At 54.6% G+C, this 922,746-nt stretch carries 638 protein-coding genes, 33 tRNA genes and 10 pseudogenes (2 of these 681 running past the window's edge); 349 read left to right on the top strand and 332 right to left on the bottom strand.

Annotated features, from left to right (window positions below; genetic code table 11):
- The 5 genes from ACR3ZL_RS12955 to ACR3ZL_RS12935 form a co-directional block, all read right to left on the bottom strand.
- Positions 1–1,626, bottom strand: the 5' portion of a protein-coding gene (locus tag ACR3ZL_RS12955) for a site-specific DNA-methyltransferase (RefSeq protein WP_473652731.1). It extends 348 nt beyond the left edge of the window; only the first 1,626 of its 1,974 coding nucleotides appear in the window; its start codon is at positions 1,624–1,626; the stop codon falls past the left edge of the window.
- Between the two features lie 86 nt (positions 1,627–1,712).
- The gene (locus tag ACR3ZL_RS12950) at positions 1,713–2,456 is read right to left on the bottom strand and encodes a DUF4391 domain-containing protein (protein ID WP_473652732.1); all 744 of its coding nucleotides are present in this window, start codon (positions 2,454–2,456) and stop codon (positions 1,713–1,715) included.
- A gap of 8 nt (positions 2,457–2,464) precedes the next feature.
- Positions 2,465–3,343, bottom strand: a complete 879-nt coding sequence (locus ACR3ZL_RS12945; RefSeq protein ID WP_473652733.1) for a hypothetical protein — start codon at positions 3,341–3,343, stop codon at positions 2,465–2,467.
- Complete coding sequence (locus tag ACR3ZL_RS12940; protein WP_473652734.1) at positions 3,330–4,001, bottom strand: hypothetical protein; 672 nt, start codon at positions 3,999–4,001, stop codon at positions 3,330–3,332. Before ACR3ZL_RS12940 ends, ACR3ZL_RS12945 begins: the two co-directional genes overlap by 14 nt.
- On the bottom strand, positions 3,998–7,270 hold the full coding sequence (locus tag ACR3ZL_RS12935; protein WP_473652735.1) for a helicase-related protein: 3,273 nt from the start codon (positions 7,268–7,270) through the stop codon (positions 3,998–4,000). Before ACR3ZL_RS12935 ends, ACR3ZL_RS12940 begins: the two co-directional genes overlap by 4 nt.
- 683 nt (positions 7,271–7,953) lie before the next feature.
- On the opposite strand from ACR3ZL_RS12935, the gene ACR3ZL_RS12930 reads away from it, so the two are divergent.
- Positions 7,954–8,118: a hypothetical protein gene (locus ACR3ZL_RS12930; RefSeq protein ID WP_473652736.1), complete on the top strand. Its 165-nt coding sequence runs from the start codon at positions 7,954–7,956 to the stop codon at positions 8,116–8,118.
- A 592-nt stretch (positions 8,119–8,710) separates the two neighbouring features.
- Here ACR3ZL_RS12930 and ACR3ZL_RS12925 read toward each other — a convergent pair.
- The 6 genes from ACR3ZL_RS12925 to ACR3ZL_RS12900 form a co-directional block, all read right to left on the bottom strand.
- A tRNA-Lys gene (locus ACR3ZL_RS12925) sits at positions 8,711–8,783 on the bottom strand.
- 47 nt (positions 8,784–8,830) lie between these two features.
- Positions 8,831–8,903, bottom strand: a tRNA-Cys gene (locus ACR3ZL_RS12920).
- A gap of 383 nt (positions 8,904–9,286) precedes the next feature.
- Complete coding sequence (gene trxA / locus ACR3ZL_RS12915) at positions 9,287–9,646, bottom strand: thioredoxin (protein ID WP_473653562.1); 360 nt, start codon at positions 9,644–9,646, stop codon at positions 9,287–9,289.
- Positions 9,647–9,740: 94 nt separating this feature from the next.
- Entirely contained in the window at positions 9,741–10,562 is an 822-nt protein-coding gene (locus ACR3ZL_RS12910; RefSeq protein ID WP_473652737.1) for an NUDIX hydrolase, read from the bottom strand.
- A gap of 35 nt (positions 10,563–10,597) precedes the next feature.
- Positions 10,598–11,377, bottom strand: coding sequence for a sugar phosphate isomerase/epimerase family protein (locus ACR3ZL_RS12905; RefSeq protein ID WP_473652738.1), 780 nt, complete (start codon positions 11,375–11,377; stop codon positions 10,598–10,600).
- A 272-nt stretch (positions 11,378–11,649) separates the two neighbouring features.
- On the bottom strand, positions 11,650–24,834 hold the full coding sequence (locus ACR3ZL_RS12900; protein ID WP_486173521.1) for a choice-of-anchor Q domain-containing protein: 13,185 nt from the start codon (positions 24,832–24,834) through the stop codon (positions 11,650–11,652).
- On the opposite strand from ACR3ZL_RS12900, the gene ACR3ZL_RS12895 reads away from it, so the two are divergent.
- Positions 24,833–25,012: a hypothetical protein gene (locus tag ACR3ZL_RS12895; RefSeq protein ID WP_473652742.1), complete on the top strand. Its 180-nt coding sequence runs from the start codon at positions 24,833–24,835 to the stop codon at positions 25,010–25,012. The two genes, ACR3ZL_RS12900 and ACR3ZL_RS12895, sit on opposite strands and share 2 nt — an antisense overlap.
- A gap of 791 nt (positions 25,013–25,803) precedes the next feature.
- On the opposite strand, the gene ACR3ZL_RS12890 is transcribed toward ACR3ZL_RS12895, so the two are convergent.
- Positions 25,804–27,039 (bottom strand): Lpg1974 family pore-forming outer membrane protein, encoded by a 1,236-nt coding sequence (locus ACR3ZL_RS12890; protein ID WP_473652744.1) that lies wholly within the window; start codon positions 27,037–27,039, stop codon positions 25,804–25,806.
- A gap of 462 nt (positions 27,040–27,501) precedes the next feature.
- On the opposite strand from ACR3ZL_RS12890, the gene def reads away from it, so the two are divergent.
- The 3 genes from def to ACR3ZL_RS12875 all read left to right on the top strand — a co-directional run bounded on the left by def (position 27,502) and on the right by ACR3ZL_RS12875 (position 31,029).
- The gene (gene def / locus ACR3ZL_RS12885) at positions 27,502–28,086 is read left to right on the top strand and encodes a peptide deformylase (RefSeq protein ID WP_473652745.1); all 585 of its coding nucleotides are present in this window, start codon (positions 27,502–27,504) and stop codon (positions 28,084–28,086) included.
- Between the two features lie 5 nt (positions 28,087–28,091).
- Entirely contained in the window at positions 28,092–29,081 is a 990-nt protein-coding gene (gene fmt / locus ACR3ZL_RS12880) for a methionyl-tRNA formyltransferase (protein WP_473653563.1), read from the top strand.
- A 643-nt stretch (positions 29,082–29,724) separates the two neighbouring features.
- On the top strand, positions 29,725–31,029 hold the full coding sequence (locus tag ACR3ZL_RS12875) for a DUF1559 family PulG-like putative transporter (RefSeq protein ID WP_473652746.1): 1,305 nt from the start codon (positions 29,725–29,727) through the stop codon (positions 31,027–31,029).
- A gap of 420 nt (positions 31,030–31,449) precedes the next feature.
- Here the strand turns inward: ACR3ZL_RS12875 and ACR3ZL_RS12870 are convergent, their stop codons facing one another.
- Entirely contained in the window at positions 31,450–31,626 is a 177-nt protein-coding gene (locus ACR3ZL_RS12870) for a hypothetical protein (protein WP_473652747.1), read from the bottom strand.
- A 380-nt stretch (positions 31,627–32,006) separates the two neighbouring features.
- Complete coding sequence (locus tag ACR3ZL_RS12865) at positions 32,007–32,504, bottom strand: hypothetical protein (protein WP_486173520.1); 498 nt, start codon at positions 32,502–32,504, stop codon at positions 32,007–32,009.
- Between the two features lie 289 nt (positions 32,505–32,793).
- On the opposite strand from ACR3ZL_RS12865, the gene ACR3ZL_RS12860 reads away from it, so the two are divergent.
- A complete protein-coding gene (locus ACR3ZL_RS12860) occupies positions 32,794–33,963 on the top strand; it encodes a tRNA-uridine aminocarboxypropyltransferase (RefSeq protein ID WP_473652749.1) in 1,170 nt (389 codons plus the stop codon).
- 520 nt (positions 33,964–34,483) lie between these two features.
- Here the strand turns inward: ACR3ZL_RS12860 and ACR3ZL_RS12855 are convergent.
- Entirely contained in the window at positions 34,484–37,393 is a 2,910-nt protein-coding gene (locus ACR3ZL_RS12855) for a hypothetical protein (protein WP_473652750.1), read from the bottom strand.
- Positions 37,394–37,770: 377 nt separating this feature from the next.
- Between ACR3ZL_RS12855 and ACR3ZL_RS12850 the strand changes: the two genes are divergently transcribed.
- The 6 genes from ACR3ZL_RS12850 to ACR3ZL_RS12825 all read left to right on the top strand — a co-directional run bounded on the left by ACR3ZL_RS12850 (position 37,771) and on the right by ACR3ZL_RS12825 (position 44,579).
- On the top strand, positions 37,771–38,013 hold the full coding sequence (locus ACR3ZL_RS12850) for a hypothetical protein (protein WP_473652751.1): 243 nt from the start codon (positions 37,771–37,773) through the stop codon (positions 38,011–38,013).
- A 108-nt stretch (positions 38,014–38,121) separates the two neighbouring features.
- Positions 38,122–39,003, top strand: a complete 882-nt coding sequence (locus ACR3ZL_RS12845; RefSeq protein WP_473652752.1) for a ParA family protein — start codon at positions 38,122–38,124, stop codon at positions 39,001–39,003.
- 237 nt (positions 39,004–39,240) lie between these two features.
- A complete protein-coding gene (locus ACR3ZL_RS12840) occupies positions 39,241–40,320 on the top strand; it encodes a CNNM domain-containing protein (RefSeq protein ID WP_473652753.1) in 1,080 nt (359 codons plus the stop codon).
- Between the two features lie 788 nt (positions 40,321–41,108).
- Positions 41,109–41,285, top strand: a complete 177-nt coding sequence (locus ACR3ZL_RS12835; protein ID WP_473652754.1) for a hypothetical protein — start codon at positions 41,109–41,111, stop codon at positions 41,283–41,285.
- A gap of 154 nt (positions 41,286–41,439) precedes the next feature.
- Positions 41,440–42,702 carry a DUF1559 family PulG-like putative transporter gene (locus ACR3ZL_RS12830; RefSeq protein WP_473652755.1) on the top strand — a complete coding sequence of 421 codons (1,263 nt, stop codon included), beginning with the start codon at positions 41,440–41,442 and terminating at the stop codon, positions 42,700–42,702.
- Positions 42,703–43,184: 482 nt separating this feature from the next.
- Positions 43,185–44,579, top strand: a complete 1,395-nt coding sequence (locus ACR3ZL_RS12825; protein ID WP_473652756.1) for an arylsulfatase — start codon at positions 43,185–43,187, stop codon at positions 44,577–44,579.
- Positions 44,580–44,733: 154 nt separating this feature from the next.
- Here the strand turns inward: ACR3ZL_RS12825 and ACR3ZL_RS12820 are convergent, their stop codons facing one another.
- From ACR3ZL_RS12820 to ACR3ZL_RS12805, 4 genes are all read right to left on the bottom strand, one after another.
- Entirely contained in the window at positions 44,734–45,306 is a 573-nt protein-coding gene (locus tag ACR3ZL_RS12820) for an ATP-dependent metallopeptidase FtsH/Yme1/Tma family protein (RefSeq protein ID WP_473652757.1), read from the bottom strand.
- 148 nt (positions 45,307–45,454) lie between these two features.
- Positions 45,455–45,910 (bottom strand): hypothetical protein, encoded by a 456-nt coding sequence (locus ACR3ZL_RS12815; RefSeq protein ID WP_473652758.1) that lies wholly within the window; start codon positions 45,908–45,910, stop codon positions 45,455–45,457.
- Between the two features lie 332 nt (positions 45,911–46,242).
- Positions 46,243–47,028, bottom strand: coding sequence for a hypothetical protein (locus ACR3ZL_RS12810; protein ID WP_473652759.1), 786 nt, complete (start codon positions 47,026–47,028; stop codon positions 46,243–46,245).
- A gap of 12 nt (positions 47,029–47,040) precedes the next feature.
- Positions 47,041–47,340 carry an MTH1187 family thiamine-binding protein gene (locus tag ACR3ZL_RS12805; protein ID WP_473652760.1) on the bottom strand — a complete coding sequence of 100 codons (300 nt, stop codon included), beginning with the start codon at positions 47,338–47,340 and terminating at the stop codon, positions 47,041–47,043.
- Between the two features lie 275 nt (positions 47,341–47,615).
- Here ACR3ZL_RS12805 and ACR3ZL_RS12800 point away from each other — a divergent pair, with 275 nt between their 5' ends.
- The gene (locus ACR3ZL_RS12800) at positions 47,616–48,179 is read left to right on the top strand and encodes an FKBP-type peptidyl-prolyl cis-trans isomerase (protein WP_473652761.1); all 564 of its coding nucleotides are present in this window, start codon (positions 47,616–47,618) and stop codon (positions 48,177–48,179) included.
- A gap of 212 nt (positions 48,180–48,391) precedes the next feature.
- Here ACR3ZL_RS12800 and ACR3ZL_RS12795 read toward each other — a convergent pair whose 3' ends face one another.
- The 3 genes from ACR3ZL_RS12795 to ACR3ZL_RS12785 form a co-directional block, all read right to left on the bottom strand.
- Positions 48,392–50,164: a ShlB/FhaC/HecB family hemolysin secretion/activation protein gene (locus tag ACR3ZL_RS12795; protein WP_473652762.1), complete on the bottom strand. Its 1,773-nt coding sequence runs from the start codon at positions 50,162–50,164 to the stop codon at positions 48,392–48,394.
- Positions 50,165–50,763: 599 nt separating this feature from the next.
- On the bottom strand, positions 50,764–55,887 hold the full coding sequence (locus ACR3ZL_RS12790) for a beta strand repeat-containing protein (protein ID WP_486173519.1): 5,124 nt from the start codon (positions 55,885–55,887) through the stop codon (positions 50,764–50,766).
- An 811-nt stretch (positions 55,888–56,698) separates the two neighbouring features.
- Positions 56,699–58,516: a hypothetical protein gene (locus ACR3ZL_RS12785; protein ID WP_473652765.1), complete on the bottom strand. Its 1,818-nt coding sequence runs from the start codon at positions 58,514–58,516 to the stop codon at positions 56,699–56,701.
- Positions 58,517–59,123: 607 nt separating this feature from the next.
- Between ACR3ZL_RS12785 and ACR3ZL_RS12780 the strand changes: the two genes are divergently transcribed.
- Complete coding sequence (locus tag ACR3ZL_RS12780) at positions 59,124–59,774, top strand: redox-sensing transcriptional repressor Rex (RefSeq protein ID WP_473652766.1); 651 nt, start codon at positions 59,124–59,126, stop codon at positions 59,772–59,774.
- A gap of 82 nt (positions 59,775–59,856) precedes the next feature.
- Here ACR3ZL_RS12780 and ACR3ZL_RS12775 read toward each other — a convergent pair whose 3' ends face one another.
- Entirely contained in the window at positions 59,857–60,384 is a 528-nt protein-coding gene (locus ACR3ZL_RS12775) for a TFIIB-type zinc ribbon-containing protein (protein WP_473652767.1), read from the bottom strand.
- 246 nt (positions 60,385–60,630) lie between these two features.
- Between ACR3ZL_RS12775 and ACR3ZL_RS12770 the strand changes: the two genes are divergently transcribed.
- Positions 60,631–61,215, top strand: coding sequence for an RNA polymerase sigma factor (locus ACR3ZL_RS12770; protein ID WP_473652768.1), 585 nt, complete (start codon positions 60,631–60,633; stop codon positions 61,213–61,215).
- Positions 61,216–61,292: 77 nt separating this feature from the next.
- Positions 61,293–64,184, top strand: a complete 2,892-nt coding sequence (locus tag ACR3ZL_RS12765) for a YfbK domain-containing protein (protein ID WP_473652769.1) — start codon at positions 61,293–61,295, stop codon at positions 64,182–64,184.
- Positions 64,185–64,342: 158 nt separating this feature from the next.
- Here ACR3ZL_RS12765 and ACR3ZL_RS12760 read toward each other — a convergent pair whose 3' ends face one another.
- Positions 64,343–66,049 carry a hypothetical protein gene (locus tag ACR3ZL_RS12760; RefSeq protein WP_473652770.1) on the bottom strand — a complete coding sequence of 569 codons (1,707 nt, stop codon included), beginning with the start codon at positions 66,047–66,049 and terminating at the stop codon, positions 64,343–64,345.
- Positions 66,050–66,577: 528 nt separating this feature from the next.
- On the opposite strand from ACR3ZL_RS12760, the gene ACR3ZL_RS12755 reads away from it, so the two are divergent.
- The gene (locus ACR3ZL_RS12755; protein ID WP_486173583.1) at positions 66,578–67,123 is read left to right on the top strand and encodes a DOMON domain-containing protein; all 546 of its coding nucleotides are present in this window, start codon (positions 66,578–66,580) and stop codon (positions 67,121–67,123) included.
- A 99-nt stretch (positions 67,124–67,222) separates the two neighbouring features.
- Here ACR3ZL_RS12755 and ACR3ZL_RS12750 read toward each other — a convergent pair whose 3' ends face one another.
- The 3 genes from ACR3ZL_RS12750 to gap all read right to left on the bottom strand — a co-directional run bounded on the left by ACR3ZL_RS12750 (position 67,223) and on the right by gap (position 70,387).
- Entirely contained in the window at positions 67,223–68,002 is a 780-nt protein-coding gene (locus tag ACR3ZL_RS12750) for a type III pantothenate kinase (protein WP_473652771.1), read from the bottom strand.
- Positions 67,999–69,249 (bottom strand): GTPase ObgE, encoded by a 1,251-nt coding sequence (obgE, locus tag ACR3ZL_RS12745; RefSeq protein WP_473652772.1) that lies wholly within the window; start codon positions 69,247–69,249, stop codon positions 67,999–68,001. The genes ACR3ZL_RS12750 and obgE overlap by 4 nt, the downstream gene beginning before the upstream one ends.
- A gap of 142 nt (positions 69,250–69,391) precedes the next feature.
- The gene (gap, locus tag ACR3ZL_RS12740; RefSeq protein ID WP_473652773.1) at positions 69,392–70,387 is read right to left on the bottom strand and encodes a type I glyceraldehyde-3-phosphate dehydrogenase; all 996 of its coding nucleotides are present in this window, start codon (positions 70,385–70,387) and stop codon (positions 69,392–69,394) included.
- Between the two features lie 119 nt (positions 70,388–70,506).
- Here gap and ACR3ZL_RS12735 point away from each other — a divergent pair, with 119 nt between their 5' ends.
- Entirely contained in the window at positions 70,507–71,406 is a 900-nt protein-coding gene (locus ACR3ZL_RS12735) for a class I SAM-dependent methyltransferase (protein ID WP_473652774.1), read from the top strand.
- 121 nt (positions 71,407–71,527) lie between these two features.
- Here ACR3ZL_RS12735 and ACR3ZL_RS12730 read toward each other — a convergent pair whose 3' ends face one another.
- Complete coding sequence (locus tag ACR3ZL_RS12730; protein WP_473652775.1) at positions 71,528–74,503, bottom strand: hypothetical protein; 2,976 nt, start codon at positions 74,501–74,503, stop codon at positions 71,528–71,530.
- A gap of 169 nt (positions 74,504–74,672) precedes the next feature.
- Here ACR3ZL_RS12730 and ACR3ZL_RS12725 point away from each other — a divergent pair, with 169 nt between their 5' ends.
- A complete protein-coding gene (locus ACR3ZL_RS12725) occupies positions 74,673–74,948 on the top strand; it encodes a hypothetical protein (protein WP_473652776.1) in 276 nt (91 codons plus the stop codon).
- A gap of 689 nt (positions 74,949–75,637) precedes the next feature.
- Here ACR3ZL_RS12725 and ACR3ZL_RS12720 read toward each other — a convergent pair.
- The 7 genes from ACR3ZL_RS12720 to ACR3ZL_RS12690 form a co-directional block, all read right to left on the bottom strand.
- Positions 75,638–75,808, bottom strand: a complete 171-nt coding sequence (locus ACR3ZL_RS12720) for a hypothetical protein (protein ID WP_473652777.1) — start codon at positions 75,806–75,808, stop codon at positions 75,638–75,640.
- Between the two features lie 19 nt (positions 75,809–75,827).
- On the bottom strand, positions 75,828–76,733 hold the full coding sequence (locus tag ACR3ZL_RS12715) for a ParB/RepB/Spo0J family partition protein (protein WP_473653565.1): 906 nt from the start codon (positions 76,731–76,733) through the stop codon (positions 75,828–75,830).
- A gap of 139 nt (positions 76,734–76,872) precedes the next feature.
- On the bottom strand, positions 76,873–77,619 hold the full coding sequence (locus ACR3ZL_RS12710; RefSeq protein ID WP_473652778.1) for a ParA family protein: 747 nt from the start codon (positions 77,617–77,619) through the stop codon (positions 76,873–76,875).
- A 415-nt stretch (positions 77,620–78,034) separates the two neighbouring features.
- Entirely contained in the window at positions 78,035–78,958 is a 924-nt protein-coding gene (locus ACR3ZL_RS12705; RefSeq protein ID WP_473652779.1) for a hypothetical protein, read from the bottom strand.
- 523 nt (positions 78,959–79,481) lie between these two features.
- Positions 79,482–80,267 (bottom strand): N-formylglutamate amidohydrolase, encoded by a 786-nt coding sequence (locus ACR3ZL_RS12700; protein WP_473652780.1) that lies wholly within the window; start codon positions 80,265–80,267, stop codon positions 79,482–79,484.
- Positions 80,264–81,679, bottom strand: coding sequence for a 3-phosphoshikimate 1-carboxyvinyltransferase (gene aroA / locus ACR3ZL_RS12695; RefSeq protein WP_486173518.1), 1,416 nt, complete (start codon positions 81,677–81,679; stop codon positions 80,264–80,266). Before aroA ends, ACR3ZL_RS12700 begins: the two co-directional genes overlap by 4 nt.
- A 276-nt stretch (positions 81,680–81,955) precedes the next feature.
- Entirely contained in the window at positions 81,956–82,252 is a 297-nt protein-coding gene (locus tag ACR3ZL_RS12690) for a hypothetical protein (RefSeq protein ID WP_473652781.1), read from the bottom strand.
- A gap of 394 nt (positions 82,253–82,646) precedes the next feature.
- Between ACR3ZL_RS12690 and ACR3ZL_RS12685 the strand changes: the two genes are divergently transcribed.
- The 3 genes from ACR3ZL_RS12685 (at position 82,647) to ACR3ZL_RS12675 (ending at position 84,632) form a co-directional block, all read left to right on the top strand.
- Positions 82,647–83,126, top strand: coding sequence for a hypothetical protein (locus ACR3ZL_RS12685; protein WP_486173517.1), 480 nt, complete (start codon positions 82,647–82,649; stop codon positions 83,124–83,126).
- A 106-nt stretch (positions 83,127–83,232) separates the two neighbouring features.
- Positions 83,233–84,237, top strand: a complete 1,005-nt coding sequence (locus tag ACR3ZL_RS12680) for a putative bifunctional lysylphosphatidylglycerol flippase/synthetase (protein WP_486173582.1) — start codon at positions 83,233–83,235, stop codon at positions 84,235–84,237.
- A gap of 2 nt (positions 84,238–84,239) precedes the next feature.
- Positions 84,240–84,632, top strand: coding sequence for a methionine-R-sulfoxide reductase (locus tag ACR3ZL_RS12675; RefSeq protein WP_486173516.1), 393 nt, complete (start codon positions 84,240–84,242; stop codon positions 84,630–84,632).
- A gap of 58 nt (positions 84,633–84,690) precedes the next feature.
- On the opposite strand, the gene ACR3ZL_RS12670 is transcribed toward ACR3ZL_RS12675, so the two are convergent.
- From ACR3ZL_RS12670 to ACR3ZL_RS12635, 8 genes are all read right to left on the bottom strand, one after another.
- Positions 84,691–85,275: a cytochrome c oxidase subunit 3 gene (locus ACR3ZL_RS12670; protein WP_486173515.1), complete on the bottom strand. Its 585-nt coding sequence runs from the start codon at positions 85,273–85,275 to the stop codon at positions 84,691–84,693.
- Positions 85,276–85,281: 6 nt separating this feature from the next.
- Positions 85,282–87,903, bottom strand: a complete 2,622-nt coding sequence (locus ACR3ZL_RS12665) for a U32 family peptidase (protein WP_486173514.1) — start codon at positions 87,901–87,903, stop codon at positions 85,282–85,284.
- Between the two features lie 115 nt (positions 87,904–88,018).
- The gene (gene queA, locus ACR3ZL_RS12660) at positions 88,019–89,149 is read right to left on the bottom strand and encodes a tRNA preQ1(34) S-adenosylmethionine ribosyltransferase-isomerase QueA (RefSeq protein WP_473652785.1); all 1,131 of its coding nucleotides are present in this window, start codon (positions 89,147–89,149) and stop codon (positions 88,019–88,021) included.
- Between the two features lie 121 nt (positions 89,150–89,270).
- Positions 89,271–91,412, bottom strand: a complete 2,142-nt coding sequence (locus ACR3ZL_RS12655; protein WP_473652786.1) for an efflux RND transporter periplasmic adaptor subunit — start codon at positions 91,410–91,412, stop codon at positions 89,271–89,273.
- A gap of 3 nt (positions 91,413–91,415) precedes the next feature.
- Complete coding sequence (locus tag ACR3ZL_RS12650) at positions 91,416–92,861, bottom strand: efflux RND transporter periplasmic adaptor subunit (RefSeq protein ID WP_473652787.1); 1,446 nt, start codon at positions 92,859–92,861, stop codon at positions 91,416–91,418.
- Entirely contained in the window at positions 92,861–93,868 is a 1,008-nt protein-coding gene (locus ACR3ZL_RS12645; RefSeq protein WP_486173513.1) for an efflux RND transporter periplasmic adaptor subunit, read from the bottom strand. Before ACR3ZL_RS12645 ends, ACR3ZL_RS12650 begins: the two co-directional genes overlap by 1 nt.
- Before the next feature lie 2 nt (positions 93,869–93,870).
- The gene (locus ACR3ZL_RS12640; protein WP_486173512.1) at positions 93,871–95,868 is read right to left on the bottom strand and encodes a preprotein translocase subunit SecA; all 1,998 of its coding nucleotides are present in this window, start codon (positions 95,866–95,868) and stop codon (positions 93,871–93,873) included.
- Positions 95,865–98,624 carry a TolC family protein gene (locus ACR3ZL_RS12635; protein ID WP_486173511.1) on the bottom strand — a complete coding sequence of 920 codons (2,760 nt, stop codon included), beginning with the start codon at positions 98,622–98,624 and terminating at the stop codon, positions 95,865–95,867. Before ACR3ZL_RS12635 ends, ACR3ZL_RS12640 begins: the two co-directional genes overlap by 4 nt.
- A gap of 102 nt (positions 98,625–98,726) precedes the next feature.
- On the opposite strand from ACR3ZL_RS12635, the gene ACR3ZL_RS12630 reads away from it, so the two are divergent.
- The 3 genes from ACR3ZL_RS12630 to ACR3ZL_RS12620 all read left to right on the top strand — a co-directional run bounded on the left by ACR3ZL_RS12630 (position 98,727) and on the right by ACR3ZL_RS12620 (position 112,179).
- The gene (locus ACR3ZL_RS12630; RefSeq protein WP_473652792.1) at positions 98,727–107,294 is read left to right on the top strand and encodes a cadherin domain-containing protein; all 8,568 of its coding nucleotides are present in this window, start codon (positions 98,727–98,729) and stop codon (positions 107,292–107,294) included.
- Positions 107,291–110,431 (top strand): sensor histidine kinase, encoded by a 3,141-nt coding sequence (locus ACR3ZL_RS12625; protein ID WP_473652793.1) that lies wholly within the window; start codon positions 107,291–107,293, stop codon positions 110,429–110,431. The genes ACR3ZL_RS12630 and ACR3ZL_RS12625 overlap by 4 nt, the downstream gene beginning before the upstream one ends.
- A gap of 302 nt (positions 110,432–110,733) precedes the next feature.
- Positions 110,734–112,179 (top strand): HD domain-containing phosphohydrolase, encoded by a 1,446-nt coding sequence (locus tag ACR3ZL_RS12620; protein ID WP_473652794.1) that lies wholly within the window; start codon positions 110,734–110,736, stop codon positions 112,177–112,179.
- 47 nt (positions 112,180–112,226) lie between these two features.
- Here the strand turns inward: ACR3ZL_RS12620 and ACR3ZL_RS12615 are convergent, their stop codons facing one another.
- The 4 genes from ACR3ZL_RS12615 to ACR3ZL_RS12600 all read right to left on the bottom strand — a co-directional run bounded on the left by ACR3ZL_RS12615 (position 112,227) and on the right by ACR3ZL_RS12600 (position 116,464).
- Positions 112,227–113,336, bottom strand: coding sequence for an alpha/beta hydrolase (locus ACR3ZL_RS12615; RefSeq protein ID WP_473652795.1), 1,110 nt, complete (start codon positions 113,334–113,336; stop codon positions 112,227–112,229).
- A gap of 368 nt (positions 113,337–113,704) precedes the next feature.
- Entirely contained in the window at positions 113,705–114,682 is a 978-nt protein-coding gene (locus ACR3ZL_RS12610) for a GDSL-type esterase/lipase family protein (RefSeq protein WP_473652796.1), read from the bottom strand.
- 75 nt (positions 114,683–114,757) lie between these two features.
- The gene (locus ACR3ZL_RS12605; protein WP_473652797.1) at positions 114,758–115,609 is read right to left on the bottom strand and encodes a DUF2314 domain-containing protein; all 852 of its coding nucleotides are present in this window, start codon (positions 115,607–115,609) and stop codon (positions 114,758–114,760) included.
- Between the two features lie 357 nt (positions 115,610–115,966).
- Positions 115,967–116,464 carry a GNAT family N-acetyltransferase gene (locus ACR3ZL_RS12600; RefSeq protein WP_473652798.1) on the bottom strand — a complete coding sequence of 166 codons (498 nt, stop codon included), beginning with the start codon at positions 116,462–116,464 and terminating at the stop codon, positions 115,967–115,969.
- A gap of 293 nt (positions 116,465–116,757) precedes the next feature.
- Here ACR3ZL_RS12600 and ACR3ZL_RS12595 point away from each other — a divergent pair, with 293 nt between their 5' ends.
- On the top strand, positions 116,758–118,215 hold the full coding sequence (locus ACR3ZL_RS12595) for an ATP-grasp domain-containing protein (protein WP_473652799.1): 1,458 nt from the start codon (positions 116,758–116,760) through the stop codon (positions 118,213–118,215).
- Between the two features lie 34 nt (positions 118,216–118,249).
- Here ACR3ZL_RS12595 and ACR3ZL_RS12590 read toward each other — a convergent pair whose 3' ends face one another.
- The 3 genes from ACR3ZL_RS12590 to ACR3ZL_RS12580 all read right to left on the bottom strand — a co-directional run bounded on the left by ACR3ZL_RS12590 (position 118,250) and on the right by ACR3ZL_RS12580 (position 122,193).
- A complete protein-coding gene (locus ACR3ZL_RS12590) occupies positions 118,250–120,244 on the bottom strand; it encodes a BPSS1187 family protein (protein WP_486173510.1) in 1,995 nt (664 codons plus the stop codon).
- A 169-nt stretch (positions 120,245–120,413) separates the two neighbouring features.
- Positions 120,414–120,965, bottom strand: coding sequence for a carboxymuconolactone decarboxylase family protein (locus tag ACR3ZL_RS12585; protein ID WP_473652801.1), 552 nt, complete (start codon positions 120,963–120,965; stop codon positions 120,414–120,416).
- Between the two features lie 196 nt (positions 120,966–121,161).
- Entirely contained in the window at positions 121,162–122,193 is a 1,032-nt protein-coding gene (locus tag ACR3ZL_RS12580) for an aldo/keto reductase (RefSeq protein WP_473652802.1), read from the bottom strand.
- Between the two features lie 266 nt (positions 122,194–122,459).
- Between ACR3ZL_RS12580 and ACR3ZL_RS12575 the strand changes: the two genes are divergently transcribed.
- Positions 122,460–123,185, top strand: coding sequence for a hypothetical protein (locus ACR3ZL_RS12575; RefSeq protein ID WP_473652803.1), 726 nt, complete (start codon positions 122,460–122,462; stop codon positions 123,183–123,185).
- 113 nt (positions 123,186–123,298) lie between these two features.
- On the opposite strand, the gene ACR3ZL_RS12570 is transcribed toward ACR3ZL_RS12575, so the two are convergent.
- From ACR3ZL_RS12570 to ACR3ZL_RS12560, 3 genes are all read right to left on the bottom strand, one after another.
- Complete coding sequence (locus ACR3ZL_RS12570) at positions 123,299–123,772, bottom strand: CBS domain-containing protein (RefSeq protein WP_473652804.1); 474 nt, start codon at positions 123,770–123,772, stop codon at positions 123,299–123,301.
- A gap of 297 nt (positions 123,773–124,069) precedes the next feature.
- A complete protein-coding gene (locus tag ACR3ZL_RS12565) occupies positions 124,070–125,464 on the bottom strand; it encodes a DUF1552 domain-containing protein (RefSeq protein WP_473652805.1) in 1,395 nt (464 codons plus the stop codon).
- A 114-nt stretch (positions 125,465–125,578) separates the two neighbouring features.
- Entirely contained in the window at positions 125,579–128,089 is a 2,511-nt protein-coding gene (locus ACR3ZL_RS12560; RefSeq protein WP_486173581.1) for a DUF1592 domain-containing protein, read from the bottom strand.
- 560 nt (positions 128,090–128,649) lie between these two features.
- Here ACR3ZL_RS12560 and ACR3ZL_RS12555 point away from each other — a divergent pair.
- Positions 128,650–130,080, top strand: a complete 1,431-nt coding sequence (locus tag ACR3ZL_RS12555) for a serine hydrolase (RefSeq protein ID WP_486173509.1) — start codon at positions 128,650–128,652, stop codon at positions 130,078–130,080.
- 63 nt (positions 130,081–130,143) lie between these two features.
- Here the strand turns inward: ACR3ZL_RS12555 and ACR3ZL_RS12550 are convergent, their stop codons facing one another.
- The 11 genes from ACR3ZL_RS12550 to ACR3ZL_RS12500 all read right to left on the bottom strand — a co-directional run bounded on the left by ACR3ZL_RS12550 (position 130,144) and on the right by ACR3ZL_RS12500 (position 144,604).
- Positions 130,144–130,710, bottom strand: coding sequence for an RDD family protein (locus tag ACR3ZL_RS12550; protein WP_473652807.1), 567 nt, complete (start codon positions 130,708–130,710; stop codon positions 130,144–130,146).
- A gap of 225 nt (positions 130,711–130,935) precedes the next feature.
- A complete protein-coding gene (locus ACR3ZL_RS12545; RefSeq protein ID WP_486173508.1) occupies positions 130,936–133,044 on the bottom strand; it encodes a family 20 glycosylhydrolase in 2,109 nt (702 codons plus the stop codon).
- A 314-nt stretch (positions 133,045–133,358) separates the two neighbouring features.
- Entirely contained in the window at positions 133,359–133,811 is a 453-nt protein-coding gene (locus tag ACR3ZL_RS12540) for a hypothetical protein (RefSeq protein WP_486173507.1), read from the bottom strand.
- Between the two features lie 188 nt (positions 133,812–133,999).
- Positions 134,000–135,034, bottom strand: coding sequence for a DUF1559 family PulG-like putative transporter (locus ACR3ZL_RS12535; protein ID WP_486173506.1), 1,035 nt, complete (start codon positions 135,032–135,034; stop codon positions 134,000–134,002).
- A gap of 603 nt (positions 135,035–135,637) precedes the next feature.
- Positions 135,638–136,819 (bottom strand): sialidase family protein, encoded by a 1,182-nt coding sequence (locus tag ACR3ZL_RS12530; RefSeq protein ID WP_473652810.1) that lies wholly within the window; start codon positions 136,817–136,819, stop codon positions 135,638–135,640.
- Between the two features lie 196 nt (positions 136,820–137,015).
- Entirely contained in the window at positions 137,016–137,828 is an 813-nt protein-coding gene (locus tag ACR3ZL_RS12525; RefSeq protein ID WP_473652811.1) for an HpcH/HpaI aldolase family protein, read from the bottom strand.
- A gap of 46 nt (positions 137,829–137,874) precedes the next feature.
- Positions 137,875–139,020 carry a sialidase family protein gene (locus ACR3ZL_RS12520; protein WP_473652812.1) on the bottom strand — a complete coding sequence of 382 codons (1,146 nt, stop codon included), beginning with the start codon at positions 139,018–139,020 and terminating at the stop codon, positions 137,875–137,877.
- Positions 139,021–139,184: 164 nt separating this feature from the next.
- Positions 139,185–140,372, bottom strand: a complete 1,188-nt coding sequence (locus tag ACR3ZL_RS12515; RefSeq protein WP_473652813.1) for a DUF1559 family PulG-like putative transporter — start codon at positions 140,370–140,372, stop codon at positions 139,185–139,187.
- A 108-nt stretch (positions 140,373–140,480) separates the two neighbouring features.
- Entirely contained in the window at positions 140,481–140,651 is a 171-nt protein-coding gene (locus ACR3ZL_RS12510; RefSeq protein ID WP_473652814.1) for a hypothetical protein, read from the bottom strand.
- A 235-nt stretch (positions 140,652–140,886) separates the two neighbouring features.
- Entirely contained in the window at positions 140,887–143,601 is a 2,715-nt protein-coding gene (locus ACR3ZL_RS12505; protein ID WP_473652815.1) for a sodium:solute symporter family protein, read from the bottom strand.
- Positions 143,579–144,604, bottom strand: coding sequence for a dihydrodipicolinate synthase family protein (locus ACR3ZL_RS12500; RefSeq protein WP_486173505.1), 1,026 nt, complete (start codon positions 144,602–144,604; stop codon positions 143,579–143,581). Before ACR3ZL_RS12500 ends, ACR3ZL_RS12505 begins: the two co-directional genes overlap by 23 nt.
- Positions 144,605–144,762: 158 nt before the next feature.
- Between ACR3ZL_RS12500 and ACR3ZL_RS12495 the strand changes: the two genes are divergently transcribed.
- Together ACR3ZL_RS12495 and ACR3ZL_RS12490 are read left to right on the top strand one after the other, a co-directional pair.
- Complete coding sequence (locus tag ACR3ZL_RS12495; RefSeq protein WP_473652818.1) at positions 144,763–145,962, top strand: XylR family transcriptional regulator; 1,200 nt, start codon at positions 144,763–144,765, stop codon at positions 145,960–145,962.
- Positions 145,963–146,089: 127 nt separating this feature from the next.
- On the top strand, positions 146,090–147,772 hold the full coding sequence (locus ACR3ZL_RS12490; protein WP_486173504.1) for a M12 family metallo-peptidase: 1,683 nt from the start codon (positions 146,090–146,092) through the stop codon (positions 147,770–147,772).
- Positions 147,773–147,908: 136 nt separating this feature from the next.
- Here ACR3ZL_RS12490 and ACR3ZL_RS12485 read toward each other — a convergent pair whose 3' ends face one another.
- Entirely contained in the window at positions 147,909–148,373 is a 465-nt protein-coding gene (locus ACR3ZL_RS12485; RefSeq protein WP_486173503.1) for a hypothetical protein, read from the bottom strand.
- 874 nt (positions 148,374–149,247) lie between these two features.
- Here ACR3ZL_RS12485 and ACR3ZL_RS12480 point away from each other — a divergent pair.
- Positions 149,248–150,171: a hypothetical protein gene (locus tag ACR3ZL_RS12480; protein ID WP_473652821.1), complete on the top strand. Its 924-nt coding sequence runs from the start codon at positions 149,248–149,250 to the stop codon at positions 150,169–150,171.
- Positions 150,172–150,662: 491 nt separating this feature from the next.
- Positions 150,663–153,569 carry an SHD1 domain-containing protein gene (locus ACR3ZL_RS12475; protein WP_486173502.1) on the top strand — a complete coding sequence of 969 codons (2,907 nt, stop codon included), beginning with the start codon at positions 150,663–150,665 and terminating at the stop codon, positions 153,567–153,569.
- Between the two features lie 35 nt (positions 153,570–153,604).
- On the opposite strand, the gene ACR3ZL_RS12470 is transcribed toward ACR3ZL_RS12475, so the two are convergent.
- The 7 genes from ACR3ZL_RS12470 to ACR3ZL_RS12440 all read right to left on the bottom strand — a co-directional run bounded on the left by ACR3ZL_RS12470 (position 153,605) and on the right by ACR3ZL_RS12440 (position 167,704).
- The gene (locus ACR3ZL_RS12470) at positions 153,605–155,032 is read right to left on the bottom strand and encodes a vitamin K epoxide reductase family protein (protein WP_473652825.1); all 1,428 of its coding nucleotides are present in this window, start codon (positions 155,030–155,032) and stop codon (positions 153,605–153,607) included.
- Between the two features lie 392 nt (positions 155,033–155,424).
- Positions 155,425–156,834: a DUF1501 domain-containing protein gene (locus ACR3ZL_RS12465; RefSeq protein ID WP_473653566.1), complete on the bottom strand. Its 1,410-nt coding sequence runs from the start codon at positions 156,832–156,834 to the stop codon at positions 155,425–155,427.
- 63 nt (positions 156,835–156,897) lie between these two features.
- Entirely contained in the window at positions 156,898–159,819 is a 2,922-nt protein-coding gene (locus tag ACR3ZL_RS12460) for a DUF1553 domain-containing protein (RefSeq protein ID WP_473652826.1), read from the bottom strand.
- A 207-nt stretch (positions 159,820–160,026) separates the two neighbouring features.
- Positions 160,027–161,343, bottom strand: a complete 1,317-nt coding sequence (locus tag ACR3ZL_RS12455) for a DUF1501 domain-containing protein (RefSeq protein ID WP_473652827.1) — start codon at positions 161,341–161,343, stop codon at positions 160,027–160,029.
- 121 nt (positions 161,344–161,464) lie between these two features.
- Positions 161,465–165,256 (bottom strand): DUF1553 domain-containing protein, encoded by a 3,792-nt coding sequence (locus tag ACR3ZL_RS12450; protein ID WP_473652828.1) that lies wholly within the window; start codon positions 165,254–165,256, stop codon positions 161,465–161,467.
- 109 nt (positions 165,257–165,365) lie between these two features.
- A complete protein-coding gene (locus ACR3ZL_RS12445; RefSeq protein WP_486173501.1) occupies positions 165,366–167,147 on the bottom strand; it encodes a FecR family protein in 1,782 nt (593 codons plus the stop codon).
- On the bottom strand, positions 167,147–167,704 hold the full coding sequence (locus tag ACR3ZL_RS12440) for a sigma-70 family RNA polymerase sigma factor (protein ID WP_486173500.1): 558 nt from the start codon (positions 167,702–167,704) through the stop codon (positions 167,147–167,149). The genes ACR3ZL_RS12445 and ACR3ZL_RS12440 overlap by 1 nt, the downstream gene beginning before the upstream one ends.
- Before the next feature lie 261 nt (positions 167,705–167,965).
- Here ACR3ZL_RS12440 and ACR3ZL_RS12435 point away from each other — a divergent pair, with 261 nt between their 5' ends.
- The gene (locus ACR3ZL_RS12435) at positions 167,966–169,156 is read left to right on the top strand and encodes a DUF1559 family PulG-like putative transporter (protein WP_473652831.1); all 1,191 of its coding nucleotides are present in this window, start codon (positions 167,966–167,968) and stop codon (positions 169,154–169,156) included.
- 848 nt (positions 169,157–170,004) lie between these two features.
- On the opposite strand, the gene ACR3ZL_RS12430 is transcribed toward ACR3ZL_RS12435, so the two are convergent.
- Positions 170,005–173,016: a DUF7133 domain-containing protein gene (locus ACR3ZL_RS12430; protein WP_473652832.1), complete on the bottom strand. Its 3,012-nt coding sequence runs from the start codon at positions 173,014–173,016 to the stop codon at positions 170,005–170,007.
- Positions 173,017–173,631: 615 nt separating this feature from the next.
- On the opposite strand from ACR3ZL_RS12430, the gene ACR3ZL_RS12425 reads away from it, so the two are divergent.
- The 4 genes from ACR3ZL_RS12425 to ACR3ZL_RS12410 all read left to right on the top strand — a co-directional run bounded on the left by ACR3ZL_RS12425 (position 173,632) and on the right by ACR3ZL_RS12410 (position 181,258).
- Positions 173,632–174,177 carry a sigma-70 family RNA polymerase sigma factor gene (locus ACR3ZL_RS12425; protein ID WP_486173580.1) on the top strand — a complete coding sequence of 182 codons (546 nt, stop codon included), beginning with the start codon at positions 173,632–173,634 and terminating at the stop codon, positions 174,175–174,177.
- A 462-nt stretch (positions 174,178–174,639) separates the two neighbouring features.
- Entirely contained in the window at positions 174,640–175,902 is a 1,263-nt protein-coding gene (locus ACR3ZL_RS12420) for a polysaccharide pyruvyl transferase family protein (protein WP_473652833.1), read from the top strand.
- 910 nt (positions 175,903–176,812) lie between these two features.
- The gene (locus tag ACR3ZL_RS12415) at positions 176,813–179,794 is read left to right on the top strand and encodes a PSD1 and planctomycete cytochrome C domain-containing protein (protein WP_473652834.1); all 2,982 of its coding nucleotides are present in this window, start codon (positions 176,813–176,815) and stop codon (positions 179,792–179,794) included.
- Between the two features lie 15 nt (positions 179,795–179,809).
- A complete protein-coding gene (locus ACR3ZL_RS12410) occupies positions 179,810–181,258 on the top strand; it encodes a DUF1501 domain-containing protein (RefSeq protein WP_473652835.1) in 1,449 nt (482 codons plus the stop codon).
- A gap of 674 nt (positions 181,259–181,932) precedes the next feature.
- Here the strand turns inward: ACR3ZL_RS12410 and ACR3ZL_RS12405 are convergent.
- Positions 181,933–182,006: transfer RNA gene (locus ACR3ZL_RS12405), tRNA-Met, on the bottom strand.
- 213 nt (positions 182,007–182,219) lie between these two features.
- On the opposite strand from ACR3ZL_RS12405, the gene ACR3ZL_RS12400 reads away from it, so the two are divergent.
- Complete coding sequence (locus tag ACR3ZL_RS12400) at positions 182,220–183,311, top strand: beta-ketoacyl-ACP synthase III (protein ID WP_473652836.1); 1,092 nt, start codon at positions 182,220–182,222, stop codon at positions 183,309–183,311.
- Positions 183,312–183,380: 69 nt separating this feature from the next.
- Here ACR3ZL_RS12400 and ACR3ZL_RS12395 read toward each other — a convergent pair whose 3' ends face one another.
- The 3 genes from ACR3ZL_RS12395 to ACR3ZL_RS12385 are packed head-to-tail and all read right to left on the bottom strand — an operon-like array spanning position 183,381 to position 186,486.
- Positions 183,381–184,643, bottom strand: a complete 1,263-nt coding sequence (locus ACR3ZL_RS12395; RefSeq protein WP_473652837.1) for an aminotransferase class I/II-fold pyridoxal phosphate-dependent enzyme — start codon at positions 184,641–184,643, stop codon at positions 183,381–183,383.
- Positions 184,644–184,647: 4 nt separating this feature from the next.
- Positions 184,648–185,973, bottom strand: a complete 1,326-nt coding sequence (locus tag ACR3ZL_RS12390) for a DUF4272 domain-containing protein (RefSeq protein ID WP_473652838.1) — start codon at positions 185,971–185,973, stop codon at positions 184,648–184,650.
- A 54-nt stretch (positions 185,974–186,027) separates the two neighbouring features.
- Positions 186,028–186,486 (bottom strand): hypothetical protein, encoded by a 459-nt coding sequence (locus ACR3ZL_RS12385; RefSeq protein ID WP_473652839.1) that lies wholly within the window; start codon positions 186,484–186,486, stop codon positions 186,028–186,030.
- Positions 186,487–186,719: 233 nt separating this feature from the next.
- On the opposite strand from ACR3ZL_RS12385, the gene ACR3ZL_RS12380 reads away from it, so the two are divergent.
- Complete coding sequence (locus ACR3ZL_RS12380; protein WP_486173499.1) at positions 186,720–188,252, top strand: GIY-YIG nuclease family protein; 1,533 nt, start codon at positions 186,720–186,722, stop codon at positions 188,250–188,252.
- 10 nt (positions 188,253–188,262) lie between these two features.
- Positions 188,263–189,204 carry a hypothetical protein gene (locus ACR3ZL_RS12375; RefSeq protein WP_486173498.1) on the top strand — a complete coding sequence of 314 codons (942 nt, stop codon included), beginning with the start codon at positions 188,263–188,265 and terminating at the stop codon, positions 189,202–189,204.
- 217 nt (positions 189,205–189,421) lie between these two features.
- Here the strand turns inward: ACR3ZL_RS12375 and ACR3ZL_RS12370 are convergent, their stop codons facing one another.
- The 5 genes from ACR3ZL_RS12370 to ACR3ZL_RS12350 form a co-directional block, all read right to left on the bottom strand.
- A complete protein-coding gene (locus tag ACR3ZL_RS12370) occupies positions 189,422–191,368 on the bottom strand; it encodes a caspase family protein (RefSeq protein WP_486173497.1) in 1,947 nt (648 codons plus the stop codon).
- 205 nt (positions 191,369–191,573) lie between these two features.
- Positions 191,574–191,915, bottom strand: coding sequence for an MGMT family protein (locus tag ACR3ZL_RS12365; RefSeq protein WP_486173496.1), 342 nt, complete (start codon positions 191,913–191,915; stop codon positions 191,574–191,576).
- A 208-nt stretch (positions 191,916–192,123) separates the two neighbouring features.
- A tRNA-Pro gene (locus ACR3ZL_RS12360) sits at positions 192,124–192,197 on the bottom strand.
- Positions 192,198–192,331: 134 nt separating this feature from the next.
- A complete protein-coding gene (locus tag ACR3ZL_RS12355; protein ID WP_473652843.1) occupies positions 192,332–192,799 on the bottom strand; it encodes a hypothetical protein in 468 nt (155 codons plus the stop codon).
- A gap of 266 nt (positions 192,800–193,065) precedes the next feature.
- The gene (locus tag ACR3ZL_RS12350; protein ID WP_473652844.1) at positions 193,066–194,397 is read right to left on the bottom strand and encodes a sensor histidine kinase; all 1,332 of its coding nucleotides are present in this window, start codon (positions 194,395–194,397) and stop codon (positions 193,066–193,068) included.
- A gap of 387 nt (positions 194,398–194,784) precedes the next feature.
- Between ACR3ZL_RS12350 and ACR3ZL_RS12345 the strand changes: the two genes are divergently transcribed.
- From ACR3ZL_RS12345 to ACR3ZL_RS12325, 5 genes are all read left to right on the top strand, one after another.
- Positions 194,785–195,231 (top strand): hypothetical protein, encoded by a 447-nt coding sequence (locus ACR3ZL_RS12345; protein WP_486173495.1) that lies wholly within the window; start codon positions 194,785–194,787, stop codon positions 195,229–195,231.
- The gene (locus ACR3ZL_RS12340) at positions 195,228–196,328 is read left to right on the top strand and encodes an ABC transporter ATP-binding protein (protein WP_473652847.1); all 1,101 of its coding nucleotides are present in this window, start codon (positions 195,228–195,230) and stop codon (positions 196,326–196,328) included. The genes ACR3ZL_RS12345 and ACR3ZL_RS12340 overlap by 4 nt, the downstream gene beginning before the upstream one ends.
- Positions 196,329–196,405: 77 nt before the next feature.
- Positions 196,406–199,246: an ABC transporter permease gene (locus ACR3ZL_RS12335; protein WP_486173494.1), complete on the top strand. Its 2,841-nt coding sequence runs from the start codon at positions 196,406–196,408 to the stop codon at positions 199,244–199,246.
- Positions 199,247–199,328: 82 nt separating this feature from the next.
- Entirely contained in the window at positions 199,329–199,844 is a 516-nt protein-coding gene (locus ACR3ZL_RS12330) for a hypothetical protein (RefSeq protein ID WP_473652848.1), read from the top strand.
- Between the two features lie 23 nt (positions 199,845–199,867).
- Positions 199,868–201,298: an NTP/NDP exchange transporter gene (locus ACR3ZL_RS12325; RefSeq protein WP_473652849.1), complete on the top strand. Its 1,431-nt coding sequence runs from the start codon at positions 199,868–199,870 to the stop codon at positions 201,296–201,298.
- An 850-nt stretch (positions 201,299–202,148) separates the two neighbouring features.
- Here ACR3ZL_RS12325 and ACR3ZL_RS12320 read toward each other — a convergent pair.
- Positions 202,149–204,053 carry a tyrosine-type recombinase/integrase gene (locus tag ACR3ZL_RS12320; protein ID WP_473652850.1) on the bottom strand — a complete coding sequence of 635 codons (1,905 nt, stop codon included), beginning with the start codon at positions 204,051–204,053 and terminating at the stop codon, positions 202,149–202,151.
- A 291-nt stretch (positions 204,054–204,344) separates the two neighbouring features.
- Between ACR3ZL_RS12320 and ACR3ZL_RS12315 the strand changes: the two genes are divergently transcribed.
- The 8 genes from ACR3ZL_RS12315 to ACR3ZL_RS12280 all read left to right on the top strand — a co-directional run bounded on the left by ACR3ZL_RS12315 (position 204,345) and on the right by ACR3ZL_RS12280 (position 210,581).
- Positions 204,345–205,028 carry a phosphatase domain-containing protein gene (locus ACR3ZL_RS12315; RefSeq protein WP_473652851.1) on the top strand — a complete coding sequence of 228 codons (684 nt, stop codon included), beginning with the start codon at positions 204,345–204,347 and terminating at the stop codon, positions 205,026–205,028.
- A gap of 602 nt (positions 205,029–205,630) precedes the next feature.
- Positions 205,631–206,062: a hypothetical protein gene (locus tag ACR3ZL_RS12310; protein WP_473652852.1), complete on the top strand. Its 432-nt coding sequence runs from the start codon at positions 205,631–205,633 to the stop codon at positions 206,060–206,062.
- 157 nt (positions 206,063–206,219) lie between these two features.
- Positions 206,220–206,624 (top strand): hypothetical protein, encoded by a 405-nt coding sequence (locus ACR3ZL_RS12305; protein ID WP_473652853.1) that lies wholly within the window; start codon positions 206,220–206,222, stop codon positions 206,622–206,624.
- 594 nt (positions 206,625–207,218) lie between these two features.
- Entirely contained in the window at positions 207,219–207,611 is a 393-nt protein-coding gene (locus ACR3ZL_RS12300; RefSeq protein ID WP_473652854.1) for a DUF6980 family protein, read from the top strand.
- 160 nt (positions 207,612–207,771) lie between these two features.
- Positions 207,772–208,143, top strand: a complete 372-nt coding sequence (locus tag ACR3ZL_RS12295; protein WP_473652855.1) for a hypothetical protein — start codon at positions 207,772–207,774, stop codon at positions 208,141–208,143.
- 735 nt (positions 208,144–208,878) lie between these two features.
- Positions 208,879–209,616, top strand: a complete 738-nt coding sequence (locus ACR3ZL_RS12290; RefSeq protein ID WP_486173493.1) for a hypothetical protein — start codon at positions 208,879–208,881, stop codon at positions 209,614–209,616.
- 164 nt (positions 209,617–209,780) lie between these two features.
- Positions 209,781–210,098 (top strand): DUF2695 domain-containing protein, encoded by a 318-nt coding sequence (locus ACR3ZL_RS12285; protein WP_473652857.1) that lies wholly within the window; start codon positions 209,781–209,783, stop codon positions 210,096–210,098.
- A gap of 159 nt (positions 210,099–210,257) precedes the next feature.
- A complete protein-coding gene (locus tag ACR3ZL_RS12280; RefSeq protein WP_473652858.1) occupies positions 210,258–210,581 on the top strand; it encodes a hypothetical protein in 324 nt (107 codons plus the stop codon).
- Positions 210,582–210,734: 153 nt separating this feature from the next.
- Here ACR3ZL_RS12280 and ACR3ZL_RS12275 read toward each other — a convergent pair whose 3' ends face one another.
- Both ACR3ZL_RS12275 and ACR3ZL_RS12270 read right to left on the bottom strand, forming a co-directional pair.
- Positions 210,735–211,022: a type II toxin-antitoxin system RelE/ParE family toxin gene (locus ACR3ZL_RS12275; protein ID WP_473652859.1), complete on the bottom strand. Its 288-nt coding sequence runs from the start codon at positions 211,020–211,022 to the stop codon at positions 210,735–210,737.
- On the bottom strand, positions 211,022–211,264 hold the full coding sequence (locus tag ACR3ZL_RS12270) for a ribbon-helix-helix domain-containing protein (protein WP_473652860.1): 243 nt from the start codon (positions 211,262–211,264) through the stop codon (positions 211,022–211,024). The genes ACR3ZL_RS12275 and ACR3ZL_RS12270 overlap by 1 nt, the downstream gene beginning before the upstream one ends.
- Positions 211,265–211,449: 185 nt before the next feature.
- On the opposite strand from ACR3ZL_RS12270, the gene ACR3ZL_RS12265 reads away from it, so the two are divergent.
- The 11 genes from ACR3ZL_RS12265 (at position 211,450) to ACR3ZL_RS12215 (ending at position 217,786) form a co-directional block, all read left to right on the top strand.
- Entirely contained in the window at positions 211,450–211,929 is a 480-nt protein-coding gene (locus ACR3ZL_RS12265) for a DUF6985 domain-containing protein (RefSeq protein WP_473652861.1), read from the top strand.
- Between the two features lie 199 nt (positions 211,930–212,128).
- Entirely contained in the window at positions 212,129–212,467 is a 339-nt protein-coding gene (locus ACR3ZL_RS12260) for a hypothetical protein (RefSeq protein ID WP_486173492.1), read from the top strand.
- Positions 212,468–212,681: 214 nt separating this feature from the next.
- On the top strand, positions 212,682–213,242 hold the full coding sequence (locus tag ACR3ZL_RS12255; RefSeq protein ID WP_473652863.1) for a 3'-5' exonuclease: 561 nt from the start codon (positions 212,682–212,684) through the stop codon (positions 213,240–213,242).
- Positions 213,243–213,381: 139 nt separating this feature from the next.
- Complete coding sequence (locus ACR3ZL_RS12250) at positions 213,382–213,753, top strand: hypothetical protein (RefSeq protein ID WP_473652864.1); 372 nt, start codon at positions 213,382–213,384, stop codon at positions 213,751–213,753.
- 165 nt (positions 213,754–213,918) lie between these two features.
- A complete protein-coding gene (locus tag ACR3ZL_RS12245; RefSeq protein WP_473652865.1) occupies positions 213,919–214,392 on the top strand; it encodes a hypothetical protein in 474 nt (157 codons plus the stop codon).
- A 229-nt stretch (positions 214,393–214,621) separates the two neighbouring features.
- Positions 214,622–215,062 (top strand): hypothetical protein, encoded by a 441-nt coding sequence (locus tag ACR3ZL_RS12240; RefSeq protein ID WP_473652866.1) that lies wholly within the window; start codon positions 214,622–214,624, stop codon positions 215,060–215,062.
- 170 nt (positions 215,063–215,232) lie between these two features.
- Positions 215,233–215,529 carry a hypothetical protein gene (locus ACR3ZL_RS12235; protein ID WP_473652867.1) on the top strand — a complete coding sequence of 99 codons (297 nt, stop codon included), beginning with the start codon at positions 215,233–215,235 and terminating at the stop codon, positions 215,527–215,529.
- A gap of 165 nt (positions 215,530–215,694) precedes the next feature.
- Positions 215,695–216,012, top strand: a complete 318-nt coding sequence (locus ACR3ZL_RS12230; RefSeq protein ID WP_473652857.1) for a DUF2695 domain-containing protein — start codon at positions 215,695–215,697, stop codon at positions 216,010–216,012.
- Between the two features lie 159 nt (positions 216,013–216,171).
- Positions 216,172–216,630 (top strand): hypothetical protein, encoded by a 459-nt coding sequence (locus ACR3ZL_RS12225; protein WP_473652868.1) that lies wholly within the window; start codon positions 216,172–216,174, stop codon positions 216,628–216,630.
- Positions 216,631–216,773: 143 nt separating this feature from the next.
- The gene (locus ACR3ZL_RS12220) at positions 216,774–217,244 is read left to right on the top strand and encodes a hypothetical protein (RefSeq protein WP_473652869.1); all 471 of its coding nucleotides are present in this window, start codon (positions 216,774–216,776) and stop codon (positions 217,242–217,244) included.
- 125 nt (positions 217,245–217,369) lie between these two features.
- Positions 217,370–217,786, top strand: coding sequence for an NTF2 fold immunity protein (locus tag ACR3ZL_RS12215; RefSeq protein WP_473652870.1), 417 nt, complete (start codon positions 217,370–217,372; stop codon positions 217,784–217,786).
- 152 nt (positions 217,787–217,938) lie between these two features.
- Here ACR3ZL_RS12215 and ACR3ZL_RS12210 read toward each other — a convergent pair whose 3' ends face one another.
- From ACR3ZL_RS12210 to ACR3ZL_RS12195, 4 genes are all read right to left on the bottom strand, one after another.
- Complete coding sequence (locus ACR3ZL_RS12210) at positions 217,939–218,226, bottom strand: type II toxin-antitoxin system RelE/ParE family toxin (RefSeq protein ID WP_473652871.1); 288 nt, start codon at positions 218,224–218,226, stop codon at positions 217,939–217,941.
- Positions 218,226–218,468, bottom strand: coding sequence for a ribbon-helix-helix domain-containing protein (locus tag ACR3ZL_RS12205; protein ID WP_473652860.1), 243 nt, complete (start codon positions 218,466–218,468; stop codon positions 218,226–218,228). Before ACR3ZL_RS12205 ends, ACR3ZL_RS12210 begins: the two co-directional genes overlap by 1 nt.
- A gap of 184 nt (positions 218,469–218,652) precedes the next feature.
- On the bottom strand, positions 218,653–218,937 hold the full coding sequence (locus tag ACR3ZL_RS12200) for a type II toxin-antitoxin system RelE/ParE family toxin (RefSeq protein ID WP_473652872.1): 285 nt from the start codon (positions 218,935–218,937) through the stop codon (positions 218,653–218,655).
- On the bottom strand, positions 218,934–219,221 hold the full coding sequence (locus ACR3ZL_RS12195) for a ribbon-helix-helix domain-containing protein (protein ID WP_473652873.1): 288 nt from the start codon (positions 219,219–219,221) through the stop codon (positions 218,934–218,936). Before ACR3ZL_RS12195 ends, ACR3ZL_RS12200 begins: the two co-directional genes overlap by 4 nt.
- A gap of 245 nt (positions 219,222–219,466) precedes the next feature.
- On the opposite strand from ACR3ZL_RS12195, the gene ACR3ZL_RS12190 reads away from it, so the two are divergent.
- The 4 genes from ACR3ZL_RS12190 (at position 219,467) to ACR3ZL_RS12175 (ending at position 221,193) form a co-directional block, all read left to right on the top strand.
- Positions 219,467–219,610 (top strand): hypothetical protein, encoded by a 144-nt coding sequence (locus tag ACR3ZL_RS12190; protein ID WP_473652874.1) that lies wholly within the window; start codon positions 219,467–219,469, stop codon positions 219,608–219,610.
- Between the two features lie 157 nt (positions 219,611–219,767).
- Positions 219,768–220,295 carry a GspE/PulE/PilB domain-containing protein gene (locus tag ACR3ZL_RS12185; RefSeq protein ID WP_473652875.1) on the top strand — a complete coding sequence of 176 codons (528 nt, stop codon included), beginning with the start codon at positions 219,768–219,770 and terminating at the stop codon, positions 220,293–220,295.
- 125 nt (positions 220,296–220,420) lie between these two features.
- A complete protein-coding gene (locus tag ACR3ZL_RS12180) occupies positions 220,421–220,816 on the top strand; it encodes a hypothetical protein (RefSeq protein ID WP_473652876.1) in 396 nt (131 codons plus the stop codon).
- Positions 220,817–220,986: 170 nt separating this feature from the next.
- Positions 220,987–221,193: an addiction module protein gene (locus ACR3ZL_RS12175; RefSeq protein ID WP_473652877.1), complete on the top strand. Its 207-nt coding sequence runs from the start codon at positions 220,987–220,989 to the stop codon at positions 221,191–221,193.
- Between the two features lie 599 nt (positions 221,194–221,792).
- Here ACR3ZL_RS12175 and ACR3ZL_RS12170 read toward each other — a convergent pair.
- From ACR3ZL_RS12170 to ACR3ZL_RS12155, 4 genes are all read right to left on the bottom strand, one after another.
- Positions 221,793–224,711: a protein kinase domain-containing protein gene (locus tag ACR3ZL_RS12170; protein WP_486173491.1), complete on the bottom strand. Its 2,919-nt coding sequence runs from the start codon at positions 224,709–224,711 to the stop codon at positions 221,793–221,795.
- Between the two features lie 119 nt (positions 224,712–224,830).
- Positions 224,831–225,415, bottom strand: a complete 585-nt coding sequence (locus tag ACR3ZL_RS12165; RefSeq protein ID WP_473652879.1) for an RNA polymerase sigma factor — start codon at positions 225,413–225,415, stop codon at positions 224,831–224,833.
- A 153-nt stretch (positions 225,416–225,568) separates the two neighbouring features.
- Positions 225,569–225,829 carry a hypothetical protein gene (locus tag ACR3ZL_RS12160; protein ID WP_473652880.1) on the bottom strand — a complete coding sequence of 87 codons (261 nt, stop codon included), beginning with the start codon at positions 225,827–225,829 and terminating at the stop codon, positions 225,569–225,571.
- Complete coding sequence (locus tag ACR3ZL_RS12155) at positions 225,811–226,167, bottom strand: hypothetical protein (RefSeq protein ID WP_473652881.1); 357 nt, start codon at positions 226,165–226,167, stop codon at positions 225,811–225,813. Before ACR3ZL_RS12155 ends, ACR3ZL_RS12160 begins: the two co-directional genes overlap by 19 nt.
- A 133-nt stretch (positions 226,168–226,300) precedes the next feature.
- Here ACR3ZL_RS12155 and ACR3ZL_RS12150 point away from each other — a divergent pair, with 133 nt between their 5' ends.
- The 4 genes from ACR3ZL_RS12150 (at position 226,301) to ACR3ZL_RS12135 (ending at position 229,127) form a co-directional block, all read left to right on the top strand.
- The gene (locus ACR3ZL_RS12150; RefSeq protein WP_486173579.1) at positions 226,301–227,116 is read left to right on the top strand and encodes a DUF4303 domain-containing protein; all 816 of its coding nucleotides are present in this window, start codon (positions 226,301–226,303) and stop codon (positions 227,114–227,116) included.
- A 304-nt stretch (positions 227,117–227,420) separates the two neighbouring features.
- The gene (locus tag ACR3ZL_RS12145) at positions 227,421–227,816 is read left to right on the top strand and encodes a hypothetical protein (protein WP_473652882.1); all 396 of its coding nucleotides are present in this window, start codon (positions 227,421–227,423) and stop codon (positions 227,814–227,816) included.
- Positions 227,817–227,979: 163 nt separating this feature from the next.
- Positions 227,980–228,321, top strand: coding sequence for a hypothetical protein (locus ACR3ZL_RS12140; RefSeq protein ID WP_473652883.1), 342 nt, complete (start codon positions 227,980–227,982; stop codon positions 228,319–228,321).
- Between the two features lie 518 nt (positions 228,322–228,839).
- Complete coding sequence (locus tag ACR3ZL_RS12135) at positions 228,840–229,127, top strand: hypothetical protein (protein ID WP_473652884.1); 288 nt, start codon at positions 228,840–228,842, stop codon at positions 229,125–229,127.
- A gap of 170 nt (positions 229,128–229,297) precedes the next feature.
- Here the strand turns inward: ACR3ZL_RS12135 and ACR3ZL_RS12130 are convergent, their stop codons facing one another.
- Complete coding sequence (locus ACR3ZL_RS12130) at positions 229,298–229,654, bottom strand: hypothetical protein (protein WP_473652885.1); 357 nt, start codon at positions 229,652–229,654, stop codon at positions 229,298–229,300.
- A 299-nt stretch (positions 229,655–229,953) separates the two neighbouring features.
- Between ACR3ZL_RS12130 and ACR3ZL_RS12125 the strand changes: the two genes are divergently transcribed.
- From ACR3ZL_RS12125 to ACR3ZL_RS12110, 4 genes are all read left to right on the top strand, one after another.
- Complete coding sequence (locus tag ACR3ZL_RS12125) at positions 229,954–230,289, top strand: hypothetical protein (protein WP_473652886.1); 336 nt, start codon at positions 229,954–229,956, stop codon at positions 230,287–230,289.
- 362 nt (positions 230,290–230,651) lie between these two features.
- Positions 230,652–232,460: a divalent metal cation transporter gene (locus ACR3ZL_RS12120; protein ID WP_473652887.1), complete on the top strand. Its 1,809-nt coding sequence runs from the start codon at positions 230,652–230,654 to the stop codon at positions 232,458–232,460.
- 417 nt (positions 232,461–232,877) lie between these two features.
- Positions 232,878–234,062 carry a UDP-3-O-(3-hydroxymyristoyl)glucosamine N-acyltransferase gene (lpxD, locus tag ACR3ZL_RS12115; RefSeq protein WP_473652888.1) on the top strand — a complete coding sequence of 395 codons (1,185 nt, stop codon included), beginning with the start codon at positions 232,878–232,880 and terminating at the stop codon, positions 234,060–234,062.
- A complete protein-coding gene (locus ACR3ZL_RS12110) occupies positions 234,059–235,009 on the top strand; it encodes an LpxI family protein (protein ID WP_473652889.1) in 951 nt (316 codons plus the stop codon). The genes lpxD and ACR3ZL_RS12110 overlap by 4 nt, the downstream gene beginning before the upstream one ends.
- Positions 235,010–235,170: 161 nt before the next feature.
- On the opposite strand, the gene ACR3ZL_RS12105 is transcribed toward ACR3ZL_RS12110, so the two are convergent.
- Both ACR3ZL_RS12105 and ACR3ZL_RS12100 read right to left on the bottom strand, forming a co-directional pair.
- On the bottom strand, positions 235,171–235,845 hold the full coding sequence (locus ACR3ZL_RS12105; RefSeq protein WP_486173490.1) for a hypothetical protein: 675 nt from the start codon (positions 235,843–235,845) through the stop codon (positions 235,171–235,173).
- Between the two features lie 3 nt (positions 235,846–235,848).
- The gene (locus tag ACR3ZL_RS12100) at positions 235,849–237,573 is read right to left on the bottom strand and encodes a hypothetical protein (protein ID WP_473652891.1); all 1,725 of its coding nucleotides are present in this window, start codon (positions 237,571–237,573) and stop codon (positions 235,849–235,851) included.
- A gap of 161 nt (positions 237,574–237,734) precedes the next feature.
- On the opposite strand from ACR3ZL_RS12100, the gene ACR3ZL_RS12095 reads away from it, so the two are divergent.
- The 3 genes from ACR3ZL_RS12095 to ACR3ZL_RS12085 all read left to right on the top strand — a co-directional run bounded on the left by ACR3ZL_RS12095 (position 237,735) and on the right by ACR3ZL_RS12085 (position 239,746).
- Positions 237,735–238,169, top strand: coding sequence for a thiol-disulfide oxidoreductase DCC family protein (locus ACR3ZL_RS12095; protein WP_486173489.1), 435 nt, complete (start codon positions 237,735–237,737; stop codon positions 238,167–238,169).
- 138 nt (positions 238,170–238,307) lie between these two features.
- Complete coding sequence (locus ACR3ZL_RS12090; RefSeq protein ID WP_473652893.1) at positions 238,308–238,868, top strand: DinB family protein; 561 nt, start codon at positions 238,308–238,310, stop codon at positions 238,866–238,868.
- A complete protein-coding gene (locus ACR3ZL_RS12085; RefSeq protein WP_473652894.1) occupies positions 238,865–239,746 on the top strand; it encodes a class I SAM-dependent methyltransferase in 882 nt (293 codons plus the stop codon). Before ACR3ZL_RS12090 ends, ACR3ZL_RS12085 begins: the two co-directional genes overlap by 4 nt.
- A gap of 166 nt (positions 239,747–239,912) precedes the next feature.
- Here the strand turns inward: ACR3ZL_RS12085 and ACR3ZL_RS12080 are convergent, their stop codons facing one another.
- Genes ACR3ZL_RS12080 through ACR3ZL_RS12065 form a run of 4 tightly spaced genes read right to left on the bottom strand, consistent with a single transcriptional unit; the run spans position 239,913 to position 245,160 of the window.
- Positions 239,913–241,379 (bottom strand): anti-sigma factor family protein, encoded by a 1,467-nt coding sequence (locus ACR3ZL_RS12080; RefSeq protein WP_473652895.1) that lies wholly within the window; start codon positions 241,377–241,379, stop codon positions 239,913–239,915.
- On the bottom strand, positions 241,379–242,119 hold the full coding sequence (locus tag ACR3ZL_RS12075; RefSeq protein ID WP_473652896.1) for an RNA polymerase sigma factor: 741 nt from the start codon (positions 242,117–242,119) through the stop codon (positions 241,379–241,381). Before ACR3ZL_RS12075 ends, ACR3ZL_RS12080 begins: the two co-directional genes overlap by 1 nt.
- Positions 242,116–244,329, bottom strand: coding sequence for a protein kinase domain-containing protein (locus ACR3ZL_RS12070; protein WP_473652897.1), 2,214 nt, complete (start codon positions 244,327–244,329; stop codon positions 242,116–242,118). The genes ACR3ZL_RS12075 and ACR3ZL_RS12070 overlap by 4 nt, the downstream gene beginning before the upstream one ends.
- Positions 244,330–244,335: 6 nt before the next feature.
- On the bottom strand, positions 244,336–245,160 hold the full coding sequence (locus ACR3ZL_RS12065; protein ID WP_473652898.1) for a pathogenesis-related transcriptional factor and ERF protein: 825 nt from the start codon (positions 245,158–245,160) through the stop codon (positions 244,336–244,338).
- A gap of 440 nt (positions 245,161–245,600) precedes the next feature.
- Here ACR3ZL_RS12065 and ACR3ZL_RS12060 point away from each other — a divergent pair, with 440 nt between their 5' ends.
- Positions 245,601–247,649, top strand: coding sequence for a dockerin type I domain-containing protein (locus ACR3ZL_RS12060; RefSeq protein WP_473652899.1), 2,049 nt, complete (start codon positions 245,601–245,603; stop codon positions 247,647–247,649).
- 63 nt (positions 247,650–247,712) lie between these two features.
- Here the strand turns inward: ACR3ZL_RS12060 and ACR3ZL_RS12055 are convergent, their stop codons facing one another.
- A complete protein-coding gene (locus ACR3ZL_RS12055; protein ID WP_473652900.1) occupies positions 247,713–249,137 on the bottom strand; it encodes a peptidylprolyl isomerase in 1,425 nt (474 codons plus the stop codon).
- A 387-nt stretch (positions 249,138–249,524) separates the two neighbouring features.
- Here ACR3ZL_RS12055 and ACR3ZL_RS12050 point away from each other — a divergent pair, with 387 nt between their 5' ends.
- The 3 genes from ACR3ZL_RS12050 (at position 249,525) to ACR3ZL_RS12040 (ending at position 254,628) form a co-directional block, all read left to right on the top strand.
- Positions 249,525–250,535 (top strand): ThuA domain-containing protein, encoded by a 1,011-nt coding sequence (locus tag ACR3ZL_RS12050; protein WP_486173488.1) that lies wholly within the window; start codon positions 249,525–249,527, stop codon positions 250,533–250,535.
- A 406-nt stretch (positions 250,536–250,941) separates the two neighbouring features.
- Positions 250,942–254,385 (top strand): PAS domain-containing protein, encoded by a 3,444-nt coding sequence (locus ACR3ZL_RS12045; RefSeq protein WP_486173487.1) that lies wholly within the window; start codon positions 250,942–250,944, stop codon positions 254,383–254,385.
- 39 nt (positions 254,386–254,424) lie between these two features.
- The gene (locus ACR3ZL_RS12040) at positions 254,425–254,628 is read left to right on the top strand and encodes a hypothetical protein (protein WP_473652903.1); all 204 of its coding nucleotides are present in this window, start codon (positions 254,425–254,427) and stop codon (positions 254,626–254,628) included.
- 9 nt (positions 254,629–254,637) lie between these two features.
- Here the strand turns inward: ACR3ZL_RS12040 and ACR3ZL_RS12035 are convergent, their stop codons facing one another.
- Both ACR3ZL_RS12035 and ACR3ZL_RS12030 read right to left on the bottom strand, forming a co-directional pair.
- Entirely contained in the window at positions 254,638–255,222 is a 585-nt protein-coding gene (locus ACR3ZL_RS12035; RefSeq protein ID WP_473652904.1) for a MogA/MoaB family molybdenum cofactor biosynthesis protein, read from the bottom strand.
- Positions 255,219–255,608 (bottom strand): Rieske (2Fe-2S) protein, encoded by a 390-nt coding sequence (locus ACR3ZL_RS12030; protein WP_473653570.1) that lies wholly within the window; start codon positions 255,606–255,608, stop codon positions 255,219–255,221. The genes ACR3ZL_RS12035 and ACR3ZL_RS12030 overlap by 4 nt, the downstream gene beginning before the upstream one ends.
- 101 nt (positions 255,609–255,709) lie before the next feature.
- Here ACR3ZL_RS12030 and ACR3ZL_RS12025 point away from each other — a divergent pair, with 101 nt between their 5' ends.
- The 5 genes from ACR3ZL_RS12025 to ACR3ZL_RS12005 all read left to right on the top strand — a co-directional run bounded on the left by ACR3ZL_RS12025 (position 255,710) and on the right by ACR3ZL_RS12005 (position 262,328).
- Positions 255,710–258,721 carry a M16 family metallopeptidase gene (locus ACR3ZL_RS12025; RefSeq protein WP_473652905.1) on the top strand — a complete coding sequence of 1,004 codons (3,012 nt, stop codon included), beginning with the start codon at positions 255,710–255,712 and terminating at the stop codon, positions 258,719–258,721.
- Between the two features lie 4 nt (positions 258,722–258,725).
- Complete coding sequence (ylqF, locus tag ACR3ZL_RS12020) at positions 258,726–259,682, top strand: ribosome biogenesis GTPase YlqF (RefSeq protein WP_473652906.1); 957 nt, start codon at positions 258,726–258,728, stop codon at positions 259,680–259,682.
- A gap of 127 nt (positions 259,683–259,809) precedes the next feature.
- Positions 259,810–261,045 (top strand): glycosyltransferase, encoded by a 1,236-nt coding sequence (locus ACR3ZL_RS12015; protein ID WP_473652907.1) that lies wholly within the window; start codon positions 259,810–259,812, stop codon positions 261,043–261,045.
- 310 nt (positions 261,046–261,355) lie between these two features.
- Positions 261,356–262,135: an SPX domain-containing protein gene (locus tag ACR3ZL_RS12010; RefSeq protein ID WP_473653571.1), complete on the top strand. Its 780-nt coding sequence runs from the start codon at positions 261,356–261,358 to the stop codon at positions 262,133–262,135.
- Positions 262,113–262,328 carry a hypothetical protein gene (locus tag ACR3ZL_RS12005; RefSeq protein WP_473652908.1) on the top strand — a complete coding sequence of 72 codons (216 nt, stop codon included), beginning with the start codon at positions 262,113–262,115 and terminating at the stop codon, positions 262,326–262,328. Before ACR3ZL_RS12010 ends, ACR3ZL_RS12005 begins: the two co-directional genes overlap by 23 nt.
- A gap of 228 nt (positions 262,329–262,556) precedes the next feature.
- Here the strand turns inward: ACR3ZL_RS12005 and ACR3ZL_RS12000 are convergent, their stop codons facing one another.
- Entirely contained in the window at positions 262,557–264,029 is a 1,473-nt protein-coding gene (locus tag ACR3ZL_RS12000) for a RecQ family ATP-dependent DNA helicase (protein ID WP_473652909.1), read from the bottom strand.
- Between the two features lie 322 nt (positions 264,030–264,351).
- Between ACR3ZL_RS12000 and ACR3ZL_RS11995 the strand changes: the two genes are divergently transcribed.
- The 4 genes from ACR3ZL_RS11995 to ACR3ZL_RS11980 all read left to right on the top strand — a co-directional run bounded on the left by ACR3ZL_RS11995 (position 264,352) and on the right by ACR3ZL_RS11980 (position 268,537).
- Positions 264,352–264,423 (top strand) — tRNA-Gln (locus ACR3ZL_RS11995).
- A gap of 572 nt (positions 264,424–264,995) precedes the next feature.
- Positions 264,996–265,652, top strand: a complete 657-nt coding sequence (locus tag ACR3ZL_RS11990; protein ID WP_473652910.1) for a thioredoxin domain-containing protein — start codon at positions 264,996–264,998, stop codon at positions 265,650–265,652.
- Between the two features lie 18 nt (positions 265,653–265,670).
- On the top strand, positions 265,671–268,001 hold the full coding sequence (locus tag ACR3ZL_RS11985; protein WP_486173486.1) for a PAS domain-containing sensor histidine kinase: 2,331 nt from the start codon (positions 265,671–265,673) through the stop codon (positions 267,999–268,001).
- A gap of 122 nt (positions 268,002–268,123) precedes the next feature.
- A complete protein-coding gene (locus ACR3ZL_RS11980) occupies positions 268,124–268,537 on the top strand; it encodes a response regulator (protein WP_473652913.1) in 414 nt (137 codons plus the stop codon).
- 4 nt (positions 268,538–268,541) lie between these two features.
- Here ACR3ZL_RS11980 and ACR3ZL_RS11975 read toward each other — a convergent pair.
- Positions 268,542–270,034: pseudogene (locus ACR3ZL_RS11975) on the bottom strand (arylsulfatase).
- A gap of 166 nt (positions 270,035–270,200) precedes the next feature.
- Positions 270,201–270,962, bottom strand: coding sequence for a helix-turn-helix domain-containing protein (locus tag ACR3ZL_RS11970; RefSeq protein WP_486173485.1), 762 nt, complete (start codon positions 270,960–270,962; stop codon positions 270,201–270,203).
- A 230-nt stretch (positions 270,963–271,192) separates the two neighbouring features.
- On the opposite strand from ACR3ZL_RS11970, the gene ACR3ZL_RS11965 reads away from it, so the two are divergent.
- The 16 genes from ACR3ZL_RS11965 to tnpA (ACR3ZL_RS11890) all read left to right on the top strand — a co-directional run bounded on the left by ACR3ZL_RS11965 (position 271,193) and on the right by tnpA (ACR3ZL_RS11890) (position 291,089).
- Positions 271,193–272,605: an L-fucose/L-arabinose isomerase family protein gene (locus tag ACR3ZL_RS11965; RefSeq protein WP_473652915.1), complete on the top strand. Its 1,413-nt coding sequence runs from the start codon at positions 271,193–271,195 to the stop codon at positions 272,603–272,605.
- Complete coding sequence (locus ACR3ZL_RS11960) at positions 272,602–273,444, top strand: transketolase (protein ID WP_486173484.1); 843 nt, start codon at positions 272,602–272,604, stop codon at positions 273,442–273,444. Before ACR3ZL_RS11965 ends, ACR3ZL_RS11960 begins: the two co-directional genes overlap by 4 nt.
- Positions 273,441–274,463 carry a transketolase family protein gene (locus tag ACR3ZL_RS11955; RefSeq protein WP_473652917.1) on the top strand — a complete coding sequence of 341 codons (1,023 nt, stop codon included), beginning with the start codon at positions 273,441–273,443 and terminating at the stop codon, positions 274,461–274,463. The genes ACR3ZL_RS11960 and ACR3ZL_RS11955 overlap by 4 nt, the downstream gene beginning before the upstream one ends.
- 31 nt (positions 274,464–274,494) lie before the next feature.
- Complete coding sequence (locus tag ACR3ZL_RS11950; RefSeq protein ID WP_473652918.1) at positions 274,495–276,033, top strand: FGGY family carbohydrate kinase; 1,539 nt, start codon at positions 274,495–274,497, stop codon at positions 276,031–276,033.
- 73 nt (positions 276,034–276,106) lie between these two features.
- Positions 276,107–277,156 (top strand): substrate-binding domain-containing protein, encoded by a 1,050-nt coding sequence (locus ACR3ZL_RS11945; RefSeq protein WP_486173483.1) that lies wholly within the window; start codon positions 276,107–276,109, stop codon positions 277,154–277,156.
- On the top strand, positions 277,156–277,851 hold the full coding sequence (locus ACR3ZL_RS11940) for a DUF2291 family protein (RefSeq protein WP_473652921.1): 696 nt from the start codon (positions 277,156–277,158) through the stop codon (positions 277,849–277,851). Before ACR3ZL_RS11945 ends, ACR3ZL_RS11940 begins: the two co-directional genes overlap by 1 nt.
- The gene (locus ACR3ZL_RS11935; RefSeq protein ID WP_473652922.1) at positions 277,848–279,458 is read left to right on the top strand and encodes a sugar ABC transporter ATP-binding protein; all 1,611 of its coding nucleotides are present in this window, start codon (positions 277,848–277,850) and stop codon (positions 279,456–279,458) included. Before ACR3ZL_RS11940 ends, ACR3ZL_RS11935 begins: the two co-directional genes overlap by 4 nt.
- Positions 279,455–280,435 (top strand): ABC transporter permease, encoded by a 981-nt coding sequence (locus tag ACR3ZL_RS11930; protein ID WP_473652923.1) that lies wholly within the window; start codon positions 279,455–279,457, stop codon positions 280,433–280,435. The genes ACR3ZL_RS11935 and ACR3ZL_RS11930 overlap by 4 nt, the downstream gene beginning before the upstream one ends.
- 4 nt (positions 280,436–280,439) lie before the next feature.
- Positions 280,440–281,693, top strand: coding sequence for a ribulose-bisphosphate carboxylase large subunit family protein (locus ACR3ZL_RS11925; protein ID WP_473652924.1), 1,254 nt, complete (start codon positions 280,440–280,442; stop codon positions 281,691–281,693).
- Position 281,694: 1 nt separating this feature from the next.
- The gene (locus ACR3ZL_RS11920) at positions 281,695–283,101 is read left to right on the top strand and encodes a four-carbon acid sugar kinase family protein (RefSeq protein ID WP_473652925.1); all 1,407 of its coding nucleotides are present in this window, start codon (positions 281,695–281,697) and stop codon (positions 283,099–283,101) included.
- Between the two features lie 4 nt (positions 283,102–283,105).
- Positions 283,106–283,771 carry an aspartate/glutamate racemase family protein gene (locus tag ACR3ZL_RS11915; RefSeq protein ID WP_473652926.1) on the top strand — a complete coding sequence of 222 codons (666 nt, stop codon included), beginning with the start codon at positions 283,106–283,108 and terminating at the stop codon, positions 283,769–283,771.
- A gap of 138 nt (positions 283,772–283,909) precedes the next feature.
- Entirely contained in the window at positions 283,910–285,223 is a 1,314-nt protein-coding gene (locus tag ACR3ZL_RS11910) for a bile acid:sodium symporter family protein (RefSeq protein ID WP_473652927.1), read from the top strand.
- Between the two features lie 857 nt (positions 285,224–286,080).
- Positions 286,081–287,343, top strand: a complete 1,263-nt coding sequence (locus ACR3ZL_RS11905; RefSeq protein WP_473652929.1) for a DUF1559 family PulG-like putative transporter — start codon at positions 286,081–286,083, stop codon at positions 287,341–287,343.
- A gap of 162 nt (positions 287,344–287,505) precedes the next feature.
- Entirely contained in the window at positions 287,506–288,903 is a 1,398-nt protein-coding gene (locus ACR3ZL_RS11900; RefSeq protein ID WP_486173482.1) for a polysaccharide lyase 6 family protein, read from the top strand.
- 50 nt (positions 288,904–288,953) lie between these two features.
- A complete protein-coding gene (locus tag ACR3ZL_RS11895) occupies positions 288,954–290,447 on the top strand; it encodes a polysaccharide lyase 6 family protein (protein ID WP_473652931.1) in 1,494 nt (497 codons plus the stop codon).
- A 192-nt stretch (positions 290,448–290,639) separates the two neighbouring features.
- Complete coding sequence (gene tnpA / locus ACR3ZL_RS11890; RefSeq protein ID WP_473652932.1) at positions 290,640–291,089, top strand: IS200/IS605 family transposase; 450 nt, start codon at positions 290,640–290,642, stop codon at positions 291,087–291,089.
- Positions 291,090–291,298: 209 nt separating this feature from the next.
- On the opposite strand, the gene ACR3ZL_RS11885 is transcribed toward tnpA (ACR3ZL_RS11890), so the two are convergent.
- Genes ACR3ZL_RS11885 through ACR3ZL_RS11865 form a run of 5 tightly spaced genes read right to left on the bottom strand, consistent with a single transcriptional unit; the run spans position 291,299 to position 298,922 of the window.
- Positions 291,299–293,470, bottom strand: a complete 2,172-nt coding sequence (locus tag ACR3ZL_RS11885) for a heparinase II/III domain-containing protein (RefSeq protein WP_473652933.1) — start codon at positions 293,468–293,470, stop codon at positions 291,299–291,301.
- Complete coding sequence (locus ACR3ZL_RS11880) at positions 293,467–294,222, bottom strand: SDR family NAD(P)-dependent oxidoreductase (protein ID WP_473652934.1); 756 nt, start codon at positions 294,220–294,222, stop codon at positions 293,467–293,469. Before ACR3ZL_RS11880 ends, ACR3ZL_RS11885 begins: the two co-directional genes overlap by 4 nt.
- Positions 294,215–295,969, bottom strand: coding sequence for a sodium:solute symporter family transporter (locus ACR3ZL_RS11875; RefSeq protein ID WP_473652935.1), 1,755 nt, complete (start codon positions 295,967–295,969; stop codon positions 294,215–294,217). The genes ACR3ZL_RS11880 and ACR3ZL_RS11875 overlap by 8 nt, the downstream gene beginning before the upstream one ends.
- A gap of 18 nt (positions 295,970–295,987) precedes the next feature.
- Positions 295,988–297,103, bottom strand: coding sequence for a class I mannose-6-phosphate isomerase (locus tag ACR3ZL_RS11870; protein ID WP_473652936.1), 1,116 nt, complete (start codon positions 297,101–297,103; stop codon positions 295,988–295,990).
- The gene (locus ACR3ZL_RS11865; RefSeq protein WP_473652937.1) at positions 297,096–298,922 is read right to left on the bottom strand and encodes a DUF2264 domain-containing protein; all 1,827 of its coding nucleotides are present in this window, start codon (positions 298,920–298,922) and stop codon (positions 297,096–297,098) included. Before ACR3ZL_RS11865 ends, ACR3ZL_RS11870 begins: the two co-directional genes overlap by 8 nt.
- A 284-nt stretch (positions 298,923–299,206) precedes the next feature.
- Between ACR3ZL_RS11865 and ACR3ZL_RS11860 the strand changes: the two genes are divergently transcribed.
- From ACR3ZL_RS11860 to ACR3ZL_RS11840, 5 genes are all read left to right on the top strand, one after another.
- On the top strand, positions 299,207–300,559 hold the full coding sequence (locus ACR3ZL_RS11860) for a glycosyl hydrolase (RefSeq protein WP_473652938.1): 1,353 nt from the start codon (positions 299,207–299,209) through the stop codon (positions 300,557–300,559).
- Positions 300,560–300,578: 19 nt separating this feature from the next.
- Entirely contained in the window at positions 300,579–301,043 is a 465-nt protein-coding gene (locus ACR3ZL_RS11855; RefSeq protein ID WP_473652939.1) for a cupin domain-containing protein, read from the top strand.
- A 28-nt stretch (positions 301,044–301,071) separates the two neighbouring features.
- Positions 301,072–302,250 (top strand): Gfo/Idh/MocA family protein, encoded by a 1,179-nt coding sequence (locus tag ACR3ZL_RS11850; protein WP_473652940.1) that lies wholly within the window; start codon positions 301,072–301,074, stop codon positions 302,248–302,250.
- 106 nt (positions 302,251–302,356) lie between these two features.
- Positions 302,357–303,133 carry a 3-ketoacyl-ACP reductase gene (locus tag ACR3ZL_RS11845; RefSeq protein WP_473652941.1) on the top strand — a complete coding sequence of 259 codons (777 nt, stop codon included), beginning with the start codon at positions 302,357–302,359 and terminating at the stop codon, positions 303,131–303,133.
- A gap of 109 nt (positions 303,134–303,242) precedes the next feature.
- Positions 303,243–304,010 carry a polysaccharide lyase family 7 protein gene (locus ACR3ZL_RS11840; RefSeq protein ID WP_473652942.1) on the top strand — a complete coding sequence of 256 codons (768 nt, stop codon included), beginning with the start codon at positions 303,243–303,245 and terminating at the stop codon, positions 304,008–304,010.
- Between the two features lie 109 nt (positions 304,011–304,119).
- Here the strand turns inward: ACR3ZL_RS11840 and ACR3ZL_RS11835 are convergent, their stop codons facing one another.
- Positions 304,120–305,811 (bottom strand): alpha/beta hydrolase, encoded by a 1,692-nt coding sequence (locus tag ACR3ZL_RS11835; RefSeq protein WP_473652943.1) that lies wholly within the window; start codon positions 305,809–305,811, stop codon positions 304,120–304,122.
- A 235-nt stretch (positions 305,812–306,046) separates the two neighbouring features.
- Positions 306,047–307,096 (bottom strand): LacI family DNA-binding transcriptional regulator, encoded by a 1,050-nt coding sequence (locus ACR3ZL_RS11830; protein WP_473652944.1) that lies wholly within the window; start codon positions 307,094–307,096, stop codon positions 306,047–306,049.
- Between the two features lie 115 nt (positions 307,097–307,211).
- On the opposite strand from ACR3ZL_RS11830, the gene ACR3ZL_RS11825 reads away from it, so the two are divergent.
- The 19 genes from ACR3ZL_RS11825 to ribB all read left to right on the top strand — a co-directional run bounded on the left by ACR3ZL_RS11825 (position 307,212) and on the right by ribB (position 336,855).
- Positions 307,212–308,228 (top strand): hydroxyacid dehydrogenase, encoded by a 1,017-nt coding sequence (locus ACR3ZL_RS11825; protein ID WP_473652945.1) that lies wholly within the window; start codon positions 307,212–307,214, stop codon positions 308,226–308,228.
- A complete protein-coding gene (locus tag ACR3ZL_RS11820) occupies positions 308,212–309,066 on the top strand; it encodes a sugar phosphate isomerase/epimerase family protein (RefSeq protein ID WP_473652946.1) in 855 nt (284 codons plus the stop codon). The genes ACR3ZL_RS11825 and ACR3ZL_RS11820 overlap by 17 nt, the downstream gene beginning before the upstream one ends.
- Positions 309,067–310,055: 989 nt before the next feature.
- Positions 310,056–310,262: a hypothetical protein gene (locus tag ACR3ZL_RS11815; RefSeq protein WP_473652947.1), complete on the top strand. Its 207-nt coding sequence runs from the start codon at positions 310,056–310,058 to the stop codon at positions 310,260–310,262.
- A gap of 123 nt (positions 310,263–310,385) precedes the next feature.
- Positions 310,386–311,588: a DUF1559 family PulG-like putative transporter gene (locus tag ACR3ZL_RS11810; protein WP_473652948.1), complete on the top strand. Its 1,203-nt coding sequence runs from the start codon at positions 310,386–310,388 to the stop codon at positions 311,586–311,588.
- A 112-nt stretch (positions 311,589–311,700) separates the two neighbouring features.
- The gene (locus tag ACR3ZL_RS11805) at positions 311,701–313,026 is read left to right on the top strand and encodes a DUF1593 domain-containing protein (RefSeq protein WP_473652949.1); all 1,326 of its coding nucleotides are present in this window, start codon (positions 311,701–311,703) and stop codon (positions 313,024–313,026) included.
- Positions 313,027–313,435: 409 nt separating this feature from the next.
- Positions 313,436–314,881, top strand: coding sequence for a nucleoside hydrolase-like domain-containing protein (locus ACR3ZL_RS11800; RefSeq protein WP_473652950.1), 1,446 nt, complete (start codon positions 313,436–313,438; stop codon positions 314,879–314,881).
- A gap of 93 nt (positions 314,882–314,974) precedes the next feature.
- Positions 314,975–316,345, top strand: coding sequence for a pectate lyase family protein (locus ACR3ZL_RS11795; protein ID WP_473652951.1), 1,371 nt, complete (start codon positions 314,975–314,977; stop codon positions 316,343–316,345).
- Positions 316,346–316,415: 70 nt separating this feature from the next.
- Positions 316,416–318,461 carry an aceric acid hydrolase gene (locus ACR3ZL_RS11790; RefSeq protein WP_473652952.1) on the top strand — a complete coding sequence of 682 codons (2,046 nt, stop codon included), beginning with the start codon at positions 316,416–316,418 and terminating at the stop codon, positions 318,459–318,461.
- A 178-nt stretch (positions 318,462–318,639) separates the two neighbouring features.
- Positions 318,640–320,022 (top strand): DUF1593 domain-containing protein, encoded by a 1,383-nt coding sequence (locus ACR3ZL_RS11785; RefSeq protein ID WP_486173481.1) that lies wholly within the window; start codon positions 318,640–318,642, stop codon positions 320,020–320,022.
- A 96-nt stretch (positions 320,023–320,118) separates the two neighbouring features.
- Entirely contained in the window at positions 320,119–321,567 is a 1,449-nt protein-coding gene (locus ACR3ZL_RS11780) for a nucleoside hydrolase-like domain-containing protein (RefSeq protein WP_486173480.1), read from the top strand.
- A gap of 49 nt (positions 321,568–321,616) precedes the next feature.
- Positions 321,617–323,389 (top strand): hypothetical protein, encoded by a 1,773-nt coding sequence (locus tag ACR3ZL_RS11775; protein ID WP_473652955.1) that lies wholly within the window; start codon positions 321,617–321,619, stop codon positions 323,387–323,389.
- Complete coding sequence (locus ACR3ZL_RS11770) at positions 323,386–325,653, top strand: pectinesterase family protein (RefSeq protein WP_473652956.1); 2,268 nt, start codon at positions 323,386–323,388, stop codon at positions 325,651–325,653. Before ACR3ZL_RS11775 ends, ACR3ZL_RS11770 begins: the two co-directional genes overlap by 4 nt.
- 46 nt (positions 325,654–325,699) lie before the next feature.
- The gene (locus ACR3ZL_RS11765; protein ID WP_473652957.1) at positions 325,700–327,088 is read left to right on the top strand and encodes a pectate lyase family protein; all 1,389 of its coding nucleotides are present in this window, start codon (positions 325,700–325,702) and stop codon (positions 327,086–327,088) included.
- A gap of 46 nt (positions 327,089–327,134) precedes the next feature.
- Entirely contained in the window at positions 327,135–328,148 is a 1,014-nt protein-coding gene (gene pelA, locus ACR3ZL_RS11760; RefSeq protein ID WP_473652958.1) for a pectate lyase, read from the top strand.
- 50 nt (positions 328,149–328,198) lie between these two features.
- The gene (locus ACR3ZL_RS11755; RefSeq protein ID WP_473652959.1) at positions 328,199–329,578 is read left to right on the top strand and encodes a pectate lyase family protein; all 1,380 of its coding nucleotides are present in this window, start codon (positions 328,199–328,201) and stop codon (positions 329,576–329,578) included.
- 161 nt (positions 329,579–329,739) lie between these two features.
- On the top strand, positions 329,740–331,101 hold the full coding sequence (locus ACR3ZL_RS11750) for a DUF1593 domain-containing protein (protein ID WP_473652960.1): 1,362 nt from the start codon (positions 329,740–329,742) through the stop codon (positions 331,099–331,101).
- A gap of 24 nt (positions 331,102–331,125) precedes the next feature.
- On the top strand, positions 331,126–332,139 hold the full coding sequence (locus tag ACR3ZL_RS11745; RefSeq protein ID WP_473652961.1) for a DUF6807 domain-containing protein: 1,014 nt from the start codon (positions 331,126–331,128) through the stop codon (positions 332,137–332,139).
- 91 nt (positions 332,140–332,230) lie between these two features.
- Entirely contained in the window at positions 332,231–335,554 is a 3,324-nt protein-coding gene (locus ACR3ZL_RS11740) for an exo-alpha-sialidase (protein WP_473652962.1), read from the top strand.
- Between the two features lie 110 nt (positions 335,555–335,664).
- Positions 335,665–336,855 carry a 3,4-dihydroxy-2-butanone-4-phosphate synthase gene (gene ribB / locus ACR3ZL_RS11735; protein WP_473652963.1) on the top strand — a complete coding sequence of 397 codons (1,191 nt, stop codon included), beginning with the start codon at positions 335,665–335,667 and terminating at the stop codon, positions 336,853–336,855.
- Positions 336,856–336,904: 49 nt separating this feature from the next.
- Here ribB and ACR3ZL_RS11730 read toward each other — a convergent pair whose 3' ends face one another.
- From ACR3ZL_RS11730 to ACR3ZL_RS11720, 3 genes are read right to left on the bottom strand one after another with little or no spacing between them, the layout of a single operon-like run.
- Positions 336,905–338,239: a TRAP transporter large permease gene (locus ACR3ZL_RS11730; protein ID WP_473652964.1), complete on the bottom strand. Its 1,335-nt coding sequence runs from the start codon at positions 338,237–338,239 to the stop codon at positions 336,905–336,907.
- A 17-nt stretch (positions 338,240–338,256) separates the two neighbouring features.
- Positions 338,257–338,793, bottom strand: coding sequence for a TRAP transporter small permease (locus ACR3ZL_RS11725; protein ID WP_473652965.1), 537 nt, complete (start codon positions 338,791–338,793; stop codon positions 338,257–338,259).
- A gap of 3 nt (positions 338,794–338,796) precedes the next feature.
- Entirely contained in the window at positions 338,797–339,822 is a 1,026-nt protein-coding gene (locus ACR3ZL_RS11720) for a TRAP transporter substrate-binding protein (RefSeq protein ID WP_473652966.1), read from the bottom strand.
- Between the two features lie 178 nt (positions 339,823–340,000).
- Here ACR3ZL_RS11720 and ACR3ZL_RS11715 point away from each other — a divergent pair, with 178 nt between their 5' ends.
- A complete protein-coding gene (locus ACR3ZL_RS11715) occupies positions 340,001–341,239 on the top strand; it encodes a Gfo/Idh/MocA family protein (protein WP_486173479.1) in 1,239 nt (412 codons plus the stop codon).
- Between the two features lie 131 nt (positions 341,240–341,370).
- Here ACR3ZL_RS11715 and ACR3ZL_RS11710 read toward each other — a convergent pair whose 3' ends face one another.
- From ACR3ZL_RS11710 to ACR3ZL_RS11690, 5 genes are all read right to left on the bottom strand, one after another.
- Entirely contained in the window at positions 341,371–341,703 is a 333-nt protein-coding gene (locus ACR3ZL_RS11710) for a zinc ribbon domain-containing protein YjdM (RefSeq protein WP_473652968.1), read from the bottom strand.
- A 99-nt stretch (positions 341,704–341,802) separates the two neighbouring features.
- Positions 341,803–344,430, bottom strand: coding sequence for an ATP-dependent helicase HrpB (gene hrpB, locus ACR3ZL_RS11705; RefSeq protein ID WP_473652969.1), 2,628 nt, complete (start codon positions 344,428–344,430; stop codon positions 341,803–341,805).
- 87 nt (positions 344,431–344,517) lie between these two features.
- Positions 344,518–345,765 carry a protein kinase domain-containing protein gene (locus ACR3ZL_RS11700; protein ID WP_473652970.1) on the bottom strand — a complete coding sequence of 416 codons (1,248 nt, stop codon included), beginning with the start codon at positions 345,763–345,765 and terminating at the stop codon, positions 344,518–344,520.
- Positions 345,765–346,082: a P-II family nitrogen regulator gene (locus ACR3ZL_RS11695; RefSeq protein WP_473652971.1), complete on the bottom strand. Its 318-nt coding sequence runs from the start codon at positions 346,080–346,082 to the stop codon at positions 345,765–345,767. Before ACR3ZL_RS11695 ends, ACR3ZL_RS11700 begins: the two co-directional genes overlap by 1 nt.
- Before the next feature lie 258 nt (positions 346,083–346,340).
- Positions 346,341–347,594 (bottom strand): Gfo/Idh/MocA family protein, encoded by a 1,254-nt coding sequence (locus ACR3ZL_RS11690; protein WP_473652972.1) that lies wholly within the window; start codon positions 347,592–347,594, stop codon positions 346,341–346,343.
- A 213-nt stretch (positions 347,595–347,807) separates the two neighbouring features.
- Here ACR3ZL_RS11690 and ACR3ZL_RS11685 point away from each other — a divergent pair, with 213 nt between their 5' ends.
- Entirely contained in the window at positions 347,808–350,639 is a 2,832-nt protein-coding gene (locus tag ACR3ZL_RS11685) for a COG1361 family protein (protein ID WP_473652973.1), read from the top strand.
- 99 nt (positions 350,640–350,738) lie between these two features.
- Here ACR3ZL_RS11685 and ACR3ZL_RS11680 read toward each other — a convergent pair whose 3' ends face one another.
- Entirely contained in the window at positions 350,739–352,256 is a 1,518-nt protein-coding gene (locus ACR3ZL_RS11680) for a hypothetical protein (protein ID WP_473652974.1), read from the bottom strand.
- Positions 352,257–353,194: 938 nt separating this feature from the next.
- On the opposite strand from ACR3ZL_RS11680, the gene ACR3ZL_RS11675 reads away from it, so the two are divergent.
- From ACR3ZL_RS11675 to ACR3ZL_RS11650, 6 genes are all read left to right on the top strand, one after another.
- Complete coding sequence (locus ACR3ZL_RS11675; protein WP_486173478.1) at positions 353,195–355,297, top strand: hypothetical protein; 2,103 nt, start codon at positions 353,195–353,197, stop codon at positions 355,295–355,297.
- A 198-nt stretch (positions 355,298–355,495) separates the two neighbouring features.
- Positions 355,496–356,179, top strand: coding sequence for a DUF8091 domain-containing protein (locus ACR3ZL_RS11670; RefSeq protein ID WP_473652976.1), 684 nt, complete (start codon positions 355,496–355,498; stop codon positions 356,177–356,179).
- Positions 356,180–356,565: 386 nt separating this feature from the next.
- Positions 356,566–357,828: a leucine-rich repeat domain-containing protein gene (locus ACR3ZL_RS11665; protein ID WP_486173477.1), complete on the top strand. Its 1,263-nt coding sequence runs from the start codon at positions 356,566–356,568 to the stop codon at positions 357,826–357,828.
- Between the two features lie 126 nt (positions 357,829–357,954).
- Positions 357,955–358,515, top strand: coding sequence for a DinB family protein (locus tag ACR3ZL_RS11660; protein ID WP_486173476.1), 561 nt, complete (start codon positions 357,955–357,957; stop codon positions 358,513–358,515).
- 134 nt (positions 358,516–358,649) lie between these two features.
- Complete coding sequence (locus ACR3ZL_RS11655) at positions 358,650–359,576, top strand: ion transporter (RefSeq protein WP_473652980.1); 927 nt, start codon at positions 358,650–358,652, stop codon at positions 359,574–359,576.
- Positions 359,577–359,786: 210 nt separating this feature from the next.
- The gene (locus tag ACR3ZL_RS11650) at positions 359,787–360,527 is read left to right on the top strand and encodes a hypothetical protein (RefSeq protein ID WP_486173475.1); all 741 of its coding nucleotides are present in this window, start codon (positions 359,787–359,789) and stop codon (positions 360,525–360,527) included.
- Between the two features lie 93 nt (positions 360,528–360,620).
- Here ACR3ZL_RS11650 and ACR3ZL_RS11645 read toward each other — a convergent pair whose 3' ends face one another.
- Positions 360,621–361,172, bottom strand: a complete 552-nt coding sequence (locus ACR3ZL_RS11645) for a shikimate kinase (RefSeq protein ID WP_473652982.1) — start codon at positions 361,170–361,172, stop codon at positions 360,621–360,623.
- 49 nt (positions 361,173–361,221) lie between these two features.
- Here ACR3ZL_RS11645 and ACR3ZL_RS11640 point away from each other — a divergent pair, with 49 nt between their 5' ends.
- Complete coding sequence (locus tag ACR3ZL_RS11640) at positions 361,222–362,556, top strand: hypothetical protein (protein ID WP_486173474.1); 1,335 nt, start codon at positions 361,222–361,224, stop codon at positions 362,554–362,556.
- A gap of 597 nt (positions 362,557–363,153) precedes the next feature.
- On the opposite strand, the gene thiS is transcribed toward ACR3ZL_RS11640, so the two are convergent.
- From thiS to ACR3ZL_RS11610, 6 genes are all read right to left on the bottom strand, one after another.
- Positions 363,154–363,357, bottom strand: a complete 204-nt coding sequence (thiS, locus tag ACR3ZL_RS11635; protein ID WP_473652986.1) for a sulfur carrier protein ThiS — start codon at positions 363,355–363,357, stop codon at positions 363,154–363,156.
- A gap of 21 nt (positions 363,358–363,378) precedes the next feature.
- A complete protein-coding gene (locus tag ACR3ZL_RS11630) occupies positions 363,379–364,383 on the bottom strand; it encodes a sugar phosphate isomerase/epimerase family protein (RefSeq protein ID WP_486173473.1) in 1,005 nt (334 codons plus the stop codon).
- A gap of 241 nt (positions 364,384–364,624) precedes the next feature.
- Positions 364,625–367,321, bottom strand: a complete 2,697-nt coding sequence (locus ACR3ZL_RS11625; RefSeq protein ID WP_486173472.1) for a site-2 protease family protein — start codon at positions 367,319–367,321, stop codon at positions 364,625–364,627.
- Between the two features lie 89 nt (positions 367,322–367,410).
- A complete protein-coding gene (locus ACR3ZL_RS11620; RefSeq protein ID WP_473652989.1) occupies positions 367,411–369,252 on the bottom strand; it encodes an efflux RND transporter periplasmic adaptor subunit in 1,842 nt (613 codons plus the stop codon).
- Positions 369,253–369,280: 28 nt separating this feature from the next.
- Positions 369,281–370,207 (bottom strand): efflux RND transporter periplasmic adaptor subunit, encoded by a 927-nt coding sequence (locus tag ACR3ZL_RS11615; protein WP_486173471.1) that lies wholly within the window; start codon positions 370,205–370,207, stop codon positions 369,281–369,283.
- Positions 370,207–372,282: a TolC family protein gene (locus tag ACR3ZL_RS11610; protein ID WP_473652991.1), complete on the bottom strand. Its 2,076-nt coding sequence runs from the start codon at positions 372,280–372,282 to the stop codon at positions 370,207–370,209. The genes ACR3ZL_RS11615 and ACR3ZL_RS11610 overlap by 1 nt, the downstream gene beginning before the upstream one ends.
- A 364-nt stretch (positions 372,283–372,646) precedes the next feature.
- Here ACR3ZL_RS11610 and ACR3ZL_RS11605 point away from each other — a divergent pair, with 364 nt between their 5' ends.
- Positions 372,647–378,958: a DUF4347 domain-containing protein gene (locus ACR3ZL_RS11605; protein ID WP_486173470.1), complete on the top strand. Its 6,312-nt coding sequence runs from the start codon at positions 372,647–372,649 to the stop codon at positions 378,956–378,958.
- The gene (locus ACR3ZL_RS11600; protein ID WP_486173469.1) at positions 378,898–400,485 is read left to right on the top strand and encodes a LamG-like jellyroll fold domain-containing protein; all 21,588 of its coding nucleotides are present in this window, start codon (positions 378,898–378,900) and stop codon (positions 400,483–400,485) included. The genes ACR3ZL_RS11605 and ACR3ZL_RS11600 overlap by 61 nt, the downstream gene beginning before the upstream one ends.
- 140 nt (positions 400,486–400,625) lie before the next feature.
- Here the strand turns inward: ACR3ZL_RS11600 and ACR3ZL_RS11595 are convergent, their stop codons facing one another.
- A complete protein-coding gene (locus tag ACR3ZL_RS11595) occupies positions 400,626–402,584 on the bottom strand; it encodes a leucine-rich repeat domain-containing protein (RefSeq protein WP_473652995.1) in 1,959 nt (652 codons plus the stop codon).
- Here ACR3ZL_RS11595 and ACR3ZL_RS11590 point away from each other — a divergent pair.
- On the top strand, positions 402,583–404,106 hold the full coding sequence (locus tag ACR3ZL_RS11590; protein ID WP_486173468.1) for a sulfatase family protein: 1,524 nt from the start codon (positions 402,583–402,585) through the stop codon (positions 404,104–404,106). The genes ACR3ZL_RS11595 and ACR3ZL_RS11590 overlap by 2 nt on opposite strands.
- A 285-nt stretch (positions 404,107–404,391) precedes the next feature.
- On the opposite strand, the gene ACR3ZL_RS11585 is transcribed toward ACR3ZL_RS11590, so the two are convergent.
- Complete coding sequence (locus tag ACR3ZL_RS11585) at positions 404,392–406,869, bottom strand: c-type cytochrome (RefSeq protein WP_473652997.1); 2,478 nt, start codon at positions 406,867–406,869, stop codon at positions 404,392–404,394.
- A gap of 482 nt (positions 406,870–407,351) precedes the next feature.
- On the opposite strand from ACR3ZL_RS11585, the gene ACR3ZL_RS11580 reads away from it, so the two are divergent.
- Positions 407,352–407,783 carry a hypothetical protein gene (locus tag ACR3ZL_RS11580; protein WP_473652998.1) on the top strand — a complete coding sequence of 144 codons (432 nt, stop codon included), beginning with the start codon at positions 407,352–407,354 and terminating at the stop codon, positions 407,781–407,783.
- Between the two features lie 7 nt (positions 407,784–407,790).
- On the opposite strand, the gene ACR3ZL_RS11575 is transcribed toward ACR3ZL_RS11580, so the two are convergent.
- Complete coding sequence (locus ACR3ZL_RS11575; protein WP_473652999.1) at positions 407,791–408,951, bottom strand: DUF1570 domain-containing protein; 1,161 nt, start codon at positions 408,949–408,951, stop codon at positions 407,791–407,793.
- 109 nt (positions 408,952–409,060) lie between these two features.
- Between ACR3ZL_RS11575 and ACR3ZL_RS11570 the strand changes: the two genes are divergently transcribed.
- Both ACR3ZL_RS11570 and ACR3ZL_RS11565 read left to right on the top strand, forming a co-directional pair.
- Positions 409,061–410,446 carry a hypothetical protein gene (locus tag ACR3ZL_RS11570; RefSeq protein ID WP_473653000.1) on the top strand — a complete coding sequence of 462 codons (1,386 nt, stop codon included), beginning with the start codon at positions 409,061–409,063 and terminating at the stop codon, positions 410,444–410,446.
- 178 nt (positions 410,447–410,624) lie between these two features.
- Positions 410,625–412,211 (top strand): alpha-L-fucosidase, encoded by a 1,587-nt coding sequence (locus ACR3ZL_RS11565; RefSeq protein WP_473653001.1) that lies wholly within the window; start codon positions 410,625–410,627, stop codon positions 412,209–412,211.
- A 406-nt stretch (positions 412,212–412,617) separates the two neighbouring features.
- Here ACR3ZL_RS11565 and ACR3ZL_RS11560 read toward each other — a convergent pair whose 3' ends face one another.
- From ACR3ZL_RS11560 to ACR3ZL_RS11525, 8 genes are all read right to left on the bottom strand, one after another.
- Positions 412,618–415,965 carry an efflux RND transporter permease subunit gene (locus tag ACR3ZL_RS11560; RefSeq protein WP_473653002.1) on the bottom strand — a complete coding sequence of 1,116 codons (3,348 nt, stop codon included), beginning with the start codon at positions 415,963–415,965 and terminating at the stop codon, positions 412,618–412,620.
- Positions 415,962–417,791: an efflux RND transporter periplasmic adaptor subunit gene (locus ACR3ZL_RS11555; RefSeq protein WP_473653003.1), complete on the bottom strand. Its 1,830-nt coding sequence runs from the start codon at positions 417,789–417,791 to the stop codon at positions 415,962–415,964. The genes ACR3ZL_RS11560 and ACR3ZL_RS11555 overlap by 4 nt, the downstream gene beginning before the upstream one ends.
- 50 nt (positions 417,792–417,841) lie before the next feature.
- Positions 417,842–418,507, bottom strand: coding sequence for a TetR/AcrR family transcriptional regulator (locus ACR3ZL_RS11550; RefSeq protein ID WP_473653004.1), 666 nt, complete (start codon positions 418,505–418,507; stop codon positions 417,842–417,844).
- 298 nt (positions 418,508–418,805) lie between these two features.
- On the bottom strand, positions 418,806–419,801 hold the full coding sequence (locus ACR3ZL_RS11545) for an MDR family oxidoreductase (RefSeq protein WP_473653005.1): 996 nt from the start codon (positions 419,799–419,801) through the stop codon (positions 418,806–418,808).
- Between the two features lie 175 nt (positions 419,802–419,976).
- Positions 419,977–420,777, bottom strand: coding sequence for a trypsin-like peptidase domain-containing protein (locus ACR3ZL_RS11540; RefSeq protein WP_473653006.1), 801 nt, complete (start codon positions 420,775–420,777; stop codon positions 419,977–419,979).
- A gap of 157 nt (positions 420,778–420,934) precedes the next feature.
- Entirely contained in the window at positions 420,935–422,146 is a 1,212-nt protein-coding gene (locus tag ACR3ZL_RS11535; RefSeq protein ID WP_473653007.1) for a winged helix-turn-helix domain-containing protein, read from the bottom strand.
- Positions 422,147–422,165: 19 nt separating this feature from the next.
- Entirely contained in the window at positions 422,166–423,173 is a 1,008-nt protein-coding gene (locus tag ACR3ZL_RS11530) for a zinc-binding alcohol dehydrogenase family protein (RefSeq protein ID WP_473653008.1), read from the bottom strand.
- Positions 423,174–423,521: 348 nt separating this feature from the next.
- Positions 423,522–424,859, bottom strand: coding sequence for a sigma-54-dependent transcriptional regulator (locus tag ACR3ZL_RS11525; protein ID WP_473653009.1), 1,338 nt, complete (start codon positions 424,857–424,859; stop codon positions 423,522–423,524).
- Between the two features lie 91 nt (positions 424,860–424,950).
- Between ACR3ZL_RS11525 and ACR3ZL_RS11520 the strand changes: the two genes are divergently transcribed.
- From ACR3ZL_RS11520 to ACR3ZL_RS11510, 3 genes are all read left to right on the top strand, one after another.
- Positions 424,951–426,579 (top strand): ATP-binding protein, encoded by a 1,629-nt coding sequence (locus ACR3ZL_RS11520; RefSeq protein ID WP_473653010.1) that lies wholly within the window; start codon positions 424,951–424,953, stop codon positions 426,577–426,579.
- Entirely contained in the window at positions 426,576–426,950 is a 375-nt protein-coding gene (locus tag ACR3ZL_RS11515; RefSeq protein WP_473653011.1) for a response regulator, read from the top strand. The genes ACR3ZL_RS11520 and ACR3ZL_RS11515 overlap by 4 nt, the downstream gene beginning before the upstream one ends.
- Before the next feature lie 395 nt (positions 426,951–427,345).
- Positions 427,346–428,593 (top strand): multidrug effflux MFS transporter, encoded by a 1,248-nt coding sequence (locus tag ACR3ZL_RS11510; protein WP_473653012.1) that lies wholly within the window; start codon positions 427,346–427,348, stop codon positions 428,591–428,593.
- A 97-nt stretch (positions 428,594–428,690) separates the two neighbouring features.
- On the opposite strand, the gene ACR3ZL_RS11505 is transcribed toward ACR3ZL_RS11510, so the two are convergent.
- Positions 428,691–429,368: a haloacid dehalogenase type II gene (locus ACR3ZL_RS11505; RefSeq protein ID WP_473653574.1), complete on the bottom strand. Its 678-nt coding sequence runs from the start codon at positions 429,366–429,368 to the stop codon at positions 428,691–428,693.
- A gap of 492 nt (positions 429,369–429,860) precedes the next feature.
- On the opposite strand from ACR3ZL_RS11505, the gene ACR3ZL_RS11500 reads away from it, so the two are divergent.
- The gene (locus ACR3ZL_RS11500) at positions 429,861–431,933 is read left to right on the top strand and encodes a thioredoxin domain-containing protein (protein WP_473653013.1); all 2,073 of its coding nucleotides are present in this window, start codon (positions 429,861–429,863) and stop codon (positions 431,931–431,933) included.
- Positions 431,934–432,008: 75 nt separating this feature from the next.
- Here ACR3ZL_RS11500 and ACR3ZL_RS11495 read toward each other — a convergent pair whose 3' ends face one another.
- Positions 432,009–432,827 (bottom strand): phosphatase PAP2 family protein, encoded by an 819-nt coding sequence (locus ACR3ZL_RS11495; protein ID WP_486173467.1) that lies wholly within the window; start codon positions 432,825–432,827, stop codon positions 432,009–432,011.
- Between the two features lie 253 nt (positions 432,828–433,080).
- Between ACR3ZL_RS11495 and ACR3ZL_RS11490 the strand changes: the two genes are divergently transcribed.
- The 12 genes from ACR3ZL_RS11490 to ACR3ZL_RS11435 all read left to right on the top strand — a co-directional run bounded on the left by ACR3ZL_RS11490 (position 433,081) and on the right by ACR3ZL_RS11435 (position 452,148).
- The gene (locus ACR3ZL_RS11490) at positions 433,081–433,764 is read left to right on the top strand and encodes a DUF502 domain-containing protein (protein ID WP_473653016.1); all 684 of its coding nucleotides are present in this window, start codon (positions 433,081–433,083) and stop codon (positions 433,762–433,764) included.
- Positions 433,765–433,938: 174 nt separating this feature from the next.
- The gene (locus ACR3ZL_RS11485; RefSeq protein ID WP_473653017.1) at positions 433,939–435,855 is read left to right on the top strand and encodes a sulfatase-like hydrolase/transferase; all 1,917 of its coding nucleotides are present in this window, start codon (positions 433,939–433,941) and stop codon (positions 435,853–435,855) included.
- A gap of 220 nt (positions 435,856–436,075) precedes the next feature.
- Positions 436,076–436,768: an HAD family hydrolase gene (locus ACR3ZL_RS11480; RefSeq protein WP_473653018.1), complete on the top strand. Its 693-nt coding sequence runs from the start codon at positions 436,076–436,078 to the stop codon at positions 436,766–436,768.
- A gap of 131 nt (positions 436,769–436,899) precedes the next feature.
- Positions 436,900–438,516: a Ppx/GppA phosphatase family protein gene (locus ACR3ZL_RS11475; protein ID WP_473653019.1), complete on the top strand. Its 1,617-nt coding sequence runs from the start codon at positions 436,900–436,902 to the stop codon at positions 438,514–438,516.
- Positions 438,517–438,656: 140 nt separating this feature from the next.
- Positions 438,657–440,063: a protein-L-isoaspartate(D-aspartate) O-methyltransferase gene (locus tag ACR3ZL_RS11470; RefSeq protein WP_473653020.1), complete on the top strand. Its 1,407-nt coding sequence runs from the start codon at positions 438,657–438,659 to the stop codon at positions 440,061–440,063.
- A gap of 316 nt (positions 440,064–440,379) precedes the next feature.
- Positions 440,380–441,753 carry a TIGR03000 domain-containing protein gene (locus ACR3ZL_RS11465; RefSeq protein ID WP_473653021.1) on the top strand — a complete coding sequence of 458 codons (1,374 nt, stop codon included), beginning with the start codon at positions 440,380–440,382 and terminating at the stop codon, positions 441,751–441,753.
- 1,502 nt (positions 441,754–443,255) lie between these two features.
- Entirely contained in the window at positions 443,256–444,305 is a 1,050-nt protein-coding gene (locus ACR3ZL_RS11460; protein ID WP_473653022.1) for a hypothetical protein, read from the top strand.
- Between the two features lie 232 nt (positions 444,306–444,537).
- Positions 444,538–446,016, top strand: a complete 1,479-nt coding sequence (locus ACR3ZL_RS11455; RefSeq protein WP_473653023.1) for a BAR domain-containing protein — start codon at positions 444,538–444,540, stop codon at positions 446,014–446,016.
- Positions 446,016–446,762: a sulfite exporter TauE/SafE family protein gene (locus tag ACR3ZL_RS11450; protein ID WP_473653024.1), complete on the top strand. Its 747-nt coding sequence runs from the start codon at positions 446,016–446,018 to the stop codon at positions 446,760–446,762. Before ACR3ZL_RS11455 ends, ACR3ZL_RS11450 begins: the two co-directional genes overlap by 1 nt.
- A gap of 140 nt (positions 446,763–446,902) precedes the next feature.
- A complete protein-coding gene (locus tag ACR3ZL_RS11445; protein WP_473653025.1) occupies positions 446,903–448,474 on the top strand; it encodes a hypothetical protein in 1,572 nt (523 codons plus the stop codon).
- Positions 448,474–449,910: a hypothetical protein gene (locus ACR3ZL_RS11440; protein WP_473653026.1), complete on the top strand. Its 1,437-nt coding sequence runs from the start codon at positions 448,474–448,476 to the stop codon at positions 449,908–449,910. Before ACR3ZL_RS11445 ends, ACR3ZL_RS11440 begins: the two co-directional genes overlap by 1 nt.
- A 258-nt stretch (positions 449,911–450,168) precedes the next feature.
- A complete protein-coding gene (locus ACR3ZL_RS11435; RefSeq protein WP_486173466.1) occupies positions 450,169–452,148 on the top strand; it encodes an ABC transporter ATP-binding protein in 1,980 nt (659 codons plus the stop codon).
- Between the two features lie 11 nt (positions 452,149–452,159).
- Here ACR3ZL_RS11435 and ACR3ZL_RS11430 read toward each other — a convergent pair whose 3' ends face one another.
- Together ACR3ZL_RS11430 and ACR3ZL_RS11425 are read right to left on the bottom strand one after the other, a co-directional pair.
- Positions 452,160–452,339 (bottom strand): hypothetical protein, encoded by a 180-nt coding sequence (locus ACR3ZL_RS11430; protein ID WP_473653029.1) that lies wholly within the window; start codon positions 452,337–452,339, stop codon positions 452,160–452,162.
- A 215-nt stretch (positions 452,340–452,554) separates the two neighbouring features.
- Positions 452,555–453,883 (bottom strand): DUF1598 domain-containing protein, encoded by a 1,329-nt coding sequence (locus ACR3ZL_RS11425; protein WP_473653575.1) that lies wholly within the window; start codon positions 453,881–453,883, stop codon positions 452,555–452,557.
- A gap of 425 nt (positions 453,884–454,308) precedes the next feature.
- Here ACR3ZL_RS11425 and ACR3ZL_RS11420 point away from each other — a divergent pair, with 425 nt between their 5' ends.
- Complete coding sequence (locus ACR3ZL_RS11420; RefSeq protein ID WP_473653030.1) at positions 454,309–455,709, top strand: chromosome condensation protein; 1,401 nt, start codon at positions 454,309–454,311, stop codon at positions 455,707–455,709.
- Between the two features lie 249 nt (positions 455,710–455,958).
- Here the strand turns inward: ACR3ZL_RS11420 and ACR3ZL_RS11415 are convergent, their stop codons facing one another.
- From ACR3ZL_RS11415 to ACR3ZL_RS11405, 3 genes are read right to left on the bottom strand one after another with little or no spacing between them, the layout of a single operon-like run.
- Positions 455,959–456,639, bottom strand: coding sequence for a response regulator (locus ACR3ZL_RS11415; RefSeq protein WP_473653031.1), 681 nt, complete (start codon positions 456,637–456,639; stop codon positions 455,959–455,961).
- The gene (locus ACR3ZL_RS11410) at positions 456,636–458,831 is read right to left on the bottom strand and encodes a sensor histidine kinase (RefSeq protein ID WP_473653032.1); all 2,196 of its coding nucleotides are present in this window, start codon (positions 458,829–458,831) and stop codon (positions 456,636–456,638) included. Before ACR3ZL_RS11410 ends, ACR3ZL_RS11415 begins: the two co-directional genes overlap by 4 nt.
- A 27-nt stretch (positions 458,832–458,858) precedes the next feature.
- Entirely contained in the window at positions 458,859–460,652 is a 1,794-nt protein-coding gene (locus tag ACR3ZL_RS11405) for an alpha-L-fucosidase (RefSeq protein WP_473653033.1), read from the bottom strand.
- 603 nt (positions 460,653–461,255) lie between these two features.
- Here ACR3ZL_RS11405 and ACR3ZL_RS11400 point away from each other — a divergent pair.
- Positions 461,256–464,207, top strand: coding sequence for a right-handed parallel beta-helix repeat-containing protein (locus tag ACR3ZL_RS11400; RefSeq protein ID WP_473653034.1), 2,952 nt, complete (start codon positions 461,256–461,258; stop codon positions 464,205–464,207).
- Positions 464,208–464,324: 117 nt separating this feature from the next.
- Positions 464,325–466,649: a sulfatase-like hydrolase/transferase gene (locus ACR3ZL_RS11395; protein ID WP_473653035.1), complete on the top strand. Its 2,325-nt coding sequence runs from the start codon at positions 464,325–464,327 to the stop codon at positions 466,647–466,649.
- A gap of 153 nt (positions 466,650–466,802) precedes the next feature.
- Here the strand turns inward: ACR3ZL_RS11395 and ACR3ZL_RS11390 are convergent, their stop codons facing one another.
- Positions 466,803–468,281 carry a Gfo/Idh/MocA family protein gene (locus ACR3ZL_RS11390; protein ID WP_473653036.1) on the bottom strand — a complete coding sequence of 493 codons (1,479 nt, stop codon included), beginning with the start codon at positions 468,279–468,281 and terminating at the stop codon, positions 466,803–466,805.
- 277 nt (positions 468,282–468,558) lie between these two features.
- Positions 468,559–469,227: a 3-keto-disaccharide hydrolase gene (locus ACR3ZL_RS11385; RefSeq protein ID WP_473653037.1), complete on the bottom strand. Its 669-nt coding sequence runs from the start codon at positions 469,225–469,227 to the stop codon at positions 468,559–468,561.
- Between the two features lie 1,133 nt (positions 469,228–470,360).
- On the opposite strand from ACR3ZL_RS11385, the gene ACR3ZL_RS11380 reads away from it, so the two are divergent.
- From ACR3ZL_RS11380 to ACR3ZL_RS11365, 4 genes are all read left to right on the top strand, one after another.
- Positions 470,361–473,663 (top strand): FAD-dependent oxidoreductase, encoded by a 3,303-nt coding sequence (locus ACR3ZL_RS11380; RefSeq protein WP_486173465.1) that lies wholly within the window; start codon positions 470,361–470,363, stop codon positions 473,661–473,663.
- Positions 473,664–473,705: 42 nt separating this feature from the next.
- Positions 473,706–475,484 carry an alpha-L-fucosidase gene (locus tag ACR3ZL_RS11375; RefSeq protein ID WP_473653040.1) on the top strand — a complete coding sequence of 593 codons (1,779 nt, stop codon included), beginning with the start codon at positions 473,706–473,708 and terminating at the stop codon, positions 475,482–475,484.
- Positions 475,485–475,797: 313 nt separating this feature from the next.
- The gene (locus ACR3ZL_RS11370; protein ID WP_473653041.1) at positions 475,798–477,276 is read left to right on the top strand and encodes a sulfatase; all 1,479 of its coding nucleotides are present in this window, start codon (positions 475,798–475,800) and stop codon (positions 477,274–477,276) included.
- A gap of 253 nt (positions 477,277–477,529) precedes the next feature.
- Positions 477,530–479,071, top strand: a complete 1,542-nt coding sequence (locus ACR3ZL_RS11365; RefSeq protein ID WP_473653042.1) for a sulfatase family protein — start codon at positions 477,530–477,532, stop codon at positions 479,069–479,071.
- A 141-nt stretch (positions 479,072–479,212) separates the two neighbouring features.
- On the opposite strand, the gene ACR3ZL_RS11360 is transcribed toward ACR3ZL_RS11365, so the two are convergent.
- From ACR3ZL_RS11360 to ACR3ZL_RS11345, 4 genes are all read right to left on the bottom strand, one after another.
- Positions 479,213–480,481 carry an alginate lyase family protein gene (locus tag ACR3ZL_RS11360; protein WP_473653043.1) on the bottom strand — a complete coding sequence of 423 codons (1,269 nt, stop codon included), beginning with the start codon at positions 480,479–480,481 and terminating at the stop codon, positions 479,213–479,215.
- Between the two features lie 104 nt (positions 480,482–480,585).
- Positions 480,586–483,681: a DUF7133 domain-containing protein gene (locus tag ACR3ZL_RS11355; protein ID WP_486173464.1), complete on the bottom strand. Its 3,096-nt coding sequence runs from the start codon at positions 483,679–483,681 to the stop codon at positions 480,586–480,588.
- A 149-nt stretch (positions 483,682–483,830) separates the two neighbouring features.
- Positions 483,831–486,497: a LamG-like jellyroll fold domain-containing protein gene (locus ACR3ZL_RS11350; protein ID WP_473653046.1), complete on the bottom strand. Its 2,667-nt coding sequence runs from the start codon at positions 486,495–486,497 to the stop codon at positions 483,831–483,833.
- 4 nt (positions 486,498–486,501) lie between these two features.
- On the bottom strand, positions 486,502–487,038 hold the full coding sequence (locus ACR3ZL_RS11345; protein ID WP_473653047.1) for a sigma-70 family RNA polymerase sigma factor: 537 nt from the start codon (positions 487,036–487,038) through the stop codon (positions 486,502–486,504).
- A 1,171-nt stretch (positions 487,039–488,209) separates the two neighbouring features.
- Between ACR3ZL_RS11345 and ACR3ZL_RS11340 the strand changes: the two genes are divergently transcribed.
- The gene (locus ACR3ZL_RS11340) at positions 488,210–489,748 is read left to right on the top strand and encodes a sulfatase-like hydrolase/transferase (protein WP_473653048.1); all 1,539 of its coding nucleotides are present in this window, start codon (positions 488,210–488,212) and stop codon (positions 489,746–489,748) included.
- A gap of 63 nt (positions 489,749–489,811) precedes the next feature.
- On the opposite strand, the gene ACR3ZL_RS11335 is transcribed toward ACR3ZL_RS11340, so the two are convergent.
- On the bottom strand, positions 489,812–491,221 hold the full coding sequence (locus ACR3ZL_RS11335) for an NAD(P)/FAD-dependent oxidoreductase (RefSeq protein ID WP_473653049.1): 1,410 nt from the start codon (positions 491,219–491,221) through the stop codon (positions 489,812–489,814).
- 224 nt (positions 491,222–491,445) lie between these two features.
- On the opposite strand from ACR3ZL_RS11335, the gene ACR3ZL_RS11330 reads away from it, so the two are divergent.
- Complete coding sequence (locus ACR3ZL_RS11330) at positions 491,446–495,315, top strand: hypothetical protein (protein ID WP_473653050.1); 3,870 nt, start codon at positions 491,446–491,448, stop codon at positions 495,313–495,315.
- 13 nt (positions 495,316–495,328) lie between these two features.
- Positions 495,329–496,210 (top strand): polysaccharide biosynthesis/export family protein, encoded by an 882-nt coding sequence (locus tag ACR3ZL_RS11325; protein ID WP_473653051.1) that lies wholly within the window; start codon positions 495,329–495,331, stop codon positions 496,208–496,210.
- Positions 496,211–496,243: 33 nt separating this feature from the next.
- On the opposite strand, the gene ACR3ZL_RS11320 is transcribed toward ACR3ZL_RS11325, so the two are convergent.
- Complete coding sequence (locus tag ACR3ZL_RS11320; protein WP_473653052.1) at positions 496,244–497,503, bottom strand: transporter substrate-binding domain-containing protein; 1,260 nt, start codon at positions 497,501–497,503, stop codon at positions 496,244–496,246.
- Between the two features lies 1 nt (position 497,504).
- The gene (locus ACR3ZL_RS11315) at positions 497,505–498,764 is read right to left on the bottom strand and encodes a transporter substrate-binding domain-containing protein (protein ID WP_486173463.1); all 1,260 of its coding nucleotides are present in this window, start codon (positions 498,762–498,764) and stop codon (positions 497,505–497,507) included.
- Between the two features lie 363 nt (positions 498,765–499,127).
- Here ACR3ZL_RS11315 and ACR3ZL_RS11310 point away from each other — a divergent pair, with 363 nt between their 5' ends.
- From ACR3ZL_RS11310 to ACR3ZL_RS11300, 3 genes are all read left to right on the top strand, one after another.
- Complete coding sequence (locus ACR3ZL_RS11310; protein ID WP_473653055.1) at positions 499,128–501,200, top strand: glycoside hydrolase family 172 protein; 2,073 nt, start codon at positions 499,128–499,130, stop codon at positions 501,198–501,200.
- A 529-nt stretch (positions 501,201–501,729) separates the two neighbouring features.
- Positions 501,730–503,349 carry a sulfatase family protein gene (locus ACR3ZL_RS11305; protein WP_473653056.1) on the top strand — a complete coding sequence of 540 codons (1,620 nt, stop codon included), beginning with the start codon at positions 501,730–501,732 and terminating at the stop codon, positions 503,347–503,349.
- Positions 503,350–503,544: 195 nt separating this feature from the next.
- Positions 503,545–506,088, top strand: coding sequence for a sulfatase-like hydrolase/transferase (locus ACR3ZL_RS11300; RefSeq protein ID WP_473653057.1), 2,544 nt, complete (start codon positions 503,545–503,547; stop codon positions 506,086–506,088).
- An 85-nt stretch (positions 506,089–506,173) separates the two neighbouring features.
- Here ACR3ZL_RS11300 and ACR3ZL_RS11295 read toward each other — a convergent pair whose 3' ends face one another.
- From ACR3ZL_RS11295 to ACR3ZL_RS11280, 4 genes are all read right to left on the bottom strand, one after another.
- Positions 506,174–507,487 (bottom strand): SGNH/GDSL hydrolase family protein, encoded by a 1,314-nt coding sequence (locus ACR3ZL_RS11295; RefSeq protein ID WP_473653058.1) that lies wholly within the window; start codon positions 507,485–507,487, stop codon positions 506,174–506,176.
- Positions 507,488–507,533: 46 nt separating this feature from the next.
- A complete protein-coding gene (locus ACR3ZL_RS11290) occupies positions 507,534–510,071 on the bottom strand; it encodes a right-handed parallel beta-helix repeat-containing protein (RefSeq protein WP_486173462.1) in 2,538 nt (845 codons plus the stop codon).
- 221 nt (positions 510,072–510,292) lie between these two features.
- A complete protein-coding gene (locus ACR3ZL_RS11285; protein WP_473653061.1) occupies positions 510,293–510,457 on the bottom strand; it encodes a hypothetical protein in 165 nt (54 codons plus the stop codon).
- Between the two features lie 231 nt (positions 510,458–510,688).
- A complete protein-coding gene (locus ACR3ZL_RS11280) occupies positions 510,689–511,936 on the bottom strand; it encodes a DUF1559 family PulG-like putative transporter (RefSeq protein ID WP_473653062.1) in 1,248 nt (415 codons plus the stop codon).
- 241 nt (positions 511,937–512,177) lie between these two features.
- Between ACR3ZL_RS11280 and ACR3ZL_RS11275 the strand changes: the two genes are divergently transcribed.
- From ACR3ZL_RS11275 to ACR3ZL_RS11260, 4 genes are read left to right on the top strand one after another with little or no spacing between them, the layout of a single operon-like run.
- A complete protein-coding gene (locus tag ACR3ZL_RS11275; protein WP_486173461.1) occupies positions 512,178–512,702 on the top strand; it encodes a sigma-70 family RNA polymerase sigma factor in 525 nt (174 codons plus the stop codon).
- Positions 512,699–514,435, top strand: a complete 1,737-nt coding sequence (locus ACR3ZL_RS11270; RefSeq protein ID WP_473653064.1) for a FecR family protein — start codon at positions 512,699–512,701, stop codon at positions 514,433–514,435. The genes ACR3ZL_RS11275 and ACR3ZL_RS11270 overlap by 4 nt, the downstream gene beginning before the upstream one ends.
- On the top strand, positions 514,432–517,668 hold the full coding sequence (locus ACR3ZL_RS11265) for a DUF1549 domain-containing protein (RefSeq protein ID WP_473653065.1): 3,237 nt from the start codon (positions 514,432–514,434) through the stop codon (positions 517,666–517,668). Before ACR3ZL_RS11270 ends, ACR3ZL_RS11265 begins: the two co-directional genes overlap by 4 nt.
- A gap of 1 nt (position 517,669) precedes the next feature.
- Positions 517,670–519,124 carry a DUF1501 domain-containing protein gene (locus ACR3ZL_RS11260; protein ID WP_473653066.1) on the top strand — a complete coding sequence of 485 codons (1,455 nt, stop codon included), beginning with the start codon at positions 517,670–517,672 and terminating at the stop codon, positions 519,122–519,124.
- A gap of 150 nt (positions 519,125–519,274) precedes the next feature.
- Here the strand turns inward: ACR3ZL_RS11260 and ACR3ZL_RS11255 are convergent, their stop codons facing one another.
- On the bottom strand, positions 519,275–519,682 hold the full coding sequence (locus ACR3ZL_RS11255) for a hypothetical protein (protein WP_473653067.1): 408 nt from the start codon (positions 519,680–519,682) through the stop codon (positions 519,275–519,277).
- Between the two features lie 475 nt (positions 519,683–520,157).
- Here ACR3ZL_RS11255 and ACR3ZL_RS11250 point away from each other — a divergent pair, with 475 nt between their 5' ends.
- Entirely contained in the window at positions 520,158–521,498 is a 1,341-nt protein-coding gene (locus tag ACR3ZL_RS11250; protein ID WP_473653576.1) for a PQQ-binding-like beta-propeller repeat protein, read from the top strand.
- A gap of 99 nt (positions 521,499–521,597) precedes the next feature.
- Here ACR3ZL_RS11250 and ACR3ZL_RS11245 read toward each other — a convergent pair whose 3' ends face one another.
- The 7 genes from ACR3ZL_RS11245 to ACR3ZL_RS11215 all read right to left on the bottom strand — a co-directional run bounded on the left by ACR3ZL_RS11245 (position 521,598) and on the right by ACR3ZL_RS11215 (position 534,323).
- The gene (locus tag ACR3ZL_RS11245) at positions 521,598–524,759 is read right to left on the bottom strand and encodes an efflux RND transporter permease subunit (protein WP_473653068.1); all 3,162 of its coding nucleotides are present in this window, start codon (positions 524,757–524,759) and stop codon (positions 521,598–521,600) included.
- A 212-nt stretch (positions 524,760–524,971) separates the two neighbouring features.
- Positions 524,972–526,462, bottom strand: a complete 1,491-nt coding sequence (locus ACR3ZL_RS11240; RefSeq protein ID WP_486173460.1) for an efflux RND transporter periplasmic adaptor subunit — start codon at positions 526,460–526,462, stop codon at positions 524,972–524,974.
- Positions 526,463–526,515: 53 nt separating this feature from the next.
- A complete protein-coding gene (locus tag ACR3ZL_RS11235) occupies positions 526,516–526,944 on the bottom strand; it encodes a DoxX family protein (RefSeq protein WP_473653070.1) in 429 nt (142 codons plus the stop codon).
- A gap of 235 nt (positions 526,945–527,179) precedes the next feature.
- Positions 527,180–527,653, bottom strand: coding sequence for a MarR family winged helix-turn-helix transcriptional regulator (locus tag ACR3ZL_RS11230; protein WP_473653071.1), 474 nt, complete (start codon positions 527,651–527,653; stop codon positions 527,180–527,182).
- Between the two features lie 82 nt (positions 527,654–527,735).
- Entirely contained in the window at positions 527,736–529,160 is a 1,425-nt protein-coding gene (locus ACR3ZL_RS11225; protein ID WP_473653072.1) for a sigma-54-dependent transcriptional regulator, read from the bottom strand.
- A 132-nt stretch (positions 529,161–529,292) separates the two neighbouring features.
- The gene (locus ACR3ZL_RS11220) at positions 529,293–532,286 is read right to left on the bottom strand and encodes an FtsX-like permease family protein (RefSeq protein ID WP_473653073.1); all 2,994 of its coding nucleotides are present in this window, start codon (positions 532,284–532,286) and stop codon (positions 529,293–529,295) included.
- 297 nt (positions 532,287–532,583) lie between these two features.
- Positions 532,584–534,323, bottom strand: coding sequence for an enterochelin esterase domain-containing protein (locus ACR3ZL_RS11215; RefSeq protein WP_473653074.1), 1,740 nt, complete (start codon positions 534,321–534,323; stop codon positions 532,584–532,586).
- 419 nt (positions 534,324–534,742) lie between these two features.
- Between ACR3ZL_RS11215 and ACR3ZL_RS11210 the strand changes: the two genes are divergently transcribed.
- The 5 genes from ACR3ZL_RS11210 (at position 534,743) to ACR3ZL_RS11190 (ending at position 539,196) form a co-directional block, all read left to right on the top strand.
- Entirely contained in the window at positions 534,743–535,618 is an 876-nt protein-coding gene (locus tag ACR3ZL_RS11210; protein WP_473653075.1) for an ABC transporter ATP-binding protein, read from the top strand.
- Positions 535,619–535,851: 233 nt separating this feature from the next.
- A complete protein-coding gene (locus ACR3ZL_RS11205) occupies positions 535,852–537,009 on the top strand; it encodes a DUF1559 family PulG-like putative transporter (protein ID WP_473653076.1) in 1,158 nt (385 codons plus the stop codon).
- The gene (locus ACR3ZL_RS11200) at positions 536,978–537,670 is read left to right on the top strand and encodes a PepSY-associated TM helix domain-containing protein (RefSeq protein WP_473653077.1); all 693 of its coding nucleotides are present in this window, start codon (positions 536,978–536,980) and stop codon (positions 537,668–537,670) included. The genes ACR3ZL_RS11205 and ACR3ZL_RS11200 overlap by 32 nt, the downstream gene beginning before the upstream one ends.
- Before the next feature lie 83 nt (positions 537,671–537,753).
- Complete coding sequence (locus ACR3ZL_RS11195; RefSeq protein ID WP_473653078.1) at positions 537,754–538,305, top strand: DUF2271 domain-containing protein; 552 nt, start codon at positions 537,754–537,756, stop codon at positions 538,303–538,305.
- An 84-nt stretch (positions 538,306–538,389) separates the two neighbouring features.
- Positions 538,390–539,196, top strand: coding sequence for a DUF4198 domain-containing protein (locus ACR3ZL_RS11190; RefSeq protein ID WP_473653079.1), 807 nt, complete (start codon positions 538,390–538,392; stop codon positions 539,194–539,196).
- Positions 539,197–539,388: 192 nt separating this feature from the next.
- Here ACR3ZL_RS11190 and ACR3ZL_RS11185 read toward each other — a convergent pair whose 3' ends face one another.
- Positions 539,389–540,300: a ParA family protein gene (locus ACR3ZL_RS11185; RefSeq protein WP_473653080.1), complete on the bottom strand. Its 912-nt coding sequence runs from the start codon at positions 540,298–540,300 to the stop codon at positions 539,389–539,391.
- Positions 540,301–540,685: 385 nt separating this feature from the next.
- On the opposite strand from ACR3ZL_RS11185, the gene ACR3ZL_RS11180 reads away from it, so the two are divergent.
- Together ACR3ZL_RS11180 and ACR3ZL_RS11175 are read left to right on the top strand one after the other, a co-directional pair.
- Entirely contained in the window at positions 540,686–541,345 is a 660-nt protein-coding gene (locus ACR3ZL_RS11180) for a pentapeptide repeat-containing protein (protein ID WP_473653081.1), read from the top strand.
- A gap of 208 nt (positions 541,346–541,553) precedes the next feature.
- Positions 541,554–542,141 carry a redoxin family protein gene (locus tag ACR3ZL_RS11175; RefSeq protein ID WP_473653082.1) on the top strand — a complete coding sequence of 196 codons (588 nt, stop codon included), beginning with the start codon at positions 541,554–541,556 and terminating at the stop codon, positions 542,139–542,141.
- An 85-nt stretch (positions 542,142–542,226) separates the two neighbouring features.
- Here the strand turns inward: ACR3ZL_RS11175 and ACR3ZL_RS11170 are convergent, their stop codons facing one another.
- Together ACR3ZL_RS11170 and hmpA are read right to left on the bottom strand one after the other, a co-directional pair.
- Complete coding sequence (locus tag ACR3ZL_RS11170) at positions 542,227–543,612, bottom strand: TlpA family protein disulfide reductase (protein ID WP_486173459.1); 1,386 nt, start codon at positions 543,610–543,612, stop codon at positions 542,227–542,229.
- 225 nt (positions 543,613–543,837) lie between these two features.
- Positions 543,838–545,085: pseudogene (gene hmpA / locus ACR3ZL_RS11165) on the bottom strand (NO-inducible flavohemoprotein); the annotation flags it as partial.
- A gap of 304 nt (positions 545,086–545,389) precedes the next feature.
- On the opposite strand from hmpA, the gene ACR3ZL_RS11160 reads away from it, so the two are divergent.
- The 6 genes from ACR3ZL_RS11160 (at position 545,390) to ACR3ZL_RS11135 (ending at position 553,138) form a co-directional block, all read left to right on the top strand.
- Positions 545,390–546,073, top strand: coding sequence for an MOSC domain-containing protein (locus ACR3ZL_RS11160; RefSeq protein WP_473653084.1), 684 nt, complete (start codon positions 545,390–545,392; stop codon positions 546,071–546,073).
- Positions 546,074–546,215: 142 nt separating this feature from the next.
- Positions 546,216–546,542, top strand: coding sequence for a quaternary ammonium compound efflux SMR transporter SugE (gene sugE, locus ACR3ZL_RS11155; RefSeq protein WP_473653085.1), 327 nt, complete (start codon positions 546,216–546,218; stop codon positions 546,540–546,542).
- Between the two features lie 205 nt (positions 546,543–546,747).
- Positions 546,748–547,065, top strand: a complete 318-nt coding sequence (locus ACR3ZL_RS11150) for a hypothetical protein (RefSeq protein ID WP_473653086.1) — start codon at positions 546,748–546,750, stop codon at positions 547,063–547,065.
- Positions 547,066–547,325: 260 nt separating this feature from the next.
- The gene (locus ACR3ZL_RS11145) at positions 547,326–549,602 is read left to right on the top strand and encodes a SulP family inorganic anion transporter (protein WP_486173458.1); all 2,277 of its coding nucleotides are present in this window, start codon (positions 547,326–547,328) and stop codon (positions 549,600–549,602) included.
- A 358-nt stretch (positions 549,603–549,960) separates the two neighbouring features.
- On the top strand, positions 549,961–550,536 hold the full coding sequence (locus ACR3ZL_RS11140; RefSeq protein ID WP_473653577.1) for a sigma-70 family RNA polymerase sigma factor: 576 nt from the start codon (positions 549,961–549,963) through the stop codon (positions 550,534–550,536).
- 73 nt (positions 550,537–550,609) lie between these two features.
- On the top strand, positions 550,610–553,138 hold the full coding sequence (locus ACR3ZL_RS11135) for a serine/threonine protein kinase (RefSeq protein WP_473653088.1): 2,529 nt from the start codon (positions 550,610–550,612) through the stop codon (positions 553,136–553,138).
- Here ACR3ZL_RS11135 and ACR3ZL_RS11130 read toward each other — a convergent pair.
- Positions 553,061–553,945 (bottom strand): hypothetical protein, encoded by an 885-nt coding sequence (locus tag ACR3ZL_RS11130; RefSeq protein WP_473653089.1) that lies wholly within the window; start codon positions 553,943–553,945, stop codon positions 553,061–553,063. The genes ACR3ZL_RS11135 and ACR3ZL_RS11130 overlap by 78 nt on opposite strands.
- Positions 553,946–554,024: 79 nt before the next feature.
- Complete coding sequence (locus tag ACR3ZL_RS11125) at positions 554,025–555,194, bottom strand: prenyltransferase/squalene oxidase repeat-containing protein (protein WP_473653090.1); 1,170 nt, start codon at positions 555,192–555,194, stop codon at positions 554,025–554,027.
- A 1,534-nt stretch (positions 555,195–556,728) separates the two neighbouring features.
- Between ACR3ZL_RS11125 and ACR3ZL_RS11120 the strand changes: the two genes are divergently transcribed.
- From ACR3ZL_RS11120 to ACR3ZL_RS11110, 3 genes are all read left to right on the top strand, one after another.
- The gene (locus ACR3ZL_RS11120; RefSeq protein WP_473653091.1) at positions 556,729–557,316 is read left to right on the top strand and encodes a dioxygenase family protein; all 588 of its coding nucleotides are present in this window, start codon (positions 556,729–556,731) and stop codon (positions 557,314–557,316) included.
- Positions 557,317–557,417: 101 nt separating this feature from the next.
- Entirely contained in the window at positions 557,418–558,053 is a 636-nt protein-coding gene (locus ACR3ZL_RS11115; RefSeq protein WP_473653092.1) for an EF-hand domain-containing protein, read from the top strand.
- Between the two features lie 504 nt (positions 558,054–558,557).
- Positions 558,558–558,794: a hypothetical protein gene (locus ACR3ZL_RS11110; RefSeq protein ID WP_473653093.1), complete on the top strand. Its 237-nt coding sequence runs from the start codon at positions 558,558–558,560 to the stop codon at positions 558,792–558,794.
- A 134-nt stretch (positions 558,795–558,928) separates the two neighbouring features.
- Here ACR3ZL_RS11110 and ACR3ZL_RS11105 read toward each other — a convergent pair whose 3' ends face one another.
- The 3 genes from ACR3ZL_RS11105 to ACR3ZL_RS11095 all read right to left on the bottom strand — a co-directional run bounded on the left by ACR3ZL_RS11105 (position 558,929) and on the right by ACR3ZL_RS11095 (position 562,805).
- The gene (locus tag ACR3ZL_RS11105; RefSeq protein ID WP_473653094.1) at positions 558,929–560,164 is read right to left on the bottom strand and encodes a DUF1559 family PulG-like putative transporter; all 1,236 of its coding nucleotides are present in this window, start codon (positions 560,162–560,164) and stop codon (positions 558,929–558,931) included.
- A 471-nt stretch (positions 560,165–560,635) separates the two neighbouring features.
- On the bottom strand, positions 560,636–562,006 hold the full coding sequence (locus tag ACR3ZL_RS11100) for a hypothetical protein (protein WP_473653095.1): 1,371 nt from the start codon (positions 562,004–562,006) through the stop codon (positions 560,636–560,638).
- 208 nt (positions 562,007–562,214) lie between these two features.
- A complete protein-coding gene (locus ACR3ZL_RS11095; protein ID WP_473653096.1) occupies positions 562,215–562,805 on the bottom strand; it encodes a hypothetical protein in 591 nt (196 codons plus the stop codon).
- Between the two features lie 212 nt (positions 562,806–563,017).
- On the opposite strand from ACR3ZL_RS11095, the gene ACR3ZL_RS11090 reads away from it, so the two are divergent.
- Positions 563,018–566,452 (top strand): PVC-type heme-binding CxxCH protein, encoded by a 3,435-nt coding sequence (locus ACR3ZL_RS11090; protein WP_486173457.1) that lies wholly within the window; start codon positions 563,018–563,020, stop codon positions 566,450–566,452.
- Between the two features lie 88 nt (positions 566,453–566,540).
- Positions 566,541–567,761, top strand: a complete 1,221-nt coding sequence (locus ACR3ZL_RS11085; protein ID WP_473653099.1) for a hypothetical protein — start codon at positions 566,541–566,543, stop codon at positions 567,759–567,761.
- A 247-nt stretch (positions 567,762–568,008) separates the two neighbouring features.
- Here ACR3ZL_RS11085 and ilvA read toward each other — a convergent pair whose 3' ends face one another.
- Positions 568,009–569,517: a threonine ammonia-lyase, biosynthetic gene (gene ilvA / locus ACR3ZL_RS11080; protein ID WP_473653100.1), complete on the bottom strand. Its 1,509-nt coding sequence runs from the start codon at positions 569,515–569,517 to the stop codon at positions 568,009–568,011.
- 194 nt (positions 569,518–569,711) lie between these two features.
- On the opposite strand from ilvA, the gene ACR3ZL_RS11075 reads away from it, so the two are divergent.
- Positions 569,712–571,298, top strand: a complete 1,587-nt coding sequence (locus ACR3ZL_RS11075) for a S10 family peptidase (protein ID WP_486173456.1) — start codon at positions 569,712–569,714, stop codon at positions 571,296–571,298.
- 15 nt (positions 571,299–571,313) lie between these two features.
- On the opposite strand, the gene ACR3ZL_RS11070 is transcribed toward ACR3ZL_RS11075, so the two are convergent.
- Complete coding sequence (locus ACR3ZL_RS11070; protein ID WP_473653102.1) at positions 571,314–572,246, bottom strand: hypothetical protein; 933 nt, start codon at positions 572,244–572,246, stop codon at positions 571,314–571,316.
- A gap of 215 nt (positions 572,247–572,461) precedes the next feature.
- A complete protein-coding gene (locus tag ACR3ZL_RS11065) occupies positions 572,462–573,298 on the bottom strand; it encodes a 3-keto-disaccharide hydrolase (protein WP_473653103.1) in 837 nt (278 codons plus the stop codon).
- A gap of 970 nt (positions 573,299–574,268) precedes the next feature.
- On the opposite strand from ACR3ZL_RS11065, the gene ACR3ZL_RS11060 reads away from it, so the two are divergent.
- Positions 574,269–575,582, top strand: coding sequence for an outer membrane protein assembly factor BamB family protein (locus ACR3ZL_RS11060; protein WP_473653104.1), 1,314 nt, complete (start codon positions 574,269–574,271; stop codon positions 575,580–575,582).
- Between the two features lie 101 nt (positions 575,583–575,683).
- Here the strand turns inward: ACR3ZL_RS11060 and ACR3ZL_RS11055 are convergent, their stop codons facing one another.
- From ACR3ZL_RS11055 to ACR3ZL_RS10975, 17 genes and pseudogenes are all read right to left on the bottom strand, one after another.
- Positions 575,684–577,018, bottom strand: coding sequence for a glycoside hydrolase family 140 protein (locus ACR3ZL_RS11055; protein WP_473653105.1), 1,335 nt, complete (start codon positions 577,016–577,018; stop codon positions 575,684–575,686).
- A 245-nt stretch (positions 577,019–577,263) separates the two neighbouring features.
- Complete coding sequence (locus ACR3ZL_RS11050) at positions 577,264–577,470, bottom strand: hypothetical protein (RefSeq protein WP_473653106.1); 207 nt, start codon at positions 577,468–577,470, stop codon at positions 577,264–577,266.
- A 37-nt stretch (positions 577,471–577,507) separates the two neighbouring features.
- Positions 577,508–578,768, bottom strand: a pseudogene (locus ACR3ZL_RS11045) (DUF1559 family PulG-like putative transporter).
- Between the two features lie 524 nt (positions 578,769–579,292).
- Positions 579,293–580,255 (bottom strand): alpha/beta hydrolase fold domain-containing protein, encoded by a 963-nt coding sequence (locus ACR3ZL_RS11040; protein ID WP_473653107.1) that lies wholly within the window; start codon positions 580,253–580,255, stop codon positions 579,293–579,295.
- A gap of 41 nt (positions 580,256–580,296) precedes the next feature.
- Complete coding sequence (locus tag ACR3ZL_RS11035; RefSeq protein ID WP_486173455.1) at positions 580,297–583,359, bottom strand: glycoside hydrolase family 2 TIM barrel-domain containing protein; 3,063 nt, start codon at positions 583,357–583,359, stop codon at positions 580,297–580,299.
- Between the two features lie 170 nt (positions 583,360–583,529).
- The gene (locus tag ACR3ZL_RS11030) at positions 583,530–584,612 is read right to left on the bottom strand and encodes a glycoside hydrolase family protein (RefSeq protein ID WP_486173454.1); all 1,083 of its coding nucleotides are present in this window, start codon (positions 584,610–584,612) and stop codon (positions 583,530–583,532) included.
- Entirely contained in the window at positions 584,612–585,451 is an 840-nt protein-coding gene (locus ACR3ZL_RS11025) for a glycosyl hydrolase (protein ID WP_473653110.1), read from the bottom strand. Before ACR3ZL_RS11025 ends, ACR3ZL_RS11030 begins: the two co-directional genes overlap by 1 nt.
- Positions 585,452–585,519: 68 nt before the next feature.
- Positions 585,520–587,001, bottom strand: a complete 1,482-nt coding sequence (locus tag ACR3ZL_RS11020; protein WP_473653111.1) for a sulfatase family protein — start codon at positions 586,999–587,001, stop codon at positions 585,520–585,522.
- 88 nt (positions 587,002–587,089) lie between these two features.
- A complete protein-coding gene (locus ACR3ZL_RS11015) occupies positions 587,090–590,176 on the bottom strand; it encodes a glycoside hydrolase family 2 TIM barrel-domain containing protein (protein ID WP_473653112.1) in 3,087 nt (1,028 codons plus the stop codon).
- 14 nt (positions 590,177–590,190) lie between these two features.
- Positions 590,191–592,209, bottom strand: a complete 2,019-nt coding sequence (locus ACR3ZL_RS11010; RefSeq protein ID WP_473653113.1) for a M60 family metallopeptidase — start codon at positions 592,207–592,209, stop codon at positions 590,191–590,193.
- A gap of 502 nt (positions 592,210–592,711) precedes the next feature.
- Positions 592,712–594,214: an arylsulfatase gene (locus tag ACR3ZL_RS11005; RefSeq protein ID WP_473653578.1), complete on the bottom strand. Its 1,503-nt coding sequence runs from the start codon at positions 594,212–594,214 to the stop codon at positions 592,712–592,714.
- Positions 594,215–594,269: 55 nt separating this feature from the next.
- Positions 594,270–596,534, bottom strand: a complete 2,265-nt coding sequence (locus ACR3ZL_RS11000; RefSeq protein ID WP_473653114.1) for a glycoside hydrolase family 95 protein — start codon at positions 596,532–596,534, stop codon at positions 594,270–594,272.
- 367 nt (positions 596,535–596,901) lie between these two features.
- On the bottom strand, positions 596,902–598,083 hold the full coding sequence (locus tag ACR3ZL_RS10995; protein WP_473653115.1) for an alpha-L-fucosidase: 1,182 nt from the start codon (positions 598,081–598,083) through the stop codon (positions 596,902–596,904).
- Between the two features lie 96 nt (positions 598,084–598,179).
- Positions 598,180–599,391 carry a DUF1559 family PulG-like putative transporter gene (locus tag ACR3ZL_RS10990; protein WP_473653579.1) on the bottom strand — a complete coding sequence of 404 codons (1,212 nt, stop codon included), beginning with the start codon at positions 599,389–599,391 and terminating at the stop codon, positions 598,180–598,182.
- Positions 599,392–599,491: 100 nt separating this feature from the next.
- Complete coding sequence (locus ACR3ZL_RS10985; protein WP_473653116.1) at positions 599,492–599,716, bottom strand: hypothetical protein; 225 nt, start codon at positions 599,714–599,716, stop codon at positions 599,492–599,494.
- A gap of 255 nt (positions 599,717–599,971) precedes the next feature.
- Positions 599,972–602,182 (bottom strand): serine/threonine-protein kinase, encoded by a 2,211-nt coding sequence (locus ACR3ZL_RS10980; RefSeq protein ID WP_473653117.1) that lies wholly within the window; start codon positions 602,180–602,182, stop codon positions 599,972–599,974.
- A complete protein-coding gene (locus ACR3ZL_RS10975) occupies positions 602,179–602,796 on the bottom strand; it encodes an RNA polymerase sigma factor (protein WP_473653118.1) in 618 nt (205 codons plus the stop codon). The genes ACR3ZL_RS10980 and ACR3ZL_RS10975 overlap by 4 nt, the downstream gene beginning before the upstream one ends.
- Positions 602,797–603,254: 458 nt before the next feature.
- On the opposite strand from ACR3ZL_RS10975, the gene nusB reads away from it, so the two are divergent.
- Entirely contained in the window at positions 603,255–603,728 is a 474-nt protein-coding gene (gene nusB, locus ACR3ZL_RS10970) for a transcription antitermination factor NusB (protein ID WP_473653119.1), read from the top strand.
- A 273-nt stretch (positions 603,729–604,001) separates the two neighbouring features.
- Positions 604,002–605,411: an MATE family efflux transporter gene (locus ACR3ZL_RS10965; RefSeq protein ID WP_473653580.1), complete on the top strand. Its 1,410-nt coding sequence runs from the start codon at positions 604,002–604,004 to the stop codon at positions 605,409–605,411.
- 109 nt (positions 605,412–605,520) lie between these two features.
- On the opposite strand, the gene ACR3ZL_RS10960 is transcribed toward ACR3ZL_RS10965, so the two are convergent.
- The gene (locus ACR3ZL_RS10960) at positions 605,521–607,080 is read right to left on the bottom strand and encodes a sigma-70 family RNA polymerase sigma factor (RefSeq protein WP_473653120.1); all 1,560 of its coding nucleotides are present in this window, start codon (positions 607,078–607,080) and stop codon (positions 605,521–605,523) included.
- A 914-nt stretch (positions 607,081–607,994) separates the two neighbouring features.
- On the opposite strand from ACR3ZL_RS10960, the gene ACR3ZL_RS10955 reads away from it, so the two are divergent.
- Complete coding sequence (locus ACR3ZL_RS10955; RefSeq protein ID WP_473653121.1) at positions 607,995–608,528, top strand: hypothetical protein; 534 nt, start codon at positions 607,995–607,997, stop codon at positions 608,526–608,528.
- Positions 608,529–609,046: 518 nt separating this feature from the next.
- Here the strand turns inward: ACR3ZL_RS10955 and dgt are convergent.
- Positions 609,047–610,252: a dGTP triphosphohydrolase gene (gene dgt / locus ACR3ZL_RS10950; protein WP_486173453.1), complete on the bottom strand. Its 1,206-nt coding sequence runs from the start codon at positions 610,250–610,252 to the stop codon at positions 609,047–609,049.
- 458 nt (positions 610,253–610,710) lie between these two features.
- On the opposite strand from dgt, the gene ACR3ZL_RS10945 reads away from it, so the two are divergent.
- The gene (locus ACR3ZL_RS10945) at positions 610,711–611,538 is read left to right on the top strand and encodes a glycosyltransferase family 2 protein (RefSeq protein ID WP_473653122.1); all 828 of its coding nucleotides are present in this window, start codon (positions 610,711–610,713) and stop codon (positions 611,536–611,538) included.
- Positions 611,539–611,741: 203 nt separating this feature from the next.
- Positions 611,742–613,139, top strand: a complete 1,398-nt coding sequence (locus ACR3ZL_RS10940; protein WP_473653581.1) for an NAD(P)/FAD-dependent oxidoreductase — start codon at positions 611,742–611,744, stop codon at positions 613,137–613,139.
- Positions 613,140–613,242: 103 nt separating this feature from the next.
- On the opposite strand, the gene ACR3ZL_RS10935 is transcribed toward ACR3ZL_RS10940, so the two are convergent.
- On the bottom strand, positions 613,243–614,715 hold the full coding sequence (locus tag ACR3ZL_RS10935) for a hypothetical protein (protein WP_473653123.1): 1,473 nt from the start codon (positions 614,713–614,715) through the stop codon (positions 613,243–613,245).
- A 356-nt stretch (positions 614,716–615,071) separates the two neighbouring features.
- On the opposite strand from ACR3ZL_RS10935, the gene ACR3ZL_RS10930 reads away from it, so the two are divergent.
- A complete protein-coding gene (locus ACR3ZL_RS10930) occupies positions 615,072–618,101 on the top strand; it encodes a TolC family protein (RefSeq protein ID WP_486173452.1) in 3,030 nt (1,009 codons plus the stop codon).
- A gap of 87 nt (positions 618,102–618,188) precedes the next feature.
- Here ACR3ZL_RS10930 and ACR3ZL_RS10925 read toward each other — a convergent pair whose 3' ends face one another.
- The gene (locus ACR3ZL_RS10925; RefSeq protein ID WP_473653125.1) at positions 618,189–619,130 is read right to left on the bottom strand and encodes a carbon-nitrogen hydrolase; all 942 of its coding nucleotides are present in this window, start codon (positions 619,128–619,130) and stop codon (positions 618,189–618,191) included.
- Between ACR3ZL_RS10925 and bioD the strand changes: the two genes are divergently transcribed.
- From bioD to ACR3ZL_RS10905, 4 genes are all read left to right on the top strand, one after another.
- On the top strand, positions 619,129–619,767 hold the full coding sequence (gene bioD / locus ACR3ZL_RS10920; RefSeq protein WP_473653126.1) for a dethiobiotin synthase: 639 nt from the start codon (positions 619,129–619,131) through the stop codon (positions 619,765–619,767). The two genes, ACR3ZL_RS10925 and bioD, sit on opposite strands and share 2 nt — an antisense overlap.
- A 211-nt stretch (positions 619,768–619,978) precedes the next feature.
- Positions 619,979–620,314, top strand: a complete 336-nt coding sequence (locus tag ACR3ZL_RS10915; protein WP_473653127.1) for a phage scaffolding protein — start codon at positions 619,979–619,981, stop codon at positions 620,312–620,314.
- Positions 620,315–620,319: 5 nt separating this feature from the next.
- Positions 620,320–620,988: a DNA repair protein gene (locus tag ACR3ZL_RS10910; RefSeq protein WP_473653128.1), complete on the top strand. Its 669-nt coding sequence runs from the start codon at positions 620,320–620,322 to the stop codon at positions 620,986–620,988.
- 313 nt (positions 620,989–621,301) lie between these two features.
- A complete protein-coding gene (locus ACR3ZL_RS10905; RefSeq protein WP_486173451.1) occupies positions 621,302–622,444 on the top strand; it encodes a helix-turn-helix domain-containing protein in 1,143 nt (380 codons plus the stop codon).
- Between the two features lie 50 nt (positions 622,445–622,494).
- On the opposite strand, the gene ACR3ZL_RS10900 is transcribed toward ACR3ZL_RS10905, so the two are convergent.
- Positions 622,495–622,845, bottom strand: coding sequence for a hypothetical protein (locus ACR3ZL_RS10900; RefSeq protein WP_473653130.1), 351 nt, complete (start codon positions 622,843–622,845; stop codon positions 622,495–622,497).
- Positions 622,846–623,172: 327 nt separating this feature from the next.
- Here ACR3ZL_RS10900 and ACR3ZL_RS10895 point away from each other — a divergent pair, with 327 nt between their 5' ends.
- Positions 623,173–623,880 (top strand): transposase, encoded by a 708-nt coding sequence (locus ACR3ZL_RS10895; RefSeq protein ID WP_473653131.1) that lies wholly within the window; start codon positions 623,173–623,175, stop codon positions 623,878–623,880.
- A 514-nt stretch (positions 623,881–624,394) separates the two neighbouring features.
- On the opposite strand, the gene ACR3ZL_RS10890 is transcribed toward ACR3ZL_RS10895, so the two are convergent.
- Complete coding sequence (locus ACR3ZL_RS10890) at positions 624,395–625,414, bottom strand: hypothetical protein (protein WP_486173450.1); 1,020 nt, start codon at positions 625,412–625,414, stop codon at positions 624,395–624,397.
- A 424-nt stretch (positions 625,415–625,838) separates the two neighbouring features.
- Between ACR3ZL_RS10890 and ffh the strand changes: the two genes are divergently transcribed.
- The 4 genes from ffh to rplS all read left to right on the top strand — a co-directional run bounded on the left by ffh (position 625,839) and on the right by rplS (position 629,023).
- Complete coding sequence (gene ffh / locus ACR3ZL_RS10885) at positions 625,839–627,311, top strand: signal recognition particle protein (RefSeq protein WP_486173449.1); 1,473 nt, start codon at positions 625,839–625,841, stop codon at positions 627,309–627,311.
- A 209-nt stretch (positions 627,312–627,520) separates the two neighbouring features.
- Positions 627,521–627,946 carry a 30S ribosomal protein S16 gene (rpsP, locus tag ACR3ZL_RS10880; protein WP_473653583.1) on the top strand — a complete coding sequence of 142 codons (426 nt, stop codon included), beginning with the start codon at positions 627,521–627,523 and terminating at the stop codon, positions 627,944–627,946.
- Complete coding sequence (trmD, locus tag ACR3ZL_RS10875) at positions 627,943–628,635, top strand: tRNA (guanosine(37)-N1)-methyltransferase TrmD (RefSeq protein WP_473653133.1); 693 nt, start codon at positions 627,943–627,945, stop codon at positions 628,633–628,635. Before rpsP ends, trmD begins: the two co-directional genes overlap by 4 nt.
- Before the next feature lie 34 nt (positions 628,636–628,669).
- Positions 628,670–629,023, top strand: coding sequence for a 50S ribosomal protein L19 (gene rplS, locus ACR3ZL_RS10870; protein WP_473653134.1), 354 nt, complete (start codon positions 628,670–628,672; stop codon positions 629,021–629,023).
- Between the two features lie 285 nt (positions 629,024–629,308).
- Here rplS and ACR3ZL_RS10865 read toward each other — a convergent pair whose 3' ends face one another.
- The 4 genes from ACR3ZL_RS10865 to ACR3ZL_RS10850 all read right to left on the bottom strand — a co-directional run bounded on the left by ACR3ZL_RS10865 (position 629,309) and on the right by ACR3ZL_RS10850 (position 633,464).
- On the bottom strand, positions 629,309–629,692 hold the full coding sequence (locus ACR3ZL_RS10865; protein ID WP_473653135.1) for a SpoIIAA family protein: 384 nt from the start codon (positions 629,690–629,692) through the stop codon (positions 629,309–629,311).
- A gap of 139 nt (positions 629,693–629,831) precedes the next feature.
- Positions 629,832–630,524 carry a DUF4956 domain-containing protein gene (locus ACR3ZL_RS10860; RefSeq protein ID WP_473653136.1) on the bottom strand — a complete coding sequence of 231 codons (693 nt, stop codon included), beginning with the start codon at positions 630,522–630,524 and terminating at the stop codon, positions 629,832–629,834.
- Entirely contained in the window at positions 630,517–631,383 is an 867-nt protein-coding gene (locus tag ACR3ZL_RS10855; RefSeq protein WP_473653137.1) for a VTC domain-containing protein, read from the bottom strand. Before ACR3ZL_RS10855 ends, ACR3ZL_RS10860 begins: the two co-directional genes overlap by 8 nt.
- Positions 631,380–633,464, bottom strand: a complete 2,085-nt coding sequence (locus ACR3ZL_RS10850) for a CotH kinase family protein (protein ID WP_473653138.1) — start codon at positions 633,462–633,464, stop codon at positions 631,380–631,382. Before ACR3ZL_RS10850 ends, ACR3ZL_RS10855 begins: the two co-directional genes overlap by 4 nt.
- A 668-nt stretch (positions 633,465–634,132) precedes the next feature.
- On the opposite strand from ACR3ZL_RS10850, the gene ACR3ZL_RS10845 reads away from it, so the two are divergent.
- The 5 genes from ACR3ZL_RS10845 to ACR3ZL_RS10825 all read left to right on the top strand — a co-directional run bounded on the left by ACR3ZL_RS10845 (position 634,133) and on the right by ACR3ZL_RS10825 (position 642,120).
- Entirely contained in the window at positions 634,133–635,413 is a 1,281-nt protein-coding gene (locus ACR3ZL_RS10845; RefSeq protein ID WP_486173448.1) for an efflux RND transporter periplasmic adaptor subunit, read from the top strand.
- 12 nt (positions 635,414–635,425) lie between these two features.
- Positions 635,426–635,596: an efflux RND transporter permease subunit gene (locus ACR3ZL_RS10840; RefSeq protein ID WP_486173447.1), complete on the top strand. Its 171-nt coding sequence runs from the start codon at positions 635,426–635,428 to the stop codon at positions 635,594–635,596.
- A gap of 11 nt (positions 635,597–635,607) precedes the next feature.
- A complete protein-coding gene (locus ACR3ZL_RS10835) occupies positions 635,608–638,874 on the top strand; it encodes an efflux RND transporter permease subunit (RefSeq protein WP_486173446.1) in 3,267 nt (1,088 codons plus the stop codon).
- 244 nt (positions 638,875–639,118) lie between these two features.
- Positions 639,119–640,912 carry a TolC family protein gene (locus ACR3ZL_RS10830; protein WP_473653141.1) on the top strand — a complete coding sequence of 598 codons (1,794 nt, stop codon included), beginning with the start codon at positions 639,119–639,121 and terminating at the stop codon, positions 640,910–640,912.
- Between the two features lie 308 nt (positions 640,913–641,220).
- Positions 641,221–642,120, top strand: coding sequence for a cation diffusion facilitator family transporter (locus tag ACR3ZL_RS10825; RefSeq protein WP_473653142.1), 900 nt, complete (start codon positions 641,221–641,223; stop codon positions 642,118–642,120).
- 174 nt (positions 642,121–642,294) lie between these two features.
- Here ACR3ZL_RS10825 and ACR3ZL_RS10820 read toward each other — a convergent pair whose 3' ends face one another.
- Positions 642,295–645,138, bottom strand: coding sequence for a hypothetical protein (locus tag ACR3ZL_RS10820; RefSeq protein WP_473653143.1), 2,844 nt, complete (start codon positions 645,136–645,138; stop codon positions 642,295–642,297).
- A gap of 413 nt (positions 645,139–645,551) precedes the next feature.
- On the opposite strand from ACR3ZL_RS10820, the gene ACR3ZL_RS10815 reads away from it, so the two are divergent.
- Positions 645,552–646,559 (top strand): DUF1573 domain-containing protein, encoded by a 1,008-nt coding sequence (locus ACR3ZL_RS10815; protein WP_473653144.1) that lies wholly within the window; start codon positions 645,552–645,554, stop codon positions 646,557–646,559.
- Between the two features lie 604 nt (positions 646,560–647,163).
- On the opposite strand, the gene ACR3ZL_RS10810 is transcribed toward ACR3ZL_RS10815, so the two are convergent.
- The gene (locus ACR3ZL_RS10810; RefSeq protein WP_486173445.1) at positions 647,164–648,123 is read right to left on the bottom strand and encodes a phosphoribosylaminoimidazolesuccinocarboxamide synthase; all 960 of its coding nucleotides are present in this window, start codon (positions 648,121–648,123) and stop codon (positions 647,164–647,166) included.
- A 251-nt stretch (positions 648,124–648,374) separates the two neighbouring features.
- Here ACR3ZL_RS10810 and ACR3ZL_RS10805 point away from each other — a divergent pair, with 251 nt between their 5' ends.
- The 5 genes from ACR3ZL_RS10805 (at position 648,375) to ACR3ZL_RS10785 (ending at position 654,918) form a co-directional block, all read left to right on the top strand.
- Positions 648,375–650,054, top strand: a complete 1,680-nt coding sequence (locus tag ACR3ZL_RS10805) for a glycoside hydrolase family 10 (RefSeq protein WP_473653146.1) — start codon at positions 648,375–648,377, stop codon at positions 650,052–650,054.
- A gap of 217 nt (positions 650,055–650,271) precedes the next feature.
- On the top strand, positions 650,272–651,795 hold the full coding sequence (locus tag ACR3ZL_RS10800; protein ID WP_486173444.1) for an MFS transporter: 1,524 nt from the start codon (positions 650,272–650,274) through the stop codon (positions 651,793–651,795).
- A gap of 557 nt (positions 651,796–652,352) precedes the next feature.
- Positions 652,353–652,865, top strand: coding sequence for a hypothetical protein (locus ACR3ZL_RS10795; protein WP_473653148.1), 513 nt, complete (start codon positions 652,353–652,355; stop codon positions 652,863–652,865).
- Positions 652,866–652,988: 123 nt separating this feature from the next.
- A complete protein-coding gene (locus ACR3ZL_RS10790) occupies positions 652,989–654,266 on the top strand; it encodes a DUF1559 domain-containing protein (protein ID WP_473653149.1) in 1,278 nt (425 codons plus the stop codon).
- A gap of 139 nt (positions 654,267–654,405) precedes the next feature.
- Complete coding sequence (locus ACR3ZL_RS10785; RefSeq protein WP_473653150.1) at positions 654,406–654,918, top strand: hypothetical protein; 513 nt, start codon at positions 654,406–654,408, stop codon at positions 654,916–654,918.
- 257 nt (positions 654,919–655,175) lie between these two features.
- On the opposite strand, the gene ACR3ZL_RS10780 is transcribed toward ACR3ZL_RS10785, so the two are convergent.
- Positions 655,176–655,421 (bottom strand): FmdB family zinc ribbon protein, encoded by a 246-nt coding sequence (locus ACR3ZL_RS10780; RefSeq protein ID WP_473653151.1) that lies wholly within the window; start codon positions 655,419–655,421, stop codon positions 655,176–655,178.
- Between the two features lie 347 nt (positions 655,422–655,768).
- On the opposite strand from ACR3ZL_RS10780, the gene ACR3ZL_RS10775 reads away from it, so the two are divergent.
- The gene (locus ACR3ZL_RS10775; RefSeq protein WP_486173443.1) at positions 655,769–656,584 is read left to right on the top strand and encodes a methylamine utilization protein; all 816 of its coding nucleotides are present in this window, start codon (positions 655,769–655,771) and stop codon (positions 656,582–656,584) included.
- Positions 656,585–656,699: 115 nt separating this feature from the next.
- On the opposite strand, the gene ACR3ZL_RS10770 is transcribed toward ACR3ZL_RS10775, so the two are convergent.
- Positions 656,700–657,659, bottom strand: a complete 960-nt coding sequence (locus ACR3ZL_RS10770; RefSeq protein ID WP_486173442.1) for a class I SAM-dependent methyltransferase — start codon at positions 657,657–657,659, stop codon at positions 656,700–656,702.
- Positions 657,660–657,789: 130 nt separating this feature from the next.
- Here ACR3ZL_RS10770 and ACR3ZL_RS10765 point away from each other — a divergent pair.
- Positions 657,790–657,863: transfer RNA gene (locus tag ACR3ZL_RS10765), tRNA-Val, on the top strand.
- Positions 657,864–658,068: 205 nt separating this feature from the next.
- On the opposite strand, the gene ACR3ZL_RS10760 is transcribed toward ACR3ZL_RS10765, so the two are convergent.
- Positions 658,069–658,443, bottom strand: coding sequence for a phospholipase D-like domain-containing protein (locus tag ACR3ZL_RS10760; protein ID WP_473653155.1), 375 nt, complete (start codon positions 658,441–658,443; stop codon positions 658,069–658,071).
- Positions 658,444–658,482: 39 nt separating this feature from the next.
- Positions 658,483–658,881: an HIT family protein gene (locus ACR3ZL_RS10755; RefSeq protein WP_473653156.1), complete on the bottom strand. Its 399-nt coding sequence runs from the start codon at positions 658,879–658,881 to the stop codon at positions 658,483–658,485.
- A 368-nt stretch (positions 658,882–659,249) separates the two neighbouring features.
- On the opposite strand from ACR3ZL_RS10755, the gene tnpA (ACR3ZL_RS10750) reads away from it, so the two are divergent.
- From tnpA (ACR3ZL_RS10750) to ACR3ZL_RS10740, 3 genes are read left to right on the top strand one after another with little or no spacing between them, the layout of a single operon-like run.
- A complete protein-coding gene (gene tnpA / locus ACR3ZL_RS10750) occupies positions 659,250–659,714 on the top strand; it encodes an IS200/IS605 family transposase (RefSeq protein WP_473653157.1) in 465 nt (154 codons plus the stop codon).
- Positions 659,711–660,148, top strand: a complete 438-nt coding sequence (locus ACR3ZL_RS10745) for a hypothetical protein (RefSeq protein WP_473653158.1) — start codon at positions 659,711–659,713, stop codon at positions 660,146–660,148. Before tnpA (ACR3ZL_RS10750) ends, ACR3ZL_RS10745 begins: the two co-directional genes overlap by 4 nt.
- A gap of 2 nt (positions 660,149–660,150) precedes the next feature.
- Entirely contained in the window at positions 660,151–663,717 is a 3,567-nt protein-coding gene (locus ACR3ZL_RS10740) for an SIR2 family protein (protein WP_486173441.1), read from the top strand.
- A 97-nt stretch (positions 663,718–663,814) separates the two neighbouring features.
- Here the strand turns inward: ACR3ZL_RS10740 and ACR3ZL_RS10735 are convergent, their stop codons facing one another.
- The 8 genes and pseudogenes from ACR3ZL_RS10735 to ACR3ZL_RS10700 form a co-directional block, all read right to left on the bottom strand.
- On the bottom strand, positions 663,815–664,111 hold the full coding sequence (locus ACR3ZL_RS10735) for a hypothetical protein (RefSeq protein ID WP_473653160.1): 297 nt from the start codon (positions 664,109–664,111) through the stop codon (positions 663,815–663,817).
- A 305-nt stretch (positions 664,112–664,416) separates the two neighbouring features.
- Positions 664,417–665,280 (bottom strand): LamG domain-containing protein, encoded by an 864-nt coding sequence (locus tag ACR3ZL_RS10730; protein ID WP_473653161.1) that lies wholly within the window; start codon positions 665,278–665,280, stop codon positions 664,417–664,419.
- 415 nt (positions 665,281–665,695) lie between these two features.
- Entirely contained in the window at positions 665,696–666,115 is a 420-nt protein-coding gene (locus ACR3ZL_RS10725) for a hypothetical protein (protein WP_473653162.1), read from the bottom strand.
- A gap of 83 nt (positions 666,116–666,198) precedes the next feature.
- Positions 666,199–666,387: a DUF2997 domain-containing protein gene (locus ACR3ZL_RS10720; protein ID WP_473653163.1), complete on the bottom strand. Its 189-nt coding sequence runs from the start codon at positions 666,385–666,387 to the stop codon at positions 666,199–666,201.
- Positions 666,384–666,752, bottom strand: coding sequence for a hypothetical protein (locus tag ACR3ZL_RS10715; protein ID WP_473653164.1), 369 nt, complete (start codon positions 666,750–666,752; stop codon positions 666,384–666,386). Before ACR3ZL_RS10715 ends, ACR3ZL_RS10720 begins: the two co-directional genes overlap by 4 nt.
- A gap of 403 nt (positions 666,753–667,155) precedes the next feature.
- Positions 667,156–667,320 (bottom strand): hypothetical protein, encoded by a 165-nt coding sequence (locus tag ACR3ZL_RS10710; RefSeq protein WP_486173440.1) that lies wholly within the window; start codon positions 667,318–667,320, stop codon positions 667,156–667,158.
- A gap of 311 nt (positions 667,321–667,631) precedes the next feature.
- A complete protein-coding gene (locus tag ACR3ZL_RS10705; RefSeq protein ID WP_473653165.1) occupies positions 667,632–668,108 on the bottom strand; it encodes a hypothetical protein in 477 nt (158 codons plus the stop codon).
- 173 nt (positions 668,109–668,281) lie between these two features.
- Positions 668,282–668,797: pseudogene (locus ACR3ZL_RS10700) on the bottom strand (IS30 family transposase); the annotation flags it as partial.
- Between the two features lie 104 nt (positions 668,798–668,901).
- On the opposite strand from ACR3ZL_RS10700, the gene ACR3ZL_RS10695 reads away from it, so the two are divergent.
- Positions 668,902–669,084: a phage integrase N-terminal SAM-like domain-containing protein gene (locus ACR3ZL_RS10695; protein ID WP_473653584.1), complete on the top strand. Its 183-nt coding sequence runs from the start codon at positions 668,902–668,904 to the stop codon at positions 669,082–669,084.
- Positions 669,085–669,212: 128 nt separating this feature from the next.
- On the opposite strand, the gene ACR3ZL_RS10690 is transcribed toward ACR3ZL_RS10695, so the two are convergent.
- The 6 genes from ACR3ZL_RS10690 to ACR3ZL_RS10665 form a co-directional block, all read right to left on the bottom strand.
- Complete coding sequence (locus tag ACR3ZL_RS10690) at positions 669,213–669,509, bottom strand: hypothetical protein (RefSeq protein WP_473653166.1); 297 nt, start codon at positions 669,507–669,509, stop codon at positions 669,213–669,215.
- 352 nt (positions 669,510–669,861) lie between these two features.
- The gene (locus tag ACR3ZL_RS10685; RefSeq protein WP_473653167.1) at positions 669,862–670,104 is read right to left on the bottom strand and encodes a hypothetical protein; all 243 of its coding nucleotides are present in this window, start codon (positions 670,102–670,104) and stop codon (positions 669,862–669,864) included.
- Between the two features lie 43 nt (positions 670,105–670,147).
- Positions 670,148–670,627, bottom strand: a complete 480-nt coding sequence (locus ACR3ZL_RS10680) for a hypothetical protein (protein WP_473653168.1) — start codon at positions 670,625–670,627, stop codon at positions 670,148–670,150.
- Positions 670,628–670,651: 24 nt separating this feature from the next.
- Positions 670,652–672,172, bottom strand: a complete 1,521-nt coding sequence (locus ACR3ZL_RS10675; RefSeq protein ID WP_473653169.1) for an L-arabinose isomerase family protein — start codon at positions 672,170–672,172, stop codon at positions 670,652–670,654.
- 68 nt (positions 672,173–672,240) lie between these two features.
- Complete coding sequence (locus ACR3ZL_RS10670) at positions 672,241–675,588, bottom strand: glycosyl hydrolase (RefSeq protein ID WP_486173439.1); 3,348 nt, start codon at positions 675,586–675,588, stop codon at positions 672,241–672,243.
- Between the two features lie 129 nt (positions 675,589–675,717).
- Positions 675,718–676,803 carry an L-rhamnose/proton symporter RhaT gene (locus tag ACR3ZL_RS10665; RefSeq protein WP_473653172.1) on the bottom strand — a complete coding sequence of 362 codons (1,086 nt, stop codon included), beginning with the start codon at positions 676,801–676,803 and terminating at the stop codon, positions 675,718–675,720.
- 254 nt (positions 676,804–677,057) lie between these two features.
- On the opposite strand from ACR3ZL_RS10665, the gene ACR3ZL_RS10660 reads away from it, so the two are divergent.
- From ACR3ZL_RS10660 to ACR3ZL_RS10640, 5 genes are all read left to right on the top strand, one after another.
- Positions 677,058–677,993: an AraC family transcriptional regulator gene (locus ACR3ZL_RS10660; RefSeq protein ID WP_486173438.1), complete on the top strand. Its 936-nt coding sequence runs from the start codon at positions 677,058–677,060 to the stop codon at positions 677,991–677,993.
- A 422-nt stretch (positions 677,994–678,415) separates the two neighbouring features.
- Positions 678,416–679,669 carry a DUF1559 domain-containing protein gene (locus tag ACR3ZL_RS10655; protein WP_486173437.1) on the top strand — a complete coding sequence of 418 codons (1,254 nt, stop codon included), beginning with the start codon at positions 678,416–678,418 and terminating at the stop codon, positions 679,667–679,669.
- A gap of 656 nt (positions 679,670–680,325) precedes the next feature.
- The gene (locus ACR3ZL_RS10650) at positions 680,326–681,036 is read left to right on the top strand and encodes a hypothetical protein (RefSeq protein ID WP_473653175.1); all 711 of its coding nucleotides are present in this window, start codon (positions 680,326–680,328) and stop codon (positions 681,034–681,036) included.
- On the top strand, positions 681,029–681,661 hold the full coding sequence (locus tag ACR3ZL_RS10645) for a DUF1990 domain-containing protein (RefSeq protein WP_473653176.1): 633 nt from the start codon (positions 681,029–681,031) through the stop codon (positions 681,659–681,661). Before ACR3ZL_RS10650 ends, ACR3ZL_RS10645 begins: the two co-directional genes overlap by 8 nt.
- A gap of 284 nt (positions 681,662–681,945) precedes the next feature.
- Complete coding sequence (locus tag ACR3ZL_RS10640) at positions 681,946–682,689, top strand: SGNH/GDSL hydrolase family protein (RefSeq protein ID WP_473653177.1); 744 nt, start codon at positions 681,946–681,948, stop codon at positions 682,687–682,689.
- 94 nt (positions 682,690–682,783) lie between these two features.
- Here ACR3ZL_RS10640 and ACR3ZL_RS10635 read toward each other — a convergent pair whose 3' ends face one another.
- From ACR3ZL_RS10635 to ACR3ZL_RS10625, 3 genes are all read right to left on the bottom strand, one after another.
- Positions 682,784–684,193: a sugar porter family MFS transporter gene (locus ACR3ZL_RS10635; protein ID WP_486173436.1), complete on the bottom strand. Its 1,410-nt coding sequence runs from the start codon at positions 684,191–684,193 to the stop codon at positions 682,784–682,786.
- A gap of 47 nt (positions 684,194–684,240) precedes the next feature.
- Positions 684,241–687,555: a DUF5107 domain-containing protein gene (locus tag ACR3ZL_RS10630; protein ID WP_473653178.1), complete on the bottom strand. Its 3,315-nt coding sequence runs from the start codon at positions 687,553–687,555 to the stop codon at positions 684,241–684,243.
- Between the two features lie 62 nt (positions 687,556–687,617).
- Entirely contained in the window at positions 687,618–691,004 is a 3,387-nt protein-coding gene (locus ACR3ZL_RS10625) for a discoidin domain-containing protein (RefSeq protein ID WP_473653179.1), read from the bottom strand.
- A gap of 189 nt (positions 691,005–691,193) precedes the next feature.
- Here ACR3ZL_RS10625 and ACR3ZL_RS10620 point away from each other — a divergent pair, with 189 nt between their 5' ends.
- Positions 691,194–692,456 carry a XylR family transcriptional regulator gene (locus ACR3ZL_RS10620; RefSeq protein ID WP_473653180.1) on the top strand — a complete coding sequence of 421 codons (1,263 nt, stop codon included), beginning with the start codon at positions 691,194–691,196 and terminating at the stop codon, positions 692,454–692,456.
- A gap of 37 nt (positions 692,457–692,493) precedes the next feature.
- On the opposite strand, the gene ACR3ZL_RS10615 is transcribed toward ACR3ZL_RS10620, so the two are convergent.
- The 4 genes from ACR3ZL_RS10615 to ACR3ZL_RS10600 form a co-directional block, all read right to left on the bottom strand.
- The gene (locus ACR3ZL_RS10615; RefSeq protein WP_473653181.1) at positions 692,494–692,676 is read right to left on the bottom strand and encodes a hypothetical protein; all 183 of its coding nucleotides are present in this window, start codon (positions 692,674–692,676) and stop codon (positions 692,494–692,496) included.
- 60 nt (positions 692,677–692,736) lie between these two features.
- Positions 692,737–693,969 carry a DUF1559 domain-containing protein gene (locus ACR3ZL_RS10610; RefSeq protein ID WP_473653182.1) on the bottom strand — a complete coding sequence of 411 codons (1,233 nt, stop codon included), beginning with the start codon at positions 693,967–693,969 and terminating at the stop codon, positions 692,737–692,739.
- Between the two features lie 669 nt (positions 693,970–694,638).
- Positions 694,639–697,821 carry a discoidin domain-containing protein gene (locus ACR3ZL_RS10605; RefSeq protein WP_486173435.1) on the bottom strand — a complete coding sequence of 1,061 codons (3,183 nt, stop codon included), beginning with the start codon at positions 697,819–697,821 and terminating at the stop codon, positions 694,639–694,641.
- 160 nt (positions 697,822–697,981) lie between these two features.
- Entirely contained in the window at positions 697,982–698,947 is a 966-nt protein-coding gene (locus ACR3ZL_RS10600; protein ID WP_486173434.1) for an AraC family transcriptional regulator, read from the bottom strand.
- A 221-nt stretch (positions 698,948–699,168) separates the two neighbouring features.
- Here ACR3ZL_RS10600 and ACR3ZL_RS10595 point away from each other — a divergent pair, with 221 nt between their 5' ends.
- The 3 genes from ACR3ZL_RS10595 (at position 699,169) to ACR3ZL_RS10585 (ending at position 704,669) form a co-directional block, all read left to right on the top strand.
- On the top strand, positions 699,169–700,746 hold the full coding sequence (locus ACR3ZL_RS10595; RefSeq protein WP_473653185.1) for a sulfatase: 1,578 nt from the start codon (positions 699,169–699,171) through the stop codon (positions 700,744–700,746).
- A 68-nt stretch (positions 700,747–700,814) separates the two neighbouring features.
- A complete protein-coding gene (locus ACR3ZL_RS10590; RefSeq protein WP_473653186.1) occupies positions 700,815–703,199 on the top strand; it encodes a PSD1 and planctomycete cytochrome C domain-containing protein in 2,385 nt (794 codons plus the stop codon).
- A 6-nt stretch (positions 703,200–703,205) separates the two neighbouring features.
- Positions 703,206–704,669 (top strand): DUF1501 domain-containing protein, encoded by a 1,464-nt coding sequence (locus ACR3ZL_RS10585; RefSeq protein ID WP_473653187.1) that lies wholly within the window; start codon positions 703,206–703,208, stop codon positions 704,667–704,669.
- A 101-nt stretch (positions 704,670–704,770) separates the two neighbouring features.
- On the opposite strand, the gene ACR3ZL_RS10580 is transcribed toward ACR3ZL_RS10585, so the two are convergent.
- The 3 genes from ACR3ZL_RS10580 to ACR3ZL_RS10570 form a co-directional block, all read right to left on the bottom strand.
- Entirely contained in the window at positions 704,771–705,169 is a 399-nt protein-coding gene (locus tag ACR3ZL_RS10580; RefSeq protein WP_473653188.1) for a hypothetical protein, read from the bottom strand.
- Between the two features lie 747 nt (positions 705,170–705,916).
- A complete protein-coding gene (locus ACR3ZL_RS10575; protein WP_473653189.1) occupies positions 705,917–706,102 on the bottom strand; it encodes a hypothetical protein in 186 nt (61 codons plus the stop codon).
- A gap of 84 nt (positions 706,103–706,186) precedes the next feature.
- Entirely contained in the window at positions 706,187–707,428 is a 1,242-nt protein-coding gene (locus ACR3ZL_RS10570; protein WP_473653190.1) for a DUF1559 family PulG-like putative transporter, read from the bottom strand.
- Between the two features lie 471 nt (positions 707,429–707,899).
- On the opposite strand from ACR3ZL_RS10570, the gene ACR3ZL_RS10565 reads away from it, so the two are divergent.
- Positions 707,900–708,130: a lamin tail domain-containing protein gene (locus ACR3ZL_RS10565; RefSeq protein ID WP_473653191.1), complete on the top strand. Its 231-nt coding sequence runs from the start codon at positions 707,900–707,902 to the stop codon at positions 708,128–708,130.
- A 199-nt stretch (positions 708,131–708,329) separates the two neighbouring features.
- Here ACR3ZL_RS10565 and ACR3ZL_RS10560 read toward each other — a convergent pair whose 3' ends face one another.
- From ACR3ZL_RS10560 to ACR3ZL_RS10530, 7 genes are all read right to left on the bottom strand, one after another.
- Positions 708,330–709,670 (bottom strand): DUF1552 domain-containing protein, encoded by a 1,341-nt coding sequence (locus ACR3ZL_RS10560; protein WP_473653192.1) that lies wholly within the window; start codon positions 709,668–709,670, stop codon positions 708,330–708,332.
- 1 nt (position 709,671) lies between these two features.
- Positions 709,672–712,104, bottom strand: a complete 2,433-nt coding sequence (locus ACR3ZL_RS10555) for a DUF1592 domain-containing protein (protein ID WP_473653193.1) — start codon at positions 712,102–712,104, stop codon at positions 709,672–709,674.
- A gap of 77 nt (positions 712,105–712,181) precedes the next feature.
- A complete protein-coding gene (locus ACR3ZL_RS10550) occupies positions 712,182–716,723 on the bottom strand; it encodes a sulfatase-like hydrolase/transferase (RefSeq protein ID WP_486173433.1) in 4,542 nt (1,513 codons plus the stop codon).
- A 34-nt stretch (positions 716,724–716,757) separates the two neighbouring features.
- Positions 716,758–717,699, bottom strand: coding sequence for an aldo/keto reductase (locus ACR3ZL_RS10545; protein ID WP_473653195.1), 942 nt, complete (start codon positions 717,697–717,699; stop codon positions 716,758–716,760).
- Positions 717,700–718,305: 606 nt separating this feature from the next.
- Positions 718,306–719,121, bottom strand: a complete 816-nt coding sequence (gene kduI, locus ACR3ZL_RS10540; RefSeq protein WP_486173432.1) for a 5-dehydro-4-deoxy-D-glucuronate isomerase — start codon at positions 719,119–719,121, stop codon at positions 718,306–718,308.
- 90 nt (positions 719,122–719,211) lie between these two features.
- A complete protein-coding gene (locus tag ACR3ZL_RS10535) occupies positions 719,212–721,416 on the bottom strand; it encodes a CehA/McbA family metallohydrolase domain-containing protein (protein ID WP_473653197.1) in 2,205 nt (734 codons plus the stop codon).
- Positions 721,417–721,548: 132 nt separating this feature from the next.
- Positions 721,549–722,757 (bottom strand): DUF4861 family protein, encoded by a 1,209-nt coding sequence (locus tag ACR3ZL_RS10530; RefSeq protein WP_473653198.1) that lies wholly within the window; start codon positions 722,755–722,757, stop codon positions 721,549–721,551.
- A 268-nt stretch (positions 722,758–723,025) separates the two neighbouring features.
- Between ACR3ZL_RS10530 and ACR3ZL_RS10525 the strand changes: the two genes are divergently transcribed.
- The 4 genes from ACR3ZL_RS10525 to ACR3ZL_RS10510 all read left to right on the top strand — a co-directional run bounded on the left by ACR3ZL_RS10525 (position 723,026) and on the right by ACR3ZL_RS10510 (position 726,282).
- A complete protein-coding gene (locus ACR3ZL_RS10525) occupies positions 723,026–724,171 on the top strand; it encodes a family 43 glycosylhydrolase (RefSeq protein ID WP_473653199.1) in 1,146 nt (381 codons plus the stop codon).
- A gap of 82 nt (positions 724,172–724,253) precedes the next feature.
- Complete coding sequence (locus ACR3ZL_RS10520; RefSeq protein ID WP_473653200.1) at positions 724,254–724,616, top strand: hypothetical protein; 363 nt, start codon at positions 724,254–724,256, stop codon at positions 724,614–724,616.
- A 63-nt stretch (positions 724,617–724,679) separates the two neighbouring features.
- A complete protein-coding gene (locus tag ACR3ZL_RS10515; RefSeq protein ID WP_473653201.1) occupies positions 724,680–725,801 on the top strand; it encodes a hypothetical protein in 1,122 nt (373 codons plus the stop codon).
- Positions 725,802–725,844: 43 nt separating this feature from the next.
- Positions 725,845–726,282, top strand: a complete 438-nt coding sequence (locus ACR3ZL_RS10510; RefSeq protein WP_473653202.1) for a hypothetical protein — start codon at positions 725,845–725,847, stop codon at positions 726,280–726,282.
- A gap of 235 nt (positions 726,283–726,517) precedes the next feature.
- Here ACR3ZL_RS10510 and ACR3ZL_RS10505 read toward each other — a convergent pair whose 3' ends face one another.
- The 12 genes from ACR3ZL_RS10505 to ACR3ZL_RS10450 all read right to left on the bottom strand — a co-directional run bounded on the left by ACR3ZL_RS10505 (position 726,518) and on the right by ACR3ZL_RS10450 (position 746,069).
- Positions 726,518–728,305: a family 43 glycosylhydrolase gene (locus ACR3ZL_RS10505; protein WP_473653203.1), complete on the bottom strand. Its 1,788-nt coding sequence runs from the start codon at positions 728,303–728,305 to the stop codon at positions 726,518–726,520.
- Positions 728,306–728,347: 42 nt separating this feature from the next.
- A complete protein-coding gene (locus ACR3ZL_RS10500; protein WP_473653204.1) occupies positions 728,348–729,745 on the bottom strand; it encodes a sulfatase in 1,398 nt (465 codons plus the stop codon).
- A gap of 60 nt (positions 729,746–729,805) precedes the next feature.
- A complete protein-coding gene (locus tag ACR3ZL_RS10495) occupies positions 729,806–731,317 on the bottom strand; it encodes a sulfatase (RefSeq protein ID WP_473653205.1) in 1,512 nt (503 codons plus the stop codon).
- Positions 731,314–732,390: an aldose epimerase family protein gene (locus ACR3ZL_RS10490; protein ID WP_486173578.1), complete on the bottom strand. Its 1,077-nt coding sequence runs from the start codon at positions 732,388–732,390 to the stop codon at positions 731,314–731,316. The genes ACR3ZL_RS10495 and ACR3ZL_RS10490 overlap by 4 nt, the downstream gene beginning before the upstream one ends.
- A 53-nt stretch (positions 732,391–732,443) precedes the next feature.
- The gene (locus ACR3ZL_RS10485) at positions 732,444–733,886 is read right to left on the bottom strand and encodes a sulfatase family protein (protein ID WP_473653207.1); all 1,443 of its coding nucleotides are present in this window, start codon (positions 733,884–733,886) and stop codon (positions 732,444–732,446) included.
- Between the two features lie 154 nt (positions 733,887–734,040).
- Positions 734,041–735,672: an arylsulfatase gene (locus ACR3ZL_RS10480; RefSeq protein WP_486173431.1), complete on the bottom strand. Its 1,632-nt coding sequence runs from the start codon at positions 735,670–735,672 to the stop codon at positions 734,041–734,043.
- Positions 735,673–735,800: 128 nt separating this feature from the next.
- Complete coding sequence (locus ACR3ZL_RS10475) at positions 735,801–737,306, bottom strand: sulfatase (RefSeq protein WP_473653209.1); 1,506 nt, start codon at positions 737,304–737,306, stop codon at positions 735,801–735,803.
- Between the two features lie 17 nt (positions 737,307–737,323).
- Entirely contained in the window at positions 737,324–739,372 is a 2,049-nt protein-coding gene (locus ACR3ZL_RS10470; RefSeq protein ID WP_473653210.1) for a Sip1-related alpha-galactosidase, read from the bottom strand.
- A 2-nt stretch (positions 739,373–739,374) separates the two neighbouring features.
- Positions 739,375–740,214, bottom strand: coding sequence for an SGNH/GDSL hydrolase family protein (locus ACR3ZL_RS10465; RefSeq protein ID WP_473653211.1), 840 nt, complete (start codon positions 740,212–740,214; stop codon positions 739,375–739,377).
- Positions 740,204–742,867 (bottom strand): glycoside hydrolase family 31 protein, encoded by a 2,664-nt coding sequence (locus ACR3ZL_RS10460; protein ID WP_473653212.1) that lies wholly within the window; start codon positions 742,865–742,867, stop codon positions 740,204–740,206. Before ACR3ZL_RS10460 ends, ACR3ZL_RS10465 begins: the two co-directional genes overlap by 11 nt.
- Positions 742,868–742,884: 17 nt before the next feature.
- Entirely contained in the window at positions 742,885–744,081 is a 1,197-nt protein-coding gene (locus ACR3ZL_RS10455; protein WP_486173430.1) for a cellulase family glycosylhydrolase, read from the bottom strand.
- 146 nt (positions 744,082–744,227) lie between these two features.
- A complete protein-coding gene (locus ACR3ZL_RS10450; protein WP_473653214.1) occupies positions 744,228–746,069 on the bottom strand; it encodes a glycoside hydrolase family 2 protein in 1,842 nt (613 codons plus the stop codon).
- A 241-nt stretch (positions 746,070–746,310) separates the two neighbouring features.
- On the opposite strand from ACR3ZL_RS10450, the gene ACR3ZL_RS10445 reads away from it, so the two are divergent.
- Together ACR3ZL_RS10445 and ACR3ZL_RS10440 are read left to right on the top strand one after the other, a co-directional pair.
- Positions 746,311–748,290: a histidine kinase gene (locus ACR3ZL_RS10445; protein WP_473653215.1), complete on the top strand. Its 1,980-nt coding sequence runs from the start codon at positions 746,311–746,313 to the stop codon at positions 748,288–748,290.
- Entirely contained in the window at positions 748,287–748,952 is a 666-nt protein-coding gene (locus ACR3ZL_RS10440) for a response regulator (protein WP_473653216.1), read from the top strand. Before ACR3ZL_RS10445 ends, ACR3ZL_RS10440 begins: the two co-directional genes overlap by 4 nt.
- 72 nt (positions 748,953–749,024) lie before the next feature.
- On the opposite strand, the gene ACR3ZL_RS10435 is transcribed toward ACR3ZL_RS10440, so the two are convergent.
- The 3 genes from ACR3ZL_RS10435 to ACR3ZL_RS10425 form a co-directional block, all read right to left on the bottom strand.
- Entirely contained in the window at positions 749,025–752,192 is a 3,168-nt protein-coding gene (locus ACR3ZL_RS10435) for a fused MFS/spermidine synthase (protein ID WP_473653217.1), read from the bottom strand.
- A complete protein-coding gene (locus ACR3ZL_RS10430) occupies positions 752,155–752,340 on the bottom strand; it encodes a hypothetical protein (protein ID WP_473653218.1) in 186 nt (61 codons plus the stop codon). Before ACR3ZL_RS10430 ends, ACR3ZL_RS10435 begins: the two co-directional genes overlap by 38 nt.
- A gap of 108 nt (positions 752,341–752,448) precedes the next feature.
- Positions 752,449–753,702: a DUF1559 family PulG-like putative transporter gene (locus tag ACR3ZL_RS10425; protein ID WP_486173429.1), complete on the bottom strand. Its 1,254-nt coding sequence runs from the start codon at positions 753,700–753,702 to the stop codon at positions 752,449–752,451.
- A 405-nt stretch (positions 753,703–754,107) separates the two neighbouring features.
- On the opposite strand from ACR3ZL_RS10425, the gene ACR3ZL_RS10420 reads away from it, so the two are divergent.
- The 3 genes from ACR3ZL_RS10420 (at position 754,108) to ACR3ZL_RS10410 (ending at position 756,935) form a co-directional block, all read left to right on the top strand.
- Positions 754,108–754,362, top strand: coding sequence for a lamin tail domain-containing protein (locus tag ACR3ZL_RS10420; protein ID WP_473653219.1), 255 nt, complete (start codon positions 754,108–754,110; stop codon positions 754,360–754,362).
- A gap of 224 nt (positions 754,363–754,586) precedes the next feature.
- Positions 754,587–755,117, top strand: a complete 531-nt coding sequence (locus ACR3ZL_RS10415; RefSeq protein ID WP_473653220.1) for a hypothetical protein — start codon at positions 754,587–754,589, stop codon at positions 755,115–755,117.
- 21 nt (positions 755,118–755,138) lie between these two features.
- Complete coding sequence (locus ACR3ZL_RS10410) at positions 755,139–756,935, top strand: hypothetical protein (protein ID WP_473653221.1); 1,797 nt, start codon at positions 755,139–755,141, stop codon at positions 756,933–756,935.
- A gap of 483 nt (positions 756,936–757,418) precedes the next feature.
- On the opposite strand, the gene ACR3ZL_RS10405 is transcribed toward ACR3ZL_RS10410, so the two are convergent.
- Positions 757,419–758,204 (bottom strand): hypothetical protein, encoded by a 786-nt coding sequence (locus ACR3ZL_RS10405; protein WP_473653222.1) that lies wholly within the window; start codon positions 758,202–758,204, stop codon positions 757,419–757,421.
- 306 nt (positions 758,205–758,510) lie between these two features.
- Between ACR3ZL_RS10405 and ACR3ZL_RS10400 the strand changes: the two genes are divergently transcribed.
- From ACR3ZL_RS10400 to ACR3ZL_RS10295, 22 genes are all read left to right on the top strand, one after another.
- Positions 758,511–758,759 (top strand): hypothetical protein, encoded by a 249-nt coding sequence (locus ACR3ZL_RS10400; protein ID WP_473653223.1) that lies wholly within the window; start codon positions 758,511–758,513, stop codon positions 758,757–758,759.
- A gap of 490 nt (positions 758,760–759,249) precedes the next feature.
- Positions 759,250–759,343, top strand: a tRNA-Phe gene (locus ACR3ZL_RS10395).
- Positions 759,344–759,400: 57 nt separating this feature from the next.
- Positions 759,401–759,473: transfer RNA gene (locus ACR3ZL_RS10390), tRNA-Pro, on the top strand.
- Between the two features lie 168 nt (positions 759,474–759,641).
- A tRNA-Lys gene (locus ACR3ZL_RS10385) sits at positions 759,642–759,714 on the top strand.
- 12 nt (positions 759,715–759,726) lie between these two features.
- Positions 759,727–759,799 (top strand) — tRNA-Ile (locus tag ACR3ZL_RS10380).
- A 28-nt stretch (positions 759,800–759,827) separates the two neighbouring features.
- A tRNA-Glu gene (locus ACR3ZL_RS10375) sits at positions 759,828–759,900 on the top strand.
- 20 nt (positions 759,901–759,920) lie between these two features.
- Positions 759,921–759,991: transfer RNA gene (locus ACR3ZL_RS10370), tRNA-Thr, on the top strand.
- 52 nt (positions 759,992–760,043) lie between these two features.
- Positions 760,044–760,114: transfer RNA gene (locus tag ACR3ZL_RS10365), tRNA-Gly, on the top strand.
- Between the two features lie 85 nt (positions 760,115–760,199).
- Positions 760,200–760,271, top strand: a tRNA-Gly gene (locus ACR3ZL_RS10360).
- Positions 760,272–760,375: 104 nt separating this feature from the next.
- A tRNA-Gln gene (locus tag ACR3ZL_RS10355) sits at positions 760,376–760,450 on the top strand.
- Between the two features lie 16 nt (positions 760,451–760,466).
- Positions 760,467–760,540: transfer RNA gene (locus ACR3ZL_RS10350), tRNA-Asn, on the top strand.
- Between the two features lie 92 nt (positions 760,541–760,632).
- Positions 760,633–760,705 (top strand) — tRNA-Asp (locus ACR3ZL_RS10345).
- Between the two features lie 184 nt (positions 760,706–760,889).
- Positions 760,890–760,964, top strand: a tRNA-Glu gene (locus ACR3ZL_RS10340).
- A gap of 21 nt (positions 760,965–760,985) precedes the next feature.
- Positions 760,986–761,069 (top strand) — tRNA-Ser (locus ACR3ZL_RS10335).
- A gap of 118 nt (positions 761,070–761,187) precedes the next feature.
- A tRNA-Trp gene (locus ACR3ZL_RS10330) sits at positions 761,188–761,258 on the top strand.
- A 6-nt stretch (positions 761,259–761,264) separates the two neighbouring features.
- A tRNA-Val gene (locus ACR3ZL_RS10325) sits at positions 761,265–761,336 on the top strand.
- A gap of 50 nt (positions 761,337–761,386) precedes the next feature.
- The gene (locus ACR3ZL_RS10320; protein ID WP_473653224.1) at positions 761,387–761,656 is read left to right on the top strand and encodes a hypothetical protein; all 270 of its coding nucleotides are present in this window, start codon (positions 761,387–761,389) and stop codon (positions 761,654–761,656) included.
- A gap of 64 nt (positions 761,657–761,720) precedes the next feature.
- Positions 761,721–761,794: transfer RNA gene (locus tag ACR3ZL_RS10315), tRNA-Leu, on the top strand.
- 27 nt (positions 761,795–761,821) lie between these two features.
- Positions 761,822–761,892, top strand: a tRNA-Ala gene (locus ACR3ZL_RS10310).
- Positions 761,893–761,908: 16 nt separating this feature from the next.
- Positions 761,909–761,980, top strand: a tRNA-Leu gene (locus tag ACR3ZL_RS10305).
- Between the two features lie 12 nt (positions 761,981–761,992).
- Positions 761,993–762,066, top strand: a tRNA-Leu gene (locus ACR3ZL_RS10300).
- A gap of 13 nt (positions 762,067–762,079) precedes the next feature.
- Positions 762,080–762,163 (top strand) — tRNA-Leu (locus tag ACR3ZL_RS10295).
- 346 nt (positions 762,164–762,509) lie between these two features.
- Here ACR3ZL_RS10295 and ACR3ZL_RS10290 read toward each other — a convergent pair.
- From ACR3ZL_RS10290 to ACR3ZL_RS10235, 12 genes are all read right to left on the bottom strand, one after another.
- Positions 762,510–764,246, bottom strand: a complete 1,737-nt coding sequence (locus ACR3ZL_RS10290; protein WP_473653225.1) for a recombinase family protein — start codon at positions 764,244–764,246, stop codon at positions 762,510–762,512.
- A 256-nt stretch (positions 764,247–764,502) separates the two neighbouring features.
- Entirely contained in the window at positions 764,503–765,030 is a 528-nt protein-coding gene (locus ACR3ZL_RS10285) for a hypothetical protein (protein ID WP_473653226.1), read from the bottom strand.
- A gap of 53 nt (positions 765,031–765,083) precedes the next feature.
- A complete protein-coding gene (locus tag ACR3ZL_RS10280) occupies positions 765,084–765,617 on the bottom strand; it encodes a hypothetical protein (protein ID WP_473653227.1) in 534 nt (177 codons plus the stop codon).
- A gap of 44 nt (positions 765,618–765,661) precedes the next feature.
- Complete coding sequence (locus ACR3ZL_RS10275; RefSeq protein WP_473653228.1) at positions 765,662–767,077, bottom strand: hypothetical protein; 1,416 nt, start codon at positions 767,075–767,077, stop codon at positions 765,662–765,664.
- A complete protein-coding gene (locus tag ACR3ZL_RS10270; RefSeq protein ID WP_473653229.1) occupies positions 767,074–767,427 on the bottom strand; it encodes a hypothetical protein in 354 nt (117 codons plus the stop codon). The genes ACR3ZL_RS10275 and ACR3ZL_RS10270 overlap by 4 nt, the downstream gene beginning before the upstream one ends.
- 91 nt (positions 767,428–767,518) lie before the next feature.
- Positions 767,519–768,154: a recombinase family protein gene (locus ACR3ZL_RS10265; RefSeq protein WP_473653230.1), complete on the bottom strand. Its 636-nt coding sequence runs from the start codon at positions 768,152–768,154 to the stop codon at positions 767,519–767,521.
- A gap of 214 nt (positions 768,155–768,368) precedes the next feature.
- Entirely contained in the window at positions 768,369–768,650 is a 282-nt protein-coding gene (locus ACR3ZL_RS10260; RefSeq protein WP_473653231.1) for a hypothetical protein, read from the bottom strand.
- A gap of 530 nt (positions 768,651–769,180) precedes the next feature.
- Positions 769,181–769,879 (bottom strand): hypothetical protein, encoded by a 699-nt coding sequence (locus ACR3ZL_RS10255; RefSeq protein ID WP_473653232.1) that lies wholly within the window; start codon positions 769,877–769,879, stop codon positions 769,181–769,183.
- Positions 769,880–770,336: 457 nt separating this feature from the next.
- Positions 770,337–770,564, bottom strand: coding sequence for a hypothetical protein (locus ACR3ZL_RS10250; protein WP_473653233.1), 228 nt, complete (start codon positions 770,562–770,564; stop codon positions 770,337–770,339).
- Positions 770,561–771,022, bottom strand: coding sequence for a hypothetical protein (locus ACR3ZL_RS10245; RefSeq protein ID WP_473653234.1), 462 nt, complete (start codon positions 771,020–771,022; stop codon positions 770,561–770,563). The genes ACR3ZL_RS10250 and ACR3ZL_RS10245 overlap by 4 nt, the downstream gene beginning before the upstream one ends.
- Positions 771,023–771,748: 726 nt before the next feature.
- Positions 771,749–773,068, bottom strand: coding sequence for a hypothetical protein (locus ACR3ZL_RS10240; RefSeq protein ID WP_473653235.1), 1,320 nt, complete (start codon positions 773,066–773,068; stop codon positions 771,749–771,751).
- Between the two features lie 225 nt (positions 773,069–773,293).
- Positions 773,294–773,734, bottom strand: a complete 441-nt coding sequence (locus ACR3ZL_RS10235) for a hypothetical protein (protein WP_473653236.1) — start codon at positions 773,732–773,734, stop codon at positions 773,294–773,296.
- Between the two features lie 137 nt (positions 773,735–773,871).
- Between ACR3ZL_RS10235 and ACR3ZL_RS10230 the strand changes: the two genes are divergently transcribed.
- The 10 genes from ACR3ZL_RS10230 to ACR3ZL_RS10185 all read left to right on the top strand — a co-directional run bounded on the left by ACR3ZL_RS10230 (position 773,872) and on the right by ACR3ZL_RS10185 (position 778,484).
- Positions 773,872–773,944 (top strand) — tRNA-Arg (locus ACR3ZL_RS10230).
- An 18-nt stretch (positions 773,945–773,962) separates the two neighbouring features.
- A tRNA-Thr gene (locus ACR3ZL_RS10225) sits at positions 773,963–774,036 on the top strand.
- Between the two features lie 25 nt (positions 774,037–774,061).
- Positions 774,062–774,133: transfer RNA gene (locus tag ACR3ZL_RS10220), tRNA-Arg, on the top strand.
- A gap of 32 nt (positions 774,134–774,165) precedes the next feature.
- A tRNA-Arg gene (locus ACR3ZL_RS10215) sits at positions 774,166–774,238 on the top strand.
- A 33-nt stretch (positions 774,239–774,271) separates the two neighbouring features.
- Complete coding sequence (locus tag ACR3ZL_RS10210; protein ID WP_473653237.1) at positions 774,272–774,652, top strand: hypothetical protein; 381 nt, start codon at positions 774,272–774,274, stop codon at positions 774,650–774,652.
- Between the two features lie 31 nt (positions 774,653–774,683).
- Positions 774,684–774,754, top strand: a tRNA-Cys gene (locus ACR3ZL_RS10205).
- A gap of 171 nt (positions 774,755–774,925) precedes the next feature.
- Entirely contained in the window at positions 774,926–775,090 is a 165-nt protein-coding gene (locus ACR3ZL_RS10200) for an SEC-C metal-binding domain-containing protein (RefSeq protein ID WP_011123265.1), read from the top strand.
- A 74-nt stretch (positions 775,091–775,164) separates the two neighbouring features.
- Positions 775,165–775,235, top strand: a tRNA-Cys gene (locus ACR3ZL_RS10195).
- Between the two features lie 906 nt (positions 775,236–776,141).
- Positions 776,142–776,513: a hypothetical protein gene (locus ACR3ZL_RS10190; protein ID WP_473653238.1), complete on the top strand. Its 372-nt coding sequence runs from the start codon at positions 776,142–776,144 to the stop codon at positions 776,511–776,513.
- Between the two features lie 1,326 nt (positions 776,514–777,839).
- Positions 777,840–778,484, top strand: coding sequence for an IS5 family transposase (locus ACR3ZL_RS10185; protein WP_473653239.1), 645 nt, complete (start codon positions 777,840–777,842; stop codon positions 778,482–778,484).
- 247 nt (positions 778,485–778,731) lie between these two features.
- Here the strand turns inward: ACR3ZL_RS10185 and ACR3ZL_RS10180 are convergent, their stop codons facing one another.
- A complete protein-coding gene (locus ACR3ZL_RS10180; protein WP_486173428.1) occupies positions 778,732–779,550 on the bottom strand; it encodes a ThuA domain-containing protein in 819 nt (272 codons plus the stop codon).
- Complete coding sequence (locus ACR3ZL_RS10175) at positions 779,525–780,886, bottom strand: enolase C-terminal domain-like protein (RefSeq protein ID WP_473653241.1); 1,362 nt, start codon at positions 780,884–780,886, stop codon at positions 779,525–779,527. Before ACR3ZL_RS10175 ends, ACR3ZL_RS10180 begins: the two co-directional genes overlap by 26 nt.
- A gap of 879 nt (positions 780,887–781,765) precedes the next feature.
- Here ACR3ZL_RS10175 and ACR3ZL_RS10170 point away from each other — a divergent pair.
- Together ACR3ZL_RS10170 and ACR3ZL_RS10165 are read left to right on the top strand one after the other, a co-directional pair.
- Positions 781,766–782,595 (top strand): IS5 family transposase gene (locus ACR3ZL_RS10170; protein WP_473653242.1). Its coding sequence is split into 2 segments (ribosomal slippage): positions 781,766–782,311 and positions 782,314–782,595, totalling 828 coding nucleotides; the frame shifts between segments, so codons are not numbered across the junction.
- Between the two features lie 1,828 nt (positions 782,596–784,423).
- Complete coding sequence (locus ACR3ZL_RS10165) at positions 784,424–784,567, top strand: hypothetical protein (protein ID WP_473653243.1); 144 nt, start codon at positions 784,424–784,426, stop codon at positions 784,565–784,567.
- 383 nt (positions 784,568–784,950) lie between these two features.
- On the opposite strand, the gene ACR3ZL_RS10160 is transcribed toward ACR3ZL_RS10165, so the two are convergent.
- On the bottom strand, positions 784,951–787,320 hold the full coding sequence (locus tag ACR3ZL_RS10160; RefSeq protein ID WP_486173427.1) for a sulfatase-like hydrolase/transferase: 2,370 nt from the start codon (positions 787,318–787,320) through the stop codon (positions 784,951–784,953).
- A 338-nt stretch (positions 787,321–787,658) separates the two neighbouring features.
- On the opposite strand from ACR3ZL_RS10160, the gene ACR3ZL_RS10155 reads away from it, so the two are divergent.
- A complete protein-coding gene (locus ACR3ZL_RS10155) occupies positions 787,659–789,419 on the top strand; it encodes an alginate lyase family protein (protein WP_473653246.1) in 1,761 nt (586 codons plus the stop codon).
- Positions 789,420–789,939: 520 nt separating this feature from the next.
- On the opposite strand, the gene ACR3ZL_RS10150 is transcribed toward ACR3ZL_RS10155, so the two are convergent.
- The 4 genes and pseudogenes from ACR3ZL_RS10150 to ACR3ZL_RS10135 form a co-directional block, all read right to left on the bottom strand.
- Complete coding sequence (locus tag ACR3ZL_RS10150; RefSeq protein WP_486173426.1) at positions 789,940–790,485, bottom strand: integrase core domain-containing protein; 546 nt, start codon at positions 790,483–790,485, stop codon at positions 789,940–789,942.
- A 265-nt stretch (positions 790,486–790,750) separates the two neighbouring features.
- Positions 790,751–790,837: pseudogene (locus ACR3ZL_RS10145) on the bottom strand (IS3 family transposase); the annotation flags it as partial.
- Between the two features lie 252 nt (positions 790,838–791,089).
- A pseudogene (locus ACR3ZL_RS10140) lies at positions 791,090–791,860 on the bottom strand (patatin-like phospholipase family protein); the annotation flags it as partial.
- Positions 791,861–792,066: 206 nt separating this feature from the next.
- Complete coding sequence (locus ACR3ZL_RS10135; protein ID WP_473653248.1) at positions 792,067–794,325, bottom strand: sulfatase/phosphatase domain-containing protein; 2,259 nt, start codon at positions 794,323–794,325, stop codon at positions 792,067–792,069.
- 153 nt (positions 794,326–794,478) lie between these two features.
- On the opposite strand from ACR3ZL_RS10135, the gene ACR3ZL_RS10130 reads away from it, so the two are divergent.
- The 4 genes from ACR3ZL_RS10130 (at position 794,479) to ACR3ZL_RS10115 (ending at position 797,768) form a co-directional block, all read left to right on the top strand.
- Complete coding sequence (locus tag ACR3ZL_RS10130; protein ID WP_473653249.1) at positions 794,479–794,952, top strand: YaiI/YqxD family protein; 474 nt, start codon at positions 794,479–794,481, stop codon at positions 794,950–794,952.
- A gap of 147 nt (positions 794,953–795,099) precedes the next feature.
- Positions 795,100–795,660 (top strand): hypothetical protein, encoded by a 561-nt coding sequence (locus tag ACR3ZL_RS10125; RefSeq protein ID WP_473653250.1) that lies wholly within the window; start codon positions 795,100–795,102, stop codon positions 795,658–795,660.
- Between the two features lie 634 nt (positions 795,661–796,294).
- Positions 796,295–797,533: a DUF1559 family PulG-like putative transporter gene (locus tag ACR3ZL_RS10120; RefSeq protein WP_473653251.1), complete on the top strand. Its 1,239-nt coding sequence runs from the start codon at positions 796,295–796,297 to the stop codon at positions 797,531–797,533.
- A gap of 40 nt (positions 797,534–797,573) precedes the next feature.
- Positions 797,574–797,768 carry a hypothetical protein gene (locus ACR3ZL_RS10115; RefSeq protein WP_473653252.1) on the top strand — a complete coding sequence of 65 codons (195 nt, stop codon included), beginning with the start codon at positions 797,574–797,576 and terminating at the stop codon, positions 797,766–797,768.
- Between the two features lie 1,742 nt (positions 797,769–799,510).
- Here ACR3ZL_RS10115 and ACR3ZL_RS10110 read toward each other — a convergent pair.
- Together ACR3ZL_RS10110 and ACR3ZL_RS10105 are read right to left on the bottom strand one after the other, a co-directional pair.
- A pseudogene (locus ACR3ZL_RS10110) lies at positions 799,511–800,074 on the bottom strand (transposase).
- 33 nt (positions 800,075–800,107) lie between these two features.
- Complete coding sequence (locus ACR3ZL_RS10105) at positions 800,108–800,329, bottom strand: transposase (RefSeq protein ID WP_473653253.1); 222 nt, start codon at positions 800,327–800,329, stop codon at positions 800,108–800,110.
- A 324-nt stretch (positions 800,330–800,653) separates the two neighbouring features.
- On the opposite strand from ACR3ZL_RS10105, the gene ACR3ZL_RS10100 reads away from it, so the two are divergent.
- Positions 800,654–801,391 carry an AraC family transcriptional regulator gene (locus ACR3ZL_RS10100; protein ID WP_486173425.1) on the top strand — a complete coding sequence of 246 codons (738 nt, stop codon included), beginning with the start codon at positions 800,654–800,656 and terminating at the stop codon, positions 801,389–801,391.
- 257 nt (positions 801,392–801,648) lie between these two features.
- Here ACR3ZL_RS10100 and ACR3ZL_RS10095 read toward each other — a convergent pair.
- A protein-coding gene (locus ACR3ZL_RS10095; protein WP_486173424.1) for an IS3 family transposase occupies positions 801,649–802,708 on the bottom strand; the annotation gives its coding sequence in 2 pieces (ribosomal slippage) (positions 801,649–802,465 and positions 802,464–802,708; 1,062 coding nt in all).
- 1,016 nt (positions 802,709–803,724) lie between these two features.
- Positions 803,725–805,185: a sulfatase gene (locus tag ACR3ZL_RS10090; RefSeq protein WP_473653257.1), complete on the bottom strand. Its 1,461-nt coding sequence runs from the start codon at positions 805,183–805,185 to the stop codon at positions 803,725–803,727.
- 1,659 nt (positions 805,186–806,844) lie between these two features.
- On the opposite strand from ACR3ZL_RS10090, the gene ACR3ZL_RS10085 reads away from it, so the two are divergent.
- Entirely contained in the window at positions 806,845–808,212 is a 1,368-nt protein-coding gene (locus ACR3ZL_RS10085) for an acyltransferase family protein (protein ID WP_486173423.1), read from the top strand.
- A 920-nt stretch (positions 808,213–809,132) separates the two neighbouring features.
- Positions 809,133–810,545, top strand: coding sequence for an IS4 family transposase (locus ACR3ZL_RS10080; RefSeq protein ID WP_473653259.1), 1,413 nt, complete (start codon positions 809,133–809,135; stop codon positions 810,543–810,545).
- Positions 810,546–811,004: 459 nt separating this feature from the next.
- Here ACR3ZL_RS10080 and ACR3ZL_RS10075 read toward each other — a convergent pair whose 3' ends face one another.
- Genes ACR3ZL_RS10075 through ACR3ZL_RS10065 form a run of 3 tightly spaced genes read right to left on the bottom strand, consistent with a single transcriptional unit; the run spans position 811,005 to position 812,030 of the window.
- A complete protein-coding gene (locus tag ACR3ZL_RS10075; RefSeq protein WP_486173422.1) occupies positions 811,005–811,232 on the bottom strand; it encodes a hypothetical protein in 228 nt (75 codons plus the stop codon).
- Positions 811,213–811,668: a recombinase zinc ribbon domain-containing protein gene (locus ACR3ZL_RS10070; protein WP_486173577.1), complete on the bottom strand. Its 456-nt coding sequence runs from the start codon at positions 811,666–811,668 to the stop codon at positions 811,213–811,215. Before ACR3ZL_RS10070 ends, ACR3ZL_RS10075 begins: the two co-directional genes overlap by 20 nt.
- On the bottom strand, positions 811,665–812,030 hold the full coding sequence (locus ACR3ZL_RS10065) for an ECF-type sigma factor (RefSeq protein ID WP_473653587.1): 366 nt from the start codon (positions 812,028–812,030) through the stop codon (positions 811,665–811,667). Before ACR3ZL_RS10065 ends, ACR3ZL_RS10070 begins: the two co-directional genes overlap by 4 nt.
- 149 nt (positions 812,031–812,179) lie before the next feature.
- On the opposite strand from ACR3ZL_RS10065, the gene ACR3ZL_RS10060 reads away from it, so the two are divergent.
- Positions 812,180–812,572, top strand: a complete 393-nt coding sequence (locus tag ACR3ZL_RS10060; protein WP_486173421.1) for a hypothetical protein — start codon at positions 812,180–812,182, stop codon at positions 812,570–812,572.
- 71 nt (positions 812,573–812,643) lie between these two features.
- Here ACR3ZL_RS10060 and ACR3ZL_RS10055 read toward each other — a convergent pair whose 3' ends face one another.
- Positions 812,644–812,970, bottom strand: a complete 327-nt coding sequence (locus ACR3ZL_RS10055; protein ID WP_486173420.1) for a metallophosphoesterase family protein — start codon at positions 812,968–812,970, stop codon at positions 812,644–812,646.
- A 57-nt stretch (positions 812,971–813,027) separates the two neighbouring features.
- Here ACR3ZL_RS10055 and ACR3ZL_RS10050 point away from each other — a divergent pair, with 57 nt between their 5' ends.
- A complete protein-coding gene (locus ACR3ZL_RS10050) occupies positions 813,028–813,375 on the top strand; it encodes a DUF2726 domain-containing protein (protein ID WP_486173576.1) in 348 nt (115 codons plus the stop codon).
- A gap of 17 nt (positions 813,376–813,392) precedes the next feature.
- Here the strand turns inward: ACR3ZL_RS10050 and ACR3ZL_RS10045 are convergent, their stop codons facing one another.
- Both ACR3ZL_RS10045 and ACR3ZL_RS10040 read right to left on the bottom strand, forming a co-directional pair.
- Positions 813,393–813,854 carry a DUF6884 domain-containing protein gene (locus ACR3ZL_RS10045; RefSeq protein WP_473653263.1) on the bottom strand — a complete coding sequence of 154 codons (462 nt, stop codon included), beginning with the start codon at positions 813,852–813,854 and terminating at the stop codon, positions 813,393–813,395.
- A complete protein-coding gene (locus tag ACR3ZL_RS10040) occupies positions 813,854–817,624 on the bottom strand; it encodes a DEAD/DEAH box helicase family protein (protein ID WP_486173419.1) in 3,771 nt (1,256 codons plus the stop codon). Before ACR3ZL_RS10040 ends, ACR3ZL_RS10045 begins: the two co-directional genes overlap by 1 nt.
- Before the next feature lie 178 nt (positions 817,625–817,802).
- On the opposite strand from ACR3ZL_RS10040, the gene ACR3ZL_RS10035 reads away from it, so the two are divergent.
- From ACR3ZL_RS10035 to ACR3ZL_RS10000, 8 genes and pseudogenes are all read left to right on the top strand, one after another.
- Positions 817,803–818,063 carry a type I restriction-modification system subunit M N-terminal domain-containing protein gene (locus tag ACR3ZL_RS10035; RefSeq protein ID WP_473653265.1) on the top strand — a complete coding sequence of 87 codons (261 nt, stop codon included), beginning with the start codon at positions 817,803–817,805 and terminating at the stop codon, positions 818,061–818,063.
- Entirely contained in the window at positions 818,060–821,608 is a 3,549-nt protein-coding gene (locus tag ACR3ZL_RS10030) for a hypothetical protein (protein ID WP_473653266.1), read from the top strand. Before ACR3ZL_RS10035 ends, ACR3ZL_RS10030 begins: the two co-directional genes overlap by 4 nt.
- A gap of 43 nt (positions 821,609–821,651) precedes the next feature.
- Complete coding sequence (locus ACR3ZL_RS10025; RefSeq protein ID WP_473653267.1) at positions 821,652–821,957, top strand: type I restriction endonuclease; 306 nt, start codon at positions 821,652–821,654, stop codon at positions 821,955–821,957.
- Positions 821,954–822,163: a hypothetical protein gene (locus ACR3ZL_RS10020; protein WP_473653268.1), complete on the top strand. Its 210-nt coding sequence runs from the start codon at positions 821,954–821,956 to the stop codon at positions 822,161–822,163. Before ACR3ZL_RS10025 ends, ACR3ZL_RS10020 begins: the two co-directional genes overlap by 4 nt.
- A pseudogene (locus ACR3ZL_RS10015) lies at positions 822,072–822,410 on the top strand (type I restriction enzyme endonuclease domain-containing protein); the annotation flags it as partial. The gene ACR3ZL_RS10020 and the pseudogene ACR3ZL_RS10015, both read left to right, overlap by 92 nt.
- A 30-nt stretch (positions 822,411–822,440) precedes the next feature.
- Positions 822,441–824,312, top strand: coding sequence for a DUF262 domain-containing protein (locus ACR3ZL_RS10010; RefSeq protein WP_473653269.1), 1,872 nt, complete (start codon positions 822,441–822,443; stop codon positions 824,310–824,312).
- Positions 824,313–824,433: 121 nt separating this feature from the next.
- Positions 824,434–824,637, top strand: a complete 204-nt coding sequence (locus ACR3ZL_RS10005; RefSeq protein ID WP_473653270.1) for a hypothetical protein — start codon at positions 824,434–824,436, stop codon at positions 824,635–824,637.
- Positions 824,638–824,688: 51 nt separating this feature from the next.
- Complete coding sequence (locus ACR3ZL_RS10000) at positions 824,689–825,708, top strand: nuclease-related domain-containing protein (RefSeq protein ID WP_486173418.1); 1,020 nt, start codon at positions 824,689–824,691, stop codon at positions 825,706–825,708.
- A gap of 80 nt (positions 825,709–825,788) precedes the next feature.
- On the opposite strand, the gene ACR3ZL_RS09995 is transcribed toward ACR3ZL_RS10000, so the two are convergent.
- Complete coding sequence (locus tag ACR3ZL_RS09995; RefSeq protein ID WP_473653272.1) at positions 825,789–826,178, bottom strand: GIY-YIG nuclease family protein; 390 nt, start codon at positions 826,176–826,178, stop codon at positions 825,789–825,791.
- A gap of 525 nt (positions 826,179–826,703) precedes the next feature.
- On the opposite strand from ACR3ZL_RS09995, the gene ACR3ZL_RS09990 reads away from it, so the two are divergent.
- Complete coding sequence (locus ACR3ZL_RS09990) at positions 826,704–829,028, top strand: HEAT repeat domain-containing protein (protein ID WP_473653273.1); 2,325 nt, start codon at positions 826,704–826,706, stop codon at positions 829,026–829,028.
- 10 nt (positions 829,029–829,038) lie between these two features.
- Here ACR3ZL_RS09990 and ACR3ZL_RS09985 read toward each other — a convergent pair whose 3' ends face one another.
- Together ACR3ZL_RS09985 and ACR3ZL_RS09980 are read right to left on the bottom strand one after the other, a co-directional pair.
- On the bottom strand, positions 829,039–829,212 hold the full coding sequence (locus ACR3ZL_RS09985) for a hypothetical protein (RefSeq protein WP_473653274.1): 174 nt from the start codon (positions 829,210–829,212) through the stop codon (positions 829,039–829,041).
- A 403-nt stretch (positions 829,213–829,615) separates the two neighbouring features.
- The gene (locus tag ACR3ZL_RS09980; protein WP_473653275.1) at positions 829,616–829,879 is read right to left on the bottom strand and encodes a hypothetical protein; all 264 of its coding nucleotides are present in this window, start codon (positions 829,877–829,879) and stop codon (positions 829,616–829,618) included.
- 2,244 nt (positions 829,880–832,123) lie between these two features.
- On the opposite strand from ACR3ZL_RS09980, the gene ACR3ZL_RS09975 reads away from it, so the two are divergent.
- On the top strand, positions 832,124–832,660 hold the full coding sequence (locus tag ACR3ZL_RS09975; RefSeq protein WP_473653276.1) for a hypothetical protein: 537 nt from the start codon (positions 832,124–832,126) through the stop codon (positions 832,658–832,660).
- 254 nt (positions 832,661–832,914) lie between these two features.
- On the opposite strand, the gene ACR3ZL_RS09970 is transcribed toward ACR3ZL_RS09975, so the two are convergent.
- Complete coding sequence (locus tag ACR3ZL_RS09970) at positions 832,915–833,142, bottom strand: hypothetical protein (protein ID WP_473653277.1); 228 nt, start codon at positions 833,140–833,142, stop codon at positions 832,915–832,917.
- Between the two features lie 312 nt (positions 833,143–833,454).
- Here ACR3ZL_RS09970 and ACR3ZL_RS09965 point away from each other — a divergent pair, with 312 nt between their 5' ends.
- From ACR3ZL_RS09965 to ACR3ZL_RS09950, 4 genes are all read left to right on the top strand, one after another.
- Positions 833,455–834,165, top strand: a complete 711-nt coding sequence (locus ACR3ZL_RS09965; protein ID WP_473653175.1) for a hypothetical protein — start codon at positions 833,455–833,457, stop codon at positions 834,163–834,165.
- On the top strand, positions 834,158–834,805 hold the full coding sequence (locus ACR3ZL_RS09960) for a DUF1990 domain-containing protein (RefSeq protein WP_473653278.1): 648 nt from the start codon (positions 834,158–834,160) through the stop codon (positions 834,803–834,805). The genes ACR3ZL_RS09965 and ACR3ZL_RS09960 overlap by 8 nt, the downstream gene beginning before the upstream one ends.
- Positions 834,806–835,165: 360 nt before the next feature.
- Positions 835,166–835,414, top strand: a complete 249-nt coding sequence (locus ACR3ZL_RS09955; RefSeq protein ID WP_473653279.1) for a hypothetical protein — start codon at positions 835,166–835,168, stop codon at positions 835,412–835,414.
- 183 nt (positions 835,415–835,597) lie between these two features.
- Positions 835,598–836,161, top strand: coding sequence for a sugar O-acetyltransferase (locus ACR3ZL_RS09950; RefSeq protein WP_473653280.1), 564 nt, complete (start codon positions 835,598–835,600; stop codon positions 836,159–836,161).
- Between the two features lie 63 nt (positions 836,162–836,224).
- On the opposite strand, the gene ACR3ZL_RS09945 is transcribed toward ACR3ZL_RS09950, so the two are convergent.
- The 6 genes from ACR3ZL_RS09945 to ACR3ZL_RS09920 form a co-directional block, all read right to left on the bottom strand.
- Complete coding sequence (locus ACR3ZL_RS09945) at positions 836,225–837,013, bottom strand: SDR family NAD(P)-dependent oxidoreductase (protein WP_473653281.1); 789 nt, start codon at positions 837,011–837,013, stop codon at positions 836,225–836,227.
- Between the two features lie 59 nt (positions 837,014–837,072).
- Complete coding sequence (locus ACR3ZL_RS09940; protein ID WP_486173417.1) at positions 837,073–838,014, bottom strand: cyclase family protein; 942 nt, start codon at positions 838,012–838,014, stop codon at positions 837,073–837,075.
- Positions 838,015–838,320: 306 nt separating this feature from the next.
- Positions 838,321–839,130, bottom strand: a complete 810-nt coding sequence (locus ACR3ZL_RS09935) for an AraC family transcriptional regulator (RefSeq protein WP_473653589.1) — start codon at positions 839,128–839,130, stop codon at positions 838,321–838,323.
- A gap of 315 nt (positions 839,131–839,445) precedes the next feature.
- Positions 839,446–839,895 carry a GNAT family N-acetyltransferase gene (locus ACR3ZL_RS09930; RefSeq protein ID WP_473653283.1) on the bottom strand — a complete coding sequence of 150 codons (450 nt, stop codon included), beginning with the start codon at positions 839,893–839,895 and terminating at the stop codon, positions 839,446–839,448.
- 316 nt (positions 839,896–840,211) lie between these two features.
- On the bottom strand, positions 840,212–841,825 hold the full coding sequence (locus ACR3ZL_RS09925; RefSeq protein ID WP_473653284.1) for a FecR domain-containing protein: 1,614 nt from the start codon (positions 841,823–841,825) through the stop codon (positions 840,212–840,214).
- Positions 841,822–842,379 (bottom strand): sigma-70 family RNA polymerase sigma factor, encoded by a 558-nt coding sequence (locus ACR3ZL_RS09920; protein WP_473653285.1) that lies wholly within the window; start codon positions 842,377–842,379, stop codon positions 841,822–841,824. The genes ACR3ZL_RS09925 and ACR3ZL_RS09920 overlap by 4 nt, the downstream gene beginning before the upstream one ends.
- Before the next feature lie 246 nt (positions 842,380–842,625).
- Here ACR3ZL_RS09920 and ACR3ZL_RS09915 point away from each other — a divergent pair, with 246 nt between their 5' ends.
- From ACR3ZL_RS09915 to ACR3ZL_RS09905, 3 genes are read left to right on the top strand one after another with little or no spacing between them, the layout of a single operon-like run.
- Positions 842,626–843,210, top strand: a complete 585-nt coding sequence (locus ACR3ZL_RS09915) for a hypothetical protein (protein ID WP_486173416.1) — start codon at positions 842,626–842,628, stop codon at positions 843,208–843,210.
- Between the two features lie 4 nt (positions 843,211–843,214).
- Complete coding sequence (locus tag ACR3ZL_RS09910) at positions 843,215–845,725, top strand: PSD1 and planctomycete cytochrome C domain-containing protein (RefSeq protein WP_473653287.1); 2,511 nt, start codon at positions 843,215–843,217, stop codon at positions 845,723–845,725.
- Between the two features lie 24 nt (positions 845,726–845,749).
- Positions 845,750–847,183: a DUF1501 domain-containing protein gene (locus tag ACR3ZL_RS09905; RefSeq protein ID WP_473653288.1), complete on the top strand. Its 1,434-nt coding sequence runs from the start codon at positions 845,750–845,752 to the stop codon at positions 847,181–847,183.
- A gap of 406 nt (positions 847,184–847,589) precedes the next feature.
- Here the strand turns inward: ACR3ZL_RS09905 and ACR3ZL_RS09900 are convergent, their stop codons facing one another.
- On the bottom strand, positions 847,590–848,012 hold the full coding sequence (locus ACR3ZL_RS09900; RefSeq protein WP_473653289.1) for a hypothetical protein: 423 nt from the start codon (positions 848,010–848,012) through the stop codon (positions 847,590–847,592).
- 961 nt (positions 848,013–848,973) lie between these two features.
- On the opposite strand from ACR3ZL_RS09900, the gene ACR3ZL_RS09895 reads away from it, so the two are divergent.
- Both ACR3ZL_RS09895 and ACR3ZL_RS09890 read left to right on the top strand, forming a co-directional pair.
- A tRNA-Glu gene (locus ACR3ZL_RS09895) sits at positions 848,974–849,048 on the top strand.
- Positions 849,049–849,054: 6 nt separating this feature from the next.
- The gene (locus ACR3ZL_RS09890; RefSeq protein WP_473653290.1) at positions 849,055–849,186 is read left to right on the top strand and encodes a hypothetical protein; all 132 of its coding nucleotides are present in this window, start codon (positions 849,055–849,057) and stop codon (positions 849,184–849,186) included.
- A 102-nt stretch (positions 849,187–849,288) separates the two neighbouring features.
- Here ACR3ZL_RS09890 and ACR3ZL_RS09885 read toward each other — a convergent pair whose 3' ends face one another.
- Complete coding sequence (locus ACR3ZL_RS09885) at positions 849,289–850,548, bottom strand: cation:proton antiporter (protein ID WP_473653291.1); 1,260 nt, start codon at positions 850,546–850,548, stop codon at positions 849,289–849,291.
- Between the two features lie 1,027 nt (positions 850,549–851,575).
- Here ACR3ZL_RS09885 and ACR3ZL_RS09880 point away from each other — a divergent pair.
- From ACR3ZL_RS09880 to ACR3ZL_RS09855, 6 genes and pseudogenes are all read left to right on the top strand, one after another.
- Positions 851,576–858,769 carry a CHRD domain-containing protein gene (locus ACR3ZL_RS09880; protein ID WP_473653292.1) on the top strand — a complete coding sequence of 2,398 codons (7,194 nt, stop codon included), beginning with the start codon at positions 851,576–851,578 and terminating at the stop codon, positions 858,767–858,769.
- A 451-nt stretch (positions 858,770–859,220) separates the two neighbouring features.
- Positions 859,221–859,445: pseudogene (locus ACR3ZL_RS09875) on the top strand (DUF2946 family protein); the annotation flags it as partial.
- A 988-nt stretch (positions 859,446–860,433) separates the two neighbouring features.
- Positions 860,434–861,591 (top strand): glycosyltransferase family 2 protein, encoded by a 1,158-nt coding sequence (locus tag ACR3ZL_RS09870; protein WP_486173415.1) that lies wholly within the window; start codon positions 860,434–860,436, stop codon positions 861,589–861,591.
- Positions 861,581–862,576 (top strand): glycosyltransferase family 2 protein, encoded by a 996-nt coding sequence (locus tag ACR3ZL_RS09865; protein WP_473653293.1) that lies wholly within the window; start codon positions 861,581–861,583, stop codon positions 862,574–862,576. Before ACR3ZL_RS09870 ends, ACR3ZL_RS09865 begins: the two co-directional genes overlap by 11 nt.
- 3 nt (positions 862,577–862,579) lie before the next feature.
- A complete protein-coding gene (locus ACR3ZL_RS09860) occupies positions 862,580–863,356 on the top strand; it encodes an O-methyltransferase (RefSeq protein ID WP_473653294.1) in 777 nt (258 codons plus the stop codon).
- A 55-nt stretch (positions 863,357–863,411) separates the two neighbouring features.
- Positions 863,412–863,984 (top strand): hypothetical protein, encoded by a 573-nt coding sequence (locus tag ACR3ZL_RS09855; protein ID WP_473653295.1) that lies wholly within the window; start codon positions 863,412–863,414, stop codon positions 863,982–863,984.
- On the opposite strand, the gene ACR3ZL_RS09850 is transcribed toward ACR3ZL_RS09855, so the two are convergent.
- On the bottom strand, positions 863,954–865,204 hold the full coding sequence (locus ACR3ZL_RS09850) for a lipopolysaccharide biosynthesis protein (protein ID WP_473653296.1): 1,251 nt from the start codon (positions 865,202–865,204) through the stop codon (positions 863,954–863,956). The two genes, ACR3ZL_RS09855 and ACR3ZL_RS09850, sit on opposite strands and share 31 nt — an antisense overlap.
- 286 nt (positions 865,205–865,490) lie before the next feature.
- On the opposite strand from ACR3ZL_RS09850, the gene ACR3ZL_RS09845 reads away from it, so the two are divergent.
- From ACR3ZL_RS09845 to ACR3ZL_RS09835, 3 genes are all read left to right on the top strand, one after another.
- The gene (locus ACR3ZL_RS09845; RefSeq protein WP_473653297.1) at positions 865,491–865,865 is read left to right on the top strand and encodes a pilus assembly protein N-terminal domain-containing protein; all 375 of its coding nucleotides are present in this window, start codon (positions 865,491–865,493) and stop codon (positions 865,863–865,865) included.
- Positions 865,866–865,941: 76 nt separating this feature from the next.
- Positions 865,942–866,229, top strand: coding sequence for a hypothetical protein (locus ACR3ZL_RS09840; protein ID WP_473653298.1), 288 nt, complete (start codon positions 865,942–865,944; stop codon positions 866,227–866,229).
- A 169-nt stretch (positions 866,230–866,398) separates the two neighbouring features.
- On the top strand, positions 866,399–866,938 hold the full coding sequence (locus ACR3ZL_RS09835; RefSeq protein ID WP_473653299.1) for a Uma2 family endonuclease: 540 nt from the start codon (positions 866,399–866,401) through the stop codon (positions 866,936–866,938).
- A gap of 98 nt (positions 866,939–867,036) precedes the next feature.
- On the opposite strand, the gene zigA is transcribed toward ACR3ZL_RS09835, so the two are convergent.
- Both zigA and ACR3ZL_RS09825 read right to left on the bottom strand, forming a co-directional pair.
- A complete protein-coding gene (gene zigA, locus ACR3ZL_RS09830) occupies positions 867,037–868,293 on the bottom strand; it encodes a zinc metallochaperone GTPase ZigA (protein WP_473653300.1) in 1,257 nt (418 codons plus the stop codon).
- 240 nt (positions 868,294–868,533) lie between these two features.
- The gene (locus tag ACR3ZL_RS09825; protein ID WP_473653301.1) at positions 868,534–869,154 is read right to left on the bottom strand and encodes a MerC domain-containing protein; all 621 of its coding nucleotides are present in this window, start codon (positions 869,152–869,154) and stop codon (positions 868,534–868,536) included.
- Between the two features lie 369 nt (positions 869,155–869,523).
- Between ACR3ZL_RS09825 and ACR3ZL_RS09820 the strand changes: the two genes are divergently transcribed.
- A complete protein-coding gene (locus tag ACR3ZL_RS09820; protein WP_473653302.1) occupies positions 869,524–869,955 on the top strand; it encodes a Fur family transcriptional regulator in 432 nt (143 codons plus the stop codon).
- Between the two features lie 310 nt (positions 869,956–870,265).
- Here the strand turns inward: ACR3ZL_RS09820 and ACR3ZL_RS09815 are convergent, their stop codons facing one another.
- Positions 870,266–870,565 carry a Rho termination factor N-terminal domain-containing protein gene (locus tag ACR3ZL_RS09815; RefSeq protein ID WP_473653303.1) on the bottom strand — a complete coding sequence of 100 codons (300 nt, stop codon included), beginning with the start codon at positions 870,563–870,565 and terminating at the stop codon, positions 870,266–870,268.
- A gap of 324 nt (positions 870,566–870,889) precedes the next feature.
- On the opposite strand from ACR3ZL_RS09815, the gene ACR3ZL_RS09810 reads away from it, so the two are divergent.
- A complete protein-coding gene (locus ACR3ZL_RS09810) occupies positions 870,890–871,243 on the top strand; it encodes a hypothetical protein (protein WP_473653304.1) in 354 nt (117 codons plus the stop codon).
- Between the two features lie 268 nt (positions 871,244–871,511).
- Entirely contained in the window at positions 871,512–872,117 is a 606-nt protein-coding gene (locus tag ACR3ZL_RS09805) for a cysteine hydrolase family protein (RefSeq protein ID WP_473653305.1), read from the top strand.
- 192 nt (positions 872,118–872,309) lie between these two features.
- On the opposite strand, the gene ACR3ZL_RS09800 is transcribed toward ACR3ZL_RS09805, so the two are convergent.
- The 3 genes from ACR3ZL_RS09800 to ACR3ZL_RS09790 form a co-directional block, all read right to left on the bottom strand.
- Entirely contained in the window at positions 872,310–873,212 is a 903-nt protein-coding gene (locus tag ACR3ZL_RS09800; protein WP_473653306.1) for an SDR family oxidoreductase, read from the bottom strand.
- 71 nt (positions 873,213–873,283) lie between these two features.
- Positions 873,284–874,729, bottom strand: a complete 1,446-nt coding sequence (locus ACR3ZL_RS09795) for an FAD-dependent oxidoreductase (protein WP_473653307.1) — start codon at positions 874,727–874,729, stop codon at positions 873,284–873,286.
- Between the two features lie 186 nt (positions 874,730–874,915).
- Positions 874,916–875,410, bottom strand: coding sequence for a YciE/YciF ferroxidase family protein (locus ACR3ZL_RS09790; RefSeq protein ID WP_473653308.1), 495 nt, complete (start codon positions 875,408–875,410; stop codon positions 874,916–874,918).
- Between the two features lie 143 nt (positions 875,411–875,553).
- Here ACR3ZL_RS09790 and ACR3ZL_RS09785 point away from each other — a divergent pair, with 143 nt between their 5' ends.
- Positions 875,554–875,880, top strand: coding sequence for a hypothetical protein (locus ACR3ZL_RS09785; protein ID WP_473653309.1), 327 nt, complete (start codon positions 875,554–875,556; stop codon positions 875,878–875,880).
- Between the two features lie 20 nt (positions 875,881–875,900).
- Here ACR3ZL_RS09785 and ACR3ZL_RS09780 read toward each other — a convergent pair whose 3' ends face one another.
- Together ACR3ZL_RS09780 and ACR3ZL_RS09775 are read right to left on the bottom strand one after the other, a co-directional pair.
- Entirely contained in the window at positions 875,901–876,482 is a 582-nt protein-coding gene (locus tag ACR3ZL_RS09780) for a hypothetical protein (protein ID WP_473653310.1), read from the bottom strand.
- Between the two features lie 402 nt (positions 876,483–876,884).
- Complete coding sequence (locus tag ACR3ZL_RS09775; RefSeq protein ID WP_473653311.1) at positions 876,885–877,394, bottom strand: hypothetical protein; 510 nt, start codon at positions 877,392–877,394, stop codon at positions 876,885–876,887.
- 179 nt (positions 877,395–877,573) lie between these two features.
- Between ACR3ZL_RS09775 and ACR3ZL_RS09770 the strand changes: the two genes are divergently transcribed.
- The 3 genes from ACR3ZL_RS09770 to ACR3ZL_RS09760 all read left to right on the top strand — a co-directional run bounded on the left by ACR3ZL_RS09770 (position 877,574) and on the right by ACR3ZL_RS09760 (position 880,980).
- A complete protein-coding gene (locus ACR3ZL_RS09770; protein WP_473653312.1) occupies positions 877,574–878,032 on the top strand; it encodes a hypothetical protein in 459 nt (152 codons plus the stop codon).
- A gap of 999 nt (positions 878,033–879,031) precedes the next feature.
- Positions 879,032–879,952 (top strand): hypothetical protein, encoded by a 921-nt coding sequence (locus ACR3ZL_RS09765; RefSeq protein WP_473653313.1) that lies wholly within the window; start codon positions 879,032–879,034, stop codon positions 879,950–879,952.
- A gap of 401 nt (positions 879,953–880,353) precedes the next feature.
- A complete protein-coding gene (locus tag ACR3ZL_RS09760) occupies positions 880,354–880,980 on the top strand; it encodes an N-6 DNA methylase (protein WP_473653314.1) in 627 nt (208 codons plus the stop codon).
- Here the strand turns inward: ACR3ZL_RS09760 and ACR3ZL_RS09755 are convergent.
- Positions 880,951–881,124, bottom strand: coding sequence for a hypothetical protein (locus ACR3ZL_RS09755; protein ID WP_473653599.1), 174 nt, complete (start codon positions 881,122–881,124; stop codon positions 880,951–880,953). The genes ACR3ZL_RS09760 and ACR3ZL_RS09755 overlap by 30 nt on opposite strands.
- Before the next feature lie 118 nt (positions 881,125–881,242).
- Here ACR3ZL_RS09755 and ACR3ZL_RS09750 point away from each other — a divergent pair, with 118 nt between their 5' ends.
- The 5 genes from ACR3ZL_RS09750 to ACR3ZL_RS09730 all read left to right on the top strand — a co-directional run bounded on the left by ACR3ZL_RS09750 (position 881,243) and on the right by ACR3ZL_RS09730 (position 883,612).
- The gene (locus ACR3ZL_RS09750) at positions 881,243–881,449 is read left to right on the top strand and encodes a hypothetical protein (protein ID WP_473653600.1); all 207 of its coding nucleotides are present in this window, start codon (positions 881,243–881,245) and stop codon (positions 881,447–881,449) included.
- Position 881,450: 1 nt separating this feature from the next.
- Positions 881,451–881,972, top strand: coding sequence for a transposase (locus ACR3ZL_RS09745; RefSeq protein ID WP_473653315.1), 522 nt, complete (start codon positions 881,451–881,453; stop codon positions 881,970–881,972).
- A gap of 277 nt (positions 881,973–882,249) precedes the next feature.
- The gene (locus ACR3ZL_RS09740; protein ID WP_473653590.1) at positions 882,250–882,366 is read left to right on the top strand and encodes a hypothetical protein; all 117 of its coding nucleotides are present in this window, start codon (positions 882,250–882,252) and stop codon (positions 882,364–882,366) included.
- 142 nt (positions 882,367–882,508) lie between these two features.
- Positions 882,509–883,396 (top strand): TIGR02452 family protein, encoded by an 888-nt coding sequence (locus ACR3ZL_RS09735; protein WP_473653316.1) that lies wholly within the window; start codon positions 882,509–882,511, stop codon positions 883,394–883,396.
- A 51-nt stretch (positions 883,397–883,447) separates the two neighbouring features.
- Positions 883,448–883,612 carry a hypothetical protein gene (locus ACR3ZL_RS09730; RefSeq protein ID WP_473653317.1) on the top strand — a complete coding sequence of 55 codons (165 nt, stop codon included), beginning with the start codon at positions 883,448–883,450 and terminating at the stop codon, positions 883,610–883,612.
- A 91-nt stretch (positions 883,613–883,703) separates the two neighbouring features.
- Here the strand turns inward: ACR3ZL_RS09730 and ACR3ZL_RS09725 are convergent, their stop codons facing one another.
- A complete protein-coding gene (locus tag ACR3ZL_RS09725; protein WP_473653318.1) occupies positions 883,704–884,579 on the bottom strand; it encodes a DUF4437 domain-containing protein in 876 nt (291 codons plus the stop codon).
- Positions 884,580–884,802: 223 nt separating this feature from the next.
- Positions 884,803–886,167 carry an alkyl sulfatase dimerization domain-containing protein gene (locus ACR3ZL_RS09720; RefSeq protein WP_473653319.1) on the bottom strand — a complete coding sequence of 455 codons (1,365 nt, stop codon included), beginning with the start codon at positions 886,165–886,167 and terminating at the stop codon, positions 884,803–884,805.
- A 473-nt stretch (positions 886,168–886,640) separates the two neighbouring features.
- Here ACR3ZL_RS09720 and ACR3ZL_RS09715 point away from each other — a divergent pair, with 473 nt between their 5' ends.
- Together ACR3ZL_RS09715 and ACR3ZL_RS09710 are read left to right on the top strand one after the other, a co-directional pair.
- Positions 886,641–887,579: a metallophosphoesterase gene (locus ACR3ZL_RS09715; RefSeq protein WP_486173414.1), complete on the top strand. Its 939-nt coding sequence runs from the start codon at positions 886,641–886,643 to the stop codon at positions 887,577–887,579.
- Entirely contained in the window at positions 887,572–888,102 is a 531-nt protein-coding gene (locus ACR3ZL_RS09710; protein ID WP_473653321.1) for an NUDIX domain-containing protein, read from the top strand. The genes ACR3ZL_RS09715 and ACR3ZL_RS09710 overlap by 8 nt, the downstream gene beginning before the upstream one ends.
- A 255-nt stretch (positions 888,103–888,357) precedes the next feature.
- On the opposite strand, the gene ACR3ZL_RS09705 is transcribed toward ACR3ZL_RS09710, so the two are convergent.
- From ACR3ZL_RS09705 to ACR3ZL_RS09695, 3 genes are all read right to left on the bottom strand, one after another.
- Positions 888,358–888,759, bottom strand: a complete 402-nt coding sequence (locus ACR3ZL_RS09705) for a cupin domain-containing protein (RefSeq protein ID WP_473653322.1) — start codon at positions 888,757–888,759, stop codon at positions 888,358–888,360.
- Between the two features lie 393 nt (positions 888,760–889,152).
- Positions 889,153–889,623, bottom strand: a complete 471-nt coding sequence (locus tag ACR3ZL_RS09700; protein WP_486173413.1) for a DUF1348 family protein — start codon at positions 889,621–889,623, stop codon at positions 889,153–889,155.
- A gap of 201 nt (positions 889,624–889,824) precedes the next feature.
- A complete protein-coding gene (locus ACR3ZL_RS09695) occupies positions 889,825–890,376 on the bottom strand; it encodes a carboxymuconolactone decarboxylase family protein (protein WP_473653324.1) in 552 nt (183 codons plus the stop codon).
- A 242-nt stretch (positions 890,377–890,618) separates the two neighbouring features.
- On the opposite strand from ACR3ZL_RS09695, the gene ACR3ZL_RS09690 reads away from it, so the two are divergent.
- A complete protein-coding gene (locus ACR3ZL_RS09690; RefSeq protein ID WP_486173412.1) occupies positions 890,619–892,265 on the top strand; it encodes a sigma-54-dependent Fis family transcriptional regulator in 1,647 nt (548 codons plus the stop codon).
- A gap of 202 nt (positions 892,266–892,467) precedes the next feature.
- Here the strand turns inward: ACR3ZL_RS09690 and ACR3ZL_RS09685 are convergent, their stop codons facing one another.
- The 3 genes from ACR3ZL_RS09685 to ACR3ZL_RS09675 all read right to left on the bottom strand — a co-directional run bounded on the left by ACR3ZL_RS09685 (position 892,468) and on the right by ACR3ZL_RS09675 (position 894,468).
- Positions 892,468–893,328: an SDR family oxidoreductase gene (locus ACR3ZL_RS09685; RefSeq protein WP_473653326.1), complete on the bottom strand. Its 861-nt coding sequence runs from the start codon at positions 893,326–893,328 to the stop codon at positions 892,468–892,470.
- Between the two features lie 236 nt (positions 893,329–893,564).
- Complete coding sequence (locus ACR3ZL_RS09680) at positions 893,565–894,017, bottom strand: MarR family winged helix-turn-helix transcriptional regulator (RefSeq protein WP_473653327.1); 453 nt, start codon at positions 894,015–894,017, stop codon at positions 893,565–893,567.
- Positions 894,007–894,468 carry a hypothetical protein gene (locus ACR3ZL_RS09675; RefSeq protein ID WP_473653328.1) on the bottom strand — a complete coding sequence of 154 codons (462 nt, stop codon included), beginning with the start codon at positions 894,466–894,468 and terminating at the stop codon, positions 894,007–894,009. The genes ACR3ZL_RS09680 and ACR3ZL_RS09675 overlap by 11 nt, the downstream gene beginning before the upstream one ends.
- Positions 894,469–894,772: 304 nt before the next feature.
- Between ACR3ZL_RS09675 and ACR3ZL_RS09670 the strand changes: the two genes are divergently transcribed.
- The 5 genes from ACR3ZL_RS09670 to ACR3ZL_RS09650 all read left to right on the top strand — a co-directional run bounded on the left by ACR3ZL_RS09670 (position 894,773) and on the right by ACR3ZL_RS09650 (position 899,469).
- Positions 894,773–895,291: a sigma-70 family RNA polymerase sigma factor gene (locus tag ACR3ZL_RS09670; protein ID WP_486173411.1), complete on the top strand. Its 519-nt coding sequence runs from the start codon at positions 894,773–894,775 to the stop codon at positions 895,289–895,291.
- A complete protein-coding gene (locus tag ACR3ZL_RS09665; RefSeq protein ID WP_486173410.1) occupies positions 895,291–896,283 on the top strand; it encodes an anti-sigma factor family protein in 993 nt (330 codons plus the stop codon). Before ACR3ZL_RS09670 ends, ACR3ZL_RS09665 begins: the two co-directional genes overlap by 1 nt.
- Positions 896,284–896,287: 4 nt before the next feature.
- Positions 896,288–897,022: a hypothetical protein gene (locus tag ACR3ZL_RS09660; protein WP_473653331.1), complete on the top strand. Its 735-nt coding sequence runs from the start codon at positions 896,288–896,290 to the stop codon at positions 897,020–897,022.
- 185 nt (positions 897,023–897,207) lie between these two features.
- Complete coding sequence (locus ACR3ZL_RS09655; RefSeq protein WP_473653332.1) at positions 897,208–897,417, top strand: GxxExxY protein; 210 nt, start codon at positions 897,208–897,210, stop codon at positions 897,415–897,417.
- A 234-nt stretch (positions 897,418–897,651) separates the two neighbouring features.
- Positions 897,652–899,469, top strand: a complete 1,818-nt coding sequence (locus ACR3ZL_RS09650; RefSeq protein WP_473653333.1) for a YHYH protein — start codon at positions 897,652–897,654, stop codon at positions 899,467–899,469.
- Positions 899,470–899,599: 130 nt separating this feature from the next.
- Here ACR3ZL_RS09650 and ACR3ZL_RS09645 read toward each other — a convergent pair whose 3' ends face one another.
- From ACR3ZL_RS09645 to ACR3ZL_RS09635, 3 genes are all read right to left on the bottom strand, one after another.
- Positions 899,600–900,427 (bottom strand): polysaccharide deacetylase family protein, encoded by an 828-nt coding sequence (locus ACR3ZL_RS09645; RefSeq protein ID WP_473653334.1) that lies wholly within the window; start codon positions 900,425–900,427, stop codon positions 899,600–899,602.
- A gap of 304 nt (positions 900,428–900,731) precedes the next feature.
- Entirely contained in the window at positions 900,732–901,442 is a 711-nt protein-coding gene (locus ACR3ZL_RS09640; RefSeq protein ID WP_473653335.1) for a ZIP family metal transporter, read from the bottom strand.
- Entirely contained in the window at positions 901,439–902,134 is a 696-nt protein-coding gene (locus ACR3ZL_RS09635; protein ID WP_473653336.1) for an antibiotic biosynthesis monooxygenase, read from the bottom strand. The genes ACR3ZL_RS09640 and ACR3ZL_RS09635 overlap by 4 nt, the downstream gene beginning before the upstream one ends.
- A gap of 439 nt (positions 902,135–902,573) precedes the next feature.
- Between ACR3ZL_RS09635 and ACR3ZL_RS09630 the strand changes: the two genes are divergently transcribed.
- The 3 genes from ACR3ZL_RS09630 to ACR3ZL_RS09620 all read left to right on the top strand — a co-directional run bounded on the left by ACR3ZL_RS09630 (position 902,574) and on the right by ACR3ZL_RS09620 (position 907,302).
- Positions 902,574–905,066, top strand: a complete 2,493-nt coding sequence (locus ACR3ZL_RS09630; RefSeq protein WP_473653337.1) for a type IA DNA topoisomerase — start codon at positions 902,574–902,576, stop codon at positions 905,064–905,066.
- 109 nt (positions 905,067–905,175) lie between these two features.
- A complete protein-coding gene (locus ACR3ZL_RS09625) occupies positions 905,176–905,505 on the top strand; it encodes a DUF1801 domain-containing protein (protein ID WP_473653338.1) in 330 nt (109 codons plus the stop codon).
- A gap of 498 nt (positions 905,506–906,003) precedes the next feature.
- Complete coding sequence (locus ACR3ZL_RS09620) at positions 906,004–907,302, top strand: Gfo/Idh/MocA family protein (protein ID WP_473653591.1); 1,299 nt, start codon at positions 906,004–906,006, stop codon at positions 907,300–907,302.
- A gap of 152 nt (positions 907,303–907,454) precedes the next feature.
- Here the strand turns inward: ACR3ZL_RS09620 and ACR3ZL_RS09615 are convergent, their stop codons facing one another.
- From ACR3ZL_RS09615 to ACR3ZL_RS09580, 8 genes and pseudogenes are all read right to left on the bottom strand, one after another.
- Positions 907,455–909,932, bottom strand: coding sequence for a beta-propeller fold lactonase family protein (locus ACR3ZL_RS09615; protein ID WP_473653339.1), 2,478 nt, complete (start codon positions 909,930–909,932; stop codon positions 907,455–907,457).
- 149 nt (positions 909,933–910,081) lie between these two features.
- Positions 910,082–912,328, bottom strand: coding sequence for a DUF1587 domain-containing protein (locus ACR3ZL_RS09610; RefSeq protein ID WP_473653340.1), 2,247 nt, complete (start codon positions 912,326–912,328; stop codon positions 910,082–910,084).
- Between the two features lie 141 nt (positions 912,329–912,469).
- Positions 912,470–913,036: pseudogene (locus ACR3ZL_RS09605) on the bottom strand (3-keto-alpha-glucoside-1,2-lyase-like domain-containing protein); the annotation flags it as partial.
- Between the two features lie 230 nt (positions 913,037–913,266).
- Positions 913,267–914,700, bottom strand: a complete 1,434-nt coding sequence (locus tag ACR3ZL_RS09600) for a DNRLRE domain-containing protein (RefSeq protein WP_473653343.1) — start codon at positions 914,698–914,700, stop codon at positions 913,267–913,269.
- Positions 914,697–915,245, bottom strand: a complete 549-nt coding sequence (locus ACR3ZL_RS09595; protein WP_473653344.1) for a sigma-70 family RNA polymerase sigma factor — start codon at positions 915,243–915,245, stop codon at positions 914,697–914,699. The genes ACR3ZL_RS09600 and ACR3ZL_RS09595 overlap by 4 nt, the downstream gene beginning before the upstream one ends.
- 121 nt (positions 915,246–915,366) lie before the next feature.
- On the bottom strand, positions 915,367–915,498 hold the full coding sequence (locus tag ACR3ZL_RS09590; RefSeq protein ID WP_473653345.1) for a hypothetical protein: 132 nt from the start codon (positions 915,496–915,498) through the stop codon (positions 915,367–915,369).
- A gap of 138 nt (positions 915,499–915,636) precedes the next feature.
- Complete coding sequence (locus ACR3ZL_RS09585; RefSeq protein WP_473653346.1) at positions 915,637–916,233, bottom strand: DUF3124 domain-containing protein; 597 nt, start codon at positions 916,231–916,233, stop codon at positions 915,637–915,639.
- A 69-nt stretch (positions 916,234–916,302) separates the two neighbouring features.
- A complete protein-coding gene (locus ACR3ZL_RS09580; RefSeq protein WP_473653347.1) occupies positions 916,303–918,039 on the bottom strand; it encodes a potassium/proton antiporter in 1,737 nt (578 codons plus the stop codon).
- Between the two features lie 318 nt (positions 918,040–918,357).
- On the opposite strand from ACR3ZL_RS09580, the gene ACR3ZL_RS09575 reads away from it, so the two are divergent.
- On the top strand, positions 918,358–919,104 hold the full coding sequence (locus ACR3ZL_RS09575; protein ID WP_473653348.1) for an SOS response-associated peptidase: 747 nt from the start codon (positions 918,358–918,360) through the stop codon (positions 919,102–919,104).
- Positions 919,105–919,308: 204 nt separating this feature from the next.
- Positions 919,309–920,421 (top strand): heparan-alpha-glucosaminide N-acetyltransferase domain-containing protein, encoded by a 1,113-nt coding sequence (locus ACR3ZL_RS09570; protein WP_473653349.1) that lies wholly within the window; start codon positions 919,309–919,311, stop codon positions 920,419–920,421.
- Between the two features lie 31 nt (positions 920,422–920,452).
- Here the strand turns inward: ACR3ZL_RS09570 and ACR3ZL_RS09565 are convergent, their stop codons facing one another.
- The 3 genes from ACR3ZL_RS09565 to ACR3ZL_RS09555 all read right to left on the bottom strand — a co-directional run.
- Positions 920,453–921,187, bottom strand: coding sequence for an SDR family oxidoreductase (locus tag ACR3ZL_RS09565; RefSeq protein WP_473653350.1), 735 nt, complete (start codon positions 921,185–921,187; stop codon positions 920,453–920,455).
- Between the two features lie 21 nt (positions 921,188–921,208).
- Complete coding sequence (locus tag ACR3ZL_RS09560) at positions 921,209–921,655, bottom strand: DoxX family protein (RefSeq protein ID WP_473653351.1); 447 nt, start codon at positions 921,653–921,655, stop codon at positions 921,209–921,211.
- 165 nt (positions 921,656–921,820) lie between these two features.
- Positions 921,821–922,746 carry the 3' portion of a sulfatase gene (locus tag ACR3ZL_RS09555; RefSeq protein ID WP_486173409.1) on the bottom strand. The gene runs 589 nt beyond the window's last position, so the window shows 926 of its 1,515 coding nt (coding positions 590–1,515); its start codon lies off the right edge, out of view; its stop codon occupies positions 921,821–921,823.

The following is a 922,746-nucleotide window of genomic DNA, read 5'->3' as shown; positions in this document are numbered from 1 at the left end:
GTGATCGACGTGGTCTTCGAGTGAAGAGTCTAGGTCTTCGCGATCAGGGTTCCAGGTTTCAATGTTGCTCCGATCTAGGCTGAAGACACGAAACCCATCTTGCCTGTCCGGATTTGATTCGATCACCTTTCGGATGCGAGCGACGGCGATTTCTGCAATGTTCTTAAAGCCTGCTTTGTGCGCTGCAGACTTTGAGTCAACCTCTGCAGGGAGTTGAACTGTGATAAACCGTCGATTTCCATTGTCAGCGGCGTTTAAGTCAAGTACGGCATGAGCAGTACTTGCCGATCCCGCAAAGAAATCAACTATCAACGCGTTTCGATCTTTATTCAGGCAATAATCAAAAAGATCCGCCAGGACGGTATGGTCTTTTGGATTACTAAAGACTGCTTTACCAATTAGCTTCTCGACTACCTTTGACGCAGCACGTCCGTCGCGGTAGATGACCGGAGTTTTTACAATTGAGTCAACTTCACGCAAGTAGCTCTTCTTGAGTGGTATCGTTGTCTCGTCTTCTCCAAACAAAACACGGTCTTCAGCGATTCGCTGAAGCATCACTGGTTCAGTTGCTCCCCAGCCACGTGACGGCTTCTTCACCGGTTTTTCTGTTTTCGGGTGATAGATCTCGTAGTCTGGGATGCTTGTGCTCGCTGAAGAAATGTTGTCTCCGAAGTAAAGTCCACGGTCGTCCGACCGGCAGAAGTGTTTCATCTTTTTTCTGGGATCATCCTCAGTCATATCTCGAAATATCGCTCGCATTTCCTGTTCGACTTTCGAGTGGTTCCCGCCCAACTTGGCAACCAAATCCGCATGTTGCTCGAGTATTGACTCAACGCCTTCCTTTTTTTCTCGCCAAGGCCCGAGTGAAGCAAGGTAAGACTTATCTCGAGCGACGACGACCATGTAGTCCGCGCTTTCCGAGAAGAACGTAGAATCATTCTTTCGGCCTTGTTCCCACGTCAAAACGGAGATGCGATTCTCTTCGCCGAAGATGTCATCCACTAAGGCGATAATATGCCGTAGTTCTTCAACACCAATACTTATCAATAAGACTCCATCGTTTTTCAAAAGATTGCGAGCAAGAAACAATCTTGGATAGATCATATTGAGCCAATTTGTGTGAAATCGCCCCGATGTATCCGTGTTTGCGCTTAGCTTGTTACCTTCTCCATCAACCTGCCCTGTGTAACGCAGGTAATTTCCGATGTTGTCTGCGAACTTATCAACGTAAACGAATTCGTTTCCTGTGTTGTACGGTGGGTCGATATAGATCAGCTTGGCCTTCCCCGAATAGCTCTTCTGCAACAGCTTCAGCACTTCAAGATTGTCGCCTTCGATCATCAGGTTCTGTGTTGTGTCCCAATCAACACTGTCGTTTGGGCAAGGACGCAGAGTGCCAAGGCTGGGTGTGAGGGCAAGTTGCCTCGCACGACGCTTGCCGTGCCAGTTCAGTCCGTAGCGTTCATCGCGCTCATCCACCGCCGTGCCAAGCAACTGCTTGAGGACTTCAAAGTCGATTTTGCCTTCGGTCATCGCCTCAGGAAACAACTGGGCGAGTTGCGTGATATTGTCCGAGACGATGTCAGCGCTTTGTGCAATTGGATCTTCTGCAGTGATCTTGTCCATGATGAGTTTTCCTTGTTGAGGTTCCTCGCTTGCGCTTCGAGTTGGTAGTTTGGGTGCGGTATAACAACCCGACGCGTAAGCGAGGTTCAGAGTTGCTCTTTGGCTTGTTGGAGTTCAGTTTGAAGTTGTTTGATTTGCAGGTTCAGGTCCACGCGGCCAGCGACCTGGCATTCTTTCGTCGCCAACGCGCTTAGGCGAGCGATTTCTGAGAGCAACGCGTCATGCCGCTCAATCGCTTCGCGGCGAACGTACGTTGCCTTTGGTTCACGAAGTATTTCAAATCGTCCGGAAATCGCCGATGCTTGGATCGCTTCGATGACGCTTCGCCACCCTTGGTACAACGCTTGGAGGTTCGTCTTGGGTTGGCTGGCCAGTGCGAAGGCATCGAGCACTTCGTTCTCGGCCGGAAGCGTCGCTGCGGTCACCCCCGCTTCTAATACAGTCTTGTCTGCATGACGCTCCGAAAGACGCTTTTCCGCGACGGATATTTGAATCGAGGATTCCACCTGCACAACCAGCAGTACTGGATAAGGGATTGCCCGATGCAACAGTTCGGTCAATCGAGCCAGCTTGGCTTCCGCACGAAGCATCATCGCTACGATCGCGATTTCGACGTACTGGTGCGTTTCGTTTCGATATTCCGGGACTCCGATGCCTGACGGCTTCAGAGCAGCAAGCCAGTGGATTTTGTCGATGCCGGTGTTGATCGCCTTACGATCCGCCGGCGTTGGCGAACCGTTCTCGACGAGCAGCTTTTTGGAAATGACGCGATCAACACGCGCCGTTGCGGGAAGGCCAACATGGGCCATGAAGGATTCGATATCGTTCATGGCGGGCGTTATTGGTCCTCGTCAATCAACTCGGCTTCTTGAATGCTAATATCGGCCGGCTGGTCGTGCTTGTAACTGATTGAACCATAGAGTTGGACCACTCGTCCAAGCGACTCGAGCATCGTCGGTTGCAGCATCTTGTGGAAGCTGCCTTTGATACGCTGCTGGCGTCCCGGCACCGACAACTGTAGTTTGCCACTGACGATGTCGAGGGCGGTGACGGTTCCTGTTAGGGCATCAAGTCGCTCGGCGGAAGGCTGCCGACGGTCGATGATATCGCGAACCCTCCCCATGAAGTCTGAGTCAACCCGCAATGGCTCGGTGGACTTCTGGAACCGGTCAATTGTTCGGTACTCAATGACGCTGGCGGCGTTGTTGATCGTGGCATTGAGTTGTCGAACAGTTTGCAACGCACCAATGCTGATTTCATTGGCAGACTGACCAGTGCCAATGTTTTGAATGATTTCCGAGAACCGATCGCTGATCCTGTCCGTTGCAATCGATTGGCCCGACTCGGTTTCGAAATCCCCAGATTCCAACTGAGCAGGAATAACGAAACTCCCTTCCTCGAACGGCTCTATCTCAAGCCGACTGAAGGCTTGAACCTCAGCTGGAATGGAACGCATGTCCGCAAAGTTTGGGTTGGTCCCAAAGACGATGTCTTGGGCGGCATAGTTTGCCAGCCGTTGCGTCAGCTCAATCACTTTGGCGACGGCGGAAGCAACCAGAGCATGTCCACCATCGTTCGGTAACAGACGCGTGATAATCTGAGGCGACTGAGGCGACGGAATGCCAAGAAAGCTAGTTTCAGCGAGCGAGGATCGCGTCTGCTCGTCGGCGTCTCGATACCAACGCGGGGCGAAACCGGAAGGATCAGATCTGGTCATTTCGATACTCCTCCAGTAATTCGAGTCCGCGGTCGGCGATGACTTCCAAGTAGGTTAGTTTTCGATCGTTGTGGTGTGCATGGGGCGTTGCCCCTAGAATACCTGTTCGCTCGCTCGTAAACAGCTGTGCAGGAAGTCTGAGATCAAGCTTTCGATAAAACTCGAGTGATGCGGCATCTGCCGCGTGAAGGGCTAAGTTTCCATCATTGCCACAACAGCGACTATGCCATTGGGCGTATGCCAGCAATGCTGGACCAATGTGCCTATATTTTCGCTGCCACAACTGGGACGTCAAATTCCACGGACAGGCTGCGATGTGTTCGATGTACAAAGTATTGCGAGTTGAGTCGATGCCAGACGTAAAATCAGGCCAAACGTTCATAAAACCTACCATCTGACCTTCTGCAAAGGCCACCAGGGTCTCACGTTGTTCGTATCCTGGTTTCGTATCCTTGACCCACGACCAGGGTTTCCAATTGGTCCATTGGGGTGGGGACGCTCCCGTTATCTCGTGTGACTTGGATAGGCCATCAGCCAAACGTCTCCAGACGCCCGATAACCAAGGCAAGTGTGATTGGTCGAACGGCTCGACAGTGATTGGAATCCACGATTCATCGTACTTCTGGATGGTGAGACTGTATTCGAGCGGCAGGTTCATCTTGACTGAACCTCCTTAGCCGCATTGTGCCTAAAATTGGGCGGATCTGATTCACTATCGCCGGTTACTTCGGCTACAACGACCAGGAAAGCAACCACCTCGAAGTCTTCGATGCCCGCGAAGTCCCCTTTGCCGGCGTGTGTGCCACCGGGGGTGAACAAGCTCTCAACCGCTCGTTGAGCACTTTTGCCAACGATGGATGCGACAGCGGAGGACAACTGGGCTTGAACGCTGGACATGTCGGTGCCACGCCGTGTGAGAGCGTCAAACCGTCTGATGGCACTCGAATCTGGAAGGTCGCGACCGATGGTCAGCCGCCGCATCGAATCGAGAACTTGCCGGGCCTGAGTGAATGGCAGCACGGTCGATCCATCTTCATCCACATGGACCAAGTAATGCGGCGCGAGTGGATAACCAGGCTCGATGGCTTTTGTGGCCGATTCGCCAACGGCTCGCAAACAGAAAATCGTGCCTGGTGGAATGGAGGCTGCCTCTTCCGTGTTATAGGTGACTGCGAACGTTCCCCACGGAAGTTGCTCAAGTAGTTCGCGGTGATCCCGAGCGAACTCAGCAAGGTCGATGCGAAAGTCGCTGAGCGTCAGGTCGGCGATCGACAGACCGCTCGAAAGGTCTTCCATGTCGATAACGGCGTCCTGCAACTTCAGCAGTTGTTTGCGGCGATACTCCAGGTCGTTCATCTGGTTGCCGGATTGCTGCTCGATCAGGTTCTCTTCGCCGGTCGCTGAGATGTCCAACAACACCATCCGGCCGCTGACACGCTGTTCAAGGTTGATGTATTCCTCGAGTTCCATGTTGGGCCAGAAATTGACCAACTGAATGCATTGATTGGGTGAACCAATTCTGTCAATTCGCCCGAAGCGTTGGATGATGCGGACGGGGTTCCAGTGGATGTCGTAATTGATCAGGAAGTCGCAGTCTTGCAAGTTTTGGCCTTCGCTAATGCAATCGGTGGCAAAGAGTAGTTCGATCTCACCTTCGCCTGCCAATTCTTCGGGACGCTCCTTTGCCAGGGGCGCGAACGCGGTCAGTACACTTGCAAGGTCACGATGCATTCCCGAAATACTGGTTTGGTTGCGTCCAGAACCGGTAACGAGGGCACTTTCGATTCCAAGTGTCTCTTTGGCCCAACCGGAGAGGCTGTCGTAGAGGTAGTTGGCGGTGTCGGCGAACGCGGTGAAGATCAGAATTTTGCAATTATCACCATTAATAGGCTGCTGCACCTTTGTGGTGATGACTTGCTTCAAGTCCTGCAGTTTTGCGTCGCGAGACGCATCGATTTCCCGCGAGATGGAGTGCATCGTCGCCAGACGGTTTCGGTCTTCGACTAAGTCTTGTTTCCAGCGAATGAGATCGACGTCTTGCAGCAATACTTTGATTTTGCGTCCGACCATCAAACTTTCTACAGCCGGACCGTCGAGGTCGACGTCCGTGATGTCCAGTTCTTCAAACGAGTCGTCGTCTTGCTCAGCCACGTGACTTTCAATCCTAGCGAGCGTCCGCTCAACGTCGGCCAGTTGGCGACCAAGCGTGAGTGAGAACGACGCGACAGAACTTTCCATTCGCTTAAGGACGTTGACACGTAACAAATGAACGAGGCTTTCCTCGCGGTCAACTTGGCGGAAGAAACTTTCGCCGCCGCGGATTTGCGTGCTGTACTTTTGGTCGTAGGCATCTTGCTTGCTGGAGAGCACGTATCGCAACGGCGCATAGGCAGCCAAGTTCAATCGGCGAATTTCGTTGTTGATCTCACCGATACTGCTGAGCTGACCGCTGACATCGACGTCCGACTTGATATTGATTGGCTTTAGTCGGTCTGGAAAACGCCCGGTCTCGCTGGTGCCATAGTACTTTTCGATATGCTTTCGCGACCTCGCGATTGTGAGCAGGTCAAGCAGCGAAAAGTAGTCGAAGCCCAACATTTCCATTAACGCGGCAGGCTTGCGTTCGTCATCTTCTAATTGCAACCAGCGGTTGAATTGTTTTTGAGCATTGCGAGTTGTTGATTGGATACTCTCAATACCGTGCTCAGCGAGTGCATCGTCTTCGCCCTCAGTCGCAAAGGCTATTTGATTCCGCAAATCGGTCATGCGATTATTCACCGGGGTTGCCGACAACATCAAAACTCGCGTCTTGACTCCCTCTCGAATAATCCGCCGCATGAGACGGTCGTACCGTGTTTCGCCCCCGGCACGTGGTGTTTTTTTGTTGCGAAAATTATGCGATTCGTCGATGACAACTAGGTCGTAGTTGCCCCAGTTGATGTGGGCTAGATCGATATCGCCTGAAAGTCCACGATCACGGGATAGATCGGTGTGGTTGAGAACGTCGTAGTTGAAACGATCGGACGAAAGAATGTTTCGCTTGTCGTTCGCTTTGTAGAGCGTCCAGTTGTCACGAAGGCGTTTTGGCACGAGAACTAGCACTCGATCATTGCGAAGTTCAAAGTACTTGATGACCGCGAGCGCTTCAAAAGTCTTTCCTAAGCCGACGCTATCGGCCAAAATACAACCTCCGAATCGCTCCAGCTTGTCGATCGCTCCAACGGCTCCATCACGTTGAAACTTGTAAAGTTTCTTCCAGACTGATGTCTGTCGGATACCCGTGGCGCTGCGAACGATCTTTTCTTCGTCTAGCTCTTGACCAAGATCGCGGAAAACATGAAAGAGGGTGAGGTAATAAGCTAGCGACGGGGCGTTGGGCCTAAACAGTTGTTCGAGCGATTCCATGAACCGCTGCTTTCCTTCTTCGCCGGCCTTGCTGCCGCTCCAGATCCCCTCGAACCAATTGGCAAGCATCTTGGCCTCATCGTCGTTCTCTGACGCCTGAATTAAGCTGAACTGATTGCCCGAGGTGATACCCAAACCGCTGGTCGAGAAGGGACAATCGCCCGTGAGAGCGATACCACTTCGATTAGAGGTTAAGACGCTTAGTAAGCATTGCGACAGAGATGCTGGCGCCGTCCGCACGTCGGCATTCCCACTGATCCAGCTATGGCACGCGGAAGCGATTGACGAGACATCAAGCGAATTCCGTCGAGACCGATCGCTCTCACCGCCGAGCAAATGAAGATCAGCATTATCGGGCAGCACAATACGACATCCATCTAACTTGCTAAGCCAATCCCGCATCTCAGCATAAGCAAACAGCGAAAAAGTTGGCGTCGCAATGTCAAGCGACCCGTTCTTCGACAGGGCATTTTGCAATGAATCGAATACGCGTTGGTTTCCAACATTGGGAAGAAGTTTCATGTCACGTTCTGGTGCATCTTCTTGTTGCGGGCGTTAGTCTCATCAAGCGGCATCAGGATACCCTCTCGCGGGGAAGGCGACAATCAGCCGCTGAAGTTCAACTTGCTAAATCAGGCAATCTTGTCGGCGGCATTACGCGACGAAGATCGCCAAAACAAGGCTGCTCCAACCACTTCCACGTTGACCGCACTAGCGATACTACTTTGTAGACCGCTCCAAAGCACTTCGATGACTAAATCTTTGCTTAAACCGCGCTACATATAGGTGGAGACGATTAGTCCCTGCCCGTCGCATGTGGTCTTCTTCCGGTAAACCGGCACGCAAGGCGACCAAGGAGTGATATTCTTTGCTTGGCATTGCCGTGCACCGGAGTCTGCCTTCGCGGCTGCTATGAGCTTCTTTTTGACGGGTGTTTCACTTCATCTTGCTGGATAGGCAAGACACGCAAAGCGGGAGGAAACTTTGCCAAATCAACACCGTGGTTCTGATAATCGCAACCAGAACCTGCCCTCGAGTCGAGGGCGAAACCAGATACCTGCTCAATGGAAGACATACTGGGCAAAAAATGCGTTTACAAAGCCAAGCCGACGCGAACTGCGCCGTCAGCGAGCGAAGCTGATCGGTCAATTTGGACGCGTCAACTACCGGCGTCATTGCGGTCGTCGCTAAGGAGGCAGCTGGCAATGCATGAGAACGTTGAAACGCAGCAAGAATCGAACCAGACCGCTGGCGGCGCAGAGAGCCCGCTGGACGAATTGATCGACTTAATCGCGTTACTGGTTAATCGCGTTACTGGCCACCAGGATACACCTGCGTGGATCGGCGGCGAGACTGGAACGCCAATCTGATAACCCAAACCAACAAGAATCGGAGAAACCACGACCAACTCTTTACTCACCATTCTTAGATGAGATGATTAGCGCGACAACGAACAGCAAACCCGACAGAGCGGAGGAAGACGGAACAAGTGACAAGTGATTCGGTTTGGCCGATAGGCTCAGCGTTGTTGGTGATCAGCTAGCGGATCAGATCGGACCGGCGGATCGTTTGATTGAAGCGGTTGATTAATGCGTCACGTAAACACTCAGGCTGAGATGTTGCAATTGCCCGATCGCGATAGGCCTCAGTAGCGACTCGACGTTGCTACGGCACCGACCGCCTACCTGAGTGCTTCAAGTGGATCCAGCCAGCCATTTCCACCGATTCGACCGCTGAGCGTCGTCCTCCAGCGGGACCCAATACCGGGTGCAGGGAGGCTCCTTCCGACTAGAAGGCCTGGCGAGCCGCTCAAATACAAGCATCGGAACGAGCCTCCCGCAGAGCCGAATGCCTCAGAAGCCCACACCAGCTGACCGCCAAGCTTGATGCGTCTCTCTGTCCACGCACAAAAAAACCTCGGTATGAACCGAGGTTAAGTGTGCAACGCCACTGGCGTTAAAATGCCCCCGCTAGGGCTCGAACCTAGGACCCACGGATTAAGAGTCCGTTGCTCTACCAACTGAGCTACAAGGGCGGGCGTTTTGGTGGAGGTGATTGCTGTGCTCTCACCACCAACAAAAGAGGCGACGGTGGGATTCGAACCCACGAATAAAGGATTTGCAATCCTTCGCCTTAGCCACTTGGCCACGTCGCCTTTCTTGACTCGGCAACGATGGAAGTCGCGTCCGAGCGGTTGGGAATTTCGCACAAATTGTCCGGCTTAGGAAGACCAGGTAATTCCGTTTCAGCAGATTTTTTTCAAATCCGTTGCCACGGCGTCTCATCGGTTTCCCTTTTGAGACGTCCCGGTCATGCCTGAGAAGAGTCAACTTCGGCGATACCGGACTAATCGGCCATCCGGCGGCGAGGCTTGAGCTATCAAGCGAAACTTTTCAAAGAAGACGCTGACAGAACAACGTCTTTTGTCCAGATAAACGCCTGGCTCAACGAAGGGACCAACGTCCCACGCCAAGCCTGGGCGATTACGACGACCACTCACTGAATCCACCACACCGAACGATGCGTGGGATTAGCAAACTAGACGGCCGACAGGGCTTCTTGCAGTGCTGCCTTCGGGCGGACACCGATGAAGCTTTCGCTGACTTCGCCGTTCTTGAACAACAGCAACGTTGGGATGCTGTTGATGCCGAACTTTTGAGCGATCGATGGGTTGTCGTCGATGTTGACTTTCCCGATCGAGACGTTTGGATTTTCAGCGGCCAGCTCGTCGATCATCGGAGCGATTTGACGGCAAGGACCGCACCAAGGTGCCCAGAAATCAACGAGAACGGCAGCGTCGCTCTTGAGCACTTCCGCGTCGAAATTGTCGTCTGTGAATTCTTTGACTGCTTCGGATGCCATTTTGGTTTCCTGGTTAAGTTGGTTAGTGGATTGGATGTTTCTGAATCATGGAGATGTTCAAGCGACCTAATTTACCGTCGTTAGGTTCAAATACCATAGGACCCATCAGCGACATCTTGACACTCAGTCGTCATGATAGCGGCTTTCCGTGCAAAGCCTGGGCCAACTGGTCCAGAATCACCGCCGTCGCTCCCCAAATTTGAATATCCTGGAATGCGAACGCAGGCGTTCGGAACCGCAATTCGCACGTGTTAAGCGTATCGGTCCGTTGAAAGGACGCTTGCCCCTGGGCGGCGTCAGCGGCCGGTACGTGAACGTGTCGGCGAATAGTGGCCTGCGGCTTGATTGCCCGAATGACACGTTTCTGGACGACCTGGTTCACGATACGACGACCCACGATCGCTGAAAGCGGAAGCTCAATCACCTGATCGACCTCTACCGGATCGGGACGCCATGGCTGGTCAGGCCGGCGGGTCACCCACACAATCGGCGTGACCTCGTTGTCGCTGGCGTAGACGTATTGCCGAGGAAGCTCGCCGCAGCAGGCGACCACATCCGCAGCGACCCCCAGTTCTTCATCGAATTCACGCAGGGCAGCCTGCTCAGGCGATTCGCCGAGTTCGATCCGCCCACCAGGAAAACAGATCTGACCGCCGTGATGCCGAAGCGACGTCGGGCGACGAGTCAGCGGGATGGTCCAGCCGTTTTGCTCGTCGTGCATGAGAGTGACCGCAACCGCCGCTTGCCGCGACCTCAATCGGGCCGGGCCGCGATGACGCCCGTAGGCGAGCTCGGGAGTCATGTTCCACTTCAGTGGCGACGGCGTTGAATTGAAAGGCCGTGCGATACCAAAATGTGAACTGGTGGGTTGAGAACGGGCGAGTCTTGTATTTGCAGCCGGTGAACTGGCGAGCCGATCGGTCAGCCGGGCGACCACTTGATCCACCGTCATCACCGCGGGCTCGACAGAACCGTCTCGCGTGACCACTAGATCAGCGACTCGAGCAATCGACGCAGCTTACGAAGCTCAACGCGGTGGTCGTAATCGTCCATCGGGACCATATCGACCGTCAGGGCTCGTTTGTATTTTTCGCGTTCCAACTGCGTTACCAGCTTGCCGTAGTCGACTTCGCCCTGCCCCACGCTGACTTGGAACTTGTCCTTGCTGGTGTCTCGCAACTGCACGTTGGTGACAAACTTCAACAACTGGTCGAAACCTTTGCCAACGCCCATGGCTTTCGCGATCGCTGGATTTTCGCCTGCCGCGACCATCGAAACGCTAGGGTCCAACGCAACGCCCAGTCCATCAACGTTATTGCACAAGACCAACAAAGTATCAGGATCTTCGCTCAGGCAACCGAGTGCACAACGGACACTGGTCCGGACGCCTTCGCCCTCCGCGATCGAGACGAGCTTTTGCAGGTGCTCGACTTCCTCGTTGAAAGGAGTGCCTTTTTCAGCCGAAGGTACCGAGATATTGACCACTTTGGTCGCTTTGGCGATCCGGCACATCGCGTGAAATTGTTCGTAGTGTTCCTTACCGGTGGTGGCAAGTTCGAGCCGGTATCCGCTGATGTCCATCCGGTGGGACGAACGCAGGATTTGAACCGCCCGGTCTTCGTCAGCCAGAATTTCACAAGGATTGACGGGGCCAACCGATTTCTGGATGGCGATTTCAACCGCGCTAAATTCGAGGTCCTGGAGCAGCTCGATCGCAGCCTGAAGTTCCAGATCGGGCCAACATAAAGTCGAAGCAGCAACAAACACGCAATGAATCCTTTCAGAGAAACGGGGAAAGCCAGAGAAGGTCGGCGAAATACAATCGCTTTGACCGTCTAGGGCTCAATCTAACCATCTGGTGTCTTGAAAGTCCAGGTGAGTTCGTAGATGGCATCGGCGTTGAAAAACGAGAAGTGTCCGAAACAGGAAACTTCGCCGTTCTCGCTTACCTAGTGGCATATCAATGTCCCCACCTTCCCGCAGCGAACCGCGAAAAGGTGGGGCTAAAATCAAGCTATCGTGCAAGCAAACGTTTGGAACTAGAACATCAGCCCAAGCGTGTCTTCCAGGTCATCGTCCTCGTCATCGCCCGCAAACACGCTGTCGACAGCGGTGGACCACTGCGGGGCCGACGTCGACGAATCCGACGCCGAGCTGAGTGGCTCGCTGGACGAGGCCAATCGATTGATCTCGTTGATCACCTGGAGAGCGTCAAACGCGGTGATGGTTAAGTCACCGTTGACGTCGATGAACTTGGTCGAAGCTGACGATTCACCGCTGGCCTGTGACAGTGGCCCCACTTCGATGACCCCGGCGTTGATCGCATTGATCACCAACAATGCGTCGAAAGCGGTCACGCTGCCGTCATTATTGACGTCGTAAGCGTTGTCCGGGTTGGTCAGTGACGTTTCTGGTTCAGATGATCCTACTGGTGGATCAAAGTTCCCAAAGATAGGCAACGAGAACTCATCACCCCACTGCATCGACAAATCGTTGCCCAGTGGTGATGGACTGAACGCGGTGAAGTAATCGCTAGGCAGGTTGCTAGCGATCGCTGGTGTCGGCGAATCAGGATCGGCTACGGCGGCGTTGTGGAAGTCCGAAACCCAGAAGAAGTATTCGCCGGTATCAAGAGGCTGCACGCCACTGCGATGCTTCACCCAGATTCCAATGTCGTCGACGCCGTCCAAGTTAAAGTCACCCGCGACTGGCTTGTCGGTGTAACCGTTCAAGCCGGTGAAGCGAATGGCGTTCGGATCTTGGTTGTCACCCAGGACAAGACGGTCGTCTTCAATCCCATCCCACTGGGCCGCGCCCGCTCCGCCGGTATTGAGATCGAAGATGACGGTATTGGTGTCGTTTTCGTAAACGGCCAAATCGTCCAGTCCGTCGCCATTGAAGTCACCGACCAACGGGATGCCGTTGTAGGTCGTCGGAATCACTTCACTTGCATCGATGGCGTTATCGTCGTTGAGATCCAGGTACCATGCGGTTCCATCAAAGATACCGACTTCGTCGCCCGGACGATTTCCGGCAGCCGCCGCGATCATGTCAGCAGGACTGTTGAAGAAGTTGCCCGCGACCGGAGCACCATTAATGCTGGTGCCCATCGGCATCGCAATTTCCAGATCACCGACACCGTCATCGTCTGTGTCGATGAAGAAGGTGTAGGTGCCATCGGCGACGATTCCACCATAAGCACCTAGCTTGTCGAAGCCGGATCCTGGGTCACCTTGTCCGGCACTGAAGTTACCAGCGAACAACCCGTCGCTGATACGTCCGTACTGGTAGGTGAAGTCACGGTTGGTCGCATCGTTGTCTTGGCCTTCCGGATCCCAGACTTGGTTTCCGTTGACATCAACATAAACCAGCCCATCGCTCCATGAACCGATCTCAGGGCGGCTGTCGACCGTGAACCGGGCCACAAAATCGCCGCCGCGGATACCATCGCCACTACGGGCGAAGTTAACTCCGGTTGGCTGCGACGCGTTGCTTTCACCGTCAAGTGAATTGCCAGCCAAGTCGGTGATTTCATCGAACACGGTCAGCGTGAAACGGTCGTCAGGAAGTGCCTCGCTGAATTCCAAAGTCACGGTCGCGGTCGCTGGTAGTCCATCGACTACTGGGTCTTGTGTAACAACTATGTTTTCAATCGCAATCACTCCGCTGTGATCGCCTACCAACAGATATCGACCTGGGTTTTCTGCAACATCTTGCTTCAGAGCTACGAACAAGAATTCCGGAGCAATGCGATTTGGCAAGTCAACAAAATCAATCGACAGACGATCGATACGCGGAGTCGGTTCAATCGTGCCGTCGTCGTTCTTTAGACCGAACAAGTTGTGGCCTGGGTCAGCCGGCGTGTAGACGGCATCGACCTGAGGTCCGACGGTATCGATCAGGATACGAATGGAGTCGGCTGCACCCCCAGCATTGTTAACGTTGCCCGCCACGTCTTCAGTGGTGACAAAGACCGTTCGCAATCCATCAGGAACCGGGAACAAGTCGTCGTCGTTGAAGTTGATCACCGATTCAATGGTCCAGAAACCATCAGGTTCTTGTAGGTTCCCGTCCAAAGGCGTGGCTGTGGTCTGCCCGACAAAGGCGTCACCCGCGTCCAGCAATCCGTCATCGTTCAGATCGACGAATAAACGAACAATGGTATTCGCTTCCGCCTGACCCCAGAACGTGGGTGTGGTATCGGTGGTAAGCAGGTCATCGAACGTGTGCGGATTCGGAATGACTCCGCTATCACTGTCGGCAACCAATCCATCACCAGCGACTCCGGGCAAACCGAATGACGCCGGCGGCGCGACCGTGTCAACGATAATTTCCAGTGACTCGCTGCGTGGACCGTAAGAGCGTGCCAGCGGTTGTGAAGGATCAATCATTTCAACCCGAGCGGTCAAGAAATGGCTGCCATCGGAAATCATCGGCGTGGTGAACTGATAAAGCCCAGGGACTCCCGGAACCTGAGTCGCGTAGCCCAATCGAGTTTGTGGATCAACGGTTCCTGCACCTGTTCCTGGCGTTTGGCCTTCATCGAATACGGCGATGGCGTAACCAGCCGCATCGCCCGCCGCTTGGAACGGAATCGGAATCGCGTCGTCATCAACTGGGTTCACGACGTCGTTCAGGAAGATTGAGTCATCCAGTCGGAAGTAGATCGTCGGCGTGTTGTCCGCCGTCACGTTATCGGTGTTGTTTCGACCGGTATCGCTTCCTTCGTCGCCAACACCATCGATGACGGCATCGTCGAGTTCCAAGTCGAACGGAGTCGGTGGTGCGGCGTTGATGATCGTCAGGTCGTAGGCGTTGATCGCGTCATTGTTCGCAGAGCCATCGGCGTTCGCACCGTAGACTTGGACGAAATACACCTGTCCCTGGATCACTGGGATTCGGACGCGAGCGTCATCGTCGTCATCTGCATCGCCGAACGCCCCCAATCCAGCGATTGGATCGCCACTGGCATCAAAGACCTGAATTCCCAGGTTCCCGTTTCCTGGCAATCCAGCACGACCGCTTTCCACCGTCTCGATCTGCTCGAAGAACGCTTGAATGTCCAGTGTCCCGGTGACTTCCGCTTCGACACGGAAGAAGTCGACATCCGAAGGGAACCCGAAGATCGGATCGATACCAGGATTGATCGTTGGATCCACATTGATCGTTTGAGCAGCACCCAGATGGGTCGCGATGGTGCGAGCATCGTTGAACTCGAACGGATCGTGCTTGAACACTTCCACGCGTCCACCGACACCAGCGATAGGCTGGACCACTTCAACGTTTTCGTAGGACAGTTCAAGCGGGAACTCATCCGTTGGGGAAATTTGAATTTCACCATACGAATTCGACACGCCCTTGAACTGCAGCATCAGGTCGCCAGTTCCTGCGTCGATGATGCCCAATCGATCCGCTGTAGAGTCAGGCCCACCATCAATTTCGATCCGCAGATTGTTGTTCGTGTCATCGATGCCCAACGCATCGGCCCAGGAAGCGGAAATCGTGTCGGCACCTTCGCCGGCTTCGACTCGAACCGATTCAACAGTCGGAATGCCGGCAATCAAGATGATCGTGTCGGTATCCGCAGTTCCATTGACACTGAAGTCCAGCGTCCCCGCAGCGGACTGGTTAACCAGCAGGGCGTCATCCCCCGACGTTCCCGAAATTAGGATCTGGTCGTAACCGTCACCGCCATCGATCGTATCGAGTCCAGCACCACCGACCAGAGTGTCCTCGCCCGCATCGCCGTTGAGGTTTTGAGCGTTGCCTGCACCGACGATCAGGTCGTTACCAACGCCACCGCTAGCGGTGTTGAACCAGCCGGACAGCTCGTCGTTCCCAACGCCGCCACTGATCGTGCTGACAATCAAATCCTGAACGCCGTCTTCGACATCGATCGAATCATCGCCTTCATTCCCATTGATCGTCAGGGTATCGTTGTCGGCTAGCGATGATTGCAAGATATTGATGTCGTAAAGCAGCCCTTGAATCTCAAGCACACCGCCGTTATCGGTTACCTGCAACGCATCGGCCGTGGTGCGGCCTTCGATGGTCACGGCGTCCATATCCGCGGTAGCACCTAGATCCAAATTGACGACTTCGATATCAGTCTGAGTCAAGTCGTTGACCGCGAAAGTGTCGTCTCCCGCAAGACCGTTGATGTCGAATTGCTCGACATCGCCGGTGCTGATCGAGAAAGGAACCAAGTTGGTCCGTTCAAACAGCACACGTCCCGACTGCGCCGCCGACAGGGCAAAGTCATCACCTGCCGCAGCACCGTTAACGATCTGGACGTCAACTCCCTCGTCGCCTTCGACGATGTCGGTGTTGTCGCCATTGTTCCAGATGAACGTGTCGCTGCCGGCGCCGCCGAACAGGTTATCATCGCCAGTGCCGCCGGTGATGGTGTCATTACCAGCTTCACCATAGACGGTATCGTTACCGCCACCAGCATCAATCGTGTCGTTACCCGCGCCCCCAAAGATCAAATCAGCGATCGGGCTGCCGACGATGATGTCGTCACCCAATCCGCCGAATATCGTCGCGTCTTGCATACCGGAAACGTCGACATTGTCGTCTTCGGCACCCGCGTCAATCACCTTCCGTACAGGGTCCAGGTCAAGCGAAAGCGTGATGCTATCGGCACCGCCAAGCGATGAAACTCGCACTTCGGCGAAACCGTTGTCGCCCGCGGTCACGTTGACGCCAGCTAACGTGATCGTGTCGGCGTCGGACGTAAACGTGTCGTCTGCTTCTGTACCGAAGACATGCAGAACATCGTCGTTGTCACCTGAAGAGTTAACAATCAGTTCATTGTTGACTCCGACCAAGTTCGCGGGATGAATATCAAACGTATCAGTACCGAAACCGTTTGCTAACGTAACATCGGTCATCCCATCAAAGTCGATGGACTCGCGATCATCAATCTGGATGCGATCCCCGAAGATAGGCCCGGCGTCCACCGTCCAAATGTTATCAGCCGCATCGTCGCTCACGGTCAGATTGTCGGTATCGCCACCATCGGCTCGCACGGCGATGTGTTCAACACCGACATATGCAATTGCCAACGCACCGCCGCCCACGACATCAACTTGACCATCGCCACGATCAAATGCGGGGGTGACGGAAAATTCTTCGTCCGTACCGAAAGTACCGAACACGGTCAGCACATCACTGCCGCCGGGCCCGCCGCCGAAGACATTCAAATTCCCGAAAGGCTGGGATCCATTAACGATGAAATCATCGTTGCCATCGAGGCCATCGAGTGTCAGATTCTCGATGCCGGCTGGGTTCAGCGAGATGAACGAGCCGGATGGAGTGACAAGCGACACCGCACCGGTCGTCGCCGCGACGTTGAAGACATCGTCAGACCCCGTGCCGTTGACGACCATTGTGTCGTTACCGCCCAAGCCGTCCGCAGTGACACTGCCGCCGATCCCCAGGTCTTCATATTGAATTGCCAGCGACGAACCCATTCGTATCACGCCGGCATCAGCAACAGATCCAGCTTGGTGTTCGAAGCTATCGTCCGTGTTGGCTCCACCAGTGATGGTTAGCGATTCGTCATCGTTTTCACCGTCGTAGATCAATCGCTCAACAGCAGCCACATTGATGGGCGATTGCCCCAACAGTTGCAGCACGCCGGTGCTGGGCGTCCAGTTTGGCGTGTCGTCCTGACCGTCGACACCAGTGACTCGCAAGCGATCCTGGTCAGTTGTCGGCAATCCACCGTCGACATTGATAGTGACAGCCAAAGCAGGATCGTTCACATCAATGGTGATATCATCATCGCCAGCCTTGCCTTGGATATCCAAGGTCGTCACGCCTACATAGACGATGGCCGGGCCGTTATTGATTTGAACGGAGACCGAATTGGGAGCAAGTCCGACCACCGTGATTTCGTCGTCATCGCCTGTCCCCATCACGACCACGGCACCGGCAGCACCCACGGGTGGCACGATTGTCGCAGTCACAGCTTCGATTTCATCAAAGCTGATGATGTTACCGGTCGCATTGTCGACGAAGGCCCCAGCGTCATTTTCAGGACCAGCCATAAAGGTCAGTCCGTTGGTCGAGATGACGTTCAGCGTATCACCGACCGCGCCGATCGGGTTGCCGCCTAGAACTTCGTAATCCAGACCGCCGCCAGCTAACGTTGTCACATTAATGGCGTCGCTGCCGTCGCCGGCCTCGATACGGACCTGTTCCAAGTCAGCGATCGTGTTGACTCCGGCCGAGGGGCCACCTGTGATGGTGAAAGTGCCCGCGGCGTGAACGGTCGATATCGTTTCGCCCGCAACACTACCGTTGACCAAAATCGTGTCAGTCCCGTTGCCACCATCCAAGGCGTTGTTGCCACCTTGCCCGTCTAAGATGTCATCCCCGTCGCCCCCGTTGATGGTGTCATCGCGGGCACCGCCGATCAGAATATCGTTGCCTGCACCGCCATTGAGAACAGCATCGGCGGACAGGAAATCGTCGCCTTCACCGCCATTGAGCGTGATACCGATTGTCAGTTCGACACCGTCTTCGGCTTTGATCACATCGTCGCCGCCTTGGCCGTGCCCAATCAAACGGTCGCCGTTAACTTCCGCGTCGCTGACACGGATGCTGTAAGCAAATCCGGCTACGTCAATGTCGCCGCCCAGGTCGCTAATCGTGACATTGTCAGCAACTTGCCGACCATGGACCTCAACGTTGTCCGCTACACCATCCGCAACACCAAGGTTCACTTCGATCCCAGTAACACTGGTCGCCGCTAAGTCAGTGCCGAGCTGGAGATTGTCTCCAAGCGACGATACCGATTCGACCTGGTTGTTGACGATGATTTGATCGGCACCGTCACCCGCATCGACGTTGATGTGTTCCACTTCGCCCATGTTCAAGAACACGGCCGCGCCATCTTGTGCATTTGAGTTCAACGCAAAGATTGCCCGAGAGGCATTTTGAAGCGTTCCCGGTCCGAAGACGTTGGTTGCTGGGTTAGTGATTGCCCCAAAGCGTCCACCACCAAACAACTCCATTCGGTTGTTACCAGCGCCAGCGTCGAACAACATTTCGTCTTCGCCATCGCCACCTTCCATCAAGTCGCTACCGTCACCGGCGACCCAAACGAGTTGGTCGCTGCCGTCGCCACCAAAGAAGAAGTCCTGTCCACGGCCGCCTTCGAGACGGTCATTGCCCGGACCACCAATCAGTGTGTCACCAAGAGCGGCTCCAGTAGGCGAGTCACCCCCGATCAAGTTGTCATTACCGTCGCCACCGATCAGCAACAACTGGACGTCGTCATCGGAAACCCCGGATGCATCAACGGTATCGTTGCCAGCTCCTGCATCGACCATCGCACTCATGGTCAGTCCGGATAGCGTAACGACGTCGTCACCGCCGAGCGTCAGAATATTCAAGTCTTCGATCGTCGAATGGAACGTGACTTCGCTGCCGTCCACGGTCACCGTCGTCGCGGTACTGGACACGACATTGGCGGAATCATCGCCAAACACATTCAATGTGTCGTTGCCACCGATCCCGACAAAGGTCACCGAGTCCGCGTTTTCGTAATTGAACGCAATTCCACTCGAACGACTGTGGTCAAACGATCCATCGTTGCCAGCGCTAGTTGGGGTCACGTTGAACGTGTCGTCGTTACCAGTTCCCACAACTTCAAGATCGTTGTTCGCAACGACATTGATAGTCTCAGCTCCCGAGTAGATCACACGAAAAAGTCCATTTTCGACGATGGTCTCAGGCACCGTATTGACTCTCACCACGTCCGCGCCGCTACCAAAATAGTTCAGCACATCGCTTCCACTGTCCGGCGACCCACCTTGGAATGAGATGCCTGAGTCGAACGGGTGGTCGCCGGGAATATTGGCCTCGTCAGCACCGGCTAGACCCAACAGACGGACCAATGTGGCACTGTCGGCTGTGATAGGCAACGTTAACGGAGCGCTGAACTCCATCTTGGTCATCGTAATCTCGCCAGTCGAACTGACATTGAATCGATCGTTGTTGGATGTACCAACGATATCCAATCCATCGACTCGCCCACCGCCAGCATTCACGAAAGCGATATCACCGCCGGCGCCAAGATTCTCGTACTCAACATCAATCAACGCCGTAGCGCCAAACTGAAACGCCGAAATGGAAGCGGCATCGACGGTCGCACCAGGGGTCAATTCCAACCCGGCACCAGGCGCCGGAGTCGTATAGGTCAACGAGTCTCCGCCACCTTGACCGTCAACGATCAGGTGCTCCGATGCTGACAAAACGACGGATACCGGCTGGGCACCGGTAACGGTCGCACCGTCAGTCGTTAGCGAATCAATGACGATCGTATCCGTGCCGGTTGTTCCGTTGACCACCACCGTGTCACTGGCCGTAGGGTCCCCGCCGTCGACATTGATCGTGGTCAAATCCGTGGGTGCTAGCGGGTTGTTGAGGCTGATCTTGTCATCACCCGCTCCGGCGTTGATCGTCAGCGTTTCGAAATTGGAGAACTCCAACGACTCAAATCCATCCACGGTCACCAATCCAGTGATTGCACCGGCAAAGACCGGGTCAACTGGATCGTTACTGTTAGGCCCTTCGGTGTAGTTGATTTGATTGTCGTCGTTCAACGCTTGCGGGAAGCCCACACCGAGTGGAGCCGCTGCCACCGTCAACGTGCTTCCTGGACCACCACCCACAATTTGCACAGGTTCAAGTCCAAAGAACTCGACAGCCTGAGTGACCGCGTTGGCAGTTTGGAACACCGCTCCGGCGTCGACCGTTTCGCCAGGGTTATAGATTGTGCTTGTGGTCATCGATCCCTGGATCACCAGGGTGTCGAAGCCGCCTGCGACTGGGAAGGTTGGATTGCCGTAGGCACCATCGCCATCAAACACAACGCGTGATCCGACCAAGCCGTTACTGTTGTCGACCGTCACCGTATCATCATCCGCTGAGCCGCGAATCACGATCAAGCCGGTGGTTGCTTTCGGTTGACTGAATACCAAGACGCCATTGAGGAAGACTTGCACGTCACCGCCGGGGCCAGCAGCGTCGTTCGTGATGAAGAAGCCATCAGCGTTGCCGTCACCAGCTTGCCCGGGAGCCAAGTCGTCCGCCGAAATGACAAACCCATTCAGGTCCACCTCAACGGCACCGATGTCGTCTTGAGCCCCTTGCGGCCGCAAAATGTCTCGTTGATCGACGGTCAGCACGGTCATCCCGTTACCGATCGCCGGGCTACCTGCTGCGGGAAGGTGCGTTTCAGTCATCCCGCCATTGTTTGTCAAAGGCAGGAGCATCGCGTCCCCACCGAAGATCGTGTTGACAGTCATCCCGACAACCGTTGGACCGGCAGGATCGCCGATCAAGTTCCAGTCTTGGCTCGTGCTCACGCCACTGAGGTTTTCTTCGGTTCCGCCGCCAGGATTCTGGGCGACGATCGTGTTCTCGAGAATCACGCCGCTGGCTCCAGCGGCGATTCCGTCACCTGTGCCCGCGCCCGTGTTCAAGGTGATCGTCACGCTATCGAGATCCACGACACCGCCGGTCGTATTGAAGATACCGCCACCGTCGCTGGTCGTCGCCGTATTGCCAGAGATCGTGCTGTTGGCCAGCGTGAACGAGCCGACGCCCGAGTTCCAAAGACCACCGCCCTCTTGAGCCGTGTTGTTGTCGATGGTGCTGTCATCGATTTCGATGTTTCCTGCACCGGTGATGTGAATACCGCCACCACGTCCGGGCGCACCCAACGCCGTGTTGCCAGTGATCGTCGTGTCGACAATTGTCGTCAACGCACCCGCGTTGTCTTCGATACCACCGCCAGCTCTCTGTGCTGTATTGCCAGCAACCAGCGATTCGGTGATGGTGACTGTACCACCTAGATTTAAGATACCGCCACCACTGCCGTTGGTCGGTCCGTCTGCAACATTGTTGGTGATCAGGGTTCCGGCACCGATGTCCAAAACACCACCGTTGTTAAAGATTCCGCCACCGCCATCATCGGCCGCTGCGTCGCCGCTAGCCGTATTGTCACTGATCTGGGTAACGCCACTGATGGTCATCGTGCCGGTATCGTTCCACAAGCCACCGCCTTCAAGTGCTGCGGAGTTGCCAGACACGAAGCTACCATTGATATCCACATCGAGTGCACCGGAGACGTGCAGTCCACCGCCGTTACCTGGTGCGCCGGGCCCTCCGCCTGCCGCGGTGTTAGAGAAAAGATTGAGATTGGTCAGCGTGGTTAAAACTGCCGCGCCGGCCACCTCGATCCCACCACCAGCCCGCACCGCTGTGTTGCCGGAGACAAAAGCGTCGGAAATGGTGAGCGAACCACCCAAGCTTAAAACGCCGCCGCCACTGGACAACCCGCCCAATCCATCGTCAGCGACGTTGCCCGTGATTTGAGAAAAATTCTGAATCACCAGTGCCCCACCATTGTTGAACACGCCGCCACCGCCATCGTCGGCGGACGCGCCACCGAATGCAGTATTTCCCGAAACGATCACGTTGTCGATCGTCATCGTGCCGGAACCGTTCCAAAGTCCGCCACCTTCCAAAGTCGCGGTGTTTCCGAAGACAGTACCTCCAAAGACGTCGACGTCCAGTGCGCCAGTAACATGCAAGCCACCACCGTTGCCCGGTGCACCGACGCCGCCGCCCGCTGCAGTGTTAAAATCAAGATTGACATTGGTCAGCGTCGTCAATGTTGCCGCGCCGCCCACCTCGATCCCACCGCCAGCCCGTAGCGCTGTGTTAGCGAAGATCAAGGAGTCGGAAACGGTCAACGAACCACCCAAGCTTAAGATACCGCCTCCGCTGGACATTCCGCCGAGGCCGTCGTCGGCGATGTTGTTGATGACTCGGGTGTTATTCTGAACGAGCAGCGTTCCGCCGTTGTTGAAGACACCACCACCGCCATCATCGGCCGCCACGCCACCGCTGGCCGTATTACCGTCGATCAAAGTGCTATCGATCGTCATGATTCCAGTGCCGTTCCACAATCCGCCACCTTCGAGGGCGGCGGTATTGCCGTTAACCGTGCCACCGCTGATATCGACGTTGCCCGCGCCGGTGATGTGTAAACCGCCTCCATTGCCCGGCGATCCCGCGCCGCCACCGAAGGCGTTGTTTCCGTTGAGCATCACATTGGTCAGTGAAGTCAAACCGGCACCCGCACCGATCTCGATACCGCCACCGGCGCGAAGTGCGTCATTACCAGAGATGTTCGAATCCGAAACCGTGACCGTCCCCCCACCGATGCTCAAGATACCGCCGCCACTGCTTAAGCCACCAACGCCATCGTCAGCGACGTTGTTCGTGATCATCGCGCCGTTTTGGACAATGAGATCGCCGCCGTTGTTAAAAATACCGCCGCCGCCATCATCCGCCGCGACTCCGCCAAACGAAGTGTTGCTGTCGATGACCGTGCCATCGATCGTCATTGTGCCCGTATCGTTCCACAGGCCACCACCTTCTTGAGCCGCGCTGTTTCCACTGATGCTGCCTGAGCTGATCAATGTGGGGGACATACCAGTGACGTGCAAACCACCACCGTTACCCGGTGCGCCTCCAACTCCCGCAGCAACGTTGTTTTCGAGTGTGAAGTTCCCTAACAATGCAACTCCAAGTAACACGGTATTGGATGCATCTTCGATACCACCACCCGCGCGATTGGCGGAGTTGCCGGTAATGATCGATCCCGAGGAAACAATGAGTAGTCCGCCGGGGCCATTGAAGATCCCGCCGCCGCTGCCGAGGATGCCATTGGCAACATTATTCGAAACCGTGGAAGCGACAAAGTCGCCAACGATCAGACCAGCACCGTTGTTGAAAATGCCACCACCGCCTTGGTTTGCGGCATCACCGGTCGCAGTGTTTCCTGAAATCGTCGCGCCGTCGATTACCGCGGTGGTAACCGTTCCGCTGGTGCTATTGTCGATCAGAATTCCGCCGCCGATGGGAGCAGTGTTACCGGATATCGTCCCTCCGGTGACATTCAACGTTTCCGTTTCGGTGACCCACAGACCGCGACCGGGCGTGTTGATCAGGTTTACGTTCGTCAGGTCAACTCGGTCGCTGTTGTCCGCACCGCCGTTGATGATCAACGAAGCGGCATAGTCAGGATCCAGGCTCGTGACGTTCAGCAGATCGCCCGCGTTACCAAGATTGACCGTTAAAGAATTGCTTGGATTCGGAATGATCGTATCTTCAAACGTCGCCCCGTTGTCCACGATTTCAATGAAGCCCGCCGCAGCACTGTTCTGCAGCGTCGCGTTGTTGGAAAAGTTCAACGGTAGATTCAAGGTCGTGTTGGCAGAATCTCCGGCGTTGATCGGTTCCAAACCGGTGTAGGTGATCACGGTGCCGTCAAGATCAAGGTTGCCGTTATTGCCCTCGCCTGGCGTGGTCGTGGTGTAATTTAAGATCTGGTCGTTAAACGAGCCAAGAATTTCTAAGGAGTCACCCTCCGAAGTTGCTTGCGTTCCACCATCGAACGACAATCCCGGGATCGGTCCATTGCTGAGGTCAACGGTCAACGAATCGTCACCAGCGCCACCAATAACGGTCACGGAATTTAGAAACGAGGTATCAAAGGGTGACATTCCATAAGGGGCAATGTTGGCCGGTGCACCGCCGATCGTGACCTCCAATTGCCCCGCCAAGTTAAGGCTGATCGCAATGTCATCGTCGCCAGCAGTACCGTCAATAACAAGATCCTTCGCAAAGACCTTGACGTCAGCCTCCCAGCCCTGACGAACAACAGAGAAATCGGAAATGAACTGGAACGTCAATTCATTGCTCGTGGCCGTGATGGTGCCTGGGGGATCCGCGTTGCCAAAATCAGGCGCCCCTTGAAAAGTGCCAATCACTTGACTTGTGGTATCGCTGCCGTCATAGACTCGCAGGAAATCAAAACTGAATCCCTCTGTTTGAAATGACGTGAAGTCGACTTCCAGTCGCGAGCCGGGGCCGCTGTCGAGCGTGAGGATGCTGTTCTCGTTGTTTGAGTAGTCTCCTCCAATGTTACCACTGTCGAAGTACTGATCTCCGTTCACGACATTTACACTCGATGTGCCTGCGGTTGGTTGCAGGTGGGCTGCCAACAACCGGCGATCTTCCAGTGTCTCGTGATTAAGTAACCGGTTGCGAAGCGACTTCCGCTTGGACTCCATTTCACTCTTGCGGCGGTTCTTTTTCGCGGCGGCAGTTCGGTTGAAAAGTTTGCGGATGCTCATGTCACGTATCCTGGATGTAAAACTTGGTGTGGGGCTAGTGCGGCGGACAACTAGTGCGGCGGAGAAGATGGGCGGTGCGTTAGCGGCAGTGCTTAACTGGATCCACCCTGAGATTCGCTTCTGCTGCGTCGCTGCGACGCGAAATAATGCTGAACGCGTGGTGTATCGCGGTGAGTAGAAATCATGCTGCCGATCCAACCGAAGAATTCACCGACCTCCCAAACGCCCCCTAAAATAGGAGGCGAGCATGTGACCAATGGGGGTGGCAATATAGGTAGAATAGGAGCAACCGGAGGGGGGTGCAACAAATTTGCCGGTTCTCCACAGATAGAAAGTGGAACTTTTTGTTCACTCAAGGCAGGCAAGTGCGATCAATTTCAACACATCGCTTTGCACTTAACGAGGGCTCAGAGCCGCCCGCAATCGCTCGAATGAGAGGCTTGAAGTGCCCATAAGCCCTGACCCACCCAGTACTTTCTCAAGTTCAATGGCACGTTCTAGGAAATAGGTGCACGCGATTGAGCGCCATGCACGCGATCCGGTGCCCGCCCCACCCCGCCAGGCCCCCACATCCAGTCACAAGGATGTGCTGCCCGCCAACTTTGGTGTGATTCCGCCTAGCCGCAACGACCGATTGAGGGCGTCAAAGGAAAACAAGCATGCAGCCATAGTTGGCGTGCCTCAGCGACTGGCATCGCCCAAAAAGCGACTGGCATGCCCAGAACAGGGGCAGCGTGCTTGCGATTTAAACTGCGATCTAAACGATAGCCAATCGATGCGGGCCGGTATCCGCCGCTTCGATCCCCTCACTCAACGAAAAAAGGGCATCTGAACAAAGTCAGATGCCCTATTGGGTTCGTCGCGGTCGTACCAACTCAATGCCTAGGCTACGTCCTGGAGAAAGGGACGAGGCGGAATACCTAGGTAACGGCGGCGAATGCGAACGCGGCGATCAGTGTTCGCTAGGCTCTAGAACGAAACGGTGACTCGGCTGGTGAAACCGCTGAAGGTGATTGCTTCGCCGATGTCGACCAATTCGGATTCACGAATCGCGTCGATGTAGCTGCGGGTCGAAACCGATTCATACCAACCGGCCATCATGTAACCGCTTTGCAAGCGGACACAGCCGGTCTTGCTTCGCCAGCCTAGACCGACTTCGCCTTCCAAGATTGGAGTAGCGTGAAAGTCTTCGTATTCGTTGGCTACGACGCCGCCGCCAAATTGATTGGTCTGGCGATAGCTCGCTTTCCAATCGCCGGCCAGCAAACTCGCCATTCCCTTACCGAAGATGAACAATCCCGTTTCGCAGCTATAGCGTTCCAAGTCCAAGCCGCCCGTAAATCCAAATCCTTCAAAGTCGATCTGGGTGTCGACGTCGGCTAGACCAATCGGTGCCGCAAACGTTTGCTGGCTGTTCAGCGTTTGCTCAAGATTGCTGTAACGCAGACCGGCAAGCCAATTGATCGCCATCGTGTTAGTGCGTTTCCAGAGATGACGATAGTTCACGTCAACAGTTTGGAAGTTCATTTTGTGAGTCGCGGTCGACGCGGTACTGTCGGTTGCCGAGTTGTCCAGCGAAGGGTGCAAGAGCTGGGAGTTCAACACGTTAATCCCAGTGGCATCGATCGAATCCGTTGCGTGTCCGTCCCAGCGGGTGTATGCCACGTTCAAGCTGCTGCATTCGCTCGCCGCCAGCGTGAAACCAGTGCGGAATCCAGATTCCGCGTCCATGTCGACGATTCCAGCCGGTCCGGTAGGCGTGCTCGTGTCAGGGTCAGAATCGGTACCTTCCAACGCATAGATTAAATCGCTGCTGCCCGCGGTCAGGTAAAGGTACTCACCAAAGATGCCGGTGCGGTGTGCCCACCATGGCGGTGGACAGGCGCCGGCCTTGGATCGTCGCTTCTTCAAGCCTTCAAGCAGACCGTGCGATTGTTCTGGTGCACTGCAAGTTTGCTCGTAGACACATTCGTTGCTGAAGCTCACCTCGTAACCGCTTTCGCAACCACCGCACGACGCGCTACCACAACTGCACTGAGCAATTTCGTCGCCGGTGACACTTTCATTGCTGTCGCCATAAAGGCTAGCGATCAACTCAGGAGGCAGGCCGTCGGTGGCCATGGCGGAGCCGCCGAAAGTAGCGGTAGATGCGAGAGTGAGTGCGAATGCAATGCGGCGAGACCCGCGAACGACAGAACGAAGCATGGGACAGGTCCAGTAAACAATGTTTGAATGATTGGGGCTTCAAAAACGGGAAGCGTTGCAGCCGGTTTCAATGAATCCGAAGAAAACGAACAAGCGATTTTTTACGGATAACCGTTACGACTACTCCCCCCACACAGGAGTGATCGTCTAGCTACTATCGTCAACTCAGAAATATTCGGCACGACTGGATCTCCCCCCCAATCGGAAACGCCGCCACCAAACCTCCTAAACCTCCACCGCCGCGCAAATTGAAATAGTGCGCCACCGATCGCTTTTGCCGGTCTCGCCAACCAACCATGCTCCGCCGATTCGCTCTCGATGCCACCTTCGAAGCAGCACTCACCCGTGGAAATATGCAGTCCTACACCAGGGCTCCAATCAAGCCCGGTCGTCATCGGCGACAGAATTTATCATGATGGGCAAATTCTCATTCCCCACTCCTGTTCTCGCCCGCCGACCACCATGCCTTTGTCGATCATTCATTTTCCCCACCCGACGCTGCGGCATCGCAGCAAGCCGATCGTCCGCGTGGACCAACGTTTGCGAGACATGGCTGCGGAAATGCTGGACCTGATGTACGCCAACGAAGGCGTCGGTCTGGCCGCCAACCAAGTCAATTTGCCGATCCGCATGTTTGTCGCCAACGAATCGGGCAAACGTGGCGAAGGGCAAGAATGGGTGGTGATCAATCCCGAAATCGATCGGCCCAAAGGCAACGAAGCGTCCCAAGAAGGCTGCCTGAGCGTCCCCGGAATCTATGCCCAAGTGAAGCGTCCCAAGTCAGTCCGGCTGCAGGGCTATGACCTGCAGGGCAACGAGATCAACATGGAACTAGACGGTTTCCTGGCCCGTGTCATGCAACATGAAGTCGATCACCTCGACGGTGTGATGTTCTTTGATCGCATCAGCGACGAAGCGAAACGCGATCTAGACGGTGAACTGTACGAGTTCGAAACGACCTTCGATTCACTCCGCCGGACCGGCACCATTCCAGACGATGCCGGCATCGCCCAGCAGATCGCGACGTGGGAAGAGGCTTACACTTGATCCGCATGATCCTTATGGGGACGGGCCCGTTTGCCGTCCCTTCGTTCGAAGCCATCCGCGTCGCCGGTCACGACATCGCGTTGGTCGTCACGCGTCCGATGCCCCCGATCAAAAGCCGAGGCGGCCCGCCACCGTCGCCCGTCCGCGACTGGGCCAATGAGCACGACTTGCCACTATGGGATCCGGCCAGCATCAACGATGACGCCGCGATCGAAGAACTCGTTGAATCGCAATCCGACTTAATGGTCGTTTGCGATTACGGCCAGATCCTGAAGCCAGAGGCTCTCGCGGCCACTCGCTGGGGCGGAATCAATTTGCACGGTTCGCTGCTACCGGCCTACCGTGGCGCTGCACCGGTGCAACGTGCCCTATTGAGCGGCGATGCCGAAACGGGCGTCAGCGTGATTCACATGACGCCGCGTCTGGATGGCGGCCCCGTGGTCACATCGGCAACCACTGCGATTTTGCCAACGGAAACGTCCGGTGAACTCGAAGAGCGTCTTTCCACGATCGGTGTGGACGCCACCATGCGAGCCATCGAAATCCTGCAAGACAAACTAGCCGACCATTCCTGGGGCGATCCCCTGCCTCTAATTGGCGAGCCGCAGGACAAGTCCAAAGTCTCCAAGGCACCGCGTCTGTCCAAAGCGGAGGCGGAAATCGACTGGTCCCGATCGGCTCGCGAAATCGATTGCCTGGTGCGAGGCATGCAGCCTTGGCCGGTCGCGTTCACGTTCGTCAAAACACACCCCGACAAACCACCTATCCGCGTCGCGATCAAGCAGGTTCGGATGGATGGTGTTGGGTCAGAAAAGATAACTCCGCCCGGCCAATTACTGGAAACTGAATCCAAGAACGAGGTTGCGATCGCATGCGGCGATGGCCGCCTCTTGATCGAACGTCTCCAACCCGCCGGCAAGAAAGAAATGGCCGCCGCCGAGTTCATCCGCGGTCACCGCTTGAAAGCCGGTACCCAGTTCGGCGTGATGAGCTAGAGACTCGCAAGTTCGGATTGATAGGTCGCGAACGAGAATACGAGTCCGTTCGCGCTGACTTGCACCAAGCAAGAGTCATTGCGTCAGACGCTACCACTCACCCCGACGCCCCCCGATAACACCCCCGTACAGTCTCTCGTACAGTCTCTCGTACGAGGGCGGATGAACGGGTGCGGGTAAACGGTATCAGCATTGCCTACTGTGGTTTGCTAGCAAGGACATTGCGAGACATTCCAAGGTAACACCACACCCCCCGGAATTGCAAAAAGCAAGTGAAACACGGGGCGAAACCTGCTTCATATCAGTTCGAATTGTGCTGCTTTGATGGGCAAGATTCATTGCGGCTGCTCATAGCACACGCATGTTCCACGGCGTGGCTGCTTTACGCGCTTAACGAGAACAGAAAACGAATCATCAATTCGTATCGGGTTGCGTGAAACTCAACTCCCTAATGCGGGAACTTGAATTGGTGCTCAACCGTTACATCCCTTCGAGAATTCAGTTCCCGAGTTCGGCACACCTATTGCCATGCTTGGTTGTCGTAACAGTCGCCTAATCCAAGGCGGTATCCAACGCGACACACGCGACTTGGGCCAAATCGTTTGGCGATCCAAGCATCTCGACTCATTCTCGGAAACCTACCTTGAACATCCAGCAAAAAACACAACACAGAAACGCGGGCTTCACTCTCGTCGAACTATTGGTCGTTATTGCGATCATCGGCGTGCTCGTGGGCCTCCTGCTTCCGGCGGTTCAATCAGCACGCGAAGCCGCTCGCCGAATGAGCTGCAGCAACAACTTCAAGCAGATCGGCCTGGCACTTCACAACTACCACTCGGCCTACAACCAACTGCCTACACACGGAAGCGGCACGACGGATCCGACGAATGGAATCCTGGCCTACAACCAAGGTGCCGGAAGCACAACCACGGGGGGCGGCCACAACGCCTTGCGACTGAGCTTCTTGGTAGGGATCACACCGTTCATTGAGCAACAAGCTTTGTGGGAACAGATCTCAAACCCGTACAACGAAAGTGTCTTCACGATCGGAGACTCGACCACGATGGGCCCCTGGAATGCGATGGGGCCTAACCCTGGCTACCAAACCGCTTACGTGCCTTGGGCAACCGAAGTGGTTGGCTTCCGATGCCCCAGCGATCCAGGTACTGGACTGCCTGCCGCAGGCCGAACCAACTATGCCGCTTGCTACGGCGACGGCTACTTTGGAGTCGAGCGAAGCAGCCCGGCGTTCAACGGTGCCCAAGTTCAAGCAGCCGCTCTTCGACAACGTGGCTCGATGAGAGGTGTATTCGTACCGAGAGTCAAACAAGGATTCCGAGACATTTTGGACGGTCTGGCCAATACGATTGCTGCGGGTGAAATCATCACCGATCTTGGCGACAACGATAACCGATCCGATCTATTGATTCTGGGAGTTGGATCGACAGGAGGCCCATCATCCTCCGGTCCAGCGTTCGACCAAACCCTCTGCACAAATCATGCAGCCATTGACGCAGACCGTCCGCGATTCTGGGACTCTGCGACACCTAGAGATGACAACAGCAGCGGTGGTTTGGCGACCAACACCCTCAATCGCCGAGGATTTGCGTGGGCCGATTGTGGAACAATGTTCACAGCGTTCTTCACAACCACTCCTCCAAATTCCCCATCCTGCAATTCGAACATCCACTCCTCTTATGCGGGACCGATCGCCGCGAGTAGCCGACACCAAGGAGGCGTGCACGTCCTGATGGCAGACGGAGCAGTGAAGTTCGTGACCGACTCAATCGAAGCCGGAAGCCAATCCAGCACGATTCCATACTACGCCGTGAACGCAAACAACAACGCTTATGTTGGCGAGAACGCAGTGGGCGCCAAAAGCCCGTTCGGGCTATGGGGAGCTCTTGGAACAAGGGCATCGAAGGAAGTGATCGACGAAGAATTCTAAACCCCCTTCGCATCCAGCGGCCTACTGGGCCTCACTTATCTAACCAATCCTGAAGGTCACATTGGCCTTCAGGATTTTTTTGTTGAAACACAAAGCAATACGCATTGACCCAGCAATAAAGTGACCCAGCAATAAAGTGACCCAGCGATAAAGTGACCCAGCGATAAAGCGGCTTAGTGATCAAGCGGCCTAGCGATAAAGTCTCAGTGACCAAGTGGCTAAGCGACAAGATGGCTAAGCGGTCGAGACATCTAGCTGCTGCGTCAGAAGCAGCCTGGCAAAATTGCTGCGTCGCAAGAGACAGTTCGCAATCAGGTCGCGAAACTGGAACCAGAAAAGACCCAAATGGCCTAGCCGATCAAAGTACAGAACAACGTAATTTGATCATGGCAATGACAACTAACTCAAACAAGCTCGGCCTTATTCAGGCTTAGATTGCTCGGCTTCTTCAACTCGCTTATCGATCTCCGCTTGAAGATCCTCCGGAGACATATCCGGCACGACAACCGTATTGTCCGATCCCCCGCATCCGACGACAGCAACGAGTAGGATTGCGCTGGCTATCAAAGCCAATACTTCAGTTTGCAACTTGAACATGGAAGCCTTCCGTTTGACATATAGGTAGTGTGTGTTAGCGATAACTAATAAGTTTCCGCTATCTATCGTTACTATTTAAAGCAGATAGCCGAAATCACACCAGCATTAAATTCACGTCAATCTACTAACGGCACAAGCAAGCGCAAACGAAAAGCTTAATGACGGATAGACACGAAGTAGTTTATAAGTTTTTTGATGCGTTGAATCCTTAAGCCCAATTCAACACGCTTCGTGAGCGACGAACTCAATCATTCTCAAACATAAACTCTACCGCGGCACCACAGCGAATGGACACAGCGAATGGACACAGCGAATTGGCAACCGCGCAGTGACCACCGCAAATTGGCAATTGCATTGGTTTTCGATCGCTGAACCGAGTCTTACAGCAGCGAGTCGAATCCCTGGGTTTCTCGCCGGGCGTCGTACTGCAGGTCAGGATGCAACTTGTCGATCACTTTGTCAATTTTCTTAAGCTGCGACGCATACATATTCGCACTAACGCGACAGCGACCGAAACGAAGCTTACGATCGAAAAACTGACGACAGAAATGAATTCGGATTTTCAGCTCCGTTTCCTTGTCACCTGAATAGCGAATGTGTTTTTCGAATTCTCGGATGATCTTGCGCAGCGTCTTCTTATGAAGCGTCCGGTTCGTCCCGATGCCGGCTTCCAAAAACTGTTCGTCGATCGCATCGCAAACCTCGTCGGCATAGGCCTGCTCGTCATCCGATTTCATCAGCAAATAGGTTAACAACGCTTTGTTGTCGACCTTGAATTTCGCCAGTCGCACGCATGCGTCCAGCAACTCATCGCGATCCAGGTGCGCCAACGATTTCTTCAGTTCGCTGATCGTGGCCGGTTTCATGTTGAAAATCATGTCGAGGAAGGATTCAGGTTGGACGCATAGCATAGAGGAAAGAGTGCGCTCTGACTGGACCGCTCTGGCTGGACGCACTGACTTGACCGCAAAGTGGCTGGACCGCAGATTGGCTGAAGAACGCCCGATACGCGCGAAGTCCGATTTCTCGTAGAACGTACCTCGTCGGCTCCCAAAGCCGATCACCGGATGCCGCCTTCGCTGGCACGCTTCGTTCCTTATTTCGCACAAAGATTCTGCGATCAACGCTTCAGATATCTCTTCGGCAAACCCTACGGCAAGCCCCCCAGTGGACGACGCTGATTCGCTGGCACTAAGCGAAAGCGGACGCTGCCCCACGTGCTTTCGTCCGTTGTCGCTGTGTTTTTGCGCGTTGATCCCCAAGGTCGCCAATCAAACCGAAGTGTTGATCATGCAGCACCGCCGCGAGCGGGCACATCCATTCAACACGGCACGGATCGTTAGCCAATCGCTGCAGAAATGCGAAGTCATGGTGGCGTACAACCACGAGCTGGCCGAACGCTTCGAATCGATGCAACTGAACGACAACGTCGGTTTGCTGTATCCCGGCGACGATGCCAAACTGCTATCGGAACTGGCGCCCTCGGAACGACCGGAGCAGCTTGTCGTGATCGATGGAACCTGGCACCACGCCAAGACGCTGTTTCGCGATATCCCTCGTTTGCAGACGCTGCCCCGCTATCGGCTCGCACCGTCCGAACCTGGCCGATACCGCATCCGACGCGAACCGAACGAGCACGCGCTGTCGACGCTAGAAGCAACCGTCGCGGCACTCACCGCGATCGAACCGACCACACCGGGCTTCGATCGACTCCTCGAAGTTTTCGACCGAATGATCAACGACCAGATCGGATTTACCAAATCGAACTGGCGACAAAACGAAAATCGACGACGCGGATCCGCCAACGTGCCACGGGTCTTGGCGGAAGACCTCAGCAAGATCGTCGTCGCTTATGGCGAACAAGAACGAGGTACCTTCGCCGATGGGACGCCACTTACGGACGAGGCTCCCAAACCGCTCTACTGGAACGCCGTCAGAATGGGAACCGGCGAGTTCTTCCGATGCGTGATCCAGTCCGATTCACTCAACGATGAATCGTTCATGGACCGCCTGCGATTGAGCTGCGAAGAATTAGACCCGCTAGCCACGGTCGATCAGTTTCGAGAACGCTGGCGATCGTTCATTCGCCCTGACGATCATGTCGCTGTGTTCCACCGCAGTACAGCGAGGCTTCTGGAGAACGTGGCCGCCGACTTCTCGCCGACCATCGTTTTGAAGTCGATTAATTTGAAGCCACAAACGACAGAGCACGATCCGCGAATGCCCAACGTTTTGGCTGGTCACACTTCCGATTCACGCCCCCTGAGAAGATTGGCCTGGGCGGTTCGGTTCGTTGAGGAATTGGTCCCCACCGTTGGAGTACAGGCTTTAGCCTGACGGGCATGCAGCTGACGAGATAATGCTTGAGTTGTGGGTAACAGGCTGAAGCCTGGACTCCAACGCTGTTGGAGTACAGGCTTTAGCCTGAATGTGCATTGAGCTGACGGGATAATGCTTGAGTTGTGGGTAACAGGCTGAAGCCTGGACTTCAGCGCTGTTGGAGTACAGGCTTTAGCCTGACGGAACCTGCGCAGCCCGAAAAAGAAGTTGCCATATCAAAAGGGAAGGGTCATGGTGAAGCCCTCCCTGCCTCACCATGACCCTATCTTCGCTGGAACGATGGCACCGATCGTTCCACCCTCCCAATCCATGGTACCGCTGATATCGGCCATATCAGCGTTGGGTCTCCAGCAAAAAAGGGTGCGGTTGTGCCGGTTTCTCACGAACAACCAGCAAGCGGCACCGGATTGGGGGAAAACCCGCATTCAGGCTCACCTAGCTAATTCCCCGCAGAATCCAACGCCGATCGATTAAAATCGCCCGCAAATAGCGGCCATTTCCGGGTTCAGCCACGGCTCTACAAAGTGATGTAGCTGGGCAAAGCCGCCATCAGCTCGCCGACCAACTGTTCAGTGCCGGGGATCTCCTGAATCAGCGCGATCGCGTGCAACCGAATCGCAGCTGCCTCACGATCTGGTACCCGAGCGGCGATTTTGGACCAGCGATCCGCTAGCTCGATCCAGCGTTCATCCGGAACCGGCGAGTCCACCGAATCGGATTGCCGCAGTTGCCATTCTGACGATGCACATGACGCGAGGGCCGAATCGGAAGTTTTCGTCATCGCCTTCAACCCCACCGACCACCTTCGCTGCTTTAAACAACGCACGCGGCCCAAGAACCCGGATGTGGAGCTATTCGTCTCAAGTCGCTGCAACGAATCCGCGCTCGGGAAAGCACTGATCGATTCGACCAACTCCTCGTGCTCCCGCAAGATCGCCTCCGACTTTGCGATCCGGCTAAGCCGTTTCGCTTCGGTTAAGACGACGCCAATTAGCTGGGCCTGTTCTTGCGGCGTCAATCGGTCGCTGATCATGCATTGGTCGATCAACACATTGGCTTGCCCAAGCATTCGATCTAGATCAGCGGTGGCGACAACGCGTTGTCGAGAGACGATCCAACTGGAGATCAAATAGGTGAGTTCCTTGACCGACAATGAATCGGTCAACTGACTGGGCAGCACCGCGTCGATCCGCGAAACGATCGCCGACGAATCGCTCCCGTTTGAACGAACCGATACGTTCGTCGAAGAAGCATCCGACGGACCAATCGAAACGCTACCGCCAAAGCGGGAATCCTGCACGCGTTTGACCGTCGTCGGAAATGGTTCCACTAACCAGCTCGCTTGCACGATCAACTCGTTGACCGCAAAGTATTCAATCGAATCGTTGCCAGCTAACTCACCCTGAACCTCCCACTCCTGAATCAGATCCTCGGCACGAGAGATCGTGAATCGCCGCGCAGCCGAGTCGGTCGCCGACCAAATCGCATCGGCCTCAATCGCAATCTCGCTGTCGCTGTAGGCTGGTGCGGTGTCTGGTTGAATAGGAGCGGTTGGCTTGTTCGTTGCGGCTGGCTGTTCAGGAGGAACCGGCGGATCCATCATATTGGGAGCGGATGAGCCATCGGGCTGCGTTGGTACGTTCGGACCGCTTGGCGAAGCATCGATGTCGGGCCTCAACCTTCCATCGCCGTCCAATCCAGAACTTTCTGGCGAGGGCATCGAGGCGTCGGGTGCCGGCAACGCCGGATCCGAATCTGGAATGGCCGGATCAGATTTTGGCACCGATACGAAATCCGGAACCACAACTGACGACGGGGTAGCGGTCGAACTCAACATGCCCGTCGAGCCCGACATCTCAATAGTCTCGTCAACATCCTCGGCTGATTTAGCGAGATCGGCTGGATCCGCGGGGTTCAACTCACTGCCCGCGGACATCAACTCACCGTCCAACGGAAATTCGTCGATTGTCGGTGGTTGGTCCAAACCGGACGCGATACCGGCTTCCGAAGCGTCCATCCCAGAGGCCGCATTCCATCCGATCTCACCTGGGAACCCCGGCTCGAAATCGCTTTGCGGGTCCTGGTCACTGATCTCTGTGTCGGCCGTGCCTTTGCCGATCAATTGGCTTTCAGCTTCGGCAATGGAAATCGCATCATCCAAATTTGACAGCCGGCCCGAATCGGGACCTACGCCACTAAGCCCGGATGAAGATGTGCCGCGTCCATCCAACGGCCACGATTTTCCTTCCAACGCCAGTTCAGCTTCGGTCATCTTGTTGAGTCGTTCCAACCGCGCCTGGAACGCGCTCACCTCGGGCGTGTGAAACGATCGGTGGAAGGTGAAACCGGCCATCAACATGATGCCCGTTGCCAGCATGACGACCGACACCGCGATCGCCGGAGAACGCATGATCTGCTGGGTGGCGAGACGCCAGATCGAGATCTGCCGCAATTCGGAATAGGCAGCCATCGCCTCGGAGATTTTCGTTTGCGAACGCAGGCCTGCTCGCCGTGCCGCTTCATCTAAAACCGAAGTCCGTGCCAACTCTCGAGCCGACACGCCACCGGCGCCGCCCGCTGCATCTTCATCATCGAAGTGAGCCCGCGTGACCACGACCGGCAAAGGATGCCCGAATAAGATCGGAGTTCCACCGACGACGGCATTGCGTTCAATGAACGGATCGATGTCCGCGCAAGACGCCGCCTGCAACGCCAGCGGCAAAATGCGGCCGACGCGGATTTGTTGATAGTGATTGTGCCGGTACCGTGGATCCACCAATCGGTAGGTCGACCAAACAATTTGCGATAATTGGTCGTCACCGTCGGGGCCTTTGTTTGCGCCGGCATGCTCGTCGCTGGCTTCGGCTTCCTGATCAGCAGAGTCATCCCCCACCGTGCCGTTCGAAGCGGTGGGTTTGACGACATCGTCGGTAACAGCCGGTTTGGCCGGCTCGCTAGACGCTTGATGCGCGACCGACAACACCGCAATCGATGCCCGCCGGGCCGCGTTGCGAATCACCGATAACCTTGTCTCGCTGTCGATCAAACCAATGCGTCTGAAATCGGCCGCACCAACGGCATCGAAACCGCTGCCCGCAACGACACCTTCGCTGGCAATATCGACATCGAACAAGTCGTTGTTATTGTCGACGTCGTTGTCACTTTCAGTGGACTCTTCGCCGATGCCCGCCGTCATCGCGACCGCAATGGGTTCAACGTTTGACTGATTGTCCCGAATAGCGTTGGCGTGCCCCATCTTCGCCACCGCGTCTCGCATTTCCGACCGCGCATCAGCGTCAATGATCGGTGACCGCTGCGACGGTTCCGATGCGCGATTTCGGTCTGTGGATGGCGAGGTGGACACCGCGACACACGATTCCATGAAAGGCGAGAGCGGGCGAACCGCGATAGGTGAGTCCTCCATCATACGCAACCACCGCAAGAGGGGTAATAAGTTTTCTGAATCCCCATCGAAAGAGGGGAAAACGGCGGTTTGGTACTCAATATGAAGTAACAGATCTACGTCGTCATCGCCGCATTCTGGCTTCGAGAGATTCGGCACCACTACCGGGGCGGAATGGCGTCGAACCGACAATGTGTCGCGATTTGGATCAGCGTCCGTGAAACCGAACGGGGCCGAAAATCCGCAAAATCGTTTCAAGCTGTCTAATCGTTAAAGTCGATACAAGTCTTACCGGACGATCTGGCGACGGGGCTGCATGGGTTGTTAAACCCGTCCCATGACCAAACGTTCGGCGCGTTTCAGCCCACGAATCCACCGCCACTAGCCCGACTGAAAAGAACGTGACAACGCATTCCGCTCGAACGAAAAAACACAACTTCACTCGCGAAATCGAGCTAGATCGCATCAGCGGGCTGGGCACTCCCAAGTCGGTGAGCGTGCCGCTGGCTCTGCTGACCCGATTGCTGCTGGACGCCAACCAATCCAACCGAACTTGGCTACAAGATTTCAAAGATGACGTGGTTCGTATTGATTCGGACCTGTACGAAGTCTTATTGGCATACCAATCCATGCAACAGGCCTAACGCTGGCGTGCTGTTAGCGTGCACCGGCGTGTAGACCTGTTTGTAAAACCGAAATAACTGAAACCAGACTTCCCTCCCCCGGACCCTCCATCGAAGGAGACCCAAGTTATGCGCTCAATCGCAGTAATCAATCAAAAAGGTGGCGTCGGCAAGACCACCAGCAGCGTGAACCTGGCAGCCGCATTGGCTCGTGCGGGACGCAAGGTCTGCGTCATGGACTTGGATCCGCAAGCACACGCTTCACTGCACCTCGGAATCACCGCGATCGACGGTGAAGCCACCATGTACGAAGTGCTTTGTGGTGACGCTACCATCGCCGAAGCTCGGCAACGCATCAACGACAACCTGTACGTCGTCCCGTCGAACCTGGACCTAGCTGCCGCTGAAATGGAATTGGCCAGCCAGATCGGTCGCGAGATGATTCTCAGCGACAAACTGGACGAAGACACCGACGACTTCGATTACCTGATCCTGGACTGTCCGCCTAGCTTGGGCGTTTTGACGCTGAACGCTTTGGTCGCGGTCAACGAAGTCTTCCTGCCTCTGCAGCCTCACTTCTTGGCACTGCACGGTCTTAGCAAGTTGCTTCGCACGATCGAAGTGGTTTCCAAACGAATGAACAGCCGTCTGCAACTTTCCGGCGTGATGCTGTGCATGTACGACGCGAACACTCGCTTGGCTGCCGAAGTCAGCACAGACATCGATCAGTTCTTCAGCGTGTCCAAGGACGCCGGTAAGTTCTTCCGCAACGCGAAGTTCTTCGATACTCGTATCCGTCGAAACATTCGCTTGGCTGAAGCACCCAGTTTCGGTCAATCGATCTTCGATTATTCCGCCGAATCCAACGGTGCGTACGATTACCAAGCCTTGGCCGAAGAAGTCATCGCACAAGAAGTTTCCGACTCCAGCAGCCAGACTTCGAACCGCTCGGCAATGTTCGATTCGAGTGGTGAATCAGCACCCCGCAGCGAAACCAAAATGGCCGCCTAAGCGTCGCCGGAACAACAAATGTCGCTCGGTTCTCCGAACCGAAAGCGCTAGACCGCCCGCTATCGGCTCGGAGAGCCGAGCGACAAGTCATACGCCGCCACTGATTGTTCCGACGTTCCCAAGGAGGAGGCCACCTGTGATTTGCCGGCTGCAAATTGTTAATAGCCTCCCGTGAACAGGGCCGGTGTTCTATGATTCGGCTTCCGCCATCCGAATGCCTACATTGATCGCCGCTCAATGATTCTACTGCTGATCTACCTCGTCGTCGCCATCGGCTTTTCGTTCTACTGCAGCGTCGCCGAGGCGGTGCTGCTTTCGATCACGCCGTCCTTCATCGCGACACTTCGCGAGAATCGGCCCGCCGCAGCCGACCGGTTGCAGCGGCTGAAGGCGAACGTGGACCGCCCACTTGCCGCGATCTTGTCGCTCAACACGATCGCCCACACCATCGGTGCCGCTGGCGTCGGTGCTCAGGCCGCCGCGGTTTATGGCGGCGAAGGCTACTTGGGCGAAAACGCGGTCGGCATCGCCAGTGCGTTGATGACGCTATTGATCTTGGTCTTCAGCGAGATCATCCCGAAGACGCTTGGTGCTTTGCACTGGCGAACTTTGGGACCGATGGTCGGCACAACGGTCGAATACCTGATCTTGTTCCTTTACCCACTGGTCTGGCTCAGCGAGATCTTGACCAAGTGGCTATCCGGCGGCGAGAGCCACCACGCACTGACGCGAGAAGAACTCACCGCGATGGCGGAAATCGGAGTTCAACAGGGTGTGCTGGAAGATCACGAGTCACGCGTGTTCCGCGCATTAATGAAGCTTCCTGACCTGAACGCCGCTGACATCATGACCCCGCGGGTTGTTGTCATCGCTTTCCCCGAAACGAAAACCATCGGCGAACTGTTCTCGCAAACCGAAGAATTGCCTGTATCGCGAATCCCGATCTTCCACAACAAGTTGGATGAGGTCAGCGGCTTTGTGTTGAAGAATGACCTGTTGGTCGCACAAGCACGCGGCGAATCCGATCGCACTCTCAAAGACTTCGCCCGACCAGTCAAAACGGTCTCAGCCAGCACGGCACTTCCGGCATTATTGGAAATGCTGCTCGAAGGCCGATTGCACATGGCCATGGTCAGCGATCAATACGGCAGCATCGTCGGCCTGGTCACCCTGGAAGACCTCGTTGAAACGTTGCTGGGCCTCGAGATCGTTGACGAATCCGACACCAACGTCGACATGCAACAACTCGCCCGCAAACGCTGGGAAGAACGAGCCGCCAAACGCGGTATCCGCCTGGACGCGAACAAAGACGCGTAGGTCTTCACCAGAGCGATCGCGGCGGACCAGCTTTGACAGAGCGACCGCATCAGAGCGATCTCAACGGCGATGTAGCGACTGGAAGGGCACCGATTTCGAGTCCTGCTAGGCAACATGAAATTCTGCTATCCACACGCAGCGCTTGAGGCGATGCTCCGACATCGGTTGCCGTTTTGAACTATGCACCGGCATAATCTCTGCACCGGCATAATCTCTGCACCGGCATAATCTCTGCACCGGGCTGGATGCTTCACCCGCCCCAACAGCCACGGGCCTGACAGTCACGGGCCCAATCACTCTGAAATCTTAACGCCGCCGGGTTTGGGCGTTGCCAGCGCTAACGACTGGTGAGTCGAATCAGTTTGACGACAGTGTACGCTCCAAGAAGCCCTGTCCTATTGCTGGCTTAGCTAGATGGCCAGCCCGGCTAGAAATCTGGCCGGTTCATCTTCTGGTTTGCAATTTTGCGAGCCCCAAACGCTTGATTTGAATCAATCAAAAGAAAAAAGCATAAAAGGGTGTTCTTTCTAGTTTAGATCTCCCTGAACGCGTGCATCCAGTATTAGACGCCTACGCGCGTGGTGATTTTGGCGAGCGTGAAAACCTCACAATCAGCCTGCTCAGATTGAGCAAATGAAGTTCAGCTCACCCAAACCTTGATTAAGACAGCCGGTGAGCACATCTCTTCAAAAAGCAAATTGTTAAGGGACGTGCCCTCCCTAAGATCCCATTTTCAATCCCGCTTTCGCTTTGAGTGAAAGCACCCATTTCCCAAGGACAATCACTTAATGAGTACCGCTGTTCGCATCCTATTCGCTCTCTTAATTTCGACTCCACTCTTTTGCACCTTTGGCTGCGGAACGAGCGAGCCGACGGTTGTTACCGGTGATCTAACCGAAGCTGAATTACAGGCGATGACCGACGCCGTGAACAATCAATACGAAAACGTAGACTCGGAAGAATAGTCTTTCTTGTTCACCTTTCGTTTCACGAGAGACCGGGCCACTTAAGCGTTTTTCCTCAGCCCCCAACTGCAGAACAACTTTTCCTATTCAAGAAGAAAAGTTGTTCCTACTTTTCTGTTCTGCTCTGTTTCGTTCCTAATTTTTGAGTTCTAAAATGCACATTTTGTCTATGCAGCGTCCGCAAAAACCATCTCGAGGTTTCACACTTGTTGAATTGTTGGTCGTGATTGCGATCATTGGTGTTCTGGTTGGACTACTGCTTCCGGCGGTTCAAGCTGCTCGTGAAGCCGCTCGGCGTATGAGCTGCAGCAATAATTTCAAGCAAATTGGCTTGGGAATCCACAACTACCATTCCGCTTACCAACAACTACCAGTCAGTTGCGGCGGAATCCCTACGACTCCCGGCGGAGCAGGGAACAACCATATGGGACTCAGCTTCTTGGTGGGCATTTCTCCATTCGTCGAACAGCAATCGATCTGGGAACAGATTTCCAATGGCGTCGATAGCGACGGAACCGATCGCGGTCCTATGGGTGGATCGATGTGGGATTACAACTTCGCTCCCTGGGCAACTAATATCCCCACCTTTCGCTGCCCAAGTGACCCAGGTTTCGGATTGCCTTCACTGGGACGATCAAACTATGCGGCATGCATCGGCGATAACCCATGGCTCTCTAACTCAGGCGGCAAGAACCGAGCCGGCAACTACGACTGGGGACACGCTGACGGTGGCGGCGAGAAGTTCCCACGATGGCACTGGAACAACGGATCATGGGACACCGATGGTCAACGCTCAGACGCTGGCACCATCGCCTCGTTTGCTCGCGGCACGAACCGCGGGGTCTTTTGGAACCGGCACGTCACCAAGTTCCGCGACATCCTTGATGGACTATCCAACAGCATCGCCGGCGGAGAAATTGCAACGAGCCTAGGTGCCAAAGAAATGAACGCCAACATGATCAAGAACGGCAACTACGAGTTCTACGTCGACGGCGATGGCCCCAACATGTGCAAGAATCTTTATCAAGACCCGACCCGCCCCCAATTCTTTAACGGTGTTAAAGACGTGCTGGAAGGGTCCGAAGGTCGTGGTTACCGCTGGGCTGATGGACGTTGCCAGTTCACCTCGTTCCACACGGCGTCACCTCCTAATGGACCAAGCTGTTCGGTGCGTGGCGATGGTTACATCGCTATGTCAACCGCCGGAAGTCGTCACCAAGGCGGTTGTCACGTCTTGATGGCTGACGGTGCGGTTAAGTTCATTACTGACTCCATCGAAGCTGGAAACCAAAATGCAGGTTTCTGTGTGGCGGGTGGCGGCTCAGCGGCTCGAGCACCAGGGCTTGCTAGCCCCTATGGTCTTTGGGGTGCCCTCGGCACGCGAGCTTCCAAAGAGACCATCGAAGAGGAATTCTAGGTCTCAGCGGATACCTTCAAACTCTGGCGAACTGGAGGCACTCGTAGTTTCGAGCGCCGAGATCCCGAGCGCACATATTCCCCGAGTGCACAAACTCTCGGGTGCACAGCTTGGTAAGAATTGCAGTCGACCCTTTCTGAATGAGGGTCGGCTACTCGATTCGGAAGCCATCTCACCAGGCGGCTTTCTCGCTTGATCAGCAATATCTTAATTGCTCTCGCCCGATTCTCTCTTCGGGCTCGAGACTGAACAAAATACTCCCGTTTTCAACGGCAAAAGATTTGGAACAGCGACTTGTCTAGCGGCATTACTGATGCCAGATAGAGAACCGCTTGCGTGTTCAAATGAATGCCGCCGGTGCTTCAACGGGAAGAACCCTGCAAATCTACTGGAAATAGTCGGTAATTTGCGGTGGTCTTGGAATTGTGAATAGTACCAGACCTGCACGCTCACGGCTTCAACGCTGAAAGCTCCCCTCCCCGATGGAACGTTTTGTGAAAACTCGCTTGCTGTGCATTCTCGCTCTCTCAACCCTCGCGATTGGCTGCTGGCAGCGCTCAGAGGCTGACGAAATTCATCCGCCCAATGTGATCTATATTCTCGCCGATGATTTGGGCTACGGCGACCTGAGTTGCTTTGGTCAGACGAAATTTGAAACGCCGAACATTGATTCGCTTGCTAAGCGAGGTATGACGCTAACCCAGCACTACTCCGGCAGCGCCGTTTGTGCTCCTTCGAGATGTTCGCTGATGACCGGCCTGCATACCGGACACACACCCGTCAAAGGGAACGCGGAACATGCACCGGAAGGCCAGATGCCGATGCCGGCCGACACTTACACGGTCGCTCATCATATGAAGCGTGCTGGTTACGCGACGGGGATCTTCGGTAAGTGGGGGCTGGGTTATCCCGGATCCGTCAGCGATCCACTGAAGATGGGATTCGACCGTTTTTACGGTTACAACTGTCAACGGATCGCCCACTGCTACTACCCCGCATTCCTTTGGAATGACAACGAACGAGAGATGCTGTGGGGGAACGTAGGATCGCACGAGAACGACTACGCTCCCGATCTAATCCATGAGCAAACGCTTGAGTTCATTCGCTCCAATAAAGACCAGCCGTTCTTTTGTTATTACGCTGCCGTTCAGCCGCATGCCGACATGGTGGCCCCAGAAGCTTACATGGAAAAATTCCGTGGCAAGTTTCTTCCTGAACTCGACTACCCTCATCACTATTACCGTGGGCAGCCCGAAGGGCACGCCGCGTTTGCTGCAATGGTCACGGTGCTAGACGATTATGTTGGTGACGTCATCGCGGAACTGGACAAACAAGGGATCGCGGAGAACACCTTGGTGATCTTTTCGTCCGATAACGGTCCTCACCTTGAAGGCGGCGCCGATCCGGAATATTTCAATTCCAACGGACCGTTGAAAGGTTTTAAACGAGACCTATACGAAGGCGGAGTGCGAACACCCGCTCTTGCCGTTTGGCCTAATAAGATTGAAGCGGGTTCCACGTCCGATCACTTATCCGCGTTCTGGGATATGCTGCCCACGATGGCGGAATTGAGCGGCACGGAACTGGATCAACCGGTCGACGGAATTTCTATGTTGCCAACTCTTTTAGGCGAACCTGGCCAGCAGGAACACGACTACCTGTTCTGGGACTTCCCAGCCCAAGGAGGACGCGAAGCGATCCGGAAAGGGAAATGGAAGGCGGTACGTTACCAATTGAACAAACGCCCCGATGCCCCCGTGGAACTGTACGATTTGTCGAAAGATATCGGCGAGGTCAACAACGTTGCCGCCGAACATCCCGAACTGGCCAAGCAACTGGGTGAGTTAATGAAGCAAGCTCGGCACCCCAAAAGCTGACACAGGCGAACAACCTGCCCATCTCAATGTTGGCGTCTGGCGGAACGTTGCAACTCGTTGAGCCCTGCGTGACAGCAGGTGCAACGCCTGGCAATTGCCTGGAACCGGCACTTACCGGAGGGCATTTGCCCGGATGCTTTGCGTATGGGTACCCCTAAGATTTCTTGAACCGTTGTTCGGCCTGATTGTAATGATGCCGCACCGCTCGGCCGCTGATCGTTTGCTTTTTCAGCAGCTCGACTGCGATTGACTTGATTGCTGCCTCATGACCGTCCTGACTCAACAGATGCTCCGTCTTGTCGACCATCCGGCGTTCCAGCTTTTCCAACTGGCGTTCATTGGTCGCTCGCGACGCCAGCAGATGACGGACCGCCTGCAGATCGTGTGACGCGCCCTGGCGGCAATACTGTTCGGTGAAATGAGCTTCGGCCACCATGCCCGCCAACAGGACCAAGACTTCGTCTTCTAACCAGTCGTTGGTCGCTTTGGAGCGACCTTTCTGGATCTTGACCGCCCCCAGACGAACTCCACCGGTTTGTATCTTTGCCGGTTCGATCGTCACCTTTTGAATTGGACGCCCTACGATCATGGCCATCACCGCATGCCCGGCCTCGTGAAAAGCCGTCGCCACCTGCTGCGGCGAAACGGATTCAGAATCACTTGGCTGCAGTGTCGTCATTGCGGCAATTTCAACATCAAAGAACACATCGGTTGGACAAAGTTTCATTGCCACGGTAACGATGGCGACAAAAGACTACCAAAACGAGACGGACCCCGCCGGCGACAAGCAAGTTTGAAAAAGGAAATTCCACCGGACGGTGAATCACGTTAGGGCGGTTGCCGATAGAAATCGCTTCATGACTCGCCAAAATGCTTCAGATCGCTAGCCAGGACGCTATCGAATCTCTGATTTGAACATTGCGTTCCCGATTGCGTCGGCCGATATCGGAGTCAACGATTGGGAAGGTTTGTTGGCCAATGACCAAGTGAATCGCTCCTCCTTTCGCCACCGCTCCCCGTCCGTATGACATCTTCACCGAGTCTATTTCGGCTAGCGAGAATTGCTGGGTCTGTGCTCCAAACACACTTCGTGAAGTCAGCAATACAGTTTGCTTCCGCTTGTCAAAGCAGGTCTCGCGATACCTGAGGAACGAGATCACCCCGAGCGCGACCCCATTGAAAATCAGGTAGATGCTCAGTTCGACGTTTTGTTCCGTCGTAGCAACGGCAATCCAAAACACGGCTAAGAAGAACAGCACGACAAAACCGATCAATTTCGGAAAAGCCTTCACGATAAGTTGATCGTTGTCTTTCTGGATAATCTTTGCCATCGAAATTTTCGGTCGATTCGAGAAGAAGACGCAGCGGGCGGAGTAACGTGATAAACGACGGGAGCGACTATGCCTTGCAGGGTAGCTACTAAGGCGGCCTCATACCGTTGCAGGAACCGGATGCGACACAGTTCCGAAGTGCCACAATTCCTCAATCCCATTTTCGGAACAGAACATAACGATCTCGCAAGCAACGGTGAAGGTTCCCCTCGATAGCGGAAAGTCGCAAGTTTTCTGTTTAGCTAGATTCATTGCACCGCCAAACGCGGTGTCTCATGTCACGATCAGTGCGCAAACTGTTGAACCCGAAAACGAACCTGGGTAATACTCCGTCAGCGATCGATCGATAAATCGCCCGTTTCTCGAGAGAGTTTAAAGAACAACCAGGCAGTCAGTCCGATGGCGGCCAGAGCACTTTGCGGAGTCCAACACAGGAAAATTCCCATCAGCACTTGGTCGAAAGGCATGCCGATCGCAAGTCCGACAGCAATCGCGACTCCGATCAACGAGAGCGACAACGGTGTGATAATTTTGACTCGCTGTTGCCAAGACAACCGCTGGGGTAGCATCGCGATCAACACCAATGACAACGGGCCAAACAAATAGATTGCCACCAGCGTTTCCGGCCGAGCTGCAAAGTGTCTTGTGATGACGGACGCAACGGCCGCGATCGCTGTCGCTGCCATCAATCCGAATAGACTGAACTGAATCGGTGCGTGGTCCGATAGCGACTCTTGCTCTTCGCTATCGTGTTCGATGTTCTGTCCATCAGGATCCACTAGCAAACTGCCCGCCAGCATTCGATTCAATTCATGTCGGCGGCGACAAAGCACCCATCCCACGATGCTACCAATGAAGGCGGCAAACAGCACATTCAGCAAAAGCCGAGGGTAGTCGACGAACCAGCCGCCGTAAGTATTGCCACCCTCCCAAACTTCGAGCGGAAACCCAATCGATTCTTCGGGACTCTGTCGATCGCCAACGAGCGATCCCCAAGTGGATGAGCGGATGAAGTACGACACCGCATTGATCGCGGCGACTAACAACATGCCTGCCGCCATCCCACGAACAAACCACCTCGGGCGAGTTCCAAACTGCTCGTGATGGTCGTCGTTCATCAAAGAGGTCTCCTAAAGCTGCTTTTCCGTCACGCTATCAATCTTGTCCTGCATGGATTGGTCGCGGTCGGTGCGGGTTCCTACTTTGATGCTGGTCGTGATTCGTGGTGCGCCGATGGAGTGAACTCGTTCGTGGCAACGCTTGATCGCTGCAAACACTTCGTCCCACTCGCCTTCGATGTTGGTGCCGTAGGCGTGAAGTTGGTGTTCCAGTCCTGCTTCCTGTAACACTTTCTGGCACTCGGCGACGTACTTGCCCACCGAGACACCTACCCCCATCGGGACAACGCATAGATCGACAATGACTTTCATCGGAATTGAGTCCCTTGCTTTTAGAATCGGTCGGTTGCTTATACGAATGAGTTTAAGCGGTTCCGTCGGCAAAGGCAGTGGCCCCTTGCTTACATTCCTCGCTTTACAGTTGCTCACGTACGCAACACCGAATCATTTTGCTATCAAACGCGATCCATTGCAGTCATTTCGCCATAGGAATAACGGACTTTCGAGCATGGCGTGGTTTCGCTAACCTGCCTACCAAAGAATTGCAGGGAGATTCACTTCCGATTTGCGTAATGGATGAATGCAGGATGCGAGACAATAGCGTGAAAGCGGAACTGAAAACCTGGCCGGTTGGGTGTCTATTGGGCCTCGTGTTGCTAATTCCCGCCTGTCGCTCCACTGCGACACCAAGCACCAACCTTGCATCCGAACTTGCGGGTCCGACCGGAACGACGACCAGTTGGAAACCCATCACGTTCGTTGACCGTCCGGAACTTCAAGCCGGTGCGGGTGGAATGAATGTGGAAACGGTGCCCGAATTCTCTTCAACCGATTCAGGACTGAACTATCGCGTTCTGAGAACGTCCGACGGAAAAAAGCCAACGGCAGCCAGTACCGTGTCCGTGCACTATCGCGGTTGGCTCAACAACGGAAAGGTGTTCGACAGTTCTTACGAGCGAGGTGAACCGACCAGCTTTCCGCTGCGAAACGTCATCGCCGGTTGGACCGAAGGGATGCAACTGGTTGGCGAAGGTGGGATGATCGAATTGTGGGTACCGTCGGACCTAGCCTACGGCGAAAGTGGATCACCTGGATCGATCCCAGCTCACTCGAACTTGCACTTCATTGTTGAACTCGTGAGTGTCGATTAGCGTTTCGGCTAGATGCCACTTAGTTATTGAAGAATGCGATGTGGCCGTCTGGCCTGAGTTTCGCGGAAGGACTCACTGCCTCGTCTACTACGGTTGAAATCGAGGTGGAGTGGAGCTTGAACGCCAGTGTAAACTTGGCGTTATGATTAAGTTGACACCGGATGGTTTACACCGGTCCGGTAGAACGTTCTTAATCCAACAACACGACTTTCCTATCGTCGTTTGGGCGTTGGGCCTAAGAACGAGACAACCCCGACGTGGACTCGTCCGCCTGCCGGAGCAGTGGCGACATCGTTGAGACCATGGCCGTAGTCGAGTCGCAGTGCAAGTCGATCGGCGAGTGCAAAGCGAAGTCCGACGCCGACGCTGGCCAAGAACTGCTCTTTTTCTTCGCCCACCTGAGCGTCCAATACGAAGGCCTGCCCCAGATCCGAGAACGCGTAGTACTTCAGCGTCCGTTCGGACTTACCGCATCCATACACGGTCGCATTCGGCCCGAATTCAAAACTGGTTAGCCAGCCGTTGTCGCCGTTAGCAACACGTTGGTCGTAACCGCGGACGGAATCGTACCCGCCAAAACCAAGCGTTTCGCTGTAAAGTAGCCGGTCAGATGTCAATTGACCGACGGCCCGCGAAACCAATTCGTGGCGACATCCCAGTTGCCGTCTCAGATCGATCGCTGAGCGGCAATAGATGTAACCCGGTGCTGTGTCTGCACGAAGCGTGCTGAAGGAGGCACGATTGTTGTTCGACGTAAATCCGTCGCCGGGGCTGACATAAAAGTCAGTGTTCCAGCGAGCGTAGTCGCCGTTGGCCCGTCGTTTGAATGCGTTGTAGCCGAAGTTAAGTTGCAACAAGTCGGCATCGGACTGGGTGGCGTTGACCACACCGAACTCAACGGAGGTGTTGGACGACTTAAAGTCGGTTCCAACGAAAAACGCACTTTCCTCGTTGGCGGTCCGGGTTCGATAGTGGAAAAGCCGCGAGCCCAGTTGCCAAGCTTCACCGTCTTGGGTCAGCGGAGCGGGCAGGGTTGGTGACGCCGAAGCCCAGCTTCCAAATAAGAACGCGGAATGCTTTCGATCAAAGTCAACGCTGTAGCTGAGTGCGTGTGCTTGCAGTTGAGAGAAGTCGCCGTCGGCGGTGTACTGATATCCCAAGATCCCGTCCTGGCCGAACAGGTTGCCGATAACCAACCCGGAATAGAGTCGTTCCAACCCCAAAGTATCCACGCCGGTGTCTTCGTATCCCAAGTACGCACGCATTGGGAAAACATCATCGACTTCGAACGTTAAGTCGGTGGTTCCGTCGTAGCCACCGGGTTGAAGGTCCAGTCCGACCGAACGGAACGGGTTTCGGTTAAGCCAATAGAGGTCTTCCGCAAGACAGGGTTCGTATATCCGTCCCCCCACGCGAGACCGTGTAATTTGACCTCGGAATCGACATGGATCGAGCCAAGTTGCACCGGCAACATTGATCGAACTGATTCGTGATTCGATGATCACGATTTGGACGGTACCGCCGGTAACCTTTTGCTCTGGAATCTGGACATCGACGATCGGTTGACCGCACTTTTCATAGATCGTGATAATGTCGCGAGTCAGTTGGTTCAGGTTCCGCAGTGTGATCGGTTTGCCAAGGTGTCGGTGGATCACATGGTGGACTCTCGTTGAGTTCGCCAGTGATGAGTTCGAACCGACTTGGCAATGAACGCCCTGCAGTTCCGCATGGGATTCGTGTGGCGTGACGGAATCAGCATGATCCAGAATGATCACCGCTTCCAAGGAATCAACCAACACCGCATCACTGGATGGAAGCGCATCTTCGGGTGACTGAGTCGCGTTCAGATCGATCGCACGATCGTTCGTTGCCCCGAATAACTTAGGCTGATATCGCTCAAAGTTCTGCGAAAACGCGTGACTACTACACAGCGTTTGTGCAACCGCTACCAAAGCGATTGCAACCCAAAAACGACGATCCATCATCCTGTTGCCCCAAAATCCATTTCGTCTGATCGCTGATGTTCGTTACAACGCATGGCGACCATTTGTCGCCGGGCTGAACGGTTAATCCATCAATCAGAACGTAAAACGCTTAAAAAACCCCTTAGTGGACGCCTTTAGAAAAGGCAATCCACTGCGGTAGAACGTGCTATCTCGCGACGTGCCCCGCCACCAATAGCATGCGTAAGTCATCATCGACCGACGCAAGTGCCCCGGCTATCACACGAGTTCAGGGCCGAACAACTGCGCTGATATGAACAACGCGATTTGCACGCATATTGGCCTCAGCCCTTGAACTCGCTCAAATTGAAAGTTCGGCTAAAGAAGACCAAAGGATCGATCTTCCATGGACGACGCGGTTTCGACAGCCACGTCTCCTCTTAAAATGGAGCGAGGAAATGCGCATCAACCGGATGAAACCAATTGCATCATTGCCGGAGCAGCGGTTGGAATTGGAACTTCAATTTCCGTCCACAGATAACTTGATAAAGTTACCATTGCCTTGCTCCGCCATGATTTGAGTCCTTGATCCGGCCTACCCGCTCTTCCACCTTGCAGGTCTCCCCACTCCTGGATCTCGGCTAGCTTGTTGCATTCGGGTCAGGCAAATCGCCTGGAAGTTGCACCGCCAACTCGCCGGACTGCTCGTCGTCGGAATTCGTACTTTCTTGCGACACCGTACCGTCATCACCATTGCCTGCGTTCGGATCAGTCACGCCTACCGATGCACTGCCCCGTTGCCCGCTGGTTATCGAACCACCTCCACCGCCCATCAGATTATTAACCGACCCAGCCACCAAGCCAGCTCGTGACCAGACGTCATGGGTCGTGTTATCTTCCGGTGACCGAACCGTTAATGTCGAATCTTCAAAGGTGATGTCGTAGTTGGAGGCATCGAAGACCGAGCCGATAGGATCACGACCGGTCAGTTCATAGACACCTACCACCGCCGCTCTCGGGATCCCTTCGCTTTCCTGGGTAATCGTCTCAACCAAGTCCTCGTTTTTGAGCCCTTCGGCGGTAAATTCGGTTCCATCGAGGTTGGATTCCGCACCAACCACTTTGGTCGACGATCCTAGCGTTAGTGTGAGCGGAGCAGGCGTCACGGAGAGCGGACCTACAACGTAGGTGATATCGTAGTTGGACGACTTGAAGTCCGTCCCCGTGGGTGCCGATCCCGTGATCTGGTACGGACCACCGCTGACCGAGGCGGATGCTTCGGCACCGCTTGAAGTCATCGTCAGACTGTCGATGGTTTGGCTATTGACCAGTCCAGATACATTGAATTCGGTACCGTCCCAAGTGAAAACGTCGCCATAGATCTTCGTTTGACTATTGATCGAAATGTTCAATTCAGCGGGGGTGATCGTGTGGGTGCCAGCGGTGTCGATTGGGACCGAATCGAACGATTGGCCGTTCCGATAAATTTGTTTGATGTAGTAACCCTTCTTGAGGTCATCGGTTTTGATCTGCAGCACGGTCGTGCCGGCATCGGAGTCACTGTTCAGTCCGGCGTAGTCCGCGGAAAGATTCAAATCTTCTTCGGTGGTTGCTCCGAACAGATTCGAATTGTCACCTAGCAGGGTGACGTCCGCGAATTCGGTAATGTCCGAACCGTAGACCGAAGTGGAGTCACCAATTTGGATTTCCAGTCCGATGGGCGCCGAAAAAATGGACCAGTTCTGAGCCGCGTCGCCGACGTACTCGCCGTAGAACCCGTTGTTCGGGTCACTGGGGCCGCCATAGTTGGTTGGCACTTCACCCGTCGCATGACCACCATTCAGCGATGCATCTGAGTCAACAAGATATTGCGAAACATCCGGTACGTAGAAGCCAAGGGTGCCGCCGTCAGCAAATGCTGCACTGACGAAATTGGAATTGGCGTCGGCTACCAATGTGTAGGGTTGGTGCGCATCTTCAATTTCCCGATCAACGTTGTCCTCGGTAAAGTCAGAAAGACCAGCCGAAACGACCGTAGTTCCGGACGTGTAAGTTCCGCCAGCGTCGATCACATGGCCGATGTGCCCATTCGAAATTTGGACGTCTTTCCCGCCCAAAACCTGCACGTTACCAGCGGCCGATTTTCCGGTGTCATCGTTTCCGGGTGCATCACCATGACCGATCGTCGCGAGGTGCGTTCCGACACCAGTAAGCACGATGTCACCGGATGCATCAACCGTAATGTCGCCGTCGACAGAAGTTGTCGTATCGGTGAATGCAAACCCGATCTGAGCGGACGCATTGGAACTGGAATTGACCGTTAGGGTTTCTGTGTTGATGTTCGTCGAACCGGCGGCACTGCCTATGCTAACTGGAGTGGATTGCGTTCCGTCGCCAATTTCCGCCAGCGTCGCGTCAACCGAAACATCGCCTTGAGTCGTTTGCACGACACCTTTGACCAAGACTTGAGTGGAATCCAGCTGAATATCACCGGAGGCATCGATGTTGGTCACGTCAATCTTGTCGGTACCAATGTTGCCGGTACCACCAGATTGATACGCCGTGGACAGATCAATGTTGCTGCCGCCGGTAGAGGTTAACGATGCGATCTCAATCGAACGACCGCCACGGACCTTTAGGTTCTTGTCGAGCGTCGCGTCAATCGTCGTGGTACCCGGCGTCGTTGCCGAGACATGAGCCACATCGATCGTATCGAAACCGGCGAGGTGGTTGAGCTCCGAATCATCCAGGTGGACGTTACCGGTGGCCCCAGTACCAAGTCCGACCGACGTCGCTCGCGAACTACTGGTGCTGGAAACTCTTCCTGCATTGATCGTCAGGAAACTATCGCTGTCTTCGGTTGTCACGGCACCACCAATTTCGAGTGCTTCATACACCGAAAGGTTGAGGGCTTCGGGAACTTTGACGTCACTTAGCTGCAACGCGTCGGCTAGCAAGTTCACTGCACCAGTGGTAATGGTACCAAAGTCGAGCGGATTGATTGAATCGGCGCCGGCCACGTTCAGTAGGCCCGAAGCGCTAGTGTTTTGGAAAGTCACCGATTCGAAATTCGTGATAAGATCGAATGCTTCGCTGTCTAGAGTCCAGTCCCCCGCTGCCGCGGCGCCGACTGCCATGCTGCTTGAACCCGAGAACAACTGCAAATCGGTGTTATCGGCATCACCGGTCAAGAAACCGGTGAGAGAGATCTCACCACTGATGAGTTTGAAGAAACCCGAATCGGTGGTCACCGCATCGACGACCGCCTCTCCGCTGCCTCCATCAAGCGTGATCCCGGTTGCGTAGTTTCCGGTGAAGTCCATATCGGCGTGAAGGACTCCGGTACTGCCGGTCACCAGCAAGCTGCTATAAGTTCCGAGGAAATCGAATTCTTCAGCAGTCACATTGAAAAGACCGATGGTTCCATCGCCCAAGCCGATGGCCTGCGAACTAGATATCGGATCGAGTGTCAGCGTACCGGTATCGGCTGATTTAACTATCTGGTTTTGCACATTCAGGCCATCGGTAATCAGCTTGAGGTTGGTGCCGATCGCCAGGGTGTCGATATCAACCGATGAACCTCGCAATGTGACTAAATTGAAGTTCAACGCTGCATCGTCGATCGCGATATCACTGCCAATACCGGTAGCGGTTCCAATGTCGAAGGTCGAGAACCCGGTGATCCCTTCTAAGATCGATTTGGAGAACTGTAGTTGCCCGCCAGCACTGCCCAGTCCGATGGTTTTGGTTGACTTGCCATCGAACTGAAACGTTCCACTGCCGGCAACCGGACCGGTGATGGTGAGGTCATCGGAACTGATCGACAGCGATCGTCCGGCGAACCGGTCGATGTTGACAGCATCGGCGTCGATATTCAGGGACGAAATCGCACTGGCGGATTCGCCCATCTCGATATCAACGTCGCCAGCCTCGATCGTGCCCACCGATAGAGAAGCGAGATCATCGTCGCTGAGGTTCAAGGAGCCGGTCGCTGCGGTTCCCAAACCAACGGACTCGTCACCCGTAGCGATCAACTTGTCAATCCAACTAGCCCCCGCAACATCGACCTCCCCGGCTGTCACCGTGACATCCGAAATGCCGCCCAGCGAACTGCTGATGCGACCGTCTTCGGTGACCGTGAGCGTGCCGGTTCCGGCATTGAAGTCAACGGCGGCGGAGTTTTTTCTGGAATCACGGATCTCCGCCGCGATGGTGATGTCCACTGCACCATCACCGCCACTTGTCTCGCGGAGTGTCAGTGATGTCTTTGAACCATCCAAGGATGTCATCTCATCGCCGCCGGAAGAAACGGTCGGGAACAAATCGGACTCCACTTCGATCAGGTTGTCAGCTTCGATGACCAGTGCTCCAGAACCCCACTGGGCCCGAATTGCATCTTCGTTCGTTGCATTGATCGTGAAGTTGGATGGATCCAGCAACAAAGCCCCGTACTCGCCATTGGTTGATCGCAGATCCGCGTTGCCGGTAAAGGTCAGGTTGTTCTTTCCGGAAACTTCCGCGTTACCACCGTTGCCCGTACCTAATGCGCGAGCGTTTATTTGGCCGGCGAATTCAGTGTCGCCATCGGCCCAAACTACAACCGTCCCGGCATCACCGTTGACGGTCGCATCTACACTGATGGTGGAATCGGCGGAGACCGACGTTTGGCTCGCGTTGGCGATCTCGGCATTTTGCCCCTTCCATCCACCGCCGATTCGCACGTCACCGCCAGCTAACTCGCCGGATGCGTCGATCGTCGATCCTTTCAGTGTGACTGTTTCGCCAGTCACGACGACTCGTCCGCCCGTTGTACCGCTGACGTCGATGGTGCCCTGATCCAGGGTCGCTTCGGTCGAGGCCAGCATTTCAACTGAACCACCCGCCGACGATGGACTGCCTGAACCACTAGGGCTGGCCGAGCCGCCGGGATTCGTGAGCGCCGCTGTAATCGTAGCGTCGTTAACGATCCGCCCATTCGGGTTCACCAAATAGACTTCACCGCCCACGTTCAGACCTCCGATTGCCCGCACCGTGCCACTGTTTCCGATCAAAGAGGCACCTGCAGCGATGCCGCCCTTGATCGTGTCGAGGTCGGCTTGGATGTACGTCCCACCAGCCATCTTCAGTCGGCCGCCCGTCGCCATATTGATCGTACCGGTCGACTCGATCGTTCCGTTATTGAAGACCTGTGACGCAATCAAATGGGCACCGCCGTCGCCGGTCGAGATCAACCCATTGTTCGTAACCGCCGCTGAAGAGCTTCCCGAGAACGAAAGATCACCGCTCATGAAACGGTCATTGGAAATATCTAACGTCGTCGCAGTGAATCCATTCGTGTTGATCGTGCCCGTCGATCCAATCACGATGCCGCTGGCGTTGGAAAGGAACACGTTTCCGTTGGACGTGATCGCTCCATCGATCAGCGATTGCGGCGCGCCAGCCATCACCTTATTCAAGACCGCCGAGTTGGAACTGAGTTGGTCGAAATTGACCGTCTGTCCCTGTCCGACCGAAAAGTCCGACCAATTTATGACCGCGCGGTTGGTCGTCGTCGTGATGTTGGTCAGATTCGCCACACTCGTGTCGATCGTTCCCGCACCAGCGACGATGCTGCCACCGGTCGGCGACTGTGCGTTAGCTGCGGTCGAAAACGTCGTCCCGACGATCATTGCCGCCAGTAATAGCCGCTTGCGATTCTTGGCCTTCAGCATGCCCCGCCGGAAACGATCTCTAACGAAACGCGCACCGCTAATATGTTGCCCCATTCTACTCTTCCGTACATTCGTGAAATTTTTGCCCCTGGTCACAAACTACGTTATCGCCCTCTCTTACCTCGCAAGGTTTGCTAGCATTGCGAAAATTACCACCTGCGATGACCCCGGTCCGGTCAGTTGCTAAAAGCAGAACAACCCCTCGGCGAGCCATCGATTCGGCGACCAGCATCATGACGGCCGCGCGTCTCACGATTTTGCCGCCACCAACACTGCGCAGCTCGGGCGACTCGGTCAACTCGCCACGCATACCATCACCGTCCATCGGTGAGTACGTGGTGACGCCTAAATTGACTTGCCGTCTATTGTCGCGACGGGTGCAACAAATGGTCAGATGCAGCCCGCTGGGGTTTGATAACGCGAGGCTGGCCAAGAAGGCAAACGAGTGAGCCTATCGCGTTGCAAGGCGATTAAGTTGCCGGCTGTAGAAAGCGCGACGTGGTCCCGATGGAATGCGGTTGACCAGCCGATGAGCTGCACCTGCATGCGAACGCTTGTTGCCGAGACGTTTAGGTCGGCGCATAAAAAAGGGGCGAGTTTCTCAATCCTTGAGAATCTCGACCCCGATTGGAGTTCGTTTGAACGCTCGTCCCGTTAGCGGCTGCTGGGAGGGCAAGCGCCCCGGCGAATCCACCGCCGGCTGCTCGTTATTCGAAGAGTATCCGAGCCAGCCCGGTCGGTTGGATTCGATTGGGGCTTAGTCGCGTGGAAGGCGTCCTAAATATCCGTGTGGTTTGTTCCCAGGGCCGCTGGTCCGCCGACTCATTCGGCAGACCAGCTTTCCTGAAATCAAACTGGTTTCAAACTAGCATCCGCAAGCAGGTGCAACGTCGCAGCCGCAGCTGTCGATCACTTCGCAGCCACAAGCTGGCTTTGCGAAGATCTTGTCCATCAAGCTCTTGATGCAGTTCTTCTTTGGTGCACAGCAAGGAGCTGCGTCGCAGCCACAAGCTGGTGCTGCGTCGCAACCACAAGCCGAAGCCGAGTCACATCCGCAAGCTGCTGGAGCACCGCATCCGCAATCGCTACCGGCAGCCGATGCACCGCAGCAAGGAGCTGGGCAGCAAACGGTGACAGGAACTTGCTTGCAAACAACACGTGGAACGCATCGGGTTACAGTGTAAGGCTCGCAAACCTTGCGGCACTTAGCAACCTTGATGGTTTCTTGGTAGCACTCTTTGCGGCAAGTTGTGCTGCAAACAGTCTTGGTGCGGCATTCTGGAACCATCTTGCAAACGGTGTAGTTGCAAACCTTGGTGCGGCATTCTGGAACCATCTTGCAGACGGTGTAGTTACAGGTCTTTTGACGGTTTTCGCAAACCATTTTGCAGACGGTGTAGTTACAAGTCTTGGTACGGCACTCAGGAACCATCTTGCAGGTCGTGTAGTTGCAGGTCTTTTGACGGTTTTCGCAAACCATCTTGCAGACCTTGTAGCAAACTTCCTTGGTGCGGCATTCTGGGACCATCTTGCAAACGGTGTAGTTGCAGGTCTTCGTGCGGCATTCTGGAACCATCTTGCAAACCTTGTACTCGACCACTTTGGTGCGGCACTCAGGAACGCGACGGCAAACAGTGTAAGGAATTTCACGAGTACGGCACTCGGTGACGTACTTAGTGCAAGTGACTTCGCGTTGCTCACAAGTAGGAACCCAGACCTTCTTGCAGATGGTCTTTGGGCAACCTTGAACGCATTCTACTCGGCACTTGCCGGGGCAGTATACGGTGCGGCAAGTTGCAGCGTCGAAGTACGAAGTACCAGGCTCACGAACCGTACGACGGATCATTGGACCAGGAACCGTTTCAGTGCGAGTTTCCCAGTGTCCACCCTTGACCGTGATGGTCTTGGTGTATTGCTGAGGAACGCTCACGCTGTAGTTTTCAGTGCGAACTTTTTCTTCACGAACGGTGTTGTAAACGGTGTAGTTTACGTTGCGAGTACGAGTTTCGTACACGGGGTTCATGACTGTGTAGTTGGTCGTACGAGTACGTGTTTCGTACACTGGCTTGTTAACCGTGTAGTTGATCGTCTTCGTACGTGTCTCGTACACAGGCTTTTTGACTGTGTAGTTGATCACTCGTTGGTGCTGTTCGTAAACAGGTTTCATCACCGTGTAGTTGATCGTCTTTGTACGAGTCTCGTACACAGGCTTCTTGACTGTGTAGTTGATCACTCGCTGGCGAGTTTCGTACACAGGCTTGTTGACGGTGTAGTTGATCGTCTTTTGACGCGTTTCGCGATGGGGAACCATCACGGTATATTGAACTTCACGCTGAGTGGTTTCAGGAACCATTCGCGTTTTGTTGACGACTTGGTCAACGTAGTAAGTTTCGTTGCGAGTGCGGTAGCGAGTTTCTTCAACTTGCTCCATCACGGTTTCACGAACAGTTCGCATAACGGTGTACGATCCACCAGCCGATGCGGGAGCCGCACCTTCGCTGATGACAGCACCGTCTGCGACGACGGAACCACCGGCAATGCCGCTATCAGCGACGACCGATCCGCCACCGCAGCTGCTACAGCCTTCGTAGCTGATCGCGCCGCAATATGCGGCTTGAGCAGCAGTAGCGCCCGAGACAATCGCGATGAACGCGATGACGGGCATCAACCAGAACTTCTTCATGTCAAAATCTCCACAGGAAACAACGCTAGGCGTTGCATAAGACGCAGCTTTCCACTGGCCACCGGAACCCCCCGGCAAGCCCATCAACGGAACCAAACCTCGCTAGCCCGTCCCACTTTCTCAGTCAGTGTTGGTGGCTTGTGCGGTAATCACTTCCCGTCAGTTCAAAGCTTGAACGTGTGTCACTTGTCCGCGTGGTGCCCGTCAGCCAAACTAAGGCTGTGGTAGCGATCAAGAAGGGAGGGTCGAGTTGCAATCACTTGCCTAAAACACATGCGTTGAGCTTGCGGGATAGCGAAAATGATTCCGTTGCACAAACTACATCGACTACGGATCAAGGCTGGGATACGCAAACGGGGGACACAAGGCAAAAGAAAGCGTTTAGGCCGGTCGCTCAGAACGACCCTACCGCCTGTGCGGATTGTGACGACGAGGTTGGGTTGAGGGTCCCAAGTTGATCTGAAATCACAGCCCGATTACCGCCAAGTTGGTGTGCGATCACCACCGCGCTGGCTGTCCTGGACTTAGCCTGTGCGTGCGACCGGCAAAACCGTTACTGTTAGTCATCTTCCGGCATCAAAAGAAACGCCCACGAACTGCGATTGCCATGAACGACGAACCGAAACCGACCACCACGCGAGGCGACCTGTCCACGCCCGCGGTCGGTCGCCTGAGTCTCTATTACCGCGAACTGCATCGGTTGCTTGATGGCGGGACCACGTCCACCAACAGCCGCGACCTGGCGGCTTTGGTTAATGTGTCCGCCGCAGTCGTACGTCGCGACCTGAGTTCAATCCAGTCAAGCGGGCGACGAGGCGTCGGCTATGACGTCGCGATGCTGGTCGACCACATTGGTCGGGTCTTGGGAAGTGGCGTGCAATGGAAGGCCGTCTTGATCGGCGTCGGGTCACTGGGAAACGCGTTGTTGCGTTATAAAGGTTTCGAACAATTGGGCTTCACCTTGGTAGCGGCGTTCGACACGGATTCCACCAAGGTTGGACGTAGCGTCGGCGGCACCGCGATCCGCGCGTTGGATGACCTGGAACTGGTGTTGCGAGAATACAAACCGGAATTGGCAATCATCTCGGTCCCCAGCGAACACGCAATGGACGTGGCGGGCCGAGTGGTCGCACACGGGATCCAGGGCATCCTCAATTTTGCACCCACGACGTTGCGAGTTTCTTCCGCCGTCGCGGTGATCAACGTGGATTTGGCCAGCGAATTGCAACAACTGGCATTCCGAATTCAAAACGGCTAGCGACGATCCCGCAGAGATCGTTTAAGACCGTTCAAAACCGTTTCGCGGATCAACGAAACGACTCTTACAAATCTTCGTCGACTTACCGGCGACCGGGTGCTTCGGCGATTCGCGTTAGCTCGCCGCAATCGAGCCATACCCGTTCGCAAGCGGCACAGGAGTCAATCGCGACTCGGCCTGGACCGGCATAAAAGAACGATTCCATCGTCGATTGGCACGTTGGACAGGACAATCGGTCGTGGTGTTCACGAGGCCCATCAACCGCCAAATCAAAGTCGCTTAAACGATCCGGGCCGGTGTACTCCGCTCGGCGTCCGTGCACCAAAATGGCGAAAGACGGCCGACGGATCCACGCGCCTTGGCAAGTTCGACACCCCAAGATCGGCTGTTCGTCCAAAGATCCCATTTCCAGCATCACGGTGGAACCGTTGCGGGCACCGGAATGGCAACATGACGGACACGGCAGCGACGAAACCGTGCCGGTCAGCACCAATTTGTCAACGCTGTCGGCCAGTGCCTGAGCCACCGCTTCGGTCTCGCAATATTCGCAGATATACCGGCCGGAGCGGTCCAAACGAGATACCGGTGCAGCGCAGGAGATGCATTTCATAGGAGACCGCGACCGTGTTGTTTGCGAGGGATTGGACGGAACACATCGAAAGGTGAACAAACTTGGCTTACAACTGGGACATTGTCGAATTTCGCATGCGGATTTTTCTTTTTAGACCTGCATTAGCGGTCGTAGCCTCCAAAAGTCAGCTTTCCGGCTAATAGAATTCGCTTTCATTCGTTGTTCCTGTTGCGTGCGGAACGGTTCCCTCGCCCATCCTTCTCTTCCCGCCAACCGTGAACCTCCATGGAAGATAGCCCCGATGACCTGAGCGACTGGCTGACCGACGCCGTCGATTGCCACGAACACCGATTGCTGTCTTATGCGAAGTGTTTGCTGCGCGACCGGACGACGGCCCAAGATGCCGTGCAGGAGACGTTTTTGCAGTTATGCCGCAAGGCACGCGAAATCGCCGCCTCGCCCGACCCGCCAACGCTGTTCGAGTTCGCCGAAAGGCTGACGCCATGGTTGTTTACCGTTTGCAGAACCCGAGTGATCGACATGCAACGAAAACGAAACCCCCATTCATTTTCTCGCTCGGGAACAGCATCCCGTGCGGGTGATTCCAACGACGATGCCCCCGAAGCCAACGTCGTCGACCCGTCCCCGATGCCTGAAGACACCGTCATCGCCGACGAAGAACAGCAACAAGTCGCCGAGTCCATCGGCAGCCTGACACCCCGACAACGCGAAGTCCTGCAACTGCGAATGCAGGGAGGCCTGAGCTACCGCGAAATCGCCGACGTGACCGGGCTGACGCCAACCAACGTTGGCTTTCATCTGCATCAAGCCGTCGCGTCGCTGCGGCTGACGTTGGAGTCCAGCCATTAGGCTGCCAGGCACTGGAGAACATGCAAACGCCTGGACTCCAACACGACTATCAAACCATTCAATCTCATAAAAATACAATGTCCAACAATAACAACCACTCTGACCCATGGGATGACGAACGCATCACCGCGTACGTCATGGGCGAACTGACGGGCGACGAAAAACAGTCGTTTGAAGCAGCGATGCAGCACGACCCGTCGCTTTCCGACGCGGTCGAGCAAGCACGCGAAGTAACTAACAAGCTCGAAGGCTTTTATGCCGCCATCCCAAGCCAATCCCTCGATCCCAAACGGCGCGAGGAGGTTCTGGCATCGCCTTCATCTGATTCAGCGACGACAACGGCGACCGGTTCCGCAACACCGGGTTCGGCCGCGTCGGCGTCCACATCGAAGTTCACATGGACTCAATTCTTTGTTGCCGCCAGCATCGTCGGTGTACTTGCTGCACTCAGCCTGCCGGTCGTGTGGTCGTTAACAAAGGGCAACCGACCGATGGCGATGCAGGAACCCGATGCTCGTAACGAACCGACTAGCGAATTGGCGGATGAAGGGTTCGCCGAAGAATCGCAACCGTCTGGATCCATTGCGGCTTCTAGCTTGAGGGCGGACTCTGATTCTTCGACATCCGCCGATATCGCAATCAACATAGATGCTACTCAGATCGATGGCGAAGCCCCGTCGGCGGCCCCACAAGATGCCGGCTTAGACGCTTCCATGATGGCAGCGGACGACTTTGGCATCGCCGACGTCGAAATGAATCGAGCGTCCGGTATGCGAGCTGAATCTGACACGATGGCACGTGAATCCGCTCCGTTGGCGATGGCACTGGAACCACGAGCAGCCAAGTCTTTTTCCAGTCCCGATGTTTCTGGGGCGATTTCAGGGGCGATGCGCGACGTGCGAGAAAGTCCTACACCAGCGTCGGTCCCAACAACATTATCTGAACCCGCACCAGCACCTAAAGCCGCGCCAGGTGCCTCATTCGCCGGGCCCGCTATGGCCCCGCTTGCGTCTGCGGATCAGGAGGGCATTTCGGCTAAACGATCCACGCCTGGTATGGGCAAACCTTTCAATGGTACAAGAGAACTAGGTAGGGATGGCAATTTGCGGGCCAGTATGCAAGCACCCCAAGCGTTTGGAAGTTCATCGATTCGTGATTCACGCTCTCGTGAGAAACAAAGCTCCATTCGAGGCCGTGGCGTGCAGATGGACTTTGACGACGATTCGATGCCCGCCGAATCCCGCCCCGATCAGGGAGTCGGGCCCGGCATGTCAGGCGACAAGTACGACGTGCTCGTTGAAAACACGTTCAAGCGTGTTGCGGATCACCAGTTGAGTACTCTATCGATCGACGTCGACACGGCGAGCTATTCGAAGGTGCGAATGTTCCTGCAGCGTGGGCAACTGCCTCGTCCTGACGCGGTTCGTATCGAAGAGATGATCAACTATTTCTCCTACGACTACAGCAAAAGTTGGAGTCCAGCCTTTAAGCTGAAAGCGAAGAGCCAAGGTGATCAGAATGACTTGGATGATAGCGACGACGATGAGCAGGGTGATAATGATGCGGAAGACGAAAACGCTAGTGGGGAACCGGCTAAAGCCTGGACTCCAACGGGTGCTCCGACAGGGAAAGGCACCGCGGCTCCGTTTGCGGTTAGCCTGGATGTTGCGGCCTGTCCCTGGAACGACGAACACAAGTTGGTCCGTGTCGGGCTGCAGGCCATCGATCTGAACAAGAAGGAACGGCCTCAGTGCAACCTGGTGTTCCTAATCGACACTAGCGGGTCAATGCGATCACGTAACAAACTGCCGTTGGTCATCGATGGCATGAAGCTGTTGTTAGATGAACTTCGCCCCGACGATCAGGTCGCGATTGTGGTCTACGCCGGTTCCGCTGGCCTTGTCCTCGATAGCACGCCGGTCTCGGATCGCTCCAAAATCCTGCAATCGCTAACCCAATTGCAAGCGGGTGGAAGTACCAACGGAGGTGCCGGCATGAAGCTCGCCTATCAAACCGCTCGTGAACACTTCATCAAGAAGGGTGTCAATCGCGTCGTCTTATGCAGCGACGGTGATTTCAATGTGGGCATGACCGGAACCGATGAGCTTGTCCGAGAAGCCAAATCGCAAGCTAAGTCTGGCATCGATCTAACCGTACTCGGCTTCGGCATGGGCAACCACAACGATGCCATGATGGAACGCATCTCCAACGACGCGGAAGGCAACTACGGCTTTATCGATAGCATCAACGAGGCCAAAAAGGTGTTGGTCAAAGAGTTGACTGGTACGCTGGTCACGGTTGCGAAGGACGTGAAGATCCAAATCGAGTTCAATCCGCAAGTCGTTTCTTCGTACCGCCTGATCGGTTACGAAAACCGCGTTCTGGCTAAAGAAGACTTCAACGATGACAAGAAAGATGCTGGCGAAATCGGTGCCGGACACCGTGTGACAGCTCTTTACGAGATCGTTCCTGCCGGAAAGTTACCGGACGCAATTTCACCAGCAGTTGACCCGCTGAAGTATTCGAGCGATTCAGCAACGCTGAACGAAGAACTTTCAATTGGTGACGAATCCGACAGCGATCAGGAGGATGCCGAAAAGGAAAATGCGAACGATTCCGACGATGCATCGACCGAATCGAATTCGGCAAGAGACTCCAATCTGACCAAGCCAGAGATGCTGACCTTGAAATTGCGTTACAAGCAGCCTCAAGGCAAGAAGAGCACGCTGATGACTCGCGTTTTGGTCGATTCGAACCAGGACTTTTCTGACGCAGACACTGACTTCCAATTCGCTGCTGCAGTGGCTGGATTCGGAATGCAACTTCGCAACAGTGCCTTCGCGGGTAGCTGGACCTACGAGGATGTTTTGCATACGGCCCAGAAAGCGAAGGGCGGTGATCCAGAAGGCTCGCGAGCCGAGATGATCGAACTGATCAAAAAGGCTCAGCGGCTGACGGTGTCAGAGTAAACGCAACAGTTCGGCCTACCCGCTCAACTATTTCATCGGCAATGTTGACTGATTGCGATGTTGGCTGGTAGGCGAACACGGACGTCAATGCTGCGGAACACATCCCGTAGGCCATTCGAATGCGGGTGACCTACGGGATTTTCCGTTACGAACGAAAGCTACCGCTGCTGAGTCGATTCGACAGACTCTGGCTTCGACGCGATCTCAACCATCGGGGCATCCAAAATCGTCAAGATTGCTTGACGCTGTGCCGAGCTGAGAGCAGCGAGTCGTTTCGCCAATTCGTTCACGTCCACCTCTGCGGCCGCTTCTTCGCTGGCCACCAACGAGGATTCCTCGACCAGCAACTCATTGGCAAGCGGATCGGCGATGGGAGCTGGCACGGCTTCGCCAGCAACGTCCATCGTCGCGAACTGCTCGAACGAGTCAACTGCGTCGGGGAGGTCATCGGCCACGGGGGCCGGCACCATCGATCCATCTACAAACATCATGTCGACATCCGAGACCGCCATGCGGATTCGACCAATGTTCGCGTCTGGGATCGGATCAGCGATCGGTGCAGGGATTTGTTCCCCACCGACCTGCATCATCGCCACGCCATCAATGATGCTGATCTCACCATCGTCGGCTGGTTCAACCACTGCCGCGATTTGCTGATCTTCGGCAATCTGTTGCGCCAACTCGGCACGAGCCGGTGCGAGGCTCGCGATCCACTCGCCGTACGACTCGCCAACCTTCGCAAACGTGAAACCACTCACCTTGCTCCTGTCGATCAGTTCGCTCACTCCCGACGCGAGATCTTCCAACATGTCCGCGGGCAATGGCTCAAGCCCTTCGTTGTCCAAGACTTCTGTTTCTGCGACGGCGACTTCAGAAGCGATGGCGGCGACGGCACTGCTGGGCAGTTCAGATTGCGTCTCTTGCGGGTAGGTGACGTAGTTCTTGGGCGTCAATGGAACGACGCTGGAAAGCGGCAAGTACTGAATATCAAGATCACGTTTGGCAAGATCATACGGCAGATACGCGTCTTCGATCGTGACGATCATGGCCGACGATCCGACCAATGTCGAGTCACTGGGGGAGGAGACATCGTCTTGCAAGTCAAGCGACTCTTCGGCCGCGAGTTCGACGACTGCCGCATCAGGCGTCGAACTCGCGGGATCGCTTTCGCCGTCGGTTGCGGCAGGAATCGCGTCGGCCTTGGCGACTTCCTGGCTGGTGACCTTCGCAACCGCGACTGTTTGAGTGTCGAGCCACCATCGATTCAGTGCAACCGCTTCGGCAAGTTGCAGGTCCGTTGCGGCTTCCTCGGCGACCAACTCGTCGAAGACGGCTGCGGCATCATCGGCGGCGAAGAAGATGTCACCACCTTCGACAGCGTCGATCTGCAAGGTGGCGGGAGCTTGATTCGCAATGGGACCGATCATTGCAAAAGGTTCCAGGACCTGCTCGATGGAGATCCCGATCTTGGTGGCTGAGGCGAAGACAGCGGCGGCGATGGCCTGGTCAAATTGACTGGATGCTTTCGAAGCAACCGGGACGCTGTCGTGGGTACCGATGCTGTCGTGCGTGCCTTGGCTAACGTAGGCCGGCAGTGCGGCGATGCTGGCGGCTGGCTCGGATGCTTCCGTATCGGCGATGGCTTCGTCCGCGACGGGCTCCGCGTCGGTTTGGAATTCGTGAACCAGAATCGAGATTCCGCCTTGGCGATCCATTCGGTTGAGGATCTCTTGGTCGTCGGCGTTGACGGCCGCCATGGCCGAGCCAGCGATAAAGGCAGCGAGCGCCATCCGGCGAGCTGGCTTGGAAACGAACGACTTCAACAGTCGGGTACAAGAACGGCGAATGAATGCTTTGTTTGACATCGAATAAATCCTTTATGATGTTGCCTTCGAAGCGGCGCCGTTGGTTGCACGTGATCGTTGGATCGTTTGCAGGGGAATAATGGTAGGCGGCAATTTCGAAGGTCGCGGGCCATCATTGGCACGCTGGGGCAGGTCCAGTGGGGTGAGATTTGAGGTGGGTACAACGAACTTGGGTCAAGCAAGAAGATCGTCCGGATAGGAAAGAAAAGGTCTGGCCGACACGCTCGACACATCTGCGTTTTCGTCGCTAAGCACGCTATCGGCGACCCTGCGGCTGAAGGAACATATATCGATAAGCGAAAGTGGGGCTTTTCGAGAATGCAGCCGGGCTGTATCGATTGTGCGACGTTTTTGACCGAATCGAGCAAGCCAGCGATGCCCGTTGGCGAAGATTTCGTTACGATGCCTCTTATGACCAAGACCAACCAACTCGTTGATCCAACAATCCTGTTTCGTTTCGAAGTGCGAATCCTGAAAGCGGACCTCGCTTGGACGAAACGCGGAATTGAATTGCCGCCCTCCCATCGCGTGCCCTCATTTGGTGCATTATCCGGAGCACCGACGTTTGCCGATTTGCGGATGGGTTGGTCCAACGACGGAATCGGCTTCACGATGAAGGTCGTCGGCAAGCGCACCATGCCCTGGTGCCGCGACACGCGATTGGACGAAAGCGATGGGCTTCATATCTGGATCGACACCCGCAATAGCCCCAACATCCACCGAGCGACCCAGCACTGCCATCGGTTTTTGTGGCTACCCGCCGGCGGCGGCCCGCAGCGGGAGCGACCGGTCGCATCGATGATTCTGATCAATCGAGCTCGTTCGAACCCCAAACCCGTCATGCCCGGAACCCTGCAGATCCACGCTGCTCCGAAACACGACGGCTACGAAATCTCAGGCTTAATTCCAACTGCCGCAATGACCGGCTTCGACCCCGTCGACCAACCGCAGTTGGGTTTCTACTACATGGTGACCGACCGCGAACTGGGCGTTCAAGCCTTAACGCTCAGCGACAGTTTCCCCGTCGCCGAAGACCCATCACTATGGGGCGAAGCCGCATTGGTTTCGCCGTAAGTTTACATGCTTGCCAGCCGCAAATTTAACATCACCTAACCGGCGATGTTATCAGTCGTGCGGAATCGGCTAAAGCCTGGACTCCAGCTTTGGCTTCGTCTACTTCGTTGAGGGCAACCGAGTTAGGGTTCGGCAGACGAGGTGGGGCTCGACTTGGCAGGGGACGCTTAGGGCGGACGCGATGCAGGGTGCGTCGCCACCGGTCACGACGAGGTTGGCGGGTTCACCGTACAAGCGGATCAGTCGCTCGATGCCGCCGACGACGGACGACAAGATACCTAGCCGAATGGCCGCAGACGTGTTCTTACCGGGCGAATCCAGATTGGCGGTGTCACCACACTGCGTTCCCCAATCGAGTTTCGGCAAAGCGTCCGTGCCACTGGCCAACGCTGTCGTCTGCATTGCTAAACCTGGGATGATCGCGCCGCCAAGATAGACGCCTTCCGCATCAACCAAATCGACCGTGACTGTGGTGCCGGCATCCACCAGAACCAACGGCAAATCAGAATCCTGGTCCGACTCGCTGGCAAAGTTACCATGCACTGCACCGTATGCTCCCACCAAGCGATCGATTCCGACTCGGTCCGGCTGATCGACAGAGACTTCCAGCGGAATGTCATGCCGACTGATGATTCGAATACTGACCTGTTGCCCAACGACCGGACGTAGCCCCAACTCAAGTACCTGTGCAGCACCGCGATTGACACTGGCGATGCGAATCTCCGAAGCGACCGCTTCCGTTTTTAGCAGAGCCGCCACCTGATCAATCACCTGCTTGATGCCGTCATCATGACTTAGACGAACCGATACCACCTCGTTCGGTTTCTCGTTGCATGCCCATTTGATTGCGGTATTGCCAACGTCAATACCAACGATCACGGCTTCTTGCCCGTTCGTCGCTTGGAGCGTTCGATGTGCGGGTTGGTATGACCGCGGTGCTTTTTATCTTCCGCCCAAGGATCGTATGCCTCAACGTCCATTGGCTTATGTTCGTCAGACAAGTTCGCCGTCAAACCTTGCTTATGCGGAGGCACGCGTGTTTTGCGTGGTTCGGACGCGACCTGATCGACTTCGCGAATTGGCATGATGTCTTCGCCAGCCTGGATCATCTCAAGACGGCGTTTTGTGACACTGTCCATGATCACACTGGTCAATTCTTCCAAGCCCAGCCCCGCGGCCGCACTGATCTTAAACAACCGGCGATCGTGATCGACTGGGTTCTCCGCAAAGTACTCCTTCAGTTTGGCTTCGACTTCACCGCCGATATCCAGTTCGGACTTGGTCAGCACGACCAACTCATCTCGGGTGTCCATCGTCGGATCGTATTGCCGTAACTCTTCGCGGATCGCGTTGTAGTTATGAACTGGATCGGAGCCATCGATTGGCACGGGTTCGACAAGGTGGACTAACAGTCCGGCTCGTTCGATGTGCCTGAGGAATTCGTGTCCAAGTCCGACACCTTCGCTGGCGCCTTCGATCAACCCTGGGATATCCGCCAGCACGAAAGAACGCTCTACATCAATTTCGACGATACCGAGGTTCGGATACTTCGTCGTGAACGGGTAGTCGGCGATTTCAGGGCGGGCACTACTGATCCGCGACAGCAACGTGCTTTTGCCTGCGTTGGGTTTGCCAATCAAACCGACATCGGCGATCGATTTCAGTTCCAGGATCACGTGACGATACTCACCCGGAGCACCCGGCGTCTTTTCGCGTGGAACCTGGTTGGTGGCGGATTTGAATCGAGCGTTCCCGTGACCGCCCTTGCCACCACGAGCGATGACGAATTCGTCACCAACCTTGGTGAGGTCGCGGATCACGTAGCCATCAGCGGCATCAATCACGCTGGTTCCGCAAGGAACGTACAAACGCAAGTCATGTCCACCGCGCCCGTGCTTAAGCCGGCCTTGTCCAGGCTGGCCCTTCTCGGCTTTGAAGAATCGTTTTCCAGCGAAAGTGGAAAGCGAGTTCACGCCCACTTTGGCTTCCAGGATGATGCTACCACCCAGCCCACCGTCACCTCCATCGGGTCCGCCCTTAGGGACAAATTTTTCGCGGCGGAAACTCATGCAACCGTCACCACCTTTGCCAGCGGTGAGTTCGACTTCGACGCGATCGATAAACATGAAGGCAGCTTTTAGCTACTAGCTTTTAGCTATTAGCTTCCATAATTAGGAGGGGAAAAAAAAGCGTGACACTTGGTCACGCTTTAATGATAGTCGATGCCGCATGCCCGCGGCTGCTAGCTAACAGCTAAATAGCTAAAAGCTAATCGCTAATTTTGGCGACGAGGTCGAGAACCTTGCAGGAGTAACCCCACTCGTTGTCGTACCATGAGACAACCTTGACGAAGGTTCCGTCGAGTTGGATACCAGCGTTGGCATCGAAAATCGAGGTGCGGGATTCGTCACGGAAGTCAGTCGAAACGACCATGTCTTCGGTGTAACCCAAGACGCCCTTCATGGCACCTTCGGATTCAGCCTTCATGGCAGCACAGATATCTTCGTAGGTGGTTTCCTTTTCGAGTTCGACGGTCAGGTCGACAACCGAAACGTCCGAAGTTGGGACGCGGAAAGCCATGCCGGTCAACTTGCCATTCATTTCTGGAATGACCTTGCCAACAGCCTTAGCAGCACCGGTGCTGGAAGGAATGATGTTTTCAAGGATACCACGTCCACCACGCCAATCCTTAGCCGATGGTCCATCGACAGTCTTTTGGGTTGCGGTGGCAGCGTGAACGGTGGTCATCAAACCACGCTTGATGCCGAACTTGTCGTTCAGAACCTTCACGATCGGAGCCAAGCAGTTCGTTGTGCACGAAGCGTTGGAGACAAAGATTTCGCCGTTGTAGCTGTCGTCGTTGACGCCCATGACAAACATGCGAGTGTCGTCCTTCGAAGGTGCCGACATGACAACCTTCTTGGCACCAGCGTCGATGTGGCCTTGAGCCTTTTCGGAGGTCAAGAAGATACCGGTCGATTCGACAACGATATCGACGCCTGCATCGCCCCAAGCAAGCTTGGCAGGATTGGTTTCGGCGGTGGTGCGGATTTCTTGACCGTTAACGACCAACTTGCCGTCTTTAACGCAAACTTCACCCTGGAAAGGGCCGTGCACGGAATCGTACTTAAGCATGTATGCTAGGTAATCGACGTCGAGCAAGTCATTGATTGCCACTACATCGATGTCGTCACGATTGATCGAAGCGCGAAAGACCATCCGTCCGATACGTCCGAATCCGTTGATACCTACTTTGATAGACACTGTGCTCAAATTCCCTAGGGAGTGAAGTTTAGTAACTGGTGGGGGCGGAATTATAGGAGCGAGTGGACGGATTGAAATAGCCCCCGCAAACTCAGCCACTCCGATACGAACGAAGATTGATGTCTTTGGAAAACGAAACGCACGACCGCGACTCAGCCGCGAGCCCCTCGTTACCCCGCGGTGATGGGAGTCAAAATGCGTGGCGACGACCGGTCGGCGTCTCACCGGGAACGTGGCGTTACGCCCACGAAGGGACGATCGCTTCCCGCTACGATGACTTTGTGGCAGCCACTCCGCTTTGCCGCGTCGATCTTCAAATGACCGCAGAGGTGTTTCCGGGGCCAAGCCGGCCCATTACGACCGCTGTTCATGCGACCAGCGACCCTACCGGTTTGGCAAACGGTACTGGAAATGCCGGCTCCGAAAAAAAATGGATTCTCGACCTCGGTTGCGGGACCGGACGGGCGTCCGAAGTCCTGTCGAAGGCGGGATATGACGTGTTGGCCGTCGACCTGTCCCTACCGATGCTCGCCGAAGTCCAGCAGCGGCAACTTGCCCGCGTCATGCCGCTGCGGGCGAACCTGGTGGAATTGGAGTGCCTGGCCGATTCATTTGCCGCCGGCGCGGTATGCCTGTTCAGCACTCTAGGAATGATCCAAGGACGAGCGAATCGCCGCCGCTTCCTGACCAACGTTCGCCGCATCGTGCAGCCAGGCGGCCAGTTTCTATTGCACGTCCACAATCGCTATGCCGCCATCGCCCACTCCGCCGGCCGCCGTCAGTTGCTTGCCAGCCGGTTTCGATCGTTAATGCAAAAAGACACCGAGTTTGGCGACGCGGTTTATCCCTACCGCGGACTGCCCGACATGTTCCTACATCAATTCTCTCGCCGCGAATTGACCGCCGATCTTAGGCACTCCGGATGGCGTGTGACCCAGTGGTCGAAATTATCACTGGACAGCTCGCGACGCCTGACCGGTTCCGGCTTGGCGGGCGGCTTCTTGGTTGTGACCGAATGAAGCCGTCGGCATTGCACGGGCTTCACGTGATTGGATAGATCAACATCACACAGGCCACAATTGGCGGATCAACTTTTTAGCAAGCTGATCAGACAACGCACCGTAACGAAGGCGATGAAGATCATCGTGCCACCGACTTAACCGAAGCTGTCGATCGCATCCCGACCGCAACACGCTGGGACGTGTTCGGACTGATCGCAAGAGCGAGCCAACCATCACGAAGTTCCAACTGGCTGATCGCGAGGTCTTGTGTGGCCGGGTGCTCCACCAATCGTGGCAACGTCAATGGAATGCTACGAGATTCCGCTAGCACTTTGTTGAACAGTGCACGAATGGGAAAACGTTGGCGCATCGACATACCCGGACCACTGACGCTGAGGTGCCCGTCGCGGACCAAGCGAGCTTGCAATCCGTCGATCACCGGCCGGTACGAGGCTCGTACGATGAAGCGACGCAGGTTCGCACGCCCCGCTTGCGACAGGCTAACGACACGCAACGTCAACGTCAGCTTTCCATCTTCCATCTCAACCGTGATGGGACGAGTGGAAGCGAATTCAATCTCCGCGTCCGCCGGAATGTCCTCGGGTAATTCCGATAAGTCCTGACCAAACAATTCAAGCGTGTCATGAAAGAACGCCTCGAAGGTTTTCGACTTTCCCGTCGGCAGCAATTGCTCGAGCGTGTTATTGAGTGCCGATTGATGCACCTGCAAACTCATCCAACTGTCGTTCCAAGCTCGCGGCCGAGGCGTGTTGGCCGCCAATTGCCAATCACCCGCCAAACGATAACGCGCAATCAATCGTTCTTGCGTGGTCGACATATCGACCACCTTCGGTTCCAAATTCAAATGTCCTAGCGGACCAAAAACGAACTCGTCCAGCTTTTGTGATCCTCGATTGGCCTTCAACGCCAATTCGGTTTGCAGTTCCTGTTCAACGCTGGTTCGAATCTGAGTTTCGCTAACGCGACTGGCAACCGGCCGGGCTTGTTCGAACCGACTTTCCGCGATGCCACGAACCAGCGACCCGATCAACGGCCATCCGTCGTATCGCGACTTCACTCCCTGCAATTGCTGACTGCCACGAACCTCGACCTTCGTTCCGCCGATGGAATAGTTCCCGGGGCGAATGATCAGCGGCGTTGTCGCGTGGAACTGGCTTGTGCCACTCGTTAGCACGGTCACACCGGATTGAGCCGTCACGCCTTGGGTGACCACGTTTCCGTTAGTGTGAACGTTCAAGTTCCACGAATCACGCGAAGGAGTCAGACCAATGCCTAACTTCGTTTCGACGTGGCTGGTGCCTCGGACCTCGTTTCCCAACACCTGGGTTCGCAAGGGCTGGGTCTTACCCGGCACCGCAGGCAGCAAGCGGTCAATCAGCCGTACCGAGATCGCCGTACGAACATTCGCGTTACGATAGTTCAGGTCGATCGCCTTGGCGACTCGGGCAGCATTGACATCGTCGGAAAAACGCAGCGACTGGAAAGCTTCGCCCACCTTGATTGCAGCGAGATCGATCGCATCGGTTTCACCGCGTTCCAAATCGCCAAGCAATTGCGTGTAGTCAATCGGTCGGACCGTCCACACTTGAAGTGCTCGGGCGAGCGAGATCACGTTATCACGGCTGAGCCACTCGACGTGTTCCGGTGTAAGCAGATGGTGTTCTAACCGCGATAGAAATCGCTGAGCCACCAACGCTCGTTCATCCACATCCGACGAACGCACCGCTGCCTCGACTTCATCGAGCAACAGAAACGTTTCCCAGCCCATCGTGTCGCCCGTTTCGTGCAAGTCGCGACGCAGGAGTTCCACCAACTCCGGAATCCGGTCGCTCGAACTTGTCGACGACAACGGCTGGACACTCTTTCCATCTAAACGAACCAACGACAGGTACTGCTGATCGGCGTTGTCGGAGTTCGCTGAATCCCCGACCACCGCTTCACCTTCTCGGGCAAGCTGCCAGATCGGGCCCCAGACGTTGGCTCGACGCGAGCACGCATGTGCGGCTCGGAGCCAACGTACTTGCTGGTCGCGGGCGGGCACTCGTTCCGCCAACTGCAACCCAGCCTCGGACAAAGACGCGAGCTGTCGAATCAGCTTCCCGGATCGCTCATCACCAATTCGTGGCAACGCTTGTAAGTCGGCGATCGTTGTCTCCACCCGTCCGGCCCAACGTCCCATCACAATCGAAGTCGCGTGTCGTCGGATCGAGCCGACGCCTTGGCCTTGAGCCTGGCTGGCGTTGCCTTCGGCGATTAACGAACGAATGATGTTACGGGACGTTGTCTCTTCACCCACCTTCAATTGCACCGACGTGAACGACTGTCGGTCGCCCGATGTCACCATCTTGGCCAAGTCCGCACTTTGCGCGATGATCGCAAGTTCCCGCGATAGCTGCTTCGGCTGCGGCCACGATGCCGGTCCGCCAACGACAGCGGATGAACGCATCGATGCGGTTGGTGACTGGATCGCACGTCGTGCATCATCGGGCTGAATCGTTGCCGACTCAAATGCTGGCTTTGCGAGCACTCGCACCGATTGCGGGATCAACGTCTTGGCAATTAGTGGCCGAGTCGGCTCGTCGAACAAGTCATTGAGGCAATTAGGCAACAAGGCGTTAGCCCGGTTGATAGCAACGGCGTTCCAGCTCGCAAGCGGATCAAGCTGGTTCATCCAGTTTGATTGCGAAATGGAACCGGTGGCGGCAAAAGGATCTTCCAGTCCGGGCGAAAGACGGGAGGGGAGTGCCACTGAGGTATTGACCTCGTGTGACGGCATCAAGAGGGGGCTATTGGATGCCAGTCCCGAAAATCCTGCAAGCTCCGCCACCGGGTTCAACACCGGGGCCAACAAGGTGCGGGCGATTGTCTTGTCGCTTGCAACAAGGTCCGCCTTCGCTAGCGATGAAACGCCTTCTTCATCGCTCGTGTTTGCACTCCACGCTTCTTCCAGTCGCGATGGCAAAGCCAATCCGCGAATACCACACTCGGGGCGTTGGCTGGCACGTCCATTCGCATCGAACGACTTTGCCATTGGCGACTCGGCCAACGACTTGTCCAGAACGATCAGAGGCTGAGCTTCGATGGTACGATTCATGGATTCGTTAACCGTCGCTGAATCCGTCAGCCGACTCGCCGAACGTCCCGCGTTCAGCAGAGCACCCGTCCAACGTACCAAGCTGGTAACAGCCGTGGAGCCTGTTGTGACGTTGCGTAACGAATCTTTCGAAGGTTGATGCCAGCACAAGGGTAGCGTCGTCGCAGCGATGATCGCAGTCGATGCGATCGCCGGCCACAACAGCAGTGCTCTTTTGACTTCCTTGTCCATCGTACCAAAGCCCGCCGGCCTCATTGCCGGTAAACGTGTTCGTGAAGTGGGGATGACGATCAAGCAGGTAACGCAGGGCATTCGTTGCCCCGTTTGCCCGATCGGCAATGACGACGTTCCCCGTGCAAACAGTCTCGTCGTCGAAGCTGGTATCGTCGCCACAGTCACCGAAAATCAGAAACGGTTCGCCCGGCTGCGTGATGCTCAGGACTGACCAAACGGGAACGCCAGGAGCAAGCGGCAATGGTAATGCGACCACCCAAGTCAGCATGCACGGATCAAACGGTAAAGACAGAACCCACCCGAAGGTGGAAATCAAATCCACAAGCCACGTGAAACTTCGTGGAACACAAGCTTCTCTCGCGGGTCTTTGGCTCAATGCGTGTTGAGACGCAATGTAATCTCGTTGGCATTTAGTTGCACCGATAACCGCTTTGGCATACAGCGAAACTGCAAGGTGGTTGGCTGGCCAAGAAAAAGTAACGACGATGGACGACGATGGACATCGATGGCTTCGCATATATTTTCCAGGGTGCAGTGCAGGGTAGCCCTCCCCCTCGCTTCGCTCGACCCCTCCCAGCGGGCGGGGTTCTTTGTGTGTTGAGTCAGGTCACGCAGACTCCTACCGGCGCAGCGGCGAGCGTTCGAGCAGGGTCTTTGCCAGAGTGGCGACTGGTTGGTCAGGACAGTGTGACGACGATGGGCGTCGATGGCTTCGCTTAAATTTCCCAGGGTGCAGCACAGGGTAGCCCAGCCCCTCGCTTCGCTCGACGCCTCTCAGGAACGGGGTTCTCTGTGAGTCGAGTTGGACTCAGCACACAGCACAGAACCTCTCCCGGCGCAGCGGGGAGAGGTCGAGCAGAGCCGTTCAGGCGAATGCGAGGGTGAGGGCTACACGCCGCTTCAAACCACAATCAAGCAAGCCAAGCAGCACCCACCACCAGGGAACGGCCACATGCCGCAGCACCCCATCCAGATCCAGCACATCAATGCCAAGCCGCGATCCGGTTCAAAGAAGACTGCCTGCAAGTCCGTCGCAACCGCAGCGACGGACGAGGCAGTTAAAACGCTCAACCAAAGGGAGCTTAGAAAGTTAGCCGGCGACGCGAAGTTGCGGACGCGAGGCATTACCAAGCAATGCACGCAACCGTTCGAACTCTTCAGCATCGCTGAAGTGAAGGGTGATCTTACCGCGACTTCGAGCCGAAGCTTTGATCTCCACCTTGGTGCCAAACACCATTCGCATCTCTTGCTGCATCGCTTCGATGTGCGGTGGAATCGGCTTACGTTTTTGGCGTGACTTGTTGGTCACCTTCAATCCGGTCTCCGAATCCTCTTCCGCTCGCAGCAATTCGCTGACGGCATTTTCCGTCGCACGAACGCTCATCGTCTCTTCGCAAATTCGTTTAGCCATCGTCAGTTGAACTTGCTCTTCACCGATCGGTAACAACGCACGAGCGTGCCCTGCACTGATCTCGCCAGCGGTCAACATTTCCAAGATTGACTCTGGCAACTCCAGCAGCCGCATCAGGTTCGCGATCGTGCTCCGGTCGATGCTCAACCGGCGAGCCAGATCGTCTTGCTTGCACTTGTGCTCGTCGATGTAGCGTTTGAACGACATCGCCTTTTCGATTGGATTGAGATCCTTTCGCTGCAGGTTCTCAATGATTGCCAACTCGGCAACCAGGCGGTCGTCCGCCTCGCGAACTTCAGCACGGATCGTTTTCAGACCCGCGTGAATCGTCGCTCGCAACCGACGCTCGCCGCTGATCAGTTGATACTTTCCGTCAACGATACGAACCAGAACCGGCTGCAATTGCTGGTGGTTCTTTAGGCTCTCGGCGAGCGATGCAATCTCGTCGGGATTGAATTCTCGGCGAGGCTGAAACGGGTTCGGCTGAATGTCGTCGATCGGCAGTTCAAGTGACTGCACCGAACTGGATGCAGCTCCGCCTTCGGAGGAGCCGGATTGACCGGCACCGCGATCGAACGCGGACACCTCGTCGATGGGGTTGCCATCTTCGTCAACCGGCGTGCCGAGCAACGCGGCTAAGCCTTTGCCGAGACGACGATCCTTGCCGCCACTGCGAGCAGACCCACGAGCAGAACGATCCGATGCGGATCCCTGAGACGTTGCACTAGTCACGCTGAAGCACCTCCATGCACAGTTGAGTATAAGCGTACGCTCCACGACTTCGCGGTGCGTATTGAAAGACAGTCTGGCCGTGACTGGGGGCTTCGCTCAATGCGACGTCCCGCGGCACGACATTTTCAAAAACGATGTCACCAAAGAAGTCGCGAACCTCATCCTCGATTTCGCGGGTCAACTCGAGCGACTCGTCGTACATAGTCAACAGGATTCCGCCGAACGTTAAACGTCCGTCGGTTGCCGTGATGACCTTCTTGATCGTCCCGATCAGTTGAGCAACGCCCACCATGGCAAAGTACTCACACTGAATCGGAATCAAAACTTCGGTACTTGCCGTCAGCGACGTTTCCGTCATCGCTGTGGCACTGGGTGGGCAATCCACCACGATGTATTCGTAATCATCCATCACGCTATCGAGATGCCCGCGGAATCGCTTGGCGGCATCTTCGCCGGCGGCGGCCATGACATCGGCGTCTTGAAAACGGCGACTGCCTGGCACGACCGATAGGCGTTCGGTTTCGGTTTCCAGGACCGACTCGGACAGTGCGGCCTCACCAATCATCGCGTGATGGTTCGCTGGCTCATGGCCGACTGCGTTGGTCGCATTGCACTGTGGATCGATATCAATCATCAGCGTGCGGTGGCCACCCATGGCGAGCGCCGCTGAAAGGTTGACTGAAGTCGTCGTCTTGCCGACACCACCTTTCTGATTCACGACGCTGAAGATCCTTGCCACGATTGTTTCTCTGTTTGCCAGATGCTTGAGCCTGTTCGATGCTCGTGCGAACGGTCGCTGCTGGAGCGTGTTCGACTTCCGGGAAACTAGGTGAAACGCGTTTCAGGAAACAAGATCGGTTTCCCAAGAAACCGGCCTTGACGCCCCCGCGTGTTTCTGTGGTGCGAGTTCCACATGGAACGCAGACACCCATCCTTACCTATCTGCCCCGGATTCGGATCCTGGAATAGAAAGATTGTGACTGGCAGGGAAAGATTCCTAGAGGGATCCGGCCGCTCGAATACTGGCGAGCGGCGACGGAGGCTGACCAGTAAACAAGGCTGCCTGAAAGATGGGCTTCTCAGAGCACAAGATTGCCTAGCAAGCTGCTTGACTTTCCAATCAGCACGGCATCCCCGCCAGCACCGCAGTCTTCTCAATCCGGTTGACGAATCCAATGCCGGACCCGGGTATCTTCCTGCGGCCGATCCTGGACCAAGCGTGGTGCGGCGGGAGCTTCGTCACGCAGTTGATTGGCATGCAGGCTAGGCTGACCGGTACGTTGACTATCACTGGCCAACCTTCCCTGGACTTGCCGCTTTGCTGCGATCTGATCGGATTCGGCGTCAGGCATTTGAAATGGATCCGGCTGCAGGATCGATCTTGGGGATGGATCGAACTGCTGGAAAGGTGAATTGGCCAAACCTGGATGACGAGGCTCGGCATTGAACCGAGCTGCTTCATAGCGGGAACGATTGGGATCCACAGCCTGACTAGCCAATGCCTGATCAGCCATCGTATTGGCGGCGGATGCGTAGGCGTTGGATCCACTAGGCCCAGCATTGCTAGGTCCGCCACCCTGATCTGCCGCAGTGACTTCAGTCGAACTGAACTCGGCTGTACTTGGCCGGCGATCTCCGCGAGGCTGTGATTTGGCAACCGCGCTGTATCGCTCGTCAATGTAATGCGGCGTCGCTAGCGGAACCGCCAAATCGTCGTAGGTCAGCGGCAATCGCAAATCGCGGCGTGGGCGAGCAACAGCGTCCGAAGGGATCGCTCCTCGCATCGGCCCAGCCTGAGACGCCAACGTGCCAAGTACACCGGCCGCACTTCGCTGTGGCATCGGCATCGCTTGACCAGCATTCGGCCCATTCCCAGCCCCACTGACTGGCCCGTAATCCTGGGCAACCAGCAGCCGATCATACGGGACGGCTTCATTGGAAAGCGTTAAGCCAGTAGATGGCCCGGTGGCCAAAACGTTCTCTGAAGAAGCATCGCCCGACGGGGACGCTTTGCGGAACGGAAGAGCGGCAACGAAGCCGACAATGACGATTAGTACGCCGAAACTAAGAGTTCGCACGGCAGGGGACTCGCAAGCTGGAAGGTTAAGGGAGACCAGCTTCGTCCTTGAAACGGCACATTGAATCGCGTCATGCGTGTGCTTGTCACTCGCTCATCGTCCAATCCGGCGCCGGAACTCGCAGCCAAAACCAAGACTTGCCAACTTTCGCGCCGACGACCACATCAGAACCCGACCGATCCGCAGGGTGCCCATCGTTCGCCAACGACACCCCGAACCGGTTAACGACGACGAACCGCAACACCGGTAGAAGCGAACCCCGGTTGCGGCATTGCGGCGTTGCGGTGGGGCGGTGTCGTGAGCTTCTCTAGTTGTTTACGAGGAATGCTCAGGTCCGCCCTCCCCCTCGCTTCGCTCGACCCCTCCCAGGGGGAGGGGATTTGAACCTGCGCCGTTGCGAATGTGGCAACTCTTTTAGATCCTCCCCCGCAGCTTCGCTGTGGGGGAGGTCGAGCAAGGCCGTTCAGGCCGATGCGAGGGTGGGGGCAGACACACCGTTTTCATGCATGCTTCCGTGGTAGCCCTAAGCCGCCATGCGTATTGGTTCCGCGGCTAGGTTACCGATCGCTTGGCCGATCAAGTCCAGCACCCGGTCTCGCCGCGCGACCGGGCGAGCGGCCCAGGCTCGGTTGAGATCGATTTCGATTCCCAGATACACATCCGGCGAAAACTCCGCCCGCATCGATTTGGTCAGCGAATCGTTGGTGCCGCGGTGCGGGTGATTCCGCCGAACCTTCAAGTTGGGCACCGCTTCGTAAAGCTCATCAATAGCGTCCAGACACCAATCCACCTCATCCGGACGCGAGGGATCGTAGAGCAAACCCACGTCGCCCCGCCGCCACTGGCCGCTCGTCGACTTCGCTTCGAATGTTCGCACCGAAAGATGGATCACGTAAGACCAACTACTCAACAGTTGCTCAATCCGCTGGCGCACACGATTTCGATATGGCGTGTAGATTTCCTCAACGATCGCCTTCCGAGTCGATTCAGGAAGCTCGCGGATCGGGGCGGGGAATAAAGTGCGATGATGCAGCGACCGACCGACGTTCACCAAGTCCGCCCGGTATTCGTTGCAAATCAAATCAGCACCGCTGTGCAGTGCAAACTTGCGGGCGGCCAGGTTCGCCACCCGATCACATCGACGGTTCGATGACGGCGTTGTCATCCCAATCGGAATCGCAACCGCAGGATCGAACTGAGCCTCCGGCGACATCAGCGTGCTGCCGGCACCAGAACTATCGTTCAATCGGCCTTTCAAACGCACTGGCGTCTTCCAACCGCCGCCGTCGCACGTCACCAGTAGACTCATGTCTTGCCATTCTCGGTTTGGCCGCTCTGCCAGTGATGAGGACGCCCGGTCAGTTTTTCCAGGTCCGCCCAAAAGCCGGGGTACGTTTTGCCGGTGCAGGCCGGATCCAAAATTTGGATACTTGGAATCCGTAAACCGGCCACAGCGAAGCTCATCGCCATTCGGTGATCGTGGTAGGTCTCCATCTGAACCGGAGTCACCAGCGAGGAATCCGCACCAGCATCCTTTGCTAGCAATGGATGGATCGTCAAACCGTCCTCGTGCTCATCGACCTGACCGCCCAGCTTTCGCAGTTCGATCGCCAGGTTGCCGATCCGGTCGGTCTCTTTGAATCGATTGTGGGCCACTCCCCGAACCCGAGTCGGCGAGTCCGCGAACAACGCCACAACCGCCAGCGTCTGCACCGTGTCGCTGATCTCGCTCATATTAACGTCGACGCCATGCAGCGTCCCGCCGATCACCTCGATCGAATCGCTAGTCGCATTCACCTGACAGCCCATCTGTTCCAGCACGCGAACGAACCCCACGTCGCCCTGCAGCGCGTCTTCACTTAGACCGTCAACGGTCACTTGGCCGCCAGTGACCGCGGCAGCCGCCCAAAAATAGCTGGCCGCCGAAGCATCCGGCTCGATTGCATAGTCGCAAGCCGTATAGCTGCCGCTGACTTCGATCGATTGACTGGATTCCAGATCCCACTGGGTCTTGCCGCCGAAAGCCGTCATCAGCTCCGCCGTCATCCGAACATAAGGTATCGAAACCAGCTCACCGACGATCTTTAACTGCACTGGTTTGCTAGCAATCGGTGCAGCCATCATCAGCCCACTCAAATACTGGCTACTGACACTGCCGGCAACCTCCATGGCCCGCCCGGACCATCCCCGCGAGTTGATCTCCACCGGAGGGCATCCACCGGCGGAAATCGCGGCAATTTCACCATCAATTGCGGGTGCAATCGCATCGACCAGATCGCCAATGGGACGCTCATGCATCCGCTTTACGCCAGAAAGACGGTATTTTCCGCCAAATGCCGACAAGGCTGCGGTCAAGAAGCGAACCGTGGTGCCGCTATTGGCTATATACATCTCGATCGGAGCGTTATCAGACGCGTTTTCCGCGGAGTTTGCTTCTGAGGACGCCGTTACGCCCTGAACGACCAGCGTCCGACCCGCGTCGCGAGATTCGATGCTGACGCCGATCTTGGCCAGCGATTCGATCATCACCTCGGTGTCTTCACTCACCAACGCCCCAGTTAGCTGACTCGTTCCGTGTGCAAATGCAGCACAGATCAGGGCTCGATTGGTCAGGCTCTTGCTGCCCGGCGGTCGCACGCTTCCTTGCACAGGGCCTCCCGGAACAATCTCCACGCTGGCGTGGTCGGCAGGAAGCTGGGTCGTCGGGGCTGAGGTGGTCATGCGAGCACGACTCCGTTGAATCGGAGCCGGTATGGGGACAAAAGAATGGCGAGACTTTCCGCCCAGCTCAGTGGCCGTGCTTGATCAAGCCACCCCCAAACTGTCCGGCAACAGACAGTCAAACTGCCCTCGCACCATCCTAAAACCTGCGTCCCGGTCTCACCAGTGCTCGCAAAATTGGTGTCGACGGCATCGCTATTCCAAATAGCTCGGCAGTCCAATGCACCATCCCGGCTGCCACGTCCGATGGCTCGCCAATCCGGTTCGGTTCGATATTCAGGGGCCGGTGACAAACTGCCCGCTCCCTTCGGAGGTGTGCGATTGTCCGGGAATCCACAACGATCCAACGATCATCAGCGACAAGGTGGTCGTGTGGATCAACCAAGCCGCGTTCTGGGTCATGACGGTGTGAGCGGTCACCAGACTCATCACGATCAAGAGGGCCAAGAAGCGACGTTCAGCCCGGCGGGCGGCGGTGCCGGTGGACAGTTTGGCAACTAAAAGGGCCAACATTGCCAACATCGGAAGGCCGAGAGCGGAAAAAGCCGAGGCGAAGAATACGATTTGAGCCATCTTGATACATCCTTGTGTCTGGCTCGCAGGCGGGTGCCGCTTGAGAACCGTTGGGTCGAAGAAGAGATTGTCCCAGAAAAGGCTGTGTGATCCTTCACGCAGCATCGCGAGCACTTCATGTGGCGGCGACAAATGGCTTTTCCCCTATTTGACCTGCCGCTGTGAAGACAGAACTTGAGCCGAAATGAAAATTTTCGGGTGAAAAAATCGTTAGAAACGAAACAACCCGCAAATTCTTCCCAATTTAACTCACATACCCCCGCGAAATCGTCGATGAAACGGTAGCGGAAGAGGTCTCTCGATCCGCACCGCGTCGACGAGCCCCAATGGGCCTACTTCGCGAACCCAGCAATCCAACACCCGTCGCACCTTCGATCGCATTCGAGTCGTTTTCATGGAAAACCGCATATCTAACGTCACCATGGCCAAGGCTCGTTTGTCCGCAGTACTTTTGATCGCGTGTGCATGTCTTGGAACCATGTCCGGTTGCCGGTTGTGTGCCGATTGCGATCTGGATTCCTATCCATCCTACGGCGGTGCCTGGCAGCGAACGCTACGTGATTCCGGACGCGTGGGCAGCGTTTTCGATCCCGGCGGTAGCCGAGTGGCTGACCTTTCCAATCGCATCACACCTGAGCAAGCCGAAAACGATCTGCATTCTGAAAACGCTCCCGAACCTCGCGATGGCGAACCCGCCGGCGACGGATCTCGCAACGAAGGCACAGCTCCGGATGATTCCACCGAAGACAATTTCAACGACCGAAACCTTGACGACGATCAACAGCTTCGCGACATGGAAGAACGCCTGAAGGACCTCGACCTTCAAGACATCAACTACCGACGCCCGGATGGCAATTCCCAAGACTGGCATTAGAGTGTTAGGCTTATAGGCCGACTGACACGACCGGCTGCCTTCCTGATTTCTCAACCGGACTCCTGTTTTGTTCAAGGTCGACCCACGTAAGCTTGTCGGCCCAGTGATGGCGTTAGCGTTGTTCGGCTTCGCGATTCGCTTGCTGGTCCAGGAAGCCGGGAAAATATCCAAGGACGAGTTCCTGCAGGGACTCACCAGCGTCGAGCCAGCCTATTTGGCGATCGCCGCATTCTTGATCGCGCTGAACTACGGGTTGCTAACCTGTTACGACTTGCTGGCGCTGCGTTACGTTTGCAAAGCGTTGCCACTTCGCCGGATCGCCTTGGTCGCGTTCCTCGGCTATTCGCTTGGCAACAATCTTGGCACATTGATCGCCGCCGCGCCGATTCGTTACCGGTTCTATCACCGTTGGGGACTGACCCACGGCCAGATCGTGGCGTTGATGTCGGTACTCGCGTTGACGTTTTGGTCCGGCGTGTGCTTGCTCGGCGGAGTCGTCTTGTCGCTGGCACCGATCGAACTGCCCACCGACTATCGACTACCGTTTGGTACTCGCACGCTCGGTTTCGTGCTGCTCGCGATCACGCTGGCCTACGCAGCCGTGTGCACTTTCTGGCACAAACCTTGGCCGATTGGCAAACTGCACCTTCGCCCACCTTCGGTCGGATTGGCGTCCGTCCAAGCATCCGTCGCCGCGGTCGATCTGCTGATTTCGGCAACGGCACTGTACCTCGTCATGCCCGGCAACGCGGTCGTTCCATTCCCGATGGTGCTGGCGGCGTACCTGGTCGGCATCGTCGTGTCCCTGATCACGCAAGTGCCTGGCGGACTGGGAGTACTGGAACTGATCCTCTGGACTCTGCTAAAAGATACCGTTGGCAAGCCCGTGCTGGCATCGGTGCTGATCTTTCGCGTCCTGTACTACATCTTGCCACTGCTGTTTGGGATGGTAGTTTTGGTCGCTCACGAGATCTACAGTGGTGCGATCGAAGAGAAGCAAGACGCTAAACTCGAAGCTCACTCCATCAAAGCCTCTCCTGCCAATGGCGCTTCCCCCGCCATGGGCACCGACCCAGACACTCCCGATCCACCCTTTATCGACGCATCCTGAATATGCCTGACTACAACCCACTGAACAAAGAAGAAGCTCGCGTCATCCTGGACAAGGGCACTGAAGCACCAGGACCAGGCGGATACACCGAAACGAAAGACGCTGGCACCTACATCTGCCGCCAATGCAACGCTCCGCTTTACAAGAGCGAAGATAAGTTCAACAGCGGTTGCGGCTGGCCCAGCTTTGACGACGAAATCGAAGGTGCGGTCCAGCGAGAACCGGATCCAGACGGACGACGCACCGAAATCATTTGCAAGAATTGCGGCGGTCACCTCGGCCACGTCTTCCAAGGTGAAAAGATGACCGAAAAGGACACCCGTCACTGCGTCAATTCCATCTCGATGAAATTGATTCCCGTCGGTGAACCACTTCCTGAACCGATCAAAAAGTAAAAGCCGGCATCTGATCGCCGCGCGAATTCGAGAATTGATTCGCTCGGTCGACGCGTCTCTAAAACCCGCCCGTGGTCATGGCGAAGGTGCCCAGCATCAATAGCCAGATCACGTCCAGGAAGTGCCAGTACTGGGCGGCAAAATCAACCGGCCAATGGCGTTCGCGGTCATACTTTCCCAGCGCCGCTCGCACAGACACAATCCCCAGCGAGATGACTCCGCCGGCGATATGTAGGGCGTGCAAGAACGCTAGCACGACAACCATCCCAGCGACACCTTTGCCGGTTCCGCCTTGTAGCGCCGGCCCGGTCAACAGTTCTCGCATCGATGCGTACTGCACCGCCATAAACAGCACACCCGCGATTGCACTGATGGCCAACAACCAAGCCGTCGTGTACAGCCGGCTGCGCCGAATCGCTCGGGTCGCCCAGTGAACCAGCCCGCTGATTCCGATCAAGCACACCGTGCTGGTCAAAAAGCTAGACGGCAACGGAACACTGGTTTGCACATCGCTTTGACGCGTGAACGCGTAGATGCCATACAACACCAGACTGCTGGCAAAGAAGATGAACAACGTGCCCAAGAACAACATCCCGCCTTGGCGATAGCGTTGATCGTTTGGAAGAATCGCGGTATGCGGCATAGTCAGCTAAATGATCGCTAAGGGATTTCGTTTGGCTTCAAGGGTACCCCGCGTCACTCCAACACGATTGTCCGCTGACAAACGCTGCCAGACATCGCGACCGGTCACCTGACCACATAGTAGTTGGCGGTACAGGGCGATGACTTCCGACGTTCGCTCGGCGTTTTCTTCCAACAACTCGACACGGAACCACCCCACCCCGCGATCAACCAACCCCGACACCACGTCCGCGGCCGATTGCGGTGTCGCGTTGTATAGCGTGTTGCGGCACGCGATGTCCGCTTGCAAGGTATGCAATTGTCCCACGCGATCGCGAAGTTGCACGACATGCCGATCACACGGTCGCCCGCAATTCGTCTTGTTCGTGCCCGGCGACAACACACTACAAAACACACAGTGCTCCATGTGGAACATCGGCATGTGTTGATGGATCACCATTTCCAACCAACCACTCGGTGTCGCCGCCACCAAACCATCAAGCTGGTCCGCGTTCAAGTCATACGAAGTGGTTACCCGCGATACACCGCGATCGATTAACCATTCCGCTGACCGATGATTGGCAACGTTCAGCGAGAAGTCCGATACGACTTGCAGTCCCGCGTTCAATCCAACATCAATCGCGGCCAGATTCCGAGCCAATATCCCGTCCGGAGCCTGTTTGACGAGCTGCTTCAAAAAGCCCATTTCACTGGGTTTTTGCATGCGAATCGACGCGAGCAAGATCGGCACACCCGCCTGGTTCGCGACCTCGACCGCCTGGCGATGTTCACGTACGTCGTGAAAATCAGCGATCACGGTTTCCACTTGTGATTCCACCGCAGCCTGCAACTGCTCCATCGTCCGGCACAACACATTCAGTTTCGGCGCAGCGACCTGCAACTGTCCGGTGTCCTGGATCGGCTCGACCAATTGACGAGCCGATTCCACGTGGAACCGACGGCTTGGCGGCTCGTTCAACTTGGCCAACAAACGATCGACCAGCTCACGACGTGCCGCGTTCAACACGCCCAGCGGCACGATTGGGTTTCCTTGAATCGTCGCCGACATCGAACCGAGATGAAAAATAGTCCCGCCCAGTCGCCCCAACTTGTCGGCTAGCACCTCTTCGGTGATGGAATGCTGCCGAGCCACTTCGAGTGGTGTTTCGGAGGTGACCGTTGCTTCGATGGGCTCAGCCGATGGATCCGAACGATGCAGCTTTCCGGTCAGTTTGAGCGGCTTGCCAACCTGAGCATCCACTTCAAAATCCACTTGGCGAGTTCGCCGTGGCTTGCCGCCGAAGGTGTTGGAAAGTTTCTTGTTCAGCTTTGGATCATCGTTTTTGAAAACCGTCGCTCCGATCTCGATACGATCCCACTGAATGTCACCGCGGCCGAATCCGACCCACACGTCACTGCCCGCTGGGGCGGCTTTCAGCTTGTCCTTGCGCGCCCGCAGTGAATAGATCCGGCCGCCTTGATGGTTGTCCGCAAAACCGCTGCCGGCGTACGCGTCGTTCGCCTTCACCGCCGCCGTTGACGTGATCGCCAGCCCGTCACCTAACGCGACGCCCGCACCGACCCGAATTCGGATCTCGTCGCCGCGGATGTCATCGACTTCGCCGATCTCGATCCCTTGTTTCGCCGCTCGGATACCGGGCACCAATCGCTTGTGATCGTTCCCCTCCAGCCACCCTGGCGTGAAGCCTCGCGAGAACGACAACTCCATCTCTTCGCGATCCTGTTGACTCAATCGCACCACACCGTCCGCGACCGCTTGGTCGATCGCACGGCGGTAGTGGCCGGTAATGTTGGCGACGTACTCCGGCGTCTTCAAACGTCCTTCGATCTTCAGCGAGTCGATACCCGCCGCGATCATATCCGGTATCGCCGCGTAACCGGCCAAGTCTTGGGGCGACAACAGATAACGAACGTCGCCGAGCTCGCGATCGTCGCCATCACAAACGAGGTCGTACGGCAATCGACACGCCTGAGCACACTGCCCTCGGTTCGCACTGCGCCCGCCCAGTGACTCGCTGGTCAAACATTGCCCAGAATAAGCCACGCACAACGCCCCGTGGATGAACGCTTCCAGCGGCATCGACGTCGCCTTGCGAATCTTCGCGATTTCGGTGACAGACAACTCTCGAGCCAGAACGACTCTCGCCAGTCCAAGCTCCGCCGCGACGGCGATCGTCTCGGCACTGGTCAAGCTCATCTGCGTCGACGCGTGAATCTCAAGATCCGGACACAATTCGCGAACGATCCGCGCGACGCCAAAATCTTGGACCAAAACCGCGTCCACACCGGCTCGAGCGATCGCTTCGACCACCTCGATCAGCGAGACCAGTTCGTCGGGAAAGACAAGCGTGTTGAGCGTCACATACCCGCGGACACCGCGGCGACGCAACATCGCCATTAGCTCACCGAGATCGCCCAATCCAAAATTGGCCGCCCGATGACGAGCATTGAAGCCCCGATCGACGCCGAAATAGATCGCATCGGCTCCGTTTTCGACCGCCGCCTCGGCGCAATCCCAATTGCCGGCTGGCGCAAGCAGTTCGGGAGCGATAGCTACACCCTGCGGCTCGGTGACATCAGCGTTAAGAATTTCGGGGCGATTCGGCGGGACCGACTGGTTTGGATTCATCCAAGAAAGATACCACCAAACCCCGCCCAGTCCAGGCTTCTCGATAGTTAGCCCCCGCTGGAGTCCAGGCTTCAGCCGGTTCCCCTGAGCCCCACATCCCTCAAAACGTCCACAACTACACGATCAACATCGCGTCGCCGTAGCTGAAGAACCGATATTCCGCGTCAATCGCCTCTTGGTACGCCCGCATAATCAGATCGCGAGTTGCGAAAGCACTAACCAGCACCAGCAACGAACTTTTGGGAAGATGGAAGTTGGTCATCAACGCGTCCACGGCCCCGAACTGATACGGCGGTTTGATGAACAAGTCCGTCGCCCCGGTCCATTCGGCCAGCTTGCCTTGATTGTTCGCAACGGCACTTTCCAGCACCCGCACGCTCGTCGTGCCCACTGCCACACAACGCCCACCAGCGGCACGGCGCAGTGAAATTCGCTTGCAGCTGTCCGCGTTGATCCGGCCCCATTCCTGGTGCATGTGGTGCGTGTCGATGTCTTCAGCCTCGATCGGCCTGAACGTTCCGATGCCCACGTGCAACGTCACCTCTTCGATCGCCGTCTGCCCCTTCGCGATCGTCTTCATCAGACTGTCGGTGAAGTGCAAACCCGCCGTCGGTGCCGCCACGCTCTTCTTGTCGTCCTCGTCTTTGCTGGCGAACACCGTTTGATAGTTCGACACATCCGCATCGACCATCCGGCCATCGCGGATGTACGGTGGAATCGGCACCCGGCCGTAGCGTTCCAGCCACTGCGTTGGCGACGCCTCCGCTCCGGACTTTGGGCCTCCGGAACTGACGCCGGTGAAATCGACGGTGGCGGTGAACGTTTCCGCGATCGGCTTCACCATCAGGTGCCCTTCGTCGTCACGCCCCACGACTTCCAACAAGCCGCCCTCGCGAGCATCGCGATCTTGCAGCGTGATGGTCTCGCCAGTCTTCAAACTACCGCGAGTCTTGGTCAACATCTCCCAAATACCCGAGGCCGGATCGCTGCGCAAGAACAGCCCCTGCCAACGTCCGCCTGTGCGGGTTCGCTTGCCCAACAAGCGAGCCGGCACGACGCGAGAATTGTTGATCACCAGCGAGTCTTCCGCCCGCAACAATTCCGGCAGATCACGAACGTGGTGATGCTCAATCGTTCCAGCAGCCCGATCGATCACCATCAGCCGAGCATCGACACGATTGCGAAGCGGTTCCTGGGCGATCCGTTCCCGAGGTAGCTGGTAGTCGTAAAGGTCGAGCGAATGCATGAACAAATCAGGAAAGCGAAAGGCAAGAAATCAGATGGCATTTTGATGCGGTGGGCATCTTAGAGCGATAGCCAAATCCAAGGTAGTGCCTCGCCAACCCTCACGCCGAAGTCCAGTTCGCCTACAGAGCGTTTTGGGCGATCATTTGTTGGCGGATCCAGTTTCGCAGCCGAGCGGCGAAGGTTCGCGAATCGGTCCCACAATCGGCAACCAGCCGCATCCCGTTGGGAATTGAACGCGTAACGCGGGAGTTGGCATCATTGGAATCGGTCAGCTGAGGCGGGACGGCAAGCCAAGCACGAAAATAGGGCTGCGTCCAGCGAAGCGATTCACCTTCGCCCGCGTCTCGGTCCTGCTGCGTCGCCAGCGTGCCACCATGAACGGCGGCCAACGCGGGTTCAGAAACCGCGTCCGAAGCTCTTGGCTCGATTCGCAACAGCTTCGTTTCGAACGTCTGATAATCTGCTGACCGCACGCGAACGTTCTGGCCAATCCGCTGTCGCGCCTCTTCGATATGGTCCGGCGAAATCAGCGTGATCCATTCTTGGTCTTGACCATCCATGATCTCCAAAATCGCCACGCCTTCCTCGACAAACGTCTCGCGAAGTTGCGGAAGGGTGCGGCCACTGATCCGGCCCGCCTTTTCCGCCCGGATCAACATCGAATCCACTCGGCCTTTTAACTGTCGGTGTTGTTCGGCAAATGCCGCATCGCGTTTGCGTCGCCACTGCACTTCACCATCGTTGTGATCTCGTGTCGCGATGCGAAGCTCGATCGCGTTTCGTTTTTGGTCTAGTTCCAACTGTTTGATCTGGAACGACAACTCCTCGTTTTCGATGCGCAACAACGGTTGCCCCGCCACCACCTCTTGTCCGTCGCGAACGTAGACTTCCTTAACGAATCCATCCACTCGAGCCCGAACGATCGACGAAGCGACCGCTTGCGTCACCACGGGGGTCTGCACCGTCGATGGTAACGGCATCCAAAACACGCCGGCCAAAAACATCAACCCAACAATGGCACTGGATAGCACACCACGATAGAATGTCGCTTCACGTGTTTGGTAAAGCTGACGCAACCACGTGACCAGCTTCCAACCGGGTTGCCCCCACCACATCACGATTCCCATCACGGTCAAGACCAGACCGAGACCATGGAACAGCGTCGAGGACGCGATCGCCAAGGCCATACACACCATGACTCGCCAAACCATCGCTGCGGCACCGTAAGCCAATACGGCCCACCGCCGCCATCCAGTCAACTCAAGACTTCGCGGGGTTTGAATCCCGAACAGCCAACGTTTAGACAGTTCACGCATTGACGTTGACGCTTCATCGGCCAAGTTTGCAACGTCGATCGCGTCAGCGAGCATGTAGTAGCCGTCGAACCGCATCAGCACGTTGGCGTTGAACAAGATCGTCGCCAAGCCGGCCGTCATCACAACCGATTGAGCGATCCACTGGGTCGTCACGTCGCTGCTGAATGTCCAAACCATCATCGCGATCGAAGCGATCACCATCTCCGCCCACATCCCCGCGAACGAGATGAATATCCGTGCCGCTCTTGATTCCAACCGCCAACTGCTGGACACGTCCACGTACGCCAGCGGCGCGAACAAGACGAACACCACACCAAATTGATTCACCCGGCATCCTTGGCGTTCACACGCAACGGCGTGGGCCAGTTCGTGGGCCAGCTTCAAACCCAAGAATGAAACGAACAAATAGGCCCAACTGCTGGGATGAAACAACTGCACGCCATCGTCCAAAAACGCGGCTCGTTGAGCGATCAACAGCACCACCCCGACCAACACGATCAAACCCGAAAACGCCAAAGCGGGTCCTGACATCAACGGCAACAATCGCTGCGCCACCGCGCTGATCCAGCGTTCGCCTTTGGGTAGCGGCAACTTCATCCAGAACGGATTGACTCGTTTCCACAGCGAGATGGGCTCCGGCCGCGACAGCTCGTCGGCATTCTCGGCCAGCGACGAATCGGTCAGTTGAACGACCTTGTTTTGCAACATCCACCGGGCGATCGAGTTTGCCTCTTCGGTCGACGGAGCGTCCACGCCTAGCTCGGCGGCCGCAACACTGCATGCCTGCGGCAAGGTGGTCTTCCCATCCAACAGCGATAGCAAGAAGTACTCACGATAGCCGACGCGGAAGAACTGATGCGTTCGCGGCAATTCAATCCGGTAGACCAACTTGCCCTGTTCGTGCACAGGCCAAACTCGCAAATCCTTGGCTTTCTTTAGCAACATTGCCTACCACCCCATCGCTGAACGAGCCGCGTGCCAGGGCTTATGCAACCAATTCCAACCGATCGTGTGTCGATCGCTGTAAACCGTCGCATGACCTCGCATTCCGGGCTGCAGACGGCCGTCGGGATTCGTGGCCCGCACTTCGGCCAAGAACACGTTGTCTTGTCCACGCAGTTCCGCTTTCGGATACACGCGGGCGATCGTCCCGGTCAACTTGGTATCGGGCTGGGCATGGGTGGCGAACCGGATGGTCATTCCCGTGCGCACATGATGGTACTCCGCTTCTGGAATCCACAACTCAACGATCATCTCGTCCAAAGGCGCGACCTCAAACAACGTCTTGCCGCGGCTCAGTGGCATCCCTTCGCTGCTTCGCCAATCACCACTGACCACCATCCCATCGATCGGGCTGCGCAATTCCAACCGCTCCCGCTGTTGACCTAGCATCTCGGTTTGATAACGCAAACGTTGCGTTTCCAACTCCGCTAGCTGCGTTGCAGCAAAATCTTGCTCCGCGATCCGGCTCTTGCGAGACTGCACCGCTTGATCCAATTCCGAACGCACGCCGGCCAATTCATAATCCAAATCCATTGGATCGATCTCCGCCAACAATTCACCTTCGGTGACCACGTCACCAGGTCGCACCATGCATTTCTTAAGCGGACCGTCGATCGGTGCGGCAACGAACCGTCGCGTGACGGGTTGCAATTCAAAGGGCGTTGAAATCGTGTAGGTCACCGGCGCCAGCATCAACGCTGTGAAGCCAGCGGCCGCAATCATCGCACTGCGAAAACGGGTCGACGATAGCAGCGAGGTCTTCAGTGTTCGCCAGCCCAGCTCGATCGTGCCCGGCTGCATCCGTTCGATCGCCGCCAGCTTGCCTGCCATGACCGGTCCCAACGCACTGACAAACGCCCGTGCATTGGGCGCGTCCGCATCGATCACCATCAAGCAACCACGCGGAACATCGTCATGGTCGGTCAGACATCCCACAACCATCGATCCCGCGCCAGCGGAACCGGCAAACTGCTCGATCGCCATCGTGGCACCACGTCGATCGATGCACTGCCCTGCCCCGTTGTCGCTGGCTTTCCAAACCAGCGTTTCATTCCAAACAGCGATTTCTTCGGCCGCCGCACGAATGATCGAATCGGTCTGCTGCGTCGCGGCGTAGTGTTCGTCGTCGGAAGTTGAGTCGCTGGCTCCCACGTCCGCCATCCGCTGCATTGGCGAGTTTTCGCTGCTCCGCCAAGCGACCACGACGCGATCCGCACCAAGAATTTGCTTCAGTCGTGCCGCTAAATCCTGGCACGCTTGTTCCAAGGTGTCCGCCCGATCAAGTTGCGATTGCAATTCGATCGCGGCAGCCAATGCCTCGTTCACGTTGGCAAACGCTTCAATATCGCTCGCGGTGCGAACGGATGTTTCGGATTGGACGTCAGTCAACATTAACGCACACCTGCGCGTTGACTACCGCGAAAAGCATCCGTCTGGTCGTCCGACGGAATCCGAGCGGTTCGAAGTTTGTCGCCTGAGTTTGACACGGTTTCGTCGTCCAAGTCCCAGCGGCAAACCACGCCGCTGCGCAGCTCTCGTTTGACGTTGTCGAGACGAATGGTCACCCGCACCGATGCGCTTTCGGCGTTGACAATCGGTGAAATGGTTTCAATCACCGCTGGCACAGTCTTGTTCGTATGCCCTACCCGAACGTCAACGTCCTGGCCTACTTCCAAAGGTTCCACCATCGACATTGGAACGGAGAACACCGCCCGCAATTGGTCCAGAACCACGATTTGCATCAAGACAGGATCGGTCGGCGACACGAATTCACCAGCCTCTTTGTTGATCGAAACCACAACGCCATCGAGCGGACTGGTGACCGACCGCTGTCCAATTTGGGTCACAATTCGGTCGTGTTCCAACTTGCGAATATGAATTTCTTCTCGGACCGCTTGCAAACGAGTTGTCGCTTGCCAATAGTTGCTCTCGGCACGATCCACCTCACGCTGGGTCGCGTTACCGGACGTATGCAGCTTGCGATAGCTTTGCAATTGTTGCTGGCACAACGAAACTTCTGCTTCCGCCGTTCGCTCACGACTCGTCGCCTGCATCGTGGCTTCGGCCACCTTGCGTGAGGCCTGCAGCACAGATTCATCGAGCTTTGCTAGCGTTTGCGATCGCTTGACGACGTCGCCTTCCTTGACCAACACTTCGTCGATGACGCCCATTTCGGCCGCCGCGACGTTGACGGACCGATAAGGCTGAGTGAACGTTTCGACCTCAAGTGCATGAACTGGCAACGCAGACAGGGCGTATGCCGGCAAAGCCAAAAACGCCATCGCGACTGGGACTTTCCGAGCACAACGTAGGAAACCAAGGCCAAAATCACAGCCCAAAACATCCGCGAGACGGCTTTCGGAACGGTTTGAGATCGAAGAATGCGTTCTGATGTTCATAGTTAGATAGCCCAACAAGCAGTAGGGTGTTCGTTCGAATTCAATCCAGCGGCCAGTGATCGTTCCAACGCGTCGGCCTGCAATGCCTCAGCGCGGCGTCCCGCTTCTTCTCTCTGACATTTGTTCTGGACTGACGCAATTGCGTTTTCCAAAGTGGGGCCTGCTACCACCTCGCCGTCTTCCAATCGGCGTTCGATCGCCCTTACCACCCAAGGGGCGAACTTGACCAGCAATTCGTCTTCGGCCGACACGAACCGGCACGCTGAACCTGGGTCGCCACATCGAGCACCACGACCAATCAATTGGCGGTCCACGCGAGCCAAACAATGCATCTGCACTACGATGACGTGCAAACCGCCTAGATCTTTGACAATGTCGTCCAAATGAATATCCGTACCGCGACCAGCCAAGTTCGTTGCCACGGTGATCTGCCCCGATCGTCCCGCTGTCGCGATCACCGCCGCTTCATCCGCGTCTTGGATGCCGTTAAGCAGCGTGCAGTCTCGGCCGCGTTGTTGAACCAGTCCGGCGATCACCAGACTTTCTTCGATGCTGAGCGTGCCCACCAACACCGCCCTGCCCTGGTCCGAAAACTCAATCGCCTCGTCGATCACCGCTTGGAACTTGTCAGCCATTGTTCGAAAAATGCGTGTGGAATGCCCATGGCGGCGATTGGCAAGCCGAGGATCAATGGTCACAACCGGCAGCCCATACACGCGAGCGAACTCTCGTTCACAACCGCTGGCGGTCCCCGTCATTCCCGCCAAAAACGGATAAGAACGAAAGAATCGTTGTTTGGTAATCCGAGCCAACGTCGAAGGCTCTGGCGTGATTGGCACTCCTTCGCGAGCTTGCACCGCTTGTTGCAAACCGCGTGACCAAGTCCGGTCGCTGAAGATGCGCCCTGTTGCACCGTCAATGATTTCAATCTTGGAACCCTTCACGACGTAGTGGATGTCCCGCAAGAAATGCCACTTTGCTCGCAGTGCCGTTTGCACGTATTCATGCCAGGCTCGTTGGAGCTCGCTACCGACCGGCAAGGCACCGTTCTTCAGATCGAAATAAACCGCTTCGCTTCCCGCGGCAGTCAACACGACCTGTCCCGGCGAATCGATGCGATAATCGACGCCGCACGTCAATTCATCCGCCAATTGCCGGGCCGCCCGGACCAGCGAAGCATCCACGGCTTCTTCCTGGCCGACCGCTCCGCTAAGGATCAAGGGTGACAATGCGTCATCGAGCAACACATCATCGGCCTCGTCGATGATCGCGGCAGCAAGACGTCGTTGACGCAATTCCAACGGTGAGCGACCGTCAAGCTGCGACAGCACACGCGTTCCGATTCGCGATTGAGTCAAACTCTTTCGTGACAGCGAGTCCTTCAAATAGTCAAATCCGAATGTGTGAGCCGCACCGAACGTGATGTCGCATCGATAGGCCGCTCGTGCCGCTTCGCCAGAATCGTGATCGTCCACAAAACCACACGTCATCCCGCACAACGCAAACACTTCGCTAAGCAAGTCATGGTCGCGTCGAGCCAGGTACGCGTTGGGCATGGCGACGTGCACCCCGCCGCCTCGCAATGCCGCGATGTACGCTGGCAACACGCCTGACAACGTTTTGCCTTCGCCGGTTTGCATTTCCGCTAATCCGCCGACACTCATCACCAAACCAGCACGAAGCTGGGTATCGAACAGATCGAGGCCTTTGGATTGTTTGATCGCCACGATCACCGTCGCGGCCGCTTCCACCAACTCTCGATCCGTTACCGCCGGCTTGGGTTGTTCAAAGACTTCGGCCAGCGTTTGATTTGACTTGCCGGCGATGGCAGCCCTGCCTACCCAACTGACGGGCTTGGGCTTGGGCAAAACGACACCGCGCCGGGTCATCCTCGCCGCGTTCTCCCGGGCCAGACTGATCATATCATCCAACCAGCCATCGTTTGAAAGACGGTTGCCGATTCGTTTCGCTATTGACGATCGATCCAGGTTCTCGGTCACTGCGGCGGCCCCAATTTCAACAGGTCGTCATCCAACGAGTCCACATCGAACGGTCTCGAATCCGATGCGTCCATCCCCATCACGCTGATTGGCGATTCACCCTGCCCCGACCGAACGCCAGCACCCTGCCCTGCATCGTTACCGACAGCTGGCAAAGTCACTCGATTCACATGCGGCGCAAGCTCAGGGAGCGGTAACGATTGAGGATTCACTTGCGAATCATTCAACTCGCTGACCGACATGCCGGGCGCTGCGTCCAATTGCGGACCAACGTCAAACTGCAAGAGCACGCCCATCGCTTGACGCAACTTAATCCACGAAAGGGCGTACGAGACCTGAGCCCGGACCACACTTTCCTCTTCATCCGCAGTGCGTTCTTGCGCGTCTAGCAAGTCTTCGATCAACAACACCGCGCTTTCATTCGGATCCGGCAACCACTGCCATCGTTGACGAAGGTATTCAACTTCCGCCGATGCAGCCGCGACAGCTCGTTTCTTGGCAACCATCTCGGCATACGAGGCGTTTGTTTCACGCACGGCAATCTCCACCGCCGTGATCGCCGCTTCGGTTGTTTGTTGAAACTCGTAAACACTGCGAGTCAATTCCCAACGACTGCGTTTCAAACGAGCCTCGTTCGCTCGGTTTCCTACCGGGCGTTCGAAAACGATACCGCCTGCAAAACTCGGTCCACCATCGGTGAACTGGCTGCCGATCGCACCGAATGTGTTTCGATTGCCGTCCAGCCCAGCAACATAGCTGCTCAGGATCATGTCAAGCTTCGGCAAGACTTGATTGCGAGCGGCACCGACGCGAGCGGACACGGCCTGGATCGTTCGCAAGGAGGCAGCAATGTCCGGCCGATTGTCCAACGCCGTCAAAGTCGCTTGCCGCGTGGAGACTTCCACTGGCACACTCAATGGTCGGTCTTCCGGCAGCAATTCCCAATTCGCACCGCCCACCAAGCCAGCGTCACCAGTCAGTAAACGCAGCGTCGATTGTGCGTTACGAATTCGCGTTTGAATCCGCACCAACTCGCTGCGCCGACTCGCGATCGCGACCTCTGCTCTTAAGATTTGACGCTGTTGCGAATCCAATGAATCACGGGCTACCAACATCGCGTGCAGTTCTTCGGCGGCCGCGACCAACTTGATCCGTTGCAGGTATTCCGCTCGGGCTTGGTACAATTGCCAATACGCTCGCGTGACATCCACCAAGTGCTCTTCGATATCCTGGCGAACTTCCGCTCGGGATAGCTTCACGTCGATCGATGCCAGCACGACTTGTGTCATGTTGACGGCCTTCCCCCGACCTCGCATCAACGGTTGAGAGAAGTTCAATTCCAATCGCGAAGTGCCTTGCGGATTGGGTGTTAAGTAGGTGGAGTTGTTGGACTGAAAGCCGCCGCGTTGCAATAGCTCGACCGTGCCGCCCCTTCGTGTTTGCTTCCGAACGCCAAACGCCGACCCAAACAAGTCATCTTTGAATCGAGTCGAAGCGTCGCCCGTGGTCAAGGCACTGCCGATCGGGTCGTTCGTACCGGTGAACTTCGCGTCGACAAACGCCAGCGTGTCAAACTGCGCGTCGGCGATTACCAAATCATTGCAACGGATATTGGGTTCGGTCAACAACCCACGCACGTACGGTGACGATGCCAGAGAAACCTGGGCCAACATGGCTGCGTCGACGGGAACGGTTTGATCCCCCAGCGACAACGACTGGTTAACCATGTCCTCCCACCACATCGGTTGCTGCAGCGCCACGTCCCCGCTCGCAAGAGCTTCGGTACCGACCGGCAATACGTCCACACCCGATTGCACGCGGGCACGAAACGGATCCAACTGACGACTGTAGGGTCCCTGCGTGATCGGCATCGGCACGTCCGCCGCAAACACCGGAGTACTGGGATAGTGCGGATAGGGCGTTGACGGATTTCCGTAAGCTGTATTTCCAGACGGAACAGCCCGATGCGTCACATTGCCGGTTGCTTTCTCAATTACCTTGCCGGTCACGTTTCCGGTGACATTTCCGGTTTGATTGCCGGTTCCGTTGTCACTGGATTGATTGGCAATCAGCTCGCTGAATGCCGTATCACGAAGCGGTTGCTCGAATTGACGCGAACTTGTCTCGGTACGGCCGACTTCTGAAAAATCGGCTTCCGTGAAACCGTCCTTCTCGATCCCGTCTTTCGCAAACGGTGTGCTCGAAGCCACTTCCGAATTTTGGGTTCGGAAGCTGGCTGCATGGAAACGTCCGTCAATCGCCATGCCAGCGTGGAAGCTACCCGTTGGCACTTTGCCCGCTTCAAACGACTTCGGAACCGTCCGGCGTGAAAGGCTGGGCGAAACCCTGGACGAAGCGGTGGAAAAGACGACTGGAGAGTTGCTCGCGGCTTTAACACCAGGCAGTCCCTGCCCGGAATACGTTTGCCAGTAGTGCGTTAGCGAATCGACGACGTCATTGGGTGTGCCGGTCGAGCTGTAGGTTTTTGCGGTCGCGTCAATCGATACTGCGGCAGCCCAAGCGGCGGGCGACCATTGGGGAGGTGACGTCGAACCCGATTTTGGGGGTGTTGGAATTGGCTGAAACTCAGTTTCTGGCTCCGGGCCCTGAGCGATTGCCCAATCAGCCCCCCATTCCGGTGTCCCAACCAAAGCAATTCCGCCCAAACCTACCAATACAGCAATCCACCGCCGGCGATTTCGCCGAGCAGCGTTTGTCCGCTTATCAGTTAGGAAATGGGGCAATTGCTTGAACATCTGTACGAATCGTTACTCCCAGCCTGGTGTGCATAACCCGATGTCTAGGACTAATCGGCATAACCGGACCATTTTGAACAGCGCTATCGATGATTTCTTCGCATGTCCGAAGATGCGTCATCGGAAAAGTCCTCCCATGCTGCCCACTGCGTGGACTTTGCCTCAGCTACCTATCTGATCAACGCGATATTTACACCCCAGGTGGAGTACTGCGAGGTAGGTTTGAGGATGCCCCAGGATCTCTATCAACGAATGCGACTGGTCGCCGACGAACTCTGGACGAAATTTCGTCAAGAGGCCGATCGCGATCGCATGAAACACAAGTCCGGTTCGCGAGGCCTACAGCTAACCGGTTTGGAACCGCGGTTGCTGTTCAGTGCCACCCCGTTCGATCCCGCGTTGGCCGAATCGGCTGGCAACGCCGACACTGCCACCGTGATGGTCGTCGACCAAGACGCGAACTCGAACGATTCGAGCGATAACCAGGACGCTTTTGCGTCGGACCAAGAACAATCGTCGTTCGGTGAACTTGTCGTGATTGACTCGTCGGTCCGCGATCTCGACGCCATCCTGGACGACCTCAGCCAAAACCGCCCCAACGCGGAAGTGTTGGTCCTGCAGTCGGATCGTGACGGCGTTGACCAAATTTCCGAGCTACTGGACCAACGATCGGGAATCACATCGATTCACATCGTTTCGCACGCCGAAGACGGCCAGGTTCGACTCGGGACAACGAAACTGGGCATCGACAACCTCGACGCCTATGCCGGCCAAATCGCCAATTGGCAGTCCGCACTGACCACCGACGCTGATTTGCTGTTCTACGGATGTGAACTGGGCAGCGATCCGAATGGGATCGAATTCCTGCAATCGATTGCCACGCTCACCGACGCCGACGTGGCCGCCAGCGATGATGACACGGGGCATGTTGACCGAGGTGGCGATTGGGACCTGGAATATGAGCTAGGCGACATCGAAACCGAGGTCGCGTTTTCAGATGATTTCCAAGACTCCTGGGCTGGCAAACTCGCCAGCGTGACGATCACCGTCACCTCAACAGATGACAACATCAACACGTCCGACGGGTTGACCACGCTTCGTGAAGCCATCATCGAGGCAAACCTCAATACATCGATGGGCACCGGCGATGACATTACCATCGAATTAGCGGCCGAAACCTACACGATCACGCTCAGCGGCGCGGGCGAGGACACCGGGTATTCCGGCGACTTCGATATCCACGGCGATGTCAGGTTCGTGGGGGTGGGAAGTTCCGCAGCCATCATTGATGCCAACGGCCTAGATCGCGTGTTCGAGGTGCATAGCGGGACGGTTGAGTTCACCAACATGACCTTCACCAATGGCGATACGAACGCCGACGGAGGTGGCATCTTGGTCGCGGTTTCGTCCAATGTGACGATCTCGCAATCCACCATCATTGGCAACGATGGCGATGACGGAGCGGGTATCTTCAACGACGGCACGCTGACGCTGACCGACGTCACGATCGCAAACAATGGCATTCTGGAAACCGGCGATGGCGGCGGACTCTTCAACGCCGGCACCGCGACGCTGAATCGGGTCACCGTGTCTGGAAACAAAGCAGAACATGGGGGCGGGATCTTCGGTGCCAGCGGATCCACGGGATTGCTCTCGTTGCTCAATACGACCATCAGCGGCAACACAGTCAGTGGTGAAGGAGGCGGGCTCTGTCTGGAAGCAGACGCCAGTATTTCCTACTCAACGGTGACCCTGAACGAAGCCAAAAAGGGGGGCGGGATTCATATTAATTCGAGCCCCACGATCGAGCTCAAGAACTCCATCGTCGCTGAGAACGTCGACTTCGATGGAGCCGCCAAGCACGACATTGAAGGTACGATCGTGAGCCTCGGGAACAACCTGATTGGCGACACCGAAGGCGGCGATGGATTCCACGCCAGCGACCTACTGGACACCAACGGCGGGTTGGAAGCTTTGGCTGACAACGGCGGGTTCGTGCAAACCCACGCATTGAAGACCTCCAGCGCTGCGATCGACGGTGCCACGACATCCGGCGCCCCTGTCGTGGACGCTAGGTTGGTCGCTCGATCAGGAGCTCAGTTCGACATCGGCGCGTTCCAATCATCCTCCTTGGTCGCGACCGATGAAACGCGAGCCAACACAACGACCACCAACACTCAACAAACATCTGGCGAGGACCGGGGCAGCCAACAAGCCGTTTCTCTCGCAGCCGACGGTTCCTATGTCGTGGTATGGACCAGCGACGAGCAAGATGGCAGTGACCATGGCATCTACGCCCGGCGTTTCGCGGCTAGCGGCGAAGCCTTGACCGGTGAGATCCAAATCAACAACACCACGTCCGGCGAACAGCAATACGCTCGCGTTGCCTCGGCGTCGGACGGTTCCTTCGTTGTCACGTGGAGCAGTGATGATGATGATGTCTACTACCGGCGATTCAGTGCAACCGGAGTCGCCTTGGATGCGACCGACCAGATCGTCAACAACACGACCTCAGGAACTCAAAAAGATTCCGCCATCGCGATGAACGCCGCAACGGGTGATTTCGTGATTGCTTGGGAAGGCAACGGGACGATTCCCGATCACGACGACAACACCGGGGTTTTTGCAAAACTGTTTAACGCTTCCGGAGTCGCACAAACGGACGAAATCCGCATCAACACCGAAACAAGCGGAACTCAAAGTGACGTTTCGGTTGCCATCAATACCAGCGGTACCTTCGTGGTCTCTTGGGATGATTCCAACGGAGTTCATTTCCAGAGAATGAACAGCAATGGAACCAAACTAGGTTCTGAAACAACCGTCGATTCAAGTAGCTCCGCCGGCGAATCCGCCGTTGCCATCGCCGCGGACGGATCCGTGGTGGTCACTTGGCGTCAAACGTTAGGTCTAGCCGCTTTGTACACGAGGGACGTCGAAGCTCGCATGTACGACTCCGCTGGGAACGCGAACGGATCCGCGTTCACGGTCAACGACGAAACATCGGCCACTACCCAAACGGACCCCTCGATCACGATGGATGCCGATGGGAACTTCATCATCGTTTGGGAAGGCACCACCAGCGGTGACATTTATGGAATAGCTGGCCAAAAGTATGACAGTTCCGGATCCGCGATCGGATCGAACTTCCGTATCAACCAATCGACCGATGGTTGGCAAACCAGGGCGTCTGTCGCGGCAATCGACCTCGATAACTTCGTGGTCGCATGGAGCGGCGAAGGGGAACAGTCCGGACAAGTGGATTCCGAGGGCGTCTACGTTCGCCAATACGGCACGCTCGTGCTCAACACAGCACCTACCCTGACCGCCACTGATCTAAATCCTGATTTCACTGAAGGTGATTCCCCCGGCTCGACCATTTTCAGTGGAGCGTCGGCCGACACTAATGATTCAGGCCAGACGTTTGCTGAATTGGACCTCACCGTATCCGATATCAGCGATGGATCCGATGAACTGCTGACGATCGACGGTCTGGAAATCGCTTTGGTGGACGGCACCTCCGGAACCACGACCACAAATTCATTGACTTACAACGTCAGTGTTTCCAGCGGATTGGCAACGATCACATTGACCGGCGGGTCGCTCGATGCGTCACAATTGCAAACCGTTGTGAACACCGTTAGCTACCGCAATGCAAGCGAAGCCCCCACCGCGGGAACGCGAGTCGTCACGATCACGGGGCTAGCCGATTCCGGTATCGGGGCGCGAGCCACTTTGAATCTCGCATCCACCGTCACAGTGATCGGCGTAAACGATGCCCCCACATTATCGGGCGGCCCAGTCACACTGACCGGAACCAGCGACACGGCTCCATCGACCGGCGTACAAACCTCGACCATTTTAAGTGATGTGACCGTCAGCGACGTCGACGGAGACACGCTCGGAATTGCGGTGACCGGCGTCACGGGATCAGGCGACTGGCAATACTCAACCGACTCGACCAATGGAACGAATGGAACTTGGACCGATCTACCATTCGTTGGATCCAGCAACGCGGCTTTGATTTCCAATACCACCTGGATTCGTTATCAACCCGATGCATCCGGAAGCGAAACGGCCAGTCTGACCTTCACGGCCTGGGACGGAACGCTGGGCACTGCGTCGACCGACGGATCCCCATCGGTGATCAATCCAGGTTCCGGTGGTGGCACGTCCGCTTTCGCGAACACGACGGCTACGGTCAACCTTTCCGTCACCGCCACCAATGTCAATGCACCGGTCATCACGCCAGGCCAAACTCTCACGATCGCCGAAGACGCGACCGGCGTTAACAGTCTTGGATCCGTCGCCGCGACCGATGCCGACGGCGCCACCACCTATAGCGATTGGACGATTGTCGGCGGCACCGGTCAATCGTTGTTCGACATCGATGAATCCACTGGCGAAGTGACGTCCAAATCAGGTGCCACGTTCGATCGCGAGGCAACGGGTTCTTACACCTTGTTGGTCACCGTCAGCGACGGCACCCATGTCTCGACAACCGCAACAGTGAACGTCTCGATTACCGACGTCAACGACAACGATCCAGTCGTCACCCCCAGTCAGACATTCACCATCGCGGAAGGTTCCCCGGGTGAATCAACCGTGGGCACCGCATTAGCAACCGACGCCGATAGCAGCCCAAGCTTTAGCAATTGGACCATCAGTGGCGGCACTGGCCAATCGTTGTTCGACATTGATGCGGACACGGGCGAGATCACGACCAAGGCCGCTACGACGCTCGACCGTGAAAATGATTCGTCATACACACTAGAAGTCACCGTTAGCGATGGTGTCACCACCTCAGCCACCGAAACGATCACGATCACGGTCGGCGACATCAACGACACCGCACCGGTCGTCGATTCCAGTCAATCATTCACGATCGCCGAAGGCTCTGCTGGCGGATCATCCGTAGGCACCGCTCTCGCATCTGACGCGGATACGAGCACCACCTATAGCGACTGGACAATTGGCGGCGGAACCGGCCAATCGCTGTTCGACATTGATTCGACCACCGGCGAAATCACGACCAAGGGCACCACCACGCTCGACCGCGAAGATACCGCCTCTTACACCCTCGAAGTCACCGTCAGCGATGGAACCAACACCTCGTCGACCGAGACGATCACCATCACCGTTGGGGACACCAACGACACCACTCCCGTCATTACGGCCGACCAAACCATGTCGGTGGACGAAAATTCTGGCGGCGATGTCGTCGTCGGAGCCGTTGCCGCAACCGATAGCGACACCAACACCACATTCGGCAACTGGACAATCGTTAGCGGCAATGCAGACGGCATGTTCCAAATCGATGCCGCTACCGGGGTCATCACAACCACCGGAACACCAACACTCGATCGCGAAACGACTGGTTCCTATTCGTTGGGCATCACTGTCAGTGACGGAGTTCAAACCTCCGACATTCAAACCGTTTCGATCACGATCGGCGATATCAACGACAATGCTCCCGTGATCACAGGCGGCCAGACCGTCAACATCGCGGAAGACTCCAGCACGGGTTCGGCGCCAGTTTCCGCCACCGATGCGGACCTGAACCCCGTACTGGGATCGTGGACGATTACCGGTGGAACCGGTCAAGCAGTCTTCGATATCGACAACAACGGAAACATCACCACCAAGACCGGCGTCACGCTCGATCGCGAAGCAACTGACACCTATACGCTCGAACTGACCGTCAGCGATGGGACGTTCACATCATCGAACACAACCGTGACCATCAATGTCACCGACGTCAACGACAACAAGCCCGTCATCACCCCCGGTCAAACGCTGACGATTTCCGAAAACGTCGCTGAGGGAACCGCAACGAACGAATCGATCGCCGTCACGGATAGCGACTTAGGTTCTAGCTACAGCAACTGGACCATCGTCGGCGGTACCGGGCAAGCCTTCTTTGACATCAATGCTGCCACTGGCGAGGTCACGACCAAGACCGGAACCACGCTTGATCGCGAATCCACCGCGTCCTACACGCTGCAGATCACCGTCAGCGACGGCACCCTGGTTTCCGATCCGACGGACGTTACCGTCGATGTGACTGACGTCAATGACAATGGCCCGGTCATCCAAGCCGGTCAGGAATTACAGATCGCCGAAAACGCGGCTGGCAATTCAATCGTTGGCACCGTTCAAACGCTCGACGACGCCGACGCCACCGAGATCCAAGGGACTTGGTCGATCGTGGGTGGAACGGGACAGGCCGAATTCGACATCAATGCCTCCAACGGCCAGGTCCTGACCAAGTCCGGTACCACGCTGGACCAAGAAACCACCGCGTCCTACACCCTCGATGTCCGAGTCGATGATGGAGTCAATCCGGCATCGATCGAAACCATCACGATCACCATCACAGGGATCAACGAAAGCCCTCCGGTTGTCTCTCCTGGCCAAACGCTGTCCATCCTGGAAGACGCGGCCGGCGATTCGCGTGTCGGTGACGTATCCGCAACCGACGCGGACATGGGAACCACGCTCAGCAATTGGACCATCACCGGCGGTACCGGCTCAGCCCTGTTTAACATCAACGCGACCACTGGCGAGATCCGGACCAACATCGACACGACCTTGGATCACGAAACCACCGCGTCCTACACGCTTATCGTCACCGTCAGTGATGGAACGCTCACCTCGGCTACCGAAACGATCACGATCAGCGTGCAAGACGTCAACGACATCGCACCGGTTATTGATGCCAACCAATCGTTCTCCGTCAACGAAAGCGTCAGTGGTGGTGCCACGGTTGGGACAGTCACGGCCACCGACGTTGATTCCGCCACACTCAGCGGCTGGACAATTGTCAGCGGATCAGGTGCGTCATTGTTCGACATCGACTCGAATTCCGGCGAAATCACCACCAAGGCCGGCACGGTCCTCGATCGGGAAGCAACTCCGTCCTATACCCTGGTCGTCCAAGTCAGTGATGGCAGCAACGATTCCTCCACCGCGACGGTCACCATCAATGTCACCGACGCCAATGACACCGCGCCGGTAGTCCGTCCCAACCAAAGTCTAGCCGTTCCGGAAAACTCCGTCGCTGGTACCTCCGTCGGCACCGTGTTGGCTGACGATGCCGACACCACCGGGACGATCCAGAACTGGACCATCACGGGAGGCACCGGCGCTGCACTCTTCGAGATCAATTCCACAACGGGTGCAGTCACCGTAGCGACGGGTGCCAACTTGGATCACGAATCCGCCAGTTCTTACACCTTGACCGTGACCGCTGGCGACGGAGTGAACACCTCATCGGCCCAAACCGTCACGATCAACATCGACGACACCAACGATGCTCCAACCGGTACCCCAGCGATTCAAGGAACCTTGGAAGTCGGCCAAACCCTGACCGCTGACATCAGCAGCGTTGTCGACCAAGACGGCATCGACTCGATCAGCTACCAGTGGGTCCGCGATGGAGTGGACATCGCCGGCGCAACCAATTCTACCTATGAACTTGTCCTGAGCGACGAAGGCAAGCAATTCCAAGTTCGTATCCAGATCACTGACAACAAGTCCGACGTTCAAACGCTCGAAAGCACGACCAGTACTGCGGTCGTCAACACCAACACCGCCCCGACGCTGGACAACCATCGATTCAACATGACGGCGGGAACCACCACCTCAGGATCCGTTGCAGACTTCGTCGCGTTGGTCACCGATCCTGACGGCGGCCCCTATTCCGCCACGCTGGTCAGTGGTCCCAGTGTCGGCATCCTGAACTTACAAGCCGACGGAAGTTACACCTATATCGCTCAAGCCGGTTTCGTCGGCCAAGTGTCGTTCCAGTGGACAGCCAACGACGGAATGCAAGACAGCAACACCGCGACGGTCACCATCAACGTGATCCCCCCGGTCGTTACGCTTCCTCCCGCCGGCGGCGACACCGGATCCACCACCGACAGCGGCGGTGATAAGAGCCCAGATACCGGCAGCGATAGCGAAACCGCTTCGGCTGCTGAAGACGAACCAAGCAGTGACGATTCCGGCGATGAATCGGATGCAGATTCCGACGGCGAAAACTCCAGTGGCGAAGCTTCGTTGAGCAATGCCATTGCCGTCGCCCCGCCCTCAGCCAGCCGCAACTCATCTGAAACGACCGCCACGACGACCACCACGAACCTTGATTCGTCCGGCAATTCTCAATCCGGGTCTGGCGTAATCATGGTTGAAATCAATGGTGTCGCTTCGCTGGACGTTTCGACATCCGATGCCGTGTCCAGCGTTGATTCGCGAACAGGCCAACAAACCAACGACGTCGACTTCAATAGCGAGTGGACACGCATGACCGACGCTGAACGATCCATGATGATCGCTGACTTCGCGTTGATGTCACGCCCCGGTCAAATGTGGGACACGCTCGATAAATACAACAAGAACGTCGAGATGCAAATCCAAGGCGACCTGATTCTGGTCGGATCCGCTGGTGCGGCTGCCTCCAGTTTCACCGTCGGTGTTCTGGCCTGGGCTATGCGAAGCGGCTTCCTGCTGTCCGGCCTGATTGCCCACATGCCAGCATGGAGCGGCGTTGACCCGCTGACAATCATGCAGGGCACCTACGCCGGCGAAGGGCTTACCGGCGACAAAGAAACACTAGAAGAACTTATGGATCGTCAATCCAAAGCGATTGACACTGAAGGAATTGAACAATGAAGTCACCTCTTAAAGCGTTCGGCAAGCTCTACAGCCGCGTCCCGATCCGGCTCCGACTCTCATTCGGTCTGGTCGGTTTGATGACCGGCAGCTTGTTAGTGGCCAGCGCCGCAGGCTTCTTCCCTAACGAACAAGAACAGATCCTACGCGGTCGGGCTCGAGTTTGTGAGACGCTCGCGATCAGTAGCACCGCGATGGCCTCGTCCGGCCAACTCGAAGCTCTAAAGGTCACACTGGAATCCGTCGTCCATCGTGATCCCCAAATTAAATCGATCGGGTTGATCAACACCGATGGCGGCATGATCGTCTCCGCTGGCGACCACGATTCCACTTGGCATACCGACCCAAACAACTCACAACCCAACGCCGGTACCCAAATGCAGGTCCCGGTGTTTCGCTATGGTGACCAATGGGGCGAACTGCAGGTCGCTTTCGAATCCACCGGCGGTCTCTTCGGATTGAACTACTGGGCTCCGGCATGGCTATTGATCGTCCTGATCCCAGCTTGCTTCGTCCAATTCGCATTCTTCCTAGGAAAAACCCTACGCAGCCTCGATCCGTCGGGCGCCGTCCCCACGCACGTCGAAAAGGCTCTGGATACCTTCACCGTCGGGCTCGTGCTGCTGAACTCCGACCAACGCATCCTGTTTGCCAACAAACGATTGATCCAGCTTCTGGACGTCACATCGAAAGACCTCGTCGGCAAATACGTAGCCGATTCGAACTGGATCGTCCCGGATTCTGATGAAGACGAACCCATGAACCTGCCCTGGGTGGATGCTTTGCACACCCAGGAATCGGTTCTCGATCGCATCCTGCAAATGGACGTCAACGGTCGCCGCTTGACCTTCACGGTCAACTGCACCCCCATCACCGGCCAAGGGTTCTTGACCACGTTCGACGACATTACGTTGATCGAAGAGAACAAAGTCGCGCTGGCCCAAGCCCGTGATGCCGCTCAAAACGCCAACGAAGCCAAAAGTGAATTCCTGGCCAACATGAGCCACGAGATCCGCACGCCGCTCAACGCGGTCTTGGGCTTCACCGACGTCCTTCGCCGAGGACTGGTGACCGATTCGGAAGAGTCCGTCGGCCACCTCAACATGATCCACCGCAGCGGTTCTCACTTGTTGGAACTGATCAATGACATCTTGGACCTTTCCAAAATTGAAGCCGGGCATATGGAGGTCGAGACGATCCCCACGCACGTCGATTCGGTAATGTCCGATGTCGCTCAAACGCTACAAGTTCGGGCCGACGAAAACGGTTTGGATCTGCACCTGCGATTGCAATCCGCCATCCCTCGTCTGATTTTGTCTGACCCCACTCGATTGCGTCAGGTGATCACCAACTTGGTCGGCAACGCGATCAAGTTCACTCAAGAAGGCAGCGTTTCGATCATTGCCGCCATGCGTTGCAACGCCGACGACGACAACCAAGACACAGCCGATTCCACGACCGCCTACACCCTGCGTATCGACGTGGTTGATACTGGCATCGGAATGACGCGAGATCAGCAGTCCCGCATTTTCGAATCCTTCGCACAAGCCGATAGCACCACGACCCGTAAGTTCGGTGGTACTGGACTGGGGCTATCGATCAGTCGCCGCCTCGCCGAAGCTCTCGGTGGCAAGCTGACCGTGGAAAGCCAACCCGGCGTAGGAAGTACGTTCCGGGTGGAATTGCCAATCGATGCACTGGAGGCCGAAGATCTGATCTCGCCAAGCGAGTTCGAAGAGTCCATCCGCCAAAAGTCCAGGTCCGCCGCCGGTGCCGATTTGATCCGTCTTCCCGCCAAACGTGTTCTGGTCGTCGATGATGGTGAAGCAAACCGCCGCCTGATCGAACTCGTCCTCACCCGAGCGGGTGCGGAGGTCGTTACGGCTTGCAACGGCCAAGAAGCCATCGACAGCATCAATGAAGAATTACCCGCCTTGGTCTTCATGGACATGCAAATGCCCGTGTTGGATGGTTACGCCGCGACCCAACAACTTCGTGCCGCCGGTTGCGAAGTTCCAATCGCTGCGTTGACCGGGAACGCCATGGTCGGTGACCGCGAGAAGTGCATCGAATGCGGTTGCAACGACTTCCTGGCCAAACCGATCAATCTCGACCACCTGATGCAGTTGGCGTCACAGCACCTGGGCCCAGTCGAAGCCAGTCGCATCGGCGACCACTCCAAGGTTACCCTTCCACCAATTTCCACTGCTGATTCGATTGAATTCGCCGCTCTGCCCTCGCCTTCGAACGCAAACCCGAACCCGAACGGTTTGACGTACCGAGCCGATGGCGCTCAAACGTCGCGCCCAGCCAATCCGATCCATCCCACCCTGCCGATGGACGATCCGGACTTCCGTGAAATCACAACCGGCTTCCTCCAGCGTCTTCCGTCTCGGTTGGACTTCATCGAAGCCGCGATCAAGAACAACGACTTCGAAGCCCTAGAAGGTGACGCCCACTGGCTTAAGGGAGCCGGCGGCACCGTCGGACTGGACGTATTCACCGAGCCGTCACGCGAACTGGAAACGGCAGCGAAAAAGCACGAAGTTGAAATCGCTCGCGATATCCTCGCCAATCTACGTGAACTCGCCAGCCGCGTTGTCATCCCGCCTATGGAAGGCGAAACAACCGAAGACACGAATCGACAAGAACAGGCATTCCAGTCCAACGATACTGACAACGCCGACTCAATAACCGCTGAGCTGTCAGGAGCCGAGTTCTCGACCGCTCAGTCTCTGGCTGCGGACTCACTGGCTGCACAGTCACTATCCGACTTCACGACGCCACTGCCGGCGATGGATTCCAGCCTGGACCCGGCAGCGGAGCCTGTCCACTGCACGTTGCCACTGGATGACCCGGAGTTCCGCGAGATCGTAATGGGTTTCATCGAACGCTTGGATCAACGAATTATCAAGATGAGCGAAGAGATCGATCAACTGCAATTCGACGAACTGGCCCTCAGTGCCCACTGGCTCAAGGGTGCCGGCGGGACCGTCGGATACGGAGCACTCACCGAACCGGCCCAAAACCTACTCATTGCCGCAAAGGTGATGGATCTAGACTCGGCGCGTGTGCACTTCCAATCCATCGTCACAACCCGGTCACGCATGATCGTCCCTACGACGACTGCGATCTGAACCTCTTTTCCGAAAGTGGAATCACACGCCTTTGCATCGAATCGTTGAGAACATCACCAACGTCCGCAAACTGTGATCAAGCCGCCTGCACCGAAATCGATGTCGGTTGCAACAAACAATTTCGCAAATCATCAAAGCATTTACCCCCCAGTCAAACATCGATGCGATCCAAAAAACCGGCATAGTCCCCCAGGTCAACCCGCTTCAAGGCACCATCGCAGCACTTGGTTCGTCGTGTACACGAACCATGGTCCAGAGTTGCAAAGGTACACCCGATCCAATAAAAAACCTTCAGTTCGCCAATGAGCACTCCCTCTCCTGCCGACTCTCCTTTCGCGATGGCTCCCTCTGTCGATAGCACCATTGATGCTACCTGCATTGTGAGTTCACCTAAAACGGTGGCGTCAACTGAATCACCAGCAGCAAATCCGGCTGCCCAACCGGCAACAGAGAGCACCGGTGCGCAGACCGGCAACGCGTCCCGAACGTCATCGCCAGCGACCAAGACTCCAGCCCTCCCGCTGGCACCTCGCCCGACCGCTTTGCCGGGCAAGATCATGATTGTGGACGACGAGATCGCCAACGTGCTGATCGTCAAAAAATACCTCGAGCGTGCTGGCTACCGCTCCTTCGAAACCACCACCGATTCCACCGCCGCACTCCGGATCGCCCAGGCGACCAACCCCGATTGCTTGTTGCTCGACATCAACATGCCCAGCGTCGATGGGATCGAAATCCTGCGAGAACTTCGCAAGAACCCTCGCTTCCGACACCTTCCCGTCTTGATTTTGACCGCCAATACGGACGAGAAGATCAAGTTGATGTGCCTGGAACTGGGCGCGACCGACTTCTTGCTGAAGCCAGTCGATCCGATGGACCTGACCCCTCGGGTCCGCAACTCGCTGCAAATGAAAAGCTACCAAGATCGGTTGCAAAATCACGCTGCCGAATTGGAAGTCAAAGTCGAACAACGCACCCGCGAACTTGAAGCGTCACGCCGTGAAGTCGTCTACTGTCTCGCTCGCGCCGCTGAAATGCGAGACAACGATACTGGAAATCACGTTATCCGCGTCGGCCGCTTCGCCGGTTTGATCGCCAAAACGATGGGACTTCCCGACTGGTTCGTCCGTGACATTGAAATGGCCGCCCAACTGCACGACGTCGGCAAAATTGCCATTCCCGACGCCATCCTGCTGAAGCCCGGCAAGTTGGAAGCGGAAGAATTCGAGATCATTCAAAACCACGTCAAGTTTGGCCACCAGATCATCGAACCACACGCCGGATCGGACGCTCGATTAATGCGTCGTCACGTTGAGTTTGGTAGCGACATGCTGCGAAACGGCAGTGCGTTGATGCGGTTGGCTGCCAGTATCGCTCAAACGCACCACGAGCGATTCGACGGAACCGGCTACCCACTGGGATTAGCGGGCAACGACATTCCGATCGAAGGACGCATCACCGCCGTCGCCGACGTGTTCGACGCACTATCGGCTGAACGTCCTTACAAGAAAGCCATGCCTCGCGAAAAATGTTTCGCGATTTTGGAAGAGGGACGCGGTACTCACTTCGACCCGACTGTCCTGGATGCGTTCTTTACCGCTACCAAAGACATCGTTCGCGTCCAGCTCGATTTCATGGACCACGTCGAACCCAACAAGCCCACCTTCGCTACCACAGTCGCGGAATCGACTCGCCCTGAAGGCGACTCAACCGAAGCGAAACCAGCCGAAGCACCTCCAGCGGAATAAGCCTCGACCACCGCGAATGCTTTTGCGTCCGACTCGGTTCGGTACGCTTACTGCAACTCGTGGAAGAACAGATTGCGGCGTAAACGCTGTTCGACCTTGGGATCAGAAATGTATTCCAAAAAATCGTGTTCTGGCCCGACCACCTGAGCGGCATCAAACTGATCGACTCGCTGGCCGTAGTTCGGCAAGCAACTTAGCCCCGCCACTCCGGTGTACCCAAGGGCAGGCCGCTTGTCATCAAACCGCAGAGCCTTGTACAGACTCAAGTAACGATCGCGGCTGTTGTACATCACGAACAAGTGATTGATCTGACCGAACGCACGTCCACATGACGTCATCAGAGTGTCATTACGAATCGCCGGCGCGATCAAAGTCACGTTAATTCGCGGGATGGGGTCTCTCGCATCGGCAAGCCTTCGCCCATGCATGCTGCCGTTGCCTAACAAATGCAAAGCCCCAAGCGTCACACGTGAACCGTAGCTGTAGCCGATAATCGCGACTTCACGATGCGTTTTCAATTGCTGCAAAAAACGGGCAAGGTGAAAGGAGTGCTGATCCGCGATCGGAGCCTTCACCACGACGTTACGAATCGGGCCGCGAATCTTGTCCGACGGCCACGTCCAAATCACCAGCCGAATGGGACCGGCTTCCGACCAAGGCTGCACAACGCGTTGGTACATTTGCATCCCACGACGAATCGCCTTGTCGTACGACCAACTGTTCCCGTGAACCAGAATCACCACACGCCGCGAGATCCCATCGGGCGAAGGCTCCGTCAAACTGGTGGTTGTGGAGGGGAACCACTGCCCGCCGACGTGTTGTTTCACTTCCAGCGAATTGACATCGCTACACGTAGAACACATCCGCCGGCTGCTCACCAACCAAATTTGATCGTGGGGCCGGACTCCCGCCGACCAAGTCGTCGTTCCGGTAGCACCGTAGGGTGACGAGACAATCGCTCCGGAAGGATACGCGGGCGTGCCCATCGAATCGACCGTCGAACCACTTGGGTAGGCAGACGTCTGCGACGGGTAAACGACCTCTCCGGAGGAGTAGACCGTCTCCCCGGTGGAATAGACGATCTCTTGTGCCGTGACGCTGCCGATACCGGCTGTCGCGATTGCGAAACATACAAGGATGCGACAAAAAATCGGCATGCGTCACCAATCGATAAACAGCGAAAATCAGACAAGGGAAAAGAGAATGACAACTAATCGAACCGGTGGCGAGGCCCCACGACAACACGAGCTCAGCCCTATCTAGCCAACGAAGCACTTGGCTATCTCGCACGCTGGACTGGCACTCTAAACCAGCCCCCAGATCCACCACCCAGACAAACGCTGCAAACCACCACCCAACGACGGGACGCCCCAAACTTCGACAAGTGTCAATAAGGGCAACTTTCGGGCCAACTCATCAGCATAGTTCCCCGCAAAGTTGCGACGACTGGAAAGCGAACGTTTTCACAAAAGGATCGCCTTTCAATCGCCGTCTCCAGCCGCCCTCAACCAGGGTCCGGCTCTTTTCAACCACCTCTGCTGTTTGACACGAGTTCCTCAATCGCGACGGCAACCCGCTCAGCGATCACGCGGCTTCCTTTCGGGTTGCTGTGAATACCATCGTCGCTCAATTGCGAAGACTTCGACATCCACATTCCTGGCGGTGCGATCGGACTCATCAGAACGATTTGACGCAGCCACGTGTCGTCGACCAATTGCACGTCCTTTTCATAAGCGATCTCTCGCTCCAAGCTCGCAAACGGGTCCACCATGAAACCACGAGGGATTTCCATCAAAATGACCTCCGCGCCACCTTCGCGGACCAAATCAATCATCCGAACCAAATTCGCCTTGGTCGATGCGCGGCTGTGACCTTTCAAAAAGTCATGCCCGCCAACTTCGATCACCACGATCGCCGGCTCATGCTTCAGCACCCGCGGGAGCATATCCAAAGCCTGCTGCGTCGCAATTCCCGACACGCCTTCGTTGATCACGGGATTCGGCAGCATCTGATCTAAGGCATCCGGGTACCCAAGGTCCGGCCGCATGCCGTCCGTCAAACTATCGCCGATACAAACAATCGGGCTGGTATCGTCAAACTTGCCGATCGCGGGATGGTTACATGTTGCAATCGCCTCATGCTCCCAAACCATCACCGCCCAAACGATCCACGGAACCGAGATCAACAGCGGCTTCCACTTCTTTAGACGTAATGATTCAAACCGTCCTCGAAATCGAACCACGGCCAGCGTCAATAGCACCGCACCAAAGGCAAGCATCGCCGGAGTTCTAGGCACCAGACGAATAACCAAAATGGCGATGCAAAGCAGAAGCGGCACCCACGCCGGTCGATTCTTCAAGGCCAACACCGTGTATACCGCTAACCACGCAGCAATCATCCACGGCGTCATGCTGGGGAACGCCAATAAAGCCAGCGAAACAAAGGTCCCCATCGCGAGAATTCTCGCAATCCGGTTTCGTCGATTCGCCACAGGTGGACTCATGGGAACTCACAATTAGCAGGAACTCCCGCCATGAGGTTTCATAGCCGGATTGTTACGCCGAACAGCATTCATTCATCAAGCTTCTTCCAATCTCGCCATCACGCGTTTCCATGCCAGGCATTTCGCCAACGCTAACGGTGTCATTCCGTTGCTTGCCGGCCGCTGAGCATCGGCACCGTGTTTCAAACAAACGTCGACGCCGTCGAGAGACCCGGCTAACGCAAGCTGATGCAAAAAGGTGAATCCCCGATCGTCTGTTTCCTCCAACAACTCAGGGTTCTCTTGCAATGTTTGCTCGAACGACTCACGCATATTCACTGACATCGGATGCTCCGAAGCTGCGACTTTTGCGTAGTCCTGTTTGCCTTGCGGCGTCTTCGATCGACGCGATAGCCAACCCTTCTTTTCCGGTGGCGGATCTCCCAGGTAGCTAGCCGGGACCAGTTGCACGACTCCCACGTCACCGAAGTCATGCCCCCACGCTCGATCATGCTGCTTACGTTCACCGGCACTCATTCGGCTTCGCATCAGATCGACCGTGAACCCGCCACAAACCTCTCCCATGCACACGTACATCCAATCGCACAATTGCCGTCCAGGGATTTTGACACGTTGACCTTCCTGATAGGTCTTCAATGAATGGGGCGTGTTGATCAGCGTTCCCTCCACTTGCCGGCCATCAAATCCCACGTCCAACAACCACATGTGCTCGACTTCCAAGTCCCCTGGATTCGCCGCACGAACCTCCGGAGGATCGAACAGCGAAACCTTCACACCAGCCATCTCCAACCCCGGAATAATCCGCCGCTGCTCCCAAGCCATTTCCCGCCAAAAGTACTTAAATCCCTGACGTGCCTTCTTACCAGCAGCCTGCATCTCAGGGTCTTCACCAGGAGAAAAGAAAACAGGGTTCTCGGAGTTCGACATAGATCACTCGACGGTCCAGACAAGTTTGGTGTAGGTAAACAACGGCGAATCAGCCCACCTGCCAGTAAGCAGATCCCGCAACGCATGCCCTCCAGTCTACCGGATCCAAACACCTAAATGGGGTAGAGAGCCCACATCAGTTCAACCGCCCCATACGATCGCCTGACCAACCTACCGAAACCGTTTCCCTGCGCACAAGACATCCAAACGCATCGCTCCAGAGACAAAAAAATCTCTTCGCGACTCTGCAGCTTCGCGACTGTGCGTCTTCGCGCCTTTGCGCCTTTGCGTGAGCCCTACCGTCAGTTCCGACCATGAAACCGCTTACGGCTCCCAACGCACTCCTGCTTTGATTTGCTATTCAACCGGCGAAGCTTCAGTCTTGAACAACCGAAAGCCACGTTTCTCGTAGTTGCCCAACGCGTGCTGATGGTCGTCGGTGCAGGTGTGCAACCAAACCCGCCGGGTTCCCGGGATATCCCACGCCTGCGTGATCGCGGCAGACAACAACGCGCCACCCAATCCCCGGCCGATGAAATCCGGCAGCAATCCGAAGATGGCGATCTCCACATTCCCTGCTGCTTGCACTTCCAATTCGAAGTATCCCATCGGCCGGCCATGCAACTGCCCCACCCAAGTCGTCAGCTCGTCGCGGTTAACGTAGGCACTCCACTGTCGATCGGTCCACGTTAAGCGATCTTTCCAGTTCCACTGGGAACCCACGTCTCGATAGAACGACAAGTTTCGGTCCGGGTCAGGCGGATGAGACGCGGACACGGTCATCCCCTCGGGCAACGGCACGGGGCAAAAGAACTCGCGTTCACACATTTCAAGATGAAAGACTGTCGCACTCATTTCACATCCAAGTTGTCGAGAAAGATGGTACGAGTCTACCTAATTCAGTCCATCACACGAATCTGCCTATCTCACGAGTCAGCCTATCGCTTGAGGCCAAGTAAACAGAACGCAAACTTTCGTTGAACCAGCTTCTAGCTTGACCGGTTTTCGGTGCGATTGGTGACTCGCTGAGCATACTTCCCCTGTTCTTGCGAACGCGGTCTGAACCACCTACGTTTCAGGCTGAAGATTCACCCAACGCATTACCGGCCGAAGAGAAGTTCTCGATCTTGTTTTTCCCGCGCCGATGGATGTCCCGACCGAAACCAGCGCCTACTATCGTTCTGTTTGGAGCATATCGCTGGCGTCATGACTATGTGATCCGAGACGCAATGGATGCCGGATTACGCACGGTCGTCATAATTCCACCGGACAAAACGAATGCCGTTGCCCAGTGGCGTCAAACAAGCCGACAATCTCGCCGCAAATACTGGTTCCGCAATCTCCGAAACCGTCGCGAGACACAACAGTTCCCTTCGGGACAGCTAATCATCCAGACGGATCTTTCGAGCGATAAGATCCGAAAACGCTACGGCGACGACTTTTGTGTGCTCGGCATGGACGACTACTGCGTTGCCGACGCAGCCCAACTGTCACAAAGCACGTCGGCACCGTGCTTCCCAGTAGCGTCCGCCGCTACCGTACGCTGCAAGCATCTCCTTCGCGAAAAATGGAACGAACTCAGCCGTGGCTCTCAACTTCTCAAACCGATTGAATATCAGCTAACTCAATTCGACAGTTTCAACGCTGACTCATCCAGCCAATCTGTAGCAAGCGAGTTCTTTCACGACGATGCGATCGAACACTTCATTGTCAAACCCAACTCGCTGACCGGATCGATCGCGGTCCTACCCAGCACCCGAGCGGAGTTGTCTTTGAAAGCCGAGACAGTGCTTCGGACGCTCGGTCGCGATTGGCGAGGCTTCGGTGAGCGTCATGACGCACCGATAGATCCATCTGTCCTGGCGGAAGAGCGGATTGTCAGATCCGAGTCTTTGCATGAGTCAGCCGAGTACAGTGCCGAATACGTTAGCTTCGACGGCCGACATCACTTCGTGGGCCTCACACAAAAGTGGATCAGTGAAACGTTCATGGAGACGGCTCACGTTCACCCGCCGATCGAGCATGAATTGCCAAAGAAGCTAAAAGACGCGGCTTGCGAAGCGATCCAATCCCTTCTGGAATTCCTAGGCGTTTCTTATGGGATCAGCCACTGGGAATTTGTCGTTACCGACGACAACCGCATCGCATTGGTCGAAGGCCATCTCCGTCCACCCGGCGACAACATCAATCAACTCGTCGGCCTAGCGACCGGCACCACACTGACGGAATCGCTGACCGCAAAGATTGCAGGCCAATCAGTCACGAAACACTTTACGCAAACCGGATACGCGGGAATCTTCTGGCTAACTCCATCAATTCCGGTTTGGAATGTGGCGTCAGTCGAATCCCAGACCGTGCCAGGATGCCAGTTGTTAATCAACGACGGGGACGCTCTGTATCGCTACACAAGCGAGTCTCCCTACTGCGGACCAACAGGCTGGGGCAATCGGCATTTGTCTGTCCAAGTCCATGCACCATCATCTCGCGAACTCCTTGAGCGTCTGCACGCATTCGTCGATGGTGCCTTTCTGGTTTGCCAGCAGGATTCCCAAACCGTTGACGTGAAGTTGCACGCCATGTTTTCGCATGGCAGACAAACCGGCTAATTGAAATTATGCCGGCTAAGATGCACCTGCTCGCCTAATAAGTGACGTGTTGTCGCAAACAATCATCGTCTTCCGGAGTAGGCTCACCGACCTCGTCGATCGGATGATTGAACAAGTATCGCCAAACGGGTTCATACAGCAACTCACCATCGTCGTCCTTCGGCGAAGCCTTGCCCGGTGTCACGGCGGAATGAGCTCGCCCCGCGTTGCCGCCCACGTCAGCCGACGAGATCAATCGGCGAGTATTCCCATACGGTGCCTTCACGTCATCAACGTTGACGATCGGGCCGAATGCGTGCAGCCCCAGCATTTCCCATGACCGGCAATAATGATCGCCTGTCCAACCGCCATCTAAAACGTGACTGAATCCGAAGAACCGATTCTCTGGAGTGGCCGACGGTATCGATTGCCAATCCTGGTCCTGATCCCGAGGGCCACAGAGCATGACAACGCGATCAACTCGCTGATACTTGGCAAACCGAGCCGCCGTGGTGCTGCCATGCGAACTGCCCGCCACAATCACCTTATCCCAACGAACGCGTTTTCCATCGCCGCTCAAAAATTGCGACCATCGTCCTTGCGGATTCTCCTTCGACAACCAAAGGATCATCTGACGAGCCCTTTCGGCGGCACCATCGGGCACCGTCAAATCGAGTTCATCGCTGAAGTCCAGCCCTGTGGCTGCTTCCAGACGGACGTTTCCCCGTGCAAACGCATCACGAGGTTGCGGTTGGCAGAGCTTGCCAAACCACTGTTTTGCATAACTGACCTGGATCGCGTGCAAACCATAATCATTAAGTCGTTCAAAGAGCGAGCCGTTATGGGCCATCAACCAGATCACCAGTTTGCCTTGCATGGGCACCCGTGTATCCACCGACGCATGCTGGACGTCTTGGGCCTTGCCACCCTTTTCGATTAAGAAATCAATCTTCGGATGCGACTTCACTCGATCATCCAGCTCGCTCGCACGAGCGGTCAACCGATAACGCTGAGGGTTCGGATCTGTCGTATCGTTCGCCGTGGATACTGTTTGCGGTTCCGCACGATCGGTCTCGTTCACCGCGACTGGGGAATCATCCGCCTCGGTAACGGCGCGATGGGCCGTCAATTGCAAGAACCGAGCGTATTCGGCGTCAATTCCTTTGGGACGGAACGAATTTCCAACGGGACTCTCCCCTAACAAACACTCGTACCACACACACGCCCCCAGGTACTGACCGGCGGTGTTGGCGTGGTGACCATCCATCCGCAATTGACGCTTTCCATTCACAGTCGACCAATGCCAACCGGCATGCAACGAATGCTCACTGGCGGGCAACGTCGGCGGAGTGAACGATTGCGGATCGACCTCCGTTGCTCCCCGAAATCCAAACCGCTCATCCGTGTCGGCCAAGAAAAACGCATCGCCAACTGGTATTCGTTTCGCGCCCAGAACCTTCGCGATTGTCCGATACGCTTTCGTCAAACCGTCGTACATCTCCGCTTGGGTAGTAGGCTCGCCAGCAGGCTTAGACTTGCCACTAAAACGCGGATCATCACTGCGATAAGCCCACGTTTGATGCACCAGCAACTGCGACGCAGGCGAGTAACGATGGATGACATCGGCCAATTCAGATGCGTATGGCTGATACGTGCCGATGTCATGACTCTTGTAACTGACTTGCTGGATCGTGACGAAGTCGAAATCGTTCGACTGAAGCGACTCCTGCAAGCTCGAACCATTGGAGTAACACCCTTTCGGATCGTTCGGATCCGCAGCAAACGCCTTCGCTTTTCCCGCATGCAATTCCAGAGACGATCCCCCGATAATCAGTCGCTCAATCAAAAGCTTATGCCCACCGGCCTCCGCGAGCGGTTCTAAAAAACGAGTCGCATTCCCAGTGAAACTATTACCAACCGCCAAAACTCGGATCGGTGATGGTTCCGTTTTTTCGCTGGCCACGATTTCTTCTGGCGAACTCGCGTCCGTCGTCGCCTCAACTGCAACGGCTGGATCGATCAGGAATGCCAAATAAACAAAAGCGAGCACAGCAGCTCGCGCAGGTAACAACCATGGATGCGGAACAATCGAAAGGTGGGGAGAGTTCGAGGAGGGCAAGTAAGCGGGGCCGTCATAAGCAGACGGTCCCCAAATTCTAACCCAAATCGCAGCGTTTTTCGCGGTCCCAGTATTTTGCCTCTAGATCGCCATAAGTCGACTATTTCGCCGATTCGTACATCGCGTCAGAATCCAGCATCGTTGCGTCAGCGATTGTGATTGCGTAGACGGCCATGGATGCCGTTGCGATCACTTCCAGGATTTGCTCGTTATCCAGACCGTGCTCCCGTAGACGGGCAAAGTCTTCGTCGGTGAGTTCATGAGGTCCGGTCGCACAAGTGACCGCGAATTGAAGAATGTCCCGGATGCGATCCGGCAACTCCTCGTTTAGCCCTTCCATCACCGCACGAATGATCCTCTCCTCCACACCCAATAGACGACAGCAGGCCGTGTGAGCGTCCCGGCAATATTGGCATTCTCGCTTCACCGCGATGGCGACAAAGATCAATTCCTTTGTCGACCGAGGAAGAGCACCTTCCAACAAGATGTGTTTGACGAGTCCCCAGGTGCCCGCCACCATTCCTGGCGAGGTCCCCTGGATGCGGATGAACTTCGGCACCTCAGGGAACCCCATTCCAACACGAAAATCGTTGTAGACCTGACTAACCTCTTTCGATGCGTCAGCCTCGTCCCGGAGAGGAAAGCGTTGCATAGTGGATCACCCTTTGTCGCAAACAACCTAGAATTTTGAAGAGATCAGGCGGTGCACAAAGGACTTTCCAATGTCGCCTAACCTACAGTCTAGAGTTTTTGCATTCGCCACGGGCGCTTCAATTCACACAAGACAACTCAGTTGCTCGTCAAGTTCCACCGTCCAGAGCATTTGGGCAATTTGTGATAACTTACCGTCAAACGCCGTCATAGCCGTGGACAGCCTTCGTGATGGTTGCCAGCTCATCGCTGGTCAATTCCACTGCCCCCGCACCCGCATTGTCGATCGCTTGCTGAGGATTACGGGCTCCCGCCAACACGTGCGAACACCCGGGCCGGGAAAGCGTCCAGGCAATCGTGAGCTGCGCCAGGCTGATTCGATGCTTTTCAGCAATGGGCTGCATCGGCTCCAGCATCGCGTTCACCTTCCGCACATTTTCCGGCTGGAAACGATCTTTGAATCGTCGCTGGTCACCATCAGGGTACTCCCGATCGGGTTCAATCTTGCCGGTCAGCAATCCTTGACTTAGCGGGCTATACGCGAGAAATCCGATCGATCCTTGTTCGCACTTAACCAAATTTGAAGCTTCCATCGCACGATCGAGCATCGAATACTTTTCTTGGTCCGTGTCGACCTGCCCAAACTGCTCATACGCTTCGATTTGTTCAACCGACGCATTGGACACACCAATGGCACGAATCTTCCCTTCCCGGCGAAGATCTTCCAAGGTGGACATTTTCTCTTCAATAGCAACGTCATCGCTTTGCCAGTGTGTTTGATACAAGTCAATCACATCGGTCTGCAACCGCTTTAAACTCTGTTCCACCTCCTCGCGAATCCCGTCGGCGCCGGCATAGATGAAAACATCAAAGCTATCTTCAGATTCGTTGCCCGGTTGATCAAACATGTCTTCGCTGGTTGAGAACTTCTTTTGTGCGCGAGCCTTTTGCGAATCAGTCAAATCCCAACGCATCGCACACTTCGTCGCCAACACGACTTGATCGCGTCGATCGGCAATGGCCTTCGCTACGATCTCCTCACTGCGGCCGAAACCGTATATCGGTGCCGTATCAATTAAAGTCCCGCCAGCATCCAGAAAGGCGTGGATCGCCCGAATCGATTCCTGTTCGTCAGTCCCACCCCAAGTCCATCCACCGATGGCCCAGGCTCCGAACCCGACGACTGACGCATTGATGTTCGATTTTCCTAGCGGCCGAGTCTTCATCATGATGGTGCTCCTGTTATGCAGTTGGATTGAGTGAATTACCTACGTCGATGACTATACGAAGCCGTCACCCGCATCCCCGAACCCAAAAGCGCCACCACATCGACCACACCCAGCAAATCACAATGAACACACATAAGGATGTCGTTCAGCCGACGGCCTGGCCGAAAACACCGTGAAACACGGGCAAAACGCCATTTCAGCCGATTTGGCATAGGGTATGCGTTATGAAACTCCGACAAGCCCCCCTTTTCCTTTGGAGTTTACTGATGTCCCGAACTTTCGTCCTTCTCGCTGCCGCTGCTGTTGCGTTCACCTGCACCGCAATGACCTCCACCTCAGCCAACGCCCAGGGATTCAGTCGCTTCGGTTACTATCCCCGTACCGTGCCAACCGTTGACCGCCACTACAACAATTTTCATAGCTCACACCATTCCGGAAGCCATCACGAAACTCCCGCCTATCACGTCAGCGTCAGCGAACTCGATCGTTTGTCAGATCAACTCGCCGAGGTCGCTCGACACCTCCACGACGACGCTCACCAACTAAGTCAAGACTACGCCCATTCGCACTCCATCGAATCGACCGTCACGAAGCTCGAACGCCTCCAGGAACACATGCATCAAATTCTGCATGCGGCCGCCAGATCGCGGTATGCGTCCAGCGGTCTAATCCAACACGTTGCAACTGATATGAACAGCGTTCGTTCACTGCTGTTATCGTTGCATCGAGAACTGCAGCATCAAGGCTACGACGGAGCACGCCATCGCGACTACGCGACGATCAATCACATGCGCCGAGTCATCACCAGCGAAGCACTGCCGCTTCTGCAACGAATGGAACTGGCGTTGTACGGATCGACTTCGCAACACGATGTCCACACATCCCATGGCCACACATCCAATCGCCACGCCATTGAAACTCACCGACCAACGAAGACGCGCCGAGGCAGCTCCGTTCGATTGAGCTTCCCTGGATTCAAGATCGGATTCTAATACTCCGGTTCCAACTGCAATGGACGAGGTAACGAGTCACGCAAATCAAGTCCTTCGCGACTCGACGCAAACGGACTCGAACCCTCGTCCACTAACGGTCACACATGCCGCATTTAGTGCATTTCGTTGACAAACCGCACGAAGTCCATGGTCGAAACAATGCCGACCAGCTTCTTATCGTGATTGACCACCGGCACGTGATGAACCTGGTTTTCGATCATCAATTTGGAAACGCGTTGGATCGTGTCTTCTTGGTCCGCTGTAACCGACACCAACGACATAGCCGACGAGACCGGATCGCTCCCCAAGCATTCTCGGATCAACTCACTCACCAAATAGCTTTCGTCATAGATCGCTAAGTCACCGTTCAGCGTCCGCTCGGCATCCTGGATCAAACGCAGCATGTCATTGACGGTCACCATGCCCTTAAGCACCTTGTCGTCGTCCACCACTGGCAGGGCTGAAAGATGGTATTCGGCCATCTTTTCCACTGCATCCTGAATCGACTCCGATTCCAAAATGGATACCGGCTGACGGCGCATGAAGCTGTGAACTGGAACCTGCAGATCGTTTTGTGTCGCGTGCATGATCTTCTCTCACTTGTGGATGGAAGGAAGTCATCACTCACCGCCTGTGATGACAGACACAAGACTGAAAGCAAATTCTGTACCCGGCAACTGAAACGACGTTTTACCCAGTCGTGCCACCACAACACCGAAATAAGCGGTCAACCGTGACACAGACGGCGCGACAATCCGCACGATTATTGGTGGACGAAGACGTGCAAATCCGGAGCCGCAGCGACTTGGTCACTCGTTGAAGACCGTGTTTCGATAGGCCGGCAGGGTGGATCCAGGGACGTGTGTGCTATACCGCTACGCCGCCTACGCCAACTTCAAACGTCCCGTGCTATCCCCAATTTGTTCCGCGGGCGTGCCGACGACGTCCAACATGCTCAGGAACAGGTTGGCCATCGGAGTCTCTTCCGGAGCTTGCAAGTAACGGCCGGTTGTGATTTGCCCGCCGCCACCGCCAGCCAACACGATCGGCAGGTCATGGTGGGTGTGGCGGTTGCCGTCGCCCAGCCCGCTGCCGTAAAGCACGACCGAGTTGTCCAACAACGTACCACCGCTCTCTTCGATCGACTCCAGCCGCTCGAGGAAGTACGCGAACTGCTCGACCAAATAATGGTCAATCTTCTGAATCTTGTCGACCGTTTCGGTTTTGTTGCGATGGTGACTCAACCCGTGGTGAGCTTCCTTCACACCGATCTCTGGATAAGTGCGGTTCCCACCGGCAGTATCCAGCATGAACGTCGCCACGCGAGTCGTATCGGTTTGAAAGCCAACAACCATCAAGTCATACATCAATCGTGCGTGCTCACGGAACGCAGTCACACGCCCCATCGGAACATCCAAATCCGGCAACGACTTGCGATCCTCTTCTTCGGTCCGTTCAATCCGAGTTTCGATCTCACGAACGCTGGTGAAGTATTCGTCCAGCTTCCGCTTGTCGGTGCGGCCGACTTGCTTCATCAGCCGCTCGGCATCGCCGCGAACCACATCCAAGATACTCCGGCGAGCCAAACGCCGCTTTCGTTCCAGCGTCGCGTCGCCGCTACCGAACATGCGTTCGAACGCAAACCGAGGAATTGTTTCCTTCGGCATCGGTTGCGTTTCGTTCTTCCACGAAATGTTCGAAGAGTAGGCACAGCTATACCCCGAATCGCAACTGCCCGCGTTTCGGCTGCCATTCAGCCCCAGTTCAATCGATGGCAAGCGGGTTTGCCCCGCCAACGCGGTTGCCGCGACTTGGTCGAGCGAGATGCCTAGCCGAATGTTGCTGCTTGTCTTCACCGGACGAGCCGCCGTCAAGAAAGTGGAACCTCCACGAGCATGATCACCGGCGCCGTCTTTACCCGACCGACCGTTTTCATGAGCAAGGTTTGAGATCACGTTGAGCTTGTTCTGGAACGGAGCCAACGGCTTCAGCGTATCCCCAAGTTCCCATTCATCGCCTTCGACCTTCGGACGCCACGCCGGTTGGATGACACCATTTGGAAAGAACACGCACGCCATACGAACTGGGCGAGACACGTCAGTGATCTGCAACGCTTCTCGCGATGCGTAGGCACTGCGTCCCGCCGGTGTCATTGCCTCAAGCAATGGCAATCCAAGGGCTAGCCCCGACGCCCGCAACATCGTTCGTCGACTCAATCGCGACGATCCAATTTGAACGATGGCGTTAGGTTGGTTGGGAACGTTCATCGTGTCTTTCATAGGACTTTCCTTGGTTCAGGCTTGAAGCCATGGGCGGGAAGGAAGGCTGGAACGATTTCGAGGCTACGACAGTCGGAAAATAAAACGGAACAAACAACGAGGACAAAAACGCAATCACTGAGTCAGCGAGCTGGTAGTCAAAAACGGCGGGCTATTGATCACGCCTTCAATCAGATCACGCAATCGAAAACCATCGCTTTGGGTGTCATCCAAAATGGCTTCAACGAAACATCGATCGGCGGGACGCAATTCGCGGCCAATCGCGAACGACATCATTCTTCGAACGGTCGTGTCAGCAAACCGCCGGGTTTCCGTGTTTGCCAACATCTCGCTTAATTCCATCGCTCCTCGGAACGAACGACCACCGGGCAGTTCGCCGTTGGCATCTGCAACCGAAGGATCACTGGGCGGGCGAAGTCGTCCCAAATGGTCCATTGTTTCCAAGCCGAATCCCAATGCGTCCATGACTCGATGGCAAGACGCACACCCCGGGTCCGCACGGTGTAACTCCAATTGCTCGCGAAGGGTCGCGTCAGCCGAAGCCGTTTTGGTTTCTTCCAATTCAGGAACATTCGGCGGTGCCTCTGGCGGAGGCGTGCCCAGCACGTTTTCAAGGATCCACTTACCACGAAGCACCGGTGAATTCCGCGTTGGATAACTGGTTAGAGTCAACACGCCAGCATGGCCCAGGATCCCGCGACGGCCAGCGTCAACCAAAGACACCTTCTGCAGTTTCGAACGATTGTCGTTGTCAGGCAGTTCCACTCCATACCAGTCGGCCAGTGCCTGGTTAACAAACGTGTAGTCCGCGGTCAGCAACTCAGTTACGGGAAGATTGTCCTTCAATACATGATTGAACAAAGCGTGGGTTTCCGACGCCAAGTCATCGACCGTAATCGAGGAGCTCTTCTTCCCATTTCGAAACGCCGACATGTCGCGAGCGTTCAGGTTGCCCAAACCAAACCATTGCGTCGCGAACTGCTCGCCCAGGGAATTTGACTTTGGATCGCCGAGCATGCGGTGAACGTGGTGGCGTCGCTTCTTCAGATCAACTAACTCGTTCTGCTTTGCCGCGTGAAGCAACGAATCATCCGGGATGCTACTCCAAAGAAAGAACGACAACCGGCTGGCCAATTGAGCTGAAGACAACGGAGCCGCTTCGCCAGCCTCAGCCTTTTCGCGTGCCTTGTCTGAATCAGGCAACTCGATCCGAAACAGAAAACTCGGTGAGCATAGAACCGCGGTGATCGCATGCTGCATCCCGACGTAAAACGATTCATGCCGGTCTGTCGCGTCAGTCACCAGGATCGCGTACCGTCTAACCTCTTCGTCACTCACTTCCCGACGAAAAGCACGTCGCATCAGCGGCTCTAAATTCGTCGTCGCCGCCTTTTCGACATCTTCCCAACGATCATGACGTTGACGTGCCATCCGCGGCAGCAATCGCTTCTGAGTTGCCGGCAGGTCCTTACGTGTGCTTACATGCGGACCATTAATGGAGACCGACTTAAACTTGAAGTTGTACTCGTCATCGGATATCCGACGCGTTGCCTGTAGTTCGGCGTCAGCCGGCAACACGCTCTTCGCAAATTCATCGTCGGACAGCGACTGCACGCGCTGCGATACGGACTCGCCAATTCGCCATGGATCTTTCCGATCCTCGCGTTTTGCCAGCTCATCAACCCAAGTATCGGTCGGCGAAAAGAAAAAGCGATGCTTGCCGGGTTTCAGAGTCACGCGAAAAGACTCACTATCGTTCGGCCCGCTCTTTTCTTGATAGCCAAAGTCCAATATGTCGATCAAACTCCCGGTCTGATCGTGCACCATCACGCAACGGTTTACTGCTTCGTCCTTCTTGTCGTCAGTTTCCTTTTCGCGAGCCTCTTTCGACTTATCGTCACCCGCCGACTGATCATCACCCTTCGATTTAGAAGGGCGGCGTATGTTCGTTCCACCACGAACCTCGACCGAGTAATCACCCTCGACAGGTACCTCTACTTGCACCCAAACCATACCGTCGCCGCGAATGTACCATTCACCGAAGGAGGCAAGCTTGGCATCACCAAGCGTATGCAGCGTCTTATCTGCAAAAGTCTTCTTGATCGACGGCAAGGTAGCCGGATCTACGATGACAGCCGAGGCAACGGTCTCACCCGCTTGCAAATATTTCTCCATCAACATCGTCGAAAGCGATAACACGTCGGCGTTGTTATCAAAGCCACCACCGACTTCGTCCGAAGGGAACTGATCAGCCGGGCGAAGATCCATCCCAAACAGATCGCGAATCGCGTTGTTGTATTCCGCTCGGTTCAATCGACGCGCCGTCACACGTCCCGGCTTCGGCCGCAAGTCACATGTGGCGTGGTAAACCAGGTCGTCGAGCTGGTCGGCCAGCTCTCGTCGCTCTTCGGTTGTTGGCAGCGCCGCATCTTCCGGCGGCATTGCACCAAACCGAATCATGCTGATCGAATGCATTGCCAGTTCGCTATTATCGCGAATCTTGGCCGCAGTGCTCAGCAAGGAAAGATCGACTTCCGCTTCTTGATAGTCCGCGTTGTGACAATCCAGGCAAAACTCTTCCAGCTTTAGAAAACCGGTGGTCTCCCAATCTGACAGTTCGACCATCGATGGCTTGGTCACTATCGATTCCGTCGAGACCTTCTCGTCGGCGGTGGCGTTTGGAAGCATGAACGCCACCAACACACTCGTAAGCTTTAGAAGCGTGCGAGGCCATCGAGATCCCGGCAGGGTGCAATGAATGGTCACGGGCAGGGCGATTGTTTGGCGACTGAACCGGATTCTCTCCAGGTTCCCAGTCGGGCAACTCAATCGTTCATGTAGGTGGGAAGGGCGTGGTGGGACTGCGAAGTAGGGTAGGGTGCCGCCCAGTGTGGGGAATCCGGGCGAATCGCAGTCCATATATTCTAACAGACTCTATCCAGTGACCGAAGACCTTTTGCAAATGCCTAAGCAAGAAAACAAATCCGTTTCTAAACGCATAAGCCCCCCCAAAACACGGCTTTTCACCGAACCAACGCCAGCGTTACCAAGGATTCCCCCAAAAGTATTCCTAACACGTCCAACTTCCGCCCAAAAACCGTAGGGTGCGTGCTAGCACGCACCCTACCCATGATCCCATCCCCCACACCAAGGTTTATTTGACAGCTCCCAACCGATGGCACACCATGAAGCCCGCTTCACCGCCCCAGCCTTCTCACCTCGAACAAACATCGGTCCCAATCATGCCACGCTACCTCGCGCTCTTTTGGGTGGTGCTTCTCTGCTCGCCCAGCATCACGCGTGCAGAGGATTGGAAAGGGCAAATTCGCCAACTTGCCGAACCGTTAGTCAATGCCGAGCGAGCAATGGGGCTATCGATCGGCGTGATCAAGGGCAACAAGAACTTTTCCCTTCACCTTGGGAAGACTTCCGAAGGCGGTTCACAAGCGACTGACCAAACGATCTACGAAATCGGCTCGATAACCAAAGTCTTCACCGGACTGATGTTGGCCGATGCCGTGGCTCAAAGCCGATTGGAACTGGAACAACCTGCCGATGAACTGTTGCCCGACGGCATGGAGATGCCGGCTTGGCCGAAAAATCCGATCACCTTAAAGCACCTCGCCACGCATCGCTCCGGCTTGCCACGTTTGGCAGACAACATGCCGGATCTCACCTCCAACAACCCCTACGCCACCTACACGTCCCAACAAGCATTTGAGTTCCTGCAAACTCACAAACTCCGGCGTGCCCCTGGAGGCGAAAGCGAGTATTCCAATCTAGCCGTTGCGTTGCTTGGGAACCTGATCTGTCGCAATGAACAACGTTCATACGACCAATTGTTGGAAGAAAAGATCACCGGCCCGCTGAAAATGCATTCGACCTCCGTGGACCTCACCGACGCCATGCGTGCGAGATTGGCGACTCCGTTCGATTCGGATTTGAACGCTACCAGCACGTGGGAATTCGCTGACCAACCCGGTGCAGGCGGTATTCGCAGCAACGTTCATGACATGCTGATCTTCGCCCAGGCAAACCTCGCCCCGCCTGAAAGCGAAATAGGCGAGGCGATTGAATTGGCGTGGCAGCAACATCAAGCGAGTTCCGATGGTAACTTTGCGATGGGTCTGGGGTGGCACTTCGCCCGCGATGGCGAAACCCATTGGCACAACGGAGGCACTGGCGGATTCCGTTCGATGCTAATGATCCATCGACCTTTGAAGATTGCCGTCGTCGTCCTTTGCAACACGGCCTGTGACCAGGTCGATCCACTTGCCGAACAGATCATGCGGATGCTGGCAGGCTCAAACGTCGAGCCGGTGCATCTAGAAAAGCAAACGTCCGTCGACGTGCCAAAGGAAAAGATGCAGCGATTGGAAGGACGCTACCAACTCGCCCCCAATTTCATCTTCGATGTTAGGGTCCAGAACGACAAACTGATGGTCGGCATCACCAATCAACCAACCCACTGGGTGTATGCCAAATCGGATACACAGTGGTACTACAAAGTCGTCGACGCAAACCTGACCTTCCAAATCAACTCCGACGGTCAGTGCACGTCACTGGAACTCTTCCAAAACGGAATTCGCCAAACCGCAAAACGAGTGAGCGAATAGTCCAGCCACTTTCACATCGCATCATTTCCTATCGCCCCCGCCACCATTCGGTGTCCCGTAGATTTAACGCTCCGAAGCAATTGCAGGCACAGGGCGGCAAACTCGCGGGTAAGCCACTGTTAACCCTGCGCCGTTGTAGCGGGTTAGATGCATCGGGGCGAATCCAATCGGCTTAGCTCCATTGCGAACGACATAAGTGCCGACGTAGCAGTCGCGTAGCGATTGCCCCTCGGTATCCGCCCCAAGCCATAACAGATCAACCATGAAATTGAACGGGCCGAAACCCCACATCAACATTCGCAACGTCATTCGGAATAGCGAAGGCCGATCTCCTTGGGTCGACACGATCTTTAGACCAAGCAAGCGGTAGGCAACCGTTCGAAAGCGAGAGCGTTTCAACGGAACGAGATAAGCCCAGGTGAGCAAGGACCAGAGCGGCAGGAAGAACTTGGAAGGATCCTCTTCTGGAGCAACCGTAAGAGAAATCGGCAGGACCAAAAACCAAAGCACCGTTCCCATCAGAACCAAAACAATCGAGTCAATCAACAAGACTGCAACACGCTGCAAGAACCCCGCGTAATCGTCGGTCTCGTAATACACCCCGGTGCCGAGAGAGTTGTCGAGCGCCATAGAAAGTTCACCAAGAACAGGCAATGAAAGTCGGCCCAGCGACGGGCGGCCCAGCGACGTGAAGCCATTCGCTTGCACGTTGCTAAGCTCTACGCGTTCGCCATGTCGTGCCCCGTAATTCTACAAAACTTCGCATACGTCGGGGGCTGATGGGCCAATCCTTTTCACCCAACACTTTGCCTCAATCCATAGGGTGCGTGCTAGCACGCACCCTATCCCTATCCCTCAAAACACCTGAACCTCGACAATCTTTGAAAACGAATCAAAGACATAACCGCGGTTACCATGACTGCGGATTCTCACGAAGCGGACGTCACGAGGACTGAAATCGTGTTGCACCAGCGGCATTGGATTCGCCGGTTTTTCCAACCGTGACGCGATTTCATCAAAAGTCGATCCGTCCGCCGAAACTTCGACTGTGTATTTTTCGAACGAACCACTCACCGTGTAAGCGTGCACATCGACGCGGCTCACCGATTGAATTGCCTCCAGGTCAATCGTGATCGAAATCGGCTCCGGCGTTGCGGGATAGCCCAGATAGAAATCAAGGTTATTCGTCCCACCGTCGGTAATCCGTTCGATCGAGAAAGGACTGCCCGAAGAAACGCTGGAGGTCACCGGCTTACCCAAAGCAAGATTGCCCGTGGGTTCAACCATGGTGAAATTGCGCCGGCTACCATGACCAACCGGTTTCGAGCCCGAAAACAAGACGGCTCGAACGGTAGCGGAGCGGGCTAACGGGATAGGCGTTTGATATCGCGGTGAGGTGATATCAGGTTCGGAACCGTCCAATGTGTAGTGAATCGCCAACGATGAATCGGCTAGGTCACTGGCCATCGAGCCAGCCCATAGCGAGACAACCGTCTCGTTTCGGAAAACACCATCGGCAGGAATCGCCAATTCAGACGCCTGGATTGCAACAGGATAAAACGCCGATCGCCGAATGCCCTCAGTTCGTTCACTCCGCTGCTCAAAGTCGGAATATTCACGACGGATCGCCGGGTTCCACGCAACCTCCGCGAACGGGATCAAACGCGGTACCACCTGAGGCAGGTAGTTCTCTTCTCGACCTTCCCACCAGGGCATGCAAAATCCGATTAGCTGATCCGTATCGGCAACCTCAATCGGCTTAGCATACGTGCGAATTCCGGGGTTAACGTGTTTGAACCGCGTCAACGTCAACGTCTCATAGAGATGTTGAGGCGACGTCATCGTAAAGTTGGTGCGTGGGTAGTGATCCACCAAGTACAACGGATCCCATGCCGCGTTAACGACCCGGTAGCCATCCTCCAGCATTTGGTCAGCCGGATAGTTGATCGTTCTCCAGTTGATATGGATCACTTCTCGATTGACTTGGTTGGCACCCGTACCAGGCCGTGGTCCCTCCCAAACCAAAGTCTGCTTTCCCTTGGACTTCAAATACGCATGAAGTTTGTTGATCAAATCACGTTGAGCATCCTCAGGCACACCGAACGCTTCATCGCCCCCGATATGGATGAAGGGCGTCGACGCAAACACTTCCATCATTTCGTCCAGCAAGGTTTTGATTCCCTGCAACGCTTTATCGCTGCTGGACAACTCCGTCCCCGACTTCCCGAACACATCGGGGTATCGTTTCAAAAGCAACGCTGAGTGACCAGGGACTTCCAATTCAGGAATCAGCGTGACACCCCGAGCGACCGCGTACGCTTCGAGCTCTTTGAACTCATCCAACGAAATCATGCCGTCCCAAAGATCCGGGAAGGCGGTCGACGGGAACGCGATTCGTTGGTCATCGGTTAAATGAAGCTGGGCGGAATCCACTTTGTAGAACCAAAGCAGGTCGATGGTTTCTTTCAACAACTCCAGACTGTGCGGATTGCGTCCCATATCGATCATGAAGTTGCGATATGACAACTTGGGCGCGTCCCGAATCACGAGGTGTGGCAACCGACCGTCGTCGCTTGCGCCAATCAGTTGCATGAAAGTCGCGGTGCCATGGGCTAGCCCCTTCAGAGTCGAAGCTTCCAGCAAAATCCCCAGATCGGAGACCTGTAGCGTGTAGGCCTCCGGAGCGAGCGTGTCGACCTTAGTTACCGTCATGAAGGCGTTCGCATCATCGACTGGTAAAAGCTGATGAGCGCCGCTAGTGATTCGATTAACCAGCACACCTGTGATCGCGAGATGGTCGGCCCAAGCTTCATCACCGATCGCTCGAACCGTAATGGTGTCTGGCAGCAACAACTTTGATGTACCGTCGATCGACGCCTCAGTAGGCGGCGGCACCAATGGCAGCGAACCGGCACTGGTGATCGAGGACAAGAACAGAGCAAAGACGACGTAACATATCTTCATGAACGGATTCAGCATAAACGATTCGAACGGAACGACTGATGGCTGGTTGGCCAACGGACCTAGGACTTGATGAGAGTGGCTAGACAGACGGCCCAAAAAAATAGCCGGTCCGACCTAGCAGTGCATTGACGGCAGCAATCCCTAACACGATCACTACCCGCGGGTGTAGTCCAGACGCAGTGCCACCGCAACCGCCACGTACCCTGCGGCATGTATTCTGCAGCATTTATCCTGCAGCATTTATCCTGCAGCCACGTCCCCTGCCGCCACGACCGCAATGTGGAATTGCGGTATGAAGATGCAAACAAATTCGCTTAACGAACGAATTGCAGCGAGACGTTTTCGGATGCCCGGTCCACAACGAGATCGGTTGTGAAGCTTTCTTCAGGGGGCGGGGCATTTTTCAACGCCTGGCTCAACGCAGTTCCTAACGCAGCTCGGTTGTCCGGTCGCAAGAACGTTAACTCAGGTTTCGGGCCGCGGTCCGCCGTGATAACCACGCGAACATCAAACTGCCCTTCTCGCAACAACGACGAGGGCGGCACAGTGAATTGCCCGTCGATGATTGGTGTCATCGCGGGCGGCGAGTCGACGCCTGATTTAGGTACTAAACTGAGCTTCCCCTTTTCGACGGCTTTCCCGTCAACGTTGACAGTCCCGGAAAACGAAATTCCAGACGGGCTGCAAGCAACAATCGTGCAAAGTGGACTCAACAGTAAAATGGAAAGCAGACGGTTGCGGAGAGGGATAGCGAAAGACTCATGCATGGGATTGGCGATTCCTTTTTGACGTAACGGAAAGTGGAAGCGTTGAAGCGACACCAGTGCCGCGAGACACTCGTGCAAAACATATGCGAATCACGCTTCAAGTGATCCGGTAGAGGACAGTACGCGGGAGACGCCGGCTCGGGACGCCTCCCACATCGACTCATTTCTTATAAGTCGTTTAAAACGATTTACTGATCAAACTTGTTGACTTCGTGACCGGCTTTGGTGAGATAAGCGGTCAGGACGTCTTGGGCGATCGAGTAGGTGACGAAGCGGGTCGATCCGTCGGCCAGTACGAAGTGCGAACCACCGGTGTGATAGCTGAAGAAGAAGTTTTCATCATTGTCGGGCAGGTTCCCGAGCCCACCGGTCATGTCCTCGTCGTCAAGCGGACCGCCCACACCGTCGGAGTTAACCGGAAAACCGTAATACGGCACGAATCCACCGCCGGAAGACTCATCGGGGGAGTCGTAGCATAGAACCGAGTGCCCCACACCAAACGGTGCACCGGTATAAGTCGTCAACCAACCGCCGGTTTGAACCGAGCCGGCTTTCTGCGGAAACAGACCCCGTTCCCCTACAAGCAATGTGTTGCTCGTTCCGTCCAATACGGACGCAAACCGGACCGGACCGAACGCGGAACGTGCACTATGGAACATCCCATCGGCCGAAAATTTGAATACCGCCGGAAAACCTCTCCATCCGGACGGGTCCGTGCCGTGATATTGGTTCGACGACCGTCCGTAGTGCCCGGCGTTTCCGAAATAGTTCGTCCCTGAGCTGGTCGCGATCACGGTAGCTCCGAAACCTACATTGACCGGGTCTTCGGAAAGTGGATCGCTCGGGCAATTAAGGATTGTGACTTCAGCCTTGATCGCCTCAGGATCAAAGTCAGGCCCGTAGAGTTCCAATTTGTCGTTATCCAGCTCCGCCTGCTCGACGTACGGCATGATGCTTCGAATCCAAGTTCGGCCGACGCCGACGAAGTTTGAATTGTCCGCCGATGCTGGGAACTGCTTGAAGGTGCTTTCATAGTTATGACAAGCCAGCGCTAACTGGCGCATCTTATTGCTGCATGACATCCGTCGTGCCGCTTCACGTGCCGACTGCACCGCAGGCAGCAACAGCCCCACGAGGACTCCGATAATGGCGATAACCACTAGCAATTCAACAAGCGTAAAACCTGGACGGGAACTCGGGTGTTTGTAGGTACGAATGCTCACGGCACTTCCTTAGATTGCGGCAACGGGTGAATGGCATAACGGGTGCCAATCGAACTTATCAACGCATCCCGAACATCTCAGTTCACCAGGTTGGCCGGAGTTTCACCGAAGACCATCGAGGTCGCTTCGGTGCACATGGTTGAGACCGGGTGCGTCTTGAGACCTGGTCAAAAGCAACCCGCGGACCATCCGATCCCGGAAGCACCACCACTGACATTTGGCGTTTTAGAAGTTTTGCTATCAATGGTTGCCAACTCACCTTAGACAACCGCTAGCGCACGTGATGTCCCCCAACCAATCCGAAGAAATTCCTTGCTTTTTTCCGTCAAAAACCAATCTTGCCACGAGTTACGTGCTAACGGTCGACGCTGCCACCGCACGGCGCATCACCTGCTCATTTTTAACACGCCCATGCACAAACCACAGGCACAACTGTACAAAACCATGCACAATTCATGTCTTATCCTAACCTAACAACAAGATTCTCGTTCTGAGAACGTCGGCGATTTCTGAGGGTGAAGACATGCTAATTCGCATCAAAACTCGTAGGGTGCGTGCTAGATCTCGTAGGGTGCGTGCTAGCACGCACCCTACCCAAACACCTCAGGAGGACGAAACCTTAACCAGCAGGACCCGGTTGTTTTGTCCCTTGCGTTTACCAATTTGAATGAGAGCTTCGGCAACCGTGATCCAAGATTCCTGGTCATTGATTCGAACAACGCCCGAGTTTCCGAGTGCCGCGTGGTTCTCGGGCACCAGAACTTGTTCGGTATGACGGATCACGTGCAATCGCTGAGGGTCGACTTGAGCGATGTAAAGAGGTGCCCGGTTTCGCAGGACGTGATCGTTCTTCCCGTTCCTTCGCGTGTATACCAGATAGAGTTTGCCGCCGATGTCGGCCCAGTGTTGTTGCGTGTTGTGGCTACCGAGCAAAGTACCGTCGTCAAACTTCCACGCAATGTGGTCGGTGTAGTGGATCCCATCGTCACTCCTTGCCACATAAGCTCCGTCGTCCGCACGCAGGGTTAAGAACGTTTGTCCCTTAAATTGGTAAACGGACGGTTCGTACAGCCCGCGTTGCTTCGGGATCGAATGCTCGGTTCCGTGCTCAACATAGGTCAACTTCTCGCCATCAAAACGACAACGAGCCACGATGGATGTGTAAACACGCTGTTTTGCACTACGCTGATACCGGATCGGTAGCAAAATGTCGCCGTTGGCAAGAATCGCGGATTGGTGACATCCCGCGTTAGGGGCGATGATCGGGTGACCAGCGTGATCTTTCTCCGGAAGCTCCAGAGTTTTCAGTTCACCGCACTGCAATGAATCCGGATCGATCACGGCGTAGAACACTTTTTCGCGCAGGTAGTTCTCTTTCGTGCCGCCGGCGAAGTTGAAGGTCTTCCCATTGAGAAGAATCTTCCCCGAGGCAGCGTGCCAGTTCGGCCAAAGATCGCCTGCAACGACGTCGTATCCATCCGCTTGCCGCTGACGCTTCAGTGTCGGGATCACACGAGGCAAGTCCCAGGTAACACCGTGGTCACGCGACGCGGCTAAGAACACGTCGTGGTAACCGTGCGATCCTTTCTTCGACGTACGTGACATGGTGGTAACGGCCAGACCACCACGACCAGGAACGAATGCGGTTCGGGCTTGTGTCCAGTCCCAATCAGCATCTCCCTCGGCAACCAGACTCCGCTCAATCGACAACTCCTGGCTAAACAAAGTGCCAGGAAGAAACGCGAAGGACGTAACAAGGACGAACAGTTGAATATGAAATTTCATAGATTGCCAACAATGATTCTAGTAGTGGGTAAACCAAGGTTCGAGAGACGATAAGGCAGGTAAGCGACGTCGGGACCAGAACGCTGAAAAAGGGAATTGCGAGAGCTTTTGCCGCCTCAAAACCCCGACAGCCCGGCCCCCCGAAGCCCGAACCCCCAAAGCTTCGACATCTTGAAGCTTTGCAGTCGTCGTTGCGTTAGACCTGAACCTGTTCGGTCGTGGCTGCTTTGGTATCCAGGCCCATCGCTTTCTTGACCGCGGCAATCTCCAGTCGCAGGTGCTTTTGAAAAAGCGAAATGTCGCCGCTTTGAATGAGCATGTTCGCGCCCAACTTCATAAGGTGGGCGTGCTGCTCGGCGGATCCCCAGAAGTGGATTCCAGCGCCCACGCCTGCAGCACGTGCCTTGACGAAGATCGTTTCACAGGCGGCAAGAAATTTCGGATGGTCGTATTGCTCTGGAATTCCCAGGCTGCACGTCAGATCGTGAGGTCCAATCAAAACGGCGTCCAGATCGGGGACCGTCAAGATTTCATCGAGAGCCTCGATCCCTGCGCAACTTTCAATATTGACGATCAGTAACCGTTCATTCGCCGATGCTTCGATGTATTTGACAAGCTCCGGTTCAGCGGACTCCCCCGCCAGCATCCGATCAAGCTTATCGCCTTTGATGGGTCGCAGCTTCACCGCACCGCGAAGAGCACGGACTTGATCGGCCGACTCAACGTAAGGAGCGATCACGCCTTTGGCACCACCATCCAAAACAATCGTCGCTGTGTAAGGATCCGGGGAGGGAATACGAACCAGCGGCGGTAACCCGATCGCGGAATACGCCTGACACATCCAACTCAATTGCGATCGATCGATAGCAATGTGCTCAGTGTCGATGAAGACAAAGTCGAGCTCACTGTCGCGAACCGCATCGGGCCATCGAGGTGAAGTCGAAACGATCAAGGTTCCAAAGACGGGCGATCCGTCATGCAGAGCTTGGTGCAGTTGGTTAACGATCATCAGATGTAGCAGCCTGCCAGAGAGAAGATTCGAAGATAAGCAATAGCTACTGTGCGTTCGCCATTTGATCGATTTCGGAAAGCTGAAAGCGTGTGCTAACGATGGAATGCTTGTCCGACCCCGGCTGATATTGGATGTAGGTAGTTGCGACAAGCGTTCCGTCGCTCAACCGCTCCATCCCGGGATAGCCGCAATCCATCACATTCCTCGCATGGCTATGCAGTAACTTGACTCGATACTGTCCGGGGCGAGCCTGCTTAATATCATCGTAGGTTCCTACCCAAGCAACGAAGTGGCCTTTTGTCTTGCTTTGGAGTGCTTGGTCTCGAAAAGCAATCACCCACCGGCCATCGGCTGCTTGGATTCCCATGTGACGGTCACCGGTCAGCCCCCAAGCCGTCTCGCGGGGAGTCGACCATGTTTGCCCTTCATCATGAGAGAACATCATCAAACTTCGGCCCTTGTGCGTGTTTTCTCGCATCAAACAACACAGTTCGTTCCCGTCTGGCGAACGCAAGACAAAGGGCTCACAAGGATTTTTGCCTTCGACTGCCGCTACCACCTTTGGCGTGGACCAAGTCAAACCGCCGTCCGACGTGATCGACTGCATCACTTCGAGAGGTGCGCGATCTTTTCCGTCTGGGCCTTTGTGATACAGACCAAGATAGCGACCATCGTGCAAACGGATGATACTGCTGAATGTCATAACGCATGGAAACCCTAGCGGAGGCATCTCCTTCCAGGTCTTGCCGTCGTCCTCACTCATGATGCTGGGCATACCCGGCCCACCTCGTTTGCCCAGGGCAGCTGAGAAGACCCACAAACGGGCGACGCCTTCCGGATCAATCATGCGATAGATACTGGGGCAATTCTGGTGCGTGGAAAAACCCTCCGGCAAAATCGCATCCAAACGCGACCAGCTACGCCCGCCATCAGTGCTTTTCGCCATCGGGCCAGCAGCACCACCGTGATTAACACACCAAACACAAAACAGCGTGTCGCTGCCGGGCAATCGGAGCGTCGTCGGATGACCTTGATAGACCTGTGGCGTTCCCGCAGCGATCACGACGTGACGATCCGTCTGGGAAGAAAGATCAATCAAAGGCAGATTGTTCGCATCTTCCGCAAACACTGCTCCGGTAAAGAGGAGACAAAACCCGAACGATAGCAGTCGAGCAAATACGTTGGTCATAGGATCAATTCTAAGAGGGGCGGGCACGAATCGGCGGAGGGAGTGTCAGAGGCTTGATGCAGGAATCATCAACCGGATCGTCGCGACGGAATCGGCTTGCGACCTAAACAGACGCGACGTTGGTTGTTACACAGCGATCGAGACGATCGCTTGGCATCGACAACCTAGTTGTCCAAAGATTCAACCTCTTTCATGCCGCGGGTTCCCAAGGCACCCCACAAGCCATACGGACTTTTATTGCCATTGGCAGGCGTCGCTGTGATGTCACCAGCTTCGATGCTATCGGTAATGAACCGCACTGCACCGTCGGCCATCAAAACGTGTGCACCGCCCTGGTGTCGGCTGCCGGCGGACGAGACGCCTTGGGACACATCGCGATTTTCGAAACAGCTCGGACTGTTCGGCGGTAGAATCGTTTGAAAGGCACTGTACTGCAGCAGTCCTGCTGCCCAACGATAGCCACGTGCCTCGCTGGTTCCGTCGCGAGTATCAACGCTGCTGCGATAGAACTGCGGACGATTTGGATCCACTCGGTCAAGACACTTTTGCAGGTTCATGCCTGCGTGTGATACCAAGCCCGAAGTGTAGTACGCATTGTCCGCGATGACTTCTTTGGATCCCAACGAGGTGGCGATCTCGCCGCACATGATTGTGTTAGCGGTTCCGTCCAGAATGTCGCGGAACCGAGTGACATGTCGAGACCAAAACACGCCGCGGCTGGTTGCCCGAGCTTCCACGGCAGCGGCTGAGTCATCGGACTTAGCGGTTCCCGCGATCTCAGCGTTCGCATCGTCCGTCTTCTGATAAAAACCATGTTGGTTCTTTCCACCTGAATTCGTTAGGTGAGCATGATCGCCAAGGCAAGCCGCATAGTTGGTTCGCCCGAGAGCGGGCAAACCGATTCCAGGATCGCTAGGGCAGCGGAAGCCGGGGATGTTCGTGTTCCAAGGATCAAAGCTGGTCCACGGTGTAGGACCCATCGATGGATATTGGTTGCCCGATGAATCCACGCCGTTGGACACTGACTCCCAAATCGCTTGCTGCTCCACAAACGGAAGCGTTCCTACCAGAAAACCTAAAAACAGCCGGTTTGACTTCTTGTTATCAATGGTCCCGCTCAACTGGACGGTACCGCCCAGGCTCATGGGCAATTGCTTGTAAGCGGAATGATAATTGTGCAGCCCGAGTCCAATTTGCTTGAAGTTATTACTGCAACTCATCCGGCGAGCGGCTTCCCGTGCGGCCTGCACCGCGGGAAGCAACAGTCCAACAAGGACACCAATGATGGCAATGACCACTAGCAACTCGACTAGCGTGAATCCTTGTTTGCGTCTGGTTCTGACTGGTAACATCGAAGTTCTCCAAAGAAAAGTAGAAATGAAAACGCAGGTTGCTTCGAAATGTTTCACCTACTCGAACAACCGAATCGGAGAAACCACTCAAGGCAATCGTCGTTGTCGCTAGGAATGCGACGCCATTGACTGCTCGTACTCAGCTTCCGCCGCAGCCGCTTCTTCCGGCGTTAACTTCGGCTGTTCGATCACAGTTGGCCCTGACGGACCGCATCCGATACTGGTGGCGAACAAAATCATGGTGAAAGCGAAAAATGCTTTCTTCATGCAATGACTCATGGGATCGGTCCTTGTGGAAATATCTGATTAGAATTGTGCAACTACATGCAATCGAACCACGCACCAAAGGGGCCAGCCAACGCCATCAAGAGCACCCAAGGTTGCGATCGACTCCTTAAGATCCTATACAAGCACACCGTGGTTGCAATTGTCATCCACAACAAAAAGCTTGCTATTTTCGCTACTCACGAAACGCAAGTGCCGACCACCGTTCCAGTGACAAAACCCAGTGTTTCTAGCGGTTTTCGACGACACTTGACCGTGCGGTATCGCGTCGGGTGTGCATTGTTAATCCAATCAAGTCACGATCATTTGAACCAATGAGAAAACTTGCGACGTAGCCGACCACGAAACAGCTTGTGATCCCGCACGCGGTATACAGGTATCCATTGACCTGACTGAATTGCCACAGACAGATCATCGTGCCTGCACCGACAAAAGCACCAATCATCGCCCCCAAAGCGTTGGCTCGGCGAGTTAAGAAGCCGAGTGCAAATAAACCACCGAGCACCCCCATGAACATGCCGATCACCATGATCGAGCTGTCAAACAGTGACTGAATTCGAGGGTTAACAAAAGTCACGCCCAGAATCGTTCCAAGGACTCCCACTGCTAGTGTGACGATCCGAGCGGCGGTCAAATAAGCACGTTCAGAATGACAGATCTTCAGGGGACGCAAAAAGTCGGTGACGATCGTCGTGGACGTTGAGTTCATACTCGTCGATACGGTCGATTGCGCTGCCGAGAAGATTCCCGCGACAATCAATCCAGCGATCCCGATTGGCATTTCGTTGGCAATGAACAAAGGGAAAATTTGATCAGTCGATATCGTCGGATCGAGCCGGTCGGGATGCGATCGATAGAACGCGAATAACGCGGTTCCAATTCCGAAGAACAAGAACGTTGCGGGAACCGCCAGAAACGCGTTGGTCCAAATTGAACTAGCAGCGAGCTTCTGATCCGGAGTGGTCATATATCGCTGCACGACAGCTTGATCGGCAGTGTAAGACGACAGGTTTTGTCCCATCGCTCCAATCACGACCACCCACAACGCCAGCCGAGACGCGGTGACGTCGCCATGAAAATTGGCTATCCGAAACTTGTCAGCATCCAACGCTGCAGTGAACGAGCCAGTCAATCCACCGTCCGCCCCTACAACCATCAGCACGATTGCCAAAATGCCGCCGCCGAGCAATACAAACGTCTGGATCGTGTCCGTCCATATCACGGCTTCGATCCCACCCATGGTGCAGTAGATTACACTCAGTAGTCCCATCAAAACGACCGACTGCACCGGAGTTAGCGGAGTCGCCACGGCGAGTGCCAATCCAGTCAACGACATCACGACCGCCATTCGGAAAATGTGAAAGAGCGTGAAGCTCGCGCTGCCGAACAGTCGAACGCCACGGCTAAACCGGATCTCCAAATATTCGTAAGCGCTCGTGATATCAATTTGGCGATAGAACGGAAGCGCCACGTAGACGCCTACAAACGCAACCAACGGGATCATCAAGTTGCCAACGGCGTATACCCAGTCTTGCGCAAACGCTTTAGCGGGAATCCCCGTGAAGGTAATCGAACTCAGCATCGTCGCAAAAATGCTGCAGCCCACTGCCCACCACGGCATTCGGCCGCCACCGCGAAAATAGTCGTCGGTATTCTTATTGCGTTTGGAAAAGTAAACGCCAACCCCGATCATCGCCAACAAATAGCCGAACAGGACCACGTAGTCGACGATCGAAAAGCCTGAGCGCTGACCGCTGACTTGGATGTTCCAAATGGCAGGAGTCCGCACCCTCGGTCGCACTTCACCACTAGCCAGTACGATTCGGTCATTCCAGGCAACTGCATTGGTGGCCACCTGAACCTGCGGAACCATCCCTGCTTTCGCCCACGTGTCGGTGATCGTGTGATACAACCACGCCTGCTTCGGGAATCCAGGGTGATCGTCACGAAGTTCATCGGCTCGAGAAAACAGACTTCCGTCGTCACCACCTAACACCAGTAGATGGCTTTGCCCGATCTCGATTCCCGCGGCGGCCATTAGCGGCAACGGTGCGTCTTGGCGCCGCCGCCATTCACCGTCACTGGGGCGATACTCCCAAACATCCTTTAGGAACTGAGTCTCTTCACCCTGTTGCCGCCGTCCGCTGATCACATAGACGCACTCTTCGTACCCGTTGTGTTGGTGAAGCGTGAGGTTGAACGCACGCGGTTCCGCTGGCCAAGGGGTCAGCTTGCGCCACTGAAACGATTCACTACGAGTCTCGTGATCGAGTCCTTTTGCTTGTCGATCGAGAGCGTCGTTCTCTTCGTAGACGTTAAAGTCTCTTCGACTAAGATCCAGCATCCAGAAATTGCTTAGCGGTTCGTTGCGGGCATCCTGTCCGCCCGCGAGATAGACCAGGTCACCCATGATGGTGGCTTGCCCGAACGCACATGCCTCAGGAAGCGGCGGAAGCGTAATTCGTTCGATCTGTTGCGATGCAGAATCCCACCGCAACAAGTACACATCTCGAAAAACCTCCGCCTCATCATTCCCGCCCATACACAGCACACCGTCAGGCGTCGATACGGTCGCTCCGTATGCGGTCGGGCGAGGTAGTTTGCCCCCATCGACCCATTTCCAACCGCCATCCTGTTTCACCAGAACGTGAATTCGGTCGTTCCAGACCTTTTCGTGATCCCAGACCGGCCGCGGGAAATTAGCACCACCGGCAACGATCAATGCATCGGCATGGACGCCAACGAAAGGACCAGCGACACCTAGCGTGTCGGGTAATTCCGGCAACGATTCCCACTGCAGCACGTTTGCCTGGTTTTCGTCACCGCCAAAGCACGGATCGGCCGGAGCAAATCCAACGTAGAGCCCGATCGCAATTAGGGTCGAGAGCCAACCGTTCCACCGGATTTTTGAAGTATTCAAATCAACAGAGGCTTTCCAACGCATTCTCGCTCGCAATCCAGTCGAAGAAGCCGATCGCCGTCAAATCACGCTGCAAGGTATCGACTTGAGCCGACGTTAATGACGCGATTGGCAATCGACTGGGTCCACAATCCCGGCCGATCATCGACATGATCGCTTTCTGGGCGGCACGAGGCCCGAACGGGACGAACGTGTTCACCAACAATTGCGATTGTGACTGCAAGCGGTGTGCGGTCTCCAAATCACCGCTGGTAAAGGCAGCGAGCAACCGCTGGTAAACTGGAGCCGCGAAGTTGTAGGTGCTGCCGACTGCCCCACGTGCCCCGGCGGCCAATCCGTACAACAACATCTCATCGACTCCGAAAAGCACCTCAAAGCGATTCGCGGCAAACTCCACACAGTTTTGAAATTCATGCAACTTGGGTGATGTGAACTTAATGCCTCGTAGGTTCGGAATTCGGTCACCGCCCAATTTCAGAAATTCCAGCATGCTGAAATCAACGCCGGTCGCGCCCGGAATGTGGTAGTAGTAAAACGGCAACTCAGGGGCACCGCTGGCAATCTCGGCCATGCTTGCCACCAGCGTTTCAACCGAATCCGGCTTGAAATAGACGGGGCTGACTGACGAAATAGCGTCCGCCCCCGCTTCCTGGGCATGAGCGGCCAACTGGCGTGCCTGGGCCAGACTCTCACTCCCACACTGGACAATCACCGGCACTCGTCCCGCTGCGGCGCCGATCATCCTTTCAGCGACTGAGCATCGCTCTGGAAAAGTCAGCGACGCTCCTTCTCCGGTGCTTCCCAGGACATACATCCCCACGATTCCCTGATGAATCAATTCCTCGACCATTGGCTCAATCGCGTCAAGGTTCAAGGATCCGTCACGATGCATCGGCGTGAACGTCGCCGCCACGAGGCCATTGAAGATTGGCAAATCGGTGCATATCTGGTTGGAGGTCATACGGCACATCGACTTGATAACGAGGTTGGGTAATGAAAAAGGCAGGACGTTCGACCAGCGAGCCATATCGCATATTCACCCGCCAATCGAATGCTGTAACAGCGGTCAGGCCGCCACTAGGTCATCACTGCAGCCCAGAATATCCAAGTCTGGCACCAACACATACTGACATTTCAAGTAAAATCATTGGCATATTCACTACTCGCAACAAAGGAGGACCGCTTATGCCCAACGCCCGAACGACTGCAAAACAGCGTTCCATCACGTCCTCAACCGAGCGTACAAACGACCGTAGCATCTTGTTGGCGTTGGGATGGTATTACCCCAAAATTCACCACGGCGTAGCCAGGTATGCACGCGATCACGGCTGGCACATCACGTCGGATTTCGAAGACCTCGTTCCCAACCACTGGAACGGAGACGGCGTTCTGACCCTGCTCGGTGGTGGTCGCGACCTTTGGAAGCCGCTTAAACGTTTGAATGTCCCGATCGTCGATCTCGCCGAAAGTCGTCCATCGATCGCGCTACCACGGGTTACCACCGACAACGCCGCCATCGGAAAAATGGCAGCGGTTCATTTCCTTGAACGTGGTTACCACCACTTTGCCTTCGTACATCGCAGTGAACTGGGCGTCAGCCGTCGGCGTGGAATCGCGTTTGCTAACCAAGTCACCGCCGCAGGCAACGACTGTCACGTTCTGGGATGGGACAAACAGCGTGGCAAGCGAGCCAATACTTTGGACCAGCGACACCGCTGGCTCATCAAGCGACTGTCCGCGTTACCCAAACCACTGGCCGTCTTTGCCTCCCGAGACGTTGACGGTGTTGAAGTCATCGACGCCTGTCTGGCCGCTGGCATTGCCGTCCCGGACCAAGTCGCTGTGTTAGCGGTCGACAACACCGAAATCATTTGTGATTGCTTGCGGGTTCCACTGTCCAGCATCGAAAACAACTGGGAACAAGTCGGATACGAAGGTGCGGCATTGCTAGACCGACTGATGCGTGGCGAAGCTCCACCGCCGAAGCCCATCTACATTCCTCCAGCTCATGTGATCGCCCGTCGCAGCACCGATAGCCTCGCGGTGGATCATCCCAAAGTCGTGGCGGCGCTTCGCTACCTACACGACCACTCGCATGAGCCGATCAGCATGAATCAGATGTTCGACGCAGTGGGGATGTCGCGAAGTGGACTCGAGAAGGCTTTCCGCGAACACTACATCCGTGCACCTGCAGAAGAACTCCGGCACATCCGTCTGACTAATGCCAAAAAGCTATTGCTGGAAACGAAGATGAAAATCAACGCGATCGCTGAATCAACCGGGTTTCAAACTCCTCACAACCTTTGTCGCGTTTTCAAGCAACACGTCGGCACCACACCGAAGCAATTCCGGCTCAACGCCTGTTCAGAAACGACAGTCGACTGACGGCACGCTACTACCTGATCTCATCAAAACGCGGTAAACATCTGGGAATCGCTCAACAGACGCCGCCTCGGCGATGTTAAACTTTGCTATACTCAGAAAACGATCCACCTCAAACTTGCCCGCAACAATGAACGACCTGAAAGATTCAGCCCCGTCGATCCATCAGACTTCAGCGACGAAATGCACACGAGTTTGGCTGTCGTCTTGCCTTCTGCTTGTCTGTGTCTGGAATCTGACGACTCCGTTGTTCGCTGCATCGCCCACGCCTACCTCCAGTCCAGCGGCAATGCCAGTTCAGGGCGAAACGAAGTCCACCGCCACCTTGCCACCGACTCGCGTAATGGATGTGCTGGAGTTCGAGATTGGTGTGGAGATCGGCTCTCGCGCGTTCTTTGAAAAGTCGGCCTACAACGGAGACCTCAAGGCTGCCCAGGAAGTCGTGAAGTCGATCGTGCCAAATTTGGAACGTCGTTACCTACACGCCGCTGGCATTAAGTTCCGACTCGGTAAGGTGATCATTCGGAACAACGCCGAACAAGATCCCTTGCGTGACATGGTCCGAGAAACTGGTGGCGGTGGCAACGCCGGCAGCAGCCTGTCGGCGTTTCGCGACTACTGGAACAAGCACCCCGAAATCGTCGGCACCACCCACGACTTGGCCTGCTATCACGTCTACTACCCGCCATCCGGATTGGCTTACGTGAAGAGCGTCGGTTCACGACAGCGATACGCTACCGTCGGTGGTCGAGGAAAAACGAGTTGGGCTGATGGTACGCTTACGCATGAATTCGGTCACTCATGGGGACTTCACCATACCAACGCCAGTGGCTTTTTCTACGAATCGAGTCCTCGGGTGAAAGAAGGCGCTACCGTCGCTGGTGGTAAACCGAATCCGATCAGTATCATGGTTGGCAACCGAGGCAACGTGGGTCGGATGGCGTCCGATGAAGCCATGAAAGTGCTATCAACTCGAAACGAGCGACGATCGCATGGCGACCGAGTGGTTCCTGGTCCCGTGAAACCGTTTGGGATGCGGGATGAAGCCACTCTGAGTGGTCCGACGACCACGATTGACGTCATCGCCAACGACTACGACGTCAATAACGACGTCTTGGATGTCAAACTGCTAGATCGTGTCAGTCACCAGGGTGCGAAGATTAGCTTGTCCGTCGGCACTGGCCCGGGCGGACGTAACGAAATTGAATATCACATGCCCAAGAATGGTTTACCCAATGGCCAGGACTTCTTTCACTACACCGTTTTCGACACGACCGGCCGAACTGATTTTGGTGCCGTTTATGTTCATTCGAGCGCATTGATCGTCGACCTCAACGCAGGCGAATACAACTACGACTTCGGCACCGACAGCTCCCCAGTCGAGCCAGGATTCACACGAATCTCGCCAACCACAACCGGCGACGTGACGTGGAAAGGCACCGTTCGCTCCGCCGACCGCGGCACCGCTTCGGGACTGAACAAGATCAACCAAGATTTCGTTTATAGCGACCAACCCCGAACGCTACGTCACCGACTCGCCAACGGTGTCTATCGCATAACGATCAACATGGGCGATCGCAACTTCGCCCACGACGCCATGGGAGTCCGTGCCGAAGGCAAGCTCATCAACCACAGCATCAATTCACCCAAAGGGCAATATTCCTACGTGGGCACCGAAAGCGACGGAAAGCCAACCCATTTCGACGTCAAAGTGACCGACAACCAACTCGACTTAACCTTCTTCGACCGCGGCGGCTCCGACGCAAACTGGGTCCTCAACCGCCTGTCCATCAAAAAGCAAAGCGAGCTATAAATTCGTGGATCTAAGGTTGTTGGATGGATGCAAGGGGCAAACTTCGCGCAACTTGGAATCGCACTGTGTACGGCCCACAAAAAGACATGCTCCGCAGGCAATGTTCTGCTAAGGCGTTAGTTAGTTAGTTAGTTAGTTAGTCGGCTTGGTCCGGCCCAAGTGAGTTATTGAGTAACGGTCGAACCAGTCGGCGAATTTCGAGCGGGAGCTTGAATAGCGGTCGATCGGTCTTGGGATCGGACTTCATCACTTCGACGGCAACGTCCAGACACTGCAGTGGAATCTCGAGGTCTTCGCAGTCTCTACCCACGGCCTGCCAAGCAGCGTTCCAGGTATCGAGTTGCGAATTAGAAAAGCCACCTTGATCGAGGTATTCAATCGACTGCGTCACGCCCTGCCCCAGCTTTTCAGCGGTATCGAAACGAATGTAAAGCGAAGCCAACTCAGCAATGTAGTCGGCCCATTCAGACGCACCACGCCTCAACACCATCCACAACAGGTCCCCTGGCGCTCCACCGTAGTAGTTTGAATCTCGATCGCCATCTTCAAACGCTCTCCGCAGAGCCGCAATCACCTCTTCACGATCGCAATGGTCAATCATCGGTTGAGCAACCGCAAACATTGCTATGGTTCGCTCCTGAATTGACACGCCGTCCAGTTTCAAGACTGCTTCAAAATCAGCCTGACTCAAAGGAAACTCCTGCACATAACAACTAATGATGCCTCTGGTGGTAAGTGCCCTTGCCTTTTCATCTACTGACACGCCGGGCATATCGACGCTTGCGGAGAAGTCCGACAAAGCCAGCTCTACCTCGCCCTTCCGCATGTATATGATGGCTCGTCCGACAGTTGCAACTGACTTCTCAGCCGAAGGCAAATCATCACTTTGAATCAGCGTAGTAAACTCGTCAATTGCACGTGAATATTCGCCTTCACACGTCGCGATCTCGATATTCGCCTAAATGGCCGAGAATACGTCAGCGTAGCCTAGCTCTTCCGCCAGACCTTTGGCGTTTCCGAATTTGCCTTCCGCAATAGCCTCGTGGATTTCAGCAACTAATTTCTCGGCAATCGCTGAGCGAACGCGATGGTCAGAAAACGCACGACAAAACTATCGCACGACAAAACTATCGCACGACAAAACTATCGCACGACAAAACTATCGCACGACAACATCGTCGTGCGTCAATCTTCTCTCCTGGCGGATTGTAGAATTACGCGGGAATACACGGGTCCGAGGGCTCATCTGGTCCCCAAAAAGCCGGCGAGGTGCCGAACGACAAAATGTAGCGGTACGCGAGAGAGCAGGGGGCAGACCCGTTAACGGGCTCGTATTCTGACGTGCCGGTACCCCGACCAATGCGTCGGTGCTCCCTCCGTCGTGTTAAGCTTGGCGGGATGGCATCGGCTCACTATGCAACGAGACGCTTGTTCCTATCCCACCGTTTTCACCCGCCCATTTGATAGATCGCGACATGTCCGGATGCTTTCTTGCATTGCACCAACGTTCTAGCTGCCTTCCTTTTGTCAGCTTCGTATTGCTTGTTCTGGCCCAGGCGTTTCTGGCGGTCGGTTCTACGACAGCGGAATCTCTGGAAGTGGATGCCGATCTTTGGCGAGGTCGGCAACTTGAGGCGGTCGCCAAAAAGATTCAACTTGCCAGTTCCGATGACGAGCGGTTGGAATATGTCGCTCGGCAGTCTTGGCTAAGTCGATGGGAACCGGGGCAAATGCCCTCCGCACCCGATGGTGCACCGTTTGAATCGGAACTGGTGGACGAGCCGTTGCTGGAAGAACTGGATAAACCCGCGACAATCAACACGGCGGTTTGGCAACAGATCGTCGACCTGCAGAAGCGTCTTCGCAAAGTTGACAACGAAGAGGATCGCAAAACAAACTTGCGGCGAACGATCGCGTTGGCTCGGCAGCTTGAAAGCAACCTTGCCGCGCTACTTCCGTCCGAATCTCAGCAATTGACAACGCCGATCGCCTGGGCTCTGGCTCACACCCGATACCGTTTAGGCCGCGCGTTGGCGTACCGTGAACTGCCCGAGGTCGCTGAGGAATGGCCAATCACGAATCCGGATCGTTATCAAGAACAACTGACGGCGGTCTTTCAACGACTCACGAAGCAAGCCAATCACGATCGGCTGGAGTTCATTCTCTTGCAAGACCGAATGTTTCGGCGAGCCGGCAAGAAGGGACGAGCTTTGGAATTACTCGAGGCGAGTCGGCAGGTGATCGAACCAAAGTGGTATCTGAAAAAGAGGCGTGATCTGCTGCAGGAACTCGGCTGGGACCCACCCTATCGCGAAGCCGCTGAACTGTACCGACTGTCCGGCTACGACGACGAGTCAGAACAACAAGACGATTCGGAACAGCCAGCAGACACTGAATAGCTCAGCAACTTAGAGCATTTTGAGATTTGACGTGGCCGATCCCGGTAGCTGGATTCGACAGAATTCAGTTTGTGGTTCGTAGGCCGGACCGAGCGCAGCGACGTTCCGGCAATCATGCGTCTGCCGGATGGGCGTCGCAAAGCCTCCTTCATCCGGCCTACTTTGGGTCGTTACGTGATTGGTTTTTGTAGCTAGATTCGACAGATATTTAGAGCACCGGAGTCTGGCGACACCGCCTACCTCCTTTTCTAAAACGCTCTAGCCAAACGGTATTCGCAACCGTTAAGCCGCGATGCAAGCTCGCACCGTGGCTAGCCCTATTTCCCGGTACTCGTGCCGATGCACCAGTCCGTATTGAGATTGTTCGGACCGTATCGTTTGGACCTAATGGCTTCAATTTCCGCGACCGTCAATTTGTCGCGTCGAGCGAAGATCGGTTAGACTTGTTTCTGAAACGGGCACTTTTCTGAACTCATCTTCAACTGTCTCGAATGCGAATCTTCTCCGTTGGCTTTGTCCTGGTTGTCTGGTTATTAATCGCCACGATTGCTCCACGTGCGTTTGCCCGAGAGTGGGTCGACTCGACAGGCAAATTCAAGATTGAAGCGAAGCTGATCGTGGTTCACGGCAATAAGGTTGTGTTGGAAAAACCCGACGGCAGCATCATCAGTCTGCCCATGGTTCGTTTAAGTCAAAACGATCGGGACTTCTTAAAATCACTGTCGACACCTAAGCAGACGACACCGAAAGAAATGACCCCGGCGTCCTTAGGAGGAAGCCCATCGAGCAGCGCGCCGGCTTCGAATTCAACCACTCGTTCAGAATCCTTTCGTCCGTCAACTAATTCATCGCAACTAGCCAGCCAAACCGAGGCGATTTTGCGAGAGGCCTGCTACCACTGCCACGGTGAAGATGGCACCAGCGAAGGCGGCTTCAACTTTGTCGCCAACCTCGAAAAACTCTCCAAGACGTTTGCCAAGCCTGGCGAAGAGTCGTTATTGCTGGAACGAATCACGGCGGACGAAGACAGTGTCATGCCGCCCGTCGGCGAACCACAATTGACCAAGAGTCAGATCAGTACGATCCAGGCCTGGGTGGCAGCCGGGTCGCCAGCGATCGCGAAACAGGAATCGCGACCGTTCGTCTCCAACGAACAGATCACCGAAACGGTGCTCGCCGACATTCGTGGTAAGCCTGAACGAAGCCGCCGGTTCATGCGTTACTTCACGCTCACGCACCTCTACAACGCAGGAGTATCCCAAGACGAGCTGCAGACGTATCGCAATGCGTTCGTCAAATTGATCAACAGTCTTTCTTGGAACACCGACCTGGTCATCCCTAAAGCGATCGACTCGGCGAAAACAGTGTTCGGGATCGACATGCGGGACCTGCACTGGGATAGCGAAATTTGGCATGCGATCGAAGCTGCCAACCCGTATGCGATTCGGCTTTCGTCGCCAGCTACTTTGGCGTGTGTCAACGAATCCGAAACCGAAATGCCGTTTGTCCGAATCGATTGGTTTGTCTTCGCGGCCTCAAAACCTCCGTTGTATCACGATGTGCTGAACCTGCCCGAGTCAGATCTCGAGCTGGAGGAAATGTTGCGAGTCAATGTGCAGGCCAACATCGATCAAGAACGTGTGATCCGAGCCGCATTCAACCGCTCCGGTGTATCGCAGAACAACCGCTTGATCGAATGGCACAAGTCACCCTACGGCTCGTACTGGAAGAGCTATGACTTCGGCGGCAACATCGGTCGTCAAAACCTATTCCAGTATCCACTTGGCCCGGGTTCTCACCGCGACTCATTCGTCCACGACGGCGGCGAGATCATCTTCACGTTGCCCAACGGTTTGCAGGGTTATCTGTTGGTCGACGAACACGGACGACGAATCGACCAGGGGCCCACTAACATTGTCAGCGATCCGAAACAACTCGATCGCACGGTTACCAACGGCGTATCATGCATGTCGTGTCACTACACCGGTGTGATACCTAAAAAGGACGAAGTCGGCGTGGCGGTGCGGCGAAACCGCGACGCGTTCGAGGATGCCGATGATATTTTGTCGTTGTATCGGGAATCGAACGAGCTGGACCGGATCTTTGACCGCGACGGCCGCAAGTTCTCCGAGGTGCTATCGAGATTGGGCATCACCAACCTGAGCCGTAGCGGCGAATCGATTTCAGCCATGGCGATGCGATTCCAACAAGATATCGACCTGAATCAAGTTGCCAGCGAGTTCGGGCTGAAGCCGGACAAATTCCTCCGACGCCTGGCGGATACCTCACAAGTGTCGCGGGTCTTTAGCTCACTGCAGGTCGATGGCGGCACGATCAAGCGTGATGTCTTCAAAGACATGTTTGGCGAAGCTTGCGTGGATTTGAAGTTGATCCGTCCGGGTGATCACAACCGCCATGCGCGCACACCGAACGCCTCGACATCTCGCCCATCGACATCAACCGCGCGGCGGTCGCGTAGTTGGCGTAACGGAATTGGCAAGGTGTCGCAGGTTGCTCTGTTCACGGACTTAACATGGGGCATCAGTTCGGTTGCCTTTGACCCACGCGGTCGATTCTTAGCCGGCGGACGTCCCGATCGGTCGCTGATGATGTTTGATGTCGAACATCAAAGCATCACAACCAAGATCGAAAAGCTGGAATTATTGCAGTCGATCTCGGCATGCCGGTTCACGCCCGACGGTTCGACACTCCTAGCGGCCGGACGAACCGGACACATTTCGGTCTATTCCGTCAGCCGCGAAGGAATGGTCAGGGAAGTCGGCCAGTTCGCCGGGCACTCGAAAGAAATCAAGTGCATATCGATCTCTGAAGATGGTCGCTATGCGCTAACCGGCGGCGACGAAAAGAAAGCACGCTGCTGGGAAATCGAATCGGGACGCGAGCTTGCTACGATCTCTGGCTTTGCTGGCCCAGTCAAAGCGGTTCGTATCTCGAATGATGCTCGAACTCTTTATGCAACCGACGGCGCGACGTTGTTGGTCTACGACACCGGGCGAAACGAGATCACACAGAAACGCCCAGTCAACCAATCATGGGCTGCGGGTCAATCGGCCGCCTTTTCCGATGACGGGAAGTTCTTAGCGGCTGGGGACACCTACAACATTCGCGTCTGGGAACTAGAAAACGGCCGAGAACTGCCGCCGCTGGTTAGCAACGAAATCCAGTGGTCGATGGAGTTCACTCCCGATGGAACGCATTTGCTCAGCGGCGGCTCTGGAAAAGTAAACGTCTGGGACGTGCAAACTCAAAGACGAGTCCACTCGCAAGCAACCGGCCACGGTTATGTCCAAACACTCGCAATATCCGGTGATGGCAGCATGCTGGCTGTCCCAGGTTCGAACGGGCGAAACCTTCACGTTTTCGAATTTGCAGACTGAGTCTGCTGGGTCGGTACTCATCCCGCCGAATGAAATCAGCGATTCTGGTTAATAAGCTGAATCATCGATTGTCCCGACTCCACCGCACCAACTGTAGTCGTCTTCGAGAACAACAGCTTTGGAATCTTCCCCGCACCAGCTTGTTGATACAACTGAACGTGCTTGCTGATGTAATCACCCGGCGCAGGACCGCTCAGGGTTCGATCTAATTTGCCGCGATCGACCATCGACGATGCTCGACTGATCGCTTGGCTGTACGAAGGCGTTGCATCGAATAGATAGTCATGGAATTCGGCGAACTTCTGACGATCGACCATCCACACCGCAACCGCCAACTTCGCAATCTCGCAAGATTCAGCGTGGCTGGCATGGGTTGAGCGAACCGTTGGATTACACTTCCCGTCCAATGGTACCGGCAGCGTGATCACGGCCAACTTATCACCGAAATGTTGGCGAGCGGCATCCAGTGACTTGTGGGTCTTTTGGCAATGCGGGCACGTGTAGTCGAACATTTCGACAAACACCATTTCCGCGTTCGGATCGCCCACTACTGGCCAGTCGTTGGTGTTCAGCTTGACGCCACCAAGCACCTGGACTGACTTACCAGCCGGCGGTGTGGATGCTCCGGAAGCATCCACTTCCGCTTGAAGAAGTGTGGCGGGGCTTACGAGTGCCATCGCCAACCGCGACATTTTCGCTTCGCTAATCATCGACAAACCTTCCTCCAGTGCATTTTGCGAACTGGCCGAAGCAGGCGGGGCGAAAAGAGAACCATCCACTTCACCGGTGGCAGCCTCATCCGATGGCATAACCGCCGGAGTGGCCTCGTACTGAATCGTTTCATAGCTTGCGGGTGGTTCGGTTGCCAATTGGACGGCGATCATGACAGCCAACGAGGCCCCTGCCGTCGCACCGATCCAGCGGAGCGTTTGTTGATTGACGCGACGACTCAATAGGAACGTAACGGCCAGAACAATCCCGGCAGCGTGAGCAACCAAGCAGTATGGGCACAGATGTCCGAGAGCAAAGATTTGCAAACCGATGAACCAAATCGCTGCACCGCCGGCGGCAAGGCTCGCAAAGCCAATACCAGCCCAGCGAAGTCGCTGCAAGCTCGGCCTTACCCCACGCAGCAACAACAATCCAATCACCGATGCGTGAGTAAGGATGGCCGGAACGCTAACGGGTACCGAAAGAACTTTGGACCAACGACTGTGCAACACATGGTTGCAATCGAATACACTCCCACCACTACAGCCGGCCACCGGCGATGAAGTCATGGCCGACCACGCTAAGTAGCTGCTGGTCCCCAACGCTATAATGCTGCACGTCAGCATCACCCGCCACGCCAAAGTCGAAACACGGCTTCGAGAATGACGGCGAGAGGTTTTCCCTGCCGCTGACTGGCCATGCCATCCCCAAACTGAGTGTGGCATCGGGCGGTGCAAATCGACGGTGGACATGGGTGACTCCAAATACTGGTTGTTTCTCTTGCTGCGATGGTCTAGCGAATCAGTTTGATAGCAGTTTGCATGCCAAGATTCGTTCAGACTCGCGTCACCCAGCCAATTGCTTGCAACAGCCTGTCTTGTCGTCACATTAGTAGGCTAAACAGACCGCAATGTTCGACAGGCAAACAAACTGGCTGCTTTTCGATCAGCGTTCGGAGTCGCGATTGCAGAACTTGATCGCGAATTGAGACACCCCCTCGTCTGGATTTGCTCTTTCACCTGGGTACCCGCGGTACGACATTAGGCTCAATCCAAATTTGAATAGCAGCCAACTACCGACGACTACTACAAGGCTGGCGCCTGGCCGCATTCCATGTGGAAGTTCCGACGAGATGCGGCGACCGCTATACCAGAATGTCTTCGACGACGCGGCCAGCGACATCGGTTAGCCGAAAGTCGCGGCCGGCGTAGGGGAAAGTCAATCGCGTGTGATCGATCCCTAACAGGTGCAAGATCGTCGCGTGCAGATCATGCATATGCACTCGATTGGTGCGAGCGTAGTACCCAAAATCATCGGTTTCGCCATACGCGAAGCCGCCCTTGGTACCACCGCCGGAAAGCACCATCGAAAACCCTTGCGGGTTGTGGTCGCGGCCGTTCTTACCTTGGGCGACTGGGGTTCTACCGAACTCACCTCCCCATACCACAAGGGTGTCGTCCCACATGCCGCGGCGTTTCAGATCGCGAATAAGTTCGGCCGCTGGCAGATCGGTGGCAGCTGCATTTTTGTTGTGGCCATCTTTCAAATTTCCATGCTGGTCCCACACCTGACCGCTGCTGACACTGATAAACCGCACACCCGCCTCAGCCAATCGACGGGCCAGTAAACAGCCGCGGCCAAACGAGTCGGTCTTCTTCTCGCCCACGCCGTAGGCTTTCAACGTCGCTGCAGATTCCTGGTTCAGATCCATCACCTCTGGAGCCGCCTTCCTCATTCGCGATGCCAATTCGACTGCTTGGATGGCTCCTTCAATTTGTCGATCAGGTCCACTGCCTGCCATATGCCTTTGGTTCATCGCTTGGATCAGTGCAATGCGGTCGTTCAAGCGGTCATCATCAACGACGCCGTCAAGATAGGGAATCTGTCCTTTGCCGAAGCGTCCATTGCTTCCAATGACCGTCGCTTGATGCATCGCCGGCAAAAACGCTGCCCCATAATTTCGCGGCCCGCCATGAGCTGTTGCGGGCGAGATCGCGACATGTGCCGGAAGGTCAGGATGTCCGCTTCCCAACGCATAGCTGATCCATGCCCCCACGCTGGGACGCACCAGATTATCGCTGCCCGTGTTCACCATCCCGACGGCTTGCCCATGCGATTGCCCTTTCGTATGCATGCTACGAATGACGCACAACGAGTCCGCTTCCGAGGCCAAATGCGGTAACAAATCGCTGACCCAAAGTCCGGACTCACCTCTTTGCTGAAACTTCCATGGTCCATCCATCAACTTGGGGACGGCGTCGATGTTCGGCGGCAAAGCAAACGGCAAGGGCTTGCCGTCGTGTTTGGCGAGCAACGGCTTGTAATCAAACGTATCCACATGGCTCGGCCCACCATGCATGAACAGAAAGATCACCCGTTTGATTCGCGGCGGGACATAAGGAACTGGCACGGCGCCACCATATTCCTGTACCGTAGACTCCGTACCCTGCACCGTTTCACCCGCGCACTGCGAAACGAGCGACGGAGCGGAAACCATTAACGAGCCCAGCCCTAAACTGGCACGGGAAGCGAATGTTCGTCGCGAAAGTGTCATGCTAGGACCAAGTGTTTTGAATAGGTAATCGGCGAAAGGTATTTGGTTCAACTCAGTTGACGGCTAGTCGAGCAATCGAAACTCGGTGGCCGCAAACATCGCCGCAACCCACTCTTGCCAATGAGCGAACGAGTCTTCGTTTCCAGCGAAGAACGACTCGGCCAGAGCCCGGTCGTCATCCGTCGGCGAGCGTTGGAAACAAAGCTGATAAGCAGCTTCGATGCGTCCAGAAAACGCAGCGTGATCGCGGCAAATCCGCTTTGAAGTCGCGTCCGACCAGGCATGAACGTCAGGGCTATTGATCAACATCAACGCTTGTCCCGGGACATTGGTCGTGGGACGCTTGCCTACTAATAGATCTGGATTTGCCGCATCCAACGCCGTCACCATCGCGGGCAAGTACCCTCGAACGACCGGCAAGTAAAGCGTTCGGCAAGTTTGCGAAACATCGGCCACGTTCGCCTTGCTGTTACTGTCGTTGGTCGAAACAAGCACCCCCATTCCCTTCATCGGTTCAAAGCGGGGACTACGGTCAAGCAGATCCGAAGCGACCAGCATCGTGTCACGAATCGCCTCAGCAGGCAATCGTCGCCGATGCATTCGCCACAGCAACCGATTTTCGGGATCGATCGCTATCGCGGCGTCACGACTTGCGGAAGATCGCTGGTAGGTTTCTGTGGTGACAATCTTGCGAATTAAGTCCTTCAAATGCCAACCTTCACGCAGAAAACCGGACGCAAGGAAATCGAGCAACTCAGGGTGCGAAGGCCGTTCACCTTGTACACCAAAGTTATCAACCGTTCGAACGATTCCCTCGCCCATCAAGTGCATCCAAACTCGGTTCACAAAGACCCGAGCGACCAGCGGATTGTCAGGGTCAGTCAACCAATCGGCCAGTTCCAATCGCCCGCTGCCAATGGGCGACGCGATGCTGGCGTGACCACCACTGCATACTTGCAAGAAACCTCGCGGCACGACCTCACCGAGATTCCCAACTTCGCCGCGAATATGAATGGGGCAGTCAGCAATCTTGTTGCTGCTTTGATCTCGAGGGGCCATCGCCAAAGGCAATGGTTCCGGCGGATTCTTTTTCAGCGCCGCGACCTCCGCTTTGATGAGATCACGTTCCTTTGTTTTTTGCTCGATCGCCAACTGGATACTCGGGTCAACTTCCGGCGGGGCGTTGGTATCATCAGCCGGATCAACGACTAAGAACTGGAGGGCGTCGACGATGACATAGCCGTCTGTATCTCCGTTGCTGATCGTGACGACGGCGTCTTGTTCGTCACTAAAATCGAACTCGCCCAGTGAGTGCCAAATCTCTTCGAACTCGGCTGTTCGCTGGTTAACCTTGACCTTCTTTTCGCCGCTGGCATCACGGACAAGGATCGGCACCGACGAAGCACGACTGGACCCTGGTGAACCGGCCAGGCGAACTTCATAGCGTGCTGTCTTGGGAAGTCGCACGGTAAATCGAATCGATGATTTTCCCTTGTCCGCATTGTTGTCGTGCACGTAACCCTTGGACACAAACCGGTGGAACGACGTGGACGCTTTCCACTTGCCCGTCTTCACGGCTTCCTCGTCATCAAGCACGATTCCACGCTCAGTGACTCGTGCTTTCAGCGAGGTGAGTTCTTTTTCGAGTAGTTTCAACTTCTCGGTAAGTGTTTTTTGCTTCAGTTTGAACTCCGCGACCGCTTGTTGGTGTTCCTCGCTAGTTGGCAAAGGAGTTTTGTTCCAAGTGCTAACGTACTTCTGACTTTCGCCGTTGAGTGTTTGCGTACTTCGAAAGATTCCCGCCAAGGCGTAGTAGTCTCGCGTTGGTACAGGATCAAACTTGTGGTCATGACATCGTGCACACCCCAACGTCAAACCCAAGAAGGCACGCCCCACCGTATCAATCTGCTCATCGACCACATCCATCGTAAGCTTGTCCTTGTTTCGCTCACTTAGCATCTTGGTTCCGAGCATCAGAAACGTGGTAGCGACTAAGTTATCGATACGTTCAGAGTCGTCCTGAGACGGCAATAGATCTCCCGCAATTTGCTGGCGAATCATCTCGTCGATTGATCGATCGCTTGCAAACGAGCGAACGAGGTAATCGCGATACCGCCAGGCGTCGTGATGTGTGGCATTGAAATCCGCCCCGTTGCTGTCAGCATATCTCGCTAGATCCATCCAATGGCGAGCCCAGTGCTCAGCGAACTCAGGTGAAGCCAATTGATCCTCAACGATTTGTTTCCAGTGTCCAGGCGTCGAATCATTCGCCCATGCGTGCTGCAATTCCAAACTAGGCGGCAGTCCGGTCAAATCAAAGCAAAGTCTTCGCAAGCGAGCTTCCGCCGGCGCCACATCGTTTGCTTGTAGTCCGGCTTGTCTCAGTTTTTCATCGACGAAGCAATCGATAGGCGATCGATTGATGGAGGCGTCCTGTGGCGAATTAGATTTCAGAGTGCTCAATTCAATCGACGGGATTACCGGAGCAGCGATAGGCCGAAACGCCCAGAATTGTCGTCCCGCTTCGATGTCGATAGGCGGGTTAGCTTTCGGCATTACCGGCGCTTGTTCACGCGGGTCGATCGCTCCGGCTGAAATCCACTCTTCGAAATCGGCGATCACCTCTTTCGGTAACGGACCCTGCGGTGGCATTTCGGTTGATTCATATCGAATTGCCGAGATCAAAACGCTCGATTCGGGGTCACCATGCACGATCGCCGGACCACTGTCGCCGCCGGTCATCATGCCACCGGAGGAATCCAGCAACAACGAACCACCGAGCTCATCCGATTTCGCCGAATGACACTCATAGCAGTGCTGTATCAAAACGGGACGAATGCGACTCTCAAAAAAATCAATCGAGCCCGGCTCCACCGCCGCAACTGGATCGCTGCCCAAAATCACCAAGCAACAAAATGCGAAAGGAACGACTAGTCCACCAGATAAGGAGACACGACCATTCAAGGCAGGGATCGCTACAGCCATAGCAGGGCCGATCGAAAATGAGGCGGGAGACTTGCGTCGACGTAGGCGGGAATGCCAGTAAGCTACCCTAATGGCTGCCCTGGCACCCTCCCAACGTATCACACATCGCGGAGCCAAGCAAAACTTGGATGATTAGATGCGTTGTTTCTTCGCTTCGGAAACCTTCAGCAATGACACGCTGGCCATGCTCGCATGCGTTCGCGGCTGTTAAGCAAACAATTTCGCGATTGGATTGCCTTGGTCGGTAATGGGAACCGGGCGGTCGCCGGAGTAAAGGTTCTTTTGCCAATCGACACCGGTGGCGGCGCAGATCGTTGCGAAGAAGTCCGGGATGCTGACCGGATCCGCGACGATGCGTTTGGCAAGTTCGTCTGTTTCGCCGTAGGCACCACAGTGGGACAATCCACCACCGGCCAAAACGCAGGTGAACGAACTGCCTTGATGGCCTCGCCCGCCGCCGCTATCGAACCCAGACGGACGTCCAAATTCAGTGGTGATCACGATCAGCGTCTTGTCGAGTAATCGCTTTTGCTCCAAGTCAACGATCAACGTCGCCAATGACGTATCAAGTTCTTGGATCAACTTGTGCTGGTTCAATATCCCACTGTTATGAACATCCCAACCTGCACCATTGAGGAAGTTGAGGTTATGACTGACTTCGATAAAGCGGACGCCCCGTTCGACCAATCGCCGGCTTAGCAAACAACGTTGCCCGAACTCGCCACCGTAGCGGTTACGCAAATCCGTCGGTTCCCGATCGAGTTGAAAAACGCGATTGAATTCGGGACCGCTCAATTTCAAACTTTGCTGGATGGCATCGTCATAATCCAGCAGCTCACGCACTTTCGTTTCACCGGCACTTTTACGTAACGATGCCAGGAACGCTTCCCGACGCCCCTGACGATCCGTCGTGATCCCATCTGGCCGTGACAATCCCGCTGGGCCACGACCGGTTTCGGTCAGGTAAAGGTAACCGTGCTTCGCCCCCAGAAATCCTGGCCCACGAGTCACGTTAGGGTATCCGATTAACACATAGGGCGGAGCATCGTCGCTGGCAGCACCGCGTTCATGAACAATCAGTGATCCCAGCGAGGGATAGGTCACCGTTCCGCTGACCGATCGTCCGGTGTGCATCCGGTTCGTCGCCGCAGCGTGCTCATCGATCGTGCTGTGATGCACGCTTCGCACCGCGGTCACTCGGTCCATCACCTTCGCCGTTTGCGAAAAGTGCTCACAAACTTGAACACCATCAACAACCGTGTCGATCGCTTCATAATACGAGCCAGCCTTCTTGGTTTTCGGATCGCCCTTCGCTTTGGGATCAAACGTATCCATTTGCCCCATGCCGCCACCGAGCCAAATCGAAATCACATGTTCGGCTTGCCCTCGTAGACGCGGTCCCTGTGCAACCCCTGACGCAACTTCAGATGCGCGGACCTGACCGGACAACAGCCCAGACATTCCGAGCGTTCCAGCGGCAACCGCACTATTAGAAAGAAATTGTCGTCGGCTCGATTGGGTCATGATCAGGTCTCACTTTCGAGGCAAGCTTTTCGGTAAACGGGCAATATCGTTGTGTCTATTGAATCGTAAGTCAGGTCGTAGTGGACGATTGAGGAAGCACGAACGTCAAACGAGGCGAGAACTAAGGCACCCAAACGAACTCGCGATCGTTCACTAGCGTCCAAACAATGTCTTCATAGACCTCCCGCCACTGCGGTTGGATTCGGGGATCGGCATCAGGGCCGCGTCGCACCCGCCGTTGCCACTCTTCTTGAATGTCATTGGCTTGCGGCAACAGGTGGTTGGTCCAGGTCGATATTGGCAGACGCGAATCCGTTTCAGGAACAGTCACCTGGTCAATCGGCACTTTGCGGGATTCAAACCCGTTCGCCAGTGCAGGCACCAAGGATTGTTTCTCTTGCTCGTTGGGGTATCGCGAAAGGAAACGCAAGAAAAGCGAATCCAACAAGTCACTCGGCGAGGTCGCCTCGAGAGCCAATTCCGCCAGCGGCGACTGATACGATGCTCGCGTCAAAGACATCGACAAAATGCCGTTGGCGAGGATGCCAGGCTGCAGGAGATTGGGATCGGATTCTCGCTCGGCAATGGGTTGTTGCCTCACACCGCTCCAACCAAACGCTTCCAACACATCCGAGATCGGTTGAGCTCGCGGCATCGCCAAGCTCGGCCGATCTCGTTCATTGCTGAGACTGGTCAACATCCAAGAACGTTTAGGAAATCCGAGCGTCAACCGAGTCCTGCTGGTGGCGGAACCGTCGTGCACGAACGTCATCTCCTCAGTATCCATCTCCATCCCCGACGAGACAAACAGAGAGTCGACAATCTGTTCGGCAGCAAGTCGGCGAGGGTCAGGTGCGTTGAAGAACCGTTGCTCGGCGACGGCATGCTTGTTCTGTCCGGTCGCTTCGCGTTGGTACGTTTGCGACGTCATGATCAACCGCAACACATGCTTCAAGTCATAGTCATGGGAGACCAATTCCAGTGCCAACCAATCCAACATTTCCGGATGACTTGGCGTCTTGCCCTCCCAATCGTTAACCGGCTGGACGATCCCCGCACCGAGTAAACGGTTCCAAAGATGATTGACGACGACACGCGAAAATCGCTGATTTTGCGGAGCGGTGATCAAAGCGGCCAGTCGGCCCCGTGAATCTTTTGGATCGTGGACCAGCGAATCGATATGGGCTCCGTCTTCGATTCCCGTGAACGATGCAAATGGCCATTTCGGCTGGACCTGCACCCCAGGCTTGAGTGTGACGCTGATCAGCGATTCACGACCAATGCCCTCAAAAAATGCGGCCGGAACGCGACTGGTTTTGGGCGGGGCAAGCTGTTTGCGATTTAGCATCGCCGCCAATGAATAAAGATCTTCTTGGGAAGTACTATGAAACGGCGAATCGTGACAGCGGGCACATTGAAGTTCAATTCCCAAAAAGGCGGACGCCACAATGTGTCCCTTCGCGGCCATCGGCGAATCGTTCTCGCCAGCGAGCCCAAACCCGGCACTGCCGCCATCGTAAGGACTGCCTCGCATCAAAATCAGCTCCGTAACCATTCGGTCCAAAGCCTTGCCATCACGCAGCGAGTCGTGCAGGAACCACCGGAAGGGACCGGTGCTGTTGAGGGACGGATTTAGCAAGCCAGGGTTCTCTGCCAACGCGTCCATCCAAAAACTGATCCAATGATCGGCATAGCGTTCGTCTTGCAAAAGTCGGTCAACCAGCTTTGCACGTTTGCTCGGATCTTTGCTCGCCAAAAACTGCCGGACCTCATTTTCCTTCGGGCCCACACCAACGGTGTCCAAATAAGCCCGGCGTAGAAAGGTCGCGTCATCAACTATCGGCGCGATCGCAACGGACTCTGGTTCAATAGGTGGATTTGGCCAAACCGCTCCCTCTTTCACCCACGTTTCCAGAATAGAAATCTGCTCGTCGGTAAGCCCTTCGTCCGTCGGCGGCATATCATGCTCTCGGATCCGCACAATCATCTCGCTTTCATCAGGCGACCCCGGAACGATTGCCGGTGATTCCGATTCGCCGCTACCAAGAGCTGCACTGCGTGAATTCAGCCGCAAACCGCCCTGCTTCTTCTCGCCATGGCACCGGAAACATTGGTCTCGAAGAATTGGCAGCACATTGGAATGAAAGTTTTCGGATGTGCTGGGCTCGTATTGCGACGATGAATCGATCGCATCGCGAATCTTTTGACCAACAAAATGATCGATTGGGTGCACATTCGGCTCGACCGCAGGTGGTTCAAACTCGCTAGCGTATTCCCTGGCAAACTGATGCCGATCTTGCCAGAATGCGTCTTGCGAAGAAGCGGCTCCACGTCGGACGGCATCTTCAAACGCCACCATCGCCGATTCGAACTTTTTCAGCTCTGGCTCGATTGCCTCATCGGTCAACGGCAACGGCGAGGACGAGTCCGCCTTCAAGACCATCAACGGTCCTTCGCCATCGATCTGAATGGCAACGCAAACCTCGCCCGACTGCATTCGATTGCCGCCGCCACCGACCAAGAACTCCAAAACAACCCGAGCCTTACGGCCTCCGCGTTGCAAACCTCGGGTAACGGACGTTGCTGAAGAAGCCGAACCGGACTTCGACTCCGCCGGTATTTCAAATTCGGTAAACGCTTCTTGCTGAGGAAACGGCAGCAACCGTGCCCCCGGAACAAGCGGATCGGGGATTGGTACGATCGGCTGCAGGTTTCCGGACCGACGACGTGCAGGCTTGGTGCGGTTAACCAATTCACCATCAATCCACAACCGACTCAGCGATCGGGTACGCACCAGAAAGCGATGCTGGCCGGCTGGCAATTCCACATCCGCCGCCATTCGCACCAACAGCGGTGGCTTCCAACCGATGCGGATTCCCCAATCATCGAATCGAACGGGAACCCGAGGCAACAGAAACGCATCGGTTTCAAATCGGCCCGTTTCCTCTGGCCAAGTCTCATGTTCCAAAAGCCAGCGACTTGCGTTGGGCATGCCTTCGGCAAACGTCACCAAAACTTGTCCTCTGGAGATCATTCCCAAGTCCGGCATTGTTTCCTCTTGAGGCCCTAACACCCGAGGACCACCAAGTCGATTGAAGCGAGCCTCGATCGTCTTGTCGTCGAGGATGGAGCGATGAACGGCGAGCCCGTCCATCCAGCCATGAAAGCTGTTGCCTGGGTTCCCACGGCTTGCCGAACCGATCCACACGGCATCGTTATCGACCACTGGCTTTTCACGGGTTGGCCCACCCATGTCCCACTTTCCTTTCGTCGCGACTCCATCGACCCAGCCACGAATCGACTCCGGTTCACCAAACTGATACGCAACGGCGATGTGATGCCATCCCGAACCGGGAAGGAATCCCTTTTCAGTCGTCCACCGGTGCCAATGGGCGTCGCCACTCTTCGCTTTGGCATGAATCGGTGTCGCGAACAGAAAGCTCGCTCGGACGGATTCTCCTTGCGAAACCACTCGCAACGCCCAATTTTGGTTGTCTCTTGCGAACTTCGCGGTGCCGGTACGCCCCTTGCTAATCACGTACATCGGTGAACTTCCGCGAGCTTGATCGATACGAACCCAAGCTTCCAACGTGATTTGATCGCCATTGTCGAAATCAAAGTCGCTGCTCGGTCCGGGATCCTCCATCGTCAAAAACCCGTTGCCTTCAAATCGCAACGCCGTATTGTCCGTCGTCAAATCCGGAAACTCCGGAGCCCTTGGCCCCGCCTGATCGCGATGCACATTCCCGTGCAACTCCAACGGCATCGCCGCTTCGCTATCAAAGTCCCACCTGGCAACTTCCGACGCACAGGCGTTCGGGAACACAACGCTCGGATGTGCAACACCAAGCGCCAACAGAATTGGAAAACACAGGACGCCGATAGCAAGCTGAAATGATGGGATGGGCTTCATGATGGAATCGCGAGTGGGGAAGGAGGTGTGCGATGAGTCGTACATGACGGCGGGAAATAAGCTCGACTGCTGGCCGGCCGAAATTCGCCCGGCGGAAGAGGCTCGATCCTTAGAGCGGCGGGAAGCCACCGATATAAACCGGATCAACAACGGATCCGTCGAACGGGGGTTCATCGTCGGCCGCGTCTTGGATGAACAAACCGTCCACGGTCTCGCCAAGCGGGTAGCCCAAATCCGACAGGTCAATACCGACCGCCAAAGCACGGAAGTTGCTATGCCGGTATTGCTTGGCCTGCTTCATCGTGAGCAGCTCTTCCAGGCTGCTTACCTGACTTTCGTACCGTAGCAATCCAAAGCCAGCGACAAGCTTGGATTCCGGAGAGGTCATTTGCAGGTCCATCTCTTTGATCGTGACGGATCGCAAATCTGGCTTGAACTTCAAGGGGCTGACGTGGAAGGCGTCACCCGACAATGGATTGGTGTTGTAGGTCTGGATTTCGAAGAACGCGATATCGGGCCCAGTCGAATTCACCACCGGGGCAGCAAACCGGATCGCCATCCCAGGTGTCGTATCAGTAGGATTCGATGTCAGTGGCGTCTTTGAACCACCAGGATTGATCAGTCCGGTGTCGAGCAGGTTGTCTGACTTGATGATCTCGGCCAGATCACGCTCGTCGCCAAATCGGTAGGCCACCGGCTGACAAAACACCTGCTGGGTCGATCGAAAATAGGTGACTTCCGATGGGATCATATCCGCGATGGGATAGTGATGCGGTTGACCACCACGCTGCACCGAAATCTCGGTCAGCTCGCGGACACCGGTCACGCCAGGTTCATCTACCGAGTTCGCTTGATAACTCAAAATGCGGTCGGGCAGCGAATATCGGTAATTGGGTTCAGCAAAAGGTGCCGGTTGCTCCGTTTTGTCCATCGAAGCGGAATAGAAGCTCGAATCGTTGGCTCGTAAGAGCGTGGGCGCCTTCTTTTCGGCATTCGGTTCAACCTGCTTAGCGAAAACTTCCGCTTCGCCTTCGATGACCTTCACGCTGGTTTCGCCACCTTCGTCCACTCGCACACCGAATCGAGTGCCGAGATCAACCACATTCGTCAACGGCGTTTCGACTTGGAAACCCTCCGCACCGTCGGGTGCATGAACGGAACATTGACCCGATTCCAGCAGCAGTTGGTCAACACTGACGACCGAAAAAATGGCCGGTGCGTCCACCAGGGCTGATGCGCCGCTGGGAAAGACCAGCTCCACGTTGCCGCGGGTCAATATGTATTGCCGCTGCATTTGCAAGGCCGTGCCGACCGGCGGCGAAAGCTCACCAAAGAACTCGGCCATCGAGTTTTGCGCCAACATGACTTTCGGCGAACTGGAATCATCATTCGCACCAGTTGCTGGTGACGAAGATCGTGTTTCAGATTCGTCGCCTTCTACTTCATTTGAAAACTCTTCATCGGAAACCTCGTCATCAACAATCGCTTCGACGGCGATCGACTTGCGAGCGATTTCGCGATTGGCCTTTTCATCGCTCCATTGCTTCAACATTCCAATGGCGAGCACTAAGGAGGCTGCAGTCGCAAGCGTCAGTAACCCGATGAGGTAGCGGTTTGCCGCGTTGCTGTTACCGACCGGCGGGACCGAGGGTGGTGCGGGCAACTGATGAAAACGAGCGGCGGATTCGATGGCCCCGTCACCGAGCTTGAAGCCGTTCATGACCTTCGGTAACCCGAGATGCACGTCGACTAGATCGAAGTACGCACTTCGGTATTCTGGATTCTCAAGCATGAGTTGCTCAAGGCGGTCACATTGTTCCCGATCGATGGTCTGGTCAAGCAAACGATCGACCAGACGATTGAACTCGCTTTTCTGTTGGATTGAATTCATTATTCGGCTCCCTGGAGTTCGATCCGCTGATTGACGCACATGGCCAGCTTTCGCCGTAACAATCCGGCTCGGTTGTAGAGCGTCTGGATCGCCTTGCCCGTTGCGGTTGCGTAGTCGTCGAGACAACTCTCTTGGTCATAAAGAGCGGCCAGAAGCTCACGATCGAGTTTTCCGAGCTTTGAAAAACAGGTCTGCAACGCGTCAATTCGCGATCCGCTGGAAAGACGCTGTTCGGCTCGTTCTTGTGCTAGGTGCTCCATCAACTCTTCGCTGAAATAAAGCCGGTCGCGACTGGCTGAACGACGGAAATTAAAAACTTCAAACTGGGCAATCGAACACGCCCACGCGTAAAAGGACGTCCCTTCGGCGAACTGATCCAACTTGCGCCATAACACGATGCTGCACCTTTGAAACACGTCTTCCGCGTCCGCATGGTTGGGAAGCATCGAAAAGATGAAGCCGTAGATCCGTTCACGATCAGCGGTGAACAAATCCAAGAACCTCTCATAGTGTTCAGATTGGTCGTCAAAATTGGGAGTGGATGGCGGTACTGTCATGAATGATTGAACGTGATGAAAACGAAATGACAAAAGCCCAACGCGGGCATCGCGACGATACCCTTCGACGGTCATTTAACGTGCATCCCTGGGTATGTTTTACCGAAGTTTTGCAAAAATCTTTTTCTGACCATTTAGGTGGTAAGGCGACGCCACCATCGTACGTTATTGATTAACGGGTGTTTGGGCACCTCTGCGCGACAGTGCGGCGATGCCGATGCTCGATCTCCTTTTTCAATTGTTCGTTACAAAGGTGAGAGCATGATTCAGAATCAGAAACGTGGATTTACGCTGGTCGAATTACTTGTGGTGATCGCGATCATTGGTGTTTTGGTCGGGTTGCTGCTACCGGCGGTCCAGGCGGCGCGAGAAGCGGCACGTCGCATGAGTTGCAGCAATAATTTCAAACAGGTTGGTTTGGCGATTCACAATTATCACGCTGCTTACCAGCAGTTACCCATTCAAGGCACCGGGACTCATAAGGCCAATGAAGACACCGGAACGGGAGCGAACGCTCCGGGGCATAACGCGTGGCGGCTCAGCTATCTTGTTGGTTTAACGCCATTTCTTGAACAACAATCGCTGTGGGAACAAATCAGCAATCCGCTGAAAGTCGGCTCAACCCAGTGGAACGCAATGGGTGCCGCCCCGTGGCAATCGACCTACACACCTTGGGCGACCCAAGTGCCCGGCTTTCGCTGTCCCAGCGACCCCGGGACATCCGTCACCGGTTTAGGCAGTACCAACTATGCCGCCAACGCGGTCGGCGATTCTCTCAGCTATTCCGATTGGGGTTTCTGGGAAAGTGTGAATGTGTCGGGGGCTACTTACCGCTGGTCACAAGATCACGTCCCGTCCGCTCGCTCGACCTGTCGTGGGTTCTTCGTCCCACGCCACAACAGCAAATTCCGTGATGTTCTGGATGGTTTGGCCAATACCATCGCAGCCGGCGAAATGTTGACCGACCTCGGTGACCGTGATTCACGCACGCACTCCAATATCTCCAACGGATATTCCGGCCCGGGCGGTGCACGACAAACCGCCGACGCTTGCGATGATGACCTGGATGCCGAGCGTCCGCTGTTTTGGAAAACAGGTGCGACTTTGGAGAATTCCGAAACTCGAAAACGGGGTGCGCGTTGGGCTCACTCTGGCCCCGCCTTCACCGGAGTCAGCTTTGCCAGCGGTCCGAACCATCCCGTATGCCTTGCAGGCGGCTTTGAGTCCGGTGGCCAAGTTCCACCAAGCAGCCGACACCAAGGCGGTGCACACGTCTTGATGGGTGATGGAGCGGTGCGATTTGTGACCGATTCGATCGACACCGGCAACTCCCAATCGCCGGCTATTTTCCCGAACACAACGGGATTACCCGGCGGATCGAAAAGCCCCTATGGATTGTTCGGTGCACTCGGCACCCGGGGTTCACGCGAAGTCATTGATCAAGAGTTTTAACCGCTACTCGATCGATCTGAAGTTCTTTGTTCGCCGGATTCACTATCTGGCGGACTTCGTTTTCAATCGCCGAGCGAGTCGCTGGCACAGCAACCCTGGCTCGGCAATTTCCACCTCAACCTTATTCACGATTGGTATCCAAAGATGAATCAACTTGCCCTTCACTCGGTACTATGCTCACTCGCTTTCGTCTGCATCTCGTTCTGTTCAGGGTGTGGCGGCAAAGACGAATTACAAGTGCACGAACCGGTTCCAATGAGTGCCGAAGAATTAGCCAGTGAGCAGGTAGTGCGAACGTCGCGCCACCAATAAACAGCAATCGAACCGGACGGGCTGGCCCCCACGCCCGCCCCTGTCCTGGTGAGACGGTATCTCCTAATAGACGTTCTGAATGCTCATAGTTCCACCGCAACCGCTCTCCGGCGAGATCGGTTTGCTTCTCTAGAGCATTTTGAGATTTGACGTGCCCGATCCTGGTAGTTGGGTTCGCCAGAATTCAGTTTGTGGTTCGTAGGCCGGACCAAGCGCAGCGACGTTCCGGCATTCACGCGACTGCCGGATGGGCGTCGCAAAGCCTCCTTCATCCGGCGTACTTTGGGTCGTTACGTGATTGGTTTTTGTAGCTGGATTCGACAGAATTCAAAGCACCGGAGTCTGGCGATACCGCCTACATCCTTTGCAAAAACGCTCTAGACGTTCTGACTGTCTGTAGTTCCACCGCAACCGATCTCCAGCGAGATCGGTTTGCTTCTCTAGAGTCCTGGTCTTTATCAACTGGGCTACTTGTCAAGCTGGGCTGCTTGTCAAATTGGACTGGTTGCCGTGTAACGACTGAGACGTCCAGTTGCCTACTTGGCAAGCGACTCCAGATAGGTGACCAACGAAGCGAGATCCGCCACCGTAAAATCGTTCATCAATCCCTCGGGCATGATTGACGTCGGCAGGGTCTTACGGACTTCGATCTCTTCCTTGTCGATCACGTGCTCCTTGCCGAGTTGATCGCGAAGAGTCACGCGGTCACTCTGCTCGCTGGTGACAAAGCCCGTGATCAACAACCCGTCATAGGTCAAGATCGCGTTGGTTGCGAAACCTTGAGCAATGGTCTTGGCCGGTTGAAGGATTGCAGCCACTAGCTCTGGCCGTTTGTATGTCTTAGCGATGTTCCCTAAGAACGGTCCTTTTTGAACATCGTCCATTGAAACTGTATGGCAAGCCACACAGGTTGCTTTGGCAAATAGCACTTCACCCAAACCGGCGTCGCCTTTCAGCTTGGTCGCTTGATTAAGTGCATCGGAAACGGCCAGCGAACTGATCTTAGGACTACGGTCTTTCTCTCGAACCACCAACTTCAATCGCTTGATTGCCGCTTTGGCAGCCTGAGCAACTTTGGCATCGGAATCGCTATCAACGGCCAGAATCCGTTCATCCAGTTGATGACTTTTCAGCTCCATCGCAGCGTTGATCAAATGAACTCGTTGCTTTGGGTCCGACCAAAATTGCTCGATCGTTTGTGTAGCGTGACTTTTCGCTTCTGGACTGCTATCGCTCTGGTCCAAAACCGCGATCAACGTCAAATCCGCCCAATAGGCTGACGAGTCGACGCCGGTGCTCGCGGATTCGATCACCACATCAAGGTGCTGCCCCAGTTGTTTCGATTGCTTGATCGTCGCGACAGCGGATTGCCGCACACGATCCGGTGCTTCCGGAGTTACTCGAGCCAATGCGTCCAAGAGCTTTGCAACGGATTCGGCACCCTGCCCCTTGGCAAGAACCGTGATCGCGTGAATCAACGTATCCGGCGTCACCTGGGAATCGTTGCCTGCCTGAGCTGCCAACTCAAAGCCACGCGGTGGTATATCGTCCGTGGCCGCTAATTGAGCAATTGCTGCAGGGATCATCTGCGGATCCTGTTCAGCCAACGCGATGATCTTCTCGACGGCCTCATTCGAATGAATTCGATTCAGTCGCATCGTTTCGACGAGAAACGCCGCTTCGTCGGAATCGGACTCGCTAAGCTGTCGTTTGAGCGCGGCGGCAATCTTGTCCGTTTCCGCCCATGGGTCCGGTTGGTAGTACGGGCCACGAGTGTCCGGTCGCGTGCCCCATGAAGATCCTTTCCACTCCCCATCGTGATAATGCAGCCGACACAACGCCGACAATATCCCGCGTCGTACTGATGGTTGATCGGCATCCGCTAGCCGCTGCAGCACCCCATCGACCACCTCGGTGGTGTGCATCATCCCGAGAGCACGAAACAGACCTGGGGCAGGCTGATCTTGTTGATCGATTGAATTCAGACACGCGGCGTGTGCATCGCGATACGCCAAAGACCGGGCCGCAATGTGGACGATGACCGGATCGTCATCCGACAGTGCCTTTATGCACTCTTCGTCGCTAGCGTCCGTTTGCAAATGTGTCGCTAGATTGCGTTTGGCGTTTCGGGTTGCGATTGCATCGTCGAGTAATTGCTCGCCGGCTGGATTTCCACGTCGCATTAGTTCACGCTGGGCGGCGATGCGGCGGCGATAACTGGACGATTTCAGTTGATCCACTAACTCGTCATCGGATGCCGATACGAACTTCGGCAATAGCTCTGGTTCAAAACCCTTCGGTCGCACCTGGATGATATATCCCACATCAGTCCCGGCCCACTTGAACGTCGCCCCACGCCAACTGGCACAGTACAGCCGGCTCATGCCGTCAACGTCCGCATCGGTCGGACGGGTCATCTTCACCAATCGTTCAGGGGCTGCGGTTTCTTTGAACGTGGCTCCATTGGGAGCAACGGAATGCCGATACAACCCGCCCGTTCCCCAGTCGGCGGTCAACGGAGCATCATTCCAGCGACCGAATCCGGGCTCATCCAAGTAAACCGCACCGCATCCTGAACCACCGCCGTAATCGGCCAGTGGCTGCACGCATTCGTCACCGAAGTTCATGTACAAACGTGGGTAACCATGGTCGTCCATCCCCGTGAAGTGGTGAAGTCGCACGTTCCAACCACCACCATCGTTGGTATTGTCACGAGCAAAGATGTCCATCGTGGGACTGATCGCGACTTCCAAAATATTACGCGTGCCGGTGGAATAGACCTCCAACCCAGTCCCATCGGGACGAACGCGAAGCACGCCGCCACCGCGATGCGTTACCTTGCGACCATCGGTACCCTCGGCATCGATAAACCCAAAGTCACCGCCGGCAATGTACAGCCAACCATCAGGCCCAAGACTGACACCATTGGTGGTGTGGTCGGCGGGCCGTTTGTCGTAGCCAAACGCCAAGTTTTTTACGAGCACCTTCTCTTCGTCGGCCACACCATCACCATCATGATCGATAAAGGCACTCAAGTGCGGTGGGTGCATCAAGTACAGCCGATCGTGATCCCACACCAAACCTCGCGGAGCATCAACCTCGCAAAAGACCTTGGTTTCGTCGGCGCGTCCATCGTCGTCGGTATCGCGTAAACGAATGACACGTCCGCGGCCTGGATCACGGCCCAGTGAGCCATTCCCATCGGAACTGACATATAGCGTTCCGTCCGGAGCAGCAGCCACAAAGACGGGATAGTTGACTGCGGGCGGTGCCGCAAAGATGGTGAATTCGAATCCCTCGGGAACTCGCACATCTCTACGAATCGACGCCACCGTTTCGTCCGAAAGTGGTTCGATTCTTGGCATCATGTTGCCCTTCCGCTTGAAGGGATCCTCCGGCGGCTTTTCAGCCGAAGCGATCACGGGGGCATTCTTAGCAGGTTTCGACGCGGCGTCGGCCGCTTCCGTTTCAGCGAATGAGTCCCTGGGCAGTAGCGTAAGCACGACCAGCGCAAGACCAGCCACCAAGACTAAAAAAGGTGATTTCATCGGGCAATTGTGAGGATGGGGGAGGGAGCTAGGCTGTTGGCCCAGCGGAAGGTGGGAGGCGGCGGGCATGCGTCGAGACGCTTACCGGCACCATTGGAAGGAAAGGTTTGAAATCTTACCGCACTTGAAAACCGCGACGCAATAATCTGCCGCTTGTTAAGCAAGGATCGCAAATCACTGAGTCCAACATGGATCGAATCCACGAAAGACGGACTCCAGCAAACTTCGACACTGATAGATCAATTTCCGAAGGATTGATGAATGAAAGAACGGCAGGGTGCTGGCAACGTGCGTGTTGTCGGGTCAATAGTTTAGCCTCAACGTCCCGCCACCCCAACACACTTCCGACACTTTTCATAGCGACCTACAAACTCCAATCACCCCGCTGGTTAACCAGCCACAATGGCGTGTCGATTCCAATGTTTGCTTTGGACATGAACCGTCGTGCCAAGTCTGACGCGATCATGCTCGGATACCACGGAAATTGAAAAAGTTGCGATTTTGTTAGGTAAATGGACCGCCGATGATGACGATCCTCTTTTACCGGCAACGCATCCCCATCAACGCGGAAACGATTCAGCGTGAGAAAACAGAGCCTAGGAACTTGGCGATTCAATCGCCTCCAATGAAATTGACCACGATCGCTACAGGGAATTTCTGTCGCTGTACTCGAGCAATCGCTCACAGCTATTCAGATTCATTTACGCGTTGCTACCAACCCGTGCGGACGCCGAAGACGTGTTCCAGTGTACGTCGCTTGTGATGTGGACAAAGTTCGACTCCTACGATCGCGAGCTCCCGTTTCTGTCGTGGGCATGTGGGGTCGCGGACTACGAGGTTTTGAACTACCGGCGATTGATGTCACGGAAGAAGTTGCAGTTCGATGACGAACTGATCAGCCGGCTCGCTACCCTTCGCCAACCCGACCTAGGTAACGTCGAGCTTCGCATTGATGCACTGCAGCAGTGTTTAAGGAAGCTTAGGAAAAACGAGCGTGAACTGATTGAGTGGGTTTACAAGCGAGGTGAAACCGCTGTCGAGCTCGCCGCCGCCACCAGCACTCCACCTCAAACGATCTACAACCGAATGGCAAAAGTGAAACGCAAACTGGCGGATTTTTTCGATCCCGTCCTAATCGGAGGCCTGCCTATCAAAGACTAACCCCACACAGCATACAAAACGTTCCACCAAAGCTTTCACACAAATTGAAGCGGGAAATAGCAGCAACGAAATGGTCCCGCTGTGCACTTTTGGAACCTGTGTTCAATGCTCGCCGAGCACTGCGGACTTCGCCAGAATTAGGCAGCAAAACTGCGAAGGGCGTCATCAATGCTGGAAAGTAGTAACATTGGACGGTAGTAACGTATTCTAACGACATGCGATTCAATCTGGATTGGCATCATTCTTAATCAATCAGTCCATTCTATTTTGCATCGTCAGCCTTGATTGCTTGAGAACCTCATTTGGTTGCGGAGGCCACGCTGGCATCCCGAACTTAAACGATCGCTAAACAATCGTTTGGCTAACGCACCGAAGCGTCTGCCCTGGGTTTCACTGTCCTTCAATGGCAAACACCCCCGCCTGTTCGATCCCCGCCTATCCCACTCCTCCAGAGATCCTTCTATGAAACGCCGTCAATTCCTTGCTTGCGCATTAGGGCTTAGCCTTGCCAGAGTGGTTCAAGCTGGCGGAATCAAACGCTCGCCCCGCATCTTGCTGCGTTCATCTTGGCAATGTGTCAACATCGGCGACATCGCGCACACGCCCGGAGTTCTCGCGTTGATCGAGCAACACATCCCCGGTTGTGAGGTCGTGCTGTGGGCATCGCATAACTTGACAACGGAAGTCGCCGAAATGGAACACCAGCGGTTCCCGAACTTGAAAATCGTCAAAGGATCTATCCGCGATGATGGGTCGGCTTCCTCGCCTGAACTGGCATCCGCGATCGCGGATTCGGACTTCCTGCTACATGGATCGGGGCCCGGACTCGTCGCCGCCAAGGATGTAGCCGCCTACGTCAAACACACCGGGAAACCGTTCGGCGTCTACGGTATCACTTACGCCACCGATCGATGGAACGACCTGCTGACTGGAGCCGAGTTCCTGTTCTTCCGTGATTCCGTTTCGTTGCAATACGCGATCGCCCATGGCGTCAACGCACCCATCATGGACTTCGGGCCCGATGGCGCGTTCGCCTGCGACTTACGAAACGAAGAAAAGGCGACTCAGTTCCTACGCCAAAACGACCTCGTCGACGGCCAGTTCCTGTGTTGCCTATCACGCCTTCGTCATACACCGTACTGGAGCATTCCCGGTCGTCGCGATCGTGTGCGGCCGGAGAGCGTTGCCCGTAACGAGGCGATGAAGGAACACGATCATGTCGCCATCCGCGAGACCGTGATTCGCGTCGTTCGCGAAACCAACCTGAAAGTCCTGCTCTGCCCTGAAGACATGACGCAAATGAGCGTAGGCAAGGAAATGCTCTATGACCGACTTCCCGAAGACGTCAAACCCCGCGTGGTTTGGCGGAAAGATTTCTGGCTGACCGACGAGGCACTCAGCGTCTATGTACGCAGCGCAGGATTGTTTGGAAGCGAGATGCATTCGCCCATCATGGCAATCGGCAACGGCATCCCCGCCGTCGTCTGCCGGTTCCAGGAACAGACCAGCAAAGGGATCATGTGGCGTGACATCGGTTTAGGCGACTGGCTATTCGATCTGGATCAGGACAAAGATCTGAAAGAACGTCTACCAGCGACGGTATTAGCGATTGCCCAGAACCCTGAAATGGCCAAGTCCAAAACCCTTGAGGCACTTAAACGCGTCAAACAGTACCAAATGGAAACCATGGCTATCGTTCGCGAGCATACATCCAAGTCGGTCTAAAAACGCACTGCCTCAATAGCCCCCTGAGTGAGATCGATTGCTAAACCGTTCGTACCGCGGAAATCGAATTTGGTAATCTGATGACTCAACGCCGCATGTCGTATCTCCTCAAGAACCAACAGCAGTTGTAGCTGTTAATTTCAATCACCGTCTTATCAGAGGAATTAAAACGCGTGCTTGAGATCCACCTCAACTTGATTTCTGCTGCAACTTGGGGAACGATCGCAAACCACTTAGGGACCCATCACACGTGAGCGATGATTGGTGATCGCGGAGACTCTTTCCTCAACCAGCCCCCCAAAATCCTCCCCCGCAGCTTTGGAGGTCGTGCAGTTTATCGAGTCCGCGTTTTAGCGGGTTTCCGCATTTGAGAACCTCTCCCGGAACGAAGTTTTGGGGGAGCGATATACTAGGTCGAGCGACGCCGTTCAGGCGTACGTGAGGGAGGGGGCCTACACGTCGGTTCCACACACTCGCAAGCAACCTAAGCAAATCACTACTAAACCACTGTCCCCCATGCGGCTCGCCAATATCGGCAAAACCACAACCTCAGCAGCGACAAGTTTCCAGATGTGAACGGAACAGCAAACCAGCCCGCTACAAAAGCCCATGAAGCGTCCGACCGAAGCAACAAGGTCATCAATCGGCAAGGAAGCTTCGCCAAGGTCAAAACTCCATGACAACCCGAGCGAACTTCGGGTATCATGGTACCGATGCAGGTTTACTGGTCTCAAAGCCGTCGACTTTATGAAACCTAACCTGCCCCCTCCCTCCTCATGTGGCTTCGGTCACATCCCACCCAATCCTGCGTGCTGCCGTGAGCCTGAATCAGATCGTCCTCGATGGAGGCCGTTTCGCAATCACTGCCTGTTTCTCTGGTGCTGCTAATCCTTTCGTTAGCGTTCGCCCCATGCCCCGTAAAGTGCGCGACGTAGCGTTACTTGGACTGGCACTGTTCGTCTTAACGATCTCAGCCGCTCTGGGTGCAGACGCTAGCAGCGATTCGAAGCTGCAATTCTTCGAAGAAAAGATTCGCCCGATCCTGGCCACGAAGTGTTACCAGTGCCATGGACCGGAGAAATCCGAAAGCGGTTTGCGGATGGATTCAAAGGCAAACATCTTGGCGGGAGGGGCAAGTGACACTCCAGCGGCAATCGATGGCGATCCCGACCATAGCCTGATGATCCAGTCGGTGACTTATGAGGGCGACTATGACATGCCGCCTGACGAACCGTTGTCGAAAACTGAGATCGATCAGCTCAAACAGTGGATTCAAATTGGCATGCCCTGGCCAACCGAAGCCGCCGTCAAACCGACGTTGACTGTCGACGAGCGTGTCGCGGTTCATCAATCTGAACATTGGTCGTTGCAACCCATTACAAAGCCCGCCATCCCGACGTCCAACTTCACCGCAACGGACAGACTCGATCGAACAGAACTCGACCAAACAAAACTTGACCGATTGATCGAGCCCAAACTGTCCGCCGCCGGACTGTCGTTTTCTAAGGCAGCGGATCGACGGACGCTGATCCGCCGTGCCACTTACGACCTGTTGGGGCTGCCGCCTTCCCAAGAGCAGATCGACGCGTTTGTCCACGACGAACGTCCAGACGCTTGGCCTCGTTTGATCGATCAGTTACTCGAATCCCCGCACTACGGCGAACGCTGGGCTCGTCACTGGTTGGACGTCGCCCGATACGCTGACACCCGTGGCTACGCGATTGGCGGTCGCGACAAGCGTTTTCCTTTCGCGTACACGTATCGCGATTGGGTCATCAAAGCGTTCAACCGCGACCTGCCCTACGATGACTTTATCCGATGCCAACTTGCGGCCGATCAACTGGAATCTGCCGAGCGAGCCGACCTGGCGGCATTAGGCTTCCTAACCGTCGGTCGTCAGTACCTGAGCCGCAACGACATGGTGGATGATCGCGTGGACGCCGTCACCCGAGGATTCCTGGGGTTAACGGTCAGTTGCGCCCGGTGCCACGATCACAAGTTCGACGCGATCCCGACTCAAGACTATTACTCGCTGTTCAGTGTCTTTGAGAATTGCTCAATTCCTGGCGAGTTGCCGCTGATTACTGACGAAGCCGAACTGTCCAAGTTCAGCGAATTCCTGGGCAAGCTGGATGAACTGAAACAGGGGATCGAAAAACGCCTCGATGAAATTCATCACCAACTGCAAACGCAAGCTGTCGAGCATCCAGCCGATTACCTGGCACGCGTGATCGAACCGGAAACCACACGGGAAGACTTCCTCCAGGAACAGGAATTCATCTCCCTTAAGCTGATCGACGTTCATAAACGCCTTGTCCAACGCTGGAAGAATTTCGTCAATCGGAAAGATGCCAAACGAATGCAGGTCTTCCTGCCATGGCATGAGTTATTGGCTTTGGACGATGAAGGCTTTGCTGAGGCGGCGAAACAGAAAATCGAGGGCTGGAAGAGTCTCCCCGCTGACAAGCTGAGCCCGTTGGTGCTCAGTGCGTTGTCAGAAAATCCTCCAACGCAAAAGATCGAACTGGCTCGCGTGTATGGGCATTTGATCCGAGATCAATGGGCGGCCAAAAACCAACCAGTCGCCGATGAGAACACGGCCACGGAACCAGACGTGGAGCAAGCAAGCCCCGCCCAAGCCGACACTAGCCAGGCCGACACTAGCCAGGCCGAAGATCCGGCTCGCACCGCACTGTTGGAAATCCTATCGCCGCATGACTCGCCGATGATCATCAGTCGCGACGATATCCGCTCGTGGCTCGACCAGGGTCAACGCACCGATATTGCCAAACGCGAAGGCAAGGTCAATGAACTGAACTCGAACGCACCCGACGGTTTGGATCGCGCGATGATCGTGGTCGATCGTGAACCGCCTAACAACACCCATGTGATGATCCGTGGGAACGCAGGACGTCGAGGAGATCTGGCACCGCGACGCTTCCTGAAAGTGCTCTCCCCCGCCGAGCGACCGGACTTTCAAAAGGGTGCCGGCCGATTGGAACTGGCCAACGCGATCGCCAATCCAAACAATCCGCTGACCGCTCGCGTGTTCGTCAATCGCGTCTGGATGCATCACTTCAACCAACCGCTCGTCGACTCGCCAAGCGATTTCGGAATCCAGTGCCCCGAACCACTCCAACGAGATGTGCTGGACTGCCTGGCGGCTGACTTCATGGAAAACGGTTGGTCGATCAAGCGACTGCACCGACGAATCATGACGTCTCACGTGTACCAACAAAGCAGCCGCAACCGTGACGATTGCCTGCAAGCCGATTCCGAGAACCGATTGTTGTGGCGAATGAACCGGCGGCGATTGGAATTCGAAGCCCTGCGTGATTCCCTCTTGGCGGTTTCAGGAAACCTGGATGCAAGACTATTCGGAAAGTCCGCATCCATCACAACGGCTCCCTTTTCACATCGGCGGACGATCTATGGAACGATCGATCGTCAGGATCTGCCGGGTTTGTTTCGGGCGTTTGATTTCGCGAGCCCAGATCAAAGCGTCGCCAGACGAACGCGGACGATCGTGCCCCAACAATCGCTGTTCATGTTGAACTCACCGTTTGCGATCGAGCAATCCAAAGACTTGGTTGGTAAAGCGAAGTGGGATCCCGAGACGGACGCCGATCAACGCATCGCCCAACTCTATCAATTGATCTTCGCTCGATCGCCCAGCGACCAAGAACGCGAGATCGGAAAACAATTTGTCAGTGCCGGAACATTGCAATCGCCGGATGACGATCCACCCGCAACTGAAGCGTCCCCCGCTGACGCGTCCGAAGCTGAAAAGCCTGCCGCCGAGTCATCTGAAACCAAACCGGATCAGCTGGACGTGTGGACGCGGTACGCACAAATGCTATTGATGACGAACGAATTCGAATTCATCGACTAACGAAGTGAATCTGTTATGAACGAATCCCAAATTTCTCCATCCGCCGGCGAATGCTCGCTGTCTCGGCGTAGCCTACTGCGGCAATGCGGTACGGGACTCGGCGTGCTGGGACTGGCCGGTCTGCTGGGCGATGACGGAATGCTGAACACCGCCCAAGCCGGAGCCAATCCGATGCTGCCGCGGCCGACTCACTTTCCGGGCAAAGCCAAACGGGTCATCCATTTGTTTATGAACGGCGGTCCCTCCCACGTGGACACGTTCGATCGCAAAGTCGCTTTGGATCAATACAACGGCAAGAAGCTGCCGCTGGACCTGCGCACCGAACGCAAGACCGGCGCCGCGATGGCGTCACCATTCAAATTCAAGCGATACGGCGAGTGCGGACTGGAAGTCAGCGAACTGTTTCAAAAGACCGCCGAGCACATCGACGACATCGCCGTCATTCGGTCCATGCACGCTGACGTTCCCAACCATGAACCGTCGCTGCGGCTGATGAATTGCGGCGATTCCCGTTTGGTTCGGCCCAGCATGGGCTCGTGGATCACCTACGGCATGGGAACCGTCAACCAGAACCTGCCCGGTTTCGTTGCGTTATGCCCCAACGGTTACCCCATCACCGGCCCCCAAAACTGGCAATCCGCTTTCCTGCCGGGCGTGTTCCAGGGAACTCATGTTGATACGCGACACGTCGACATCAAAAAATTGATCGAAAACATCGTCAACCCGCACACCAGCCATCCGCAACAGGTGCAACAGCTTGATGCGCTTCGCAAACTGGACGCACTGCATCAAGACGAACGCGGTCCCGATCCGGCCTTAAGTGCGCGAATCCAATCGTATGAACTGGCCTACCGGATGCAGATGGAAGCGACCGACGCGTTCGACGTCAGTCGTGAACCGAAGCATGTGCTGGAAGCCTACGGAGAAGGCGTCAACGCCCGCCAGATTCTGATCGCCCGGCGATTGGTCGAGCGAGGCGTCCGCTACGTGCAGGTTTGGCATGGCGAAGGCCAGCCTTGGGACAACCACGACGATTTGGAAGTCAACCACCGCAAATTGGCTGGCCAGTGCGACCAGGCGATCGGAGCCCTTCTCAACGATCTGAAACAGTCGGGGATGCTGGAGGACACGCTGGTAATTTGGGGCGGCGAATTTGGGCGCACCCCCGTCGTCGAGATGCCGACCAAAGGAACCAACGCCGGCAAGATCAACGGCCGCGACCACAATCACTATGGCTTCACGATGTGGATGGCCGGCGGCGGCGTCAAAGGCGGCCAAGCGTACGGCGCGACCGACGAATTCGGATTCAAAGCGGTCGAAAACCGCATGCACGTCCACGACCTGCACGCCACCATGCTGCACCTGCTCGGCTTCGACCACAAACGCCTAACCTACCGCCACGCCGGCCGAGACTTCCGTCTAACCGACGTCCACGGCGAAGTCCACCACGGCCTGATCGCCTAACACCCTCGGCCAATCACACACGGCCACGATCAACGCGAAGCAGGCTGGGTTAGGCTAGATGATTTCTCACGCAAAGGCGCAGAGACGCGAAGACTTTGGTTTCGTCTTACGTGGGATATCTCGTTGTGGATCACTATTTGAGAGGGGGCCGCGAGACACCGGATAGGTTCTTTTTGGGAAGCGCTGGTTGGTCCCAGGGAAATACCTGCATCGAAAACGCGAAGGTCAGGTGTTGTACTTACGCCAAGCAGAGCCTCTATCTGTCTTAGCGAGAATCCAACACTAAAATGATTAAGCGAGTCGGATAGCCAAGGGCCATACTGAGCCACGCAATTGCCGACTAGTAATCAGCAGGGATGTTTGACGGTTCGCGAATACGGCGCGACGATGCTTTCGGAGCATTCGTGAGTGCTTCCATAGAGCAGTCCGGAACGTCGGCACCTCACTGGCGTCTTCGATGGAATCGAGACTCCTCGCGAAACGTTACGAATATCACAGACTGGGCATAAACCCAGCGACTAGCCGGCTAACTTGGCCAATGTAACTCAGGCGAGATGCAGTGAAAGCGGTTCCGAAGATGGAGAATCTTTCCATTCCGAGTCTTCGCTTTCGTGGGATTTGATCGGCGCATGAAAAAAGCCTGCATTTCTTTGGAAATGCAGGCTTTTGCGAAGTAGCGGCAGAGGGACTCGAACCCCCGACACGCGGATTATGATTCCGCTGCTCTAACCAGCTGAGCTATGCCGCCGTTTGTTCTGGAAACCGGAACTTTTTCTGTATCGGTCTCGAGAAGGCAGAAACTTACGCAAAATGCCATTGCGTGAAAAGGTGCCCTTCGTTGGTCGGTGAGTATGTCGTTTCTTGCCGGTTTTGTCTATATTTCGCAACGCCCGAATAAAACGACGAATTAATCGACAACTGAAAATTCTTTTCAGTGGATTCTTTTCTAAGGACCAAACCGTTGCCGCTCGAAACTGACATCACTCCCCCCCCCGCATCGATTACCCAATCGCCCGTCACGGGAAACGGGCGCATGGGCCAGGTAACGGGAGTCCGAATTGCAGCAACAGGTTCGTACGTTCCCGAAAATATCGTCACCAACGAAGACATGGCCGCTCTGGGCTGTGACAGCGAGTGGATTATCCGCCGGACCGGCATCCGGGCTCGCCGGCACGCCGCCCCGGATCAAGCGACCAGCGATCTGTGTTTCCACGCGGCAAAAAATTGCCTGGATTCCACCAAGATCGCTGCGTCGGACATCGATTTGGTGATCGTCGCGACCATCACGCCCGACCACCCCACGCCGTCGACCGCCTCGCAATTGCAGGCCCGACTGGGGATCAACGCTCCGGCGATGGACATGGGTGTCGCGTGCTCCGGTTTCACGTACGCATTGGTGACGGCGGCTCAGTTCATTGCGACGGGCAATTGCAAGAATGTGCTCGTCGTCGGCGGCGATCTGATGAGCCGCACGGTGGATCCTGAAGACAAGAAGATTTCCCCACTGTTTGGCGACGCGGCCGGCGCCGTGATCCTAACCAGTTCCAACGACGACGAAGACGGCGAGAACGAGGGCGAACAAAATCAAACCGATGGCATCCTGGCTTACCAACTCGGCAGCACCGGAGCCGGAGCGGAACTGCTTTGCATTCCCGCCGGTGGAAGTCGTCAATCGCTGACCCCGGACGCTCACGCAGCAGGCCAGCATTACATGTTTATGGACGGACGAAACGTGTTTAAGTGGGCCGTTCGCGTCGTCGACGAGAGCATCACGGCGGTTTTGGATCGAGCCGGAATCGAGGCCAACGATTTGTCGCTGATGATCCTGCATCAGGCGAACCAACGAATCATCGATTCAGCGGTCTCGGACCTGCATATCGATTCGGACAAAGTGTTCGTGAACCTGGACCAATACGGCAACACCTCGGCCGCCAGCATCCCACTGGCGTTGGACGAAGCAGCACGCGGCGGGCGCCTGCAACGAGGCGACCTGTTGCTAATGAGCGGCTTCGGCGCCGGCCTAGCCTGGGGAACGGTCCTACTGCGTTGGTAAAGAACCAGTGAGCCAGTAAAGAACGAATGTCACCGCCCGCCACTGCCCGATTCTCACTGCGGCTCCCTCTCACTGTGGCCCTGTGGCCCTGCCCAACTGCGGCCCTAACACCCCCACCAACCGCTCCACCTGCTCAAGGGAATGGGCCGCCGAGATCGAAACTCGCAGCCGGGCGGTGCCCTCGGGAACCGTGGGCGGCCGAATGGCGGGCACATAGAAACCGTCTTGCCGCAATTTTTGGCTTAGCTTCACGGCCGCTTCGTCGGGACCAACGATAACCGGGATGATTGGAATCCCCGACTCCAGGCCGCTGGCGGGCACATTCATCCGCTTGCGAAAATGGCTGGATAGCTGAGCAACCTTGATGCGGCGATCCGACATGCCTGGCAAAGCTTCGATTGTGCGGCCAGCGGACTGTGCCACAACAGGCGACAGAGCGGTCGAGAAGATCAACGATCGACAAAATTGGGTTAGGTAGTCGACCACCACTTGAGCCCCGGCCACGAACCCGCCCTGATGCCCCACCGCCTTGCTGAGCGTTCCGATTCGCACAGCAATCCTGGACTGCAAACCAAGAGCTTCACTCAAACCGCCGCCGGTCTCGCCGAGCACGCCGGTCCCATGGGCTTCGTCGACGATTAACGTCGCTTCGTACCGCTCCGCCAAACGAACAAGTTCCGCCAGCGGAGCGATGTCTCCGTCCATGCTGAAGACGGTGTCGGTCACGATCCAGACCGTGCTAAAGCGATCACGACTGGAACGCAGCATCTGCTCCACGAATTCGAGATCGCGATGTGGGTAGATCACCCGAGTGGCCTTAGAAGCTCGGCATCCGTCGATCAGCGAAGCGTGATTGAGTTGGTCGCTGAGGATCAAATCACCTTCGCGGCAAAGCGTCGCGACCGTGCCGGAACAGGCCGCATACCCGGACGGGAACACGACAGCCGCTTCCGCCCGTTCCAATCGTGCGATCTGGCGAGCTAAATCTTGATGATGGGGCGACCAGCCGCAAACCAACGGACTGGCGGTCGCTCCTGTTTGTGCTGTTGAAGCCGCCGGAACTTGCTCCGCCACGACTTGCTGCGTCGCTTCTAGCGAAGATATGCCTCGAGCTGCTGCCAGTTCACCGATGTCCGTTCCGGCAACAATTCCCAAATAGTCGTTGCCGCCGAAATTCAGCAAACGCTGACCTTCAGCCGTAGTGACATCGACGCCGGACACTTCCAGCGGCTCCAGGCGACGCCCGCGGCCATGCAAACGAGCTTGATGGAGATGATCACGAAGTCGAGCATCGAAGCTGCGATCAGGCTTGGAGGACGCCGGGCCAGACATCGCCTTAGGGCATCCCGTCTTCGACCCAAGCTACCGCCGCATCCCAAGCAACCGACGCGTCCCAAGCACCCGCCGGTTCGCTTGCGTCATCAAGCAGTTGCACACTGGCGGCAGGCATTTGCAAGTTCAATAGCCACATCAGTGCGATCAGGCGTTCACAAATCACGCCAGGATCCAACCCTGCCGGCACTTCCTTGCCAGACGTCTGGGCGGCCGCGACGGCGAAGTACAGTTGGTGGTGGCGTTCGGCGGCGATCAACAATTGATCCGTTGAACGCAATCGAGCTTGGTCGACAATCGCTTGATCGGGAAGGTCGACCATCAGCCGCGTCACCGAAGTCAGATCGGCGTGCTCATCGGGCCATGCCAGCTCGAATTGCATGTCGAGTGCCCACTGAAGCGTCAGCAACGACTCGTATCGCCACACGAATGCGTCCGCCGATGGCAGTCCAGCACCTAATACGCGAGCCGACAACCCCGAAGGATCATCGATCATGAATTCCCGCTCGACTGGCGACAACGCGTCAAACCCGATCGGGCAACGCTGCCGCATCAATTCAGGATCGAGCGGCCGATTCGAAAGCACCGATTCCGCTCGGGTCGCAACCAAGAACAACGCCAGCGAACGTCGGGCCACGACAGTGGCGGAAAGAGGTTCCACTTCGTCCACACCGGGGATCGGCAATAATCCTTCAACGGGATCCACCAAGCGGTTGCGGAGTTCCACCACGATGTCGGCTTGCCGGCGGCGTGCATCCACGGAACTGGGCAAGACCGCTTCCGGGTGCGAATGGGCTACTTCGGACAGTCGCGATGAGTCCAGCAACAGACGGCCCGCAGGATCGAAGACCTGGCCAGCTTCGCTGATCCAAATCGCGTTGGCTGCCCAAGCCCAATCCGCCCATTCTTGCAACAACGAGAGGCTGGACGACATCGCAACCGCGGGGTCGGAAACATCATCAAGATTACCGGCCGCATCATCTTTGGCCGCATCATCTTTGGCAGAATCTTCGGCAACCGAATTATCAGCCATCGCTGACGTAGCGAGAACGACACGGCGGGAACGCATCGCATGCAACTGCAGCGGCCGGACCAGTGGATGCGAGGTCGGCTCCGCTTCAACAAGCCACCGCACCGCTGGGTGCAGTGGCGTTGGACCAGTCGGATGTAATTCAAGCGACGGTGATTCGCCCGATGTAGATTCGACCGGGTGTGACTCAGCCAACTCCGGCGCATCGGGCTCGTTAACGCGGTCCACTTCGTCGGGCGATAGAACCGAATCGATGGTCGCCAACGCGATCAAGCGACTCGGCAAGGATTCACTGCTCAACGAATTCACCGATTATCGAGATCACCGCTTACCAAATTCAAAACGAAGCGGGGCTCAGCCCACACCCCATTTTTCTTGGAACCAGGCCACGCGGTCAGCACGACGAGGACTGTAATTAGCGGTTGGCTTGAACTTCTCTCGTTTCAAGAAGCTAACCAACGAACTGGCGGGCACCATCGCGTGCTGGGTGATTGCGTCGGTGGTTTCGGAATCGGCTTTCCAGTTGTAAAGGATCGCCTTTTCACGCTCGAACCATTCGTCAAGATATTGTGCGTCGGTGGAGCTGACGACAACGTGCTCGTATTCCTTTTTGCATAGGAATCCGAGGATACGTCCGGCCATGTCTCGGGTGCGGGCAACATCGTTGTCGCAGGTTGCGGAGGCGACGTTCCAGACGGAGGTGAAACCGTGCTCGTCCACGTCGTCTTTGTTGAATTGCAGGACGATTTCGGGTGCGGGCTCAGTGGTTTCCGCGTCGCTGGAATTCTCGGTTTCTGTCTGCTCGTTGGCCATAGGGTCTTAGAACACTCGTGGATGGGCGGGTTAAAACTCCATTAGACGTGAAAAAGGCGTTTTCGAGAAGTCCCCTGAACGAGGTGGAATGTTCCAATTACAGCTTGGTGGTCTCGGTAAACTGCGTCATACTCGACCCCATCAGGCAGGACAGCCGAGGCAGAAAAACGCGTTCAACGCGGTTTTCTTCTAGAAAGGATTTCTGCAGGGAGGGTTTTAGACAGGGAGGATTTATGACACGGAAGTTTCGACACCGCCGGCCCGCGCCACGAAATACGCTGATCGCTGGCAGGTTGCCCGCCGACGCGAAACCCGCCGGTTCCGATCGAGTCATCCCCGGCGGCGGATTTGGGGACAGCCCCTTTGATCCGTATTGTGGTGAACGGAATTATGGCGAGCCGAAATCCCAAGCCGCCCAAAGCCTCGCAGACGCGAAAAGCGACACCGCCCCGATGGCGGTCCGCGAACAAGCCGCGACCTGGCCAACCGAGACCTCCTCGACACGTCCCAACGAAATCGTTGGTGGGGCGACCGACCAAGAATTAAGACAAGGCGTCCTGGACCTATGCCCGCCCGTGCCAGGTGTCTATGGAATGTTCGACCGTACCGGCGAACTAATCTATGTCGGTAAGAGTCGATCGTTGCGGCATCGTTTGATGAGCTACTTCAGCGATTCGTCGTCTCGCGAAAAAGCGGGGCGAATCATCCGTGCGTCACGGGCCATCCAGTGGGAAACACAACCAAGTGACTTTGCCGCCCAACTTCGCGAACTCAGCCTGATCCGCCGTTGGACTCCACGGTTCAACGTCCAAGGCGTTCCGCAGCGACAGCGACCGGTCTATCTCTGCTTGGGCCGCAAGCCTGCCGAAACGTTCTTCACTGCCACGTCGCCGCCGACCACCGATGTCGTTGCCGTCGAAGGACCGTTTTATGGCGTCGCACGAATGAGCGGTGTTTGCGATGCACTGAACAAAACGTTTGGCCTGCGTGATTGCAGTCAACAAACCGTGTTTCAGTTTTCCGACCAACTGACGCTATTCGATCGCGGGACACGCCCGGGATGCCTACGACTGGAAATTGGCACCTGTTTAGGCCCATGTGCCGCCGCGTGCAGCCGGGCCGAATACCTGCAACGGGTCAACGCCGCCCAAAGTTTCATTGACGGATTCAACGACGAACCGTTGACCAACACTCAAGAGATCATGGAAAAAGCCGCTGCCGATCGCCAATACGAACTGGCCGGCCGAGCCCGCGACACTTTGAAATCGCTGAACTACGCACGCAAGAAACTGACCCACCTGGCCGACGCCCGACAAGCGTACTCGTTCGTGTACGCCGCAACCGGTTATGATGGTCGAGCAATCTGGTACCTGATCCGTCGTGGTGAAGTGGTCGACGTGGCTGCTGCTCCAACCGATTCTGAAGGCTACCAAAATATGAAACCGTTACTGAAAACTTGGGCCAAGCTGATCACCCCGCAACCTCAACCCAGCCTTCAGCCCACGCCAGATGAACACGCCACGTTAGATGCCCCCAACACGCCTGACGCTACAGCCGTACAAGAGGAACCAAGCTCACCAGAAAACTTGGCTCGGCAAGGCGAACCGACCGTACGGCTTAGCGGGTTTGTTAGCAAGCATCCCTACACCGTTTCGGTCGTCGCTTCTTGGTTCAAGAAACATCGCGGCGAGCTGAAAAAAACCTTCGCGCCCCAAGCGGCAGGCCGCCGTTATCGGCATCTCGCCCGAGTCGGTGTCACCAGCTAGAAAGTCATTGATGTTGTCCAACGCTGAATATGTCGAACAGGCATACCTCTTCGACTTGTTGCGTGAACGGATCGCTGAGCAAACGCCGATGCAAGAATTGCTGAAGCAGTTGCAACACGAATTGCTGACAACAACTCGATTGCCGATGGCGATCGACTTCATGCTGACCGAACTGAAGCATTCCGGGTTGATGGGCCGCGCGATGGCACAGCTGTCCCATTACTTCACGCCGTTTCAAACCTTCCTAGTCCAAGAATCTGAAAAGGAATCCGGACGCTTTTCGATCGGCATCGCACTGCAGATCCTGCATGCGGACGCGAAACTGCGGGCTGACCTTAGCTCGCGACTCGAAGACTTCGAGGACGCGGAATTGGCGGCCGCAGAATCGGGAATCCCGCAGCCAAAACCGCTTCGGCGCCGAAGCGAACCGACCAACATGGCGGAAATCCTGCAGCGCGGACGCAGTGGTTGCTTCTTCTTCCAATTCGAAGCAATCTCACGCAACCGACTTGGCTACGACCAAGGCTTGCGTGCCATGGCTGGCGATTCGATCTATAGCCCCGAGTGGGCGAAGTGGCTGTCGGGACTCCGAAACGACATCGGACTGGTCGATTTGGCTGACTTGCTGTTCTTAGCCAGTGAAGAGTACCACCGACGATTGATCGCCGAGAACATGGAAGTTGACGACAAAGGCCCCTTCTTGCTGGGCGAAAAGGAAGGCCGGATCGCACTGGCCAACCGCCGCAAAGATCCCGTCTACCTGTTCGGTGCGATGCAGCGACACCTAGGTTACCCCAAGGTGCCGCGTCCCATCAAAGTCGAAGAAGACCGCGATACGATCCCGGCGCTGTTGCGCCGGGTCGAACGATTGGAAAGTCGCATCAAGCTAATGGAACAAGAACAACGCCAAGAGTTCGACCTAAGCAAGTTCTACAAGAAGCCAGAGCAATAGCGGCCAGAGCAATAGCGGCCAGAGCAATAGCAGCCAGAGCAATAGCAGCCAGAGCAATAGCGGCCAGAACAATAGCGGCCAGAACAATAGCGGCCAGAACAATAGCGACCAGAACAATAGCGGCGAGCGGTCTCGCACCGTGAAACCGGATGACTTACGCCGCACCGCTAAGAACGGCGTAATTTCTCCGGTGCAACCTTCAGCCAACCAGCGACGACTAGCGAACTAGCCCCTGGGCTCGCAACCGACGAATCTCGGCGGGAGATTCCCACTTGGGCGTTTCCCAGATGCTCGGCGGGCGACTGTTCTTCTGCATGTATCGCTTAGTGAAACCGTCACTTCCCGAAGGTGCATTGGAACTAGACGTATTCCTGTTGTTGGAATTGGAATACTGGTTGTTCTGATAGTTTCTCGGAGCTTGGTTGGACTGCTGATACTGATTGCTCGGCTGTCGGTATTGATTGCTCTGCTGATACTGGTTGCTAGGTTGGTACTGGGTATTCTGCTGGTACTGGGGTTGCACGTACTGCGGTTGCGACTGCGGTACCACGGTGCGTGTTTGCGGGATCTGATTGGAAGGATACTGCGTCGACGAAAACTGGTTGTTCTGCGGCGCCGGGTTGAACGACTGCACCGACGTCGATTGCGTTGGCGAAGGACTGCTGTACTGCGTTGTTCCGGACGAACTGCTCGTCGACGGTGTCGACTGAACCGTTTGGCTGGAAGTCGATTTCGCCGGCGTGGCGGGTGCCTTCGCAACAGCCGTCTTTCGCATGAACACTTCCTTGTCGACCCAGCCGCGAAGGCTCTTGTCGTCTTGGACCGAATCCACCCACAACCAATTGCCGTTCGAAAGCGTCACCAACGCAATTTGATTCTTGCGGACCTTTGCCTTCGCTTCTTTTCCCACCTTCAAGTTCGCTGTATCGGCCATGATCGTCAGGTGAACGCCGGTTTCACCGCTCGCCTTGTAATCGATGATCGCTCGCTCGATGTCTCGGTCGCTTCGGCGTCCCAAATAAGCAACGCCTCGGCTTTTGCGGATCTGTTTCGATTGCTCGCGGCTAATCGACGAATCTTGGATCAACGCGGTGAACGCATCGATCGCCAAGTCATAGTCGCCTTCGTACAGGAACGTGTTGGCTTGTCGCATCAACGATTGATTGATTGGACTTTGATCCGTCGAGGCCACGTCGGTGTCATTCGCAGCAGACGGACTAGGTGCCGATTCGATTTTGGGTTTCGCATCGGACTTCATCGGCCCCGCGTCCAAGGTTCCCGCCGCAATGGAAGCCGAGACAATCGAACCGGGCGTAGGAGCACTTGGCAAAGCGTTCAGCTCGTCTGTCATGCGGCTCATTTCTTCAGGCGATGCAAGGTTGTTTGGCTGGCACAGATAGAACGCATCCAGCGAAGCATCCAGGTTCAGCCACGGGCGTTGGCCGGTTGCCTTCTTCACCGCGGAACTGGCCGCGAAGAAAACGTCTCGCAACAACAACCCACCGGCGGGTTGTTGCGAAAACGCTTTCACAAGCTCCGTCGTGTATGGCGAATTGGTTCCCTTGCCGTCCAACGCGGTCTCACCTGGGGCGGTCGCATAGGCGATCAAGGTTCCCTCGGGGATCACGCTGGTCGGTGCCAACCCACGCCCCGCTGCACCTCGACGCCATGCACGCTGGAAAGGGTTGTCGCGACAACAATCCAGAACGACCACATTCATGTTGCTCGCCGAGTTACTTAGAGCGTCGATCACATAATCCTGAGCAACGGTTTTGTATTTAACCGCCGACTCATCTTTAATCTTGGCATCGACCGGCACCAAGTAATTACTGCCGTTGATCTCCAATCCGTGACCGGCGAAGAAAAACAACGCCAGCCCGTTCTTGGGCACGCGGCGACAAAAGTCCGCGATCACCGTTTCCATCTCTTCCTGGGATTGATCAACCCGCATCGTCACATCGAACCCCAACTCGACAAGCGTGTCGCTCATCAACCGCGCATCGTTCGCCGGGTTGCTCAGCTTCTGGTCCCCGTAATCGCTGTTGCCGATCAACAGTGCATGCATGTTGCCAGCGTTCGCAATCGCCGGGACGGCCGCGACAAGAAAAGCGAAGGCAGCAGCGAGCAACGACGAGGCCAGTGGCCTTGCATGTGAGTGAGACACGTGTGAATTCCTGAACGGTGACTTGGACAAACCTACCCCTCTAGTAAGGGTATATTATTTGGCTCTCAGAGGCCATCGTTTCAGTTCGATTCACGACATTTGGCAAACTTTTTTGAATAGGCGGATCAAACCGCGATTCAAACAGCTCAATGGCGTTGACGGGCGCCTTCGCAAACGCCCTATCTTCACATAAACCGAACTGCACTCAGGGCTGCGATCCGGCGGCCGAGAATTTGCCCCACGGCGCGTCGATCACCTTCAATCGTTCGATCGAAACCCCTTCGGCCCGCAATCGCTCTTCCTGCAGCCCTGGGTTCACCGGCGGCAAGTGCCCGGAACTGTAGACGACACGCCACCACGGCAACGCATCAAAGCTTTGACCGAGCAATTGCCCGACGGCCCGGTGCCGACGTGGGTAACCGGCCTTCGCCGCGACTTCGGCATACGAGCTGACTTCGCCCGGGCGCAGCGCCTCGATTACCTGCACAAACGCCAGCCGCATCGGATCAAGCGTGTCTTCATACCTCGAACTTCGGGATTCAGGCATATTGCGTTGACCGTTCCGTTTCGAAGCCATGCGAAAACCACCGTCGACGAACGCCACCAAGGATCCAGCAAGCACGAACCACGCGACGTCAAAAGCGAAGTTGGGGTTCAGCCCGATGACGGCTCAATCGAAAGGATTGATGAGCCGACGGGCGACAGGTCATTTGGGAAGATGACCGTTTCAAAGAAGTGAATCGCGGAGGATTCAATCGGGGCGACACGATTTGAACGTGCGACCTCCTGCTCCCAAAGCAGGCGCTCTGCCAGGCTGAGCTACGCCCCGGATACTGGTTCGAATAGCCTCTGGAGGCTGTTCGTTTGGGCCAGTGATTCGGTTGACCTTTGAAGGAGGCGGGATCTTAGCGAACGCGCGACCTGAGCGAAAGGTTCAGTTGCGAAAAAAATTCGCAAACTGGATTATTGTTGGTTCTGCTGCTCGACCATGGGTTCGCCAGTACCCAATTGGGCCAGAACCTGCAGGATTCCGTTCAGGTGAGCCATGCGAGGTCCGAAGCGGTCGATGAATTCATTGAGCATGTACTCGCCTTCGACCAAATGCTCGCCGCTGTCTTCGATTTCCTCAGTGACCGATTGCAAGAATTCGGTTTGCACTTCGCTGAGTGTTTCGGCAGCCCGGCGACAGGAACGCGACAATTCGGGGTTCGCATCCTTCCACTGCTGAAGTTCACCCGCACGTTGTTTGTGCATAGCCGCATTCTGTTGCACCAACTCGCCGAGCAGCTTGGTCTGTTTCTGCTGGCTAACCACCAACTGACGCAACAATTGAACGGTCATCTCTTCGCTAGTCATGCTTGGTGCGGGCTCGTTCTTAGCGGACACATCAATGCGAAACATAGGCGACATGGGATTGTCTTCGACGGACATATGAAAACTTCCTGCGCTGCTTTGGTATTAAAAAATAGCGAATTCTTTGGCGTGCGAGCCGAGTATAACCACGACCAAAACCGATTGTCGAGCAATTCGTCTTTTTCGTGTCCTGGCTGCGGAAATTACGGGGTTTCCGTCACCATGTTTCTGCTTGGGCGAAGTTTGCGGAGGCCGAAAACGAATCCGCAAAAACATGCGTTCGCGGCGAATTATTGGCTTGCAATTAACCGGACAATATGTTTGCCCCAACCATCGGGCTGACCTTAGGCGGAACCGGCGACGGAATCGCCAGCCCCCGCATCGCCAGCAGCCGGTTTCGACCCGTCGCCGCTGGCGGCATGTCTGGCTTGATCAGTCGCATTCGCATGTCCCGAATCTGCATCGGGCTCATTCCCATCCGCCCAGGCAAGCCGGGCGTTCGGCAACGTGATATCGAAACGAGTGCCCACCGACGGCATTGCCGGTGCTTCTTCCAAAATCGCACTGTCACTCTTCACCGTTGCAGCCTGCGATGCGGTTCCGGACTGCGATGTTTCCGAGTGGCTCCCGTCAGATTCAGCCTCGACGGTTTGGGCCGCAACTTCGCTTTCGGCCGTATTATCCCGCGACCGATCGAAGACCACACCTCCGGCATCATGAATGTTAATTCGGCCGCCCAAAGCGTGCGTGACGTTCCGGACCAAGTACAAACCCAACCCAGTTCCCGGGCTACTGCGTTCCAATTCACTGCCCAGCCGCACGAAGCGGCCGAAAACCTTGCGGCGTAAATTTGCTGGAATCCCCACTCCGTTATCGCAAACCGATATCGTCACCTCTCCCTTCGCCACCGACGTCGCCGAAGAAGCCGTGTCCCGCTCGGCTCGTTTGGCGGCTTTGGAACGCCGACCTTTGATCACCGCTGCGCTGGCGGATCTGTATTCCGCGATCACCCGCACTCGCGGCGGCGAGCCACCATACTTAACCGCGTTATCGATCAGGTTCCGCAACAAGATCTCAACCTGGACCGGCGGCGCATTTAAGATGATGTCTTCGCAATCCACCGCGATCGTATCGCCGGGCAACTTGTATCGCACACAGGTCGCCGAACCGACTTGCTCGATCATCGCCGCCAAATCCACGTCGCGTGACTCCTCGGCCAGCCCTCCACGCTCGACATTCGCGGCATCCAACAGGTGATTGATCAACGTATCAAGCCGGTCGACGTCCTCCAGCATGATCTGGTGGAAGGCCTCGGATTGCTCTTGGCTGACCGTGTGCCGCGTCATCGTTTGCAAATACAACTTCAACGACGCAATCGGGCTCTTCAGTTCGTGCGTCACCGCGTCAATGAAGTTGGACTGACGGCGATTCAGGTTGAACGCTTTGACGCTGAGGGTCAAATACGCGATCACACCCGCCAGCACGGCGACCAACAGGACTGAACCGGCGAACAGCATCGCCCAGAACAATTCGGGCGATGCCTGGCCACGAAGAGCCCCGATCAGGGTCCCGGTCACCCAGACGGCCCCCAAGATCACGACCAAAACGATCAGGACGACGCCCAATGTGATCGGCGCTCGCAGGGTGATCGGTCGGCGGTCAGGCGTTTTTTGCATCGGCCAGGTTGATTGAATTCGAGAGGGGCATCTACGGCTGTCTAACCTAGCGACAATCAACCGATCGACAAAGCGTCACATTCTCCTGGCGACACAACTCCGCTCTGGCAGGCTGAAGCCAGTAATCCAATTCGCTGGTGTCCAGGCTTTAGCCTGCTACAAGAGTTCGCCCCACCCAAACTCCAACGCCGCCTACACCCAAACCCCGCTCCGGCAGGCTGAAGCCTGGACTCCAACACTTGTTCATCACCTTCACAAAACACGAAAAACGCAAAACTTACGATTATCGACCAGAAATTTGCGACTTCGCCGATGACGGCGATTGACGAACCAGCAATAATGTCATCAAAGGGAATCGGTCCCTAAGAGTTCTCCGGAGAAACTCGAATGCGCGCCCAAGCTCCACAGCGACAATTTTCTGAACGAGTCCTGCGCCAGGTCAGACTGGACAGCGGGCGAGCTTTGGTACGCGCCAAGTTTTCTTCCGAACACAGCGAAATCATCAACCTTCGCTGCGTCGACGATCACAGCGAGTCCGACCGGAATTTCGGAAACCAGCTTTGGTATTTCGAAGGCATCGGGGTCGCCGACGACGGCAGCCGCCAAAATATCCATGGCGTGGTCGAGTATTCGATCCAATTCGGTTTGCAAGAATTGGTCGAGGACGGAGTTTTCGATCAAGCCGCCGAGCGAGAACGATTCCGCAGCCTCTACAACCGCGAAGTCAACACGCCGTCTTGGCGTCAACCCGCACACCGCTTCCTGCTAGCGGGCGTGATGGCGATCACCGCTCTGATGTTGCTCTACCTGCTGGTTCGGAACCTGTTGGCGTGACGAGCGAATCGTTCGCCCCATCGCCAGCCGATTCCAACATTGCTTCCGCCGCGTCGATCATATGCGTGCAAAAGCTCGCGAAGACCTATCGTGGCGGCAACGTTTTGCGGCGTGGCAACGTCCACGCCCTCCAAGGCGTTTCCCTGCACGCGGACGCTGGCCAAGTCTTTGGGCTGCTCGGCCCCAACGGAGCCGGCAAGACAACCCTGATCAAAATCCTTCTAGGCGTGATCCGAGCATCCGGCGGCCAAGCATCCCTGTTCGGCCTTCCCGCCGGTAGCGCCGCAGCGAGATCCCGAGTCGGCTACCTTCCCGAATCCTTGCGAGTCGACCGGCACCACACCGCTCGCACCGCACTGAAGTTCTACGGACGACTCAGCCGGCTGAACTCAGCCACGATTGAACGCCGCAGCGACGAACTTTTGAAACTGGTTGGACTGGCCGGACGCGATCGCGAATCCGTCAAACGATTCAGCAAAGGCATGCTGCAGCGACTCGGGCTTGCCCAAGCCTTGATGCACGATCCCGACCTTTTGATCCTGGATGAACCCACCGACGGCCTCGACCCGGTCGGCCGCAGCGAAGTGCGACGGGTCATCGAACGACTACGAGATTCCGGAAAGACCATTTTCCTGAACAGCCACATCCTGCACGAAGTCGAAATGGTGTGTTCGCACTTGGCGATCATGGCCCGCGGCCGAGTTCTGGCAACCGGCCCGATCGAACAACTCGCCGGTCATTCCGTTGGCCAGGACGCTGGCATCACGGTCGACTTCGAATTCCAACTGCCCGAATTTCAACTGCCTGAACTGAACAACGACCACACGCTCAACCCACACGCCGAAACAGCGGTTCAACAAATGGTGGCGCTAGCTCGTCCAGATAGCGTGCGGTGGATCGCCGCCAGTGGGGCCGAAGCAATCGCCGCCCGACAAACGCATCGTTGCCGCATGGTCTGCGATGACCAACAGGCCATCGACGCGATCGTCGATCAACTGCGCCAAAACCAAGGCTCGCTGGTCCGGTTGCAACCTGTTCGCCAAACGCTCGAAGACACCTTCATGCATTTGGTCCACCAAGCCGAAAGCGGCACCTAGCCCAAACACCGGACGCCACAACTCAAACCTCCCCACACCCATTCAATCGACGACATGAACTCCCAGGCAATTACCGGATGACCGATTTGGAAAAGCTGGAAGCTCCCCAACCCCCGCGCCGCTCGTCAGGCCTGCAGCCGTATCTGGCGATCGTGATCGATTCCTTCCACTCCGCCCTTGCCTCACGGGTGCTCTGGGCCGCGATGATCGCGATCTGGTTACTACTCGGATCGCTCGCACCGATTGGTCTTCGCGAAGACTACACCACCCAATTCCGGTGGTTCGACATCTACAACGGCACGCGGATGAAAGCGATGCTCGCCCAAGGCATCGTCGACCCTGATTCGCAAACCAAACCCATCGGCCGACTCGCCGCGGCGATGCCCGACGAAATCCATCGCAAGCTGCAACGGGTCGGCGAAGGCGACGAGGTTCGCATCCGACTGAACCTGCTCACCGAGGCACTTAACGACCTGATCGCATCGGACGCCAAACGCGGCAGCGATGCTGACAACACTGACGCTGACGACACTGACGCTGACAACACGGACGCAGCCACAGCTGACGCAAACCGTACTGACATCAACAATACCGACGACACGCCCGCGAAAGACAAATCCGAAGACACATCAAAAGAATCCGAAACGGACCAAGACCCCGCGGAGGATCCCGACCACTGGTTCGACGCCGAAGCCTGGAAGTCGACGGTCCGGCTGCGAGAACTTCGCGAGCTCGACGCCGCCGAACCAGGATCGCTAACGCCATCGCTCCTGGAACGACGCGCCCGACTTCGCATCGAAGCTGCGCTGCCCGGCGTGTTCGAAGCCCGCAGCTCGCGATCGGCACTGCTAACCTACGCCGGTCTGGAATTTCCGACCGACTTCCAAGTTGACCGCAACCAATTTGAAACCATCTTCAACCAATTCGTCATCCCGATTCTGGTGAACTGGTTATTAGGCCTCGTGTTGGTTTTTCTGGGTGTGCTGGTTACTGCATCCATTGTCCCCGACATGCTACAGACCGGCTCGCTGCATCTCCTGCTCAGTAAACCGGTTTCTCGCTGGGCATTGTTGGTCAGCAAGTTCGTCGGCGGTTGTGCGTTCGTCTTGTTATGTGTCACCCAACTCGTGCTAGGCCTGTACCTGATCGCAGCGCTGCGTTTAGGCGTCTGGAACGCTCGCATTTTATGGTGCATTCCAGTAGCCCTGCTGATCTTTGCGGTGTTCTACAGCGTCTCGGTCCTGGCGGGTTTGAAGTGGCGATCCGCCATCATCTCTATCGCCGCGGCCGGCGCCTTGGCTGCCATCTGTGTTGTAGTCGGCATCATCGGTGGCGTCGTCGACGCACGCGTGGTTCAGCCGGACCGCATCGTCGACATGACCGTTGCTGGCGATGACCTGTTCGCCATCACCGGCGGCAGCGGAGTGGTACGACTGGACGAATCCACCGCAAGTTGGGATTCAATCATCGACAGTGAGGTGATGTCCAACGACCGCGTCCTCGCCCCCGTCGCCCTGGACGATGACCACCTGCTAACCGCCCGTATTCGCAACGGCAAGTTCACGCCCTTCGGCTCCGGCTCGCTCGACTTAATCGCGTTATCGCGAAACGACGACTGGAGCCCTCAACCTACACTGCGGCTACCAACCGCAACGCAACGGTTGATCCGGTTAAGCGACACAACAATCGCCGCAATCAATTCCGCCGACGTGCTGATCACCCAACGCGCGAAGATTATCGAATCACTCGGCGAAGCTGCCTTAGACGAACCAAAAACCGACGCCTCCCAACCGGACTCTGATAGCGATAACGAAACAGCCACCGGAAGGTCGAGCACCAAGAACCGACAACCGGTCGCTCGCTCAGTAGGCTCTTGGCTACGTGCTCTGGTGACCATGCAGGGTGGCGGCAACGAAGACTTCCAATCGATCTTGCCCAGCGAAGTATCGATGGCACCGCCCGTCCGGATCGCTCGCGTCCCAGGATCGAGCGGGATCGTGATCCTTTCCGGTGCCAACCTGATCCGGCTCGACCCGCATGACACCGCCGACAGTGACACCGCCGACAGTGACACCGCCGCCAATAACGACAACTCCAATGCAGCCGGCTCACTGCCTTGGCAACTCACCGCCAAGCTCATGCTTTCAGGCCAAGACGATCCTGGCCCGCCTGTCATCGCGGCATCATCGAAGTGGTTGCTGATTGCCCAAGGCGAACTCCCATTGAGGATCTACGATGTCAACACGCTCCAAGAGTTAGGGCGTTGGACGGTGGAACAACGCAGCACCACCGTCGATGGCACCCCGCTGAACATCATGCCGATTGGTCCGACCCATTTCATTTACCGTACCGCTACCGGCAACGTTGACGTCATCAACGTCACCGCTGAACCAGCACCGGTCGCCTCCGCAAAAATCTCCCACGTTCGGCGATTGAACGTCGATGAAGTCGAAGCCGTCACGTGGCTCGCTTCACCAAAAACCTCCGGAACATCTTCTGGTAACCCGCCTGGTAACCCGTCGACGCAACCCGACCACCAAATGCAGCTTGACGATAAGCCAGCCCCCGATGGCGGCACCCTCGTGGTCGCCCACGATGTCGACCGGGTCACCCGTTTCAAGCTGAACGCCCAAGGCGACATCCTCTCATCTGCAACCGTATCACCCCAACGCTCCGCATGGCGAGCAATTGATTACTACCTGATTGGCGGCCTCGAATGGCTCACGCCCCAAGTACTGCAGCTAGGCGACACGACCGCCGCGATGGTCTCGGGCAACCGATCGATGGTGATCGACACCGGCGGCAACGACCTCGAAGTGATCCGCTATCGACTGTTCCGGCCACTGGCCAGTTGCGTGCTGTTCATCTTGGTTGTCATGACGATCGCATGCGTCTATTTTTCCCGCACCGACTTTTAGCACGTAATCGCCGCCAAGGCGTTGCAAATCCAAAACCGGTCACCACACTTATCGCCCCCTTCGCTTTTCCCTTGAGCACTCCATGCTGATCCTCGACACCCTATCTCGCATCGTCCACGTTGCTACCGCAATCGTGCTGGTCGGCGGCAGTGCCTTCATCCTGTGCGTCCTTTTACCGTCGGCTAAACAACTCTCCGACGATGCCCACCAACAACTCGCTGCTGCCATCAACGGTCGCTGGAAGAAGTTTGTCCACGGCGGCATCTTATTGTTCCTCGTCAGCGGCTTCTACAACTACTTCCGAGCGATCCCCAACCACAAAGGCGACGGTCTTTATCACGGTTTGCTCGGCGCCAAGATGATGGCGGCCTTCGCAATCTTCTTCCTAGCATCGGCCCTGGTCGGTCGCAGCCCGAAGCTGGCCGGCATCCGGGCCAGCCGAGCGAAATGGTTGAAGGTGGTGGTACTACTGGCCGCAATCATCGTTTCGATTTCCGGCTTCCTGAAAATCCGCGGCACGGTTGATCAAACCAAACCTGCCGCAGACGCGGCACAGGTGGACATGATTGATTCGGCGGCACCGGTATCGGTGGAGTGAACCGGGAAAGCAACTACGACTCTGTGGCCATCCCGAAGCCCCGGGGCATCCGCGGCTGGCTCGACCACCGCCTGCCTTCTTCGGATCGCGCCGGCGTGGGCTGGGCGACGGCATGGTTCTTCTGCTTGCTGTTCGGCTACTATCACCTACGTCCGCTGCGTGAGGCCAAAGGGTTTGCCAACGGATCCGATGAAATTCCTTGGCTGTTCCTGGGTAGCTTCTTAGTCATGCTACTCGCCGTGCCGGTCTATGGGACCGTCGTCAATCGCGGCCGCGGTATCGGCCTAGTCCACCGCGTGTACGGTTTCTTTGCCGTTAACCTGCTGGTCTTCTTCTTTGCCATGCGAATCGAAGACCCCGCGATCTCGCTATGGGTCGGACGTGTCTATTTCGTTTGGCTGAGCGTTTTCAATCTATTCGTCATTTCGCTGATGTGGACCGTCTTGGCGGATTGCTTTCGCAGCGGTCAAGGGAAGCGATACTTCGGCTGGATCTCCGCAGGCGGAACACTCGGCGGCATCGCCGGTTCCGAAGTCGCCAACCGCCTAAGCGATTCGGTACATCTTTCGTTCGTACCTTTGATCGCAGCCACGCTGCTGGTGCTCTGCCAGTTCTGCGCCGCTCGATTCGTACGCGCCATCGCTGGCAACGCAAGTGACACCGAGCTCAAAGAAAGCAAGTTCAACGACAGCGAAGCCCAAAGCCACGATACCGCTCAACCGGACGCCACTCGATCGGACGCCACGGACGCCACGGACGCCACCGATACAGAAAGCGATAACAGCAACAGCAACCAGGACCGCGACAGCACCCATGGCGCACGCAACAAGGCTTCGATCTGGGCCGGGGTTCAAGCCGTGTTCACCTCGCCCTACCTGGCTGGCATCTTCGCCTTCCTGATTGTCATTCAGGCATGCGGCACGACCATCTACTGCCAACAAGGCGACTTCATCCGGGCCGCCGGATTAGACGAAGCGAATCGATTTGAGTTGCTGTCACGCATCAACTTCTGGGTACTGGCTTGCACACTGATCGTCCAATTCTTTGGCACCGCCACCATCGTTCGCAAGCTAGGCCTCGCCTGGGTGCTGACCCTTTTCCCAGCGATCTATGTTGTAGGCTTCGTCATGCTGGCGACCATCCCCAGCCTAGCCGTCATCGTCGGACTGGTCATCGTTCACCGCGCCGCCGCCTACGCCGTCATCTCGCCGTCGATCCAAGTGCTTTACACCGTCGTCGACAAACAAGTGCTCTACAAAGTCAAAAGCTTCCTGGACACCGCAGTCGTTCGCGGCGGCGATCTCTTCTCAGCCCAAGCCTTCGGCGCACTACGTGGTTGGGGATGGTCACTGCCCACCATCGCCCTCGGCTTCATCCCCCTAGCCGCCCTCACCTGCCTAATCGGCAACTGGGTAGGCCGCCGACAACAACACCAAAGCCGGATTAGCGGTTAGCGGTTAGCGGGGAGCGGGGAGCGGGGAGCAACGAAGTCGTACCGCTGGGTCGACTCCCCCCAAAACCTCTCCCGGCGAAGCGGGGAGAGGTCGAGCAAAGCCGTTCAGGCGAATGCGAGGGTGAGGGCTCAGCACGGAATCCCCACCAACACAACAGCAAACCAGCAACCCGCCCTCCCCCTCGCTTCGCTCGACACCCCCCAGGGGGCGGGGTTCTTAATGCTCGCTTAAGCAATCAACCAGCACTTCAAACCTCTCCCGGCGAAGCGGGGAGAGGTCGAGCAAAGCCCTTCAGGCGAATGTGAGGGTGAGGGCCCGGCACTGAATTCCCACCAATACAACAGCAAACCAGCAAACCGCCCTCCCCCTCGCTTCGCTCGACCCCTCCCAGGGGGCGGGGTTCTTCATGCTCGCTTAACCAATTAACCAGCTCTTCAAACCTCTCCCGGCGAAGCGGGGAGAGGTCGAGCAAAGCCGTTCAGGCGAATGCGAGGGTGAGGGCTCAGCACGGAATCCCACCAACACAACAACAAACCAGCAACCCGCCCTCCCCCTCGCTTCGCTCGCCCCCTCCCAGGGGGCGGGTTTCTTAATGCTCGCTCAAGCAATCAATTAGCTCCTCAAACCTCTCCCGGCGAAGCGGGGAGAGGTCGAGCAAAGCCGTTCAGGCGAATGCGAGGGTGAGGGCTCAGCACGGAATCCCACCAATACAACAACAAACCAGCAAACCGCCCTCCCCCTCACTTCGCTCGACCCCTCCCAGGGGGCGGGGTTCTTAATGCTCGCTTAAGCAATCAATTAGCTCCTCAAACCTCTCCCGGCGAAGCGGGCAGAGGTCGAGCAGAACCGTTCAGGCGAATGCGAGGGTGAGGGCCCGGCGAAGTACCAGAGACGATGCACTCCACTCAAAGAACGCCCCGCCCATACCAATCCACTTACGCCGATGCCGCGACCGGACAAAACCCCGATCTCCAGGCTCCTGACGTGACAGTGTCGCTTCCAGCGCATACGACCGCCCCGTTTCCCGGGTACATCCCGCTTGAACATTCCCCGAAGACAGCCTCGCCCCAATCGAAGCACGCAGAAACTCATAAAATTCAGCCTCCGCGACCAGCCTCCTTTGAGCCGCATCAAGCTGCCTAATTTCCTCGGCCCATCGCTCAAGCGGCGGGATCGCCAGCGTCCAAAAAGCGGGACGCGACTCAGTAGCCCGAATCCCTGTCAAGAAAACACGTTGTCCCCGGGTCCGGATCTCGACGGTCACCCGAACCGACTCCTCCCCGCCAAAGTGCTTGACATGAATCCGCGGGGCCGTGGCAAACACTCTCAAGTCCAATGCCGGTAGTCTGCCATTCTCACGCCCCTGCCCACGCGAACCGAGGCTCGAATCGCGATTCCCCACGGCCGTTCCGCCGCCAACTTGCGATGGCGCTGGCACACCAAGCCGATCCATTGGACTGGGCATCCGAGAGGGCTCGGCAGGCTTCGCCACATGGACGTAAATCGTTGTCGTTTCCAATCGCACGTGGCCAAGCACTTTTTGAATTCGCCGGATATCACAACCGTCTTCAAAGCTGTGTGTCGCGAACGAATGCCGCAAACTATGCGGGGTTGCCGTCTTCCGGACTCCCGACAACGCAACCGCCTTTTGCATCGCACGCTGAGCGGTCCGCGATGACAAATGACGTGATGCGTTCGCTCTCGATGACGATACCGATTCGCTCGGAAAGACAAACGCGTCACCCGCGACTTGGTCTTTGATAGCCGTGAACAACGCACGGTAGGTTTCCGGCAGCATGACCTGGCGATCCACGTTCCCCTTACCCTGCACAATCGAAATCACGTTGCGATCCAAATCAATCTCACGCCAACGAACACGAACCACCTCGCTGACCCGCATCCCCGTGGCATACATCAACCCCAACATCAACTTATCACGCATGGAAACAGCGGCTTCCAACAACCTCTGAACCTCTTCCTTGCTAAGCACCACCGGTTGCTTGCGGTCTCGACGTGGTGTCTCGATCCCCAACGTGATGTCAAGAAAACAAAACTTGTCGAACACCGTCCGAATCGCCGTGCAATGCACCCGCACCAATGCGAAACCCTTGTCGGACTCCACCAAATAATTCAGGTACTCCTTGACCATCTCTCGGTCCATCTCGTGCGGCAGCCTTCCGGACCAACGCAACAGTGACTCGATCGCGTTCAGGTACGGCTTGACCGTCTTGCGTTTGTAATTGCGAATCAGCAACTCACGTTTGATTAACTTCAGAAACTCCGAGCACGACGGCCGACAAGTTCGCAGGTCAACCACCGCCATCTCACTGCGATAATCACGAGAGTCAATCATCTGATTGCGAGGAGCGTCCCGCCCCGCCGCAACCCGGTACGCGGTCTGATCTCGATAACGGTGAATGGGATCACGCAAGGTCGCATCCGTACCGCTTGGCCGTTGCCCGTCTTCCATTCCAGCCTTAACAACAGGAGCAATACTTGACCCGGGACACACGATACCATTTCGCCGTGGATCTTCTGCAGCACCTCGGCCAGATGCAGGCTGCGGCATTGGATCATCGCCAATGCCATCCATTCTTTTAGTCGCACGATTGGAAACCGGCGGCACAGATCCTGTCGCCGACGCCACCTCCCCGTTAGCAACCGACCTTCTAACCTGACGCTGCTCATAGGCGGCCGAGGCAACACGGCCACGGGTGGACCAAGCCGCCTCCGCAAACAAATCGTTCGGATCCATTGGAACACCCCATCCCCACGCTTCAAACCTCGCCCCCACGCGTTACCCCATGCACGCGCATCACCAGCCAGTTCCCACGTCCTCCCGACGCAGGCACCAGTTCGAACCTAACGATTCACGAGCCGCGTTCAAGAAAATACCGTTCAAAAACGCAAAAAAAACGCAAAAACACGGCTCGTCATCTTGCCGCCCCCCCAACATCCCCGGCAAAATAACTCGTTTCCCCAAGGCGTCCCCTGCGTTTATCGCGACAGGCTGTCGCCTATACACATGTTGTCGGTCAGAGAGCGAATGAAATACGGCGTCCTGTTTTCTACGCTGTCACTTCTTCTCGCGTTCTACGCTTTCACGTACGGCAGATGGTTCGTGCTGCTGGCTTGGCCCGCGATTAGTTTCGGCTGTATTGGCCTCGCATACCTAACCCTTGGCCATCGCGTCTTTGGTAAACGTTCCGATGGAACCATGTCATTCGCTTCGATCGCGATTCTGCTCCCGTACTTGCTCTACCTCTGGGCTGTATGGCACATCATTCGACTAGTCTCCCGCGAACCCGCATACAACACATTGGTTGACGGCGTTCTCATTGGTCGCCGCCTCCTTTCTTCCGAACTTCCTGCTGATACGAAAACGGTCGTTGACCTCACTTCTGAATTCCCCGAACCTGCAACATTGCGATCTGTCTCCAACTACGTCGCCGCACCAATGCTTGACGCATCTGTGTTACCGCCGCAATCCTTGGCTGATCTGGCCTCCCGAATCGCGAGGGCCGAAACGCCCGTGTACATTCACTGTGCACAGGGCCATGGTCGTACTGGATTGGTGGCTGCGCTTGTGCTTCTCGCACGTGGCGACGCCGACAATCCCGACGCCGCGATTGAAATGATACAATCTTCACGTCCGCTGGTTGGCCTCAATGGCGCACAACGTGTTTCTCTACTGGCAGCGTCAAAACTGGTTCAGTCCAGCGCGGTCTGACCGACAACATGGTTTTTACGCTGAGGCCCTTCGGGCACACCTTGGCTCTTTGGCAACGGGCCATGGCCTTGGTACAATTTCCTGCAGTTCAGGCATCGTTCGCTTCGTTTAGGGCGGTGTCGTAAAAACCTTCCGTTGTGCGGCACGTTAGTCGGTTGCATCTGTGTTGATCTGCGTGTATCCGTGGCTGACCTCAGTGTTCTCTGGGTTCTCTGTGGCTCATGCGATCAACGGCAAGCACACGGGTCGCGCGATCCGCCCCCATTCGCTCGAGCGTCCTGCATCGCCGATGTGTGCGCGTCGTGCGACTAAACTGATTGTCAAGCTTTGCCACCGTGATCTCAATCTGCATTTTTTGCAGCTTTTCGACGTTGCGTTCCGGATCCGATTCTGTCCTTCCGGTTTGTGCTCGTCATTTCGTTGGTTTACCGGCAATCTCAGCTTAATCGCCGCACAACATGGTTTTTACGCTAGGCCTTCGGCACACCTTCCTTGGTTGGTCACGTGGGCTGGCATTGGTACAATCTCCCGTAGCTCAGGCATCGCTCGCTTCGTTCAGGGCGGTGTCGTAAAAACCTTCCGTTGTGCGGCAAAGACAATTCGTGTCGGAACATCCATATATCGTGCTGCACCCCGTTGGAAGCGTTCAACTTCAGAGCGACCTCCCGTCCTCCGTTCGCGTTAACCGTGGTGCAATCCTCTCGCGATACTGGGTTGGCCTGACATACTACCGCGCGGACGGCATCACCCTCTCGATGGTTCCGTCGGGCGACGACCTGCCGCCGGCTACGCTCACGAACCGACTCCTTTCGTTCTTCTACAATCCAACCCGCGACATGGATGTCATCTACGCCGAAGCCGGGTCATACGAACTTGCTGCCCTTAAAAACACGATTCTTGAATACGTGGGCCGTGACGACGATATCCTCACGCAATTCATGGATCATTCGCAGATTGCCTCTGCCCTCAAGCGTGCGGCCGATTTCCCGGCTGTTGTGGATGTGCTCGAACGCATGTCCGGGCGTGATTTCTAAGGCATTTGCCGCACAACATGGTTTTTACGCTAGGCCTACGGCACACCTTCGTCCTTTGGCAACGATCGCTGGCTTTGGTACAATTTCCGTAGTTCAGGCATCGTTCGCTTCGTTCAGGGCGGTGTCGTAAAAACCTTCCGTTGTCCGGCAACCAACTATGAACATTGACGACTTCCGAGAATGTGTCGTCTTCCGGATCGGCCCAGACGACCCCGCGACTCAACTCGCAGCCCTCAGCACATCGCCAACGTTTTCCTTCAAACTTGCTGGCGGCGTCGTCCTCGGTGACGCCCAAACCTCGATTGACCTTTGGAACCAGATACTGGCTCTGCCCGACGGCGAGCAAATGCGCTGTCATACACCGAAATACGGTATCCACCTCGGCATGGAACGTGGCGAGTACCGCACCGCAGCCATATGCTGGGAATGCAATAATATTTCGATCTCAAACTCTGGTGAATACGAATGGCGTACGTTCGATGGGCAATCTGATGCTGCCCAATCGCTTCTTGACCAGATCAAGGCGTACGTGACATCATCGACAGTGGACACCGAGTCGTAACGCTGTTGCCGGACAACATGGTTTTTACGCTGAGGCCCTTCGGGCACACCCTCGCTTTTTGCTCAAGCCGCGATCACTTGGTACAATCCTTGGCTATTCGACATCTTTCGGTTCCGCTCGGGACGGGTGTCGTAAAAACCTTCCGTTGTGCGGCACGTTAGTCGGTTGCATCTGTGTTGATCTGCGTGTATCCGTGGCTGACCTCAGTGTTCTCTGGGTTCTCTGTGGCTCATGCGATCAACGGCAAGCACACGGGTCGCGCGATCCGCCCCCATTCGCTCGAGCGTCCTGCATCGCCGATGTGTGCGCGTCGTGCGACTAAACTGATTGTCAAGCTTTGCCACCGTGATCTCAATCTGCATTTTTTGCAGCTTTTCGACGTTGCGTTCCGGATCCGATTCTGTCCTTCCGGTTTGTGCTCGTCATTTCGTTGGTTTACCGGCAATCTCAGCTTAATCGCCGCACAACATGGTTTTTACGCTAGGCCTTCGGCACACCTTCCTTGGTTGGTCACGTGGGCTGGCATTGGTACAATCTCCCGTAGCTCAGGCATCGCTCGCTTCGTTCAGGGCGGTGTCGTAAAAACCTTCCGTTGTGCGGCCCTACCGTAAATTGGATCGACTAACTTACAAATCGGACGACGAACGCCGCGCGTGGTGCGAACGCGTTGGCACGCACATCCCCGATCACTGCTGCCTTGACATGGCGTGGTTTGTCTCTGATCCAGTCGAATCCGATTCTCAGGGCTCCAATCCCGTCGTGATGTACATCGCGCCCCGGCGTGAATACCGCCTCCACATCAGTCTCAATGGCAACGCGTCTACCCCGATTCGATTCTGTCCTTGGTGTGCCGCGCCACTTCCTTCCGTGCTCACAGGCATTTGGTACTCAACGCTTTACGAAATGGGTTACGGTGATCCCGGTGGCGACGATGACATCCCCGCCGAATTTGAATCGGACGTCTGGTGGAAACAGCGTGGTCTCTGAGTTGCCGGGCCGCACAACATGGTTTTTACGCTAGGCCTTCGGCACACCTTCCTTGGTTGGTCACGCGGGCTGGCGTTGGTACAATCTCCCGTAGTTCAGGCATCGTTCGCTTCGTTTAGGACGGTGTCGTAAAAACCTTCCGTTGGGCGACCTACCGCGAATGCAGTTCACACTTAAACGCCTGCTCACCACCGTTGCGATCTGCGCTCTCATGCTTGCCGTTTACACCGGCGTTGCATCCGTTTTCTTCAACCGTCTTACTGTCACCAACAATTCGTCGCAAACCATTCGCACTGTGGACGTTTCCGTTTGGAATCACACCATCACAGTGCGTGACTTAGACTCTGGCTCAGCTGTGCATCGCGGCTTTCGCAGCGACAATTCCGATAGCAGTTTCTACGTCATCGCCACATTCAGCGATGGCTCTACCGTCCAAGATAGCGATGGCTACGTAACCGGCGGTTCAATCACTGGTGAACGGTGCGACATTACGGTTAGTGATGACGGAATCAACATTGAACAGCAGTACTGACCGGTCGCCCAACATGGTTTTTACGCAAGGCCGCGGCTTCGTCGTTGGAGCATCGTTTGGTTTGCCGCGATTGATCGCTTCGGTAACGTGTTATGGTTTGCCACGCCGCGGACACCGCCTCTTTGGCAACGTGGTTTCTTTTTGGTAGACTGTTTAGTGTTGCGGCGCTTTTTGGCTTCGATGAGAAGCGGTGTCGTAAAAACCTTCCGTTGTGCGGCACGTTAGTCGGTTGCATCTGTGTTGATCTGCGTGTATCCGTGGCTGACCTCAGTGTTCTCTGGGTTCTCTGTGGCTCATGCGATCAACGGCAAGCACACGGGTCGCGCGATCCGCCCCCATTCGCTCGAGCGTCCTGCATCGCCGATGTGTGCGCGTCGTGCGACTAAACTGATTGTCAAGCTTTGCCACCGTGATCTCAATCTGCATTTTTTGCAGCTTTTCGACGTTGCGTTCCGGATCCGATTCTGTCCTTCCGGTTTGTGCTCGTCATTTCGTTGGTTTACCGGCAATCTCAGCTTAATCGCCGCACAACATGGTTTTTACGCTAGGCCTTCGGCACACCTTCCTTGGTTGGTCACGTGGGCTGGCATTGGTACAATCTCCCGTAGCTCAGGCATCGCTCGCTTCGTTCAGGGCGGTGTCGTAAAAACCTTCCGTTGTGCGGCACGTTAGTCGGTTGCATCTGTGTTGATCTGCGTGTATCCGTGGCTGACCTCAGTGTTCTCTGGGTTCTCTGTGGCTCATGCGATCAACGGCAAGCACACGGGTCGCGCGATCCGCCCCCATTCGCTCGAGCGTCCTGCATCGCCGATGTGTGCGCGTCGTGCGACTAAACTGATTGTCAAGCTTTGCCACCGTGATCTCAATCTGCATTTTTTGCAGCTTTTCGACGTTGCGTTCCGGATCCGATTCTGTCCTTCCGGTTTGTGCTCGTCATTTCGTTGGTTTACCGGCAATCTCAGCTTAATCGCCGCACAACATGGTTTTTACGCTAGGCCTTCGGCACACCTTCCTTGGTTGGTCACGTGGGCTGGCATTGGTACAATCTCCCGTAGCTCAGGCATCGCTCGCTTCGTTCAGGGCGGTGTCGTAAAAACCTTCCGTTGTGCGACTCAGACCAAAGGCAGTTTCATCGCTCGTGAATTCTCGCAATCCGAATGGGACTCGTTAATCCAGCGTTTTCCCAATGGCACGACAGTCAACGGCGTTGTCGCCGCCTGCCCAGTTTATGGTGCGTGGATCACGCTCGACGATTTGCCTGACGTACCCGCACTTCTGGAGATCATTCACTTTGCGATCCGCGAAACTGATCCCGACCACCGTATTGAACACCCCGACGACTACCCCGAAATTGGCTCTCGCATATCTGCACGCATTCTCGGTTGGAGTGCTAAACCCAAGGACGTTCGCTTAACGCAACTTTCGCATCTGGACTGGATTCACTCAGAACACATCCGCAACCGTGATTCGTAGTGCACCGTCGCATAACATGGTTTTTACGCTGAGGCCTTCGGCACACCTTCTTTGGTTGGCCACATGGGCTGGCGTTGGTACAATCTCTCGTAGCTCAGGCATCTCTCGCTTCGTTTAGGGCGGTGTCGTAAAAATCTTCCGTTGTACGGCCCTCGATTTCACTGATGTCTCGCCTCGATAAACAACGCCGCAAAGAGCTGCTTCGGGAGGTCAAACGCAACGAGCTGGCGGCGGCGTTCGCAGCACTGCCTGCAACCAACACGGAACTTCGATCGCTTTTCGACATGCTGGACGTCCGGTTGCCCGTCGATGGTTGCGACCACACTCGACGGCTGACCATTGCGCACATTCGCGAGCACTCACTGCCTGAGACTGCGGTACTCAAATGGCTCGATGATAACAGCGGATTTTGCGACTGTGAGGTCCTCGCCAACTCTGAGCAGGCTTGGCTCGCGTGCAAGGACTTTGAGCCGGATAACTGATGGTCCGGGCCGTACAACATGGTTTTTACGCTAGGCCTTCGGCACACCTTCCTTGTTTGGCAACGCTCGCTGGCATTGGTACAATCTTTCGTAGTTCAGGCATCGCTCGCTTCGTTCAGGGCGGTGTCGTAAAAACCTTCCGTTGTGCGACCTCATCCAATGAGATTCTTCGTCGATTCCGTCAACGAGTCATCACTGATTCTTGGGCGCAACGAGAACACCGACATCCCCGTCGGTTCCGTCTTCACGCTGATTGGCAAGACTCGGCTGAACGACCGCACGACTTGGACATCCACTGACCTTGGCTCCGTGGCTACCGTTAGCCTAACGCTAGTTACTGTCCACTGGTATCGACGTGAAATCGACTACATTCCCGGTGGTCACACTGCCGGACTTGCTGTTAGCGGCGCGGGCATTGATTCACTCGCGGCCCAACTTGACCTGCTTGGTGACGACGAGTCCCTGTATTTGGCCGTAGCGTAGTGCAACGGTCGCACAACATGGTTTTTACGCTGAGGCCCTTCGGGCACACCTTGGCTCTTTGGCAACGGGCCATGGCCTTGGTATAATTATCGGTAGTTCAGGCATCGCTCGCTTCGTTCAGGGCGGTGTCGTAAAAACCTTCCGTTGTACGACCTAAATGTTCCGCATGTCGCGGCTTCCGTGAAACACTCGCGAGACTTCGATGCCGCCCTCGATCGCGCGAAAGAATATCACGTAGCTGCCGACGCTAAACGAACGGCATCCGTGCACGCCGAATCCCGTTCGCTCTTCGCCCACCTCTGTTTGCGTTGCGATTGTGTCGCATGTCTCACGAATTTTCAGCATCCAATTGCGAGCAGCTTCCGGCTTGTCCCGTGCGATGAAATCGACGATGCCAAAGATATCGTCGTCTGCCTCCGGTGCGTAAATGACTTTCGCCATCAAACGTTGCCGTTCTCGATTTCACTGATTCGTGCTTCCGCCCGACGGTATACGTCTTCGGCTGGGATTCCCTGTCCCGCATCAAGCTGGTCAAATCCTTTCTTGACTTCGGCACGCAGTGACTCGCGTGCCTGCAACATACGCAGGCCTTCGGCCAAAACATCGGACTCATTTAGGAATCTCTTTTCTGAGACCATCCTCTGAACGAATGGCACCAGATCGCTTGGTATTTCGGTTGTCATGGCTATCTCAATTTCGACATGACTGGCGGGTTCGCCGGTCGTACAACATGGTTTTTACGCTAAGGCCCTCCGGGCACACCTTCGACGTAGTGCAGACCTCGCTGCTATTATACAATCAAATTCGATTCAGGACATCGTCCGCTTCGTTTAGGGCGGTGTCGTAAAAACATTCCGTTGTGCGTCCAATGCCCTCTGACATCCCTGATTCAATCGTCTTTCCTTGGGTGAACCGCTCTGTGCCCACTCAGCTTCCCGACGAACCAGATGGAAACGAACATCTAGCGTTGAATCGAATGGCTAGCTGGCCCGATGAGCTTCGCGACTTGCTGGAACGTGCCTGTTTCGCAAACTTCTTGGACATGGTGTACGCGATCGACGCATCACCCCCAACGGTTCCGCCTATCAAAACGGTTTCTGACGTTTGGGATCACATGGACATTCGCGTGATCACACCCCACGGTGCAGAACACATACTCGTCTACGTCGTCCCTGAATGGGACGAGGACGAACACATGGAATGGTGCTTTCGTGGTGACAAACTGCTCTACGTTGGACAATTCCTTGGTTATTCGCCGGACGGATACGACGGCTTTGACGAATCTGCAAATCCTGACCACATTGACCGTACGATCGCAGAACACGGACACCTTTCCGATGCTTGGTAGCAGCGCGGTTGGACGCACAACATGGTTTTTACGCAAGGGCCTTCGGCACACCTTCCAACTTTGTCAACGCGGGCTGGCTTTGGTACAATTTCTCGTAGCTCAGGCATCGTCCGCTTCGTTCAGGGCGGTGTCGTAAAAACCTTCCGTTAGCGGCCACTAGCGAATTCAGATGGAAACCTGTGAACATTGCGGTGGCAACATGCAACTGGTACGAGCCGAGAACCCGGCGCTATCACGGTGCGAATCTTGCGATCGGGAACTGACCTTTCTGTGGGACCCACCGCTTCCGCCTGACCCGGATGACGACGCCGACGGATTTTTGGTGATTGACGACTTCAACGGCCGCGAAAAACAGGCCGCACTGATCATCAAGGATGCTTTGGCTTGGACTCCCTCACAATCTCTCGACTTCTTGCGCAACGACGTTCGCGAGATTTTCTGGTTGTGGAGCGATGGACTGCACCACCTTATCGACCTGCGTCAACGACTAGATGACCTTGGCGTTTCATGCCGAATCACGAGGGTCCGTGGCCGCTAACATGGTTTTTACGCAAGGCCGCGGCTTCGTCGTTGGAGCGTCGTTTGGCTTGCCACGTTTGATCGCTGCGGTGACGCTTTTCGGTTTGCCACGCCGCGGACACCGCCACTTTGGCAACGTGACTTTCCTTTGGTAAACTGTCTAGTGTTGCGACGCTTTCTGGCTTCGGTGAGAAGCGGTGTCGTAAAAACCTTCCGTTAGCCGCTCGCAGAATATGGAACATTTCCTCGTTGTCGACCTTGAAGCAACTTGTTGCGATGACAACTCGTTCCCTCGCACCGATATGGAGATCGTCGAAATTGGCGCCGTGATCGTCTGTCCGTCTACGCACCAACCCCTTGACGAGTTCCAGACCTTCATTCGTCCTGCACTCAACCCAACACTGACTGACTTTTGCCGCGAACTTACCAACATCTCGCAATCACAGGTTGATTCCGCTCCGTCGTTCGCGGATGCAATGGCCAACTTCATAGATTGGGCCAACCGTTTCGCTCCGTTCGTCTTTTGCTCTTGGGGCAACTACGACCGCACGCAATTCCAGTCCGACTGCATGCAACACGATGTCGCCTACCCGTTTGGCGGTCGCCACATCAATCTCAAGGCTGAATTTGCATCGGCCAATGGTCGTCGCAAGAAACTTGGCGTCCCTGCTGCTTTGCGTTCTGTCGGCTTGACGTTTTCCGGTTCCCATCATCGCGGCATCGACGACGCTCGCAACATCGCTTGTTTGCTGCCGTACATTTTCCCTCCCGCATCCAGCGCGGGCGGCGGCTAACATGGTTTTTACGCTAGGCCTTCGGCACACCTTCCATGTTTGGCAACGTGGGCTGGCCTTGGTACAATTTCTCGTAGTTCAAACATCGCTCGCTTCGTTCAGGGCGGTGTCGTAAAAACCTTCCGTTGTGCGACCTACCGTGAATGTTGCCCAAGCTCTTTCGCTAACCCTTGACGATGCTCCAGATCGCGAACCATCGGTTACGCTTACTGGCATCCTCGTCTGCACAACACAATTTTCGTACGTTGTGGCTGAACGCGACGACACCATTGGCGTCTTGGTCCATGCCGAACCGACGTCCCTCACGGATCGCTTGCTGCATTGTGTTCCGCCTTATGGCGGCTCTGCTATCATCTACTGCGATCCATGCAAAATCACCGGCCTGCTATGCGATTGCGTTCTCCCGATGTTCCCGCGACTGCTTCACTCAATTACTGATTTGGTGTTTGACGGCCACCGAATCATTGCGGATGACGATCGCTGGGTTGCTGACCCGCCGTTCATCGACTGATGTTGCCGGTCGCACAACATGGTTTTTACGCTAGGCCTTCGGCACACCTTCCAACTTTGTCAATGCGGGCTGACTTTGGTACAATCTCTCGCAGTTCATGCATCGTTTGCTTCGTTCAGGGCGGTGTCGTAAAAACCTTCCGTTGTACGCCCCTAGATTTCCCTGATGTCGACGCGTGATGAATCCCTCGCTGCTCTTGAATCGCTTGGCGTGGCGAACGTTTTTGCTGATTCCTACCGCTCCAAAAAACTTCCACACAACCTCGACATCCACTTTGGCCCACCTGAAGAGTTCTTCCTCGCTCCAGACACTCAAGACGTTTACACCAATGGGCGCCTGATTCCGCTACTGGATGATGGCAACTTTGGGATTGTCACTTTTCTTGATCCTGATGCGAATAACTTCGTGCAAATGGACGTCGAGGTGCCTGAGGATTCCCGTACCGTTCTTACCTCTTGGCAGCAATATCTCGCCGACGTTTTCATCGGCATCGCAGAATCTGACACTGACGACGAGGAACTGGCGGTCATTGCGCAACTGATTGGCTTTCAACACATGGATCGCACTTTGCAATTCATGGATTCCTCATCGGATTCGGGGTGGTGCGATGCTCGTGCTGAATTCATAGCCTCTCTGTAGTGGACGGGGCGTACAACATGGTTTTTACGCTAAGCCGCTTTCGCTTGGAGACTCACTCGGTGATGAACGCCGATTGCTTCGGTGACGTTTTTCTCCGCTGGAGACCGCGGCACACCCTCGCTCTTTGTTTAACTGGCGATCCTTTGGTAAGATGTTTGGCGGCACTTGCATCGTTCGCTCCGTTGGGGACGGGTGTCGTAAAAACCTTCCGTTATGTGCCCCTAGATCAATGGAACTGAACGAACACCGTTTCGCTGATCTAAGCGAAATCCAATACCGAATCTTCACTTGCGACATCAGTGACGCAACGCCAGCAACCGCAATCGTCCTCAAGTTCAGCGGCAACTACGGCGTCGGCTCGCTCGGCAATGGTGACGGCCAATACATGCGCACAATCACACTCTGTGCACTGTCGCTCTGGATGGTAGACGCGGTTGTATTCGACCTGCGGGAACTTCGTTACGAATGGGGCAACACTATCTGGGGCATGTACGGCAAGAGCATTGATCCGTCCGGTATCGAGGATATCCCATACGCAACAGTCGTTTCTGATCTTTGCCGCGACGCACTCACCAGCTGCGAGGGTATTGTCGGCCCGTTGTTCGACGACGTCGAATCGGCAATTGCAAATCTCCGGCCGCGAGCGCAAGAGTATCTCGCGAATCTTTAGTCTTCCGGCGCGTCGCCGGGGCACATAACATGGTTTTTACGCTAGGCCTGCGGCACACCTTCCCTGTTTGGCGACGTGGGCCGGCCTTGGTAGAATCTTTAGTAACTCAGACGTCGCTCGCTTCGTTCAGGGCGGTGTCGTCAAAACCTTCCGTTGTCCGCTCCAGAACCATGGCCAAACCCGCTGGAGAATACCACCGAGACGCCAGTGATCGTCTGTGCTTCGAGATGTTCGGCGTTGACTCAACGGACTACCCCAAACTCGTAGCGGGAATCGTTGAGCACTTCGGCTTGGAACCAACGTCCGATCTCGTGATTGGCCCCGACCAACTGATCGGCGGGTACTCCGACGGTAATTGCTCGATCGGCCTGGACTGGGACAATTGGTCTGGCTTCTTCGTAACCGCGCACACACCTGAGGCCGAACCACTCGTTAAGTCTATCGGGGCGTTTCTCTCTGATGGCTGACCGCACTGGGCGGACAACATGGTTTTTACGCTAGGCCTTCGGCACACCTTCGTTGTTTGGCAACGCTCGCTGGCATTGGTACAATCTTTCGTAGTTCAGGCATCGCTCGCTTCGTTCAGGGCGGTGTCGTAAAAACCTTCCGTTGTACGGCCCTCGATTTCACTGATGTCTCGCCTCGATAAACAACGCCGCAAAGAGCTGCTTCGGGAGGTCAAACGCAACGAGCTGGCGGCGGCGTTCGCAGCACTGCCTGCAACCAACACGGAACTTCGATCGCTTTTCGACATGCTGGACGTCCGGTTGCCCGTCGATGGTTGCGACCACACTCGACGGCTGACCATTGCGCACATTCGCGAGCACTCACTGCCTGAGACTGCGGTACTCAAATGGCTCGATGATAACAGCGGATTTTGCGACTGTGAGGTCCTCGCCAACTCTGAGCAGGCTTGGCTCGCGTGCAAGGACTTTGAGCCGGATAACTGATGGTCCGGGCCGTACAACATGGTTTTTACGCTAGGCCTTCGGCACACCTTCCTTGTTTGGCAACGCTCGCTGGCATTGGTACAATCTTTCGTAGTTCAGGCATCGCTCGCTTCGTTCAGGGCGGTGTCGTAAAAACCTTCCGTTAGGCGACCTACCGAATTGATTGACGACGCGTTAAACAATATCCGTGACGTTTGGCACGACGAATCCAACGCATGGCTCGACCGCATCAACGATCTCGTTGCCTCCAAAGACCCTGACGTAATCCAGCCTTTGCTCTGCATTTGGCCGTTCGAGGAGAACGACGACTATCACCACTGGATGTTCGCGGTGGCTCACGCCGTTGAATCGTATCCGACTGGTGTCCTTGCACCCCAAATCGTGGCTGCCGTCCCACGGCTCAACGACACGTCTCCCTACTTCCTCGAATTCCTGCTTGGTCGCTGGCTCAATTCGCCCAACGATTTCGGAACGCTGCTGGAATCTCTCGCGAAAATGCCGCCCGATCAGCGCCAACTGGTTTCAACGATCCTTAAGGGCATCGCTAACGATCGCACCGGCAATGAGGTTGCCCAATCGAATTGGCAGGCCGCCAAGGCAAGGCTGACGGTCGCCTAACATGGTTTTTACGCTAGGCCTGCGGCACACCTTCGATCTTTGGCAACGCTCGCTGGCTTTGGTACAATTTCCCGTAGTTCAGGCATCGTTCGTTTCGTTCAGGGCGGTGTCGTAAAAACCTTCCGTTAGCGGCCACTACCTAAATGGCAGATTTGACCTTTGACGGTGCCATTCAGCACTCGAACTTGCCAACCGCTCGCGGACTCACGCTGGATGTCGCATTCTTTCGCGTCCCGGCTGCTGATACGCTACCGCCCTTTGACGGCGACCCACCCGGCGACGCAGTCACCGATTGCCACACCGTATACCAACACGTCGACCTAGATGCGGACTCTATCGACATTCCGGAGTTGCTCCCGTTTTCGATCCAACGTGAGCCCGGCATCTACTATCTCCAGCTTCGCGCTGTATTGTACCGTTTTCACAACGACAAACATTTCGCTCAGGCCGAACAGTTCTTCTTTACCCGGCGACCGATTGAAATTTCGCCTGAGTTGCCATCGGTAACATTGCCCATGGAATGGCCCGAAATTCCACTCGAAGACTTAGGCGTTTATGGCACGGTCAAACCAAAACGCAAGTTGCCGTGGCCGCTAACATGGTTTTTACGCTAGGCCTCCGGCACACCTTCTTTGGTTGGTCACGCGGGCTAGCATTGGTACAATCTCTCGTAGTTCAAGCATCGCTCGCTTCGTTCAGGGCGATGTCGTAAAAACCTTCCGTTACACGCACGAGACCAATGGATTGCGACTACGACGATCCCGAATCTGTGGTTCTCTGCTTCATCGCCGCGATGCACCAATGGGAGCTCAACTCTCATGCCTCACAGCGTGCCGTGCGCGACTCTGCTGCCCCTGCTTCATACCAACCCGGCGTGGCTGCCGCGATGGCGGACGTATTCTCGCAATTCTGCACACCAAAACCGCGCCCCTACGGCCGCAATTCATCGTTTCAGAGCCCGCCTGAATACAACCCTGACCACGAATCCATTCAATCATCCATAATTGACGGTTCATCAGTCTCCGTTTGCACAAACCGTGACTCTGTGTTCGGCGGAATGTTTCGCTATACCCTCCAACGGATTGACAATCGCTGGTTGATCGACACTCTAAGGCAACGCAACGACGACGGTTCCGAATCGCCAGCCGTACTCTAGCGCATCGGCGTGTAACATGGTTTTTACGCAGAGGCCCTTCGGGCACACCTTCCTTGTTTGGCGACGCGGGCTGGCATTGGTACAATCTCTCGTTGTTCAGGCATCGTTCGCTTCGTTTAGGGCGGTGTCGTAAAAACCTTCCGTTGTACGACCTAGATGTTCCGCATGTCGCGGCTTCCGTGAATCACTCGCGAGACTTCGATGCCGCCCTCGATCGCGCGAAAGAATATCACGTAGCTGCCGACGCTAAACGAACGGCATCCGTGCACGCCGAATCTCGGTCGCTCTTCGCCCACCTCTGTTTGCGTTGCGATTGTGTCGCATGTCTCACGAATTTTCAGCATCCAATTGCGAGCAGCCTCCGGCTTGTCCCGTGCGATGAAATCGACGATGCCAATGATATCGTCGTCTGCCTCCGGTGCGTAAATGACTTTCGCCATCAAACGTTGCCGTTCTCGATTTCACTGATTCGTGCTTCCGCCCGACGGTATACGTCTTCGGCTGGGATTCCCTGTCCCGCATCAAGCTGGTCAAATCCTTTCTTGACTTCGGCACGCAGTGACTCGCGTGCCTGCAACATACGCAGGCCTTCGGCCAAAACATCGGACTCATTTAGGAACCTCTTCTCTGAGACCATCCTCTGAACGAATGGCACCAGATCGCTTGGTATTTCGGTTGTCATGGCTATCTCAATTTCGACATGACTGGCGGGTTCGCCGGTCGTACAACATGGTTTTTACGCTGAGGCTCTCCGGGCACACCTTCGACGTAGTGCAGACCTCGCTGCTATTATACAATCAAATTCGATTCAGGACATCGTCCGCTTCGTTTAGGGCGGTGTCGTAAAAACATTCCGTTACACGACCTCAGAGAGTCGTGATGTTGCGGTCACCGGTGATCACTCGCAGGATTTCGACCGTGTCGTCGTGTTTGCGATGAAAAATGACATAACGCCCAACGAAGTTGCAACGCACCTCGCTTCCCAACTGTGGACGACGTTCTCCCATCTCTGGGTGCGACGCAATTACCAGGCACTTTTCTTCAATCTTTTCGACCCATGCCACGGCTGCTTCCGGTTTATCCTGCGAAATATACTGCAGGATGCCCACTAAATCATGTTGCGCCGCCGTGGTGTAGAGCGGCTTCTTCATTCGCCTGCCGCTTCTGCAGCCATCGCCTTCAGTTGTCCGAACACTGTGTCGTGATCGTGCAGTTCGCCTTTATCGGCTTGGTCAATTCCGATCTGAACTGCTTCGCGCAGCTTCTCGTTGGACACCAGCAAACGTACGCCCTCGGAAACGGCTTCTTGCACTGAACCGAACCTTCCGGTGCTGACCAATGCCTCAATAGCTGATCGTTGATCTTGCGGTAATTGGATGTCCATCTTGCTCACTCGATTGGATACTCGAAACGCCACGCCACGGTCGTCTAACATGGTTTTTACGCAGAGGCCCTGCGGGCACACCTTCGATGTGGTGTTGGCCTCGCTCCTATTATACAACCAAATCCAATTCAATCCACCTTCGCTTCGGCTGTGTCGGTGTCGTAAAAACCTTCCGTTGGGCGACGCAGATCAATTTGATGGATGCCGATACCAAACCCACTGCAAAACAGGGGTAATACCTCGCGTTCATTTACTACTACACTAAACTTAACGGTCAACCACCTGCTGAGTCAGACATGCAGCGGTATTTTGGGACGACGCCACCCACGGTTCACAACATGGTGGTAACGCTCTGTGATCGTGGGTTCATCTCACGCGAGCCGGGCCGCGGGCGGACGATCCAACTGCTGGTCGATCGTAATGCCTTCCCTGACCTATAGTAGTCCGTCGCACAACATGGTTTTTACGCTAGGCCTTCGGCACACCTTCCTTGGTTGGTCACGCGGGTTGGCGTTGGTACAATCTTTCGTAGTTCAGACATCTCCCGCTTCGTCTAGGACGGTGTCGTAAAAGCCTTCCGTTGGGTGGCACAGTCAAATGAGTAGTCACCAACTCATCACTGGAAGCGAAGCCGCAGCGGAACTGGTTCCCGCTTCGGTCGCATACGATAATCACATCGTTCCGCTACGCATTCTCGCAGACACCCTCATCGTAGCGGCGGCATCGCCGCTCTCCACCGAAACGCAACAACGCCTACACTTCATCCTCAACCGCAACGTTCGTGGCGTGATTCGGACAGCCGAATGGATCGCCGTTCGACTCCACGAACTATACGATGATCATCCTGAACTCGATGATGCCGACGTTGGCGTGACTTGGTACTGGCCCAACTGGCATTGGTACGATGGTGACCAGCTCAACGTCAAATGCTCCGGCTGGGAAGGCATGTCGCATTGGACTGGGTGCCAAGAATTCCCACTCGATCATGCAGACTACGATATGTGGCGTTGGATTGTCTCGGTTCCGCAATATCACCGCTTGGTTGACGAAAAAGAGGTTCCGGGAATTCGGCGAATCTGGCGTCGATACGTAGCGAAGTGCCGTCCAACATGGTTTTGTCGCTAGGCATTCGGCACACCTTCCTTGGTTGGTCACGCGGGCTGGCCTTGGTACAATCTCTCGTAGTTCATGCATCGCTCGCTTCGTTCAGGGCGGTGTCGCAAAAACCTTCCGTTGGGCGACCTACCGCTATGAGTGAAACCCTGCACCGCTGCATGACGAAAGCGACTACCGCTGAGGGCGATGACGTTCGCCGCGGCCTAAGCTGGGTTTTGTCGCGTCGCGGTACTCTGAAGATTACAGCTGATGCCTTGGTTTGTGGTGACTGGCACATCCCGTATTCAGACATTTCCGATGCTGTTTTGTTCTCTCTTCGCGGTGCGATTTTCCCCGGCTATGTACTGCGCGTTAGAACGGGCAATCAGATCTATCAGTTTGGTCTCAACCCCGGAAAATACTGGAAGGGCGACCTACCCTTTGATTGCGAGCGTGATTCGGCACGTATCGGGTACTCGTGGTTCAGCATCGCCGCGCGTGTTCTGCTGGTCGGTTACATCGCCTATCGCGTGTGGCAATGGCTAACATAGTTCACCGGTCGCACAACATGGTTTTTACGCTAGGCCTACGGCACACCTTCTTTGGTTGGTCACGCGGGCTGGCATTGGTACAATTTCCGTAGTTCATGCATCGCTCGCTTCGTTCAGGGCGGTGTCGTAAAAACCTTCCGTAAGGCGACCTAAGCTGGTATTATGGCCACATGAATACTGCAGACTTTCGCGACATGCCCGTCGCTGACAAACTTCGACTCGTAACTCAGCTTTGGGATGACATCGCTTCGTCATCTCAGCCGATTGTGGTACCGCCGGAAGTGATCCGCGAGGCTTCTCGCCGATCCGCAGAGCTAGCGGCTGATCCTTCGCTCGCAATTGATGATGACGAACTCTGGCATCGGGTTGATGGCTAAGAAACGTCGCTACCATCCTCTAGTCGCAAATGACCTTTCGTCTGCGACTGAGTAATATGACGGAATCTCTGGCGAGTTGGGAAACCGCTTTCGCGCGTCTGTTCGCAATCGACTACTTGCTGTCTCCCCGCGTCCTGAATCTTTTGCAATCATCCACGATCAAATGCGGGCTGCGTTGGTCGAGCAATTTCCATATGTTTTGATCTTTGAGGATCACGCCGACTCTGTCGCGATACTCGGCATTTTCCATGCTGCGTCCGACCAACAAGGTTGGTTCACACGGTCGTACTAACGCGGTCGGTCGCCCAACATGGTTTTTACGCTAGGCCTTCGGCATACCTTGGCTCTTTGGGAACGTTCGCTATCCTTGGTACAATTTTCGATAGCTCAAACATCGTTCGCTTCGTTTAGGGCGGTGTCGCAAAAAACTTCTGTTAGCCGCCCCCACGCAACAAAACCGAGAAACTGCTCAGCGACAGTGCCATCCGCAGTGACAGCACCTATTTGCTCCGGCCGTCTAGCTCGATTCTTCTATTTTCGTAATTTCAACTTTGAGGCTAATGGCAGTTCTGCTGGGGTGTTGCCTTGGAAGACGGCGATCACGTAGTCAAGATCTGCGAGGACTTTCGATTTTTGTTCCTTCTCAGAATCGCTGAGCTCTTTTCCCCCTTTTCGTCAATGATCGACTCTTTGAGTTTCTCAAGTTTTGTGAGAAGTCGCTGCTTGATCTTTAGGTCACTGGGACCACTTCCGATATCGTAAAAGCTCTGCAGCAGCTTTTCTGCGATTTCGGAAGTACTGAAGGGAACAATGTCGCGCGTATCATTTACATGAACCCAGACATCTGTAAACAACAGCCGCTGGTCTCCGACTGTTAGGCTTCCGTCAACAACTTTTGCCAACCAGTCGGCGGACGTCTGAAGCCTTTGTTGCCTTGTTGTTGAATTAACGTCCGGGGATTCGTAGTACCCCTTGTTCGCAAGATGGTTTCGCATGAAAAGAAACAACTCTGTTCTAACGTGGATCCAATTAGCGAAGACCCAATTTTGCGGACCTCCATTACTGAGATTGACGAGAACATCATTGAGCTTCGGATCCAGCAAGTCGTCCTGATAGGCCTGGAGCACTTGTCGGTCATCCGGGAAAATTGCAAACGCTAGTTGCAGAACCTCAATGCGTTTTCCTGGCGTCGCTGATTGAACAAACTCTTTGACTTTTATCCCCAGAGCTGATCCTTGAAGCCGTGTCAATCCGTCATTCTTGCGTGCTGCGCACCCGGGCATTACATACTCCGCCATGGCACGCACCAAGGGCTTTTCAAAATTCTCCGCGAATGTATTGATCAGTTCGGTGTAGCGATCGAAGACCACATGACGTGTCGAACGTCCAGTTTTAACAAACCTTAACCAGTTCCAAAGCACCTGTTGGCTCAAACGTGTTTCGCCCTCGATTTCAGCTTTGAAAAAATTGAAAACTAGTGACTCATCACAAGATTCCAACACTCGCAAAAGGAGCTCGTGGAAATGGACGATATCCGCCTGCTTTTCTTCGATCGACTTCGAATAATTCTTCTTCCTGGTGGACTGCTGTTGATAATGGAGTAAAGAAGTTTTGGAAAAAGCGGAGTATCCGAATTTGCGATCGAGCCTTTCCATGAACAAGCGCACTCCGTCAAGAATTTGCTTCTGTTCCTGTTCTGTCTCCATGATTGCCAAGCATGCTTCGAGCGCCTTGGATTGAGCCTTGTAATCCCGGTTTGATTGCAGAATGTTGATCCATTGATCGAACGTATTGCCTTCATAGACCGGCTTGTTCCTAGTGACCGGTTCGTTCTTGACGACCGATGCGACTTGTGGATCGGCACTTTCCTTTGGCTTCACCATGACTTTCACGATGGCGGTTTCCCCTCGCTTCATCGTCAGTTTTTCGGGCGTAATCGTGAATGAATTGCCTTTCCCTTCCGCCTTGGCTGAATCAGCCGCGACAGCGTTGAACGAGTACTGGCCGGACTTGAGCGAAAATGCCTGCTGCGTTTGGGTGTCGATGACGCGGACGATTTCTCCATCCTGCAAAACCTGAACTTCGACATTGTCATCGCTGGTTTCGATGACAATTTCTCCATGATCGGATGCGATGCGTATGATTTGAGGAGCGAACCACCAGCCTAAGCTGCCCAACATCAACAGTCCGATCATGGCCGGAATCCAATTCGACGACTTCCAACCAGAGCCGTTGATTGCAGGAGTCGCGATTGGAGGACGGCCATCGTCAGTGTGACGCGTCAAAGAATTCGAATACGTCGGAACCTTCAGCGACCATTGCTCACGCGGTGTCGTGAGAAGTTCAATCACTTGCGATGCCGACTGAGGGCGATCGTCGGGCTGCTTTTCTAACAGGCACATCGTAAGGTCGGAGAGGTCTCGGTCTACCTGGCCATTGATCTGCGTCGGGGCAGCGGGATCGTCCGATTGAATCGAACTTAGAGTGGCCAGAATGGTCGGCGTTTCAAAGGGGAGTTGGCCAGACAACAAGCGATACATCACACAGCCCAATGAGAACAGGTCGCTGCGTCCGTCCAATTCCCAGCCGCGCGTTTGTTCGGGCGACATGAAAGCCGGCGTGCCAGCCAGCATCCCCGTCGCGGTCAAGTCGTGGTTTTCGTCGTTGATGCGTGCGAGACCAAAATCAAGAATCTTCAGCCGTTGATCTTCATCACAGATCCAGAGATTGGCGGGTTTGATATCGCGGTGGACCAATTGCTTCTGATGTGCCGCGTTCAGTCCTGCTGCGACTTGTTGGATGATCTCAATGACCTGATCGTTGTCCAGTTGTTCTCCAGACGCGAGCAGCGATTCCAGAGTTTGGCCCGGCAACCATTGCATTGCCAAAAACGCTAGCCGATCGACCTGGCCAACCTGAAAGATCGTGACGATGTTGGCATGTTCGATCGAAGCGGCCAGCTTCGCTTCGGTCAGGAAACGGGTCCGGGCGATCTTGCCAAGCGAAGGACGCAGGATTTTCAAGGCAACGGTTCGTGCCAGTGTTTGATCCAACGCTTCAAAGACTACGCCTGCACTTCCGGCTCCGATCAACCGAATCAGTTTGTAATCGCCCAAAATTCCAAGGGAGTCATCATCCGGCGTAACGCAGCGAAGAACTTCAGCAGCCCGGTCAGCGACCACTTCCATTTCGGCGGCTTGAGCTCGATGTCCGCGCGCATACCCTGCTGCCATTGCCAATTGCTTGAAATCGTCCGAGGTCAATCGCTCCAACAGGTTTTGGATTTCGGCCGAATCTTCCAATGCCTCAATCTTTTCTGAGTCATCGTGTTGCAGGACCTCAATCAGTCGCTCGGTAAGCGTGTCGTCGCCGTTGAGCTCGGCAAGGGTTTCATGACAATGTGGGCAGTCCTTCAAATGCGACTCGCAGTGGTCGAGCTGTGGCGGCTGGAGTTTCCCCTGTAAAAATTGCTCCAGAACGCCGGGCTCAGGGCATTCGCTTGAAGTTTTTTCACTCATCGTCGCCACCTTGGTTTGCTTTGTGCACCATTTCGAATCGGGGCAATGCCCCGGCACAAAAGACTACGTGGCCTAAAGCCGTTGTTGTGTCGATGTTGGAATTTTTATTCCTATTCGAGCTACAGCAACCCTTCGAGTTGCTCCCGAAGCCGACTTACCAAGCGTGAGCGTGCTGAATAGATCGTCCAGGGGCTGACAGCGAATTTTTGAGCGGCCTGATTTATCGAAAGATCTTCTTTCATCACGGTCAGCAACGCCTGCCAAGTCAGGGGCTCGAAATCGCATTCCATTTGGTCCATCGCCTGTTTGAGCAACAATCGTCCGTAATCGAGGTCCCAAATCGACTCCGCTTGAGGAATTGAAACTGATTCTGCTAGCTGCGATTGGGAAGCGTCCGTAATCGGCAGCGTTTTCTTTCGTCTTCGATCACGGAATTGGTTCAGCGTAATTGTCCGCAGCCAGCCGCGGAAACTGCCTTGCCGATCGTACTTGAGATCCGGTAGCCGACGAAACACGATCGCAAATACGTCTTGTACCAGATCGGCAGCATCAGCTTGCCTCAACCCTGCTTTGCGTGCCCAATAGAACATCAGCGGCGTGTAGAGCCCAACGAACGTTTCCCACGCCAACTGATCAACAGCCAATCCATCCTCTTCAGCATGATGCTGGAGTCGAAGCAAGAGGCTTTCCGAGGTTGTATTCATGGTTGCTAGTCGGTGTCAGAAACGTGTAGCGGCTGCGTATTTTCACGATAGCTGACTACTTTATGCATTGCAAAGGCCGACCTGTTATCGAATTGAAGGCCCTTCTCGGCATTGATCGTTGATACCATCTTCATCGCTTCCAACGTCAAAAGCTCATTCCTTTGATGACTTGATCAAGTACCACCGCGATGCCGCGTGTCGTCGAAGCAAGCTTCGCAGATGTCTGGAACGGAATTCGGGATTCAAGCTTGAGCGCATCCTGTCGCTCCCCAAGTCTAACCCTCGTGAAACGCTTCCCAACCAAAACCTAAACCGCATGGCGTTTTGCGAACACGTCAGAGGCACGACGATAACTGTCAGTAGCTTGCCCCCGTAAACATCATCTTGAATGAGAACTACGGTGCGACGTCCCATTTGCGAACGACCATCTGCGCCAGGTTAGTCCCCTCAATGATTGCATCCAACATCCATCGTCCTTCACTCTCCCATTGGTCGAATATTGCACATGTTTGTAACCCTACATTCTGCCTCGCAGCGAGTTCTTCTGCTCGTTCTGGTGTCATCGCCTCCTCTGGAATAACAAAACTCACTTCGGTTTCGTCATCTGCCCGATTTAACTGCTCGTCGGCATTCTGCGATCCACTCTCTCGCCCACTCGACGATTCATGGTTCTCTGTGTCGGCGGCGGGATAGCGATTGCACACTTGCTTGCTCTCCTGCCCGGTGTCCAGTAGTTGCCGGCCGCACAACATGGATTTTACGCTGGGGCCCCTTGGGCACACCTTCGACGTGGCGTAGACCTCGAATCCATTCTATAATGCAATCTAGACCAAGCCACCTTCGCTTCGGTTGCGTTGGTGTCGTAGAAACCTTCGGTTGGGCGACGTGGCAGTGACAGGCGATTCAATTACTTACAAACAGCTAAAGGCCGCGTGGGACGCGCTCGATGTTGAGTTTGGTGGCAAAGCGCGCACGTGTCCCCACTGCGGCACGGCCTTTACGTCGCGTTTCAACCGTGGTCAATGCCCAGAATGCCGATTTGTTTTCTACGCAAGCAAACCGTCCGTCGGCGATGATGCACGTGCGGCCATTCCCGACCTGGATCTTCCGCATGCGTTGGAGAGACCGGATGTTGCGCCGCTCGACAACCTCGATTGGTCAGACTTCGAAAAGAAACTATACGATCTGACCATCCTTGATCTGCGTAGATTCGCGACCACACACATGGGTAAATTCTTCTACGGATTCGCCTTTGACTGCAATTCGGAATACGGAAATGTATTGCTCTGCCTCAATACAGAAACCGCTTTGCATTGCCAAGCCGAACACTACAAGGCGCACGTCGATGCGACTGCTGATCAGTCGATCGACGAGATCAAGGCAAAACTGCGCTGGAACATGGGCGATTGGCAATATCAGGGGTTTAATTCACCATCGTTTGATGCCGGATGGCGGGTCTTCGAAACTACTGTTCTGAACATGTGCATGGATGAAGACGAGAATGAAGATACGTTCATGACTCCTACTCAAGATCGCTTCATGGTGTCGGCGTGTCGCGTTCTAATACGACTTGCCATTTCCGGTGCGTTTGATTGCGTGCCACGAACGCCCGGCTTCACGGTGTTTGCCGCAGACCACGAAGAACCGGAATCCGAGTCCTGGGATCGGCTGTCACGAATTCGGGCCGAACTTGAGACGTAGCCTTGACACGCAGCAACGAGCGAAGAATAAGTGTCGGTCAGAAAGTGTGGCATAGGCTTCCAGCCTGTGTTCCGAGCAATCACAGGCTGGAAGCCTATGCCACTTATTTTCCGCTCGGTCCGAAGTCGTCCAACAATGAATGCCCGCTAAGGCCTTTGCTCTCGCTTCAACGGTCGTCCCGTTGGAGATTTAGCTACTGCTCGACGTTGATTGCCTTCGATGAGGGCGTTGTCGTAAAAACCTTCCGTTAGCCCACCAATAAGTACGAGATGATGCTCATCGCCGCGATTCGCAGAGGGTTGCAATGCGTTTGAAGAGAATCTGCCTTGCTGTCGTGATCGTCGTCGTTCCATCTACCGCTGGATTCGGCTATCGATGTGTTACTGCGGGAATGAACCAAGCTCACATGGTTGATACCGTTCAGCATCTAAAGGACATCGCGTTAGCGACGGCTGAGTTCCGAGGACGCACCGGCAATTATCCAACGACCGTTGCCGATCTCGACCTCGAAGAGCACTCCCTGTATGACCCTGCGACGAAAGGCCCATTCGTGTATCACTTTCCGCCAATCGCGCAGCCTGGGATTGACTATCTCATGGTTGCGCAACAGGCCCGCGCGGTACGAGTGTCGTGGCTTGTCGAGCGGCGACTTAACGCAGCGTTTGTCGAGGGATCAGTGATCGACATATTCCCCAAGTAGACGTCTGCGAAAGATGCATTCCACGCTGGGACCTTCGGCACACCTTCTCTGTTAGGCAGCGTGGGCTCGCATTGGTACAATTACTCGTAGCTCAGACAACGCTCGCTTCATTCAGGGTGATGCCGTAGAGACCTTCCGTACTCATCTCAGAAGCCATGCCTGAATGAAATTCCTTCGAGCCTTCTTGCTGCTCTCGACCTTGCTGATCTACGTCATGACGGTGCTCGCTTCGCTGTCTCAGGGAATCAATTGGCCGAAAGTCGCGATGACGGACTTGATGGCGTTGAACTGGAGATCGCAGTTTGACACAGACTTTTTGATCTACCTGTTGCTTGGCGCAACTTGGATCGCTTGGCGCGAGGGATTCACTCGCAAAGGCTACGTCTTCGCGTTCTTGAGCGTATTCCTCGGCGGCATGTTCAGCTTTCCCTATTTGCTGCTTGCCACCTACTCGGCCAACGGCGATGCAAAGAAGGTGTTGCTGGGGATTCACGCCACGCAGTGACGCTACAAGGTTGAGAACAGTGGAAAGATTTGTTGGGCGAGGAACACTGATCCTGTCGAACCGACAACCAATTTCTTTTTGAGCCGGTTCGCTGAAATAGCGTTTGCTGCAGTTACCAGAATCGCTCGTGGGAGCCTATCGGTTAGCCAAACGCCGATTGCTTCGGTTGCATGCATATCACGTGTGCAACCACTCCCCATTTTTGGCCCGTGTCGTGTGTATAGCGGCGAATGCCAAATGCAAAGCGGAGACTCTCTATCGCGAATCCAGCACGCCATCGTGCCCGTAAAGATGGCCTTGACGGCGAACGATCAAATTCCGCGATGGCTCAAGGCTTCCACCAACATGCTTTTTACGCTCACACATTTTGACTTTGGTACCAGTGGTGATTCTCGCTATTGAGAATCGACCTGCTGCTTCCGTTGAGCCGTTACTCAACTTGACACTTGACCGGAAGAACCTTCCGCTTGAGATTGGAGGGATCGCCATTTCACGATCCACTCAATCGAGAAGTATCCATGACCAAGCCGCCCAAATTGTCCGAGTTGCCCACCGATAGCATCCAGTTTGAAACGCACCGACGGATGACGCGTATTGACGAGGCATCCGAACAGACAGAGCACTGCTACTTGACCGTTCAAGGCTCGCCCATGGGATTTCGCTGGCTTGCGAGATACCTGAATTCACTCGCCAACACCGCAGAACAACACGGCTTGTCTGGCCACATTGTCGCTCCATGGGATTTCGCCAACGCCCCAATCAGACTCGAAGAGTGGGACTCATTGGATTTCCAATGCAATAGTTAACGCTATTCCTGCGTACGCCGCTGAGATGATCCGCCGGATCAAGCCACTTGGACTTCCGGCGAAGCGAACGAACTTCGGAAGCGCTCTTTCATCCGCACGATACTAAGCTCGACGATGGTGCCGCATGCCGTGCGGATACTCTTCGCGAGTGGGGGCAGAACGCGAGCTTATTATGAGGACGCTGGCACTTTTGACTTTCGGAACGCAACGGCTTCCCGTTTGGTCTTGAAGGTTTTGAAGCGTTGGACACGGTCTTCTTGCCACGTCGCAACCCAGCGACCGTAAACGTTTCGACTTACGCCAACAGTGCCGGACGTGTTGTTGATCGCTTTCTTTCGCGGTCCTTCATGCCACTTGCGTTCGCCCAGCTCGCGGTACTTTTCATCCCGCCACTGCTTCGCCTTCGCCAAGGACTTTCGTATGCCGCCGTCGGAAAAACGAAAGTATTTCGAATGCTGTATCGATTGCCGGACGATTCGCACGGTCCAGCCGTCGACTCCGCGAGTGATATTAGTCATGTTGCTCATGGTCGCATTATAACAAGGTAAAAACGCACCATCAACATAGTATTACCGCATAGTGTCGGCGTTTGCCGTGAAGCCCCAAGTTTTGCGTGAAGCCCCAGGGATTGGTTGTTCGTGCGTTCGGGAAGCTGTCCGGCGTGGGGGTGACCGGTCGAAGTACGCCGTACCGCTGAGGTGTTTTGATTTTTGCAGTCGCGATGGTTTTGCGTTGCGTCGCTTCGCGTTAAGTTGCGACCTTTTCCGCTTGGGATCACGCCGGCAAATCTCGACGATGCGTCCAGGCACACACCCGAAAGTTTGAAATGTCGCAGCGTTCAGAGCTTTGTGAGATTCCCATCGAATTCAGTGGCCGTTGGGCGGTTGTCTCATCGCAAGGCCCGAACGGCGAGAAATTCGGTGGCGAGGTCCTCGATCATTGGGACTGGACCCAAACCACCATCGAAAGCTCGCACTGGCATCTGACGGTGAAAAACATCGTCGCTGAGGTTGAAGACCACCAAGACATGCATCTGATCAACTTCACAAACAACATGCAGTTCGCTGTGATGCGATCCAAGAATGAACCTGGATTCTTGCTGGTCGTCGAATATGCGAACGGCATTGAACGAATGCGGAGCGTGCTGACGCAGCAAGCCTAGTTCAGAGCAAGCCTAGTTCAGAGCAAGTTTAGTTCACAGCATGCCTAGTTCAGAGCATGCCTGTTCTGGGCGGAAGGAATGGGCACACGAAAACGTGGTTGCAAGCTGGAGCCGCGATCGTCGACGGTCCGATTGAGAACCATTTCCCGTTAACAATTCCACTTGTTAGGCGAAATAGGAAGCGGCTGATTATTCTGGTCAGGCAACTTCAGGCACCGCTACGGCATCTTCGGGCGTGCACCCGGTATCAATCGGCGTTTGCGGCGTGATTTGGGGCCCTGGCACCCCACAGCGTCGGCGGAATTGGTATCATTTCGCCCTCCCCACATTGGTTTTCCATCCTACCCGCGTCGAACAAGTTCATGGCCCCCACCTCCAACAGCAATCCAACGGATAATCACTCACCCGGAACCGCATCGACGGAAGGCGGAGATTCAGCCAACCGCCCAGTGATTAGCGACAAGGTGGCCAGCGACCGAGAACTCCTTCGTAAGGCCCAGGCCGAAGGAAAAACGCTGGGTGCGTACGTCAAACTATCCGGCCCCGGTTGGCTGCAAAGTGCCATCACACTGGGCGGTGGTTCTCTGGCGGGTTCATTGTTCCTTGGCGTGCTAGGTGGAACGTCGATGTTGTGGCTGCAATTGGTCGCAATCATCTTGGGCGTCGTGATGTTGTCGGCGATCAGCTACGTGACGCTTTCGACAGGGCGGCGTCCGTTCGAAGCGATCAACACGGAAATCAATCCGGCACTGGGCTGGGGTTGGCTCATCGCGACCGTCGTGGCCAACATGATTTTCTGCATGCCTCAGTTCAGCCTTTGCTATGACGCACTGGACAAGAACCTCACCACGATCGGCGGCGGAACCGGCCTGGGCGGTTCGCCTGGCGTGAAGTGGGGAATCACGTTCGCGTTGTTCGTCGCAGCGGGCTTCATCGTGCTACTGAATACCAAACAAGGAAAGGCGGCCAAGTATTTCGATGCCTTCTTGAAGATGCTGATCGGGATGGTCGTGATCTGTTTCTTCGGCGTTGCGATTTTGCTGTTCGCCAAGGGTGAGGTGAGCTTGGGTGCGGTCTTGACTGGAATGATCCCAGACTTCAGCCAGTTCGTGGCACCGGCTGGCGATCTACGAGCCTTGGTTGATGGGCTGCCCGAAGAAAGCCAATCTTACTGGACCAGCCGACTGATGGGGACTCAGCGAAATGTGATGATCGCGGCGATTGCGACTGCGGTGGGAATCAACATGACGTTCCTGTTGCCCTACTCGATGCTCGCTCGCGGTTGGGACAAACCGTTTCGTGGCTTGGCTCGGTTTGACTTGTCGACCGGCATGGCGATCCCGTTTGTGCTGGTAACGACTTGCGTTGTAGTGGCGGCGTCATCGTCGTTCCACAATCGTATCGACGAACAACTCGCGTCCACCAATGTGACCGAGATGATGGAATCGCCGACCTTTGCCGACGTGAAAAAGGGGCTAATGGCCCGCGTCGATGCTCAATTGGGTGACCAGGCGGAAAGCACCAGCGAAGAAACCAAACTTGAAATGATCGCCGCGTTGCCTGAAGAGGAAAAACGCTTGGCGTCGGCCTTGGTCAAACGTAACGCGTTTCAATTGTCACAAACGCTTGCACCGTTATTGGGTGGCGATTTGGCGAAAACCGTGTTTGGGCTGGGCGTCTTTGGAATGGGTTTTTCGACGATCATCATCTTGATGTTGATCAACGGGTATGCGTTCCGCGAAATGTTTGGCAAACCGGACAGCGACATGTTGTTCCGAGCCGGCGTGTTGGTTGCCGGGCTATCAGGAGCAAGCTGGGTTTGGTTGTGGACGGACGACGCGACCCGATTCTGGCTAGCTATCTTTGCTAGCACGTTTGCAGCAATGTTGTTGCCGATTGCCTACATCACGTTCTTCTTGATGATGAACAGCAAACGAATCTTGGGTGCGGATCGCCCGACCGGTTTCAGCCGAATCGCGTGGAATGTGCTGATGGGCTTGGCCGTGTTGGGAGCCACTGCGGCGGCGGCGACAGCGATGTACGACAAGGCAATCGACCCCGTGAACACGGCCGCCTTCCCGACTGTCGTCACGATTTTCGTGATTTACTCGATCGCCGTGATCGCTGGATTCATCTTCCACAATAAGAAGACTGCCGCGAAATCGGCCTAGCGTTTCGGCTACATTTCATCTTGGGGTTGATCGTAGTGGATGAGGCGACGAATCCCATCCACTCACCAACCAGATGGGCTCGTCGCCTCGCCCACTACACCCCAAAGTTGAATATGGATGAAGCACTAGTGCCGGACGCGGGCGAAGGGCAGCTTCGATTCACAGCGGTTGGTTTCTCCCAAGAAATTGGGGTGAGACCGGACCGCTTGCGTCGTTTCGCGACGCCGATAATTCGGCTTGCTGGATCTCCGTTGCGGAAGCCTGAAACTAGATAAAGACTGCAGGCTGGGCTTGCAAAAGCCCGCAATCGGGGGGCCCTGATCGAGTGAACGTGGAATTTCAGCGTTGCAGTGGAACGCTGTGAAACAGTACAAGCGAATCTGTAAGAAGCACGGATTGGCTTGAGGGATTCACGGCATGACAACTGTACACGAGACGTCCACATACGATTGCGACACCACTCGGCTGACGCTTGCCGAACTGGTCGAACGCACCGGTGGCCAATTAATGCCGTTGGTCGGCAACCCATCGCCCCAATCGATGCCGATGTCAGAAACGTTCTGTCGTGGGGCGGCTCCTCCGATGGAAGCCATCGCGGGCGAAATCACGATGGTGGATCAGGCCAAAAATGTCTCGGTTGTGCGTGACTGCAAAGCCTTGGTCGTGATCACGCCAGTCGAAATCACGCCTGCACAAATCGATCACGCGGGTCCGGCCTGGCAATTAGTCGCCGCCGATCCGCATGAAGCTTTCACGAAGGTGATCCTGCACTTCCGGCCGCCAATGGAACAAAGTGTCCCCGGGACCGGCGTTCATTCCTCCGCAGAGATCCACCCGTCCGTACAAATCAGCTCTTCCGCTTCGATCGGTGCTGGCGTGACGATTGGACCGGGATGCCAGATTCATGCTGGCGTGTCCATCGCCGCCGGCTGCAAGATTGGCGCGAACTGCGTATTGCACCCTAACGTTACCCTGTACTCGTTCACTCGATTGGGTGACCGGGTCACGCTGCACGCCGGAACGGTCATCGGTGCCCACGGATTTGGATACCGCAACATCGACGGCAAGCACATCCCCACGGCTCAGTTGGGATACGTCAAAATCGAAAACGATGTTGAAGTGGGTGCAGCGGTGACGATCGACCGTGGCACTTACGGAGCGACGTTGATCGGCGAAGGCACGAAGATCGACAACCAAGTCATGATCGCACACAACTGCCGAATCGGAAAACACAATTTGATCTGCAGCCAAGTGGGCATAGCAGGCAGTTGCTCGACTGGCGATTACGTTGTGCTGGCCGGACAAGTTGGCCTGAAGGATCACATCGACCTAGGCGACAAGGTGGTGGTGTGTGCTCAATCGGGCGTGATGGACAACCTATCGGCCGGGGTTTACATGGGCTCGCCTGCAACGGTCCTGCGTGAAGAAATGCAGGCTGTGGCGGGCAAGCGACGATTGCCCGAAATGCGACGTGAACTGAAAAAGCTCAAACAACAAGTCGAAGCTCTAACACAACAGGCCGAACAGGCCGCCGCTGCACTGGAAATCACACCGGCGGCGATCGAAACTCCCACGGTCGCCAAACATACCAAAGCGGCATGACCCACGGCAGCATGACAGACACGATTCGTCACGACGCACCGGTTCAACTTACACCAGGCTCACCGGTCGGCCTTGTCGCCGGTTGGGGAAGATTTCCAATCACGGTTGCTGAACGCTTACAAGCCAGCGGCCACCAGGTCATTTGTGTTGCAATCACCGGTCATGCTGGCAAGGAAATTGAATCGGTATGCGATCGCGTGCTGTGGTCAGGAGTGGGCCGATTCGGAAAGCACCTGCGGTTCTTCAAACGCGAACAAGTGCGGCACGTCACTATGGCGGGCAAGCTATTTAAATCCGACCTACTATACGGCGGGTCGTTATGGCTGAGGCATCTTCCGGACCTAACATGCGTGCGGACTTTTGGGCCGTTGTTGATCGGACGCAACAAAGACGCTCGCGATGACCGACTATTGACCGCAGTCATCGACACCTACCAATCCAACCGAATCGAAATCTGCTCGGCCACCTCCCTTGCACCGGAGCTACTTGTGAAGTCAGGTCAATTGACAAGGCGAACGTTGTCGCCGGGAACGACTCGCGACGCTCACTTCGGTTGGCAAATTGCCAAGACGATGGGCGGCTTGGATATCGGCCAGGCGGTGGCGATCAAGGACGGCACCGTGATCGCTGTGGAAGCGATCGAAGGAACCGACGCTTGTATCGCCCGCGCCGGTCAGCTTTGCAAACGTGGTGGTTGGACGCTGGTGAAGGTCAGTAAACCCAACCAGGACATGCGATTCGACGTGCCCACGATTGGCACTCAAACCGTCCAAAACGTGGCCGACGCCGGTGGGGTCGCGATCGCCGTGGAAGCGGACCGGACGATCTTGCTAGACCACGACGAAACGATCCAGCTCGCCGATCGCTTAGGCGTTGCGATCGTATCGATCTCCGCCGATCAGGTTGAGGCGGCGAATGATACGTCGCGACTTGCCAACGCTTCGTAGCGTTGGTTGGGGGTGAGGATGCGGCTTAGGCGTCCTTGGCTTTTGGGATAGCTGGTGTTCAGGCTTTAGCCTGTTTTCGGTTGCGCGTGGACAGGCTGAAGCCTAGACTCCAACGGGTATGGTTGCGTGTGGGCAGGCTGAAGGCTGGACTCCGACGGGGGTTAGGTTCCGCTTGGGTGTGGGGGCATTTCGACGACTAGGCGTGTACGGTGATTTGGTTCCGTTTCTTTGGCGGGGCGATAGCCGCCGTGGTCGAGGATTCTTCCGCTGGGTGATTCTTGCCTTGCCGCAGCGTTCTCGCTGGGCAGTTCAACAACACAATAATCATCGCTCCATGCAGCCCCCAGTTCGGCGGGCTCGTCGACGGTTCCATTTTGGTTGTCATCCCAAGTCGCCCAGCCGGGCATGCCATCGTCACCGGGTGTGATCCATACCGAAAGCGAGGCGTCCCAGACATCGACGCCAGCATTGTTCACAACCACATCGCTTGGCAATCGTTGCGGATCGCCTGGTGCGTCAGCAAACGAAAGTCGGTAAGCGCCAACGGGATATTCGATGCTTGCTCGAACAATGTCGGCATCCGCAGTCACGTTGGGGACTCCGGCCGTTAACCAGGCGATACGCCATGCAACGAGAGCGACGATGCACACCGCGGTCGGAAAGACACGCAGCCTCGCCGATCGATCACCATTAAGAACCGAACTACTGACCCCACCGTCTGGTGCACTGCCCAACTCAACGCCTTCGCGATTGCTCTTTTCAACTCGGTCGCTGTTTAGCGGATCGTTTCTTAGCGGATCGTTTCCAGTCGACACGCTACCGTCCTGCGATCGCATACGCTAAAGCCCTTCACGCAGGTTGTCGAAATACTGCCGGGTTTGGTCGCGTTCTTCCCGCGGCAAAACCTGGTCTTCCAGCGGGTCACCTTCCTCGCTGATCGCTGACTCGATCACGCTCTTGATCTGTTCGCGAGTGACACCTTTGCGGTTGGGGCCGTCTGCAAAACCAGCGATGATCGCCTTGCCGCGTTTGACGTCACCACGGACCTGGGTGTCGTAGCTGTTCGTATCGGTTTCCTCTTCCGGACGATCACCTTCGCCGGATCCGCGTCCGAGGCCATTGCCGGGCTTGCCACCTTCACCCATACCGGAACCACCCTGGCATGCCTGACACCCTTCCCCACCACAACTCTGGCAACCCATCTGGCTTTTGGATTGCGATAGCTCATCCATTGCCGATTGCAGATCTTCTAGTTCGCTCATCGCCGATTGCATGTCACCGAGCTGGTCCGACATTTCCGACATCGCATCAGCGGCAGCCTGGGCGTCACCATTCTTCATTGCTTCAGCGGCCGATTCCATTGCGTTGGACATCTGCTCCATTTGTTTCATCTGAGCGTCCGCTGCCTCAGCCTCGTTCAGCTTTTGCTGCATCTTCGCAGCGTCTTCGTTGCGACCTTCCCGTTTGGCCTGCTCAATCTTTTCACGAAGCTGCTCCTTCTTTTGCTCGTGTTGCTGGACAGCCTTCTTAAGCTCGTCACTTAGCTTCTTGGCCTGCTCGGCGAGCTTTTGTTTTTGCTTCTCGCTTAGCTTGCCCTCTTTAAGTTGCTTCGCGAGTTCTTTGACCGCTTCGGCTGCTTTGCCAAAGTCGCCTTTTTGAATTTGCTCGGCAACCTTGGCCGCTGGCCCGCCCTCCATTCCTTTCATCTGCGACAACGTCTTTCGCAATTGCTCAGGCGACCCGATGCGATCCTTCCGCTGTTGGATCTGGTCCTTTAACTCATTGAGCTGAATCAGTGCATCCTTGCGATTAAGCGTTTCGCTCTTCGTGATCTGATCGAGTTGCTTTTCCATTTTCAAGAACAACTCTTGAGACTCTTTCAGCCCTTTTTCCTCAGCCGACTTACGTTGTTGCTCAAGCCGTTTCTTCAAATCCGCCGCGGCAGCCTTCACCTGACGCACTTCGGACGAATCGACGACAACGGAGTCGGGCGAGTCCGTCAGCGTCGCGGGTTGAACGACCAGAATCATCGCGGCCAAGATCGGCACGATCGACAACGGCAACCACGCTTGACGGGTTGAGCGAAGCGGGAACTGCTCAGGGATGTGAATCGACTTCGCTTTGCTAGACGCGTCGTTCATCAACGCATCGGCCAAGGTCGATTGAGTCGCGTGCCGTGTGTCCGCCTGGACTGCCAGCGTGCTACTCAGCCGCTCGCGTAACCCGAACCGGCGGTCGACTTCGGCGGCAACGTCCATACGCGAGGGCGATCGTAACCAAGTGAACACAGCGGCTGAAATCACCGCCAGGATGCCAGTCACCACCAACCAAAACGCAATCCAGTCACGCGGCGCGGTCTCGGCCAATCCAGCATCGGGCGACTGCATCCCAACCCAGCTCAGCATTTGAGATAGCGGGATCACCGCCATCGCGGAGACGGCGATCGTGCTAACCAACAATGCAACGAACGCGGTCACAGCGAAACCGCGGCCAAACAGCCCCAAAATCATGCGACGCCGTGCGGAGTCAACCTTACGTAGAATGTCGCTATCAGCGTGAGCCATGCTTCTTTTTCCCGTGTTTTGGGCGTTTCGACCGTCGGGGGATTGGCACTTCAAGAAAATGCCCGGTTAGGCGAACGTGAGATCGACGGTACAATAAGTGTATCAAATCTTGCGAATTGCGGGCATGTTTCCTTTTCTATCTACCTTGACGCTTGAATCCTGTGTTACCCGATCCAGACACTTTTCCCGACCGCGACGTCGTCATTTACGACGGGCAGTGCAGCTTTTGCACCAGCGGCGTGAAGCGTTTGCATCAATTGGATCGCGGCGACAAGAAACTGGCATTCTTATCGCTACATGACGAGCGAACCGGAGAACGATACCCGCACCTAACCCACGAGATGCTGATGCAGGAAATGGTGGTCGTCGACGGCGATGGCAACCACCACGGGGGAGCCGACGCGGTTCGCTACCTCAGTCGCCGGCTGCCGATGTTATGGGTCGCAGCCCCGATACTGCACGTGCCGGGAACGGCCAGCTTGTGGCGTTCCCTGTATCGCTTCGTCGGCCGTAATCGCTACTGGATTTCCCAGAAGTTCTTTGGCGGCAAACCGGACTGCGACGGCGATACGTGCTCGATCCATTTGCGGCGTTGAGGTTCGCCGTTAATTGCTCGGGCCAAGGCCTCGCGGGAAGCCTCGGTGATCCCATTCCGAAATGCCTTGCCTGCTGACATTCCAGCCCGTTTAGCACTCCGTCTGGGCATTCCTAGCGTCGTCCATTAAAACCTGGACATGAACGACACTTCCGCCGGCGACACGCCCAGCCCCCATCTTCCGACCAGCGACGAAGCAGCGATCATGCTGAAGTCGGCGATCGGACAAATTGAATTCGCGCGAGCCTACACGCTCGAGCTACTTAGCGCCACGCCGCGTGAACTTTGGTACGAACGCCCGTCCGGCTCGACATCGCACATCGCTTGGCAGGTCGGGCACTTGGCGGTCAGTCAATACGGTTTGTTGATGTTTCGCATGCGAGGCCGCCACCCCGACGATCTGGAATTAATCCCCGGTCGCTTTCGGAAGGCATACGCACGCGGCAGCAAACCGTCGGACACGGCGGAAGGCCAGATGTCACCGGACGAGCTTTTCGACAAGCTGGCCTGCGTTCATGAACTGGCAATGCAGGAAGTTTCCCAAGTCGACGCGGCGTCTTTGCTAGACCCACTGGACATGCCGTATGCGGCGTACCCATGCAAGCTGGGTGCAGTGCTGTTTTGCCCCATGCACGAAACCTTACACGCCGGTCAGATTGGATTAATTCGTCGCGGCCTTGGCCTGGAATCTGTTCGATGAACGCATCCTCGAAAACGACCGCGTCTGAACCAGTTGAAGGGCAACCGCGGACGGTTGAAGAATCGATTTACGACCATCCGAAGTACTACGATTTGGTCTTCGGCGCCGATGTCGCCGCAGAAACCCGGTTCATACTGCAGTGCACCGAAGAATACGCGAGTCCATCGCGGAAGGGTGCCAACGAATGGTTCTTTGAACCAGCTTGTGGGACCGGACGGCTAATCTACGCGTTGCTGCGAAAAGGATATCCGACTTTCGGCTTGGACCTGAACCCGAAAGCCGTCGACTTTTGCAACAAGCGATTGCAACGACATGGCTTCGACGAAGCAGCAATCGTTGCCGACATGTGCGATTTTCAACGTAGCGACTTCAAGGGAATCCTGCCCGCGTCGCGCCGTAAGGACGGACCGGCGAAGGTGGCTTTCAACACGATCAACAGCTTTCGGCATGTTGGTTCGGAAAAGGAATCACGTGCTCACCTGGAATGCATGGCGGACATCGTTCGGCCTGGCGGAATCTATTTGCTGGGCGTGCACCTGACCCCCACCGAAGCGATCCCCAGCGATGGTGAAGCCTGGGCGGCCCGACGTGGCCACCTCGCCATCAACACGCAAATGTGGGAAATCTCACGCGACAAAAAGAAGCGACTGGAATGCTTCGGCATCTGCTTCGACATCCACACGCCCCGAGACAGTTTCCGCATCAGCGACGTGTTGCGATTACGCAGCTACACGCCAGCCCAGATGAACTCGTTGATTGCACACAGCGGCAAATGGGAAACCGTCGCAACGTACGACTTCGCTTACGACTTCAACGAACCCATCGAAGTCGACGCAACCACCGAAGATGTGGTTTATGTGTTGAGGAGGAGGGGTTAGAGGGCCACAGTTGACCAGGGCCACAGGAACACAGGAACACAGGAACACAGGAACACAGGAACACAGGAACACAGGAACACAGGAACACAGGAGTTTGGCTGCATGGATACGAAACTGCACATCTGTGGTCCTGCGCCACTGCACCACTGCCCCACTTCTCCCCGTCCTACTTCGATTCGATCAGCCATTGGCGGGCTTTTTCGGGGGACATCAGATCGACGATTTCGCGTTCTGCTTTGGGCAATGATTCGTAGCGGTCCGGCAGTGAGGGCGTGCTCGTTCGGCCACGCATTTTGCGGCGGACCGCCTCTTCGGCCCAGTCTTCTAGAATCAGCGATCGCACCCACGGGTCGGTAACGTAGGCCTGCAGCATGTTCGCGTCCTTCTCGGGCAACATCGCTTCGATCATGTCCAGTTCGTCTGAATCGAGTGGCTCGATCCTGCCGCCAGACTTCCGGAACAGATACCCGCTCGCAATCGTTCGGTACATCGCCCCAGAACCACGACGACTGCCTTGCGAGATCATCCGTACCAGTCGTTCATTCACGTAACTGGCACGCTCATTTTCCGGTTTCGCCAATTCTTCCTGGATTCGATTTTTCACGATCTGGATCACCGTGAAATCGATTCGCTCGATCGCCTCTTCACTCAGACTGCGTCCCGTGACGCGACCGAGTGCCGTGATCGTTTCGGTCATCGCTTCATCGATCGCTAACTGCCGAGCTTCACCCTCGCTGGTCTCGATCGCCATGATCGCTTCATCGCTGAGCTGTTCTCGCCAGCGGGCGTAGTCGCGTAGGACCTCCAACCGGTATGCGGCATCGGGATGCTGCGACAGGTTCTTCGCTTGTTCACGCAACGACATCTTTGCCGCTTCGTCGAGTTGTTCAAATCGCTCGATTCGCGATAACGCAATCAAGCGTTGCTCCGGTGCAATCTGTTCCAACGCCGACGCAAGATCTTGGTTCGTCGACAAGACATCGTCGCCCAATGCTTCAGCATCCTCGTCAGCCGATCCATCCGCCGAGGCTGGCCGAATCAACTCATCGATTTCCGGTACAACCGAATTGACCACCACGCTTCGCCACCGGGGCGAGTCGACCAAGTCGTCGATCAAACCTGTTCGATCAGCCAACGCGTACGCATCCATGTCAATCGCGACAGGAAAATCCTTCACTTCATCGCTTGCGAGACTCGTATACCAAACCCGCACACCCAAGAATGCGATCGCGGCTAAAGCGACGGGAATCACGGCCGCACGCAACCAACGCAACACCTTTGGTTTCGCATGTGAGCTCGCGGTCGATGGATTACCCGAGCCTCCGGCTTCGGACTGGAAGTCGAAATCGGTGGAAATATTAGCCAACGACTTCTGCACGTCCGCAACGACCAACTCCATCGTCGACTGCACGCTTTGCTCGGTCGTGACCGGTGATGGCAACAAGTCCAGCAAGTCCCAGCCTCGTTGCAAAGACTGTAAACGTCCTCGCAATGCTTCATCGTGGACGAGACGTTGTTCCAACTCGCCACGCTGATCCCGTTCTAGTTCGCCATCGAGATAGGCAACCAAAGCTTCATCATCGCCATCGAGTGCGTCATCGTCCCATTGCGATTCATCATCATGCTTGATCATCACGAATCCTCGTCGCTGGAACTCGAATCGACATCTGTCGAACCGGAAGTCACCGGGATCACATCGATCGTGGGCAAAGGCTCTGATCTAGAGAAGTCGGGATCCAGGACACCGTCATCAATGTACGATTGCAATGTTTCTTTCATGCTCAAACGAGCTCGGCTGAGCAACGACTTCACCGCCTTGGTAGTCAGATCCATCGTGTCGGCGATTTCTTGATAGCTCATGTTTTCGAAACGCGATAAGATCAACGCCATCCGCTGCCGTTCGTTCAGTGCAGCGACCGCGGATCGTACTAATTTCGCGCGTTCGTCACTTTCAGCTTGGCGAGTCGGCATCAGCCCACTGGCATCCAAAGCGGACGCGGTCACCCCCGGTGCATCTTCGTCCACCGCAGAACTACGTACCGCGTCGGACTCACTGGACTCTTTCCGACGGGATTGTGTTCGCTTGGCGTTGCGAGCCACGTTCCCCGCGATCGTGAACAACCAAGTGGAAAACTTGGCCCCCGGCTGATAGCTGTGCCGAGCTCGGAAGACACGCATGAACGTTTCTTGCACGAGGTCTTCGGCGAGTCCGGTATGGGGAGCGAGGTGTTGCATCAAACGGATTAAACGAGGCTGGTAACGCCGAACAATCTCTTCAAACGCACTCGCATCGTCATCTCGGACACGCAACATCAGTCGCACGTCCGGATCCGTTTGGGTGTATCGGAGGATGGTCGATTCAGAAACACTCATGAGCGAAGCTGTTGCAAGACTCCGTAGACTTCGATCGTGCGATCCATTTCATCCAGCACGGGACGTCCTCGGGCGAGTAACTTGCGATAATTTCCTTCGTCGTCTCGAAGTCGATAAACGATTTCGTAAGAGGCCCCGTGAGTGGCAGCTAGCGAGATCGCGTCACGAACAGATTCACGGTCCTCGGGATGGATTGCAGACAAAAACTCTCGCAAAGACGGTTCCCCCAATCTTGGATTGCGTCCGGTAATCCGAAACGCCTCTTCAGACCAGTGAACCGTTTCCGCCGCCGGATCGAAAGTCCAAGTACCTAACCCCGCCAAACGCTGGAGGTCTCGCAGTCGCCGGCGACTTTGTTCCAGGTTCCGTTCCGTTTCGCGGCGTTGAGTGATATCGCGGAACGTCGACAACAACATTTCTTCCCCGCCGACATCCACTGTTCGTGCACTGATCAATACATCGATCACGGACTCGCCGTCTTTTCGAGAAAACTGAGTCTCGAAATTATCGGCCCGCCCATCCTTGGCCAATTGCTTCACGAACATTTCGCGGCGATTGCGGCAAACCCAGATCGAAAGCTCCGAAACTCGGCGGCCCACCAGTTCGCCTTTTTCATAACCCAGCATCTCCAGCGACGCCTGGTTCTCCTCCATCACCACACCATCGCTCCAACGGATCAACAACCCAGCATCGGGCGATTGCGTGAACAACGCCGAATACTTCGCTTGGCTTTCGTTGACACGTTCACGGTGTTCGCGTTCTCGCCGCACACGACTGGCGGCTTCGGAATCCCCGTGGCCGGCCGTTTCAAACAACATCAGCGACAAATCCAAGTCGCCGTGCGAGGCCGCGAAGCGAGCGAACTCCAATTGCGTGCGAGCTAGCGTTTCAGTCGCGCCTCGATTACCAGGCCACAACGCGATCGCTTCGTTCAACAACGCTTCGCCGACGCGAAACCGCTGATAAGGATCGACCGATTCGACGATTTGCCCGTCTTCAGGCCAGACCCGCCGCTTTGCGCGACGAACCAATCGTTCGCTTTCCTGGTGCGTCCGGTGATCTGTGATTGCGGCAATCAGATCTTCGACGCTCGAGAACCGGTCCTTCGGATCCATCGACATGGCGCACATCGCCGCGTCCATCAACTCGCCGCTAACATCGGTGGGCTGAATCACATTATTCGCCGCCGCGTGAATGCACTCCAGTAGGTTATTGCCATGGTGCGGAGGCTTGCCAGTCAGGATGCGATACAGGATCCCGCCCAGCAGATACACATCGGTATGCCGGCCCAGCAGTTCCAGACCACCCATCGCTTGTTCCGGAGCCATGTAGGCGGGCGTGCCACCGATGGCACCGGACCGCGGCGGCGACTTAACCAACGTATCCGTGTTACTGGTTTGATCTGGGGTTGAAGATTGCTCCGGTGCATTTTCAGGTTGCGTCTGTTCGGGCGACTTGTCCCGACGGGTTCCGGTTTGCTCAATCGCGATCGCCAGTCCCCAATCGGCAACCAACGCTTCACCGAATCGCCCCAACATGACGTTGTCAGGTTTCAGATCGCGATGAATCAAACCGCGTGAATGGGCGTAGCGGATCGCGTCAGCGACACGCAACAGGATCTTCACGTTCTCTTCCACGCTCAGCTCGCCGAGCTGTTCACTCCAGCTTGTCCCATCGATGCGTTTCATCGAATAGAACAACTGCCCATCGCTATCAACACACAAATCATGCAGCGCGATCACGTTGGGGTGATCGAGCGAACCGATCACGCGTGCCTCGGTCAAGAACCGCTGCCGGGACGACGGATCGTCGGCGAGTTCGCGACGCAGAAGCTTGATCGCAACTTCGCGGTCGATGGCCCGTTGATGGGCCTGGTAAACAATCGCCGTCCCGCCGCTACCGAGTTTTCCGATCAAGCGGTATTCGGTATCGTCAATCGTGTCGGACGCACAATCTTTCGGCGTCCGCGATTGCCCATAGGACACCACCTTGCGGGCCGGCACAAACCCTTCCATCGGATGCCGAGCGAAGGGTGTTCGTGGAGCGGGAGGGTCGACGGTCGAGTTGCTGAGCGAATTCGCCAAGCTCCACGACGCGGCGACGCCGAGGGATTCGGGCACAATGGTCAGCGTTTGAGAATCGACGGCCTGCGCCGCTAAGCGGCTAGCAAGCCCATCATCGCCTGCGATCGTGTCCAATAACGAGGTCATTCTTCCCTAACGGCGGCGGGTGGATTTCTTCTTCGCAGCCTTCTTAACGCTTTTCTTGGCAGTCGCCTTCTTTACCGATTTCTTGGCGACTTTCTTCTTGAGCGACTTCTTCGCTGTTTTCTTAGCTGCGGGCTGCTTGCGTGCTGACTTTTTGGCGGTCTTCTTAACCGCCTTCTTTGCACTCTTTTTAACTGTTTTCTTCTTTGTATTCTTTCGAGCGGTCGACTTCTTAACGGATTTTTTGTTGGCTGCCTTGCGAACGCTCTTCTTCACCGATTTTTTAGCGGCCGATTTCGCGACCGACTTGCCAGCGGCCTTCGCTGGCTTCTTGACGGTTTTCTTGACCGACTTTAGCAAGCGTTTGCCCTTGGCGGTCTTGGCGAACTTCGCGACCACTTCGTCACGATTGTTATTCTCTTCACTTCGCGCCAATACGGCCAGTTCAAATGCAGCGTCTTCGCCATACTTATTGAAAGCAAAGCTCGCTTTTTGCCGCTTACCGCCCTCGGTTACCCAAGACGCACAGTACGCGTAGTACTCACAATCGGGGTATCGATTATCGTTGGAATAAGCCAGGTGTACACCCACAACACCCGTCGTATTCCGATTCGTTAGCTTGTTCTTTGTCGTTGTCTCGGCAGGACCGTATTCCTCCAGCAAACGGCTGTACGCAGCTTGAGCTTCCGCGAAGGCTTTTGCCTTCCCACCACATGTCGAATCCGCGTAGTATTCATTGACGCGTTCGCCCTGTCGCGAAATGCGGACGAGATACCCTTTTCGGCCTTGGATCTCTAAACGGGTGATTCCTTTTCGGACAGTCTTAATCGACATAAGTTCGCTCCTGTTAAATCGCCGCCATAATGACTTAGCTAGGCAAGCATGTACTATTAAATGTTTGGGTTGGCGGACATTAGAATCACGGTTTCTGCGGTTTACAAGTCGTTGAACCGAAGCACTTTAGGACGTCCAGATGGTCACTCGCAGCGGTCATCTGGCTCCATTCACGAACTCCCCCCCGACAGAACGCGACATTCAAACCCTTTGGGTCGTCCGGACGCCCTTAAGGTTAGCGGGCATCCTTACAGCGGGGCGCAAGCGGAGCATAGAAAGGGACGAAACCGAATCCTGGTGCTCAAAATGATCGGAACCCACTTTCCCTTAAAAAACCCGAAAATTTGTAATATTTGCGCCGGTTTTAGCGTCTGTTATTTTGTATACGCAATGTGACGTTTCTGCTGTCTGCCTGCCTCTAGCCTTGGCCTGACTTCTTCATGATTCAATCATTCCTTCGCCCGAAGAGTTTCCTCGGCGATCGTCCAAACGGCCGAAGCGTTCAAACGCGCTCGCGTGCAAGCGTGAAGCCGCGTCGGCGCGGTCGTGCATTGCGATTCCAACAACTTGATAGTCGGCAAATGCTCGCTGGCGATATTGCGGATGCGTTTCAAAACAGCAGCACCGCTGATACGGAGTTGGTCGCTGAAGGCGAGGCACCCAATTCGGTTTATTTCACGTTCGACTATTCCCGAGACAACGGCTACTTCTCTGGCGCGAACGCGTACCGCCGCGCCGAATTAGAACGGGCAGGCGAAATCCTGACTGATCGTTTGCGAGACACGCTGGCCGCAATCCCGGCATCGAATTCAACCCACACTTGGCAAGCGGGCTTCCAGAACCCATCGACTGGTACGGTGCAAAGCCTGCCGTCGGGCTTTTCGGTGAAGGCTAATGAAATCGTTGTGTACGTCGGGTCTCGCAACCTTTCCAGTTTGGGTGCCGACACGCGTGCGATTGCGGTCGGTGTGCAAGCGCCGTTTAGCTACCAGTGTGCAACCGCTAACGCCGCGTGCACGAGTTTCGTCAGCACGCTGACGACCCGCGGTGAAGGACAAACGATCGGTGCCGGCTCTCGTGACTTTGCTCCATTCGTTGCCTCGATCAGCTTCGACAACCGCAGCGAAACCACGTCTCGCTGGAGCTACGAAAACGAACCGCTTGAAGAGGGTCAATTCCGGTTTCTGAGCTTCGCCGTCCACGAACTTTCACACGTGCTGGGCGTCGGCATTTCCGATTCCTACATCGATCAAGTCAGCAACTTCACCTTCACCGGCCCCAAAACCCGCCAGGCCTATGAGGGAAGCGGGAACTTGCCGCTGGATGGACCATCAGCCGCGCGTCACGTGGCCCCGTCGGTGCTGCAGATTCAAAAGACGCTGATGACCCCTTCGGTCGAGAATTACCTGCCATCGGAATTGGATTTCGCGATTTTGGACGACATCGGTTGGGATGTGGTGTCCAACACCAAACCAACCGTCAATCTTGACAGTTCGTCATTGGTCGTCCTGGAAAACGAGGGGACAGTGCTGGTCAGTGCCACGCTGAACCGGGCGACATCCACCGCCGTTTCGGTTCCCATCGTCGTTTCCGGCATCGCGTCTGAAAGCTCCGACGTCGCCTTTTCAACGACCTTGCTGACCTTCGCTCCGAACTCAACGACCGCCACGGTCGCAATCGATATTGTCGACGACACGACCTTTGAAAACACCGAAGCGGTCACGTTATCGGTCGTCGATTCGGCGTCCGCCAACGTTGGCGATCAGTCTGTGTTTCGTCTAACGATCTTCGACAATGACGGCGTGGACTGGACTGTCGTGCCGTTGTTGGATTTGGAGGACATCGGCAACACGCTTTCGGTCGCCGGCGACAATCAACCGCGAGCGGTGATGTTCCGGGCCACCACGACTCGGACGATCAGCGTGCAAGCCAATAACGTGGACCAGATCAGCCGTGCAGTGTTGCTGGTGGATCCCAGGGGAAACACGATCGGCGATTACAGCCCCACGGGGATCGCTTCGGCGACCATCGAAGCCGGAAAGTCGTACGCGTTGATTTTCTTCCCGCGGTCGACCGCCCGAACGTTTGCACTGACCGTTCCCGGTGGTTTCGCCGCAGCCACCGAATCGACCCGCACGAATGTTCTCGAACCAGCCGATGTTGACGGCGATAACGATGTGATTCCGCTGGACGCGTTGCTGATCATCAATCAGATCAACTTATTCCCTGACATCTCGAACGCCTACTCAACGGCAATCGTCAGCGATGACTTCTTTGACGTGTCCGGCGATGGCATCATCGATCCACTAGACGCCCTGTTGGTGATCAACAAGATTTTCGGCAGCAACCCAGGCGATCCCGAACCCATCGCCGAGGCTCCGTTGATCGCCGCACCGCAAGCCTCCAACAACGATGAACGACGTACCGCTTTGTTTGACGAAGCGATCGAGACATTCGATGTGACGGGGAAGTTTGCGAAGTTTGATTAAGTGTTGCAGGACCACAGGACCACAGGACCACAGGACTAATAGCTAATAGCTAATAGCTAATAGCTAATTCTGAGCTGGTTGGTTTTTGGGGCGGACCAGGCCGGCTTTGATTGCCTCGTTCATCATTTCTTGAAGATCAACGTATTTCGGCTTAGGCAAGTCTTTGCCGGGTCGGACGATTTCTGACGAGATGACGGAGTCCGGCGGCAATTGCACCTCGTTCTTCTTCTTTTCCTTGGTCGGGTCCACACGGCGGAAACGCGACACCACGTCCATTCCTTCGATGACGCGGCCGAAGACAGTCTGGTTGCTGGAAACCGCCACAATCGGCAAGAACGCAATCGCGAACTGCGAACTGCCCGAGTTCGGCACAAATTCGCCCTTGTCCAACGGGATCTTGGCCATGATCAAAGAGCCTCGTAACGCGTTGCGAGAATTCTCTTGCCCGTGCTCGTCGATCAAAAAGTCTCCGGAATTGCCACGCCCATCACCGGAAACATCCCCGGTCAACGCCAAAACGTTTTGCGTTACGACCGACCAATCCACTCCATCATAAAAGCCTTCATTCACCAGCTTCAAAAAGTGGGCAACCGCTGACGGCGCCGAATCCGGGAACAACTCGACCAAGAAGCTACCCATCGTCGTTTCAAACCGAACCTGAGGTAGCGTGTCGGGATCCGCTGCCTCGATCGCTTTTTGTTCCGCATAATATTGCTTTTCCAGGTCTTCCAACTGGAACTTCAACGCCATGTCGGTCTTTTCGAGATCTTCATCCTTCAATGCGTCATAGACCTGTTTGGCCGACTCGAACTTGCCTTCGACGACTGCCGAACGAGCACCAATCAAATACAGGAAACGAAGGTTCTGGCCCAAATCGAGCAAACGGGCGGCGGCCTCAAATGTTTCTTCGTCGTAGATATCTGATTCGAAACGGTACTGCAGCATCGTGACCAAATAGCTGGCAGCCTCCGAACTGGGCAGGTACCGAATCATGTCCAAGGCGGCAGTGAATTCCTTCTGCATCAATTCCCAAACCGCATTTCGCTCTTCACGGTAACGCTTGATCGCAGCCGGCGTTCGGTCCAAGTCGTTGCGATAGCGAAGCTGGGTGGTCCGCAACGCGCCCATCGCTTCGGCGAGCTGAACGTTGATCTCTTCATATAGCTCCCACGCCGCTCGGGCTTCGGGCTGAATATCTTCAGGCAGTTCCTTGACCAGCTTTTCCAGGATCTCCGGATCGTCTTGGATGTCCATATTCGAAGTTCGCTCCGGGGCGAGCAACGACTGCAATCTTCCGTCCTCCGCTGATCCTTCCGGATTCGCCCCCTCGACGATCGGCTCACCGTCTGGCCCATGCGAATGCGGTCCCGCTGGATGCGATGCCTCCGACGTAGCGGTTTGGGGAGTTTCCTGGGCGAACGACGGCAAAACCGGCACAACGAACCAAGCGACTACAGCAGCCAGGGTCCACTCAAAACGTCGCAACATGCAATTGATTCCAACTCTAGATAACGGGATTTCCGCGCAATTACGCACTGTCGCAGGTTTCAGTTCGGACCGGCAAAATGTTCACGCAACTTGTTGATGCTGCACTCAAGGGACGCTCGTTCGCGGAACGGTGCAGCGTGTCGATGCGAATCATCCGGAATTGACCCGCATTACTGTCACCTCGCATGGCACTGTACTACAATTGCGGTCACTCGCGAACCGATGATTGTTCGCCGCGACACACGAACGCTGCACAAGAGTCTGTCGGCGTGACCACCCACGTTCCAGTTCTCTCCAGTTTTTGTTGCGACAGTATTTCTGTCTCAACAGCATTCCTGCCTCGACGTGTCGATTCCCACCCGCATTTCCCACCACTGCCAGTACTCCATGCAAACGACGCCTCACATGCACCGACTTCAACCGCTATCTCTTTCTCGCTCCGGTCGTTCCTTCTCCGCGACGTTGTCCACATCGTTCCTCGTCTTGTGCATCGCGGTCGCAACGATCCTCGCAGCATCGAGCCAAGCTTCGGCAGAACAGCGTAAGGTTCTCATGATCGCGGGTGCTCCCAGCCATGGTTATGGGGCCCACGAACATTACGCTGGCTTAAAAATGCTGGAAGAGTCCGTCTTGGAAGCGAGCGATGACATCTCCGTCGAAGTCGTCCGTGGTTGGCCCGAAGATGCATCCAAGGTTGAATCGGCCGATGCGATTGTGCTTTACAGCGATGGGGGCAAACGCCACGTCGCTATGGACCACCGAGATGAAATCCGTCAACTGCTCAAACGTGGCGGCGGATTAGTTGCCCTGCATTATGCGGTCGAAATGCTGCCCGGCGAATCGGGCGATGACTGGACCGAATTGCTCGGCGGTCACTTCGAAGTCAATTACAGCGTCAACCCGCACTGGGTCGCTGACTTCAAAACGTTGCCCGAGCACCCTGTCACGACCAACGTGAAACCCTTTCACTCCGAAGACGAGTGGTATTTCCACATGCGATTTTCGAACAAGGGAAAAGTCACGCCGCTGTTACAAGCCGTTGCACCGGAAGAAACCATGCGGCGCCCCGATGGTGCTCACTCGGGCAACCCGACCGTTCGCAAGAGCGTCGCCGCTGGCGAACTGCAAACCGTTGCGTGGGCTTACGAGCCTGACCTAGGCGGTCGATCCTTTGGTTTGACCGGTGGGCACTTCCACTGGAATTGGGCACAGGAACCGATGCGTCGATTGGTAACCAACGCGATCCGCTGGACCGCCGGTGACACCATCGAACCGAGCGGTAAGTCCTTGCCTGAAGTCACCACGGAAGACTTGCTGGAAAACCAGGATTACCCGAAACCGAAGAAGTTCGACATGGAAGAGATCACCAAACGGTTTGAGTTGTCTATCGCCGGCTAAGCCCGTCAACGAGCCAGCAGTAAAAGCGTGCCTGCAGATAAACTCTGCAGGAAAGAGGTCTCTGTAGAAGGTTCCGCGATCCATTTCCGCGATCCCATTTATCGTGCATTGGCCCGATCGGCCAATCAGATCGCCTGACTTCGAGAGCTTCAACGACATCTGACTTCGGCTCAACGGACCAGGTGCCAAGTCTGGCTGACTGGCGTTGCGGCGAGGGACTCGTTCTCCCCTTCACTGTGTTTGAACCCTAAATCAGACCGGGTTGATGCACGCAGTCGGTGTCTCCTGGGGTGGAAAAATCGTCACCAGAAACGCAATTTAGCCCTAAAAGGGGGCTCAAAAAGCGTGTTGTTCGCGGGACGGTGGGTTATTCTAGAAGCCCCCACCTGTCTTTCTGGAGCCCCTCATGAGTTCTCTCGGCCCACATCCCAGCGAAAATCGGCCCAGTCGATCGATGGCGACGCCGACGGATCCGGAACTTTCTTTGGACGCGACCGGTACGCACGAACGGCAATTGGAGTCCACATCGTTATGTGTGCTGCAAAAGGATATCAACGGCCGAATCCAACATGCCAGCGGCAAGTTTTGCGAGACATTGGGGTCAACGCTGGAGGAAATTGTCGGCAAAACCGACTTTGAACTATTCCCGGCCGAACTGGCCAAGCGGTACGCCGATCACGACCGAGCCGTCATGAAGCACGCTCGTGCGGAACACTTCATCGAAGAACACGAGGGCTCCGACGGCGCCCGGCATTTTGTCGAAGTGGTCAAGTCGCCGGTCTTCGGGCCTGACCATGAAGTGATCGGCATCCAAGTCGTTTATTGGGACGCCACCCAACATCAAGAATCTGAAAACGAGCTCCAAACGACTCGGTTCTTGATGGACACGATGATGGATCACATTCCCGACGCGGTCTACTTCAAGGACAAGCAAAGTCGGTTCATCCGCAACAGTCGCTCGCACGCGTTGCGGTTCAACCTGACCGATGCGACTGAATTGATCGGCCGTTCCGATGCGGACTTCCACACCACCGAACATGCTCGGGAAGCCCTCGCCGACGAGCGTCGCGTGATGCAGACGGGAGAGCCCATCATTTCCAAGGTGGAAAAGCTGATGGTGCGCGACCGCGAGCCCACGTGGTCGTCTACAACCAAGCTGCCCCTGCGGGATCATGCCGGACAGGTCATCGGCACGTTCGGCATTTCACGCGACATCACCACCCAAATCCGCGCCGAACTCGAACTTGCTCGCGAGCGTGACCTGCTTAAGACGATCACCGATAACATTCCCGACCTGATCTACGTCAAAGATCGTTACGGCCGATTCGTCACCTGCAACAAGTCAGTCCTGAAGCTTTTGGGACTCAGCAGCATTGACGAGATCAAAGGAAAGACCGACTACGATTTTTTGCCGGCGGAGTACGCTTGCAACTACGTTACCGACGACCAAAACGTAATCCGATCAGGAAAAGCGTTGGTCGACCAAGAGGAATATTCACAAAACCTCGACGGCGACCAGTTCTGGTTGCTCACCACTAAGGTTCCCCTACGTGACACCGACGACAATGTGATCGGAATCGTTGGCATCGGCCGCGACATCACGGCCCGCAAGAAAGCCGCGGAAGAGCTTTTGGCGGCGAAGGAATTGGCCGATTCCGCCAACCGTGCGAAGAGCGAATTTCTGGCCAACATGAGTCACGAGATTCGCACGCCGATGAATGCGATCGTCGGTATGACCGAACTACTGCTGGACACTCGTTTGGATATGTCCCAGCGGGCCTATCTGAAGATGGTCCAGGAATCTGGCGATTCGCTGATGACGATCATCAACGACGTTCTGGACTTCTCAAAGATCGAAGCCGGAATGTTGGACATCGACACGATCCCATTCGAGCTTCGCGAGCACCTTGGCGACACGATGAAGACGCTCGCCGTGCGTGCTCACGCCAAAGGACTGGAACTGGCGTTTCGCGTCGCTCCGGAAATCCCCAGTTGGATGATGGGCGATCCCGGCCGGCTGCGTCAGATTCTCGTTAACCTCGTCGGCAACGCCATCAAGTTCACTGAAACCGGTGAAGTGGTTGTGGAAGTCGAACAGGACTCACTGGTTGAAAACACGCATCAACTACGAATCTGTGTACGGGATACGGGCATCGGCATCCCAGCGGATAAGTGCGAGTCGATCTTCCACGAGTTCGAACAAGCCGACGCCTCGACAACCCGTCGTTACGGCGGAACCGGCTTAGGGCTAACCATCTCGTCGCGTTTAGTGGGCATGATGGGCGGCCGAATTTGGGCCGAAAGCGATCTGGGTGAAGGCAGCCACTTTTACTTCACAACAACACTGGAAGCCGCGCCAGCGCACCTGCACACCAGCCGTTCTCGCGGAGTCGTGATTGTCGGTGGCACCAAAGTTTTGGTCGTCGACGACAATGAAACCAACCGTCTGATCTTGCAAGAGATGTTCGCGAATTGGGGCATGACCACCGTACTCGCCGACGGTTCCCCTGCCGCGATGAAGGCGATCGCAGAAGCTGAACAACATGAAACGCCGTTCGGGCTTGTGGTGACGGACGTCAACATGCCCGACGAAGACGGATTCGGATTTGTCAAACGCCTCCGCGATCATTCGCTAATGGAAGACGCACCGATCATTATGCTGACATCGGGCGGGCGACTCGGCGACAAAGATCGACGGGAGGACCTCGGTATCGCCGACCGTTTGATGAAGCCAGTAAAACAATCCGAGCTGTTTGATTCCATCGTCCGAGCACTGGGCGTTAACGGCAACGACGATCATCACGAAGACGAGATCGAAGACGAAATCGGCCTCGGACCGCTGAAGGTGTTGCTGACCGAAGACAACGTCGTTAACCAAAAACTCGCCGTCGGCTTGCTTTCAAAATATGGGCACACCGTCTTGATCGCCAATGACGGACAAGAGGCCGTCGACGCGTTGCTAAAAGACACCTTCGATGTCGTGCTGATGGACATTCAAATGCCCGTCTTGGATGGTCTTTCGGCGACGAAGGTGATTCGCGAAAACGAAAAATCAACTGGCACACGCACGCCAATCATCGCCATGACCGCCCACGCGATGAAAGGCGATCGCGAAGATTGCATCGAAGCCGGAATGGATGAATACGTCACCAAACCCATCCGCAGTGCAACGTTGCTGGAAGCACTGGCAAAGACGATCCCCAACAAGAAAAAGCAATTGGCCGCGGGCGAATTCGATACCGCCGACACAACATCACCGGCGCCTCCAACTCTGTCCGTGGCCGTCAATGGCACCTCCCCCACGACACACAATATCTTGCGAGTTGCACCGGAAAGCAAACCGGACGCGCACCAAGAAAACGAAGACAACGCGTCTGAGAACGACACACCGATCAATGACACACCAGTAAACAACTCTCGGTCGGATGTTCCATCGGCCACCGATCAATCAGCTCAATCCGATGAAAGAGTGGTGGCCGAAGACAACGATTTATCGGAACCCACGACGCCCTGTATCGATTGGGATCTGTTGCACGACACCTTCGGCAAAGACAACGCCTTGATCGCAGACCTTTTCGGAGCATTCGAAATTGAAAGCGTCGAACTGGCTCAAAAGATCAAGGATGCGATCGATCAGGGTGATGAACGGCAACGCAAGATCGCTTCGCATACTCTCAAAGGAGCCGCCCGAGCGATCGGGGCCCGTGAACTTTCTGAAGCCGCTGACGCGATCGAACACTCATCTGGCAGTTGGACCGACGACGAACGCAAAGCTTCGCTCCGCAAACTTCGTCAGTCGCTCGAAAAGACATTGCGGGCCACGCGCGAATTCTTGAGCCAGCCAACCTAGAGCTTCATCTACATTTCATTTTGGGGTTGATCGTAGTGGATGAGGCGACGAATCCTATCCACTCACCGACCAGACGGGCTCGTCGCCTCGCCCACTACCCCCAACTTGAATCTGGATGAAGCACTAGGCGAACAACACGAAGCCGTCGTCACGCAAACCACCCGCTCGGTAGACCACCCGCTCAATAAACCGCCAGTCCAAACTCCGCCAGCGACCTACGACGAGAATCACATCCAGGAATGACGCCAGCAATCACGATCGGCACAACGCCGATGCGTGTCGGATAATCGGCATCACGCACTGAGTCATCCCCGTGGTCACCGCACCGGTCGATCCAGGCAAAGCAAACACGGCAACCCGCCCCATCCGTCCTGCAGTCGCGCGGCTAAGCATCGCTCGAGGGCCGATTTCCGACATCGAGATCGCGCGAAAGTGTTCGCCAAAGCCTGGCAACTGAGCTTCCAACAGGCTCTCGATAACATCGATCGCCAAGTCACGCGGCGCGATTCCGGTTCCACCCGTCGTGATAATCGCGTCGATGTTTTCTGCTGCACTCAGTTCCTGCAATCGTTGACGCAGCGGCTCAGCGTCGTCGGTCATGATCTCTCGCACCGCGACTTCGTGTTGTCCTTCGGTCAATAGCTCCACAATCCGATCACCGCTGCGATCGCTTTCCAGCGAACGACTGTCACTCAGCGTGATCACAGCTACTCGCAACGCTGCGTTGGCGTCCACATCAGGACACCCGCAATTGGCATCGTGAGGCTTCCCCGGATGCGGATTACCTGCATGTGAAATTTCGTGCGACGCGTCAGAACCTGATTCAGTCTGGCTCATACCAACACCTCCACAACGCCATCGGTCTCGCGAACTTCGAAAGTTTCCTGCAACGGTTGTTTGTTGATCAACTGAATGCCAGTCGCCAAGTCATATTGCCAACCATGCCACGGGCACGTCACGCATCCGTCCTTGACGACTCCTTCGGCCAGCGGGCCGCCTTGATGCGAACACATCGCATCCATCGCAAACCAATCACCCTGATGCCGAAAGACCGCGATCACTCGCTGTCCGACCAAGGCTTCGAATGCCAGATCACTCGTATCCGAGCCAATGTTCCCGCTGGATGCCTGAGGATCATCACCGGCCGACTCAGACTGCAATCGTTTGACTTCGTGCCACGTTTTCGGCGACGGATTTGTCTCCATCTCTTCACTTGCTCGCATCACAACGTTGCGTTCTTGGGGGAATGTTCGGCTGGGTGGTTGGACCGTTACACTGTACCACCGTTGATATTCAATTGGCACCACGAACGGAATTGCAACCAATGAACCCAAGCCGCCCTATCCCGCGCACTTTGGTCCCGCGAACTTTGGCTTTCCTGAAAAGCCCGGCGTTTTATTCGACGCTCTCGCTCGCTTGGCTTTCTCTCATCTTGTCCGCCCAACCCGTCTCGGCTGACACCACTACCACCCAGGAAGGCAACGTGACGCAAGCGAGCCCCCAACCAGCCCCCACCGCAAACGCATCTGACGCCGAGGCATCGGTCGTCACATCGGATCAATCGTCCGGCAGCCCGCAAAAAGTCCGCTCCGTTGAGGGAATCACCGAATACGTCCTCGACAACGGCGTCAAAATCCTGCTGTTTCCCGACGAAAGCAAGGAAGTCGTCACCGTGAACATGACGGTCTTCGTCGGTTCGCGCCACGAAGGGTATGGCGAAGCCGGCATGGCTCACCTGCTTGAACACATGCTGTTCAAGGGCACGCCGACACATCCTGAGGTCCCCAAGGCGTTGACCGAGCGTGGTGCTCGATTCAACGGAACCACGTGGATGGACCGCACGAACTACTACGAAACGTTGCCCGCCAGCGAAGACAACCTGGAATTCGCGGTCAAACTGGAAGCCGATCGTCTGGTCAACAGCTACATCAAGGGCGAAGACCTGGCCAGCGAAATGACGGTCGTCCGCAACGAATTCGAACGCGGCGAGAACTCACCGACCCGGGTTTTGATGCAGCGAATGGAGTCGGCCGCCTACGATTGGCACAACTACGGCAAGTCCACGATCGGCAACCGCAGCGACATCGAACGAGTGCCAGTCGTCAAACTGCGCCAGTTCTATCGCAAGTTTTATCGTCCCGACAACGTGATGGTGATCGTCGCCGGCAACTTTGATTCCGATCACGCTTTGGAAACGATCAACAACGCCTTCGGGTCTTTGTCCGTTCCGAAGACGCCTATCAACGAAACCTACACCGTTGAACCAGCCAAAGACGGCGAACGAACCGTGGTGCTTCGCCGAGTCGGTGACATTCAAGTCGCCGGAGCCGCGTATCACATTCCCGCCGGAAGCCACCCAGACTACGCCGCGATCAAAGCGTTGGTGAATATCCTGGGCGACGAACCAAGCGGTCGACTTTACAGCCAAATGGTGCAAACCGAAATCGCCAGCTCGGCCTACGCGATGGCTTTCGGATTCCGCGAGCCCGGCCTGTTGATCGCGATGGCGGAAATTCCGATGGAGCAATCTTTGGAAGTCGGACGTGCCAAGCTGATCGACATTTTGGAAACCGATTGGGACAAAACCCCGATCACCGAAGCCGAGGTCGAACGAGCCAAATCGCAAATCCTGAAGCAACGTGAGCTCGCATCCGTCGACACCGACCGGATCGCCGTCACGCTCAGCGATTGGGCCGCCCAAGGTGATTGGCGTCTGTACTTCTTGTACCGCGACGCCGTCGAAGCCTTGACCGCCGAACAGGTCCGCGACGTTGCCAAGAAATACTTAACCCGCAACAACCGCACTGTCGGTCTGTTCATCCCCAGCGAAGAATCCGACCGGGTCACCATCCCCGAAGCTCCGGACTTGAACCAATTGCTGAAGGATTACAAGGGACGCGAAGCCGTTGCCGCGGGCGAGCGATTCGATCCCGATCCGTTGGCGATCGAACAACGTGTCACACGTGGTGAATTGGTTGGTGGCATCCAATACGCCGTCCTGCCAAAAAGAACGCGTGGCGGTTCCGTATCGATGATGCTGACGTTGCGTTTCGGCACCCCGGAAACCCTTAAGGACAAGATGGGCGCTGTCGAGCTGCTTGGCTTGTTGATGGCACGAGGCACCAAGGACCTCGACTACCAACAACTGCAAGACGAGTACACACGGCTTCGGGCCAACGTCTCGGTTTACACGTTGATGGGCCTGTTGCAGGTTCAAATCAAGACGAAACAGGAATCGCTTGATGAAGTGATCGCCTTGGTCGGCGACGTACTGAAGTCACCTCGTTTGGATGCCACCGAATTGGAAGTCATCCGGCGTCAAACCGTGACCAGCTTGCAAAAGAGCAAGGCAGAACCCAACGCGTTGGCACCTCGCCGAGTCAAAGAATTGCTCTCGCCGTATCCGAAATCGGACATCCGCTACGTCATGTCAATCGACGAAGAGATCGCGATGTACGAAGAGGCCACGATCGAGCAAATTCGCAACCTGCATGCTGACTACCTCGGCAACCAATCCGGCGAACTCGCGTTGGTCGGCAACTTTGATCCCGACCATGTCTTGGCCCTCGTCAAAGAGGAACTTCAAGGTTGGACCACCGATCAACCTTACGTCCGAATCGATCGTCCAGCTAACACGGACATCGCCGGTCAAACGGTCGAAATCGAAACGCCCGACAAGTCCAATGCCTTGCTCTACAGCGGACAACAATACGCGTTGTCCGACTTGGACGCTCAATACGCGTCGCTTGTCTTGGGCAACTCCGTTCTTGGCGGCGGATCGCTCAGCAGTCGGTTGGCTGACCGGGTGCGTCAACAAGAAGGTTTGTCTTACGGCGTTCGCAGCGGTTTGACCGCCCGTCCCAAAGACGAGCGAGTGGATTTGACGCTCTACGCGATCACCAACCCGGCAAACATCGACAAATTGATGCGGGTCATTCGCGAGGAAGTGGACCGGTTGATCGCCGACGGCATCACCGCCGACGAACTCGAAAAGGCGAAGCAATCTTACTTGCAAGCCGAACGAATTAGCCGCACCGGTGATTCCACCTTGGCGTCGCTGCTGTTGTCGTCAATGTTCACCGGTCGAACCTTGGAATCGGTGGCCACGCACGAAGAACAGATCCAAAATGCCTCAATTGACGATGTAAATGCGGCAATTCGCAAGTACATTGATCCAGATCGGCTGGTGATCGCGGTCGCCGGTGACTTCGCCAACAACCCTGCATCTGAGTCTGCATCCGACGACGCTTCGGCGGATAAGGACGCTCCGGCTCCAGATGAATCGGGCCAGGATGCTTCCGGCGAAGGTTCCTCCACTCGCGATTCAGCGGAATAGTTTAATGTCGATTCAGTGGTTCCCCGGACACATGCACAAAGCGCGGCTTGAAATGCAAGCCACGCTTCCGAAGGTCGATCTGGTCATCGAGGTTCTTGACGCGCGAGTGCCCTACTCGAGCGAAAACCCGATGATCGCCGAACTTCGCGGCGAAAAGCTGTGCTTGAAAGTGCTCGCCAAAGCGGACCTCGCCGACGAAGCGATGACCCAGCAATGGGTGGATCATTTCGAATCGGCGACTGCGACGCGGGCTTGTGCGGTTTCCACCAAAGACATCCCAACGATCCGCCGTATTAAATCGATCGTGCACCGTATGGTGGGCGATCGTAGCGGCCGGATGATCAACGCGATGATTGTCGGCATCCCCAATGTGGGCAAGTCAACCATCATCAACGTCCTGGCCGGTCGAACGATCGCCAAGACTGGCAACACTCCCGCAGTCACGCAACGACAACAACGCGTCAACATTGGCGACACGTTAACGTTGTTGGATACCCCCGGGATGATGTGGCCCAACGTGCACAACGCCAACAGCGGCTATCGGTTGGGTCTGATCGGCTCGATTAAAGATACCGCGATGGACTACACCGACGTCGCCTTTTTCGCCGCCCGTTTCTTCATCGAACATTACGCCCAGCGGATTGCCGATCGTTACGACTTGGACGAAGTGCCTGAACAGGAGCTGGAATTCATCGAAGCGATTGGTCGTCGACGCGGATGCCTTGGCAAGAACAATCGAGTGGATATCGATCGAGCTTCCCGCATCCTGGTCAATGATTTTCGTACAGGAGGTCTCGGGGAATTGTCGCTGGAAACTCCCAAGACGATGAGCCGCGAAGTCATCCTAACGAAAGCCGCGATGGAGGAGGCGGCCGAAAAAGCGAAAAAGCGTGACGAGAAACGCAAGAAGCAATTTCGCGCCAAACAACGTGCCCAACGCAAATCACGCGAGATGGGCTAGGCACTCGCAAGCCTCTTGATCGAGTCCTGATCCCATCTTGGTTTGGCGGTAGGCCGCAGTTCGGCTGCCCAGGCACAATTCCCGTGGGACAGGATTTTTGCCAAGATCCCACTACCCCAATGTCGAAATGCGTCCAAACACCAGCCCGTTGAATAGCGAACGCCGGCGGGTGTTGTTGATGGCCAGTTCCATGCGGGGCGGCGGCAGTGAGCATCAAGTTGCACTGCTGGCCGAGCACTTGCCGCGTGACCGCTTCGACGTGCATCTCTATCTGACCCATCGGGCCGGTGAACTGCTCGAACGAATTCCTGCCGATGTCGCAATCCACAGTCCACCGCCGACATCGCGGTCACTGACCAGTCACCTGCTCAATCGTTGGCCCGGACGAGTGCTACGGAACCAGGCTTCGTTTCTGAACGACCTGGTCCAACGTGAAAAGATCGATGTTGTTTACGACCGCGCCTTCCACAACACCTTGATCGCCGGTCACCCCAGCATCCGTGGCAGGTTCCGCCGAGTGTCCACCATCGTCAGCCCGCCCGACGTGGCTTTACCGATGGTGGAACACAGGTTTGTCGAACTGAAACGCCGCCGGTTGGCCGATGCTTATCAACGCAGTGACGCCGTGATCGCCGTCAGTTCCGCGGTCGCCGATTCAGCCGCTGATTACTACGGCCTCGATCGATGTCGAATTCATGTCGTTTTCAACCCCGTCGATATCGACGCATTGCAAGCACAATCGCACCTTCCTCACGCCGATCTTGATGACAAGACAGCGAATCAACCTTCCGATCCGGAATTCCTGCACCTGGTTTGTGTGGGACGCATGACCCCGGAAAAAGGCCAAGCCGATCTGATTGCGGCGGTCGGGCTGGCGGCAAAGGATTGGCCGGCCGACGTGCCAAAGCTGAAGATCCAGTTCATCGGCGACGGCCCCCAACGATCCGATTTGGAAGCCGCCGCGTCCGCCTTGGCCGGGCCAGACGGAACCATCGCTGGGCACCTGATCGAATTCGTTGGCGTCATTTCGCCAGCCACCTCCTCCATCGCGGCCGCCGACGGATTGGTCCTAACCTCTCATTTTGAAGGTATGCCGAACGTTGTTCTGGAAGCGTTCGCTTTGAATACACCGGTCATCGCGACCCAAGCGGGGGGCACCGTCGAGCTTCAGCCTGCTCCGGAACATCCCACCTGCTTTTGGGCCGACGTCGCCGATCCACCCTCATTGGCCGCCGCATTACTTCGTTTTTCCAGCGATCAAGCTGGCCGTAGTGCACGGGTCAACACTGCCCACCAGTGGGTTTGCGAGCACCACACGATTGACGCTGCGGTTCAGCAAATTGCCGCGATTCTAGGCGGATAAAGCGGATAACCGTTACACTCACTGGGGCCTCGCGGCTGCCCTGTCCAGCTACGCTAAATTGCCCAATTTTGTTGACACTGCTTTTTAACGCCAACTATACTTTCGGGTGCTAGTTGCCTGGCGTGCCTTTCGAGTGCATGACGCCTGGCGTGTACGCTTTCGCTCGCATGCGATTGGCACGCGGTTGAATAAGATGACACCAAGCTGAATACATCGCTCGTCCCCCTTCTCGTCCCTTCGGAATTCCTTTCCCATGAACTTACTCGGGAAATCATTCTCGGTTTTGATCCTGCTGCTCAGCGTCGTGTTTATGGTGCTGGCGTTAGCCGTCAACGCCTCACACCGCAACTGGCGAGATGTCGTGTTAGCCGACGACGGCCTCAAAGCCCAGATCGAAACCATCGCACGAACCAACAACGAACTGCGTGATTCACGGGCTCGGACCCAAGCATCGCTGGACCGCGAACAAGCGGCTCGCCGAACCGCCTTGGCCGCCCTGCAAACCCAGCTCGACCAGCTTGAATCGCAATTGCGTGAAAGCGAATCGACCGTTCAACAGCTGCAAGCCAAAAACACTGAGCTCGCTCAACTGGACCGCAGTCGAGCCGAAGAACTCGAAAAGCTGACCGCCGAAACGACTCGTCTGCGAGCATCGGTCCGTAAGGAACAACAAGACCGCGACACGCTGTTCACCGAAACACTGACGCTGACCGACCAAATGAACAGCCTTCGCGGCGTGGTTCAACTGCAACAAGATCGCAACGACCAACTGATGGCCCAGGTCACTCGGTACAAAGAAGTTGTCGACGCGGCCGGCTTGAACATGAACGACCCACTCGACGGTGCTCCACCGGAACGAAACGGCAACGTTTTGGTCATTAACCGCCCACGCAAGTTGGTGGAAGTTTCCATCGGTTACGACGACGGTTTGCGTGAAGGCCACTTCTTGGAAGTCACCCGTGGCGGTCGTTACGTGACTCGATTGCGAGTTCGCGAAACCGAACCCGACCGAGCCGTGGCTGAAATCCTACGAGACTACAGCGAAGGAACGATTCAGGAGGGCGACCGTGTCGACACCTCTATCGAATGAGCCCGGTGGACGTTCCACCAAACAACCACCTAGCGTTTTCACCGTGATGCTGTTGCTCGCGATGTTGTTCATGCTGATCGCAGTCATCGCGATGTACGTCGAACTAAGTCGTTGGGCACCGGACTACTACAAAACCAACACGGCACGCCCCACCGTCATGGTCCAGCCCATCAGCAACCATCACCTGGCCTAGTCCATTATTCGGACAAGAAACTGGCGTCGTGGACGAGGCAACAAGTCCATTCAACCAGAACCATCGAAAAGTACTCAACAGCCTGCCTTCCCGCAGGCTGTTTTTTTGTAGCTTGCCCCTATCGAAGTCCGAAACCCGCGAGAGTCCCCGTAGGCCGGATCAAGCCGCTTCGGCGCCGATCCGGCACCCATCCGGTAAAGCCCCGCCCCCCTCAAAACCGCCCGCGTCTCACCCCATAAAATAGGAATTCAAGAACGCCTGCCGTTCTTCCTTCGGGGTCTTCGCCAACTGCACCATGCCGTACAGACGCTGTTGATCACGGCGAATCTTCTCTTCCAGCCGTGACTCATCCTTCAACGTTTCCGGCAACTCATCAGTCAGCAGTTCAAAGCACTTCGGCGGCCGCGGCCCAGCCACCACACCCAGCCGATCCATCATCGCAATCGCCGTCTCCAGCCGATGATCGTGCGGGCTGACTCGTTGCAAGTGGCGGTTGATCCAGTCCATTCCAAACGCCTGACATCGATCGCCGTGTTCCTTCAGCGTGTGCATCAACGATGCATAAAAATTGGCATCGGGATTCGCCCAATTGATGAACTGCATCTGCGTCATCAAATCGGCCTGGTCATACAGCCACAAGCATCGACTCGGCTTTCCGTCGCGACCCGCCCGCCCGATCTCCTGGTAATACGACTCGATCGATCCCGGGGTCTCCGCATGCACGATCAAACGAATATCCTCCTTATCGATCCCCATCCCGAACGCCGGTGTCGCTAGAACCGTGTCCACGTTGCCGCTCATGAACTCGTTCTGCATCCGCCGCCGAGCCTTCCGAGACAAGTCGCCGTGGTACGTCACATGGTCGATTCCCCGACTGGTCAACTGCTCGCTGAATCGCAACAGCGTTTTGATCAATGAAAAGTAGACGATCATGCCACCCGGCTGGTCATGGTTCTCGCCCCACACCTCCGGATCTTTGATCGCATCGAGAATCTGTTCCAGCTTTTCATCTTCGTCCATGACCGGCTCGATATCGATCGACAAGTTTGGTCGCTCGATCCCTTCGTGGAACAATTCGATATCGTCCGCATCGATCCCCAACTGCTGGTAGATGTCCTGCCGACATTCGGCGGTCGCGGTCGCCGTCAAAGCGATCGTCGTTGGGTTCCCGATCGACTCCCGGATGTCGGCAATCCGAGAATAATCTGGGCGAAAATCATGCCCCCACTGGCTGACGCAGTGAGCCTCATCGACGGCCAGCAGACGAACATTCCGCTGGCGAAGCATGTCCGTGAACTCTGGTTTTCGAAACCGTTCCGGGGTCACGTACAGCAGTCGATACTTCCCGGCCGCCAGCTCGGCTTGGCGAGCAATCCGGGTGTCGCGATCCAAGGATGAATTGATCAGCGTCGCATCAATCCCTCGGCGAACCAACGCATCGACTTGGTCCTGCATCAACGCCACTAACGGCGACAGCACCAACGTGAGATCCGCCTTCGCGTCCTGGTCCGAACTCCCCGGCGCACCCGCTGGCTCCATCAAGGCGGGCACCTGAAAGCACAGCGACTTCCCGCCACCGGTTGGCATCACCACCATCGCGTGCTGTCCAGACGACACCCGCTCGATCACTGCCGCCTGGCATCCTCGAAACGAATCATATTGAAAATACTCACGCAGAGTTGCTAACGCGTCCAAACCCATATTCTCTCAATCACAACGGCAACGTTCCCAAACCGCCTCAATAAATCACTGACCGCCCCGATGGATCACTCCCACCTCGATTCAAACCCAGGTTCGAAATGGAGGTCATACGCGGACGAACGGGCACAGCTTCGGCAGGTTCCGGCGTGGCGCATAGCCCTGAACGGTCAATTCGAGAGCAAGAAATCTCGTCAAAACCGACAAATCCGCTGCCCCAGAAAAAAAATGGCGTGAACGTCCCCGAATCTGAAAGACTCCTCTTTAGCAAGACAAGATTGCCTGCTAAACTTCCCCCGTCGACACGAGAAATCGTGATTCGCACTACCCCGTGGTGTAATTGGCAACACAGCTGGTTTTGGTCCAGCCATTCTAGGTTCAAGTCCTAGCGGGGTAGCTGAGTCGCAAGACAGTCAAAAGCCGATTGAAGACAGCCTAGCTTTTTGCAGGGTTTTCCTCAATCGGCTTTTTTCGTGCCCTGATGTTTGATCGCACGTTTAGCTAGCCAGCGAAATCATCTGAACGATTACTCCTGGATACTTCAGAGCTCCCCGCTGGCTCGCATTCCAGAGCCTAACGGGTACTGATAGAACTCTCTTCGAGGTTCATAATTGACGACCTCCAAAGGCGAAAAACCCCAATTCGCGAATACGCCTCTTAGTCGGCCGACCAACGCAAACGCCATTCCCTAAGGACGACCGGAAGGGTGCGTTCTCGATCGTTGACTTGGAAGCGTCAATCGCCTGCTTCTCTGGTCGGAAACTCAACCACCCTTCTTTCATACCGGCACTCCCGGCACGATCGTCGCAACCGTTAAAGCCGCTGTTTCGGTAGTGCCGGGACAGTGAGTTCCATCGCTCAAGTTGTTGCAAGAATCCATTGGCACTGGATTGCGATGTAGCGTTTGTTGCCTTCGTCCCTGCTTTGGACAAGGCATGACAACTAAACATTGATCGCGGGGCACGTGATATGACATCTCAAATAAATGTATCTGGGTTCGTTTCGAACGAAGACCAGCTAGAGGTCCGTCCAGTTTCGGGGGAAGTCCCGAAATTCATGATCGGAATCGCCACTTTGTGGGCATGCATCCTAGGCGGTGCATTCTTTGCCTTGATCTCCTACGGCAACACGGCCGGACCATCGGAGTTGCCACCATCGAACGTCGCCAATGTGCAGGCTTCAAACGTTAGCTTGCCTTCGACCGGCAACCAATGGGAACTGGTGATGGCGGTGCATCCCAAATGCCCCTGCACGGTAGCTTCGGTCAACGAGTTGGGCCGCCTGTTGGATCAAGTTGGCGATAACGTGACTTGCCGGTTTTTGGTTTACCATCCGCTGGATACAGAACGAGACTGGATCGAAAGCAAGATGACTACAGACCTCGCCTTGATCCACAACGCCACAATCCAAGCCGACGAAGACGGCAAGCTAGCCAGCGAGTTAGGAATGCAAACTTCCGGCGCCGTCATACTGGTTGATCCGAGTGGCAAGACTCGCTTCCACGGTGGCATCACGGTTTCTCGCAACCACGAAGGCGACAACCTTGGCGTTCGATCCATTGCCATGCTCCTTCAAGGTCAGAATTCACCGATCCAATCGACTCCGGTCTTTGGCTGCCGTTTGTAATCAACCAGGCTAAAAGACATGCTAGAAAACAATATCGAAACGTCGAAGTCGCACCGTACCGCGGAACAACTTTTCGCCCAACTTCTACAGTCGCGGCAAGTCAGCGCCGATCGATCCCTCGCCGTAGTCTTTGTTTTGCAATGGATCTTCGCAATCGGCTGCGCGATCATCGTTTCGCCATACACCTGGGCCGGACCAGAGAAATTCGTTCATACCCATGTTTGGACGGCTATCGTCATCGGAGGACTGCTAACTGTATTCCCGGTGTTCTTGGCGTTCCGATTCCCCGGTCAACGCTTGACTCGAATGGTCATGGCTCTCGCTCAAGTTCAGTTTTCGGCATTGCTGATCCATTTGATGGGGGGACGACTCGAGGCGCACTTTCATATCTTTGGCTCACTCGCTTTTCTAGCGTTTTACAAGGATCCATGGGTCTATTTACCCGCTGTATCAGCGATCTCCGTCGATCACCTCGTTCGAAGTCTTTTCTGGCCCGAATCCGTGTTCGGCGTTCTCTCGCCATCACCGCTACGTGCCATCGAACACACCGGATGGGTCATCTTTGAAACCGTTTTTCTTATTTGGGGAGTCAACCAGAACCGGCGTTCACTTTGGGAACTTGCAAAGAACCAATTTACTCTTGTTCAAGAACGCGACTTATTGGAACAACGAGTTATCAGTCGCACGGCTGAAATCGAACAACAACGACAAATCCAGGATACGATTCTGCAACGCATTCCAGCGGCCGTTTACTGGCGTGACTTGGACGGCAGCTTGATGGGGTGCAACAAGATGTTCAGCGACTTCTTTGGGCTAAAAGAACCTGAAGATGCCATTGGCAAACGGATGAATGACATTATTGACTCAAGCGATCGAACTCCGAATCGACTTTCAAGTTTTTGTGATTCGCCGGATGAGAACGTGGAACTGGTCAACGTCGAAGAAACACTGCGTGATTTATCGGGCGAGCGCAGAGTCGTGTTATCGGGGGCCACCTCACTTCGTGACCAAGACCAAAATTGCTTTGGCACGCTGGGTAGCTTCCTCGATATCACCGAACTGAAACACGCTGAGTCACGGATGAAGTCATTCGCGACGCTCATTCAAGAATCGCCCCAGCAACTGTATATCTTCGACGCCGAAACATTGCGACTGGTGGAAGCGAACCAAGGATTTCTAAATAGCATCGGCTGGGAGTCGGACGATCTAAACGCTTCGACACCGCAGGATTTCCTTCATGACCTCACCAACCAAGATCTGCGCAAACAGATTTCCAACGCGATGTCTTTCGCGAGCGAACGTTGCAGTCTAGATTTATCGCACGAGCGCAAAGATGGAACGGTGTTTCCTGTTCAGGTCGACATCCATCGCTCGACGTTTGAAGACCGGCCTGTATACGTTGCTTTTTGCACTGACCTTAGCCAGCCGCAAGCGATGGCACGCCAACTGGCACAGTCGCAAAAGTTTGAATCCATGGGCCAACTCGCCGCAGGCATCGCTCATGAAATCAACACACCGATGCAGTGCATCAGTGGAAACGTTGAGTTCTTAACGATGGGCTACCAACGAATCTTCCGGTACATCGACGGACTACTCGAACTGCTGAAGCACCCAGCGCCGACTGAACTTGATCTTCAATCTGAACTGAAGGCACTGGCGAAGCAAAACCACTATGACGTTTTGCGAGTCCAAACACCTGATGCGATCGAGGAAACATCCCATGCCGCGATGAAGGTGGTTGAGATCGCTAAAGCGATGAAGTCTTTGGCATATCCAGGACAGCAGGATAGAAAGCTGACTGACTTAAACACTCTCATACATCAAGCGACGGTCATCAGCCGTAACCGTTACAAATATCTTGCCGACTTAAAGCTGAACCTATCACCCGACTTGCCCAAAATCCCTGCATTTGCCGCCGAATTAAGTCAGGTATTCGTCACCCTGATTGCCAACGCTGCAGACGCAATTGCGGATCGCAAAGTAAGCGTCCCGGATTGGTTAGGGAAGATTGAAATCACATCCATGCAAATTGGCAACGATATTGAAATTAGCTTCCGTGATAACGGGACGGGGGGCTCCACCGACATTCAGCCCACGCTATCCGAGCGACTCTACCAATCCGGTGAGTCCATCGATAATCCTGGCATCGGACACGCGCTGACACACAGTATCGTATCGACCAAACACAACGGCTCGATCCGAGTGGAAACCGAACCCGACGTCGGCACCACATTCACTGTGATCCTGCCTATCGACTCCAATCAGTCGGCTATTCACGCTTATGAAATGTCTCGACCGACCACAGTGGTCGCGCCCAAGATGATTCAGTCCGCTCCGTCACCGGCCTAAATCGTTCCCTGACTTCGGATTCCTGACATGAGCGCAGCCGTGGTAAACCATGGGCTCTCGTAGACTTGGATTTTCGCATGTCATTTGAAAACACCACACCACCAAATTAACAATGTCAGCGAATGAATACTCGTATCCTTCTGATCGACGATGACCAGGATTTGTTGAACACGTTCAAACGAATTCTCTCGTTTGAGTTCGATGTTGCAACTAGCACTTCTGGCACGGAAGCTCTGGAGCTGATTGAGAACACAAAACCTTTCTCGGTTGTGGTCGTTGACATGCGAATGCCAGGCATGAATGGCTTTCAATTCATTCAAGAAGCCATCAAGATCGCCCCGCAGTCCCAGTATCTGATGTTAACCGGTGACGAACTGTCGCTACCAGAACTGAATGCCGAGAACGCTGAACGACACATTCGCGTTCTAAGCAAACCTATCTCGATGAACGACCTAAAGTCCGCCATCAACGCCTGCGTCGAAACAATTGACCAGCGGAACAACGACGGCTCGTGTCAGACGTCATTCGCCGTCTAAATCGCTAATCCAGTAGTGGTTGTGGGAAGTCAGGCTCCATCGTTCGCTCATCGACGAATGCTTTCGCAAGCCGTTCAACAATCTCGGGATGAACGTCAGCAACATCCGCTGCTTCGCTAGGATCAGATGCGAGGTTGTAAAGCTCCCATGGTGCGGGCCGCTTGCTTTTAGTTCCCCTGCGTACGGCCTTCCATTCACCGTCGCGGATCGCAAAGATCCCTCCATAACCAGCAAACTCCCACAACAGCGGTCGCTCACGATCTGGCGTCTCTTGGCCGGTTAACTCGGGACTGAGGTCTACACCATCGCACCGTTGATGGGCGGGAGCCTTACCGCCACTGACCGTGGTGAACGTAGCGAACCAATCGGGGAAGTAAGACGGCATCGACGACGTAGAGCCCGGCTGCACCTTGCCTGGCCAACGCACGATACAGGGCACTCGCAAACCGCCTTCATAACAACTGCCCTTGTACCCTTTTAAATCGCCCGCGGAATCAAAAAACGTACATGCCGCACCACCGATGTGAAACCGAGAATCACGCCCACCATGCGTCGGCCCGTTGTCAGACGTAAAGACAACCAACGTGTTCTCCGACAGCCCATTGTCATCGAGCCGATCCAAAATAGTGCCGACATGTTCGTCCAAGTCCGAGATCATCGCCGCATACGCGGCACGCGGACGTGGATGCGGCAGGTAACCGTTCTCGCCACGATAGACACCGTTCACTTCGTCCCATGACGCCGGGTATCGGTCAATCCACTCCTGCGGCGGTTGCATCGAAACGTGCGGCTCGACAAACGGCAGATACAAGAAGAACGGGTTATCCTTATTCTCACCGAGCCAATCGACGGCCTCCGCAAGAATCCGATCCGGAGCATAAACCTCGCCGCGAAAGTCGTCTGCGATCACATCGCCCGCCGGTTGCTTCCGGTGGCCGGGTACTGGATTCTGATTGATTGATTCTTGTTCCTCGTCACTATCCAAAAACGGTGGATAGTAACTGTGGGCGTTGCGTTGGCAATTGTAACCAAAGAAGCGCTCGAATCCTTGCCGGTTCGGTCTGCCCGATGAGTCAGTCGGGCCGAGCCCCCACTTACCAAAACCACCCGTCGCGTAGCCGGCCGCTTTCAACACTTCCGCGATCGTGACGAGTTCGTCGGTGATCGGCCATTGCCCAGGAAATCTGCGTCCGTTCCCCGAATCTCGATTCCCCCGGATTTCGGCATGCCCGAGATGCTGGCCCGACATCAAAACACATCTCGCCGGTGCGCAACTGGCGCACCACTGTAGTGCTGCGTCAGCCGCATACCCTGGCTAGCAAGCCGGTCGAGGTTCGGCGTCATAATCTTCTGCTGCCCATAACAACCGAGCTCCCCATACCCCAAATCATCCGCCAAGATAAAAACGATATTGGGGCGTTGGTCCGACTCGGCATGGAGGCAACCAGCTACACCAAACACCAATAGTTGAAATGCCAACAAAGCGATTGCAATCATCTTCACTCGGCACGTAAAACACTTCGTCCATCCACGGCAAAAAGTGCGGATTGTGTTTTCTTGATGTAACAACTTAATCTGCCGTACTAACATTTATGATTCCTCAACTAACTTGATCGATACGGCAGAAAAAGACACACGTCGATACTCGACGTTGCCATTAAGATCACCGGCGTGTCTTACGATATTCGCGAGGAGTTAGTCCGGTGACCTGTTTGAACGCGCGATTGAATCTGGACAAGGAATCAAATCCAGAATCTCCGGCAATCGCAATGATCTGATCATCGGTCGAAAGCAGAAGCCGCTGTGCATGGGCGATACGATGTCGCGTAATGAAGTTCACGATTGTCGTACTAAACGTTTTCTTAAAGAGTGTCGCCGCGTAGTCGGGATGCAGATCCACTTCGGCTGCGATTTGAGGGATTGTCAATCGCTCCTTATAGCTACTGGAAATATGACAAGCCATTTGTTCGGCTTTATCCTGCGACTCCAATTGTATAAACGGTTGCGTCGTTGGATTCGGCGAAGCCTCGCTTAAGAAACTCGCCATGCGAAGCAACCTCGCTTGAATCTCCAGTGCAGCCGCTGGTGCCAATGCGCCTCCTTCAACATCTTGTATCCACTGTTCAAACATCAAACGCTCCCGTTCCGGTTCAACGGGCGCGACATCAACCACCATGTCCCAGTGCAAGATGCGTGAATGCAATGAACTGGGGATTCCCCACTTCAAAAACCATGCGAATGGAATCGTTGCAACGTAGTAAGGCGATTCGCTCTCAAACTCAACAATTTGATGAGGGACGGTGGCCCAAAAGACAGCAAGCTTTCTTGCTGGAACGGAAACACGTCGACCACCCATCAAATAGGTAAGTGACCCTTCAGGAAGGTAGTTCAGCTCAACCTCGTCGTGCTGATCTGCGCGCGGCATTGCTTGGGGTTCCCATGTCTCACATGAGAATCCATACGACGCAAATCGCGGACGTTCGTTGTTGAAATGCTTCATTTGATTTGGGCAAATGTCACCGGAGATGCGTTCCGCCACATAAGAATACGCCAAGTTTAGATCGGCATTGAGCTAGAATCGCTCAATTCCTTGATTCTAATGGCTATGTAATCAGATTGCGACACCTCTTTTCCCCACGCGGATGTCTCACCTACATGCCTAGCACGCTTGGAATCGTTTTCGGTAACCGTGATTTCTTCCCAGACCATTTGGTTACCGAAGCACGCAAGGATGTTTTAGCACTATGTCAAAAATTTGACATCAACGCGATCACGTTGTCGGCTGAACAAACCAAGTTAGGCGGCGTTGAAACGCATGCGGAAGCTCGCATGTGTGCAGACCTCTTTAAGCAGCACCGCGACGAGATTGATGGAGTATTGGTAGTGTTGCCAAACTTTGGTGACGAAAAAGGTGTTGCCGATACTCTTAAGCTAGCCAATCTAAATGTTCCAGTGTTGATACAGGCGTATCCGGACGAATTGGACAAGCTCGCTTCCAATACTCGTCGCGATGCGTTCTGTGGCAAAATTTCGGTATGCAATAACTTAGTCCAAGCGGGCATTCCATTTTCGTTGACTGATCAACATACCGTTCACCCAACGGCTGACTCTTTTCGCAAAGAGCTGGCAAAGTTCATACAGGTTTGTCGCGTTGTAAGAGGGCTATCAGGCGTACGTTTAGGCGCCGTTGGAGCTCGGCCCGGTGCGTTCAACACGGTTCGCTATAGCGAAAAGATTTTGGAACGAAATGGGATCAGCGTGACGACGGTCGACCTATCCGAATTTTTGGGAATCGCGAATCGCATGAATGGCGAAGAACCCGAAGTGAAGTCAAAGATCGAAGAGATCCAGGCCTACGCCGCTTCAACAGGCGTGCCGCGCGAAGCACTGCAACAGATGGCCAAACTCGGTGTCATTCTGTCGAACTGGATGCAGGAAAACGCACTCGATGCGACTGCGATTCAGTGTTGGACGTCCATGCAGCAAAACTTTGGCTGCAACGTCTGCACAATCATGAGCATGATGAGCGAAGGGTTCATGCCCAGTGCATGTGAAGTGGACGTGACCGGCGTGTTGAGCATGTACGCGATGCAGCTCGCCGGCGATTCCCCCAGTGCGTTGGTTGATTGGAACAACAACTACGCTGACGATCCCGATAAATGCGTGCTATTTCACTGCGGTAATTGGGCAAAATCTTTCCTGCACGACATCAAAATCTCGACTGCCCCGATCCTCGGCACGATCGTCGGTGATGAAAACACGTACGGTGCCCTCGACGGCCGAACCCCTTCCGGGCCCCTCACCTATGGCCGGCTGACCACCGACGACGTTAACGGCCGCATTCGTGCTTACGTCGGCGAAGGCCTCTTGACCGACGACGTTCTTGAAACCTTTGGCAATCGAGCGGTCGCAAAAGTTCCTGATCTGCAAGGCTTGCTGCGATACGTCTGCAAGAGCGGGTTTGAACATCACGTCGTGATGAACCAATCCCATACCGCGTCGGCACTTTCGGAAGCCTTGGGCAACTACATGGGCTGGGACGTCTACCATCACGGGGCCAACAAATGATCGATCTTTCCACCGAACAAATGCAGCTCAAGTCGTGGCAATATCGCCTCGATATTTTGAAGTACATCAAGCACGCCGGTGCGGGGCATACCGGCGGTAGCTTGTCGTGCGTCGACATTCTGAACGTGTTGTACAACCGCGTTCTGAATGTCTCGCCGCACAACTTCCGCGATCCGAATCGCGATCGATATGTGCAAAGCAAGGGGCACTCTGTCGAAGCCTTGTTTGTAGTGCTAGCTGACCAGGGATTCTTTGACGAATCGGAACTCGAAACCCTGTGCGGATACCAGTCGCATTTTGTCGGTCACCCGACGCGTCATGTTCCCGGTGTCGAACAGAACACCGGTGCGCTTGGTCACGGGTTGCCCATTTGCGTAGGAACGGCCATCGCCGGAAAATTGAGTCACGCTGATTTCCGAGTCTTTACGTTGTTGGGCGACGGTGAACTCGCCGAAGGTTCCAACTGGGAAGCCGCAATGTGCGCAGCCCATCACAAGCTCGACAACCTTACCGCAATTATTGACTACAACACGTTGCAGATATCGGGACGAACTCGCGACGTTTGCGACAACTCGCCGATTGACGAAAAGTTTGCAGCGTTCGGCTGGACAGTCCGTAGCGTGGACGGACACGACTTCGATGAACTAACCACGGCGTTAACGGACACGCCTACCGCGGGGCATCCGACCGTCGTGATCGCCAACACAGTCAAAGGCAAAGGCGTGAGCTTCATGGAAGATGTCGCCAAATGGCACCACGGTGTACCCAGTGACGCTGAATACACTCAAGCAATGACGGAAATCGAAAGCCACCTCCATACTCAAGGAGTTCTATCGTGAGTGCTCCTGCCCCCGGCATGTTCAGCGACGATGCGTTGGCGTTGTTAGAGCGATTGCAATTGAACAAAGGCAAAGCGAATCTCGAAGTCTTTGCTGAAACGGTTTTAGGTCTCGCTCGTCAAAATAGCGACGTCGTTGTCGTCACCAGCGATTCGCGTGGCTCGGGAAAGCTGGTTCCCTTTGCCAGCGAACTTCATCAGCAAATCGTGGAAGTCGGGATCGCGGAACAGAACCTTGTAGGCGTCGCCGCCGGGCTAGCCTCGGCTGGAAAAATTCCGTTTGCCGTGTCACCAGCTTGCTTTTTAACAGCCCGCTCGCTGGAGCAAATCAAAAACGACGTCTGCTATTCCGACAACCCCGTTAAGGTGATCGGAATCAGTTCCGGTGTCAGCTACGGAGCGCTCGGGACGACGCATCACTCGTTGCATGACTTGGCAGTCCTGCGAGCGATCAACAACATTGACATTGTCGTCCCCGCTGACAATTTCGAATCCGTAAAGGCGATCCGAGCCGCTGCCAACCAGTCCCGTCCGATCTACGTTCGCTTTGGTAAAGCTCCGATGCACGACTTACCTCGTACAAACGACGACTTTGCGATCGGCAAGGCGAGAGTCATACGCGAAGGCACCGACGTGTGCTTTATCGCAACGGGCGAAACGGTCATCCACGCGTTGTTGGCGGCCGAACGACTTCAAACCACGGGCATCTCCGCTCGCGTCATCAGCATGCATTGCATCAAACCGCTCGACGTCGACGCAGTGATCCAGGCTGCTCATGACTGCCAAACCATTGTGACGGTTGAAGAACACATGACCGCCGGCGGTCTCGGAGACGCTTGTGCGTCAGTCATTCTGGAAGCCGGCATCCAAGTCGGTTTCAAACAAGTGGGCATTCCTGACGAGTACACAGTCACCGGCAGCCAGTCGGATATTTTCCGGCACTATGGAATTTCCATGGAAGGGCTCACTGCCGTCGCGGAACGTTTGCTATCGAAGCTAAATCTTTCGGTGTCGAGTTAATCTGAACCTGGTGTGGAGAAAGGCGACTCCTATGTCTCACTACCTAGCTATTGACCAAAGTACTTCCGCGACCAAAGCATTGTTATTCAATGCTTCCTGGGAACTCGTATCCAAGTCATCCCGAGAACATCGACAGATTTATCCGCAAGCGGGTTGGGTCGAACACGACGCCGAGGAAATTTGGCAAAACACGCTCGCCGTCGTGAAGGAAGTTGTCTCCGGCCATAAACAACCGACACGGCTGAGCATCTCGAACCAGCGAGAAACGATTGTCGTCTTCGATCGCGCATCCGGCCGACCGCTGTATAACGCGATCGTTTGGCAGTGCCGTCGCGGCGATGCGATCTGCAGACAACTGAAGGCGGAACATCACGAAGAAGACGTACGTCAGCATACCGGGTTGGTAATCGACACCTACTTTTCAGCGTCCAAATTGCGATGGTTGACCGAAAACGTTCCCGCGATCAAACGAGCCTTTGCCAATGGCACAGCGTTGGTTGGGACAATCGACACCTACCTGATCTATCGCCTAACCAAAGGCCAAGTTTTTGCCACCGATCACACCAACGCGAGTCGCACGCTGCTGTACGATATTGTTGATTTGCGGTGGAGTGAATCGTTGTGTGATCTGTTTCAAGTTCCGATCACGTCCCTTGCCGAAATCCGCGACTCCAACTCGCATTTCGGAGAAACGGACATTGACGGTATTTTAGGTTCACCCATTCCAATCCGTGGCGTGATGGCTGATTCGCAAGCCTCGCTGTTTGCCATGGGTTGCCATCGCGTTGGCGATACGAAGATCACATTCGGGACGGGGTCTTCACTGTTATTGAACGTAGGCTCCAAAGTCCCTACGCCGTATGACGGCACTGTTGGCACGATCGCGTGGGTAATCGACGGCCAACCAACTTATTGTCTCGAGGGAATCATCAGCTACTCGGCCGCAACTCTGCAGTGGCTAAAAAATCAGTTGCAGATGATCGATTCTTACGCCGAAACGCAAGCACTCGCCGAGTCCATCGATAATAATGCGGGCGTCTATTTGGTCCCCGCCTTTGCAGGTCTGAGCGCGCCGTATTGGTCTCCGGATGCCCGAGCCGCTATCGTCGGTTTAACACCTAGTGCCAATCGAGCTCACTTGGTCCGGGCCGCTTTAGAATCGATCGCCTACCAGGTTCGCGACGTGCTCGAAATGATGCGAGAACAGACGGGTGTCGCGATTCGATTGATTCATGCGGACGGTGGTGCCACGTCTAACAATTTCTTGATGCAGTTCACCGCTGACATGATCGACGCCGAAGTACAAACGAGCCTTGTCGCGGAATCATCACCGCTCGGTGCGGTGTTGTGCGGGGCGATCGGTTCGGAAGTTTTATCGCTTCAGCAACTGAAACTTCCGGGCGTCGCGCGGTGTTACAACAGAGAGATGTCGGAGGAAACGGCTGACGACAGCTACGCGGGTTGGAAGCTCGCCGTTCAGAGTGTTATCGTCACAGTGCCGCCGATTCGTTTGCCCCAACCCGAATCGACATCGACGAAAAAGAAGACGGCCGTTCTCGCGAGTGCATAGCAGTTCAGCACGATTTGCGAGACAACCCTTTATCCACCATTCGCTTTACATGATCTTCAAGGAATATCTGGTGATGATTGAGAGTCTTACGAAACCGAAACCATTGTTCGCCTCGTTCGCGGCATTGGCCGCTTGCCTCGCCATGGTGGTCGGCTGCTCTCCATCCACGTCTGAACCAACGGATATTTCGATCCACGAAACCGCCAACTCCACCATCACCGACCATTCGGGAAAGGGAAAAGCGGCCCCATCGAACAACAAGAAGATCGCCGTCATTATCTCTACGCTGAATAACCCTTGGTTTGTTGTCCTGGGCGAGACCGCTCGTGATCGTGCCATCGAACTCGGCTATGAAGCCACGTTGTTTGACTCACAAAACGACACCTCGAAAGAGGCATCCCACTTCGACAACGCCATTGCTGTGGGATATGGTGCTATCCTGTTCAATCCCACCGACGCGGAAGGCTCCGTCGCGAACGTCAGGCGAGCGAAGGAAGCGGGTATCCCTGTGTTTTGCATCGATCGCGAAATCAGTTCCACCGACGCGGCGACCGCCCAACTGCTGTCCGATAACTATTCGGGCTGTGTCGAGCTAGGCAAATACTTTATCCAAACCGTGGGCAAGGAAGGGAAGTACGTCGAGCTTTTGGGATTGGTCGGCGACAACAACACCTGGAATCGTTCCAAAGGATTCCACAGTGTTGTCGATCGTTACAAGTCGATGGAAATGGTCGCTCAACAATCGGCGGACTTCGATCGCAACAAAGCCCTGGAAGTGATTGAGTCCATGTTGCAATCGCACGATGACATTGATGCGGTGTTCTGCGGAAACGACGCGATGGCGATGGGCGCGTACCAGGCGTTGCTCGGGGCCGGAAAGGCAGATCAAGTTAAGATCTTCGGTTACGACGGATCTGAAGATGTTGTCAAAGCGGTCGCAGATGGCAAAATTGCAGCGACGGTGATGCAGTATCCCAAGCTGATGGCGAAGACGGCCGCTGAATTCGCAAACGAATATTTGGCGAACGGCAAACGCGACTTTCAACAGAAGATCCCTGTGAACGTCGATCTAGTCACTCCGAAGAACATCGACAAGTTCGCTGGATACGGTAAGAAAGAGTGATGTCGGCGAAGAAGAAAATCGCTCGACTGGCCACCGGTCTGCTGGTGGTTTGCGTACTGCTCTATTTTTTCCCGTTGGTTCATATCCGCAAAATCGGATCGTCGAGAATTGCCAACGCGAATAGCAGTTCGCAAGCCAACCTGGCCGCGTCCAACGGTGCATCCCAAATCGATGTCTCTACGTTCATCGAAGCGTTGTGGACCAAGCAACTGCCCGAAGCGGCGGCTCGAGCGGCTCGCGTTGATGAGGTGCTCGCGTTGGCAGCAACGGATCCCGATGCCGCACGAAGAAAGTACGGCCGTCAAGTTGGCTTGGGTGGTCCCACGTTCTTCTTCTTACAAGGTCGCGGCCGAATCACGAACGTCAATGAAGACGAGTGCGAGGTGACCATCGACGGACCAACACAACCCGTTGTTCTGGAAATCGGAATCTTAGTCAACAACGCGATCCGCGATGCGACCGGACTGGCGAACGTTGGGGACTTCCCTAATTCGCAAGATTTCAATCAGCTATCAACCGAACTGAATTCCCGCTGCGAGGCCGATGTGATCGAGCGAGTCCGTGACCAACTTGTCATCGGAACCATGGTGGAGTTCGTCGGATGTGGCGAGGTCCGAGAAGACGACGATTTCAAACCATTGAAGCTGATTCCGGTGCAATTGCACACCGCCGCGGCAACGGAGCAGTCGGAATGACCGCGAATCCAGCCTCGGATGCTCCACAGCAAGCAATCCCAGTACTCGCCGGACGTGGCATCGTCAAGAAATACCCCGGCGTGGTCGCTCTCAACAACGTCAACTTTGACATTCGAGCAGGCGAAGTTCATGGGTTGATTGGTGAAAACGGTGCTGGCAAGACGACGCTCATGCACATCTTGGCTGGTGCACAGCAACCTACCGAAGGCGAGATCCTTTTAGATGGGCAACCGGTTCAGTTTGCCAATACGAGCGAAGCACTGCAGCACCGCATCAGTATTGTCTATCAAGAACTGAACCTGATTCCGTATCTGTCCGTTGCGGAGAATATTTTTCTGGGCCGCGAAATATTGAAAGGGACCGGCCTGATCGACGCCGCGACACAAAACCAACGCTGCAAGGAACTACTTGCGCCGCTGGATCCGACGATTGATCCGCGAGCGAGACTGAACACACTACGGGTTGGTCAACAACAAATCGTGGAAATCGCCAAGTCGCTCAACGCCAAAGCTCGCGTCATCTTCATGGACGAGCCCACATCGGCGATTAGTGACAGCGAAGTTGAAACGCTCTTTGAACTGATCGAATCGCTACGGAAGGATGGAATTTCGGTCGTCTACGTATCCCACAAATTGGACGAACTCCTGCGGATCACTGACCGCATCACGGTTCTTCGCGACGGCACGTTCGTCGACACCGTCCCAACATGCAATACGCGTCAAGACGAGATCGTACGCATGATGGTCGGACGCGATCTAAGCGAGATGTTCGTGCAGCACCAAACACCGATCGGCAAAGAAGTTCTGCGTGTCGAGTCACTCAGCCAACGATCACCGGTTGGCCAGCGGTTGCTCGTTGACGATGTATCGTTCGCGGTATCGTCCGGCGAAGTGCTGGGCATCTTTGGTTTGATGGGTGCCGGGCGAACCGAGTTGATGGAATCCATTTTTGGCATTCACCCGAAGACGACCAGTGGATCGATCTCGATCGACGGCGAACCTTGCGATATCCAATCGCCGGGCGTTGCGATGGCCCACGGGATCGGACTGGTTCCGGAAGATCGCAAGGAGCAGGGCTTGGTTTTAGGCATGAGCGTCGAGAACAACATCAGCCTTTCAAACATCGGATTAATCGAGAAGTTCGGTTTCCTTAGTCGAGAACTCGAGGATGTTCACGCGGTTCGCTACGCCGATCAACTCTCGATCAAAACACCGTGCGTCCGACAAACGGTCAAGACGCTCAGTGGTGGCAATCAACAGAAAGTAGTGCTGAGCCGCGTCCTGAGCACCCATCCGAGAGTACTGCTATTGGACGAGCCGACTCGAGGAATTGATATCAATGCCAAGCGAGAAATCTACGCACTGATTGATCAACTGAAACAACAAGGCATGGCAATCGTGGTTGTTTCTTCCGAGCTTCCAGAGTTATTAGGTATATCGGATCGAATGATCGTCATGTGCGAGGGCCGCAAGACGGCGGAGTTCCAACGAGGTGACGCCACGGAAGAAAACCTCATGCAAGCGGCTGTCCCTGGTTTTCAAGATATTGGTTTCCAAGATGCTGGTTTTCAGCAAACCGGGTTTGCTAATGGAGACAGCGTCGTATGAGTGAATCGTCAACGCCCGTCTTAAGGTTTATCAACCGCTTCCAATCACTGCTGGTGTTGGTGCTGTTGGTCATGGCCATGAGCTTGCTATCGGATCGTTTTCTGACGGCAGCGAACGGCTGGAACATCATGCGTCAGATATCGGTCAACGTTTGCTTGTCGATCGGCATGACCATGATCATCATCGCCGGCGGCATCGATTTGTCCGTCGGATCGATCCTAGCACTTGCCGGAGCGATCACAGCGGGGCTGATCAAGTCGCCGTTGGTTATCGAGCCGCTGGGCATTGAACTTGAGTTCACGGTTGCCGGCGGCATTGTTGCCGGACTCGCCGTGGGCATGTTCCTAGGTTGGTTCAACGGCCAGATGATCACGCGAGTTCGCATTCCACCGTTCGTCGCAACACTGGGCATGCTTAGCATCGCACGCGGCTTGACGATGTTGTGGACGAAAGGATTCCCCATCACGGGCCTTGGATCCACGTTTGCCATCATCGGCACGGCTAGCTTTCTTGGTGCTCCCGTTCCCGTTTGGATTGCCGGGATGCTGGCGGTGGGATTCATGGTGATCACCAACAAAACTCGATTTGGGCGTTACATCTATGCGGTGGGCGGCAACGAACAAGCCGCGCGTCTTTCCGGCTTGAATGTTGATCGCATCAAACTTTGGATCTACACGCTCGCCGGAGGACTCTCTGCGGTAGCGGGATTGATCGTGACTTCGCGTCTGGATTCGGCACAACCCAACGCCGGCACCGGATACGAACTGGACAGCATCGCGGCTGTCGTGATTGGTGGCACCTCACTTTCGGGTGGACGCGGATCGATCTGGGGGACCGTTGTTGGTTGCCTAATCATTGGTGTCCTCAACTGCGGCTTGGTGCTGCTAAACGTGTCTCCATTTTGGCAACAGGTTGTCAAAGGAGTCGTGATCTTGGTGGCTGTCGCGATCGATCGACTCAAGAGCGGTGGAGAATAACGGCATGCCAACCACGGAAAGAATCAAGGCAACCTACCTGATTGAAACAGGGCTGGATCCCGAAGTCGCAGCCCAATCAATTGCTGGGGAACAGTCCAGTGGCACGTTCGTCAAAGTCCCCGGTGAAACGGAGGAACTGATCGAACGGTTCGCCGCACGGGTGGAGAGCGTTGATGTAATCGAATCGGTTGCCCAGCCCAGCCTTCCCGGACACCAGGTGCCAAGTGGTCTTTACTACCGCGCCAAAGTGGTTATCTCATGGCCGACCGACAACGTCGCTAACAACTTGCCTGTTTTGATATCGACGTTACAGGGCAATCTATACGAACTATCACAGCTTTCCGGTTTAAAGCTACTCGACGTCGAGCTTCCGGCTTCGTTCGCCGAGGCCTTCCGCGGTCCCCAATTCGGTATCGCTGGAACTCGAGATTTGACCGGCGTTCATGACCGACCACTGATCGGAACGATCATCAAACCGAGCGTGGGGCTGAGCCCTGCCGAAACAGCTCAACGTGTCAAAGAACTCGTCGCGGCAGGAGTCGACTTCATCAAAGATGACGAACTGATGGCGAATCCGCCTCACTCCCGACTCAGCGACCGCGTCGACGCAATCATGCCGGTCATCCTGGATCACGCTCAGCGGACGGGCAAAAAAGTCATGTACGCGTTCAACATCAGCGACGAACTTGACGCCGCCCAATGGCACTATGACAAAGTCGTCGGTGCCGGCGGCTCGTGTGTGATGATTAGCCTCAATACGGTCGGTTTGTCGGGCGTACAGAAACTCTGCGATCGTGGTGAGGTGCCTGTGCATGGCCACCGCAACGGATGGGGCATGCTCACACGTCATCCGCTTTTCGGGATGGAGTTCCCGGCCTATCAAAAATTGTGGCGACTGGCTGGTGTGGACCAGATCCACGTAAACGGAATCGCAAACAAGTTCTGGGAACCTGATGAGAGTGTCGTGCGATCGATCCAGGCATGCCAGGCTCCTGTGGCACCGGACACCGACTTTTCGGTACTGCCCGTGGTCTCGTCCGGTCAGTGGGGCGGCCAAGCGTTCGAGACCTATCGACTGACGCAAACCAAAGACCTGCTGTACCTAGCCGGTGGCGGAATCATGGCCCATCCCGATGGAATCGCGGGTGGCGTCGCCGCAATTCAGCAAGCTTGGTCCGCTGCGATCGCGGGTCGAACGCTAGAACAGACTGCCCAAACGCACACCGAGTTCAGGCACGCGGTGGAGAAGTTTGGCTGACATGTCCCGACTTCTCTTAACCTATTACGCCGACGACTTCACCGGTTCCACCGATGCGTTGGAGTGCCTTACCAAGGCGGGCGTGCGGACCGCGTTGTTCATCGATCCGCCGACACCCGAACAACTTCAACAACACGCTGATTTGCAAGCCATCGGGGTTGCAGGAAGCACACGTTGTCTGCCGACCGCCACTCTGGAAACGGAATTGCGATCAGCGTTTTCCATTTTGAACGATTTGGGTGCACAACATGTGCACTACAAAATTTGTTCGACGTTTGATTCCTCTCCACAGATCGGCAGCATCGGTCGAGCAATCGATGTCGGCACCGAAGTATTCAAGCCTTCGTTTGTTCCGCTCGCGGTCGCCGCACCTGAACTGGGACGTTACTGCGCCTTTGGCAACCTGTTTGCTCGCATGGGTATCGGCAGCCTGGGTGAGATCCATCGACTCGATCGACATCCAGCAACAAGCAATCATCCGATAACTCCAGCCGATGAAAGCGACTTGCGTCTGTACCTGGGCAGACAAACCAATCAAGCGATCGGGCTGTTCGATGTTTTGCGATACGAATTAGCGGTGAATGACGCAAGTGATTACCTTGACCAACTGACTCGTGATCATTCGATCGTCCTGTTCGATGCGATCTATCCGGAACACTTGCGCCGGATCGGCGCGTTGCTGAATTCACGAGTCACTGACCAACCGCTGTTTTCGGTAGGATCGTCCGCAATCGAAACCGCATTGGCGGCTTCTTGGCGTGAACAGGGGCTTCTCGAATCCGTTCCCACTTGGCCGCAACCTATCGAAGCGGCACCGTTGCTCGTGCTTTCGGGAAGCTGTTCCCCGGTCACTGCATCGCAGATTGACGATGCCGTCTCGCGTGGTTTCGTTTCCGTCGGACTCGATACCGAACGATTGGTGCAGACCGATCTTGCCGAAGCTGAAATTCATCGCGCGTCGCAGTCTGCATCCGAAGCTCTCGCGGGTGGCCGCAGCACGATCGTGCACACCGGATGCGGCCCCGATGATCCACGATTCAATGCGACTCGCCAACGAGTCGCTCAGGCAATCGGCGACCAAGAATCTGCCGTGATCGAAACCAGCAAACGACTCGGCGTTGCCCTCGGTGAAGTAGGCAGGCGTTGCTTGGAAGACACAAAAATATTGGAAAGCAAGAAGCTACAGCGAGTCTGTATCGCCGGTGGTGACACCTCATCCCATGTGGCGAGATCGCTGGGCATCGAAGCATTAGAAATGGTCGCTCCTCTATCACCAGGGGCACCGTTATGCCGAGCGATTGCAAAAGGTTCTGCCGACGGGGTCGAGTTCATCTTCAAGGGTGGCCAAGTTGGTGACCGGCATTTCTTTGAATCGGCGAGATTAGGCACACTTTATAAAGAGAGATGATTAGATGAGAGCGAAGACAAAAACCTTGGGCCTAATCCACACCTCCGCCACGCTTGTTCCCGTGTTTGCGGAATTGTGTGCAAAGCATTTGCCTCACATCGAAACGTTCAACATCGTCGACGATAGCCTTATCAAGGATGTCATTCGTCGCAATGAGCTCACTGACCAAACCGCATCGCGTGTGGGTGACTATGTCCGGCTCGCCGAATCGGCTGGTGCGGATCAAATTATCGTTACATGCTCCTCGATCGGTGCGGCGGTTGAAGCGGCCGCGTCCAAATTGAAGACGCCCGTCCTTCGCGTTGATCAACCGATGGCTGACCAAGCGGTTCGGCAAGCACGTCGCATTGGCGTGGTCGCCACGCTTCCAACGACGCTAGAGCCCACTGCCGACTTGGTGCGTCGTCGGGCGGCGACACTCGATCGCGATGTCACCATCCACACCAAACTTTGCGAAGGGGCATTCGCGGCCCTGATGAGCGGCGATACAGCGACGCATGACTCGGCGGTCGCGAAAGCATTAAGCGATCTGGCTCAACAGGTCGACCTGATTCTGTTGGCCCAGGCATCCATGGCTCGGGTCGTCGATCAGCTTGACGATTCCCAACGCACCGTACCGATTTTGGCCAGCCCAGGGACCGCGATTGAATACCTCAAGACGATTCTTTAGGAAGCTGAACCACCAGCAAATAGCGGGCGTGAGTTTTCTTTCCTGTAGGGAAACTGCCTGCAAAGAAACGGTCGCATCGAAAACCCAGACTGCGAACGTTCGGACCGTCTTTACGAAACGAACAACGAGGTCATCCGATTGGTTAAAACCCACGAACTACGCCGTATCGGATTATCCATCTCCGCGATTGCTGCAATAGGCCTGCTCGTCAGCGGCTCTCTCGGATCGGCCGCCTACTCACAAGCATTCGGTGCGACACTGTGTGTTGCCTTGGCTGTAAGCATCCGAGCGTTTCCAGGACTACGTGGGTTTCAGTTCACCGCATGGATCGTCGCGGCTTTCGTGCTCGCGATGATCTATCCCGAACGTTTCCTCAGTCTGATCATACCAGGCATAGGTGAGATTAACTTTCGACACCCCTGGTTGATCCTCGGTGTCGTCCAGTTGGTGATGTTCGGAATGGGCACGCAGATGCGAATTTCCGATTTGGCGGGAGTGATCAAGTCACCGCTTCCGGTTGGCATTGGACTGCTATGCCAGTTTTCAATTATGCCGCTACTCGGATTCGCGCTAGCGACTGCATTTCAGTTACCTCCGGAGATTACCGCCGGCGTGGTGTTGATTGGATCCTGTTCCAGCGGGCTTTCCTCCAACGTGATGGTTTACATGGCGAAAGGCAATATCGCGTTGTCGGTGACCCTGACTGCCGTCGCAACGCTGTGCTCTCCATTCATCACCCCGTTATGGATGAAGGTGCTAGCCGGCGAATTGATCGAAGTGAAATTCCTTCCCATGATGATCAACATTATCAAGATTGTGATCGTCCCCATCGGCGCGGCCTTCGTGCACGACCTTCTCAAACAATCTGACCGACCGGTTCGGCGAACCATCCACGGGGTTGCTCTTCTCGGCGTTGGGTGGCTCACTGTGCTTTGCTTGTGGCACCGCAACGGAGGTTTGCCGGAATCGTCGGCGCAGTGGTTGGTACTCAGCGGCTTCATCGCAGGCGCGATCATCTTCGGAGTCGCCTATCGTTACCTCATTGCCGTGCGTCCAGAAATTGAAACCTGGATGCCCGCATTCTCGATGTTCGGCATCGTGTATTTCACGCTGGTAACAACCGCTGCCGGGCGAAACGCACTGATGGACATCGGCGTGTGGTTGTTCATGGTCGCGGTCCTTCACAACGTACTGGGCTACTGTTGTGGCTATGGCTTAAGCCGGTTGCTGGGTCTCGATTCGCAATCCGCACGCACGGTGGCGTTGGAAGTCGGATTACAAAACGGAGGCATGGCATCAGGCTTGGCCGGATCGATGGGAAAACTTGGCACCGTAGGCCTAGCGGCGGCCATCTTCAGTCCCTGGATGAACGTCTCCGGTTCCATCCTCGCCAACTACTGGCGTCGATCGTCCGTTGCGTTAACCGACGAGTCAAACACTCCACCGCAATAAACGCTTGTGCGACCTACCGACAAAGCGGAACTGACCGAATGCGGCGTTTTGTACTCTTCGTCAAACTCAGACGATGCCTCGGGCAATTCGTGTGTCCTCGCTGACGCAGCCATGTCTGGACGTGGTGAAGCAATGATCGTTCGTCTTCACAACGAGATCGCTGGCCCGGTTTGCTCGTTCGTTTTGCGTGTACAGCGTTACCCTTTCATTGCAACGCCGACGATAGAGAACCCACATGCGTTCGCCCCGAGGGTTCGAATCTGAACCGCCGCTTTCGCCGCTGTTTGGGTGGCAAATCTCGCTCATCGGAGCAAGTCGTTTCCGATTGCCGGCTCTACGACTCCCACGGTCAGTCTCAGGCATGACAAGCCGTTGAATCTCATCACGGTACACAGCAGCCGACGTGTGGTCCGGCCCCCTTACTTTGACGAAATATCGTTCAGATCTGGCCGCTCGCCCGCCTTCAATTCGCGGGAATTTCACACAAACCAGCCCTAACGGCGGCTTCAGCAACAGGAAAACACCCCCTAATTGGATGAATTTCATTAAAATTAAATACCGCAACCTCCTTTCCTGCAACAACTTACGAAACCCACTTCCCTTAAAGCGGCCTAGAGGTTCATTATTATCCATTGACCGGTCGATGCAAACTCATATGATCGGTCAAGTCGCAAAGCGATTTCCGTACTTCAATGAGTTCGGAAAGAGAACCGTCGACTGACGGTGAACGAAGCTTGGCTAAGCGATGGTTGCGATTGCCGCTGTTGGAAACAAATGGTGGGAAGACTTTTTTGGGGCTGATTAATACAGCAATCGTAGCTGGTTCTTTATTCTGAAAATTCACTTGGAGACGAACGATGAAAGCTAGACGTCAGGGGTTTACGCTAGTCGAACTGCTAGTAGTAATTGCAATTATTGGTGTATTAGTTGGTCTTCTGTTGCCAGCAGTCCAAGCCGCACGGGAAGCAGCACGCCGCATGAGCTGCAGTAACAACTTCAAGCAGATTGGGCTTGGAATTCACAACTACCATAGTGCGTTCAAGCAACTACCCACGCAAAAGAGTGGCACGAGCGGGTTCGCAAGTACGAGCGGAGTAAAGTTGCCCGGTTCGGAAGTTTGGTGGGACGCAAGTCTTGTCAAGAACAACGAACAACTGAGCTTCCTGGTTGGATTGACACCTTTCGTGGAAGGTCAAGCTCTATGGGAGCAAATCAGCAATCCCAATGCTCTTAACACCAACGGCAGCAATGGTACATGGGAAGCTATGGGACCGACTCCTGAGAATGCGAGCTACGGTCCGTGGTCGACTGAGATCCCAACCTTCCGATGCCCAAGCGACCCCGGCGTCGGGCTGCCTGCGTTTGGACGAACGAACTACGCTGCCTGTCTCGGTGACAGTGCTTGCCGAACGAGTGATGGTGGTCGACGAGATGAGCTAGACATCAGCAGTGGTACAGCCAACTACGCCCGTACCGCATGCCGTGGTGTCTTCGTTCCTCACGGTAAGGCTGCGTTCCGAGACATCCTTGATGGACTCGCAAACACGATCATGGCCGGCGAGATCACGACCGATCTTGGCGACAATGACACTCGTACGAATCCGAAAACAGGGATGAACATTCGTGACAATGCTCACGACGTTCCAAGTAAAACCTACGATGGCCGAGATTCCAGCCGCCCTCAATTCTGGGACACCGGTGCCGTCACGACTCTGCAATCCATCTCGACCTTTGGTGCCGGTACAGGCCGTGGTTACCGATGGGCAGACGGAAACCCCGTCTATACCGGAATGATCACAGTCTTGCCACCTAACGCACCGGTTGGATTGATCATGTGTCCTGCTGGAAGTGACAACATTCAAGACAAGACTCTTAACGACCCAAGCCTATCGGCTTACTCAGGCGGTTACATGACGCCAAGCAGCCGTCACCAAGGTGGTGTCCACGTGTTGATGGGAGACGGAGCGGTCAAGTTCATCACCGATTCGATCGAGGCCGGCAACCAAAACAAGGCTTGCACCAAGGGCAGCACATCGAAACCTGGCTACTCCAGCTTCTACGGTTTGTGGGGTGCACTCGGAACGAAGGCCAACCGTGAGGTCATCGACGAAGAGTTCTAGGTTCCGCGATTTATCGTAACCATCGTCCACTCGGGTCTTCACAAGAAGGCCCGAGTTTTTTTGTGCTATCAAGAATAGCCGACGACCAATTTCCTCTCATGCATCGCTGACTGGGCTGACTTTATGAAAACGCGACCTACTCTTCTTGTTGGTATAGCACTCGTGTTTTCGACGCAGTTTGCGGAAGCGACTGATCATTGGGTCGAAGATGCAAGCTCCCTTAACACGATCGTTAAATCTGTGAAAGCTGGCGACTCGATCGTATTTGCTGCCGGTGAATGGAGGGACGTGGACATCAAGTTTGCGAATCTTCCTGGTACATCCGACGCCCCCATCACCGTGCGTGGTCACGCATTAGGCAAGACCATCATCACCGGTGCCTCTACCTTTCGCTTCTCCGGTCAACACGTGGTGGTTCAAGACTTCGTGTTTCGTGACCTGACCAAGATCAAGGATGCCGTTCAATTCCGCTCCGACAGCAAAACGCTTGCATCACACTGCCGGCTAACCCAATGCGTGTTTGATCAACCCAATCAACTGCAACAAAAATCCCAATCAACACATTGGGTAGCCATTTTCGGTTCGTACAACCGGATCGATCACTGCTATCTAGGTGGCAAATCCAACTTAGGAACGACTTTGGTAGTTAGGGTCAACGAAGGATCGGGCCATCACCGGATCGATCATAATCATTTCGGACCGCGGCCCGAACTTGGGGAAAACGGTGGCGAAACGATTCGAGTTGGCACGAGCGATGTTTCCGAGTCTGACTCGTTCACGATCGTGGAAGAAAACTACTTCGAAGCATGCGATGGTGAGATTGAGATCATCTCCAACAAATCGTGCGAGAACATATACCGCCGCAACGTTTTCGATCGTTGTGCGGGAACACTCACGCTACGCCATGGCCACCGATGCCTCGTTGAGAAGAACCTATTCCTGGGACATGGAAAGCGAAACACGGGTGGCGTTCGTGTGATCGGGAAGGATCATGTTGTCCAAAACAACTACTTTCAGGGCTTAACAGGAACATCCGCTCGGGCAGCAATCTCTTTGTACTGCGGGATCCAGAACTCTCCGCTCAACGGGTACGCTCCGGTCCAAAACACGAGAATCCTGCACAACACGGTGATCGATTGCGATTCGTCACTGGAAATCGGAGCAGGCGAAAAACCCGGACGGCAGGTCTACCCGAAAGACTGTTTAATCGCTGGCAACCTGTTCGTCACCTTGGATAACGCAAAAGCGGAACACCCGATTATGCGAACCGGGCTCGCACTGTCAACGATTCGCTTCGCTGACAATGCGAGCGTTTCACAACTTTCGCCGCATGCGAAAGACAAACCGATCGAGTGCCGGCGCGTTCAGATGTCATGGAAACAGGATGATGCCGGACTGATGCGTCCGTCGACAAACGAAGGTCTACAAACGAACGCTGAATCATTGGTCGCGGATGACATGGATGGCGACAAGCGGCCACCGTTCCCAACCATCGGATGCGACGAACCGAGTTCGAATCACGCTACCTTCCCCCTAGATGACACAGTGGGCCCAGGATGAAAGTTTTTAATCTCGGCTCAGCGCCCCATGCCGCCAGACGCAACCGATGCATGAACGTCAAACGCTGGTCGATCGCAACCGTCCTGCTGAACCTGACAATCACAGTAACTCTGCCTGTGGTCGGCAACGATCACACGATTCGATCCGCGGATGATTTGGAAACCCTGATCGAGTCCAATCTTGTGAAACCGGGCGATGTGATCGTCTGGGCAAATGGAGAGTACCGCGATGTAGAGATCAACATTGACGGGCCTGATGGAACGGAGGCTTCTCCAATTACTCTTCGAGTCAATCAACCGGGGCAAGTCGTGTTTCGGGGCGAAAGCGAACTGAGAGTCGGAACTCAGTGGTGGACGATCGAAGGATTCCACTTCGATGGCGGTCCCGCAGACGCCGATGCTCATCGCGATACGAACGCATATAACTCAGTCCAGTTTCGCAGCAATGGCGGCCGGGGAGCCGAACATGTCACCCTAAGAAACTGTGCGATGACAAACCTGCACGGCGATGATGACACATCGAAGTGGGTGCTGTTGTACGGACGCTACAACACGATCGAGCACTGTACCTTCAGCGGAAAGAACCAGAAGGGTGCGATGCTAACCATCGAGCTGGGCAAATTGGCGGCGGGCCAAACTGCCGAGCACTTGATCCAGTTCAACCACTTCGCTGACGTTGCGTTTCAAGAAGGAAGTGACAATGAAACCATTCGCGTTGGTTACAGCGGAGACCAAAACAAGCCCGCTCGCTGCGTAGTGAAGAGCAACTTATTCGTTCGATGCGACGGCGAAAACGAAATCATCAGCAACAAGTCCAGTCACAATCGGTACGAAGCCAATACATTTCGCCAATGCGAAGGTGCGTTGGTGCTTCGACACGGCCACCACGCCTCTGTCGCTGGAAACTACTTCTTTGGTGACGGCGCGAAGAACAGCGGTGGAGTTCGCATCAGTGACAGCCATCATGTGATCGTCAACAACTACTTCCACGATCTCACCGGCATGGCCTGGAATGCTGCGTTATCCGTTTTAGGAGGCAGAGAACCGTCGGGCGGTTCAGGGAATGGTTACCAGGCTGTCGATGAGATTACCGTTGCCCACAACACATTCGTGAACTGCAGACGCAGCATCTTCTTAAACAGTGCGAAAGGCAAACGCGCACCCAGTGGCGTTTTCGCGAACAATCTCGTCGCCAGTACCGCAGGTCCGTTGTTGAAAGCGGACCTGCCGATTAGCCAGCTGCAGTGGAAGGGAAACCTCATGTTCAGCGACTTGTCTATTCCTGACGCCGCGTCATCGCAAGAGGATCCAGGCATGGTACTGGCGGAAGGTCGCTATCGACCAACCAATCAAGACACCGTCGAGAACCAAGCTGCACCACTCCATTTCGAAGTGGCACGGGACATCGAAGGCAAAACACGCCCCGCTTCCGGAGCGGACATTGGAGCGGAAGAGATTTCAGGAGCCTCTGGACCGGCCATCTCACTCCCTCTGACGCCAAGCGATGTCGGCGTCAATTTCCCGCTAGGCAATCGCCGGCCATAACACTTCTAATCTACGACAGTGGCTCCCCTCCGGAGTCAAACGCAACACGGAACCGCCCCGGAGGGGCCGTCTTCGTTAGCTCGGCGGGGAAGCCCCGAGAAACAAAACATCCCCAGTTCTTCTACGCCCCCGGACGGGGCCGGCATCGAACTCGATCCTGTCTCTGTAATCCCATCGACTTGGCAAGTTCCCATGGCTTACACCAATTTGCGCGTCCATTTCGTCTGGAGCACCAACGACCGGAGCAGATTGATCGACGAAACATTCGAGAATGACCTCTACGCGTATATCGGAGGCATTCTTCGCAATCGAAAACACGTGCTCTTGGCCGCCGGAGGGATTGAAGACCACATCCATTTGCTGGTGGGAATACATCAATCGCAATCGATTGCCGATTGTGTCCGTGATGTAAAATCAAACTCAAGCAGTTGGATACACGATCACTTTTCGAAACTGCAATCACTTCAGTGGCAGACAAAATATGGAGCCTTCTCCGTCAGTCAATCTTCCGTCGACTTAGTTAAAGGCTACATCGGAAAGCAGAAGGAGCACCACAAAACAATTTCTTTCGACGACGAGTTTCAACGGATGTTGCGAAAGCACGGCATCAAATTCGATGAACGTTTTTTTCCGAATGAATGAGGTTTGGGTGACGACGGCCCCTTCCGGGGCGAATCAATTTGTACAAACGCGTCTCGGGGCGTATGCCCCGAGCTACCAACGTCAACTCCTCCGGAGTCATGGGTAACGAGAATCTGCCCCGGAGGGGCCATCTTCGTTAGCCCGGGGCGGAAACCCCGAGCCCCGACAAACAAACATCCCCCCGATCTGTTACGCCTGGGAGAGGACGTTCATAGTTCTCGTGCTCCCGTTTGCAGCTTTTCCGACGCTAGGAAACTGGTGCCATTCACTTTGAGGATCTTTGCTTCGCGAAAAGCCAGATTTGTCACGTTTCCGTCCTTTTTGCGAATCCAAGCAAATGTGGCATCGGTTACCAAATCGTCGAAAACTGCTGGTGCGGTAGTGGACTGCAGCAGGAACGTGTCAGTGGTGCCTCCGTCCTGGACCGTTACCACAAGCTGATCGCCCCTCTTCTTTGCAGAAACCTCAGGCGACTTCACTCCCTCCGCTGATGGAACGAGCACCTGCAGGATCACTTGCTCGGTATCGGTTCCGGTTGCTTTAGTGTACGGGTAAACGCAGTAGTCACCCTTGATATAGCTAAGCTCACCCTCAGCGTCCCCGACTTGAAAGTCATCCGCGGAACCAAAGGTCCAAGCGTGCATGCGTGCGGCCGAACCATAATCGTCGTTTTCGTAATCCCATACGCGGTAGCTGCCTGCACCCGACATGCTTGCGCGACCACCGTGCAATATCGCGGCGGCTTCGGCAGCAACCGGGGAACTAACGATGTCGGCGACGACGAAGTAGGACTCACCGGGAAAAGCGATCGCACGGCGTAGCTTTCCGCCGTCCGAATAAGGTGCCTCTTTCTCTTCAAAATCGAAGAAACTGGTATCGATGCGGTAGCGTGACACCGGCGTGACGTTTTCGGAAACATCAACCGGAGCCTTGCCGTTCAAGGTGACGACGTTGTGGGCTTCAGCCTGGTTGTACCATTCAGTCCGGATCTTTTCGCCATAGCTCTTGCGACTGTATCCGGCATCGGACGCCATCATTTGGTTTTCAGCCGAAATGATAAAGCTAAGGTGCTCGGCGTGATGATGGTTGTCGGCCTCGGCCACACCCTGGAACAGAAGATAGCGACCAGCGGGATCCCCCGTCTTCCAGGTATTGCGAAACATACTCTGACCGCCGTCAAGAAAAATCGTCGGCGACACATCGGGAGGAGTGGATTTGATGGACGGATCGTAGGTGAGATATTCGTCGAGTGCCAGCGAATAGTCCCATGAGGCACCGGTGTAATTGAAACCAGTCTTCTGGACTGCTGCATCGAATGGTTTCATGTCGGTCGTATTCCATGCCCACATCATCACCTCGGACAAAGGCGCCGAACTGTGTAAATACGTCGAACTGTCTTTATACATCGACGCTGCCATGTGCGCCGGGAACGGGCGGATGAACGAGTCTTCGATGTTCGGCAACCAGCCTTTGCTGTTTCGCACACCCACGCCCCACTCCATCAACGGCTGAAACTCATCGAACTGGTTGACGCCCGAAACGTTCTTGTAATGGATCATGAACGGGAGAAAATTGACCCAACTGAAAACCATGTATTGCGATCCCTCGCGGTAGATTCCATCGGCGCTAAAGAAATAGCGGGTGTTGTCATTGCCCGCTGCCAATGCAACACCGAGCCAGTTGTAGGCATCTTTTTCCTCGCACAATGCGAGAGCAGCCGAACCTAGACCCCAAGCCGGTTTCGAGAGATGGTTATGCGGGCGCGGTGTCCAGTGATAAATGTTGCGGCCCATCCAGTCGGATTGCTTGATTAACCGCTGGCGGATCGCCTGGTCCTGTTCCTCGGTCAGGTACGGTTGCACCCAGTCGTACGCAGACACGTAGTTTTGCAACCAAGAACCCAGATAGATCTCGTCGGTGGGCCCGCCTTTGCTTTTCGGGTCAAGCAGATAAATGGGTCCGTCATAAGCTCGTTCCAGGGACGCGATCGTACGATCGATCCACTTCTGTTTCTGCTCGCCATCCTCAGTCATCCAGATCATGAAACCACTGTGTTTGGCAATCAGTGACATGAATCCATAGTATTGATGGATCGGCGTCTTTTCATCATTCGCCGACGGAACCGGCAAAAAGTCCATCGTCAGATATTCGCTTTCAGCGACCTTCTTCCAAAGCCGAGAAGCCTGCTCATCCTGGTTCTGTTTCGCACGCATTGCGACCGCGTCTTCAGCACGAAACCAGAGCGACGGGTGCGTCTCTTTCGCCGGTAACTTCGGCACAGAACAACAAGTGAAACCGTTGTAGGATTCATAGTTTGCAAGTTCAACGGCCTGCACGTTGGCAACCGCCAGCAAGCAAACGATCACAGTTAGAATTCTCATGCGCAGTAAACTCCTCCGTTAATGTCCAATGTGGCTCCGGAAACAAATCCGTCGTACTGCTCGGCCAGAAAGACCGCCGCATGAGCCACATCGTTGGGATTGCCCGCACGCCGAATTGGAATCTGCGCGATCGTGGCATCGGCTGATTCCTTCGTCGTGTGAGTGTTATGAAAACTGGTTTCTAAAATCAGACCGGGTGCCAAAGCGTTGACACGGATGCCATCGGGCCCCAACTCGTTAGACAAAGCCCGCGTCATCGTTAGCACAGCGCCCTTGGCTGTTGAATAAATCAGTGACCCAGCGTGGCCGCCCTTCCGACCAGCCAGCGATGCGAGATTGACGATACTAGCACCGTTTGCCTTACGAAGCGCCGGAGCGGCAAACTTAGTTACATTCACCATGGAGGTCACGTTGACGTCGATGACCGATTTCCAAAAGTCCATATCAACTTCATCGAGGGTGCGGCGACCAACCAGCGAACCGGCGTTGTTGATCAGAATCTCAAGACCACCCAACGCGTCGACCGCCTGCTCAACCACCTGCTGAGCTTCGGATGGAATCGTCAGGTTGGCCTGGAAGACTTCCACTTGATCGCCGTATTCGGACTTTAAAGCGTTAGCGGCTTCGGCTGACGAAAAATACTGCACGACAACATGACATCCCGCGTCCAGTAACGCCCGGCTGATCGCTAACCCAATGCCCTGGGCCCCCGCGGTAACCAGCGCACGCTTCCCTTTCAATTTTTCACTCATGATTCAAATTCTTTTTAGATGCTCGGTAAAGTAAGAAGCCCACGCCGCCGATCAGTCCACCGCAAAAGAGGAAGGCAACACGCCCGCTGATAGGATTCGGGACCAACGCCATCACGGTGACAAAACCACCGTAGATAAAGCAGAGAATTCCTAATGTCTTTGACTGCACCGAGTCCTTCGCCTCACCAACTTCTTTTGCAAAGTCAATCGGTGTCCTCATTGCCGCAAAGAACTTGTCCACTCGTTCAAGATGTTCCGAACTAGACGCTCCATTGAACAGCGAAGTGAACAGGAACCAGACTGAACAAATCACGACGTTGGCAAGGATGCCAAAGAAGTAGAAATAGTCATTCAGTTCTCGGGTACTCAACTCGCTATCGAACCCGAACAGTTCCCCAAACCACACCGGATCGACCAGATACTTAATCGCCAGCGACACGCTCAACCCAATCAGGACGGTGCTCCAACCGGACCAAGATGGCGTGTTCTTGACGATCATGCCCCACAACAACGGCATGACATACGGGATAGCGATCAATCCGCTGAACAGTAGCATCACATTGAAGAGATCCAAGTCCTTCAATTGGCTGATGAAGATCGCGATCAGGATGATCAGCACTCCAAACACCGCCGACGCCAAACGTCCAACATGCAATAGATGTTTTGGTGAAGGATCTTTCACCACGCGTTGATAGAAACTACGTACGAAGATGCCTGCATTGCGATTCAGTCCACTGTCCATGGATGAAATGGTGGCCGCGAACAAACCGCAAACGAGCAACCCCATCATTCCGACCGGTAGCACTTTCATTGCCGCAAAGATATACGACGCTTCGGCAGGATTCTTGAGCATGGGAAACTCTACCGAAAGATCGGGACTCAGCACGCGGGCGGCCATCGGTGGAATGAACCAGATGATTGGTCCGACCAACATCAACCCCGAAGCAAGCAGGGCTGCTTTGCGAGATTGATGTTCGTCCTTAACACCTAAATAGCGGTACGAGTCCTGCATGTTGTTGATGATCACGAACTGCTTAACGAACGTAGCGATGATCCAGAACCAAATGATCTGCGGACGTGCGACCTCAGTCCAATTGAAGTGGTGGCTGGGCACCTTATCGATCAACCCAGAAAAGCCACCAATATCAGCGTGCGATAAAACCATGTAGGCCGTCACGATGGATACCGCCATCAAAATCAATAGCTGCACAAAGTCGCCGGCACAAATTGCCCATGAACCGCCGGCCACCGACAACACGATGACCACAATTCCGACCACCCAGATCGTTTGCGTCATATCAAAACCGAAAACTGCCGTCGAAAACACCGCCAAGCCGTTTAGCCAAATAGCGGCGTACACCAGACTCATGGGAATCTGAAGCCAGGTGAAGACCTGCTCGTTAACCGGACCAAACCGCTCGCGGACCGCTTCGATCGGCGACACGATACGCATGCGACGGAAACGCGGCGCGAACCATACGTAGTTGCAGAAAAAGCCGAGCGCATTCGCGAAGAAGATCAACGCGACCAATGTCCCATCTTGATACGCCTTGCTTGCCGCCCCGGTGAAAGTCCAGGCACTGAACTGAGTCATGAAGGCCGAAGCACCGACCATCCACCACAACATTTGCCCGCCACCGCGGAAGAAGTCGCTGTCGTTTTTGCTATAACGCTTGAAGATTGGTCCAAGCGAAAGCATGAACAGGAAAAAGAAAGCGATCACAACGTAGTCATAAATCGTAAGCATCAGTGTTTCCTGTTGTGATTACTTCACTGGCGGCTGAGCAAGCAAAAAAGACCATTCACCTTGGCCGGATGACTCAGGTGTAACAGACAATTTAGAATTCGGAGTCCAACTCCATTTTTCAGCCGCACCGGGCAGCAGCCAGGTTTCACCGGCGGCAACCGGTACACCATCCAACTCTCCAGAGCCGGACAACATGATTAAGACCATCGGTTCGCCGCCGCCAAAGTCGGCTCGACCAATCCCCGAAAGGCGACGCAGACGGAAAAACTCCTGATGCTTCGAGTCGATGATCCGCTCTTCGGTGAACGCGTCCGTTTCCCTTAAGACTTGCGGTGACTGAATCATCGTGCCCGAAACCGACTCGAGCGAATGCTCGGAGTAATCGAACACTGAAAGCACATCTTCCAGTTCCAATCCCATGAAGCGGGCATTGTGCTCAAGTACATGCCCGCCTGCACTGAACTCGCATCGAACAACCCAATCGGTCGGCTCTTGCAGCTCAATCATGAAGATCCCTTCGCCGATCGCGTGGGGTGTGCCTGATGGCACCATCAGGCAATCGCCCGGCCTGACCGGAATCTTGTCAAAACAAGCACGCATGCCTTCCAGGTTCTGATCACGCACCATGTCTGCCCACTCCTGCTGAGTCGGCGGATGCTGAAAGCCGAGATAGACATAGGCATCTTCGCTGCGGGTGGACAAGATGTACCAGCACTCCGTCTTGCCGGCGTTGCCGCCAAAACGTTCCTTCACGTAATCAAGATTCGGATGTGCTTGCAAATGCAATCGGACGCCGGCGTCAAGCAGCTTGATCAGCACACCGATTTGCCCGGGCTCGTCGGTTTGCCCAGACTGGTCGACAGGCGGTATCTGTTTTCCCCAAAACCAATCCGGCTGGGACGCGATCAGATCGGTCAGGGCGATATCGCGGCCATCCACTGTTAGATGCGATACACCTTCGTCATCGCGTTGCAAGTTATCGCCGTTCCGCGCTCGCGATGTCGATGCAAGCCAGTCTTCAGGAAAATGATCATCGGTACCGGGCTCTTCGTTGCGAAAGCCGCGAAGTTGCGAGCCGCCCAAATAGCTGCGCCACGCGTAGTTCGGCTTCAGTTGCAATGGCGAACTATTCAAAGGACACCTCCCACACCGAACCATCGTCCGCTTTCAAGACAATTCCCGACTCGTCGAGCGACTCTGTATTCCAATTGCCGGGAGCCCCTTTGCCGCAATAGGCAAGGCATATCAACGTCGCCTCACCATTCACACGGCACGTCATGATCGGATACTCGCTGCACCCCGACATGATATGCGTGCGGTCGGCGGCGTCGTGACGAACGATATCGGACGACTGCCATCCAATAACATTCTGCAGCTTCACCGAATAATCGCTGTCACGGTTGGCATTGGCACGATTGGCATTGGCATCGACCGGCAAGCTATGTCCACCCACCGTCAGCTTTGCTGGCTGGAGAGCATTGATCTTATGCAACTGCAACTGCCAATTCCCGTTCCACCAGACATGCGTTTCGACTTGCACCGAGAAATGAGCGGCTTTATGGCCAAGCACGTACACCATCGCACTTTCGTCATTGGTGCACTTCAACATATGCGTGCTGTGCCGACCATAGACGGTGCCGTCTTCCGATTCAGCCGTTAGCGCAGCGTCACGCGGAAACTCGCCGGATGCCGATTCCACCTCCAAACCGACCCCGGTTCGGTAACTCGTCTTGCCCCACTTGTACGTTCCGAATCTCGTGTTGCCCGGATTGATGCCGGACTCCGAATTGTGCAGTTCGATGTCACCGTCGATGGACCGAACGACCAAGCCGGCCGCAGGAATCGGACGAACGAAATCCTCGCCTTCCGAAGGCAATGGCTGTGCGGGTGCGGTCCAAAACGGATCGCTCGGATCAATCAATAGTGGCGAAAATGCTTTGGCGGCCCAATAAGGCGAACCCGCACACGAGTAAACTTCCGCCATAAGTGGAAACGCGTCCGTCCACCCCAAACTCAGCGGTTGATCTTCCGGCAAACGGCTCGTAAAGAACTGCAGGTTCTTCATAAAGACATTGCGGCTTAATCCAGGATCAATCGCTTCAACACCACAATAGTGAGCCAGACCGAACGGAGCGGAGGCGTTGAAGCGGTAAACCATTGACCGGCCGAACGGAACATTCTCGCCCGATGCCGCAAAGAAATGCACGTAGTCCTTCAAGAACGGAACCGCATAGTCACGCCATCGCTGAGCACGCACCGGATCCATCTCACCGTACAGCTTGCCCCACCAAAGACCATAGAAGTGCCAGGCGTATGCATTGTAAATATCGACGGTTTCGTTCATCCCGTCGATAAACCAACCATCCTTCAAATACATGCTCTCCAACGTGTCCATCCAGCGAAGAAGCAACTCTTGATCCCCGGGCGAACCCACTCCTTCACTAACCATGAAGCTTAGTGGCAAGACACCGAAGAAGAGGTGATTATTACGATGGAAGCCACATCCTCGCGCCGTTCGCATCCAACGCAAAACTTGTTGTTTGTCATCATCAGCGAGCGGAGCCCAAAGATGTTCGCGGGCAATTTCCAACGCGATCACCAACGCGCCCATCTCGACGCAGTGCTGATGGTAGTTGGTTACTGGGCCCCAATACATCTCGGACGAAGGATCGGTACCTGCCATCAACCCTTCACGAAACCACTTGGCAACTTGCTCTCGCGTGAATCCGTGTTTTTCACCGCCCCCACCTTTCGCCGCGAGCCAATGGGAAGCCAGCAGACAAGGACGAGCAAACGACTCCAGCACGTCGGCTAACTCGCCATGGTCGCTCGCCGGACCTTCCAACGGAATCGACGCCGCTCCCGGTTGCATCCGTTGCACCAGAGGCGACAGCAGCCTTTCAGCCGCCAACACCGTTTGCTCATAAGTCGATTGTTCGGTCTTCAACATCATCTCGTAACTTCGCTGGGGTTCGACAAATCTTTGGCAATGTCATGTGCTGCGAAAACAAAAACGGCAGCCAGGCCTTGGCTAGTAATAATTATTAGATTATTGTGGTAGAACAAAACTTTCGCAAGAGGTCCTCAACAACATTTTCGAAAACGATTCCCCCCGAAATCTTTCGAGCGGCTAATTCCAGCCCCTACCGTCCGCTATGATCTTGCTTGCAAGCCCATTAGACCATGTCTATCGAACGCTGGCTTAAGAAACGCCCCCCCTGCACGAGGTAACTGTTTATGAAACCGAATTCCTCCCTGACGACCCAAGATTTACTGCCGAGCCTGAAACGGTTTTGGGAAGTCTCGGGTCAAAAAATTGAGTTACTCAACACGGAATACGACACCTCGCAGGGATCGCCGGTCTTCACGGTTGAAGGCAAGTACTCAACGCGAGGTTGGACCGAATGGACGCAAGGCTTTCAATACGGTTCCGAAATTCTGCAATACGATGCGACCGGCGATGATTCATTCCTCGAGATGGGCAGAACCAACACGGTTGATAAGATGGCCCCGCACGTCACCCATTTCGGCGTGCACGATCATGGCTTCAATAACGTCAGCACGTACGGCAATTTGCTGCGACTGATGAACGAAGGCCGGATTCCAGAGAACCAATGGGAACGTAATTTCTATGTGATGGCTCTGCAAGCTTCCAGCGCCGTCCAAGCCAAGCGATGGACCGACCTTCCCGACGGAGGATACATCTACTCCTTTAACGGTCCGCACTCTTTGTTTGCCGACACGATTCGTTCCTTGCGAGTTCTTGCGGTGGGTCACCAACTGGGTCACTCCATCATGGGCGAGAATGACAAGAAAACCAGTCTGCTGGAACGACTGGTGCAGCACGCCAAAACAACCGCCGACTTTGCAGTCTATTACGGCGAAGGTCGCGACTTTTACGATACCTGGGGCCGCACCGCTCACGAGAGCATCTTCAATCTGAATGACGGCAACTATCGCTGTCCCAACTCGCAACAGGGCTTCTCGCCTTTCACGACTTGGACGCGAGGTTTGGCTTGGATCATGGTGGGTGCACCCGAGCAACTGGAGTTTTTGCAGACCGTCGACGATGCCGAACTCCAGCCGCTCGGCGGACGTGAGGCGATCGAAGCGTTCCTTGTGAAAATGGCCAAGGCGACCTGCGACTTCTACATTGAAAACACGGCGACCGATGGCATCCCTTACTGGGACACCGGAGCACTGAACACTCACAAACTGGGTGACGACGTTTACGAACGCGAATCGGATCCGTTCAACGATGCCGAACCGGTCGACTCCTCCGCCGCAGCGATCGGCGCTCAAGGCTTATTGCGGTTAGGCAAATACCTGGACGATCCGAAGTACACGCAAGCTGGACTTACCGTGTTGCAGACGCTGCTCAGCGACAAGTACCTGAGCCTGGACCCAACACACCAGGGCTTGATTTTGCACTCGGTCTATCATCGCCCCAACGGCTGGGATCACATCCCCAAAGGCCAATCCGTCCCATGCGGTGAGTCATGCATGTGGGGCGACTACCACGCACGCGAAACGGCGCTCTACGTCCAACGATTGGCTAACGATCAACCCTACTACAAATTCTATCTGTGATTCTTTGAAAGGAACAAACATGATCATCGGAGATCTGAAGCAGATCAGCGGCCGAAATTATCCGGCTCGGCGACTGACCCAGAATTTAGTAGGCGGAGCATCGCCAGTGCAGTGCGACAACTTCGCCATGGGATTTGTCACCCTCGAGCCGAACGGCGGCCAAGTTCCCTGGCATAACCAGGAACAAGAAGAAGTCTACTTCGTCGTTTCGGGCAAAACCGAAATGTGCTTGGGCGAGGAGCGTCAAGAGATGAACGCTGGGCAAATCGTGCACATTCCTTCCGGCGTTTTCCACCAAATGACCAACATCGGCGACGAGCCAGCGACGTTCATCTATTGCTACGGACCGGCCGGCGACGTCGACCACTGGAAACAGGAACTCGCCGGGACACTCCCCAAGGCCGGAGTCGACGTTCCGGAATTACCCGAGGGTGCCCATCCGCAGTGCACCGACACGCCTGCGGGCGGACCAATCATTATCTAGCTTCGAACCATCACACGGGATCATCAGAATGGAAATCAAGAGAATCGGGATCATCATGAACGGGGTGACCGGGCGCATGGGCACCAACCAGCACCTGGCCCGCTCCATCACCGCCATCATCAAACAAGGCGGCATTCGAGTCAGCAACGACCTGACCATCATGCCGGAACCGATTTTGACGGGTCGCCGTGACTACGCGTTAAAAGCCCTCGCCGAAAAGTATGGGAACGAAGCTCGTGGCGAGGACTACCAATACACCACCGATTTGCAGGGTGCGTTGGATGGAAAGTACGGCGACTACGAGATCTTCTTCGACGCTTCCGGCACGCTGCAACGGGCTGGCTTCATCGAACGCGCCGTCAAAGCAGGGAAGGCGATCTATTGCGAAAAACCCACGGCGGTCGAAACGAAGGAGGCCGTTCGCTTGGCCAAACTCGTTGAGGCAGCAGGGCTAAAGAACGGCGTTGTCCAAGACAAACTGTGGCTGCCCGGCTTCCGTAAAATCAAGATGCTCAAAGACCTTGGCTTCTTCGGCAAGATCCTCTCGGTCAAAGGTGATTTCGGTTATTGGGTATTCAGCGGCATGGATGAAGACCAACCAGCCCAACGCCCGTCCTGGAACTACCGCTCCGAAGACGGTGGCGGCATGATGATCGACATGTTTTGTCACTGGCGTTATGTCATCGACCATGTCTTTGGACCGGTCAAAAGTTTGGTGGCCTACGGAGCCACCGATCTCGACCAACGCCGCGCCGAAGACGGTACGCCGTTCCAATGCACCGCAGACGACTCCGCCTATGCAATGTTCGTGCTCGAAGACGGAACCATGGTGCAGTTCAATAGCTCGTGGTGCACCCGCGTTCGGCGCGATGACTTGCTAACCGTTCATGTTGACGGAGTCAAAGGCTCAGCGGTTGCGGGCTTGCGTGAGGTGAAAACCCAATCGGCAGCCAACACGCCTAAACCAACCTGGAACCCAGACATTCCACAGCCTATCGACTTCTTAGACGGTTGGGAGGATGTCCCCAACAACATCGAGTACGACAACGCTTTCAAAATTCAGTGGGAACTGTTCATCCGGCACGTTGCCCTCGACGAGCCATGGAGCTACTCGCTGATGGAAGGTGCCAAGGGAGTCCAATTGGCCGAACTTGGTATCGAAAGCTGGAAAGAACGTAAATGGGTCGACGTTCCCGAACTGGCCTAACCACCGGCGGATTCAAAAGCGATAAAGCTCCTCGTTCGCGTCTTAAACGTCGCCAACTGGGAGCCGATCTCATGATCTGGACATCACTCTTACCAAGGTTGTATTGATGCGGAAGAAAGTAGCATTGGTGACCGGCGGCGGCCGCGGCATTGGTCTTGGAATCTGCGAGAAGCTGGCCGTGGATGGCTTCAATTTGGTGCTAAGCGGACGCTCGGATGCATCGAAGGTCGCCGACGCCGTGACGAAGCTGGAAGCCATCGGGGCCGAGGTTCTTTACTGCTCCGGAGATGTGTCGTCAGCCGATGACCGGGCCGCGATGCTGGCAAATATCAAAGATCGATTTCAGCGACTCGATGTACTGGTCAACAACGCCGGGGTTGCCCCGAAGGTACGTGCCGATGTTCTGGAAGCCACCGAAGAAAGCTTTGAGTGGATCATGAAGATCAACTTGCAAGGACCTTACTTTTTGACCCAGGCATGTGCCAATTGGATGATCGAGCAGAAACAGACGGATGATTCGATCCAGGCATGCATCATCAATATCGGTTCAATTTCGGCAACGGTCGTTTCACCCAACCGTGGTGACTACTGCGTCTCCAAAGCAGGCTTGGGCATGATGAACTCGCTCTTCGCCGCCCGCTTAGGCGAATTCGCTATTCCGGTTTATGAGATCCGTCCGGGCATTATCAAAACAGACATGACGGCGGGCGTGACCGAAAAATACGACAACCTAATTCACAACACAGAACTGCTCGTCGAAAAACGTTGGGGACTGCCCGAGGATATCGGCAAGCTGGCCGCTGCGATGGCGAGAGGCGATATGCCATACGCATCTGGACAGGTGGTTTATGTGGACGGCGGATTGACGATGAACCGGCTTTGATTGCGTCGCCCGTTACGTCCTTGCCACGCAAGCAAAGTGCTCGAAGTCATTTTTTTTGCAATGCTGAATAGCGTCTTTATTTTGTCACTACTAAGAGGAATACGAGCCCATGTTGAAACTCTCCCAAAGTCTAACCATCGGTCTGTGCGTTGCCGCGTGGTTAGCCGTGACGGTCGCGCCGGCCCACGGGCAAAACGCGCCGTACGATCTTGAAAAGTTTCGCTCCGTGCTCGATGACTCGAAACTGCAAGCTCCCACCAGCTCACCCACAAAGATCAAGCAGGGCGACTTCGCTGGCGCTAGCAACGAGTACTTCTTTCTAGACAAATCCGGGCAGTACATGACCTTCACCGTCGAGGGAGACAGCAACCGATCGGAACTTCGTCAGAGCACCGGCGACTGGGACACCGCCACCAAAACCCCGCAACGTTTGATCGCTCGAGTACACGTCTTCGTTCCGGAAAACAAGCAACTTGACCAGTTCACCTTCTTACAAATCCATGACAAGAAAGAAGGGGACAAGGGGCTTAACAAGCCACTCTTGCGCGTCACCCGCCGCAGCAACTACCGCGACAAGCAGGATCATTTATGGGCACACGTCCGCACGCCGGAAGACGGCAGCAAACCCATTTCGCTGAAGAATCTATCCACTAAAAACATCGACCTTGGCCCGCGTCCGGATGGATTTTTCGATGTCGAAATTCGCGTACAAAACAGCCGAATGACGGTTACCGTCAACGAGCAGCGCAAGGTCGACATGGATGTGTCCTATTGGGATGGACTGGACAACTACTACAAAGCCGGCGTCTACAATCAGGATTCGGGTCGATCGAAAGTCGAATTTGAATCACTGATTTTCACCACCTCCGACAAGTAGATCCGCTGCTGCCTAGCCGATCCGCCCGTAGTGGACGAACCTATTGTCCAGTCTTGGGCGGAGCCAAAACAACGGATGTGTTACTGTTCAGTTCCGGGTCGATCAATCTTCAACGGACAGCCGGAAGCAACTCTTCACGCTCCAACAATTCCGCCAACTTCATCGTCACCTTCGACTTCCAGACCGGAAAATCGCTTGAAAAACCATGGCCTCCCTGGGGTACAGTGATCAGTTCGCACGCATTGCCCGTCGACTTGAGTTTGTCATGCAGTGCAACCGCAGTGCTGTAGTGCACCAAGTCGTCATTGGCCGCATGGAACATCACGACCGGAGGCATCTTCGCATCCAGTTGATGAACCGGAGAAAGTGCGGTGGCGTCATTGCCGAATCGTGTTGGAGTGTAACCGCTTCCAGGTGAAGTATCGGTGACAGCGGAACTGAGGAACAACGCTGCAGGCTTCACATTCGTCGATGTCGTTGGGTCCGAACCGGGAGGCGAATTTTCGATCGCGGTCCAAAGTGCAACGTGCCCGCCAGCGGACGTGCCGCCAACGGCGATACGAGCTGGGTCGATCCCAAGCTGATCGGCATGTTTGACCACCCAATTAAACGCATCGCGGGCGTCAGCTACCGACGCGAGCGGGCTGGTACCGAACCGGTTTTTAGTGCGGTAATCCGGGGCAATTCCAACCATTCCGTTCTTAGCAGCCCAAGCGGCTCGGGACGCCGACTTCAACGGAGTTCCCTTGGTCCAGCCACCGCCGAAGAAATAGATGAAGGCCGAACGCTTGTCGCCGGATTGCCAACCTTCTGGCTTGAAGACGAACAAATCCATCGCGTCTTCACCTTCGCGGTAACTCATTGTTTCGGCGCCAGGCAAGCTATCGAGAGTTACCTCTTTTGCCGCTGCGACCGTTCCGTTTGATTGTATCGTTCCAGATAAGGCCGGTTTCGATTCACCAGAAGGATCTTCGATACGCAGGTTGTCAATCAGGAAGTCCGCAACCTTCGATGTAGACGAACTGAATCCAACTCGCCCGACCACAGCATTGCCCTTGGTGATCTCTCGATGCATCGGACATCCTTCCGGACCCAGCTTTCCCAACAGAGCGTTGTTCACCCAAACGACAACGGAGTCAGGACCAAGCAACACGGTTTCCCCGTTATCGGGACGTTCATACGACAGCGTGTTTTCATCGTGATCGTTCACCCAAACTTTGATGTTCAGCGGAGCCGCAACGTCATAGCGGAGCTCAGCGGTAGGATCGTCACCGACGCGTAGCTTGAGATATTTCTGTTGGTACAACTCGAGACCGAATGCACGTCTCGCCTTGGCGTTGAGCACCAGACCTCTGCCAGGGCCCCACGGACCGACACCAAAGATGACAACCGATTTCCCGTCACCTTTTTGCGGGTCATTGTTCAGGGCATCAAACTCGACATACATGCTGCCAAGCTTGGACGCCCCCACGTTGTATTCCAACGCACCACCAAGACTTAGATCGGAATCGTCAAAGCGAGCTGCCTTTCCGGATCCGACTCTCCCGCCACCATCGACCACCGTCACCATATCAACTCGCTGAAGCTGTGGAACCTTCGGCACACTGTCGATTTCATAGCTGTCGAATGTTTCGTGCAGCAAGACAGTGCCACCTTGCCCGTTGGGACTGGCCGAGCCCGGACTGGCCGCGCCTGATGGAGCAGCCGCATCTTCAGCTCGGACGACACCTACCGGCATGACACCGAACGGGACGGCCCCCGCCAGTGCGATCCCCAACACAACACTTGCTCGTATAGTCATCGAGAGATCCTACCTATTCTGAATGTGGAACAACTGGCGATATCGAAAAGTAACCGCCCATTGTCCTTTCATAGTTATGAATCTGTCAAGCCAACAAAATCATAAATCTAGGTAAATTGAGCTGCGGATGACCCAACCAATGAATTGGAAATCGCGGCGAATCCATAGCGACGCGACCTTGTGCGACGGCCTACAGCCTCCACCGCGACGCTTGCCAAACCAGCGTTACGCGGCGCTAGCCAGCAGCCGGACCGCTCGTTTCCCCGGTCGAAAACTGCGACGGGACCACCAGGTCGACAAAGATTCGACTGTCGTTTTGCTCTTCCGACTTGCAGAGCAGTTTGGCCGCCTCTTCGCCAATCAACTCAGGGTCGCTGCTGGCACTGGTCAAATCAGGACGTATTTCGGTGCAGGCCCGCGAGCGGTCCACCGCCACAAGACTGATGTCATCGGGAATGCGGATCCCTCGCAGCAACGCAAATTGATGAGCCCCGCGAGCCATCAATCCGTTATGGCAAATCCAAGCGGTAGGCGCCGTGGCAGGCTTGTCGCCGACGCGGCTGACCAACTCTTCTGCACAATCGAAGCCCTCCTGGCGATCGCCACCCTCGGCACTGACGACATGCTGCTCGTTTAGCTCGATTCCTCGTGCAGACAGACATTCACGCAGTGCGCTGAAACGCATTTTATGTCGACCTAACCGGCAATTTCCGCCGAGCCATGCGAACCGTTCGTGCCCCAGTTTCACCAAATGCTCAACCAATTGTTCGAGCGATTGTTTTTCGTTTGGGCTGACAGAATGACACAGCCCCGGGGCACTTGCATAGACACTCAGCAGCGGCACGCGGAGCACGCCGAGGGCCCTCAAGAACGGCTCACTCACCTCGCCTAGCACGACAATTCCCTGCAGTGGATCACGCTGGCCGAGCAGCTCGAATAGCTTTTTCTCGTCCAGATCCCCTTCACCGCCCAAGAACGTGGTACTGATTCGAGATTGCTGCAGCACCTTAAACAGCCCCTGTTGAACGTGGCTGAACGTATTGCTGGGCTGATACAGCTTCAGACCGCTGCGTTGAACGATCCCAACATAATTGCGGCGGGTTTCCGGGGCGTGCCCGGGCTGCATGCCACGAGGGACATACCCATTGGCCACGGCGACCTGCCAAATCTCTTTGTACGACTTGTCCGAAATCCCCTCGCGACGCCCGTTAAGGACCAACGAGACCAGCGACTGCGAAACGCCCAATTCTTTCGCGATCTGGCTCTGTGAAATCCGTTTTGCCATGGTCAATACTCCCGATTGCCCCGAAACAACTTCAATTCATATTCAACAATCAATTTAATTTAATAGCCTACACTTCAATTGCATTGGTCGAAACAATGCGATACAATTCATAAACATGAATACCAATTCGAAACCTCAGCCGACTGTTCTGGTCATCATGACCGAACAAGAGAAGAACGAATTCATTCCGCCGGACCTCGAAGTCCGACTGCGTGAGTTGTTTCCGAATCTCACGTGGGTCGAAGCACCGCTGTCGCAGGACGAGTGGCACAAACTGCTTCAAGATCAACGCCCGGAAATCGTCTTGTGCGCATGGGAAACCCCACCGCTGCCACTGGATGCGGCCGAATACCTGAAGTATCTCTGCTTCTTGTGTGGCTCCGTTCGTTCACTCGTGCCACGTGAGTTGATCGAGCGTGGCGTGAAGGTGACCAATTGGGGATCGATCGTCAGTAACACCGTTGCCGAATGCTCGCTTTTGTTGATCCTGGCCGCCCTTCGGCGAGTCGGTAACTGGAGCGTCGCCATGCGGACACAGGGCAAATGGAAACAGGGACGACACCCGGACACGCTTAGCTTGTTCGGTCGACGCGTCGGTCTGCATGGCCTTGGCGCGATCAGTCGCGAATTGGCCAGACTGCTAGAACCGTTCAACGTCCAGCTATCGGCCTACTCACCAAGTGTGCCGGACGAAACGTACAGCCAACTGAATATCCGGCGTGCCGAAACACTCGAAGACCTCTTTTCAACCTCCGACGTGTTAGTGGAGTTAGCGCCGGGCAAACCGGACAACCACCATCTCGTCGGCGATGAGCTTCTCCGGCTTCTTCCCCCACAAGCCGTCTTCGTCAATCTCGGCCGCGGCATGGTGGTGGACGAAGAGGCGCTGATTCGCGCAAGTCGCGAGCGAGGCCTACACATCGCACTGGATGTCTACGAAACCGAGCCACTGCCAGCCGACTCGCCGCTGCGTAGCTTGGACAACATCACGTTGCTGCCGCACCTTGGCGGCCCAACCCCCGATCGCCGTCGTGATTGTGGCGAACTTGCCCTCGAGAACCTTCAAAACTATGTCAGCGACAAACCGCTGATCAACCTGATCGAGTTGGATACCTATGACCGCGCCACTTAATATCAAATGGGGTATCTCCACGTTGGGATGCCACGAACTCGATCTGCCCGCGATCTGCGAGCTGGCCGAACGACACGACATTCATCATCTAGAAATCCGCAGTCTGGCGAACTGTTTGAATCTTCCGGACTACCTCGATACCACTTATCCCAATGACCCCGGATCGGTCAGGCGGATTCTGAATCAGCATCGTCAATCGATCATCGCGTTGAACAGCGGATTCAAACTCATTGGATCCGACCAAGCTGCTCGCGACGAATTGCTGGCGTTCGCCCGCTGGGCTGATCAACTCAACATTCCGTTCATCCGCGTCTTTGGTGGCGGCAGTATGGATGAACCGCTTTCGCAAGCCGATTTGGCGACCGCCGTCGATAACTTGCGATGGTGGAAAGGCCAACGTGAAAAGCACGAATGGATGACGCACATTGCAATCGAAACCCATGATGGCTTCAGCAGCGGCGAGCGATGCTTGAAACTTCAAGACGCTTTCGGTGGCCCGCTGAACGTGATCTGGGATACACACCACACTTGGAAGATGGGGAACGAAAGCGCAGAACAAACCTGGGACCAAATTGCGTCGTTGGTGCGCCACATTCACATCAAAGATAGCATTCCTGTCCCGTCGGCTCGCCATCCCTACACCTACGTCCTTCCCGGTGAAGGCGACTTCCCGGCCGGTGACGTCTTCAACGTCGTTGGTGATAACAACTACCGGGGTGTGGTCAGTCTCGAATGGGAGCGGAAGTGGCATCCCTATCTGCCCGATCTCGACGCCGCCCTTACCGCTCTCGTCGATAGCGGTTGGAAGTCGGGCACCCCAACTCTCGTCGCCCGCTAATTCGCATTGAAGAATGTTGGCCGATGACGCTACGGCCGCCGGTCTTCACCCTCGCTCTGCAGTGGATGCAAGTCAAACAGTTGGCTCCATCGCCGCCGCTAAAGCTTCTGGGCTACGAGTTTCGACAAGTCCTATGATCTGCATTCGTGCTTGTGCATCGCCGCGTATTGCAACGGCACGCTGACTTGGCAACTGGCTCAACTCTTTGCACGGGAATCTTGTTCACGCTGCGTCAGTTTCGTAGGTGCTGCATCTAACCGAGACCGAGCAAGCTTCTATCAGCAAGCGTCCCTAACGCTTGAGTACCTGCTTGCTACATGAGGCGTCGCGTTTTACGTCGCTACAAACACGAGGTTATGCGAAGTGGACACTTAGCCAAGTGGAAACGAAAACCCGAATTGCGAGCTCCAAAGTTGGCCCCCCCCTCTTCCTACGGCCTCTTTTGGCGACTCGGGATAATCTCTCTGGCGTTATCTGAACGCGTCTTGCAATCCCGCAGATGCTCGAACCTTTCTAACGAGGGGGAACAAACACCGCGTTAAGTGTAGTTTCGAACGCCTGCTACGCCAGGTCCGTGTCGCCCAACCTGTGTTCTCCTGCACCAATAGGGGTACGATTCCGAGCGGTATTCTAAGGCCGTACTCGCCCCGAACACAGCCAGCCTGTCTCGCCTTTTCGCGATCGACTTCAGAAGCAATTGAGCAGCCAAGGGCGATGAAATCTTCGCTTTTTGCCGCGTTTTACACGATTGATATAAGAATACGCGCAGAACAAGCCGGAATGAAGGGAGATACGCCACCCTTAATCCTGAATAATGCTCCTGTTATCACGTTACGAAGCCGATTGCCAGCACACTGATCCGATCATACCGGGACATCGCAGAAAGCGTGACGGAGGCAACCTGATGCTAGATCATGCCAAATCAATGATCAAGCAAACGGCTGCGACGAACTGAATCGAATTCCTCTACCAACATATCAAGGTGATCAATGTCAATTATGAAGCTCGGTTGTTTTTGTTTGATCTTGGCCACTACCGCGGTCGTGCCAGGCTGCGGCAAACCGGAAAACGTGGTTACGAAAGGTGCGAAACCACCCCACCCAGATGGCGAAGAGGGATACGCAGCCGACCTCGCGAATGCCAATGCAGAAGCCAAGAAGAAAGAACAAGCCTATTACAAGTCGCTGAAGGAGTGAGCGACATGCGACGCTTGGATGTGGTTAAGAGTTGAGTTTGAGTTGTTTACGACGTTGTCTGAAAGACTGTGCTTGCCAGGACGTCGGTTTCTTTAGTTTTCGCGTTTATGTGAGAGTTTAAAAATGAATAGTTTTACGAAAAGGAAAGACGGCTTCACGCTTGTCGAACTTTTGGTGGTCATCGCGATTATCGGCGTCCTAGTAGGACTGCTTTTACCCGCCGTTCAAGCGGCTCGCGAAGCGGCTCGACGCATGAGTTGCAGCAACAATATCAAGCAACTTGGCTTAGGCTTGCATAATTACCACTCGGCCTACAAGAAACTGCCAACCCAAGGCGGTGGATCGGACGGCAAGAAGAACACGACGATTGACCCCAAAGCCCAAGCAGACAACGATCGCAGATTGTCGATGCTAGTGGGTGTCCTTCCATTCATCGAACAACAAGCGATGTGGGAGTACATTAGTAATCCTCAGCAGATCAGCCCGGACGACGGTGCCACCACCGAACCGGTGCAGTCCATGGGACCAAGTCCCTACCATACGTTCTACACTCCTTGGATCACAACGCTGGCAACCTACCGTTGCCCGAGCGATCCAGGACAAGGTTTGCCAGCAATCGGACGTACTAACTACGGTGCCTGCATCGGCGACGGTATGGACTGGGGTGATGTCGGCCCCATGTCATCATCCAACGGCGTTTGGTACGAAAAGTCGGACTACGCCGAAGGTTCACGCATCTCGATGCGAGGTATGTTCGTTCCAAAGAAATCGACTTCGTTCCGCGATGTCCTCGACGGCCTCTCCAACACGATTATGGGCGGCGAGTTCAACACCGACTTGGGCGACCTTGACATCACGACTTCAGTTGCTGAAGGCGGGATCGGCTCGGCATACAAAAACAACCCAGCCTGGGTGCGTCAGCAATCGCCATCATGGTTCGACCCAGAACGCCCACGTCACTGGAACACCGCAACGTTTGATCAAGTCAAATCGGATTACTGCTACCGTGGCTATCGTTGGGCTGACTATGCAATGGTCTATACCGGCATCAACACGATCCTGCCGCCAAACAGCGAATGTGTTCTTCGTGCAAACTCCGACACAGCATGGGGTGTCATGCCAACTAGCAGTCGTCACCAAGGCGGAGCTCACGTGCTGATGGGTGATGGAGCGGTCAAATTCATCACAGATTCGATTGAAGCTGGCGATCCCAGCCTGCCATCTGTTTCCCTGGGAAGTGGTCTAGAGGGTGGCGAGAGCCCCTACGGACTTTGGGGTGCTCTTGGCTCCGCCCGCGGTAAGGAAACCATCGACGCTGAATTCTAGATCGATCGATCACTCGATGATCACCCTGACGTCCGCTTGCGTTCTGCAAGCGGACGTTTTCTTTTGAAAGAATCATCTTCGTTGAATCGGCCACCACCTAAGCTACGCAGCCATGTTCAAGCATCATCACATTATCCGTTTCGGACTGATAGGGTTTTTAGCGTTACTCACGCGAAATGACGTATCGGGCGATGACGGTGCACTCAGTGGCAACCGACATCGCGTCATTGTCTCGACGGATATCGGGGGCACCGATCCGGATGACTTTCAATCGATGGTCCACCTCCTCGTCTATGCGGACAGCTTCGACATCGAAGGCCTGATTTCATCACCATTTGGCCCCGGCCGAAAGTCAGACATTCTGCAAGTTATCGATTGTTACGAACATGACTACCCGAGTCTCAAGCAGCATTCAGACCAATATCCGACCGCTGAAACGCTACGCTCGATCACCAAACAAGGCGAAACCGAATCGCCAGGCGATGCCGGGATCCGCAAGCCAACCGAAGGTTCACGGTGGATTACTCAGTGTGCGAAGCGAGATGACCCACGGCCCCTGCATGTACTGATATGGGGCGGTATCGAAGACCTGGCTCAAGCACTCCATGATGCCCCCGAAATCCTACCCGAGCTAAGGGTCTATTGGATCGGCGGACCGAACAAAAAGTGGAGCGTGAACGCGTACAACTACATCGAACAGAACCACCCGAAATTGTGGATGATCGAATCCAACGCGACCTATCGGGGCTGGTTCGTTGGAGGCAACCAGGACGGGCAGTGGAGCAATAAAGGGTTTGTCGCCAAACATATCGCCGGTCATGGAGCACTCGGCGATTACTTCAACACGCAACTGCAAGGCCGTATCAAGATGGGTGACACACCATCGGTCGCTCGTCTACTACGTGGTCACTCGGAAGATCCTGAAAAACCAAGCTGGGGCGGCAAGTTCGTTCCCATTTGGGACGGACGAAAGACGGTCTTCCAAGGACTGACGGACACGACCGAAGTTTTTGGTGTAACGGAATTTGTCCTTCCCAAACCTGATGAGTTCACTTCCAAAAACTCAGCCACCATGACACTCGGTGGCCGCCCACCTGCGTCCGACGGTGTTATCGATGGAGACGTTATCCGCTTTCGATTCTCGCCACGTGACGCCAAAGTCTGGTCGTACGTTATTAAGAGCGACTTCCGAGAACTCGATGGGAAGTCAGGAAAGGTAAACGCCGTACCGCCACCAATATCACGAACATCACAACGATCCAAGACGCATCCCAACTGGTGGATTGACGATCCCGATCCGAAAGCCGCCGAAGGCGTTCACCCTGGAGCTAAGAGCGTGAACCGTTGGCGAGAAGATTTCTTGAATGACTTTGCAACGCGGATGGACCGTTGTAATTCAACAGAGCTCGAGACACCTGTATCGGACAAGACCAAGTAGCTCGCGTGGCGGCGAATCAAGCAATAAGAACAGTGCCGACCCAAGCCCTCCGGTACCACACCGGCCAGCTAGCGACGCTCCGCTAACTCAAACAAGACGTCGATCTTTCAGCTCACCGTAACCCTAAAGCAAACAAACAAAACACCCACAAGAATACGCTCAATTTAAAACAGGATACAGCGAGAGATCCCGAACACCGGGATTCTAATGAGCGAGTTCTTTAGCGAACAAAGAAGAGCAGAAACGCCCTAACGAAAATCGGCGTTCAAATCCCACCCCTTACCTAACCCACAGTTGCCGCTCGATTCCTTCCGAACCGTGCCCAGCTTCTTCGAACCAATCAAGTCCCCCAAAGACTCTCCCCGCGTTCGAGAACGCCTCCCCGCGTCACTAGGTTTCAGTTCATCCAATGAAAGCCAAACCGATCCTGATCGCAATCGCCAGCATTACCCTGTTGATGGTTTTCGAATCATCCGCAAATGCGACGCCACCGACATCCGACAAACCTCGCGTCATCGTGACCACGGATGCAGAGATTGACGATCAATGTTCGCTCGTTCGCTTCCTGCTTTATGCGAACGAATGGGACATCGAAGGGATCATCACCTCAAGCTCCCAGTACCATTGGCATGACAAAAAGTGGGCTGGGGACGATTGGGCACAGCCGTACCTGGACGCTTACGCGGAAGTGCACCCCAATCTGATTCAACACGACAATCGTTTCCCCACTCCCGAATACCTGCGACAACGCTTGTTGCTCGGTAACGTCAAAACCGAAGGTGAAATGAATGAGGTCACTCCGGGATCACAACTGATCGTCAAAGTTCTGCTAGACGACAGCGATGATCGCCCCGTTTGGGTTCAGGCCTGGGGCGGCACCAACACCATTGCACGAGCGTTGAAAATTATCGAGGAAGAACATCCCGACCAAATGGAATCGGTTGCACGCAAACTACGCTTCTTCTTCATCTGGGAACAGGACGCGACCTACCAGAATTACATCCGACCGCACTGGGGAAAGTACAACATCCCAACGATCATCTCCGATCAGTTCATCGCCATCTTCTATCACTGGAAGAAGTATCTTCCCAAACACGAGCAGAGCTTCCTCAACGCATCATGGATGAAACCCAACATCCTCGAAAACCATGGCCCGCTATGCGAACTCTACCAAGCCCATACCAAAGGCGACAAAGGATTCGAAGACGGAGACTTCCGATCCGAAGGGGATTCTCCCGCCTTCCTGCATACCATCCCAACGGGACTACGAAGCTTGGAATCACCGGACTGGGGCGGTTGGGGTGGACGCTACGTGAAAGTCCGAGACAACACCTGGCTCGATCCTGTCGCGGACCCCAACTACCAATATCCCGCTGGCCGATGGTATGGGGAAACCGCGTGGGGACGTTCCCGACTTCGGAAGAACATCCGAAATGACCAAGACCTCACCGAATACCTCAAACCGATTTGGCGATGGACCGAGGCGATGCAAAACGATTTTGCATCGCGTGCCGATTGGTGTGTCAAACCCTACACCGAAGCCAACCACCCGCCCACCGTTGTTCTGTCTGGTGAGTTGAATCGAAACGTCCGGCCAGGGACCACCGTCCGCCTAAGCGCATCGGGCACGACAGACCCAGACGGTGACCAACTTTCTTTTCGTTGGTGGCAATATCAGGAAGCCGGATCTTACGAAGGGTCCGTTGCAATTCAAGATTCCAGCAAACGCGACGCCTCGATCACAATTCCCAACACCGCAAACCAAGGCGAAACGATCCATGTCATTTGCGAGGTAACCGACTCGGGCACACCCAAACTAACCCGGTACCAAAGGGTGGTCATCGAAATCGAATAGACGATTCCAAACCGGCCATGACCGATGGCGCCATACAAACATCCGTGTTACATCGAATCACCACGCAACTCAATCCAAAGCAAAGAAATGACCATGCGAAACACATCAGTTCTGCTCTTAATACTTTTCGTACTTTGCACCTGTCCCACCAATAGTTTTGCGGGTGGCCTGTTGGCGTTCCCGACTGCTGAAGGATACGGAAAGCACGCGGTGGGCGGACGCGGCGGGAAAGTGTTGGAAGTCACCAACCTGAACGATTCCGGCGAAGGCAGCCTACGTGCCGGCGTCGAGGCAGACGGCCCAAGGACGATCGTGTTTCGTGTTTCAGGAACGATCGAACTGAAAAGTGACCTGCGAATCAAAAACCCATTCCTCACAATTGCGGGACAAACCGCACCTGGCGATGGCATCTGCTTGCGAGGCTATCCCCTGATGATCAGTGCCGACGACGTGATCATTCGATATATCAGGGTTCGATTTGGCGATGAGTCCGGCAAGGATGCTGACGCGATCTCCGCGAGGTATGTGAAAAACCTCATCTTGGACCATGTGTCGGCAAGCTGGAGCGTCGACGAAACGATGTCTATCTATCACTGCGAAGACATCACGGTTCAGTGGTGCATTATCTCCGAAAGCATGTTCAACTCCAATCACTCCAAAAGCCAACACGGCTTCGGCGGCATCTGGGGATCCAACAACAGCACGTACCATCACAACCTGATTGCAAATCACTCGAGCCGCAATCCTCGTTTTGCGTCCGGTTGCGGCAATACCGATTACCGAAACAACGTCATCTACAACTGGGGATATCGCAGTTGCTATGGAGGCGAAGCAACGCAAGTCAAAAGCGAAAAGTTCATTTCAACCACGATCAACATGGTCGGCAACTACTACAAACCGGGACCAGCAACCTTGCCAAATGTCAAAGCCGTTATCGCCGGGCCATCCGCTCGCGGAGCCAATGACAAAGGTCACTGGTTCGTCGGTGGTAATCAAATGGAAGGAAGCACTGCGGTCACCGAAGACAATTGGCGTGGTGTGATAGGCAGCAGCTTCATCAAGCTCGATCAGCCGTGGGATGCCATGCCGATCCATGAACAAACCGCTGATGAAGCCTATACATCGGTCCTAGCCAACGCGGGTGCAACGCTACCTAAACGGGACTCTGTTGATTCTCGCATCGTCGAAGAAGCACGTACCGGGACAGCGACCTATGAAGGCGTCTACAAAACGATAAAAAAGGTCGCCGACCCACAAAAGGTGACCGGCATTATCGATTCGCAAACAGACGTAGGCGGTTGGCCACAACTGAACAGCTCCGAAGCACCCAAGGACGCCGACCATGACGGAATGCCAGACGCCTGGGAACTTTCCAACGGTCTAAACCCTAGCGATGCGGCCGACCGAAACCGGACCAATGAGGACGGCTACACCATGCTGGAAACCTACCTCAACGGAATCTAACGATTCGGCATTCCAAGCTCAGCTTTGGCCCACGTCGGCCACCAGACTTACTCTCCATGCGATCCCAAGTATGAAAAAGCGTTTACCATTCATTCGAACTGTGACGTCATTCGCTTGCGTCTGTACAGCGTCGGTGTCGCTGTTCTTTGCCAACGGTGATGCGAACGCACAAAAGCCACCGATTAGCCCACATCACGTCGTCGACCGAATCAGTTTAACGGACGCGAAATGGACCAACGGATTTTGGAACGACCGATTTGTCGCATGCCGTGACCGCATGGTTCCTGCCATGTGGGAAATCATGCGAGGGACTGAGTACAAGCCGTACTTCGAGCATTTTCGTATTGCCGCTGGGCTATCCGAAGGCAGCTATCACGGCGCCTCGTTCAATGATGGCGACTTCTATAAGTGGATCGAAGCGGTGTGCGCGTTGCAGGCCGTCGATCCCGATCCAGAGTGGGACGCACGTCTCGATGAAATCATTGCAACGATCGGCAAGGCTCAACGCGCCGATGGGTACATCCACACCCCAGTTTTGATCTCTGAACGCAACGGCACGTCGAAAGCCAAGCCGTTCGGAGATCGAAACAACTTCGAGATGTACAACATGGGGCATCTCATGACGACAGCATGCCTGCACCACGAGGTGACGGGAAAAGATGACTTACTCGCAATCGCGATCAAGGCTGCGGACTTCCTCGATGAAGCGTTTCGCAATCCCACCCCGGAACAAGCCCGGCACGCCATCTGCCCGTCTCACTACATGGGAATCATTGATCTGTATCGCGTCACAGGCGAACCGCGATATCTCGCCCTTGCCGAGCGTCTGATCAAGATGCGGGATCTTGTCAAAGACGGCGGCGATGACAACCAAGACCGCGTTCCGTTCACTCGCCAAAACGAAGCCGTCGGACACGCCGTCCGCGCAACCTATCTCTACGCCGGTGTTGCCGATTTGTACGCCGAAACAGGTGATTCTGAACTGTGGTCAACACTGAAGCCCATTTGGCAAAATGTCGTTGGAAAGAAGATGTACATCACCGGCGGATGCGGCGCGTTATACGACGGAGCTTCCCCTGACGGCTCGCGGAACCAAGGCTCGATCACACGGGTGCATCAAGCATTCGGCCGCAATTACCAGCTTCCCAATGTCACCGCGTACAACGAGACCTGCGCCAATATCGGTAACGTGCTATGGAACTGGCGTATGTTCCGTGCCAGTGGTGAGGCGAAGTACATCGATGTTCTTGAGCTTGCACTTTACAACTCAGTGCTTTCCGGGGTTGATTTGGAAGGCGATGATTTCTTCTACACCAACACACTTAGAAAACTGGAAAACGAACCCGCTCCTCTTCGCTGGTCACGTACCCGCGTCCCCTACGTGACCTCGTTCTGTTGTCCACCCAATGTGCTGCGAACGGTCGCCGAAGCAAGCGGTTACGCGTACGGCAAATCAGAAAACGAAGTCTGGGTCAACCTCTACGGATCCAGCGAACTCGACACGACATTGGGTGACGGAAGTCGGATCCGTTTGAAACAAGAGACCGACTATCCTTGGAGCGGTTCGGTCCGTCTTACCGTGATTGAGTGCGACTCGGATGGCACACGCCTGAATCTTCGTATTCCTGGATGGGCGAATTCCGCAGACATCACTGTCGATGACACAAAGCTGACCGGCGAAGCCACGCCCGGTACCTATGTGACGATACCAACGCCATTGCAAGCGGGAACGCAGATCGAACTCGAACTACCGATGCAGGCCAAACTCATCGAGTCGCATCCACTGGTCGAGGAAACACGCAATCACGTCGCGATCAAACGCGGCCCAATCGTCTATTGCCTTGAGTCGACGGACTTGCCTGCGGGAGTCTCACTGACCGACATCCACGTTCCATCGGATATCAAGCTTCAAGCCCATTACGACGCCGACCTTCTCGATGGCGTTGTCACGCTAAAAGGAACCGTGCAGTCACGTCCCTCCGGTGAATGGAATGGCACGCTCTATCGCGAGCTGACCAAGCCTGAATCGACTCCGGTGACAACGAAGTTCGTTCCGTATTACGCCTGGGACAATCGCGGCAAATCCGAAATGACCGTTTGGTTGCCACTCGACTGACAATCCGAACCAGCATGCGATTGGTGATGGCGTTGATGTAAGCAACAAAGGCCGAACGATTGATATTAAACAAATGCCACCTTGGCTAGTGCTGCTCCGCTAACAGCCGAATTACGAGCGACCGGGCGCAATCCCACCGGTAGCACACCCAAACGCATCCAACTTTGAGTCGACGACCATGCCCAATCGATACCTGACACTCCTGCTTCTACAACTAATTGCGTTTGCAACAACTCTGTTTGCAGAGCAGCCGAAACCGCGTTTGGTCGTACTTACCGACGTTTCAACATGGGAAACCGACGACAGTGAATCACTGGTTCGACTGTTCGCACATGCGGATCTGTTTGAGATCGAAGGGCTGGTTTTCACCACGGGGTGGAGTCTGGACAAAACTCGGGACGAGTTCGTCAACTTGATCCATGAACGCATCGACGCCTACGAAAAGGACCTTCCGAACCTACGTAAGCGATCCAACCAAACGGGCCATCAAACGAACGAATCGGTTCAAGAGATCGGATACTGGCCGAGCCCAAAGTACTTGCGAAACCACACGATGTTTGGCAGCACGAAACGGGGCGCCGATCACATTGGGGAAGGAAATGATTCCGCGGGAAGCGAATTGATTGTTCAGCTGGCTGATGAAGCGGACGATCGCCCCATCTGGATCACGGTCTGGGGCGGAGGCAATACTTTGGCTCAAGCCGTTTGGCGGGTTCAGCAAGACCGAAGTAATGACGAACTCAAAACTTTCCTGCGAAAGCTTCGTGTCTACACAATCACCGATCAAGACCGCGGTCAACGCACACCTTTTTCAGATAGTTCGCATCAGTGGCTTCGGAAAGAATTTGAAGATGACCTGTTCTTTATCTGGGACGAATGTGCCTGGAAATTCCAGAATGGAACCGGCAAGAGGAATTGGTCTGAATACGAATCACAAATTCAAAACCACGGCCAACTGGGAAAGGCCTATCCCAAATACAAGTACGGCGTCGAAGGCGACACGCCAGCGTTCCTACACGTGTTGCCAAACGGCTTAAACGACCCAAACGTGCCAAACCAAGGCGGTTGGGGCGGGTACTTCGAGCAGGGTGTTGGACAAGACGGGCAGACTCACTGCTACACCAATTTTGAAGGTTCAGCGAACAAGACATGCACTTCCCTGGCACGGCATTTCTATCCAGCCACGTTCAATAACTTCGCCGCCCGGATGGATTGGGCGAAAGACGGTGCCGGAAACCGAAACCCCGAAGTCGCCATCGTCGACAACCATGGACTTGAAATTCTTACCGAGAAGGTGCAACCAGGTTCAACCCTGTCACTCGACGCCTCGAACTCGCGAGACCCTGACGGAGACAAGCTGAGCTTCCACTGGTGGATCTTGAACAAAGCCGGAACGTGTGAAGCAGATATCAAGATCACTAATAGTGATTCAAGCATCGCGTCTATCAACGTCCCTCCGGGATCGGCGGGCGAGAACTTCCACGTGATTTGTGAAGTCACCGACAACGGCACACCCAACCTCACAAGCTACCGCAGGATCATTGTTGAGATAACGCAATAGCCTCTTATTGCTTCAACTCATAACCGAATTTCGCAGTCAGTTCGCCAAGAAACGACTCTCGAACCAAAACTTGTCGCAATTACAAAAACGCACAACATGCTTCCCAATTTCAAACACCGCCTCGCCTCTTCACTGATCGCAATCTGCCTTGCCAGTTTTTGCATCAACGTTTGCGCCGACGAATTGAAACGACGCGTATTTGTTCTCACCGATATTGAAAACGAACCCGATGACGCTCAATCACTCGTTCGGTTTCTTACCTATGCAAACCAATTCGACGTCGAGGGACTTGTCGCGACAACATCGATCCACCAACCCAACAAGACCGCACCCGAGCGAATCCGTCAAATCGTCAAGGCGTACGGTAAAGTTCAGCCCAACTTGTCGCTGCATGAACCGGGATATCCACCCGCCGAAGAACTGCTTTCGGTAGTCAGCGAAGGACGACCTGACTTTGGCATGAATGCAGTTGGCCAAGACCAAGACTCTCCCGGCTCGGAATTGATAATTGCGGCGGTCGACCGCGAGGACGATCGCCCGCTGTGGGTACCAGTCTGGGGAGGGCCCAATGTGCTTGCTCAAGCTCTTTGGAAGGTGAGAGCAACACGCTCGCCCGAAGCCGTTGCAAAGTTTGTCGCAAAGCTGCGCGTCTACACCATCTCCGACCAAGACAACAGCGGACCGTGGATACGCAAGACCTTCCCAGGTCTCTTTTACATCGCGAGCCCCGGCATTCACGCCGGCGGGGCCTATCACTACGCGACCTGGAGCGGCATCAGCGGAGATCAATTCCACGCTCGCTTTACCGGCGCCGACTTCAGCCTTGTTAACAACGATTGGCTTGATCGAAACATTCGAAAAGATCACGGCCCGCTCGGAGCTCAACACCCGCACACTGAATACCTGATGGAAGGCGACACGCCGAGCTTCCTGGGTTTGATCAGCAACGGCTTAAACACACCTGAAAAACCGAACTGGGGTGGGTGGGGTGGACGCTACGAGTTTTACACACCGCGGATGCAGAAGTGGTTTCACGAACCCGAAACACGCCCGCTTTGGACCGATGCGGTCGACGAAGTCAAAGGCTTCGATGGCAACTGGCACACTAGCAATCACGCAACCATCTGGCGATGGCGTTCCGCTTACCAAAACGACTTTGCCGCTCGCATCGACTGGACAATCAAACCGTACGAGCAAGCCAATCACCCGCCAGTCGTGAAACTTGCCCATGCCGCACAACTCACATCCCGGCGTGGCGACACGGTGAAGCTGAGTGCCGAAGGATCGTCCGATCCCGACGGCGACACGCTCTCCTACGAATGGTTTTACTACGGCGAAGTGGGTTCGTTTACGACCTCAAATGCTCGCACCGGCCAACCGCTGAAGATCGAGAACTTCGACCAGCAACAAGCTGAATTCGAAGTGCCGAAAGGACGCGTCATGTCACCGGGCACCGGCACGATGCACATCATTCTCGCCGTGACGGATAGTGGCTCCCCCCAACTTACACGCTACCAGCGTGTCATCGTCAATGTCACTCAGTAAACAACCAACCCTGATGCAACGACCATCGTCCTCATCGAGTTTTCGATTCATGATCGTTCACGTTGCCGTGATCGCGGCTATCGCAATTGTCGCATCGATCATCGGCGAGCCAGCGTACGCCCAATACCCCAAGATCTCGTCGGAGGTCTCGGCCGAAGCATCGCGTCGTAATTCCCTACGCCGACAACATTCCGATGAAGCTTGGAAGAACGCGTTGCCCGCAATTCGGAAGGCTGAATCCGCCGGAAAGCCCTTTATCCCTTGGGCTCAAAAACCATCGGATCTTCCGCAAGCTGACATTCCGGCGTTTCCCGGAGCCCAGGGCGGCGGCATGTACAGCTTCGGGGGCAGAGGCGGGAAAATCTTCGTCGTCACCAACCTCAACGATCGGGGCCCCGGCAGCTTTCGCGAAGCACTCGAAGCGGGAGGCCCTCGCATTGTCATCTTCAATGTCGCAGGGATCATTCGCTTGAAGGAGCGTATTCAAATCAGAGCACCCTACATCACCATTTCAGGAAGCACCGCACCGGGCGACGGTGTGTGCATCGCAGGCGACACCGTCGAAATTGATACGCACGATGTCATCATCCGCCACATGAGATTTCGCCGCGGCGAAACGTGGGTCGGCGACCGAAATGATTCACTCGGGGGAAATCCGGTGGGCAACATCATGATCGACCATGTCTCGGCCAGTTGGGGATTGGACGAGAACATGTCGATGTATCGTCATATGTACCGTCCCGACGATGGCGACCCTAATAGTCGTGGCCCCAACAACGGTGGCCCTAACAACGGCAGCGAGGAACGGAAGCTACCCACGGTCAACATCACCATTCAAAACTCCATCTTCAGCGAAGCACTCAACACATACAAGCATTCCTTCGGCAGCACCATCGGCGGATACAACAGCATGTTCCATCACAACCTTTGGGCCTGCAACGCCGGACGCAACCCGAGCGTCGGCATGGTTTATGACTTCACCTTCGTAAACAACGTCGTCTTCAATTGGCGACACCGAACGACCGACGGTGGCGACCATCGCAGCTTTTTTAACCTGATCAATAACTACTACAAACCGGGCCCTGTCACCCCTCTGGATCATAGCGTTGGCCATCGACTCATCAAACTCGAATCACGCCGCGCCAAGCCACCCGTTGATGACTTTGGGTTGGCGTACGTGCAAGGCAATGTCGTCGAGGGTAACGCCGAAGTTTCAGCCGACAATTGGGACGGTGGTGTGCAAGTCGATTCGATCGGCGATCCAAACAGCATCCTGAAGTCAGTGCGATCCGATACGCCGTACCCGCACGCTTACTTAGAAATTGAATCGGCTCAGGACGCTTACCGGCGGGTGCTTGAAAGTTCCGGTGCAACGCTTCCTCGTCGCGATGCAGTCGATCAACGAATCGTCGAAACCGTCCGCACCGGCAAGGCGACCGCCGTGGTCGGACCGAACGATCGCAAAATGCTCTCGAACCCCGCGTACTCGAAAGAGACCGTCGACGGAATACTCTCGGACGTTCCACGGGGGATCATCACGGACATTTCTCAAGTCGGCGGCTACCCCGACTATCGCGGCGAGCCCTACCAGGACTCCGACGGCGACGGCATGCCAGACCAATGGGAAGCAAAGCATGGCCTCGATCCACACGACTCATCCGACGCGAGCACGGATCGCAACGGTGATGGGTACACCAACGTGGAAGACTTCATCAACGGCCTCGACCCAACGGCCGAAGTCAAACGATGGCCAACGCCCCGCACCTATCAAGACAAGTGGACCTCCGCCCCTGATCTGAAAGCGAGACTCGAACGAAAATGAACACTCCATCCCCCAAGCTGTTGTTCGCCATTACCGCCGTGGTTGCGATCTTCGTCAATTCAACAATTTCGCAAGCGTCGCCCGTTCACTTCACCGTCGCCCAAGACGGCAGCGGAGACTTCCAGAAGGTACAAGATGCGATCGATGCGGTCTCACCAAACCAGACCACGCCTACGGTTATCTATATCAAGCCCGGAACTTACAAGGAAAAGATACTCGTTCCGGCTGGAACCACTCACCTGATGCTAATCGGTGAATCGTACACGAACACGATCCTCACCTACGACGACTGCGCCGGTAAAACGCCCGACTACGCCAGCACGCGAATCAAGGCGGATGACTTTACCGCCGAAAACCTGACGTTCCAAAACACGATCGACAGCCGAACGGGGATCAAGGGCGGGCAAGCAGCCGCGTTGCGCGTCGATGCGGACCGCGCCATCTTCTACAAATGCCGGATCACCGGATTTCAAGACACCTATTACACCGGCGGAAACAAGCGTTCGTACCACAAAGAGTGCTTAATCGAAGGCACAACCGACTTCATCTACGGTGACGGAATCGCCCTGTTCGAAGACTGCATCATCAACAGTCGCAAGAATTCGCACATAACCGCTCACAGTCAAAAGCTCAACAACGGCAAGCCGGCCAACAAATTCGGCTATGTGTTCAAGAATTGCAAACTGAATGCCTATCCCGGTGAAGAGGTATCAAGCGTTTCGCTCGGCCGGCCGTGGGGTAACGGGGCCCGCGTGGTCTACCTGAACTGCGAGATGGGTTCCCACATCAAAAAGGAGGGTTGGTCCATTTGGAAGGGCCGAAGCAATCACGAGACCGCATTCTACGCCGAGTACCAAAACAGTGGTCCTGGCTACCAACCAACCGATCGCCTTGCCTGGACCCATCAACTCACCGGCGAAGAAGCCGATGAGTACACGAAGGAAAACATCTTCGCAGCGGATAGTACGACCGCTACGACTTTAGCGAACGACTGGAACCCAACGATCACGGAAACGCATCATGTCGCCAACGCCATCCCCGCGTTTCCTGGCGCGGAAGGTTACGGTGCGATGACTCGCGGCGGGCGAGGCGGAAAGGTTATCGAGGTAACCAACCTGAACGACAGCGGTGAAGGAAGCCTACGAAATGCCATCGAAACCAAAGGACCTCGGATCGTGGTGTTCCGAGTATCCGGAACCATCTCACTGGAATCCGATCTTGTGATCGAAGAACCGAACATCACCATCGCGGGACAATCTGCACCGGGCGATGGGATCTGCCTGAAGAACTACAAGCTTCTAATTGCTGCGGACGAAACCATCGTTCGCCACCTGCGCATTCGCCGAGGACTCAAGTCCGGTGAAGCCGACGACGCACTTGCCATTCAGGATGCTGAAAACGTGATCGTCGACCACTGCACGATGAGCTGGGGCACTGATGAAACGCTCAACACGTGGCACGGCGCGAAAAACATCACCGTCCAGTGGTGTTTGGTATCGGAGGGTTTGCACCACCGCGGCCATGGCTTTGCTGCATCGTTGGGAGGCGTCAACGCATCTTACCATCACAACTTGATTGCCAATTGTCCTGGACGCAATCCAAGTGTCGCCGGCAACGACGAATACCAAACTCACAACATGGACTACCGCAACAACGTCACCTTCAACTGGGAAAACCGCACCGCCGACGGAAAGCCCAACAGCGTGAACATTGTCAACAACTACTTCAAACCCGGCGCAAACACTCGAACGATACGCTTTGCCAAACTGGAAAGCTCCAAGGGCTACACAAAAATCGGCATCGGTCTATGGCACGTTGCGGGTAACTACATGGAAGGCCATGACGCAATGTCCACCGACAATCGATTGGGCGTGACCGGCGAGACCCAACTTCTGGTTACCACCCCGGTGCCGTTCGCACCAGTCAAAACCGTACCCGCCGAGCAAGTCTTCCCGATGGTGCTCGCCGGCGCAGGAGCAACCCAACCCAAACGAGATTCAGTCGACCAGCGGATCATCAAGGAAGTCGAAACCGGCCGTAACACGTTTGGCAAGGGCGTCGTCGTTGATCCAGCCGATGTGGGTGGCTGGCCGAAACTCGCGTCCACCACGCCGCCGAAGGACACCGACCACGACGGCATGCCCGACGCCTGGGAAACGAAAAACGGACTAAATCCCGACAATGCGTCCGACGCGGGTTCAGACCGCGACGGCGATGGATACACCAACGTTGAAGAATATCTAAACGAACTTGCGACACGATAGATCCTGAGACTCCTCCGCCCCAACTCACCCAAAAGAGCGAACGAAAATGAAACGAGCAAGCATAATTCCAAAGTCTGGGAAGCAAACATTGTTGCGTTGGATTCCCGTCGCGATCCTTTCGCTCGCGTGCAACATCGGTGCAGCAGAAACGCCTTCGGTTCCGTCCTTCCCGGGAGCCGAAGGTTATGGTGCCGCAACGGCAGGAGGCCGCGGTGGAAAGGTGATTGCGGTGACCAACCTGCATGAATCAGGCCCCGGCAGCTTGCGTGCCGCATGCGAAGCCTCTGGTCCGCGCATTGTCGTCTTCAAAGTTTCGGGCACCATCGAGGGCAATGTTAGCATCCGCAACGATCACATCACCATCGCCGGTCAAACTGCTCCGGGCGACGGCATCACGATCAAGGGTCGACTCGGCATTGGTGCCAACGATGTGATCATCCGGTACATCCGTGTGCGAACCGACGAAGGTGACGATGCCATCTCGGGTCGATACAAAAAGAACATCATCCTCGACCACGTCACCGGTAGCTGGAGTCGCGACGAGGTGATGTCCATCTACCACTGCGAAAACGTGACCATTCAGTGGTGCATGATTAGTGAAGCGTGTTCCAAATCACATAAATTCGGTGGAATCTGGGGCAGCAACTACAGCACGTATCACCACAACCTGTTCGCGCATAACATTTCTCGCAATCCGCGTTTCGCCTCCGCCGCCGGCTTCAACGATTTCCGAAACAACGTCATCTACAACTGGCAACACCAAAGCGTTTATGGCGGCGAAGCCATGCAAGGCAACAAAGGATTTAAGTTTTCCACGATCAACCTGGTCGACAATTACTACAAACCTGGTCCCGGAACCCGCTCGAATGTAACAAGCCGGATTCTCGATCCTTCCACACGGGGTGGAGAATCGGATGCAGGCAAGTGGTGGGTTGCAGGGAACTACGTGGTGGGTGCTGAGGACGTCACGGCGGACAATTGGAAAGGCGTCGCCAAGAAGAACTCCTATTTTCGACTCACCGAACCTTGGGATGCGATGCCGATTCGCCAACAAACCGCACAAGAAGCGTACGAATCCGTTCTCGCTTCCGCGGGATGTTCGGTCCCCAAACGCGACATCATCGACAGTCGTATCGTTGAAGAAGTTCGCACGGGCACTGCCAGCAAAGGCACTAACGGTTTTGTCGAAAACCAACAAATGGCAGGTGGTTGGCCCGAACTTCATTCTGAACCCGCACCAGCCGACGCTGACTTCGATGGCATGCCCGACGACTGGGAAACGACAGCAGGGCTCGACCCCAGCAACGCGTCCGATGCAGCCGAAGACAAGGACAACGACGGATACACCAACATCGAAGAGTACATCAACGGTACGGATCCGACCATGTTCGTGGACTACACCCAACCACAGAACAACGTGAACACGCTGAAGTAGCATTGCCCGTTTCGAAACATCCATTTTCCAAAAGCAGGTCAACAACATGATCTTACGTACGGCTATTGCGGCGTTGTGCCTCACTTCGCTTGCAAACTCGCTGGCAGCCGACAACCCGGCCGGCAAGTTGGTCAACAAGCCCGACAGTTGGTTCCGCAGCGATGAGGGACGCGACGCCCTGACCTGCATTCTGTCGTGGCAATCTGAGCATGGCGATTGGCCCAAGAACAAGAACACCACTCGCGATCAATACACCGGCGACCGTGCCAAGTTGAAAGGCACATTCGACAACGGTGCGACATCTGGCGAACTCAGAACGCTCGCTCGTGCATTCAATGCCACCAACGAACCTGCTTACAAAGAAGCGTTCCTTGTTGGATTTGATCACATCCTGAACGCCCAATACGACAATGGTGGTTGGCCACAGTACTTCCCGCTGAGCAAACAGTATCACCGACACATCACGTTCAATGATGGCTCGATGATCCGTATCATGGAGTTCTTAACCGATGCGACTGAGTCGAAAGAGTACGGGTTCCTAGACAAAAAGCGTCGCGACGCCGCAACCCAGGCGATTCATCGTGGCATCGAATGCATTTTGAAATGCCAAGTCGTCGTTGATGGAGTTCCGACGGTTTGGTGCGCCCAGCACGACGAAGTCACGTTAAAGCCAGCGAAAGCACGGGCGTACGAGTTGGTCTCGCTCAGCGGCGCTGAAAGCACGGGCATTCTGAAATACCTGATGCAACTCAACGATCCATCACCCGAGGTCATCCGGTCAGTCAAACACGGCGTCGCTTGGTTCGACGCGAACAAGATTGAAGGATTCCGATACAAGCGAAGCAAGACTGCACCTAGTCTCACCGCGGATTCTTCAGCGTCGCCTCTTTGGGCGAGGTTCTATGAAGTTGAAACATTTCGACCGATGTTTTGCGACCGCGATGGCATCGCCAAATACGATCTCGAAGAAATCGGACCTGAACGTCGCGGTGGCTACGCGTGGTATGGCGGTTGGGGCGAGAGCCTAGCCAATGAATACGCTAAGTGGCCCCACCAATAACCCGTCAAAACCGCTTTCCCTTCCCCTTCGCCCCCCTAGGACATCCCCACATGCGCCGCTTTGCACATCGATCGTTCGCAATCGCGACTGCGTTCCTATTAAGCCTCTTAACCGTGACGAGCGGTCTCGCTCAACAGCTAGCCTTCCCAACCGCCGAAGGCTATGGAAAGTACACCGTGGGTGGACGTGGCGGTACCGTCTACGAAGTCACCAACCTGAATGATTCAGGGGAGGGAAGTCTGCGAGCTGCGATTGAAGCGAAAGGTCCCCGAACGGTCGTTTTCCGTGTCTCGGGAACCATCGATACGAATCTTTCAATTTCAAACGACTTCATCACCATCGCTGGCCAGACAGCCCCCGGTGATGGTATCACGCTGAAAGGCCGGCTCGGAATCAACGCCAGCGATGTGATCATTCGCTACATCCGGGTACGAGCCGAGGGCCAAGGTGACGCGGTGTCCAGTCGCTATCAAAAGAACATCATTCTTGACCACGTCTCGGCCAGCTGGAGCAGTGATGAAGTGATGACGCTCTATCACGGTAAAGAAACAACGATCCAGTGGTGCATGATCACCGAGGCCTGTTCGGGGTCGCACAAGTTCGGAGGAATCTGGGGTAACAATCCCTCGACCTATCACCACAACCTGTTCGCTCACAACATTTCGCGGAATCCGCGGTTCGCATCGGGCAGTGGTTCTAACGACTTTCGCAACAACGTCATCTACAACTGGCAACATGAAAGTGTTTACGGTGGCGAATCGCAACAGCCCACCAAGGCCACCTCGGCTCATGAACGCAACAAGAAGTTCAGCGACTTTTCGGCCAACATCGTCGCCAACTATTTCAAGCCAGGCCCAGGAACCTTTGACGATCACAAGTCAAAAATCTGCGCACCGTGGTCAAGAAACGGCGAACAGGATTACGGCGACTGGTACATCGCGGACAATTATCTCGCAGGCAACCCCGATGTCACCGCCGACAATTGGAAGGGCGTTTTTCCTAAGTCCGATGACAAGCCAATCGATCTAGGTGCGATCGCTGGACTAAAGCTCGCCCAACCCTGGGACGCGATGAAGATCCAACAGCAATCAGCCGAGGACGCTTACCAAGCGGTGCTCGCGACCGCCGGTTGTTCCTTACCTAAACGTGATGAGATCGACAAACGCATCATTGAAGAGGTTCGCACCGGGACCGCCAGCAAAGGCGACAATGGTTTCGTTGCCAATCCAGATGTCGCCGGTGGCTGGCCAAAACTGGAATCCACTGAAGCACCTCGGGACAGTGACCATGACGGCATGCCCGACAGTTGGGAAAACGCCAACGGACTCGCTGCCAACGACAGCCAGGACGCGAAGCATGTCAACAAAGACGGGTACACCAATCTGGAAGACTACCTCAATTGGCTAGCCGCCGGCAACAAGTTGAACTAGTGCTGTAGCACCAAAGCGGGACTGAGATCGGACGGTCCCCAACGTTCCGCTGGATTGCCTAGCGGCAATACGCAAGCGATTCAGTTCGAGCACGCTAAACCCGATGTTAGACATCCCACTCGCAAGACCTTTATCCCCACCCACTTCATGAAGGCACCAATATGAATCATCGAATGTTCGTTTGGCTACTGGTATCCGCTTTCGCACTTAGCAATCAGGTTCGCTCGGCCGCGGAGTCAAGTTCTCCGGTACGACCGAGGGTGATTGCCACCACCGATGGCGAGGTGGACGATCGCAGTTCGATGATTCGCTTCCTGATGTATGCTTGCGACTTCGATGTCGCCGGCATTGTGCAAGTGAACTCGAAATACCAAAAGCGTGGCCACAGCGACAAGAAGTGGATCGAAGCACAACTCGACGCTTACGAGGAAGTCTTGCCGATCCTGCGGAAGCACCATCCCGATTATCCAGACACCGCTCAACTTCGTGGTGTCATGCGAGTCGGTAACGAAACCATGGAAGACCTATGGACCGCACCACCGCAAATGAAGACCAAGAACACCGCCGGGGCGCAGTTGATCATCGACACGCTACTGGACGATGATCCGCGACCAGTCCATGTGCTCTCGTGGGGCGGCGCGAACACCACCGCATCCGCTTTGTGGAAACTGAAAACGGAATACCCCAAAGACAAGTTTGAATACGCCGCCTCACGCATTCGCATCTACTGCATCTGGTATCAGGATGGTGGTGGCAAATGGATTCAAAAGAACATTCCGGAAGCCTCAATCTACGAAGCTTATGGATGGGACAACGTTTGGGACTACGAAAGCTACGACCATGCTCGCAAACGGGGAAAGATGAGTGCCAATCCTCAGGCGATCCAGGAGCACATGAAGGATGCGTGGCTAAACCAACACGTCAAGAACGACCATGGTCCGCTGGGTGCGATGACGCCACAAAAGTACATCAGCGAAGGCGACACGCCTTCATTCTTGCACCTAGTCAACAACGGTCTCGCCGCCGACCTGGACTACACCCTCGGCGGTTGGGGCGGGCGGGGTGCAAATGACGATCCCTCGCTTCCCAATCACATCACCGACAAGACGCTGAAGGACGACGGCGATTCTCACAAGATGTTCTGGCGTTGGGTTCCGGCAGTACAGAACGACTTCGCCGCACGGATGGACTGGTGCGTGAAGGACTTTGACCACGCCAACCACGCGCCGATTGCAAAGGTGAAAGGCAGCCTTATTCGTGATGTAAAACCTGGTGAAGTCGTCAAGATCGAAGCCACCGCGACTGACCCCGATGGCGACCCAACTGTGCAACAATGGTGGCAATACGCCGACGCCGATTCCGCAGTTGCGACCGTCGACATCACCAACGCTGATTCTTTGAACAAGGCGAGCTTCGTCGCGCCGAATGAACCGGGTAAGCAAGTTCAAATCATCCTCGAAGTGACCGACGACGGTACACCTGTTCTCAAGGGTTATCAGCGTATTCTGTTTAACGTCCAGTAGCTCCCCACCCAGGGTCTCACATCCATGATGCAATTCCTTCAAAAGACAATCGCGTTTTGCCTATTCACCAGCCTCCTACTTGCGGTTGGCCCTCGTGAATCCTTTGCCGCCGAAGGTTTCACCATCAATCAAGATGATTCGAAAGTAACCATCGAGCACGATGGCAAGCTCGTCACACACTATTGGATTGACGACGCGAAGGCACAGAAACCGTATTTTTGGCCCGTGATCGGCCCGACAGGAAAAGCGATGACGCGGGCCTTTCCCATGGCAACCGTCGACGGCGAACAACACGATCACCCACACCATCGCGGCGTTTGGTTTGCTCACCAAGGCGTAGGGGGCAGCGACATGTGGCTGGAAGCCGCATCCAAAAACTACAAGGGCGACAAGCAAAAAAAGTTCCTGGATAGCCTCGGAACGATCGCTCACACGGAGTTCACGGAACTTTCCGCCAACGAACATCAAGCGGTGATTCGATCGACCAATGACTATTTGGATTCGACAGGAAAGCGATTGATGGCCGATCAACGTTGCATGATCTTTCGCGCGTCCAACGACCAGCTTGTGATCGATTTTGATATCACGCTGCTGGGCAAGTACGGCGACGTCGAGCTGCAAGATAAAAAGGACGCTGGGCTAAACGTTCGAGTGCCCACGTCCATGTCATTGACCGATGGCAAAGGGAGGATCGTCAACAGCAATGGCGATCGTGACGGCGACACCTGGTCGAAACAGGCCGCGTGGGTCGACTACAACGGCCCCGTCGAGGGCGAACATCTCGGCGTCGCCTTCTTCAATCACCCGTCCAGCTTCCGTCATCCGACGCGTTGGCACGTTCGTGAATACGGTTTGTTCACGGCCAATGCGTTTGGCTCAAATAGTCTCGAAAACGAGGCGGAAAACGGCACATTCACATTGAAGTCGGGGGAATGCACACACCTACTGCACCGCATCATCTTCCACAAAGGTGATGCCGAATCCGCCGGGATTGCAGAGGCCTACCAAGCTTACGCGTCATCAAAACTGACCGAGTGAACTAGCGATGTTAGCAAGCCGCAACCGATTCCGAACATGGATGTCGAGTATCCGGAAATTCACGTTCAATCGCACTCAGAGCATGAAAGCGTTGAATCGAATTTCCCCACTGCCAGCACTTGTTCTGATTTTGACTTCGACCGGATTGGGATCGAACGGTTTGACCGCCGCCCCACTGCGTGTCGACATCAATTCAGAAGGACGTGCTGACATGCGAACGATCGGCTGGCAAAACTGGCAGCCTTCCGCTGGCAAGATGAAGCAGTCCTTTGGCGACATCACCGTCACGTTAAAAGCCGTCGGCGAAGATACCAATCTAAAAGTCGTCGGCGAGAAAGCGGTTGTCATTCATGGCGTAACCGTCGGTGCCGACGCCGCGGTGGTGCAAAGCAAGGATACTGCGGCGATGGAAGTCCATATCGATGGACTGACTCGCGGACGGCATACGTTCATCGGCTACCACCATGCCCTTAGCGATGAAACCGGCACGTACACGATATCGTCGGGCGAACACACGGTCGCAGGGATCAAACCGTCTACCCAACCCCGTCACAACGACGAGGTGGGAACCTCTTTCATCGAACTGGATTCGAAAGCCGACCAGACCGTCGTGATTAGGATCACGGCCAACAATACCAACCAGGTCTTTCTAAACGGATTCGCAATCGATGTGGTGGATCCTCGCAAAATGGCACGCAAACCACATCCGTCTAATTACGAACGGCACGCTGACGGCGATGACGGCACAGTTCAACTCCATTGGACGCCACCGGTCTCCGCCGTAACCCAACAAATCTATCTCGCCTACGACCGTGATCTCGACACCGCCGCCCATAAACTCGCCGCCGCAACCGAAAAGTCCGAGCAATTCTTAGGCTCGGTCACCGAAGGCCTCTGTTCGGCGCCGATCATCGCTAACGAATCACGACTTCACTACGTTTGGCGAGTCGACTCGATTGACAAAGAAGGCAAACTCACCCGCGGCGACGCATGGCAATTTCGCGTCCGCCATCTCGCTTTCCCAACCGCCGAGGGTTACGGACGCTTCGCTATCGGTGGACGTGGAGGCCGCGTTTTGCACGTCACCAACCTCGACGACTCCGGCCCCGGATCACTCCGAGCGGCGGTCGAAGCGACCGGGCCACGCACGGTGGTTTTCGATGTCTCGGGTTTGATCAGCTTGAAATCCAAACTTGTGATCCGCGAAGAGAATCAATTCCTGACGGTTGCTGGCCAAACCGCACCGGGCAAGGGCATCTGCATTCGCAACTACACCTTCGGAGGCCTGGGCACGCGTGACACGATTCTTCGTTTCATCCGCTTACGACTGGGAAACCTGTCCGGCAAAACGATGGACGGGATGGGCCTGGCGAGCTGTGATCATTGCATCATCGACCATTGTTCGATTTCCTGGTCCATCGACGAGGCGTTCAGTTCACGCGGTGCCAAGAACATTACCTTTCAACGCAATTTGATTTCCGAAGCACTCAACATCGCGGGCCATAAGAAGTACGGCGACGGTTCGGCACATGGATTCGCGGGTTCAATCAGCGGCAACATCGGCAGCTTCCATCACTGCCTGCTGGCCCACAACTCTGGCCGCAGCTGGTCGCTGGCCGGTGCAACGGACCAAGCCAACCGCCACGCCGGTCGTCTCGATATCCGCAACATGGTGGTTTACAACTGGAAACACCGAACCACCGATGGCGGTGCACGCGAGGTCAACTTCGTCAACAACTATTACAAACCCGGTCCAGCCACCGAAGTCAAAACCTACCTGAATCCTCAATTCGAAAACCCATCGTTTGGCCCGCAACAGTACTACGTCGAGGGCAACATCATGGAAGACATTGCCGGACCTGAAGGGCCAATCGGTCCGTTTGCGGGCATGCGAGCGAAAGGCCGGCAAGATGCACCAGTGACGGTTCCAGAGCCATTCTTCGAAAGCCATGTCACGACCCATACCGCCCACGAAGCGTATGAAAACGTATTAGCTGATGTCGGCTGCAACGTTCCGATGTTGGACGATCACGACCGACGCGTGATCCAGGAAACTCGCTCCGGTACAACCTCCTACAACGGCAGCAAGTCTGGGCTACCTGGCTTACCGGACTCACAATCCGACGTGGGTGGATGGGAAGAATATCCCGAGATTCATCGCTCGACCGATTGGGATACCGATGGCGACGGCATGCCCAATCAATGGGAAACCCAACATCACCTCAACCCCGACGACGCGAGCGACGGTGCATTGGATCCCGACCACGATGGCTACACCCATCTGGAAAACTACCTCAACTGGCTGGCCGAAGGCAACGAACTGACTGCGGACCGTAAACCCGAGACTGCTGTGCTCGGCACCGCTGGTATGCTGAAAACAGAATTCCTGTACGAACGAGCCCCTTACCCGAGTTGCCACGCGTCAACGATTGCCGAAACCACCTCAGGAAACCTAGTGGCCGCTTGGTTCGGCGGCACGGCTGAACGTAATCCCGACGTCGGCATCTGGGTTTCGCGGCATGACAATGGAAAATGGCAAGAGGCAGTAGAAGTAGCCAATGGCATTCAACCCGACGGCTCGCGACTGCCAACTTGGAACCCAGCCTTATTTCAGGCACCCGGCGGTAATCTCCACCTGTTCTACAAAATCGGCCCCAGCCCGAGTCAGTGGTGGGGAATGACAATGACTTCGGCGGACGGCGGACGCACCTGGGGGCAACCGTCCCGGTTGCCAGGAAATTTGATCGGCGCGGTCAAGAACAAACCGATCGTGCTACCCGATGGCACGTGGCTGGCACCGTCGAGTAGCGAAGCAGATGGCTGGACCGCACATGTGGAGCGTAGTACCGATGGCGGAAAAACGTGGCAGCACATCGGACCGCTAAACGATGGCCATCAAATGCGAGCCATCCAACCGACCTTGCTGACTCATCCCGATGGTCGGGTTCAATTGCTCGCACGCGGTCGTCAGGGAAAAATCGTCGAGGCCACGTCCAACGACGGTGGGCTTACATGGAGCCCCATGACTAACGGCCAACTCCCCAATAACAATTCAGGAATCGACGCTGTGACTTTGAAGGACGGCCGGCATTTACTCGTATACAACCACTCCACCCGAGAACAACCGGGGATGGGGCACAAAGGCCGTGGCATCTTGAACGTTGCCGTTAGCCAAGACGGCAAGCAGTGGGAGGCGGCCTTGGTGCTTGATTACCTCGATCAAAGGAACAAACAATTTTCCTATCCGTCGGTGATCCAGACAGCCGACGGCCTCGTCCATATCGTCTACACCTGGCATCGAGAACGAATCAAACATGTCGTGCTCGATCCAGACGCACTGCAAGCGGTTCCGATCATCGACGGAGTGTGGCCGAGTCACGTAACCGGCGGACTTAAAATCAAAAGAATTCAATAGAGAACAGGTTGACGACCGAACAGCGTGCCGCGTTAGCGATTCAGAAGAACCAGCCACTTCGCAGTTCAATCCACCACCCGTCATGACGACAGCATCAAACTAAAATACCCATGTCCATCACCGAAAAGCACTCATTGAAGCTAAGCTCTGTTCCGGAAGCCGTTGAAGCGATTCGGCGTGGAGAGGTCGTGATCGTCGTTGATGCGGAGGACCGCGAAAACGAAGGCGATTACATTTGTGCCGCCGAAATGGCGACGGCCGAAAACGTCAATTTCATGTTAAGCGGGCGGGGACAGTTGTGTGTCTCGATACTTGCCGATGCCTGCGCACGACTCGAGTTATCACCGCTGGTGGCGAACAACGTTGCCCCGCTGAAAACCGCGTTCTTAACGCCCATCGATATTCACACATCCAAAACGGGAATCACCGCCGCCGAAAGAAGTGAAACGATTCGCCGGATGGCGTCACCCGAATGCCACGCGAACGAGTTCACCCGTCCAGGCCATGTGTTTCCGTTGTTGGCGAAAGAGGGCGGCGTCTTACGACGGGCCGGGCACACGGAGGCGGCATTGGATTTAGCTCGCATGGCCGGCCTACAACCGACCGGCGTGCTCTGCGAAGTCCTGGACGAAACCGGCGACCGCGCGTCACACGCCACAATCGCGGAGTTAGCTCTTCGCCACGACCTGAAGGTCATCAGCATCGAAGATCTCATCTTCCACCGACGAATGAGCGAAAACCTGGTCAACCGCACATCGGAGTCATCACTACCGACACGCTACGGTGATTGCACGGTCATCAGGTACGCCGTTGAACACGAAACCCAGGAACCGATAGCGATTGTCTTCGGTGACCTCTCCGCGAACGACAACGCCCCACTCGTACGCGTCCACAGCAGTTGCTTTACCGGCGACATCATTGCCTCACTGCACTGTGATCGCAGTGATCAATTGCACGTTGCACTGGACATGATCAGCCAAGAAGGTCGTGGCGCACTTGTGTACCTTCCGACCGAAGCCTCCCACGCGAAACTAGCGGAACAAATTCGAACGCAGCCAGAACCAGGAACCGGCAACACCTCAACCGCTACGGCACCCGCGAAACCGGACACTGGTCAAAATGAAAACGCAAACGTTCTCGATTACGGCATTGGCCTTCAAGTCTTGAAAGATTTGGGTCTACGCGATATCCGACTATTGACCAACAATCCCAAGAACGCCGACGCGTTTAACCTTCGCGGATATGAATTGAGAATCACCGATCAAATCCCTCTTACGTCAACGTCCAATCAAAACCACTAACTCGCGATCAAGCTACGCTCAAACACAGGTAGGTTTCACAGCACGAACATCATTTGCGTTCGGCCAATTCAAATGCTTCAGGGAGCATCATTGTCATCGCGGGCCAATACGTCGTCAGCAAAAGAGCAACCAACATCGCAAAGAAAAACGGAACCATCGGTCGTGTCACCGACGCAATGGAAGTCTTTCCAACACTACAACCGACAAACAAACAGGTCCCAACCGGCGGAGTGCAAAGTCCAATGCAAAGATTCGCAATCATCATGATTCCGAACTGAACAGGATGCATCCCCAGCTCTTCAACCACCGGAAGAAAGATTGGCGTGAAAATCAAAACTGCCGGAGTCATGTCCATGAACGTCCCAACGAACAACAACGCAACATTGATGATGAAAAGAATGATCAACGGATTGTCCGAGATCCCCAGCATCAAACTGGCAACCGTTTGCGGAATATTTTGGTAAGCAAGAGCCCAGCTCATCGCTTGACTAGTGCTGATTAACAAAAAGACGACAGATGTCATGATGCCGGTGCGAAGGCAGATATTAGCTAGCTGCGAAATACGAACCTCACGGTAAACGACCACTGACATGATGAACGCGTACAACACCGCAATCGCTGCCGCTTCGGTGGCGGAAAACACGCCACCCAAAATGCCGACGAGAACAATCACCACTAGCAATAAGCTCGGAATCGCCCCCAATACAATCTGCAGGATACTCTTGGACGGCTCATCACTTTCCTCTGACGTAGCCGCCAATTCGCTGCCAGCATTCTGTACCCGTACGCGATCAGCCACCAACCAACAAACGCCCATCACGAACAACCCGACCGTAATCCCCGGCAGAATCCCAGCCGTGAACATTGCGGCCACCGATACATTCCCCGCAACGACCGCATAGACAATCATCACGTTGCTCGGCGGGATCAAGAGCCCCGTCGTCGCAGCCGTCGTGGTCACCGCCACACTAAAATTCCGGTCATACCCTTTGCGTTCCATCTCCGGAATCATCATCCCACCCACACTCGAAACGGCCGCAGTTGCCGACCCGGAAATCGCCCCAAACAACATGCAAGTCAGCGTGCTGACGTAGGCCAAACCACCACGAAATCGACCGACCAACAGAGATGCGAAATCGATCAGACGACGAGCCATGCCACCATCGCCCATCAAAATCCCAGCCATGATGAAAAAAGGAATTGCGAGCAGCGGAAAACTCGAAATCCCACTACTCATCCGTTGGGCCATCACGTAAGTGGCGGGAATGTCCGGCAGGGAAAGGATCGTGATAAACGTCGACAAACCAATCGCAATCGCAACCGGCACGTTCATCAACAGCAGCGTCAAAAAGCTGACGACCAGAATCAATAACTGAGTTTCCATGGATCCATTCGACCTGATTAGACGTGTGGCTGGCTTACTTCCGTTTTCCTTGCAAGCTCCCCTGACGCACCGGATGCCTGATCGCTGTCGTTCCAAATCTCACAAAGCTGCTCAATCGAAAAGAGAGTAATGAAGACGCCACTCACGGGAACGGAAAGATAGACGTATCCCATGGGCATGTTCAAAGTTGGAGTAACTTGCCCGATCGCCAAGGTCTTCCATACCAAAGTCGATCCCCCCCAAACCATCACGCAAAGAGCAAACAGAATGACCAGTACCTGAACAATACACGCCAGCGTTCTCTGGGCGTCCGGCTGCAATTGGCTGGAAACAACATCGACGCCCAAATGCTGTTTCTGACTAAATCCAACCGCAGCCCCCAGAAGAGCCACCCACGCAAGCAGGTGAGTAGCAACCTCTTCAGTCCAAGGGCTCGGTATCGAAATCACGAAACGGCTAAACACACCCCACAATACGATTGAAACAAGGATTGCAACTAACGCCGCCACCACGATCTCAAGTGTTCTCGTCACCACAACCTTCAATCTTCGCATGTTTTAGAGCTCCGAGATCTGTTGCAGCAAGTCACCGATCGGTGTCCCCGAAAAACTATCGTGCATGGGCTTTACCTTTTCAGCAAAACGTGACTGATCCGGTCGGTGAACAGTAACTCCTTTTTCCTGTACCTCTTTAAGAACCATTTCGCTCTCGTCAGCCCACAATTGACGTTGATATACAGCTGAATCATCCGCAGCTTCTTGCACCCAAGCTCGAACATGCGAAGGCAGGGCATCCCAAACCGACGTACTCATTAGCAATACATCTGGCACTCGCGTGTGTTCATCCAACGATAAATGCTTACACACTTCGAAATGCCGACTGTTATAAAAACTAGGCGTATTGTTTTCCGCGCCATCAACCAAGCTGGACTGAAGACCTGTATATAGTTCTCCAAACGGAATCGACACAGGATTCCCGCCTAACTCAGTCACCATTTGCTGAGCGACGTTGGATTGCTGGACGCGAATCTTCAAGCCATTTAGGTCATCCGGTTTCGCGATCGGCGTATCGACGGTGTAAAAGCTTCTTGCTCCGGCGTCATAGTAGCAAAGCCCACTCAACCCTTTCGATTCGCAAGATTTCAGCAAACGTTTACCGATGTCACCGTGAATCACCTTCCAGAAATGATCCTCGCTTCGAAATGCGTAGGGGACGCCAAACACCGCAATTTCCGGCACAAAACTCTCCAACGGAGCAGTCGACGTCTTCATCATCGCCAACGCGCCGTGCTGCAATTGCTCAATGCACTCAGTTTCCGAACCGAGCATCCCGTTGGGGAAAATCTGAAGTTCAACCGTACCGCCCGACTTTTCCTTCAACCGTTCGACCATAAACTCCATCGCGCGATGCACCGGGTGTTTCTGATCAAGCGAATGCCCAAGCTTTAACACTATCCTTCTAGAATCTTTCCCCGCCCCGCCTTCCAAATGCATGCTGCGTTGGAATAACGCAAAGCCAATCGTGGCGATCAAAACTCCCGTTAGAGTCCCCACAACAAAAGAGGAAGTTGTTTGCGATTTCATAACACAACTTACCACCGAAGAATTTAAGACATTAAGGTTCTGATAAGGGCTTCAATCATTGTGCTGCACATTGCATAAGTTTTCAATTGGCACCGATACAGAATTTGAATATTCGAATATATTACCAATCGCTTGGCAAATCTCTCACTTCATTTATTGACACGACTATATGAACAAGATGAATGTCCTCATGGTTGGAACCGGCGAGTACACCACTGGTTATGTGCCTGGCGCCAAAGCAGCATCAGATAAGTGCGCGGGAATTGTAGGTACAACCTTGTTTGATCTTCGTCGTCGCGGATTAATCAATCGATTATTGATGGCTGGCACCAACGGAACCAAGTTCCCAGAAATCCGCAGCCATCTCGATCGAGCACTAACCAAAACGTTTCGTGGCATGGATGTCAGCTTCGACAGCTTTCCGGCGGACGACGTACCGCGAGATGCTAACGCTTATCTAAATGCATTCGACACCATGCGAACTGGCGATAGCGTTGTCGTCTTTACTCCCGACGACACGCATTACACGATTGCAATGGAAGCGATTCAACGTGGCTTCCATGTTCTAGTCGCCAAGCCGATTGTCAAAACGGTCGACGAGCATCTGGCACTGTCGCGCGCTGCGAACGAGAATTCCGTCCTAGTGGCGATGGAAGTTCATAAACGATGGGATCCGCTTTATACCGATGCTTGCGACCGCATCCGTAGGCTGGGTGACTTCAGCTTCTTTCAGTCATACATGAGTCAACCGAAATCGCAGCTTGATACATTCCGAGCATGGGCTGGCAAGTCAAGCGATATCAGTTACTACTTGAACGCTCATCACATTGATTTCAATCTTTGGGCTGTCGGCCACCGTGCTCGCCCCCTAGTTGTGCGAGCATCGGCGGCAACCGGTGTGGCGCATTCGATAGACATCCCAACTGAAGACACAATTACACTGACCGTTGACTGGGAGAACATCGAAAGCGGAAACAGGGCGACGGCTATCTACACTTCGTCGTGGATCGCCCCCAAGTCAGACGTGCATTCACAACAGCGTTTCTTCTTCATGAGCCACGACGGCGAGATCAATATCGACCAGGCCCATCGAGGTTATTCGCTCGCTACCGATGAAAGCGGTTATAGCTCACCCAACCCGTTGTTCATGAAATTCACACCCGACGCGGATGGTTACTTCTCAGGCCAGAACGGCTATGGCTATCGCAGCATCGAAGTTTTCCTGCGTGCAGCGGAAGAGGTCAGGCAAGGTCGTGCGAAGCCAGACGACTTCAACGGAAAACTGGCAACCGCACGCGATACGCTGCTATGTACGGCCATTTTGGAAGCGGGACGTCGTAGCTTGGATGCCGACGGACATGCAGTCCGCATTGACTATGACCAAGAGGGTATCGCGACCGGACTAAGTGAGGCTTAGAGCACTCAAAAGTTATTCAGACTGCACCGGAATAAAGAGCGGGACGCTACCGATCAAGCTAACGCGATCGGGAAGCGATTACCACAAACCGGAGCCTGTTGAAAACGAGACTCCATGGACGGTACCCGCCGCTATGCCTTGCGGACGAATTCTGACTTCAACCCCATGGCGCCGATACCGTCTATCTTGCAATCGATATCGTGGTCACCATCAACGAGCCGGATGTTTTTCACCTTCGTGCCACCTTTTACGACGCCACCGCGGAACTTGAGGTCCTTCACAACGACGACCGTATCGCCACTTTCGAGCACATTGCCGTTGGCGTCGCGAATCGCCTCGTCATCCTGTGCAGCCGCGTCGTCGGCCGGTGACCACTCATGGGCGCAACTCGGGCACACCAACAAGATGCCGTCTTCGTATGTGAATTGGCTATCGCATTGCGGGCAGTTGGGAAGGTCGCTCATTGTGTTTACTGCCAAGGGATGGAAGGAAGTCTATTGAATTGGGGGCGGATTATGGCAGATCAACTCGACTTCAGTAAGGACGGTGCAACCCACCGCCCATCATCGTGGCTTCAGTCCGTTGTGGGTTGCTTCAGCAGTGAGCGGATCTTCGGGCCAGTAATGCTTGGGATACCGACGTCGAAGCTCTTTTCGGATTTCACCGTAGGTGTTCGCCCAAAAGCTACCGAGGTCTTCCGTTATTTGTTGCGGTCGACGATTTGGCCCGAGTAGGTGAAGTTGCACCGGAACACGCCCCATCAAGATTCGCGGCGTTTCGTGCCACCCAAAACACTCCTGAATCTTGGCTTCGATCCAGGGCGGTTTGCCGGTGACGTAATGAATTGCCGTTCGATTCCCGCTCGGAAGCCGTAAATGGGTTGGTGCTTCACGCTGAACGACTTGCCAGCGGTCGTAACCGATTCTGCCTAGCAGATGATCTTTCCAGGGTGCTTTGCGGAGTTCCGCGAACGAGGAACGATTCTGGCACAACTCAAGCAAAACATCTTCTAACGGATCGACTTGTTCCGAGTTTCCGATCGGCGCAGTGTCGATTTCAGCATTGCCTGCTTCACGCTCAGCGGCGGCGACCCGATTGACTCGTTCCATGATCGCAGCAATCGAATCATCACTTCCAGCCCGCGACGCTGGCGTGATCTTGCCAAAAAGGTCCGGCTCGGCCAGGCAACACTTCGCCGCTTCAAACAAACAGTTCGCCGCCCTGTCACTGTCTTTCGCCGATGCAGGCGTCTCTTTCAGCACGAGATCAACATAGGCGCGCACCAGCCGACCTCGCACCGACTCACTAGCAACGTCAAATTCAACCTGAATCGATTCGTCGATCGCCTCGGGATTCAATTGACCCTCGCTAATTGGCATTGCTGAACGCACGCGAGATTCTTTTCCGGCACCGTCAACGTCGATACACAACATCAGCGGCGACGGGGTCGCGGTTTCGTCAAACGCTGACAAACCTGTCACGCCGCGTCCCCCAACCATTCGGCCTCGATCGGGATCATCTTGACGCCGGATCACCACTCGATCCGGATACGCGGCCAACAACGCACCCGCCCATCTCGAAGCAGCCGAAATCCCTTTTGATTCCGGTTCCGGTTCGCCAGACGAGGCCTTAGTCGGCAAGTCGCTTATCGACCTTTCGATCTGCTTAGCGACCGCTCGGATGGTTCCAAGGGAACTCGCGTTAGCCCGGTCATGCTGTACTCGTTCAATTTTTTCAGCTAATGACAAACCCGACTGGCGATTCCCTGTTGTTGAAAACGGATCTCGCTCACTCAACAAAGCCGCAGCGATCGCGACTTCGCGTTTAGATAACTGGGCAACCGATACGGCCTGAAGTACGAAACGTGCGATACGCGGATGCAGTGGCAAACCTGCCATCACGCGGCCCCGATCAGTAATAGTGCCGTCAGGATGCAAGGCTTGGAGTTGTTTCAAAAGCTCTTGAGCCGCGATCACGGCGTGTTCGGGCGGATCGGTTAGCCAATCAATCGCAGCAAAATCAGTTTCTCCCAACCCGGCCAGCATCAGTACCACATCGCTTAGATCCGAACGCAATATCTCCGGCGCATCGTAAGGCAATCTTGACCGATTTGCGGCTTGGTCCCAAATACGCACGCAAACACCGGCCGACGTTCTTCCGGCACGTCCAGCACGCTGATCCGCCGAGGCAATTGAAACTGGCGTTACCTCCAGTCGCGACAAACCAAGACGAGAATCCATCACCGAGGTCTTTGCCAAGCCGCTGTCGACGACCGCTGTCACACCAGGAACGGTGACGGACGTTTCGGCGATATTGGTGGCGACGATGATCTTACGTTCGCCGTCGGTGTTGCGGAGCACCGCATCTTGAGCCTTAGGCGATAAACTTCCATGCAACGGTTTGACGTGGGCCTGTGTACCAATCGGCGAACTTTCAACAGCCCGGATCGTACGTTCGATTTCCCCTACACCGGGCAAAAATGCCAACACATGACCATCGGTTTGATGCCACGCCGATTCGATCCCGACCAACACGCGGCTTTCCAAACGATCGCGGACGTTTCCCGGCTTGTATGAAACTTCGACCGGATACGAACGACCTTCGCATCGCAGTCCAACCGGAGCGGCGAGGGCATCGCCTAATGCTTTTTCAGCCGTCGAGCTTAGGTAGCCGAGAATCGGTTCTGGATCTAGCGTTGCCGACATCACGACTAACCGCAATTCCGGCCGCAATTCGTTTCGCAACCGGTTGGTCAATGCAAAGGCGACGTCCAAATCGAGAGTTCGTTCGTGAAATTCATCGAACACGATGCAGGCGACATTTTCCAGCAGCGGATCGCTTTGCATCCGACGCAAAAACATCCCGGTGGTCATCGATAAGACACGAGTCGCCTTCGTTTCCTGACGGTCAAGCCGCACGTGATAGCCATAAGTCTGACCAACCGCTTCCCCACAACTTTGAGCGAGCCAATTCGCCACCGCACGTGCCGCTAGACGCCGAGGTTGAATCACCCAAATTTGTCCAGGCGGGAACGCGGCCGAACCGCCTTCTTTGGATTCGCAATGAGCCAGAATCGCAGGCGGAACACCGGTCGTCTTACCGGCACCCGGCGGCGCTTTCAGAACGACGCAGCGGTTATCGATTAAGGCATCGACCAGCGGCGTAAGTACGGACTCAATCGGTAACGGCAATCGAGATTTCCCTAGGGTGAGAAAGCGGCAAACGGTCCATCGAGCCGGCAGCCTAGCGGCAGACAATCCAAGCACTGGAACACGAGCCTACTCAGCCCGCGATGCGGCACGATCGTCTAAGAATTGGCGTAGAACCTGCGCCATCTCGCCAGCGGTTTGGTAGCGGTCGTCCGGGTTGGTAGCAAGACATTTCGCCAAGATCTCATCCAACTGCGGATTGAATTTTGGATTGATCGAAGTCGCCCGACGAGCTTCAGTGTTCGCGATTAGCTCCATCGTTTCATCGCGACTCATTGACGTTGCACCATGCGGGTGCTCTCGCAACAAGAACAGAAACAGCATCGTCGCCACCGCATACAGATCGCTGCGATTATCGACGTTTTCCGATTCCGCTCTCGCCTGTTCAGGCGACATGAATAGCGGCGTCCCCAGCACTGCACCGTCCACGGTAGTTGTAGACGAAGCGTCGTCGTTGGACTGGAACATCGACTTCGACAAACCAAAGTCGACAAGCTTCGGCTGTCCGTCTTGGGTCACCATCACGTTGGAAGGTTTGATATCGCGATGGATAATATTTTGACGATGCGCGTGATCCAACGCGTCACAGATCAACGCAGTCATTTCGATGATTCGGGTCGCTTTGGGATTCTGCTTGGATACATAGTGACCTAGCGAATGACCGTCGATCAACTCCATCGCGTAATACGCAAAGTCGCGTTCGAGATGGCTGGCGTAAATTGCTGCGATTCCTGGATGGTCCATCTTCCGCATCATCTTGATCTCGCGAGCGAAGCGATTGAAGACCGTATCGGTCGCCAAGTCCGCTCGCACAATTTTGATCGCAGCCATCCGTCCGGTGGCAATATGCTTCGCTCGCCACACCGTCGCGAAGGCCCCTTTGCCGATGATGCGTTCAACCTCAAAACCATCGACTTGAGGCTTAGTCCACTGCACTGGCGGCACCGCTTCGACGATCCTTCGGGCCGCAGCGAGTCGGCTCTTCAGTAGTGCAGCAACGATCGGCTTGGTCAGGTAGTCGTCCGCCCCCGCGTCCAAGCCGGCGATCATGTCTTCTTCTCCATCACGGCTGGTCAGCAAAATCACGTAGGTAAACGGGTGCTCGGGGTCCCGCTTGATCCGGCTGCAAATTTCGACGCCTTCGATGTCCGGCATCTGCCAATCGAGCAGCGCCATTCGCGGTGGGTCATCGGACCGTAATTCCGCCAACGCCTCGCGTCCGTTTTCCGCAACAACGACCTCATACCCCCACGGCGTCACCGCCGCTTCGATTAGCTTTCGCCATACCGGGTTGTCGTCGGCGACCAATAACTTCATTAGATCGCGATCGCATCGAGCACGGGCAGGACAAAGATTTTCCCATCGCCGATTTCGCCTCGGGTGCCCGTTCGGGCCGCCGAGCGGACGATGTCGATGACCTCATCCAAGTCATCTTCATCGATGATCAGCTCCAGCATGACCTTGCGCAGCAAATCAATGCGATACTCGTTTCCACGAAACATCGCCGTTTGGCCACGCTGACGCCCGTAACCGGTCGCGTCACTGACCATCGTCTCGTCGTAGCCCGCTTCTTCCAGCGCGGAACGAACAGTCGAAAGTCGGATCGGTTGGATGATGGCTTGTACCAGAATCATGAGTCTCTCTCGATTGTGTAAAAACCACGGCCATCGCTGGAAAAACGAGTTAATCCGTCACGGCGAAGGGACAACCGAACGGAGCATTCACCCTCGACCAAGGGAAATACGTCTCCGGGACAGTCTACCGATTCCATTGCCGCTCGCCCATATCACCCGACCGATATCGAACCGGGGATTTGGTGGAAGGGCGAAAAGATCTGGCGAATAGTTTGGCGGAAACAGGCTGAAACCTGGACTCCAGCGGCGGGTATCCGTTTACGTGCAGGTGACTCGTTGGCCCGTGGAAATCGATTCCGCCAGAGCGTCTAGAATTTGCTGCGTCTGCAACGCCTGAATATACGACTCCGATTCGGCTGCCTTCACCTGCGGATCATCCCAATGACGAACCCGACGAATTAGCTCGGCAATCATCTCGCGTTCTTGATGACAGAGCACCTCAGCGGGCTCGGTGACCGAACTCGGAGCCGAACTCTCCGTTTCAACAGCAGCAATGACGGGGCTATCGGAGTGGAGACTTGTGGCATCGAGACCGGCCGAACTTTGCCCGTCAGAATCTGAATCCTTGGAATCCGAGGTTGATGGTTCAACGAACGTATGTACTTTCCCAGACGCCTCATGGACCCAACTGCGAGCGGGCTTGCCCGGCCAAGGGCGAGTGAAGTCGTCGCACACGATCGACGCATCCTCGCCAGCGATCTCGCACCACTTTCTTGTCGCTGTATCGAATCCACATGACAAAGTCGCCGTTAAGTCATCATCGAACTGCATCGTCGCTGACACTCGACTGATGATGCCGTCTCGCATCACTCCGTCGGCGGATACAGACAAAGGACACCGGCCAGCGGCAAATCGAATCAAGCCCGCCGCGTACCAACCCAAATCCAACAAGCAACCGCCACCCAACGATGCATCCAATCGGTGATCGCCACTTTGAAAAGGACTGCGGAACGAAACCGCAGCACTCAGATGCCGTAGCGGACCCAATCGAAATGGAACCACCGGACCAGACTCGCTTTGACTCGTCGCATCGTAAGCAGCCCAGTCGTTGGAAGTAGTGTCACGAACAACCGGATCGCGGGTCGCCGTCTTTAGCCAATCGCGAATTTGCGTCGTCCGTGCATGATGCAGCCAAGCGGTTGCATCGAGTAGACGCACGTTGGCGGTTTTGGCCGCCGCGATCATGCTGCGGACTTCATCGGCGGACATGCCCAATGGCTTTTCACATAGGACGTGCTTCCCTGCTTGGCACGCCGCAACGGTCCACTGGCAATGCAGCGATGGCGGCAACGCGATGTAGACAACATCCACGTCATCACGGCGCAATAGCTCATCGTAACCAGCCACTGCACTTGGGATCCCGAAGCTATCGGCCTGCCATTTGGCACGATCCATCGTCCGCGACGCGATAGCGGTGACGCTCGCCCCAGGCGTGGATTGCATGTCAGCGATAATGCGGCGAGTTATGCGTCCGGTGCCCATGACGGCAAAACGGAGATCCGGTTGAGACATACGAAATCGACAACGAAGAAGGGGAAAACGCCAGTGTCGGCAAGTGCGGGGATGCCTTTGTCTACACCAATCGTTCGGACCCGCACAACCGGACGGCACCCTGGAACAAATTTCAATCGATTTGATTTCTAGGCTTGCACAGACGGCCCCGGGGGACTTTGCGTGCTACCGTTCCTACGGACGAAATCTTTTTTCAACTCAACCGACGGAACGATGAGCTTACACGCGATCATTGACGATCAACGCCCTTGCCGACGTGATTTATCACGCTGCGGCGTGTGGCTGGTTATCGCAATCTCGCTGCTCAGCGTCGGCAGCGGTTGCTCGCGATTGCGCCTGCCCGCGATCGACCCTACGGGAAGCTGCCTGTTTTCGCCGCTTCCTACCACCACAGGTCTCGCACTGCCTTGCACAAACGGCCAGTGCAGCCTGACCGATGGCACTTGCGGATGCCTAGGCTGCCTCGGCAACCTAGGTTCTTGCCTGCGTTGCCCTGGCTTCGATTTTCCCACTTCGGCATTTCCTGAGCCCGTCGATCCACCAGCATGCATCGATCCTCAATCGATCGGCAGCGGATTGGCGGAAGGGCCATGCGTTCCGGGACCTGGGTGCAGTGGCGATTGTCTGACCGGACCTCCCGCAGTGCTTTACGGCAGCGAAATTGGCGAAACACGCCCATGCAAGCTGCCTAAACGCGGCAAACGAGGCTGCATCCTGATGACCCCGCAAAAGATCGTCGCACCGGTCGGTGGAGAAGTCATGATCTTGAGCGGAATTTGTGGCACCGACGGCTACCTGCAAGTCGGCGAACCGCTGGAGTGGATGTTGTCACGGGACAGCGTCGGAAACTTCATCCAAGTTGGCGATGACTCGCCCGGCGTACTGCACCATCTGACCGGAATCTCCAAAGCGGAGAAAAAGGACGGTTCGTATGCTCGCGGCGTGACCAGTTCCAAGCCAGTGCTGATCACTCGCGGCAACAGCAACGCGGCCGATGACGTCAAGCTCGAAAAAGGCCAAACTTGGTTAACCATCAGTAGCCCCAGCGAAGGAACCAGCCACGTGACTGTGTTGGCGCCCGAAAGTGAATGCTGGGACCAACGCAAAGCCAATGCAACGATCTATTGGGTCGACGCTCGCTGGCAATTCCCCGGTCCACAACGATTGATCGCGGGCACCCCTGCCGAACTGAACACCCGCGTCACGCGAGCCGAAGGCAGTTTGCCTGCTCGTGGCTGGAAGGTTCGATACGAATTGATGAATCCGGAACTGGCCAGCTTCGCCGGTACCGGTGGATCGTCCGTCGTGGAAGTGAACGTGGATGATTCCGGCAATGCAGTCGCGACCTTGGAACCCAAACCTGGCACGTCCGGCAACGCGGTCGTCAATATCCGCGTCGTTCGCCCAGGCGGCACGAGCGATAACATGCCCGACCTAACCCTCGGCACCGGTCAAAGCTATGTCACTTGGTCCAGCCCGCAACTAACCATGCGTGCCGGCGGTCCAGAAGTGGCTTCGTACGATGTTCCCTTTGATGTCTTCGCCAACGTCGCCAACCCAGGCGACCAAGATGCCAACGGCGTTGAAATTCGAGCATCCATTCCTGAGGGCGTGAAAGTGCTCGGTTCTGACGCTTTCGCCAAGGTCTATCCGAACGCAGTCGTTTGGGAAATCGGCACGATCCCACCGCAACAGCAACTCGATTTGTCGCTCAAGCTATCCTCATCCGCACCGGTTTCGATCGCCTTCGAAGCTCGCGGCGATGGCGGCTTGGCTGCGAACGATTCCGTCCGAGTGGATATCTTCCGCCCGGCGTTGGCTATCCGCGTTGTTCCAGAAAAACAACGCTATCAAACCGGCGACAAAGTCGTCTTCGATATCGAAGTCGAAAACACCGGTGACCGCCCCTTACGAGATGTTTCGCTAGCCGCCAATGGCGACGAAAACATGATGCACCCGGACACTGGCAGCCGTGTGATTGGCAACGACAAGACCGACGGTCCCCTTCAACCAGGCCAAGTCTGGAGCTCACGGGTTGCGTTTGTGCCGACCGATTCCGGACTACGATGCGTGAACTTTTCCGCTACCGCCGCCGGTGGCCAGCAAGCTCCGGCTCAGTCATGCGTAACAGTGATCAACCCACCGCCGCCAACGCCCGCTATGTCCGTTACCGTATCACCCGAGCGTGACCGAATGGTCGTGGGTGATTCCGTACTGATTCGCGGTCGCGTCGAAAACACCGGCAGCATCCCGCTAAAGAATGTGCGGGCAACCATGTCCTATGACCCTCAATTGGTTCCTGAACAAGCCACGGTGGACTTCCCTCGCGATTTGGACACGCCGTATTTGATCGCATGGACAATCGCTGAACTGCCCGCTGGCGAAACCGCTGTGCTGGAAGGTCAATTCAAAGCCCAAGCACCGGTACAACGCAGCCAATTTATCTTCACGGCTGAATCCGCTGAAGGAGCTAGAGGGAACGACAACACGTTCGTGCAGGTTTTCCCCAGCAACGTTCCGAACCGGCCGCTAACGGCGCCGCCCGTGTTGCCACCCGCCCTGACGCCGCCAACGATTCCCGGTGGCCCAGGAACCGCACCGCCATCGAACAACCCACCTAGCACGCAAAGCCCATTTGGAAGCAACGACACCGCTAACGACAGCCGATCCAGTGGCACCTTGCGATTGGGTATCTTGCAGCGTGACATCTCTCCGCGAGTCGGCGACTATATCGGATATTCCATTTCGATCACGAACGACACCAACGAACTGGATCATGCAGTACAGATCTCGTTCGACCTTCCCGTCGGTGTCGCCGTCGAGCGATTAACGCAAACCACCAGCCCAGAACTTGGCCGCCTGAGTCGAGCCGGTAACACGATCTCGTTCGAAGAAATTCGTTCGATCAAACCCGGCGAAACCATCGACTACGAACTGGTCCTGACCTGCAATCAGCCGCAAACATTCAACCTGGTCCTGGAAGCATTCAGCCGGAATTATCCTCGCGGAATCGCCATTTCACAGCGAACCGAAGTCACGCCTTAAGCGGACGTGCAATACGTTGTGGGAAGGCAAGCAACGAGCTACCACGATGTCGACGGCTTCCCGTGACAAGAAACTCATTGCGAGTTTGATTAGCTCGGCTCAGTAGGGCTGTATCACGCTTTGTGGCGAGTTGCCCCAGGGTTGCAGACGGCCGATACGAGCGGCGGGCTCGATATCGGCAGGATTTGTGTTTGCCGGATCCAGAGTAGCGGGTCCCATACCCGCGGGGTCTATCGCTGTTGGATTTCCGTTGGGGATCAAACCTTCGTTACCGAGACCTGCACCTGACACATCCGCCAGGTTGCTGGGATAGTTGGCGTTTGGATAGGTAGCGTTTGGATTGGGGATCAACGAAGGCAATGCATGACGTGGCGGCTTCAAGATGGAGAGCAAGCCACTTGTTTGGCTGGAAAGCGGAATTGCAACGGCGTGCGGTGGTGCCACCAACCTCGCCAGATTGGTCGCCGGAAGCCAAACATCTCGCGAGAGTACGACCGGTCGGCCGGCGGAGGATACGACGACTCCCGCTGGAAACCATTCGCTGCCCGGTTGAGTGCGGCAGATGCCCTCAACACGCAACTGGGCCGCATAGAGATCGAATCGCAACGCAAGAGCGTCAAAGCTGAAGTCGTTTGCCGTGGCGACGGTCAGTTCACATCCCAGGTCCTCAGCCAAACGCGGTAACAGCGAAGCCGACATCCAACCTTCGCTGGAACGAAGTTCGCCGGACACGTTCACGCCGCCTTCTTGGTCAACTTGGCAACGATCCAGCGTGATCGCCCCTAGACCTGTGACACGGTGCGGAAGCTGTTCCGTCATACGCCCCAAATCGACTGACTGGAACCTTCCGCTCAGCTCGAGTCCCCATTGCGGATAGGTGTGACCATCTTGCTTGGTCGACGCCACGGTTCCCTGGAAAGTTGCCTCGTCACCCATACGGCCCAAGAATGGAAAGTAATCTGCAAGCACGGAGACCGGCAAACTGAGCTCGCCGGTTTGCAAGCTGTAAGATGTTCGAGGCGGTGACATCGAACGATCGCGTGTGATCTCCGCTTTCAAGCCATCCGAATCGGGACGTTGCCCGGCCGGAAGACAGCGAACCGTTGCCCAGACTACGGAGTCACGCGTTTCCAAATAGGCGTCGAAGTCTTGTAACGTTTGCGCGGTTGTGGATGACTTTAACGTCAAATCGTCCGCAGCAATGCGAACCGGTACGCCCGTTCGCTCCGGTCGGCACAAAAATCGGTCGTGGATCAGGTCAGCAACCTGGTCCAAAGCGTGAACTTGGATTTCGGGCTGCGAAAGACGGATGACGGTGTTTTGTGAATCGGCGATCCAAACCAGAGAACGTACTGTCGCGACGGTGCGAAGGGTCTCTGCGTTGGCAAGCCGGACGTCGAACAGACGCCAGGTGGTCGGGTCCGCCCGTTCAAAATCGCCAATTTCGACGTGCAAACCGGTTTGCAGAGCCAGTGCCTTTTCAACCGAATGACGAGCATGGTTGTGGTACCAGGGGGTCCACGTAACCACGATCGCTAAAAGCGTTAGCCCAGTGGGAGCTGCGCAGCAGGCAACGAACAGCCAGCGAGCGATCGCTCGGGTGGTTCGTTCGTGCATGATGGGCACATCCCCAGGTAAGTAGTTGATACGCGAGCGAAGATAGGAAAATGGGCCGCTCGGTAGACAGATCAAGTTGGTCCGGGAGCCCAGCTTGGCGAGAGAAATAGCGATTTTGCGAAAGGATTGGGGATGGGTTGCTGCGTGGCGGTGCGCGGAACAGGCTAAAGCCTGGACTCCAACCTTGCTGGTGTTCAGCCTTTAGGCTGCTCGGCATGGAACCGAATCTCCGAAAACCGCTGCGGAAGTTGCGCGGGACAGGCTAAAGCCTGGACTCCAACCTCGCTGGTGTTCAGCCTTTAGGCTGCTCAGCACTGAACCGAATCTCCCAAAACTGGTGTGGAAGTGGGGGTAGCAGGCTAAAGCCTGGACTCCAACGGGGGTCTCCCAAGCTCCTTCGAGGGGGCGAATCGCGGGATTTCCTGGCTTTGGTACGGGTGTTTTGAGCATCGGAACTGGCCGGCCACAACAACCTGGCAAGATACACCGCCTGGGCAACCCAGGTCGCAATCCAAAGGTTTGGCTATTAGCGAAGCCCTGGCGGTCTTACTCATTCTGATCCGTACACCCGAACACTTTGTTTGCTTTCGAGGCATTGGAGGAGGGGTTTGGTTTCACGCAGACCGATCATTCACCACGGTGGGATCTCCTAGCTGTCACCAGCCGGGGGTGATCCGCTTTCCCCTTTCCATGGCCTAACCGCGACAACCGCGGACGGACGTGACAAAGTCGGCCAGGGTGCTTCGGCACACTGACGACAATGGAAGTGGAACCATGTCCTGATTTGGCAAGTGCCTCCCCCGCCGATTCGGCTTCGGTCGGTCGATTGCTTGTTCAAGACATGCTTCCAGGACCAACTGACGCGAACGTTCACAACTGCTCTCGGAGAGGTCACTGCAATGACGCAACCGAAACGACTGATTCGAAGGAGTCGAAAAATGAATTTCAACGTTTTGCGAAGTGTGGCAGCAACACTCTCAGTGGGTGTCTGCACAATCGCTTCAGCTCAATACGGGCCGGCACCGCAAGGACCATACGGTTACGGTGCCCCTCAACAAGCGCAATCCAGCCAACTTGGCGTCCCACAGACAACGGCAGTTCAAAGCTATGGAGCTTCGAACTACCAACCACCACAATACCAGGCTAGCCAGTACCAGCCTCAACAGCAGCAGCAGCCTCAGCAAGCCGCCAACAACTACCAAGCTCCGGCGAAGTGGAACTCCTTTGGCGTCAACAACGGGCCTGCCTTATTCCAACCCGCCTCAACCGGCAGCCATTCGGATCTGCTTCCGGCTCCCGAGGCGATTCCAACACCAGCGCCTAATTACGGCAACGGTCACCAGCAATCATCCCCAGCGGTCCAACAAAGCGTTCCCGCTCAGTACTCGGTTCAGCCACAATACAGCGGATCGACTCAGCACAGCGCACCGATCCAGCAAAGTGCTCCTGTGCAGCACAGCGCACCGATCCAACACCAAGGACCTGTTGCTCAAGGCAACGTTTCCTACGGTGCACCGGTTCCGGATGCCTACTGTGAATCGTGCAACCAAGCACCCGTGCAAAGCCAATTCGCACAAGCAGCATCACAACCTTGGGAAGGTGTATCGTACGCCGCCCAATCTTGTGGCATGCCAGTGGCAGCACCCACACGTGCTCCACTCTTCCCATGGTTCGGCTCGTTCGACCTGTTGTTCTTCAACATGGAAACGAGCAGCCAAACCCGTAACACGGTTTCGCTCTACAGTGCAGCGGACCCAACGCGTCCTTACCTGCCCTACTTGAACACCGGACAACTCGATCCTAGCAGCCAAGTCGGTTACGACCTGTCGTTCGGTCGCTATCTTGGCTGTGGCCAATACGGCTTAGGCGTCAGCTACTTCAACTGGAATCCAGGTGAAGAAGTCTTGAATTCGCCAATCTACGCACCGCAAGACTCAATCGCCGACGGCGGTGGTGGTGGTGCCATGCGAGCATCCGGCATGCCGCAGTACAACGGCGCCCAAATGAACCAAATGTACGACAATGACGATGGCGGTGCCAACGGCTACGTCGGCTTGGATACCGATGGCAGCGGTGCCTACGACGCCAACGTTGACTACGCCAGCGTATATGACATCATCGACGGACGTGCTGGTCAAGCCGCACTGGACGCTGGTGACACAAACGCCGCTCCCGGCGGTGGTGCAGGCACAAGTTCGTATGCTGAAGCCGTCCGCGTTCGTGCTCGTCGCGATGTGGACATCCAAGGCATTGAACTGAACTTGTTCAGCTTTGGCTTGATGGGTGCTCAACGTGCTTCGGCTCTGGGTGGCGGATGCAACGGCTTCGGTTCCATGTTCCGCGGTGCGGGATACGGCGGCGTCGGTGGATACGGTGGCGGCTATGGAAGCTGTGGCACGAACCAGTGCCAACCTTGCGGCGATCCATGTGCACAATCCTGTGGACCTAAGTACGGCTTCGGCGGTGCAGCTGGCCCATTGGTCCGCCCTTGCAACGGCAAGGTTCAAGTCGTCACCAGCCATGGTCTTCGTTGGTTCCAGTTCAAGGATAGCCTTGACTTCGCCTACGACGTCGACGGACGTGCGGGCTACACCATGCACGACATCTACGATACGACCTCGACCGAAAACGACTTGCTGGGTTACCAGTTCGGCAGCCGGTTGATCTACTGCTTGCACAACCGCGTGAACCTGAACGTCGGCGGCAAGTTTGGTATCTACGGAAACCAAGCTGAATTCCGTCACCGCTTGGGATCACAAGATCGTGTCGCTTACCTGGCCGCTATGCCTGACCAAGCGATCGACTTCCACTCCAAGGACACTGTATTGTCGACCTTGGGTGAATTGGACCTCGGCTTGGGCATCCGCATCACCAACGGTTGGACCGCCCGCGGCGGTTACCGCCTGATGGGTGTCACCGGAGTTGCTTCGGCTGACGATTACAGCCGCGACTACAGCAGCGTGGCATCGGCCAGCACTCTGAACGCCGACTCCAGCTTGCTCCTACACGGTGCCTACATCGGAGCCGACTTCAACTTCTAAGTCGAAGCCAAACTCAAACACGCCGTGGACCTGTCCGGGACAAGCGGCGAACATCAAAACCCTCGGGTTCTCGCAAGAGAGCCCGGGGGTTTTTTATTGAGCTGTTAGCGATCGGCCATTTGATGTTAGCCTGGACGAGATGCTGTCAAGCCAATCGACAAAAGCTAACGGCTAATCGCTCATAGCTAAAAGCTCCCCATGGAAACCTCGCTTCACCAACAACTCAAGCAGTACTACGCCAACTCACCCGACCAGATCGAGGTGACGATGGGAGCGTACCGCATCGACGTGATTCGAGACGACGAGCTGATCGAAATCCAATGTGCGTCGTTGTCGGCAATCCGCAAGAAGATTCTCGATCTGCTGCGACGTCATCCCGTCCGAATCGTCAAACCCGCCATCTATCGAACCCGGATCTGCAAGCGACAGCTCCAAGGCGGCCCCACGACATCCCGACGACTCAGCCCACGCCGCGGGCAACCGCATGAACTGTTCGAAGAACTGATCTATTTGCGAGGCGTCTTCCCGCATGAGAACTTGGTGCTGGAAGTACCGATCGTCGACGTGAATCAATATCGCTGGATGCGGAAACGAAAATCACGCCGACGACGCGATCCAGGCTACGTCATCGAAGACGTTGAACTGGATCAGGTTCACCGATCGATTGAGATCACCACGCCGCAGGACCTGTGGAAACTGTTGCCTGACGAGCAGATCCCTGAATCGCTTCGGGACGCAGAATCCATCAATACGCTGGACCTAGCCGAAGCAATCAATTGCCCTCGCTGGATCGCCCAGCGGATTGTTTATGTGATGCGGCACTGCGAAGCCCTCACTCCGACTGGCCGCGACAAAACCGGCATCCACTACAAAGTGGCTTAGCCCAGCGGAAGTGGCAACGAGTCGATAAGGTGCGAAAGAACGAAGGGACTCATTGCTTCGTCCACTCTACCCGCTGGTCGGACCGCCGCTGGAGTCCAGCCTTCAGGCTGAATTCGCCAAATCTCGCCGTGACGCAGACGCAACGGGCTCCTGCAGTACGACGAATTCCCGCACCACTACAGATCCCTGCTGCATAACGGTTTTCCACACCGCTCAAGGCGATTGCTTGCGTGCTGGCGGTCCAACTTCTAAGTTGTTGCGTCCCCAGAGTTGTTAAGTACTCAGATCCCTCCTGCCAATCCCGCTCCCTCCATTCCCGCCTGTCTCATGCCCATCTCCCGATTCACGATCCTGTCCCTGCTTTGCCTAATCCTGGTCACCGCCGGATGCCGCAAAGAAGCGTCGACCGAACCGGCCACATCACCTTCGACGGCAAGTTCAGCACCCCCGCCCCCACCGTCCAAGCGGATTCGGCCGAAGACGTTGCGGCTTTGGAAGCGGCGGGTTTTGTTTTGACGAAGAACGACGCGGGCAACGTTGTGGAATTGTCCATCGGTGGGTCGCAGAACATCGCCGACGTACTGCCTCATCTCAGCGGTGTGCCCAACGTTGAAAAAGCAACCTTCACTGGCCCAGGCATCAACGACAATGGCATGGAAAACCTAGTCGCTTTCAAACACATCAAGCGACTGGACTTCACCGATTCGGCAATCGCCGACCCGACTCTGGCGACGGTTGGCAAACTCGACACATTGGAAGCGTTGTTTCTGCGCCGGACCGGTGTCACCAATGAAGGATTGTCGCAACTCGCGGATCTAAAGAAATTGCGAGCGATTGATTTACGGAACAGCAACATCGGCGATGCTGGAATCGAAAACCTGGTGAAGATCGAATCGCTGGCGGACATCCAACTTGAAAAGTCCAAAGTCACCGACGCAGGCCTAGTCAAACTCGCTCCGTTGAAGCTGAAGTCGATCAACTTCAATTACTGCACGACAATCAGTAACGCCACCATGGCAGTGCTCGGAAAGATGCCGACTCTCGAATCGCTGCAGGCTGACTACTCCAAAGTCGACGACAAAGGAATGAAAGAACTTGCAAACCTTCGAAATCTGAAACGAGTGCGAGTTCGTGGTTGCGACGTGACCGGTGCCGGTTTGGCGCATGTCAAGGACAACCCCAAGTTGGCTCGGTTTGAACTTCGCGATTCGTCGCTGGATGCCAAGGGTCTCGAGATTCTGTCGTCGATGCCGCAGATCACATTCCTAGACATGTCCGAATGCCGACTTGCTCAACCCGAAGACATCGCCAAACTCGGAAAGCTCAAGAACCTGACGTATCTAGGTTTGTGGGAAACCAAAACCAACGACGAAACGCTTGCCGCCTTCGGTGATCTGACCAACCTCAACGAACTGAACCTGAAATCGGCGTCGGTGGGTGATGATTCTCTACCCACGCTAATGAAACTCACCAACCTGAAACGTCTCAACGTTGCCGGCACACTGTTTACAGACGATGGGTTCCGTAAGCTCGGATCGCTTCCCAAGTTGCAATACTTGAACGTCGCCAACACCAGCATCGGGTTCGATGTGATCGATGAACTTGCCGAGTCTCGCGAAGATCTAGAAGTCGTCGAGTTCGAGAACTAGCATGAGCCTCCTGGCCGCATGTGTGTGCCACAGTAGGCTTTGCCACGGACCTACCCAAAAGGGTTTCGGGCAAGCCGACGCCTTAATCGAAGCCCTCGTAAATCAACCTCTATTTACTGAACCGACATGAAATCTCGTCGTCCGTCCGAGTCCGATTTGGCTCTTGATTACCATCGGCAATTGGCTGATCGGGTATCAGGTGAGTGTGTGATTGAGGCGTTGCAGAACCAATTGTGGTGGATCTGTGAGTTGGGTGGCAGCTTGTCGTGCGAACAAGCCGATCAAGTGCATGCACCCTACACCTGGTCGGTGCGTCAGGTGTTTGAACATTGCGTCGATGCGGAGCGAATTTTCGGCGACCGCATTTTGAGGATCGCTGCCGGTGACACGACCAATCTTCCCGCCTGGGACGAAAATGCCTACGCGGACGCCCGGTTTGGTCTGGGAAACATGGGTCACATGATCAGCGAACTGGGAAACCTCCGGCAAGCCAATATTCTGCTGCTGCAACGGATCAAACCTTCGGCGTGGGACCGCGTCGGCACGGTAGACTCCCAGCCGATCACGCCGCGCGGCATCGCCTGGATCACGGCGGGTCACCTGCAGCATCATTTCGAGATCATCGAAAAACGCTGTAACGTTACGCCCAATCGAATGCCGGTTAAAGCGACGATGGCGACACATTAGAACGCCAAGATCGGGGCCGCCCCCTTTTCACTTTGCCGCGTTTGATGTTGGATATGCCCGTTCAGGTTCGCGTGTTCGCCTTAATGGGCTATGCAGGCGACCGACTCATCGTTCCGTCTTTATGGCTTGAGTGAATGTCTGCCCCCAAAGCCAAGCCAGAAACCAAAACGCTGAAACGACGCCTCGTCCAGCGTCCAGAAGAGGCGGGCGTGCGGCAGCGGATGTACGACATCATCTTTGAAGCCGACGACGCGGCGAGTCGCTGGTTCGACATTGGATTGCTGATCGCGATCGTCGCCAGCATCGTATTGGTCTCGATCGAAACGCTGCCTGAATATCAAACGCAAGTCACCATCGATGGAATCCCGCAAGTTTCGCTTCCCAAGTGGTTGGTGGCGGGCGAGTGGTGCCTGACGATCCTGTTCACGTTTGAATATGTGGCAAGACTGGCGTGCGTGCGACATCCACTGAAGTACGCGTTCAGCTTTTGGGGCATCGTTGACCTACTTTCCATCATGCCAAGCTACGTGGCGATCTTGACAGGCGAATCCGCTCGTTCGTTCGTGATCCTGCGTTCGGTCCGATTGCTGAGGGTGTTCCGGGTTTTGAAGCTTTGGCGAATGATGAGCCAAGCAGATGAATTGGCCGACGCGGTTTGGAATTCTCGGGACAAAATCATCGTCTTCTTGGCCGTCGTGTTGGTCGCCGTCACGATCAGTGGCACGCTGATGTACCACATCGAAACGGTGATGCTGGGCGATTCCCACGACAGCGATTTCACATCGATTCCCCAAGCCATGTACTGGGCGATTGTGACCATGACGACGGTGGGATATGGGGACATCGTGCCGCATACGACGATTGGGAAAGTAATATCGGCTGGGCTAATCTTACTGGGCTACAGCCTGATCATTGTCCCGACTGGGTTCGTTAGTGCAGAACTTTCCGGGCGTTCAGCGGAACCTCGCGAACAGCATCCGTGCCCGCAATGCGGGGCCCCCACGCACCGCGGTGACGCGACGTATTGCTACCGTTGCGGCAATCACCTGGACCAAGCCTGATAATCGGAATCCCTTACGTTGTCGGTTTTTCTAAAAAATCGGCACAAATTGGCCGATTAGTCACAAAGAGACCCTGACTAAGGGGAAATCGAACGTGTCGTCGCTTGCGCTCAATTGGAGGACGCTGCCGGCCCGATCCACATTCTTGAGCGACACGTTGAACGGCTTCGTGTCTGGCAATCCAGTACGTATGATGATTCCCCCCACGTCATGGCAAAATCCACAACATATCTGCGTCGACTTCGTAAATCGTTGACGCTAGCGGCTCTTTTGCCGATTTCCAGCTTCATTGCCGGTTCAGGCGTCTTGGACAGCCAACACGCGATGGCGATCGAAGGCACCGAGATGAGCGGAACCGTTGGCGTCTGGGCTCCCTTGCTGCCTGACGTGGCCGGCGAAGACGGCGATTCGATTGGTACGATCATCGGCTTGAAGGGCCACCACCGCTTTGACGGCTATCGCACCAGCGTCGAAGGCGGCGTGCAGTACGGCGTGACCGAAGACGCCGAAATGTTCGGATTCGAGTTCCTGCTGCGTGATACTTGGTCGTTCGGAATCGGCGATCTATCCGCAGGCACCGGTTACAGCCAAATGAACTGGGAACAAGAAAGCCTGGGCCACGACTTGAGCAGCGATTATCGCGGTGCCAAGGTTGTCGGCGGCTGGGAAACCGCGTTCGGCAACACGCCCGTGTGGATTGACCTGAGCCTGGGTCTGTACGACATGAACGGCAAGTACGTTGGTAATGGCGGCGCCACAACCGCATCGATCGATACCTTCACAACCACGTGGGGACTCGACGTCAAAACGGACTGCGACATGTGGGGCATTCCGATGCGAACCGTTGTCGGCCTGAACTACCTCAACGACATCACGACCTGGCAAAACGGTGCAATCGGCACCGACGACGCTCTCGTGCTGACCGGCGCTCTTGAGTTCCGCTTGTTCTAAGACGGACAAGCTAGCACAACCGTCTGGACTCCACCCAAGCTGGAGTCCAGGCTTCAGCCTGCTACGCGCCGCCATCGCTGCAATTCGAACAGACTAGTTGCTGAATTCCGGCGGCAGCTTCTTCCATACCTGATCGACGATTTCATCAATCGTCGCATCGCTTGTGTCGATTCGCAAATCCGACACCTCACGGTACAGCGGTTCGCGAGCCTGCATCACCGCCGCGATTTCTTCCAATACCGGCTGGCCTGTCAAAGAAGGACGCCGGTCACCGGTCGTCGCATCGCCTGCCAACCGGTCGGCCAAAGTCGTAGGATCCGCGTCGAGCCACACGCACCAACCACTCGATCGAATCACGTTGCGATTGGCCTCTCGCAAAATCGCGCCGCCGCCCAGCGAGACGATACATCGGTCTTGATCGGCAACCTTCGCGATACACGCGGACTCCATGTCGCGAAACGCCTCTTCGGACTGATCCGCAAAGATCTGGGCGATCGTCATGCCGGCTTCCGCTTCGATGCGTTCATCCAGGTCCACAACTGCTAAACTCAATCGCTGGGCCAGTTCCCTCGCCACGGTACTCTTGCCGCATCCGCGATAACCGGTCAAATAGAGGTGTTGGCTTTGCCGCGATGTTTTATCCATGAGCGAAAAGTTAGGCCATCGAATGTTTCCAAGCAACCGAGTTAGATTGATGAATCATCGCGTCGTCCTTTTTTCAGCCGCCACGCTCCTATTCCTCGCCATCGACCTATTCGCTTCAGTAGGCCACTCGCAAACTTCGACAACGTCCGCACCGACGGCGTCCGACACAACAGCGGCGCCGATCAGTCGCACGCCGTCAGCGGTAAACGAAGACAGCATTCCAGAATCGCTCCAAGGTGACTTCCGAATTCGTGACATTGCCGCTGCCACCGACTGGGCGGACCGCTTGAATCTTGCGGATTGGCTAGGCCCGCTCGCTCCGCTTGCGTTGTCACCGTTCTTCGGCGTTGCCTGTCTATCCGGGCTCGCTTTATGGGGCCCCGAAGCGATCACGGACAATGCGTTATTGGGTGCCGCCGGTCCGCTACGCAACGTTCCGCTGTTTATTATTTTCGCGGTCCTCGCATTACTAACCAGCTTGCCGAGGCTTTCCAAGGTCAGCAAACCGTTTGCCCAAGCGATGGACCGTGTCGAAGCTTACGCCGTTGTCGTCATTTTGCTCGCGATCAAGATCAGCTCGTCGTATAGCGGTGACGCAGGCCTTGATGCCGACTCGGTCGCGATGATGCAATCGTCACCCATTGTGATCGAAGCAGGAATCGTAAGCTTCACGGTCGAAACGTTGCTAATGATTGCGATGACGATCAACTTGTTGGTGATCAACAGCGTCAAGTTCTTCTTTGAATTCCTCGTTTGGTTAACACCGTTTCCTACGGTGGACGCCATGTTTGAATTGGGTAACAAGGCGACCTGCAGCGTGCTGATGGCGATCTACGCATTCAGCCCTATGCTGGCGACGGTGATCAATTTGCTAGTCCTGCTGTTCGCCCTGATTATCTTCCGCTGGACCGCTCGGCGGGTAAAGTTCTATCGCACGATGTTGCTCGATCCAGTTTTAGCTTTAGTGTGGCGTGCCTACGGTTTGCCTAGCCAAAAGGGATTGATCGTATTCCCTCAAGACGACATCGGACCTTTCCCAGCCAAGAGTTGTTTGCGACTAGTACGCAACCAAAACGACCAACCGGGTTGGAGCCTCAAAGCGGCATCGTCATGGTCGCCCCTATCATGGATGCCAGTCGTGGGCGGTGGAGCGCAGCGGCAGGTCACGTTATGCGAGAAAACGCCACCACGCCTCACGCAAGGCTGGCTCATCCACACGCTAACGGTGAAATTAGCTGACGCGGAACCAGGCGACGAAACCAGTTGGACACTCAAAACCAGCCGCCGCCACGACCGACATTTCGCCGTCCTGGGACAAACCCTCGCTGTCGAAGTGATCGAAGAAACCACCGGCGAAGGCGTGCTCAAAACCGAGTTCGCGTAAGCGGGCTCAGGATGCACTGAGCATTCCCCCCTAAACCTCTCCCGGCGAAGCGGGGAGAGGTCGAGCAGAGCCGTTCAGGCGAATGCGAGGGTGAGGGCTCGGCGCTGACATCCGGCACCCATTGAACAGCTCGCTAGAGACGCGCCCTCCCCCTCGCTTCGCTCGATCCCTCCCAGGGGAAGGGTTCCTTTCTGTTGAGTAATTTCACGCAGAAATCGCATCCAAACCTCTCCCGGCGAAGCGGGGAGAGGTCGAGCAAAGCCGTTCAGGCGAATGCGAGGGTGAGGGCTCAGCACTGATATCCAGCACCCATTGAACAGCTCGCTAGAGACGCGCCCTCCCCCTCGCTTCGCTCGACCCATCCCAGGGGAAGGGTTTCTTTCTGTTGAGTAATTTCACGTAGAAATCGCATCCAAACCTCTCCCGGCGAAGCGGGGAGAGGTCGAGCAGAGCCGTTCAGGCGAATGCGAGGGTGAGGGCTCAGCACTGATATCCAGCACCCATTTTACAGCTCACTAGAGACGCCCCCCTGCCCCTGAGAGGGGATCGTCATGCAGAGCATTCAAGCATGATCACGCGGCGGCACCCCGGCCAATCTCAGCCGCCACCCACCAAGGTCACGACCTCGATCCGATCACCGTCCTTTACAATGACGCGACCGTGATCCTCCTTCGCCACAACTTCCTCATTGACTTCGACGGCCAAGTAATTTTTCGGAACCTCAACGGTTTGCAACAGCTCTTCGACTGACATCGAACGCTCGATCTCAACCGGCGATCCGTTCACTGTGATACCGAGCATTTTAAGGTTCCGCTTTCTTGATTACTGAGCTTCTTTGTCGAACGCGCCGTCGAATGCAACGTTGCTGGGCGAAAAGTCGAGCTTCTTGGTAAACGCACAAGCTTCGCGTGCACCGAACGTTCGCTCCATACCGCAATCTTCCCATTCGATCGACAACGGACCTTGGTAGTTGATGCGGTTCAGTTCACGAATGATCTCTTCAAAGTTCACACCCCCACGCCCCGGACTGCGGAAGTCCCAACCGCGACGAGCGTCACCGAAGTTCAAGTGGCTGCAATTGATACCGCTTTGACCATCCAACGTCACGATCGCGTCCTTGATGTGGACGTGGTAAATGCGTTCGGGGAACGCACGGATGAACTGCACTGGGTCGATACCTTGCCAAATCAAGTGGCTGGGGTCGAAGTTAAAACCGAACTCGGGGCGATGATCGATCGCTTCCAAGGCACGTTGAGCAGTATGAATATCAAATGCGATTTCAGTCGGGTGAACTTCCAAAGCGAAACGAACACCACACTGGCCGAACACATCCAAAATCGGATTGAAGCGTTCTGCAAACAGATCAAAGCCATCTTCGATCATTTGCGGCGGAACCGGTGGGAACGAATACAGCAGATGCCAGATGCTGCTTCCAGTGAATCCGTTGACCGTATCAACCCCAAACTTCTGAGCCGCGCGAGCGGTGTTCATCAATTCTTCGCTGGCTCGTTCGTTGACGCCGGCCGGATCGCCATCGCCCCAAACGTGGTCCGGCAGGATTGCCTTGTGTCGCTCATCGATGTTGTCCAGAACCGCCTGTCCGACTAAGTGGGCACTGATCGAAAAAGCGGACAGATTGTGCTTTTGCAGCAGAGCATGTTTCTTGTCGCAATAGTCGTCTTCGGCCAGAGCACGGTCGACTTCAAAGTGATCGCCCCAACATGCCAGTTCAATGCCGTCATACCCAAAGTCTTCGAGCATGGCAGCCAGCTCTTCGATCGGCAAATCAGCCCATTGACCAGTAAACATTGTGACGGGACGCGGCATGGAAAAGTCCTGTAAAAAACGGGGATATAGGCTAGGTCGCGCGAGCACCCCACGCGTTCAAACTCGCCAGACGCGAGACAACGCAGAGGATTGCTCTAATTCTGAACCGATAAGATACCGAAGTCGGGTTCGGGAAGACACACCCCTGTGGAAGACCGGGGCGGTCAGGGGGAAAGGGCCACAGGGCCACAGGACCACAGGACCACAGGACCACAGGGATGCAGGGATGCCCAACTTTTCGCTACTGCGGAGTGGTTTGGCTTAGCCACATCCAGAAGCGGTGGGCTAGGCTGCGTTTGTCTTGCAGTGCGAGGTGGCCGACTTCGCCGCAGCGGACCAAGTCCGATTGACCTGGGGCCAATGGCACTACCGCTTCAAAACGCGGGGCAAGGAATTCCACACCTGGACCGTTGCGAGAATCACCGCTACGGGGGTCATTGCGAGTAGGAGCAACCGGCACGGGGCCACCCGCGGTTGCGGCGAGGGCCGGGTGGGGAACGTTCAGCGATGCCCGAGGACGCATTGGCTTTGGAATCACGTCGACCCACTGCCCGCCGCGGAAGCAAACTCGCAACACATGCCCACGCTGCACCGCTTCGTTGTATGCATCCATCTCCGCGTCACCGATCGACAACAACAGTTCTTTGCGGTTCCGATTTCCGATCTGAACCAGTTCCGCACCGTGGGTCACGTATCGTCCGTCCATCTCCTCCAGATGGTTCGTCAAGATCTCGCCGTCGGCGGTCGCTTTCACTTTCATCGCCGCAACCTGTTCATCCAGCTCGGCTAACTTCCGCTTCAAACTTTCCGTCCGACGGACCGATCCGTCAGCCATTCCAAGAGCCTGCGAGTGCTCGTGACGCTGCCACTGAATCGCCTCGGACTCCAACTCCAAACCAATCTCGTCGCGTGTGACTTCCAATTCGGCGTTCTCAATCTCCAGAATCACCTCGCCCATACGCACGTTTTGCCCCGAACTGAAATAGACGCGGTTGATGAATCCGCTGGCGGGAGCCCGCAACACCTGGTCGTTTGAAAAACGCGATACCAGCGGAACCTCCACGATCAAGGGCGAAGGCAACGTGATGAAGAACTGCAGCACGGCGGCAACCGTTAAGACCGACCACAATACTCGACGGCGGTGGGAACCAACCGAAAACTGCTCGCTCTCTTCCTGATAAGTCCAAAGCTTGTGACACCAGCGAACCGACGGCACCACTGTCCATAAAAACAACGCACAAGCAGCCACCAACAAACCGACAGGGCCGGCCCACATCGATACAACGACGACTAAACCAGTCATCCACACAAACTGAAACGCTACGGATGCAAAGGCGTGCACCAAAGCAAACGTTCGCCGCCATCCGGTAAGGTGTGTCTTGGGTCCGACCATACGGAAGAGGCGACGCTCGATCGCACCTCCCAGCAAACGTCGTCCCTGTTCACGCAGGTTGGGGATGTCTACCAAGTCCGAAACGACGTAATAGCCGTCCAAACGCAGCAACGGGTTGGCGTTGACCAACAACGTTGCTGGCCCGGCTAGGAAGAACACCTGCGCAGCTACGTGAGCGACAAGCCCGTCTGGCATCCACCACCAAACCCAAACGCTTATCGAAGCACAAATCAATTCGAAATACACACCGCCCATTGCGATTGAAACACGCGCACTTCGACTGGGCAACTTCCACGCGTCGGTCACATCGACGTAAGCGATCGGTGCGAACATAAAGAATGTCACACCCGCCTTGCCCACGCGTATATCATGCAACTTCGCGGTGCATGCGTGACCGAACTCGTGGATGACCTTCAGGACAACCCAGACCACGAGCATCAACAAACCCAGCTTCGAATTGAAGATTCGCATCAACTCGTCCGCCAAAGCGGCATGATGATAGGAGGCAAACAAAAGCGACACAGCGACAAACACGCTTGTTGCTATCATGCCTCCACCACTCAAGACCGGCCGCACGGCAGGTAGAATCTTCGCCGCCCAAGGATTGGCGACCACCAACGGCAGACGCATGCTGATCGCATAGCCGCACCACTTCATGACCGTCGGCAAAAACTTCGCGGAAGCAGCCACGAGTAAGGAAATGACGATGGTTGCTGTCGCCGCAAATTGCGATGCGAATCCTCTCGCAGCACTTAGAATATCAACTCGAGCGGTTGCGACCTGGCGAGCCGGATCTTCGCCGCTCGCGGTGTCAGGCTCTTTGGCGGCTTCAGCCATCGCAGTCAAGTCATCGTTGCTATCGCAAACGTCGACATCCACTTCAGCTTGCGGTTCCTCGTAAGCATCTAACGTGTCAACCGTCTCCAAAAACGCCGAATCATCCGACGTTTCGAACGACTCGAGCTCTTCCGCCAATTCGGTCATTTCAGCGGCAGCATCCGCGGCGGTTCCTGGCTCAGGACTAACCGGTTGATCTGCCGTAGGCGCAGCGACCGTGATGGCCAGCTTTTGAGCCACCAACATGGCGACGAACTCAGCCACATCTTTCGGCGTCCATTCCAGTCCAGCCTCTTCCGCACCTTCGACCAGCTCGGCTATGCCACGTTGCCCGTCTAATAGCTGAGCAACGTAATGCTCGGCGGCACCGAACTGGAAATGCTGACCGGTTCCGGCATGCACGCACCGCACGACGGTCGCACCCGCCACTTCACAACTGGTGAACGTGACGTCGGGGTCGATGGACACCAAAGGCGTATTGGGCGCCGATGGCGGCTCTTCGGATATGGCATCCGATAACGCGTCGGATACTACAGCGTTAGGCGTCTCTGATTCAACGGCTGGAATGTTCGATTCCGAACGAGGAAGTTGCAAAGACCATGGATTCGGATCCGCTTCACGAACTAGCTCAGCGTCATCCACTGCTCGGCCGGCGTTTTCACCATCCAGCACGGACCATCCGTTACCAGATGCAACAGCACTTGGCACCGATCCCTGTGGCAGTATTACCTGCACCTCAGTTTCTAGCGGCCCTGTTTCTAGCGGCCCTGTTTCCTGGGGCCCTTTCCCACTTTGATTCACCATCCGATTAACCACCCCATTCGCCGGACTGGCAATCGAATCCATTTCCACACCCATGGTCTTTTTGGCCCCAAGACAACCGCTTCGCCACGCATCCCGACTCGCAATTGACTCACGGCCAGTTGAACTTGCGGATCAACATCGCGAACGTCCTCGGTCAATTCAGGCTGACCTTCGCTAGTCGAGATCACGCTTCCAGCACCGACACCAATATTGCCGCCAACTCCCATCTCAAATATTGCAGGCTGTTTCGCCACCGGTTCCATAGCCTCCCCATCAGCCGTCGGCATAGGTGTCTTTGCGATAAAGACGTTCTCGTCATCCCGGATCGTAGCCGAGGGATAGACCGTAGAAACGCTACTGTTGAAAGTCGACCGGCCGACCGCTGGAAACCACAGTTGCACAGGAGTCCCTGAATCCACAAACCCGATTTCGACCTCAGGAATCTCTAGCTCGATTTCCACGCTGTCGTGTGGTGCGATCTCCAATAGCGTTTGCCCCACCTCTAACGGTGTTCCCAGCGAGTGCTGCAGATCACCTTGGATTACGATTCCATCAATTGGACTCACAACGACCAGTTTGTCCAAACGATCAACAATCAATTCACGCCGACGGGTGAGTGTTTGACGACGCAGGCCAGCGAGTTGGGCTTCCGCAATTTCGCCTCCTGCTAGAGCGATGTCTTCTTCCTTAGTTGCTTCTTCAATTTCGGCCGTCAACGATTCCAACTCGATTCGCAAGGGACGACCGTCCAGCTCCAACAACGCCTGACCCGCATTCACCGAATCGCCCGGGCGAACAAGAGCATGCAATAGTGTGGCGTCAATCGGGGACGCGACACGCCGAGCATCCATCGCCGTGACGGTTGCGGATGCATCCACTCGATAAGCAACCGGAATGCAAGACAACATGGCAATTGTCAGCACAGCGATCCCTAGCGAAGCTCGATGTGACCACCATCGCATGGCGACGGCCCCGAAACGTCCTAGACGAGCGTTGGAAGGACGGCTGAAGAACACGTTGCCGGTCGTGGCCAATACCTCGGCTGGAATCATCCGCGAGAACCGTTCCAGTTCTTCACCGCTGGATTGCGGAGGACGGATCCAGATGCTGGCCCGCTGCGTTGGGCATAGTTCAGTACCAAGTTCCAAAACCAGGTTTGCAGATTCATAACGAATCGCTTTGGCTTGATCGTCGGCCTTTTCGAAACTACGCAACAACGATTGAAACACAGAGTTGTCTTCGCCCAGCCAACCCAATCGCGAATCGAGCACCTTATGCAGCACCGGTTGAGCATCCCGAACAGTGCCTTTCGATTCATTCGCTGCCTTGGCCGAGGTCGGTTCCGCGAGAGGCTGTTGCTCCGCTACTCTTATGGGTTTCGCCGAGTTTTGCGTGCCGGACTTGCGATCGTCTGCAGTCGGCTTGGACCATCCAAAACGCACGATGTGGTCAGGCAACATCGTTGTGAAATGCTCAACGATTTGCTCCGCTGCCGCTGTCCGATCGACGGCCGCCGCGATACTGGATAGCAACGGATGCCACAATATCGCAAACTGCTTCGCATCCATTGCGTTGATACCCGATGTCCTCACAGCATCCGTCGTAGGCTCATCGAGCGCGGCCGCGGCCGCCTGAGTCGCAGCCGCCAAGCGTTCCGCCGCATTAACCATTCCCGGATCGCTAGCACTTGCCCCAACCGCCTTTGAACCAGCATCGCGTGAGCTCGCAGCATCTAGCATCGACGCGGTTGCATCCGCATGTGCGCGAGCGTCCAGCGTCCCCTTCGAGGAAGCGGATGATGTCGAGAGATCGGTGATGCTGGAATCCTGGGTCATGATATTGGCTTATCGTTCAACTGATTGACTAGCGATGCGAAGAGGTCGAACGTCGGGTGATCTGTTGGATAGGCGAGACACGCATGGAACAGCGATCGCCTGGGTGCAAGTTCCCATTTGGATTTTCGATGCGTACCTGAACCTGGACCGTTCCGCTCTCGCCATTGATCGCCGGCGCGATCGAATCAATCACCGCGTTAACCGTTTGGCGAGCAGCCCGGAAATAGACCTGCGTGGCCATCCCAGGCTTCATTGCAAACGACTTCGTTGCTGGCACATTAAACACGCCGATCAATGTATCGACACGAATCAGACGCATGAGCGTTGCGCGGCTAGGTGTCACGGACGCACCGGTATCAAGACTCTTCTCGGCGACTACCGCATCAAACGGAGCACGAAGCTGGCGGCTATCGACCTGAAGTTCCAGACGTTTCACTTCGATATCACGAAGCTTCTTTTGTTCTTCAGCAACCAAGACGCGAGCATCCGCGACGGCAAGTTCCATCTTGGCTCGGCGTAGTTCCTCATCGCCGGCCATGCGGTCGTTCAGTAGCTGATTCAATTGATCAACACGGTAAACCTGCAGCAACCGGCTTGCCTTGGCCGCTTCAACTTCGCCAACCATGTTTGCTTGCGCTTTGGCAACCGCCAACGCGGCCCGTTCAGAATCGTCTCGCAACTGGGCCAACAGTTCACCTTGACGCACACGCTGGCCAAGCTTGACCGGTACATTTACCAGCTCCCCAACCTCTTCGGTGCTGATATAAACGTCACTGATCGGTTGCGAGAAACCTTCGTAGCTGACGTTCACATCAGGCTCACTGGCGTGACTCGACGGATCCGCCGATGGGCTCGGCGTTGATTGAGCCATTGCTCGCGTCGAAACTAAAGTCCACGCCAAGCTTGAGGCCGTCAAACAAAGCGATAGGACAGATTTTCGGTTGAGGTTCATCATCACGGATCCCCTGTTGGGTCGTTAAGTGACCGGTCGATAACGGATTCGCCACTGGCGGATGCTTCGCTGGCGGGTATTTCAATTTCAAGCATTTCGGGCTGGCCAATCAGGCTTCGTCGAAATCCGGAGGCTTCACTCCAGTTCGGATCGAACCGGTTCGTTGACGGTTCCGTCCAATGCTCCAGCGGGTAGGCTTCTGGATCTTGCGGTGTCGTCGCAAGAATTTCCACTCGACTGGTGCTGTTGACGCGGGTGGGTTCGATGCCTTCTCGGATCAGGAAAGTCCCCATCGCTTGCTGCAATGTGACCAGTTCCATCAGGTAGTTCACCTGTGCCGAAACATAAGCTTGCTCAGCATCGGTGTGCCGTTTCTGGGTTTCAAGCAAGTCTTCCAACACCAACGCGGTAGGTCCGCCATCACCAGCCAGTGTTTCCCAGCGGCGTGTGGCGATTTCTTCTTCTCGGCGTGATGCCGCTAACGTCGCCGCCTTGCTTGCACGCAGTGCTGCACCCACGCGAACACGAATCACCGCGGATTCAATTTCGCGTCTCGCGACCAACAAAGCGGTTCGTAGTTCTTCACTGCGTTGCTGGTAACGGTAGCGTGCTTCGCGATGCCGACTTTTGGCCGAACGACGCCCCCAAGGCAGATTGTATGTCAATGCCGCAGTGATGCCTGGACCGCCTTCGCTGAACTGATCCACCAACGATTCGCCAATCGCGTTGCTTCCGTTCAAACCGGATAAGTATGCATCGATGACAGCATTTAGCCGCGGCATCAATTCATTCTTGGTCACGTTGACCTCCAAACCGGAGGCCGCCAATTGACGCGTCGCGGCCATGATATCGGCGCGGTACTCCAAACCACGCACAACGCAATCGCGGACATCAAAGTCCTCGTCGGGCAGATTCGGATCGGCCAATGGAATAAGTTCAATCCGATCGTCCATGGACATCAACGCTGGACTACCGACCAGCGATTTCAACTGAACCTGCAATCGCTCGACCTCAGCCTCTAGTTCCAACAATCGATCTTGGTCCGATGCCAAACGACGCGTCACCTTGATCTGCTGCAGCGGTCCGGAATCGTATGACACACGAGCGGCGACCAGTTTCCCAATCCGCTCGCCACGGGCGATCAAAGCCTTCTGTTGCACCAACTGGGCACGGCGTTCATACAATCGCCAAAACGTGTTCAACGTTTCGATCAGATGGCTTTCCAAATCCAACCGCAATTGCTGCCATGCGATATGACTGTCGATCGACGCCTGCGTTACCAAACGGGTGTTGTAAACTCGCCCGCTTGTCGCCATCAACGGTTGTGTGATGCTCAAGCTAAGCCGTGAATTGCCTTGGTGTGCCGGATCGAAGAATTGGCTATTGCTGGCCAACGTGCCAATCTCTTGACTTAGATCAACGATCGTGCCTAGCTGCGTAATCTTCCGTACGCCAGCGCTAGTGGTAAACGAATCCTGAATCAAACGCGGTGGCCCGCCGGTCGTCAACGTACTGCCGACGGGATCGTTCACTCGGCCCACACCGGTCTCCAGAAGCACCGCTGGATCAAAAGCAGCCTGCTGTTGAACAATCTTCTCATACGCGATCGAGGTCCGCCGGCTAATCGCACTGATCCGTGGGCTCGATTCCAACGTGTCCGTTAACAAGGTCGGCACGTCCACCTGCAGGAAGTGGGGTGAGTCCAATAGGTAGTCGGCTGCGTGAGTTTCCCACCACGGATGAACTCCATTTGTGACAGTGGATTGCTCCACGGGTGTGCTAGCAATCGGCTCGGCGGTTGATGGTTGCCCCCAACCAGAACCATTTTGCATCCCGATCGAGTGAGCAAACGCCTCGCCGCCGGTATTCGATACAGCCGTCTCGACCGGGACATTCGGCGCTTCGGATTGAGTATTTTGCGCTGAAACTTGACTCAAAAACGCGCTGAAGGCATCCGCGCGCCCAGCCGTTTCCTCCGCATACACCGTGCTGCACGGTCCTGATACCAAGATCAGACACACCATGCCGGTGAAAGCGGCCGCGATAACCGCCTCTAAGCCAACGTTCGGCCGAGGCATGCACCTATCGTCCACACGCGGCGAGGCGAGCTTCAGTAGGAAAAATCGGCGTGTGTAGTGGGGGATTAGCATCCCGACCTGTGATAGTGAGCTAGAGTTTCTGTTGCGCACCTCCCCCGGGGCATGAGGGAACGACCGAACCGCGCGATGACGCGCGTAGGTGCACAACTGTCTTTGTCGGACATATTCAGGTTCCGATTACAAGGACAGATCCGAATCCACCGATTGCACCCAAAATTCCGCTGAGCATTCGGAATTATCCAACTTGTCCCGCTAACCCTCACACTTCCCCCATTCAACGCCGCTTAGCAGCCGTCTCATGTACGTGTGAATAACTGTCGTTTAGGTCACTGAGGTAAAATATATGACCAAGCGAAACTTTCACTTCTTCAAGCTCGAAGACCGCGTCCTTCTCTCCGGTGAGGGGTTCGATGGAGGCGATATTGCCCCCGACGCTGAAACGATTGATGAGCTTCAAGCCGAAGTCGATGCGTTGCAGCTTGAGATCGACCAGATCGAAGCCGCCATGCTTTCGGCTGCCGGTGAAGCCACGCCGGAAACAGACCGTGAAACTGAAATCGCAGCCGAGCTGTACGACCCGGCTAGCGGTACGTCGGTACTGGATCCTTCAAAACCGATCGAGGTCATCTTCGTTGATGAAGGCGTCGCCGATAGTGAGACACTGATCGACAACCTGCGTGGTGGTGACAACGACACCCAATGGTGGATCGTTCGACTTTCCAAAGATCAAAATGGTATCGACCAGATCACCCAAGCGTTGGCGAACCTATCGAGCGTCGATGCCATTCACCTGGTGTCCCACGGTGACGGTGACGGAATCCAGCTTGGTAACATCGAGCTGAACGGGGAAACCTCGCTGGAATACGCCGGCGACATTGCCTCATGGGGGCACTCTCTCGATAGCAATGCCGACTTGTTAATCTACGGTTGCGATCTTGCGAGCACGACCGAAGGTCAAGACTTGATCGAGATGCTCGCGTTGGTTTGCAATTGCGACGTCGCGGCCAGTGACGATGCGACCGGTCACGCAGACCTCGGTGGTGACTGGATCCTGGAATACTCCGTCGGTGACGTGACGACAGACGTTGCATTCGGATTCGCGGCGCAGGCATCGTGGTATGACACGCTGGCGACGATCACGGTAACGACCACCGACGACGAGAACGATGGAACCACGTCGAGCATCACCGCGCTCGAAGGAACTCCGGGTGGAACCGGTATTTCACTTCGCGAGGCGATCATTGCGGCCAACAATACAGCTGGCGCTGACACGATTGTTCTCGGAGCGGGCACCTACATCCTTGACATAGCGGGCCAATTCGAAAACGCATCTGCCACTGGCGATTTAGATGTTACGAGCCAGATCACAATCACTGGTAGCAGTCTTGGAACGACCATCCTCGATGCGTCATCACTCGGTGATCGAATTTTCTACGTAACGAACGCAGGAAATCTAACGATCAGCGACATGACGTTGACGGGCGCGTCAGCTGGTACCGAAGAAGGTGCGGCGGTCTACAACGAGGGCAATTTCACGGCTACCGATGTCGCCTTCACCGACAACACCGTCGGGAATGTCGGTGGCGGTGCGATCTATTCTCGAGGAACGACAACGCTCGATCACACCTCATTCGTTGGCAACACCAGTGGTGCGAATGGCGGTGCGATTCACGTTTACAACGGAACCACCACGATCACCAACTCGACGATCAGCGGCAACACCGCCGAATTCTACGGCGGTGGTATCTACGCCGAAAACGCAGGCAGCACACTCAATCTTGTACACTCGACCATCGCCAACAACACCGTCCTGAATGTCAATGGCTATGGTGGCGGTGTCTATGTTTCGTCTGCAACGGTCAATGCTGAAGCCTCCATTTTCGCTGACAACTCGTCCGATTTGGGGGGCAGCGACATTCACGGTGCCATAGTCAGCGGCGGCTACAACATCATCGAACACAACACAGGTGTCACAGGTACCGTTGGCACGGATATCCTCGGCAGCGATCCCGCGTTGGCTGCATTGAGTGTCGATGCCACATCGGGGCAATACGTCCACGCGATCGATAACAACAGCATTGCGTACAACGCAGCAATCTTGTCCTCGGCAACCGAAGATCAACGAAGCGTCGCACGAGACGGAACGCCGGACATTGGGGCTTATGAATATGTCGCGCCCCCTGAACTGCTTGCGCACTACAAATTTGATTCAGGATCGAGTGCGACCGACAGCAGCGGAAATAGTTTTGACGGCGTGCTCCAAGGTGACGCGTCGGTCGACACGACCAGTGGCACGAACCAAGTTGGTGACGGAAAGCTGACGCTCGATGGATCGGGCGACTACGTGGATCTATCGGCAAACGTCAGCAGTTTCTCGGCACTCACCGAAGGCACCGTCTCCGCGTGGGTCAAACTTTCCACGTCAGGATTCTCAACCATCTTTGACATCAGCGATGGAGCAACCGACAACTTCGCTTCGCTGTGGGTCGAAAATGGCAATCTGATTTGGGCCGTCAACGCGGGCGGTTCGTCTCTCATGCGTGCGACCTCTACCGCGACCATCAATGACGACACTTGGCACCATGTGGCCGTCACCACCAATGACAGCGGCACCAGCCTGTTCATCGATGGGGTCGAACTGACCGGTGGGGATGTGACCTATTCGCAAGGCGATGCCAGCACGACCGTGTTCTTCGACGATTTGGTAGGTGCGTCCTCGGTGAAGATCGGTGCGTTCGACATCGGTTCCGTCGGCGGTGAGTTCACTGGATTGATCGATGACGTGCGAGTGTACAACTACGCGGTTGACAACACGGACATGGGCGATCTCTATGCCTATCGTTCCGACACACCCACCGACCTGTCTGGGACAGTCACGAACGATGGCGGATTGAACATCAACGATGACGGTGGAAACGACGTCTATCTGTTGGCTGATGACGGGGGCTCGATTCTCGGCGGACTTGGTTCACTGAGCTATGAAGTTCAGTTCGAGAGTAATGATCCAGGTGGTGGTGTCCCGTTGTTGTCGTATGCGACCGGCGGAGGCAGCAACGAAGTCCTGTTGTACATTTCTACCGGCGGAGATCTGCTGCTAACAATCGGCAACTCATATGCCTTCTCGGATGCAATGGACTATCGAGACCTGCTTGACGGCGAAACTCATAGCCTTGGTTTCACCTGGGATGGGTCAACGGGCGAATGGGTTTTCTATGTCGACGGCGAGGTTGCCGACAGCCGTGCGCTCGCTGGAGATCCGCTGTTGCAACAGAGCCACGTGATCGCGAGCGGAGGTGAACTCGTCTTTGGTCAAGAACAAGACTCGGTGGAGGGAACTTTCCAAACCGATCAGGTATTCAGCGGCACGTTGTTCAACGCCCGAATTTTTGGTGATGTCCGTACCGACGCTGAGATGGCAGGCAGCTACCAAACCGAACTGCCGTTCGATGAGTCTGGGATGCTGGCCCAGTGGAACTTCAATGACCTATCGAGCGATGGTGTTATCACCGAATCGGTCAGTGGTAACAACTTGACGGTCAAGCACACCAGCGAAAGCGGATTCTCGGCGAGTGAAGCAGCACTCACATTTTCAATTGATGAAAACCCGCTCAACGGAAGCGTCGTCGGCAGTGTCTCCGGTCAGGACGCTGAGCGAGATTCAAGAATCGCCGCGTTGCTGGCTGCCAATCCCAATCTCACCTACAGCGCCGAGACCGGCAAGTTCTATGAGGTCGTCACCTCCGATACCGATTGGACCGTTGCACAGGCTAACTCGCTGGTGGCATCGCTGAACGGTGTTAATGGCCAACTAGCAACCGTCCGCAGCGCCGCCGAACAAGAAATCGTCGCCGATTTAACCTCCACCGCTGGGATCGAACTATGGCTCGGCGGTACAGATAGACTCAGCGAAGGTCAATGGTACTGGGAGCAATCGGGTAGCAGTACCGATCTGTTTTGGACGGGTGGTGTCGACGGTTACGCACCTGACGGCATGTACCAGAATTGGATTGATGGGGCTGAGCCTAACGACTTCGGCGGAAACCAGGAGTACCTGGTGATGCGTCCAGACGGCAACTGGGACGACGAAATCAATGATGGGGATGGCGTCAATGGCTACATCGTCGAATGGAATGCTGACGATGTTCTGGATACAACCGATGCCCTGACCTACGCGATCAATTCGCAAACAGTGGCCGGCGTTTTCACAATCGACAGCAGCACAGGCATAATCACAGTTGCCGACGGCTCGCTGCTGGATTACGAAACTAACGCGACGCACTCGTTGACGGTTCGTGTGACAGATGTCAACGCGAATACCTACGACGAAGTCTTCACCGTTTCATTAAATGATCTGGTCGAGTCCAACAGTCCGCCCTCCGATCTTTCCAGCGGTATCGAACTAAATACCGATGGTGGCAACGACAGTTATCTCTACATCACCGATGGTCGACCAGTCCTTGGCGGATTGACCGAATTGACACTCGAAGCATCGTTCCAGATTGACTCGGTGCCCAGCGGATCGATCCCGATCATTGACTACCAGGAAAACGGCATTGCAACCGAGTTTGGTGTAGCGATCAATCCCGATGGAACAATGGTTATTTCGGTTGCTGACGTATCCCATTCCACCTCAGGTATGTATTCGCAACTGCTTGATGGTGAACGACATCACATCGCCGTCGCGTGGGATAACACACAGGGTGCAGTTCAAGTCTTCATCGACGGAGAATACGTCGAGTCGCTTAGCGGAGTGGGCACGGGAGTTGCCTTGCACAATGCCAGCGCGACGCAATTAGTGCTTGGCCAAAATCCAGACGACGCAGGCGATTCCTATTCGGATGAAGCGTTTAGTGGAACCTTCTATGATGTCCGTGTGTGGAATGAAGTCCGCAGCGAAGCCGAGATCTCGCTCAACTATCAAAACAAGTTCGATAGCGGAAGTTTGCCCACTGGCCTGGTCGCCAATTGGCAAATGAATGGCTTCAACGGGTCCAGTGAAGCCGTCGATGTGGTCAGCGGAAACAATCTAATCATCGGGCATGCAACTGGCGCGGGCTTTGTTACCAGTACGCCGGTCGAAGACTTGCATATCGCCGAGAACGCCACCAATGGAACCAGCGTTGGCTACGTCGTTCCCAGTGATGCGGATACCCACAACGACATTGCGATCGACGGACTGTTCACCGAATCCGGTCAGACGTCTTATACCCAATACTCGACCGGGCAGACATTCGGCGGCTGGACAGTTGACTCGGGCGATGTCGATCTGGAAGCAGGTACTCTCGCCAATAGTCCACTTGGAGGCTACGCGATCGACTTGGACGGCAGCGAACCCGGTGCCATTAGCCAGATGTTGACCACGGAAGAAGGCCGCCAATATCAAGTCGTCTTCGCGATGAGCGGCAACTATTTCGGCAGTGAACAACAACAGGAGCTTCGGGTCAGCGCAGGCGGCGAATCGCAGGATTTTGTTCACGAGTCCTCATCGGATTGGTCCAGTTCCAATCTTCTTTGGGGCCCACGTTCGTTCACGTTCACAGCAGATTCAACCAGCACCGTTCTGCAGTTCGCTTCGCTTAGCGAATCAGGCGGAGCCGGGGCGCTGCTCGGCGATGTCCAAGTCATTGAGATCCCGGCCGCAGTCACGGCGACCCTGAACAACGATCCGACGCTGACGTATGACGCGGCGACGAACAAGTTCTATCGTTTCGTCGATTCAACGGAGAGCTTCACGGTTGCATTGGCGGCAGCAACCGGCTCAAACTTGAACGGCGTTTCCGGACAACTTGTCACGATCGATTCGGATTACGAAAACTCGTTGATTGCTCAATACGTCATCGACTCAGGCAATCAGGTTTGGCTCGGAGCTAGTGACGCAGGAACAGCCGGAACCTGGAATTGGCTGGACGGAAGCGTCGAATCAAGTGAGACTTTTTGGACCGGCGGGAATGGCGGCAGCAACGTCACCGGTGAATACGTCAGTCAAATGGGTCTGACGGATGGAATCAACGAAATCTTCCTCCGTTTGCAATCCGACGGCCGCTGGGCGGACGACACCAACTTTGCCAACCACGCCTACGTCGTCGAATGGGATGCCAGCGAAGTCCTATCGAATTTCACATTCACGTTGACCGACGACGCCGATGGCCGATTTGAAATCGATGCGAGCACCGGCGAGATCACAGTCGCCACAGGAGCGATGCTGGACTACGAAATCGCAGCCTCGCATGACATCCGTGTGCAGGTCACCGATGCGGCTGGCAATAGCTACACCGAAACGATGACCATCGCGGTTGATGATCAGAGCGATATCTTCCACGACCTAACCGACGGAAATGATGATGGCATCATTACTGGCACCGGCGGCGGGAACACGATCTATGGTGGCAACGCGGACGGTGTGGCGGACGGCGGAGCGGTCGTCAACGACACGATCAATGCAGGAAGCGGAAACGACGAGATCTATGGTGGTGATGGCGACGACGTGATCAACGCCGATGACACGACGGTCGCCGATATGTTGGCCGCGGATCCGTCGCTCGTTTACAACGAATCGACTGGCAAGTTCTACAAGCTTGTCTCTGGCACCACTGATTGGGACAGCACAAAGAAGCAGCCGAATCGTTCAGCGTGCTCGGGCAATCCGGTCGCCTAGTACAAATTGGCACCGCGGCCGAAAACGCCTACGTGCAATCGTTGGCCGGTGGAGCAACGATTTGGTTGGGTGCCAGCGACACGGGACACCAGGACGCTTTCGTATGGAACGATGGAACACCAATCAGTTACGAGAACTTCGTATCCGGTGATCCCAACGGCGCTCAGAATGAGGATGCTCTGATTCTGAACGCGGATGGCACCTGGAGCGACGCGTCCGAAGTGCTGTCTTATGCGTACGTGATCGAGATCCTTCCTGAACGCATGGACGACGTAATCACTGGTGGATCCGGTGACGATGTGATCGAGGGCGGGATCGGTCGCGACGTGGCCGTGTTCACCGGTCAAGCGTCTGACTACACCATCACCGACAACATGGACGGGACGTGGACGGTCACGGACAGCAACACGCCGCGTGATGGTAGCGACACGCTATCCGGCGTCGAACAGTTCCGCTTCAGCGATCAAACCTACGAAACCGCCAGCAGCAGCTTCAACTCGGCTCCCACCGATATTGAATTGGTCACGCCCGGCGACGACTTGATCGCCCAACCAATTGAGGACCTTCAGACCTACACCGGTTACAGCAGTATTTACAGCTCCGTCGTGCCCAAAGCCGACGGTGGTTACGTGTTGCTGTACACCAACTACGACTACAACTCGGGCTATGACATCATGGCCCAGCATTATGATGACGATGGCGTGGCGGTTGGCGAACCCGACATCATGAGCCGTCAAATTCTGACCTACAGCGATCTTGAATTTGATGTCGCCACGTTGGAAGACGGCACTCACGTCGTCACTTGGTACGACAACGCCTACGAGATCCGAGCACAGCGCTTTGACGCCAATTTCAACGAACTCGATGACGCTTTCACGGTCAACACAACCGGAACCTATTATCAGTATTACCCGGATGTCGCATCCACCGGTGATGGCGGGTTTGTGATCACGTGGCGTAGCCAAGTCGATGAAGACAGTGATGGCTATGCTGACTTCAGCGACGTGTTTGCACAGAAATACGATTCGACCGGTACCGCAGTCGGCGCGGAAATTCATGCGACCACACAAACAGATCACCAATACCAAACCGCAGTTGCTGGATTCGCGGATGGCAGCTTTCTGTTGACATGGCGAAGCGACAACACCGCCGATGATGGGTCGGGATCGGCGATCATGGGCCGGTTCTACAATACCGATGGCACGGCCAACGGAGCAGAATTCCTGGTCAACACAACCACCAGCGGCACGCAGCATCGCGCTGAAATGGTTCAACTGGACGCCGACAGTGTGCTGGTGACCTACGAGTCTTCGGACGGCAGTAGCTACGGCGTCCAGGGGAAAATCTACAACGTCAACGGGACTCTTGAAAAAGACGAGTTCCTCCTTAACGTTACCACTACAAGCAATCAGTTCCACCACCAAGTCATTTCGCTCGACGACGCTGGGTTCCTCGTTGCCTATGTATCCGATGACTCGGGAACGAACGGACGGATTCTGGCTACCCGTTATGACAGCGCCGGCAATTTGGTCGGCAGCGAATTCGAGGTCAGTACAGAACAAGTCAACTACCAACAATTGCTGCCCAGCGTCGCCCAACTAGAAAACGGCGAGATCGTATTTGCTTGGGAAAAGACCAGCAACTACTCCGAGGCCACTGAAACCAACGACAAGGTTTTCCGACGACACTTTGATGTGGACGGAACCGCCCAGACCGCCATTCTGGAAACCGAGACGTTTGCGCAAGTCGGCAATCTGTACCCACATGTGACGGCACTTGCCGGTGGTGGTCACATCACGCTCTGGCACAACTACGGATTTGAAGCGACAGGCGGAACTTCGGCGGGAATCATTGCACAGATTTACGATGAAGCCGGTGACCCCGTCGGTGCGCAGTTTGTGCTTAACGTTGAAACAGTTAACAGCGAACTCTACCCGGCGGTGGAAGCCTTGCCGGGCGGCGGGTTTGTTGCCTCTTGGACCACGACCAATGATGGCAACAGCTATGGTGTGATGGTCGCTCGCTATGACAGTTCCGGCACGATGGTCGGAAGCGAACAACTGGTCAATACAGTTACCCACTCGGTTCAGCAGGTGCCGGACATCGCGGTGGCCGATGACGGCAGCTTTGTCGTTACCTACATGAGTGCGCAGTACGACAGCGTCGCGAACTCCTACGAGCAACTTCTCCAACGCTTCGACGCCTCCGGCAACAAGGTTGGCGTCGAGACGATGGTCAACCAGAATGTCTCGGGCGTTCAGTACTACGGCGAAGTGAGCTACGGCACCGATGGCAAGTTCCTGGTCGCTTGGGGCGACTCAACGGGAGACAGCAGCGGATGGGGCGTCAAGGCACGACTGTTCAACGCCGACGGCACGCCGGCCGATGATGAATTCCTGGTCAACACCAGCGAGCACAGTTCGCAACTTCATCCATCCGTTGTCACGCTTTCAGACGGCAAGTACGCCGTAGCATGGCAGAGCAGTGGCACGGATGGAAGTCGTTACGGTGTTTACGCGCAACTTTTAGATGCCGATGGCACACCGAGCGGAAGTGAATTCCTCGTCTCGCAGATCACAGCCGGGGACCAAGATTCGGTCAGCCTTCAATCGCTTAGCACCGGTGGGTTCGCAGCCACTTGGATCGGTAGCGGTGACGGCCAAAGCGCCGCCATTTGGGGCCGAACGTTCGATGCCACGGGAACCGCGACCAGCGATGAGTTCCGAGTCAGCGACACTTCCGATGGTTGGAATGTTTCGCCAAGTCTAACCGAACGTGCCGACGGCTCGCTGATCTTCGCATGGACCACGTATGACCGCGAATTGGGAAGCGTCGTCCAGCAACGGATTTACACTCAGGGCCTCGTCGATAGCACCGAAACCGGTGCGATCATCGGTAAGTTCACCACTACCGACCCGGACGCCGCCGATACGCACACCTACGAAATCGTCGCGTCGGACACGAATGATTTTGAAATCGTTGAAGGACACTTGAAAGTCAAAGCAGGTGCAGCGTTTGATGCTGAAAACGATCCGCCTCGTAGCGTGACGATCCGCACCACCGACAGCGTCGGCAATACGTTCGACAAAGTCTTTATCATCAATCCGCAGCCGACTAACTACGGGCCGACGGACTTGGCAATAGCAGCGAACTCGATAGGCGAAAATGCTGAAACCGGAACCGTCGTGGGGACCGTCACTGTCAGCGACCCCAACCCGGCTGACACTCACACGTTTGAACTCACCGATGATGCGGGCGGCGCGTTCCAGATCGACGCCAATACGGGTGTGATTTCGATTTTAGACAGCACGCTGCTTGACTATGAATCGGACGCAACGCCTGACTTGACCGTACGGGTCACCGACAGCGGTTCGCTCGTCTACAGCGAAACGTTCGCGATCAATTTGACGAACGAACTGGACGCCAATCAAATCGTTCCGGGACCGCAATCCGTCGCCGAAGACGAAGTGTTGACATTCAATGTTGCTAATGGCAACGCGGTTACGATCGGCGATGATGGAGTGGCCGACGATTGGTTCCAAGTTTCGCTTTCCGTCAACGATGGTGTATTGACGCTCTCGCAAACGACAGGGCTAACTTTTGTCGAAGGCAGCCAAGACAGCGGTTCGATGGTCGTCAACGGAACCGAGTCTGATATCAACGCAGCACTCGAAGGCATGACATTCACGCCGGATGCTAACTTCCATGGCGCCGTGACGTTGAACGTGACCACAGCGCTCGCCGTTGACCTCGAAGCGCATTACACCTTTACAGGCAGCAATGCCAACGACCAAAGCGCCGGAACTTCCTACGACGGAACGCTCAGCGGCAATGCAAAGATCGTCGTTGATGGGACTCGCGGCGAAGTACTCAGCCTGGACGGCACGGCTGACTATGTTGAAGTGGCGAGTCGATTTGGTCAGCCCGCTAACGTGACATTGGCTGCCTGGATCAACCTCGATAGCTTAGGCGCAAGCGGCTCCGACATCATCAACATTAGCAACAACCTTATTCTGCGAATCGACGATACAGACGGGCTCACCGCGCAGTTCTACAACGGATCGGCGTTCCGAAAAATTGTGAGCAACATTCATCTGGAAGGCACAGGATGGCGTCATGTTGCCTTCACGTTTGACGACGCCGGTAACCAACAAAGTCTGTATTTGGATGGAGCGATCGTAGCGTCAAATACCTTGAACGAGTCCATTAACCACGGCACACTTGACGTGACTCGTATCGGTGCCGACGACAACAATGCGAACTGGGACTTTGAAGGTCTGATCGACGATACTCGCATCTACACGCGAGCCCTTTCCTCCGATGAGATTTCGGCACTAGCGGCAGACGAAGCCGAAGCCACCGACACGGTCGCGATCACGGTCACTTCGATCAACGATGATCCTATCGCGGTCAACGATCGTTCGGGTTTAACATTCGACGGTGTCGATGATTACGTCAACATCGGAGACGATCTATCACTGGAAATCACCGGTTCAACGATGACGATGGAAGCGTGGGTCAATCCGGCAGCCTACAACGCAGGTCCGGGTTCGCTGGTGATGAACCGCGAAGGTGAATACGAAATCGGCATCAGCGAGACAGGCACGTTGCGCTGGGCCTTTGACAACACCGACCCAAACTGGGCATGGCACGATACAGGGTACGTCGTCCCGCTCAACGAGTGGTCTCATTTGGCAGTCAGCTATGACAACGGTGTTGTCAGTACGTACGTCAACGGAGTCTTGGTCGAAGTGTATGAAGGATCCGGATCTATCACGGACGCAAACGATCCGATGGACAACTTTATCATCGGTGGACGCGAGAACAATCCGACCGGCCAATATTTCAACGGTCAAATCGACGACGTACGCATCTGGGACGTTGCTCGGACCCAATCCGAAATCCTTTCAAACATCAATCAAGACCTAACACCACAAGCCGGCCTGCTAGGAAATTGGCAGTTCAATGAAACCAGCGGAACGATCGCGGCGGATTCCGGCGGAAGCAACGATGGCACCTTGGTCGACGGTGGTTCCGGTGCGGCTGGTCCTCAGTGGACGTTCTACTCCACTGACCAGGACACGGTTTTAAACATTGCGGCGGGAAGCGGAGTGCTTGCCAACGACGTTGATGGCGATGGCGACACGTTGACTGTAAGCGAAATCGAAGGTGTGCCAGCGAATGTAGGATCCGAATTCACGCTCGCCTCGGGCGCGCTGCTGACCGTTAACGCTGATGGCAGCTTTTCCTACGATGCAAACGGCGCGTTCGATTCGTTGGGCGAGGGCGAGACTGGCACTGATACGTTCAGCTACACCGTAACTGATGGAACGTCAACCGACACAGCGGACGTGACAATCACGATCGACGGAATTAATGATGCTCCGACGATGACGGGTGCCAACGTCTACTTCACGACCATCACGGAAGACGATGTTGCGAATACAGGACATTCCATCGCGGACCTTCTACTCACCGGAGGCGCGGACATCATGACCGATGCCGATGGCGATCCGGAGGGCATCGCGATCTACATCAACAATGAAGGTACAGGAACCTGGCAATACCAGCTTGATGGAACTTCGACATGGACAGATGTCGGCACGGTCAGCAGCACATCGGCTCTCTTGTTACGAAGTACTGACTCAGTAAGATTCTTACCCAATGGCGACGAAGGATCGCCGGCAAACTTCGGTTTTCGTGCCTGGGACCAGACAACAGGAACCGCAGGGGCGCATGCAAACCTGTCCTCAACAGGTGGTTCAACCGCTTTTAGCTCGTCAACCAAGTCGGCTATTATCACCGTCAGTGACGTCAACGATGCTCCGGTCATGGCACCCTATGCGCCGACCTACAACACCACCGAAGACGCTGGAGCATTTACTGCGAATGTTGCTGCACTACTAGGATCTAGCGTCAGCGATGTTGATCCTTCTGCGGTGGAAGGGATCGCCGTATACGGACAAACAGGCACGACCGGGACGCTGCAATACAGCATCAACGGCGGTAGTTCATGGCAGACGTTCAGTCCCCTCTCAGACTCCAATGCGACGCTATTGCGTGCCAACGATCTAGTCCGTTTCACACCCAATGGTGATACGGGCGGGACGATGACGCTGGACTATTACGCTTGGGATCAAACCAGCGGATCGGCCGGCACATCCGTCGACGTGACCACTCGCGGCGGTACGACGGCGTTCAGCTCGGTCGACGATACCGTGACAATCAACGTGACCGACATCAATGACGAACAAGTCGTCTCGACCAACGATGGCGCGACATTCGACGAAGGCTCGTCCAGCAATGTCATTTCACAGGCAATGCTGGAGACAACGGATGCCGACAATACCCCCGGCGAATTGACCTACACGATCACGGGAGCCCCCAGCTACGGCCAATTGATGATGGACGGGATGGTCGCCACCACGTTCACTCAAGCCGATATTAATTCTGGTCGGCTTTCCTACGACCACGACGGAACCGAAAACTTTGCGGACAGTTTCTCGTTCAGCGTCGATGACGGAACAGGATCGGCGTCAACAGGCTCTTTCAGCATCACGCTGAATCCGGTGAATGACCAAGCCGTCGTGATCACCAGCGACGGTGGCGGTGCAACGGCAAGTGTCAACGTCAACGAAACGATTTCGTTTGTCACGCAAGTCACCGTCAGCGATGGCGACCTGCCCGGCGATACAATGACGTACTCGATCATCGGCGGTGCCGACCAGAACGATTTTACAATCGACAGCAGCGGCAACCTGACCTTTGTCAGCCCTCCGGATTACGAGAGCCCCGATGACGGCGACACCAACAATGTCTACACCGTCACGGTTCAGGTTAGCGATGGCATCCACACCGATGCGCAGGCATTCACGATCACCGTTGCCGATGTGCAAGGTTCAACACTGACCGTCACGACGACATCGGATGTCGACGACACCGGTTTGGGTGCCAGCTACACGATCGAAGAACTGTACGCGGTGGGCGGCGGAAGCGATGGCTTTGTATCGCTTCGTGAAGCCATCACGGCGGCCAACGGAACACTCGGCCAAGACACGATCAACTTTGCGATTCTCAACACCGACGCCGGCTACACCGGAACGGACGGCGTGGATGCGTACTGGGAAATTTCGCTCACTGCGGCTCTGCCGACCATCACCGAATCTGTGATTTTGGATGGAACGTCTCAAACCACTTTCGGCGGTAACGTGAATCCCGGCACTTTGGGAGCCGTTAGCGAAGTTGGGGTGAATGATCAGGCAATCAGTGACGTCGAACGTCCAGAAATCGCGATTGTCGGCGCGTCTGGTTTCTCTGGACTGGTTGTCTATTCGGACGACGTGACGATTCAGGGTTTCTCGATGTATGGATTCTCATCTGCCAATGCCATCTTCATTGACGACGGTTTCCAAAACACCGTGATCGACTCGAATGTCTTCGGTGTGGCCCCGACGGGAATTAGTGATCCGGGCGCGGCATTGAATTCGCAAATGCACGTTCATTCCAGCGGTGCCGACAATGGCATCCTGTCGAACAATATCTTGGCCTATTCGACGTCCACGGGCTTTTACGCCGGGAATGGTTCTGACGGATGGGCAGTCACGGGTAACCAGTTCATCAACAGTGGGTACAACTACAGCAACGGCGACGCTATCGCGATGAGTGGCTCAACGGGGGCTACCATTGATGGTAACTACATCACCGGCAGTTCAACGCAAGCGATCATTCTGTCCGGTTCCACCACTGGCGTTATCATCAGCGACAATACGATCGTTGGGAACGCGGTGGGGCCGATTTCCGGTTCGCACGTGCAATACGACGCGATTGCGTTTCGTAGTGGGACCAACGACATCACGGTTAGCCAGAACATCATTGCCGATAACTATGGTGCCGGCATCACGGTGAACAACGGTGCTTACGGCATCGAGATCACTCAAAACTCGATGTACGGCAACGGCACGATCCTGTCGCTTCAGGGTGGCGCAGCCAGTGGCATTGTTGGCCTGGACTTGCAGGGAACAGGCGAAGACGTTGCTCAAGGTACGGCCCCCTACTACACAGCTAACGACGCCGATGACGTCGACACCGGCGGAAACTCGCTGCAGAACTTCCCGGTGATTGACTCTGCCAGCAGCGATGGAAGCCAATTGGCGGTATCCGGTTCGTTCAACAGCTTGGCCGGTCGAACATATCGGCTTGAGTTTTTCCTGTCCGATGAATACGCCAACGGTCACGGACAGGGTGAAACTTATCTTGGATTTATCGACGTCACCACTGACGGCAGCGGAAATGCAACGTTCGCGACGACACTGACGGCGACGATTCCGACGGGCGTGCAGGTGACTGCGACCGCGACCGACCTGACGACGAAGGAAACGTCAGAGTTTTCGCAGCAATTCGCCATCAACGACGCGCCTCATATTTTGGGGCAGAACGAAATCACAAACGCTGAGTTCACGAGCGACCTGAGTGACTGGTCCACAACCGGAGATGTCGATTGGCAAGACGGCGAAGCACGATTCGGGCAACTCGGCGGCGCTGCGGGCGTTCTGTCGCAAACCTTCACCACGGAAATCGGCAAAGAGTACTTCCTAACGTTTGAGTACGGCGATCGCAGTGCGACGAAGTCCCAATCGCTACAAGTCGATGTGAACGGTTCCGCATCGTTACTCGCCGAAGCGATCACCAGTGGCGTCGCTGAAAATTCGTTGCAACTCTACACGTACAGCTTCGTTGCTGATTCTACTTCGACGACGCTCCGCTTTACCGACACGTCCGCCGATCACTCGGGTGTCCGAGGCTATATCGACAACGTCGAAGTCCGTCCGGACAGCACTCCACCAACGGCGATTGAATACACCGAGAACGATGCGTCAACCTACATCGACCCCGACCTGAACTTTGCAGATGTTGATGACGACTTCCTGGAATCGGCCGTCGTTGCCATCACCGGAAACTACGAAGTGGGTGAAGAGGCACTCATTTTCGTGGACTTCGGAAATATCTCAGGCAGTTGGGACTCCGGCACTGGAACGCTAACTCTGACCGGTTCCGATAGTCTTGCCAACTATGAAACAGCGCTACGAAGTGTCCGCTATGTCAACATCAGCAACGATCCGTCGACGGACACTCGTACGGTAAGCATCACCATCAATGACGGCGACATCGATTCCGCAACGTACACCCGAGACATCAATATCACGGCCGTCAACGACGCGCCAGTCTTGGACAACGCCAACAATTTGACGCTGACGACTCAGGCTGAAGATGATGGGCCGCCCGTCGGTGCCGTTGGAACGTCCATTGACAGCCTGGTTGATCTGCAGGGAGGCGGCGGTAACGACAATGTGACCGACCCCGATGCTTCGCAATTAGGAATCGCGTTGACCGCAACGGATACGACCAACGGAACCTGGTGGTATTCGCAAGACAACGGCGTCAACTGGACCGCAGTTGGCAGTGTCAGCGATTCATCGGCACTGCTGCTGAACGCGAACTCGAACACTCGTATCTACTTTGAATCGGACCCCGATTACAACGGCACCATCAGCGACGCGATTACGTTCCGTGCGTGGGACCGAACCGCCGGTTCGCCCGGAAACACCGTGGACGTTTCATCCAATGGTGGGACGACGGCATTCAGCGCCGACACGGAAACGGCTGACTTGACGGTCACGTCGGTGAATGACATTCCGACGATCTCGACCGGTTTTGACAACTTCATCGGAGACTTTGGTGGAAGCACATCCAATTCAATTCTTGGCAAGGGGACCATCGCATCGGACAATTGGATCGCGATCGATCCCAGTCAAACCTATGACATTACCGCGACTGCTTTTTCGGGCGACGGGGCTGGTGGCAACTACGACCCAAGCGAAGTCCACTACCTTGGGTTCTTTAGCTATGACATCGATGGCAACCAAATCACATCGATGCAGACGGGGCACCAAGTCGGTGCAGCGGACACGACCCTTGCCGTTGACTTGGTCGCCGGTGCAACTCAAATCGTTTTGTCCGACGCAACGGGATGGTACGAAGGGTCGTCTCTGAACAATCGCAGTTTTGCTTGGTACGGGTACACAAACAGCCTTGGTGAAACCTACGACGACTACACCTACACACGCAACACGGTCACCAATCTTTGGGACCAGGATGCCATCGACCACTCGACGGGAATCATAACCCTACGAACGCCTTGGGCGGGTCCCACAATCTTGGCCGGCGAAGCGGTTCGGAACGCGTCTCCCACCGGAGGCACTTACCAATATCCACTCGCCTCTGCCCTCGCCATTGACGAGACGGGCGCAACATTCACCACCACACTAGGTGGCGGCTACGACAGTGGCGCCACCAACCAGACATTGTTCCGACACGGCACAGCCTACATTTCGCCATTGGTGCTCGCCAACTTCACCAGCACCAGCAATCAACTGAACATCAGTGATTTCACAATCGAGGCGAACCAAGGCACAACGGTCTTTACCGAGGATGGCGGCCCGATCGCGATCATCGACACCGATTTTGAGATTACCGACAACGACGACGTTCACGCCGAATCGGTCACCATTTCGTTAACCAATGGTAAAGCAGGCGACATCCTGCACGTTAACGAATCGGCCATCAATGCACTGGGTATCTCAGTCACAGGAATTCCTGCGGGTGAATTATCCGCTGATGGTACCATCACGCTGACGTTGACAAGCAATGCAGCGAACTCGGTCACTTTCGCTGATTACCAAAACGCAATCAACGAAATCACGTTTGAAAACACCAGTGACGATCCCGACACGACCGATCGAACGATGACCTTTGTGGTCAACGATGGCGATAACGATTCGGCCACTGAAACTTTGGTGATCAAGGTTCACGAAGTCGACGACGCACCGGTCGTATCGGTGACTGCTGATTCGCCGACCTGGACCGAAAGCGGGCCAGTCGGACTATTCAGCGACGCAAGTATTGATCTGGTTGAAGCCGGTGAAGTGGTCCAGTCCATCGTCTTAACGGTCGATGACATCGGTAACGGAAGCGACGAGCGTTTGATAATCGACGGCGAATCGTTCCGACTGCTCGATCTCGTTTCGGGTGTCACGGATACGAACGGCTATCAGGTGTCTGTCTCGGTCACCGCCTCACAAGCGACCGTGACAATCACCAAGTCCGGTGGAATCAGTGCCGCCGAGGCAGAGACACTGATCGATGGAGCAGCCTATGACAACTTGAACGACGCACCAACCGGAGCGACGCGTACCGTGACACTGCAGTCCGTCACCGAGTCGGACATCGATGGCGTCAACGACACGACAACCAGCGTCGCATCGGTGGTGACGATCGCTGATGTTAATGACGCGCCCGAGTTTGTTGGTCCTGAATTGATCACTAACGGTACGTTTGATACGAACCTGACGGGTTGGACGACGACGGGGGCCGCGATCAATCTGGGCCCAGGCGAACTGAACTTTGGCGGCGGCGATGTCGCTGGTCCGCATACCGCTTCGCAAACGATCGCGACCGAAGCCGGACAAACTTACCAATTGACATTCGATTATCGCGATGGATCGACGACAAAGACCCAATCGCTGCAAGTCACGGTTGATGGCAGCAGCAACTTGTTGACCACATCTCAAATTGTCACCGACATCGATGGCAACAGCTTTGTTCGCTACGAATACACGTTCACCGCTGACTCATCGGCATCGACACTGACGTTTACCGACACCTCGGACACGGCGGGCGTAGCCGATGGTACCGCTGCGGTTGATGGAAAGGTCGACAACGTTTCGGTCAAGCAAATCGACGGGCTTTTAGGTACGGTCGGATTCACCGAGGGCGGATCGGCAGTGGTTCTCGATACCGACGTCACGTTATTTGACGCCGAAATAGAAGCCGGGCTGGATAACTACGACAATACGACGTTAACCATCGTCCGAAACGGTGGCGCAAGTGGATTCGATGTGTTCACCGCAACAGGCAACCTCGATCCGTTGACCGAAAGCGGAGCCCTGGTGCTGAGCTCGCAAACAGTCGGCACCGTGGACGTGAATTCCGCTGGCACCCTTACGCTGCGGTTCAACAGTTCAGCGAACCAAGCGATCGTGAACGAAGTCCTTCAGTCGATCGCATATGAAAACACCAACAATGATCCGAGCAGCAGTAATCAACTGAACTGGACCTTCGCGGACAACAATATCGGGGACCAGCAAGGCACGGGTGGCGAACAAATCGCCACCGGATACACGGTCGTCAACATCACTTCCGAAAACGACGCCCCGACCGTCGACGTATCGACTGGACAAACAGTTTCGGAGGGCGGTGGGATTGTCCTGTCGCCGGACAACCTTTCTTCGTCGGACACCGACAACGACAATTCAACACTGGTCTACACCGTTGATAGTGGTCTGGCCAACGGCTTTTTGGCACTAAGCACCGATAAGTCGACTCCGGTCACCACATTCACACAGGCACAGCTCGACGCCGGTCAGGTGATCTATTTCCACGACGGCAGCGATACGACGAGTGACTCGTTCAACTTCACGGTCAGTGACGGATCGCTCAGCGACACGGGAACGTTCAACCTGACGGTCGATCCGGTGAACGACGCGGTCCTCGCCGTGGATGACACCAGTGCCTTCACTGTCGCCGAAGACGGGTCCGTCAACTTTGACGTCTTGAGCAACGACACGGACAGCGAAGGTGATACGCTCACAATCACGCATGTCGACGGCCAAGCGATTTCGGTAGGGAACAGTGTTGCGGTTGCCAATGGTTCGGTACGTCTAGAAGCCAACGGCACGCTGACGTTCACACCGGATGCTGACTACAACGGACCAATCTCTTTCGAATACAGCGTCAGTGACCGCCCCACCGCCAGCGGATTGGCTGGTCAATCATTGTCCATTGAATCAGCAGCCGACTTTGGGAGCCAACTGTTCTCGGTTGATTTGGACACGGGCGAGAAGACGCTGATCGGTGATCTTTCGATCAATTCTACCGCGATGGCCTACGATGCGGCGTCCGACATGGCGTACTTCATCACCAGCGATGGAGGAATCTACGCTTGGCAGCGAGGTGAACCGACCAGTTCGCTTGCCTTAGTCGGCAACATCGAAAGCACCGGTGACGGTTGGACGGCACCCGTTCCGTCAGCCTACACGCACCAAACGGCAGCCTTCTACAACGGTTCGTTGTACTTGGTTCCAACGGCAAGACCCGCGGGAAGCGCGGTTGACGATGCGCTGTATCGTGTCGACTTCTCGGACCCCACGACGATCAGCGACGTGGTGAAGGTGGCTGACCTGACGGGCGATGTGTTCGAGTGGAATAACAACGACGACATTGCCATCGATCAGGCGACCGGCATTCTGTACGGTCGCGCCGATCACAACGACACGGACAACAGCCTACGCACGTCTCTGCTTTTCTCGTATGACTTGAACAACGACACGTACAACGAGATCGCCAGCTCGACGTACGCGTATGATTACGCAACGCCGTCGAACAATCCGACAAGCTTCGGCGACTTCCGCGACGCGAGCACGGGCTTGACCGTCGGCGAGGACGGCAATCTGTACGGCTCTGATAGCTCTGGCAACCTCATCCAGGTCGACAAGACCGACGGCAGCTCGACAACTGTGTCGACGTGGTTGATCCAAGACAGCGATGGACGCGCAGGCGGTGACCTTGCCGCCGTGACCTCCACCGGCGCAATTTCGCACGGTGTCGTCACAGGAAACGTGACTGCGGTCAACGACGCACCCGTGTTGGACAATTCTGCCGACCTGACGTTAACGACTCAATCCGAAGATGCCGGCGCACCGGTAGGGGCCGTCGGCACCGTCATCACGGACTTAGTTTCGATCGGTGGGAACGTCACTGACGTGGATGATTCACCACAAACCGGCATTGCGATCACCGCAGCCGATTCTTCCAACGGAACGTGGTGGTACACCACTGATGGCGGCACGAACTGGAACACTTTAGGCAGCGTCAGCGATTCATCCGCTCGCGTGTTGAACGCCAATAGCAATACAAGAATCTACTTCGAAAGCGATGCTGACTTCAATGGAACGATCAGCGACGCGATCACATTCCGAGCATGGGACCGTACCACAGGTTCCAACGGTTCGCTGCAAGACGCCAGTACCAATGGTGGTGCAACCGCGTTTTCGAGTGAGACCGAAACCGCGGACCTGGACATCACCGCGATCAACGACGCCCCCACGCTGTCCAACACATCCACCGTCCTATTCACGGATAGTTTTGAGACACCTGATGTGACGGGCACGGACGCCGATGATCCGCCAGGATGGATCAGCGACAGTCACCCATCCTATGTGTCCCACGTCGATGAAGACTCCGGTAGCTTCACAACCCCGTATGGCGACCAGGGAATCCGCGTCTACCAAGGCTCGACAATCGGAGCAACTACGGACGCGACCGGTCTGAACGCACCGTTGGAAGCCAACTCGAGCTATCAATTGTCATTCAATGTGGCGCGATCTACCGGTGCCGTTGGCGACTACATCGTTCAACTGATCGCCATCGCCGGTGACAACTCCGAAACGATCTTGTCCAGCGTTTCGGGGCTCGCCTACGAAACCGACTTCTCCGAATCGGGAACCATCAATTTCACGACCGATGGATCGCACACTGCGGTACTGGGCGACCGGATTGCAATCCGTTTACTGCACAATCCAGTTTCCGACTACACACACGATGTGTTGTTCGACAACATTCAGCTCACCAAGGACGTGGTGACTTATGTCGAAGATGGTCCAGCAGTCATCCTCGATGAGAATGCGGTTGTCGCCGACGCCGAACTCGATGCCGCCGGCGGTGGTTCAGGCAATTACTCCGGCGCGGTTTTGACCCTCGGACGAGAAACGGCCCTCAGCGACGAAGACGTGTTCTCGTTCAACGACGGAAACGGAATTTCTTTGTCAGGAAGCAACCTGATCAAGAACGGCGAAATCATCGCGAGCTTTGACACTGCTGGAACCGACGGTGAGTTGACCATCACGTTCACGGACGCCAATGGCGAAGTGCCCACCACCGCGGATGTCAACAACATCCTTCAACAAATCACTTACGCCAACGCCAGCGACGCTCCACCGCAATCTGTCCAAATCGATTGGACATTCAACGATGGCAACGGAGGATCTCAAGGCAGCGGCGGTGCACTGATTGCAAGCGGCAGCACACATGTCGAAATCACATCCGTCAACGACGCGCCCGAACTGGACGACACCTACCTGTACACGTTCACGTCGATCGACGAAGACAACGTCACCAACAGCGGCCAAACCGTGGCGTCAATCCTCGCCAGCAACGCGGGCACCGGCATCACCGACGCCGATTCGGGTGCAGCAGAAGGCATTGCGATTCGTGCCACCAGCACCAGTAACGGACACTGGGAATACTCCGTCAACGGTGGAACCGATTGGTCCGACATCGGAACCGTCAGTGCGGCCAGTTCACTGGTTCTGCGAGATACCGATTTGGTTCGTTTCATCCCCGATGAAGCCAACGGCGAACAAAGCAACCTGACCTTTGTCGCGTGGGATCAAACCGACGGATCAACCGCTGGCACCAAAGTTAGCTCGGCCAGCACCGGTGGCACGACCGCATTCAGCGATGAAGTCGCCGTGGCACGAATCACGGTCACCGATGTCAACGATGCACCGACGGTTTCCAGCCCCGCCACCGCAACGGTCAACGAAGGCGGTTCGCTGACGTTTGACATTTTGGGAGCAGGAATTCTTGATACAGCCGATGTCGACGGAGACAACCTGACGGTGACCGTGACCGCCGACCATGCCGCGATCACGCTTTCGCAAACCTCGGGACTGACCGTCATCGATGGCGACGGCAGTGACGGAACGCTGCAGTTCAGCGGCAGTGTGGCCGACATCGACGCGGCCTTGTACGGTTTAGATTACGACTCGCAAGCCGGCTACAACGGCAGTGCGTCCCTGGTCGTCTTAGTCGACGACGGCAACCTGACCGATTCAACGACGGTCGCAATCACGGTCAATCCTGGCCAAACCGTGTTCGTCTGGGACGGTGGCGGAACGACCAACGATTGGTCCGACGCTGACAACTGGAACCATGACTTGGTTCCCGAGGCGGATGACATTGTTGTCTTTGACGTCACCAGTTCCAAAAACGCAACGCTTGACGCGGCGTTCGCCGGTGCGGTCCATGAAGTCATCGTGACCGCAGACTATTCGGGCGACCTGACATTCGAGCGAGCCTTCAACGTCGCGACTGACGCTACGCTTTCGGGTACCGGCACGCTCAATACGGCTGGCTTCACGCTGGACGTTGACGGAAACGTTGTATCCACGATCAATCTGGAAGTCGTCAACTCCACATTGAATTTCGGCGGCAACGTCGATGTATCCGCGGCCAGTTCCAACGTCGGTGGTTCGGACTGGGTGCTCGACGGCACCGGCAGTCAGTTGGTCGACATTTCATCGCTGGTCGGTTCGATCGATTTTGCTTCCAGCGGCACGGTGACGATTGCCGACACGCTGAACGTCTATCAAAAAGTCACCTACACCAGCGGCACAGTCGATTTCAACGGTCAAACATTGCAAATGACCGGCAACGCGTCTCGCACGATCGACGCCGAGGGAATCACGTTCGCTTCGGTCGTGGTCAATACCGGCGGCTCGATCTCGATCGTTGGCGATTTCGATATTGACGGCGATTTAACCCTGACACGTCTGATGTCGTTCACCGACGGAGTCTACAACGATGGTCGACTGTTGGTCAGCGGTGACATTCATGCCGCGGATACCGATTGGACCGGCGATGCCATCTTCGTCATCGACGGCACTGGCGACCAAACGGTGACAACGGATAGCGCCGCTGCCATGCTTCGCAATGTCGACATCAACAAAGCCAGCGGCACGTTGACGTTCGATGATGACATCACGTTCCAAGGTTCGTTCACTCACACGGCAGGAACGGTCGACATCGCCAGCGTTGCGACCAGTTTTGACGGCGCGGGACTTCAGCTTGATACCGCGGGCGTCACCTTTGGCGATGTTCATTTTGCCAACGATGCTGAATTCTCGCTCAGCAGCGACATCGATATCGATGGCAATCTTGTGATCGCTGGCATGACGGGCAACAGCAGCGGAGGCGACTTGTACGTCGCGGGGAATGTGCACAGCACCGACGCCGACGTCACCGGTGATTTCGGCATCGTGCTGAACGGAACCGGCAGTCAAACCATCTCGGGTGCGGACCTGACCGACGGCACCGTGGTGATCGATAAGGCTTCGGGGACCGCTTCGCTATTAGATGACTTTGGCGACGGCGAAACGATTCAGTTGCTGCAACTCAATTCGGGCACGCTCGACTTGGCCGGTTTCAACGTTGACACCGTCGATGGATTGTTGGTCAACGGCGGAACGGTGATCGGCGGCGGAAGTGTGACGGATGATGTCGTCGTCCAAAACAGCGCGGTCGTTCGGCTCAGCGCCGCATCGACAGGCTCGTATCAGCAATTGGCTGTCGGTGGTGACTTGACGCTGACCGCGGGTTCACTGGTCATTGACGTGACGGGCAATACAACGGGCGGAGACTACACCGACTTGGTGACGTACACCAATCGCACCGGATCGTGGACGGGGATCACCTTGACCGGCGATGCTGTCGGATTCACGGTCTACACCGAATACGACGACGTGGCTGGGGAAGCAGGCGTGTTCTTGAATACCGCGCCGACTGGCACTTTGGCTGATGTCAATGTCAACGAAGACGCGCCCGATGAAGTGATCGACTTGGCCGCAGCGTTCTCCGATTTGCAACACTCTGACGGTCAGCTGACCTATTCGATTCAAAGCAACAATAACGCAGGCCTGTTCACATCGGTTGGCCTGGACAACAGCGCCGACACGCTAACCCTCGACTTCGCCGACAACCTAAGTGGTAATGCGGAAATCGTTGTACGGGCTACCGATCCCCGTGGCGAGTACACCGACGTGACGTTGACGGTCTCGGTCGCTTCGGTCAACGACGCTCCTGTGGCCAGCGATGACACGAATGCGGCGACCGAAGATGGTGCGATTGTTGGCGGAACGCTTAGTGTCACCGACGATGATCCGGGAGACACCCATACGTTCTCGCTCGTCACCGGCCCTACCGAAGGCTTGGTGGTTGTGAATCCCGATGGTTCTTATACGTTTGATCCGGGAACCGATTTCCAAGACCTCGCCACCGGCGAAACTCGTGATGTCACGTTCGTCTACCGGGTCACCGACAACGGTACCGGAACGCTCCATGATGAAGCCACCGTTACCATCACAGTCACCGGGACGAACGATGCCCCCATCATCACTGGCGGTCCAGAAACTCTGGACCTAACCGAAACCAACACGGGACAATCTGGCAGTGGATCGTTCACGGTTTCCGACGTGGACTTGACGGACACAGTTACCGCGACTGTCGACTCCGTTGTCGTTACCGGCACCGGATCGAGTAACGTCCCGTCTGGCCTAACCAACGCAACCTTAGAAGGCTATCTGTCGGTCACTCCAACCACCATCCTCGATGGGACGGAAGACTCCAAAACGTTAACGTGGAACTTCAACAGTGGCACCGAAGCGTTCGATTTCCTCGCCGATGGTGAAACGCTCATCCTGACCTACACCGTCAACGTCGTCGATGATGACGGCACACCGCTGAACGACACCGAAACGGTGACCGTTACGATTACGGGCACGAACGATCAACCGACGATCACGGTCAACGACGTCGTGGGTGCAGTCACCGAAGATGCATCGACACCTAACCTTAGCGATAGTGGCAGCGTTAACTTCGCTGACCTCGATGAGTCCGACATACTCACCTCATCAGTCGCACTGGTGAACACGGCCACAACCGGCCCAGCGATCCCGACCGATCTATTGACGGAGTTGAACTCTGCTCTGAACCTAAGCCAATCCGGTACCAACGACGGCACCATTGATTGGGACTTCAGCGTCGCCAACAGTCTGACTGATTACCTTGCTGCCGGTGAAACCGTGACGGCGACTTACACGATCACACTGACGGACAATAGCGGAACCGGTAATGCCGCGATCACTCAAGATATTACCGTCACCATCACTGGTACCAATGACGCGCCAGTCATTTCCGGCGGTCCTGCATCGAGCAACTTGACGGAAACCGATCTACCGCTGGACGCCAGTGGTTCCTTCACGGTCACCGACCTCGATATTTCAGACGTGGTGATGGCCACGGTCGACCAGGTTGTCGTTTCGGGCTCCGGCGTGCCGAGCATCCCCCCAACGCTAACCAACGGGATCTTGGAAGGCTATCTTTCGGCGACACCGTCCACGGTTTTGGATGGATCCAACACCTCCGCCACCCTGAACTGGAACTTCGACAGCAACGGGGAAGCGTTCGACTTCCTAAATTCGGGTGACACGCTGATCCTGACCTACACCGTCAGCGTGACCGACGATAACGGGACGCCACTTAGCGACTCCGAAACCGTCACGATTACCATCACCGGAACCAACGACGGTCCCATCGCCGTCGTCGATTCAGCCACCGCGACCGAAGCGGGCGGAATCAACAACGCGACTCCTGGATTTAACCCAACCGGCAACGTCCTAACCAATGACACCGACGCCGATCATGGCGACACAAAGACTGTCACCGGTGTCGCGGCGGGCTCGATCGTCGAAGCCGATGGATCTGTGAATGCAGTAATCGCGGGACAATTCGGTACGATCCGCATCCAAAGCGACGGTTCTTATCAATACATCGTTGATAATACAAACGCCGCTGTCGAAGCACTGCGAACGGCAGCTGACACACTCGACGACACGTTCACGTACACGATGGTTGATGCCGACGGCGCTAAATCGACCCAACAGATTTCGATCACGATTGAAGGATCGAACGATACCCCCAGTGACCTGACGGCTGGTCCGTTAGAGGTCCAAGAAAACGCAGCCGACAATTCGATCGTCGGTTCCGTGACTCCAGTGGACGCCGACACCGGTGACAGTTTCACCTACACGCTAACGGACGACGCTGGCGGTCGCTTTTACATCGATTCCAACGGTGACATTCGTGTTGTCGATGGAACGCTGCTGGACTACGAAGATGCATCATCCCATACCGTTGACATCGAAGTCACCGACACATTTGGCGCATCGTATACCGAGACTTTCACGGTCAGCTTGATTGATATCAATGAATTCAATGTCGAAGCATTAGGCGACACGGATCCAGCAACCAACATCGTCGACGAAAATAGCGGCGCGGGTGTCTCGGTCGGGATTACCGTTGGGGCGATCGACCGCGATGGAAGCGACAACACGATCACCCACACGTTGACCAATGATGCAGGCGGGCGATTCGCGATCGATCCCGTGACCGGCGAAATTGTCACATCGGCCACAGCACCTTTGAACTACGAACTCGACACCCAACATACCGTCGAGGTGAGAAGTGAATCGTCCGATGGTTCGTTCGTCACGCAAACCTACATCATCCAAATTCGTGACATCAACGAAGCTCCGATCGCGTACAACGATTCGTTCGACACCATAGCTGGACAACAACTATCGTTGACGACCGCGCACTTTACGGTCAACGATGTTGACGTGGATTCCGACACGCTCGGTATCGTCATTGTGGTCGCCCCCAGCCACGGTTCACTCAATGTTGCTTCCGATGGCACCGTTACTTACCAACCCGTATCTGGCTACTTCGGCACGGATACATTCCAATACCGAGCCGACGACGGCGCCCTGCTAAGCACGAACCCGGCCACGGTGACGATCGAAGTCATAGCCGGCAGCAGCGGGTCGGGCGGATCCAGCAGTAGTGGAAGCAGCAGTGGAAGCGGAGACACCAGCGGATCAGGGACTGGCGAAAGCGAAGGGTCTGGAACGTCAGACGGCGACGGTGACGGCGGAGACTCCGGCAGTACCGACGGCGATTCCGGCAACACTCCGATCGGCGGCTTAGCCCCCAACGCAGAAGACGAATCCCGACAAAGCGCGAGTGCCCAAGCTCAACGGTCCAACAACCAGTCAGGTGGCTCCGGTAACGATGACGATCAAGCGATGGGGCTAAACGATTCCGATGGATTGATCTCCAGCCAACTTGATTCACGCAGCGAGCTTGACAACCTACTTGGCCGCGAACGATACGAAGGTGAGACACCCGGCTTTGTTGGCTCAGCGATTTCCACGATGTTAAGTGACATGCTCGCCGACACCGACGACGCGTCGCTATTGGCATGGTACTCCCGTTCGGACGCATCCAGCACCGTCGTAACCGAATCGGACGATCGCGAGTTCGTCATCGGCGGCGTCGGAACCACGCTCGGTTTGGCGTCGATCGGCTACGTCTTATGGGCACTACGTGGCGGTATGTTCATGGCCACAATGTACGCCGGCATCCCGAGTTGGCGAATGCTCGACCCTACCACCCTGCTCAACGCGTATCGCAACGACGACGTCGCTCAAGACCGAGTCGAAGAAATGCTCGACTGATCCTAAACCCGTTTCATCTCGATAGCATGCCTCCGCTTGCACGATCCGAAGCGGAGGCGTCGAGGCGTTCGAATCCCTGGAATCACCCATACGCGAACGTGCTGAACGGAGAAGTGCGCACTTGGCGTTCACCAGAGACGCTACTGCAATTGCAACGGATCCAATTCCAAACCCGGAATCGTACTTCGCAATCGCTGGCGAGCTTCGGGAGTCACCTGGGTACGCTGCAGGTCAATGGTTTTCAGGCGAGACAACTGCATCAGCGTCCCCACCGATTCGTCAGTGATCGGACATCCAGTCAACCACAACGTCTCTAGTTTGGGACAGCGACTCAGAACACCGATGGTGGAATCATCCACCTGAGTCCAACTCAAGTCCAGCTCTCGCAATTCACTCTGGTTCGAGAGGACTTTCCCCACCGCCGGTGAGATCGCGGTCGCCTCTAAACTCAACTGTTCCACATCGCTAGCATCCCCCAGTATCCGGGCTACATCGTCGTCCCCGATCGGTGTTCGAGATCCATCGAACCATGTCAAACGCGGAAGCAATCCAATCGTTTGCCAGCCTTGTCGCGACACATTGCAACCAGCCAAACACAACGACGTGGCATCCTTTCGGACTGGGTTACGAGCGATCGTCTCGTCATTGACCAACAAATAGCGATCGATCCGGTCCGTCTCTTGTCCGTTCGCATCGGCCGGTTGCCCGGCGACTGAGTCATCATCGGCCGAGTCATCATCGGCCGAGTCATCATCGGCTGAAGCATCATCGGCTGAAGTATTGTCGGCTGAGGCATTTAACGACGCGAACGCCGACAAGTTCACGCTATAGATTTCGCCCAACCGTTGGATCAGCCGAGCACGCTTTGTGCTCGAACCCGAGTCCATTTCGAAATGAACACGCAAGATGGCTTGGCTATACCATGCCGCCAAATTCCCTTGACGCTGCACGGCATCACGCTGTCCACGCAAATCGTCAATCGTCGCAACGGGTTGCCGTGCAATCAGCGTTTGATAACGGGCGTATTGCAACCGCGCCGAATCCCAGCCACCAACACTCGCGTGCTTTTCGGCAATGTTGATTGACTCGAAATGCCCTGCAATCCCTTCGACCAACCAAAAATCATTGGTATCCGAACTGGCTCGTGCACGACGAGGACGGTCGCTTGCTTCTTCAAATAATTGATGCGTGACTTCGTGAGCCAGACTGGCCGAACCGCCCTGCGGGTAAAAGAATGAAGTCCGCAGCGTGTCGCTATAAAACCCTTCCGATTGAGCCACATTCGCTGCCGCGGCAGCCGTTACCGATGGACTCGACACCGTCTGTTGATAGGTCGCTGCGTCAGGCAACAAGACAACTCGATGCCGCGCCGACGAGGTTAAGCGAGCGGTCGCATTCCGGCTCAAGTACTCGGCGACACCTGTTGCATCAGGGTCCCAACCTTCCAGTGCAATCGCGGTCGAGTCACGTCCAGACCACAACGGAAAATACATTTGAGTCCAAACCCAGTACAACCGTTCCACGTCCCGAGCGACACGCCGCGAAGTCGCATCGTCACAACGTGATAGGATTTCAAAGTGCGGCGTTTGGACCACAACAAAACTGCCACTCTTCCATCGCAGGAATCGCGGCGACGAACGACCTCGACGGACCGCAATCTGGACCTCTTCTTCCAAGGGCAATCCCAGGAACCGCCGCGGTGCGGACTCGCCCGCCACTACGTCCTTCCAAACTTGCAAGTATCGCCACCAATCCAAATCGCCGCGTTGCGATGTTTTGGTGATCCCCAATGCAGTCGCCGGTGATACCACACCCGTCTCGCCAGTCGTCCCGCCATTGGCGTTCGACTCATCACCAGCAATCGACTCCACCGCCACCGCTTCCGATGGATTCGACCGGATTGAGACCGGCAAGTAACACGTTGTCCGATCCGCCGCCGATGCAACGACGATCCAGCACAAAGCACCAACGACAGCCACCCCTGACTGACACAGTCGCGGCCGAACGCTTTGTGCTAAAATGCCCCACCCCACCGGTCGCGAAGTTCGGCAACGACTCGCCACCTCTTCTTCCCGCAGCGTTTGGATAATCTTCCTCATGATGAAGTTCTTTGCATTCTGTTTGTTGTCTCTTGTCACCGTTGCGTCGATCACATCGGCCGCCGAACGGAACGTTATCCTGTTCATCACCGACGATGAAAGCCCAACGTTAGGCTGCTACGGCGACGCCGGTGCGGTTACACCGGCGATCGATGCGATTGCCGCCGACGGAGTGTTGTTCCGCAACGCCTTCGCCACCACGGCCTCGTGCAGCGCTAGCCGCAGTGTCGTAATGAGCGGACTGCACAACCACCGCAACGGCCAATTCGGTCACCAGCACCACTATCATAAATTCAATTCCTTTAGTGATGTGGCACAACTCGCGTTACCTCGAGTGATGTCACGGTCGGGATACCGCACCGGTCACATCGGCAAGTACCACGTGGCACCCGAGTCAGTGTATCACTTCGAAACTTACATCAAGGGCTCCAACGGACGAAACGCCGTCTCTATGGCGGACCAAGTCCAAGATTTCATCACCAGCGAAACTGACGATCGCCCGTTTTTCCTGTACTTTGCGACTTCGGATCCGCACCGCGGTGGTGGCAACGACCAAACTTCCTCTTTGGATCGCAAACCCAACCTCTTTGGAAACAAAAAGAAACGCGGCCAACACGATGGCGTGGAAGAAGTTTTCTACGATCCAGCCAAAGTCACAGTGCCATCTTTCTTGCCCGACACTCCTGAAACACGCAGCGAACTGGCCCAGTACTACCAATCGTGCAGCCGAGTGGATCAAGGAGTCGCCCGTTTGGTCAAAATCCTAAAGGACGCCGACCTGTACGACAAAACAATGATCCTGTTCACCAGCGATCACGGGATGGCGTTTGCCGGTGGCAAGACCACGGTTTACGAAGGCGGCTTGCGAGTCCCCATGGTGGTTCGCGATCCCTATCAAGAGAAACGCGGCGTCGAAACCGATGCCATGATCAGCCACATCGACATCACGCCTACCATTCTTGACTTCGCTGGTGGCCTGGATCGCGAAAACAATCGCCCAAAGAAGTTGATCGACCTGAAGCAATTTCGCCAGGAACAACAGATCTCAAACATGGACAACAGCAACGGAAACCACCCCTTCGACACCTACCATGGCAAAAGCTGGATTCCCGTTCTCGCCAATCCAGATCAATCACACCACGACCAGATTTTTGCGTCTCATACCTTCCACGAGATCCAGATGTATTACCCCATGCGAGCCGTCCGGGACAGCAAGTACAAACTGATTTGGAACATCGCCCATCCGCTTCCGTATCCCTTCGCCAGTGACCTATGGGCCGCCAGCAGTTGGCAAGCTCAACTCGCCAAGGGGAACGACGCTCCGTACGGTCAAATGACCGTTGGCGACTACGTCCAACGTCCCGAGTTCGAGTTGTTCGACATTGCAGCCGATCCTTACGAGTCAACCAACTTGGCCACCAGTCCCGGCCACGCCGACATTCTGGAACTCTATCAAGCAAAGCTGAAAGCGGCCCAGAAGAAGTACCAAGACCCTTGGATCATGAAGTGGGACTACGAATAGTCACCATCCAAGTAAGGACTGAGCGGAAACAAGTGGCACAGGCTTCCAGCCTATGATTGCGTGGAACACAGGCTGGCAGCCTATGCCACAATTTCAATCCGACACTTATTCTTCGCTCGTTGCTAAGTAGATACCGATAACCGCTAGCACCGGCGACGTGTTCGGTTCGTGTTCGGTTCGTGATCGAACGCTAGCAAGCCGAATCCCCCGAGTCGAACGGTGAACATTCGACTCGGGGGTTCGATTGACGGACAGCCAGCTTTTCACAGCCGACCCGCGTTCGGTCTAGCGTTCGCCGTTACTGTCATACACAGAGTGATCCGCCTTGCCGCCCGCTCGCAGGTAAGCGACCAAGTCCACGATCTCCTCAACAGTCAGCGTGTCCAACAATCCCGTAGGCATCATGCTGACACGGGCGTCCATCGATTCTTCGATGTCATCACGTTTCAGTTTGGTTAGCTGCGACGGGTCCAACATGTTGGTCATCACGCTAACCTGGTCGCCAGCCATATTGATGATCCGGCCCGAAACGACTTCGCCATCGACGGTCAAGAACTGAGTCGCGCCATACTGATCGCTGATCACCTTGCTCGGGTCAACGATCGAGACCAGCATGTCCTTGATGTTGAACTTGCCTCCGGCACTGGTCAAATCGGGACCAAGAATCCCGCCCTGCAATCCCATTCGGTGACACTTGTAACACTGCGCGTCAGCAAACAAGGTTTTTCCGTTGGCAAAGTCTGGCTGATGGGACGAGGCCTCCACGGCGGCGACCAACTCGTCAACGGTGTACTGTTTGACGAACGGTCGCTTCTTAGCCGGCGATTCATTATCGCTCGACTTGGGTGGCTCAATCGCGTCAGCAAGCGTCGCTCGCTGTTCGTCCGTCAAACCCTTGACCATTTCGGCCTTGATGTTGTTCAGGAATCCACCAAAGGACATTCCGCCGCGAGCGGTCGCCATTTCGTTGAACCAACTTAAATACTTTCGACGCAGGTCATCGGTCCAACCTTCCGTCGCGTTTCGAAGCGTGATCGCATAGTGAATTTGCGACTCTTGGCTAGGCGAATCAAATTGCTTGGCCAATACGGCTTCGGTTGACCCCGGTGCGTTCAATCGCACCAACATCATCGCCAATTCGCGATCGACTTGATCCACGTTGGTTGGAAAGACGCCGTCCAACTTCTGAATCATCCGCTGACGTTGTTGTTCGGTGAAATCACCCAACCGCATCACGATCAAACCAGCCGCACGCAGCACAGCGATCTTCTGGTCCGGGTCCATCGACCGGAAATCCATTTCAAGCAACGCATCCATCGCTGCCGGTTGGCTGTCCGCTTTGCCACAACGAGCCAAAGCGATCAAACCAAGTGTCCGTCCTCGCGTCGATTCCAACGCCAACACGCTATCCTTCCACAACTCAACATCACGGTGTTCCAGTGCCACGCGGGCCGCAAAACGAATTGCCTGGTCATCGTGGTTGAGGTGTTTTAACGCCAGTTCAACTGCTTCGTCGGCGGTCATCGGCAAGGACGCATCGTCCACATGCAACGCTTCGATTTGATGGCGAACCTCTCGCAACGATTCGCAACGCTGCTGGTGTTCCTTGCTGGCCACCTCAGCCGACTCGGCATCCGTATCCGACCCGTTGCCAACGTAGCGGACACGGTACAGAGCACTTTGGGTGCGACGGCCTCCAATCGCAAAATACAAACAACCATCCGGATGGACCACCATATCGGTGACCGGCAAAGGTGCCGCTGTTGCGAAAGTTTCGTAAGTTCCGCCGTACGACGAACCTTCCTCCGTCAAGTGAACCGCGTGAATGTTCCCGTAGCTCCAATCTGCGATAAACAAAGCGTTTTCGTACTTCGCAGGAAACTTGGCTCCGTATCCAAAACAGATTCCGGTCGGCGAACCGGCACCAATGTCCACGGCGGCACCGAATGAATCGGGATAGTAGGCAGGCCATTTGCCTGTACCGTTTCGCCAACCAAACTCAGAACCACTGATCACGTGGTTCACGCGAGTCGGACGATACCAAGGCGTGCCGACGTCCCATTCCATGTCGGCGTCGTAGGTCATTAGCTCGCCGTCATGATTGAATGCGATATCGTAAGGGTTTCGGAATCCGGTTGAGATCAATTCTCGTTCACTACCGTCGGGATTGAACGACAAGATGAATCCGCCGGGCGCCAGTCGGTTCGCGTTGTGTCCTCGAGCGTCGGGCATACGCCCCAACAAGTGATCTTCGGACCAGTTTTGAGGAACGCGATGTTTGTCGATCACTTTCGGCAAGTGCGTGTTGTTTCCAGAAACCGCCACGATCCGTTTGCCATCGGGGGTCAAAATCAGCCCGTGCGGACCGTGTTCGCCACCACTGTTCAACGGAATCAGGTGCTCCTTCTTGTCGTACTGATCGTCGCCATTGGTATCTGTCAGTCGCCACACACCGGCTGGGAATTCGTTCCCGTTTACGTTGGCATACAGCGAGCCGAACGCACACAGCAATCCCTGGGCTCCATTCAGTTCACTGGCCAGTTTTTCGACCTTGGCGGACTTGCCTGAAACGTCAATGCGAAACAATCCGCCATACTGATCACAAGCGATCAATCGGCCCTTCGGGTCAGTTGTCAAACTTACCCAAGATCCTTCTTCACCGGCCGCGACCTCGTGGACCAATTCAACTTGGAAGCCTTCTGGGACACGCACCTTGTCGGGTGCCGTGACTCCCAAACCCGCGCCGTCCGCGTTCTGTGACACTGCGGACACGCTCAAAAGCAAGGCAAAAACAGCAACGGAGGCCGATCTGGGCCCCTGAATGCCTAACTGTCTAACCAAGTAGGGCAGCAACCTTCTAAACCGAACCAATAAAACCATTGACAGATATCCGCAGCAAGCGAAGGGGGGAGGACTCATCCGATGACATCGTTAATGGACGCCTACCAGGATGGGTGGAAGGGAAGGTCCAGCATTGTAGCTAAGGCGTGGGCAGATCGCCAACCGTTGCTGGACCTCATTCGCCTATGCTACCAAACTCAAATGAACCTATGCACGTTTGTGAGCTTGCTGGCGAGCTTCAACAAATTTCATTGACCGACTACACGAAGTAGGAAAAACACTTGCGAGCGGGCGCACGAGAGAACTACGATGGTAGCAGCACAAAGCAACATTCTTACGAATGGATTCACTCATCCTCGCTTTCGTGATCTTTTCCCACAGTACGTTCATAAGAGATCCCATCGATGATCCACTATATTTGCGATCGTTGTCAGCGCACCATGAACCCTGAACTGGAACGTCGCTACGTCGTTCACATCGATGTCGAAGTGGTCGCCGAGGATACCGAGGCGGATTGCATTCAAGTTGTCGACGATGAAGCAATCGATCACCTCGCCGACTTGAACGACACACTTGAAAGCGAGATGCTCGAAGAGACAACGGAATCTCTCGAGTACCTTAACGATCTGCTATGCCGTGGCGACGAACTCGCATCGATTCCTGATCACGACACGACCGCCATCACCAGTGATGTATCACTCAGCGATGCATTGGACGAAGATGAATCCGGATCGATCGAAAGCAGCTTCGACCTATGCCCAGAGTGCTTTGCCAAATACGCTCGCAATCCACTGAGCGTCGATCGCATGATGAAGTTGCACTTCAGCAACAACTAGCAATCCGCTAGGGCAGGTCGTTCAGGTATCGATTCAAACGATTTGCAAACGTCAGCGTATCCGTTCCCATGATGCGTTCAAAATCGATCCGACGTTGACCGCGTCGATAACTTTCGAACGGTGGTCGCGTTGCAGTGAAGTTCAAGATATCCGCAAAGCCTTCGTGATCGCGTTCGGATAGATAGAACATCATCGCCCAAGCGACTGAATACGCGGTGTGAATGTCAACCGGATTGCGAAACGCCTCGTCGCCGTCAACCAAGCGTTCTACCCAACCGGACAAGTCCTTGGAGTTTCGCAGGTTGAGTGTCTTGCGAATGTGCGTGATGGATTCCTGGTTAACCCGCTCGCCGATTCGCTGGCTCGCCCCGGCGGAACCAATCGCCGCTGGCTCAAACATCTGACCAACGCCCTCGGTAATCCAACTTGGCGTGTCGTTGACCCGGCTGTGGACTCCGGTATTAAACGCCGATTGGTGAGCCGCCTCATGCCGGACCGTCGCCGCGATCGATGACAATCGTCCGCCGTCATGCGTCATCACTCGGTTGCATCGGTTGGCATAGATGCCTGCAACTCGCGAAACATCAATCTTCAATCGATCAAGCTCGGCATACATCGCTCGCGCGTCCGGCAGCACGACCGCTACCATGGGAAAGCGACCATGGCGTACCTGCACACCACGCTTGGTCATGAAGTCCACAAACGAACGATGGCAGTCCTCAAACATTTCGGGCCAACGATCACCGCGACCTCGAGGCTGCACGACCAAGAAGTTTTGGGTTGCAACGACGTCAAAATCATTTCCGAATTCGGCTTTCAATTGATTCCGCATTTGCATTGCGGAAGCTGGCTCAAACCGCTCTCGGGTTGGCCGCATGTTGCTTTGCCGGGATTCAGCCGCGACGGTATGCAGCCATCCATCGCGAGCCATCACCAACGATTCCGTTGATGAGTCGATCAAGTGCAACCCAGTTTGCCAGTGCGTTCCGACCAAAAAGCGGACCGGTTGCGGACCGCGAAACGGTTGCAATCCATTCGCACACAACGGTGTGCAACAGCAAGCGAACAACGCGAAAAGGTAGAAGTGCCGAGTCAAGGCCGAGTGCCGTCGATGCAGCTTGGTCGGATACATGGCGGGGGCTTTGGAGTCAAAGAGAAGCGTTTTCAACAGATGCGTTTGACCGTCACAATGCCCCCCGACACCGACGCAGTCACTTCAACGTTAGGTTAGAATTGAGCACGAAGCCGCCCGCCGTTTTTCATGGAACCAACCCGCAATGAAGTTCACCCCTAAGAACGTGCCGATTATTCCGATCCTGACGGCTGTAGCATGCCGGCTGCGCCTGGCGGCAATTTGCCTTTGCGCCATCACGCTTCCAGCATTAGGTGACGAGCCCGAGGTCGACTTGGGCGCGGAAGTCCCAGTGTGGATCGCGGAACTCGACGCTCCCAAAGCACAAGCACGACGCGAAGCCGAACAACGACTCTTGCAGGCCGGTCCCGAAGCGGCCCAATTCGTTCCGGTGATCCTGGATCATTTATCCATCGATGCTCAACAACGGTTGGCTCGGATTCAGAAACAGTGGCGGACGGCAACAACGCGCACTGAACTCGAATTGACGGTCGTCAAGTTACAAAACGCGAAAACCCTTGGCGACGCACTCGAAGCCATCTCGACCGCCAGTGGCGTTGAGTTCGACACCTCACCAGGCGGCTCTTCTTTAGACTTGACCCAGACCATCCGTCCACCCGCGGTCGCATTGAGTTTTTGGGAATCGCTTGATACGGTTCTCGATCAAACCAATCTCGACATCAATTTCTATGCCGGCGATCAGGAAACGCTCGCCTTGGTACCGCGTCTGGACGATCGCCCATCCCGCGTCGACAGCGCCGCGTACTCAGGCATTTATCGGCTTGAGCCCACCATCGTCACCGCTCGCCGCGTTCTCGGATCGCCATTGCAAAGCAGCCTAAATCTCACCATCGTGATTTCATGGCAACCCAACCGCACCCCGATTGGATTGACGATCCCAGTCGACGACCTAACCGGCAAACTCGACAATCAAGTCGACTTGGAACCGCAAGCTTCGGGAAAGTCGATTGATGTTGCGACCACCACTGAACTTGCAATGAGCCAGTTCTATCTGCCGATGCAATTACCACAACGCAACCTGGCCGCCGGTGGCTTGAACCGGGGTGGCGATCAAGCGTCCAACACCGCTAGCGAGATCACAAGATTGTCCGGCGAGATCATAGCCTTGCTACCCGGCGAACGCCGTCGTTTCAAACTGGCACTCAACACACCCGCCGCCTCCGACAAACAAGACGCGATGACCGTATCGATCGAATCGGTACGCCAATCCGATCCGCTTCACGAAGTGCGGGTTAGCGTGGAGCTGGATTCAGCCGGACGAGCCCTGGAAAGTCATCGGCAGTGGATATTCCAGAACGAGGTCTATGTCGAACTTCCCAACGGGCAACGGCACGATCACCTTGGCTATCAGGTGTACCGGCAAACCGGAACTGGCGTCGGTATCGGATACCTGTTCGATCTTGGCGGCGAAGACAGCCTGCCCGATGGAGCCACTTTGATCTACCAATCCCCCACTTCAGTCATGAAAAACCAAGTCCCTTTCGTGATCAATGGCATTCCGCTTCCATAGCGCTATCTTACCTCGTGTTCTAGGAGTGAAAGCAAATCTCACGCTTGTCACAGGGAATCAATTTGCCAACACGCGGGATCCCGAGCTATAGTGCCTGTCGATTTCTAACCTATCGGAAACATCGATTGGTTGGAACTTCTATGCGATAGCCCCCTTTCCCACACGACTGCTCCCCTCCATGAACCTGCTTCGACCGACTCCCCCAACTCGATTCGGCGGGACGATTGCCATCGTTTTCGCATTGGCATTCATCGTCAATTTCTCGTTTGTCTCCTCTGCATCAGGTGAGAAACCAACCGGCGAATTCACGGCCAAAGACTACCCCCAGAAGTACTCGGCTGATTGGGAGTCGCTGGCACAACACCCGATCGCTCCCGAGTGGCTTGATGACGCAAAGTTGGGCATTTACTTCCACTGGGGCCCTTACAGCGTTCCTGCCTTCAAGACCGAGTGGTATCCGCGTTGGATTCACATGTCCAACCCAGCGAAATGGGGTGCCGGTTCGCAGGAATACCACGAGGCGAACTACGGTCCGATTGAGAAATTCGGCTATCACCACTTCATCCCTATGTTCACCGCCGAACACTTTGATCCCGCTGAATGGGCAGAGTTGTTCGATTCCGCTGGCGCTCGTTTCGCCGGTCCCGTAGCCCAGCACCACGATGGTTTTTCAATGTGGGACAGCCAAGTCAATCCGAACAATGCGAAAGCGGAAGGCCCCAAACGCGACATCACCGGCGAGTTGCTTACCGAACTTCGCAAGCGAGACATGAAGACAATCACCACGTTCCATCACTCTTTCACCGGACAGCGCCAACGTGATGGACAACCCGACGGTGAACGCCCCCTCAGCTACTACCGTTACGACAAGGACTTGTTCACGTCGACGGACGATCCCAAACTTCGCAAGCTATACGGCAACATGCCCGAGGCTGAATTCAACGAGTACTGGCTTAGCCTGGTCCAAGAGGTCGTCGACAAGTATTCGCCGGACTTGATCTGGTTCGATTCTTGGTTGGACGTGATTCCCGAAGATTACCGCCAACGCATGGCCGCTCACCACTTCAACGCCGCTGCGTCACGCAACCAAGATGTTGCATTGATTGCCAAGCAAGAAGACATGCCCAACGACATTCGCTTGTTGGACATCGAACAAGGCGGCATGAAGGAAATGCCCGAACGGCTATGGATGACCGATATCACGCTTAGCACAAACGGCTGGTGTTTTGTTCAAAACCAGCGTTACAAACCACTGGACCTGCTGATCCGAAACATGATCGACGTTTGGAGCAAACGTGGTGTTGTGCTTCTGAACATTTCCCCCAAAGCCGATGGCGTCATCATTGATGAACAACGCACTCTGCTAAAGGGACTGGGCGATTGGATGAAGACCTATGGCGAAGCCGTCTACAACACCCGTCCCCATACAATCTACGGATACGGCGAAGCGGCGATCCGCGACGGCAGCCATGGTGGCCAAGCGGCAACGATCAAGTACTCGGCAAAAGACATTCGCTTTACACGCTCGCAAGATGGCAAGTCAATCTACGTGTTCTTGCTTGGTCAGCCCAAACCAGGCACGAAAATTGCCATCAAACACTTGCTCGACGGTTCCGAAGCCAACGTGTCGATAGCCGACGTCACCTTGCTAGGCGGAAACCCGAAGTGCGACTGGACCGTCCAAGACAGTGTGTTGAATCTAGTTGCTCCCGCGGCCACCGAAGCTAACCAGATCGCGACTGTCTTCAAGGTCCAGCTTCAATAGCTAGAGACAAGCAAGTTCGGTTTCGGACAACTAGCTAGTGTTTTAACAACACAAGCGATGATGCAATGCCCGAAACCACCGCGACAAACGCTTGGTACTGATGGCACCCCATCAGTGAGGTCGTGCAGTTTTTAAGTGCTGCACCAGTAACGCCTTGAGAACCCCGCCCGCGCAGCGGGACGGGTCGGAAAGCGAGCGTTCAGCGAGATTTCCGGGGGAGTGCAATGCGCTGCTTCCCATGCTCGGCCCCCTCCCTCACGTACGCCTGAACGGCGTCGCTCGACCTCACCCAAAACTTCGTTCCGGGAGAGGTTTTCAAATGCGGAAACCCGCTAAAACGCGACCTCGAAAAACTGCACCCCCACCAGTATCAAGCCTTCGACTTAATACGCCGATGCACCTTCGACTAACCGGCTTTGACTCCAAACGTTTCTACCAAAATGGCGTAGACCACCGGCACGAGATACAGCGTTAGCAGCGTCGTCAGCGACAGCCCGACGATCATGCACCACGCCAATCCGATCCACAGCGGACCGCCGACTAAAGCCAACGGCAACAATCCGCCAATCGTGGTCGCGGTCGTCAAGAAGATCGGCAACAACCGTTGCTTCCCGGCGTCTGCGAAACACTGCCGCAGGGCGATTCGATCCAGCGTCGTGTCGTCACCCTCAAGCTTGGCAAGCCGTTCGCCAACCAACTGGTCAGCGAATTCGATAAAGATAATCGCCGTGTTCAGAACGATTCCGAAGAGTGCCAGGATCCCTAGCTGAGGCATGAACCCAAGGGCATTGTCAGTGATCGACAAACCGATCCAAGCGGTTACCAACGCCAACGGCAATGTGAACAAGATCATCAACGTTTTGCTCAAACTGTTGTAGTGGAAGATCAAACACAACGAGATCAAAACAAACGACACTGCGAACGACATCATCATCTGACCGCCGCTCTTAAGACTTTCCTCGTACGCACCACCGGGCTCGATCCAGAACCCAGGCGGCAACTGAGCGACAATCGCCTCCATTTCAGGCGACTTCAAGAGTCGCGAAACCACATCGTTCCCGGCAACGCCTGGCAGCATTCGCGACGAAACCTCGATGACACGGTTCATGTTCCGCCGCTGAATCTTTTCAGGCTGCCACGAAAATCGAAAATCAGCGACCGCATCTAACGGCACCTTCCCCAAATCTCCCTCCACGAACGATTCTCGCAAGCCTTCCACCGATGCCCGGCTTTCAGGCTTCAAACGGAAGTAGATCGGAACCTGGTGATCACCTTCACGAAACGTGGTCAACTTCAAACCGGAATAGTACGAGTTGAGCGTTTCAGCAATCTGCGAATTCGTCACCCCAGCCGACGTCGCGCGGTCAAGATCCACATCAACTTGCATCTGAAACCCGTTAACACCCCACGAGTTGTAGACGTTCCAAACTTCGGGCTGTTCTCGCACCAGACTCTGTAAGTCACTGGCAACTTTTCGCAACTTAGTCGCATCGGCAAACCCGCTTCCAATGATGCGAAACACCAAAGGGTCAGCCGGAGGGCCCAAAGCTAACTTGATAGGAACGACACGTGCGCCGACGACCGGTTCGATCCCACGCTCAGGATCGCCGTCCCGGCACACCACTCGCAATTCGTCAACGAAGTCTTTCGTGTACCGGCCATCGGTGGTCCGAACCATGATTTCCGCAAAGTTGCGGGTTGGTGGTTCCGGTTCCCAAGCCAATGCCCAACGTGAGCCACCGCCGCCAACGATTGTTCGCATCATCGACAACCGCTCGGTCGCCGCCGGGTTATCGCTAGGCGATGCCACAACCGCGTCCTCGGGACTCACTTCGCTCAAGCTGCGGATGACATCTTCAACCTGCTTTGCGATCCGGTTGGTTTGCTCGATCGTCGAAGTTTCTGGAAGATAAACCTTCACGCCAAACTGATCGTTCGCCGCCTCGGGGAAGAACTCCGAACTGACCGGCAACTTGAACGCTGCGACCCCCGCAAAGATCGACAGAAACAAAACAGACCACTTCCACCGCAGTGCCAACATCAACGTGCCGCCGTAGATTCGTTGCACCAAACCATCCTTGCGTCCCGACGTCCCAGTCGCATTTCCCGGAACCGTCGTGGATGCCTTACGCCACCGTGCCGGTAACCAACCACGCATGCGTTGCCCTAATCGGATCACCGGCGACGCAGCCTGCCCTGGCTTAGGTGGTCGGATCAAGATTCCCGCCAACACCACACAAAGCGTCATCGCCAGCACCCAACTGAGCGCCAACGTGGTCGAAACCGTCACCGGCAAGCTATACACGTATTCCTTCCCGCCGCCTTCCAAACAAAACAACATCGGCACAAACGCGGCCATCGTCGTCAGCGTGCCCATCAACATCGGCACCGCCAAAGTTTGTGCACCTGAAACCGCCGCTGGGAACGGCTTCATCCCATCAATTTGGTTGGACCTCGCCTGGTCACACACCTGCACCGCATTGTCGACCAATAGCCCCAGGGAAATGATGATCGCGGCGAGCGAGATCTGTTCCAATTGGACACCGAAGATCGCGATCAAACCGATCGACCCAATAACCACGACAGGAATGTTCGCGGCCATCACGAACGCGATTCGAAAACCGACCAGCACATAAACAACGACCACAACGATCAACACCGCTTCAATCACGTTGATGATCACGTCCGAAATCTTCGCGTTGACCGACAACGATTGATCTGAAACGGGAGTCGCGGCGATATCGGGCGGCAACAACTTTTGCTCATTCATCAGCACATCCAATCGCTTGGTAATGTTCTGACAAACGTCAACAATGTTGCCGCCGGACTTCATCGTGATCGCAACCATTACTGCAGGCGACGATCCATTGCGATCGCCGTAACGGCACAAATAGCTGGGCGGGTCTTCGTAGTCCCGCGTTACCTGCAATCCCAGATCGGATAGATAAACGGAATTCGAATCGTCACCCTCGTTACTGCGGACGGTACCCGCGATATGTTCGATCTCTTCGACGGCATCGAATTCACCACCGGGGCGGACGTTGAAGAATCCTGCCGAAGTCGAAACCTGACCGCCCGGCTTCACGATATTTCGCTCCGCCGCCAGACGTTTCAACTGCGCCATCGTCAAATTCAGTTGAGCCCAGTTTCCCAGGTTCGTTTCGATGTAGATCGCCTCGTTGCGAACCCCATATTTCTCGACCTTGGCCACACCTTCGACCAACCGTAAATCGTCTTCGATTCGCTCTGCAAACTTTTCTAATTGCCGTGGCGAATAGACGTCGGCGGGGCGAACTTCCTCGCGTCCGGGCAAAGGAGTTTGATGGACGGCTAACAACATGATCGCCGTGTCGCCGAACTCGTCGTTGACGATCGGACGCACGCTGTCTTCGGGCATCTCTGCCAATGCAACCCGAGCACGAACCTTGTCCCACACGTTTTGGATATCGCCTGGCGGAATGTCATCATTCAGCTCAACGAACACCGTCGATTGTCCGGTTCGCGAAAACGAACGGACTTTGTCGACTTCTTCCAGACTGATCACTTCCTGTTCAATTTTGTCCGTGATCAGCTCTTCGACTTTCGTCGCCGTCGCCCCCGGCCAAACCGTTGAAACGACACATACCCGAATTGTGAACTCCGGATCTTCGCGGCGAGGCATGGTGAAAAACGTGATCGTTCCCCAAACCATCAATAGGGCGATCGCTGACAAGACGACGGTTCGGTTTCGTACGGACCATTCTGGCAAATTCATCGTGAACCTCCTGAATGATGCTGTCCGTTGGATGCGGTCGAGTTGATCGTCACCGGTTCACCGTCCTGTAAATAGTGGACGCCCTCGACCACGATTCGATCGCCTTCGCTAATCTCGTCTGAAACGATCCGCATTAGCGCGGACGAATCCAACATCCCCATGTCGGGAAGCGTGACCGCGATCTTCCGCACCACCCATCCGCCATCGGATGCCTCCACTCGCATGACATACGCGTCACCAGACTCCTCCACGATCGCACCCGCCGGAACCCTCAACCCAGGCGCACCATCGGACTCACCCAAGTCGACCTGCACCAAATCACCCGGACGCAATAGCCACTGTGGCCCCGAAGTGTAGACCGCTTCGACCTGATTCCATTGCTGACGATCGTCCGGCGATTCAAACTGAAGTTCGCCAGCCAAAACCGAGTCCCCAGGCAAATCAGCGTTTTCGAATCGCACCTGACGAAAAACCCAGTTCCCCAAATACGGCACCCGCAAGTCCATCATCTCGACTCGTTGGCGTTCCAACTGCAACACCTCCGGTAGCGGTTCTTTTAATCGAGAGTTTGAGATCATCCAGACGAACGAGCCCTCGTCATCGGTTTCGATCGCATCTTCCTCCACCAAATGCACACCCGGTTCAGGCTGGGATCCCGAATCCGGATCGGTCGAATTCACACCTACAATCGAATTGATATCCAGCGGCCAAATATCCTCCGTCAATGCCACCACGCGGTCACGAACCTGACTGGGTAATTGCGGTGAATACTGACTATTCAAAATCAACAACGTCACCGTGAACGTGCGGGTCGCCGAATCCGCACTCGGGTCAATCACATGAATCATCCCCGGCACCGTTTGGCGAACACCTCGAGCATCGGTGAATGAAACCGGCACCTGGTGTCGGCGCTGAAGCTCTCGCGAAACCTCGTCGGACACTTCCAGCTCAACCTTGATCGGGTCCATCATCTGCAAAGTCAGAACCGGCGTCCCAGCACTCACTACGCTGCCAGGGACCACGTCGACCTTTGAAATCTGGCCTCGATAGGCACCGTGCAGTGTAGTGTCCGCCAAATCCCGCTCGGCATCCTTCACCGCTTGCAAAGCGACCGACACTCGTGCCTTTGCCGATTGCAATTCCGCATCGGCTTGCTTCAGTTCCGCCTTCACAGCCGACACCTGTGACTCCGCCGTGGTCAACCGATTGCTCGCCGCGTCATACTCCGCTTCGGATATCGCGTTTTGGCGTTTCAGTTGTCCCGCCCGCTCCAGTTCGATCTCGGCGAGTCTCTTATCCGAACGAGCCGATTCAATACTCGCTGGCAACGATTCATCAATCCGAATCTCGGCAACACTTTGATCGCGACGAGCGACCTCCAGTTGCGCTTTCGCTGATTCAACCGCGACGATGTACCGATCCGGATCTAACCGAGCCAACGGTGTTCCCGCGTCAATGACCTTTCCGTCAGCATCCTCAATCCGGCCGGCGACGTTTTCACCTGGCTCGAGCACCCAATCGATCCGGCCAGGAACCTCGAAACCAATCGCCTCGGTCTTCCAAGATTTAACGCGTCCCGAAGCCGCATAGTGTGAATCGGGCAACGACGTCTTCAGCTCCATCACCGACACCGGACGCGGGAATTCCCGAACCTGCGTCGGCCCCGATTCTCGACAACCCGCCATCACAGCGACAAGCACTAAAGCCAAGCAAGCCATTCCGCTCGACGCGGCAACACGCTGTTTTCGATTCACCTGATATACCCCTTGAATTGATTCAAACGCGGAACTCGTGATTCCGCTAATCTCACTGTTACTTGCACTCATCCTGGTGCTCCGCCACACCGCTCGACGCTTATCCAAATTCTGCAATGCCATCACTCCACCACCGCTGCGTAGCGTGCCAAGAACATCTCCACCGTGGACTGCACGATTAACTTTTGTCGCTTCTTCGAAGGCTTTGGCTCGCCGTGCACGATGATCGGCCAAAATGCAAACGCCCTTAGCAATCCAACAAATTGATGGGCGGCGAATTCGGTGTCCATGTCCTGCAGACAACCCGCCGCCTGTGCTTCGTCGAGCCAATTTTGAACTCGCACCAACAGCTTCTTATGGGCAACCCGGCCGCCGACTTCAGGCTCGACCAAGACCCGCGACAAGCCCGCCCGAGCCAGCATCTGAACAGCATCGGAGGTCAAGAAGGTGATTTCGGAACTGGCCAACTCCGTCAACTGCTCGGCGATATCTCCATCAGGATCAAACGCACAAGTCGGTAGCTGATCCGCACGATGCAGTAGCTCTTCGATGATCTCGTCAAACAACGCATCTTTGCTGTCGAAGTGGTTGTACAGCGTGCGTTTGCTGACCTCCGCCACCTCAGCGATCCCATTCATGCTGGCCGCGTAATAGCCTCGGGATTGAAACTCTGAAACGGCAGCCCGAACAATCGAAGCTCGCTTCCGATCGGTCAAACGCCCACAGTCTTCTAAAACCGCCTTCGCTTTTCCTGCCTTCGCGGCATCAGCCTTTTTCGACTTTGACAAACTGCACTCCCCGGTTTACTTTTTTCGCGACGTGCGAAAGTGTACTACCGGGTTTACTTTTGACAACTGAGAAAATGGGGACAGATCGTCATTTTGCACGACGACTTGCGCACCGCCCCCTCATCTGAGCCGTCTCTCGATCTGGAAGAAGTGGGATAAGTCGCGAACCAAACTCGTGCTTCGGCTACTTTTCAATTTGGAGTTGGTCGTAGTGGATGAGGCGACGAATCCCATCCGCTCACAACCAGACGGACGCGTCACCTCGCCCAATACCCCCAACTTAAATCTGGATGAAGCACTAGACCGCGTTGACGTCCACCACGACGCGGCCTTTGACTTTTCCTTGCAGAATCTCTTCCGCCAAACGAGGCACATCGCTCAGCTTGGCCGGCTGGATCATTTCATCCAGTTTGCTCAGCGGTAGGTCGCTGGCCAATCGTTGCCACGCGGCCAGACGTTTCTCCGTTGGCGCCAACACAGTGTCGATTCCTAGCAAGTTGACTCCCCGCAACAAGAATGGAATCACCGACGCAGGCATCGCCGCACCTCCGGCCAACCCGACGGCAGCAACCGATGCCCCGTACTTGAGTTGACCAAGCACACGAGCAAGCATCTCACCGCCCACCGCGTCGACGCACCCAGCCCAAACGGCAGGTTCGAGTGGCTTTTTCGACACCGAATTCAGCTCTTCTCTAGCGACAATGCGAGTTGCCCCTAACGACTTCAAATAGCCAGAGGCCTCGGGACGCCCCGTCACGGCCGCCACTTCGTAACCAAGCTTGCTCAACATGGCCGTCGCGATTGAGCCCACACCACCCGCCGCACCGGTCACCAACACTTCGCCCTGGTCCGGTTTCAAACCGTGATCCTCCAAAGCAAGCACAGCCAATCCCGCTGCTAATCCGGCCGTACCAACCGCCATCGACTGCTGCAGCGACAATCCTTTTGGCAACGGCACCAACCAATCCGCTTTCACGCGAGCCTTCTGAGCAAAGCCGCCCCAATGCGACTCGCCAACATGCCAGCCCGTTAGTACCACCTGATCGCCTGGTTGGTATCGCGGATCACTCGAACTCTCAACCGTTCCCGCGAAATCAATCCCGGGAACATGAGGATAGTGACGCACCAACGGACTGTTCGCTTGCATGCATAAACCGTCCTTGTAGTTGACCGTCGTGTAGTCGATCGCCACCGTCACATCACCATCGGGCAATTGATCGTCGGACAACTGCTGAATGGTTGCAACGTTCGCTGCATCGTCGCTTTTGCTAACTACCAAGGCGTCAAAAGTCATCGCAAACCTCAAAGGAATTTGTATCGTAGAGTCGAACAAGCGGATCACCGCCATCGCTGACGTCGCAAGCATTGTGCCAACGTCCACACTAAAGCATTTTGCGATTCAGTGCGACACAACTGAAACTCAGCCGTGTTCCCCTTTATCAGCATCGACCGGGGCAACGCCCCCCGCATCAATGGGGTTGAACTTGTGTGTGCTCTATTAGCCAATCGGATGCATCACGAAGGCGAGCGTAGTTGCTGCGATCGCGACTTTTCGTGGCATCCGTACTTGAGACCGTCGAAGCGATTCCAACCAAGCGCCAACCCCGATCAGTCATCAAGAACAACGGCGAACCGCTGTCCATCAATGCCACCGAAACATTCGGATGATCCGGGTCGGTGGTGGGCAGCAGTTTCAACGACCACTTTCCGTCTCGCGTTTGGTCGATCGTGTTGTAGCCAGCGTGAAAATTGCCAGCCAGTCGTTTTTCGGGCAAAGGGCCCGAGATACCATATCCGCCCAACCAAACCTGTTTGCCAACGGCGTCATCCAACGCCCAACCGATCGGGACCGCTCCTTTTACTTCGCGACTGAGTTTCAGTAAAGCCAGATCGCTGTCCGGCGAAAGGTGCAGTGATTCAACTTGATAAACCTGATCGTCCAAAGCAGGAAACTGAACCGACAACATTTGGGCGGTCCAAGCTTCCGTGCCATGCTTGGATGTCAGTACCCACTTGCCCCCCAACGCCACACAGCTTCCGCCCAAAACACGCAGCGGCGTGTAACGCAACTTGCCAACATTCCGCATCTCGCCCCGTGCTTCCGTTTCCGGCATGGTTCCTTTCCGCCAGATGATCGCGTTGGAATCTTGCGACATCCCAAGCAACACGATCAGCAATACCAACAGTCGCACGCCCAACGATGGGAAATCGCTATTGCGTGTTTGCAGAAACGAATCGTTAGATCGATTTCTAAGAAACGAAAAGCTCATAACCGAAGGATGCAGAGAGTGGGGGAAATGCATTGAGTCAACGCAGATGGCAAGCGGCTCATTCTATGTCAAATCCAGTCCATGTGGCGGCACCGAACTGCAACATGCCGATTCACAAACCACAGCTCATTCAATCACCGCTTCAGGCATTGGGTGATCAACCAGCTAGATGCCGGGAAACCGCCGCCCCGATCCTCTTCTGATTGCAGCGTTCCAACAACACTTGCTCGCATTCATTGAAAGCCGCAAACGTCTTCAATTTCGCCGCCAGCTCTTGGACAAACCGGTCTTCGTCCGCGACGTCCTTTTCAATCACGAGGTTACGCACCAACAAAGTTCGAGTCGCACGATCTGCCTTTGGATCGAGTCGGCCGACGAATTGATCACCGAACAAAATCGGCAAGCAGAAATACCCATGTTGCCGCTTGGCTTCGGTGACGTAGCACTCGATCTGGTATTCGAAGTCGAACAACTGCGACAAACGTTTCCGCTGGATGACCAAGTTGTCAAAAGGCGACAACAGATGCACGGCTTTCCCGACGCGGGCCAATGCGGCGACCTGCAAGATGTCATCGCGAGAATAATACACACTCGGATTACCCGGCACACGGACCTCCGTTAACTCACCATCCGCCAACATTGATTGAGCTTCGCGACGCAAATCCGACTTGATCCCCTTACGCAAATAACTCATCTCAGCATCCGTCGCGAAGCCCTGCGATTCGATCGTACGATGGATCAAATGACGATAAAATTCTTGCGAACTTGGTTTGGTCGTGTTCAGCCCGTCCGGCAACACGCGTTCGGTCAAGTCAAATACCTTTTGAAAACCGTCACGATGGCTGACCATCAATTCGCCTTCGATAAACAACTGCTCTAAGGCAATCTTCGCTGGCTTCGAGCCACCCCAAAAGTTAGACGGGCGGTCCGATTGTGATTCGAAATCCCTAGCCTTCGCCGGTCCCTCTTTTCGAATCCGCTGCTTCACCGCCGCCATCATCTTCTTGTCCGGCTTCCGCCAATGCTTTTGGCCCGACGCGATGGCGTGCATGTACGGCAAACTGAACCGGTAATCTTCCATCGGCAACAATGCTGCTGCGTGCGACCAATACTCGAACACCTTCCGCTGCTTTTGCGCCTCATCAAGCTGGCTTTCATCGAATGATGGCAATCGCGTCCAGCACGTGTGTAGATGGGCACGTTTGATTACCGAAATCGTATCGATTTGGACGTACCCCAACCGCACAAAGCAATCCAGCAGCGCCGATTGCCCGCGACCAAAAGGGTTCTTCTTGTGCAATCCCTGACGCATCAGCACTAAACGCCGTGCTTGCGATTGCGTTAACTCGATCATGCGACCAGCGGACATCGTGGAGCGAAGCGGTATGTCAATGGAACCCGCCGAGCACGTTCTTACCTATCGCTCGACCACTTTCCTGTTGCGTGTGAGCTTCTTTGAGTGTCGCCGCACTCATCATGCCCAAGTTGTTTGTTACCGTGCAGATCAGCGTGCCGTTATCGATCATTTCGGACACTCGATTGAGCAACTCCCGTTGATAATCCATATCGTCGGCCTGGAACATTGACCGAGCGAACATGTATTCCCATGCAAACGTCAACGCTTTTTGTTTACCGGGTTTGATATCCAACGTTTCCGGATCGTCGATGAACGCGACATGGCCGCGAGGCTTGATCAATTCCAAGATAGCTGGGAAGTGACCGGCGGTTCCTGTTAGGGCGGCGACATAACTTGGCTGCAGATCCAGTGCCTTCAACTGATCAACCAAAGACTCGCGGTGGTTGATCACGTGATCCGCCCCCATCTTTTCTGTCCACTGAATCGTCTCCGAACGCGATGCCGTTGCGACGACGGTCAGCCCTGTCAGCTTTTTAGCTAACTGAATCAGAATCGACCCTACTCCGCCCGCACCGCCAATGACCAACAAGGTCTCGCCAGCGCCTTCGCCCTCTTTCACTGCAAGTGCCTCAAACAACAATTCCCACGCAGTAATCGACGTCAGTGGCATGCCGGCGGCTTCAGCGAAATCCAATGTCACCGGCTTCTTACCAACGATCCGCTCATCGACAACGTGATACTCCGCGTTTGTGCCTGGACGAGTGATATCGCCTGCATAGAAAACCTCGTCACCGACCAGATACCCCGTCACGTCGCTGCCTACCTGCGTCACCACGCCCGCCGCGTCGTAGCCGATGATTTTGGTCCCCGATTCAGGGCTCATCATTTGTCGGACTTTGACATCGACAGGATTCACCGATATCCCTCGAACTTCGACCATCAGATCGCGTGGCCCCACCTCAGGCATTTCGGCTTCGAATTCGATTAACGAGTCTTCAGCGGTGATAGGACCGGCTTGCTTGTATCCGATAGCTTTCATCAAAGTTCTTTCCGTAATGAGTGTGAGGCCGGTTTAAAGAGTCTGATGCAAATGACCAGTCTAGCCCGCCAACCGCCGCGGCGGATGACGATCGAAATGTGGCAGATGTCACCGCCGTAAGCAGCTTAAGTCTAAGTGGAGATCAACGACCACCACGGTTCGAACACGCCCGCCGATCACTAGACAGACCGATGTCTTCATCGCGGAGCAATTATCTATCGCCCGCCATACACTTCAGCAGCCCGATTGCGAGAACCCGCAATTGCGTGACTATCCAGGTGTTCCGATCAACATTTAATTTGCCCGGCACGGGATTGGCGATGCAGCCACGTACTTAGCCTGAATCGCTCAAACGTCCAACCCGTGCTGTTTCATCATACGATACAACTTCCGACGTTCGACACCAAGCGTTCGAGCCGCAGCGGACTTGTTACCGTTTTCGCGTTCTAAAACTTCTTTGATGTGATCTCGCTGCAATGAAATCAACGAACCTTCCGACGCCGAGGCTTCCGGCGATGACGGGTCCATAAGCGATTCGAACTGATTTGGTAAATCCTCGAGCAAGATGACATCGTCGGACAAGATCTTCGCCCGTTCCATGATGTTGATCAATTGGCGAACGTTCCCTGGCCAGTTGTAAGCAAGCAGTGCTGCACGTGCTTCTTCATCCAATTCGTGCTGGTCACCGAGGAACTGGTCTATCAACAATCCAACATCGTCGCCTCGCTCCCGCAGCGGCGGCAACTCGATCGCCAAAACGTTAATGCGATAAAACAAGTCTTCGCGAAATCGCCCCTCAGCCACTTCCGTTTCAAGCCGGCGATTGGTCGCAGCGACGATGCGAACATCGACCCGCCGCTCTTTCTCCGATCCGACCCGCCGCATCGTGCCGTCCTCCAGCACCCGAAGCAACTTAGGCTGCAACGCGAGCGGCAGCTCTCCGACCTCGTCAATGAACAACGTGCTACCGTCGGCGACTTCGAACAACCCGGCCTTGGACGCAGTGGCACCGGTGAAGGCCCCCTTTTCATGACCGAACAATTCACTCTCGACCAATTTTTCCGGCAGAGCAGCACAGTTGACCGTCACGATCGGTCGGTGCCCGCGAGCACTTCCGTGATGGATTGCTTGAGCGACCAGCTCCTTTCCCGTTCCGCTTTCGCCTTCGATCAAAACCGGCTTGTCCGTCGGTGCAACCCGATCGATTAACCGAAAAACCTTCTGCATCGGCTTAGACTCGCCCATGATCTTCGGGGCTGACCGCTGGGTGCGTTCGAGGACTTCTCGCAATTGCGAATTTTCTCGCCGCAATTGGCGTCGTTCCATGGCCGCATAACACCGTCGCTCCAGTTCAGACATAGGAAACGGCTTGGAAAGGAAATCAAAGACGCCCCGCCGCATCGATTCCACTGCGTTGTCGATCGATCCCTCGCCGGTCAACACGATCACTTCCGTGTCCGGATTGACATCTCGCATCCGCTGAATCAGCTCCAATCCGCTCAATCCAGGCAAATTCCAGTCCAATACCGCGATATCAAAATCTCGCTTTTGACATTCGCCCACACCGTCCTGGCCACTGGTCGTGTGGGTCACACGATGGCCGTTCAACTCGAACCAACGCACATAACCTGACACGAGGTCCAAGTCGTCATCAATAAACAATATGTCCAAGTTTTCTATGCTCATATAAGCCATTGTAGGACAGGGGGCCGTTCGGTCACACTGTGGATAACCCCTCTTTGGCGGACTTTACATTACTTCACTACCGGAATGTCCTATGGACGTTGCACGCAAACTGCTTGAGGCGGACCTTCGAGGGCAAGCGAAAGTTCTTAAACACCTGGCCCAAGGTGCGTCACTTGACGAAGTACTCCACACACTGGTCGACGTCGCAGAAAAATCACGGCCAGAATTAATCGCCTCCATTCTATTGCTTGACGCAGAAACCGGTCGGTTCCAACACGGTGCCTCGCGTCAGCTACCTAAAGAATATCGCGACAGCATCGACGGCATCAAACCAGGCCCGAATGTTGGGTCGTGCGGCACGGCGGCCTACACTCGCAAACGAGTAATCGTTGAAGACATCAGTACCGATCCGTTGTGGGAAGGCGTCCGAGAGATTGCAAAAAAGGCTTCGCTCCGCGCCTGTTGGTCGGAACCCATCATCAGCTCAACCGGTGATGTGCTTGGCACCTTCGCCATGTACTACCGCGAACCCAAAGCTCCCAGCGAAAACGATTGCGAGTTTGTTGCCAGCAGTGCCAATTTGGCCGCGCTGGCGATTGAGCGTGTCCGTTACCAACAAGAAGTCGAACATGAGCGGGCGGTTCTGAAAGCGATCGTCAAAGGGTTCCCTGATGCACTGATATTGGCCAACCTCGAACGCGATATTACCCATGCAAGCGTCGGTGCCTTACGCAGCTTTGGCTACGAGGACCAAGAACTTATCGGTAAATCGGTTTCGGTTTTGTACGACGACCCAAACGATTTTATCCAGCAAGGTATTGAACGATTTACGCCTGACAAAACCAAGAAGCGTCCAATCACAGAGCTAACCGAGCTGACTTGGAAAAAAAAATCTGGCGAAACGTTCCCTGGCGAGTTGATGGGTGTCCTCGTACGAGATGATCACGACAATCCACTCGGCGCAGTTGGTGTGATACGCGATATTTCTGAGCGCAAAGCCGCGGAAGCGAAACTCGCCGAAAGTCAACGACGATTGGTGCACGCTGAACGACTCGCCGCGATGGGCCAAATGGTTTCCGCAATCGCGCATGAAAGCCGCAACGCATTGCAACGGATTCAGGTCAGTGTTGAGATGTTGCGTTATGAGTTGAGCGAAGGCAGTGTGGCCCGAGACGACTTAGAACGTATCAGCCGCGCCGAACAAGACTTGGTACGACTACACGACGAACTTCGCAGCTTCGCCGGTCCGATACATCTGGCTTTATCCAGTGGATCGTTAGCGAATGCATGGCGGCAAGCATGGAAGAACTTGCATTTGTCGCACGCGGATCGCGATGCCGAATTGATCGAGGAGTGTGACAACGTTGACTTAACTTGTCAGTTCGATGCATTTCGCATGGAACAGGTCTTCCGAAACCTATTCGAAAATTCATTGGCCGCCTGTGAGGGCCCAGTTCGCATTCGACTGAAGTGCAGCCAACAATTAGTTTCGGGCTCGCCAGCGATTCAGATTTCTGTCCGCGACAACGGGCCCGGCATCCCCCCCGACATGAAAGATCGCGTTTTCGAAGCCTTCCAAACGACCAAGTCGAAAGGGACCGGTTTGGGCATGGCGATTGCTAAGAGATTCGTGACCGCTCATGGCGGCTCGATCGAAGCCGGTAGTGCCACCGGTGAAGGTGCCGAGTTCCTGATTATGTTGTTGCTAAATATCGAATGACTCGCCGTTTAAGACTTGTGATCGCAGATGACGAAGACGATATCCGCAACTGTTTCGGACGACTATTGGAAAAGCTCGGCTACGATGTAGTCGCCGACGCTGCCGATGGATGTGAATTGGTCCAACGGTGTCGCGAACTAGTCCCTGATCTCGTGATCACGGACGTGCAAATGCCGTTGATGACCGGAATCGAGGCAGCACAAGAACTGAACAAGACTCATGCGATCCCGTTTATCGTGATGTCCTCATTCGAACGCTTCACCGACGAAAACCCGGACGGTCCTCAATGCGATGCCGTGACCGACTATCTGCTTAAGCCGGTCAGTGTGCCTGATCTACAACTGGCGATCGCCCGAGCTTGCAACCTGTAAGTTAGCGCCGCTACGCTTGGATGCAGACTGCAAGTGCGCGTATTTGGGCAACTCGCCTGCAACGCTGGACACCCATGGACAAACGCTAATTTTGCGCAGTGTGAGTTGGCGTTGGAACTTTCTAACGCTATTGATTTTGCCGTCGCTGCGTCAATCTGTCGCCTACCTAGCCCGCCACTCGTGCTAACCCGTAGAACTGAAAGAATCGGCGCGCAAAGGAAAAACGCACATAGAAAAGAAGCACTCGCATAGAGAACACACGCATAGAAAACAGCATGCGGGCAAATGCAACGGGAACCCCATCGTTCAACCGGTGTATTTTAAAGGCACCATTTGGAATGTCATGATTTGGAATACAGCGTACTCCAAACAGCGGCATGCTTCGGACAAACGGAATGCTGAAGAAAACCACGAAGGACACCTTGCCCAAGCCCACCTTGCCATTCATCGAATACGTCGCGCTGATGGCTTCATTGATGGCCTTGGTTGCTCTATCGATTGACGCGATGTTGCCCGCGATGCCAGACATCGGCAGCGAGTTGAAAGTCGCACGCGAGAACGATGTTCAACTGATCGTCTCGCTGTTGTTCTTAGGAATGGCGATCGGACAAATGTTCTTTGGTCCACTGTCTGACACTCTCGGTCGAAAGCCAACGCTTTGCGGCGGCTTGTTGTTGTTCATAGCCGGTTCACTTTTGTCGCTAGTCGCGAACAGTTTTAACGTCATGTTGATCGGACGATTCATCCAAGGTCTTGGCGTCGCTGGACCTCGCAGTGTTTCCGTCGCATTGATTCGCGATCAATACGAAGGCAGAGCGATGGCCCGCGTCATGTCGCTGGTGATGACCGTGTTCATCCTGGTACCAGTCATCGCCCCCGCGCTGGGACAAGTGATCCTATTCGTCGCGGACTGGCGAGCCATCTTTGGTGTGTTCGTCGTACTCGCGGTAATCCTGCTGATTTGGTTGGCCGCACGTCAGCCTGAAACACTCCAGCAAGAAGACCGGATTCCATTTTCCGTTAGACGACTCTGTGTAGCCTTGCGCGAAATCGGCACCAACCGCGCAGCGATGGGATATACCCTGGTCGCCGGGCTTGTGTCGGGTGCTTTCTTGGGCTTCCTGAGTTCAGCGTCCCAGATCTTTCAGCAACAATACGGCCTCGGATCGCAATTCCCAATCTATTTCGCTGTCCTAGCACTAGCTAGTGGCACGGCATCCTTCGTCAACTCAGGCCTGGTGATGCGATTTGGCATGCATATGTTGAGCAACCGAGCCATGCTTGGACTCGCGGTAGCCTCAATCGCCTTTTGGGGTTTCGCCTATACCCAATCCGGTAGCCCAGCATTATGGACGACGATGGCGTACTTTTTGATCGCGTTCTTTTGTGTCGGAATCCTGTTTGGCAACTTAAACTCGCTCGCCATGGAACCACTTGGGCACATTGCCGGTATCGGTGCTGCAATAGTCGGGTCTTTGTCAACCCTGCTCGCCGTACCACTAAGCATGGCAATCGGGCTGAGCTATGATGGCACGATTCTTCCTTTAGTGGGCGGGTTCGCGATCCTTAGCCTGGTGTCGCTGGTGGTCATGCGATGGGCCGGCAAAGAGCCTGCACCCGTCGCCTGCCATGATCTCAACTGATTGCACGATCTGCAATGTCAAGAGATGCCGCGAAGAAATCAGCCGCGACAGAATCACTCATCGGCTAACACCAACTTGCACCGCCGATCAAGTTTGATCATTTCTTTTCCAGCAACGCTGCTAACTCAATAAGATCCTTCACCACGTAGTCAGGCTTGGCTACGTTCGGGTACAGCGTCTTACCTGGACGTGCGATGAAAACAGTTTGCAAACCGACGTTTTTCGCGCCTGCCAAATCCCAAGCGTGGGCGGCGACCATCAAAGCTTCTTCTGGTTTCACACCTAGGTCATCTAGCACCATCATGTAAGTGGCCGGATGCGGCTTGTACTTCTGAATCGTTTCGACGGTGTACCGTTTCTCGACAAAGTCAGTCAGCCCGGCGTTCTGCATTTGCGTTTCGACGCCAACCGCCGACGAGTTCGTCAAACTGACAATACGCACTCCACTGGCTTTCAACATTCGCAAACCATCAATGACGTCGGGGTGAGGTGGCAGTGATCGCAGCGGAGGCACGATCGCGGCCTCGGCTTCCTCATGCGTCATGTGGATGTCCTGCGTTTCGGCAACCATCATCAATGCTGCCGTCCCGATTTCACCAAAGCCGTGATAGTTATTGCTAAGCGTTTCGACCAGCGAATAGTGCAACATGGTCGAGAACCACAACGGCAACAGATCTTCACGCCCGCCAAGTGCCTTGCCAACGGACTCTTTTAACGGTGCCAAATCCAATAGCGTTTCATTGACATCCAGGATAATGACTTTGGGCATTGGCATCGGACTCACTCGATTGGTTTTGGAACTAGACGGACTGTCTTGAGCAAGCACGGCGGTTGCTGGCGTCATCGCAACAATCAGCATCGCAAGCAGGATCGGTCGCACGTTTCGCATCTATCTTCTCCGGGTAATGAACATTTCCAGGTTGATGAATCTGCAATCCCAAATCCGCTTTTGGCAAACGCACCTCAGCCAACATCGATCAGCAAATTCAATGCCCATTGCCAACATGCGTCCGCCCGACTCTGTGATGCTTGAATGTTCCGACTCGAAATTCTTGTAGCGAAAACGGCCTCTCAATGCAGACCAATGAACATCGCCGATCAATCGCACGTTGCCCGAACGTCGAATCAAAAACGCAGGTGGTGGTGATGTCGCACGAACCCGGTATGGTAGCTTTCTAGGCCAGCGAGATTTCGTCTATTAATCACGCTGAGCCATCGGCCCAAATAGTTCATTCACCCGCCACCGCTTCCCATTTCGTGCATTCCGATGCCCAATTCGCTCGCTGAATCCCTCAGTCCCTACCTGCTTCAACACCAAGAAAATCCGGTTAACTGGGTGGCCTGGAGCCCCGAGGCTTTTGAAACAGCCAAGGCTCGCGACGTTCCCGTTTTCCTTTCCGTTGGCTACGCGGCTTGCCACTGGTGCCATGTGATGGCACACGAAAGTTTCGAGAACGAAGAGGTCGGTGCATACCTCAACGAACATTTCGTTTGCATTAAAGTCGATCGCGAAGAGCGACCGGATATCGACCAGATCTACATGAACGCTGTGCAATTAATGACCGGACACGGCGGTTGGCCCATGAGCGTGTTCATGGATCACGACGGGCGTCCTTTCTATTCGGGAACCTATTGGCCGCTTCATTCGCGTGCCGGGATGCCAGGCTTCCCGCAAGTCCTTGAGGCACTTGTCGACGCTTGGACCAACCGACGCAGCGACATTCGCGATCACGCTGGCGAAATCTCCAACGCCTTAGCCCAACTAGCCGTCGGCACCGGAGAAACCGCCACGAACGTTCCCGGCCCCGATCGAATCGGTGTCGCTGCCGAATCGCTACTGAAGTCCGTGGACCAAACTTGGGGCGGGTTTGGTTCAGCACCCAAGTTCCCGCACGCTACCGATTTGGATCTCCTTATCCGCGTTGCAAAGCGAACGGGTGATACAAGACTTATCGATGCCGTTGAATTGACCCTCGATCGCATGGCAGCGGGCGGGATCCGCGACCACATTGGTGGTGGTTTTTCTCGCTACAGCGTCGATGGTCAGTGGCTGGTGCCGCACTTCGAGAAGATGCTGTACGACAACGGACTGCTTGCCGAAGTGTACACTCGCGCGTTCCAAGTCACCGGCAACCGGCGGCACGCCGACGTGGCTGCGGAGATCCTTACCTACGTCCAGCGAGACATGATCGACGAGGGGACTTCCGACAGTTCCGGTGGCGGGATTCACTGCAGCGAAGACGCGGACAGCGAAGGCGTCGAAGGTAAATTTTACGTTTGGCATCCTGCGGAAATCTTTGAGGTGCTTGGCGAAGAACGCGGGGCGCGGTTCTGTGCCATCTACGACATCAGCGAACGCGGTAATTTTGAAGGCACCTCGATTCCAAATCTTCGCCAAAGCATCGCGAAGTGGGCCGTGCAAAGTTCGACGGACGAAGACGAGCTCAAACGACTGCTAGCCGAAGACAAGGAAACCCTCCGCCAACATCGCGCAACACGCAATGCACCGGGTCGAGACGATAAGATCGTTGTCGCTTGGAACGGGCTAGCCATTCGAGCGTTCGCAATCGCAGGAACCGTGCTCGATCGGCAAGACTTCATTCAAACTGGATGCAACGCTGCCCGATTCGTATTGGACCAGATGCGAGATAGCAATGGGCGGTTGCTGCATGTCTACCGCAAAGGCACCTCGCATCTTCCTGCTTATGTCGACGACCATGCAATCTTCGCCGATGCACTGCTAGCGTTGTACGAGGCAACTGCGGACGAATCATGGCTAAGCGAGGCCGTTGCGATCGCCGATCAATTGGTCGAGCATTTCCAAGACGCCGAAGCCGGCGGTTTTTATTACACCGCGGATGATTCCGAAGAACTGATCACTCGCATCAAAGACTGGCACGATGGATCCTTGGTCAGCGGCAACGCGTCAGCCGCGATGATCTTGCTGAAACTATCCCGACTGACCACCCGCGATTGGACCGGCGAAGTGGAAGCAACACTACGATGCGCCGAATCGGTGATCCGCGAACAGTCACGAGCCTGTTCTGCGTTGCTATCGGTACTTGATGAGTTCCACCATGGCGGTGAACAACTAGTCGTCGCTGCGCATCATCGAAACGATGTGGCCGCGATCGCCCACGAACAACTGCGTGGCTACCAACCCGGACGAATTCTCGCTTGGCAAGTCGCTGACGAGGCAGAACAACCATCCTCGGCAATTAAGCCCGAATTACTCGCGGGCAAAGAATCACTGGGGCAACGGGTCACGCTGTATCGATGTCACGATTTCCGCTGCGACGCTCCCGAGATTGACCCACATCCGATAACCCCCAGCGTTTAGATGACCGCAGTTTGGTTCAGGGCCCAATGCGGAACAGGCTGAAGCCTGGACTCCAACGACGTTGGTGTACAGCCTTTAGGCTGCTCGGCGAGTTTCTTCACCTTGGTAGTTCGGCTCAGTGGTCGCTTCGTCAGACTGCGTCCCAGTCGTCAAACTGGGAAGCGGCAACTCATCCGAAGCATTCGATTCGCGGTAGCGAACCTTGCGTCTGGGTTCGGGTGCCATGCGATCAAACAAGGTTCCCATCCATTTGGGATGATAGCAGATAAACGCCCATGTCAAACCGATCGCCACGCCACCACAGATATCGCTAGTGAAGTGAGCACCGGAGGTCAAACGCTGCAGCAAGACGCCTGCCCAAATCATCGCGAACAGGGCGCGTCCTCTCGGCAGTACGATCCATAAGCCAATCGTTAACGCGGTTGCGGTCACAACGTTTCCACTGGGAAAAGCCCGCGTTCCAAGATCGAATGCGGCGATTTCACTTAGATCCCAGTCGAACGCCCACAACCATGCCGATTCATGACCGGCGTATTCAAGATCGATGGTGCTGGGTCGAGGACGCAAAACAAACATCTTCGTAATTGTCGCCAGCGCGCCCCCACCGAGTGCCAATGTAGCCAAGCGTGGGACCTGCCATCGCAACCGTGGTGCCAGCATAAAAATGGCAAGCAAAACCAAAAACACGCCTGTACCATGAGAAAACACCAACGACAAATCCAGTGCCGAGGCGATTTCCCGATCCAAGGGATCATTGGCGATGTAATTGGCGATCGACATATCGACCAACGTCAACACCGGGACCATCATGGCGGTGATAGCCGCCATATAAAACAGGGTGATGGGCCGGTAAAGCGATGTCGCTTCGTTCGTGGTCGTGGAAGTGGTCTGCATGACAGTACAGTTTGGTTGACAGTACGGCGTTTTCGACAAATACCAAGCGTAACGGCCGCAAAATGGCCGACGAAGGTACGCCTGCAATGCGGAAACAGTGGAAAGACGAACCACTGATCATTCCTGTTAACGAATCGTCGCACCCCGGTGGAAGATCAAACCCAATGAATTTGCCATATGCCCGCCCCATTTGATTTGCTACCAGACAACCGTTTATTTTCACTTAGGCGTTTACTGGAACTCAGGTGAACCCATGAAGAAGCACGTTACACGCCAATTGTCATTCTTGCGTGCCACCGCCATCGGGGGCATCTTCTTTCTGCTTCCGCTGGTGGTTGCACTATTCTTTCTGGGTCAAATCGCCCAGGTGGTTTACGCCGGAGCCGTTCAACTGCAGCCCGTCTTGCGGGACTACTTGGGGATTAACGATCCAACCGGCTATGGGTTGATCTTTGCAATCGCACTGCTGGTGATTGTGCTGGCCTGTTTTGCCGCTGGCATATTAGCTAGCCGGTCCGTAGCCCGGCAATTCACCGGAGTGATGGAAAAGTATCTGTTGATGCTGTTTCCTCGCTACGCAATTTTTAAAGAACAACTCAGTGGCAACATTGGCGGGGACATCGCCAAAAACCGGCTTAAACCAGTCGCGGTTCGTTTAGAGGGCTACTCCCGACTGGCCTTCGAAGTGGAACGCGGCAGTCTAAACGCTACCAACTCGAACGAACCGGACAGTAAGCCAACCAGTGAGGAGCAGACCAGTGAAATAGTCACGCTGTATCTACCCGGTGCCCCGGACCCTTGGACGGGTACAGTGATCTACGTCACCGCGGATCGCGTGGAAGCGGTCAAGGCTCCGTTTCCTGATGTTTTGGGTGCATTCGAGAAACTGGGCACCGACACCCAAAAGATTCTGCGTGGCGAACCAGTAAACGTATAATGCGGAATGCAGTCAATTTCCTGCACCGTTCAAGCTGAATCCTTAGCCCAACCTGAAGCCATAGCGAGACATTGCATCGACGCTGCTTCCTCCAACATGCCAGCTTCTACCGCTCACCTACCGGCATCGACTCGTCTGGTTTATTGGTGGTCCGTAACAACGATAGGCTGGGCGATGTTAACAAGAGTCTCACCGTTAACCCAGCCGGAATCGACCGCCGATCCGGCGATCGGCGTGTGGCTTACGTTGCTGCAGTGCGGCTTTCTTCAAGGCGTCGCGTTGACGATCCTGATTGCCTGGTCTTGGTTTCGAGCTTCGCCACTAAAAACATGGGTGCCAGTCGTATTCATGATCGCGCCGCTGTTTTTTGGCGTCGATTCGATTGCGTACCAGCTCGCTGGGCAACACATTCTCTCAATGCGTTTCGCCGAAATACTGAAGGAAGTTCCCGTCGGACTGATCCGGTTCGTTTCACTCGGAACGCTAATACCGATTATGGGGTGGGTTGGAAGCTTGGCGGTTGGCGGCTGGATCGCTTGGCTTTTCGAAAAGCGGCTACCCCGTCACTGCCGATTACAAACGATGACGCCGAACGTCACGGCTAAGCTTATCGCTGTCGCATGTTTGGTTGGCCTAGCGGTCGCGTTCTCCCTGGGTGGATCCATCGCCGAGCGTATCACTCCCGCGTCGACCGGCCGGGAATTGCCGCCGACCCTTCATCCGTTTAACGCACTGGGCTGGCTCGATAAGCCGATAACTAACGTCGTTCGGGCCAACGACAGGCCACTGATTTCAGTGCCTTCGGCCCCGTTACAATCCGCGATCCAGCAACGCATCAATCAAATGCGGATGAATGTGGTCATGGGTGATCCATCCTCGACCGAGAACCGCCTGCGACCGGATGTGTTGATTGTCATTGCGGAGTCACTCCGACCGGAGATGGTTGATTCCGCCGTCATGCCAAACGTGCATCGCCTGGCACACCAAGGCTTGTGGCTACGCCAGCACTTTTCCGGTGGGAACGCTTCTAGCCTAGGCGTGTTCTCGATCGTCAGTGGACTGGAGGCGGCTTGGTTTTACAAATCGGAAGTTCGCTTCGCGCCGCCGATGAACCGCTTGTTTCGCCAAGCCGGTTACGAACTCGGATTTTTTGCCAGCACCAATGACTGGGCGACCTTCCAAATGGACTCGTTTCTATCTGACCGACATTACGACGTCTTCCAGGATGAATCCTTCAGCGGCCTCGACGCCGATCGACGGGCAATCGAATCAACCGAACGTTTCCTAACCCCCAACCCTGATCGACCGCCACGCCTCGCCGTTTTGTGTTTGTATGGGACCCATGCGCCATTTTGGGTGGACGAACAATTAGCCGCTGACCAACCATCGGCAAACTCTCAATATCCTATTCCCTTTCCGAAGTCTTTGCGTGGCGAGGTTTGGAACCGTTACCGAAACGCCGCCAGAACGCTGGACGCTTCGCTGGCTGGGTTGATCACACCAGACGCAAACACCAACGGGGCACCATCTCGAAGACGAATTGTGGTCGTCACAGGAGACCATGGCGAATCCTTTGGCGAAGACGGAACGATCGGCCATGGATTGAAACTTTCAAAAGTTCAAACGCAAACCGCCGCCGTGATCGCTGGACCGAGAATTCAACCCGACGCGATCCAGTTACCCACAGCACACGCGGATATCCTGCCGACGTTGCTTGCCGCTTGTGGCTTGGGCACTTCGATGCCTTCCCAGTTCGACGGGATTGACCTGACACAGTCCGATTCCGCATCGGTGACGCCCCCACTCACGCAACGTCAAATTTCGATCGCAGGCTACGTCGGCAAAGAGATCTTGATCGTCAATCCGAAGAACAATGACGAGGGCCGCGAATGCTTTGGGTTGCGTTGTCGTTGCTCGTTAATTGATGGAGAACTTTCGGCTAAGAACTGGATCGGACGCGACGGATCGTCTTGCCACCTCGCCCCCTACGACAATCGACATGCGAATGAACTTTTACGACGTTGGGCATCTCGGATCGATGGCCACGCTATCCTCACCGACGTCCCTTCAGGCAAATTAGGCGAACCGTGAACCGGAACCTCTCGCGAAATCATTGCCAGTGCGACTACCATGACGAGATGGCTTTGGCCTGGTTCTGCCTCCAGAAAGTCCTTGCCGTACTTGAAAAGTGTCTAGTCGGCCGGATTCGCCGCACCCCCATCGACGTCGCTGGCGGACCTTATTGCGAACCGGTTAAGATAGCTCGGCCCACCGCCCCAACCTCCCCTCTCGTTGTCCCAGTCTGCCGTTCATGCCCGCCTCCAAGATTCACTTTGTCTACTTTGACCTCGGCAACATCCTTGTTTCCTTTGACCGGGAACGCTCGTTCGAAAATCTGGCTGGCCTATTTGCCTTACCAGAAACAGACCCAACGACTGGCCTAAGTGCCAATGCGAAAGCGGACCAAGTTCTGAACGAACGAGGCTTGCATGACCAACTGGAAACCGGCTTGATCAGCGAAGCCGAATTCGTTCAGTCCATCCGCGACCGCTATGCCCCCGCTCTACCGACGGGCGACGATCAAGCAATTCTGCAGGCGATCAGCGACATGTTCACTCCCATTGATTCGATGCGGGCCGTGATCAGCCGGGTCCGAGCGGCGGGATTGCCGATCGGCATCTTAAGCAACACCTGTGATGCGCATTGGACGTGGATTAACAGTCAAGAGTACGATGTGATGGAAGGTCCCTTCGATCACGTCGTACTTAGTTACGAAGCGAAATCGATGAAGCCCGATCACCAGATCTACATCGAAGCGGAGACCCACGCGGAAAGAATTTGCGGTGCCCAACCGAACGAAATATTGTTCCTTGATGATCGCGAAGAGAACGTGGCCGCGGCGTTGGAACGTGGTTGGTGTGCGGAGGTTTGTTTGGGTGGGCCGACCGCCGAAGCGGCTTTGGTGCGACATCACGTTTTGCCGGATCAACTGCTTAGTACTTAGCGAGGCCAAGTAAAAGCGATACGACGCCACCACAACAAACATCGAATCCGAACCTCGATAGAATCAAAGCTCAGTGAAACCAAAATGCTCAGCGACATTAAAATGCTCAGCGAAACCGAAATGGATGTCCAATGATGAATATGTCTTCAACCGAGCAAAACTTTAGCGAGATCACCAACGTCGCTCCGACTCCCGCTCGCACGGCGCCAAGGACGGTTGCGGTTATCGACATCGGCGCGATCAGCATCCGCATGTCGATTGCCGAAATTCATCCAGACGGACATGTACGGACGTTGGAATCGCTGCTGCAACCGGTCGACTTGGGCCGAGACGCTTTCGAAAGTCGTCGTTTAAGCCGCAAGGGAATCGAACGAGCGGCGACAGTTCTAAAACGCTTCCGCCGCATTCTTGATGAGTACGGTGTGCACGACGCGAGCGATATTCGAGTCGTCGCGACGACGGCGGTGCGAGAAGCAACCAACCGGATCGCGTTTGTCGATCGTGTGTTCGTCGCAACCGGACTGGATGTTGAGCCGATCGACGAAGCGGAAGTGAACCGCATCACGTACATGAGCATCACGCCCAAACTGCTGGCGCGTGCGGAAACGGCGGAATCCAAATCAGTAGTCTTGGAAGTGGGCAGCGGCAGTACGGAACTGTTGATCATCCGAGGCGGCAACGTGCTGCACTCCGATTCGTTTCGGTTGGGATCGCTGCGACTGGTGCAATCGATCGATGCATCCGGTGTTCACGGCCCGCGTTGGCGTCAGCTGTTAGAGACGCATATTAAGCGGTTTGTGGTTCGTATCGCCGAAGACTTGAAAGCGGACGCTCCGCTGGAACTGGTCCTAATGGGTAGCGATATTCGCTTCGCGGCTCATCGTCTTGTAGACAATTGGGACGAACACGCGTTAACCAAATTGCCGGTCGAAAAGCTGGAAAAGCTGACCGGGCAAATGCTGGAAATGGGGGAAGACGCGATCGTTGACAAGTTCGGTGCGACGTTCGTTGAAGCTGAAACGCTCGGCCCAGCATTACTGGCGTACACGCTTTTCGCGAAGCATTTCGAATTGGATTACGTCTTTGTCAGCGGCGGCAATCTGCGAGACGGCTTGCTCGCCGACATGGAACAAAGCGGTAACTGGACCAGCGAATTTCGGCAACAAATCATTCGATCAGCGGTTTCGTTGGGGCGAAAGTTTGCCGTCGACCAATCGCACGCACGGGCCGTTGCTGAATTAACCCGGCTGGTGTTTGAGCAACTTGCCGACGAACACCAACTTGATCCTCGCCACGAAGTCCTGTTGTACGTTGCCGCGTTGCTGCACGAGGTGGGTTTGTACGTCAGCGTGCACAGCAATCACAAGCACGCATACTACTTGATCCGAAATAGCGAACTGTTCGGACTGAGCCGCCAAGAGCTTCAGTTGGTCGCCTTGGTCGCTCGTTACCACCGACGTGCGTCACCCCAGACGGGACATGAAGGTTATTCATCACTAGACCGCAAAGACCGTGTCGCAGTGACTAAGATGGCGGCTATGTTGCGAATCGCAATCGCTTTGGACGACACCCGCAGCGGTCGGATTCGCGAAGTCATTTGCACCCGCGAAGAAAAACGAATGGTGATCTCGGTTCCTGGCGTCAACGATGTCTCGTTGGAACAACTTGCTTTGGGCAACGCATCGAGCCTGTTCCGTGACATCTTCGGCGTGCCCATCCTGTTACGAGCCGGTAAAAGCGCAGTATGAAATCCGCGAAGCTTATCTCTCCGCAAGACAACACCCCAACACGAGCACGCGTCGCAGAACCAACGGTTACGCGGAATCGTGCGGTCGGCTGCGTCCGAGCTGCCTCATTGGGCTGCGCAATCGGACTCACCGTTGCAGCGATGCCCTCAATCAGCTCCGCCCAATCGCCGCCACCAAACGCCAATATTGACCGTCCTGTCTCTGTCACCCCCGTTGCCGAAAGCTCCCACATTTTGGTTCCCGAACGCTCTCGACTGATCCTGGCTCAAACCTCTTCCAGCGAATCATCGCGTTCGACCGACCGTTATGCGGAAGCCAGAAAGCGACTGGTCGACACTCGGATTCGCACCGCTGGCGTGACCAACGAAAGAGTGCTCTCGGCGATACAACAAACCGCTCGGCACGAATTCGTTCCGAAGTCGGTGCGTGAAAAAGCCTACTTCGACATGGCCCTTCCCATTGGTTCGGCACAAACGATCAGCAGCCCGTTCATCGTCGCTTCGATGACCGAAACACTTGATCCACAACCCACCGACCGAGTTCTCGAAATCGGTACCGGAAGCGGTTACCAAGCGGCTGTGTTGAGCCCGCTGGTAGCAGAGGTTTACTCGATCGAGATTGTCGAGTCGCTAGGTATCACGGCCCGCGCTGCGCTGGATCGATTGGGTTACGACAACGTCTTCACCAAGGTAGGCGACGGCTTTCTCGGTTGGCCGTCGAAGGCGCCATTTGACAAAATCATCGTCACCTGCAGCCCCGAATCGGTCCCCGTCCCGCTGGTCGAACAACTCCGCGAGGGCGGTTCGATGATCATCCCGGTCGGCGAACGCTATCAACAAACTCTGTACCGGATGACCAAGAAAGACGGCGAACTGGTCCGCGAACCACTACGGCCGACGTTGTTCGTTCCGATGACAGGAACCGCTGAATCCGGGCGACAACGCCTGCCGGACCCGGCCAATCCCACGGTCGTTAACGGAGGTTTCGAATCCGTGCCCCCGACTACCAAAGGATCAACCGCCCCGGAAACGCAACCCAGGGCCACTCCATCCGAAGTCGCACCGACCGCTCCGCTTGGCAAGGAAGGACTCGCCAACGACGGACTCGACAAGCAACATAGCGACGAGTTCATCGACGGCTGGTATTACGGGCGCCAGGTGAAGCGACACGTCGAAAACGGCAACGCCATGGCTCGGTTTGAAAACGAAACCCCTGGTTTGGGCTCGCACCTATTGCAGGGATTGGCGATCGACGGCAGCAAGGTGTCCATGATTCGGCTTTCCACGCGGGTCCGAACCCAAGACGTGCAAAAAGGGCCTGACGCGGACGCACTGCCGATGCTCGCGATCAGCTATTACGACGAATTACGTCGTGAACTGGGCATGGTGTCTTTGGGGCCTTATCGTGGATCCCGCGATTGGAAATCCGACAGCCGGCTATTGCGAGTACCACCGACCGCCCGCGAGGCGATTATTCGGATCGGCTTGTTTGGAGCGACCGGCAGAGCCGATTTCGACGAAGTCCGTGTCGAAAAAATGGGTCGCTAGAAGAGCTTCCTGAAGCATCAACGGCAGCCGCAAAAGTCGGGTTTAGCGACCTTTCTAGGCCAGCTAAGCGATCACCCCCCTGAGGGACTGTCTATTCAGTCCATTTGATCGCTAAATTTTACCCAGACTGCTTGATCGCCCCCCTCGGCTCGCTATCCTATCTTGCGGCGGAGTGGGCAATCGAGGCCCCAATCTGCAAGTCTGTTGAATTTCAGATGGCCCCGCGGACTGCTTTCTAGCTGACTTAGACAACCTGGATCATTCGCATCCATCGGCGGCATCACAATCTACCAATTTTGAAGATGGAGGGACGTTCATGAGGTGTTTGCACCTATTGGTCGGTCTCACGCTGGCACTGGCAATCAGTGCTCCGGCTGAGGCAGGTGGCTCTTATGGGAGCTACGGAAGCGGAGGAAGCTCCGGCGGTATCGTTCACGGCAGCAGCGGTGGCGGACTTTTGTCCGGTTTACGCGCTCGCATCGCCGCTCGGCATGCCGCATCGCACGGTTCCTCGGGAGGCTACTCTCTAGGTTCTTCAGGTGGTAACGCCTCATCAGGTGGTTCGTCAGGCGGTTCATCCGGTGGCGTTCACGTCGCCAGCTACCGTGCATCATCAGGCGGAGCATCTTCGGGCGGTTCGTCCGGTGGCGCGTCTTCCGGTGGTTCATCCGGCGGCGGACTGTTCAGCCGACTTCACGCACGCATCCACGCTCGTCGTGCTGCAGCGTCCCACGGCAGCAGCGGTGGTTACACCGTTGCACGCTCGAGCTACTCCAGCGGTGGCTCCGCTTCCAGCGGAAGCAGCGGTGGATACTACCGTGCCGCTTCGGTTAGCAGCGGTTCGCACGGCAGCAGTGGCGGCTACTCGGCTCCGATCAGCTATTCAGCTCCCGTGTCCTACGCTGCACCGATCATCCAATCGGCTCCAGTCATCCAGTCAAGCTACCCTGTTGAATCCAGCTATCCTTCGGGAACCATCATCGACTCGGGAAGCTACCCCGTCGATGGTAGCGTGATTCATGGCAGCTCTTCTTCGATGGGCGGGTCGGTCATCGACGGTGCAATCATCAACAGCGGCGCGAGCTACGAATCGCACAAGCCGACTTTGGATGATGACGCTGCCTTGTTGACCGTTGCCGTACCTGTGGAAGGTGCTCGTGTTACCGTCAACGGTCACGAAACCACCAGCGACGGAATGGTTCGCCAGTTCATGTCCCGTGGATTGAAGGACGGATACCTGTACACGTACGAAGTCGTCGTGACCTACGACGTCGAAGGCCGTGAGATGCAGGATTCCAAGACGATCAAGCTTCGTCCCGGCGATATGGAACGAATGGTCTTCTTGCAAGACGAAGAAACCGTTTCGGAAGAAGCCGACTCGGCACCTGCGGAAGAAACCCAAGTCAGCACCCCGGCTCAAGCCGAACCTACCGAAACGGTAGTTCAGCTTTACGTTCCTGCTGATGCCAAGGTTACTTTGGCTGGTAACGAAACCAACGGTTACGGTCGCGTACGGACTTTCCGCACCACGCAATTGGCCGCCGGTCAAAGCTGGACCAACTACACCGTCTCGGTTGCCGCAACTGTAAACGGCAAGACCATCCGTCGTGAGCAAACCGTCGACGTCGCCGCTGGCGATTCAGTCGAGTTGACTTTCGACTTCAACAGTCAAACCGTTGCGATGCGTTAATCCGCCTCGTCGATTGGTTGAGAAATTCGGAAAGCCACGTCTGATTCATTTCAGACGTGGCTTTTTTCTTGGTTCGAACAACACATCGATTCACCAACGAAACAACCCCGGCTTGGAAACATTTCCAAACCGGGGTTTCGTTGTTTAACTGCAATACTTTTCAGCGGGGACGACCTGCCAGATGCGGATCAAATGGTCATGTCACCGAGAGGGAGAGAGGCGACGGTCGAGGATGCAGTTGATTACTTCAATAGGGCTCAGTGGCAGCCGCAAGGTGCTTCGCAACCGCAAGCTGGCTCGAAGCCACAGCTTGGCTCGCAACCGCAAGCTGGCTCGACAACTTCGCAGCAACCAGCGTCACAGCAGCTCTTCTTGCTGAACAAGCGTGAGAACAGACCACCGAAAGGACGGCAAGGTGCTGAGTCACAGCAAGCTGGCTCGCAACCGCAAGCTGGTTCGCAAGCTACTTCGCAACCGCAAGCTGGCTCGCAAATTGGTTCGCAACCACAAGCTGGCTCGCAAACTGGTTCGCAGCAACCGGTGTCACAAGCGCTCTTCTTGCAGTTGAAAAGCTTTTGCAGCAGGCCTTGCTTAGGAGCACAGCAAGCTGGCTCGCAAACAACTTCGCAACCGCAAACTGGCTCACAGCCACAGACAGGCTCACAAACAGTGTCGCAACCGGAGTCGCAACCACCGAACAAAGATTTTAGATGACCGAAGGCGCTGGCGTTCGAAGCACTCGAAGCGACCAAACAGACAGCCAACACAGCAGGGATGAGGATACGATTCATCGTATGGGACTCCATGGATTTTGATTTTTGGAAGGTTTGATTTTGGTCACCGATGTCAGTCGTATCTTTCTAAGTGGGAGAGCAGAAAGGCGACATATCTCGGCGATACAAACAGGTATCGGACACGCCACTGGTACCCGCGAAGAAAACATCCTGAAAGTCTTCGACAACACCCCATATGAGTGCCACTCACAACGTTAAAACCACTTTCGGCGGTGACTACGCATGCATGGCGCGGCGGCAACAATCCGGTTAAAAATTGAGTGCATTTTTCTTGACACGCACCAAAACGCGTGCACTCCGAGACACTCCACCGAGCCCACACCGGTGCTGCAACATGCCCCCAGCATCCCTTGCAACTCTGATACAATCACCAACGTTGAACTAACATCGATATAGTTCTCAACCAACGCGGTAAGCAGAGCTAGTGTGTATGAAACGGCATCGCGACCGCACTGCGAACCGAAACGCGTGGTGAACCATACTGCAGTCCGTTAACGTTCCCCGCATCTGCCGATCGACACCGACGTGCGACTGGCCTAGCCATCGCACGATGCGAACTGGCGAACACCAAGCAACCTATCAAGCACCTGACAGTTCAATCGTCCAAGCCTGCGATATCGAATCCAAACAATCAATCATCGCAGCCACACGTATTGAAAGCCGCTGGCAACACGGCGAATTGCGAACACACCAAACAGGAATTTCCCTATGATTCGTCCAATCCAATCAACCGCTGCGATACTGATCGGCATGAGTGTCGTCGCTGGTCAAATGCTGTTTGCGTCGTCAATAGCCACAGCAGAGCAACCATCGCCTGCACAGGATTCACAACCCGCGAATCCGTCATCTCAATCCGAACCCGCATCAACGTTAGATGCGGACCTATTGTCCGAGATGGTGACTGACGGCGTCGCCCTGACCGCAGAAAAACGATTCGTCTTGCCGCAGCCTGACTTTGTTTCCGTTACGGGGGAACCGGTCTCGCCCGCCGAGGCGAAGAAGGTGCTAGCGAAGATCGCGGGTCGACACGGTGATCGCTTCACCCGCGATTCCGTCGTCGCTCCCATTTCGGTTAACACGGATTCCATCCCCGATGACGCTGGCAAACGGATCGGTCACTTCATCGACGTCTCGTTTGTCGTTCACCAAAGCGTTTCCCAGATCCGCAAGTCTGAAGCATTGGATGATTTCAAAACTTCGTCTGACGGCACGAAGTCGATTGAATTTGCGGAAGATGAAAACGCTGACGACTTTGAAAAGAACAAAACCCGCTCACTGACTCCTGCCGAACTCGCCGATTTCGGTGTCGAACTGGATGATGAATCCGAGTCGCTCGGTCATCTGCAATTACCGCTGTTGGGCAAAGTGGTTATCCGCGGCGTCGCTCGAGCCCGTCGATCGGTGTGGCCCGATGACGCCGATGACTCACCAATCATCCTGACCTGGATTCTGGACGAGCGGTTCAGTGCCGCCCAACCCAAGGAAGACTCCATCGCCAATCAATGGCGAGCGATCGAGCGATCCGAGGTCGGCGAAAAAATTCTCGGTCCTCCCCAGTCTTACGCTGGTCTGGGTGGTTATGTGGCGATCACGTCCGTCCCCGAGATGCCCGAAGCGTCGATCATTCAAATTCGATTTGTGTTGCATGAGCCCAACGAGTGGTTTTCGGGCCGGAACCTGTTGCGAAGCAAGTTACCGATCCTGGTCCAAGACCGGGTTCGAAACCTGCGTCGAGAGCTTGTCGCCCCCCCCAAATAGTCGCCAAAACCGTCGTGATCGGGCAATTCCCTACCGTCGCCCGCCTGCACAACGCAGTTTGACAGGGAATTCCTCAGCAAAACCGTGTGTTTGCTCCTTCGTTTGAATACAATTCTTCTTTCAAAACGGATTGAAATTCCAAACGAGTCCAATTGGTCTGGCGTAGTGTTCATCGCGAGACGCCTTTTCGTTCGTAGACTTTTCCGCCTTCCACAAACGCTCTGACTCCAACATGGTCGCACGCGACGATTCAGTCATCCGTGGCAGCTTGATCGCTTGCCTGATTTTCTTGGTGCTTTCGCTGGCCCTGAATTTCTTCCTCTATCGCTGGGGCGATGTGGAATCCCAAACGGCCGCTAATGCGAAGGAAAGCTTGCAAGCAACCCGCAGCGAAGTCCAAACGCTGCAAAGCCAATCCACGCTGATGAAAGCGATGCTGGGCGTGGGCGGACTGACCCAAGCCCAGTTTGACCAACTGACCTCCAGCACCGGTGGCGATCCCGACATCGAGGCAATCGAGCAGAACTTCGCACGTGACATGGCGTATTTCGGTCCGGAAGTCGATCCACAAAATCGAAACTACCCCGATTTGCCGGAGTTCCTGGTCAACGCGATCCGCTCACGGAACGTGCAATACGGCCAGGCGCGTGACGAAGCAACCCAAATTCGCAGCCAAGCCGAAAGCGACGTCGAAGTCGCGCGGAAGGCGATGGAAGTCGCCGAAGCCGGTCGCGATCAGGCCAACAAGAAGCTTGAAGACGAAGCGTCCAAATTTGCCGAAGACCGCGAAAAGATGAACTTGCAAGCCGCACAAACCCGTGACAGCTTGCTCAAGACATCCAAAGACCTGACCAACATCCGTAAGAAAATCCAACAAGACTTGGCCGCGTTCAAGAAACGTGAAAACGAACTGTTGGCGACCATCAATACACAATTGATCGAATTGCAACGCTTCCGCAGCGACCAATTCGAATCGACTCAAGGCTTGGTCAAGTACGTCGTTCGCGGAGGCAACGTGGTAACAATCAACTTGGGCTCATCTGATGCGTTGCGTCCTGGTGTAACGTTCGGTGTGATCGATGCTGACGAAACTCGTTTGCAAGACGCCAAGATCAAAGCCACCATCCAAGTCACCAAGATTCTGGGCGATCACCGTGCTGAAGCACGTGTCGTCGCTCGTCCGGAATTCCGCTACCCGATAATCCCTGGCGACCAAATCTACTCGCCATTCTGGGCTCCTGGTCGTCGCGTGAAGATTGCGTTGGCATGGAATATCGATATCGATGGCGATGAACGTCCGGATATTGAACAAGTGGCATCCATGGTTCGTGCCGCTGGTGCGTTGGTCGACACCACCATCCAAGAAGACTTGAGTGGATTGGAAGAACTCGACAGCGGTGTCCGTTTCCTTGTATTCGGTGAACCACCAGAAGCTGACGATGAAGCCAGTGCCCGAGAGATTCAAGCTCTTGGACAAATCAAGGCGAAGGCCAAGGAAGTTGGCGTGACGGTCATCCCTGCTTGGAAACTGCAAGCCTACTTACGAACGATCGACGATTCGTTGACCACTCCGTTGGGATCAGCGGTTCGTGGCAAGGACTTCCCGCCGGAACCAAGGGGACGTTCGTCGCGACTTCCGAGCACGCTACCCAAGATGTTCCTAGAGTCTGATGAAGGCGTCCAGAAAGATAATACGATCCTGCAACCTTAGTGAATGAGTTTGCGTTCTATCTGCTATTGGTGCTGGCTGGTTTCCTAGCCGGCATCATCAACACGATTGCCGGCGGTGGTTCATTCTTGACCCTGCCGGCTCTCTTGCTGTTCGGGCTGGAACCCCAAGCGGCTAACGCGACGAACCGGATTGCGATCTTGCTTTCGACCGGATCGGCTACTATTGCCTTCCACCGCAAGGGACATTGGGACCGCAAAGCCGCTGTGCGATTGGCGATCCCCACACTGGCGGGCGTTCCACTGGGAGCCATGTTGGCGATCTACCTGCCGGCAGACAACTTTCGCCAGGTCTTTGGGCTGTTGTTTCTGGTGATGGCTGCATTGCTGATCTCCAATCCCAAGCGATTGCTGGACGCTCCATCGCAACCCAAACTGGCGCCCCACTGGCGATTGCTCGCGTTTTTTGCCATCGGGGTCTACGTCGGTTTCATCCAAGCCGGTTTCGGAATTCTGATGCTATTGGCGATGGGCTTCTTTTGCGAAACCAATCTCGTTTCCTCCAACGCGATCAAGAACAGCATCGGGTTCATCGTCACGCTTTCGGCAGCAACCGTGTTTGCATTTTATGGGCTGATCGAATGGATCCCCGGGCTGGTCATGGCCGCCGGAAACGTGCTCGGCGGTATCGCGGGTGCCAAATTGGCAATCGAAAAAGGAAGTCGGTTTGTTTTCTATTTTTTAGTGGTCGTTATGACGGTTACGGGGTTCAAACTAGTTCTGACCTAGAACGACTTCCTAATGAGTGCAGATTGATTGGCGATTCCGGTATCCTGCCGCTAATGCGAGGGGCCGGTCAGCTTTCCAACTAGACTAGAATCTCCCTGACCTGACTCCAGAGTTGGCCTCAACACCTTCCATTTAATTTCATGCAACAAATCGCAATAGACTGGGACGACGAACAGCTTCGCCTGGTGATCGGCGAATCCGATGGCGTCCGAACGAAGCTGCACAACGCAGCGATTCTTCCTGTCGGCAGCGACGGCCCGATGGCGACGCTCAAGACCTGGATCGCGTCCCAACCGGCGGCCAAATACGAATGCTTGATTGCGATCGGCCGTGATCGTGCCGAACTGCGTCAGATGGATTTCCCACCTGTCCCGGTCGAAGAACTACCGGACATGGTCCGCTTTCAAGCGATCCGCCAATTCGCCGCTGCGGGCGATAGCGCGACGGTTGACTTCATCACCACCCAGATCGACGACTCTGGTATCAAAGCAATCGTTTCGGCAACCGGCCCGAACCACCTCAATCCCATTCGAAAGAATGTCGAGTCGACCGGTTGGACGCTCAAGCGGATCGTGTTGCGTCCGATCGCGGCGGCCGCCCTCTACCGTATCTACCACGATAAGCTCGGGTCTAATTTCGACGGCGGCGCCACGCTTGCGTTGATCGACTTGGTCAGCGACGAAGCAGAAATCGTTCTGCTGCGTGACGGCAAGGTCGTCTTCGTCCGCTCAGTCCGACTGCCCAAAGAAATGCCGGCCCGAACCAATGCGTTGGCTGGCGAAATCCGACGCAGCATGATGGCCTGTGGCGCGGCTGGCACAAACTGCAACGTGATGTTGTGGGGGACCGCCGATCGACACGCCGTTGAAATTCAAAAGCTAAGCGAGCGTCTAGCGGAACAACAAACCAAACCTTGCCAGACAAATCTGGTCGACCCGCTCGAATTGGTCGGCGCTGACCCTGCCGCCAAAGAAGCGGTCGGGGAAACTGTTGGCCGCCTGGCGCCGCTGGTCGGCTTGCTTGCGGCACATGCGAAGCATGGCGATGAGTTAATTGACTTCGAAAATCCACGCCGGACGATCGAAGTTCAAACCGACCGCCGAAAGGTCGCGGCCATGGTGGGCATCCCCGTCGCGATTCTGGCTGGTTTGATCTGGATGCTGATGGGGAATCTGTCGCAGCTCGACGAACAAATCGAACAACAAAGCGTTGCCAACGCTGAAATGAAAGAGAAGTCAAAAGCGGCTGAGGAAATGATTGGGCGGACCGCACGCATCGATCAGTTCCTCAATGGCGATGTCAACTGGCTAGAAGAACTCCAACGACTTGCGATCAAGATGCCGGGAGCCGATCAGCTCATGCTGCAAGAGGTTTCCGCCACCGCCGATTCTCGTGAAGGAGGCGGACGGCTTGTCGTGACCGGCCGAGTAACATCCCCCGAGGTCATTGTGGAATTGGAATCCGCCATGCGGGACGAAGCTCACAAAGTCACCGGAGACAAAGTGACCCAGCTAGCGACCCAAGACGCCTACCGCTGGCAAATGACACAAACCATTACAGTGGCACCAGACGCGGTGCAAACCGAACGATACCAACGCATGAATCCAACGCCATCCAGCCCCAAACCGGCCAACTCGGATGAAACCGCTCTAGATAGTGGAAGCGAACAAGCGGCCAGCACCGAACAAGCCGCTACCGAGGAGGCGAAATAATGACTCAACGTGAACGTTATCTAGCGATCGGTGTCGGCGGACTGCTCATCATCGTATTCGCCCAATGGTGCTTCAATCAGTACCGCGGTGCCATCCAATTCCGCCAAAACCGACTCAGCTCGTTGACCGGCGAAGCCGAAACCATGCAAATGCGCTGGCTTGCCGGTGCCGAAGCCGAACGACAACTCGGCGAATACAAAGTGCGATCGCTGTCCAGTAATCCACAAGTCGCACAGAACTCGTACCAGTCCTGGCTGCTCGACACCGTTCGAGCCACCGGGATCCAAGATGCCGTCGTTGACCCGGTCAGCGATGTGCCTGTGGGCGACCTCTATCGACGATTTGCATTCCGCGTGTCGGGTAAGTCCGATTTGCCAGGTCTGATCGAATTGGTCTACGCCGTCGAAGCGCACGATCAGTTGCACCGAATTCGTGAACTGATATTCGCCCCGCTACGCCAAACCGGACGCCGCACCAAAGAAGAAAACGCCGAAGCGGAAGACATGCTCAGCATTGTGATGGTGATCGACGCTATATCGCTGAACATCGCCGATGCCAAACCGACCACACCTAACGAAGATCCCTCGTGGAGAATCAGTCAGTCTCGCAAGCAGTACCGCGAAGACATCCTGAATCGCAACTTCTTCCAACCGCCCAACCAGCCCCCTCGCTATCGAGGTGATGAGCGATTGGTCGCCACCATGGGCAGGTCCAACGAGTTTCGATTCCAGTTCGAAGACCCCGAAGGCGACTCCGTCCGGGTCAGCGTTGAAGGTGATTTGCCAGAGTGGGCCTCTTGGGACGCCAATTCCCAACGCTTGTTCGTGAAACCACCCGAACCGCCGAAAGATCCCGAACCGCCTAAGCAGCCTGAAGCGTCCGCGATTTCCAAGCCAGACGAAACGAACGCAAACGATGGTCCAGCCACTACTGCTGAATCTGCTCAATCGGACACTGAATCGGGGACCGATTCTGGCGACGAATCAAAAGCTGTTGATGCATCCGAAACAACGGAATCCACTGGCGACGACGCTTCTCAAGACGAGCCCGTTAAGCCGAGGCCGGAACCCGCTAAGCCGTTCTCCTTTGAAGTCGTTGCAATCGACAATGGATACCCAGCGCGGCAATCGACGCAAACGGTCACGATCACCCCGCAAGTGGCCCCCGTTCCGCCACCGCCCGTGGTCAAAGCTGGCTTCGATGACTCGACCCAAACGTTCTTGACCGCACTGGTGCAAGGCCGCGACAATTGGACCGCTTGGATGAGTGTCCGGACCCGCGGTAAGACATTGAAGTTGAAAATCGGCGATGAGTTCGAAATCGGTTCCGTCCGCGGCAAAGTCACCGCGGTTTCTTCCCGCAGCGTGACGCTCGAGATTGACGGCCAACCGTATGAGTTGAAACCAGCTCAAAAGCTCAGCGACATCATGCAGTAGCCGAAATCTTCAGTGGTCAACCGCTATGGTTGACCACTTTGATGGATCTCATTTTGATAGATCGCAGATAGCGATCGATCGCAAATCGCGGCCTGAAGCGGCGAAAACCCGATGTGGGAACGTTGTTTCGGCTGGCTAAACGGCGGGCCGCGTGTTTCGCCTGTTTCCCAGGCTAAAATCTGTCTGGCGACCTGTTTTGGATTGCTGATACAAGGTGATTTGATCCTCACGATCCTCACCTTGTGCCATTCTCCCGCCATGAAATCATTCCGCCGAGTCCTGCGACTGGCCGCACGTCGACGTTGGTCCCTACTGGGGGTCCTACTGACATCGTTGGTGATTGCTGGAATGTGGGGAGGCAACATTGGCACCCTGTATCCCATGGTCGAAGTGGTCTTCGAAGGCCACGACTTGAAGTCTTATCTTTCCCAGCGGATTGAGCAGTCGGACCAAGAAATAGCGAAGCTCACGACGCAGATTGGGGCGTTGGACACCACCGAGAACGCTACGAAAACCAAGCTGGAATTCCAAAAATCGACCGCAGAATACTCTGCCGAATGGTTACGCAAGGTCCAGCCGACCGTCAATGAATGGGCCCCGAACGGACCGTTCAACACACTACTATTGGTCGTTGGAATCCTAATTGGTGGCACCGCGATCAAACTCGTTGCACTGACCATCAACTTGATGCTTGTTCAGTACATCGCCGAAGGCACGGTGATGGAATTGCGAGAAAAGTTCTTCCGCAAAGCCCTTCACTTGGACCTGGATCACTTTGGTGAAAACGGTTCTGCCAACTTGACCAGCCGACTGACCAACGATGTTTCGCACATCGGTTTAGGTCTAAGTACGCTGATCGGACGCTTGATTCGCGAACCGCTTAAGATGCTGGTTTGCCTCGCTGGCGCCGCGATGGTCTGCCCTCGGTTGCTGCTCTTGGTGATGGTGGTATCGCCCATCGTCGCGATCGTCATGAACCAATTGAGCAAGTCGATTCGCCGTGCCAGTCGACGCGTGATGGAAGAAATGAGCAACCTATACGGGATGCTGAATGATGCCTTCAACGGAATCCGCGTCGTCCGATCGTTCAACACACAATCACACGAACGCGCCCGCTTCCGCCAACACGTTCAAGGCTACTATCGCCGCTCGATGAAGGTTGCCTTCTATAACACGGCCGCTCGCGGCACCAGCGAATTGCTCGGTTTAAGCGTGGTCGGCTTGGCAATCGTGGCGGGTGGCTACCTGACGATCAACCAACAAACCCATCTGCTGGGTATCCGCATGTCGGACCGTCCATTGGACGACGGCAAGGTATTGCTTTTCTTTGCGTTCTTAATCGGCGCGTCCGATCCGGCAAAGAAGCTATCTGATGTCTGGAGCGCCTTGCAGCGTGGCATCGCGGCATCGTCGCGTGTCTACCAGATCATTGACGAACCCATTCGCGTTACTGAGCCGGTTGTAGCGAAAGCCGTCGCTCGTCCCCACCAAACGTTGCAGTTCAGCGACGTCCACTTTCAATATCAGCGGGGACCATCGGTACTTCGCGGCATCGACCTAACCATCAACCACGGCGAAACGATCGCACTGGTTGGGCCAAACGGTTGCGGCAAGAGCACCCTGATTAGCTTGCTTTGCCGGTTCGACAATCCATCACAAGGACAGATCGAACTTGACGGAGTCCCCATCGCTGACATGGCGACCCGCGACCTACGCAAACGCATCGCTTTGGTAACCCAACGCACTGTGTTGTTCGACGACACGATCGAAAACAACATTCGATACGGCACGCCCAGTGCAGATTCTCATGATGTCGTTCGCGCAGCCAAACTAGCCTTTGCGGATGACTTTATCCTTCGCAAGACACCGCATGGCTATCAATCCTTGCTAGGTAGCGGCGGCGTTCGGTTGTCCGGCGGCCAGATGCAGCGAATCGCACTAGCACGTGCATTCCTACGGCAACCGGATATCTTGATTCTCGATGAGGCAACCAGCCAGGTCGATATCGAGAGCGAGCAACTCATTCACGAAGCGCTCGAGAAGTTCTTGATCAACCGCACCGGAATCATGGTGACTCACCGTAACAGCACATTGGCACTCGCCGATCGCATGGTGGTTTTAGATCAAGGGCAAGTTTCAGCGGTGGGTACCCACGAACAGTTACTTGCTAAGAATGGCTTCTATCGCAATCTGTGTCACACCGCCATGGGTGACACAGAAAGCAAGAGTGCGGCATAAAGCCAATCAAACTACTTGGTCGTTAGCGACCGAAGTTCTTCTAGTTCAACAGTCAGGCGGTGACGGAGAGGGCTTTCGTCACGCAATTCGGTTTCGAGCAACTCTTCAGCTCGTTCGAATGTTTCTTCGGTGTTTTGGTTCGTTGAAACGATTTCACGAAACATTCGTTCGACTGTGGCTTCGGTTAGCACGTTGTTTGACCTCGGGATTGTCGGGGAAGGGTGTTCACTTTTATCATACGGCCGATCAGCCGAATCACAAGCCCAACGTTCGCTTCGAGTGACTCTGGTTTAGTGAGCCAAACGCCACAAGAGTTCCTTTGGCTTGGCACCGTGCGTCGACGCGAAACCAAGTTCGCATCTCACATAAACCACCCAAATCGTTTGGCCTAACAGAAGACCTGATCTCAATCCCACCACCACTGGCCAGGAGCCAAGTTGCTGGGGCCAGCGGATTGTTGAGCTTTTTCGTTCTGGCCGTTCACATCGACAACCATTCGATCGCTGTTGAACGCAACTCGAGGCTGCATATTCACGCCACCACCTAGAGGGGTCATCAGCGTGTTGCCTCGCCAAATTGCATTGACGGCGGTCTCTACCTTTTCAGGCGCCGTGTAGGTCTGAACCGGCACCGATTGTTCGTCACTCAACGTTGGCATCGACCAATCCGCTTGAGTGTAGAAGTCTTGTTCTTGGATATAGGCGGCGGCGATTGCCACATCGATCAGTTGCTGCAGTTCGGCATAAACACGAACTTTCGACGCGATCATCGGATACTTTTCAGTGAACTCTTGGGTGAACGCTTGGCTAGCTCGGTTACCACGGCCAGCCTGCACTCGCTTACCGCCACCCATCACTCGCTCGCCCTGTCCAACCAACTGCACGCCACGTTCATTGATTCGCATGGCCAATCGATCGTCACTGACCGAAACGCCGTCATAGTTAGGCTGGAAGTACCATCGCTCCAGAGCGTTGGCGGCGACGGCTTGGGGGCTGGTCCGCGAAACATAACTGCGAACTGGAACAGGAAGCTGTTCCAACCCGATACCGATCAGTTTCATGCGATAATCCGCTTCAACGAGAACGCGAGCGAAGTGCGTATCGGCTGGAATACCCTTGATGGTTACCGTTTGCAGCCCCAGGTTTTGCTTCAAACCCTGAACCAGTCGCAGCGTGTCGCCTCGATTGGCACGTCCACCGACGGCGGTAAGGTACTGCTGCATTCGAGCCAAACCCTCAGGGGTCGGATCGATCGATACCGAAATCACTCGGGTCGGAGGTGCACCCGGTGCATAGGCTCGCAGTGCAGTCACCAGGTCTTCCAACAACAACGTTGGGCGACCGGACTTCATACCCACAAAGCGATTTGTTGGATCGGCAACGTAACCCTCAGCCGGGCCCGCTACGACAATGTCTTTGGTTTCAGGATAGTAGAAGACGTACTCGACCGTCGTTAACCCGGCGACGGCCAAGATGTCGTCTCCGAAGGGTCGGTCTGCCTCGACGTGATCGGCGATCGCCTTTTCCAGTCGGTTCAGCGAAACCTTTCGCAACTTGCTCGTCTGCATGACGTCGTCGGTCTGAGCCCGAAGCTTTGCCTCTTGAAGACGCTGTTGAGCCAGACGCGGATCGACGGTCCGCACCTTCAAAACACCGGTCGCGTCAACATCGACACCCGCAATCGGGTTACCGAAAATGATGTCACCGCCGTCTTGTGCGTGAACAGCCGTTCCCATCACCGCCAGACTGCAAAACAACAATGCAGCAACGGAGCGGGAAAAAACAGAGCGACGAGTGAGCGACTTCGATAAAGCCGGAACGGCAAGGGTTTCGTTCATGAGATGCGAAGGTCGACGTGAAAAAGAGGAGAGTCTGGACAAACAAGCAGCGTCGTCAGACGGATGGAGTTGGAACACCGAGGCCAAATCACCACCCCCAGGCGTGCATTTCAGAATAGCTACGAGGTTCCCATTGAGCAACAAAAACGACACAGAACCGAGCAAAACATCCACCTTTGGTACGGTTAGGTCGGTTCATGACGACAGGAATCAAGCAATCGTCGATTTATTAACTAGGCTGGGGGTGCAACACCTCCGCCCATTCACCGGTGTCTTCAAGCGTCTCATCACGTCAATCACACCCACCGACTTACCAACACGCAATGTCGATCGCTGAGCCCCCCCCAACCGCGGCACCTGCCCGGCGCCCACGCCTCTTCCCACTGAACCTCAGTGTTTTCGAAGACTACATGGTTTGGGACGATCGGCCTGAGTACCCGATGACCTTCGCGGTCCAAATGGAATTAAGCGGCGAACTGGACCGGGAGTCTTTGGAAATTGCACTGAAAAACGCTCTCAAGCGACACCCATTGTTGCAAGCGGTCGTCGGCCCGGGAAAAGGTGGTCGCGATTGTTGGATTGCCGCCTCAAACACGAAAGTCAAAATCGACTGGGGCGATCCAGACACCCCCATCGACCTGCCCGGCGGTGAAGCGATTGACATTCGCAAACAAGTCGGATTGCGGATTTGGGTTCGCGGCGACCAATCGCACTCCGCGGTAACCATGCAATTTCATCACGCGTCGTGCGATGGAATCGGCGCCTACCAGTTCATCGGCGACTGGCTCTGGCATTACGCATCCGAAGTCGGCAACCCGATCGACGAACCGTTACCGGAGTTTGATGCCCAAGCGTTACGCGCACGGATCAAGAATTCATACGACGTCACAAACTACAACGATGACAATGGAAAATTTGACAGCAAGTCCACGCGTGCACTCGGCATGAAATGCCTTGCCGGTGTCCAACCGCTTGCGAAACCTAAGGCAAGCACCGATACCCACGTGACTAATGCTCCGGCAACCTTCCCAGGTTTGTGCAGTTTTGAATTCGATGCCAAGACCTACCGAGAACTGCGACGGGTCGGTGAAGTCCGCGGCCAATCGACCAACGAACTCCTGATTGAACGATTGCTGGTCACACTGCGACAATGGAACAAGGACAACGGCAATCTCAACCGCAAAGACTTTTGCATCATGATGCCAATGGACCTTCGCGAAATTCAATCGCGAATGGCGACGGCAGCCAACCTAGTGACTTACGCGTTGATCCGCCGAAAGCCATCGGAATGCGTTGAATCGGAAGCCCTCAACGATTCATTGCGTGAGGAGATGCTTAGTCTCAAACACACTCGGCAACGAACCCCGTTCATGAGCTTGGTCGCGTTCTTGCGTCCTTATCCCACTTGGCTGAAACGGTGGGTGGCCAGTCGCCGCTGCATGGCCACCGCGATCGTATCGAACACCGGCGATCCTACCAAACGCTTCATCACACCACTGCCGCGAGAAAAACAGCTCTTGCGAGCCGGTAACTTGCTGATGACGGACATCTACGGTGTCCCACCAATGCGGTCAGGAACACGCTTGACCATTTCCATTTTCACGTATCGTCGCGTATTGAAAATCTGCTTACGGTGCGACCCGCATTACTTCAATACCGCCCAGACACAGAGTTTTGCCGATGCGTTGCAAGCTTCCATCGAAAGCTTGTTAACCAAGTCCTGAACACCACAGGCTTTTCTCCGACGCGTCCACAAGCTCAACCGCATCGGACGAGGCAACGAATCCATCAGTGTTTAACCGCAGTGCACGTGGAAACGAGACTTCTAGCAAAACCTGGCCAATTCAAACGGCGCCAAAGCCTCGTCGTATAACGAAAACCTGACGCTGCCGATGCCATAGCCACACACTGAGAGTGATGCGTTTCATCACCGCGTCAGATCATTCAAACACGGAAAGCCTGGCCGGTCGCTGTTACAACTCGGGCGGCAACAACCCGAGGCTGTGGGCACGGTGAATCGCCGCCGGTGCGTTACTCACGCCAAGCTTCTCGTAGATATGCGCAACGTGCGTGTCGACGGTTGAGTACCCGATACTCAACCGACTAGCGATCTCTTTCTTGACCAATCCTTCAGCCTGCAGCTTGATGATATCCAGCTCACGTTCGGTCAGCAGCTTTTGCTGCTCGGTCTTAGCCAGCTTGCTATGCAGCGTATCAATAATGAATTTCGCCACTCCCGCATCAAGTGTTGCGCCGCCGGCATGGACAGCCAAAATGCCATCGGTGATCTCGTCCAATGTTGCCGACTTCAATAGATAGCCAGACGCACCCGACGATATCGCCTGCAACACATCCCGCGGCTCATCACTTTGGGTCAGGACAATAATCCCGGCTCCATCGGCGTACTTAATGAAATCTTCCAAAGATTCCAACCCGCTGCGTCCGGGAAGCCGAAGATCCAACAGGATCAAATCCGGCATCACCTCACCAGTCTTTTCTTTTAACGTCCGGAGAGCGATCTCCGACGTTCCAAAACAACTGGTCAATTCCATATCGGAACGGTCCAACAATGCCAACCGAATGACATCGCGATACTCAGGACTGTCCTCCACCAACATAATGCGGATCGAGTCTCCAGATAGCATCTGCGTCATAGAAAGAATCTCTTGTGTCGCAATGAAAGTGAAATACGCGTGCCTTCCGGTTGAAGGTCTTCCGCTGTCACGCGGGCTCCCAGCAATTTTGCTCGGCGGCTTAAAGATGAGGGCACGCGGTCACTCAAACCGCGACCTAATCCGCGACCATTATCGCATACCACCAGCCTGACTTCTTTTTCGCCGGCAACTAAGTGTGTTGTCATCTTCGTCGCTCCCGAATGTCGCAGCACATTGACGATGCACTCTTTAAAAAACAGAAACAGATCGATTCGGTTTCGCGATGAAAGGCGGTCCAAATACTCTTCCCCTTCAATCGTTAATTCGTGGTCCAAATCCGCCGTCATCCTCGATGACGTCTTTTCCATGTCCTGAATCAAGTCCTCAAACAATCCCTTCGACTCGATCATATTCGAACAATAACGAGCCGCCTCGCCACTGCGTTTGGATAGCGCTCTCATGCGCTCGAGCAATGCTGATAACTTTTGAGGCGACTCTTTGTTTCGCTGTGCTAAATCGCCAAGCAAACTCAACGCATGCAAGTTAGCACCTAGCTCGTCATGCAGGTCCGCGGCCAGCCGTTCTCGAGCACGCCGGATCGCTCGCTGGCGCAGCATTCGTTCAATCACCACCACACTCACTGCCGCAATTGCCAAAAGGACTGCTAGCCACGCCAAGTTGCGAATCTTCTCGGATTGATTCTGGTACCGCATCCGCAGTTCATCCGCAACGCGAGGGCGTGCCACCTCCAAATCGTGTCGCATCGCTAACTGCTCCAGCCAAGTTCGAATCGGCAGAATTCGACCGTAGAAGTTGTTCCCATCCGTCACACCGGCGAGTGAACGAATCACCGCGGGAGCCGGCCCGTTGAACTTCACGTCTTTTCCATAAGCAACGTTGTTGCCATCGGAAAAAACTTCCAGCTCCGCAATCCCCAGCACCGAAAACTTCTTTCCCAGTGCGCCATACCTCCCCGATTCGATAGCGACGACCCGGATGTAGCGACACGTCGCGACGGGAAAACGACGCATGATGATTGGGCCCGTATCGTAGACCGACTCTTTCTCAAAATCCGCTAGTACGACCGCATCGCTGAAGTCCGGTTGCAACGCACCTTCAACGACAAACCGATCCGGAACTCCAAACCCACTTTCGTGAGACTGCGGAACATTGTCGCTGACGTCGACGGCGTGATAGTTAAAAGCGTTGACCTGTTTCGCCTCTCCCAAGTCGATCGTCAAAGTCGGTTTTTCAATATTGTCGGTCCGAGTGACGTAGGCACGACTTTGCGGCCCTTCCTGCGCATCCATCAGATAGGGCATGAAACCATCGACCAAATACTTTTCGTCCCACGAGCCGAAGAGTTCCATTTCGGATGACGAAACAGTGACAGGCCGCTGCAAAGCAATATTTTCCAGATCGCGAAACACCATAATCTCCGCAAACTGTAAGACGTACTTGCCGTCCCATGCACGCGGCGAAAGCTTGGTTGCCTCAATTCGCACCCAAGAAGCCTGCTCTCCGCCACACGCGATCAAAAGCGGTGCTACCCGGGGCAAAACCTGCTGCGATGGATCGACGCGGGCGATTTCAGTTTCACCATCGTCGGTTCCTAGAATCACCCGAAATTCTGTTGGAAAGCCATCTGCAATAAACCCCTTGGTCGAGTCTCGGTAGATGATGGGCACCAAGATCACCATGTCGACCGGCGACTGTTCCTCCAGGTCGATTTGCACGAACAACTCTCGGTCATTCGTTTCAGCCGCTTCGGATCGGTAGCCAACCGCGCCGACCCCACCAAGCATATTCGACGTCGCCAGCGTACCACGTTGCTCGTCGATTAGATCGAGCAGGTATTCGACGTCCCTTAGCGAAAGCCGCTCTAGATTTTGGCCCAACGGTTCCATCGCGGGTAATGGATCACGGGTTGGACTGCACCCAAGCATCATCGCCAGTAGCAAAAGCCCCAGCGTCAGCGACAAATGCATCAACGTCAGCGGGGAATGCTTTAACTTCAGCATCAAATGACGGGGTGTAGAAACGTAAAACATCGAGACGCCAGCCGCGAACAAGAAAACATTGCGAGCGGCCAGGTCTCCTCCCCACGTCAGACCACACGACGCAGTATTTGCAACTGCGTCGTCCGTATCACGCCAGCTACGCCTTGGCTGCCAGCTTAACAGTTTGCCCATGGGCTAAGAAATCGCAGATATCACTAATTAGTGAATCGGCTCAATTCGAATGGCCTGCAAGCTTGCCGTATCCAAGTCGCCCTCCAGACATGACACGTTCAACGTGTAATGCCCTGGTTCAGGGAAGTTCAACCAACCGATCGGGAACTCTTGGTAGTTATGCGATGAATTTTGCTGATTCTGGATGTGCTCGCCGTCTTGAACGGAGACGCCCCAGACCAATCGCCCTTCACCTGCATAGGTCAGGCTCACATTGTAATCGCCTGGCTCGAGGACTTCGACTTCCCAGATCGCACGCCCCTCTTCTTTCCAATCGTGGACATGCGCGGTGCTCTTCCATTCACCAAACTTTTCCATCCATCGCTTGTGTGATTTCGAGGCGTTGGCCGCCGATGCGAACTCAGCATGAATTTCGACACCGAAATTCGGATCCACCCCAAAGGTGGGATCCACAATCGGCTGTCCATTCAAATTCACTTCAATTACCGATGCCAATTGCTCCGGTGCACTAACGGGCACCTTGATGACCGTCCAACCATTACGATTTTCGTGCTCCAGCGAGGTACGCTGGTCACCTGAAAGCAATTCAACGGAATCGACTGTTGTCTGCAAACCCGGCAAGTACAGCTCGCCGGTTGTAGGCCAATCCATTACCGTCAAGAACAATCGATCACCCTTGGTCACGACATCGCCCCAAGGAAGGGAGTGCTGCCACGGCGACGCATCGGTACCGTACACAACCTGAGGATAGCGCCGGATCCACTCGCCCGCGGCTCGCAAGGATTTGGCGGCTCGTGCAGGCACGGCACCATCGCCACGTGGCCCAATGTTCAACATGTATGTTCCACCACGTCCCACGCAAGCGACCAGACGACGCAAGATTTCTCGTGGTGACTTCCAATATTCGTCATACCAAGCGTATGCCCACGAGTCGTTGGTCGTATCGACACTCTCCCACATGCCCTCGACGTTACTCAACGGAACTTCCATGTCACCGAGAGTTTGGTAGTCGCCTAAATCGTGACCGGCACGTCCCGACACCAAGGCTCCCGGTTGATTCTTTCGAACCACTTCAACCAACTTTTCGACGTAGCTTTTGGGCATCTTGCCAGGGGTGTCAAACCAAACGATTTCGATTGGTCCGTACTCGCTGGTGATCTCTTCGATTTGCGGAAGACATTTCTTTTCGAAGTAATCATCAAAGGTTGCCGCAGTTCCGTCCGCGTTGACCCGCGGTCCATTGCCACCACCAGGGAATGACCAATCTTGGTTGTGTGAGTAATAGAATCCGAACCCAAGGCCTGCCGCTTGGCATTCCGCCGACAACTCCTTCATCGGATCGATCTTCCAAGGCGTCGCGTCGACGATGTTAAATTCACACGCTTTGGAGTGATACATCGCAAACCCGTCGTGATGCTTGCTGGTGATCACGATGTACTTCATCCCAGCGTCCTTAGCCAATTGGACGATTTCTTTCGCATCGAAATTGACCGGATTGAAAGTCCCTGCCAATTCTTTGTATTGGTCCACCGGAATGTTGGCCATGCGAGGGTTCATGATCCATTCGCCAATGCCGTAGTAGGTCTTGTCATTGACGCGATTGCCTAACTGGGAATAAAGGCCCCAGTGAATGAACATCGCGTAGTTGCCCTCATCGAACAATTGTCCTCGTTCTGCATTATCGGCCCGCATTTTGACAACGCGACTTCCCCACAGCGCATCCATTTCCTGCGCGAACGAAGTCGAAACGGTGCAGGCAACAAGCAACGCCACCAGGCAACGTGTTGCCCGCCCAAGGAATCGATTGCGAACATTCATCATTCTGAAATTTCTCGAAAAGGGTTGTCTTCACACGGAAGTGGATTCAGCAGAACAGTCACGCCCTCACCATTGCCTCACACGAAAAGTGAGACGGTCGTATCCAAAGCATGATTGGGAAAAGCACGATTGGGAACTCGACGCCTTCGGCGTTGAATAACCTTAGGCGACACGAGGGCTCAGGCGTTTCAAGACACATAAGTTGGACTAAATGTGCTTGATACTACCCTTAGACTATCTGGAGATCTTGCTGGGTATGTCATGCGTTTGCATGACACGGCTGAGATATTTTGTGAATAAGCTCATCCAACTAAGTCACTTCGGCTCGACGCCTAGGAAGCTGTTTTGGCCTCAAAAAGCTCAATAAAAGCGGGATTTTTGTTTAGATTCGCCCATTTTGAGCCATCGTTTCACAGCGGTTCGATGTTCGAAATGAGCAGCGAGGCTCTTCCAACACAGGACTGCTGCCCGCCATTAACCTTCCCGCACGCATTGATCATCTTTCTCTTCCGTCAAAGCTGTACGCCAGCCCAAATTGCCAGACGTTGAAGCCAGTTGTTGGTCATCCCTGTCGCGTTTCTTCCTCCTCGATCCCCATTGCTATCGATGAAGCTAACCCACTTGCCGACCGGTACACTCCGCTTTCATGGGCTGATCCTAACGATCTCGTTCCTGCTGGTTGGTTCATCCGCTTCCTATGCGAGCGACATATACGTATCGCCATCGGGCAACGATTCGAATCCAGGTACTGAATCGGCGCCGTTTGCGACATTACAGCGGGCGAAACAGGTCGTAGCCGCCAATGCCAGCGAAGCTGCGGTCAAAGTCCATGTCGCCAACGGCACCTATTACCTACCCGAAACGCTTGTATTCAAGCCTTCGGATTCTGGCCAAGCAGACCGTCCGATCGTCTACCAAGCCGAATCCGAGGGTGGCGTGATCCTGAGCGGCGGAATGCGATTGGACCTGAACTGGCGTCCCTATCGCGACGGGATCTTGATGGCGACCACGCCGGTTGGCCTAGTGATCGATCAACTGTTTGTCGACGGGGTCAATCAACGGATGGCCCGGTATCCAAATTACGATCCGACCAAAAAGACCGACGCGTACCAGGGCTTCGCCGCCGACGCATTCTCCAAAGAACGAGCTAAAGGATGGGCTGATCCTACCGGTGGCTACATCCATGCGATGCACCGCTCTCGCTGGGGCGGTTACCACTACCGCATCACCGGGAAAGCTCCCGACGGTGAGGTGACCTACGAAGGCGGTTGGCAAAACAATCGCCCGATGGGTATGCACAAGGATTACCGAATGGTCGAAAACATCTTCGAGGAACTTGATGCTCCGGGTGAATGGTTCCACGATGCCGACAAAAACCTGCTCTATCACATTCCCGCCGAAGGCACCGATCTGTCCGACGCAACGATCGAAGTGGTCCGTCTGGGGCATCTTGTTGAATTCCGCGGTTCCGAAAGCGAGCCAGTTCAGCACATCACGCTTAAAGGATTCACCATTCGCCACTCCGCTCGCACGTTCATGGACACGAAGGAACCGATGCTGCGTAGCGACTGGACGATCTATCGCGGCGGTGCGTTTCTGTTAACCGGAACGCAGGACATCCAAATCCTGGACTGCGAATTCGATCAGGTTGGTGGCAACGCAATCTTCGCCAGTAACTACAACCGACGCGTGTTGGTGAAGGGCTGCCACATCCATGACGCCGGGGCCAGTGGAGTTTGCTTTGTTGGTGACCCTAATGCCGTTCGCGACCCGCTATTCGCCTACGGTCAAAAGAACGATCTATCGAAAATCGACCTGAAACGCGGCCCAAAAACCAACAACTACCCGGCCGACTGCATCGTCGAGGATTGCTTAATCCACGGCATCGGCCGCGTCGAACGACAACCGGCAGGCGTCCAAATTGAGATGGCCTGCCGCATCACCGTTCGCCATTGCTCGATCTACGATTGCGCCCGATCGGGCATCAACATTGGTGACGGATGTTGGGGCGGACATCGTATCGAAGGCTGCGACGTGTTCGAAACGGTCCAAGAAACCCATGACCACGGCTCATTCAACTCCTGGGGCCGTGACCGCTTTTGGCGAAGTGATCGATCGGCAAGCCAAGCGGCAATCGACAAAAATCCTGAATTGCCGTTTCTGGACGCCATCGAAACCACCGTCATTCATGACAACCGTTTTCGCTGCGACCACGGGTGGGATATCGATCTCGATGATGGCTCAACCAACTACGACATCTATAACAATCTTTGTCTTGCCGGCGGCCTGAAACTACGCGAAGGGTTCCGGCGACGAGCCTGGAACAACATCACCATTAACAACGGGTTGCACCCGCACGTTTGGTACGACAACAGCGGCGACGAAGTGTGGGGCAATATATTCATGCTCGCCCCTCGCGCCGCACGGATGCCCACGGAACTCGCCAAAGGAAAACGCGTTGACGGAAATCTGTACTACGCGAACACGCCTGAGATCAAAGACCGATTCTCTCAATTCGGGTGGGATGTCAATTCAATCGTCGCCGATCCAAAATTTGTAAATCCCGCTGAAGGTGACTTTCGCGTCGAAGCCGATTCCCCGGCATTCGAGATTGGCTTCAAAAATTTCCCGATGGACCAATTCGGGGTTCGCAAACCTAGACTGAAAAAAATTGCGCGAACGCCAATCATCCCTGAAGTCGAACCAAGACAAACGCTCAGTCCCCCACGCGCCGACAGCGCCAAAAAGCAAGTCGATTTCACCGACGTGTGGCTCGGCGCGAACATCGACTCACTGACCGGCCAAGAATTTTCAGCCTTTGGCGTCAGTGCCGAAGACGGCGGTGTCAAGCTTTCAAACGTTTCACCTATATCCGATGCAGCCAAGATCGGCCTTAAGAATGGCGATCTCATCCAGAACCTCAATGGCCAAGCCGTTAAACAGGTTTCCGATCTGTTGAAAGCCTACAGCCTTGCTGGCGATTCGCCGCTAGCAATCACGCTGATCCGCGATCAGTCCTCGATCAAAATCGAATCGAGTGACGCAGTTTTTGTATCGATTGAAAAGGCCGACGAAACGAATAAGTTCACTCGTTTGACACTGCCATCGAAATCGAACCGTTCCATCGCCACGAACCCCGCCACCAAAGAAGCCCCCACCGCTACGCTCGTTGACGGCCAATTGGAAATGAGCTTCGGCCCCATCTTCGGAAACGGGGTCACCCGTGGGATCTACCGGATGGATCTTGACCAAGCCAAACCGGTTTCCGCCATCACCAGTTGGTCGGCAAACGAAGGCGGCGTCCGAGGCAAACAGTACGTAACCATTTACGGCAGCAACGCGAAGAAAAATCCCGGTTGGAACTTAACCAATCAGTCTGACTTCACTCCACTTGGCACGTTCGTCATGTCAGCTCAATCGGACGCCAACTTTCATGCGGCATCGTTGCAATCGAGACCAGAAAAGTCACTCGGCACCTTCCGCTGGATCTACTGGCAAGTCCGTCCGATCTCGTCGCGTCAGGAGAACACGGCTTTCCAAGAACTACATGTCGAGTAGTGTGTTTCTTCGAAGTGGCTGTATGATTGGTCAGACGAATAGCTGACCGTCTGCTTCGCCTCTCGTTGATAAAAGGAACACGCCTTGATGTTTTGCTGCCGGATTTTTTGCGGTCTCGTGCTAGCTTGTATTTGCACGCCGCCTTCCGCAACTTTTGCGCACAACTACGACGTCTATCTGCTCGCAGGTCAGTCCAACATGGACGGCCGGGGCGCGAACAGCGATCTAACCGACGCTCAACGCGAACCGATCGAAAATGCGATCATCTACTATCGCAACGTGCCGATTTCTAGTGATGGCTGGCAACCTTTAGCACCAGGGTTCAGCATTCCTCCTAAGCATAAGCAGGGGCTGCCTTCGCCCACTTTCGGTCCTGAGCTTGGGTTTGCCACGACGATGCTGCAGGCCAATCCTGAACAAAAGTTGGCGTTGATCAAAGGATCCAAAGGTGGCACGAATCTGCGTGCCGATTGGAAACCCGGCGTTCACGGTGACCTCGAAAGCCAAGGCCCACGCTACCGCGATTTCATCGAAACCATCCAGCTAGCTACCGACGAACTCACGAAGCGTGGCGACAGCTTCACGATCCGTTGTCTGCTATGGCATCAAGGCGAATCCGACTCGAAATCCAGCACGGAGACTTACCAAAAACGCCTTGAGCAGTTGATCGCTCGGGTTCGCGAAGACCTTGATATTGCCGCTTTGCCCGTTGTCGTGGGCGAAGTCTTTGACAACGGTAACCGTGACAGCGTACGCGCAGCCATTCGCGCCGTAGGGACAAACGGCGATAGAACCGGATTCGTTTCTTCCGAGGGACTAACCACCTGGGACAAAGGCACCCACTTTGACGCCGCCAGCCAGCTGGAACTGGGAAAACGCTTCGCGGCCGCGGTCACTGAATTCAATCAACCTGGACAGCCGGCTCAACCCGCCACGACACCAATTTCGACCAACCTGAAAAACAGCAACGGTCGCCCCAACGTGCTGTTTATCCTGGCCGACGACTTGGGCTATGGCGACATCGGTTGTTACAACCCTACATCACGGATCCCAACTCCGAACCTGGATCGTCTCGCTGAACAAGGCATGCGATTCACTGACGCTCACAGCCCTTGCACGGTCTGCACCCCAACGCGATACAGCTTGCTAACCGGGCAAATGGCGTTTCGCGTTCCCAACGGCGGGCGGGTCTTCAGCGGCGCCGGCGGCCCTTCGCTGATCGCCCCGAATCGCCTGACGATGCCCAAGATGCTGCGTGACGCCGGCTACTCCACTGCGTGCTTCGGCAAGTGGCACATTGGACTGACATTTTACGATCAAGCCGGCGATCCCATCCATCACGGTGGCCCCGACGGCGTCGAGCGCATTGATTACTCTCGTGACATTGTTGGCGGGCCGCTGGACTGCGGATTTGATCAGTTCTACGGCACCGCTTGTTGCCCAACGACGGATTGGCTGTACGCCTACATCGATGGAAGACGCATTCCTGTTCCACCGACAGGAAAGCTAGACAAGTCAAAACTGCCTAAGCATCCTTACGCCAACGATAACCGAGTCGGGATGGTCGCTCCCGACTTCGACTTGGAAGAAGTCGACATGAAGTTTTTGGAAAAGAGCCAACAGTTCTTAAAAGAACATGTCGCTAAGTCTCCCGACCAGCCATTCTTCCTGCTGCACTCCACTCAAGCGGTTCACCTGCCGTCGTTCCCGGGCAAAGCATTCAAGGGCAAGACCGATTCTGGTCCGCACGGCGATTTCATCTTTGAACTGGACTACGTCGTCGGTGAACTGATGAAGACGCTCGAAGAACTGAATCTGGCGGACGACACCGTCGTAATGTTCTCCAGTGACAACGGCCCCGAAGTCCCCACGATCTATCACATGCGTCGCGACCACGACCACGATGGCGCACACCCATGGCGGGGCGTCAAACGCGACAACTGGGAAGGTGGACACCGAGTTCCCTTCATCGTCCGCTGGCCTGGCCAAGTTCCCGCCAACACCACGTCGACTCAACTCACATCGTTGACGGACGTGATGGCGACGGTCGCTGAAATCGTGGACGTATCACTGCCTAACGATGCTGCCGAAGACAGTTTCAGCATGTTGCCGGCAATGGTTGACGAAGATCTAGAAAAATCCATTCGGCCATACGTTCTGCAACAAGGATTTTACGGGAAAGAAAAACTGGCCATTCGACAAGGTAAATGGAAGCTACTCGATCACGAAGGCTCAGGCGGCAACAACTATTCGCATCCGATGTTGAAGGAATACGAATTGCCCAAAAATGTGACTGACGCCAACGGCCAGCTGTACGACCTCGAAGCTGACCCAGGCGAGACAACCAACGTTGTGCTGGAATATCCAGAGTTGGCTGATCAACTTCGTGTTCAACTTCACGAATCGGTCGAAGCGGGACGCAGCGTGCCTCCACGTTCCTAGTCACACTGTGCCTGCCGTCGCACCCAACGATTCGACCGAACTGGCTACGAATGACAACCTTGGATGCGAACACAATGCATAAAAAATGACGCGAGCCAATTGCTTGGTCGCGTCATTGAGATTGTTAATCGTTTCGATCAATTCGGTAGCGGTTTAGCCTTCCGAAGGATCTTTACCATCGACCCAAGGGCCGGCGTACTTCATGTGTTCAGGAGCAATCAACTCGCTTCCGTAGTTGCCAGCGGTCCAACCTGGGATATGTTTCGCCGCGGCGCCAGCCTCGGACATGTCTTCCCACTGTTTTGCCCAGCCTGGATCTTCCGTCGAGATTTCACGGTTTTCACCGTCGACGAAGTAAACCTTGCCCTTGCGGTAACTTTGGGCACCGAGGTTCACAACCGCCATTGCCGCTGCACCTAAATCAGGCGTGTTATTGCAAAGCGATGGGTCGCCGGCTTCGCAAGCGTCCAACCAGTTCGCAAAGTGAGCCAAGGTGGTGTTCTTGACCGGCTTGGTTGTGATTCGCTCGGCCTCTTGCCGAACGTGGGTAACAGGACCACGCTCAGGAATGAAATCAAAGCCGTCGAACGATTCGCCGTTGCCGAAAGTGAAGGTACCGAAGTGACCACGAATCAATTGATTGATTCGTGACTCTTCGTTACACATCGTCGCGGTCACCAAACCTTGAACACCTTCGTTGAAGTCAGCGACCACGGTGGCGACGTCCGGCACGTCCCGGCCATCGTACTCCAGGAAGATCCCGCCTGCCCCGGTCACTCGACCAGGCAAACGCAAGCCGGTTGCCTTCAACATGGACGTCGTTCGGTGCACGAAAAGGTCAGTGAACATGCCACTTCCGAACGGCCAGAACCGACGCCACTGCTTGTAAACTTCGCGATCGAACGGCATGTCCGGTGCCAAGCCTTCCTCGGTTCCCAACCAACGCTTCCAGTCGATCGATGTTGGCGACATCGATTTTTCGAGTTTGTAATATCTCCACTGCCCCGAATCGCTGTTGCGGAAGTATTCCGTTTGGAACCCGAGCACCTTGCCAAGTTTGCCGTCGTTCAATAGCGATCGAACTTCATCCCATACCGGCAAGCTAGTCGACTGCACACCGACCTGCATCACCTTGCCGCTGTCCTTCCAGTGCTTTTCAACACTGAAGGCTTCCTCGACCGTTTTGGTCATCGGCTTTTCGCAATAAACGTTCAAACCCGCTTTCAGCGAATCCACGGTTTGCTTGTGGTGCCAGTGGTCAGGCGTACCGATGCAAACGGCGTCGAGATTTTCTTTTTCGATCATCTCGTTGTAGTCGACATAACGCCCCGGATCCGTTCCGGTGTGCTTCTTGATGTGGTCGGCTACTCGATCACGTTGGTTGGTGTAAACCTCGGCAACACCAACCAAATCGATGGCTCGACCCGCAGCATGCAGTTCGCAAAGTGATTTCACGTGGGCACCAAATCCACGGCCGCCGGGGCCGATGAATCCGATTCGCATCCGCTCATTGGATCCGGCAGCGGCTTGTGCACGCTGGGCCGATAGCCCCACGACCGAAGCGGTTACCGCTGTTGTCGCGGAACTCTTCAGGAAGCCACGGCGACTAGGTGAAGCGTTTTCTTGATTCATGACGATATATCTCGAAGGGTCAAAAAGTGAGGATGAACGGTGTCGGGACAGGAGATCGATCAACGATTTCTTGCGATTCGACAACCTTCAAATTGAGGGTGGGGACAAGACATCAAATTCATTTAACTTAAGTTACGCCCAGGGACACGGTTGTTCGCCCGCTTCGGTCAATCTCAAAGCCAAATTGAAAGGATGCATTAGGTTACATCTAAACTGATCGATGGGTTCATACGAATCAACTGCAGCGGCCCAACTGCAACGACACAGTGCAACTCGCTCAATCAGCGAGGGGCAGCACTTCCACCTTGCGGATGTGCACTTTGCTGCCTGGGTCGTGTTGTTGAAATCCAAAGTATCCAGCGGGCCACGTCTTGGCGAAGTCCATGTATTCATAAAGCTCGTTGCCATCAACGGTGATCTTGATTTGCGTCATTTCGCGGTCACGCCAGACCCCGTCCTTGACTTCGACCTCATAGGTGAACCAACTGTCAGGTTTGACGTGTTGCTGATACACATGGCAGAAACCATACAACGATCCGGTGCGGATAGGATCTTTGTGAGTGCTATCGATTTGGGCTTCGTAACCTTCACGAAAGGAAGGTTTGCGAGTCGTGCGGAAATACATTCCTGAATTTCCCCCATCGTTAATCTTGGCTTCGATGCGGTAGCGAAAATTCTTATAGGTGTCTTGCGTATAAACCAACATGGATTGGGTTCCCGATCCAACCAGGTTGCCGTCAACGACTTCCCACAAACTGTCTTTCTTGCCAACTTTCTCCCAACCGTCTAGCGACTCTCCATCAAACAACGACTCCCACTGTTCACCCGCATCGGCTTCATTCGCGTCAACTGCGTCGTCCGCCTGAACGGGTGACACCGATAGCACCGCCGCAAAGCTCAGGACGAAAAGGCTGGAAAAGAAGGCGTGGGGAAAGCGTCGTTTCATATTGTTTCTCGTTTGCAACGGGGTATTAGCAATAGGGCAAGTCAATTGGCGAAGCACAACTAGGCGTGGGGAATATTAATTCGTTCGAAAACGTCAAAGCGGTCGGCACGGATGTTTTGTCGATCGCAAGCAAGCCATGAAACTTTAAATCATGAACCTTCGTGATTTCAGCTTTCTACCTACATCCATGGCTGTGACATGCAACAACGCACGAAGTCTGTTAACACATGGATGTGGCAATTGAAAGACGACAAAGGTTTCCGGTTACCTCAGTTTCGACTGCTGGGTTTCGACTGCTGGATTGTGGAGTGCAAAATATTGGTAGGAGCGAGAGCGGGAACGTCTTAAACGCAGCGGGGCATTCGCCCGGTGGTGCGTTCACGGCTCACCGATCCCACGCACCTCACACCATCAACCGCATCCAGTCAATTGGCGACTAGCCAATCGATAAGATGGCCAGTATATGAGATTGGCCGAGCGGCCACACGGAAACGACCCACTGGCCATCCACCGCAACTCGGAACCAGTGCCAAGCATATCGGGGAAGCCAAACCCCCAAAGGAAGCAGGGCTCCTTACGAGAGGTTTCCAACACACCGACGCCGACAGCGATCGCACTTATGTAATGGCACCAATGTCCCAAAACATAACAGCTAGATCGCAAAAAAAGCCGATTTTGGCGAGTTCGCTACATCGCTAGCACCTACATCGCCAGAAACCCAGACATGCGTCCGTCGTCTTGCCAACGGGTATTCTGGAGATATTTCGGACTGCATTGGTTTAGATTTCGGCCGTCCCGTTCATTGTTACAGGCCACTTTCCCGCGAAATTGCTTACAAGAACAACAGTGACGACCAATCCCAAAAACCGATTTCGCGGTTTGTTCATGAAACTTTCACCGTACTCATCCAAAATGAGTGAGTCCGTTCTCGACGTTATGCTCAACCTCCACTGCTCACACAGCGGATCGCGAGAGCAGCGGATCGCGAAAAAGAGGCCTAGCGATTGTTGCCGCCGAATCCGCCTCCGCCGAGATAGCCTAGCCACGGACGAAAGCCACTTAGTTCCACGGCACTGCTAATCCCCCAGCACTGCCCTCCCACCACGCCTTCCCCACCTCAACAGGACCTCCAGTTGGTTACCCGCCTTCCTTGCCGACTGTTTGCAATCACGACCATCTTCGCGACTTTTGTCGGCACCCCCGGCTACGCCAGATCCGAATCCACAAACGATTTGTCGTGCGATGTGGTTTGTTTCGGTGACAGCATCACCAACCGTGGTTATCCGGCGATCTTAGGATCCGCCCTTGGCGTACGATCGGTCAACGCTGGCGTCGGTGGAAACACGACCGCGAAAGGACTTCGACGAATTTCCAAAGACGTGATCGCTCGACAGCCCAAAGTCGTGGTGATTCTATTTGGAACCAACGACATGCGGGTTGACGCCCCGAACGTGCACGTTCCGGTGGCGAAGTATGAAGCGAACCTTCGTGACATGATTTCACAGTGCAAGCGTGTTGGTGCCAAGACGGTGATATGCAGTCCGCCTCCAATCACCCAGGAGATCTATTTCCAACGTCACGACAAGTCTGTCTTCGAACAAGTCGGCGGCCTGCCCCAACTGCTCGCCGACTATCGCGAGGCGGTCGTTCGAATCGCCAGCGACGAAGATCTCCCCTTTGTCGATCTCAATCAACTCTTAGTGGAAGACCCGGAGTGGCTTTCGAAAGACGGCGTCCATCCGAGTGAAACGGGTAACGCGTTGATAGCGAAGCACGTGGCGAAGACCGTCCGTCCGCTACTGAGTATCGATCGTCCGCAGGTTTCGGTCAATGAACGCAATCATCATTGCGACATCGTCGTTTACGGTGCGTCCAGTGCTGGCATCATCGCGGCAGTTCAGGCCGCTCGAATGAATCGCTCGGTTGTTTTACTCGAACCTAGCTCGCACATCGGCGGGCTGACAACGGGTGGTCTCGGCGCGACAGACATTGGCAATAAGAACGTAATCGGTGGGCTCAGCCGAGAGTTCTATTCGCGGGTTGCCAAGCATTACGCCAATGATGCGTCCTGGGTCCACGAAACCCGAGACGAGTTCTTCCAGCTTCGTTCCAAGCGGACAACGCTCGACGAAGTAATGCGAGCCAATGCGACGATGTGGACGTTCGAACCCCATGTGGCGATGAAGATTTTCAAAAACATGATGTCCGAAGTTGGCGTTGAAGTTCAAACCGAACATCGTCTCGCCAGTGTTGCCAAAGACGACAACCATATCACGTCCATCAAGACCGAGAATGGCAACGTTTACCTCGGCAAGATGTATATCGACGCGACCTACGAAGGCGACCTGATGGCTAAGGCGGGCGTCGACTACCACGTCGGTCGAGAAGCCAATGCGAAATACAACGAGACCCTCAATGGCATCCGAGACCGCACGCCAAAGAACCAAATTTACGGCGGCGTTGATCCTTACGTGATCCCCGGTGACGCAAAAAGCGGATTGATCCCTTTGATCCAGGATGGCGACGGCGGAAAACCTGGGGACGGTGATCACCGCGTCCAGGCCTACAACTTCCGACTTTGTTTTACCGATGTTCCATCCAATCGCATGCCGCTGATTCCGCCAGCGAATTACGATCCCGCTCGATATGAACTGGCTGCTCGCCGTGTCGAAAAGATTGTTCAGGCTGGCGCGACACCGCATATCAAACAATTTTGCAACCCGGTTTGGATGCCCAATCGAAAGACCGACATCAACAACTCGCAAGGCATCTCAACGGACCTAATCGGCGGCAACTACGAATACCCGGATGGCGACTACGCTACCCGCGACCAGATCTGGCAAGAGCACGAGGACTACATTCGTGGTTTTTGGTATTTCATGTCGACCAGTGATCGTGTTCCCGAAGAGTTGCGAAAAGAGTTTTTAGCCTTCGGTCCCTGCAAAGACGAATTCCAGAACACGAACGGCTGGCCAGCACAACTCTACGTTCGCGAAGCCCGGCGGATGATCGCTGCCTATGTGATGACGGAAGCGAATTGCCGTGGCAAACAAGTTGCCCAAGATTCCGTTGGCATGGCCGCGTACGGAATGGATTCTCACAATTGCCAACGAATCGTTCAAAACGGTGCCGCCCGCAACGAGGGCGACGTTCAACAACACGGCCTGAAGCCCTATCCGATCTCTTATAGAAGCGTAGTCCCGAAAAAAGCACAGTGCGACAACTTGGCCGTCCCCGTTTGCGTATCGGCATCGCATATCGCGTTTGGTTCCATTCGGATGGAACCCGTCTTTATGGTTCTCGGACAATCTGCGGCCATCGCCGCGTCACTCGCGATCGAACAAGATTCCCCCATTCAGGACGTGCCGTACAAGGCGTTTCACCAAGTCGCGATCGCGTCGGGGCAAGTCTTGAAGCTTCCCGTCAAGAAGTCCAGCAAACAAGCTTCCTCGCCAGTTCCATCTTCAGCGAAGTGGACCAATTTCGCCGGCGATAATAACTGGCACAGCGAAAAGAACTGGACTTCCCAAGCGATTCCCGATCACGCATCAAAGGTATTCATCGATCAAGCGGATCGTGACAAAGTCATCTTCAAAGAAGGCGAATCCGCTAACGTCATCTCGCTGTACATTGGCTCTGAGTCTGGGCGTGTTGGTACTCTCGAGGTCACCGGTGGCAAACTTCGCGCTACCGCGATCCCCACTCGCCACACACGCATCGGCATCGACGGTGGCGTTGGACAAATCATCCAAAGCGGCGGGAACGTTCAACTGAACGCACTTCAAATCGGCGTCGGCTATGGCTCTCGTGGAACGTACCATCTCACCGGCGGCCAACTCGCGATCACCCGTTTGATCAATAGCGAAACCGGAAGCATCGCAGTGGGCGAAAGTGTGCCAGAAGGCGGTGGCGTCTTGACCATCGCCGGGGGTTCCATACAAACGCGTTCAGGCGTCACGGTCGGCAAAACGGATAGCACCGGAGTGGTGAGCGTCGTCGGTTCCCAGTGCACTGCCATCACGATTGGCTCACGAAGCGATCATGATGGATTCTGGAACCAATATTCCGGCAGCACCCTTACCGTCACGATCGACAACCACGGCATCAGCCCGATCGAAATCGTTGGTGCCGCAGAATCAGCCGACGGCGGCAACGTTCATTTCCATAGCGGATCGATGATCGACGTTCACTTCAGCGGCGTTGCCCAAGCGGGCCAATGGGACGTGATGTCGTGGGATGGAACACTCACGAACGACGGACTCAAATTTTCGCCTGGTGTCGACACGGATGTTTGGGATTTTCAATTCGTCGATGCAGATCATTCCGGTACCCCAGACACCTTAAGAATTTCATTTCATTCCCAAGACGACTCGCCATCAGCAAGCGTTGATCTTCAATCGCTCGAAAAGAGCGACGGCGTTGTCATTCCTCGCTAACAATACAAACTGATGCCCCAATCTCTATCCTTGAGAGTTCCCATGAAGTTGAAAAAACTATCGCTAATCCTAGCGAGCAGTCTGTTACTCGCACCGAGCGTGACAACGGGCGAAGAAAAGACCGCCAACCCAGCGGCCCCGCATGCAACCGAAACCGCTGCTCAGCGTGACGCTCGCATGGAGTGGTGGCGAGAAGGTAAGTTCGGGATGTTCGTTCACTGGGGCATCTACTCAACAACCGGCGGTTTGTACAAAGGCCAAAAACTGCCTAACAGTGCCGAATGGATGATGGCTCGGGGCAAGATTCCCATCGCCGAATACGCGAAGTACGCTGACCAGTTCAACCCGACCAAGTTTGACGCGGATGAGTTTGTGGCTCGCGCAAAACAAGCCGGCATGAAGTACATCGTCATCACGGCCAAACACCACGATGGCTTCGCCATGTTTGGGTCCAAGTGCAATGACTACAACGTGGTCGACGCGACTCCCTACGGCCGCGACATCATGAAAGAACTCGCCGATGCGTGCCAAAAGCAAGATATCCGCTTCGGCTTCTATTACTCCCAAGCTCAAGACTGGCATCACCCCGGTGGCTTCGGAAACGGTTGGGACAAAACAATCGAGCGAGTCAGCAGCGACGAATACGTGATGAACAAAGCGGTTCCAGAAGTCAAGCAATTGCTAACCGACTACGGCCCAATCGGAATCTTCTGGTGGGACACGCCTCGTAAGATGAGCAAGGAATCTTTCGACGCTCTGCACTCACTGACCGGCATTCAAAAGAACGTTATCACGAACGATCGTTTGGGCGAAGGCTACATCGGCGACTACAAGACTTTCGAGCGTCACATTCCTTCCCAAGCTCCCGTGGGGAAGGACTGGGAAGTCTGCATGCCGATCAGTGGCAGTTGGGGATACAAGATTGGCGACAACGATTTCAAGTCAACCAAAACTTTAATTCGCAATCTGATTGAGATCGCCAGCATGGGTGGCAACTATCTACTGAATGTCAGCCCCACCGGCGAAGGCACACTGTTGCCGCCCGCCATCGAACGCCTCAAGCAAGTCGGCCAGTGGATGGAAGTCAACGGCGAATCCATTTACGGCACCGTGGCCAGCCCACTGGAAACATTGGATTGGGGACGCTGCACTCGCAAGGAAGCCAACGGCGAAACGACGTTGTACTTGCACGTTTATGACTGGCCAGCGGACGGCAAGCTGCTTGTCCCCGGCGTAAAGAACAACGTTCAATCAGCGTCAATGCTGGACGGTGGCGAGACGCTGCAAACCGAATCCACCGACGCCGGTATCGTTGTTTCGCTACCAGGCGAAGCCACTAACGAATACGCGAGCGTGGTGAAGTTAACTGTTGATGGAACCTTGGATGTTGAAGTCAGTCTGCCGACGTTCAACCGGAAGGGAAGCCTGGTCCTGACCGCCGACAAGGCTTACATCAACAATAACGAAGGTAGCCAAGACGCGGACATTCGCTTCCACGACGAGATCCCACACGTTGGTTATTGGTTGGATAACGAGGCATCGGTTGAGTGGGCGTTCCATACCGACGAAGCTGGTGAATTTGAGGTACGTGCAGTGCTTTCAGTTGATGCTCCGCAGACCAACTTTGTCGTTAACGTAGGCGACAATGCGGTTACTGCCGAAGTCAAATCAACCGGCGGCTACGGCAAATATCAAGAGAAAACGCTCGGCCGCCTTCAAATCAGCGAACCGGGCGACCACACCTTACGAGTTAAGCCGGTCGCGGATGCTTGGAATCCAATCAATTTGCGTCAGATCGAACTTCGGCGGCTTGAAAAGTAATCGTTCAAGGTTGTTCGACTTGAGAATCGTTACGCGTCCGTTCATCTGTTTCGCAAACAAATGAACGGACGTTTCATATGATGCGTGCAACATCAACACGCCTGATCCGACCGCTCACGACTTCATCAAAATAGTCGCGCAGTCCGCCCACCGAACTGCATACACTGTTGTACTTGATGCTCCAGTTAAGTTAATGCTCCGGTGCAGACAGGCGCCACGCTCTGGCTCCTAGGTCGCTTGTCCGCTACCTCAGGACTGACTATCGGTCGTTTCTCACATCGCTTCGAAACAAAATATTCCCCAAGGCCGCCCGATGATTTCCCCCACATGCATGTGGTCTAGCTGTCGACTTGCATTCGCAACCAGCTTGCTGGTCCTATGCGTCGTAAATCCTCTTCCTTCTCAAGCCGATGACGGCCCTTCGAAGCCAAACGTCTTGTTCCTGGTATCCGATGACCTTCGTCCGGATCTGGGATGCTACGGGAACGATATCATTCAAAGCCCGAACATTGACCGCTTAGCTGAACGAGGTGTTGTGTTCAATCGAGCATACTGTCAGCAAGCGGTCTGCTCGCCATCGCGATCTAGCGTGATGACCGGGTTACGCCCTGACAGCACGAAGGTCTGGGATCTGTCCACTCACTTTCGCAAAGCTGTCCCCGACGTCATTACCCTTCCCCAACTCTTTAAGCAGAACGGCTACACCAGCCGTGGCTTGGGAAAGATCTACCACGGGTCGCTGATCGATCCGCCGTCGTGGTCTTCCAAAGCGAAGGATCAAGAAAACGCGGCGATCCACTGTGCCATCGCAACAACGCTGGTCGCTCAACGCCCCACGCTAACGAAGAGCAAACGCGGCCCAGCGTTCCGCATCACCGACGATCCACCCAATGGCGGCGGTGAAGGGGAATTAGCTGACGAAGCTATCGCGGCCTTGCAGGAACTTAGCACCGCGAAGGATCCGTTCTTCTTGGCTGTTGGCTTCCACAAACCACACCTGCCATTCAATGTGCCCCGCGCCTACTGGGACAAGTACGATGGGGAATTGATCCCCATGGCAACAAACCGTTTCCTGCCTACCGACGCACCGGACTACGCATTGGTCGACCGCAACGAAATGTGGAATTACCGCGATGTCCCTGAAGTCGACCATCTTCCCAACGACTACGCTCGCAAACTGAAGCATGGTTACTATGCCGCGATCAGCTATATGGACGCTCAACTCGGGCGAGTCGTTGACGAAGTCGAACGCCTTGGCCTAACCGACAACACCATTGTCGTTCTGTGGGGCGATCACGGTTGGAAGCTCGGCGAACATGACCGCTGGTGCAAGCACAGCAACTTTGAAGACGATGCCCGCGCACCATTGATCATTTGTGCCCCCGGTATCGAAGCCGCCGGCCAAACCAGCAACGCGTTGGTTGAATTTATTGATATCTATCCGACTATCGCCGAACTCGCAGGCTTGAAATCGCCCGACCATGTGGAAGGTGCCAGCTTGCGACCGCTATTGGACGAACCAGACCTACAATGGAAAGACACGGCTTGGTCGCAATATCCCCGCACCGTCAAAGGCCAACGCTTGATGGGATACTCAGTGCGTACCGATCGTTATCGTTTTACTCGCTGGGTTAATCGCTATGACCATTCGAAAATCGACGCTCTGGAACTGTACGACCATCAGGTCGATCCGCAAGAGAACCACAACATCGCAAACGATCTGGCCAATGCGGCGATCGTAGCGGAACTGATGAAAATCGAACTTCCGTCCGAAGCCGAAGATCCACGCTAAACCGCACCGATCAACAACCGCATTTCCTTTAAGCGATGATCACAACCGTTCAACCCTACGATCAACAAGGAAACTACGCGGCGGAATCGATACGAATGGTGCGACTGAAGAGGTAGCGACAAGACTTCCAAATCAATGGGAGCCTCGTCTGGACTCGCCCAATTCGAATCCTGTTAAAATGCGAACTCTTAAGCAACGACCCAATTTTCAAGAACTGACACCATCTTGTCCCAACCGCAATTGAAGTAACTTCATGTTGAACTTAGAAGTGAGCCGCCTTATCAAAGGAATCTCTGTAGCCCTATGCCTGTTCGCTATCCCCTTACATGCAAAGGCAACTGCGGCTGAAAACAACCCGTCCAAACCAAACATCGTCTTCATCCTCGCTGACGATCTTGGCTACGGTGATGTCCAATGTTTGAACCCCGATCGCGGTAAAGTCCCCACACCGCACATGGACCAACTCGCGGAACAGGGGATGACGTTTAGCGACGCGCATAGCAGTTCATCGGTTTGCACTCCGACACGCTACAGCGTGCTAACGGGCCGATACAACTGGCGAACCCATCTGCAAAAAAGCGTGCTGTATGGTTTTGATGCACCATTGATTGCGAAAGATCGTTTGACCGTCGCCGGCTTCCTAAAGCAACACGGCTACACGACCGCGGTGATCGGAAAGTGGCACCTTGGCCTAGACATCCCGTTCACCGACGACACACCACTGAAGGGGCACAACCCGCAAAACATTGACTGGGATGCTCGTATCGATAACGGGCCGGTCGATCGAGGCTTTGATTACTTCTATGGCATCTCCGCATCTTTGGATATGCCGCCGTACATCTACATCGAAAACGATCACTTCGATGGCCGGGCAACAGCAACGAAAGCATTTAACCGCAAAGGCCCTGCCGAACCCGACTTCGAAGCCGTTGATGTCCTACCAACGATTGGCGAAAAAACGGTTCAATACATTCAACGACACGATGGTTCAAAACCTTTTTTCGCATACGTTCCCTTAACGTCACCACACACACCCATCCTGCCATCGAAAGAGTGGCAGGGAAAAAGCGAACTCGGTAAGTATGGCGATTTCGTGATGCAAACGGATGCCGTTGTGGGGCAGATCGTCGAAGCGATTGACCAAGCCGGCATCGCTGAAAATACGATCATCATCGTCACCAGCGACAACGGTTGCTCGAAGGCCGCCGGCATCAAGAACCTGCAGCCTCGAGGTCACTTCCCCAGTGCTCAATTCCGTGGATCCAAAGCGGACCTATGGGACGGCGGCCACCGCATACCTTTCTTCGTTCGCTGGAAAGGACACGTCACGCCGGGTTCGAAATCGGATCAAACAATTTGCCAAATTGATTTGATGGCCACATGTGCAGACTTGGTTGATTCAGCCATTCCCGACGGCGCGGGTGAAGACAGTGTTAGTTTCTTGCCCGCCCTCCACGGCGAGAAAATTCAATCAACTCGGGCCGGCTTGGTTCATCATTCCATCGGCGGCTACTTTGCTTACCGTCAAGGCAAATGGAAATTGTTGCTTTGCCGTGGATCCGGTGGTTGGTCATCCCCCAATGAGAACCGCGTTCCTCCCAACGCTCCTGAAGCTCAGCTTTACGACATGGAAGCAGACCCAGGCGAGCAGAACAACCTTTACACTCAGCAACCCGAGGTCGCAAACCGCCTACTGGCGTTACTTGAAGCTGACATCACCAACGGGCGAAGTACTCAAGGCGTTGAATCTAAAAACGATGTCGACCCAATCAAGGTTTGGAAGAATCGCAAGTAACGCCCTTGTGGGTATATCAACGTGACGTCGTCCTATGGTCCAGATGCCAAGATCGCCTGGAACACTGACGATGTCACGTTGCGTTGCAGCTGGCGAACGGCGACCACAGCAAGTGATCGCAACCAACAAGAACGATGCAGCTTAGTTGGCATACATCAATGTGTTCCAGGCTAGTGACGCACCACCACCTCGACGTCGTTTGCTACTTCCTCGCCGATCACGCCCGTCTCCATCGCTGCCTTCGCGTTTGCGGACATTGTCATCAAGATCCAGTTCTTGTGCACGCACCTTGAGCAAAGCTTGATGGGTAAAAGGAGCTTCGAGCTTCTGGCGGACGACGTAATGTCGATAGACGGTTTCGTACATCGGACGCAACCGGCCACGCGAATCGTCCGAGATGCGTTTGTAGTGGTAACGCCCTTCGAAACTACGATAAGGTTCATAGGGAACGTCATGACCCAGATTGTACTTCGCCGTGTATTCAAATCCTTTCAACAACCGGTTGTCTAGCTCACCGTAAAGATCAATACCTTGATGCCACGCTGTTTCGCACGTGTTGGCTAAAAATTCCAAGCCCATTTGAGTGTGAGCTTGGTCACGGCCTGTTTCTTGGCACTCGCCAAACTCGTTGAAATAATTACCGATCGCTCCGTTCCCTTTGCCGCGACGAAAATACGTTATCGCGGAATCAAACATCTCTTGATCCTCGAAATGCACTCCCATGGCAATCATGGTTTGCAACATCGACGCATCCCAATTGCCGTTCGCTGATGGGTAATAGTCTTGGATGACGGGAAACCAAATGTCGTACACCATTGTTCGGAATCGCTCTTGGTTCGCTTGGGGCCATCCATCCCAAGTGTGCTTTAGTAACTCCGCCGCGTTACAGAAAAGATGCCCGGTCATTCCGATCAACAGCTTGGCATCATGGTTCTCGATCGAACGCAATGTGGTCGACCAAGCGTCGATGATCTCCGCAGCCTTCTCCGCATGCGCCTCGTCATCGGTTAGCGTCCATGCGAGTGCATGCGTGTATGCTGCCTTCGCGTCTTGCGAATAGTCTGTTGAACCGATATCTGGCCGATTGCTTGCGCCCCGTTCGACGTTCGCCAATGGCTCCGGCTCCCAGCTTAAACTGCAATAGGACGAATCCGACAATTGTTGCCACGCGGTGAACCAGGGTTCCGCTCGTTCGGCAACGTTCTTTTTCACCCGTTCAATATCCGCTTGAGAATGCGAGATGCCGGGGTGAGTAAATACGTGTTTAGCACCCGAGCGTTGCGTCGATGCCTTCGATGCGACTGCGTTGGACACGCGATCCGTCTCGGCGTTTGCCGTACTATATAATGACGAAAAGCTGACGATGGCGATCGCAACAATGCCGACCAAACGGCTTTGACAAATACTCATATGGGACATCCCTCAAAGAGGAGCTTCTATTTTTGCAACTGCTAACAATACGTTCGCAGGAATGGAACTTGAATGGTTAAACGCCTACGGCGTCACGAAAACTGTTAATGAACCTCTTCGCTCATCGATTTCAAAACCTCAGAGCCTTGACCGTCGATCTCCATCAGAAACCGCACCAGGTCTAAGAACTGCTGCCGATTCGACAACGGATTGACCAGTCCCGCAGGCATCGCCGAGACCGTCCCCGTCTTAGAAAACTCAATATCGTCCTGTGGAATCTCGATTAACTTCCCACTTGCCGGATCACGCAACACAAGCACGTCATCGGATTCACTTTCCTTGAACCCCATCACCGTAGTGCCGTCGACGGTCACGACCATCTCTTGGGCGAATTCTTTTCGAATCTCTCGGGAGGGATGCAAAACAGCCTCAACCAAAAAGCGATCGTTGACACCCTCACGTTTTGCGGAAAGATCGGGCGCCAAGCGAGGACCGGTTGCGGGTTCATGACAATTTGCACAAGTCAGTGCGGGATTGAAGAAAAGGGCTGCGCCCGCAAGTGGGTTGCCCAACTTACGAGCCTCCATCGCCAACTCACCCGGATCGGCTTCGGCAAGGATTTGAGCCATCGACTCGGCCGGCTTTTCGTCAGCCGGCTTCCCAAGGATGGTCAATTCATGGATCGACCAATAAAGCTTGGGAGCTTTGCCTGTCTGCGTAATGCGAAGATGCCGAATTGGTTTCGGCAGATCCAGTTCGAGTTGCACGGTGGAGTCATCGCCAGCACCTTGAATCACCGGTTCACTCCAAACCTTACCGTCCATCGAAACCTGGACCGAATATCCGCGTGGATAATCCTTTGGCGATCTCCGAGAATCCATGACCAGTGACATCACCCGCTGAGGTTCTAAGAATTCAACAGAGAACCACATACCTGGCTTTTGATGTGCCGCCGAATCCCAACGAGTCTTTGGATCGCCATCGATAGCAAACGCCAACTTCTTCGCGTTGTGACTGGCGGTCAGCTTCCACAAGCTGCGATCCATTTCGGCCGGTGCGTAATAGCTGAGCTCTTCGAGCGTCCAAGGACCAATTCGTCCAGTCGATTCTTCTCGAATACGAGCGATATCGGATTGATTGATCAATGGAGCTTGGTTGCCCCATTGGTTGCGAATGTAGTTGCACACATCGGCGATCCACTGGTCATCATGAGCACCCATTGGCAACATGAGTCCGGCTGAATACGTCTTCTCATCAACTGGCCCCACCAAACCGTGCAATAGAATCCGCGACAGCCGTTCCTTGTGACCCAGCACGCGAGCGGAGCCTGCCAGCGGGGGCGCCAGAACAACGTCTTTTTGGTCAGGTGAAAACTGCCCTTTGCCGTCTGGGCCGTGACACTCGGTGCACAATGTCTTGTAAGTCTTAGATCCTCGCTGAACCGACTCAGCCAACTCGCGACTGCGGCGCCGCATCGCTTCCAACTTCCGTTGTTCGGCCAGAGCGGCCTCGCGGTTAGCGACAATCTGGCTACTCAAACCTTGAATTGCCTCGTTGCCCTGGTTTTCCAGAACAATTTGATTCGTAATCGCGCTGGCGTCCGGATGTTGGCCACGGCCGACGGACAACATCGTTTGGATCAAGACATCTGGATGGCTGTCTCGAGCCAACGCAGCGATGCCCGAGTCGAGGGAACGATCACTCGACATCAAGGGTTCGGCAATTCGCACCGCCGCACTGCGAACTCTCCAGTCGGGATCACCGAAGCAATTGCTCAACAATCCCGGATTGACACTATCGAGCCCTTCGAGCGTCCATAATGCGTGCAACCGAGCCAACGGATTCGAATCAGAAACAGCCATTTTGGCTAGCAAAGGCACCACGGACCGATCGCCGTGCAGCACAATCAGCTTTTGAGCTTCGCTCCGCCACCAACCGTTCGCGTGCGATAAGTGAGAAACAAGTTGCACCGGAGTCTCGTCCAGCATTCGTGGCTGCGGTCCACGCTGGGTTGTTTCATGTTCGACGCGAAAAATCCGGCCTCGTCCGATGTTCTTTTCCAACTCATATTCCTGGGCCACCTCTCGCAGATACGATCCCTTTCGTACCCAGTTTCCTTCCTGGATGATACCGCGGTACATGTCCACTAGATACAAACAACCGTCTGGTCCAGTCGCACTGTTGACCGGTCGGAAGTTGGGGTCCGTCGCCGCGATGAACTCTGACTTTTCGTAAGCATTCGAAAGCACGATCCGCCCCTGGTCGTTGGTCGCTTTCGCTCGCCGCACCAATCGGCCAACTGGTTCCGGGATCAGAAGATCGCCATAAAAATCTTCCGGCATTTGATTGCCGCGATAGATGGATTGACCACAACAAGCTGTGAAGATGGTTAGCGAGTTGTCCTCGCGAATTCGCTTTGGACCACCCTGCACATCCGGCACATTGTCGATCGGAAAAACTTCTCGAAAGCCGCTGGCCTGCTCACCCTTGAGGGCGAGTTTTCCATAAATGATCGGTCGCTGAAAATCCATCGCCGGATTCTCGCCGCCAGCGGTTGAGTAATAGATCCGGCCAACGTCATCATGCGTTAACCCCCACTGCCCCGAACCATGTGGCATGGGTTCTCGCACCACTTTGCCATTGGTGAACCGAATCCGCTCGTGGGTGTAGGTCGCATACAACCAGTTGTCGATGTTCCAAATCAACCCGCTGGTTTGGTGTTCCAGATTGTTTCCAACCCGACCTCGCTCGCACCACATCTCGACTTGATCGGCTACTCCATCGTCATCGGTGTCCCGATAGCTCTTCAGGTCCAGCGTATTGGTTTCACCAATGATCACTTGATCCAATAGCGGCAACACCATCCTGGGTAACGACAGATTGTCCGCAAACACCGTGTGCCTGTCATAGACACCGTCGTTGTCGGTATCTTCGTGGCGAGATACTCGACTGGTCGGCTTCAACTGGTCCCGACCGTCGATATCTTGCATGTAGGTACGCATCTCGACCACGTACATCCGGCCGTTGCCGTCCCAAACCGCGGCAACAGGCTCGCTGATTTCGGGCTCCGTCAATACGGGCACGACTTTGTACCCAGGTTGCACCTTCATCGTCGCGATCGAATCCGCAGGCGAAAGCGGCGGTGCCTTGGAACTTACTTCACCCGCAAGCACATCGCTTTGAACCAACACGGCCCACATGAAAGTGAGACAGCCAATTTTACAAACGAACTTCATATCTCAGTACAAACCAACAAGAAATCAAGATGCATCAACGATCGCTTCGATAGAGGCTGTGCCCCGCGATCATCAAAGGCAAGCAATCAATCTTCCCAGTACCGATTCGCCGATCAATTCGTTTTCATGCTTACCGCATACTGGCCGACGGTTGAAACTCGAAGCGTGTCAGGCTCACCGGACGCGTCGGTATCGACAAACTCGAACGACCATCGATTCTGATCGACCTCGCGGGCGAATCGAAGACCTCGGTCCACAAGTTTGCCTTCCCACTTCATCACGTCCCACGAACCAGGCTTCGGTTCACTTGCGAAGTCAACATGCAGCAATGCTCCATCCGCGAACGTCACGTCGCCGCCACCGTCGTCACCGACTTCCACAATCGAAATGGTACTGAGTCCTTCCTCGTCAATGATAGCCTGCAGCGTACTACCGGCATTCTGGACCCAGAATCCATCACCGTCATGAAATTCACCAATTTCAATCGCTTCGGTGCCCGAGCCTAAGACTCGGAAAGTCCCAGTGCCTTCAAGGTTCCCTAGAGTCACCCCACGACGCATCTGCAGACGTCCGCCTGAGATCTCGAAAACACCAAAACCGTGTTTGCTACCGACTTCCATCGAGTTTCCGTGATTGACTGCTCGCTGGAGATTCAGCTTACCGCCACTCATTCGATAGACACCGGTTGAACCTTGATCGAGCCCGATTTGCAGAGCATTCAGCTTCAAGATACCAGCGGTCTGGTTAACGGTCCCATGTCCCCCGGCGACCCCAACACGGCAATGCCGGTCGGCGTTACGGTCCGCCCTTAGCGACCCACCAACGATCTCGAGACTTCCAACCTTCGACGGAGCCGAGCCCACGTAAACCGCGTTAAGATTCGCAGTCGCTTCTTCACTGATGACGACCTTATCGTTCCTAGCACGATCGATCCGTACCAAGTCATGATCGGACGGCAAATTGCCACCACACCAATTACTTGGATCTTCCCATCGGCCTGTACGACCGCCATTGTTCCAATACACGCTGCCGAGTTCTTGGAAAGCTAAAATTTCCTCAGTGTCCAAGGCCCGGTCAAAGACCACGAACTCATCGATCCGGCCATTGAAGTTGCGAACAGGATTGCCAAGGGTGGCCACAGGTTGTGATCCATTGCCAATTTCGACGTGCCCCAATTGCAACAGCCCCGATTGATCCAGCTCGCCTGGACGGATCGCTTCGACCGATACAAGAACGCCATTAAGGTACTGCCGAACGGTGCCTTGGGCAGCGTCCCAAACAAACGCGAGCTGCATCCAGCTGCCGAACTGTTCGTTGCGGAACACCGGTGGGCTGATGTAGTCATCCATCTCGTCATCAAGCGTGCTCTTGCGACGCCCCAGTGACAAACGGCCTTCCCTTTGGCCTTTTCTCGCGATTTGCCAATGGATATCACCTGGTAGCACCGCTGCCGTTGAAAGCAGCGTGTTAACCAAACCATCCATCGAATCCAATCGCACCGATGCCACGCAGGTTAACGTGGAATATTCGCCTGGCAAAGAAAACCGAATTCGATCGGACATATTTTTTAGATCGACAGCTCCTTTGCCGGGCCATCGCCCTTGAGTCCAATCGCAACCAATGATGGTGCCATCAGTGGACCGGTCCGATTCCGACGCCAAGTTTGGCAAAATAGTGTCACCGCGGTTGGTGCGGTTGAAGTCAAAATAGAGCAGGCAGTTTTCGTCCTTGGAAATGCTATCGCGACGGCGTTCCCAAGCCTTTCGGCGTTCGATGTTGATATCGCGAGATTCTGAACGAACCCGCGAGTTAGAGATAAAGGCCTTCGCCTTGGACGGAATTTCTTGATAGTCACCTTCATCCGCGACAAGCAATGACTGGCCGGAGCTTAACTCGCGGTAGAAAGAAGTATTCAGTGGCGACGTCACCTCGACCGGCGACATCACCTGAACCATCCCTTCAATCACATGAATTTCGGTCTCTTGGTTGGCGGCTACTTCCATTCCAAAAACGGTGCCGCGATCAATGACCCGCACGTGCGGTGCATGAACGCAAAACCCAACCGCTGGCGGCGGAACATCCACTCGCAACCGCCCGCGAGCGCATCGCACTTCCATTTCGTCAATGATCTGAAGAGTGGCTGGCCCTTCGATCACCATCAAAGCACCACGTCGCGTTTGAATTTCAACCAAACCACTGTCGAATTCCAGCGTACACGCCTTCAACGGCTCACCCACCGAAGGAGCTTTACCAGCACCACTCCACTGCACGCCGATCGATCGCCGCACAAGCGCGACCCAAGCTTCCTGTTGAACGAGTTGACTGACATCCGCCGTAGTCCGCGACGCCATCACTTGGCTCAAATCCCCACGACCGGGGTTCCGCATCGACTCTTGTCGCAATGACCAAAGTCCGGTCGCTACCAACATGCACGCGGCAACAATCCAGCCCATCCACGAAACCCCTCGTTCCATCCACTTGGATTGGGAACGCCGAGATCGCTGAACGGTTACATCAGGCTGGGAAGGACGAACCAAGCTCGGCTTGCTTTCGACCTTAGGAAGTGTTTCTTCATCAGCCGCGGGCGAAGTCTCGAACCGACTGCCCCAACTCTCTTGGCCCCATTGGCGAAGCATGCTATTCGTCTTGGCACATTGCCAGAACCGCTCTCGCGCCTCAGGCGACGCCAACAGCATCCGTTCCAATTCCGCTTTCGTTTCAGCGGTCAGCCCTTCATCGAGATATCGACTCAGCAGCATCTCTAATCGTTGGTAGTCCATGGTGTTAAACTCCATTCGTTTTCAAACGGCTGCCGATACATTTCTCTAAAGCGCTTCGTGCTCGCGAAAGCATCACGTACACGGAATCTGTCGTCCAACCAAGCATCGAGGCGATCTCTGCCGCGCTATGCGCTCGGCAATATCGCAACTCAATAGCTCGCCGAGTCGACGGCATCAATGACTCCAAACAGGCAGCCAAAGCGACCAATCGCTCGCCCTCGATATCGTTCGCCGATGGCGTGTGTACCGAACACAAGGCTTCAACGACCTCAGGCGACAAGACCGCCGTCGACTTCGCCCCCGATGCTCGGCACTCTTCTAAAACCTTGTATCTCGCGATCGTGCAGGCCCACGACGCAAAGTCTGTCTCAGGAACAAACTCATCCGCCTTCGCCGAGATGGTCAGGAACGTTTCCTGCAACACATCATCCGCCCGGCTCATATTGGGCAACAGGCTCAGGATAAAGCCTCGGATCAGTGGTGAGTTCAAGATAAACAATCGGTGAACCTGGTCTCGGTGTGATAGTTCGATGTCGCTCAATCCAGTCCTCGCCTATTTCGATTTACAGAACACTCACGACCAGCAGGCATGTGGTCCAAGCTATTCATGCTCCAAGCAGCACTAGACATCTCAGCGATTCACGCACCGAATCCTTTACCCAGCGACAAGCAAGCACTCCGCCAAGATACGCAGAGCACCCACACAACACCGCCAGGCTGTCTAGTCTAAAGCAGAAAACCGCGACGACACTCTCCAAGAGCGTCCCGAAGCTTCTCTGCTTCCTGGTTATACACACATTTCTAACGGTGCACTTCCAAGTCAACCTGTTCGAAATCTTAGCATCAACTCACCCAACGAACTGACCGCCCAGTGGCTTGCCAAACCGGCAAACAACCGTCCGCCAAAGCTCCCGTCGCCCCCAGAATAACCAACTCCACGACATGAAAGCCGTCCATTCCAGGTTCCACGTCGAAACTGCAATAGTCGATTCAGGATTGCCCCACCTCAGAATAAAAGTCTCTCGAGAATTCTGAAATCAGGCGGGTCCGGAGTCAAACCAAGGCAACCGACACAAAAGCACGTTCAGAGCGTTGCGTAAACATCGCTGTTGTAAAATGGGGATACATGCGAAAATCTAAACACGAAACACCGAAAATTTCTAAAATATTGGTGTCTGCGACCCGGGATTTAACTCACCGGCGCCCGATCGCTTGGCTTTTACGGTCGCAAGTAATTGCCGAGCCAGTCGTGTGAATACGCGATAGGACCAGAGCTTACGGTACCTAAACTATCTTTCACACCGGATAGAGTCGCCTTCAGCCCCGAAGCGACTCTATCAAGCCCTCCCCACATCATATTGTGTGATCGATAGAGCGGCGGTTGCGACAACATGAGCCGTATAGCGAAACCAACTCTGTACCAAAGGTCCCCTTCTTTACCCATCGCTCTATCTCCGGCATCCGAGGCCGATCCAACCGGCAAAGCTACCCTCTTCAGTTCATCCTAACGCCACTTCGTTGCCAGCTTCTTGTGCCCAACCCAGGATTCCTTGGACCGACTTTCAAATAGCTAGAAAGCGGCACCGTTCACGAGCAACCGCAACTTCGGTTCCCTGTTCACTCATGCGATCGGAAAGCAATCTGTTCGGACTCAGCGAAAAAACACGCCGGTTGCCTGGCCACTCAATTTACTTCAAGGACTAACGCATCCGATGCGACCACCAATCACGCTGCTACTACTGGGATCCCTATGTTACTGCTGCCTTGCCAATGGGGGCGAAACGGCAGGCGTCAATCAACCCAATGTGATCTTCATCAAGACAGATGACCAACGGTTCGATTCACTAAGCATGACCGGCCATCCAGTCACTCAAACGCCTAACATCGATCGCCTTGCGAAGGACGGCGTCTTCTTTGAGCACGCATTCATTACCAGCCCTATTTGCGGGCCAAGTCGCGCCAATTTTTTCACCAGCCAATGGGAACGTAAGAACCGAGTCGGATTCTCATACGTGTCCAAAAACTTCGTTTCCAAAGATCTGTTCGACAACAGTTGGTTGATGCAGTTAAAGAAAGCCGGGTACGTCACCGCGTATGTGGGCAAACACCACACGTCGATCGGCCCGATCAAAGAACGTAATCAATACATGAAGGAAAGCCTCGACTTCTGTTACATGCGCAGCGGCCATTTAGGTTTCAATCTGGCTCGCCACAAGGAATTCAAGAACCTAAAAAACCCAACCCAGATTGAAGGAATCTTCGAAGCGACCGAAGCGTTCATGCAGCCCGGTAAAGAGAAGGACTATTTCTTCGACGACGCCGACGCGTCCGTGAAAGATTTCCTGAACCGGCGAGACACACAAAAACCATTTTGTCTGTCGGTCAACTTCAATCTTCCTCACGCTGCCAGCATCGGTGGGATGGGCAGCGGAGCCAACGATCCGGAAATCTACAAGACACTCTACAACGACGTGCAGGATCAATTCCTTTTTCCCGAAGGCTATCCAGTCCGCGAAACCGGGCTCCCTGAAACCGTCTTCACGAAGGACGACTTGATGCCGTACTACCGGCACGATAATCGGAAAGCTTTTCTAAGTACGAAGACTCGCATGGCCCGCGCCGTGACCGGCATCGACCGCTTCGTAGGTAAACTTCGCAACGACTTGGACGAACTCGGCGTCGCGGACAACACCATCATCTTCTTCATCTCGGACCATGGCTTGCTGCTAGGCGAACATGGACTTGGCGGTAAAACCTTTCTGTACGACGAATCGATCCGGGTTCCCCTAATCGTTTACTCGCCTCACTTTTCAAACGACGTACGCGGTACCACCGTTAAAGAATTGGTTGTTGGTCAGGACGTGCCTGCAACGATGCTGGATCTATGTGGACTGCCAATCCCAAACACTTACCAAGGACAAAGTTTGGTTCCGCTGATCCAAGGCAATGCGGAAAACTGGCGTCAGGAAGTCTTTTGCGAAAACCTGTTCACCGACCAGGGATACCCGCGAATGGAATCGGTCCGCAGTGATGAATGGAAATACATTCGCTACTTTTCGCGAGACGATGACCGATTGCAGTACCTACCCGATGCATCGATCCATGGCGAGCAACCGATCCACGAAGAACTGTTTCACTTATCCGTCGATCCGAAAGAACAAACCAACCTCGCTCAGGCTCCGGAATTCCAAGCTGTGTTGGCAAAGTATCGAACCCGTTGCCAAGAGTTGGTGACCGAACTGGCGAAGTGACCATGCTGGCTTTTTTGGTCAGTTTTCTTTAGTCAGCCGTCCTTAGTTAGTTGTCGTCTACGCTCAGCGGTCGGCCGCAATGCCATCGGCAAGCGGATCTGCCAGTGGATCAGATTGCGGCATGTCGCTCGCGTCCGGCACGGTGCTTAAATCAAACTCAACGCATGATTGTGGGACAATGTTAACCGGTTGCTCGCCCGTGATAATCCGGTTGCTGCGATTGAACGTGATGTATCCCCACGCCCACTGGACCAAGATCAACGCGCGGTTTTGGAACTGCACAATCAACATCAAGTGGACCAGCAACCAGAGCAGCCACGCGAAGAAACCGCAAAACTGCCGCGTACCAATCTGAGCAACCGCCACGGCGCGTCCAATCGTCGCCATCGTACCGCGGTCGTGATAGGCAAACTCACCCTCGATCGGTTTCCCCTGCGAAAGGGAGGTAATCGCCTGGGCTACAAATTGACCTTGCTGCATTGCCACCGCGGCAAGCCCCGGCAGCGGTTTGCCTTCCGGACCAACGAACGTTGCGATGTCACCGATCGCGAAGATGTTTTGCTGACCGGTGACCAAACACGTCGGTGTAACCGGCAATTGCCCCGCTCGGTCCGTTTCGATCCCAAGCGACTCGGCGAGTTTTGCACCCAAGGGGTTGGCTTTCACTCCGGCACCCCACAACACGGTTCGCGTAGCGACGATGGAATCGCCGTCCGGCCCGGCCAAGTGCACCGCCTCGGCGGTGATATCTGTCACCTTGGTATGCACGTGCACCTCAATCCCCAACCCTCGCACCGCTTCAGCGGCCCGTTTGCATAAGTCATCGGGGTAGTGAGCCAAGATATGCGGCGCCGCCTCCACGATCATGATCCGTGCCTCTTCAGGCTTGATGTTGCGGAAGTCATGCTTCAGCGTGTGACGCGCAATCTCGGATAACGCTCCGGCCAATTCCACTCCCGTCGGTCCACCGCCCACAACGACAAACGTCAGCAACGCCTTTCGCAACTCGCAATCGGGCTCTCGCTCGGCAGCTTCAAAGGCGACGTAAATCCGGCGACGAATTTCCGCAGCATCCGTAATCGTCTTCAGCCCCGGTGCATGCTGTGCCCATTCATCGCGGCCGAAGTACGAATGGGTAGCCCCGGCCGCGATCACCAGATAGTCATACCGAATCTCGCCATCGCGAAGAATCAACCGCCGCCCGTCGACGTCAAAGGCAGTCACCTCAGCCAGCATCACCTCGCAATTCTGCTGTTTGCGAACGATCGATCGCAGCGGCGTTGCAATGTTAGCGGGCGACAAACCACCCGTGGCGACCTGATACAGCAAGGGCTGAAACAGATGGTAGTTGTGCCGGTCCACCATCGTGACTCGCACGTTCGACTTTCTTAGTCGCTGTGCCGTTTCAAGACCGCCAAATCCGCCACCCACGATGACAACATGCGGCACTTCAGCAAGACGGGTTGAGTTCATAGGACACTTTCCACGCTAGGCATGACGGAATCGGCTTACATCATGGTGAAACCATCCCCCGCACCGGTCAACCACAGCAAGAAGAGTCGTCTTTCAGGGCACGTGTGCTGTGACATCTCATTCACACCTTGATCTTCCCAGCCCAAGCGATGTACAGACACATCGCTGCAGTGCGCAATAGCCAGCGCCGACCATTCACCTACGGAATCTAAAAGGAGAAACGCTTGCTCTCGCGAAAACGCCTCCTTCGAGTTCTGCGGCGTTTCGCCTACGTCGGTTTGGCGTTTGCCCTCCTAGCCCTAGTTTCACGAAACTTCGTTTCACGATTACTTGGCGAACGGGTCGCCTCGATCGTTCTAGCAACCACTGTCCAAATCGATGCCGTTGATATCGGCTGGGGAACGCTTCAGGTTCGCGGCGTCACCGTCTTTGAACCCCACATCAAAAACACGACTCAATTCGAACTCGATCAAATTGACGTGGTCTCATCCTTCGCTACCGGCTTATGCAACGGGATTTGGCTGCAGAGCGTGTCGGTCGCTCAGCCAAAACTTCATATTCGGTTTAACGAAGATGGAACGCTGCTTTCAACCTTCCCTCAATTGGCTGCTTCCACCGAACCGACACAGAAAACCCAACTCACCATCCCGCTACGATCGCTCCTTGTTTCCGGTGCCCAAGTCATCGTTTACCAAGGTGACCAAGAACACGTATTGGTTAATGGCGCGAGCCTATCAGGCAAGTTCACCGAGCTGATTCGTTTGCGTGGCCAAGTCAATCAATTGCTTGGCGGCACCGTCGCCTTCCACACCGAAGTCGACGCGACCACATTTGCTGGCCATACCGCACTGCGGGTCGACGATTGTCAATTCGACTCGCAGACGCTCCCCTACCGAATTGTTCCAGCAGTTCGCAATGAAGAAGTCAGCGGCCACGGATCCCTGCAGGTCGACATCCAACATCCCGCCGGCATCACCGACCCGCGTCTCCATCCGACTCGGCTCAATGTCCAACTTAACGATCTCGTGTGGAGCGAAGTGGGCACACTGATATCGCAACTCACCATCGATGCCCAAACAAACGCGAACGGTCTCGCGATCACCGTCAACGCCGATCCGCTTGGTGGGACCGCGAAAGCGCACCTCACATGCAACTCCTTCACGCCACCACTGACGGCGACACTCAACAGCGAAGTAACAGATTGCCATCTGGGCACGCTGATCAAGCGATTTGTGCCCGATATCGAAGCTCAGGCAATTGGAAACATCGCCACCGAATCAACACTGGATTGGCGGGATGGAGTTGTCACTTTTCAAAACAAGATCAAAACCGTCGGGCAAAGCTTATCAGCCCAACAAGTCGCGATCCGCGATGTGATCTGCAACCTAGATTGCAAGGGACAAATCCCCATCGCGGCCTTCTCGAAAAGCACTCCCGAAGAAGTCCTCGGCGAACTAACTGGCAAACTAACAGGAACGATTCGGTCCGACGGGCTCGACTTACGGCAACTTGCCGGACGCCTCGGTGTCGCTGACCTAAGTGGGCAAGTCAACGCAGCAGCCAATTTCGAGATCCCGCTGGCACGCCTGACCGACGCCAACGCGGTAAATGTACGAGCCATCGCGTCGACCTGGGGCGTTCAAGCTCACAACGCCAATCTGCAAGGCACCCAGGTTCAGTTGTCCGTTTCCGAAGGTGTGCTGAACGTGGGGCTGCCAACGACTCAGCTTCGCAACGCGAACGGATCAGCAATTGCCACGTTCAGCGGCATTGCCGAAACCTCTCTGGCCAACCAGCAACTCACTCTCCAAGCCTCGCTTGCCCAACTCGACACTGCCCAACTTGCTGCCAACTTCGAAATCGCACCTGAGCTCCTTTCCGGCATCGCATCAGCGCACCTCGAAGCGTCCACCGCTTTGTCCACGCTCGCGCAACCCGACCAGTGGACGGCGTTCGCGACTTTGCAAACCCGCCAAATGAAAGTGGCTGGGGCGGCGGCCGATGATTTGACCGCCCATTGTCAACTCAATCGAGGCGTCCTTTCCATCCCACCAACGATTTTGAGATGGCGAGACAACGAATGTCAGTTCTCACTCGATGGAAAACTCAGCCAAGCCCTCACCTTGGACGCTGGTTTTCAAGCCGGTCCTATCAATTTGGACGACCTCGCTGATGTCGCTTCCCAATTTTCATCGACTCCATTGCCACTGACAGGCAAGGCGATTCTCGCTGGCAAGCTTCACGTCGATACCCGAAACCACGCCGTCTCGACCGATGGCGCGGCATCTCTGCTTCAAGCGACCTATGCCCGAACCAATATCGGAACCGCTAACCTGAACTGGCACGGCGATCTGAACGGTTTGACCGTCCACACCGGATCGGACGACTTTCTGGGCGGTCGCTATACACTCACCGCGACGGCACGCGAACTGGACTGGACCCGCGCGACCGTCGACGCCCAATTCAACGCCATCCAAGCCAATCGATTGCCACGTTTCGCAGGCGCCAATTTGCCAGTCCAAGGGACACTGGATGGCGGGTGCCAGTTAACCAATCTGGGCTCGTTGGAAAAACTTGACGGAACCGCCTGGCTCGAAAGCCGTGGTCTATCGGCGATGAACGTACCGATCAAACTCAATCGTTCCGAAGTTCGAATCGATGCTGGAAACGTCGAAGTCAACGGCGGTGGTGAGCTTCTACTTGGTGAGTTTTCTGGAATTGCCAGCACCAACCTGCGTGAGCTAAGCCGGTTCGCATCGGAAGACACTCCCGATCTTCGGCAATTGCCCGTCGCCTGGGAAGCCAACCTTCGCGGTCTCTCCATCGCACAGGCGATCCAGTCGCTACGGCTACCGAGTTCGCTGCGACCGCTCTCCGGTTTTGTCGACGCCACCTGTGTCCGTGATGTGGCCTCATCGCGAGACGGGATGATCTGCACAGCAACTCTCTCGACCGAGCGGATACGGTGGCAACACGCTCGGCTTTCCGAACGGATGACCTCCACCGTGCAACTGCGGCCTGATAGCTTGCGACTGGTATCAATTGAAGGACGCATGGCCGATGGCCGGGTGAGCGGACAAGCCGATGTGCTGCTCGGCGGGGAACCGCGGGGCTCGTTTCAGTTCGGTATCAACCGGATGAACCTACGTCGCGCCGCAGCACCACTGGGTAGCATCGCCAACGGAGTTTCCGGAACCAGCGACATTCGCGTGTCAGGCCGAATCGGACGCACGATCACCGGGCGACTCGAAGTGGCCGCGAACAATCCTTCCGTTGCCAATCTCAACATTCGCGCCGCCCGCTTCCCGGTCGACTGGTCGATCACCCCCGCCACCAACCGAATCACTTGGCGTTGTCGCGCCGGTGTCGTCGAGGCTGGCGACGGCAAGATCAACGTGTCGACCGAAGGCGACTACAACCGTTCCCTGAACATGCGATTGGCGGCCAATCTGAATCGAGTCGACAGCTCGCGTTTGATTCGTGGTAACTCCATGGGCGCCGGTATTATCAATGGCCAGGTCAATCTGCAAGCCAAACGTGCACGGCGACCGGAACAGTTCACCGGCAATTTTGATATCACGATGTCGCAGGTCGATTCGCTGAAGATGCCTGTTTTGGACCAGCTCGACACGCTGGTTAGCCTAACTCCGTCACTGGGCTCCAATTCCAACAACGACGGCACAATCCAAGGTCGCTTGTCAGGCGGAATGGTTCACGTCGACCAGCTCGCTATCGCCCAAAGCAATGTCCAAGTCATGATGAGCGGTACTGCGGCAATGTCAGGCCGCTTGGACTTCGACATCACCGCCGCAACGGGCCAAACTGGCCCCGCCGATGGCTTGTCCGCACTGACCAGTTCGCCGCTGATGCTCGCCGCGCCCGCCCCGGTCGCCTTGGTCATGAAGGCGAACGAAGCCATGAAAGACCGCGTTGTCCACGTCCATGTAGGCGGCACCGCCGCTCGCCCGACATTGCGATTGCAGCCGGGTAAAAACTTAACCCAAGACACTCTAGGGTTCTTCTTAACCAACAGCCTTGGCTCTGGGGCGACGAAGATTGCCGACTTGTCCAAACGACAAAACCAAAGCCGTTAAGGATTCGACAAATATGAATACACGCACTGTTTCCAAAGCATTGTCTCGCCGTTTCGATGCCCTTGCCCCGCTCGCCGCCCTGCTGGCATTGATCGTGGTCGCCATGGTCATCGTAACCGGTTGCCGGACAGCTTCATCGCTCGGCCTACCCGTGTCGGGAACTTCCCACGCGTTGCTTCCGTATGCCACCGATCTTCGGCAATCAGGGCACCGAGCTGGAATCGCCACAGAGCTTGCCAAGCATCCACTGCCTCCCCATCGCATGGCCGCTGGCGACGTGCTGGTTATCGAACCGAATGATTTCAATTCACCAGTTCGATTGCAAAGCGATCAGGTCGTGCAGCAAGACGGCAGCATCGAACTGGGCGATTACGGCCGGCTTGAAGTGCTCGGGATGACCGTCCAAGAAATCCAGCAAACGGTTCAAATGCGTGTCGCCACCCGCGAAACCGAAAAGTCGCGGACTCGCATGGCAATGGTATCCCATCGAAACAACGTGACTCCCGAAGAAGTCGTCGACTACGGCGTCAACGTGCGACTGGTCAGCAACGAGAGCGACCTGTTTTACGTCATGGGTGAGGTCAACGCACCAGGATCCTATCCGCTAGTCGGAACGGAAACCGTTCTCGATGCCGTGATTGCCGCTGGTGGACTTTCCGACAAGGCGAACGAACACAAGATCATCCTGACTCGCCCGCAACCGGACGGAAAAGAACGCCTGATCCTGCCCGTCTGTTACAAACAAATTCTGCAACTCGGTGACGTGTCGACCAACTATCAACTGATGCCGGGTGACCGTATCTACGTTCCCAGCATCACGATTTGGGAAGACGTCAAACAAAGCATGGCGTTCAATAGCGACAAGAGTTGCCCACACTGCCGCGAGTACCGCTAGTCGCCAAGCCACCGGTCTTCCTTGCACTCCTCGCTACTGCTGACTTTCGCCAAAGTAAGTGGCTAACACGTCGTCCCAGCTTGCACTGGAGGTCTGTCGCAGCAACACGCGGTTGATAACCTCGCGCAACGGGCTACCACTGGGAAGAGCAAACGAATAGCTCTGGCGTTCGAAAGTCACCGGCAACACAAACGCCTCACCGGAATAGTTCTGATACGTTTGATAACGCAGAATCGGCGCATCATAAACGACCACGTCGCACCGATTCGCCACCAAGCTATCCAAGGCCGAATCCACATCGGGGTGCTTCGCCGACAAGATATGTCGCGAACGCAAATAGTCCGCCGACGTCGATCCAACGACCGTCGCCACTTTCACCCGCGACAAGTCCGACGGTCCGTTAATCCGCATTTGCAATTCAGTAACGGTTAATGCTGACGTCACCGCCGCGGTGAACCCAGCGATGATGAACAATCCCGCAAACATCCAAACCAAACCGATCAACCGTCCACCCAATGACTTGGGAACCTTGTCGCCATAACCAACCGTGGTCAACGTTACCGCCGCCCACCACATCCCTGAAGCGATCCCCTTGATCCAACCATGGTCAAAGTGCTCTGGATTGTGTTGACGTTCGAACAAGTAGATCCCCAACGCACTAACCAACATCGCCAGAAACAATCCGGCGACAATCCGCAGGAATGTCTTGGATAAAACCGCATCGATGATGCCGGACCAACCCGACCGCCGCTGCCTCGCCCCCACGGCGATTCCTAATCCCGACGTATGGAACGAGTGCGTGAAATCCATGCGTTTTTCACGCTCGTAGTTCATCGTGATCGCCGCAGCAGCCAAATCGACCTCCGATTTCTCGACCGCGTCCAGCATGTCCGCCAGTGACATGTCGCGGAATTCAAACTCGATATCGTGGCCCGATTCGATTTCCAATTCCGCCTTCACTTCGCGTAACAGATCGATACTGATTCCGGTCCACTGGTTGTCGTCACTCCGCATCGCAAACGGTGGAACTTGACGTGTCGCGATCACCAACTTTTGCGGCACTTCCAACCGAACCGGTTCGTCGCTGATTGACTCAACATCAGCCCCTGAATCTCCATCAGCCAACAAAACGGTCGCATCCGTCGAATCCGATCCGCCGTTTTCCGACTCGGTTTGTTCTTGCCCCAAGGCAGTCACGGGTAATCCAGCCATTCCACCGGACAACATTGCAATTATGAGACATACGATGCCTAAGGGGTTAACGATCTTTCGGCATTCCGGAACCATCATCATCTCATTCTCCTAGATACCGATAGACAAGTTGATCCCAAGCGTCGCTTTCACGGTAACGCAACAGTTCTTCGTTTAGCGGCTTTCGCAAATCGCTATCAGGCTGCAGCGCGATCGCGTATTCCTGAACATTGAAAGAGACCGGAAGCACGTCGATGCGATTGCTAAATTCATCTTGCGAAAGGTACTTCAACAACGCTGCGTCATAGACAACGGCATCCGCATCGCCAGCGACGACGGCCCCAATCGCTTCACGCGGTGTTGGGTAGGCTCGATAGAAGATCCGCCGTTGGCGAAGGTAATCGGCACTTGTGCTCGACGACACGGTCGCGACGCGCACATCGTGCAGGTCGGTGGCGCGAGCGATCCCCGTATCCAATTGCTGGACGGTCAAAACCGACGTGATCACGCCGGTTAAAATTGAAAGCACCATGATGCTGGCCAGCATCGCCGAGGCGGCCAGCAATCTTCCCATCGCACTCACTGGCACGACGCCTTTATGCCCCAGCAACAAGGTGGTTGACCACCAAACGCCCATCCAGATTCCTTGGCGACGCTTCCCGCCGAACATCGCCGTGTTCCGCTTGCGTTCAAACAACCAAAACAAAAGTCCGCATACAACGACGATCAAAATCATCGTAAACGTGATCTTGAGCAACCGACTCGAAACCACTCGCCGCAACAACGTCCACGCAGTCACTCGATCGCGAGCACTGACGGCGATTCCCAAACCGGTCGAAAAATGGGGGTGACAAAACCCTACCCGTTCATGCCGTTCCGATGTCACACTGATCGCTGCGACCGCCGCATCCAACTTGCCCGACTCCACCCCCGCCAGCATCTCATCGAGCTTCAGTTCTTCGAACTCGTACTCCAGATTCAACTCATCAGTGAGATGCTTCCACAACTCGATACTGATCCCCGTCCAAGATCCATCAGCATGCTTAATGGCGAAAGGTGGACTTTGTTTCGTCCCCACGCGCAAAACACGATTCGAAGCATCTGCACTTTGTGCTCCCGAGTCGCTGGACTGGGCTGACTCCTCCGCCACCCCAACGGTTTCTGTAGTCAAGTCATCCTGTGCCACTGCCGCTTGATTCAAAATCGCCGGGGACAACCAAACCCACGCCGCCAAAACCGACGTAAAAAATCCCTTTCGGCAGGATCGTTCACCGTTCAGACTGCCTTGCGAGTTGTCGCGTTCAATGCCTCCGTCCCCTCCGTCGATGCGAATCCTTTCGCGACATATCCTGAACTCTTCCATGGCGTCATTAGTCCTTCGATGACAAGCAATCCTGATCCCTGATTCTCTCGCAAGAACCAACGTTCTACGGCACAGTCGCATCGCATCATAGCATGCCCCCCGACAACGCCCGATGGGTATTCCTCGCCACAAACACACGAAAAGCCCCCCAGCGATGGATTCAATTTGAACAGCGCGGCCGCGTTCCCACGACATCGCCGGTTCTGCATCCGACGTCAAATTGCGTAGACATGCATATGCGTGGACATAGATAATCGTCGAACTCTAGGTATCCTGTTGATTCCTGAGCACGAACGCACGGTCGGCATTCTCGTTCGCATCAAGCTCCCGATCACATCACCCCTCATCGACGATTTTTTCATCATGAAAAACGGGCTACTGACGTTACTAGCAATCATGCTAACCGCTTTCAGCACCATCAAAGCTGCTGAACCGGTCTCGATCGAATCGTTACTTCACGAGATGGTCGACCGTGATTCCATCACCCGGTTCCCCGCCCATGATTTCCGGTTGAAACAACACAGCAGCTACAACCGGGCATCCAAAACACCCGAAGACCCGAAGGGTTGGTTCAACAACATCGATCGCAATACCGGCCCGAAGGATCGCAACTTCATACGCGTGGAAGAGACCGACGGCGATCAAGAATGGGTGTTAATGGATCACCAGGCTCCCGGTGCCATTGTTCGCACATGGATGCCGTTCCGAAGTGTAAGTAGCCCCGATACCAACACCCGCATTCGCATCTATTTGGATGGAGCGACCGAGCCAACCATCGAAGGCAACATGCTGGGCTTGCTTAACGGCACCGGAATGTTTCCATACCCGTTCGCACACAAGTCGCTCCGTTCGGCGGTCTCGTTCTTTCCCATTCCGTACGCGAAGAGTTGCAAGATCACGACGACCGATCAACCGTTTTTCTTTCAGTTCACATTCCGTGAATACGATGCCAGCACGCCGGTCAAGACATTCACGATGTCGGACTTCGAGGCCGCTACATCGCTAACCGAACAAACCGGCAAAGAACTACTGGCCCCGAAAAATGCCGCATCACAAAAACCGCAAACGCGAACAGTAACACTGAATGGAAAATCCGAAGAGCTAATCAAACTGCCTAAGGGGACCGCGGCGATTCGCGACCTTTCCATCAAACTGGGAAGCTATGAAAACGCTTCAGTAACCCGTTCAATCATTTTAAAAATGGAATTCGACGGTAAGCAAACCGTGTGGTGCCCAGTGGGAGACTTCTTCGGCACCGGCATTGGACTCCACCCATTTCAAGGCTGGTATCGCACCGTATCGGACGACGGCACGATGTCATGTCGCTGGGTAATGCCTTACCAAGAAGCAGGAAAGATCTCATTAGTGAATCTTGGTGATGATCCAGTGGACGTGGAAGTCAACGTGCAAACCGGCGATTACCAGTGGGATGACCGCTCAATGTATTTCAATGCTGCCTGGCGAGGACAATATCCTGTCGCCACTCGTCCCTATTCAGACTGGAACTATGTCACGCTAAAAGGTCGCGGCGTTTACGTCGGCGATACGCTGACAGTCATGAACCCAGCCGAAAAGTGGTGGGGTGAAGGAGACGAGAAGATCTACGTCGATGGCGAAGATTTTCCGTCCATCTTCGGAACCGGTACAGAAGACTACTACGCGTATTCATGGGGCGGGGTCAGCACCGATTTCTATGAACACCCCTTTCACGCCCAGCCACGGTCCAACGTCTATGACAAACGAAACCGTAAGTCATCAACGGAAAGAAACACACAAGGTTACAGCACCGAAACTCGCACGCGTGCACTCGACACCATGCCATTTGGCCAGTCGTTGCAAATCGATATGGAAATCTGGTCCTGGGCCGATTGCGACATGGGCTACGGCGTAGGCACCTACTGGTACGGCGATGCGGAAACTGAAACGAATCGGCAGCCCGATCCGAAGGAAGCACTCAACGTCCCGCCACTTCCTACCAATCCCGAGCAACCCAGCCCCCTGAGTTCGACTGGCGACTTGCTTGAGTTTGAAGACATCGAGGTGGTATCGAAACCATCTCGCATCCAGCTCGTCCCTCAATCCCTCAAAAACTACAAAGGGAACTGGAGTAAGGATGGACACGTGTTGGTAAAAGGTGCACGGCGTGGCAACGTAATCCGGTGGAAGATTCCATCCCAGGATCACGAGACTCGCAACTTGGTCATTCACGGCACCAAGAGCTATGACTTTGGACGTTTAGAGTTGACAGTCAATGGTAAGAAGCTGGTACAGGAAATCGATCTTTTCGCACCAAAACCCACAGCAACAGGCCCGATCGAATTGGGGCAATTCAAAGCTGTTGACGGAGCGTATCTCCTGCAAATCAAGATCGCTGGGAAGAACGAGAACAGCGATGGCTTCCGGTTCGGAATCGATTGCATCTCGCTACAGCCTTGAATTCCGGTTCAAAACGCATCTCGCTTGTTTCGAAAGTTTCTTGTTGACGTCCTGACGCCAACGGCGATCAGCATGCTAGGCACGTTGCTGTAGTTCCAAATGGCACCGCGCCCCGGCGACGGACTGTTGCTTGTTGAACCGAAAGACTGCCCCCAACTGCTCGAATTAGCATCGAGGTGAAAAAGTGGGTTCCGTAAGTGGCTCCGACCACATTGGGTTTCCTATCCGTATCAGCATGCGCCCCACATCGTTTGGTACGGCGTCAGTCGTTCTTGTTAGCAAACAACCTCTCGCTTCGGGGAGGCGTCAGTTGTTCAACCGAGAATCACAACTCGCCTCGGCCCAGTCCCCAACCTCCCCCTGAACTTCCCGCCCCATGTCTCGCCAACCCATTTGATCGATGCCTCGGTCCGCTTCCCCATCCCGCCGCCGCACAAACGTATATTGTCCGTTGATGCCGACACCGTTGCCGCGCATTGATCTCGTTTGCCCCAATCATCCTTCCGAGAATACAAAGTTCACCTATCGAATGAATCTTCTACACCTCTCCCGGCTACTGCTGGCGAACTTGTGCCTAACCGCCTGCCTTCCAGCGGTCGTTAACGCCGCCGAATCGGAATCGACGGCATCGAAAAACCGTCCGAACGTTCTTTGGATCACCATCGAAGACTGGTCACCGGATCTGTCGTGTTATGGAACGAAAGGCATCCACACTCCTCACGTGGATAAACTGGCTTCCGAAGGAATTCGTTTCGAACAAGCCTTCACGACCTCCCCGGTGTGTTCGACATCCCGGTCAGCCATGATGACAGGCTTCCATCAGAATTATATCGGCGCCCACCAGCACCGGACTGACAATAAGAAACCGCTGCCTTATGGCATTCGTCCCATCCCGTATCTGTTTGCCGACGCGGGATACTTCACTTGCTTGATGAGCTGGAAGACGGACTGCAATTTTCTGCCCGATACCAAAGCGGAACTATTCCAAGGCGAAGACTGGAGCGAGCGAGAAAAAGACCAACCCTTCTTTGCACGGATCACCTTTGGTGGGACTCACCGTGCCTGGAACCGCGACCCCGCCCGTCCCATTGCAATCGAAGACGTCGAACTACCACCCTATTACGCTGACACTCCATTCATTCGCCGCGACTGGGCGAATGGGCTCGAACAGATGCAATTGGTGGACCGCCAAGTTGGCGATCTATTAAAACGACTCGAAGACGAAGGGTTGGCGGACAACACAATCGTTTTCTTCATCGGCGACCATGGCCGTTGCCACATCCGCGGCAAACAATTTCTGTACGACGAGGGTACGCGAATCCCGATGATCATGCGTTGGCCAGGAAAGGTGGAACCGAACCAAGTCAACGATGACTTGGTCATGTCAATCGATATTTGCGCCACTATTCTTGAAGCGGCCGAGATCACGCCGCCAGTTCCATTGCATGGCAAGAGTCTCTTCAGTGACGATGTCAAACAGCGAAAGTACGTCTTCGCCGCCCGCGACAAAATGGATGACACGCACGATGCGATGCGATCCATTCGCTCGGACGACTACAAGCTGATCCTAAACCTGATGCCTGAACGCGCCTATTGTCAGTTCAGCTTCTACAAAGAAGGAGCGTACCCGCCGTTGGCCGAAATGAACATTTTGCATCTACAAGGAAAGCTTACCCCCAAGCAAGCTCGATTCATGTCACCCAACAAACCAGAGATCGAAATGTTCGACCTCAAGAACGATCCTCACGAAGTCCACAACATCGCGGAGGATCCCAAATACGCAGAGATCAAAGCGGAAATGTTGGCCGAATTGAATCAATGGCGCAGCGACGTCATTAATGACCAAGGCGTTTCCGAAGACTTCCGCGGCATCGGCGTCTTTCCCGAAACCTGCCCTGCCACCACCGTAGGACAATGGGTTCAGGACAACGCAGACAACTACGACTTTAAGAAGTTCGGTGCACCGTCTTGGTACCCGACTCGTACTCTGGAAGAGTGGCAAAAAGCCAAAGCCCTCTGGGAACCCTATGTCTTCCGAGGCCCGAACGAAAAAGTGAAACGTCCCGAAATCTCGTTCACCAAAAAGCCGAAGGTCCCCAAACCGAAGAAGAACGCCAAGCAGACCAAACGACAAAAGCAAAACGCTTAATCGAGTTTGCTTGACCTGAATGCTCAACGACACCGTTCCGCGGTCTTACCGGAACGGTGTTTTTTTTGCGACCACCTAAGGTCTGGAACTGAGAGGGCATCGCAAAATCATGTTGACGAAGACGACCGGGCGGTGATTAGCAATTTGGTTCATACTCAACGGCTTCTCTTGCCCCTCACCACGTCGTCCGCCACCATGATTTCTTTGATAGCTCGACTCACCTGCCTGCTCTTTTGCGTGACGCTCGCCAGTATCACTCATGCCGAGCGTCCTAACATTATCTTGATAATGGCTGACGACCTCGGATTGGGCGATGTCAGCCATCATGTCCGCACGCAAATGAAACAGAAACCGATCGTGGAAACTCCAGCGATCGACGCTCTAGCTCGCCAGAGCCTTTGGTTCACCGACGGCCATTCCGCCACGTCGTTGTGCTCGCCGACTAGATACTGCGTGATGAGCGGTAACAACAACTATCGCTCCAATGCGCCCTGGGGCGTCTGGGGCATGTTCCGCGAAACCGCGTTCCGCAAAGGGGAAGTCACTTTGGGGACCGTCGTCAATGATGCGGGCTACTCGACAGGGTTCATTGGAAAGTGGCACCTGGGCGGCGACTTCCGCGACCTAAAAAACGGCGGCGTTTTTCGTGGCCAAGAACGCCACTCGGACATGACCGGCTTAGTCGACCTGTCTCGCTTCATCGGCAACGGGCCGAGCGACTGGGGATTCGATTACGACTTCACGCTACCCTGCGGCATTCAAGGTCCCAACTACACCGCATACGAAAACGACCGATGGTATCCACTGTCCCCCGAATCCAAGATCGTGTTTCTGGACGAAACCAATGCCGTCCACCCCAAAGACCTAACGTCAAAGGGTACTGGCATGGGCGACTCGGCCTGGGACGCCCGTGAGATCGGCAAGCTGATTTCATCCAAAGCGGTCGACTTCATCGACGCAAACGCCAACAAGAAGGATCCATTCTTTCTGTACTACTGCTCGCCGATGGTGCACGTTCCCCACTGTCCACCCGACGAGTTCGATGGCAAAAAGATCAAAGGCGTCACTCCATCGCCACACCTCGACATGGTTCTCGATCTCGACCAACAAATCAAAAGAATTGTGGACTCGCTGAAAGTAAACAAGATCTTCGAGAACACGCTGATCGTTTTCACATCAGACAACGGCGGCCTTAGCGTGGATAAGGCGACTGCGGCAGCGGGACACAAGACGAGCGGCGGGTTTGCTGGCACCAAAAATTCACCCCTCGAAGGCGGTCACCGCACTCCATTCTTCGCCGTATGGGATGGCCACATTCAACCTGGCGTAACCGACGAACCGGCGATCAATCAAGACATGGTGGCCACCTTCGCTGCGCTGGTCGGGACCAAAATCCCGGACGGCCAAGCCCAGGACTCCAACAACCTACTACCGCTGTTAACCGGACAGGGCACGTTCCGCCAGCGTGACTTCCTCGCTCAACAAGCTGGATCCAAAAAAGAGGTCATGTACCGCAAATGGCCTTGGAAACTGATCATGCAAAGCGACGCCAAACTATCCAAGTTTGATCCAATCGCCTTGTACAACCTGAAAGACAATCTCCAAGAAAAGCCGAAAGGAAACTTGGTCAACGACAAGGCTCATCAGTCACTCGTCAAACAGATGCAAGCTGACTACGTTGAAATCCTGCGATCACGCCAAAGAACAGCCCCCAAAACGAACCCCGATTCGGACAACGACACTTCATCCAAACCAACCGCCGATACGCCAAACCCACCATCGAATCCGAAACACGAGAACATCAACAAACGGCTAATCCCGCCGATCGATCCGAACACCCCAACTTGGACAAACGCCCAAAAGGCGGCGGCCGAGTCGCCGGCCTTTCGTTATCTCGGTGAATATCTTGGCCAGGAACATGCGACTCAAGTCGTTCCATGTGAAGGTCGCTACTACCTATCCATCTATCAAGGCGGCTTACCCGGTGCCGGATGGGATGGTGGAGAAATCCAACACGAATGGGTCGATGCCAATTCGATCGAGTCACGGCTTTCAAAGCTAAAGAAGATTGACCGCTCATCCCAACTTGAATTCACCTCGCCATCTAAAAATGCGATCGTCCTCTTCGATGGTACCAATAAGAAACATTGGGACAGCGAAACACACTGGGCGTATGCCACGATCAAAGACGGACTGCTGCAAGCCGGTGCGAAGTCCAAGCGAACATTCCAAGACTTCCGCCTCCACTTTGAAACGCTGCTTCCCTTCAAGCCGGAATTACCACTCGCCCACCCGGATCGAGGCAACAGTGGTCTGTTGGCCCTGGGGGCGTATGAAGTTCAGATTTGCGACACCTTCGGAATCGACTTCGCACCAGATCGCTGGAAAACGGACGACGTTCTGAAGACGCCCGATACGTGGTGTGGAAGTATCTATGGCATTCGCGCTGCCGACGTCAACATGTGCCTGCCGCCCCTGACCTGGCAATCCTTTGATGTGCAGTTCACCGCGGCACGATTCGAAGACGGTAAGAAGATCACCGATGCTCGCATGACGGTTCACCAAAACGGTGTGCGGATCCACGACAACGTCGCGGTACCACGCGGCACCGGTGGCGGGCCCAATGGACCTCGCCCCGAAGTACCGTCCGGTCCGATCCTAATCCAAAATCACCACAATCCTACTCAGTACCGAAACGTCTGGATTGTGGACACATCCGATGACCAGCAACCGGAATAGTGCAGGACCAACTTAGCCAACGTAAAAACGGTTCCGTTGAAGCTGAACCGTTTTGGTTGTGCGAACGATGCGAACAAACCAATGCTTAATTGGTTGACTCTTCCTCAAGAACATCGCCGATCACTAGCAACGATCCAACGTACCAAGTGTGATCTTGATACCGGCTTTCGTTTGCATCGAAGTAGTCACGTTTGCTCTCGAACAAAATCTCTCGCTTATCAAGCTCGGTAGGCATGACTGAAACTTCGAACTGATGCGTACCTGACTCCAGAGCAAACGCCAACTTCATCTGGCTCATGCGATGGTAGGTGCAATACCCGTCAATGGTCTTGCGTAATTGTGGCTCACGGTCATCCACTCGAACCTGTAACTCGCAACCATCCGGCCCCAGTAATTGGAATACGGATGCGGCCGTGCCACGTAGTCTAAACTTCAGCTTCGAACCAGGCTCCAACGCTTGATACATCTCGGGCAGATTCTTCTTGAACCGGCTCGCCAACGAATTCGACGAATCCAGTTTTTGCCATTTGCCGTGTAACATTTGTGGTGTGATGGCCACCTGTTTTGCTTGTTCCCAGTTGTCGGCACGAAGCGGAGCAACAAGCGAATGAGGCCCTGCTTCTCCACTGGCTTCTCGAATCACTGGCCACGACCGAGCGATTGACTGCGTGTAGAGCCGGTGCCCGGTTTCGCCGTGCGGATGAACACCGTCGCTGGAAAAGACCATGGGCTTGGCGTCGGCGATACCCTTCGGTTTCGGTGCCGTGAAAACCAGCTCACCGGCACTTTCCAGCTCTTGAACCTTCACTCCGAAATGGATTGATGGGATCTGATAAAGATCAGCAACTTGCTCCATCGCACTGGCCGAACGTTGCATCTTTCCGTTTTTCAGATCCTGCAACACAGCTTCGCTCAACGTATACACAAAGCAGATATCGACCGTGGGATCCGCCTTCCATGTTTGACGGACGATCCCCTCCATCGCCTTGTGAATCTGAGCCGGTTCCGCACCGCCATCGTTGACTGCGAACTCCACGAACATCATATCGGGCTGATGCCGAAGAACGTCGTTGTTGAGCCGAAAGACGCCCAGGTCCGATCCTGTGCCACCAATCGCAGCATGAATTTCTTCGAACTTGGCCTGGGGGTATTGCTCCTGAAACCACTCACGCGATTGGACTCGCCAACCATTCGCCGCGGTAATGCTGCCGCCCAGATAGGCAATCTTCACCGTCTTTCCGTCATCAATCTTGGCAACGAAATTCGGCAAGCCAGCACGCGGCGTGCACTCGACGGCGTCTCGTAGCGCCATCGAATCGTCAGCGACAACCGGCGTCACTAAGGCAATCGCTAGCAGGAATCCGAAATAGGTTTCAAGGTTCATTCGTTTAACAATCATTCAGTAGTACCATGCTGTAATTTGGATCAAGAACGCCTGTCGACGTCTAGTTTTTAACTTCCGAGAGCTGCAAATCGTCGATTAGAACGACAGAATCCGTGGTCGCCTGACTGACGAAGCCCAACCAATCGAGGCTCCTCCACTGTTCGTGAACCAACGGAAGGTCTTTGAACGTTCTCGCCTCTTGTCCTTCAACACTGACCGAAACGTTCCACGTTCCCGATTCCTCACCAAGCTTTGCCGTCACGTCAACGGTCACCCACTGATCGATAGGGATATCCATCAAGACTTTGTGTGGCGTTCGAAGTTTCTGGTTTTCAAACCACAAACTGGGGCCAATCCGGAAGGGCTGTGACGCGTCACGCCACTCATGCTGGAACACAGAATCTTTATCCAGACGGATTGCAAACTTGCAACGCAGCGTCCCCGTGTCCAGCTTCGGACTGAACGAAAACATGGGATAGTACCGATGTTTTTGTCCGGGTGCATCAACGATCTGCAACGCTTGGTGACCGCTTTTCGCCAACTCGGTTTCGACCACTTTGATCGAACCTAATTTTGGTTCGACGCTGACGCTGGTGGCGAAGGGCATTTCGCCCGTCTCGAAGTCTTCTTGGAACGTCGGTGGCGGCGGAGGCAGAAGAGCGGGCGGGAGTTTCATTTCCGGCATCGGCAACGATTTAGCATGCTCGATCCAGGCACTGTCGCCGTACACACCAGCGGCTGAAACATCAAAAGGCTTGAAACCGATCTTGGCGGCCGCCGACGCGTCCGCGAACCGAAAGTCATCGTTTCGCGGATCAACAAACTGGGGATCTTCGATGATCGATTCTTTGCTGGTATCGACATCGCCCAAATCAACGCTTTGGCCCATCCGCCAATACAGATTGCCGCCGATCTTCACACCGTCATCACCCCACTTACCATTGAAGAGTTGATCCGTGTCGTAGCAAACGATGTTGCGTTCATAAGTGAAGGACAGATGGTCTTCGGATCGGCTGCGACGAACTTGGTACTCGCGACCGAACGCAAAGATGTTGTTTCGAATCAAATTCTCGCGGCCGTAGTGTTGGTGATAGCCACCGGACTTGGTTCGGTACACCAGGTTGTTTTCCATCAAGACGCCGGTGCTGCCTTCATCGTTGTACAGCCCCCAGCCTCCATAGCCCCACGATTCGATGTCGTGGATGCGATTGCCGCGAAGAACCGTACCCGGTGAAGGACCGAGCGTGTAAATCCCGCCCATGTCACTAAGCCAGCCCTTGCCGATGTGGTGAATATGGTTGTTCTCGATCCGGTTGCCTTTCGCCAAACTGGCTGCGTAACCCCACCGCCAGCCAACCGAGATGCCGGTGTAGTACATGTCCGCAATCTCATTGTGCGTGACGCGGTTGTATCCACTGTTGCCGATCCAAACACCGACGGCACACGGAAACAGATGCCCAGCGTCGTTGATGATGTTGTTATCTACCACGACATCACTGGTCCATTCGGATTCGTTTGCCGCAATGGACGTTTCGCCAATTCGCACGCCACCAGCGCCAAGGTCGTGCACCCACGATTGCTCTAAGCGGCAATCCTGACATCCCTTTCGAAACCAAACCCCATAATTGCCAAGGTGAGCCATTTCGCAACCTTCGAAGGTGACTTGTTTGGCACCATCGACTTGAATGGACGCCTCCAGGTACGAGGCTGCTTGAGATGGTTCGTATCCGCCCGGCGGCGTGATCACTCCCGTGTGATGGAATAACAGGCCACGAAACGTAAGGTTTTCGACCCATTCATCGTTTGCCGAATCACCTCGTACAACGATCAACTGCTCACAAACTGGAACAATGCAATCAACATCTTCCATCGTTTCGCCGGCCCTTGGCTGGTAGTGCAAGCGACCGCCCGTGGAAAGGAAGAACTCGCCCGGTTGATCAAGAGCTTCCAGGTAGTTTTCTAGCAGATACCCCGTATTTCTGGTCAACGGATTCCAGGTCTTCATGCCACGTCCCGACGTCACCAATCGACCGGTTGCGGGATCGGCGCTCTCCAAGAAACGACGCGTCGTGTCCCACTTGTGGAATGCCAGGAACTGAACCTGACGAATTTCTTCGTCACTAAGTCCCTTCAAGCTGGCAACGTCCTCCGCTCTTGCTGTCAACGTTTGGCGAGCCCGCTTGCCGTTGTCGATCAGTTTCTCGTGCGAGCGCTCGAAGTAATAGAAGAAGTCATCTGGCTCACGAGCACGCACCGCACGTTTGCCATTGACCCATAGCTGTTCGAACCGCTGACCGCTTGGCAATTGACACGTCCAGACACCGTCGCCCGATTCCGTCCACTTCGTATCCAAACGTTGACCGCCTGAAATGACTGGTGAAGCGTTCGCCGCCGCTTCGTAAACCACGTTGCCGTCCTGGACACCAAACACAATCGGTTCAGCAGTTTCATAACGTCCATTCGCAACAACAACTCGGAATGACTCCGCGGGTGCATCAACACGACGTTTACGAATTTCATTTCTCGCGTCGACCAGACTCCGCAAACTTCCTTCCGGACTGACATGCAAAACAGTCTCAGCGATTGAGCTGGATGTCACCAAAAGGGACAAAAAATGAAGCAAAACGAGATGTCGAATCATATTTCAAACCAGTGGTCGATCGATCGTTAAGAACACGCCCCACGTTGGGACATGTCAACAGAAGACGGGCAAACGCGTTAGGCCGCATTCTAATAGGCACGGCATCCTAACCGCTTGCCAACGTCCCTGCATGCTTCTATGCATCTTCTTTAGAACAAGACGATGCACCGAACCGGTCTCTAGACTGGATTTTCGTGATCGCGGGTCTTGTCAAATTCCTCAATCTGTTGCTGAAGTTCAGTGGTGGTCGGTTCCCCAACCGCATTATCAGTGGAGCCTCCACATCCGGATAGCAGCAACGGACTGATAGCAAACAGCAAGCAAGACAAGTAACGCAAAGACATCAAACAAGTACCTATTGAGAAACAAACAAAGAAGGGAAACAGCAAGATTTGTTTTGGTAGCCTGACCATTAAAAACCGCTCCAACCAGAAGCGGTTTGCATCAAGGATTCACAGCTATACAAACCAGCATCACGTCGACCCAATCGAAGACTGGGCCGACACACAACGTGCTTCAGCGAGCATCGTGTTTCAATAACGGTGCGAACCGAACGCGAACAAAATCAGACGCGACTAAATTTCTTCGTCGATCACTTCCTTGGATGCTCGCGTTCCCAACGAACCCCAGAGGCCATATTGGCTTTGCCCACCAACGTTGTATCCGGTTCCGCTTAAGGCCTGGTGCCATGTCATAGGAGTGCTGGAATTTCCCGCTTCGATCGAATCGGTAACGAACTTGATGGCTCCGTCACCCATCAGTACATGAGTACCGCCTTGATGACGGCTACTCGTTGCCAAGGTCCCACCGTAAGTAGGAAAGTTGTGCGCCAAACAAACCGGCGAATTAGGTGGCCGAATGGTGGTCACTCCGGTGAAAACATGTCCATAGTTAGCCCACTGGTACCCGCGTTTTTCGGAAACACTAAGGGATCCAGAAACCGACCAGAATTGAGGACGTTTTTGATCGATATCGCCGTCGCACGCTAGCGGATTGTAGTAGGCGTTCGTTGCCCCGGACGGCGCACTGTAAGAGGTACTGGTGCGGTGACGAGGATCGGTGCGAACGTCGCGGTCACCAAGATCCGTTGTGATTTCCCCCGCCATGATAGTGTTCGCCAAACCATCCAACACGTCGCGGAACTTCATCGACTTGCGAGGAACAAAGATTCCTCGATGCGACGCACGCGAGTTTTCATAAAACTTGTCGTTCCCGTTTCCTTTGTTAGGCAAACCGCTTGGATAAACAGGGCCTTCGTGCAACAGATACCCCGAGTCACCTAGGCATGCTGCGTAGTTGGTGCGACCGTGCGATGGCAGCCCGGCACCTGGATCACTCGGGCAACGCAAGGACGGCATTGTAGTCATCCACGGAACATATTCGGATTGCCAAGGAGCCGGCCCCATAGCACTCCACGGAGAGCTCATCGTGGTGCCAGATATATTTTCCAGGCTGGGGTTCGAAATTTGTTCCCAAAGTGCTTGTTGTTCGAAGAACGGTGTGAGCCCGACCAAGAAGCTCAATCGCAGCGAGTTCCTTCCGGCACCGCCAGTTTCGGTGCCACCATCCGCTGCGTCCTGGGTAATAGCAGTGGACGTGCCGTTGGTACCGCCGCCTTGTTGGGGCAACTGTTTGTACGTGGAGTGGTAATTGTGGATTGCCAAACCGATTTGCTTAAAATTGTTGCTGCAGCTCATCCGGCGAGCCGCTTCACGCGCCGCTTGCACCGCGGGCAACAACAAACCAACTAAGACACCAATAATTGCGATCACGACCAGCAATTCAACAAGCGTGAAGCCGACGGACCTAGAATTCTTTCTCATCAGACGTTCCCAAAAAGTAGTAGGGGGGTAAGAAGCAACTAGCTGCGTGCTTATTAGTGCTAGGCTGCTTTCCGTGCCAGAAAAAGAGTTCAGTTTTCCAAAAGAATTCGAATCCGAAGAGTTTTTTACATTTTTCACAAAGCATGTGGCACGCGCCGCATGAAATGTCCAATTACCTGTAGTGCGTCCTAATTCGTTGCAATTCAGACGCATCCGCCCGCCTGATTTCCGAGATCGTCCCATGACCGATTCTGATCAACATCGATTAGTGGTACTCCTTTCCGAGCACCATGACCAACTCTACCGATATATCTTTTCGTTGGTCGGCCAGGCTCATGACGCTCGCGATGTGCTGCAAGAAACGTCGTTCGCTCTCTACGAACGATTTGATTTGTTTGACGAGAGCAGGCCATTTTTACCGTGGGCATACAAATTCGCGTATATCCATGTTCTCAATTGGCGTAAACGCAAAGCCAAAGAGATGCCAACCATCAGCGCCGACGTGGTGGAGTTGCTCGCGAAGGAACGCGACGAGAAACAATCCGAACTGACCGAACGGTTGACGGCACTGGAAGACTGCCTGACTCGTTTACCCGACGCAGACCGGCGGCTAATCGGCAACCGCTATATCCGGGGAACGACACCGGATGCGATGGCGGAAACATTGAACACCAGCCGCCGCACGCTCTATCGCGATCTCAAGCGAATCCGCCATCAACTAATGGACTGCATCCACAACAAAGTGGGAATGGATGGCGTCTCATGAATCCTGCAACTCGACAAAAACTTGAGACCCTGTTGTCCGCGTTCATCGACGAACAACTCACCGTGGATCAGGCCGAAGAGCTCGACTTCCTGCTGCGAGATGATCCCGAAAACCGCACGTTCTATGTCCAGTACATGGACTTGCAGGCTTCATTAACGCTTCCTTCCAGTGGAATCATCGAAGACGACGATGTTGCCAACACCCATGCTACGGATTGGAAATCGATCCTGGAGACCATGTCTGAAATGGATCGCCCCCGGGAAAGAGGCAACCACTCAAACAAAAACTCCCGTCGCGATCGTTTGCATTCCTATGCGCCCTGGATAATAGCGGTAACTTCGCTAGCGGCCGCCTTGTACTTTGCATTCGCCTCGCTATTCGTTCCATCGAACAATGCTGTCGACGTCGCCCAGCAAGACAATCGTCCTGGTACGAACCAAGTGCGAGTTGCCAGTTCCGCTGGTGCCGAATTCTTCCGTGACCTAGCACCAGGGGCGGGTGACACGCTGGAATACGAACGTGAATATGCGTTGACGGCGGGAATGATGAACCTCGTCTTTCCGTGTGGTGCCAGCGCGATTATCGAGGCACCGTGCGTTGTTGAGATCGCTGATCCAATGCGACTGGTTGTCAAAATTGGTCGGTGCAGTGTCCACGCGCCCGATGGTGCAGAGGGATTTCAGGTGGATACACCATCCAACAAAATCATCGATCTTGGCACCCGGTTTAGCGTTGATGTCGATTCCATCGGTAGTGCCGACGTTCAAGTCATCGAAGGTGCCGCTGATGTGGTGGCGATATCCCGCGAACATCCCGTCGGGCAAGGCAACGCTCAACGTTTGACTAAAAACGAAGCACATCGTTTTGAAGGAACCGATTCGGAGCCGCTGAACTTTGACGCGAATGACTACCGTGCCGAATTGCCCGATCGTCTGATTAGCTATCAAACCCAATCACCCATCGAACCGGTCGCCGAACTGGCAAGCGTCACGGTTCAGCGTGCGGGCCGCGAGCACACCTATCCGGTAGATGAGCTCATTGGCATCAAAGTCATTCACTACCGTTCATCAAAGTGGATCTATCACATCGCCACTGATCGAACACGCCCAGCTACCCACGCAGATGCCTTAGCAACACTGGAATCCGATCACTCGCTGATCACGGGATTGATCAATCCCGGTGGTGCCAAAACAAGTTTGCAACAATCGCCAATTCTTCAAGATCTGACGCAAGCCGACACCGGCGGCGAGGGGACACAGGGGCTTGGCTTCCGTTTTGTCACACCGGTTGTTAACGCACCGGGCCCTGACGTGGTTCTCTTTGAAGTTCAAAACTTCATCGACAACCCGGATGGAGACGCGTTCCACATCAGCCCACTGGAGTTCCGTGCGGGTTTGCGAAGCCACACGATCACCCGCTACGACATCTCAACCAAATCGTCCGAAGCGAAGCGGGTTCGTGAGTTCGAACTGTATCGCACCAAGCCCGTTGCTAGCCTGCTTGAACTGAAACCGGACCGCGACAAAGGCTACCGTCCACCAGAAAATTTCTTAAGCGTCGCAACTGGAATCGACCTGAGCGACCTGGGCTACGAGCTGGGCGAAACCGTTGATGGCTTATTCCTTCAAGATGCGATGGAAAACGACCTTCCCATCGACCCCATGCTGATTGCGGGCTTACCGCCCATCACCACCAAACCAGATCCCAATAAACGGGAGGAATCGACGCCGTGATTCACAAATTTCAATTTTGGCGAAGCTGTATCTTGATCACCGTCGGCGTATTGTGGTCAACCACCACTTCCTTCGCAGCGGAGGATTCATCGCGGCCAAAGGTGCCCGCCGAACATGCTAAGTTTTTCGAGAACGAAGTTCGTCCGCTCTTGGCTGAAAGATGTTTCGAGTGCCATGGTGCAGACGAGCAAGAAGGGGACCTTCGCCTGGATTCGCTTGCGGAAATTTTGCGAGGCGGCGATTCCGGGAAGGCGGTTGTCCCGGGGAAGCCCGCCGAAAGCTTGCTCATTCATGCGGTGCAATATGATTCACTCGAGATGCCACCGGATGAACCGCTTTCGGACAAGCAGATCCAAACGCTTAGCCGCTGGGTTGAGATGGGTGCGCCCTGGCCGGGGGCCGATCCCAACGCGCCGATTCGCAAGCGGACGCTGTTTGACGAAGAAGACCGTAAATGGTGGGCAATCCAGCCACTAACCCATCCGGCCATTCCAGAACCAAAGATCTCGGAACCCATTTGGCCACGCAATTCGATCGATCAGTTCATCGCGGCCAAACAATCCTCCGAAGGTCTAAGCCCCGCGCCGCCCGCAAGCAAACTTGCACTCGTCCGGCGGCTTTATCTGAACGTCATCGGTTTACCACCAACACCGGAACAGGTCGACGCCTTCACAAACGATTCCTCGGAAGACGCCTACGAACGACTTGTCGACGAACTGCTTGCATCGCCCGCATACGGCGAACACGCGGCTCGGCAGTGGCTCGACCTGGTGCGGTATGCTGACAGCGACGGCTACCGGGCTGACGGGTTCCGTCCATTGGCGTGGCGATACCGTGACTATGTCATCCATTCTTTCAACGCCGACAAGCCATACGATCGTTTTGTCCAAGAGCAAATCGCCGGCGATGAAATATTCCCGGACGATCTCGACGCTCAAGTGGCATTGGGCTATTTGCGACATTGGGTTTACGAGTGGAACATTCGTGATGCACGGACGCAGTGGAACACGATTATCGAAGATCTCACGGACACCACCGCCGACGTGTTCATGGGATTGGGGCTGCAGTGCGCGAAATGCCACAACCACAAGTTCGACCCCCTGCTTCAAAAGGACTACTTCCGCTTACGAGCCTACTTCGAAGCCGTATTGCCCCGTGACAAGCCAATCGCGACCGCTGAAGAACTAGCTCAATACGAAACCGAACTGAAGAAATGGGAAACCAAGAAGGCGGACATCCAAAAGAAAATCGACGAGATTGAACTACCCAAGAAGGCTCACCTACGTGACGTGGCGGTTAACCGATTCCCACCAGACTTGATTGCGATTGCGAACAAGCCGGTATCGGAACGGACACCTCACGATGATCAGTTGATCTATCTAATCAATCGACAAGTCGAATGGGAACATGACCGAGTCCACAACCATATCAAAGCGGATGACAAAGACCGACTGGTCGAGCTTCGTCGTCAACTGAAACCGTTCGAATCGCTGAAGCCTAAATCCTTACCGCATGCCATGGTGGTCTCGGACGTTGGCCCGATCGCGCCGCCAACAACGATTCCTAAACGCGGCGACGATGTGATCGAACCCGGCGTGCCTTCGATATTGGATTCCAAGCCAATGCCGATCCCTGCATCGTCAACGGGGAACACCACCGGTCGTCGCACGGCGTTGGCCAAATGGCTCACCTCACCGAGCAATCCGCTGACTTCTCGCGTGATCGCCAACCGGATTTGGCAGAGTCACTTCGGACGTGGCTTAGCGGAAAACCCGAGTGATTTCGGCCGGTTAGGCGGACCACCATCGCATCCGGAATTACTTGACCACCTCGCAACAGAACTCATTCAACATGACTGGAGCCTGAAATGGCTGCACCGAAAAATCCTGTTGTCGGCAACTTTTCGTCAGTCCACATCGCACCCGTTGATGGTCACCTATCAAAAGGTCGATCCGTTGAACCGATACTATTGGCGGCGAGACACGTCCCGTCTTTCGGCGGAACAGATTCGAGATTCACTGCTGACGGCCACCGGAAAACTTCGGCCCCGCAGCGGCGGTTCACCCGCGAACGCGGATTCGCCTTACCGCAGTATCTTCATCCGCACGATGCGAAATTCACCGGATCAATTGTTGGGGATTTTCGATCTCCCCCAATTCTTCACCAGCAATTCAACTCGCAACACAACCACGACACCAATCCAGTCGCTGATGATGTTCAACAGTGATCGAGTGTTGGGCTATGCCAGGAAGTTGGCCGAACGGGCGACCGCAACAACCAGCGACCTTTCCGAACAAGTCTCAACCGCTTGGCGTTATGCGTACGGACGACCACCAACGACGAACGAATTAAGTGCTTCGTTACAGTTCATCGAAGCCCAGTCGCGGCACCTGAAATCGCTACAACGAAGTGAATCGAAATCGGCCACGATCGAAACATCCAAGCTTCCCTATCGGGACGGGCAAGCGGTTCGTTTTTTGGTCAACGACCCAACGTTGCGTTTGTCGGTGCCACACGACCCCGCGCTGAATCTAAAAGACTTCACCGTCGAGACGTTCTTCGAATTGCGGACGATCGCCAACAATGGGGACGTGCGCACCATGGTCAGCAAATGGAATCGATCCAAAAGCGGAGTGGGATGGCGGTTCGGTGTAACCGGAAAGGGCTCTCGCCGAAAACCACAAACTTTAGTGCTGCACGCTTTCGGACAACTGCGAAACGGTTCGATAGGCGAAGCAGCAATCTTTTCCGACCAGCATATCGACATGAACATTCCCTACTACGCATCGGCAAGCGTGAAGATGGCGACGGACGATCATCCCGGGGAAGTCACGTTCTATCTAAAAGATCTCTCCAACGACGACGCGCCATTGATGGTCGCTAAGATTCCACACTCGCTGATGGGTGAGATGAACAACCAAGCCTCGCTCGTACTGGGTGGAGTGGACGATTCATCCAGCAGCGGATTTGATGGCCTGATCGATGATGTGCGTTTGGTGAACCGAGCTATCGACGTCGACGAGATCTTGCACACCGTCGAACGAGAAATCCCAGACACGATCGGATTTTGGAAGTTCGAAATCGATCCTGGTGTGATGCGCAACAGTGCATCGGAAAACCTGGACATCATGGCACACGGCGATTCCATCGTTCAGCTATCGCCGCAACAAACCGCGTTTCTCGACTTCTGCCACGCGCTCATTAACTCCAACGAATTCTTGTACGTGAACTGATATGGCACATATAACTATCCCACGATCTCGCCGTGAATTCTTAGCTCGTAGTGGTGCTGGCTTCGGCGCTGTCGCCCTCGCTGGCATGACAGCGCAGTCGAACGCGGAAATGACTTCGACAAAGACGACGCCGCCAAGCGTGCCCGCGATGTCGAACAATCCGGTCGCCCCCAAACCGCCGCATTTCCCCGCGACAGCGAAGCGGGTCATCTTCCTGTTTATGGAAGGCGGCCCTAGCCAGATGGATCTTTTCGATCCTAAGCCAATGCTGAACAAGATGGCCGGTCAAACGATTCCCGAAAGCTTCGGCGAAGTGATCACCGCCATGGGCGAAATGAAATCGCCCTTGCTGGCGAGCCAACGCAAGTGGAAACAACACGGCGAAAGCGGACTATGGGTTTCAGATTGGCTACCTCATATCGCCGAATGCGCCGATGACCTCGCCGTGATCCGTTCCTGTGTTGCCGATGGAATCAATCATTCCGCTGGCGTATGTCAGATGAACAGTTGCTCGATCCTAAGCGGTCGTCCATCGCTGGGTGGCTGGGTTTCCTATGGCTTGGGTAGCGAGAATGAAAACCTGCCGGCCTTTGTGGTAATGCAAGACAGCAATTCACAAATCGTCAACGGTCCCCGCAACTGGAGCGCGGGGTTCATGCCCGCGGTCTATCAAGGCACGCGTTTGAGTGAAGGCAGTCAGCCGATTCCTTACCTGAGCACACCCGAAGGGTTCACACAGCAACGGCAGGTATCCAAGCTCGACTTCCTAAACCAACTCAACCATCAATACGCTGATCAGCACCCCGAGCAATCGGAACTGGAAGCACGAATCGCCAGCTATGAACTTGCATTCCGGATGCAGTCGGAAGCACCGGAGGCGATTGACCTCAGCGACGAGAGCGAAGAAACGCTCGAACTTTATGGAATCAACGACAAGAAGACCGCATCGTACGGGCGCCTCTGTTTACTCGGTCGACGTTTAGCTCAGCGTGACGTGCGATTCATTCAGTTGTACAGCGGTGCGGGCAGCAAATGGGATTCCCACGATCACATCGAACGCAACCATGGTGATATGTGCCAGGGCATGGACAAGCCTGTCGCTGGCCTCCTGAAAGACCTGAAACGATTAGGCATGCTCGACGACACTTTGGTCGTTTGGGGCGGCGAGTTCGGCCGAACTCCGATGAGCGAAAAAGGCAGCGGACGCGACCACAATCCCAGCGGCTTCACCATGTGGATGGCTGGCGGTGGAGTCAAAGGTGGGCAAACGATCGGTGCAACAGACGAACTTGGTTTCCGAGCCACCGAAAACCCTCAACACGTCCGCGACTTGCACACCAGTATCTTGCACCTATTAGGTCTCGACAACATGCAGCTTAGCTACAACTACCAAGGTCGTCCCGAGCGTCCAACCATCAACGAAGGCAGATTCTGCCAACAACTGATAACTGGCTAGCACGCTAAACACGCGTGCTGAGCACCATGAAACGTGCTGAACACCATGAAAGTAGTCGACGAGGCAACGAGTCCTTTCGTCCGATATCGAATCAGCAAGGAATCGGTTCCTCGTCCACTACCGTCGATTCGAATTGGAATATCCAATCGGCTAACCAGTCTTACCGCGTGACCCCGCGACTGCGGTTCGAACGGTGTCTCCGTCAATCATGACCTCAACCTCGGACGAGTCATCGTGCGAACTTCCCGAAGATGACGCGTTTGCTTGCGTGGAAGTCGCTCCCCACTCGCTTACTGAACTCGTGGGTGGCTGCCAGTCCCCGATAATCCGCATCACACCGGTATCGGTAACCGAAACGGGTGCGAGCACATCGGTCGCGGAATCTTCCTGAACAACCGACGACTTCGATGGGCTGGGTCCACCCAAGTTTGTTTCACCAAACGAAAACGTGACGGAACACCTCGGGCACGTCACACGCTGACCACGCATCGACACAGGACCTCGCACACGATGCCCTTGTGGACAGTGAGAGACAAAACGGGTTGATGTATCTTCCATTGCGTTCCTTCTGGTTAACAAACGTTTCTCTAGAGAATTCTTCAAACACACGGATCCGGCTCCCACCGGACTGCTTGAACGGGACCAGTGATCATCGGGCCGGCGTCTACGATCTATTCAAAAATGCTCTAAAACGGTTCAAGTCACAGCGTTAAGCGACAAATCCGATTTACCGCTACTACGTGCACAAATACACATCGTAAAGTCGATGTCACCGAGCACGCGTCTACGACGCTGATCCGCTAACAATGAAACCGCCAGTGGCCGGTTAGGTTCCGGCGAACTCTAACAAAACCGGATATGTTATCGGGGGGCCCCATCCAGAACCTAGTCGTGGATATGGGGTTACTTACCCCGTTGCCTAACATATCCAGGGCGTGGTCTTTTCCCCGTTCAATGCTCTCAACATTCCATCCTCAAACAGGTTGTCGTTGTCGTGAAAATATCAAACCGTCTTTCTCTCGCTAGTCTTGGCCTGGCCGGTGCATTCATCGCAAACACCGCGTTTGCTTTTGACCTGAACAACGACTGGCCCCAGTGGCGGGGCCCCGACATGACGGGAACGGCCCGCCAGTCCAACCCGCCAACGACGTGGAGCGAAAGTGAAAACATTCGCTGGAAAATTGAAGTCCCTGGCGTGGGCAGTTCCACTCCGATCATTTGGAATGACCGAGTCTATGTGGCGACCGCCGTTAAAACCGACCGCGTCAAAGAAGGAGCTACATCAGCCGACACAGCTTCGCCGGAACCGACCGAGCAAACGGGCCGCCGTGGAGGTCGACGGGGCGGTCGAGGAGGTGGCTCGACCCCGGCAAACTACTACGACTTCATGGTCATCGCTTACAACCGATCCAACGGTAACGAACTTTGGCGATCCACCGTCACGTCACAAGTCCCGCACGAAGCAGGACACAACACCAACACTTATGCATCATCCTCACCGGTCACCGACGGCGAAAGGCTCTATGTCTCGTTTGGCTCTCGAGGGGTTTTCTGCCTGGACTTTGACGGCAAGAAGCTGTGGGAAAAAGATCTCGGCAAGATGGAAACCCGAGCCCAATTCGGCGAGGGCAGCTCACCGGCCGTTCGAAACGGCGTCTTAGTCGTTCCCTTCGACCACGAAGGCGAATCCTTCATCGTCGGCTTGGATGCCAAATCCGGCAAAGAGAATTGGCGGCAATCCCGCGAAGAGCGAACCACCTGGTCGACTCCGCTAATCACGGAATACGACGGCCGAACCCAGGTGGTTACCAACGGCACCACCAGAGTCCGAAGTTACGACCTGGCCACCGGCGAACTGATCTGGGAATGCGGCGGCCAAGCCAGCAACCCGATCCCCACGCCAGTTCGCTTTGAAGACAACGTGATCGTGATGACCGGATACCGTGGATACGCGATCTATTCCATTCCGTTAAGTGCCAAAGGTGACATTACCGACAGCGACACGATCACCTGGATCGAAGAAGACGCTGCTCCCTATGTCCCCTCGCCCGTTCTTTACGAAGGTCAGCTTTACTTTGTCAAAGCCAACAACGGTGTCCTGGTTTCACGAGATGCGAAGACCGGCGACCTGCTGATTAAGCAAACTCGTTTGCCCGATGTCGGAACAGTCTATGCATCACCAGTCGCTGCCGCCGACCACATCTATTTGACCGGTCGCGATGGCAACACTTTGGTGCTCAAGCACGGCGATCAATTCGAAGTGGTTGCTTCCAATAAGCTCGACGAAAGTATCGATGCCAGTGCAGCCATTGTTGGCGACGAAATCTTCCTTCGCGCCAAAGAACACCTCTACTGCATCGCTAAGCCCGAGTAACGAAAGTAGCGAATTGACATTGCTGGTCGTTGAGATCAATCCAACGACCGACAACGCAACAAGCGGCGGTTGAGCCTAGCGAAACCGCCTGGTGGATTCCTAAGCTTCTTCCGCTGCCGGCTTACGAGCGAATTTGCGTAGCACAACGTAGAAAACGGGTGTCAGGAACAGTCCGAACAAGGTCACGCCGATCATACCGCTAAAGACCGCCGTTCCCAGCACGCGACGCATCTCGTAGCCCGCCCCCGTGGCAACCAACAGCGGCAACACGCCCAAGATGAACGAGAATGCAGTCATCAAAATCGGCCGCAATCGCAAGCGGCATGCATCGATCGCAGCTTGAAAACGATCTTTGCCAGCGTCCTCTTCCGCTTTGGCAAACTCGACAATCAAAATCGCATTCTTACATGCCAAGCCGACCAAAACGATAAACCCAATTTGCGTCAGAATGTTGTTGTCCATCCCGCGATACCAAATACCCAGGATCGCGAACAAAATGCACAACGGCACGATCAAGATGATCGCCATCGGTAATAGCCAGCTTTCATATTGTGCCGCCAGCGTCATGAAGACGAACAGCACCGCCAACGGGAACAGGAACACGATCGTGTTGCCCGCTTGTCGTTCTTGAAACGCGATATCGGTCCATGCATATCCAAAGCCAGCCGGTAAGTGCTTGTCGGCAAGCTCTTCCATCTTGGCCAGCGATTGCCCGGTACTGAAACCGGGCACGGTACTGCCGTTGATATCAGCCGAAGGATATAAGTTGAATCGAACGATTCGATCCGGCCCGGCGGTATTTTTGATCTGAATGACCGAACCGAGCGACACGCTATCGCCGGCCGCACTACGCGTCCGCAACCTCAAGATATCGCTGGCCTCATCTCGGAACCGAGGCTCCGCTTGTGCCGTCACGCGATAGGTCCGACCAAGGAAATTGAAGTCGTTGACATACACCGATCCCAAATAGACCTGCAGAGTCTCAAAGACTTTGTTGATCGGAATGTCCAGCATCTGGGCTTTGGTCCGATCCACATCCGCTTCGATCTGGGGCACTTCGATCCGGAAGTTAGAGAACACCTGAACCAAGCCAGGCTGCTCGTTGGCGTCCGCAACCATTCCCGAAGTCACCTCGTGCAACGTCTTGATCCCCGCCCCGCGTTGATCTTGCACATACATCTTGTACCCACCACCACGGCCAATCCCGCGTACCGGTGGCGGTTCAATGACGAAAATCTGAGCTCCGTTCACCGCCTGCATCTTGCCACGCAACTCGCCAACGATCGTGGCTAAATCGCGTCCGCGGGCAGCTCGTTCTTTGGCATCTTCCAACGGCAAAAACGTCACCGCTGCACTGGGACTGATCGTGAACGTCGCCCCCGACAACCCGGCGATTCCGACAGCGTGCTTCACGCCATCCACTCCGCCGCCAATTTTCGCGACCTGTTTGGTGATTTCGTCGGTTCGTGCCAGTGCTGCACCATCGGGCAACTGAATCGCCACAATGACGTATCCCTGATCCTGAGCCGGAATGAATCCGGTCGGGACCAAACCAAAGCTGAACCAAGTTGCCACCAACAATCCGCCGTACAACAGCAACGAAAGAGCCGAGCGACGTACCAATCGGGATACGATCCCTGCATAGATGTTGCTGGTCCAATCGAAGAAGCGATTAAACAAACGGGCCGGCCACGTTAGCAAACGCATCACAGGAGACATGTTCGCTGTCTCACTGGCCTGGCCATTACCCGCCTTCTTGGGTTTCAGCAGCAGTGCACAAAGCGCCGGTGTTAGGGTTAGCGAAACGAACGTTGAAAACGCTGTCGCGATCGCAATCGTCAACGCAAACTGTTGATAGAACTGACCACTGATACTGGGAATGAAAACGGTCGGAACAAAAACTGCGATCAACACCAACGTGGTCGCAATCAGTGCCGATCCCACCTCATCCATCGCTTTGTGGGTCGCTTTACGCGGTGCCATCCCCTCACCGATCAGACGCTCCACATTTTCGACCACCACAATCGCATCATCGACCACGATTCCGATCGCCAACACCAGCCCAAATAACGACAACGTGTTCAAGCTGACGCCGATCAGCTGCATCGCACCGAATGTTCCAATCAACGAAATTGGAATGGCCACGACTGGGATGATCGTCGGCCGCCAACCGTGCAAGAAGATGAACACGGTCAACACAACCAAAGCGGTCGTGATATAAAGCGTGAAGAACACCTCATCGATCGACTCTTCGACATAGTCGGTCGGATTGTAAGCAACCTCGTAGCCGATTCCTTCGGGGAAATCCTTGCTGAGGTCTTCCATGGTCTGCTTCACGGCGACCGCTGAATCGACCGCGTTGGTTCCCGGACGCTGATACACCAGCACCGCAACGGCGGGCTGGCCATTAAGATAACTACGACGGGAATAGTCCTGGGCCCCCAACTCGATTCTGGCAACATCGCTTAAGCGAGTCACCCGTCCATCTTCACCTCGCTTCACCACGATGTGCGAGAACTCGTCGGTATCCAACAACCGTCCCTGCGTCGTTACGTTCAACTGAAACGCGCCGGTCTCGTCGGTTGGCGGTTGACCGATCACACCTGACGCGACCTGCACATTTTGCTCACGAATCGCCGCAACAATATCACCCGCGGTCAGATCAACGTGGGTCATCTTTTCGATGTCCAACCAAACCCGCATCGCGTATTCGTTACCACCAGCGATCCGGATATCACCCACACCATCAAGTCGCATCAATGCGTCTCGAACTCGCAAGAACGCATAGTTACTGATGTAAAGCTGGTCGCGACTTTCGTCCGGCGACTTCAGGTGAACCACCATCAACATGTCAGGAATCAATTTGGTGGTCGTAACACCAATTTGACGCACCGATTCCGGCAAACGAGGCTCGGCAACCGCCACCCGGTTTTGCACCAAAACCTGGGCATCGTCGAGGTTCGTCCCCAACTTGAACGTCACCGTCAACTGCATGGTGCCGTCCGCACTGGACGACGACTCCATGTAAAGCATGTTGTCGACGCCATTCATTTCCTGTTCGATCGGCGTAGCCACTGTGTCAGCAATCACCTCCGGCGTCGCCCCCGGATAGCTAGCACGCACGACGATCGTCGGCGGAGCCACGTTGGGATACTGTGACACCGGCAACGAAAAATACGTGATGCCGCCGACCAACACGATCAAGGTCGACAAGACTGTCGCGAAGATCGGTCGTTCGATGAAGAAGTGAGGAAATTTCATATCAAGAAGTCGGGAATCGAGTGGCTAAAATCAAATGTTGTCGAGCAAGGACGAGATGCAAACTCAAATGACACAACAGCGATCCTGTTGTGCTACATAAAAACCAAATCCAACACGCCTGCATGGACTCAATGGAGTCACGCTCGATCGAAAATCGCCTCGCCGGTGCGAATCCGGAATCCGATCGTCACGGTGGGTATTGTTTGACGGATTCAGTTCGCCAGCCTGGCCGGTTCGCTAGGCGTGGCCGGTTTACTAGCCATAGTCGGCTTGCTAATCAGTCGTGAATTGGGTCCGGAACTACCGATCCATTCCTCCGGTGGCAACGGTTGATAGTCGTCCGGCAAGCCATCCTCGACCACCTCGATCACACCGTCCTTCGTTTCGACATCCGCACCTGGGCGGGCCTGCAACAAGCCTTCTATCACCAAAGTCTCGTTGCTATTAAGACCTGTACGAACCACTCGCAATCCGTCGACCATTGGCCCCAACGTCACGGGTCGCCTTTCGATCTTGTTATCGACGACGACGAACACGAACTGAGACGACTGATCGGTTCCAACAGCGGAATCCGGGATCAACACGGACTCTCTCGGTGCACTTCCGGGAATACGCACTCGAGCGAACATCCCTGGCAACAACACCTTGTCTTCGTTGGCAAACACACACCTGGCTCGCATACTCGCGGTAGCCGCATCAAACTGGCTATCGACAAAGTCCATGTGCCCCTTATGAGGAAAGCCGTCTTCGTCGACTAGCCCTAGGAACACCGGGTTCTTCACATCTCGAGAACTCTTCCGCTCACCGGAATTTGCCAACCGGATGTACTTCAATACCTCTTGTTCGTTAGCATCAAAGGTGCAGTAAATGGGCTGAACCGATGTGATCGTCGTCAACATGGTCGCGGTGGAAGTACCGCCGCTCACCAGGTTTCCGACATTAACGAACTCGCGGCTGATCCGACCGGTGACAGGCGATTCGATCCGCGTGTAGTCTAAATTCAACTTTGCCGTCTGCACGCCTGCGGCGGCGGAATCGATCGCCGCCTTGGCTGACGCGATCTCCGATTCCGCAGACTGGATGCTGGCCAAACTTGCCTCCGCGTCTGCCTTCGCTTGCAGATATTCCGCCTCGCGTTGATCCAGTTCTTCGGCACTGGCCGCATTGCTACGCACCAACGTCCGAACACGATCCACTCTCGCCTTGGCTAATTGGACTGCGGCATCGGATTGCAATTGATTGGCTTTGGCAACCGCGACGCCGGAGATCGCCTGGTCCAGCAATGACTTGGCCTGCCCCATCGCCGCTTCGGCGGAACTCAGTTCAGCTTGATAGGGACGCGGATCGATTTGAAACAGCAAATCACCCTGTTGGACGATTTGCCCTTCATCAAAGTGAATCGAATCAAGATACCCACTCACCCGAGCGCGCACCTCCACAAACTCGACCGGTTCCATTCGTCCCGTGTACGCATCCCATTCGACAATCTGCTTCGAAACAGGTTTCGCAACGGTCACTACGGGCGTCGGACGCGGCGGCGGGCCCTGGTTGCTTGGCTTGCAACCGCCAACCACACCCAACGATACGATTCCAGCACTCAAGAGCGCGAACCGAACTCGCTTCATCCGCCTTCGTCGGTTGCCACGTTGCGGTGCGTCGGTCCGTTCAGCCGGTGGCGTGGATTCATTCAATTCAAAGATCATTCGGATTCCTCTCCCGAGCCACACCCGGGAAATCAGAGAACTAGGTGGATAACTCAAGTAGGAGACTCTGGGGTCGCCGGTGCGGCGTTACGCCCGAAGAAGAAATAGTCGAGCGAGAAGATACCGGGTCCGGTCAAGATGAGTGACACGTAGACCAACAAATACATCGCTGCCAATTCTTTGACTTTCCATGGATCGGCACCATGAACAACAAACAAGGCAATGATCATCGTGAAAGCGAGCGGGATCGAGGCCAGGCGAGTTGCCAGACCTGCGATCAACAACAGCGAGCAACCGACCTCGGCACCAATCGCCAAGATCAGGCTCAACTTACTTCCAATTCCAATCGGATCGGGAAAATGGTTTTGAGCTTCTGCAAAACCACTGAGCTTGGCCCAGCCATGAACCAACATCAACAGCCCCACACCAACGCGCAACACCAGCAAGCCTGTCGAGGTCAGCTTGTCATTCTGCAAAGTCATACTTTTCTCTTTCCGATCGTTTCAGGAAGCCGTTGAAGCCGGCGGTAGGTAGGTATCGGTTTCGCTTTCAGGCGATCCGTTCATTGCAATGAAAGTTCGTCGCGGCACGTTTATCGAGGCTGGAACATTCTGGTGGGTTCGGTATCCACCGGCTTGAAAACCATGACAGTACTTTCCCAGTCCGGATGGTCAAAGTTCCTTCAAACCCGCCAAGGCCAAGCTGGTGGGTCACCAGTCAAGCATCGCACGCAGCGATGGAATCCCGAGTTTTCTCTAACAAAACCAATAATTGCTTCATTTCCGCGCGAGTCATCTTCTTCAACAATTGTTTTTCGAGTTCCAACAGCGGAACCATTGTTTCTTCACACAAATCGATTCCCTTGGGCGTGATTGTCACATGAACCACGCGGCGATCTTCGGTGCATCGCTCCCGCGAGACCAAACCGTGCTTTTCCAGTTGATCAACCAGTGACGTAATCGCCGGTACAATCTGGATCATCCGCTCGGCGATCTCGCCGCACGTCAACGGACGCTCGGCCAACGCCAACGCTCGCAATACATTGAAACGCGACAACGTCAAATCGTGCTCGCGAAAGAAACGCGACAGCCGATTATCGAGCTGGTCACCGATTCGCAGATAGTTCAGCAGTGTTTCCTGCTGTAGCGATACAAAGGGAACGGATCGCTTCAGCTCATCTTGCAGTTTCATACCCTAAGAATACATGCACATAAGTCATCGGCAAGTATCTTATTGATAAAATATCTCGCAGTGAGTCTTTCAGCAGCAATCTTTACGGCAAATTCGCGTCGTCAAGACCATACGAACGCAAACGATCCCGAAGCGTTCCCCGGTGAATCCCTAGCAATTCAGCCGCTTTGGCTCGATTGCCATGAGTGTGCTGGAGCGTGATCCGAAACAACGTCGGCTCCGTCGCGGCAAGAAACTGAGAATGCAGGGTTTGCAATTCGTCCCGCGGTGCAGCTTCGATTGCGTCCCGTGTCCACTGCCCGATGACACCTTCGAGCGACGGGGTCGAGGCCCCCGCCAATTCATCTCGCCCCGGACTGGGCGGCGGAAAGTCTTCAATCGTTAACGGACGCCCGCGAGCCACCACGGCAGCATGCTCGACCGCATTTCGCAACTCGCGAATGTTCCCATGCCACGGTCGGTCCGCGAGTTCAGCGATTAATCCGTCATCAATGGCCGTGTCACCAGTCGCGTACTTCATCGCCGCCAAGAAGTGCCGACACAGGGGCTCGATGTCTTCGCTGCGATCCCGCAGCGGTGGCAAATGAATTTGCATCCCGGTCAGACGATGAAACAAATCTTCGCGGAAATCGCCACGACCAACCGCTTCGTGCAAGTCCGCGTTGGTCGCCGCCAGAATTCGCACGTTCGCCGTCCGAGGCCGAACATCGCCAACACGACTGAATTGCCCCTGTTCCAAAACTCGCAAGAGTTTCACCTGAGTCGCCAGCGGCAAGTCGCCAATTTCATCAAGCAGTACCGTTCCGCCTTCGGCACGCTCGAATAACCCCGCCCGATCTTCCGCCGCACCGGTGAACGCACCTTTCACGTGCCCAAACAATTCACTTTCAATCAACTCAGGATTCAACGCCACCGGAGCGATTGGCAGATACGGTTGGTCCGCTCGCAGACTGTGACGGTGGATCGCGGCGGCCACCAACTCTTTCCCCGTTCCCGTTTCTCCGGTGATCAAAACGGACAGATCGCTCTCGGCAACCAACGCGATCTGACGAAAAACTTGGTGCATCGCTGGGGAGGTACCCACGAGTACAGAATGATCCAAGTCCATCGGTTGCGTCGTGACCGGCGAACCGCTGCCGGCGGATTGCTTCAATGCGGTCCGGCAAGCTTTTAACGCATCTTCCAGCTTGAAAGGCTTCGTCAGATAGTCCGTCGCCCCTTGTTTGACCGCAGACACGGCGGTTTCCAAATCACCAAACGCGGTTATCACGATCACCGGCGAGTTATCAGTCGCCTTCAGGAATTTTGGCAAAGCCGAAATGCCATCTTCCTTGGGCAACCGAACATCCAACACTACCAAATCCGGCGAGTGCTTTTCGGCAAGACGAATCCCCTCTTCCGCAGACGATGCGGTGACGACATCGTGACCTTCGCCGGTTAGCATTTTTTCAAACGCCCAGCAGATCGAAGGTTCATCGTCGACAATCAAAATGGTTTGCTTGGTCATGACACCATCATATCACGACCAAAACCCAATCTTGTCGACCCCAGTACGTTTGGAAATTCGTTTTGTCGTGTTAGACCTGGACATTGATAGACCTGAACAAGCCACGATCAAACCTATCGGGCCAACCAAGCCTTACATCATTCCACGACCAGCCTGCAAAAGACGTAGTGGCTCGGCACGCCCAATCTTCAGTGCTGGCCAAACCCCAGCCAGCAAACACAGACCGATCGTGACCGCGAAGCCAAAACTGAGTTGTGACCAAGGAATCAAAAACGTCGGCGGCCCCGCAAACCAACCGCCATACTGAGCCATCCCCACGCCACACCAGCCGGCAATCAAACCAAACACCAGGCTTAGCAAACATGCCGACAACGCAATCAGGATGGTTTCGGCAATCACCAAACGAACCAACTGACCTCGCGTCACGCCAACTGACCGCATCACACCGAACTCCCATGTTCGAGACCGAACCGAAGCGATGACGGTGTTGACCACAGCCAACGACATGATCGCCAGCGTCACCAACGGCAAATAGCTCATCCCCCAGATCATCCCGTCGGCACGCTTCTTGATCGCCTTTTGAACGTTGGCCGTCACGGTCGCTCGCGCGAACGGACGATACGCTGTCACGTCAATCTGTGAATCAGTCCGGAAGGTCTCCCCAGCATCACGCTCGGCGATCTTTTGCAAATCCGCTTGGACGGATTCCAACTGGGCATCTGGCTCTAAGTTCAACCAATAGAACTCGGTCCGATTCAAACCGAAATCTCGCCGCACGTCTTGCCGATCAACAAACACCATCGTTGCCGTCCGCACAAAATGTCGACGCACGCCGGAAAACTTGGTGAACCAATGCCAGCCGGGAAGTGACACCACCCCCGCGATTCGGTACGCCACCCGATCGTTTGGGGCGGTCGGAGGCGTGAACGCCAACTCGTCGCCGACATGCAATCCCGAACTCATTTGGAAATCTTGCGAAATCAGACACGCTCCACCCGCAGCCAATTCACCGGCCGCAGTCTGTCGATCGCCTTCCACAAAATTGAGTTTTAAGAATGGATCCGCCTCGGCAAACGCACGAGCCGGATCCAGCCCAAATAGGATCGCATTGTCCTGGCTCAACCGGTTTGGTTTCCCAGCGTCCCCCCAATCAAACCGAGCCTGTTCGATCGCCAACGGCATCACCTGTTCAGCGTCCACTCCGTCGACCTGCTGAACCAACGCGTCGCCATCCTGATCCAACCCGATGGGATGAAACGCGACCAACATATCCGGAAGCCATTTCCCAGGCGTGAACGGTTTCAACATGGAATAGCCCCACGTTTGCGTGGACGCATACAACCCCAGCCCCACCGACAATGCGAGCGTCGCCGCTATCGTTCGCCACAAGTTGCTGGACAATTGTGTCTGCATCATTCGTGAATCAAGACGCATTAACCGCGTCACCACCGGCCCCAATCCATGCTCGACTAGCACCACAATTGCCGGTGCCATCAATACCATGCCCACCAATAACATCGGATAGGTCAGGAACGTGTAGCTCCATGTCCGCCACGAATCCGCCATGGGCAAACCGAAAACAGTCACCGGCGCTGCAACCGACAATAACGCTCCGATGCACCCGAGAACCGCCCAGTGGGTCGTTGCCGGTCGAACCACACGAGTTGACATCGCATCGAGAGGGTCGATTCGCATCGCTCGCCAAGCGGGCAAGATCGCTGCCAACAATGCCCCCACCAAAACGGTGATCCCGGAAAACACCGCGCTCGCCCATCCGAGTACCGCTCCACTGGCGAACAATCCTGGTGCCAGTCGGCTTCCCACAAACACCACTATCCAACCGGTTGCCAACCCGCCGAGCCAACCGACCAACGCTAACAATACGCTTTCCAAGGCAATGATTCCGGCGATTTGCGAACGGGTCAGCGCGACCGCACGCAGCATCGCGAACTCCCGAGCCCGTTCACTGACGCCCATCGACAACGTCGAAAAGATGATGAAGATCGCCGCGAGCGTCGCCATTCCCGTCGCCGCCCAGGCTTGAGCCTGTTGGCTCGAAACGGTTCGACTGGACTCCATCCCACTTCGTACCGCGGCAAAGTCCACCAATCGCAGCGGCGGTGTGCTCGCGGCAAGCTTGTCCTTCCAAACCGCTTGGAACTGCTCAACCGTCACCGAGTCTCGCATCGCGATCTGCAGCACCTGCGCCGATACCGAATACCCGTTGACCTTCTCCGCCAACGCCGGTCGCACATAGATCGCATTGGTAGCAACGCCCTGGATGAACGAACTTGGCAAACCGTGCTGGGGTGGCGACTGCGATCGATCACCACGGCGACGCTCGGCCTTCTCACCATCATTCACATCCTTCCCCGCACCTTGGCTCGGATTTGAGTGACTCCCGGAACGGTCTCCACGATGAACACCTTCCTTTCCAGATTCGGCACCGCCACTGGATCGACCGCGTCTACCTCGCTGGACTAGCGTTGGAGAATCGGGAGCCTGCTCTATCAGTCCCACCACGCGCGCTCGAACCTGGTTGGCCACCGAAGTCACCTGCACACGATCACCAACCTGGATGTTCAAGCGTTTTGCCGCTCCGACACTTAGCACTGCGGTTGCCTCGGCGTCGACGCTCTGACGATCGTTCGGTAGCCACTCGCCCTGCACCATTTCGTAAGGCGGATCCAGTGCGGGTGTACTAACCAAGGTCGGATCCAACGGCGGTGCCCCGTTGACCGGCGGACGGTCGCCCATCAAAAGGCTGATCGACGTTTCTTCCTGAACCGGGTCCGATGCGTTGCTTATCCGAGTGAGCGTAACGCGAGACTGACTGATTGGATTCAATTCCAACACACCTGCATCGCTACGCAACGACTCAACCATTTCCGGTTGGATTTCGGCAACCATTCCCGGTGGCGACTGCGTGACGATCAAGGCGTCATAGCGCCCCAGATATTTTTCTGCGTTCTCGTCGAACTGAGAAACCAACGCGTCATAGCCGCTGACTACCCAAACCACCGCACAGGTTGATGCGATCACGCCAAGCGTCGTCACCACAGCCCGACCGGGATGCAGCGTCATATGTGTAAGGACCAGCTTCCATAGAAATCGAATGTTATTCAACGTGATGTTTTCAATGAGGTCCACGAAACAAAAACCGATACGAGCCGTCAGCAATCAAATTGCAAATAGAGCCAACCGAGCGACCTGCTAGGCACTAAGCAACCCATGGACCAAATCCAATATCGATACACTTCGCTCGCTTTTGACAAGATGGACTCGCTTGCAAAGTCATCCACGGCGATTTCCCGATGAAGATTCCGGCGTCACCGGCGGAAAGTTCACCACGCGTCCGACTTTACTAGGTTATCCCGTGTTGCGAGAAAAATCGGCCTATCCGTGTCCTTGCAATCGGCTCGGTTACTTTGTCCCTAGCAGCGAGAGGATTCCGCTAGCGAACTGATGTCGCCAATAGAAATAGCCGTGCCCGCCAACGAACTCTTCTAATGAAACATCGACCTCTTTCGCTCGCAAAACATCCCGCAGGTGGCGTGAGGATTCCACGATTCCTGCAATCCGCTGCTGGCCCGAGATCAATCGCGTTCGCTCAAACGAACCGGCCTGTAGATGGAAGCGAACGGGCAACTTTTCCGCGTCGACCAATTGCCTCGTCAACCATTCAGGTTCACCTCGGTCACTCGCTTCAAATCCACCTGGTGCCCACCAAAACGAGCCCGATTGACTGAGAACGTTGCCGATTCGATCGGAACTCTTCCACCCCACAAATACCGCCGCCAAGCCACCATAACTGGCCCCAGCGACGACCGTCTTTTCTCGAACAGCGGAAACGGATTGCTGATCCACCCAGGGGAACAATTCATCGTTTAGGAAACGAACGAAGTCGTCGTTACACGTCAACTCTTTCGATCGGGCGGCCATGCTTGGGTTTGCAATCAACACCGCTGCAGTCGGCGGAATCCTGCCTTCCATCCGCAGGTTATCAAGAATCGTTGGCACGTCCACTTCGTCAAGATACTGCTGGCCGTCAAACACAATCAACAACGCGTTTGCAGGATCATTTGGTTCGTATCCGTTTGTGCGATACAAGAACACATCGCGAGTGTTGTCCAAATACTTACTCGACACACGATGTGCCTGGACCGTTCCTTGCTGGGCGTGCGGGACCGGTGTCAACCAACGTTCCGGAGGTGCATCGGGAAGCACAACAACAGAATGCCCCTCGTACGCATCCACCGGATGCCCCGGAAAGAAGTTGGGATTCAAAGGATCACGCTGCAAGGTCGCCAAGATCGACCGTCGACGTTGCGTCGGCGATCCTGGAATGGCAGGAACATCCGGTGCCAAGCGGTAATCCATCCTTGCCGTTTTGGGCAAGCGATAGCTACGGAACCAAACATCGCTTTCGCCGAGACGCTGCAAATCGTCATGATTACCTGACGGTGCGCCAAACAAACGGACATTGCGTCGTGCTCCACGCCAAAGAAACGTCACCAATGCCTCACTTTCGGATAGCGGAGGAAGCACGCCCTCAATTTCGATCAACGGCGTTCCAGCCGCTTCGATCCGGTGCCAAAACCCGTCGGTCACCTCTTTATTGGACATTCGGTCGGGCTGCCCCTCGACCTTCCTGCGACTCTTGGTGAGCTCCAGTTGAAGCTGCCTGAGTGTCGGGCTTTGCAACTCCGTTTCAGGAATCCATTGATCTTCGACAGGAACGATTCTGTCGATCTTTAGTTCCAATTTGCCCGGTTCGCTGGCCGACAGTTCGAGCTTGATCGGCTTGCTCGACTCAGAATCTGTATTGGCTGTAGTTTCCGGCACGACAAACCACAAGTCTTGAGAATTACCGACACCGCTCGCCAATCGTCGCTCGCGTTCCCCTTGTTCGTTGAGTAACCAAACCGTGATGCGATCGCCTTGGATTGTCCCCCGAACCAAGGAACCGGCCGCCGCATTGACCGGAACGAAAACTCTTTGTCCCGCCTCACGCGTCAAAGCTTTATGCGATTCTCCGGCGCCAATCGGAGCTTCAGCGATTAAGTCGTCCGCGACTGCCTCGGCGGGTTTAGAGATACCAACTGCCGAAGACAGGCATATGAGCAGCATCATCGCCGCGAACACTTTGACCACTGAGTTCATTGGAAAGCCACAATCGGGAACGAACTAATCAAACGCCTTCCAGTAAGGCATCACCAGTAAGGCACTAAAACATGGCAGCGTCCAGACACGGGCGGTGTTTTGTCCATTGCCGATGCATTTTCCGCCGTCACTAGGATACGCCCAGATGGCAATGATTTAGAGCGAAGCGATTTGCACCGGTCCCAAACACGGCTTCGGATCGCACAAACCCGATTCGACCTAGCACCGAAGCCTTCCCTGCAATCACCTTTCCTGCGTTGGCACACGCTGTGCTTAGCTTTGCTTATCAAAACGCTGTGCTTATCGAAATCGGTCGCGTCCAAACAGCCAACCACCTTTCCTGCAGCGAATCGGCCTCACATCGATAGCCGGCTAAGCAGTCAGCCCTCTCTACCAAAGCAACGGAGCCCCAACTCACAATGAATGCCTCGCCCATCGCATCGGTCCAGAACATTTCGAAGACCTATCAACAGGGCAATCGCAACGTCCACGCATTGCGTGATGTGAGTTTAAATATTGAACAAGGCTCCTTTGTAGCGATCATGGGCGCAAGCGGATCCGGAAAGAGCACGTTGATGCATTTGATGAGCGGCCTGACGCGGCCGACTCATGGAACCGTCACGATCGCTAACCAGAACCTAGCGGACCTCTCGGATTACCAATTGACGCTCTTTCGTCGCCAGCAGATAGGGTTGGTTTTCCAAGCCTTTAACCTCGTCCCGTCGCTCACCGCGAAGGACAATATCTTATTCCCAATATTTGCCGCTGGATCCAAACGTGCAAGCAACCCAACCGCGAACGTCGACAACCTCGCGGACATTGCTGAGCGATTAGGTATCACCGATCGCTTGTCTCACCGGCCGGATTCCCTTAGCGGCGGTGAACAACAACGCGTTGCCATCGCTCGGTCGTTGATCACTAATCCGGCAATCATTTTCGCCGATGAACCCACCGGCAGCCTCGACTCCGAAACCGGTCAATCGATCTGCAAACGATTACGTGAGCTATGCGATCAACAAGGACGCACCATCGTTGTGGTGACGCACGAACCCAATGTGGCGATATGGGCCGATCGAGTCGTGGTGCTCAAAGACGGTGAAATCATCGAGCGTTTCCCGACGAATCTGCACGAAGATCCCCAGTCCCTTGCGGCGTATTACCAGTCCATCACAAGCACGCTGTCGACCACCAATGACCGTGCCACACCGAACCCCTACCGTCCTGATGTGGCGGCGGTAAATGACTCGCCAAGCATCTCCGAGATGCCCGAAACAGACGACTTGCCAGTCGCTTAGACGACGTCTTCAACTTGAGCAAAATCTTTGCTCGTCGGCCGCTTTCCCCCCTTGAACCGAATCCATTGGGCAAATATCGTGATGCGAGTGATTCTCAATAACACCGTCACGACGATCTAGCAAGCGACGCGTTTTTCTTAATTCGCTCTAGCCAGCCACGCTCGATCTATCCCGGAAAACCACTTTTCCTGAGATGGATGCCCTTTCTTGCGTACTACCCCTGGAGCACTCACATGCCACTCGCGCATGCCCGTCTTTCGTTTGGTCATCGACGATCCGCTGTTGCTCGGCAATCTGCCGTTGCTAACCACGCTGGATCCGATGGCTGGAAAATCAGTTGCCCACCCGGCAAAAAATCTAAAAACGCCTCGATCAAACGCACCGCATTCACTCTGGTCGAGCTATTAGTCGTGATCGCGATCATCGGCGTCTTGGTTGGACTGTTACTGCCCGCTGTCCAAGCCGCACGAGAAGCCGCTCGCTCGATGCAGTGCAGCAACAACCTGAAGCAAATCGGATTGTCGCTACACAACTACGCGTCGACTTACCGCGATCAATTCCCTAACAACGGCTACTCATGGCCCGGCGGTTACCCCAGCGATTACTCGCCTCTTGCAAAGATTCTTCCGTTCATTGAACAAGGCAGTCTGCAAGACCTGATCGACTTTGACATCTACATGGGGCACCCTGCTTTGGCTGACCTACCCGAGGCACTGCGTGAAGCGGCAGCAACCCGCGTCCCTACGTTCGAATGCCCCAGTGACGTTAACGCGGATGTGCATGGTTTAACGATGCCGACCGGAGCAGAAACGCAAATTGCCGGTGCCAGTTATGCGATGAATCATGGCAGCGGCCTGACCAACGTCTATCACCCCGCAACCGAATCCGATGGTCTGTGCTGGATCGATGCGAAAGTGGGTTTCCGTGACATCTTGGACGGAACCAGCAACACGATCGTGTTCGCCGAGACCATCATCGGCCAAGGGATCGACATCGCCACGGCCACACCCGCGATGGACGTCCGAGGTTATCGAGCATCGGTGTCCACACTCGACCAAACCGTTGCCGAGGCAGCCGAAGCAGGTGGGCTCGATGCGGTTCAAAGTTACATATCCGGCTGGAATGGCGACCGAAACCATTACTGGTTGCGAGGCAGCGTGCCCAATGGCCCCGTCATGAATGGTCGGCTGACACCCAACAGCCCCATCCCAGACATGACACGCGGATCGTCGAAGGTCTCCGCCGCACGCAGCAACCACATTGGCATGGCAAAGGTTTGCTTAGCCGACGGCAGCGTTCGCAATGTGACCGATTCGATCGACCGTGATGTTTGGCACGCTAGCTGGACACGCATGGGTCGTGAAGTCGAAACTGTTTCGTCATCCGAATGATCAACCCGAACGCCAACAGGTATCCATGACTCCTCCCGAGAAACAGAAAAAACGTAGCCGCCGATCCGCGTGGTTACGTTTCTTGATCCACTCGCATTGGATGAGTTCAGCGATCAGCTTGATTGGCATGATCTTGTTTGCGGTCACCGGCATCACACTGAATCACGCGTCCCAAATCAAAACCGTCCCCGCGGTTCAAAACGTGGCGACGGAATTGCCAAGCGATTTGCAAGAAGCCTTAAGCGACGTGGGCTCTCAAGAAGGAACCCAACTGCCACCGAAAGTCACGAATTGGTTGAGCGATCAATTCGCGGTGCCAGTAGCCAATCATGATGCTGAAATATCCGAGGACGAAGTTTACATATCGATGCCCGGCCCCGGGTCCGACGCTTGGATCGCGATCGATCGGGCAAGTGGCGAGATTGAATTCGAATCGACTGACCGCGGATGGATCTCCTACTTCAATGACCTTCACAAAGGCCGGCATACCGGCTTTGCATGGATGATTTTCCTAGACGTGTTTTCGGTCGCGACGCTTATTTTTTGTATTACTGGACTGTTTCTACTTTACGAACGATCCAAAAATCGCCGGTTGACTTGGCCGTTGGTCTTCGCCGGTTTGGTCGCACCATGGGTTTTAATTCTCTTGCTGGTCCACTAACAAAATTGCCTGCATATCACCGTCTAAGCTTTGGCGGTCATTTCTCTCACAACTCAACTTTCTACTTGCTTACACGATCCACCATGCACCTACGTTCTCTGCTATTGATCACGACGATCGCAATGTGTTCCGCCGCGGCCTGCCTAAGTGCTTACGCCGCGGAAGAAAACGATTCACCACAACTCGAAGTTTCCGTCGAGATTCCGCGACTGAATGTATCGGAATACCACCGTCCCTATGTCGCCATTTGGATCCAAGACAAAGACCGCAAAGTGGTGTCCAACCTCGCCGTTTGGTACCAATTGAAAGAAAACGACGAAGGCGAGGGAACCAAGTGGCTCCCCGATTTGCGGCAATGGTGGCGACGAAGCGGACGCAGCCTCGAAATGCCAGTCGACGGTATTTCCAGTGCCACACGTCCGGCCGGCAAGCACACCATCAAGCTGCCATCGTCGGACTCGAAATTGGCCGACCTGAAGCCGGGGCAATATGACTTGATCGTGGAAGCGTCCCGTGAAGTCGGCGGCCGCGAACTGGTAACCATCCCGATGAAATGGCCAGCGGAATCGGTAGCCACCGCGTCGGCGTCCGGCAAAGTTGAACTCGGTGAGATCACACTCACCGTTCGCCCATAAACGACGTACGAACTGCACACTTCGAATTCACCAATCACCTTTCCCGTTTCACTTTGTTCCTTCAACCGTTCCGGATAAACAAACATGTCACGTTTACTGATCCCCGCTTTGCTTGTTGCCTTGTTGGTCCCATCCACTGGCCATGCCCACAAACTCTGGTTACGTCCTTCCCAAACCGTTTTGTCTGGTGCTGAGCCCTGGGTGACCTTCGACGCCGCCGTGTCGAACGACCTCTTCTACTTCAACCACTTTCCACTGCGTTTGAACGGCCTCGCCATCACTGCGCCGGATGGCACGAGCGTCGAAGGCGAAAACCAAGCGACCGGCAAGTATCGCAGCGTCTTCGATTTGCCACTGACTCAACAGGGAACCTATCGCGTTGCCGTGATCAACGACGGCGTTTTCGCCACTTGGGAAGAAGACGGCCAACGTCGTCGGCTTCGCGGAACAGCCGAATCGCTAAAGACTGACATCCCCGCCAATGCGACCAACCTGAAGATCACCGAAAACTTCGGCCGAGTCGAAACCTTCGTTACCAACGGTGCACCGACAACCGATTCGCTCAAGGCAACCGGCAAGGGAATTGAACTGGTCCCGGTCACGCACCCGAACGACCTCTATGCTGGGGAAAAAGCAACCTTCCGTATGCTGATCAATGGAGAACCCGCCAGCGACTTGAAAATCGAGTTGGTCCGTGGCGAAACCCGTTACCGCAATTCGCTCAACGAAGCATTGTTAACGACCGATGCAAACGGCGAATTCGAATTCACCTTCACCGAACCCGGCATGTACTGGCTCGACACCAGCGCCTCGGACGAAAAGACTTCGATCCCCAACGCAACCAGTCGCCGCATGGGCTACGCCGCAACTCTAGAAGTACTGCCACAGTAGTCTCGGGCCTGATTGCCGATTCGGTATTCAGCCCTTAACCTATCCCGCTAGGGAACCTCCCCAGCGGGATGGACTTTCGAATCAAGCAAGCTTGCAACGCGGAACGGCACACGCCTTCCGCACTCTCGGTTCCAATCCGTTCGTGATGCCCGCATGGCGTCAAACGTTGCAAAAGCTACTCTATTTCAATCGCTAGAACGCGCCGGCCATCTCACGGGTTGCCGAAACTTTCGCGGGCATGACGAAACGAGCGTTGCAACGCGAAATCAATTCATCGGCCAGACGGCGATAGCGAGACGCGAACTCGCTTCCATATTTGGTGTCGCAGTTCGGGATCATCGTCGCATCATTTAGCGCCATCGCAGACGCCAACTTAGTTGCGTTGGGGATCACCGTATCAAACGGCGTTGGCAACTTTGCGTAGGGCTCTTTCACCATTTCGCGGTGCATCGCGACCTGTTGCCGATAGAGCGTCCACAAAGTTCCAATGCCTGGAACCTTGTAATTCATCTTTCCAATACGCTCGACCAAGTTCTCTGAACCTCTCAGTGACAACTGGTCAGGAATGGTCGGAATGATGTAGCCGTCCGCGATTCGCAAGAACATTTTGACCTGCATTGCAATACTCGGCGGGCAGTCCACCAAGACGTAGTCGAAGTGCTGCGTCAGCCATTTCTTCACCCTCGGCATCCGCTTACCGAGCCCTACCTGCAACTCTCGTTCAGTTGCATAGGTTCGGCAAATTCGCTTTGACTTTGCAACACTCGAAAAGAAGTCATCGATCCGGAACGAACACGGGATCGTCCACAGATTCGACATTGCTGAACCGACCGTCGACGCTTCACCTATCACGAACCTACTTAAGAGCTGTGGTTCGAAATCCACATCAGCCATCGTTAGAAAAAGATCATGCAAAGTGGTCTTGGAACGTTCCGCACGAAGCATTCGCGATTGCCCGGCCAGCAACTCACCCGCCATGCTTTGGTGATCTGCATCGATCACCAGTACCCGCTGGCCACATTCAGCTAGCGTTTCCGCGAGTGCCACTGTCGATGCCGTTTTACCAACGCCGCCTTTCAAATTAATCATCATCAAAACGGACATAGGTTGGTGCTCCAAAGAAGGCGGGACAAAGCGACCGTGATTGAGTAATTCAACAACGGGAGGGATTATCGCTATCGGCCCTTAAAAGTGCCGCACTTAGAAACCATTACGTAAGCCACCCCCTCGGACGAACTGCTTCAACACCGATCACCACAACATCCGTCACAAGCAGGCCATCCCTTCGCCGGCAGCACACTTGAACCTCGTCTCGCGAGCAGTGTCTGGTAAACCCGCTGCTTGACCGCAAGAGACATCTTGTTGGCACAAGCTCAATACCTCGCAGAATCCATTGCCTTGCGGGACTTCGACGACGCGGGCTACCATGCGTTCGCAATGGTACTCTCACGCACCAAATCTGTACTCCTTTCCATTTTACCGATATTGCATGAACGCCAAACATCGCTCGCTTGTCAGCAAGTTTTCCAAAGCTCGCTTGACGCCAATGCAAGGCGATTCATTTCAATCGGATCAGTCTTACCACTCGATCATCGTTCGCGACGCCGACCTCAGACAGTCACTCAATTCGGACATCGTGATCGAACACTCGCACTTTAACAAAGTCGACATCTCCGGCGGAACCTGGACAGCGGCCGAGCTAACCGAAATCCTTTTCAGCGGCTGCACTCTGTCGAACCTGAACTGTTGCGAAGCCAGACTCACGAACACCGAGTTTCATCGTGCTCGAGCGACTGGCTTAAGCTTTTCCGATGGAAGGTTGCGGAACACATTGTTCAGCGGCTGCAAACTCGACTTGTCCATTTTCCAAGATTCCCACCTCGCCAATTGTCGGTTTGAAGATTGTGACCTTCGCGAGACGGACTTCCAGCGTGCATCCTTGAAGCGGGTCGTGTTCCGCGACTGCGATCTTCGCAACGCACGATTCTCGGGATCATCACTCGACCACTTAGACTTGCGAGGTTCCCAAATCGCTGGGATCCAGATCGACGCCGAGGCACTGCGAGGGACGATCGTCGATCCGCACCAAGTCGCTGACTTCGCACCCCTGCTGGGCGTAGTCGTCGAAGCCACTCCCGCACGAAACTAGCCAGCTTGTGAAGTTGAACGAGACGTAAAGCGAGTTGTCTCCGCACTCACCCCGATCCATCCACCGCGTAACCAGTCATTGTCCCGCTTTCACGCCCGCTCTGACCAGTGGCCTCGCTATGCTAAACGGCTGTTGTGGATGGCGGATCAATGAGAGCGAAGAACATCCCCAATGAGCATCTTTCTACGAAACCACGCAAAGGACCCCAATGCAAATTCGCAGCGTAAAAGTCGGCCTATTCCTGTTGCTATCGCTAGCAACCTTCTCGGTCACCGCACAGGCTCAAGGCCGTCGACAAGCAACTCCGGGTAAGGAACCACCCCATCCACCGAAAGTTGGGCAAGAAGCTCCCGATTTCGAATTAACGAATGTGGATGGGAAAGCGGTCTCGTTAAAATCGCTTACTAAGAAGTCGCCTGTCGTCGTGATGGTCCTCCGCGGCTGGCCAGGAAAGCAGTGCCCCATGTGCAGTCGGCAAGTTGGTGAATTCCTCAGCAAGCAATCCAAATTTGCTGACGTCGAAGTCGTCATGATCTACCCCGGACCAGCCGATTTGTTGGACATGCACGCCAAAGACTTCCAAGGCGGCCGGTCGTTCCCGGCGAATTATCACTTCGTTTTGGATCCTGACTACAAGTTCACCAACGCTTGGGGCTTGCGTTGGGACGCTCCACGCGAAACCGCTTATCCTTCCACGTTTGTCGTGAACCAGGATCAAAAGATCGTGTTCGGTAAGACAGTCATCTCGCACGGCGATCGAGCCGACGTAGCCACCGTACTCGCTGAGCTACCTTAATCCGCGAAGTCTAAATTATTGCGACTTTAAAAAACGAGTGTACTGATTCGACATACCAAGTCACTCGTAAGTTGCTCCGTAATTTCTAGCGGCCTCCTGAACGATCGTCCTGAGTGCCGCGTGGCCGGTTCGCACCGCCAAATCCTCCGCCGCCATTCCCGCGGCCGCCGGCACCGGGTGACCGGTTACCTGATGAGCGGCCTCCTGCTGCACGTCCACCTCCGCCTGGTCGAGTACCTCCACCTTGGGCGCCCCCGCCCTGACGCCCTTGCCCTTTGTTGAAGCTGTAGGTACGTGAGTTCTTATCTTCGGCGGTGAACGCGATTGTGTACTGATGAGTCATCGCCTCACACATCCCCGGCGCACATGCGTAATAGTGCAAAGTCAATTTGAAGTCGCCAGGCGTTTGATCGGCATCCACGTTCACCCAGAACTGCCGAGGCTCCGCATCGCTATCGCCGGGCCCTTTCTGTGCAACGGCGGAAGCGGGATCGGCCGAGACTCCCTCGGGTAGCTCTAGCTCATACTTCATCGCTGGCGTCAGATTGTTCCAGTGGGCGTCATGAATGGGGTCCGGATAGAACCCTAGAAACAAACGACCTTTGCCCGTTTCCAACAGGGCGGGTTCCGCTTCAGCTCGAAGTTTGACGTAATACATTTCCTCAGGGTTGGCTGGCGTTATCGACAAGATGACCAATCCATCGGGCCGTTCAACGCGGATCTCGTTGGTCACATTGGTGGGCCGAAAGCGATCTAAACGTGGGAAGTTCAGGTCGCTAGCGGACGTCGGGTTTGCGACCGGGCCAACCAGTCGAGTCAATGCTTGCCGAAGCCCGTCACCGTTCATACGATCGGCGGCATATACGATCTCGCCCTCGGGCGAAATGACGAAGACTGAGTTGGAATTCGTTTTCATCGCAACGCGAAAGGAATCGTCGATGGTATCGGCAATCCAAGGAACCTTCGTGCCCAACTTCCGCTTCGCTTCGACAAGTTGCATTAAGCGTTCTTGGGTGTTTTGGGCCTGCACATAACCCTCCCGCTCGGGATGCCGCAAACTTTGAAACACATAGAAAAATTGAACGCCCAACTCTTCATAGTCCACTGCGGCCGCTTCTAGCTCGGTGTAGGCACGCAGGAATTCGGGACACGTCAAACAACCGGTCCTCAGCACCGTGTACTTACCGTCAATCAGGTCGCGAACCTTGATTGGATCGCCATCGGCCGTCAACGCATCACTATTTGGCAATTGCCCTTCCGAAAGAACGATGGGCTGACGACCGCCGCCTGCATTCGGCCCCCGACGCATTCCCTGACCACGCTGGGCATAGGCAGCATGCGGCAAACACGAAATCAGAAATACGACCGCCGCCAACGGCACCATCCACTTGACCGCGACATCCGGCGTCAAAGAACACTTCGATAAGAACGAGCTGGATGCGTGGCGTTCGCTGAATGGATGGCGTGTCATTAGATACCTGTATGCCGAATAGAGCCGCTTACGGACTCGAACACGATCGAGTCCGACTTTGCGGACGTTGGATACAGGTACAAACCCGGCCGCGGACTGGCATCTACGAACAAAGGGAAATTTTTTTAGGAAAACTACCTTAACCCGATCGGGTTGCCCGAAGCTGCGAGGCCTGCAACAGACAAAAACTCGCTAAACGCCAGTCAAATCAACTCAAGACAGCGGCTAAACGTGGCCAGCCGGACAAACCAGATCTTGTTTAGGCCCGAAGAATTCGTAGCGAACTCGCTGTTCATCGACACCCAACTCATGCAAGCACGTGTGGACGCTCTGCATGAACGGCTTGGGTCCACAAAAGTAGAAATCCGCGTCGGCAACCGGCGTCCATTGTCGCAACAAATCCGCTTTGACAAAGCCAACGTCGTTGCACTTGCCGCTTTCCAAATCCCCGGGCTCAGGTGCGTCATACATCACTCGCGTCTTCACATTAGGTCCGGCCGCCGCCAAGTTTCGAACCTCGTCGGCGAACGCGTGCACTTTGCTGTTTCGGGCCGCTTGTAAGAAATAGATTTCTGCATTCGGATTCGCGTGGATGATCGACTTTGCCATCGACAACAGGGGTGTCACACCGATGCCACCGGCCAGCATGACAACCGGTTTGGCGACCGAATTGGGATCGACGGTAAACTCACCACACGGTGGGCCGACCTTCACGCGATCACCCTCCTGTACTGCATCATGCAAATGATTCGAAATCAGTCCGTCGGGGGCGTCGGCCACCAAACGTTCCTCTCGCTTCACACTGATTCGATAGTGCGGCTCACCCGCCCGATCGGACAAACTGTAGTTCCTCGGCGAAGTCGGCGTGTGCGGATGTTCGATATGAACCGTGATGTATTGCCCCGGCTTGAACGGCGGTAACTCGCCTTCGTCTTCGGGCTTCAAATAGTACGACGTAACAACGTCACTTTCGGGAACCTTTCGTGCGACCACAAAATCACGCGTGCCGACCCAACCGCCTGGTGCAGCTTGTTGCTCATTGTAAATCGCACCTTCGCGGCCGATGAAGATGTCCGCCAAAAAGCTATACGCTTCGGCAACGGCTTCGACAATGTCATCCGTCGCTGCGTCGCCCATCACATCTTTAATCGCCGCTAACAAATTACTGCCCACGATTGGATAGTGTTCGGCCTGGATGCCCAACGAACAATGTTTTTGAGCGATCAACTCGACCGCCGGCATCAGCACCGCGGGGTTATCGATGTGGGTGAAGTAGGCACAAATCGCGCCCGCCAAAGCCTTTTGTTGCCCGCCGGTGTGTTGGTGAGACTGATTGAAGAACACCTTGACTTCCGGATTCACCTCGAACATCCGCTCATAAAAGCGTGTCGTAATCACCTCCGCGTTGGCCGCGACCAAGGGTGTAATTTCCTTCACGATCCGAATGGTCTTTTCGCTCAACATGCAAAACGCTCTCTGGTGGGAATGGAACGGCTTTGTCCCATCTGTCTCGAATGCGAAAGCTCAGATGGCAGCCAGGTGGGAAAGCGATTAAAGTACACAAACAAACCTGCACGTCAAGGTGTACATTAAAATCTTAGGAAGGCACGGACCTCTCTTGTGACGTTGAAACAAGAGGAATGATCACTGAACCCAAGCGTGAACGCTTTGTCCTACTTGCAAACGCATCCTGCATAGAAACCGTGTCCTCTATGCAAACCGTGTCGTGTATAAAGAACGGTTAGACACCAGCAGCCAACCTCAATAGCATCCCACCATGCCTCAAAACGCTGAACTGCTTTCGATCCAGGTCGGTCAACCGCGAACACTGGGTGATGACAAACCTTGGGAATCGGGTTTCCTTAAAGAACCGATCATCGACCCGATATGGTTGGGGACGACCAATCTTGTCGGCGATGGCCAGGCCGACTTGGAACACCACGGTGGGCCACACAAAGCAGTCTGCGTTTACGCGGCGCAGCACTATCCGTACTGGCGAGACCAACTTCAGCTTCCAGGCTTGAGCGGCGGCGCCTTTGGTGAAAACTTCACCGTCGGTCGTCTCACCGAACACGATGTCTGCATTGGCGACACGTGGTCGATCGGTGAAACAACCGTGCAGGTATCGCAGCCTCGGCAGCCGTGCTGGAAACTCGCTCGCCGGTGGGACATCAAAACGCTGGCTCTCCAAGTTCAACAAACTGGGTTCACCGGCTGGTACTTTCGAGTCCTGAAAGAAGGGCATGTGCAGCGAGGCGACACCATGGATCTAATCGACCGCCCTTGGCCAGACTGGACCATCGAAGCGGCGAACCAAGTCATGCACCACGACAAGAACAACATCGACGCCGCTGCCGCCCTTTTGTCCATCCCATCGCTATCGCCTAGCTGGCAGGCTACTCTGACCAAACGGGTCACCAAGGGTACCGAACCTGACACGGCTAAACGACTCAGCGGTTAACCAAAATTCGCGACCGAACTTGGCCGAGCGAATCACACCGACAAGCTATCGGCCCTGTTGGATGCCGAATCTGGCCAGACTGATTCAATTACCGCATCGATATCACCTTCCCTGACAAACCGCATTGACGCTGGAAATTAGTATGGCTTGGATCTATCTCACAATCGCTGGTCTGCTGGAAATTGGTTGGGCAATCGGTTTGAAATACACCGATGGCTTTTCAAAACCGATTCCGACCATCGCGACTGTGAGCGCGATGGTGATCAGCATGGTGCTGCTTTCCTACTCGCTAAAGACCATCCCAGTAGGCACCGGATACGCGGTCTGGACGGGCATTGGTGCCGTTGGAACCGCGATCGCAGGGATCATTCTGTTTAATGAGTCTCGCGACATCGTCCGCATTCTGTGCATTACATTGATTGTTGCCGGAATTCTGGGGCTTAAATTTGCGCCTACGGCAGGCCAGTGATCGAGCCCCGGCCCGAACCAATTTGTAGTAAAAACAGCTGAATTTACCGCAAAAAACAGCGAACACTTGTTCTACGGCGTCCGTGATATCTCTCTTGCCACCCCGCATCGCCCAGGTACAATCGAGTTTCGAATAAGGTGAGACTCACTTTCATTTCCATAAGCGTTGCTCTCTCTCTCGTTTACAAAAAGCATTGTCCCCGTCGATGACATCCGCCAAACAATTCAAAAGCGTGATGCCCTTCGTCTTATTGGTACTCTTTGCGCTGCCCAGCTTTGGGATCACAGCATCGATGTGCCGGGGAATCGTTGAAAACGAGACCCAAACACAATCGGAAGAAGTCAAAGAGCGGCTGGCGTGCTCCTCCCAACGACGGGCTCCTGAACGTCGCTATCGTGGGATTGCCGCGAAGGTTTTCGCTAGCAAGCATGACCGCCGGCTGCCCCAGCTTTGCAGCGGCCACAAGCATGCCATTGTCGGCCATCGTTTCACCAATGATTGCCTCGCGCCCATTCGTTGTTAGCCGTCGACGTTGCTCCGTCAACTTGCAATCCGAACCCAAAATTCACGCGATCTCAATGATTGAGTTCCCAGGGAAGATCCGCATAACAATGCGTGCCTTCCGGGAAGCCAACTTAGAAGCGGACCAATAGATGGTCGCTACCAAAACTCGCTAAGTGATACGGTTTCACTCGTCTGCTCATTCGAGCACGGCGACTGAAATCGGGTTTGTATTGTATCCCCACATTCGACGATTTCTTTCATGAATAAAAGTGCGCGCTGATGCATCCCCAACCTTCTACCACTACCACACCGACCTCACTGTTTTCACCGTCGACGATCATCCATGACTTAGTCGCGGGTGTCGTCGTTTTCCTCGTTGCTTTGCCGCTTTGCCTAGGCATCGCGCTGGCGTCGGGGGCGGACCTCTTTTCTGGATTGCTTGCCGGCATTGTCGGCGGGACGATCGTGGCAATCTTCAGCGGTTCTCACACCAGCGTCAGTGGCCCGGCCGCTGGTCTAACTGCGATCGTTGCCGCTCAAATCGCAGTACTGGGATCGTTTGAAGCGTTTCTGCTGGCGGTGACACTGGCCGGAGCGATCCAAATTGGTTTCGGTATCGCCAAAGGTGGTGCCTTGTCCGCGTTCTTCCCGTCCAGCGTGATTAAGGGATTGCTGGTCGCGATCGGTGTGATCCTGATTCTGAAACAGATCCCGCACGTTGTCGGCCACGATGCCGACCCGGAAGGGGAGATGTCATTCAATCAACCTGACAACGAGAACACGTTTACTGAATTGTTTACGACTTTCGCCGGTGACATCCACCAAGGCGCGATGGTCATCGGCTTGCTTTCGATCGCGATCTTGCTGTTGTGGGATCGCATCCCCGCGTTGAAGAAATCACTGGTGCCGGCACCATTGATCGTCGTCATTATCGGCACCGCGATAAGCTACTTTTTCAAAGGCATGGGTGGCGATTGGACGGTCGAAGCCAGCCACCTCGTCCAGATTCCAGTTGCCAGCTCCGCGTCCGAGTTCATTGGCTTTTTGCGACTTCCCGATTTTACGCAGCTCGCGAATCCGGCCGTCTACATCGGAGCGATCACCATCGCCGTGGTCGCATCGCTCGAAACGCTATTGAACTTGGAAGCGGTCGACAAAATTGACCCGGCGAAACGCAACTCTCCTCCAAGTCGTGAATTGATCGCTCAGGGATGCGGCAACCTGGTTTGCGGCCTGATTGGTGGCTTGCCTGTCACATCGGTAATTGTTCGCGGTAGCGTGAACGTCAACTCGGGCAACAAAACCAAATTGTCAGCGATTTTTCACGGTGTGCTACTGTTAATTGCGGTCGCCCTGTTCCCAACATTGATGAACATGATTCCGTTGTCCGCCTTGGCAGCGATTCTGTTGGTAACCGGTTTCAAACTGGCTAGCCCCCGTTTATTCAAACAGATGTGGAATGAGGGCCGATACCAATTCGTTCCTTTCATTGTTACGGTCGTCGCGATCGTGATGACGGACTTGCTGATCGGTATTTTGATTGGTTTGGGTATCGCGATTCTGTTTATCTTGAACAGTAACCTGCGACGTCCAATTCGCCGTGTGATCGAGCGTCGGTTGGCTGGGGATATCACCCACGTCGAACTAGCCAACCAAGTCAGCTTCCTGAACCGTGCCGCGGTCGAACGTACGTTGAATGAAGCACCCGAAGGCAGCCGGCTTGTTGTCGACGCAACCGCCTCGGACTACATCGATCCTGACGTTCTCAGTCTGATCCGTGACTTCACCGACAACATCGCTCCCAAGCGAAACGTGTTGGTCAATTTGGTCGGTTTTAGGACTAAATACGAACTCAATGACGTGATTCAGTTTGCGGACTACACGACCCGCGAACTGCAAGAACAGATCACGGCGGATCAGGTCATCGATTTGTTGAAGGATGGTAATGCGAGGTTCGTGAAGGGCACTCGTTTAAACCGCGATTTGGGACGTCAGGTCAACGCCACCGCGTCGGGGCAAAACCCGTTGGCGGCGATCTTGAGCTGCATTGATTCGCGAGTGCCGACGGAACTGGTATTTGACTTAGGCGTGGGAGATATCTTTAGCGTCCGGGTTGCTGGCAACGTGGTCGGAACGAAGTCGCTGGGCAGCTTGGAATACGCCGTCGCCGTCGCCGGCGTCAAGCTGGTGATGGTATTGGGACACACCCGATGTGGTGCGGTGACCTCGTCAGTCAATCTGGTTTCCAACGGCCAGAACGCTGAATCGGCGACGGGATGCCAGCACCTTCAATCGATTGTCGACGAGATTGCACCGAGCGTGGATCTGACCAGTGCCAAGTCGGAAAACCAAACCGCCGAGGAAGCTGAAAAGATTGTTGACGAAGTCGCACGCCGAAACGTGTTGCATACCGTTTCGCTGATTGTCGAACGCAGCAACGTTATTTCCAAAGCCGTCGATAGCGGCCAGGTCAAAGTTGTCGGCGCGATTTATGACGTCAAAACGGGCCACATCGACTTCCTAACCCCTCTGACTTCGCAAGTCGCTTCGGCATAAGCGAGCGACAAGATCGGACGCTTGAAACCTCTAGCTAGCCGCCGCGTGGAAAATAAATTCGTTAGAATTGAATTTCATGCGGCGGCTTTGCTCGTTTTCTGCAACAGGTTATTTGGCAACCGCCAACTCTGGACGCCGCGATCGCGTGCCTGGCGATGAGTTCGTCAACACGATCCCGTATTCCATACCGAAGAGAACGTCCCTTTTGAACGAACGATCAAAGGCCTTTGATTCTCGACGCCCAGAGTCACCGCCCGGCCAGTCCCACGCCGACGTGTCGGCTTCACACGGCCGATCCGAATCATTTAGCCAGTCTGAATCCTACAGCCGCTCGGCTTCACTTAGCCGTACCGAACGTTTGATCGAGGCTGCGCGAAACGGTGACGGAGACGCATTGGGGGAGTTGCTGGTCAGCTACCGCAAATACGTCGTCTTTTTGGCACGCACTCAATTACACCATCACATGCAAGGCAAAGCCGACCCATCGGATGTGGCCCAAGAAGTCTTCCTGGCTGCTCACGGCAACATCGCGGAATTCCGGGGTGACTCGGCCGAAGAGTTCGCCGGCTGGCTGCGGGGCATCCTTTCGAACACTTTGGCGATGCATGTTCGCAAGTTTTTAGGAACTCAAAAACGCGACCCGCGATTGGAACAACGCTTAAACCAAAGCCTCGCCAGTGCGACCGGATTCCTGCAATCCCAACTCGCCGGCGATGTCACTTCGCCAAGCCAACACTTCGCTCGCAATGAAGCGTTCCTGCAATTAGCTGGTGCGTTGGAAGGGCTTCCAGATGATTATCGGCAAGTGATCGTGCTTCGTCATGTTGACGGATTGCCGTTCGCTGAAGTTGCTCGCTTGATGGACCGCAGCGTCGACAGCGTTGAAAAATTGTGGGTGCGTGGCTTAGCGAAACTAAAACAACACATGGCATAACGTCCAGCAAGCGAGCGACGGCATCGTTGCTCTGGAATGCCATGGACGGGCAACGAAGGACATCAAAACGATCATGAACGAATTCGACGACACTGACGATTTCCGCGTGGTTGCAGCAGTCAAGGATTACATGCAACTGCTCGATGCAGGTAACGCACCTTCGCAAGAGGAGTTCTTGCAACAACACGCCGAAATCGCCGGCGAGTTGCGTCCGTCCTTGGAAGGCTTGGCGTTGGTCCACCGAGCCGCGGAGCCGAAGTCGCAAAGCATGGTGGCTCCAGATGCGGAGTTCACCGCCAAACCGATCGGGGACTTCCAGATCGTCGGCGAACTGGGACGCGGCGGGATGGGAGTGGTGTATGAAGCGATACAGCTTTCACTCGGGCGACACGTCGCGCTAAAAGTTCTGCCATTTGCCAGTGGCTTAGACGCGGTCCGTTTGCAGCGGTTTCGCAACGAAGCTCACGCCGCGGCGGCACTGCACCATACCAACATCGTGCCCGTCTACGCCGTCGGAAGTGATCGTGGAGTTCACTACTACGCGATGCAGATGATCGACGGCAGCACGCTAGCGGAACTGATCCAAAGCATGCGGGAAGCAGATTCCCTGCCTGGTCTCCCTGGACTTGCGAGACGCAGCTCGGTGTCCGCCAAAGACTCGCGTCCTTCTGCACCGTCGCGTCACTTGGACGATACCGATGGAGTTGCCCTGCCGACACGATCGCGTTTGAACGACACGTTCCGGTCAACAACGTCCCAAGACAAACTTCGCTATTTCCAGTCCGTTGTACGGATGGCCTACCAAGCCGCTGTCGCGATTGAACACGCGCACCAGTACGGAGTCATTCACCGAGACATCAAACCGGCCAACTTGCTACTGGATTCGGCTGGCAAAATCTGGGTAACCGACTTCGGACTCGCCCAGGTTCAAGACGGCGCATCGGAACTCACCCGCACCGGCGACCCCATGGGAACGCTGCGGTACATGAGCCCCGAGCAAGCCTCGGGCCGGCGAGATCAACTCGATCATCGCACCGATATCTACTCACTTGGCGTCACGCTGTACGAATTATTGACTCTACGTCCAGCGATCGAAGGAGACGGTTATCGCGAAATGCTAAACGCGGTTGCCTTGCACGATCCCCCGACGCCGAAGTCGGTCGAACCGGCATTACCGATGGAATTGGACACCATCATTCGCAAAGCGATCGCAAAGTTGCCTCAAGAACGCTACTCCAGTGCAGGCGCCCTCGCCGACGATCTACAGGCTTGGTTGGACGACAAACCAATCGCAGCCAAACCGGCCACGGTGTGGGAGCGACTTGCCAAATGGCGACGTCGCAATAGCGGCTGGGTGGCCGCCGCCAGTGCCATGCTATTGCTTGCCACGATGGGATTGTTGGCAACCACACTGATGATTTGGCGAGAACAACGGCACACCGCGAACGCCCTGTTGCGAGAAACCGAACAACGGCTCGCCGCTCAAGAAAGTTTTCAACAAGCACGCAGCGCCGTCGACGCGTTTAGCAACCTTAGTGAAAGCGAACTGGCCTACCGACCTGACTTGCAAGATCTACGACGCAGCTTCCTAGAAACATCGCTGTCGTTTTACCAAGACTTCTTAGCCAAGCGAGCCAACGCACCGCAATTAGCAAGCGAGCTCGAAGCCACATCGGCTCGCGTGCAAAGGATGGTCAACGAACTTCAAGTTTTGGAAAACCTGTCACCGCTTTTGCAATTGTCCGAACGATGGGTGCAAGCCGACTTAGGGATCAATCCCGACGAAGCGGCGGAAATCGAACAAACCATCCAGTCATTCGAGGAGCAGCGAGATTCTTTCGAAAACCAGTTCATTGGCGGCATGACGACCGACAACGATGAATTGTCATCGCTGCTTCGCGAGTTTGACTCGTCATTGCGTGAAAAGCTGAGCGATTCCCAGCTCACTCGACTGCACCAAATTGCCCGCCAGCGTCGTTTGCCGTTCACGTTTAAAACCTCAGAGATCGTCTCGGCGTTGAACTTAACTCGTGCACAGAGAGACGATATCAATCGCATTATCGAAGAGAACCGGCCTAAACGTGGAGACCACCGCGGCGGCGATCGACGAGGTGATGGCCGTGAGGGTCCCGGCAAAGGCGGGCCGCCTCGATTTGGCGGCCCAGGATGGCGTGGGGACGGTCCGTACAATGGCCCGCCTAACAATGGCCCGCCTAACAACGGACCACCTAACAACGGACCACCTAACAATGGACCACCTAACAATGGACCACCAGGCAACGGACCGCGTGGTCCAGAGTTTGGCAGCGGCCCGAAGTTTGGCAGCGGCCCGAATCCAAACAACGATGGTCCTCGCGAAACGAATCGAAACGGAGGCGATCGCATCACACCAGATCGAGCAAGCCCGGACCGGAATGGCCCCGACCGGAATCGAGGCAATCGGGAGTTTCAAGGTGATGGCCGTTGGGCACCCGCGTTCGATCCCAACATGAACGCTGTCACTGAAAAGACAGTCAAAGAAATCTTAGAGATCCTGACGGACAACCAGCGCCAAATTTGGGAATCGTTGGTCGGTGCCCCAGTGGGACCTCGAAAAACCTAGCGACTCAGTGACCGCGTAATCGGAAGGGTCGTCCTGGTGTTCATCATGTTCGACCAGACCGGTTGGCGGCACGCGATTCGGGTTTTGATAGCGAACCAAATACCAGCCTTGGCCGATCGACGTTGCCATATCAATTTGGTGTCGGTCGTTCAGGCCGCCAATGAATGAATCAGGCCGGCTCGATGGCGGGTGCCATTCAGCCCAATCGTCATGTCGCGGGCTGTTCAATTGCAACTTGATAGCACCATCCTTGGAACGCTCGACCGCACTAACACAAAGAGTACCTGCGTCAATCTTAGGAGCTTGCAACAGGATCAATGTCGTGGGCGCACCGAATGGATATGCCATAAACGGGCCGCCGTTTTCTAGCTCCCCATCCCGCTCCGGCCAATCACGACGCAAAGGGTCGGCGATCGACTCGAGCGTTTCCAATTGCGAAGCCAGTCGAACTCGCTTGCCTTGCCAGGCGATGGAGTGGTGATTTGACGCGACACTGCACCAAACCGCTACGACCGCCGTGATGGCAAGCAGCGATCCAATCGATCGCCCCCGTGTATTTCGGGAAGTCCCTAACGCTCGGCCTAAAAGATAAAACAACGACGCCGCCGCAACGGCCATCGCAATCGAAATGGCAACGACACGCAAATACCCACCCTGCTCGACAACGCTCTCCAGCGCAACCCCTGGCGACTTCAACGTCGACACCGCTGCCCCCACCAACGATTCAAAACGCAAGTCAAACATCGCCCCTAAGACGATGTTGACCAGCGTGACGAGGTGAACGATCCAAATCGTTCGCGTTCGCATGAAGAAGCTCCGCGTGTGAAACGACCAAACGGCCTGGCTAGAAGGCTGCCGTGATAGAAAGCACTATCTACCGAAAGCACTACTGACAGTGCGACAACGCCATCAGCGCGAACGATGTAGCAAGGTTCTTGTCATTTTCGAACCAACGACCATTCTCGTTGCTCCACGAACCGTCCTCGTTTTGTCGGCTGGCTAGCTCGCTGACCAGTTCCGCCTTCCAGTCGTGTTCCACTCCCTCCGCATCCTTCAACGTTTTGATACCGGCGGCGTTCAAACCAGCGGCAAAGGTGTGATAGTAGTAATACAAACCGGCCGAACCCATGCCCGGATTGTTATCCAGATCGTAGTGGTCGGTGATCCACTGCACGGTTGCCTTGACTCGCGGGTCTTCGCTGGTCAAACCGGCAAAGATCATGCTTTTTAATCCTGTGTAGGACATCGATCCGTAACTGCGAAGACCGCCATTTGCGGTGTATCGCTCATCCGACGTGCTCGGATCGATCTTGGTTGTTGGGATCTCGTAGTAGAATCCACCATCATTCACCTTGGCCGCGAATGGCGTGTCATTGAACTTGGAATCCAGGTTTTGGCAGCGAGACACAAAAGCGAGAGCACGCTGGATCGCCGGATCGCTAGCTTCCGTTTCAGCCGCACGCAGTGCTTCGATCATGTAGCCAGTATTGGACAGGTCAGGTCGACCAGGACCGCCATAGCCTACGCCGCCATACCACTCTGGATGAGCGTCTGGGTTATTCGGATCCAACTGCGCATCACCGTACTGCACCGCGGTAACAAAGTTTTTGGCGTTTTGCAAAGTCTTAGTGTATTTCCCGCTCTGGTTCGCCTCCGCAAAGCAGACCATTGCGACACAAGTTTCATAATTCTTTAATCGACCGTTGCCGTAGATACCGCCGTCCGGTTTAACGAAACCTTCCAACGCCTTTAACCCCGACGCTACCATCGGTTCGTCGACACCGTGGCCATTCTTCATCGCTGCGGTTATGGCCAATGCCGTGACACCGGGGCCCACTCGGTCCGAGAAGGTCCCTACATCTGATTGGCCGCTCTCAGCCAAGAACGCCAATGCTTTATCAACCACTTGGTTGCGTTGCTCGGCGTACTTCGGCTTTGGATTCGCTTTTTCTTCAGCGTGCACGGCGGTTGCGGTTGCCGCAGCGGACAGTGGCAGCATGGAAACGGCGAGGACAAAAACACGCCGTGACTGACGGAAATTCCATCGTTGATTCATCAATCAATCTTCCTATCGAGAAGTTGGGGGACAAGATCTCGGCTCGATTTGGCGTTGGCTGACCACCACGTCATACAGTGAACGGTGTGATAACGCCTTGAAAAGAGCCTTCATTGCCCGATCGACAGATCGACCGGAGCAGATCGCGATAGAAGATCAAAGCACACGGTGTGCCGACCATCAAAATCAAGTCGCACACTGGTCACCGCCAGCAGACCACTGCGTACCCCAGTTGCGTTATCCAGAAACCCAGCAATTCACTCACTCACTCACTCACTCACTCACTCACTCACTCACTCACTCACTCACTCACTCACTCACTCACTCACTCACTCACTCACTCACTCACTCACTCACTCACTCACTCACTCACTCACTCACTCACTCACTCACTCACTCACTCACTCACTCACTCACTCAGTCACTCAGTCACTCAGTCACTCAGTCACTCAGTCACTCAGTCACTCAGTCACTCAGTCACTCAGTCACTCAGTCACTCAGTCACTCAGTCAGTCTCGGTCGCCATGATCGGTTTATCACGGTTCCGGTCCCACCGATAAATTTTGATCGGACCTTGGTCGGAAAGCCGGGCCGCGCTACCAGACCAAGCCACGTTTTCGGAGGCCCCATCTCCAGGGGCCACTTCTAAAGAGACCACATCTCCAGATTCAAGGTCCTCACACGGATTGTTTGCCGGTCCCATTTTCAAAAAACGATGCCAAACGCTGCTGGAGCGAACCCGGTTACGCTCTTTTTCGGGCGATTTGCTGAAGCATTTGCTACCGAACATTGTTGAAATTCCGTTTTACAAGTGGTGGGGACCTGGCCAAGGAAACTCGTCCAGCGACGATTCGCAAGCTGAAAGACAATAGGTCAAGGACCAGCGGCCATCGTCCAAACTCGCGTTCAGCCCATGCATTCATGGCAGAGACAGTTAAGGCAGGCAGTGGATGCGGTGAAAAACGCTCAATTGTCGGCCAGGGATCGTGTTGCCAAAGAGCACGCAAACCGCCGCAAAAATTTCTAGCTTCTTTTCAACCGTCTGGACGAAACCCTCGTTCCTATCAGGTGTTTCGATAAAGAGGCGTCTTGTGCGCCCGTGACGTTTCGTAGGGGGTTCCTACTCGGTTCGACCGCCAGAGCCCCAAAATGGCTCAAACCCAAGTGAGGGTAACCGGATGAACAGCCTCGGACGCACTCGCCCGCAGTCAGCAAACATGACTTCGCGATGCAGATGCCTCATCGGCTGAAAGAGTTATTCAGAAAATCGTAAAAACTTCCGGCGGTTTTCAAAGAGTCCCGCAACGAGTTCAGTGTGAGAGGTTTGGTTTTCATTTGTTTTTGACAGGAAGCGTCCCCCATCGATTCGATGCGACCTGATCAACAAATCCCCAAACCTTTATTGCTTCCCCAAGATTTAGAACATCGCCATATGCCTTCTCGAACAATCTCTCGACGTTCAGCCCTCTGGGCTGGCAGCGCAGCATTCGCATCGCCGCTGTTCACGTGCCGTGGCTTGTTCGCTGAGGAATTAATGCAACCAACCCCGCGACTGACCGAAGGGCCTTTCTACCCTGACGAACTACCGCTGGACCGAGACAACGATCTGATCCTGATTAACGACAGTACGACACCGGCCGTTGGCGAGATCGCTCATTTGACCGGATGCGTGCTGACCCCAACTGGATCACCGGTCAAGAACGCCACGATTGAAATTTGGCAGTGTGACGCCAACGCCGTTTACCTGCACACCCGCGATAGCAAACGAAAGAAAGCCCAACAGGACGCTAACTTCCAAGGTTACGGGAAGTTCGAAACGGCGACCGACGGCGGCTATCGGTTCCGAACGATCAAACCGGTGCCCTATCCCGGCCGCCCCGCTCCGCACATTCACATCAAGATCTCAAAGAACGGACACGAGATCTTGACCACCCAGTTATGCATTCGCGGACACGAAGGCAATGCCCGAGACGGCGTCCTACGTGGAGCCGGCAGCGATGCGAACCGCGATCGCTTGATGGCCGACTTTAACAAACTTCCCGAATCCAAAATCGGCGAGTGGGCCTGTCACTTCGATGTCGTTTTAGGAGTCACTCCCGACGACAAAGAAATTCAACGTTAGTTAAACCCGCGTGGGTTTCTGCCACGCAACCTTCTCGGCCACCGCTGTCTTGTTGGCATGTGTATTGGCAAACCTTTTCAAACCTTTCTTAGGAAAAACAAATGAGTAAGTTCTCGAAACTGTTCTTCTCGGTTGCCTTGGCAACCTGCTCGACAACCGCATATGCCCAAGGTCCTGGTGGACAGCGTGGCCCCGGAGGCGGTCGTGATGGTGGATCGTTCGTCGATCGCATCATGGAAAATGACGCCAACGGCGACGGCAAGATCACGGTCGATGAGCTAAAAGACGAACGCATGAAAGCGATGTTTGCTCGTATCGACGCTGACCAAGACGGCGTTGTCACCAAGGAAGACCTCACCAAGATGATGGCTTCGCGTGGCGAAGGCGGACGTCGTGGTCCCGGCGGTGCAGAAGGTGGACGTGGCGGCGAACGCGGTGGCGAGCGTGGCGGACGCGGCGGCGACCGTGGTCCTGGTGGAATGCGTCAAGGTGGCGGACAACCCGGCCAAATCATCCCAGCATTCATGATGGAACGATTGGCACTGAACAACGAGCAAAAGGAAGCAATCGCTGAACTACAAGCTCAAGTTGACGCCCAATTGGCCATGATCTTGAACTCGGACCAACAAGCACAACTGAAGCAAGGCCCGCCTGAAATGCGTGGCGGACGCGGTGGTGAAGAAGGCGGTGCACCTCGTGAACGTGGTGGAAACCGTGGACGTCCCGAAGGCCGCTAGTCAGTCACAAGCTCAGTAGTCTTCGCAACCGATAACTGCTGAACCCAACACTTGACACAACGAAAGACCCTGATGCTTTTAACAAGCACCAGGGTTTTTTCGTGCAATGACCTAACGTCATTTAAACAAGCTCTCGCATCCGAACGCGGTAACCGCCAGAACCGTTTCATACCCCGACCGATCGCCTTCTAGAGCGTTTTTGAAAAAGATATAGCCAGTGTCGCCAGACTCCGGTGCTCTGAAGTCTGTCGAATCCAGCTACAAAGACCAATCACGTAACGCCCCAAAAGTAGGCCGGATGAAGGAGGCTTTGCGACGCCCATCCGGCAGACGCATGATGGCCGGAACATCGCTGCGCTTGGTCCGGCCTACGAACTCGCATCCGAACGCGGTAACCGCCGGAACCGTTTCATAACCCGAGCGATCGCCTTCTAGCAACCGGCCAGACTTACGGTGGTTGGTGAGGCCGGCCAACGTAGATCAACCCTTTGCGATCAAGCTGCGATGCCATCTCAAGTCCAACGGATGACCGAAGAATGCGCCGGATTAGCAGCGGTCCCTACCAAGCCTGGCGTACCAACGAACGACGCCAAGCAAGCCGATACGAAGCAATTCGTTGCGTTGCGATGCGATGCGGTTTTAAAACAACGCGATCTGCAACGAGTGATCCACCTAAAACCGTCTACAGACGAGGCCATTGCAAGAGACTTTCCAGGGCTGCTTATCGATAGCGATAAATGATCCCCAAAGCTCATCACGACGCGAACGACACTAAACGCATCGGATGCCAAGGCGCAAGCAAAAAGCCTCTTCACCATAAGGCAAAGAGGCTTCGCGATCGCAACGAGTCGTGATAACGGTTCAGTTATCTCGGCTTAGAATTCTTCTTCAATTACTTCCTTCGATGCGCGGGTGCCCAATGAGCCCCACAAGCCGTAAGGACTTTTCGAACCTGGGGCTTGTTCACCCGACAAGTTGTAAGCAACCGGCAGTGTCGTACCACTACCTGATTCGATGGAATCGGTGATGAACTTAACGGCTCCATCGCCCATCAACACGTGACAACCACCTTGGTGACGACTGCTTGGCGGCAGGTATCCAGAAGCAAATCGCCCCTGCCCAGTGCTCGTACCGATGCGATCGTTGTATCGGTCGAGAGTCGTGTTCGCGTCGCTCAGGCAGGTTGGGGAGTTTGGTGGCAAAATCGTGTTCATCGTCGTAAACAATGGATTGCCATCCGCCCAACGAAAACCGCGACATTCATCGACAGGCAAAAGGTTTGGTGGTGTTGTGCTAGCCCAAAATTGAGGACGACTTGCGTCAATCAAAGTATCCGAACACGTGTTCGGAGCATCGGTTCCCAAAACAACTCCTCGTCGAGGATTCGTGCGGGTATCCCGGTCGCCCAAGTCAGTTGTGATTTCGCCGGCGATGACCGTGTTGGCAAGACCATCGAGAATATCACGAAACGCCATCTTTTGGTGCGGAACGAAAGCACCACGCTGTGAAGCGCGGGAATACTTTGGATAGTCTCCCGTTGCCACCAAGTTGTGCGAAAACGGGCCAAGCGAACTACGGTATGGGCTATCGCCAAGACACGCTGCGTAGTTGGTACGGCCAAATGCGGGCAATCCAGTACCTGGGTCACTTGGGCATCGCAAGGTCGGGATATTCGTCGACCAAGGACCGTAGTTATCCCGGTCAGGAGATGGCCCCATCGCATTCCAAGTTCCTGTGGTGCCGTTGGTATTCAACGCGTTGGGATTGCTGATCTGCTCCCACAACGCCTGACCTTCGATAAAGGGTGTCAGTCCCACCAAGAAGCTGAGCTGAGCCAAGTTGGTGGGTTGGTTGTTCACGGAATAGTTCGAAACGGTCTGGCCAACGTTGACCCCTGTCGTTCCCGTCTTGTGGTTTGGTAGCTGCTTGAACGCACTGTGATAGTTGTGAATCCCCAAGCCAATTTGTTTGAAGTTGTTGCTGCAACTCATTCGGCGGGCTGCTTCACGGGCGGCTTGGACGGCAGGCAACAACAGCCCTACGAGGACGCCGATAATGGCAATCACCACCAACAGCTCTACCAGCGTAAAACCGTGTTTGTACTTCTTCATAATTCCAAATTCCTGCATCGGTGGAAAGATTTGATGCTGCGTCGCCGCACTTGGCTGCGAGCGATCCCAACATTGAGAAAACCAACTTTCGATAGTTGCTTACCGCGGATCTCCGAATGGATCCAAAACGGTCCTGCGAACTAACTCTCTCAATGGTAGGTGGGGCTAAGGGGATGCTGTATCCCGTATTCACCGGACACGGGAAAACTAAAAGCAGCTACGAAGTAGGGGCAACCAAAGCCCTCAAACGACTGTCCCTTAGCAAATAGAGCCCTGAAAAGCCCGTTAGAAACGGAAATTCGCAGGCCTTCCCGAAGGCCCCGCCAACCGGCCAACGGGTACAATCGACTGCGTGTTTGGCGATTTCCAATTCGAATCGAGCGAGCGTTAGCTCCAACTCCGCTCCACACTTCCGCCTCTAGATTCCCCTAGTGTGAGGCGAGTCGTATGCGGTGATTCAAGTGCAGTGATTTAGATGCTCCATACTTTCCCGGAGATAGAAAGACTCCCGGGCTGAAGTTGGTCGAGCTGATGGATCTCCGGATGTAATTGGTCACGCTGCAGTTCACCTCGTCGCAACTCACTGGGTCGCAATTCACCTCGTCGCAATTCACCAGGGTTTGGCTCACCGGATCCAGGCCGTCGGGATTGAGATTCGTGTGCATGTTGAGATTCGCGGCCTTGATGTGAACCCGGCGGCAGCCCCCCAGTCGCGACGTGTCCGCGGTGCATTCCTAGCAACGGCCGCTGTGACGACCAATTGGGTGGGAACGCCTGCGTCGGAGGAAACACGGGCGTCCAAGATGGATGCGGGACTCCGGGTGCAATTCGCTGCACACCGCCATTTTCTGCATTGCCGAATTCCAACTGCCCATGCTCCATTGGTTGTGCCTGCCCCAATTCCAATGGCGGCCCTAATTGCAACGACGGCTGCGGTTTCGGCTGCAGGTCTTCACCGGCTCGGGGGTGTCCGTAGCCGCCGTTTGGAGAGCCAATTGCCGGTGCAGCGAAATCAGGCGGACTTCCGTATGAACGCTGCGAGGGGTCCCGTCGACGGGGCCCTTGGACGCCTGCGTGCTGGCCATGACCGTGCCGCTGCCCATGCGGATGTGAACACCCACGGTGCGAATGAGGCTGAAATGACGACTGGTTTTGTTGAATATGCTGCTGCCCCAGGTAGGGCTGTTGCCCTCGATTCCGCCCTGGCTCGGGAACCTGTCGCTGATCAGGAAGGCCTAATTCAGGGAGGCCTAGTTCAGGACGCCCCGGTTCTGCGAATCCTGGTTCTTGAAACAATCCGGGACGCTGAATCGCCGGAGCCTGCATTCGCGTAATACGTCCGTACGGGTTGTGTGTGTTGGGGATGGGTGTGTTGTAGATGGAAGCGTTCGGAACGGAATTGAAGGCAGTGGGATCCGGCATCCCGGTCATCGGATTGGCGAACGAACGCTGGCGCTGAATCCATTCTTGGCGAGCCATCTCTTCCGCTGAAGAAAGCCGTTCCGCCTCCATTGGCACACGGGGCGAGAATCGCATGCCCGCCACCACCTGCCCACGCGGGTGCATCTGCCGATGGGGGATCGCTCGTCCAGATGTCTGATGAGGATCACCCCAATCCGCATCGTAACCAGATGGCCTCATTGCATGCTCGTTGCCAAGCGGATATTCCGACCGAGCTTCTTCGAACACGTTTGGCATGTCTGGCAATGCACCTGCGTGACCGTGGCAATCCGGTCCGCAAGCATGCTCCTGAGCCGAGAGCGAATTGATAGCGAACGAGCCAGCCAGCAACTGGCACCCCATCAACGCGAGTCCACCCATACCTATCCATCGAGCTACCATATTCAGTGCCTTCAACAAGGATTCGGTTCAGTCCTTGGCGATCATTCTCGTGTCGAACAGGGTCGTCAACTAATGAAATGAACCTTTCCAGTTTCACACCACGAACGCAGCATTTGATGGCGAACCAATCCCACCCCGGCCACGTCAAAAGATTGCTCCCGCGATGGTGAAGTACGCGAGATTAAGAGGGTTTGGGAAATCTTGCTGCTTAGAAAAGCTGTTGGTAGCAACCAAAGAACAGCCCCACATGCACGGCCAATAAAACCACTGCAGGAATCGGGCGAGACGAAAACAAGCCGACCACGGCAAGTCCGCATCCCAGCGATGCGACCACAACTCCGCCACCGGGGAAGAGTTGCCAACAAGCGAACGAAAAGAAGGCAACCCACAATGACGCCCAAGTCGCCGAACGCAACACACCCCATTCTGGATCTAAGATCTCGATGGAATCTAGTGGGACAGCGTTTGCCGTTGCGACAGCCTGATGATTTCCGGCGAACGGGCTGCCCCTACGAATCGGGCTGCCTTTGCGAATCGGGGAGCCCACTTCGGCTGACGCTAGCGAACTGTCGTGACGCTGAGCGGCTGTTGTTGCTTGCTGGTCACTGGAAGCTTCCGACGGCAACTTCAAAGCGTCGGCGGAATCGTCATTCGCTAAAGTACCTGGAGAGTCTACAGGCGAAGCATCGTACGTCTTCGCTTCCGCAGACGGTGCATCTTCAGGCGGCAGGGATGAATCAACGTCTCGCATGTCTCCAACATTAACACACCTTGATGCCTGATAACATTCCTGAGTCATCCAATAACAGAAACCTTGTCCGATTGAACGAGAGGATGAACACGTCGCTTTACCCACCGGACACAGTAAATCCACGATCAATCTTAAAGCGAGCGACACCCGAGAAAGATGCCTTCTTTATGCAAATTGCCCTCGTTAAATCTTGTCCATTCCAAAGACTGCTAGGTATCCTAGGATGCTGTTCAAAAACGGTTCTACAATCTGGTTTCCGCATGCGTTTTTCTGATAATTGGGTTTCTACGACATCAACATTCAGTCGTAATTTCTCGATCCTTTTCGCCTCCTTTGCGGTTTTCGCTGCAACCAGTTGCCTGTCGGCAGCGGAGCCCCTCGCTCAATCGAGCGAGGCCGTTCAGCCAGACATCGCCGAGGCGTCCGACGAGCCAGCGGAATCGATGTCCGTCGTGCGGATCCAGCCCAATTGGAAGATCGATCTTTTCGCCGCCGAACCCGACGTTGCCAACATCGTCGCGTTTGATGTCGATGCGAACGGCCACGTCTATGTTTGTGAAACGTTCCGCCAAGACCGAGGCGTGACCGACAATCGCGCTCACGATGAAACTTGGCTACTAGCCGACCTCGCTGCTGAAACGGTGCAAGACCGTATCGACTACCACAAACGACTCCTCGGCGACGGCGCCGCTGCATACGCTCAACAAGAAGATCGCATCCGTCGTTTGGTCGACACGGATGGCGATGGCAAAGCAGACCTCAGCACCATATTCGCGGACGGCTTCCACGCGTTAGAAGATGGCACGGGTGCCGGCGTCTTGGCCCACCGCGGCAAGGTCTACTACACATGCATTCCCAAACTTTGGGAGTTCACCGACAACGATAACGATGGCGTTGCCGACGACAAGAAAGTGCTGTCCGATGGCTACGGAGTTCGCGTGGCCTTCCGCGGTCACGACTTGCATGGTGCGATCATCGGCTATGACGGTCGGCTGTACTTCACGATCGGCGACCGAGGGTTCTATGTCGTCAACAAAGAAGGCAAGATCCTTGCCAACCCGGCCGAAGGTGCAGTGTTTCGATGCGAACTCGACGGCAGCGACTTGCACGTCTATGCCGATGGTCTGCGAAACCCACAAGAGATCGCGTTCAACGACTTGGGTGAATGGTTCACCGTGGACAACAACTCCGACAGCGGCGATAAGGCTCGGATTGTTCAGATCGTCGAAGGTGGCGACAGCGGCTGGCGAATGCACTACCAGTACCTACCCGATCGCGGTCCCTTCAACCGTCAACGGATTTGGGAACCTCACCACAACGAGCGCCCCGCTCACCTGATCCCGCCAATTGCCAACTTCACCGATGGACCTTCGGGCTTGGCCTATTACCCGGGCACTGGTTTCGGTGACGAGCTAAAGGACCGCTTCTTGATCTGCGACTTCCGCGGCGGTCCCAGCAACAGCGGTATCCGATCGTTCCAGCTAGAACACGATGGCGCCTTTTATAAGCTCGGCGAAGATGCACAACCGATCTGGAACGTGCTGGCGACGGACATCGCTTTCGGGCCCGCCGGTGGTCTATGGGTCAGCGACTGGGTTGATGGTTGGATGGGCTTGGGAAAAGCTCGCATCTATCGCATCACCAACCCAGACGAACAAGCCAAACCGATCATCGACGAAGTTAAACGCATGCTCGCCGATGACGTCACGACGCTCGACGTTGACGAACTCGCTTCCCGACTTGGCCACGCCGATCGACGAGTCCGCTTGGCATCTCAATGGGAACTTGCGATTCGCGGCGAAACCGAAACTCTGATCAACCTGATGCAGGACCAAACGCAAACGCCGCTCTTGCGACTGCATGGATTCTGGGGTGCCGAACATGCGGCTCGGCTCACCGAAAGCCTTCGAGCCCCTGTCATCGAATCAGCGCGATCTTGCCTGAAAGACGATAGCCCAATCATTCGCGCTGCCGCGTGTTCGGTTCTAGGTGACCAACGTGACTACGAATCGATCACCAGCCTTGCCAACTTGATCACCGACCCGAACGCAAAAGTTTCCTATCAAGCCATGATGGCGTTAGGTGACCTGGCCCTTTCGGCGCCGACAGACAATCGACTTAGCGATGTGTTTCCTAAAGTCGCTCAACTTGCCCATGACAACGCCAACAAGGATCCCATCCTCCGCCACGCAGCAATCCGTTATCTAACCCACGGGGCTAGCGTTAGCGATTTGGTTTCATTGAAAGATCATCCCAGTGTGGATGTCCGCCGGGCCGCCGTCGCCGCACTGCGTGGTAAGCAAAGCGAAGCCGTTGCCGATTTCCTACACGACGATTCATCTTTGGTGATCGCGGAAGCAGCGATGGCGATTCACGATGAACCCATTCCGGTAGCCGAAGACCGCCTGGCTGCGTTGCTGGATTGGAAAGAACTTCCCGTTGACTCCGATCCATTATTGCGTCGAGCATTGTCGGCCGCTTTCCGCATCGGCACTCCGCAAGCGGCAGCCTCGGTAGCCGGCTTGGCTGCCTCGGACCGCTTCCCCAAGTGGGCTCGCATCGAGGCGATCGATTCCCTCGCGGACTGGGCCAAGCCAGATCCAAGATGCCGAGTGACGAACGAGTTCCAAACACTACCAGTTCGACCAGCCTCGTCCGATGGCGAGCCGATCGCCAAGTCAGCCATGTCGGCCCGCATCGAAGAGTTGATGCTGGCCAACGAAGAAGTTCGCGAAAAGGCGATCGACGTCGGATCGGAACTAGGTATCGTTAAGATCTCAACCAGCTTGATCGAGCGTTTCAACAAGACAACAGGACGTCCGGCAACGCGAGCTTCAGCCTTGACTGCGTTGTCGCGTTTACAACCTGCAGTCGCCGTTAAGCTTGCCAAGAGCGTTGATCGGCAACAACCTTTCAGTGTCGTCCTGGCCAGTTTGAAGGTGCTCGGACAACACGATCCGGAAGGTTCGGTGGATCGCTTCATCGCCGCCACCGACAGCGCGACGCCCTCGGTACGTGGACTCGCTTGGGACCTCTTAGCCCAAAGCGAATCGCTGGACGCGTTGAAAAAGCTCAGTGAAGGACTGGCTGCCTACCTGTCCAATGAATTGCCATCGGACGTACGCCTGAATGTTGCTGAAGCGGCACGCAAACGACTGCCAGGTTCTTTGGTCGATCAACTTGATGCGAACCAGTCCACGCTTCAAACGACCGAACCACTCGCCAAGTGGTTCGACTCCTTGCACGGCGGCGACGTCGAAGCCGGTAAGAAATTGTTCTTTGAAAAGACGGAATTGTCCTGTGTCCGCTGCCACAAGGTGGATCGCGCTGGCGGTGAAGTCGGCCCCGATCTCACCGTGATTGGCAAAAAGCTAGATCGCCGCACCTTGCTTGAAGCGATCTGTTTGCCAGACAGCCGGATTGCTGAGGGCTTCGAAACCGCCGTGATCGCGGACGAAGACGGCCAGGTTTACACAGGTATCGTGGCCAAAGAAGACGACGAATTTATCGAACTGATCGCGGCTGACGGAACGCGTTCGACGATCGAAAAGGAACTCGTTATCGCTCGCAAGAAAGGGAAGTCATCCATGCCGGCTGGCCTCGCCGATCAGATGACGCCACGTGAATTGCGTGACTTAGTCGCCTATTTGGCCAGTTTGCAAGTCGACCAACGCTCGGACTCCGACATAGAATAGGTTTCGTGTGGTTGCAACAATCGTTGCATCCTTACGAATCGTATTTCACTGCTCGGGGGACGAAGCGATGGCGGGTCGGCTTAGATGGATGCAACACGTTTGCTCTCGATGGCTGCAAAGCCAGTCCCCGCAATGCCATTGTCGTATCCCACGATTAACGCGGACGCTACGACCTAACCGCGTTGCGTTCAGCCCGCTCGCCGTCACGTTAGCGAGCCTGTTGTTGGCAACCATTGCATCCGGCGTGCGTCCGCAGACAACCGAAGCCGCTGACCTGGAGATGGTCGACGGTTTCGGGAACGTCACAGGTGTCATCGACGTTTCGCGGCGCGGACTGTCGGTGTTTGAGAACACGGGTGCCCGTCATTTCTATCAACGAGAACCTCGCTATGACTTGCCCGGCGGTCGATACCTTGGGTTCTACAACCTGGAACTCAATCGGGTCGTGCGTTTTCCCCGTAGCGGTCATGGACCGATCGAGCGTGCTGACTTGGATGCTCCCCTGCCGCGGTTCATCCCCGGCTTAGTTTCGGTTCGCCCTATCGGATCGGGTCCAGGCTTCGGGCCTTACTTAAACGATTGGCTCCGCTCGCCAGTTGGTGTTCCAATCGTTGGCGGCCTCTCGACAACGAACAACTATCTAGGACCCGGTTACATAGGTCCTGGGTACATAGGTCCCGGGGGTCATTCAGGATTCGGCGGATACCCGGGACTCGGCGGCTATCCCGGACTTGGAGATGGCACACCCGGGTTAGGCGGTGTCTCGATCAGCGCCGTTATCCCAGGACGATTCTCGGGCTACCAACCACGTTCGGTGCTGTTGGAGTCGAAGGTCGAGCAGCTACGACCGCTCGCTCCCGTCGAGATCGAGTTTGTGAACACGCACAACGAAACGCTGATTGTGACACTGACGGACGCGCAGTCCCCTGGAAAAACACCTCGATATGAACTCGCCCCAGGTCAACGTCAGCGGGTGAAGTTGCCGCGTGACGCCGGTCACACGCGTATCGAGGTTTACCAAACGACCGACGTCGTTGGGTTGCCCATTGAGCAAGAAGTGCGAGTCAACGTGCCTCCTGAAATTCGCTATGAGGTTGTTGTGCATCGCATGCGGATTCAGTCCATCGCGATTGATCGAACTGGAAAAAGCCCCAACGCGATCGAAGATGTGAACATGCAGGGCGTGGGTGTCGGACGCTTCCCGCTACCACCCGGCGACCAATTGAACTCAGGCACGATCGACGTGTTCCAAGCCGCCACCGGCGCAAACAACCCCGGCGCGATCGCCCCCTTCGTGCCCCAACCCTGACGGATAAAAGTTACCCGCTGTTAGGATCACCGCACGAAACAGGCTAAAGCCTGGACTCCAACCAATCGTTGGAGTACAGCCTTCAGGCTGATCAGACGCCGGACATCCATCAACAACCGATCCAGGATGCACCGCACGTAACAGGCTAAAGCCTGGACTCCAACCGACCGTTGGAGTACAGCCTTCAGGCTGATCAGGCGTCGGACATCTAATCGAGCAAGCCAACGCCGCACTAATCTTGCTAACACTACCGCAAGAACCGATCGTAAACCGGGTTTTGAGTTTCGTCGACGCAACGATAACCAAGCGTGCCGATGAATTCTCGGAACTCATCCAGTTCATCATCGGGCACCTGAATGCCTACCAGGATGCGACCGTAGTCCGCTCCCTGATTTCGGTAATGAAAAAGACTGATGTTCCAACTCGGGTGCATTCGCGAAAGGAAACGCATCAACGCGCCAGGCCGTTCGGGAAACTCAAAGCGATACAATCGCTCGTTGCCACACATTCGGCTCCGGCCGCCGACCATGTACCGCAAATGCTGTTTGGCTAATTCGTCATCCACCAAATCCAGTGCGGTAAATCCTTTCGCCAAAAGCGACTCGCTAATCTCCGGAACTTCGCTGCGATTACGGATCGACAATCCAACCAAGACGTGAGCTTCCTGCTCATCACAAATCCGGTAGCTGAACTCCGTGACACTGCGTTGACCGATCGTTTCACAGAGCTGCTTAAAGCTACCGCGTTCTTCCGGGATTGTGACGGCAAACAACGCTTCCCTTTCGTCACCCACGTCCGCCCGCTCGGCAACGAACCGCAAACGATCGAAGTTCATGTTCGCCCCGCACGTGATCGCGACCAACACCTCATCGTGAAGATCATGCTGTGCGATGTACTGCTTCATTCCTGCAATGCTCATCGCACCGGACGGTTCCAGAATGCTGCGAGTATCCTCAAAGGCATCCTTGATCGCGGCACACACCGAATCGGTATCCACCTTGACAAAGCCATCAACTAAGTTGCTGGTCAAACGCAATGTTTCTTTGCCAACCATTTTGACCGCGGTCCCATCGGAAAACAGTCCAACTTCTTTCAGCTCAATCGGATAGCCCGCCTCGGTTGACTGAATCATCGCATCGGAATCAACCATCTGCACCCCGATGACTTTGATATCGGGACGAACCGCTTTGACATACGACGCCACTCCGGAAATCAAACCACCGCCGCCGATCGCCACGAACACCGCGTGGATAGGATGTTGGTGCTGCCGAAGGATCTCCATACCGATCGTGCCCTGACCCGCAATCACATCAGGGTCATCAAACGGATGCACGAACACATACTGATGCCGCTGCTGCAATTCCATCGCGTGAGCATAAGCGTCGGAATAACTATCCCCGTGCAGGATCACGTTGCCCCCCAAGGCAGCCACGGCATCGGACTTCAGTTCTGGTGTGGTCACCGGCATCACGATATGAGCTTGGCAGCCTAGCTCGCGAGCACTAAGAGCAACCCCCTGAGCGTGATTTCCCGCTGACGAACAAACCACCCCTCTGGCTAATTCATCACTCGAAAGCCGAGCCATCTTATTGTAAGCCCCCCGAAGTTTAAAACTGTGAACGGGCTGCAAGTCCTCCCGTTTCAGCCAAACTTGATTGCCCAGCCGAGAAGACAACTTTTGGGCCAGATCCAGCGGTGACTCAATCGCGACATCGTAAACGCGTGCGTTGAGAATCCTTTGCAAGTAGTCCAGCATCTTATTTCCGGGTAAAGGTAATTCGAATCGCTGTTAGTGTCCGGGAAATCAGACCTTCTGAATAGGCGACACTAGGTTTCGCCGAGAAACGAATTAGCCCGCTCTCGGCATGCCCATTTCGAGATTCGTGTGTATGCTGGTCGGCACTGTTCCCCACTTCACACACCACGATCTACAGAACCATCGGGACAATCATGTTGGACGCGCGGAATCGAAGTTTCTTGGCCGGCTTACTCGCAATGCTGATCCTGGGCGGAACCGCCTGGGCTGACGACGCCAAGGACAGTGCGACAAATAAAACGGATGCGTCCGCGGCAACCGAAGCTGACGACAAGACCGAGGCCAAAACGGAAAAGAAGGCAAAGGGACTCAGCGATCAAGTTGTTGAAACAAAACACTCATTGACCGTGGAAGGCGAAACATTTGACTACACCGCCACCGCGGGCCGGTTGGTGATTGAAACAGATGAACTGGATCCTAAAGCGGAAGTCTTTTTCGTGGCGTACACCCGCGACGAAGAAGATTCCTCCTCGCGGCCGGTGACCTTTTGCTTCAACGGTGGTCCAGGGTCTTCATCAGTGTGGCTGCACCTGGGTATGCTCGGTCCCAAGATCATCCAGTTCCCCGATGATGCTTCGATCCTGCGTCCGCCTTATCACTTGGATGAAAACCACAACAGCCTGCTCGACGTTACCGACCTAGTCTTCATTGACCCGGTTAGCACCGGATACAGCCGTCCGGCCAAAGACGTATCCAAGAGCGACTTCCATGGCTACCGCAAAGACATCCACAGCGTCGGGCAGTTCATCCACGACTACACTACAAGGTTCGAACGCTGGTTGTCGCCCAAGTTTATCTTAGGTGAAAGCTACGGCGGTTTGCGGGTCGCCGGGCTAAGCGGTTATCTGCGTGATCACTACAAGATGGAACTAAACGGTGCCGTCGTGATCTCCGGTGCAATCAATTTCCAAACGCTTCGCTTCTCGCCCAGCAACGATCTGCCTAACGTGTGCTTCTTGCCCACTTACGCGGCGACGGCTTGGTACCACAAACAACTCGATGACAAGCTTCAAGCTCTACCGCTGGCGAAGCTAGTACGCCGAGCGGAAAAATTCGCCTACGACCAATACGCTCCCGCGTTGCTGAAAGGCACCAACCTAAGTGACAAAGAGCGAAATCGAGTCGCAACCGAACTCGCCAAGCTAACCGGATTGTCGAAGGAATACGTTCTATCGACTGACCTACGGATTCCCATGGGCCGGTTCGGAAAAGAATTACTGCGTGACGAAGAGCTCACGATCGGTCGCTTCGACAGCCGCTATTCGGGGATTGATCGCGATTCCGCAGGCGAGGGTTCCGAATACGACCCCAGCGCGGCGGCTTTGTTCGGTGCCTTCACGGCGTGCCTAAACGACTACATGCGGCGTGAACTGGATTACGAAGATCGCCGTGTCTACGAAATTTTGACGGGCAAGGTACACCCTTGGAATTACGACTCGTTCGAAGGCCGTTACGTCGACGCCTCCGAAACACTACGCAAGGCGATGACCGCTAACCCATACTTGAAGCTGTTCGTTGCGTGTGGCTATTACGACTTAGCGACTCCACACCATGCAATGCATTACACGCTCGATCACTTAGGGTTGCCGAAAGCTCGCCAAGACAATGTCACTGTCAAGCACTACGAAGGTGGACACATGATGTACATCCACGGCCCGTCTTTGACGCAAATGCGTTCAGACCTAAAAAGGTTCTATCACCAAGCTTCGGTGAATGAATAAGTCTGTTGGCCTGATCTATTCGCTGCCAAGGCGTGAAGCAAAGTCGGTCCAGAACGACCGATCACGTTGGTAGCGAACGGGGTCGATCTGAGCTCGAAAGGCATCGAGATATTCGACGTAATCGCGAGCCGATTGCTCGTAGGAATAGTCCGGCGACGCCATCGGGTTTTCGTACGCCGGATCCCCTGGTTCGATCACATGCGAAAACGTTCCGTCGGCGTGCAGCTTGATGTTGGCAAGCAACCCGGGCAGCTTCACCTGCAACGCGTAAAGTCCCTTTTCCATCGGGTCCAGATCGGCAGTCGCTTCTTCCCAAGCGGCCGCAACATTAGCGGGCGTGCGACTGTCGGGGAAACGGATCCCGTAACCGGCTCCCGATTGAGTCAGACCATCGTAGTTCAAGTCGACCTGGGCGACCGATGGAATCAACAGGTTCAGAGCCCCCTCGTCGGTCAGCGACGAAACGTTTACCGAATCGGCAAGATAGTGAACTTGACGGATCGATTCCATCTCGTCGTCTGACAACGAGCTCAAAAACTGCTTCGGATCCGCATAGCCGCCCTCGTTATAAGCTCTCGCGATAATGTTGCCGAAATCGGTTTTCACCTGCTCGGCATCCACTTCCGTCGAAGTAGCCAGCGAGCGGTAGCGTCCAGTTTTCTCAAGCTCGTACCAGTTGTACCAAGCATCGACGGCTAGATCATCCAGCGGATCGACGTCGGCTTCCACGCCGACCACGACATCACTGGACGCTCCGCCCGGCGATTCGGCGGATTCGACGTCGTCCACGCTCGCAGCAGATGAAATATCCAAAGGCTGCGCCGAACGGTAACCGTCGACACCAACCGTTGCCAATATTTCACTGAAGACGCTCTGGACTTCATGACTGGTCGCATATCGTTTTTGCGATTGCAAAGTTCTGTACGAGACTGAATCGATCGAAGTCATCTCGGAAGACCCAACATGAGAACCGCTTCGTTCCCCGGAAAATGACACCCAAGGCCCAGTGACACGAAACGCAAACTTTACCGGTTCTTCCGATTATCGGCCCAAACCGATGTTGGGCTTGCGTCTTTTTACGCCTTTGGCGGAACATCTTCGATCCGTTCCAATCAAGGTTTCCAGCGGTGGCTGCTGGTGGAAACGAGCAAATCTCCGGTGCATTAGCGCAACCGCATTTTCGACTTCAGATTCGCTGGGAAATCTGAGATCGGTCGAATCTTCATATCCTTGTATTCACACTCGGCGGCTTCGCTTTGAATTTGGATTTGCCCCTTCGCTAGTGGTTTGCCGCGGATCTTCATATTCTCGAGCACCATCAAGATCTCGTCGTTGGCAATATGCACGGAAGTGGTCCCGATCGTGTAAATCTCAAGGCGGTTCCATTGCCCGTGCGGTGCATCCGGCTCCACTCGGGACCGAGCATTGCCCTTGGTGATGTAGTCATCGCTTTCGGCGTCGTATCGATTTCCTTTCACGCGAACTTCAGCCGACGTGCCCGCCAAGGTGAACAGGTCCCCCAGATCAGTCTCCTGAACCTGATACTCAATCGAAGATTTCCAAACGTTCCAGAACGAGCCGTGTTTCCCAGTGCAGTGATAAAGAATCCCGCTATCTCGCAAGCCGGTCAAACGAGGTTCCCACTTCTTTTCGCCCCAGCGAAATTGGGTACTAAAGTGAAAGTTTTCGAACTCTTCTAGCGTCGTCAGTCCACCATAAATTTCGCCGGAGATATGAAGCACGAGCTTGCCATCCACCTCCTTCACAGAGAAAACGTTCTTGATATCCGCATCCAGTCCCATTGGCGTTCCGCTGATTCCGTTCTTGGCTTGACGCGTGCCCTCCGGAAGTCCCTTAACTGATGTATGCGGCACTCCCATCCATACTTCAAAATTCGACAAAGAACTGTCAAGCAGCGGGCGCCACTCTTTGTCATCAGCCGAAACCGAAATTGCCGAAAAGGCGAGACACACGATTGTTGCAAATAGACGGTGATTCAAGATCAAGATTCCGTGGGGAGAGACTGCGGTTAAAGTTTGAATGTGGCAAACGTGGATGCCTTCAGCAACATGCGTTGACACGCGTCTTAGAAAGCTCGACGGTCCATGAAGTTCGCGATTGAAAATTCGCGTAGACCACGTCGACAGCGACGCATTGTAGCTAACCACCAGTGTAGCTCGGCCCAGTGATCAACAGTACTCACCGATTTCCGCACCCACAGAACGTCGTGTTTCTAGGGCTACCACCATGGCTTTCGCTGTCTCTTCGCTCGGGGCTTTTCACCGGGATTCCGGCTGCGGCAAAAATTCACACGATCTGAAAACACCGTTGTCTAGCTAGACGGTCCCGACCACAATCTAATCCACATCAAAGTCGACGACTTTTTATCTCACCACGTGCCATCAAGCTTCGAAGTGAAGTTGCTTTGTCTCGCTTGACTCGAGCCATCTTTCAACCCTCAACGACTCAGCGGTCCATTTCGCGGATGCTGTTGCTGGTTAGCACTGCACTTTCTGGAGCACGAATGCTGCCAGCAAAATCCCCCTCAGCCCGGGGAAAGCGATCGAACGCTATCCGTGCGAGAATTGCTCATGCGGGTGCCAGTGCAGATCTCTGGTGGAACCAATTATTGTTGCCGTAGTAACATCGAAACGCTGCGGTGGGCGGCCACCGACCGCGTCGCCCCCGTAGGCTTCCTGACCGAACGGGCTACCAATTCAAACACCCAAAACGACGAATTAAACCCCGATCACGCTTCCTCTTCGAGTTCCGCTGGAATCACGATACCTTCCCGCTGCTGTCGCTCTCAAAAGCCTGACGCGTCTGAACCGACGACTACGAATCCGCTAGCGATGCGTCTACCATAACGCTGCACATACCCCACAAGCGACCTTTCGTTAATAATGACGACTCACCGACAATGCATCGTTTTTTAGCGAACCATCACTCATCTAACCCCCACTGAATCCAATGAACCATTTCCTGTTTTCCCTTTGCGTGGTGCTATCGACGACGGGCGTCGACGCTTGGCCTTCGTTTCTTGGCTCCGGTGCGGAACCCCGCTCGGCCGCCAACCTACCATTGCAATGGACACCGACTGAAAACATCGCTTGGCAACAGGAGATCCGCGGGCACGGTCAATCGAGTCCCGTGATCTGGGATAATCTTGCCTTTGTTACCAGTGTGGAAGGCCCGCAAAAGGACACCTTTTACACAACCTGTTTTGATATGAAATCAGGTACTCAGCAGTGGCAACAACCTCTCACGAATTCATTCCCAGTCACCAATAGCTATTACGTCAGCCGAGCAGCACCGACGCCGGTGGTCGATCAAGATCGAGTGATCGCCTTATTCGAAAGCGGTGATTGTGTCGCGTACGACCACGAAGGCAACCAATTGTGGGTTCGCAACTTGGGCAAAGACGAGGGTCCCTTGACGGCTGAGTTTGGACTGGGTGCTTCACCTTGCCAAACGACGACCGATATCATCGTGCTACTCGAACACGATGGCCCCAGTTGCCTGCTTGCCCTTAACAAAGAAACCGGTAAAACGAGCTGGAAAGTGGACCGTGAACCTCGCCGAAGCTGGAGTTCGCCAGCGGTTTTAGAAGTCGACGGTTCAACACAAATCGTTGTTAGCTCCGCAGGCTCGATCGATGGTTTCGATGCCGAAACCGGCAAACAACTTTGGACGTTTGACGATGTCGGCGGGAACACCGGAACGACCCCGATGGATTGCGGGCAAGGTCGATTCTTGGTCGGAGCGTCACCCGGACGTAATGGTGAAGATGCTGGTTCAGCCGCCGGTTCGAATGGCCTGATGCAACTTTCTCGCAACGGCGACCAATGGGAACTTAAACGCCAATGGGTTGCTGAAAAGGCGACTCCGAGCTGGGCGTCACCGATCCTTCACAACGACCTTGCGTACTGGATCAATCGTGCTGGAGTGGTGTACTGCTTTGATGCCGCCACAGGCGAATCGGTCTACTCCAAGCGAATCGAGCAGTCTTGCTGGGCGACCCCCGTAGCTGTCGGCGATCGCATCTATTTCTTTGGGACCGGCGGGACAGTGACCGTGCTTTCGGCAGGTCGTGAATTCAAGGTGCTCGCCGAAAATGAATCCTGGACCAGTGAGAGTTTGCCTGCCGAAAAACCGTTGGCAGAAGAATCCGAAGAACGACGTCGCGGAGCAGCCATGTTCAGTCGCCCGACGCTCTACGGCGTCGCAGCCAGCCAAGACGCGTTCCTTTTGCGTGTTGGCAACGCACTGATTTGCGTTCGCTAACGTGCGTATTGTTGCGATTGCCGGCATGACAAACTTCGGTCGGCAACGCTTCTATTCAAAGACACGAACGGCGAGATGTCTGTTCGTCTGCAATTTGTGACTTATTGAGGCGTTGCCGCTTTTCCAACTGGAAATGGATCAGCGGAAGGGGTTGGGGTAGTTGGCATTTCGCCGAGGCATAAGATCCAATCATAGGCATCGCGACTGTTGGCACCGGGAACCGTAAAAGTCTGCGTGTCGACATCAACATAGGTGCCTCCATTCTGGTAAACGCCGTTCGTTGCGTCAAACCAAACTGCCTTCACCACAGATGGTTTCAAAGCATTCATTTTGATAGTGACGGATTGCCTGTCTTCGTTCGTCGGAAGGTAAACCAGGGCATAGCGTTTGTTGTCGGCAAGCAACGCGGGGATGTTAGTTCCGTCATCGATTAGTTGGCCGCCCATGCCTTGCGGACTGCACTCGTGCCATCGCCACTGCTCCATCAGTTTGCGAACGATTGTCGATTGCCCTGCACCTGGCAGATCGAGATGGTCTTGCCAATATTTCGCTGGGAAGTTCCAACCATCGGCCCCGAGGTTCCAGACCGGATCAGCTCCGTAAACCAAACCGACCAAGCCACCGCTGAAAAGGCAACGAATGTTGTCACGTCGAATGGCGTCATCGTGACGATTGACGAATAACTCTTCATAACGAGGCTCTAGGTTTAGGACTGGCTTGGTTGGCTTTCGCTGATAGTCGGCGAGTACGTGTTTACCGGACGTGTCGTTGTGTTGAGTATAAATGTCAAGCCAAGGTTCATCGGAGAGATAAGTACTGCCGTCAGCTTCATCTGAATCGTGCAAAGTCATTAGACGAGTGTGGCCGCCTTGGCCCTGTTCGATTGCGTTGGCAAACCTCCGGGTGTCTTCCACGACGATCTTACGAGCATCCACATCACCTCCGAGTATCCAGACGATGTTCTTGTACTTGCCATAGCGCCGGCCAACGAATCTGCCATAAGCGATCACGTCGGCTGGAGCGTAATGTCCGAGTTGTCGCGGACGCGTCCACGTAGGCAGAAAACCGATCGCCATTCCTCGTCGCTTGATCTCTTCAAATACCCAATCCACGTGCAGCCAATAGGCTTCATTCGGGGTGCTGCCCCAAGCCCCGGTGAATGCTTTTTCGCCGTACGCATCGATGCCGCTGAAGAGTGCACTCGCCATAATGACGTTGTAGCCTTTCTCCTGACGATCATCCAAATACGTTGCAACGTCCTGTCGCGTTACGCCCTGAAATAGACGCCAGCATGTATCTGCTTGCCAAAAGAACGGTGTGCCCGCCGAATCAACTAGGTAGCGGTGGTTGTTGCTGATACGAAGCGGAAACTCGACCGCGAAGCATTGCACTGGCATGCAGAGCAGCAAAGTGCCAATTACCAGTTCGATTCGCAACAAAATACCCGTCGTTAAACTATTTCGAACCACGCCAAACAACCATCCAAGCGGTATGCCAAAGAACGACCGTCTCTGAAGAGCAGTCTCAACTTCAGTCTTTACAAAAAAAATCGCCCGTGCACGCCAGCCAGAAGCTTAACATGCCGGGCGAATAGGAAACGGCAGGAGTCTCACCGGATCGGATCAATCAACGAAAACTCGACTCACCGCATAGCAATCAGTCTGCGTACAACGCAACTGACTTATTCTTGACCGTCAATCGAGACTTCTTCCGTTAAGCCGCCAGGATGCTTTTCCAAGAAGGCTTCTAACTCCTCGTTGCTCGAGCTCAGTTCGGGTGAAGAGCCACTGCATCCTGAGCACGCCATCATGGTTAATGTCAACGTACAAAGCAGCACCGTGAACACTCCAGTCTTTTCGAGATTCAATGCAAATCGGTTCTTCATCATTCACTTCTTCCTCAAGTTGGTAGTAATGGAATCTCGTTTAAAACTCTTGGTCGATGATTTCCTTCGACGCACGAGTCCCAAGTGCTCCCCATAAGCCGAAAGGACTTGGAATGCCTGGCTTCAAATGGGCACCATCTTTTCCAACTTGAGCACTACTGGAATCCCCTGCTTCGATCGAGTCAGTGATGAACTTGATCGCTCCATCCGCCATCAGGACGTGGACACCACCTTGGTGTCGGCTGGCCGGTGGCAAAATACAATCGTCGGTGTAACGCCAATGCAGACACGCTTCACGGTTGGGTGGCAAAATGGTGGTCATGCTGGTGAACCAAGGTCGGCCAAGTGCACCACTTGGCTCCCCGTCGATCCTCTGCCGCTCCACTGAATTCCAATGTCGCAGGCAGAGTGTCTTTCCAGAACTGCGGTCTAGCAGGATCAATCCCTTCGCGGCAAACAAGCGCACCTGTTGCGTACGAGACCGATGGAGAATAGCTGTTCTTATGCCCGACGCCGGTCGTTCGAATATCGTTATCCCCGAGATCGGTTAGCATTTCGCCGGCAGCGATGGTGTTCGACAAACCATCCAGAATGTCTCGGAACGCCATCTTGTTTCGCGCCTTAAAGACACCGCGACAACCGTTGCGAGCAATATCGACAACCCAAGTATTGGTGCTCAGGTTTCCTTTTTGGTCCACGCTGGCCGAAGTTTGACCGACGATGGAATCACCGACGCACGCTGCGTAGTTGGTTCGCCCTTGGCTGGGGAGACCATTACCCGGATCGCTGGGACAACGGAAGGTAGGAATGTTGGTCATCCAAGGCGGATAATTCGCTTTGTTCTGGTCGTTCAAACTACGCCGTGGATACGGTCCCATTGGCGGAAAGCTGTATGTCGTTTGGCCGGGCACCAAAAGCGGATTGCTGATTTGTTCCCACAATGCCTGTTGCTCAATAAAGGGCGTCAAACCAACTAACCAGCTCAGTTCAAAATAGTTGTTGGAAAAAGGCGCGTCAGACGCTTTCGTCACCATTGGACTCGGGTCCCAAGCCCCATCAAGATCGGCCGTTCCGCCACTCTGCATAGGAATCTGCTTGTATGCCGAGTGGTAGTTATGAAGTCCTAAACCAATTTGCTTGAAATTATTGCTGCAGCTCATCCGTCGCGCCGCTTCACGTGCGGCCTGTACGGCTGGCAATAACAAACCAACAAGCACACCAATGATTGCGATGACAACAAGCAATTCGACCAGCGTGAAGCCTTTCACGGACCTTTCATGCAGCTCTCTACTTCGATTCATGTTCATTATGTTCCTCATTTCGATTCTTCGCTTAGGTAGAAATTTCGATCTGCGAGAACATTTCCAAGAACTCGAATCTGAATAGCGTGTGGGCGGGAGGGTTGACCTGCGTTTTTCCCAGGATCAATCGCCGTCACACTTCACATCCCTATGTGATCACCAACTCAGGTCACTCTTGGAAACGTGCCGCATCCGAGAATAAGACACATGTAGAAAGTGCCAAACTCGGCCAATGTGGACCAAAAATTCGCGAAATTTTTCTGAATACCTGCCACGCTTTTTCGACAGCGGGCACTTATCCGCGGTTTCCGAAGGGATTCCTGCTAAGACAAAATCCGAGGGCCAGAATCGGTTTTGTTGGTCGATGTATTCAGACCGACAAAAGTGCGATGAAGAAAAGGTTTCCGTCGCCAATCGCCTTTGCGGCGACTGGGTAGAATGCGCAGAGTTGCACAGTAAAATACTCCGGTGTCGCTATCGCATGGACCGTAGGTGAAACGAATGCGACAGTGACTTAAACCGCTCTACTTCAGGCGATCGATTAGGTACGCCTGGACCGTCTTATGTTTGGCATCCGAAGCACCGGGGTAGAAGAGCTCCGACTCGACGCCGACTGCATTGAGTTGTTCTTGCAACTTGACACCAAAGTTTGATGTGTGTGTTGGGTCACCTTGCTTTTTGCCGATCGCTGGCGGTTTGCTGTAGAACATGTACGTCGGTGGATCATCGCTGCTGACCCACGCATAAGGTGAATAAGCGTTGATCCAGTCCAGAATTTCATCTCGCTTGGCTAAGAAAGCCGGAAAGTCGAGTTGGAACTTCGGTTCACCCGGCTTATAGATTCCGAACGCGTGACTGCCGTACTTGCTGTTCGGCGTCCACTCCTTCATCTGCTTAGGATCTAAGGTGGTTTGCGGCCGAATCGTTGCCGAGCAATACAGTCGAGTCGATTGACGTGAGATCGGGTCAGCGCTCTCTGGGTCAGCTAGATCATCATGGAAGGCCAACCACAAGCTCGTACAACCACCCGCCGAACCACCACACGCTCCGATGCGTTCAGGATCAATGTTCCACTGCGATGCCTTACTACGGACAAACTGCAACGCCCGGGCAGCATCTTCCATCGGTGCCTTCACTGGCGGTTCAACACCTTGGGCTTCTGCATCCTTGATGTACCGGTACTGAACCGACACAACTGAAATACCGGCATCCAAAAGCGACTGCAACATGTTCATCAAGTTATCGTCCTGCGGATCGCCTCCTCGCCATCCGCCACCGTGAATGTAGAACACCAGCGGCGTCGGCGACTCTGACTTGGCTTGCCAAAAGTACAGGACCTGCTTGTGATGTTCGCCATAGGAAACCTTGTCGAGGGTCGGCTTTAGCGTTGCTGTCTCATCGGCTTGAGCCGAACCGCCAACGTTCGCCACGCTCACTAACAACAACGCTGCAATCAACAGCAACCAACGACTGAAATAATTCTTCATCACGATGTTCTTTCAATAGAATTTCTTCGAGACACTGATCACTACTCGACGACAAGTTCATCGATGTAAGGCCCACCGCCCGTTGTGGTCTCCAGGCGAATTGTGTTACCGCCCCGCACTAATTTGACCTTCACTTCAACAGTTTTCCAATCCTTGCCCCAAGTCTTGGTATTGGGAAAGAACAACTTAGGACGGACTACTTTTCCGTTGTGGAGCAATTTCATGACTCGGCCACCACCTTTGCTCGCATTACAACTGTAACGGATCGAGATCGTTCCCTGGTAATCATCACCATCGTTCTCTTGGTACCACTCAACGAAGCCGTCTGCGTTGCCACCAAAATCCAAAAAGCCTTTGCCGTGAAATCCTGCACCGTTGGTTGCGACGCGAGCTTTTTGAAAGCTTGCCTCTTCGGCCTGTGCACCAGACGAACCTTGTGCGTCAGACGAATCGCCGGCTTCGGAGGAACCATCATCGGCCTCCCCCCAGTACAATCCTTCGTCGGGACCGAACCGCTCACTCATTTCGAATAACAAATGACTTCCGCGATAGACGGCCGCTTTAACCACCGTGTCGTCATCCACTTCGAACACACCCGTATACGGGGCTTGCGGCTTCGAACCGTCAACGCTGTAGAAGATTTCAAAGTTCTCAACGGATTGCTCTCCGCGAATTGCAATCGATTGAACATCGATGCTGACGGCACGGGATGTCATCAGTTGTTTTTCGCCGAGAATGGCACCCGCGACAACGGACGAGTCACTTCCCGGTTCACTCTCGCCTAAGAAGCAGCGGGTCTTTCCGAAGAATGCTGTTCGCGATGGTTGACCGTAGTTGTTTTCGGTGTTGACCGGGTTGCCGCCTTCCAAGGACAAAATTCGAGCATGCCCGTCGACGTGATAGTGAACTCGGTTTTCCGCATAGGGGTTCATGACTCCGCGATCGTCGGTCTGCTCGACGGTCACGATCGGGTTGCGGTTACCGGTGACCGACAACCGCAACCTGGACGGTGCACCTGCGGTTTCCTGTACCGCTCGCGCGACCTCGACGCCGTCGCGATAACCCACGGCGAGTAACTTGCCCGGCTTCCAGGGCACCAGCCAATCGCACTGCATCTCGTCCCACTTCTTGCCTGGACGATCTTTACCCAGCGACTGGCCGTTCAGGAACAACTCCACCTCGTCACAGTTCGAATACACCCACACCGGAACCTCGGTTCCCGCGGCCATCTTAGGATGGGTCCAGTGCGGCAAGATATGAGCCATCGGCTCGGTGGTCCATTGACTTTGGTAGAAATAAAAGAGGTCCTTCTTGAATCCAGCCAAGTCCAATGCACCGCCCATGAATGCGCGGAACGGCCAACCGCCATGCACGTAGCCAGCCTCGCCGAGGTAATCAAACCCGGTCCAGCGAAAGTGACCGCTGAACCACGGAAGGTCACGCATCAATTCCCAATTCTTACGTGCCGTGATTCGCACCATGGCGTTGTCATAGGACGAATTGAAGATTTGCTTTCTGTTCTTCCGTGCCTTGGGTGCAATCCAGTCGTACGTGAAGATTTCCTTTTCGGTTAGGTCTGGCAACGGGAAGGGACCTGACCGAGCTTTTGCGCCATCCCGAAACCACGTTTTACTGCGATAGTAGCCACGGACTTGCCAAGTGTGGGGAGCTTCGGTTGCAACGAAAGGTTTATCCGGCGGCGGTTTCTGATAAAACCGCTGGCTTTCCGACGCACCGTTAACCCCTAGCACATCCATCTGTTCCGATCCGGAATGGCCGGACGTCACCAACCGTGTGGGGTCCATCTCGTGACAAACCTCAACCAATCTCGATGCGATCTTCCCGTGCGTCTCGTTCCCTAAACTCCAGATCATTACGGAAGGATGGTTACGGTTTGCTTTCAACCAAGTGCGAAGATCTCGTTCCCACCATTGGTCGAAAGCCTGTTTGCCATAGTCTTCCTTTGCCTTCTTACTCCAGCCGTCAAAGATCTCGTCCATCACAAGCATGCCCAACTCGTCGCATAACTCATAAAAGACAGGCACCTGAGGATTGTGTGCGGTGCGGATGGCATTGCAGCCCATATCCTTGAGCAACTGAATCTTCCAGCGAATCAATTCATCCGGTGTCGCGGCCCCTACCGGTCCGGCTTCCAAGTGATCCGCTACACCTCGCAACTTAACGTTCTTGCCGTTCAGCCAAAATCCGGTCGCGGTATCCCACCGAATCGTTCGCACACCAAACCGAGTCACCACAGGATCGCCGGAACCGAGCGTGCTCTTGAGATGATAAAGCGTAGGACTTTCAGGGCTCCACAACTTTGGATTATCAATCGATAGGTCCTGGGCCACCTTCACGATCGCCCCTGGTTTGATCTCCACATCCGTTTGCGTCTGAGCAACCACGACCGAACGTGCATCCAGTACTTGCGTGTGCAAAACCGACCGTGCCACCTGATTTGATTCATTCACTAGCTCGGTCGCGACCGACACCTTTGCGAGATCGTCACTAACATCAGGCGTTCGAATCAAGACGCCGTCGTTGGCAACATAGACGGGATCGGTTAATCGAAGATTGACGTGAGCGTAAATCCCACACCCGTGATACCAGCGTGCCGACGGCTCGAGTCGACAATCCACACGGACGGCGATTACGTTTGTTCCGGACTGAAGATGATCCGTTAGATCGTAGTGAAACGGGATGTAACCATATGGACGTTTCCCAAGTCGATGGCCGTTGATCCAAACTTCACTGTTCATGTACACGCCGTCGAAATGAATCGACACACGCTTCCCCTGCCAACCCGCCGGGACTTCAAAGTGTTTGCGATACCACCCCATGCCGCCCGGCTTGTAGCCACCCGTGTCCCGCTGGTCAGCGTCAGCAGAATAGTCGGCTTCGAACGCCCAGTCGTGAGGCACATCTAATTCACGCCAAGCGGAATCGTCCAACTCAACTTGCTCGCCGCCATTCACATCGCGTTGAATGAACTTCCACCCTTGATCAAAACTTAACCGTTCGGCAAAACCGTTCACTGGCAACATACTAAGACAGGTCACCCCAAGAACGATCAACGACCATCTCGCTGAATCCGATATATTCATCTTTGACTCTTCAAACGCAAACTGACAAGACAAGACCACCGGTCTTGTGAACCGAGGCAAAACAAATACTCCATGACAACTTTCCCGAGGCAACGGTTTGGCGATGCAAAATCCGTATTCAATTGTCATCGAGCTTCTCGGTTTTCCAAGACGACCGAGCGTCTTTAACGCTACTGAGCCGTCATTCGAAAAACGTGGGAACAACTGCCGCATCCAGGCGTCGTGTTCACTCCGGTGGCTAGATAGAGATACGCTGGCTTCCCATCAATCGCCAGCACTTGTGGGCGTTCCAGATGACCATCGAGTTTGCCGCGGAACGCAGTCCCTTTGCTCAATGACTTCTTACCGACGTAGTGCTCCAGGTCCTCAAAAGCACGAGTCGTCTTCGCAGCATCGAATTGAAATCCGTCGGCGGACTTCCAAAGCAGCCCGCCACCGCTAGAACCCTTGGATCGACCGAAGTCACGGCTGAGCATATAAACGGTGTCATCCACTGTGAACGCGTAGGCATCTTCGAGCTGCATACCAGCGGGCGTGACCTGGACCGGATGATGAGTGTAAGGCCCTTCTAATTTGTCCGAAACGGCGACCCCATAGGTGTACGTTCCCCGCTTTGCCTCCGGATTCTTCTTGACCACCGATTTATCGTACAAGAAGTACTTACCATTGAACTTCACCAACGATGGATTCGACACACCTAGTTGCGCCGTGTAATTCCAATCGTCGGATTGGGTGGACTTTCGCAGCATCGTTCCATCAGGTTCCGCCCCAGCTGCCGGTCGCCAATTATCGTTGAGATCATCAGCAACGTACATGACGATTCGTTGAGTCTTTAACTTTTCATTTTCATTTACGATAAAACAAAGGACATACAAACCGTCGATCTCTTTGATCGTTGGGTTGTGCGGCGAGTTGAAGGTCCCATCTTGGTCGGGAACGGCTACTCGCACAAACTCAAAAGGACCTTCCGGTTGTTCCCCGACATAATGCGAGATTTCGCAGTCTTTGTACCAGCCGCTGAAGTTAGGGCGGGTGTCGGTGGGCCACTGAGCGACGTAAAGATGCACTTTCCCATCGGGGCCCAGCACCGGCGAAGATCCCCAGACGTGCATGCCTTTGGCTTCGACCGCCTTCCCAACATATTCATATTGAAAATCTCCTGCCGTTGCCACGCTGCCAATGCTTGCGCTCAATACGCATGCCCAGCACCACGCCATCAACAGAGACAAAACTCTATCTTTGCAATTCATCATTACACCGTTCGGTAGAACTTCCCTAGTTGATTGAGCTGATCGGGATCGTCGCGATCGTATAGACACGTGATATCTTTAGCCCCGCCCGAGTACCAAGCGTATCGTTCGATGTAGGGCAATCGCTGAAGCACTGGCAGTGTTTGACGCATGAACCACAGGTTAGTTGCCGCGGTCATCTTCCGGTCTTTGCTGCCGAAATTAAGTCCACCGAATTCAGTGACCCAAATCGGTAAACGATATTGCTGATATACCTGTTGAAGCGAATTGAAAAACTGCTTCACACTTTGTGGGCCCTTGATGTTCGGATATCGATGCAAGGTGATGAAATCGATGCGGTACCGTTTTGCTGCGGCTTGCTGCATGAATGCGCTGAACCAATCCTTCCCACGACGGTTATCCGTCACGGCAGGACTTCCTAAACGCAGACCGGTGTCCATCAACTTCGGCCATAACTGAATCGCACGTTCGACGGTTGTGTTTCCCTGCGATTCACTGTCGGGCTCGTTAAAACCGAGCAAATGAGTGATCCCGTGCGTTTGCTTCAACGTCTCGATATGGGCGAATGCTTTATCGATCGCGTCTTGCTTTCCCTTGATCATCGGAACGAACTCAGCATCCAACTCGCCTGGCGTTGGCCGCCAATACCAGTTGTAGTACCAACCCGCGTTCGTGGTTTCGCAACGCGTGCCTTTCCCGCAGATCCCCTTTTTGGTTGCCGTACGCTTCGAAGGAGACGAATCATCTGCACGCAGATTCTCTCCTGCGAGCAAAGCACATCCAACGCCAGCGACGATGCGCGTATTCGCATCGCGACGTGAAAGCGGGTTGGATAGGTTCATGATCTACTCATTATTAGCCATTAGCACCGCACTAGCCGTTGGCATTGGCCAATGCATTGCACCACCAGTCAAGGTTGATCCGTGAATTGGTATGGATCGTCATGCAGACGCATTTGGTTGCGAAGCAACTTTTGCATCTCCGCAAGTTTCTCGGCATAAGCAGGGTCACCAGCGAGGTTTACCAATCGAGGGTTCAACTTATTGCCGACCAACGTCATGACAGCCGGATCGTGATGTTGCTCCAGTAACTCGCCAGGGTTCTCGGCCAAGTTGAACAACTGGGTTTCCCTTGCCCCGCTCTTGGCCGATTCGTAGCGAATCAGTTTCCAATCACCTTGCTTTACACAACGAATCCCCGGCTTGTCTCCTCCGCAATAGCCACCGTACAAGACGTCGCGGACTGTTTCTTTCTCACCCATCAAGACAGGCTTAAAGCTCTTTCCCTCACAAGTTTCCGGTGTTTCGATTCCTGTCAGATCGCAAAGAGTGGCGAGCACATCCAGCAAGTAGATGTTCCCCTCGACCCGCGATCCCGGTGCGATGCCTGGGCCTTTGACAATAAACGGAACCCGAAAAGTATGCTCGTATAGGTTTTGCTTACCCTGCAAGCCGTGGCGGCCAATCGCCATCCCATGGTCGGAGGTATAGAAGATATAGGTGTTCTCCAACTCGCCCATCGCGTCAAGCTTTTCCAACACGCGAGTGATCTGGATGTCGATGTTCTCGCTACATGCGTACTGACGACCGATCTCGTTACGAATCGTTTGCTTGTCACGATTTGTCCAGACACCACTAACGTTGATCTCATCTCGCACATTCATGTGCGAATTATCGAACGGATGCTTCGGTAGATAGTTACTCGGCAGTGGTGGCTGCTTTTCGTTGGCGGGTGGCAAGACCTTCTTGTCCTTATGGTTGACCGCGCCGTACTTGGCCAACAATTCCGGCTTGCCGTCACGAGTATCGTGTGGATGCGAGAATCCAAAATAGATCAGGAACGGATCCTGATCCTTTGCCGATTCACGATCCTGCAAGTACTGAAGGACTTGTTTGGAATGCCACGCGCTTCCCGTTTCGTCGGTGCCGCCTCGTTTGGTGGAGTCGTGAACGACGGTGAACTCCTTGTTGGCGGCAGCGTAGCTGTTACCGCGTTTGCAAGTCCGCATCGTGTCATAGCCAGCCGCATTAAATACCGCTGCCATCGATTGCTTGGCTAAATCGCTTGGCACATATTTCGGATCCGGAGCTTTCTTTTTCGAACGGCTGCCTGGAAGATGCCACATTGTTCGGCCGGTCATGATCATGTGGCGTGAAGCAGTGCAAACGGCACCGGCCCAAGATCCCATTTGGTGGGCGGCGTCAAACACCATCCCGTCCGCGGCAAGTGAATCCAAGGTCGGCGTCTGAAGCGTCGACTTCGGATTGTAGACCTGCAAGTCAAACGGCGACTGATCATCAGCCAAGATGAACAGAATATTCGGTCGATCCGGATTTGCCGCTGACACCATGGTGACGAACAGCATAGGCAGCACAAGGAACCAATATCTCATCAGGATTTCTTTTTGGGGGAAAGACGCCGGTTGGCGAGAGTAGTTTCACGAACCACTTCGGCAAGCACAGCATGATTGGGGAAGCTGATCAACGCTCTACATTGACCGTGAGGGGGCTAATCCGAAAAGCGTAGTGATACTTTTCTCTTTTGGCTCGGTACCGACCATTGTCTAGCGGTTCGGCCCCCCAGCTATCATTACCCCCCACACCCAGTTGGTGTGCGTCGATGTTGAAGAAAATATCCTTCGATCGCTCCATTTCAAACGAATACTTAGCCGACTCCATTTCAGCATCGGAATAGTACCGAGCACCCACACCGACCGGTTGCGCCAGCGTCTCGAAAAGCAATCCGTTGCTTTGGCTGTCCTTGAGCGACGCCCAGCGAACGCCAGTCTTATAGCCATTTTCCTGCGGCCGAGAATAATCGACCCACTGCTCATCAACCGTGCCCTCATACAAACCGACACGTTCATAATCACGGTCGACGTAGGTCTCGACAGGCCCACGACCGTACCAATTCATTTGATCTAATTGGCCATTAACAATCCACTTCATTCCAGTCCGGTGAGCAAAACGTTGCTTGCCAGTAATCGCCGAGTAGTCGTAGTCAACGGAAACATCGATTGCACCGTTTTCTGAAATGACATACTCGAAAGTGGCTCTGGCACCGATGGTCGGAAAATCAACTTTTGCTGTCACCGTTACCGACTTGTCTTGCGTTTGAATTTCAAACGACGTCACGGTTCGCTGGTCAGCCGCCGTACGCCACAAGTTGTTTTCCAACTTGCCGCCAAGCTTTCGCCCGCCTCGCATCGCACCATTGTCATTGTCGGTGTAGGGACGCCACAGATCAGGCGAACTTCCCAAGATCAGGCGTCGACCATCCAGCTCGTACGAAACAAGCGAGCCTGTTTTTTCATCAAAGGCAACTGTAAATCGGTCGCCGGTAACGACGTTACCTTGAACAACTAACTTGGTGTCGGGTTCCGCTCCCGGTGACGTTGGGGTGGTAGGCTGATAACGGCCCTTGATCAGGAACTGCTCGTGAGCAATCTCGTGTCCCGCTTTCATGAACGGTTGGTCATGCTTGGAAAAGAACAGCAGATTCAGCAGGTATTCAGAATCAGCATGATTGGTTTCCGGCAAATCCAAATGGACGACCTTTTCAGCTCTCGCGGGGATGTCAAGATCTTCGATCAGCCCGGATCCAATCACCTTTCCGTTTTCCAGAACTTGCCATTTTCCCGTGGCCACATCATTCATTTTGGTGAAGTCAAACCAACTACGAATCTTGACGGTGCCCTTGGATAAATCAACCGGCTCGGCTTGGATGCATTGGTGGACGTACTTGACCGCATGCAGGCCTGGATGCGGTTTCCAATTGGCGTCGATCAAACCGTTCATGCAGAAATTACGATCGTGATGATATTTCTGCTGGTGAAAACCACCGTAGGCAAAGAAGTTTTCCTTCACGGGGCCTTTGCCAACATTGCCCGCAAATTCGGCTGGCACCGGCTCGATCAATCCCTGGTCCATCCAATCCCAAACGAAACCACCGGCGTGCTTGTCGTCTTGATAGATATTGTTGTGCCAGTATTCCTTCAAATTACCGTTGGAATTGCCCATTGCATGGGTGTATTCACACAGGATGGCAGGCCGATGGTCGTTCGATTTCCACTTATGGTTGGCGTACATACGAGAGCAGAAATCACCAATCGACTTGTCGCCGCCTTCGTAATGGACTGGACGAGTTGGGTCAGCAACGTGCAACCACTCGTACGCTTTAACAAAGTTGGGGCCACTGCCAGCTTCATTGCCCAGTGACCAGACCACCACGGATGCGTGATTCTTATCGCGAGCAACCATGCGTTGCACCCGATTTAGAATAGCATCCGCCCACGCTGGATCATGAGCGAGCTTGTTCGTTGCATTGTTTTCGTAGTCGTGACTTTCAATATTGGCTTCGTCGACCACGTAGATGCCGTGTTCGTCGCACAGGTCGTACCACAACGGGGCGTTGGGATAATGGCATGTCCGAACTGCGTTGATATTGAATTGCTTGAACAAGGCAATGTCCCGCAGCATCGTCTCCCGCGAGACTACCTGGCCCGTTGCCGGATTGTGTTCATGTCGATTGACACCGCGGAACTTGATTGGGACGCCATTGAGGTAGTAGACCGAGTTCTTGATTTCGACTTCACGGAACCCCACGCGTTGCGGGACCACTTCCAACGTTTTGCCTGATGCGTCTTTAAGCGTCAACAAGGCCAAGTAGAGGTACGGGCTTTCCGCGTTCCACTTCTCTGGATTCGCTATTTCCTGTTCGGGATGCGACAGAACTTGTTTTCCATCCGCGTCATAGAGGTGGACTTCCACCGAACCTTGCCCCACGATTTCGGCGTCGACCTTTAAGATCGCGTTTTGGTATTGGTCGTCGAGTTCCGTCACGATACGTACATCGCGAATATGCGTTGAACTGCGAGACGTCAAATACACATCCCGAAAGATGCCACTCAGACGCCAAAAATCTTGGTCTTCCAAATAGGAACCGTCGCACCAGCGATAGACCTCCACGGCGACAAGATTCTTGCCGGGCTTCAAATGCTTGGTGATATTGAATTCCGCCGGCGTCCGACTGTCTTGGTTGTACCCTACCTTGACGCCGTTGACCCAAACATAAAACGCTGCCTTCACGCCATCAAAGGTCAGAAAGGTTTCGCGTCCATCCCAATCGCTTGCAACTTCGAACCAATGCCGATAGGAACCGACCGGATTGTCGTCATGCGGAATGTTCGGCGCGTCTTTGGGGAATGGATAGGTGCGATTGGTATACAGCGGTTTGCTGTAACCCTGCATCTCCCAGTTTGAGGGCACCGGAATCGTGTTCCACTGAGAATCATCGAATGCCGGCTGAAAGAACTTCTTGGGGCGTTCGGCCGGTTTCGCCACCCAATTGAATTTCCAATCGCCGTTAAGCAATTGAAACCATGGGGTTTGTGATCGATCGTAAGTTCGTGCGGACTCGGCATCCGGATAGGCATAAAAGGTAGTACGCGGCGCTTCGGCACCCGTTTGCAAAACACCGGGATTTTCCCAATCGAGCCTGGATGTTTCCGCCATCCCAAAATGGGTGCCACTCAATAGCAGCACGATGCCCAACAAGTATCGATTCACAGATCGCTATCCGATTAAAAGTAATAGTCGATGATGGCTTGGAGTGACTTTTGGGCCGCAATACCGTGGGATTCATCGTATTTTGGCAACCAAGCTTTGTACCAGCCTTCACCATAGTTGGGATTCTTTGCATTCCCTAGTCCTCGCGGGTAAACCAGCTTGGCTTGCTGCCGAAATTCCGCGTTGTTTTTCGGTATAACCGTCATGTAATGCTGCAATCGTTCTTGGATCCGCGGGGAAGGCTTCAGACCGGCTGCACGAATCGACCTAGCGAGCACCTGAGGATTGTTTGGCTGAATGCCCCAAAAATGAATCAGCGGAGTCAAGTCGGCACCGGCCGCCTTGGAGAGTTGCAAGATTCGTTCATCCGTCGGCGCCGAATTCTGGGGCACCCGATCCCCTGGCTTCCACCGTTCATGCTCGGAACGCCAGAATCGCCCCAACGCGTCCCAACCGAATAGATACGCGATTTCGACATACTTCCCGTAGCCCCGGTGTTGGTACTTAACCTCATCCCCAGGCTTATTAGAAATGTTCATCGGCTTGCCGTCACGAAAGTTTTCCGTGACCATCCACATGGCCGCCGCTTGATCCAGCGAGATTTGCTTCTTGCCGCCGACCGAATCACCAAAGGCGGTGTCCAAGTTGACGCCGAACTTGTTGTTCATGATAGCGACGTGAGGCAAGTTCACGAGCGCCTCGATCTCGCCGCGAAACTTAGAGATGCTTTGAGCGTGCCCGACTTCATGGAACACAGTCCAATCAGCGTACTGAGGCCCTTTTAACATCCAAGAATGCCTCGCCTTGCCGGCGTTGACCTGATGCGGGCTGAAGGCGTAATTCGACTGGGGGTATCCTGGGAAGTTCGCCGATCCCCGCATCGCGACGTCCGGCTGCAGGTAAAGCACCGTTTTGGATCGGACCAAAGGGTAGCCGAATAGTTCTGACACGCCGTCCATCGCTTTGTCCCAGTCTTGCATCAGCGTAACAGGGTCAGCGAGGTCACGAACCCAACTACTGGGAACCTGCATCATGAACTTGTCCGATTCAAAATCAGCCCAGGGCCCCGGTTGCTTGCGTTCAACACTACGCCACTGGGCCAAGGTTGTTTGGTCCATGCTTCGCGCCGAAAAGAAAGGCGAGCGAACGGCATTACGAATATGAACTTTCGCAACCCCCGCATTTGCCTCGTATGGCACCTCAATGTAGATACCGCCGCCCAGCGGGTTCGCTACTGGGGTGACTGCACTGGTGATTGGATAAACGAGAGAAATCCGATCCAGTCGTTGCATGCTCGGTTTCTTTTGCAAGTCCCACGAATGAGCACCTACGCGAACGTTGTATCCTTGGTTAACCATCGATGGTGGGACGGCGATCAACGCGATACTTCCCGGTGCTAAGTAACACCCTGTTGGACGTCGGGCTGGCGTGTCATGACCGCTGACCGGTGTGCCCCAAGTCGTCGGCTGAGACGCGTTGATCGACACGACATGGGTTGACTTTGGATTCGAAGGCGGTTCCACCGCACCAGGGAAATATGCCGAAGTTTGAAACTTCATGTCGGCAAGTTGCCGGTTAAAACGATTCAAGTTCTCGGGTGTGTATGCTTGGTCAATCAATGCTTGTTGAATATCAAAGATTGCATAATCCAGCTTCATGCCGTCCGAGCGTTTTCGCGGCATCCCCTTTTTCGTAGCCGCGTTCAGAAACAGCGGCCCCACTTCATTCTCGTATCGATGAACGGTTTCTAAAGCCAACGCGAGAGACTTGGGCGATTCGGTTATCTGATCCAAATTCTCCTGAATACGGACAGCCTGCTCCAGCAACTCTTCCGTAGGCTTCGCCGCGTCAGCAGAGCGAACCAAGAACAGGGCCAGAACCATCGCAGCCCACACATGAAAGAGGTTTGCAAACGAAGGCTTCGATGACCGAATCTGATAGATGTTGCGACACGATTTCCAACGCCGCATTGGTATGGGATGAAAGTGACCGGAAGGTTGGCTACACAACTCGGAGCTCGTGTTTCGCATCATTCAAACTCTACTTCAGGGTTAAGCATTTTCGACTGTGTTTGGTTTGGTGAAGCGTCCGAAACTCAACTAGCCATTCGGTAGCATTCCAACCTTAGGTAGCTTCCAAGCCGACGATTCCGTTCGACTAACGCATTCGCAGTGAGACTCGATACTTCGTCTACTACGCTCGATGTTCACTACGCTCGATGTCTACTACGCTCGGTCCCAATGTCGAATAGGCTCGAAGCACTTAGACCCGCATCACCTCTATCAAGTCTTGCGAAGCCACAAATCAACGCAACTTGTTGGCTCTCTTACCCCCCGTGTCTTTTCCGGCCAAAGACACTGTCGACTGCCGCGGCACGCGAGACTGGAATCTGCATGTTGACTCATTTTAATTGGGCAATTTGTGGCAATTCGACTCGCCGGTGAGATTCGCAACACCGCCACGATACACGCCGCCTACTGCTGACAACGGACGACGTATACCCACAAGCCGGTCTCGAACCCGATTCCCTTTTGATCAATCTAAATCAGGACGCGGTGAATCCAGTTGTTGCAAAAGGATGTCTTTGAGAGCAGAGACACGCTCTGGATAATCGGCAGCTAAATTATATTGTTCTTCGTTGTCGGTCCGAATGTTGTAGAGCTGAAACGCGTCTTGATCGCGATTCACCTCGACCAACTTCCACCCCTCTTTCGAAATCAGGGCGGATCGTCCCATGTGGTTGAAGCCGTTGTTGACGATCACATAGTCGTGTGTCGCATGTTGTGGTTCGGATAATAACGTGGGCAGATAAGAAATACTGTCTTTGCCCGCAGGCACGTCGACACCCGTGATATCAGCGAAGGTCGCCATGAAGTCGTAATGTGCGGCCAGAAGATCCGTTTCAGACCCCGCTTCGATTTTTCCTGGCCAACGAACGATCATGGGGCACTGCATCCCTCCTTGATATCCGGACCGTTTGATCCCGGCTCGACTACCCGCGCCGTCAAACACGTCGCCTCCGTTGGAAGTCCGCCACTTCTTGTCTGTAAGATTCGACTTTTCACCGTTGGCCAATTCCTTGTGGACCTTCGATTTCGGCCCATAGTACATTTCGTGCCCATTGTCGGACGTGAACGCAACCACCGTATTTTTGTCTAAGTCCAATGCCTTCAACTCGGCCATGATTAACCCCACATGATCGTCGAGCATCTTGACCATCGACGCATATTTCTTTTCGGCCAACGAAAGCCGGGTATCGTTCGCAAAGTCCGGATGCAGTTCTGGGATCGCAACTGGGCCGTGCGGCAATTGCGTGGGGTGATAGAGGAAGAACGGCTTCGATTGATGGGTGCGAATGAAATCCAAAACGCCTTCGATGAACACATTTTGTGAATAGGTCTCGCCACCGGCACCCACCGGTTCGTCGCCTCGTTCGTTCATCTTTCCGCAATACGGATCAGTATTGCCGGGCAAATCAAAACGCTCGCCATTCCGCCATAAATACGCTGGAAAAAATCCATGTGCACGTGTGTGGTCATAATAGCCCAAGTGGTGGTCCCAGCCAAAACGATCGACTCGTTCCGCCCACGTCGTGAACCCATGATCCAGCTTGCCAAATTGAGCGGTTTTGTAGCCCGCGATCTGGCCGATTTGTGCAAGAAAGACTTCTTGGTCGGTAATCGGCAGTGCAGACGACTTCAATCTCGCAAACCGCTTCTGATATTCCGCTTCAGAGATCCGTCCCAAGTCGCGTTGGATTGGAAGCCCCGAACCGGTGTGCTTCCAGCCGCCGATTCGGCCGTCGTGCATCCCGCTCAACAACGTCCACCGCGATGGCGCACAGAACACGCCACCGTAGTAGTTATTGAACTTCATTCCCTCAGCCGCCAACCGGTCAATGTTTGGCGTCTTAACGATTTCCTGACCATAACACCCCAACATCCCGATCCCGAGATCATCGGCAAAGATCAGAATGACGTTCGGCTGTCCCGAACTCCGCTTCGCCTCCGCACGTGCTGGCATCCCGGCGAAGACCATAAGTCCAGCGATCGCCAGAACGATTTGTTTGAAGGTGTTGATTAGCATCAGGATCCTATTTGGGATGGATGGAACGAGATTCACCGATTGGAACGGCAATCTCATACAATTGATCTTCGTACCGAACTGTGACCCCTTCACCATTGCGGTTGGTGAGTTTCGCGTTGGTTAGCTTGCCCTGCTTCCACTCCAAATCGACTTCATAACCGCCTCGCACACACAGCCCCGTTACAGCCCCATTTGGCCAAGCTTCTGGAAGTGCAGGCAACAAGACGACCTCACCGGATTGAGACTGGACAAGCATCTCGGCGATGCCAGCGGTTGCACCGAAGTTACCGTCAATTTGAAAAGGCGGGTGGGCGTCCAGCAAATTCGCATAGACACCTCCACCACTCAAACGACCATTTTCGCCTACGTTTACCGCCGACAGTAACTTCCGCAGCATCAAGTAAGCGTGGTCGCCGTCGAACAATCGTGCCCAGAAATTGATTTTCCATGCACGACTCCAGCCCGTACCCTCGTTCCCACGTGCTTCAAGGGTCACCTTGGCCGCGTCGAACAATTCGGGCGTTCCCAACTTTGTGAACTGACGGCCTGGATGCAAACCAAAGAGATGCGACACATGTCGGTGATTATCTTTGGGATCATCCCGGTCGGTTTCCCATTCTTGCAACTGTCCCCAGCGGCCGATTTTGGGCTGAATCAGTTTTTCACGCAGCGTGGCGAGCTCGTCACGAAAGTCCGAGTCGATCTGCAACGCGTCAGCAGCTTCGATCGTATTGGTGAACAGGTCATGAACGATTTGAACGTCGTAGCTGATCGCCTCCTCGTCCGGTCCGTGCTCGGGTGACCAACCGACCGGCGTCACAATCGTTCCGTCCGGCCGTTCGACCAAGATGTCCTGCCAAAACTCACTAACTTCCTTCAGCACCGGATAAGCAACCTCAGCCAGGTATTCTTTATCCTGCGTGAATGCATAGTGTTCCCAGAAGTGCAGGGCATACCATGCGCTGCCCGGCGGGTTCCACTTGTAGCTACTGCCACCGAAGATGCCGTTTTCCGTTCGAACGGTCCAGCCGCGGATTGCCGATCCGTATTCCTTTTTAGTGTGCTGACGACTGATAGGAATCTGGCTGGTCACATAGTCCATGAACGGAAGGTGCAGCTCACCAAGATTGGTTGGCTCAGCAGGCCAATAGTTCATTTGAAAATTGATATTGGAGTGATAGTCAGATCGCCATGGTGGCTTGTTGGAGTGATTCCACAAGCCTTGCAAATTGGCTGGCAATCCGCCTTCGCGAGAAGAACTGATCAACAGATAACGCCCGTATTGAGCAAACAATTCTTCAAAGTCAGGGTCGTTAGTTTGCTTGTTCGAGTAATCTTGCAAACGTTGGTCGGTCATCTTCGCCGCTAGCTTCGGGTCGGTTTTCCCAAGGTCAATTTGGAACCGGTGAAAGAGCGACTGATAATCCGCAACGTGATCTCGGAAGACATCCGATAGCGTCGCCGGAGTGACCGCGTCGACACGCTGGGAAACCTTGTTATGGGGATGCTCTCCTTGCCAACCTTGTTCGTGATCCGGCAGGTAGTTTGTGTCCGCCGCCAATACCAACGTCAGGCTATCGCAGCGATCAAACACGAGATGCGTCTCGGGTAGAGCAATCCCTTTCACATCTGGCACACCGGCTAGCGGTTGATCGTCTGCTGAAAGCGGTTGGGACTCAACCGAAACAGTTCCGCCGGTACAAAACACCCGCAATTGGGCTTCGTACTCAAGTCCGTTCTTACCGAGTCGGCCGGAGATGACCAGTCGATCATCCGATCCGGTGGTCTTCGCGTCATGCATATCCGTTAGCCAAATGCGACCGCTATGACTTCCCGGCTGATCAGCGGTCAGATGGTATACCAGCACTTGCGATGGATGACTCGCTATCGCCACCCGCTGATAGCGAACTTCATTGGATCGATAACTGACTCCCATCTTCGACTGATCGATATCTAGCCAACGCCGATAGTCGGTTGGATTGTTGTGTCCCATTTGAATGAAGACATCGCCGAAAGCTTGGTACCATCCGGTGCCGGCTTCGTTTCCCGTCCACAAGGTGTTGTGGTTGAACTGGATGCGTTCCGTTTTCGTGTCGCCGAAAAACATCCCTCCTAGCGAGCCGTTCCCAAGCGGTAACGCCTCCGTCATCCAGGTCTGGGCCGGCTTGTCGTACTGCAGTTGAGTGTTTGCGGGGTCGGCTTCCGCCGCGTTGACGCAATGCAATCCGAGCAACACCGACAAAGTGATCCAATTACAGAGCAGGTTTTTCATAGCATCAAAAACATTGATCGTGGGGATATCGGATGTTAAACACCCTTAGGCTACTTCGCGGCAGAACCGCCGGGCGACTTTAGAAAGTCGCTCGACCTGTTTTCCGATCGTACTTGATCAGACGCGTCTAGTTCAGGAGCGTTCGACTAACGGAGTGCAATTCACCTTTTGGGCGATTTAACAGTAACCGATCCCACAAACCTTGTGTTTTTAATTTTCCCCAACCCGTGCGGCGGGGATGGCGGCAGGGCAAAAACGGGGTGCGTGCTAGCACGCACCCAACCTAAACTTGGTGCGTGAAAGCACGGCACCCTACTTAATCTTGGTGGGCGCGAGCACGGCACCCTACTGAGGCTTGGGCGGTGGCCTATCGAGAAGGTGCGGCCGATCGGGGATCGTTTTGTGCTTGGGTGGAAAGACGCGACTGAGATCTTCGGATCTTACCGACCTGCTTTAGTGTGCGGACGTCTTCGGGGTGAATCGAACCGTCCGGTAGCGGGCCCGTGTTGAGCAACAAATTCGCGTTCAATTGACTCGCCTTTTCAAGCATTTCAATAACTTTCGCGGCCGACTTATGCTTGCCGTCATCCTTTTTGGTGTAGCCCCACCCGTGCGGTTGCAACGTATCGCAAAGCTCCAGTGGCACCGACGATTTCCCCTTCCAATGCCGCTCGGGTGCTTTGAAGTCTTCCGTACCCAACAAGCCTTGCTTATAAGACACGAGAGTTTGGGGCTGCAGCGAGTGGATGTGGTCATACAGTTCCTGGCTCCGGAACTGGCCCATTTTTTCCTTGCGTGACAATGGAACACCGATGCCGTCTAACCAGATACCGCCGATCGGACCGTAGTTGGTTAACAACTCCGTGACCTGGTTTTTCATAAATTCAACATACACTTGAAGGTCGTGCGTTGGACCTTCGACGTAGTGCTTTTCCGGCGGATTGTATTTTGGCCTCGCCGAACCGCCCCATCCCCAATTATTGGGCGCGTGCGGGTGACGCCAATCGCGACCGTGCGAGTAATAGAGATAGAACCCCAAACCTTTGGATTGACACTGTTCGGCTAGCTCACCGACCAGATCTCGTTTCGCAGGCGTGTTGGTGCTCTTGAAGTCCGTGTATTTGGAATCGAACAAACAAAAACTATCGTGGTGCCGCGTGGTGATATTGACGTACTTCATCCCACAATCAAGGGCCATGTCTGTGATGAAGTCAGCATCGAAGTTTTCGGCCGTGAAACGATCGGCCAATTTCGCGTATTCTTTCACACGAATTTTCTCTTTGATCTGCACCCACTCGCCCCGGCCGAGCAATGAGTAAAGACCGTAGTGAATGAACAGCCCGAATTCCGCTTGACGAAACCACTCAACAGCCGCCTTCCTTGGATCTTTTGGGTATTGGTCGCTCACGTCCTCAAGGTAAGACGGAACGTTGGGGACAGTGTCCGCATGCACCGAAGTACCTAAAGCAGCCAGGCTAGACGCCGTGACCCCAGCTTGGATGAATGAGCGACGATCGAACTTCATGGTTGTTAATTTCTCTCGGGTCATGAGATTGGTTTTAGCAAAAGGGGGCATTCAAAAACAAAGCCCCCACAACGCTTCCGTTGTGGGGGCCGTAAGGTGAAACTTATTCGTCAACCGAGCTTAAAGCTCTTCTTGAATAATTTCCTTCGAAGCGCGGGTTCCTAAGGAGCCCCATAGGCCGTAGGTGCTTCCCTCGCCCTTTCGGTTGGCTTCCACTTGTTGGTCACCAGACTCGATCGAGTCGGTGATGAACTTCACTGCACCGTCGCCCATTAATACATGAGCCCCGCCTTGATGGCGGCTTCCGACCGTGGAAAAGCCTTGTCCATTTTCGCCAGTCCCGGTAATGCAGCTTGGTCCGTTAGGAGGAAGGACGGTATGAATCGCTGCGTGCATCAAACGACCATCTGACCAGCGGAAGCCACGATCTTTGTAACCTCCGTTTAAGACGCTTTGGGTCGTTGGGTAGAACTGTGGACGTTCGGGGTCGGCAAGTGCCACACAACGGCTTGGTTTAAACAAAGTGTTGTAGTGAACACCAGAGGCGACGTCGGCATTGACTTCTTTGCTTCCGATGCTGGTTGCGATCTCGCCTGCTGCGATCGTATTGGAAAGACCATCAAGCACGTCACGAAATTTGGTTGTGTGCCGATTCCAGAACATCCCGCGATTGCTACCTCGCACCCAGGCAGGCACACCGCTCTTGTCACTAGTGGTACGACCCCAAAGTTGCTGCTCATTATTCCAAGCGGGCCATGGATCCGTCCCTTGCCAGTCGTAGTAACCAGTACGGTTTTTCCCGCCACTGTGCGACAAACGAGGGTTGTCACCGATGCAGGCCGCGTAATTGGTTCGCCCTAAAGCGGGGAGACCACGCCCGGGATCGCTTGGACAGCGAAATCCAGGAATGTCCGATGCCCAAGGCCCGAAATTAGCTTCCCACGACGAAGGACCCATCGGCTGATAACGATCGCCATCGGCATCAACTCCATTGGAAATCTGCTCCCATAGCGCCTGTTGCTCGACAAATGGCGTCAAACCGACAAGCCAACTGAGGGTGATGTTGTTGTTTTTGAGGTGATTGCTAACGCCTCTTGCATCGGTTCCGCCCATGTTCATGGGCAACTGGTTGTACGCCGAATGATAGTTGTGCATCGCCAAGCCGATCTGCTTGAAGTTGTTACTGCAACTCATTCGCCGAGCAGCCTCTCGAGCGGCTTGGACAGCCGGTAACAGCAATCCGACGAGTACCCCAATGATTGCAATCACAACGAGTAACTCGACCAATGTGAATCCACTTGGCTTTAAACTTGCACGTTTTGCGGACGTCATTCTCATCACTTACCTCGATTCAATAGTACTGGAAATTTTTTTATAATTCGGTCAGCGAGATCGCTCCGAAACATGGACCAATGCCCACACTCGACACGCACTACCTGCCCGCGTTCATCGCCTTTTCTTCAGCGGTGGGTGCAACAGTCTCATCCTGCTCCGCCATTCGTTCATACTCTTCGGCAATGGCTGCCGATTGTGCTGCCAGTTCGTCTTTGTCTTGGCCGTCCATGACATTGATAGGTTCATTCGAGCTACAGCCCACCAACAGAGTGCCAGGGGCGAAAAGAACGAGAGAAATGAGCAGGCGGCAGAAAGGCTTCATGTCAGACTTTTCCTTGGCGAATGGGCTTTTCGCCGGAGTTGAAAGATTTCAGTAAGGGGGAAGATCGTGTCTTCTATTGGGTTTAACAACCGAAAACCGGACTTCTAAACAGACAACTGAAAAAAACTCATCTCTTTTTGATAAGACGCGCATAAAAGCCTGCACCGGGACCAAGCGATGCCCCCCCGCCGCAAGCCTCGCTCCCCCAGTTGGGCATGCGTGGATATCACACAGCATGCCCCTTTCAAGACATCGCTACTGATCCAACGATGCCACTTCGACGACGTCCATAACCTGAACTTCGATCGAATCGGGCAATGCGTCGATTTCTTCCTGGGGAAATTGGCCGGCCTCGACGATAACGCGGCGAAGACTACGGCTGTCGGCCAGAGGGGTGAGGTCGGCTACCAAAGTTTGACGCAAGTCCAACTCCAGCAAACTCAAATCGTCCAGGTGAGTGAGGTCACTGAACGAGGTGCCTCGCAGATCAAGCTTCTTCGGATTGAGCGTGTACAACAAGTTCACCCGAACCCCCGGCGGCCATTCCGGCGAGAGTGTACGGATCAGTGATTTCAACCCTTCGCCAATAAGACGGACACCTTCCGTGTCCGAATCGTAGAACAATCTTTCTTGTCGCCACCTTGGATTGTTAATGCGTGTCCAACGACGAACGATTTGAACACGATCTTCAATCGACCTTGGGTACTCGCGGTCATAAATCATCATCATCTCGGCTAGCGGTGCGCGATAACGCTTGGAGCGACAGAGGTCGCCAATCAATGAGATGAAGTCTTCAGTATGCAAGTAACCGTCCGCGTTACCCAACGATTCATATTTACGCGCGATGTCTGCGAGATCCGGCTCAACCAGCTTCTGTTCATTGAGCAAACTGGTTGCTGCTGAGAAATCTTGAATCAAGAAGTGCATCCAAAACTTCTTATGCCACACCCGCGAATTTGCAGGCGGCGTATTGGCCAAGATCGCGTTGAGATGGTCCATCGACAATTGCACCGTTTTGGAAAACGTGTCATGACTCATCAACGGCAAACTGGTCAAGTTGTCCGACATCGCAACGGCTGACAACACTTGGTTGCGAAGGCGTTCCTCCGACTTGTTTTTTTCGATAACATACTTGGCTAACGCGTCTTCGGCCAACAAGCGATCTCGCTCTGCATCACCCCTCGCGTTGTGGGCAATCGTTCTTTCATTGTCCGCTTTCACCCAGGCTTTTTCGGCGTCGAGTTGAGAAGCCAATGCAGCACGCCGTTCGGCATTAAGACGCACGACAAAGAACGATGCGAATAAAGCGAGGATTGCGAACGCGCCGAGCGTTACCGCACAAATTTCCCGGTGACGGCGATAGAACAGAACCGCTTCGCGGATCACACTGGTTTGTTCAACCGATGCGCTATAGCCAGCCAAGTAGCGCGTAATGTCCTCGCGCATCTGGTTGGCATTCTTGTAACGATTCGCAGGATCTACCTGCGTCGCCTTGTCGATCACCGCGGCAAGTGCCGCATCCGTTTCCAGTGGTGTATCGCGATTGGCGTCGTAGGTATCGAGAGTCACGATCTCGCAAAGCAAGCAACCCAACGCGTAGATGTCCATCTGCGGAGTCTTCCGCGTTTGTCGCTCTTGCTGTTCCGGCGACATGTAGATGGGGGTTCCCTTCACGGCATCCAGCAATGGCCCATACAAATCGGGATCCAGCAACACCTCGGAATCATGCAAGGGTTCATCACTGGGCACAACAACGCCGAGCCCCCAGTCGCAAACCTGCGTCTCGCCAAATTCGCCAACCTGAATATTCTCCGGCTTAATATCCAGATGCAGCACTCGGCGTGAATGGGCGTACGCAATCGCTTCGCATACTCGCAAGAAGATCGCCAGACGCTCACGCAATGGAAACTGGTCGGACTCTTCGCCATTTCGAAGAGTGTTCAGAATCTCTCGCAGCGATCGCCCACGCTTGAATTCCATCGTGAAGAACGGACGCCCTTCATCGTCCACATCCATGTCGAACAGATCGATGATGCACGGGTGCTCGAGTCGGGCCGTTAGATGAGCCTCACGCAAAAACGCGTCGTACTGATCGTGCGAATACTGCGCTAACGGTTTTGCCAAAGCCACTTGCCGCACAGTCCGCGCGTCGAAGACTCGATAAACCTCTTTCATCCCGCCTCGGCCGATCAACTCGGGATCCTGGTACCGAGTCGTGATCCGCAACACAGAATTGTAAAGCGGGCATAAGTCATCGATCGACGAAGTATCGCCATACTCCGCCGGCGTTATCTCAGCGGACTCTTCGTACAGATCACTGACCATCGGATCGAGCCGACGCAACGATTCATCGAGCACGTTGCCGCTCGAATTAGGCAACTCGTCGGAGTCAAATCTGCCACTCGCGTGTGACTGGCTATCCGAATCCACACCATCATCGGAGTCGTAAAAGGCTTCCGTACTCATGGGCGAGGATCCGGAAACTCGAGCTGCTCTCGGAGAAGCTTTACTTCTTGGGACAGTCGTTTCTTCACACGATTCTTCAGCACATAAACACTCTGGACGCTCATTCCCAAGCTCTTGCTAATATCCTCGGACGACTCCCCTTCAGTGCTGCGCAGAAAAACCTCGACAGCGTTTCCTGAAAAGACTTGGTTCATACGCTCCAGTGCTAAACGCACCACGTGACGCTGCCACTCTGCCTCGACCCGCTCTTCCAAATCCGCCGAGCCATGGGGGATCTCATCGGCTTCTTGCAAGTTTGTGCCACCGACTCGGTCGGCGCGTTCCCGTTTTCGGTAGTCGTTGATCGCGACATTACGAATCAACTGCGTAAGCCAGGTGCGAAATCGAGCATGCTCCGCATCACGGCGATAGTTTTGCAATTCCTGCCAAAGCCGAGAGAGCACTTGTTGGCAAACATCATCGACGTCCGAATGGGATGTCCCCATGCTGATCAAAATTCGCCGAATGAACGGTTCGTAATACTGCAACAACTCATCCCAATCGGGATGGTCGCTACCGGACTGAGCCCGCTGCAGCAAAGAGATCCGGGTCGGCAGATTTTTCGATGGATTCATATGGCCAGACCAGCAACTCCTCTAGGGATCAACCGTTCAAGATGGGTTTAGATAGCGGCCACGAGTATGACTTGCGGCAAACACAGATTCAACATTCTACGTCATCAGCTACCCCGGCAGGTCAACGCTGCCGATTTCCTCGTAAGGTCGTGACGGTTGTAGGGCTGCAGCCTCACTAATGACGCCACGTTCAGCAGACCCGAATCGTTGTTGGAATTCGATTTCGGATCGAATTCCGTACCCTACGCCGATAGTTCGCAGGTGGCTTTGGAGCGGCGCAGCGACCGCGATGTCGCTGACGAACCGTGCCAGATGACTGAAATTCGCCGGGCCCCCAGACGTCGTGAATCGGCGAATACCGAAGCTCTCAGCCCCCCACTTTTCAGACCGGCACGTCCCTCAAAAACGCAAGCTTGGTCCGGTTGACAATTCGTTGCATTCTGCGGGATGCTAATAGCATGTCTACACGCCGACGCGCCCGCGAAATTGTCCTGCAACTTCTTTACGAAGCCGATCTGAATGATTGGCGGGATGTGGACGCGCGAAGCCGGTTCATCCGGTCGCGATTACAAGGCCGCAAGCTGCTCTCGACGTTTGCTGCGGATCTGCTGGAAGGCACTCTGAAACAGCGAGACGCGATCGACGTTGAATTGAAAAAGCTGTCAACGAACTGGGCTTTGACCCGAATGCCAGTGACCGACCGCAATGTCCTGCGGCTTGGGGCCTACGAAATCCTCTTCGCCGAAACGCCCGGCCAAGTTGCGATCAGCGAAGCCCTGACGCTGGCCCGTCGATATGGCGGCGAAAACAGCCCCAGGTTCATTAACGGTGTTCTGGACCGCTTGTTTAAGAAAGCGACCGGCAAACTCAAACCGTCCGGCGACGCGCCCGCCGAGGCAAATGACCAAACGAGTGGCCAGCCAACTTCCTAGACCAGGCTTCTTGCTTGAAATGGGAAGACGGACCTTTGTTCAGGATTCTGTAGTGCTAGCACCGGGATCCCCCGCTTCCCCGAACAGGCGAACCCTGGGAACGAGAACGGTCTCCCATCAGTGAAACGCCGTGTCGGACCCGCAAACGCGCTACGCTATTTCAACAGCCTACGCTCGAACCGCGATTTTGCTCGGCGATTGCTTCCCCACCCCTGTTGACGTGACTCATGTCGACACAATGCGATTGAGATAGAAATGCGTCAATCGGATTCCATGCGAGCGGCGTTTGCCGAAGTCTTGCGAATCGCACTCCCGTTGATGGTCAGCACGGGCATGTTCTCGGTCGTGCTGTTCATCGACCGTACGCTTTTGCTATGGCACGAACCAACACAAATGGGCGCGGCAATGGCGGCCGGCAATTTGTTTTGGGTCACCATTTGTGTCTTCGTGGGAATGGTCTCGATGACCGGCGCGATTGCCAGCCAATACGTGGGTGCGAACCAACGCAGTCGAATCGGCCGGTTGCTCTGGCAGTCGATCTGGTTTTCGCTAGCAACGATTCCTCTATTCGCCGGCCTCGGCTACTTCGCTGAATCGCTGTTCGAGGCGACGGGGCAAGCACCAAGTTTGGTTCCCATGGAAGCGGTGTATTACCGGATCCTGTTATGGGGCGGCGCCGGCGAGGTCATGCAGACCGCGTTGTCCGGCTTCTTTTCAGGAACGCATCGCACGCGAACGATCGCCGTCGTCAGTGTCATCTCGGGACTGGTTAACCTGGTCTTGGACCTCGTCCTGATCTTTGGAATCGATCCGGCTTGGCTAGGCGTCGCGGCGGCTGATGGTGAGCGTTGGCTCGAATTGGGAATCACCGGTGCGGCTATCGCTAGTGTGATTTCGTTTTGGTTCAAAGCGTTCTGCTACGGCGGGCTGCTTATGGGACCGAACTTCCGAAAGACCTATGGCATGATCACGGGCATGTGCTGGGACCTGCGTATGATGAAGCGACTGGTCTTTTACGGATTCCCTACCGGCTTGATGTACGCGACCGAGGCCGGAGCGTTTTCGGTAATCGTATTGATGATCGGCCGACTCGGTGACGTGCCGCTTCAGGCAACAACGATGGCAATCAACTTCAATATGATTGCGTTCATTCCATTGGTCGGAATGTCGATCGCCGCATCGGTTTTGGTGGGACAACACCTCGTTCGCAGCGGACCGGAGTTTGCCGTTCGCCGAGTCTGGGCCGCTTTGATTATTTCGTGGGTCTACGCAAGTGCTTGGGCGGTTACGTACTGGTTCGGTGCCGACATCCTGATTTCGCTATACGAGCTAAACCCAACGCTCGAGGACGCATCCGACGCCGCCCGCTCGCTACGTATTGCCGAGGGATTGCTGGGGTTCGTGGCGATCTACGTTGTCTTGGACGCGACTCAATTGATCCTAGCCGGTGCACTGCGTGGTGCCGGGGATAGCTGGTTCGTTCTGGTCACCGGGCTAACGGTCTCGATTACATTTCTAGCAATCGGAGTTGCTCTCGAACCCGAATGGACCCGCAACACACCCTCGGCTTTCCGAGCACTGCAATGGTGGTGGTGGATCCTAACAGGATGGGTGATCGCACTGGGTCTAGCAATGACAGCCCGCTACGTCCAAGGCTCCTGGAAAAGAATGCGAATGGTTTGATTAGCAACTAGCAACTAGCAACTAGCAACTAGCAACTAGCAACTAGCTAACGGCTAATCCAAAAAAAAGCCGGCTCGATAACGAGCCGGCTTTTATTTTGTCACTTCGCTTAGTCGAGGAACCCGACAAGGTCCTGGCTGCGGCTTGGCTGCTGCAACTTGCGGACTGCCTTGGCTTCGATTTGACGAATACGTTCGCGGGTCACCTTAAAGATGTGGCCGACTTCTTCCAGCGTGTAGCTGTAACCATCACCTAGACCGTAACGCAGCTTGATGATTTCACGCTCACGATAGGACAGTGACTTCAGCACACCCGTGATTCGCTGACGCAGCATCTCTTGGGTCGCACCGATTTGTGGGCTTTCAGCGGTTCCATCGGGAAGCAAGTCACCAAACTGACTGTCTTCGCTGTTACCAACGGGCCGGTCCAACGAGATTGGGAAGCGGCTCATCGTCAGAACGCGTCGAGCTTCTTCAATGGTCACGTCAGCACGTCGAGCGGTTTCTTCGATCGAAGGTTCCCGGCCGAGTTCTTGCAACAAAGTCCGAGCGACGTTCCGCACGCGGCTCATCGTTTCGACCATGTGAACTGGAATCCGAATCGTACGGCTTTGATCGGCAACGGCACGAGTGATCGCTTGGCGAATCCACCAAGTAGCGTAAGTACAGAACTTAAAGCCACGACGGTATTCGAACTTGTCGACCGCTCGCATCAAGCCGGCGTTGCCCTCTTGGATCAAGTCCAAGAACGACAGACCACGGTTACGATACTTCTTGGCGATCGAGACGACCAAACGCAGGTTACCTTCGGACAGCTCTCGCTTGGCTTGCTGGTACTCGCTGTAAACACGACCAAGCATCCGAACGCGATTGCGAAGCGACGTGGGTGTCTCTTGGCAAGCGGTCAAGATCTGGCGACGTTCGTGCAACAGTTGCTCACGAACTTCACGACCATGCTTGGTGCGTTTTTGGTTGCGGATCAGTTGATCGATTTCGTCGAGTCGGACGGAGAACTTTTCCAACAGACCGATTCGGGTTTCAATGCGTTGGGTACGCAGCCCCAATTCCTCGATCAATCGAACCGCACGACGACGACGACGAGCGAGTGCTCGCCAAGCTTCAGCGCGACGACGAGCTGGAGTGCTCTTGCTCATCGCGACCTTCCAGTCGTGACGGTTTCGGCTTAGCAAGGTTTGCAGCGTACGCAGGTTGTGAGGAAGACGCCCGACAATCTGCTCTTTCTCCAATCGGTCGGTCACGCTGACCTGAACGGTTCGGTCGAATGGCAGTTGGCCGCGGTAAACCTTCTTGAGCGTTTTGTACGCTTCCACCAAGACGTAGTGGTTTTCGAGCAACTTGGTACGGAAGCGACGGCGAGTTTCTTCGATTCGCTTAGCCAGCTCGATCTCTTCACGACGTGTCAGCAACGGGATCTCACCCATTTGCGTCAGGTACATGCGGACCGGGTCATCGGACCAAGTATCGGATTCATCGATCGCGATCAGCTCATCTGGGCTTTCCAGTTGAACTTGGCCTTCACCGACATCAGGCACACTGCCGCCGTTGTCGTCATCATTGTCGTCGACCGGCAACTTGCGAAAGCCACCTGTCACAACGTCTGCATTTTGTGCTGAAACGTCGTCGAAATCATCCATCATCGGATCGAACAAAGTATTAACTCCTTCAGAAAATCGTATGTCTTATTTGGGTCAACGAACGTCGCATCCAAGTTGTCGCCGGGCCGGGCAAAGGCAAGTTCCAGCTGGGCGAAGGTGCGAGGGTCGTTTCGTTTGGCGATGTGATTGGCAGTTGCTTTGGGAAGCCGTGAGCGAACGTCACGTCAGACCGAAAGTAGAAAAGTCAGTTGAGTCGAAGCGGTAGGGGTCCGAGTGTAATTGCGAAAAATCGCAAAACGAGTCCAGTTGTCGTTTCAATTAAGTCTCGGCTCTACGGGCGGGGTCATCACTCAGTAAGGTTGGCATTGCCATCCTACGTAGCTGGCCACACCTTTGGATCGCCAACGCAATTGGGCAGTACCCAAAATCTTCATGTACAGTCAACTTACCACCCGTAAAGTGCCATTTCGGATTCCATTTCAAATTGGAAAAACTTTCCAATTAGCGAAAACTTCCCGCCAAAATGAGTTGATTCATTTAGCGAAAAGATGCCGGCGGTGGAGCGACGGACCCACATCCATTATTGATGCGTGTCAAAAGCGTCCCCCCGACGCTGGTCAGCCATCCTGGCGGCAACTGAGGAACCACAAACCGGGTGGTGTGCGCGAACCCAAATCCATTGGGCTGCGAAGACGAACAACAGTTCGTTATAGGGGTGTCGCGAGTCATCTAGAGATGTCCGGTTAGTTTGTCCATCGCGGATGACTCTCAGGCGATCTTTATTAGGCGATCAGCCGAAGGGTAAATTGGCGGTGAAGGTACCTGACGGGAGCGACGGGTCGTGTGTTAACCTCAGCACAACGCAATATTAGTCGCCGGGACGTTCGGGTCCACCCGTGGGCCTTTGGAATTTTGCTAGTTTGCGGTGTGCCGTTTTTTTAAATTGCTACTTTCCGAGAGTTTTCTGAATGTACGAATTGATCTGCCCGCACTGCGATGCGACAGTTCCAGCATCCCCCGCCAAGGCAGGCGGCGAAGTGGTTTGTCCGGCCTGCACCAAAAACGTTTCGGTCCCCAAGCTAGGGGAACTGAAAAAGATGCCTCGCGTAGACGAGGAAGCTTCCAGCGAATCGCATGATGATGCGGCCCGAGGCTTGTCCGGCGGTCGTTCGATGTTGTTCGCCATGCTCGGTGCGGTCAGCTTGCTGTGCTTTCTTGGAGCGGCGTTCTGCGGCATCAATTGGGCGACAATCGAATCACCAGGAACCACGGACACCCACATAGCGGAGTTGAAAGAAACCTACGGGCGACTCAGTGCGGCACGTTTAATCCGTGAATACGAAGACATCACCGAGTACGGCGTCAACGTGCCCCAGCCGTATGTCTATCGCTCGATCGAATTGAAGAAACAAGCATGGGCCAACAAAGCAATCGGCTTCGGCGTAGCCGGACTCGTTGCCGCCGTAATCGCCGTCGCAGTAGGCCGTCGCACCAAAGCCTAACGCCCAAAATCGGCATGCTCGATCGCCTTGCGGGATAACCCTCAATCGCAACCCTAGACCTTTGCAGCGATTCGCGAGACGATCACTTTGAAGCCATCACCAAACGGTGGAATCCAGGTTTAGGGACCACGAATCGGAGGACACGCCCGGTCAGCCAGACGAGCCGCATTGGTCGACAAATTCCCCGTGCCGCAATCAATACTTGGGGCCAGAATTCTTTCTTAAAGTCATCCAGAGTTTTGCTCCACGTGGCCTCTGGGGACAAGACACTTGGGGATTGAGTCAAAAGGGTGACAGATTAGCGATATTCTGCCCGCTGTTTCGACTACGCAAGTTGCTACATCGACGCTTGGTTCAACCATCGAGCGAAACGGCAACGGCCAACATCGGCTCGCTGAAGAACGTCTGAAAGATGACCGCTTGAGGCATTCGGCGAACCGATAACGCTGAAAAGTTTCGTCGCGTCCTGGCTCGGAAGACCTAAGAGTCGGAACCGCTAGCGAATCGCAACATGCGGCTTACCAGTCCGCCAACGGACCACCGCTGGAACGAGCCAAGCTTTCGTATTGCTGGTCACAAAAACGATCGGTCATCCCCGCGATGTATTCGCCAATGACTCGCTGTCGAGGCAACCGTTCGGCTCGGCGACGAAACCGCATCGGCAAACGGTTTGGATTTCTTTCGAGCGACTTAAACAACATCGCTACCCGCTCCGCCGCCGCTTCTCGCACTGGCATCAAACGCGGGTGACGATAGACGGCGTTGAACAGGAAGTGTTCCAGCTCCACACGCTCGAGTGTGACGTCGTCACTGTGTCCCACTCGGATTCCCGCGTCACGCACTTGGTCGGCCGTCATGCCCTGCGCTGCTTGCAAGCGGTCGATGGACACTTTCAATAAGTCGCTTACCTGCAAATCGATTAGCTCGTGAACCAACAGCTGCCGCATCGGGCTGCCGACCAAATCAATCTTGGTCCAATCGCGAGTCGTGATCGGCGCCCCACCGGCGTCTTGTGACTTCTGACAAACCTTGTCCATGGCTCGGTCGATGATCGCCAACTTGGAAAGGTCTTCGATACTAAGCACACCCATTTGTAGAGCGTCGTCGACATCGTGTGCGTCGTAAGCGATCGAGTCAGCCGCGTCGACAATCTGGACTTCCAACAACGGCGCCCGACCAATCGCCGCTTCGGCTTTGTGAGCGCGTGTGTCTTGTCCCGCCAATGTCTCGACGGAAAGATTCAAACCAGCGAACTGGTGATAGCGTTGTTCCAGTTCTTCGACGATCGTTAACGCAAACTGATTGTGCGAGAACCCGCCAACGGAATCCATGCATTCGCTCAGTACATCTTCGCCACAATGCCCAAACGGCGGATGCCCGATATCGTGCATCAACGCAAGTGCTTCGGTAAGGTCTTCGTTTAGTTGCAAGACCCGAGCGATCGTGCGGGCGATGGAGGCGACTTCAAATGTGTGGGTCAACCGCGTGCGGTGATACGTGCCCATCTCGCCGGTGAAGACCTGCATCTTGCCTGACAATCGGCGAAACGCACTGCTGTGCAAGATCCGGTCTCGATCCCGACCATAAGGGCCGCGGTAAGCATGCGCGGATTCGTCATGGCGTCGACCTTCGGTATCCCGGCTATGCATCGCATAGGTGGCCAACAACAGGTGTTCCCGGTCAGCGTATCGTCGGAGATCGATCAGGGGGCCGGCTGTGGACATGTAGGACAGAGAAGAGCGATGGGCGAGCGAGCTTGAAAGTACAAAGTAAAGTGGGACGAAGCTTCGACTGCGGTACCTAAAGCGTAGTCGTTTTGAGCAAAAACGCCCAGTGCGACTCACGTGGACTCCCGGCATTTCCGGTTGTGATACCTGTGGGGGTGAATAGACTGGTTCTTAGCAGGGAGAGCCAAACCGAAGACGGAGTCTGGTGACGCTTCTCCATCCCCGCTGCCAGGCTGAATCTCGAGGTCAGAAGCTCCCGACCTGGAATACGCCGACGAAGTCCCCAAGCCCCGATATCCCGACTCAGCCGCCCCAAACTTCACCTTATTCGCCCTAGCCGAATCCTCGACGTCGCAAATTGGTTGTCGCTCGGCCCAGATGCCCGACTGGCATGGATCGCCCCACAGGCCTGAATCGCCCGACATCACCATTCCCCATCCCAGGATTCACCTGCTTTGGATTCCACCGCCTTGGACACTGCCGCCCAATCCGCTCAAGCGACCACGCCGGAACCGACTCGCGATTCGATGCGATTTCGGCCGGCTAAGGTGCTCATGGCGCTGCCCGCGTACAACGAAGAAGAATCGCTGCCTGAATTGCTGGAACGTATTGGTGAAGCGTTCGCCGACAGCGGCCTGGATTACGAAGTCGTGATCGTGGACGACGGCAGCCGCGATGACACGGCCAAGATCGCCACGCAAATGGCACTGCAAATGCCCATCCACCTGGTCCGCCATTCGGTCAACCAAGGGCTCGGCATCACGATCCGCGACGCCTTGCGAGAAGCAGCCGACCGGGCAGGCGAACGAGACATCATCGTGACGATGGACGCGGACAACACTCACCCGCCTGGATTGATCAACCGGATGGTGCAATCGGTCCACGAAGGTTGCGATTGCGTGATCGCGTCTCGGTTCCAGACTGGATCTCGAGTCGTGGGCGTGCCAATCGAGCGATATTTCTTGAGCTACGGAGCTCGGGCCCTGTTCACATTATTGTTCCCTACCCGCGGAGTTCGCGACTACACATCCGGCTACCGAGCTTACCGGGCGTCGGTCATTCGCGACGGCTTCGATCGGTTCGGTGACAACTTCGTCGGCGAGACCGGGTTTTCGTGCATGGCGGACATCCTGCTGAAATTACGCAAGATGGACTGCGTGTTCGGTGAATCACCGCTACGCCTTCGTTACGACCAAAAGGGCGGCGACAGTAAGATGCAGGTTTTCAACACCATCTGGTTGACCCTCAAAATGCTCGGTCGTCATCGCGTCAAGGGTTTGTAGTGGGCAGCCCACCGATCTCCTCGTCCAACGATACGGCAGCCTCGCCGGTTAAAGAGCAACCACCCCGCCAGCAAACATCGCAGGGGCAAACATCGCAGGGGCAAACATCGCAGGGGCAAACATCGCAGGGGCAAACATCACGGGGTCAGGCGTCTGCTCCGGAAGCTCCACGCAAGCGATGGCTGGTCATCGGCGGCGGCGTGATGGGATTGCAAATCGCGACCGATTTGATCGATCGCGGTCAAGACGTCACCATCGCCGAAGCCGCTCCGACGATGGGTGGACTGACCAGCGCGTGGAAGCTCGGCGACTGCGTTTGGGACCGCTACTACCACGTCACCTTGCTCAGCGATACCAAACTGCGTCACATGCTCGGTCGACTTGGCCTGGAGTCGACGATGAAATGGGTGGAAACCAAAACGGGCTTTTACGCCGGTGGACGGTTGCACTCGATGAGCAACACAGCGGAGTTCTTAAAATTCCCGCCACTGAACCTGATCGAAAAGCTACGACTCGGTGGCACAATCTTTTACGCATCGAAGATTCGCAACTGGCGTCGACTGGAAAAACTGACCGTTGAAAAATGGTTGCGCCGATGGTCAGGCCAAGGCGTTTTCGAAAAGATCTGGCAACCGCTGCTACAAGCCAAGCTAGGCGATGCCTACCAACAAACCTCCGCCGCGTTCATCTGGGCTCACACCGCTCGGATGTACAAAGCACGCCGCAGTGGTATGAAGACCGAGATGTTCGGCTACGTCCCCGGCGGCTACGCACAAGTGCTGGAAACTTGGGTGCAGTGGTTACAGGACCGCGGCGTCCAGATGCGAACCGGATCTCCGGTCCGGCGAGTGGAGTCCTCCGGTTGTGGCGTGAACATTGATAACGCAGCACCCAATCAAAAAAACGCCCCCCAACCCCGCCGCGTGACCGTTCACTTTGGCAGTGCAACCTCAAACGCACCGCGTGAAAACACATCCGATTCCGTGGACTCAGCAAATGGCGTGGACACGTTCGATTGTGTGATCTCGACGATCGCATCGCCCATGATTGCCAAGCAGTGCCCGCAACTGACCGACAAGGAAAAGTCTCAGCACGAAGGCATCCGGTACCTCGGCGTCGTTTGCGCGTCGCTGTTGATGGACAAGCCCATCAGCCCGTACTACGTGACCAACATCACCGACACTTGGGTCCCGCTGACCGCGGTGATCGAAATGTCGACGATCGTCAGCCCAGACGAGGAACTTGGCGGACGGCACTTGGTCTACCTACCGAAGTACCTCGCCGACGATCACGAAGGCTTGAACGAATCCGACGAGGACTACCAAGAAAAATGCCTATCGACGCTGGAGAAGATGTACGACCACTTCTCGCGAGACCAGGTGATTGACTTCAAGATCGCTCGCACCAAATACGTCGCTGCACTCTCGACGGTCGACTACAGCACGCGTCTTCCTGACGTGGTGACCAGCGTGCCTGGGTTCTATGCGTTGAACTCGGCCCACATCGTCAAAGGCAACCTGAACGTCAACGAGACCATCACGCTCGGCGAAGAAAAGATGAACACCGAAGTCTGGCCGGACTTCATGCAACGATGTTGCTAAGTCGATGAACCGCGCTGACTGGTTGTGCCAGGTTATTGGCATCACGCCCTAACGCCACCTCACCGGCTTGAGCCAACAGCTACCTGCCGCGGGCAAAATAGCCTTAGCGAGTGCTGGTCAACGAATCCATATTCGATTCGATCGAGAAGTGCGCCTGCTCAAGCTCGCCTTCGAGCGACTGATTGCTGCGGTACAAGCGGACCAAGTTCGCTTTCATCTCCGCAACGGTGCTACGCAAGTTCGTGTTGTATTCCTCGATCGCCTTGTGCTCGATTTCGGTTTGCGCGAGGTCTTGCTCCAATTTCAGCTTGTCAGTCTGGTATTCACCCAGCATTTTGACGGTCGCGTCCACCGCACGCTGCAAGATCACACGTTCGAAATTGAGTTCTTCGGTACGAGTTTCCAGTTCAGCCAATCGCAATCGAATCCGTCGCAACACGAAGCGGTAATCGTTCAGTGAACGCAGGTAGTACGTGTCGACCAATCGAGCGACCCCCTCTTCCTGCAACGCGTTGGCGGCTTCTTCCTTGACGACCAACAGGTCACCCTTGGCGAATTTCACTTTGCCTTCGGATCCCGCTTGCAAGCGGCTATCGACAGCACGGCCGCTGCCATCGAAGTAACCACCGTCCAGTGCACCGCGTTGATCGGGACTGTCGACGACGATGGAGTGTGGCTTGATAAACTCGACCTTCACCCATCGGGTGAGTGGTCGGTCGTCCGGTTGCGAGCGAGAACCGTCACGCAGGTAACGTTGACGAGCGGCTTCGGACACCTTGCCGAGCACGCGGTTGACCAATTCGCTATCGACGCGACCGAACACGTTGTCGTCGTCCGGCACGCTGCCTTCAGCGATGAACGGCTCATGGCCATCCAGTGGTAACAGCTCGTAGATCGTCCAACTGGACGCTTGACCGCTGGTGATGGCCTGCTGCTGACGCGGCAAAAGCGGACCCGTCGTGGTCAGTGTGATTTGATTGGGCGTGCTGGCGGTCACACGAAATTCACCCAGATAGAAAACCGGGATCATCTCATCAATGCCGGGCTGCTGGCCTTCGCCGAACCCGTAAACAACCATTCCTTCGGGAATCAGCGGCTGCGGTGGAATGGCCGCCTCATCACCAGCAGGCTCTGCGGCCGGTTCTTCTGGCACGCCTTCGACGCCAGTTTGTTGGCTGGGTTGAGTCAGGACGATGGACGGCTGGTCACCGAAATTTTGATTGGTCAGCCGCAAACCTCGCCAGCGGCGTCCGGCCTCGGTTCCCAATTTCGCCAAACGTTGGGCCATCGCCAAAACGCCGTCCTGGGCCAGCGGGCTGTTCGGATCGCCGTAACGAAGCTCGAGTTGTTCGGCTTCAACTCTGGCCAATTGAGCGTCCAAATCCTCCTTCACCTTGTGCCACGCCGATCGGCTTTTCAGTGCCCCAGCGAGGGGAAACATGAAAACGACGCCCAAAATCGTCACCATCAAAATGGCGATCATTTGGTGCCATCGCCAGCTATCCTTCGCTTTCCATAGCAATACCGCCTGGGCGATCACCAGCAGAATCAGGAATCCGAGGAGGGCGTAATGCATGGACTAAGGGTGAATAGAGATGCAGGAAATAGCGACATTCGAGAACCGGAACGGTCTGACAATAATCTCGAACGCTGAATTTTAATCGATCTTCCTGGCCGCTTGGATGATTTCCGGCAAGTTTTTGCTTTGCGGGCCTGTTGCTGGCCACCTCGGCCTGACAAGACGCCCAGTTTAACTAACTGTGACGACCCCCAAACCCCTGCTAACCGCCAGGATTCCTGCAACCCGGGCGACGCCCCCACCGATGGGCGGGTGATACCGGTTTTGCGCAATGGTGCGGTCAAGACGATCGAGCGGATCAACCGAATGAAACCACCGTTCCCCAGTTTCCGAGCCGCATTCCCGAGTGATTTATGAGTCGCAACCGATCCAGCCTTTTTGGCTTGCTGACGATCGTCGTGCTCGCAATTCCGACATTTGGCACTTCGACAGGGTGCTCTCGTAAACATTATCGAGTCCAGGCCGATGCCGAGGCCCACTCCTTGATGGCCCAAAAGGCGTCTCATGTCGCTCGCCCGCCTAACGTCCCACTGCTAATCGACGTGGATCGCCGCAGCCGGATGTTCAATCCGTTCGACCCCGACTACCAACCGATGCCGTTGGATGACCCAGCGTCGAATCGATACATGCAGTGCGTCGACGGCCGGCGTGGCTATCCGATGTGGGAAGGCGCCGGACTGACCAACACGGCTGAAAATCCGGACTGGTGGCAATTCTTGCCTTTGAACGAAGACGGCGTGCTGGTACTGAATTCCGAGAGTGCCGTTCGCATCGCTCTGTTGCATTCGCCAGATTACCAACGCCAGCTTGAACAGTTGTATTTGTCGGCGTTGGACGTAACGAGCCAACGCTTCCAATTTGACACCCAGTTCTTTGCAGGCTCGGGAGCGTCGTACTTCAACAGCCACACGCGTTCCGGATCCGACCCCGACAACGCATCGCTCGTCGCAATCGGCACCGATGCGACCATGCAAAAACGTTTCGCCACGGGAGCGGATTTGTTGGTTAACTTTGCCAACGACATCGTCTGGAACCTCAGCGGTCCCGACACCACGTCGGCATCCACCCTGCTGGACTTCACTTTGGTGCAACCGCTGTTGCGCGGGGCCGGCCGTGATCGCGTCATGGAATTACTAACGCTATCCGAACGACGACTATTGGCCAACGTTCGCAGCTTCGAGCGGTTCCGCCGCGGCTTTTATCTGAACATCGTCACGGGCCGAAACACCGACGCCAGCGTCAGCCGAACCGGCGGTACGTTTTCGGCCAACACCGGTGCCTTCAACGGATTCGATTCTGGATTCGCCAGCGTCGGTGGCGGTAGCGTGCCCCAAGCCGGTGGCTACTTTGGGTTGCTGCAGGACCAACTGCAAATTCGCAACCTGGAAGAGAACATCGCCCGCCTGGGTGAAAACCTGGTCATCCTGGACAACACCCTGGTCGAACTGTTGACCACGATCCCAGATGATCCCGAGGCGATCATTCGTCAACGTCTTCAAATCGCACAAGCTCGTTCGGCGTTGCTAAATTCCCAAAGCCAGCTTGTCACTCGACGAGTCGCTTTCCAAAGCAGCGTCGACTCGTTCCTGCGTGACCTTGGTTTGCCCCCGTATCTTTGTGTTGAAATCAAAGACCCCGCGTTGGAGCGTTTCGAGCTGATCGATCGTAAACTTCGCAGCCGCCGCGAAGAGTTGATCGGGGTCCGTGTGGCCGTCGGTGAACTGAATGTCAAACTGCTGGAACTCACCCAAACCGATCTCGACCTCGAAACCGGACTGCCACGTTCAAAACTGGCCTGGGACGGCCCAACTCGCGACCTGATCGAACAACTTCGGCAATCCATCAGCCCGCTGTCACGCTTCACCCGTGACGTGATCGGCGACGACCTGGACCGCATCGCGGAAGACCTGAAGACTCTCGAAGAACAGATCCCCGAACGGAAAGCACAAACCAAGTCGCTGCTTGCCTTGTATCGCAACGAACAAGAAGCGGTTTGCTCGCTGCTAGGAATCGAAACCGTTGACGAATCGATCTTCGACCTCGAACCCGTCCTCGAACTCGGCGAAGAGTTGAAGGAACAATTCGAAGAGATCACCGAACGCTTAGCTGCCTATCAGTCCAGCGTGGACCAGCTCAACGACCGGATCGAAAAATTTGTCGTGTCGGGCCCGGGCACGGAAGATCGAGTCTTGATCGCGGAAAAGATTCGTGAAGAAATCATCCTCGCTAGCCAAGACCTATTGGCCGAATTGGGCGACGATGTGCTGGCACTGCAATTGATCCAGGCTCGCGCACGAGTCGAATCGCTGGTCTTGCCGGAAGTGGAAATCGAACCCAATGAGGCGTTGCAAATTGCCCGCGTCAATCGCCGCGACTGGGCCAACGCTCGAGCCGCATTGGTGGACACGTATCGACGAATCGAGTTCTTTGCTGACGACCTGGAAAGCAATCTAGACATCCAGTTCTCCGGTGGCGTGGACCGATCGGCGATCTCCAATCTGTCATCCGACACCACGTCGTTGCGGCTTGGCCTGCGATGGGACGCCCCCATCACTCGTCTGCAAGAACGCAACACGTACCGCCAAGGGTTGATCGAATACGAACAAGCCAAACGTTCGTACTACAGTTTCGAAGACGACATCTGGCAAACGCTGCGAGCCAGCATTCGGCAACTTCAAGCCAACCGAGTTAACTTTGAACTCGGACGTCAATCCGTCCGCATCGCCGCCAGCCAACTGGAATTGAACGAAGACATTCGATCTTTCCGCGATGCCCGTGGACTCAGCAGCGGTCCGACGGCGGCCCGCGATACGATTTCGGCCTTGAGCGATTTGCTGGACTCGCAAAACGGTCTGCTGAACATCTTCGTTAACTTTGAAGTCGTCCGTCGCGGTCTCGATCTCGACCTCGGCACCATGGAACTGACACCGGAAGGCTTGTGGATTGACCCGGGCCCGATTCAGCCCGATGCGATGTTGCGACTGGTCGGCACGAGTGAAGGCGGCATGATCGATTGCGGCCAATTCATCGGCGGCGACAGCCTGTGCCAACCTAATGGATGCGGCATCCCGCTGAAGGTCCAACCGATCGAAGCGATCTATGGAACCGATCCGCGACACCACGCCGGTTCCATTCATCCGATCGTTTCGCCGGAACTGAACGACATGAACTATCCATCGGAAATCATGTTCGACTCGGAAACCAACTACGGAACCGAAACAGGCTACGGCTCGGAAGTTCTGCCGCAACCGAAAGAACTGCAGCCAACGGAGGTCGAGATTTCGAGCCCCGACATCTTGCAGGCACCGGAGGTCATCTATCAAGACGACGGGGTGCTCGAGGGGGAAGTCGATTTTGGAACTATGCTAGAAAACGGCTTCTAGCCCGCTGTGCTTAATTGGTGCTTAATTGGTGCTTAATTGGTGCTTAATTGGTGCTTAATCGGTGCTTAATCGGTGCTTAATCGGTGCTTAATCGATCCAGCGTTTCGTCAAGTCGCCGTACGCGTCGACGCGGCGATCACGCAGGAACGGCCAATGAGTTCGCACGACGTCCATCTCATACAGCGGGCAATCCGCGGTCAAAACTTGATCCGTGTGATCGTCGGCTCGTTGCATGATTTCACCGCGAGGTGAAACGATGAAGGAGTTGCCCCAGAACTCAACACTGCCTTCCGAACCGACTCGGTTAGGAGCACCGACGAAGATCCCGTTAGCGATTGCGTGAGCTCGAATGCTGGTCATCCAGGCATCTAACTGGCCCGCGCCGAACTCTTCCTTCTCTTCATCGATCCAACCGATCGCGGTCGGGTACAGCAAGATGTCGGCTCCCGCCAACGCGAACAACCGAGCCGCCTCGGGGTACCACTGATCCCAACAGATTCCCACGCCTAACTTGGCGTAGCGTGTCGTGATGACGTTAAACCCGTTGGGCTTGTCGCTGGGAATGCCTTCGCCACGTCGTCCCGCATCGCCGGGTGTGAAGTAGAACTTTTCGTAGTACAAAGGGTCGTCGGGAATGTGCATTTTGCGATACACACCGGCGATTGAACCGTCCGCATCGATCACGGCGACCGTGTTGTGATACACCCCTGGGGCACGCCGTTCGAACATCGGTGCCACAATCACGACCTCAAGTCGCTTGGCAACCTTTGACAACGCATCCGTCGTTGGCCCAGGAATCGATTCGGCCAAATCGAACATCGCGTGATCTTCAGTTTGGCAGGGATAACAGGTCGCGAACAATTCCTGCAAACAAATCACTTGGCTGCCACCGGCGGCAGCCTCCTCGATCCATTTCGTCGCCGCTTCGATACTCTTATCTTTCGAGCCAGTGTCTCGCATTTGCACGAGCGACAATCGCACCGAACGGCTGGAAACAGTACCGCTGGAAGTATTCTGAGATGATGACATGGCAATGAACTGGATATTTGTAACCGGAACGGGAACCGAGGTTGGCAAAACATACTACGCCTCGGCATTGGCCGAAACGTGCCGAAAGAATGGCAAGCGGGTCGCCGTCTACAAACCGGTCGCCAGCGGCTGTGAAAGAGACGAAAACGGCGAACTGGTGGCCGACGATGCGGTCCAGTTGTGGCAAGCCGCGGGCCGACCGCTATCCCTGGATATCGTCTGCCCGCAACGATTCGAAGCCCCCCTGGCACCGCCCGAAGCCGCTGCCGCCGAAGGTCGCCGCATCGATGAAGAACTTTTGCTAAACGGCCTTGATGCTTTCTACGTGAACGAACCCGAAATGTTCGACACATTGATCATCGAGGGAGCCGGCGGACTGTTCAGCCCGCTGACGGATTCCATGTTGAACCTCGACTTCATCCAACGCGTGAAAGAACGTCACGCCACAGAGGTCATTCTTGTCGCCGCCAACCGCCTCGGCGTCCAGCACGAAGTCATCGCCTGCACCCGAGCCGCCCAGGCCAGCGGGCTGACCATCGACCGAGTCATCCTGAACACGATCACCCCCGATCAATCCACCACCACCAACGCCAACCAACTGGCCCAGTGGATCAACACACCGATCGAACTTCGTTGAGCTAACATCATCGCCCCCCATTATCGGCCTCAACATAGTTGACGAGGCTGATTCGCTCGTCTGCGAATTCCAAGCCCAACGACAGATCGACAAACGCAATGCCAAGCGGCACAATGCTGTGCCCCCACTTTGTTTGCGGCATCGAACTTTGTTTGCGGCATCGAATCGAATCTTGCCAACGAACCCTCCAACGCGAAGGCATTCTGTCCCTATGGCAACTCCACAATCTCCCGCACGTTCCATTGAAGATCTGAAGAAAGAGTACGAACAACTCAATGAACGCAAGATTCAGGCACAGACGCAATTAGAGGAAGCCGAAAAGCAGCTCAAGACTTTACAAGAAGAATCGGAAGCGGAGTTTGGCACCAGCGACGTCGATGAACTGACCAAGAAGCTGGAAGAAATGGAGGCCGAAAACGAAAAGCAACGCAGCGATTACCAGGCCTTGCTCGACCAAATCAGCCATGACCTGGAAAAGGTTGAATCCGGCAAAGCGGCCCCCAGCACGCCTGCCGAATCCGACTCCTTGTTCGATAGCGAATCTTGAACCTGATGACTGAAACGACTCAGGATCTCGAATCGCTGCGCAAACGCCTCAACCGAATCGAGGGCAAACGTGACGAACTGACAATCCAACAAGCCGATCTGCAGGCCAAACTTGCCAGCGTCAATGGTTTCCTGGAGATCGCCGATTCGGTCACCGCGGCGCTCGAACAACTCGGCAACGATATTTTCAAGCGTCAACTGACGCTGATCGAAAACACGATGACGAAGGCACTGCAGGAAGTGCTGGAACAACCCATCGTTTTCAAGACGAATTGCACGTTCAAACGAGATGCCGCCAGCGTCGAGTTCCTGATCGAACGGGACGGTAACCCCGAAGACATCATGAAGGGCCAGGGGGGATCGGTCGCCAACGTAGTTTCGGTCGGGCTGCGAATGCTTGCGATTGCCACGCTCGACGAACGCCGCCACAGGCGTTTTCTGGTTTTGGACGAACAGGACTGTTGGTTGCACCCGGATTTGGTCCCCAAACTGACCCAAATTGTCCAGCGAGCCGGCACCGAGCTGGGATTTCAGGTCTTAATGATCAGCCACCACGACGTGACCCACTTCATCCGCCACGCCGACAAGGTGTACCGATTATCGCCCGACCGCGGGGATGGCGTCGGACTGGAACCGATCGTTGCCGATGTGGGCCAAGAGGCGGAATACGAGTAACGAGTGCGGAAAACACGGTATTTTGTTGGCATATCATGCTTAACCCACCGTCATTCCCACCACCTTTCCAGCTTCCCCAACTTCCCCGCAACAACCTTCGAGCACACTGAATTCCCACCGACTCGGTCCCGGACCGGGGATATCACGCAAATTTGTCTATCCGTTTAGCGGCATCTGCAGTTATTCTAGAAGTTATCCACAATCCACCGGCTGGCTTACCAACATTCTCAGCTAGCGAAAACGGTCGGTATTTGCCTCGAAATAACAGCATTCCCGCTCACCAGTTCTCGTGGTTGCCCCCACTACTCAATCCGTGTCTTCGTTCGCTCTGGAACGTCCCTCGCTGCGGCGACGCCGACGTGAAGCTCCAGTCGTGCGCCCCGTCACGCCACTGTTTTACTATGGGCGTGAAAATCGGTTGGCCGGTTACGTATGCGATCGCTCGGTTGAACCACTGCTGGAAATCGCTCGTCCGCTGCTGCTAGTCGGTCGTTCCGGAGTCGGAAAGACGGCTCTCGCATTACACCTTGCCCAGCGGATTGGAATCGACACGGTTTGGGACGGTTTGACCGCGGAGACCGAGACCGAACCGCAGGGCGAAAACGCAACCTCGGGAGTCACCAGCAAGGTGCTTTCGGCACGAGTTCTGTATCAACCCGCGATTGACTTTGCGCGTGAATTTGCATCGTCGATCGATTCCAAAGACATGCCGCGGATGCGAGCCCGGCTCGACGACGCCGTTGTGTGGGTGATCGATGATCTACACGCGATCGCCGACAAGGCTCCCGCTCAAGCGGAACTGGCTGCGCGACTTGAAGCACGCGACGCCGCCGGACGCATCACCATTGTGACCTGCCGCCGACTGCCTTCGGAAATCCGAGGCCTTCGCCCCGCTTTGGTCAGCCGCACGCTGCCCGGTTTAACCGTCACGCTACATCCGCCCGAAGGCGAAACCCGAGCTGCGATTTTGCGTGAGCTAGTGCTATCGCATTTACCTGATAGTGACCCTGATTCTTGGCGATTGCTTGACGGCGGTTTGCAATCGTGTGTGACGGTTCGCGAACTGGAAGCTGCCGTGAAGCAGATCTCGTTGTGGTGCCGGATGAATGAATCTCCGCTTTGCGCCGAGGCGATTGAATCCGCGATCGGCAAGATCAACGAGAAAGAAGAGATCTCAATCAAATCGATCACGACCGGTGTTGCTCGCCAGCTTGGTGTGAAGTCATCGGAAATGCGGAGCGGTTCACGTCGGCAAAACATCGTTCGTGCCCGTTCGTTAGCCATGTATTTGTCACGTCAAATGACCGATTCAAGCCTGACCCAAATTGGCGACGCCTTTGGTGGGCGTGATCATTCCACGGTGTTGCACGCGATCCGAAAAATTGAATCCTCGTTCGACGAAGACGCTGCTCTCCGCCGTGCCGCTGACGCCGTTACTGAACGGCTAACCGCTTAGCCGCCCACTCGGACTCGTGGCCTTTTGGATCGCTTACCGATCCACGCCCGTCATGCCGTTGCCACGCATCGCAACGACTGAACTGGCAACCCAGCCGAACGCAGCAAGCGGTTCAGCCCGGTCAACGTCTTGTGCCACGCCAACAGAATCTCGGGCGTGCCGAAGGTCATCGAGTCATCGCGACCCAACCCACGTTCGCTGACCGTGATCTCGGGAGCCAACGTCAACAAGGCTTCGACAGCCAAGTGAGCCTGTCGATCCGAATCGCTCAAGCCGGCGTCATCATAGATCCATAACTGTGGCTGCATGGCGGTGTCGACCAGGTGCATCGCTGCAGCACTCGCGTCGGCAGCTTCGACGATGACCCACCGGCTACCACATTGAACGTAGAACTTTGCCATAACAGTTTCCTCTTCCGTGAAGGTGATGATTGGTTCTTGCCCGACTTCGCTTCGCACCAGCGATGGGCTGACGTAAACAGGATCGCAGCACCCCGGACACGTTTGGTCCAACCGTCAGAAACCGCCGTAAATCGAACGAATAAACACCCCACTCGAGCAGAACAATCGCCCTCAATCATTTGGGGCTACTCCGCCATCGACGCCTCTCAAACAACTGGGACAGTTGTTCTACAATCGAGTGTAAAACGATTGTCCTCAATCGTTTGAGACCCGCTCAGCCTCAACCGCCCCCAAACAACTGGGGACAGTTGTTCTACAATTGAGCCCATGAAACGCCAGTCAGCCAAACGACCGCAGGTCACGTTCCATCCGCTGGATCGTTCGGCTGAGATCTATTTCAGTCACAGAAACCTGCCTCACTGGTATCAGCCTGGGGCAGCCATCTTCGTCACCTTTCGTACCATCGACTCGATGCCGAAAGATGTCATCTTGCGATGGCAGCGAGAATTGGAAGCATGGTTGCATCAGGCAGGGTTGCCGATCGGCCTCGGTGCCAGCGTTGTGAATGGCAGGTTTCCCGATCACGACCAGATGTTGAAACAGTTGAATGCGAAACAAACAGCCGAATTCAAACGACTGAGTGACCGAATCGTTCATCGTTCGCTGGACGAGTGCCACGGCAACTGTCCATTTCGACGACCAGAGATCGCTAACGAAGTTGCCAACGCCATTCTGCACTTCGATGGCAAGCGGTATGACTTGGATCGGTTTGTGGTGATGCCCAACCACGTTCACGCGATCGTCCAATTCCGAACCGGATTTGATCTGTCGGTCGTGGGTCAAAGCTGGATGCGTTATACGGCACGCAACATCAACCGACTGATGAACCAATCGGGAGCCCTATGGCAACCTGAACCGTTTGACCACATGATCCGCAGCGATCGACAATTTGAGTATCTGCAAGAATACGTCGCCGACAATCCCCACAAAGCCAATCTGCAAGAAAACGAATTCCTCTATTGGCAGCGAGAGTGAAATGATTGCATTAGTGGTTTGGGCGTTCGCTCATACAAGCTTCCCCAAACAACTGAGGACAGTTGTTCTACTATCGAGAGTAGAACGATTGTCCCCAATCGTTTGGGACCTCCTTGAGCAGAACGCCTCCCCCCAATCGCCTAAGACCCTCAACTCCAACGCACCTCAAACAACTGGGGACAGTTGCTCTACAATCCAGAGTAGAACGATTGTCCCCAATCGTTTGGGACCACCTTGAGCAAAACGACTCCCCTAATCGCCTAAGGCCCTCAACTCCAACGCACCTCAAACAACTGAGGACAGTTGTTCTACAATCCAGAGTAGAACGATTGTCCCCAATCGTTTGGGACCACCCAGAGCAAAACGACTCCCCTCAACCGTTCAAGGACACTCCACCCTCAACGCCCTCAAACAACTGGGACAGTTGTTCTACAATTGAGTACTGCCGTCCCGCTCGCGATCATTGATTCAAGCGACAATCGCGAGCGAATCTTATCCGGCAGCCAGAACCGGCTTACTTCACGCCTTCAATCGCCACGACGCTGCCGTCAAGCGTGTCGAAGCGTTCACCGAGCTGCGAAACAAAGAGGCGACCGTCCGGACCGAACGCACACGAGACCGGACCGGTCAGTTTGACGCCGGTTTCCTTGACATCAACATTCCCATCGTCGCCCAAGTTCACCGTCACAACGCGGCCCTGATTCACTTCCTTCAACGACCAGTTGTTTTCGACGACCGCAAACTTCTTGCCCTTGATGTGGGCCATGCCCATGGGGTTGATCAAGCCAGGCAACTTCCACTGCGCAACAGGCTTCTTCGTTTTCAAATCCCAGTGCACGATCAAGCCGTCCGCTTCGCCGCCCTTGCCGGAATAGAGAACGTACAGCGTGTTTTTGGGGCCGAGCAGTGCTTGCATGGGCGAGTTAGTTTCGATTCCGTGTTCGTCCGCGGACAGCAACGGGATCAGCTTTTTCGATTCGGTATTGGCCGCTAACACCCAAGACTTCCCGTCGTATCCTTGGCCACAAACGAAGATCCGCTTGCCATTGCGACTCGCACACATGCCAGTCAGGTTGCCTTCGCCCTTATCCGCTTCATCATCAGTTGTCGGGCCGACCGAATTGGTCGCCACGCCATCGGAAGCTTTACCGGGCCCATCGAACATCAACAGCGTTTCTTCGCCGTCGACCTTTCCGGCGTCGGTTACGACCAACTTGTCACCGACCCAAATCGCCGACAACGGTCCCACGCCGTACCACTTGTTGCCCGCATCGTCGCTCTTCCAGAATTCGGTATCAAACCCGCTTAAGTAGTTGATCGCCTCATCGCCCTTCAACATCACGACCGTACCGCGAGAATCGCAAACCGTCAGTTCGCCGGCGGGGCTAAAACTGACGCTCGACGGATTCTGCAGTCCACGAACGACTGTTTTGACAGCCAATTCTTCGGCCTGTACCGATGTCCCCAACCCCCATACACCGGTGCTGGATGCCACGATTGCGAGCGTCATTACCAAAAGCTTCTTCATTTTCATCCTGTTTCCTTGATTATCCAAGTTGTCGAAATGCAGCCAGAAGGCTGGAAAGTTGCGAGCGACGAAACGCATCACCCTGGCGGTCAAGCCAAGTGACGGGCGCCTTTCGAACGAGAGGACTAAGCCCAGGCTTCAAAAGTCGCATTGCCGCATCGTACGATACAAAGCGGGGAAGACCAGGAGCGATTGGGGTTGGGCCCCCTGCTATTTGATGTGTCTGGTGCTGCATCCGTGCCCCCCACCGCCCTTCCACAACCAACGCAAACCTTTGCTGGGCCGAAGAACCCGAACTCGCCTGGCTAAGACAACACGCGACGACACGTTTTGCACAGCCAACTCCATTTACAAAACTGCCTGAACTAGCGTAAACTGCCGGGCTTCGTACCCATCGCCCGCCCATTCCGCCTGTTATTTCGTCAATTTCGTGTTCGATTCGCTCTCCGACGGCCTGCAATCCGCCTTCAAAAGTCTGTCCGGTAAGGGCAAGCTGACCGAAAGCAACATGCGCGACGGTCTGAAAATCGTCGAAGAATCGCTGCTCGAATCCGACGTCAGCTACAGCGTGGTCCAAGAATTTATGGGCCACGTCACCGAGAAAGCTCTCGGTAAACGCGTCCTGCTTTCGCTGCGGCCGCAAGAAGAACTGGTCAAGATCGTCCACGAAGAGCTGATTGAAACGCTCGGTCCGGTCGATCCATCGCTGCACCTGAACGCCGATCGTCCCACGATCCTGATGCTGTGCGGGTTGCAAGGAAGCGGTAAAACGACGACCTGTGGCAAGCTGACCCAAATGCTGCGGGAACAAGACATCGAACCATTGCTGGTCGCCGCCGACCTCCAGCGACCTGCCGCGATCGAACAACTGAAGGTGATCGGCGAACAACTCGGTGTTCCCGTCTACACCGAAACCGACCACCAAGACCCGGTCAAAGTCTGTAAAAACGGCGTCGACCAAGCCAAACGCAATGGCAACCGCGTCGTCATCCTGGACACCGCCGGGCGTCTGGCCATCGACGAAGAGTTGATGGACCAACTGAAGAAAATTGACCGCAAGGTTGGCCCCGATCAGGTTTACCTAGTTGTCGACGGCATGACTGGCCAAGACGCCGTTAACAGTGCCGGAGCCTTTAATAAGGCTCTTGAGCTCGACGGCGTGATCATGACCAAGCTCGACGGTGACGCTCGCGGCGGAGCGTTGATGTCGGTCAAGCAGGTCACTGGCGTTCCGATCAAGTTCATCGGTACCGGGGAGCACTTTGATGCTCTGGAGCCCTTCCGACCCGAGGGCATGGCCAGCCGTATCCTGCAAATGGGCGACATGGTCGCGGCGGCTCGCGAAGCACACCGAATCGTCGACGAATCCGAACGGGAAGACCTGGAAGCCAAAATGGCGTCCGGCGACTTTTCGCTCGAAGATTACAAAAACATGATGCAGAAGATGGCCCAGCCAGGCATCATGGGCCGCATGATGGGGCTGATGCCCGGCATGGGCCAATTCAAAGAGGCGATGGAAAGCGAAGAAGCCGGCGGCCAAATGCGGGTCATCATCGGAGCCATCGACTCGATGACCCCGGCCGAACGCAAAAACCCCAAGATCATCGACGCGTCCCGCCGAACCCGAATCGCCAATGGTGCTGGCGTGCCTTCGCCGGCAATTACCCAATTGCTTAAGCAATTCGACACCATGAAGCCGATCATGCAGATGATGGCGGGTAAAGGTGGTGGCGACCGAATGTCGATGCTACGACAATTACAAAGCAGTGGTGCTCTGACCGATCCTCGGATGGGCGGCGCCAAGATTAAACAATCCACGGGCAAGCGACTCAGCCCAGCCGAACGAGCGAAGCAGAAGAAAGAACGCGATAAGCTCAAACGCAAAATGAAACGCAAACGTTAAAGACCGTCGCGGTCAAACACTCTGTCTAGTGGGTGTCCAGCCTTGAGGCTGAAACCACGGGGATTAAGTGTTGGAGTCCAGCCTTCAGGCTGTCTCCCGCTGAAGAACAGGCGAAAGCCTGGACTCCGACGAATCGACCGCGATTGGATACCACAGTTTCGATACTTTTTAAGAACCCTTGGAGACCCGTAGTGGCAGTTAGAATTCGAATGAAAAAAATGGGACGTACCCACCGTCCTTTCTTCCGCGTTTGTGCAATGGATCAGCGCAAACCGCGTGATGGTCGCGTGATCGAAGAACTCGGTTACTACGACCCAATGTGCCCCGAAACCGATGCACGGGCGATCCTCAAGGGCGATCGTATCGCTTACTGGGTTGGCGTTGGCGCTCAACCAACCGAAAAGTGTGCTGTCCTGATCAAAAAGTACGGCGAAGAAGGCACTCACCTGGACGCCCAAAAGGCTGCTCTGGATCGTCTTGGCAAACGCAAAGACTACACTCCAGCTCCTGCTGCACCGGCTCCCAAGCCACAAGCTCCAGAACCTGTCGCCGAAGCGGCTCCTGCTGAAGAAGCACCAGCCGAAGAAGCTGCTGCTCCTGCCGAAGGTGCCACAGAGGAAGCCGCGACCGAGTGAGATTCGACGTTGTTACGCTGTTCCCGGCAATCTTTGATGGTTACCTAACCCAAAGTTTGCTGCACAAAGCAATTGTCCGTGGGCTGGTCGATATCCAACGACACGACCTTCGGGATTGGGCCGAACAGGTGCCTCATCACAAAGTGGATGACAAACCTTTTGGCGGCGGACCGGGAATGCTGATTCAAGTCGAGCCCACGGTGACGTGCGTTCGAGATGTTGATGCGACCGGAGACATTCCGGCTCGAAAGATTTTACTGACGCCGCAAGGCAAACGTTTCGACCAGCGGGTCGCCGAAGACCTCGCCACCTCGGAACGCATATTACTGCTTTGCGGTCGTTACGAAGGTTTCGACCAACGGGTCCAAGACATCTTGGAACCAGAAGAAATTAGTGTCGGTGACTTTGTCCTCAACGGAGGCGAAGTGGCCGCGATGACAATCATGGACGCCGTGGTGCGATTGCTACCCGGTGTGCTTGGTGACGAGAACAGCAGTCGGGACGATTCGTTCAGCCGAGGAAACCGGTTGTTGGAATTCCCGCAGTACACACGACCGAGAGAATTTGAGGGACATACCGTTCCCGATGTTTTGCTTAGTGGTGACCACGCCGCAATCGCAGCATGGCGAGCCGAGCAAACACAAATTCGAACTCAAGAACGTCGCAGCGATTTGCTCGACGAAAATTGATAACAACCTAACACTTAACCAATAAGAGATCGTCATGAATAACGCCCTCATGGATTTGGTCGATAAGGCCAACTTGAAAGAAGAAACTCCGAAGTTCGACATCGGTGACACCGTCGACGTGCACACCAAGATTCTCGAAGGTGCCAAAGAACGTATCCAGGTCTTCAGCGGCGTGGTTATCGCTCGCAGTGGCCGTGGATCGCGTGAAATGTTCACCGTTCGCCGAATCGTTGGCGGTGAAGGCGTGGAACGTAAGTTCCCCGTCCACAGCCCACGCGTCGACAAGATCGAAGTCAAGCGAAGTGGCGTCACACGCCGCGCCAAGCTGTACTTCCTTCGCGACCGTATCGGCAAGGCAGTCCGCCTGAAAGAGCGTCGCCGCGTTTGATCCATCTCGGACGACACCCTTGTCGTCTGCAAAGAACCAAGGCAGTCCTTCCCAAGTTTGGGAAGGACTGCCTCAAAGCCCCCCGTTGGAGCCCAGGCTTTAGCCGACCCAGGTGTCGGTCAATCCATCCCGAACTCACCGGGAAACCCTGCGCAAACGAAGCCCCTGCTTCAACAAAAACCCCAGTGCATCCGGAAGTCCAGCGGAACAGGCTAAAGCCTGGACTCCAACGCAGTGCTGCCTTCGACGCCAATTCCGACGTCACGCGTTTCTAGTGAACCTTCATCAAGACGCCTCTGCGTCGCTCTCCCCAATGATCCATCGCTTCGCATCATCAAATGCGGCGTAATCAAAGTTTCGGATTTGGGCAGCAACAAAGTGCCCTGCCACGGCTTCGGCGAACTCAGCCAACGGCGAATCCGTCACCAACGCGATTCGTTTGACTTGCCGATGGTGGTCTTTCACGAAGCTCAAGTGCTTCAACATCGCGCCAAACGAATCCCAACCGGGAAAGCTCAACGCGTGGATCATCAAACCGTTTAGCTTGCCTGATTCCGCGATGACAGGATCGATCTGGGCCGCCGCGGCGACAAAGTCGCTCTCCTGCAAAGGTCCCTCGGGTGTTAAGACAGCCAAACGATTGGGACGGTCGATTTCAACACGTAGCATGGTACTGAAGCACTTTCAAAATGCGGGTCCAACAACACGCTGGTTAGAAGGCATCTGGTCGACAAATTATCAACCGTGGCCACAACCAACCTTGCTATCGTACCACCACCCGCCACCGCGTGCGTACCAATCAATGCACTTAGTTTTGCTTGGCGGTAACGGACTCAACCGTCGGGACCGCGTTCAACGCCGCAATCAACTCCACTGCGTTGGCGTCCGCGTTGGGAACCATCCGGTAAACCAACTCCATCGCCGAACCTCGACGGGTCGTTTCCGCCGACGTCAGTTGAAAATCGTTGGCATAGCGAGTGATCTCCGCTTCCCAACCTTCGATCGCACTAAGACCGACAACCAAGGTCAGTCGCCACGATCGCGTCTTTCCTGTCCCTTGTTTTCCGGAACCCAACTTCGTTGTATCCGCTGGGACTTTAGGTTGGTTGACCTGGATGGCTAACGCCACGACCAATAATCCAAACACCGCTACCCAGTACTGCCCCGCTCCCACGGCCATGCCGACGACAACGGCCGCCAATACAAAGGCAACGTCCTGAGTCGTCGGCACAACAGTACGAAATCGAACGATCGAAAGGGCGCCCACCAAGCTGAATGCTCGAGCGATATTTTCGCCGATGATTTGAGTCGCCATCGCGATCAGGATACTCATCAGCACCAAGGTTAACGTGAGCGTGTCGGGCGCACCGTCTGGTTTCTTGCAATGCGCAAGCCACGCCACGGCGCATCCAGCCAACCACGCTAACACCAACCGAGTCACCAAAACCGGTAACTCCGGGTTCACGCTGGTCGTCGAAACTTCTTGTAGCCACTCAGGCATAAGTCATCCACTCCGTTGTTCTGATTTCATCCTCAACGCTAACCGACTCGATCCGCGGTGCAACGGATTGCAACGATACAGCTTGCTGCGAAACGGATTGCGATGGGTGCAATAGATTTTGACAGTTCGCCATTGCGGTTTTGTATTTCGAAAAGCGAGTCACCGGAAGTGGAAACGTTCGCAACAATTCCTTGAATAGATGCGGCACCTGATCTCGAAACCTCAACTTCAAAACCCGACAATCGCTCATCGGCTGGAAGTTAATTTTGTCTCCGGCATCACATCGACCGGACACGCTCCAGCCGTTTGCTGCACCGACTCGCATATCGCTGTCGATCGACAACCGCAACTTTTCACCGTTGACGGTGGACGATCGAGCAAAGCGTCGATACGCAACTTGGACCGCTGGCTGCAATTGCCGCTGAACCAACCGCTTCAAAAACCAATCGCCGCACCACACATCATCCGACTCACCATTTACAGGTTCTCCGTTGACCAACTCGCCAGCTTCATCCCGAGCGAGCGTTGCCAAACGGGGCATCAAGTCCGACTCGAAAACCGATGTACGATTCTTTCGAACCACCATCTTCTTCGTTCGCTTCGTCTCGACCACCAATCGTTCAGCATTCCCGTCTCGGCGAATCCGATGAGTCGCCTTGCCGGAAACGCCGGTCCCCCGAAACAAATCCAGTTGCAAGGTGTCCAGGTAGAGCGCACTGATGTCGGTGCAGTCACCAGCGGCACTGTTCTTATCAGCACCAAGGCGATCAATCGCCCAATCCTGGACGTCTTGCGAAATGGCTTCGTCAACCAAAAACTTCATTTCCACTCGCTGACATCGACGTGGTGAAGAACTCACTTGGCGGTCTCCTTCAACAGATATCGACGACGTCCGTCAGCGAACTCTTTCAAATTCATCGCACCATGCCCACCGCCACCGGCGGCCGGAGTGGTCTCGGCATCAACGGAGGTTGCTGCCACAAACGCCTCGTAAGATCCAAGCTTTCTGGTCTCCAATTTCACAGCCTCATCGATCAGCGATGCCTGTTGTTGAACGAACGGTCCCATCACCTTCCAGTCCAACGATTTCTCGGCGAGCTGACGAAGGTTGCTGAGGTATTGCTGACGATACTTCGGCACCGCCAGAACCTTGCTACGCAGCGGCTTGTCGGCATCATTCATTCCAACCAACGGATCCAATTCCAATGGCGATCCGGCGGCCTGCGCTGGCCCACCGGGACCACGTTCATCTCGCTGCCGATCCTCTCCACCTCGACCATCTCGGCCTCGGTCGCCGCGATTTCCCTCGCGTCCTCCAGGCCCGCTAAACTCAGGCCGTCCACCAAACTCAGGCCGTCCTTCCAACTCAGGCCGTCCACCGAAATCTGGCCGTCCACCTTCCGGACCTTCCGAACCCGGACGTCCAGGCCCACCAAAGCCGCCGCCGAAACCACCACCAGGTCCGCGATCACCACCTCGCTCGCCGAAACCACGCTCGCCAGGTCCACGCTCACCGCCAGGGCCACCCTGTCCGCCGCCGGGGCCACCGCGTCCGCCACCAGGACCACCTCGTCCACCGGCACCACGAAACGCTTCGTTCATGTCGTGCGGAATGATGTGGAACTTGTCGTCATCGGCCAACGCGATGCTGTAGTCACTAGCGCGAATCCAGTAGCCATCGGAGTTGATCAGCCCGTTGTCCAAAGCCAAGAACCACAATAAACCATCCACGTCCAAAATCGGCTCCAACGCAGCGGGCAATTCTTCGGCAGGAGTTTGGTCAAGCACGCGGCACAATTCGATTAGCTTGGCCAACGACTTCTTACCACCTGACTTCTGTTCATACGGATCCTGATAGTTGGCAGGATCTTCGCCTCGGTAATCCAGCCCGCCACCACCACGTGGCGAACCGCTGACCTTCCAACGAGCACCTTTCTTGCTGCCAAAATTTTCAACCAAGAAGTCTTTATTGAACTGCTGGACATTGGAATAAACGCCCCAATATTCACCGTTGATGACCACGCGAACGAAGTTGGCCTTCGGCGCCGCCAGATGCTCACGTGCGATATGGGAATACAACACACTGCTCATCATCGACGAGTCACTGCTGCCGTTTAGCAAGTTAAGAGTTTTGTAACCGAGCAAGCGTTGATCATCGTCGACCATATCCATCGACACGTTCAGCGAACGCTTGTAGCCCGCGGGCACCATGCCGTACGAAGACATGCCTCGGAAGTGAATGCCACAACCCGGGTAAGCCTTCCCATCAACGGTCAAAGTTGCTTCGACGTCAACGTCGGTGCCGTGGAAATCCTCAAGCACGGATTCCCAATCGGACTCTTCGAAATCGATGAAAATCGTTCGTAACACACTCGTGTCGTAGAGATCATTGTCGAGTGGTGCGACCGAAGATTTCTCGATCGTCACGCCGGTGGTTGCTGGCGGACGATCGCCACCACGGCCTCCTGGACCGCCCCCCCCGGGTCCACGGCCGCCTCGTCCTCGGCTTCGCGGGCCATCAAATCCACCCGGTCCGCCAAACTGACCCGGCCCGCCCGGCCCCTCTGGGCGACCAGCTCTGTCAGGACGACCAGGACCTTCTGGTCGATCGGCCCCCTCTGGGCCCCCACGACCACCAGGCCCCTCCGGCCCACCGAATCCGCCGGGGCCAAATTCACCTGGCCCCCGGCCGCCACCGTCGCGACCACCAAAGCCACGACCGCCACCGCCTGGTCCTCGCTGAGCGACGGGGTTTTCCTTGATAAACGCCCGAGCTTCTTGACGTTCGTCCAGATTCAGCCATCCGCTTTCGTCAACATCAAATTGCTCCAACAGCTCGCGTTCCTCGCCTCCCATACCGGGGGGCTGAGCAACAGCGGGACGCGACGCGGCGGCTACCCAGCCGACCAGAGCGACAAACAAAAAGGATCGAACCAACATGAACGAGATCTCTCAGGGAATAGGATGCAAACGGTGCTACCGGGTTAGTTGCCAACGATGGCTCAAACCGCCGCGCGAATGAAAAAAAAGATTCATTCGCCGTGATCCAGCAAAAAAGCGATCCTGCACAGCAGACATCCATCCGGATTGCGATCCCCTCCAATCGCGAAGACTTCGAGAACCAAGCCGCCCTCTAGCGGTTGGACCATACCTGCACACAACTCGTCCGATCGTTGAGCGTGACACTGCCATCGAACAGTCCCAAAGACGCATTGGCCCACTGTTTGCAAAATGCGAGACCGACGAGTTTCACCCGGGCCGCCTCAGGTTCCGATTACTCGCTCTCCGAAACGCTCTTAGCCTCTGTTTTCTCGGTGCATGCTGCTTGAACACCCTCGGCAAAACGTGAGCAAGTTCATCCCTCCACCCAAACCGACTGTGCAAGCATTTGCAGACTCTCCGCAAAGGAATGCAGACATACCCGCCACCTTTTAGACCGATAACCCAATCGGACCAGGCAATTCCACACAACCTTTTTGATTCGCTAACCAGTCCGACTCTTAGCTCAGGAACCCAACGGACAACTCCAAAGCGAGCGAACGCTTGCTATCAACCACTTCCGCGAGTGACTCGGGCCAGCCCCGGCTCGCATCCACAAAGCACTAACCATGAACGTCACCACGATCCCCATCATCGCGCTCGCAGCAGCTTGCCTGGCCCTGCCCGCCTGCAACCAAGTCGAAGAGTTTTACCAAAGTTCGCAACACGCTGAAAACGAACATGCCGGATCCGCGCATCACGATGTTGCCCCGGAAAGTCACATAACCAGCCAGCACAACAACCCTCACGACGGGGCACACCGCCCAAACCCAAACTCTGAGCACCCAAACTCTGAGCACGCTCGAGAACACACCCAAGAGCACAGCGGTGAGCATCATCCCGCCCACAAGATCATCGTCACCAGCGCCGTCGCTCAAGATGTGGTCAGCACGCAACGCTACGTCTGCCAAATTCACTCCCGTCGACACATCGAAGTCTGCGCTCTCGAAGGCGGCTATCTCGAAGAGATCCCAATCAAGGAAGGCCAATCGGTCAAACAGGGCGACTTGATGTTCAAGATCCTGCCGATCCTTTATCAAGCCCGATTGAACTCCGATCTTGCCGAAGCACGTTTAGCCCAGATCGAGTTCGACAACACTCAAAAACTGTTCCAACAAAACATCGTCTCGCAACAGGAAGTCGCACTGGCCCAGGCCAAGTTAACCAAGGCTGAAGCCAAAGTGCAACTCGCGAAAGCGGAACGCGACTTCGCGGACGTTAAAGCACCGTTCAATGGAATCGTCGACCGTCTGATCAACCAACAAGGCAGTCTGATTGAAGAGGGCGACGTTCTGACAACGCTGTCCGACAACGAAGTGATGTGGGTTTACTTCAATGTGCCCGAAGCTCGTTACCTCGAATACAAAGCCGCCATGGACGAAAACACCGGCGGCGAAGACCTCGGCGTGGAACTGATCCTGGCCAACCACCGCAAGTTTCCGTACCCCGGTCAAATCAGTGCCATCGAAGCCGACTTTAACAACGAGACCGGCAACATCGCTTTCCGCTCCGACTTCCCCAACCCTCGCGGCCTACTGCGTCACGGCCAAACCGGCACCATCCTGCTGAATCATCTGCTCAAAGACGCGATCGTGATTCCTCAACGCGCCACCTACGAAATTCTCGACAAGCGATACACCTTCGTCGTCGATGCTGACAACGTGATCCATCAACGGGAGATCAAACTCGAAACCGAATTGGACGACATCTTCGTCATTCGCAGTGGACTGAATCCTGGCGAGCGAATCGTGCTCGAAGGCATCCGACAGGTTCGCGACGGCGACCAAGTGGTTTACGAATTCCGAGACCCTGCCGAGGTTCTTAGCCACTTGAAAAACCACGCCGAATAGGAACCGCATACGATGTTTGAAAAATTTCTACATAGGCCAGCACTGGCCATCGTGATCTCGCTGCTGATCCTGTTCATGGGTGGGCTGGCGATCAACACGCTGCCGATTTCGCAGTTCCCCTCGGTGGCGCCCCCCAGCGTGCGAGTCTCCGTTTCGTACCCTGGGGCAAGCGCAAGATCCTGATCGACTCGACCATGGTCATCCTGGAACAAGCCATCAATGGCGTTCCCAACATGCGTTACATGATGGGCGATGCGACCAGCGCTGGCGAAGGCACGATTCAGGTGACCTTCGAACCCGGTACCGATCCCAATGTCGCGGTCATGAACGTCAACAACCGCGTTCAGATGGTCAAGAACAACCTGCCGCCGATCGTCGAGCGGGAAGGCATCATCGTGATGCAGAACATGACCAGCATGCTGATGTACGTGAACATCTTCAGCAAAGATCCCGACGTAGATCAGAACTTTCTTTACAACTACGCCACCGTCAATGTCCTTAACGAGATCAAACGGATCCCTGGTGTAGGTCGAGCCACCATCCTTGGCAACCGCTCCTATGCCATGCGGGTCGAGTTGGACCTGGACCGCATGCGTGCCTACAAAGTCGACGCCGAAGACGTCATGAAGGCGCTCGACGAGCAAAGCATGATCGGCTCGCCTGGACGACTGGGACAAGCCACCGGCCAAACCTCGCAAACGCTGGAATACGTTTTGACCTGGGTGGGGCGTTACAAAACGCCAGAGCAATACGGCAAGATCATCCTGCGAGCCACCCCCGAAGGCGAGATTTTGCGTCTCGAAGACGTCGCCAAGATCTCACTCGGCTCTTCGTTTTACGACCTTTACTCCGACATCGATGGATTGCCGTCCGCCGCGATCGTTCTGAAACAAACACCGGGTTCCAACGCCGCCGACGTGATCGAAAAGGTGAAAGAGAAGGTTGAGCAGATCAAGAACGAATCCTTCCCGCCGGGAATGGACTACGCCGTCACGTACGACGTTTCGAACTTCCTGGACGCCTCGATCGAAAAGGTGCTGCACACGTTGTTCGAAGCCTTCATTCTGGTTTCGCTGGTTGTGTTCTTGTTCCTGGGTGACTTCCGCAGCACATTGATTCCGACGTTGGCCGTTCCGGTGTCGCTGATCGGTACGTTTTTCTTCATGCTGATGTTTGGCATGTCGATCAACCTAATCACGCTCTTCGCACTGGTGCTGGCGATCGGGGTGGTGGTCGACGATGCGATTGTGGTGGTCGAAGCCGTGCACGAGAAAATGCACACCAAACACCTTGGTCCCTATCAGGCAACCCAAGAAGTCGTACGAGAAATCAGCGGTGCGATTATCGCGATTACCTTGGTGATGACCGCCGTGTTCATCCCAGTGACGTTCATGACCGGCCCCGTCGGTGTGTTCTATCGCCAATTCGCACTGACGATGGCGATGTCGATTGTAATCTCCGGTGTGGTCGCGTTGACGCTAACTCCCGTCCTCTGTGCTATGATCCTGAAGCCTCACTCCGACCAAGAAAAGCAACGCGGATTGGTTGGCATCATCAACCGCGGCATTTCTCGGTTCACGGGCAAAGCCGCTCCGATTGTTCGTGGCGTGCTGAGCATCGTGTTAGGACTCTGCGTGGGCGCAGGCTTCTATTTCCTAGTTCACAACGAATTCGTGCACGAACTGGTTAGCGAACAATTCCCACTGACCGAACTTCGAATCTACGTCATGTCGGGCATCGTCGCCGTGTTAGGCATGTTCACGTTCCGGTCCGTCTTTTCAGGCGGCGAAGCTCGTGCAACGAAAGTGCGAGGTCCGCTAGGAATCTTCCTGCACGTGTTTGACCAAGGCGTTGAGAAGGTCACCAGCGTCTACGCTGGCCTTCTAGGCGGAATCGTCACATTTCGGTCGCTAACCACTCTAACGGTCACGGGATTCGCGATCGGCATTTTCCTGGTCAACAACAACCTGCCGTCCGGATTCATCCCTCTGGAAGACCAAGGCATGATCTACGGTATCGTGCAAACACCGCCCGGATCGACTTTGGAATACACCAACGCGAAGTGTCATGAACTGCAAGCAATCTGTGAAGAAATGGACGAAATCACTTCGGTGTCATCCATTGCTGGCTACGAAGTATTGACGGAAGGCCGGGGCTCCAATGCGGGCACCTGCATCATCAACCTGAAACCCTGGGCCGACCGGGAAGCAACTTCGAAAGAGATTATCGAAAGACTGGAAGAAGAAGGCCAGCAGATCGCCAACGTGAAGCTGGAATTCTTTGAGCCTCCCGCCGTGCCTGGCTTTGGTGCCGCCGGCGGTTTCTCAGTCAACCTGCTCGATAAAACCAACAGCGGCGACTACCAGGCGTTGGGCGAAGAAACCGACAAGTTCATGGAAGCGTTGTCCAAACGGAAAGAACTAAAAGGTCTCTTTACGTTCTTTGCCGCCAACTACCCGCAATACGAGATCGTGATCGACAACGATGTCGCCATGCAAAAAGGTGTATCGATTCGCGACGCCATGGACAACCTATCCATCGTTGTCGGTAGTACGTGGGAACAAGGTTTCGTTCGCTTCGGACAGTTCTACAAAGTCTATGTCCAGGCCGCACCGGAGTTCCGGCGTTACCCCGAAGACTTGGACAACATGTTCGTCAAAAACGATCGTGATGAAATGGTGCCGTATTCAGCTTTCATGAAGATCGTCAAAAAACAAGGTCTGAACGAAATCAGTCGTTACAACCTCTATCCAACTGCGCCGATCCAAGGCGCACCGGCCGCAGGTTACAGCTCCGGTGAAGCGATCGCCGCGATCAAAGAGGTAGCCGCTAAAACGCTACCTCACGGCTTCGACATCGACTGGCGAGGCCTTGCCTACGACGAAGCAAACGCCGGCAATACGGCGATCTACATCTTCTTGATTGTAGTTGTGTTCGTGTACATGGTCTTGGTCGGACAATATGAAAGCTTCATCATCCCACTGGCAGTCATCGCATCGCTGCCGGTGGGCTTATTTGGATCGTTCTTATTCCTGAAATCGATGGGCTTGGCTAACGATGTTTATTGCCAGATCGGTTTGGTCATGCTGGTTGGCTTGCTGGGCAAGAACGCGATTCTGATTATCGAATTTGCGGTCCAACGTCGGCAGGATGGCTTGAGCCTGAAAGCGGCTGCGATCGAAGGAGGGCGTTTGCGTTTCCGCCCCATCTTGATGACCTCCTTCGCGTTCATTGCCGGCTTGATCCCATTGGTACGAGCAACCGGTCCCGGAGCGATCGGCAATCGCACAATCGGTACAACCGCGGTCGGCGGCATGCTGATGGGGACCCTCGTCGGAGTCCTCGTTATTCCGGGCCTATATTACCTATTCGGAAAAATGGCTGATGGACGAAAATTGATTAGAGACGAACACGATGAACCACTAAGCGAACTATTCGAAAGAGATTCGCCAACGTCGTGAAAACTTGACTGTGGGTTTCGCAAGTCCTCGGCTGGTGAATACCGGTCGGGGACTAAAACCCGCAGTCGCAACCGTCCAGCGTCTTTGTATTTCCGAGGCTCGATCGATTCGAGCCCGGTAATTCCGAGACTCTGTGATTCCGAATTCCCGCGATTTCAAAATCCCTGCGATTTCAAACGCGTTTTCCAGTTCCCATTCGCTGCTCGGTAGGATACCGACGCATTTCAGCTCATCAAGGAAGAACATGAGTCACCGCATACCGAGATTGTCTTGCGTTTCACGACACAAGCGAGAATTGTCACGTGCCGCCCTCGCCAGCATGCTTTTGATGATGCCATCGTGCTCGATCCCGCGATTGCGTCACGCGTCGCCTGGCCCAGCGATGCCAACCACGTTTCAAAACGCGACGTTTCCCGACGATGGGGAACGGCTTGATGCAAACGAGTCGATCGACGATGACGATACCGCATTGCTGAACCAAGCTAATCCGGACAGCCAGCCGTTGCACTCCAAAAGCGATGACTCGGTTTCGTTCGCCAGCTTTCTTGAATCGGCAACATCATCTGAATCGCTAAACTCGACCGATCCAAGCACCACATCCGAATCCGAAAAAGCTACGGCATCTGAAGAGTCGCTAGTCAGCCTCAACGACGGACTGATCAGTTCCGAAGAAGGCATTACCGATCCAGTCGACGGGCTCATCTACGGGAACACGAACTACGACAACTCCGCCCACCTATCGCAGTATGAGTTCTTCAATGATCCCGCGTTGACCGGTTTGATCGCCGAAGCAATGGTCGGCAATCAGGAACTGAAGATCCTAGCCCAAGAAATCCGTATCGCTTGTTTGGAAGTCCAAGCGCGTAGTGGTGAATACCTGCCGTTCGTGACTCTCGGCGCCGGTGCTGGCCTTGAAAAGTCGGGACGCCACACACGAAACGGTGCTGTCGAAGAAAATCTCGACGTGGCCAACGGAAAAGCATTCCCGGACCCGCTGCCTGACTTCCTAGTCGCTGCGAACGTGTCTTGGGAAATGGACATTTGGAAGAAGCTACGTAACGCCCAAAGCGCCGCCGCGTACCGTTACCTCGGTACCCGCGAAGGACGTAACTACATCCAAACCCGCCTCGTCGCTGAGTTGGCCGAGAACTATTACGAGCTATTGGCCTTAGACAGCCGCCTGGAAACACTCGACAAAACCATCCAGATCCAAAAACAAAGCCTTCGATTTGCTAAGGCAAAGAAGAAGGCAGCTCGCGGCACAGAATTGGCGGTTCAACGTTTCCAAGCGGAAGTTCGCAAGAACCAAAGCGAAAAACTGATCATCCAACAATCAATCATCGAAGCCGAAAACCGGATCAACTACATCGTCGGTCGATACCCACAACCCATCGACCGTGCTTCGCTGGAATATATCGACTTGGACCTGCGTGCACTGAATGTGGGCGTTCCATCCCAACAACTGGAAAACCGCGCCGACATCCGACAAGCTGAACGAGAATTGGTAGCCGCCGGACTCGACGTCAAAGTCGCTCGCGCCCGCTTCTATCCATCGTTAACGTTGACCGCCGGCTTAGGCTGGAACGCCTTCAGTACCGGATACCTGTTCCGGACACCGGAATCGTTGATCTACAGCGTCGCTGGCGAATTGGTTGGACCGTTAATCAACAAGCGAGCGATCAAGGCGGATTACCTCAGCGCCAACGCGGCCCAACTGCAAGCGGTTTACAACTACCAACAAACCGTTCTACAGGCTCACATTGAGGTCGTTAACCACATGACAAAGGTGGACAACTACCGCCGGAGTATCGAGATCAAAAAGGAACAACTGCAAGCACTTGAAGCGTCCGTCGACAGTGCCACCAAACTATTCCAGAACGCGCGAGCAGAATACGTGGAAGTGCTTTTGGCACAACGCGAATTCATGGAAGCCAAAATGGACTTGATCGAAACCAAACAACAACAACTCGCCGCAGTCGTCAACACCTACCAAGCCCTCGGCGGCGGTGCGGCTGGCACACTAACCAGCATCAACTAATCCGAAATGCCAGTAGTGGATGAGGCAACGAATCCCTCCGCCCTGAGCTTTAGAGAAGGACTCGTTACCTCGCCCGCTACGCTCAAATGCCGAACCAAAGGGATCTGAAACAAAACCTACCATCGGCGAGTCACGCACCAAGCGGCCCACGTTGCACTGTCAGCAAACGATGCACTTTCACATAGCATTTTGCCCTGCCGTTAGCCGCTGAAAATACTTTCCGATTGACCGCATCGCTGACGCAGGTCACAAAGGCACCAGGAATCGCTCTCGCAAAAAAATCCCGATGCCACTTTTTAGGTCACACCGTGGACACACCTCCCAACCCCGCTTACCGCGATGCAACTCGCGCCGCGCTATTGGGATTGGGCGTCAATTTCATTCTCGCTATCGTCAAGCTGGCCGGCGGCATTCTGGGTCACTCGTTTGCACTGCTATCCGACGCAGCTAATTCATTAGGCGACGTACTGACATCACTGGTCGTGTTCATTGCACTGCGTTTCGCCCAGAAGCCAGCCGATGATGAACATCCCTACGGGCACACTCGCATCGAAGCCGTGGCCGGATCCAACATTGCGGTCCTGATTGTCGTCTCGGCCATTTGGATCGGCTGGGAAGCAATCCAGCGGCTATCCAGCGTACACCCGATCCCACCCGCTTGGACGCTCTGGATCGCCGGCGGCAATGTGATCATCAAAGAGACCCTCTACCGCTACAAGATCCGCGTGGGGACTCGAACCGGATCGCTCGCCATCATCGCTAACGCTTGGGACCACCGCAGCGACGCATTCTGTTCGCTGGCGGTGTTAATCGGGCTAGCGATCGTACGATTCGGCGGCTCGGCTTACGCGTGGGCCGATGAAGCGGCTGCGATGTTTGTCGTCGCGGCCATCATCTGGACAGCAGTGCGGTTGCTCAATCAAAGTTGCCACGAACTGATGGACGCTCAAGCGGACGACGAGATCGTCTCGGCCATTCGCGCCACCGCGGAACAAGTTGAGGGCGTTCGGCGAGTTGAGCAACTACGGGTACGCATGTCCGGCTTGGAACTGTTCGCCGACATCCACCTTCAAGTGGACCCCAACGAAACCGTTTTCAACGGGCACCGAATCGGCCACCAAGCCAAGGCTCGTTTGCTAGAAGAATACGCCAGCCTGCGAGACGTGTTGGTGCACCTGGAACCGTTCGAGAAGGCCAGCGAGACCTAACGGAGCGATAGACAGCTCAACTCAAACGCCACGCTAGCACACACCCGCTGGAGTCCAGGCTTTAGCCTGTTCCCCACCTTCGCCCCTGAACAAGCACCATCTACAGCATGAGCAGGCTGAAGCCTGAACACCAGCGTTAGCTCTATTAAACCACTCCCATTGCTGGGACGCTGACTAACGGTCGGCGTAGACCATCGTGCTCTCTTCCTTCGTCACTGGCACGCGAGCTTGATCGCTGGTCACGATCGCTTTAATCACGTGTGTGTCCGGTTGAACGCCACGAACGCGTACGCGGTAGATCAAGTCACCACCTGCGTTGAGGTTCTTATGCGGAGCGAACAGCACACCACCACGGCCATCGGTTTGCACGTCAGCATCGCTTTCGAGCAACTCGATTCCCGCCGGCACTTGCAAACGAACTTGCACGTTGGTGTCATTACGTGAACCGGAGTTCTTCACGCGAATCTCGTAGGTCGTTTCGCTTCCCAGTTCGATGGGGTCGGCGGTATCGGCGATCGAAAAAGTCAGTTCCGCTTGCGATTCAACACTGACGGTGCTCTCGCTTTGCGAACGAGTATCCAGGTCAGCAATGGCTTCAAGCCGGATCGCTTGCTCGCCAGCTTCAATCGGCAACAAGGTCACTGGCACGCTACCGGCATCACCGGCAGGCAGATTGACGATCGACCAAAGCACCGCATGGCGATTGGAATCGTAGTGTCCGTTGTTCTCGGTGCTGACAAACGTGAAGCCACGATCCAAGTAGGCGATGACTTCCACGTTGGTCGCCGGTGCAGAACCACGATTCTCGATGTTCACCATGTAAGTGGCCTGACGTTCTAGGAACCGGCGACTTGGCCCGGTCAGTCCGACGTTCAAGACGGGTGCAACCACTTCCACGTTGACCGTGTGCGTCACTTCGGCAGCGTCATCGGCCACCAATCGCACGACGTTCTGGACCATACCTGGTTCAGCCGCACGCAAACGCAACACTTCTCGGCGTGTTTCGCCCGGACGCAAGTTACCCAGCGAGTTGTCTAGTTGGCGACCACGTGGGTGATCGAGGCCTTGTGGCACGTCTTCTTGAAGGATCACGGCGGTGGCTTCGCCCGTACCGATGTTCGAAATTTCCAGTTCAATTTCCAGTTGTTGGCCGATCAAGACCTTGGCTGGAGCCTGTTGCACAATACGAAGTTCAGGACGTGTGCTACGAGTACGAACCGATGCGGCGGCTTCGAAGGTAACGCGAGCAACGCTGCCCAGTTCGCCTTCTTCACGCGGGATCAACTGCATCGTGATCGCTCGTTCGTCGCCAACCGGCATCGCACCAAGTTGCCAAACGAGCGAGTCGCCTTGCATCTCTGGTCGCGGTGTTGCGTCGACCAATTGCATCCCCGTTGGGATACGGTCATGCACCTGAACGCCCAACGCTTCGGCGGTACCCACGTTACGAACTTGAATGACGAACGTAGCTGCCTTGCCAACCTTCACTTCGGCTGGTGCTCGCTTGTGAATCACAACGCTAGGTGTTTGCACGCCTTCCAAACTTCGATCACCTGGAAGACTGGTCGTGATGGAATCGGCTTGTGAATCGAGATACTGGTTCGCACCGGCGGGGCCGCCATAGGCTTGGCTGCCCATCGCTTGGCTAGCCAGACCGTCACTTGGCAGTCCCATTCCGCCACCGCGTTGGTGACCGGTCAAGCGAGCCGGTGTGGCACGTTGGTTCGGGTTACCGGCGTAGCCAGGCTGGTCGCCGTAGCTAGGCTCGGCTTCGTATTGCGAAGGTTGTCCCGGTACCGGCAAGGTAGGCAGTCCAGACTGACGTGCGTCTTGAGAATCGGTTCCGAAGTCTTGTTGTGCAGCGAAGCCCTCCTGGCCTGAGAAACCCTGCTGATCAGAGAAACCTTGTTGACCTGAAAAACCCTGTTGGCCCGAAAGACCTGGCGAACCCACAAAGCCGTTCGATGCAGGCTCGTTGCCCGCGGCAGGAAAGCTACTGGCCGCTGGCAAACCTTGTCCGGCAGGCTCGGGTGTTTGGAAAGCTTGGTTATTGAAACCGGGGCCGTTCGATGCGGCCGCGTCATCGGCCGGTGTGTCAAAACCAGGCTGATCGAAATTGGGAGCGTCGAATCCAGGCGGATTGAAACCAGGTGTCGAACGCGATGCTTGTTCTTCCGGTGCTGGACCTACCTGTGGTGAGCTTCTCAGCGAATTGGTCATCGGCCCGAAGTCACCAGCGAAGTTTTGCGGAGCGGCTCCTTCTTGTGGACCGGCTTGTGATTGAGCCTGCATGTCGTGTCCCATTCCTGGTGCTGCATCATGGTGCAGATCAACGGCGGGACCGTTATCAAACTGAATCTCTTGCATCGCGGCGGAATCGCCTGCTGGCATCGCCATCGAGGGGCCGGCGTTCATGCTCGGGCCGTCGGCCATCCCAGCCGCTCCCGGTCCGTCGTCATTTTGACCGCTCGGCACTGGCATCGACAACGCGGACATCGCCATCGCTGGCATCGCCATTTCGGATTCATGTTGACCCGCGTTTGGGTCTGCAGCCGATTGATCCATCGCCGGAACGGGCATTCCCATCGCGGGCATCGACATCGAGGGGCCGCTGTTGTTTTCTTCAGCCGCGCCGGTGTCGACCGGTGGCATCGACATCATCATCGCTGGCGAAGCAGCGGGTTCTTCGTGATTGACTTGCGAGACCAACGCAGCTTCCGGTTGCCCCGAATAGGCTGCTTCAGGCGACGAAACCCAGCTTCCGGGGCCGGCGGAGCCCGCGGCGAACCCAGCGGGGCTGACGTTTGAGTCAACTTGGGTGGTATGCCAACTTTGCTCAGGCCCAGCCTGAATAGGCATCGGCAGCGAATCGGCCCACGCGGGAGCGTCCAGACTCGGCAGCGGTTGACTGTCGACGTAATCTTCACGCTGAGCTTGAGCGGCAGCAAACGCGCCCAGTGCAATTGTGACAATGCCACCGGTGAGGCGCCATTTCAATCGTTTGAAGAATTCGTTCATCGCTGCATTCCTTTGCGAGTTCACTGCCCAGATGACATCTCTATCAAGATGCACATCACAAGCCGAGGTCAGGCCGATCCGTGGCCCAAAAGCGAACATGAAAATGTTGGATACCGTCGGCGCGAGGGTTTCACGCAACTCCGACAGCCAGCCTCTAGCAAATTCGCTCAAGCAACGCCAAGTGCAAACCGACAATCTGTCTCTTTTTGCTAACCAGCATGTCCGCTAGCAAAGGCAAAAGTTCATTAACAACTACGAAGGGTTAGGGAAAACAAAGAATCTGCGAGTTTTGCGTGTTTCCCCCCTCTATCTACCTTGTCGATGTCCCAAACACCTATACTATTGTGATGCTGATTTACCGTGTTTTAAAACCGGCCTGGTTTTCCCGATTTGTCTCCTGGAAGGGACTTCTGATGTTGCGTTCGTGTATTTGGTTGGCTTGCGTCGGTTTCTTAACTGCTGCATCCTCGGTCAACGCTTGGGGGGATTGGACGGATACCGCTTTCCCAATCAAAAGCCATGATTTCGGCACCGTAGCGGTTGCTTCGAAAACCGAATTCGCCTTCCCGATCTACAACACGACCGGCCGCGACATGCACATCCAAACGGTGCGTGCATCGTGCGGGTGCACAACCCCCATCCTAAGCAGCAACTACATTCCGGCTGGTGGCCAGGGAACCCTGCTGGCTCGTTTCAACACCCCCACCTTCCGTGGCAAGAAGGGTGCAACCTTAACCGTTGTCATCGATCAGCCGTTCTACACCGAAGTGCTCTTGAAGGTCGACGGTTACATCCGCAGCGACATGGTCTTCCACCCCGGTGCGATCGAAATGGGCAAAGTCAACCAAGGCGAAGCCCGCAACGGGACCACCAAGCTTTACTACGCCGGACGCAATGACTGGCAAGTTGTCGACATGCGGGCCAACCAACCTTGGCTTGTTCCATCGTTCAAACAAGTCGAACGCGGCCCCAAGAACGCGACCTACGAATTGACCGTGCAAGTTCGTGAAGATGCCCCCGAAGGTTTCTTCCAAGACGAAGTCATCGTGCAAACCAACGACCGCAGCATGCCTCGCGTGCCGCTTCGTATTTCCGGTACCGTCGTCACCGCCCTGAACATCTCGCCACAATCGATCGCCTTCGGCACCGTCCGACAAGGACAACAGATCGTTCAGCGATTGGTGATCACCGGCCGCGAACCGTTCGCCATCGATTCGATCGAGTGCGAAGGCTGGGACATGCAGTTCGAAAACACAGGCGTGGCGAAGAAGATCCACGTCGTCACGGTCAAGATGACTCCGACCGCCGCCAAGGGAGCTCAACGCTTACCGATCGTGATCAAGACCGCTGGCGATGGTGCCGTGACCGCGAAAGCGATCCTGACCGCCGACGTTCAAGTCGAACAAGTCGCCGCTCGCTAAACACAGCTAGCTAACTCGCGGCGGGCTTTCATTACCGCTGCAATCGAAATCGCTTCAAGGTCGTTGGTTCTCCAGCGACCTTTTTTCGTGGCCTCGCCCAACTTTGGGTGAAGCAACGAAAGCCGCTCGGTGTCGCACCGAATATCACACACTAAAATATTTTGAATGTTTGACGTGCCCGATCCCGATAGCTGGGTTCGCCAGAATTCAGCTTGTGGTTCGTAGGCCGGACCAAGCGCAGCGACGTTCCGGCAATCATGCGCCTGCCGGATGGGCGTCGCAAAGCCTCCTTCATCCGGCCTACTTTTGGGGCGTTACGTGATTGGTCTTTGTAGCTGGATTCGACAGGCTTCAGAGCGCCGGAGTCTGGCGACACCGGCTACATTTTTTTCAAAAACGCTCTCAAAGCGATGCACCGAATACGACGCATCACATCCTGCGAACCATCGTTTACGCACACCGTATGCGCACCGCTGCACCGAAAGACGGATTCGCGCACAACCCAACCAACTTGCTCGACAAGGAACCAGAGGGCTCGCGTCATGCCACTAGGATTTAAACGCCATCTCTTTATCGAAGGCGTGATCACGAGAGGCCCGCAACACTAACCGACCAATCGGTCAAATCCCTCGCGGTAACGCGCGGCTGTCTTCTCAACGATGTCCGCAGGCAACTTTGGCGGCTCGCTATTCCGATCCCAATCCGATGCTTGCAACCATTCTCGCACAAACTGCTTGTCGAATGATCGCTGCGAACGCCCCGGTTCGTATTCATCGGCCGCCCAGAAGCGTGAGCTATCCGGCGTCAGCACTTCGTCGATCAAGATCAGCTTCTTCGATCCATCTTCGGTGAACCAGCCAAACTCGAACTTGGTATCCGCAATCAAGATCCCGCGTTGCGACGCGATCTGAGCCGCGTCCTGATAGATCATCAAGCTCAAGTCACGCAGCGCCGATGCGGTTTCCATGCCCGCACCTTCGGCCATCACATCGAACGAGACGTTCTCGTCATGGCCGGCTTCGGCTTTGGTCGACGGAGTAAAAATTGGCGAGGCCAATTGATCACACTGGCGCAAACCCGATGGCAACGCCACACCGCAAATTTCGCCAGAATCCTGATACGCTCGCCAGCCGCTGCCTTCCAGGTAACCTCGGACCACGCATTCGAACGGCACCACTTCGGCCTTGCGAGCCACCATGACGCGACCACGCAGCGGTTCTGGATCCACCAACTCGGCCACCGCATCAGGCACATCGGTGCTGATCAGGTGATGGCCAATCTTGCCGCCACCGATCGACCCATCGTCCATCCGCTCAAACCAAAATCGGCTCATCGCCGTCAACAACGCACCCTTGCCGGGAATCCCCGAGGGCAAGATGTAGTCGAACGCACTGATCCGATCCGTGCTGACGATCAACAAATCGTCGCCCAGGTCATAGACGTCTCGCACTTTCCCCTGGCGTCGGGGCAAAGGCAGATGCGTTTCCAGTAGCGCCCCCTCGGAATCAAATCGATAGACATCCGAGGGTGCGTTTGAGCTATTTGATGGGGCTTGGCTATTCATAAGTGAAATTTGGCATAGCCGGACCGCTTTTACCAGACCGGTGCCGCGACACGGCCCGATATCTCCACCAATGCTGATAACTCGCACCACTGTACGACAACTTTCGCCATTGCCGCCGGGCCCCCTTCTCGCGAGTCGCCTCTCCAGCGAGTAAGATGTGCTCGGGCATCGATTGAGCCCGCATCCCCACAGAGTTTTTCTGACGCGTCCTGACCAGTGTGACCTAGTAACGAGCGAGAAGCCTAACTGCCATGGGACAAATGCATTTCTATGTCCCCGACGCGGCATCCGAATTCTTTCACGAATGTCATTGGCAAGAAGCGTACCTGTGCGGCATCGAGGGCGTCCCCTGGCAAAGTCGGAACATTTTCCATCCCGACAATGACCCTTCGGTGATATCCACCGAAGCCCATGCTCACGCACCGGAAAGCCGTAGCGGCGGCGTCCTGACGATCAATCGAGCCGTCGACACATCCGCCAAACTGTTGCTGACCTGTCCGGTCGAAGGCATCGGGTACCGCGTCCTAACGACGTGCTCGCTGCGATGCGTCGAGGCGCCACACAACCTGTTGATCGAACTGGCCCGCGGCAGTTGCCATCGAGTCCGTATCCAGGCTGACACCTGGCAACGTGGCGGACTGGTTCTGAGCGACAAGTTTCATCAATCGCTCAATCAAGGTGTCACGGCATTCCTGGACGCGATCCAGCCCACCAACACTTCGCTGAAAAGCGACACACCTGAATTCGAAGCCGACGTGGCCCAGTCGGCGATCAAAGCAATCGGGTTACTCGAACAAGCCGCATCCGAACTGGGCGAACTGTTTGCAACCCAGTCGATGGCATTCCGGCGAACCCGCGAGCCTCGGCTTAGCACCATGATGGCCGTGGGCGTTTGCCCCGCATCTCGCGCCGAAGCCGCATCAACGGCCAATCCCGATGACACCATCAGTGATCTGTCCGCATGTGAATCAGTGCCGGGCTTTGGCGAAGACGGTATCGGGCAAGCGTTCAACGCCGCCGCGGTTCGGATCAGTTGGGGCGACATCGAAAATGATTCTGGCGCGAACGACTTCGGCCCCGTCACCCGCGTGCTCGAAGCATGCGAACAATCCGGCACTCGTGTAATCGGTGGCCCCATCATCGATCACCGTGATGGCTTGCTTCCCGATTGGCTATCACTGCTGGGCGATGATTTCGAACAACTGTTGTCCGCAATGACGCAGTTCGTCGAAGCCACGGTGAACCAGTTTCGCGGACGAGTTCACTTGTGGAACGCCGCCGCCGGACTGAACATCGTCGGGCCCTTGTCGTTGGACGATGAACAGATCATGCGGTTCTCTATCGGCATCTTGCAAACGATTCGGCGATGCGATCCCAACACGCCTGTGATCATGTCGATCGATCAACCGTGTGGCGAGTACCTCGCTCGTCACGCCAACGGCATCTCACCGATTCACTTTGCCGACGCGTTGCTGCGAAGCGGCTTGGGACTCGCTGGCATCGGCCTGAACTTCCGCTTCGGCTACTCCAAAGGCCAAACCCATCCGCGCTCGCCGGTGGACTTCGCCCAACTGATCGATCGCTGGGCAACCTTGAACTCACCACTGCTGGTGCAACTGTCCATTCCCGCCGCCCCGGGCGAGGACGCCGACGCTCGTATGAAAGTGTCGCCCGTTGCACTATCGCCTGGCATGAACGGCACCCTCGATGGCGAATGCCAATCCAAAGCATGGGCGGACCAACAATACGCATTCGCCCGCCCGCTTGTCCAAACGTTGTTAGCCAAGCAAATTGTTCATGCCGTTGTTTGGGATGGTTGGTCCGACCAACTTCCTCACCTAACACCGCACTCCGGCGTGATCGACGGTGCCGGCAACGCCCGCCCCATGCTTCGTTACCTGACCGAACTTCGCGAAGAAGTGTTGATGTAGACTCGGATCGTAATTCAGATATCACGCCCTCGATCGACGCGACTATCAAGCGAAGCAATTCCCAAAATTCCAGCTTCCAAGACATTCGACCCGCGACGCCACAACACCTAAGACCTCCCGCTTACACACACCGTTCACTCCCGCCTGAGCCCTTCCCCCACCAAGGCTCAACTCCGGTTTCCAACCCGCCCGATTTCTACGCCGGTCTTCAAACAACATGAACGACACCACTCACGCCACCGCTGTGGAACCCCGCAAGTCACCCATCGTGATGCTGCTCTCCGCAATGATGTTCCTGCAGTTCTTCGCTTGGGGAGCCTGGTTTGCAACGCTATCCGCAGCCATGGACACACACTTGCTTGGTGCCTTCATCGGCGGCGCTTATGAAGCAGCCCCGATCGCAGCGATCTTTGCTCCACTGTTTCTTGGGCTGATCGCGGACCGGTTCTTTGCATCCGAAAAAGTCATGGGCGTGCTGATGCTGATCGGTGGCGTCATCATGCTCATGATCCCTGGCGTGGCGGAATCGGCTTCCGAGTTCGCGGTTCAATCCGCCGACTCGATGCGAGCCGCTGGCACGTACGAACCCGCCGCGTTCTTGGAAATGCAGGCCAACGAAAACAGCTCCGGCAAGACACTCGTCTGGATGATCCTGGGTTATCTGCTGTGTTACATGCCCACTCTCGGACTTGGCAACACAATCGCGTTCACACACATCCCCAGCCAGGATGAGTTCCCCAAGATTCGCGTGTGGGGCACGATCGGATGGATCGTCGCCGGACTGACGCTTGGAATCCTTGGCTGGTCGGCGTCTTACAACATTTTCTGGTTGGGTGCTGGCAGCTCCCTGGCACTCGGATTGTTGTGCTTCGCACTGCCTCACACTCCGCCGCCGCTGCGTGGTCAACCGATGGACGTTCGATCGTTGTTCATGGTCGATGCATTCAAACTGCTCGCCAACTGGAACTTCTTCGTCTTCGCCGTTTGCTCCACGCTGATCTGCATTCCGCTGGCGTATTACTACGGGATGACTGCGACCTACTTGAACCAAACCGGGTTCGCTGAACCGGGCGCCACCATGACGATCGGGCAAATGTCCGAGATCTTCTTCATGCTGCTGATCCCGTTCTTCTTCCGTCGACTCGGCGTGAAGCTCATGATCCTGATCGGCATGGCATGCTGGTTCGTTCGTTACCTGCTGTTCGCTTACGCCGCGACAGAGCAAACGACCTGGATGCTGTTGCTCGCCGTTGCCTTGCACGGGATCTGTTACGACTTCTTCTTCGTAACCGGTTTCATGTACACCGACCAAAAGGCGTCCAAAGCGATCCGCGGTCAAGCTCAAGGCTTGCTTGTCTTCCTGACCCAAGGTGTCGGCATGTTCTTCGGTTACCGCATCATGGCCGGCGGCGACTTGTTCGGCAGAATTCCGCTAGCGTTAACCTTCGGCGACTACGGCAAGCAAGTCACGTCCGCCCCGCAATACGTCGAAGCCCTCGGCGCCGCCCGCGGCCAAGCGGAAGACTCGTCGTTCTTGGAAACATTCACCAAGATGTTCTCTCGAGACATCCCCGAATCGGTCGACGCTGGCATCCTGAACGAAACGATGAGCCAGTGGCAAGACTTCTGGATCTCCCCCGCCATCATGGCCGCCGCCATCTTCGTCCTCTTCCTAGTCGCGTTCTGGGACCGCACCAAAACCGGTGACACCCCCGTGGTAGAACAACCGGTCAGCGAATGATTTCGTCGCGGTCACCCGAGTGCCGCACCGCGTTTAAAGCAAGCCAAAACCTCTCCCGGCGAAGCGGGGAGAGGTCGAGCAAAGCCGTTCAGGAGAATGCAAGGGTAAGGGCTCAGCACGAAATCCACACCAATACAACAGCAACCTAGAAACCCACCCTCCCCCTCGCTTCGCTCGACCCCTCCCAGAGGGCGGGGTTCTTCAAGTTCGCATTCCGACGAGGAAATCCACCCAAAACCTCTCCCGGCGAAGCGGGGAGAGGTCGAGCAAAGCCGTTCAGGCGAATGCGAGGGTGAGGGCTCAGCACTGAATCCACACAACAAAAAGCAAGCAAGCCACCGCCCCAACGGCGGTCTCCCACCCCGATCAACGCGTAATCCCTATGTGAAGAGAGCGTTTTGATTCCCAGAAAACTCGCGGGACCATGCAATAATCCACTTTCAAGATGTCTTCATCGCACCTATCTTGAGAACAATTGAAGAACCAACCGCCCTAAATCGGCGTCTTCAACCAAACCGAACCTCCTTTCCCACTGCAAATCAGCCAGCACCTCACCCATGATCCCCTGGATTTCCCGTATCGCTTTGATCGCCTATGTGGTCGGTGGTTGGCTTTTGCCAGCACTGCACCATCACGATCATTCGCATACCGGTCTCCAGAACTCGAGTTGCTGCACCGCGTCTCCGGGCGATTTAGCCGCCAACGTCGACGCTGACGCCAGTCTCGCGGACAAGGCACTTGCGTTCGCGGAACCAACCGCCGTCGCCACCCATTCCCATTGCGGCTGCGACCACACTCACGAACACGCACCGGCCCCCACGGCCAGCGATCTACTGACGGTCGCTTCCCCCGACGAACTGACCGCCACCCATTCCCATGCGGATTGCGTTGGTTTGTGTGCACTTTGCGTGGGCACGTCTCTCGTCGCCTCAGCAACCGACCACGCAGCCATTGCGATGGCACCGGTTTGCGACACCGATCTTCTACTCAGCGGCAATCTTTGCTGGCCGCTCCAACCGCTCGCCAGCGGTATCTCAGCTCGCGGGCCACCCGCTTCTTCATTGGTTTAACAATCGTTTTTCATTCTCTGAAAAACAGTGATGCCTGCGCGTTCTGATTCAACGCGACGCCGGCATGATCAAGATTTATTAATTGTTACCCAATCCATTATTCGCCCCTCCAGGCATTATCCAATGAAGAACCTAACCTCACGTTTTCAATTTCCCGCTGCGCACCAACCGTCCAACAGCTCCTTTCGTTCCGCTCGCAACAAGCCACACGGCTTCACGCTCGTTGAGCTGCTCGTTGTGATCGCGATCATCGGCGTGCTTGTCGGATTGTTGCTTCCTGCCGTCCAGGCCGCTCGCGAAGCCGCCCGCCGGATGAGCTGCAGCAACAACCTGAAACAACTCGGGCTGTCCATCCACAACTACCACTCCGCCTACAACCAACTTCCCATGCACGGCGGCGGAACCTGGGCCGACGGTGCACCAGTCGGCAGCAACCGCACCAACCGCATGGACCTATCGATCTGGGTCGGCCTCACTCCGTTCTTCGAACAGCAAGCGATATGGGAACAAATCAGCAACCCACTCGATGGAGTTTGGCAACCGATGGGTGCCGAAACGGACGAGCAAAACTACAAGCCATGGACGACTGAAATCCCTGCGTTGCGATGCCCCAGCGACCCCGGCACTGGACTGCCTAGCTTCGGCCGCACCAACTACGCTGCCTGCCTTGGCGATTCAAGCCACTACATGCACCTCGGCCCGCTTGGACTGGTGAACTACGCCGACGACGTTTCCGAATACACGATCACCCTCGACGCCAACCTGGCACCCCACGCCGAGGAAGCACGGGCGGCTTGTCGCGGAGCGTTTGTCGCTCACCAAAAGACGGCATTCCGCGATGTACTTGATGGCCTGTCCAACACGATCTTCGCTGGCGAAATCGCGACTGACCTTGGCGACAACGACATCCGCACGATCGCTTCGGCTGAACATGGCCACGATCACGGACATGGCCACGCCGAAGAGATCCACGAAGAACCAGACCTGTGTGTGCACGAAGGCTACATCGACGAAACCCGCCCCAGCTTCTGGAATAGCGCCGCCGCCTCGACGTTGGCAAATTCAGACGAAGGCCGCGGTTACCGCTGGGCATCCAGTGCGACCACCTTCGGCGGATTCAACACGATCTTGCCACCTAACCGCGAACTGTGCTTCGGCGGCACCGCAATGCAAGACGGCATGGCATCGACCAGCAGCCGGCACCAAGGCGGCGTCCACGTCTTGATGGGCGACGGGGCAGTGAAGTTCCTGACCGACTCGATCGAAGCCGGCGATGTTCACGACGCCAACGTCCACAAAGACGGCACCGGTCACAGTGCTCCTGGTTCGGTTAGCCCCTATGGATTGTGGGGAGCCCTGGGCACGCGTGCGTCGCGCGAGACGATTGACCAGGAATTCTAGGCAACATCGGCTGAGTTGCCTAATTTCACAAAATCAGAGCCTAAGGGGCGAAACTTCCACCCGGCGGCGGTTTTATGTCATACCATAAACCGCTTCCGGTTCCCCACTCCACCACGTTTGTTCCAAAGGAACGATGTACATGAGAACTCTGATTGCCTTGTCCTTGGTCGCCCTCATGACCGTGTCGTCCGTCGCCGAAAAGCCCGCCAAGAAGAAGGGCGATAAAGGCAGCAACCCCGTCGTCAAGAGAATGATGACCAGCCTTAAGGACGCCGGCCTGACCGACGACCAAAACGCCAAGGTGAAAGCCGCTGCCGAAAAGTTCCAAGCCACCGCAAAAGAATTGCAGGAAGCTGGACTCACCGCCGAAGTGCAAAAGAAATATGCCACCGCGATGAAGGAAGCTCGCGAATCAGGTGCCAAGGGTAAAGACCTCGTTGCCAAAGCCAGCGAATCGGTCACCAGCGAAGAAGCTGCGTTGATCGCCAAGATGACCGCGGCCAACGCTGCTCTGCGAAAGAGTGTCGCTGCAGTGCTCACCCCAGAGCAACTCGAAGCGATGCCTGAAAAGACTCGTCGCCAATTCCAAACTCGCAAAGGTGGCAAAGGCGCCGCCGGCAAGGGAAAAGGCAAGAAGAAAGACGAAGCGTAACGAACTGACCGAAGCGGCGAATCACGCCAAATGGCTTCACATCCACGCCGGATCACGATCGCTCGGCCCATCGAGCGACTCGCTGATCTGACCGGGAAGCACCTCGGCTCTGAAACAGAAACGGCGGATGAATCATCCGCCGTTTTTTATTGCACCCGGATTGCCATCCGCCCGCCTGACCCTCGCCCGCCTGACCTTCGCTTGCTTGGCCTTCGCGAGTCCTCAGCCCGGATCGCGGCTGGGTTCTCGGCGACTGCCTACATTTGGCAACCGCCGCCGCAACAACGCGGGGCCGCACAATTTTCCGCTGGCCTTGGCCCGCCGATCGGCAACGATCGCCCGCTCGCCGGTGCCGCCGTCGCACTCATCAAACGCTCCAGCTTGTCGCTCCCGCAATCCGGGCAAACCACCGCTTCGTCGGCCGAACGCACCAGAATTTCTTTGGCCGTCGAAACTCCATTTGTTGCCGAACACACTCCACATTCAAACTCGTACAGTGGCATCAGGAAAGCTCCTCTTGGTTGTTTTGGGGTGACATGATTAGACACTTGACTTGATTGGACATTCTAGCCGTAAGGTCTACAATACACACCAAGCCGTTTTCCACCGTGAAGGGTACCGACAAAACATCGGTTCCCCAGTGCCATCGTTTCCCTGTGCCATTGGTTTCCTGTGCCATCGGGTCTCTGTGCACCATAGATCGCCCCGCATGCGGGTCCATACACTGGCACGACATTAGCACGTACACTGGCCCACACGTACACTGGCCCAGCCGGCCGAATTCTGGCATCCCACCTCCATTTCCCTTCCCACCTTTGTTGTCCTTCCCACTACACCCGGAGATACCCACTTGCCTACGCAAACCACCCGAACTCAATCGATCTTTCGTCGACTCAGTATCGCTTTAGCGGCCACCGCTTGTGTCACAACCGGCCTTTCAGTCGGCACCGCATCCGCCCAAGACGCAACGCTGAAAATGCGATTCGTTTACGATGGCACCCCGCCCAAAGTCGAAAACATCGACCCGAACAAGGACGCTGAATTCTGCGGCAAACACCCCATCCCCAACGAAAAGCTGCTCGTTAACCCCGATAACAAGGGCATCAAGAACGTCATCGTTCACGTCTACACCCGCTCCAGCGGCAAGGACTTGCCTAAGACCGAAGCCTCCAACGAAACCCTCGTGCTCGCCAACGACCAATGTCGTTTCGAACCACGCGTCGTGCTCGCCCAAACCGGCGACAAGCTGAAGATCACCAACCCCGATGAAGTCGGGCACAACGCGAACCTGAACTTCATTCGCAACACAGCCCAAAACCTGATGATCCCCGCCGGTCAAGAAAAGTTGGTTGACCTCAGCGACGCGGAACCTGCACCGATTCCAGTCGACTGCAACATCCACCCTTGGATGCGTGCTTACGTCGTGGTCCTGGAACACCCCTTCGCCGACGTCAGTGACGCCGATGGCAACATCATCATCGAAGGACTCCCAGCAGGCAAGGAAATCACCTTCGCCGTTCGTTACGAAGGCGGCAAGCTCGATGAAGTCAAAGTGGGCGGTAAGGAAACCGACTGGAAGCGTCAACGCTTCGAAGTCGACCTGAAAGCCGGCGACAACGACCTAGGCGACATCCTGGTCCCCGCCGACGCTGTCTCCGCCGACTGACCCCATAAGTAGGATGCCGTGCTAGCACGCATCTCTACCTATCGGAATCTCTCTGGATGCCGTCCTCGCACGCATCCATCAACAACACGGGTGCCGTGCTAACACGCACCCGTGTCTAACTATCCAGCGAACACCGGACGAAAAACCCCGCATCCAGCGGGCGTCCGGTTTGATCGGGAATCCGCATTCGGCCCGATTCGAAATCCGGCTGCAATCGCCCGATCCGGCGGTTGCCAATCTTCCGCTGCAACAAGTCCAGCACATCACCCTGGTCCATCTCCGCCGAATGGCCGGTGACCAAAATCCGGAACGAGCGACTCGATAGCAGATCCAAACACTGGGTCAGCAACTCAGGCAGATCTCGCTGGATCCGCCAGGCCTTCGCCTGTTTGGCCGGTCGCGATGATTCCCCATCAACCGCCTTCTTACGACGGTTCCGTTTGCTCTTAGGACCGTGCCCGTACGCCGGTGGATCCAGCACGATCGTGTGGTAGCGATTCCCACGCCGGATCTCACGCTGCACGAACGCCATCGCATCATCGACCAGATAGCGGATCGGAGCCTCACCCAGTCCATTCGTTTGCGCCAACCGCTTCGCCGCCTCCACGTTCGGCTTCGCCGCGTCCACGTGCGCCACGTGGTATCCCGCCCGAGCGAGCGCCATCGTCGAGCCGCCCGTGTAAGCGAACAAGTTCAACGCCTGGGCTGATGAAGATCGCGAAGACGACCGTGACGTCCGATCCGCCTGGACCGCTCGCCGCTGCAGCCACCGCCAATTATCCGCTTGTTCAGGAAAGACACCGATGTGCCCAAACGGAGTCGGCTGAACCGGGAACTGCAACCAAGGCTCGCCGTCATCGCCAATCGCCTCGATCGTGCCATCGTCAGGCCAAGGCGAGCGATGGTCCCAAGCCTTCGCCTCTAGATCAAACCGGCTATCCGCGCTTCGCCACAACTGCGGTTCCCGCTTCGCCGCCGACACCGCCGCCGGACTCGGCCGATCGATCAAACGGCCCCCCAGTGACTCCAGTTTCCGACCGTCGCCGAAATCAATCAATTCATAGCGACGAGACAAAAGGGAACCTGACCAAGAAAGAGAACCAACGTGTGCAGGCAACACGCTTGCCCAAACTCTCCCAAAAAGATAATCTCTCAGCACCCTGAAACAAGACGACCGCACCCAGCGGAAGTCGTTTCACCCCCAAGGGCGATTAGCTCAGTTGGTTAGAGCGCCGTGTTCACACCGCGGAGGTCACAGATTCGAATTCTGTATCGCCCACTTCAATGCATCCCAAAGCCTGCCTGAAAGCAATTTCAGTCAGGCTTTTTGCACAACTAGACTCCCCAACACCAAGCCCTTCACGCCTCTTACCTCATTCCCGGGCTCCCGCCTCCTCGACAAAGAGTCTGCGGCGGTCAATCAGCAATAAACGCGGACGGCTACCACTCTGACCTCGCCCTTCAATCTGCCGGGTGCATGGCAATTAGCGGTTGCGGTCGATGCTTTCGGCTTGAAAGTGTTCCTTGCGATACGCTTTCGCTTCCAGCCGGTATTGTTCCACCAGATCGGCAGTCAGCGGGGCCGCGGCCTGCCACACCTCGCCAAACGCCTGGACGAAATCGTCCGGCACGCCCTCGCCTTCATGGCTTGAACAAAGCAAGTTCCACTCAATTCCCGTTTGCAAGGCGGGCTTCGACAGATTGCTGCTACCGACCGCGACGAGTGAACCATGCTCATCCATGATTCGCCATGCCTTGGGATGAAACGAAGCCAGCACATCAACGTTCGTGGCACCCGCAATCCGAGTCGAGAGCCGTTTCCACAACATCAGTTCCGGATGCCCGGTCAACAGTTCCAAACGCGGTGAACTTGTTGATTTCGTAGATGGCTTCTCTGCCTATGCCGGCACCTCGTCAACGAGGTAGTTCGCTTTCTCCGGGATCACGTATCGAACGCCACCGCGCGGATCCGGAACATCGCCGGGATAACGAGGGATCACATGAACGTGGACATGCATCACTGTTTGGCCGTCCGTCTCACCGCAATTGAACCCGACGTTGCACCCATCGGGCTTGGGATCCAGCGTCTCATCCAGATGTGCCTTCACCACATTTACCAAGCCCATCAGCGCAGCTTGTTCTTCTGGCGAAGCCTCAAACCAAGTTGGCACAACCCTCCGCGTCACCACCAGTGAATGTCCACATGTCACCGGAAAACGATCGAGAAACGCGAACGCCAATTCGTTCGCCACGATCCAATCCTTTTCGTCGACACTCAAAAACGAAGAGCGATCCATACCATAACTCAATGCTGCGTTTCCAACGTCAATGATCTTCAGCCTCCCCAATCCTGCATAGCACATCACGGCAGGCGAGTGCGTTAACCAGGCAAAACACTCACCGAATCATGCCACCCCCTCTCCCTGCTTGCCTGGGCCCTCCTCGCACCCTAAGATCAAGCGATTCAAAATGCAACTGGCCAAGGGGCTATGGGTGAAGCAGCTTGTCTGACTCGATTGTCAAGATCACGTATAGCAGCCTGCTGCGATTTCAGACGTGAATCCGGTTTTGAAGTTGCCGTATTAACGATTTCGGACAAGGAATCAACTGGCAGGATATGGACACAAAAACATTCGGCATATGACGCTGGTTAGGGGCATATAGCGTGTCAACTTTTACCAATCTGTTGATTCACATCATCTACAGCACGAAGTACCGCAAGCCCACAATCCGTTCCGAATGGCAAGACGACCTCTATGGATATATCGGGGGCATCGTCCGCGACCAAAAGGGGACGTTGCTGAAAATCGGAGGCGTCGAAGACCACGTTCATCTGTTGGTGAAGCTCAGTCCAACCATCGCAATCTCAGATGTGCTGCGAAAGATCAAGTCGAACTCGTCCAAGTGGATCAACGAGCGATCCGACGTAACACGAAAGTTCGAATGGCAATCGGGTTACGCCGCGTTTTCAGTAAGCGAATCACAGATGCCTGCAGTCGCCGAATACATCGCAAACCAAGCCGAACATCATCGAAAGAAAACGTTTGAAGAGGAATTCCTCGCCATTCTGAAAAAGCACAACATCGAATTCGACATGCGTTACGTTTTCGAGCAGGAGGTCATCGATTGATCGACACGCAACCGGCCACGTCGCGTCACGCGCATCTAGCCACGAAGTGGCGTTATGCTGTAGCCATGGGCGTCAGCCCTTGGGATCCAGAACAAATCCCTGCCAATAGTCCCGAAGGGACGACAGGCAAGCCGACGCAACCAACTCATGTCGCCCCTTCGGGGCTGCGCAACTGTATTCGTCCACTAGCCCACGGGTTTACACCCGTGGCTACACCATGCCGTCCCATCGGGACTCACCAGCTCACGCCCGATCGCGTCGCTTACGCCGAAAAGGTGCAAGACGACGGCATCCCCTTCGCCAAAAAGATGGAGTGCTTGACCAGCGAGTTAGCCACTAAATTTCACAAGTCCGAAAAACGGCAGGCGGCGATCCACGACCTACCACAGTCAAGTCTCGCCATGAAGAGTGGCACTTTGGTTATTGGGGTATAGAAATGGAAAAGCTGCGAGAGACGCTTGCACAAGAAGATGTTGTGATTTTCGTTGGTTCAGGCATTTCGCTTTGGTCAGGACTTCCAACATGGTCAGGCTTGATCGACCAGCTCGTGGACTACGTAGAACAGGCTGGGAACGACGCTTCATTAGTTCGTTCGGAGAAAGGCAAAGGGGAATTGCTACAGGCAGCAAGCTACGGTTTCGACTTGCTTACGAAACAGCAGATTGGCGAATTCATTAGGTCAGCGTGCAAATATGGCGTGGCAAAGCCACATGATATTCACAGGAAACTCGTTTCATTCAACGCACGGTGTTACATAACGACTAATTACGACAACTTGATCGAGCAAGCACTGAATCAATGGCAGCCGGACGTTTTTTTTCCGCCAGCGATCACTAACCGTCAGTTAACCGAAACGGCCAACATCGTAACCGCTCGTGCTACGAACTTTGTCTTCAAACCACATGGTGATGCTGCAGATGCCGACAGCATAATTCTTACTCGCGAACAGTACCGTGATCTGCTGCCACAGGGCGAGCGTCACTTTGCGCTCGAAGCCTTGAAGACAATATTGGCGACAAGACCAGTTGTCTATCTGGGTTTCGGACTGCGAGACCCGGACTTCTTGTATTTGCGTGACTTGCTCGCGAATACATACAAAGGTGGAACACGAGACCACTATGCAGTGATGTCTGATATTGAAGACGCTGAAGTGCGGTATTGGAGACGTAACTACGGAATTCACCTAGTCGGATACGAGACCAATAAATTGCCGGATGGCAGACGCGACCATAGCCCTCTATTGAATCTCCTTGATTCCTATGCTCCTAAGTCCGTAGAAGCCCCAAACGGGCATTCCATGAACGCTGACAGTCTCGCCTTGTCACTTGTTCGCCATTCAGCGCGACTTGTCAGGTACCCACGAGTAGATTCGGAATTCGCTATTCACGTAGAGCAACGGGAACGCAGTCCGTCCACTAGCCGTACCTTTGACAGATTTAGCTATTGCTCAGTCAGTACCTTTCTAAAAGAATTTCCAAAGTGCGCAATTTTCATTGGGCTTCCAGGCGCAGGCAAAACGTATTCGCTCAACATTGCAGCCAGCGAAATTGCCGAACAATTGCACGCTTGCTGCATTTCTGAAGAGCTAGATGTCGGCTCAATCGTTGTTCCGGTCGTTGCTGACATGAAATCCTACCGAGGGAGTCTTCGCAACTTGATTGACAACACATTGCCTTCTGGTTTGAGTGTGGACGAATTGTCCAACAAAGTTCGGCTCCGGGTCTTTTTGGATTCCTTTAATGAAATGCCGAAAGACCACTGGGAGAGCGGGGCATATGCAGATGATTTGAGGAACTTTCTAGATTCACTTGGTACTACGCCGGTGATTATCGGTTCGCGAACAACTGATGGTCTTGAGCAGTTGAATTGGCCAACCTATTATCTCGAACAGATTGACCGAGATACGGTCCGTAGCGAACTCATGCGCATTGGTGTCGTGCTTGACCCCGCATATGACCACGAATTGGTAGGTCTGCTAGGAAAACCTTTTTTCTTTCGATACATCGTCGAAGGTAAACTCGACCTACCCAAAACAGGGAACCCGCGTGAATTCTACGATCAGTATTTCTCCCGCATCCAGAATCGGTTTAGCGAACGCTTTTCATCGAACCTTGACATACAACCAGTGTTGTCGAGCTGTGCTTACGAAGCGTTGGATCGTGGTGAAGAAACGTTTTCAGTCAACATGCTCTTGACCAAGCTTCGGAAAACAGGTGCGGAAGCCAACGTTGAACCAACTGATGTCGTCAATTGGCTAGTGTCCGAAGAAGTGGTTGCTCCATACTCTGACGGGCGCATTGCCTTTATTCACCAATCGTTGACGGAATTCCTTGCCGCAAAGAAGCTGGCAAAGGTCTATGTCGCAGAACCCGGAATACTCCAAGAAAAACTTTCGCTGTATCGTTGGGATCAAGCATTATTCTTAACGCTAAGTCTTCTCCCCGCTGATTTCGAAGAAAGATTCGTATCAGACGTTTTGCGGACAGATCTGGAACTCGGACTCGCCGCCGTAAAGTATCTAGACCACAACCGAGACGATGTGCTTGCGCAAATGCTAGATAGAGTTGCCGAACTTGCTCCGTCGCTAAATCAATTTGGGAGAATCAATTGGCTGATTGAGCATAACTTGCCAATTTCTGCCGTTCACGAACCGCAGCTTCGGAAGCTGATAGCAGCCGGAAACACAATTGGAGGAGCTGCTGCTCAGCGTCTAATTCGAATTCGAGGCAAAGATGTCAAAGATGAAATGTTGGATTTGTTAGTTGAACATCGAAACGACTTCAATTTCTGCGTGAATGGTTTAGCGCCACCTCTACGGGATTTGGTTGGTACAGACGACTTAGACCGGATTGTGAGACTCGTCGATTCAGTTTCAGACGAGGTTATTGTGGAATCAAATGACGAAGCAGCACGTGGGCTTATCCGCGGCGTGAGTTCAATAGTCGCTTCGATGCCGTTATCAATTCTTCGAGAAAAGTTCTTTGCAGATTTCGAATCAGATCGCGTTTCCGAAATACGCGGCAGGGTTTTGGCAACCGAATTGCAGGATCGAAGAACCACGGAGGGACTTGAACTTGCAGCTGAGTTGTTGCTGCTTGGCATAGATAGGGCGTCATCGGCCATCTACTTTATTGGCAAGTTCAACAAGGACGTTGTTCTCTCTTGGCATCCGTTTGAACGTCAGCACATTGACCGTCTAATCAAGATGGCGCTTTCAAGCACTGAAGACGAGAATTCTCCCATTGACGCAATTCGCGTCATTTGCGAATTCCGATCTGATCTTGCGGAATACGTTCGGCAGGAAGCTGCCCAGTACTCTCCCGTATTTCGGGCCGTACTTCTCACGACGACAGGTGCGGATCAATCCGATGGTGTTTTTGAAGCTTTAGAATCTCTTCGGGAACGGGATGCAGAAAGAAACAGATTTGATAATTGTCATTTACTTTCGGACGTTCCGCTAGAATGGATCGGTCGCGAAGACTTGTTCATCGACCTATTGAAGCTCCGAAATCTTGACTTAGCGCTCGCACTCCTTCAGCCTTTCAACAATGTCGAAAGCTCGATCGGTGAAGTGCATATCGGGGATGTGGATTGGTGGTTGGATTGGATCGTCGAAGCTAAAAACTACTGGCTAACTTACTATCTTTCGTTATTGTTTTCAGCCCATCTGCCAGACGAAAAACGATCGGAGTTCCTACACAAATTCAACCATGAGAGTGGCAAGCATCGCCACGCGCTTCAGCGACTACTGCCCCGAATGTTTGGAGATTTATCCACGGATGATCTAAGTCCGGACGCGATTTCGATTTTGCTTGCAGATCTCAGTCGGACAGAACGTCTTAATTGGGACGGGCACCTACTTGGAGCAATCGCCACAGATAGGTTTGTGAAGGAGAAGTTGCTTCCCCTTGCGATCTCAAGTCCCTCGCTCGCAATTACAAAGGTGCTAGAACAAGCTGGAAAAAGACACGGTCGTCGATACGTCGCGGATGTCAGGAATTGACTTCCTCTAACGTACTTTGGTTTCCAATATTGGCTTGCCTCTGGCGGTCGTCGAGCTGAAGAACCCGGCGGATGAATCGGAGAACGCTTCGCGAGGGTCAGGCTAGGTTTTCGGTTTCCAGGTCTAGATTGTACTCGATTTCTTGGATCGCTTTGCGGTAGGACTTCGACTCCGTCTCTCGCTTCTTTGCACGGCGAACAAGGTTTGGGAAAGAAAAGATTCCAGGACTCAAAAACGGGCAGTCGCGAGAGCAACCGCCCACAGCAAGCCCCCCTCTTTCTGACTTGCCGGGTTCATGGCGCAGGTCTTGATCAATCATCCCTGACGACACGCTGCTGTCGTTTGCTCCGCCACCAGACGCTCCCGCGAACGCTTTCTCGACTTCATCGATCATAAGCACGCACCTATAGAGAAGAAAAAGCTCCAGGACTCAAAAACAGGCAATTACGCGAGCATACGCCTAGAACAGGGCAACAGACCCTTTTCCTCACCTGCAGGGTCCATGGCACCGATCTTGGTCGGTAAGCAAATAACTACTGCCGCTCTGGTGCAATAAATGGTTGCTGATTCCTGCCCCACCTTACCTTCCTGCGTACACTTCAACCAACCGGTCTTATACCGCCGCTGCAACACTCGACACTGGGCCTCTGGCTAGCAGTTAACCACGCGGGAGTCACACACCCGCTAGCCAATCAGACCTTACCAGTCCGAACGTGCACATCGTAGATATTTGCGCTGAGTAGCCCTCCGTTTTCGAGATGACACAATCGCTAAGCTGGCCGCACCCAGCAGCAACAGGGACGATGGCTCGGGGACGGCAGTCAGCTGCCCCAATGATCCGGTTTGCAACAGCGAGATCTCTGAAGGCGTTAGTACTCGATCCCAAACAGCGAAATCGTCTAATGCGCCCGACAGAAACAAATCCCCACCGCCACTGCCGAAGTACAAATCCGGGCCGTTCAATACATCACCAGTCAGCGGGCCCGAAGTAAAATCCGATCCATCATGCTGATCCACTAGGCTTCCGTTCAAGTAGATTAAAGCTCGGTCGTTGGCGCCATCATAGACACCCGCGATGTGAACCCATTCCCCGACCGAAAGCTGAGCCTGAGGTATCCCAGGACGCGCAGCGTCACCTTCTTGATCAACAACCTTGAAACGCAGCTCTTCATTCGCGCGGTCAGCATAAAGGAGAAACGTATTTGGCAGGGAACCGAAGAGCGATTCGAAAGACGATGACGAAGATGAGGGCAGGTGATTCAGCCGCACCCAACCACCTATGCTGACCTGATTTCCGCTTGCTGTGATTGCGCCGAGAGCCACCTGATCGTTCGCTCCATCAAACGATAGGGCATTTCCGAACTTGCCTGATGTCCATGCTGGAGCCGCAAACCCTTGAAGCGATCCGTCACTTGCTCCCACGTCGTCGTCGAGCGTTAAACCACTTGAATGGTCAAAGTCCCAATAATGGGTTAAGCCAGTGACCAAGTCCGCATGCGCATTCGACGTGGCGACGACGAAAAGCATGACCGCGACGCCGGTGATTGGAACTAAATTAAACATTCGGAATATGTGTGTGAGTTAGTTGGAGGACACTGCAAACTACGGCTAATCATTTAGAGCAAGCCTCCGAAATATCTGGCGTAAACCATAGATAGCCTCCGAGACATCCGGTACCCCCCATCGGAACCGCAACCGCTGCACGACTTCAAGTTCCAAATCGAGGAAGTAAAAGCACCAGGGAAAGACTGGTTTCAGGACTCATAAACTGGCGATTGCGTTAGCATCCGACTAGAACAAGGCAACAACTCCTCTTTCTCATCTATCGGGTGCACCGCACCTTTCTTGGATCTCAACGGCGGAGTTGATTCACCGCCAATTGCTCGGCTGGAGCCTCGCACTCACCGGTTTCGGTCTTCAGGCAGGGACGCAACTGGCCAAGCTCAACACGGGAGGGCGACGCTCCCGCGGAGCCGAATCAATGCACCGTGACAAACAGCTTTTCAACCTCCACGGGTAACTGCACGACAGGACTCAGGATCACGGCGAAGCCTCGTCGCTGCTTGCCTTCATCAATCGCACGAGCAATCGCCTGAACGATCTCGGCTGACTGCATGAACCGGTGGAAGTTCTGCAGCACGACAATCGAAGGAGTGTCTCCGTCGGCCAGCGAAGCGATCGCCCGCACCGCTGCGAGCGGATCGTTGGCCTCGACCTCCAGTGGCGAACCACTCGCACCACGCAACCCTCGCTCGATATCCCACGTAACGAGTCTCCAGCCTTCTTCGTTACAGAGCGACGCCAGCTCGGTGATCGCGTCTTGATGCTCGTGAGACTCGATCCAGATTCCTGCAAAGCAGGCCCGGACGAGTTCACTTAGACGTTGTTTCAGTGTCATGGACTGTTCTCCGTTGGTTTGTGAATAGTCAAAAGGGTTTGTGAATAGACAAAAGAAAAGCCCGGTCAGTGATCGGTGAAGGATCACTGCCGGGCTTGTTGCTGGGCTTCCGTGGTTGCCTGATGGAACTCAGGCTTCAAGCGCTCGCTTGATCGCGAGCCAAGAGCGTGTTCGATAAACTCGCTCGCTTGTCGGCAATCCGATCCGGTGAACCCGTTCGTCTCGACCCGCGAAGATCCGTCGGGGCTGACGATGACTTCGATGGTTTTCATCCTGCCGCTCCGACGGTGAGGGCAAGTTTGATCGATCCGTCCTCAAGCGGTTGCTCAATAACGGAGTAGCCTTGACGCCGGGCTTCGATCTTCGTTTTCTCGACGGCGTAGGCCTGCAGGAACTCGTCGAGACGTTCTTGATTCCCCCAATGCCCTTGGTAGTTGTCGAATTGAGACTGGCCCGAGGCCAAGTCAAATACCACCGGATACCGCCAATCGCGAAGCTGCACCGCAAGCCCGGACACCGTCTTGCTAAACAACTTCACCTCGCCTTCGACCGGCTCATCGAGCCCTAGCCGAACGCACCCAGCCCGCACCGCCGTAGCGTCGCGAACCTGGGTCTCAATCTGCACCACATGCGACATCGCCGCACCTCCGCTTTTTCAAACGAGAAATAGGTAGTCGCGGTAGCTACGTCGCTACCGTCACCTATATGTAGCGCAAAACCTTAGGGAATTTAGCTAGCTGCCACTGCAACCCTGGCGGACGCAAGAGAACATACAAAGGTTCCCCATATATCGCGCTGCAGCCTCGAATAGTCGCATAATACCGACCCGGACTCGTCAATCGATTTACATTCAGTCGCTCAAGCTGCCAAACCACCGACACCGAACCATGTAATCAACAAACTCAAAAAAGTGGCCAGTCGCCACTGGTCAAACCAAACACTTCATAGTCGTCTGCGATTAGCGGGCCGGGACGTTTGACTTTCCATTCGTGAAACCTTGCAAGCCCGGCTCCGTTAAATCGCATGGTTCGGCGTGGCAACTAACGCAGATTGATCATCAATATGGCACACAGGACGCCGAGCCACGCACCTCCGGCCAATGCTCTTGTCTTTTTCCATTGAACGCTGGCAACCGTGGCAACCGCAGCAACTAGAACCAAGATGCACACAACGGCAAGATCCGCAGAGTCCTGGTTTGTGTGCACGAACGGATTATTCCGCGAAGCCGGCCCGCGAAGGCCAGTGACGTTGTTTATCGCAAGCGTAGAACCCAAAATGAATGAGCCGAACCAGCCAAACAGAAACAAGGACACATTTCGCAGCCAGAACGTTCGATTCAATCCTGAGCGCCCGCTAGTTTCCAATGACGGTGGAGTTCGCGCTCGCTGATCGTGTGATTCACTCGTCGTCATGATATATTCAGCCGCCGAACGTCCGCCGTCATCGGGCGGCGAAAGAAAAACTAACCATCAGGATACTCGCTGACGCCGCTCCGGTGCACGGAATGGTTCTCCCCCTATACCCGATGAGTTTCTCGTGAATTCAGTTGCAGTGCCCACGCTGCGATCCAGAAGATAAACAAAACCGGCAGCGAGTAGAGTCCGATAACGAGAAAGCCGAGTGCACCAGTTGAACTCGTCGATGTGACGCACGAAACGTACATGAACGTGAACCAAATACCATAGACGATCGAGCTAGATGCAAGAATCCACTGGAGAAGCCTTGCAGTCAATACGCAGCCAAGAAATCCGGTAATCGCCAAAGGACCCAATGAAAACGGTAGGAAAAAGAATGCACCGATCATGGGGTCTGAAATTGTGAAAAGTGAAAGCATGCCAAGCATTGCGACAATCGCCGTCGTTACAAGTGCAGGCGTGGCAAAGCGACGTGAGAATGTCGTATCACTCTCAAGCGGATTGTGTTCCCCGACGCCGCTTGCTGCGGGCGTAATTGACTCAGACGCAGGAGGCGTGAAAGGGTTGGTGTTGCTCATGCCAAGTTAGAGCCCACGCGATCACGAGTTATGCGCGATCTCGCAAACAAAGTTCGGGTTCTTTCAATTGGCGAACGGCGGCCATCATCCGGCACGCGCGAGTAAGGCCACCATGTCAAAAACGGCCGATCGCGTGCTCCGCGTGCATGGCTTTGTTATGCCTACGTGTGAATTCAAATCTGAAACGCAATTTCTCGCGAAATCACTGGAAAAAACACGGGTGTTTGATAGCCGTGACGCTTGCGAGGTCGTTCGTTCAGCAGCATAGCAGCCTTAGCGACCTGCTGCCAACTGATTGACCTGAAGTCGACTCCCTTGGCAAAGTATTGACGTAGCAATCCGTTGGTGTTCTCGTTCGTGCCGCGTTGGCCGCTGCAGTAGGGATCAGCAAAATACACCTTCACCTTGAACCACTGAGTCAGCAGACGGTGGTAGAAGAACTCAGTGCCATTGTCAAAGGTCATCGACTTGATCCGGCTCAAGGGTATGCCCCGAAACATGCTTCGAATCGTGTCCATCACCCTGCGTGAATGCTTGTTCTTAGACCGGCCGATTAAGACGTAACCCGTCAGCCGATCCACCGCCGTGACCAAGTAGCCGGTACTCTTCTTGCACACCACTAGGTCAAGCTCCCAATCCCCGATTCGCTTGCGGTTACTAGCAACCTTCGGCCGGTCGTGAATGGACACTCCGGTCCCGTCTCGGCAGAAGACCAAAGGTTGGTTGCTGGAGAAAGGAACGCCGGGCGAAGGCCAGAAGACGAACCTGAGAGGTAAAGGGGACGCGGACTCGCCTGCGAGTGCTTCACCATTCCATCGGCGCCGAGCAAGCGTATATGTGCTGGGTCGTTCGATTTATTCGCCACCTGGGCGACGAGCGACTGGAGCGATACGGCGAGCCGGAAATCGCTGACTTCCTAACCTATTTGGCTGCCACGCGAACGGTTACCGCCAGCACTCAAAACCAAGCTTTGTAAGCACTGCAGTTTTTCTACGAGGAGGTGCTCAGCCGGGACGTTAGGTTCATCAATTCAGTGCGAGTTAAAACCAGTGAATCCCGTCCCGTGGAACGCTTCGCGGGGGTCAGGGGAACGCTTCGCGGGGGTCAGGCTAGGTTTTCGGTTTTCAGGCCTAGATTGTACTCGATTTCTTGGATCGCTTTGCGGTAGGACTTCGACTGCGTCTCTCGCTTCTTTGCACGGCGAACAAGGTTTGGGAAAGAAGAGATTCCAGGACTCAAAAACGGGCAGTCGCGAGAGCAACCGCCCACAGCAAGCCCCCCTCTTTCTGACCTGCCGGGTTCATGGCGCAGATCTTGATCAATCATCCGCAACGACACGCCACTGTCGTTGGTTCCGCCATCGGATGCTCCCGCGAACGCTTTCTCGACTTCATCGATCATGAGCACGCACCTATATGTATCGCAACACTACTCTATGTTGTCGGATGTCACGTCAGTCTGCGAGAGATGGCGGACTGCATAAACAAGAACACGAGCGTCATCGAACGAGAATAGAACGCGATGCGTGGGCCTGCGAGAAACACCGAAGTTCATTTGATGAAGCGGGAAATCGAAGGCGTCTGACTCCCGTGCGAGTGGATGCCGTGGTGCGGACTCGCCAAGGCCTCACGAATCGCTAACTCAATTTCAGACAGCCACCGAGCGGCTTGATCCACACTATGGTTTTCAGCCCACCACGATGCTGATTCGCAAAGCTGAATCGTGGCTCGCGGCAAGATCTTGACCTCACGGCTCAAGAGCGAATGCCCAACTTGTTGCGAACTTCGGCAAAGGCTTCGTCAACAGACTTTGCTTGCCCTGCGGCATCAGCCTTCCTTCCATCGTTCACATCGACGACGGTGGCAGCATACTCGCTGTCGCTGCGCCACTGTTGGACGAGTTCCTCCAATGAAGAACATTCGGCACCACCCGCCATACGCTGAGAAGCAAACTGGACGAAGTCGCGAAGTTCAGTCTGAATTGTTTGTATGGGCATGATTTTTCTCCTGCCACAGTTTAGCTACAGTAGCCGAATCATGTCAAACTCGCGTCTCTTGAGGCCCACGAACCTTAATCACAAACGCTTCGAGACCGCCGAGCGAATCGAAGGTTTCGTGGCCACGATGGATCTTCAGCAAGCCCGACTTCTCGACCGCCTGAGTCTTGAGTTCCCAGATCGATTCAGGGGTTAACCGACCGTCGCGAACCAGTGATAGACTGAACGCCCCTTCGGCCTCATACCTCGTCAAGCCTGCCGCCGCATCCAAGACGGCGTCAAGCTGATTGCCTTCAGGCATCTCACTGTCCTCCGTTGCGATGCCCGCAGCCACCTCAAGCAATTGCTCTCGACTGGGTAGTGTGTGCTTCACCGAGACAAACAGCTTTTCAAGCTCCACGGGTAACTGCACAACAAACCTCAGGATCACGGCGAAGCCTCGTCGCTGCTTGCCCTCATCGATCGCGCGAGCAATCGCCTGAACGATCTCGGCCGACTGCGTGAACCGGTGGGAGTTCTGCATTGCAACGAACGGAATCTTTTCGCGTCAGAACCAGCTGGCTCTTGAAACGTTCTTCCATTCAATCTTCATCAAGGCGGCTACTTTGCGGAGCTTCCGAATCTGATGGCCGACGGCCAGCGCCCCGTGGTGTGTCGGTGCCAGCCGGAACCAGTCGTTCATCATCTCGCTCGGCCCGCGATCAAACTTCACGTGCGTCATCGTGTTACCGATCTTCAAGATCGGAGCCTCAATCGCTTCACCCTCATTGCCGATGAATCGCAGCTTTCCATCTCCCGTTTGAGTCAGATTGAGCAGCGTCACAGGGCCTTTCCGCACGGTGGCCTCGACACTGACTCCGGTACCCCACTTGCCGTGATACAACCCCATCCCTCGAAGCACCGGCCGGCTTTCAGCGATCGCGATGTGGAACGGGCCGTCATGGCCCATAATGATCGTGCCGTGGTTGTAGTCCGATGAGACGATTTCCGTGTAGCTGCCACCGGTTTCCAAGAGATCGCAAATCTTCATCGCGACGGCGGTTTTCATATCGCCTTCGCCACTGCACGGAATGCCTTGAGCGGTGAGCAGGGAATTGCCCAGAATCAAGGCTTCCTGCAACTGTTCGTACCGGTTGCCTTCGCGCCCACGGTAGTAATACGTCAGCGCATCGAGATCAAATTCTCGCACGAGTTTTTCCTGGGCGACGGCTACCTTGCAGGCGGCATCGAGTTGTTCGGGCCGTGGCTTGCGGGCAAGCGGGTCTGCCGGTGAATCCTCGCTAAGGACGAACATTGATTCGACCTGTTCAAGCTTCGCACTGACTTCCTTCGCGCTCACCGATTGCGTTAGCTGATCCAGATCGCACATCTCCATAACTTCCACGTGCATCCCAGTTCCGGAACTCATCATCGTGAAGTCGCTGTACATGTCCAACATCCCGGGGTAGGTGTGTCCTAGGAATCCCATGCGCCCCTCTTGCAGCGTTCGCGTGACGCCCGCCGCACGAATCCAATCCTCAATTTGGGTCCACGCCGCGATCGCTTCAGGATGGTCGGCCGTGTTCTCATCGGCGAGTGCGATTTCGGGCGATTGCGATAAACCAAGTAAACCGGAGACAAGATGAAACTCGACACCACTGCGTTCGAAAGCATTGGCGATTTCCGGGACGCAGCACCCAACACAATGCGCTAACCATTCGCCCGTCGTCGTCCGCTCGTAATCCATCGCCGCAGTCGGTTGCAGATTCAACACAACAATCGGACAATTCGACTGCCTCGCGATGCTGATGTGCGATGCACTCATCGCATAGGTGGCCGCATGACAAAACAACAGATCGACATTGTTGGCGTTGAACTGCTCAACCGCTTGCCGAGCTCCTGACTCGCCATCGACCATGCCCACATTAACCACCTCGGCGTGGACGCTCATTTTCGATTCGAGGAATTGGTTGTAACCAAGCAATCGATCCAGCAACCCCTCGAACTGATCCCAGTAGTGCGAGTGACCGACGGAATAGAGTCCAATGCGAGGCTTCTTTGCAGGCTTGATCGGTACGAAATCAGACATGAATGGCTTGTCGAGTTAAATAAAGAACGTGGTGCTTGTGTTGAGTCGATTGAGGTGTCGATGCGAAACTAGTCAACGATGGCGTCGAGAGTCACCGGACCGAGCAGTCCTGAGGGCTCGAGCTTCCAACTGGAATCGACCTTCACGTTCGTGCGAGTGACGCGTTTCGATCGCGGCTGATCAAGATCGCCGATCAAACGGTTGCGCCACGAATTGACCACGAAGATGTTCAGTTCGTTTTCGCCAGCACGAATCGCATCGCCCACATCGACTCGGAAAGGAGGTCGCCACACCGTGCCCAGGTCGATCCCGTTGAGCTTCACTTGTGCGATCCCAACATCTTTGACTTCGACAAGCCGCAACGAAAGCGTCTGCGAAAGCAATGACTCGTCAACTGAGAACCTGGTTTGGTATTCCGCCTTTCCCGAGTAATACCGAACCCGAGGATCCGAGTGAGCCGTCCAGTCACTCAGTGATTTGAAACGCACCGGTTCGTCCGGCCCGCCCCAATTCGAATCGAACGTGACTTCCCAAACGCCATCGACGGATTGCCGCGTTTGGTAAGTCGTGTGGTTGGGGCCTTGGGCGCGATCGCCGCTCGATGGCTTATCGAAGATCACGAACAGGCTTCCGAACGGTTCCAACTTTAAAGGAACCCTCGTGCATCGATCGTCGGTTGAGTAGGTCGACGCCTCGCGAACGGAACCGTCCATCGCGTCAAAGAATTCTGGAACTCGCCCGGTCACACGGAAAATCGCGTCGGTGGTAATTTCGGTGTTCGCGGTTTGGCAAACGAAGTACACGTCCGTTTCACCGATTTGGTAATGAATCCAATCCAGCGTCGACGAATCTTGCTCGCTCTCGAAAACAACGTCTGCTCGAACGTTCGAACGCCCCAAAACCTCGCGAGCGGCCATGCCCCATCCGACTCGGCCCGAACCGACTTGACGAATCCCGCTGGCCGGTTGATCTGCGTCGCTTCCCCACAATGAATCCACAATCTCTTGGAACTTTTTCCCGGCTGCCTCACCACCTTTCAAACTGACGCTGCGGTTGGGCCGCATCCCCAGAACCGAACCGCCGCCGCGAACCAGTTGTTCGACTTTTTGCAGTGCTTCGAGCGAAAGAATTTGATGGTCGGGCAGCACCAACAATCGATATCGCATGCCAGACGGCAACGTCAACCGATCCCCATTGAATTCTAAGTCCGCAAGCAATTGCTCTTCGCTTAGAAAATCAAAATCAAAGCCAGGAAGGGCCCCGGCGGGGTCGGATTGTTTCAGCGTCGCGATATTGGGAATGTGATCGCCGTAGTAATAAACGACGTCGGCGATGAATTGGCCGCGTTGAGCTAAGAATTGACAACGACGGAAATAGTCGATGACCGCGGGTGATTCATCCCACCACGTCACTTGAGGATTGAAGTGCGTACCGGCGAAATACTCTTGCCCAGGCGTGCCCATTTCGGCGGGCGAGGCGGTGAAGGTGTGAGTGAAGACCAAGTTCAAGCCTGAACAAAACTCGTGGTCGAAACTCGGCTTCATCGACGACCACGGAATATCGTTCCAATGAGGCCCAATTGTCGTGAACGCTTCGGCTCCCACCAAACGCTTACCATACGTGTGCGCGGCCGAGGCGGCTTGCTTAACGAAGAAACGATTCGGGGGCGTAGCCCGATGCGGCGACTGTGACCAAAACTCGCTCATCATCAATTCGCTGCGACCGTAATTCTTCAATCCGTCGATCGGCCCCGCGTGCGGCCCGGAACATTCCGGATGCGTCCCCATGCCATGCTCGGCCGCTAAGTCGGCTAATTGACCATAGTGGTTGGCGATCCGATCACCAATCACTTTTCGAAAGTCCGCCAGGAAAGCATTGGATGGTTCGCGGCCATCGATCACCCAACCGGCAAGGATCGGCAGGTAGCGAATGGGATCGTAGCCCATTTTGGATTCAAAAAATCCCGCGAAGCCGGGCGTCCAATTCATGCCTCCACCTTCCCAGCTATCGGTGTGAACATAACGCAGCGTCGTGCCCGCCATTGGTCCGATTGCCACCATCAACGGCTCGACGTTGCGACCCCAATAGGCATCCAGCGCATCGGGGTTCATATAATCCAAAACGCGTCCGCCCCATCCGGCACTTTGCGTGGAGACGTGAGACCGCGTGTTGGTGTGCCCGATCCGCATAACCGTCCATGAGCCGGTTAGTGGTTGCCATCGCAGCGTTCCATCGGCATTCATCCGTTCGGTCAAATCAAGGATCGTTTCGTGGCGAACGATCCAGTCACTCGGCAGATCCGGATCGGCATCGAGCAAGAAACGACAATCGGGTGCAGACATCCCCAGTTCCCGAGTCGAGCTCTTTAGATCCAACTTAGCGATTGGTCGTTTGGCTTGCCTTGGGATGGAAGTGACGCCATTGATCAAGACTTCGGCCACTTGGACATTGCGGGCCTTGCCATTGACCGGGTGAGTATCGAACGCATCGGAGAACTGCAATCGAATGGCCTTGGCACGCTCTGCCGGGAACATAACCCTAACGATTTTTCCGTCTTCGGCCGCAACTCGCTGAATCGTACGGAACGATTTTCCATCGGATGAAATCTGAACAACCGCTTGGCGTGGCCCAAAACCCTTGCGTCCCAAAAACGACAGACCGCTGATGTTGGTGGCTTCCGACATTTGGATAGTCAACGCCTGTGGCGATTCAGGACTTGGCCCTAAGTTCGAAACCCAGAATGTGCTGTCGTTGGCATCGAAGGCCATCGCCGGTTCACGCCCCGGTTGCGATGACGTTGCACCGACTGACCAAGACATCGCATCATCCAGCGGCGTCGGAAACGCCAACACGGCGACGTCACGATAAAATTCTCCAGATCGCGGAACCGGCAATTTCGGTGTGGCGGCAGCGTTGGGTTCGTCGGAGGCGATCCGTGTCTCCGTCCACACCAAACGCTGCGTCGCTTCGGCCGCTGTGACTTTAGGACCGCCTAGATTCCAACCGCTCTGGATATTCAAGCTCAGTTCCAATTCCAACCGTTCGGCTTCACGGCAAGCGTGCACGAACAGCTTCGTCCACTCCGGGCCACCAAAAGCCGGACCGGCGGGAACCTGAGCGTTCCCACGTTGCGAGCTACCGTCGGCATCAAATATCAATGCTCCATTGAACCCCTTGGCTTTCATTTCCTCCAAATCACGCGTGATCGATTCTCGCGTAACGTTAGAATTCAGCCACCACCAAAACGCGCGGATTCCCGCATCATGCGGCGGCGACCGAAAACCGCTCCGCCACTCTTCACCCGCGATCAACGCCGGGCAAACGGTAGCGACGATGCCCAAAAACACCATCGCAGCAAGCGAGCAAAGCCAGGTTGCTCGACGAGAAACATAAGACGAAATCGATTGATTCAACATAGAAGGTGCTCAAGGTTTTCAAGAACGGACCACAACATCTCGATCGGCGGCAATGTGGTGAACGTTGGTAATGTCATTGGCTCGTGTCGTTACAGCGCCCGCGAACGAGAAAATCAGTCAGCGGAAATCTCATAGCGACAAATAGTTCGCGCATCCAATCACCACAGTGGATGCGATCAAAGTCAGCAATCCGATCCAAACAGTGGCCTTGGTCCGGGTGCTGGTACCTCGCCATTCGTCAAACGCAATCCCCCACAGGTTGCTGAAGACAATAATGAACGCCATGTGGATCGACCAACTCGAGAATTCATATTGTTCCCCCAGCTTCGTCGTTCCCATCCCGTAAAAGAAAAACTGCCCGTACCAGATCAGCCCTGAGGCAATGGAAAGTCCGTAGTTGCGAACCAGAGACCGTTTATCAGTTCCGAGATGGTCGCTGTCGTCTTGGCCGATCCCGACGTAGTCACCAAACGTTTGATTCTTGAAATTTAGCGCGAGGCACCAGACGACGTTACAGGTGAACCCGCCAAGCAGAATCAACACCAGCACCGCGTTGTTGCTATAGGTCGCCTCAGTTCCTGTGCTTATTGCCAAGTCCGCGATGGGCTTCCCAGCGGATAAGCCGAATGCGAAACACCCGCTCAAGATGCCAGCCACAATAGCGACCGCAAATCCCTTCAAGATTGAAAAGTCGCGATCCGTGCTCGGTGTGCCATTGGCCGAAGCGGCCAGTTCGGCTTCCTTCTTCATACCAGCCCATCCGCAAATCGCGATGCCAACCAAACAGGTCGCGATCCCGCACAAGATAACTTTGCCTGACACCTTTGCCACGATCTCGCTAAACTCACCAGCGAAGATGGGCGGCATCAGCGTCCCGAAAAGCATGCAGCACCCCAGTGCGACGGCGTAGCCTAGAGCCATTCCTAAGTAACGAACGGACAAACCGAACGCCAAGCTTCCGACGCCCCACAGCAAGCCAAACCCCACACACGCCGCGATCACCTCGGTTTCTCCGGAGGTCAATACCGAGATCAAATCCGGAGTGGTCATCCACGCCACTGTCCATGGAGTGACCAGCCAAGCGGCGACGCCCATCACCAACCAAGAGCTTTCCCAACTCCAACGGCGCACCTTCTTCAACGGCGCATAGAAACTTCCAGCCGCCAACCCACCAATCGCATGCAGCAGCACTCCTAGCAACGGTCCAGCAAACATGCAGCGTCAAACTTTCCGAACGAATAGATGGTTTGTCATGAGCGAAAGGTTAACGTAGGCTTGGTGAAACAGCACTGAAAAACACCCCTTGTTATGCGACAAATGCGATTCCAGAAGATTCCCGGTTTCGTCATGATGCATTACCTCATCCGGCTACGATTCGGCTGAACCAAACCTGGTTGATGTCGTGATGGTTTCAGTTTTTCGATTTAAGTATCCGATTCAAACACTTCGTTGCGCGGGAAACTTTTCTGATGATTGCCGATGGGTTTTATCACTACTTGCCGATCAATGATGCAGCGATGTCTTGGGGCCTTTACGTCACCGGACTCGGTCGCGGCGAAGTCCCCCCTGGCGTCTCTTATCCTAGTGAGGGACACCCCGGACTCTACGATTTCTCATGGGCGCGCGGCCGCGTTCTGCCTGAATTTCAAATCATTCTGATCACGGAAGGCGACGGGATTTTCGAATCCGAAGAAACCGGAAAAGTCGTCGTCACACCAGGATCGGTTATCACGCTGTTTCCCGGTGTTTGGCATCGATATCGCCCGAATCCAGAAACCGGTTGGACTGAGCGATGGATTTCGCTCAACGGTGCCACTACACACCGACTACTCGATCAGAAATTACTTTCAACACAAAGAGCCGTACGCGAGGCCAGACGACCGTCCCGTTTGATCAAGGCCTTCGACCGATTTCTCGATGCGGTGCATGCCACTCCGAACCGAAACTCTATCTTGCTGTCGTTCCAGGCAATGGCGCTAGTGGGGACCGTGATCGAGAGCACGACGGACTCGACCGCCCTGCCCAGCGGAGATGACACCGCACATGGGAAGCGTATCCAAGATCCGTTGATCGAACGGGCCCTGGATCTTATTTGGACACACAGCCACCATGCGTTTACCGTCCAACGTTTCGCAAACCAACTCTCCGTTAGCCGACGTGTGCTGGAAAGACACTTCCGAGACGAAGTCGGGCACAGTGTGTTGAAAGAAATCACTTTATGTCGGCTCAGCCGTGCAAAACGCTTGCTTCGCGAAACCGATTTGGGCGTAAAAAGAATCGCTCATCTGGCTGGCTTTCCAAGTGAAGAGAGGATGCGAGTGGCGTTCCTCGAGCATGTTCAGCGACCACCGTCGAAGTATCGCGACGATTCGCTGCGCAAACACAATCGAAAAGCGTCTGACTGAAAGCTGAGACTTACGGCAAGGATTCACCGAAAACCGGCGACACGCAACCAATCAAAATGCCGCAAAACAAGGGGTCATTCACAGCCTCTGACTTTAAAGCCATTGCTAAAATCAGTACCCGCGTCCGGCATTTCGGTTGTGTTCTCCACTTACCCTTCTTCTCAAGGTTTATTTGCATGTACCTCCGGTTGCTGTGCGTTTCATTGTTTCTCGCTTTAGTTTGCCAGCTGGGCTGCGGTTCGTCGGGCAATTCGACGTCCGATCTTGATGAGATGAAAGCGTATGTCGAGGAAAACGGTGACCTAGCGCTGGACCCAGATGATCCGATGGCTCAGACCGAGCTATCGGAGTAGCGGCGACCTGTCATCGGTGGCAGCCATCGCCAGCGCCGCTCAAGCCGAATCCTTCTTTACTCTTTTTCTATGAAAGTTTTTCGTATGAACTCCATCTCTCGTCGAAGCCGAATCGGCTTCACTCTCGTCGAACTGCTGGTCGTGATCGCCATCATTGGTGCGTTAGTTGGCCTGCTGCTGCCCGCCGTCCAAGCCGCTCGGGAAGCGGCTCGCCGAATGAGCTGCAGTAACAACTTCAAGCAGATCGGCCTGGCGATTCATAACTACCATTCTGCCTACGATCAATTGCCTGTGCAAGGTACAGGGACGGGTTCCAGCACAGGTGGCGGGCACAGTACGGTTGGGACGATCGCTAGCCCTGGCGGCAACAGTTACAACCGAATTTCATTCATGGTTGGGATCACTCCGTTCATCGAGCAGCAAGCGCTTTGGGAGCAGATCAGCAACCCTTACGTCTCCTCCAGCGGAGGCGTGTGGCAGGCCATGGGGCCTTTGCCGAGCGCTTCGGTCGCGACGATGACCGACAATCCGTACGAACCCTGGATGACCGATATATCAGCTTTTCGATGCCCAAGCGATCCTGGCCGTGGGTTGCCAAGCCTGGGCCGAACGAACTACGCCGCATGCATGGGCGACTCAACCCACTCCTGCTCTCGCGAGAACGATGCGTACGAAGACAGTAACGGCAAAACAACCTTATCGCGTGCGAGTTACTCTAGCGCAGCTGCCCGAGGCGTTTTCGTTTACCGGAAAGACATGAAGTTTCGCGACATTCTAGACGGACTTTCCAACACAATCATGTGTGGTGAAATCATCACCGACTTAGGTGACAACGACATTCGTTCTCAAATCTATCGGCGAAGCACTGGACGGACCGCTCAACAGTGGAATGTTGGTGGTGCACTTCGGTGTCGTGAAGGCATCGACCCGACCCGACCTCAGTTCTGGAACAGCGTTCCACCATCCGGTCATGAAGGCATTTTCAACAACAGCGAAGAAGTCCGTGGCAACAAATGGATGTGTGGGATCATTCTTTACACTGGTTTCCACACCATCTTGGGACCCAACTCCGAAATGTGTGTCCATGGAAACCAGCACGAAGAAACAATCGTTTCCACATCGAGTCGGCATCAAGGTGGGACTCATGTGCTGATGGGCGACGGAGCTATTAAGTTCATCACCGATTCAATCGACGCGGGAAATTCGAACTCAGCCCAAGTGACCGTTCACAATTATCTTGCGCCCGGAAGCGGGAGTCCGTTCGGGGTGTGGGGCGAACTCGGGACGCGTGCCGCTCGCGAGGTGGTCGACACCGAGATCTAACCAACGATTTCACCCCGATCGATATGAAAACAACGAATACCCAGTCTCCGTTCATCGGGACTGGGTATCTTTGGTTTGGACTTACCTGCACTGGCAACACTTGACCGGACCTAACTCCCCAACGACCACTCACACTGTTCCACAGTCTGCCACCCATAGCGGGTTATCACGAGCCGATTGGTAACAGACGACTTCGAAAAGCGGACTGGTACGTCGCCATGATCACCGATATGTAGCATCGGACGTCTAACTACTCAGCAAGCAACGCTGCAACTCTAGCTAACTTAGGAGAACAACCAATCGCCCATACATCACTTACTGATTTCCCACTGTAAGTCGCATCGATCTGAACTGCCAAATCAGATCTCTCGATGTCAAGCGAACAAACCGCCACGAAAAAAACGCCCAAGCAGACGGAGCACTTTCTCGCACCTTATCGTGAGCGAGAAGAACTCAACCAACAGGTTTTTCACCAAACACTTTCCTGTGACCGGGCGGAACGACGAATGTCAGAATCTCGCCTCGCATGCTAAAGAGCAAGCTCAGTTACGTTAGTGAATGAAGGGCGACGCCAGGGAATTGACAGGCTTGAAAGATGTATTGCTTGGGGATTTGACCTCCGTAACACAGGAACCCTCGTCTGGATCGCCGAAATAATGATGACCTATGTCAAACGTATCGCGAATGGTTGGGTGCGAACGGTTTTTGTTAACGCACCGCCGTTGATGGAGCACGTTGAGACCGTTCACAAGCAAGACGGGCGAGCCGAGCCTGGCCACTATCACGAGTTGATGGATCTACTCCCGCATGATCGCGACGCTTATCAACTCCCGACAGACGGCTACGGAAAGATTTACAATCGCGTTTATCGTGTCGCGTTTCGCTGCGATCATTCCCCAGATGAACTCATCGCCCTCGTCAAATCCTACCCCGACCGGTACCGCGACCCCCGGTTAGCAAAGTTCCATAAGACTCAAGGTAAAGACGGTGAGCTGGCTGTTGGCGATCGGTTCCACATCGCAATCTCCGGCCCCTGGGACGGGCCAGTGGAAACGATCGCAACTGACGATCATTCTTTCACCTTCGTGACGCTGCCGGGTCACCTGGAAGCTGGTTTCATTCGGTTTTCAGCCAACACCGTCGGAAAAGCCATCGAGTTCAAAATCGAGTCCTGGGCCTCTTCAGCCGGACCTTTGGTGTGGCTGACCTACTCCGGTCTAGGAATTACAAAGAAGATGCAGACCAAAATGTGGCGTCACTACTGCTTGAAGGTAGCCGAGGTTGTGAGCGGAGAAGTGGATGGATCGTTTCGAATCTCGACAGCCGTTCTTGACGATCCGGCAGCGTCGGAGGGCAAGCATGGCTGAATCACGATGGCAGGAAACGCTAACCGAGTTTGATCAGCTGCCGTACAACTACGACGCCAGTAAATACGCGGAGGGGCAGCCCGGCTGGAACATCGATCATTACGAACACGAACTACCCGCCGAGCCTCCCGGACGGCCGACCGAGCAAGGATCTTTCGAAGTCGCCAAGGACGTCATCGTTAGTTACAAGTTTCCTGATCCCGATCGCATCGTTGGCTACTTCCGCGATGACGCTGAGTTGGAAGGACGCACGATGTTGCTGGAGGCGAAGCTACTGTGGATGCGATTCATATTTGGGGTTCGTGTTTCGAAAGTGATTGATGAACGAGTCTCCGACGAAACCGACAGTTGTCAAACCCGCTTTGGTTACGCCTATCGCACCTTAAAAGGGCACTGGGAAATTGGTGAAATGCAGTACATGCTAGTCAAGCAGGAATTGACAGGGCAGGTACATTTCGTGATAGATGCCTACTCCAAGTATGATCGCATTCCCAACCCCTTCTATTGTCTGGGATTCAGACTGTTTGGCCGCCATTTGCAAAAGCAATTTGCACGGGGATGCATGACGAGGTTGAACCAGATAGTTCGATCGACTATCGGTGAACAAGCTTCTACCAACAGCTAACACATCGCTCATGCTGAAGGATCGCGAGATGCTTCAGCTAGAGCCGATTGAGATTTCCCGAGAGTCCCGATCGCGGAACACGTGATTCAACAGGTGGTCGAGACTCACATCCTGCCAAAGGATGACGCCGACCTTTTGTTGCAGCATCGCAACTTATCCCTACCTGCATCCTTGATGTTTTTACTCAATCAAATCGCTTGAGGTTCTTTAGTAACGTCTGAAGCACAGTTAGAATATTGGCAGCCAAAAATCCTCTCTAACGATGCTGCCGAAAGCACAATTCAATGATCCGATCTGACTTAATCAAACTCTCCGCATTTCTTTTAGTCGTCTGTTTTGGTCAGTCAATGAAGGCTGAAGAAAGAGCCGATCCAAGCTCGGTACGAGCAGTTCACCAACAGAATTTCGACGACCTGAAACAGCAGTTGAAATTGACTTGGCCTAAGAACCGGCTGGTGAGGTTTGTCTTCCACGGCCATTCAGTTCCGGCAGGCTACTTTCGCACGCCTACGATTCGCCGTTTCGATTCCTATCCAATCCTATTTCACCAAGCACTAAGCCAACAATATTCAACGGCAGTGATCGACGTTTGCACGACCGCAATCGGGGGCGAAAACTCCGCCTCCGGTTCCAAGAGGTTTGCCGACGATGTTTTGACACTTAAACCTGATGTTGTCTTTATTGACTACTGCCTTAATGACCGCGGTATTGGTGTCGAATCCGCTGAAAAGTGCTGGCGGACGATGATCAAGCAAGCTGTGCAAAATGAAGTCAAAGTTGTTTTACTGACTCCAACGCCTGACTCCCATGAAGACATCACCGATCCGGATACCAAGCTCGCCAAACATGCTCAGTCGATACGCAAACTAGGCAAGGAATTTGGCCTCCCCGTCGTTGACTCTTACGCGGCTTTTCAAAAACGGGTTGCCGATGGTGCAAAAGTGAATGACTTTCTTTCGCAGGCCAATCACCCGAACCGAAAAGGTCATGAAATTGTTGCTGATTTGATTCTGCGGTTGTTCCAGTAGAAGAACTTCTTAAACGCTCTTCGCTTTTGTTGGAAGTTACGTTTCCAAGTGGACCAGCAGCTATCGAATCAAGGCCTAGTCGATCAACCTCCGGCTACGTCATCAACGACTCTTGAATCTCTTCCAGTGACTTCCCTTTTGTTTCAGGAAGCTTGAAGAGGATCACAAGGAATCCGATCGCACAAATCGCACCGTAGAGCCAGAATGTACCGTGGGCACCCAGCTTGTCATTGAGAATCGGGAACGTAAAAGTCAATGCTGTGCAGGCCAGCCAGAGGCTAAAGACGGACACCGCCATGGCAGCGCCACGTATCCGATTGGGAAAAATCTCTGATAGGAACACCCAAACGACTGGAGCCAGCGACATGGCATAACACGCGATTGCACTAAGCACCAAAATCAGCACATGGACTCCCTGACTTTCGGCGTAATAGCAGCTTCCCAAAATCGCGTAGATGATCGCTAGGCCTACAGACCCCAACAGCATCAGCCCCCGGCGTCCGAAACGATCCACCGTGAAAATCGCGACCAAGGTGAATACCAAGTTGACGATGCCTGTGATGACGATGTTGAACATGATTGAGCCAACATCATAACCCGCTGCCGAAAAAATTTCCTGCGCGTAGTTAAAGATGACGTTGATCCCGCACCACTGCTGAAACACGGCTAAGAAAATACCAAGCCCTAGAATGCGCCGCATCTTAGGTTCCATCAGTTCAGACAAACGAACTTGGGTCTGAACTTCCTGGCCGATAGAATCCTTAATCTCTTGAAACTCTTTCTCCGCGTAGTCGATGCCGCCAACGCGAGCCAGCACAAACTTTGCTCGTTCATTTTGACCAACTCGCACTAGCCAGCGAGGACTCTCAGGAACAGCAAACATCATTAAGAAGAAAGCTGCCGCAGGAACGGTTTCGGCGGCAAACATCCAACGCCAGCCATGGGTCCCGTTCCAAGACTGGCGAATCGCATCGACTGTCGCATTCTCAACGACCTGATCGGCAATCAGCAGGTTGACAATTTGTGCAGCTAAGACTCCCACAACGATTGTCAGCTGATTAACTGAAACCAGTCGTCCTCTTGATTCTGCGGGCGCAATCTCCGCGATGTACACCGGGGAAAGATTGGATGCCAAGCCAATACCGATGCCGCCGATAAATCGAAAAATGTTAAACCATGCAAAGTCACCGCTTAACGCAGTCCCCACCGCCGACAGCATAAAAAGGAACGCAGCCACCAACAACAAACGCTTCCGCCCCAAGCGATCGGCGAGTGCCCCGCTGACGACCGCGCCCAACAAACAGCCGATCAACGCGGTGCTCATCGCCCACCCCTGAAGCGTCGGCGAATCTGAAATCTCAAAATACGGCTCGTAGAACGGCTTGGCGCCCCCAATCACGACCCAGTCGTAACCGAACAGGAGTCCCCCCATGGCGGCAACGAAAGAAATCATCCAAATGAATCGGACGTTCAGCGAAGTATCGGATCTCTGGTTGGTCGCCACTTGCTACTTTGGTGTTTGAGATGTTTGTTTCTGTAACAGGCCCGTTGCTAACCTACGACGGAATGTGAGGGAGCTTGATGAATGCTCGCACCAAGATGATCGGGTTGCTCTCGCAAAATCTCTGCAAGTAACTCGTTCGCCTCTTCAACTTGTCCCAGCCCCAAATAGCCGAGTGCCATCATGTAGCGACAATGGATCCGATGACGAAGTTGAAGATCAGGATCAAACACCAAAAAGTCAGGTAGCGAGACCGCGAAGTAGTCGATCGTCGCCACTTGGTCGATGTGTTCATGCCCGTAGTCAATCAATTTCTGGAAGCGAGTTCTCGACTCATTTCGTTCCCCGAGCTTTTCAAACGCCAAACCTTGGTAGTAGACCATGTCGGGTGGCTGATCGTTGTAATACATTGCAGACGTCGGTTCGCTTGGCCCCGCACTCGCCTTTCGGAACCACTGTTCCGCAAGCGAATCATCAGAGCATTGCTCAGCAACACACCCAAGCCAGTAATGAATATTGTTTTCCTGAGTACCGATCAGCTTTCCTTCGCCGAGATTTTCTGGCCAATGCGTTGCCTGATGCAAAAGTTGTTGGGCTGATTCAAGTTGACCTGCCCCCATCGCGACTCGAGCTAATTCGGTTAATGCGATCACGTACTGAGCCGGGATCTTTCCTTCACCGCCTTCCCATGGGTGAAACTTTCGACTTAGCAACGCATCAATCGCCTTTTGATGATCGCCAACCAAGTTGTGCAGCGTAACCCACTGCAAGAACAGGTCATCACGACTGCCCACTAACCTAGGAAACTGCTTCAAGCGAGCCAGGCGATCCACTGGCGAATGGCATAGACGTATCGCTAACTGATCTAATTCAAACAGAACACGTGCGTCGTAAGGATTTAGGTCGAACGCTTGGTTCATCGCCTCCCAGGCCCTGACGCTGTCACCGCGTTTATTCAAATAGGCCAGCGAAAGGTTTCGCCAAACGGTGGGAAAGCTTGGGTCAACCCGTTTCGACTTTTCCCAGCAATCGATAGCCTTGTCGTACTGCCGGCGGTCATACCAAAGGTTGCCCAGATGATAAGCCGCAACCGCGTCGCCGCCCTCCGCTTTCATTGCCGATTCGAGAACTGGAATATCTTCCAACTTGTTCGCAAACATCAGTGAATTTGCCGTCTGAGCTAGCTTCCGCAGATTGGCAGCATCTTGATCGCGGTTCAAGCGAACATAGATGTCAGCGAGGTGATAATACACGACAGACGACGGAGAGCTTACTCGAGCGAGCAGGTGTTCCAGCACACTGGCCGCCGTGCAATCATCGCCAAATGCGATGTAGTCGAGTGCCAATTCGATTGCAGTGTTTACATCGTCTCGACACAGCCCGTCATAGGTCTCGTAATTTCCAGCAGCTACAGCTTGCTCGTACAACGCACCAAAACAAAACGGGTTCACGGACAAATGATTTTCAATCATTTGCTGGTGTTGTGGAGTCCCACGTCTTATCGCAATCAGCAGGTGCTTGGCTTGGTCATGATTCCCCTGCACCTCGAGACAACGCTCGCACCTTGTTGCAGCCTCGTCGTAATTCCCCAACCGTCCAGACAACCGCGCCATTTCAAGTAAGGAGGGAACCTGCCACGCGGCGTCCCAACAAGCCTTGCCGAACGCACGCTCAGCATCCCTGAGACGCCCAACCGCTCGCAATGACAATCCAAGATTGTAGAGCGGCTCACAGTCGTAGGCATTCGGATTGTGCCGTGTCAGACGTTGAATCGACTTTTCAAATAAAGGAATCGATTCTTCAAAACAGCCCCGTCGTGCCAACAGTTTTCCCTTTGCATTGTTGCAACGGGCGTCACCTTCATCGTGTCGAAGACCCTCGTCGTAATACTCCATCGCTTGCCGAGTCGCATGACGATATTGTTCGATGTGTTGCCCCGCTAGAAACAACGCTTCGGCGTTTTCCAGCTTCTCGGGAACATCGATCTCCTTCGCCGGCTCAGGTATTTCGTGCTTGGACTTGGGCGGCGTGTAGGAAACTAAAACACGACCAGTTTGATCAACAACAGAGACCGTCAATTCGCTCGCCGTTACCACGGTGGGCACAGAAAACTCACACTCGAAATGCTCCTCAGGCGATGCATTAAACTTCGAAGCCCCCAAGCACTCACCACTCAAAGACACACGTACCTCCGCGTCGGGATGCACTGCGGTCGTATAGGCGCGAACCGTTACCTTGCCTAACTCGATCGACATCCCGACCGCTGCTTCGATCGTGGCGTTTCCGATTAGCCCGATGCCCTTGTAGGGCATGAAGTATTGAGTGAACGCTTTCTGCTCCCCTGGCATCAGCCAAGTGAAATCAGGCTGGTTATCGGTGAAGACACCACACATCAATTCAATGTAAGGCCCATCTTCGTCCGTTAGATGCCGGTCCCACGCCTGACCAAATTCACCGTTGCCCCACGTCCATTGTTTTTTGCCAGGACTAACGTTGTGATCGCAGATGTGCAGCAAGCCAGCACGACGACCATGGTCATAACTGCCAACAAAGCTATAGTCGCTCTTTGCAGCCATGTACGACGTCGGTACCGGAATGTTGCGGTAACGGGAAATATCCGTACCCAGATCGCCTGCATCCGATTGATCAGTCCCTAGCGAATAATCAACCTTGTAATAGGTGCCTGTTGCGACTGGGAAGCTCGACACATCTCGTTTACCGTGGTCCATCACCGCACTGACGTCGGGCGGAAAGACCGATTGATGATCATCACCAACCGACACTGCTGGATTTGCCCACCACAGGAAAGTTTGGGGTAATGTCGTCCGGTTATACAATTTTGCATCAACTTGCAAATAAGCCGAATCCGGATGCAAGGTGAAGCCATGCCGGCATTCGGTCCGGTGCATACGATCAATTTCGTGACACCAAACGGTATATGAACCGTCGTCGTTGGCTTTGATCGTTGAGTCAACGGGACCGTAGGTATTAGGACGGTGGTGCTGTGGCCAATTAAATTCGATTCCACCACTAATCCACGGCCCGGCCAAACCAACCAGTGCGGGCTTAATAACGTGGTTGTGGTAGACGAAGTGGTAGTTATTCGTTTTGTCGAGTGCCATGTGAATGCGGCCACCCAACTCTGGAAGAATCATGATTTTCAGAAATTGATTTTCCAGAAAGATAGCCTGCCAGAGCTTGTCTTCTTTTTCGTCGCTAATCCGATCGACCACCGGCAACGGATAGACAGAACCGCTGGATCCTTGATAGACCCGCTTTTCCAAAAACATCGGATTCCGATCTGGCTCACCAATACCGTAAGTAGGAATTGAGATCGGTTCTTGCCACGCTTTTACTTCGCTCATTGCAACGCCAGTCGTTGAATAACTAGATTCATAATTTACTCATGCAATTCGGATAAAATTGCTCACTCGTTTGCTTCCGTGTCGTTAGCGAGTACTAAATCGATTTCAGCCAAACTGGTGTGGGTATCCCCAGACGCAGAAGCCAGTGCTTCCAAGCGAATCGCTCGTGCCTCAACTGGGCGATCAAAATCAACGCGCTTCCACTGCTCATCACCTTCCCAACTCCCTGATCCAGCTAAATCGAATTCACGACCGTCGATGCTGGTCAAAATTCGGAACTTGGTAATCCGCCCGTTCTTCTTGTCCAGACGCGGCAAAAATCGGATCCCCGCAATCTTGGTCCGCTCTTTCAACTGTAACGTCAATTGATGCGGGAACGGCAATGGTTTCGTTGACCAGTTCGTGTGCCACATGGACGCCGGGTTCCCGTCGAGTACGTTCTCGCCCTCATATCCTGGCTGCACGCTATCAGTCGTTACCTTAGCGACCAGTCGTTCCGCGACCGATTGCTTGCGAAATAGCTGCGTCACCTGATCCAAGGTGATATCAATGTCGGGATTCCAGTTATCACTGGCAACGTAGTCCAACAACGATTTGCGAAATTGATTCGCTGCCAGCAGTTGCGATAGATCACCAGTTAGGTCAACCGAGCAGATCAGCAAACGGCCACTCCCCACCCTAGCCTCGACGACAAGCCCCAAACGCTGAGGCGAGAACCAATCCGGAACCACCTGCACGATCGGTTTTAGATCCTTGGGCATCGCATCCAGGTCCAATGTTTTGGCACGGCTGATCACTTCCCACCACTGCCAATCACTATGACTGTCCGTCGGAAACCCACTTAAAGCCGGATGGCCTGGATCGCAATGGATACCAAGGGTGTGAGGAGGCTGATTGTCCGTCCAAGCGGTGTTCCAAAAAATGGGTGAGAACCCCAAAACGACATCGGTATCGATAGATGCATGGTCGGGCATCAGCAATACCTTCGCTCCGTCGATCAATCGCTTCTTGATTCCGTCATCAATGCTTCTTGTGATCACGACATCAGAAGCAGTTGCTAAAACAGGCTCAGTCTTAGCAACAACCTCAGGGTAGACCCAAAAACTCCAATCGTTGACGATCGTTTCTTCATCAGCATCAACAGAGACCGTCAAAGTCAACTTAGATGCGACGTCGATCTGCGAGAGCGAAAACGCGACTTCGCCCAGCGTTCGCAAACCGGCCGCTAGGATGTCCTGGCGTTCAAGCACGCCGGACGCCAATTCTTTGCCGTCAGTCGAAATAGTCCAACTCGGCGTGACCGAAAGCAAATTGCTTGGTCCAAAATGTGAAAGTTCGATACCGGCAACAAACGTTTGGTCCGATGTCCAGGCTCGTTTTTCCATTCGCGCGAGCGGAACGATAGGTCCGCAGTAACGCCGAAACCGATCCGGATCGTGATAGGGTTTCGGATCCCAGAAAGCATCCAGCATTCCCACCGTCGCAGTTCCCTGCCCAGGAAAATCACGCATGTCGAGCAACTGAAATCCAGCCAAGCCACGAGTGCGCAAACTTGATTCGATTTCTTCCTTATAGACAAGTTCTTGCAGTGCTCCTGAAGCCATCAAGAAATCATTCGCTTGGTCTTGCATTGAAGCCTTCGCCAGCAAGTCGCGAAAGACCTCATAATTCTTCAACTTCAATTGCCCGGTGTATTTCGTCATCTCCTCGAAGTTAGGAAAAGAACACCATTGACCAATCTCGTGTCCTACCACTGGTCGATTAAACCGCTTCACAACCGATTGATAGTCAGTCGTCGTTTCTGGTGGCTGACTGTTTATCCGGCTCTTAAGACCTTGCCCCCATTGCTGAATGCGAGGGGCCATGACTACATGAATTTGATTCTCAGGGATACTTGGCCAGCCTGAACTGCTGGTAACTAAGAACCGATCGTCACGATCGTTCTGACGATCTACCCAAGACCCAAGGTACTTGTTTTGGTTCTTACCTCCCGGTTCGTTGCCGGCGGCGAATAGCAAGAACGAAGGATGATTACCGTAGGCGGCGACAACGCGATCAGCCTCACGGAACAACCAGTCGTCAACCGGTTCGCCATCTCCAATCGTCACACTCGAATTGGGCCATACCGAGCATTCAACCTGGAAATAAAAACCCAATTCATCTGCGGCGACAAAGGCAGCCTCGGGTGGACACCACGAATGAAACCGGATGTGATTGAGCCCATTTTCCTTAGCGATCCCGATGATCCGCTTCCAAGAATCGACATCGGTAGGTGGGTATCCGGTCAACGGAAACACACAGCAATCCAGCGTGCCACGAAGAAACATCGGCTTACCATCTAAGAGCAATTGTCGACCATCGCGAGTAATGCTCCTGAACCCAAACGCAGAAACGAAAGGCGAAGCAGGGCTCAATTGGGAATCAGATCCCGACAGAAGCGATACCTCTAGTTGATAGAGGTTTGGTGTAAACTCATTCCAGCGTAGCGCCGGATGCGTTAGTTCGACAGTTCTATTGAGAGACGCACCGCGTGCTGACACTTTCACGTTAGTGAGATTTTCTGCAACCGTCCTACCTTCTCGCAGAATGCGTAAGCGAACTTGACTCGATACATCGCCACCGGTGCCATTACGAAGTTCCAGTGACACATCAACTGATTTCCCATCCGCCGATGGCAGCACCCTGGCGGAGTCAATCGACAATGACGAACTTGCAACTAACTCGATCGCACCGACAATTCCATGCCAAGCTGTTTGAGTGTGATCACTAACGCTGTGAGAATTAATCCCTACGTCAACCGGGTCGAGTTGATTGCTCACCTTCAGGAACAACGAATGTGTCCCTGGCGCCATCGCTTCCGTTAAATCAAATCGATGGGCGGTCCCCAATGAATCGTCTTTGCCGAACTGCTTGCCATCGACCCAAACTTCTGTTTGCCAATGCGGACGTTCCAGGATTAGCTCAATTCGACTACCGCTCCACGAATCCGGGACGACAACTTCGCGGCAGTACCAGGCTGTTCCGACATAGTGGCGTTCAGGTTGCCACCAAAACGGCATCTTAAAATTGTCGGCCTCTCGATAGGCGGCGTATTTCGGAAGTGCCCATTGTCTCTCTTTGACACCTCCGATCCATTTGGTATTTGGCCCCACCGGATCACCCAATCCGTTCTCGCGAAGTGCCCCCGGTAACCTTGTGGCCTGAAACCGCATATGGCTCCGTGATACGGATCCAACATGTTCAGTTGATTCCGGATCAAACTTGCCCTGCTGATCCAACAGCACGCTCCATGCCCCGGCGAGGTCAAGGCGATTAGGGGTTTGCGAGAACGCAGGTCTGCAACCAAGACTGCACTGGATCACGACCAGCAACGCACAAACAACGGCCAGCGGACGATGCGACACAACACGTATCAGTGAGCGAGTGCTTTTACAAGTTTTCTTTACCATGGTTGAATTCTAATCCATACAAGAGCCAGAGACATTTCACGGAACCGTCTTTCAATTTCACTTTTGCTGCGAACGCACTTATTGCGCCGGTCGATTTAAACTGATCATCCGCGATGCTAGACTTGCCGTTTCCCCCCACTATTGGCGATGTAAACGCTTGCAAGCGACACCATCCTTGGAAACGAACTCATGCAGTTGAAAACGCAGCCCACTGAATCCATTTCCAGATTGCCGCGTGTGCTGTTGCTAATCGAGTCTTCCCGTGCCTACGGCCGAAACTGCCTGATGGGAATCGCATCCTACATGCGTGCCCATGGTGCCTGGGATGTCTTACACCTTGAACGGGGGTTACAAGAAGACATCCCAGACATGGTGAAGCACCAGATCTTTGACGGCATCATCGCAAGAATGGAAACGAAAGTAATTAGCGATTCGGTTGAGCAGTTTGGAGTTCCCACCGTTGACCTCCGAGGCCTCTATCAACCCAATAACGGGATGACCTTCAACACCGACCCGGTTGCCTGCGCCACCATGGCCGTTGAGCATTTTCAACAACGAGGGTTTCGTGAACTCGCGTTTTGCGGCTACGAAGGAGTCGATTTTTCGGAAGACCGGAGCAATGCCTTTCTTCAAGTTTGCCAAGCGAAAAAAATTGGTGCTCGTTGTTACGAGACGAGCGAAAAGTTACCAGGACGTCCGAAATCTCGCTTAAAGCGGAAGTCTCGACCCGCGCTCGCAGTCTCGAAATCGATGGGCACCCTTTCGTCGGAACTGGATGGCGAACTGGATGAAATTCAGTTGTCCCAATGGCTAGCAAAATTGCCAAAGCCCATAGGGATCTTTGCTTGCAATGACATGCGAGGTCGCCAGCTTCTCGGTGCCGCGCGATCGGCCGGTTTGAAAGTACCAGACCAGGTCGCAGTTTTAGGCGTGGACGATGACGAAGTCATTTGCGACTTGGCTTATCCGCCACTGACAAGTATCGAACCCGACGCACATCGAATTGGATTTGAAGGGGCAGCTGCACTTGCGGACCTCATGAAAGGCGGCACGCCAGTGAGGAAGTTAATCCTAATTCCCCCGGTCCGACTCTGCGTGCGAATGTCAACCGATGTGATGGCAATCGAAGATTCCGATTTAGCGGCTGCCGTTCAGTTCATTCGCTCCAATGCATGTGAAGGCATCGGCGTCGAAGACATCCTTAAGGCAACCGCTTACTCCCGCGCCACTCTTGAACGCCGATTTCGGCAAATTCTATCGCGCACACCGCGTGAAGAAATTGAGCGAGTTCGAATCGACCGGGTGAGGATGCTTTTAGCCGAGACGACCTACAGCCTAGACAAAATTGCATCGATGGTTAGCTATAAAACGGCCGCCCACCTGGTGACCGCCTTTCGCCGCAACGCCGATTGTACCCCAGGGCAATACCGACGTCGCTTTCATCAGACCTGATCGTTCATCCACAAAGCGATGAAGATGAAGATCATCGTCAATCACGCACGACTGTTTCCATGTCGCTAACAGAATTCTTATTGAACTCTGCCACCTCTTCAGGCGTCATCTCTCGCGCGCCCTCGGGAGGAGCGATGACAGTGCTTCCATTGCCGCTGCCGCAGCCAACAGTGACCAACGAACCAACGACGACGGAAAGACAAATACTTCGAAATAGCATGAGTGACCTCGATAAAGACTTGAACTAAAGAAAGGACTACACCTGATAACCTAGAGCCAATCAGAATTCGTCACTGATAATTTCCTTGGATGCTCGAGTACCCAGCGATCCCCAAAGGCCGAACGGACTCTTTACGCCCGCACCAGTTCCCGTGGTGACGTTCTTCGCAAGCTGGTTTCCAGCTTCAATGGAGTCGGTAATGAACTTAACGGCTCCGTCACCCATCAAGATATGTGCTCCACCTTGATGATTACTGCTTGCACCATACACCCCTGCTTGCCTCGCATTACCAGCACAGGTCAGCGAGTTAGGTGGCTTGATTGTCACAAAACCTGTTTGCATCATATTGGCCACCGCCCACTGATAACCACGAGCCTCAGCCGAACGGGTAGACACGACATCAACAGGGGTTGCCGACTTCCAAAAATGCGGTCGCGTTGGATCAGGATCGGAATCGCATTCAGTGACACTCACATGGGAATTCCCACGGTTCGCCGCACTTGTTCGAATGTCCCGGTCGCCGAGATAGGTAGCAATTTCCCCCATCGCAATTGTGTTCGACAATCCATCGAGCGAATCACGAAAGCGTCCTTCGAAGTGCTTACCGAACATTCCTCGCTGAGCTGAGCGGGCGTTGATGGCATAGCCATCGGGATCCCAACCAAAGGCATGGCCTCCGTCAACTTCCAGCTTAGCATTGCGGGCACCCGATGCCTCCGTCCGTTGCGAGTCACCTAAACAAACCGCGTAGTTAGTTCTCCCCTTCGCTGGCAGACCAGTACCAGGGTCACTAGGGCAACGCAGAGTCGCAAGCTCCGTAAGCCAAGGCGTGTAGACAATTCCACCGGTGAGCGGATGCGGCCCCATCGCAGGATACTGCTCACCCGCGTCGACTGTGCCATTGTCATTCGAGTCGATCCATAGCGGATTCGAAACCTGCTCCCAAAGAGCCTGTTGCTCGAAGAAGGGCGTCAAACCTACTAACGCACTCAGTTGCATTGCGTTATGTTCGTTAAACGTTTGATACATGTGGCCTCCCCCGGCCAACTCCCCGTCGGGAAGCCCCGATTTGGTTCCGGTACCATGGACTGTTAATCGGTTATATGCCGAGTGGTAGTTGTGCATCGCCAGGCCAAGCTGTTTAAAATTATTACTGCAACTCATTCGGCGAGCGGCCTCGCGTGCAGCCTGGACGGCAGGCAAAAGCAATCCAACCAACACACCGATGATTGCGATTACCACCAGCAACTCCACCAGGGTGAACGCTCGCCTTCGTTTTGCATTTAAACTCATGAGAAAAACTCTTTCAGAATCGAACAACGTGATCAAAGAGGACTAACTGGGTCTAGCACCGTTAGCCGGTCAATAATTATGGTGATGCAAGCAAAGAAAGTCATTCCAGAATCGGTTGTTAAAGTTTCATTTTTCCGTCACTTTCACTGAGCTCGCGGACTCATTGTCGCAGGTGCGAAACCGGTCCACCGACTCTGAAAAAGCGGCCGCCACCACCCTAATCCGCTTCGGTACAGAGACCGCTTGAAAGACAAGAAAATCTTCTCGCAATCACTCTATTGCACAGTGCCCCGAAGGCTGGGCTAAACGGGAAACGAAATTGGTATCGGCGTCCATCAAGACGTGCGTGCATTCGTCAATAAGCGAGCAAAAAACGATTGCAGATCGACTACGATCCTTAGGCTATCAAACAGGTTTTCTCACCAAGTGGCACCTCAAGTAACCGTCCACAGCTTCATCCACTGGTACGAGATTTCAATCGGTTTCGGAGGGTTTACTGGCGATCAGCACAGGTGTTTCCCAACGCCTCCTGCCAACGGATACTTCAAGCCAATTGGGCGCAGTTACGCCGCCCCAATCCGTCTGCCGTGCATTCGTTTCCAATCAACGGCAATACATTGAACAGATACAGTCCGGACAGGCATGCCTGCCTTTTCAGTAGTTAGATACTCAATCGTTCACGCCTTCGATGATCCCGAGATCCTCCACGCCAGCTATGCCGTCCGCAAAAACGGGAGCAAGTTCTGCGATAGAACAATACGCTGCGCCGTTAATTTCTGAGAGGGCCTCGAAACGAACGAACGACGTTTCCATTGGTTTAGAAAATCGAATCTTCTGCGGGACACTGGCTCCTTCGGAGACCGTGGTCCAGATCTTGCCATCCCGGCTGTTCGAAACTCGGTAGCCCGCGATCTGTCCATTCGTGTTACCCCGTCGCGGTTGATAATCCAACCCAACTACTTGCATAGGCTCTGCCATTTCGATGATCACGTGGAATGGATACTGATTGGTGGAATCACGCCAATCCGAATGCCAAATACTTTTAAGATCACCATCTTGCAGATTGCTAAGTGGGTAGCTTGGATGACTGGTTCCTTTGCTCAGCACGACTCGGTACGGCCGTGACTGAAACAACTTCGCAATCTGCTTTTCGTCCAGCGACATAGACGGCACAAACCGATCGCTGTCGACGTACGACAGGATTGACTTTTTCAGCTGCGCCGCCACGATCCTTTTCTCTGGCTCACTTTCAATGTCCAGAGAACAGACCAGCAGAGATCCATTTCTGACTTTAGCCTCCCATAGAATTGCAGGCAAAGCATTACGGTCGTACTTGTCAATAAATTGCATGATTGGCGTCAGACCATTACCGATGGCGTTGCCATTAACTGAAGTTGAATTGGCCAGCAGCTCCCACCATTGCCATTCCGTATGCGTCTGGGTCGGAAACTTCGCAAACAGAGGATGGTCAGCATCGATCACTGTGCCCAGCGATCCGGGCTGATTGGGAAAATGCAGGGGACTCCAGAACACCGGAATAAACCGCCCATCAACAGGGTTACAAATCTCTTCGCGTCGCGGCAGGAAAACGACCCGTTTCCCCGCATCAAGTTCATCGAAAAGTCGCTTGCCAAACCGGCGAATAACAACCACATCATCGCGGTCATCCGATTCGAGTCTGGTCTCTGGATAAACCCAAATTTTCCAGTCGTTACCGAATTCGGAGCCGGCCCCACTCGCTTCACGGACTGAAACAGACAGCTGTAACCGCGAGGCTTCTTCTATCGACCCGAGTGGAAACTCGACAACACCCAGTTGATGACCGTTGCCCAGCGGAATGTTGATTTCGGTTAGCGTATCTTCAGCCAAGACGGAGCCTGACTCGTTCTTGATTTCCCAGTGAATGGCAACCTGTTTCAATGCCTTGCGCCCAAAGTTAGCTACTTCGATTGCGGCCTTGAATGTTTCATCGCCTCTCCAGGCCATCTTAGACATTCGGATCAGCGGCACGACGGGAGCACAGAAGCGTCGGAACTCAGCGGGCGTCACAATTCCTTTTGAGTCCCAGAAAGCGTCTAACAGCCCAACGGTCGCGGTGCTCTGACCCGGAAAATCATGCAGGTCGAGCAGTTGAATTCCAGAAAGCCCAGGTGTCCGCAGCGCCCGCTCAATGTCTTCCTTGTAGAGAATCGTTGCAAGTTTTCCTGAGTTCTGCGTGTAAGCGGCGGCATCGTCGAATCGCCCCTTTGCCTTCAAATCTTGCTCGATCGCCTCGAAGTTCAACGCTCGAAGGTTGCCGGTATATTTCGGCAGTTCAGCTAGGTTTGGATATACGTTGTACTGGCCAACCTCATGCGTGATTAATGGAATGCCAAGGCTTTCCAAGCCCTGTGCGTAATCGGTATCGGTGGTCGGCCAAGTCTGGTTAAGAAACCCTTGGCCGCGCACCCAGCCCGTTTTCGTTTTTTGGGAAACGAAAAAGTCGTCTGCGGGCCCCGGCAACTCGCCACGCGGAGAAAACGAATACGAAGTGCTAGTGAACAATAGATGCGGAGCGAGCGAGCGGAAATGACGTATCATTTTGTCAAGCGACGAGTAATCGCCAGTCAGCTCGTTGCCCAAGCTGAAGAACACGAACGAAGGGTGGTGAGCGTATTCACGAATGATCCGCTCGCCTTCCTTGGCTAAATAATCATCAACGTCGGGCAACTTGCCCATCTTGAATGTCCAGTTGGGCAACTCAGCCTGGACATAAATGCCGTGACGGTCGGCCGATGCAAACGCAGCTTCCGGAGGGCACCAGGAATGGAATCGCACATGGTTCAACCCGTGCTCCTTCACCGTACGAAAGACTTTGTCCCAACCCGCGCCTTCCATCGGCGGATAGCCGGTTTTGGGAAAGATGCAGCATTCCAGAGTGCCTCGCATAAATGATGGATTTGAGTTGATCAGCAAACTGCGGCCATCGGTTTCAACACTTCGAAATCCGGTGACGATGCTCTCGTTGAGACCCGCCGTCGCGCCCTCTTTTCGAAAGCGACAAGTGACTCGATAGAGTGCGGGTGTAAATTCTGACCACTTGGCGACATTCTCAAGTGGCAGGTCGATCGCGATCTCTCCGCCGGATTGCGTGCGTTTGGACCACGTCGGCATCGTCGGAGCATTGTGGTTGACCGCATCAATCGACACATCCAGTTTGCCGGCGCTCGGCACCACTACCCGCAACGGGTTCGTCTTTATCCGCATCTGCTGCTCGGAAGTGATTTCGACCTTCCCGATCAATCCATTCCAAATCGTCTGAGTTTCGTCCGTGTAGGCATGACCAAGGACTCCGATATCAACTTGCGAACGATTGTCCACTCGAACCGCAATGGTGTTCTGCCCAGGTTGCAGATAAGGGCCGACGACATGGCGATGTGGTGCAGACAACGAATCTCGCGAACCAACTTCCCGGCCGTTCACCCAAACCGTCGTTTTCCAAATTGCACGCTCCAACAACAAGATCGCATCTTTGTCGTTCCAGCCATCCGGCAACCTGATCGTTCTTGTATACCAAGCCGCTCCGACATACTTGAACCGCTGATGCAAGTGTTGAAAGACTCTTTTGGTTAACGCAGGCTTAAGAGCCAGCGCATCTCCCAGACCGGCTTCACTCGTGATTCCCGGCAGACCAATGGGCTTGCCCTCAACCTTGCGAAACCATTGTTGCGTCTCGCCCACATCCTGTGGATCAAGACGAACTTTCCACTGGCCCGTCAGGTCGAATCCCATTGCTTGGGCTGCTGTCTTTGGAAAAACCGTAACGCAACAGACCGCGAGTAGCACTCCAAGCAACAGGCGATTGATCTTCATCAATTCTCTCCGAACTGTGGCAGCGTTTGCCAGAACATAAAATCCCACTCGCATCCTTGGGCGTACGCCCATCCCGTGTTGTAGTCCCGACCTGCTTGGAAACGCATGGACAATCGTAAACTTTAAACTGGACTATCTCCGCTGCCTCCAGAAAGACAGCTTAACCCTGTGCAAGACCTTGGCACGTCTGACGATACTCAGTAGGAGAAGTACCCTGAATTTTTTTAAACAAGCGGCTGAAGTAGAACGGGTCTTCGTATCCAAGTTCCTTCGCAATCTCTGCTACGCCCAGCTCGGTTTCTCCAAGCAGTTCGCACGCACGCATGATTTTCAATTGGATAAAATAGGCCATCGGGGATTGATCCGTTCGCTCACGAAACAGCTTGCTGTAGTACGCAACCGACTGGTCGGCGTGACGAGCTAGGTCGGCAAGGGTCAGGGGCATGTCCAGATGCTGGTGCATGAACTCAATGGTCTTCATCACACGGCTTTCAGAACTCTGCACCTCTTTTTGAAGATGATTTTGGTGCAATTTCAGCTTGCTCAGAAAACGCATCAATTCGGCTGTCATCGCGAGCAACCCGGCGTCGCTGTAATGGTAATTCAAGCAAGCAAAGACATCTTCAAAAGCATCCCGCATTTGGCGACTGTCTGGAGCGAAAAGAACCGGGTTCGTCGCGTCCAGCTTGAGGCTGTCCAACACGGCAGCGGTCTGCTTGCCGTCGAAATGAATCCACAAAAGCGACCATGGCTCCTGCTCATCGCTACAGTATCGATGGGGAGACGATGGCGGAATCACCACGGCATGGCCAGCCTGGATTGCATGGACGTCCCCATCTAAATGAAGTTGCCCCTTTCCGGCTAAACAATAAATCAAAATTGCCTGTTCCGAACCCTCGGGACGATCCACGTAATGATACGGAGCGGAAGGATAGCTGCCGATGTGCGTGACATACAGCAACTTAGTCATCGGGAGAGCTCGGCATCGCTCGATCACGCTTGATGGCAATACAACCAATCGCTGTTGAGGAAACCCTTCACGAATTCGTTCAGTGATCGGCGTTTTAATAGCTTTTTTCATCTGGCTGTTGACCGAAGCAGAAACCCACAGAATAAGATAGTCCATCAACATGGACAGGATAAACTATGTCCAGGCGGCGATAAGCCAGGATAATGGTTAGCCAGGCAACATTGCCTGGATTTGCCCACATTGACTGATATTGCGATCGGGTTCAGATAATTCGCTTCGGCCCGAATTCGATCGATGGATCATTCACTGATCCTCCTGAGTTGGCCGGTGACGCTGAATCTTCCAGCCAGATGAATCCAAATAGCAAGGCACCCTTTATGATGCGTCCTCTTATTTTTGGTTTAGCGATCATCTACTTATCAGCGGATATTTCTGCTGAAGAGCCCCAACGGCCTCAAGCAAAACAACCCAACGTGCTGTTCATCCTGGCCGATGATTTGGGGACGCATGACATGTCCATCGAAGGAAGCACCTTCTACCAGACGCCGAACTTGGACGCACTGGCCCAAGGTGGGATTCGGTTTACCAATGGATACGCGAATTGCCAGGTTTGCAGCCCGTCACGTGCGAGCATTCAAACCGGAAAGTTTACTGCAAGGCACGGTATTACTGACTGGATTGGGGCAGACTCGGGTATGGACTGGCGTCCGGGCGAGCGTCTGTTGCCACCGGAATACGTCCGCGGCTTGCCGATTGCAGACACGACGATCGCCGAGGCGATGAAGGAGGCAGGCTACAAGACTTTCTTCGCTGGCAAATGGCATCTGGGTGGAGAAGGTTCGCTGCCAAGCGATCACGGTTACGAAATCAACGTAGCCGGGACCGATCGAGGCAGCCCACCCGGAGGCTATTTTTCACCTTACAACAACCCGCTTCTTAAAGACGGCCCACAAGGTGAATCGCTGCCATTAAGACTGGCCGAGGAAACAGGAAAGTTCATTCGGAGCAATCGTGACAAACCATTTTTTGCGATGTTGTCCTTCTATTCGGTTCACGGGCCGATGCAAACCAGCAAACCGCTGTGGGAAAAGTACCGCAAGGTTGCTGCGATGGCCCCGTCGATCGAATCTCGTTTTAAGGTCGACCGCACGATGCCCGTTCGTCAGGTCCAAGATCATCCGGTTTACGCCGGGATGATGGAATCGATGGACACCGCGATTGGAAACGTGCTTAAGACGTTGAGCGATTGTGGGCTGGATAAATCAACGATTGTCATCTTTACCGGTGACAATGGCGGCGTCTCGTCGGGCGACGGTTTTTGCACGAGCAACCTGCCCCTGCGCGGCGGAAAGGGCCGCCAATGGGAAGGCGGGATTAGAGAACCTTTCTATATCCGTTATCCCGATCGTATCAAACCCGCGTCGACAAGTGATGTTCCAGTAACGGGTGCCGATTTCTATCCGACAATCTTGGATCTATGCGGCTTGCCGCTGCTGCCCGAACAGCACGTCGATGGCGTCAGCCTGGTTCCTGCGGTGGAAGGCAAGCCAATGGCCGATCGACCCCTGTACTGGCACTATCCCCACTACGGTAACCAAGGCGGTGAACCCAGCTCGATCATCCGACAAGGACCGTGGAAGCTGATTCATTACTACGAGGATGGACGGGACGAACTCTACAATCTGGACGCGGATGTCGGTGAAACATGCAATTTGTCGTTGGAGATGCCGGTCACCACCCAACGCATGGCCGCTCAGTTACACGAATGGCTCAACAGCGTAGGCGCCCAATTCCCCACCCCCGATCCTCGTTACGATCCGGCGAAAGCCGAAGCCAAGTCGCTTCGATATCAAACCGATTTCAAGGCCCGCCTCGAACGCGAGCACGCCGCCATGCTCCGCCCTGACTGGCAACCCAATGCCGATTGGTGGGGAAGTCTCATCAGAAACGATTAGCTGCAAGTACAGAGAACGAGCCGCCTAGCGGATCCCCATTTCACCGTCAACTAATTCTGATTCAACCCATGTTTGAGTGTATGCAATTGAAACGACAGCTTCGTTGTCTAATTCTAGTCACTTTGCTCAACGCGGCACCTGTCTTATCCGCCGAGTCGCTAGAGGATGTCTCCTACGACCGTGACATTCGCCCGCTCTTGTCGAAGAAGTGTTTCTCTTGTCACGGGCCTGACCCTCACTCACGTGAATCGGGTTTGCGGTTGGACCAGCCGGATGGCACCGAGGGTGCGATCGGACTTGCGATTGAACCTGGCTCGATCGACGACAGTGAGCTGTGGCACCGAATCACATCGGATGACGAATACGAGGTCATGCCGCCACCGGACTCGCACCTGAAACCGCTGGACGTCCAGGAAAAGCAATTGATTCGTCGTTGGATCGAAGCTGGGGCAACGTACGAGGGCTTTTGGGCATTCCAATCGCCGATCAAACCGGAACTGCCGAACATCGAAAATTCGGATAGCAGCGACCAGCCGATCGACCAGTTTGTCCGGTTGAAACTGCACGGTCAAGGAAAGTCACCCAGTCAACAGGCTGATGCCCGAACACTGATCCGCCGGATCACATTCGACTTGACCGGGTTGCCGCCAACTCGCGATGAAGTTGACCGTTTCGTTACCCACTTCAATGATTCCCCGGAGATTGCCTGGGAAGAGCTTGTCGATGATCTTTTGGAACGTCCTCAGTACGGCGAGCATGTGGGCCGATACTGGCTGGACTTGGTCCGATATGCAGATTCCAATGGCATGCACAAAGACCGATTCCGTAACCTCTTCGCCTATCGCGATTGGGTTATAAGAGCATTCAATGAAAATCTTGGCTACGACAAGTTCGTCAAGTATCAGCTAGCGGGTGATCTCTATCCTAACGCGACGGATGACCAACTAACCGCGTCGGGTTTCCATCGACTGCACTTGATCATTGATGTCGGGACAGCATTGCCTGAAGAGAGCTTCGCCAAAAACGTGATCGACCGAGTCACTGCGGTCAGCACCGCTTTTCTCGGCCTAACGGTGCAATGTGCACAGTGTCACGATCACAAATACGATCCGATCACACAAAAGGACTTCTATTCGCTAGCAGCGTTCTTGAACAACATTGACGCCACCGCGGAAACGCCACGCAAAGTCAAGAATGGACTGCACCGTCCATTTATCACGCTAGGAACAGCACAGGAGAAACAAAAGCTCGTCGATTGGGAGCAACAACTGAAGAAGATTGATCAGCGGCTAAGGAAATCGGAAGACGAAACGGAGAAAGATGAACTGCGTTCGAAAAGGAAAGAAATCGACTCTTTGGTGCAGGCCTTTCTGTCTTCGACACCCCACGCCATGGTCATGAAAGAGCGAGACGAAGTTCGTCCGACTTTCGTTTTCAATCGTGGGCAATACGACTCGCTGGGCGAAGAGGTGCAACGCAACACGCCAGGATTCCTGCCGCCACTGAAGGTATCCGGAGACATTCCATCACGCATGGATTTGGCAAACTGGTTCGTAGATCCTCATCATCCGTTAACCGCCCGAGTTGCGGTCAATCGGTTTTGGCAACAATTCTTCGGCGTTGGCCTTGTCAAAACATCCGAAGATCTTGGCAATCAAGGAGAAGTTCCTTCGCACCCGCAACTCTTGGACTACCTTGCCGTAAGCTTTGTCGAATCTGGCTGGGACGTGAAGGCATTGATGAAGGAAATCGTCATGTCCAGCACCTATCGACAATCTTCGATTACAGCTCCTGAAGCATTTCAGGCGGATCCCGAAAACCGCTTGCTCGCTCGCGGTTCTCGCTATCGCTTAGATGCGGAAATGATTCGCGATCAGATCCTAGCAACCAGCGGGCTGTTATCTGCAAAGGGCGGGGGGCCTAGCGTTAAACCGCCGCAACCCGCCGGCCTTTGGAAAGCGGTTTCGATGGAGGGAGATGGGTACAAGCCTAGCCGTGGGGAAGCGATCTATCGGCGTAGCGTTTACACGTTCTGGAAACGGTCGATGCCCCATCCTCAGCTAACCATCTTGAATGCTCCGATTCGTGATGCCTGCATTGCTCGGCGGGAACGCACCAATACGCCTTTGCAGGCGTTGTTGCTTCTCAACGAGCCTGAATACCTCAAGGCCGCACGCCATCTGGCAGTACAAACCCTCGATCAGCCGTTCGATCAACGAATGAATTTCATGTGGGAAACCATCACTGCAACTCAGCCCGACGCGTTGGAAAAAACGATGATGTCTGAGCTAGTCCAAGATTTGGTTCAAAAGTACGAATCGGATCCCGAACTTGTTGAACAGCTTTTGGGAGATGCTAAGGCATCCCATGAACTCAATCGAGCCGAGCTGGCCGCTTGGACCATTCTTGGCAATTTGCTTTACAACCTCGACGTCACCAAGACCAAAAGCTGAATGAACATGTTTAACTTTCAGACAATCCAAAATTTTGAGAATCGTCGGCGTTTTCTGACCAATTCCGGGATGGGTTTGGGGACGGCGGCGATGGCCAATTTGTTAGCTCAAATGGGGATGCCTTCAACGGCAACCGCTGGAAGTGCTGGCGGATCGTTGCCTACGCCGCACGTGAAACCACGGGCTAAACGAGTGATCTTCCTGTTCATGGCGGGAGCACCCAGCCAGATCGATCTCTTCGATTACAAACCTGGTTTGCAAAAGCTGTTCAGGTCGGAATTGCCACCGTCGGTCAGCAATGGGCAACGCGTCACAGCAATGACACTCGGCAAAGAACAGTTGATTGCCCCCTCGAAGTTCAAATTTGAAAGAAAGGGCCAGTGCGGTCGATGGATGAGCGAGTTGCTGCCGAACTTGTCCGAAAAAGCGGATGACCTCTGCTTTATTCATTCACTGAATACCGACGCGATCAATCACGATCCAGCGAAGACATCCTTTTGCACAGGATCCGAAATTCCCGGCAAACCGAGCATGGGAGCTTGGTTGAGCTACGGGCTTGGAACGCTAAACAAAGACTTGCCTGATTATGTGGTCCTGCCTTCGGCGCACTGGAGCGGCAAGGTCAATGTCCAGGCGTTATACAGCCGTCTTTGGGGAAGCGGCTTCCTGCCCTCGAAACATCAAGGCGTGGCCTTTCAATCAGCAGGCGACCCGGTCCTATTCCTTTCGAATCCGCCAGGTGTAGACCCGCTGGTGCGTCGCCGGATGCTCGATTCTCTTGGCGATCTAAATAAGAAGCATTTTGGTGAACTTGGCGATCCAGAAATCGAAACGACAATCGCTCAACAAGAAATGGCTTTCCGAATGCAGACATCGGTGCCGGAACTTACGGACATTTCCGATGAGAGTCCGGAGACAATGGCAATGTACGGGCCCGATGTTGAAAAGTCTGGTACTTACGCACGCAACTGCTTGCTTGCACGCCGAATGGCTGAGCGAGATGTCCGGTTCATTCAGCTATTCCATCGTGGTTGGGACCATCACACCAAGTTGCCTGAAAACCTGGTTGGACAATGCCAAGATGTTGATCAGCCAACCGCCGCGTTACTACAAGACCTGAAGCAACGTGGACTTTTGAAAGATACGCTCGTCATTTTCGCAGGTGAGTTTGGACGGACGGTTTACGGCCAAGGCACTCTAACGACCGAAACCTACGGCCGCGATCACCACCCACGTTGCTTCTCTGCGTGGATGGCTGGTGGGGGCGTTAAGCCGGGTATCGATTACGGCAAGACCGACGAGTTCAGCTATAACGTTGTCGAAGACTCCGTCCATGTTCGCGATCTACACGCAACGATGCTGCACTTGCTCGGGGTTGATCACGCACGACTGACCTTCCCATTTCAGGGTCTCGATCAAAAGCTAACCGGTGTAGAACCATCACGAGTCGTGCACGAAATTGTTGCCTAGCGGACATCTGTCCGATTGATCTACTTCCGCAACGCTTTCACTTGTTTAAGCAGCAACTTGTTTGCCTTCTCTAACGTCGGCATCGTTTTGTCGATTTGAATTTAGATCTTGAGTAATTGAGCCAATACCTTCGTTAAGCGATCTCTCGCCTTGTCAACGTCACGTGGCTTGATACGGGAAATTGTGTCCACATTGACTACCTCTTCGATACCTTCCAAGCATCGCTGCAAAGCGTCCACTTTTTGTTCAACCGAATTGATTTGCGTAAGCGGGCGTACTGCACGTGAACCGTCCGTCGCCCCTGAGCCAACATTGTTGCGATCCGTGATTTTCTGGCGGAATTCCTGGACGGACCAGCGATGCTTCACCGACTCTTTGACGAGCGACGCGTGTCCCGATTTTAATCGAGTCAGTGTCAACAAGTGCGATGGCGAAACACCGGCAGATCTACCGCCCTGATTACCTGTCGACTCCAGAGCAGATAGTGTAACTCTAAACACCTCGTCTCCTAATCCATCTAACGCTAACAGGCGAGGTGCATCGTAACGGTTGACTATCCCTGCCAGAGCATGAACGACCTCTTCTCGTCGCTGTCGAAAAGCGAGATGCTTATCGGGCGAGGCGTTTTCGCGAGGTTTCTTCCCTAATATTTCGTTAGCCTCTTTCGATATCGTTCGGCTTCCCTGAATACATTCACTTGGGATCGGATTGGTATAAAGCTTCTGCCATCAAGTACATCCGCTCTTACGCCTGTGACAGAATCGGTGTTGAGAACATACTGACAGCGACCGCCTATTCTTGAGCCACTCTGGAAAGACGTATCCGGCAGGTGCTCTCACGCACACCGCGTTAGGAAATAGCGTGAGGAAATAGAACGGGTGCGAGTCGACTGCGTGCGAATGCTGCTGGCTGAAACGACGTACAGCTTGGAAAAGATCTCGCTCATAGTCAGATACAAAACGGCTGCTACCTAGTAACCACCTTCCGCCGCAACGCCGCCTGAACCCTAGGCCAATACAGACGGCGTTTTAATCAGAGCCGATACTCAGGGCCAGCTCTCGGCTAACATCTCGGCTAACATCTCGGCTAACATCTCGGCTAACATCATCAGCCCGCAGCGATAGCAAGTGGCCTGGAACCACTGCTGGTACGTCGTGCTGGGATTAGATCAACACTTCAGCTGGCAAGGAGCCTCGCCCCAATTTCCCAGCTGGTTTTGCAGGTTCTAAACTACCGAGCCATATTGACTAGCTATTCGGATTCATCATCTCGGACTGCTTCTTGTTGTATTCTTCCCGCTCTTCAGGCGTCATCACTCTTGCGTCTGGGCTAGGCTCAATTTGTGAATTGCCACTTTCGGAGCAACCGCTGGTGCCGGTGATCAGGGCCGACCAGAACAGAAGTGATAACAGGCTGCGAATTCCAAAATTCATAGTGTGTTCTCCAAGATAAAGAAAAGACCTCGTTCGACAAATATGTGCGAGGTCCATCGAAGTTGTGTCGCACGACAGTGCAGATCAAAATTCTTCGTCAATGATTTCTTTCGATGCTCGCGTGCCAAGCGCCCCCCACAAACCATAGAGGCTCCTTCCGCCAACGTTAGTGTCCGGGCCAGTCCGTGTAGGCGTGGGAGCAGTCTGATTTCCAGCCTCGATAGAGTCGGTAATGAACTTAATGGCACCGTCTGCCATCAACACATGGGCACCACCTTGGTGGTTGCTGCTTGCACCGAAAACTCCACCGTCCTTGTAGTTTTTGGCGCAGATCAGGCTATTGGGTGGCTTAATCGTGTAACACGCCGTTTGATAGGGAATGCTTGAAGCCCAGCGATACCCACGTGCCATGCTAGCTGCGGCAGGATCGTCAGCCACATCAACCGCCTGCCCCACTGCCCAGAACCTAGGCCTGTTCGGGTCGGTGTGATTGTCGCACCGAGTGATGAATCCTGTAGCGCCTTCCCCTGTACGAGCACTGGTGCGGACATCCCGGTCCCCTAAATAGGTCGCAATCTCACCCATCGCGATCGTATTAGATAATCCATCTAGGATATCTCGGAATCCTGCGAATTCATGCAACTTAAACACCCCCCGTTGTGCAGCTTGCGAAGCTCTCGCCCCCCCCCAACTAAACCAGCCTGCTCCTCTAATATCCACCCCAAGCGTGGTGCCTCGATTACCATAAGCGCCTAGGACGGGCGAGTCTCCCATACAAAGCGCATAGTTCGTTCTTCCTCGCGCAGGTAAACCGGTGCCCGGATCGCTTGGACATCGCAGCGTCTGCATTTCTGTCAGGTAGGGCGTGTACAGATCACCGTCAATCTCTTGGGGCGTCGGCCCCATTGCGGGATACTGCTCACCAGCGTCGATCGTGCCGTTGCTATTGTGGTCCACGAAAAGAGGATTGACGATTTGCTCCCAAACAGCTTGCTGCTCTACGAATGGCAACAGGCCAACAAGAGCACTAAGCTGCATATTGTTATGATCGAAGTGGCTGCCAAAAATGTCACCTGAAGTGAGAGGTCCGTCAGGCGTTCCGGACTTTGTGCCAGCACCCTGCATCGGAAGCTTGTTGTAGGCTGAATGATAATTGTGCATCGCCAAGCCAAGCTGCTTGAAATTGTTGCTACAACTCATTCGACGAGCCGCTTCGCGTGCTGCTTGCACGGCGGGCAACAACAACCCCACTAGCACGCCGATGATCGCGATGACCACCAGCAATTCGACGAGCGTAAATGCCACTCGACTTTTCGACCTTCTCATAATTAAATTCCTAAAAGGGAAAACGACAACTCAAACAACCTTCAGAAGGGTGAATCCGGTAGATACGACCAGCAGTCAAAATTCGCTGCGTGGATAGTCGCACGACCGAATTCGCCAAAGCCCCCAGCATTGTTTGAGTAGTTTACAAGGCCGTTGCACCCGGTCTACGTGCGCAATCACGCCCCTGCATGGGGGCCGATATGCCCAACTAACATTTTCTGAGAAGCACGATGCGAGAAAGCCTGGCCGTCAAGTAAGCCAGTCTTCCACAGCCTAAGGAAGCGATAGGGGTAATGGCTAATGAGCCATTCGCCTCAGACGCTTCCGTTTGTGAACGCTCTATGCGATCTCCGCAAATGAGACTTCTTTTCCAATCCTAAGCCGACTCGCCGCTTTAGTGAATCAACGATCAAATCTTCCACCCGATTTCGTCGTCGAAAATTGCTTTCTGAGTCATTGGAAACCCGGTGAGTGATGGCAGCAACTCCGATCATCTCCGAGTTCCTCGCATCGAATTCTGGCGGACTCGAAGACGTTGACGGAGACTCGAGCGACTGGAGCGAAGTCTATAATCCAACCAGCGGAACTGTCAGCCTGGACGGTTGGGGCTTGACCGACAAAGCAGACAACTTGGGGAAGTGGACGTTCTCCACGTTGCCGTACACGCTGGAATCCACCTGCGAATGGTCATCGGATAAGTAAACCACGATGTTGGGCTGCGCCGCTTTCAAGTCAAAACTTGCAGAGCAATAGACAAACGCGAAGACGGCAAAATGAGCAAAGAGCATTTGCCTAAAATGCGGAATCTGTTGGAGATTCGTATTCAAGTCCTGCATAAGGAAGTCTTTCAGTTTGTGTTTCGTGGCACGGGACCTGTAGAGCGATGAGCCAAGGTCTGCAGCTAAGCCTCGGTGAGACCGGACAACGGCTCACTGCTATCGGCAAATCGGCTCGCGTTTCCACCCGCAGCGTGCATCATCGACAAATACAAATTCGATACGGGAGTGTTTTTCGGAGTCTTCAGATGACGACCTGGTTGGACAGCTCCCCCAGCACTGCCAGCGATCACGCATGGCAAGTTGTTGTGGTTGTGTTTGCGACCATCGCCAAGACCTGACCCAAACATGATCATGCAGTTGTCCAGCAGCGTGCCGTTTCCCTCAGGGATCGACTTCAACTTGCCAACGAAGCGTGCGAATTCCTCGACCATGAACTGATCGATCCGCTGGATCTCGGCATCGCGGTCGTTGGAGTGCGTCAATTGGTGGTGACCAGACGTCAGTCCAAGGTGCTTGTACACGCGGCTAGTTTGCCCATCAGCAAGCATGTTGGTGATCACACGGGTCGCGTCCGTCTGAAATGCTAAAGCCATGATGTCATACATCATCCGCATGTGATGGACAACGGTTTCCGGCGTTGCCTCGGGACGTAAGTGTGGCGCCATCTGTAGCGGCGGCATCGAACTGGTTCGGTCGATGTAGAGTTCGAGTTCCCGCACACTTTCAAAGTACTCGGTCAATTTTCGTTGGTCGCTGCCGCCCAATGTGCGAGAGACTGATCTCGCGTCTTCAGCGACGAAGTCAAGAACGCTTTGACGACGTGCCGCGCGAGCCTTCATCTTGGCCGCTTCCTTGCCCTGCAAGCCGAACAGGCGATCGAAAGCACGGCGTGGATTGATTTCGACGCCGCAAGGTTGCGTCGGACTGCGCCAAGAAATGTTCGACAGATATGTGCAACTGTAACCGTTGTCGCAGCGACCTTCCTGCTTTCCAGCCTCAACGCCAAGTTGAATGGAGGGCATCCGCGAATTCGCTCCGACCTGACTCGCTACTACTTGGTCAATCGAAACACCTAGATAGATGTCCTTGCCGTTCGTTTTCCTTGCGGTCTTGCAAGTCAGGAATCGCGACGAGCCGAGTGCGTGTGCTCCGGCTTCATCTTTTTTGCCACCGCTGGACTTCTGCTGGGCCAGACCAGAGATCACCAGCACGTCATCACGCACGTCTTCCAGCGGCGCCGTTGTCTTTCCAAACGCGAATTCTCGCCCGCTACCTTGCAGCTGCCAGTCTTCACTAACGACGCCGTTGGGGAAGAACAGCCAGCCGACACGAACCGGTGGCTTTGGATCCGATCCTGACGCTGCGGCCGCAGCAATTCCTGGCAGTGATTCCAAGAATGGCAACCCCATCGCGACTCCAATTCCTCGAAGCATTCGACGACGATTCAGTGCGGGTTTTCTCATGTCAGTTCTCGTTGACTGGTAGTGACTGAGCCGACGGCGATGGCCGCAGGCCTTCGTTAGCAACACCCGCATCAAACGCCGTCGGATCAACGCTTCGACTGCCAGTTTGATTTCGGAACGGATAACTCAGGACGACCTCTGTAACGATGTCTTTAATCCGGTGATTCTCGTCTTTCGTTGCATCAAGGATCTTTTCGATCGCGATCCGGTCGTAATGTTCAAGCCCGCGTCCAAGCGCATAAGTGAGTACCTTACGCGAGAACGTTTCGACAAACTCCGGCTCTCGCCTGATAAGAATATCCAGGAGTTCATCGGGGCCGTTGAAAGATCCCGCTCCCGGCAGTTCGCCACGCACATCGATTCGATTCCCTCGCTCGTCGAAATCCCGCCAGCGCCCCAGGAGGTCATAGTTCTCTAAGCCAAGCCCGATCGGATCCATGACTTGATGGCATGACGCACAGGTCGGATCGCTGCGATGGATTTCCAGGTGTTCGCGAAGCGTCGCATTCGGATTTGATTTCCCTACCGCCGATAAGTCGGGGATGTTTGGCGGCGGATCGGGTGGGGCGTCGCCAAGGATTGCTTCAAGAATCCAATTGCCACGTTTTGTTGGGGACGTGCGATTGGGATAGGACGTCAGCATCAACAAACTTGGATGAGTCAGGATCCCGCGTCTCGGTTGATCACCTAAGTCGATGCGTCGAAATTCCCTGCCTTTGACGTCTTTGATTCCATAAAGGCCCGCTAGTCGACCGTTGATGAAACTGTAGTTTGCGGTCAGCATTTCGCCGACGCTTGCATTACGCTGAAACAGGGAGTCAATGAACATCAGCGTTTCGGTTTCTGCGGCGTCTTTCAGATCGGCTGCCGCTTGTTCTTTCCCGCCATATTCAATGTTCAGTGTGGCCAGCTTGCGAAGATCGAGCCATTGCCGAAAGAATCCTTCGCGAAATGCATCGGCCTTCGGGGACTCCAGCATTCGGGCCACCTGGTCACGCAAAACGTCATCGTCATGCAAACGCTTCTCGTCTGCGAGTTGAAATAGCATCTCATCCGGCATGCTATTCCACAAAAAGTACGACAGTCGCGACGCGATCGCGAAATGACTTAGCGCGAGAATCGTATTGGAAGGCTCTTTGGCGGCAATCTCATCCTGGATGTAAAGGAACTGATGAGAGACTAGCAAGGATTGCAGCATCACTTCGACCGCTTCATCAAAACTCGTCTCGGGAGTTACCGAACTCAGTGCGAATTCTGTCAGGACGCTGACCTCTGTTTCGGTCAATGGGCGCCGCCAAACCTTTGCACCAGTCTTCCGTACTAAATCGTTCATCGCCTGCTGTGGCGTGCGGGATTCGGTCGGCCGATGCCCTAGGAGGAATTGATGGAGCGGAGAAAGTCCAGCAACATCAATCGCATATGGGCCTTTGATTCGAGTCTCGCGAATTCCGATTCTTGGAGGATCCGCCGTCCATTGCTGGAGTGCTTTGCCCTGAAGCGTTGCCGGCGGGACGATATGGAACGAGACAGCTTGCTGACCCATCAAAGCCGAAAAGCGGGCGGTGTAGGTCTGCAAATCGCGTGAGGAGGTTTGCTGATCGACGGGCGTTAAAAGAATCTGGCGTCCGTCCAAGTCAACACGCAGTTCAAGCGGCGGGTGCGGTTCGCCGGTTGTGTAGGCGTTGTTGTGCTGAGGCCAAGTTTCTTTCTGATCGACGCCGCGTGCTTGAAATACCGAATCCGGCATCAATCCGAATGCTCGCACTGCGATTTCGTATTCACCGGGGAAGGGAAAATCAAATTCAATACTGATCTCCGATTTCGTATCGAAAATCACGCCTGCACCGGACTGCCGTAGCGTGTTCTTTTTATTGTAAAAAGCCGCCTGTTCGTTGCGATTCATTTCCAGACATTCACCAGCTTGCATCACGAACTCGCTAACCCGTTCGGCGGCTTCCAGAAAGCTTTCCATCCGCAACGGCGAGACCGTATGGACATCGCCAATGTTGTCGAACCCATATCCAACGTCGTCGCCAGGGAAACTGTTGGACAGCGAAAGTCGGATTCCAAACAGGTCCTGAATCGTTCGGTCATATTGGGCTCGGTTAAGGCGACGTGCGGTGACGTGGCCCGGATTGATTGGTTTTGAGAGATCGACGAAGTTCATTCGTTCGTCGAGCCAATCAACCACGGCAGACCGTTGTGACTCGTCCAGTTTCTCCTCCGGAGGCATCGCACCAACCTTCAGCTGTTCAAAGACCCGTGCCCAAATCGGCCGCTCTGAGGCAAGCATTCCAGCTTCGGAGAGATTCTCCAGGTTGATTCCACCTTCTGCATTGCCGGTACTATGGCAATCGATGCAGGACTCTTGTAGCAGCAATTGGTTTTTCTCGAAGGACCAAGAAGCGACGGATTGAGCTTGCGCAGCGATCAACGGCTCCTCTGAATCGCAGTCACACGAAAAGAGAAACGTAACGAGAAATATGGCAGGAAACGAAAAGTGCAATCGCATCAGTGTCCGCCGATCTTTGTCTTGGCTAATGGGACATCTTCCTCGTTCGCTTTCTGTTGCCGTTGACTGAAGTCGCCTGGAACATGGTGACCCACTAGCTCATCAGGATGCTCTGGATCCAATTTCCACATCGGTGGCGGAACGAAGCCTGAATTGCCTACGCGATAGGGCGGTACTGAGTCTTCTGGCTGAAGCGCTCGATGTTCCAATAATTGTTTCGCCAGTTCTTTGACCTTCTCGGGATGCTGATCGGCAAGATCGATCGCTTCGTTCAAATCTTCGGAGAGGTGAAACAGAAGAATTTTGCTTGCTGGATCTTGGAGTTGTTCCAGATCACTGAACTGCGGACCGTTGACTACCAATTTCCAACCATCATCGATCACCGACAATCGTTCCGAGGCTGGTCCGGGCTGACCGTGATAGGAATACCATGGTCGACCGTCGATTTTTTGACCCTTGCCAAGCAGCACGGAAGACAGATCGACGCCATCGATCGGCTTGTCCGCAGGATTCGATGTCTGTCCACCGGCGAATGACACCAGCGTTGGCAACACATCGATGTAGCCGCACACCGTGTCCGCCACTTGCCCAGACGGAATCTCGCCGGGCCAACGAACACAGGCAGGAACACGGATACCACCTTCAAACACGGTTAACTTGGAGCCGCGTAGAGGATCATTGACGCCGCGCAACTCTCCGACTCCACCATTGTCGCTGAGAAACCAAACGATCGTGTTGTTTGATTCACCGGATGCATCGATGGCATTTAGGATCCGGCCAATGCCTTCATCCATGCGACCGATCATCGCCTTATAGATTTCTCGATTCTTTGCGCTGCGTTTCTTCCCAACCTTATCACTATACTTTTCGATCGCGTCGTCAGGAGCCTGGAATGGCGAATGTGGCGCGTTGAAAGGCACGTAACAGAAATACGGAGAATCAGATGTCGATGATTCTTTGATCCAGTTTGCTGCAACGTCGGCGATTAGATCCGTTGCATATCCCTGTTCATCTGACGATTGATAGTCGTCCTGCCAATCGCGGACTTCCTCCCGCGTCAAATCGAAGTAATCGATCGCCCCGTTGTAGTGACCATGAAAATGCGTGAAGCCTTGATTCAGTGGATGCCACTTCGACCGTCGGTGACCTAAATGCCATTTTCCAAAGATGGCTCGACGTTCGTATCCAAGTTCGCCGAGCATTTCCGGAAGCGTCGTTTCGGACGTCGGCAGACCGTAATCCCGGTACGGTGGTATCACCGATCGGGCCATTCCAAAGCGGATCGGATAGCGCCCCGTCAACAACCCGGCGCGAGTGGGTGAACACATTGGCGCAACGTAAAACCGATCCAGCTCCATCCCGTCCGCAGCGATCGAGTCGATATGTGGCGTCTTGTATTCGTCGTCGTGGTATCCAACCGAGTTCCAACCCAGGTCGTCCGCTACGATCAAAACGACGTTGGGTGAATTTGCAGTTTGAGCTGAGCGAGTAGTGAGGTTTGATGCTCTTTCGTCGGTTTCGCTTTGCACAGTTAGTTCGCTGAAGCAAGCTTCCGTCCGAACAACACGAAGCCCAATCGATCCGGTCGAGTATTCTTGATCGGTCACCTGGATCACTTCACGACCGTCAACATCCACTGTCAATTTGGAACCGATGGCGCTGATGGATAAGCGGACGGGTTGTTGATCATCCAGCTTAATGCCAACCTTCCGTAGCAATTCAAAGTGCTCACCATCCATTTTGCCGAGCACGGCGTAGTCGTCGTGGATATTCACGCCGGCGAAATACCCGCGTTGTGAATCGTATCCTAGAGCTGGACTGCTGACTCGAAACAGGATGCCAGCCTCATCATGATTGGCAGTGGTCGTTTGACCGATCGTCACGCTAGCCTGCAGTTCATTGGCGACGAAATCTGCTAGTACAATTTTCTCTCCCGAATCGAAATCGTTGACAGCAGCTTTATCCCGAATCCCCAAACAAACGCCCTTGTCGTCGAATGCATATCGCTGGTGATGGCCAAAATACTGCCATCGCGACGGATCATTCAGCAGTTCGCTGGAATCGTCAATCGAAGCGTTTGCTTCCGGTAAATCGCATGGCTGGGGCACTCCCGGTGCGATCGGTCGACCAAAATCCGGAGCCCCGGTGCGTTCGTCGAACTTCATGGATTGCACATGAATGCCTCGTCGCCAACCCGGATTGCGATCCTGTTTGGCATGATAAACGTGCCAATGTGTTTGACCGTCAGCCGAACGAACAAAACATGAATGACCGACGCCATACGTCTGTTCCGTGCCATTAAAGACAGGCTGGCTATTCTTGACCCATGCCTTGGGATCGAGAGGATCGTTCCCGGTCAATTCGAGTAGCCCCAGCTTGTACGTTGGCAACCATGAACCGCCGCAGGAATACGTCAGGAACGTCCGCTCGCCGTTCATAAGTACTTGAGGGGCTTCATTCAGTCCGCGACCTTTGCTGTCTCCTTCGGTAAACTCCCAAGGAAAGTCATCGTTAGCACAGATTCGCACTCGAGACCCTGCCAACTTGACTGGGGATTCCATTGGCGCAATGTACAAGTATTGCTGGTCAGACCCCGGTTTATCCCATCCGGACCAGATCGCATAACGCTGACCGCCGTGTTGGAGTACGGTCATGTCGATCGCCCAAAGGTTGGGTGATGTCTTCTCGTCGTTGCTTTCTTCGATTGTTTCACCAGTGAGCATCGGACCTTGCAGTTCGTACTCACCCAATGGGTCGGTTGTTTTCGCCACCAAAACGTACGTCAAATGATTAGCGTTGTCGCCGTCCGACGCCGCAAAGTAAATGTGCCAACGGCCATCAAGGAAATGAAGCTCGGGTGCCCAAACCTGTTTCGACACCATTCCCGATTTAGGAGCTCGCCATACGATGTGTTTCGATCCAAGCGACGTGGGCGTTTCGCTCGTGTGAATGGCAATCGCCCTGTTTCCTTCGCTCATGCACCATAGATATCGTTCTTCGCTCGGATCTGCGATCACCCACGGGTCGGCTCCCTCACCGATCGGATTGACAAATTGGCTTCGCGATACCGATTTAGATTTGCCATACGTCGGATCGCCGGCATCCTTGGGCAAGGTCGCATTCCAATCGAACAAGGCTTGCTGAAGCCGGTTAGCAACGTCAAGGTGTTGTTCAACTCGATTGTTTGTTTCGCCAGCGTCCTTGCTGAGGTCATAAAGTTGAGCGTTGGATTTATCGAGGTTGACTAGGAACTTCCACTTGCCGTCGCGGACAGCGAGGTCGGGGGCGTCGTCAACCGCTGGGTCTACCGTCGTTTGCCGGTTGTTGATGCGGGGTTTTCTTTTACCGTCAACTTGCGGGCGATCAGGCGGTCGGCGAAAGAAGATTGGCGATGTCCGACCCGTTTTAGACCTTCCTAGCATCGTCTTTGAGACATCTTCGCCGTCGAGCGTCACACCGGACGGGACAGGAACGTGCGTCAGTTCGTAGTACGAACGATTGACGTCGATCGCTGAAAAGACGGAGTGTTCGTTGGTGGTTCCGGCAGTGGAAGGTTCTACCAATCCTGGGCCCCAAACGATCAATGGGCTGCGGATGCCACCTTCGTACAAGAAACCTTTGCTCCCTCGAAGTGGCTCGGATTTGCCAGCACCCGGTTCATGACCGTTGTCGCTAAAGACAACGATCAGAGTATTGTCACGCAGCTTTCGATCGTCTCGAATGCGATCAAACAAGGCAGCCAGTTGATCGTCCATGGCCTTTAAGACAGCCAAGTAAAGTTGTCGTTTACTCTCGTCTGTCTTATCTCGCAACACTTCGGGAGGAAAGAACGGCGAGTGAACATCGTCTGGCCAAACATTGACGAAAAACGGCTTGCCGGCGTCTACCGCCTCGTCGATGTGCTCAATCGCTCTCTCAACAAATCTTCCGGTGATACGACTGCGATCCATCGTTTCAATCGTTCCGTGTCCGAGTTGGTCACTGCCCAAATCATGCAGTTCGGCTTTGCTTCCGTCGTAGGAATCCTTGAAGCCGAGCACACGTGGACCAAGGCCTTCAAAATTGGTCAGACTGTGATCAAAACCATAGTCCGTCACCAAAGGAGCGTCGCCGACATCACGTTGACCGCCCATGTGCCACTTTCCAAAATGGCCGGTGGAGTATCCTGCGTCCTGAAGTTGCCGAGACAGCAGCGGGGCCGCCGGGGCAAGCCACTGGGCCATGCCACGCTGTTGGTTGGCTTTCCGATTGTTTAAGAACGATGTAATCCGCCATCGCTGGGGATACTGGCCGGTTGTTAGCGCGGTCCGAGATGGTGAGCAGATCGGTGAGTTGACGTAAAAGTTTGTGAAGCGAATGCCTTCGTCGGCCAAGCGATCAATGTTGTCTGTTTGAACTTCACCACCAAAGCAGGACAAATCGCTGTACCCCATATCATCGATCAGAACAGTCACGATATTGGGAGGCGAGTCGTCAGCCACGGCAGTACAGGCGTAACAGCTAATGATCAACCAAGAAGTAATGAGTGAACGCAGCGACATGAGAGTAAGAGAGATTGGAGTAGAGAAAGAATGCCTACGAAAGTGACGAGGCAGCTGAATGCAAGCGATCACGGACTTCCTTGTCAACTGGTGGAAGTGCAACGGCATCAATCGCCGCCCGATAGTCATCGATGTTCTTTGCTCCCATACAGATCGTGTTAGCTGCTTCGTGATCAAGAATCCAACGGATCGCCATTTGAGCCATTGTCATACCCGTAGGCAAATATTCTTGAAGCACGCTAAACCGACTATAGTCCTCTAACTCGCATCGATGAGTTCGGTGATCATCCGACTGAAATACCGGCCGCGTTGAAAAGTACTTTCCGCTGAGTCTTCCCTGGGACATGACACCGCGGAGCTGCGTTCCCAGTTGTGCTCGCTGGGCCAATTGCCAAAGTTCGTGATTTGCATCCAGCAAATTGGTCGGAAACTGAACGACGTCAATCGCTTCCTGTTCGATCATCGTAGCCACTAGGTTGGCATCAGCGGTGGATATCCCGTAGGCCCTAATCTTTCCGCTTACCTTTGCCCGCTCCAAAATCTCACGCCCCTCCTGAATCTGCTCGGGCTTAGGAGCGCAGTGATACAAATAGACGTCGATACGATCTGTGTTCAATCGTTTCAATGAGCCTTCCAAGCTCGGCAAGATCGTCGGTGGGCTCGAATCGTCGATGCGAGTATTGCCCGCTCCCACTCGATAACCGAACTTCGATGTGACTACCCAATGGTCACGTTGCCCGGCAATCGCTTCGCCAACCCTCCGTTCCGATTCCCCGTTGCCGTATTGCTCGGCGGTATCAACGGAATTGATTCCCAAATCTGCCAGCTGCCTAATCATCCGCAGCACGTTGTCTTTCCCCGGATCAGGATGGCCATCCGGCTTGCCATCAAAGGTAACCGGACCACCCAACTGCCATGCCCCAATTGTCAGTTGCGACACTTCGATACCAGTCTTACCTAGCGTACTAAACCTCATGAATTTCCTCGAAGGGAATACTGGAAACGCGGCAAGTCCACGTGATCAAGCTGATCGTCGACTAAACACTAGGCAATGTCCTTTCGCCCCGCTCTGCACGGCCGACTACGGGGTCTTCACTACCTGTAGTGAATTGTCATCCAGACGACCGGTCAGGGCTACGTGCGCAATTGCGCTAGATCAGGCGGCCTTCAATCCTTCAAATTCACCAAGATGAATGCGAGCAGCGGTAGTTTCAGAACGGAACTGCGGCGGCGGGGGATATAGACACAAAGCCACCTTGGGGCGCAAAGGCGCATCTTGATGTCCGGATGGGTGACCAACCAAACTCTAACGCTGGGCAAGGTGCATTCATCAGTGACAGAACGCCGCGTTCAGAGTTGCGACGGGGCATTGCTGGTTCAGCTGTTTTTTTTTGAAAGGTACGGTTCACGATAAAGAAACTTGGTTTATGAAGAAAGACGATGTTTGTCGTCGCTCTTTCCACTTTGGTGGGAGTTTCGTCCGCACAAGCTGACGTCATTATGGAGTGGGACGCGAGCGATTTCGCTTTGGGATCGGACTGGCAAGAGACTGCTGCTGGCCCCAGAAACTTGCCGCATCTGATCACCGCAAATCACCAATGGCTTCTATATCCATATCGTCAAATCGTTGGTTCTCGCCACCCATCGCCCAGACAAAACGATAATGGCTGGTCCCAGCGCCCGCATGAACCGACCATCCGGGACTCAGCACCGCTTCACCATCTCCCACCCATAACGTTCGTGTTTCTTGCGGTGCTCCCATCAAGTGCAAAATGCGTTGCTCCGCTGGAACATCAAAGTAACAATAGATTTCAGTTCGCCGGGAATGGGTATGGCATGGCATTGTGTTCCATACACTGCCCTCGGCAAGTTCCGTGAACCCCATCACCAACTGACAACTCTTGATTCCGTCTTCGTGAATGTATTGATAAAGCGTTCTTTCATTCGCCGTTGCGGCGGACCCTAGATTGATCCGCCGAGCATCTTGAATTCTTGCCTTTACCGTCGGGTACGCTCGATGCGCGGGGTAGCTGATCCCATAGAAACGTGCAGGTTGATTTTCGGAATCGCTCGAGAACGTGATTCGCTCTGTTCCACGTCCGGCATAAACCACCTCGCAGTTTACGACCTCATAGGTGACATCATCGACATCAATTTTCCCAGAACCACCTAAGTTGATGACACCGAGTTCACGCCGCTCACAAAAGTGTTCACTACGAAGGCTGGGGGGACTCGTCAAATCGATTGCGTTGGTGCCCGGAACTGCACCTAACACCACCGCTCGATCCAGATCAGTGGCATCGATTGAAAGGCATCCAGGCTGGAACAAATCAGTCAATAGAAAACGTTCACGAAGTTCTGCCGTGTTCATTCGCGAGGTCTGCTCGCAACTGGGCATCAGCGTCTCTCTGAGATGGGCGCTACGAGCATTGGATGTGTCTGTCATGCAAGTTCTTGTCAACTTAGTAATCAGTGGAAGCCCGCTACGCTACTTGGTTGGCTCAATCCACACCGGTTGGGTAAAGGCACCGTTAGCTGCGACGTCCCACGCTTCTAGCCTGACCCAACGTTTTCCAGTGAGGTCGACAGGAAATGTGAATTCTTGTTCGCCAAATTCAGTGGTTTCGGACAGCCCAAACCGATCGCGAAAAACATCCTTGCCGTCGCCACTAATGACTTCGACGAAGTTTAGCGGAAACGTCCATTGAAGACTTACTTTGACTTCCGCTTTTCTTGTGGGATCAAACGAAAGCACTTGCCCTGCAGCAGCACCGCTGACGTTGAATTCCGGGATCAGAACTTCTCCCGTGGTCACAAAGAAGCGGCCCTCCTTGAGTGCTGTCAGGACAGGCTGCCATCCGTCGCGAAAATTTGGCACTTCGTCAATTTGCAGATAGTTGACGTTGGCGTGCCCATAGAATTCGTAGTTAGGCTTGACCTTGAACGCATCGATTTCACCGAGCACATATTTCTTTGGTCCCCAATTTGCCATGTCATCCATCAGGTCCAGCACTCGCCAGCCCAAGCGATCTCGAGATAGATCCGCGGGCATCGCCTTCCACGCGGCGCCGAGAAACTGATCCGACTGATAGAATTCTGTGTCCCGCTGGGCATCGGGCATTCCTGTCGAACCTTTGATCCTCGGGTGCGCGGTCCACATCAAACCGTTCATCTCTTGCTTTAGCTTCAGCACGTCTTCGCGGGAGCCAACGCTGTAAACCGGACCGAAGAAGTCGCTGTCCTGTTGGTACGGGGTGCCCTCGGATCGATTAAGCACCCAGTTGACCGGTTTGGGAAATAGACTGATCCAATGACCACCGAGGTGGACATTGGCTTCCTCGCCAGGAATTAACAGGAACTCATCGTTGGACAGACGATCACATTCAGAGAACATTCTCGCCATCAAAGGCAAGCGATCCTCTGCTTTCATCGCACGCATGTTGATGCCGAGATGGAACTCAGCCAGATGGGCAATGTTGATTCCGGATCGTTTAAACGTTCGCACGAAATCAGGGTCATTGAGCTCCGCTGGGATAGCATCGCTGCCTTCTGCTTCTTGCCGCTTGGTGAGGTCCTGAACGTGCTCAACATGAAAGTGACTGGCAAAGGTTTTGTATCCGGCCAGGGCGACAAACTGATCACCGTGAGTCAGCGCTTTCACATGCTCCAGCGTGGCTTCTGCCGGCTGATCGCTAACCAGCATGAAGATCCCCATACGCTGCTGTGTGCCCGGTGGGCAATTGAACCAAGGCACCCACCGTCCATCTCCGTTAAGCGAATGACGCACGCCAAATCCAAACTCATCCGCCGCATTCATGAACCCCTTTCCATACCAATTCAACCCAAAGTTCTCGACTTCATCGAGCGGGTAAAGGTACTGGTGCGGAGGTGGGAAAATGGCCAGGGTTCCTTGATTCGATTCGGCCATGATGGTCCGATGTCGGGTCGCCAACGCCTGGGCGGGTAGTGCCCCCGAAGCATTTGGTTCAGAAGCATGTGATTCAGAAGAATCTGATTCAGAGGTCCGCTTCGCTCCAACTCCATCAGCCAAGTCAATTCGTTTGAATTGATCCTCGGAGTCCAGCCAGCTCATATGAGCGAGCGTCGATGGATCGCAACTCAGACCGCTGTGATACAGAATGGCCTTCGCGTTTTCTTCAGTCGATAAAACGCATTCACTATGAACAAATTTGCTTTGCCTATAGAACGAAAAAGACTGAAAACCAGTGAAACTCTCTGCCTTGACGCCGTGGAATTCGACGTGGCAACGATTACCTTCACTTCGCACAACGACCTTGTTAACATCCAGTTCAACGAGATAAGTCTTGCTCGGCCTCTTATTCGTTTTGTCGAAAAAGATCATATCGCCGTCCCGCTTTTTCAGATTCCGTTTTCCGACCGTCAACAACGTCTGAGGTTGAAGGTCGCAAAACACCTCCACTGACTCGCCCGCTTTGCTTACCTTGATCGATTCGATTAGCGGCTCATCACCGGTTAAACGGAAGGCAAACTCGCCTTGCTGAACAGCGGACATGGGCCAGCGCACGAGCAAACGCTCATCGTTCACTGAGACCGCAATGCCGCAGCCTTGATCGTATCCTGACAGATCAAGATCTGCGGATTCAACGATCGGTGCAAGCACCAGTGTGGCGAAAACGGAAATGAACAGCGGGAAGCGATGCCAATGTTTCATGTCGTCGAATTCTGAGTTGAGGTGCAAATTGGGATATGAGTGTTTCGGTTCCGAAAGCTGTTGGGGATTCGTTTCCAGTCCGCCATCGCTAGAAAGACAGGCTGAAAGCCTATCCCAGATGCATTTCCAGCTCTATTGAAACGTTATTTCAAGCGGCGACTGCAGTCGAACAGCGAAGTTGTCCAGGTAGGCGTCCCACTCTTCTGCAGACGTGATCTTCCCTGCCAAATCCCAAGCAAAACCGGCGTAGTAGCTGAGTGAGGCTTCTTTATTGAGGTCGGTTCTAAGAACGACATGTCGACTGAATTTTTTCTTGCTGCCCACGCGTTGGAATTCAGCGGTGTACTCCGGTGCGATCACCACTGCAGTGCCAAGCTCGCCCTTTTTGATGGGTGCCCAGTATCTCATCCAACCAAGTTCAGTATTCCAGCGGTCGCCAGGTTTGGCGTGGTGCTCCAACAATCCGATTGCCATTGGTGGAAACGGAGACTGCAAATTCCCCAACTCGTTAGAAGGCGATTGCGTGAAGCGGCAATCGAATCGAAATAGCTGCTGCCCCCGATCGATGGTAATGCGTTTCGTTTCCATGAAGTCGTATCCCGCATCTTTCCACGATTGGTCATAGGTCAATTCGAACACCGCACGAATCGGGCCGTCAGTGATTAGCTTCCAGGAATCGTAAACGTCCGGTGCATGCATGGATCCTTCAAACCAAGCTGCCAGTGAACCGCATCCGCGAGAGTCACCGACCTTGTAGTAGTCCGCTCCTTGGCCGTGATCCGAGTGGTAGCCTTTTCCATTCTCCGCATCCTTATACCACTTGTTCACGATCGGAGCAGAGACACGCTTTGTCCAGCAATCAACTCCGTTGCCTTCCTTGCCTTCGCGAAGCGCAGGACCATACATCCGAAACGCAACAAGGTCATTCTCCCAGGCGAAGTCATCGGCCCGCTCAGGAACGTATCGCGCAAACGAACGATCATTGGGTGCCGGAGCAGGACTGCCATCTGCGGCTTCGATGCGAAACTCGCATCTTGCAAGAGCATCTAACGTGACTTGAAACAAGACGTAGTCGCTGCGTTCGTCCCCATCCTCATCCACCTCCTGATGAAAGATCGATTGTCCCGTTTTTTGATCGACGACTTGGATAGATTGTGATTTCAAGCCAGCTGAAGCTAGCTTTTGCCAGTGGATCTGAACCACCTCACCGACCCGAGGGCTGTCGAGATGATTGCTGACCTCAAGCGACACGGCATCCTGAGCCGTCGCGGTGTTGTCTGGTGCGAACAGAAAACAGCACGTGACCCAACAAGAGATTACAAAGGCAAACCAAGTTTTCACCACAAACTCCAATCAAATCGTTCTTCGCTAGTAACTTAGGTTTCGCAAAACATGACTCCTCATTCTATTGAGTCAATGCGTCCTGCCTACGTGCGCAAATGCGCAGGGCTGTGCAACTGCTTTTTCGTGGTAATTTGGTACGTCTATAAAAGTGCATTTCGATTTTTAACTATTGGTTTTGACATGACGGCGTTACAGGTTCGCAGCCATTCGTATGGCGGCCAATGAACGCATGCACCGTGGCTCTATACATCTAGAAACAGAGACAATGAATCTATTCAAAAACACTCAAATCAGAAGTTGCTTGGTCATCTCGTCGTTGCTGTTTTCCGTAGCGACTCGCGCACAAGATGTAGCACCGGTTAAACCATCAATGCTGGCTTCGGAAATACGTGCGGGTCTGGAATCTCATGACCGAGCACTCTACATCAAGGAAGGATGGATTCGAGATCCCTACATTATTCTCGGGCCCGATGATCTGTATTACCTGACGGGGACCACGATGAATGAAGACGATCCACGTGAAGAGACGGATCCTTACAACACCGGGCTCAAAGACACCTCCGCCGTCGGACAGACGGTTCGAGTCTGGCGCAGCAAAGATCTGATCGAGTGGGAATACCTAGGGGCTCTTTTTACGTTGAAGGACAACATTCACAAAGGTGGACGTGAGGTGTTGTGGGCTCCAGAGATCCATTGGATTCCTGAAATGAACAAGTGGGCCCTCGTGCATTGCCCCAAAACCAAGGCCGATTTGGTCTTAAGCGAAGGGCCGGAGTTGAAACGCCCATGGACCCATCCGATGGGCAGGAAGTTCAAGGGACGCCACGATCCATCACTATTTCACGATGGACACAAATGGTGGGTTCTTTCTGCAAACACGGAAATCGAACCACTAACGCCCGACTTCTCCGAAGTTACTGCCAAATCTGTTCGCATCGATCCGTCCGGTTCCCGTCCAGACCCCGCGAATCCAAATGAGACGATCAACCGCATCGGACACGAAGGCGCGACCATGCGCAAAATTGGTGATAAGTTTGTGCACCTCGGCACGGCATGGTCTACCGACCGAGGACGCAGAGGTTCCTATAATCTTTACTACTCGACTGCCGACAAAATCACCGGGCCTTACGGCCCCCGCCAATTTGCTGGACGCTTCTTAGGTCATGGCACACCGTTTCAAGACCGTGACGGCAAGTGGTGGTGTACTGCTTTCTTTAACGGCAACGTGCCGCCGCTTAGCCGTGATGGGATCGAAAGCCGCGATTTGAGTGAAAACGCGCAAACGATTAATCAGCGTGGCGTCACGATCGTTCCGCTTGATGTGAAAGTCCTTCCTGACGGTGAAATCTATATCCGCGCCAAGGACCCCGCCTACGGTACACCTGGCCCAGACGAGAATCAGCAGTTTTGATCGATCAGTTTTGTCAGTGCCGTAGGCAGGACCCGTCCAGGCGATCACGTGTGGCAGGACAGGTCCTGGCCTACGATGTCCCATGTCAATTGCTAAAATGCACTCGATTGCTTTCTTCAACATGATGGAAAACTCCTTAGCGTTCGTGGCTCTCATTCTTGGCGTAGCCTGGCTATCCGTAGCATCTGCTGGGGATGAACGGACAATTCCCCTTGGTGAAGATCAGCAACTGGTCTACGACCTCACGACAGGCTTGGCCACCTACACCAATGGTCAAGCCTGTATTCGGGATTTCTATTCTGAGGCGAAGATCCCTGATTTGATTACCAGCAAGCTGTATTCGTCCAGGACCTGCAAGGTTCAGGGGCGGTCGACCGTGATCAAAAACTTGCATCCTGATCTGCCAACGATGTATCAGATTTTCACGGCGGCTAATGACAACTAGATGCACGTCACTGTCAGGTTGGAATCAGAGACGCCTATCACGACTATTTACGTCGCACCTGTGGTGGCAAAGAATTCTAATGCGCTTGATCTGGGCTTTGCGGCATTCAATCCACGAGCGATGTTGATGCCGTCGTATCAGCCCAACAGGAAACGTTGGGAATACCCTAGCATCAATAACGATGGTCTCAGTTACGGGGTAACAACTTTCTACGATAGCGTGACGCGACATGGCTTTGTCATCGGCGCTTTGACTCATGAAAATTGGCGAACCGGAATTCGGTTCTCAGGAAGCGAGGGCCGTCTTCATAGCTTGCAGATCATCAGCGGCGTTCAAAGTGAACGCGACTTGCTGGAGCACGGCGAGTTGACCGGGACCACAATTGATTCATCGACAATTATGGTCGGCTACTTCCAAGACTATCGGGATGGGCTGGAAGCATTTGGCAGAGCGATGGCAGCGAAGACTCCGAAGGCCCATCGCTCGCCGAGCCTAACCCATGATCGAAACACGGTGCTGAGCTGGAAGACCTGGGGCAATGGTTCAGCGAAGGACAAATTGCGTTTCGAGAAACTGTTGAGGGTCAGCGATCGAATCAAGGAAACACTGGAGCCCGAGGGGTTTAAAAATGATCAGGGCAAGGTCGTGGTTCAATTGGCGGGATTGTTTCTGGTTCAATGGACCAATGAGGAGCATTTTGAATTTGCTGAGCACGTCAAGGCAAACGGTCAGATCCCAGGATGGTATACGAGCACGTGGTTACGCCCTGGTTGGGCCAAGGATGGAACGAAAGTAGCTCCGGGATCCCAATGGAACTTCGCAGACATCACACTCAAAGAGCACGAGGGAGAGCCGTTGAGAACGAGGAATGTGAATGGTCAATCAAAGCGGGGGCTGGATCCGACCCATCCCGGGACTCTGGAAATGCTGGAATACCGACTCCAATCCTACGTGGACGCAGGATTCGAGTACTTGAGAATGGACTTTACTTGCTTTGGTGCACTGGAGGGGAATTTTCACAACCCGCAAATCACCACGGGCGTGCAGGCATACAATTTCGGGATGCGGCACATGCATGACATCCTTCAAGGTAAGGTGCACGTAAACTTCGCGATCTCCCCCGTACTTCCCCCATCAATTCGCGCACTCCAGGAGGATTTCCGGCGACACGAAGTACACATTTAACACGATTGAGTATGAACTCAATGCGCTCGCCGGCGGCTGGTGGATGGGCAACGGCATCCTTTACGACAACCTTGACCCCGGCGACGTGGACTTCAATCCCAACACGGAAGAGCCCGAAGTAGCCATGTCACAGGTGAACGCCGCAGCGATCACCGGGTTTGGCCAAAGCTCCGATGATTGGAACAACGACTTTCGGTTGGGCATCGCCCGAAAGTACTTCACCAATAAGGAGGCGTTGGCGGTAATGAACAAGGGACTCAGCTTCCGTCCTCTCGACATCCATTCAGACCAGACACCCAACGTGTTCCATCTCGATGCCCCCGACACGAATGCAATCTACCTCGCGATCTTCAATCACAGCGAGCACCCCACGAATGTTGCTTTTGATATTGAGAGACTCACAAGCAAATCGGAGTCCAATTTCAAGCTGGTGGATCTGTGGACGAAGGAAACAACCGTGAAGCCCGGTTCCGGTGAATGAACCTTTGACCTGCCCTCCTAGGGGTCCAAGCTGTTCAAGGTGAACCGATAGACCTGTTTACCTGACGATGGAACAGCCCGCGAAGATGCTTCGCCAAGCTCCATAAGACATTCATCGTGGAGCATTCGCTTTATTCGTCGACCCAGAAATCAAGATGGGACGCAGTGCAAACGCTTCAACCATTTTTGATTGCAGGGTGAACTACTAATGTTAAACCGCGTGGGCGACTCGCACCTCAGCGATCTTGCCCGGCCCGATTTACCTTAAAGAATTTAATCCAGTTGAAGTTGCAGTCGTCATCTTCAAATTGCAGTTTGATGTCGTGCTGTCCGGACGAAAGCGAGACATCGAATGCGATGACGCTTTGCCAGTACTGCTTGCCGTTTGTCTTGCCGACTGACTCCGAAGCGATCAGGGTCGAGCCATCATAGAGTTTCCAGTTGTTGACATGGTCATCCGAGGCGACTCTAAATTCAATGTCATAGATGCCGCTCTCCGGAATGTTAACGCTCTTGTATTCGGCCCACTCGCCCTTGTCGGTATCGCAAATGTTCGTTCCGCCACCAACATCCTTGGTGGGCTCCTTCGCGAGGCCGTCGCTTGATCCGCTATGGTCTTCTGCCTGAATCGTAACTGGATCGCCGTAGCCGATGAACTGATCATCGTTGTTGTTGATGATTTTGAACTCTTTGATTCCGACGCTATCTTGCGTGGACGCTGAGTTGGTCGTGATGCGGATGTATCGGTACCAGGAATCCGTGTCGCTCGAAGCATCAAAGAAGGTCTCGCTGCTCTTATTGTTAGAGGATTGATCGACAATCGAAGTCCAACCAAAACGATCGTAAGAAGCTTCCACCTTGTATTGATAAACACCTGCACTCATGAACGTGGTCGATAGGCCCTTGATCTTGAATTCGCCGGACAGATCAACTTCCAGCCATTGAGGGCCGTCGTTACTATCGGCAAGCCACATGGTTTCTTCATCACCGTCTGCTGCTTTGGCGGGCGTGTTTGTTTCAGCAAAGTTGCTTGCGTTGACTGGCTTACCCCCTAAAGCGATATTGCCATTGATGACCGTGCGGCTGGGCACCGGGTTTTCAGTGAATGTTTCAACAATCGTATGTGGGTCTCCATCTGTCTTGAAACCACCCCAATAGTCGGTCATCAGCCATCGATCTGCCCAAGCCGTATTGACGGCGTCCCAGTAGTGACCGGTAAGCCACATTTGTGTCCCGTCGGGTGATGTTGCAAAGCCACCATGGCCGGGACGGTGCTGCCCTCCGTAGATCATGCCGGGGAACAGTTTGTACGTGCCCATGATGGAATCCGAATGACCCATCATCATCTCATATCCCTTCTTGCCATTAGGTGACTTGTTCCAGGCGCGGAAAAGGTTATACCGGTTGTTGTGTTTGATCATGAAAGGCCCTTCACGGATGCCTTTCCCGTAGGGAATGTATTTCCATTCGCCGATAGTCTTCCAATCGTCCGAGAACGGAGCGATGAATTGATCGCTCATTAAGTAGGACTGACCATCGGTGTCCACAAAAATGCCTGGGTCGAGCCGTTTAAAGTCTGTGAGCTTTTTGAACAGGACGTAGGGGCCTTCCGGTGTAGGCGCCTGCAACAACTTGTAGTGAAGGTCTTCTGTCTTTCTGCTACCACAGGTGAGGATAAGGTAATACTTGCTACGATAGTGGTAGGCATCGGCTGCCCAGTAATGTGGTTCGGTACCTCGATACGCTTTAGACGGACCGCTCCAGTTGACCATGTCACGTGACTTCCAGACGGGAGTCCAGTCAATACTCTGGTCACCTGGACAGGCTGTCCCCGTCAAATAATAGAAATCGCCCATTTTGCTAATCCAAGGGTCAGCAATTCGTGGAACCAGTGAGTTTTGGTAGGTCTTGCTGCCACCTGGGTTGACCGTCGTTTTGTCCGTTTCGGCATGAAGCGAAGACAACGGCACTGCGAGTAAAAGCAACAGGCCTGCTAAGCCAAGGGCACGGTTCTTAATATTCATGGAGTTTGCTTTCAGGTTGCTCTTGGATTGCATAGGTTTTGCCTAGTCTTGTTTTGTCTTATTCGTTCTGACCGTAGGGTGCCATTTGGTAGGAATCTCGCGTTTCAGCCGCTCGATCACTGTACGGAATTCAGGGTTGGATACGATGTTGTCCCACTCGTGCGGATCGCTTTGGTGATCATAGAATTCCTCGCTGCCATCGCGATATTGAATGTATCGATACCGACCATCGGTCACACCCGAATAATGTTCGCCAGTGGTGGTTAGAACGGCACGCTCCACTTTCTTGGTGGGATTCTTGATGAAGGGGACCAAGCTAACGCCATCGAGCCCGCTTCTTGGCTTGCCTAATTGGCAATAGTCCGCAAGCGTTGGGTAAAGATCGACCAAGCTTACCGTGTTGGAGCAAACTGATCCGGTTGTCTTAGGCGTTCGAATCAGCATGGGAACGTAGTCGGCCATGTGCCACAGGGTCGATTTTTCCCAGTGGTCTTTCTCGCCGCAGTGATAGCCGTTATCCGAAAAAACAATGACGATCGTATTCTCCGCTGAAGCACTTTGGTCCAATGCCTCAATCACTCGACCCATATTCCAATCCGCGAAGGAATTGGTGGCACAGTAGCCTCGAATCATCTTCTTCCACTCGTTCGGCGTCGATGCACCCGAGATTGTGAATCGGGAGCTTTTCGCCATTTTCTTACCGCTCTTCGAGAGATCATCCAGGTCCGTTGGGTTATATCCTTCAGGCAGAGTGATGTCGTCGATATCGTACATGTCGAAAAAGCGCGGCGGCGCGGTGAATGGCGTATGGGGACGCCATAGTCCGTAATACAAGAAGAACGGCTTCTCGTGTTGTTCGTTTAAAAACTCAATCGCCGCGTCCGCATTAACGACGTCCGGAAATTCTTCATCGGGAAATGAATCCACTCCCCAAAAGGGAGCCCCCATCTGATTCTCTTTCCTCGGCATTGGACCAAATCCGCCCTTGTAGATCGGACGGTTGTCAAACATGGCTTCCTCCCTTTCTTCGGGAATCGGGCCATGGAAGATCTTCCCTCGTCCCCAGGTTTCGTAGCCATTGCGTTTAAAGAACTCAGGGATGAACTCTACCTGCTTGATCACTTCTGAGGCGCCCCATGCGGCTTTGTTGTTTCCGTAAAGGCCCGTGTTGTGCGGGTGCTTCCCACTAAAGAAGGACGCCCGCGATGGCATGCACACCGGCGCATTGCAGTACGAGTTCGAAAAGGAAACCGCCTCTTTGCTTAGTTTGTCCAAAAAGGGCATCTTCAGCGGCGCGTATTCCTTCAAGAGCCCATATCCATTCATGTCGTCAACACAGATCAAAACGACATTGGGGGCTTTTGAAAACGCGGTCGTCGAAACCAGAAGGCCTAAAACTGCGGCAGTGATGGAGCATTGGAATCGAAGGAATGAATTCATGGTCGAAAGATGGAAAGTGTTGGTGTGACAAAAGCATCGCGCAATATGGATAGATGAAACCTAGTCCTTGCGACTTTTCCGAGATTGTCTAAGGACTGCTTCGGGATAACTCGCCAAGATGGCTTGATGGCGTTGCAAGATCGCTGGTTCTTCTGAGGCGATATTGCGACTTTCGACTGCGTCGTTTTCGTAGTCGTACAGTTCATAGTCCGCCGTCTTCGAGTCAGCGCCCGGCTTCTTCCATTCCACCATTCGGTAACGCTCGGTACGAACGGACCGTCCCATCAGTCGTTTGGGGAAGATGTGGTACGCATGGTCTCGCACTCGTTTGCCAGGAGATTTTAAGACGGGTACCAAGCTAACGCCGTCCATGGATTGAGGCCCCGTGGGTTCAGGAAAACCCGCCAGATCCGCAAGCGTCGGATACAGATCAACGCTTTCAACAAGTTGGCCAGTAGACTGCGCAGGCTTGGTTACGCCTGGCGCTACGATGACCATCGGGATCCGATTGGCTTGTTCGTAGTTGGTATGTTTGGTCCAAATCCCCAAATCGCCAAGGTGAAATCCGTGGTCGCCCCACAGCACGATAATCGTGTTGTCGGCCATGCCGGATTCGTCGAGTGCGTCAATCACTTTTCCGATCTGTGCGTCGGTGAAACTGACGCTGGCGTAATAGCCGTGAATCAACTTTCGTTTCAGTTCATCCGAAAAAATCGCTTCGCGTTCTTTCGGCACGGGACTGAAGTTAGTGATCTCACCGCCATGTTTGTGAGCGACTGTGGGCGAATCAACAGGAAGCGTTTCCAGTTCCGGCATCGGCAACATTTTTGGATCATAGAGATCCCAGTACTGGCGCGGTGCCGAGAAAGGTAGATGTGGTCGGGCGAAACCGACTGCAATGAAGAACGGCGTCGAATCGTTTTCTCGACGTACCTTCGCCGCACCGATTCGCCGCACCGTTTCGGCGGCGACTCGTCCGTCAGCATAAGCTTCGTCTTCCACGTCCGGTGATTCATAAGCGGCACCTCGCGGCAACGACTTTATTTTGCCGAGTTGTTGGTTCGTGAAGTACGCTTCCTCTCGTGTGAGCTTGCCGCCCGGTTTGCTAGCCGGGTCCACGTACTCGATCACTTTTTCGTGGAAATGAGCAACCGAAAATGACTCCGGATCGCCTAAGTTTCCGTGACCGATGTGAAAGACCTTGCCGAGCGATTCGGTTCGATAGCCATGAGCCGCGAAATACTGAGGTAACGTCACCGCATCGGGGATTGTCTTGCGTAGATTGCTTCCGAGTCCATACAGCCCCGAGCTGGTGGAGTGCGAACCCAACATCAAAGTGAATCGTGACGGAGCACACACTGCTTGATTGCAATACGCGGCATCGAAACGCATCCCGCGCCGCGTCAATGCATCCAGGTTCGGTGTCTGTGCGACCCGGTCGCCGAACGCACCAATCGCTGGCTTCAGGTCATCGACCAATATCATCAAAACGTTGGGGGCTTCCGCTCGGGCAGTTCCCTGACCGACTCCAACGCAAAGCAAACCCAGTGCTAGAAATCGACGAATCATCATTTACCCCGTGTACTAAAGCTGAACATCGTCTCTGAATGGAATCGCTCGCCTGGCTTCAGGATGGTCGATGGAAACGTTGACTGATTGGGACTGTCGGGAAAGTGCTGAGTCTCCAAGCAGAAACCACCACGGTGAACGTATGGCTTGCCGGACTTGCCCTTCAGCCGACCGTCCAGGAAGTTTCCGCAGTAGAACTGAATGCCCGGCTCAGTCGTGTGGATTTCCATCACGCGGCCTGAAGTCGGTTCGTGAACATGTGCGGCGAGCGTTAGTTCGTCGTCATTCCCGCTCTGGTTGAGCACCCAGTTGTGATCGTATCCAAGACCAAATCGCAGTTGTTCGTTTTTCTTACCAACGTCAAGGCCTATCGCTTTTGCTGATGTGAAATCGAAAGGAGTTCCGGTGACGCTGGACATTTCGCCGGTTGGAATCAATCCTTCGTCAACGGGCGTGAACTTATTGGCGTTGAGCATCAGTTCATGATCCAAAATCGTGCCTTCTCCTTCGCCCTTAAGGTTGAAATAGGAGTGCTGCGTGACGTTGATTGGCGTCGCTTTATCGGTAGTCGCGTCGTATTCGACAACCAGCGAGTTATCGTCGGATAATTTGTAGGTCACCGCTAATTGCAGATTGCCCGGATAGCCTTCTTCCTTGTCCTTGGCGAGATATGAGAGAACGAGTGATTTACCTTCCTGGTAGTCGTCGACGTCCCAAACGACTTTATCAAATCCGATAGCGCCCCCGTGCAGATGGTTCTCGCCATTATTCTTCAGCAACGAATAGGTTTCGCCGTTGAGCGAAAATTCTCCATTCGCGATTCGGTTGCCGTAGCGACCGACCACAGCGCCGAAATACGGCTTGTCGACAGCGTTGATGTAATCTTCGACACGGTTGTAGCCGAGAACGACGTCGGCCATCTTGCCGTCGCGATCGGGCACGACGATCGAAGTGATGATCGCCCCAAAATTGGTGACCTTCACAGTCATTCCAGAATCGTTTTGCAGGGTGTACTGCTTGATGCTGTCAAAATCCTCGACTTGCCCAAAGGCAACGCAGGGGATCGTTAGCAACATCGCCAGAATGATCGATTTCATGTGAGCAACTTTGGTGAAAGGAATCTGTTTTCTCATTGTTTAGAATCTCTAGTACTCGTCTTCTGATTGGTGGCTTTCCCGCGTTTTTTCTTCGCCTTCTTTCTTGCTGCCGCTTTCGCACTGCCAGATCTAGCAGTGTGCTCGTTCGCCTCCATTTCGGTCTGCTGTCCCTTGTCGTTGCACGCGACCATCCAACCGTCCAACTCCGATCGCAATTGCTTCTTTACATTGGCGTACTCCGGATTGGCAGCGAGGTTGTTCAGCTCCAATGGGTCTTGTTCGACGTCATAGAGTTCGATCTCGGGACGGTGGAGATAGCGGTTGACCAACTCGGCGGCACGTGTGTCTCCAGTTTCGGCGAGAGCGATCCAGCTTTCAAATTCCGGAGACTTGACGCACGCGTTGCGAAACTTGGTCTTGGGTGTGAAGTTCCAGATGTACTTAAACTTTTCCGAGCGAACACTGCGGATTCCAAAATGATCGGAGCCGTTGTTGATGCCCCGCGTCGTCATCTCACCGAAGACAAAGTCTTTGTGCGTCGTCTGGCCAGCAAACAGCGGAATCAGACTCTTGCCCTGAATCGCTGGATCGGGAATACCGCCTGCAGCTTCGATAAACGTGGGTAGGATGTCGATGTACTCGATCATGGCTGGATTGACGCTACCGGGCTTGATTTTACCGGGCCAACGAGCAATGAAAGCCGATTGCAGACCGTTGTCGTAACAGGTCCACTTGGCGAACGGCATCGAGTTGCCTTGTTCACTGACGACGATCACCAATGTGTTGTTCGTCAATCCGTGCCCTTGGATCAACTTCAGCGACTCGCCGACTTGGTCATCGTAGAAAGTGACCTCGGCGAGATACCGAGACATGCCTTCGCGAGTTTCCGGGGTATCAAGCAAATACGGGGGAAGCTTGATCTTGTCGACGGGATATTGCGAAGCGTCGCCCTTGTTCCATGGCGTGTGCGGTTCATTGGAACACAGTAACAGGCAGAACGGTTTGTCCTGCTGTTTGCATTGCCCCATGAATTCGTCAACCTTGCCAAAGTCTGGATTTGATCCAGTTCCCAACTTTTCCCACGCGAACAAGTGACTGGGGCTAACGTGCGTTTTGCCACTCTGTGCCACGCGGTAACCAAGGGAACTCATGTAATGCACAACACTCTTCGTACCAGCATTCACCCTTGTGTGATTGGGGTAGGCACCGCTTTTGACGGGATAAAGACCGGTGTAGATATTGTGTCGGGTCGGTGAACACATCGGTGCGGCTTGAAAACAGCGCGTGAACTTCATTCCCTGATCGGCAAGATTGTCGATGTTCGGGGTGTGTGCCTGGCCACCATAGCAACCAATATCTCGAAAGGTGCAATCGTCCGCGATGACGAAGACTAGGTTTGGTCTCGTCGCGTAAGCACTCACAGAGATGGAGATTGCAGTGATGTAGCTTGCGATTGAAAACAGTAATCGTTTCATGTTTATTCCAGTGAAATCGAGTAGCAGGCACGCTCCGTCATGCCGTCCGCCTACCCATGACGATCGCCTTGATGCAACGACATAAGCGGAAAGAACATGGAGTGTGCCTGCTACCGTTTCGAACGTTGGTATTGGTGGTGTTCAGTGGACAGCATTACTTCTTACGTTTCTTCTTTTCTTGGGGCTTAGGATACACCCTGTTCTTATTGGCCCAGTCCATCCATGCAGCCATCATCGCTTCAGCGCGTTCAGGCTGCTTCGACACCAAGTCATGCAGCTCGATCCGATCCTTTGACAAGTCATACAGCTCCCATTTCTCTTTGATAGGGCCATCGGGTGCGGCGACGCCTCGCCCGACTAGCTTCCAGTCGCCATCGATCATGAAGGCGTTGTTTTCATGTTCGGAGAACATTGGGACGCTGCGATGAATGGGTTCGCCGTCGAACGAAGGTGTTAGCGAAACCCCACTCGCTTCATGGATCTCGTTTCCCGCGTAATTGGATGGGTACTCGGCGCCCGCGATTTCCAACAACGTCGGCATCACATCAACCACCTGAGCCGGGGCGTCGTACCAATCCGATTGAGGTTTGATGCGTGCCGGCCAACGGAGAATGAATGGTGTTGCAGAACCACCTTCGTGAGTGAAGTGTTTGTAGAGCCGAAACGGTGTGTTCGAAGCAGTCGCCCAGCCTAAGCCATAGTTGTTGTTTGTATGTTGATTCCGTTGCTCTGTATCAAAAACTTCTCCCTTGCCGAGCGCCGGCCCTTCAGCACACGCTCCATTGTCAGAAAGAAAAATGATCAGCGTGTTATCCGCTTTACCTTCGGAGTCCAGCGTTTCCAACAGGTTGCCAATGTTTTGATCGACTCGATCAATCATCGCCGCATAGACGGCCATTCGCATATCCATTTCCTGACGCTTCTCCTCTGAAAGGGACGACCATTGCGGCGTCTTGCTATCTGCTGGCGACAACTTCCAACTTGGATTGATCAGCCCCAATTCAATCTGCCGCTGGTAACGCTCTTTGCGGATTTGGTCCCATCCTTTCATGTACTTCCCACGATACTTCGCGATATCTTCCTCGTGCGCCTGATGCGGCCAATGCGGGGCGGTGTATGCGAGATACAAAAAGAAGGGACGATCTTTCCCGGCTTTTTCTTCTTTAACAAACCGGATTGCATGATCAGTGAAGGCGTCCGTTGTGTAGAACGGACGATCTGTCGTGCTCTTCATTTCTCGATCGATCTTGTTGCCGAAGGTGATGTTTCGTGGTTCCATGGGATGGAAGTAGCGAGTAGCCCCGGTAATCGAACCGTAGAACTTTTCAAATCCCCGCTGCAAAGGCCAGTGTTGCTGGTCGCTCTGACCAAGATGCCATTTTCCAGCCATCAACGTCGCATATCCTGCTGGCTGAAGTGCCTCAGCGATGGTCACGCAGTTCCTATTTATGAATCCGCGATAGTTTGGAAACTCTTCGCCTTTATCATGTTTACGGCTATTAGGTGGATTCGTCATGTGACCAATGCCAGTCAAATGTGCGCTCAGGCCAGTCAATAATGACGCCCGGGTCGGACAACAGCGAGAATTGTTGTAGAACCTCGAGTATCGCACGCCCGTTTCTGCGAGCCGGTCAATATTCGGCGTTTCAATTTCGCCGCCGTAACAGCCGATGTCCGAGAAGCCCATATCATCGACCATGATTAGGACGATGTTCGGCCGCTGGGCCGCTTCGCACGGCATGGCGAAAACTACTAGTGCCGCGACAATCAACAGGGGCTTCATCATAGATCTATGCCTTCGAGATTACGTTCGATTTTTGTCCAACCTTGAAGAGCCTTGCGCTCACTAGAGCGTTAAAGGCCACAACAAATCACCTTCTAGCGAAGGTAGATACAAATCAGTTGCCTAACAGGTTACTTCGTTCCCAAAGTGACGCTGCCGAGTTCGGGACGCCACGGCTTTGCGTTTTTTCCTTTGGGCCGCAAGAACTTGGCATCAACAGTTTGATACCAGTCGTGTAACTGGGAACGCATTTGGTTAACACGTTCTGGCTGCTCCGCTGCGAGATCATTGCGTTCGCCAATATCATTCTTCAGATTGTAGAGATGAACACGACCGTCTTCGTAACGCTCCACAAGTTTGTAGTCGCCGATACGAATGGCTCCACCGGGAAAGCCGCCTTGATTGGCGTAGTGCGGATAGTGCCAGTACAACGCCCGTGATTGCAGGGAATCACCCTTTAAGGCAGCCAGCAGATTAACACCATCGATGCTTTGCTCGGTCGGAATTCCTGCCGCCGCCGCAATGGTTGGGAAGAGGTCGATCGAGCAGATTTGTTCATCGCTCACAGCACCTGCCTCCGTGACGCCTGGATAGCGAATGATCCAAGGCTCGCGAATTCCGCCTTCGTACAACCAACCTTTTCCACCTCGCAAAGGCAGATTGCTTGTGGGTGATCCTTCCGAGGTAGAAAGCCCTCCGTTGTCCGAAGTAAAGATGACGATCGTGTTGTCAGCCACACCTGAGTCTTCCAACTGATTCAAAACGGTGCCGACCGCTTCATCCATCGCCTCGACCATGGCCGCATAGACGGCGTGTTTCTGTAGGATGCGCACTTCGCGAGGCCCCTCGCCGGGAAGCACTTGCTCCTCAGGTGCGAACTGCTCGCCGCTGATTGACTCGGCCTTTGCCTCATACTTTTTGACCAGGTCTGGACGTCCCATTAACGGAGTGTGCACTGAGTAAAATGAGAGATACGCCAGGAACGGTTTGTCTTGATTGTCTTCGATAAACTTGGCTGTATCACGAGCGAGACGTGCCGGTAGGTGGTCCCCTTCAGGGCTGTCATGCTCCATCTCTGGATTCTCGAACGGTGAAAAGTAGCCGTTCCCGGTGTAAGGACCGCCTTTTTTGTGCCCGCCGACGTTCACATCAAAACCTCGGTTTTGCGGAAAGTACTCCTTCGATTCCCCCAGGTGCCATTTCCCTGCAAAAAAGGTGGCGTAGTCTTTGGTTTTCAGTGCCTGTGCAATCGTGACATCATCAAGCGGCATGTTGTTATTGAGCCGTGCTGGTTTGAACTTACCTCCCCGCATGCCACCAAACCAATTTGTGTTTTCGGCACGCGTCGGATACTTACCCGTCATCAAAGATGCCCGTGTCGGCGAACACACTGGATTCGCTGCATACCCATCGGTAAAACGCATGGCAGTTGCTGAGAACGCATCGATGTTCGGAGTGTCATAGAAGCAATCAGGATTATTCGCACCAATATCCATGTAGCCCAGGTCGTCGACGAGTAGGACGACGACATTCGGTAGCTTGTCTTCCGCAACCACTGCATTGCCCCCGACCAATGCATTCCCTAGGAACGCAAGCGAAGTGATGATGCCCAGTAAGGTGCTTCGATTCATTTTCATAAAATTGTCTACTTCGTTTATCGTGTTACAGTTAGCTTTAGCTGGCCGGATTCAATCGGCAGATCCGCTTGATAGAGGTTGTTTCCCACCTTCTTAAAAACAGCACCATCCATTTTGGGAACTCCGCTCTCGCTCCAAATTGCGAGCGGGCCAGCTTCCTCCAGCGTGAAGCTAATCTTGTCTTCAGACACGGATTGTATTTTCACGGCGGCGGACGGCAGGTATTTGTCTGTGCGTCCAATGACGACCCATCCGTGCGTTTTTGGATAAAGAAGAAACAGTTTCGCCCCAAAGTCGTTGATCGTTGTCGTATAAGAATCGCCAAGCGGTAATACATTCTTTGTCGTGCGGTCATAGACAAGCATTCCGTCGCTGGGCAGTTCCCAATCGCCTTCGGTAGGCTGTAGAAGTTCACCAGCGTGGGGATAATCCTTCGCAGCGATTTCTGCCCCGATGGGGTTCCCACCTTCCGTGAAGTTGAACAAGGCAATCGCTGCAACGCGGTCTTCCAGCGGAGCGATAACCCGAAACGCTTCTTCGCCTCGGAATGGGTGGATGAAAAAGCTCTCTGGTAACAGCGTCGCCGGGGCCTGCGTGCGAAGCAGCTTTCCATCTTCAAACGCAAACGGCGTCAGCACATCGGCAACGATCTTACTCGGCTCGTCGGAGATATAGACTGGCCCACCCGAGATCGCTCGGGCAAGAGCCATCGGCTCGACGTCCCGCTCATCGTGTGTATGGAACATGTCCAAATCGCCCCAAACCGTTTGGCCCATCCAAAGGTGGTTCGCAAAACTTTGGTAGGTATTGCACTTGTTTTTGTCCTTGTCGGCCTGGTTGTAGTCTGGGCTCGAACGTGACAGTGCGCTGTACTTGGTTTGTAGCGAATTGACATTGGGTTGGGCGATGCAATTGAGCAACGGCAAATCATATTTCACACAGGACACTTCGAGTGCCTCGTTATTTGCACGCATGGCACTGACCGCATTGCCGAGTCCTTTGTAGTTATCAAAGGCTCGCGTTTGGAAGTCGACCTTGGTGAAATCGAATCCATTCTCTGATGCATCGCGGGCCATCTTTTCGTAAAATGCCGTGGCCGCTTCTTTGCTGCCACTGGGCAACAAGGCATCGCCTCCGACTTTCGTGACGAGGACATTCGCCAGGGCATCCATCGTATTCTGCAAAGAGATGCCTTCCATGTATCCGATGGTGTTTCGCCAAATGCCCATCCATTTAATTTTCTCTGGATCCTTTAGATCAGTGATTGGCTTCCAACCGTTGGGGAATTTTTTCTTGTCGGGAACTAGGCTGATCAGCTTGCGATCTTCTTCGTCAAAATATCCATCGTCGACGATCACCCAACGAAGTGGTGCCGGATTGTTTTCAATGGTATGAACTGCATCCGAGATTATCTTCTGCGAAATCTCGGTCTTGTAGTGCTCCCACGAGCACCATCCGAGATAGGAATAGGGTTCCGGAAACTGTTTGTTGGAACGCCAGTCGGTAGCGACGTAACCTGAATCGATTACTTGCTTCCAAACTGCATTTGTTGCTGCATAGGGCGAATTCCCATATGCCCAAACCAGAAGCGGCAAATCGCCTTGAACCACGTCGGTTCCAAAATTGCCAGCCTTTAGAAACAGCTTCTCGTTTTTGATGAAGAACTGGCTGTAAATCTTGTCGGACGTCATCGGCAATAGTGCTAAGTACTTGCCCTCGCGAATTTCCAGCAGGATGAACTGGCCCTGCTGAATTGAGTTGTGTTTGAGACGCGTCTTCGATGGTTTGTAATCCTGCAGTTCTGCAATCGAACCAAAGGCAACGGCCTCTACCCGATTGCCCCGGGCGACGCCGCCGGAAAATGGGCGGTAGTATGCTCCCTTTTTAAAGCTGGGTAGTTGAATTTCTCGTGTCAGAACATACCCCGCCTTATCCGGTTTCAGACTCACATCGTTGGCGACAACCATTTTGAAAGGTTGCTTCGTCACCTCGATCCGTTGCGCCGATGTCACGCTCGCTAGAAAAAGGGTTGCCAAAGAAAACAGGGGCAGTGATATGTTTTTCATGATTATTTTTTCTTCATCTTGTTTTTAGTTTTCAGGGCGGACCTGATTGAATCAGCCACCTGCTTGCCGATTGCGACGTATCCGGGTTTCGTGAAATGCACGTCTCCGGGGGCCTTGTACTGGTCCTGGATTGTCAATGAAAACGCATGTAGATCGTTGATCAGCACCCCGTGCTTTGCCATCACCTTGGACGCGATTGCGTTGTAGGCAATTGCGTCCTCCACGCGTCGGCCCTTTTCACCTTCAGGTACTGCCGTGGTTGAGGCCCAAATGAGAGTGGCGCCTGTATTTTTCAGCTTGTCTACCAGACTCTCTAAGTTCTGCTTGTACTCGTCAGGTGAAACGGCTACTTCTCCATTCACCTTATCTCGCACGGGAGAATCCCCGACGCGGAAACACAGATCCCAAAGGCCCCAATTGAAATGGATCAAATCCCACTTCGTATCTCCAAGCCATTCATCGAGTTTTTCCAAGCCTCGCCGAGTATCACCACAATTTGCTTTGGCACGCTGGACATTGGCGACCTGCTTCAGTTGCTTTGCAACCGGCTTCGTATAGCCGATTGAAATGGAATCCCCTAGGATCAAGACATTCGGAAGACCCTGAACCTTTTCGGTGGGCGGGGCTAAGCCATCTAAGTCCGCTTTCGGTGTAAAGAACTTGTCATCGGCAGCGACCGAGACGTTTGATAGCGCTGCGATGCAAACAAATAACAACGAGAACACGCTGCTGTAGACCTTAGTGGACGAGCCCACGATTCCTGTGTGATTGGCTACACAAAGGGGACTCGTAACCTCATCCACTACGCGGAAACCGAGGTGCGACGGATTCTTAGTTGCCATCCAAATTCACGTATAAAGTTTTGGTGGTTGGATCATGGAAGTATTGGTTCGGACTTTTCATCATCTCATTCCAAGATTGAGCTGGCTTCATTGTCACGTCGGCGGCCACAACCGATGCAACTTCAGGCACATCCATGACCTCGAAATGAATCGATTGGGTTCGAGATCTTTCCGCCTTCATTCTCAATTTGATGGCCCCATCTTTGCTTTGATAGGAAAGAGCGAGATCAGAGAAAACGGTGACTGCAGCACCGTTCTCCGGATAGACCTGAAAAGCATCGATAGCGGGAGCCGAGTACTTATCTGTACCTGAACTCTTGAAAAAGGAATTACCAGGTTGTGGCGAGTTGATACCGATCTTTATTGGCAGGAACAGAGGTGCTTTGACATATACCGGCATCGCCTTCCAGTCGCTAGAAGTTGCAGTAATCGTCTTCTCGCCAGCTATTTTCTCATGAGTGAAGAGATTGAACCAGGTTCCCTCGGGCAGGTAGACGCGGCGTGAGTGCGAATCCTCGGTCACGTAGGGAGCCACAAGTAGATTTGGGCCGAACATGTATTCGTCATCCACAAACGCATTGGCGTCATTCGGAAACTCGATCGGTAATGCCCGCATGATCGGAATGCCATCTGAAGATGCAAGTCGAGCGCATTGCCGGATGTAAGGAACTAAGGATGCCCGCAGCCACGTGTAATACTTGAAGGATTCCAGCATCTCCTGGTCGTACTTCCAAGGTCGCATTTCCTTGTCTTCGTGTGCATGGGTTCGCATCAACGGACTAAAGGCCCCGAACTGCACCCAACGCAGATAGCGTTCTTTCGTTAAGGGTGTCTGACGTTTATACGCACCAATATCTGCGCCCCAATACACGCCAGCACTCGCACACAGATTGATCCCAGCACGAATCGTGCTTTGCAGATCTTTCATCGAGCAAGATGTATCGCCTGCAAAGAATCCACCCACTGCGTGACAGCCTGCCCACCCGCTGCGAGCAAACGTCATCCAATCATTGTCTTGATATCTTGATTGGTAATCCAGAAACGCGGCACGATGATACAAGTGCTGGTAAAGGTTGTGGATCTCGCGACCGCTATAGTTGGGATACTGTGACAAGACAGTATCCGCGCCAAGCTGCTCTCCAAAATCAAGCATGGAGACTCGATCTAACCCACTGCCAAACGCTTTATTGAGAGACTTCGGAGAACTGAAGTCGATGTAGGCATTGCCAGCTTGGAAAGCGTGGTCACTGACAAACACCGAACCGTCTTCTCGCGTCGCCAAAGGGATCCTAGGTTGAAATTTCCTAGATGATCTTGGGGGTTTAGCCAATGGATCAAGGTGCGTTCCCAGTTTGATCCCAAGAGGCCGCATTCGTTCTTGATAGATTTGCTCGATTGCCGGGCCGCTGGAGGGAATGCCGGCGGCATACATCGCACTGTAGGTGAAACCATGCTTATTGAAGTTGACCAGCTCATCGGTCAATCGGTCGAGTCGATCTTGCTTTGTTGGCACACCACCAAAATGGTGCCCCATCCAAGGCATGTGTACCCAGTCCGCGACAGCGAAGATCCGCCCCGTCACCTTAGTGTAGGCACGATAGACATCGTGAGGTTTTTCACCAGCGAACAAAAAGTAGTCACATGTCCCGCCTACACTTGATACGTCGACGACGCCCGACTTAGATCCTTCGATGTCCCATCGCACAATGCCTCCGTGGTTGTAGAACATCCCCGTTGAGTTCGCGGGATTCAAATAGAACGGAATCGGTTTGTAGGTTTCGGACGAGCCGCTGGAAAGAGCTTCCGCCATTCCCATTGACCACTGAGCAAACACAGAGTGCTTGTGTTTGAAAGTGTCAAAACGCTCGCCAAATCCGATGTACTGATCCGATTTTGATGTTTTGAACCGTACACGCACGCCACGAGGATCGGCGAGAGGCCCGGCGACATTGAAACCGGTTTGATGAAATTTGGTCACTCCATTCTTAACGACTTTCATCGCGAAGGGTTGGCTGCGAATGTAGATCGACATCCGTTCGTCTTGGTTGCGAACCTCTAAGATGCCATTAGATTCCTTGAAAGAAACTTCGGCTGAGACCAAGGGATCATCGTTGAAGTATCCAGGCTTCTGCCCGACGACATGGATCACTCCTCCCTTGAAACAACGCACATCAAGAGCGTATTCCTGGCCATCATCGTTCTCAAAGATCAGTTGAACTCGATTGTCTTGATAATCGAAGCGCTTGACTGAACTGGCAAGATTCCAGGAATGGTCACGTACGTTTCCAACACTGCCATCTGCGTAAATCAACTCGGTGAATTCATTAAGCTCACTCAGGGCCTGATTGATCTTTACATTTGAACCGCTGGCGAAATCTTTTTTTAACTTGGCAAGATTGGTATTAAATCCGGCACTGCGAACCCACCCTTCGTTCCAGATTAGGTCGACCCACTCTTGAAGCGTCTTATCCTCTGACGGTCCGCCATACTTGAGGGTGTCGCTTTTCTGGTTCCTGTAGGACTCGACTTTCTGATAAGCCTCACGCAGCTCCCGCTCGGAGGCGTCAACGGTGGAAGCCGCTGTGATCAACAGAGTGAACAATAGAGTAACCACCAGGAGGAAAACCGCCTGAATGTTTGCATGAGTCCTCATGGCAATGCTCGATCCATTCATTCGACCACGACTCCCGTAAGCTGCTTGATCACCTCGATCTCGGCTGGGTCAAACGGAGTATGATCGGGGTAGAAGATCTCATGGAACCAGACTTCGGGAAGCGGCATGTCCTCGATGGTTTTACAAACGACACCCTGCTTGCGAAGCGTATCGAGATCCTTGCCATTGCGACTGCCCCATGGGTAAACGCATCCCGTCTTGCCAGCGACAAACCCCCAGTTGATCGCTCCGATGTTATGTTTTTTTAAGATCGGTAGATCAGTTTGGAATGTCGATTTCGGACGTCCCACATATTCGGTGCAAATGGCTGGACGTCCCTCTTTCGAGTAGGCTTCGCAAAACTGTTTGAGCTTCGATGTCTTGTAAGTGTGGAATGAATAGATGTCGGAGTTCATCTTCGCTAGCTTGATGTTTTGACCTCCCAGGGAACCCTCCGCGGTGGAACAGATCGGCTGGGAAGGGTTCACTTGACGCGCCCACTTCCACGCATCGAGAAGTAGTTGAGCACTGCCGTTCCCGAAGTTCTTTTTGCCACTGTTTGAGCCAAGGTCCGAAGCCTCGCCACCACCCCGGCCCGGCTCGTTGTAGAGCTCCCACATCAATACACGTTCATCGTTCTTGAAATGCTCCATCGTCTTTTGCACGTAGCCTTGCAGCCTCGCCTTGTCTTCATCCGATGCTTCGCCCTTTGAGTACGCCACAGCAAGATCCCTTCTCGGCGACGTCTTCCAGCCCGAGTTGTGGTACTCCGGAACCGGAAGCGGCTGCTTCCCAACTTCCGCATCGAAGGAGTGGCAATCATCAAAGAAAACGAACGCGGGGCGAATCCCGTGCTCGGAGCAGATATCGAGAAACTGATCCATCCGGTCGTAGAGTCCCGCTTCATCGGCACCCCACACAAGGTCGTGCAAATAGACTCGCAGCGTGTTGAAACCGATGGATTCAGCTAAGGCAAGTTCCTTATCAATCGTATCGGGATCAAAGGTTTCCGCCTGCCACATCTCCAATTGGTTGATCGCATTGACCGGGATGTAGTTGCAGCCGACCAGCCAAGGTTGATTTGCGTACCATTGCTTTGCTTTTGCAACCGACCAGCGACCAGGCACTGTCTCGGGGTTTGCATCGGCATAGGTAACTGGTCCTAGCAACACAACGGCGGTTAGGCTAACGATTAGTTGCGACACACGAATCATAGGATCTATAAAGGCAGAGTTGATGGTATTCGGAAACCGAGGCGTGGATCGTGTTTGTTAAACCGCATACTCAACGGGCCGCGTGCTCACGTCAGTTGCAATCGCGCGGGGCGATGCCCACGCGGCTTAACGGTTTGGGTGAAGGATCAGAAACCGCTTCCCTTGTGCAAAGACTTGAGCTCAGCAGCCGGTATCTTGATGACTTTACGGTCGTAGGTGATCAGACCATTGATCTCCCCTTCCACATCAGTGGTTTGGGTGTAGACGCCCGCAGCCACTCCGTTCGATTTGAGCTTGCTTAAGACTTCTAGAGACTTGATGTAGCGGTCTTTGTACTCCTGGGCGTTCTTCGGCAAACCGCCGTAACCCCAGCTCTTCTTGCTCTTGCTCCACAAGTGGCCTTCAACGGGGAATCCATGTCCTCCAAATTCCCCCACCACTTTGACGTACGGATCGTATTTGGAATTTTCCAGCCAGAAGTATGGATCAGGGTAAGAGTGTTCGTCAGCGATATCACCGACGGGAAACAAGTTGCCACCGCTGGCGATATTGACGGACCGTGTCGGGTCGTAGTCGACGATCCATTTGCCCACTTCCATCGTCCGGTGTTGCCCCCAACGCTCGTTAAAGGGTGTCCAGACCACGATGGACGGATGGTTATAGAGTGAGTCAACCATGCCCTTCAGCTCAGCCATGAATTGCTGATGAGCGGATTCGGGCCAGTCGCCATCGAGCTGATTGTCCTTGGGCGCGTTCTTCTTTTTGTATTCATGAAGCCGTTTCCACTTCGGCCATTCATTGTCCTTCTGACTCGTCCCGCCTGAGACCTGATCCTGCCAAACGAGAAAACCCATTCGGTCACAATGGTAGTAATATCGACGAGGCTCAACCTTGATGTGCTTTCGGATCATGTTAAAGCCCGCATCCTTGAGGAACTTCATGTCAAAGACCATCGCTTCCTCGGACGGAGGCGTTAGCAGCCCGTCGGGCCACCAACCTTGGTCCAATGGCCCCAGATGGAAAACAATGTCGCCGTTCAACGTGAGACGCCAATTCCCATCCGCATCTTTCATTTTCCCGACCTTGCGAATGCCGGTGTACGACTTGACAGAATCGACAATCGTCCCGCTTGCATCGACCAACTCGATCTTCAGGTCATAAAGAGTGGGTGTCTCGGGTGACCAAAGCTTTGGCGAGGGAATAACCAGACTTCCGTTGCCGCTGGCAACCTCGCTGTCGTCCAGATAGGCCGTCGTGCGAATGGTCCCCGCTCCAACAATCTTCGGTGCAATCGTGACGTTGCCTGATAGTTCCGTATCGATCTTAATGTGCTTGATGTAGCTGGCGGAAACTTCCTCCAACCAAACGGTCTGCCAGATCCCCGAAACGGGAGTGTAAAAGATGCGCCGATCAAGATCCTTTGTTTGCTTCCCACGAAGCTGGAAGGTGCCCGGTTCATCGGTTGCATCAAGCACCTTCACCACCAGTTCGTTAGAACCGGCTTTGGCAAGATCTGTAACATCGAAACTGAAGGGCAAGTTTCCGCCCACATTCTCCCCAACCGCCTTGCCATTGAGCCAAACTTCGGTCGAGTAATCAACGGCTTCAAAGTTCAGTAGCAAGCGTCCCGCAGGCGACTTCGCCAAATCGAAAGTACGCTTGTACCAAAGGGCCTCAGTTGGCTTGAGCCGATGACCGACGCCAGATAGCGGGGCTTCAATCGCGAACGGAACCAAAATCTCCCCTGTCCACGACGATGGCTTACCGGCGTCTTTCTTGGTAACTGCGTAGTCCCATAGACCATTCAGATTCACCCAGCCTTCACGTTGCATTTGAGGCCGAGGGTATTCCTGCCAAACACTTGTTGGATCCAACTGCTCGCCCCAAGACGTCAGCATCGAGTCCTGAACCGGTTTCCATTCACCAGAAATCGACGGGGTAGCAACGGCAGCGAGGCAAATTACCAAACAACAAATGAGTGCTTTCATAACTTTACTTGTCAGAATCTTTCTAACTCAACTAATCAGAATTGAATGGCTATACAGGATGACTCCATCGCCATTGCCCACTAGACTTACGGGGCTTTCGAACGGCACAGACGCAGTTTACTGGAACGATGCCCGCCTGCTACGTGCGCAATTGCGTCCCTAGCTTGATCAGGACTTCCTGCCAGTATTTGGATAAGCACCTATGAACATTGGAACATTGCATTCTGAACCGAGATTTCGCTTGAGCCAGCCGAAATTCGCTTTTGCACTCTTGAGTGCAGCCTTGGTCGCTTTTGTCACGAACTCCATTGTCCGGGCTGAATCGCTTGAGCAAACCGTGAAGCTGGCTGACGGCTCTATCACCGAACTCCGGCGAGCTATTTTGGAAACGCAATCAGCTCTCGACGAGTTGCCGCGACGACTCATTCGCGAATCAGGTGGCACGCTGGGGCACCGAACAATCAATAGCGAACTAAACGAAAATATTGCTTGGCTGGAAGTCGATCTTGGAACAGAGTTGCAGTTCGATTTGATCGCACTCGTTCCTATGGTCACCATTGATGAAAATCAAAAGTCCAGTGACTTCGGATTTCCGTCGAGATACCAGATCCATGTCTTTGACAATTTGGAAGATTCGAACGGCCGTCTGCTATTTGACTCCATTGATCGCGAGGATTCCACCGCGCCGAACCAAACACCCGTTCTAATCGACTGCCCCGGTACGTCCGCTCGCCGTATCCGCATGACTGCGATCGAGACTGTTCGATCCCCTATTGGCGACGAGACGGTTTTTGCACTAGCTGAGTTGATGGTTTTTGACGCGCATCGCAACATCGCAATCGGAAAACCTGTTTCAGCAAACTTTCCCGTCTATTTTCGGCCCATCTACGACCCTAGCTATGTCACCGATGGATTCATGCCCTTTTCTCACCCCAGAACCAACAGAAAGATTAACACAAACTACTTTCTCGTTCGCCAGGAAAATCCTGACTTGCCGGTGTCAGTGACACTGGACCTGGCCAAGGAATTTCCGATTGATGAAATTCGACTTTACCCCGTTCACCTAGGCAACAATTTCTCCGTTTTCCATCGCACCGGCTTGGGATTCCCAAGGAGGTTTTCGATCGAGTCGTCAAATCAGCCGGACTTCGAGACAGCCGAAGTGATTTTCCAAAGTGGAGATTCGGATTACCTACCACCTGGGCATCGCCTCGCCATGTTTCCCGCCAATGTTAAGCCCGCCCGCTACATACGAATCACAGCGCAAACGTTGCCATCCGATCCGCATCGCGAAATCCCGGTTTTGGCGTTCGCGGAGATTGAAGTTATTTCCATGGGGCGGCCCGTATCCCATGACGCCAAAATCCTAATTCAACCGAAACGGCTCAGGGGCAGCAAGAGATCCGACCGCCTCGTCGACGGCCTTTCCTCTCACGGCGAAATCCCATTGCTGCGTGACTGGCTAGTCCAGCTTTCAGAACGAAACCGACTGGAGCAACGACTGGTCGCTTTCAAGAGTGCCTTGTCCCGCCAAACTTTGAGGCAATCACAGCTTCTTCGACGGCTCATTTGGGGCGTTGGAATCGGGATCCCTCTGTTTGGATTGATTATCTTGTGGCAGCGGCTTGTTCGTCTCAGGCAAATGACTCGTTTGCGAGAGAATCTTGCGGCCGATCTCCATGATGAAATCGGTGGGAACTTTAGTGGTATCGCGCTGTCTTGCGATCGACTGACTTCTGCAGAGGCGATGCCGAGCGTTTACATCCCGCAGTTGCAAACCATCGCAGAAATTTCGCGTGACAGTGCACATAACACAAGAAGCCTTGTGCAGTTTCTGGAGTCGCACGATATCAAGGATGGGTTGGTCGCTAAGATGAATTCGACAGCCTCATTCTTGCTTGCGAGTGTGCCTTATGAGTTCGACGCTACTAACTCGAAGTTTCTTCAGAAGCTGACTCCTAAGGAAAAGTGGCACCTGCTTTTGTTCTTCAAGGAAGCTTTGGCCAACATCAGCAAACACTCGACTGCAACACGTGCAAATTTGTTACTCGACGTTACGCGTAAACAATTGACGTTGTCAGTCTCAGATAACGGACGGGGAATCACTGGTCCCGTAAGGCTGCCTGCCCATCTAAAAATACGTGCCGAAAAATTGCATGCCAATGCAACGATTGATTCTAGCGAGTCGGGAACAACCGTTACCCTTAGGAAGACACTGTGATCCATACTAAAGAACGAATCATTCAGGTGATGGTGGTTGAAGACAATCATGTCTATCTTCGTGCATTGACCGACTCCTTGGACCAAGTGGCTGACATGCAGTGCGTTGGAAGTGCCAGTAGTTGCGACGAGGCCCACTCATTGATTCAGCAAGAAAAGCTGACACCCGATGTCATTCTGCTCGATCTTGAAATGCCGGGTACCCACGGGCTTGATGCGCTGCCAAAGTTTTTGGCCCAGGTGCCCGAATGTCAAATAATGGTACTGACCCAGTCAGATCGAGAGGTGCATCTTCTTCAAGCCATTTCCCGAGGCGCTGCGGGCTACCTCCTAAAAACAGCCTCCCTGGAAGAGATCTTCAACAGTATCCATGAAGTTCACGGCGGTGGATCCGTATTAGATCCAAAGTTGGCTCATGTAACACTGCAGCTGATTAAGCGAGTTCAGGCTGATTTCCCTGAGGAGGATGATCAGTTGCTGACGATTCGCGAGATAGAAGTCCTGCAAATGCTCAGCGAGGGCTGTGTGAAAAAGGAAATCGCGAAACATCTGGACGTTTCCGTACACGCAGTCGACAAACGCATGCGTCGAATCTATCGGAAGCTTCAGGTTCAGAACGTTGCATCAGCGGTTTCGGTTGCTATTCGCAACGGCTGGATATAGTCGGCTTTTCAGCGATCGTTTTCAGTCGTGATAAGCGACTTAGGCCAAAATACATCGGGGCGATGCTGTTCCCTAAGACTCGATTGCGCTATGCAGCTGAGCGAGTACCAATCGGTAGTTTGGCGATCGGCGGATCGAGGGGTTAGTCGTCGCATGAAGAATCTGATGCATCTGCATCAAGAGATTTGGCCCACTGGGATCGCGAGGCTCTCCATTCGCAAGGCGAGCGATATAGCTACTTGCCGCACTGGATGCCGTTGCCAATGCCACGCCGGGACGATTTGCCTGAATACCTGCAACCATACGAAAAAGGTCCATCCCCTGGGGGTGAGCAAAGCCGCGAGACTGATCGATCAGCTTGATCGCCTCTTCAGCTTTCGCTGGATCGAGTTCACTCAGTCGCCAATGGACTCTCAGTACCAGTGCATGCGATGCCGCGAGATCTCCCGGCACGACCTGGCCGAGCGTCGCATCAAGTTCTCGAATCGTTTCATTCTTACCTTGCCGCATTGCTTTTAAACCAAGCAGCACGGACTGGTGCAAGTCGCTAACCGATTTCGCCAGACGCGCCTGAGCTTGAGGATCAAGTGAGATCTGACCTCGCGTATAAAGATCTGCCATCGCAAGATAGGCAATGCCGGGATGATCCGGATATCGCTTGACGGCGGATCGAAGTGCGTCGTCACGTGATGGATCGCTCGTTGCCATTCGCGTGACCAAGTCTAAGAAGACACTCTGATCACCGGAGTCAACATTCGGCAGAATCAGTTCCTGGACGTTCCGTAACAGATGCTTTACGCCGATTCGTTGGCAGTAATCGATCGGGTCGAACGAAGGGCAGAGGCATTCGACCGACTGGCGTGAAGCTCGCAAAGGGTGCTCTGACAGGAAGAGCCGTGACACATCCTCACCATCCGCCTTTCCAAGTAGCTGTGGCCCCCGCATCGCCAATAGGTTTCGATCATCCGTAATGATGGATGCGTCACGACTGAGGGCTTCGACGCCATCGCCATCAAGAACCAGTCTTGCAAAAAGTTGACTGGGTGTCCGTAAACCCATCGTAAGAAAGAAATCGCTGTCAGCCTTATCGTGGCACACGGACAAACTGCCGTCAGCACGCTGGCCCTGACGACGTTCCGGCTCAATAGGTTGCTGTGACCCTACGACTAAATAGACGTCATCCAAGGGCGAGTAAACGCGGACAAATTTGAACACGGACTGCATCGTCGCCAACATCGAACGCGCCAGGGTTTCATCGATAAACTTGCCGCTAATCCATTCGACAAAGACACCGTCTGGATTAAGTCGTCTAGATGCTAAGTCGATAAATTCCCTTGTAAACAAGTGCGATGAACCCGCGGTCCAGGGATGCGACGGTTGCGAAACGATGGCATCGAATCGGCGAGCGGTTAACGACATCGCAGTCCTCGCATCATTCAAAGTGACCGTAACGCGAGGATTGGCTAGCGGATCTGATTGCCGAATATCGGCAAGGAACTGATTGGCTGCTAACACCGACGATTCCAGTTCAACGACGTCGATCGTTCTAACCGAGGGTGGAACATTGCCCGCTGTCACACCAGCACCCAAACCAACCACCAGCATGGATTCGATCTGGTCACGCATCAGGACTGGAAAAGCTCCCAGCCATCCGCTTTCCGAGTTTCGCTCGTTTGTGGCACCCGTTGCTCGTATGGAAGACTCAGGCAACCCGTTGGTTCGGAACATGTAGCGACCGCTGTCATCGTAGACGCTGACGGTTGCCGATCGACCGACGTGATGAAACACTCGCTGGCCGTTTTGTATTCCGGTGCCCATTGCCGACACCCGAAGGATGTTTTCAGGTTGCGTCGGACGAACCAACAGCAATATCAGCAGTGCCCCCACGAAGACAATGCCCCCATGGATACGGCGTAGCGAACCGAAATGAATCGCAACAACGCAAAGCAACAAATTCGCGGCAAAAGCCACAAGCATCGTTCCAACGTAATGCAGCGAGGGCAAGATAAGAAACCCAGTCAGCAACGCACCGACGATACCGCCAATCACGTTCCAAACGTAAATCGTCGCAGTGCTGCCCGCCGCTGATTCGTGCTGGTCAGCGTGGATCCGCACAGCAAAAGGAAACGCGGCACCTAGGCAAATAGAGATTGGCAGCAGCGTTAGCCCGGTCGTTACTACTTGCGAAACGGTGCTCTGGAAACGAGCCGACGATCCCCAGCTGTTTCCAGCGATCCAATCAAGTAAAACAAACCCGATCACTGTAAAGACTGCAGCACCGGCTTGCATACACGCGAATCCAATGGTTGCCGATCGACGAGAAGTTGCAAGCCGGCCTGCGACTGCACCGCCGATGCAGATTCCAGCTAAGAAAGAAGACAAAATTGTGGCGAAGGCGTAAACCGTTCCACCGAGCAGGTGCAATAGCATCCGCGAAAACAGTATCTCATCGGCAAAAGCGATCGCTCCCGAGATCGCGATGGCGATGCAGATCCAGACGCATCGGTTGCTCACCGATTCGGCCTTCGGCTCGGCACTGTCACGATGCACCAAATAGGCACTGGGATTCGATCGAATCAACAAGACAATTAGAACGAAAATCAACGCGTTGATGCCGGCACCAAACCAGGTGGTCATCCTCAACCCGAAAGTGGGAAGCAGGAGGAATGCGGAGACCATCGTTCCGGCAACAGCGCCGCAGGTGTTGACGGCGTAAAGCAGTCCCACACGAGGACCTATCTGATCGTCTGTTTCAACGAAAAAGCTTGTTAATAGCGGTAACGTCGCGCCCATCAATGCTGTTGGTACCAGCATTAGCGTCGTCGACGCTGCGAACGTAAACGTCGCGACCGAAAAATCACCGGCCGAAACCAATCGGTCCTGACCGCCAAGCAATCTAATTAGCAGAATGCTAGAAACGTAAACGCCGACAGGAATGAACAGGGCCCACGCAGCAATACTGAACTCGACGGCTCCGTAGAACAGCAGAGGGCGGTCGATGCGGTGCAGTACTCGACGCACAGCCCAAGCACCGACGCCAAGCCCACCCATGAAGGTCGCCAGCACAATAGCGAGCGCTTGCTCGCTTGAACCCAAGTGAGTTGCAAACTGACGCAGCCAGACTGTTTCGTAAAGAAGCCCCGCGAATCCTGAAAAGAATAATAGCAGGCAAACGACCACCAGCGACTTGCGTTGCGAATGGCTACTCGTAGACGCCTTTGCTGTTATCTCGATTTTCATAGATCTCCATTAACGCATTTTGCTGTTCTATCGCCTGTTCATCTGGCTTGATAACTGTGTTGCCTTCATTGCCACAGCCAACGCTGCTGAACACTGCAATGACAACGCCGACGATGCAGATGGAACGGAGGTGGATTAAAGTCTTCATGAAATCGATGGTTCCTAAAGGGTTGAAAATAAGTGCCAGACCGAGCGGGACGCCCCAGGATGATCCAAGTCGATCCCGGGGCGAAAATTGTCTACTGCGTTTGACTCATTAGAACTCTTCCGAAATGACTTCCCTGTTCGCGCGGGTACCTAGCTTCCCCCAAAGCCCGTACGGGCTAGGCGCTCCAGGGGCAAGGTCGCCGGATCCTCCCAACCGAACTGTGCCAGCGCCAGAGTTGCCGGCTTCAATGGAATCGGTGATAAACTTCACCGCCCCATCGCCCATCAAAACGTGGCACCCACCCTGATGGTAACTGCTTGGCGGAAGAGTTCCCGCAGTGACATCGCTTCCCATCACGCAAAGCTCTCTATTGGGACCAAGGATTGTATTGATGGCATTGTAAAGCGGCGAAGCCTCCGCCCAACGGTATCCTCGTTTTTCATTGGCTCTACTCAAGGAACCATTGGCGTTCATGCCTGAGTGGTCTGGGACAGCTGCATCCCAAAACTGGGGCCTTAGGGGATCGATCGAGGGATTTGGGTCGGTGCGACAATGCAAGGGATTGTCGCGGAGAGCTCCCCCGCCGCCGGGATTGTTGCGTGGATCCGTCTTGATTGCCCTGTCGCCTAGACCGGTGGCCATTTCGCCAGCCATGATCGTATTGGAAAGTCCGTCAAGAACATCGCGAAACTTTGACTGCTCCCTGGGCACGAAAAATCCACGGCAAGAGGCACGAACATTTTCTGCGTCCGTACTGTACTGCGCCGCTTGCGTGGGATCCAAATCGTTCCATGCCCCCATCTGCCAGTTCACAAGGCCTCGTTCGGTGTACCACATAGCATCACCCAAGTTCACGCCATAGTTTGTTCGCCCCATCCCAGGTAATCCGGTTCCGGGATCACTTGGGCATCGAAGGGTTTGCATTTCCGTCATCCATGGCTCGTAATTAATCTGGAATGTTGATGGCCCCATTGCGCTCCAAGGCGCAGTCATCCCATCCGTTTGAAGCGGATTACTGATTTGCTCCCACAGTGCCTGCTGCTCAACGAATGGCGTTAGGCCTACCCAGGGACTGAGGTTGAGTCCATTGAGCCCACCACCAGTGACCGCGTCACCCGCACTCGCATTCTGAGTCGCAATGCGGGTTCCTGCACCGTAGATTGGAAGGCTCTTGTACGCGCTGTGGTAATTGTGAATACCAAGCCCCAACTGCTTGAAGTTGTTACTACAGCTCATTCTTCGTGCTGCTTCGCGTGCTGCTTGCACTGCGGGCAACAACAGCCCCACTAGCACGCCGATGATCGCGATGACTACCAGCAATTCGACGAGCGTAAATGCCACTCGACTTTTCGACCTTCTCATAATTAAATTCCTAAAAGGGAAAACGATAACCCAAACAAGCTTCAAAAGGGTGAATCCGGTTGATACGACCAGCAGTCAAATTTGGCTGCGTGAATAGTCACACGACCGAACTCGCCAAAGCCCCCAGCGTTGTTTGAGTATTCTACGAGGCCGTTGCACCCAGTCTACGTGCGCAATCACGCCCCTGTATGGGGGCCGATATGCCCAACTAACATTTTCTGAGAAGCACGATGCGAGAAAGCCTGGCCGTCAAGTAAGCCAGTCTTCCACAGCCTAAGGAAGCGATAGGGGTAATGGCTAATGAGGCATTTGCCTCAGACGCTTCCGTTTGTGAACGCTCTATGCGATCTCGGCAAATGAGACTTCTTTTCCAATCCTAAACCGACTCGCCGCTTTAGTGAATCAATGATCAGATCTTCCACCCGATTTCGTCGTCGAAAATTGCTTTCTGAGTCATTGGAAACCCGGCGAGTGATGGCAGCAACGCCGATCATCTCCGAGTTTCTCGCATCGAATTCTGGCGGACTCGAAGACATTGACGGAGACTCGAGCGACTGGATCGAAGTCTATAATCCAACCAGCGGAACTGTCAGCCTGGACGGTTGGGGCTTGACCGACAAAGCAGACAACTTGGTGGAAGTGGACGTTCCCCGCCGTTGATCTGGAATCGGGTGAGTCTTTGGTCGTCTTTGCGTCTGGCAAGGATCACGCGGTTTCGTCGGAGGAACTGCACACGAAATGTCAGTAGAAGCTAACCTTGCTTCCGCATTGCGACACGTCCTCGCAACCAAGGACGACGTTCCATCTTTTTGGAAATCGCCCATCAGCGGTTTGCCGCCCACGCCGCGGAACTGCCCGAATCGTTCACCCTTGCGACGAGTCAAATGCGAGAGTATACGCGATTGGTGTTTGAACGCTGGGAGACACTTGATCACGGAGGTGCACTGGAGCATCAGGAAGCCGAACTGCGGCAACTTGCTCGCGATTTGGATCAGCAGTTCAATGTCCTGCAAACGCGTGGTGGTGAGTACGAATTCGACGACCGATTTCTCACAGACCTCTATTGGCCGTGGCTAATCGATGCCGACGAACGAGAGCTAGGTTCGCTGGACGCAATCGCGAATGGTGCATCTCAACTGACGAAACTTCATACAGCCAGCTCCCCAGCGGCAATCGTCATTCCAAACGATTTTCGCCAGCGTGAACAACAACGGTTGCTCGATGCGTGCAGCGACGCGAGTATCAACGCATCCCTGCTCTGGCTTCCTGTCGCCGCTGGTTTGAACTGGCTGCGTCAGAACCATCATCATCTGCCAGTGAGCGACAACGAGTCTGAGAACCAATTCACCTTGCCCATCGTCCATTGCGACTGGGGCCAGATCCGATGTTCAACAATACATCTGGTCCGTCTGTAAGACGAACACGGGGTACGCTGGATGCCCGCCCGAACAAGACCAACGTCTAGCGACCAGACGATCGCAGGATTTGGCTGGTCGGAAGCTGCGGGCTGCCACGGTGAAAACTACCAGGACACCTGGCGAGAACTCTTCGCATCAAAGATCGACAGTACAGTCTTCAAGTCGCGAAGCTCGCGGTCGAATGTCTTGGAGCAAGTGGCCCAGTGGAATATCGAACAGTCAACGACAGGAGAGATCGATGTTTGGCTTGCGAATCACTTGTCTACGATCATAAACCCCGCTTCCATCGTTTTCGTGGGGGACTTTGCAAATCACGTTTCGGCCGGACCGTTGGTCAACAAAGAAGTTCAACACCACTTCCGGCAATTTTGCCCGCCGACGGTCGCTTCGGGGAGCCTTGGCGAAGATTACCTTGCCGCCGGAGCATCGATTTTCGCACTCGACCGTCGAGAAGGCCGAACAAGTTACCTGGACACGCTGCCCGATCTCGAGTTGTTCGTCAATCGGAACAACGAATTTGAATGGATGAGCCTCCTCGGTGAGTCTGATCAATTCGTTCCCGGTGGGCAGGAGTGGAAGCTACCAAGTCCCATTGACGATTTTGCCGTAGGGAGACACGCATTGAGCATCAAGTTGGTGGTTGCGCACGAAGATTACCCCGGAGTTCGCGAACTTCAGGTGAAGCTGGACCGAACGGTCGAACTCGATCTCGCGGCCGAGCTTCATGTATCCGCCACGCCGGCCCAAGGGAACGCTCAACTGCGATTGGTTACGGAAGAACTCAGCAACGTGCCTTCACAAAGTATTCTGGCGAATTGGAATCGAATGACTCCCTTGCTGGACAGTGCCAATCAACCGATCAGCAAAGCAGACTATGCAAATAGTCGCCCAAGAGCGTATCCCAACCTTCGACCTCGACCGGCCAGCCTTGATCGCTGGGGACCATTCCAAACCAAGGCTCAGCACTTTCGATCGTCATTTAAGACCGTTGCCGATCTGAACGCGAATCCCTTCATGCTTGACCGATTGATCAGCCTGTCTCGCATCGTCAAAGGGGAATCTGCCGTCAGTTCTAACGGAAACGTCCCGCCTGGACGAGACCAAACGATCGTCGATGACTTGACTCGGATTCTCTTCGAATACGTTTCGATGCCATCATCTGCGACCAAGCAGAAAACTCGCGACGAAGCAGCACGGGTTCTTGCGTTCATGTCCGCAAATTGCAGCGGACTGGATGTATGGTTGCAAAACGAGATTGGAAAATCACCTCAAATCGACGAAACAACTTGTATCATTGCTGGTCACTGCATTCGTGATGCCGTCACCGCGTCAAGGTTCGTGCTGCAACTGCTCGGTGCCATTCCAACCAGCAACCTTGGGCGTTTGCTAAGCTACCAGATGATGGCGATCGGTTTCCTACTCAGCCAACGGCAAGAGGCCATGAGCAAACTCCCCTTCGAAGCCGCTGAACAATTGGTGGAGGAATGTCTTCGTGTGTTCCAAGCCGAAGTTGAGAACGACAAATTGGCTTGGTTGTTCGAGCACAGTGGGCTTGCGATCGTCTACGCTCTGCGATACCGGATGTACGACCCCACATTCCTGGACCCAAAATCGCCGGTTTCGATGCGAGCAAAGGAACTCTTCAGTGTGGCAATTGAAAAGCTAACCGAGCGAAAGAATCGAACGCGACGCTACGGCTACGCGGGCAACTACCTGAGTCCGGAGCGAGCCAACCGTTTGCTGGCTGCGTTGCGCCAACTCATCGACTACATCGACAAACGTGGCGAAGGCGACATCCTAATCGCACTCGACTGACACGCCAGAACAACGCTATCACGCCCCGTTAGTAAAAAAATCCATCATTCTACTGGTGCGTTGCTTCCGCACGTTTGCCCAGTGTGGGTGGGCGAGCAAGCCAAGAGTTTGTTTTGCAGGGGACATCTCAGTGAATTCGCTTGCAAAATCGAAGTCCGCTGCCCGTCCCCTAATGTATGGAATTGCCCACAAAAGTTGACAGTGGACAATTCCAGTAACAGTTCGCTCCTTCAGACTTCTTGAGATGCCAAACTTCTTTGGTGCAAATTCCAAGGCGTAGCTCTATCGCCGGCAGTCGCTGTATTTGGTCAATACTGAATTCGGACCAAAAGTCTTGAAATACCGCATCGGTATCTGCCTGCTTCAGCACTAAGGCAATTGTGCATGCACGAATTAGATAATTTCCGCCGGCCTGCCCTACGACCGCCGATCCGATTTAGGGCATAACTACTTTGTGCCGAGGCGGTCTGGCGAGGCAGGTCGCTAGACGTGCACGTGATGCGAGTAATCGACTTGCTTTTGCATAGCCTTGACCTTCTTTAATAGAGCCTTGTTCGCATCCTCTAGCATGGGTATCGTTTTGTCGATTTGACTCTGGATCTCTCGCAACTCGGCCAAGGCTTTGGCGAAACGCTCTATGGCACCCCCGGTGTCGCGTGGTTTAATACGTTCAACAGTGGTCGAATTGACAACATCCTCGATACCCTTCAGGCATCGTTGCAGGGCTTTGGCTTTCTGATCAACCGAATTGATTCTCGTAAGCGGGCGAGCTGCACGTGGCTCAGTTTTCGCCGCAGATCTTGCCTCGTTGCGATCGTGAATTTCCTGGCGGAGCGTTTTAACCGACCAGCGATACTTGACAGAATCTCTAATAACCGACACGCGTCCCGACTTTAGTCGAGTCAGCGCCAGTAAGTGTGAAAGAGAAATCCCGGCAGACTTCCCGCCCTGATGGGTTGTCGAATTTAGAGCCGGAAGTGCAACTTCAAACACGGCTTCCTCTAAGCCATCGAACGCTAACAGACGTGGAGCGTCGTAAGGGCTAACTATCCTAGCCAAAGCGTCAACAACTTCTTTTCTTCGCTGTCTAAAAGTCTTTTGCTTGTCGCGCGTAGCATTCGCACGAGGCGTCTTTCCCAATATCTCTCTCGCCTCTTTCGATATTTTCCGGCATGCGAGGACACGCTTACTGGGAATCGGGTCGGCATAGAACACCAACCATTTGTTAATCGTTTCTTCGAGATTCAAGGGAAACGACTGCAGCTTCATGGGTCTTGACATAAAACTCTCTGCACAACCTTTGGTAACCAAGTTTGAGGAACACGTTCAGTGCAACGCACCTCCGATATTACATTCGCCAGCTAGGCGACTGAACCGGTCATACCAAGCACTACCTGCAAGGTCTCGCACATAAATCAAGGCCGAAGCTCCGCTCTATTTGCCTGACAGACGAACTAATATGGGCCCCAAGGTTTCGCATGCACGTTAGGGAGCAGTATTCTCTTCGGGCCTGTTTCCAGTTAAAACCGCGTGCAGAACTTCATTTACTCATCTCTTAAACGAAAAGACCTAGTCATGGCTAAGAAAAAAGCAGTTAAGAAAGCAGTCACCAAGAAAACCGCCACTAAGAAGAAGGCTTCAACACTTAACGACATCTACAACGAAGTTGCCCGCAAGGCTGACACGGATGGTTTGCAAATCAACGTCGCCGAAACCAAGCGAGTTCTCGCTTGTTTCTTCGATGTTCTCGAAGACTACAAAACGGCTGACGCCTTTGACTTTGTCGCCAAGGGATTGAAGCGTGCCGGTGCACGGCGTCGCTGATTCGTGCTGCGTGTAGACGACTGCATACGCAGTTGGTTCAGAAGACGGGCTTAGTAAAACGCAATCGCTAAAAGTTTGTCTTGAAACGAGTACTTTGTTGCTTCAGCACTATTCTATGTTTGTGTGGCGTATCGAACGCCAACAACGCCCTCGAAAAAGTCAACCGTTTTAACGCGAACCATCTGGCCGTGTAAGAGTCTATCTTTCAGAACACACAAGTCACAATCACAGACGAGCGAGTAACGAGCTTTCTGATGTTATCAAGAACCCAATCCAGTCGACTCGAACAGATACACGAAGGCATTCTCTTCGGCGCCCCTGTCCATAGTGACAGCCCGTTGAATACAGATAATGCCCCGGCGTATCCGCGTCTGATGTGACACTCGCTTTCATTAGCGAACGACTTCTTCATGAAGGCTCGGTGTCACGCAGACATCGAGCCTTTTTTCGTGTCCGCATCGAACGGGCACCCCAACAACGAACCCAATTTGGGCTGGTAGCTGAGACGCCGGGCTTGCCCTATTGGCTGACGCGGGCGGCGGTCTGAAGAACCGCAGACGAGGATTCGAGCGCCTCCCGGCCCACTGACAGGGAAGATATGCGCCGACGGAACTATCCGCGGCGAACACGACAAACAACATCGGATACAGGTGCAGATGGAAGCACGTCCGCTTTGGGAGCGGAAGGCTCTCGGTTCGACTCCGAGGTGTCCGACTTTTTGAAACGACAACATGGTAGTCGAGGGCTGGTCGCCCAAATCCGCCTGATACGCGGGTCGCGCTGAGTTCGATCCTCGGGGCTACCACTTACGACTAAAACACGAAGGAGAAAACAACATGCTTCCTGAACTGCGTTTGAAACGCATAGCCGCGACTGAACATCGGGGCTGTGGTGTAACTGGCAGCATGACGGACTTTTAATCCGTTCGGTGAGGGTTCAACTCCCTTCGGCCCCATTGGCTACGCATCGGCGTGTAGCTCAGGGGTAAGAGCGGCGTCCTTATAAGGCGACGGTCGCGGGTTCAATTCCCGCCACGCCGACTGAAACGAAGCAACGACGACAACACATGGGATTGTGGCAGACAAGGTAATGCATCGGACTCTCAATCCGAGCGATGTGAGTTCGATTCTCACCGATCCCACTTGAGACATTTTGAAACAGGCACTGATGGTCTAACGGCAAGACTCCTCCGTCGTAACGAGGTGATGCGGGTTCGATTCCGGCTCGGTGCTCTTGAACGCTTCGGCGTAATTGATCTTTGACAATTTGGTAGTGATGCATTTTGCGCCCATGATGTAGCGGTAGCCTGCTGCCTTGCCATGGCGGAAGTGTGGGTTCGACTCCCACTGGGCATTTGCAAAAGTCGGAAGGATGAAGCGAGAAGTGTGAAATAGCTCGCTTCGTTTCACACTTCATCCTTCCGACTTCAAAATTATTATCGTGTCCTTGGCCGAGCGGCAAAGGTGCTGGGCTTCCAACTCAGATAGGCGGGTTCGATTCCCGCAGGACACTCTACGATTGCGAAAACTCTCTCCGGCGCGTAGTCGCGACGTGAGCCTTTGAAGCTCGCAGGTCGGGTTCAATTCCCGGACGGAGTGCTTTGCAAGTTTATGTACGCCGGAGTAGCAGTTGCTGGTCGCTGCACCTGACTCTGAATCAGGAGTTCATTGGTTCGATTCCAATCTCCGGTGCTGTTTGAATTCATAATCCATGGGGGAGCCGTTGGTGGCTCGGACTGACTGTTAATCAGTTTGCCGCTGGTTCAATTCCAGCCTATGGAGCTGTGGCCGTCCTGTATTGGTTTCAGGAACTTCGCTGTGAACGAAGTCCATGTCGGTTCAATTCCGATCGGTCACCTGACGCGAACATTTTCGGTGGCAATTTCCTCTGGGAAGGAAGCTTGATTGTCTATCGAGTCGCTGCGGGTTCGACTCCCGTTGCCATCGCATTTAATTCGCCGCATTCGACTACTGGCTAGGTCGGCTGCTTCTCAGGCAGCAGGAAGGAGATCGAAACTCCTATGCGGTACTGAAATAGGTTTTAGGTATCAGGTTTTAGGCATTAGGAAAGATCCGCGACGATTGCTTTGAAAGCTAACTCCTAATGCCTAATTGCTAATACCTACTTTTCGGCGTGGTAGATTCTGATGGCAGAATCGTCTGGTTTTCATCCAGGAGTCCGCGGGTTCGATTCCCGCTCACGTCACTGCGTTTGATAACGCAATACGGAAGTCACCCGGCCGGATGAGGACACTGTCTTGAAAACAGCTGCGGCTAATTACCGTTGTGGGTTCGAGTCCCACGGCTTCCGCTTGTTCAATTGATGCATGGGAGCGTTTCCACACGGGAGGTTGTAACCCTTCTGCCTTTAATTGTGTGGTAGTCGGCGAGAGGTGCGATTCCTTGCGTTCCCACTTTTGCAAACACACACGTCTCTGGTGTAACGGTAGCACTGCTGATTCCAAACCAGTTAGTCAGGGTTCAAATCCTTGGGGACGTGCTCCTCGGTCCTGTGGTCCAACGGCGACGACACCTGTTTTACACGCAGGAAACGATGGTTCGATTCCATCCGGGACTACTGCCGGCGTCACGGTGACGCTGGCCCGCGATTAACCAAGGAGAACGACGATGTCCAGAAATGTGAAGTACGTGCAATGTGCGATGAGACGCAGCATCGCCGGCGGATCAGTGCGAACGACATCGTACATCCCGCAAGAGTTTGCGAAGGTCGGCCGCGTGCTGAGGTTGAAAGACGACAACGTCGGTTGGGTCGATGGCTGGGTGGTCGAGTGCGTCGGTGACGTGATCGTCGAAGGCGACCAGCTCCCTGATTCGCACAAGGCAATCAAGAACCATCGCAAGTCGACCGGCGACAGTACGCCGCGTCTGTATGCGTAACACGTTGGCAGCCAAGGGAAGGACGCGGTCGGTCGTGTCCTTCCCAACGACACCTACGACTAACGCCTATATACGCCAACCGGCCGAGCGGCTCGACTTAAACCCGAGTGTTTGCAGGTTCGACTCCTGCTCTGGGCACTTTTCAAATTCAACAAAGAATAACATGGGGCGCTCGTCCAACGGGAAGACGTCTGTTTTGCATGCAGAAAATCGGGGTTCGATTCCCCGGTGCTCCACTCTTTTTCGAGAAACGCTGAGGTAGGCCAACGGCGAGCCGCTTGTCTTAGGAACAAGTGCTTGCGGGTTCGACTCCCGCCCTCAGTACTGACTCAACATGCTGTGGTACGCAAACCGGCAAAGCGGCGAATTTCAAACGTTCGTGTTTGAGGGTTCGACTCCCTCCCGCAGTACTTCGATTCAATCAGCCAAGTGGTGGAACCGGTAGACACGCGACACTCAGAATGTCGTGCCAGCATTGGCGTGCGAGTTCAACTCTCGCCTTGGCTACTTTCACTTTCAAAGGTGAAACAACGATGCGGGTGAGCCAGGCTCATCCGGGCCTCATAAGCCTGGACCGTCGGGTGCGACCCCCGAACCCGCTACTTCAAAACGACAACAACGCGGATGGGCCAGTGCCCAGCCAGGTTTCATATGCCAGGCACGCCGGGTGCGACCCCCGCACCGCTACTTCCGACCACTGATGCAAGAAGGTCTGTAAGTGTTGCGGCAGCACGCGTCTGTGGTATGGACGAAGACCGGGTTCAATTCCCGGACGGACCTCTCGTGGCAGTCCATAGTCAATAGCCTGAAGTCCATAGTGACTTCCTAGAGACTAAAGACTACCGGCTGAAGACTAACTTGGAAGGCACCCGGATACGGTTTGCCGGGCCGCACTGCTAACGCGTGCCACCTTCGGGTGATGAGGGTTCGACTTACTCGTGACGCCTACCGCTCGCGAAAACGCAATGTCGCCCCGCTTAAACCGATGCCGACAACCACCTCCCGTTCCTTTAATGGTGGTGTGAATAGTGATCGACTCGACCTCACGCATTACAACGCGGATATCCTTGGGGTCGGATTCTGATCCCAGTGCTCCCAAACGAACCACCTTACGCAGCACGTCTAAAACGGTGTCATTGATATCCTGTTCGGTTGGTTGCACCGACTGCTCTCGTTTCAGCTCATCGCGTAGTTCTCGCCACTCGTGAATCTGTGTTTGGACCTTGGGGATAAACTCAGGGTCGAGCAATGCTAGGTTGCCTTCGGCTTTGGTGATTTGAGCGTTTAGCTTGGCGATCTTCTTTTCTGTGTTCGCGGGCTTCGCTTTGCTCCTAGTGCTACCAAACATCATTTGCTTGAGTGACGCAAACGCTTCTGGTACGTCGCTCGATTTCAGTTTCCGTTTCTTCGCCAAGCTCCACAAATCATCACCATCAGGTCCTAACACCTCCCGCTCAATGTAAGCGACCAGCGTTTCAATCACTTTGGTTTCCGTGATGTTCGTACCATTACAGGCGGGCGTGCCCGTCTGTTGGCGGGTCTTCGTTTGGTGGCTGCAGTTGTAGGTGCGTCGGCCCTTGTCGTTCTTACCGTGCAGCGTGTGCCCACACTTACCACAACGCAATACGCCAGTGAACAGATATGGGTTCTCATCGTGTTGGTGTGGGCTGCGTCCCTGTTTGCCCTTGGCGAGTATTGCAGCAGCTTTCTTGAACGTCTTCTTGTCGATGATCGCTTCGTGGTTATTTTCCATCACGATCCAATCCGATTCGGGGTTCACGCCCCTGCGTCCACCCTTGGTTATTTCACCGCCCCGCAATGAGTGATATTTCGAATTGCTTGATCGGTTGTAAATGAACCTGCCAACGTAGGCGGAATTGCCGAGTAAGTGTTTCACACTATCGAAACGCCAAGACGCTAAGCCGGTGCTGGTAAGTATCCCATCGTTGGTCAAACCCAGTGCAATGCTCGATAGCGATCGACCATCATCAACGTACTCGCGAAAGACACGCTGCACGACTTCAACCTTGCTGGGGTCGCCAAGAACAAGCCGCTTCTCTTTCGAGCGGCCGACTATATCGTAGCCGTATGGTGGCGACCCCACCCAACTACCCCGCTTGGCAGCTTCGCGTTGACCACGCAATACGTTGCCGCTTAAATCGACCACGAACTGATGCTTACCCTCTTGCTCCACACCGAAAACGATACGCCCCCCAACGTCCTCCCAGTCGATGACACCCTTGTCCAAGGTAACAAGCTGAACGCCCGCTTCGCGAAATGGGTAGCACAAGTAGTCGGTGGTCATTGAATCGGCCCTTCCGAAGCGATCCTGCTTCCAGCACAACACGACCTTAAAATCACCGCTATCCGCATCCTCGCTCATTTCTTTGAACGCCACTCGCTTTTTGATGTCGTCGCCACTGATACCATCATCGACATACTCGCGAATGATCTCATACCCGTTTGCTTTCGCGTAGGCTTCAACTTCCGTGCGTTGGTCTCCGATACTCGCCTCTTGCTTCTTCGTGGACCTTCGATAATACGCAACCGCTGGCATGAGCTTCGAGCGTTTCGCATTCTTCTTCGCCATCGTTATTCGACCTTTCATCGACCGTAACAAATTGAATTAAAAGGTGAGCGGCTGATTCATCCGGTCGAAGGATAAACGAATCCCGTCTGGGTAATTAAGCCAAACGGTGCCGCCCACTGTGTCGTATTGTGGACGTTCAAACGAAAACTGGCTGCGGCGGGTCGAGGTCTCGTAGCCCTCATAGCAATCGACGGGCACGAAACACCCAAAAACCCCGTCGACAACTAACCCACCGCAAGCCAGCAGACGCAGTCTCCTACTCCCACATATTCGGCAGGCCGAGCGGTTGCTCTGGGTCGCTGTGTCGCCCCTGTCCCGCGTTGTCGGTCGGCTTCGGGTCGTTTGTCGACTTGGTAGCGTTGGGGGCGTTTGCCGACGTCTCAGGCGGCTCGTCCCAATTCATTACCGGCAACCCCAACGGTGCCCCCGGCTCAGTCGATCGGTTTCCGACGTACAGCGGTTGGAGCGGCTTCGGTTTGTCAGTGTTTCGCCTTGGTTCGAGCGTTTGCTGAATTGGGTCGGTATACTGCAACTCATCGTTGCCCCAATTCATCGTCGGTAGTCCCAACGGTGTCGCCGACTCGTTTTGCACAGGCTCGTAAGTCGTCACCTTTACCGTGTCGCTGATCCCGTTCATGACCAGCGTGTCATCGTTGGCGACCAGAACGGGGTGAGTGCTAATCGCTGCCGGCCGTTCTCGTCTCAAGTATCGACCAACTGCTAACATGGAGCCCTCTACGGTCCCCAGCGTGTCGCCTTCTTGGAATGTCGCTTTACGTGTCATCGTTTCTTCTCTTAATCAGTTAGGGGTTGGTCTCGCTTGGTAAGTTGCTTCGGTTAGATATTGATTTCGTTCAGGGCTTCGAGCTGCTTAACTCGTCGCTGTGCTCGATCGGCCTGGACGCGGCTATGTGCCTCCATCCCTTGCAACTGCGGGTCGAGTCGAAATTGTTCTTCCTTGGACTCTTCTAATTGCCTCATCGAGGCGTAGACGGCAAGTTGCAGCTTCTTCAACTCTGCGAATTGCTCGTCGGTGTAGTCGCCCGATGACATCAGGCTCTTGAGTTCTTGGAACCGTCGTTGGCTGTGCTGGTGCCGTGCCCGGTAGTACGCAACCAAACGCCGGGCAAGCTCCAAGGCACATCGCCGCTCTGGTTCGGTAAACGGGTGGGCGTGCCGGTACTGGTCAACTGTCGGCGGCTCGTGGCAGGTTGGAGAGATACCGCTTCCAACCATGTAGACTTCTCGATACGCACCGTTCGGGAAAAACAGGTAGTTGCCTGTCTCATTCATCACCGCGTCATCAATTCCGTGTCGCCGGTCGAATTCATCTACGTACTGGAAAGGGGCCAGTGCTTGTTGGGTCGTCATCGTTTGGGTTCCTTGGTTAACAGGGTCAGGGTTCAGGGTTTGGGTTACAGAGCACCGATGAGGCGTTTCTGATTCGCGGCAAGGTAGGAGGCACCAGCTACCGCGTTGCTCAGGTCGTCGTGCTGGCCGTTTGGGTGGTCGACTTTGTCGCGACCACCTCCACCGGTTTTGCGTTCGAGCATCGAGAGCTGGTTTACAAGAACTTCATTATCGAGCAGCTCGATACCGTTGCCGGTAAGACGCGGCAGGAGTTCCAAGTAAAGTTCCGACGCGGTCAGGTCCGAGTTGGTGTATCGGATGCCGTGGGCCTTAAACGCATCGGTTACGAAGTTCGCTGAGTAGCGGTCGCCCATCACTCTTTTCAGTTGGTAGCGTCTTAACTCTTCGGCCATCTGAGTGATGATCAGATAGGGGTTGTGCGGTGCGGGCCACTCCAACGCAACATCGACGACAACCTTGCCATCTTGTCGGTGGCATATCGAAAGCGTCGATGAGTCTGAGCGGCCACCGCTCACGTCAGCGAACGCATAGTATCGGGCGTCAGATGCCCATTGGATTTGTGATCGCCCTTTAACGACCAAACCTTCAACGAGGTCACGACCGACAAACCGACTGATCGGGTCACGCCACTCCGCGTAGAACTCGCTACGGGCTTTCTCGTAGTCCGCTTCCATCTTCTTATCGATGTACTCTTGCGACACGTTCGGGTTCATCGTCCGCGTCGGTGCTCGCCAAACGAGTACGTCCCCGCTGTCGTTCCCGTAGTTTGCTTCGTGGGTTTCGTAACACCAACCGGCCCGAGTGTATGGTGATGAGATGCCGATTAGCTTTCCGCCCGTTGTCGCCAATGATGGTTCCAGGGCTGCGATGAGTTCGCTGTCTGACTTCACCTTGGAGTCGGCTTCGTATTGATGGAACGCTACCTCATCGAGGATCACCGACAAGCAACTGGCACCGCGGACGGTTCGATAGTCGCAAGCAAGGGTTTCAATGATTGCGTCGTTCGTTAGCTCGATCGAGTTCTGCGTTTCCCTTGCGACCATGTTCTTTAGAAGGTCCGCTTCGAAAACGCCTTTCAGATACTTGTAGACATAGCGGCTTTGGTGCTTGGCTGGGGATACGATTGGAAGAACACCGATTTCACCTTTAGCCAAGTTCTCTTCCCGACCGGCCAGCGTGGCTTCATAGGCTGCGATCACCGCAGCGATTCGACTCTTGCCGCTACGTCGACCCGTTAAGAACAGAGCGGTGTCGAAACCGTTGGCGGGTAGCTTGTCTGGGTCACGCCCGGTGCATTGCTCAATCAGCTTGCGGCTACGTCGCCCCCATCGGGTCGGTATGCCGTAAAGAACTCTCAACGCCACTAACCAACTACGCCACGTTGAAAGATCGTCGTCCTCGTCTCTCGCGAGGAAAGGGCGAAAGAGGTTCTCATCTTTGATTGCTTCGATGATGTTCACGATCGACTCCCCACGTACGCTTTCAAATCAACGGTCTTGACTGCCTTGGCGTTAATGCCGAGGTCTTTGAGATAACCTTTGAGCGTGTTCGCCATCACTGTGTACGTGTTGGCGTCGAACTTATCACCCTCCGCTGCATCGCACTCCATGGTTTCAAGCTGGAGGGCGATAAACACCGCACGCTGGCACAGCATCCGTTTCTGTGTGTTGTCGGCCCCGGTGTCGTCGATCAACTCTTGGTAGCGTTGGCGTACCTCGCGAACGACTACAGAACGCCCGTCGATCGCGTCCCAGAACTTGGGACGAAACTGTTTGGGTATGCTGATATCGGCTCTTTTGTGTTTCGCCATCGATCGTTTTCTCCGGTGCATCTCGTGTGTAACCGGTAAGCAAACTAGGACAATTCGATGATAAGTAAAGAGCTGGGACCGGTCGGTTGGTTTACACCTCCGCTTCGGACTCTCTGAGAACGCTGTAGACGGTTGGTCGCGACAAACCAACGGCACGGGCGATAGCTGCGATGGGTTTGCCCCTCTCTTTCATGGTCCTAATGATTTCGACCTTATCGGGGGTCACCGCAGTGCGTTTGCCTTTGGTGCCGCCTCCCCACTTTTTCCCCTTCGCTTTCGCGACTGCTTGCCCCGCTCGGATGCGTTCACTTCTGATCTCGTTGTCGTACTCAGCGAAACCGGCGAGCATCGTGTACCAAAGACGCCCCTCTGGTGTTTCGAGCCCCATCATCCCACCGACCACCATCACCAAGTCGACTTTCCTAGCGATCAACTCATCTCGAAGTGCGAGCATCTCGCGAGCGGTTCGCCCTAGTCGATCCTGTCGCCAAACGACAACCTTGGAAACCTTCCCCGATCGCATATCGGCTTCAAGCTTCAGCCAACCTGGGCGGTCCATCGTCTTACCGCTTTGTTTATCCGTGTACCACTTCACTGGCTCGGTTTGGTCATCGGCCCAGCGTTCAAGGTCGGGTAACTGCGAGCGGTGTTCTTGTTGGTTGCTCGACACTCGGACGTAGATGGCGACGTGTTTGGTTCGTTTGGTCGAAGGCGTTTTCTTGCTCATCGTCTCGGTTCCTGTTCTTGGTTGTTGGTTGTTGGTCGGTCGAAAACGCTAATCGCGTAGCGTTTTGGTTCGGTATCAACGACAAACGCCCCACCGGGCTAAGGGTGGGGCGTTGGTGTCGTGGTGTCGGTTGGTTGTTTGGCGTTGTCATCGCTCGCAACGCCCTGCGGGTGCGTTTGGCGTGCTCGGTTACTATCTCGCGATACACGCCGTCTCAGGCGGCTTTGCGGGTACGCTTGGCGATTGCTTTGGCGAAACCTGCGTCGGTCTGCTCGATCAACCCTTTGCCGAGTAGGTGTCGCAAGTGGTTGCGGCATCGGCTCACGGTGACCTTGGCTTCGGCGGCCAGGGTTTGCACCGTCTTCGGTTTGGTTGTGATCTTGGCGTTAATCGCTGCCGACTGCGTACCGACCCGACACCCCATCGCGTCGACCGCTGCGGGTGTTGCTTTGGCGTTGGTAGTGGTCGCTTTCTTCGTGGTGCTTCGAGCTGCCATGGTGTTGTCTCCGTTGGCGGGTTGTTTCGGGTGTCTGTAAACACATGTTCACCAACCGAAACACCACGTTACACTCCGGTGCAGGGAGTTGTAAAGCACATTTTTAGTTCGGGCGTTACAACTCAATCGCGAGCTATCGCCCAACCGATCACGGGCTTTGGCGTACTTGTCGATCGATCGAAACCGACACAACGGCTTTTTACACTTACACCGTTTTCCGCTGCGGTTGGGCGACTGGGTTGAGGGGGTGCGAGTGAGATCAACGTATTGATGTTTCCTTGCGATCTCAGTCCAGTTTCGCATTCCAGTTTCTAAGTCCGGGGCCTAAGTCGTTGAAGCGATCTCAGTCCGGTTCCTAGGTCGTTGATGTAGGCTTGCTAGCGATTACATGGCGTGCGTTAGCGTTGGTAGCGTCTATGGGTTGGCGTAGCGGGTAGGCACATGGGTGGTCGGTAGTTGGGTGCGTGTATGCGTTGGGGGTTGCCCCAGGGGCTTTTGGTTGCCGCTTGCTCTTTCCCTTCTATTTTGGGCTACCGTTTCTTGGTCAGGTGTTTTCGTGATTCGCGTTTCAATAACCTTGCCTCAGTACGTGCGGCTAGGGTTCCCGTGTGTTCATCAGTATGCGGATCATGTCCTAAACCACCGCAAACGATATCGGACACACTGGCGACCAGTTTCTCGAACACGTTGTCTGCATTTTGCTCCAATGCGTTCAACTCGTTTGGTGTCATGCGTCGGAGCATTTCGGCGAAGTCCTTCCGTATCGAATCGCGTAGCATGTCGCTTGCATCAGATTCACTCAGTGCCCCGCTTGTGGTTATGGGCGATTCGCTTTCCTCTGTGTCGCGATCTTTATTATCTTTTCTGAGCACCTTGAGCAGTGCGTTAATTGAGTTGGCACCCTTCTCCCTTGCTTCCACCATTCGAGGTTCATTCCAGTGACGAGCGATACGCATGTAGTGGCACGCGGTCTCTTTCGACCCGTCGAAGTTTTCCTGCCTCCACTTACTCCACTTCAACCTCCCGCCAAGCCGCCTTTCAGCTTCGAGCAATGCCTCGCCCGCTTGGCGTGCGTGCTCAACGACTGATGCTAGGTGATCGTTTGCCTTGTGGTGGTTTTCGTTTGCGGTTGTCTTCAAACGACCGAGGCATTCAGCAAGAGCCAGTCCGGTTTTCTTTTGTCCGATCCCATTGCCATCGGTCCAGTGGTCTACGTTGTTGTTTCGCATCTTCTCGCTTTCCGTTTCGTATCGTGTAGAGCACTACACGATCAATCGTGTTCGCGGCGTGTCTCATTGACACTGCCTGAAACCTACTATTGGGTTGAGCGAGCGTTACTTAATCGGAAATCTTTGGTGTGTCGATCGTTTTGCGTTCTAAGTTCCTGATGCGTCAGGAGATAAAATTCCTCGCATTTCTTTCCGACGATACGCGAGATGCAACGCAGATAACCCCGATGGCTCACCCCGTAAGCGTTAGCGGCCCCGTGGTGTCGATACCTAGCCGCCTGCAATGCGTCGTCCCGCCTTTGCGAGCGTTGGGGCCGGTGGTTTGTCGGCTATGGGTGGTCGATCTCTGACAGCGTGTTTTCGAGCGTTCGCGTTTGGGCGGTGTCGCCGGTGCCGCTCGACACGAAAAACGCCTCCCGGCAACAGAAGCTACCGGAAGGCGTTTGCGGCGTCTAAACTACTCTTTGAAAGCCAGTAACGAAATCAGCTTGCTACCGAACTTTGCAGCGTTTGCTATCGCGTTACAGAAGGAAGCATATGCCTTCAACTTTTCGCATTGAACCTGAGCCTTGGCCTTGATTGCCTCGTTTGTCGCAACAGTGTTCTTATGCCGACGTTTTAACTCGCGGAAACTTTGGCGTTGCCGTTTCTGGCTATCAAGCTTGTTCTTGTTGGAGCGGCTCATGCGTAGTCCTCCGTCGTTGCTTCGATCGCTTTCTTAATCTCGGCAATTGCTTCGTCCGCCATCTTCTTGACACCAGACTCGGCCTCCTTGGCCCGCTCAATCAACTTCGGAATCCGGGCCTGGATCTGGACTCTTAGTTTGGTCGAGTACTCGTTGAGCGGCTTAGTGCCCAATACGCTCTCATCTGGATCGCCACTGCAATACTGACAGGTCTGCACCATGAGCTTGTCAGTAAAGACAAGGTAATAACTAACATTTGCTCGACGGTCGTCATCGTCTTGAAGCAAGTCATCTAGGCCGACGCAAACACTCGGCTCTCTCGATGCTGGCATCTTGTTGAGATGCTCGCTAGCTTGGTTGACTGTCTTATCGAGTAGCCGAAGCGAGTCAGCCGTGTCTTTGGATATTAGACGGGGCTTATGCTTGGGCGGTACGGGCTTCTCGTCAGGTTGTACCAAGCCGGAGCTGGCTGAATGTCCTGGGTTGACGCCTGCGGAACACTGATCAAGAGCCTCTCGAAGTTTCTTGAAAGTAGAAGTGTCGGTCTCAACTAGTGAGCCATCCGCCGCGATGGGTACGTCAAGTACAGGAGGTATTGGGCGACCTTGAGCCAAAAGTCTATCGTGGATCTCCCTGATCTCCTGTGACAGAGACCTTAACATCTCGGGGCCAGTTTTTTGAGTGGCTCTAGACCTCGAGCCAGCGGTTTTTTTAGCCATCGCCAAAAATCCTTAATCGTGGTTAATGCATCTGCTGCAACAATGTCGTGGCTTAGACATCTACTCTCCACTGAAGGAAAGTCATCAATGCTTTCGGCCAAGCCTCCTGTTACGCACAAGGAGGATGTTTTACCGTGCACTATCATCAGGCTCTTAGCAACCAAAGTCAAGGCGGAAATTCTCGACGGAATTTTTGTGCTCGTTGGTTATCGCGGAGAGTGAGGTTCTGCCAACCTTTACGATCTGAGTGTTTTGGTCGACTGACATCTGCCGTTTTTTTTACCCGTGCTCTCTGTCCTCGTCTCTGTTACCGGTGTTCCGTGTCTTTGTTACGCGTCGACCGTTGTTGCGTGTTGTTTGTCCCTGTCCTCCACTACCGGCGGCGGCCCATACGGTCGCCATATATCTAGGGCGATAAGGCTCGATGGCACGGTAAATCACGACAAAAGCGGCTTACACGGCAGGCTATTTCAAAACTGGTTTCATTCCGAGTTTTGAAACGTAGACTTCGATCATGATCTGCTTCAATTCAGCCTCAAACTTCGCTGGCACGATAAATGAATCGTGGCAACCCAAGCAGGGAACGCCTTGTGATGCAAAGTGATCGAACACAGCCATTGCTATGTCGCCGTCGATCCGCATCAAACGCACCCCGGCATCTCGACAAAACGAATCGGCGATATGGGGGTTCTTCGCAACGACCCTTGCGACGACTTCAGCAAAAGTTAGCTCCTCGTTTTCAAGTGCTTCGCAAAGTCGCACGGCCCGGTCAAACTTCTTGCCAAACTTACCTGCGGTTCGCATGCTTCGATTGCACGACGCAATGGCTGCATTCTCATCGCGAGCATTGAGCAGAGCGTTGAACGCTCGCTTGGCGAGCAACCGCTGGTCATCGTTGTTGCGACCCAGAAAGAGCTTGTAAGGGTCATCGCGGTAGTCGATTCCTTTCTCATGGTAGAGCATTCTCGGGTGCATTCCGCCGTAGTCGACCTCTACCGATAGCTCGCCATCGAAGCGAATGCGTGATCGCTCAACGACTCCGATCCCCTGATGCCCATAGCAACCAGTGTAGATGCGACCGTGTTGCTCGAAGCTATCAGAGAACACTCGGTAGTGAAGCGGCCTTAGTCGTTTCGTCTCCCTCCACTCTTCCAACGTCTCCGACCATCGCTGATAGGTGACAACGTGTTCGGCGTTTACGTCGTTTAGACGCTTGAGTGTTGCCGCCGATGCTTTCGGGATGGGGTCCGTTTTGCGAAATCGAATCGGAGTTTTCGTTCGCCGCGTCCGCAACTCCACCAAGTTGGTCCGCGTTGGCGGATCAAACTCCCAAGGGTCATTGGTGCCGTGATCTCGCTTTGCTTTCCTAGTTGGAACAAGTCTCGTCATGTGCTTTCCTCCTGGCTTGCCTCGAACTTCGATAAGTAGATCAGCCTCAACCAACGCTTCAACGACCTGGAGCAGGTTGGCGTTGTAGCTCTCGCTGTCTTTGCGGCGACTCACCACAATATCACTGCCTGAATAGCTCGCTCGCTTGATCGCCTTGAGCACGTCTCGTGTTAGCCGTCGCTTGGTGTCGACGTTCCGATTTTGGAAGACACTCGACCGGCAGACCACATTTCCAAATAGCTCGCGTGCCTCTTGCTTCAATGCACCGGCAGTGGTGTCGGCAGGTTCAATGCGAATCGGCCTATCACTGTCTTCGCGTAGGCGAAAGTAGTTGGCGGGGTGATAGATACGGTCGCGTACCGATAGACGTGGTGGGTTGGTCGGTTTGGTAATCATCAGAGTTCAATTTGTAGCGATCAGTCGCCCCTGCCCGCCTTGGTCCAAATTGAGAAAAACCAGGGCGGGCAGAGACTGCGATGGGAGCTAACCATCTAACTGCTCTAAGAGTCAAATAACGCAAGGCAGGCTGGCCGGCCGGCACGTGCGTTATGCGTTACCTTCGCGGTAACGCTGGCGTTACCGTAACGGCTTCGTTTGATCGGTAAAGAGTTACCGGGTCTGCTAACCTGGGGCTTCGGCTTGGTACTGGCTCATCCATCGACGCCACTGGCGTTTAACCGGCTTGTCCGCCCCTGTCACGCCACCCGAACCGCTTGCCCCGGTATCGTGCCACCGTTGTTCGAGCAGGCGGGATACGGTGCGTTGGTGGTTGGTCGAGTTATTCATCAAGAACGGCAAGATACGATGCGTTATCTCATCCACCGTTTGACCGCGTTCAACTTGTCGCTCGATAAACGCAACGGTCGGGTGCTCGTACAACATCACCGACTCGATCACGTACGACTCGAAGCCAAGTTGGTTGAGCCATCGCACCCAACGGCACCGCTCAGCGATCTCATCTGGGTCGGGCAGAAAGCAATTTCGATCCTCGCCGAGTAGGTTGGTCGCTATGTCGGCAAGGTGCAATTCGTATGCATGCCATGAGTCGTATTCGTTATTCATTTCCGTTTACCGCTAACCTTGCTGTCGTTTGGTGGATCTGTTTTGTGTTCTTGTGATTCCGCTGCGGCAAACGAGAAAACATAGTTGCGAGCGTCACGAGCAGGGTTCGACTCCCTCGCCTTCCGCTTGTTTGCAAACGGCTCGATGGTGAAACGGACATCATCTCTGGCTTCTAACCAGAAGTTCCGGGTTCGATTCCTGGTCGGCCTACTGATGCGAACAAAGCCAGCCGACGTGGCTCGATGTAGAAAGGCACCGCTCTTGTAAAGCGACCCATGCTGGTGCGAACCCAGTCGTCGGCTCTTGTGACTATGTAATCAACCAAATGACTCGCGGGTGTGCTGGACAGCATGGCAGTCTTCGAAACTGTCGGACCAGGTTCGATTCCTGGGCGGGTTACTCGGCTCTGATCCTGAGCCGCTTTTCTAAATGTTCTCGGAGTGTGCCGGAATAGCACGCGACTTTGCGAAGGTCGTAGACCAGGTTCGATTCCTGGCGAGAGCACTTAACACGATACGCCACGATGAAAGGAGTCCGATGATGAAGAACGACAATGACAACGCATTGGCTCATGGCGCTGGTGCCGGCTTGCTTGCTCTGCTTGGGATGTTCGGTCGATGTGCCGACGATGTTGCCCGAATCGGAGTCAACAGTGTCGACGACGTCGGGCGGGCGTGCATCAACAGCACAGATGACATCGGTTCGCTGATGTCTCGAAGCAGCGACGACCTGCTGCGTCCGATCAACGATTTCCACGCAGCGAACTATATCGACGATCTGCGGTTCAAGGTATCGACCCCGCATATCGTCCTGAATGAGAGCGACGAAGTCGCTTCAATCGCTCCGCACGTCGCCAAGGAAGTCGCAGAAGCAACGTTCAAGATCATTGATCTGAACGATAACGAAAACGACAAGTAACACAGTCGCCGCCGAACCGGCGGTGACACATGACGCTGGAGCCAGATGGCCAGGCAACCGGCTGCAACCCGGTCGAAGTGGGTTCGACTCTCACCGGCGTTTCTGACTGATCGACTGCAGACTCGGATTCCATCTTGAAAATGTGAACCATCTGAGTTGTCTCTTCGTCGGTCCGTCTTTGCACAACCTCAACACTTTCACACTCAAACCGGAGCAGACCGATGCGACACGAAAACCAACACTTCCGCGACGAAGACCTCTGCTTTCGAGCTGATGAGCAAACGTCGTAAAGGCTACCCGTCGGAAACGAAAGTCAAACGCGGAGTCCGAATCATTCAAGGCAAGCAACTCGAGGAAAAGCTCGGTCGCAACGACCTATGCCCATGCGGCAGCGGTCAGCGATTCAAGCGTTGCTGCCTACGATCGGGGCGCCTGTGATGGCGTCAATCGCGACGACTACTTTTAGGGACGACGACTGAAGACCACGCTCGCGGCAAACTCGCGAGCGACAAAACGCTGGAGCCAGATGGCTAGGCGGCCGGCTGCAACCCGGTTCAAGTGGGTTCGACTCCCACCAGCGTTTCTTGGTCGACCAACTGACGAATCGGACTACATCTTTGCTAAAGGCCCGTCTGATTCACACTCCTTCGTTGGTCGATCACAACACAAAGTTCAACTGCCTGTTGGGAATACATCGTAACTATGACGACCCTAAGGTATCGAGCTTCCGGGCGACCGGAAGCAGCGTGAGCGTCGGCAAATCTCCCTGAGAATCGTCGTCGTGTGCCCACTGTCGATAGCATTGCTGTCGATAAGAGCGGTTTTCTCGGCAAACAACTTCGTTGGACTTTTACAAAACATGGCGACTGCCGGCTGGGAATCCATCCACCAATGATTGCGTCCAGTGAGTCTGGAGATCGTGGCAACACGATCGGTAGGTTCGATTCCTACACGTTAGTGATCTGAGTTAACACTTCGTCGCCGCGTTTACAAATCACGATTGACTGCCTGATTGGACTACATCACGCGACGGTCGTGGGTTCGAGTCCCACCGAAGTGAACCTTGTGTTCGCTTCGTAGCTCAGTTGGTAGAGCATCGAAATGTCTGATTTACAAACTTCGTCAATCGTTTTTACACATAACCCGTGGGATAGGCATCCTGCCTGTCATATAGCAGTCGACAAGCTGGAAGCTTATCCCACATCAAATACACGACTAACTGCCGCATCGGAGTACATCGACTCTTAATCGAAAGGTGTGGGTTCGATTCCCACCGAGCAAGCTTCGGTTCGCTCGTAGTTTAACTGGCAGAACATTTTCTCTAATCAACCACTTCGTTAGTCGCGTTTTCCACAATCGTCTTGAGAGACTGAACTATGCGTGTTTTACATTCCTGTTTCGCCATTACGACCGGCCGCGAGTAATCAAAAACTCGCTGTCCAACAGAGAACACACATGCACAAATCATTCTTTCATCGATTGCGGAATCATGAAAACCACAGCCGAAACTGGGTCCAAAACCGTGACAACCGTCGCGGCCAGGATCGCTGGCGAAGACATCGCCAAAGGTGACTACGTCACCATCCTCAGCGAGATCATCGAGCTTCCGTCCTACTTATGGAGCTGCTCGGGCATCTCGCAACCCATCGACGAACTCGTTCGACTTCGCTACTTGCCAAACGCGGCCGGCGAACCGCACAAAGTCGTCGCCGTTTGCTTGCCGTTTGTTTACGCGAAGCGACCCAAGGGAAACCTGATCGCTTTCGACACACGACAGCAACAACTTGTCCGGCTCGACCGAGACAACGGCCGTTCCCTTTGGAAACAAATGGGAAAGACCACCAAGAAGAAAACGAAATAGAAAGCGCACACGATCGACTGCCGATTCGGAGTACATGCTTCAGGAGCCGGATGCCGTGGGTTCGAGTCCCACCGCCCCAACTTTCATACAGAAACTCAGGGGCGTAGCTCAGTGGTAGAGCGCCGTAAAACCCTCTGGTCACAACTTCGTCGATCGTGCCTTTTATCAAGGCAAACACAGTGCATCACTACTTCAACACACAACACATCGAAACACACTCGGCTGCCGGTTCGGAGTACATGGCAAATGACTGAAAGGTCTAGTGGGTTGAAGTCCCGCCCCGTCCGCTTTCATTGAAAACGGACGGGTTCTCTGACCACCACTTCGCCGAGTGCTTTTTCGATTTAACAACACAAAACCATTGCGTGTCGAAACGGTCCCATTTCGTTCGGGACGTTTCGCTCGCGGTGGCAAAACACACGATCCGACTGCCGGAGTGGAGTCCATAGGTTCGATTCCTGTCGTCCCGACTCCAACCGCGCCGAGACGTTACTCGGTCGCGGCCCCACAACGGGGCGAAGCTCATTTGGGAGCAACCTCTGCACCAAACTTCGTCGAATCGCTTTTTCGTAGGGAGGTCAACATGGCCAACAAGTCTCTATTCCAAAGCATCACTAGCGTCCTGCCACGAGCAACCGTCGTCAACGAAGCGGGCGGCCCAGCGTACAAGTTGTCCGCAAAGCACGCGCTGGCCCAAATGGCAGCGACCGGAACGTTCGGCAACGTCTACTACGCGTCCGCGCAGAATCAACTCGATGCGATGCGAAAGCTGATCGACGAGATCGACGACAACGAATTCCTGGCAAAGCTGGCCGTCTACTCACGTGAGCGTGCTTACATGAAGGACATGCCGGCGGCGCTGTTGGTCGTACTGTCAACGCGAGACACCAAGCTCATGCACCAAGTCTTCGACCGAGTCGCCGACAACGGCCGCGTTCTGCGCACCGTTTTCCAAATGACTCGTTCAGGACAGTTCGGTCGCAAGGGCCTATCGTCTTCGCTGCAGCGTGCCTTCCAGCGTTGGCTCAACGACGCGTCTGTTGGCAAGTTGCTTTCAGCTTCGATCGGAAACGATCCAAGCCTGCGAGACATCTTGCGAATGGCACGTCCGACGCCAAAGGATGACGCGCGTCGAGCGTTGTTCGGATGGTTGACCGACAAGCCAGTCGAGAAGTGGGCGCCAGCAACGGCTGACCACTTGCCATCGACGGTTCAGTCGCTCGTTGCCTACCGAGCAGCCGAGACGGCCGAAGCCCAAACGCTGATCGCCGGGGACCTGCAAGTCCGATGGGACCTGCTAGCCGACGCAGCTAAGGGACCGTTGGTTTGGAAGGCGATCGCCCGACAGATGGGACCGCAAGCACTGCGAATGAACCTCAACACGCTATTGCGTCACGACGCATTCAAGAAGCCTGGAATCCTCGGATTCGCAGGAACCGACAACGCGATGATCGACTACGTGGCCAGCCAACTGGCTCACCCTGGCGTGATCTTCCCGAAGAGTTTGGGAAATGGAAAACGGTTTACAATCGCTTTCGACGTTGGGTCCACGAAGGAGTCTGGGCTCGGCTGTTCCGCAACCTGCTTCGAAGAATGGACCAACTCGGAAACATCGCTTGGTCTGTTTGGTGCGTTGATGGCAGCGTGGTGCGGGCACATCGTATCGCCTCGGGAATGGCAATACAGAGTGAAGATGATGACAGAATTCACGCGTTGGGAAGGTCACGTGGCGGCTACTTCACCAAATTGCATGTAATGACTGACGCCAGAGGAACGCTCCTAGCCGCCACCGCCACAGAAGGCCAAAGACATGAATCGCAGGAGTTCGACAATCTAATGCAGCATTGCCAAGTGAGTGTGCATTTTCATCGTGATCGTCCCACCGCGATTGCAGGGGATAAAGGCTACACCGCGAGGGCAATCCGGGAATCGATTCTGAAACGAGCAATTCAAGTCGTGATTCCGACCTGATCCAATGAGAGAGAGACGGACGAGTTCGACCAAGAAACCTACCGCCAGCGAAGTGTGGTTGAACGCCTCATTGGCTGGCTCAAAGAATCTCGTCGAGTAGTGACACGTTACGATGAACGTGCAGAAGTGTATCTAGCATCCATCTATCTGTTCGCCGCATGAACGCTGGAGGAAGTGCTATTTTTTTTTGGGGGGGTAGTTTCGCAAAGACGGGAAGGGAGTTCAACGAGAGTTGCGTGATTTAGATTCACGGCTTAATGTTTGCATGATCGTCAGCCAGGCACCACGCAATAGCATTGGAGAGCAGTTGCACAAAAGAATGCTGCTCAAAATCGCTCGGATGCCCCAGCGATGTATAAAACGTCTTTCCTCCATCGTCCCGCTCGAACACCCAGGCTACAGGTTCGGCGGGCTCACCCGGAATATGCCCACGCATCAATACATTTGCATTTTCAGCGAGTGGAGCAACTCTATACAACGCCCCTTTAGAACGAAAAGGTTTCGAGTTTTCGATACCATGTATCAATCGCTGATTCCGTTTGCTAATTTTGCCAACGACCTCGATCTGCGGGCGTAGATCGCGATTGTGGTGACCAGAGTAGTGACAGCCCAGTACTTGGGTATCGAAATCTGGCCATTCAGTGTGGCCCACCGGAGGACCATCGTTTCGTAGGCAGAATGCGTGGCTCGCTGTTCGAACGCCTATTACCGCCCTTGCTCCTTTTACATACCGCCGCAAAACCCTCATTTGCTTAGGTTTCAGTGTTCGCCGATGAACACTTACCACCAACAAATCGCAATTCTCGATTCTCTCGATGTTCACGAATCGATTTGGGGCTCCCGCATCCGGGAACACCATCTCGTAATCCGCGATTTCCGTCAAATGCTGTTTCGCGAATCGTGTCAGCGTCTCGTGCGTGCGGTACTCATTTTCGGCTATCAGAAAGACTATTTTCGGCCTGGTCGATTCCTGGGCGCGGGTTGATTGCTGCGATCCAGAAACAAGCAATATAGCGACCAGCAAAAGGATGCTTTGCCAACTACCGCTCACTGTGAATCGGATCATCGCCATACCCTAAACCGGGGCCAGAAAGTTTTGCTGTCGGAATGATTCCTTCTCGAACTTCAAAGAAGTCGCTATACCTATCCATCCAACGCTCGTTTGCAATTGGAGCGTATTGACGTCCATTGCTTTCAATCGCAGTAACGCCGGGAATGTGGGCTGCGAGCGATGCACTCTGCAGCAACGACGCACCAACGCAAGTCAAATCTTGAATGCACAGATAAAGGTTCTCGTGACGGGCGACCGCACCAAGTAACAACGTACCCGCGTGTCCCTTGCAAGCTTTCAAAGCAATTCCGCTGTACCCTCGCTCAATCGCAGTCCGTAAACTGCGCAAGCTAGTTAGAGACTCGTCAATCACAATTGGCAGACGTTCGGCGACTTGGTGCATAGTGATGTTAGAGTGGGACTCTAAATCCCGATTCGTCGGTTGCTCGATGTATTGGAGACACCGCAGCGAATCGGGTTCCCTGGATCGCAAGCAATCAAGCATTTCCATTACGTAGGCTTCATCTTCGCACTTTTCATTGAAATCCAAAGAGAACGCCCAATCACCTTGGCGAGCCTGCAATGCAACGCGATAGACGCGAATGACTCGATCAACATCCCACTCCAGATCATCTCCGGCCAATTTTACCTTCAAATGAGTCAAACCGTTTCTAGCAATCCACTGGGCCAGTGTTTCGGGTAGCCCGTCGTCCACCGGATCACATGCATCGTGTTCGTCCACCGGATCGAGCGCTCCGACCAGATGATATATAGGGAGTGAAGCGACCGGCGATGGCGAGATTAAGTCACCGAGGAAGACATTGCGATATTCGTGACCAAGGTAACCGGACAAATCACGCGACAGACATTCACAGCTGAGCAATGCATAGCTGCTCGCACCTGAGGCTTTCCCATGGGCATCAAAAAGTGCCGCTTCGATGGGCGATGCGGCCAACAGAACCGCTAAATCGGGAATGCCGCCTTTGATGCTTCGTTCATCTGCAAGGCTATTCGCTATGGTAGTAAAGGCGGTGTGCTGGCGGAGGCACAACTCAAACGGATGCCCAGTTCGGTCACCATCCAAAAACGATTGCGCCAAGCGATCAACAAGTTCGAGTATCACATCCAACTTGAAGGAATCGTCGAGTGAGGGTTCGGGCCAGGCCCAGGCGACCCCCATAGTCATAGCTCCCAAGCCACGTGCCGACCCGAAACCGCTGGTCGCATCACAATCGATTGACACAACCGTCACGTCATTGACCACTCGCCCGCCAAACTTCATTGGCGTCCGATACTGATAGGTCTCTCGACGAATCTCGAAATCGAATTGACGAAGGTCGAACATATTCATAGATCTGGCTGACTGGCTCGGTAGTCGTTGCGATTTCAAGTATCGCGTAGGAACTAGTCTGGGAATATACCTTGCGGTTCAATGGATCGCTCGCACGATAGAGCAGGGCATTAGCATATTCCCATCACTGTTCGGATGTCTTATGTCAGCATGCTCGTAATGACGTAAATGCACGACGTATCGCGACAATCATATCGACGAAACGAACGACGAGTTCACGCGAAGACAAGTCAAATACTGTTTCAAGAAACAATGGCCGTACCATTTGATCGAGCGGAGTAGGTCATGACGGAGACCAGCCTGGTGGTAGATGAAATCGCTTCCAGTTTATGATGCGTTCGTAGAAAGCTCATCTGTGCGGTGTTCAAACGAGAAGCGCTTGCGATACCTTGTAAGTATTGGAATCAGTTGCAGGTGCAAATGCGAACGCAATTATTCCCAGCCCCCTTCTGACAATAGTGCTTTTTCGCAAAGCCGGTTGCCCGAAGTTCTCCATCGAGATGGAATCATGTGCCAAACGAAGACACCTTCGATGCGAATTCAGCCTTGAAGGAAATTATTGCATAACGCCGTCCAATCGGTTTTTCCGAACGGGATGTGGGGGAGGTCGGCTCGACCTTTTGCGATCCAAGCAACACTTACGGTAGTTTGATGGAAACTTGCTTCGGTAAAGCAGTGAAGGCGAGGCTCTCAGTAAATGCTGAATTGACGCAACCGGTTACAGAATATCGAAAAATGTTACTGAATCACTCGCGAGACATCTTGACTGCTCTTAAGCAACCAAACTTAGAACCTATCCAAAAACCGATTGGCATAAAAAAGGCAGACCTTCCCTGAGTTGGTAACTTCTAACTTACTCAAACCCAAGGAGGGCCCGCCATGGATGGGCAACGGAGTTTTGATGATTATCGCATGCCAGATGAATTGCGGGAGAAGATGGAAGAGATTCTTCCAGACTACCCAAGCAGTCCGAAAGGTGGGCGTCCGCGTGCCGATCTTCGTGGCGTCGCCGATGCGATCATTTACCGTCTACGAAACGGATGCCAATGGAACGCTATTCCGCCGGAATTGGCTCCCGACAGCACCGCTCACCACTACTACCAGCAATTGGCGGAACTACGGATCTTCGAAACGTTGTGGAGTTTGGCTGTCGAGATTTACGACCAATTGATCAGGCTCGATCGCGAGCGGCAATCGATCGATGGTGCAATAGCGAAAGCCCCGCATGGAGGCGAAGATACCGGCAAAAACCCGACAGATTGGGGGAAACTGGGAACCAAGTGTTCGTTGCAATTCCATGGTGGTGAAATTCCGATCGGGTTGGCAGTTGCCAGGGCAAACATGCATGACACGAAGCTTCTTCAACAACAATCGAGGATAGCATCGAGCATGCTGTCAGCGAGGTCAGTGCGGAAGAACATCTGTGATTAGACAAGGCCTACGATTCAGCCGCGATACATGACAAGATTGCCTCGGTTCGCCAATACGCAGCGCATGCTAGACGCCGTGGAGAAGAGAAACGTGAACTTGATCGAAGATCCGGCAAACGCCCAAGGATTTGCGTAGTAGAACGCACGCATAGATGGCTCAATCGATTCCGAGCGATCCTTATACGATGGGATAAGAAAACTCGAAACCATGTTGCGGGCCTACACATCGCTCTGGCACACTTTGCCTATAGTAGAATTGGGTTCTTAGAGAGTGCGTAACACAATATGGACTTGGCCACCGACGCCATCCAGTGAAAAAAATAAACAAGAGATGCTCGGCTCGTTCTCGATGAATTGACGCTAACTGTCCACTCGCTGAGGGGAGCAGCGTCCTACGGCGATATGAAAGGACCTCAGCATATACGCGAGTTCATTTTCATGAGAGTGAATGCGGATGCTACTGCCCTGCTGAACATCCTTGACGACAAGCATTTCTGATATCACTATCCGAGCAGGAGGACGGCTCGCGTGCGGATCATGAATTGTACTACGCACGTAGCGAAGCCTGACAAAGTTGTTTGAGGGTGCGAGCTGAGCTGCATACAAGACCACGGCGGCGTATCGTTGGAAAAGAACTACCGGAACGTCTCGCATATTTACAGAAAAGTTGATTGACAGACTGCTATGCCTATTCGTCAGTGTGCGAACAGGCATCGAAACCATCATTACCACAGAACTGAAGAAACACTTTCGAATTTGCTCAACAAAGAGTTAGAACGTAAGCCACCGCTGAGACCGATAGCCGTTCAAGGAAGATGTGGCTCGTCGGACGGATTTAGCGAGAAGCCGCTCCGGAACTGCAGTCTCGTTTGCGGAGCTGTGTACGCAAGAATATCATCACTCGCTCCTGAGCTCGCCCCCTAAATACCTTTACAATACGCAGAACACACACACACACATATATATATATATATATATGCGAATTGTATTTCCATGAATTTTGGTTCGATCTTACTATTGCTTCTGTACTTCTTTATCCTGAACGGACTCCTTTGCTCTTAAATCGTTGCTGCTGAGAACGCAACGGGCGACAATTGCAACAAGAAGATCTATGGTATTTGGTTGTTCGTCAACGCTGATGGTGAAAAGTTTGCCAGAGTGGACGTTTGCAACATTGCGCCGTACCCGTACCAGGCTTTGCGCAACAGGCGACGACGCTAGGAATCGCGGAAGCAATCCGGCTGGCAGAAAACCTATTTCGATACCAGTGGTGATAAGTTCAGGAAGTGGGGCGTCGCTTGAGCTAGGACGGCCCGCTAACTTGTAAGCAGCACGCCTTGGAAACACATGCGTCTGGCCGCAAAGCCGATGTTCTACCAAGACATAGCTCCGCTATGTCACATCTTTCGTTACTGTTTTGCGAACGGGCTGGCGGAAGCGATACTGTCGCGACTCCAGCCCAGAAATGTTTTTAGTGGACCTCCAAATCTTTGTCGAAGCGTACATCAGATAAGCGTCTGATCCTCAAATAATCCAGTGAATTTTGATTGGCTACCACTATTCAGATATGGCCAGTCGCGTGAAGGGGCGTCGCGAGGAGATGTACTAGAGCGATACCACTATGATTTGTTCATGGATCAATACGGTCCAACCGCTGGACAAGTCGCCACCGGGAAACTACGACATCGGAGCGCAGCGAGCAGTGTCGCCCACGTGCGGAAGCGACCCTAACGTATGGGGCCTGCCATCCTGCCAAACCTACGGAAACTCGTGGAGTCAACCGGCGGGATAAATAGATTCGTGCAGCGTGATCGACGTTTACACCGCCAGACGGGAGATGCTCCCGGTCATATCAGTCATCGAGACATTGTCTGCGGCATGTTAGTAATGCTAATTCGCAAACATGACCTGAATCACTTGGTTTTCAACGACAAGGATTAGTAGGTGTGGAACGAAGGACTTCTTGGAGGCATCTCAAGAGGTTCTCGACGGCCGCTTGAAGCGAGTTGCCATGGCTGTGTCATGCAAGGGCGATTCGGCAGAAAGTTCGCCAGGAATCCGTGGATAGCCAGCGCCACAAATTGCACGATTTGTACAGCGATCCAGAATGGGCAAACTACCGGACTTTCACTGGCTAACCACATCGATCAATAGCGTAGTGTTATTGCCAATCGTAAAGGGCCAACAAGCGATGTGGAGTGAAGGGACACCGTCCAAATGCGATGAACGCTATGCAGCGTTCGAGGATTAGTGCAGCGTTTGTATTCCACTTGTTAGGCAACAGCTTTGTTGTTTCTTTGTCATCGGGGGCAGTCAGGCTCAGGCCGGACACAACCCATCTTATTTGGCTGCGTTACACTCAATATGCCGCACTGTATAGATCCTTTCTGGGGTGAGCTTCACAGTCCACGCTTCCGTCGCATGGACGGCCAATCCAGCCACAGCAAAAGCTGCAAAAATATCTGTCAGCCATTGCAAGATCCACTTACCTTCTCTCACTATCACGGCAATCGGTCAACAGTGAAGTTTGTTATCAGACACTACATTAGGCGAGCCTAGCGGGACTCGCGGAAATTTTGCCAGCGTCCAAAAACGATCGTAAGTCTTGACGACTTCTGCTACCTCCAGCTGAAGTCAGTTGCAGTCCGACGCATTGCTCTGAGGGCCACTAGCCATCTTTCCCAAAAGCATACTGGCGAAATCTGCCCTTTCGTCTCCAACGACTACATCAGTAATATATACCGTATGCTGTTGAGGCGGATCGATGGTCGATGCCTTCTTGCTGTTCTTCCACATCGGGTGGTAGATTCCGAACTTCAAATACGGCGTGTATTGGATACCAATCGTTCCGTAGACGTTCGCACCTACATGATCGAAGACTTGCTCTCCGTTCTTCCATATCATGATCTGCCCATTGTCGTCGGATGACCACTTGACGTGAAAAACCCATTGCGTCCATTGTCCTTTCTTCAATTCACCCAACGGTACACTCTGGCGAGTAGGCTTCGTCTGCGGCGAACCATAACTGCGACGAAGTTGCCACTGGTCCCCCGAAATGTTCAAACTCATATTCGGAAATGTTGCTCTCCAATTTCCGGGGATCGCATGCCACTGCATCACGATGTCATTACCGCCGCCCAATCCACTCTGCCAATCCTTAGGAACAAAGATTCGGGCACTATACCAACGGTCTTGAAAACCCTCTTCGTGAATCAGCGACAGCTCACTGCGAAACGCTCTGTCGGCATGTGGCACAGTAAATTTCACCGCTTTCTCTCCCGTCTTCCCGCCGGGGGCGTCGACGACCTGAAGACGCTCGGGCACTGCATTGCCAATCGCGTAGTGTTGGTCTTCGGATATTTTGAGTCGGTCAAGATCACTGGATGAAAAATCTGTGTGGAACAGAATCGGAGACTTTTCACTATAGACTTCTTCAATTCTGAACTTGCGCACTTGGCTTTTTAATCGCTCGAATTCGGCCTGTTGGTCAGCTGGCAGCGCTTTGGCGGGGATCCAGCGACTCAGTTGCCGAATCTGACTTTGATACAGGATGTCACCGGCCAGATTCGTCCATTCATTGGGATCGCTATGTAGATCGTATAGCTCTTGCTTGCCATCAGCGTAGCGAATTAGTCGCCAGCGAGAGTCGCGAACACTGACATTCCCGGGATCCAAGACTGTGACTGAAACACGACCACCATTGCGCTCGGGGTGATGAAGAAATGGCACGAGACTTTCGCCGTCCAGCCCCTCTTTGATCTCCAACTCACATAATTCAATCAGAGTTGGGTAAAGATCGATTAAATTGACCGGAGCATTACAGCGAGAGCCTTGCTTCGCGAACTTGTCGGCAAGCCCCTTCGGAGGCACGACTATAAGCGGCACATGCGTTGATCGCTCCCAACCTGTCCATTTTCCCCAGTGCTGTTTTTCGCCGAGATGCCATCCATGGTCGCTCCAAAGTACTATAATTGTGTTGTCCCCAAATTTCCCCGCATCGAGTGCGCTAATTAGACGCCCGACTTGTGCATCGACGAATGTTGTCGACGCCAGATACGCTTTGACAGCTTGGCTCCATTGGTCGTACTTCGTCACGGTGACATGAAGCCCTGCTGTATCCGATTCTGTAGCCCGTCGTTTACCGGTATCGCTAAGGTCATCTAGGTCGTCTGCCTGGAACGGGGGAAGCCGTACCGGGGTGTCCGCGAACCGCTCAAAGTATTTCGCTGGTGCAAACAGCGGAATATGAGGACGATATAAACCGACGCCTAGAAAGAACGGCTTTTCGTGGTTGGACTTAAGCTGCTTAATCGCCCAGTCGACTATTTGTGTGTCTCCCATCGCTGAATCGTCGACATCAAACGGCCCCCAATCGAAAGATTCCCCTTCGTCGATATCCGGAGCGCGATCTGATGGCATACCGTTAAGCGGCAAGACAACCTCTTTGCCATCTCCAAGTTGCACTACATGTCGCGGTTGACCTGTTCCTTTGGAAGGAAGTTCGCTTTGGCTGTATTGAGCCTGCTCTCGCGTCAACGGGCTCCATCGTTGCTCGACATCAAAGTGGTGTTCGAAAATTCGCTTATTAGCCGCTGCACCGGAATGCATCAACTTTCCCGTCCCTAATGTTTTATAGCCAACATCATGAAACGACTGCGGCAGCACCAGAGCTTCCGGATGCTGTTGAAGCAGTCTCTTATCACGGTTAGACCAGACGCCTGTTTGCCATGGCATCATCCCGCTGAAAACGGCGGCGCGCGACGGATTACAAGCAGGCGAAGCGCAATGCGCGTTCGTGAACAGCACGCCTCTGTCAGCCAGAGAATCGATGCTCGGTGTCAACGCCTGCGGATGCCCGCCGAGGCACCCCACCCAATCGTTCAAGTCATCAATTGCAATAAACAATACGTTGGGGCGATTCCTCAGTTCATCTGCGTTGGCGAGAACACCTCCCAAAAGTAAAAAGGAGACTACCCGAAAGAGCGTCTTAGAAGTCGAGAGCATGGTTTTAAACTTAAATAAATGAGGTAGACATTGTCTCATCAGGGTTTCTCTGCTCGTCGCTGCAAACATCGGCGACGAGTTGAACATCTTAGTCAGAGAGACAACTTCTTAGCTCGCACAAACACCCCGGCAAACTAGCACATTGCGTTCAAGCATGATTTCGTGACCGCTCAAGGGCAAACCGCGTTTTGCCTGAAACGTGCTAGCAATGAGTGAGGGCTATGCTAACGGCAGAAAATGTTTGTTCTATCATTTTCGCTATCCGCGGATTCGACGGTTTCACCTCCGCTATGCGACATCTGTCGCCCACATACCCCATTAGGCACACTCCCGAGAAAATGATGGTCAACTACTATGCGTTCTTCGTTTTACTATTCAGTGTCACTCGTTGTTTTGGAGCCGAAACCGGGCATACACTAGTCGCCATGCATGATCGCGACCGCATTCTAAAATTGGCTGATAAAGCTTTGGAAGTTATGCCGTTTAGCATTACGTTTCATGACGCTTCACTGAGTGAAGGCGGACCGCATGACTTTTTCTCCATGAGCGACTATTTCTGGCCCAATCCGAATACCGCCGATGGTAAGCCTTTCGTCCATCGGGATGGTGAATCCTATCCAGGCAATTTCAATGAGCACCGCATTGCATTAATGAATATGCGTGACGCAACCTCAGCGTTGGCCGCAGCATATAAAATTACTGGCGACGAACGTTATGCCGCCAAAGCATCAAAATTGCTCGACGTGTTCTTTGTTGCTCCCGAAACTCGAATGAATCCTGAATTGGAACACGCCCAAGTCATGGTTGGAAGTCCCGCGCCAAAACGCGGCATCGGCTTGATCGACACTCTGCACCTTATAGAGGTACCAATGGCGATCCTCGCCTTGGAGGGATCCCAGGCGATGACACGCCAACTCAAAGACGGACTAACTCAGTGGTTCAAAGACTACCTGCGATGGATAACGACCAGCCCGCGTGGGCAAGACGAGGGTTCGAGGATTAACAACCATGCGGTAGCATACTGGTTGCAAGTGGAAGCATTTAACCAGATCGTCGGCGACCAGACGCTACATGATGAATGCGTACGTCAATTTAGAGAAGTCTTTATTGGGATTCAAATGTCTGCTGATGGTGGATTCCCAAATGAACTTCGTCGCACAAAGCCATATGCCTATTCGGTTTTCCAGCTAGACAACATGGCAACACTTTGCATGTTGTTGTCGTCGCAAGAAAAGGACTTGTGGGAGTACCAAGGGGCGGATGGACAAAGCATGGCGAAGGCGATGGAATATATGTATCCTTATCTCGCCGACAAATCAACGTGGCCATCTAAGCCGGATGTCCAGGCATGGGATAAATGGCCGGTTCGGCAAGTTAGCTTGCTGTTTGCAGGACTAGCACTGAAAAAAGAAGCCTACCTCGATCTGTGGAAAACGCTAAAACCTGACCCGACATTGTTTGAGATTCGCCGCAACAATGCAATCACACAGCCTTTGCTTTGGGTGGCATTGATTTCAAGTCCATCGTCCGACGGGTTTACGAGCATTTTCAATGGAAGAGATTTCACGGGATGGCTTGGTCCGATCGAGAAAAATGCGATTGCGGATGGTGCCCTCGTATCAAAGGAGGGTACAATTTATACCGAAAAAGAGTACAGTGATTTCATTGTTGATTTCGAATTCAAGCTTCCACCCGGTGGGAACAATGGACTAGCAATTCGCTATCCCGGCAGCGGTGACACTGCGTACGTCGGTATGTGCGAATTGCAGATTCTTGATGATTCGCACACGAGGCATGCTGAGCTCGATCCGCGCCAATACCACGCGTCGGTATACGGTATGCTCCCCGCAAAAAGAGGGTTTCTACGAAATGTTGGCGAGTGGAATTCTCAGCGTGTGACCGTGCAAGGTACAAAAATCATAGTAGAACTCAACGGAACCGTCGTGCTCGACGCCGACGTAAGCAAAGTAAAGGAGTTTTTGGGTAACAAACGGCATCCCGGCTCAACTCGCACTAAGGGGCATTTCGGTTTGGCTGGACACCGCTCGCAAGTTTTATACCGCGATCTCAAAATCAAAGAAATTAAGCGAACAAGGTGACATATCATTGCTCCTGTTGTTCTGGTAGGTAACTTGCTACCGAAGCCATATCAGCAATTAGGAAGAGACGTGCCCACAAATGCGACCAAAAGTGTTAACAGTGTACCTTCACTATAATGTTTTTGGTGCTTTGGATCCGAGGCACCAAAACATGCTCCTCTCTGCGTTATAGTGGACCGTCCTCTTTCCACTCATTGTTGCATCCATGCTTGATTTGCGCCATTGCTGAAAGCTTACCAGCCTTTGATGCATGATATCCATCGCCCAAAGCTCAACTCGCGCCGACTGGGAGCCTGGCGATCTTGCGAGCATGCAACCAGTTCGGCTACTACCGTCAGTCTCGGCGTTTTGCACGAAGGCCTCTCCTTGCGAATCACCTACAAATGCCTATGTCCTGCTGTTGCTGGAAGCGACGGATTACCCCTTACCGGCCCGGCAGGCATAGGAGCTTTGCCTAGCGAATACCATGACATCCAGCTCGCCAACAAACCGCTTAACAATCGAGGCGAACCGGTGGTGGTCACATCGCGGATAATCTCACAGCCATTGTCAACGAATCCTGCGGAGTCAGGTATGAGATCTTTCCTGGACCATCCTTCCGCGAGCCTATCTTTCCGGTAATCTTCTCTAATTTGCAACCCTCAGCTTTGCTGACTTTCAAGCAGCTCAAGGTGGACCAAGTTTGGGGGGGGCACGCGTCTTCTTGTTTTGCAGGGAAGATTGATTCGAATCTGGTCGGCGAGAGATAGCCGATCGATGAGCGAAGACGTGATGTGTCGTAGTAAGCAACGAACCTAGTCAGTTCGCTCGGTACCTCGCGATAGTTTTTATGCTCAGTCATTTGCAACTGCGCCTTGATCGCACCAAAGCATAATTCCATAAACGCGTTGTCGCAGCAGTCACCAGCTCGGCTCATGCTTTGACGCATCGAACTGCGTTGGATGATCGCACGATGTTTCTTGCTTGCGCATTGACCGCCGGGATTGGTGTGATGGATGAGATCTCTTGAAGGTTGACGGCTTCGAATCGCCTTTTGGAGCGTATTGATTACCAAGTCCTTGGTCATTTCCATGCCCCAAGGCCAGCCGATAATCCGCCTGGAAAATCGATCCATGGGTCGCCATGTCAGCAAATCCGGTTCGTACGACAGGAATGTAGGTGGTGTCGCCTACCCACAAACGATTGACGCTTGTTGGCTCAGGCTGCTTGAGCAATAGGTTCTCGTTGCAGCCCAGCGTGTGCCGACTTTCGGTCATTCGCGGCTTGAATGATTTTGGCTGAAACGCCGATAGCCCCGCGATTCGCAGCAGTTTGTCGCCCCTTTCACGTCCGATGGCAACCCCTTGTAGCTTCAGGTCTGCAGCGATCCGTCGGGCACCGTAGCGTCTGCGGTGTCGATGAAACGTGGTGATCACCATTGGCAAGACATCCATGTCACTCTGTTCTCTTTGGCTTGGAGGTTCGCTTTGAAATCGCTGAAACGCGGACCGTGAGAAACCGAGGACCTCGCCGACCTCTCGCCGCAATGCAGTGCCGTCACGAATAATGCTCGCCGCTGCGGGATAGAGCTGGCTCACTCGTTTCGGCCGAAAATGATCAAAGCCTTTTTTAAAACATCGCGTTCACGCTCGACTCGCCGTAGCCTGGGCTCGAGTTCGGCGGCGCGGCTACCCGGAACGCCATTTCGACCGACGCGATTCGCTGCCCAGTGGTCGCGATGCATCGCAGACGATCAAGAAGTCGGTGCCGTCGACCAATCCGATGCAGGGTTTGAACAGGGCTTCCACGCCGAGGTTGTCGTACACGCCGCCATCCCAAAGGTGCAGCCGTTTGTACTTGGCAGGGATGGAGTGCCACTGGTCGCCTCGCATCTCTTTCCAGCGATGGTGTTTGGCTTTGACAATCAACGGGCCAATCAAACCAGGCACGGCGGCCGAAGCGGCGAGTGCGTGTGAAAGGCGAAGTTTGGGATCGACGATGTATCTGGTTTGGTAGTCGCCCATCAAGTCACGTTGGAACCGCCAGTTCTTGCCCGTTTGATAGCAAGTCGCGTTGATCAGCCATCGAGGCGATTCGGGCAGGTCGGCAAGGTCACCGTTGATTTTCCAGCGACGTTCGAGTTCGTCACCCAACACCGCGGCGCGGCCGCTGAGGATTTGCCAGGGGAACATCAGCGATTTGATCACGTAGGAACGCTGCAGGTTCTGAGTGGTCAACAGATGCAGGATTTTCGAGACCACTTCGTGCAGGTATTCCGAACTGCTGGGCCAGCGATTGTTGGTTGCTGAAAACACCAGCCCAGCGGCGAGGCTGCCGCCGGAAGCGCTGGAGATCATGTGGACGTTTCCGAGCAAGTCTTCTCGTGCGAGTCGCGCCAGGACACCCAGGTGAAACACGGTGGCGCGAACGCCACCTCCCGAGAAAGCCAGGGCGATTTTCATCTTGGTTTGCGAGTGGATATCCGGAAACACGGGCGAGAAGAACACGCTGAGGTTACCGGCGATGACAGTTTCATCGCCACGGCAATCCTGCCGGATTTTGCGGGCGTTCCAGGGGCTTGGGGGCGGGGTGCGCACAAAAAAAGGGCATCCATTGGTGAATGGATGCCCTTGGTTGGACTCTTCACTGGCTGAAAGTCGATGCCGCTTTAGAGGCCCAGCGAATCGAGGGTGGGGGCCAAGGCGTTGGCCCAGATCTTGTAGCCCTTTTCGGACAGGTGCAGGTAATCGGGCATGATCGCGGGATCGATCGTGCCGTCTTCGTTCAGGAAGTGATCGCCCAGGTCGACGTAAACAATGTTCTCGCCATCGGCCATTTTTGCGATGCGGTCGTTGACGGCGATGTTGTTCAGTCGCATCAAGTCCATCTTGGTTTTGCCTCGCGGCATGATGGCTTGCAGCACAATCTTGGTGTTAGGCAACTTCTCGCGCAGGATCGAGAGGATCTCTTCGACACCCTCCGCGATTTGCGTTGGATCCTGCATGAAGTGACCGGTGTTGTTGGTGCCGATCATCAGCACGGCGACTTCGGGTTGGATCTTGCCGAGGTTCCCGTGGGTCAGACGCCAAATAATGTGCTCGGTGCGATCGCCACCGATGCCCAAGTTGATGGTGTCGTACTCGGCGTAGTTTTCTTCCCAAACCTTTTTGCCTCGGCCTTCCCAGCCTTGGGTGATCGAATCACCGATGAAGGCCAGTTTGGGTTTGGCGGTCTTTGCCAGTTTGGACATCGCCATGTTGCGTTTTTGCCAGCCTGGTTCGTCGCCTCGCGTGGCGGGGATCGTGGCGGTGTTGACGTCATACAAATCCCGCAGGTCGATGTAACGTTTTTTCAGACCCGCCAAAATGTCAGCGTACTCGGGATCATCGTGGACCGATTTCATCTCGGTAGGATCCGTCTCCAGATCAAACAGGTTCCACTCGCGGCTTCGTGGGAAGAACATCAGCTTGTAACGTTCGGTTCGCACGCCGTCGTGAACGGGGACCATGTGCACGGCCGCGTTCTCGTAGTAGGCGTAGTACACCGCGTCACGCCAAGTCGACGAGGCTCGGCAGCCGTCTTGCATCATCGACACCATGCTGCGTCCTTGAATGGCCTCGGGGATTTCCGCACCGGCCATTTCCAGAAATGTGGGGGCATAGTCAATGTTTTGGATCGGGGCGGTGCTTTCGGTGCCCGGGTCGATCACACCAGGCCAGCGAATTAGGAATGGCATACGAAGCGATTCTTCGAACATCCAACGTTTGTCATACCAGCCGTGTTCGCCGAGGTAGAAACCTTGGTCGCTGCTGTAGATCACGATGGTGTTTTCGGCGAGACCTGATTCATCCAGGTAAGCGAGCAATTCGCCCACACTGTCGTCGACCGCTTGCACGGTGCCGAGGTAATCCTTGATGTAGCGTTGGTATTTCCATTTGGTGATGTCTTTGCTGGACAGTTTGCCAGCCTTCATGTCGGCGATGAACTTTTGGTTTTCGGGTTCGTAAGCGGCGTCCCACGCAGCTTTTTGTTCTTCGTTCATGCGGCGATATTCGCCGTTGCCCAGACGCGGCAAGAATTGTTCGGGGAACAAGCTCTCGCCGTGGAACTTCATGTCGTGGCCCCAATAAAAATGGTTCTCGAGCGACATTTCGCTTTCGTGCAGCAACTTCGAACGGCCCGAGTAATCATCGAACAAGGTTTCCGGTTCAGCCACGTCGACGCCTTTGTACAAGTCGAAGTGACGTGGTGGAGGCGACCAGTTTCGGTGAGGAGCTTTGTGTTGGCACATCAGCACGAACGGTTGGTCTTCGTCGCGATCGTTCTGCAACCAGTTCAATGTGTTCTCGGTGATGATGTCCGTGACATAACCGGTGTACCGCTTGCGTGATCCATCCATTTGGATGAAGTCGGGGTTGTAGTAGTTACCTTGTCCGGGAAGGATTTCCCAGTGATTGAAACCCACCGGGTCGGTGCCCAAGTGCCACTTGCCGATCAGTGCGGTTTGGTAGCCAACGTCTTGCAGCAATTTTGGAAACGTGACTTGCGATCCATCAAAGCGATTGCCGTTGCGTAGGAAACCGTTGATGTGGCTGTGCTTGCCCGTCAGGATGCAGGCTCGTGATGGACCACAGATCGAGTTGGCACAGAACGAGTTGTGGAAGACAGCACCTTCGTTGGCGATGCGGTCGAGGTTGGGAGTCCTGTTGATCTTCGATCCGTAAGCGCCGATGGCTTGCAACGCATGGTCGTCAGAGAACACAAAGACGATGTTGGGCCGCTTGGCCTTCGCGGGTTCATCGGCCGAAGTGAGCGAAGAAACCGCGGCGCCGAGCAGTAGGACGCTTAGCAATGCGATGGCGGATACGGTCGCGCGTTTGAGTTGTGTCCCGCGAGGAACGTGGCGAGAAACCAGGGGTTGATTCATGGTGATGCCGGAGTCAGAGGTGGGAAGGTCGGTTGGAAGCGGCTAGTTTAAACGGAAATCAAAACTCTGTTGTGACGCCTTCGGGTGTTTCTCGGTCATCGACTGGGTGAATCCTGCACAACGGAACAGACATCCACACCGGAACCTGATGAAGTGAAAATTTGGATCGATGCGGATGCCGCACCGCGAGACGTGAAAGACGTTGTGTTCCGCGCCGCAAAACGTTTGGATGTGGTAACGATTTTGGTCGCCAATGCACCTGTCGGAGTGCCCGCCAATGCGACGACGGTTCGGTCCGTGGTGGTCCGCGAAGGAGCCGATCAAGCGGATCGGTACATTGTCAATCATGGTGAGAAGGGTGATTTGGCTGTGACGGCAGATTTGCCGTTGGCGGGAATGCTGGTGGAGAAGGGATTGTTCGTGATCGATCCGCGGGGGGAGGAGTACTCGCCAGCGACCATCGCCAGTCGACTTTCGATGCGGAATTTCATGGACGATCTTCGAGGTACGGGCGTTGAAACGGGCGGCAGTGCACCGTACGGTCCCAAGGACAAGAAGGCGTTCGCGTCGACCTTTGATCGATTGTTGACAAAGGCCATTCGGAGGGCCGAGGCCTCCTCGGAGTAGCGGTTCGCGTTGAAACGCAGCAGCGACTATCCTGCGACGGTCCATTCTGCCCACGACCGTTGGAATTTTGGCGTTTCCTCATGCCGGATGTTGGTGGATGGAATTGCAAGGCGATCTTTGTCCGCAAGCCACAATCGAGTGAGTTCATTGAGACCTACCAATTGTTTGTGTCGGCTGCTGCTGACCGTTTCGATGGCGTGTCTGGCTATCGTTGCCCATGGCCAAGATGTTCGCGGAGTCGCCCCTGTCGTGGGACTTCGCACCAATTCGCTGACCGACGTGTTGTTGACCGGTGCCATATTGGTGACCAATCCGGATTACTACTTGAAGGATTTGGGGGCGGACGAGTCGGCCAAGGATTCCGATGAAAACGTTGCGACGGGCGACGTGCTGATTCGGTCCGGTCGCATCATCGCGGTCAGCGATTCCATTGAACCGCCGCCGGGTTGTCGAGTGGTGGATTGTTCGGGCAAGACGATCTACGCCGGATGGATCAATGCTTGGCAAGTAGTGTCAGGTGATTCGCTGACTTCAGGGGATGACTATTGGAACGCGAATATTTTCGCCAACCGCGAAGTGAAGGAATTGTCGAGCGTTCTGAACGCTGGCAAGCTTCGAAGTCAAGGATTCACCACGACGGTGCTGGCTCACAAGGGACGCATCTTTGGCGAGAGCAATCAAAGGGACGCAGGCCTGAATGCCGCGTAGTTAGCCGTAAGTGATTCATGCTGCTTGAAGAGCTCGCAGCATTGGTGAGGCTTACGGCAGCCCGACGAGAAGACCTGTGGTACAGCCTGCTCGAAGTGATCTCCGAATTGAATGTTGGCTACCGTCCCTGTAGACAGGAAAAACAAGAACACAAGCGACGGCAGAAGAACTACCGACTGATGACCTCTCCCCCCAATCCGAACTAAAATCGATACGCCACAGCAGCTTAGGCTTACTACTGTGCCACTCGCGTGGATCGCCCATTCTTCTCAGCTCAGGAAAGGTTACCAACCTCGCATCAGTGTGAATTTCCTGTAGTTCGCTTTGCGTTTTCGCTAGCTTAAGTAGTCCTGCTTGCTCGAGGCACTAGGTTGACACCCCGCGTGGCCAACACTCCAGATTTACGAATGACAAACTCTAAAGAAAGGTTGTACTGATCGAATTAGCCGCCATCGCCAAAATCGCCAAATAGGCATGACCGAATAGTGCTACTCTCGCGTTGTCTTTGTGCGAGCGTCGGATGGATGCACGCTTTAGAATAGCGAGTGTTCGGCGGAAACGCCTGTAAGAACGTGTCCGTTTGCCTTCTCAGCTTCAGAGAAGGAAGTTTCTCTTCGATATTTGGATCTAACTAATGCGTGTGTCATCAAAAATGCTTCGCTGTGCGTTTACGCTCGTTGAGCTTCTCGTCGTAATTGCCATCATCGGCGTGCTGGTGGGGTTGCTGCTGCCGGCAGTTCAGGCTGCTCGCGAAGCAGCCAGAAGAATGAGCTGTAGTAACAACTTCAAACAAATTGGATTGGCTGTCCATAACTACCACTCAGCTTACAACCAGCTTCCCACTCAAGGTGGAGGCACGGACCTGAGGCCAACAGGATTGAAATGGTACCAGACTTCGCTGACGAGTAATAACATGCGGCTGAGCATGCTAGTTGGAATCCTGCCATTTGTCGAGCAGCAAGCGATGTGGGAGCAAATCGCGAATCCCAACAGCAGCCGACTCGACGGTAGTGCTTCAGCCAAAATTGGTACACCAACCAAGCCATGGAGCGCAATGGGGCCGACGCCTCAGCAAATCCAGTACATTCCATGGGCATCTCAGGTGCCGGGATACCGTTGCCCGAGTGACCCTGGCGCCGGCCTTCCATCCCTCGGGCGGACGAACTACGCCGCGTGCCTCGGCGATTCAACCTGGAAAACTACGTACGGGCCTTGGGACGTTCTGCGTACCGATCGCACAGCCGCTGAGACGGCTAGGGCGTCTCACCGTGGTTTTTTCAAGCCACTCGATAAAACTCGTTTCAGCGACTGCCTAGATGGACTTTCTAACACTGTTGCAATGGGAGAGATCATTACCTACTTAGGTGATAGTGATGCTCGCGCCGTGTTGCCCAGCAAGGGTGATAACCTGGGGACTACGGCGGGATCAGAGCGGACGATTCGCGACAATCCCTCGTCTTGCAAAAGCTACGTGGATGCGGTCCGTCCGCAGTTTTGGGATGGAGGGGCTAGCGCTAGTACTGCTGATTACGCTCGTGGTTACCGTTGGGCGGACCAAATGGCGATGTACACAGGCTGCTTTACGGTCTTATCGCCCAATCGAGAGATCTGCGGGCACGCAACCAACGGAGACTATCTTGCCTCGCTGTTCAATGTTTCTAGCCAACATCAAGGCGGCTGTCATGTCTTAATGGGTGACGGTGCGGTGAAGTTTATTACAGATTCCATCGAAGCCGGCAATGCAAGTGCAGGAATGGTTTGGGATAATGGGGCCGCCTCGCAAGGACGCACACCAGGATCAACCAGCCCATACGGATTGTGGGGGGCACTGGGGACTCGTGCTAGCCGGGAAGTTACCAACCAAGAATTCTAGTTTCAAATAGCTAACTACATATTCCGAATAGAAGACAATTATGAATCGCTATAATACGCTTATGCTACTGCTAACCGCAGCCTGTGCATCTTTCAGTGGCTGTGGTAAGGATGGTACCCCGAGAGCTGTTGTCGATAGTTCCGATGCTGCGGCAATTGCCAAGTACGAAACCAATGAGCTAGAGCGGGCTCTCGCGACTGAACAAGCAATGAGCTCAATGACCGAAGATCACTAACTATGAATTGAGCACGGCAATAAGCATTCGACTCAATATACATATTCTCTGCAAATAGCAAATAGGCGTTTTGCTATTTGCAGCTCCGTTACTAAGTTGAGGAAAACCGCCACTCAAAGTTCCAATACATAGCTTCTATGCCCGCCCAATATCAGAACTGAGTATTACTAAGGGGCTGCATCTTCCACGTCGGGCGACCGAATGCTAAAGACCGAATCCAGCATGTAAAAGCTTCGCTTTTTGCATCAGTTCCGCAGTAGCAAGCCCCGGTGCCCATCGTGCATGCGACAACCGCCGTTCGCTCTATACGAGACACGCATTCATCACAAATATTCACTTGCCTTTTAGATAGCAGTACGCACCAAAAACTCGCTGCCAACATCGATTCCGGAGATGTCGGAATGAACGTTGCGGTATTCGCTACGACGCGGCCCATCAAATTCAAGGCATACATCTTTAGACTTGAGGTGTTCCAGCAACTGCAATGCCCCCCGAATACGGGCCGACTTCGGAACTGATGCCCGGACGTGGTGTAGCGTCACGCTTCTATTTTGATCGGAAACCGTCAACTAGTTTTCGCATGCAGGTTCATCTGTGTGGTCGCATTCCGCTTGGTAGCACAGATGAAACGCGACTTCGGTTGAGCACAATCGCATTCCTGACGAATCGGTTGCAGGACCATATCAATTGTATCAAAGAGCATTCCGCAACAGACTTAACCAATCCTCGGGGGGAATCAACGGCCGATTTGGTTGTGCTTATCGCAATCCGGTTGATAGTGAACGACCTTGACCCCGGTTCCAATCAACTCCCTTCGCGACTGAAAGTTGTGCCCGGGCGATTCTATGGTACGAGAAATTACCTCAACAACCAACACAGGCAAATGGGATCGACCGAGGTATTACGAAAAGATTCGCATTGCGAGAACAACTCGCAAATCCGGAAGAACCATGCGTCAATATCTACATTGCTTCGGACGGCGTCCATCTTCACGGTGGAGAATCTCACCGGCGCGGAGCTCCGTCTGCGACGTTTACTGGCCTAGCTCCCAAGCACACGATTCGGTTCTCTTGCTCTGCTACGTCCGCTAGGGTCTTCACCGACGAGTCCGGTTTACGGGAGAAGGAAGCGACCAGACGCAAGCTTTTCGGTCGCATTGTCCAGTCCAGCTCATTTTCACTAGCTAATAATTACCTCCGATCACCCCTGTGAAATAGCGATTCCCGTCGCGTCCTAGGTTCTAAAGCAGCAGTCCCAAGCTGATCATTTCCGTTTAGTGTTCCAGCAAATCCTTGCGAAGACAGTTCGACTGTCGGGAAAGTGCAGGAATTGAATCGCCCACATACACTCTCATAGCATCTGTATTTAAAGCAGGATTGTAGAGTTCTTGCCGATCAAACGAAATGCTTACGCGTTGGCTTCTTGCTCAATCCAAATCAACCGGTTGAACGGGCTTTAGTCACGCTCAACTGACCTGGCGACGGACTTACATCCTCCATGAAACTAAATGACGCAACTGACCGTGGTCGACTGTTAGAGGCTCAAATATGTAGGTGTATTTCAATCGCCCAATAATGCGATTTACTTATCGCTCACGACATCTGAAGCCATCTTTTTCTAGGCTCTCCAAGTCACACAAGTTCAAGGAAGTATTACACGCTACAACAATCTCTTAAGCTGACTTAGAACCGGACAGAAAACCATTGTTTTGAAAACAGCACGTAAAGACTTGAGCTTTTAAGTCAGTCGGCAAGTTGGACGTCATTGTGCCAGATTCGAAAAGTGAGAATTGCCATCGCTAAGATTGCCCACCCGTGAATCACCGCTTCGCTGCGGTCATAACGAAACCGCAAGCGTCGAAGTCCTTTCAGCCAAGCGATTGACCGCTCGACGACCCACCGGATGCGACCCAAGTGACTGCCATGCGGTGCGCCTCATTTTCGGATAAAGGGCTTCATGCCCAGGCATCGCAAGACATCTCGAGTCGCTTCGCTGTCGTATCCCGCATCGGCGTAAACCTCATCCGGTCCGATTCGCGGACGCCCTGGCTGTCCACCAACATGCGGAAACTCGTTCTCGATGATCGGCAGGATCTCTCGCTGATCGCTTCGATTGGCTCCCGCAATCGTGATCGCCAGGGGAACACCGTTTCGATCCGTCATCAGCGTGAACTTCGTCCCCAATTTGCGTCGATCGACTGGGCTCGGGCCTGTCCGGTCGCCACCGCCAAACGCACGGACTTGAGTGCTGTCGATAATCGCCGTCTCATGCTCAAGATCTCCATCGCGACGCAACAGCCGAAGCATGTCCAAGTGAACGCGATCCCAAATACCAGCCTGCTACCAATCACGAAGTCGGCAGCGAGCGGTCTCACCGCTGCAGTCCATTTCCTCAGGCACGTCTCGCCAACGGACTCCGGTAACCAATACGTACCAAATCACACGCAGCACTTCATAGTGGCCAATCGGTGGTCTCCCACCATCGGGACCAACAGGTTCTTCAGGAGGGAGGTGATGGACGACGATATCGTAAAACTCTTTCGGCATACTTGCGTGAGCCATGACGCATCTCCTTTAAGCGAAAATGCTGCACGATGGCGCAAATGCCGTGCCAATCTGGTCAGGGGTTTTCTGTCCGGTCCTTAATTTGATCCTTGACCGGGTTAGTTTTTTTGGGACGTGTTGCTTGCTTTTAAAGTGCAGGACTTCCAAAACTGGAAGGTAGAATCGGTGTCCCTTCTACACGTTCGGCGGGCCATCAACTAAAATTGTGAAGGCAGCCAGGTGACGCCACTGTTTTGAATCTCTAGTGTATGTCGCGTTCCTTGTGAACATTTTGCCCACGCGAAATTGCAGTCGATGAGCAAATACCAACGGAGTTTTTCAATGATCGACCAGGATGAAACAAACGCATTTCTAGATGATCTGCAGTTCGATTCGAATGTACGATCGATGTTTGAGTATCTCCCCGGCATTCTGTTTTTCATCAAGGATAAGGATGGTCGCATTTTGCATTGCAATGAAACGCATCGTAGTAGCCTTTTTCATTTTGATCACGGTGGTTCGCTTTATGGAACAAACAACTACGATGTATTCCCAATCGCCATAGCTCAAGCATTTACCGAAGACGACCGATATGTGATTGATTGTGGCAAAACTATCATCGAGCGCGTCGAGCTGAATATCAGCTATACTAGTGAACTTTGCTGGTTCTGCACAACAAAAATACCCGCTCGAAATATCGAAGGAAAAATTGTTGGATTAATCGGAGTCAGTCGCCGCCTTTCCGTAGCCGATCAACGTCAAAGCGCTTACGGGTTGCTTATTCCGGCAATTAGCCATATCCAGAAGCATCGCGCGGAACCGATCCTAGTAGCGGATCTTGCCAAACTGTGCGAACTGTCTGAATCGACATTTCGACGTGAGTTCAAGTCAATGTTCCGAATGACGCCACTAACCTTTCTCACGCGTCTACGTTTGCATGACGCTTGCGAGATGCTAACGAGAACGCGACATCCAATCGGCGATATTGCCTACAAATGTGGATTTGAAGATCAAAACTATTTCACACGAGTATTCAAAAAAGTCATGCGTGTCACGCCATCTGAATTCCGCAGCAATTGAATTGTGTGAACAACTATCAACCGGTGCTTACACATGCACTCGAAACTCGGCGCCTGTATCCGCCATCGTAGAAAGTCAGATCTATGCCAGCCCGTGCATTCTGACGAAGACGGTGATGAAGGACAAACCAGATTGCAAATAGGCTACAACGCTGGGTAGTGACATGCCTCCAAAACTTGGTGCACCGTTATGAGAGTAGGGATTGGGTTTGACCTGCTCCCATTTCCTGATACATCGGCAGTGAGAAAACCAGGGCTTCATCTGGCCGGGCGCACCAAAGCGCTGTGGGGTCGATGTTCGTTGTAGTCAATACGCCAAGCTTCGATCTTCTCCTTTGCGTCGTCAAGCGACAGGAACCAATTTTCGTTAATACATTCGGCTCGGACGCTTTCATTGAAGGATTCAATGAAAGCGTTATCCGTTGGTTTTCCGGGCCTACTGAAGTCAAGCGTTACACCATTGGCATACGCCCATTGGTCAAGAATTTTTGAAGTGAACTCAGGACCATTGTCGATGCGGATTGATTTGGGAAGCTGGCGATCACAAGCCAAACGCTCCAGAGCAGCGACAACATCGCGTCCCCGCATCCGCTGCCCCACCTCGATCGCAAGACTCTTACGAGTAAAGTGATCGACTATCGTCAAGAGACGAATTTGGCGACCATCGAACAGTTCGTCGGACATGAAATCCATCCCCCAGCAATCGTTGATGTGAGTTGCTTCTGGACGTTCAATACGCGTTCGGCAGCTGACACGGCGTCTCGGGGCCCTGGACCGTAAACTCAGCTTTTCTTCGCAATACAGCCGATAGATTCGCTTGGCATTCACGTCCCAACCTTCGCGTCTGAGCCAAATGTGCAGACGGCGGTAGCCATCATGAACACGGGTAACAGCGAGTTCTTTCAAACGCATCCGCAGGGCGGCCTGCTCGTCCTTCGTGGATTTGTAGCGGTGAGTGGAAAGAGACAAGCCGACCAGCTTGCATGCAGGACGCTCGCTAATCCCGTAGCAGGATTTGGCTCCTTCGACGCACTCACGAAGGCGGGCAGGCCTCAGAGCTTTTTTGACAGGACATCTGCAAAATCTGTTTGTCCAAGCTCAGGTCGGCTACCAGCGACTTCAATCGCTTGCTCTCTTTTTCAAGTTGCTTTAGGCGACGAAGCTCTTCGGTGCCAAGTCCAGCGAACTTTTTCTTCCATCGGCAAAAGGCCTGCTGGCTGATACCCAGCTTTCGGCAAACCTCGTCAATGGACGTTCCGGACTCTGCCTGCTTCAATGCGAGAGCGATCTGTTGGTCAGTAAATTTGGACTTCTTCATCGGCGTTTTCTCCTAGGAAATGCCGACCAAATGCTAGTCCGAGTTCCTCACTTTGCGCGGATCAATTTTTTGGGTGCAGCTCAGTAGGCTATGGGCGTAATAGCCTTTCGCCTCTTTCCTGGCGATAGACTATACGGCCCCAGATCTACATACTATCAATCGTTGCGTGAAGCGTGGATTCCCTCGTTGTTCATCCCAATGCCGTATTAAACAGGGGCTCTTACACGCATGCTTGGTGTTTATTGCCTTCCCGGATTTCCGTGGCGTCAGCTGAAAATAGGCACGCAGATCACTTTTCGCTAAACAAACTACTTCGAGACAAGCCCAGAGGCACTTATTCGATCAATAGACTGTGCCTGTAGTGTATAAAACCTTCTTAGTTTTGATAAGCAGATAATTGATTTCCCGCGCTGGTCCAGGAATCCAAAAAATTGGTTTTGTTTTACATAGCAAATGTTCTTTTGTACAATTTCCCGCACGGGAAACTTCTTGATGCTTCAAGATCACTCTCTCTAGTGCCATGCTTTCGTATCGGCACTGTCTTCAAATACACATCCAGACTCCGTCGCATGTTTAGGTGACAAGGATATTGACGTGCGTCTAATTGCTGTGTACCGCATTTAGATTTTCTCATGATTTCGTTTCCCACGAACCGTAGCAGTCGGCTCGCTCTGCTTGCCATAGGTTGCGAGGTATTGGTGTCTAAGAATTAGGCATAACGTAATGCAGTATGTTCGGAAACATCGCGGATGCTAAAGCACAGAAGATCGTTTGTTGACAGCTCTCGAAAAGAGCATTGCTAGGTTCCAATCGGAAGAATTGTAGATGGACTTGCAAGTCAGGATTCCACGACTCGTGGCCTTCGATTAGATGAGGCCTCTGGAGCAATCTCTGCCGAAAACAGAGACGCTTTAGCCGCAATTCTCAGAACGAATTGGAGGAATCGGGTTTTGCAATTGTAACGGAATTGTCTTGAAGCAAACGCACACCATGTGATTAGCGACTCTCGCTACTAGCTAATCAATCGACAGAGCCAAACGTCGTTTTCGTAAAGCGTCTCTCATCCGGCCGAGCTGATCCTTATGATCGGCAGCGTTTGCCAAGTTCGTAAGTTGGCGAGGGTCGACCTTCAAGTTGTACAGTTCTTCCTCACCTCCTCCCCATATATTGTATCGCCAATCTTGGGACCGGATCGAACGGCCGCCTGAATTGGTTACGGTGTAGGCGTACTGGCGGACGGAAGCGGTTTCGGGATTATGTAGAATCGGAAGCAAGCTATGCCCTGCTAAGTTGCAGGGGGCGACTGCTTGTTTCTTTGTCAAAGCGACGATCGTTGGGTACAGGTCGGTTAACTCGACCAACGCGTTGCTCAGTTTTCCCGCGGACGATTCGAAGCCAGGGGCTGAAATCATTAGCGGTACTCGCGTGCTTTCTTCGAAAAGCGTCGTTTTTTGCCAAAGCGTATGTTCGCCCAAATGAAATCCATGATCAGATGTAAATATGATGATTGTGTTGTCACGCAGTTTCAACCGGTCCACCGCATCGATAATTCTTCCCACCTGCTCATCCATAAACTCGACGGCGGCATAGTAGCCTGCGATGGCTTTTCGTTGCTGCTGGTCGTTCATTCCGTATCTCAAGTCGTTCCGCATTCTTACCGCTGGGAGCGGAATGTCATCCAGGTCACCTTCGGGTGTTTGTGGCAATTGGATTTCAAATTCTTGGTAGTGATCAAACAATCGCTCGGGCGCAACAGACGGAACGTGCGGTCGAACTAACCCTACGGCTAAGAACACTGGTTCGCGGGGACGCAATTGCCGATCGTCGTCGAAGTACCGTGCTCGCGAACGACTCTCCAAGATTGCGATCGCTTGAGACGCAGCAAGCACGTCAACTTGCGTTTGCTCTTCCCCGTCGGGAACAACGACACGAGCGAAACTCGTTCCAAAATCAGTTTTCTTAGGAGAAAGTATTTCCAACTCACCCGGACTGGCCGTTTCGGGAGCCATTATATTGAACGTGCGATCCCAAGAATCCGTGTCATCTCCGCCCGGACTGCCGGATTCGATGTTTGCAGGGATGCCCATGTGAAAGATTTTCGAGACGCGAAAGGAAACGTACCCATGGCGTCTTAGCAGGCCGCCGACGCTGGGATGATTGGCGTACTTTGTGCTTCCTGCCCGATAGCTTCCCAGCGCGTAATTGTTGGCCATAAAGTTCAGCTGCTCTGGGTACATCCCGCTCATCATCGACGCCCGTGACGGGCCGCAAATTGGGAATTGACAATAGGCACGATTGAACTGCACGCTTTGCTCAGCCAGTCGGTCGAGGTTCGGAGTGCGGCATACGCCGTTGCCGTAACACCCAAGGCAGCAAGTCAAATCATCGCTAACAATCAGTAACACGTTGGGTTCGGCGTGAGCATTGGCAATCGAATTGACCAACAGTAAGCATGCGAATGCAAATCGGATGTACATATTTTTGTCCACTGGTTAAAAGTCGTGATGGTTCGCTCCATCGATTAGATGCATTTTCCATGAAGCACCCTGTCGAAATAGAGAAGATTTTCGGCCTCCCAATCTGCGGGATCCCCAGCGACTTTGGCCACATAGGATCCCAATGTGGTGCCGATCAATTCTATTCGTAAGATGTAACGGTTGCTCGCACGATGAGGCATGTGCGATAGCACAATTCGATCATTTCGCTGGCAAAATAGCGAACGTTAAGGCCAGCTTGTGTGTCAAAGCCCGAGACATGCGAGAACAACTCTTGAAACAATTCACACTGCAGCGTTACCAACTGGCGGAGACGATCAAAATGCTGCGTGAACTCTCGGCACTAACCCTAGCGAATCTTATGAGCCTACATTTCGACATATACCTGATCTTCCTAGAGATTGGCGACATCGCCTCGAATATTCAGATCACGCCTAGATCAAAGAGTCGATGAATCGATTCAAATGGATGCGGAGGCATCTGCAAGCCTCCGTTTCAGCTATAGTTGGCGACGGGAGCTTAATTCGACAAAGCATCGTCAAGGAAAGCTTGAACGCATGTTGGTTCTCGCCACTTAGTGTGAGAAGGTAGCTGATTGACAACAATCAAGTGTGCGTTAGCTCGTCGATCCTTGTTCCTTAGATTTAGATGTAATCGCTTGAGCTTGCCCCATTCCCGCCCCACCGATCGACTTCATTTTCGAAATACTTGCGGTTTCTCTTCGCTGGGCCACGCTAATCAAATTAGGGTCGAGCACTATGGCGAAGCAGAAGGCCGACGTGCACTTGAGGCGATCAGTCAGCAAAATGTACTTGGGGAGCATTCGACCGGTCAATAGAACCATATTCACAAGTTCAATTTATGGAAGAGGGAACTGGTGGATTGGGATTCAGAACCTTTCGAGCGTGGGCGCCGAGGCTCTTCCTAACGGTGTTTCGGCAACGGGATCCTGAACAATATTGCGACGTCGAACAATTTAAAATTGCCCGATGGCGATTGGATCTTGGCTTTGGCCATAATCAGAATGCAATATTGCAAGGTGGTTTTGATTTCAATTGTTTATTCAGGTTGGATATTTAGCCGCTTCGACCCAATAGACCGGCACGTTTGTTCCGAACGCTACGCTTAACTGAACCATTCGGCAGCGATAGCTGGTGCAACGGTACTTGCAATCATGAAGATCTATTTCAGCTTCCTAAATAGCAGGTCACTTGCCGGTAGTATGCTGCCTCATAACCTTCGAACAAAATTGACCAGCATTAAGATCGCGTCCCTTCTCTGCTGCACGTAGTCCTGGCCTTCGATATATCAGAGCGTGTTCGATTAGCAACTGCTAAGACAGCAAGCTGCAAGTCGTAAACTGAAAGGTTTAATGCAGTGAAACCAGGTGTTATGGGAACCTACACAGGGCGTGGCTGACTGCAGAAGACTGACCGAATCGTGCTGGTCAGCGTGGCCTACTGTGCGAGCAGCCTTCGGTTCGGGTGAATAAAATCCCTCCTGTTCACACTGCCTCAGGCGGTGCCGAATTACACAGATACTTTCGCTACTCCAGGCAACCGAGAGCTCTCGGCCAATTTGGCTGCGGGACCGCCAAGTCTCACAAATTGCTACAGCCCTAATCACACGGATTCTGTTTCGATGGCTAACGACATACGCAACACAGAGGCAGCCGACTCGACAATTTTTACCGAACACAAGCTGAAAGCCAATATAGTGGGTGATGGCAATCCAAAGCTGTCAAGCAAAACTACTATGTCCTTCGACGCCCATCTTGTGCCTGATGATGCATGTGCAGCCGATAAAGTGACAAGCGCCAAACCGACAAGAATCCTTTCAGTCGATGCACTCCGCGGGTTCGATATGTTTTGGATCGTCGGGGGGGAGCAGGTCGCAAGTGCGCTCGAAGCGATCGGTGGCGGGGTCATCGTTGGCGTGATTGCCGAACAATTACAGCATGTGCAGTGGACTGGCTTTCATTTCTTTGATTTGATTTTTCCACTTTTTTTGTTCTTGACCGGCGTCTCAATCGTGCTTTCGATGGATCGCCTTATCGCCAAACGCGGTCGTTTGGGTGCTTTGATTCGGATTGTACGACGATCACTGCTGCTATTTGCAGTCGGAGTGTTTTACAACGGAGGACTGACTCAATCCTGGCCCGACATTCCGCTCTCGGGTGTCTTGCCCCGTATCGCTGCCTGCTATTTGGCAGCCGCGACGATGTATGTGTTCTTGTCTCGAAGGGCGGTCTTGTTAACCTCTGTTGGCTGTTTAGTCGGATACTGGGGTATGTTATCGTTTGTTCCGTTCCCCAATGTTGACTTGAAGCACGCGCCCGCAAAAGGGAACGCTTCGCAGGCCATCGTTAAGCCAATGGATGAACTGCTCGCCGGTGTAAACGACACAATCAGCGGAACGTATGCCGAAGGTCGAAACCTTACCCACTTTGTTGATGCCGTTTGGTTGCCAGGCCGTAAGCGGAATTTGTATTATTCCAATGAGGGATTGTTAAGCACGATCTCAGCGATCGCGACGACACTGTTTGGTATCATGGCAGGTTGGATCATTAGTAGTACCGACCTCACTGGAAAGCAGAAAGTTCGATGGATGATCGGTGGTGGTTTTGCACTCGCTTCGCTGGGATTGTTGTGGGGAATGGAGTTTCCGATCATTAAGCGAATATGGACCAGTTCGTTCTGTCTGTTGGCTAGTGGATGCTCGGCGATCTTATTAGGCATATTCTACTTACTCATTGACGTGCTTCATTGGAAGCGTTGGTGCACGCCGTTTTTGTGGGTTGGCTGCAATGCGTTGTTCATCTACCTGGCCGTCAAACTGGTTGACTTTAAGTCCATCGCCAAGCGGTTTGTCGGCGGAAATGTCCAAGAGTTTTTCGATCACTACGTAACGTCTGGGTTCGGTGAACTGCTAGTCGCAATGGTTGCATTATCGTTGCCCATGCTGTTGGTTCGATGGCTTTTCCAACGCAAAATTTTCATTCGGCTGTAAAAAAGGAGGGATAGAAATCGGCCTTTCCGGTAGCGTCCATTCAGCGTGCGGTAAGGGATTTCGGTCTGCGTGAGGTGGGGGAGCCTACTAGGCTCTTTTTATTGGCATTGCTCTGCACTACTGAAGCACGGCCCATTATCTTGCTGACCTTAGGTGCAATTGAACATTTCCCGTCCCTCTCCACATACCAGGAATTTTCCACGTATGCGTTACGACTCTACTACTCCACATACGCAGCCTCTGAGTGCTAGTCACACGCAATGTAGGCTTTCCGCCCTTGTCCAGTTAACAGCCATCGCATCCGGCGGTGTGTTGCTGATTCTTGAGTTTGTTTGCGTCAGCCTACGTTGACGCTCCCACAACGCTCAATCAGTTCGAGGGCATTTTTGAGCAGTGGAATAGTCGAGCTCGCAAGGCGGCGAAATCTCGCTGATTTCTGCTCTAGCTACCGCCGCTGATTGTTCGATCACGAAATCGAACGCTTACATGAACGACTCAGATACGAAGCCAGCCTCAACTTGCTATCTAATGACCACGGCGTTAATATATACTACACGCTGACGCTAACAAAAATATTGTTCAATGCAAGCGACACGATAGAACCGTCGCACCTGCAGGTTTGCGAGAACTGCATGGGATCCTACTACCTCGGATGTGCGCGCTGCCGTTTTGGTTTGCACTTCTAGATTAACCGGTTGCGTGAGGCTACCGGATGCTAAGGTACAACGCACGAATGGCACGGGCGTAAGCAGGTCCAATCAAGATGTAGTGGAGAGCGGTCGGCAACATACCCACAGGTAGTGCTAGCAAACCTCACGCAATGGTTGTGAGCAATTTCAATACCGGTCAACATTTGAAATCACGGCGAAGCTCCGCTGAAATGGTGTTTAACTACATCACTCTTCCAGGGAGACTTCACCGTGAAAGATCAGTCTATCAATTCATCAGACGATGTTCAAAGCAAACTACTCTCGGTCAAATCCTTGTGCTTCGATTTGCTTCTACCCAAGTCTGGAATCCCTCAAATCTGCGACGAGATTGGGCACCGGTTTCGAGACCGAACGTACACCCCAACAATCGTTGTTTGGATGTTTATTACGCAGGTGCTTTCGGCCGACCATAGCTGTCAGCAAGCCGTCACCCGCTTTAACGCATGGCGTGTCGCTCGCGGCTTACAGAGGGTGAGCAGCGAAACTACAGCTTATTGCAAAGCAAGATGTCGCTTGCCGGAGGAACTCTTCGAGCGACTGCTCGCTTGGACATCCAAGCGATGCGAAGATGTCAGCTGTGAAACATGGTTATTCCGTGGGCGAATCGTAGAGATGGTTGATGGCTGGACGGTCACAATGGCCGACACCAGGCAGAATCAAAAAGCTTACCCACAGTTGACGAACCAAAAAGCTTATCCACAGTTGACGAACCCAAAAAAGGGATGCGGATATCCGATCGCTCGGATGATCGGTGTGTTCTCAATGGCAACGGGTGCGATTAACCACACAGCGATCTGTCCGTACAAGGGCAAGCAAACTGGCGAGACTTCTTTGCTCAGAACCGTTCTGCATCGTATTTTGCCGGGGCGAATTCTCCTTGCGGACCGTTACTACGCCGGATTTTGGTTACTCGCTGCGAGTGAGATGCGAGGCGTTGATTTGGTCGCACGTGTGCATCACTTACGTAAGGTAGATTTCCACCGTGGATTCAAGCAAGGTTACCTTGACCAAGTTGTTCTCTATCAAAAACCGCAACGACCCAAGTGGATGAATGACGACGAGTACCGTACCTTTCCCGCTGCAATTTTCGTTCGTCACCTAAGATACAAAGTTGAGCAACAAGGCTTTCGGACCCGGGAGATCACTCTGGTTACCACGCTGATTGATGCCGGGATCTATGCAGCCGATGAACTGGCAACTCTTTACCATCGACGCTGGAATGTTGAGTTGCATATCCGCAGTTTGAAAACCCAAATGCAGATGGAGCATCTGCGTTGCAAGACTCCTCAGATGGTTCGCAAAGAGATCCATTGCCATATGATCGGATACAACTTGGTGCGATGCGCAATTTTGGCATCGGCGCTGCGATTTAATATCTGTCCATCCCGCCTCAGTTTCACCGGAGCAATGCAGGCGATCGAAGAGTTCGCCGCATCCATGCGGCTCAGGTCAGGCCGACGAGAAGAGCAATGGAACAACCTGCTTGAAGTGATCTCCGAATTGAATGTTGGCAACCGTCCCGGTAGACAAGAAAAACGAGAACTCAAGCGACGGCGGAAGAACTACCGACTGATGACCTGTCCGCGCAATCCGAACCGAAACCGTTTCGCCACAGCAGCTTAGGCTTACGCCCGTGCCATTCGTACAACGCACCTTCGCTTTTTCGCAGAAGACGGTTGATTCATATCAGGTCGACGAGAGATAGCCTCCTTGAATTCGCAGTCACGATCCGTTGTAATAAGCGTTTAACTCAGTTAGGTTACCCAATGTCGCGTGATAGGCTCTATACAGGGTCAATTGTAACTTCGTCCTGACCGTTTCGAGTCAAGATTTCATGAATGCGTTGTCATTGCAGTTACCCTCGCCATAACAAGCAGTTCTTCCAAAACCTACGAGTGGAATACATCGCTGCGACCGAAAAGAGCGAAGAACAGTTTATCGTAGACATCCGCCGGATTGAGTCAAAGTTGCCCGACGGCTGGCACGAGTACTACAAGGCCAGCAATCTCGAGATTTTCAACTTCAACCGGCATCTCTACCAACCGCTGACTTACAAAAGTCGCGGCGGCTTGCAGATCACAATTATGGCGGCAGTATTGAATACTGCACGAAAAACTGTTCCTGTTCAACTCGAGGGATTGGTGCCAGGCGGAAGAGCATGGTTTTCTTGCCGACAAGGAGCGGCATGTGCTCCGCAACCAAAGTTGAGGACGTGGCATCAGCTTCTTCGAGTAGGGCGGTTTCTAACCAGACTTCTTGTTGTGGCTGTTCATCGGCAAGAAGCGGTACATCACTTTTGTCGATCCTCACGGCCTCGGCCGCACCCGACTGAACACCGAAGAGCACACAGAAGGCATGGGCCGCCCCGGGTTACGTCTGCAGGTGGACCAGGACCGCTCGGTGAACTCAAGGCTGTCACGAGGTTTCCGATCTCCGATTTAACTGTCGTCAACCTCGTCCGAACGGTCTCGATGTCCGAGCCAATCTTTTCACTGTCTTGATCCAAGGTCCGGTAGGCTACGTCAATCACACGTTGGCGGTGATCAGCTTCAACGGCAAGGCTTGTGACTCGGTCGAACACTGCCTCTTCCGATGCTTCGGCTGAGATCGAGGGTGTGGAGCATTCCGTTTTCGTGCCGCAGTGTGATTGTCGAGCGCATTTGTAGTAGTGGTGTTTCCGCCCCTTGGATTGGGAACTGGTGGGTGTCGTGGCTGCTCCACAGCTACATGTCAGTAGTCCGCTCAGTGGATAGCAGCGACCATCAGTCGCCTTTGAATTGGTTCTTCTCCGATAAATTGATGCAATCGACCGTCGTCTCGATCGTCTGTCTGAAGGACCGATTCGCCGTTTACCTTCCCGGCACCTCTCTTCTCAGCAAAATGTTTACGCTGGTAAGCGGAAGCTTTACGGGCGGTGATGGTGACTAGGATCTTCCAGAGATCGTCGCGATCTTTGAGCTTGGGAAAGCGGTCGTTTTTCGCTGCGGCGAAGAAGCTCTGAAAGGCACTCAGAGCTACGTCCTGCTTATCGGCTGCTCGCCGAGGCATGTATCGCAGTCGACGCCGAGTATATCGTTGAATCTTCTCGAAGTAATTCTGCCAGATCACCTCCGGGGCCCGCTCGATACCTTCAGCCAATCGCTCGACCCAAACGGTTCGATACGCAGGCTTACAAGGTCAAGGTCGATCCAAGTGATTCGATCCTGTCACTGTCAGCACGCTTGCCGAAGTACGGAGGCGGAGGAACGGATTGCTCATTGCCATTCGTTGAAGCCAACACGCGATACGCGAAGCAAGCCTTCGCAGGCATCGTGCTGGTCAGCGACAACGAAAGCTGGATCACTTCGGGACGTCCCCACTACAACAATCGTTACAGTGGCTACGGCCAAAACGGCTCAACCGGAGTGATGACCCAATGGGAGAAGTTCAAGAAGACCCAGCGTGGACACGGCATCACCGATCCAAAGCTAGTCTGCCTGGACATCCAACCCTACGGAACCAGCCAGGCAGCTGGGCCGGCAACGGGGCGAGACGACAAAAGCATTTTGAACATCGGCGGCTTCAGTGACGCCGTGTTCAACGTAGTCTCATCGTTCCTAGAAAACGACGCATCCCGCTTCGTCCGCGAAGTCGAGTCCGTCGAACTGTAAGCCGGAAGGCGAACTGAAATCCGAGACGCCCGCGGAGGAGCAATCCCCCGCGGGCGTTTTTTCGTTTTCGGTTACAACTCAATAACAAAGCCATTGTTCTTCAACTTCGCTGCGAGGTTGCAGCATGAACAGTTGATGTACCGCGTCGCACCGCGAGTGAACATCCCGTAGTTGCTGATGCCTTTCTCGTCATGCAAATGACCGAAGGCGTGAATCTTCGGCTTGATCCGTTCTTCAATGTGTCTTCGCAGGGCAGCGCAGCCGACCTGGACGAGTTCCTTTGACTCGATGTCGTGCGTGATATCCAAAACACCCTTTGGCGGACCGTGCGTAATGAGAATATCCACATCATCGGGAACGGAGTGCCAAACGAGATCAAGCTGTCCTCGCTTCTTCATGTATGCCCAATCGTGAAAACGAGGCGTGTAAGGCGAACCGAACAACTTTAGCCCGTTCTGGCGATCGAGCTAGACGACGCCAGCTACAACCGCAAGGACCGTCAAGAGCGAGACGCATTTCTCGACGGAGCCCTCGCCGCCGCTGGCCTATCCATCCTGCACATCAAAGCTGCCCGAACCTACCCGATCGCCGAAGTCCAGCAGCAAATCGCGAGCGTTCTTCCCAACACCGCATCCACCCCATCAGCTCCACCACGATTGCCGCCGGAATCAAACGCACCTTCTTGCCCAAAATGCCACACCGCAATGGTCCAGCGAAAAGCCGCCAAAGGCAAACACGCCGGCAAGCGTTTCTGGGCCTGCACCAACTACCCGCAATGTCGTGAGATCATCGGAATTAATTGACTCGGCTAAACAGCCGGTCAACTCTTCTCCATAAGATTCTCAGTCGCATTTTTCGTCGCTTGCATCGCTTTGCCGATTGGGAGGCCTGCGAATGGGAATGTCGGCTCAACTTTAGTACTGTCGAACGCAGCAGAAACGGCTGCTCGGTATTCCTTTCCGCCAAGCCCGATCACGGCGTTGTACTGATCGAGACGCAGCTCAACGACTTGTCGTCTCAGAACTTCAAATGCGACCGGTTCCGAAGACTTGCGTTTGAAAGTGACTTCGTAGGGGCCTGGCAAGACGAAGTCCGGATCAATGAAACCGTGCTTCGCACTGAGGATGAGCCATTGATCGCCGATACATTCCGCGTACCGGCGATTGACCTTGAACGGCGATCCTACGTAAGCATCGCGAGCGATCGTCGGCCCCGCCGATGGATTCTTTGACCAAACCTTGCTGCTGCCGCACGGAACGATCACGAGAGTCGTCTTTGTCATCAGTGGCTCTCGTCATCTGGTTTGGCTTCGTGCAAGATCTCGACCAATTCACCCAGCACCCGAATGTCCGTCGCCGATTCTTCGTCGATTTGGATTGCTTGGTACTCGGGGTTGAGGGGCTGCAGCTCGATGGCTTGGTGCTGCCAACCGTCTTCGTCGACGCGTTTGGTGGAGTGGTATCGCTTCACCGTGTAGCGTCCGCCGTCCTCCGGATCTGCATGAGTGTTGAGCTGAACAAGTATCAACCGGTTCTGCCGCGAACCGGCTGGGCAGGGACGAAACAAACACAGGCTTCCACTGGTGATTCGCGGCTCCATGGAGTGACCGATCACCCGTGCGGCGAACATTCCTCGTGATAGCTTGCGGTCGGCAACCTCGATCCAGCCAATCTCTTCGGGAACACCTTCCGGCCCGAAGCCTCCGGCCGCGGCAACCAAATCGACCACCGGGACGTGGCTGGCATACTTGGCAGAGTCTTTGACCGACGGCTCGATCACCCATGCCGGATCCTCCGGTTCTGCAATCGGCTCTGTGATTTGACGTTCGGTTGCAGCAGCAGCCACGTTCTGGACGCCGGCCGGCTCCACCTGCCAACGCCCCTCATGCCGTTTGAACTGCACGCGAAAATCAGTGCCCGGCAACCCCGCGTCATCCCCAAACCACTGTCGAAGCAGTTCCGGCAACCGATTCTTCTTTTCATCCTTGGGGTACGCGACGTTGCAGGCGACTTTTACAAACTTGAACGTCCACACATCACCACTGGGCAACTGCACTTCGGTCGGGCCCACCGGTCGCCCCGGTTCTTTCTCCACCGTTGGGATGAACACGATTGCCTTTCCATTCGCATGCGAGACCTTTCCCGTGAACGAATGCGTTGACTCAGGCGACTCCACCAAGCGTTTCGATTGGATGTACCGAGCCAAACGTCCTTCCACCAACTCTTCCGTCATGGATTCCAGGGAACCACGCAGGTCGGCTGGGCAATCGATTGCCAACTGCATTTGGTCGCCCGTCCGCTTGAACCATCGCGATCCGTTTTGATTGTCCAGCCATCGATCAATCGGCCACTTGATCCACCATGTCATCCACTCCGCGTCACTTGCGTGGCGATGATCGATCGCGTGCTTGCCCTCCAGCAGGTCCCGCCGGAGAATGGGGTGTTCCAGCATGTGAGTCCGGCAACGTTTGGCAAACTCCGGCAAGTCGACTGGATCAAAGAACGATGACTGATCCAGCAACACGCGAAGCACGACCATCTTGTACGACTTGTTCAGGTTGGTCGTCTCGACCGTCTTGAACCAATTTCCGAACAAGCCAAGCGTTTGCTGTTCCTCGTCGTTCAAGTCGCCTTCCTCAGCCGCGAAAGCAAACCAGCTGCCTGCGCTGCGACTGATCGTTCCTGGGATGTACCCGCGAGCGACCAATTCCGATGGAGCCGGGCGGCGCCCCAGTTCATCACGCAGCCCGCGATACGCCTCGACCCCGGCCGCGGCTCCCGTGGGCAGGAATTGCTTCAGCAGATCCTTGGCTCCCAGTTCAACATCCAGCAAGCAACCCTCGGGCAGCTCAGGGGACGCCCCTTGAATCCACTTCCGCAAATCACCCCACTGAGCCGTGTGGTTTCCCAATGACAGCAGGTGGAGCATTCGTTGAGCGAACAAGCGGTGGTTGCCGACGAAGTCGATCACCAGCAAACGTGTTTTGCCCATGCTGGCGCGCAGACCACGGCCGAGCTGCTGAAGGAAGACAACCTTCGATTCCGTGGGCCGCAGCATCACGACGCGATCCACCGCCGGGACATCCAGACCCTCGTTGAACATGTCGACCACGCACAGGGCTTCCAGCGAGCCATCACGCAACTGTGCCAGCGATTGGCCGTAGCTGTCACCGCCTCCGCCTGAGAAGACCGCTGCTGAGCGGACGCCTTTCGAACGCAGCCAATCACGTGCGAACACGGCGTGACGCCGAGAGCAACAAAAAACAATCGTCCGCTCACCGGGATGCTCGTTGACCGCTTGCCACAGTCGCTCCATCCGCTCGCTCGTCGCGACGCGTTGTTCCAGCTCATCGGGATCGAACCGGCCGTTGCGCCACGGGACTTGTTCGAAGTCCACAGTGTCTCGAATGCCAACGTAGTGGAACGGAACCAACGCTCCCTCTTCGATGCCCGTGCCGATGGAGGCGTGATAGGCCAAGTTGTCGTCGAAGATGCTGACCACATCGACGCCATCGGTGCGTTCGGGAGTCGCGGTCAAACCCAGGACGAAATCTGCGTCCAGTTTTGCCAGCACGCGGCGGTATGTGGGGGCTTCTGCGTGGTGAACTTCATCGATGATCACGTAGTCGAAATGTTCGTTCGCCAAACGCTTCAGACCCTCGGGGCGAGCGAGTTTCTGAATCGAGGCAACCACCAACTCACCGTCCAGTTCGCTGCGTGAGCCGCGGTACCACGACGTTTGCGTCGCCAGCGAATCGCCATCCTGGAACGCGTCGTCCAGCAGTTGGGACAGAACACCTTCGGCTTGCGACAAAATGTGCGAGCGGTGTGCAATCACCAGCACTCGTGGGCGTCGCGTGAGTGTCTCCCCGACTTGCCGCACATCAAACGCAGCCAACCAAGTCTTCCCCATCCCGGTGGCCACTGAGATCAACGCCTTGGCGAAACCTTCGGCACGCAGCTTGGCGAGAGACTCTAGCGCCGCCGCCTGCCAAGGCCGAGGCTCAGGAATCGTTGTGTGGTCGATGCGTTGGGGTTCGAAGTGCTCCTTGCGATACGCTTTCGCATCCAGCCGGTACTGCTCCACCAAATCAACCGTCAGCGGTTCCGCGGACTGCCACAGTTCATCAAACGCCTGAACAAAGTCATCGGGCACGCCAACGTGTCCTCGGCTGGAACAGATCAGATTCCATTCGACACCCGTTTCCAATGCGGCCTTCGACAAGTTGCTGCTGCCAACCGCCACCAGCGAACCGTGGTCATCCATGATTCGCCACGCCTTGGGATGGAATGAATCTGGTCCCCGCGAAAGCGACTTATGTTTCACCAGCCGCGCCCGCAGGTCACCACGCAAGGCTTCGTCGTCGCCAACCGTGTCCTGCCACGCGAGCAACCGAGCCAAAGCTTTCGGATGCGAGATGTACAGGTAATCGCTGACCAGGATTCGAACGGCGGCGTCTCGCTGCAACGTTTCAAACAGCCGACCTTCGATCACCGCGAGGCCGGAAGGCTGAACAAAGGAAGCCAGCACGTCGACTTTCCTCGCATCCGCCATCCGGTCCGAGAGTCGTTCCCACAACGTCGAATCCGGATAACCGGTCAACAGTTCCAAGCGTGGAGCGTTCGTCGCATTCCCGGCCTCCGCTTGCGCTGTCTGGGCCGGTGTCTCATCGACCAGGTAGTTCGCTTTCTCGGGAATCACGTATCGAACACCGCCACGTGGATCCGGCACATCGCCGAGATAGCGAGGGATCACATGAACGTGAACATGCATGACGGTTTGACCAGCGGTTTCGCCGCAGTTGAAACCGACGTTGTATCCAGTGGGCTTGGGATCCAGCGTTTCGTCCAGCCGTTGCTTGACCACATTGACCAAGCACATCAGCGCGGCTTGTTCTTCTGGCGACGCCTCAAACCAAGTCGGCACCACCCGGCGAGTCACCACCAGCGCATGGCCGCGTGTCACCGGAAAACGATCATGGAACGCGAACGCCAACTCGTTCGCCGCGATCCAATCCTTTTCGGCGACACTCAAGAAAGGAGAGCGATCCATGCGTTCCTCAAACGTGTGTCGTGTCGATTCAGTCAACTCACCTATCGGAGCATGGCAGACCCCCTGCCTGCTTGTTTGGTGGTCCCAGGCACAATAGGATGGCGGGCTTCAGTTTGCAACCACGTGAGGGAGTCATGTGGCAATGCGTGTTCGTCAATCCATTGAATGAATCAAGCCCATGTCAGAGGCGGATGGCCAGAAGTTCCTCAAAGATCTCGACAAAAAACTTTGGGCGGCAGCGGACAAACTTCGATCCAACCTCGACGCGGCTGTTTACAAGCATGCCGTACTGGGGCTGATTTTTCTGAAGTACGTTTCGGACGCGTTTGAGCTTCGCCAAAGCGAAGTCGCTGCGCACTTACGGAACCCGGACCAAGACTACTACTTGGATCCAAGTGACTACTCCGAAGACGAGTACGAAGCCAAGGGAGTGGTATGATGGCAAGCGATGGCAAGCAAATCAGCAACCCATTTTCCACGGGCGGTGGCGGCGTAAACTTCGAAGTACAGGTCCAGGCTTCGTTTGTTGCCCTGATGCTTGCGGGAGGATTCGCACCATGTTTGCCTTGCCGGCCAATTCGGAAACTCAAGCTGCAAGGGAAATACGCTGGCTATCACACCGATGACCTTATTGTCTTTACGGGTGATGAAGGTGATTCGGAGGAACGGAAGATCCTCGGCCAGATTAAACATTCAATTACAATTACCGAGAACAATACCGTATTCGCCGACGTGATCCGAGGCGCTTGGAATGACTTCAGTAATGGGAGCATATTCACCACAGGAAAGGATGCGATTGCGCTTATAACAGGTCCTCTGAACGCAACGGATATCACCGATGTTCGCGTGCTCCTTGAGTGGTCTCGCTCGTCCGAATCCCCGCAAGAGTTCATCGAGAAAGTTGAGACGACGAATTTCAGCAGTGCGTCGAAAAGAAAGAAGCTTCAGGCTTTTCGGTCACATCTTGATTCGGCGAAAGGCGAGGCAATAACGGACGATGATATTTTTCAATTCCTGCGACATTTCCACTTGCTCGGATACGATCTGGACATCCGATCGGGCGTAATGCACGCGATCCTGCATTCGTTGATCGGGCAGTATTCACCGAAAAACGCGGCATCTCTCTGGGCGCTGATTGTACAGGAGGTGGCTTTTGCCAATCAGAATGCAGGAACGATTACTTGCAAGTCCGTACAACATGATCTTCGATCTGCGTTCGAGAAACGCGCCGTTCGACAGATGCCTGAGTCTCTATCGCATACACTGCCGCCACGAAAAGTCCACAATTGGAACACTTCGGAGTTTGCTTCCGCGCTGGTTATCACGAATCTATTGGGATCGTGGGACGAGAATTCGGAGACGGACATCGAAATCGCTCGGCGGCTGGTTGACGTTCCATTTGAGGACTGGCAGTCGAAAATCCGGCAGGTTCTGCAATTACCAGATAGCCCGTTAAGTCTGGGAAATGGTGTGTGGTCAGTCAGGCAACGTGGCGACCTTTGGCAGGCTCTTGGCCCCAGCGTATTTGACGCCCATCTGGATGCGTTTAAGAGATGCGCGCTGGCCGTATTGCCAGAGATTGATCCCCAATTTGATTTAAATCCCAACGAGAGACTTACAGCTAACATCCACGGAAAAGTTCTTGCCCATTCTCGCTACCAACGAAAAGGACTTGCCGAAAGTCTTGCATTGGTGGGAGGCCGCCCCGAGTGCCTAGAGAACTGCTCGCGAGACAAGCCGCGCACGATCGCTGTAGAGGTGATTCGTGAACTGTTCCAGGATACCGACTGGCGATTTTGGGGAAGCATCAACGATCTGCTTCCGCTCCTTGCCGAGACATCACCAGAGGAGTTTCTGAGCGCTGTTGAGGCTGCATTACGTCAACAGCCATGTCCATTCGATGAGTTGTTTTCCCAAGAAGGTAAAGGTATTACCGGACGTAATTATGTGACAGGTCTCCTTTGGGCCCTGGAGTCTATCGCCTGGAGTGAGACGGACATCGTCCGTGCGACGGTCGTTCTCGCCCGGCTTGCGGAGCGAGACCCTGGAGGGCAATGGGCCAACCGACCGGCCAGCTCGCTCACACACATTTTCCTTCCTTGGTTTCCTCAAACTACGGCGTCTATTGAAAAGCGCAAGATCGCGGTTCGGACATTGTGTAAAGAATCTCCGGAGGTCGCGTGGAAACTTCTCCTTAATCTGCTGCCTGGTCAGGTTTCTGCAAGCAGCGGCACGCATAAACCAATTTGGCGGCGAGTCATTCCTGATGATTGGGAGGATGGCACTACACAGGAAGAGCATTGGGAACAAATCTGCAATTATGCTGAAATGGCCGTCGGCATCGCTGAGAACGAAATGTCAAAGCTCAATCAGCTGATTGAGCATCTTGACAATCTGCCACGGCCAGCATGCGAGAGGCTTTTGGGCCACATTTCGTCAGATGAGATCACAAGTAAGTTGGAAGAGGAGAGGCTCGGCTTGTGGACTGCGCTTGTAGAAGTGGCTTCGAAACATCGACGCTATTCGGACGCTGACTGGGCATTTCCAGATGATCTTGTTTCACAGATCGAAGCGGCTGCGGCTGTACTGGCACCCAAGGACCCTTCGAATCGCTACCAGAGATTATTCTGCGGACGTGATTGGGAGCTGTACGAAGAGAGCGGGAACTGGCAGGAACAAAAGAAACAGCTCGAATTGCGTAGGCATAAGGTCATGCAAAATCTTCTTGATGTTGGTGGAATCGAACACGCGGTTCGTTTTGCTGAAAGTGTGGAGTCACCTCAACAGGTTGGCTTTTCACTCGGCCGCATTGCTGTTGAAGATGTCGATGCCTCGGTGCTGCCGTCGATGCTGAATGCGTCCAATGAAAAGCACTCTGGGCTAGCCGCCGGATTCGTGTGGGGCAGGTTTCAGGAGAAGGGATGGGCTTGGGTGGATGCGACCTTCGTGTCGGCTTGGTCGAAAGAAGACATTGGCAGGAGTCTTTCGATCCTTCCGTTTGTGAACAATACATGGCAGCGAGTAGATCAGTTGCTAAAGGATGATACGTCCGAGTATTGGAAAAAGGTGGTAGTCAATCCTTATCAAGCAGAAGGCAGTTTATGTACGGCCATCGAGAATCTACTTGAACACGAGCGGCCATGGGCAGCAATTGATTGCCTTGCAAAACTGGCGCACGACAATGAGCGGCTGAACAAGCAGCAGGCGGTTAGAGCATTGCTTGATGCCGTCTCATCCAACCCCACAAGAGGAGATGGCTACCATGCCGTTCAAGTCATTAAGTCTCTTCAGGAAGACCCCGAAACGAATGAGGAAGACTTATTTAGAATTGAATGGGCATACGTTGCGTTATTGGACGGACATCATGGTGCGACGCCTAGATACCTTGAAAGTCGTCTTGCAAACGATCCCGCGTTCTTTTGTGAACTCATACGCATGATCTTTCGCTCGAGGAACGTGACACCGAGCGACGAAGAACCGTCTGAAGAAGAACGGACGTTGGCGACGAATGCGTGGCGGCTTCTTCACGAATGGCGCACCCCCCCCGGAACGGATAGACTTGACAATTTCTCTGGACCTGCGTTCAAGCAGTGGATTGATGATGTAAGGCAATCCGCATCCGACTCCGGCCATCTTGAGGTGGCGCTTTTGAATGCCGGCAAGGTCCTCATTCATAGCCCACCGGACCCGACCGGTTTGACGATCCACTGTGCCGTCGCGGAAGTTCTTAACGCAGACGAATCAGAAGAAATGCGACGGGGATTTGCGACGGCGATCTATAACTCGCGGGGCGCGCATCTCGTCGACCCGACGGGCAAGCCAGAAAGGGATTTAGCTGACAAGTATCGTGCGCAAGCTGAGGAGCTGGAAGACGCTGGATTCCATCGTCTGGCGACAACACTCCGACGGGTCGCGGAGTCTTACGATCGCGACGCGGTGCGAATCGTTGAAGAGCATACGACGGAGTTGGAGGAAGACGAATAACAATACATCTTACAAAATCGCGACAAAAGACACACTACTGGAAATGATTACCGAAGACCAACTCGAAAATCTTTCCCTCGACTGGTTCCGCGAGTCGGCCTGGGACTACAACAACGGCGTGGATATCTCGCCCGATGGAGACGATCCGGAGCGGGATGACCACCGAGTTGTCGTCTTGAAAGATCGCTTGGCCGAGGCGGTGGCTCGACTGAATCCTGATCTTCCGCAATCCGCCGTCGATGATGTCTTGCATGTCGTCGCCAATCCCGATCATCACAGCTTGGAACAAAACAACCGAGCACTTCGACGACTCTACCCAAACGAAGTCAAATGCGGAGGCTTGCTATGACTCGGCAAATCTTCATCAGCAGCGTGCAGAAGGAGCTGCAGGAATTCCGTGATGCCATTTACGACTACGTCACGTCCGATTCGCTGCTGAAACAATTCTTCCACGTGTTTCAGTTCGAGAAGCTACCGCTCACGTTTAGAACGCGACGAGGCGTTTGGACTCAACGATTACGAAATCGCGTTCTACGACGCACTCTCAACGAATGAAAGTGCGGTGCGAGAGTTGGGTGATGACTCACTCAAGAAGATTGCCACGGAGCTCACGCTGAAATTGCGTGCCAGCACCACGGTCGATTGGCAAGTCCGCGACAGTGTCCGAGCGAAGCTACGCAACCTCGTCCGCCGCCTGCTACGCAAATACAAATACCCACCCGACCACGCCCCCGCCGCGATCGAGCTGATCATGAAACAAGCCGAAGCCTTGGCCAACGGCTGGTCAAGCGAACAACTCTAATTCACTCGGTCACACCGCGATTTGCAACAGATGAGCTCAATCACACCTCACTATCGAACGGTTCAGCAATTGCTGCAGAGCCAATCTTTTTCCATCGACGAGTATCAGCGGGAGTACAAGTGGGAAAAAGGGAACATCGACGAATTGTTGTCCGATTTGCTGGGCAAGTTCAGCAATTCATATCAGCCTGAGCATGAAACGAAAGAGGTTAGCAAGTATGGCGAGTACTTCCTGGGCTCAATCATTGTGTCAAAGCGGAACGGCAAGAACTACTTGGTCGATGGGCAACAGCGTGTTACGTCGCTGACATTGTTGTTGATCTGCTTGTACCGAATCGCAGAAGAGCAAAAACTTCCAGTGCTTCAAACCATTGCGCCTTTGATCTTCAGCGACAACTTGGGCGAGCCGAAGTTCAATCTGGATATTCCCGAACGATTGCCAGTCATCGAGGCGTTGTTCAACGGCAAAGAATTCAGCCCGGATGGGAAGGACGAATCGATTCAAACCATGCATGCCCGCTATGCGGACATCGAGCAGAACGGATTCATCGACGAGCTTGGTGAGGGGATTAGTCATTTCATTTATTGGTTGCTGACCAGGGTCGGTCTGATTGAAATTGCGACCGACAATGACAGCTACGCCTACGCGATCTTCGAGACAATGAACGATCGGGGAAAGGCGCTCAGTCCCGTCGACATGCTGAAGGCGTATTTGCTAGCTCCAGTCGAGGATTCGAACAAGCGACAGACCTCGAATCAGGTGTGGAAGCAGAGCGTTCTGAATCTGATCTCGTGGGGGCAAGAGAAAGAACCAGAGCGTGACATCAATTGCATCAAGGCTTGGCTCCGAGCACAGCACGCCGAGTCCATTCGAGATCGAAAAGCTGGGGCGAGCGACAAAGACTGGGAGCTCATTGGCAACGCGTTTCATCGTTGGGTGCGTGAGCACCACAAGGATCTCAAATTGGGTTCCGAAGCGGATAATGTACGCTTCATCACCGAGGCATTCCCGTTTTTTTCGAAAGCATACTTGCGGATACTCGCCGCAAGCCAAACGCTGACAAAAGGGCTGGAGTCGGTGTACTACAATGCACACAACGATTTCACGTGGCAAAACACCGTTTTGCTCGCGCCATTGGAACTATCGGATGACGAAGAGACGATTCAGCTGAAGCTTGCGGCGACGGCAACCTATCTTGATATCTGGTTGATGCGTCGTGTTGTCAATTACGTTCGGGTTGGATATTCCAGCGTCTCGTACACGATGTTCATTTTGTGCCGTGACATTCGTCGGAAGTCACTTCCCGAGTTGCGTGCCATCCTCCGGCAAAAACTGGAAGATGATGACGTTTCATTCGAGGGGCATAAGCAACGTCCTTACCGCAAGGGCCTTTCTGATCTGCGGTTGAATCAGTTCAGTCGTCGCTACATTTATCACATTCTCGCTCGCGTGACCGCGTTCGTCGAGCAAGGCTCTGGTCGAACGGAATCGTTTGACAAGCTTGTCGACCGGAAAGTGAAGAACCCGTTCGATATCGAGCATATTCTTCCCAACAACTATCCCGCCGTGGAAGAAGATTTCGACAATGAGAACGAATTCGAGGAGTGCCGCAATCACATCGCTTCGCTCTTGCTGCTTCCGGCTGACGTGAATCGCAGTTTGCAAGACAAACCCTACGAGCAAAAGTTACCGCACTACAGCAAACAAAATTTTTACGCGGCTAGTTTGCACTCAGACGTCTACAGCCACCAGCCACAATTTGCTCAGTTTTCGGCTTCGGCAAACCTGCCGTTCAAGCCGATTCCGAAATTTGACAAGCCTAGTCAAGCTGAACGCCAAGATCTTCTGCGTGCCCTCGTCGAAGAAATCTGGTCGCCTGATCGGCTGACACGCTGCGAGTGAACTTCGATGATTAGAGCTATCCAGCACGAGCGAAGGATACGATGTAAAGCCAATGTGTTTGTCGTTTATATATCCGAGCGAGAGAGATTCGATCGCATATGCGGCATCCCGGCACTCTCTCATGTCGCCCCTTAAGGGCTTTTTTCGCTTTCGTTTTGGTATCCACGGGCTTGCGCCGTGGCGACAATATGTCACCCCGTTCGGACTGAATTGGATCGTGGCGATGGAGTTGGTTGGTGACGATCGCGTGCGGATGCCGAGCTGGTGCTTGCGGATGACGGCTGTCTTTTCAATCGGGATTGATACACCGATTGAGAGGTTTTAGTCTGCTCGGTTTGATGTCCGTTTCAACGAATTGAATTTCTGCGAGTGCACCGTGATCATCCAAGAAAAACAGTCTCCACAGCCCAAGGATTCGAGAGGGAAGGCTGGGTTCGAAGCTGAAAAGCAGATGGCTTTCTTTCTGCGACGTGCCTTCGCTGAAGCTTCGGATGTGTTCGTGTTCAATGACATCACGTTCGAACGAAATGACGAACGTGCCCAGATCGATCATCTGGTGATGCACCGCTTTGGGTTTGCCATCGTCGAAAGCAAGTCCATCACTGGCACGGTCGAAGTGAACGAACACCTGGAGTTCGTTCGCAACTCACGGGGACGTCGGTCGGGGATGCGGTCGCCGATCGAACAGGCTCGATTGCAGGCCCGGCTTCTGCAGAGCCTACTCAACGATGCCAAGGAATCACTGCGTCCCAAGAAGCTGATGGGTACGGTTCAGCCTTTCTTTGGCGATGAACGTTTCCAAGTCTACGTGGCGATCTCGGATCAGGGCGTGATCGAACGCAATGGCGCCAGTCCGCCTGAGTTGATGAAGGCGGATCGAGTGGTCGCGGAACTGACTGAAAAAGCGAACGCGCACCAAGAGACTCAAGGCATCAAGGGATTCGTGAAGTTTGTGAAGGCGGGAAAGGAGGAAGCCAAGCGAATGGAGGATCACCATGTTGGCCCGTTCACGGATCAAGAAATGACGTCCATCCGCGAGTTTTTGGTAAGCCGCTGCAAACCTCAGCGAACAACGAACCCACCGCCGGTCGCTGCCAGGACTCCAGCCGCCGAGACGAGAGCGGTCAAGCCTGTTTCGACTGCAGACGCCGGTCCATCGGATGCAAAGATGAACTGCGAAGCTTGCGGCGTTTCGGATGTCGAGATTCTTTACGGTCGCCATGGTTACTATCTTCGGTGCCGAGCTTGCAGCCAGACGAAAAGCGTGCCGCAAAAGTGCGAGCTGTGCGGTACCAAAGCGAAGCTTCGCAAGAAAGGGCTTTGTTTCTATCGAGACTGCGAGGCGTGCGAATCGCCACGGCTTGTTCATACCAACCCGACGCCCGTCGAAGGTTGAGAACGGCATTCGGGCGATCGAGATGATGGTGGGTCGGCGAGTCCAGTAGGCTGAGATTTGTTGCGGAGTATTCGTGACCATCAAAACAAGAGTTGTTCTTGATGATCGGGTGCCGCTTCATCCTCTTCGAACTTGGTGGTTGAGTCTCGCATCTTCAGGCGTTCGACGAACGCTTCGATGTCGTTCTCGTAGGGGAACCAGTGAAACATGAGTTGGGTGTCGACATCATTCGCGACGGTGTGGAACCACTCGCATCGCTTTCGCATTTCCTTGAACATCGCATGCCACTGTTTTTCTTTCACAGCGGCTTCTGACTCTGGCATCACTTCGCTGTGTTCCACTTTGAGCCGGAACGGGCAGCCTGATTGAAGCTGATTTCGCCGTCTTGCGATGTCGGTAGATCGTCCGATTTTCACGAACCGTCTACCGAGGAACTCGCAGGTGATGAAGTAGACGCAAGAGTTCGTCAACGTTGATGCTTCCGATTTGGGTGACGAGCGGAATGTTCGCAACGCGATGGTTTAAGGTGATTCTACGATGTTCGCAAGCTGACTAGATGCTGAGCACCGGTACTTGCAATTTCCGTGCGTACTTCTAGCCCCGGCGTGAGACGAGAGAGTCGATCAACGAGCCACTCGGCCACCGCATCGGTCTCACTCTGTGGTCGACGTGGTCAAGCAGCCTGAAGCAGCGGGGCGGCATCGTGTTTCAACCGAATGGAAACCAAATGGCAGTCGAGATGTTCAGAGGCGGACACGCTCAGCCATTTGATGTTTTCAATCTGGAGGATTTGAACGAAGAGGTGATCCGTTCACTGATCACGCGACTTTTGGTCAACGCTTCTTCATGACACTCGCCACGTTCGTCCCGAAAACGATATCGGGAAAATGGACTGACGGCAACGAACGACTAAAAGTGCGCTGCACGTAGCAAGACGCGGGCTCTTGAGAGGATGCTTCCGACTCCCGCCGTTTTGATATTCCACCGGTTTGATCATGAGAAAGCCTATTCTTGTCGCTTCTGCCTTCGCAGTTTTGGTGGGTGGTTATGTCATCTCGCAGCACTTTCGCAGAATCTCGGCAATCGGGCAGTCGCATGACGACGCAGTGGTTGCTCAGGATGTATCGAGTGAGTTTTGGCGTCAGCTTACGGAGCTTGCCCCCGAACATCCAATTCGACAACGATTCGGAGAGTTTGTAGAGCTTCGGGATGCAAGACATCTTCGCCATCAAGGCTTTGCGATGGGGCCACACCTGACGCTATCTGGGACAGCTGTTTTTGAGGAAGCGAATGTTCCCTGTTCCGGAGTCGTCAACGTCCATGGGCCGCTTTCGGTCACGATCCGAATGACACCTTCGCAGGAATGGATGGATCAAAACCCCACCGCTTCCTTGCGAAAGAGTGGTGATGCTCTTGTGGTGAGCAAGCCAGGCATGACCATCGCAACGTCATTGGAGTACGGTGCGGCCCATCCCAATTTCTTTCACGACCGCTCGGAAAAACGCCACAGCAAAAAGGTAGGACGTTCAGTCGATCAGGCAATCGCGATGCTTGTGAATGAAGTCGCTTTTGCTGAATCAAGCGATGTTCCCGAGACACGTCAGTGGTATCAATCTCAGCGACGTGCGGACGCAATCGATCGGTTTCTTCGCAAAGCATTTCAAGACTCGAGTCTCAATGTCCGTCTCGAGGCGGCAAAGTTACTTGCCCTGCCAAGTCCCGGCTACGGAAAGGTCTCTCATGCCGACTCGACGATTGAGTTGCTTTTGGACGAAGTTGACGATCATCAGCAACACCCATCTGTCCGAACAGCCATCGTTTCTGCGTTACTCCTGAACTATGAGGACAAACGAAAGGTACTCTACGAAAGGCTTCGCCTGATTGGACCGGACGCACATGTTTACGTTCCGGTGATTGCGTCCTTTCTGGGAGATAGTTCAGCACGACATCGATCGGATGCAGGGGCGTTCGACGCGCCGGTCGGTGCTGTCAAGCTACTGGGTGACTGGGGCCCGGCGTCAGCCGATGCGGTGCCAGCTTTGATCGATGCGTTGAAAAACCATCCCAATCGATGGACGTTCGCAGCGGCTGTCGCAGAGACATTGGGTAAAATTGGCCCCGATGCAAAGGACGCCATCCCGGAACTGATTCTCGCTTCAAGCTCTTCACACAACAACTTGCGAGTAGCGGCTACGGATGCGATTGGCAAACTGCATACCGGTGGCAAGCTGCCGATGAACTACGACGTGAGCAATGAGACCGACATCGAACATCTCGGAGCGAAGTTCATGCAGGGCCACTCGTATCGCTGGGCACTCGCTCCAGATGGAAAGCGTATTTGGTCGATTGTCAACAAAGATGGTCTATCGGGACTTTACGAAATCGGGATGGAGGATCTCGCCTACAAGCGAGTGGCGAGCATTTCAACCGACGGGTTGGCGGGGGTTCACGTGACGTCAGAGTGCGTGTTCATTCTTCGGATCAATCGCGAGGACGATGCACCGAGTGTCGTCCTCGATCGCTGGTCAAAGGCGAATGGAAATAAGGTCGATCGTGTCGCCCTTTTTCGTATTGACGCCATACCTGAAAAATCCCGGGTCAATCTGCGGAATGTGGTGTGGACTGAAGAAGGCAACAAAGTCGCGTTCATGCAATGTGTATCGGAACCGGTGCCCGGAAGGCCACGAATGAGCCGGCAATCCAATCAATTAAAGGCGTTCGATACGCAAACGGGACAGTCGCTCGTGGTAGGGAGGGTGTCCGAGTATCAAATGAAACCAATCGCGTTCGCTGCTGACCAGGAGTCGATCTACTTTTACGGTCATTGCTTCGAGACGGGCAATCGCTGCCTCGCCGAGTTTGATCTGTCCACCAAGCTGTTTCGTCCCATCGATAAGGCAGTACTCTCCGGCTACACGGCGATCGGTGTCCACAACGATCTGGTCGTCTATCAAGGCTCTGGAAGCAAGCCAACACCAATCAAGCTTTTGAATCTTCAGTCCGGCTCGATCACTGATCTTGTGTTCGATGCTGATGCGCCACGTTTGTATGATCCATTTCACTACGTGCTGTCGTTCATCGATGATGAAACCGTCAGCGTCGTCATGGAAACGACGATCGATGTTTTCGATGCGATTGATGGCAAGCGGCTTCATCAGATCCCCATCTTCCAACCGAAAGGGCGAACGACCATCCGGCCGGTCTTGTACGCAAGCACCAGGGATAAAGTTGTTCTGTTGGCGTCAAACGGGGCTGGATCGTCGAACAGTCTCGAAGGATTGTGGGTACGTCAGATTGATCATGCAGCTTTGAATCATTGAACGTCGCGGGTTACTTCCCCGTGCGAACAATCTCCTGTTGCTGTTCGCGATAGATGGTTGTCGTGTTGGGCAGCCCTTCTGAATCAGTGGTGGCGAATGGTGCCAGCGGTACGCTGATGAGGGCGGCTGAAATCGGCAGGCGTTGCTGACGCAGCGGGTTGAGATTTTGCTTCTTCGACCTCATCCCGACCATCTTCCAGATGGAAGAGGACGTCCAGTTTTTGCTTCGCTTCTTTGGGAGGTGCGGACCGCTTCGGAAGAGAATCGTTCCACCTTGATCGGGAACGGGCAGCCTGATCGAAGCTGATTTCGTCGTCACGCGATGTGGGTGAATCGGCCGACCTAGACGAATTGTCTGCTGAGAGAATCGCAGGTGATGAAGTAGACGCCAGAGTTCAACAACGTTCATGCTTCCGATTGGGGTAAAGAGCGGGATGTTCGCAACGCAATGGTTTAAGGTGATTCGACGACGTCCGCAAGCTGACCTGATGCTGACCGCCGGTGCTTGCGATTTCCGTAGGCACGTCTAGCCCTGGCGTGAGACGTGAGAGCCGATCGACGAGCCACTCGGCCGCAGCGTCGGCGTCTTAGCTTGTTGGGCAACAAGCCATCGCTTCGCGGCCACCCTTTCGCTGTAGTCGTTCGGCCGCAGCGATGATCGGAGCTGGATCGACAACGAAAACATAATCGGGCCAGGGCACCACCGGGTCATTCGACCCTTTGCCGGTGTTGCAACTCTTGGGAGCTAATCGCTCGGTTGGAATGTCGACCTTGTCCTGTTTCTTTTTCTTTGCTCGGCCTTTGCCGATACGAGTGTCCAAACTCGCTCCGCGCGGATCGTTGGGTGACATGTCTGGATCGACCGGTTCGTCGCACCGCCAACCTTCGGCTTCGCCCGCATCTTAAGAATGCCCCATCTGCTTTAGTCTCACTGATTCGTCTTTTGAGGTCGGTTGGGAATTTCACCCAAAGTAACTTGCCCCTCAGCGCAGAGAAGGGCAAGGCCACTGGTTCATCTCTTGCAGGGTACCCCGTGGGTAGCCATGTCCGCCTAGCAACTTACGATGCTCGAGAGCTTGTGCGTTCTGTGACCGGGTGCATACGCCGGATCAATTGTGTTCCTGGCCTCTCTATCGAAGAAATGAGCGACAAGGTAAGTGGCAGGTACCCTTACCATCCGTAGTAATTTGGATCCGATAAGATGCCGATTGCGGCCAACGATGCTTGCATGAAACACAGCGTGGCGAAGGGTGGGAAGTTGGTCGCCTGTCGCTGGGACGTTTAGCGAGTGCTCTCGGAAGATAAGCGTGAATGGGCGGGTAGCGGTTCCAAGATTAGACTGCGGCAACTCAGGTGCACTGCTTGGTTACTCTCCGGATGATCGACACACGGGGACGGAAAATGTCCGCCTTCAAGACACTCGGCCTGCGAGTCTTGCCTTAGCGCGATTAGCACTCATGTTCCTTACCTAAAAACCCCCTCGTTTTTGATAAAACTGGCCGATTTGTGTCGCATTAATCGCCATTAGTTGCAATGGTTATTGCACTGCGATACACTCGATTGAGTACGTAATTAACGGGTTTTTATCGCGCAAAGATCGATTTACTCATAGGCAATTTTGCATTTTCACACGGCAGAGGTCACAGATTCGAATTCTGTATCGCCCACTTCGATGCATCCCAAAGCCTGCCTGAAAGCAATTTCAGTCAGGCTTTTTACATATCTAGACTCCCCAGCAACAAGCTCTTCGCACGCCCCTGCCTGGTTCCCAGGCTCCCGCCTCCCGACAAAGAGTCTGGCGCGTTCGACCAGCGAAAAACATGAGCGGCTACCACTTTGACCTCGGCCTTCGACATAGCCTTCATCCTCTCATCTGCTGGGTGGATGGCACCGTTCTTGGATCTCAACGGCAGAGTTAACTCAACAATTATTGCTCGGCAGGAGCCTCGCACTCCCCGGTTTTCGGTCTTGAGGCAGGGATGCACCTAGCCCAGTTCAACATGGGAAGGCGACGCTCCCGCGGAGCCGAATCAACGATCATTGCTCGGCAGGAACCTCGCACTCCCTGGTTTCGGTCTTGAGGCAGGGATGCACCTGGCCCAGTTCAACACGGGAGGGCGACGCTCCCGCGGAGTTGACTCACCGATCATTGCTCGGCAGGAGCCTCGCACTCCCTGGTTTCGGTCTTGAGGCAGGGATGCAACTGGCCCAGTTCAACACGGGAGGGCGACGCTCCCGCGGAGTTGACTCACCGATCATTGCTCGGCAGGAGCCTCGCACTCCCCTGGTTTCGGTCTTCAGGCAGGGATGCACTTGGCCCAGTTCAACACGGGAGGGCGACGCTCCCGCGGAGCCGAATCAACGATCATTGCTCGGCAGGAGCCTCGCACTCCCTGGTTTCGGTCTTGAGGCAGGGATGCACTTGGCCCAGTTCAACACGGGAAGGCACGCTCCCGCGGAGCCGAATCACCGACTATTGCTCGGCGGGAGCCTCGCACTCCCTGGTCTCGGTCTTGAGGCAGGGACGCATCTGGCCCAGTTCAACACGGGAGGGCGACGCTCCCGCGGAGCCGAATCAACAATTATTGCTCGGCAGGAGCCTCGCACTCCCCTGTTGCGGTCTTCAGGTAGGGACGCAACTGGCCCAGTTCAACACCGGAAGGCGACGCTCCCGCGAAACCGATTCACCGATCATTGCTCGGCAGGAGCCTCGCACTCCCTGGTCTCGGTCTTGAGGCAGGGATGCAACTGGCCCCAGTTCAACACGGGAGGGCGACGCTCCCGCGGAGCCGATTCGCTTCGGGAATGCCAAAGGCAAATTCGATGGCGGTTTTCGCTGCAGCGGCATTTGCTGCAATTAGGATGGCAGGAGACGGTCGGGCGATGCCCGCTGCGTCGCTCCCACCCCACCCCCGCCTTTGAGAATCCCTCCCATGATGAAGATGCGCACGACGGCCGTGCTGGCCATGGCTATTTCTTTTGCGTCCCCCGCAATCGCCGGTAACTGCTTTCAGAAAGTCACCTGCTGTCCTTCTAGTTCGAGTCGGCCAACCTGTGCTTCGGCGCCGGTAGAGTCTTTCATGCCGAGGGGCGGCATGTCCGCGCATGATATGGGGAGTGTTGATAACCCAAGTGAGCTGAACGTCGCTCTGACAACGGAGTTGGTTGCTTTGCGAGAACAAGTCGCCATCGCCAATGAATCACTCGCCGAGAATGAGTCGCAGCTCGACGATGCCCACCAAACGATCGCTTCGATGAAAGAAGAGCTGGCATCCGCTAAAGCGAAGTTGGCTGCTCAAACTCAGCGAGCTGACACGGCGGTGGCCAGTCTCGCTGCGGCGGAGAAGGCTTCTCAAGAAACGCAAGATGCCGCGCAGGAGCAACAGAAGAAATTTCAGCAGCAACTCGCCAATGTCAGGAAGAACATGCAGGCGAAGAATGCCGAATTGAGAAAGCAACTCAAGGCCAGCCAAGACGATCTCGCGAAAGCGAATTCGGCACTCGCCAACGAGCGAAAAGAACGTGAGGAAGAACGACAGCAGCAACAACAGAAGGCCGCCAAAACGCCTCCCGTCACCCCCAAAGAGGATGAAACGATTGAAGGGGAAGTACCTGCAGACGACCAAGGCTAGGTCTTCAGGATCTCCGATTGGCGGATCAATCTTCTTCAGTCGTGATTGTTCCGATATGGGCGTCAGGGCTGCCTCGGTTGTGCTGCCGAGGCTAGCCATCGCTCGTCTTATCGGCCGTCTTATCGGTCGAGTAAAAGTTGGGGCATCCGACTGAAGCGTGTACGGTTTAGTGAAGCGAGTCGTTTCCACTGCAGAAGCAGTATCGCCAAAGCTCGCGCGGCGATTGTTTTAAATGGCTTGGGGGCCGCTCGCCGTCACTCGCATCTCCAAGGCTCTGCATCGCCTTCAACCACGAGCCACCGGGTATCGGCCGACAAATCGACCAGTTTTTGTTTTAACCCGCTCGGCCAAACGAGGTGGAGCTGATCAAAAATCCTTTCGTCGTTGACGTAGTTCACCTCGATGATATCGGGCAACGAATCGCCCGTCACATCGGCGATGTCGAGGCTTGTCATGAAAGTTGAATCAAGGCTGATCGTCATGGGTGACACATCGTTTGCAATACGCTGCGATGGTCCAGGCAACCACCTCGAGATGGACCGCCCAAGCAGACGGAGCTGTTTCTCGCACTTTGGCGTGAGCGAGCAGAACTCAACCAACAGGTTTTGCTACTAAACACTTTCCTGTGACCGGGAGGAACGACGAATTTTGAATCTTGCCTCGCAAGCTAGAGAGCAAGCTCTGTTACGTTAGTGAATAAAGGGTGAAGCCTGGGAATTGACAGGCTTGAAAGATGTATTGCTTGGGGATTTGACCTCCGTAACACAGGAACCCTCGTCTGGATCGCCGAAATAATGATGACCTATGTCAAACGTATCGCGAATGGTTGGGTGCGAACGGTTTTCGTTAACGCTCCGCCGTTGATGGAGCACGTTGAGACCGTTCACAAGCAAGACGGGCGAGCCGAGCCTGGCCACTATCACGAGTTGATGGATCTACTCCCGCATGATCGCGACGCTTATCAACTCCCGACAGACGGCTACGGAAAGATTTACAATCGCGTTTATCGTGTCGCGTTTCGCTGCGATCATTCCCCAGATGAACTCATCGCCCTCGTCAAATCCTACCCCGACCGGTACCGCGACCCCCGGTTAGCAAAGTTCCATAAGACTCAAGGTAAAGACGGTGAGCTGGCTGTTGGCGATCGGTTCCACATCGCAATCTCCGGCCCCTGGGACGGGCCAGTGGAAACGATCGCAACTGACGATCATTCTTTCACCTTCGTGACGCTGCCGGGTCACCTGGAAGCTGGTTTCATTCGGTTTTCAGCCAACACCGTCGGAAAAGCCATCGAGTTCAAAATCGAGTCCTGGGCCTCTTCAGCCGGACCTTTGGTGTGGCTGACCTACTCCGGTCTAGGAATTACAAAGAAGATGCAGACCAAAATGTGGCGTCACTACTGCTTGAAGGTAGCCGAGGTTGTGAGCGGAGAAGTGGATGGATCGTTTCGAATCTCGACAGCCGTTCTTGACGATCCGGCAGCGTCGGAGGGCAAGCATGGCTGAATCACGATGGCAGGAAACGCTAACCGAGTTTGATCAGCTGCCGTACAACTACGACGCCAGTAAATACGCGGAGGGGCAGCCCGGCTGGAACATCGATCATTACGAACACGAACTACCCGCCGAGCCTCCCGGACGGCCGACCGAGCAAGGATCTTTCGAAGTCGCCAAGGACGTCATCGTTAGTTACAAGTTTCCTGATCCCGATCGCATCGTTGGCTACTTCCGCGATGACGCTGAGTTGGAAGGACGCACGATGTTGCTGGAGGCGAAGCTATTGTGGATGCGATTCACGTTTGGGGTTCGTGTTTCAAAAGTGATTGATGAACGAGTCTCAGACGAAGTGGACAGCCATCACACCCGCTTTGGTTACGCCTATCGCACCCTGAAAGGCCACTGGGAAATTGGTGAAATGCAGTACTTGCTAGTCAAGCAAGAATCGTCGGGACGGGTGTATTTCGAGATCGACGCCTACTCGAAGTATGATCGGATTCCCAACCCCTTCTATCGTCTAGGATTCAAACTGTTTGGCCGCCGTTTGCAAAAGCAATTTGCTCGGCGGTGCATGACGAGGTTGGACGAGATCGTTCGTTCTACTATCGGCGAAAACCAGTCGACTGCAGAGCAGTTAGTGCAACTCTAAACACCTCGTCTTCTAAGCCATCCAACGCTAGCAGGCGTGGTGCATCGTAAGGGCTGATTATCCTTACCGGGGCGTTAATGACTTCTTCTGGTCGCTGTAGGAAAGCAAGATACTTATCGCGTACCGCGTTTTCTCGAGGTGATTTCGGCACCTGAAAGCATAGCGTTCCTGCAAGCTTCGCTCGCTGTTAAGTGAGCAAAGCTCTATCGCAATCGCCATTCGAACTAACCACTTTCGAACTCGCCACTTCCGTGTTTTTCGTGTTCAACTTGACGCCGCAGTATTCTCATCTCGCATCTTTCCCGCTAAAACCCCGCCAGGAATATAAGTCACTTATCTCTTAAACGGAAAGATCTCGTCATGGCCAAGAAAAAAGCTGTTAAGAAAAAAGCTGTCAAGAAAACGGCTACTAAGAAAACGGCTTCGACACTTAACGACATCTACAACGAAGTTGCCCGCAAGGCTGACACGGATGGTTTGCAAATCAACGTCGCCGAAACCAAGCGAGTTCTCGCTTGTTTCTTCGATGTCCTCGAAGACTACAAAACTGCTGACGCCTTTGACTTTGTCGCCAAAGGACTGAAGCGTGCCGGCGCACGGCGTCGCTAGAATGACGTGAAGCATTTTCTACTAGCCGTTAACGAGACGGCTCACGGAGACAAAACGGAGGCTTGATCGCGTGCAATTAGGCCGTTCAAACTCCACCGTTTAATCTATACATTCCCCAGTATATCGATGCGAAAATGGTCAAGCGTTTCGTGATATCAACGCCGAAGCTTGAGGCTAATAGTCGTGACGAGTGAACGGGAGAAAATGTTGGCCGGCGAGCTCTATGATCCGAATGATCCGAATGATCCGGAGTTAGCCGAGGCTCGAATGGTCGCCCGGACGCGTTGTCATACGATCAACACGAGTGCACCCCGCGACGAAAAGCTACGGCGCAGTATTTTGAAGGAGCTGTTTGGCAGCGGCGGTAATTCCGTTTGGCTGGAACCACCCTTTCGCTGTGACTACGGGACCAATATTTATCTTGGTGAGAAGGTCTACTTCAACTTCGATTGCGTGATCTTGGACGTTTGCGAAGTTCGGATCGGGAGCAACGTCTTTGTCGCTCCCGGCGTTCACATTTATTCCGCCACGCATCCTTTGGACGCGGAGTTGCGGCGAACTCAAGAATTCGGCAAGCCGGTCACGATCGGCAACGATGTTTGGATCGGCGGCAAGGCGGTCATTTGCCCCGGCGTCACGATCGGCGATCGCAGTGTCATCGGTGCCGGCAGCGTCGTAACGAAGGACGTGCCAGCCGGAGTTGTTGTGGCTGGAAATCCTGGCCGAGTGATTCGCGCACTCGATTGACGACGAGCCAGCGGCTGCAATGATGGGCTTAAGATGGAGACAGGACTCTTCGTTCACGCAAATTCAAGCAATCGTTGGAATGAGACCACCGTCGACTCGTATGGGTGCTCCGTTGATCGCCGATGCGAGTGGGCTGGCAACAAACGCAACCATGTTGGCAATCTCTTCGGGCTCGATCAATCTTTGAATCAGCGAGGTCGGCCGATTGTCTGCCATGAATCGTTTCTCAGCCGAATCGTAGGGCTCGTCCGGGAACAGGTTGCTGACGAATTCCTTCACACCTGGGGTCAACGTCGATCCAGGCATGACGGTGTTCACCGTAACGGAGCTTCCCTTGGTCAATTGAGCCAGACTACGCGAGACGGCCAGTTGTGCCGTCTTCGTCATCGCGTAGTGTGGCATTTCCGGAGCGGGCACGACGCCGGATTCGCTGCCGATGAAGATGATGCGTCCGGTGTTTCGCTCCAACATTTCCTTCAGATAATGCCGTGCAAGACGCACACCGCTCATCACGTTAACGTCAAAGATGTGCTGCCACGCTTCGTCCGTCAGGTCAAAAAAATCAACCGCTTCAAAAATGCCCAGATTGTTGACCAGGATATCGATCTGCGGATGTTCGGCGATGGTCCGTGCGACGCCTTCGGCCGTCCCGTTATCGGAAACCAGCCCGATCAGGTCGGCCTCCGGATGACTCTCGCGAATTTTTCCAATCGCCGTCTCGACGCTCGCTTCGCTGCGACCGTTGATGATCGTGGTTGCCCCTTCGGCAGCCAATCGAGTCGCGATCGCCAGACCGATTCCACCTGTTGATGCGGTGACCAGTGCTGTTTTATTGTTGAGTTCAAGATTCATCGAATTCTTATCCTGTTGATGTTGTGGAAGAGTGGGTTGTGTTTGGTGTCCAGGTCCAATCAGCGAATTGCGACTGGATTGATTTGCATCTGGGTTGTCCCTCTGAATTTCGCGTGACCGAGCACAAACATGAATTCGTAAACGTCGTCTTCGGCTAGCTCGTCACACAGAATGTTCTCAAGCACATGGACACCGTATTCGGTTGCCAATAGTTGATTGACAGGGAATGCCAGTTTGTCGTCTTCATGCGGCACCGCTTCAAACGACCAGTTGTCAGCTCCGATGGCGACGACTCCTTTCTCTGCCAGATAACGTGCGGCTTCGACACCAACGCCAGGTCCGCCGGCCAGGTATCGCTTGTTATCGACGCCCATCAAACGGGCCCAGCCGGTCCGGAACAAGACGACGTCACCTTTGCGAATCGTGACACCTTGCTTCTTCGCGACTTCCTCGATGTCGGCGACGGTAAAGACAGTACCTTCGGCTATGATCTCTTCGTTGAAGTGGGCTTTCATGTCGAGCATAACGCCGCGAGCAACCATTGGCGGAACTTTTTCGAGGCCAAGTTCCTTAACCCCTGAGATGGTCAGGAAGTCGGAAACCTTGTGGCCGTTGTAGTGCACATTGTCATTGCCGTAATGAGCGAGGCCGTTGATCTGGGAGCCAACGCCCGTCCAGCCGATGAGCTGGTCATCAACGTACGTAAACTTGTTTTCGCCGAAAGTACGCGGTTCGGGTTGCATCGTTTCAATTTGAAAGTAGCGGTGGCGAAAGGCGGGCGTCTTGTTATCAACAGTCATCCCGAGCGAATAGACCTTGCCCTTGGTGACCAACTTGGAGGCACTCAACACGGTTTCCGGCGTCAAGTAGTTCATCGCGCCGATTTGGTCGTGCGGCCCCCAAGGCAAGCGTTCTTTGTGCTTCTCTTGTGCGATCACCTGACCGGTCATCAATACGATGATGGCAAGACAAGTAGTCTGCATCGTTCTTGACGTTCTCATAGCGTGGGTTCCCTGGCGTTCATGGATGGGTGTCGAAGCGAATACTTCAACAGAAGGGGCTGACTTGTCGCCCTTCAATGTCATGAGTTTAGGGAGGTGCCCGGGAAGCTTCTTGAACGATTTTGCGCACCGTCAAAAGAATTGACCGCCAGGATTGACGCCGGCTCAGGACCTGCGGATCGTCCCCGGCGCCCGTCCACTTTGGCATTAAAGCCGTGGGTTTCTCAACGGAAGTGCGCGAGCCATCCGAGACTTCGCGATCGATTGCGCACGACACCAGACGGCTTTGCGGGTGACGACAGCGCGTCAGGAGTTGCCCGATGGATTCACCGCCTTGGAATACGCTCCCGGGGCGACCCCGATGAATCGTTTGAAATGCCGCGTGAAGTGCGACTGGTCCGCGAAACCGGCAGCGTAGGCGACGTTAGCGAGCGTCTCTCCGGCCATCAACATCTGCTGCGCACGACGCACTCGGATTTGAGAGAGATAGGCTTGGATGGGAATGCCGACCTCTTTGGAGAAGACGCGACTTAGGTACGGGGCGGAGGTCCCAGCCAATTGGGCGAGTTCGTGAAGCGAGACATTCTCGCGGAATTTCGTTTCCAAGCTCTCCTTGACTCTGCGAATGTTCGCCCGTCCCCGCTTTTTCGGTATGTCCGGCATGGATGCGTGCCGCACTAACAGCTCGCAGATGGCTTCATAGAAGGCTGACTCCTGATCCAACAGCGGATCTCCGTCGTCCATCGCCCGGTGAGCCTGCAAAACGAGCTCCACGAGTTGCGTGTCGTCGATGACCGGGGGCAGCAACAATGGTTCGATATCACCGTTGCGGTCAAACGTCCTGACGATACTGGCGACCACGTTCGGAGCCGCATAGAGATAACGCCACGCGCCGGTAGCCGTGCACGAATGCACTTCATTGGGGTGAATGACAAGCAGCTTCCCCGGTCCGGTGAAGTATCGCTGGCCGCGATAGAAAAACGTCCCTGTCCCGCCTTCGGAAACGCCCAGTTTGTATTCAGGGTGTGAGTGATTCGGCCAAGTGTGTTCGACCGACTCCCATTGATGCACCGTAATCCCGTCGTTGGCAGAACCGCGAACTTTGAAATGCTTCACTTTTAGCCCGGAAGCCATACTGTCCTCGGTGACGATGCAAACAACCTGAAACCTGATAGACAGTCTACGTCGCACAGTTGACGCGAGCAACCAAACTCTGGCGTAGTGGGTGAGGCTACGAGTCCCTTCACCTGGATAGCGAAAATGGACTCGTTGCCTTGTCCACTACGCAAGCCATGCCAGTGATTCAATGCTTGCGAATTAAAAACAGTCGCCGGATCACTCAATCCAGTATTTCGGATGGTCTAAAGCGTTTGAGCAGCGAACGGTTCCCTTGCAATTCTCGATCGTCCCAGGCGTCAGTTCCGTCACCATTCACGCGTCTGAGTTTTGAGGTGGGATCGGGTAGGTTGCCTGGAGACCCTGGATACCTGCGGGCTTAAACCCGAATCGCGAGTAGTAGTCGGGATAGCCCAGAACGAAAACGAGGTCGACGCCGGAGTCTTCCAACAAGCGTAACCCGGTTTCGATCAAACGACCGCCGATTCCCTGACGTTGTCGATTTTGCAAAACCGCCAGCGGTGCGAGAATCCTTGCACTGACTTGGCCATGGTCGGGTTCGATGCTCGCGGAAGTAAAAAGAAGATGCCCGACGACTTCGCCGTCCGATTCAGCGATAAGCGACAGCATTGGCTCGCCGGAAGCGTCATCAAGCATCTCATCGACGAGCCCAGCGATCACCTCTCCATCGCTTTCGCCAAATGCATCTATGTGGGCTGCAAGAATCACTGCATGATCCTGCTCCCTTGCCTCGCGAATTTTCACTTTGGCTTGCGTAATGTTTGGCGTCTGAAGAATGCGAGTAAACGACTTCCGTCTTCGCTGACTTGTCGGGTTACTTCGGGTGGCATGATGTTTGATAACGATTCGGTGACGATAGGAGGCTCCGTAATTTTCAGCTAAGCCTTGTGGTCATCGAATTCTTCAGTGACACGGTTGAGTGGATACGTCTCGTGACCGGCGGTCAAGAGGGTCTCATAAACTTTTGTAACCTTACTTGTGTGCAGGCCGAGGCACCGGTGCCGGCATGGACTTCGCAGCGAGAAACTGTCGTTGGAGTTTATGGCAGAGTAGAGAACGTTCATTCGAAGACTGTGACTGATGACCATGTTCTTCCGACTTTCAATTCGTCGAGTTGCCAAGCGGCGTTCTCACCGGTTTTCAAGCGAATCGATGTTGCCAAGTGATTGGAACTGCTGGAGTCGCCCAGCACTGTCCAAATCACTGGCTCGTTTTGATCGATCGATTCGCTCGCCGAATAAATCCGTAGTGAAGAACGAGAATCGTCGTTGCCAAGAACCGACTTGAGAACCAGCAAGTAAGGCTGAGCCGCTTCGATATGCACAGCAGTAGTGGAAACAACGTTTCCACTGTTGACGAACGGAAATCCTTCATTTGTCACCCCGAATGATACAAGCTGATGAAGACGGGCAGCACGTCCGGGAAGGTCGGGTTCCAACGAAATCTGCAACGACGATTCATCATTATCGGATGATGAAGGCTGCCGGGCGATCAAGACGCTCACGTAGATGCTTTCACCAGACATCCGATTTAGCGGTTGGTCAAAACTGCGGCGGATGTCTCGTCCTTGTTCCAACAACATCAAACGACGCTGCGACCGATCGAATCCAAACACAACATCTTCGCTGCAGTCGATGATCTCTCCGACCCTGCCGCGCCCGCGTCCGCTGGGTTGCCATCCATCTTTCCAGCCGAACCCGCTACGCCCGCGACGAACGCGACCAACCAGATTTTCAAATCCATCGTAGGCGACAAGGCTTCCTTTCGCCTGATCTTGAAGCTGATCCTTAAGTCGACGAACGAACCGGCGTTTTCCAAACGGGATACGTTTTGACTTCATCGGCTCGCTTCGCAAATAGCTCTTTGCTTCACCAGCTTCGATTCGATCGTTAAAGGAAACGGCAGTAGACTTGTCGTTCAGAGACGTCGGAATCCAAATGACGCTGCCATCGAATACGTGGACTTCGGTCGACTCGTCATCGAGCAACACGGCGTACTCGGTGCCCTCGTCGATGATCTGAGATTCCGGCGTCATGAGCGTGAAGCCATTTGACAGCTCGCCAACATTGACGCAAACGTTGCCTCCAAGCAAACGAGCGGAGTCAATCGAAGTGACGTCGATTTCGCAAGGGCCTTCGAGTGTGATGTCTGTTCCGGAATCGAAACGCAGCTCGGCAACGCCCTTAGAAAGTTCCAGCCTGCCGATTGAAACTCGACCTGAAGTTGAAACGGGGCGAACAGTCCACTCGCAATCTTCCTGCTGCCGCAGGACTCCGACTAGGCGTGATGCGACGGAAGGATTGACGATACGGGAAGGCCTACCGTCCTCTGAGAGTTGTCTCGGGACGATGTCTGCGAAGTGATTCCATAATTGCAGTCCAGCTACCAGTAGGATCGACGCTGCAATTCCAAGAGCAGGATAGCGCCATCGAATAGCAGAACTTTGGTGTGCAGGTCGCGCAATAGAGTCGATGCGTTCTTGTCCAAACGAACTTATATGTGCTGGCTCCAAAGCCCAGGTGCGCAGGCCCGCTTCCAAGTCCATTCGCTCGCGAAACGCTGCCCGTGCGTTGACATCGTTTTTGAGCTTCTGCTGCAAAGTCGCGTGGTCTTCTGATGTGATATCGCCAGCCACCAACAAATCGAACAGCCGCTGAAGGTTTTCGTGATTCACGATTCACCTCCAATCATGGTGACTCGTTGCTGTATACAGCCCAGCAGTTTTTCCTTGAGCCGTGCGAGCTGCTTGTAGAGCGCCGTGCGTCGTCGGCCCAAGCCTTCAGCAACATCCGTGATGGACTCAGTCCCCATGTAGCAACGGCGAAGGATCTGTTGTTGCCGATCAGACAACGACATCATGCAATGCCTGAGCGCCGACAAACGCAATTCAGTCAACGCGTCTTCCTGAGTGGCCTCTTCAGCTAGCAGGTGCAAGAGGTCGCTGTCAAAGTGCAGCTTGCTTCGACACTGCGTCTTCAGGAAGTTAAGCACTTCGTGAAACGCAATTCCGCTGGCCCAATGAAAGAAGCTTCCGTCATGGTCAAACTGCTCCATCTTCTTCCAAAGCACCACACTGGTTTTTTGAAATACGTCTTCGACGTCGGCAGGATTGATTAGTTGTTTTGAGATAAACGCATAGATTCGATGTCGATGCTGCATCAACAACGTGACAAAGACATCCGTCGCATCAACTTCACTCGCTGCTGAATGTTGGTTGGGCGTGTTCATTGCTGATTACTCTAACATCGGTGTGTCACCTGTTCAAATTGGCGGACAGTGTCCTGGAGTTGCTAATGGGTTTTGAAGTGTGACTGTCAGTGATCGTACGACTGAACACCGATTGGACGAAGAATTTGCAAATTTTCCCGACAGGCCAGAAAAGCAGCGCAGCGTCAACAGACAAGACTTTGAATTCCAGAAAATCATTGATTTCAGAATTTCCAAAGTTTTCGCGGGCAATGTTCTGCTCACCGTATGACTACTAGTGCATGTGAGCATCGCCACTACATCTCGAAGGATATCTACATTTCCATGATCACCTTCCGAACATTTGCAATCGCCATCTTGCATCTGGCGTTGGTCGGTATTGCTGTGGCCGAAGAAACGTTCGTCACGATTCAGAAGGTCAGCGGCAATCGAATGCTGGTTGTTAAAGATGACGCAGCGGGTGCAGGCGGTCGGGGCAGGCGAATACAAGGCGGCGCCGCTGGTGGTATAGCGAACGGACAGTCACGCGGTCATGGGCGACGCGTTGGTGCAGCCAACTCCAGCAATGCGTTAACCGTGACGGTCCCGGCAACGGCAAAGATCACTTCGGCAATGCGTGAACGTCGAACATTCGAGTTCCGCGTCCTTGGCGAAATCCCAGGGGGGCTCCGCAATTCAGTTTTCGGGCGCATGAAGGAGCCACTGAAGGCTCGGATCGTCACAAACGAGAATCGCATTACTGAAGTCAACGTAATTAGTGGCGAGACGGACATCAACCAAAGCTCGACGACATCGTCCGGTCAGGCCGTCGTCGCCGTAAGGCCGAAACGACCTCCGATGAAAAAGAACTAGAACAATGCCGAAATCGCACTTAGAAATTATCGCTCTAATCATAGTGGTGGCTTGTGCCCAGCGAAGTTTCGCTCAGGCGCTGCCAGCTGCTCACGTGAAATTCTTCGAGTCAAAGATTCGCCCGGTTCTCGTGGAACACTGCTATGAGTGCCATTCCGGCGCATCTGGCAAAGCGAAAGGCGGATTAAAAGTTGACTCGCGAGAAGCTTTGCTGCGGGGCGGCGATACCGCCCCCTCGATTGTGGCTCGTTCTTTGGACAAGAGCCTTCTGTATAAAGCGCTCACGTACGACGGCGATTATCAGATGCCGCCCAAAGGCAAGCTGTCCGATGAGATCATTGCTGATTTTCGTAAATGGATATTGGGTTGCGCTCCCGATCCCCGTGAGGTGGAAATTAGCGAGGATGTGCGAACAGGAATCGATGTCGAAAAGGGAAGAGAGTTTTGGGCCTATCGCCCGCTGACGCAACTCGCTCCACCTGAAAATAAGAACTCAAATGGGGCACGAAGTCCAATCGATCATTTTGTTCTTGCCAAGCTGAACGTACGCGGGCTCAAGCCTGTTGGTGACGCCCCCGCTCAAACATTGGTACGCCGACTGTATTTCGTGTTGATCGGTTTGCCCCCGTCGGCGGAGGAGTCTCGACGATGGACGGCGCGGATGGAAAGCTCAACGTCCGATGCTGCGAGACAACAGGTCGTGTCCGAGCTCGTTGACCACTTGTTGGATTTGCCCCAATTCGGAGAACGCTGGGGTCGGCATTGGTTGGATGTTGCTCGGTTTGCTGAATCGACTGGCGGGGATCAAAACAATGTCTTTCAACATGCATGGCGATACCGCGACTGGGTGATCGACGCCTTCAATGATGACAAACCGTACGACGAATTCATCCGCGAACAAATCGCCGGGGACTTGTTGCCGATTGCCGACGATCGGGAGTGGGCCGATAACGTCATCGCGACTGGATTTCTGGCCGTTGGTGTGAAACTGGTCGGTGAAGAGGACCAGCAAAAGTACTTTGCGGATGTCGTTGACGAACAAATCGACACCACGACGCGAGCTTTTCTCGGGACAAGCGTTGCCTGCGCGCGATGCCACGATCACAAGTTCGACCCGATTCCGCAATCCGACTACTACGCAATGGCGGGAATCTTTCGAGCGACAGAAACGCATTATGGTTTGCTGAAAGCACAAGCGCGGCAGGCGACAACCCTGATCGATTTGACCGGAATGGGGCCTTCGTCGGGACGCCCTGAACTAAGCAAGCAAGAATATGCCGAACTGATTCAGGCTCGCGACGACGCAGAGAGGACGCTCGACGACGCGATGAAGAAGATTCGAGCTGGCGAAAATGTCTTTCGCGGATTGCTGCGAAAGTATCGTTCCGACCGCGATGAAACCGAAACCGCACTGCAGGCGATCCTGGCCAACGGTCAAGCACGCGTTTTCGCAATGGGCACGCAGGATCGCGATTTCCCGCTCCCAACGCGATTGTTGGTTCGCGGTGAATTGGACAAGCCGGCTCAAGAGGTGCCACGAGGTGTTTTGCAGGTACTCAGCCCGCCCGGCAAACACACGTTGTCGATGTGGGTCAAGGATTCTGCCGTTCGTGGAGAGAAAATGGCTGAGGAACTTGGTGCCACGTCCTACCATTCCATCAGCGGCCGGCTTGAGCTTGCCCAGTGGATCGCATCGCGACGGAACCCGTTAACCGCTCGCGTGATGGCCAATCGCATTTGGCATTGGATGTTTGGTCAAGGTTTGGTGCGGACGGTCGACGATTTTGGTGCCAGCGGTGATCCACCAACTCACCCAGAGCTGTTGGATTATCTCGCCAATCAGTTGATGGATGGAGGTTGGTCAACGAAGAAATTGATTAGGCAAATTGCGGTTTCGCAGACGTGGCAACTATCCAGCCAACACGATGACGGCAACTTCGCTGTGGATCCGGACAGCCGGTTGCTCTGGCGGATGAATCGACGAAGGCTGGAGGCCGAGGCGGTGCGTGACGCGATGCTTGCCGTCAGCGGCAATCTCGATAGAAAGCGCCCCGTTGGAACGCTGCTTCGGAAAGTTGGCGAAGGCAACGTTGGGCAGAATGTCTTTGAACCGGTGATTCGGGCCATTGAATCCAATCATCGATCGGTGTACTTGCCAACTGTTCGCGGCGTGTTACCAGAAATGCTGGAATTGTTCGACGCTCCAGACGCTAGCCTCGTCTCCGGCGCACGTGAAACAACATCGAGTCCCCTGCAATCACTCTTTCTGATGAACACCCCGTTCGTGCAGCGCCAAGCGGAAGGTCTTGCCGAGCGTGTTCAGCAATTCCCGCCTAGCGAAAGAATCAAACAAGCCTACATGATCGCCTTGGGTCGCAGTCCAACAGAACAACAGCAACAGCTTGCCATTGATTTCATAAACAGCTTGAGTGAGTCGCGGCTGAGCACTAAAGCAAAACTGACTGCGTACTGCCAGACGCTGTTATGTACAACCGAATTCAATACGATCGACTAATGGTTTAGTGAACAAGACAAGAACATGAAACATAATCACCTCTGCAACAATCGCTTTTCTACACTCTCGCGACGAGACGCACTGCGATCGGCCGCCGCAGGGTTCGGCTATCTAGCATTTGCGGGATTGGCCACATCGGAGGCGGCTGCTGAAGCCAAAACGTCGTTGCTGGATTCGCGATCGCCACACTTTGCGCCACGTGCCAAGCGTGTGATCTTTCTGTGTATGCGAGGCGGACCTTCGCACGTCGATACCTTCGATTACAAACCACAACTTCAGAAAGATCACGGGCGACCATCACATTACGGAACACCATGGTCCGCGTCACCTTGGGAATTTGGACAGCATGGAAACAGTGGTTTGTGGATGTCTGAGTTGTTTCCGAATCTTGCCGAACAAGCGGATGAGCTTTGCCTGCTTCGAGGGATGCACTGCGACCAGCCGGCTCATGCACAAGCATGCCTGCAAATGCATACCGGCCATTTTCAGTTCGTTCGACCTTCGATGGGCGCGTGGGCACTCTACGGGCTAGGTACGGAAAACCAGAATCTTCCTGGTTTCATTTCGATCAATCCAACCACTGCCAACGGCGGGGCGCAAAACTATGGCAGCGCGTTCTTGCCCGCAGCGTTTCAAGGTACAAGGTTCTCGGTTCAGGACAGCAGCGCAAGAAATCGCCGTATCGATCGCATGCGTCGTGGCGAAGCCAATCCCTATGGAATCAACAACGCAGTCAATGCGCAGCTTTCAAGATCGGACCAACGAGCGCAGCTCGATCTGCTGGCAGCTCTTAATCGCGACAAGCTGGCAGAGGACATTCACAACTCAATTGTCGACGGAGCGATCGAAAACTTTGAACTCGCCTTTCGCATGCAAGACGCCGTTCCTGAAGTGATGGACTTGTCGGGCGAATCAGAAGAAACACTCAATCTCTATGGAATCAACGAAGATCCCACAGACGGTTTCGGCAGACAATGCTTACTCGCCCGCCGCTTCGCCGAGTCTGGGGTTCGCTTCATCGAACTGGGGCACGGGACATGGGATCAACACAGCAATATCAAGACCGCTCTGGCCGACAACTGCGCTGAAACGGACAAGCCGATCGCTGGGTTGCTGGCGGATCTGAAACGCCGCGACCTACTGAAAGATACCCTGGTCATCTGGGGCGGCGAGTTCGGTCGGACTCCTTATTCACCCGATGGGAACGGCCGCGACCACAATCACAAAGGATACACAACATGGATGGCCGGAGGCGGCGTGAAGGGCGGATTCAGCTATGGTAGCACCGACGAATATGGCTATGAAGCCGTTGAAAACAAGTGCCATATTCACGATTGGCACGCGACCATCCTGCACCTGTTGGGATTCGACCACCAGCGTCTAACCTACCGCTACGGTGGGCGTGAAATGAGGCTGACGGACGTTGCAGGATCAGTGGCCACTGATATCCTCGCATAAAACTGGCTTGGTAATCGTCCGTCCCTATTCCGAATCTGGTTTGCAAAGCGAGAACTATTAAGAGTTCCTCAGCGTTGGGTAAAGTCGAATCACGATTTCACGCATCTCTATTTTTGAGAAAACAAGATTTCAGCAAATCATCGGAATGCGGCGTCATTGCTTTCTCCCTAACATGCCTACTCGCCTGGAACTACCTATCACGGATTTCACTAAGAGAATTTCCGGCGGCTCCCTGTCACCTAGGTTACATCCTTTAGTTTCAGTCGCATTCAATCGTGTGTGGGGTTCTTGTTCGGCGGCTGTGCCTTACTTGCAACCCCTTCGTTAGACACGTGCGATTGAGAAACGTCACGCGGTCCGCTGTGCTTGCCTCAGGCAGATAACTTGCGTGCTCGACCCGCGGATGCTAGGACCGACCTCGGGACCCAAAAAAATGTGGCCGCAAAGGATCAACCCAGGTGTGCCCTATCCACAACATGTGTTCCGCACCAAGGTGGAGGAAGCGGAACCACGAAGATTCCAGAACGATCTGGCTGGCGAAGATGTTCGGAACGCTAGGGTCCATTGCTAGATCAAGTAGTGAACCACCAACTTTGATTTGCACACGTCCGTCATCGGTGCCCACATGAATGCGGTCGATCGGCAAGTCGACTTCGCTGACCAAATAGATGTAACGATCTGAATTGGCGACGATCCGTTCGCTAGCCATCACGTCAACGTCTTCGCGACGGCGATTACGATCCTGACCGATTGAATCCAATCGAACGAAGTTGACTGCAACGCGGTCTCGAGGTTGGGACCGGTTCTGTATCCCAATACCAAGTAACACAGATCGCCTTCGCTGCCTACCTCGAGCATGGAAACGACTCGAGGATGATCAAGTTGGATTAACGAACGTCCCTCCGCAAGCGTTCTTCGGTCGTTGGCGTGATCAGCGACCTAGATCGCTTGATTCGGGATTTCGTGCCAGATAGCCCCGACTGAATGCACAGTGTCCGAGTTCGCGGATCACCTCATAGGGACCAACTCGCCCCATCGTGCATTCTGCGGGTCAAACACATATTAAGCGTGCGAAACAGGTTGAGATGGCTTAACGCTACCGCGCCAGCTATTTCGCGTTGCAATGCTGGCGTAGCGGGTGAGGCTACGAGCCACTAATTACTCATTAGTGCTTCATCCAAATTCAAGTTGGGGGTAGTGGGCGAGGCGACGAGCCCGTCTGGTCGGTGAGTGGATAGGATTCGTCGCCTCATCCACTACGATCAACCCCAAAATGAAATGTAGATGAAGCTCTAGTTAGTCTCCCGGTCCAAAAGATTGCCAGCCCAATTTGAAGTCGAGCAAGCGTCGAGTTCGTGCTAAATCACTTCGTCTCTCGGCGGGCCATCGCATAAGCCTTTATTGTAGCCGCTCAACGTGGCTAAGATCGAGATTTACTTTGACAACACCTGAGTTCGTTTGAGTGGCCTTGTCTTGTCGACCACCTTCCGGACCGACTTCCATTTCGCTTCGCTAAACACCACGTTGCACAGGAGATCGGCCTTCGCAAACATGGGTTTGCATCGGTGCGATACACGGGCGGTGGCACCGTCCATGCGTGATCAGGGCTTTACCACTTGCTCCGCCGATAAATCCATCCAAAGCAAAGTCCCGCTCCCGTTTGAACAAACGATAAAAATCAACGTCGACCGAGAGCGTCTCCTATGCGGTACTTCAGTAGTCCATCGTTTTTGGTCTTTAGCGAAAGCTGGAGTCCTGCGGGCTATCGACTACGGACTATCAACTATTTCGGAGTGGTGGATTCTGATGGCAGAATCGTCTGGTTTTCATCCAGGAGTCCGCGGCTTCGATTCCCGCTCACGTCACTGATTGTGGCCGGACACTCCGTGGTTGGAAGTGTGGACCAAATCGGCCGCGGAGCGTCCGACCACAATACGATCGACTACTTGGCCGGCCAACTGACTGACCGCGAAGCGATCGCTCACAGCCGTCAGTTCCCCTAGCCATGTCCGCTTCCCATTGGTCGTTGGAACAAGGCAATCGAGGCCGTGCCAGGATCCTGTGAATCAGCGAGAGGAATGGTCCAGCCTCGCATCGAAGAATTGTCAGTTGGTAGCGGCAGAGGTCTTGGTATCCTTTTCTTCCGCATACCTTCGCATCATCAGCGAGGCAACATTGCTGTGGATCATGATGGAAAGCGTGATTGTGGTGAGAACGATTCCAGCGAGTCGATTGGCAATTAGATCTTCCAGTCCATGACTGATCGCGTAGCTGAGGTAGTAGAGCGAGCCGATTCCGCGAATGCCGAAAAGAGAGATCAAGATCTTTTGTGAGAAGCGAATGTCTTTCACCGCTAATGCGATCAGCACACCGATTGGTCGGAACAGGAAGAACACGAGCATGGCGATCCACCAATCGCTCGCCATTGTCCAGTAGGAGGTCGCGAGAGCGCCCACCAGCACGACAACGGCGACTTCGACGATGTGACCAAATTGGTCGTTCACTTCCGTCACCGTGTGCATCAGTTTGTCGGGCTGCTCGTCGGCGGATTGTCTTTCCGCGTACCGCCGCATCGCGACACCCGCGGCAAAAACAGCCAGAAACCCATAGGCGTGAAGCAAGAGCGCCGCACCATAACTCAGCCCGATCAGCCCCAAGGTCAAAGCCTCTTCGCAAGCGGCGGGCGAGTTGGTTTGACGTTTGATCCACACCGCCACACGGCTGACCGAGTAGCCGCTCAACCAACCGATACCGAGTCCTGCCGTGGTTGCCCACAAAAGATCAACGGTGATCCACCGCCAGCCATATTCGCCGAGCTGGTGATGACCGAGCAATCCCAGTCCAAGCATGATGAACGGAAAAGCGGCACCATCGTTCAGGCCGGCTTCACCGGTGAGAGCGTATCGCAGTCGATCAGTGTCATCGTGATGTTTGACTTGCACGTCACTGGCCAGCACTGGATCCGTCGGTGCAAGAACCGCTCCCAGCAAGATTGCGGCTCCCAAGGGCAAGTCCAACAGCATCGTTCCGACCATGGCAACTCCGGCGATCGTGACGACCATCGTCACGGACGCCAGTGGGATGGGGGCTCTTAGGTAGTGATGCCATCGTGGCTTGAGTTGCAATCCGGCAGTCAGCAAGCTGATCAGGACAGCGACTTCTGTCACTGATTCCACCACTTTGACATGTTTGATCAACTGGAAATCGAGCAACCTCAGTCCCCACGGTCCGATCGCGGCACCGATCAGCAGATAAATCGCGGGCATGGACACTGGCCAACGTCTCATTGGCCCGCGTCCCAACGCTGCGAGCAGAAAGATCAGACCAGATAAGAGTGCCCAGGCGGTCACCGGTTCCATGATCATGGTTGCTTCCTTGTCATCAGGCACAGGTTTGGTGGGCCAGTTGTGGTGGGCACTGTCGTAAAGAGAAGGTAGCCGATTTCGTCCATTTGGCACTCAGGAAGCCGACGTGAAATTCTCCGGCGTGAAGTTCTCCGGGGCGTTCATCGTTTGCATTGGCTTTCGCCCATGCGTGAAATTGGGGCAATGCCTCAGTTGTCTGAGTTTGTCTAGGCTGGTCTGCTTTCCCAAGTACTCAGATCGTCGTCGGTGTAGGTGGATGATTGCTTGACGATCAGTAAACCCTTTTGCAATGGGGATTGTTAGCTCGATGAGCAGCTTAGGTTGCTTGAGTGTTAGGGACATAGCGGAAAATAAGTGGCATAGGCTTCCAGCCTGTGGTTGTGAGAAACACAGGCTGGAAGCCTATGCCACCCTTTCAGTCCGACACTTCTTCTTCACTCGTTGCTAAACAGGTCGTCAGGAATGATCGGGCGGAACGATGATCGGGCATAACGAGGTGAGCCGTTTGGGCATTCGCCCTGATTAAATGCAGAAACCGTGGCTAATGCCAAGCGGCTCTCACACCTGATGACACCCGCGTGCTTGCTAGTACTTTTTGAGACCGGAAGCAAACGCCGGGCCGCTTGAGATGATTGCTTCTTACCGGCAACGTTCACAGCACCGGTGAATGAGGTGAGGCAGCGTTCTTTAGCGATGACGTCCAAAAGCCGCGACCATCGAGAAGAGGCTTGGTCGTACTCACTGTTGAGATTCCGTTAAATACGACACAGGCATTGTAAACGGCACATGCATTGCGACTGGGCGCCCCTTGTCATCGGTGGACGAAGCCCATGGCACCTTCGCAATATATCCCCGTTTGACCTGCTTTAAGATCCGAATGCCTCGGTTGATGGAGCCTGTCGACTTCATCAACTTAGGACCAACCTGCATGTTCGGCCTCTCAGACAACAGCCTGTTCGCGAAACGACCAACCAGCAAAACCTTTCGAAAGACGAGCCGTAGGAGTTCAGTACAGAGACGTCGGTCGATGATCGGCCAGTTAGTGGGGGAGAAGCTGGAAGATCGACGGGTGCTGGCGAGCTATACCGTCGATACGGCAGCGGACGTGGTCGCCGAGGACGGTATGATCAGTCTTCGGGAAGCGATCCAGGCCGCGAACACGAATGCGGTGGTGAATGCGGATACGATCGCGGGTGTTTCGGGCGAGACGGTCACGGACACGATCGTGTTCGCGGAGGGTCTGACCATGATCACGCTGGGTAGTGAGCTGCAAATCAGCGACTCCGTTGCGATCTCGCTGGGCGATACGGATTCGCTGACGATTAGCGGAGGCAACGCGACTCGTCTCTTTTCGATCATCGCGGGTGAGACCGCAGGGAGCGGGACGACGGTTTCACTAGAAGGATTGACGCTCAGCGACGGCGTTGCTGAATCAGGCGGTGCGATCTTTGTTGCTTCAGGGCAAACTTTATCCCTCGACTCAGTCACTTTGACGGACAACGTTGCGACCGGAAGTGGTGCCGGTGCAGGCGGCGGGGCGTTGTTCAACGATGGTGGTTCGGTGTTGATCGTCAATTCAACAATCACGGACAACTCCGCAGCGGCATCGGCCAGCGTTTCACTGTCTGGAGCTCAAGAGAACCCGGCGGTGACCACACCAACGACCGGCGATGCGACTTTCCTTTACGATCCGGCCAGCAATACATTCTCGATTGATTTGTTTGTCACTGGCATTGAAGTGGAAGACGACACGGACGACATTCCGCAAGTGACGGGCGCTCACTTGCATTTGGGTGACGTCGGTGTCAACGGTGACGTGATCGTCAATCTGGACGCGGCCAACTTCGTTCCCGAAGACGGTGGAATTCGACTCCGTGTAACAGACGTCGATTTCCCAGAGGCGAATATCACCGATCTGATCGCGGGTGGTATCTACATCAACGTTCATTCGGCCGACTATCCATCGGGCGAAGTGCGCGGGCAACTTGTGTTCCCAACGACGATGGGCAGCGGTGGTGGACTGTTCAATCTAAACGGCACTCTCGCAGTCACCGACTCGACAATCACCGGCAACGTTGCGAGCAGGGCTGGCGGCGGCATTGAATCCAGTGGCGGCACAGTCACGCTATCCAACGTCATGTTGGCTGATAACATTGCTGGTCCGACCGGTTTCGCTTCACCGGGCAACGGCGGTGCGTTGCATATCAGCGGCACTGGCGACGCAACGATCACTGGTGGCACGGTAAGCGGAAACCGGGCCGCACGTGAAGGTGGTGGTTTGTGGAACAGCGTCGGCACGATGACGGTCGACGGGACGACGATCACCAGCAATACCGCCTCGGGCGATTCCGCCAACAACGGAGGTGGCGGGATCTTCAATAATGGCGGCACGCTTACAGTTAGTAACGCAACGATCACCAGCAACGCAGCCGACGGGACGCAGGGCAGCGGTGGTGGGATCTTCAGTACCGATGGGACTGTTACGGTCAATTCAACGCAGATCGGCGGTGCAATTTCATCGCTCGGAAATACGGCCAACCGAGCAGGCGGCGGGATCGAGGTTGTTGATGGAAACGTAACACTGAACTTCGACGTTGATGTTTCATCCAACTTTGCCGGCATCAACGGGGGCGGATTGCACTCCACCGGCGCGGCGGTTGTGACCACAAATTTCGCTATCTTCGGCAGCAATACAGCGGCTAGCGAAGGAGGCGGGTTGTGGAATTCGGCGACCGGAACTCTCGATATCAATGGTGGTGCGATCTCGTCGAACATTGCCAGCGGTGATGATGCGGACAACGGAGGCGGTGGTGTTTTCAACAATGGTGGAACCGTCACGATCGATGATGCTGTAATCGGATTCAACATCGCCGACGGGGCATCAGGGAGTGGTGGGGGCATTTTGAACGATGCGGGCATCTTGACGATCGGCGGCAACACCTCGATCTCAGGCAACCAGGCAAATCGAGCGGGCGGCGGCATCGAAGTGACGGGCGGCTCGACGACCACAATCAACGGAGCGACCATTGCAGCCAACCTTGCGGGCGTTTCGCCTGCGGTAGCCGCACCAGGCAATGGTGGTGGAGTCCATGTTGGTGGCAACGGTATTGTCACGCTTACAGGTGGCAGTGTCTCAGATAACGAAGCGATCGAAGGTGGTGGCCTCTGGAACTCCGGTGCAGGCACGTTGACCGTCGATGGAACTACGATTTCCGGTAACACCGCCGTTCGAGGTGGTGGCGTCTACCAAACCGAAACTTCAACAACGCAGTCCTTTACTGTCGACCTGCAAACGCTTAATGCGGCCTATGGATCGACCGCATCGGGCACCGCGACAATCACTCTCGACACATCCGCCGTCACGGGCCCGAATACTGGTACGGCGACGATTCGAGTTCAAATTACCGCGGACGGCTTAGAAGACTTGACGGGTGTGACGGGTGGCGTTCACGTTGCCCATATCCACGGTCAGTTTGCCGGCAATGCGTCTAAACCGTTGGCTGAACAAGGTGGGGGCTCTTTCTTCAGCGGCGAAGGTGGCTTGGTCGCCGAATCGGTCTCTCCGACAACAGAAGATGACGGGGATAAGAACATCGACGAGTCCGCACAGTTTGGACAAACAACCGACTACCTCGATTTCTTCGAAGGTCGCCCAGACTACGGTCCCGTTGTTCTGAACCTGACTAACGAACAACTTGACTCGGCCCCTGACGGAACTGGGCCGCTTACCTTCTTCTTCCAGCAACTGGGCGCGGGCAATATTCCTGCGGACGCCTTTCCGAACGGCACCGAATTCAATCGTGACACGACGTACACGTTTGACCTAAGCGATGCCGATCAACGCCGACAATATAACAATCTGACGCCTCTGGAATCCCGCGAGATCGTGTTGCACGGGTTGACCGTCCCAACCGAAATCAGTGACGCGATCGACGCGGCAACCAACGCGGCAGTGGGTAGTCCGACTGCGGGAGTTCCGCTGGGCAATGGCATGTCTTTCCGCCGCACCGCTCCTGTTGCGGCAGGCGAAATTGTTGCCGCTTCGGGATCAACCACCATCACCAACGCGACCATTTCTGGTAACACGGCTACTGGTAACGAAGCCACCGACGGTGGTGGAGGTATTCACAACCTCGCTTCTTTGACCGTCACTGACTCAAACATCATATCCAACACCGCCAGCGGTACTGCCGGCAGCGGCGGTGGCATCGCGACCGCAGGCATCGCGAACATTACCGACACGACGATCACGTCGAACACTGCAAACCGAGCAGGCGGCGGGATCGAGGCGTTCGGCGACTCGACGACCACATTGACTGGCGTCAACTTGGACGGGAACAACGCTGGCGTCGCTCCTGCGGTCGCGGCACCAGGCAACGGTGGCGGACTTCATATCAGTGATTCCGGCAACGCATCCATTTTCGGCGGAACCGTCAACGATAACACTGCCGCCAGTGAGGGCGGTGGATTGTGGAACGGGACGGGTGTGATGACTGTTACCGGCACGACCATAACGAACAACACGGCATCAGGATCCGACGACGACAACGGTGGCGGTGGACTGTTTAACAACGGTGGTACGCTCAACATCAACGATGCCACCATCACCGACAACTCCGCGGATGGACTTCGCGGTGGCGGGGGCGGAGTGATGAACGTGGCTTTGGGAGTGCTCAACATTTCCGGCACACAGATCAGCAATAACGCAGCATCCGGAACCATGATGGGCGACGGTGGCGGTGGGGTGCTGAACCTGGACGGTAGCGTCACGATCGACGATAGCACGCTGTCCGGAAACACTGCATTGGGAATGTCCGGCAGTGGCGGTGCGATCTTGTCGCGAGCGGGTTCGCTGACCGTTACCGATTCAACCATCGCCGGCAACTCGGCCAATCGTGCCGGCGGCGGCATTGAACTGGGGCGTGCGACCGTCATGTTAACCAACGTCATCATCGGCGGCGACGAAGCAAGCGAAGGCAACTCAGTCGCTGGCTCGGGTGCAAATCCAGGCAACGGTGGCGGGATTCATACGACGTTCGAATCCGACGTAACAATTCAAGGTGGTAGCATTCAAAACAACTCAGCCATTGAAGGCGGTGGGGTTTGGAATGCTGGTGCAGCGACCTTGCTGGTCGATGGGACTACGGTTGCAAACAACACCGCCGTTCGTGGCGGAGGTTTCTTCCAGAAGGATGCTGCGGATGAGACCGAAACGGGCTCGACTTCCATCGATACCGTGGTCGTCTCGGGCAACACTGCCACTGGAGACGAAGCCACCGATGGCGGCGGCGGGATTCATAACCTGGGCTCCTTCACGATCGTTGACTCAACCATCACCCAGAACGTCGCAAACGGCGTATCGGGTAGCGGCGGTGGCATCGCCAATGCGGGGATACTCAGCGTTAGCGACACGACGATCACATCGAACACGGCCAATCGGGCTGGCGGAGGGATCGAAGCACTGGGCGATTCCAACACCACGCTGACCGACGTCAATCTGGATAGCAACAATGCCGGGATATCTCCGGCGACCGCTGCACCTGGAAATGGCGGTGGACTGCACATCAGCGGTTCCGGTGATGCTTCCATCACTGGCGGAACGGTCAACAACAACGTCGCCGCCAGCGAGGGTGGCGGACTGTGGAACGGTATGGGCACCATGTCGATCGACGGGACAACGATCATGGGCAACACGGCATCGGGCGACGATGCTGACAACGGAGGCGGTGGAATTTTCAATGTAGGCGGTGAATTGATTGTCACCAATGCAACCATCTCGAACAACGTCGCCGACGGTACCGCGGGCAGCGGCGGAGGCATCTTGAATTCTGGCACGGCTACTTTTACGGACACTGTTATCCATGGCAATACAGCCAACCGCGCAGGCGGTGGAATCGAAGCCACCGCTGGAACCTCGACCACGCTGGACGGCGCGACGTTGACCGACAATGTGGCCGGCCCGGCTGGAACGGCTGCACCTGGCAACGGCGGCGGGCTTCACACCTCGGGCGATGGTGCGGTTTCAATATCCGAGACCACTGTCGATGGGAACTCAGCGGCAAACGAAGGCGGCGGGCTGTGGAACAGTGCGGCAGGCTCCCTCGACGTCGTCCGCTCCACCGTTTCCAACAATGATTCCGGCGACGGAGGCGGCATCTTCAACCAGGGAACCACCGGCGACATCACGGTTACCAACTCAACCATCGCGGGCAATAATGCGACAGGAGTTGGAGGCGGCATCGCCAGCGAAGGAGCCAACGTGACACTGACCAGTGTCACAATCGCAAACAACAAGGCAGCTTCCGGCGGCGGCGTCAGTGTTGGTGCCAGCACGATCACAACCACCAACAGTCTGATCGCCGACAACGTCGCGACGGTTGGACCTGATATCGACGGTTCAGTTACGTCCGGCGGTAATAACCTCATTGGCGACGCAAGTGGAACCACGCTTGTCGGCACCCATTCGTCCGATATCATCGATGTCGACGCGATGCTGGGCAGCTTGAGCAACAACGAAGGACCGACGCAAACGATCGCATTGCTTGCTGGCAGTCCTGCACTGGACGCTGGCGTCGCAGCCGGATTGAATACCGACCAACGCGGAACCACTCGACCGCAAGGTCCTGCGATCGATATCGGTGCGTTTGAATCTGCACTCGCGGCACAGGGTGATCCCGCAACGCTTTCTATCGCAGCATCCAATGCGGATCAAAACGAGGGCGACTCAGGAACCACGATGTTTACCTTCACGGTCACACGTGGCACCAATACAGCGGGAACCACCACGGTTGACTTCAGCGTCATTGGTAACGGAACGGATCCCGCCGCAGCCACCGATTTCGTCACAGGCATGTTGCCGACTGGCACGGTCACCTTCATGGACGGCGAGCAAACGCAAACCGTTACGATTGATGTGGCTAGTGACAGCCTCTTTGAGTCCGACGAAACCTTTACGGTTGTATTGAGCAACGCATCCGCTAACGCCAACATCACAACGGCGTCGGCCAGCGGCGTCATCCGCAACGATGACGCTTCGCCCGTCTCCAGTTTCTCGATCTCCGCAGACAACGCGGTCCGGGATGAAGGCAACGCAGGACTGACACCGTTTACTTTCCGTGTCTCACGTACTGGTGATAGCTCCGGCATCGCGACCGTCGACTTTGCAGTGACGGGACTGGGTAACAACCCGGCGGCGGCAAGCGATTTTGGAGGTGTATTACCAACCGGCACAGTCACCTTCGCCGCCGGTGAGGTCACTCAGCTACTGACCATCAACGTGCTTGGCGATAACGGGATTGAACAAGACGAGCGGTTCAGTGTGACGCTATCCAACCCCAGCGGTGACGGCACGATCGCTACCGCAGTGGCTAACGGCACGATACTCGACGACGACTTCGTCGAGCTTGAGACGCAGATCTTCGTTCCCACGATCGTCGCTCGGGCACACCTGATTCCTGGCGGCAACGTCCCGACTGCGATCATCTTTCAAGCGGTCGCTGACACCACCATCACAGTGACGCCGCTCGGATCGGTTTCGGTAGGTGAATCCTTCCGCATCCTTGATGGCAACACCAATGCAATCGGAAACTTCGTTAACGGTATCACGTCAGCGACGCTGGATGCCAGTGGGTTGTACGCGGTTGTTTTCGAAGCCCAGACATCGGATCGCTTCTTCTCCATCCGATCATCGGCTGGCTTTGAGGCTTTGTCCAACTCGCCGCCAACGAATATTTTCGCACCGACCGATACAAACGCTAGCGGCGAAACCACACCACTGGACGCGTTGGTGGTCATTAATGCATTGAACCAACAAAACACTAGCTCTGGTAGCGAAGGTGAGCAAGTGATTGGTGCAGCGAGTGCGTTCCTAGACGTCAATCGCGACGCATCGATCACCGCGCTCGATGCCTTGATGGTGATCAATCGACTTAATAGTCAAAGTGGAATCGATGGCTCCATCGAAGGCGAACTCGTCGTCGCTCCCGCCCCTGGGACAAATGATCTTTCAACCGACGCCTCACAAGCGTTGGACGAGGAAAGCGTTAACCAAATCTTCTCGGAAGATTCCAACGAATTGACCGCGCCGACATTCGATGATCCGTCGAGTCTTCCTCAATTCTCAACGACACTGGAACAGGTTGACGAGGCATTCACCGAAGCGAAAGATCCGGTAAACGCGGTCGATGAAGTCCTTGAGAGCAACATCGAACTGCTGTTCTAACGGAGGCCTACCCAACTGGTAGCAGTCGGTACGTTCCGAACCCCATGCGATTCTTATTCAGCTAAGAATTGCATAGGGTTCGCAGGGAATGATTTCGGTAGTGGCGGCCAAACGCGATTAAGTATTCAACTTTTCTCGCGATCAACTTGAAGAACGGATCGGTTGCAGTCATCGTTCTATTCAGCAATCGTCTTTGGTCGGACCACTTTGCCACTATCAAAATCTCTCTGAATCGAACGTCGCTTTCATGACTTCGCTGTTCCGGCCCCTCGTCGCTAGCCTGCTCTGCAGCCTGATCGTTCTCGGTCACGTTCCGGCTTGGTTGCACGTGGCCACCTGTGATAGCGAGTCGCATTCGCATGTGAATGGCAAAGCGAACGACGCGGTTTTGGTTTGTCCGCATGGGTGTCTTCACCACGTGACGAAATAGGAGGCATCGACCAAAGATGCTTCGGGAACGGTTCCTCACTCGCAAGATTCAAACGCCCCTCACGATCACGATACCTGTTGGATTTGCCATTCGTTGTCGAGCCCTGTCGGTGTGACTTGGGACTTGGTGGTCGTTCATCCGACTGAGTTTGTTTCGGAACTCACCAGCGTCCCCGCTATTCGCCGCTTGTTTGCGACTCTTCTTTCGATCCCGCAGCCTCGCGGGCCACCGGCGATCTCCGCCTAGGTTTTGCACTCCGTCTGTGGGATAGGCTTCCAGCCTGTCGTCCGCGTAAGGCAGTTTGCATCTCTGACGTTTTTCTCCACCTCGTTTGTTTTGGTGTTCACCGTTGACCGGTGGGCGTCAATCCAACTGGACTCACGCCCCAATACGTCCCGCTGTGCGACCGGTCTATCGGTCCGACCAAACCAGATCGGTTGTGCTTCGCGCGGTGGGGCTCCTTATACAAGACAGATCGTAGTGGACGAGGCGACGAGCCCTGCGCAAAAGGACTCGTCGCCTCGTCCACTACGAAGAAAAGACGATCGTGTGCGGAGTGTTCGTCACCGCCGCACATGCCTGCATTGCTCATGCGGAACCTTTGGTCAGTCTTGCTGCTACCGTAATTCTGGGTCACAGGACAATGACTTGATCGCCACAGTTGTGGCGGCACTGCCGCAAGCACACGAAGACGTGACAGGGCCCATTGTCAGTGGAAAGTTGGTGAAAACTCCCTCGGGCACTGAGCGTGATTTGCCAAGCATCGGCCCACCACCAATCGCTAGGCTTGTGTTAATTCTTTGTTCGTTTTGGATGATGGTTTGGCGCAGTTTGCTCGACGGAGTGTTTCATTTTGATGATTACTCGAACTTCACTGATAACGAGCGAACTAGGCAGTTGTGGCCGCTGGCTGTTTTCCGTAAAAACAATCGACCGGTTGGTCTCTCTACCTTTGCTCTCAATTATTGCTAGCGGGTATCGAGCCGTTTGCCAACAACGTCACTAATCTAATAATTCAACTTTCAAGTGGACTTCTTGTGTTCTTCGGTTGCCTCTTGGCTCGGCATTCGTACCGCGAGCATTGGAAGGGAGATACGCATTCGTGTGTGAGCTATTCAACGCTCCTCTGGCCCGCTTTGATCTCAACATGCTGGGTTATTCTCCCGTCAAGGGAAGGTGCCGATCGCAACCAAGCGGTTTCGTTCTCAGCGTCTCGTGAAAAAGAAGCCGAATCATGAGCGAGCCAACCGTCACGCTGGTCATCCCCGGACGCAATTGTGAATCAACGCTCGATCGTTGCCTGCAGTCGGTGGTTCCGCTCCTCAAAGTAGCGGATCTTGTTAAAAATCCTGCTGCGGAGAGATCTTTAACAAGATCCACTACCGACGACACGGGCCCATCTATCCCTGAAGCGGCGAGAGGGGAGCAAGAATCGTTTTTGTTAAAAGAGATCATCTTCGTCGACGACGGCTCCACTGACTCCACCGCTGAGATTGCATCCCGCTACCCGGTACGAGTCATCCGGGGAACAGGCCAAGGTCCCGGCGCAGTGCGCAACCTCGGCTGGCAAGCCGCCAACAGCGACCTAATTTGGTTCATCGACAGCGACTGCGTCGCCGAACCCGATGCCTTGGAAAAACTGCTCCCGCACCTGAGCAACCCCGAAGTCGCGGGCGTCGGCGGCAGCTACAGCAATCTCTATCCCGACTCACTGGTCGCCACGCTGATCCACGAAGAGATCGTGGCCAGGCATCGCCGGATGGGACAAAAAGTTGATTTCCTGGCTACTTTTAATGTGGTTTATCGGCGTGAGGTGTTGGCCGAGGTCAACGGCTTTGATGAGTCGCTGAAGCTAGCCCAAGACGCCGAACTTGCCTATCGCATACGCGCCACCGGTGGCCGCTTAAGGTTTGAATTCGAATCACGTGTCGGCCACCATCATCCGCGAAATTTTTGGCGATATTTAAGAACCCAAGCTCGGCAAGGCTATTACCGCATGAAGCTGTATCGCCAACATCCAGCAAAGATGTCAGGCGATTCCTATGCCGGGCTGTTGGATTATCTGCAACCGCCATGGGCACTTGTCGTCTTGGGCTTCCTGTCACTTTGTGTGTTAAGCAACCGCTTTATCGTTCCCACGAGTTTGTGCTTTGTCGCTCTGGTGTTGATGCAGTTGCCGCTAGCCTCCCGCGTTTTTCCATCGAGCAAAATGCCTTTCGCGGCATTTGCTTTTTTCGGGACGGTGCGAGCTGTTGCACGCGGAATAGGGATGTTCCTTGGCACCGTGAACATTCTGATCGAGTCACTTCATAAATTAACTCGCAAAGGCGGAGTCGATTCTGGCGAGGTCAGGGCACTAAACTTGTTTGGGAGCCAGGACCGTGAGCGATAGTGCATTGGAGCCAGTGGTGACGGTGGTTGTGCCAACTCGCAATCGTCAAGCGAAGATTTTGCGTTGTTTAGAATCTTTAACGCAACAGACCTTTCGAAATTTTGAGGTCATCGTGGTCAACGATGGCTCAACGGACGACACCCGGAAAGTCCTAGAAGAATTCACAAAGAGATGCTCGCATCTCAACCTGCGCGTCCTGAACCATGAATCGCCCTGCGGGGCAAACCCCAGTCGCAACGAAGCCATTCGAGTCGGTCGCGCAAACTTGTTCGCGTTCCTGGATGACGATTGCACGGCAGAACCACATTGGCTTGAGAAGTTACAAGCGCCCTGCACGCACGATGCTGTAGCGGCCGTTTCCGGGCATGTCGAGAATGTCTCATTGTCCAACATTTGGGAACGCTTTTTCATTGGGCAACATCGCGTCTCTTCGCGAGAAGTGAACGGAATCCGTGCGGCCAATCGAATTGTCGCGGGAAACCTTTTGGTGCGAGGCCCGTTCTTATCCAATGCACTCGACGAAGACAGAGCCCAGGTTCCAACCGATGTTGCAACCTCGGCTCGAGGAGATGAAGAAGGTCTACGAATCAAGATTTTGCGGTCGGGAAACCTGATTGCCCACGCACCGGACGCTATCTGTCTACATCACCACCCGTACAACTCCCGCAGTTTCTGTCGACAAGCGTTCAAGAGCGGTCAGTCGTCCGCGCGATTGGCATTGAAATATCGACTAGCCCCGCGGTGGGAACTGTTGGCTTTATTCGTGTCGGTGCTGCTACTATGTCTCGCACCTTGGCGGGGCGAAGCGACGCTGCTGTCTGCGATCGCCTTTGGTTTGTTTTTGGCCGCCGTGCTGTACAACGAACTATTTTTGAAAGCCAAAACTGTCGGCCAAACGATCCAAACCTTCCCAGTCCTCATGTGGTACTACGTGCTAAGGACGGCAGGATACTTGACCATCCACATCCCAGGAATCCGGCGGTAGCTGATGTCATCAATTAAATCGCTCGTCATGCGAGCGGCAAGCAAGAACTCAGTCGTCCGCCGCTGGCACGTCCTACGCTCCGGTCGTCGATTGTTCCGAGAGCATCCAGAATGGGCCCGGTTCGCGGATGACTGGTATCGTTCGCGACTGGAAAAGCGCTCCTCATTGACCGATCAACGTCCCTGGCTGACCTATCCAACCCTGAACTGGTTAAATGAGATGGACTGGTCGGGAAAACGGATTTTCGAGTGGGGCGGAGGCGGCTCGACCCTATTTTTCCTCCGTTCCGGTGCATCGGTTGTTACCATTGAACACGATCGACGATGGGCCGACGAGCTTAACACCGCCGTAGCATCACACGGCTATCAGAACGTCGATCTACGCTTGCACGAACCGATTGCTAGCACAATCAACGCAGGTCGGCCGCAGTACACTTCGTCAAACCCCCGTTTCCTCGACCACGATTTTGCCACCTATGTCAAAGCGATCGACGACTTCGATGACAAATCATTCGACTTGATCCTTGTCGATGGCCGATCGCGATCCGCGTGTTTACAACGCGCTATTCCTAAGGTCGCAGAACACGGGACCCTGATGTTCGACAACGCCGATCGTCCCAGCTACCAAGCTGCCATTGAAGCGGCTTGCAGGGATGGTTTGGCAAGCTGGAAGAGAATCGACTTGAGTGGGCCTACTCCCTATCTTTGGGTGCCTCAGGCGACAACGTTGGCATGGGTCCGATCTCCAGTTAGTGAAACGGAACCAACTCGCCATGTGTAATGCTGAGACTCGATTTCCGCAGGTGTTTGTCTTGGGGACCGGACGATGCGGCAGCGTGTCTTTTATCAAAGCCTGTCAACATATCCAAAACTACTCCGCCGGACATGAAACCCGTTCGGGCTTTATCGGTGCAGAACGCTTGAACTATCCCAAGTCGCACATCGAAGCCGATAATCGATTGACCTGGTTTCTAGGCCGGCTGAATCAGAGGTTTGGCAATGACGCGTATTATGTTCACCTGCGACGTGATCCGATCCGAACAGCAGAAAGCTTTGCCAAACGGTATTCTCATGGCATCATTGCCGGGTACCGTTCGTCAGTTCTTCTAAACGTGGACCGGAATGAATTACCTATGGCGGTCTGTCTGGACTACGTCGAAACCGTTACTGAAAATGTTTTGCACTTCCTGAAAAACAAACCGCACCAAATTGAGATGGATATCGATCAACCAGACGAAGCGTTTGGTCAATTTTGGTCGGAGATCAACGCCCAAGGTGACCATGCGGCAGGTCTGCAGGAACTGCGCGTTCGACATAATGCGTCACCGAGTTTGTTGTCACTCGCTGGGATCTCGAATCTTGCGGTCCGAGTTTGCCCTCAATTGGCTCGTTTGTCACGACGGCAATAGAAAACACTGACTGTCATCGCAACCGACACTGCCAGTAGCCCAAGGGCCATTCGATTTCTTCCTGCAACCGGAAGTGGGAGAACAACGACCAAAGCAAACAGTACGACCCCAGCGATCGCGATCAAATTTAAAGTGCGTTCTCGATATTGAGCAACGAGATACATATTTCCGACCACTCCAGCGACACGAATTGTGGCAGCGAAGAGTAGCAGCAGGATGGTCGCTCGCGATGCCTGATATTCACTCGGCAAGCAGAACCTCAACGCGATTTCGCTACACACGACTGCCGCCGTAGTGATCAACAAGGTTAAAGCACCGTACGCGGCACACATCCGTTGTACAAACGAAGTTCTCTCACCATGTGTCCCCACAACGTGCGGGTACACCACTCGTGTAAGTAATCCGATCACCGTTACATGAGAACGCAAGACAAAAGCGCCGATCGCAAAGAGTCCCGCTTCACTGGCGCCAAACATGAACCGCGTCAAGGTGACGCCGAGTGACAGCGGCGCGACGTTTAGTGTCGTCGCCACCGACATCATCCGCGCGGATTGCCACAACACGCGGGCCTGAGTCCAATCAAAAGTCGGTCGAAATTCGCTATCTTGAATCCCGTGATAGGAAAGCGAAACGAACGCTATCGAAATCCATTTACCGGCAACCAAGCTGGCCGCGATCGGAATTGAAAGCGTCCCGAACGCGAACAAGGTGGCAGCAAGCCCCAACGCCACCAAATCCAGGCCGGATGCAATCGCGGTCGCTCGCACCTGCTGCTCTTTGGCGTCGTAGATTGCGTTGGGGATGAGACAGGCTCCGATATGTCCCAACGCAATCGCCACGTAGCCAAAGCGTTCATCACTATCGAGCGGAATGAGCCAAACCGTGATGGCGGTCAAGCAGAAAATCGTGACACCAATCCCGCCGGAAAGTAGCAGGTAGGAGCCGATGATTTCGTTTTGTTGCTTCGGACGCTTGATCAACTCTCGAATGACGACGCTTCGAAATCCGGAAACGCTTATCGTTGAAAAGAACTGTTGCAAAAATATTGCGCCGCTGAGCTTTCCAAATTCGGCGGTTCCTAGAGAACTAGCAAATATCAATAATGTCCCAGCGGCACAGATTTGCGAAACAACCGTGCAAACCACCATTCCAGTCATGGCTGAGGCGACCTTACGCTCACCTTCGGTTGCGACGCGTTTCAATAGTGACTTGAACAACATGTTTTCATTTCGGTAGTTCTTTCATCTAAGGTGCTCGTCTGCACACAGTGCGGGGATTATAGCTAAGCAGCATCTTATCTCGACATGCCACTGCCCGAAGCGAAACGCGACTTTGCGGTTTTTGATATCCGGGGAGGAGGGGCGATAAAAATCCGCAACGGTCGCTGGGGAATTTTGAAGAATATTGCGGGATGAAGAGGCGTTTAAGATTCGTCCGGTGAAAACTGGAGCTACAAGGTTTGCCAACTTCCTCTTGCCCCCCAAATGATCAACTGCACATTTTTCCTTGCCGGCAGTTGCTTCCGCACAGGATCTGTCGGGTCCAGGTGTGATACGGTTGCCAGCACCGGGAGGCCAACTCTCAGTACCCGTGTGTCGTGCTCCTCAAGCGAATCCGCCTCAAGCGAGAACGCATGATGATTTGGGTTCGACAGAGCAACGTTATCACATCGAACGCATTGATCCGGAGCGGACTGTGGGTTGTCTATCCGTGTTGCGATTCAAGGTGCTGGTCTTCCGCTACCAAGTCGATAATCCCGATATCGTTAACGTGTTGAGCTTGACCGAAGCGGAGTTGAGCATCACGGGCAAAGCGATCGGATCGACGGTGCTCAACCTATGTCCAATGGCCCGAACATCCCCGGTGGGCAGGAAGTGCTGAGTTACTTGGCGCGGGTTGCAGAGGATCCAGAACGCTCGCGGCAATACGATACTCTGCTCGAAAAACTGGAGAAAAATTGAAACGGGAACTCAACCGTGGCTTCCCCAACGGTGTCGTTGATTTGAGCTATGTAGGCTCTCAAATCGTCGTCCGTGGAAAGAAATGCGACAGCGAAGAGGCAACTCGTATCCTAAGAATGATTTCGCAAAGTCTACCGAACGACGATCAGGTCGACGAAGCCACCGCGATCACACCGGTCGAAAGCCAAAACTTCGCGACCAGCACCGCGTTTCCAACGATCAATCTGCCTGGCGGTTGGCGTTTTCTACCGCGGCCGGTTTGCACTGACCACTTGATCGGCTAGTGAGATTGGCTTGCAGTGAGACTTAGTAGCGTTTCCTTGCGTCTCTCGCTCGTACGAAACTGTTGTTAGAATACGAGGGTTGGCGCAATGGGCAGTCGGACCGTCTCTACAGTTCGCCGTATTCGTATCAGCCGCCCGCTTGAAGGGACGCATTTACCAGGGATCAAATATGTCGAGTGCTTTCGAGTCTTCACCGCATTACACGGTCAACGACTATCAGCACTGGAAGGGTGACTGGGAATTGTGGGAGGGGATTGCGATCGCGATGAGCCCCAGCCCGTTTGGTCGACACCAGCTTGCGTTGACCGAACTTGCAGGATTGCTTCGAAACGCGATTCAAGATGCGGGTTGCGACGCTAGAGCGGTCGTGGAGCTCGATTGGATCGTCAGTGACGATACCGTTGTGCGACCGGACGTGATGGTTGTCTGCGGGGATCCACCTGAAAGGCATCTGGAGGAGGCTCCCGCAGTCGCTGTCGAAGTGCTTTCGGAGTCGACGCGAAAAAACGACTTGGGTTACAAGCGGCGTCTCTATCATCAGCATGGGATCGCAGCCTACCTCATCGTTGATCCGCAAGACAAAACGGTCATTCTAGATCGACGCCAAGAGGATGGTGGCTATCAAACCGAAGACGTGAGCGGTTCGGTCGCTTTTCGTGTCAGCGACGACTGCGAAATCAAACTCTCGGTTGATACGCTGTTCCGGTAATTGAAAAAGTGTCCCGCCGCGTGGCGGCCACCAACCAGGCTTGGTCGGACCGGTAGCTAGTCACCGCACACGCGACGGGCAAGGCACACTCAAGTCGGCTAACGCGATACTTGCTCTTCTTCCATTTCGATCGATGGCAGCGTGTCCTCAAACCTCAGCCAACCGTCGGGGCCGAGCTGATACTCTTGATCGGTTAAGAGGCAGGCATCCAATCGTGCGCGAATGTCGGCTTCATCCATGCCATTTCCGATGAAGACCAATTCTTGATGGCGATCGCCGTGTTCGCCGACGAATTTCGCTCGAATCTCTGCAATGGACTCGGAATCATCCGGCCATTCGTCTTCCGGTGCGGCCGCCCACCAGAAACCGGCTGGGTTCATTCGGATCGAGCAACCGGCTTGTGACCAGTCGTAGGCCCAGTCGTGTCGCGACGCGATCCACATCAATCCTTTGCTGCGAAGCACTCCGGTGAACAAACCTTCTTCCATGTCAGCATCCAGAGCGTTCGTCAATCGCTTGGGATGAAACGGGCGATGGGCTCGATAAACGAAATTCGAGATGCCGTATTCTTCGGTCTCGGTTTCCTCTTCCCCACGAGGCACCTCCAACCACCCTGGCTGCGTCTCGGATTCACTCAGAGAATAGAGCCCGGTGCCCATGATTTCGGATAGCTCAACACGGCTTTCCGTCGTGGTCAGAATTTTGGCTTCAGCGTTGAGTTGACGCAGAATCCGTGTGAGCTGCTCCAGTTCATACGGCGAGATCAAATCGGTTTTGTTGACGAGGATGACGTTGGCGAATTCAACTTGATCGACCAACAAGTCCACAATGTTGCGAGTGTCCTCTTCGCTCAATCCCAACCGTCGGTCGGTGAGATCATCCCAGGAACCGAAGTCTTTCATGAAGTTGCCTGCGTCGACCACGGTCACCATTGTGTCCAGTTCCGCGACCAGCGACAGACTCTCGCCCTCTTCGTCTTCGAAAGTGAATGTCTCCGCGACCGGCATCGGTTCGGAGATACCAGTGGATTCGATCAGCAGATAATCAAAGCGGCCATCGCGAGCCAATCGGCGAACTTCGATGAGCAAGTCTTCGCGAAGCGTGCAGCAGATGCAGCCGTTGGACATCTCGACGAGCTGTTCCTCGGTGCGAGATAGATTCGCGTCGCCCGATTTGACCAGCGCCGCGTCGATGTTGACCTCGCTCATGTCGTTGACGATCACCGCGACTCGCAATCCGTCTCGATTGGTCAGGATGTGGTTGAGCAGTGTCGTCTTGCCGGCTCCGAGGAATCCGGAAAGCACGGTAACAGGAAGACGTTCAGCTTGGGGCGTATTGGGATCGGTTTGGTTCATTGAATTATCGAGAGGGTGGTTGGATGGGGAGTGGCATAGGCTTCCAGCTTGTGTTGGTGCTTCACAGGCTAGAAGCCTATGCCACTTGGTGTTCCGGTCTCATGTGTGTGATTACCGCTCATTGCAACTCAGTTGCAGCAAGAATAAAAACTCATTCAGCTTGTTGATGTAGAGCCAATCCGCACCTTTGTCCCGACAGCAATTTCGGACAGTAGCGCAGGTCGCGAATTCACTCGCGGGTCAGGCAGTTTGCATCACCGGTTCGCAGCAACCGCAGAGGCATCCGTATCGTCGATTCAGTAAGTGAGCGCAAACCAGCAGAAGCCCGCCCAGGGGTGTGATCCAAAATGCAAAGGGTGCGATGAAGGCTTGCAGGCTCGAATCCTCCATCTGACTTTCGCTTACCGCAAGAATTTCCGCGTCGGTCTCGGTTCCTGCGGTGGCGCAATGCTCGCAACACGCCTCGGTGCAAACGGCGGTATCTGTTGCCGCGATGGTGGATGTCTCACAGGCTGCACAGCAGTCGCCGGCCAGGCCAAATGCGGCACTGGTGATCAGCACCAGTCCCACGCTGGCGATTGCGATCGGTGTCATCCGGCGATGCTTCCGGAAGCCAGGCACGAAAGCCGCGATCGCGATCAAGAAGCAAACCAGGACCATCCACTGATGAAACGATTCGTCCGCCAGGAAGCTGAGCCCCAGTGCTGGCAAAAATGCGATCACAAACGGCATCGCCGCACAATGAATCGCACACCCGATCGAGGCAATGATTCCGACCCAGTCACGCCAAGTCGAAAGAGAAACGGTCTCTGCAATGCTAAGCGGCAACTCGCTCGCGGGTTCATACGGGACATCGCTCATCGTTCAGGCTCCATCATGGTCGTTGGGGCGTCTCTTTCCAGTGCCGGGAAAGGAAAAGACACCTAATTTTCTGTCGGGAAGCACTTCTAAACACCTTGCATGCAGATGCAAGTCTTATGCATTAAAGAAAGTGAGCGTCTGGCTGTCAACCTCTATTGCAGCTCTTGTGCATAAGCATCTCCAGTGAGGATTGTGGGAAAGAGCGAATGGGTCGCTGGGAAGCTCGGGGAAGCAGCAATCCCGGGGACAACCACATGCCCCGCATGGTGATGCCTGCCGAAGTTATGGATTTGCAAAAGCATTGCAAATTGATATGCTGCAGGATCGTCGTCGAATCCTGGTCAGGTTCATTTCTTTTAGGTCACCTCTGTGAGCAAGTCGTCTGAGTCAATCGAAGCTATCAAGCAGGCCATTCGTGATGCTGGGTTGCGAGCAACTCCTGCGAGAATCGCCACACTCGTCATGCTCCGGGAGGCAAAGGCACCTCTGACCCACGCGGATGTCGCTGAGCAACTGGCCGCCAGCGGCGTGGACAAAGCGACTGCGTTTCGCAACTTGAACGACATGACCGACTCCGGTCTGCTCCGTCGGACCGAATTGGGTGATCACGTTTGGCGATTCGAAGCAATCGCGGAGGGGGAGCACGACCAATCGGCTCACCCGCACTTCCTATGCGTCGATTGCGGCACCGTGTCTTGCTTGAACGACGTGAAATTGACCGCGGGAAGCCAGCGAGAGAGCGGCAAGATTGGCGAAGTGACGGAAATCCTGCTTCGCGGCCATTGCAACGATTGCCGATAGACCCGCGCTCCTTATCCCAACAGGAATTTCGTCCGTCTGGTCCATTCCGATCATGGTCAACATCAAGGCAAGCACCGTGGCCGAGACCGTTAGAAACGCGGAATTAAACAGACGGCTGGTTGGAAAGATCGCTTCCAGTATTCGGCGAGCTTCGGCGTCACCGAAGTTTCCTAACGCGAATGACGACTGGCGATCTAAGCGGCAACGACCGCACCGGCAACGACTGCGGTTAACAGGTCATTTCTCAAACGATTGAGCACGCCTGGTTCATCGCTGCTCATGATCACTTCCTTTGGACCGCTTGTGTGACTTACGACCTCTTCGTTCGAATCGCCTCGATGAGTTCTGCCTTTTTCATTTTGCTACGGCCACTGATTTCCATATCCGAAGCGATGTTTTGAAGCTCTTCAACAGTGCGATCTTCGAGCGATGTATTCGGGTTTCCTGTTCCCTGCGTTTTACGATTCGGCGTACGTCCCTCTTCGCGACGATGCTTGTTCACCGTCCGAGCGGCAATTTCTTTAGCCTTCTCATCTGACTTGCCTTGTTCAAGCACGCTTTCTTTGACGTGCTCATACTGACGTTCGTCTTTATCAGTCCACTCGGCCATGGCTATTCTCCGGCTTGTCTTCATTCAACTTGGCAAAAGCTAGGAGCACAACTTCGCGGCAGAAACACACGACTTCCGCGGCGCACCCCAGTGATCTCTTATGGAGCAATTCAGGAGCATCAGTGGAGCGATTCCTGTGCCAACGGGTTGCAACTTTCGCCGGCGAGGTGTCTCGCTTTGGCAACAAATAACATGCACCACTGCCCATCCGATTGAATGAGGGTCGGGCAACCACTGCTGGCCCGCGATTTGCTTCCCCTATTGGCTCGATATTGCTTCGTATCAGAAGCGTGTTTTCACACCGTCAAAAAGAAGGGAACTCAGATGGCTACCAAACCATACAACTACACCGATGAAGACTTGAGCACTTGGGAACGGATCAAAAAGGCTTTCGCCAACGATTGGGAACAAACCAAATCAGACTTTGGCTCTGATTCCGCTCGCGATATGAACCAAGATGTCGATGACACCTTGAAACAGATGGCCGGATCCGACGATGCTTTCGAAAATCGGGAGCAGGCTTTTCGATTTGGCTACACGTCACAACGCCGCTATGGCTCCGATCATCCCGAGTGGAATGACGATATCGACACCCGGTTGCGTAGTGAATACGACGGCGATTACGAAGCCGATCGAGCTTACATTCGCCATGGATACGGCTATCGAGCGAGAAGCTAGTCGATCGTGAGAGTTGGAATCTCTCCTTAGGGCCTAGACCGTCGGGCCGAATACGGCCCCGCCCCACGTTAGCAAAGCACGGTGACACCACCGATCGGCGACTATACAGATCTATGAGATCACGATAATCGCCGATCGCGAGCAGTACGTAGCAGTGCTCATGTGCGACCGATTGGTTCAGGAGGGACAAGATGCCAAACGGTAACATCACGATGCCGTTGCAATGAAGCGTTCCCTACCGTCTTCTTTTACCTAGAGCGTGAATTTGATGGCTGAACAAAAAGACAAACAGAAATCGTCGCTTCACGGAAGCGTGCCGGATCACGGGGAAGTCGCACTGTTGATCATCGACGTGATCAATGACCTGGAGTTTGACGACGGCGAAGATCTACTGAACTTCGCCAAACCGATGGCGGAGCGACTTAGCAAATTGAGGGACTATTTCGTTGAAGCTGATCTACCGATCATCTTCGCCAACGACAACTTTGGACGCTGGAAGTCGGATTTCCGAGCGTTGGTCGAACATTGCTTACATGACGACGTACGGGGAAAACAGATCGTCGAGTCGCTCAGGCCCCGCGACGACGACTATTTCGTCCTCAAACCCAAGCACTCGGCATTCTACGCAACCACGCTGGACGTTCTTTTGAAGCACCTAGAGGTTCGGCAGCTAGTCATCACCGGTGTCGCGACAGACATCTGCGTTTTGTTCACCGCCAATGATGCGTATATGCGCGACTTTGAAATTGCGATCCCGTCGGATTGCGTCGCCGCCAATACTCAGGAACGCTCCGACGATGCACTCCAATTGATGGAACGCGTATTGAAAGCAGACGTTCGACCCTCCAACGAATTAATCAAGGCGATCCGTTAATGTCTGCTTTCAAGTTCAACTCATGTTTCGCAGGCACCGGCCCTGGTCCGGCTAACGCCAGAATCTTGCGCCAGTAAGGAAGAACGGTTCGACAAGGAACCACACGAGAAATCACTGAATTGGCGAACGACAATTGTCCGATGCCCCAACAGTCCGCATCTGGCTATGCAGCAACAACTTCCCACCGTTGATCTACACCGGTGAACGCCCACCAGTGCAGCCAAACACTTCGGCGGTGACGTAACTCGCATCCGGACTGGCCAACCAAACATAGAGCGGAGCCAATTCAACCGGCTGAGCTGGACGCTCGAAAACGGTATTCTCACCGAACGATTGGATCTTCTCCATCGGCATTGTACTTGGGATCAGCGGCGTCCAAACCGGACCGGGTGCAACCGCATTAACACGCACACCATGTTCGATGGCAAGTTTCGCCAATGCCTTCGTCATTCCCGCCAAGGCGGACTTGCTCGCAGCGTAGGGCAACAAATACCCGCCGGGTTCGTAACTTTGGATGGAAACCGTATTGATGATGCTACCGCCGGAAGGTAGATGTTCCATCGCAAATTTGGACAGCCAAAAAGTTGCGTAAACATTGGTCTTAAAAACTCGATCAAACACCTCCGTCGAAAACTCATCGATGTCATCGCGGGTCTGCTGATAGGCAGCGTTGTTGACCAGGATGTCTAATGCCCCAAGTTGATCAACGGATTGTGCAATCAAATCTTTGCAAAGCGATTCTTCTCTCAAATCACCTTCGATCGCTACCGCCTTCACACCGGTTTCCTTTATCAATGCAAGCGTGTCCTGAGCATCCTCGTTCTCCGATAGGTAATTGATCGCCACGTTCGCACCTTCCCTGGCATAACACAAAGCTACCGCTCGCCCGATCCCACTATCACCGCCAGTGATCAGTGCCGACAGCCCCTTCAACTTTCCAGATCCGCGATAAGATTCTTCACCGTGGTCCGGTGCCGGGACCATTTGGGAAATGTGCCCCGGAACGTCAACCTTCGATTGCCGATCGAACGGTGGAGCGGGGAAACGCGTGCGAGGATCGACGAGTTGAATCGTTTCGTTGGCTGTACTTGTCATGATGAAAATTTCCTTTGTGAAGTTTGACGGCTAAACGGTAAGTCGTTGGCTAGTTAAGGAACGATCGAAGTTCACTTTGTTTGGAGGTCGGACTCAGGTGGTCCGTAGATGCGTTTCCCCGCGGCAGAGAAGCGGCCTCCGTGCAAGGGACAATCCCACGTTTGCTCCGCTTCATTCCAATGAACAACGCCGCCCATGTGGGGACAAACTGGATTGAGCCTATGAATGCAATTAGCTTCGTCACGGCAAACCGCCACATGATTACCATCCACTTCGCCCACCCCGCCTTCCCCATGACCAAGTTGACTCGCGTTAATCTCAGCCGCTGGCAAAACCCGTTCGGCTACGCTGGAAGCAGCAGCCGTTTGCTCTGCTAGCCAATCTTTCGATAATCCGAGGCGGCTAGGAGAGAACTGCTTTTCCAACGCAAATGCCTTGCCCTCGATCCCATCGGAAATCATGGATGCAGCAGCGGTTCCCAACGTCAACCCAATGCCGCTTAGACCGGTCGCCACCCAAACGTTCTCATAGCCGGGCCCCAGTCCGACCATGGGTAAACCATCCGTTGGCTCGAACAGTTCCGCACTCCAGCGATAATCGATCTGCTGGACCTCGAAACGCTGATGAACCCAGTGTTCAAGGCAATCGAAGGCTTCGATTGAATCTTGCATTCCCGTACGGTGATCACAGCCTCCCGCAAGAACCAGTGATTGCGATTCGTCGCCAACCCGGCGAACATAGTAATAGGGATCCGAGTTATCCCAGAACAGCGCATCCGGCGGTAAGCGACGAACCTTCGCCACCAACAAATACGATTGGTATGGTGGAGTAGCGGCATACAGCAATTTCCCCTGTATGAAACTGCAGTGCGTTGCACAAACAACCTGTTCGAAAGCAATCTCGCCGTCGCCCGCTTTTAGCGATGTCTCGTGTTTTTCGCTCGGACCGGACACCAGCGTTCGCTCGAAAATCGTTACGCCTAGATCGATGGCGATCTCTACCAAACGATCCAAATAGCTACGGCAATCGAACTTTGCCATGTGATCGATTTTGTAACCGCATGCAGCCCGGTGAATCGGAATATCATCGCACCAAGCTGCGGCTAACCCTAACTCCCTGGCGGCTTCGCATTCCTCGCGTAGTGCCGACGCATCATCTTGGCTTTCGCTGTATTGGTACGCCGGAACACGAACAAATCCAGCTTGTCCCGACGATCGTTTTTCGATCAAGTCGATCGCCGCCAATCGCAAAGACGTGTAAGTCGAAGCGTTCTCTTTTCCAAGAGCATTGATCAATTTGCGAGGTCCCATTTCAGGATGTGCGTCGAGATGAGCACTACTGCCCGCAGTCGTCCCCGCACCAATCGCTTCCGCTTCGCAGACGATAACTTTGTGCCCACGTTCGGCAAGTTCGATCGCGGTACTAAGACCGGTGATGCCACCACCGATGACAAGGATTTCGGTTGATTGTTCGCCCTCAAGGCGACTGAACTGCTGGCGAATGGGACGGTTCTTCATCCACCAGGAATCGCAAAGGGTCGAAACTTGAGCGGTCGTCAAGGATGCACTCGCTAGAAATTAGAAAGAACGCCAGGCATCCGAGAATGCCCGGCGGGTAGGTCTTGCCGAGGACAATGAACCGAACGTCTTCGCAACTTCCGGTACACGTTCACTGGCAAAGTCCTGTACGTTCACAGTCGAGGATTATCCAACCGACAGAGCATCCTTGCTGATTGCCTTCGCAAGTTCGGAAAGCTTCTTGTCAGCCGACTCTTCTTCGTCAATGTTCTGCTCCAACAACTTCAGCGCGTTGTCGTACCCGAGCGATTCGGCCCAGGTGCAGAGCGTTCCATAGGTCGCAATTTCGTAGTGCTCGACCTTTTGACTGCAAGCGATAATCAGGGCGTCTCGAACAGCCGGTTCTGCATCTTCTTTTAGCATGTCTTCGGCTTCGGTAATCAGGCCCTTCATTGCTTCGCAGGTTTTCGCACGAGCCGATTTGCCGGTGTCTTCGAATGCTTTCTCGACACGTTCGACCTGTTTTTCTGTTTCGGACAGGTGCTCTTCCAACGCAGCAGTCAGCTTTTCGCACGAGGCCTTTTTGGCCATCTTCGGCAAGGCTTTGACTAGTTGCTTTTCGGCACTTAGAACATCGCGAAGCTCGTCATAAAACGCATCGGCTAGGTTTTTCATGGACATGGGTTACTCCCTATCAAGTGAGGTGGTTAACGGGGTTGAAGATCATCCCGTCATCAGCAACCGGTGTACCGAAGACTCGCAATTTGCATTCGCCGAAAAGCAAGCGGGAAAGCACAGGCGTCTTTTCCCTGAAATTAGAAACGTTGAAGATTCTCGACAGTCAAAAACTCAAGATTGCCATCCACATCCGAAGCACGCCCGGTATCAAATCCGCTCAAGCTGAACGCCGATCGTTCAAGGCGAACCTCGTCTATATCGACGATATTGAAAGCGGCATCAAACGCGTTCGATGCACCAACGGCTTCAGCTACAAAACACCATCTGTCGAACTCTCAGGAGTACTCGCATATGAGCCCGAATCGAATCGCTGGTCATCCCAACGGCGTGGGCCGAGGTTTATATCAGCCGGCAAATTAACGATCGACGAGACTCGATTTCGAGCGATCTTGCCGAAACTCAAGCTGATGTGATTGGTACTTGCCAGCAGTGGCTATGAAGCACACCTTTTGAGAAATCCGGGATACGAGCAACTGGCATCCAGGACCTGGGCGTCGATCTGAAGTCGCTGGAATATCACGGGCAAAAACGCCAGTAACTCAAGCGGTTCCGACGTCGATTTTGTTTCGACCGCAATGGTTTGCGTCGTCATCCCCAGCACAACGACTCGGCAAACCTCAACTTGAATACGATCAGCCGCGTCCTCGTTAACCTCTCGAAAACCGCCAGTCGTGGTTCGCTGGAAGTAAGCGAGTGATCGCTTCTTTTGAGCCGGCAACCAGCGTTGCTCAACCAAGGAATTCAGTTCGCGCTGCTCCGATTCCACAACCTCAACGGAGTGCTTGCTCCAACGTTGGACAAACGAATCGAAGATTCCTCCAACAGACGCGACCTTCTCATCCAGCAAGAACTTCGATTCGACCAACGACGAACCGCCTCGCACTTTAACACTCGATGTCGCGGTACTGACCGGCGCATACCAATCTGTTCGAGTTTCCGATTGCCAATCCTGGGTTGCGATTGGACTCACCAAATCATCGCCGAACCAACGGATTTCTAACGTTTCACTGATCATCTAGCTATCTACTACGCGGCGTACTTGGCAACCATTTCAAGCCGCGATCGCTTATCGAGCGGCTCCGTTAGGAAGTCCTTGCATCCAGCAATTAGGCACTGTTGGCGACCTACTATCACAAACGGTCTTGGCGGCAGTGTGCCGTCCATTACAGGCATTTACATGTCCATCAGCACACCGAAATTCGCTCGATGCCGGTTTGTGAGGTCGAATACGATCGACAGCTTCCTAAACGTCACAAGCGGTGGCGACGGTGGCCACCGCTTGCCCAAGGGAGTAATGAACCAAGCAGCGAAGGGCACGGCGATTATCCACGATCAAGACTTGACCGGCTTAAGCAATGCTAGCCACGGCTGCGTGCGGCGGTGGATCGTCGACACCACAGCACGTATCTCACAAGCCTTAACGTGGCTTCACCGTCCGAGTGTGCACGCGTGTGTAAGCATCCATTGCCGCAGGTCGGGCTTCTTCCCATGACATGTGTTCAGCACCGCCTTCATTCTCCCAACGCTCACGGGCAATTGCTTCGCGTGTCGTCCACTCATCATTGGCATCGGCGTCATACGCTTCCCAGCCGGCTTGATAGGCAGGTCGGTACTGTTCGTACTGGTAAGACTCGTTGAAATACGGACGGTTGCGGTGTTCCTGTTCCCAATACGCGACTTCTACCGTCGGGTCGATACTCTCGGCAACTGCCTTCCCGGCCAGCCCGCCAGCAACGCCGCCCACAATGGCTCCGGCTACCGTTCCTACTGGCCCCGCAACCGCGCCAGCGGCAGCACCCGCTGCCGCACCGCCCAGTGCTGTTCCCAGTCCCGCGCCAACCGGATGCGATCCAGGTTCGCCTGTGATGGCGTCTTCATTTCGAAGATCTTCTCGTGTTTCTTCTTGGCTCTTTTTGTTGACTGACATCTTCCATTCCTTCTTGGTGGGGACAATCCAGTCGAAGCGACGAAAACACTTCGACGGTCAGCCGAATTTGGCTTGCCACATTACATGCACCTCTTATGCCGTTTCAAAGGCGGTTCGTCATTGGTCCTACGTTTGCATCATCACGATTTTGAACTTTACACACCTAAAAGGAGATAACGATGTTGCCACGAACCAATCACCGTGTCGAAAGCCATACCTGTGACGCGATCAATGAGAGGATTGCCGAGCAAACGAGACGTCGCGTTGCTCGATTATCGACCAGACCGCCACAAGAGATCGCCGAGCGTTTACGCGAACTGGATCACGAGTGGGACGTCGAGCGTGCCTTGGAATGCAACGCTTCGGCTCTCGCTTTTTCTGGCATCGTGATGGCAGCGACGGTTGACCGCAAATGGCTAATTCTGCCTGGACTGGTCACCGGATTCCTCTTCCAACACGCTCTGCAAGGATGGTGTCCACCATTGCCTGTGTTGCGCCGAATGGGTTTTCGAACATCGGCGGAAATCAACGAGGAACGTTATGCATTGAAGGCATTAAGAGGTGACTTCGAACGCATCACTTCACGTGATGGCATTCACGCGGATCCGCAAGCAGCCTTAGCTGCGGCTGATCAATAAGGGCAGCGAGCTGACCCAGGAAGCTGAGCAAAACGCGTGGACCACCGGACAAATTCATACGAACGACCGCTTCTGCCAGCGGCGATCGATGCCGATCCAAACTCGCAGATCGCTAGTCCGCCATGCCGGCATCGTCAAACAATGTCCGTGGGCAATAAAGTCCAACTCGATCTAACTGACATCGCCGGGCTAGCTCAAAATGCAGGCCGGCCATCATCTTTCCGAGATCGCACGCAGGTGAGAATGGCCGCCCGCCAACCCACCGATTGTGGCCGAACGCTCCGCGGTCGGTACCTCAACCCAACCTCGGCCGCGGAGCGTCCGACCACAATCAAAGCAATTTTCCACACACCACACGTAGATCCGACAGGCCCTGGCGGATCCCCAGAAACAACCTCGCTATCCAACTCCTTTCAAGACACGAAGCAACCAAGTTCGAAGATGAGCTTAACCTGTTTGCTTGGGCCCCAAGTAAACCTACCAAACAAACACGCCCCCAGCTTATGTCAAAGATTGTGGCCGAACGCTCCGCGGTCGGCCCCCCGACCCAACCTCGGCTGCGGAGCGTCCAACCACAATCAAAGCAATTTCCCACACACCACACGTAAATCCGACTGGCCCTGGCGGATCCCCAGAAAAAACCTCGCTTTCCAACTCCCTTCAAGACACGAAGCAACCAAGTTCGAAGATGAGCTCAACCTGTTTGCTTGGGCCCCAAGCAAACCTTCCAAACAAACACGCCCCCAGCTTATGTCAAAGATTGTGGCCGAACGCTCCGCGGTCGGCCCCCCGACCCAACCTCGGCCGCGGAGCGTCCGACCACAATCAAAGCAATTTTCCACACACCACTCGTAAATCCGACAGGCCCTGGCGGTTACCCAGGAACAACCTCGCTATCGAATTCCCACCAAGATTCCCTGTAACAATTCCATTCTTCGTACGCTGTGTTAGCCAGTACCCCACGTTCTACCAATCAGTCGATCGAATGAGGAATCTGCCATGCGTACCCCAATACCCTTCGGTGCTTGCCTACTTGTTTTTGGTCTCCTGTTCGCGGTAGCGATGCCGCTTCAAGCACAGGACTTAGCCTCCCTCTCCGATTTGCTACCTCCCGAATCGGATGACGCCGATGACATCGAACTCATCGAAGATTGGATGGGCACCAACTTCGTTCTTGTTGGGACCCCCGGTGACGATAAGATCACGATCGAGATTGATGACAACTCGATTCGCTTTTGGGTGAACGAAGAAGACGTCGAACGACTTCGCGAGAATGACCTCCCGCTGGATCCCTACGGCGAGGAAACATCCATGAATCCAAATCCCAACATCGGTTTCATGATCATCATCTCCGGTGGCGGCGGCAACGACTGGATTTCGGTGAGCACTGATAGCTCAGACGGTCCGCCGCTCTACCTTTTTGATCGAGTCAAGTTCATGCTCTATGGAGCCGAAGGCTTCGACATCCTGAGCAGCGAAGGCGTCGATCAAGTCAGTATGGTCGGCGGCCCGGGGAAGGACATCCTGATGGGCGACGGTTTCGAATCCACTTACATCGGCAGCGAAATCCTTATCTCGGATTTGCAATTCCACCAAGGCACCATCGTTCCCGACGGTTTTGAAGACCGGATTTTCCCTGACCACCCTGAAAGTATCGCCTACCGAAACCACATCCTTCGCTTGGCCCCGGTTTCATATGTCAGTCCTACCATCAAGGTGCTCGACAAGAATCCACCCAAACTGCCAGGTCTAGGCAACATCGCCAGTCGCGAAAAGGGCGAGGTGCTAACGCCGCAGCCAACCGTTTACGACTCCATCATCCTCGAGCACGATGAAGTCAACAACGAGATCGGCTGCCAAGTCTTCGACCTCAACTATCAAGAAGACGGAACCATGCTCCCACCCACGCTGGTTGAGTGATCGTTGCCCAACGGAATAGAAACAGCCCTGTTTCAAATTAGATCTTCACTCCGCCGTTGCCTGCCTGTGTTTCAGCGCACCAATTCCTATCGGCAGCACGAAACACGGTGTACCAAGCAACGCCCCCATAATTCCGGTTCAGTATCCGGTAACCACCGGCGTTCACCATGAACTACACATAAAGAGAACCAAACTAACACGCGACTGATACGTCATTTCCGACGAAGAAACACTGTTAGAGTCAATATTCTCGAGTCAGTCATGCACTGGAACGATGTCACTATCGAAAATCGTTTTTCCGCCAACCGGATTTTTTGAGCACGAACGATCTGGTACAACTTTGAGCTAACCTAATAACCGGCAACATGGTTGCTGGGCATTCTGTTCGTTGGGGGCAGAGCGTGAGCAGGTGGAAATGGGGATGCACTACGGTATGCCACTCGATCGTTTGGGTAACACTGCTTGTCGGGCACATGGTGCGAGCCGACTACGAGATAGCCAATCCGCCTGTGTTCGTGAGCGACAAGACGCTAGCCGTCGGTACAAACGCAACCAGACCGGCGGCTAGCGGCTTGCCGCTCACAGGCGATCCGCGCCCACAACATGACCATCCGCCTCAGAAGCTGGCCGATGGCTCGATGAGCAGTAACACCAAGGGCGAAGGCGAGATACGCTCTGGCGTCATCAAAGCGGACGTAGTCGAATGCATGATCGCCTTGACCGGCCAGCTCTTTACCAACACTCAAAGTCCGGCCTGCATCCGGTTCCTGTCCAAAACGAAACAAATGCGAAGCCGAGGAGCCGCGTGCCGCGGCCGGACGGGCGAAGTGCTCTTCATCGACAAAGACACCACTCAAATTGTCAGCACCTTTCACGCGTGGAAGCGAGTCCCCATCCTCTCCGATATGAGCGGCAAGGCGCTAGCTACCGGTTTGTCAGGCTCAGTGAGCGGCAAGGCGCTAGCCGCCGGTTTGTCAGGCTCAGTGAGCGGCAAGGCGCTAGCCGCCGGCCAGGTGGTGGTGAGTTGAAACGTCTGGCAACGAACCCGCGGCTAGCGCCTTGCGGCTAACAGGTTTGCCGAGTTGTTTCTGGATTACATGCGGTGCTTCCTCCTGTTTGAAGACGATGGCGACTTGCTGATCAAAAAGATCGCTGGTTAACATCAGTTTCACGGTGTTCGAGAAGCCGTCCGCGTCACCGTGATCGCGGCTGCCGATTCCGACGAGGACGCCGTCCGCGGACGCTGCGCAACCTACGTACCGGCGGCTAGCGCCTTGCCGCTCACATTTTGTGACCTTCGGCGAAGCCACCGGTGCGAAGTACGTCTTTGGTTACGCCAAACACATGCGAGATGCATTGCCGAACGCGTCGTTCATTGACTTCACCGGAACACCCAACTACTGCCCTAGTGAGCGGCAAGGCGTTAGCTGCCGGTTTGCAGGCTCAGTGAGCGGCAAGGCGCTAGCCGCCGGTTTGTTGCGTCCAGTAAGATATTGACATGCCGAACGATTTCAACGACGCCGTCACGCTATTCATCACATGGACCACCTACGGTTCATGGTTGCCGGGCGATTCTCGTGGTTGGATGAAACGGAAGAAGGGTGAACAACAGCCGCAACCGGTCCTTGAGGACTGGTGCAAGGGGCGGATGAAAGAGAAGGCTGTGTTGCTTTCACCTGAACATCGGGACGCTGTGGAGGAAGTTATTCGCGAACATGCCGCACATCGTGGCTGGGAACTTCACGCCGTATCGGCGCGGTCTAACCATATTCACGTCGCAGTTACCGTGATTCCAAAGACTGGCAATCAGAGATACCGCATTGCCGACGGTGTAAAAAGAGTTCGCGATCAGCTTAAAGCGAATGCGACTCGTGTTCTACGACAAGGTGAGCATCCGATTCAAAACGAAAAAGTTTGGACGAAAGGTGGCGATATTCAGTTCATTGATTCGGACGAGGATTTGGAACAGGTCGTGATTTACATTTTGGATGCGCAGGAGCGGATGGATCGCGGAAAGTAGGGGCGACGAACCGGCGGCTAGCGCCTTGCCGCTCACAAGTTCTGTTCGCCGAGATCATCAAGCTACGTCCGGACTGGGCTGGCACTAAGATCAAGAACGACGAAGGCAAGGAAGTCGGCGACAGCCACGAAGATGGCGTCATTCGTATCACCATGACCGGTTCGGCGACGGCTAAAACCGATATCCTGCAACACGTCTTTACCAAGCGACAGAAGAAGCGACTCGAAAAGCGTTTCAAGCCCCTGACAATCCGCTTAAGATCGTGATTGTCCGCGACATGTGGCTGACGGGCATAGACGCTCCTTGTTGTCATACAATGTATGTCGACAAAGGCATTCAAAATATTTTCTCCGTTGCTCGAAATATCACCGGACGACTGGATTGCTTCGAATGACTCGGCGCTTGCCTTCTTTGATGGATTCCAGGTGCGCTGCTCGACTTCGTGCCGCCAGCGATGAAAGTTCGTTCGGCGAACGTGTCTGCTCGGAATAAGATGGAGAATGGGATTCGGGTGATCGAGGCTATGGTTGGGAGACATGATGAGTAACCTGCGATTCACTGACTGTGTCGACTCGGATGAGTTGGCTCGTCAGAACCAGCGTGTGCTGGCGATCCGGTATGAGATCGCGGAATCGCTTGGGCGGTCGGCTCTGGAAGCCATCGACCTGGGCGAGTACCTGACCGACCATGGGACGGTGGATTGGTCGGCGGAGATCAGGGCGGCTGAAGAAGCGAAGATTTCGATTCCGCCGGACGCGGTGTTGCCGGATCGTGAACGACAATCGCATGCGCCTGGACACGAGCGGACTTGGGTGACGGTTGCGAACCAGACAACACTCGCCGCATCGCGTGCTTTGGTTGACGCTGGACTTCGACCGTTGGCAGTGAACTTTGCTAACGGGGTTGAGCCGGGCGGCGGTTTTCTACGTGGTGCGACCGCTCAAGAGGAAACGCTTTGCCGATCCAGTGCGTTGTACGCGACGTTGTTTGGCGATCCGATGTACGACTTCCATCGTGATCATGATCCGGCCGCCTCCAGTGATTGGGCGATCCTTTCGCCGGACGTTCCTGTCTTTCGCGATGATGCTGGAATGGAACACGACCAGCCCTGGCCGCTCAGCTTCCTGACCTGCGCGGCGCCGTACGCTCCGGCCATCGGTCGGCTGGATGCGGAGCCGATGCTTCGCAAGCGGATTCATCGTGTGCTGGAGATCTCGCGAGCCTACGGCTACGAGTCGCTTGTTCTGGGAGCTTGGTGGTGCGGCGTGTTCACGAACGATCCACTGCAAACGGCCAAGGATTTTCAAGTAGCACTCGAAGGTGACTTCGCCGGTGCGTTTTCTCGCGTGATCTTCGCAATCACCGACTGGTCGGAACAACGAAAATATCTACAACCGTATTGCGACGTCTTTTCGGAAGTTTGATGTTCTGGGACGATACGGCTGGACATCACGCATAACGAGGAATTTGAAACGATGCCGAACGATTCTGATGAACAACCGACTCAACCCAATCCAACGCCGTCTTGTGATCCGGCATGTCCGGTTTGTGGCGGCAGCCTGATCGACATTCGTGGCAAGCTGCAATGCACGAAGTGCCATCGCATTTGTGAGACGTGTTGCGAAGGCGGTCGCGGATGAAGCGAACAGCTTGGCTAAGTTTGCCGAGTGGAACCACTCGTTCCCAGGCGGGCCCAGGCGGGAGCCCACCACAAGTTTTTGAGTGAACGATCTATTTCGAAACGACGTCGAACCTGCCGTTGCTGCGTACATAGAGGATGCAGCCCGTGTCACCTTCGTTCAGGAGCCGATGCGAGAACTCAGCTTGGGAGCCGAAAAAGCTGCCCGGGGTTAGAGATGTCTCGACGGCACTTTCGTCCGACGAGTACTTCACGTTTCCTTCAATTACGACCGCACGAAAGATGGAATCGTGGCTGCGGAAGACTCCACTGAACCCAGTGGGCAACTTAACCAAAGTGCCGTTGGGCTGATCTGATTGAGGGTCGCCCCACAAGAATGCGATCTGAGGCTTGCCGCCAATGGCTGACGGGTTAGACGATTCGATCCACGTCGTACTATTTTCGTCGAGCCAAACGATGTTGGATGCATCCACGTTGACCGGTCGTTCACCTTTGTCGAAAGCCTGATCCGTCGGCATGACAAGATACGGGCCGGCGTCGATCTCGATGTACGCAGTGGTTGTTCCGCGAGCGGCCGTGATGTGCGGCTCACCGGCTGGTTGTGTCCAAAACGATCCCGCTGGCATCCACATCGGCTCGGCTTCCGGATCATCGTTGTGAACACCGCCACCGATCACCACGCCTCGATAGGTAATGTTGTGAATATGCGGCGGTGAAGAGAACCCGTCCACGAACTTAACCAGGAACCCAGTCGCTTCGGTCCCGGCTCGGTCACCCCAAAGAGTGGCGGCTTGGGGACTGGCGTCGCCACGGGCGGGGTTCAGCGGAGTCCATTCCGCTTCGGAAGCCAAGACCACGATTGAGCTTGGCTTCATCACCGACTCTTGCGCGGCACCGTCCGGTGCGACAGTGCAAAGACAGACAACGAAAGCGAACGGCAAGATCGCTCGGGTGCGACAACAGATCATGGAGTCAATCAATCACGATATTCAGGTTGAATGGTAATGGACAAGGCTACGAATCCCGGACCGGCTACGATTCCTCGCCGATTACGATTCCTCGCCGATTACGATTCCCCGCTGACTACGATTTCCCGCTGACTACGAATTCCCGCGGCTACGAATCTTCGCAGAACGGCGTTTGGACTTACCGCTTCGTTCCCTACCGAAAACAACCCATTGTAGCACGAGCCTAAAACCACACTTCGCTCAACTGCCCCGATTCGAGTTCGTTGGCGTAGCTGAGGTAGTAATTGCGATTGGGCGCGTTGTACTCCCTCGCGGCGAGGGCCCGGAGAGCTGTGATCTTGACCTTGCGGGCGAGTTTCACGTCGGCATCTTCCAGCCATTTCACATGGTCGGAAAGTTCCAAAGCCCACTGAAATTCTTCTTTCGCCAAAGCGGATTCCATCTGGTCGGTCAGCTTCTGCGTGCCGCCTGCCAGTTCAGCCATTTTCTTCGCCTTGAGTTTGGGTTCCAACGGATTCAATGTCGTTGGGTTTCCGTCGTACCAGCCCAGCAGCCCAGCATAGATCGCTCGTACCGCATGCGGCACCGAACCATAGAACTGAAGCAGGTACGGCTTGTCTTTCAGGTGTGCGGGAAGCTTGACTTCATGTGCCAGTTGATCCGGACCTTTGCCAGCGTTGATGCCACGGACAGTTTGGTCATAGACACTACGGATTGCTTCGCTGTAGTCGGCCAGTGCGGTGGTGGCGGCATCCTGACCTTGAATCGGCATGGTATGGCCAGGGATCACAACGTGTGGTTTGAAAGCCGCCATCTTGGCAACACTCTCTGACCAGTTCAGCACATCGCGATAGGCCGTGCCGCGAATTGCGTACAGGTTGGGAAAGGAACTGTAGAAGTTGTCGCCCGCGAGCAACACCTTTTCTTTCGGGAGCCAGATGAACATGGCGTCTCCGGTTTCGCCTGGTCCGTTGTGGAATTCAATTTCCACGCCCGCGATCGTTGTCTTGAGTCCATCGCTGGGAACGGTGATTGTCGGTGGAAGGAATCCTTTGCCACGGTCACCGTCTTCGGTATTGGCCGGAGCGACACCTCGGTTGGTGCTCTCTGACGGCGAAAGATTGCGACCAAACTGGCGTATGTTTCGTTTCGCTTTCACCGGATCAACCGCTTTATTGACGCCTTCGGCGGAACCAAACGTTTCCGTCGCGTAGACATCCGGTTTCTCATCGCCGACAAATGCACCCGCTCCGCCGATGTGATCGCCGTGGCTGTGAGTATAGATGATCGCTTTGACCGGTTTGTCACTGTATTGCCGAAAGGCTGCCGCTGCTTTGGACGCACTGGCAGGTCCGAAAAGAGTGTCGACGATGATGACCCCGTCGGTACCAACGATCATGGATGTGTTTGCGCCGTGAAAACCAACCGCAGTGAAAACATTGTCGGCGACTTTGACCACACCCTTCTCGAACTGCTGTTGCTGAGCGTTCAGCATCCTCAGTGCGGTTTCGGGGGCTACCTGAGTTTGCCCATTGGCAACGCCCACGGCCAGCACCAGGACGCAGAATGCAGCGATGATTTTATTCATGAGTCGATTCCTATGAGATGTGTTGTAGCGAACAAGCTTGCGAGTCTTTCCAAGTTTCCGAAACACAGATGACGCAAACCAGGTACCTGCACAATACAGCTAACAGGAGTTTTGTCAAGGGTTACGGCATGAAAAGGAAACGAGCCCACTCGCAGTTCCCGTGGAGAACGGCGAGAAAGATGACGATGCAGCAGCGTCTTTCTTCGTGTTCGGACACCTGGGATCGGAGCATTCACGTTTGAAAAAAAGCCACGATTCCCGAAGAATCCCGAGCGGATCCCCGAAGATTTAAGTGCCACGATGAGATTGAAACTCTTGCGAGAGCGATTTAGCCCACCGGAACACCTTGACTGGTATTGCCCGAATCGACGAAGGATTACAACTGTTCCAAAAAGATTTCCCAAACTCATTCGCTTCACAATCAAAGGGCGAATGCGAACTTGGTCGGCCCTTCCAACAATTACATGACAAACATGTCTAGCTACGACATCATCGGTGATATTCACGGTCATGCCGATGAACTGAAGGGGTTGTTGGTTTCCCTTGGGTACCAGCGACACGGCAATGGCTACCGACGCCCCGATCGGAAGGTGGTCTTTGTGGGCGACTTCGTGGATCGCGGGCCGGCAATCGGCGAAGTCCTTGCCACCGTTCGGTCGATGGTTGATGCCGGGGACGCGTTAGCAGTGATGGGGAACCATGAATACAACGCGATCGCGTTCCATACTCCGCATCCAGGAAAATGGAATGAATGGTTCCGGCCTCACTCGGCCAAGAATCGGAAGCAGCACCAAGCGACATTGGATCAGTTATCGCACACGGAATTGTCCGATGCGATCGACTGGTTTAAGACTCTGCCAGTGGCTCTCGAATTGGATGGGATTCGTGTGGTTCACGCAGCCTGGCGGAAACCGCAGATTGCGGCAATCCATCGTTCGCTTGAATCACTCGGACGTTTTTCCCCTGAGTTCTTAGAAGAATCGGAACGTAGTGGAAGCGATTTGAATGTGGCTGTGGAGGACGTATTAAAAGGACCGGAACTGAAACTGCCGTCGGATTTGTCGATCGTTGATAAGGCCGGGCATTCGCGGGACACGGTTCGAGTGAAATGGTACGAAGAACCAGCAGGGCGGACCTACCGCGGATACCACTTCGGATCCGATGAAGTCCCCGATGCGCCGATCAACTCAAAGTCGGTTGTTGGGATGACCGGCTATGCCGACAATGAACCACCCGTGTTAGTCGGCCACTATTGGCTGACCGGGACTCCGGTGCCACTGGCAAGAAACGTTGCTTGCACCGACTACAGCGTCGCCAAGGGTGGTAAGTTGGTGGCGTATCGCTGGGATGGCGAACAGACGCTGGCCGCGAATAAGTTCCATTGGGTTGGAAAGGAAGATGCCGATGCTTGATTGGATCAAGGTTGCAGGGAAGCTGGCGTACGATCGCCCCACGCGAGAACGATTGTTGGGCTACCGCCCGGTCGTGATTTGTCTGATTCAGTCACTTGAGCGAGACGCGTTCCTGTTCGTTCAGCCTGCCGCCAGTCCGGACGCCTGGATGCCGCCGCAGGAAGGAATCGCCCCCGACGCTTCGATCGAGCAGGCAACTGTGCAGTGCCTGGACGTCGAACTGGGCATCTCCCGCAACCAAATGCACTTTCGCCGTTCCGTTTGGCTGGGCCGCAAGTCGATCCCCGAACGACCAGGAAGCCGGGACGTTGAATTTTCGATCCGGCCGATGCAAGGGAAGTCGTATTATGGATCGCTCAGCAAGGTCGCCGAAGAAACAACGATCAACCGTAATCCAGCCGAAGTTTCGGGGCATCAGTGGTTAACGATCGATCAAATCCGTGAGCAACTGGCGGCGAACTCCAGTCGTAAGGTCGAACTGTTGGAGATGTTATTCGATAAAATGGTTCACACGGAATTGTAGTCCCCGAAATACGATCCGGGTCGACGACCGCGATGTTCGCTCCAGGAAGATCGATCTTGATAGACGTCGCACCCAAAGGCCGGACGAAGCCAACGGTTGATTGCGGCTGACCGGACGGCCAACGGTCGCAGTTGGATTGCCATAGGTTGAACCCACCTTGCCCCTGGATTCTGCTTGCCCCTAGATTCTTCTCTCCCCTAGATTGCAGGGGAGCTGGATTCCGGAACAAAACAACACGCTCGAATCACTCAACTTTCACGAGAGCCTTGGTGTGCCTAATGATTTTTCATCGCAAGGCAGGTCGTACTGAATCCACTCCGGACTGAGATGGAAATCCACCGAGTCCAAGCGACCAGGCCCAAGATTCTTGTAGGCGTGAGGCACGTTGGCCGGTCCAATCACGAGCGAACCGGCTTCCGCTTCGAATTGCCGGTCGCCGACTGTGAAGAGCGCTCGTCCTTCTAGGATATGGAAGACTTCATCGTAAGGATGCACATGCAAATTGGGCCCTTCGCCAATCACGTCCGTACTGTATCGAATCACAACACAGTCGACTCCGAAATGATGTCCTTCTTGCGATCCACGTGGTGGTTCGGAACTCTTCAGCCATTCTTCTGGACGAATCAGAACCGGTTCAATTTTGCTCGGTTTGGGCATGGTAGTGTTTGTGTCTCGATGGCGTCTGGCTTGCAACGCTCGCCGACGACCGGCGAGTATTCACTTGTCATTTTAGCGTCGAAGCATCCAGAGAAGTACCAATCGATTGCACCGGGCATCTAACGCACGTGATGAAGCATGATCATTGTCAAATCTCGGTTGTCATCTGCTGCCGGTCCACTTCCAAAGCGACCTGACCGCGGTCGAGCACATGCAGTTTGACGTATTTTAAATCACATTGAGATGAAAACGCATCATCGGAAAGCACGACCGCATTGGGGTTGTCTCAAACAATCGACGCAGGGAGTTGGTGGGTGCGGAAGCGTTCTTGCTACCGCGGATCGAGCGACGCATTCTTGCTTAAGGTGCAGGCCGCTAGCCGCGACTAGACCGTCATCCCACGTCTTCAATTTCGAAACCAACTTTGGGCCGTGGTGATTTCGAGGGCCATGTGAACTTGCGGTCGCGGGATTCAATCGTCACATCGTTAATGCTTGCTTCGCGACGGCGCATCAAACCATCGGTGTCGAATTCCCAGTTTTCGTTCCCGTAAGCGCGATACCACTGGCCGTTGTCCAATCGGTATTCATATTGGAATCGCACGGCGATTCGGTCTTCGGTGAACGCCCATAGCGATTTGGCGAGTCGATAGTCGAGTTCCCGCTGCCACTTTTGGGCAAGGAACGCTTCAATCTGGTCGCGTCCGCGGACGAATTGATCGCGATTACGCCACTCGGAATCAACGGAGTACGCCTGTGCGATGCGTCGTGGGTCTTGGGAATTCCATGCGTCTTCGGCCGCGCACACTTTGGCTAAGGCTGTCTCGAAACGGAAGGGCGGTGCGAGCGATCGTGCGGTAATCATATTGCGTATACCTGGTTCTTTGAACGATGAATTGAGCTTGAATGAAGGATGAGTCGCGATTTTCGATTGGCTACCGCCCGAGCGGCTTTCAATACCGAATCTGAAACGATGGCCGTAGAGAGCGTTGACTGAACAACGCTTAACCGTGAAAGATGCCCAACGGAGGAAGCCCTCCGATGAGCATGAAGCGGTCGCTTGGTGTTAAGCGACCTTGCAAGTCAGACGCTCGGCTTCCGGGAAGTCAATGTCGGTTTCAGCGACATGATTGAAGTAGTTGGTGAAGATGTTCAGGGCGACATTGGCCACGATCTCCGCTACATCCCCATCGGTGAATCCATGGTCACGAAGTTCTTGCACGTCATCGTTTGAAACGTGACCACGCTCGTTAACCAACTTGCGGGCAAAACGGATCAGCAAGTCATTCTTTGAGTCGACCGACGCCCCTTTCCGAGCGTCACGAATTTGATCGGGACTGAGCCCGGCCATCTTGCCGAGTGCCGAATGCGCCGCCAAGCAATACTCACATTGGTTCGCTTCGCCAACGGCCAGTGCAATCATTTCTCGCTGAGGGTTCGACAAGGATCCGCTGGCCAATCCGCCACTGAACTGCAAGTAAGAGTTCAGGGCGGCGGGCGAATTGCCAATCGCTCGCATCATGTTGGGAACCATGCCGAGCTTAGCTTTGATCGCGGTAAACAGATCCGCGGTTGTTCCAGTGACGGCTTCAGGTGAAAGTTGATCGATTCGGGACATGACTTGATTCTCCAGTCACAAGGTTTCAAAAACAAAAAGTGGAAGGCTCCAACATCGCCAGGAGTTGCAGCGAGAGAACTGCTTATCCATTTCTCGTGCCAAACCGCACTAACAAGACGCAAGTCCCTTACCAGCAGAGGCTTATGAACTACCCGCGTAGCATTTGCGTTGCAACGAAATATCGTGGACAATCGAAATCTCGTGACCAAACCACGATTTCTCGTTGCACCAGAGTGGCTAAGATGAGTCTTCAGAAACACGCAATCTTTGGAGACCCCAAGGAAGTCTTGCTGTCCATTTCCGGGAAACATCAACTGCCGGAACTACTGCCGCTGGCCGTTCGTTTGCTGGCGCCAGACGAACAGGTGGCCCTCGCTCGGATTTGGCTGGTGCGCCCGCCGGCGGAAAACGATTGCTCCATTTGCCCGATGGCACCGGAGTGTCACGATCGGGAAAAGTGCCTGCACCTGGTTGCCAGCTTTGGCCACGCTCGCCATGACGACGACCAACATTGGGAGGCAACCAACGGTGACTTTCGTCGCATGCCGATGGACGTTCGCAAGATCGGCCACATTGCAACTTCGGGACAACCAGTTCAGATCGACGACGTTTCCACCCACTCGCAATGGATCGTTCGCCCCGGTTGGGTAAATGATGAAGGCATCCGATCGTTCTATGGGATTCCGCTACGGTACCGCGACGAAACGCTCGGCGTCCTTGCGTTGTTCTCCCGCAAGCCGATGGAATCTTCGTGTCGCGAATGGCTGCGGATGATCGCGGATCACTTAGCGGCGGCAATCGCGAATGCTCGATCCCTTGATGAAATTGAGAGCCTTAAAGCGAGATTGGAACAAGAGAACGAATACTTGCGTGAAGAGGTGGACGTCGCGTCGTTCGGCGAACTGGTCGGATCCAGCCCTGCACTGCAGATGATCAGCCAGCAAATTGATTTGGTTGCCCCGACTGAATCGTCTGTCTTGATACTCGGTGAAAGCGGCACAGGCAAAGAACTCATCGCTCGAGAATTGCATCGCCGCAGCAACCGGGCCGAGCGTCCGTTGATCAAAGTGAATTGCGCTGCGGTTCCGCGAGAACTGTATGAGAGCGAGTTCTTTGGTCATTCCAAAGGATCGTTCACGGGGGCGATGCGGGATCGGGCGGGACGATTTGAACTGGCCGATGGTGGCACCTTGTTTCTTGATGAGATCGGGGAGATCCCCATCGATCTGCAGGCGAAGCTATTGCGTGTGTTGCAAGAAGGTGAACTGGAACGGATCGGTGAGGAACGAACGCGGCGACTGAATGTGCGAGTGATTGCCGCTACGAATCGAAACCTCCGTCAAGAGGCCGCCGATGGACGATTCCGACAAGACCTGTTCTACCGACTGAGTGTCTTTCCTATCGAACTGGCTCCGCTGCGAGAGCGAGTTCAAGATATCCCGTTGTTGGCTGAGCATTTCCTTCGCCGTTTCGCTCGCCAACTGGGTCGCAAACCTCTGAAGCTGACGTTGGCGAACGTCCAGGCGTTACAGCGATATTCATGGCCGGGCAACGTCCGCGAATTGCAACACGTTTTGGAACGCGCCGTCATCATCGCAACCGATGGCAAGCTACGATTTGATCTGCCCAGGAACGCACCGCCCAATCAACCCTACGGGGTAACGCCGTCCAATGGCCCGGTCCAATCCAGCACTGCACGAGCGGAGCAAGACTCAACCGAACAGGTGCTGACCGATCAAGAGATACGAAGCTTCGAGGCGGCCAATATTCGCCGTGCGTTAGAGGCGTCTGGTGGCAAAGTCTACGGCAGTCATGGCGCCGCAGAATTGCTAGGTCTAAGGCCCACGACGTTGTTATCGAGAATCCGAGCGTTTGGGATTCGGGAGTGAAGGTTGTGGGGTTCGGCGGGAGCCTCACCCTCCCGCTTGGCTGAGGGTTTAGAGAGGCAGGAATCTGGTTCAGCGACAGCGTCGCTGTGGGACTGTTCCGACGAAATGAGAATGGTTCGGCGGGAGCCTCACCGTCCCGGGAGGATGGGTGGGGAGGTGATGGAGATCAGGTTCGGCGGGAGCCTCTCCCTCCCGGTGAGGTCTATTTCCCCGATTGCTTGAGGGTTTTGAAATAGGATGACCAGCTCATGTGGTCTCGACCGGCAGCGTTGGAAAAATGGCTTTCGTTGTTCGCTGCGTCGTTGCGGATCCCTTCGTAGATTCCGGCAATCACTGTTCCTAAAAATTCACCGAGCTCGGCGATTCGATCTTCGCGAAATTCATCTACCGACATTGAGCGATATTTCAGATCGGTGCTAAAGGCAACGCTAAGGTATCCAGCTAACTCTGATTGAGTGATCGCTTGACCGTGCAGATTGTACGTTTGGCCGTTGTGCTTGGATTGCGTCATCATGCACGCATAAGCGCACGCCAGCTCGGATCGAGTTGTGTAGCCACACTTCTGATCGCCAGCGCAATTGGCGATTTCGCCTTGCCGGATATACGTCTCGACATACTCAACATCGGGCTCGATATAGATTCCGTTCCGACCGATCACCCAATCCAGACCGCTGTTGCGGACGTCTTCTTCAGTTTGCCGATTGCTTTGCACGATAGGCGAAAACGCCGTGCCTTCTTCAGCACCTTGAATGCTCGTGTAAACAATTTTCGATACGCCAGCACGCTTGGCCGCTTCAATCACATTGCGATGCTGTTCGATCCGCTTTTCAGGAGCATCCATTCCTGACACCAGGAGCAACGTACCGATCGCGTCGAGCGATTGTTCGAGGTCACGAGGAGACGTGTAATCGCCTGGGCGCACTTCGACGCCAAGCGACTCTGCTTTGCTGGGCGTACGAGCTAGACCAACTACGTTTTCAGTACCCACAAGCTTCTTCGCAGCTCGAACAATTTCCGAACCAAGCTGACCACTGGCCGCGGTGATTGCAATTCGTTCACTCATGATTTCTTCCTGTTCGCGGTTACCAGAAGTTGGTTGAAATGATTTCTTTTTTAGAGACTTCGCGAGTTGAATCACTTACGACTCCGACAGTCTTGGGCGACGGCAACGAATGACGGCAGGGTTGGCGTTGCAACTCTGTTGAACAAACCACATAACGAAGCCACCCGCTCTACGGCAAACTCGTCCCTGCCCTCAGCTATCCAACGAGGAGGAAGTCGCTGCACTTGATCGCTAAACTATTCGTTCGATGGACGCTTCGTCAAATTCTTCTGCATCTTCCGAAGAACATTGTTGACGGTGTCAAGCTCCGTTTTTGAGATCCCCTTCAGAGTGGACTGCCTAAGGTCGTCCAACATGGGCAGCACGGTCGAGAGCTTTTGCTCACCTCGACGAGTCAAACCGACCATCACGATCCGCGCGTCGGCACTAGACGCTTTCCGCTCGACAAACTTTTTATCGACCAGTCGATCCAACTGCCGTTTCACCGTGGTTGGGTCACGGATCATCCGTGACGCTAACTCGTTCATGCTGAGCGGTTCACCCGCATCCAACAAAGTGATCAGCGTCTGCGTTTCCTCAGGTGCAAACGGCCACCCCGCCCCCTTCAACAACACTGCCATCTGGGAACGAATGAGATAAGCCACCCGCCCAATTGCGAATCCAGGCGAAGATTCAGAGTCAAACTGCATGAGCATGGCCCTCATGATGTGAAACTGGTCCGCGGCTCGGCCCCCCAAAAAGTGGGCGATACCAATCGAAGTGGCAATATAGCAACAACGCGCAAGCACCGAAATCCAAGAGTCCAATGACCAAGTATTGATGGGCAAAGAAGATCACGTAGAGCAAAATATTGAACGCGTAGGGCAGCGACATCAATATTGCGAGCGACGACGTGCGCCGGAACAACATCAAGCTACCTGCTACCGTCTTGAAGAACCCAACCCAAAAGATCAGGTAGCCTGTCTCTTCTAATGCCATCATGAATCGCCCCAGTTCGTCGGGCGGATCGCTCACTGGGTATCCGTTGATGCCGAATCCCATCGTCATGATCCCCGTCCCCACCAGAAACAGCGAAAAGAGCATCCGCACGACCAGAGCGAGACGTGGTAGTCGGACTTGACGATTATCCATTTGAGGCATCCTTTTAGCGTTTAACTTCGAACTAGCACGTCGAACGACAAATCGAATCCGGAGAACACGCGGCATGCCGACCGCACTTACCTGCACTATACAGACACCGGCGATTTTGTCAATGCTCGCGAGCTGAAATTGTTGAGTGCCATCACGCTTGCTAACAAACTCCAGTGTTCGCACGGAAACCGGGCTCGTCGTGGTGATTGGATTTCCTATTTCAGAGGAATTGTCGGAAAATCAGCAAAAGGTTGGTCATGAAAGGCATCGCTCGGATAAGTAAGGGCGTAGGACAATTTTTACGGAGAGATTTGTGGACGAAACTACCCGACAAGCGACCCGGCAATGGACGCTGGCCCAGCCAGCCGTTTCGGCATTCGTTGCCTCAATGGTCAGAGACTTCGGTGACCGCGATGATGTACTGCAAAACGTGGCTGTCGCCGTTGTCGAATCGTTTCACACTTACGATTCGAGCTCGCCCTTCATACCTTGGGCGATCGGAATCGCGAAGCGACAGGTAGGACTGTATCTAAGACGCCGAGGCCGCGATCCACTCGTGTTTGATGACGATGCAGTCGCCTGCCTTGCGATTGCGTTGGACCAAGAAGCTCAAAAGAGTTCAGCGGTTTTTGATTCACTTCAGGAATGCCTAAACGTCATCAACGGACGGTCAAAAAAGTTGGTTGATCTGCGATATCACGCCGACATGAAACCTGCCGCGATTGCGTCCCGAACCGACATGTCTGCAAATTCGGTCGCGAAAGCACTGCAGCGAATCCGGGAGCAACTGAGAGATTGCATCGAGCGCAAAACCTTCGAGGCAGGTCTTTGATGAGCGTCGATTATCAATCACTGATCCATGGCTACCTGGATGATTCGATTTCCGGTGAGCAGCAAGCTCAATTGAACGAATGGATCAAGTCGGATCCTAAACACGCCCGCGAGTTTGCATCTTACATGATGCTGCATGATCGCCTTCGTATCGAGTTGACCATTTCCGATGAGGAAGAATCAAACCTCGTGCAATCCCATTCACGACCATCCGGTGGGTGGCGACGTTGGCCATTCGCCCTGGTCACAACCGCTTGTGCAGTGTTGTTGGCGACCACGTTGCTATGGCAAACCGTCGACACGCCTTCGGCATCGGCGGCCGCAATTGAATTGAATCGAATCATCGAGGCAAATGACTTACCAATGGATCGCACGTTCCTGATTTCCGTTATCGATGTCGTCATTCCCCGCAAACATCAAGATCCCAACTCGCCCGAGCGTCAACGTCCTCCCAAACCTTCACTCGACGGCGCGGTATTGGACGTTCGTGGATCGCATCAGTTTGTTCTCAAGCGGAAGACTGCCGAGGGAGAGCTCTTCGTCACCGGTTCAAACGGTGCGACAAGCTGGGCTGTCCGCCCCGATGGCCCCGTTCGCTACAGCCACGACGTGACACAATTTGCTCGTGATCTCCCCGGGCATGAGGACGGATTACCCATCAACAATCTACACGACGGTTTGGAATTATTGCGGACCGCTTATCACTTGGAGTTACTGCCTGCCGAAGACGCGAAATTGGCCGATACGCAAAAAGATGAAGCTCATCGAACGATGGTGGCCGTCAAGAAACGTGGCTTCCGAGGGGCGGCGACTGTCGAAATCGATTACGTCGAATCGAGCGGCAAAATCGCAGAGATGCGTTTCGAACGGATGCCGTACGGACCGCAACAAATCACGCTGAAAATGACCGCAACCCAAGAGCAAGAATTCGCCGCCAACCATTTCGACCATTCCACGCATCACGGCCCCAAACGGGTCGTGGAACAAGAGTAAAAGCATGAAACGTCTTCTTTGGATTGCGATGAGTATCACAACAATTTTGGCCGCATCGCACTTTGCGTTTCAACTGTGGGCTCAACCGCCAGGCAATCAACTTCAGGGCGTGAACCGAGTAGGCAAGCCCAGGATCAGTGACACCGTGATTGCCAATATGTACGCCGACAACTGGTTCACCATGTACATCAACGGCGAACATGTTGCCGTCGATTCGATCCGGTTCATGCCGCACAACGTGATTAGCGTCGACATTCTTCCCGCGTATCCAATGACAATTGCAGTGATGGCGAAAGACAATGCGGATTCCAAAACCGGCATGGAGTACGCCAACACCAGTATTGGAGACGCAGGGTTCATCTTGAAGTTCGGCGATGGCACGGTAACCAACGCGAGCTGGAAAGCAAAGTCGTTTTCTCATGGCCCAATCGACCACGATACCCAGAATCCGAAAGTCCGAAATGAACCAATTCCAGAGGACTGGTACGAGACCGACTTCGATGATGAATCCTGGGAGTTTGCCAAAGAGTATTCGCAACAACAAGTCGGCCCGAAAGAACCGTTCTTCGAGCATGATTTCAGCGGTGCCAAATTCATCTGGAGCGATGACATTGAACTCGATAACACAGTCATCTTTCGTCACTTCGTCGCAAGTCCACCCGACGGCGTATCTCGCCCCGACTTTTCGAATCTGAATAACATTGTCCCTGACTCTCCACGTCGAAAGCCAAAGCGATGAACCACGGAAACGAATTGCGAACTTCCAACCACTCTCGTGATGAACGAGGCAACGAGTCCCTTCCCACAAGTGGAGCAGTATGGTGCTGTATCAAGAAGGCTACGACTTCATGGTTGCCGCGTTCGAGGTCTATATCGAACAGGACTACGGAATGGCTGAGAAAATCTACCAACAGTGCCTCGAAATTGAGGCTGCAAATCCGAAGTATTGCCTACTTCAGCAAGGTGGAATTGGATGTTTACTACAAAGACTATCTGCTGAGCACCAAGTACCGACCAGACCTACTCGTTTTCAACGAGATCGTCGTCGAACTCAAAGCGTTAAAAGACCTTTGTCCGGAACACCATGCCCAACTTTTTAGCGACATGCGGATTTCACGCAAACACGTGGGATAGTTAGTCAATTAGGGGCGTAATGATGGTCTGCAATGGAAGCGATTTCGGTTAGACGATCTTCATCATGGGAGAGTTGGTGAACACTAGTTGTTTCTGATTGACACTAATTCACTGGCTGAATGCTTAGCGACTCGTTCTCAGTTTCAAGCTTTCGGATGATTGATTAGTGGCGATTATTGAAAATGAATGTTCATCGATCTCAAACGCAAACAGCAAGCAAAAGAGGATAAAGCTATGTCTTTAAGAATTGTTCGTCGAATCCTTCACGAGATTGCCCAATCAGTACTTGTGATGGCAATACTTTTGGCGATTCCCAGCGCCTTGTTGGCTCACGATGGTCATCATCACGGTGATCCCGCAGAAGGCGACGCATCGAGGAGCTGGAACATGGATGACGTCGGCTCGCACTTGCATGGCACGTTCGTCTCCGCTTCGGGCGAGAACGTCCAAATTCGTGGGGACGACAATCGCTTGATCACTCTTCTGATCAATCGTCTGGACGCTTCCGACCAAGAGTGGATTGCTAAGCGTCTCGATGCCATCGAAAAGCTTAATCGACAAGGACCCGTGCGGCTCGTCATACAGAATTCCGATAACCGTGTTGCACGCCAACAGCGAGAGGAAGTCGATCGCGTTCCACTGATCAAGCAACACTTTCAACCTTTCGCTAGCACGCTGAAGTTGCGATGGGATGATGACTATTTCTATGTCGGTTCCAACGGAATGCCCAGCCATCCGATGATGATCGGAATTCGTTCATGGCAACAGCAGGTCCCGATTCCTCAGAAGTACTTCGGGGATAATTCCTGGCGAATCCCGCTGAAGCCGGTTCCGGCGAAGCACCCGATGTCAACGAAGAACAACTTCCTGCGAGGGGCGATCGCACTGGCGGTCAACGGTGTTCCGATCTTCAATCCGCTGAACAATCGTGGCGATGACGCTCTGTTGTTCGGTGAACTGGACGAGTACGGCGGGCACTGCGGGCGGGCGGATGATTACCACTACCACATCGCTCCGGTTCATCTTGAAAAGACGACGGGCAAAGGCCAGCCGATTGCCTATGCGTTGGACGGGTATCCCATCTATGGGTATCAGGACAAACAATCAAAAGACTTTGCACCCCTAGACTCACTGGGAGGCCACAAGGACGAGTCCGGCCAATATCACTATCACGCGACCCAAACTTACCCGTATCTCAATGGGGGATTTTATGGAGAAGTGACCGAGCGAGGTGGTCAGGTTGACCCGCAACCGCGAGCCGAACCCATCCGTCCTGATTTGCGTCCCTTGCGTGATGCGACGATCACCGACTTCACGCAGCCTAAACCGGGGAGCTATCGCCTTGTCTACGACGTTCGCGGCCAGCAGGGCTCCGTGTCTTACGTCCTGGCGAACGACGGTTCGGCGACGTTTCAATTCGTAGACACCAACGGTCGTCGAACCTCCGAAACCTACAGTCCCCGCATCGACCGACCACGACGTGGAAACGCACCTCAGCCTCCTCCACCACCACCACCACGTGACGACAACAATCCGCCTCCACGGCGAGGCGAACCAGGTCGAATCGATCCGCCGGTCGATTTATCATCCATGTCACGGACCAGTGTTCCGGGATTTAAGGTCAGCAGCACATCGGTCGACGAGAAGCACTTCTTGTCGACCGATTGTACCTGTGACGGTGCATCGCAATCACCAGCGATCGCATGGTCCGGTGCCCCCGCTGGTACAGAAACATTTGCGGTCAGCATTTGGCACACGGCTCCCGACCAGGAAAAATCGTACTGGGTCTTGTACAACATTCCGGCCAACGTCACGTCGCTGAAACAAAACTCACAAGGCGTCGGAACTGTCGGACTGAATGATCGACGCAGCCCCCACTACGATCCGATGTGTTCCAAAGGTCCTGGTTTGAAGAAATACCACTTCACCGTGTTTGCGCTCTCGTCAAGGATCGACCTCTCGCCTCGAGAAGCAACGAGAGCGAATTTGCAAAAGGCAATGAAGTCTTGCCTACTAGGCGAATCCACGATGGATGTTCTCTACGAACGCTAACAAGAACGTTGAGGTTCAAGCAGTCAAACGAAAAACGGTCGCGACATCGCACCGGAGATTGGGCAATCGTCATTGTCCATCTTACGTTCTGCAATCAGCGACGCTGAGTGAACTCGCAAACAAACGATCTTCAGCCGGACGTTCCTGTGGATGCCTTGCTTTGTTTCGCTTTCACCCAAGCGGCGGCTTCTTGGAATGTGGCTACCCAGACGGATTTGTCATCCTTCAAGAAGCGAAGTATCTCATTGTGGTCGTCTGCGCTAATTGCAAGATGATCGCCACCAACACCATGAAACATGAATACAAGCCAACCTTGTTTCTCTCGCGCGGTCTTCACCTGACCGAGTTGGAATGCTAGATCACGTTCATCGCCTGCGATTGTCTTGACGTCAAACAGATCGATCTCGCTCTGGATAGGAAGTTCCAGTCCCGGCTTGGTCGTGCGAGCAGCAAAGAAACGTTCTTTGACCAGCGGCACATAGCTGTGCCTGTCCTCGCCGATATACGTACTTCCGCACGGGTATGCGAATGTAGCAAGCTCTCGTTTAACTCCGACCTCGATCACGTTCGCGAGATTCTCGTCGAGCTCTTTCGCCATCCGCTCATCGTCGTAGTCTTCCAGGGCATTCCCTGGCTTAACCCAATCGCATTTTCGAGCACAAGGGTGTTTGATCGTATGCCCCGCCAACTCGTGCCCTTCCGAACGAACCTGGTCCACATCGTCTTTCGACCAACGATAGGTAGCACATCCCGGCGAGAAAAACGTTCCTTTGAGCCCCGCTTCCTTCAATTGCGGCAAAGCGTGTTCGATGTGACTAGGGAGCCCATCGTCGTAAGTAAGTGAGACGCAATAGGTTTTGCCTTCCGGCCAATAACCGTCCTCGGCGACGGTCAGCGAAGGACTTGCAACCAATACAGCCAAAAGCACCAGCCAGGTCGGCTTCATCGTCGGGAACATAGGACGAACTCTTCGAGTAGACAGTGCCCGACAGAAACACGCCGACATCGATCGGCATCCGCGGCAATGAAGATTGATCACTGATCTTAGCAAGATTGAGATCGGAAAATGAAGATTGGCTTCCGCAAGACCGAATATGCAGTAAGTCGACGGGACGATGATTCTGTTGGACGCGAGCTCGGTAGGGCGGGACTCGTTGTCTCGTCCAGTACGGTGGAAACGGGGGGTGGAGGGGGACGGACTCGTAGCCTCGTCCATTACGGTCAAACCGTGGTCGACTCTCGAATCAAGATTCGCTGAATCGCTAACCTTCCATTAATTTGCCGAGTAGACCGAGCAAGAATCCGAGCACGGCACCGAGTGGCGGGAAGCTGCTGTTCTTCAATTGAGCTTGTGGCGCGATGTCCTCGAAGACGAGGTACAAAATTCCCGAGGCCGCAAAGACTTGCATCCAGCCAAGAATGCGGGGTTGGTCCCAAAGCATCCAAAAACCGAACGCGCCTAACAACGGACCGAGCAAGGCTGCGGCGACAAACGCGGCGAGGATCTTGGACTTGGACATCCCGCCTTCCAACAATTCACGATAGGAGTTGAAACCTTCGGGCAGGTTTTGCAGTGCGATGATCGCCGCCAGCAACATCACTCCGGATTCGCCCGTCGCAATCGTTGCCCCCAACGCGATCACTTCCGGAATAAAGTCCGAAAGCATGGCAACAAGCTGCGAAGCGGACGACTTGGAACGCGAAAGCAGGACTTGCAGCCCCCAGAACGCTAGTCCGCCAGCGGTAAAAGCTGTTGCCGATTCCCATGTCGTGATGGTCGCAGTGCCGTCTGGGATCAGCACCAATGCCACCGCAGAGATCAGGGCTCCGCCACCAAAGGCGATCACCGTATGCCGGAATTCCTGTCGCAGCCACCGGGATCCAATGTGCTCGATCGACGCAAGGAGTCCACCGAGCGGGATCGCGATTCCGGCCAAACCGGTATAGAAGAGAAGTTCAATGATCGAATTCATGACGCCCGTTTTACCTTCGGATACAACCAACCACGAAAGAGCCAAGTCAGAGAAGGCAACACCACCCACGTCATCGACGCGACGCTGATCGCAGCAAGGATCGCGCTGGCAGCGAGCGGCGGTAACGACGCGAACATCGGCTTGAGTGTGGCAATCAAGGGAAGGACCGTCAAGTAAACAGCGATCCAAACAACGATCGCCATTTTGTACTTCGGTGGAGTGGGGTCCGAACCGATTGCATTGGCAGGAGTGAACCAGGTTTCATACCCCGTAAGGTGCTGAATTTCCGCCGGTTGCATTTGGAAAGGTTCCAAGCGGGAAACCTTCTCTTTGCGTTGATCCGACTGATACCAACGCTGCATGTTTTCCGTGGTATCAAACCGAGTGATCACGCGGTAATGCGGCTGCTCTGTTGATTCAGGCTTGAGCACCATCGAACCTTGGTGCCCGGGGAAAGACATCGAAGTTCGAATCAAATCGCCAATCGCCTGCTCCCACTGACGTTCCTTTCCAGGTGCCGGAAACGCAGTCGCAAAGATGGTCGCGCGAGATGCTTCGTCGGGATCAATCGTGGTATTCAAACGAATGTTCGTCTTTCGTAAATCAGACTCGGTCCAAGACGTTCGAGGACCCGCTTCCAAAGATTCCGCAAAATGGTTTACACAAGGCAAGTCCTGCGGCGAGTGACTCATCGCCATTTGTCGTTAGGCATTTGAGTTGGCATTAGAGACAGTGAACTAAAACGAAGACAACCGTCTTTCAGACTTTGATACTCAGGCCCCGCCAATTTACGTCATGAACTAAATGCATCAGCAAAAATCAAGCTCCGATCGCGGCTAGCAAACCGAACACGTTACCTCGTCCAAAACAGTTGACTCTCGAATCGAGATGATTCGAAGCCGCCATCGGTGGTAACAAAACCGATTGAACATCTGTAAACAGTCCCCTCTCACAATAGCATTAGGCTTAAGTTGGTCGACGGAAAGGTCAATGCGAAGATGACGATCCATTAAGATCGGTGTGAGAGATTCTTGGCCCGATTGGGTTTCCTTGGGTGTCACCGGGAATACAAAATGCTTTAACCTGACATTGCGAGCGTCGCGGAGTCTGAGATTCAAAGGTGTGGGAACCATGGTGAAAGTCATTCTTGCTGAAAAACCGTCGGTAGCGCGTGACCTGGCGTCGTTCCTAAAATGCTCTCAGCGACACGATGGATATCTCGAAGGCGCTGGCTACCAGGTTACGTGGGCGTTTGGGCATTTGGTCGAACTGAGCGAACCCGGTGACTACGATCCCTCGCTGAAACGCTGGACTCTTGAATCGCTGCCGTTCATTCCTGAACAATTTGAATTGCGATTGCGAGGCGATGATGGAGCCCAGAAACAATTCGCGACCATCAAACGTTTGTTCCGCGGGGCGGACTCTTTGGTCTGTGCGACTGATGCGGGACGTGAAGGAGAGCTCATTTTTCGCTACATCCTTTCACTCTCAGGCTGCTCGTCCAAGCCAGCGGAACGTTTGTGGCTCAGTTCGCTAACGCCGTCCGCGATCGGCGCTGCGTTTCGATCCATTCGTCCCTTAACGGACTACGACAATCTTTATGCGGCAGCTCGATGTCGCAGCCAAGCCGACTGGGTCGTCGGACTTAACGCTACTCGCAACTACACGGTCCGCTATCGATCCGGTAGCGGTGGTGGTGGCAAAGGCGGCGCAGCAGGATTGTTATGGAGCTTAGGCCGAGTGCAAACGCCGGTTCTGGCCATGATTGTGACCCGCGATGATGAAATCCGGACGTTCCTTTCCGAACCGTTCTGGGAATTGATGACGCTTTATCGAGATGTGCAGTTTCGGTTTGTTGGGGACCGTTTCAGTCAGCAGGCTGATGCTGAAAAACAGCTTCAACTGGCGGCCTCTCATCCGCTGAAGATCCAGAAGACTGACCGGCGTGCCGAACGATCACAGCCGCCGCAGTTGTACGACTTGACCGAACTGCAACGGGACATGAACCGTCGCTATGGGATCTCGGCCGCGGATACTTTGGCCGCCGCGCAATCGCTGTACGAAGCGAAGCTCATCACCTACCCGCGCACCGACTCACGCTATCTAACCAAGGACATCCGTAAAGAAGTGCCGAAGGTGCTTGCGAAGTTGCAATCTTCGAAACCCACCGAAATTGGCAAACTAGATTTGCAAGCTTTGCCGTTCACCAGTCGAATCGTGAACGACAAAAAGGTGACTGATCACCACGCGATCATCCCTACCGGTGCAACCAGTGGATCGCTCTCGGATCGGCAGGCGAAAGTTTACGACGCGATCGTGGTGCAGTTCATTGCCGCCTTTTATCCGGAGTGCGAAAAGGAGGTCACACAGGTGCATGCGATCGCAGGCGACATCAAGTTTCGTGCTCGCGGTGTACGAGTCGTTGTGCCGGGGTGGACGGAACTGTTTCCCAAGAAGGCGAAACCCCGAAAACAAGACAACAATGACGATCAGCCTCAAAACCTGCCCGAATTTCAACATGGAGAGTCTGGTCCTCACGCTCCCTTCGTAAAAGAAGGCCAGACTTCACCGCCAAAACACTTCACCGAAAACACGCTTCTGGCGGCGATGGATACAGCGGGAAAGTTTGTCGACGAAGCGGAATTGCGTGAAGCGTTGAAAGAGAAAGGCTTGGGTACACCGGCAACGCGGGCCGCCACGATCGAAACGTTGTTGCATCGCAAATACATCACTCGCGATCGAAAGAACATTCTGGCGACGGACCTGGGACGTTATCTCGTCGCGATCGTCAAAGACCGCCATCTCACGTCGCCTGAACTTACCGGCGAATGGGAAGCCAAGCTCAAACAAATCGAAGCCGGTAAATTGTCGGCGGATACATTCATGAGCGAAATTGCGGACTACACGCACGAAATCATCCACGGCAGTGAAACCTCCAAGATCGATCCAACCGTGTATGGTGCTTGTCCCCGTTGTGGCGAGCGAGTGATCCACGGCAAAACGGCATTTGGCTGTTCCGCTTGGCGAACCGGTTGTCAGTTTGTGTTACCGCAAAGCTATCGCGGCGTGAACTTGACTGTGGATCAAATCCGCGAACTGCTGCAACTTCAGGTGACCCGCCGCCCCATGACGGTGGACGACGGCGATCCATTCCTGCTGGCGATTTGCAGCACCGGGACCAACGCGGGTGCCCTTATGGAAGTCCCGGTCCCTTTGGGCAATGAACAAGACCTAAAAGACAAACGTGCATCAGGCAAAACCAAACGCGCCCCTAGCAAAAAGTCTCGCACTCAAAGGCCGGTTAGCGATCGCACGTCGAGTGCCACCCAAACGGCTAAGCCGGGCTCGGACGGCGACTCGGCACCAGCGAAGATCGGCGATTGCCCATTGTGTGGTAGTCCCGTCATTGCCCAGAGCAAATCTTACGGTTGCTCTCGCTGGCGAGAAGGTTGCAAACTGACGATTTGGAAAATCATCGCGGGTAGAAAAATCTCGGTCACCAACGCTAAGAAGCTGCTTCAAAAAGGTGAGACTCCGGTGATCAAAGGCTTCCGATCCAAAGCTGGTAAGTTGTTCGAAGCCAAACTACAACTAACCGACGGAAAAGTTGGTTTCAAATTCTGACTCGACGGCTTCGACTTAACGCAAACGCTCGATTCCGTTCTTGGTTGCAGCCTGCAAATCATCAAACGCTTAATACCGCAGCACAAACATCAATCAATAAGAACGCTCGATGACTGAAGCCGAAAAGACAGACTTAGTTGCACTCCTTGATTCAATGGTGATGTCTTCAGTCCCTCGATCGACCAAGGTTTCTAAATATGGTGGAACGCTCTACACACTGAAGCCCGACCAAAAAGAAGGTCAGTTTTGTGGAGTGTTTCCCTACAAGGCTCACGTGCAGATCTCCTTTTCTCAGGGAACGTTACTGGATGATCCGGATGGTTTGCTGGAAGGTAGCGGAAAGCTTCGTCGCCACCTGACCTATCGAAGCGTCAATGATGTGGATGCCAAGGTCATCAAGCGGTTCACAATAGCGGCAGCCAAGTTGGGCAAAGATTGATCACCAAACGCACAGATAAGCCAGAAGTTCAATACGAGTGATCTGGGGGATCCGTGGTTCGGCATTTCGGAATTGCTCAATCACTTCGTAATGCGGGCGTCGCCTCGTGCTTCGGTCGCCAGCCACACGCGTGCAACGAGGGGATCCAAGCAACCCCAAACGCTGCGTTGGCCGATCCGGCCCCAAACCGTTCCTGGTCGATCGATCCTGCAAAAATGATTGAAATAGCGAGCTTTCCCGGGATTGCAGTCTGGGACACGCATCATCGGAACAGCCGGAATTCCTTAGCCAGACCTCCCGAACTAACACAACGGGTGCCGAAGGGTTAAAGTATACTTTTGACGCGTGGCGCTGAAGCCATGCCACACCTATGTTGCAAGTTGAATTTCGCTCTCAACCACTTAACCAATCCACCAAGAGTTTTTTAGCATGCCCGCTCCTTTGAAACCTTCTCGTCGTCAATTCCTGGGAAGCGTCGCTGCCGGTTCCGCTGGCATCATGATGTCCACTTCCGGTCGCGCCTTCGGAGCTTCTTCACCCAACGATCGTCCCGTCTTCGCCACCATCGGTTTGCGTAACCAAGGCTGGACCATCACCAACAAATCAACCCAGTTCGCCGACTTCGCTGCCTTCGCGGACGTCGACGCAAATGTGCTTGGCGAGAACCTCGAAAAGCTTGAAAAGAAAACCAGCAAGAAAGCTGACGGCTACAAAGATTACCGTGAGGTCTTGGATCGCGACGACATCGACGCGGTCATGATCGGAGCGCCGGATCATTGGCACACCAAGATCTCGGTCGAAGCGATGTTGGCCGGCAAAGACGTCTACTGCGAAAAGCCACTGACGCTAACAATCGATGAAGGCAAACTGATCGAAAAGATTGTTAAGCAAACGGGACGTGTCTTCCAAGTTGGCACGATGCAGCGGACCGAATGCAGCCAACGGTTCCTGAAGGCGATCGCGATCATTCGAGACGGACGCATCGGTGACATTCGCAAGGTTACCTGTGGAATCAACGGAGCCTCAAGTTCGCCAAAGATTCCTGCGATCGATGTCCCCGAGGGTCTCGATTGGGACATGTGGCTTGGCCCGGCTCCCAAGGTTCCTTACCGTGCGTTACCACAAATGCGAAAAGGTTACGGCGGCGGCGTGCCGCTTTACACCAACTGCCATTACGCCTGGCGTAACTGGTACGAGTACTCCGGCGGTCAGATGAACGATTGGGGTGCCCACCACGTTGACATTGCCACTTGGGCATTGGGTGCAAGCGATTCCGGCCCCAACAAGATCACGCCGGCCAGTTTCTCGTTGCCAGTCGAATACAAAGACGGATACCCGACCGTCGACGACCAATACAATTCGCCAACCAAGTTTGAGATCCACGCCAACATGCCAGGCGATATCCCGATGGTGATCACCAGCGAGGGAGACAACGGAATCTTGTTCGAGGGAACCAAAGGTCGCTTCTTCGTCAACCGCGGCAAGTTAACCGGTAAGCCCGTCGAAGACCTTGAAAGCAATCCGTTGCCTGAAGGTGCCGTCGAAGAAGTCTACGGTGGCCCGGTTAGTCCGAATCATACGGCTAACTTCATCGACGCGATGGAATCTCGAGAGCAACCGATCTCCGACGTTTGGTCACACAACCGAATGCTCGAAATTTGTCACCTGGCGAATATCTCAATTCGTTTGGGTCGCGAACTGAACTGGGACCCGAACGCTCGTCAGATCGTTGGCGACGAAGAAGCCAACTCGTTCCTGGGCCGCGAAAGCCGCAAGGGTTACGAGATCAATATGTAATCATTGCTCGATCAAAGAGCGGGTTAACTATTGCGTTCCAGCGTTCTTCGTTATTCGGTACAAAGTCGACCGAAGAGCGAATCGCTGGACGCCATGTTTGGAAGATCAGACCGACCGCCACCGAGCCGAAGCCCAGATGGACGTCGCGGTGGCTATTTCGAAAACGGCAGCTCATAGCGATAGAGTTCGTTACCCTCATCGCTGTAGATGCGGGTCGTCAACGAACTTCCCGCTTCAATCTCAATGAAGCCACCACTCGGTTCCGGGGAAGTGAAAAGCTGTCGAACCTTCCCATCGGGGTCCGATCCAAACTCCGCACCCGGCGGCACCCCCATGCGTGAGTTCTCGTCGTTCAAGGCACCGCAAGCGAACTCGTGAATCCCGGATGGATGGATGCTGTGATATTGCCAATGGCGATCGCCACAAACTAACATCAGGTTCTCAATTTCCTGATCCTCTACCCACCCAAAGAATTCATCGGCCTCGTGTCGAAAGCCTTCTAGGTTGGCGTGGTTGTCGCTCTTGTAACCGTCATCTGGCCCCACCATCGGCGTCGGACTGATCAACACTTTCCATTTTGCATCACTAGCCGCAAGGGTTGTCTTAATCCATTCGCGTTGCGTGGTGCCCCACATGGATTTGCTTGGCCCGTCCGGGGATTTGTTGGGCGAACGATAATCGCGGCCTTCGGTCAACCAAATTTGCAAGTCGCGGCTTACCCGAATTGTGCGATACGATTTTGGAGTAGGTTCGTCCGCACCGGCAATCGGCAGTTGTTCATGAAAAAGACTGATCCCGGTTCGCGGCAGAGGTAAGCGATTCGTCGCATTGTCCGAATCGTTATAACGAAAGTCATGATCATCCTTGGACCAATACGCCGGCACATCGCGAAAGAAATCGATCATCCGTGGAAACCGAAATTGCTCGTGCCAACACTTACGCAGTTCCTCCGTGGTTTTGGCAACACGGAAAGGATTGTCGTAATAAACGATGTCCCCCGTTCCAACAAAGAAGTCGGGCTGATGGGACCGCATCACTTCGAAAGCAGGAAACCCAAGTCGCTTGTCTTCGTCCGTGGCGGTGAGCGGACCGTGTGCATTACCATCGCGACCGTGCATGAACTTGATGTAGTTCATGCAGCTTCCCACGATGAACTTTACGTCGCGAGAGTCACTTGAACCAAGCAGCGTTCGAAAAGAACATGTGGCTCCAGCGCTCGTCTCACTTTCGTTCAATCCGTAGATCGCGCGGAAGTAGTATCTTGTATCGGTTTGAAGCTGAGTCAGGCGTTTCCGAACGATGAAATCCCGATCGGCGACTGCCTGCTGGAACGGCGTTCGCCGGGAGTTCGAAAAATCGTCCTGCATCGACCATTCAAAACTCACCACACCTTCGCGTCCCGGAAGATCTCCTGACGAATCCAAATCCATTCCTTGAGTTAGCCGTGTTTGCAAAAAGATCGATGAATCGGTTGCTTCGCCTGACATCGTCCCTTGGCCAAGCGATAAGGTGCAATCACGCGGACTGGATGCTTCAATCGATTCCGCAGTCGAACCGGTTTTCATCGCGGGCGGGAATGCAATCCACCAGGGGCCTTTGCCCACGTGACGGCTATCGATCTGAGTCAGTCGCCCGTCGGTTCCGACCTTGTAGCTGAGCATCTCGCCAGTGCGTTGGCATGCGGCAACCAAGAACTTCGCGTCGGTCGACAGACTGAAGGATCGAACAAACTCGGCGCTCGGTACATGTTGAAGAAGTTTTAGGCTTCCCGATTCGGTATCAATCGAAAACACCGCGATGGTTCCATTGCCGCGATTGGAGATATACGCAAACCGGCCAGAGGGATGAAGTTGAATCGCCGAAGTTGATCCTTTTTCGGGATGATCGGCTGAAAAGCTTGGCAATGTTTCGAGATGGCTGAGTCGTCCGGCTTGGGCGTCATAGCCATACTTGGAAATGCTACATCCCGCTTCGTTGCTCCCATACGCGTATATTCCATCGGAATCAAATACGAGATGCCGAGGCCCGGTATTAGGCTCTCGCTGGATTACCGGCGTGTCGTTGGGACTCAACAATCCGGTCGAACCATCCATGCGAAATTGAAAAATCGCATCCGGCGAGGTATGCGGTACAAACACGCTTTGTCCATCAGGGGCGAACGTGACACCGTGAGCATGCGGTGCAGTCGTGATCGTCTGGACGGGCTCATTCGACAATCGTCCCTCACCCAAGATTCGATGAACCGTCACCTGTCCGGTTGCGAAGTACGCCGCTACTAAAAACTGACCATTCGGCGAAACACTCAAGAACGTAGGTTTGCCGGGCGCATCGACTCTTTGCAGCAGCACCAATCCATCGGGCTGAAAACGGAAGACCGCAATTTGATCTGGTTTTGCTGTGGAAACGTAAAGATGCTGGCCCGTGTGATCAAATCGTGAAGCCCCAGCTAGACAATCGATTGCTGTTTGATTGTGCAGCGAGAACTTCCCTTGATCGTCGATTGAATAAACATCCAGTCGCTTCCCGCCTGACAAGGAAACAACAAAACGCTGGTCTTCGGCATGAATCGAACCCGCTGCCCAAATGACCATCAAGAAAGCGATTAAGAATGGTCGTGGTGGAATAGTCATTCGTTTCCTGGGTATCCTGTTTCTTCACAACTAATGCAAAAAGTCATAACCGCTTGTTGCGTCATGCAGTCCCGCCACGATCGAGGAATAAAGATTGCAACGGGCACAAACCAACTGCGATCTTGAATAATCGCGGCGGAGTTAGAAAGCTAAGCTTCGAACAACTCATTGATGACACCAGTGGCATCACCAAACGATTGAGCTTGAACGCCACTGCCACGCAGCGTCGACAGCCACAGATTACAAAGAGGGGTCTTTTCGTTTTCCATCACCAGATGGCGTCCCTGCTTGAAACCGGCTCCCCCGCCCGTGATCAATGTAGGGCAGTTATCCAAGCTATGCTTGCTTCGCAGGTTACTACCATACGTCAATGCAACATTATCCAAAAGCGAAGAACCGTCCGGCTCGGTAGTGGCCTTCAGTTTATCGAGCAGGTGAGCAACCAGTTTCGCGTGAGCTTGATCACGACGAATCGAATCGTCGGTGCGTTCGGTGCGTTCGGTGCCAGCGTAGTGGCTCAGGTTATGAGCCGAATAGCTCGCCCCGATGCTCGCACAGAAACTGTCCGATGGTAACCGATACGTGAAGACGCGTGATGCGTCGACCTGCATCGCAGCGACCATTAGGTCATAGACGGCCTCGACGGCGGGTGCACCTTCCAGTCCCAAATTAGGCTCATCGACTGGCTCTGCGGTTGTCTTCTTAGGCACATTGAGCCAGCTTTCTTCCTTCGCAGCCTGCGTCAGCGTTTGATCAGGGGGCGAACTCCAAAGAAAATACGCCAGACGAATAGCCAGTTCACGCTGGGTTAATTCACCCGAACCAACACCGCCAGCCTCAGAACCCTGCTCACTGTTTCGCTCACCAAATTCGCTGGCGTTGGAATCGGCGACGGCTGCGATTGGCTCACTGAGATAAAGGAAACTCGGCGAGGATAGAACCAACGCAAGTGTTTCAATCATGGCCTCTTTTGAGTCACCATTCGAATCGCAAAGCCGTTCGTAATAGGCGACCAAACTGTCCACGTACTCGGAAGCTGGAGTTTTGTTTCGAAAGGCTACAGTTGCGAATCGTTGGATGACGTGACGTGCGTATTCCTCATTGGACTGTTCAGCATCCCTCTTGAGTAAACGCGGCAAGTATTCCAGCCGCTCGTCAAAATAGGGTCCTTCGACCTCCACATCATCGACCCATACGGCTGGAGGACGACCAACTCCATTCTTTGCCTTCCACTGCATGTCAAGTTTGTAAGGCCAAGGCTCTTCGTAGTTGCGTTGCTTCACGCTGAACACGCCTTTGACAGCTACCGGATTATCTAATACCAGCTCAATCAACTGGGGTTGTTCAATCGTACCGGTCACATTGGCCAAGCCTTTCAGGCTGGTGAAAATCTGCTTCCCGGCTGCGAAATGCACCTGGATGTATCGCTCGTGTTCCGGGACTGTGTCGTAACTGGCCGCCCGAATTCGCAACTTGTATTTACCGCCGGGATACCAAGACTTAATGGTCACACGGGGCATACGTTTCACTGGCCCGTTGTGTCGTCCCGGCAACAGGATGGTTCCGGTTTGGCTTTCGGGACGATCAAAGAAATAGTCGTGATAGACAGCAAAGCTGTACTCGTTGTTCGCGAAGATATTCTTTGCTTGTTCGGGGGTCGTGAATCCGAACTCGGTTGCCATTTTTTCCTTCTGGGCTAAGTACGCCTTGGCTCTTTCGAAACTATCTTGTTTTTCTTCCGCCTTCTCGCGGTACGCCATGGGAATGGTTTCCCCTTCAAAGCGAACCGTTTTGGGTTCCGGTCTTGGCGTGGAACTTAACGCGTACTGCAGAGCGGCGGTCGCGGTCGCACGGTATTGTTCAAACTGGTCGCTGGAAAAGAACAGTGATCCGCCGGAAGTGTCAAACCCGCCCGATTCATCATCCTCGGGCAAAGTCGATACATCGGGTCGAAATCCAAACAGCGTTTCCAACGTGTTTTGATACTCTCGGCGATTCAGTCGCCGCACCGTTATCTCGCCACCACCGTCACTTAGCACATTGCGAGCGACCACCATTTGTTGAGCAAGATCTTCCAGGAACGCTGCTTTCTCTTCATCGGAAATTTGTGTCTCGCCTTCGGGCGGCATCTTTTTGGAATTCAAAGCCGCCAGGATGTTGTCCCAATGTTCCGCCGTCAGGTTGTCTTGGCTGATCTCGAAGGAAAGCGTTTCCAGATCCAACTTGCCTTCTTGAGATCCAGAATCATGACATTCGAAGCAATACTTTTTAAATAGAGCAATGTGCCGCTTCGGCATGATCGCCTTGGAATCGGATTGCGATGATTGCGCCGACGCCAAGCTTCCGCAAAAACCGGCAGCAAAAAGAGCAAGCAGGAACAGGTTTGATAACTTCATTGGATTCGAAAAGCTCTATTCTGGGTTGCTACCGAATTTGGGAATACGCGACGATGGAAACACAAGCGTGCGCCGACAGCGGTCACGAACGGTCCGACAAGCATGTTGTTTCTGCTATCGCATCAAAACGCATGATGCGGCCTATGCGTCTGTATTAATAGTTTTGACACTGTCGATTATCAGAGAGGGATCCACTTCGACACGAAAGTTATCCTTCGGTGCGTGACGAATGGCATCGGACGAAAGCGTTGCCTTTTCTTCGCCGTCAATGGACACAACTAGAACGTCGCCGTGAACACGCACAAGCAGGACGTGCCAGGCGTCAACGCTAAGCTGCAGCGGCACGTTCACTTTCGCCTGATCCAATTTCTGTTGTTGTTCGGGCGAGGCCTTGGCCGTTTTCGCCAACTTCATTTCATGCTTGACTTCATAAGCGGTAACGGCATCGGACAACGCTAGTTTGCTATTGCCGACATCGATGTTGAACAGCATCCCCTGCTTGGTCTTTTTGAAAGCTGAATCCCGAAACTGGACTCGGAACGAATCGCTCGGATTGACCAACTTGAATCGCATCTCAAGCGTGCCGCTTTCAAACTCGGCTTTGTGCAGCAGATTGGCTCGGTGCTTGGCGTCCAGATTGCGAGTGACGTGCAGAACGCCCTCCTTCACAACAAACGTGTAATGCTCTTTGGTGTTCAGCTTCCAATTATTGCCAAGCTCTCCAGCATCCCCGTCGACCGACTTCGAATCAAAACCGTCTTCAAAGACAACAGCGGTTTCGGCTTGACTGTTGGCACCGGCCTAGTCAGCGGCAACACTTGCTACCGAGAGCAAAAGGCCCCCCAAAAGCAAACCAAGCTCATTCATTCGTAGCATAGAGAACTTTCTTAAATGACAGTGAAACGCTAAATCAATCCACGTCGCTCAATCGACGCCACTCAATCCGCCAACCACAAATGAAGTGTCGGCGGCCGCAAGGTGTCGTGATAGGAACTCGCGAATGCGTTCCACAACATTTCCTTCTTCGATTCGGTCTCGGCGACCAACACGAGCGACAAAAGTTGATTGGAATCTTCATTGATCCACTCCCTTAGCTCGGCACCCTCGACACGAAAGTTGCCCGTTTGTTGGCCCTTGGGAATCGTGAAGCGGCCAAGCAACCGAACACGGTCGGACTGCTGAGGATCGTCGACAAGACCAGGAAGTTCATCCCACTGGACAGTCCCAGGGGACCAATGGTCCAGTTCGTCGCCGATGACTCCGTAAACTGCAATGACGTAATCAATCGCCTTAGAAGCAAACCCTTTCCCCGAAGGTGTCGCCGTAAGTTGGAGCCTTGCTTTTTCGATATCGGCGTTGGGCAACTCACGCAAATCAAATCGCATACAGATCCGACGATCGAATCGATTTTGTTTGGGCTTATACGTTCTCGCCAATAGGATCGGGTTCTTCTTGTACCGTCCATGATTGTCACGCCGGAACGAACATCCCGCACCGTCTCCCGCTGTCATGGCAATTTGAAAATCGCTGGATTCATTGGGCTCTTCCAAGGCATCGAAATCAGGATCATCGATATCGTCTTTGGGAAGCAATCGAACCGATTTCTCTTTGGCAAGGACACGCTGTTGACCCGACTTACGATGCTTGACATCCACAAAGCCATCAAAGACCTCCACCACCGAAACTCCGTCGTCCTCCACAGTAATACCGAAATTAGTTCCGTGATCGATAAACAAACCATCGGGAGTGTCGATCTTGAAATCGCAAAATTCGTTGTCGACGGTAACGACCAACTTACCGCTATGCAGTTGGCAGTGATCTTTGGAAAGCACTTCCAAGTGCGACGAGCCCTCCAAGTCAACGCGGGCCCCATTGTCGAACCGAATCGTGGCAACTCCTTCGGCAAGCCGAAAATGCCCCACGCCGATCCGCCCACCGTCGCGCGACGTCGTCGTCGCTTCTCGCCACAAGCAACTTGAAACCGATTCAAGCCTTGCGAAAGAATCCGCTTGCTGGTTAGCGAACCAAGTCCAAGCCCCGACCGCTAACAACATGCTCGCCGCCAGAGCCACCAACCGGCCCAGAGGAAACGCCGACGAACCAGCAGCGAAGTCTCGGTCGAGCTCTCGCCTCGGTTTATGATCCGCTTCATGGTGGGATTTCGGTGACACCATGTTCGGCGTTTGCGATAGATCGGCGATCAACATGCCGAGATCAACGTACGCTTCCATCGCTGCGGGCGATTCCGCCAACATCATATCGAGCTCCGCCACTTCGGCATCGCTGATTCGATCTTCACGATAGGCGCTGGCAAGCTCGACCAAACGTTCAAGCTCAACAGGAGTCAGCGACGGTTTGTTATCGAATGTCACGCAAGGTTCTCCCGCTGTGAAATCGTATTGCTGATACAACTGTGAAGTTGCTGGTAAGTTCGATCGAGTCGTTTGTAGATCGCATGAATCGAAACGTTCATTTCCGTTGCAATCTCTTCCACGGTTTGCGATTGGTCGTAACGACGATGCAACGTGTCGAATTGCACGGACTTCAGTTTTGCCAGGCAATCTTTCAAGGCCGCCGAGCGATCGGTCGTTCGCTTGTCCTGGCCGGGTGCCGCGAACTGCACTGCCACGGCTTCAATCACTTCATCGCTTAGCCGGGCACGATCGGACTTCCGGCGACTGTAATAGCTCATCACCTGGAAGCGAGCGATCCTTAACCCCCAAGCTGCAAAGTCGGTTTCTGGCTCAAACTCAGAATACTTTCGCCACATCACCGCACAGGTCTCCTGCAGGATGTCGTCCGCATCCGCACCATAGGGAACGAGTGACAGAATAAGCCCACTAATCCGCTTTTGATTCTGCAGCAACAAACGAGTGAATTGCTCGCCCTGCTCAGTCGAGTTGGGGTTGGTTGTCATGCTAGGGATATATTCGGAGAAACTGCCTATTAGACAAAAATTGCACAGCGGGCCAAACTTTCTGCCGAAAATGGGCGTCGGACCTTCGGCGGGAACCGAAAAGCTAGCCCGGATAGCGGAATTAGCCCAGCGGAATATGCCCAGCGGAATTTGCCCAGCGGAATTTGCCCAGCGGAATTTGCCCAGCGGAATTGCCCAGCAGCAAACTGGCTCGCAGGACTTGTTTGCAGCTACCGAAGCAGGCGCAGATCACCGCCGAATTCCTTCGGTTCAGCATCAAACCTCACCGAGCACCATTGCCAAGGATCAGCAGCCACCGAAATCGGGCGTAGAAAAAAGCGTTCAACCGAAAGCGGAACGACGCCCGCGAAAGAAGCACTACTTCGCGTCGTTACTTCAAGTCTTCACTCAATACGACAGCGGATGCGCTGAACGAGATCCCCTGGGTGCTGCTGGTATCCACCATCACGGTTTCCACAACCGGTTGAGTGACTTCTGTGCCCGCCTGCCATTCGACCACGAAACTGGAACCGCTACCGCCGGTTTTGTCATCTCGGGCAATGACGAATTCAGTCGCCGCTAGCTTGCTCAAACGAAGAGGCTTGCTCAACATCGACCGCAGTTCTTTACCGCCGGTATCAAAATATCGCACTGAGGTCACGACGATCTCGTTGTCGATATCTGTGTTGCGAATATTCAGCGTCACGGTCAGCAAATAAGGCTCACCTTCTTGATGGTAGATGTGCGAATACGCAGGAACGTACAAACGTTGCCCCATGACTGGATGCCACGGAATGACATCCAATTCCGTTCGCGTTTCATCACGTTCCCCCGCAACCTGGTAGGGCACGATCGCCTTGATCGAGCGAAATCGGTACTCCGTATATGCCGCCATCAAAATCATCGGCACGACAACCAGCACGAAGACCATCAACTTGATGCGGCTCGCGATTGTGTCGGTTAGTTCCTGGTTCTCTTCGTTTGACATCAGGCTTCTCTTATCGGAGGGCAGCTAAACGGGAACAAATTGCGGTCGGCGAGGCAGCGACCCAAACAACTACGAAACAGCATTGCCTTGGGGTGATGTAATCGTCATCCCGACAAACTCAATAAGACCATCGTCCGAGATTTCTCGCACGAACAAATCGACTTGATCAAAGCGAACAACCGCTCGCAATTTCAGCCCCTTGGGCCCCAACCTCGCACGCGTTAACTCATCCAAGGTCGCGTCTTTATTTTCGTCTAACACCAGACCATAAAATTGCTCAAGGTCGCCCACGCGAATCGAACCACGCAGCGGAAACTCCATGGTGGCGGGCAAAGCACCACTGGTTTGCGACCGTTGCGAAAAGATGCGGTCCACCATCGCGCGAACTTCTAGCCGTAAAACGACCACCACGTGATCGCCACTCTTCAAGATCGATCGTCCTTGTGGCGGGATGATGTTATCGCCTCGGACGATCAACGCGATGACCACACCTTCGGGCAACGCGAGATTTTTGATCATGCAATTCGCCGCTTGGCAATCTTCGTCGACGTAGTAATCGACGATGTCGCCGTCCACGTCTCGCAGGGACGTGATCTCCAGAGTGACCGGCGGTGGAAGCCTGGACGGAACCTCAAGGTCCAAATACCGGGCCATCGCCGGCAACGTCCATCCCTGCACCAAGGCCGACACCAAGACGACGAAGAACACGGCGTCAAAGATCACCGATGCACCGGGTAATCCGGCCAGCATTGGGAACGTCGCCAGCGTGATCGGTACGGCCCCCTTCAGTCCCACCCAAGACAAAAACGTCAGTTCCCGAAACGAAAACTTAAACGGCGCAGCACACATGAAAACGGCAATCGGCCGAGCAAGAAAAATCAGCACCACGGATATCAATAAAGCCGGAACGGCGATTTCCACCAACCGACTCGGGAAAGACAAAATCCCAAGCGCGATAAACATTAGGATTTGACAGATCCATGCCACCGCATCCTGAAACAACAAGATGCCGCGATAGAAAACCGGTCGCTTGTTTCCAATCACAATCCCGGTCAAATACACCGCCAAAAACCCGCTACCACCCAGCGTGTCGGCGAGCCCGAACGAAAACAAAGCAAGTGCAGTCGCCATGACGGGATACAAGCCGGCGGCATCCAGCCGAATATTCTTCAAGATCCAAGCGCCGCCCCAACCAACACCTGTACCGATCAGAATGCCCATCACGATTTGCTTCACAAACAATAGAAGCAAACCGGTACCGACGGGCATCTCGCCTGTCAGAACCTGAATCAAACCGATCGTCAAAAAGATCGCCATCGGATCGTTTGATCCGCTTTCAACCTCCAAGGTGCTCGCGAGCTTGGGGCGAATGTTCACACCGCCGCCGCGCAACACCGCAAAGACGACGGACGCGTCGGTAGATCCCACAATGCCGCCCAGCAATAAGCCTTCGAGCAACGGCAGATCCAAAATCCAAGAGGCTGCTAGGCCGGTGATCAATGCGGTAATGAACACCCCGACCGTCGCCAATACCCCCGCCGGTCGCCACGCCGATCGAATCGAGTCGTACGGCGTCCGGATCCCGCCATCAAACAGGATCAGACACAACGCCACCGTCCCAATGCCGTGCGCCAGGGCATAATTTTCAAACTCGATCCCGCCGATCCCTTCGGATCCCGCCAGCATGCCCACCAACAAGAAGACGAACAGAACCGGCACGCCCATTCGCGAGGAGAACTTGTTCGACGCAATCCCCAGCAAAAGCAAAATGCCGGTGATCAGGATGATGGTTTCGATAGAAAACATGGACAGTATTGTGCCAGTACAATTACACATCGTCGCGAACGAGACCGAGCCGCATTCAGAATCTAAGTATGGCGCCAGTCGCGGGATAACGGAACAGGACTCTGGCTACCGATCGTGTACGCATCGTTAACCCGCAACTTGCGCCGAAAAGAAGCCATCAAACAACTCATCGAGTCCACCTCAGAACCATTCGCCAGCCTCCGTTGGCTCCCACCCAGGCTGGATTTGGGTTTACGCACTCGGTTGCTGGAACGGTTCGCGATCGTGACCGATGCTCTTTCAACCTAATTCTTCCAATTTCACGAACGGCTGCCCGATATGTGCAATCGATTCAACTTAAAAACCAATCTCGGCACGCTCACCGACTTATTCGATGCGATGCTAGGAAATTCCTTCGAGACGGATGCCGACGTGTTTCCGGGGCGTCCCACTCCCGCTTTGGCGATCAATCGGGATGGCCGGCGAGAATGTTTGCCGATGAGTTTTGGGCTGATTCCGTTCGGCAAAACACCGGCTCAGCAAAAACGGCCATTGACCAACGCCCGTGTCGAGAATTTGGAGAAGTGGCCGTGGCGATCATCGATCAAATCGCATCGCTGCGTCGTCCCCATGAACGGATTCCGCGAACCATGCTATTGGGGTGAAACGGCGGGCACGGAAGTGGACTTCACCACGCCGGAAGATCGGCCGATGTTGGCCGCCGCGATCTTTACCTGGTACGACGCTGCGCCGCCAAGCCAAGGATCCGACATGGAAGGACGCCCCACGTTTTCAATGAGCTTGATCATGCGTCCGGCACTACCGATCGTCATGGAACACGGCCATCACCGATCCCCGTTCTTTCTTACGGAATCGGGTATCGATGACTGGATGACTCGGCAAGCAAGACCGCTCGAAGATTCACTGGCGATCTTGCAGGCCAACGCTGCCGATCCAGAACTTATCCCGACGGTCGCTCGTGAGATGGCCCCAGCTTGGAAGAAGCGGCAGGCCGCCCATTCAAAGAAACGCGATGAACAAATCGAGGCGATTCAAACCGACGGTCCCCTTGGTATCAACCTCTAGGCATGCGTCAGCCAGAAACCGGACGATTCACGCCGCTCCGCTTACGGTTCATGCGTTTTTGGAAAACCGCAGTTGCCAAAACTTTTGGCGGGAAGCATCAAGAATTTCAAGCGACAACCTACCACCATCACCCTACACTGACATGTAGCGAACGGATTCATGGTCAGCACAGGTGCCGCGTTGTTTCAACATGCGGAAGATCGGATGAGTGAGAAAGAAGTTGTCAAACAACGGTTCGAGTTCATCGATCAGTTCCGTGGGTTTGTCGGCATCCTGATGTTGGTCGGCCATTGCTCGTATTACTTCAATTCCATTTGGCTCGACTTTGATCCGCTAGCACCTCAGTTCGACTCGCAAGCACAATTTCTGCTGCGTTATTTCGGCTACCTTTGCGCTCCCGGCTTCTTGATGATGAACGGGGCGATGGTGTGGTGGTTCTATGATCGCCGAATTGCGAAAGGCAGCTCGCGGTGGCAGATCTGCCGAAGCCTGATCGAACGAGGATTGTTCTTAGTCGTCGTTCAAATGACCTGGGTCAATTCCTCTTGGGGTGGGTTCCGAGTTTTCAGACCATGGCACTTGGGTGTGATTTCCTGCATCGGGCTATCGATGATCTGCCTCACACTGATCGTCCATTGGCGGTGGTACTGGCGACTTCTGTTAGCGACAAGCATTTTGCTGGTACACCCGTTTCTGCTAGAAATCCCGTACGATCATGATTCGGCACCGGCACGAGCGTTGATGCAAACGCTGATCGATTCTGGGAAGTTCAACAAGTACCCGCTGCTACCGTGGTTCGCGATGGCGATCCTAGGATCGGTGATGGCGACCTGTTGGCTGCAGCTATGGAAGACGGACGGCGAGCGGATTCGCAAATCGCTACCCATCGCCGCTGGTGCTTTTCTTGCCGCGTTCTTAATACGATTCAATGGTGGCTACGGGAATCTTTTTCCCTATTCGGCCGTTGGTTCATGGGACTTCTTCATGGACCAGAAATACCCGCCTAGTCTATTCATCAGCTTATGGCTTTTTGCAGCCGTCGTATTGATGGTCACCCTCATGATCGCAATCGGACGAATCGCACCGCGAGCGTTATCGATGTTCAGCGTACCAGGCAAAGTGCCGCTGTTTTTCTATGCGGTGCACCTTGCCATCTTAGGAGTCGGCATCAAGCGAACTGGACTGTTTTATCGCGCCGGTGGAGTCACTGAATCCTTACTGGCGGCGGTGGTCTTGCTGGCGATCATGCTGCCGCTTTGCAATTGGTTCTACGGCGTCCGCACCCGCAGCAGCAACTACTTCATACGAATGATGTAGTGAATCGTTGGATCGAGATTCTTTTTCCAAATCAATTCGACATCCCACCATCGGCTCGAATGTGCTGGCCGGTGACCCACGCGGAATCCTTACCAGCCAGAAACGAGACCACGCCAGCGACATCGTCGGGCGTTCCGAGTCGCTTGAACACCGAAAGCTGGCGAAACATCTCTTTCCTGTCTTCGCCGCTTTCGTCGAACATGCCCGGAACAGTCGCTCCAGGGCGAACGCTGTTGATCGTAATTCCACGTGGTCCAAGCTCATGCGACATGGATACCAACATCGCGTCAATGGCTGCTTTGGTTGCAGCGTAGACGCCCATTCCAGGACGCGGACGTTCCGCTAATTGCGACGAAACGAATACCACTCGGCCATTTTCACGAACGCGACGAGCCGCCTCGCGAAGGGTCAAGAACGCGCCTCGCAAGTTCACGGAAACGAGCTTGTCGAAATCATCGATCGAACAATCCACAACCGGACCGCCGTTCGAGATACCTGCATTGGCAACGACCACGTCAACACCACCAAACTTCGCTTCGGTGTCATCGAACAGTTTTGACATTTGGCTTTCGTCGGTGATGTCAGCGGACAATGCGATCGCGTCGCCTCCATTCTGCACAATGCCATCGACAACCTTACTGGCCGATTCGTGGTCCGAACCGTAATGGACAACCACGTTCATCCCGTCGCTGGCAAGCCGCTGGCTGATGCCACTGCCGATCCCGCCTGATCCGCCCGTGATGATTGCTGTTCGTTTGTTTTGCACGCTATTCTTTCGATTAGAAACTTAGGTCTGGTTCGCAAATTCAGCTTGCGGTTTTGTTTTCAAACGCAACGAGTCGACGGTGTAAGTATCCTGTTCCCGCAACAACCAAAGTGCAACGCAAGCGGCCAGCATGGGGAAGGCAGCGAAGAAGAGCAGGTTCGGCTTTTCCCAGGGGTTGAAGTATTGCGGATAAGCACTGAGCGTTGAGATCGTGTGCAGGATCGCGATCAGCAAGTAAGAGACCGAGCGAAATGTGCCGGTTAAGAAAGCCACGACCAAGATCATCTGGACCGCTCCGATGGAATAGGCCGCAGCCTCGCCGAGTCCTTCGATCATGTAGTACTTCTCGAACACAACCGCTGCGTGAGCAGGGTTCAAGAACTTGTCGAGTGTCCACATCACAAAGACGATGCCAACGCCCAGTCTCATTAGAAGCAAACTAGTCGACAGACGTTTTTCAAATGACATCGTGGGTCTATCCAGATTGCTCAGGCAAAGAAAAGAGAGAGACCGAACGTTGTCGTCTCAATGGGATAATGAACGAGTCATCATCAAATCCGCCGTCACATCGAAGGGAACCGCGATGCAGTGATTACTGCCATCGGTCGGGAATGCCACTGATGTACCTGAAAACTAAAGATCGTTGTCCCGAACCGCTTGCAACTTATCGGCGAGCTTCGCTTGCATGCGTTTGACAATCGTCTGGTGGGCCGGATCCTTCGCCAGGTTATTGAACTGCCCCGGATCGGTCTCCGTGTCATAGAGTTCGATTCCGCCGGATGCGTTTTCCTTGTATTGCAGATAAGCGTATCGGCTTTCTCGCAACAAAAACCCTTTCCGCATCGGCGCGACGCTGAATGCTGCGTCACGCACCGTGACAGATGGGTCGTCAAGCGTTTTTGAAAAATCGATCCCCTGCAAGTGACTGGGTGCCCCGATCCCACACAACGCAGCGGTCGTCGGATACAAATCAATTAGTTCAACAAGCGAATCGCAAACCGCAGGCTGCTTACCTGGAACGCAGACGATCAACGGCACGCCAGCAGACTCATCCCGCATACTGACCTTGGCCCAGAAATCGTGTTCGCCCAAATGGAACCCATGATCGCTTGTGAAGACCACGATTGTCTCTTCGGTTAACCCCAGTTCATCGAGCGAGTCGATAATCTTGCCGACTTGGGCGTCGACGTATGCGACCGATGCGTAGTAGCCGCCGATCGCCTTCTTTTGGCGGCGGATATCCATCTTCATGTTGTCGCTGGTTTTGTAGTTGACGCCAAGCTTGGGAATGTCGTCCCAATCGCCAGGCACCTTATCCGGTAACTTCATGTCGGCGTATGGCTTGTAAGGATCGAAATAGATGCTTGGTGCAACGAAGGGAACGTGCGGTCGCACGAAACCGACGCCGAGCCAAAACCGTTCGCCTCGATGTTCCTTCAGCAACTCAACCGCCTTCGTCGCCGTCCTACCGTCGGAATGGACTAGGTCATCGCCATCCGCTTCGACAACGACAAAGGTGTTGCCGCCCATAACTGGCTTGCTACCGTCCGGATTGTTTT

The sequence above is a fragment of the Rhodopirellula sp. J20-39 genome (assembly GCF_057365095.1).
Note: the sequence above shows the minus strand (reverse complement) of the source record. Positions and strands in the feature narration are given on the sequence as shown.

Coding starts and splice junctions, on each gene's coding strand:
- ACR3ZL_RS11245 (WP_473653068.1), bottom strand. CDS start 524,759: ATGAAATTTCCTCACTTCTTCATCGAACGACCGATCTTCGCGACAGTC.
- ACR3ZL_RS11210 (WP_473653075.1), top strand. CDS start 534,743: ATGAATGCCTCGCCCATCGCATCGGTCCAGAACATTTCGAAGACCTAT.
- ACR3ZL_RS12690 (WP_473652781.1), bottom strand. CDS start 82,252: ATGGCTCAAATCGTATTCTTCGCCTCGGCTTTTTCCGCTCTCGGCCTT.
- ACR3ZL_RS12610 (WP_473652796.1), bottom strand. CDS start 114,682: ATGAGTCCACCTGTGGCGAATCGACGAAACCGGATTGCGAGAATTCTC.
- ACR3ZL_RS11030 (WP_486173454.1), bottom strand. CDS start 584,612: ATGATGAATTGCAAAGATAGAGTTTTGTCTCTGTTGATGGCGTGGTGC.
- ACR3ZL_RS12125 (WP_473652886.1), top strand. CDS start 229,954: ATGTCGCAGCGTTCAGAGCTTTGTGAGATTCCCATCGAATTCAGTGGC.
- ACR3ZL_RS11620 (WP_473652989.1), bottom strand. CDS start 369,252: ATGACCCAGGATTCCAGCATCACCGATCTCTCGACATCATCCGCTTCC.
- ACR3ZL_RS10420 (WP_473653219.1), top strand. CDS start 754,108: ATGATCAGATCTTCCACCCGATTTCGTCGTCGAAAATTGCTTTCTGAG.
- ACR3ZL_RS10925 (WP_473653125.1), bottom strand. CDS start 619,130: ATGTCATCATCTCAGAATACTTCCAGCGGTACTGTTTCCAGCCGTTCG.
- ACR3ZL_RS09885 (WP_473653291.1), bottom strand. CDS start 850,548: ATGATCATGGAACCGGTGACCGCCTGGGCACTCTTATCTGGTCTGATC.
- ACR3ZL_RS10755 (WP_473653156.1), bottom strand. CDS start 658,881: ATGGATCGCTCTTCGTTTTTGAGTGTCGACGAAAAGGATTGGATCGTG.
- ACR3ZL_RS12110 (WP_473652889.1), top strand. CDS start 234,059: ATGACCCACGGCAGCATGACAGACACGATTCGTCACGACGCACCGGTT.
- ACR3ZL_RS12580 (WP_473652802.1), bottom strand. CDS start 122,193: ATGATGAAGACTCGGCCGCTAGGAAAATCGAACATCAATGCGTCAGTC.
- ACR3ZL_RS12190 (WP_473652874.1), top strand. CDS start 219,467: ATGCAGCGGTATTTTGGGACGACGCCACCCACGGTTCACAACATGGTG.
- ACR3ZL_RS12845 (WP_473652752.1), top strand. CDS start 38,122: ATGCGCTCAATCGCAGTAATCAATCAAAAAGGTGGCGTCGGCAAGACC.
- ACR3ZL_RS10160 (WP_486173427.1), bottom strand. CDS start 787,320: ATGCTCTCGACTTCTAAGACGCTCTTTCGGGTAGTCTCCTTTTTACTT.
- ACR3ZL_RS12865 (WP_486173520.1), bottom strand. CDS start 32,504: ATGATTTTCAACATGAAACCGGCCACGATCAGCGAACTGAAGAAATCG.
- ACR3ZL_RS09560 (WP_473653351.1), bottom strand. CDS start 921,655: ATGTCATTTGAAAAACGTCTGTCGACTAGTTTGCTTCTAATGAGACTG.
- ACR3ZL_RS12840 (WP_473652753.1), top strand. CDS start 39,241: ATGATTCTACTGCTGATCTACCTCGTCGTCGCCATCGGCTTTTCGTTC.
- ACR3ZL_RS11935 (WP_473652922.1), top strand. CDS start 277,848: ATGACCGCGAATCCAGCCTCGGATGCTCCACAGCAAGCAATCCCAGTA.
- ACR3ZL_RS12450 (WP_473652828.1), bottom strand. CDS start 165,256: ATGAAGCCCATCCCATCATTTCAGCTTGCTATCGGCGTCCTGTGTTTT.
- ACR3ZL_RS11725 (WP_473652965.1), bottom strand. CDS start 338,793: ATGCGAAGATTGAAGGTTGTGGTGACGAGAACACTTGAGATCGTGGTG.
- ACR3ZL_RS11035 (WP_486173455.1), bottom strand. CDS start 583,359: ATGAATATATCGGATTCAGCGAGATGGTCGTTGATCGTTCTTGGGGTG.
- ACR3ZL_RS11075 (WP_486173456.1), top strand. CDS start 569,712: ATGTTGGACGCGCGGAATCGAAGTTTCTTGGCCGGCTTACTCGCAATG.
- ACR3ZL_RS11845 (WP_473652941.1), top strand. CDS start 302,357: ATGCGGAAGAAAGTAGCATTGGTGACCGGCGGCGGCCGCGGCATTGGT.
- ACR3ZL_RS11115 (WP_473653092.1), top strand. CDS start 557,418: ATGAGTAAGTTCTCGAAACTGTTCTTCTCGGTTGCCTTGGCAACCTGC.
- ACR3ZL_RS11305 (WP_473653056.1), top strand. CDS start 501,730: ATGAATCTTCTACACCTCTCCCGGCTACTGCTGGCGAACTTGTGCCTA.
- ACR3ZL_RS11505 (WP_473653574.1), bottom strand. CDS start 429,368: ATGCCAATGCCCAAAGTCATTATCCTGGATGTCAATGAAACGCTATTG.
- ACR3ZL_RS11775 (WP_473652955.1), top strand. CDS start 321,617: ATGATCGTTCACGTTGCCGTGATCGCGGCTATCGCAATTGTCGCATCG.
- ACR3ZL_RS11605 (WP_486173470.1), top strand. CDS start 372,647: ATGACCAAGCGAAACTTTCACTTCTTCAAGCTCGAAGACCGCGTCCTT.
- ACR3ZL_RS11060 (WP_473653104.1), top strand. CDS start 574,269: ATGAACCATTTCCTGTTTTCCCTTTGCGTGGTGCTATCGACGACGGGC.
- ACR3ZL_RS10810 (WP_486173445.1), bottom strand. CDS start 648,123: ATGAATAGCCAAGCCCCATCAAATAGCTCAAACGCACCCTCGGATGTC.
- ACR3ZL_RS11580 (WP_473652998.1), top strand. CDS start 407,352: ATGATCCACTATATTTGCGATCGTTGTCAGCGCACCATGAACCCTGAA.
- ACR3ZL_RS09735 (WP_473653316.1), top strand. CDS start 882,509: ATGATGAGTAACCTGCGATTCACTGACTGTGTCGACTCGGATGAGTTG.
- ACR3ZL_RS12675 (WP_486173516.1), top strand. CDS start 84,240: ATGCCTGACTACAACCCACTGAACAAAGAAGAAGCTCGCGTCATCCTG.
- ACR3ZL_RS10100 (WP_486173425.1), top strand. CDS start 800,654: ATGATCGACCAGGATGAAACAAACGCATTTCTAGATGATCTGCAGTTC.
- ACR3ZL_RS10605 (WP_486173435.1), bottom strand. CDS start 697,821: ATGAAGATCAATCGCCTGTTGCTTGGAGTGCTACTCGCGGTCTGTTGC.
- ACR3ZL_RS12445 (WP_486173501.1), bottom strand. CDS start 167,147: ATGAATTCAATCCAACAGAAAAGCGAGTTCAATCGTCTGGTCGATCGT.
- ACR3ZL_RS10930 (WP_486173452.1), top strand. CDS start 615,072: ATGAGTCGCAACCGATCCAGCCTTTTTGGCTTGCTGACGATCGTCGTG.
- ACR3ZL_RS12825 (WP_473652756.1), top strand. CDS start 43,185: ATGGAACGTTTTGTGAAAACTCGCTTGCTGTGCATTCTCGCTCTCTCA.
- ACR3ZL_RS10720 (WP_473653163.1), bottom strand. CDS start 666,387: ATGAAAACCATCGAAGTCATCGTCAGCCCCGACGGATCTTCGCGGGTC.
- ACR3ZL_RS11750 (WP_473652960.1), top strand. CDS start 329,740: ATGAATCATCGAATGTTCGTTTGGCTACTGGTATCCGCTTTCGCACTT.
- ACR3ZL_RS09960 (WP_473653278.1), top strand. CDS start 834,158: ATGGCTGAATCACGATGGCAGGAAACGCTAACCGAGTTTGATCAGCTG.
- ACR3ZL_RS12130 (WP_473652885.1), bottom strand. CDS start 229,654: ATGAGCAACATGACTAATATCACTCGCGGAGTCGACGGCTGGACCGTG.
- ACR3ZL_RS09680 (WP_473653327.1), bottom strand. CDS start 894,017: ATGCAGTTTGACTCTGAATCTTCGCCTGGATTCGCAATTGGGCGGGTG.
- ACR3ZL_RS12065 (WP_473652898.1), bottom strand. CDS start 245,160: ATGTCGATTAAGACTGTCCGAAAAGGAATCACCCGTTTAGAGATCCAA.
- ACR3ZL_RS09665 (WP_486173410.1), top strand. CDS start 895,291: ATGAGCGTCGATTATCAATCACTGATCCATGGCTACCTGGATGATTCG.
- nusB (WP_473653119.1), top strand. CDS start 603,255: ATGTCTACACGCCGACGCGCCCGCGAAATTGTCCTGCAACTTCTTTAC.
- ACR3ZL_RS09615 (WP_473653339.1), bottom strand. CDS start 909,932: ATGACTATTCCACCACGACCATTCTTAATCGCTTTCTTGATGGTCATT.
- sugE (WP_473653085.1), top strand. CDS start 546,216: ATGGCTTGGATCTATCTCACAATCGCTGGTCTGCTGGAAATTGGTTGG.
- ACR3ZL_RS11470 (WP_473653020.1), top strand. CDS start 438,657: ATGCCCTCAATCAGCTCCGCCCAATCGCCGCCACCAAACGCCAATATT.
- ACR3ZL_RS11675 (WP_486173478.1), top strand. CDS start 353,195: ATGAATTTCAACGTTTTGCGAAGTGTGGCAGCAACACTCTCAGTGGGT.
- lpxD (WP_473652888.1), top strand. CDS start 232,878: ATGACAACTGTACACGAGACGTCCACATACGATTGCGACACCACTCGG.
- ACR3ZL_RS12175 (WP_473652877.1), top strand. CDS start 220,987: ATGAATACTGCAGACTTTCGCGACATGCCCGTCGCTGACAAACTTCGA.
- ACR3ZL_RS11685 (WP_473652973.1), top strand. CDS start 347,808: ATGAGCTTACACGCGATCATTGACGATCAACGCCCTTGCCGACGTGAT.
- ACR3ZL_RS10270 (WP_473653229.1), bottom strand. CDS start 767,427: ATGGCGAAACACAAAAGAGCCGATATCAGCATACCCAAACAGTTTCGT.
- ACR3ZL_RS12525 (WP_473652811.1), bottom strand. CDS start 137,828: ATGATCGTTAACCAACTGCACCAAGCTCTGCATGACGGATCGCCCGTC.
- ACR3ZL_RS11525 (WP_473653009.1), bottom strand. CDS start 424,859: ATGAGCATAGAAAACTTGGACATATTGTTTATTGATGACGACTTGGAC.
- ACR3ZL_RS09585 (WP_473653346.1), bottom strand. CDS start 916,233: ATGTCAAACGAAGAGAACCAGGAACTAACCGACACAATCGCGAGCCGC.
- ACR3ZL_RS10115 (WP_473653252.1), top strand. CDS start 797,574: ATGAATCGCTATAATACGCTTATGCTACTGCTAACCGCAGCCTGTGCA.
- ACR3ZL_RS10020 (WP_473653268.1), top strand. CDS start 821,954: ATGACTCGGCAAATCTTCATCAGCAGCGTGCAGAAGGAGCTGCAGGAA.
- ACR3ZL_RS10035 (WP_473653265.1), top strand. CDS start 817,803: ATGTCAGAGGCGGATGGCCAGAAGTTCCTCAAAGATCTCGACAAAAAA.
- ACR3ZL_RS10975 (WP_473653118.1), bottom strand. CDS start 602,796: ATGAATCCATCGAAAAATCTGCCGACCCGGATCTCTTTGCTGCAGCGG.
- ACR3ZL_RS12000 (WP_473652909.1), bottom strand. CDS start 264,029: ATGGGTTTGGACGCGTTAGCAACTCTGCGTGAGTATTTTCAATATGAT.
- ACR3ZL_RS10935 (WP_473653123.1), bottom strand. CDS start 614,715: ATGCATTACGCCCTCCTCGGATTCCTGATTCTGCTGGTGATCGCCCAG.
- ACR3ZL_RS12085 (WP_473652894.1), top strand. CDS start 238,865: ATGAACGCATCCTCGAAAACGACCGCGTCTGAACCAGTTGAAGGGCAA.
- ACR3ZL_RS11875 (WP_473652935.1), bottom strand. CDS start 295,969: ATGCTTACGATTTATGACTACGTTGTGATCGCTTTCTTTTTCCTGTTC.
- kduI (WP_486173432.1), bottom strand. CDS start 719,121: ATGCCCAGTTGCGAGCAGACCTCGCGAATGAACACGGCAGAACTTCGT.
- ACR3ZL_RS12315 (WP_473652851.1), top strand. CDS start 204,345: ATGAAATACGGCGTCCTGTTTTCTACGCTGTCACTTCTTCTCGCGTTC.
- ACR3ZL_RS10285 (WP_473653226.1), bottom strand. CDS start 765,030: ATGACACGTAAAGCGACATTCCAAGAAGGCGACACGCTGGGGACCGTA.
- ACR3ZL_RS11025 (WP_473653110.1), bottom strand. CDS start 585,451: ATGAACCTATCCAACCCGCTTTCACGTCGCGATGCGAATACGCGCATC.
- ACR3ZL_RS10450 (WP_473653214.1), bottom strand. CDS start 746,069: ATGAAAGCACTCATTTGTTGTTTGGTAATTTGCCTCGCTGCCGTTGCT.
- ribB (WP_473652963.1), top strand. CDS start 335,665: ATGTCCATCACCGAAAAGCACTCATTGAAGCTAAGCTCTGTTCCGGAA.
- ACR3ZL_RS09775 (WP_473653311.1), bottom strand. CDS start 877,394: ATGTCAGTCAACAAAAAGAGCCAAGAAGAAACACGAGAAGATCTTCGA.
- ACR3ZL_RS10135 (WP_473653248.1), bottom strand. CDS start 794,325: ATGAATCAACCCCTGGTTTCTCGCCACGTTCCTCGCGGGACACAACTC.
- ACR3ZL_RS09730 (WP_473653317.1), top strand. CDS start 883,448: ATGCCGAACGATTCTGATGAACAACCGACTCAACCCAATCCAACGCCG.
- ACR3ZL_RS12430 (WP_473652832.1), bottom strand. CDS start 173,016: ATGAAATCACCTTTTTTAGTCTTGGTGGCTGGTCTTGCGCTGGTCGTG.
- ACR3ZL_RS11375 (WP_473653040.1), top strand. CDS start 473,706: ATGAAGTTGAAAAAACTATCGCTAATCCTAGCGAGCAGTCTGTTACTC.
- rpsP (WP_473653583.1), top strand. CDS start 627,521: ATGAAAAAAATGGGACGTACCCACCGTCCTTTCTTCCGCGTTTGTGCA.
- ACR3ZL_RS10940 (WP_473653581.1), top strand. CDS start 611,742: ATGGGATTGCAAATCGCGACCGATTTGATCGATCGCGGTCAAGACGTC.
- ACR3ZL_RS12280 (WP_473652858.1), top strand. CDS start 210,258: ATGAGATTCTTCGTCGATTCCGTCAACGAGTCATCACTGATTCTTGGG.
- ACR3ZL_RS11455 (WP_473653023.1), top strand. CDS start 444,538: ATGGTCGCACGCGACGATTCAGTCATCCGTGGCAGCTTGATCGCTTGC.
- ACR3ZL_RS11490 (WP_473653016.1), top strand. CDS start 433,081: ATGAAGAAGCACGTTACACGCCAATTGTCATTCTTGCGTGCCACCGCC.
- ACR3ZL_RS11895 (WP_473652931.1), top strand. CDS start 288,954: ATGAACGTCAAACGCTGGTCGATCGCAACCGTCCTGCTGAACCTGACA.
- ACR3ZL_RS09690 (WP_486173412.1), top strand. CDS start 890,619: ATGAGTCTTCAGAAACACGCAATCTTTGGAGACCCCAAGGAAGTCTTG.
- ACR3ZL_RS09695 (WP_473653324.1), bottom strand. CDS start 890,376: ATGTCCCGAATCGATCAACTTTCACCTGAAGCCGTCACTGGAACAACC.
- ACR3ZL_RS11050 (WP_473653106.1), bottom strand. CDS start 577,470: ATGATGAAGAACCGATTTGCATTGAATCTCGAAAAGACTGGAGTGTTC.
- ACR3ZL_RS11090 (WP_486173457.1), top strand. CDS start 563,018: ATGCGTTTTTCTGATAATTGGGTTTCTACGACATCAACATTCAGTCGT.
- ACR3ZL_RS12515 (WP_473652813.1), bottom strand. CDS start 140,372: ATGTTACCAGTCAGAACCAGACGCAAACAAGGATTCACGCTAGTCGAG.
- ACR3ZL_RS12260 (WP_486173492.1), top strand. CDS start 212,129: ATGCAACTGGTACGAGCCGAGAACCCGGCGCTATCACGGTGCGAATCT.
- ACR3ZL_RS11475 (WP_473653019.1), top strand. CDS start 436,900: ATGATGAATATGTCTTCAACCGAGCAAAACTTTAGCGAGATCACCAAC.
- ACR3ZL_RS11950 (WP_473652918.1), top strand. CDS start 274,495: ATGTCTCACTACCTAGCTATTGACCAAAGTACTTCCGCGACCAAAGCA.
- ACR3ZL_RS11370 (WP_473653041.1), top strand. CDS start 475,798: ATGATTTCCCCCACATGCATGTGGTCTAGCTGTCGACTTGCATTCGCA.
- ACR3ZL_RS12305 (WP_473652853.1), top strand. CDS start 206,220: ATGAACATTGACGACTTCCGAGAATGTGTCGTCTTCCGGATCGGCCCA.
- ACR3ZL_RS12735 (WP_473652774.1), top strand. CDS start 70,507: ATGTCTTTGGAAAACGAAACGCACGACCGCGACTCAGCCGCGAGCCCC.
- ACR3ZL_RS12615 (WP_473652795.1), bottom strand. CDS start 113,336: ATGCCGATTTTTTGTCGCATCCTTGTATGTTTCGCAATCGCGACAGCC.
- ACR3ZL_RS10815 (WP_473653144.1), top strand. CDS start 645,552: ATGTTGCGTTCGTGTATTTGGTTGGCTTGCGTCGGTTTCTTAACTGCT.
- ACR3ZL_RS11415 (WP_473653031.1), bottom strand. CDS start 456,639: ATGACGCAGATGCTATCTGGAGACTCGATCCGCATTATGTTGGTGGAG.
- ACR3ZL_RS12215 (WP_473652870.1), top strand. CDS start 217,370: ATGGATTGCGACTACGACGATCCCGAATCTGTGGTTCTCTGCTTCATC.
- ACR3ZL_RS12330 (WP_473652848.1), top strand. CDS start 199,329: ATGCTGATCCTCGACACCCTATCTCGCATCGTCCACGTTGCTACCGCA.
- ACR3ZL_RS12140 (WP_473652883.1), top strand. CDS start 227,980: ATGAAATTCCTTCGAGCCTTCTTGCTGCTCTCGACCTTGCTGATCTAC.
- ACR3ZL_RS10290 (WP_473653225.1), bottom strand. CDS start 764,246: ATGGCGAAGAAGAATGCGAAACGCTCGAAGCTCATGCCAGCGGTTGCG.
- ACR3ZL_RS10655 (WP_486173437.1), top strand. CDS start 678,416: ATGAAAGTTTTTCGTATGAACTCCATCTCTCGTCGAAGCCGAATCGGC.
- ACR3ZL_RS11765 (WP_473652957.1), top strand. CDS start 325,700: ATGAAACGAGCAAGCATAATTCCAAAGTCTGGGAAGCAAACATTGTTG.
- ACR3ZL_RS10845 (WP_486173448.1), top strand. CDS start 634,133: ATGAACGTCACCACGATCCCCATCATCGCGCTCGCAGCAGCTTGCCTG.
- ACR3ZL_RS11135 (WP_473653088.1), top strand. CDS start 550,610: ATGAACGAATTCGACGACACTGACGATTTCCGCGTGGTTGCAGCAGTC.
- ACR3ZL_RS10545 (WP_473653195.1), bottom strand. CDS start 717,699: ATGAGGTTTAGTACGCTAGGTAAGACTGGTATCGAAGTGTCGCAACTG.
- ACR3ZL_RS12320 (WP_473652850.1), bottom strand. CDS start 204,053: ATGGATCCGAACGATTTGTTTGCGGAGGCGGCTTGGTCCACCCGTGGC.
- ACR3ZL_RS11240 (WP_486173460.1), bottom strand. CDS start 526,462: ATGATCTTTGAATTGAATGAATCCACGCCACCGGCTGAACGGACCGAC.
- ACR3ZL_RS11925 (WP_473652924.1), top strand. CDS start 280,440: ATGCCAACCACGGAAAGAATCAAGGCAACCTACCTGATTGAAACAGGG.
- ACR3ZL_RS11175 (WP_473653082.1), top strand. CDS start 541,554: ATGCAAATTCGCAGCGTAAAAGTCGGCCTATTCCTGTTGCTATCGCTA.
- ACR3ZL_RS11520 (WP_473653010.1), top strand. CDS start 424,951: ATGGACGTTGCACGCAAACTGCTTGAGGCGGACCTTCGAGGGCAAGCG.
- ACR3ZL_RS11145 (WP_486173458.1), top strand. CDS start 547,326: ATGCATCCCCAACCTTCTACCACTACCACACCGACCTCACTGTTTTCA.
- ACR3ZL_RS10510 (WP_473653202.1), top strand. CDS start 725,845: ATGGGCAACGGCATCCTTTACGACAACCTTGACCCCGGCGACGTGGAC.
- ACR3ZL_RS09990 (WP_473653273.1), top strand. CDS start 826,704: ATGAGAAAGCCTATTCTTGTCGCTTCTGCCTTCGCAGTTTTGGTGGGT.
- ACR3ZL_RS09970 (WP_473653277.1), bottom strand. CDS start 833,142: ATGACGATCAGCCTTGATTCAACTTTCATGACAAGCCTCGACATCGCC.
- ACR3ZL_RS10025 (WP_473653267.1), top strand. CDS start 821,652: ATGATTACCGAAGACCAACTCGAAAATCTTTCCCTCGACTGGTTCCGC.
- ACR3ZL_RS11215 (WP_473653074.1), bottom strand. CDS start 534,323: ATGAACTCAGTGGTCAAAGTGTTCGCGGCGATGATGCTGCTCATATGC.
- ACR3ZL_RS12575 (WP_473652803.1), top strand. CDS start 122,460: ATGTCCCGAACTTTCGTCCTTCTCGCTGCCGCTGCTGTTGCGTTCACC.
- ACR3ZL_RS10055 (WP_486173420.1), bottom strand. CDS start 812,970: ATGAAGAAGCGAGGACAGCTTGATCTCGTTTGGCACTCCGTTCCCGAT.
- ACR3ZL_RS12160 (WP_473652880.1), bottom strand. CDS start 225,829: ATGGGACGTCGCACCGTAGTTCTCATTCAAGATGATGTTTACGGGGGC.
- ACR3ZL_RS12240 (WP_473652866.1), top strand. CDS start 214,622: ATGGAACTGAACGAACACCGTTTCGCTGATCTAAGCGAAATCCAATAC.
- ACR3ZL_RS10795 (WP_473653148.1), top strand. CDS start 652,353: ATGATCCCCTGGATTTCCCGTATCGCTTTGATCGCCTATGTGGTCGGT.
- ACR3ZL_RS11945 (WP_486173483.1), top strand. CDS start 276,107: ATGATTGAGAGTCTTACGAAACCGAAACCATTGTTCGCCTCGTTCGCG.
- ACR3ZL_RS12680 (WP_486173582.1), top strand. CDS start 83,233: ATGGCGTTAGCGTTGTTCGGCTTCGCGATTCGCTTGCTGGTCCAGGAA.
- queA (WP_473652785.1), bottom strand. CDS start 89,149: ATGCATTCGCTCGACCTTTACGACTACCAGCTACCTCGGGAACGGATC.
- ACR3ZL_RS12235 (WP_473652867.1), top strand. CDS start 215,233: ATGGCCAAACCCGCTGGAGAATACCACCGAGACGCCAGTGATCGTCTG.
- ACR3ZL_RS10320 (WP_473653224.1), top strand. CDS start 761,387: ATGTCCAGAAATGTGAAGTACGTGCAATGTGCGATGAGACGCAGCATC.
- ACR3ZL_RS10190 (WP_473653238.1), top strand. CDS start 776,142: ATGAAAACCACAGCCGAAACTGGGTCCAAAACCGTGACAACCGTCGCG.
- ACR3ZL_RS10680 (WP_473653168.1), bottom strand. CDS start 670,627: ATGCAGAACTCCCACCGGTTCACGCAGTCGGCCGAGATCGTTCAGGCG.
- ACR3ZL_RS09675 (WP_473653328.1), bottom strand. CDS start 894,468: ATGCCTCAAATGGATAATCGTCAAGTCCGACTACCACGTCTCGCTCTG.
- ACR3ZL_RS12255 (WP_473652863.1), top strand. CDS start 212,682: ATGGAACATTTCCTCGTTGTCGACCTTGAAGCAACTTGTTGCGATGAC.
- ACR3ZL_RS11565 (WP_473653001.1), top strand. CDS start 410,625: ATGAACCTGCTTCGACCGACTCCCCCAACTCGATTCGGCGGGACGATT.
- ACR3ZL_RS11020 (WP_473653111.1), bottom strand. CDS start 587,001: ATGAGATATTGGTTCCTTGTGCTGCCTATGCTGTTCGTCACCATGGTG.
- ACR3ZL_RS10410 (WP_473653221.1), top strand. CDS start 755,139: ATGCCCGCCCGAACAAGACCAACGTCTAGCGACCAGACGATCGCAGGA.
- ACR3ZL_RS10650 (WP_473653175.1), top strand. CDS start 680,326: ATGATGACCTATGTCAAACGTATCGCGAATGGTTGGGTGCGAACGGTT.
- ACR3ZL_RS11095 (WP_473653096.1), bottom strand. CDS start 562,805: ATGACTCAGGAATGTTATCAGGCATCAAGGTGTGTTAATGTTGGAGAC.
- ACR3ZL_RS10980 (WP_473653117.1), bottom strand. CDS start 602,182: ATGAGTACGGAAGCCTTTTACGACTCCGATGATGGTGTGGATTCGGAT.
- ACR3ZL_RS10575 (WP_473653189.1), bottom strand. CDS start 706,102: ATGAATTTTGGAATTCGCAGCCTGTTATCACTTCTGTTCTGGTCGGCC.
- ACR3ZL_RS10705 (WP_473653165.1), bottom strand. CDS start 668,108: ATGAGCAACACCAACCCTTTCACGCCTCCTGCGTCTGAGTCAATTACG.
- ACR3ZL_RS11100 (WP_473653095.1), bottom strand. CDS start 562,006: ATGGTAGCTCGATGGATAGGTATGGGTGGACTCGCGTTGATGGGGTGC.
- ACR3ZL_RS11405 (WP_473653033.1), bottom strand. CDS start 460,652: ATGATGAATGTTCGCAATCGATTCCTTGGGCGGGCAACACGTTGCCTG.
- ACR3ZL_RS10265 (WP_473653230.1), bottom strand. CDS start 768,154: ATGAGCAAGAAAACGCCTTCGACCAAACGAACCAAACACGTCGCCATC.
- ACR3ZL_RS10475 (WP_473653209.1), bottom strand. CDS start 737,306: ATGAAAATGAATCGAAGCACCTTACTGGGCATCATCACTTCGCTTGCG.
- ACR3ZL_RS12655 (WP_473652786.1), bottom strand. CDS start 91,412: ATGTTGCTAAAGAAAGCCAAGGATTTGCGAGTTTGGCCTGTGCACGAA.
- ACR3ZL_RS12805 (WP_473652760.1), bottom strand. CDS start 47,340: ATGAAAGTCATTGTCGATCTATGCGTTGTCCCGATGGGGGTAGGTGTC.
- ACR3ZL_RS12585 (WP_473652801.1), bottom strand. CDS start 120,965: ATGCAACGCTTTCCTCTCCGGGACGAGGCTGACGCATCGAAAGAGGTT.
- ACR3ZL_RS11535 (WP_473653007.1), bottom strand. CDS start 422,146: ATGTCCGCTGGTCGCATGATCGAGTTAACGCAATCGCAAGCACGGCGT.
- ACR3ZL_RS12485 (WP_486173503.1), bottom strand. CDS start 148,373: ATGATTGACCATTGCGATCGTGAAGAGGTGATTGCGGCTCTGCGGAGA.
- ACR3ZL_RS11515 (WP_473653011.1), top strand. CDS start 426,576: ATGACTCGCCGTTTAAGACTTGTGATCGCAGATGACGAAGACGATATC.
- ACR3ZL_RS12490 (WP_486173504.1), top strand. CDS start 146,090: ATGAACGACCTGAAAGATTCAGCCCCGTCGATCCATCAGACTTCAGCG.
- ACR3ZL_RS10835 (WP_486173446.1), top strand. CDS start 635,608: ATGGTCATCCTGGAACAAGCCATCAATGGCGTTCCCAACATGCGTTAC.
- ACR3ZL_RS09765 (WP_473653313.1), top strand. CDS start 879,032: ATGCGTACCCCAATACCCTTCGGTGCTTGCCTACTTGTTTTTGGTCTC.
- ACR3ZL_RS10505 (WP_473653203.1), bottom strand. CDS start 728,305: ATGAATATTAAGAACCGTGCCCTTGGCTTAGCAGGCCTGTTGCTTTTA.
- ACR3ZL_RS11805 (WP_473652949.1), top strand. CDS start 311,701: ATGTTCAAGCATCATCACATTATCCGTTTCGGACTGATAGGGTTTTTA.
- ACR3ZL_RS12895 (WP_473652742.1), top strand. CDS start 24,833: ATGTCACGTATCCTGGATGTAAAACTTGGTGTGGGGCTAGTGCGGCGG.
- ACR3ZL_RS11460 (WP_473653022.1), top strand. CDS start 443,256: ATGATTCGTCCAATCCAATCAACCGCTGCGATACTGATCGGCATGAGT.
- ACR3ZL_RS10480 (WP_486173431.1), bottom strand. CDS start 735,672: ATGATGAAGCCCCTGTTGATTGTCGCGGCACTAGTAGTTTTCGCCATG.
- ACR3ZL_RS12105 (WP_486173490.1), bottom strand. CDS start 235,845: ATGCGATCGCAGGACGGTAGCGTGTCGACTGGAAACGATCCGCTAAGA.
- ACR3ZL_RS10665 (WP_473653172.1), bottom strand. CDS start 676,803: ATGTTTGCTGGACCGTTGCTAGGAGTGCTGCTGCATGCGATTGGTGGG.
- ACR3ZL_RS12420 (WP_473652833.1), top strand. CDS start 174,640: ATGAAACGCCGTCAATTCCTTGCTTGCGCATTAGGGCTTAGCCTTGCC.
- ACR3ZL_RS12035 (WP_473652904.1), bottom strand. CDS start 255,222: ATGAGCCAGACTGAATCAGGTTCTGACGCGTCGCACGAAATTTCACAT.
- ACR3ZL_RS09580 (WP_473653347.1), bottom strand. CDS start 918,039: ATGTTTTCTATCGAAACCATCATCCTGATCACCGGCATTTTGCTTTTG.
- ACR3ZL_RS11755 (WP_473652959.1), top strand. CDS start 328,199: ATGCGCCGCTTTGCACATCGATCGTTCGCAATCGCGACTGCGTTCCTA.
- ACR3ZL_RS11005 (WP_473653578.1), bottom strand. CDS start 594,214: ATGGTCTTCGCCGGGATGCCAGCACGTGCGGAGGCGAAGCGGAGTTCG.
- ACR3ZL_RS12820 (WP_473652757.1), bottom strand. CDS start 45,306: ATGAAACTTTGTCCAACCGATGTGTTCTTTGATGTTGAAATTGCCGCA.
- ACR3ZL_RS12810 (WP_473652759.1), bottom strand. CDS start 47,028: ATGAACGACGACCATCACGAGCAGTTTGGAACTCGCCCGAGGTGGTTT.
- ACR3ZL_RS12345 (WP_486173495.1), top strand. CDS start 194,785: ATGCGCGCCCAAGCTCCACAGCGACAATTTTCTGAACGAGTCCTGCGC.
- ACR3ZL_RS09595 (WP_473653344.1), bottom strand. CDS start 915,245: ATGACAACCAACCCCAACTCGACTGAGCAGGGCGAGCAATTCACTCGT.
- ACR3ZL_RS11420 (WP_473653030.1), top strand. CDS start 454,309: ATGTCGATCGCTGAGCCCCCCCCAACCGCGGCACCTGCCCGGCGCCCA.
- ACR3ZL_RS11670 (WP_473652976.1), top strand. CDS start 355,496: ATGGAAACCTCGCTTCACCAACAACTCAAGCAGTACTACGCCAACTCA.
- ACR3ZL_RS10550 (WP_486173433.1), bottom strand. CDS start 716,723: ATGTCGCTGCGTTCACTCATTACTTCTTGGTTGATCATTAGCTGTTAC.
- ACR3ZL_RS09725 (WP_473653318.1), bottom strand. CDS start 884,579: ATGATCTGTTGTCGCACCCGAGCGATCTTGCCGTTCGCTTTCGTTGTC.
- ACR3ZL_RS10840 (WP_486173447.1), top strand. CDS start 635,426: ATGTTTGAAAAATTTCTACATAGGCCAGCACTGGCCATCGTGATCTCG.
- ACR3ZL_RS12620 (WP_473652794.1), top strand. CDS start 110,734: ATGAGCACTCCCTCTCCTGCCGACTCTCCTTTCGCGATGGCTCCCTCT.
- ACR3ZL_RS11170 (WP_486173459.1), bottom strand. CDS start 543,612: ATGACACGCCATCCATTCAGCGAACGCCACGCATCCAGCTCGTTCTTA.
- ACR3ZL_RS11985 (WP_486173486.1), top strand. CDS start 265,671: ATGCTAGAAAACAATATCGAAACGTCGAAGTCGCACCGTACCGCGGAA.
- ACR3ZL_RS11400 (WP_473653034.1), top strand. CDS start 461,256: ATGAAGCTAACCCACTTGCCGACCGGTACACTCCGCTTTCATGGGCTG.
- ACR3ZL_RS12635 (WP_486173511.1), bottom strand. CDS start 98,624: ATGTTCAAGCAATTGCCCCATTTCCTAACTGATAAGCGGACAAACGCT.
- ACR3ZL_RS11650 (WP_486173475.1), top strand. CDS start 359,787: ATGGCAAAATCCACAACATATCTGCGTCGACTTCGTAAATCGTTGACG.
- ACR3ZL_RS10165 (WP_473653243.1), top strand. CDS start 784,424: ATGGGCAAACTACCGGACTTTCACTGGCTAACCACATCGATCAATAGC.
- ACR3ZL_RS12520 (WP_473652812.1), bottom strand. CDS start 139,020: ATGACCAACGTATTTGCTCGACTGCTATCGTTCGGGTTTTGTCTCCTC.
- ACR3ZL_RS10865 (WP_473653135.1), bottom strand. CDS start 629,692: ATGCTACGTGTTGAAATCGACCGTCCCAATCGTTTGGCTGTCTTAACA.
- ACR3ZL_RS12495 (WP_473652818.1), top strand. CDS start 144,763: ATGCCCAACGCCCGAACGACTGCAAAACAGCGTTCCATCACGTCCTCA.
- ACR3ZL_RS10785 (WP_473653150.1), top strand. CDS start 654,406: ATGAGAACTCTGATTGCCTTGTCCTTGGTCGCCCTCATGACCGTGTCG.
- ACR3ZL_RS11365 (WP_473653042.1), top strand. CDS start 477,530: ATGTTGAACTTAGAAGTGAGCCGCCTTATCAAAGGAATCTCTGTAGCC.
- ACR3ZL_RS09915 (WP_486173416.1), top strand. CDS start 842,626: ATGACTACTAGTGCATGTGAGCATCGCCACTACATCTCGAAGGATATC.
- ACR3ZL_RS10040 (WP_486173419.1), bottom strand. CDS start 817,624: ATGGATCGCTCTCCTTTCTTGAGTGTCGCCGAAAAGGATTGGATCGCG.
- ACR3ZL_RS11990 (WP_473652910.1), top strand. CDS start 264,996: ATGACATCTCAAATAAATGTATCTGGGTTCGTTTCGAACGAAGACCAG.
- ACR3ZL_RS12505 (WP_473652815.1), bottom strand. CDS start 143,601: ATGCGTTGGAAAGCCTCTGTTGATTTGAATACTTCAAAAATCCGGTGG.
- ACR3ZL_RS09870 (WP_486173415.1), top strand. CDS start 860,434: ATGAGCGAGCCAACCGTCACGCTGGTCATCCCCGGACGCAATTGTGAA.
- ACR3ZL_RS11660 (WP_486173476.1), top strand. CDS start 357,955: ATGAAATCTCGTCGTCCGTCCGAGTCCGATTTGGCTCTTGATTACCAT.
- ACR3ZL_RS11315 (WP_486173463.1), bottom strand. CDS start 498,764: ATGGAAGAGTTCAGGATATGTCGCGAAAGGATTCGCATCGACGGAGGG.
- ACR3ZL_RS10470 (WP_473653210.1), bottom strand. CDS start 739,372: ATGAAAAACATATCACTGCCCCTGTTTTCTTTGGCAACCCTTTTTCTA.
- ACR3ZL_RS11530 (WP_473653008.1), bottom strand. CDS start 423,173: ATGAAAGCTATCGGATACAAGCAAGCCGGTCCTATCACCGCTGAAGAC.
- ACR3ZL_RS09790 (WP_473653308.1), bottom strand. CDS start 875,410: ATGTCCATGAAAAACCTAGCCGATGCGTTTTATGACGAGCTTCGCGAT.
- ACR3ZL_RS10895 (WP_473653131.1), top strand. CDS start 623,173: ATGAAACGCCAGTCAGCCAAACGACCGCAGGTCACGTTCCATCCGCTG.
- ACR3ZL_RS11790 (WP_473652952.1), top strand. CDS start 316,416: ATGAAAAAGCGTTTACCATTCATTCGAACTGTGACGTCATTCGCTTGC.
- ACR3ZL_RS10615 (WP_473653181.1), bottom strand. CDS start 692,676: ATGCTATTTCGAAGTATTTGTCTTTCCGTCGTCGTTGGTTCGTTGGTC.
- ACR3ZL_RS11570 (WP_473653000.1), top strand. CDS start 409,061: ATGAAGTTCACCCCTAAGAACGTGCCGATTATTCCGATCCTGACGGCT.
- ACR3ZL_RS12510 (WP_473652814.1), bottom strand. CDS start 140,651: ATGAGTCATTGCATGAAGAAAGCATTTTTCGCTTTCACCATGATTTTG.
- ACR3ZL_RS11710 (WP_473652968.1), bottom strand. CDS start 341,703: ATGAGCGACCTTCCCAACTGCCCGCAATGCGATAGCCAATTCACATAC.
- ACR3ZL_RS11105 (WP_473653094.1), bottom strand. CDS start 560,164: ATGAAGAAGTACAAACACGGTTTTACGCTGGTAGAGCTGTTGGTGGTG.
- ACR3ZL_RS11350 (WP_473653046.1), bottom strand. CDS start 486,497: ATGGACTACCAACGATTAGAGATGCTGCTGAGTCGATATCTCGATGAA.
- ACR3ZL_RS10495 (WP_473653205.1), bottom strand. CDS start 731,317: ATGATGATTCGTCGATTTCTAGCACTGGGTTTGCTTTGCGTTGGAGTC.
- ACR3ZL_RS10280 (WP_473653227.1), bottom strand. CDS start 765,617: ATGACGACCCAACAAGCACTGGCCCCTTTCCAGTACGTAGATGAATTC.
- ACR3ZL_RS12120 (WP_473652887.1), top strand. CDS start 230,652: ATGGCCCCCACCTCCAACAGCAATCCAACGGATAATCACTCACCCGGA.
- ACR3ZL_RS10735 (WP_473653160.1), bottom strand. CDS start 664,111: ATGATCGATGAAGTCGAGAAAGCGTTCGCGGGAGCGTCTGGTGGCGGA.
- ACR3ZL_RS11920 (WP_473652925.1), top strand. CDS start 281,695: ATGTCCCGACTTCTCTTAACCTATTACGCCGACGACTTCACCGGTTCC.
- ACR3ZL_RS12055 (WP_473652900.1), bottom strand. CDS start 249,137: ATGTTGCGACGTTTTGAGTGGACCCTGGCTGCTGTAGTCGCTTGGTTC.
- def (WP_473652745.1), top strand. CDS start 27,502: ATGCCTTTGTCGATCATTCATTTTCCCCACCCGACGCTGCGGCATCGC.
- ACR3ZL_RS11665 (WP_486173477.1), top strand. CDS start 356,566: ATGCCGCAAAGAAGCGTCGACCGAACCGGCCACATCACCTTCGACGGC.
- ACR3ZL_RS12205 (WP_473652860.1), bottom strand. CDS start 218,468: ATGACAACCGAAATACCAAGCGATCTGGTGCCATTCGTTCAGAGGATG.
- ACR3ZL_RS11700 (WP_473652970.1), bottom strand. CDS start 345,765: ATGAAGTTATTGGTCGCCGACGACAACCCGGTATGGCGAAAGCTAATC.
- ACR3ZL_RS09805 (WP_473653305.1), top strand. CDS start 871,512: ATGGCTGAACAAAAAGACAAACAGAAATCGTCGCTTCACGGAAGCGTG.
- ACR3ZL_RS12015 (WP_473652907.1), top strand. CDS start 259,810: ATGCGTCCAAACACCAGCCCGTTGAATAGCGAACGCCGGCGGGTGTTG.
- ACR3ZL_RS11785 (WP_486173481.1), top strand. CDS start 318,640: ATGCCCAATCGATACCTGACACTCCTGCTTCTACAACTAATTGCGTTT.
- ACR3ZL_RS10820 (WP_473653143.1), bottom strand. CDS start 645,138: ATGAACGAATTCTTCAAACGATTGAAATGGCGCCTCACCGGTGGCATT.
- ACR3ZL_RS10005 (WP_473653270.1), top strand. CDS start 824,434: ATGTCGCCCCTTAAGGGCTTTTTTCGCTTTCGTTTTGGTATCCACGGG.
- ACR3ZL_RS12045 (WP_486173487.1), top strand. CDS start 250,942: ATGAGTTCTCTCGGCCCACATCCCAGCGAAAATCGGCCCAGTCGATCG.
- ACR3ZL_RS12565 (WP_473652805.1), bottom strand. CDS start 125,464: ATGAAAGACACGATGAACGTTCCCAACCAACCTAACGCCATCGTTCAA.
- ACR3ZL_RS11500 (WP_473653013.1), top strand. CDS start 429,861: ATGCCCAATTCGCTCGCTGAATCCCTCAGTCCCTACCTGCTTCAACAC.
- ACR3ZL_RS12765 (WP_473652769.1), top strand. CDS start 61,293: ATGTCCAACAATAACAACCACTCTGACCCATGGGATGACGAACGCATC.
- ACR3ZL_RS10910 (WP_473653128.1), top strand. CDS start 620,320: ATGACTGAAACGACTCAGGATCTCGAATCGCTGCGCAAACGCCTCAAC.
- ACR3ZL_RS11540 (WP_473653006.1), bottom strand. CDS start 420,777: ATGAGCTTTTCGTTTCTTAGAAATCGATCTAACGATTCGTTTCTGCAA.
- ACR3ZL_RS12265 (WP_473652861.1), top strand. CDS start 211,450: ATGCCCTCTGACATCCCTGATTCAATCGTCTTTCCTTGGGTGAACCGC.
- ACR3ZL_RS12155 (WP_473652881.1), bottom strand. CDS start 226,167: ATGTTGTGCGGCCGGCAACTACTGGACACCGGGCAGGAGAGCAAGCAA.
- ACR3ZL_RS10045 (WP_473653263.1), bottom strand. CDS start 813,854: ATGACAAAGACGACTCTCGTGATCGTTCCGTGCGGCAGCAGCAAGGTT.
- ACR3ZL_RS12950 (WP_473652732.1), bottom strand. CDS start 2,456: ATGAACGATATCGAATCCTTCATGGCCCATGTTGGCCTTCCCGCAACG.
- ACR3ZL_RS09905 (WP_473653288.1), top strand. CDS start 845,750: ATGAAACATAATCACCTCTGCAACAATCGCTTTTCTACACTCTCGCGA.
- ACR3ZL_RS10995 (WP_473653115.1), bottom strand. CDS start 598,083: ATGACCCGAGAGAAATTAACAACCATGAAGTTCGATCGTCGCTCATTC.
- ACR3ZL_RS11770 (WP_473652956.1), top strand. CDS start 323,386: ATGAACACTCCATCCCCCAAGCTGTTGTTCGCCATTACCGCCGTGGTT.
- ACR3ZL_RS09945 (WP_473653281.1), bottom strand. CDS start 837,013: ATGAATCTTGAACTCAACAATAAAACAGCACTGGTCACCGCATCAACA.
- fmt (WP_473653563.1), top strand. CDS start 28,092: ATGATCCTTATGGGGACGGGCCCGTTTGCCGTCCCTTCGTTCGAAGCC.
- ACR3ZL_RS11320 (WP_473653052.1), bottom strand. CDS start 497,503: ATGATGATGGTTCCGGAATGCCGAAAGATCGTTAACCCCTTAGGCATC.
- ACR3ZL_RS11810 (WP_473652948.1), top strand. CDS start 310,386: ATGAATAGTTTTACGAAAAGGAAAGACGGCTTCACGCTTGTCGAACTT.
- ACR3ZL_RS12385 (WP_473652839.1), bottom strand. CDS start 186,486: ATGGCCAACGAGCAGACAGAAACCGAGAATTCCAGCGACGCGGAAACC.
- ACR3ZL_RS09815 (WP_473653303.1), bottom strand. CDS start 870,565: ATGGCCGAGTGGACTGATAAAGACGAACGTCAGTATGAGCACGTCAAA.
- ACR3ZL_RS10455 (WP_486173430.1), bottom strand. CDS start 744,081: ATGATTCGTGTGTCGCAACTAATCGTTAGCCTAACCGCCGTTGTGTTG.
- ACR3ZL_RS09880 (WP_473653292.1), top strand. CDS start 851,576: ATGATCGGCCAGTTAGTGGGGGAGAAGCTGGAAGATCGACGGGTGCTG.
- ACR3ZL_RS12435 (WP_473652831.1), top strand. CDS start 167,966: ATGATTCAGAATCAGAAACGTGGATTTACGCTGGTCGAATTACTTGTG.
- ACR3ZL_RS11285 (WP_473653061.1), bottom strand. CDS start 510,457: ATGTCTTTGCGTTACTTGTCTTGCTTGCTGTTTGCTATCAGTCCGTTG.
- ACR3ZL_RS12245 (WP_473652865.1), top strand. CDS start 213,919: ATGTCGACGCGTGATGAATCCCTCGCTGCTCTTGAATCGCTTGGCGTG.
- ACR3ZL_RS09835 (WP_473653299.1), top strand. CDS start 866,399: ATGTCGAGTGCTTTCGAGTCTTCACCGCATTACACGGTCAACGACTAT.
- ACR3ZL_RS11930 (WP_473652923.1), top strand. CDS start 279,455: ATGAGTGAATCGTCAACGCCCGTCTTAAGGTTTATCAACCGCTTCCAA.
- ACR3ZL_RS10210 (WP_473653237.1), top strand. CDS start 774,272: ATGATGAAGAACGACAATGACAACGCATTGGCTCATGGCGCTGGTGCC.
- ACR3ZL_RS09910 (WP_473653287.1), top strand. CDS start 843,215: ATGCCGAAATCGCACTTAGAAATTATCGCTCTAATCATAGTGGTGGCT.
- ACR3ZL_RS09920 (WP_473653285.1), bottom strand. CDS start 842,379: ATGAACACGCCCAACCAACATTCAGCAGCGAGTGAAGTTGATGCGACG.
- ACR3ZL_RS12555 (WP_486173509.1), top strand. CDS start 128,650: ATGAAGCCCGCTTCACCGCCCCAGCCTTCTCACCTCGAACAAACATCG.
- ACR3ZL_RS11855 (WP_473652939.1), top strand. CDS start 300,579: ATGATCATCGGAGATCTGAAGCAGATCAGCGGCCGAAATTATCCGGCT.
- ACR3ZL_RS10625 (WP_473653179.1), bottom strand. CDS start 691,004: ATGGTAAAGAAAACTTGTAAAAGCACTCGCTCACTGATACGTGTTGTG.
- ACR3ZL_RS11120 (WP_473653091.1), top strand. CDS start 556,729: ATGCAACCAACCCCGCGACTGACCGAAGGGCCTTTCTACCCTGACGAA.
- ACR3ZL_RS11615 (WP_486173471.1), bottom strand. CDS start 370,207: ATGATGAACCTCAACCGAAAATCTGTCCTATCGCTTTGTTTGACGGCC.
- ACR3ZL_RS11590 (WP_486173468.1), top strand. CDS start 402,583: ATGATGAAGTTCTTTGCATTCTGTTTGTTGTCTCTTGTCACCGTTGCG.
- ACR3ZL_RS11960 (WP_486173484.1), top strand. CDS start 272,602: ATGATCGATCTTTCCACCGAACAAATGCAGCTCAAGTCGTGGCAATAT.
- ACR3ZL_RS10640 (WP_473653177.1), top strand. CDS start 681,946: ATGATCCGATCTGACTTAATCAAACTCTCCGCATTTCTTTTAGTCGTC.
- ACR3ZL_RS11355 (WP_486173464.1), bottom strand. CDS start 483,681: ATGTGGGCCGTGTTGGTTCAAAGCGATGTGCTTGCGGGTGAAGTAAGT.
- ACR3ZL_RS11840 (WP_473652942.1), top strand. CDS start 303,243: ATGTTGAAACTCTCCCAAAGTCTAACCATCGGTCTGTGCGTTGCCGCG.
- ACR3ZL_RS09635 (WP_473653336.1), bottom strand. CDS start 902,134: ATGAGTCACTCGCCGCAGGACTTGCCTTGTGTAAACCATTTTGCGGAA.
- ACR3ZL_RS10860 (WP_473653136.1), bottom strand. CDS start 630,524: ATGCCTGAGTGGCTACAAGAAGTTTCGACGACCAGCGTGAACCCGGAG.
- ACR3ZL_RS10260 (WP_473653231.1), bottom strand. CDS start 768,650: ATGGCAGCTCGAAGCACCACGAAGAAAGCGACCACTACCAACGCCAAA.
- ACR3ZL_RS10800 (WP_486173444.1), top strand. CDS start 650,272: ATGAACGACACCACTCACGCCACCGCTGTGGAACCCCGCAAGTCACCC.
- ACR3ZL_RS10730 (WP_473653161.1), bottom strand. CDS start 665,280: ATGTTTAATTTAGTTCCAATCACCGGCGTCGCGGTCATGCTTTTCGTC.
- ACR3ZL_RS11645 (WP_473652982.1), bottom strand. CDS start 361,172: ATGGATAAAACATCGCGGCAAAGCCAACACCTCTATTTGACCGGTTAT.
- ACR3ZL_RS11880 (WP_473652934.1), bottom strand. CDS start 294,222: ATGAGTGAAAAATTGAAAGGGAAGCGTGCGCTGGTTACCGCGGGGGCC.
- ACR3ZL_RS09645 (WP_473653334.1), bottom strand. CDS start 900,427: ATGTTCCCGACGATGAAGCCGACCTGGCTGGTGCTTTTGGCTGTATTG.
- ACR3ZL_RS12135 (WP_473652884.1), top strand. CDS start 228,840: ATGACCAAGCCGCCCAAATTGTCCGAGTTGCCCACCGATAGCATCCAG.
- ACR3ZL_RS11730 (WP_473652964.1), bottom strand. CDS start 338,239: ATGGAAACTCAGTTATTGATTCTGGTCGTCAGCTTTTTGACGCTGCTG.
- ACR3ZL_RS11640 (WP_486173474.1), top strand. CDS start 361,222: ATGAATCATCGCGTCGTCCTTTTTTCAGCCGCCACGCTCCTATTCCTC.
- ACR3ZL_RS11230 (WP_473653071.1), bottom strand. CDS start 527,653: ATGAAACTGCAAGATGAGCTGAAGCGATCCGTTCCCTTTGTATCGCTA.
- ACR3ZL_RS09575 (WP_473653348.1), top strand. CDS start 918,358: ATGTGCAATCGATTCAACTTAAAAACCAATCTCGGCACGCTCACCGAC.
- ACR3ZL_RS12775 (WP_473652767.1), bottom strand. CDS start 60,384: ATGAAATGCATCTCCTGCGCTGCACCGGTATCTCGTTTGGACCGCTCC.
- ACR3ZL_RS11965 (WP_473652915.1), top strand. CDS start 271,193: ATGCCTAGCACGCTTGGAATCGTTTTCGGTAACCGTGATTTCTTCCCA.
- ACR3ZL_RS12605 (WP_473652797.1), bottom strand. CDS start 115,609: ATGTCGAACTCCGAGAACCCTGTTTTCTTTTCTCCTGGTGAAGACCCT.
- ACR3ZL_RS10715 (WP_473653164.1), bottom strand. CDS start 666,752: ATGTCGCATGTGGTGCAGATTGAGACCCAGGTTCGCGACGCTACGGCG.
- ACR3ZL_RS10120 (WP_473653251.1), top strand. CDS start 796,295: ATGCGTGTGTCATCAAAAATGCTTCGCTGTGCGTTTACGCTCGTTGAG.
- ACR3ZL_RS10965 (WP_473653580.1), top strand. CDS start 604,002: ATGCGAGCGGCGTTTGCCGAAGTCTTGCGAATCGCACTCCCGTTGATG.
- ACR3ZL_RS12800 (WP_473652761.1), top strand. CDS start 47,616: ATGCGAGACAATAGCGTGAAAGCGGAACTGAAAACCTGGCCGGTTGGG.
- ACR3ZL_RS12910 (WP_473652737.1), bottom strand. CDS start 10,562: ATGACGGTGGATCAAGTGGTCGCCCGGCTGACCGATCGGCTCGCCAGT.
- ACR3ZL_RS10645 (WP_473653176.1), top strand. CDS start 681,029: ATGGCTGAATCACGATGGCAGGAAACGCTAACCGAGTTTGATCAGCTG.
- ACR3ZL_RS11235 (WP_473653070.1), bottom strand. CDS start 526,944: ATGACTTTGCAGAATGACAAGCTGACCTCGACAGGCTTGCTGGTGTTG.
- ACR3ZL_RS10400 (WP_473653223.1), top strand. CDS start 758,511: ATGGCTAAGAAAAAAGCAGTTAAGAAAGCAGTCACCAAGAAAACCGCC.
- ACR3ZL_RS09860 (WP_473653294.1), top strand. CDS start 862,580: ATGTCATCAATTAAATCGCTCGTCATGCGAGCGGCAAGCAAGAACTCA.
- ACR3ZL_RS11860 (WP_473652938.1), top strand. CDS start 299,207: ATGAAACCGAATTCCTCCCTGACGACCCAAGATTTACTGCCGAGCCTG.
- ACR3ZL_RS09780 (WP_473653310.1), bottom strand. CDS start 876,482: ATGATCAGTGAAACGTTAGAAATCCGTTGGTTCGGCGATGATTTGGTG.
- ACR3ZL_RS11295 (WP_473653058.1), bottom strand. CDS start 507,487: ATGATTGTTAAACGAATGAACCTTGAAACCTATTTCGGATTCCTGCTA.
- ACR3ZL_RS09795 (WP_473653307.1), bottom strand. CDS start 874,729: ATGAAGAACCGTCCCATTCGCCAGCAGTTCAGTCGCCTTGAGGGCGAA.
- ACR3ZL_RS10585 (WP_473653187.1), top strand. CDS start 703,206: ATGTTTAACTTTCAGACAATCCAAAATTTTGAGAATCGTCGGCGTTTT.
- ACR3ZL_RS09810 (WP_473653304.1), top strand. CDS start 870,890: ATGGCTACCAAACCATACAACTACACCGATGAAGACTTGAGCACTTGG.
- ACR3ZL_RS12870 (WP_473652747.1), bottom strand. CDS start 31,626: ATGTTCAAGTTGCAAACTGAAGTATTGGCTTTGATAGCCAGCGCAATC.
- ACR3ZL_RS09610 (WP_473653340.1), bottom strand. CDS start 912,328: ATGAAGTTATCAAACCTGTTCCTGCTTGCTCTTTTTGCTGCCGGTTTT.
- ACR3ZL_RS11595 (WP_473652995.1), bottom strand. CDS start 402,584: ATGAGGAAGATTATCCAAACGCTGCGGGAAGAAGAGGTGGCGAGTCGT.
- ACR3ZL_RS09650 (WP_473653333.1), top strand. CDS start 897,652: ATGTCTTTAAGAATTGTTCGTCGAATCCTTCACGAGATTGCCCAATCA.
- ACR3ZL_RS10430 (WP_473653218.1), bottom strand. CDS start 752,340: ATGAAGACTTTAATCCACCTCCGTTCCATCTGCATCGTCGGCGTTGTC.
- ACR3ZL_RS11150 (WP_473653086.1), top strand. CDS start 546,748: ATGACATCCGCCAAACAATTCAAAAGCGTGATGCCCTTCGTCTTATTG.
- ACR3ZL_RS10085 (WP_486173423.1), top strand. CDS start 806,845: ATGGCTAACGACATACGCAACACAGAGGCAGCCGACTCGACAATTTTT.
- ACR3ZL_RS10630 (WP_473653178.1), bottom strand. CDS start 687,555: ATGAGCGAAGTAAAAGCGTGGCAAGAACCGATCTCAATTCCTACTTAC.
- ACR3ZL_RS12600 (WP_473652798.1), bottom strand. CDS start 116,464: ATGAGTGCGACAGTCTTTCATCTTGAAATGTGTGAACGCGAGTTCTTT.
- ACR3ZL_RS11815 (WP_473652947.1), top strand. CDS start 310,056: ATGTCAATTATGAAGCTCGGTTGTTTTTGTTTGATCTTGGCCACTACC.
- ACR3ZL_RS11340 (WP_473653048.1), top strand. CDS start 488,210: ATGCGACCACCAATCACGCTGCTACTACTGGGATCCCTATGTTACTGC.
- ACR3ZL_RS10180 (WP_486173428.1), bottom strand. CDS start 779,550: ATGATCCGATTCACAGTGAGCGGTAGTTGGCAAAGCATCCTTTTGCTG.
- ACR3ZL_RS12165 (WP_473652879.1), bottom strand. CDS start 225,415: ATGAATACAACCTCGGAAAGCCTCTTGCTTCGACTCCAGCATCATGCT.
- ACR3ZL_RS10435 (WP_473653217.1), bottom strand. CDS start 752,192: ATGAAAATCGAGATAACAGCAAAGGCGTCTACGAGTAGCCATTCGCAA.
- ACR3ZL_RS12365 (WP_486173496.1), bottom strand. CDS start 191,915: ATGCCTGAATCCCGAAGTTCGAGGTATGAAGACACGCTTGATCCGATG.
- ACR3ZL_RS11125 (WP_473653090.1), bottom strand. CDS start 555,194: ATGAATCAACGATGGAATTTCCGTCAGTCACGGCGTGTTTTTGTCCTC.
- ACR3ZL_RS10675 (WP_473653169.1), bottom strand. CDS start 672,172: ATGTCTGATTTCGTACCGATCAAGCCTGCAAAGAAGCCTCGCATTGGA.
- ACR3ZL_RS11180 (WP_473653081.1), top strand. CDS start 540,686: ATGAACGCCAAACATCGCTCGCTTGTCAGCAAGTTTTCCAAAGCTCGC.
- ACR3ZL_RS12760 (WP_473652770.1), bottom strand. CDS start 66,049: ATGTCAAACAAAGCATTCATTCGCCGTTCTTGTACCCGACTGTTGAAG.
- ACR3ZL_RS11255 (WP_473653067.1), bottom strand. CDS start 519,682: ATGGAAGATACATCAACCCGTTTTGTCTCTCACTGTCCACAAGGGCAT.
- ACR3ZL_RS11440 (WP_473653026.1), top strand. CDS start 448,474: ATGACTCAACGTGAACGTTATCTAGCGATCGGTGTCGGCGGACTGCTC.
- ACR3ZL_RS09630 (WP_473653337.1), top strand. CDS start 902,574: ATGGTGAAAGTCATTCTTGCTGAAAAACCGTCGGTAGCGCGTGACCTG.
- ACR3ZL_RS12550 (WP_473652807.1), bottom strand. CDS start 130,710: ATGGCGCTCGACAACTCTCTCGGCACCGGGGTGTATTACGAGACCGAC.
- ACR3ZL_RS10590 (WP_473653186.1), top strand. CDS start 700,815: ATGTTTGAGTGTATGCAATTGAAACGACAGCTTCGTTGTCTAATTCTA.
- zigA (WP_473653300.1), bottom strand. CDS start 868,293: ATGAACCAAACCGATCCCAATACGCCCCAAGCTGAACGTCTTCCTGTT.
- ACR3ZL_RS11445 (WP_473653025.1), top strand. CDS start 446,903: ATGCAACAAATCGCAATAGACTGGGACGACGAACAGCTTCGCCTGGTG.
- ACR3ZL_RS10200 (WP_011123265.1), top strand. CDS start 774,926: ATGAGCAAACGTCGTAAAGGCTACCCGTCGGAAACGAAAGTCAAACGC.
- ACR3ZL_RS12185 (WP_473652875.1), top strand. CDS start 219,768: ATGAGTAGTCACCAACTCATCACTGGAAGCGAAGCCGCAGCGGAACTG.
- ACR3ZL_RS11325 (WP_473653051.1), top strand. CDS start 495,329: ATGAATACACGCACTGTTTCCAAAGCATTGTCTCGCCGTTTCGATGCC.
- ACR3ZL_RS09705 (WP_473653322.1), bottom strand. CDS start 888,759: ATGCCCAAACCGAGCAAAATTGAACCGGTTCTGATTCGTCCAGAAGAA.
- ACR3ZL_RS11410 (WP_473653032.1), bottom strand. CDS start 458,831: ATGGGCAAACTGTTAAGCTGGCAGCCAAGGCGTAGCTGGCGTGATACG.
- ACR3ZL_RS10805 (WP_473653146.1), top strand. CDS start 648,375: ATGGGACAAATGCATTTCTATGTCCCCGACGCGGCATCCGAATTCTTT.
- ACR3ZL_RS12500 (WP_486173505.1), bottom strand. CDS start 144,604: ATGGCTCGCTGGTCGAACGTCCTGCCTTTTTCATTACCCAACCTCGTT.
- ACR3ZL_RS12375 (WP_486173498.1), top strand. CDS start 188,263: ATGTTGTCCAACGCTGAATATGTCGAACAGGCATACCTCTTCGACTTG.
- ACR3ZL_RS11715 (WP_486173479.1), top strand. CDS start 340,001: ATGAATGTCCTCATGGTTGGAACCGGCGAGTACACCACTGGTTATGTG.
- ACR3ZL_RS10425 (WP_486173429.1), bottom strand. CDS start 753,702: ATGAGAAGGTCGAAAAGTCGAGTGGCATTTACGCTCGTCGAATTGCTG.
- ACR3ZL_RS09685 (WP_473653326.1), bottom strand. CDS start 893,328: ATGAGTGAACGAATTGCAATCACCGCGGCCAGTGGTCAGCTTGGTTCG.
- ACR3ZL_RS11480 (WP_473653018.1), top strand. CDS start 436,076: ATGCCCGCCTCCAAGATTCACTTTGTCTACTTTGACCTCGGCAACATC.
- ACR3ZL_RS10485 (WP_473653207.1), bottom strand. CDS start 733,886: ATGAAACGATTACTGTTTTCAATCGCAAGCTACATCACTGCAATCTCC.
- ACR3ZL_RS12415 (WP_473652834.1), top strand. CDS start 176,813: ATGCCCCGTAAAGTGCGCGACGTAGCGTTACTTGGACTGGCACTGTTC.
- ACR3ZL_RS12625 (WP_473652793.1), top strand. CDS start 107,291: ATGAAGTCACCTCTTAAAGCGTTCGGCAAGCTCTACAGCCGCGTCCCG.
- ACR3ZL_RS11850 (WP_473652940.1), top strand. CDS start 301,072: ATGGAAATCAAGAGAATCGGGATCATCATGAACGGGGTGACCGGGCGC.
- ACR3ZL_RS12645 (WP_486173513.1), bottom strand. CDS start 93,868: ATGAACATCAGAACGCATTCTTCGATCTCAAACCGTTCCGAAAGCCGT.
- ACR3ZL_RS09955 (WP_473653279.1), top strand. CDS start 835,166: ATGGCCAAGAAAAAAGCTGTTAAGAAAAAAGCTGTCAAGAAAACGGCT.
- ACR3ZL_RS11495 (WP_486173467.1), bottom strand. CDS start 432,827: ATGCAGACCACTTCCACGACCACGAACGAAGCGACATCGCTTTACCGG.
- ACR3ZL_RS10985 (WP_473653116.1), bottom strand. CDS start 599,716: ATGAAGCCTTTCTGCCGCCTGCTCATTTCTCTCGTTCTTTTCGCCCCT.
- ACR3ZL_RS11980 (WP_473652913.1), top strand. CDS start 268,124: ATGAATACTCGTATCCTTCTGATCGACGATGACCAGGATTTGTTGAAC.
- ACR3ZL_RS11885 (WP_473652933.1), bottom strand. CDS start 293,470: ATGAGAATTCTAACTGTGATCGTTTGCTTGCTGGCGGTTGCCAACGTG.
- ACR3ZL_RS09975 (WP_473653276.1), top strand. CDS start 832,124: ATGTCCGCGCATGATATGGGGAGTGTTGATAACCCAAGTGAGCTGAAC.
- ACR3ZL_RS11800 (WP_473652950.1), top strand. CDS start 313,436: ATGAAAGCCAAACCGATCCTGATCGCAATCGCCAGCATTACCCTGTTG.
- ACR3ZL_RS10090 (WP_473653257.1), bottom strand. CDS start 805,185: ATGTACATCCGATTTGCATTCGCATGCTTACTGTTGGTCAATTCGATT.
- ACR3ZL_RS11270 (WP_473653064.1), top strand. CDS start 512,699: ATGAATCCTGCAACTCGACAAAAACTTGAGACCCTGTTGTCCGCGTTC.
- ACR3ZL_RS09640 (WP_473653335.1), bottom strand. CDS start 901,442: ATGAATTCGATCATTGAACTTCTCTTCTATACCGGTTTGGCCGGAATC.
- ACR3ZL_RS11070 (WP_473653102.1), bottom strand. CDS start 572,246: ATGACTTCGATCGATTCAGTCTCGTACAGAACTTTGCAATCGCAAAAA.
- ACR3ZL_RS12285 (WP_473652857.1), top strand. CDS start 209,781: ATGTCTCGCCTCGATAAACAACGCCGCAAAGAGCTGCTTCGGGAGGTC.
- ACR3ZL_RS11360 (WP_473653043.1), bottom strand. CDS start 480,481: ATGAGTATTTGTCAAAGCCGTTTGGTCGGCATTGTTGCGATCGCCATC.
- ACR3ZL_RS12795 (WP_473652762.1), bottom strand. CDS start 50,164: ATGATGGATCGTCGTTTTTGGGTTGCAATCGCTTTGGTAGCGGTTGCA.
- ACR3ZL_RS12080 (WP_473652895.1), bottom strand. CDS start 241,379: ATGATCAAGCATGATGATGAATCGCAATGGGACGATGACGCACTCGAT.
- ACR3ZL_RS10790 (WP_473653149.1), top strand. CDS start 652,989: ATGAAGAACCTAACCTCACGTTTTCAATTTCCCGCTGCGCACCAACCG.
- ACR3ZL_RS12070 (WP_473652897.1), bottom strand. CDS start 244,329: ATGACCTCGTTATTGGACACGATCGCAGGCGATGATGGGCTTGCTAGC.
- ACR3ZL_RS09940 (WP_486173417.1), bottom strand. CDS start 838,014: ATGAGAACGTCAAGAACGATGCAGACTACTTGTCTTGCCATCATCGTA.
- ACR3ZL_RS11510 (WP_473653012.1), top strand. CDS start 427,346: ATGCTGAAGAAAACCACGAAGGACACCTTGCCCAAGCCCACCTTGCCA.
- ACR3ZL_RS12295 (WP_473652855.1), top strand. CDS start 207,772: ATGCAGTTCACACTTAAACGCCTGCTCACCACCGTTGCGATCTGCGCT.
- ACR3ZL_RS12595 (WP_473652799.1), top strand. CDS start 116,758: ATGTCCCGACCGAAACCAGCGCCTACTATCGTTCTGTTTGGAGCATAT.
- ACR3ZL_RS12770 (WP_473652768.1), top strand. CDS start 60,631: ATGGAAGATAGCCCCGATGACCTGAGCGACTGGCTGACCGACGCCGTC.
- ACR3ZL_RS12335 (WP_486173494.1), top strand. CDS start 196,406: ATGACCGATTTGGAAAAGCTGGAAGCTCCCCAACCCCCGCGCCGCTCG.
- ACR3ZL_RS10725 (WP_473653162.1), bottom strand. CDS start 666,115: ATGACACTGAAACAACGTCTAAGTGAACTCGTCCGGGCCTGCTTTGCA.
- thiS (WP_473652986.1), bottom strand. CDS start 363,357: ATGCTCGGTATCACAGTGAACGGATCGCCGGTTGAGATCGAGCGTTCG.
- ACR3ZL_RS10685 (WP_473653167.1), bottom strand. CDS start 670,104: ATGCCCATACAAACAATTCAGACTGAACTTCGCGACTTCGTCCAGTTT.
- ACR3ZL_RS12075 (WP_473652896.1), bottom strand. CDS start 242,119: ATGAGTGTTTCTGAATCGACCATCCTCCGATACACCCAAACGGATCCG.
- ACR3ZL_RS11010 (WP_473653113.1), bottom strand. CDS start 592,209: ATGATGCGAAACACGAGCTCCGAGTTGTGTAGCCAACCTTCCGGTCAC.
- ACR3ZL_RS12030 (WP_473653570.1), bottom strand. CDS start 255,608: ATGCGAGCAAGTGAAGAGATGGAGACAAATCCGTCGCCGAAAACGTGG.
- ACR3ZL_RS11110 (WP_473653093.1), top strand. CDS start 558,558: ATGCCATCTCAAGTCCAACGGATGACCGAAGAATGCGCCGGATTAGCA.
- ACR3ZL_RS12475 (WP_486173502.1), top strand. CDS start 150,663: ATGCGAATCTTCTCCGTTGGCTTTGTCCTGGTTGTCTGGTTATTAATC.
- ACR3ZL_RS11435 (WP_486173466.1), top strand. CDS start 450,169: ATGAAATCATTCCGCCGAGTCCTGCGACTGGCCGCACGTCGACGTTGG.
- ACR3ZL_RS10240 (WP_473653235.1), bottom strand. CDS start 773,068: ATGATTACCAAACCGACCAACCCACCACGTCTATCGGTACGCGACCGT.
- ACR3ZL_RS12230 (WP_473652857.1), top strand. CDS start 215,695: ATGTCTCGCCTCGATAAACAACGCCGCAAAGAGCTGCTTCGGGAGGTC.
- ACR3ZL_RS09710 (WP_473653321.1), top strand. CDS start 887,572: ATGCTTGATTGGATCAAGGTTGCAGGGAAGCTGGCGTACGATCGCCCC.
- ACR3ZL_RS12545 (WP_486173508.1), bottom strand. CDS start 133,044: ATGAAGATATGTTACGTCGTCTTTGCTCTGTTCTTGTCCTCGATCACC.
- ACR3ZL_RS12945 (WP_473652733.1), bottom strand. CDS start 3,343: ATGACCAGATCTGATCCTTCCGGTTTCGCCCCGCGTTGGTATCGAGAC.
- pelA (WP_473652958.1), top strand. CDS start 327,135: ATGATCTTACGTACGGCTATTGCGGCGTTGTGCCTCACTTCGCTTGCA.
- ACR3ZL_RS10915 (WP_473653127.1), top strand. CDS start 619,979: ATGGCAACTCCACAATCTCCCGCACGTTCCATTGAAGATCTGAAGAAA.
- ACR3ZL_RS12940 (WP_473652734.1), bottom strand. CDS start 4,001: ATGAACCTGCCGCTCGAATACAGTCTCACCATCCAGAAGTACGATGAA.
- ACR3ZL_RS11545 (WP_473653005.1), bottom strand. CDS start 419,801: ATGACTTTTGACGCCTTGGTAGTTAGCAAAAGCGACGATGCAGCGAAC.
- ACR3ZL_RS10955 (WP_473653121.1), top strand. CDS start 607,995: ATGTACGAATTGATCTGCCCGCACTGCGATGCGACAGTTCCAGCATCC.
- ACR3ZL_RS11280 (WP_473653062.1), bottom strand. CDS start 511,936: ATGAGAAAGAATTCTAGGTCCGTCGGCTTCACGCTTGTTGAATTGCTG.
- ACR3ZL_RS12835 (WP_473652754.1), top strand. CDS start 41,109: ATGAGTACCGCTGTTCGCATCCTATTCGCTCTCTTAATTTCGACTCCA.
- ACR3ZL_RS11260 (WP_473653066.1), top strand. CDS start 517,670: ATGGCACATATAACTATCCCACGATCTCGCCGTGAATTCTTAGCTCGT.
- ACR3ZL_RS12650 (WP_473652787.1), bottom strand. CDS start 92,861: ATGTTGACTGACGTCCAATCCGAAACATCCGTTCGCACCGCGAGCGAT.
- ACR3ZL_RS09850 (WP_473653296.1), bottom strand. CDS start 865,204: ATGTTGTTCAAGTCACTATTGAAACGCGTCGCAACCGAAGGTGAGCGT.
- ACR3ZL_RS11795 (WP_473652951.1), top strand. CDS start 314,975: ATGCGAAACACATCAGTTCTGCTCTTAATACTTTTCGTACTTTGCACC.
- ACR3ZL_RS10235 (WP_473653236.1), bottom strand. CDS start 773,734: ATGAATAACGAATACGACTCATGGCATGCATACGAATTGCACCTTGCC.
- ACR3ZL_RS10740 (WP_486173441.1), top strand. CDS start 660,151: ATGGAAAAGCTGCGAGAGACGCTTGCACAAGAAGATGTTGTGATTTTC.
- ACR3ZL_RS10030 (WP_473653266.1), top strand. CDS start 818,060: ATGATGGCAAGCGATGGCAAGCAAATCAGCAACCCATTTTCCACGGGC.
- ACR3ZL_RS12470 (WP_473652825.1), bottom strand. CDS start 155,032: ATGTCCACCGTCGATTTGCACCGCCCGATGCCACACTCAGTTTGGGGA.
- ACR3ZL_RS10255 (WP_473653232.1), bottom strand. CDS start 769,879: ATGCGAAACAACAACGTAGACCACTGGACCGATGGCAATGGGATCGGA.
- ACR3ZL_RS11225 (WP_473653072.1), bottom strand. CDS start 529,160: ATGACCAAGCAAACCATTTTGATTGTCGACGATGAACCTTCGATCTGC.
- ACR3ZL_RS10535 (WP_473653197.1), bottom strand. CDS start 721,416: ATGAAACATTGGCATCGCTTCCCGCTGTTCATTTCCGTTTTCGCCACA.
- ACR3ZL_RS12210 (WP_473652871.1), bottom strand. CDS start 218,226: ATGGCGAAAGTCATTTACGCACCGGAGGCAGACGACGATATCATTGGC.
- ACR3ZL_RS10490 (WP_486173578.1), bottom strand. CDS start 732,390: ATGTTGCTAACGATCCCCTGCGTTGCCTTTGGGCAAGTCGAGGATTTT.
- ACR3ZL_RS12090 (WP_473652893.1), top strand. CDS start 238,308: ATGAACGACACTTCCGCCGGCGACACGCCCAGCCCCCATCTTCCGACC.
- ACR3ZL_RS12355 (WP_473652843.1), bottom strand. CDS start 192,799: ATGTCCGTCGAAGACAATCCCATGTCGCCTATGTTTCGCATTGATGTG.
- ACR3ZL_RS10890 (WP_486173450.1), bottom strand. CDS start 625,414: ATGAAAATGAAGAAGCTTTTGGTAATGACGCTCGCAATCGTGGCATCC.
- ACR3ZL_RS09700 (WP_486173413.1), bottom strand. CDS start 889,623: ATGATTACCGCACGATCGCTCGCACCGCCCTTCCGTTTCGAGACAGCC.
- ACR3ZL_RS12830 (WP_473652755.1), top strand. CDS start 41,440: ATGCACATTTTGTCTATGCAGCGTCCGCAAAAACCATCTCGAGGTTTC.
- ACR3ZL_RS11610 (WP_473652991.1), bottom strand. CDS start 372,282: ATGCCTCGGCCGAACGTTGGCTTAGAGGCGGTTATCGCGGCCGCTTTC.
- ACR3ZL_RS12700 (WP_473652780.1), bottom strand. CDS start 80,267: ATGAGTCTACTGGTGACGTGCGACGGCGGCGGTTGGAAGACGCCAGTG.
- ACR3ZL_RS12890 (WP_473652744.1), bottom strand. CDS start 27,039: ATGCTTCGTTCTGTCGTTCGCGGGTCTCGCCGCATTGCATTCGCACTC.
- ACR3ZL_RS10620 (WP_473653180.1), top strand. CDS start 691,194: ATGCAGTTGAAAACGCAGCCCACTGAATCCATTTCCAGATTGCCGCGT.
- ACR3ZL_RS12630 (WP_473652792.1), top strand. CDS start 98,727: ATGTCCGAAGATGCGTCATCGGAAAAGTCCTCCCATGCTGCCCACTGC.
- ACR3ZL_RS12570 (WP_473652804.1), bottom strand. CDS start 123,772: ATGCACGCGACACAAAACGATCTGCAGGTTCCAGTTCACAGCTTCATG.
- tnpA (WP_473652932.1), top strand. CDS start 290,640: ATGGCTTACACCAATTTGCGCGTCCATTTCGTCTGGAGCACCAACGAC.
- ACR3ZL_RS12930 (WP_473652736.1), top strand. CDS start 7,954: ATGCATGAGAACGTTGAAACGCAGCAAGAATCGAACCAGACCGCTGGC.
- ACR3ZL_RS12200 (WP_473652872.1), bottom strand. CDS start 218,937: ATGAAGAAGCCGCTCTACACCACGGCGGCGCAACATGATTTAGTGGGC.
- ACR3ZL_RS11905 (WP_473652929.1), top strand. CDS start 286,081: ATGAAAGCTAGACGTCAGGGGTTTACGCTAGTCGAACTGCTAGTAGTA.
- ACR3ZL_RS12025 (WP_473652905.1), top strand. CDS start 255,710: ATGAACCCAAGCCGCCCTATCCCGCGCACTTTGGTCCCGCGAACTTTG.
- ACR3ZL_RS10830 (WP_473653141.1), top strand. CDS start 639,119: ATGAGTCACCGCATACCGAGATTGTCTTGCGTTTCACGACACAAGCGA.
- ACR3ZL_RS12480 (WP_473652821.1), top strand. CDS start 149,248: ATGTCCGGATGCTTTCTTGCATTGCACCAACGTTCTAGCTGCCTTCCT.
- ACR3ZL_RS10525 (WP_473653199.1), top strand. CDS start 723,026: ATGAATCTATTCAAAAACACTCAAATCAGAAGTTGCTTGGTCATCTCG.
- ACR3ZL_RS10520 (WP_473653200.1), top strand. CDS start 724,254: ATGTCAATTGCTAAAATGCACTCGATTGCTTTCTTCAACATGATGGAA.
- ACR3ZL_RS12170 (WP_486173491.1), bottom strand. CDS start 224,711: ATGAGTGAAAAAACTTCAAGCGAATGCCCTGAGCCCGGCGTTCTGGAG.
- ACR3ZL_RS12530 (WP_473652810.1), bottom strand. CDS start 136,819: ATGAAATTTCATATTCAACTGTTCGTCCTTGTTACGTCCTTCGCGTTT.
- ACR3ZL_RS11820 (WP_473652946.1), top strand. CDS start 308,212: ATGACCGCGCCACTTAATATCAAATGGGGTATCTCCACGTTGGGATGC.
- ACR3ZL_RS10610 (WP_473653182.1), bottom strand. CDS start 693,969: ATGAGTTTAAATGCAAAACGAAGGCGAGCGTTCACCCTGGTGGAGTTG.
- ACR3ZL_RS11680 (WP_473652974.1), bottom strand. CDS start 352,256: ATGCACGAACGAACCACCCGAGCGATCGCTCGCTGGCTGTTCGTTGCC.
- ACR3ZL_RS11630 (WP_486173473.1), bottom strand. CDS start 364,383: ATGCCGCGTCCCGTCACAATGTTTACTGGTCAATGGGCTGATTTGCCG.
- ACR3ZL_RS11425 (WP_473653575.1), bottom strand. CDS start 453,883: ATGGGAACGGCTGTTCACGCACAAGACGGCGGTGACATCATTTTCGGT.
- ACR3ZL_RS11865 (WP_473652937.1), bottom strand. CDS start 298,922: ATGATGTTGAAGACCGAACAATCGACTTATGAGCAAACGGTGTTGGCG.
- obgE (WP_473652772.1), bottom strand. CDS start 69,249: ATGTTTATCGATCGCGTCGAAGTCGAACTCACCGCTGGCAAAGGTGGT.
- ACR3ZL_RS12100 (WP_473652891.1), bottom strand. CDS start 237,573: ATGGCTCACGCTGATAGCGACATTCTACGTAAGGTTGACTCCGCACGG.
- ACR3ZL_RS11390 (WP_473653036.1), bottom strand. CDS start 468,281: ATGAATCAAGAAAACGCTTCACCTAGTCGCCGTGGCTTCCTGAAGAGT.
- ACR3ZL_RS11160 (WP_473653084.1), top strand. CDS start 545,390: ATGCCTCAAAACGCTGAACTGCTTTCGATCCAGGTCGGTCAACCGCGA.
- ACR3ZL_RS10415 (WP_473653220.1), top strand. CDS start 754,587: ATGCGAGAGTATACGCGATTGGTGTTTGAACGCTGGGAGACACTTGAT.
- ACR3ZL_RS10780 (WP_473653151.1), bottom strand. CDS start 655,421: ATGCCACTGTACGAGTTTGAATGTGGAGTGTGTTCGGCAACAAATGGA.
- ACR3ZL_RS10570 (WP_473653190.1), bottom strand. CDS start 707,428: ATGAGAAGGTCGAAAAGTCGAGTGGCATTTACGCTCGTCGAATTGCTG.
- ACR3ZL_RS09770 (WP_473653312.1), top strand. CDS start 877,574: ATGTTGCCACGAACCAATCACCGTGTCGAAAGCCATACCTGTGACGCG.
- ACR3ZL_RS11205 (WP_473653076.1), top strand. CDS start 535,852: ATGCCACTCGCGCATGCCCGTCTTTCGTTTGGTCATCGACGATCCGCT.
- ACR3ZL_RS10560 (WP_473653192.1), bottom strand. CDS start 709,670: ATGAGAAAACCCGCACTGAATCGTCGTCGAATGCTTCGAGGAATTGGA.
- ACR3ZL_RS10105 (WP_473653253.1), bottom strand. CDS start 800,329: ATGGCTCACGCAAGTATGCCGAAAGAGTTTTACGATATCGTCGTCCAT.
- ACR3ZL_RS11000 (WP_473653114.1), bottom strand. CDS start 596,534: ATGAAAAACCTGCTCTGTAATTGGATCACTTTGTCGGTGTTGCTCGGA.
- ACR3ZL_RS12050 (WP_486173488.1), top strand. CDS start 249,525: ATGCAAACGACGCCTCACATGCACCGACTTCAACCGCTATCTCTTTCT.
- ACR3ZL_RS11190 (WP_473653079.1), top strand. CDS start 538,390: ATGTCACGTTTACTGATCCCCGCTTTGCTTGTTGCCTTGTTGGTCCCA.
- ACR3ZL_RS10690 (WP_473653166.1), bottom strand. CDS start 669,509: ATGATCGATGAAGTCGAGAAAGCGTTCGCGGGAGCATCCGATGGCGGA.
- ACR3ZL_RS12900 (WP_486173521.1), bottom strand. CDS start 24,834: ATGAGCATCCGCAAACTTTTCAACCGAACTGCCGCCGCGAAAAAGAAC.
- ACR3ZL_RS09660 (WP_473653331.1), top strand. CDS start 896,288: ATGAAACGTCTTCTTTGGATTGCGATGAGTATCACAACAATTTTGGCC.
- ACR3ZL_RS12455 (WP_473652827.1), bottom strand. CDS start 161,343: ATGACCCAATCGAGCCGACGACAATTTCTTTCTAATAGTGCGGTTGCC.
- ACR3ZL_RS10460 (WP_473653212.1), bottom strand. CDS start 742,867: ATGAGGACTCATGCAAACATTCAGGCGGTTTTCCTCCTGGTGGTTACT.
- ACR3ZL_RS12815 (WP_473652758.1), bottom strand. CDS start 45,910: ATGGCAAAGATTATCCAGAAAGACAACGATCAACTTATCGTGAAGGCT.
- ACR3ZL_RS11720 (WP_473652966.1), bottom strand. CDS start 339,822: ATGAAATCGCAAACAACTTCCTCTTTTGTTGTGGGGACTCTAACGGGA.
- ACR3ZL_RS11655 (WP_473652980.1), top strand. CDS start 358,650: ATGTCTGCCCCCAAAGCCAAGCCAGAAACCAAAACGCTGAAACGACGC.
- ACR3ZL_RS09980 (WP_473653275.1), bottom strand. CDS start 829,879: ATGTCACCCAACGATCCGCGCGGAGCGAGTTTGGACACTCGTATCGGC.
- ACR3ZL_RS12460 (WP_473652826.1), bottom strand. CDS start 159,819: ATGGCTGTAGCGATCCCTGCCTTGAATGGTCGTGTCTCCTTATCTGGT.
- ACR3ZL_RS11085 (WP_473653099.1), top strand. CDS start 566,541: ATGCAACACGTTTGCTCTCGATGGCTGCAAAGCCAGTCCCCGCAATGC.
- ACR3ZL_RS11915 (WP_473652926.1), top strand. CDS start 283,106: ATGAGAGCGAAGACAAAAACCTTGGGCCTAATCCACACCTCCGCCACG.
- ACR3ZL_RS11560 (WP_473653002.1), bottom strand. CDS start 415,965: ATGAATTTGCCAGAATGGTCCGTACGAAACCGAACCGTCGTCTTGTCA.
- ACR3ZL_RS12540 (WP_486173507.1), bottom strand. CDS start 133,811: ATGCATGAGTCTTTCGCTATCCCTCTCCGCAACCGTCTGCTTTCCATT.
- ACR3ZL_RS11690 (WP_473652972.1), bottom strand. CDS start 347,594: ATGTCTCAACCGGATCTCCGTTTTGCCGTCATGGGCACCGGACGCATA.
- ACR3ZL_RS09570 (WP_473653349.1), top strand. CDS start 919,309: ATGAGTGAGAAAGAAGTTGTCAAACAACGGTTCGAGTTCATCGATCAG.
- ACR3ZL_RS11745 (WP_473652961.1), top strand. CDS start 331,126: ATGATGCAATTCCTTCAAAAGACAATCGCGTTTTGCCTATTCACCAGC.
- ACR3ZL_RS10660 (WP_486173438.1), top strand. CDS start 677,058: ATGATTGCCGATGGGTTTTATCACTACTTGCCGATCAATGATGCAGCG.
- ACR3ZL_RS11300 (WP_473653057.1), top strand. CDS start 503,545: ATGATTTCTTTGATAGCTCGACTCACCTGCCTGCTCTTTTGCGTGACG.
- ACR3ZL_RS11185 (WP_473653080.1), bottom strand. CDS start 540,300: ATGTCCGTTTTGATGATGATTAATTTGAAAGGCGGCGTTGGTAAAACG.
- ACR3ZL_RS10465 (WP_473653211.1), bottom strand. CDS start 740,214: ATGGCAACTAAGAATCCGTCGCACCTCGGTTTCCGCGTAGTGGATGAG.
- ACR3ZL_RS10900 (WP_473653130.1), bottom strand. CDS start 622,845: ATGGCAAAGTTCTACGTTCAATGTGGTAGCCGGTGGGTCATCGTCGAA.
- ACR3ZL_RS12465 (WP_473653566.1), bottom strand. CDS start 156,834: ATGACACTTTCGCGACGAACATTCGCTTCCCGTGCCAGTTTAGGGCTG.
- ACR3ZL_RS11130 (WP_473653089.1), bottom strand. CDS start 553,945: ATGCGAACGCGAACGATTTGGATCGTTCACCTCGTCACGCTGGTCAAC.
- ACR3ZL_RS12790 (WP_486173519.1), bottom strand. CDS start 55,887: ATGGGGCAACATATTAGCGGTGCGCGTTTCGTTAGAGATCGTTTCCGG.
- aroA (WP_486173518.1), bottom strand. CDS start 81,679: ATGACCACCTCAGCCCCGACGACCCAGCTTCCTGCCGACCACGCCAGC.
- ACR3ZL_RS10250 (WP_473653233.1), bottom strand. CDS start 770,564: ATGAGCCGCTCCAACAAGAACAAGCTTGATAGCCAGAAACGGCAACGC.
- ACR3ZL_RS12665 (WP_486173514.1), bottom strand. CDS start 87,903: ATGAATCCAAACCAGTCGGTCCCGCCGAATCGCCCCGAAATTCTTAAC.
- ACR3ZL_RS12180 (WP_473652876.1), top strand. CDS start 220,421: ATGAGTGAAACCCTGCACCGCTGCATGACGAAAGCGACTACCGCTGAG.
- ACR3ZL_RS09720 (WP_473653319.1), bottom strand. CDS start 886,167: ATGAATAAAATCATCGCTGCATTCTGCGTCCTGGTGCTGGCCGTGGGC.
- ACR3ZL_RS11780 (WP_486173480.1), top strand. CDS start 320,119: ATGCTTCCCAATTTCAAACACCGCCTCGCCTCTTCACTGATCGCAATC.
- ACR3ZL_RS11940 (WP_473652921.1), top strand. CDS start 277,156: ATGTCGGCGAAGAAGAAAATCGCTCGACTGGCCACCGGTCTGCTGGTG.
- ACR3ZL_RS12220 (WP_473652869.1), top strand. CDS start 216,774: ATGGCAGATTTGACCTTTGACGGTGCCATTCAGCACTCGAACTTGCCA.
- ACR3ZL_RS11555 (WP_473653003.1), bottom strand. CDS start 417,791: ATGAGTGCAAGTAACAGTGAGATTAGCGGAATCACGAGTTCCGCGTTT.
- ACR3ZL_RS10175 (WP_473653241.1), bottom strand. CDS start 780,886: ATGAATATGTTCGACCTTCGTCAATTCGATTTCGAGATTCGTCGAGAG.
- ACR3ZL_RS10990 (WP_473653579.1), bottom strand. CDS start 599,391: ATGACGTCCGCAAAACGTGCAAGTTTAAAGCCAAGTGGATTCACATTG.
- rplS (WP_473653134.1), top strand. CDS start 628,670: ATGAATAACGCCCTCATGGATTTGGTCGATAAGGCCAACTTGAAAGAA.
- ACR3ZL_RS12780 (WP_473652766.1), top strand. CDS start 59,124: ATGAACGACGAACCGAAACCGACCACCACGCGAGGCGACCTGTCCACG.
- ACR3ZL_RS11195 (WP_473653078.1), top strand. CDS start 537,754: ATGCACCTACGTTCTCTGCTATTGATCACGACGATCGCAATGTGTTCC.
- ACR3ZL_RS12270 (WP_473652860.1), bottom strand. CDS start 211,264: ATGACAACCGAAATACCAAGCGATCTGGTGCCATTCGTTCAGAGGATG.
- ACR3ZL_RS10405 (WP_473653222.1), bottom strand. CDS start 758,204: ATGAAGCTGCAGTCGTTTCCCTTGAATCTCGAAGAAACGATTAACAAA.
- ACR3ZL_RS10850 (WP_473653138.1), bottom strand. CDS start 633,464: ATGTTGGTTCGATCCTTTTTGTTTGTCGCTCTGGTCGGCTGGGTAGCC.
- ACR3ZL_RS12560 (WP_486173581.1), bottom strand. CDS start 128,089: ATGGTCGAACTGTCAGATTGGGAGACCACCGGTTTTCTAAAGCTGGAA.
- ACR3ZL_RS12040 (WP_473652903.1), top strand. CDS start 254,425: ATGAGGCGACGAATCCTATCCACTCACCGACCAGACGGGCTCGTCGCC.
- ACR3ZL_RS12670 (WP_486173515.1), bottom strand. CDS start 85,275: ATGCCGCATACCGCGATTCTTCCAAACGATCAACGCTATCGCCAAGGC.
- ACR3ZL_RS12855 (WP_473652750.1), bottom strand. CDS start 37,393: ATGATGGAGGACTCACCTATCGCGGTTCGCCCGCTCTCGCCTTTCATG.
- ACR3ZL_RS12935 (WP_473652735.1), bottom strand. CDS start 7,270: ATGAAACTTCTTCCCAATGTTGGAAACCAACGCGTATTCGATTCATTG.
- ACR3ZL_RS09620 (WP_473653591.1), top strand. CDS start 906,004: ATGATGTCCACTTCCGGTCGCGCCTTCGGAGCTTCTTCACCCAACGAT.
- ACR3ZL_RS11970 (WP_486173485.1), bottom strand. CDS start 270,962: ATGCCGCGCGCAGATCAGCACGACGAGGTTGAGCTGAACTACCTTCCT.
- ACR3ZL_RS11275 (WP_486173461.1), top strand. CDS start 512,178: ATGACCGATTCTGATCAACATCGATTAGTGGTACTCCTTTCCGAGCAC.
- ACR3ZL_RS09715 (WP_486173414.1), top strand. CDS start 886,641: ATGTCTAGCTACGACATCATCGGTGATATTCACGGTCATGCCGATGAA.
- ACR3ZL_RS12145 (WP_473652882.1), top strand. CDS start 227,421: ATGCGTTTGAAGAGAATCTGCCTTGCTGTCGTGATCGTCGTCGTTCCA.
- ACR3ZL_RS11040 (WP_473653107.1), bottom strand. CDS start 580,255: ATGAAGAATTATTTCAGTCGTTGGTTGCTGTTGATTGCAGCGTTGTTG.
- ACR3ZL_RS12440 (WP_486173500.1), bottom strand. CDS start 167,704: ATGACAGTACCGCCATCCACTCCCAATTTTGACGACCAATCTGAACAC.
- ACR3ZL_RS09800 (WP_473653306.1), bottom strand. CDS start 873,212: ATGACAAGTACAGCCAACGAAACGATTCAACTCGTCGATCCTCGCACG.
- ACR3ZL_RS11830 (WP_473652944.1), bottom strand. CDS start 307,096: ATGGCAAAACGGATTTCACAGAGCCAGATCGCGAAAGAATTGGGCGTT.
- ACR3ZL_RS09625 (WP_473653338.1), top strand. CDS start 905,176: ATGACTGAAGCCGAAAAGACAGACTTAGTTGCACTCCTTGATTCAATG.
- ACR3ZL_RS10600 (WP_486173434.1), bottom strand. CDS start 698,947: ATGGACTATCTTATTCTGTGGGTTTCTGCTTCGGTCAACAGCCAGATG.
- ACR3ZL_RS10670 (WP_486173439.1), bottom strand. CDS start 675,588: ATGTTGAATCAATCGATTTCGTCTTATGTTTCTCGTCGAGCAACCTGG.
- ACR3ZL_RS11695 (WP_473652971.1), bottom strand. CDS start 346,082: ATGATTCTGGTACAAGCCATCATCCAACCGATCCGACTTTCGACTGTT.
- ACR3ZL_RS09825 (WP_473653301.1), bottom strand. CDS start 869,154: ATGAGCGATGTCCCGTATGAACCCGCGAGCGAGTTGCCGCTTAGCATT.
- ACR3ZL_RS11335 (WP_473653049.1), bottom strand. CDS start 491,221: ATGAACTCAACCCGTCTTGCTGAAGTGCCGCATGTTGTCATCGTGGGT.
- ylqF (WP_473652906.1), top strand. CDS start 258,726: ATGTCGATTCAGTGGTTCCCCGGACACATGCACAAAGCGCGGCTTGAA.
- ACR3ZL_RS11310 (WP_473653055.1), top strand. CDS start 499,128: ATGAAAAACGGGCTACTGACGTTACTAGCAATCATGCTAACCGCTTTC.
- bioD (WP_473653126.1), top strand. CDS start 619,129: ATGGCAATGAACTGGATATTTGTAACCGGAACGGGAACCGAGGTTGGC.
- ACR3ZL_RS09745 (WP_473653315.1), top strand. CDS start 881,451: ATGCCGAACGATTTCAACGACGCCGTCACGCTATTCATCACATGGACC.
- ACR3ZL_RS10595 (WP_473653185.1), top strand. CDS start 699,169: ATGATGCGTCCTCTTATTTTTGGTTTAGCGATCATCTACTTATCAGCG.
- ilvA (WP_473653100.1), bottom strand. CDS start 569,517: ATGCTGGACTACTTGCAAAGGATTCTCAACGCACGCGTTTACGATGTC.
- ACR3ZL_RS11485 (WP_473653017.1), top strand. CDS start 433,939: ATGTTAACAAGAGTCTCACCGTTAACCCAGCCGGAATCGACCGCCGAT.
- ACR3ZL_RS12060 (WP_473652899.1), top strand. CDS start 245,601: ATGATTCAATCATTCCTTCGCCCGAAGAGTTTCCTCGGCGATCGTCCA.
- ACR3ZL_RS12395 (WP_473652837.1), bottom strand. CDS start 184,643: ATGTCTGGCCCGGCGTCCTCCAAGCCTGATCGCAGCTTCGATGCTCGA.
- ACR3ZL_RS12685 (WP_486173517.1), top strand. CDS start 82,647: ATGGAAAACCGCATATCTAACGTCACCATGGCCAAGGCTCGTTTGTCC.
- ACR3ZL_RS12785 (WP_473652765.1), bottom strand. CDS start 58,516: ATGAAGAAGTTCTGGTTGATGCCCGTCATCGCGTTCATCGCGATTGTC.
- ACR3ZL_RS12195 (WP_473652873.1), bottom strand. CDS start 219,221: ATGTTAGACGACCGTGGCGTGGCGTTTCGAGTATCCAATCGAGTGAGC.
- ACR3ZL_RS12010 (WP_473653571.1), top strand. CDS start 261,356: ATGGTGCTGGCGTTAGCCGTCAACGCCTCACACCGCAACTGGCGAGAT.
- ACR3ZL_RS12730 (WP_473652775.1), bottom strand. CDS start 74,503: ATGAATCGTACCATCGAAGCTCAGCCTCTGATCGTTCTGGACAAGTCG.
- ACR3ZL_RS11825 (WP_473652945.1), top strand. CDS start 307,212: ATGAATACCAATTCGAAACCTCAGCCGACTGTTCTGGTCATCATGACC.
- ACR3ZL_RS12380 (WP_486173499.1), top strand. CDS start 186,720: ATGACACGGAAGTTTCGACACCGCCGGCCCGCGCCACGAAATACGCTG.
- ACR3ZL_RS11835 (WP_473652943.1), bottom strand. CDS start 305,811: ATGACTATACGAGCAAGTGTTGTGTTGGGGATCGCACTGGCGGGGGCC.
- ACR3ZL_RS09965 (WP_473653175.1), top strand. CDS start 833,455: ATGATGACCTATGTCAAACGTATCGCGAATGGTTGGGTGCGAACGGTT.
- dgt (WP_486173453.1), bottom strand. CDS start 610,252: ATGTCCACAGCCGGCCCCCTGATCGATCTCCGACGATACGCTGACCGG.
- ACR3ZL_RS10500 (WP_473653204.1), bottom strand. CDS start 729,745: ATGAATTCATTCCTTCGATTCCAATGCTCCATCACTGCCGCAGTTTTA.
- ACR3ZL_RS10150 (WP_486173426.1), bottom strand. CDS start 790,485: ATGACCAAGGACTTGGTAATCAATACGCTCCAAAAGGCGATTCGAAGC.
- ACR3ZL_RS10155 (WP_473653246.1), top strand. CDS start 787,659: ATGATGGTCAACTACTATGCGTTCTTCGTTTTACTATTCAGTGTCACT.
- ACR3ZL_RS12275 (WP_473652859.1), bottom strand. CDS start 211,022: ATGGCGAAAGTCATTTACGCACCGGAGGCAGACGACGATATCTTTGGC.
- ACR3ZL_RS12410 (WP_473652835.1), top strand. CDS start 179,810: ATGAACGAATCCCAAATTTCTCCATCCGCCGGCGAATGCTCGCTGTCT.
- ACR3ZL_RS11385 (WP_473653037.1), bottom strand. CDS start 469,227: ATGAAACGACGCTTTCCCCACGCCTTCTTTTCCAGCCTTTTCGTCCTG.
- ACR3ZL_RS09985 (WP_473653274.1), bottom strand. CDS start 829,212: ATGAGGTCGAAGAAGCAAAATCTCAACCCGCTGCGTCAGCAACGCCTG.
- ACR3ZL_RS12350 (WP_473652844.1), bottom strand. CDS start 194,397: ATGCAAAAAACGCCTGACCGCCGACCGATCACCCTGCGAGCGCCGATC.
- ACR3ZL_RS11465 (WP_473653021.1), top strand. CDS start 440,380: ATGAGGTGTTTGCACCTATTGGTCGGTCTCACGCTGGCACTGGCAATC.
- ACR3ZL_RS12725 (WP_473652776.1), top strand. CDS start 74,673: ATGATCGCAGTCGATGCGATCGCCGGCCACAACAGCAGTGCTCTTTTG.
- ACR3ZL_RS10010 (WP_473653269.1), top strand. CDS start 822,441: ATGAGCTCAATCACACCTCACTATCGAACGGTTCAGCAATTGCTGCAG.
- ACR3ZL_RS09740 (WP_473653590.1), top strand. CDS start 882,250: ATGTGGCTGACGGGCATAGACGCTCCTTGTTGTCATACAATGTATGTC.